This is a genomic window from Leifsonia sp. AG29, from assembly GCF_009765225.1.
GTDB lineage: Bacteria > Actinomycetota > Actinomycetes > Actinomycetales > Microbacteriaceae > Leifsonia.
On record NZ_VMSF01000001.1, the window covers coordinates 727,066 to 1,644,664 of the forward strand.

Sequence of the window (917,599 nt, forward strand, 5' to 3'; positions counted from 1 at the left end):
CGGTGCCCGCTCAAATGAGCAGGTGCCGACGGCGCGCGCGTTTGTAACGCTTGCATGAAGAAGCCGGATTTGCGGACGGCGCCGTTCGTCACATTCGGTAACGTGAAAACGAACTGACCCCGTTCACCCGCGGCGGTCACGCATCTTGGAGGATCACCTTGAGAATCACAGCCCGTAAGGCCGGCCTGGCCGGCCTGGCGGCGATCGGCATCATGTCGCTGCTCGCCGCCTGCTCGGCTGCTCCGTCGGACACCTCGTCCACGGGAGCGGCGAAGAGCAACTTCCTGCCCTGCATGGTCTCCGACTCCGGCGGATTCGACGACCACTCGTTCAACCAGCTCGGCTACGAGGGCCTCCAGCAGGCCGCCGCTTCGCTCAACGTGAAGTACAACAAGGCCGAGTCGAAGAGCGAGAACGACTTCGCCCCGAACATCCAGAGCATGGTCGACGCCAACTGCAACCTGGTCGTGACCGTCGGCTTCCTGCTCGCCGACGCCACGAAGAAGGCCGCGGCGGCGAACCCCGACATCGACTTCGCCATCATCGACGACAACTCGATCCAGGCCAAGAACGTCAAGCCGATCATCTTCGACACCGCACAGGCCGCCTTCCTCGCCGGCTACGCGGCGGCGAGCTACTCGAAGACCGGCATCGTCGGCACCTTCGGCGGCATGCAGATCCCGACCGTGACGATCTTCATGGACGGCTTCGCCGACGGCGTGAAGTACTACAACCAGCAGAAGGGCAAGTCCGTCAAGGTCGTCGGCTGGGACGTCGACAAGCAGAACGGCTCCTTCACGGGCGGCTTCGACGCCAACGAGACCGCGAAGAACACGGCCCAGGGCATCATCGACCAGAACGCCGACGTCATCATGCCGGTCGGCGGTCCGATCTACCAGTCCGCGGCCCAGGCCATCAAGGACTCCGGCAAGCCGATCGCGATGATCGGCGTCGACGCCGACGTCTACCAGTCCGACCCGAGCGTGAAGGACCTGCTCCTCACCTCGGTCATGAAGGGCATGAAGCCCGCCACCAACGACGTCGTCACCCAGGCGGCGAAGGGCAAGTTCGACAGCACCCCGTACGTCGGAACGCTGAAGAACGACGGCGTGGGCATCGCCCCGTTCCACGACTACCAGTCGAAGGTCGACTCGGGTCTGCAGGGCGAGCTCGACAAGATCAAGGCCGGCATCATCGACGGCTCGATCAAGGTCACGTCGCCCTCGTCGCCGAAGCAGTAACCGGCGGCACAGCACTCGACGGGGAGGCCAGCGCGCGCTGGCCTCCCCGTTCGTTTTCCCCGTGGCGGCCGGTGCTCGTTTGAGCACACAATGACATATGTGCACACAGGTAGGGTGAGGATGCGCATCGTGGCCACCAGCCGTTTCGCGTGCCACAACCCTGTGTCTCTGTGCTCCCAGCGGGCGAGTAGAGAAGGAAATCCACCCGAATGAAGCTCGAACTCCGCGGCATCACCAAACGGTTCGGTGCCCTGGTCGCCAACGACCACATCGATCTCACGGTCGAACCCGGCGAGATCCACTGCCTGCTCGGCGAGAACGGCGCGGGCAAGTCCACGCTGATGAACGTCCTCTACGGCTTCTACCAGGCCGACGAGGGCGAGATCCTCCTCGACGACGAGGTCCAGCGCTTCTCCGGCCCCGGCGATGCCATGAAGGCCGGCATCGGCATGGTGCACCAGCACTTCATGCTGATCCCCGTCTTCACCGTCGCCGAGAACGTCATGCTCGGCCACGAGCAGACGAAGTTCGGCGGCCGCCTCGACCTGGCCGCGGCGCGGGCGCAGGTGCGCGAGATCTCGGCGCGGTTCGGATTCCACGTCGACCCCGACGCGCTCGTCGAGGATCTGCCCGTCGGTGTGCAGCAGCGCGTGGAGATCATCAAGGCGCTCTCGCAGAACGCCAAGGTCCTCGTGTTCGACGAGCCCACCGCGGTGCTCACCCCGCAGGAGACCGACGAGCTCATGGGCATGATGCGCCAGCTCAAGGAGCAGGGCACCGCCATCATCTTCATCACCCACAAGCTTCGCGAGGTGCGCGAGGTCGCCGACCGGATCACGGTGATCCGCCTGGGCAAGGTCGTCGGCGAGGCCGAGCCCACCGCGACGAACGCCGAGCTGGCCTCCATGATGGTCGGCCGGGCCGTGTCCCTCCAGGTCGAGAAGGCACCGGCGGAGCCGGGCGAGGCCGCCCTCGTCGTGAAGGACCTCTCGGTCATCGACCCGATCGGCCAGCGCGTGGTCAACCGGGTCAGCTTCGAGGTCCGGGCGGGCGAGATCCTCGCGATCGCGGGCGTCCAGGGCAACGGGCAGACCGAGCTGACGGAGGCGATCATCGGGCTGCAGCCGCGCGTGGAGGGACAGATCCTTCTCGACGGCGCCCCCATCCAGGGCCGCTCGGTGCGGAAGGTGCTCGATGCCGGCGTCGGATTCGTCCCAGAGGACCGCAACGAGGACGGCCTCGTCGGTGAGTTCACCATCCAGGAGAACCTGATGCTGGACCGCTCGACCGATGCCCCGTTCGTCAAGAGCGGGAACATCCAGTTCTCGTATCTGAAGGACTTCGCCGAGGAGAAGGTGCGCGAGTTCGACGTCCGCACCCAGTCGATCGACACGAAGGTCGGGAGGCTCTCCGGCGGCAACGCTCAGAAGGTCGTGCTCGCCCGCGAGCTCAGCCGCGAGCTGCGCCTGTTCGTGGCTGCCCAGCCGACGCGCGGTCTCGACGTGGGGTCGATCGAGTTCGTGCACAAGCGCATCGTCGAGACGCGCGACGCGGGGGTCCCGGTGATCGTCGTCTCGACCGAGCTCGACGAGGTCGCCGCTCTGGCGGACCGGATCGCGGTCATGTACCGCGGGGGGATCGTAGGAATCGTGCCGGGCGACACGTCGCGCGACGTGCTCGGCCTGATGATGGCCGGCGAGACGCCGGACCAGGCAGGAGCAGCAGCATGACCGGCACCGAGACGGCCCCGGCGCAGCCCGCGGAACCGCAGAAGCCCGCGGCCCGGCCCGAGAACGACGATCGCTTGAACCGCGCCGTCCGCGACATCATGGGCGGCCCGGTCGTGATCTCGATCCTCGCGGTCGTCCTCGCGCTGGTCGCGGGGGCGATCCTGATCGCGCTGACCGATCCCAACGTCCAGAGGGCGGCCGGCTACTTCTTCGCCCGGCCTGGCGACACGTTCCAGGCGATCTGGACCTCCGTGTCGAACGCGTACACGTCGATGTTCCAGGGCGCGATCTACAACTTCCGCCGTCCGACCTTCGCGGCCGGGATCAGGCCGTTCACCGAGACCCTGAACTTCGCGACCCCGCTGATCGTCAGCGGCCTGGGCGTCGCCCTGGCGTTCCGCGTCGGCCTGTTCAACATCGGAGGCCAGGGGCAGATCCTCATCGCCGCCGCGACGGCCGCGTGGGTGGGCTTCTCCTTCACCCTGCCCCCGGTCCTCCACCTGATCGTCGCGCTGCTCGCGGGCATCGCCGGCGGAGCGGTCTGGGCCGGGATCGTGGGACTCCTGAAGTCGCGCACGGGCGCGCACGAGGTGATCGTCACGATCATGCTCAACTACATCGCCTTCTATCTCATCTCCTTCATGCTCCGCACCCAGGGGCTGCTGCAGGCGCCGGGCTCCAACAACCCGAAGGCGCCGCCGATCCACGCCAACGCCGTGTTCCCCTCCCTGCTCGGACCGCAGTACAACCTCACCTGGGCGTTCGTCGTCGTCATCGCCGCCACGGTGTTCGTGTGGTGGCTGATCAACCGCTCGAGCCTCGGCTTCCGCTTCCGCGCGGTCGGCGAGAACCCGAACGCGGCTCGCGTCGCCGGCATCAACGTGAAGAACGTCTACGTGTACGCGATGCTGCTCGCCGGCGGTCTCGTCGGGATCGCCGGCGCCAGCCAGGCGCTCGGCGTGTTCCCGTCGGGCATCAGCTCGGGGGTCGACGCGGGCATCGGCTTCGACGCGATCACCGTCGCCCTCCTCGGCCGCTCGCGCCCCGGGGGCGTTTTCATCGCCGGCCTCCTGTTCGGCGCGCTGAAGGCCGGCGGCTACACCATCCAGGCGGGCGGCATCCCGATCGACATCGTCCTCGTGATGCAGTCCCTCATCGTCCTCTTCGTCGCCGCGCCGCCGCTCGTGCGCGCGATCTTCCGCCTCCCCACGCCGGGCGCACCGCCCCGGAGACCCCGCCCGATCGTCACGAAGGAGGTGGCGGCCAAGTGACCTCCGCGGCCCCTGTCATCCCCGACTCCTCGCCCATCGTCCTCGAGAAGGCCGAGATCCGCTCCTGGAAGGCGCCCATCGCCTTCGGCGTGTTCGTCGTCCTCAGCCTCATCCTGTTCTTCGGCTTCCCGCGCCACGGTCAGAGCACCTTCCGCTTCTCCGAGAAGACCGACGTGATCAAGATCTCCACGCTCACGGTCGACACGCTCACCACGACGATCGTCGTGACCCTCCTGCTCGTCGTGCTGACCGCGGTGAGCGCGTGGCTGTCCTGGCAGGCCAGGAAGACGCCGATCTGGATGGTCATCGTCTTCGCGCTGCTGTTCATGTTCGGGTTCCTGGCCTGGGCGGGCTCGGGCCAGCTCCCGGTGCCCGTGACGGGCCTCCTCCTCGGCACGATCAGCCTGTCGGTCCCGCTCGTCTTCGGCGCGCTCGGCGGCGTCGTCTCCGAGCGCGGCGGCGTCGTCAACGTCGCCATCGAGGGTCAGCTGCTGGCGGGCGCGTTCGTGTCGGCGATGACCGCTTCACTGACCGGCAGCTGGCTGGTGGGCTTGATCGCCGCGATGATCGCCGGCGTGCTCGTATCGTTCGTGCTCGCCGCGTTCTCCATCAAGTACCTGGTCGACCAGGTGATCGTCGGCGTGGTGCTGAACGTGCTCGTGACCGGCCTGACGAGCTTCCTGTACTCGCAGGTGCTCGCCGGCAACGCACCGCTGCTCAACCACCCGCCCCGGCTGCCCGAGTGGCCGATCCCGCTGCTCAGCGAGATCCCGATCATCGGTCCGGTGCTGTTCCACCAGACGATCATCGAGTACCTCATGTACATCGCGATCTTCGCCGTCTGGTTCGGGCTGTTCAAGACCCGCTGGGGCCTGCGCCTCCGCTCGGTCGGCGAGCACCCGGAGGCGGCCGACACCGTGGGCATCAACGTGAACGGCACCCGGTTCTGGAACGTCTCGCTGGCGGGCGCGATCGCCGGGCTCGGCGGCGCGTACTTCACCCTCGGGTCCGTCGGGGCGTTCTCGAAGGAGATGACCGCAGGCCAGGGCTTCATCGCGCTCGCCGCCGTCATCTTCGGTCGCTGGGACCCGATCCGCGCGACGCTCGCGGCGCTCCTGTTCGGCTTCGCGACCAACCTGCAGAACGTGCTCGGCATCATCGGCTCGCCGGTCCCGAGCGAGTTCATGCTGATGCTGCCGTACGTCGTGACGATCTTCGCCGTCGCCGGCCTCGTCGGCATGTCCCGTCCGCCGGCGGCCGACGGCAAGCCGTACACCAAGTCGTGACCGGCCCGGCGATGAGCGATCCGATCGATTGGGAGGCCCTGCGCGCCTCCGCCCGTGAGGCCATGTCCCACGCGTACGTGCCGTACTCGCGCTTCCCGGTGGGCGCCGCCGCCCTCGTCGACGACGGGCGCGTGGTCAGCGGCTGCAACGTCGAGAACGCCAGCTACGGCGTGACGCTGTGCGCCGAGTGCGGCCTCGTCTCCGCCCTCGCGATGACGGGAGGCGGCCGCCTCGTGGCGTTCACCTGCGTGAACGGCGACGGCGACGTCCTCATGCCGTGCGGCCGCTGCCGCCAGCTGCTGTACGAGCACTCCGCCGAGGGCATGCTGCTCGAGACCGTCTCCGGCATCCGCACCATCGACGAGGTGCTGCCCGACGCGTTCGGCCCCCGCCAGCTCGCCGCCTACCGCGCCGAGCACGGCATCGACGAGGAATGAAGAGGAAAGCATCCGTGACCGACCACCAGGGAGCGGTCGAGGCGTACGACGCCGTCGACCTCATCAGGACGAAGCGCGACCGCGGCGAGCTCGACACCGGCCAGATCGACTGGCTGATCGACGCGTACACGCGGGGCTACGTCGGCGACGAGCAGATGGCCGCGTTCGCGATGGCCGTGTTCCTCAACGGCATGACGCGGCGTGAGATCAAGGACCTGACCCTCGCCATGATCGCCTCGGGCGAGCGCATGGACTTCTCGGGTCTCGGGCGGCCGACGGCCGACAAGCACTCGACCGGCGGGGTGGGCGACAAGATCACCCTCCCGCTGATGCCGCTCGTCGCCTCCTTCGGCGTGGCGGTCCCGCAGCTGTCCGGCCGTGGGCTCGGTCACACCGGTGGCACCCTCGACAAGCTCGAGAGCATCCCCGGGTGGCGTGCGAACCTCAGCAACGACGAGATGTTCGCGCAGCTCCGCGACCTGGGTGGCGTCATCTGCGCGGCCGGCTCCGGTCTCGCCCCGGCCGACGGGAAGCTGTACGCGCTCCGCGACATCACGGGCACGGTGGAGGCCATCCCGCTCATCGCGTCCTCGATCATGTCGAAGAAGATCGCGGAGGGGACGGGCGCGCTCGTCCTCGACGTGAAGTTCGGCTCCGGCGCGTTCCTCAAGGACATCGAGAAGTCCCGCGAGCTCGCCCGCACCATGGTCGAGCTCGGCACGGACGCCGGTGTGGCCACCTCCGCGCTCCTCACCGACATGAACGTGCCGCTCGGACTCGCCATCGGCAACGCGAACGAAGTGCGCGAATCGGTCGAGGTACTGGCGGGAGGCGGTCCCGCCGATGTCGTCGAGCTCACGATCGCGCTCGCCCGCGAGATGCTCGCACTCGCCGGACGCCCCGACGAGGACGTGGCCGCGGCACTCGCCGACGGTCGCGCCATGGACTCCTGGCGGGCGACCATCCGCGCTCAGGGCGGCGACCCGGACGCGCCCCTCCCCGTCGCGCGGGAGACGCACACGGTCGTGGCCGACGCGGACGGCGTGCTCGTCGAGCAGCAGGCTCTCCCGTTCGGCATCGCCGCGTGGCGGCTCGGCGCGGGCCGCGCCCGCAAGCAGGACCCGGTCCAGCACGCCGCCGGCATCGACCTGCACGCGAAGCCGGGCGACCCGGTGCGGGCCGGGCAGCCGCTGTTCACCCTGTCGGCGGACGAGCCGGCGCGCTTCGAGCGGGCTCTGGAGGCGCTGGAGGGCGCCTACCGGATCGCGCCTCCCGGTACGCCCTTCGAGCGCGGACCGCTCATCGCGGACCGGATCGCCTAGAGTTGCACTAGTCGTCTCTCAGGGGGAAAATTCGTGGCTCGAAACCTAACCAGTTCAAAGGGTGAAGAGTTTTCGATTCAGCAGCTAGCTGGGATGGCGCAGGCGGGTGAACTTCGTATTCCAGAGTTTCAGCGCTCATTTCGCTGGGATTCGGACGACGTGGTCGCGCTCTTCGACAGTATTCTCAAGGGCTACCCCATCGGCAGCGCGCTCATGTGGAGGAAAGCGGCACCGCAGGCACGGTTGGTCCTTGGCGCATTGGTCATCGACGCCCCGGAACAGCCTGGCGCTCTGTGGGTCGTAGATGGCCAGCAACGGATTACTAGCCTGGTCAACGCAGTGAGTCCGGATGTTTTTGCCAGGGACCCGCGCTTTCAGCTTGTGTACGCGATTGAGCGCGGCAGAATCATGAGGCCCAACGACGCGCGGGGGCTCCTCTCGATTCCCCTGCCAGAGCTGTTTGATGTCGCGCGATTGCTGAGATGGCTACAAGACAACCCTGAGTCAGCGCCGCATGCGAGTGAACTGCAAGATGCAACCGCGGTCCTGCGCGATTTCAAGTTGCCAGCTTCAGTCGTGAGTCAAGCCGACGAGCAGGTCCTACGCGACATCTTCGACCGTGTAAACACCGCAGGCAGGCGTTTACGCGGGGCCGAGATATTTGACGCTATCCACAGGGCGACCGGCCAGTCTTCCAGCGAAGAACTATCGATTGGGGCCATTGCGGACCGAATTGCCGCGGCTACCACGTTCGGTCGTCTCGACGACGCGACAATCTATCAAGCCGTGCTCGTTAGAAGACATCCTGATATCACCCGCGATCCGCACTTCGAGTTCGACGTCGAGCGTCGTTCGAACTCCGACTACCCGGGGGAATCGCGTGAGCAAGGTTATCGGCAGGCGGAGCGCGCGCTAACGGCCACCGTCGATTTCCTATTGGGCCGCGCGGGCGTGCCTCACGTAACCTTCGTTCCCTACCGTTTTCTGATTCTTGTATTGGCCCGCTACTTTGCGCTCTTTCCCGACCCGACGCCGCGCAATCTCGAACTCTTGTCGTGGTGGTTTTGGCGCGCGGCGACGCGCGCACCAGATCTTAATTTGAGTGGGTCAACGGCAACCGTTCGGACACTGGCCGGCAACATCGTCGCTAATGAAGAAGACGACTCAGTTCAACGACTTCTACGGGCTGTCGAATCGTCCTCGGCAGTGACCCTTCCAAATCCGCGTGTGCTGCGAACGAACCAAGCTGCGAGCAAAGTAATACTCTGCGCAATGTGGTCTTTAGCCCCGCGCGACTTGGAGACGGGCGAGCCACTCCAATCGGACGACCTAATGCAGCTGCTTGAAGGATTAGAGACTCCAAGCGCTGCCGCGACGGAAATTGTGCGCCGCGATCGACTCGCCACGCATCTGAGGCTATCGGCCGGGAATCGATTGATTGCTAATGCGCGCGACCAGGCGGATTTGACTGGACGGCTTGAGCGATCAGTGCAGGTAGCTGGGCCGACTCGTGACTTGATCTGGCGTTCGCACCTCCTTGACGAGGACCTTCTTTGCTTGCTTGGAAGCGGGGGATTCGATGCGTTCGTTGTAGGTCGTGAGCAACTGATACGGCAGACCGTGGAGCGTTTCGTTACGGTCCGTACGGGCGCCGGGTTCGAAACGACGCCCCCCCTGGCGTCGCTCGACTTCGACGAAGCAGCACTCGAGATCGTGGAGGAAGGGTTCGAGTGATTAGCCGCGCCCACGCTGTTTCCCTACGAAATTCTCAAGTTGGTGTGCTGGCGCAGTCCGGTGACGTTGCTCGATTTTCCTTTGACGCGGACTACTGGGAACGAGAGAACAGGGACGTTCTTGGACTGTGGTTCGAGGACAATCCCAGGGCTTCGCCGAGAGCGACACTCCGACTCCCTGCGTGGTTCTCGAATCTGCTCCCAGAAGGTCGGCTTCGGGAATGGATTGCGATCGACCGGAATGTCTCAGCCGAGCGTGAGATGGAACTCTTGCTACGCGTGGGACGAGATCTCCCTGGTGCCGTCACCGTTGCTGAAGACGGTGCCGAAGGTATGGCCGATGCCTGGGGCGACATCGAGAATCCTCGCGCAAATCCTGTCGAAAGCCCAATCTGGAAGTTTTCGCTCGCGGGGGTGGGACTCAAGTTCTCCATGCTGGCATCTGGCGACAAGCTGAGCCTGCCTGCTGAGCACGAGTTCGGAGACTGGATCGTCAAGCTGCCGGAGCCGTCTCACCGAAACGTTCCAGAGAACGAATTTCTCATCATGAATCTCGCTCGTGCGGCGGGAATTGAGGTGCCCGAGACTCGTCTCGTGCACCGATCTGATTTGGAGCGGCTCCCGGACAACGTTTGGCCGAACGGCGAAGAGTATGCATTTGCCATCCGAAGGTTCGATCGTGCCGACGGCGAGCGAGTCCATATCGAAGACTTGGCTCAAGTCAGAGGCTTCTATCCCCACGAGAAATACAGTGGTTCTTTCGAGACAGTCGCGGCCCTCCTCTATAGAGGAGTCGACCTGTCATCGCTAGACGAGTTCGTTCGCCGCATGACCTTCAACTTGCTGGTCGGGAACGGGGATGCTCATCTTAAGAATTGGTCAGTGATCTACGAATTCGGTAGGCGCGCCCGTATATCACCCGCATACGATCTCGTCTCGACGATTCCTTATTTCGCCAGCGGGGAGGAGGATCTTGGCCTGAAGTTCGGCGGACAGAAACGCTTCTCCGCCGTGACTCGATTCGATTTCGAGCGTATGGCGAAACGCCTCGGCGTTGGCCAGAAGTCGATGCTCGCCATTGTTGACGAAGTTATCGAGCGCGTTCTCGGCGAGGTTGGAGGATTAGCTCCGCTGACGGATCTCCCTCAATTTCCGAGAAAGGTTGAGGACCACGCGACCGCAATAGCGGCTCAACTCGGAGTTCGACCGAACACTGTGCCGATAGTCTGAAGCGCATGAGCGACGCCTGGAACGAGTACACCCTGGCCGACGGGACGGCGATCCGGCCGCTGCCCAAGGTCTCCCTGCACGATCACCTCGACGGCGGCCTGCGGCCCGCGACGGTCGTCGAGCTGGCCGACGCCGCCGGTGTCGAGCTGCCCGTCTCGGATCCGGCCGAGCTCGGCCGCTGGTTCGGCGAGAAGTCGAACTCCGGCTCGCTCGTGGAGTACCTCAAGACGTTCGATCTGACGACAGCGGTGATGCAGACCCGCGACGCGCTCTCCCGAGTGGCCCGGGAGTTCGTGCAGGACCTCGCGGCGGACGGCGTCGTCTACGGCGAGATCCGCTGGGCCCCGGAGCAGCACCTCGCGGGCGGCCTCACGCTCGACGAGACCGTGGAGGCCGTGCAGGACGGCATCGAGCAGGGCATCCAGGACGTGCGCTCGACCGGCGCCCGGATCCGCGCGGGGCAGCTCGTCACGGCGATGCGCCACAACGACCGCGGGCTCGAGATCGCCGAGCTCGCCGTGCGCCATCGAGAGCGCGGCGTCGTCGGCTTCGACATCGCCGGCCCCGAGGCCGGGTTCCCGGCGTCCAACCACCGTGCGGCCTTCGACTACCTGGCCGCCCAGTACTTCCCCGCCACCGTCCACGCGGGCGAGGCCGACGGGCTCGACAGCATCCGCAGTGCTCTCATCGACGGGCGCGCCCTGCGCCTCGGTCACGGCGTCCGGCTCGCCGAGGACATCACCATCGAGCGCCAGGACGACGAGAACACCTACGTCACCCTGGGCGCCCTCTCGCAGTGGGTGAAGGACCGCGAGATCGCCCTCGAGACGAGCCCGACCTCGAACCTCCAGACCGGGGCGATCGCCGCCTGGGGCGACGACATCCTCGATCACCCGTTCGACCTCCTGTACCAGCTGGGCTTCCGGGTGACGGTCAACACCGACAACCGCCTGATGAGCGGGACGACGCTCACGCGCGAGCTCGGGCTCCTCGCCGACGCCTTCGCGTACGACCGGACCGACCTCGAGATCTTCCAGCTGAACGCCGCGGCCGGGGCCTTCCTCCCGCTCGAGGAGCGCGAGGAACTGGCCGACATCATCACAGCAGGTTTCGAGGGTTCCTGAACCCTGCGGACGATACGCTGGAGGCATGCCGCTGCCACCGTTGCCCGATTCCGCCGTGACCATCGGTGCGCGCGCGGGCGACTGGCGCGAGGCCGTCGAACTGGCGGGCCACGCGCTGACCCGCTCGGGCGCGACCGAGGCCGGGTACGGTCAGCGGATGATCCACGTCATCGAGGAGTTCGGCGCGTACATCGTCATCGCGCCGGGCCTCGCGCTCGCACACGCCCGCCCCGGCCCCGACGTCAACACCGACGGCCTGTCGGTCGTGACGCTCGCCGAGCCGGTCGTCTTCGGTCACCCGCACAACGACCCGGTGTCCGTCGTGATCGGGCTGGCCGTGTCGACGCCGGAGGCGCACGTCACGAGCGTCGCCGAGCTCGCGAACGTGTTCAACGAACCCGACTCGATCCCAGCGCTGGCCGCCGCCGGATCGGTCGACGAGGTGCAGCGGATCCTCTCCGCGAGCGAGGAGGAGGCGGCGCGGTGAAGATCGTGGCGATCTGCGGTGTCGGCGTCGGGACCTCGGGGATCCTCAAGGTGAACGCCGAGCGCGTGCTCGACCGGCTCGGGATCGACGCCGACGTCAGCGCCTCCGACGCGGCGCATGTCGCCGAGGCCGCCGGAGACGCGCAGATCATCCTGACCTCCCCGGAGCTCGTCGAGCGCATCGGCCCGACCAACGCCGACGTGATCATCGTCAACAACTACTTCGACCTCGAGGAGCTCGAGCAGAAGCTCGACGAAGCTCTCGGCTGAGCTGCGCCACGCCGGACGGGCGCCTCGGGCTCAGCTCGTGAGCGCCCGCATCGCCTCCGTCAGCGCCGCGACGCGCGCGGTGGCCGTGGTCCGGCGCTCCTCCAGCGTGCCCTCGTCGCTCGACGCGTCGATGTAGATCTTGAGCTTCGGCTCGGTGCCGCTCGGCCGCACCATCACGCGGGAGCCGTCCTCGAGGTGGATGCGCAGCACGTCGCTCGGAGGGAGCGAGCCGAACCCGTCGCGGAGGTCGTCGATCCGGGTGACCCGGACATCGCCCAGGCGGTCGGGAGGCGTCGACCGGAGCGCCTGCATGATCTCGCCGATCCGCGACAGCTCTGCGACCCGGAGCGAGATCTGGTCCGACGCGAAGAAGCCGAACCGCTCGGCGAACTCGTCGAGCCGGTCTGCGATGGTCGCGCCGCGCGCCGCGAGGTCGGCCGCGAGGTCGAGGAACGCCACGGCGGCGGAGATGCCGTCCTTGTCGCGGACGGTCTCTGGGTTCACCAGGTAGCCGAGCGCCTCCTCGTACCCGTAGACCAGCCCGGGCGCTCTCGAGACCCACTTGAAGCCGGTGAGGGTGTCGGCGAAGTCGAGCCCGTAGGCGCGAGCGACCGCTGACAGGGCCGGCGACGAGACGATGGAGCACGCGAGGGTGCCGACCGCGCCTCCGTCGCCTCCGGCGGCGACGGCCAGTTCCGCGGCGCGCCAGCCGAGGAGGGCTCCCACCTCGTTGCCCGAGAGCCGGCGGAACCCGGCGTCGGAGGTCGCGTCCGGGACCGCCACCGCGAGCCGGTCGGCGTCGGGGTCGTTGGCGATGACGAGGTCGACACCCGCCTCGCGTGCGGCGGCGAAGGAGAGGTCCATCGCTCCCGGCTCCTCCGGGTTGGGGAAGGCGACCGTCGGGAAGGCGGGGTCCGGCTCGAGCTGGGCCGTCACCGGCACCGGTTCCGAGAAGCCGGCACGGGAGAAGACCTCGTGCGCGGTGCGCCAGCCGACGCCGTGCATCGCCGTGTAGACGAAGCGGACGGCATCGCGCGGCCCGTCGCCGACGGCGACCGCCGACGTCGCCTCGACGTAGGCCTCGACGACGTCCTCGCCGGCGACCTCGTAGCGGTCCGATCGGGGCAGGTCGCCCACGCTTCCGCGGGCAACGTCGAGGATGTGCGCCGCGATCTCGCCGTCGGTCGGCGGGACGATCTGCGATCCGTGGTCGTCGCCGCCGAGGTACACCTTGTACCCGTTGTCGTTCGGAGGATTGTGGCTCGCGGTGACCATCACGCCGGCGCTAGCGGCGAGGTGCCGCACCGCGAACGCGAGCACCGGGGTGGGCAGGAGGCGCGGGAGCAGGATCGCGCGGATCCCCGCCCCGGCCATGAGCTCGGCCGTGTCGCGAGCGAAGACATCGGAGTTCTTGCGGCCGTCGTAACCGATCACCACCGATGGGGTGGCGCCTCCCTCCGCGTGCTCGAGCAGCCAGCGGCCGAAACCGGCGGCGGCCTGCGCCACCAGGACCCGGTTCATGCGGTTGGGGCCGGCGGCGATCTCGCCGCGGAGACCCGCCGTGCCGAAGGCGAGGCGCTCGTCGAAGCGCGAGTGCAGGTCGGCCACGGCTTCGCTCGAGCCCGCCTCGGCGGCCACGATGAGCGTCTCGAGCTCGTCGCGGGTCTCCGGGTCGGGGTCCTGGTCGAGCCACGCGCGGGCCTGGGCGAGGAGCTGCGCGGTGTCGCCCGCGCCCCCGCCGGTCACAGAACCTCCACGATCCGGGCGAGGAGGGCGCTGATCACCGGCTCGGCGGCGCGCCCCGCGTCGATGACCTCCTGATGGCTCAGCGGCGAGGTCTGGATGCCCGCCGCGAGGTTCGTGATCAGCGACATGCCGAGGATCTCCATGCCCGCCTGGCGGGCGGCGATCGCCTCGAGGGCCGTCGACATGCCCACGATGTGGCCTCCGACGGCCTTCGCCATCTGCACCTCGGCCGGGGTCTCGTAGTGAGGGCCGCGGAACTGCACGTACACGCCCTCGTCGAGCGTGGGCTCGATCGTGCGCGCCGCCTCCCGGAGGCGCCGGGAGTAGAGGTCGGTCAGGTCGACGAAGGTGGCGCCCTCGAGCGGCGAGTCCGCGGTCAGGTTGATGTGATCGCTGATGAGGACGGGCGTCCCCGGCTTCCAGTGCTGCTTGATGCCCCCGGCGCCGTTGGTGAGGATCATCGTCGTCGCCCCCGCGGCCGCCGCGGTACGGACGCTGTGCACCACGCGGCGGACCCCGTGGCCCTCGTAGTAGTGCGTACGGGCGCCGATGACGAGCGCTCGCTTCCCGTTCGGGAGGAGGATGGAGCGCAGGGTCCCGATGTGGCCCTCCAGCGCGGGGCGGCTGAAGCCGATGATCTCGGTCGCCGGCACCGTCGCCGTCGTCTCGCCGAGCAGGTCCGCCGCCCTGCCCCAGCCGCTGCCCAGCGTGAGGGCGATGTCGTGCTTGTCGACGCCGGTCTTCTCGGCCAGCTGCTGCGCCGCCTGACGGGCCACCGCGAACGGGTCGGCGGCAGGGTCGTCCAGCGGGTTTGTGGTGGATTCGAGCATGAGCCAACTCTACTTGCGGCCCCTCGGGGAGGCCGAGGCGGGGCCGGTGCGCATCGGCGCGGGCCATACGGAAGAATGGACGCCATGGCGTATGAATTCGAGCGCAAGCAGCGGGTCGCGGTCCTCGGCGGCGGCCCGGGAGGCTACGAGGCGGCGCTCGCCGCGGCGCAGCTCGGCGCCGATGTCACCATCGTCGAGCGCTCCGGCGTCGGCGGTTCCGCCGTCATCACCGACGTCGTGCCGTCGAAGAGCCTCATCGCCACCGCCGAGGCCACCAACGCGATCGCCGAGGCCGCCGACCTCGGAGTGCAGTTCTTCAGCCGGACCGAGGCCGGCAAGCCGGTGCGGCCCGAGATCGCCGTCAACCTCGCCGCCGTCAACAAACGCCTCATGGGCCTTGCGCGCCAGCAGTCGGAGGACATGCGGGCCGAGCTCGTCCGCTCCGGCGTCCGCATCATCACGGGGGAGGGGCGGCTCGACGGCGCCCACGCGATCATCGTGTCGACCGCGCCCGGCGACTCCGGCACCGACTTCGACCGTGTCGAGGCCGACACCATCGTCATCGCCGTCGGCGCGAGCCCGCGCGTCCTCCCGTCCGCCGCGCCCGACGGCGAGCGGATCCTGACCTGGACGCAGCTCTACGACCTGCAGAGCGTGCCCGATCACCTCATCGTGGTGGGCTCCGGTGTGACGGGCGCCGAGTTCGCCTCCGCCTACACCGCCCTCGGGTCGAAGGTGACGCTGATCTCCTCGCGCGACCAGGTCCTCCCCGGCGAGGACGCCGATGCGGCCCGCGTCATCGAGAACGTCTTCAAGCGCAACGGCATGCAGGTGCTCTCCAAGGCGCGGGCCGAGTCCGTCGTCCGCACCGACGACGGTGTCGTCGCGACCCTCACCGACGGGCGGACCGTCCACGGGTCGCACTGCCTCATGGCCGTCGGGTCGGTGCCCAACACCTCCGGGATCGGGCTCGAGGAGGCGGGGGTGCAGCTGGCGCCGTCGGGCCACATCCGCGTGAACCGGGTGGCCCGCACCTCCATCCCGAACGTCTACGCCGCGGGCGACTGCTCCGACTCCCTCCCGCTGGCCTCGGTCGCGTCGATGCAGGGCCGCACCGCGATCTTCCACGCGATGGGCGACGCGGTGAACCCGATCGAGCTGCGCAACGTGACCTCCAACATCTTCACTCAGCCCGAGATCGCCACGGTGGGCTGGAACCAGAAGCAGATCGAGGAGGGCATCGCCCAGGGCGACATCTACAAGCTGCCGCTCAAGTCGAATCCGCGGGCCAAGATGCTGGGGCTCCGCGACGGATTCGTCAAGCTGTTCGCCCGGACCGGATCGGGCACCGTCATCGGCGGCGTCATCGTCGCGCCCCGCGCCTCCGAGCTCATCTTCCCGCTCGCGCTGGCGGTCGAGCACCGGCTCACCGTCGACCAGGTGGCGAGAGCCTTCACGGTCTACCCCTCCCTGTCGGGCTCGATCACCGACGCCGCACGGGCGATGCACATCGTCCTCTGATCGGGACCGGGGGATGGAGGAGCTGCTGGTCATCGGGGTCCTCGCCGTGCTCGCCATCGCGGCGGCCACGACCATCGGACCGCGGTTCGGCGTCGCCTCGCCGCTGATCCTGATGGTGGTCGGGATCCTGGTCAGCCTGCTGCCGTTCGTCCCCGCCATCGTGGTGCAGCCCGAGTGGATCCTCGCCGGGGTGCTTCCGCCGCTGCTCTACTCGGCGTCGGTGTCGATGCCGTCGATGAACTTCCGGCGCGAGTTCGGGGCGATCAGCGGGCTGTCCGTGCTGCTCGTCGTCGTGAGCTCCGTGCTGCTGGGACTCTTCTTCGCCTGGGTGGTCCCGGGCCTCGGCCTGGCGTGGGGCATCGCCCTCGGCGCCATCGTCAGCCCGACCGACGCCGTCGCCACCGGGATCGTCAAGCGGGCGGGCGTCTCACCGCGCGTGGTGGCGATCCTGGAGGGGGAGAGCCTCCTCAACGACGCCAGCGCGCTCGTGCTGCTCCGCTCCGCCATCGCAGCGGCCGCGGTGGCGTCCTTCCATCTCGGGTTCGTGACCCTCTCCTTCATCTACTCCGTCGTCGTCGCTGTCGTCTTCGGGTGGGTCGTCGGGAGGCTCAACCTCCTGGTGCGCTCGAGGGTGCGCGACGCGACCGTGAACACGGCGATCTCGTTCACGGTGCCTTTCCTCGCGTCGCTTCCCGCTGAGGCGCTGGGTGCCTCGGGGCTCGTCGCGGCCGTCGTCGCCGGGCTCGTGACCGGGCGGCGCGCCCCGCGGGTGCTCTCGCCGGAGCACCGCCTGTCCGACTCCCAGAACTGGCGCACCGTCGAGCTCCTCCTGGAGGGCTTCATCTTCCTCACGATGGGGCTGGAGCTGTTCGGCATCGTCCAGAAGGTGCAGAACGACCACGCCGGCGTGCTGCCTGCCGTGGGCGTCGCCGCCGCGGCCCTCGTGCTGACCCTCCTCATCCGGGCCGGCTTCGTCGCCCCGCTGCTCGCGTTGCTGGCACGCCGCAACCGCCGCAGGCAGCGGATGCGGCCCACCCTCGAGCGCATGCAGGCGACCCTCGCCGACCCGGAAGCAGCGCGGCGAACCTATGAGGAGCGCCTTGCGAATGCGGGGAACGACGTGACCGCTCGCCCGGGCGGCTCCCGCTTCCGACCGAGGATCCCGACCGTGCAGGACGTGGCCCGCTTCGGCACGCGCGTCCGCCGCGCCCTGGCCGACATCGACTACTTCACCGGCGCTCCGCTCGGCTGGCGCGAGGGCGCGGTCGTCGTGTGGGCCGGAATGCGCGGTGCGGTGACCGTCGCCGCCGCTCAGAGCCTCCCGCAGGAGACGCCGGGCCGGTCGGTGCTCGTGCTGATCGCCTTCCTCGTCGCCGCTGGATCGCTCCTCCTCCAGGGCGGGACTCTCGGCCCGGTCCTGCGCGTCGTGAGGCCCAGCGCCGCCGACCCGGGCGCCGAGCGGGCCGAGCGGAAGCGGCTGATGGAGCTCCTCCGCGACGCGGGGCGGGCGGTTCCCCAGCCGACGACGACCGAGCGCTCGCCGGAGGCGTTCGCGGCGCACAAGTCAGCTCGGGTGCGAGGCATCCGGGCTCAGCGGGAGGCGCTCCTCGACGCCCGCGACGACGGAACCTTCAGCGCCGACGTGCTCGCGGGCGCGCTCACCAACCTCGACGCCGACGAGATCAGCATCGACCTCAAAGGCGACCCCGCGGAGGCGACGGGCTGACGCCGGGCGGCGGCGCCGTCGCCGCCGACGCGCAGCTGTGCAGCTGTGCCGCTGTGCCGCTGTGCCGCGCGAGCCTCGGGAGGCCGATCTCTCCGTAACCGGCCCGTTCCTCCTCCCTTCCCCGCACCGACGCGGCGTGGCGGCCGGACCCTCCTCCCTTCGCCCCCGGTGTGCGCGGGCCCTGCGCGCGTCGGGAGGAGGGGCCGCCCGATCCCGCTCCGTTCCTCCTCCCTCCGCCGCCGTCCCCAGCCTCCAACAGGACCGCCACGTCCACAGAAACACCGAAAGACACGCGCTAGCAGCCCCACGTGAGGTCCCATAGAGCGATGTCGTTGCTCAGCCGGATGGCCGCTTTCGGAGGCGCCGCCTCCACCCGACAGCTCCGCGCCGCGGGCGTGAGCGACCGTGAACTGACCGCGGCCGTCAAGGACGGCCGGCTGCTGCGCCCGCGAAGGGGCGTCTACGCTTCTCCATCGGCTCCGCTCGACGTCATCATGGCCCTTGAAGTTGGCGCCAGGCTCACCTGTTTGTCCGCCGCGCGCTCATATGGTCTGTGGGCCGGCACGGACACGCGGACGCATGTGCTGTTCCCGCCTCATGCAGGCCGAGCCGGCAAGACGGGGCGCGACGTCGTGCGTCATGTCAGGCCCCAGCGTCCGCATAGCGAGGTGTGGAGGGTCGGATTCATCGATTGCCTGACGTCTGTCGTCCGGTGCGCGGACGAAGAGACGGCGATCGCCGTTCTCGACACTGCCCTCTCGGTGCGGAGGCTGACTCCTCAGACGCTCCGAAGACTGTTCGAGAACGAGCCGGCCCGCTGCCGAGCCGTCGCCTCGCGTGCTCGCTCCGGCTCGGACTCCGGCGTCGAGTCGATCCTGCGGCAGCATCTGCAGTCCCGGGGCCACCAGGTCGAGCAGCAGATCGTGGTGCACGGGGTCGGGAGGGTGGACTTCCGGATCAACGGAGTGCTTCACGTCGAGGTCGACGGGTTCGGCTTCCACTCGAGTCCGGAGGCGTTCGCAAACGACCGGAGGAGGGACGTCGCGCTGGCGCTCCAGGGAGCCCGCACTGTGCGTTTCGCCGCCCGTCAGGTGCTCGACGACCCCGATGACGTGGTGGAGACGATCGAGGCGCTGTTGGCGAGGGAGGAGGAAACGGCGTGGAGAGCGGCGGGAGCGGGGTACGGAGGATGATCCGAGCAGGCCGCGGTGTGGAGTCCTCCGGAGCCGACCGGGGAGGTGCAGTACGGAGGATGATCCGAGCACGCGGCCGGGCGGCAGCCTCCGGAGCGGACACGGGAGGCGCGGCCGCCGTAGCCGTGCCCGGGCGGAGGGCTCTACCATGGGGGCGCCGGGCCGCGGGGCCCGACGGGAGAGCAGGAGCGGCCCATGTTCTCGGTCTCGAGCGGCAGGATCGACATCACGCCGACCGCCGGCTATCCGCTGGCAGGCTACGGCGTGGACACCCCACGGGTCGCCACCGGAACCCACCACGTCCTCTATGCGCGCTGCACGATCATCTGGGATCAGAGCGTTCCCTTCGTCGTCGTCACCGTCGACGTGCTCGGTTTCCGCCGGGCGACGCATCAGCAGATCCGCGCCGCGGTGACCGGGCTCGGCATCCCGTCCGAGAACTTCGTGCTCACCGCGACGCACACCCACAACGGTCCGGTGCTCAGCGAGGGACTGGATCCCTTCATCGCCTACGACCTCGAGAACCTCTCATCGGTCGATACGTACACGGCCTGGTTGGTCGCGACCATCACCACGCTGGTGGCTCAGGCCAAGGCCGCCCCCCGGACACCGTGCACGCTCGACTACGCGGTGCTCGACGAGGACTTCTCGATGAACCGGGAGGGGCTGCCGTACGTCGAGCGCGATGTGCCCTGCCTCGTCGCTCGCGCCGCAGACGGCACGCCCCGCGCGGTGCTCTTCGGCTACGGAACGCACCCGGTGGCGGCCGGCGGACAGGTGGAGTTCGACCCGGACTACCCGGGGCCGGCCATCGACGCCATCGAGGCGCAGTGGCCCGGCTGCTTCGCGCAGTTCCTCACCGGGCCGGCGGGCGACCAGAACCCGACGTCGATCGGCTCGTTCGACGACGCGGCGGCGCTCGGGGGCGACCTGGGCGCGACCGTGGTGAACGCGATCGGCGCTCCCGGGCGGCCGCTCGCCGGTCCGCTGTCGGCGACCCTCGGCGAGGTCTCCCTCCCTCTCGACGTCACGCTGACGCCGGACAATGTGGCCGCCGTCCGAGCGGACTACGCGCTCCGGAGCACCAACGGCGCGGTGATCGGCTACGAGCGGAGGCACGCCCTCCGGATGGTACAGCTGATCGACACCACGCCGCTGTCCGCCCTCGAGCAGACCGTTCCGCTGCCGGTGCAGCTGTGGACGATCGGCGGCGAGCAGCCGCTCCAGCTGCTGTTCAGCGGGGGCGAGGTCGTGTCCGGGTTCGCGGTGGCGATCCGGGCCGAGCGGGGAGGCTCGTCGGCCGTCTGGTTCGCCGCCTACGCGAACGAGATCCCGGGCTACATCCCGAGCGACGCGCTGCTGGCCGCGGCGACCTACGCCGGCGGCTTCGACCCCGACTTCCCCGGCATCGCCGGCGGATCGATGGCCGTCTACGATCACTGGGCGCACTTCCGGCGCGGCCTGGCGTCGACGGACGGCGTCGAGAAGGTCTATCTGGACTACCTCAGACAGGTCGTCCAGACCGCTTAGACGATGTTCAGCAGCAGGTGACCCGACGAGACCGTCTCGCCGACGGTCGCGTTGATCCCCGCGACGGTTCCGTCCTTGTGGGCGGTGAGCGGCTGCTCCATCTTCATGGCTTCGAGGACGAGCACCAGATCGCCCTTGACGACCTCATCGCCGTCGGCCACGGCCACCTTGACCACGGTCGCCTGCATCGGCGCGGTCACCGAGTCGCCCGTGGCGGTGTCGACGGCGTGCGCGGCGCGGCGCCGGGGCGCGGGTGCGGCCGCGGCGTCCGGGGCGCCCCCGGCGAGAAGGCGCGCCGGCAGGGACACCTCGATGCGCTTGCCCTCGACCTCGACGACCACGTGGCTGCGGCGCTCGGCGGCGGGCTGGTCGGCGAGCTCGCCCGACCACGGCTCGATCTCGTTGCGCCACTCGGTCTCGATCCAGCGCGTGTAGACCGAGAAGGGTTCGCCGTCCTGAGGCGCGAAGGCGGGGTCGCGGACGATGGCGCGATGGAACGGGAGGACGGTCGGGAGACCGGCGACCTCGAACTCGTCGAGGGCGCGGCGCGACCGCTCCAGCGCCTCCTCGCGGCTCGCGCCGGTGACGATGAGCTTCGCGAGCATCGAGTCGAACGCGCCGCTGATGACGTCGCCGGACTGGATGCCGCTGTCGACGCGCACGCCGGGTCCGCCAGCGGGCTTGAAGACGTGCACGGGCCCGGGGGAGGGGATGAAGTTCCGTCCCGCGTCCTCGCCGTTGATCCGGAACTCGAACGAGTGGGCGCGCGGCGCCGGGTCGTCGTAGTCGAGCTCGCCGCCCTCGGCGAGCCGGAACTGCTCGCGGACGAGGTCGATCCCGGTGACCTCCTCGGAGACGGGGTGCTCCACCTGGAGGCGCGTGTTCACCTCGAGGAACGAGACGGTGCCGTCCTTGCCGATGAGGAACTCGCAGGTGCCGGCGCCCTGGTAGCCGACCTCTTTGAGGATGGCCTTCGAGGAGCTGTAGAGCTTCTCGGTCTGCTCGGGCGTGAGGAAGGGCGCGGGCGCCTCCTCGACGAGCTTCTGGTGGCGGCGCTGCAGCGAGCAGTCGCGGGTCGAGACGACGACGACGTTGCCGTATGCATCGGCGAGGCACTGCGTCTCGACGTGGCGGGGCTGGTCGAGGTACTTCTCGACGAAGCACTCGCCGCGGCCGAACGCGGCGATCGCCTCGCGGGTCGCCGAGTCGAACAGCTCGGGGACCTCCTCGCGGGTGCGGGCGACCTTGAGGCCGCGACCGCCGCCGCCGAACGCCGCCTTGATGGCGACGGGGAGGCCGTACTGGTCGACGAAGTCGAGCACTTCGGAGGCGTCCGCGACAGGGTTCAGCGTGCCGGGCGCGAGCGGCGCTCCGACCTTCTCGGCGACGTGCCGGGCGGAGACCTTGTCGCCGAGGCGCTCGATGGCCTCCGGCGACGGCCCGATCCACGTCAGTCCGGCCGCGATGACCGCGCGCGCGAAGTCGGCGTTCTCCGCCAGGAAGCCGTAGCCCGGGTGCACGGCATCGGCGCCGGAACGCCGCGCGACCGACAGCAGCTTGTCGATCACAAGGTACGTCTCGGCGCTCGTCGACCCTTCCAGCGCGTACGCCTCGTCGGCGAGGCGGACGTGCAGGGCGTCCCGATCCTGGTCGGCGTAGACGGCGACCGAGCCGATTCCGCTGTCCTGGGCGGCGCGGATCACGCGGACGGCGATCTCGCCCCGGTTTGCGATGAGGACCTTCGTGATACGTGGCACAGTTCTTTAGCCTATTGCCCCGGATGCGACAGCTTTTGGACGATGCCCACAAAAATGGCCGCAGAGGCGGCTGGACGGTCTACAACGACCGGGCCGGGAACGGCTCAGCGCCGGTTCCAGAGCGAGGTCCAGTCGACGCCGAGCCGTCGCACCAGGTCGCGCAGGGTCGAGAGAGACAGCCCCACCACGGTGCTGGGGTCTCCCTCCACGCGGGTGATGAACGGGCCGCCCAGGCTGTCGATCGTGAAGGCGCCCGCCACCTCCAGGGGTTCGCCCGAGGCCACGTAGGCGTCGATCTCGTCGTCGGTGACGTCGGCGAAGGTCACGGATGCCACCGCTGCCGCGCCCACGGCGCCGTTCTCCCGGCCGTCGCGGTGGTCGATGAGCCAGTGGCCCGAGTGGAGGTGCCCGGTCCTGCCGCGCTGGGCGCGCCAGCGCTCGCGGGCGACGCCCGGGAGGTGCGGCTTGCCGTGGATCGCGTCGTCGATCGCGAACGCCGAGTCTCCGCCGAGGATGAGGCCGTCGATCGGCTCGCCGTCGTGGTCGCCGCGCACCGCCTCCGCCTTCAGCCTCGCCAGCAGCTGCACCATGGCCTGCGGCGTGAGCGGTCCGTGCTCCGCCTCCGCGGCGAGCACCGCCGCGGGCTCATCCACGTGCGAGGGCACGACGACGGGCTCGATGCCGGCCGCTCGCAGCAGGGCGAGACGGGCGGGCGACGTGGAGGCGAGGTAGAGGCGCATGGTCACCTGTGGAATGCTCGAAGGATGCCCGAGAAGGACGAGGTCGAGCTCGACATTACCAACGTGGCCCACGGCGGCGTCTTCGTGGCCCGGCATGAGGGACGCGTGGTCTTCGTCCCCGACACGATGCCGGGGGAGCGCGTCCGGGCGCGGATAGCCGATCGCAGCCACGACCGCTTCTGGCGTGCTGAGACCATCGCGGTCGTCGAGCCCGCGCCCGAGCGACAGGACCACATCTGGGAGGCGGCCGCGGTCGAGCGGCCGCCGGAACTCCGCGCCGGCGGAGCCGAGTTCGGCCACATCCGTCTCGACCACCAGCGCGACCTGAAGCGCCGCGTGATCGTCGACGCCCTCGAGCGCACGGCGAAGCTGCCTCCGGAGACGATCCGGACGCTGGGCCGCGGCGGCGCCATCGAGGTGGAGGCGGCGCCCGGCGAGACCCCCGACGGCCGCGGATGGCGAACCCGGGTGCGCCTCCACGCCGACTCCGAGGGCCGCCTCGGGCCGTTCGCCGCGCGCACGCACTCGGTGGTCCCCGTGCGCGACCTCCCGCTCGCGACGGCCGAGGTGAGCGAAGCGGCACCGCTCGACCGCGGTATCCGGGGCGCCGAGTCCGTCGACGTGGTGGCGACCGGGGTGGGCGAGCCGCTCGTCCTCGTGAACGACGCCCCGCAGCGGAGGGGCAAGCGCGTGGTCCGGCCGCACCGGCGCCCGATGCCGATCCGCGAGCGCGTCGGCGACCGCGAGTTCCGGTTGGACGCGCGCGGCTTCTGGCAGGTCCACCGCGCCGCCGCCGAGACGCTCACGGGCGCTGTCCAGTCCGCCGTCGACGAGTCGCTCTTCGACCCGCGCGCGGCCAACCTCGACCTGTACGGCGGTGTCGGCCTGCTGGCCGCGGCGCTCGGGGACCGCTTCGGGCCGACGCTCCGCATCACATCGGTGGAGGCGGACGAGCGAGCGACCGACGACGCCGCGGAGAACCTCTCGGAGTGGGTCGGCGCCGCCGCCGTCACCGAGCGCGTGGAGCGTTTCGTGACACGGCTCGCCTCCGATGCGAGCGCCGCCGAGCGCGCGCGCCTGCGGTCCGCGACCGTGGTGCTCGACCCTCCCCGGTCCGGCGCGGGCCGCGCCGTCGTGGACGCCGTCGCGAGCCTCCGCCCCGCCCAGATCGTCTATGTCGCGTGCGACCCGGTCGCGCTCGCCCGCGATCTCGCCTTCTTCGCCGCCGGCGGCTACCCGGTGCGGTCGCTGCGCGCCTTCGATCTGTTCCCCAACACGCACCACGTGGAGGCGGTCGCCACGCTGGCCCCGTGACCTACCCGTCGACTCGTCCCGACCGCCACTACGATGGTCAGCATGGTTCGGGTGGCTATCGTCGATGATCACGAGTCCGTGCGGCTCGGTCTGAAGGCGGCCTGCCAGGAAGCGGGGTACGAGGTCGTCGTCACCGCCGCGACGGTCGACGCCTTCGTGGCGGAGCTCGGCTCGCGCGAGTGCGACGTCGTCGTGCTCGATCTGTCGCTCGGCGACGGCTCCCGGGTGACCGACAACGTGAAGCGCGCGCAGGCGACCGGCGCCGCCGTGCTCGTGCACAGCATCGCCGACCGGGTCGCCAGCGTGCGGGAGGCGCTCGCGGCCGGGGCCGCCGGCGTCATCCCGAAGTCGTCTCCGACGACGACCGTGATGAACGCGATCGCCACCGTCGCCCGAGGCGACGTCTTGAACAACCTCGAGTGGGCCACCGCGATCGACGCGGACAGCGACTTCGCCAAGGCGCAGCTCGGCCGTCGCGAACGCGACGTGCTCCACCTGTACGCGTCGGGCCTCCCGCTGAAGGCCGTGGCGGCGCAGCTCGGCATCGCGAACTCGACGGCCCGCGAGTACCTGGATCGGATCCGGGTGAAGTACGTCGAGGTCGGCCGGCCGGCCCCGACCAAGGTGGACCTCCTCCGCCGCGCCGTGGAGGACGGGATCCTGCCCGGACTCGATCCCGACACGGGCAATGAGCGCCCCTAGCGCCCCGCGAGGGCCCGCGATCGAGGCCGCGAAGCCGCGCAACCCGCTGAGCCGGGCGCGAATCGAGCGCATCTCGGACCGGACCGTGTCCGCCTTCGGCCTGGTGTTCGGCGCGCAGACCTTTCCCACGGCACTCGCGCAGCTCCAGCATCTGAAGGAGCCGTACGGCCTCGTCATGCTGGTCCTCATCTTCGCCGGCCTGCTGCTGACCGTCGGTCTCGCCATCGTGCAGCGCGGCGTGAAGCCCGCGATGGGCACGATGGCGATCGTCTACCTCCTCGCCCTCGTCGCGTGGCCCTTCATCGCCGTCGACGGGTCGGCGTTCGCGGCCGACAAGCCGTGGCTGTGGTTCCTCTGCTCGGTCTTCACCGCCTTCGCCGCCGTGGCCTACCCGCTGTGGCTCGCGATCGCCTACACGTTCATCGCGCCGCTCGCTTACGGTGTGGTCCGCGCGCTTCCGGCGGGGGGCGGCGTCGGGCCCGAGCTCGCCGGTCTCGATGCCCTCTACGCGATCATCCTCGGCGGCGTCATCCTCGCGATCATCGCGATGATGCGGCAGGCGTCCAGCGCGGTCGACGCGGCGCAGAGCCAGGCGCTCGCCCGGTACGCGACAGCGGTGCGGCAGCACGCGACCGAGGTGGAGCGCGTGCAGGTCGACGCGATCGTGCACGACAGCGTGCTGACGACCCTCCTCTCGGCCGCGAACGCCCGCACACCCGAGCAGAAGGAGCTGGCCGCGACCATGGCGGCGGACGCGATCGGGCATCTCCACGCGGCCGAGGCCGCCGGGCCGGAGGACCAGAGCGCCGCCGGACTGGACCGCCTCGTCGAGCGTCTCGTCACCGCCGCGGGAGCGTTCTCGGCACCGTTCGAGGTGGACGCGCGCGACGTCGCGGACCACTCGATCCCCGTGAACGTTGCGGAGGCGGTGTACTCGGCGAGCGTCCAGGCGATGGTCAACAGCACCCAGCACGCCGGCGGCCCCGAGGTGCGCCGCACACTCACCATCCGCGGCAGCTCGGGCACGGGCGTGCGGATCGTCGTGAGCGACGACGGCCGGGGCTTCAGCGAGGAGGACGTGCCCGCCGAGCGCCTCGGCCTCCGGGTCAGCATCCGCGAGCGGCTCTCCAAGGTGGGCGGCCGCGCCTCGGTCGAGACGGCCCCCGGCCGCGGGACGACGGTCACGATCGTCTGGCCGGCGGCCGACGGAGCCGGCCTGGACCCGCGGGGCGTGGAGGATCGTCTGGCGTTCCTCCCCGGTCACGCGGACGGCGAGCTGGGGGCGCGGGCATGATCGCTCTCAACCGCGTCCTGTTCCTCGGCCTCGGTGCGCTCTTCTCGGCCTACCACCTCTTCCTCGCGCTCTCGTCCCTGTCGACACCGCACAACGCGGCACCTGCCGTCGTCGCCATGGTGCTCTACGCGGTCGCGACCATCATGAGCCTCTGGCCGACCAGCCCGACGAAGATGCCCATCTGGCTCGCCGCCTTCGACCTCGCCGTGTGCGTGGTCATCCCGATCCTCGTGACGAGTCAGCTCGACCCCGCGAAGGACAACGGGTACGCCACCTGGTACGTCGCCGCGGTCGGCACGCTCATGACGATCTGCGCGGTGCGCCGCCAGCAGATCGTCGCGTGGGCCGGCGTCGGCTTCCTCGCGGTGCAGACGGTCGTGTGGGCCGGCCCCGGCGCCCTCGCGGGCCTCGGCGTCATCGGCTCGGTCGTGTGGGTCGGCGTCGCCGTCGTGATCGCCGGATCCCTCGCCAAGGCCGGGCGCGACGCGCTGCAGTTCGCGCGTGCTGAGCGCGAGGCGACCGAGTGGCAGGCGGCACAGGAGGCGCATGTCATGGAGCGCCAGCTCCGGCTGCGCCAGACCTACCGGGTCGCCGCTCCCATGCTCGCCGAGATCGTGCGGCGCGGGGGAGACCTGACGGAGGCGGAGCGGCGGGAGTGCCGGTACCTCGAGGGCGCCATCCGCGACGAGATCCGCGGCCGCCGCCTCCTCAACGACGATGTGCGCCGGGAGGTCATGGACGCGCGCCGCCGAGGCGTCGTCGTCAGCCTCCTCGACGAGGGCGGCATCGACGACCTCGACCAGAACGGCCTGGAGGCGGTCCTCCGGCGTCTGGCCGATGCCATCCGGGGGACGACCACCGACAAGCTCATCATCCGCACGGTGCCGCGGTCGTCGAAGACCGCCGTCACGGTCGTCGGCCTCCGCATGTCGGACGACGGTGCGGCGAACGCACTGGGCGCGGAGTCGGAGGACGACGAGGTCGACCTCTGGCTGGAGATACCGCGTCCCGTCGCCTGAATCGAGGCCCTGCCGGACGGAGAGCGGCAGGCCTAGCGTGGCGACGGGCAAGGGCGAGAGGCAAGGACGAGAGGCACCGGCCTGACCGTCGCAGACCTGCCCTATAACGGGTGAAAGGGGCCGACACCCGAATTGTCGGCCCCTTTTCAAACCCCGAGTCAGGGCGACAACCCGAATATCGCCCTGACTCGCCCCCAAAGCACTCGCCCGCTTACCCTAGTCGGCGAGTGATTGGCGGTGTGACTCACGAGGAGAGACACCTAGCAAGAACAATAGTGTCGGCGCGCCCAGGAAATACATAGTCGTCATTTTGGAGGACAGTAGGGGGACGAGTCCGCGCCGGACCCGGTCGCGCGGTCTGGAGAATGCCGGAACCCCCGCGTTCGGGGGTCGCTGACCGGGGTACAAAACGGGCCCGGAGGCGCGCCGACGGTCAGGCGGAGAACGACCGCCACTGGCCCGGGCCGGGTCGCAGCTCCTGCCGGAGGCTCCGCCGGCTGCGCTCCCAGGCGTCCGGGCCCGACGCGGGTCGCGCCTCCTCAGCGGCGGCGGCCTGCTCGGCGGCGGCCGCGGCCAGCACCGCCGTGACGGCGGCGACCTCCTCCGGCGTCACGCCGCGCGTGACGAACCGGATCTGCGAGGGGTCGAGCGGTGAGGCTCCCGTGCCCGAGCCGCTCACAGCGGGATGTTCCCGTGCTTCTTGGGCGGGAGGGACGCGCGCTTGGTCCGCAGCGCCCGGAGCGCCTTGATGACCGCGACGCGGGTGGCCGCCGGCTCGATCACGCCGTCGAGCTCGCCGCGCTCCGCAGCGAGGAACGGGCTCGCGACGTTGTACGTGTACTCGTTGGCGAGCTTGGTGCGGACGGCGGCGACATCCTCGCCGGCCTCCTCCGCGCGCTTGATCTCGCCGCGGTACAGGATGTTGACCGCGCCCTGGCCGCCCATGACCGCGATCTCGGCGGTGGGCCACGCGAGGTTCATGTCGGCGCCGAGCTGCTTCGAGCCCATGACGATGTAGGCGCCCCCGTAGGCCTTGCGGGTGATGATCGTCACGAGCGGGACGGTTGCCTCGGCGTAGGCGTAGAGGAGCTTGGCGCCGCGGCGGATGACGCCGGTCCACTCCTGGTCGGTCCCGGGGAGGTAGCCGGGCACGTCGACGAGGGTGAGGATCGGGATGCTGAACGCGTCGCAGAACCGGACGAAGCGCGAGGCCTTCTCTCCGGCGTCGATGTTGAGCGTCCCGGCCATCGAGCTCGGCTGGTTGGCGACGATGCCGACCGAGCGGCCCTCGACGCGGGCGAACCCGATCACGATGTTGGGGGCGAACAGCGGCTGGATCTCCAGGAACTCGCCCTCGTCGACGATGCCCTCGATGATCGTCTTGACGTCGTAGGGCTGGTTGGGGGAGTCCGGGATGACGGTGTTGAGCCGGCGGTCCGCGTCGGTGATCTCGAGCTCGGGCTCGGCGTGGAACGCGGGCAGCTCGGCGAGGTTGTTCTGGGGGAGGTAGCTCAGCAGCGTCCGCGCGTAGTCGAGGGCGTCCTCCTCGTCGCTCGCGAGGTAGTGCGAGACGCCCGAGACCTTGTTGTGGGTGAGGGCGCCGCCGAGTTCCTCGAAGCCGACGTCCTCGCCGGTGACCGTCTTGATGACGTCCGGGCCGGTGACGAACATGTGGCTCGACTTGTCGACCATGATCACGAAGTCGGTGAGGGCGGGGGAGTAGACCGCGCCTCCCGCCGCCGGCCCCATGACGATCGAGATCTGCGGGATGACCCCGGAGGCGGCCGTGTTGCGGCGGAAGATCTCGCCGTACTTGCCGAGCGCGACGACGCCCTCCTGGATGCGGGCGCCGCCCGAGTCGAGGATGCCGATCATCGGCACGCCCGTCTTGATGGCGTGGTCCATGACCTTGATGATCTTCTCGCCGGCGACCTCGCCGAGCGACCCGCCGAAGATCGTGAAGTCCTGGCTGAACACCGCGACGTTGCGGCCGTGGATGGTGCCGACGCCGGTGACCACCGCGTCGCCGTACGGGCGCTTCTGCTCCATGCCGAAGGCGTGGGTGCGGTGGCGCACGAACTCGTCGAACTCGACGAACGAGCCGTGGTCGAGCAGGAGGTCGATGCGCTCGCGCGCGGTCAGCTTGCCCTTCGCGTGCTGCTTCTCGATCGCGGCCTGTCCACTGGCGGTCACGGCCTCGTGGAACCGCTCCTTCAGATCGGCGAGCTTGCCGGCGGTGGTGGTGAGGTCTGCGGTCTGACGTGGTTCGGTGTCGGTCACGCCGTTCACTCTACCGGCCAGTGGTTGGGCGATGCCGTTGAGGGGAACCTACAAATCCGGGGCCTCCGGCTGGCAGACTGGGCCAATGCAGAGTGAGCCGAACGCGTTCCGCCGCAGCCGCGCCGTCGTGCCCGTCCTGGAGGTGCTGGACCGGGCGACGTCGACCAACGACGTGCTCGCCGGCCGCGCCGCGGAACTGCCCGATCTCGCCGTCGTGGTCACCGCCGACCAGACGGGAGGGAGGGGGCGGCTCGGCCGCACGTGGGTCTCACCCGCGGGCCGGTCGCTGGCCATCTCGGTGCTCCTCAAGCCCGAGGGGCTGCCGCCGGAGGCGTACGGCTGGTTCCCGCTTCTCGCCGGCGTCGCGATGAGCCGCGCGCTCGGGCCGCTCGTTCCAGGCGGTGTCGAGGTGAAGTGGCCGAACGACGTGCTCATCGACGGTCTCAAGGTCTGCGGGATCCTCTCCGAGCTCCTCCCCGGGATGACGGGCCTCGTCATCGGGGCGGGGGTGAACCTGACGGTCGAGCGCGACGACCTGCCGACCGACACCTCCACGTCGCTGCTCCTGGCCGGCGCGGAAGAGGTGGACCCGGACCGGGTCTTGAGCGCTTACCTCGCCGAGCTGACCCTGCTCTACCGCGATTACCTCACCGCCGCGGGCGACCCGGTGCGCAGCGCGCTCCGCGACCAGGTCGTCGCCGCGAGTCACACGGTGGGCCGCCCGGTGCGTGTGCAGCTGCCCTCGGGCGATTCCCTCGTCGGGACGGCGGTCGACATCGATGAGGGCGGCCGCCTCGTCGTCGAGACGGATACGGGCCGCACCGCTGTGGCAGCCGGCGACGTGACGCACCTGCGGTATTAATGGAGCATGAGCAACACGACCGAGGGGATCCCCCCGGGGCCCCCGGAGAAGGTCGTCGCCCGGCTCCGCTCGCACGCCCGGTTCCTGTTCTGGCCGAGTCTCGCGCTCATCGCCGCCAGCGGCGCCTTCGGCTACTTCGTGGGCCGGCTGGACGAGGTCTGGCAGGTGGTCCTGCTCTGGTCGTCAGCGGCCGTGGTGCTGCTCGTCCTCTTCCTGCTGCCGCTCGCCTCCTGGCTGAGCCGGCGGTACACGATCACGACCCGCCGCATCGTCCTGCGGCACGGCTTCTTCGTCCGGGTCCGGCAGGAGCTGCTCCACAGCCGCGGGTACGACGTGAGCGTGAGACGCACCTGGCTGCAGAGCGCGTTCCGGTCGGGTGATGTGCTCATCAACTCGGGCCTCGAGCACCCGGTCGTCCTGCGGGACGTGCCGCGGGCCGATCAGGTGCGGCGCGCGCTGAGCGAACTGATGGAGCACTCGCAGAACGTGGTCGGCGTGCGGAGGCAGCAGTCGGAGTCAGTCTCCGACGAAACCACCGTCTGGGGCGCCCGCTAGGGCCTTCGCCTTCACCTGCTGGATCCGCACGGACTCGGAGCGGACCCGGGCACGCTCGGCGCGCTGAGGCGAGAACACCCACCACCGGTAGAACGCGAAGCGGAACACCATGCCGAGCGCCAAGCCCACGCCGTTGTTCGCGATGTTGTCCGCCAGGAGGGACTGGAAGCCGAGCAGGTAGTGCGAGACCCACACGCACAGCAGCGGGATGGCCATCCCGGCGAGACTCACGAGGAAGAACTCGAGGCCCTCGCGCGCCGTGTTCTGCTGGCGGCCGCCCGCGAACGCCCAGTAGCGGTTGCCGACCCAGTTGACGGCGATGGCGACGAGCGTCGCGATCGCCGTGGCGATGAGCGTGCGGTGCGGCGCGTCCTTGAGGAGGGTGAGCATCAGCGCGTTGAACACGACCAGGTTCACGACGAACCCCACGGCGCCGACGGCGCCGAACTTCACGAGCTGCGCCACGAAGCGCCTCAGTGAAGAACCGGGATGGTCTGCCGTGGTCATGCGCCTGCCGAGAGTTTGGGAAAATGAACCGATGCCCGCAACCATACGCGCGGGATGTTTCGGGTTGCTGGGAGTTGACCGCCCGCACCATGAGGATTATCGAGGAGAGAGTCGGGCGATGGCCAGGACAGTCGGCGTGATCGGTGGAGGACAGCTGGCCCGGATGATGATCCCGCCGGCGATCGAGCTCGGCGTCGACATCCGCGTCCTCGAGGAGGCCGAGGGCATGAGCGCCGACATCGCGGCGAGCGGGGTGGGGGACTACCGCGACCTCGACACCGTCGTCGCGTTCGCGGAGACCGTCGACGTGGTCACGTTCGACCACGAGCACGTCCCTCAGCCCGTCCTGCGCGAGCTCGTTCGCCGCGGCATCGCCGTCCATCCCGGTCCGGACGCGCTCCTGTACGCCCAGGACAAGCTCCAGATGCGGGCCAGGCTGGGCGAGCTGGGCCTTCCCGTGCCGGACTGGGCCGCGGTCGAGTCGGCCGACGACCTCGCCGCCTTCCTCGCCGATCACGGCGGCCGGGCGGTGGTGAAGACCCCGCGCGGCGGCTACGACGGCAAGGGCGTGCGGGTGGTGTCCGACGCGCACGGCGCCGACGACTGGTTCGCAGCGCTCGCGGAGGACGGCCGCGGCGGCGCGCTGCTGGTGGAGGAGCTTGTGCCCTTCACCCGCGAACTCGCGCAGCTCGTCGCGCGCCGGCCATCGGGCGGGATGGCCACGTGGCCGGTCGTCGAGACGGTGCAGCGCGACGGTGTCTGCGCCGAGGTGATCGCTCCCGCGCCCCGTGCCCATGGCCGCGTCGAGCAGGCGGCCGCCGACATCGCACGGGCGGTCGCCGAGGGGCTCGGGGTCACCGGCGTGCTCGCCGTCGAGCTCTTCGAGACGACGGATGGGCGCGTCCTCGTGAACGAGCTCGCGATGCGGCCGCACAACAGCGGCCACTGGACGATCGACGGCGCCGTCACGAGCCAGTTCGAGCAGCACCTGCGCGCCGTTCTCGACCTGCCCCTCGGCGCCACCGAGCCCCGCGAGGACTGGTCCGTGATGGTCAACATCCTCGGCGGTCCCGCGGAGGGCACCCTGCTCGACCGGTACCCCGCAGCGCTCGCGGCCCACCCGGAGGTCAAGTTCCACGGCTACGGCAAGGACCCCCGCCCCGGACGCAAGGTCGGCCATGTCACCGCGGGCGGCGACGACCTCGACGACGTCGTCTACCGGGCCCGTGCGGCGGCCGCCTTCTTCGAGGACTGAGTCCCGGGGTTCGGGCGGCCGTGCCGCGCGTGCCCCGCGTGCCCTCCCGGGCGGACGGGGCGCCCGCCCCTAGCATGGTGGCCATGTCCGCTCCCCAGCCCCTGGTGTCCGTCGTCATGGGCTCCGACTCGGACTGGACCGTGATGCAGGAGGCTTCACGGCTGCTCACCGAGTTCGGAGTCGCCCACGAGGTCGAGGTCGTCTCGGCGCACCGCACGCCCGAGAAGATGATCGGGTTCGGCAAGGCCGCAGCGGCCCGCGGGGTCAAGGTGATCATCGCCGGCGCGGGCGGTGCGGCGCACCTGCCCGGCATGCTCGCCGCGGTCACGACCCTCCCGGTGGTCGGCGTCCCGGTCCCGCTGGCGCGGCTCGACGGGCTCGACTCCCTCCTGTCGATCGTGCAGATGCCCGCCGGGGTGCCGGTCGCGACCGTGTCGATCGGCGGCGCCCGGAACGCCGGCCTCCTCGCCGTGAAGATCCTCGCCACCGCCGACGCGTCGCTGTCGGAGGCCCTGAGCCGCTTCGCCGCGGAGCTCGAGGCCAGCGTCGAGGAGAAGAACCGGGCGCTGCAAGCCCGGCTGTGAGCCGTCGCCGATGACCGTCAGCCTGCTCCGCACGCCGGACACCTCCTCCCGTCAGCTGATGACCCGGCGCGGCTGGTGGCTAGTGGGGATGAACGTCCTGCTGCCGGGGTCGGCCCAGCTCGTCGCGGGCGACCGCCGCCTCGGACGTGTCGGCGTGGTCTCGACGCTCGTCCTGTGGGTCGGGGCCCTGCTCGCGCTCCTCCTGTCGGCGATCTCCCCGCAGGTCGTCTACACGCTGTTCACGCAGGCGGGCAGTCTGACCGCGCTTCAGGTGCTGCTCATCCTCTACGCGATCCTGTGGGTGGTCCTGACGCTCGATACGCTCCGTCTCGTCCGGCTCATCCGGGCGAGGCCGAAAGCGCGCGCCTGGATAGCAGGCTCGGCGATCGTGATGCTGGTCGCGCTCACCGGCGCGGCGGGCTACGGTTCCGTCGTCGCGGGCTCGGCGCGGGGCGCGCTCGGGGACATCTTCGCGGCCGGGCCGTCCGTGCCTCCTGTGAACGGCCGCTACAACATCATGCTGCTCGGAGGGGACGCCGGTCCGGATCGGGAGGGTCTCCGCCCGGACAGCATGTCGATCGTCAGCGTCGACGCGGCCACCGGGAAGGCCGTCACGATCGGTCTCCCGCGCGACCTGAACCAGGTCCCGTTCCCCGCCTCCTCGCCGATGCGCGCGGTCTACCCCGACGGGTACGGGTACCGCGACCGCTGCGACGTGGACGTGTGCCAGCTCAACTCGATCTACACCGAGGTCGAGCTCTACAAGCGCGACCTCTATCCGGACGCCCGCAAGAAGGGGAGCGAGCCGGGCATCGAGGCCATGCGCGACGCTCTGGAGGGCGCGACCGGGCTGACCATTCAGTACTACGTGCTGATCGACATGCAGGGATTCTCGGACCTCATCGACGCCCTGGGCGGCGTGGACATCGCGGTCACCCAGCGCATCCCGATCGGCGGAGACGAGAACCTCAACGGGGTCGTCGAGTGGATCCAGCCCGGCATGCACCACATGGACGGCTACCACGCTCAGTGGTACGCGCGCGCCCGCCACGGGTCGAGCGACTACGACCGGATGGCCCGTCAGCGGCAGCTCCAGGACGCGATCCTCAAACAGGTGAACCCGGTGAACATCGTGACCAAGTTCCAGGCGATCGCAGGCGCCGGCAAACAGGTCGTGAAGACCGACATCCCCCAGTCGATGCTCGGGTACTTCGTCGACCTGGGCCTCAAGACGCGGAGGCTCCCGGTCAGCCAGCTCGAGCTCGTCCCGCCCCTGGTTCCGAAGCCGTCCGACCCCGACTTCGCGGCCATCCGGAAGCTCGTGCGGCAAGCCGTCGCCCCGGCCGCTCACGCCTCGGCGGCCGGCTAGCAGGAGGGCCGCCGCTCCCAGGTGACCCCTGAACGGGTCACAGGAACTGCCCAGGCCGCGCCGGTACCGTCGCCCGCCTATGACGGGTACTGGTGGAAACGTGGCGGAGAAGACGGTGACGAGAACGGGACGGCTGACGGCGCTGGACGGCTTGCGAGGGCTGGCGGCGATCGTGGTCCTCTTCCACCACGCCATGTACACCAATCCCGACTTCCCGGGTGCACCCGGCGGCGGCCACGCGCCCATCGGCTCGCCGCTCTGGTGGATCAGCTACACGCCGCTCAAGCTCCTGACGGCCGGCGCAGAGTCGGTGGTGGTCTTCTTCGCGCTCTCCGGTCTCGTGGTCACGCTTCCGGTGGTCCGGCATCGCGGTTTCGACTGGGCGGCCTACTTCCCGCGCCGCGTCGTCCGGCTGATGGTGCCGGTCATGGCCGCGGCCGTCCTCGCCGCCGCCTGGGTCATGGCGATACCCCAGAAGACGACCCAGCCGGACGGCACCTGGCTCAGCAACTCCTCGACCCCGGGCTTCGACTGGACCTACCTCGTGAAGGCGATGGACCTCCTCGGCGGCGACGGCCAGATCGACAACCCGCTCTGGTCGCTGCGCTGGGAGCTCGTGTTCTCCCTCGCGCTGCCGGTGTTCGCGATCGCCGCGATCGCCGTGCGCAAGTGGTGGCTCGGGGGTCTCGCGGCCGCCTGCGCGCTGACCTGGCTGGGCGCGCGTGCCGGCTCGGGCGCTCTCGAGTATCTCCCGGCCTTCTTCGTCGGCGCCGTCATCGCCGTCCGGGTCGACGCGGTGCGCAACGTGGCCGATCGCATCAACACCCACTGGTACCGCCACCCGGTGTGGGCGGGGCTGACGGTGGGGAGCGCGATGCTCCTCATCGCCCCCTGGCTGGTGGGCCCGGGCGTCGCCGAGATGCCGGAGCTGGTCTCGGCCCTCAAGGGCCTGGTGCCGCTGGCCGCCGCCGGCCTGATCGTCGCCGCCCTCGGCTGGCGGCCGCTCCACCGCCTCTTCGAGTCGCGGCCGCTGCAGTTCTCGGGCCGCATCTCCTTCAGCCTCTACCTCGTGCACGTGCCGATCCTGATCTTCAGCACCTATCTGTTCGCCGGCCAGACCTGGTATGTCCCGCTGCTGTTCGGAACCCCTGTCGCCGTCCTCGTCGCCGTCGGCTTCACCTGGCTCGTCGAGCAGCGCAGCCATGGCTGGTCGAAGGCCGCGGGCGCGTGGGCGTCGCGCCGGTACGCCGCCTGGTTCGGTCGCGAGGACGACGAGGTCGCCGCCGGTTCCGAGCGGCAGGACGAGAAGGCGCTCGCCGCCTCCGCTCGCTGAGCGCCCGGCTCAGAGGTCGGCGTGGAGCTGCCAGACGCGCTCCGCGGAGTCCCTCCAGCTGAAGGCGCGGGCACGATCCGACGCCAGGACGCCCAGGCGGGATCGAAGGTCGGCATCGGCGAGGACCCGGGCGATCGCGGCCGCCAGGCGCTCGCTGTAGCCGTCCTCGTCGTCCGGGCCGGCGGGGCGCTCGACAACGAGGCTCGCCCCGGCCGCCACCTCGACCAGCGCGGGGTCGTCGGAGTGGATCACCGGGAGCCCGAACTTGAACGCCTCCACGATCGGCAGGCCGAAGCCTTCGGCCACGCTCGGGTACACGAACAGGGAGGCGCGGTCCAGCACGACGGCCAGGTCGGGGTCGTCGAGCCGGCCGAGCGCCCGGACGCGGTCCTCGGGCAGCCCCGCCGCCGCTGACACGCCCGTCGCGGTCGCGTCGCCGTACTGGTCGGGGCCCGCGATGAGGAGCGGGATCTCCTCCGCCTCCGGACGGGCGACGGCCCGGATGAGGGCCGCGATGCCCTTGCGCGGCTCGATCGTCCCGATCGTGAGCGCGTACCGCTCGGGGAGGCCGAGGCGCTCGGCGCGCTCGTCGGCGTCGGCCGGGAGGCGGAGCGTGGTCGCCGGGGCGCCACCGATGACGCGGATCCGGTCGCCCAGCTCCAGGCGCTCCGCGAGACGGTCGGCGACGGCGTGCGTGGGGACGACGATGGCATCGGCGTGCTTGCGGGCGCGCTTCGCCATGCGCTTCGTCCACAGTGCGGTGGCGGCGCCGAGCGACTCGGGATGCGTCCAGGCGAGAGTGTCGTGGATCGTTACGGCGACCTGGTCCGCGGTCTCCGGACCGCGGCGGCGCAGGGGCGCGAGGAGTGTCGGGGAGTGCAGCATCCCTCCCGAGCCGAGGGGGAGCCCGGACTGCCAGGCGACGGCGAGTTCGCGCGTAGCGAGCGGGAGGCGGGTCACCTCGGCCACCCCGGGCAGCAGCGCCCGGATCTCGGCGAGCTGCTCGTCAGGGACGTTCGACACGATCGCCTCGACGTCGCAGCCGGCGGGGGCCGTGGCGATCAGCTGACGGGTCAGCTCCTCGGTGTAGCGCCGGGCGCCCCCGGGGGCGTCATCGGTCAGCTCGTCGACCACCACTCGGAGAGTTGTCATCGTCCGTCGGAACTCCTGTCACCACCTCGGGCCGGCAGCCGCCGCCCGGCCTCCGACGATACCAGGGGCGCCTTCGCGTGGGCCGGGCGCCCCCGCCTCACGCGATGAGCCTCGCCAGCGAGGCAGGCATGAGCCCGCGACGACGGACGAGTCCGTGCCAGAGGCCGACGAGGGAGGCGGCGGCGTGCTTGGCCCGCTCCGGACCGGCGGTCACCGTGACCGCGATGAGGAGCGCCTCCCGCCGGAGCAGCCGGGCCGTCCAGCGCGGGTGCCGCCGTGCGCTGCGGAACGCGAGGTCGATGCTGTTCCGCGCCACGTAGTAGTGCCGGAAGGGGCGGTGGTAACGGTAGAGCACGGGCCGGCCACCGCGGCGGAGGGCGATGCCGAACGGCCGGAAGGGGACCATGTCGCCGAGCTCGTGCCCGAGGTCGGTGCCGTCGGCCACGGCGATCGCGTAGCCCTTGTCGCGCACGCGGAGGCAGTACTCGGTGTCGACGCCGTCGATCACCAGGCGCTCGTCCATCAGGCCGCACCGGCGGAGCACCTCCGCGCTGAGGAGGGTGCCGGACTGGATCGCCTCCCCGGTGACGCGGACTCCCTGGCGCGTCGACGTGGCGACCTCCCGGCCCCCGTTCACGGTGTCGGCCACCACCAGTCCGACGCGGAGCGACGGCGGCGCGGTCTCGAACCGCTCCACGAGCCGGGCGACGTAGCCCTCGGGGAGGGAGCTGTCCTGGTCGAGCGTGAGAACGTGCTCGGCGCCGCGCTCGAGCGCGCGGCGGATCCCGCGGTTGAGGGCGTGCGCGATGCCGCGGTTCGGTTCTCCCGCCAGCACCTCGAGGGCGGGGGAGGGGGGAAGCGCCGGGCCCTCGCCCGCCGGGCTTCCGTCGTCGACGACGATGACCGAGTCGACCTGACGCGCCACGCCCGCCACCCGCTCGGCGAACCCGGCGCCGGGACGGTAGGCCGGGATGACGGCGATGACCTGGGTCACGGAGGGTGCGGGCCTTTCGCGGTCGGACGCGGGCGGGATGCGTAAGCTAGTCTACGGTGACGGAACGAGGGGCCGGTGAGATCGTGGCGGACGACGAGCGCCTTCGGGAGCAGGAGCGCCAGCTCGCCCTGGTCGACCGGGTCCTCGGCCTCGAGGCCGAGCTCGCGGAGCTGAGCCTGCAGAGCACGCTGTCGCCGAGCGCACAGCTCGCTGCCGAGCAGGAGCTGGCCCGCCTCCGCCGCAGCGCGGAGCTCCGCATCGGCCACGCGCTGACCGCTCCGGCGCGGGTCGCGCGCCGCACGATCGAGCGCCGCTCCCAGCGATGAGCGACGGCCGCGTGGCCGCCGGCGCCCTCCGCGTCTTCGAGACGCGCTTCGACGCCCGCCTCCTGGAGGAGACGAGGGAGCCCTATGCGGTGGTCCTGCGCGCGGGCGCCCGTCTGACCCCCGACGCCCTCGAGATCATCGAAGGCACGCTGCTGCGCTTCCCGGAGACGACCTTGCTCTACGGCGACGACACCGGGACGGCGCGGCCGGCGTTCTCGCCCGTGCGTCTCCGGTCGCAGGACTACCTCGGTGGAGTGGTGGTGCTGGCCGCGGATGCCGCGCGGGAGGCGCTCTCACGTCTCTCGGGTGCGCTGGCGGCCGGCTTGCCCACCGGCGACGCCCTCGTGTGGCTGATCGCGCTCCAGCTCGCCGAACAGGGCGCCCCCGGGGTCGCCGTACCGCAGCCGCTCACGGTCCCGGCGGACGACGCGGCCGGCGTTCCGGCGAGCGCCGACGACGCGCGGCGTGTCCAGGAGTTGCTCGGAGCGAACGGCGTCGAGTCTTCGGTCTCGGTCGCCGCCGGTGGCGTCCTCGACATCCGCTATCCGGTCGGGGAGGCGCCGCTCGTCTCGATCGTGATGCCCACCCGAGGCGGCTCCGGGAGCGTCCACGGCCGGGAGCGCTGCTTCGTCGTGGAGGCGGTCCGCAGCATCCTCGAGAAGAGCACGTATCCCCGCCTCGAGATCGTGGTGGTCGCCGACGCCGACACACCGCCGGAGGTGGAGGCCGAGCTCGCGCTGATCGCCGGCGACCGGCTGCGCCTGATCCGGTGGTCGGCGCCCTTCAACTTCGCCGCGAAGATGAACCGCGGCGCTCTCGAGGCCTCCGGCGAGTACCTCCTGCTGCTGAACGACGACGTCGAGGTGCTCAGCGCCGACTGGATCGAGCGGATGCTCGGCCTCGCCCTCCAGAAACGCGTGGGCCTCGTCGGGGCGCTGCTCCTCTTCGAGGACGGCACCGTCCAGCACGGCGGCCACCTCTACCGTCGCGGCGAGCCCACCCACGCCGCCATCGGCGTGCCGCGCGACGATCCGGGCCCGGGCGGGAGCCTCCTCGTCGATCGCGAGGTGTCGGGCGTGACGGCGGCGTGCGCCCTGCTGAGCGCCGAGCGGTTCCGGGAGGTCGGCGGATTCTCCGCGCTCCTGCCGAGCAACTACAACGACGTCGACCTGTGCCTCAAGCTCGGGAGCCGTGGGCTCTCGGTGCTGTGGACCCCGCACGCGGTGCTGCACCACTACGAGTCGCGCTCGCGCGTCGCCCGGATCGTCCCGTACGAGCGGCAGCTGCTGCTGCGGCGCTGGGCCAGCCGGATCCAGGTCGACCCGTTCTGGCCCGAGCGCTGAGCGTCAGTTGTCGAGCGCGGCGCGGGCCTTGAGGGGCTCCCACCAGTCGCGGTTGTCGCGGTACCACTGCACGACGTCGGCGAGGCCCTGCTCGAACGGCACCTGCGGCTCGTAGCCGAGCTCCTTCTGGATCTTCGAGATGTCGACCGAGTATCGCAGGTCGTGGCCGAGGCGGTCGGCGACGCGGTCGACGTAGGACCAGTCCTTGCCGGTCGCGTCGAGGAGCAGCTGGGTGAGCTCCTTGTTCGTGAGCTCGGTGCCTCCGCCGATGTTGTAGATCTCGCCCGCACGGCCGTTCACGAGGACCATCGCGATGCCGCGGGTGTGGTCGTCGACGTGCAGCCAGTCGCGGATGTTGTTGCCCTCGCCGTAGAGCGGGACGTGCTTGTCGTCGATGAGGTTGGTCACGAACAGCGGGATGACCTTCTCGGGGAAGTGGTACGGCCCGTAGTTGTTCGAGCAGCGCGTGATCGAGAGGTTGAGCCCGTGCGTGCGGAAGTAGCTGCGGGCGAGGAGGTCGCTGCCGGCCTTGGAGGCGGAGTACGGCGAGTTCGGCTCGAGGGGCCGCTCCTCGGTCCAGGAGCCCTCGGCGATCGAGCCGTAGACCTCGTCGGTGGAGACGTGCACGAATCGCTCGACCTTGTTGCGCAGCGCGGCGTCGAGGAGCTGCTGAGTGCCGAGCACGTTGGTCTCGACGAAGATGGAGGCGTCGCGCACCGAGCGGTCGACGTGCGACTCGGCGGCGAAGTGCACGACCGCGTCGACGGTCGGGAAGAGCTCGTCGAGCAGTCCGCCGTCGCGGATGTCGCCCTTGATGAAGGTGTAGCGGGGGGAGTCCGCGACCGGTGCCAGGTTGGCCAGGTTGCCCGAGTAGGTCAGGGCGTCCAGCACGACGACGTCGGCGCCTTCGAGGCCCGGGTACGCGTCCTGCAGGGTGCGGCGGACGAAATTGGAGCCGATGAACCCGGCGCCTCCGGTGACGAGGATCTTCATACGGATGGGCTGCTTTCTGTCGGTGAACCGCACGAGAGTCTATCGTGACGACCGTGATTGGTAGACTCCCGGGGTGCAGATCCGTGAGCTCTCGATCCCTGACGCATACGAAGTGACCCCTCAGCAGCACGCGGACGACCGCGGGCTGTTCACCGAGTGGTACCGCTTCGACCGGCTCGAGGAGGCGGTCGGCCACCGGCTGGATCTCCGGCAGGGCAACCTGTCCGTCTCCCGGAAGGGCTCGGTGCGCGGCATCCACTTCGCCGACATCCCGCCGAGCCAGGCCAAGTACGTGATGGCCCCGCACGGTGCGGTCCTCGACTTCGTCATCGACATCCGGGTGGGGTCGCCGACGTTCGGCCAGTGGGACTCGGTCCTGCTCGACGACAAGGACCGGAGGGCCATCTATGTCGCCGAGGGTCTCGGCCACTGCTTCGTGGCGCTCACGGACGACGCGACCGTGAGCTACCTCGTCACCGACGTCTACAACCCGGGTCGCGAGCACGGGATCAACCCTCTCGACCCGCGGATCGCGCTGGAGTTCCCCCTTCCCGCGGAGGAGCTCCTCCTCTCGCCGAAGGACACCGGCGCCCCGGACCTCGATGCGGCGCTCGAGCAGGGCCTCCTGCCGACCTGGGAGGCGGCACGCGCCTTCTACGCCTCCCTCGACGAGAAGTAAGGACAGCGACCCATGCGCGGAATCATCCTGGCCGGCGGCTCGGGTACGCGGCTCTGGCCGATCACCAAGGGCATCTCCAAGCAGCTGATGCCGATCTACGACAAGCCGATGATCTACTATCCGCTCTCGACGCTGATGATGGCGGGCATCAACGAGATCCTCATCATCACCACGCCCGAGTACAACGAGCAGTTCCAGGCCCTCCTCGGCGACGGGTCCCAGCTCGGGATCCGCCTCGAGTACGCGGTGCAGCCCTCGCCGGACGGGCTCGCGCAGGCGTTCATCATCGGCGAGGAGTTCATCGGCGACGAGTCGGTGGCGCTGGTCCTCGGCGACAACATCTTCCACGGGGCCGGGCTCGGCTCGTCGCTGCGCAACCACAACGACCTCTCCGGCGCGCTGATCTTCGCTTACCACGTGAGCAACCCGCGGTCCTACGGCGTGGTCGAGTTCGACGACGAGTTCCGTGCCCTGTCGATCGAGGAGAAGCCGACCGCACCGAAGAGCAACTATGCGGTGCCGGGCCTCTACTTCTACGACAACGATGTCGTCGGCATCGCCAAGACCATCACGCCGAGCGCCCGGGGTGAGCTCGAGATATCGACCGTCAACGAGCGCTACCTCCAGGCCGGCAAGCTGCAGGTCCAGGTGCTCGACCGGGGCACGGCGTGGCTCGACACCGGCACGTTCGAGTCGATGATGCTCGCGAGCGAGTACGTCCGCGTCATCGAGGAGCGCCAGGGATTCAAGATCGGCTGCATCGAGGAGATCGCGTGGCGCGCGGGCTGGATCGATGAGGCGCAGCTGCGAGAGCTCGCGGAGCCGCTCGTGAAGAGCGGATACGGTCGCTACCTGATCGACCTCGTCGACGTCGCGGCAGGCTGAGGCCCGCTCAGGCGCTTCGGCCGGCCGCGCGCCGGAGGACGAGCGCGAGCCGGAGGCGCAGGCCCACCCGGAGCACCCAGCGCAGCGGCGCCTCCCAAGGGCGGTCGTAGCGCTTGCTCAGGTACCGGTAGGCGCTGTCGTGGTGGATCGTGACCATCTGGGCCGAGCGCTCAGAGGTCGAGTGGGCCCCCGAGTGCACAACGTTCGCGGCGGGGTCGTAGAGGTTCAGCCAGCCGGCGCGGCCGAAGCGCAGGCCGAGATCGACGTCCTCGAAGTACATGAAGTACCCGTCGTCGAAACCGCCGATGGCGTCGAAGGCGGAGCGCCGCACCATCAGGCAGGATCCCGACAGCCATCCCGACGGCCGCACCGACTCGTCGCCGGCGGTGTCGTGGTAGCGCTGGGTCCACGGATTGCTCGCCCAGATCGGCTGCAGGAGGCCGTGCCCGACGCCGGTGCGGAGCGAGGGCAGCCGACGCGCTGACGGGTACACCGTGCCGTCCTCGTTGAGTACGCGCGGTCCTGCTGCGGCGCCCCTCCGGTCGTGGTCGAGCAGGCGGACGAGCTCGCCGATCGTCCCGCGGGCGACTCGGACGTCGGGATTGGACACGAGGACGTATTCGATGTCGGTGCCCAGAGTGCGGATGCCCGCGTTCATTCCCCCGCCGTAGCCGAGGTTGTCCGTCAGCTCGAGCAGCCGTGCGCCGTGGCGCTCGGCCGTAAGACGCAGCGCCTCGATGTCGCGGGTGCCGTTGTCGACCACGACGATCTCGGCGGTGTCGCCCGCATCCTCCCGGATGCTCCGGAGGAAGTCGTCGATCACAGCGTTCGAGTTGAAGGTGACCGTGACGACAGCCGTCCTGGGTCGTTCGGCGGAAGACATCGTGACGAGTTTACCCGTGACCGGCGCCCGTGCGGTGCGCGTACAGGAGGGGTGCACCGGGGTTCCGTAGAATAGGTGGCCGTGCGAAAGGAACGGTGCAATGGCCGCTAAGAATGTGATCGTCACGGGAGCGGGCGGGTACGTCGGCAGGCATGTCGTCGTCGCGCTGCTCGACGCCGGCCACCGCGTGACGGCGGTCGTGCGTTCCGCGGCGCGGGCCGACCTCGACCCGCGGGCCGAGATCGTCGAGGCGGACATCCTCGCACCCGGGTTCAACGTGACCTCGCTCGCGGCCGAGCGTCCGGAGGTGCTCGTCCATCTCGCGTGGACCGACGGCTTCGTGCACAACGCACCGTCGCACATGCTCAACCTGTCGGCCCACTACGCCCTGCTCGACGGCGCCGCCGACTGGGGAGTGGAGCGCATCGCCGGACTCGGCACCATGCACGAGATCGGCTACTGGGAGGGGGCGATCGACGCGGACACCCCCACGAACCCCTCGACGCTGTACGGCATCTCCAAGGACGCCCTGCGGCGCGCGCTGTTCGCCACGGTCGCCAAGAAGACCGAGGTGGCGTGGCTGCGCTGCTACTACATCTTCGGCGACGACCGCCGGAACCACTCGATCTTCACGCGCCTCCTCGAGGCCGTCGACGCGGGCAAGAGCGTCTTCCCGTTCACCACCGGCAAGAACCGGTACGACTTCATCGACGTGGCGGAACTCGGCCGGCAGATCGCGGTCGCCGCGACGGCCGAGGGCGTCACCGGGACGATCAACTGCAGCACCGGGAACCCGGTGTCCCTGGCGGACCAGGTGGAGGCGTTCATCCGCGACAACGACCTGCCGATCGAGCTGGAGTACGGAGCCTTCCCGGACCGCCCCTACGACTCGCCCGGTGTCTGGGGCGACGCCACGCGGATCCGCGAGCTGATGGCGGTCGCCTCCGAGGCGTGACCGGCTGCGCTCAGCCGAGGAGCCCGGTCAGAGCCCCGGTCGTCGCCACCCAGACCCGCGGGCTCAGGCCGTAGTAGGCCGCCAGCCAGTTCACCGCCGACTGGTCGGCGACGGGCTGCTTGTAGCCGCCCGAGATCAGGTAGATCTGCGACGACGCCCGCTCGCGCATGAACAGCGGAGCCATGTTCGTACCGGCGAGGGGGACTCCGGTCCACGTCTTGGTGCCGAGCGGGGTGAACGCGCCGGCGCCGCCGAAGTTGGCGGGGTTCACTTCCAGCCATCCCTCGTCGACCGACACGAAGGACCGTCCGTCACTGGTCAGCCGGAGGGGCAGTGTGACGCTGGCGCCCATGTTCTGGAGGGACTGGGGCTGGAGACGCGTGGCGCCCGCGCCGACCTTCCCTGCTGCCGCCGGCGGGGAGACGATGAAGGCTCCTCCCTGGGTCGCCGCGACATACGTGCCGGAGCCGTTGGTGTACACGCCGGCGGGCGTCACGGGCAGACCGATCGGGGCGCCCGAGATCGCACCGGCCGACAGGCTCGTGGTCGTGGTGGGGATCCAGTAGAGGGCGAGGACCGACGGATCCGGTGTCTCCCGGCGCTGGCCGCCCTGCATGAGCCAGATCGTCCCGTCCGGGAGCTTGACCAGGTCGGTCAGCGTGCCGGCGGCGGAGTAGTCGGAGAGCGCGCCGAGCGTCGTCGTCGGGACCTTGCCGCAGGCGCTGCCGTAGTTCGCCACCTGCGTGCAGTCGCGGAACTGGTACCGGTTGGTTCCGTCGAGCAGGTAGACGGTCTGAGTGCCGGCGATCCCGACGATGGTCCCCGCGGGCGGGTTGACACCGCGGAGCGCTCCGTCCGCCGCGTTCCAGACCGTCGGCGGCACGCCGAACGTCAGGGAGATCCAGGTCAGTGCGCTCTGATCGGCGACGGTCTGCTTGACCCCGCCGCTGATGAGATAGACCTGGGCGTTCGATCGCTCCTTGATGAAGAGAGCGGACTTCGCGGTCCCCACCAGGGGCACGCCCGTCCACGAGTTGGCCGGCAGCGACGTGAACGTCGAGGTCCCGAAGGTCGTGCCGTCCACCTCCAGCCAGCCACCGTCGACGGCGATGAAGAAGCGGCTGCTCGATGCCAGCCGCAGCGGCAGCGGACCCGAGGGGGACAGGCGCTGGAAGGAGGCGGGCTGCAGGGGGACTGCGCGCGTCGCGACGCCGCCCGCTGCGGCCGCGGCAGAAATCGAGTACGCGCCGCCGAACGTCGAAGCCGTGTAGTTGCCCTGACCGTCTGTGAACACCCCGGCGCCGACGACGGGCGGCCCCACCGGTGTGCTCGCGAGTGCGGAGTTCGACAGGCTGGTCGTCGTCGCAGGAACGCCGTACGGAGCTAGCACCGAGGCGTCGGGCGTCTGCCTCCGCGTCCCGCTCTGCATGAACCATACGGAGGCGTCCGGCAGCTTCACGAGATCGGTGAGCGGACCGCCGTCGTTCAACTGGACGATCTGCGCGGCGGTGATGACGGGGAGGGTGGTGCAGTCGTACCCGAAGCTGGCCGCCTGACCGCAATCCCGGAAGCGGTAGCGCCGACCCTGATCGACGAGGAACACGCTGCCGTCACTGACGCGGATGGCCCGCTGCACGGGCGCACCGGCGTCCTGGTAGCTGTTGAACTGGGCCTGGGTCAGGTCGGTCACCGCACCCATGGTCGAGTACTGCGCGAGCAGATCGCTCGACGGGAACACGTAACGACGGTTGCCGCTGGTCAGGTAGACGGCGCTGGTCCCGCTCAGCCGAATGAGGCTCCCCGACTGGGTGGGCGACCCGAACCAGTCGCTCCACAGCCGCCAGAAGTTCCGGTTGCCGTAGGTCGAGCAGGAGTCGCCGGTGCCGTACAGGTTCGCGAGCGCTGCCGCATTCGGCTGGTACGGCGTGTAGTCGTACAGCCCGGCTGTCGCGTAACCCTGGATGTAGACCGACGAGCTGCCGCACGCCGAGTTGGGGTTGTAGAGGATCCGGTTCCAGGCGTTGGGCTGGTAGTTGAAAGAGGTGGGGCGCGCCCGGTACACCTGGAACTGCCGGGCTCCGTAGTAGAGCTGGTAGAAGAATCCGCCGTAAGCGGGGTTGCACGGTGCTGTGTCCGGACATGAGAAGCCCGTCGCGTGCAAGAAGGCGCCCTGAGTCGGAGCCGAGGAGGTGACGAGCCCCTGCTCCTTCTCGAGCAGCACGACCAGCGCCTTCTGGCTGATCCCGCACGCCGCGCCCACACGCGCGATGATGCTCGCCGCCGATTCCGAGGCCATCCCGCTGAACGGAGCGCAATATGCGTCTCCGGACATGCTCGGCGTTGCCTGCGTGTAGCTGTAGAGACACGCGTAGGTGGACCGGCACACCGAGTTCTTGCTCACCAGGAAGCTCTGGACGTCGGACGCGGTCATCGCCGACCCGTTGTAGAAGTTCTGGTCGCTGACCAGGTACCCCGCGGAGAAGTCCGACGCGGAGGCGGCGTCGGCGGGAGGCGCGTCGCGCCCGTCGACGGCGACCAGGGTGCTGACCGCGGCCAAGGCCGCCAGCGCGATGGCGATGACGCGCATCCGTGCTCTCACCGCGGACGACCTCCCGGACCCATGCCCGTGCCTCCATATGGCACAGACGCTGGGTCGAACCTATCGCACGGGTTCGTCCAGGCGGGACACCACGAGCGGGCGTGGCGGTTGCAGGTTGGCGAAGCGGCTGTTGAACGTCGTCACGCCGCCCGACTCGAAGGGATGGCCCGCGAGGACGTCGATGCGGATCGCCTTCTGCAGGGCGTCGTAGACGTGCGAGGCGTCCCCGTCCTGGATCGACGCGCTGACGTCGAAGGTGCCGGGACGCACCGGGAGGGCGGGGATGAGCACGTCGATCGTCCCGTCGCCCGGGCGGATGCTCTCGGCGACATAGCCCGAGTCGAGCGAGTGGTGACCCCAGACGAACACGCCGTCGCGGGTGTCCACGGAGACGCCGAAGGTCGGACGCGCGATCTCGGCCTCGGAATGGTAGTGGAGGCGGATCGTGACCTCGTCGCCCGTCTTGCTGGTACGGGTGTCGGTGCCGTCCACGAGCCACTCGATCTTCGTGATCATGGCCTCGCCGCTGCCGAACCGCACTCCGCCGGACTCGACGCGGCGGACGTGGTGCTCGGCGTCGGCGTAAGCGTCGACGATCGTCATGGCGTCGCCCACGTCCACCACCTTGCCGTTCCGCAGCCACGCGGCCGAGTCGCAGAAGGTCCGCATCTGCTCGATCGCGTGGCTGACCACCACGACCGTGCGGCCGGACGCCTTCAGCTCGGAGAACTTGTCCATGCACTTCTCCTGGAACTGGAGGTCGCCCACGGCGAGCACCTCGTCGACCAGGAGGATCTCGGGCTCGACATGGATCGAGACGGCGAAGCCGAGGCGGACGTACATGCCGCTCGAGTAGTTCTTCACCGGTTGATCGATGAACCGCTCCACGCCGGCGAAGTCGACGATCGAGTCGAACTTCGAGTCGATCTCCTTCTTGGACATCCCGAGGATCGCGCCGTTCAGATAGACGTTCTCGCGGCCCGTGAGGTTGGGGTGGAAGCCGGATCCGACCTCGAGCATCGCCGCGATCCGTCCGTCCACGGCGATCGAGCCCCGGTCCGGTGTCAGGATGCGTGCGATGCACTTGAGCAGCGTCGACTTCCCGGAACCGTTGTGCCCGAGGAGGCCGAAGGTGGTTCCGCGGGGGATCTCGAGGGAGACGTCGTCGAGCGCGAGGAACTCCGAGTGCTTCCCGCGGCCCCCGGACAGCAGGGCGGCCTTCAGCGAACGGTTGCGGCCCTCATAGACCCGGAAGGCCTTGGACACGTCCCGGACGGAGACGGCGATGTCGTTCATCAGAGCTCCTCCACGATTCTGGCCTGCTTCGCCCGGAAGACGAGACCGCCCACGACGAGCGCGCCGACACCCCAGAGTGCGCAGCTGATCCACACGTCGATCGGAGGCACGGCGTATCCGTAGACGATGGAACGGAACGCCTCGAGGAACTGCTCGGCCGGGTTCAGTCGGAAGATGAGCACGAGGGGGAGCGGCTCGCCGTTGATCGTGACGCCCGAGCGCTGGAGCGACGCCGCCGCGTTGGCGACCAGGGTGAGCGGGAAGAGCACGCCCGACGCGTACATCCAGATCTGGCTCACCAGCCCCCAGAGGTGCTCGATGTCCCGGAACCAGACGACCGCGATCGAGAGCATCATGCCGACGCCGGCGCCGAACATGGCGGCGAACAGGATGAACGGGATCAGGAGGGGGATCCCGAGGAACACCGCGGGTCCGCCGACGAACGCCATGATCACGATCACCACGGCGATGTCGGTCGCGAAGGTCACCACTGTCGCGATCACGGCTGAGAGCACGAGGACGACGCGCGGGAAGTAGACCTTCTCGAGCAGGCCGGCGTTGGTCACGAGCGCCGACATCCCCGTTCCGATGGACCCCGAGATGAAGCTCCAGGCGACCACACCGACGGCGATCCACATCGGGAACGACTCGACGTGCGAGTTCTCGCCGACGGGCGCGGGGCTGGCGAAGATGATCCCGAAGATGACGCTGTAGACCGCGATGGTGACGAGCGGGCTGATCAGGGACCAGGTCCGCCCGAGCACCGTGCCGTTGTACTGCGCCCGGATCGAGCGCCTGGCGAGGTTCCAGGTCAGTGACGCCGCTCGCCGGAACTCGGCGGAGGGCAGACGTTCTGCGATGGTCATGTCGACTCCAATGGATGCCGGGCCGCGCGCCGCTGACCGGGACGCGTTCCGCCCTTCGATCCGTTCACTTCGTGGCCGGCGGGAAGTTGAGGTGCCGCTCCGCCACCTGCAGGATCACCACGTCCGGGTGATGTTGGGCGACGAGCTTCGGGATGTCCGGCAGGCCGCCGGGAACGGTCATGTCGAAGTTGTGCCGCACCTGCCAGGTCTGCGCGAACTCCTGCTGCACCGGAATCGAGAGGCTGTTCCCCATGGAATCCCGGACGAAGAGCGCCGACTTGTCCGTGGCTGCGCCCGCGGTCGTGGTCGACGCGGGCAGCAGGCTCATGTCGGTCGCCTGATCGCCCGGCACGAAGCTCGAGGTGCCGTCGGACTTCGTCAGCGTGACGGGCTTCAGGGCGGGCTCGTAGTTCGGAGTCGTCCAGTCCGGGACCGGGCTGGTGATGTTGAACGGCGCGAACTCGTTGTTCTTGTCGCTCGTGGTCACACCGTTCATCGCCGGGACCGTGAGCGTGCCGAGCGCGGAGGTCGTGGTGTTGATGCAGTCGGTGATCGACTTCCAGCCGACGTAGGCGCCGTAGTCGGTCCAGTGGCTGTTCACCCGGCTGTAGACCGGGGTCGTCTTCGACGCGTCGCGGAGCGGCGTCCGGATGTCGATGATCGGCAGATCCGGGTACTGGTGCAGCAACTGGTCGAGCGGGCCGGAGCCGCGGATGGACTGCGCCCAGTCGGGCAGCTCCTGCGGGTACACGTCCCACTTGGCCGGGGTCACGACGATGTAGAAGGGGATGTTCTGCGCGGCCAGCTCGTCGCGGAGCGACGCGAGGTAGGCGTGCCAGGTCTTCGCCTCGTCGACGGAGAGCGTGCGCCGGCCGACGGCCTGCGAGAAGTTCATCGCCTGGATGTCGTTCCAGAAGACGTAGCCGTTCTTGCCGAGGACGTAGTCCTTGCTGAGGTCGCTCTTGTGGGCGTCCCACACCGACTCCGCCTTGTCGGCCTTCCCGGTGAGCCAGAGCTGCTGGGCGGGAGGCGTGACAGCGGGACGGCAGCTCGCCGGCAGAGCGTGGGACACCGTCGACACGGGACCGCTGACCGCGGCCGGGGTCGCCGGAACGGGAGGGGTGTTCTCGATGTGCTTCTTGACGACGTAGCCCGTTCCCGCGGCCACGGCGGACAGCACGAAGAGGATGACGAGCGGCACGTAGTACAGGCGCCCCCACCGGCGGACCGACTTCTTGGCCTGCTGGTCCGGGGGCAGCTCGCGGAGGCTCACTGGGCCGCCTCCCCGCTGCTCTTGGACTCGCGGAGCGTCGCCGCGAAGCTCGTGGACGAGTAGACCGGGTCGACCCAGCGCCGCTTCAACCGGAGGCTCACCGGTGCCCAGCGGTCGAGCACCCACTGGAGCGGCGCGGGCGTCCAGTTCTTGAGGCTCATGGCGGGCTTCTCGATCAGGTGCCAGCTGATGAAGGCCAGCAGGTGGCACGCGACGATGACCACGAGGTGGTAGGGCAGCCAGCCGGCCTTCTGGAGGCCGAAGTAGGCCACGAGCGTCATCACGGGCCAGCCGAAGATGTAGATGCCGTACGAGAGGTCGCCGTACTTCTCCCAGTGGTTGAGCTTGGTGGCACGGACCGCGATCCACATGAGGAAGTAGCAGAACGCGTACTGGCCGTACGCGAGCCAACCGCCGACCGCGTACGTGGCGAGGCCGACCAGGATCGCCCCGATGGCCAGCCGATCGTCCATGGGTATCTTCTTCGGGAACAGCGCGAACAGCATTCCGAACGCGAACGGCCCGAGGAACAGCAGGTTGTAGATGTTCTGGAAGGAGGGGACGACGTGGGCCAGCTGACCGACGTAAGCCCACTGGAGGGTCGAGAGGACCAGGATCGCGATCGCGACGCTCCCGGCCAGCCAGCGGTGCGCGAGCACGCCGAAGAGGCCGAGCACCCCCACGAGGATGTACGCGCGGAACTCGTACATGAGCGTCCAGGCCGACCCGTTCCAGTCGTATCCGCCGTGCAGCTGCGCGTACGGCAGCTCGGAGCCCATCCCGCCGATGTTCCGCTGGGTGAGCACCAGGGTGAAGTTGTTCCAGAAGTAGGTCAGCGGCGAGTCATGGGTGGTCGTGAAGTACCCGCCGATCGACCCCTTCTCCTGAATCCACGCGATGGGTCCGAACACGAAAGCCACGGTGAGGAGCGAGAGCCACCACGCCGGGAAGATCCTCAGGAAGCGTCGCCAGAAGTAGCGCAGGGTACTCGAGCGGCCCATGCGGCTCTGGGTGATCAGAAAACCCGAGAAGAAGAAGAAGCCGGTGACCGCCACGCCGCCCAGGGACTGCTCGTGGCTGATCTGGGTCCCGAGGTCCTCGCCTCCGTAGAACCCGCCCAGGGGGCCGGCGTGGGAGAAGATGACGAGGAAGGCCATCAGCCACCGGAGGAATCCGATGGAATTGGCGCGCGGATTGAAGACCTCCGCCAGACTCTTCGGCACTACGAACCCTCACCTCTCGTCGTCTTCCTCAGCCGTTGGGCCAGCCCGCGGCCGCGACGGTAGACCGAACGCGCCGGCGTGTAGACCCGGCGGAGCTGCCACGCGAGCCGTGGGTGACGGGTGAACAGGTAGCGCTTGAGCTCCCGCATCGGATCCGTCGACACGCCGATATGGTTCCAGAGCCAGTCGACCTGATCGATCGGGTAACCGGGTACCACGGCCGACATCATGTCCAGCTTGTATTCGAGGAAGGTGTGACTGATCGCGGCGTATTCGGCGTTCGCGACCGTTCTCACATGGTAACCGAGTTCGGCCGCCGCGTACGCGGGGAGCCGCTCGTGGACGTGGGCCAGGCCTCCGTCGCCGTAGTCGCTCTCGGCCGCATAGTCCTCATAGGCCCACTCGGTGTCGGTCATCAGGCGGAGCGCCTCAGGGCGCGCCACGAACATGGCGCCGAACGGCGCGAGCGGAGAGACATCGTCGAGCGGGACGGAGATGCCGAGCCGCTGGCACAGCTTCTTCGTGGGTTCACGGTTGAGGAACCACGCGTGCCCGAGCGTCGGGTACCCGATGTGGATGGTCGGCGGGAAGGCCATACCGAGGCCGGGCTCGCGCTGGAACAGTCCGATGACGTTGGCCGCGTACCCGGGGGAGTTCAGGAGATTGTCGAGCTGCTGGCGCTTGAAGAACTCGCCGGCGTTGGGGGCGTCCTGCACGGTCTTCTTGGAGTGGATCTTGACGACCACGTCGTACCGGTCGCTGCGGAGGACATCGCGGGCGCCGATGTAGAAGGCGCTCTGGTCGCGCCCGCGGTTGGAGGCGACGACCCGCACCTCCGAGGAGCCGACGAGCTCGAGGTCGCGCTCGGCGATGACCTGCCGGATCGCCTCCGCCTTCTCCTCCGTGGCCGTGGTGACGTACAGGTCGAACGGCGACGGGAGCATCGCGAGACGGTCGAGGAGCTCGTTCGTCATGTCCTCGTAGAAGATGTGCACGACCGCCGCGATGCGCAGGGGCTTCTCCGGATCGTAGCGATCGGCGGTCTCCGGGAGGATCTCCAGCATGGAGGCGTTCGTGTTGAGCACCTTCGGCTGAGCGTTCCGCGCCAGATTGCTCCACAGCAGCTCCATCGGGTAGCCGTACGACGCCACCTCGTCGACGAGCCAGCGGCCGATGATGGCCTCCCGGTCGAGGTAGAGCGGGCTGTGGAAGAACGGGCGGCGCTTGAGCACCGGGCACCCGTCCTGCAGGAGGGTGCGCGCGCTGATGAACGCGGGGTGCTGCGACGGATAGGCCTCCTGCGGGAAGGCCAGGGCCTTCGTGAAGCCCTTGCTCTCGAAGTAGTGGGTGAACCGCGCCTCGTGATTGGTCACCGAGTCGACGTAGGTCTTGATCATCGGCATCCCGGACCAGTAGGCCCGCCACGCGTCCGACTGGAACAGGGACCGGCGCACGGCGATCCAGTGCGACTGGATGTGGGAGTGCATCGTGCCGACGAGCGTGTACGGGTTGGGCGAGACCTCGTCGTGGTCCGTCATGCCCCAGAAGTCGACCTCCTGGGCGTCCATGCGGTCGAAGACGGGCTTGAACGGCCGCACCGGTCCGAACCAGGTGTAGTTCATCAGGATGAGCTCGTCGTACTCGGCGAGGCGGTCCGCGCCGAAATGGTCGAGCGCCGCCTTGTACGCCCAGACGTCGAACCCGACGTTCTCCCGCTGCAGCACGGTGTCGGCGACGCCCTCGAGGGCTTCGCGCCCCTTCGGGGTCAGAGCGCCGTTGACCACCACGAAGATGTGCTCGGCGAACTCGCGGAGCGCCTTGAGCTTGTACGGGATGTAGTCGTCGACCTCGCCTCGCGGGTCGTAGAGGAAGTAGAAGATGACCCGTCGGTCACCGGGTCGGAAGGGCTTGGTGTCTTTCATAGGCGCTCACTCGCTCCGGGGTTGTTCCAGTCGTTGCTCGGTGACGGTTGCGCGGACCGGCCGGAAGGCCGGATTCCGCTCGAGGCAATCGACTTCGCCTTCGAAGCGATTCGGCGTAGGCGGGCGGGGAGGGAACGGGCATGGGCGGCCTGCAGTGCGGCGACCGCGGCGCTCAGGGCGTCGAGCTTGGCGTGGAGCGGGGCGAATTCGGCGGCGATGACGGAGGCGCTGCCCGCGGAGTTCGAGACGACGTCCTGGCGCGCGAGGTCGATCTGGCGGGAGAGGCGCTGATAGACGTCGCCGATCACCAGCGCGTCGCCGAGGCCGTTCCCGCGTGCCGCGTCGGCGCGGAGGAACGAGTCCCGCACGACCGGGGCGTAGGCGACGTGATCGTTGTGCGCGGCGTGGACGCTGTTGCCGAGGGCGCCGTCCTGCGCCTCCCGGAGGTGCCAGAAGGCGAGGGGCTCGCCGTCGACGAACCCGATCGTCGACACGGCAAGGAGCTTCAGGGTGAAGTGCCAGTCGGCGAGCACGGGCAGCTCGCCGTCCCACCCGCCGAGCTCGTCGAAGAGCGAGCGGCGCACGACCATCGAGCTCGGCGGAACGTAGTTGCTGATGAGGGTCTCGGTCAGGGTGACGCGGTTGATGTCGCTCCGCAGCCGCTCCCGGCGCAGTTCGGTGGCGCGGCCGTCCTCGAGCTGCTCGAAGACCGCTTCGCAGCGCACCGCGACGCCGCCGTCATCCGTGGAGGAGAGGTGCGACACGGTGGCGGCGAGGAAGCCGGGCGCCCAGGTGTCGTCGTCGTCGAGGATGGCGATGAGGGCCGAGTCGGAGGCCCGCACGCCGACGTTGACCGCCTCCTCGCGACCCACCGACCGGGTGTTGTGCACGACGATCGGGTCGCCGAGCCCGTCCAATCGCGAGATGAGCTCGTCCACGGGGGCCGGGTCGCCGCCGTCGTTGACGACGACGAGCTGGAAGTCGCGGAAGGTCTGGGCGGCGATACTGTCGAGCGCTCGCCGGAGGAGCACGATGCGATCGCGGGTACGCGTCACGACGGCGACCTGGTGCTCCATGTGATCCTTCCCGTCCCCGGACGGCCGTGACCGCGCGGCGGTAGTCGGGAACTGGAACATTGTAGCGGCCCGACCCTGAGGCCTTCCGGTGACGCGGCGAGGGCCGGAAGTCCCGCGGAACCGGTTGAGTACAGTGGATGCAGTCGAACCCCGCCCACCCCGCTGAGAGCCGGCTGCCGTCGCTCCGACCGAGAGGACCCCAGACGAATGAATGACTACGGCGACGTGCTCGTCACCGGAGGAGCCGGTTTCATCGGCTGCGCCCTGGCTCAGAGGCTCGCCGGCCGCGCCGGCCGGTGGGTGGCCTTCGACTCGCTCCACCCGCAGGTCCACGCCACGCACGAGCGCCCGGACGCCCTCCCGGAGGCTGCGGAGCTCGTCGTGGGCGACGTCACCTCCGCCGACGACTGGGACGCCCTCCTCGCCGGGTTCACCCCGACCACCGTGATCCACCTGGCGGCAGAGACCGGAACCGCGCAATCGTTCACCGAGTCGACGCGCCACGCGATGGTGAACGTGGTGGGCACGGCCGCGATGCTCGACGCGTTCACCCGTCGCGGCGCTTTCCCCGAGCGCTTCGTGCTCAGCAGCAGCCGGGCGGTCTACGGCGAGGGCGAGTGGGTCACGGCCGACGGCTCCGTCATCCATCCCGGGGTCCGCTCCCGCGAGCAGCTCGAGCGCGGCGAGTGGGATGTGCCGGGCGCGACGCCCCGGCCGAGCTCGGCCGCCCGCACGCAGCCCGCTCCGATCAACGTGTACGGGGCGACAAAGCTGGCTCAGGAGAACATCCTCAGCGCCTGGAGCGGGGCCCGCGGCCTGACGCTCGACATCCTGCGCCTTCAGAACGTCTACGGCCCGGGGCAGTCGCTGAGCAATCCCTACACCGGCATCGTCTCGCTGTTCTCGCGGCTGGCGCGCGCCGGGGAGACCATCCCGGTCTACGAGGACGGCGACATCACACGGGACTTCGTGTACATCGACGACGTGGTCGGCGCCTTCGCCGCCGCCATCGACCAGCCGGGCACCGCGGGCGAGCGCCGCTTCGACGTCGGCTCGGGGACGCCGAGCACGATCCTCGAGCTGGCCCGGGAGATCGCCGGGTTCCACGGCGCTCCGGAGCCCGTCATCACCGGCCGGTACCGCGACGGCGACGTCCGCTACGCGGCCTGCGACATCTCCGACACCCTGGCGCGGCTCGACTGGACGCCGGCCTGGTCGCTGAAGGACGGCGTGGCCTCGCTCCAGGGCTGGATCGAATCCAGGTCCGACGCCGGCGCGGCGTGACGCCGGTCCGGGTCGGCGTCGTGCTGTGCACCCACAACGGTGCCCGGTACGTCGCGGCACAGGCGCGCAGCATCGTCGAGCAGACGCTCCCGGCGAGCGAGATCGTCCTCTCCGACGACGCCTCCGCGGACGGCACGGTCGGCGTCGCCCGTTCCGTGCTGGAGAGCTCGCAGCTGGGGGTCACCGTGCTGGAGAACAGGCCCGCTCTCGGCGTGACGGCCAATTTCGAACAGGGCCTCCGTGCCTCGGGCGGCCAGGTCATCGCGCTGAGCGACCAGGACGACGTGTGGCATCCCGGCAAGCTGCAGACGATGGTCGGTGAGCTGGAGCGGTCCGGCGCACTCCTGGCGTGGAGCGACGCACGCCTGGTGGACGGCGACGGGGCGCCCCTCGGGCGAACGCTGTTCCAGGACCTCGAGGTCTCGTCGGCCGAGATCGAGTCCGTCCGCTCGGGCGATGCCTTCCCGGCACTGCTCCGTCGGAACCTTGCGACGGGAGCTACGGTCGTGCTGGATCGCTCCCTCCTCGACGTCGCGCTGCCGATCCCCGCGGAGTGGGTGCACGACGAGTGGCTCGCCGTCGTCGCCGCCGCCGTCGGCCGAGTGTCGGTGGTGACGGAGCCGACCATCGACTACCGGCTCCACGGCGGCAATCAGATCGGGGTCACGGCGCCGACGCTCGCCTACAAGGTCCGACGCGTGCTGGAAGCGCGCGGGGATCGCAACGCTGTGCTCGCCTCCAAGTTCACAGTCCTCGCGCAGCGCATGGCGTCCCTGGCGGACGTGGTGGGCGCGGACGTCGTTCGGGCGACGGAGCAGAAAGCGCGGTTCGAGCGTGCTCGTGAGGCGCTCCCCGCGTCGCGGTGGCTCCGGGTCGCGCCGGTGCTCCGCCTGCACCGCCGCGGCGCGTACCGCCGGTTCGCGAGCCGCGGTCTCTTCGACATCGCCCGTGATCTGCTGCAGTCGCACCGCGAACCGTCCCCCTCCTAGCGCGCTCGCGCCCGAGGGGCCGTCGACCGTCCGGCCGTGCGGGTCCTCTCATGTGCGCTCTCGTAAGCTAGGTGCCGTCCGTCTTCAGAAAGTTCCCGATGACCCGTCTGCTCTCGCCGATCGCCGCCCGGCCGTGGCTCGCCACCCTGCTCGTCTTCCTCGGGATCTTCCTGGCCGCCGAGGCGTGGGCCGTGTCGACACCGCTCAGCGGGAGTCCGGACGAGTCGTCCCACATCGTGAAGGCAGCCGCCGTCGTCCGCGGCGAGTTCATCGGCAAGCCGACGTCCGAGCCGGCCATCACGAACGTCGTCGTACCGGGCGACATCGCGACGGCGCCGTCCTGGCCCTGCTTCATGTTCAGAGCCGACGTGACCGCGGACTGCCACGGCCCGTTCACGGGAGGCCCGGACCGTACGACTTGGACCTCGGCCGGTCTCTACGACCCCTTGTACTACCTGGCGGTCGGTTGGCCGAGCCTGCTCTTCAGCACGGCCCACGCGACCGTCTTCGCGATGCGAACGATCGGCGCGCTCCTCTGCTCGGCGTTCCTGGCGATCGCGTTCGCGGCGCTGAGAAGGTCGGGTCTGCGGTTCTTCGCCGGGGCCACCATCTTCGCCGCCGCGACGCCGATGGTGCTCTTCCTCAGCGCCTCCGTGAATCCCAACGGCCTGGAGGTCGCCTCCGGCGTCGCCCTCCTCGCCCTGCTTCTCGCGCTCGTCCGCGGTGACGGCACGGGGCGCCGCTGGATGCTTCCGCTGGCGTTCCTGAGCGGTGCCGTCCTCGTCAATATGAGGGGCATCTCGCCGGTATGGCTGGCGGTCATCGGCATCGCCGCCATCGTCGGTGCCCGCAAGGGGCGACTGGGCGAGCTCCTCCGGCTGCCGGGCGTCTGGATCACGCTCGTCGGGATCGCAATCGCGGGTGCTTTCGCGGTGGCCTGGATCCTCGGTACCAACACGCTGAACTCGATGGGCACCTTCTCGGGGGCGGGGTACACGCCGCCGATCTCCGCCTTCGTCACGATGGTGCTGAACCGTTCGATCGATCCGGCGTTCGTGGGCATCTTCGGCTGGCTGGACACCTTCCCGCCCTCCTATGTCACGGCGGTCTGGGGCGCGCTCGCCGGAGGCATGGCCGTTCTCGCGCTGATCGTCGCACGGCGCCGACTCGTGTACGCCTTCATCGTCACCCTCGCCGGCCTCGTCCTGGTGCCCGCGGTGACTCAGGCGGGCTCGGTGGTGCACTCGGGGTACATCTGGCAGGGGCGCTACTCGCTCGTGGCTTTCGCCTGCGTGGTGCTCGTCGCGGGAGTCGTCCTCGGGGAACGGTTCGATCTCGCCGTGCTCCGCTCGGGGTTCGCCCGCCGCGCGGTGTGGACGCTCAGCGTCCTCGTCCTGACCGCCCACCTCCTCGCCCTCGTGTTCGCCATCAAGCGTTACTCGCGGGGTGCCTCCACCGAGTGGCTGTCGTTCATCGCGCATCCCGGGTGGCAGCCTCCGGGCGGATGGGTCGTGTGGCCCGTCGTCATGACGATCGGCATCGCCCTCGTCGCTGTGGCGTGGCGCGCGTCCACGTTGGCCGCTCCGGCCCTGGGCGAGCCCGCTGCGCACCTCGAAGGCCCGTCGGCGAACGAGAACGCCGCAGCGACGACGCCTCTGGCGGCTGAGACGACTCCCGTCGAGGAACGGGACGCTGTCCGCTGAGACCTACTTCCTCACGAAGGGGGAGTAGGTCGGTGTTGACGGGCTCGCCTGGATGTCGAGCTGGAGCGCCGAGATGAGCATCTGCGACCCGATCATGAGCGGCAGGGCGGCGAGCATCACGGTGGCGGCGGTCGCCACCACGGACGCGGCGATCTGGAAGCACACCCAGATGGCCACGCCGAGCCCGAAGACGAAGAGGACCATCCCGAGCGACAGCAGCAGCGCGATCGGGGAGAACGACCACAGCACGTAGCGGTACCAGATCCGTCTCCAGAAGCCTCTCGTCAGCAGCGAGATCAACTCGGGGATCACCTGGCCGAGCCGGATGCTGGACACCTCCTCGCCGTAGACGGCGGGGATCGGGACGTCGACGGCGGGCACCTGGAGGATGTTCAGGTGGATGAGCAGATCGTTCTCGAACGAGTAGCGCCGGGCGACGTTCTCGAGCGGGAGCCGCTTCAGCACCTCCGTCCGGATGGCGGTGTAGCCGTTCTGAGGGTCGAAGAGGTGCCAGTAGCCGGAGGCGAGCTTTGTCATGAACGACAGCACGATGTTGCCGAAGATGCGGTACCGGGGCATGCCGCGGAACGACTCGGGAGCGAAGAACCGGTTGGCCTTCGCGAAGCCGTAGCCCTCCGTCGTGACGTGGTCGAGCAGGGCCGGGAGGTACGCGGGATCCATCTGCGCATCGCCCGCCATGATGACGTTGACGTCGGCGCCGAGCTCCATGGCGGCCTTGTGCCCCGTGATGATCGCTCCGCCGACGCCCTGGTTCTCCTCGTGCCGGATCAGGGTGACGCGCGGGTCGGAGTGGGCCGCGACGACCGCGCTCGTGTTGTCCGGGCTGTGGTCGTCGACGATGACGATGTCGTCGACGAACTCCGGCATGGTGTCGATGACCACGGAGATCATCTTCTCTTCCTTGTAGGCAGGCACCACCGCGGCGATCCGCGCTCCGTTGTACATCTCAGTCCTCTCGGGCGGTCGGGGCCGCCGCGGTCGTCCGCCGCGGCGCGGCGAAGACCCAATACCGGTAAGCGAAGTAGTTCCAGATCGTCGTCACGCAGGTGGCGATGATCTTCCCGCCCGCCCAGCTCAGCGGCGACGTGTCCACGACGGCGACGATCACGGCGGTCGCGATCGTGTTCACGGCGACCAGCGTCGTGTACTTGAGGAGCGCCGGCCCGTGCGGGACCTGCGAGCCGAAGGAGAACACCCGCTGGATCGTGTACGTGAACGCGAAGCTGATGATGAAGGCGAGGCCGGCGGCCAGCCAGGTCGCGATGCCGAGAACCTCGTGGAACAGGGCGAGCAGGCCGAAGTCGACGAGGAAGGCGAGTCCGCCGGCGATGAGGTACCTGACCACGGAGTGATCGAAGAAGGCGCGGAAGCCGCTCCTCCGCCGTGGTGCCTCCTCGCTGCCCGGGAGGCCGCTCATGCCTGCAGGACGGGGCGCCGAGCGATGACCTGGTCGATCACGCGGTGCGCCGGGAGGAAGCTCGCGCGCTCCGCCGCCGCGTCGACCCGGCCGTCGATGACGTCGAGGAAGCGGACGAACTGGGTCGTCAGCGGCTCCTGCGAGCTCACGAGCTCCGGGATCTCGATGACCGTCTGCTGCCGGTAGCCCCGGCCCTCGTCGACCGAGTTCTCGGAGACGTGGCGGTACACCGTCACATCGCGGCGCAGCAGGTCGACCTCGATGAGGCGCTCGCGCTCGTAGATGGAGAGCTGACGGATCTTGCGCTGTCCGACCCGGCTGGCGGACACGTGGGCGATCGCGCCGCCCGGGAAATCGAGGATCGTCTCGGCGACGTCCTCGGCGTCGGCGAGCGAGTCCGGGTGGAAGTGGCCGAGTCGCGACTCGACGCCGGTCGGGGCGCTCCCGATGATGCCGATCGCGAGGTCGACGTCGTGGACGAGGAGGTCCCACGCCACACCGGTCCGGATGCGCTGAGCGTACGGCGAATGGCGGGTCGCGGTGACGTGCAGCGGCTCGGCCATGAGCTCGCGAGCCGTCATGACCGCGGGGTTGTAGCGCTCGAGCAGACCGCACATGAACGGCAGGTCCTTCGCGTCGGCGAGGGCCAGGATCTCCTCGGTGCGGAGGAGGTCGTCGGCGACGGGCTTCTCGATGAGGAGGGGCGTGTCCTGCGACAGGACCTGCATCGCGAGCGGGTAGTGCGCCTCGGTCGCCGCGGCCACGACGACGCCGTCGATCTCGGCGAGGTCGGGCAGCTCCGGCGCCCAGCTGGCGCCGAACCGGTCGGCGACGGCTCGGCCGACGGACTCGCGCGGGTCGACGAGGACGGCGAGGTCGGCGTCCGCCGACTGCGCGATCACGCGGGCATGGTGGCTTCCCATGGTGCCCGCGCCGACGAGGGCGATGCGCTTCGTGGTCATGCTCCTGCAATCTTGCGAACGGCAGCGACGATGGCCGACAGGTCGTCGTCGCTCAGCGCATTGTGGACGGGGAGGGAGATCACCTGGCGGGCGACCTGGTCGGCGACCGGCGCCTCGGTGCGGCGGACGCGCGGGTGGTCGCGGTAGGCGTCGTAGTCCCAGAGGAGGCGCGGGTAGTAGACGCCCGCTCCGACGCCTTCGCCGTGCAGCGCCTCCACGAACTGGTCGCGGCCGACGCGGGCCTCGTCGGTGACCCGGATCGTGAACTGGTGCCACACGTGAGAGCGGCCGTCGAGCTCACGGGGCGCGACGACGCCGGGGACGCCCTCGAGTCCTTCGATCAGGCGTGCGGCGTTGCGCTTGCGCGCCTCCACGATGGAGGCGTAGCGCGCGAGCTGGGGGAGAGCCAGGGCCGCCTGCAGGTCGGTGAGCCGGTAGTTGTGGCCGGCCATCTCGTACGCGTAGCGGGCACGCATGCCCTGGTTGCGGAGCACGCGGAGGCGGTCGGCGAGCGCGTCGTCGTCCGTCGTGATGATGCCGCCCTCGCCGGTCGTGAGGTTCTTGGTGGCGTAGAGCGAGAACGACCCGAGGCCGAAGCTGCCGGCGGCACGCCCCTGATAGGTCGCCCCGTGCGACTGCGCGGAGTCCTCGAGGATGCGCAGCCCCTTCTCGGTCGCCAGCTCGGCGATCGGGGCCATGTCGGCCATCTGGCCGTACAGGTGGACCGGGAGCAGGACCTTCGTGTTCGGGCCGACGGCCCGGCGCACGGACTCCGGGTCGAGGTTGAAGTCGTCGAGGGTGATGTCGGCGAAGGTGGCCGTCGCGCCGCTCTCGAGGATCGCGTTGAGCGTCGCCACGAAGGTGAACGGAGACGTCACGACCTCGTCTCCGGGTTCGAGGTCGAGCACCTCCAGCGCCGCCACGAGGGCCGTCGTCCCGTTGTTGACCGCGATGGCGTGCGGGACGCCGTGCATCCGGGCGAATTCTTCTTCCAGCCGGGCGACCTTCGGTCCCTGGGCGATGGATCCGGAGCGGAGGACGTCGAGGACCTCGCGCTCCTCGTCGGCGCCGAACTTCACGGTCGTGATGGGAATCATTGAGCCTCGTGTGTTTATAGTGCAGAGTGCTGATCGGAAAGTATGCGCTGCCACTTTACCTTGTCTCTCCTGACGGGCGGGGCCGCGCGTGACCGGCGGCAGCAATTCGATCCACCCGACCGCCCAGCTCTCGGGAGACGTCGTGCTCGGCGAGGGGAACACGATCGGGCCGTTCGTCGTGATCACGGGACCCGTCACGATCGGCGACGACAACTGGTTCGGTGCCGGCGTCGTGATCGGTGCCCCGCCCGAGGTCCGGAGCTGGCCGCACCCGCGCGCCGACGCGCCCTCCGACGGCAACGGCGTCGCGATCGGGAGCGGCAACGTCATCCGCGAGTACGCGCAGGTGCACCAGGGCTGGCACGACGTGACGACCATCGGGGACCGGGCGTTCATCATGAACCAGTCGTACGTGGCGCACGACTGCCGGCTCGGCGACGACGTCACGCTCGCCTCGAGCGTGCTCCTCGCGGGCCACGTCCGGATCGCGGACGGGGCGAACCTCGGGCTCGCCGTCGCCGTGCACCAGCGTCGCTACGTCGGCCGCGGCGCGATGGTCGGGATGGGTGCCGTCGTCACGCACGACGTGCCTCCGTGGGCCAAGGCGTTCGGGAACCCCGCTCGCGTCCGGGGAGCCAACTCGATCGGCATGGAGCGCGCAGGCATCCCCGCCGACGCCATCCGCGAGGTCGCGACCGCGTACGAAGCGGGTGCGGACTCCCCGGAGGCGTTCAGTCACCCTGCGCTGGCGGTCGCCTCCTCGGAGTGGACGGGGCGACCGGGCCGCGCCTCCTGACGCGGCCCGGTCACCCGGTCACCCGAAGATCTGCCAGCCCGATCCGGCGACCACCGCGCCGGCGAGCCCCGGCACGTTCGCGACGCCGGCGGCGTTCGTGCTCGGGTAGTACAGCAGCGCGCCGTCCGTCCGCACGCCGAGCAGGTCGCCCGTCCGGCCCGGTGACTTGTCGCCGGTACCGGTCACCGTCGAGAAGATCGTCCAGCCCGAGCCGATGAGGGTCGCAGGAGCGAGCGTCACGGTGCCGCCGGTTCCCGTGCCTGCGGAGATCCAGAGGGTCCCGTCGGGGCGCTGCGCGACGACGTCGGCCTTGCCGTCCCCGTTCGAGTCGCCGGTCGTGTCGATCGCCGAGTAGGCGTTCCACCCGCTCCCGATGACGACGGGGGACGCCAGCCACGCGGTGGAGGACGGCGTCTGGCGGATACCGCGGTACAGGCGCAGCGTCCCATCCGTCGCCTTCGCCAGGATGTCCGCGATTCCGTCGCCGTCGAAGTCGCCCAGAGACAGCGAGGTGAAGGCGTTCCAGCCGCCGGAGCCGATCCGGATGCCCGCCCCGTAGGCGGCCGGCGAGGCCGGGTTCACGACACCCGTCCCGGGATAGAGCCAGAGGCTCCCGTCCCCGTACACGGCGACGAGGTCGGGCCGGCCGTCGCCATTGAGGTCGCCGCCGCCGATCACGCGGGTGAAGCCGTTCCAGCCCCACCCGATCCTGATCCCGGCCTGGTAGCTGCGGTTCACGCCGCCGCTCGAGCCGTTGCCCGCATAGAACCAGAGGGTCCCGTCGCTCGCGGTGGCCACGATGTCCGGAGTCCCGTCACCGTTGGTGTCGCCCGCTCCGATGACCCGGTTGAACACGGTCCAGCCCGAGCCGACCGTCTGGGGAGCGCCGAACGGAGCCGCGACGGACATCGTCCCCGCGTAGAAGTCGAGCTCTCCCGACCCCGTGCGCGCGAGGAGGTCCGGGCGTCCGTCGCCGTTCGCGTCGCCGCCCGCGATGAGGAGATCCGAGGCCGCCAGGCCCGAGGCGCTCACCGGCGTGCCCGACTGATAGCCCGCCGAGGACCCCCGGTAGAGCCACAGCGAGCCGTCGGTCCGCAGGGCCAGCAGGTCGTCCCAGCCGTCCCCGCTCAGGTCGCCGACGCCGACGACCTGGGAGAAGATGTTCCAGGAGGTGCCGACCTGCGGCCCGTTCACGAATCCCGTGCTCCCGGATCCGACCTGGCCCGTCCCCGGATACAGCCAGAGCGTGCCGTCCGGTTTGCGGCCGAGCAGGTCGGGGCGGTGATCGCCGTTCACGTCTCCGGCGGCGATGACGTCGGTGAACATGTCCCAGCCGGAGCTGAGAGCGATCCCCGCGCCGAAGAGGGGCGCGCCTCCGCTGGTGGTCCCGGTCACCGGATAGAAGACGAGCGTGCCGTCTCTCCGGCGCCCGAGGAGGTCGGGCTTCCCGTCGCCGTTGAGATCGCCGGGCGCGATGATGTCGTCGAAGATGTCCCAGCCGGAGCCGACCTGCACCCCGGCGGCGTATCCCGCCGAGTTCCCGCTCGCTCCCGTGCCCGCGTAGAACCAGAGCGATCCGTCGGGCTTGCGTGCGAGGATGTCAGGCTTGCCGTCGCCGTTGAGGTCCCCGGCGCCGATCACCGGCTGGGCCAGCGCCTGGCCGGTTAGCGCCAGCTGCAGCAGGGCGGCCGTGCCTCCGTTGAAGACGTCCTGGTCACCCGGGAACACACCGGCGTCCGCCCATTGCCACATCGTGTAGGTGCCCCATCCGGCGGGCATCGCTCCGGGGCCGTTGGAGATGTTGCTGGGGTAGCGCGCGATGAACAGCGGATTGGCTCCGAACGCGGGGCTGTTCCCGGTGCACTGCGTCCACCAGCCGGTGGTCGTGTAGATCGCCGGGTAGCGGCCGACCCGCTGATAGACGGTGTTCGAGAAATCGGCGATCCAGGCGACCATCGCCCCCGCCGACAGCCCGTAACAGGTGTTCGTGCCGTCCGTCGAGGTGTACGGGTCGTATTCGATGTCGAGCAGCGGGGGGAGCGTGCGGCCGTCCTTGGACCAGCCGCCGCCGTTGTTCACGAAGAAGTTCGCCTGCGCGGCGCCCGAGCTCGCGTTGGGCACGGCGAAGTGATAGGCGCCGCGGGTCAGGCCTGCCGCGTAAGAGCCGTTGTACTGGAGGGCGAACTGGCTGCTCGTGTAGTCGGTCGACTCGGTCGCCTTCACGTAAGCGAACTTTGCGCCGTTGGCGGCCACCTGGTTCCAGTCGATGTTCGTCTGCCAGCCGCTGACGTCGAGGCCGGGCAGCCCGGGAGGAGCGAGGCTCGGCGACGCCACCGCCTTCTGCGAGACGGGCCGCGGCTCGTACTGCTGGACGGTCGACCCCATAGCGTGGTCGTGAGCGGCGTTCTGCGTGGCCAGGTCCGGATCCGCGTTGACACTGGGGGAAGCGGGCTTCGGCGACGTCGGGCTGGAGGTCGTCGCCGGCGTGGGGGATGCCGGCGCCGTGGTCGGCGACGTGGCCGTAGCCGCGGCGGCTGCGGGCTCACCGGCCCACAGGGGCAGGCCGCCGGCGACGACGATGGCGGCAAGCGGGACCACGGCCAGAGCGGCCCGGAAGCGTGTGATTTTGGGCATCGGAAGACTCTCCGTTCGGACGGCCCGTCGAGCCCCGGTCGGAGGGCGGACGCGCAGGTCGATGCTAGCGGGCCGCTGCCTCCCGCGAGTCGACCTGGATGGCGCGTGTTTCCCGTTGGTACTGTTGGGGCTCCACACTGGGAGGTTTCTGTGAGGATTCGTAGGTCCGTCCTGGTGATGCTGGCTGCCGTCCTGTGCGTCGCGCCGGCCATCGCCGGTTCCCCGCTGCCCGCGTCCGCTGCGCCGGCTCCGTCGCCCGGGATCGGCAGACCGTCGCCGACGCCCGCGCCGCTCCCCGGCCTGGCGGGGAAGGCGCACCGGCGGGTCTGCACCACGCCTCTTCCGCACCGGGCAGCGTGCCTCGCCGAGGTGGTGGAGGGGGTCGCGACGCCCGCCGTCACCGGCGGGGCGCCCGTCGGCTTCGGGCCGGCGGACCTGCGTGCCGCCTACGCTCTGCCCGCCACAGGAGGCGCCGGAGCAACGGTAGCGGTCATCGACGCGTACGATCTGCCCTCGGCGGAGTCGGATCTGGCCGCCTACCGGTCGCAGTACGGCCTCCCCGCCTGCACGAGCGCGAACGGATGCTTCCGCAAAGTGGACCAGCGCGGCGGCTCCGCGCTGCCCGCGGTCGACCCGGGACTCTCCTGGGGGCCCGAGACGGCGATCGACATCGAGATGGTCGCGGCGGCCTGCCCGAATTGCCGGATCCTGCTCGTCGAGGCGGACGACGCCTCCGTGGCGAACCTCGGAGCGGCCGCGGACACCGCCGTCCAGCTGGGGGCGCGGTACATGACGAACTCGTACGGCGTTGCCGACACGACGGCGGACCTCAGTGCCTACGAGCCCCACTACGACCACCCCGGTGTCGTCGTCACCGCGGCGAGCGGCGACAACGGACAGGGCACGCAGTTCCCCGCCAGTTCGCAGTACGTGACCGCCGTCGGGGGAACGACGCTCTCGCGGGCGTCCGGCACCGCGCGAGGCTGGACCGAGGCCGCCTGGAGCGGATCGGGCAGCGGGTGCAGCCCCTACAGCCCGAAACCCGCTTGGCAGACCGACACCGGCTGTGCAAGCCGGACGGTGTCCGACATCTCGGCGGTCGCCGATCCGTCGACGGGAGTCGCGGGGTACGGACCGGTGCCGGGCACGGCGTCGCCCTCCGTGTGGCAGGTGTTCGGAGGGACGAGCGTCGCCTCCCCTCTGATCGCCGGGATGTACGCCCTGGCGGGTACGCCGGCCACCGGGACCTTCCCCGCCTCCTACCCGTACGCGCACCCGAAGGCGCTCAACGACATCGTCCAGGGGAGCACCGGGACCGGGTGCACTCCCGCCTACGCGTGCACCGCCGGTCCGGGCTATGACGGACCGACGGGACTGGGGAGCCCGAACGGCGTGTCGGCGCTCGCCGCGCCCGGAGCTGCTGCTCCGCCCTCGGCTCCCTTGCCGCCGGTGCAGAACGACTTCAACTCCGACTCGACGTCCGACGTGCTCGCGCGCGCACCCGGAGGGGCTCTGCTCCTCTACCGCGGCGACGGGCACGGGGGATGGCGCGTCCCAACCTCGAGCCAGGTCGGTTCGGGCTGGGACGGGATGACCGCCATCGTCTCTCCCGGCGACTTCGACGGCGACGGGCACAACGACGTCCTGGCACGCGACGCCTCGGGTGCGTTCTGGCTCTACCCCGGTGACGGTGCCGGCGGGTGGTTCCCCCGGCGGCAGGTCGGCTCCGGCTGGAACATCATGACCACGATCCTGGCCGCGCACGACTTCTCCGGCCGCGGCACCGCCGACATCCTCGCCGTCGACGGGTCGGGCACGCTGTGGCTCTACCCGGGCGACGGGCACGGCAGCTGGCGGTCGCCCCAGGCGGTGGGCTCGGGCTGGGGCGTGATGTCCGCCGTCGTGGGGATCGAGGACTTCGACGGCGACGGCGCGCCGGACGTCCTGGCCCGCGACTCGGCGGGGCGCCTCTGGCTCTACGCTCACACGAGCGCGGGATGGAAGGCCCCCGTGGTGGTCGGGACAGGCTGGAACATCATGTCGGCGGTGATCTCCGTCGGAGACTTCGACGGCGACGGACACGACGACATCCTCGGGAGAACGACCTCGGGCGCCCTCATCCTGTATCCGGGGAACGGCCGCTCGAGCTGGCTCGCTGCCCGCCAGGTCGGGTCGGGCTGGCAGGGGATGACCTGGCTCGGGTAGCGCGAGGCGGTGCCGCTAAGCCGGCTTGCCGCTGTGGTCGCGCTGCGCCAGCCGCACCCGCCAGCTCATCCCCTGCGACGCCTTCACGGCGCACACGACCACGAGCAGCCATCCCGCCTCGACGAGGATCGATGATTCGAACACGCTCGTCACGAGCAGCGCGACCATGACGAGGGGGGCCCAGACGTACACCACGCTCCGCCGGTTCGCGCCGAGCAGCCACGAGCGCCCGAACGCCAGGGCGAGCAGGCCCACGAACAGGATGAGTCCGATCAGCCCGACCTGGAGGTAGACGTCGAGGTAGGCGTTGAGGCCGTTCGCATGGGCGACGCCCGAGTTCAGGTTGATGGCGTCGAACGGGTAGAGGTCGACCGGCCACGACCCGACCCATCCCCAGCCCTGGAGCGTGTTCACCGGGATGAGCTCCCAGATCTGGATCCACAGCCGGTAGCGCACCTGGAAGTCGGCGCGGGCGTTCAGCAGGTCGATGACACGCGTGCGGTACACCCAGGCGAGCACCAGGGAGGCGACGAGCACGACGGCGAGCCCGGCCTCCGCGTACCGGCGCGGCCCCGGCCCGAGCTTGCGCAGCCCGTAGAGCGCGAGCGTCGCGAGCCCCACGAAGACGGACACGGCCGCGATGACCGGGGAGTGCGCGAGCAGGATGCAGAGCACCGAGAGGGTGATCGAGAACGCGGCGAGCGGCGGTCGCACCGATCGGGTGCGCAGCTCCACCAGGAACGTGACGAAGGCGATGAGGGCCACGATGCTGAGCTGGTTGCGGGTGCCGAAGATGCCCTGGATCGGGCCGCCCTGCGCGATGTTGCCCTGGATGCCGAGGAAGGCGATCGGGAGATCGAGCAGGAGGCCGCTCAGCACCTCCAGGGCGAGCGACGCGACGAGCAGGGTGCGCAGCACGTCGCCGACCACGCGGACGATCTGGATGGCGTCGCGGACGAGGGCGATGTAGATCCCGAGGAAGGCGAACACGACCTGGTAGGCGAAGCCTCCGATGGACGCCCAGGCGTAGCTGCTCCAGACGATGGAGACGCCGCACCACCCCACGAACACGAGGATCGAGATCGGCAGCAGCCCGTGCCATTCGACGAGCCGCCACTGAGCTGCGAACGATATCGCGGCGAGCACGACGAGCGCGGCGAGGGCCCCGATCAGTCCGGGCCAGCCCATCACGGACCGGATCGCGTGCGTCGAGAACGCCACCCCGACCGAGAGCACGGCGACAGCCGAGTTGAACCGGGCTGAGCCGAGGAACTCGGTCACCGCGGACGGGACCAGGGCTCGACGGGGCTGTGCCATGCTCAAATCCTACGCAGGGCCCCTCTTGGTCTTCACGGCGAGCACGACGAGGAGCGCCCAGCCGCCCTCGATCAAGATGCGGCTCTCGGCGAGGCTCTGGGCGAGCAGCGCGGCCAGGAGGAGCAGCGGCAGGAGCGTCAGGGCCGTGAACGGGCGCTCGTCGTCGATGCCGAACCGCGGCCGGTCTACGGCTCCGAACCACGACCGCCACAGGGTCCCGAGCACGAGGAGGCCGAACACGACGACGCCCACGACGCCGAGCTGCAGCCAGACGTCCAGCCACGCGTTGTGCGCCTGCAGGTACACGACTCCGCCGCGTTCGGCCAGGTGCTGGAACGGCTCGACCCAGGGCGCCCAGTAGCTGACCCAGCCCCAGCCGAACACGGGCCGCTCCTGCGCGAGGCCGATCACCTTCTGCCAGATGTCGAGGCGTCCGGTGAGGTCCTCGCTCTTCCCGAACAGGGCCGGGATGCGCGACGCGAAAAGGGAGACGAGCACGATCACCGCGACGAGCAGAGCCGCCGCCGTCGCATAGACCGGCCGTCTCCGCGCGGGGCCGGCGCGCCGGGTCCAGAGCGCGAACCCGAGCACCGCTCCCGTGACGAGCAGCGCGACGATCACGGTGGAGGAACGCGTCAGTGCCAGCGTGACAGCCGCAACCACGAGCCACACGATCACCGACCCCCGGCGGAACACCCGATCGGCCAGTTGCACGCCGAACACGATCAAGGAGAGCAGCGCGATCATGGCCAGGATGTTGCTGTTCCCGACGATGCCCTGGATCGGACCTCCGTGGAAGAGCAGGTCGCGGCTCCAGTAGAAAGCCGCCGGGTGCTTGCCCGGGGACATGGGGATCGCCGGTGTGACCGGGAGCACCGGGTGCCGCACGAACAGCGCCACGACGAGCTCGAACAGGAGGGAGAGGCCCAGGATCCAGCGGAAGGCGTTGGACAGCGCTGTGAGAAGGGACGACCAGCTCAGGCACAGGGCGAGGAACAGGCCGCCGGCCGTCGTGGCGAGCTGGGCCAGCACACCGAGCGCGGAGGCGCCGGGATAGGCCGACCAGGCGACCGAGACGACCGCGAGTGCCAGGAACGCGACGAGCGTCTTGGGCGTGGTGCGCCAGCGCAGGGAGGGGCGCGAGCGGACGAGCAGCACGACGGTCCCCACGGCGAGCACCCCGGCGACGACGAAGTACCCGGGCCAGCTGATCAGGTCGCGGAAGAAGTCGCCGGCGAACAGCGTGAACAGCACGAGGGAGGCGAACACCGAGGTGCCCGTGCCGGTGGTCGCCCGCGCGGCGTCGACGGTGACGGGCGACGGCGTGCGGGGCGTGATCACCCGGGAAGAATATCCGACCCGGCCCGTCCTGGCGGGGCGACTGGCGCGGGTCACCGGTTGGGCGTCGCGACGAAGACGGTGCCGTCGCCGGAGACCGCTACGGCGCCCTCGTCGGCCGTGATGACCGCGGCCTCGCCGCGCGCCAGCCGCGTCTCGCCGTGCGCGCCGCGCAGCCGCACCTCCCCGGCGGTGACGAGTGCGATCGCCGTGCCCGGGAGGGGAAGCGCGACCTCGGCGGCGTCCGCTCCGACGGTCACGTGGTCGAGCGCGAAGTCGGGCACGTCCGGCCGGAAGACCTCGAGCCCCGGGGCGGGGCGCTCGGGCTCGAGCCGGTCCGCCTCGATGGGCGTGAAGTCGAGCACGCGGACGAGTTCCGGCACGTCGACCCGCTTCGGGGTCAGGCCCCCTCGCAGCACGTTGTCCGAGGCGGCCATCAGCTCGATGCCGAGCCCCTGCAGGTAGGCGTGGATGTTGCCGGCGGGGAGGTACAGCACCTCGCCGGGCCGGAGCGTCGCGCGGTTGAGCAGGAGGGCCAGGACGATTCCCGGGTCGCCGGGGAAGGCCTCGGCGAGCAGGCGCACCGTGCTGGCGTCGCGGTCGTCCGGAAGTGCGGCAGCAGCTTCCACCACGGCCGCGACGAGCTCGGGGACGGCCGGGTCGCCTCCCAGAAGCCACTCGGTGGCCTCGCGGAGCACGCGAGACGCGTCGCCGCGCAGCGTCGCCGCGAACCGCGCGATGCGGTCGTCGCCCGACACGGAAGCCAGGCGCGCCAGCGCGGCAGCGCTCACGGCGGGGTCGCGGAAGCCGCACAGCGCCTCGAACGGGTCGCTCAGCGCGAAGATCAGCTCGGGCTTGTGAAACGGGTCCTTGTAGTTGCGCTCCGCCGAGTCGGCGGGGAGACCCGCCGCGTTCTCGCGCTCGAACCCCTCGCGCGCCTGCTCGGGCGACGGGTGCGCCTGGAGCGAAAGAGGCCGGTCGGCCGCGAGCACCTTGAGGAGGTACGGCAGACCGGCCGTGCGCTCCCACGCCGCCAGGTCGGCCGCCCCTCCCGTCAGCGACGGATCGAGCACGCGCGCCGGGGAGCCGGGGTGCGAGCCGAGCCAGAGCTCGGCCTCCGGTCCGCCGCTCGCGGGCGATCCGAGCAGGCCGGCGATGGCGGTGGCCGATCCCCAGGCGTAGTCGCGCGGCGTGTTGCCGATGGGCACAAACATCCTGGGGCTTCCCTTCGATCCGGTTAGACCAAACTACCAATCGCTTTGGGAGCGGCCCGCTGCCTCCCTAGGGTGAGAGACGCCCGACACCCGTCACCCGATGCACTGGAGCAGCCATGGCCTTCGAGACCCTCGCCAGCGACTTCTACGGTTTCGAGGACCTCCTCACCGATCGCGAGAAGGACTTCCTCGCCGAACTCCGCGCGGCGCTCGAGGCGGATGTGAAGCCCATCGTCAACGAGTACTGGGAGCGCGCCGAGTTCCCGCACCAGATCGTCGAGGTGCTGCACGGTAAGGGGGCCATCGGCCTGGGCTTCCCGGAGACCGCCCCGTTCGAGAACTCGGCCGTGTTCCGGGGCTGGGTCGCCCTCGAGCTCGCCCGCGTGGACGCGTCCGTGAGCACCTACGTCGGCGTGCAGAACGGACTCGCCCTCGGCGCCATCGGCGTCTGCGGCTCGGACGAGCAGCGCGCCGAATGGCTCCCGAAGCTCGCGAGCGGGGAGGTGCTGGGCGCGTTCGGCCTCACCGAACCGCAGTCCGGCTCCGACTCGGCGCAGGGCCTCCGCACCATCGCGACACGTCGCGGGGACGACTGGGTGCTGAACGGCTCCAAACGCTGGATCGGGAACGCGACGTTCAGCGACATCACCGTCATCTGGGCGAAGAGCGCCGAGGACGGGCAGGTCAAGGGCTTCATCGTCCCGACGGACACCCCCGGCTACACGGCGACCAAGATCGAGGGCAAGCAGTCCCTCCGCATCGTGCAGAACGCCGACATCACGCTGGAGGACGTGGTCGTCCCGGAGGCGCTGCGCCTCCAGAACGCGAACTCGTTCCGCGACACGGCCGCCGTCCTCCGGCTCACCCGGGCCGAGGTCGCCTGGGCCGCCATCGGCGTCGCCGTCGGCGCCTACGAGGCCGCGCTGGCCTATGCGAAGGAGCGCGTCCAGTTCGGCAAGCCGATCGCCTCCCACCAGCTCATCCAGGACCTCCTCGTGAAGTCGATCGGGAACATCACCGCCTCGATCGGGCTCTGCACCCGCGTCTCGCAGATGCTCGACGACGGCGCACAGCGCGATGAGCACTCCGCGCTGGCCAAGGCGTTCGCGACGGCGCGCATGCGGGAGACCGTGGCCTGGTGCCGCGAGGTCATGGGCGGGAACGGGATCGTGCTCGACTACGACGTCGCGCGCTTCTTCGCCGACGCGGAGGCGCTCTACTCGTACGAGGGCACCCGTGAGATGAACACGCTCATCGTGGGGCGGGCGATCACCGGGCAGGCCGCCTTCGTCTGAGGCCGATAGGGTTTCCCCTGTCTGTGACCGAACGACAGGAGGTTCCCGGGTGGCTTGGTTGGTGACCGGCGGCGCCGGATACATCGGAGCGCACGTCGTGCGCGCGTTCCGCGACGAGGGCATCGACGTCGTCGTCGTGGACGATCTGTCGAGCGGCCACGAGGAGTTCGTGCCGGCCGACGTGCCGTTCTATCGCGGGACCATCCTCGACGGGGCCCTGCTCGAGCACGTCTTCGCTGAGAACCGCATCAGCGGCGTGGTGCACGTCGCCGGGTTCAAGTACGCCGGCGTTTCGGTGCAGCGCCCGCTCCACACCTACGAGCAGAACGTGACCGGCACCGCCGTGCTCCTCGCGACCATGCAGGAGGCCGGCGTCGACGCGGTGGTGTTCTCGTCCTCAGCGGCCGTCTACGGCACGCCGCCGACGGACACCGTCACGGAGGCGACGCCCAAGAACCCCGAGTCGCCCTACGGCGAGTCCAAGCTGATCGGGGAGTGGCTCCTGCGCGACCAGGGCGTCGCGGCAGGCCTCCGGCACACGTCCCTGCGCTACTTCAACGTCGTCGGGTCGGGCGACCCCTCCCTCCGCGACACCAGCCCGCACAACCTCTTCCCGCTCGTGTTCGACGCGCTCGCGGAGGGGCGCACGCCACGGATCAACGGGAACGACTACCCGACCCCGGACGGGACCTGCGTCCGCGACTACATCCACGTCGCCGACCTCGCGGTCTCGCACGTCGCCGCCGCGAAGCGGCTCGACGCCGGCGAGCCGATCGAGCCGGTCTACAACCTCGGCAGCGGCGACGGCGTGTCGGTGGGCGAGATCATGTCGACGGTCGCCTCCGTGACTGGCATCGTTTTCACCCCAGAAGTGGGGCCTCGACGGCCGGGCGACCCGGCGAGGATCGTTGCTTCCGGAGAGCTCGCAGCCCGCGATCTCGACTGGAAGATGCGCCACACCCTCGACGACATGGTGCGCAGCGCCTGGGAAGCACGGCAGGCGGCGTCCTGACACCGTCTCGGCCGCGGGGGTAGAACGGTCGGGCGTGTCGCGATTGTTGCCGAACCTCGGCGCGTCGCGAACTCTCGACCAGCGGTCCAGGCTTTACGATTCGCGACTTGACCTTTGCGAATCACAAGGATGTAATTACTTGCAGGGACGCGAGCCTCGCGTTGCATCGCAGTACATGGGTGGGGAGACCGATATGACAGTTCCGGAATATCGTTCTGGGGTACCCGACGATTGGTTCATCGACCCCGTCCGTCTCGGTGTCCCCGGTGTCCGGTCGGTCGAGGTCGACGAGGACAACCCGCTCTCCTGGCAGTCGGACGCGCTGTGCGCCCAGACCGACCCGGAGGCCTTCTTCCCCGAGAAGGGCGGATCCACCCGCGACGCGAAGCGCATCTGCTCCTCGTGCGAGGTCCGCTCGCAGTGCCTCGACTACGCTCTGGCGAACGACGAGCGCTTCGGCATCTGGGGCGGCCTCTCGGAGCGCGAGCGCCGCAAGCTCCGCAAGCGCGCGGGCTGACACCCCTCGGCTGGATCGCGAATGGCGCGCCGCGCCCGGCGCAAAGCCCGGATCCGCGTGCGGCCGACCTAGGCTGACACCCGATGTATCCGAGAGTCACCGCCGTCGTCGTCGCCCACAGCGGCGGCACCCGCCTGCAGCGCACTCTCGACGCCCTCGCCGCCCAGACCCGCCGCCCGGACGCCGTGATCGCCGTCGACTGCGCCTCCACCGACGATGCCGCCCGGCTCCTGTCGGAGTCCGGTCCCACCCAGCTCCTCAGCATTCCCGAGCGGCTCCCGTTCGGGGCCGCCGTGGCCGCCGCCGTGCGCGTCCTGCCGCCCGCCGCGTCGGGGGAGGAGCTGCTCTGGCTGCTCGCCCACGACACGGCGCCCGAGCCGGAGGCGCTGGAGGCCCTGCTCGCCGCGCTCGAGGTCTCGCCCTCCGTCGCGGTCGTGGGCCCGAAGCTGCTCGACTGGGACGATCCGGCCTTCATCCGCGAGTTCGGCGAGGCGATGACGCCGTACGGCGCCTCCCTCCCGCTCGTCGAGAACGAACTCGACCAGGCCCAGCACGACGGGCTGAGCGACGTGCTCGCCGTCTCCTCGGCGGGCATGCTCGTGCGACAGGCGCTGTGGGAGAAGCTCGACGGCTTCGACCCCGCCCTCCCCACGGCCGACGACGGCCTCGACTTCTGCACGCGGGCACGGCTCGCGGGCTACCGGGTCACCCTCGTCGCTCAGGCCCGCGTGGCGGTCGGCGGCTCAGGGCTCGCCGGCCCGGACTTCTCCGGCAAGTGGAGCGCGCGCCGTCGGCGCGCGCGGGAGCGCCGCCGCGCCCAGCTGCACCGCCGCATGGCGTACGCGCCCGGCTGGGCGGTGCCCCTCCACTGGCTGAGCCTCGTCCCGCTCGGCATCCTCCGCGCTCTCCTGCGCCTCCTGCGCAAGGAGCCCGGCTCGATGGGAGGCGAACTCGCCGCTGCCTTCCTCGTCGCGTTCTCGGGCATGGCCGTGCCGAACGCCCGCCGGCGCCTGGCCCGGGGCCGCGAGGTCGGGTGGTCGGCGATCGCGCCGCTCCGCATCCCCATGGCCGAGGTCCGGCGCTCGCGCGCGCTGAAGCGCGAAATGGCGCTCGTGTCCCTCCAGGGGGAGCGCCAGGATCTCGAGTTCTTCGCGACCGGAGGCGGCTGGACGGTGTTCGCCGCCCTCGTCATCGGGTTCGGGCTGCTGTTCCCCCTGCTCAGCGGCACGGCGCTCACGGGAGGCGGCATGCTGCCGCTCGACGCGTCCGTCGGACGGCTGTGGCAGGGTCTCGGCTACGGCTGGCGCGACACCGGGCTGGGCTTCACCGGTGCGGCCGACCCCTTCTCGGCCGTCCTCGCGGTCCTCGGGACGCTCACCTTCTGGCAGCCGTCGCAGGCTCTCGTGATCTTCTTCGTGCTGGCGGCGCCGCTCGCGACGCTCGGCGCGTGGCTTGCAGCGGCGCGTCTGACGAGCCGGGGCGTCATCCGCGCGTTCGCGGCGCTTGCCTACGGGCTCGCGCCCACGCTCTTCGTCGCCATCCAGGGCGGCCGGCCCGCTGCGGTGCTCGCGCACGTGCTGCTCCCGTGGCTCTTCTTCGCTGGTCTGGCGGCGCGTCGCTCCTGGTCGACGAGCGCGACGACGGCGCTCCTCGCGGCCGCCACCGCCGCCTGCGCTCCGGTGCTCATCCCGGCGCTCCTCGTCGCGTGGGTCGCCGCCATCGTCTTCGCCGGCCGTCGCGCCGCGCGGATCGTCTTCATCCCCCTCCCCACACTCGTCCTCTTCGCGCCGCTCGTCTGGCAGCAGGCGTCCCGGGGCGCGTGGCTGTCGATCTTCGCGGACCCGGGCCTCCCGGTCGATGCCCGGCACGTCCCCGCGTGGGAGCTTGCCCTCGGCTTGCCCGACGGCGCTCTCGGAGGCTGGCACCTCCTCGCGCAGAGCCTCGGCCTGCCCGCCGCCGCCCCGTCGATCATCGTCCCGATCCTCCTGGCGCCGCTCGGCGTACTAGCTCTCCTCGCGCTGTTCCTCCGAGGGACGGTCCGGGCCATCGTCGCCCTCGCCGTCGCGCTCGCCGGGTTCGTCACCGCGGTCGCGGCACTGCAGCTCCAGGCCGTCAGCCTCGGCTCGGCGGTCGTGCCGATCTGGCCCGGTGCGGCGGTGAGCCTGTACTGGCTCGGGCTGATCGGCGCTGCCGTGGTCGCCCTCTCGGCTCTCGGCCGCGCGGCGGTCTACCCGGCCTGGGCGGCGGTCGTCGCCCTGGCGATGCTCGCCACCCCCTCCGCCATCGCCACGCTGAACCACACCGCCGTCGTCCGCGCGACGGACGGCCGGACGATGCCGGCCGTCGTCACCGCCAAGGCGACCACGCAGCCCCGCACGGGGACGTTGCGGATCACGCCGCAACCGGACGGCGGAATCAGTGCCCTGGTGGTGCGCGGCGCGGGCGCGACCCTCGATCAGCAGTCCACCCTGAGCTCGACGCAGCGCGGGCTGACGTCTCAGCAGAAGGAGCTCGCCACGGTCGCGGGCAACCTTGCCTCCCGAAGCGGGTACGACGCGTCCGCGCGCCTGAAGGAGCTCGGCATCGACTTCGTGCTGCTGGCGCCTCCCGCTCCGGTGCGTGCCGATGCCGTCCCGGCCTCCCCGGCGGCCCCGGCGTCGGCCACGGCCGCGGAGGACGCCGCTCGCGCCGAGGCGACGCGCACGAGGGCGGCCGTCGCGCTGGACGCGAACCCGATCCTCACCGGGGTCGGCTCCACGGGCGACGGCCAGCTGTGGGCCTTCGACCGGGGCACCGCGGCCGTCCCGACCGCCGCGGCGATCCCGGCGGACGCGGGCGGCATCGCGCGACTCATCGTGCTGCTCGTCCAGGCGATCGTCTTCGGTGCCACGCTGCTGCTCGCCATACCGACGACCCGGTCGGCCGACCGGGTCTCCGAGCTCACGGCGCGCAGGCCGCGCCGCCGGGGCGGCGCCGAGCCCGAGGCCGCCGTCGAACCGGACGACGAGCCCGAGGAGACCCCGCCGGGCGAGGGGGGCATCGCCGACGAGACGCTCGACGACTACGACCCGGAGCCCGAACCCGAGCAGGCCGTCGAGTCCAGCGAGGCCGAGGAGGCGGAGCGCGTCAAGGAGTCGGAGGCCGACGGGGCGGGACCGCAGGCGGACGCCGTGGAGGAGCCGCAGGCGGACGCCGTGGAGGAGCCGCAGGCGGACGCCGTGGAGGAGCCGCAGGCGGACGCCGTCGAGGAGGCGCAGGCCGAGCCGTTGGCGGACGCGGACTCCGATCCCGCCACCGGGCGGCGCTACGAGTACGCGGCAGCGCCCGCACACGGCGCACCGACCACCCTCGAGGAGGGGCTGGACGAGACGATCATCCGGGCCCGTCCCGCGAACCAGGGAGAGCGCCGTGGCTGACCGTCGCACCATCGCCCGCATCGGCGTCCGGAGCATCGGCGGGGTGATCGGCGTCGCCGTCGCCGTCGTGGTGGTCGGCGGTGCGAGCCTCCTGCCGTTGCCGACCTTCGCCGTCCCGGCCCCGGCGCAGACCGTCAAGCCGGTGCCCGCCGATCAGCAGCGCGTCTGCCCGGGCTCGGTGCTGGCCCTCGCCGCCGACACCGGCCAAGCGACTCGCCCGAGCGCCCTCGGGCAGCCCACCGTCACGTCGGGGACCGACGGCCCGAAGGCAGCCGCGACCGCCCTCCGGCCCGACGCGGACACCACGTCGTCCAAGCAGGCTCCGGGCGTCCTCACGGTGCAGACGCCCGCCGGCGCCAAGGAACCGCCGCTCTTCGCGGGCAGCCAGGTGCAGACGGTGACCTCGGACGACCTGACCGGCCTCGCCGCCTCCGCGTGCTCGGAGGCGACGGCGGACTCCTGGCTCGTCGCGGGCTCGACATCGCTCGGACAGACGAGCCTCGTCCTCCTCGCGAATCCCACCTCCGTCGACGCGACGGTCGACCTCTCGATCTGGACGGAGACGGGGGCCGTCGACGCGCCCGGCGCGACAGGGATCGTCGTCCCCGCCGGAGCGCAGAAGGTCGTGCCGCTCGCCGGACTCGCCCCGTCGGCTACGGCCCCGGTCGTCCACGTGATCGCCCGCGGCGGACAGGTCGTCGCGACCATGCAGCAGAGCTACGAGCAGGGCATCGAACCGCGTGGCGTCGAGCTCTCGGGTGCGACGAGCGGTCCCTCCCGGACCCAGATCATCCCGGGGCTGACGGTCGCCTCCATGGACGCCGTGCAGGCAGCGCAGTCGGCCGAGGGCGTGAACGTCGACTTCCCGGCCCTGCGGGTCCTGGTTCCCGGCACGGAGGACGCGCAGCTCACCGTCGGAACGGTGGGGGAGGCAGGCACGGCGGTCGGCGACTCCTTCGCGCAGACGGTGAAGGCCGGTTCCGTCGCGGAGCTGCCCCTCCAGCACCTCAAGGACGGCTCCTATACGGTCACGGTCCACTCCTCGGTGCCCGTCGTCGTCGCGGCCAGGACGACCTCGGTCGGCACGAAGAGCCGCGACTTCGCCTGGTTCGGCGCGGCGTTGGAGCTCGGGGACTCGCTCCTCGCGACGATGCCCGGCGGCCCGAACGCGACCCTCCATCTGGCCAACGCCGGTGACTCGGACAAGAAGGTCACCGTGAAGGCGGCGGACGGACACTCGTCGACGCTCACGGTTCCGGCTGAGGGAGGCGCCCCGCTTCGGCTGCCCGGCGGCGCGTACACGCTCACGGGCGCCTCCGGGCTGCGGGGGAGCGTCAGCGTGCAGGACGACGGGGCCGCCTCCTCGTTCGTACTGACGCCGCCCGGCGCGCTGGCCGCGCCGATCGCCGTCTACCCGCGCTGATGCCGGCGGAGGCGCTGACGCCGGCGGAGGCGCGCTGACGCCTCAGAAGTGGCGGAAGCGGTCGGGTGCGAGATCCCACGGGTCCTTGCCGAGGAGCTCGGCCACCGCACGGAAGACGCATCCCTCGATGTACATGCGGCGGTGCAGTTCGTCGTCGCGGTGCAGCTTCGTGAGCCGCTGGATCGGGATCCGGTAGAAGACGATGCGCCTCGCCTGGTGGTCCACGCGCCAGCGATCGACCCCGTCCTGCCCGGAGTTGCCGAGCGGCGTCGCGGCCACCTCGAAGTGCACGTCGGCGAGCTCGTCCGGCCACAGGCCCTTGAGATAGTCCGCGGTGGAGGCGACCGTCATGTCGAAGACGTCGATCCGGTTCTGCAGCATCGGGAGGTGCGGACCGGTCACCGGCCCGCGCGCGCCCCGGCCGTGCCGGCTGCGCCAGCGGCTCGTCGCCGGCGGCTGACTCGCTGGTCGGCGGTTGCGGGGCATGTCGCCATCCTACGTCGGCTGCCGGCAGGTATCCTGACCCCGATGTTGAGCCGCCCCTGTTCCCGTGTCGCGTGCCCGCGCGATGCGGTGGCGACGCTCACCTACGACTACGCGGACTCGATGGCCGTGCTCGGACCGCTGGCGTTGTCGCGCGAGCCGCACGCGTACGACCTCTGCGCCATCCACGCCGAGCGCCTCTCGCCTCCGCTCGGATGGCAGATCGTGCGTCACGAGGTCTTCGGCGGACCTGGCTATCGTTGACGGCATGACGAGTTCCCGCACCATCGACGACATCCGAACCGCACTCGACGCCGTGGTCAAGACGTACGACGTCCGGGGACTCGTCGGCTCCGCGCTGACGGCCGAGGTCGTGACCGCGGTCGGTGCCGCATTCGTCGACGAGATCGGGGCCGCGGGGCAGGAGGTCGTCGTCGGCCACGACATGCGCGACTCGTCGCCGGGGTTCGCCGCCGCGTTCGCGGAGGGCGCTCAGGCACGGGGCGCCGATGTCGTGTCGATCGGTCTGTGCTCCACGGACGAGTCCTACTTCGCCTCCGGGCACCTCCAGGCCGCCGCGGCCATGTTCACGGCGAGCCACAACCCCGCCACCTACAACGGCATCAAACTGTCGCGGGCGGGCGCCCAGGGCATCAGCCGCGACACCGGGCTCGCCGCGATCCGCGACCGCGCCGCCGTCTACCTCGCCGAGGGCGTGACCCCGATCGAGCAGCCGGGAGGCTCCCGGGAGGTCGACGTGCTCGCCGACTACGCCGCCTACCTGCGCGGGCTCGTCGACCTGAGCGCGATCCGTCCCATCAAGGTCGTCGTCGACGCGGGCAACGGCATGGGCGGCCTGACGGTCCCCGCGGTGCTGGGCGAGGCGGCGGGTCTCCCGGCGCTCCCCATCGAGATCGTGCCGCTCTACTTCGAGCTCGACGGCACCTTCCCCAACCACGAGGCGAACCCGCTCGAGCCCGCGAACCTCGTCGACCTGCAGGAGGCGGTGGTCCGGCACGGCGCCGACCTCGGCCTCGCCTTCGACGGCGATGCCGACCGGTGCTTCGTCGTCGACGAGAAGGGGCAGGCCGTCACCCCTTCCGCTGTCGCCGCCATCGTCGCGCTGCGTGAGATCACCCGTGTGCGCGCGGAGGAGCCGGACGCCGACATCGTCGTCATCCATAACCTCATCACCTCGAACATCGTGCCGGAGACCATCGCCGCCGCCGGAGCGACCCCGCATCGCACTCGCGTGGGTCACTCGCTGATCAAGGACGCCATGCGCGAGACCGGCGCCATCTTCGGCGGCGAGCACTCCGCCCACTACTACTTCCGCGACTTCTGGAGCGCCGACAACGGCATGCTCGCCGCCATGCACCTCCTCGCAGAATTCGGCTCGCAGGAGCGCCCGCTGTCCGAGCTGGCGGCCCGCTACAGCCCGTATGCGCTCTCCGGGGAGATCAACTCGACCGTCGACGACGTTCCCGGCGCCTACACGCGCATCGTCGACGCCTTCACCGGCCGCGCGGACTTCGACGAGCTCGACGGCCTCACCGTGACCGGCCTGACCAGCGACGACGAGTCGTTCTGGTGGTTCTCGGTGCGTCCCTCCAACACCGAGCCGCTGCTGCGCCTCAACGTGGAGGCGGGCGACCAGGCCACGATGTCGCGCATCCGCGACGAGGTGCTCGCGCTGATCCGCGGGTAGCGGGCGCTCGCGCGCTGGCGCCCCTCCCCACACCGTTGCAGCCGACATTCGTGCCGAATGTCGCCCATCGACCCCGGCGCGGCAGCATTCGTGCCGAATCCGCCCTTCGCGCCGGTCCTCCCGCCCCGTCGCAGCTCTAGATTCGTGCTGAATGTCAAGTTTGCGCGGCGCCGAAGGCACATTCGTCACGAATGTGCCCCCCCGGCCCCGCCCCGCCGGCGGCCGCCCCGCGCGGGCGCGGGCCTGCATTCGTGCCGAATGCTGCTCCTCGGGGTCGGTAAGGCGACATTCGTGACGAATGTGCGTTCCGCGCCTCCTCTCACGAGCGCCGGCGGGGGCTGCATTCGTGACGAATCCGCGTCGGTGCTGCGCCGCTCGGCTCCGGCGCGAGGCGGCGGATGCGACAATGGGTGCATGCCAGCTACCTCCGTGGACACGACCCTGCCGTTCAAGGTCGCCGACCTCTCGCTCGCCGAGGCGGGCAGGCACCAGATCCGGCTCGCCGAGAACGAGATGCCGGGGCTCATGTCGCTCCGCGAGGAGTTCGGGCCGCAGCAGCCGCTGAAGGGCGCCCGGATCGCCGGTTCCCTGCACATGACGGTACAGACGGCGGTGCTCATCGAGACGCTCGTCGCGCTCGGCGCGCAGGTGCGCTGGGCCAGCTGCAACATCTTCTCCACGCAGGACGAGGCGGCGGCGGCCGTCGCGGTCGGCCCCCACGGCTCTCCGGAGGCGCCCGCCGGCGTCCCCGTGTTCGCCTGGAAGGGCGAGACGCTCGAGGAGTACTGGTGGTGCACCCAGCAGATCTTCGACTGGAGCGCCGAGGCCGCGGAGGCGGGAGCCGACTGGACGGGGCCGAACCTCATCCTCGACGACGGCGGCGACGCCACCCTTCTCGTGCACAAGGGCCGCGAGTTCGAGCTCGCCGGCGCCGTCCCGGCCGACCAGCCCGGCGACAGCCACGAGTATCGTGTCATCCTCGCGGCGCTCCGGGCATCGCTCGCACGGTCGACCGACCGCTGGACCCGCATCGCAGAGGGGATCCTCGGCGTCACGGAGGAGACCACGACGGGTGTGCACCGGCTCTACGAGCTCGCGAAGCACGGCCAGCTGCTCTTCCCCGCGATCAACGTCAACGACTCGGTGACGAAGAGCAAGTTCGACAACAAGTACGGGATCCGTCACTCCCTCCCCGACGGTCTCAACCGCGCCACCGACGTGCTCATCGGCGGCAAGGTCGCGTTCGTGGCCGGCTACGGCGACGTGGGCAAGGGTGCGGCGGAGGCGCTGCGCGGCCAGGGCGCCCGGGTGATCGTGAGCGAGGTCGACCCGATCAACGCCCTGCAGGCCGCCATGGACGGCTACCAGGTGGCCCGGCTCGAATCGGTGATCGACCAGGTCGACATCCTCATCACCGGAACCGGCAACGTCAACGTCGTGACGCTCGATCACCTCCTCGGGCTCAAGCACCTCGCGATCGTCGCCAACGTCGGCCACTTCGACAACGAGATCGACATGGCCTCGCTGGAGGCGCTCCCCGGCGCCGAGAAGGTCGAGATCAAGCCCCAGGTCCACGAGTGGAGGCTGCCCACCGGCCGCAGCGTGCTGATCCTGTCGGAGGGGCGCCTGATGAACCTCGGAAACGCCACCGGGCACCCGAGCTTCGTGATGAGCAACTCGTTCACCAACCAGGTGCTCGCGCAGCTCGAGCTGTTCGTGTCGACCGAGCAGTACCCCGTCGGTGTCTACGTGCTGCCGAAGCACCTCGACGAGAAGGTCGCGCGCCTCCACCTCGCCGCGCTCGGCGTGGAGCTCACCACGCTGACGGACGAGCAGGCCGCATACATCGGCGTGCCCGTCGAGGGGCCCTACAAGGTGGAGCACTACCGGTACTGATGGTGCTCGAGTTCGCAGACCGGGGCCTGCCCGGCGACCTGATCCTTCGCGTGCGGCGCGAGGACGACTCCGCCGCGCTCGCTGCCGCGTACCGCCGCAACCGCGGCCACCTCGCCCCGTGGGACCCGACGCGCACCGAGGACTTCTTCACCGAGCAGGGACAGCTCGAGCAGACCCGCGAGCTGCTCGCCCTCCGCCAGACCGGCGCCGCGCTTCCACTCGTCCTCGTCGACGGCGACGAGATCGCCGGCGGTGTCACGCTCAGCGGTATCGTGCGGGGCGCCTTCCAGTCGGCCATGGTCGGCTACTGGCTCGACAGGGACCACGTCGGCCGCGGTCTCGCCTCGGCGGCGCTGTCAGCGGTCGTCGAGGCCGCACGCGACGACTTCGGGCTCCACCGCATCCAGGCGGCCACCATGCTGGCCAACCACGCCTCGCAGTCGGTGCTGGTGCGCGCCGGGTTCGAACGCATCGGCGTCGCCCCGCAGTACCTCAACATCGCGGGGCGCTGGCAGGACCACGTGCTGTTCCAGCGCATCCTGCACGACTGAGCCCGGCACCCGCCGCGGGCGCACGCCGGCTCAGCGTTCGGGGAACTCGTGCGGCAGCCGGTCGAGCACCGGCCGCAGCGCCTCCAGTCGTGCCTGCTCGAGAGCGAGTCCGCGGCTCTCGCGACTCCGCCGGAGCACCGCGACCGCGACGAGGAACGACTCCGCATCCACGGGAGGAAGCGGCGACACGTACGCGGACGCCTCCCGTGCCAGCTCGGTGCTGAGCCCCACACGGGCTGCCGGGGTCAGTTCGGGCGCCTGCCGCACGAACTGCGCGATCCGCCGCGACAGCCGGTCGGGGAGGCGCCCCACATCGGCGGTCGCCGCCCACCCCGCGAGGTGCGGCGGAAGCTGGAGCTCGAGCGGCCGCGGCGCCGGCACGCGCTCGAGCTGGCTGTACGTCCCCGCCAGCAGGTCGCCGAGCCGCTTGGAGCGGGCGTTGAGGAGGCCCGTGAGCGCCGCGAGCCCGCCCACCGTCATGAAGATCTCCAGCACGCCCACGAGCGCCCGGATGAAGGCGTGCCGGAGCCCGATCGCACCGCCGTCATCGCGCACGATCCGCGCTCCGACCGCCAGCTTGCCGAGCGACTTCCCCCGGGAGGCGACCTCGACGGTGGTCGGCAGCACGACCATCCCGAAGACGAGGATGAGGATCACGAGCGCCCGCAGGAGGGACTCGTCGAGCCCTCCGCCCGTGGCCACGAGCAGGAGGATGCAGCCGAGCATGACGAGCATGTACGCCACCCAGTCGATGATCGTCCCGGCGGCCCGGAGGATGTAGCTCGCCGGCTTGACGTCGAGCGCGACGGCCTCACCGGTGAGGACTTCGCGATCGCCCGCGATCCTGCTCGCCCCCGCGACCTGCGTCATAGATAGCATCTAAGCAGAATGGACCTCGACGCATACACTGCCGCGCACAGCGCCGACTGGGATGAGCTCTCCCGGCTGGCGAAGAAGCGGCGCCTCGACGGTCGTGAGGCCGACCGGCTGATCGAGCTGTACCGCGCCGGGGCGGCCGACCTCTCCGCCATCCAGACGAGCGCCGGGTCCACCGCCGTGGGTGACCGGCTCTCGCTCGCCCTCGCCTCCGCCCGGCTGCGCTTCACGGGCGCGGCCGTCGGTCTGCTCGCGGGCGTGCCGCGCTTCTTCGCGCTCCAGCTGCCCGCGGCGCTGTACCGGATCCGCTGGCTCGTCCTCGCGATCGCCCTGATCACGACCGTCGTGGCGACGCTGTTCGCGCTCTGGATCACCGGCAATCCGGAGGTGCTGCGCAACCTGGGGGCCGACTCCGATCTCCGCCGGTACGCCGAGCACGATTTCATCGACTACTACTCGCACAATCCGGCGGCGTCCTTCGCCGGCCAGGTGTGGACCAACAATGCCTGGATCGCAGCGCAGTGCATCGCGTTCGGCATCACCGGCATCTACGTCCCCTTCATCGTGCTGCAGAACGCCGTCAACGTCGGAGTCGCCGCCGGTGTGATGTTCTCCTACGGGAGGGGCGATGTGATGTTCTCCTACATCCTCCCGCACGGCCTCCTCGAACTGACGAGCGTGTTCGTGGCGGCGGCGGCGGGCCTGCGGATCTTCTGGGCCTGGATCGCTCCGGGAGCCCGCACGCGGTCGGCGGCGCTCGCGGAGGACGGCCGGGCCCTGTTCACCGTCGCGGTCGGCTGTGCGATCTCCCTGTTCGTCTCCGGACTGATCGAGGGCTTCGTCACCCCGTCCGGGCTGCCCGTCTGGGCCAAGATCGGCATCGGGGCCACGGCGCTCGCTGCCTACCTGTACTACATGCTCGTCGTCGGCCGTCGAGCGGTTCGCCTGGGCGAGACCGGCGACCTCGACGAGTTCGAGGCGGGGGCGCGCAGCGTCGTCGCCGGCTGACCCTCAGAGCCTGCCGGCCGCCTTCAGCGCCAGATACCGATCCGCGAGGGCGGGAGGGAGTTCCTCCGGCGAACCCGTCACCACGTCGCCGCCCAGCCGCCGGATGGCCGCCGCGACCCGTGCGATATCGACGAGCTCCCGTTCCGCCGCCGCGGCCCGGTAGACCTCGGAACGGTTCCCGCGCTGCGTCGTCGCCGCGACGGTGCCGGGATCGGTGACGCTCGCCACGACGACGAGGTGCTTGGCCGTGAGCTGGGGGAGGACCGCGAGCAGGCCGCGGGACGCCGCCGGCGACTCGATCGGCGTGAGGAGGACCACGAGCGAGCGCTGGCTCGTCATCGCGGACACCTGACCCGGGATCGCCGACCAGTCGGACTCGATCAGCGCCGGCTCGATGCCGGCCATGACGTCGACCATCCGCGACAGCAGTTCCGGCCCGTTCGCGGCGTGCACCCGGCCACGGGGGCGTCGGTCGTAGGCCAGCAGGTCGACCCGGTCTCCGGCGCGAGTGGCGAGGGCGCCGAGCAGCAGAGACGCCTCGAAAGCCGTGTCGAGGCGCGGCTCGTCGTCGACGCGGGCGGCGGAGGTGCGCCCGGTGTCGATGACGATCACGACCCTCCGGTCGCGCTCGGGACGCCAGGTCCGGACCATGACCCGGGTTCCCGCGCCGTTGACCGGGTCGTGCCGCCGCGCGGTGGCACGCCAGTCGATCGAGCGGACGTCGTCGCCGCGCACGTACTCCCGCAGCGAGTCGAACTCGGTTCCCTGCCCGCGGTGGAGCACGCTCGTCGCGCCGTCGAGCTCGCGGAGGCGCGCCAGCCGCGACGGGAGGTGCTTGCGAGCGTCGAACGGAGGAAGGACCCGGATGCGTCCGGGCGACTCGAGCGTGGCCTGACGCGCGCACAGGTGCAGTGGCCCCCAGGAGCGGATGGTCACCTGGGCGACGCGACGCTCGCCGCGCCTCCAGGGCCGGAGCGCCGTGGTGACCAGCCTGCGCTCGCCGGCGGGGATGGCGACCCTCGCCCGCGCGGTGGCCGCGCCCGCCGAGGGCTCCCAAGCGTCCCGGACGGTTCCACGCAGCGGCCTCGGGCCCGTGTTGGTCACGAAAAGCTGCGCTTCGGCCTCCGCGTGCAGGCGGACGCGGGCGGGAACGTCGCGTGAGAGCACGACACGCCGTGGCGACGCGGCGAGCGTCAGGTCGACCGCGCCCAGGACGAGGCACAGGAGCACCCAGCCGCCGAGCACGGCGTATGCCACGGCGTCGGCCCCGCCGAGCACGACGACCGGGATGGCGCCGAGGGCGAGGAGCGCGACGAAACGTCCGGAAAGGGTCACGCCGCCGCCTAGATCGGAACCTGGACCTGCTGCACGATCGAGCGCAGCACGGCGTCCGTCCCCACACCCTCGAGCTCCGCTTCGGGTCGCAGCTGGAGGCGGTGGCGCCAGACAGGGATCAGCATGGCCTGCACGTGGTCCGGTGTGATCGAGTCGTAGCCCGACAGCCACGCCCAGGCCTTGGCGGCGGCGAGGAGGGCGGTCGTCCCGCGCGGGCTCACACCGAGCTTGACGGACGGGCTGCGGCGGGTCGCGCGGGCGAGGTCGACGATGTAGGCCAGCACATCGGCGTTCGCCCCGACGGCGGACGCCGACTCGCGGGCCGCCTTCAGGTCGGAGGCGCTGAGGACCGGGGTGACGCCCGCGGCCGCGAGGTCGCGCGGGTTGAACCCGGCGGCGTGGCGGCGGAGCACCTCCACCTCGGTGTCGCGTTCGGGCACGTCGAGCGTGAGCTTCAGGAGGAACCGGTCGAGCTGCGCCTCGGGCAGCGCGTAGGTGCCCTCGTACTCGATCGGGTTCTGGGTCGCCGCGACGATGAAGGGGTCGGGGAGCGGCCGGGTGACCCCGTCGACCGAGACCTGGCGCTCCTCCATCGCCTCGAGGAGCGCCGACTGGGTCTTCGGCGGCGTGCGGTTGATCTCGTCGGCGAGGAGGATGTTCGTGAACACCGGCCCCTCCCGGAACACGAACCCGCCGGTCTGCGCGTCGTAGACGAGCGAGCCCGTCACGTCGCCGGGCATGAGGTCGGGTGTGAACTGGACACGCTTGGTGTCGAGGGCGAGCGCCTGGCTGAGCGCGCGGACGAGGAGGGTCTTGGCGACGCCGGGCACGCCCTCGAGCAGCACGTGCCCTCGGACGAGCAGGGCGATGGTGAGGCCGGTGACGGCCCCCTCCTGCCCGACGACCGCCTTTCCGACCTCCGCGCGGACGGCCGCCAGAGCGCGCCGAAGTCGGTCCGCCTCGCCGGAGGGGGCGGCGGAATGGGCGCCGGATGCGGCGTGGGCGCCGGGAGCTCCGGACGCGGACGCGGCGGCGGTGGAGGCTCCGGTGGTCAGATCGGTCATGGGTCCATTCTTCCGGTCGGGCGCGGGTCGGCGGGCGAGACGGCGGCGGCGACCGCGCCCTCGAGCGCGGCCAGGTCGTCGGAGAGGGTGAGGAGCGCGGCGTCGGTCGACGGGACGGCGTCGATGAGGAGGGCACGGACCGCGGAGGGATCGCGCCCGGTCAGCGCCGCAGCGGCGTCGGCGATCTCGGGCGCGGTGGAGGCGGCGGGCAGTCCGGCTAGCCGGGCCAACCGGCCGAGCGCCCCGATCCGGAGCGCGTCAGCGGCGCGGAGCCGTGCGCGGGAGCGCTGGTAGAGCCGGGCCCGTCCCTCCACCGTCTCGCCGGCCCGGACGATCACGGGCAGGTCCTCCACGACGAGCGGTCCGAACCGCCGACCGCGCCAGACGGCTGCCGCGATGGCGACCAGCACGAACAGGATGACGACCGGCGTCACCCAGCCGGGCGTCAGCGCCTGGAGGCTCGGGGGGCCGGTCACCGGCCGGTCGTCGATGCTCGGGAGATACCAGACCAGAGTGCGATGCTCGCCGAGCACGCCGAGCGAGAGCGCGGCGTTCCCCAGACGGGCGGCGCCGTCGTTCATCAGCACGGCCGCCGACCCGACGAGGTAGAGACGCGATCCCGAGAACTCGGTGGCGACCAGCGAGGCCCGGTCGCCCGACCGGAAGCACGCGGTGCCGTCGCCCGTGACCCTGAAGGTCCCCGGGTGCGACGTCCCGGAGGCGGTGCCCGACGACGGCCGGGGGTCGATCCGCCCGGCCCGGACGGCCACCGGCAGATCGCAGCCGGCCAAGGCCGTCCCCGTCGGGGCTCCTCCCGCGCTGACTCGCGGGGCCAGCGTCTGCAGGGCCGAGAAGTCGGGTTCGACGACGACGAGTGTGCGTGCGGAGGAGGCGAGCCGGTGGTAGGCGTCCGCGTCGAGGTCGCCCTGCGGATCGAACACGAGGATCGTGGTGTCGCCCTCGGCCTGACGCGTCGCCGAGCTCAGGGAGTTCGCGGTCCGGACGTTCACGCCCTGCTGCTCGAGGACCTGGGCGACTGCTCGGCCGCCCACCGGCCCGGCGTTGTCCCGATCGAGGGGGACGCCCGCACTCGAGCCGCCTCCGGTGAGCAGGATGCCGAACAGGGTGACGAGCACGGCGATCGCGCCGAGGATGATCCACGGGACCGCGCGGCGCGCCGTCTGCCGCACGCTCGGGGTGAGCGCCTGAGCGTCCTGCGATGCCGTGCCGCCGCCCTCGCGCTCCTCGGCGCGGGTCGGAGCGGGTGCGCTCACGCGGGCACCGTTGGGACGGCGACGGGCGGCAGGGACGGCCGGGTCCGGCTCAGGCGCTGGTCGAGGGCGATGAGCCGCTGGAACTGCGCCTCCGTGCCGGAACCGCTCAGATACCGCACCCGGTCGAAGTCACGGGCCGCGCCGGACAGCGCGTCCGTTTCGGCCGGAAAGACCTCGGCGGCGCGAACCGCGAACTCCGTCGCGGTGGTGCCCGGTGTGACCGTGAGCAGGGTCCGCTCGGCGAGGGCCAGCGCGATCGCGCGGAACTGCTCCTCGATGGCGGTCACCCAGTCCTCCGCGCTCGCAGCCGTGCTCGCAGCGAGGCGGAGCTCATCGGCGGTGCGCGAATCGGTCGCGCCGAACACGGCGCGGCGTGAGGCGGCGGTCCGCCGGTTCACGGTGGGGCGACCGAAGACGAGGAAAGCGGTGACGACGAGCGCCGCGAGTACGAGCAGCACCACGATGAGGAGCACGGGTGGGGCGCTTCCCGTCGGCCCGTTCAGGAGGGACGCGAGCCAGTCCTGCACGGCCTTCGACGCGATGTCGAACCACGTGGGCTTCGCCGCCTGGTACTCGGGCTTGGACAGCTCGCCCGTGATCCAGTCCTGCGCCTGCGGGGAGCTCGGGTCGACCGGCACGTCCGTGAGGGCCACGTCAGCCGCCCGGCCACGCCGCCGGGGCCGCGGGCGGTGCCGCGCCCGGGGCCGGGGCGAGGTAGGGGTCGGGGAGGTCCTGGCCGGCCTGGCGCCCCTCCACGTAGCGCACCAGTTGGAGGTCGAGGCCCTCCTTGCGCATCCGGAGGTCGATGTAGAGGAGCGCGACGGCGGCCGTCTGGAGGACGCTCCCGATCGCGCCGACGACCGCGGTGACGACGCTCGAGAGGAGGTTCACACCGAGTTGGCTGACGATCAGCTGCGTCGTCGGATCGGTCCCCGCCGTGGAGGCGCCGGTCGGGTCGAAGACGGCACCGACCATCGCCCCGAGGATGCCGAACGGGATGGCGATGACCTGGGTCACCGAGTAGACGATGACCCCGATCAGGGCGATCAACCCGAACGTCTTCCAGAAGTAGCCCGTCGTCAGCCGCCACGATCGCGCAACGGCGGCCCGGAGCGGCAGCCGCTCGAGCACGATCGCGCTCGGCACGATCGCCAGCTTGGTGTTCACCCTCACGGCGAGGACGAGGAGGCCGATGCCGCCGAACAGCCCGGCGAGGACCGCTCCGATGACGCCGGCCGTGCCGCCGAGTGCGGCCAGGGCGATGATCACGCCCACGAGGAGGCCGAGGGCCACGATCCATGCGAGCGCGAAGAGGAAGGTCCACCCGATCAGCACGCCGAGGCGTCCCTTGATGGCGCGCCACAGGGCGCCGAACGTGAGCTTGTCGCCGACGGTCCCGCGGGCCACCTCGGCGACCACCACGCCCTGCAGCAGGGCGCTGAACACGGTCGAGATGACGATCGACAGCACTCCGAGCACGACCACGCCCCCCACAGCGCCGGCGCGCAGCGTCGCCTGGTCGGCCGCGTCGGCATTGGCGGCTCGGGTCAGGAGCAGCGCGGCGCCCGACGCGAGGAGCACCGAGACGATGATGCTCGGGATGCCCTGGAGGAGGAGCGCCGCGCCCACGGTGATGCGCGGGTTGCGCCGCAGCGCCTGGAACGGAGCGCCGAGAAGCGTGCCGAAGGGCAGCGGGCGCAGCGGGATGAGACCCGGCTTCGGCGGCGGGGCCCAGCCGGGGCCGGGCAGCTGCTGCGGAGCGGCCTGCTGCCAGTCGGGCACGTATCCGGGTGCGTACTCGCCGTAGCGGGGACGCTCGGGCGACGGAGGCGTCCCGCCTCCGTGCCGGCCCTGCCCCTGCGCGTTCTGGTCGTCGCTCACGCTTGCCCTTCCGTCCCCCGCGAGTGCGTTCCTCCCATGCTGGCACACCGGGCGGTCCGCCCGATGCCCCGCCGACAGGGCACGCCGGAGCCCTCCGTCGACCCCGCCCCGGCACCCGCCCGGGCCGCGCACAGCGCGCATCCAAGGCTCGTGCAGCCGTCTCGGATACGCTTGTCCAGTTGCACCGCGGCCCTGGCGGCCGCCCGAGAGGAGCACAGGGGAACCCGCGCACATGACAAGTCGCATCCTGGTGGTCGACGACGACACCGCGCTCGCCGAGATGATCGGCATCGTGCTGCGCACGGAGGGGTTCGACCCGGTCTTCTGCGAGGACGGTGCGCAGGCCGTCGAGACGTTCCGCTCCGCCAAGCCGGATCTGGTCCTCCTCGACCTCATGCTCCCCGGGCTGGACGGGATCGAGGTGTGCAGCCGCATCCGCGCCGAGTCGGGGACGCCCATCATCATGCTCACCGCGAAGTCCGACACGGCCGACGTGGTCAAGGGCCTCGAGTCGGGCGCGGACGACTACATGGTGAAGCCGTTCAACCCGAAGGAGCTCGTCGCGCGCATCCGCACGCGGCTGCGGCCCGCCCCGGCGACGCCTCCGGCCGAGCTGCTGCGCGTCGGCGACCTGACGGTCGACGTCGCCGGCCACGAGGTGCGCCGCGACGACGAGCGGATCGCGCTGACGCCGCTGGAGTTCGACCTCCTGCTCGCCCTCGCCTCCAAGCCGCAGCAGGTGTTCACGCGGGAGATGCTCCTCGAGCAGGTGTGGGGCTACCACTACAAGGCCGACACCCGGCTCGTGAACGTCCACGTCCAGCGGCTGCGCGCGAAGGTCGAGCAGGATCCGGACAACCCCAAGATCGTCATGACCGTGCGCGGTGTCGGCTACCGCGCCGGCGCCGCGACCTAGCGGGGGACCGGAGCGGCGATGCGGTTCCGCTGGCCGGACAGGACCTGGTGGCGGCAGCTGCCCGGGCGGGCGGCGCGCGTCTGGCGGAGCTCGCTGCAGGTGCGGACCGTCACGATCACGCTCGCGCTCACGGGCATCGCGATCCTCTTCACCGGCGTCTACATGGCGCTCAGCATCAGCAACGACCTGTACCAGTCGCGCCTCGACCAGGCGCTGCGCGACTCCAGCCGCGCCACGACGACGGCGCAATCGACCCTAAACGCGTCGGACGTCTCGTCGGGCGACGGAGGGAAGAACCTCCTGAACACGGCCCTGCAGTCCGTGCAGGCGTCCACATCGAGCAGGCTCGTCGCGGCCTACCGGGTGCCCGGGCAGGACACGAGCGTCATCGCCCCTCCCGACCGCGGCAGCCCGGCGCTCAACTCCGTGATCTCCGACGACCTCCGGAAGGCGGTGCAGAAGGGAGGCGGGAAGCAGTTCTACCAGTCCGTGGCGCTTCCCGCGAGCAACGGCGCCACCGACCCCGGGATCGTCGTCGGCACGCAGCTCGACCTCCCCGCCTACGGCAGCTACGAGCTCTACATCGGCTACAACCTCAGCGACTCCCAGAGCACGCTCCTGTTCGTCGAGAACACGCTGCTCCTCGCGGGCCTCGCGCTGATCGTGCTGATCGGGGCGATCACCTGGGTCATCGTGCGCTTCGTCGTGGAGCCGATCCGGGTCGCAGCGCGGACCAGCGAGCGACTGGCCGCCGGCGACCTCGCGGTGCGCATCCCCGAGCGGGGCGAGGACGTCTTCGCGACGCTGGCCCGCTCGTTCAACGGGATGGCGGACAGCCTCCAGAGCCAGATCAACCAGCTCGCCGCGCTCTCGCAGCTGCAGCAGCGCTTCGTGTCGGACGTCTCGCATGAGCTCCGCACGCCGCTGACCACCATCCGGCTGGCGGGCGACGTCATCTACGACCAGCGGGACTCGTTCCCGCCGGCCACCGAGCGGACGGCCGAGCTCCTGCACACGCAGATCGAGCGGTTCGACCGCCTCCTGTCCGACCTGCTGGAGATCAGCCGGTACGACGCGGGCTCGGTGGTGCTCGACGCCGAGCCGACGAACCTGGTCCGGCTCGCGGAGGAGGTCGTGGACGAGCTGCGCGCCCTGTCCGAGCAGAACGCTTCCGAGCTCGTGCTCGACGCGCCGGGAGGCTACTTCGACGTCCCCATGGATCCGCGGCGCATCCGGCGCGTCGTCCGCAACCTCATCGGCAACGCGATCGAGCACGGGGAGGGACGTCCGATCGTCGTCACGGTCGACAGCAACGAGAGCGCGGTCGCCCTGGCCGTCCGCGATTACGGCATCGGCATGAGCCAGCAGGAGGCGGGGCACGTGTTCGACCGCTTCTGGCGCGCCGACCCGTCGCGGAAGCGCACGCTCGGGGGCACCGGCCTGGGTCTCGCGATCTCGCTCGAGGACGCGACCCTCCATTCGGGCTGGCTGCAGGTCTGGAGCGCGCCCGGGCAGGGCTCTTGCTTCCGGTTGACGCTCCCTCGCGTGGCGGGGCGCGAGATCACCGCGTCGCCGCTGCCGCTGCCGCCGACAGACGCTGGTGCCGCCCGGCCGGCGAACGCGCTCGCGGACGACCCGTCTCGGGAGGTGCGATCGTGAGGAGACCGCTGCGGACCGTCGCCGCCCTCGTCGCCGTCGCCCTGGTGGGGGTACTGGCCGCGTGCGCGAGCATCCCCGATTCGGGACCCGTCCGGCAGGGGCGGGCGGTGACCCAGGTCAACGATTCGCTGGACCTCGACTTCAACCCGTCGCCGCCCGCGCCGGGCGCGTCCCAGCAGCGGATCGTCCAGGGGTTCATCGATGCGGCGTCGAGCCCGAAGAACAACTTCGCGATCGCCCGGGAGTACCTCACGGCCAAGGCCGCCGCCTCCTGGAACCCCGACGAGTCCGTCACCATCGACGACGGCCGCAACCGCGAGTACTCCGACGGCGGCGACCAGTGGCATCTCGAGGTGAGCCCGGTGGCGAACGTCGATTCGGACGGGGCCTACCATCCAGTCGCCAGCCGTGCCCCGGTCGGCCTGAGCTACCAGCTCGTCAAGGAGGACGGCCAGTGGCGGATCTCGGTGGCACCGGACGGCGTGGTGATCGACGATCCCACCTTCCGGGCCGTCTACACGCAGCAGACCCTCTACTTCTACAGCCCCGACTACGCCTACCTCGTCCCGGATGCCCGCTGGTTCCCCGCCCGCGTCGCGACGGCGGCTACCCGCGTCGTGGGTGCCGTGCTCGCCGGCCCGGTGCCGTGGCTGAAGGGGGCCGTCGTGAGCGCCTTCCCGCAGGGCACCCAGCTCGCCGTTCCCTCTGTGACGACCCAGGGAGGCGTGGCCCGGGTCGATCTCAGCTCCGAGGCCTCGCGGGCCGACGCCACGCAGCAGCAGCGGATGCAGTACCAGCTCGAGCAGAGCCTCGGGAGTCTGGCTCAGTCTGTGCAGCTCTCGGTCGAGGGCAACGTGCAGCAGATCCCCACGCTGCCCCCGAGCGACGCACCGCTGCAGGACCCGGGAGTCGACTCGCACCCGATCGTGTACCGCGGCAACCAGTTCGGGCTGCTCAACGGCTCGAGCGTGACCGATCTCGCCGGCATGAGCGACGACGTCGTCGCGCTCGGACCCACCGCAATCACGATCGACGCCGCTCGGGAGCAAGCCGCCGTCCTCGCCCAGGGAGCCGTCTGGTCGGTGCACCGGACCGGCAATCCGGTCCAGGTCGACAACCGGCCCGGGCTGATCGCGCCGTCGCTCGACAACGACGGGTTCGTCTGGTCGGTGCCCGGCTCGTCGCCGGACGCCCTCCTGGCCACGGGGACGAGTGGCGGCGCGCATCCGGTGAAGACGCAGTGGCCGGCCGCCTCCGCGGTGGTCGCGCTCGCCGTCTCGCGGGACGGCACCCGGGTGGTCGCCCTGCTCCGCACGGCGTCCGGATACTCCCTGGTCGCCGCGGGCATCGTCCGCGGGCCGGGGGACGTGCCCGCGTCGTTGACGCAGCCCGTCGAACTCGGTCTCGGCTCCGGACAGCCGCAGTCGATCGCTTGGACGGGGGAGTCGACCGTCGCCGTCCTCAGCACGGACGCCGGCGACGCCACCACCATCGAGGAGCAGACGATCGGCGGCACGCAGACGACCTCCGCGGGACCGGTCGACGGGCGGACGATCGTCGGGGCCGGCGGGCTCTCGCGGTACCTCGTGCTCGCCGCGGACGGGACGCTGCAGGCGCCGACGGGAACCGGCTGGCAGGCCCAGACCGACCGGGTCGGGGCGGTCGCGGTCCAGCTCGGCCAGCCCTGATCCACACCCGCGCCGGGCGTGCCAGGCTGTCCACAGATCCCCGCCGACGGCTCCGTCCGCGCTGCCGCTCGGCGAGTCTGTGGGCATGACAGCGACCGCCCTTCTCCGCGAATCCCTCCTCGACGCCGCAGCCGTCCTCCTCCCGGTGGCCTGCTCCGGGTGCGGCAGCCCCGACCGGTCCCTGTGCCGATCGTGCCGCTCCGAGCTGCGCCCGCGGGTCGTCGCCGCGACGGCCGGCGGCATCCCCGTGTGGGCTGCTCTCGAGTACGAGGGGGTCGCCCGGCGGGTCATCCTCGCCTACAAGGACGGGGGCCGGGTCGACGCGGCGCCGGCGCTCGCCGAGACGCTGCGCGCGGCCGTGGCAGCGGCTCAGCGCGGTGCGTCCGGCCCGCGGGAGGGAATCGGCTCGCCGCGGTCCCGCGCCTCCGCGGCGCTCCTCCCGGTGCTCGTCCCTTCGTCGCGCGCGGCCGCGCGGCGGCGCGGCTATCATCCGACCGGTCACCTGCTCGCCCGGGCCCACATCCTGGTCCCGCCCCTATGGGGCGCGCTCCGGTTCGCGCGCCAGCCGAAGGATCAGGCCGGACTGTCGGCCGTCGAGCGCGCGGGCAACCGCTCCGGGGCCCTCCGCGCGTCCCGCCGGCTCGCCGGGAGGCGCTGCCTGATCGTCGACGACATCGTCACCTCCGGGGCGACCGTCGCCGAGGCGGCCCGTGCCATCCGCGCGGCCGGCGGGTGTGTCGCGGGCGCCGCAGCCCTCGCGCGCACGCCCCTCCGGTACCCGGCGAGTCCACGGCTGCCCCACAGCGAGCCCTGATCGAATCCCCCTTTTTTCCGGTTCCTAAAGCCGGGAGGGAGCACTACGGTAGTCCAAAAGGCGCGAGCGATCCGCCCTTCTGCCCGGGCGGACATCGCACCGGAACAGGGAGGTCTCCATGGACATCAACATCATCGGACGCAACCTGGGAATCACGGACCGCTTCCGCGAGTACGCCACCGAGAAATCGGAGAAGGTCGCGCACCTCGCCGAGCGCGCCATCTCATTCGAGATCAAAGTGGTGCGCCACAACGAGAAGCAGGGCTCCCAGAACGGGGACGACCGCGTCGAGCTGACGCTGGTCGGACCCAAAGCAGTCGTGCGCTCCGAGGCGACCGGGACCGACAAGTACGCGGCGTTCGACATCGCGCTCGGCAAGCTGCTCGAGCGCGTCCGCCGCGCGAAGGACCGGCGCAAGGTGCACCGCGGCCAGCACAGACCGACCTCGCTGCGCGAGGCGAGTACCGACGGCTTCAGCGCTGTCGGCCTCGCCGCCGCCCCGGTCGCGGTGCTCGAGCAGGTGCGCACCGGAAGGGTCCCGACCGCGTCCGATGAGACCGAGGCCGCGCCGGAGGCGGCCGACGAGGAGTACTGCCCCGTCGTCATCCGGCGCAAGGTGTTCGCCTCGGTGCCGATGACCGTCGACGACGCGCTCTACTACATGGAGCTGGTGGGGCACGACTTCTACCTGTTCGTCGATCAGGAGACCATGCGCCCGAGCGTCGTGTACCGGCGCAAGGGCTGGGACTACGGCCTGATCTCGCTCGACGACGAGGCCGACGAGCTGCAGGAGGTCGCGACCGCGGCGCGCAAGCTCGGCTGAGCCGCTCCAGCCGATGGCGACCGCCCGGGCGGCGGCCGCCATCGGCGCGCGCTCACCGCGCTCGGAGCGGGCTCTCAGCGCCGGAGGGACGAACGCCCCGGTTCAGCAAGTACGATGTCCCTAGCGTCGGCGGAGTCTGCCGTCCGGCGTGCGCCCGCCGGGGCGCCGGGCACCATCGGGCCCGACCGATCACACCGGGAGAGCATCAGTGGCCAATGTTCTTGAGAAGGTCCTCCGCGTCGGCGAGGGCCGCACCCTCCGTCGTCTCGAGGCCTACGCGAAAGCGGTCAACGCGCTCGAAGACGACTTCAGCGAACTGACGGACGAGGAACTCGCGCACGAGACGGTCGAGCTCCGAGAGCGCTACGGCAACGGCGAGTCGCTCGACGACCTCCTCCCCGAGGCCTTCGCGGCGGTCCGCGAGGCCGCGAAGCGCACCCTGGGCATGCGTCACTTCGACGTGCAGATCATGGGCGGGGCGGCCCTCCACCTCGGCAACATCGCCGAGATGAAGACCGGTGAGGGCAAGACGCTCGTCGCCACCACCGCGGCCTACCTCAACGCGATCTCCAGCCGCGGCGTCCACGTGGTCACCGTCAACGACTACCTCGCCAGCTACCAGTCCGAGCTCATGGGCCGCGTCTACCGCGCCCTCGGCATGACCACCGGCGTGATCCTCTCGGGCCAGACGCCCGAGGAGCGCCGCGAGCAGTACGCGGCCGACATCACCTACGGCACGAACAACGAGTTCGGCTTCGACTACCTGCGCGACAACATGGCGTGGCAGGCCAGCGACATGGTGCAGCGCGGGCACTTCTTCGCGATCGTCGACGAGGTCGACTCGATCCTCATCGACGAGGCGCGCACCCCGCTCATCATCTCGGGCCCGTCCTCCGGGGAAGCCAACCGCTGGTTCGTCGAGTTCGCCAACCTCGCCGGCCGTCTCGAGGAGGGCGTCGACTTCGAGGTCGACGAGAAGAAGCGCACGGTCGGCGTGCTCGAGCCCGGCATCGAGAAGGTCGAGGACTACCTCGGCATCGACAACCTGTACGAGTCGGCGAACACCCCGCTCATCTCGTTCCTCAACAACGCCATCAAGGCGAACGCGCTGTTCAAGCGCGACAAGGACTACGTCGTCATGAACGGCGAGGTTCTCATCGTCGACGAGCACACCGGGCGCATCCTGGTCGGCCGCCGCTACAACGAGGGCATCCACCAGGCGATCGAGGCGAAGGAGGGCGTCGAGGTCAAGGCCGAGAACCAGACCCTCGCGACCGTCACGCTCCAGAACTACTTCCGCCTCTACAAGAAGCTGTCCGGCATGACCGGTACCGCCGAGACCGAGGCGGCCGAGTTCATGAGCACCTACAAGCTCGGCGTGGTCCCCATCCCGACCAACAAGCCGATGCAGCGGCTCGACCAGCCCGACCTCGTCTACAAGAACGAGAAGGCCAAGTTCGACCAGGTCGTGGAGGACATCGCGAGGCGCCACGAGAAGGGCCAGCCGGTCCTCGTGGGCACCACCTCCGTCGAGAAGAGCGAGTACCTGTCCCGGCTCCTCGCCAAGAAGGGCGTGCGGCACGAGGTCCTCAACGCGAAGAACCACGCGCGCGAGGCCGCCATCGTCGCACAGGCCGGCCGGCTCGGGTCGGTCACGGTGGCGACGAACATGGCCGGCCGAGGCACCGACATCATGCTCGGCGGGAACGCCGAGTTCCTCGCCGTGGCCGAGATGAACGCCCGCGGGCTCTCCCCGGTCGAGACCCCCGACGAGTACGAGGCCGCGTGGGACGAGGTCTTCGACGCCGTCAAGGCGAAGGTCGCCGAAGAGGCCGAGAAGGTCATCGAGGCCGGCGGGCTGTACGTGCTCGGCACCGAGCGGCACGAGTCCCGCCGCATCGACAACCAGCTCCGCGGCCGTTCGGGCCGGCAGGGCGACCCCGGCGAGAGCCGCTTCTACCTCTCCCTGACCGACGACCTGATGCGCCTGTTCAACGCGGGCGCCGCCGAGAGCCTGATGGGCCGCGCGAGCGTCCCCGACGACATCGCGATCGAGTCCAAGGTCGTCAGCCGCGCCATCCGCAGCGCCCAGTCGCAGGTGGAGGCGCGCAACGCCGAGATCCGCAAGAACGTCCTCAAGTACGACGACGTCCTGAACCGCCAGCGCGAGGCGATCTACAGCGACCGCCGGCACATCCTCGAGGGGGACGACCTGCACGAGCGCGTGCAGCACTTCCTCACCGACGTCATCGACGACATCCTCGACCAGCACACCGGCGAGGGCAGTGGCGACGACTGGGACTTCGACGCTCTGTGGGCCGAGCTCAAGACCCTGTACCCGGTCGGCGTGACCATCGACGAGGTCGTCGCCGAAGCGGGCAACAAGGGCCGGATCAACCGCGAGTTCATGCGCCGCGAGATCCTCTCCGACGCGCGCATCGCCTATCAGAAGCGCGAGGAGTCGCTCGGCTCGCCGGCGATGCGCGAACTCGAGCGCCGCGTCGTGCTCTCGGTGATCGACCGGCGCTGGCGCGACCACCTGTACGAGATGGACTACCTGAAGGACGGCATCGGCCTGCGGGCGATGGCGCAGCGCGACCCGCTGGTCGAGTACCAGCGCGAGGGCTACGCGATGTTCCAGCAGATGATGGGCGCCATCCGGGAGGAGACGATCGGCTTCCTGTTCAACCTGGAGGTCGAGGTCAACCAGGCTCCCGGCGAGGTCGAGGCCCCCGCGGTCGCGGCCAAGGGCCTCACGCCCGGCCAGAGCGCTCCGGCGCTCAGCTACTCGGCTCCCGGCGAGCAGGGCGAGGTCGAGGTGCGCGACCAGCGCGGCCAGCTCGAGCGCGCGGCCACCGACCGGGCTCAGCGAGCAGCCCAGGCTCAGGGCGCCTCGGCCGGCGCGGCCCAGGCGCAGGCCCCGGCCCAGGCGGCCACCCAGCGCGGCGCCTTCGGCCAGAAGGTCGCCGCCTCCGACGAGGCGGCCCCGGTCAACCGGGCGGAGCGGCGCGCTCAGGCCAAGAAGCGCTGATCCGTCAGCAGCACGAGAAGGGCGGCCCCGGCGGGGCCGCCCTTCTCGTCTTCGCTGCGCAGCGTCACAGGACCGTCACCGCGGTCGCGCGCCAGCGCGCCCGATAACGCTCGAGCCGGATGGCGACCGCTCGCGATCGTCCCGGCTGATGCGCGATGACGACGGCTTCGACCACGCCGTCGCACGGGTGCGTGATGATCGGCGCGCCCAGCCGGACCCGCGGACGGCGAGCCTCCGCCGTCCTGAGTGCCCGGCTCCGCGCCGCGATGACCGTGCGCCGCAGCAGCTGGAGGAAGACCGCATCGGTGACCCATCGGCTCACCTGATCGATCGGCCGGGCCCCCGCCAGGATCTCGATCACGCACAGGGCGAGGTTCGAGCAGAGGGACGCGGGGTCCGTTCCCCATTCCTCCTCGGACACGGACGACAGGTCCGGTGCGGCGCCGGGAGGTGGCACCGCGACGGGCGCCGGTGCGGGCAGGGGAGCCACGGCGCGGAGCGCCCGGACGGCGGGCGCCGCGGTGCGCCGCCGTGTGCGAGCGGCCGGGGACCCCGGGGCTGCCGCCGGGGCACCTCCCCGCCCGCCTGCGCGCCAGTCCACGTGCTCGATCGCCGTGCTCATCTGCTCCCCCTTCGCCGGCCGACTCCGGCGGTCGTTGTCGTGTCGGGGACTCACTCAACCAGGGGGCCGCCGGGGGAGTCCAGTGCTCCAACGCCGCTGTGGACAGCCGTCCGGAGGGCCGCCGGGGTCCGCCTACGATAGGGGGGTGTCCACGCTCAGTGATCTCGTCCATGCCCAGGGTCGTTCCTCCGAGGCCGACGTCGAGTGGCTGCACGGCCTGGTCGGTGACTGGCAGCTCCTCGCGGATCTCGCCTTCGCCGACATCGTCCTCTGGGTGCCGACGAGCGACGACGATTTCGTCGCCGTGGCGCACGCGCGTCCCTCCAGCGCGGCGACGCTCTTCTACCGCGACTTCGTCGGTCAGCGGATCAAGCCGGAGTGGCGTCAGCAGGTGACCGACGCCTACCGGACCAAGCAGATCATCGACACGTCTGCGCCGGACTGGTACGAGGAGACGCCGACGCGCGTCCGGGCCGTCCCGGTCATCCGCCGCCTGACAGCGCACTCGCCGGACACCGCTGACGAGCCCGTCGCGGTCATCACACGCCACACCAACCTCAGCGAGGCGCGCACCCCGAGCCGCCAGGAGCTGACCTTCAACGCCTGCGCGAACGATCTGTTCGACATGATCGCCACTGGCGACTTCCCCGACCTGGGTGCCCCGGCCGCGCCGCGCCGCGGGGCGCCGCGCGCGGCCGACGGCCTCATCCGGCTCGACGTCGACGGCACGACGACGTTCGCCAGCCCGAACGCGCTGAGCGCCTTCAACCGCATGGGGTTCACCGGCGAGCTCGAGGGGGAGTCCCTGGCGGCGGTGACCACCGGTCTGCTGGCCGGCAACATGACGATCGACGAGTCCCTCCCGCTCGTCGTGACCGGCCGGGCACCGTGGCGCACCGACATCGAGGCGCGCGGGGTGACGGTCTCGCTTCGCGCCATCCCGATCCGCAACCGCGGTGAGCGGGTCGGCGCGATCGTCCTGTGCCGCGACGTCTCCGAGCAGCGCCACCAGGAGCGCGAGCTGATCACGAAAGACGCGACGATCCGCGAGATCCACCACCGGGTCAAGAACAACCTCCAGACGGTGGCGTCGCTGCTGCGCATCCAGGCGCGTCGCACGCACTCCGAGGAGGCGCGGGAGGCGCTGAGCCAGGCGATGCGGCGCGTGGCGGCGATCGCGGTCGTCCACGACACGCTCTCGACCGGGCTGGCGCAGATCGTCGACTTCGACGACGTGTTCGACCGGGTCCTGCTCCTCGTCGCCGAGGTGGCGGCGAGTCACACGACCACAGTGCACCCGAAGAAGTCGGGCACGTTCGGGTCGCTGCCGAGCGAGTACGCGACTCCGCTCGCGCTGGCGCTCACCGAGCTCGTCACCAACGCGGTCGAGCACGGACTCGCCGGCCGCGAGGGAGAGGTCGAGATCATCGCGAACCGGTCGACCGAGTCGCTCACGGTGAAGGTCGTCGACAACGGCTCCGGGCTGCCCGAGGGCAAGGTCGGCTCGGGTCTCGGCACCCAGATCGTGCGCACCCTGATCCAGGGCGAGCTCGGCGGTGCGATCGACTGGCACACGATGATGGGGCAGGGGACCGAGGTCACCATCGAGGTCCCGCTGCGCTACCTCACCAAGGCCGAGCGCGCCTGACGCGCGAGAGCCGAGGGGCGCTCCGGATGCTAGGTGAAGGAGCGCCTCTCGGCTCTGGGGTGGTTCGTCTTCGTGCGGGGCGTCAGGAGGCGCGGCGCGCGCGTGCGGCGCGGCGCTTGAGCGCACGGCGCTCGTCCTCCGACAGACCGCCCCAGACGCCCGAGTCCTGACCGGTCTCGAGCGCGTACTGGAGGCAGATCTCGGTCACGGTGCAGCGCGCGCAGACCGCCTTCGCCTTATCGATCTGGTCGACGGCGGGCCCGGTGTTGCCGACGGGGAAGAACAGCTCGGGGTCCGCGGTGAGGCAGGCGGCTTTGTCGCGCCAATCCATGAAGATATGCTCCTTGTTTCACTGGGTGGTTCTCGACCCGAGGGGCCTAGAATGCAGGTAAGCAGTCGGTTACAGGGTTCTGAGATCCGTGGGGAATAAGACCTGCCCACGACCCTGTGAGCACTAACTCGACCGACAATATGCTCCCATAGCGGTTAACCTGAATCAATAGTTTTGTATGGGATAACGCTGAGAACACAAGCCGGAAACGTCAGGATGCTATAGTGCCCGACTCTCGCCACGCGCCCTCGCCCCGCGAAGACCACCGGCCGGAGGAGCGCCGGCGCCGCCCGCTCGCGGTGATCGTGCTGGCCGTCATCCTCGGTCTCGAGGCCGCGCTCGTCGCCGGTCTCGCCGTCTGGGTGGGTGTGGAACTCCTCACGCAGCGTCCCGACTCCTACGCGAGCGCCGTCGCCATCCTCGTGATCGCGGTCCTTGCGGCGGTGTGGGTCGTGGCCACGCTGGTCGCCGTGCTGGCCCTGCGATCGTGGGCGCGCGCCTCCACCGTGACCATCCAGATCCTCCAGCTCGCGATCGCCGTCGGCTGCTTCCAGGGGCTTTACGCGCGCCCCGACGTCGGCTGGGCGCTGCTCGTGCCCGCCGTCGTCGCCGGCGCGCTGGCGCTCAGCCCGCCCGTGGTGCGCGCCACCTCGCGCAACACGGAGCAACACGAATAGGCGGTGACGGGAACAAGACGGAGGATCGAACGGTTATGCCGAACATCGTGACCGACACCTCCACACTGACGCATGCATCCCCGTCCGCCATCGAGAAGGCCCGCGCCGGCTACGACGACTGGCGTGCCTCCCGCTTGACCGGGGTCACCGCCCCCGCCGGCAATCTCGCCCTCATCGAGACCCGCTGGCTCGCCGACGGCGACACCACGACCCTCGAGGAGGCGCTGGCCGGCCACCCCGACACGGTCACCGCCACTGAGCTCACGCGGCGGAACCTCGACACCGGCGAGCCTGAGCGAGGCATCCGGCTCTGGGACTCCCAGTCGCCTGCCATCCGCGCGTTCGAGACCATAGAGGCATACCCGTTCGACCCGGCGTGGGTCATCGAGGCCGTCTTCACCCCGGTCTCGGAGGAGCGCACCATCCCGTTCGAGCACATCCGCGACAACGGGCTCACGCGCGACCTCGTCGTCCCGGGCGACATCAGCTTCGAGTTGGACGGCGTCGCGTACACGCTGAGCGCCTTCGACGACGACGGCACGCTCCTCCTCGTCTTCGGCGACCCGACCACCGGCGCCGACGGCGACGACGGCACCTACGCGTCCGGCCGGTTCCTGTTCGTGGAGCGCGAGGGCGACCGCGCCGTCCTCGACTTCAACCGGGCCTTCGTGCCGCCGTGCGGCTTCTCGGACCAGTACAACTGTCCGCTCCCGCCGCGCAACAACCGCTTCGCCGTGCCGGTCAGGGCCGGCGAGAAGCGCGTCGTCCTGCGCGACCGCACCGCGCACTGAGCGAGTCACCCGCAGACCTCGCGGGACCGCGATCTCGCGCGCCCGCACTCCCGTAATCCCCACCTCCCCTCACAGCACAGGAGAACCACGTTGAGAAAGACCCCCCTGCTCGCGACGCTCGCGATCGGCCTGGCTTCGGCTCTGGCACTCGCCGGCTGCGCCGGAAACTCGTCATCCTCCGGCGGCGGCGACGCGTCCATCGCGATCGGCTCGCTGTACGAGCCCGTCAACCTCGACAACACGGCCGGTGGGGGCCAGGGCGTGACCGAGGCGCTGAACGGAAACGTCTACGAGGGCCTGTTCAAGCTCACCGACGACGGCAAGGTCGAGCCTCTGCTCGCCTCGAAGTACACCACGAGCTCCGACGGGCTGACCTACACCTTCACCCTGCGCGACGGGGTGAAGTTCCACTCCGGCAAGCCGCTCACGAGCGAGGCCGTGAAGAGCAGCATCGAGCGCGTTCTCGGGCCGGACTCGCAGTCGGCCCGCAAGTCGCAGCTCGCGGTCATCTCGTCGATCGCGACGCCCGACGCGAAGACGGTCGTCATCAGCCTGAAGAGCCGCTCGATCTCCCTCCCGTACAACCTGAGCTACATCTGGATCTACGGCCCCGGCACCTCCAACTACAAGACCGCGGAGGACGGCACCGGCCCGTACAAGCTGGGCACGTGGAAGCGCGGCAGCTCGCTGAGCCTCGAGCGCTGGAGCGGCTACTGGGGTGCCCGGGCGAAGAACAAGGAGGTCGTGTTCGACTACTTCACCGACGCCTCCGCGCTCTCGAACGCCCTGACCACGAACCAGGTCGACATCGTCACGAGCATCCAGAGCCCGGACGCGCTGACGCAGTTCAAGGGCAACAAGGACTTCACCGTCAACGACGGCAAGTCCACCACGAAGGAGCTGCTGGCCTTCAACGACAAGGTCAAGCCGTTCGACAACGTCGAGGTGCGCAAGGCCGTCTACTCCGCCATCGACCGCAAGAAGCTGCTCTCCTCCATCTGGGGCGATTACGGCACGCTGATCGGCTCCATGGTGCCGCCGAGCGACCCCTGGTACGAGGACCTCACCAAGGTGAACCCGTACGACGTCGACCTGGCCAAGAAGGAGCTGGCGGCGGCCGGTTACCCGAACGGCTTCAGCTTCACGCTCGACACCCCGACCTACGACCCGCACCCGGCGGTGGCCGAGTTCCTGAAGAGCGACCTCGCCAAGGTCGGCATCACGGTCACCATCAACTCGATCTCGGCGGACGAGTGGTACACGAAGGTGTTCAAGAACCACGACTTCGTGGCCACCCTTCAGGAGCACGTGAACGACCGCGACGTCGTCTGGTACGGCAACCCGGACTTCTACTGGGGCTATGACAACCCGCAGGTGACCGCCTGGGTCAACGAGGCGGAGCAGTCCAAGACGACCGCCGAGCAGACCGCGAAGCTCAAGCAGGTGAACGAGCAGATCGCCAAGGACGCCGCGAGCGCCTGGCTGTACCTGTACCCGCAGATCGTCGTCGCCTCGAGCTCGGTCAGCGGCTACCCGGTCAACGGCCTCAACTCGCAGTTCTACGCGTACGACATCGTCAAGAAGTAGTCGCCCGGGCGGCAGCGCGGTCAGCCGCGCTGCCGCCCCTGTCTATCCTTGAAGTGACCATGGCCGTCTATCTCCTCCGCCGAACCGCGTTCCTCGTGGTCTCGCTGCTGTTCGCGATGGCGCTGCTGTTCTTCCTCCTCCGGGTGCTCCCCGGGGACCCGGCGAACGCGCTGCTCTCGGTGAACGCGACACCGGAGCAGATCGCGGCCGCCCGCCGCCAGACGGGAGGCGATCAGCCGCTCGGGCAGCAGTTCGTCGCGTTCTTCGGGTCGCTGCTCACGCTCAACCTGGGGGAGTCGTTCGTCTCGTCCCTCCCGGTCGGACCGGAGATCGCCTCCCGGCTCGCGGTGACGGTCCCGCTCACGCTGCTGTCGTTCCTCCTGGCCCTCGTGCTCGCTCTCCCGATCGGGTTCGTCGCCGCCTGGAAGTCGGACCGCTGGTACGGCGTCGCGCTCTCCGCCTTCTCGCAGCTCGGCATCGCCGTGCCCGTCTTCTGGGTGGGCATCCTCCTCGTCAGCGTGTTCTCGATCCAGCTGCGCTGGTTCCCGTCCGGCGGCTTCCCGCGGGACGACTGGGCCGACCCGGCCGGCGCCCTGCACTCGCTCGCCCTGCCGATCGTGACGATCGCGATCGTGATGAGCGCCTCCATCGCCCGATACGTGCGCAGTGCGTCGCTCGACGTGATCGGGAGCGACTACCTCCGCAACGCCCGCGCCCTCGGCTCCGGGTTCGGGGGCGCCATGTGGAGGCACGGCCTGCGCAACGGCGCCGTGCCGGTCATCTCGGTGCTCGGCATCGAGCTCGCGACGACCTTCCTCGGCGCGGTCGTCGTCGAGAGCGTCTTCACCCTCCCCGGGCTCGGCAGCATGCTCCGCCAGGCGATCGAGCAGCACGACTACCCGAACATCCAGGGCATCCTCTTCGTGTCGACGCTGCTCGTCCTGATCGTCGGCTTCATCGCCGATGTCGCCCAGCGGCTCATCGATCCCCGTCTCCGCACCAGCATCTCGGGGAATCGATGAGCGCGCTCGTCGATCAGGCCGCCGGGGTCGCGCAGGAGCCGCGAGTCGCGGGCCGGCGCCGCCGTCGCTCGGTCACACTCGGGATCGGTCTCGTGCTCGTCGGTCTCGTCGTCGTCACCGCGCTCGTGTCGTTCTTCTGGCTGCCGTACGCCCAGAGCGACACGTCGGGAGGCCGCCTCGAGGGTCCGGGCGCACAGCACTGGCTCGGCACAGACAAGCTCGGCCGCGATCTGCTGACGCAGCTCATGATCGGCGCCCGCATAGCTCTCGCCGTCGGCATCGGCTCCGTGGTCATCGGCGCGGTCATCGGCGTCACGGTCGGTCTTCTCGCCGCGTTCGCCACGCGCTGGCTCGACGACACCATCTCGGCGTTCCTCGACATCCTCATCGCCTTCCCCACGCTCCTCCTGGCCATGCTGATCGTGGCGGCCCAGGGCGCCTCCCTGGGCACGGCGATCCTGGCGATCGGGCTCGCCATGGCGTCCGTCGTGGCGAGGCTGACGCGAGTGCTCGCGAAGCGCGTGCTCTCGCAGCAGTATGTGACCGCCTCCCGCACCTCCGGCACGTCGTGGCCCGGAGTCGTGCTCCGCCATGTGATGCCCAACATCTGGCCGACGTTGAGCGTCAACCTCGCCCTGCAATTCGGTGTCGCCGTGCTCGCCGAGGCGAGCCTGTCGTACCTCGGGCTGGGCGCCCCGCCGCCGAACGCGTCCTGGGGCAGGCTCCTCGAGGAGGCGCAGGGCACGGTCGCGACCGCACCTGTCGGTGCCATCGCCCCCGGCGTCGCCCTGGTGGTGCTCGTCATCGGCGTGAACCTCGTGGCGGACGGACTGCGCGAGGTCGGCGACCCCACGAGGAGGCGAGGCCGGTGATCCTCGACGTGAACGCTCTGAGCGTCTCGACGCGCGATGGCGTGCGCCTGGTCGACGACATCTCGTTCTCGCTCTCCGAGGGGGAGCGGGTCAGCCTGATCGGCGAGTCCGGGTCCGGCAAGTCCCTCACCTCGTTCGCCGTCACCGGTCTGCTGCCGGACGGGCTGAGTGCGTCCGGGAGCGTCCTCCTCGACGGAGTGCAGGTGATCGGCGCCGCCGAGAAGGCGTTGGTCCCGCTTCGAGGGCGGACCGTGTCGATGGTCTTCCAGGAGCCGTTGACGGCGCTCGACCCGCTCATGCGGCTGGGCAAGCAGGTCGCGGCCCCGCTCGCGCGCCACCTCGGCCTGCGCGGCTCGGCCCTCCGCGACGCCGTGCTCGGCGCCCTCGAGGAGGTGCGGCTCCCGGACCCGCAGCGCATCGCGCGGGCGTATCCTCACGAGATCTCGGGAGGTCAGCGACAGCGCGTCGCGATCGCGGCGGCGCTCGCCTGCCGGCCGCGCCTCCTCATCGCCGACGAACCGACGACCGCGCTCGATGTGACCGTCCAGGCCGAGATCCTGGCGCTGCTCGATGCACTGGTGGCCGAGCGGGGGATGTCCCTCCTCTTCGTGAGCCACGATCTCGCCGTGGTCTCGCGGATGACCGATCGCGCAGTCGTGCTGCGCCGTGGCCGGGTCGTCGAGCAGGGGCCGATCGGGCGGATCCTCAGCGCGCCGGCGGACCCGTACACCGCGGAGCTGGTTCGCAGCGCCCGCGAGCTCGATGCCGCATTGGAGACACCGTGACGCCGATCCTCGAGCTCCGTGACGCCACGTTCCGCTACGGCCGGGCGCAGAGCCCGGCCCTCGACCGCGTCTCCTTCGCGATCGAGGGCGGCCGAAGCGTCGGGCTCGTCGGGGAGTCGGGCGCCGGCAAGACGACTGTGCTGTCGCTGCTGCTCGGTCTGACGAGTCCGACCTCCGGCGAGGTGCTGTTCGACGGCGCCCCGCTCGACCGCCGCGACCGGCGGTTGATGCGTGGCTTCCGCCGCAGTGTCCAGACTGTCTTCCAGGACCCGTACTCGTCTCTCGACCCGCGCCAGAGTGTCGGTCGGATCGTGGGCGAACCGCTCGCGTCGCTGGGAATCGCGACGGGAGCGGAGGCGCGACAGCGGGTCGCGGAAGCGCTGGCCTCCGTCGCCCTGCCGGCCGACGCGGCCTCGCGCTTCCCGCACGAGTTCTCGGGCGGTCAGCGGCAGCGCATCGCCATCGCCCGCGCGATCGTGGCGCGCCCGCGGGTGCTCCTCGCCGACGAGCCGGTGAGCGCTCTCGACGTGACGACGCGCATCCTAATCATCGAGCTCCTCGGCGAGCTCGCCGCGCGCGAGGGCATGACCGTCGTCATGGTGTCGCACGACCTCAGCGTGGTCGCGTCGCTCTGCGCGCAGACGGTCGTGCTCCAGGGCGGCCGTGTCGTCGAGCAGGGCGAGACGGCCGCGGTGCTCGGGTCGCCCTCCGACGCCTACACGCAACGCCTGATCGCGTCGGTTCCGCGCCTCCCGGCCTGATCCGGGCGTTCCCCGAAGCGGGCCGGGACGCGGTTCCGGTCGTTACGCGTCGATGCCGAGCCTCTTGCGCAGCGACGCCACGTGCCCCGTAGCCTTGACGTTGTACAGCGGCAGACGAACGGTGCCGTCGGGGTCGATGACGAACGTCGACCGGATGACACCCTCGACCAGCTTGCCGTAGAGCTTCTTCTCGCCGTACGTGCCGTACGCCTTGTGGACCGTGAGGTCCTCGTCGGACAGGAGCGGGAAGTTCAGGCTCTCCTGCTCCTGGAACTCCTTGTTCTTCGCGGGGGCGTCCTTCGAGATGCCGATCACCTGGTACCCGCTGGAGGCGAGCGAGTTGAGGTTGTCGCGGAAGTCGCAGGCCTCGGTCGTGCAGCCCGGGGTCATCGCCGCCGGGTAGAAGTACAGGATGACGTTCTTGCCCTCGTAGTCGGCGAGGGAGACGCTGTTGCCGTCCTGGTCGGTCAGGGTGAATGCGGGCGCCGGCCGGCCCGCCTCGAGTCGCTCATCGGTCATGCGACCATTCTGGCCTACGCGAGCGTGGTGAGGAGGCGCTGGAGCGAGTCCAGCCGCGCACGCCCCGTCTCGCCGAGCCGGCCCTCCTCGACGGCCTCGACGATCGCGCAGTCCGGGGCGTCGGGCAGGTGGGTGCAGCCGCGGGGGCAGTCCTCCGCGATCTCAGCGAGGTCGGTGAACGCCTTGAGGATGCTGTCGGTGCTGACGTGCCCGAGACCGAATGACCGGACGCCGGGCGTGTCGATGACCCAGCCGTGACGTCCCTCCTCGTCGTCGACCCGCAGCGACACGGTCGAGGACGATGTGTGGCGGCCCCTGCCGGTCACCTCGTTCACGTGGCCGGTCGCGCGCTTCGCTCCGGGCACGATCGCGTTGACGAGTGTCGACTTGCCTACACCGGAGTGGCCTACCACGACGGTGTCGTGCCCGACCAGCACGGCCTTGATCTCGGCGACGGGGATGGCGTCCTCGCGGCTGGTGAACACCGGGAGGTCGAGGCCCGCGAAGTTCTCGAGGAACGGTGCGGGGTCGGCGAGGTCGGTCTTCGTCACGCAGAGCATCGGGGCGATCCCGGCGTCGAAGGCCGCGACGAGGTAGCGGTCGACGAGCCGGGTCCTCGGCTCGGGGTTCGCGGCCGCCACGACGATGAGCATCTGGTCGGCATTCGCGACGATCACGCGCTCGACCTCGTCCGTGTCGTCGGCGCTGCGGCGGAGCAGTGTGGTCCGCGGTTCGATGCGGACGATCCTCCCCAACGTCCCCTCCTCGCCGGTCACGTCTCCGACGACGGCCACGCGGTCGCCGGTGACGATGGCCTGGCGGCGGAGCTCGCTCGCCCGCGCGGCGATGGACTGGCGTTCGCCGGGCGTGTCCTCGTCGACGAGCACCGTGTAGCGGCCGCGGTCGACGCCGAGCACCCGCGCTATCGCCGCGTCGGCGTGCTCCGGGCGCTGCTTCGACCTCGGCCGGTTCCCCTTCGGGTTGGGCCGGGTGCGCACGCTCGACTCGTCGTAGTCGCCGTACTCCTCGTCGTCGTCGTCATCATCGGTCGCCCACCACGACCCGGTGCCGTCCGTCACGGCTCCCGGCTCCGATCGATGCGCGCGGTCACCGGCCGGGCGCTCCCTGCACCATGCGCGTCCAGAGCTCGGTGAACTGGGGGAGGGTCTTGGCGGTCGTCGCGACGTTCTCGATCTCCACGCCCGGCACGACGAGGCCGATGATCGCACCGGCGGTCGCCATCCGGTGGTCCTCGTAGCTCCGCCAGACCCCCCCGCGCAACGGACGCGGCTCGACGCGCAGGCCGTCCTCGAGCTCGGTCACCGCGCCTCCCAGGCCGTTGATCTCGGCCGCCAGCGCTGCCAGCCGGTCGGTCTCGTGATGGCGGATGTGCCCGATGCCGGTGATCTCACTGGGACCGTCGGCGAGAGCCGCCAGAGCGACCAGGGCGGGTGCGAGTTCGCCGCCGGTCGACAGGTCGAGGGTGACCGGCGAGACGGTCTCGGGCCCCGTCACGGTCAGGCGGTCGCCCTCGAGCTGCACGGTGGCGCCGAACAGCGGCAGAAGCTCGGCCAGGTCGGCCCCGACCTGGGTCGTCGAGGCTGGCCAGCCGGTGACCGTGACCGATCCGCCCGTGGCGACGGCGGCCGCGAGGAAGGGGGCCGCGTTCGACAGATCGGGCTCGATGTCGACGTCGAGCGCGCCGATGCGTCCAGGGGCGATCCTCCAGTGCCCGGTCTCGGGAGACTCGACCACAACGCCCCGCGCGGCCAAGGCGGCGACCGTCATCTCGATGTGGGGGAGGCTCGGGAGGCGCTCGCCGGTGTGCGTCAGGTCGAGTCCCTCCTCGAATCTCGCGCCCGACAGGAGGAGCGCGCTGACGAACTGGCTGGAGCTCGATGCGTCGACCCCGATCGCGCCTCCGCGCACCGACCCCGTGCCGTGCACGGTGAACGGGAGGGCGCCCCGGCCGTCGTCGTTCACGTCGACGCCGAGGGAGCGGAGCGCCGCGATGATGGCGCCCATCGGACGGCCGCGCGCGGAGTCGTCGGCGTCGAAGGTGGTGGGGCCGAGGGCGAGGCCGGCGACCGGCGGTACGAACCGCATCACCGTTCCGGCCTGGCCGCACTCGATCGTGGTGCTGCCGATGAGCTCGTCCGGAGGGGTCACCAGCAGGTCGGAGCCGAACTCGCCGGAGCCCTCGCGCTCCTCGATGCCGACGCCGAGGGAGCGGAGCGCCTCCACCATGTTCGCGCTGTCGCGGGAGTGGAGGGGCGAGCGCAGCAGCGACGGCCCGTCGGCCAGGGCCGCCAGCACGAGCTCCCGGGCGGTCAGCGACTTCGATCCCGGCAGCGACACGGAGGCGACGACGGGACCGTCGGCGACCGGCGCCGGCCACAGCGTGTTCGGCTCCTCCGTGCGGTTGTCGCCGTACGGGTCGAAGTCGGGAGCGGAATATTTCGAGATCAGCATTGTTGTCAAGGTTATCCGTGTTCCAGACCCAGAGAGGGATCAGCCCGTGCCCTTCGCGACCGCCGTTCTCGACGCACCCCGCGTCGATACTCGGGGTCCCGTCGCGACGGAGCAGCTCATCCCGGGGGTCACGGAGCAGCGCCCGCAATTAGACTGGCCGGTGATGACCACCGAAACCGAGGATCTGGGCCGCCTCTTCGAGGAGCAGGCCCTGCCCTTCATGGACCAGCTGTACGCGGCGGCCCTCCGCATGACCCGGAACCCGGCCGACGCGCAGGACCTCGTGCAGGAGACCTACGTCAAGGCGTACGGCGCGTTCGGCCAGTTCAAGCAGGGCACGAACCTGAAGGCGTGGCTCTACCGGATCCTCACCAACACGTTCATCAACACGTACCGCAAGAAGCAGCGCGAGCCCTACCAGGGGACGATCGACGAGCTCGAGGACTGGCAGCTCGGAGGCGCGGAGTCGACCACCGCCTCCACGAGCCGCTCGGCCGAGGCGGAGGCGATCGACCACCTGCCCGACAGTGCCGTCAAGGACGCGCTCCAGGCCATCCCGGAGGACTTCCGGCTGGCCGTGTACCTCGCCGATGTCGAGGGCTTCTCCTACCAGGAGATCGCCGACATCATGAAGACCCCGATCGGCACCGTCATGAGCCGTCTCCACCGCGGCCGCCGGATGCTGAGGGAGCTTCTGACCGACTACGCGCACGAACGCGGGCTCAGCGCCGTTCAGGGCGAGCCCGCCGTGCAGACCACCAGGAGAACACGATGACCGACTGCGGTTGCGAGAAGGCCAAGGCCGAACTCGAAGAGTACCTGCGCAACGAGCTGTGCAGCGAGGATGCTGCCGACGTGCGCGAGCACCTCCAGAACTGCGACGGCTGCTCGAGCGAGGCCCACCTGAACGTGGTCCTCACCGAGGTCGTGCAGCGCGCGTGCAAGGAGACGGCGCCCGAGGAGCTGCGCACCGAGGTGCTGCTCCGGATCCGTTCCTTCCAGGCGACGGCCCACTGAGTCTCGCTGCGCTGCGCGCAGCCCCTACCGCCCGCCCGCATTCGTGCCGAATGTGCCCTCCGAGGGCCGGCAACTCGTGATTCGTGCTGAATGCGGGAGTCGTAGGGCTGGGCCGGGCCCTCATTCGTGCTGAATGTGCCCTTCGAGGGCCGGCAACTCGTGGTTCGTGCTGAATGCGGGAGTCGTTGGGCTGGGTCGGGCCCTCATTCGTGCTGAATGCGGGGCGTCGTTGGGCTGTGTCGGGCCCTCATTCGTGCTGAATCTGCCCTTCGCGGTCCCGCAACTCGTGATTCGTGCTGAATGCGGGAGCCGTTGGGCTGGGTCGGGCCCCTCATTCGTGCTGAATGTGCCCTCCGGAGGGCGGCGAGGGGTGATTCGTGCTGAATGCGCACCACGGGCGCGGTGCCTCGCACGTCAGGCCGCGCTGCCCGATCCCGCCTCGTGCAGGAAGAAGAGGCCGCCGAACGGGTCCGTCACCTGAGCGAACCGGCCGAACTCGCTGTCCCACGGGTCGCGGAGCACCGTGCCTCCCAGTTCGACGACCCGCGCCGACGCGGTGGCCGTGTCGGCCACGGTGAAGTAGACGACCCAGTGCGAGGGGACGCCCTCGGGCAGCATCCCGTCCGCGTCGAAGACGCCGCCGGCCGGCGCGGCCTCGTCGCCGAAGGTCGAGTAGCGGAAGTCGGCCGTGTCTCCGAGCACGCGCATCTTCCAGCCGAAGACGCGGGTGTAGAACTCGACCTGGGCCTGGTAGTCCCGGGCGTAGAGCTCGTGCCAGCCGAGGCCTCCCGGTTCGTCGACGAGCTCGAAGCCGCGGTGCTCCTCCGGCTCCCACAATCCGACCGCGGCGCCGCCCGGATCCGCCAGGACGGCCAGTCGGCCGCGATCGCCCACCTGCATCGTCGGGGCGAGGACGGTCGCACCCGCCTCCTGCGCTGACGCCTCCGTCGCCGCGGCGTCCTCGACGAGGAGGTAGGTCGACCACAGGTTCGCCGGGCCGCCTTCGCCCATGACGGGCCCGAGACCGGCCACGAGGCGGCCGTCCTTGGTGAAACTCACGTAGCCGCCGTACTCCTCACCGGCCGACTCGGCCTTCCAGCCGAAGAGCGAGGAGTAGAACTCCGTTGCGGCGGGCACATCGGAGGCGGCGTAATCGACCCAGCAGGGCTCACCCAGCCGGTGTTTGGTGACGACGGTCATGTCGCCCAACCTAGCCGCTGGGTTGGTCGCCCGCGAGGGACGCAGACAAGTCCGGGTGGAGGACAGCAACGACGAAGGCCCCGGTCGCGCGGACCGGGGCCTTCGTCGTGCGGGTCGCTCAGAGGGTGAGCGCGCGCTCGATGAGGATCGACTGCTCCTTCGCGTGGCGCTTGGCCGACCCGGCGGCGGGCGACGCCGACGGCGGGCGCGAGACGACGCCGAGCGGGCGCGGTCCGAGCTTCGAGGTCTCCAGGATCATGAACGGCCACGCCCCCTGGTTCTCGGGCTCGTCCTGCACCCAGACGAGCTCGGCGTTCGGGTACGAGTCGACGACGGCCTTGAGCTCCGTCGCGGGAAGCGGGTAGAACTGCTCCACCCGGACCAGGGCGATCTCGGGGTTCGGGTTCTTCTCGAGCTCGTTGAGCAGGTCGTAGTAGAGCTTGCCCGCCATGAGCAGCACGCGCTTGACGGACGACTTGTCGGTGATTCGCTTGTCGTCGATGACCGGCTCGAAGCGCCCCGTGGTGAAGTCGGCCACATCGCTCGAGGCCCCGCGCAGCCGCAGCATGGCCTTCGGTGTGAAGACGACGAGCGGGCGGCGCGGCCGGGCGTACGCCTGGCGGCGCAGCAGGTGGAAGTACGACGCGGGCGTCGACGGACGGGCGACCGTCATGTTGTTCTCGGCGCAGAGCTGGAGGTACCGCTCGATGCGGGCGCTCGAGTGGTCCGGCCCCTGGCCCTCGTAGCCGTGGGGGAGGAGCAGGACGAGCGAGGAGCGCTGGCCCCACTTCTGCTCCGCCGAGGAGATGAACTCGTCGATGATGATCTGCGCGCCGTTCGCGAAGTCGCCGAACTGCGCCTCCCAGAGCACCAGGGCGTCGGGGCGCTCGACGGAGTACCCGTACTCGAAGCCCATCGCCGCGTACTCGCTGAGCAGCGAATCGTAGATCCAGAACTTGGCCTGGTTGTCGCTCAGGTTCGCGAGCGGCAGCCACTCCTGCCCGTTTACGCGGTCGTGCAGCACGGCGTGGCGCTGGACGAACGTGCCGCGGCGGGCGTCCTGCCCGGCGAGCCGGACCGGTGTGCCCTCGAGGAGGACGGTGCCGAGGGCGAGGAGCTCGCCGAAGCCCCAGTCGATGCCGCCGTTGCGGCTCATCTCGCCGCGCTTGTTGAGCAGCTGCTGCAGCTTCGGGTGGACGGTGAACCCGGCCGGCGGGTTGTTGAAGGCGTCGCCGATCATGTTGATGACCTGCTCGCTCACCGCCGTCGACTCCGGCTCTCCGACGCTCTCGTCCTCCTGCTGCGCCGACGGCTGCTCGAGGTCGCCGGACGTGGCGCCCGCCGTGATGATCGGCGTGGAGTTGGTCTGCGCCGCGTGCGTCTCCATGAAGGCGCGCTCGAGGCGGTCCTGGAAGTCGCGGTGCGCCTGCTCGTACTCCTCCTCGGTGATGTCGCCGCGGCCGACGAGGGCCTCGGTGTACAGGCGGCGCACAGAGCGCTTCGCCTCGATGAGGTTGTACATGAGCGGCTGCGTCATCGACGGGTCGTCGCCCTCGTTGTGACCGCGGCGGCGGTAGCAGATGAGGTCGATGACGACGTCGCGCTTGAATTCCTGGCGGTACTCGAAGGCGAGCTCGGCCACCCGGACGACGGCCTCGGGGTCGTCGCCGTTCACGTGGAAGATCGGCGCCTGGATCGTCTTCGCCACGTCGGTGGAGTAGACCGAGCTGCGGCCCTCGCCCGGAGGGGTGGTGAAGCCGACCTGGTTGTTGATGTTGACGTGGATGGTTCCGCCCGTCCGGTAGGCGCGGAGCTGGGACATCTGCATCGTCTCGACGACGATGCCCTGGCCGGCCATGGCCGCATCGCCGTGGACGAGGATAGGCAGCGTGAGGAACGTGCCGGCGGGCCGGCGGTCCTGCTTGGCGCGGACGATGCCCTCGAGCACGCCGTCGACCGCCTCGAGGTGTGAGGGGTTCGCCGCGAGGTACACGGGGATCTCCTCGCCATTGCGGCCCTTGAAGGTGCCCTCGGTGCCCAGGTGGTACTTGACGTCGCCGGAGCCCTGGACAGTCCGCGGGTCCTGGGTGCCCTCGAACTCGCGGAAGATCTGCCCGTACGTCTTGCCGGCGATGTTGGTCAGGACGTTGAGCCGCCCGCGGTGGGCCATGCCGATCGCGACCTCGTCGAGCCCCGCGCCGGCGGCGCCCTGGAGGATCGTGTCGAGCAGCGCGATGGTCGACTCGCCGCCCTCGAGGCTGAACCGCTTCTGACCGACGTACTTGGTCTGCAGGAAGGTCTCGAACGCCTCCGCCTCGTTGAGCTTGCCGAGGATGCGGAGCTGCTCGTCGTGGGTCGGCTTCTCGTAGGGCCGCTCGAGCTTGTCCTGGACCCACTTGCGCTGGGCCGGGTCCTGGATGTGCATGTACTCCACGCCGACGGTGCGGCAGTAGGAGTCGCGGAGCACCCCGAGGATGTCGCGCAGCTTCATCTTGCGGCGGTCGCCGCCGAACTGGCCCGTGACGAACTCGCGGTCGAGGTCCCAGAAGGTGAGCCCGTGGTTCTCGATCTCGAGGTCGGGGTGCGAGCGCTGCTTGTACTCGAGCGGGTCGATGTCGGCCATCAAGTGGCCGCGGACCCGGTACGAGTTGATCAGCTCCTGGACGCGGGCGGTCTTGTCGACGGCGCTCGCCAGGTCGACGCTGATATCCGGGTTCCAGTGGATCGGCATGTACGGGATGCGCAGCTCCGCGAAGATGTCCTCGTAGAAGTTGTGCTTGCCGATGAGCAGCTCGTGTACGATCTTGAGGAACTCGCCGGAGCCGGCTCCCTGGATGACCCGGTGGTCGTAGGTGCTCGTCAGCGTGATGGTCTTGCCGATGGCGAGACCGGCGAGGGTCTTGTCGCTGGAGCCCTGGAACTCGGCCGGGTATTCGAGAGCGCCGGCGCCGATGATGCAGCCCTGCCCCTTCATGAGGCGGGGGACCGAGTGGACGGTGCCGATGCCTCCGGGGTTGGTGAGCGAGATCGTCGTCCCGGCGAAGTCGGCCGCGGTGAGCTTGTTGCCGCGGGCCTTCGAGACCAGGTCCTCGTAGGCGGCGAGGTACTCGCCGAAGCGCATGGTGTCGGCGCGCTTGATGCTCGGGACGAGGAGGGCCCGCGTGCCGTCCGGCTTCGGCAGGTCGATCGCGATGCCGAGGTTGATGTGCGCCGGGGCCACGACCGACGGCTTGCCGTCGACCTCGTCGTAGTAGACGTTCTGGCTCGGGAACTCCTTGAGCGCCTGGATGAGCGCCCACCCGATGAGGTGCGTGAACGACACCTTGCCACCGCGGGCGCGCTTGAGGTGGTTGTTGATGACGATGCGGTTGTCGATCATCAGCTTGGCCGGGATGGTCCGGACGCTCGTGGCCGTCGGCACGGTGAGCGACGCGTCCATGTTCGTCGCGAGGGTCTTCGACATGCCGCGCAGCGGCGTGACCTTGTCCTCCTCGGCCGGCTCGACGGTCGCGTTGGGCGCGGTGACGGGGGCGTCGGCGGGGACAGGCTGCGGCTTCGGCGCCACCGACGTCGTGCGGGCGACGGGCTGCGCACCGATGACGGGGATCGGCGTCGTCACGGGCTTCGGCTCGGAGGCGGCGGGCGTCGTCGGCTCCGAGGGGCTCGCCGGGTTCGGCTCGACCGGCTGCGGCACGGAGGGCTCGGAGGGGGAGGCCGGGTTCGGCTCGGCGGGCGTCGGAGCCGGGGTCTCGCTCGGCGAGGGGGCGGAGGCGTCACCCGCGGCGGGAGCAGGCGCCGCGCCGGTGGCCGGGTGGTAGTTCTCGAGGATCGGCCACCAGGACTTGTCCACCGAGTTGCGATCGCGGACGAACTGCTCGTACAGCTCGTCGACGAGCCACTCGTTGGCTCCGAATTCTCCCGACGCGCCTTCGTCTGTTCCTACACCGGTCAATTGGCTCGACACAGCCGATCGCCCACTCTCTCCGTTGATTCGTCCGATCGGGCAGCGTTCAGCACCACCCGCTTCCATCCGAGATTCAAGCCTAATCCCATCGGGCGGCCGGTGCGGCGGGTCGGCTCGTGAGGATAGCGTTATTCCCATGCAGTTCTATGGGACGACCCCGCGGCACGACCTCACCTATTCCGACGTCTTCCTCGTCCCGTCGCGATCCGATGTGACGAGCCGGCTCGACGTGTCGCTCGCACCGGGCGACGGCACCGGGGCGACCCTCCCGATCGTCTCGGCGAACATGAACTCGGTGACCGGCAAGCGCCTCGCCGCGACCCTGGCCCGGCGCGGTGGCCTGGGCGTGCTGCCGCAGGACATGCGGCTGCAGGATCTCGACGAGGCCATCCGCTGGGTGAAGGCGCAGCCGGTCGCGTTCGACACCCCGTACGAGGCGTCGCCCGAGGAATCGGTCGCGGACGTGCTGCGGCGCGTCCCTCCGGTCGAGGGCCACGGGATCGTGGTGAACGACACCGACGGGCGCTACCTCGGCTGCCTCGCCGCGGTCCAGCTCGGCTCCGCCCTCCCGGACGCGCGCGTGGGCGATCTGCTCCACGGGGCCCTGACCGGGCTGGACGCCGAGGACCTGACCGACGGACGGGCCGCGTTCCAGGTCATGGACGCCGCCGGGATCGCCTTCGCGCCAGTGCTCCTCCACGGCCGGGTGATCGGGACCCTGAGCAAGCGGAGCGCCCTGCGCTCGACGATCTACCAGCCCGCGCTCGACGCCCACGGGCGCCTGCGCGTCGCCGCGGCGGTGGGCATCAACGGCGACGTCGCGGGCAAGGCGAAGGCTCTCGCGGCCGCCGGTGTCGACGTGCTCGTCGTCGACACCGCGCACGGCGACCAGGAGGGGATGATCCGTGCGCTGCGCACGATCAAGGCGCTGAAACTCGGCCTCCCGATCGTCGCGGGCAACGTGGTCACCGAGCAGGCGGTGCGCGATCTGGTCGCAGCGGGCGCCGACATCCTCAAGGTCGGCGTCGGCCCGGGTGCGATGTGCACGACGCGCATGATGACGGCCGTCGGCCGGCCCCAGTTCTCGGCCGTGCTCGAGACCAGCGCCACCGCGCGCGAGCTCGGTGCGCACGTGTGGGCCGACGGCGGCGTGCGCTACCCGCGCGACGTCGCCCTGGCGCTCGCCGCCGGCGGCGCGTCGGTCATGATCGGCTCGTGGTTCGCCGGCACCGTCGAGGCGCCGGGCCAGCTCGTCCGCGACGAGTCCGGCGCCCTCTACAAGGAGAGCTGGGGCATGGCGTCGACCAAGGCGGTCAAGGGGCGCTTCGAGCGGCTCGACCCGTACGAGCTCGCCCGCAAGGAGCTCTTCGCGGAGGGAATCTCGAGCTCGCGCATCTACCTCGATCCGCTGCGGCCCTCCGTGGAGGACCTGCTCGACATGATCACGACCGGCGTGCGCAGCTCGTTCACGTACGCCGGAGCGCGCACGCTCGCCGAGTTCCACGACCGGGCGCTCGTCGGCATCCAGTCGGCGGCGGGCTACGAGGAGGGCAAGGCGCTCCCCGTCAGCTGGTAGGCGCCTCCCGCTCAGGAGCCGTTCGCGCCTTCACCCTGGGAATCGGCCGTGGCTTCGGCCGAGGAACTCTCATGGTCCGTCGCTATACTGACCGGGAAATGGACGACCCTCCTTCTTGTAGCCCATTCCATCGACCGAGCCCGCTCGCGTGCGAGCGAGGTGGTCTCCGTGCTGTATGAGTGGGGGATGCTCGGGGTCGGCCTCCTGCTGACCGTCGGCACCGGCCTCTTCGTGGCCAGCGAGTTCGCGCTCGTCAACCTCGACCGGGCGGACCTCGAGGCGCGCCGGGAGCGGGGCGAGTCGCGCCTGTCCATGACGATCGCGGCGCTCAAGATCACCTCGACGCACCTCTCGAGCGCGCAGCTCGGCATCACTCTGACGACGCTGCTCACGGGTTACACGATGGAGCCCGCGATCAGCTCCCTCCTCAGTGTGCCGCTCACCGCTACGGGGGTCCCCGCCATGGCCGTCACGCCGATCGCGTCGGTGGTCGCGATCGCGGTGGCCACGCTCCTGTCGATGATCCTCGGAGAGCTCGTCCCCAAGAACTTCGCTCTCGCGCTTCCGGTGGCGACCGCGAAGCTCGTCATCCCGTTCCAGACGGTCTTCACGACGGTGTTCCGCCCGTTCGTGGCACTCCTCAACGGGACGGCGAACGGCTTCCTGCGCCTCCTCGGCATCGAGCCGAAGGAGGAGCTGTCCGGCGCCCGCACGGCCGATGAGCTCTCCTCGCTCGTGCGCCGCTCCGCGAGCGCGGGCGTGCTCGAGGCGGACACCGCCACGCTGCTCAGCCGCACCCTCGCGTTCTCGTCGCGGAACGCCTCGGACGTCATGACCCCGCGCCCGCGGATCGAGGAGGTGCAGCGCGGCGAGCCGGCGGACGCCGTCATCGAGCTCGCCCGCCGGACCGGCCTCTCACGGTTCCCGGTCGTCGGCGACGACATCGACGACGTGCTGGGCGTGGTGCACGTCAAGCAGGCCGTCGCGGTGCCGCGCCAGCGCCGGGCCAAGGTCCCGGCCTCCGCGCTCATGACGGAGCCGCTGCGCGTTCCCGAGACCATGGGCCTCGATACGCTGCTGGGCGAGTTGCGCGCCCGCGGGTACCAGCTCGCCATCGTCGTCGACGAGTACGGCGGCACCTCCGGGATAGCCACGCTTGAGGATCTCGTGGAGGAGATCGTCGGCGAGGTGGCGGACGAGCACGACCGAACGCGCGCCGGCGTCGTCCGCGGCCGGGACTCCATCACGTTCCCCGGCATCCTGCGCCCCGACGAGCTCGAGGAGCGCGCCGGGGTCAGCGTGCCGGAGGAGGGTCCGTATGAGACGGTCGCCGGCTTCGTCATGAACGAGCTCGGCCGGCTGCCGAAGGTGGGCGATGAGGTCCTGATCGAGGGCGGCACGCTGCGCGTCGAACGTCTCGAGGGACGCCGGGTCGACCGGATCCGCTACACGCCCGATCCGGTGGCCACGACGGACGAGGAGGCCGCCCGTGGGTGACTGGCTCGGGATCTTCTGGCTCGTCGTCCTCCTGGTCGTCAACGCCTTCTTCGTCGGCGCCGAGTTCGCCGTCATCTCGGCGCGCCGGTCGCAGATCGAGCCGCTCGCGGAGCGCGGCAAGCGGAGCGCCCGCACCGCGCTGTACGCGATGGAGCACGCCACCCTCATGCTGGCAACGACCCAGCTCGGCATCACGGTCTGCTCGCTGCTGATCCTGAACGTGTCGGAGCCGGCGATCCACCATCTGCTGGAGGGGCCCCTCCACCTCACCGGCTGGCCGGACGAGGCGACGGGCGCCATCGCGTTCATCGTCACCCTCGTGCTCGTGTCGTTCCTCCACGTCGTGTTCGGCGAGATGGTGCCGAAGAACATCTCGTTCTCGGTGCCCGACCGGGCGGCGCTGCTGCTCGCGCCGCCGCTCGTCGGGATCGGCCGGGCGGTGCGGCCGGTCATCGTGGCGCTGAACGCGACCTCCAACGGGGTCGTGCGACTGTTCGGGGTGCAGCCGAAGGCCGAGGCGGCGAGCACCTTCACCCTGGACGAGGTCGCCACGATCGTGAACCAGTCCACCCGGGAGGGAGTGCTCACCGACAGCACCGGGGCCCTCACCGCCGCGTTCGAGTTCACGGAGAAGAAGGTGAAGGACGTCGCCGCCGGACTCGACGCGCTCGTGACGCTCCCGACTTCGCCGACGCCGGCCGACGTCGAGAAGGCGGTGGCCAAGCACGGGTTCTCGCGCTACGTCGTCCCCGACGCCGACGGTGAGCCGACCGGGTACCTGCACCTCAAGGACGTGCTCGACCTGGAGGAGACCGGGTTCGAGCTGCCCGTCCCCGTCAAGCGGATCAGGAAGCTCGTGACCGTCTTCAGCGAGAGCGATCTGGAGGATGCGCTCGCCACCATGCGCCGGTCCGGCAGCCATCTGGCGCGGGTCGTCGACGCGGAGGGGGCGACCTCCGGGGTGCTCTTCCTCGAGGACATCATCGAGGAGCTCGTCGGCGAGGTGCAGGACGCCACCCGGCGCTCCTAGACCGGTGATTCCACCGGGTCCCGTCGGCGCCGTCGGCGCGTAGCATCCCGCCCGGATGATAGGAGGATCACCATGTTGGAGTCGTGTGTCACGTACTCCGTCCTTCCTGCCTCCGACCTGCAGCGGGCCACAGCGTGGTACCGCGACAAGCTGGAGCTCGAACCGGAGCGGACGACCGAGGGCGGTGTGCTGTACGGCACCGGGGCCGCCGGCAAGATCTACCTCTACGAGACGGCGAACGCCGGCACCGCGAAGAACACCTCGATGTGCTGGCTCGTCGACGACATCGAGGCCACGATGGCCCATCTGAGAGACCGGGGAGTCGAGTTCGCGGACTACGACTTCCCCGGCCTCAAGACGGAGAACGGGATCGCCACCGACGAGATGGGCAAGTCGGCGTGGTTCCAGGACAGCGAGGGCAACTACCTCTGCCTGACCCAGGAGGCGTGAACGACCGGCGTGAGCCGGCGGATCGGGGTCAGTCGCGCCAGCGAGCCCGCAGGTACTGCGGCGGCCAGTAGTCGAGCTGGACGCCGAGTTCGTGCGCCGCCCGCAGGGGGAAGTGCGGGTCGCGCAGGAGCTCGCGCGCGAGCATCACGGCGTCGGCCTGGCCGCTCTCGACGATCTCGGCCGCCTGCCGGGGCGTCGTGATGAGCCCGACCGCGCTCACATCGACCTCGGCGGAGCTCCGCACGTGGTGCGCGAACGGAACCTGGTATCCCGGCCCGACGGGGATGCGGATGCCCGCCTGGATCCCGCCGCTCGAGATATCGAAGAAGTCGGCTCCGGCCTCCTGGGCCCAGGCGGCGACCGTCGCGGTCTGCTGCTCGTCCCAGCCGCCCTCGGCCCAGTCGCTCCCGGAGAAGCGGACGAACAGGGGGACGTCGCCGCCCGCCGCCTCGCGGACGGCGGCGACGACGCGGAGGAGGAGGCGGGCGCGGTTCTCGAGCGATCCGCCGTACTCGTCGGTGCGGTGGTTCGCGAGCGGGGAGAGGAACTGGTGCAGCAGGTAGCCGTGCGCCGCGTGGATCTCGAGCACCCGGAACCCGGCATCGACCGAGCGGACGGTGGCCGCCCGGAAGTCGTCGACGACCTTGTCGATGCCGGCCGCGTCGAGCTCGTCGGGGACCGCGTACCCTTCGAAGGCGACGGCGGACGGGGCGACCGGGCGCCAGCCTCCCTCGCTCTCCGGGACGGTCCCGCTCCGGTCCTCGAAGCCCCAGGCCGGCCACGTGGAGGCCTTGCGCCCGGCGTGCGCGAGCTGGATGGCCGGCACAGCGCCCTGCGACGCGATGAAGTCGGCGATCGGCCGCCACGCGTCGCGCTGCTCGTCCGTCCAGATGCCGGTATCGCGCGGAGAGATGCGCCCCTCCGGGCTCACCGCGGTGGCCTCGGTGAAGACGATGCCGCTCCCGCCGGAGGCGAGGGCGCCCAGGTGGACGAGCTGCCAGGTCTGCGGGACACCGGACTCGTCGATCACCGAGTACATGCACATCGGCGAGGTCCAGATGCGGTTGCGCGCGGTCACTCCGCGCAGGGTCAGAGGGTCGAAGAGGGAGGGCATACCTCTATCCAACCGCGAGCGACTCCAGATATGCCCGCAGGTCGGCCGCCGCGGTGAAGACGTGGCCGGCGATGCCGAGCGCCTCGGCTCCGCGGACGTTCACCTCCTTGTTGTCGATGAACACCGTCTCGGCGGGCGTCACGCCGAGCGCGGCCATGACGTGCTCGAAGATCTCGGGGCTCGGCTTGATCGTGCCGAGCTCGCCGCTGACGAAGACCTTCTCGAACAGGTCGCCGAGTGTGCCGTGGCGGAAGTACGACCCGAAGTCGCGCCCGGCGTTGGAGAGGAGCGCCATCCGGGTGCCGCCCTCCTTGAGGTCGATCAGGACCTCGAGCGTCTCGTGGTCGATGCTGAGCCAGCTGCGGAAGTCGGCCAGCCAGAGCCGGTGGATGGTGGCGTCGCCCCAGGTCTCGCCCAGCTCCTTCTCGATGCCGCGCCAATAGGCCTGGATGCTGAGCGTGCCCTGGTCGAGCGCGTCGCGATGCCGCCAGTATGCGGGCCAGAACACCTCGGCGTCGCCTCCCGCGAGGGCCGTCAGCGCCGCGCGGTCCTCCTCGGTCGGGGTCACCGAGATCACCTCGCCGTAATCGAAGACGATCACTTTGCCGGGGATTCTGATACCCATGTTTCCAACCTATCGTGAGGCATGCGGCCCTTCGCGGCCGGACGAGGCACGCGACGAGGAGGGAGGCCCGCGGTGACGCAGTGGCGCAAGTGGGGCCGGGACGAGGCGCGGGAGTGGATCGCCGTCCCGCAGGAGTCGAGCGACAAATACACCCGGGGCGTGCTCGGCATCGTGACCGGCTCCGAGCTCTATCCGGGCGCGGCCGTGCTCGGCGTCGAGGCGGCCTCGCGAACCGGGGTCGGCATGATCCGCTATCTCGGCGCCCCGCGTCCGTCCGAACACGTGCTCCAGCGCAGGCCGGAGGTCGTGACCGCACCCGGCAGGGTCCAGGCGTGGCTCATCGGCTCGGGGATGGACGCCTCCTCGCGGCCTCAGGACGACGCCCACCGGTTGCGCACGGCCGTCCGCGACGGGACGCCCGTCGTGGTCGACGCCGGAGCGCTCGACCTGGCGACGCGCGCCTCCGGACCCGTCGTGATCACGCCGCACTACCGCGAGCTCGCCGCTGTGCTGGCGGCGGCGGCCGACGACGACTCGGATGCGGTGACCGCCGACGACATCGCGGCCGACCCGGGTGCATGGGCGGCGCGGGCCGCGGAGTCGCTCGGCGTCACGGTCCTGCTCAAAGGGCACACGACGTACGTCGCGGCGCCCGACGGACCGCGTCTGTCGGTGACCGCGGGGCCGTCCTGGCTCGCGACGGCGGGGAGCGGAGACGTCCTGGGCGGGGTGCTCGGAGCGCTCGTCGCGACGCACGCCCGCGAGGTGGACGAGGACGGCCACGACGCCCTCGCGGCGCTCGCCGCGACGGCCGCGTGGGTGCACGGCCGCGCGGGGGAACGCGCCTCCCGGGGCGGCCCCATCGTCGCACTCGACATCGCCGGGTGCCTCCCCGACGTGGTGCGCGACCTCGTTCAGGGTGGTGACGACCCCATCCCCTAGGATGTGGCCTCATGGGGATCGACTCGGCGCCGGCACCCGCACCGGCGACCCCGCTCCTCGAGCCCGGCGTCGTCCGTCGCGTCCTCCGCAGTCCCTTCTCGCTGTGGATCGCCTTCCTGCTCGTGCACCTGATCGTCGGCGGCCTCGCCCTCGAGGGCGGCAAGGGCCTCGGCGACGTCTTCCTCGTGTACAAGCCGTGGGCGCAGCTCGCCGCGCAGGGAACGCAGATCGTCGGCGTCACGTCGGACTGGGTCTACCCGTTCGGCGCGCTCGTCCCCGTGATGCTGCCCCTCCTGTTCGGCCCGGAGGCCTACGTCGGCGGCTGGCTCACCATGGTGCTCCTCCTCGATGCGGCGGCGTTCGCCGTGCTGATCGTGGGCCGCGAGCCGCGCCGGATCGTCGCCGCCTGGTGGTGGCTGGGCTTCCTGCTCCTGCTCGGCCCGATCGCGGTCGGACGCCTCGACTCGATCTCGATGGCCCTCGCGGTCGTCGGCCTGCTGTGGCTGACGCTCCACGAACGAGCCGCGGTCGTGGTGCTGACCGCGGCTACGTGGATCAAGGTCTGGCCGGCCGCCATCCTCATCGCCGCCGTGGTCGCGCTCCGCAGCCGCTGGCACATCGTGCTGGTCGCCGCCGTCACGTCCGCGATCATCGCCGCGGTGCCCCTGATCTTCGGAGCCGGCACGCACCTCCTCAGCTTCATCGGGATGCAGACCGACCGCGGCCTCCAGATCGAGGCGCCGGTGAGCACCTTCTGGATGTGGCAGGCCGCGTTCCACGTGCCGGGCTCGGTGGTGTACTACGACCGGCACCTGCTCACGTTCCAGGTGAGCGGGCACGGGACGACCGTCGCCGGTTCTCTCATGAACCCGCTGCTCGCCCTGACCGCCGTCGTCGTGATGCTCATCGGCATCCGCTCCCTCCGGCGCGGGACCCCGTACACGCGGATCCTGCCCGAACTCTCCCTGGCCCTCGTCACGGCCGTCATCGCGTTCAACAAGGTCGGCTCGCCCCAGTACGTCGTGTGGTTCGCCGCGCCCGTCGTCATCGGACTCGTCTACCAGGGCCGCGGATTCCTCACGCCGGCCATCCTCGTCGGGGTGACCGCCGCCCTCACACAGGCCTTCTACCCGTTCCTCTACGACTTCCTGCTCGTGCCCGACCCGGGCATGGTGGCGGTGCTCACCGTGCGGAACCTCATGTACTTCGTGATCCTCGGGTGGGCGATCGCCGCGCTCTGGCGGAAGCGGCACCGCGACGAGGCCGCCGGCGACCTCCTCCCGGCGCACGCGTGGCCGTTCCGGGCCGCGCCCGGAGCGCATCCCGAGCCGGTCGGGCGCGCGTAGCAGAGCCCCGCGCTCGTCGAGGTGCTCGTAGATGTCGTGACACGCCGTGGCGGGGCCGCAACTGCGAGCACCTCGATGGCGGGGCGGCGCGGCGCGGGGCGGCGCGGCGACGCGGTGGGGACGCGGCCGGGAGGCGCGCCTAGACTGGGAGGCACGGAGTCAGGAGGCGACATGCTGGTGGCATTCTCGGTCGCGCCGAGCGGCGGTGAAGGGGCGGACGCGTCGGTGCACGACGCTGTGGCCGCCGCGGTGAAGATCGTCCGCGAGAGCGGACTGCCGAACCGGACCAACTCGATGTTCACAGAGATCGAGGGGGAGTGGGACGAGGTCTTCGACGTCATCCGCCGAGCCACGGAGGCGGTGGGGCGGTACGGCACGCGGGTCTCCCTGGTGCTGAAGGCCGACATCCGCCCCGGGTACACCGGCGAACTCACCGGCAAGGTGGAGCGGCTCGAGGAGGCTCTGCGCTCGCAGGAGTGAGCGCGGCAGCGGCGAGGCACTCCGCGACGGGTCGCCGGCGCCTTCACGTCGTCGACTCGAAACGATTCGATATATGCTGATCCGGTGAATCCCGTTACCCACGGGCCGACGTCGTTGTCGTCGGCCCGTACTCGTCTTGCGCTCTTCGCGCTCGCCCTGGGCGGCTTCGGCATCGGCTCGACCGAGTTCGTCGCCATGGGCCTGCTGCCCAACATCGCGCACGACCTGCTGCCGCAGCTCTACGCCGCGTCACAGACCGACGCGAACGCGCAGGCCGGCTGGATCATCTCCGCGTACGCCCTCGGCGTGGTGGTCGGCGCTCCGACGATCGCGGCGTTCGCTGCGCGCCTCCCGCGCAAGAAGCTGCTCCTCTGGCTGCTCGTGGCCTTCACACTCGGAACGGTGGCGTCCGCCCTCGCTCCCACGTTCCAGCTCGTCCTCCTCGCCCGCTTCGTCAGCGCGCTCCCTCACGGCGCCTACTTCGGCATCGCCTCCCTCGTCGCCGCATCGCTGATGGGGCCGGGCAAGCGCGGGCAGGGCGTCGCGTTCGTGCTGTCGGGACTCACGATCGCGAACGTGATCGGCGTCCCGTTCATCACGTGGGTCGGCCAGAACAACGGCTGGCGGATCGCGTATCTCGTCGTGGCGGCGATCTTCGCGCTGACCTTCGTCGCCGTCGCGCTGCTCGTCCCCTGGCAGGAGGGGAACCCCGCGGCGACGCTCCGGAACGAGCTGCGCGCATTCGGACGCCTCCAGGTGTGGCTGGCGCTCCTCATCGGCGCGATCGGGTTCGGCGGCTTCTTCGCCGTCTACACCTACATCGCGCCGGTGGTGACGACCGTCACGGGGCTCCCGGAGTCGTCCGTGCCGCTCGTGCTCATCCTGATCGGCGTGGGCATGACCGTGGGCAACATCGTCGGCGGGCGCATGGCCGATCGCAGCGTGAAGCGCAGCATGCTGACCGGGTTCGTCGTGCTCCTGGTGTCGCTGATCGTGCTGTTCTTCACCGCCTCCACGGTGGTGGGCCTGCTCGCCTGCGTGTTCGTCGTCGCAGCAGCGTGCTCCGCCCTGTCACCCACGATCCAGACGCGCCTGATGGACGTGGCCCACGACAGCCAGTCGATCGCCGCCGCGCTGAACCACTCGGCGCTCAACATCGCGAACGCGGCGGGCGCCTTCCTCGGCGGTCTCGCGATCGCGGCGGGATACGGGTACCTGTCGCCGATCGCGGTCGGTGCCGTGCTCGCGGTCGGCGGGATCGCGCTCGCGCTCCTCTCGTTCGGCATAGACCGGTCGCGTGTGCGCCGCGGCGTCGACACGGGGGTCGTCCGGGCGCAGCGGCCGGAGCCCGTCCCGATCGACTGATCGCGGGAGGCGGCGCGTGCCGCCCCCGTCAGTCGTTCTGCAGCAGGATGCCGTCCTGGATGGCGCGCTTGCGCAGCGCCACCTTGGTGCCGACGTCGTAACCCGCGACGCGGTACTTCTCGCGGATGCGCTTGAGGTAGCTCTTCGCGGTCTCGTCCGAGATGCCGAGCTGGAAGGCCACGGCCTTGACCGGCTCGCCCGCGCCGTAGAGCGCCATGACCCGGCGCTCCTGGGCGCTCAGCTTGGGGGCCCCGCCGACCTCGCCGGCGTTGAGCGCCAGGTCGAGTTCGGCCGAGATGAACGACTCGCCCTTGTTCGCGGCGCGGATCGCCTCCACGATCATCTCGGCGTCCTCGCTCTTCACGAGGTAGCCGAGGGCGCCGGCGGCGAGGGCCTCGCGCACCACCGCGGGGTCGGAGTAGGTGCTCATGAGCACCGTGGCGACGCCGGTGGTCTTCAGGGTGGACAGCTTGAGCGAGATCGGGATGTTGTCCTTCAGGTCGAGGTCGAGGAGGACGACGTCGACCGGGAACTCGGGGTGGGTGAGCAGTTCGGGCCAGCTGGCGACGGCGGCGACCATGTCGATCCCGTCCGCCGCCTTGCGGATCCATTCGGTGAGTGCACCGAGGAGCATCTTGTGATCGTCGACGATCGCGATCCGGATGGGAGTGTCCTCGCTCACGTGCTGCCTTCCTTCGAGTTCGGTGGCCGAGCCGTCAGGTGGGCTCGACCGATGTGTCGCTCACGGTGGTGACCTCGATGCGGAGCGTGGAGCCCGAGTATGACTCCGCGTAGCGGCCCACCTTACGGATAGCTTGCCACGCGGCGGGGTCTACCCCGTTTCGCGGCACACCGGTGGTCGTGATCACGATAGCCATCGTCGAGCTGCTCGGCGTCAGGGCCGTTGGTCCTCCCTCGCGCCGTTCGATGTCGAGCATCAGGGACCGCGCCTGGCCGGTGCCCGAACGGACCGGGTCGCTGATGAGCAGCCACACGGCGGTGAGCAGCCCGTCTCGCTGGTCGCGGTCGAGGCCCGCCGCGAGACCCTCCGGGTCGCTCAGCGTGACCGACGGCCCGAGGACGGCCGACTCGGTGACCGCGTGATACAGCCACGTCTCGGTGCGGCCCTGGATGAGGTGGAGGCGCAGCTCGGTGGCGATCGCGGCCGCGGCGTCGGCGGTGGCCTGGTCGAGAGGGAGGGGCGTCCGGCCGGTCGCCACGCCGTCGAGGAGGCGCTCGGCCGCGAGGTCGAGGCGGGCCAGCTCCTCCGAGGCCATCATCCCCGCGGCGTAGCCCGGGGCCGAGACGGTGCTCTGCACCTGCACGAGGTCGAGTTCCAGCTGGACCAGCGTGCGGAGCGAGCGCACGATCTGCACGCCGATGAGGGGAGGCGCGACGGCGATCGCGATGATGGCGAAGCTCGGCCCGAGCATCTGTGGGGCCGGGATCGCGCGGATGCCGAAGACGACCGCCAGCACCGCTCCGAGCACGGCGGCGGCAGCGACGATGTCGCGAGGGGGCCGGACGGGAGCGCACAGCAGCAGCGCCGGCCCGACGGCGGCCGCGGCGGTCAGCGGCGTCCACACGTCGGCGCTGCGGGTTCCGGCGACATCGAGGACGACCGCGAGCGCCCAGACGCCGAGCGCGCCGGCGAACAGCCAGGTGGGCAAGAGGTCGGGGAGGCGGAACCGGAGCACCAGCGCCACCGCGAGCGTTCCGATGACCAGGGCCCACGCTCCGAGGGTGAGCCCGATGAAGGGCATGTACCGCAGGTTCAGGAGCTGCAGCGCGAACAGGAAGGCGATGAGCGCGAGCGCGGCCACGTTGAAGCCGAGTTCGAGGCGCGCCCGTCCGAGGGCCTCGCGCTCGTCCGTCGCGGCGACGCGCTGCAGCGGCCGGGCCAGCGTCTGCTCGTCGGGGTGCGTCACTTCGGAACCTCCAGGACCACTGTCGTCCCGCTTCCCGGTGAGGAGAAGAGCCGGGCGTTCCCGCCGACGTCGCGGAGGCGCGCGACGATCGACTCCGTGTAGCCGAGCCTGCCCTCCGTGATCGCGGACACGTCGAACCCCTTGCCGGCGTCGGTCACCATCGCCCGCACGGTCGTCTCGTCGTCGGTGATCGTCACGTGGGCCTCCTTCACGCCCGAGTGGCGGCGCACGTTCTCGAGGCACTCGCCGAGGGCGAGGAGGAAGGCGTCGAGCACGTCGCTCTGGAGGAACACCTGACCGGCGCCGTGCCAATTGACCTCGAGGCCGATCCGCTTGAACCGCTGCTTGACGGACTCGAGCGTGTTGCCGAGCGCGGACTCCTCCACGGGTTTCAGCCGGTAGTCGCCCGAGCGGGCCGGGTCGGGGGTGAAGCCGAGGCGGAGCTGCCGCAGCAGGGCGGCGTCCTCCGCGGCCTGCTCGCGCATGGCGCCCGCGCTCACGCCGACACCGGCGTGGGCCAGCAGGGTGAGGGTCGCCAGGACCGTGTCGTGCAGGAGGCGCGCACCGCGGCGACGGCGCGCCTCCGTCTCGCTCGCCTGGCGCTCGACCCGGTACGCCCGGCTCATGGTCGAGATGCGCTTGAGGGTGCGCGGGACGGTCCGCGACAGCCAGATGCCCGTCGCGGTGAGGGCGACCCAGCCGGCGAGGGTGAAGAGCACGGGCTCCACCACGCGCGAGCCGGTGAGGAAGAGCGTCGCCGAGAGGACGATCAGGGTGCCGAGTCCCGAGACGGCGAGGAGGAGGACGCGGGCCCGCGAGGTCGTCCCGAGCACGGAGACGCAGGCGATCCCGGCGGCGCCGACGATGCCGACGGCGCTGATCGCCGACGGGCCGAGCGGGCGGAGGGGGAGCACGTTCAGCAGGATCAGGCCGAGACCCGCGACGACGATGACCCACATCCAGACCGTCAGCCGGAGCAGGGTGACGAGCTGCCACTGGGCGTACCCCAGGCAGACGACCAGGACGAGGGAGGCCAGGTACAGGGGGAGCGGGATGGTGCCCGGCACGCTCAGGCACAGCGCCGCGGTCGCAGTCGCGGTGAGGCCGACCGTGCGGGCGGTGGTGGCGAGAAGACGATCACGCTCCTTCTGGATGCGCGACATGCCCCTCCTCCACTCAGTCCGCGAGACTCAGTCCGCGAGCAACCGTCTCAGCTGTCCGCCGACGGCCCCGTCCTCGATCAGGAACCCGTCGTGACCGAAGTCGGACCGGATCACGAAGGGAACTCTACCGTCCAACGTGTCCGGGAGGTGGGAGGCGATGAGCTCCTGGCCCTCCAGCGGGAAGAGCCGGTCGCTGTCGATCCCCACGACGAGCGTGCGGGCGGTGACGCGAGACAGGGCCGCGGCGACGCCTCCCCGCCCCCTCCCGACGTCGTGCGAGTTCATCGCCTGCACGAGCGTCAGATAGCTGTTGGCGTCGAAGCGGCGCGTGAACTTGTTGCCGTGGAAGTCGAGGTAGGACTCGACGGCGAACCGGCCGCCGCCCCCGAGTGGGCTGATCCCGCTCTGCCAGGCGCGCTCGAACCGCTCGTTCAGCTCGGAGGGGCTCCGGTAGTTCAGCAGGGCCATGCGCCGGGCGAGGGCGAGGCCGCGGTGGGGACCCTCGCCGTCTTTGGCGTCGTAGTAGTAGCCGTCGGCGAACAGCGGGTCGGTGCGCACCGCCTCCAGCTGGACCGAGTTGAGCGCGATCTGGTCGGCGGTCGAGAAGGGAGGCGCGGCCAGCAGGGCGAGGCGCTCCACCCGCTCCGGGAAGCCGACCGCCCACTCGAGCGCCTGCATGCCCCCCATCGACCCGCCGACGACGGCCGCCCAGTGTTCGATGCCGATGACGTCCGAGAAGGCCGCCTGGGCGTTCACCTGGTCGCGGATGGTGGTGAACGGGAACCGCGGACCCCACTCGCTGCCGTCGGGCGCGATCGATGCCGGGCCCGTGGTGCCCTGACAGCCGCCGAGCATGTTCGGCGCGACGACGAAGAAGCGGTCGGTGTCGATCGCGAGGCCGGGCCCGATGATGCCCTGCCACCAGCCGGCCGTCGGGTGACCGGGGCCCGCGGCGCCGGCCGCATGGCTGTCGCCGGTGAGCGCGTGGAGGACGAGCACGGCGTTGTCGCGGGCGTCGTTGAGCCGCCCCCAGGTCTCATACGCGATCCGGACGTAGGGGAGGGTCTCACCGCTCTCGAAGGAGAACGCGCCGATGCCGGCGAACTGCCGGCCCCCGACCGGATCGGACTCCTTCCAGGCGCCGCTCGCGGGCGGCTTGCCGAGGAGCGAGCGCGCCTGGGCGTCGGTGATGAAACTCGACGGCGCCGTGTCGGCGGATGTCTGCCACTCCATGCCTGCCATTCTGTCGTGCGCGGAGCGGCGTCCGAGCCACTGTTACGGTTCGCGCTCGTCGCCGGGCGGATCCTCGCCCTCCTCGTCGTTCCTCCTCGCGATGCGCAGCGTCTGGGTGCGCTCCGCGAGGTAGGAGACGATGGTGGCGCTCGAGGTGCCGACCACGGCGATCCCCCCGATCATCAGCACCACCGCCAGGAGCCGCCCGGTCACCGTCACCGGGTAGTAGTCGCCGTAGCCGACCGTCGCCATCGTGACCGCCGCCCACCAGAGGGCGTCTCCGAAGCTCTTGATGTTGGCGCCCGGCGCGTCGCGCTCCGCCTGCAGCTCGGCCAGCGAGATCACGTAGATGAACATCAGGACGGCCAGGGCCGCGATGATGATCACCCGCCTGCGCAGGTGGGACGGCGTGTTCCCGCGCAGCCCGCGGAGGTGGCGGAGGCCGGTGATCAGGCGGAAGGGCCGGGCCGCGGGGAGGAGCACCGAGAGGAGGTCGATCGGGTTCTTCCGGACGAACAGCCACTTGTCGCTCGCCAGCGTGATCCGGACCACGTAGTCGACGGCGAAGAAGCTCCAGATCGCGACGATCACGACCAGGAGGGCCGCCGCCAGCGTGGGCGGCTTGCTCTGGTCGAGGACCTGCCAGGTATAGACGACGAGGAACAGCGCGCTGGCGGCGATGCCGGGCCACGCCGTGGCCCTCTCCCAGCGCAGCCTCTTCTCGTCGTCGGCCATCGTCAGTCCCGGACCCGGAGCTCGCCCTTGTGCAGCCGGTACGGCGCCGCCTGAGCGACCGGCTTGACGACGATCAGGTCGAGGTCGACGTGGGGAGGGAGGGTCAGCGCGTGGACGATCGTCTCGGCGACGTCCTCCGCGGTGAGCGGCTCCGGGACGTCCTCGTAGACGGCGTCGCGCCGCGCCTTGTCGCCGCCGAAGCGAACCAGGGAGAACTCCTCGGTCGCCACCATCCCGGGCGCCACCTCCACGACGCGGATCGGCTCGCCGTTCAGCTCGAGACGCAGCACCTCGGTGAGCGCGTGCTCGGCGAACTTCGCGGCGTTGTACCCGCCGCCGCCGGCGTAGGCGGTGTGGCCGGCGATCGAGGTGACGGTGGCGATATCGGCGTGGCCGGACTCGCGCGCACCCTCGCGGAGCAGGGGGAGCAGCGCGGAGATGACCCGCTTGGTGCCGATCACGTTGATGTCGTACATCCACAGCCAGTCGTCGACGCTGGACCCCTCCACCGAGTCCAGGCCGAGCGCACCTCCCGCGTTGTTCACGAGCGCGTGGACCGGGCCGAGTCCGCGGAGGTGGTCGCGCAGCGCGTCCACGTCGTCCTGCTTCGTCAGGTCTGCCGCGAAGACGTCCGCGCCGGTCTCGTCGGCGAGCTCGCGGAGCCGGTCCTCGCGGCGGGCGACCCCCACCGCGTCCCAGCCGCGCTCCCGGAACAGGCGCACCGTCGCCGCGCCGATCCCCGAACTCGCCCCTGTCACGACCACACGTCTGCTCATGCTGCCTATTCTCACGGGTTACGCCATATTTCGGATGCGTTGCCGCTCTGCGGGCGCGAGTTTAGCCTTCAGGGACAGCGGTGGCAGCCGCTCCCACCAACCCGACGACCACCCACCGAAGGACTGACGCCATGACCGACGCCGCCGACTGGCAGTTCGAGACCAAGCAGATCCACTCGGGCGCTGCGCCCGACCCGGTCACGAACGCCCGGGCCACCCCGATCTACCAGACCACCTCCTACGTGTTCAACAACGCCGAGCACGCGAAGAACCTCTTCGCGCTCGCCGAGTTCGGCAACATCTACACCCGCATCCAGAACCCGACGCAGGCCGTCGTGGAGGAGCGGGTCGCGGCTCTCGAGGGCGGCACCGGCGCTCTCCTCGTGGCCTCCGGCCAGGCGGCGGAGACCTTCGCCGTTCTGAACATCGCGCAGGCCGGAGACCACATCGTCTCCTCCAGCTCCATCTACGGCGGCACGTACAACCTCTTCAAGTACACGCTCGCCAAGCTCGGCATCGAGACGACGTTCGTCGAGAACCAGGACGACCCGGAGGAGTGGCGCCGCGCGGTCCGCCCCAACACGAAGCTGTTCTTCGCGGAGACCATCGGCAACCCGAAGATCAACATCCTCGACATCCGGCTGGTCGCCGACGTGGCGCACGAGTCCGGGGTGCCGCTGATCGTCGACAACACGATCGCGACGCCGTACCTGATCCGCCCGTTCGAGCACGGCGCCGACATCGTGGTCCACTCCGCGACCAAGTTCCTCGGCGGCCACGGCACGGTCATCGGCGGCATCATCGTCGACGGCGGCCGCTTCGAGTGGTCGAAGAACGTCGAGCGGTTCCCGGGCCTCACCGAGCCGGACCCGTCGTACCACGGGGCCAGCTACACGGCCGCGGTCGGCGACGGCCTCGCGTACATCATCAAGGCCCGGGTCCAGCTCCTCCGCGACCTCGGCTCGGCCATCGCGCCGGCGAGCGCCTGGCAGCTCATCCAGGGCATCGAGACGCTCTCGCTGCGCGTCGAGCGCCACACCCAGAACGCCCAGGAGATCGCCGAGTTCCTCGAGGGCCACCCCGACGTCGCCTCGGTGAACTACTCGGGCCTCCCGACGAGCCCCTGGTACGCCGCCGCGAACACCTACGCCCCCAAGGGCGTCGGCGCGGTGCTCTCGTTCGAGCTCAAGGGCGGAGTGGACGCCGGTCGAGCGCTGGTCGACAACCTGTCGCTGTTCAGCCACCTGGCCAACATCGGCGACGTGCGGAGCCTGGTGATCCACCCGGCCTCGACGACGCACTCGCAGCTCACCCCCGAGCAGCAGCTGACCGCCGGCGTCACGCCGGGCCTCGTCCGTCTCTCGGTCGGGCTCGAGAACGTCGACGACCTCAAGGCCGACCTCACGGCGGGTCTCGAGGCGGCGCGCTCGGTCGTGGAGGCCGCCCGCGCCTGAGCGGGGCTCAGGAGGACGTGCCGGCCTCGACGCAGCTGCGAAGCAGCTCGACGGCCTGCCGTCCTTCCGCCACCGTGAACGTCTGATGCTCGCCGGCCCGGTGCCGGACCACCCGGTCGAGGAGGTCCGCGTGCTCGGGCCAGCGGCCCGCGGCGAACGCGGCGGCCTGCGTCTTGCTGATCACCTCGCCGGTCTCGATGGCCGCGAGCAGCCGAGCCGGCCCCAGAGCGATCCACTGGACGGTCTGGGGCCGGACCGGCGACTCGGCGGCGCGGGAGGCCAGCTCCTCCTCCACGGCGTCGCCGATCGGACTCCAGTACTCGCGGAGATTCTGCCGCGAGTGCGCGACGAGGCCCTGGGGCGTCCCCGGGTGCCTGTCGGAGGTCGGGGACCAGATCACGTCCCCGCCGTCGACGATGCCCTGCACCCCCGTCTCGAGCTCGCGCCAGGTCATCCAGGTCAGCTGGCCGCCCTCCAGGGCGGAGACGAGGACCCCCTCCATGGTCTGCGGGGCCGTCTGCACCGTCTCCGGTCCTTTGGCCAGCTGCGACTCGGTGAGGTAGACGCCGTCGATGCGCGGCTCGGTCCTCGCGTGGAGGTCGGCGAGCGCCTCCAGGTCGTCCTGGGGATCACGCGTGACGACGAACACCACGTCGATGTCGCTGGTGCCGTCGCGCCAGTCGCCGCGGACGGCCGAACCGGTCACGATGGCCCGGGCCACGAGACCGGGGGCCACCCTCCGCTGCTGGAGCAGGAACGAGGTGAGCGCCTCCGAGACGGCTGCGGGCAGAACGGCGTCCATGTGCGTCACCTTTCGTCGGTGATCCGGCTGTCACCAATATCCGACTCCGCGTCCGCAAAGGCCAGCCTCGGGACGAAGAACAGGAGGATCGCCGCCGCCAGCGCGCCGAGGCCGCAGATCGTCCACACGAGCATGTAGCCGAAGAGGCTCGCCGCTGTCGCTGTGACCGCCGCCGCACCGGTCAGGAGCACCACGCCGAACACCGCGGAGGCGAACGAGCCGCCGATGGTCTTCGTCGTGTTCGTCATGGCCGTGGCCACGCCGGTCTGGCCGCGTGGAGCCGCCGCTGCCGCTGCGGCGGGGAGGGCACCCACGAGCGCCCCCGATCCGGCGCCCGCGATCACCATGTTGACGACGACCTGCCAGGTCTCCTGGTGGAAGGGGAGGAACAGGAGGTACCCGATGGCGACGAGGAAGGACGCGCCGATCAGTGTCAGCCTCGGGGACAGCCGCGCCGAGACGACCGGGAAGAGGATCGCGCCGACGATCATCGAGAGCAGGTACGCCCCGATGAGGATGCTGCGCTGGCCCGCCGAGAGGCCGAGACCGTAGCCGTTGACCGGATCGGTGCCCGCGTACGTGCTCAGCGGCGCCTGGGCGCCGAGCAGGCTGATGCCGATGAGGCCGGCGGTGACCTGGACCGGCCACAGGGAGGGGCGGCGCAGCACGCGCAGATCGATCGCGGGGTCCGGCTGCCGCAGCTCCCACAGCCCGAACGGCAGGAGCGCGAGGACCCCGGCTGCGATCAGCGCCCAGACCCACCAGGTGCCGACGCCGTCGATCCGCAGGAACGTCAGGCCGGAGGTGATCAGCAGCAGGGCGATGGCGAGCAGCACGAATCCGATGCCGTCCAGGCCGCGCCCCGGCAGCGGCTCGGACTCCGGCACGCCGAACAGGATCGCGAAGAAGACGAGGGTGACGGCGATCGCCGGGATGGTGAGCGTGAGCGGCACGCTGCCGCCCAGCGCGCCGAACAGGATGCCCGCGGCCACCGCTCCGAGGATCGCGCCGAACTCGAGCGCGACGACGAGAGTGCCGGCGGCGCGTCTCGTCTGCGACGCGGCGAAGCCTCCCCGCCGCCCGCGGTCGAAGATGAGCGCCACCTCCAGCGGCAGCCAGACCACGTAGAAGCCCTGCAGGGCGAAGGCCACGAGGTAGGTCGTGAAGTCGCCGGCGAAGACCAGCGCCCAGCTCGAGACGGCTGTGAGGGCTGTCGCGACGAGGAGGATCCGCTTGTGCCCGAACATGTCGCCGAGCTTCGCGAGCACGGGGAGGACGAGCGCCGACAGGAGGAGCTGGGCGGCCTCGAACCAGTTGTAGTCCGCGTCGTGGATGCCGAGGTGCTTGACGATGTCGGAGATCAGCGGGACGTAGTATCCCTGCAGGATGCCGCTGGTGAGCTCGACCAGCGCGAGCCAGCCGATGAGCGCGGCCGAGACGCCGATCGCCGAGGCGCTCCGTCGCGTGCCGACCGTCTTCTGCGAGGTCATGGCCGGATGCTAACACCGCGCCGCCCCCGGTACGGTAGACGGATGGGCAGCGGACTCGACGATTCTGGAACCGGGGTTCTCGCGGAGGCGGAACGGGAGGTGCTCGGCTGGCTGGAGTTCGGCGAGGCGGCCCGGCATCTCGCCGGTGATGTGGTCGAGTCGGGCTTCGAGCCCGACATGGTCGTCGCGATCGCGCGCGGCGGTCTGCTGCTCGCCGGTGCGATCTCGTACGCGCTCGGGATCAAGGCCTGCGGCGCGCTCAACGTGGAGTTCTACACGGGCGTCGACGAGCGCCTCCCCGAGCCCGTCGTCCTTCCGCCGATGCTCGACTCGTCGGCGCTCGAAGCGAAGCGCGTGCTGCTCGTCGACGACGTCTCCGACTCCGGCCGCACCCTGGCCATGGTCGTCGATCTCATCGCGGCCTCCGGCGCGGACGTGCGGACCGTGTGCCTGTATTCCAAGCCGCGGACGGTGCTCGAGCCGGACTTCGTCTGGCGGCGCACCGACCGCTGGATCACGTTCCCGTGGTCGGCGCTCCCGCCGGTCACCTCCGCCACGCACTGAGCCGTGGCGAAGACGCTCGACGAGCTCGCCGCCGACGGCCTGATGGACCCGGGCTGGGCCGCCGCGCTGCAGCCGGTGGCCGGCCGGATCGCGGCCATGGGCGAGTTCCTGCGCGCCGAGGTGGAGGCGGGACGCGGCTACCTCCCCGCCGGCGGCACCGTGCTGCGTGCGTTCCAGGCGCCGCTTGCCGACGTGCGCGTGCTCATCGTCGGCCAGGACCCGTACCCGACGCCGGGCCACCCCATCGGCCTGTCGTTCGCGGTCGAGCGGCACGTGCGGCCGCTGCCGAAGAGCCTCCAGAACATCTATCGCGAGCTCCGGGACGATCTCGGGGTCGCGCCTCCACCGCACGGCGATCTGAGCGCCTGGTCGCGGAACGGCGTCATGCTGCTCAACCGGGTGCTGACCGTGCGCCCCGGCGAGCCCGCCTCGCACCGCGGCAAGGGCTGGGAGGCGGTCACCGAGCACGCGATCCGGTGCCTCGTCGAGCGGGGGCGCCCCTTCGTGTCGATCCTGTGGGGGAGGGACGCCGCCACGCTCAAGCCGCTCCTCGACGGCAACCCCGTCATCGAGTCGCCGCACCCGAGCCCGCTCTCGGCGTCGCGCGGGTTCTTCGGGTCGAAGCCCTTCTCGCGGGCGAACTCGCTGCTCGAACGCGCCGGCGAGAAGCCGGTCGACTGGACTCTCGAACCGTAACGCCCCCGCAATCTGGGCGACGTAGTCTGGAGTGGTGCTTGAAGAGGAATACCAGGAGCGCCGCGTCCTCCCGCGGCACCTCCGCAAGCCCGCGCCCGCGGAAACGCCGTTCGACTACGCCATCCGCGAGGCGCGGCCGGAGGACCTCCCGCACATCCGCGAGATCTACAACCACTACGTCGCGAACAGCACCGTGACGTTCGACGAGGACGCGATGACGCTTCGCGAGTGGAAGAGCAAGTACGCGTATCTCAAGAAGCTCGGCATGCCGTTCATCGTGGCCGAGTCGCCGACCGGGCAGATCCTCGGCTACGCGCTCGTCTCGCCGTGGAAGCAGAAGCGCGCGTACCGCTTCACGGTGGAGAACTCGATCTACCTGGGCGCCGCCTCCACCGGCAAGGGCCTCGGCCCGGTGCTGATGCAGGAGCTCATCGACCGCTCGAAGGCCGCCGGCCTCAAGGAGATGATCGCGGTCATCGCCGACAAGGGTGCGGAGGCGTCGATCAAGATGCACGAGAACTTCGGCTTCCAGGAGATCGGCCGCATGGGCCGCGTCGGTTACAAGTTCGACCGGTGGCTCGGCACCGTGCTGCTGCAGAAGTCCCTCAAGTAGCACGCCTCGGCGCTAGGCTCTGCCGCGTGAGCACTGTCTCGTCCCGCGACACGGCCACGGGTTCCGCCGCCGCGCGGCCCGTCAACCTCCCGCTGCGCAAGCGCGGGTGGGACATCTTCTTCATCGTGATGTTCTCGCTGTTCAGCATCACGTGCATCATCAGCGATGCCATCCCGACGCTCGGGATCCCGCAGACCGCGACGACGACCAACATCCTCGCGCAGTGGAACTACACCTACTCGTCGCAGTACGACCCGCTCTACCAGCACGAGGCCCTGTGGCTGCGGTTCATCACCGGGACGAGCGCGTTCGTGTATCTGCCCTTCTACATCCTGCTCATCGTGTGCCTCGTGAAGGGCTTCAATTGGATCCAGCTCTTCGCGGTCATCTACGCGACCATGATCATCAGCCTCACCGCGATCCCGATCTTCGGCGTCGAGTTCTTCGGCCCGGTGGGGGAGCGAACGCCCAACCCCGTCGTCTTCCTGCTCTACAACGGGCCGTACGTGCTGGTGCCGTTGCTGCTCCTGATCCGCATGCGAAAGCCGCTGCCGTTCACACGGAGGTTCTGAGATGCCGCTGCTGGAAGACCTGACCGTCTACGACGACGGCGACCGCTACGACGTGTACGACCATTCCTTCCTGGACGAGGACGAGCCGCTCGGGCGCGGTCGGCTGCTCGGGGCGATCACGGTCACGCCGGAAGGCGAGTACGTGCCCTCCGGCGAAGGCGCGATCTACGGGTACCTCGCGCCCGCGCGCACGCTGGACGAGGCGCTGGGCGCGTTCGTCGGTTCCGCTTAGGCGGGGAGTCGCGGAGCCTCCTTTTTATCGAGTCCACGAAGACTCGACGGTCGGCGCCACGTGTCGGTTCGATAACGGCGGACTCGATGACGGGGGCCATGAGGTAGCCTCGCGTCACGCGCTCATGCGCATATGAACCGGGGGGAATATGAACGTGTCCAGGACAGGGAGCCTCGCGGCTGGCGCCCTGGTGCTCATCGCCGTTCTGACTGGGTGTGCCGCGCCCGCCGCGAGCGGCGGTGCGCCGACACCTGCGGCGACCTCCGCTCCTCCGTCGGCCACCCCGACGGTGGAGGCGGCCCCGAGCCCGCGGGTGCCGGCCTCGTGCGATGAGATCGTGCCGCCGTCTGCTCGTGACTCGGCCGCGGGCGTCCACGTCGAGACAGCCAGCGACCTCCCGGGCGGCATCAGCCCTCTTGCGTATTCGGACCGCCGGGCCGGTGCGCTGGTCTGCAGCTGGGCGGCCGCCGCGCCCGACCCAGCGACCCCCTGGCTCCGGCCGGCGGTGTGGGTGGGGGTGCTCCCGGGCTCGAACCCCGACGCCTTCGCCGCTGTCCGAGGCGAATGGGGCATCGACGGCACGCCGGACCCGTTCTTCTCCTGCCCGGACTTCAACAAGGCCACGTGCGTGTTCGGAGGGACATCCGGGGAGTACCAGTGGCTCGGCAGCGTGTCGACGGGAGGGCCCGCCGCCGGCCGCGACAGCGCTCAGGCGGTGGCGGACTCCGTACGCTCCGCGGTGACGCGACTCCGCTCCCCGGCGCCGCTGTGGGAGCCGCAGGGCGGCAGCCTCAAGGGCGTCACGTCGCCCGACGGATTCCTGCCGCTCGACCGGCTGGAGGCGATCGTCGGTGACGGCGCACTCCGCGCCGTGAAATCCGAGGGCGGAGAGTACCTGGTCTCCACGCTCGGGTCCTCCGCGCTCGTCGGCGGCTACTGGGCCTCCTTCGCGGACCATAACGGCGACGGGCTGGGGATCGCGGTCCTCCCCGGCGGCGCGTTCGGGTTCGACGACCGGCAGGCGCACCCCATCCCGGGCACGACCGGCGTCCACGCGGTCGATGTCGGCGACAGCGCGGTCATCTCCGTGCCCGGCTCGACGGTGCCGGGCGACGCGGGCCCGGGAAAGGCCAGAGTGCTCGACGTGAAGGTCCGGAACAGCTGGGTGCAGGTTGACTCCACGACCCTGGGTGACGACAAGCTCATCGAGGTCGCCCGCGCCGTCATCGACAACCTGTCGTGAACGGAATGACGGAGACAAGCCGGGACTAGCCTGGGGCGATGGCCGACCTTCACGAGCTGACGGCGCTCGACCTCTGGCAGGAGCTTCAGTCGGGGCGCGTGTCGCCGCGCGAGGTCGCAGCGCACTACCTCGACCGCATCGACCGGTTGAACCCTCGACTCGGAGCGTTCGTCACGGTCACGCCTGAGCACGCGCTCGCCCGGGCGGCCTTCGTCGAGCAGTCCGTGCCGAAGACCGCCCCGCTCTGGGGGCTGCCGTCGGGCGACAAGGATCTCTGGCATCGAGCCGGGGTGCGGACGGGTTTCGGGTCACGCAGCGTGGTCGACCTCGTGCCCGAGGTCTCCGACGAGCTCGTCGAGACGCTGGACGAAGCCGGGGCGGTCAGCCTCGGCAAGACGAATGCGCCCGAGTTCGGGCTTCCGGCGTACACCGAGTCGCTGGCAGCGCCTCCCGCCCGCAACCCGTGGGACCTGCGGCTGGGCGCCGGCGGGTCGAGCGGAGGCGCCGCGGTCGCCGTGGCTGCCGGCATGCTGCCCTTCGCGCCCGGCTCCGATGGGGGCGGCAGCGTCCGCATTCCCGCCGCAGCCTGCGGGCTGGTGGGCTTGAAGCCCACCCGGGGCCTCGTGCCGGCCGGAAGCGGCGTCGACTCGCTGGCGGGGCTCGTCGTGGCGGGTCCGCTCGCTCGCACCACGGCAGATGCGGCGCTTCTCCTCGACGGCATGATCGCTCGCCGCAACGGCCGGATCGACCACCACTACACGCTCCGGGCGCCCTACGAGGACGACGGGCCGTTCCTCGGAACGGCTGTGCGAGGGGAGGGTCGCTTCCAGCTCGGCGTGATGACCACCTCCGCCTGGGACGGCGCGTACGAGATCACGATCGCTCCGGAGGCGCGGGTCGCCCTCGACACCGCCGTCGACGCGTTCGCGGCGATCGGGCACGGCATCGAGGAGACGGCCCTCGAGCCCGACGACACCTATGCGCCCGCATTCCGCACGATCTGGCAGGCAGGCGCCGCCCGCATCCCGGCTGAGGGTGAGCAGCTGGACCTCCTCGAGCCGCTGACCGCGTGGCTCGTCGGGCGCGGACGCGAACTCAGCGCACGGCAGCTGAGCGAGGCGCTGAGCGCCCTCACCGCGTACGAACGGTCGTTCATCCGCCAGCTGTCGTCGTTCGACGCCGTGCTCACGCCGGCGATGGCGCTCACCCCGCGCCCGGTCGGCTGGTACGACCAGGAGGACGGCGAGCGCAACTTCGAGCAGCAGGTGCAGTACACGCCGTTCACGTCGATGCTCAACGTGACCGGGCTCCCCGCGATCGTGCTGCCGGTCTCGCAGACGGCGGACGGCCTCCCGATGGGCGTCCAGCTGATCGGGCGCCCGGGAGGCGAGCGCACCCTCCTGTCACTGGCCGCTCAGCTCGAGCGGCGCATCCGCTGGCAGGACAGGCGGCCGCCCGTCTGGTGAGTCCTCGGCCGCGCCGTCAGCGGCCCGCCGCGTACCCCTGGGCGCCTCGCGGGTTCGCGGCAGCGGTCAGCACGCCCGTCTTCGGGTCGCGGCCGACCGCCGAGAGCCGCCCGAGCGTCCAGTCGCCGGCCCGCGTGACGACGTGGCCGCGCGCCTCGAGACCCGCGATGACCTCGTCGCCGAGCCGGTCCTCCACGACCGCTCCGGCCGGCTCCCAGGTGCGCGGCCAGAACGAGCCGGCCATCGACGTGCTGTGGAGGGTCGGCGCGTCGATCGCCTGCTGCGGGGTGTAGCCGCCCACGATCGTCCGGAGCAGGTACGGCAGCTGCCACAGGTCCTGCTGGTCGCCTCCCGGCGAGCCCAGAGCGGCCACCGGGGCGCCGTCGCGGAGCACCAGGGTCGGCGTGAGCGTCGTGCGCGGGCGCCGACCCGGCGTGAGCGTGGAGGCGGACCCCTCCTCGAGCCAGGTCATCTGGAGGCGGCTGCCGAGGCAGAAGCCGAGTGCCGGGATCGTCGGAGACGACTGCAGCCAGCCGCCCGACGGCGTCGCCGCGACGATATTGCCCCAGCGGTCGACCACGTCGAGGTGGCAGGTGTCGCCCCGGGTCTCGCCGCTGCGATCGACGGTCGGCTCGCCCACGCCCGCTGTCGCCGAGCCGCCAGGAGGGGTGTACTCCACGCGAAGAGGCGGGAGGAACGGCTCGACGCCGGGTATGGAGCCCGGCCGGTGCTCGGTGGAGGCGCCGTCGGAGATCAGCGCACGTCGCTCCGCCGCGTACTCGGGGGTGAGGAGGTGCTCGAGGGGAACCTGCGCATCGCCGTAGTAGGCGTCGCGGTCGGCATAGGCGAGCTTCTGCGCCTCCAGGATCGTATGGGCGCCGAGCTCGGTCGAGGGGTCGAGGCGCTCATCGTCGAAGCCATCGAGGATCGCCAGTGTCTGCAGCAGCGCGGGGCCCTGACCCCACGCACCGGACTTCGCGATCGTGCAGCCGCGGAACTCGAGCGTCACCGCGGGCTCGACGTGGGCGCGGTACGCGGCGAAGTCGTCCTCGGTGATGACGCCCGCGTGGTCCGTGCCCGGTGAGTGCCGGTGCGGCCGCCGCAGGAAGGCGGACGCCTCCTTCGCGACGCGTCCGGTCGCCCACTCGCTGCGCGCCGCTTCGATCCGCGCCTCGCGCGTGGCGGCGCCGTCTCCCGCGGCGACCAGCTCGCGGAGCACGGCGGCGTAGGCGGGATTGCGGATCAGCTCGCCCGGCTCCGGCACCCGGCCGCCGGGCATCCAGAGCTCGGCCGAACTCGGCCAGTGCTCCAGGAAGAGGTCGGCGACCGCCGCGATGGTGCGGCACACCCGCTCGAGCACCGGGTGGCCGTCCTCCGCGTAGCCGATGGCGAACGCGAGCACGTCGCCGAGCTCCCAGGTGCCGTGCTCCTTCAGGAGGAGCAGCCATGCGTCGACCGCGCCCGGCACGGCGGCCGCCAGAGCGCCGGAGCCGGGGACCAGCTCGAGGCCCTCGGCCAGATAATGCTCGCGCGTCGCAGCGGCAGGTGCCGGGCCTTGCCCCGAGAGAACCGTCGGGGAGGGGTCGGCCGCGGTCGCGAAGATCGCCACCAGGTCCCCGCCCGGCCCGTTGAGGTGCGGCTCGACGACATGAAGCACGAAGGCGGCCGCCACCGCCGCGTCGAACGCGTTCCCGCCGCGCTCGAGGACGGCCTGCGCGCTCGCCGTGGCGAGCCAGTGCGTGGAGGCGGACATCCCGAACGTGCCCTCGAGCGTCGGACGGGTGGTGAAGGCGGGCGGGGGAGTGAACGTCACGCCGCCCACGCTACCCGCGCGCTCCGCGCCTCCCGCCGGCTCGCCCGTGCTCGTCTCCGGGCGGTCAGCTCACCGGGCCGGTGTACTTCTCGCCCGGGCCCTTGCCGATCTCGTCCGGGATGGTCGAGGCCTCGCGGAAGGCCAGCTGGAGCGACCGGAGACCGTCGCGCAGGCTGCGCGCGTGCTGGTCGCCGATGTGCTGCGCGCTCGCCGTAACGAGCCCGGCGAGGGCGTCGATCAGCTTGCGCGCCTCATCGAGATCCGTCTGGCGCTCCGGGTCGTCGGCGAGGCCGACCTTGACGGCCGCGGCGCTCATCAGGTGCACCGCGGTGGTCGTGATCACCTCGACCGCCGGCACCTCCGCGATGTCGCGGACGGCGTCCGCGACGCCCTCCTCGTCGTAGTACTGATCGCCGGACTCGGCGGAAGTGTCGCTCACTGCATTCCTCTGCTAGAATCATTCGGGCTCCGGGAGTTCTCTCCCGGTACGAAAGTGGAGATTCCTCCCACCCGCGCTTGACCGTTTTACAGGTTACCGGGTCGTTGCACTCCGCCACCGCGTGCGAACGCGGTGGTAGCCAGGGTGCTGTACCAGGCCTGCGATCGTGGATCGCAGGCCGTGCTGGTGCGTGGAACCTCCTCTTTCGCCGAGTCGTCACCGACGACCCGGGCTCGAAAGCATCGCTCGATCAGAGGAGACAGACATCAGCGATCCCCGTACGAATGACCGTATCCGCGTCCCCGAAGTACGACTCGTCGGCCCCAGCGGAGAGCAGGTCGGCGTCGTCAAGATCGAGGTCGCACTGCGACTCGCTCAGGAGGCCGACCTCGACCTGGTCGAAGTCGCGCCCAACTCCAAGCCGCCGGTCGCCAAGATCATGGACTACGGCAAGTTCAAGTACGAGGCTGCGCAGAAGGCCAAGGAGGCCCGGCGCAACCAGGCGAACACGATCCTCAAAGAGGTCCGGTTCCGTCTCAAGATCGACAAGCACGACTACGAGACCAAGCGCAAGCGCGCCGAGGGCTTCCTCAAGGCGGGCGACAAGGTGAAGGCCATGATCCTCTTCCGGGGCCGCGAGCAGTCGCGCCCGGAGCAGGGCGTCCGCCTCCTCGGTCGCTTCGCGGAGGACGTCGCCGAGTTCGGCCAGGTGGAGTCCAACCCCACCATCGACGGCCGCAACATGGTGATGATCATCAGCCCGCTCAAGAACAAGTCCGAGGCCAAGCAAGAGGCCAACGCACACCGTGCCGCCACCAAGGCGCGCGCCCAGGGGCGCGACCAGGAGGCGGTTGCTGACGCAGACGACACTGCTCAGTCCGACAAGAGTTCGCCCGCCCAGGCGACGAACGAGGAGAAGTAATGCCCAAGCAGAAGTCCCACTCCGGCGCCAAGAAGCGCTTCAAGATCACCGGCAGCGGCAAGGTCATGAAGCAGCAGTCCGGCATGCGCCACAACCTCGAGGTCAAGTCCAGCAGCCGCAAGCGCCGCCTGAACGCCGAGCAGGTCGTGCCCGAGGTGGACGCCAAGGTCATCCGCCGGATGCTCGGCAAGTAATCGACTCGACAGCACGTAAGGAAATCGACTAATGGCAAGAGTGAAGAGGGCTGTCAACGCCCACAAGAAGCGTCGGGTCATCCTCGAGCGCGCCGAGGGCTACCGCGGTCAGCGGTCGCGTCTCTACCGCAAGGCCAAGGAGCAGGTCACCCACTCCCTCGTCTACGCGTACCGCGACCGCCGCCAGAAGAAGGGCGACTTCCGTCGTCTCTGGATCCAGCGGATCAACGCGGCGAGCCGCGCCAACGGCCTGACCTACAACCGCTTCATCCAGGGCCTGGGCCTGGCGGGCGTCGAGGTCGACCGTCGCATCCTCGCCGACCTGGCCGTGACCGAGCCCGCGACCTTCGCGGCCCTCGTCGAGACCGCCAAGAAGGCGCTCCCGGCCGACACCTCCGCCCCCAAGGCGGACGCCGCGGCGTAATCGCCGACACACCTCCGGACGGCCCGGTCGACCTCGCGTCGGCCGGGCCGTCCGTCGTACCCCGCCGACGGTGGACCGCTCGCTCCACCTTCGGATCGTGGCCGGCGCACCCCTAAGCTGGTCCCATGCTGGACAACCCGCGCTCACCGCGCGTCAGGGCCGTCGCCAAGCTGGCCAAGCGCGCCGCGCGCGCAGAGACGGGACTCTTCCTCCTGGAGGGACCGCAGGCCGTCGCCGAAGCGCTGTCGTACCGTCCGGAGCTCCTCGTCGAGCTGTACGCGACGCCGACGGCGCTCGAGCGGTACGCGGACATCGCGCAGACGGCCGTCGAAGCCGGCGTCGACGTCGAGTTCGTGACCGAGCAGGTGCTCGACGCCATGGCCGACACGGTGACGCCGCAGGGCTTCGTCGCCGTCTGCCGGCAGTTCCCGACCTCCATCCGCGACATCTTCACCTCCGCACCCCGGCTCGTCGCCGTCCTGGAGGAGGTGCGCGACCCCGGCAACGCCGGAACCATCATCCGTGCAGCCGACTCTGCGGGGGCGGACGCCGTCGTGCTGTCCGGCCGCACGGTCGATCTCTACAACCCGAAGGTGGTGCGCTCGACCACCGGGTCGCTGTTCCACATCCCCGTCGCGGTCGGAGCCGACCTCGGCGATGTCGTGGGCCGGGCCCACTCGGCCGGGCTCCAGGTGCTCGCCGCCGACATCAAAGGGGAGGATCTCCTCGCCGCCCGCCGCGACGGCCAGCTGGAGCACCCCACCGCGTGGGTCTTCGGCAACGAGGCCCGCGGCCTGGCCGACGAGCTGCTGGAATTGGTCGACCGCGTCGTCACCGTGCCCATCTACGGCAGTGCCGAGTCGATGAACCTCGCCACCGCCGCCTCCGTGTGCCTCTACGAGTCCGCGTTCGCGCAGCGGTCTGCGGCGCTCATCGAGCAGGGGGCCGCCGACTAGACTGGGTCACCGTGTCAGATACCACGGAGATCACCGAATCCGCGGTCGAGGCGGCCGTCGCCGCCGCGCTCGCAGCGATCGACGCCGCCCACGATTCCGCCGCGCTCAAGACGGTCCGCCACGACCACACGGCAGAGGGCTCGGCGCTCGCCCGGCTGAACGCCGCGATCCGCGACCTGCCCGGCGACCGCAAGGCCGCGGCCGGAAAGCTGGTCGGCGGTGCCCGGGCGCGCGTGAACCAGGCGTTCGCCGCCAAGGAGGCGAGCATCGCCGAGGCCGAGGAGGCCGCCCAGCTCGCCGCCGAGACCGTCGACGTGACCGCGCTGCCGAGCCGCTGGACGCCCGGCGCCCGGCACCCGCTGAGCCTCCTCCAGGAGCGCATCGCCGACATCTTCATCGGCATGGGCTGGGAGGTCGCGGAGGGTCCCGAGCTCGAGAGCGAGTGGTACAACTTCGACGCGCTCAACTTCGACGCCGATCACCCGGCGCGCGCCATGCAGGACACCTTCTTCGTCGAGCCGACCGACTCGCACCTCGTCCTCCGCACCCACACCTCCCCGGTCCAGTTGCGGGCGCTCCTCGGCGACGACCTCCCGGTGTACCGGATCGCGCCGGGACGGGTGTTCCGGACCGACGAGTTCGACGCCACCCACCTCCCCGTCTTCCACCAGACCGAGGGCATTGCCGTCGACAAGGGCCTGACGATGGCGCACCTGCGCGGCACGCTCGACCACTTCGTGAAGACCCTGTTCGGGCCGGAGGCGAAGGTGCGCCTCCGCCCGAACTACTTCCCGTTCACCGAGCCGAGCGCCGAGCTCGACCTCTGGCACCCGACCTTCGCCGGAGGCGCGCGCTGGATCGAGTGGGGCGGCTGCGGGATGGTGAACCCGAACGTGCTCCGGAGCGCGGGCATCGACCCCGACGTGTACTCGGGCTTCGCGTTCGGGATGGGCGTCGAGCGGGCGCTGATGTTCCGCAACGACGTCAAAGACATGCGCGACATGGCCGAGGGCGATGTCCGCTTCTCCCAGCAGTTCGGAATGGTGGTCTGATGCGCGTCCCTCTCAGCTGGCTCGGCGAGTACGTCGACCTGGAGCCCGGCACCACGGCCGAGGAGGTGCACGCCGCCCTCGTGTCCGTCGGGCTCGAGGAGGAGGACGTGCACACCTTCGAGATCGCGGGCCCGGTCGTGGTCGGGCAGGTGCTCTCCTTCGAGGAGGAGCCCCAGAGCAACGGCAAGACCATCCGCTGGTGCCAGGTCCGCGTCGCCCCCGAGGGCGAGAAGGCGGCCGACGGCGGCGAGGACGTCCGCGGCATCGTCTGCGGCGCCCGCAACTTCTTCGCCGGCGACAAGGTCGTCGTGACACTGCCGGGCTCGGTGCTTCCCGGCCCGTTCCCGATCGCCGCCCGCAAGACGTACGGCCACGTGTCCGACGGCATGATCGCCTCCGCCCGGGAGCTCGGCCTCGGCGACGACCACGCGGGCATCCTCCGCCTGTCGACGCTCGGCCTCGACCCGGAGGTCGGCACGGACGCGGTCTCGCTGCTCGGGCTCGACGACACCGCGGTGGAGGTCAACGTCACGCCGGACCGCGGCTACGCGTTCTCCATCCGCGGCATCGCCCGCGAGTACTCGCACGCGACCGGTGCCGCCTTCCGCGACCCGGCCGCCGCCGTCGGGCTGTACCCGGCGGGCGAGCACGCCAAGGGCTTCAGCGTCGGCATCGACGATCGTGCGCCCATCCGCGGCCGGGTCGGTGCCACGGTCTTCGTGACCCGTGTCGTCCGCGACGTCGACGGCTCCCGGCCGACGCCGGCCTGGATGGTCGCCCGGCTGAAGCTCGCCGGGATCCGGTCGATCTCCCTCGTCGTCGACATCACGAACTACGTCATGCTCGAGCTCGGCCAGCCCATCCACGGCTACGACCTCGACAAGCTCGCGGGAGGCATCGTCGTGCGCCGAGCGCACGCGGGCGAGACGCTCGTGACGCTCGACGACCAGACCCGCACCCTCGACGGGGAGGACCTCCTCATCACGGACGAGTCCGGGGCCATCGGCCTCGCGGGCGTCATGGGCGGTGCCGCGACCGAGATCGGGCCGGAGACGCGCAACGTGCTGGTCGAGGCGGCCAACTTCGATCCCGTGTCTATCGCGCGGACCGCTCGCCGCCACAAGCTGCCGAGCGAGGCGTCGAAGCGCTTCGAGCGCGGAGTCGACCCCCGGGTCGCCGTCGCGGCGGCTGCCCGCGTCGTCCAGCTGCTCGAGCAGCTGGCCGGGGGCAAGGCGGACGAGCTCGGGTCGTTCCACGACGCGTCCGACGAGGTCGAGCCGATCCGCCTGCCCGAGGGGTACATCCCGGGGCTCATCGGCGTCGACTTCACCGACGACGAGGTCCGCGACGCGCTGGCGGAGATCGGAGGCGCCCTCACGGAGGAGCCGGGTGCCCTGCTGGTCACCCCGCCCAGCTGGCGTCCCGACCTCCGCGACAAGTCCGATCTCGCCGAAGAGGTGGCCCGCATCGTGGGTTACGACCGCATCCCCTCGGTGCTGCCGGTCGCGCCTCCCGGGCGCGGCCTGACCCGTGCGCAACGCCTCCGCCGTTCGGTCTCGCAGATGCTCGCCGACAACGGGTCCACCGAGGTCTTGTCGTTCCCGTTCGTCAGCGAGCACGACAACGACCTGTTCGGTGCGGCCGAGCCGGGCGGCGTCCGCGCGGTGAAGCTGGCCAACGCCCTCGACGCGACGGCGCCGTACCTGCGCACCTCCCTCCTCCCCGGGCTGGTCGATGCGGCCAAGCGCAACCTGGCCCGCGGCCTGGTCGACCTGTCGCTGTACGAGACCGGCACGGTGTTCCTCCCCGGTGACGGCGCGCTCGGCTCGGCCGAGCTGCCCGTCGGGGCCGAGCTCCCCTCCGAGGCGACGCTCGCGGCGCTCAACGCCGGCATCCCGCACCAGCCGCGGCACCTGGCAGGTCTGGTGCTCGGCAACCGGCTCGAGAAGCAGCCGGGCGTGCCGCCCGTGGCCGCCGGCCTGTCCGACGCGCTCGACCTGGTGCGCCAGGCGGCCTCGGCGGTGGGCGCGGAGGTGCGCTTCGTCCAGGGGCGCCATCAAGCCCTCCACCCGGGCCGCACGGCGCTGGTCGTCGCGACCGGCGCCGACGGCTCCGAGACCACGGTGGGCTTCGCGGGCGAGCTGCTGCCGGCCCTCGCGGCGGAACTCGACCTGCCGCGCGTCGTCGCGGTGTTCGAGCTCGACCTCGATCTGCTCCTCGACATCGCTCCGACCGAGGTCGTGGCGCGGGTCATCGCGGGCTTGCCCGCCGCCACGCAGGACCTCTCCCTGGTCGTCCCGGCGGACGTGCCGGCCGGAGACGTGCTACGGGCCGTTCGGGACGGCGCCGGCGCCCTGCTCGAGGACATCCGTCTCGTCGACGACTATCGCGGGGCCGGGATCGCCGCCGGCAGCAAGAGCCTGACCTTCGCGCTGCGGTTCCGCGCGGAGGACCGCACGCTGACGGCGGCCGAGGCGAGCGAGGCGAAGCTCGCCGGTGCGGCCCGGGCGGGAGAGCTCTTCGGCGCCGCGATCCGGGAGTGAGGGAGGTGCGCCGGGCGATTTGGCGGCGCACCGGGGAGGAGCGCTAGGGTTGACCCATGCTTTCCGTCCGGCGCATCACCGACCCGCGCGCGGCTCTCGCCGCCCGCGCTCTGCGCCGACGCCTGCGCGACCGCCGAAGCTAGGCGGCGCTCGGGCGATCCTTCACGAGGATCGACGTGGGTGCCGCCGTCGCCGAGGCCCCTGTCGTCCACTCGAAAAGGAACAAGCATGACACTCTCGGTCGCCGTCGCCGGCGCCTCCGGATACGCGGGCGGAGAGCTGCTGCGCATCCTCGCCGGCCACCCGGAGTTCGAGATCCGCACCGTCACCGCGCACCAGAACGCGGGCCAGCCGCTGATCGCGCACCAGCCGCACCTCCGTTCGCTCGCGCACCTGACCCTCTCGGAGAGCACCCCGGAGAACCTCGCGGGGCACGACGTCGTCTTCCTGGCGCTCCCGCACGGCAAGTCGGGCGAGATCGCCGCGCAGCTTCCGGACGACACGCTCGTCGTCGACTGCGGGGCCGATCACCGCCTCGAGAGCGACGCCGACTGGGCGGCCTTCTACGGCGGCGCCTACTTCGGATCATGGGCCTACGGCGTTCCGGAGTTGCCCCTCCTGCGCGACGGAGCGACCCGGAAGCAGCGCGAGCGGCTGGTCGGCGCCAAGCGCATCGCCGCCCCCGGCTGCAACGCCAGTGCCGTCTCCCTGGCGCTCGCACCCGGCATCAGCTCAGGGCTGATCGAGGAGGAGGACCTCGTCGCCGTGCTGGCGGTCGGCCCTTCGGGAGCGGGGAAGTCGCTCAAGACCATGTACCTGGCGAGTGAGATCCTCGGCTCGGCGAACCCGTACGCGGTCGGCGGCACCCACCGGCACATCCCCGAGATCCAGCAGAACCTCCGCAAGGCCGGAGCGGTCTCGCCGACCCTGTCCTTCACCCCGGTGCTCGTGCCCATGGCCCGCGGAATCCTGGCCACCTCCACAGCCCGGGTGAAGCCGGGAGTCACCGCCGAACAGGTGCAGGCGGCGTGGGAGGCGGCGTATGCAGGCGAGCCGTTCGTCCAGGTGCTGCCCGCGGGTCAGGTGCCGCGGACGGCCGACGTCCTCGGCGCGAACACCGTGCTCATCGGCGTCGCCCTCGACGAGGCCGTGGGGCGCGTGGTGACGGTGCTCGCCATCGACAATCTGTACAAGGGAACCGCCGGCGCGGCCGTCCAGTCCGCGAACATCGCGCTCGGGCTCGACGAGATCGCCGGCCTGAGCGTGGACGGAGTAGCGCCGTGAGCGTGACAGCCGCACAGGGATTCACGGCCGCCGGCGTGGTCGCGGGCCTCAAGTCGACCGGGAGGCGCGACATCGCGCTGGTGCAGAACCTGGGTCCGTCGAACGCCGCCGCGGCCGTCTTCACCACGAACCGGTGCAAGGCCAACCCGGTGCTCTGGAGCGAGCGCGTCATCCAGGACGGGGTCGTGACGGCCATCGTCCTGAACTCGGGGGGCGCCAACTGCTACACCGGCGCTCAGGGCTTCCAGACCACCCACGCCACGGCGGAGGCGGTCGCCGACCGGCTCGGGACCTCGGCGGGCGACGTCCTCGTCTGCTCCACCGGGCTCATCGGGGAGCAGCTCCCGCTCGACAAGCTCCTGGCCGGGGTCGAGGCCGCGGCAGCTGCGCTCGATCCGGAGGGCGGTCTCGACGCCGCCGAGGCGATCATGACGACCGACACCCGCCCGAAGGAGGCTCTCCACCGCTCCCCGGAGGGCTGGACGGTCGGCGGCATGGCGAAGGGCGCCGGAATGCTCGCCCCGGGCCTCGCCACCATGCTCGTGGTGCTGACGACCGATGCCGAGCTCGACTCCGAGGCCCTCGACCGCGCGCTCCGGGCGGCGACCCGGGTGACCTTCGACCGGCTCGACTCCGACGGCTGCATGTCGACCAACGACACGGTGGCCCTGCTGGGGTCGGGTGCGAGCGGCGTCGTGCCGGACGAGGCGGAGTTCGCGCTCGCCCTCACCGCGGTCTGCCGGAGCCTCGCCGAGCAGCTGCAGGCGGACGCCGAGGGCGCGTCGCACGATGTCGCGATCGCGGTGGTGGGCGCCGCCACCGAGGAGGACGCGGTCGTCGTCGGCCGGGCCGTCTCGCGAAGCAACCTGTTCAAGGCGGCCATTTTCGGCAACGACCCCAACTGGGGCCGGGTGCTCGCCGCCGTCGGCACCACCGACGCGGCCTTCGACCCGTACGGCATCGACGTCGCGATCAACGGCGTCCAGGTGTGCACCGCGGGGGAGCCGGACCAGCCGCGCGACCTCGTCGACCTGACGCCGCGAGCGGTCCACGTGCTGATCGACCTCCACGCGGGGAGCGAGACGGCCACCATCCTGACCAACGACCTGACGCACGACTACGTCCACGAGAACAGTGCCTACTCCAGCTGAGATGACCGACGTGACCGAGATACGCGAGAGCGCAGAAGCTGACAAGGCCGACCATGCGGAGGCCGCAGCCAAGGCCGCGACCCTGATCGAGTCGCTCCCGTGGCTCAAGACCTTCCACGACCGGATCATCGTCGTGAAGTTCGGCGGCAATGCCATGGTGAGCGCGGAGCTGCAGCGAAGCTTCGCCGAGGACATGGTGTACCTCCGCTACGCCGGGATCCGCCCGGTCGTGGTCCACGGCGGCGGCCCCCAGATCTCCGCCATGCTCGACCGCCTCGGCATCGAGAGCGAGTTCCGCGGCGGCTACCGGGTGACCACGCCCGAGGCCATGGACATCGTCCGCATGGTCCTCACCGGCCAGATCAACCGCGACATCGTGGGCAACATCAACAAGCACGGACCGCTCGCCGCCGGACTCTCCGGCGAGGACGCCGGTCTCTTCGAGGGCCGCCGGCGCGGCGCCGTCGTCGACGGCGAGGAGGTCGACCTGGGGCTCGTCGGAGACGTCGTCGGCGTGAACCCGGAGGCGGTCCACGCGCAGATCGCCGCGGGGCGCATCCCGGTCGTCTCCTCCATCGCGCCCGACGTCGACGATCCGGGCCAGGCCCTCAACGTCAACGCCGACGCCGCGGCCGCAGCGCTCGCCGTGGCCCTCGGTGCGGCCAAGCTGGTCATCCTCACCGACGTCGCCGGACTCTACGGCAACTGGCCGAACCGCGACTCGCTGCTGTCGAAGATCGACGCGAGCGAACTCCGCGAGCTGCTGCCGTCACTCGAGTCGGGCATGATCCCCAAGATGTCGGCCTGCCTCGATGCGGTCGACGGGGGTGTCCCGAAGGCGGCGATCATCGACGGGCGGGTGCCGCACTCGATCCTCCTCGAGGTCTTCACCCAGTCCGGCATCGGAACGGAGGTGGTGGCCGCGTGAGCACCGACGCAGTGATCCCCGAGAGGCTGGGCGACGGCGCGTGGAAACCGCGCTTCGGCGACGCGATGATGCGCACGCTCGCCACACCGAAGATCATGCTCGCCCGCGGCGAGGGCTGCCGCGTGTGGGACGTCGACGGCAACGAGTACCTCGACTTCCTCGCGGGCATCGCCGTGAACTCGCTCGGCCACGCCCACCCGGCTCTCGTGGAGGCGGTGAGCGCCCAGGTGGGGACGCTCGCGCACGTGTCCAACTACTTCTCGACGCCTCCCCAGCTGGAGCTCGCGGAACGGCTGCGCCGGATCACCGGCGCGGGGGAGCGCGGGCGCATCCTGTTCGGGAACTCCGGCGCCGAGGCCAATGAGGCCGCCTTCAAGCTCGCGCGGCTCAACCGCGGCCCGCACGGGCGCCGGAAGAAGGTGCTAGCCCTCCACAACGCCTTCCACGGGCGCACGATGGGCTCGCTCGCGCTCACGGGCAAGCCGCCGATGCGCGAGGCGTTCGAGCCGCTGCCGGGCGGCGTGAAGCACATCGACTCGACGATCGAGGCGCTCGAGGCCTCCATCGACGACACGGTCGCCGCTCTCTTCGTCGAGCCGATCAAGGGGGAGGCGGGCGTCCTCGACCTGCCGGAGGGGTTCCTCCGGCGCGCTCGCGAGCTCACCGAGAAGCACGGGGCGCTTCTCATCCTCGACGAGATCCAGACCGGCATCGGCCGCACGGGCAAGTGGTTCGCCTACCAGCACGCCGGGATCCTCCCCGACGCGGTGACGGTCGCCAAGGGCATCGCCGGGGGCATCCCGATCGGCGCGCTCGTGACGTTCGGCTGGGCCTCCGATCTGTTCACCCAGGGCCAGCACGGTTCGACGTTCGGTGGCAACCCGCTCGCGACCGCCGCGGGCAACGCCGTGCTCTCCGAGATCGAGCGCGCAGGCCTCCTCGAGAACGCCACGCGACGGGGGGAGGAGCTGCGCCGGATCATCCGCTCGTTCGACTCCCCGCTCATCCGCGACGTGCGCGGCCTCGGCCTCCTCATCGGGATCGGCCTGACGGACGGCGAGGCGCACCGGCTCGCCGACGCCGCTCTCGCTCACGGGCTCATCATCAACGCACCCAACGAGTCGAGCATCCGCCTCGCGCCGCCCCTCATCGTGGGCGACGCCGAGCTCGCCGAGTTCCGCGAGCGATTCGGGCGAGCCCTCGCCTCCCTGTGACCGACACCGACGAAAGAGCCCTTATGACCAGGCATTTCCTCCGCGATGACGACCTCAGCCCTGCCGAGCAGACCGAGGTGCTCGAGCTCGCCGCCCGCATGAAGGCCGACCGGTTCGCCGCCAAGCCGCTCGCCGGTCCGCAGACCGTGGCCGTGATCTTCGACAAGACCTCCACCCGCACCCGGGTCTCGTTCGCGGTCGGCATCGCCGACCTCGGCGGGTCGCCGCTCATCATCCAGAGCGGCGAGAGCCAGCTGGGCGGCAAGGAGTCGCTCGCCGACACCGCACGCGTCCTCGAGCGCATGGTCGCCGCCATCGTCTGGCGCACGTACGCCCAGTCGGGGCTGGAGGAGATGGCGGCGGGAACCCGCGTGCCGGTCGTCAACGCCCTGTCCGACGACTTCCACCCGTGCCAGATCCTGGCCGACCTGCTCACGGTCCGCGAGCACAGGGGAGGCACGGAGGGGCTCACCATGAGCTACTTCGGCGACGGGGCGAACAATATGGCGCACTCGTACCTCCTCGGCGGGGCCACCGCCGGCATGCACGTGCGCATCGCGGCGCCCGCCTCCTACGCGCCCGATGAGCGGATCGTCGCCGACGCGCGGGCGATCGCCGAGCGCACGGGCGGCTCGATCGCGGTGCTCACCGACCCGCGGGAGGCGGCTGCCGGCGCCGACGTGATCGTCACCGACACGTGGGTGTCGATGGGCAAGGAGGACGAGAAGGCCGAGCGCGTCGCCGTCTTCGGCGACTACACCGTCGATGCGGGCATCATGGGGCTCGCCGAGCCGGACGCGATCTTCCTGCACTGCCTCCCGGCGTACCGCGGCTACGAGGTCAGCGCTGACGTGCTGGACGGCCCGCAGTCGGTCATCTGGGACGAGGCCGAGAACCGCCTCCACGCCCAGAAGGCGCTGCTCGCGTGGCTCCTCGCTCAGAACGGCACGGCGGCCGGCGCGACCACGGAGGCGGACGCATGAGCGACGAGACGAACGACGTCGAACCGGGCACCGGCGTCGGCAAGACCGGCGAGGGCTCGCTCTGGGGCGGCCGGTTCGCGGGCGGCCCGTCGCCCGAGCTGGCCGCACTCAGCAAGTCCACGCACTTCGACTGGGCGCTCGCACCGTACGACATCGCCGGCTCGCGCGCGCACGCGAAGGCGCTCGCCGCGGCGGGTTACCTGACCGACGCCGAGCTCGAGGGCATGCTCAGCGCCCTCGACCGGCTCGACGCGGACGTCGCCTCGCGGGCGTTCACCGCGGCGGAGACCGACGAGGACGTCCACGGGGCGCTCGAGCGCGGTCTCATCGAGCGGGCGGGCGCCGACCTCGGAGGCAAGCTCCGCGCGGGCCGGAGCCGCAACGATCAGATCGCGACCCTGGTCCGCATGTACCTCCGCGATCATGCCGGCGTGATCGCCGAGCAGGTGATCGCGCTGATCGATGCGATCGCCTCGCAGGCGGCGGCGCACCCGACCGCGATCATGCCGGGCCGCACGCACCTGCAGCACGCTCAGCCGGTGCTCCTCGCGCACCACCTCCTCGCGCACTGCTGGCCGCTGGTTCGCGATCTCGAGCGGCTCCGCGACTGGGATGCGCGGGCGAACGTGTCGCCCTACGGCGGCGGCGCGCTGGCGGGCTCGACCCTCGGCCTCGATCCGCAGTTCGTCGCCGGCGAGCTCGGCTTCGCGCGCAGCTCCGAGAACTCCATCGACGGCACGGCCGCCCGTGACGTCGTCGCCGAGTTCGCGTACATCGCCGCTCAGCTCGGGATCGACCTCTCGCGGTTCGCGGAGGAGATCATCATCTGGAACACTCGCGAGTTCGGGTTCGTCACGCTCGACGACGCGTACTCGACCGGGTCGTCCATCATGCCGCAGAAGAAGAACCCCGACATCGCCGAGCTCGCCCGCGGCAAGGCGGGCCGCCTGGTCGGCAACGCGACCGGCCTGCTCGCGACGCTCAAGGGCCTCCCCCTGGCCTACAACCGCGACCTGCAGGAGGACAAGGAGCCGGTCTTCGACTCGGTGCGCACGCTGGAGGTGCTGCTCCCGGCCTTCACCGGCATGGTCGCCACCCTGCGGTTCGACACCGACCGGATGGCCGAGCTGGCGCCGCAGGGCTTCTCGCTAGCGACCGACGTCGCGGAGTCGCTGGTCAAGCAGCACGTGCCCTTCCGGGTCGCCCACGAGCTGAGCGGGAGCCTGGTGCGCTTCGCCGAGGAGAACGGCCTCGAGCTCGACGAGGTGTCCGACGAACAGCTCGCCGCCATCTCGCCCCTGCTGACGCCGGAGGTAAGGACGGTGCTCAGCATCGAGGGCTCCGTGGCGAGCCGCTCTGGCGCCGGCGGAACGGCGCCCGAGCGTGTCGCCGAGCAGCTCGCCGCGCTGACCGATCACGTGCGGAAGGCCGCGTCGTCCCTCCCGTCGGCCCGAAGGGATCTCGTCTGATGGCCCGCTTCCAGCCCGAGAACAAGCGACCGTGGCTCATCCCGCTGATCGTCGTCGTCGCGGTCGCCGTGGTCGTGATCGGCCTGATCGCGACCGTGGTCGCCGGCGGCCGCATCTTCTGAGGTGAGCTCCGAGACCGCGCTGTTCCGGCCGGACCGGGAGTTCTTCCTCGCGTCGTCCCTCGAGGTGGCGCCGCGCCTCCTCGGCGGTGTCCTCCGGCACGAGTCACCCGACGGGCCGGTGTCGCTGCGGCTGACCGAGGTGGAGGCGTACATCGGCGACGGCGCCGACCCCGGCTCCCACGCCTTCCGGGGTCGCACCCGGCGCAACGCCGTCATGTACGGACCGCCCGGGCATCTTTACGCCTACTTCACGTACGGCATGCACGTCTGCGCCAACATCGTCTGCTCGCCCGAGGGGGAGGCGTCGGCGGTGCTGCTGCGGGGTGCCGAGGTGGTGGAGGGTGCCGGGTTGGCGGAGGTGCGACGCGGCGGCCCGAGCGGCAGGCGCGTCCCCGTCCGCGACCTGGCGCGTGGCCCCGCACGCCTGGTCGTGGCCGCCGGTATGAGCCTCGCCGACGACGGCGCCGATCTGTTCGAGGCGCCGTTCGACCTGCAGGTGCCGGTGGAGCAGCAGGATTACGCGACGGGTCCGCGCACGGGTGTCTCCGGCGCCGGTGGGGGCGCGGCGTTCCCGTGGCGCTACTGGTTGCCGGACGAGCCGACGGTGTCCCCGTACAAGCGGCACCCGAAGTCTCACGACTGACGCGGAGAGCCCCTCGGCAGGTCGTCAGCCGGCGGCGATCCGGTACAGTCCCGCGCATGCGCAGGCCCAGATGAGGCTCGTCAGGGTGCCGATGATGAAGCGCTCCCGCGCCTGTCCCTCCACGAGCTCGGTGAACCGGCCGACGCCCTTGATCGCGACCAGGACCGCCAGGGCCTCGGGGAATCCCGCCATGATGGAGGCTGCCGCGGCCAGCCGCTCCAGGAGCCCGATCGTCGTCCCTCCCCGGAGGACCTCGCGCGCGGTCTCGCCCTGCGCCGTCATCTCGTGGACGACGATGCCGCCGTTGATGCCGGGCTGCGTGGTGCTCCGCGTCGCCAGGACGAGGACCAGCTGGGAGGCGGGACCGCCGCCCAGCACGGCGAGCGCGAGGGCGACGATGCCGATGAGCACCCGGAAGACGGGAGGCGCCGGGTGCGGGGTGAGGAGCACCAGCACGATGGCGAGAGCGAGCAGGCCGGTGGCCACGTAGACGAGGGGGCGGCGCGGGCTGCGCAGCGTGGCGACGATGCAGCACAGGGAGGCGATCGACACCACGGGCGTCATGGCCCAGAGCGAGATGGGGAGGAGCGCGCCCAGCACGGCGGGCAGCGGAAGGGTGGTCATGCGTTCTCCGGTCTGCGGGATGCGGGCTGGGACTGCGCGGCGTCGGCGCTCTCCATCAGCCTAGTCAGAGCCGGGAGAGCCGCCTGCTCGACGCGGAGGGCGGCCGCGCGAGCTCGATCGCTCGCCGACTGCGCGGTGATGCCGAGTCGTTCGGCGGCCTGCGCCTGCGTGAGACCCGAGGTGACGAGGTCGTACAGCTCCCAGCCGGGATCGGTGCGGCCCTGCCGCAGCGTCAGCAGCAGGTCGGCCAGCGCCTCCACGTCGGACGCCGGCCGGGCATCGGCGACGGCCTCGGCGGCGAACCGGGTGGCGGATCGCTTCGCCCGGGTGACGGCCGCGCGGGCCGCGACGAACGCATCGCCCGCGGCCTCCCGCGTGTGCTCGGGGAGGGGGGTGCGGACGGCGCCGATGCCGAGACCGACGCTCCAGCGGCCCCCGCGAGTCAGTTCGAGGACGAGCTGCAAGGCCGTGGCCGCATCGCCGGTGAGGGCCTGGAGCTCGTCGCCGGCGTTGCGGTCGACCGGCAGCGCGAGCATGGCTCCGTGGTCCGCCTCGATGCGGGCGAGAGCGTCGCCCACCAGATCGGGCTTGGAGCGGCTGCCTACCTGGTCTGCGGTGACGACGAACATGCGGTCCTCCTCAGGTCTGCAAACCTGATGGTGACTATATCAGGTGTGTAGGCCTTATGGATAGTCGATCAGGGTTCTGGACCTGATCGGTACGACGAGCGCCGACCGCCCCGCTGATACCCTGTGACGGTGTCCGATTCCGTGATCCTGCAGGCTCAGAGCAACGACGCGTCGTTCGACGACGTCTGGGACGAGCTCGTCTGGCGCGGACTCATCCACGTCTCGACGGATGAGGCCGCGCTGAAAGAGCTCCTGGCCGGAGACCCGATCACCTACTACTGCGGCTTCGACCCGACCGCGCCGAGCCTCCACCTCGGAAACCTCGTCCAGCTGCTCACGATGCGCCGCCTCCAGCTCGCCGGCCACAGGCCGCTCGGGCTCGTCGGCGGCTCCACCGGGCTCATCGGCGACCCGCGCCCGACCGCCGAGCGCACGCTCAACACCAAGGAGACGGTGGCCACCTGGGTGGGCTTCCTCCAGGGTCAGGTGACCCGGTTCCTTTCGGCCGAGGGCGACAACGCCGTCCGACTGGTGAACAACCTCGACTGGACCGCGCCCCTGTCGGCGATCGACTTCCTCCGCGAGATCGGCAAGCACTTCCGCGTCGGCTCGATGCTCAAGAAGGACGCCGTCGCGGCCCGCCTCAACTCGGACGAGGGCATCTCCTACACCGAGTTCAGCTACCAGATCCTGCAGGGCATGGACTTCCTCGAGCTGTTCCGCCAGTACGGCTGCGTGCTGCAGACCGGCGGCAGCGACCAGTGGGGCAACCTCACGAGCGGCACCGACCTGATCCGCAAGGTGGAGGGCACGCACGTGCACGCCATCGGGACCCCGCTCATCACGAACAGCGACGGCACCAAGTTCGGCAAGAGCGAGGGGAACGCCGTGTGGCTCGACCCGACGCTGACGAGCCCGTACGCGATGTACCAGTTCTGGCTGAACACCGACGACGCCGACGTCATCGACCGGCTGAAGGTGTTCACGTTCCTGACGCGGGCCGAGATCGAGGAGTACGCGGGCAAGGTCGCTTCCGAGCCGTTCAAGCGGGAGGCGCAGCGCCGCCTGGCCTACGAGGTCACCTCGCTGGTGCACGGTGTCGAGGTCACCGAGGCCGTGATCGCCGCAGCGGAGGCCCTGTTCGGCCAGGGCGATCTCGCCGAGCTCGATTCCGCCACGCTGGAGTCGGCGCTCCGTGAGCTCCCGAACACGACCACCACCGCTCCCGGCGCCACCATCGCGCAGGCTCTGCTCGACTCCGGCCTGAGCGCGAGCCTCAGTGAGGCGCGGCGCTCCGTGTCGCAGGGCGGCGTCTACGTCAACAACCGGAAGGTCGAGGACTCCGAGCAGCCTGTCGGCGATGCGGTGCTGACCGGCAACATGCTCGTCCTCCGTCGAGGAAAGAAGACGCTCGCGGGCGTCTTCGTCGAGTAGCGGCGCCGCGGCGTACCGTTGACCCATGTCGGATGAACCCCGCGATGACGCATCGCACGACGGTGAGGACGGTCTCGTCGACCGCCTCGACGTGATCGAGAGCCAGCCCCTCGCCTCCCGGGCCGACGCCTACGCTCAGCTCCACGAGGAGCTTCGCCGCGCGCTCGAGGGCGACGACGGCCACGGTCGCGCCTGACGCATGGGGGAGAGCCGTCTCGACGTGGCGCTCGCGGAGCGCGGGCTCGCGCGTTCTCGCACGCACGCCGCCTCGCTCATCGCTGACGGGCTGGTGACGGTCGACGGGCGGCCGACGGTGCGGCCGTCTGCGAAGGTCAGCGACGACCAGGTGGTCGCCGTCGCCGGTGCCGATCACTACGTCAGCCGCGGCGCCCACAAGCTGATCGCAGCGCTCGACGCGTTCGCCGTTTCCGTGGAGGGGCGGGTCGCTCTGGACGCCGGCGCCTCCACCGGCGGCTTCAGCCAGGTCCTGCTCGAGCGCGGTGCCTCCCGGGTGATCGCCCTCGATGTCGGTCACGGGCAGCTCGCGCCGGAGCTGCGGGCGGAGGAGCGGCTCGAGTCGTACGAGGGCGTCAACGTGCGCTCGCTGAGCCCGGACGTCCTCGCGGGACTGACCGGTGACGACGTCCGGCCGACCGTGGTCGTGGCCGACCTCTCCTTCATCTCGCTGACGCAGGTCATCCCCGCGCTCGCGTCGACCGCCGAGCCGGGTGCGGACTTCATCCTCCTCATCAAGCCTCAGTTCGAGGTCGGGCGCCAGGGCATCAAGGAGGGCATCGTCCGCGACGCGGGACGGCGGGTGGAGGCGGTCACCGACGTCCTGTGGGCCGCTCACGACGCGGGACTCGGGACCGCCGGGCTCATCGCCTCCCCGATCGCCGGAGGCCACGGGAACCGCGAATTCCTGGCCTGGTTCCGGGGCGGCGCCCCGGATCCGTCGGCGCTCCGGGAAGACATCTCCCGAATCGCGGGTTAGATGAACGTTGTCCACAAACTCCGGCGGGCGGCGCCTGCCGCCCGGGGAAAACCGACAGAATGGGTTGGACGCCATCAGGAGGGAGCGTGACGCAGATGGGTGCAGCGACGCGGTACATCCTCGTCGTCGCGCACACCGGTCGTCAGGACTCCCTGGAGGCCGGCGTGCAGGTCTGCCGTCAGCTGCTCGCCGCCGGGGTCGTCCCGGTGCTCAGCGAAGACGAGCGGCGCGACCTGCTCACCGCCGATCCGGGCCTCGGCACGGTCGCCGTCCTCGGTGAGGACGTGCAGGCGAGCGAGCTGGAGCTCGTCATCGTCCTGGGCGGCGACGGCACGATCCTCCGCGCCGCCGAGCTGGTGCGCGGCTGTGCGGCTCCGCTGCTCGGCGTCAATCTCGGGCACGTCGGCTTCCTCGCCGAGAGCGAGCGCGACGATCTCGAGATCGCCGTCGCGCGCGGGCTCTCCAAGGACTACGAGGTCGAGGAGCGCATGACGCTCTCGGCCCGGGTGAAGGTCGGCAAGGAGGTCGTCTACGAGAGCTGGGCGCTCAACGAGGCCACGGTCGAGAAGGCGAGCCGCGAGCGCATGCTCGAGGTCGTCATCGAGGTCGACGGGCGGCCGATGTCGAGCTTCGGCTGCGACGGGGTCGTCATGTCCACCCCGACGGGGTCGACGGCCTACTCGTTCTCCGCGGGGGGCCCGGTCGTCTGGCCGGGTGTCGCTGCGCTCCTCCTCGTGCCGCTCAGCGCCCATGCCCTGTTCTCGCGTCCGCTCGTCGTCGACGCCGACTCGTCGCTCGCGGTCGAGCTGCTCGACCGCACCGGGGGAGCGGGCATCCTGTGGTGCGACGGCCGTCGCGCCTTCGACCTGCCGCAGGGCGCGCGCGTCGTCGTGCGCCGGTCGCCGATCCCGGTGCGGCTGGCGCGCCTCCACCCGGGGCCGTTCACCGACCGGCTGGTGCACAAGTTCGACCTGCCCGTGACGGGGTGGAGGGGGCCGGCGGGCCGTGACTGACGTGCGAGGCGGCATCGAGGAGATCTCGATCCGCGACCTCGGGGTGATCGGCGAGGCGACGCTGCCCCTGGGGTCCGGGTTCACGGCGATCACCGGCGAGACCGGCGCGGGCAAGACCATGGTCGTGTCGGCGCTCGGCCTGCTCCTGGGTTCCCGCGCCGACGCCGGCGCCGTGCGTCTCGGCAGCTCGCAGGCCTGGGTGGAGGGGCGGTGGCGCGTTCCCGCCGAGGGCGACGTGGTCGAGCGCGTGCGTGACGCCGGCGGCGACGTCGACCCGCTCGATGCCGACGATGCCGAGCTCGTGCTGACCCGGTCCGTCTCCGCCGAGGGGCGGTCGCGCGCCGTTGTGGGCGGGCGCAGCGCGCCGGTGAGCGTGCTCACGGAGCTGGGCGAGCAGCTCGTGGTCGTCCACGGCCAGTCCGACCAGATCCGGCTGCGATCCGCCGTGGCGCAGCGGCAGGCCCTCGACCGCTTCGCCGGTCCCGCCTTCGCCGAGGCCGTCGAGACGTACGCGCAGGTCTTCCACCGCTGGCGCGACAATCGAGCCGAGCTGGAGGAGCTGGTCGACGACCAGGAGAGGCGCGCGCGCGAGGCTGACGACCTCCGCGCGGCCATGGCCGAGATCGAGACGGTCGCCCCGCAGCCGGGTGAGGACGACGAGCTGGCCGATCGCGCGGAGCGCCTGACCAACCTCGAAGAGCTCCGTCTCGCCGCGGCCGGTGCGCGCGAACTGCTGTCGGCCGAAGAGACCGAGGGCACGGACGCTCTCGCCCTGCTCGACAACGCCCGACGCCAGCTCGAGAGAGCGGCGCCCCACGACTCCGCCCTGCAGCCGATGGCGCAAGCGGTGGCCGACGCCAACTATTTGATCTCCGACATCGCAGCTCAGCTCTCGAGCTACTTGGATGGGCTCGACACCGACGGCGCTCACGAGCTCGAGATCGTGCAAGAGCGGCGGTCAGAGCTTGCCGGGCTCGTGCGGAAGTACGGCCCGACCCTCGACGACGTTATCCGGACACTCGAGACCGGGAGCTTGCGCCTCCTCGAGCTCGACGGCGACGCCGACCGCATCGACGAGCTCCGTCGCGAGGTCGAGGCCGACAGTGAGCTGGTGGCGCAGCTGGCGGCCGAGCTGACCGCGCAGCGCCGGGAGGCGGCGGCTCGGCTCGCCGACGCCGTGTCGGACGAGCTCACCGCGCTAGCGATGCCCGACGCGCGGATCGTCGTGGAGGTGACGGAGCGGGACGAGTTCACGGCCAGCGGCCGCGACCAGGTCTCGATCCTGCTCCAGCCTCACTCGGGCGCTGAACCGCGGCCGCTCGGTCGAGGCGCGTCCGGCGGTGAGCTGTCGCGCGTCATGCTTGCGATCGAGGTCGTCATCGCCGGCACGGATCCGGTGCCCACGTTCATCTTCGACGAGGTCGACGCCGGCGTGGGAGGCGCTTCGGCCATCGAGATCGGGAGGCGCCTGGCCCGGCTCGCCGAGACCGCGCAGGTCATCGTGGTGACGCACCTGGCCCAGGTGGCCGCCTTCGCCACCAACCACCTGACCGTGGTGAAGGGAAGCGACGGCGCGGTCACAGCCTCGAGCGTCCGCCGCCTGGACGGCGACGAGCGCATCGCCGAGATGGCGCGCCTCCTCTCGGGTCTTCCCGACTCGGAGAGCGGCCTCGCCCACGCGGCCGAGCTCGTCGAGATGGCGGCGGCAGCGCGGACGCGCTGAGATCAGTCACAAGCCCGAGCTCAATATCGGCTCAGGTCTCATTCGGCTGGTCTTTCGCTCGACGTCGAGTGCGCCATGCAGCGACGAGGACGACGATCGTGCCCAGAAGGTCGATCAGCGCTGGCGCCATGAGCCAACTGGTGTCCGGCCAGCCCGTTAGCGGGATCCCTAGCAGGATCGCGTAGATCGGCGCGGGTCCCGCTATGACCAGAACGGCGGACAGGAGCAGGGTGATCCAGAGCGTTGTCCGGGCGAACCACCCGCGAAGGGGCGTGCGGAGCAGGAGGCAGGCCTGGGCGATTGCAAGACCCCAGATGATCTCCGCGGTGAGCACCACGAAGAAGATGAGGTCTCCCATGCCGGCCGGAGCGACGGCGATCTTGATGACCGCGAACATGAAGGTGGCGACGATAACCGCGGGGAAGCTCAAACCGAGAATGCCCAGGAATTTGCGCCCGGGCCGGTCGATCACGGCCAAGGCGCAAACCACCATCACGCACAATGACACGAGCAAGGAGGCGACGTATGCCCAGATGCTCGGCGCGCCGATCGTCAGTAGTGCAGCGATGACGGAGACGACCAGCGCGATCTGTGAAACCCGTTGCGGGGCTCGCCGCGGCGATTTCCGGCTGATGCTTCGCTCGATGCCGACGGTGGGACTAGCTGAGGAGTTCACGGTGAGCCTCTCGGTGGGGTGGATGTGGGAGAAAGGGAGAAATGACCCGTTGCCGCGGGGCGGTGGTGCTTTCTGCGGACCGTCCGGCGACGGGGGTCACGGTTTCGCCGAAGGGGGAGGATCGTCCCCGTGCTCGATGAAGTAGTCGAAGGATTCGTGCGTGGAGCACTCCGACAAGACCTCGATCGACATGGTGTCTTCGGTGGCGTAGACGTTCTGGGAGATGCCATCGGCGCGTTCGGCCACCAACAGGATTTGGACGTGATCGCCCTTCACCTGGTCGAAGACGGTTCTCAGCGTGAATCCTTGCGACTCCCAGTGCTCGCCGAGGACGCGCGCTGTGTCGTGCGGCTCACCCAGGGGCGCGCGGTATACATGCGCGCGGATTTGGTGAGACCCTTTTTCACCGACGGTCGAGCACGAGGCGAGACCGGTGTAGCCAAGGTCGTGACTCCAGGGCACCTGCGGGTCGTACGCGATCCACAGCCACCCTTCACCGTTGCCCGTGGCGTCGATGGAGTCTTGCAGCAGCGAGATCACCTGCTGTCGCAGTTCGGTGATGGTCTTCTGCGGGCCGCCGGGCGATTTCGGTGGCATCGGATCGGACAGGACTGGCACTGATGTGCACCCCGCAAGGAGGGTCGCGATCAGCGCCGCGCCGGTGAAGCGCGCCAGGCGCCGGCCGGGGCTCACGGTTTCACCGAAGCGGGAGGATCTTCCTCGTGCTCGATGAAGTAGTCGAAGGATTTGTCGGTGGAGCACTCCGAGAGGACCATGATCGACAGTCCATCTTCGGCGGCAATGACATCCTGGGAGATGCCGTCAGCGCGTTCGGCCGCCAACTGGATCTGGACGTGGTCACCCTTCTTCCAGTCGAAGACGGTTCTCAGCGTGAATCCTTGGGACTTCCAGTGTTCGCCGAGGACGCGCGCTGTATCGTGCGGGTCTCCGAGCGGGTCGCGGAAGACGAGCCCACTGATCTGGTACGACCCTTTCTCGCCAACGGTCGAGCACGTGTCGAGACCGGTGTGGCTGAGGTCATGGCTCCAGGGCACTTGGGGTTCGTGCGCAACCCACAGCCACCCGTCGCTGGTGCCGGTGGCGTCGATGGAGTCTTGCAAGAGGGAGATCACCTGCTGTCGCAGTTCGGTGATCGTTTTCTGTGGACCGCCGGGCGACTTCGGCGGTATCGGATCGGACAGAACAGGCACGGTTGTGCAACCTCCGAGGAGAGTCGTGATAACCGCTGCGCCGGTGAAGCGCGCCCAGCGCCGGCCGGGGCTCACGGTTTCGCCGAAGGGGGAGGGTCTTCCCCGTGCTCGAAGAAGTAATCGAAGGATTTGTCCGTGGAGCACTCCGAGAAAACCTGGATCGACAGGCTGTCCTTGGTCGCATCGACGTCCTGGGAGATGCCGTCTGCTCGTTCGGCCACCAGCCGGACCGCGACGTAGTCGCCCTTGGTCCAGTCAACGACGGTTCGTAGTGTGAATCCTTGGGACTTCCAGTGTTCGCCGAGGACGCGGGCTGTGTCGTGGGGGTCTCCCAGCGGGTCGCGGAAGACAAGCCCACGGATTTGGTGCGAACCTTTCTCGCCGACGGTCGAGCACGAAGCGAGACCCGTGTGGCTGAGGTCATGGTTCCAGGGCACTTGTGGTTCGTGGGCAACCCACAGCCACCCGTCGCTGGTGCCGGTGGCGTCGATGGAGTCTTGCAGCAGCGAGATCACCTGCTGTCGTAATTCGGTGATGGTCTTCTGTGGACCGCCGGGCGATTGCGGCGGTACTGGATCAGACAGGACAGGCACTGAGGTGCAACCTCCAAGGAGCGTTGAGATGAGGGTTATGCTGGCCATCGCGGCGAGTTGGCGGGGTCCGACCATAGGGGTCACTTCGTCGCAGTGAGGACGCCGACGACGAGTTCCGGACGGCCGATGCTTGTGGCAGCCGTGTTCCGGAGGGACTCAGTGTTCACATCGAAGTAGCCGTGCCCCGCGGGTGCAGTAGCCCCGAGAAAGCCCGAGCGGGAGTCTCCCGAGCCGAGGGCCGAGTGGCCTTTGGTCGGTAGCAGGTATCCTTCACCCGGGACGTAGGCCCCCTCGGACGAAAAAGATCGGGCTCCAGCGATCGTTCGCCCTTGGGTCCACGGCGCTAGGTCGCCCTCGAGCGGTAACAGACCGGGTAGTGCGGCCTCGTGGTTGGGCAGTGCCCTACCGGCGACTTTGGAGCCGACCGGCGCGAGCACATCGGACCTCGCAGCGGTCGCGTACACTGCAGGGCTACCGTCCGCCGCGCGAACTTTGAGGTTCGACAGTGACGGGACCAAACCAGTGTCGATGCCCGCAGATCCGAGCATCGTGAAAGAGTCAACGGGATGCTTCACGCGAGTGAGAGCGGCCGCGGCCATCGTGGTGCCGTAGGAATGGGCGACCACGGCGATCAGAGGCGGCGGCACGTCCGCGCGGGTGCTTCGGGCGGCATGGGTCCCGTCGAGCTCGTAGGAGAACCGGTAAGCGCCCGCCGACGCCGGACCCGGGGTACTGACGGTGACACGATCCGGCGCGTCATAGCCAAGCCACGCCACCACCGCGTGGGATTGCGTAGGGTCGAGACGATCCTGCTCCGAGAGGAGGTTGAGCGCGGACTCACTCCAGCTGTACGTGGCAGCGCTCGCGTCTGAGTCCATACCGGCCGCAGCCCATGTCACGGTGTTCGCGCGGTCGAGCTCGCCGAACCCCACCGCTACCAAGGGGACCGATCCGTGGAGGTTGAAGCACACCAGCGAGGACGGTGCGTCGCGGGCACCTCGCAGGAGTGCGGCCCCCACTTGCGCCAGCGCCCTCCGCTGCTCGTCTGTCAGGTCCGAGGCGCGTTTGAGCGCCTCTGCGTAGACGGCACGGTTGCAGCGGTCGCGCACCGCGAACGGAAGCCCAGCGAGGTTGCCGAGAAGCTCCGGGACCGCCGAGATCAAGCGCTGCTCAAGAGGCGTGCCTTCGAGGCCTTTCCACCAGCTCGCGACCGCATCCGGCGACGGCGGGTGTTCCCAGAAGTCTTGGAGCAGGCGCGGGTTTGCCGCCACGAGGAGAGCCCAAGCTTCAGGAGTGAGTCGGCGGAGCATGGACATGTGGTTCGCGTTCACGCTCGCCGACGGGTCGAGGACGGCCAGAGCGGAGAGGCCGGACCCGAAGGCCGCCCCCTCCGAGGAGGGGAGCGGTGCCATCGCGTCGCGAACAGCCTCCCCGACGGCCCGGCCGAACGTGGTCTCGCTCGAGTGATATGCCGCTTCAGCTTCCCGGGCATCCGCGCGTGCGCGGTCGAGTCGGGTCTGAGCGTCCTCGAGCCGCATCCGCAAGCGGTAGAGCGTCGCGTCATCGGCCACTCCGAGCGACGCCATCGCGAGTTCCGTGCGTTCTATGTCCTCGAGCGCCTTTTCGGCTCGACTCAAGGCCGAGTCGGCCAGCTCCTGCGCGTCGCCCATCGCGTCCGCCCACGCGTCCAGCGCGTCAGCACCCTCGTTGAGCCTCGCCGCCGCCTTTCGCCCAGCGTCGATCACCGTGTGCAGCCTCGCCGCGAACGCCTCAGCGGCCATCCCCGACCAGTAAGGAGGAGCGACAGTCCTCAGGACCGCCGCGACGGCGTCCGCCTGATCCCACTGGGCTTCGGCGGCGTGTCTTACCCTCGTCGCCCGGTCGGCGACCGCCTCCGGAGAGCCGGGAGTCGGATCCCAGTCGCACCCGACGGGCGACCGGTCGGTCAGCTCAGAACGCACGCGGATTCCCCCTCAGGGCCTTCGCGTCATCTGCGTCGCGTCGGTCAGCGGTCTCGGCCGCTCTGCGCAGGGCGGCGGCCAGTGTCGACAGGTTGTCGGCGAGGACAGACGTTCCGGAGAACCAGTAGGCGGAGAACTCTTCGAATGAGCCGCGAGCCCACCCGGTTCCGAGCCCGGAGGAATCCAGGCGTTCACTGACGTGCCGTCTGCTCAGCCAGTCGAGCTCGGTCGCCTGTTCTCGCAGATGGTCCGGATCGACGCTGACAGCCCTGCTCATCGGTGACTCCCTCTTGCCGAGACATGAAGTTAAAGATGTAACATGTCACCTGATGTTTCGCAACGAGCCGGCAGGGCGTCGAGCGCGGGCGGGCCGAAAGCAGGTGATAAGCTATAAGCCCGTGGTGGATTATTCAGACAGCGGCACTACCAAGCACATCTTCGTGACAGGTGGTGTCGTTTCTTCTTTGGGGAAGGGTCTGACGGCCGCCTCCCTCGGCAACCTCCTGACGGCCCGCGGGCTCCGCGTGGTCATGCAGAAGCTCGACCCGTATCTCAACGTCGATCCCGGAACGATGAACCCGTTCCAGCACGGCGAGGTCTTCGTCACCGACGACGGCGCCGAGACCGATCTCGACATCGGGCACTACGAGCGCTTCCTCGACATCAACCTGAGCCAATCGGCCAACGTGACCACCGGCCAGATCTACTCGAACGTCATCGCCAAGGAGCGCCGCGGCGAGTACCTCGGCGACACCGTCCAGGTCATCCCGCACATCACCGACGAGATCAAGCGGCGGATGCGCCTCCAGGCCCAGCCCGGTCCGGACGGCGAGCCCGCCCCCGACGTGATCATCACCGAGATCGGAGGCACGGTCGGCGACATCGAGTCGCAGCCGTTCATCGAGTCGGCACGCCAGGTGCGCCACGAGCTCGGCCGGAAGAACTGCTTCTTCGTTCACGTCTCGCTCGTCCCCTTCATGAACGCCTCGGGCGAGCAGAAGACCAAGCCGACCCAGCACTCCGTCGCCGCTCTCCGCAGCATCGGCATCCAGCCCGACGCGCTCGTCCTCCGCAGCGACCGCCCCGTCTCCGAGAGCAACAAGCGCAAGATCGCGCTCATGTGCGACGTCGACGAGGCGGCCGTGGTGAACGCGGTCGACGTGCCGAGCATCTACGACATCCCGACGATGCTGCACGACCAGGGGCTCGACGCCTACATCATCGACCAGCTCGGTCTCGACCAGGCGGCCGACGTCGACTGGGCCGGCTGGTCGCGCGTGCTGCAGGCCGTCCACGACCCGAAGCACGAGGTCACGATCGGGCTCGTCGGCAAGTACATCGACCTGCCCGACGCGTACCTCTCGGTGACGGAGGCGCTGCGAGCGGGAGGCTTCGCCCACCAGGCGAAGGTGAAGCTCAAGTGGATCGCCTCCGACGAGTGCCAGACCCCGGAGGGCGCCGCCGCTCAGCTGAGCGAGGTCGACGCCATCTGCGTGCCGGGCGGCTTCGGCGTGCGCGGCATCGAGGGCAAGGTCGGCGCGCTCCGGTTCGCGCGCGAGAACGGCATCCCGGCGCTCGGGCTGTGCCTCGGCCTCCAGTGCATGGTCATCGAGTACGCGCGGCACGAGGCCGGCCTGGCGGGCGCGTCCTCCTCGGAGTTCGACCCCGATACCGAGTTCCCTGTGATCGCCACGATGGCCGAGCAGGTCGAGATCATCGCCGGCGGCGACCTCGGCGGCACCATGCGCCTCGGGCTCTACCCGGCGTCCCTCGCCGAGGGGTCGCTCGTCGCCGAGCTCTACGGCGCCCCGCAGGCGAGCGAGCGGCACCGCCACCGGTACGAGGTCAACAACAACTACCGCGAGCAGATCGCCGACGCGGGGCTGTGGTTCTCGGGCACCTCGCCGGACGGTCACCTCGTCGAGTACGTCGAGCTGCCGCGCGACGTGCACCCGTTCTACGTGGGCACGCAGGCTCACCCCGAGCTGCGCTCGCGTCCGAACCACGCCCACCCGCTGTTCGCGGGTCTCGTCGGCGCCGCCCTCGAGCGTCAGAAGGCCAGCCTCCTGTTCGAAGTCGCGGCGGACGCCTGATGCCGGCGGAGCTCCGCGACGAGTCCTTCCGCCCCGAGGTCGTGTCGTCGGAGGTCGCCTTCCACGGCAAGATCTGGGACGTCCGGCGTGACGTCTTCCGCTACGGCGACGGCGAGCTGACCCGCGAGTACGTCGACCACACCGGCGCCGTGGGCGTGCTCGCCCTCGACGACGAAGACCGCGTCCTCCTCATCAAGCAGTACCGTCACCCGGTTCGTCACCGCGAGTGGGAACTCCCGGCGGGCCTCCTCGACATGGACAACGAGGACCCGCTCGAGGCCGCCAAGCGCGAGCTCGGCGAGGAGGCCGACCTCGAGGCCGACGAGTGGGACCTCCTGCAGGACGTCTTCTCGAGCCCCGGCGGCAACGACGAGGTCATCCGGCTGTACCTGGCGCGATCGGTCCGATCGACCGGCTCCGCGTTCGACCGCGAGGCCGAGGAGGCCGACATCGAGCTCGCCTGGGTGCCGCTCGACGACGCGGTGGAGGCGGTGCTCGGCCGCACCCTCCACAACGCGCCCCTCATGATCGCCGTCCTCACCGCGAAGGCCGCCCGTGACGCGGGCTGGTCGACGCTCGGCCCGGCCGACGCGCCGTGGCCGGACCACCCGAAGCGGGACTGAGGTGACCCTCGCGGCGGAGGTCGACGGCTACCTCCGTCACGTCGCGATCGAGCGCGGGCTATCCGCGAATACCGTGGCCGCCTACCGCCGCGACCTCGGCGTCTACAGGGAGTGGCTCACGGCCTGCGGCGTCAACACGGCTGCAGACGTCACGACGCCCATGATCTCGGAGTTCGCCCAGTACCTCGGGTCGCGCGAGGAGGCGCCGCTCACCGCCTCCTCGCTGGCCCGGATGCTGTCGACGGTGCGCGGCTTCCACCGCTTCCTGCTGGAGGAGGGGCGTGTCGAGACGGATGTCGCGCACGACATCCGCCCGCCGAAGCTCGCCAGCCGGCTTCCGAAGGCGATCACGGTAAGCCAGGTCGAGGCGCTCCTCGCGGCAGCTGAGGGGGACGACATCGCCTCCCTCCGCGACCGTGCCCTCCTCGAGCTGCTGTACGCGACGGGTGCGCGGGTCAGCGAAGCCGTCGGACTCAACGTGGACGACGTCATCGACGCGGACGTGGTCCGACTCACCGGCAAGGGGAGCAAGCAGCGGATCGTCCCCCTCGGGAGCTATGCACAGGAGGCGGTCGCCTCCTATCTCGTTCGCGCGCGGCCGGAGCTATCGCGCAGGGGCCGTGCGACCCCGGCCCTCTTCCTCGGCATGCGGGGTGCCCGGCTGTCGCGGCAGAACGCCTGGCTCATCATCCGGGCGGCCGCCGAGAAGGCGAAGCTGGGCGTCGAGGTCTCGCCGCACACGCTGCGGCATTCGTTCGCGACCCACCTGCTCGCCGGAGGCGCGGATGTGCGCGTCGTGCAGGAGCTGCTCGGGCATTCGTCGGTGGCGACGACGCAGATCTACACACTGGTCACGGCCGACACCCTGCGCGACGTCTACACCACGGCGCACCCGCGCGCCCGCTGACCCGAACCGCCGCCGCTGCGCCCGCCGAGCGCGCCGGTACGCCGATAGACTGTGCCCTTGAACGGCACGACCACGAGAGGGACGAGGAACACCCAGGTGACGCGCAACGACGAGGTCGAGACCCCGCTTCCGGGCTTGGACGACTCCACGCCGCTGAAGCTCGGGCCCACCGGGCGTCCGCGTCGTCCGTTCCCGGTCCCCGCACCGCTGACCCAGCACGGCCCGGCCAAGATCATCGCCCTCTGCAACCAGAAGGGCGGCGTCGGCAAGACCACCACCTCCATCAACCTCGGCGCGTCGCTCGCCGAGTACGGGAGGCGCGTCCTCGCCATCGACTTCGACCCGCAGGGCGCGCTGTCGGCGGGCCTCGGGGCGCAGACCCACGACGCCACCACCATCTACGACCTGCTGCTCAACCGGAACGCCGACGTCCCCGGCGCGATCCAGCAGACCGGCACGGCGGGGCTCGACATCATCCCCGCCAACATCGACCTGTCGGCGGCAGAGGTCCACCTCGTCAACGAGGTCGCCCGCGAGCAGATCCTGGCGGGCGTGCTCCGCAAGGTGTCGGCCGACTACGACGTGATCCTCGTCGACTGTCAGCCGTCGCTCGGCATCCTCACGGTCAACGCTCTCACGGCGAGCCACGGCGTCCTGATCCCGCTCGAGTGCGAGTACTTCGCCCTCCGCGGCGTCGCGCTCCTCATCGAGACGATCGACAAGGTGCGCGAGCGGCTCAACCCGGCGATCGAGCTCGACGGCATCCTGGCCACCATGTACGACTCGCGCACGCTCCACTCGCGGGAGGTGCTGGAGCGCGTCGTCGACGCCTTCGGCGACCGCGTCCTCGAGACGGTCATCTCGCGCACGGTGAAGTTCCCCGACGCCTCCGTCGCCGCGACCCCGATCACGCAGTTCGCCCCCGAGCACGCCGCGGCCGAGGCGTACCGCCAGCTGGCGCGGGAACTGGTGTTCCGTGGCGCCGTCGCCTGACGACGGCCCGACCGCCGAGCAGCTCGACGCCGAGAACCGCGGCTTCCGGGTCGCGGTGGGGGAGTTCGAGGGCCCGTTCGACCTCCTCCTGTCGCTGATCACCAAGCACGAGCTCGACATCACCGAGGTGTCGCTCAGCCGCGTCACCGATGAGTTCATCGCCTACCTGCGCACCCTCGACTCCGACGACAGCCTCGACGAGGCGAGCGAGTTCCTCCTGGTCGCCGCGACGCTCCTCGACCTGAAGGTCGCCGGGCTGCTCCCGCAGGGCGAGCTCGTCGACGCCGAGGACGTGGCCCTCCTCGAGGCTCGGGACCTCCTGTTCGCGAGGCTGCTCCAGTACCGGGCGTTCAAGGAGGCCTCCGCCTGGTTCGCCGAGCGGTGGGAGGCGGAGAGCGGCCGCCACGCGCGGTCGGTCCGGCTCGAGGACAAGTTCCGCCAACGCACGCCCGAGCTCGTGTGGACGTTGAGCCTCGACGACTTCGCCGCGATGGCGACGCTCGCCCTCACCCCGCGCGAGGTGCCCGTGGTGGGTCTCGACCACCTCCACGCGCCGCTCGTCAGCATCCGCGAGCAGGCGGCCGTCGTCGTCGGGATGCTCCGGCGCGGCGAGCCGATGTCGTTCCGCCAGCTGGTCGCGGGGGCGGAGCAGAAGGGCGTCGTGGTGGCGCGCTTCCTCGCCATCCTCGAGCTGTACCGGCACGCGGCGATCGCGTTCGAGCAGCTCGAACCGCTGGGCGAGCTCACCCTGCGCTGGACGGCGGAGCACTGGTCGGAGGAGAACCTGACGAATCTCGGAGCGGATTATGACGGCTGACAACGGAATCGAGGAGGCCGCTGTGGCGGACGGCATCGAGGCGACCGACACCACGGAGGTGCCGGCGCCCGTCGAGGACGCTCGCATCGAGCGCGCCCTGGAGGCGATCCTGATGGTCGCCGACGAGCCGATGAGCATCGTGACGCTCGCCACCGCGGTCGGTGCGCCGGTGAAGCGCGTGAAGGCCGCCATCGCGGCCCTCGTCGCCGACTTCGACGGCGAAGACGGGGGAGTGCGCCGCGGCTTCGAGCTTCGTGAGGTCGGCGGAGGCTGGCGCGTCTACGTGCGCGAGGAGTTCGACGCGGTCGTCTCCGGCTACGTGCTGCAGCAGAATCCCACCAAGCTGTCGCAGGCGGCTCTCGAGACGCTGGCGGTCATCGCCTACAAGCAGCCGATCAGCCGCGGAGCGATCGCCTCCATTCGTGCTGTGAACGTCGACTCGGTCGTGCGGACGCTCCTCGGCCGCGGCCTCATCACCGAGCTCTTCACCGACTCGGAGACGGGTGCGATCAACTACGGGACGACCGACCTCCTCCTCTCGCAGCTCGGCATCAACTCGGTCGACGAGCTGCCGAAGATCTCACCGCTGCTGGCCGATGGCTCGGAAGGGTTCGACGATGTCCGCTGACAGGGCGCCGCAGGGGGAGCGGCTGCAGAAGGTCATGGCGGCCGCGGGCGTCGCCTCCCGTCGCGTCTCGGAGGAGATGATCGTCGCGGGCCGCGTCACCGTGAACGGCGAGGTCGTCACCGAGCTCGGCCGACGGATCGACCCGCTCACCGACGAGCTCGCCGTCGACGGCACGGCGGTCCAGCTCGACACCAGCCGCCGGTACGTCATGCTGAACAAGCCGGTCGGCGTCGTCAGCTCGATGCGCGACGAGCAGGGGAGGCCCGACCTCTCGCGCTTCACGCGGGACTATCCGGAGCGCCTGTTCAACGTGGGGCGGCTCGACGCCGAGACGTCGGGACTCCTGATCCTCACCAACGACGGCGAACTGGCGCACGTGCTGGCGCACCCGAGCTTCGGCGTCACCAAGACCTACATCGCCCGAGTGCGCGGCGTGGTCACCCCCGCGACGATCGCCCAGCTGACCCGCGGCGTCGAACTCGACGACGGTCCGATCGCGGCCGATAAGGCGAAGCTCCTGCAGGTGAACCCGGGGGTCGGCGACAGCCTGGTCGAGATCACGCTGCACTCCGGGCGCAACCGGATCGTGCGCCGCATGCTCGCCGAGGTGGGTCACCCGGTCAAGGAGCTCGTCCGCCGTCAGTTCGGCCCGCTGCACCTCGGCACCCTCAAGGCCGGGCGGATGCGCGACCTGACGCGCGAGGAGCTCGGCGCGCTGCTGACCATCGCCCGGGAGGGGCGCCGCCCGGCTGACTAAAGTGGATCCGTGAACGAATCCGCCTCGCGTCTCGCCGGACCGGTCCGCGTCGTCGGGACGGGACTGCTCGGCGCCTCCATCGGCCTCGGCCTCCGCGCTCGCGGGGTCGACGTGCTGCTCGCCGACGCGTCGCCCGCGCACCTGCGCCTGGCGGCCGACTACGGCGCCGGCCGCCCGGACGACGGGGCGATCGAGCCGTCGCTGATCGTCGTGGCCGTCCCTCCGGACCTGGTCGCCCCGGTCGTCGCCGCCGAGCTGCGGGCCCACCCGGAGGCGGTCGTCACCGATGTCGCGAGCGTCAAGGTCGCGCCGCTCTCCGAGCTGGAGGAGACCGGCCTCGATCTCGCGCACTACGTCGGGTCGCACCCGCTCGCCGGGCGCGAGCGCGGCGGCCCGAGCTCGGCACGCGCCGACCTTTTCATCGGGCGGCCCTGGGTGGTCTCCCCGCGCGCCGAGAACCCCCGCGCGGCCGTCAACCTGGTGGAGGCGCTCATCCTCGATCTCGGCGCGACCCCGGTCGAGATGGGCGCCGCCGACCACGACGCCGCCGTCGCGCTCGTCTCGCACGCGCCGCAGATCGTCTCCTCCCTCATGGCCAAGCGGCTCGCCGACTCCACCGACGCGGCTCTGGGGCTCGCCGGGCAGGGCGTGCGCGACGTCACCCGGATCGCCGGCAGCGAGCCGGAGCTCTGGGTGCAGATCCTGGGGGCGAACGCGCCGGCCATCGTCGAGATCCTTCGCGCCTACCGCGACGACCTCGACCGCGTGCTCATCGCGCTCGGCGACGTCGACGCCGCCGGATCCCGCCGGGCCATCGCCGAGGAGATCGCGGGCGGCAACATCGGTGTGGCGCGCCTCCCCGGCAAGCACGGCCAGGACAAGCGCTTCGCGAGCCTCACCGTGATGGTCGAGGACCGCCCGGGGGAGCTCGCGCGCCTCCTCGCCGAGTTGGGCGAGCTGCAGGTGAACCTCGAGGACCTGCGCCTCGAGCACTCGCCCGGAGCACCTTTCGGCCTGGCCGAGATCGCCGTACTGCCCGAGGTGCTGCACCGCACCGTGACCGACCTGACCGACCGCGGCTGGAGGATCGCCGGATGACCGACCACACGAACACGAGCACCCCGGTCGTGGTGGCCGTCGACGGGCCGGCCGGCAGTGGCAAGTCGTCGGTCTCGAAAGCCGCGGCGGCGCGCCTCCACTGGGCCTACCTCGACACCGGCGCCGCGTACCGGGCACTCAGCTGGTACGTGCTGCAGCGGCAGCTCGACCCGACTGATTCGTCGGCCGTCGTGGACTCGCTGCCCGACTTCGACTACCGGATCGGGACCGACCCCGCGAGCTACCAGGTGTTCGTCGGCGACCGCGACGTGACGGAGCCGATCCGGACGCCCGAGGTCACGGCGGCCGTCAGCGCGATCGCCCGCGTGCCCGAGGTGCGCAGCTTCCTCACCGAGCTGTTCCGCGACATCATCCGGCGCACCGACCGCGACGGCATCGTGGTGGAGGGGCGCGACATCACGACGGTGGTCTGCCCCGATGCGCCCGTGCGCATCCTGCTGACCGCTGACGAAGCCGTTAGAATGGCGAGGCGCGCCGCGGAGCTGGCCGATCACTCCGCCGCCCATGTCGGCGAGGCTCTCCGCCGGCGCGACGCGGCCGACGCCCGTGTCGTCGACTTCATGAACGCCGCGGACGGTGTGACCACCGTCGACTCCACCGACCTCGACTTCGACCAGACCGTCGACGCGGTCATCCAGGTCGTACAGAAAGCAGCCCATGTCTGACATCGAGAACGAGCCCATCGGCGAGGACGACCTCGCCGAGCGTCTCGCCACCCTGGACGAGGACCTCGCCGTCCAGCGCGCCAACGCCCTCCGCTCCGGCCTCGACGAGTACGAGCTCGACGAGAGCGACCTCGACATCCTCGACATCGCCGGTGAGGACGTCGACGCGATCACGTACCTCCCGGCCCTGCCGGTGCTGGCGATCGTCGGCCGCCCGAACGTGGGCAAGTCGGCGCTCGTCAACCGCATCCTCGGCCGCCGCGAGGCCGTCGTCGAGGACACCCCCGGAGTCACCCGCGACCGGGTCTCGTACCAGGCGGAGTGGAACGGCCGCCGGTTCACCGTCGTCGACACGGGAGGCTGGGAGCCGGACGCGCGCGGCATCGACGCGTCGGTCGCCGCGCAGGCCGAGGTCGCGATCGACCTCGCCGACGCGGTGCTCTTCGTCGTCGACGCCACCGTCGGCGCGACCTCGACCGACGAGCACGTCGTGCGCCTGCTGCGTCGCACCAAGAAACCGGTGTTCCTCGCCGCCAACAAGGTCGACGACGCTCGCCAGGAGCCGTACGCGACCGAGCTCTGGTCGCTCGGACTCGGTGAGCCGCACCCGGTCTCGGCGCTGCACGGCCGTGGCGTGGCGGACCTGCTCGACCAGCTCCTGGAGGCGCTCCCCGAGGTCTCGGCGGTCGCCAAGCAGGAGGTCGGCGGTCCGCGCCGCGTCGCGATCGTCGGCCGCCCGAACGTCGGCAAGTCCTCGCTGCTGAACAAGGCGGCGGGGGAGGAGCGCGTCGTCGTCAACGAGCTGGCGGGCACCACCCGCGACCCGGTCGACGAGCAGATCGAGCTCGCCGGCAAGGTCTGGCGCTTCGTCGACACGGCCGGGATCCGCCGCCGCGTGCACCTCCAGCAGGGGGCGGACTTCTATGCGTCGCTCCGCACCTCCACCGCTCTGGAGAAGGCCGAGGTCGCCGTCGTCGTGCTCGACGTCAGCGAGCCGATCAGCGAGCAGGACGTCCGCATCATCGACCTGGTGCTCGAGTCGGGGCGCGCTCTCGTGCTCGCCTTCAACAAGTGGGACCTGCTCGACGACGAGCGCCGGCGCTACCTCGAACGCGAGATCGAGCAGGACCTCGCGCACGTCTCGTGGGCCCCGCGCGTCAACATCTCGGCACGCACCGGTCGTCACCTCGAGAAGCTCGTGCCGGCTCTCGAGACCGCGCTCGAGTCGTGGGACACCCGCATCCCGACCGGCAAGTTCAACGCCTTCCTGGCCGAGCTGACGGCCGCGCACCCGCACCCGGTGCGGGGAGGGAAGCAGCCGCGCATCCTGTTCGGCACGCAGGCGTCCAGCCGGCCGCCGACATTCGTGGTCTTCACGACCGGTTTCCTCGACCCCGGCTACCGCCGGTACATCATCCGTCGCCTGCGTGAGGTGTACGGCTTCGAGGGCACGCCGATCGTGCTGAACATGCGCGTGCGCGAGAAGAGGAAGCGGTAGCGTGAGCGGCGACGGCCCGTCCACCGCGGCGTAACCATAACAGGGGTATTTGTACCCCGGTCTGTCCTCATTATTGTGGACAACGAGAGCTTCCCGACCGCGCCCACCCGAAGGGCCCGGGCTCTCCTTCCCGAGGACGCATACCCGAATCATGAGTTCTACGCCCACGTTCACCCCTGCCCGAAAACGACAACTCGGCTCCGAGAAGAGCACCCACCCCCTCCCGACGGTCCATCCCGCGCCGTCCGACCGCAAGATCACCTGGAGCAGGGTCGCCATCGTGCTGACCGTGCTGTTCTGGGCGATCTACGTCGTCACCACGATCATCCGCCAGTTCATCGACAGCGGGAGCCAGAACTTCCGCTTCACGATGGAGGCGATCGGCTACACGGTGGTCGTGACCTTCCTGACGTTCTCCGCGCTGATGTACCTGGTCGCGCGCCAGGGCGCGCTGCAGCGGTTCAAGAAGCACGTGCGGGTTCCCCGCGCCGAGCTGGACCGGCACTTCTCCGAGACGCAGCCCTCCATCACCGTTCTCGTCCCCTCCTACGCGGAGGAGCCCTCGGTCGTGCGGATGACGCTCCTGTCGGCCGCCTTGCAGGAGTTCCCCTCCAAGCGGGTCGTGCTCCTCCTCGACGACAACCCGAACCCGACCGACCCCGCTGTGCTCGAACGGCTGGAGGCGACGCGAGCCCTCGCGGATGACATCCAGCAGGTGCTCTCGGAGCCGCACTTCCGCGTCTCCGACGCGCTCATGCGCTTCGAGCTGAGCGACGACAGCGTGTATGCCACGGTCGAGGCGTCGCGCGAGCTCGCCGACCACTACCGCTGGGCCGCGGACTGGCTCTACGCGCAGGCCGACGCTCACGTGCTGGACGACCACGTCGACGTCTTCTTCGCGGAGCAGGTGCTGCGTGCCCTCGGCGACGACCTGGCGCTGACCGGCGCCGCGGTCGAGGCGGCCGTCGACGAGGGAGCCGCGCTCACCTCCAAGCGGGTCGCCCAGCTGTACCGGCGCCTCGCGTGGACGTTCGACGCCGAGCTGGCCGTCTTCGAGCGCAAGAGGTGGGCGTCGCTCTCGCACGAGGCGAACAAGGCCATGAACCTGAACGCCTACATCGGCCTGATGGGAGGGACGTACCGCGCGGAGGAGACCCCCGACGGTCCGATCCTCACGCCGATCCCGGCCGGGAAGCGCCGCGCGGGCGACATGGAGATCCCGGACAGCGACTTCCTCCTGACGCTCGACGCCGACTCGATCCTGCTCCGCGAGTACTGCCTCCGGCTGACGTACTTCCTGCAGCAGCCCGGCAACCAGCGCGTCGCCGTGACGCAGACGCCGTACTCGTCGTTCCGCGGTGCCGGGACGCGCATCGAGCGTCTCGCCGGTGCGACGACCGACATCCAGCACATCCTGCACCAGGGGAAGAGCTACTACGGCGCGACCTTCTGGGTCGGCGCGAACGCCGTCATCCGCAAGAGGGCGCTGGAGGACATCGTCGAGAGCGAGTTCGTCGGCGGCTTCGAGGTGCGCCGGTACATCCAGGACCGCACCGTGATCGAGGACACCGAGTCGAGCATCGACCTCGGGACCCACGGCTGGACGCTCGTGAACTACCCGGAGCGTCTCAGCTACTCGGCCACGCCTCCCGACTTCGGGTCGCTGATCGTGCAGCGCCGGCGCTGGGCCAACGGAGGGCTGCTGATCCTCCCGAAGCTGTGGCGCCAGGTGAAGGAGCGCCGACGCAGCGGAGAGAACGTCTCGCGCGTCGAGCTGCTCCTCCGCATCAACTACATGGCGTCGATCTGCTGGGCCAGCTTCGGCCTCGTCTTCCTGCTGGCCTACCCGTATGACGGGCGGCTCCTCAGCCCGATGGTGCTGCTCGCCGCGCTGCCGTACTTCATCAGCCAGGCGGCCGACCTGCGCTACTGCGGCTACAAGGCGACCGACATCTTCCGGATCTACGGCTTCAACCTGATCCTCCTGCCGGTGAACCTCGCCGGTGTCCTCAAGTCGATCCAGCAGTCGCTCACGGGCAAGAAGATCCCGTTCGCGCGGACGCCGAAGGTGAAGAACCGCACCGCCTCCCCGCTGCTGTACGTGATCGCGCCGCTCGCGATCGTCGCCTTCTCGCTGTTCACCCTGTGGAGGGACTGGAACGCGCACAACTGGGGCAACGCCGCGTTCGCCGCCTTCAACGCGACGCTCGCGATCTGGGCGATCGTCGCCTACATCGGGATCGGCAACACGATCGTCGACATCTGGCTCGGCATGACGAAGCCGCTGTACGTCGAGAAGGGCGCCAAGCGGACGGAGGAGGCATCGGCCCCCGAGGAGCCGTCGATCGACTGGCGGTCTGTTCTCTACCACGGTCACGCCGGCGGCGAGGTGCCTCACGTGGAGCGGGTCGCGGTCACCGCGCAGGCGGCCGCCGATACGGCGGCCAGCGACGATCCGGTCGACGACGCACCCGACCGGGCCTCCGGTGACCGGAAGCAGGCCGCCTGATGGCGCGCGACAAAGCGGCGGCCGCGACGGATGCCGCGGCGCGGGCTCAAGCGCCAGAGGCCACATCGGGTCGGCGGCTCTCGCCGTGGCGGGTGATCGTCGCGGGTGTCGTCGCCGTGGTCGTCGTCACCGGGGGCGTCGTCGGCTTCCAGTGGTGGAGCGCCAGGGCCGCGGTCGATGCGAAGCCGTGGTTCGCCTCCTATGTGGATGTGACGGCAACGCCGAAGTTCGCATTTGAGAATCTAGGGACCACCGCGACGAAGGACGCAGTGCTCTCGTTCATCGTGTCGTCGCGGTCCGACCCGTGCACGCCGTCTTGGGGTGCCGCTTACACGCTCGATGAGGCTCGGGGATCGCTCGATCTCGACCGCCGCATCGCGCGCCTCCAGCAGCAGGGCGGCAACATCGCCGTGTCGTTCGGCGGCCTCAGCAACTCCGAGCTCGCTGTCGGCTGCACCGACGAGACGAAGCTGAAGGCGGCGTACGCGAAGGTCGTCGACCGGTACAGCATCGGGACCGTCGACCTCGACCTCGAGGGGTCGGCCCTGACGAACTCCGATGCGGTCTCCCGCCGCGCGGCCGCCATCGCAGCCCTGCAGGAGGAGCGCCGGTCGGACGGCGAGCGGCTGGCCGTCTGGCTCACCCTCCCGGTGGCGCCGACCGGCATGACGGAGGACGGCACGAACGCGATCGCCGCGATGCTGAAGGCCAAGGTCGACATCGCCGGCGTGAACGTGATGGTGATGGACTACGGCACGTCGAAGGACCCGCGCCAGTCCATGGCGAAGACCTCGGAGGCGGCGGTGACGGCAGCGCAGCGCCAGCTGGGCGTGCTCTACAACCGGGCCGGGCTGCACCAGAGCGACCCGAGCCTGTGGGCGAAGATGGGCGCGACGCCGATGATCGGGCAGAACGACACCGCCGACGAGGTGTTCACGCTCGCGGACGCGACGCAGTTCAACGCCTGGGCCATCAGCAGCGGCCTCGGCCGGATGTCGATGTGGTCGGCGAACCGCGACAAGACCTGCGGGACGAACTACGTGGACACGACGGTCGTCTCGGATGCGTGCAGCGGCGTGAACCAGGGGAAGAAGACGTTCGCGTCCCTCCTGTCGAAGGGCTTCGACGGGCGGATCGCCCTGGGGGAGGCGGCGGTGACGACCGCCGAGCCCACGTCGAGCGCTCAGACGGACGACCCGGCGCACTCGCCCTATCCCGTCTGGGCGGCGGCGAATTCGTACCTGAAGGGGACCAAGGTCACCTGGCACCACAACGTCTACCAGGCGAAATGGTGGACGAAGGGCGACGTGCCCGACAACCCGGTGCTGAACTCGTGGGAGACGCCGTGGGAGCTGGTCGGCCCGGTGCTGCCCGGCGAGACGCCGATCCCGCAGCCGACCCTCCCGGCGGGGACATACCCCAACTGGAGCGGGACGACCGCTTATGACAAGGGGCAGCGTGTGCTGTTCGACGGGGTGCCGTTCGAGGCGAAGTGGTGGAGCCAGGGCGACAGCCCGGAGGCGGCCAGCGCGAACCCCGACTCGTCGCCCTGGGCGCCCCTGAGTCAGGACGAGATCGACAAGCTCATCGGCGGTTCGTCGACGAGCGCTCCGTCCAAATAGGAGGCTCGGCGGCGGGGTGCCTGCTCACGAGCGCACCCCGTCGCCGACCGGTCGGCCTGAGCCCGCTGCGGGGTGGGCGGGTCGACCTCGCGCGGCGCTCATCGCGAGGTGCCGCGCACGCCGGGCAGGCCCCTCGGTGCCCGCTCCGGCTTCGGCGGGAGGCGCGCGATTCGGGTTTCGCGCTCCTCCCGTCGCTGTCACCGTCGGCTCGGCGCGCGCCCGCCGCGCGTGTACTTTCGCCCTCCGACGACACGGTAGGATGGTCGAGTTGCCTTGCTTGGTGCCGAGAGCCTGGGCGGGGCAGCAACGGGCTGTGGCGCAGTTTGGTAGCGCACTTGACTGGGGGTCAAGGGGTCGCAGGTTCAAATCCTGTCAGCCCGACGTTCAGAAATGAGGAAGGGCCTCGCCGGGTCGCTCTGCGACCAGGCGAGGCCCTTCCTCATTTCTTCACTCGCTGCTCACTATCGGGGTCCCCAAAGCCGGGGCCCCAGGCGTCGCGATCAGCAGGCGCGCCAGCGCCCGCGTGTCGCGACGTCTGGGGAAGCGATGGGGCGCAGCCCGACAACGCACCGTCGGCGAGGCCTGTTCGCCGCGAGCCGAGCGGGAGCTGCGGGTCGCGACTCCCTCTTGTCGCGCCAGTCAGTCCGGCGCAATACTGACGACCAACGCGAGGGGGTGCGGTGATGCCTGAGGACTGGCACGTCGGTACTGAGGTGGTCGTCAAGATCATCGAAGGCAGCACGTCTGCGCTCACCCCGGAGAATGAGATTCTCCTCGTTCCCCAAAACGGCGCATTCCGTGTCGGGCGACTCAATGAGTACGCCATCGTCACGATCGAGCCTGGCGACGCAGCTCACGTCGAGGCCTTCTCTCCTGAAAACATGCTGCGCGGAAGAATCAGTACCAGCACCGAAGACACGTTGGGGATCACCCTGCTTTCGGACGGGGACGTGACCGGGGTGGACGGCGTCCTGTGAAGGTTCGGGGACTCTGGGTGCAGTTCGGCTCGCGTATTGGTGATCGAGCCCAGCCGCCCGTCCCCCCGTCCCCACCCGCGGCGTCGCAGACACCAGCGCCCATATCCGGACGCATCTTCCGCATTGTCGACGATCAACTCGCGGAGGAGCGGGGAACGAAGGCGAGCCTGGAGGCGGGCCTCGGACGTGATCAAAACGTCCGGCACTCTCACCACACTGTTCCTCGCGATCGGCGCGATCACGGGGGGCGCGCGCGTTCACCTCGAGTGGTGGGCTGTGGCAGCCTTCACCGCAGCGGTCCTCGTCTTCGTCGTCAGCGCGTGCGTCGCGATCTCCGTTGCCAGCCCGCGGGCCTATGAGGAACTGAAGATCGAGGACCTCCGCGGCATCATGAGCCCGGAAATCTTCGCAGAGCCGGAATTCGAAGCCGGGCCCAAGCTGACCAAGCCGTACCTTGACATGATCCAAGCAGCGCGAGCCGCGAACCGGAAGAAGGCGAACCGCCTCCTGGTCGCCATCGGGTTCGAAGTGGCGGGCGTTGTTCTAGCGGCGGCCGCAGCGGTCAGCACACTGATCAGCTCCGCTACCGCGCACTAGCTACGCTCCCCGAACCGGCCGCGTGGCGTGGCGGTCAGGGGAGGTGGCGTCCGACAAAAGCGAGTTGCGCCGGCGCGACGCGCCTCCAGAAGTCGTTGTTGTGGCCTCCGGGCTCGAAACCGCCCGCGGGGCGCGGGCGCAGACCGGCGACATAATCCTGCACGTTCGGGTAGAAGCCGTCGCCGGTTCCGCAGTCGATCCGCACCGGGACGCGGGCGAGTGCGGCCTCGCGGCCGAAGACCGTGTTCGCCGCGAAGTCGGCCGAGTCGTCGAAAGCGGTGTGCGCGGCCTCCTGCACGGTGTGCCAGATCGCGGGACTCTCCGCCACGACCGACGCCACGCGCGCTGTACCGAGCAGCCCGGCCAGATGGAGGGCGCCGTAGCCTCCCATCGACCAGCCGAAAAGGGACACTCTCGACACGTCGAGTCCCGAGCGTGCGAGCAGCGGAAGGAACTCCTCGGTGACCATCGCGCCCGCATCCTCACCGCTCGCGCGGCGATGCCAGTAGGTGTTACCGCCGTCGACGGACGCGATTGCGAACGGCTTGACCCCGGTGGCGATGGCCTGGGCCAGGAACCGGTCGAGGCCAAGACCCGAGCCGAAAGCCGACGAGTGATCGCCGCCGTACCCGTGGAGGGCGACGAGGACGGGCAAAGCGTCGCCCGGCTTCGAACCGGGCGGAAAGCTGACGGTCCAGCGGCACGTCGCCCCTAGGCGAGCGGCCGACACGAACGACCCGTCGAGGGCCGGCCCTGGGGCGATCGAGGGGATCCGTCCCGGTGCGCCGTCAAGGCCCAAGATCTCGTGCAGCGTCGAGCGCCCGGGGAGGAGTCGCTCCTCTACCGCGAGAGCAGTCCCGGCGCCCAGGACACCCAGGGCGGCGACGCCGATCCCCGCGCCGATCAGGGTTCGGCGCGCCAGCCTCATGGTGCCACTCTATTCGTGCTCGTCAGACTTCGACCCGGTGCCTCACAGTGAGCGGAACCAGGCGTCCGAAGGGGCAGCCGTGACGGTTTCACGCGTGGCTCCCGACCGCGACGATGATCCCGATCGCCAGGCCCACCCAGAACGGGGCGAACGTGAAGAGGATGCCGAGCACCAGACCGGCCGTGGCGACGCCGCCGCTGCCGCGCGAGCGCATCTTTCCCAGACCGATCGATGAGAAGACGATCCCGGAGATCGCGAGACCGGGCGCGAGGATGAGCCCTGCCTTGGCGCTGTAGACCGCCCAGTCCGACTGCGGGATGTGCAGAGCAATGTCGAGAACGATGACGGTGAGGATGCTCACGATCACGGCGAGGATGGACAAGCCTCGCCCGAGGAACGCGTGCCGATTGCGGGGCGCAGACGCGGGTGCGTATGCAGCCGCCTCCACTGCGGCGCGCCGCGACTCGAAGGGCACGTACGGGGCGGGCGTCGGATCTTCGGCGGCCGGCGCCGGAGGCGACGGGACCGGAGGCGACGGGACCGGTGGGGGAGCGACCTGCGGGCGCGGAAGTTCTCGCGTGTGTTCCGTCCAGCCCGCGCCGGACCACCACCGGGCGATCGGGGCTCCCGTCGGGTCCGCGTACCAGCCCGCGGCGGGCGCGCCCGCGCCGACCTGGTCACTCATGCCCGACGCCCCCAATCCGACCGCCCCGCTGTGCGCGTGCGAAGTCAGTCGGTCACACGTTACTGATGTCGGGTGGCATCATCTGACCCCAGTTGGGGAGGCTGGGCACCAGAACTCACGTCGAACCGGCGCCGCCGTCGCCGGTTCCGCCGCTCGATGGCCGCGCCTCCTCGGTTCGGTCAACCTCCGCTCGGCGCCGGGGAAGTCCCCGCACAGCGACCTCGTCGACGGCGCCGCCCGGCTCCGGCCCGCGGGCCGCCTCCGCTCGGCCGTAGCGCGCTGCGAGGGGCTCCGCGCTGAAACCGTGCGCGATGACGCTGAGGAAGACGGTCGCCGCGATGACGGTCACGACGAGTGCCGCGTCGGATTCGCCGAGCTCTTCGATGGCGAGCAGGGCGAACACGAGTGATGCCAGGCCCCTCGGCCCGAACCAGCCGACGAACAGCACGGTCTTGCGGTCGAGCCCGGCGCCGATCAGCGCGATCGCGACCGGAAGCATCCGGACGATGGTGAGGCTGAGGATCGCATACAGCACGAGGAGGGGGCTCAGATGCTCGAGGAGGAGCGGAACGGAGATCGCGCCGAACGCCAGCCAAACCAGGAGGGAGACCAGTCCGCTCGCCTGTTCGAGGAACACGAGCTCGGCCTGGCGGCGGCGCCCCGCCGTCGCGCCGAAGGCAAGGCCGCCGCAGAACGCGGCGACGAATCCGTTGCCGCCGACCAGCACTGCCAGAAAGTAGGCGACGAGGGCGAGCGCCAGAACGGCGACCCCGGCGAAGTCTTCGGCGAGCCAGCCCTTCCGGCGCGTCAGGCGCAGGAGGTACCCGCCCGCCGCCCCGATGATGACGCCGACGAGCACGCCGATCGCCAGCTGGATGAGCGCCACGCCGATGCCGGAGGCGCCTTTCGACCCTTCGACAGCGGCCGCTCCGGCGATCGCGAACATGACGACGGGAGTCGCGATGCCGTCGTTGAGGCCGCTCTCGACGGTGATGAGCCGTCTGATCCTCGAGGGCACGGCAGGGCTCGTCACCACGGGCAGTCCGAGCGCCGAGTCCGTGGGTGCGACCGCGGCCGCGATGAGGAGCGCCAGCCAGCCGTCGAGCTCGGGGAAGAGCACCTTGGCCAAGGCCCAGCCCGCCAGAATGGTGAGCGGCAGGCCGATGCCGAGCAGCCGAGAGTACCGACCGATATCCGCGCGCAGGTCTTGCACCCGAATTCGCGCCGCGTCGGTGAAGAGCACCCAGACCAGAGTGACCTCGACCAGCGGTTTCAGAGTCTCGGGTGCGGCGGCGACATCGACCAGTCCGAGGCTGACCAGCCCGACGCCGAGCAGGATGAAGACGATCGGGGCGGCGATGTCCGCCCTTTGGAACCGCGCCGCCACCAGCGCCCAGACGAAGACGGCCGCCAGCACCAGAAGCAACACCAAAGTATCCATGACGGACCCCCACTGTGCGGCTGCCGCGAACGTCCGCGATCATCCCGCGACCGCGCTCAGCCTCCTCGCCCGTGATCCGGACGCGGAGGGCCGTTGGTCCTGTCCGCTTGCCCCTCAGGCTGCTGAGACGACCCGGACGAACCATTCGAGTCCGGCGAAGTCGGCCACGTCATGGGTGACGATCGCGACGACAAATGCCTACACTTCCGGCACCCCTCGATCGGATGGTCGCGGGGCTTAAGCCCGTGGTCGCCCATGGGTCGCGAAGCTACTCTCCGAGAACGCCTCCCGAACATCGGCGGCGATCTGCGTATGCGGCCCCGGCGCGGGCGAGTGAGAAGGCGAGGGAGGCGGCGCTCATGGCTTCACCATCGCGAAGCGTTCCCTTCTTCCTGCGTTGGACCCTCATCGTCACCGCCGGGGAGACGCTCGGCTTCGCCGTTGCGGCTGTGGTTGCTGTCAGCGCGACCGCCGCAGGTTTATCGGACGCGGCGCGATACCCGATCGTGGTGGCCGCCGGAGCTGTCGAAGGCGCGTTGCTCGGCACCGCGCAATATATAGGTATGCGGCAGCACAGGCCGCGTGCCGGCGCATGGATCGGAGCCACGAGCGCGGCCGCGGCTCTGGCGTGGGCGGTCGGGATGCTGGCGAGCCTGCTGCCGGTACTTCCGCCTCCACCGATGATGATCGTCGGTGCGGCCGTCGGCGGTCTGATCATCATCGCCTCGATCCCGTTGACGCAATGGCTGGTTCTGCGACGGCGGGGCACATTCCGCTGGGTGCCGGTCAACATGGGGGCGTGGGCGGTCGCCGTGCTGTGGACGGTCGTTCCGTCGCCGATCGTGGACGAGTCGACCCCGGTGGCCGTTCTCGTCCTCGTCAACGCGATCGCGGGCGTGCTCATGGCGTCGACGGTGGCGCTGCTCACAGCGCACACAGCGAATCGACTGTTCGGGACGCCGCGGCCGGCGACGACGGCGTCGCGTGCAGCCTCCCGTTCATCGACTCCATGACGGTGATGCTGCCGAACACCAGCAGGACGACCGCCACGACGACGAGCAGGGTGATGACGATGATGAGGTTGCGGCGGGCCGCGGGGTCGTGCGGAGGCTCGCGGTCGGTCTTCTCGGTGCTCAAAATTCTCTCCGGTGTACTCGTCGGTACACGGTAACTGCGGAGGCTGACCGAATCCCGTACAAATCGGTCGTTTTCCAGAACGTCGGGACGCGTCATTGACGCGTCCCGAGCATCCGCCCCCGTCGAAACGATCCCAGCCTGACGAAGAGGGGCAGAATTCACTGGTATTCTCAGATTCGCGAATCCCGGTTGACCTGACGCCGAAGTCATGGTTTGCGAGGTGGGTATCGCGATCGACAGGCTTACCGCGGTATCTCACAGGGGGAACAGTGAAGCGACACAGCAAGAACGGGAGCCCCGTTGGAGCTGCGTGACTACCTGCGGGTGTTCCGTAAGAACTGGATCTTGATCGCTGTCTGCGCCCTCGTCGGCATCGCGATCGCCTCGATCTATTCGCTTGCCGTCACCCCGAAATACCAGGCGACGACCGAGCTCTATGTCTCGGTTCGCGCCGCGGACAATGCTGCCACGACGGACCTCGTCCAGGGCGCCGCTTTCGCGCGCCAAGCCGTCTCGAGCTACGTGAGCGTTGCGACGAGCGCGAGTGTTCTCGATCGCGTCGCGAGCGACCTGGATCTCAAGTCGCCCGGCTCGTCCCTTGCTGGCAGCGTGACCGCCGTCGCGCCGCCCAACACGGTGCTCATCAACATCACCGTCACCGGCGCGGACCCGAAGCTCACCGCCGACATCGCGAACTCGGTCGCCAAGAACACGTCGTACGTCGTGACCAACCAGCTCGAGAACACTCAGAGCGGCAAGAGCCTCGTCAGGATTCAGACGATCCAGCCGGCGATGACGCCGACGAAGCCCACGAGCCCGAACGTCATGGTGAACCTGCTGCTGGGCCTCTTCATCGGCCTGGGCCTGGGGCTCGTCATCGCGCTGCTCCGGAGCATCCTCGACACGCGTATCCGCAACGCCGGCGACATCGACCAGATCACCGACCGCCCGATCCTCGGCGCGATCAAGTTCGATCCTGCTGCCGACAAGCGTCCGGTGATTGTTAACACCGGAGCGCGCGACCCGCAAGCAGAATCGTTCCGCAGCGTCCGCACGAACCTCCAACTCGTGAACGCGGACAGCGGTCCGCACAGCTTCGTCATAACAAGCTCCGGGCACGGCGAGGGAAAGAGCACGACTGCCGCGAACCTCGCGATCACCCTCGCCGAGACGGGCGCGCGCGTTGCGCTGATCGACGGCGATCTACGCCGCCCGAAGCTGGCGGAGTACCTGGGCATCGAGGGCGCGATCGGTCTCAGCGACGTGCTCATCGGACGCGCTCAGCTCACGGACGTGCTTCAGAAGTGGGGGCGGGGTCAGCTCTACGTCCTCCCTGCCGGGCGTATCCCCACGGACCCCAGCGAACTGCTGGGGTCGGCCGCGATGGCCTCGCTGCTCGCCGATCTGATGGGTGAGTTCGACTACGTGATCGTGGACACGCCGCCGCTGCTCGTGGTCACTGACGCCGCCGTGCTCAGCAAGCTCACGGGCGCGGCGATCATCGCCGCTGCGTGGGGCCGCACCAAGAAGAACGAGCTGAGCGACGCCGTCCGCTCGCTCGAGCAGATCGGGACCCGTCTCGTCGGCGTGGTGGTGACGATGATCCCGGTGAAGGGACCCGACTCCTACGGATACGGCGTCTTCGGCGATGGCGTCCAGAGCGAGATCGTCGGCGACGAGTCGGTCGAGCAGCAGCAGCGCGTCCGGCGGGCGGCGGAAGCATGACGCTCCGGATCCTGAGGGTCTGCGCCGGCAACGTCTGCCGGTCACCTCTCGCCGAGCAGCTGATCCGGCAGGTCGCCTAGCGATGGCTCGCTCGGTAAGGAAGATCAAGACGGACCCGACGGGGGCCTCTGGCCGCAGACGTCTTGCGATCGTGGGCCCGTTCGCCTTGGCGGATGTCGTCTTCCTCCCTTGGGACGGAGGCAAGACGTGGCGGTGAGGAACGGCATCTTCAGCGAGCGCGTGCGGCAGGAGACCGCTCGCCGCGGGGAGACGCTTCTGCAGCGCTTCGGCTCGCAGTACGCGCTGGACGCGCTGGCGTGGCTCGTCGCTCTCCTTCTCGCGGCGCTGCTCGCGTACGACTTCGTAACGACGCACATTCCGTTCCCGGTCGTCCTCTTCGTCGCGGTCGTCACCATGTTCGCGCAGCTCGTGATCGGAGGCGCGCTCTCGCTCTATCGCGGCAGGTACAGCTACGGGAGCTTCGAAGAGGTGAAGGCTCTCCTCGTCTCAGTGGTCTCGGTAGCAGTCGTGGTCGGGGGGCCGGTCATCTTCTTCGGCAACCACGTCAAGCTCGCCCGCAGCACAATGGCAATGGCCCTCCCGATCGCATTCGTCCTGATGGGCGGCGCGCGATACGTCACGCGCTTGTACGTGGAGGCCAAGCTGCGCCCCGGCGATGATGCCGAGCCCACTCTGATCTTCGGCGCCGGGTACGTCGGCAGCGATCTCGTCAAGCGGATGATGACCGACCGTCACTCGCCGTACCTCCCGATCGGCTTGATCGACGACGACCCTCGAGCGGCGCACCGCCAGATCCGTGGCGTGCGGGTCCTCGGGCGGCTGACCGACGTCCCGGCGGTCGCCGCGACCACCGGGGCCCGGGTGATCATCGTTGCGATCGCTCGCGTCGACGCCGCCCTGCTCCGGGAGGTTCAGAGCATTGCGGAGCTGGCGGATCTGCAGGTCAAGGTGCTGCCGTCTCTGGAGGAGGTCCTGGCGGGCCACACTCGGCTCTCCGACGTCCGCGACATCAGCATCGAGGACCTCATCGGCCGGCAGCCTGTCGACACCGACGTGGAGGCGATCGCCAGCTACCTGTCCGGCCGCCGCGTGCTCGTGACCGGTGCCGGCGGTTCGATCGGCTCGGAGCTCTGCCGCCAGATCATGCGGTACGAGCCGTCCGAGCTCATCATGCTCGACCGCGACGAGACCAACCTGCAGTCGGCCCAGCTGGCGATCGACGGCCACGGATTGCTCGACACCCGCGACGTGGTGCTGGCCGACATCCGCGACCGCGACGTGCTCTTCGATATCTTCCGAGACCGCCGGCCCCAGGTCGTCTTCCACGCGGCCGCGCTCAAGCACCTCCCGATGCTGGAGCAGTATCCGGACGAGGCGTGGAAGACAAACGTGCTCGGCACCCAGAACGTGCTCGATGCCGCTGCCGCGGTGAACGTGTCGACGTTCGTCAACATCTCGACCGACAAGGCCGCCAACCCGACGAGCGTGCTCGGTCACTCCAAGCGCATGGCCGAGAAGCTCACGGCGGGCGCGGCGCATCAGACTTCGGCCCGGTACCTCTCCGTCCGGTTCGGTAACGTGATCGGCAGCCGCGGGTCGATGCTGCCGACGTTCCAGGCACTGATCGACGCCGGCGGCCCGGTTACCGTGACGCACCCGGAGGTGACCCGCTATTTCATGACCATCCCCGAGGCGTGCCAGCTGGTCGTGCAGGCCGGCGGCATCGGCGAGCCCGGTGAGGTGCTGATCCTCGACATGGGCGACCCGGTCTCGATCCTCGACATCGCGAACCGCATGATCGCTCACAGCGGCAAGGACATCGAGATCCGGTTCACCGGCCTCCGTCCGGGCGAGAAGCTGCACGAGGAGCTCGTGGGCCGCGGTGAGACGGACTCGCGCCCGCGTCACCCGCAGATCTCGCACACCCGCATCGAGCCGCTCGCCGGTCACCAGCTCGACTACCACCGCTGGATGCACCGCCTGCGGACCAACGGCGCCGATACGGCGATCATCGAGCCGATCCGTCAGGAGCAACGTCGATGAGCGACCGGATCCTCATGTCGTCACCCGACGTGGGCGAGGTGGAGGAGCGCTACCTGCTGGAGGCGTTCCGTTCCGGCTGGATCGCACCTCTCGGGCCCGACGTCGATGCCTTCGAGCGCGAGATCGCGGCCCGGGTCGGCGTCGCGCACGCAGCTGCTCTCGCGTCGGGCACGGCGGCCCTCCACCTCGGCTTGCTGACGCTCGGGGTGCGGCCGGGGGATGTCGTCATCACCTCGACGCTGACCTTCGCCGCGACGGCTAACGCGATCGCCTACACCGGCGCGCGACCGCATTTCATCGACTCCGAGTACGCCTCGGGCAATATGGACCCTGCCCTGCTCCAGCGGGCGCTGACGGAGTTGCGCGAGGCCGGCAAGCGCGTCGCGGCGATCGTACCGGTCGATCTGCTGGGCAAGGCGGCGGATTACGCTCGGATCCTTCCCATCGCGGAGGACTTCGGTGTGCCGGTGCTGGCAGACGCCGCCGAGTCGCTCGGCGCTTCCCATCACGGCCGTCCGGCGGGCTCGTTCGGGGCAGCGTCGGCGATCTCGTTCAACGGCAACAAGATCATGACGACATCGGGCGGGGGAATGCTGCTCACCGACGATGCCGAACTCGCAGCCCGCGTGCGATACCTCTCGACGCAGGCGCGCCAGCCGGCCGTCCACTACGAGCACACCGAGATCGGCTACAACTACCGGCTCAGCAACCTGCTTGCCGCTCTGGGCCGCGCGCAGCTGACGCGCCTCGACGAGATGATGGCCCGCCGCCGAGCCGTCCGCGATGCCTACCGCGAGCTTCTCGTGGGCGTTGAAGGCGTCGAGATCTTCGGAGGCGCGGAAGACGCCGAGGACAACTGCTGGCTCACCTCCGTCATCGTGGATCCCGACGCGGCAGGATGGACTGCTCATGATCTGCGCGCCGCGCTCGATGCCGCCAACATCGAGAGCCGCCCGCTGTGGAAGCCGATGCACCTCCAGGCCGCATTCGCAGACGCGTCGGCGACGCTGAACGGCACCGCGGAGCGGCTCTTCGAGACCGGGCTCACCCTGCCGAGCGGGTCGGCTCTGACCGACGAGCAGATCGGCCGGACGGTCGAAGCGCTCACCGGATTCATGGCGTCGCATGTGTGAAAGGCCTGGCGCTCCGACTCGAGACGAGGTCGGACGCGTGTGAGAATTCTGATGCTCACCCAATGGTTCGACCCAGAACCGACGTTCAAGGGCCTCCTGTTCGCCAAGGAATTGATGCGTCAGGGGCACGAGGTCCAGGTGGTCACCGGCTATCCGAACTATCCGGGAGGCAAGGTCTACGACGGGTACCGGATCTCAGGCTTCCGCAAGGAGACCATCGACGGGGTCGCCGTCTTGCGGGTGCCTCTCTACCCGAGCCATGACGGATCGGCGGTGAAGCGGATCGCCAACTACGGGTCCTTTGCGCTTGCTGCCGCCGTCGGCGTGTTCCTCGTGCCCAAGCCGGATGTCGCCTACGTCTACCATCCGCCGGCAACCGTTTGGCTCCCCGCGGCGCTGCTCAAGGCTCTGCGAGGCGTTCCCTACGTCTACGACGTGCAGGATCTCTGGCCGGACACCCTCGCCGCGACGGGAATGCTGGGCGAGACGCGTGCTCTGGGAATCGTCGGGCGAGTGATGAAGCGCGTGTACGCGGATGCAGGCCGTGTCGCGGTGCTTTCCGACGGATTCAAAGAGGCGTTGGTCGCCCGGGGTGTTCCTCGCCGGAAAGTGGAAGTCATACCCAACTGGGCCGACGAGGCGCAGATTGAGGTGGACCACCCCTCAGCGCGCGCCGACGGCGAGGTTCCCGCTGCCGAGTTCGTCGTCACCTTCGCGGGCAACCTCGGCAAGGCTCAAGGTCTGGATACGGTGCTCGATGCGGCTGAACTGCTCCGAGCGCGTCCTGACATCCGGTTCGTGGTGGTCGGAGGCGGGCTGGAGGCAGAAAGCCTCAAGACGTCGGCTTCGCGTCGAGGGCTCGACAATGTGACTTTCCTCCCTCGGCGCCCGATCTCTGAGATCGGACCGCTGCTGACGCAGTCGGACGCCCTTCTCGTGCATCTCAAGGACGACCCCCTGTTCGCGATCACGATCCCGTCCAAGACCCAGGCCTACCTGATGGCTGGCCGGCCGATCCTCATGGGGGTGCGGGGCGACGCGGCTCGCATGGTCGAGGAGGCCGGGGCGGGGAAGACGTTCGAACCGGGCAATGCTCGTCAGCTCGCAGACGCCGTGGTCGCGATGGCGGCCCTCGAGCCCGAGGCGCGCTCGGCCATGGGGGATGCGGGCAGGCGCTACTATCACGAGGCGCTTTCCTTGCGCGTCGGATCCGCACGCTTCGCAGAGCTTCTGTCGACGGCGAGCCTCGTCAAGCCGCGGGTTCTGCTCGCCAAGCGGACGGGCGATGTGCTCGCCTCGTCCTTCGCGTTGGTGGTGCTGTCCATCCCCGTCGCCGTGCTCTCCATCCTGGTCCGGGTCAAACTCGGGACGCCGGTCATGTTCCGTCAAGTGCGGCCCGGTCGCTTCGGCGAGCCGTTCGAGATGGTCAAATTCCGGACGATGACGGACGACGTGGATGAGCAGGGCTCGCCCCTCCCCGATGCGAAGCGCTTGACCCCCTTCGGTCGTCTGCTGCGGTCTACGAGCCTCGATGAACTGCCGACGTTGTGGAACGTGCTGCGCGGGGACATGTCCCTCGTGGGACCGCGCCCGCTGTTGCTGCGATACACGGACTACTTCACGCCGGAGGAGCGTCTGCGGCTCGAGGTGCGGCCGGGCGTGACGGGGCTCGCTCAGGTCAACGGCCGGAACACCGCCTCCTGGGACTCGCGTCTCGCCGACGACGTCACGTACGTGCGGAACATGTCCGTGGGGCTCGACCTCCGGATCATCGGCAAGACGATCGCCCGCGTGTTCGCCCGATCGGGTGTGGTGGTCGATCCGGAGTCGATCATGCAGAACCTCGACACCGAGCGCGCCAGCGCGGTTGAGGAGCGCGCCACCCGATGATCCGTCGCCTCACCCGATCGGACGTCCCAGCGGTTGTGGACATGATCGGTCGTTCCTTCGCGAAGCCGCTGTGGCCGTACATGACCTATACCCAGGCCGGAGCCGCCAAGCACCTCGATGTGGCCGTCCGCTATCCCAGCGCGGTCGAGCCGCGCTACCTCATCGTCGCGGAGGACGATCGGTCCGGTCAGCCGATCGGTTTCGCGGATTTCAAGCTGGTCGATGACCGGGTCGGCTTCCTTTCCTATATCTGCGTCGATCAGGCCGCTCGCGGTCGCGGCCTCGCCACGGCCATGTTCCGCGACTTCCTCCGCGCCAATCCTGAGGTCGATTCCGTCTCGCTGGATACGTTCCGTGACAACGCAGTCGCCCGGGCGCTCTATGAGCGATGGGGATTCACCGCCGTCTCGTCCTCGGTGTGGGTGACTCGTCGCCTGCCGGTGGCCGGGAATGCGCCATTGGTTCCCGGCCTCGCCGTCTCGCTCGCAGCTCTCGCGACGTACGGGTTCTGCGAGCTGCGGGTCAGGCGCGATGCGACAGAGTCGCGGGTGGGTGTCATGGGAGAGTCGGTCTTGCGTTGCTTCGACGCCGAGACGTTCGAAGATGACGAGTTGCTGGCCGGCGTCCGTGGCCTCATGCCCGAGCTCGAGCTCGCGTTCGCGGTTCTTCCCGAGTCTCAGGCCGGCTCCCTGGCGGCTGCCCACGATGTCGTCCTCGTCTCCGATCGAATGACTTGCGAAGTCGGCACAAGCGGACTGCGACGAGTGAGGAATGAGCAGTGACGCAGACCATACCGAAGACGGCTACCGACACGACCGCTCTGCGACGCCCGGCGCTGTTCTACGGCTCCGCTCGCGAAGGCATGCGTGATTTTCTGGAGCGAACCCTGACTTCGTCTGACGACGGCGTGCTTCTGCCCGGCTTCATCGGTCTGTCGGCGCGTGAAGGCAGCGGCGTCCTCGACCCGGTGGTCGAGGTCGGTGCGCGAGTCGGGTTCTACGACCTCAACGCGGACCTGACCGTCGACCTTGACCAGTTCGCGCGAGCACTGTCGGAGGATCGTTATCGCGTCGTCGTCGTCATCCACTACTTCGGTCGGAGCGAGGCCAAGATGGCGGACATCCGTGCGTTGACGGACGCCCACGGCGCCCTCCTCGTCGAAGACCTCGCCCACGGATTCTTCACGGCCCAGGTGACCGGCGGAGCTGGACGAGCGGGCCACCTGAACCTGTTCTCGCTTCACAAGATGTTCCCCTTCGAAGACGGAGGGATGGTGCAGTACGCGACATCGGATCTCCTTGCGGGGCAAGCGTCGACGAGACCGGAGCTCGCGCAACGGCTGCTCGACTATGACTGGCAGTCGATCGCCGACGTGCGCCGCGAGAACTTCAAGCAACTGACCGATCTGCTGTCCCGGATTCCCGAGCACGGGACCGAGTTCAGCCTGTTGTGGCCCACGCTGCGCGAGTGCGACGTTCCCCAGACCCTCCCCGTGAGGATCGAGGGAGTCGGCCGCGACGACATCTATTTCGGCATGAACGACGACGGCTACGGCATGGTCAGCCTGTACCACACGCTGATCGAGCAGAGTCGGGACCGATTCCCGAACCTGACCGACGTCTCCCGCCACATCATCAATTTCCCGGTCCACCAGGACTCGTCGCCGCTCGAGTTCGCCGGGATGGTTGCCTCCTTCCGTCGCCACCTCGAGTCGAGCCGGTCGACCCTGCAGACGGGCGGCTCCGCATGAGCGCCCCGTTCAGAGTGCTCGACGCGGCGGTCGCCGCCGATCGCCAGGTGTGGCTCGAGCAATGGAGCGAGTGGCCGGACCGGGAAGTGCAGGCGCACCCGTCCTACGTCTCGTTGTTCGCGGACGGCGACGATCGTGCCCTCGCCGCGAGCTGGAATTCCGATGCCGGCACGGTGCTCTTTCCGTTCGTCCTCCGCACGATTCGCGTGGGAGAAGCGAGGGATCCGGGCGACGCGCTTTCGGACATCGTCACCCCCTACGGCTACGGCGGTGCTTTTTCGTGGAACGCCGCCGATCGGGCGGACCTCGCCGCTCGGTTCTGGGCAGCCTTCGCCGACTGGGCGTCGGACCATCGAGTCGTGTCGGAGTTCCTCCGGCTCAGCCTGTTCGAGGAGTCGGTGCTGCCCTATCCGGGCGCTTTGGAGCACAAGCAGGACAACATCGTGGTCGATGTGTCGCTCATCGAGGACGATCTCTGGAGGAGCTTCGATCACAAGGTCCGCAAGAACGTCAACAAGGCTCGCCGTTCCGGGATTCGCATCGAGGTCGACGAGACAGGGGCGAGGTTCGCCGAGTTCGCGCGCATCTACGAATCCACGATGGAGCGGCGCAGCGCCGACAGAGGCTACTACTTCGAGCCGGACTTCTTCGACTCCATTCATCGGGGCCTCCCGGGCCACTTCGCCTACTTCCACGCTCTGGACGGCGAGACGGTCGTATCCACCGAGCTCGTTCTCCTCTCGAGCAACAGCGGGTACTCCTTCCTCGGCGGGACGCGGGAAGAGTCGTTCGCTTCTCGCCCGAACGACCTGCTCAAGGTGGAGATCATGCGCTGGTTGGCGCAGACCGGTCGCCGCTGGTTCGTTCTGGGCGGGGGGTACCAAGCCGGCGACGGCATCTTCCGCTACAAGCGCGCGTTCGCCCCGGAGGGGGTCCGTCCCTTCACCGTCGGGACCCGCGTCGTCGACCCGGACGTGTACGGGGCCCTGACACGAGACCGTTTCGGCGGCGCCGTTCCCGAGGACATCGGATACTTCCCGGCCTACCGGGCAGCAGCACTCGTTTCGCAGACCGCAGACCAGACGTGAGGAAGCACACGTGACAACATCCGAATACGCAGATCGACGCGTCCTCATCACGGGAGGCACCGGGTCCTTCGGTCACACGGTCGCCAAGAAGCTCCTGAGTCGCGACGTCACCGAGATCCGCATCTTCAGCCGCGATGAGGCCAAGCAAGACCTCATGCGCCACGAACTGAACGACTCGCGCGTCCGTTTCTACGTCGGCGATGTCCGCGACTACGAAAGCGTCGAGCGCGCGACCAAGGATGTGGACTTCGTCTTCCACGCTGCTGCACTCAAGCAGGTGCCGTCGTGCGAGTTCTTCCCGATGGAGGCCGTCAAGACGAACGTCATCGGCAGCGAGAACGTCGTCCGTGCCTCCGAGCGCTCCGGCGTGAAGTCTCTTGTGTGTCTCAGCACCGACAAGGCCGTGTACCCCGTCAACGCCATGGGCATGAGCAAGGCGATGATGGAGAAGGTCGCGCAGTCCCACGGCCTGAACAACCCGCACGCCGACACAATCGTCTCCTGCGTCCGCTACGGGAACGTCATGTACTCGCGCGGTTCCGTCATCCCTCTGTTCATCCGCCAGCTCAAGGCGGGCGGGCCGCTCACCGTGACGAACCCCGACATGACGAGGTTCATGATGTCGCTGGCCGACTCCGTCGACCTGGTCGAGTACGCCTTCCAGAACGCCGGCCAAGGGGACCTCTTCATCCGCAAGGCGCCGGCGTGCACGATCGGCGACCTGGCCATCGCGGTCTCGAATCTCTTCGGCGTCGAACCGCGGATCGATGTGATCGGCACGCGGCACGCCGAGAAGGTCTCCGAAGTACTCGCCAGCCGGGAGGAGCTGGCGCGGGCTTCGGATCAGGGCGACTACTTCCAGATCTCTGCCGACAAGCGCGACTTGAACTACAAGGTCTACTTCGAAGAGGGCGACAAGAAAGTGGCGCGGTTCGACGACTACGACTCGCACAACACCACTCGCCTCTCCGTGGAAGAGGTCGAGGAGCTCCTCCTGACCCTTCCGGAGGTTCGCGACGAGCTGGCCTCGGCCGGAATCGCGCCGGAGCGAGCGGCAGTCAAGTGACGGTCGTAGCCCTCACGGGAGCCGGGGGATTTCTTGGTTGGCACACCCGTGGCGCCGCCCATGCCGACGGTATGGAGGTCCGTCCGGTAGCCCTCGGCGACGCCTTCGACGCGGGGGCTGCGGCGCTGGCGATCTCCGGTGCGTCGCGGCTCGTCCACCTCGCCGGTGTCAATCGCGCGAGCGACGAGGAAGTCCTGGCCGGCAATGTCCGGTTCGCCGAACAACTCGCTGAGGCGCTCCTCGCCGCTTCCGTGCCTCCCAGAACCGTCGTCTTCGCCAACTCCATCCAAGCGGGCAACGGGACAACCTACGGGACGGCCAAGGCGAGAGCTGCCGAGATCCTCGGTGCCGCGGCGGAGCGCGTAGGAGCAGCCTTCGTGGACGAGCTGCTTCCGAATCTGTTCGGCGAGCACGGCCGCCCCTTCTACAACTCGGTCGTCGCCACGTTCAGTCACCAGATCGCCGCGGGGGAGGAGCCGCGAGTCGACCAGGACCGAGAGCTGACCCTGCTGCATGCGCAGAACGCGGCCGACCTCCTCCTGGGCACAGTTGACTCGGCCCAGCGCACGAGCCTGGAGGTCCGTGAAACCGTAACGGGCGTCCTGGAGCGTCTCAACGGCATCGCCGGGATCTATGGTCGCGGAGGCGAGATCCCCGATCTCACCTCACCCTTCGATCGCGACCTCTTCAACACCTACCGTGCCGCAGCCTTCGATCGGGTGACTCCGATTCGGCTGAGCAGGCACGCGGACGAGCGCGGTTCATTCTTCGAGACCGTGCGTTCGCATGGCGGCACCGGTCAGTCGTCGTTCTCGACGACGGCTTCGGGCATCACCCGTGGCCAGCACTACCATCGACGCAAGGTCGAGCGCTTCACGGTACTGTCCGGTGAGGCGATCATCGCGTTGCGGCGACTCTTCACGGATCAGGTCTACGAGTTCCGGATCAGTGGTGACGAGCCGGCCAGCGTCGACATGCCGACGATGTGGTCCCACAAGATCACGAACGTCGGCGAGTCGCTGCTGTACACCTCCTTCTGGTCGAACGAACTCTTCGACCCCGAACACCCCGACACCGTCCCGGAGCCCGTATGACCTTCCCCCGACTCAAAGTGCTCACCGTCGTGGGCACCCGTCCGGAGATCATCCGGCTCGCCGCGACGATCAAGCTGCTCGACGCCTCGGTGGACCATGTCCTCGTCCACACCGGTCAGAACTACGACTACGAACTGAACGAGATCTTCTTCGAAGATCTCGGTCTGCGTCGTCCCGACCACTTCCTCGAAGCGGACACGAGCTCACTGGGCGCCGTCCTCGGATCTGTGCTCACGAAGATCGAAGCGGTCCTGCTCGAAGAGAAGCCGGATGCGATGGTCGTGCTGGGTGATACCAACAGCTGCATTTCGGCGCTCATGGCCCGGCGGATGAAGATCCCCGTCTACCACATGGAGGCGGGCAACCGGAGCTTCGACGAGAACGTGCCCGAAGAGGTCAACCGCAGAATGGTCGACCACGTCGCCGACTACAACCTCGTCTACACGGAGCACGGCCGGCGAAATCTGCTCGCGGAGGGCATTCATCCGTCGCGGATCCTTCTGACCGGTTCCCCGATGCCGGAGGTCCTTGCGGCCAACGCCGATGCCATTGAGGCCAGCGACGTTCTCGAAAGGCAGGAGCTCACGGCGGGGGAGTACTTCCTCGTGAGCCTCCATCGCGAAGAGAACGTGGACAACCCGGAGCGGCTCCAGTCGGTGCTGGAGGCGCTGGGCCTGCTCGCCGACGAGTACGACGTCCCGGTGCTGGTTTCGACCCACCCGAGAACGAGGAAGCGCCTCGAGTCGCAGCCGGAAGCGCTGAAGTCGAAGTTGCGGTTCCACCCGCCCTTCGGTTTCAACGATTATGTGAAATTGCAGCAGTCGGCGAAGCTCGTCCTCTCGGACAGCGGGACCATCAGCGAGGAGTCGAGCATTCTCGGGTTTCCCGCAGTGACACTGCGCGACGCCATCGAGCGGCCTGAAGCGCTGGATGCGGGCGCGATCGTCATGGCCGGCGTCGAGGCCGACGACATTCTCCGCTCAGTCCGGTTCGTTCTCGACCAAGGGGCGTCTGCGGCGAAGCGAGACGTGCCGTCGGGTTACGAGATCCGCGACACATCCTCCCGCGTCACCGCCTTCATCCTGTCGACAGCGACGCGTCATCATCAGAAGGCGGGCATCCGTCGAGGGGCGGCGCGCGCGTGAGGGAACGGCAACCGTCGTGAGAGAGGAGAAGTGCGCCTCTCATGACGAATAGAGGACAACGACTCCTGGGCGGGATCGCATCGTCGGCGGTGTCGCGCGGCACCGCGGCTATCGCTCCGATCGTGACCGTCCCCGTGGCGCTCAGCGCCCTGGGGGTCGAGGGGTATGGTGCGTGGTCGGCCGCGCTGGCACTGACGGCCTTCACATCCTTCGCGGACCTGGGAGTCGGCGCGGGTCTCATGACCCGGCTTTCAGCGTCGATGGCGGTCGGTGACGTGATCCGATCCCGTCGTCTGGTGTCCTCTGCCTATACGGCCCTCGGGCTCGTCGTCGCCGTCGCGCTGATCCTCCTGTGGGGGTCGAGCGCCGTCGTGCCCTGGGCGGCTGTCGTAGGCGGCCACGAGTCGGCGGCCCGCAGCGACGTCGCCGCGATCGCCCTGGTCACGCTCAGCGGGTTCATCCTCAATGTGCTCGCCGGGCTCATCGTGCGCGTCCAATACGCTGCTCAGGAAGTCGCTCGCTCGAATCTGTGGCAGGCGAGCGGCAACGTCGCCGGCATCCTCGCTGTGCTCCTCGCAGCATCGGCTGGGGCGACGGGCGCCGGATTCGTAGCCGTGGCCGCCTTCGTCCCCGTCCTGGTCGCGGCAACGAACGCCATCCTGTTCTTCTCGCGACGCGCTGGCCGAGGAATCGCCCCCTCCGTGCGGCACTTTCATCTCTCGACCACGCGAGACCTGGCCTCGATCGGATTTCGCTATCTCGTCATCAGCCTCCTGATGTCCGTGTCGCTCGGGGTGGACAGCTGGATCGTCGCACAGACATCCTCGTTGAGCGACGTCCCCGAATACGCCATTCCGGCAAGAGTGTTCGCCATGGTCGGTACGCTCGTCTCGGTCCTGACCATTCCGCTGTGGCCGACGAGTGCCGAAGCGATGAGCTCGGGCGACACCGCATGGGTCCGGCGAACGGCGCGACGCATGACCATCGTCACTCCGGCCATCGTCGGCGTGGTCTCACTCGTCGCGGTTGCGGCAGCGCCGCTCGCGTTCCACATCTGGCTCGGCGGCAAGGTTCAGACCGATCTGTTCCTCCTCGTCGGGTTCGCGCTCTGGAACATCGTGCAGGCCTGCGTCGCCCCGGCATTCATGGTGCAGAACGCCGCGGGTGCCCTTCGACCTCAGATCATCGGCTACCTCATCCTGCTGGCGGTCTTCCCGGTGAAGTGGGTGGTCGCGGCGACGTTCGGCTTCACTTGGCTGCCGCTCATCACCTCCATCGCGTACGTCGTGATCATCTGGCCCGCCGCGTGGATCGGATACCGTCGAGCGGTGAACGGACCGTTGGAGGCGCTGCCATCGGTCGAGACGGCGGTATCGTGACCCAGCTGACGATCGCCTACATCAGTTCGTACGCCTACGCCAGCGGCACTGCGAACGACACCAGAACGAACGGGCTCATCCGCTCGATGGAGCTTGCCGGGTTCCGTGTCACGCAACCGGATGTGGAGGAGACGCGCCCAGCGGGACGCACGCAGAAGCTCCTCGCCCGGATCCCGATATTGCGGACGGTCACCATGGGCTCGGGTGTCTCCGCCTGGCTGAACAGCTTGGATCCCGCCCCCGATGTGGTTTTCGTCTACGGTGCCGACCCGCGGTTCCTCCGTCCCGCCCGGAAGTGGGCTCGTTCTCGCAAAGTGCCGATCGTCGTCGAGGTGGTCGACTGGTACGAGGTTCGCGATGGCGTGACGCTCGGGCAGAAATTCTTCACCGCTGTCACCAACCTGTGGTCGATGCCTCGGGAAGCGGCACGCTGTGACGCCGCGGTCGTCGCCAGCACCGCACTGGAGGACTACTTCGGTGCTCGGGGGCTTGCCTGCCTTCGCATCCCGGCGATCATGGACGCAGCCGTGTCAGAGTCCGACTCCCCGCCGCGGTCGAGCTCGATCAAGCTCGTCTACGCAGGCTCCCCAGGTCTCAGAGACCGCAAGACCCTCGACAACATCAGCCGCCTGCCCGAGTCCGATCGGCTGGCCGGCATGCCTCTCCAGGTCGATGTCGTCGGCGTGGTCGCCCCGGAGGCGAGCGAGTCGCGCCCGAACAGCACAGTGACGATCCGCTACCACGGCCGGGTCCCGCGGGATGCTGCTCTCGCGCTGACCGCGCGGGCAGATTTCTCGGTACTGCAGCGCGACCCATCGAGACGCTTCGCGAAAGCCGGGTTCCCATCGAAGGTCGCCGAGAGCCTCCTGCTCGGCACTCCCGTACTGTCGAACCTCTCGAGCGATCTGGGCGAGTACCTCCGGGACGAGCAGAACGCTGTGATCCTCGATTCGGACACGTATGACGCGCTTGTCGAGGGAGTCGCGCGCGCGGTGCACTGGCGGACGTCCGTCGAGCCCGACCGTCGGAAGATCGCTGCGAGTGCAGCCGAGGTGTTCTCCCCGATGGCTTACCCGGAGAGGTTGTCAGAATTGCTGCACTCGGTTGCCGGGAGGCGTGAGGAATGAGACTCTCCACGCGCCTCGCTCCCTTGATCTTCTTGGTCGCCATCGTGACCATTACGTACGCTCTGTTCTGGGTCGGTCCGTATGCTCCAGCGGTTACCAACGGCGGCCTCATGACGACCTTCTTGGTCGGAGTGCTCGTAGTCTTCGCCGTCGGCTACAGCCTCGCCTGGGTCGGCTCTACGAAACTCGAGCCCGTCCGTTCGCTTCACCCCCCGGTCTTCCCGCGCGGCGACAGAAGACTTCTGAAGTGGAGCTACGTCTGGTACATCGCTTTCGCTGTGATCTCCATCACCGCTTATGGTGTGCACTCCCCGGGCGAGTTGATTCAAGCGATCCTCCACCCGCGCGCCAGCTATTACGCGAAGTTCGGTCAGGGGCAGGTGAGTGGGGGGCTGACGATCGTCTTCCAAGTCCTGAACCTGTGCGGCGCGCTCTACTTCATTTTGATCCCGTTCGCCGCTTTGTACTGGCGTGCCATGGGGCGGGCTATGCGGATCGGCGCTGTTATCAGCGTTGCTGCTTACGTCGTGTTCTTTCTATCGACGGGAACACAGCAAGGGCTGGCCAACATGGCAATCGCGTTCGCCGTGAGCGTCTTTGCCGTACGTCTGCGAAATCGCGGCTCCAAGGCGTCGGTGCGCCGAATACTTGCAACGATCGTCGTCGTCGGCATCTTGGGCCTGCTCGGTCTGACGATCGTGGCGAGCTTCGCGGCCCGAACGGACACCACGAGCACCCTGTTCCAGAGTTCGGCTTCTGCTCAAATGGTCAAGAACTTTACGCCGTTCGTGGGGCCATATTTTGCCCGTGGGGCTACCGTCCTCATCGCCTACGTGTCTCACGGGTACTTCGGACTGGCCTCCTCGATGAAGCTCCCCTTCGTGTGGACTGGCGGAATGGGTGCTTTTCGTGGCTTGTCGTCCTACCTTCCGCAATATCTCGGCCTGGTGGACCCCTACTACTCGACGTACCCGGTCCGGCTGCAAGAGGTCAGCTCGTGGTCGGCGACAGGCGTCTGGTCGACGATCTACCCATGGCTGGCGTCGGATCTTTCGTTTCCAGGGGTTGTCCTTGCGAGCGGTGTGCTCGGATTCGCCGTGGCGCGCGTTTGGAGGACCTTCCTCATTTCGGGCTCCAGTCTTGCGTTGGTCCTGATCTCGATCTTCGCCGTCGGTGCGGCTTACAGTGAGGCGAACAACCAACTCTTCAACGAGCGCTACTCGGCGATCGGCGTCCTCACAATCCTGATTGTCTACGCCTTATCGCGGGTAGGGGCGTCCTCATCACACTCATTCCAGAAGAGCGTTGCCGGGGGCACCTCAAGTGGGCTGATCGCCTCCAACCGATCCGTCGGCCCGCGCCAGGTGCGATAGATCTTCGGATTCGTACAGGCGGGTGAGCTGCCAGTTCGTCCCGGAACTGCCCAGATTCTCCCGGCCCAAGGTGCGAGCCTGGGTTCCGGGGATAACGCGTATGGGGAGCGATTCTGAGGTCGACTGACCGACGAGGAGCCCGGCTCGGTGCGTGCGACTGTTGAGCCACGCGTCGTCCGAGGTGGGCGCGATGCTCAAGAATCGGTCGCCTTCCGCAGCGAGAGTGCCGTTGAAGGCGATGGGGAATATGGTCCCGGATCCGCCCATGAAGTAGTTGCCCCGCATGAGGGTCGTATCCGTGGCGTTCGGCCAGCTCTCGTAGGGCGTGAGCCTGCCGTCGGCCACCCCGGGGCGCTTGACCCAAGCGGAGATGACCGCGCTCCCGTTGGCCTGTGTGAACCGGTCCCAAAGATCCGCGTACCAGGTCCGCGGATAGAGGAGGTCGTCGTCGGCGATGACGAGCGGCTTTGCGGACAGAGAGGGGTCCTGCACGAAGTGGAAGTACTTCTTGTGGGATCGGAGCTCCGAATCGGCGACACGGAGCTCCAGTCCGCGAGCCCTCAAACGCTGGAGGGGCGGCAGCCGCGTTGCGAGCTCGAACTGCTCGGCATCCACCCAGAGGATGATCGCGCTCGGGAGCAGGTGTCCAGCCGCGATGGACTCGACGGCGATGTGCACGGTTCGCAGCCGTCGGCCGTAGGTGGTCAGAGAGACGACGCCATTCGTGCCGTCCCCCGTGATCGGGCGGCGTCCCACGCGGTTTGCGGTTGCATACCGTGCGCGCAGAGACCAGCCCACCGCGTTTCTCCACACAAAAGCGGCGAGCTTGCGTGGCGTGAGTCGCCACTCCCCGCGATCATTCCGGAGGCGCACGTCATACCTGTTTCTTCAGCGGGACATTCCGACCACATCGGCTCAACTTGCAGCCTAGTGAACCCGCAAGTGGCGCGCGCCACGCTGCCCGCTTCATGAAGGCCTCGGACCGGTATGACAGGCTTGCCTCACTCGAAAAGCTTTTGACCTAGGGGCACCGTGGCAACTCGTGTGGGCGTGTTCGCGCCGCTCTTTCCCCCCGCCACGCGCGGTGGCGGTCCCATTCGCACGCTCGAGGCACTGGTGAAAGCCGCTCCTGACTCTGCGGTGATCAGTATCCTCACGCGGGATCGGGATCTGGGCGAAGTCGACCCGCTCCCCGTGCCATCGAATCGCTGGCGGATCTGGGACCGGGCGCGCGTGTTCAATGTCACAGCCGACTCGCCGCGTCTGCTCGCGCGCGGTTACCGGGCTCTGAAGGCGACGAGGCCCCAGGTGCTGTACTTCAACTCGTTCTTCGAACCCCGTTTCTCGATCCTCCCTCAGCTGCTCTGGCGGTTCGGATACTGGGGTGGGGCGACGCGCCTGTTGGCGCCGCGCGGAGAATTCGGCGCGGGCGCGCTCGGGCAGAAGCCTGCTCGGAAGCGCGCGTTCATCGTCCTCTACCGTGCACTGGGCCTCCATCGCCGGCTGTTCTGGCACGCCTCATCCGAGATGGAGGCGGCCGACATCCGACGCGTCTGGGGCCGTGACGCGAAGATCTTGATCCGCGAGAACGAGACCCTCCTTCCTGACCGAGCGGCCGAGGTCCCGGAGCTCCACGGTGCCCCCGGGCCGCTGCGGGCGTTCTTCATCGGCCGGATCGCGCGGCTCAAAGGCTTGCACGTGGCTCTCGAAGCGCTGCGAGCGGTTCAAGCGCCGGTGGACTTCGATGTGTTCGGCCCCATCGAGGACCGCGCGTACTACGACGAATGCCTCACGCTCGCCTCTCAGCTGCCGGACAACGTCCGAGTTGCGTTTCGTGGTCCGTTGGCGCGAGAAGTCATCCACGACACCTTGTCCGGCTACGAGCTGTTTCTCTTCCCCTCGGCGGGCGAGAATTTCGGGCACGTCATCGCGGAGTCCCTCTCCGCGGCCTGCGCGGTCTTCTGCAGCGACCGAACTCCGTGGAGCGATGTGCTCAGAGCCGGCGGTGGTGCCGTCGTGCCTCTGAACGCTTCGGACTGGAGCCGCGCAATCCAGAGGAGAGCGACCGAATCGCCGGACGAACGGCGATCGGCCCGGATCGCCGCCGGGCAAGCCTACGACCGCTGGCGCGCGGAAGCTCGTGGCCCTCACGTCTTCGAGCTTCTCTGGCACGAGCAGAGGGAGCTCCTCCCGGCCGACTGAATCGCGCTCGGCGGCTCGGCCCGCTCGTCAGAGTCTGCGCCCGAGCGGCGTGGACCAGGGTTTCCCAACCGGATGCTGCTAGATTCTGCTGAGCAACCGATACCGACTAGGGGGATTGACCGCGTGGCGAGAAGACGGGCAAAGCGACGATTGAGCAGGGGTGCGCGCATCGCGATCATCATCAGCTCTGTTTTCGTCGGGCTGATGGCTATCCTCGCGATCACGGCATTCGCGATGTATTCGAGTGTTGCGACGAACTTCAACTCGCACGTGACCAAGATCCCGACCGCTTCGGCCTTCCCGCAGGAGTCCGGCCGCCCGACCGCCAGCCCCACCGGGGCGGAGAACATCCTCCTGCTCGGCTCGGACAAGCGCGGCACGGTCGACCTCAACCAGTCGAGCGTCGATGACCAGCGCTCCGACACCATGATGATCGTGCACATCCCGGCCGACCGGAAGTCGGTGCAGGTCATGTCGGTGATGCGTGATTCGTGGGTCAACGTCCCGGGTCACGGCAAGGCGAAGATCAACGCGGCCTTGGCTTACGGGGGCGTTCCGCTCGTCGTCCAGACGGTCGAGCAGCTGACCAACGCACGCATCGACCACGTGGCGATGATCGACTTCTCCGGATTCAAAGACATGACGGATGCGCTCGGCGGCATCACCGTGGACGTGCCCAAGGCGTTCTCTGAGAACGGATACTCGTTCACGCAGGGTCCCAACTTCATGAACGGCTCGCAGGCGCTCGTGTTCGTGCGTGCGCGCCACCCGTTCGCCGACGCCGACTACCAGCGCGTGCGCGACCAGCAGGCCTTCTTGAAGGCGATGGCCAACCGCGTCATCAGCCAGGGCACCTTGACCAGTCCCGACAAGATCTTCAGCTTCGCGTCCGCGGTGTCCAAGCACCTGTCGGTCGACGCCGGCTTCGACTTCCAGTCGATGGCCGCGCTCGGGGTCAGCCTCCGCGATGTCCGCTCGGGCGACATCACCTACTTCACGATGCCGACCTCCGGGACCGGCATGGAAGGCGCCCAGTCCGTCGTCTACGTGAACGAGGCGCAACTGCCCGCGCTCAAGGCGGCCTTCGCGGGCGACACCCTCGCCGCCTTCGCTGCCGCGCAGCACTGACGCGCCCGAGCCACTGCGAGCGCGGGATCGCGCATATCTTCCTCTCACGGTCGAGGCTGCTTCCGGCGTGCCCGGGCCTTCCCGTAGACCGCCCCGTCTGCGACACTGCCCCCGTAGACCGCGAGGGGGAGAGGAGTCACCATGTCCAACCCATGGCAACCGACCGTGCAGGAGGGCGACACCGGCGACGCGGTGAGGAGGGCACAGCGGGCGCTCCGCCGAACGCCCGACCTCGGGCTCGTCGTCGACGGAATCTTCGGGCCTCAGACGAAAGCCGCGGTCATCTCTTTTCAGCAAGGTGCCGGCCTCGTGCCCGACGGCATCGTCGGGCCGCTCACGTGGGCGGCCCTGCCGGACGGAGGACCCATGCCGGTCCTGAGCGAGGGCTCCACCGGCCCGGTGGTGTCGAGCCTCCAGACGATCCTGACCAACGGCGCCGACCAGTGGGGCGGGGTCACGCCGCAGGGCATCGACGGCATCTTCGGCCCGCACACGAAGGCCGCCGTCGAGGCGTTCCAAGGCTGGGGAGGCGTCACCGTCGACGGCATCGTCGGCGATCAGACCTGGGGTGTCTCCCTTCACGCTGCGAGCGCGACCCTCGAGACGGCGGTCGGGCTGCAGTTCGTGGAGCCCTAGGGGCGCCCTCACCCGGCCGGGTGCATGTTGGGCGGACCATCCCAGAAGCCGTGAGGGGTGTTGTTGTCGTACCGCACCAGGTCGTCGGCGCGGTCGAGGGAGGCGCACACCGCCATCAGCCGCCGCTGCTCCGGGTCGAGATCCCACCGGATCAGCAGGTACTGGTCGTGGCCGCCCTTGTCGGTGTAGCGGCGGATGACGGCCTTCGGGATCACGGGGTCGTCGCGCATCACCAGCCAGGTGTCCCTGTCGTAGCGGATGGGCCTCGGACGCGTCACGGAATAATTAGAACATATGTTCGATTGCGCGTGCTTGCTGAGCGGAGGCGCAGCTTCGGTTCGCGCTACTCGCAGGCGATTCCGTCACCGTCGCGGTCGAGCTTGCGGGAGTAGCCGGGCTGGCCGGCGAGGAGGGGTGCCTTGCCGGCGGCGCGGACGGCGGCGCAGTTCGCGTAGTAGACGTCGGGTGCCGGTGCCGGTGCCGGCGCAGGGGCCGGTGCGGGAGCGGGCGCGGGGGCGGGCGCGGGGGCGGGGGCGGGGGCGGGTGCAGGAGCGGGTGCAGGCACCGGGGCGGGTGCGGGTGCGGGAGGCGCGAACGCCGACGTCTCTGCCATTTGCCCGGTGCAGCCTCCCAGGATGCGCGCCATCGCGTCGTGCTCGGCTTGCGTGACCCACAGCCCGTAGGTCGCTTTCACGGAGATCTGCCGGGCGACGTATTCGCAGCGGTACGACTTATTGGCGGGCAGCCAGGTCGCCGCATCCCCGTTCGACTTCTGCTCGTTCGAGTGAGCGTCGACGGCGATGAGGTTCAGCGGGTCGTTGGCGAGGCTGACTCGCTGAGCCTGGGTGAGCTGCTGCGCGCCGGTGATCCACGCGTTCTGGAGGGGCACGATGTGGTCGATCTGCACCAGCGCGGAGGTCTTCGCACCGCGCACGAAGTCGATCGTCTGGCCCGTGTACTTGTCGGCGAGCGTGCCGGAGAGGACGGTACAGGTTCCCTGCCGCACGACCCCGGTCAGATCTCGGCTCAGGATGTCATTGCGTGTATCGCAGTGATTACCGTCGACGTCGAGCCACGCCTGACCGAAGTCGGTCGTGCGCAGGTACCCGGTCGCGGGCGCCTTGCCCTTCACCGGGAGCGTGCCGAGCAGAGCCAGCGCCGTGGTCGAGGTCGAGCTTGCGTCGGCGATCACCACGGCCGGCTTGCCGTCGGCGGCGACGACCGTGGCCGGGTCGAGCGGCTCCTGATCCGTCGGTGTGGGTGTTGGGGTCGGCGACGGTTTGTGCGTGGCGGTGGCCGAGGCCGTCACAGCCTGTGCGGCGGGGGCAACTGACGGATGGCTGACGCCGTAGAGGCCCGTGCCGATGAGCAGGAGCACGAGCGAACCGGCGGCGATCCCTCCCGCGATCGGGCGCGAGTTCGGGAGGAGCGCCCAGCTCCGCCGCTGCGTGATCAGCGCGTAGAGCGCTGTGATTCCGGCGACCAGGGAGGCGAAGATTAGCAGCGCCCCGATGCCTCCAGGCGCGGCGAACAGCGCGAAGAACAGCACGAGCGCGCCGCCGACCCAGGTTGCGACGGGAATCTTGCGCGCGGGCCGTGCATTCGGGGCGAGGGCGACCGTCCCGGGTTCGGCTGTGTGCGTCGTCCACGCGCTGCCGTCCCACCAGCGAAGCTCAGCCGGGTTCTCCGGGTTCTGATACCAGCCCGCGGGTGGGGAGCCGGGAGCGGCGCCGGCAGCGGGGGAGGCGGGCTTCGATGATCTGCGCACGGTGAGTCTTCCTCGGTTCGGGTGAGGGAAGACTATCGACGGGCAAACCCGTTGGTATGAATTCGCTGTGGCGCGTTGTCGTATAGCGACTACCGATGCTCACGTGAGACGGGCTGTCGCCCCGTCGAGGTGCTCGCAAGTGCTGACGCGACCGGCGTGTCGCGCGCATCAACGAGCACCTCGATCGCCGCGAAGCGCCCTACTCCGTCACGCGCCCGTACAGCTCCGGCCGGCGGTCGCGGAAGACGTCGTTGTGGTCGCTGATCGCCTTCATGCGAGACTCGGCCAGGTCGAGGGTCGCCACGAAATCCGCCTCCTCGCCGAGCCGCAGGGCGGTCAGCGGGTAGCCGTCCTGGTCGACGATGACGCTGCCGCCGACCCAGTCCTGGCCGCGCTCCGTTCCGGCCCTGTCTGCCAGGGCGATCGCCATGCGGTTCACGGAGGCGTTGGCCTGCACCTTGACGACCTCCATCGGGCGCTCGCCCTCGGGGCGCGGGAAGAGCGGCCAGTTCGTCGGTGCGACGAGCAGGTCCGCGCCTCCCAGAGCCGCCGTGCGCGACCACTCCGGGAACTCCAGGTCGTAGCAGATCATCACGGCGATGCGTCCGAACGGGGTGTCGACGACCGGGGGAGGGGCGTCACCGGGGGTGAACCCGGCCGGCTTCTCCGAGTCCCACAGGTGCGCCTTGCGGTAGATGGCGCGCACGCCCGACGGGTCGGCCAGCACGGCGCTGTTGTAGACGAGTCCGTCGTCGCCGGCCTCCGGGAATCCGACGACGACCACGATGCCGAGTTCGGCCGCGAGCTCGGTCGCGGCGGTCACGGTCGGTCCGTCGGGGGCCTCCGCCGCCTCCACCAACTCGGCGTGGTCGCTGAATACGTAGCCGCTCGACGCGAGCTCGGGCAGGACGACGATCTGGGCGCCCGCCGCGGCCGACCGGTGCACCGCCTCCCGGATCGAGCGGAGGTTCGCCTCCGGTTCTCCGACGGACGGCGCAAGCTGGCAGCACGCGACGGTGACGGCGGTCATACGGAGGCGCCCTCGAGCTCCGCCTCGCTGGCGCGGCGCGCCTCCTGCTCCTTCGTCCGGTCGATGCTGCGCGAGAACAGGTAGTAGAGGCCGCCGGAGACGATCAGGCCCACAGCGAACGAGAAGTCGGCGCCGCCGAGCAGCTGCGCGAACGGGCCCACGTAGAAGCTGAGCGAGAAGAACGGGATCATGACCACGAACCCGACGAAGTACGCCGTCACGCCGCGCCATGCCCAGCGGCCGTAGAGGCCGTCCGGCTTCAGGATCTCGGCGATCGCATACTTGCCGTGCCGCACGAAGTAGAAGTCGACGAGGTTGACCGCCGTCCACGGCACGAGGAAGTACAGCATGAGCAGCACGAAGCTGTTGAAGCTGTTCACGTAGTTGTCGGGGATCAGCAGCGCGATGATCAGCGAGACGACGCCGACCGCGACCAGTCCGACGACCCGGAGGCGCACAGTGGGGCGGACCTTGCGGAAGCCGTCGACCGCGCTCGCGCTCGTCAGCATGGCGCCGTACGCGTTCACGCCCATGATCGACACCAGCGCGAGCACCGAGATGAGCACCACGATCGTGCCGAACCCGGGGAACAGGATGTCGCCGATGTTCCGCAGCGCGGCGATCGGGTCGGCGTTCGGGATGTAGCTGCCGAGGAGCGCGCCGAGCGACATCAGCCAGAAGGCCGAGATCCATGCGCCCAGGTACACCGAGGTGATCAGCTTGGGCGCCGACGCGTCGGCCGGCAGGTAGCGCGTGTAGTCCGAGACGTAGACGGCGTAGCTGATGTTGTAGCCCGCGGCGAGGGAGAAGAGCACGAGGAAGCCCGGGAGGTTCCACCCGGAGGTCAGCACCGGCGCGTGGTGCACGGCCGGAGTGGTGCTGAAGTGCACGATCGCGACGATCGTCAGGATGGCGAAGGCCGCGACGAGGAAGTACGTCAGCCACCGCTGCACGAAGTGCAGGAGGTCGTGGCCGATCACGGCGATGACGATCGACACAGCGATCAGCACCGGATACCAGAACCACTTCGCGTCGCTGAAAAGCCCGATGCCCTGCGTCGCCAGGATGGTGTCGAAGACGAGGAAGCCCACGTACACGAACACCGTCGCGGCGAACGGGACGATCGCTCCGCGGCTGCCGAACTGGGCACGCGACTGGATCATCTGCGGCAGGCCCATCCGCGGGCCCTGGTTGGCGTGGAACGCCATGAAGAACGTCCCGAACCCGGCGCCCAGGAACACGGCGAGCACGCAGTACCAGACGCCGAGGCCCATCTCGGGGCCGACGAAGCCGACGACCAGGGTCGGCAGCACGAAGTTGCCCGTGAACCAGAACGGGCCCTGGTGCCAGATCTTGCCGTGGCGCTCCGAGCGCGGGATGTAGTCGATGGAGTGCTGCTCGATCAGGCTCTCGCGATCGGCGGCCGGTTCTGTGTAAGACATCGTCGTCCTTATCGGGTGCGGTTGAGGGTGCGGCGGGTACGGCTGGTGCGACTGGTGCGGCGGGGCTCGCCGGGGTGGGACGGGCGTCGTCAGTCGTCGAGCTCGGGGGTCATCACCCCGAGGATCTCGTAGGCCACGTGGGAGGCGGCGATCGCCGTGATCTGCGCGTGGTCGTAGGCGGGGGCGACCTCGACGACGTCGGCGCCGACGAGGTTCGTCGCGCGCAGGGCGCGAATCATCCGGAGGAGCTCCCGGCTGGTCAGGCCGCCGGCCTCCGGAGTGCCGGTACCCGGCGCGTGCGACGGGTCGAGCACGTCGATGTCGATCGAGAGGTACACCGGGCGGTCGCCGAGGCGCGCGAGCATGCGCTCGATCGCGGAGGCGACCCCCTCCTCCTCGATCTCGACGCTCGAGATGATGGCGAAGCCGAGGCGCTCGTCGTCGCGGAGGTCGTCGCGCGAGTAGAGCGGGCCGCGGATGCCCACGTGCAGGCTCGCGGTCTGGTCGATGAGCCCCTCCTCGGAGGCGCGGCGGAACGGTGTGCCGTGCGTGACGGGAGCGCCGAAGTAGGTGTCCCACGTGTCGAGGTGCGCGTCGAAGTGGAGGACGGCGACCGGCCCGTGCTGGGCAGCGGCCGCCCGGATCAGGGGGAGCGCGATGGTGTGGTCGCCCCCGAGCGTGATGAGCTTGGCGCCGTCGGCGGTGAGGCGGCGCGCCTCCTGCTCGATGGTGGCGACCGCCTCCGAGATGTCGAACGGGTTGACCGGGATGTCGCCCGCGTCGGCGACCTGCCGCCGCGCGAACGGCGACACGTTCTGCGCCGGGTTGTACGGGCGGAGGAGGCGCGACGCCTCCCGGATCTGCGACGGACCGAACCGCGCGCCCGGCCGGTAGCTGACGCCGCTGTCGAACGGCACCCCGACCACCGCGATGTCGGCGCGGCCGACATCTTCGAGGCGCGGGAGGCGCGCGAACGTGGCGAAGCCTCCATACCGCGGCTGCAGGCTGGCGTCCGGGGGGCCGACGGGCGGGGTCTGGTTCATAGTTCTCCTTGCCGGTAGCCTTGCGGACAACTTTCTTTGTCTCTCACGCAACAGCTGGGTGAGATTCTGCTCTTCCGGGTGCGCGCTGTCAATATGGAGGCGGTGCCCGCCTTGTCGCGGGCGCCGCGCGCGACGCTCGTCGAGCTCCCTGAGAGGTGAGGCATGCAAGAACTCCGCCCGGTCACTCCGGAGCCGTCGACGCTGCCTGTGCGTCTCGGGGCTCGCCTCCGCGCCAGCCGGCAGGCGCAGAGTCTCACTATCGCGCAGGTGGCGGAGGCCACCGGGCTCACGAAGGGGTTCGTCAGCCGCATCGAACGCGACGAGACCTCCCCGAGCGTCGCCACCCTCGTCACGCTGTGCCAGGTGCTGTCGATGCCGGTCGGCTCCCTCTTCGAGGAGGTCGACGCGACGGTCGTCCCGCTCGCCGACGCGCCGCGCATCAACTTCGGCGGCCACCGCGTCGCCGAGCGGCTCATCACGCCGCGCAGCCAGTCGCGCCTCCAGATGCTGCGCAGTACGCTCGAGAGCGGCGCCGACGGCGGCGACGAGCTGTACACGATCAACTGCGACGTCGAGGCGCTGCACGTCATCTCCGGCGAGGTCACCGTCGAGTTCACCGACCGCACCGAGCGCCTCCAGGAGGGGGACACGCTCACCTTCCCCGGTCGCGAACCGCACAACTGGCGGAACGACGGGGAGGGCCCCGCCGAGGTGATCTGGACGATCGTGCCGGCCTCGTGGAGCGGGTCGAGCTGACAAGGCCCCGGCCCGGCGGCGGGTGCCGCAGGACCGGGGCCGATGGCGTCAGCCGGGTGTGCCGGCTCCGGTGACGTGCTGAGGGTCAGTGACCGTCGGCGTCGTCGTGGTCGGTCGAGCCGGGCGCGATCCCCGGCGCCTCGTCCGGACCGTAGATCTTCGCGTCTCCCGGGTAGGGCGACGTCCAGTGCTTGGTCTGGTACCAGGTGTAGCGGTTCATCAGCAGCGGGTTGTCGTAGTCCGGGATGGCCGGGTGGCCGGCCGTTCCGGTGAAGTGCTGCTTTCCGGCCCACTTCTCCCACTGGGCGGCCACCGGCTGCGCCGAGGCGGGCACCTCGGCGTCCTTCGCGGCCTGGGCGTTCACCGCGTCGGCCGCGGCTCCGGTCTTGCCGAGGGTGTCGTAACCGCACGCGGGCTTGGTCGTCACGCCCTCCGTCAGCGGCACCTGGTTGGCGACCGACGTGTACGGCGTGAGGTCGGGCTTGTTCGTGAACGCGTCGACCATCGGCGTCGCCGCCGCGATCTTCTGGTTGAGCGGCTGCGCCCCGAGGATCTGCTCGATCGTGCGGACCATGCTGATCTGCGAGTAGTACGTGCTCACCGTCTTGCCGTGCACCGCGTACGGGCTGATGACCTGGATGGGCGCGCGGTGTCCGTCGACGTGGTCGGCGGAGTCCTGGCTGTCGTCCTCGGCGACGAAGATCGCCGAGTCCTTCCAGTACTGCGAGTGCGAGATCTCGTCGACGATCTTGCCGAGGGCGAGGTCGTTGTCGGCGACCATCGCCTTCGGGTCGGCGGTGCCTCCGGTGTGGTCGCTCGAGAGCCACACCATGTTGAAGTTGGACGGCCCGTTCTTCTCGAAGTCCTGCTTCCAGGTCTCGTACCGGTAGATGTCGGGCACCGCGAGGTCGAACGGCGCCGCGTTCGGGTCGGAGATCGCGTTCAGGGACGGGATGACCGAGCTCGAATTCCACTTGATGGAGGGATCGAACAGCTGAGCGGGCGACCCGCCGGCCATGGCGCTCGTGGCGGCGCAGTAGTACTGCTGCCAGGTCGCACCCGCCGGCTTGCCCTCGCCGTACTCGAACTCGCCGAAGTTCTTGGCGCTCTTGCCGGCCGACTGCACCGAGTTCCAGAGGAAGCCGCTGCGCTGGTGCCCCAGCACGTCCTCCTCCGTGTCGTAGGAGCGGACGTACTCTCCCGCGCTGGTCTGGGTGTACGCGGTGTTGTCGCCCTGCATGAGCCAGTTGTGGCCCTCAGCGGAGTTCGTGCCGATGTCGTACGTGTTGTCGTACAGGCCGAACTGCGTGGCGAGGGCGTGCTGGTTCGGCGTCACCGTCTGGCCGAACTGGGTCAGGGACGGGTCGCCGTTGCCCTGCTTCATGTCGCCGTACAGCTGGTCGTAGCCGCGGTTCTCCTTGATCACGAGGAACACGTGCTTGATTGCCGACGGGTCGCCCAGGCGCTTCGGGATGGCCACCGACGCGCTGTCGCTCCGGTCGCCCTCGGCCTGCTTGAGGGAGGTCTCGGTCCACCCGTTCTGAGCGAACACCTGGGCCGTCGCCTTGCGGATCTCCTGGTCGCTCGGCAGCGTGAACCGGGTGAGCGACGCCGTGGTCGAGTGCGTGCCGTGCCCGGTCACGACCGGAACGCCTGCTCCCTTGTTGACGGTGACGCCGGGCCCCCGTGCGTCGATGCCGCGCGTGTTCGTGACCACGATCGAGCCGTTCACCGCTGCGACGTTCTCGGGGTAGTAGTCGGTCGGCAGGAGCCCGATCAGCGCCGCCGGGTCACGTGGGTCCTTCGTGTCGACCTTGTAGACCGCGATCGCGTTCGCGTTGCCGAGCGAGACGAGGAGGTGGTCGCCCTGCTTCGTGATCCCCGTCGGCTGGTACCCGGTCTTCGACGACGCCCAGGGCTGGGTCGCGATCGTCTGGACCACGGCGCCGGAGGCCGTGTCGATCACCGACACGGTGTCGCTGTTCGTGTTGGCGACGTAGAGCGTGTTCCCGTCGACGAACTCCGCGGTCGGGTGCAGCTGCACGTCGATGGAGGCGACGGGAGCGTTCGCGTTCGCCGGGTCGATGACACTGACGGTTCCCGTGGTCGTGGTTCCGAGCGTGGTGTCCGCCGGGACCTGCGTGCCGTACGAGCCCATCGTCGTGTCGCCGGCGACAGCCTGACGGCCGCCCTCGTTGCTCACGTAGAGGCGGGCGCCGACGAACTTGACCTGGCGCGGCGCGATGCCCACCGCGTATGTGTGCGTGATCGTCCCGGCGGCCGGGTCGATCGCGACGACGGTGTTCTGGCCGTTGACCGCCGCGTAGAGGGTCGAGCCGTCGGGCGAGAACGTCATTCCCGCGGTGAGCGCCTGCAGGCCCGCGGAGGTCGTCGGGATGTCGATCTTCGTGCCCGTGCCCAGCGAACCGTCCGCGTTGAACGGGTACCGGACGATGCCCGTGGCGACCGGCGCGAACAGGAACTTGCCGTCGGGGGAGAAGACCGGTCCCTCCTGCCCGACCGTCCCGTCGCTGATCTTCTGGTACGCCATCCCGGCGAACCCGGCATTGGAGGCGGCGGTCGCGAAGGAAGCGGCGGCGAGCGTCCCGGCGGCGGCGACCGGCCGGTACGTCTTCAGGTCGAACACCTGGAGGTCGACGGAGCGGTCGGCGCTGGTGCCGACGACGAAGCGGCCGTCCGGGCTGACCACGGAGCCCATGAGCTTGCCGAACGGTGTCATGAGGCGGTCGCCGAGGGGCTTGATGATCTGGTCGGAGGAGATCTGCTCCCCGTCGGCGTACTGGCTGCCGACCTGGTTCGCGTCGAAGGAGAGGGTGGAGGCGGTGGCGATGCCTCCGCCGACGACCGCGAGCGCACAGCCCGCGGTGACAGCGAAGATCCGCTGTCCGATCGAGAATCTCGGCCGGGGCCGAGGGGTTTTGCCGTGCATCTCACGTACCTTTCGAGAGTTCGTGCCGTTGAGAAGGCGCGCCGCAGAGCCGCTCGAGGCGGCTGCTTCGGTGGGGATGCGACCGGTCGGGGCCGCACTCACGAGCCTGGCGTGACCCTCGGGAGGGGGTCAACGAAACGGTTCATGAATGCGGCGTTACCTATGGGGTTCCTGGGCGTGTCCTCTGAGAAGGTTCTCAGCTTTCCCGCGACGGCTCAGTCGAGGTGGTCGAGGTAGCGGAGGATGAGCCCCTCCCGGAGCGCCCACGGGCAGACCTCCAGGCGGTCGATGTCGAAGACCCGCATCGTCTCGCGGAGCACCACCGCGCCGGCGACGATCTGGAAGGTGCGATCGGCCGTGATGCCGGGCAGCTCGGTGCGTGCGTCGGCCGGGATGCGGGACAGCCGTGGCACCCAGTCGGAGAGCTCCGCGCGAGTGAGCGTGCTGTGCTCGGTGCCGGCCGGTCCCTCCGCCGTCGACCCGGCGAGCCGAGCCAGCGATCGGATGGTCTTGGAGGTGCCGACGACGTGCTCGTCGTCGCCGCGGTTGGTGAAGCGGGAGACCGCCTCCCCGAGGACCGAGCGGGCGTGGTCGCGCAGGGCGTCGAGCTGCTCCTCCTTCGGCGGGTCGTCGTGGAGGAAGCCGATCGTGCTGCGGCCGGCCCCGAGCGGGACCGACACGGCCGTCTCGGGATATTCGTCGCCCCCCGATGCGATCTCTAGCGAGCCTCCACCGATGTCGAGCAGGAGGATGCTGCCGTGCGACCAGCCCAGCCAGCGGCGGACGGCGAGGAACGTGAGCCGTGCCTCGTCCGTGCCGGAGAGCACCTGCAGCTCGACGCCGGTCTGCTCGCGGATGCGGTCGAGCAGCTGTGGGCCGTTCGACGCCTCCCTGATCGCGGACGTGGCGAAGGGGAGGAGTTCGTCGATCTGTTCCTCCTCGGCGACGACGAGTGCTTGCGTGATCGCGTCGAGGATGGCGCCGCAGCCTTCGTCGCTGATGGCGCCGTCGGGGGTGATGTACCGCATCAGCCGCAGCACCGACTTGTGGGTGGCAGTGGGCTGCGGACGCGCGCCGGGACTCGCCTCCACGACCAGCAGGTGGACGGTGTTGGAACCGACATCGAGGACTCCGAGGCGCACGGTCTGAGAGTAGTGGGTGCGGGGAGATCGGGGCCGCTCACGACCGTTGTCAAAACGTTGCGGATGGGGTGATCAGAATGGTTGGTCCACCCCTAGGATCGCGAGTGTGAAGACACTCAGGGTCGGGTTGGTAGCCGCAGCCATTGCTGTGAGCCTTGCCGGTTGTTCCGCCGCGCAGCCGGGGTCCGCCCCCGTGGCCCTTTCCGCCGTGCGGCCCAGCGATTCGCCGGCGTCTCCCGCCTCGAATGTCCCCGCAGGGACGGAGTCCGCCGCCCCGGCATCGACGACGGTCGACGGGCCGGGCGGGGTCCAGCCGGGAACGGAGGCGTCGATCGCGCCGGAAACGGAGGCGCCGGTCGCCCCGGACCCGAACGCCACGCCCCCCGCGACGGGGTCGGCACAGCCCGCGCCCCAGCCGGCGCCCTCGAGCGAAACACCGCGTCCTGCGCCGACCCACGACCCGAACGCGGTCGACCCGGCGCTGTACCCGTCGCACGGGACGACGCGTGAGGGACAGGCGGTGCCCGGCGTCGAGTTCAAGACCGCCGATGGCTCCGTGGTGTGCGGCATCGCCCGCGCGGGAGGCCCCTGGGGAGGTCTGAATCAGGCCATGTGCGACCCGAGCTCTTGGAAGACGGCGCTGCACCAGTATTACTCGGAGGAGGGCCCGTTCGCGCAGTCGGTGGTCATCGCAGACGACGCCTCCTACCCGTACGGATTGGAGCAGCTCGGGCTCTGGTGGGTCCACCAGGCAGACACGGTGCCGGTCCTCCCAGACGGGAAGAACATCACGGTCGGCGGTATCACCTGCTCGGTCGCCGACTCCGCGGTCACGTGCGTGAACAGCTTCAAGAAGGGATTCGTGCTGACGGGGACCTCGTTCACCGAGATCCGCTGACGCCTCTCGAGGTCCTTTCACTACGCTTTTTGACGCTCGTGCTCGTGGGCGCGGCGCGGATGCGGCACCCTGTGGGAATGAGCTTCGGACCGGCCCGACCCCTGGAGCAGCTGTTCGCGACCAGGTCGAGCATCAAGTGGCGCCGCTACCCGGCTGACGTGCTGCCGGTCTTCGTCGCGGAGATGGACTTCGACGTCGACCCGGCGATCCTCGACCGCGTGGGGGAGACCCTCCGGAACTCGGACACCGGCTACCTCGACTCGGCTGGGCCGCTGGCGCCGGCGTTCGCACGGTTCGCGCGCGACTCGTGGGGGTGGGAGGTCGTCCCGGAACGGGTGCACCTCGCCACCGACGTCACCGTCGGGGTGGTGGAGGCGCTGCGCCTCGCGATCCCGGAGGTCGCCGGGCGGGTCGTGCTCACGCCTCCCGTGTACCCGCCGTTCTTCGAGATGGTGGAGGAGGCCGACGCGGTCGCGGTCACGGTTCCGCTCATCGAGGAGTCGGGGTGGGCGCTCGACCTCGCGGGGATCGAGCGGGCGTTCGCCGACGGAGCCGATGCGCTCCTCCTGTGCAACCCGCAGAATCCGACCGGGCGATGTCACAGCCGCGGCGCTCTGGAGGCGCTCGCGGCGCTCGCCGCCCGGTACGGCGTGTTCGTCGTCAGCGACGAGGTGCACGCGCCGCTGGCCCACCCGGGTGCGGTGTTCACGCCGTTCGCTCCCGTGGCTGCGGCGGCGGGTGCGCGCTCGGTCACGGTGACGTCGGCAAGTAAGGCCTGGAACCTGGCCGGGCTGAAGTGCGCGGTGATCGTTGCGGCTGACGACTGGTCGGCGCGGCTGCTCACGCGCCTCCCTGAGGAACTCGCGGCGCGCACGAGCATTCTGGGGCTGCACGCGAACGTGGCGGCGCTGTCGTGCGTGAAGTGGAGGGACTCCCTCCTCGACCTGCTTGTGGACAACGTTCGGCTGCTGGAGGCGGAGCTCGCGGTGCATGCGCCCGAGGTGCGTGTCGTGCAGCCCGACGCGGGGTACCTCGTGTGGCTGGACTTCCGCGCCACGGGCCTCGGGGACGACCCGGCGCGGGTGCTCATCGACGAGGGACGCGTCGCGCTCAACTCGGGCGTCCCGTTCGGGGAGCCCGGGCGCGGGTTCGCTCGCATCAACCTGGCGTGCAACCCCGAGACGGTCGTGGAGGCGGTGCGCCGCATCGCCGCGACCGTCGCCGCCGCGCGGGGCCGGGTGCTGCTCGCGGGGTGACCGGCGCTCCGCGCCCCGCTCCGCGCCCCGCCCCGCGCCCCGCTCCCCGCCCCGCTCCCCGCCTCCGCCCCACCATCGAGTCCCCGAAGAGTACGGCTGGGGCGGCGTCTCGCGCGCATTCTTGGGGGACTGGATGGGGGGTGGGTGCGTGCCGTGGTCGGGTCCCCCGAGAGTACGGGTGGGGCGACGGGGGGGGGAGGCGCGGCTAAGCGGCGGCGGCGGCCGCGAGTCCGCGCTCGAGGTCGGCCAGGATGTCGCGGGCGCTCTCGAGGCCGATCGACAAGCGGATCAGGCCCGGGCCGATGCCGGCCTCCGCCTTCTCGTCGTCGTTGAGCTTGGCGTGGATCGTGCTTCCGAGGTGAATCGCGAGCGTGCGCACGTCACCGATATGCGTCATCGGCGAGATCAGTTCGAGCGCGTCGATGAAGCGGCGGGCCGCCTCCCTCCCTCCGGCCAGCTCGATCGAGACGATCGACCCGGCGCCGTCGGGCATGTACTTCTCCGCCCGCTCGCGGAACGGGCTGGAGGCGAGGCCCGGGTAGAAGACCTCGGCGACTTCGGGGCGCGCCTCCAGCCATGCGGCGATCGTCTGGGCGTTCGACACGTGCCGGTCCATGCGGACCGAGAGCGTCTCGATGCCGTGCAGCAGGAGGAACGTGCTCGTCGGCGGCACCGTCGGACCGTACTCGAGCACGATCACGGAGCGCAGATAGGCGAGGTACGCGTTCGGGCCGAAGCGTTCGACGAAAGAAGGGACGCCCGGCCGGGGGCTCTCGGTCAACTGCGGGAAGCGTTCCGGCTGCGTCGACCAGTCGAAGTTCCCGCCGTCGATGACCGCGCCTCCGATCACCGAGGCGTGCCCCGAGAGCCACTTGGAGGTGGAGTGGAGGACGATGTCGGCGCCGTTCTCGATCGGGCGCCACAGGTACGGGGTCGGCACCGTGTTGTCGACGATGAGCGGAACGCCCGCGGTGTGTGCGATGCGGGCGAGCCGTTCGATGTCGACCACCTGGCCCAGCGGGTTCGGGAGGGTCTCGGTGTAGACCGCCTTGGTGCGCGCACGGAAACGGGCGGCCCACTCGTCGTCGGTCGCCTCGTCGGGAACGTACTCGAACTCGATGCCCTGCCGGCGGAGCACCCCGCGGAACATCTCGCGCGTGCCCTCGTACAGCGAACGGGTCACCAGCACGTGGTCGCCGGACTCCGCGAGCCCCGCGATCGCGACGGCGATGGCCGCCTGGCCGCTGGCGACGACGATGCCGTCGACGCCTCCCTCGAGGTCGGCGATGCGCCTCCCCGCGACGGCGTTGGTCGGGTTCTCGTTGCGTGAGTATGCCCGGAACGCGCTTCTGCCGGCGAAGCGCTCCTCCCCGTCGTCGAAGCTGTCGAACACGTATGCGGCGGTCTGGTAGATCGGCGTGACCCGCGACCGGGTCTCGGAGTCGACGACGGCGCCCGCGTGGATCTGACGGGTCTCGAAGTCGAGCGGACGGGAGGCGCGGTGGGGCATGCGGTCACTGTAGTGAGAGCGTCGGCGCCGGGCGAATTGCGTTGCGTTGTGCGACGAAACGCGCGGGGCCGGGCGTCGAGGTGCTCGTAGGTGCTGCGCGCTGCGGCGTGTCGGGCGCCGGTGCGAGCACCTCGAGGGACGGAGGGGACGGAGGGGGAGCGAGCGGAGGGGGAGGGAGCAGAGGCGACGGAGCGGGCAGAGGCCGGAAGTGAGCGGGACGCACGGGACGGAAAGGGAGGCGCGCCGCGCGCCTCCGCCCCGTCACGCCGACTCGCGCCAGACGATCGGGGTGTCGAGCAGCGTCCCGCCGGCGGTGGTGTCGCCGAGGCGGATCTGCTCGAGGACGGCTTCGGCGGCGGTGCGTCCGAGGCCTTCGGCGGGCTGGTGCACGGTCGAGAGTTTCGGGGTGGTGCGCATCGCCCAGCTGCTGTCGTCGAATCCGACGACGCCGACGTCTCCGGGGATGGTGCGGCCGCGTTCGAGCAGGGTCTGCATCGCCCCGGCGGCGACCGCGTCGGAGGCGGCGACCACCCCGTCGATGTCGGGCGCCCGGTCGAGGAGCCGGCGCATGCCCTCGGCGCCGTCGTTGAATGAGTAGAGCGGCACGGGCACGACGAGGTCGGGGTCGTAGGCGACGCCGAGCGCCTCGCGGAAGCCAGCGAGACGGTCGGCGCCGGAGTCGCGGTCGAGGGCGGCGGCGATCATGCCGATCTTGCGGCGGCCGCTCTCGGCGAGGCGCCGGGTGATCGCGGCGGATGCGCCGCGGTTGTCGATGCCGATGAAGGGGGCCGTGATGCCCGGCGGGTGGCCGACGAAGGCGGCAGGGAGGCCGAGCCGTTCGATGACGGAGAGGATCGGGTCGCGGTCGCGCGCCGAGACGACGATCGCGCCGTCGACGAACCCGCCGCTGAGGTAGCGGGAGACGCGCTCCGTGTCGCGGACGGAGTCGACGATGAGGCACACCATCTGGTAGTCCTGCGCCGACAGGGCCGAGTTGGCGCCGAGCATGATGACCCCGATGTTCGGGTCCTCCAGGAACACGGAGTGGGGCTCGTGCACGATGAAGCCGACCGCCTGCGTGCGCTGGCGGACGAGGCTCCGGGCCGCCGTGTTCGGGTTGTAGCCGACCTTGCGGATGGCGGCCTCGATCGCCCGGCGCGCATCGCTCGACACGTAGTGCCCGCCGTTGACGTAGCGGGAGACGGTGCCGCGGGAGACGCCGGCTTCGAGCGCCACGTCTTTGACGGTCGCGCGGCGGCGAGGTTCGGACATGACGGAAGTCTAGAGGATTCCCTCTTGACACGGCGACCGCTACCTGCCTAATGTGTGTGCACGTTCACAGCCCTGGTTCCTCGGCCTTCGAAGAGCCTGGACTGTGCACGTTCCCAGTTGGAATGACGGATGTGTCGGCACCGATGTGTGCACGTTCACAGAATGGCAGAACAGATGGCAAAGGAGCCGCAGGTGCTCATCCCCGGTACGGAGGGTCTCGTCCTCGGGTGCGACTACAACCCCGAGCAGTGGGATCCCGCCGTCTGGGAGGAGGACGTGCGCCTGATGACCGAGGCCGGCGTCTCGCTCGTCGCCATCAACGTCTTCGGCTGGGCGCAGATCCAGCCGGCCGCCGACCGGTTCGACTTCTCGGGGCTCGACCGCATCATCGAGCTGCTGCACGAGGCGGGCATCGGCATCAACCTCGGCACGGGCACCGCCTCCCCGCCGCCCTGGCTGAGCGCCCGGCACCCCGAGATCCTCCCGGTCTCGGCTGACGGGCTCCGCGCGTGGCCGGGCGGCCGCCAGGCCTACTGCCCGAGTTCCCCGGTGTTCCGGGAGGCCGCGGCCCGCCTCGTCACGGAGGTCGCGACCCGGTACGGCTCGCACCCCGCCGTGCGCCTCTGGCACGTGTCGAACGAGCTCGGCTGCCACAACGCGCTGTGCTACTGCGACGTCTCGGCCGAGGCTTTCCGTGGCTGGCTTCGCGCCAAGTACGAGACGCTCGACGCGCTGAACGCCGCGTGGGGGACCGCCTTCTGGAGCCAGCGCTACGGGGCCTGGGAGGAGATCCTCCCTCCCCGCCGCACCCTCTCCTCCGGCAACCCGGGCCAGGCGCTCGACTTCGCGCGCTTCAGCTCCGACGAGGTGCTCGAGTGCTTCCTCGTGGAGGAACGGATCCTCCGCGAGCTGAGCACCATCCCGGTCACGACCAACTTCATGGCGACCGCGCACATCCGCACCCAGGACTACTGGCAGTGGGCGCCCCACATGGACCTCATCGCGAACGACCACTACCTCGACCACCGCCTCCCCGTTCCGCACCAGGAGCTGGCGCTCGCCGGCGACATCACCCGCGGGCTCGCCGGCGGGAGGCCGTGGCTGCTCATGGAGCAGTCCACCGGCGCCGTCAACTGGCAGCCGCGCAACCTGAGCAAGGCGCCGGGCGAGCTCCTCCGGAACTCCCTGACCCACGTCGCGCGCGGCGCCGACGGCATCTGCTTCTTCCAGTGGCGCGCCTCCGTGCAGGGCACCGAGAAGTTCCACTCGGCGCTGCTGCCGCACGCGGGCACCGAGAGCCGCACCTGGCGCGAGGTGCTCGAGCTGTCCCGGGCGCTCCAGTCGATCAAGGAGGTGGTGGGGACCGAGGTGGTCGCCGACGTCGCCCTCATCTTCAGCTGGGAGGCTTGGTGGGCCACCGACCTCGACTCGCACCCCTCGGAGGACGTGCGCTACCTCGACCAGGTACACGCCCTCTACCGGGCGCTGTGGGAGGCAGGCGTCACCGTCGACATCGTCGCTCCGGGCGCCGACCTCTCCGGCTACCGGCTGGCCGTCGTCCCCTCCCTCTACCTCGTGCGCGACGCCGAGGCCGCGGCCGTCTCCGCCTTCGTGGAGGCCGGCGGCACCGCCGTCGTCACCTTCTTCTCCGGCATCGTCGACGAGAACGACCGGGTCCGCACCGGCGGGTACCCGGGCGCATTCCGAGACCTGCTCGGAGTGCGCGCCGACGAGTTCTTCCCGCTGGCCGCCGGCGGACGCGTCGCCCTCGACGACGGTTCGACCGGGAGGCTGTGGACCGAGAGCATCGAGCCCACCGGGAGCGAGGTGGTCGCCTCCTTCACCGACGGCCCGCTGCCGGGCCGCCCCGCGATCACCCGCAACCGGTTCGGCGGCGGAACGGCCTGGTACCTCGGCACCGCCCTCGACGGCGAGCACCTGAGGGTGCTGCTGACCGAGATCGCCGCGGAGGCCGGCGTGACCGTCTCCACGACGCCCGGCGTCGAGCGCGTGCTGCGCCGCGGCGAGCACGGCGACTTCCACTTCATCATCAACCACACGGCGACCGACCACACCGTGGCGCTCGACGGGTACGAGCTGGTCACGGCGCAGCCGGTCGCGGAGAGTCTCACGATCCCGGCTGGTGCGGTCCGTGTCGTGCGGGCCGCGGAATCAGAGAAGTAAGGACCACGAAGATGACAACGACGTCTGCACCCGCAACAGCCAACCGGGCCGCGGCCCCGCCGCGTCGCCGCCGCCTCAGCCTGTGGCGGGCCGTGCTCGTCTTCGTGGCGCCGTTCGCCGTCCTGTACGCGCTGTTCTACGCGGTCCCGATCGCGTACGCGATCTACCAGTCCCTCCTCACCGTGGAGCGGCAGGGAACGTTCGGGCCGGCGACCCAGGTGTTCGGCGGTCTGACCCAGTACGTGCAGGTGTTCCAGAACACGGCGTTCTGGGCCTCGGTCGGACGGGTGCTCCTGTTCGGTGTGGTGCAGGTGCCCGTCATGCTGATTCTCGCGCTGGTGTTCGCGCTCCTCCTCGACTCGCCGCTCCTGCGTGGCAAGAAGTTCTTCCGCCTCGCCTACTTCGCGCCCTACGCGGTGCCGGGTGTCATCGCGGCGATCATGTGGGGCTTCCTGTACTCGCCGTCGCTGTCGCCGTTCAGCGCGCTCACGGAGAACGTCAACTTCCTCGGCGCCGACCTCGTCCTGTGGTCGATCGCCAACATCCTCACTTGGGTCTACGTCGGCTACAACATGCTGATCATCTACTCGTCCCTCCTGGCGATCCCGCAGGAGATCTACGAGGCGGCGAAGCTCGACGGGGCCAACAACTGGCAGGTCGCGATCCGCATCAAGATCCCGCTGGTGACGCCGGCGATCATCCTGACCGCCGTCTTCTCGATCATCGGCACGCTCCAGCTGCTCGCCGAGCCGCAGACGCTGCGCAGCTTCAGCACGGCGATCAACAGCACGTACACGCCGAACCTGGCGGTATACACGACGGCGTCGATCCCGAATTACAGCCTCGCGGCCGCGATGTCGGTCGTCCTCGCACTGTTCACGTTCGTCCTCTCGTTCGTGTTCCTGAAGCTCACCCAGAGGAGGGCGTTCGCATGACCACGATCACCGCCGCCGGCCGCCGCATCAAGCGCGGCGACGCGCCGCCCCAGGGGGCAGGACGCGAGAGCATCGTGTCGCGCACGGGTGCCATGCTCGTGATGGCGCTCTTCACCCTCTACTTCCTGATCCCGGTCTGGTGGCTGCTCGTCTCCTCCACGAAGACCCGCGGCGAGTTCACGACCACGGCCCCGCTGTGGTTCACGCCGGACGGGTTCTCGAACCTGGTCGGCAACCTCGGCGAGCTGTTCACGTACGACTCGGGCGTCTACGTCCACTGGCTGATCAACAGCGTGCTGTACGCGGGCGTCGGCGCCTTCCTCGGCACCGTCGTCGCCGGGATGTGCGGCTACGCCCTCGCGAAGTACCGGTTCAAGGGCCGGGAGGTGCTGTTCAACGTCGTCCTCGCCGGTGTGCTCGTGCCGGCGACCGCGCTGGCCCTCCCGCTGTTCCTGATCTTCTCGCAGGTGCAGCTGACCAACACCTACTGGTCGGTGTTCCTCCCGAGCATCGTGAGCCCGTTCGGCGTCTACCTCGCCCGCATCTTCGCGGCGGCCAGCGTGCCGGACGAACTGCTCGAGGCCGCGCGACTCGACGGGTCGGGCGAGGTCCGCACCTTCTTCACGGTCTCGGTCCGGCTCATGTCGCCGGCGCTCGTGACCATGTTCCTCTTCCAGTTCGTCGCGATCTGGAACAACTTCTTCCTGCCGCTGATCATGCTGCGGGACCAGACCCTGTTCCCGGTGACCCTCGGTCTCTACGCCTGGAACAGCGCGATCGGGCAGGCACCCGAGCTGCGGTCACTCGTGATCGTCGGAGCTCTCGTCTCGATCGTCCCGCTCATCATCGCCTTCCTGAGCCTCCAGCGGTTCTGGTCCGGCGGTCTTGCCGCGGGAAGTGTCAAGTGACCACATCCCCCACACCAACACACACGAAGGACGCATGATGAAAGCACGGACAAGGATCGTCGCTGCTGCCGTCGGGCTGACCGCAGCGCTGGCGCTGACGGCCTGCAGCGGGCAGGGCTCGACGGGCACCAGCACGTCGGCGGGCGGCGACTGCAAGCCCTCCTCGGGGAAGGTCGACCTGACCTTCACCACCTGGGTTCCCGGAATGGACAAGGTCGTCGACCTCTGGAACCAGAAGAACCCCAACATCCAGGTGAAGTTCCAGACCGGGCCGTCGGGTAACAGCGGTACCTACCAGAACTTCTTCAACCAGATCAAGGCGGGCAACGCGCCCGACCTGGGCCAGATCGAGTACGACGCGCTCCCGAACTTCCGGGTGCAGGACGGTCTCACCAACATCGCATCGTGCGCGCCCGTCGCCGACGCGAAGAGCAAGTTCGTCGACTGGACCTGGAACCAGGTGACCTTCGGCGAGAGCAACGCAGTGTACGCGATCCCGCAGGACACCGGCCCGATCGCGATGTTCTACCGCAAGGACCTGTTCGACGCGGCCGGCATCCCGGTCCCGAAGACCTGGGACGAGTACGCGAAGGATGCCGCCCTCATCAAGGCCAAGGGCGCCTACATCACCAACTTCCCGAAGACCGACGTCAACTGGTTCGCGGGCATGGTGTGGCAGGCGGGCGGCCAGTGGTTCAAGAACGACGGCAACAAGTGGACCGTCAACCTGACCGACGACAAGTCGAAGCAGGTCGCCGACTACTGGCAGAAGCTCATCGACGCCGGCCAGGTGTCGAAGCTCGCCTCCTTCTCGGACGACTGGAACAAGTCGTTCGACGACGGGCAGCAGTGGACCTGGGTCTCGGCCGTCTGGGGCGCCTCGACGCTCGAGACCGGCGCGCCGAACACCGCGGGCAAGTGGGCGGTCGCCCCGATGCCGCAGTGGTCGGCGAGCGACAGCAAGGCCGGTGACTGGGGAGGCTCCTCCACCGCCGTCCTGAAGGGCTCGAAGCACCCGTACGAGGCGGCCAAGTTCGCCATGTGGCTGAACACCGACCCGGAGGCGCTCGCGCTCGAGAACAAGCTCGGCGGTCTCTACCCGGCGTCCACCGCCGGCGCCGACCTGCCCGCGTTCACCTCGGGCCAGCCGTTCTACGGCGGTCAGAAGATCTACGACGTCTTCAAGCAGGCCTCCAGCCAGGTCGACCCCAACTTCACCTGGGGCCCGACCATGACGCAGACCTACACGGATGTGTCCGACGGGTTCGGCGCCGCCCTCAGCGGCAACGGCACGCTGCTCGACGCCCTGAAGACCGGCCAGGAGAAGACGATCAGCGCTCTCGAGGCGCAGTCGATCCCGGTCAACAAGTGAGCCCTCGCGCTCGCTCGTAGGCCCTTCGGCCCTCCCGGTGCCCCCTGCCCGGGAGGGTCGAAGGCAGAAGGCCCGTGCCGCACCGCGAGGTGCGACACGGGCCTTCCGTGCTGTCGGCGTCGGTCAGGACGTGAAGGGCACGCTGCCCGCGCTGCAGTACGAGCCGGGGCTGTGCACCAGGTGGGCGATGCGGAGCTCCGCCTCCCGATCGCCGGCCGGTGCGGGCTTCAGCTCGGGGGAGATGTTCCATGCGAAGCCCTCGGCGCCGGGGTTGGCGCGGGCATGCTCCTCCAGGGCGACAGGGAGGAGGCGCAGGCGGCGGTCGACCCACTCGGCGTCCCACGGGCCCTCGGAGAGGATCTGCTCCGCCGCGCGGAACTCGTAGTAGATCGTGCGGCGCAGGCGGTTGCCGAGCACCGCCTCCGAGCCGTGCACGACCATGACGTCGTGCACGAGGACGTCGCCGGGCTCGAGCTCCGCCTGGATGACGCCGGGAGCGTCCCAGCCGTACTCCTCCTCGAGCTGGCACACGTCGACCGGCTGCTTGTGCGAGCCGGGCGCGACGCGGAGCGCGCCCTCGCCCTTCCGCGACGGGTCGAGGTAGACGTCGATGTTGAAGATGCGGTGCGTCCGCGGGTGGACGGCGTCCTGGTGCCAGCTGATCGGGGCACCGTCGCCCGCCTTCTTGAAGACGAGCGACTCGTAGGTGGGCACGAAGTCGGGGCCGGCCAGGCTCTCGGCGATGCCGAGCACCGCCGGCGACCCCAGCAGCTCGAGGGAGGCGCTCTCGCCCTTGTTGTGCAGGTAGTCGACCCGGAACATGACGCGGCCGGTCGGGCGGTTCGCCCACTGGTAGTCGGCCGCGCGATCGTCGCCCTCGGGAAGGGAGGACCCCTCCTCGATCCAGCGGTCGGCCGCGCTCTGCAGGCGGGCGAGGAGGTCGGCCGGGATCCGGTTGCGCAGGATCAGATAGCCCTGCTCGTCGAACTGCGCGATCTCTTCGGCGGTCAGGTGGTACGCGCGATCCGTCCCGACAGCGGTGGTGTTCAGTGTCATGGTTACGACGGTAGATGGCGGGTATCCTGGACTTCTAGCCGTTTTGGTCTCGCGAAAGTACGGAAAAGTAATGTTGTCGTCGGTCAGTGCGTCGGGTTCGTTCGGGCTCAGCTGCTGGTCGGGCGACCCGGCGGCGATGGGCCTGCCGCACATCCACGACGACATCGAGATCAACCTGAGCTCTGGCGCGCTCGAGTACCTCATCGGCGGAGAGCGGGTGGCGGTGCCGGCCGGGTCCCTCCTCCTCTTCTGGGCGGCCCAGCCGCATCAGCTGATCGAGGCCGAGGCGGGCCGGCGGATGCACTGGGTGACGATCCCGCTGCGCATGCTGCTCGAGTGGAGGCTGCCGCCGGCGTTCCAGGGCCGGCTGTTCGCGGGCGAGGTGTTCCTGCTCGACGCGGAGGCGCTGGGGGTCGACGAGCGGCGGCTCGAGCAGTGGGAGGCGGAGCTCGCGGGCGATGCGTTCGAGCGGGAGACGGCGCGGCTCGATCTGCGGGTGCAGGTGCGCCGGGTGGCGGCCGGGGCGGCGCGGGCCTCCGGAGCGGTCGCCTCCGAGCCGGAACGCCGCATCGAGCTCGTCACCCGCATGGCCGACTATGTGACGACGCACGCACTCGAACAGGTGTCGGTCGCCGAGGTCGCCCGCTCGGTGAGCCTCCACCCGACGTACGCGATGACGCTGTTCAAGCGCGTGCTCGGGGTCACCATCGGGGACTACGCGACGACCTGCCGCATCCAGGAGGCGCAGCGCCGGCTGATCACGACGGCTGACTCGGTCGCGGCGATCGCGCACGATGTCGGATATTCGTCGCTCAGTCAGTTCCACGCGAAGTTCCGGAGCATCGTCGGGGTGAGCCCGGGGGCGTACCGGCGCGGCCGCACCGGGGAGTGAGGGGTCGTCGTCGCTCGCGCGCGGTCGCCCCGTTGCTTGGGTGTTCGCCCGTGGGCGGCCGCGCCGTCGCTCAGGGAGGAACGTTGGGTGCCCGGATCCGCGCGTTGCGGGTTGAGGAGGAGGATCCGGCGGCGGAGGCCGAGATCCTCCTCCCCAGGCGCGCTGCGGGGCTCGGGGAGAGACAACGGCCGAGCGAAGGCAGACGCACGGGCCGGGGGAGGTGTCGCCCAGGGAGGACGGTTCGGGCGGGACCGCGGTAGTTGTCCTCCGATCGCCGGTGAATGGTCGGTCGTGGCCGCGTCGCCCCTCCCTGTGCCGCGAGCGAAGCGGGGCAGAACGGACCCGCGGTACCCAGTGCTGGGAGTTGCCCGCGAAGCGGGTCCGGACCGCGTCTCAGCGATATATCGTCGAGTATCGCTGAGGATCCTAGGAGGTCATCATGAGCGGTTCGTTCACGGCCGGCGGTTTCGGTGCCGGCCCCGGGGCAGAGGGCATGTGGCAGGCGTTCGAGCAGCTGCGGTCCCAGTTCGAGAAGAAGGTCGGCGGCCGGATGGGGCGCGGCGATGTCCGCGCCGCGGTCCTCGCCCTCCTGGCCGAGAAGCCGATGCACGGGTATCAGATCATCCGCGAGATCGAGGAGCGCAGCGGCGGCGCCTGGAAGCCGAGCGCCGGGTCGGTCTATCCGACACTGCAGCTGCTGGCCGATGAGGGGCTGATCACGGCGGAGGAGTCCAACGGGCGCAAGACGTACGCGCTCACCGAGGCCGGGCGAGCCGCCGCAGAGGAGGCGGGAGCCGCACCCTGGGAGACCGGTCCCTCCAGTGACACCATGGGGTTCGGTCCGCTGCCCAAGGCGGGCATCGACCTGGCCCAGGCCGTCGCGCAGGTCCGGAGGACGGGAACGCCCGAGCAGATCCAGGAGGCGGTGACCGTGCTCGACGAGGCACGTCGCCGGCTCTACGCGATCCTCGCCCAGGGCTGACCGGAGTGGCGTCGAACGGGGTGCCGGCGAGCGGCCCCGCGGGTTCCACCGCGCCCCCCGGCGCGCCCCGCGACCCGGCGCCCGGCGGCGCCCGCGGCACGCCGCCCCGGTCCGGGGCGACCCGCGCCCGGTACCGCCGCATCCTCCGGTTCGCCGGGCGCTTCCTCGCCGTCACCTGGTGGTACGAGCTCTTCCTCCCGAGGATCGGCCTCGCGAGGGTGGCCGAGCGCACCCGGCCGCGGAGGATGCGGCGCTTCGCCCGGTCCTTCCACGCGCTCGCCGTCGAACTCGGCGGCCTCATGATCAAGGTCGGACAGTTCATGTCCTCTCGCCTCGACGTGCTCCCTCCCGAGATCACCTCCGAGCTGGAGGGACTGCAGGACGAGGTGCCGCCGGTGCCGTTCCCGGCCATCCGCGCGCTCGCCGAGGCGGAGCTCGGGGTGCCGCTCGAGTCCGCCTTCGTGTCGATCGACGAGACGCCGGTCGCCGCCGCCTCCCTCGGTCAGGCCCACCGGGCGGTGCTCGCGCCCGATCTCGCCGAGCAGGCCGGGTTCGCCGGCGTCGTCATGAAGGTGCAGCGGCCCGGGATCGACCAGATCGTCGACACCGATCTCGCCGCCCTCCGCAAGGTGGGCGGCTGGCTCAGCCGGGTCCGGCTCGTCTCCGACCGCGTCGACGCGCCGGCCCTCGTCGAGGAGTTCGCCTATACGAGCCTCGAGGAGATCGACTACCTGCACGAGGCCGCGAACTCCGAGCGGTTCGCCGAGGACTTCGCCGCCGACGAGCGCGTCGGGGTGCCCTCGGTCGTCTGGGACCGCACCACGCGCCGGGTCCTGACCCTCCAAGACGTCACCGCGATCAAGATCACCGACGCCGCAGCGCTCCGGGAGGCGGGCATCGACCCGGCCGAGGTCGCGCCCGTGTTCGCCGCGATCATGTTCGATCAGCTCTTCAGCAACGGCTACTTCCACGCCGACCCGCACCCGGGCAACATCTTCGTCACGCCCACGGACGGTGCCGCCGACGGGCGCCCGTGGCGGCTCACCTTCATCGACTTCGGGATGATGGGGGAGGTGCCGAACCGGCTGCGCGCCGGTCTGCGCAAGCTGCTCATCGCCACCGCCTCCCGCGAAGGAAAGGGCCTCGTCGACGCCATGCGCGATGTCGGGGTGCTGCTCCCGAGCGCCGACACCACGCAGCTCGAACGGGCGATGACGCACCTCTTCGCGCGGTTCGGCGGCATGGGGTTCGCCGAGCTGCGGGAGGTCGACCCGCGGGAGTTCCGCGAGTTCGCCGTCCAGTTCGGCGACGTCATCCGCTCGCTCCCGTTCCAGCTGCCGGAGAACTTCCTCCTGATCATCCGGGCCATGTCGCTGACCTCCGGGGTGTGCAGCGCCCTCGATCCGAGCTTCAACCTGTGGGACTCCGTCGAGCCGTACGCGGCGCAGCTGCTGCGCGACGAGGGCGGCAACGTTCTCCAGGACTTCGCCCGAGAGGCCGTCGACATCCTCGGGGTCGCCTGGCGCCTCCCGAAACGCGTCGACGCGCTGCTGGACCGCATCGAGGACGGTCGGCTGGAGGTGACGGACCCGCGGCTCGAGCGGCAGGCCATCCGCCTGGAACGCACAGCGCGGCGGCTCGTCGCGGCGCTCATCTTCGGCTCCGTGCTGCTCGCCGGCGCACTGGTGCGCGCCCAGGACGAGGTTTTCGGAACGGCGCTCATGATCGCCTCCGTGCTGCCGCTCGGTTTCGCCGTGTTCAGTGGGCGCCGGCGCTGAAGGCCCCGCCTACCGGGGTGCGTACTCGTAGACGATCGCAGACCAGTGGTCGCCGAGCTCGTCCCAGGCGTCGTCCCCGTGATACGCGAGCCGGTACTGCAGGTTCAGCAGCGGCCCGAGGAGCGCGAGCACGTCGGGGAGGAACGGGGTGCCGGGCGGGAAGCCGAGCCCGAAACTATGGATGATGCGGTCATCCGCCCCGCGCAGCCAGACGCCCCACCCCTGGGTCACGGGCATGGCGACGACCCGGAACACCGCGGCGGGGTCGTAGTCGGCAGGCAGCGAATCGGGCAGGTCTGTCATGCAGTAAAGCTACACACGGGTGCGCGGAGCGCGCGATGCGCACAAGCGAGTGCCCGGTGCGGGTGTCGCCGGGCGGCACTCCGGGATAGCGTGTGCGAAAGAGGAGGTCGCGGTGGGCTACCTGATGTACGACAGCAGCACCCGGATCGAGTTCGACGACAGGGTGCTCGCGCATCTGGAGGTGCTGATCGTCTCCAAGCTGCGCCGCAAGGAGTCGTTCGCGCTCAGCTGGCGGGAGGCGCCCGAGGGCGGCGACGGGCGGACGACGATCTGGCTGGACGTCTCCATCCCGCTCCGCTTCCGGTACGTCGGTTCGCGGCCCCCGGGGATCAGCCGGGAGTGGATCGAGCGGCTGAGCCTCGCCGCCTCGACGGGCTCCGGGCTCCTGGTGATGGACGAGGACGGGAACCCCGCCGTCGGTCACACCCAGGCGAGCGCGGTGTGAGCGGCCATCAGTCGTCCACGTGCGACTGCGTGCCGCCGGACTTCTCGGCCTGCGGTCGTCGCGGCGCGAGTTCCGCCGCTCGCCGCTTGAACTCCGCCACGAGCGCGGGGTCGGAGATGTCCGGCTCGTCCAGATCGGCCGGCTCCGACACGATCTGACTCGCCGGCCCGATGATCACCTCGATCTGGTCGCGGTTGCCCGTCTCCGTGCGTCCGGGGATGAAGACGGTCTCGGCCACCCCCTCGCGGGCGAGCCCGCGGGCGTACTCCAGGAGAGCGAGGGCGATCTCATCGCCGGTGTAGAAGGTGGTGCCTGCATAGACGAGCTTGCGCATACTCCACTCGTACCCGCGTAACGGCACCGCGTCACCGGGTCAGACGTCCCCGCCCGCTCGGAAGGGGGCGAAACCGAACGTCGCGGCCGTTCAGTCGCTCAGGCGCTCGATCAGCTGGGCCTTCGTCAGCCGCGACACGTTGCGGTACCCGCGCGACTTCGCGACGTCGCGCAGCGCCTGCACGGTCAGCGAGTCGAGCGCCGGGTCGTGCGGCGCGGTGGTGGCGACGGACCCCGCGAACTCGGCGGCGGTCTCGGCGTTCTCGTCGGTCACGCTCGGGAGGGGCGGCGTGAGGTCGATCGCCGCGGTCCGCCCGTCCGAGGTGGCGACGCCTCCATCGCTGTCATCCCGACGGCGGTGCGCGTCGTCGGGGCCCTTGCCCGGGCCGGAGGACCCGCCCGCCTTCGCCCACTCGTCGCTGAGGGAGGCCGCCTTCTTCTTCGTCTTCTTGTCGAGCTTGGCCGCCGCCTTCAGTGCCTCCTGGATGGCCTCCTCGGCGCGCTCGTACGCCTTCCGGGCCTTCTTCTCCAGTTTCTTGCGCTTCGCCATGACCCCACGGAACCACTTGCGGCGGCGCGCGGCAAGGCATCGCGCGCACCGGGGGCACCCCGGGGTGTTCGGGCACTTGACATCTGGGCGGCCCCGGGCGCTCAGTCGCGCACCATACTCGTTCTCACCAGAAGGGTGACAGCACCGTGACAGCCGGACGGATCGAGGCCGAGTACGTCCTCCCGCTGCGCTGGGAGGACGACACCGACCTGCCTGAGCTCGTCGAATACCTCCGCGAGCTGGCCGGCATGATCTACGTCACGGTCGTCGACGGCTCGCGCGAGGAGGTGTTCGCCCGGCACGCGGTATCCTTCCCGCCCGGTGTCCGGCACCTCCCGCCCGAGCCGTGGCCCGGTCGCAACGGGAAGGTGGCCGGCGTGATGACCGGCGTCCGCCTGGCCCGGCACGAGGACATCGTGCTGGCCGATGACGACGTGCGGTACGGCCGGGAGAAGCTGGCGCGCATCGTCGGCCTTCTCGACAAGGCCCACGTCGTCTGCCCGCAGAACGTCTTCGACCCGGTGCCCTGGCATGCGGCGTGGGACACGGGCCGGACGCTCCTCAACCGGGCCTTCGGCCACGACTTCGCGGGCACGATGGCGATCCGCCGGTCGTCCCTCCTCGACGCCGGCGGCTACGACGGGGACGTGCTCTTCGAGAACCTGGAGCTGACGCGGACCACCGCGGCGCGCGGTGGCCGGGTCCTTCACGCCGACGACCTGTTCGTCACGCGAAGGCCGCCGACGGTTCGTCACTTCCTTCGGCAGCGGGTCCGCCAGGCGTACGACGACTTCGCGCAGCCGGGACGGCTGGTCGTGGAGCTCGCCGTGCTGCCGGCCGCCGGTGCGGCGGCGTGGAGGCGCAAGGAGCTCCTGCCCATCGGCATCGCCGCGGTCGTCGCCCTGGCCGGGATCGGGCGCCTGCGCGGTGGCGGCCGCTCCGTGTTCCCGCCGATCGCGCCGTTCTGGGCGCCGCTGTGGCTCGCCGAGCGTTCCGTCTGCGTCTGGCTCGCGCTGGCCTCCCGGGTGAGGGGAGGCGTCCGCTACTCCGGCGGCCGCATCTCACGGGCAGCGACCCCGCTGCGCCGGCTCCGGGCTCGTCACCGGGAATCGCCACCGCCGCCCGAGGCAAGGCCGGCCGGCGGGCCCGACCACTGAAGCGCGTTCCGCGCAAGTTCTTGAAAGGAGGTTCAGGCGCCTCCACATTCGGAGCATGACTGCACGAACGCATGCGCCCTCCCGGGTGGACGGAGCGGCGGCCGAGGCTCGGGGCCCGGTCAGCGACGCCCTGCTCACGGCCTTGGCGGGTGCCCCGTCGGACTCGTCGCCGGAGGCGCTCCTCGTCGCGGAGCTCGCCGCCCGGGCGATCGAGGCCGGCCCGGACCTCCTCACCGACGACGACCTCCAGCTCACCCTGCTGCTGCTCTACGGACTGCACTACGGGCACACGGTCGCCGCGGACGACGACTGGGAGTGGAACCCCGAGCTGCTGCGCGGCCGCCGCATCATCGAGCGGGAGTTCGAGCGACAGCTCCGCGACCGTGTGCCGGCCGCCGAGCCGCCCGAGCCGACGGCCGACGCCGTCGCCGCCCACCTCTTCGCCCTGACCGCCGAGGACGGCGGCCCGAGCCTTTCCCGTTACATCGCCAAACAGGCCACCCGCGAGCAGGCGGTCGAGTTCGTCGTCCACCGCTCCATCTACACGCGCAAGGAGGCGGACCCGCACTCCTGGGCGATCCCGCGGCTGACCGGTCGCGCGAAGGCGGCTCTGGTGGAGGTGCAGTCCGACGAGTACGGGGGAGGCCGCCCCGACCGCATCCACGCCGAGATCTTCGCCCGGACGATGCGCGGCGTCGGACTCGACGACCGCTACGGCGCCTACCTCGACAACGTGCCCGCGATCACGCTGGCCTCGTTCACGATGATGTCGATGTTCGGCCTCAACCGGCGCCTCCGCGGGGCCATCACCGGCCACCTGGCGGCGTTCGAGATGACCTCCTCGATCCCGAACCGCTTCTACGGGACCGGCTTCCGGCGGCTCGGCTACGACGAGGACGTCACCGGGTACTACGACGAGCACGTGGAGGCGGACGCCGTCCACGAGCAGATCGCGGGCCGCGACCTCGCCGGGGGCCTCGCCCAGCAGTGCCCGGAGCTGCTGCCGGACATCCTGTTCGGAGCGGCCGCGTGCCTCCACGTCGACGGTCTGGTCGGCCAGCACATGCTCGACTGCTGGAGCGAGGGTCGCAGCTCGCTCCGGATCCCGCTGACGGAGGGCGCGGCGTGATCGAGGACGAGACCCCCACGATCGTCGCGTGCCCCGATGGACCCCTGCTCGTCCGCGGACGCGTCGAGCTCACCCGGCCGGACGGGACGCCCATCGAGCAGCGGCGCCGGACCGTCGCGCTCTGCCGGTGCGGCCTGTCGATGATCAAGCCGTTCTGCGACGGCAGCCACAAGTCCTCGCACTTCCGCACCGGCGACGAGTGAGGTCCGGCGCCGGGCGGACGCACGGTGACGATTCGGTAAAGATCGCGGTGCGGTCTCCCCGCGGGCACCCGGCGCGGCTACGCTCGCCACCGTGAGACCGCGTCGATCGCGGGTGCGCGTCGCGGCGGGGGCAGCGATGAAGGGTCGGGGACAATGAGCGGGTTGGCGTCGGGGGCGGCCTTCGCGATGACGATCGCCCTCACTGCGGCGGTGCTGCTGCTGGCGCCCGTCGGCGGGGCGGGGATCCCGGTGGAGGTGCGGATCATCGACGGGACCGTGGCGCTCGCGTCCGGGGCCGCGGCGGTGTGGTTCCTCGTGCTGGCGGGCGGCGCGCGCCATCGCCGCCGGAGGGCTCGCTGACGGCCGACGCGACTGCTGAGAGCGAACATGCGCGGCCCGTCAAGTTGACATCGGCGGCTCGCGCGGGGAACATGCAAAACGTGGCACCCGTACGCGATCTCGATCTCGAGCACCTCGCTCAGGACTTCGAGCGAGCGCTCGAGGCCCACCAGGTCACCGCCGCGTACCAGCCGCAGGTCGACATCCCCATGGGACGGGTAGTGGGCGTCGAGGCGCTCGCGCGCTGGACCCACCCCCGGCGCGGCCCGATCGCGCCCGACGTCTTCGTCGAGATGGCGCAGAAGACCGGCATGCTCGCCATGCTCACGGAGCGCATGATGGACGACCTCATAAATGAGTACCGCCGCGGGTGCTCCATCGAGGTGGCCGTGAACGTCTCCGCCACCCAGCTGGAGGACCCGGCCCTCTACGACATGTTCGAGGACGCGTTCGCGAACGGCAGGTTCCGCCCCGAGACGCTCATCGTCGAGGTCACCGAGAGCCAGCGGATCGTGCACCCGGAGCGCGTCGCCGCCCCGCTCGCGGCTCTCGCCGCCCACGGCGTCATGATCTCGGTCGACGACTTCGGCACCGGCCACTCCTCATTCGAGCGCGTGGAGGCGCTGCACGCGCGCGAGCTCAAGCTCGACCGCAGCCTCGTCCAGTCCACGGAGCGCTCCGAGGAGATGGCCCGCATTGTCGTCGAGGCCCACGCCCGCGGCATCCGCGTCGTCGGCGAGGGCGTCGAGGAGGAGGAGCAGTTCGACCGGCTCGCCGCCCTCGGCTGCGACCGCGCGCAGGGCTACTGGATCGCGAAGCCCCAACCGCCGCAGGAGCTGTTCGCCTGGTACACCGCCAATCGCGGGCGCATCCGCCGCAGCTGACGGCGCCGGCCAGGTGCGCCGCTCGACGGCGGGTCAGGTCGCTTTCAGAGCGCGTCGAACGAGTCGATGTCGACGCGCGGCTCCTCGGGGCGCGCCTGAGGGGCGTCGACCTCGATCTGCGCCCAGGTCACCGGCATGCCGGGGGAGAAGAGCACGTCGACCCCGGGGCCGCTGCGCAGCGGCGGGATCGTGACATAGCCGCCACCGGCGCGCACCGCCTCCAGGATCTGCGCGCGCAGGCCGTCGACCGGGTCCGGGAGGAAGTAGTCCTTGCCATCGACGGTCAGCCGGTGAACGATCATGCTGTCAGCGCCTCTCCTGTCAGGTCCCAGGAAAAAACCTGGCCCGAGCACTTTACACCCCGTGGGATCGGTACCAGGTAGGCTCGTCAGGCACGCGAACGAACGCGTGCGGAATATCCCGAAAGGCACCCGTGGGCACTTTGCGCTACGACGGTGAGAGCTACGAGCTCGACGACCGCGTCCTCTTCCACATGCAGATCGCCGTGAGCACCAAGCTGCGGCGTGGAGAGAACTTCTTCCTCACCTGGCCGGTCGCGGCCGAGCTCGGCAGCGGCCGGCATACCATCTGGGTCGACAACGGCGTCCCCCTCCACATCTTCTACTCGGGCTCCAAGTCGCCGGCCCTCAACAAGGACTGGATCGAGGCCATGATCCAGTCTGGCGCGCGCGCCTCCGGGATGTACCTGATGGAGGAGTCGGAGGTGCGCGGGCCCGGGAAGTAGCGGTCGACCGAGCGCTTATACCGGATAGTGCCCGGGCTGCGCAAGGCCCCCTCGATTTCTTGCTCCGGCGCGGGATCGATCGGATGATCGATGTGTTCCCAAAACACGTTCCGTCCCTCGAAGGAAGCAGCCCATGTCTCCCGAGTTCCACATCCCGTCGATCGACCTTCCCACCGAGTACGTCTCGTGGTCGTCACCGGCCGCGGACCTCTGGGTCGCTTCGACTCCCAGCGCCTACGTCGGCATGGTGGACCGCAGCCACGACGGCTTCGTCGGCACGGACCACGCCGGTCGCGACGTGGGCGTCCACGCCACGCTCCAGGAGGCGCGGACCGCGGTGTACCGCGCCTGGGTCGAGCCCGAGGCCTCTCTGGCGCAGTGGGCCGGCCGGTTCGCCGCGCAGGAGGCGGCGGACATCGAGCGCCAGACGCCGTCGGCGGACGCCCCCGCTCTCGACGCGGTGGCCTGAGCGGACCCCGCCGCGAGCCGGCTCAGTTGACGGCCGGCGCGGCCAGCGCCTCGGCCACGGCCTCCTCCACCGTCAGCTCCCGGCCCTCGGCGACCGCCGCAGCCAGCCGCTCGTGCGGCGCGACCGCGGCCAGCCGGTCGAGGTAGCGCTGGTGGAAGGTGAAGGTCGGCCCGTTGTGCGTACCGGATCGCTCTCGCAGAGCCCGCGCAGCGCCCGAGAGCCGGCCGGCCCGGTCGACATCCCCGGCCTGCGCGGCCACCGCCGCCAGCCCCTCCAGACCGTAGGCGATGCCCTCGACGTGGCCGAGGCTGGCAGACAGGGTGACGCTCAGGGCGAAGTCCGTCCGCGCCTCCTCCGGTGAGCCGAGCAGCAGCAGCGCCCACCCCAGGTGGTACGCGGCGATCCGGCCGCCGACCGCATCGCCGCCCAGCCGGGTGAGCTCGAGCGACTCGCGGAAGCGGTCGGCCGCGGACCGCAGCTGCTGCCGGAGCAGCGCGACCCTCCCGATCAGCACCAGCGCCATCGACTCGCCCCACGTGTTGCCGATCTTGCGGAAGATGCCGGTCGTGCGGTCCATCACCTCGGCGGCGCGCTCGGTGTCCGGATGCTCGCCCGCCATGAGCGCGAGCGCCAGCGAGATGGAGGCCATCGCCTCCCCGTCCTCCTCGCCGCACCGGTGGAACAGCTCGGCGCTCTCGGCCAGGTCGGCCGCGACGCGCCCGTCGGGGTCCTTCCAGAACCGGATCGTGCGTGTGAAGTAGAGCGCGATCGCGCGCGTCCGGTCGCTGAGGTCGTCGCCCGACTCGAGCGGTTCGTCCATCCAGGTGCGGACCTCGCCGAGCAAGCCGATGACCCAGAAGTAGAGGAACAGATCGAAGGCGAGCCCGGCCGCGCGGTCCCAGTCCCGGCCGTCGAGCAGGTAGCGCTCCGCGGCGCGGAGGTTGTCGCGCTCGTCGCCGAGCCGCAGCATCCACTCGCGCTGGCCCCGGCCGCGGAGGGGGTCGCGGGCACGCGCGCTGAGCTGGAGGAACCAGCGGGCGTGCGCCTCGCGGGCGTCGGCGAGGCCGCCCTCGCGCTCCAGCCGCTCGCGGGCGTACTCGCGCACGATGGCCTGCATCGAGAAGCGCGGCCGGTCGTCGCTGTCGTGCTGGCTGACCAGGCTCGAGTCCACCAGCACGGCCAGGTCGCCGAGGACGTCGGCGTCGTCGCCCCCGTCCGCTCCGACGGACTCGGCCGCCTCCAGCGTGAACCCGCCCTCGAAGACGCCCAGCCGGGTGAGCAGGCGGCGCTGGGCCTCGTCGAGCAGCTGCGTGCTCCACTCGATCGTGCGCCGGATCGTCTGCTGCCGTTCCGGGAGGTCCCGGGAACCGCCCACCAGGACGGACAGGCGCCGGTCGAGCCGGTCGAGCAGCTCGGCCGGTGTGAGCACCCGCACCCGGGCCGCGGCCAGCTCGATGGCGAGCGGCACGCCGTCGACCGCCGCGCACACCCCGGCCACCGCGGCTGCGTTCTCGGGTGTCACCTCGAAGTCCGGCTTCACCGCGTGCGCGCGATCGACGAAGAGGCTGACCGCCGGGTCCTCCGGCAGCGGGTTCACCTCGTAGCTCTGCTCGGCCGACACGCGCAGCAGCACCCGGCTCGTCACGATGATCGCGATGCCCGGACAGGCGGCGAGGAGCTCGGTGAGGAGGGGGGCCGCGCCGAGGACCTGCTCGAAGTTGTCGAGGACGAGGAGCATCTCCCGCTCGCGGAGAGCGGTGACGAGATTCTCGCTGAGCGGGGCGTCGCCCGTGTCGCGCACGCCCAGCGTCTGCGCCAGGCGGTTGGGCACCCGCTCGGGGTCGTGCACGGCTGAGAGGTCGACGAAGACGGCGCCGTCCTCGTAGCGCTGCGCGGCCGATCGCGCGGCGGCGATGGCGAGGCGGCTCTTGCCGATCCCGCCGGGGCCGATCAGCGTGATGAGGCGTGTGCCCTGCTGCAGGAGCCGGTCGATCGCCGCGATGTCCGCCTCCCGCCCGATGAGCCCCGTGAGCGGGACGGGCAGCCGGACCGGCTCCACCACACGGTCCGCATCGCTCGCGACGTCGGCGGTCACCATGGCGCGGCTCTGATCGAACCGCTCCGCGAGGAGGGTGGCGAGGTCGTTCTCGAGGAGGCGCTCCAGCTCGCGCGGCGTCTCGAAGTACTTGTACGCGGCCCGGTCGTCCTCGCGGATGCGTTTGAGCAGCTCGGTCAGGCGCTGATCGCGGCTGTCCGCCGGGCTCTTCACGTAGAGGAGGCGCGGAAGATCCGGCGGCGCCAGGTTGTACTCGTCCTCGAGGCCGGAGACCGTCTCATCGGGGGCGACCCAGCCGTACCGCTCCCAGTACAGTCCGACGAAGACGTCGCTCTGCTGGAGATACGCCCGGTACAGCTCACGGGGAGGGTGCGGCCGGGCGCCGAGCTCGAACATGACGGGCGCGAGATGGAGGCGCTCGATCGCGGTCCTCGCTGCTCGGCGCTCGTCAGCGAGCTCGCCCAGCGTGGACGAGACGAAGATCCGCAACCGCTGATCCGGCGTTCGGATTATATGAGGGCCACTCATGTTATGTCATTGTGGGGCCCGGCTGAGAAAATGTACAGGGGTCGCGTACCACGCCCGCGCATGATTCGGTAGCGGCTACCCGAAAGCTCCCAGCGCCGGTTGCATGGGGGACGTGAAAGAAGTGGCGTGGTACGTGCTCGGATTCGCCGGAGCGGTGGCGGCGGTGGCCGTCGGGCTGCTCTTCGCGCCCGACGCCCGCGATGCTCAGGAGGGCGTCGGCGGGGTGCTGGCGCACCTGACCCCGCGCGAGCTCACCGACCTCATCGTGGCGCTCGCCTTCGGCGCCGTCGCCTTCGTCAGCGGCGCCTACCTGACCTCGTCGGCGGCGACGGAGGCGACCGCCTCGGACGCCGAGCCCATCGGGGACCTCATCGCGGTGGAGTCCCTCGGCTGAGCCCGGCGCCCGCCGGTCACATGTCGCGGTAGCGCTTGGCGGCGGCCAGGGCCTCCTTGAGCTCCGCTGCGTCGTAGCGGCGCACGTAAGCGGGGGTGTCGCGCTGCGCCCGCCAGCCCTCGGAGAGCGCTCCGATGTCCACCGGGTCGAAGCCGAACTCGTCGATCAGGGAGCCGACCCGCGCGCGAGCATCCGCGTCGTCGCCGGCCACGATGAGTGCGCGGCGGTTCGGCGTCCCGGGCTCCTGCCCCTCGTCGGTGAGAGCGGCGGCGGCGATGTGATTGAACGCCTTGACCACCTTGGAGGCGGGCAGCTTCGCCTGGAGCCGCTCGGCCACGGTGGTCGACTCGTCGTCGAGCTCCGCGATGTGCCCGTCGCGCTGCGGGTAGTAGTTGTTGGTGTCGATCACGATCTTGCCGGCCAGTTCCTCCACGGGGAGCGTCGCCTCCGCCGCGAGCGGGGTGGTCACGACCACGAGGTCGCCGGCCGCGGCCGCCTCGGTGGCGGTCGCCGCCCGCGCGTGCGGGCCGAGCTCCTCCACCAGCGCCGTCAGGGTCTCGGGGCCGCGCGAGTTGCTCATGACCACGTCGTAGCCGCGAGCCACGGCGAGGCGGGCGAGCTGAGAACCGATGTGTCCTGAACCGATGAATCCGATTGTCGTCATGCTGAGCGCAACAGCGGGTGACGGGAGGTGATTCCCCCGTGACCGGACGTGAACGGACGTGCAGAGTGCCCGCGAGCGCACCCGGGGCGCGTCCGCCCGCGCTCGCGGTTAGGCTGTCGCGGTGACATCCGCCACTCTCGAACTGCACGACGTGACGTTCCGCCGTGCCGGGAAGGCGATCCTCGACGGCATCGACCTGACCGTCCGGCCGGGGGAGCATTGGGCGCTCCTCGGACCGAACGGCGCGGGCAAGAGCACGATCCTGGGTTTCTGCGGGGCGCTCGCCTTCCCGACCTCGGGCACGGTCGATGTCCTCGGGCGCCGCCTGGGCCGCGTGGAGCTCCAGGAACTGCGGAGGCACATCGGGCATGTGAACCCGCGGCACCCCGTCCGCAGTCCGCTCACCGTGACCGAGGTCGTGCTGACGGGCCTCACGGGCACCGTCGAGATCCCCCTGCGGTGGGAGCCCGCGACCGCTCAGGAGGAGCGCGCCGCCGACCTGATCCGCACCGTCGGTCTGGAGGAGCGCGCGGGTTCGCGCTGGCCCACGCTGTCGCAGGGGGAGCGGGGGCGCGCCCTCATCGCCCGCGCCCTCATCGCCGAGCCGAGCCTCCTGCTGCTCGACGAGCCGACGACGGGGCTCGACGTCGCTGCGCGCGAGCAGCTGCTCGAGACGATCGACGACCTGTCGAGATCGGAGCCGACCCTGGCCTCCGTGCTCGTCACCCACCACCTGGAGGAGCTGCCGGAGACCACATCGCACGCCCTGCTCATCGCGCACGGCCGCATCGTCTCGACGGGGCGCATCGACGACGCCATCACCACCGAGACGGTCACCCGCGCGTTCGAGCACCCGATCCGGGTGGAGCGCGACGGCGGGCGCTGGAGTGCCCGGGCAGTCCGGCAGGGCGTCCACGCGTGACCGGCGGGAGCGCCTCCACGGCCTTCGCCGTCGCAGACGACGGCGCGCGGATCGCCTTCGAGGAGCGCGGCACCGGCGTCCCCGTGCTGCTGATCGCGGGCCAGGCGACCGGGATGCACGGCTGGGGGCCGTTCGCCGACGCGCTCGCCCGCGATTTCCGGGTGCTCGTGTACGACCACCGCGGCATCGGTGCGAGCGACCCGGGCGATCCCTCCCGCTACGGCACGCGGTCGTTCGCTCAGGATGCGGTCGCCGTGCTCGACGCCGCGGGCGTCGCCGCCGCGCACGTCGTCGGTCACTCGATGGGCGGCCGAGTCGCCCAGTGGCTGGCCGCCGACGAGCCGGCGCGGGTGCGACGGCTCGTCCTCATCGCGACCTCGGCGAGCGACCGGGCGGCGGTCCGGCGTGAGCCGGGGGCGGTCGCCGACCTGCTGAGCGGTGACCGGGGGCGGATGGTGCCGCTCTTCTTCGACGATGCCTGGGCGGAGGCGAACCCCGAGGCCGTGGACGGCTTCTTCACGCGGACGGCCACGCGCCCGGCGCTTCGGGGGCACTTCGCGGCGAGCCGCGACCACGACGGACTCGAGGCGCTCGGCCGGATCCGCGCCGAGACCCTCGTGATCCACGGCACCCGCGACCCGCTCACGCCGGTGGAGCACGGGCGGCTGCTCGCCGAGAGCATCCGCGAGGCGACCATCAGCGAGCTCGATGCCCGGCACGGCCTCCACCTCGACACGCCGGAGGTGCTGGAGGCGGTGCGCGACTTCCTGCTCCCTCCCGGCCAGGCCGCGCGCTCCTGACCGCGTCGGGCCCTCAGCGCATCAGGCGAACGCGCCGCGGGCCGCGGCCGCGACGAACTCGGCGTAGTCGGCCTCGGCCTGATCCGCGTACTTCCGCGCCCACTCCGCCGCGGCCCGCACGAAGGCGCCGCCCGTGCCCATGTACCCGGCGGCGAACGCCGCCTTGGGTGAGCGCGCGTGCGCCCGTGCGAGCACCGTGCCGCACGCCAGGGCGTAGTCGCCGAACTGGACCTTGCTCATGGTGGTGATGTCGAACGACGCGTTCCAGTTGCGGAACATGCGGGCGTAGAAGCTGAAATCGCCCAGGTCGACCCAGCCCAGGAACGGGTCCGACACGGCCTGCAGGATGCGCTGGGTGGAGACCACCCGGTATCCCTGATGCTCCGGCAGGAGCGCGGTGTCGAAGTAGCCCTGCGCGGGCGCCACGCCACCGAACTGGGTGACCACCGACGGGTTCGCCTCCTTCAGCTGCAGGATATGGACGCTGCCGGTCGGGTCGCCGAGCGCCAGCAGGAAGCACCGCGTGCCGACGCTCCCGACGCCGACCACTCGGCGCGCCGCGTCGAGGATGGTGTACTGCGACAGCAGGAGGGCGATGTTCGGGAGGACGGTCGCCCGGTATCCCTCGAAGACCTCGTCCACCAGCGCGCGGGCCTCGGGCTCCAGCGCGGTGAGCACCGGCGGGCGTTCGACGAAGCGCCGGCTGCCGTCGCCGCCCTCCGACAGGGTGCGCTTCGCGACCCGTTCCGTCGTGCGCTTCTCGGAGTCCTTCATGGTCTGCCGGATCATCCGCTCCGACTCCGGGTCGAGCAGGCGGCGGTCCATCATGCTCGTCGGGGTGAAGTACCGATCGAGCAGGGGCAGCTGGAGGGTCGTCCGGAGCGAGTTGCGGTAGTACGCGCCCGCGCGCTGCACGATGTCCGTGAGCTCGGCCCGGGGGATGCCGAGGGACCGGCCCGCCAGCTCGAAGCTCGTGAGGAGGCGTTTCACATCCCACTCCCACGGGCCGACCGTCGCCTCGTCGAAGTCGTTGATGTCGAACACCATCGACTTTTCCGGCGAGCGGTAGATGCCGAAGTTCGAGAGGTGGGCGTCGCCGCAGATGACGACCTCGGCCCCGCTCTGGGCGCCGGTCCGCAGGTCGGCGGCCTGGATGGCCGCGGTGCCCCGGTAGAACGCGAAGGCATCGGCGCTCATGCGCTCCACGCGGAGCTGGACGAGCCACGGGAGGCGCGTCGAGTGCTGCTCCTGGAGGATCCCGATGGGATCCCGGTCCGGAGCGGGTGAGTAGTCGGCGTGGGCCGAGCGCGGGACGGCGTCGCGCGCTTCCCGGCCGGCATCCCAGAGCTCCTCCTCGGACAGGGGCGACCCCTGAGCTGCCTGTTGCGCCTCCACGGTCATGGTGCCCACCTCCTCGTCCCGGGGCGGGACGCGCACATGCTAGCTCCGCCGGACTCCCGCGGGAATGGCGCACCTCAGGTGCGGGCGGCCGCGCCGCTCACGCGCAGATAGACGATGAGCCAGCTGAAGACCATGACGCCCGCGACCAGCTCGGTGGCGGTCAGCACGTAGTAGCCGGTCACGAAGAACACCGCAGCGACGACGATGACGGCGAACGACACGTATCCGTAGACGAGGAAGGAGCGGGGTGCGCCGGGAAGTGCGCGGCGCACCCAGAACACGACGAACGTGAACGTGATCAGCATCCCGACGGCGGAGACGTTGTGGAGCACCTTCGAGACGTCGAGCGGGAAGAGGCCGACGCCGGCGAGGAGCACCCCGATGAGGATCAGGCACACCCGGAGCCGCAGCACCCGCGACCGCTGCACCGGATCGCCGACGCCGCGCAGGTCGGTGGCGTAGCGGGCGATCGCGGTCATCATGAGACCGGCGATGATGAGGGTCAGGTTGAAGGTGAGCGACGAGATGCTGTTGGACATGCCGAGCGCGCTCAGGTGCAACTGCCACCAGTGCGGGTCGGGGGCGCTCAGCATGGAGGCGAGCAGCCCGGTGATCGCGAACGCCCCGAGCACGGTCGAGAGGCGCATCAGGTCCATGCGGGTCGCGGAGAGGAACACCGCGTAGGCGGTCACCGCGGCGGCCGCACCGGCGAGGGCCGTTCCCGCCAGGGAGTACACCGTCGCATCCGTGAACCCGGCGGCCATCACGGCGCCGAGCACCAGCCAGCCGAGGAGCGCGATGATGGCGTGGGCCAGCGCGATCACCACCGTGTCGAACACGTCGATCGCCGTGAGCGTCCGCCGGTGGCCGGGATCCGCCTCCTGGCTCGGGCGGCCGCCGAACGGGGTCAGCGCGTTCCTGTGCCAGAGACGGCCGATCGCGTACGCGACGAGGGCGACGACGGAGCCCGACAGCGCCGCGAACTGCGACACCGAGCCCGGGCCGGCGATGGGGAGTGCCCGCCCCCAGAAGAACGGGAGGGAGACGAGGGCGCCCAGCACGAGCGCCGCACCGCCCAGGGTGATCGCCGCGCCCTCGAGATTGAGCGCCGCCGCCCTCGACGACAGAGCCCGCGGGTGCTGCGGCTTGACCCCGGTCATCGCGTCCTCCTAGCCGACGGCCGGGGCCGCGCTCGGGACCGTCGCCCGCACCCCGGGGAGACGCGACGCCACCAGCGCGCCCGCGATCGCGACGATGACGAGCGGCACCATGGCGAGCACGTAGTTGTCGCCCTCGCTGCCCGCGGCCGCGATGCCCAGGATGGTGCCCACGATGGCGGTGCCGAAGCTCGATCCGAGATTGGAGATGCTGCGCGACAGACCGGATATCTCGCCCTGCAGCTTCTCCGGGAAGGCCGATTGGACGACGTTTACGCTCGGCGTGAGCATCACGCCGAGGCCGAGTCCGATCACGAGGAGGCCCGGCGCGAACGGCCACGCGCCGGGAACGGCGGCCACGAGCAGGAGCAGCACGGTTCCGAGCCCGGTCACGAGGAATCCCGTGACGATCAGCGTGCGCTGCGAGATCGAGCGGACGAGACGACCGGCCGACAGCGACGACACGAGGATGCCGACCGTCGCGGCGCTGAAGATGACGCCGGACTCGATCGCGCTGTAATCGCGCACGACCTGGAGGTGGCTGGACACGAGGAACGAGATGCCCATCAGGAGGAGCCACTGGAAGTTCTGGGTCACGAGGCCCAGATTCGAGACGCGGTTCCGGAAGAGCCCCGTCGAGAGGAGGGGTTCCCGGTGCAGCCGCTCGAGCCTCCGGATCCAGACGAAGAAGCACGCGATCACGCCGGCGCCCAGCGCGAGGAGGAGCAGCCCGAGGAGCACGCTCCGGTCGATCGCGAGGATGCCCATGACGAAGACCACGAGCCCTCCGCCGGAGAGGAAGGCGCCCACCACGTCGTAGGGACGGGTCGGGTCGGCCGGCAGCGGGTCCTTCAGCCGCAGCGACAGCAGGATGATCGCGATGATGACGAGCGCCTGGAAGCCGAACGCGGCGCGCCAGCTGATGGTCGTGCAGATCCAGCCGCCGATGAGCGGTCCGGTTGCGGCGCCGACGCCTCCGGCCGCGCTCACGATGCCGAACGAGCGCGCCCGCGAGCGCAGATCCCTCCAGTACAGGGTGACGAGGATGTAGACGGGAGGGATGAGCAGCGCCGTGCCGGCCCCCTCCAGGATCGAGTTGCCCAGGATCAGGACGCCGAGCCCGGGCGCCAGAGCGCTCAGGACGGCCCCGACGCCGTAGACGCCCAGTCCGAGCAGGAGGCACGTCTTCCGGCCGAGCCGGTCCGTCAGCTTCCCGAACGGCACCATCAGCGCCGCCATGGTGAGCAGGAACAGCGTGATGGACAACTGGATGCCCTCGACCGTGGTCCCGAGGTCGCGGGCCATGTCGTTGAGCATCACGTTCATGTTCGAGCCCGCGAACGAGCAGATGAACTGGGCCAGCGCCAGCGGCGCGAGGGTCCAGCCGGTGGCGGTCGCGCGGGCGACGCCGGTGCTCATCGCGTCACGCGGTGCCCGCGACGGCGCGGGACTTCAGGTGCTCGAACTCGGCGGCGCTGATCGCCCCCGAATCGAGGAGTGCCTTCGCCTTCGCGATCTCCTCCGCCGGGCTGCCGCCCCCGCTGACGTCGCGGATGTGCGCATCCACCGCGGCCTGCGTCGTGGCGGCCTCGCGCTGACCGCGTTCGGCCATGCCCGGCCCGCGCGCGATCAGGTAGATCAGCGCGGTGAGGAAGGGCACGAAGACCAGGAAGATGATCCACAGCGCCTTCCACCAGCCGTTGAGCTTGTGGTCGCGGAACAGGTCGCCGATGATGGCGAACAGTGCGAACAGGTAGGCGACGAAGGCGAAGCACCAGAAGAACAGCCAGACGACGCTCCAGAAGTCGGACATCTCGATCATCCCTCCCGCTCGACCGAGCTTCGGCCGGCGAGCGAAAAGTAGCGCCGCCGGCACGCCCTTGGCTACTCCTCATCGCTCCGCGCGATTCATGTGGCGATCGGCCGGCTCCGCCCCCAGAGCCGGCCGACCGGGGCGCCCTCGCCGATCAGCTGGACTCCCAGCGGCGGCGCCCGCCGATGTTGCGTTTGTCTCGGCCGAATGATGCATCAGCTGGACGCCGTTCGGGAAGACACGAGAATCCTCCGTCGGTCCACCCGCTTCCCGGGGGCCTTAGGTCCCGTCGCGCGCGGGATCCGAGAGGGAGGATCGGCCCATGAGCCAGGACGACGTGGTGGGCGCTTCGACGCTCGCTCCCGGTCACACCCCGGGAGGCATCCCCCTCAAGATCCATCTCGGTGAGCGGGAGTACGTGGCGCTCGTGCGGATCGCGCAGCACCGCCGCACGACGGCGGCGCGCCTCGTCGAGCAGCTCGTCCTGCACGCGCTGCAGCGGACCGACGTCCCGCCTCCCGCCGAGTCCGGGCCGAAGCGGCCCCACACCAGCTACGAGGAGGCGACGCGCGGGTACCGGCCGGACGGCGAACCCGACACGCACCCCACTCCCGTCTGACCCGCCGTCGCTCACCACTTCCCGGCCCCGGGGGCTTCGCGTTAGCATGCGGTCGGCGGCGGCGCGAGAGGAGGACGGCGGTGATCCCTCTGACCATCGGGTCGAAGGCGGATGCGCCGGACCGGCCGGCGGTCATCGACGGCTCCCGGTTCAACCGGCACACCTTCTGGTGCGGCCAGAGCGGGTCGGGCAAGACGTACGCGCTCGGCGTGGTGCTCGAACAGCTCCTCCTCGGCACCGACCTCCCGGTGGCGGTGCTCGACCCGAATGCAGACTTCGTCCACCTCGCGGAGACCCGCGACGATGTGGAGCCCGACCTTCGCGAGCGCTTCGCCGGTCTCGACATCAGGGTCTTCCATTCGAGCACGGCGCAGGAGCCGCAGCTGCACGCTCGCTACGTCGACCTCAGCGTGCGGTCGCAGGCGGCGGTGGGGCGCCTCGATCCCATCGGGGACGAGGAGGAGTACAACGCCCTGCTGCACCTCGACAAGTCGTCGAACGCCTTCGACCGCGACGCCTTCCTCCGCGCGCTCGCTGCGTCCGGCGATCCCGCCCGGCAGCGGCTCGGGCGCCGCATCGACAACCTCGAGATCCTCGAGTGGCCGCTGTGGTCGTTCGGACGCTCGAGCGTCGTCGACACGGTCGACGAGCGGCCGCGCGTCGTCGTGCTCGACGTCGGCGGGTTCTCGCACCCGTCCGAACCGCAGGCGGCCGCGCTGTGCGTGCTGGAGCACCTCTGGGAGCACCGGATGGAGCGCCGGCCGCTGCTCATCGTGATCGATGAGGCGCACAACTTCTGCCCACCGGTGCCGCGGTCGAGCGTGGAGGCGCAGCTCACCGAGCAGCTCATCCAGATCGCCGCGGAGGGCCGCAAGTTCGGGCTGTGGCTGTTCCTGTCGACGCAGCGTCCGACCAAGATCCACCCCAACGTGCTCTCGCAGTGCGACAACCTCGGGCTCATGCGCATGAACTCGCCTCGCGACCTCGCCGAGATCGCCGACGTGTTCGGCTTCGTCCCGGTCGCCATGCTCGAGGAGTCGCCCACGTTCCGGAAGGGCGAGGCGCTCTTCGCGGGAGCGTTCTCGGACGAGCCGCAGCTGGTCCGTGTCGGTCGGCGGCTCACCGTCGAGGGCGGGAGCGACCTGGCCGTCCTGGCCGCCGGATGATGGATCTGAACGACACCGACGCCGCCCCGGACCGCGAGAGCCGCCTCCACCGGGCGCTGTGGCGGCACTGGGGCACGCCCGCCGCCATCTACGGCACCGTCGTGTACGCCAGCGTCGTCGCGGCCGCCTCCGGCGGGCAGACCGACCGAGCCGCGGTCGTCCACCTCCTCGTTCTGAGCGTCGTCAGCATCGTCGTCTTCTGGACCGCCCACGTCTACTCGACGGCCCTCGGCTACCAGCCGGGGGAGGAGGCTCTGGGCGCTCGCGTCCGCGATGCGCTCCGGCACGCGATCGGCGAGTCCGGCGGCATGCTGGAGGCGGCGATCATCCCGAGCATCCCGCTGCTGCTGGCCTCGCTCGCTCTGCTCCCGCCCGTGCTCTCCGTCTACCTCTCCCTCTGGTTCTCGGTGCTCATGCTCGCCCTCCTCGGCTACTCCGTGTTCGCCCTGCGACGGAGACCCGTCGTGATCTGCCTGGCCGGCGCTCTCACGAGCGGACTGTTCGGGGTGATCGTCATCGTGCTGAAAAGCGCGCTGCAGCACTGAGGGGCCCGGCGCCGCGGTCAGTCGGAGTCACCGGGTGGTTCGGCGGCGGGCGGGCCGGCCGCTTGCTTGCCCTTGGCCTGGCGGCGCTCGGTCTTCCGGGCCAGGTAGTCCTCCTTCATCAGCTCGCGGGTGTGGCTCAGGTCGCCGATGGCGGGGCGCCACTGCCGGGCGCGCGGGTCGGAGTCGACGAGGACCGCCCGGACGAGCAAGGTCAGAGGGATGGCGAGGATCGCGCCGATCGGCCCGAGCACCACCGCCCAGAACAGCACGGAGAAGAAGGTGAGCGTCTGGCTCAGCGCCACGGCGTTGCCGACCACCTTCGGCTGGATCACCGACTGGACGATGGCGTTGATCACGCCGTAGATGACGATGATCGCGATGACGGTGCCCCAGCCTCCGGTCAGATAGCCGAAGACCAGGGGAGGGACGATGGCGATGAAGTAGCCGACGTTCGGGATGAAGCTGCACAGGAACGACAGGATCGCCCACAGGAGCGCGGCCGGCACTCCCAGCGCCCACAGCGCGATTCCGTTGATGACTCCCTGGACGATGCCGAGCACCGTGGTCACGACCATGTACCGCCGGACGCTGCGGGCGAATCCGCTCACGGCGAAGACGAGGTTCGGCTTCGTCGGCTCGAGCTGCCGGAGCAGCGTCGGGGTGTATGCGGCGTCGGCCGGCATCAGGATGAGCATCGTCAGCACCACGACGAGGAAAGCGATCAGCCCGAAGGCGTTGCCGAGCAGCTCGGTGAAGAAGTTGAGGAACTTGGTGGGGTCGAAGCTGGAGGCGATGTCGTTCACCTGCTGCTGCCCTAGCCCGATCGTCTGCAGGAACTCGCCGAACTGCTTTCCGATCGCCTCGAGCTCATCCTTGTACTGGGGCAGCATCCCGATGAACTGGGCCATCGCCACGATCAGGAGCCCGATGAACGCCGCGAGCAGCGCGAACACCGTCAGCGCCACGGCGCCCGTCGCGAGCCCGTCAGGAGTCCCGTGCCGCTGCAGCCACACGCGCACCGGCTGCGCGCAGATGGTCAGGACGAGTGCGAGCAGGGTCGGTGCGAGGATGTGCGCGATCCCCGCCATGCCGAAGGCGATGACCACGCCGGCCGCGAGCCCGAGCAGGATCCGGACCGCGCGGCCGTCGGCCGGGCCGGCCGTGGCCGCGTCGGAGTCGGCCCCCTCCGGCGGAGCGGGCTCCGGCGCGCGCCGCCGGCGTGCGAACGGCCACACCCGCGAACGCTGCGCCATGTCATCGCCTCGGCTCTGTTCTCTGGGGCGCCGTCAGCGCGCCCCCGCCGTCACGCCGTCGGAGCGGCGGGAGGGGCCGGGGGTGCCGCCGGGGCGGACGCCGCGGGAGCCGCGTGAGCGCCGCCGGAAGCCGGCGCATCCTGTCCGGCGAGAGCCCGCGACTTCAGGTGCGCGAACTCCTCCGGACTGATCGTCCCCGCGTCGAGCAGCGCCTTCGCCTTGGCGATCTCATCCGCCGGACTGGCCTGCGCCACCGTGCGGATGTACTGGTCGGTCGCGGATTGGACCTGCCGCGCCTCCCGCTGGCTGCGTTCGGCCATGCCCGGCCCGCGGGCGATGAGGTAGACGAGGGCGGTGAGGAAGGGCACGAAGATCAGGAAGATGATCCACAGCGCCTTCCACCAGCCGTTGAGCTTGTGGTCGCGGAACAGGTCGCTGATGATGGCGAACAGCGCGAACAGGTAGGCGACGAAGGCGAAGCTCCAGAAGAACAGCCAGACGACGCTCCAGAAGTTGCTCCAGTCCATGAGTACAGCTCCTTCCTCAGCCCATCTCCCCATGGAGGCTGGGTGTGCGCTGACAGTAGCGCCGCCGGGTTCGGCTCGTCTAGAGCCCTTTTCCCCGGCTCAGGAGAGCTTCCCCGGCTCAGGAGAGCGCGTCGAGCTCGACCACGAGGCGGTCCACGATCTCGCCGGCGAGGTACCCCAGCGCCCCCACCGACCGGCTGAGCGACGCCCCGGCGGCCGTGTGGAGGTGCGTGCCCCAGACCGCCGCCTGCAACGGCCGGCAGCCCCGTGCGGCCAGCCCGGCGATCGCACCGGCCAGCGCGTCCCCGCTTCCCGACGTGCCGAGACCCGGATCCCCGTCGCCCGTGGTGAGGAGGCGTCCCTCCGGTGAGGCGATGCGCCCGAAGCACGAGACCACCGCCCGGTAGCGTCGCGCCAGTTCGACGGTGGCCGCGTCGAGGTCCCGCACGTCGCGCCCGAGGAGGATGGACGCCTCCTGCTCGTTCGGGGTCAGGATGCGCGGGGTGCGGCCGGCCAGTCTCCGGTGCCCGGCGAGCGCGCCGAGCGCGTAGGCGTCGAGGACGAGCGTGGCGTCCCGTCCGGCCGCCCTGCCGACCTCGTGCAGCATGCGCGCCGTCTCGCCGGCGTCGTCGAGACCGGGGCCGACGAGGATCGCGCGGGCGGCAGCCAGATCCCCGGACGCCGAGCGGACCGCGGCACCGCGCACCGCCCCGCTCCGGGTCTCCGCGAGGGGCACCACGCCCGACTCCGGCAACGCGACGGCGACGGCCTCGGCCACCGATGCGCCGACCGCGAGGGTCAGCCTCCCGGCACCCACCCGGAGGGCGGCCCGGCCGGCGAGGAGCGCCGCTCCCGGCGAGCGGCGCGCCCCTCCGACGACGACGACGTCGCCGCGCGAGCGCTTGGAGCCCGTCGGCCGGGGGAGCGGCCACGACCGCAGAAGCCCGGGGGTGATCCGTTCGGCCTCAGACCTCGGCACGAGCGGCTCCCGGGTGCTCGGTCGTCGGCAGGCCTGCGGCGGCGAGGTGGCTGTCGTCGGCCAGCGCCTCCAATCGCCATCCGGCCGGGTCGCCGACGAGCGCCGTCACGGAGGCGTTCGCGACCGGGTGCGTGAGGAGGTGCTCGGCGAGTTGCGCCTCCGTCATGCGCAGCAGCACGTACACGAACAGGCTGACGACGGCGTCGTGCGCGAAGACGACGATCGGGGCCTCCCCGGCGGGGAGTTCGCCGACGAACGACCGCAGCCGGAGCGCGACGTCCGCCCAGGACTCGCCGCCCGGAGGCCGGTGATAGAACTTCCCGACCCAGCGTTTGCGCTCGGCCTCCTCCGGGAACCGGCGCGCGACCCCGACCGAGGTCAGCCGGTCGAGGACCCCGAGTTCGCGATCGCGGAGCCGTTCGTCGAGGAGGAGCGGCACGTCGGCGCCCAGGGCGAGTTGAGCGGTCTCGCGGGCGCGCAGGTAAGGAGAGGAGTAGATCAGCGCGCCGGGCGGGAGGGAGGGGCGGAGCCGGTCGCCGAGAGCGGTCGCCTGCCGTTCGCCGAGCGGCGACAGCGGGACGTCCGCGTCGCGCGCCTCGACGCGGACCACCTCGGCACCGGAGGCCTCGGCGGCCTGGGCCGCGACGTTCGCCGTGCTCTCGCCGTGACGGATGAGCAGAAGGGTTCGAGCCGTCATGCCCCGGACTGTACGCCCGCCCACTCGAGCACGCGAAGGGCGCGCAGCGTGATCCAGCGGCTCGCCTCGCCGACGCGCTCGAGCTTGACCGCGACATCGCCGGGGAACGTGGCGTCGAGCACCCAGCGGCCGTCTGCTCCGCGCGCGTCCGCCACGACGGAGACCGCCTCGGCGGCCCGGTCGTCGAAGGCCGCACCGGACGCGCGGAGATGGTCGAGTCCGCGCAGGACGTCGTAGTGCCAGTAATAGGGGAAGGCGAACCGGAGGAAGGCCTCGTCGACCAGCTCGCCCGTCGACCGGCGACGCAGGAGGCGACGCTCGAGCAGGTACTCCTGGCCTCGACGAAGCGGCTCCGCCACGTCGATCGTCCCGCCGCCGTCGCGGTACGCCGCGAGCCCCTCGATCACGCAGATCGTGCTGTTGAACGAGCCGGGATCACCGGGCGAACGCGCGTAGCAGTTCCAGCCACCGTCGTCCTGCTGCTGGCTGAGGATCAGTTCGACCGTGAGGTCGTCCGCCCGCCCGAACGCGGCGGCCGCGGTGAGCACGCGTCCGTTGATGCACGGTTCCTCCTCCCCGCGGAAGAACGGGTTGCGGCCCCACTCCTCGCCCCAGTCGACCCCGGACGCGACGCGGTCGATCGCGGCGTCGGTCCGGGGTCCGCGCGCGCCGAGCAGCGCGAGCAGGAGCACGGTGTCGTCCGTCGCGTCCCATTCCCGCTGCTTCCACACCGCGCCGCCCCAGGTGCCGCCCGGGTCCTGACGATCCAGCAGGCGGGCGCCCCACCCCTCCTGCTCGACGCGGTCGCGGTCGGCGGCCACGGCGGGGTCGTCCTCGTGCAGCAGATCGCGGCGCGTCTGCCAGCGGATCGCCGGGTCTCCCTCGAGCAGCCACGCCGTCGTCGCATCCATGGGGGCGAGGCTACCCGAGCAGCCGGTCGCGTGGGCATCCGCGGGGGCGGGTCGCGAGGAGCATCGGAAGATCCGGGAATACCCGCGCCCCTCCAGCGTTGAAGTTGAGTGCACACCACTCAACTTTGGAATCAGGAGAACAAGTGCCCGAGAACTTCACTCCCGACGGCGACGCCGGCTCGTTCGACGAGTTCCTCGCGCGTTACCTCGCGGGTGAGCGTGCGCGTGCCGCGCGCTCCATCGACATCAGCCGCTACCTCAGCCGCCGGACCCAGGAGATCCTGGCCGAGGCCGGGCGGTTCGCGCTGCGCCACGGCCACCGCGAGCTCGACGCGCTCCACGTGCTCCGCGTGATGGCGGAGCAGGAGCCCGCCGCCGAGGCGATGCGCCGCATCGGCGTCGACCCGGCCGCTGTGGCCGCCGCGGCCGAGCAGCGCCTCCCCGCCACCGGAAGCGAGATCGACGCCGACGGCGCGAGCGTGACCGCCTCTGCGCAGCGCGCTCTCTTCCACGCCTATCAGGTGGCCCGCGCGTCGGGCGCCACCTACATCGACCCCGAGCACCTGTTCTTCGCGCTCGTCATCGGTCAGGATGCGCCCGCCGGGCAGGTCCTGCAGGCCGCGGGCGTGACGCCCGAGGCGCTGACGGGGGCCATGCGCCAGCAGGCGACCGTGGGCGGCGACACCGGCGCGCAGCCGGCTGCCGACGGACAGTCGCAGACCCCGATGCTCGACCAGTTCGGCACCGACCTGACGGCGCTCGCACGCGACGGCCGCCTCGACCCGGTCATCGGCCGTCTCGACGAGATCGAGCAGACGGTCGAGATCCTGTCGCGCCGGACCAAGAACAACCCCGTCCTCGTCGGCGAGGCCGGCGTCGGCAAGACGGCGATCGTGGAGGGCCTGGCCCGCGCGATCGTGTCCGGCGACGTGCCGGAGCAGCTGCAGGAGAAGAAGGTCGTCTCGCTCGACCTCGCGGGGATGGTCGCCGGCACCCGGTACCGCGGCGACTTCGAGGAGCGGCTCACCAAGCTCATGGACGAGATCAGCGCGGGCAAGGACGAGCTGATCGTCTTCATCGACGAGCTGCACACCGTGGTCGGCGCCGGAGGGTCCGGCGAGTCGGGCGGCATGGACGCCGGCAACATCCTCAAGCCGCGCCTCGCCCGCGGCGACCTCCACCTCGTCGGCGCGACGACCCTCAAGGAGTACCGCCGCATCGAGAAGGACCCGGCGCTCGAGCGCCGCTTCCAGCCGGTGACGGTGGGGGAGCCGAGCGTGGAGGACGCCGTCCTCATCCTCGACGGCCTCCGCGGCGCCTACGAGGAGCACCACGGCGTCCGCTACACCGAGGACGCGATCCGCGCCGCGGTTGAGCTCTCCGACCGCTACATCTCCGACCGCTTCCTGCCGGACAAGGCCATCGACCTCATCGACCAGGCCGGCGCCCGGCTCCGGCTGTCGCTCGGCAAGCGCGTCGACTCGTCGGCCCTGATGGAGCGCCTGGCCACCCTGGAGTCCGAGAAGAACTCCGCCGTCGCCGCGGAGCACTACGAGGAGGCGTCGCGCCTCCGTGACGAGATGGAGGCGGTGCAGCGCTCGCTCGACGAGCTCGCCTCCGCCCCGCGTCCGGACGCGGTCGTCGACGAGGCGGCCATCGCCGGGATCGTCTCCCGCGCGACCGGCATCCCGGTGTCCCGCATCGGAGAGGCGGACCGCGAGCGCCTGGCGCGGCTCGAGTCCGAGCTGCACGAGCGCGTGATCGGTCAGGACGACGCGGTCACGGCCGTTGCCAAGGCCGTGCGTCGCAACCGCACGGGTCTCGGCGACGAGAGGCGGCCCGTCGGCAGCTTCCTGTTCCTCGGCCCGACCGGTGTCGGCAAGACCGAGCTCGCGAAGTCGCTCGCGGCCTCGCTGTTCGGCGACGAGCGGGCGATGCTGCGCTTCGACATGAGCGAGTTCGGAGAGCGTCACACCGTCGCGCGGCTGGTGGGAGCGCCTCCCGGATACGTCGGCTACGACGAGGCGGGTCAGCTGACTGAGCGCGTCCGCCGCAACCCGTACTCGGTGGTGCTGTTCGACGAGATCGAGAAGGCCCACCCGGACGTCTTCAACCTGCTCCTGCAGGTGCTGGACGACGGGCGGCTCACGGACGGTCAGGGCCGCACGGTCGACTTCCGCAACACGGTCGTCATCATGACCTCGAACCTCGGCTCGGAGTTCCTCGCGAGCCGGAGCGGTGCCCTCGGCTTCGTGCCCACCGGTTCGGACGGCTTCTCCTCGGAGAAGGACATCCGCGACCGCGTCATGGCGAAGCTGTGGGAGGCGATGCGCCCCGAGTTCCTGAACCGGATCGACGAGATCGTGCTGTTCCGGAAGCTCGACGCCGAGCAGCTGCGCGAGATCGTGCGGCTCCTGCTGAAGGGCACCTCCGCGCGGCTCTCCGTGCGGTCGATCGGGTTCGAGGCCACCGAGCAGGCCGTCGCCTGGATCGCCGACGCCGGTTATGAGCCGGAGTACGGTGCCCGGCCGCTCCGCCGCGTGATCCAGCGCGAGGTCGACGACCGGATCGCCGAGCTGATGGTCTCGGGCGACCTGGCCGACGGCGGCCGCGTGATCGTCGACGCGATCGACGGCGAGCTCCGGGTCAGCGCAGCGGTCTCCCTCCCCGTGGCGGCGTAACCCGCCACCCCGGTACGAAGGCGCCGGTCCCCACGAGGGCCGGCGCCTTCGGCGCTTTGCGCCTAGCGAGGAACAGCCACCGAACGAGTCCGGGCGTGACGACTGATTTGGCGCGTCAAACGTCAGGCGTAACGACGGGCCGCAGTTCGGATTTCGTCAGCGAAACGGTAAATCTCTTCGAGCGATTCGAGCTCGTACCGCGTCTCGTTCTTCTCAGCATCGAAGAGACCAATGTACTTCTTCGATTTGCCGTTGAAGTGGAGTCGCGCGAGCGGCTTGCGATTGTTGTCGTCGAGGAGGATGGCGAAGTACGACTTTGAGTCACGCTGGGCAACGCGATGCGGCTTGACTTCGCTGCATGCAATCGCTTTGACGATTTGGTAACCCTCCAGTTCCTCTTCTGTCGTTTCGATCTCGGTGTCGCGGTCCAAATCGGCATGAGAGGAGGGTTGGCTGACAAGCGTCTCGGGCTCGGTTGGTTGCGCGGTCGTATACGAGGAGCCACCGAGCGCAGTCTTGAGTCGGTCGCTTGCCTGGTCGTTCAGGAACTGCTTGGTTGCCTTTTCCACGAGCGGCGCGAACTGCTCCCGTACGCGCTGCGTGATCGAACCGTCGTAAACCCGGCTGATGAGGAACCTTGTCCATTCATCCTCAGGCTCACGGAATTGCGCGGCGAGAACGCGCTTGATCTGGCCGATGTACTTCAACTCGCCCGCCGCGCTGATAACGGAATCCAGATCGAATGCGTCCTTGGTGAGCTTTCGAAGCTCCGGGATGAGTGTTTCATCGACATCGAGTAGATCGAGAACCAGAAATGGCTTGTCGTCCATGCGATTCGGTGCGTCCAGGTCCGTGTAGAACTGGTAGACCTGACCGTTGGTCAGGATCGCCACGCGGGCGTTCGTGACGGCAAAGTACCGATACAGCTGGGAAGCGTTTTCGATCGTCAACGACTCGGTCGACTTCTTTGCTTCGATCAGCATCTGAACTTCCCCGTCACGCATGACGGCGTAATCGATTTTCTCGCCCTTCTTAATGCCGACGTCAGCCGTGAACTCCGGAACCACTTCGAGCGGGTTGAAGACGTCGTATCCGAGGACGCTCGAAATGAATGGCATGACGAACGCGTTCTTTGTCGCTTCCTCGGTGCTGATGGCGTCACGTTGGTTCCTTACCTTGAGCGCCAACGCCGCTAATACTTCTTCAAACTCCATCGGGTTACCCTCCGCTCGACTCCACTGCGACGATAAAAGACATCCCGGCCGTTTGGTACGTTTTCCCCTCGAATAGGGGCCTAGCGCGTGTCGGCATCCTGAACGCCTGAGAAGCCGCTCACACCCAACCCCCTGTACTCGTCCAGGAAAGCCTGGTTGCCTGGGTGGGTGTCCGTCTCCGATCGCCTCCGCAATTCGTCGCGCCTGGCCGACCTCGACCGGCGGATCGAACCGCTCAAGAGCTTCGAGCTGAAGCCCGCCCGCACCCGCCAGGGTGTCATCCTCCAGTTCCTCGGGATCGCCGTCATCGCGGCCGTGCTGAGCTCGGTGCTCGCCCTGCCGCTCGTCCTCGGGTCCGGGATCGCCGCCGCGGCCGGGATCAACGACTTCAACGCCCTCCCGTCCACCCTCAACGTGGAGCAGTTCGCGCAGAACTCCACGGTGTACGCGAAGCAGAACGGGCAGGACATCCCGATCGCCAGCTTCTACGCGCAGAACCGCCAGGACGTCGCGTGGAAGGACATCGCCCAGACGGTCAAGGACGCCGCGGTCGCCGCGGAGGATCCGCGCTTCTACTCCGAGGGCGCCGTCGACGTGTTCGGCACGATCCGCGGGGCGCTCTCGACGGTGGCGGGCGGTGACCTGCAGGGCGGTTCCTCGATCACGCAGCAGTACGTCAAGAACATCGGCGTCGAGAAGTGCGAGGCGCTCACCGATCAGAAGAAGGTCGACGCCTGCTACCGGGACGCGGCCGGTGTCACCCTCCAGCGCAAGGTGCAGGAGATGCGCTACGCCGTCGGACTCGAGAAGAAGTACACCAAGCAGGAGATCCTCACCGGGTACCTCAACGTCGTGGGCTTCGGCGGCCAGACGTACGGCATCCAGGCGGCGGCGCAGTACTACTTCAACACCACCGCAGCCCAGCTCGACCTCGGTCAGGCGGCGACGCTCGTCGCCATCCTGAACAACCCGGCGAACCTGCGCATCGACCAGCCCGACAACAAGGACAACGGCGCGGCCAACGGCTACAAGCTCACGAAGGAGCGCCGCGACTACGTGCTCGACCGCATGTACGTCAACCACAAGATCACGAAGGCTCAGCGCGACGCCGCGAAGAAGGCGCCCATCACGCCGACCATCACGCCGGCGACCAACGGCTGCGTGTCGGCGCAGAAGTTCAACGCCGCGTTCTTCTGCGACTACGTGCGGGATGTCATCCTGAACGACCCGGCATACGGCAAGACCAGCGACGACCGGTGGGCCACGCTCATGCGAGGCGGGCTGAAGATCTACACGACGCTCAACCTCGACCTGCAGGCGGTCGCGCAGCAGTCCCTGAGCAGCTACATCCCTGGCTCGCGCTCCGACATCGACCTGGGCGCCTCGAACGTGTCGCTCGAGGTCGGAACCGGCCGCATCGTCACGATGGTCCAGAACCGCGCTTACAACAACAGCGATCAGCCCGTCCCGGGCGCTACGGCGGTCAACTACAACACGGACGAGCAGTACGGCGGTTCGGAGGGCTTCCAGACCGGCTCGACGTGGAAGGCGTTCGACCTGGCCGCCTGGCTCGAGGCCGGGCACAGCCTCTACGAGACCGTCAACGCCTCCCAGCACACCTTCTCGATGGATCAGTTCACGAACTCGTGCGCGAACATCGCCGGCCCCGATTGGCCGGTGAGCAACGACGAGGGCTCGGCGAGCCGGCTCTCCGTCATGTCGGCGACGGCGCAGTCGGTCAACACCGCCTTCGCGATGATGGCGACCAAGACCGATCTGTGCTCGATCCTCAACGTCGCCAAGGCGCTCGGCGTCCACAGCGCGTCGGGCAAACCGCTGACCAGCGTGCCGTCGATGATCCTCGGGACGAACTACATCGCTCCGCTGACGATGGCCGCCGCCTATGCGGGGATCGCCAACAACGGCACCGTGTGCACGCCGATCGCGATCGACCGCGTGGTGAACGCCGACGGGTCCGAGCACCCGGTGAGCAAGAGCACCTGCACCCAGGGGCTGAAGCCGGAGATCGCCAACGGGGTGGCCTACGCGCTGCAGGGCGTCATCAAGAACGGAACCGCTGTCTCGGCGAACCCGTGGGACGGCACGCCGATCATGGCGAAGACCGGCACCACCGACAACTCCCTCGAGAACTGGCTGATCACGTCCTCGACGAAGGTGGCGACGGCGACCTGGGTCGGCAACGTCTCCGGTCAGACCCCGCTGCGGTCGCTGACGTTCAACGGCGTCGGGGGCGGCAACGTCAAGTTCGCGATCGCCAAGCCGATCCTGAAGGCGATGGACGCGACCTACGGCGGCGACGACTTCCCGAAGCCCGACAGCGCGATGCTCTACGGCGGTGAGCTGAGCGTTCCGGATGTGAGTGGCAAGGCGCCCGACGTGGCGCAGAAGCTGCTGGAGGGCCTCGGCCTCAACGTCACCGTCGCCGACACCCCGGTGACGAGCGACCAGCCCGCGGGAACGGTCGCGTCCACCGACCCCGCGGCCGGGTCGAGCGTCCAGAACGGCGACGACATCACCATCACGCTGAGCGCCGGGGGCGGCGGAGGCGCGACGCCCGCGCCGACGGACTCGGGTGCGCCGACGCCCGCACCCAGCCCCACGCCGACGCACGGCAAGGGAGGCTGAGCCCGGGCGATCGGGGCGCGTCGGCTCGACTACGGGCGGGCGGACGCGCGGCCGAGCCACGCCTCGAGGATCCGGAGCCGGAGCTCGTTCGACCGCTCGGCGAACCGCCGTTGGCGGCGCACGTACTCCGCCTTTCCCTCCGGCGTCTCGATGCGCACCGGTTCGGCACCCCAAGGCCGCATGTCGTAGGGCGACGCCTGCATGTCGAGCAGGCGGATGTCCCGGGCGAGCTCGAACGCGTCGAGCAGGAGCTCTCCGGGGACCAGCGGCCCGAGCTTCATCGCCCATTTGTACACGTCCATGCCGGCGTGGAGGCACCCCGGCTGCTCGAGCTGCGGCTGGCTCTCGCGAGTGGGCGCGTGGCGGTTGAGCGGCACGGCGTCGGGAGTGAAGAAGCGGAAGGCGTCGATGTGCGTGCAGCGCAGCTCGTGCGCCTCCACCACCGCGTCGGTCGCCGCCTGCCCGAGCCGCAGCGGAACCGGGTGGCGGTGGTCCTCCTGGTGGTACACCATCGCCCACTCGTGGAGGCCGAAGCACCCGAACCGGCCCGGACGGGAGGCGGTCGAGCGGAGGATCCGCTCCACGCCCGCCAGGAGGGAGCGCTTCTCGCGCTCCATGCCGCTCCGGTCGACCGTGAGGCTCCCCGGACGGCGTCCCGGGACGTACCAGCGCCAGCCGGCTCGCGGATCCCCGGCTGCGTCGGCGAGCTCGACGCCCGCGCCCGGATGCCAGCGGCGGAGAGTGGCCGGCGAGTACGAGTAGTACGTGAAGAGGAAGTCCTCGACGGGGTGCTTCTCGCCCCGGGAGGCGCGAGCCCGGTGGCCGGCGGTCAGAGCGTCGGCTCGTTCGGCGTGCGCGGACTCCCGGGCACGCCAGTCGGACTCGGGCAGCAGGATCACCTATCGAGAATACGTTCCAGGGGGTTCTCCCGGAGCTTGCGGGCGACGCCTGCCTCCACCAGTCGGCGCGCCGACGTCGTCGGCTTGCGCTCCGCCTGGTCCGTCACGCAGGCGGTGAATTCGGCGGACAGGGTTCCCCGGGGGTGCGCTTCGATCACCGCTCTCACGAAACCGGGCGGGAGATCGCCCGAACGAGCGCCGGAGATGTCGAGAGCTGTCGCGGTCTCGAGGAGGTATCCCTCCCGATCGAAAGCCGGGTCGACGGAGGGCCAGTTGTGCCGGATGATCACCTCGAGCGCTCGGACCCGGCGCGCCCGGTCCCACCCTGCGCCCGCCGTGAGCGCGACCGCGACGTGTCCGCCCGCGTCCTCGTAAGCAAGGGTCTGGTTGTCGAACGCCGGCACGATGCCGATGTCGTGCAGGACGGCGGAGACGTACAGCAGCTCCTCATCGATTCCTCGGATGCCGTCGAGCTCGGCGAAAGCCGCGGCCCAGAACCAGGAGCGGACGACATGGTCGAGGAGCGCCTCCGAGTGGTATTCGGTCGCGAGCTCGAGAGCCGCACGGGAGGCGAGAGTGTCGGGGGGCGTGAAGTCGGAGAATCGCACGAGACCATCCTCGCCAGCGGCCTCGCTATGGCACCACAAAGATCGGGCCGAGCGACCACCAGATTCCGCCAGGCCGCCGCTCTCACTCCCGCGTCGGGTCGAGCACGGTGATGCCGATTGGAGGCGCGGATGCGGTCGACGGCAGCAGGCGAGCCGCCTCAGCGAGGCCGACCCGCGACCCGAGAAGCCTGCCCGGGTCGACCGCGCCCGAGGTGACGAGCTCGAGCATCGCGGGGTAGTCCGCCGCAGCCATTCCGTGACTACCCAGCACGTCCAGCTCCCAGGCGATCACGCGGTCGAGCGGGAGGACGGGCCCTCCGCCCGCGATCAGACCGATCTGCACGTGCCGTCCCCGGCGTCGGAGCGAGTGGAGCGCCGCGGTCGACGTGGCCGGCGAGCCGACCGCGTCGATCGACACGTGTGCGCCCCCGCCGGTGAGTTCGACGATCCGCTCCGGCGCGTCGTCGCCCGCGGGAACCGCGTGCACGGCGCCGACCTCGCTGGCGAGCGCCAGCGCCTCCGTCGACGTGTCGACGGCGATCGGGAGCGCGCCGAGCGCGGAAGCGACCATGATCGCGCTCAGCCCGACGCCTCCAGCGCCGACGACGGCGACCCACTCGCCCGGGCGCACCCGGGCACGGGCGGAGACGCCGCGGAACGCTGTCGCGAAGCGGCACCCGAGTGCTGCCGCGGCTTCGAAGGACAGGTCCGCCGGGAGGGCCACCAGGTTGAGGTCGGCCGCCCGCACCACCACGAACTCGGCGTGCGAGCCCGCGTGGGTGAAGCCCGGCTGGGTCTGCTCGGGGCACACCTGCGCCTGGCCGCCGAGGCACCACTCGCAGCGGCCGCACCCGTTCACGAACGGCGCCGTGACCCGGTCGCCGGGCCGCCAGAGAGACACGCCCGCTCCGACCGACTCGACCGTACCCGCGAACTCGTGGCCGGGAGTGTGCGGGAGGCTCACCGTGTCGTCGTGTCCGGCCCAGGCGTGCCAGTCGCTGCGGCAGAGCCCGGACGCGGCCACGCGGATGACCGCTGCGCCGTCGGGCGCGACGGGATCCGGCAGCTCGGTCGCGACGATCGGGCCGCCGAATTCCTCGTAGAGCAGGCCTCTCACCGCGCAGTCCCCTCCGGAAGGGAGCCGGCCGCCGACCGCAGAAGCGCCTCCACGGCCGGCCGGTCGGGATCCGCCCAGTCGAGCTCGCCGAGTTCGGCCGGTGCCACCCAGCGCAGGTCGTCGTGGTCCGTGCTCCGGGAGGGACGGACGCCGGCCAGGGAGGCGCGATAGCACGCGAGCTCGATCCGACCGGTGACGGAGCGATCGAGGAGCGAGCCGACGGCGATCTCGATGCCGAGCTCCTCCCGGATCTCGCGCGCCAGCGCCTGCTCGTCGCTCTCGCGCGCCTCCACCTTGCCGCCCGGGAACTCCCAGCGGCCGGCCGCATCCTTGCCGGGTGCGCGACGGCAGGCGAGGACACGTCCCGAGTCGCTGATGACGGCGGCGACGACGCGGATCGGGTTCATCCCTCCATCCTGCCGTGTCGCGGCTAGCATCCTCGTATGTCGGTCGCGAAGGCCATCGGGCGCCCCGTCCTGGTCGTGGGATTCGCCGCGAGTCTCGCTGTGCAGCTCGCGATGGTCGTCGTGGGGCTCTGGGTCGTGTTCCTGGCCGAGGACGACCGGAGCGTCACCGCCCTGCTCGCCGTCTGGTGCACGATCGGGACGCTGTACGAGGTCGTGGTCCTCATCGTGCTGGGGCGCTCCTCCCGGCGCCCGGTGCAGAGCGAGCCGGGACCGGCGCGCTGGGAGGTCGGGCCGGCCGCCCGCGTCGTCTCGGTGACGGCGACCATCTTCGCGAGTCTCGTCGGCTTCACCGCCGCCGTCCAGGTGCTCGGACCTCACAACGACCCCGCGGTCGGATCGATCACCGACGTGGTCGGCGTCTGGTCGATGCTCCTGGCGTGGGGCTTCCTCCACTGGGGCTTCTCGCAGATCTACTTCCAGCGCTACTTCTCGATCGCCGAACCGCTCCTCCGCTTCCCGGGCACGGAGCGACCGCGCTTCGTCGACTTCGTCTACTTCGCGTTCACGATCGGCACCACGTTCGCGGCCTCCGATGTCGAGGTCCTCGGTTCGCGGATGCGCTGGACGATCGTGTGGCACTCGGTGGTCAGCTACTTCTTCAACGGCCTCATCATCGTGCTCGCCCTGAACACGATCATGTCGGGCGGCCGCTGACGCAAGGGCGCTGGCCCTCAGAGGAGTGTCTCGATGCCGATGCGCACGGTATCGCCCAGCTCGACGCCCTCCTTGCGGCGGACGGAAGCCTTCACAGGGACGACGTAGGCGCCCCCGGCTCCGCCCGGGAAGACCGAGGTCGACCAGCGCGACGAGCCGAGGGTGACCGTGACCTTCACGGAGTCGAAGCCCGCGGGCGGATGGGGTTGCAGTCGGATCTCCTCCGACACGTCGGCGGGGAGCTCGGCGAACACCCAGAGCTCGCGCCGTGCTCCCCACCGGAACAGCTCTGCCTCGAATTCGTATCGGATCCCCGCCATGGGGTCACCCTATCGGCGGGGTACGACACCGTCAGCGGGATCGGACTCCGGAGAACACCCGCTGCCGCACCGCGTCGGCCACAATGGAGGGGACTCGAGAGACGCCCCGGTGGGAGGAGGACCATGCGCTGGCCGACCTGGCTGCGCCGTCGCGCGGAACGGACGACGCGGACCCGTCCGTTCGACGAATCCGCCCTTCCCGAGCAGCAGCCGATCAGCCTCGATCAATCGGTCGAAGAGGGCATGCTCCTCGCGGAATACGCCACGCGCATGGCCGTGAAGAACCACATCGTCATCGATTCGATCCAGTACGGCAACGCTTACGACCCGTTCCTCCACACCATGGAGGCGGCCGCGATGCTGCGTGAGCTGGCGTCCGAGCAGGGGATCGCCGCCGGGCGGATCGAAGAGGAACTCACGGAGGCGGAGGGGCTCAGCGGGGACCCGGAGCACCCGCACGACTACCGGCGGGTCGACGCGGCCAATCTGCGGCTGCGCAGGGACGCCGCGATCGCGCTGGCGGAGGCGCTGCGCCGGAAGGCGGACTCCGAGGAGGAACTCCTCGCGCTCGTCGAGCGCAGCCGGCAGGACGCCTGGGACGAGGTCGGGACCGCGATCCAAGCCGGCCTCGACGCCCTGTCCGGCAAGGAGGCGCTGCGCGACGACTACGAGCGCGAGAAGCCCGGCCGGTTGAAGCTGCTCATCCTGCGGGATCTCGCGCGTCTCCAGGAGGAGCGGACCGGCTACTGACGGTCAGCCGCTTCGGAGACTGACCGGCGGCACCAGTGCGCCGACCTCGCTGCGGACCCAGACGTCGCCCGTCGCCCGCTTCTCCGCTCGGTCGGCGAAGCGATAGAGGAAGACCCGGGCGCGCACGGCTCGAGGACGCGCGCCCCCGAACGGATCACCGCGCAGCAGCTTGAGCGTCGCGCGATCGGCCTCGAGGAGCCGGAGGAGGAGCACCTCGAACCAGGGCGAGTCGCGGGAGCCGAGCGCGAGGAACCACATCAGCCAGTCGAGCCGCAGGTGGTACGGCGCGAACTGCCGCGGTGTCCGGGAGACGTCGCCGGGTTTCCCCTTGAACTCGTACTCCCGCCACTCGGCGGCACGGTCCTCCGGGTCGTCGGCCGTTCCCTCGACGACCACCTCGTAGCGCTCCTTGGTGACGCTCCCGAACGCGCCGTAGGCGTTGACCAGATGCCAGCGATTGAAGCTCGCGTTCATGAGCTGGCGGCGCGAGAAGAGGTTCTTCAGCGGATACCAGCTGAGGACGACGAGGAAGACGCTGACCGCCAGCGCTACGACCCCGAACCAGAGCGGCACCGTGTCCGATCCGATGCCTCCCACCGGTCCGCCGAGCAGCCACGACCACGCCCCATCGCTCACGGCGGAGAACGCCAGGACGATGGTGATCCAGTTCAGCCAGGCGAAATTGCCGGTCGCGACCAGCCACAGCTGGGTGAGGACGACGACCGCGGCCGCGATGCTCGCCACGGGCTGAGGCAGGAAGAGCAGCCAGGGCACGACGAGCTGGGCGGCGTGGTTCCCGAGCACCTCCAGGCGGTGCCACCACCTCGGCAGCAGGTGCGCGGATCGGCTCAGCGGCCCCGGCATCGGCTGCGTCTCGTGGTGATAGTAGAGCGCGGTGAGATCGCGCCACGATCGGTCGCCGCGCATCTTGATCATCCCCGCCCCGAACTCGAGGCGGAACACGAGCCACCGCAGCAGGACGATCACCGTGATGGGAGGTGCGGTGTCCCAGGCGCCCAGGAACGCGACCGTGAATCCGGCCTCGCAGAGGAGGCTCTCCCAGCCGAAGCCGTAGAAGGTCTGGCCCACGTTGACGATCGAGAGGTACAGGAACCAGATCACCAGGAAGACGGGAACGAACACCCAGGACGGGGCCAGCTGGAGGGCGCCCGTGACGATCAGCGCGGACAGTGCCGCTCCGGTCCAGGCGACCGCGAGCAGTAACCGGTCCGAGTACCGCCAACGGAAGAGGGTCGGTTGCCGGCGCGCGTACGCGAGCCGGAGGAAGCGGGGAACCGGCAGGAGACCGTTCTCGCCGAGGAGGGCGGGGAACTGGTTCACGGCCGAGAGGAACGCGATCAGGAACAGCGCTGCGACGCCGCGCTCGAGGATCTCGCGGGAGATCGTGTAATCGGTGCCGGCGAGCCAGCCGAAGAGGTCCATGCCATCACCTCGTCGTCAGGACGCGAGTCGGTCGGTGGGTGCTCGAGCGTCGGGGACGAACTCACCGTACGCCGACCGGTCGCCCGTGGGGAGAGCGTCGACGCTCTGGTCGGTCCGGGAGGCGCCCCCTACGCTCACCTGGAGGCCGTCTCAGGACGGAGAAGGGGGACGTGATGTTCCGGGTATCCATGTTCGGCGAGGGGTTCGCCGAGATCGACGCCGAGCTCGTGACGATCGAGGGGGAGTCGCTGGTGTGCCGCGATGCGGCCGGCCAGCCGGTGGCGCGCTACCGCGCCGCGCACGTCGAGAGCATCGGGGTCATCCCGGGAGCCGGCGTGAGGACGGGATCCCGGGCGCGGGCCAGTGCCGAGCACCCCAACGCGTATCGCCGATGGTCGGAGGACGACGAGCAGGAGCTGGTGGCGGCGTTCCACCGCGGCGAGGAGGCGGAGGCGATCGCCGCGCGCCTCGGCCGTCGGGTCGGCGGTGTGCGCTCGCGGCTCGTCATGCTCGGCCTCATCGAGCCCGAGCCCGGCGATCGCCTCAGCTTCCCGGCCTCTGCCGCCGAAGGCGTTCTGGCACGTCCGCGCCTGCTGAGCGTTCGGCCCGAGCCCGCGGACGGCCGACTGAGTCCCGGATCATCGATCGGCGACGAACAGGGGCGACCGGGAGACGATGTCGCGGCGGGATGAGCCGGTCAGGCGGCGAGCCGGGCGTCGAGCTGGATCGGACGATGATCCGATGCGCCAGCCGGAAGGACGTCGACGCGGTCGATCTCGAAGCCGGTCGAGGTGACGAAGTCGAAGTAGCCGCTGAAGTAGCGGTACCGGAGATAGGTGGGCTCGGTACTGCGGTTCAGGGTGTAGCCGGAGGCGGTGAGGTGCCGTTCCAGGCCCCGGATGAACCACGGGTAGTTGAAGTCGCCGACCATGATCGCGGGGGCGTCCGGTTCGAGCGAGCGCATCCCCGCGTGGGCCGCTGCGATCTGCTTGCGCCGCAACGAGTTGGAGGCGGTCAGCGGCGCGGCGTGGAACGAACCCACGAGCACGCGGTCGCCGTTGTCGCGGTCGCGCAGCAGCGCCGCGAGAAGGCGCTCGTGGGCCGGAGCCAGCACGCGGTCGTGGAGCGACTTCTGCACCGCGAAGACCTGCGTGTCGAGGATCTCGTAGCGGTCCTCGCGAACGTAGACGGCGAGCCCGAGGCGATTGGTGCGGGTGGCGTCCGCCAGCGTCAGGTGCTCCAACCGCTCCGGCAGCGCCTCGCTGTCGCATTCCTGCAGGCACAGCGCGTCGACCTGCTGCGACGATGCGATGCCGGCGAGCTCTCCGCCCGCGGCGTGCTTGCGGAGGTTGTAGCTGACGATCCTCAGGGGGTGCTCCTTCCCGAGCCGGTCCGCTGCGCCGTGGCGCCGCTCCAACATTCTGGCCCAGTTCCGGCCGGCGGGAAGCGGCCCGCCGTCATCCCACACGGAATTCACACCGTGGTCATCTCCGGTTCGGGCGGTACGGTGGTCGCATGGCAGGCGACGCGGTTGTCCTCACCGTCCCGGGTCCGCACGGCGAACGGGAGGTCCGCATCTCCAGTCCCGGGCGCGTCCTGTTCCCCGAGGTGGGCATCACCAAACTGGATCTCGCGCGCTATCTGATCGAGGTCGGCGACGCGTTCGTCCGCGCGAACGGCGACCGGCCGGTGTCGCTCCAACGGTTCCCAGACGGGATCGAGGGGGAGGAGTTCTTCTCGAAGAACCCGCCGCGAGGTGTCCCGGACTACGTGCGCTCCGTGATGGTCGTCTACCCGAGCAAGCGGACGCATCCGCAGCTGGTCATCGACGAGCCCGCCGCCGCCGTGTGGGCCGCGCAGATGAACACCATCGTCTTCCACCCATGGCCGTCACGGGCCGAGGACTCCGACAACCCCGACCAGCTCAGGATCGACCTCGATCCGCAACCCGGCACCTCCTTCGGGGATGCGGTCGGGCCCGCGCTCGAGCTCCGGTCGGTGCTCGCCGAGGCGGGGCTCGACGCCTTCATCAAGACCTCGGGCAACCGGGGGCTGCACGTCTTCGCCCCGATCGAACCCGCGCACGAGTTCCTCGACGTCCGGCACGCGGTCATCGCCGCCGCCCGGGAACTCGAGCGGCGGATGCCCGACCGCGTCACGACCTCCTGGTGGAAGGAGGAGCGCGGGGAGAAGATCTTCGTCGACTTCAACCAGGCGAACCGCGACCGGACCATGGCCGGCGCGTACAGCCCGCGCGCGCTCCCGCACGCCCCGGTCGCCACTCCGATCACCTGGGACGAGCTCGAGCACGTCGACCCCGCGCAGTTCACGGTGCTGACCGTGCCGCAGCGACTGCGCGACACGGGCGATCCCTGGCAGAGCTTCGGCGAACGCCCGGGGCGCATCGACGTCCTGCTCTCGTGGTGGGCGCGTGACCTCGACAGCGGGCTCGGCGAGCTGCCGTTCCCGCCCGACTACCCCAAGATGCCGGGCGAGCCGCCGCGCGTTCAGCCGAGTCGCGCGAAGAAGGAGTAACGCGGAAGGCTCATCAGGTCAGCACGTCCGCCAGGTCGTACGCGATCGGGCGGTCGAGCTGCTCGAAGGTGCAGGAGGCGGCCTCCCGGTCGGGCCGCCAGCGCTCGAACTGAGCCGTGTGCCGGAACCGCATCCCCTCCATCTGGTCGTACCGCACCTCGAGAACCCGCTCGGGGCGGAGCCGGACGAAGGAGACGTCCTTGCTGGCCGAGAACCGGCTCCGATCCGTCTCGCCGGTCAGAGGGCTGCCGGACTCGTCCCGCTCGACGAGCGGCTCGAGCTCGTCGATGAGCTCCAGCCGGCGCGCGTCGCTGAACGCGGACACGCCGCCGACGTTCCTCAGCTGACCGTCATCGCCGTAGAGGCCGACGAGGAGCGAGCCGACCCCTCGGCCGCTGGTGTGGATGCGGTAGCCGAGGGCCACCACGTCGGCCGTCCTGTGGTGCTTGATCTTGAGCATCGTGCGCTTGTTCGGCGTGTAGACACCGTCGAGCGGCTTCGCCACCACGCCGTCCAGCCCGGCACCTTCGAACTCGACGAGCCACCGTCGCGCCAGGTCGACGTCCGACGTGGTCCGCGTGAGCCGGATCGGGGCGGGGACCTCGCCCAGGAAGGCCTCCAGGGCGGCCCGCCGCTCGGCGAAGGGGCGCTCCACGTACGATTCGTCGCCGACCGCGAGCAGGTCGAAGGCGACGAACGTCGCCGGGGTCTGCTCGGCGAGCATCGTGACGCGGCTCGCCGCCGGGTGGATGCGCTGCGAGAGCGCCTCCCAGTCGAGCCGCTGGTGACCTGCGCGGCCCGTCGGCACGACGATCTCTCCGTCGAGGACGCACGGACCCGGCAGGAGGCGCGTGAACGCCTCCACGAGCTCGGGGAAGTAGCGGGTCAGGGTCTTCGAGCCGCGGCTGCCGATCTCGATGCGGCCGATCGAACCCGCGCTCGCCCCGCCGCCTTCCGCATAGACGATCGCGCGGAATCCGTCCCACTTCGGCTCATAGCTCAGCCCGCCGCTCACGGAGCCGGGTTCGGGCACGGCCGGGATGGCCTTCGCGAGCATCGGGGCGATCGGGTTCTCGGCGGTCGGACGCATGCCTCGATCTTGGCCCGGCGCACCGGGCAACGGAAGCGGCGACGCTCAGACGTGCGTCTCGAGACCGACGAGCTTCGCGGTCACGCCCCAGAGATCGCGTCCGAGCTGGGCGTCCTTGGCCTGGGCGGCCGTCCGCCCGTTGGCGGTCAGGCGATCGAAGTAGGTGCCGCTCGGCGCGCCGACCGGTGCCTCGGCGGAGAGCCGGATGAGCGGCGCGGCTCCTTCCGCGACCGGGATCCCGTAACCGCCGCGAGTGACCGCGCTGCCGAAGCGGATCAGCGGTGACGAGGCGCCGAAGTTGGTGGCGATGGTGCCGGGGTGGAAGGAGTACGCGCTGATCCCCGTGCCCGTGAGGCGCTCGCCGAGCTCGGCGGCGAACAGGATCGTCGCGAGCTTGGCCGTCCCGTACGCTCTCCACCCGCCGCGCCAGCGCCGCTTCTCCCAGTCGAGATCGTCGAGCCGGAGGTCGCCGAACCGGTTGGCGAGGCTCGCGGTCGAGACGACGCGGACGTCGCCGCTCGCGGCCACCGACTCGCGCAGCCGGGGGAGGAGGAGCGCGGTGAGGAGGAACGGCGCCAGGTGGTTGGCCTGGATGGTGCGCTCGTGGCCGTCGGCCGTGACGGCCCGCTCGTGGTAGAGACCGCCGGCGTTGTTGACGAGCACGTCGATGCGCTCGTAGCGGTCGAGGAGCGCCGCAGCGAGCGCGCGGACATCGTCCAATCGCTCGAAATCGGCCAGGAACGGTGTCGCTCCGACCCGCTCCGCGACGGCTCTGGTCCGCTCCGGGTCGCGCCCGACGACGGCGAGGTCGTTGCCGAGCTCCGCCAGCCGTTCCGCCGCCACGGCGCCGATCCCGGAGCTGGCTCCGGTGAGAACGATGGTCCGCCGTCCCTGAGGAGCCGTCATCGATATCCGCCTTTCTCGAGTCCCGCCTCGATCTCGAAGCGATTGCGCAACGGGTCGCGGCCCGCCGCAAGGTACAGGAATGGGAAGAGCATGCCGTAGCGCTGCCATTGGCGCTTGTGGACCGCCTCGTGCTCGAGGATGTCCTCGCTCACGTTGTGGTCGGTGAGGTAGCACCCCCCGACGCAGGACCCGCCTCGGCCGAAGGCGAACCGGGGGAGCCCGCGGAAGACCCACACGCCGCCCTCGTGCTTGACCGCCCCGGTGCTCCAGATGAACCCCCAGGCCATGCCGACCGCGGTGGCGTACAGGTAACCGGCTCTGCTCACCGGCGAATCGAACAGCACATCCCGGACGGCGGCGATCAGGTCGCGCACGCTCACTCCGCCGGACGACCGTACGCTTCGAGCAGCCGGAGCCAGACCTCGCTCAGCGTCGGGTAGGAGGGGACCGCGTGCCACAGCCGGGAGAGCGGCACCTCGCCCACGACCGCGACGGTCGCCGAGTGGAGGAGCTCGCCGACGTCCTGGCCGACGAACGTCGCGCCGAGCACGACCTGCCTCTCCTCATCGACGACCATGCGGGCCGTGCCCTCGTAGTCGTCGGCGACCACGGAGGCGCCGGAGACGCGGCCGATGGGGTAGTCGACGACCCGGATGCGGTAGCCGGCCTTCTCGGCGGCCGCCGCCGTCAGCCCGACCGAGGCAACCTCCGGGTCGGTGAACGTCACCTGCGGTACCGCCTGGTGGTCGGCGGTGGCCACGAACGCGCCCCAGGGTTCGAGCGACACCTCAGCGCCGCGAGCGCGCGCTGCGATCGCATCCCCGGCCGCCCGGGCCTGGTACTTGCCCTGGTGGGTGAGGAGCGCCCGGTGGTTGACGTCGCCGACGCCGTACAGCCACCCGCCGTCGACCGGCGCTCCGTCGTCGCCCAGAACCCTCATGCTGTCGTCGACGCGCAACCACGCGCCGTCTTCGAGGCCGAAGGCGTCGAGCCCGAGACCGCCGGTGCGGGGGAGGCGCCCGGTGGCGACGAGGAACTCGTCGGTCTCGACCGTGGTGCCGTCGCTGAGCTCGAGCCGGAAGCGGTCGTCGTCCGTGCGCTCCACCGAGGTCGGGGAGACGCCGAGGTGGAGGTGTGCGCCCAGACGCTCGAGGGACCGGCCGACGAGCTCCCCGGCGAACGGCTCGTCGGCGCCGAGCAGCCCGCCGCGCGCGATGAGGTGCACCTCCGTGCCGAGCCCGGCGTAGGCCGTCGCCATCTCGACGCCGACGACGCCGCCGCCGAGGATCGCCAACGACACCGGGACGCGCTGCACGCTCGTCGCCTCGCGGCTGCTCCAGGGTTCGCTCTCGCGCAGGCCGGGGATGTCCGGGAGGAGGGACGCGGACCCCGTGCACACGGCGACCGCGTGCTTCGCGCGCAGAACGGTCTTCGTCCCGTCGTCGGCCGTGACCGTCACCTCACGAGGAGCGGTGATCACCGCCCAACCGCGGACCAGGTCGATCCCGGCGCCGTCCAGCCACTCGACCTGGCCGTCGTCCTTCCAGTCGCTCGTCATGTAGTCGCGGCGCTTCAGGACCGCCTCCACGTCGAGCTCACCGGTCACGGCCTCGCGGGTTCCCCCGACCTTCTTCGCCGCCCGCAGGAGCGCACCGCTGCGCAACAGTGTCTTCGACGGCATGCACGCCCAGTAGGAGCACTCGCCGCCCACCAGTTCCGCCTCGACGATCACGGTGCTGAGTCCGCCCTGACGGGCCCGATCGGCGACATTCTCGCCGACGGCGCCGGCGCCGATCACGATGACGTCGTAGTCCCTGGTCCCGGTCATGCTTCTCCTGTCTGTGCGGTGGTCCGGCGGCACGGGGCCGCCGTGTCGATCGGGCGGAGGGTCACCGGCCGACGAAACGGGCCTCGCTGCGGGTGAGGAACGCCTCCATGCCGATCCGAGCGTCCTCCGTCCCGGCGAGACGCGCCAGTGCCGGCTGGAGGTCGGCCTCCGCGGCGGCGTCGCCGTCGCGGACGGCGCGCTTGGCGTTGGCGAGCGCGGCCTGGACCGCCAGCGGCGCCTGCGCGGCGATCCGCTCGGCGATCGCCAGGGCGGCCTCGAGCTGGGCCCCGTCCTCCACGACCTCCTGCACGAGCCCGAGCCGATGCGCCTCGGCGGCGTCGAACAGGTCGCCGGTGAGGATGTAGCGCATCGCGTTGCCCCAGCCGACGGCGCGCGGGAAGCGCAGCGTCGCACCGCCGAAGGGCAGGATGCCGCGGGTCACCTCGATCTGGCCGAAACGCGTGGAGGCGGCGGCGACCACGACGTCGGACGCCAGCATGAGCTCGATGCCGAGCGTCAGGCACGTGCCCTGCACCGCGATCACGACCGGCTTCGTGAGCGAACGGCCGGAGACCTGCCACGGGTCGATCCCCGTCTCGGAGACGAACGACAGACCGTCTCGGCCGATCCGCGGGCCGAGGTCGGCGAGGTCGAGCCCCGCCGTGAAGTGGTCGCCGACCGCGTGCACCAGCCCGACGCGGAGCTCCGGATCGCGTTCCAGCTCCCCGTACGCCTCGGCCAGCTGGGTGAGGAGCTCGAAGTCGGCCGCGTTGCGCTTCTCGGGACGGTTCAAGCCGATGAGGAGCACGGGCCCCCGCCGCTCGGTGAGGATCTTCGTTGAGGTCATGACGTCACGCTACCTGCGCGCCGTCCGAGAGGGCCGGTCAGCGCCCCGAGGATACGGAGGATCACGGGGAGATCGCGTCCCGCCGCCTCCGGGGAGTCCGGCGCGAACTCCGTCAGGCCGGCGCCGACGAGCTCGAATCGCCCGCGGAGCGCCCGGATGGCGTCGGTGAGCCGATCCGGCTGAACCCCGAACGGTTCCGGGTAGCCGATGCCGTCGATGGCCGCCGGATCGAGCACGTCGAGATCCACGTGCAGGTAGACGCGCTCCGCGCCCGTGGCCTCGACCGCGCGCACGAGGCCCGCTGGGTCCTCCAATTCGGCCGGCGCGACGACGCGGATGCCGGTCTCGTCGACGAAGGCGGACTCGCCGTCGTCGAGGGCTCGCGTTCCGACGAGCACGAGGCGGGAGGGATCGAGCACGGTCGGCCCGGTCGAGGCCAGCCCTTCCGGTCCGTCACCGAGGAGCGCCCGCAGGACCATTCCGTGGAAGGCGCCGGAGGGCGACGACTCGACCGTGTTGAGGTCCCCGTGCGCATCGAACCACACGACCGCGACCGTGCCCGGCTCGTTCGTCGCCAGGGCGTGCTGCACGCCTGCGAGATCCGCTCCGCAGTCGCCGCCGACCGTGACGACGGGGCCGTCGAGCAGGGCGAGCTCCGCAGCGGCGAGCTCCCGGACGAGGCTCAGCGACGAGTACCGGTTGACGCCCGTCTCCAGAGCCTCGCCGGCAGCGGCCGGGACCGGGACGACGTGGGTCGCCGACACGGGGAGGTCGCCGCGGATGGCGTCGGCTCCGTCGATCAGCCGCATGGCGCGCGACGAGCCGGAGCCCTGCCACTGGGCCACGACGAGGAAGGATGCGCCGCTCACGAACCGATGGCCGCCGCTCCGCTTGCGGCCGGGCCGCCGGACTTGAGCGCGGCGAGACGCGCCTCCACCTCCGTCATCTCGCCGAGGTCGTCCAGCTGCTCGAACTGCGCGTCGAGGCTGGAGGCGGCGAGCTCCTGAGACCCGCGGACCCGCGCCTCCTCGCGCTTGATCTTGTCCTCGAACCGCGCGACCTCGCTGGTCGGGTCCATCAGGTCGACGCTCTTGACCGCGTCGATCATCTGGGCCTGCGCCTGAGCGCTCTTGGCGCGCGCGATCAGCTCGGCGCGCTTGCTCTTCAGCTGCTCGAGCTTCTCCTTCATGGCGTTCAAGCCGGACTTGAGCTTGTCGACCACCTCGGTCTGAGCGGCGATCTGCGGCTCGGCGGCCTTCGCCTCGTTCTCGGAGGCGATCTGGCGCTGCAGCGCGACCTTCGCCAGGTTGTCGAACTTGTCGGCGTTCGCCGTGTCGCCGTCCGCGCGGTACTGGTCGGCCTGGCGGCTGGCCGCGAGGGCCTTGTCGCCCCACTCCTGTGCGGCTTCGACGTCTTCGCGGTGGTCGTCCTCGAGCAGCCGCAGGTTGCCGATCGTCTCCGCGATGGCGCTCTCGGCGTCCGCGATGTTGTCGGTGAAGTCGCGGACCATCTGGTCCAGCATCTTCTCCGGGTCCTCCGCCTGGTCGATCAGTGCGTTCACGTTGGCTCTCAGCAACTGCGAGATCCGTCCGAAGATGGACTGCTTCGCCATCTGCCTCTCCTTTCCTCACGCCCCGCGGGGCCGTGTCGATCTCCTGGATCCGGGTCAGAACCGTCCGCCGCCGCGCCGGGCCCGGGTGCCCCCGCCGCCGAAGCTGCCGGCGCTGAAGCCGCCTCCGCCGCCGAAGCCGCCGCCGCCCCAGCCGCCGCCCCCACCGAGGCCGCCGCGCAGCACGGAATCGATGAGGATCCCGCCGAGGATCGCGCCCATCGCGCCTCCGGAGCCGCCACCGAACAAGCCGCCCGGGCCGCCCGATCCGGGCTGGAAGCCGCCGACGTCCTGCTGCGCGAGCGTCGTCGCGTCGTCGGCGAGCTGGTCCGCGCGCTGAGCGAGCGCGAGGGCCTGCACGGGGTCGGTCGGCGCCGTCTGCTCCGCCTGCCCGACGAGGCGCGACGCTTCGGCCAGCCGCGTCCTCGCGTCCGGCCCGACGGCGCCGCGGCGCGCGGTGATGAAGTCCTCGCAGGCCGATACTCGCGCCTTGGCCGAGAGGAGGCTCTGCTGCAGGGCCGACTGCGCCCGCTGCTCCTGCGCGCGAGCGTCGCGGACACCCTGAAGCACGCTGTCGATGCTCCGATTGGCCTCGTCGAGCCGGCGTGCGAGCTCGAGCGGGTTGATGCGACCGGCCGTCAGTCGGCCCTTCACATCGTCGACCGTCTGCTGCGTGCCCGCGACCGAGGCGGCGATGGTGCCGCCGGGGTCGTCCGTGGAGGCGAGGGAGCGGGCCTGGGCGAGGTCGCTGTCGAGTTCGGCGAGCGTCCGGTCGATCGACTGCCGCGCCGCCGTCAGGTCGGACTGGAGGCGGTCCACCGCATCCAGCAGGAGCCCGGCCTGATCGGTCGACTCCTCGGCGGCGCGCACGCCGACCGCCGCCGCGCTGAGATCTCCGGCCTCGGCCTGCTGCCTCGCGGTTGCGAGTGCGGTCTCGGCGAACTGCAGGCGCTGCGCCGCCTGGTCGGCGTTGTCGTGGACGGTCGCGAGCGTGTCGTCGGTGTAGGTCTGGGCGAGGGTCGCCAGCGACGACCGGGCCCGATCGATCCGGGTATGGACCTGCGCCGCTTCGGCCGTCAGCTGCTCGGCGGCCTCGGGGATCCGCTTCTCGAGCGACCGCAACTCGTCGAAGGCGTCGGCCTGCGCGTCGAGGGACTGGTTCGCGGCCGTGCAGAGCTGAACGATGCGGATGTTCCACTCGCGGCGATCCTCGTCGGAGTCCGGCTCGGCGTCGTCCAGGCGCTGCTTCAGCGCGAACGCCTCGGTGAGCTGCTCCTTGGCGCCGTCGAGCGCCTTCTGGAACGGCACCACCGCCTCCGCGCCGTACTGCGCCGTGGCGAACCCTAGCTCCTCCTCGCTGGTCCGGACGGCGTCGTCGGTCTGCACGAGCGCTCCGCCCGCGCGGCGTTCGAGCTCGGCGAGGGGGATCGCGTGCAGCTCGGTCTGGGGCGTCGGCGGCCCCGCCGCGGCCCGCCGTCTGCCGTTCCGGCCGCGCACGACGAAGAACACGATGACGCCGACGGCCAGTACGCCGACCAGGAAGAACCAGAAGAACCCCGAGCCGCCGCCGCCGACCGCATCGGAGAGGCCCTGCGCGGCAGCCACCCCGGCTCCGGCCCAGTCGCCGGTGCGGAGCTTCGGCTCGATGTCGTTCTGCTCGATCCGGCTGAGCTGATCGGGGCTGACCGGCCCGCTGTCGTCGCCCGACAGGTAGTACGTCCGCCCGTCGGTCGAGACCGCGAGGAGGTAGTCGGTCGGCCCCAGCCCGTTCTTCGCCGCGGTGTCGTTCGCCCAGTCGGCGGCCTCCGCCGGGTTGGTGAAGCGGTCGACGTAGACGACGTAGAGGTCGAGCTTGTGGTCGCTGTAGAGCTTGGCGGCGGCGCCGGCGACGCGCTTCTCGCCGGAGCCGGAGAGCACGCGCGCCTGGTCGATCACGTGCGCGGAACCCAGATCGACCGGGTCCTGGGCGGCCGCGGGGAGAGCGGGGGCGACCACGGAGAACGCGAGACCCAGCGCCATGACGGCCCCGGCCAGCACTCGTCCCACCCGCATCGATCACTCTCCCGAGTCCCGCCGATATCCCGTCGAGTCTATTCGGGGCCCCCGTCGCTGTCACTGTTTCGGCCTGTTACGGCCGGGAGTGCGCGGGCGCGGCCCGGTGGTTTGGATGGAGGGGTCGCAGGAGGTCGTCGAGCGGGAGGAGCGAGCATGCCGTTCCCGAGTGCCGCCCGCCGGCTCGCGGTCGTCGAGGCCACGCGCTTCCGCGGCCACGACCCCGCCTACCACCGCTACGTCCAGCATCTCGTCGGCGGAGTGATCGCCGAGTCCCGCGCGCAGGGCTGGGACGTCGACCGGCTCGCCGCCGAGCAGGGCACGGCCGGGCTGCTCGCCGCCACCGATGCCGCCGACGCCGTGGTCGTCGTCGGGGGAGAGGACCTCCACCCGCGCTTCTACGGCGGCGAGACGGGATACCCGAACGAGTCGCGGCACCTCGAGGTCGCCGACGAGGCGCAGCTGGAGCTCGTGGCGCGAACGGTCGCCCGGGGCGTCCCGTTCCTCGGCATCTGCCGCGGGCTCCAGGTGCTGGACGTCGCCCTCGGCGGGTCCCTCGTCCCGGACCTGGGCGACGACGGCGTGCACGTGCGCCGCGGCGTCCCGATCGAGCAGGTGCTCACCTCCCACCCGGTCGTCCTCGAGCCGGGCAGCCGCGCCGAGGCGCTGCTCGGCGGACCCGTCGTGGAGGTGCGGAGCGCCCACCACCAGGCCGTCGGCCGGCTCGGGGCAGACCTCCTCGTCACCGGCCGCGCCCCGGACGGCCACGTCGAGCTGATCGAGCACCGCACCGCACCGGCCCTCGCCGTGCAGTTCCACCCGGAGGACCGGGGGGCGCCCAGCGGCCAGCTGGCCGCCGTGCTCGGAGGCCTGCGCGCCCTCGTCGCGGCCGCGGCCTGATCGCGTCACTGGGACGCGGCGGCCGCTCAGCCGGGCCAGGCCTGCTCGCCGACGAGCGGGACGAACGTGACCGAGCCGAGGTCCTTCTTGACGAGCGTTCCGTCCTCGCCGGCGGTGAACAGGGACAGGTGCTGCGGCCCGCCCGGACGGCCGACCGGCATGACGATGCGGCCCCCGGGTGCGAGCTGGGCGCTCCAGGCGCGCGGGACGGACGGTCCCGTCGCGGCCGCGACGATGGCGTCGTACGGTGCGCCCGGGGCCCAGCCGAGCGTGCCGTCGCCCGTGACGACCTCCACCCGGTTCCCGAGGGCTTCGAGCGTCGCTGCGGCTTGGACGGCGAGATCGCTGTGGCGTTCGATGCTGACGACCCGGTGCGCGAGCACCGCGGCGAGCGCCGCCGCGTAGCCGGAGCCGGTGCCCACATCGAGGACGGCGTCCTCGGGCCCGATCCGTGCGGCCTCCAGCATCAGCGCGACGATGTAGGGCTGCGAGATGGTCTGGCCGTCGCCGATCGGGATGGGGTGATCCTCGTAGGCGTACGGGATCGAGCGCTCGGGCACGAACTCGTGCCGGGGCACGCGCGTCATCGCCCCGAGCACCCGCTGGTCCCGGATCCCGCGGGGGACGAGCTGCTCCTCGACCATCCGCCTGCGCTGAGTCTCGTATTCGCGTTCCGTATCCGCCATTACACACCGCGGGCGCGGGGTCTGGGAGCCCGCATCGGCCCGGGGTCGGGGGCGGTCAGGCGAGGGCGCGCGTGTGCTCCACCAGTCGGTCGAAAGCCGCGTCCAGATCCGGATCGAAGCGCTGCCGGGAGGGGTCTGCGAGGTACCATTCCACGATCTCGCCCGCGCCGCGTGCGAACGGCACGCGCTGGTGGAACGACGGCACGAGCGCCTTCACCTTGCTGTTGTCGAAATGCATCGAGTGCGCCTTGTCGCCGAGAAGGCCCGGGCCGAGCTCGGGCACGACCGCGGCGATGGACTCGCTGGCGACGTGCACCAGCTCGGCCTCGACGCCGAGGGCCTCGGCCAGGTAGCAGTAGATCTGATCCCACGTTGGTGCCTCGTCGCCCGTGATGTGGAACGCGTCGCCGACCGCCTCCGGGAGGCCGAGGAGGCCGACGAAGGCGGTCGCGAAGTCGCTGCTGTGCGTGATCGTCCAGCGGCTCGAGCCGTCGCCGTGGACGACGACCGGCGCGCCGCGGCGCATGCGCTCGAGGTCGGTCCAGTTCCCGCTCGTCGGGATCATGGTGCGGTCGTAGGTGTGGGAGGGGCGCACGATCGTGACCGGGAAGCCGCGGTGCCGGTACGCCTCCATGAGGGCGTCCTCGCAGGCGATCTTGTCGCGGGAGTACTGCCAGAAGGGGTTCCGCAGGGGAGTCGACTCGGTCACCGGGACGCGAGAGGGCGGTTTCTGGTACGCCGATGCCGAGCTGATGAACACGAACTGCCCCACGCGCCCCTCGAACAGCTCGAAATCGGTGCGGATGTGCTGGGGCGTGAACGCCAGGAACTCGGCAGCGACGTCGAAGCTGCGCTCACCGAGCACGGAGTGCACCGACCCGGGGTCCCGGATGTCCGCGTGGAGCACCTCCACGCCCTCCGGCAGCGGTCGCGTGCTGCTCGAGCCCCGGTTCACCACCGTCACCTCGTGGCCCTGCCGCACCGCCTCGGCCACGCACGCGGAGCTGATGACCCCCGTGCCGCCGATGAAGAGTGTCCGTGTCGCTGCCATGCCCGCTCCTATCGCGCCCTTGCCGACGGCTTTCCCCCGCCGCACCGTCGAGGTGCGGAAGTCCTCAGACTAGCCCGGCGCGGGAGTCGGCGCACGGGAGGGACGACCGGTCTTCTCGGGACTGTTCGCTGCGACCGCATGGAGCCCGGCCGTCCGGCGGCGTACTGTCGGCGGGGAGCCCGTCTCCCGCGACCCCGGAAGGACCCCGCCTCCCCGTGTCATCACTGCGAACCTGGCCCGGCCTGGCCGTCGCCTGCCTCGTCGCGATCGTCTTCGCCGTCGTCGTGACCGCGATCGTGGGCCTCGTGCTCCGCACCGTCGCGAAGCGACGGGTGTGGCCGCAGCTGCTGATCGCGCGGGCGCGCATCCCGTTCCGGCTCTTCCTCGTGGTCATCGTGCTGTGGATCGCGGTGGCGCTGACGCTCCCTCCCGAGGTGACGCCGGCCTGGCGCGCGGGCCTCCAGCACGCCTTCCTCATCGCCGCGATCGCGACCGGCACCTGGTTCGCGGCCGCCCTGATGGTGTTCGTCGAGGACATCGGACTGAGCCGCTACCGGCTCGACGTGCCCGACAACAGGTACGCGAGGCGGATGCGGACCCAGGTCCTCATCATCCGGCGGTTGACGGTCGTCGCCGCGGTCGTGATCGGCCTGAGCGCCATCCTCCTCACCTTCCCGGCCCTGCAGGCGGCCGGGGCGAGCCTCCTGGCCTCGGCCGGCGTGATCGGCATCATCGCGGGCGTCGCCGCGCAGTCGAGCCTCGCGAACCTCTTCGCCGGCATCCAGATCGCGTTCTCCGACGCCATCCGGATCGACGACGTCGTCGTGGTCGAGCAGCAGTGGGGCACCATCGAGGAGATCACGCTCACCTACGTCGTCGTCCACGTCTGGGACGACCGCCGCCTCGTGCTCCCCTCGGTGTACTTCACCACGAAGCCGTTCGAGAACTGGACCAGGCAGCACAGCGAGCTCCTCGGCGCGGTCGAGTTCGATCTCGACTGGCGCGTGTCGACCGGGGGGATGCGGGCCGAGCTGAACCGGATCCTCGCCACCACCGACCTGTGGGACCACCGGACGGGCGTGCTGCAGGTCACCGACGCCGTCGGAGGGTGGGTCCGCGTCCGCGTGCTCGTCACCGCGCGGGACGCACCCACCCTCTTCGACCTCCGGTGCCTCGTGCGCGAGCGCTTGATCGACTGGATGCAGCGCTACTCGCCGACCTCGCTGCCCCGCCAGCGCATCGAGGTCCAGGAGGAGGTCGAGCCGCAGGAGCGGCCCGCCCGGGCGCGGAGCGAGGAGGAGGGGCGCCTGTTCAGCGGCTCGGCGCAGGGGGAGCAGCGCGCCGCCCAGTTCACCGACGCCATCCCGATCCAGCACGGCCCGTCCCCGGACCAGAGCCCATCAGCAGACCAGAGGAGAGACGATGGAGCAGAACAGCCCCGCTGACGGCGGCGACCGCCAGGACGGACCGGACGCGGCGCACACGAGGCCGAGCGGCCTCGACGACGCGACGGTCGAGGCGCTCGGCAAGCTGTCCGAGGCGCTCGAGACGGTCGAGCACGCCCGGGGACTGCTGTACGGCTTCCACCGGTTGACGGGCTCGGCCGATCTCGCGCTGGGTGAGGCCGTGGACCAGCTGCGCGACGCCGGGCACGCCGACGTGGCGGACCGGATCGAGCACGACCTCGTCGGCAGGAACGTGATCTCGGGCCGGTGGACCTTCCAGATCGTCGAGGAGTACGACGACGGGTACTACGCCCTCTTCCGCCGGCTCGAGCGGGAGGCGCGCGACCAGCTCGCTGAGGGGAAGCGGCACCTCTTCGAGGCGGAGATGAAGGAGGACCGGCGGACCCACGGCGAGCCGGGCCACGAAGCGCTCCCGTCCGCGTGAGACGGCGCGATTGGCCCCTTCGCGCGGCCTGACGGCCGCTGAGGGCTCGTTCGGCGATCGAGACGTCAGCTATGGCCCCCTCAGGGCGCGAAACGCCCGCTGAGGGGGCTACTAGCGACGTTTCACTGCGTGACGGGACCCGGTGCCTGTGGAAACTGCGGATAAGAGGCGTCGCGGACGCACCGACCGGGCCGCCCCGCATGCGTTCGGCGATTGAGACGTCAGCTGAGGCCCCCTCAGGGCGCGAAACGTCCGCTGAGGGGGCCACGACTGACGTCTCGGGCCGTGACGCTGGCGGCAGGTTGTGGAAAATCCCCCGGACATCGACGCACCCGATGGGGCACTCAGCCAACTCGCAGGAACGGCGGGACCATCTCGGCGCCCCGCGGCGTTCTACCCACTGACGGCGCACCAGGCGGCGCGCCGCGCAAGGAGGAGAACGTGACACAGGAGTACCGCAAGACGACCGAGGCGATCGGCCGGCTCACGCCGCAGCAGTACGCGGTCACCCAGGAGGCGGCCACCGAGCCCGCCTTCCGCAACGAGTTCTGGAACAACCATGACGAGGGGCTCTACGTCGACATCGTGTCGGGCGAGCCGCTCTTCGCGTCGGTGAACAAGTACGACAGCCGGTCGGGCTGGCCGAGCTTCACCGTTCCCGTCGATCCGTCGAACATCGTCGAGAAGGTCGACCGCACCTACGGCATGGTGCGGACCGAGGTGCGCTCGGCCCACGGGGACAGCCACCTCGGCCACCTCTTCGACGACGGACCCGCCGAGGCCGGCGGCCTGCGCTACTGCATCAACTCGGCAGCGCTCCGGTTCGTCCCGGTCGCCGACCTCGAGGCCGAGGGCTACGGCGACTACAAGCACCTGTTCGAGAAGTGACGCCGCGACCGGCGCATCCATCGAGCCCGACCATCGACAACATCGAGCACATCGAGAAAGCAGGGAACCATGACTGAGAAGGCCATCCTCGCCGGAGGCTGCTTCTGGGGTATGCAGGACCTCATCCGCAAGCTGCCGGGCGTCGTCAGCACGCGCGTCGGCTACACCGGGGGCGACGTCCCGAACGCGACGTACCGCAACCACGGGAGCCACGCCGAGGCGATCGAGATCGAGTACGACCCCGAGCGGGTGAGCTACCGCGACCTGCTCGAGTTCTTCTTCCAGATCCACGACCCGTCGACGAAGAACCGCCAGGGCAACGACATCGGCACCAGCTACCGCTCCGCGATCTTCTATACCGATGAGGAGCAGCGACGCGTCGCGGAGGACACCATCGCCGATGTCGACGCGTCGGGCCTGTGGCCGGGCAAGGTCGTCACCGAGGTGTCGCCGGCGGGCCCGTTCTGGGAGGCGGAGCCCGAGCACCAGGACTACCTGGAGCGCATCCCGTGGGGTTATACCTGCCACTTCGTGCGGCCGGGCTGGAAGCTGCCGAAGCGGGAGTCGGCGGCGAGCTGACCGGTCAGGCGGCGGTGCGCTCCAGCAGCACCGCCGCCTCCATGTGCCCGGTCTGCGGGAACATGTCGAGGACGCGACCGGACCGGATGCCGTACGACGGCATCCGGTCCAGGTCGAGCGCCAGCGTGCGCGGATTGCAGCTGGAGTAGACGACGTGACGCGGTCCCGATCCCTCCAGCCAGGCCGAGAGCTCGGCGCCGATCCCGCGGCGCGGCGGGTTCACGATGACGAGGTCGGGAGCGGCGGCGGCCCCGATGGCGAACCGGGTCGCGTCGCCCGATCGGAAGGCCACGTGCGGCAGTCCCGCGGCGGCCGCCGTCGCCCGGGCGCTCTTGACGGCCTCGCTGCTCGTCTCGACTCCGACGACCCGGCGCCCCGGGGCGGCGCACGCGAGAGCGAAGCCGCCGACTCCGCAGTAGAGATCCCAGAGGGAGGCGGGGGAGATCCGGTCGACCCAGTCCGCGACCTGCCGGTAGAGCGCCTCGGCGACGGCGGTGTTCGTCTGGAAGAAGCTCTGCGGCCGCAGCCGCAACGCCATGCCGCCCACGCGCATGACGAGTGACGAATCGCGGGTGAGAACGATCTCGCGCTCACCCTCGACGACCGCCTTGTGCTCGGGCTGGATGTTGACGCTGACGACGCGCGCCGCGGGCAGCGCGTCCAGCAACTCGGCCAGCCGCCGGCGGATCCGCGGCACGGCGTCCTCCGAGCCGACGACGAAGCGCACCATCAGCTCGTCATCGGGGGAGACGGTCACGAGCACGAACTTGAGCTCGCCGGTCCGACGCGGGACGTCGTAGGGGACGAGACCCGTGCTCGAGATGAATCGCGCGAGCACCGGGAGGGCGGCCCGGATGCCGGGGGCGCAGATGCCGCACTCCCGCAGGTCGACGCCGCGGCCGCCCTCGTCGAGGATGCCGATCGTGGGTGCCTCGACCGAGCCGCCGACGACCATCTTCGCCTTGTTGCGGTACCCCGCCTCGGCGCTGGCGACGGGAGGCAGCCACTCGATGTCGCCGAACCGGTCCAGCAGGCCGCGGGCGGCGCGCTCCTTACCGGCGAGCTGCTCTGCGTACGGCTGACCCATGAGCGTGCACGAGCGGCATACGCCCGCGTCGAAATACGAACAGTCCATACGGCCTCGGTGAGTCTTGGTGCCCCCAGTAGGATTTGAACCTACGGCCTTCTGCTCCGGAGGCAGACGCTCTATCCCCTGAGCTATGGGGGCCAGGGAGTGCTCATCAAGGCTAGCATCCCCTCGGCACCGCTCGTGACGGCCTGCCGCCTCCAGCGGGCCGGCCGGGTCAGCTCGCCGGGACGTTGCCGAGCACGTCCTGCATGAGCGGCGCGGCGTCGCCGGGCTCGAAGAACGCCGTCGAATCGGCGACGATCCAGTACGGCCCGCGGAAGATCTGCACCTCGCCCGAGGTGCCCGGCTTGAAGTACCCCTCGACGTCCGGCGGCGTCCCGTAGGTCGGGACGGGCTTCGCCTCGGTGATGGCGGCGTTCTTAAGCCCCTCCAGCAGGCTCGCGGGAGGCTTGGCGACGGCGATCTCGATCTTCGCGCCGCTGCTCTGGTTGAGCCACGCGCAGGTCGTGCCCTTCCAGTCGGCGATCTGCTTCTCGTGGGTGCCCGACTTCGGAGCGTAGTTCGGATCGACCCCGTAGTTGGGGTTGAACGCGTAGAGCTGGTCCGTGGTGACGAGCGCGTCGCACTTGATGGCTACCGGGGTCGGCGGATCGGTCGGGGTCGGCGACACCGCGGGGGCAGGCGCGGCGGTCGGTCCTCCGGACGCGCCGCCGGCGGTCGCCGAGGGCGTGCGGGAGGACGGGTTCGGCGGCGTGCATCCCGTCAGGCCCAGTGCCGCAGCGGCGACGAGGGCGACGGGCAGCGCGGCGCGGAGCGCGGCGCGGCGGGAGCTGGGGGTCATCGTTCGTCTTCCGTCTCGTCGATCCGGTGCTGCAGGCGATGACCTTATCAAGCCCAGCCGACAGGAGAGGGAGGGGCACGGCCGCCCGGTAGAATCGATGGCTATGACTCCCGCTGACCTCTCCGCCGCCCTGCTCGACATCGTGACGACGGTGGTCGAGCGGCGACGCGGCGCGGGAGAGGGCGCGGAGGACGGCGCGGCGGGGCTCTCGCTCTCCGTCGAGGATGTCCCCCTGGAGCGTCCCAAGAACCGCGAGCACGGCGACTGGTCGAGCAACGTGGCCATGCGGCTCGCCAAGCGCGTCGGCGCGAACCCTCGCGACCTCGCCACCGAGATCGCCGAGGCGGCCGCCGGGATCGAGGGCGTGTCGTCGGCCGAGGTCGCCGGCCCCGGGTTCATCAACTTCCGGCTCGACGCGGCCGCCGCGGGCCTCCTCGCCAAGACGATCGTCGAGTCGGGCGAGGAGTACGGCCGGGGCCACCTGTACGACGGCCTCCTGGTGAACCTCGAGTTCGTCTCTGCGAACCCGACGGGCCCCATCCACATGGGAGGCGCCCGCTGGGCCGCTGTCGGCGACAGCCTCGCCCGCATCCTGCAGGCCGAGGGCGCGGACGTGACCCGCGAGTACTACTTCAACGACCACGGCTCCCAGATCGACCGCTTCGCGCGGAGCCTGCTGGCGGCCTATCTGGGCGAGCCGACGCCGGAGGACGGCTACGGCGGCGCCTACATCGCCGAGATCGCCTCGGCGGTCGCCGAGCGCTACGACGGCGATCTCGCCACGCTCCCGCGCGAGGAGCAGCAGGAGGTCTTCCGGTCGCTCGGCACGCAGGCGATGTTCCAGGAGATCAAGGACCGCCTCCACTCGTTCGGCGTCGACTTCGACGTCTACTTCCACGAGGACTCGCTGCACGCCTCCGGCGCCGTCGAGCGTGCCATCCAGCGGCTCGACGAGCAGGGCCACATCTTCGAGGCCGAGGGCGCCATCTGGCTGCGCACGACGACGTTCGGCGACGACCGCGACCGGGTCATCGTCCGGTCGAACGGCGAGCCGGCCTACATCTCGGGCGATCTCGGCTACTACCTCGACAAGCGCGAGCGGGGCTTCGAGCAGAACATCATCATGCTGGGCGCAGACCACCACGGCTACGTGGGCCGCATGATGGCGATGGTGGAGGCGTTCGGGGACGTCCCGAACGTGAACCTCCAGATCCTGATCGGCCAGATGGTCAACCTCGTCAAGGACGGCGAGCCGGTCAAGATGTCGAAGCGCGCGGGCACGATCGTCACGCTCGACGACCTCGTCGACGCGGTGGGGGTCGACGCGGCCCGGTACGCCCTCGTGCGCTCCTCGACCGACTCGCAGCTCGACATCGACCTCGATCTCCTCAGCAAGCGCAGCAACGAGAACCCGGTCTTCTACGTGCAGTACGCCCACGCGCGCACCCGCTCCGTGGCGGCTAACGCCGAGAAGGCGGGCGTTGACCGGAGCGCGTTCCGGCCGGAGCTCCTCACGCACGAGACCGAGAGCGCGCTCCTCGGCGGTCTCCAGGAGTTCCCGCGCGTGGTGGCGCTGGCCGCCGAGCTGCGCGAGCCCCACCGGGTCGCGCGCTACATCGAGGAGCTCGCCGGGCTCTACCACGCGTGGTACGCCGTCCGAGACGGCTCCACGCGCGTCCTGCCCCACGGCGACGAGCCCGTGACCGACCTCCACCGCACCCGGCTGTGGCTGAACGACGCGACCGGCCAGGTGATCCGCAACGGGCTCACCCTGGTGGGGGTGTCGGCACCCGACCGGATGTGATCGGATGGTCCGATGATGACCCAGCAGACCGTCGCCCCGAGTGAGCCGGTCTCCCGGCGCCGGAAGCGTCCCGTGTGGCTGCGTGTGCTGCTCTGGGTGGTGATCCCGGTCGCCGTCCTCGTCGTGCTCTTCGTGGTCGCCGATGCCGCCGTGCGCGCCTACGCCGAGAAGCAGGTGTCCGCGGAGATCGAGAAGAACCTGCCGCAGGACGTCTCGGGCCCGGTGTCCACGCACATCGGGGGAGTCTCCGTCATCCAGCAGTACCTGGCCGGTTCGTTCGACCGCGTCGAGCTCGATGCCCCCCACCTGACCGTGAAGGGCGCGCCGCTGAGCGCCTCCGTCGTGGCGACCGGGGTGCCCGCCGACTTCTCGAAGCCGATCGCGAAGGCACGGGGCACGCTCGAGGTCTCGCAGGACTCGCTGAACAAGCTCGTCCAGATCCCGGGTGCCACCGGCGACATCACGCTCGGCGCCGGCACGGTCGGGTACGACGGCAAGATCGACCTCCTCGGGCTCCCGGTCGGGTACACGGTCACGGCGAAAGCCCGCGCGGCGGGCGAGCAGGTGCTCCTCGAGCCGCAGAAGGCCTCCCTCAAGACCGGGACCGGAGACGTCAACCTGACCCGGCTGCTGCAGGCGCTGACCTCGCAGGGGCCGTTCCCGGTGTGCGCGGCGCAGTACCTCCCGGACGGCGTCACCGTGAACGACATCCACATCTCGCAGGGGCACGCGACGGTCGTCTTCGGCGCCTCCGACTTCGTTCTGAACGACCGGTTCCTCGGCAGCAAGGGCAGCTGCAGCTGACGTCCGGGGTGCTCAAGGTCCCGCTGCCGTAACACGGCTCAACGCCGCCGTGCGCCCCGGCTAGACTTCCCGTACATCTCCACCGGCTTCAGGGGCCAACCCGGGTCCGCTCGCCAGGGAGGCCCCCACTCGTTCGCCACCCGTGAGGTTCCCTATGGCATCGAATCCGCTCGCGCCCTCGTGGCTGCCCGTCCCGGAGGACGCCAACGCGCTGGTCCCGTCGCTCTGGGCGCGCACCGTGACCCGGTCCGAGGGCGGCCTGACCGTCGGCGGCGTGCGAGCGGAGGAGCTGGCGGAGCGTTTCGGCACCCCGCTGTACGTCATCGACGAGACGGAGGCGCGGGAGCGCGCGGCCGAGGTGGTTCGCGCTTTCGAGTCCGCTTTCGCCGAGATCGGCACGGCCGCGCGCGTCTACTACGCGGGCAAGGCGTTCCTCTCCATCGAGTTCGCCCGCTGGATGGCCGAAGCGGGGCTGAGCATCGACGTGTGCAGCGGAGGCGAGCTCGCCGTGGCCCTCGCCGCCGGCGTCGATCCCGGGCGACTCGGCTTCCACGGCAACAACAAGTCTCCGGCTGAGATCGACCGGGCCGTCGCCGTCGGGGTCGGCGCCGTCGTCATCGACAACGTCCAGGAGATCGACCGCGTCGCGGACGCGGCCGAGCGGCACGGTGTCGTCCAGAGCGTTCGGCTCCGGGTGAACAGCGGCGTGCACGCGCACACCCACGCCTTCCTCGCCACGGCCCACGAGGACCAGAAGTTCGGCATCGCCCTGGAGGATGCGGCCGACGCCGTGGCCCGCATCCGGTCCCGCTCGTCGCTGGCCTTCCGCGGCCTCCATTGCCACATCGGTTCCCAGATCTTCGGCGCCGACGGCTTCGCCGAGTCCGCGGCCCGGCTGCTCCGCCTGCATCGGGAGCTCCTCGCCGGCGGCGACGTCCCGGAGCTCAACCTCGGCGGCGGCTTCGGCATCGCGTACACGGTCGCCGACGACCCGGCCCCGATCGAGGAGCTCGCGCGCCGCATCGCCGAGACCGTGGCAGCCGGGTGCGAGGAGCTGGACATCCCGCTGCCGGTCGTCGCGTTCGAGCCGGGCCGCTCCATCGCCGGAACCGCCGGGCTCACCCTCTACACGGTCGGCACGACCAAGGACGTCCGCGTGGCGTACCAGGACGACGGCGAGACCGCCGTGCGCCGCTACGTCAGCGTCGACGGCGGCATGAGCGACAACGCGCGCCCTGCGCTCTACGAGGCGCAGTACTCCGCGCGGATCGCCAACCGTGTCTCCTCCGTCGAGCCGGAGCTCGTCCGCGTGGCCGGCAAGCACTGCGAGAGCGGCGACATCGTCGTCGACGCCGAGTACCTCCCAGGCGACATCCGTCCCGGCGATCTGCTCGCGGTCCCGGCGACCGGCGCCTACTGCTGGGCGCTGTCGAGCAACTACAACTACCTCGGCCGTCCGCCGGTCGTCGCCGTGCGCGACGGCTCGGCGCGCGTGATCGTGCGCGGCGAGACCGAGGCCGACCTGCTGGCACGGGATGCCGCCTACGAAGGAGAGAAGGCCGAGCGATGATCGAGTACCGCAACCTCCGCGTCGCGCTGCTGGGCGCCGGGTCGGTCGGCTCCCAGGTCGCCCGTCTCCTCCTGGAGCAGGGCAACGAGTTCGCCTCGCGCATCGGGGCCCGCCTCGAGCTCGTCGGGATCGCCGTGCGCGACCTCGACGCCCCGCGCGACGTCGACCTCCCGCGCCACCTGCTGACGACCGACGCGAGCTCCCTGATCCTCGGTGCCGACATCGTCGTCGAGCTGATGGGAGGCGTCGAGCCCGCCCGCGGCTACGTGCTGGAGGCGCTCACCTCCGGCGCCGACGTCATCACCGCTAACAAGGCGCTGCTCGCCACCCACGGCCCCGAGCTCTTCGAGGTGGCCGAGCAGGTCGGTGCGCAGCTGTACTACGAGGCCGCGGTGGCCGGCGCGATCCCGATCATCCGTCCGCTGCGCGACAGCCTCGCCGGCGACCGCGTCGACCGCATCCTCGGGATCGTCAACGGGACGACGAACTTCATCCTCGACCGCATGGACGCCACCGGGGAGACCCTCGCCGACGCCCTCGCCGCGGCCACCGAGCGCGGCTACGCGGAGGCGGACCCGACCGCCGACATCGGCGGCTACGACGCGGCGCAGAAGGCCGCGATCCTGGCGAGCCTCGCCTTCCATACGACCGTTCCTCTGGACCGCGTGTACCGCGAGGGCATCACCGCGATCACCAAGGAGCAGGTCGACGCCGCCCGTGAGGCCGGCTCCGTGATCAAGCTGCTCGCGATCTGCGAGCGGCTGACCGACCCCGAGACAGGGGAGGAGGGCGTCTCCGCCCGCGTCTACCCGGCGCTGATCGACCGGGAGCACCCGCTGGCCGCCGTGCGCGGCGCGCACAACGCGGTCTTCGTCCAGGCCGCCGCAGCGGGCGACCTCATGTTCTACGGCGCGGGCGCAGGCGGCGTCCAGACGGCCTCCGCCGTGCTGGGCGACGTGGTCTCGGCCGCCCGTCGGCACGTCGTCGGCGGTCCGGGCGTCGCCGAGTCGACGCACGCCGACCTGCCCGTGCTCGACATCGGCCGCGTGGTGACCCGCTACCAGATCACCCTCGAGGTCGAGGATCAGCCCGGCGTCCTGGCCGCGGTGGCCCGCATCCTGAGCGACGGCGGCGTCAGCGTCGAGACCGTGCAGCAGTCCGTGCCCGCCGGGACGCCCGGCGTCGTCATCGCCGGCGCGGCGTTCACCGGGCCCGGCGCCCCGATTCACGGCGGTGCAGCAGCCACCGCTACCCTGGTCATCGGCACCCACTCCGCCGAGGAGGCCGCCCTGGCGGCCACCGTCGAGGCGCTCGCCGCGAGCGACGTCGTGATCGCCATCTCTTCCGTTCTCCGAGTCGAAGGATCGTAATGCCCGCGAAGACCTACAGTCGTCAGTGGCGGGGCGTGCTCCGCGAATACGCGGACCGTCTGAACATCTCCGAGGCGACGCCGATCGTCACGCTCGGCGAGGGCGGCACGCCGCTGATCCCCGCTCCGGCGCTGTCGGCGCGCACCGGCGCCGACGTGCACGTGAAGTTCGAGGGCATGAACCCGACCGGGTCGTTCAAGGACCGCGGCATGACGATGGCGATCTCGAAGGCCGTGGAGCACGGCGCGCAGGCGGTCATCTGCGCGTCGACCGGCAACACCTCCGCGTCGGCCGCCGCCTACGCCACGCACGCCGGCATCCAGTCCGTCGTCCTGGTCCCGGAGGGCAAGATCGCGCTCGGCAAGCTCAGCCAGGCGATCGCCCACAACGCCCAGCTCCTCCAGGTGCAGGGCAACTTCGACGACTGCCTCGACATCGCGCGCGACCTCGCCACGAACTACCCGGTGCACCTCGTCAACTCTGTGAACCCGGACCGCATCGAGGGCCAGAAGACGGCCGCGTTCGAGGTCGTCGAGGTCCTCGGCGACGCGCCCGACTTCCACATCGTGCCCGTGGGCAACGCCGGCAACTACACCGCGTACCACCGCGGCTACACCGAGGAGCTCCAGCGCGGTGAGGCCACCCGGCTGCCGCGCATGTTCGGCTTCCAGGCGGCCGGCAGCGCCCCGATCGTCCTCGGTCACGCCGTGAAGAACCCGGACACGATCGCCACCGCGATCCGCATCGGCAACCCCGCGTCGTGGGAACTGGCCCTCAACGCGCGCGACGACAGCGAGGGCTACTTCGGCGCGATCGACGACGCCAAGATCCTGGAGGCGCACCGCATCCTCTCGGCCGAGGTCGGCATCTTCGTCGAGCCGGCGTCCGCGATCAGCGTCGCCGGACTCCTCGAGCGCTCCGAGGCGGGTGCGATCCCGGCCGGCTCGACCGTGGTGCTCACGGTGACCGGCCACGGTCTCAAGGACCCGCAGTGGGCGCTCCGCACCGCCGACGGCTCCGAGGTCGAGCCCACCGTCGTCCCCGTCGACACGTCGGCCATCGCCGACGTGCTCGGTCTCCGCGCGAGCGCGGGGGCCTCCGCGTGAGCTCGGCCGCCGGCGCGTCCCCGGAGGCTCTCCGCGGCCGCTCGGTGTCGGTGAAGGTTCCCGCGACCAGCGCCAACCTCGGTCCCGGGTTCGACACGCTCGGCCTCGCCCTCGCTCTCTACGACGAGCTCGAGGTGTCGGTGCGGGACGAGCCCGGCGCGACCGTCGAGGTGATCGGCGTCGGTGCGGGCGAGGTCCCGACCGACGAGTCGAACCTCGTCGTCCGGGCCATCGCGCACACGTTCGAGGCCGTCGGCGTGCCGCTGCCGGGCCTCCACCTGGTGGCTCGCAACAACATCCCGCACGGCCGCGGCATGGGGTCGTCGGGTGCGGCGATCGTGTCCGGAATCATGGCCGCCAAGGGCCTCCTCGAGGGCATCGTCGAGCTCGACGCCGACCGGCTGCTCGCCCTCGCCAACGACATGGAGGGCCACCCGGACAACGTGGCGCCCGCCCTGTTCGGCGGCCTCACCATCGCCTGGGTGACCGAGACCGGACCCCGGTTCAAGAAGCTCATCGTGCACCGCGGTGTCTCGCCGCTCGTGCTCGTCCCGGAGCACGTCATGTCGACGGCCCTCGCGCGCAGCCTCCAGCCCGAGTCCGTCCCGCACGAGGACGCCGTCTTCAACGTCTCGCGGTCGGCGCTCCTCGTCGCCGCTCTGATCCAGAGCCCGGAGCTCCTCCACGCCGCCACCGAGGACAAGCTCCACCAGAGCTACCGCGCCTCGGCGATGCCGGAGACCGACCGGCTGATCACCCTCCTGCGGGCGAACGGCTTCGCGGCCGTCGTGTCGGGAGCCGGGCCCTCGATCCTCGTTCTCGGGAGCGACCCGGGCCAGCGGCTCGAGGCGGCCGACCTGGTCGCCCGCGAAGCGCAGACCCGGTGGCAGCCGCTCATGCTGGCGGTCGATTTCAAGGGTGCGACGGCGACGCTGCACGAGGCCGCGCCGGCCGACGCACCGGCGGCCTGACGTCACGCGCGTCACGGCCGAAGTGCTAAACTGGACGAGCACCCGTGAAGACCGCGTCACGAGCGAATCTCGCTTCCGGGTGATCTCCTAGCAATCATGCCGTCACTCCTGCCTGCATATCCGGATGCCCGGGTTGCGACGTCCCGCGGATCAGAACGCCGGACGTGAAGGCGGTTCACGTGACGAGTGCTCCACAGACGACGCGCAGAGAGCGCGTTACGGGGAAAGGAATCCTCTTCAGTGACTGATGTCGAACTCCACGCCGGGGGCGTGGACACCAGCGACCTGACCTCGCTCAAGGTGGCGGAGCTGCAGGCTCTCGCCGCCGAGCTCGGGCTCCAGGGCGCCACCCGGCTCCGCAAGGGCGAGCTGGTCGCGGCGATCGCGACCGCCCGTGCCGCGGGCCAGACCGAGGGAGCCGAGGCCTCCGCGGCCGACGCTTCCGCCGACCACGCGACCGCCGCCTCCCAGGTGCTCGTCGAGCCGCTCATCGCCGAGCCGCTCAGCGCCGAGCCCACCGTGGGCGAGGCGGTGCTCCCGTCGCTCGACGCGCCGGCCGCCGACACCGCGGCCGCCGACACCGCGGCCGCCGACACCGCGGCCGCCGACCAGGTCGCCGCGGGCCAGCCGGTCGCGGGCGAGGCCCCGCAGGGCCGCCGTCGCGGCCCGCGCCGCGCCACCAGCCCCGATGGCACGGGAATCGCCGCCGGCTCGCACCTCAACTCCGGCAGCACCGGGGTCGAGTCGCTCATCCCGGATGTCGACGCGCTGCTCGACTCCGCTCTCGCCTCCCGCGAGCAGGCGCGCGGTCAGCAGAACGGCGACGAGCGCGCCGGGCAGGGCGGCCGTCGTCGCCGCGGCCGCGGGCAGGCCCAGAACGGTCAGGCCGAGTCGGAGCAGCAGCAGGCCGCCGACCAGGGTCCGTCCGCCGAGACCGAGACCGCTGAGGCGGAGCGCGCGGGCGACCAGTCGCGCGGCGAGCAGTCCCGCGGCGACCAGTCCCGGGGCGAGCAGCAGGGCGGTGAGCAGGGCGAGCAGCAGCAGGGCCGCGGTCGCCGCAACCGCAACCGCAACAAGAACGGCAACCAGGGCGACCTGGGTCAGGCCGGACAGCAGGGCCAGGGTCAGAGCGCCCAGAACCAGGGCCAGCCGAGGGACCTCCAGCAGGGCGGCGGCCAGCAGGGCGAGCAGCAGAGCCGCTCGCAGGGCCCCCAGCAGCAGCAGGAGGGCGAGCGCGGGCGGTTCCGCGACCGCAACCGCAAGCGCCGCGGTCCCGGCCAGGACGAGTTCGAGCCGGAGCTCACCGAGGACGACGTCCTCATCCCCGTTGCCGGCATCCTCGACGTGCTCGACAACTACGCGTTCGTGCGCACCACGGGCTACCTTCCGGGCGCGAGCGACGTCTACGTGTCGCTCGGTCAGGTCAAGAAGTACAACCTCCGCAAGGGCGACGCCGTCGTCGGCGCCATCCGCCAGCCGCGCGAGGGCGAGAACAACAGCCGCCAGAAGTACAACGCGCTGGTCAAGGTCGACAGCATCAACGGCCAGACCATCGAGGAGGCGGCGGCCCGCGTCGAGTTCGGCAAACTGACCCCGCTCTACCCGCAGGAGCGCCTCCGTCTCGAGACCGAGCCCTCCAAGGTGACCCAGCGGATCATCGATCTCGTCGCCCCCATCGGCAAGGGCCAGCGCGGCCTCATCGTCGCGCCGCCGAAGGCCGGCAAGACGATCGTGATGCAGCAGATCGCCAACGCGATCACGACCAACAACCCCGAGGTGCACCTCATGGTCGTCCTGGTGGACGAGCGCCCGGAGGAGGTCACCGACATGCAGCGCACGGTCAAGGGCGAGGTCATCGCCTCCACCTTCGACCGTCCCGCGGAGGACCACACCACGGTCGCCGAGCTCGCGATCGAGCGCGCCAAGCGCCTCGTCGAGCTCGGCCACGACGTGGTCGTGCTGCTCGACTCGATCACGCGCCTCGGCCGCGCCTACAACCTGACCGCTCCCGCCTCCGGCCGGATCCTGTCGGGCGGCGTCGACGCCTCCGCGCTGTACCCGCCGAAGCGCTTCTTCGGCGCGGCTCGCAACATCGAGCACGGCGGGTCGCTCACCATCCTCGCGTCGGCTCTCGTCGAGACCGGTTCGAAGATGGACGAGGTGATCTTCGAGGAGTTCAAGGGCACCGGCAACATGGAGCTCCGCCTGTCGCGCCAGCTGGCCGACAAGCGCATCTTCCCCGCGGTCGACGTCAACGCCTCCGGCACCCGCCGCGAGGAGATGCTGATGGGCCAGGACGAGGTCAAGATCACCTGGAAGCTGCGCCGCGCCCTCGCCGGGCTCGACCAGCAGCAGGCGCTCGAGATCGTCCTCGGCCGCCTGAAGGAGACCTCGAGCAACGTCGAGTTCCTCATGCAGGTGCAGAAGTCGATGCCGGCACCGTCCAACGGTCACGGCACCGCGCACTCGCACGGCCACGAGAACGACCACCGCTAGCCGACGAAGCGCCCGTCCGCCGTGCCCCGAGCACGGCGGACGGGCGCTTTTCCCATGTCCGGGCGGTTCCGTCCGGAGCCCGCGCCACCCGGAGGAGGACCGATGTTCGAATCGGTGAACACGCTCATCGCCGAGCACGACGATCTTCAGCGACAGCTGTCCGATCCCGAGCTGCACAGCGACCCGGTCCGATCGAAGCGCGTGAACCGGCGCTACGCCGAGCTGTCGCGCATCGTCGCCGCCTACAACGAGTGGAGGCAGCTCTCCGACGACCTCGACGCGGCGCGTGAGCTCGCCACGGAGGACGCCGCCTTCGCCGACGAGATCCCCGGGCTCGAGACGAGCCTCCAGGAGGCGGCCGAGCGCCTCCGCCGCCTGCTCATCCCGCGCGATCCCAACGACAGCCGCGACGTCATCATGGAGATCAAGATGGGAGAGGGCGGCGCCGAGTCCGCGCTGTTCGCCGGCGACCTGCTGCGCATGTACCTCCACTACGCCGACTCGAAGCGCTGGAAGGCCGAGATCATCGAGCAGACCTCGAGCGACCTGGGCGGCATCAAGGACGTGCAGGTGGCCTTCAAGGGGAACTCGACCGATCCGGCCGAGGGCGTCTGGGCCCACCTCAAGTACGAGGGAGGGGTGCACCGCGTCCAGCGCGTCCCCGCGACCGAGTCGCAGGGCCGCATCCACACCTCCGCCGCCGGCGTCCTCGTCTTCCCCGAGGTCGACGAGCCCGAGGAGGTCGAGATCAACCCGAACGACCTCAAGATCGATGTGTTCCGCTCCTCCGGTCCGGGCGGCCAGTCGGTCAACACGACCGACTCCGCCGTGCGCATCACGCACCTCCCCACCGGCATCGTCGTCTCGATGCAGAACGAGAAGAGCCAGCTGCAGAACAGGGAGGCCGCGATGCGCGTGCTGCGCGCGCGACTCCTCGCGCGCCAGCAGGAGGAGGCCGACGCCGAGGCGGCCGAGTTCCGCAAGGGGCAGATCCGGACCATGGACCGGTCGGAGCGGATCCGCACCTACAACTTCCCGGAGAACCGGATCGCCGACCACCGCACCGGTTACAAGGCGTACAACCTCGACGCGGTGATGAACGGCGCGCTCGACCCGGTCATCGAGTCGTCGATCCTCGCCGACGAGGAGGCGCGTCTCGCCGATCTCGGCACCGACTGACCCCGTGGGGGGTCAGATGTAGAGCGCCGGGTCGAGCCAGTCGTCGCCGGGGATCTGCTCGTGCCCCGACCGCGGCCGGGCGCGCGCGGGCACGCCGGTGAGCACCGACTGCGGGGGCGCGTCATGCGTCACGACCGCGTTCGCCCCGATCACCGAGTGCTCGCCGATCGTGATCGCGCCGAGCACCTTCGCGCCCGCGCCGACGGTCACGCCGTCATGGACGGTCGGGTGCCGCTTGCCGTGGCCGCTGCCCCGTCCGCCCAGCGTGACGCCGTGGTACAGCATGACGTCGTCGCCGATCCAGGTGGTCTCGCCGATGACGACGCCCATGCCGTGATCGATGAAGAACCGGCGGCCGATGCGGGCCCCCGGGTGGATCTCCACCCCGGTCAGGAAGCGGGTGAACTGGGACAGGAGGCGCGCTGGCGTCCGGAAGCCCGCCCGCCAGAGCCGGTGCGCCACCCGGTAGGACCAGACGGCGTGGAGGCCCGAATAGGCGGCCGCGATCTCGAAGCTGTTCCGCGCGGCGGGGTCGTGACGGCGCGCGTTCCGGATGTCCTCGCGCAGCCGCGAGATCAGCGGCACCGCCGTCAGTCCAGCAGGTCGGCCCAGAGAGCCGTCGAGATGTAGCGCTCCCCGGTGTCGCAGACGATGGCCACGATGGTCTTGCCGGCGTTCTCGGGGCGCTTCGCGAGCTGCAGGGCGGCCCAGATGATCGCGCCCGACGAGATGCCCGCGAGGATCCCCTCCTCGCTGGCGAGCTTCTTAGCGACGTCGATGGCGTCCTCGAAGGCGACATCGACGACCTCGTCGTAGATCGTGGTGTCGAGGATCTCGGGGACGAAGTTCGCACCGAGGCCCTGGATCTTGTGCGGCCCGGGCTTGCCGCCGTTGAGGATGGGGGAGTCGGCCGGCTCGACGGCGACGATCTTCACCCCCGGCTTCCGCTCCTTGAGCACCTGTCCGACGCCCGTGATGGTCCCGCCGGTGCCGACGCCGGCGACGAAGATGTCGACACCGCCGTCGGTGTCGTTCCAGACCTCCTCGGCGGTCGTCGCGCGGTGGACCGCCGGGTTGGCGGCGTTGGCGAACTGCTGGGCCCAGATCGCGTTCTCGGTGGACGCGACGATCTCCTGGGCCTTCTCGACCGCGCCGCGCATGCCCTCCGGGCCCGGGGTGAGCACGATCTCCGCACCGAAGGCGCGCAGCAGCACGCGGCGCTCCTTGCTCATGGTCTCGGGCATCGTCAGGATCACCTTGTAGCCGCGTGCCGCGCCGACCATCGCCAGCGCGATGCCCGTGTTGCCGCTCGTGCCCTCCACGATCGTGCCGCCCGGGCGCAGGGCCCCGGACTTCTCGGCGGCGTCGATGATGGCCACGCCGATGCGGTCCTTGACGCTTCCCGCGGGGTTGGCGAACTCGAGCTTCGCCAGCACCGTCGCGTCAACGCCCTCGGTGAGGCGGTTCAGCTTGACGAGCGGGGTCCGCCCGACGGTTTCGGTGATGTTCTCGTAGATCTGACCGGACATGGGCCCTCTTCCTCGGGTCGTCGCACAACGGTGATGGGGGAACGCCTCACCACTCTAATCAACCCCGCCGGGGGCGCCAGTGTGTTACGTCCGACGGCGCCGGCCGGTAGGCTCTGTCGGCGATGCCTCCCGAAGAACCGATCACCGTCCGCGGGCTGCGCGACGCCTCCATCGAGGTCCTGGCCCGGGCCGGGGTGCCCGACCCCGACGTCGACGCGGAGCTGCTCCTCGGGCACGTGCTGGGCGAGAGCCGCGGCCGCGTCCAGGCGCTGAGCGTGATGGAGGCGCCGATCAGCGCCGACGACGCCGGCCGCCTCCGCGAGCTCGTGGAACGCCGCGCCGCCCGGGAGCCCCTGCAGCACATCACCGGCCGCGCCCCCTTCCGCTCGCTCGAGCTCGCCGTCGGGCCCGGCGTCTTCGTCCCGCGGCCGGAGACCGAGCAGGTGGCGCAGTTCGCGATCGACGCGCTGGGCGCGGTGCCGACGGCGCAGCCCGTCGCGGTCGACCTCGGCACCGGCAGCGGCGCCATCGCGCTGGCTCTCGCGACCGAGGTGCCCCATGCCCGGGTGTTCGCGGTCGAGAACTCGCCGGAGGCCTTCATCTGGGCCCGGCGGAACATCGAGGCGACGGGGGCGTCGAATGTGCGTCCCGTGTTCATCGATCTCGCCGACGCCCTCCCCGAGCTCGACGGGACCGTCGACGTCGTCATCTCGAACCCGCCCTATGTGCCCGACGATGCGATCCCGCGCGACCCGGAGGTGCGCCTCCACGACCCGCGCGCGGCGCTCTACGGCGGCCCTGACGGGCTGGATGTCGTGCGGGTGATCTCCGGCGTCGCCCGGCGTCTGCTGCATCCCGGGGGCACGCTCGTGCTCGAGCACGGCGAACATCAGGGCGCTGCGATCCGCGAGCTCCTGACGGCCGACGGCTGGCGCGCCGCCGCGACGCACCGCGACCTCACCACGCGCGACCGGGCGACGACCGCACTCCGCTGAGGCGACCCGGCCCGGCCCGCGTCAGCGCTCGCGGGAGGCGAAGGCGTGCATCGCCTCGCGCATCGCCTCGGTGTCGAAGGTCCCGTCGTCGCGCTTCACGAGCCGGTGGGCGTGCATCCCGGCGTCGCGGGCGCCCTCGACGTTGGCGAGCGAGTCGTCGAACAGGATGGCGTCCTCGGGGCGCACGCCGAACCTCCCGAGCGCGCGGGTGTAGATGCGCCGCTCCGGCTTCCGCGCGCCGAGCACCGCCGACACGAGGTCGTTCCCGCCGAGCACGCCGACGATCTCGGGGCAGAGGACCGGCAGCGAATCCTTGAACGGGATCGGGTTGTTCGACAGCAGCGACACCGTCCCGAGACCGGCCGCCTCGTGGAGCGCGTCGATCGAGCCGGGGATGGGAGTCATGGCCGACCGGCGCGCCTCCTGCCACTGCTCGAGCGTCAGGTGAGCACCCGTGACGTCGGCGAACGCGGCGAGGTAGTCGTCGGTGGTCGGGTACTCGCCGATCTCGGCCGCGCGCTCGTGGCCGCCCGCCCACCAGCCGGAGGCGAGCCGGTATTGGCTCACCCCGCTCAGCTCGGCGAGCTTCGGCAGCCGCCGATGGAAGTCGTAGTCGTAGAGCGTCTTGTCGCAGTCGAAGAAGTAGACGTCCATCGCCGTCCAGTATCCCCCGGGGAGGCTCAACTATCATTGACCCGTCATGTCAGCCATCTTCGATTGCTCCGTCGAGTCCGAGCTCCTCACCGGCATGCGCCTCGCGCGCGGCGCGATCGGGCGCGGCGAACTCGTCGTCATCCCGACCGACACGGTGTACGGCGTCGCCGCCGACGCCTTCAGCCCCGCCGCGGTGCAGCGGCTGCTCGACGCGAAGGGCCGCGGCCGGCAGTCCCCGCCGCCGGTGCTCGTCCCCGGCATCCCGACCCTCGCAGCCCTGGCCGAGACCGTGCCCGCCGAGGTGGAGGCGCTGGTCGAGGCGTTCTGGCCCGGCGGCCTGACGATCGTGCTCCCCGCCTCCCCGTCCCTCGTCTGGGATCTCGGTGAGACGCGGGGGACCGTCGCCCTCCGCATGCCGAAGGACACCATCGCCCTCGAGCTGCTGTCCGAGACGGGCCCGCTCGCGGTCTCGTCGGCCAACCTCACCAGCCGACCCGCGGCGCGCACGGCCGCGGAGGCCCAGGCGATGCTCGGCGACTCCGTGTCGGTCTACCTCGACGGGGGAGAGGCCGGGTCGGCGTACGACCGGGTGGAGGGCAAGGACTCGTCGTCGACCATCGTCGACGCCACCGCGCTCGCGCCGGGGGCCGGGAGGCTGCGCATCCTCCGCCACGGGGTCATCTCCGACGAGCGTCTGCGCGAGGTCGTCGGGGACGCCCTCGCCGAGCCGGAGGCCGCCCCCGTCGAGGGCGCCTCCACTACGGACAGCTGACGTGACCCTGCTCCTCGCGCTGGCGTTCATCTCGGCGGTCATCACCTTCGGGATGTCGTTCGTGGTCTACAAGCTGGCCATGCGCTACAAGCTGTATCCGAAGATCCGCGAGCGCGACGTCCACACGCGGCCGACTCCGCGCCTGGGCGGCGTGGCGATGTTCCTCGGCATCCTCGTGGCCTTCGGCGTCTCGTGGGCGCTGTCCAGTCAGTTCGGCGTCCTCGGACTGATCTTCTCCGACATGGGTCCGATCTTCGCGATCCTCGTCGCGTCCCTCCTCATCGTCGTGCTCGGCGTGATCGACGACCTGTGGGACCTCGACTGGATGACCAAGCTGGCCGGCCAGTTCGTGGCCGCCGGGATCATCGCCTGGCTCGGCGGCGTCCAGATCTACTCGCTGCCCATCGGGGGCGTCACCGTCGGCTCGCCCATCATGAGCATCGTGATCAGCCTGTTCGCGATCGTGCTCGTGATGAACGCCATCAACTTCATCGACGGCCTGGACGGCCTGGTCGCCGGCGTCGCCCTCATCGCGAACGGCGCCTTCCTGATCTACACGTACCTCCTCCAGCGCGAGATCAGCCCGCTCAACTACTTCAGCCTCGCCGGCGTGATCGCCGCGATTCTCGTCGGCGCCTGCGCCGGGTTCCTGCCGCTCAACTGGCACCCCGCGAAGATGTTCATGGGCGACGCCGGCGCGCTGCTCATCGGGCTGCTCATGGCCACCTCCGCCATCTCGGTCACCGGGACCATCGACCCGCAGTCGCTGCAGACGCTCGGGCGGCACTCGCTGGTCCCTGCGTTCATCCCGATCATCCTGCCGTTCGCGGTGCTCGTGGTGCCGCTCCTCGACTTCGGGCTCGCCGTCGTCCGCCGCCTCCGCGCGGGCAAGTCGCCGTTCAGCGCCGACCGGAAGCACCTCCATCACCGGCTGCTCGACATGGGCCACACGCACCTGCACGCGGTCCTCATCTTCTACGCGTGGACCGCCGTGCTCTCGATCGGGTGCCTGCTGTTCTTCTTCGACCCGTACTGGATGGCCATCGTCTTCATCGCGGTCGGGCTCGTGATCTGCGCGGCCTTCACCCTGGCGCCGCTCAGCCGCCGGAAGGCCACCGAGGCGGTCGCCGAACTCGCGCCCGCCGGGAGCGAGGAGGCGCTGGAGACCGCCCACTACGACCAGCTCGACGCCGCGAGCGAGCGAACCCACGCCGGGGCGCCCGGCCCTGCCGCATCCGACAAGGAGACACGATGACCGAGCCCACCGACGGAGGGACCGCGCCCCAGCCGGCCCGCCCCTCCGGACCGGTCCAGCAGCCGACATCGACGCCGGTCCTCAAGGACGTCCTGAAGTACGGCCTGATCATCGCCGCGGTCATCGCCGTGGTCGGCATGGTGCTCGGCGGGGTCTTCGCGGGCTGGATCGGGGTCGTCAGCGCCCTCATCGGGACCGTGATGGCCGCCGTGTTCCTCGGCATCACCGCGCTCAGCATCCTGATCGCCAACCGGTTCATCGGCTCCGACCTGTTCGTCGGGCTCTTCTTCGGGATCGTCATGGGCGGCTGGATCGTGAAGTTCGTCCTCTTCCTGGTCCTCGCCGTCGTGCTGCGCGATCAGCCGTGGATCAACCCGCCCGTGCTCTTCCTGAGTCTCATCGCGGGCGTCATCGGGTCGCTCGTCGTGGACATGATCGTGGTCTTCCGGTCGCGCCTCCCGTACGCCAGCGACGTGACCCTTCCGGGTGAGAAGCGCTGATGCGTATCCGATTCGTTACCCGTTGAAAACTCTTGTAGAGTTATCAGTGATCCCCCACCCGTACCGCGCCCGAAACGCACCACTGCCCGTCACCGGGCATGATCGGGCGCGAGTGGAGGGTGTCCACCGTTCGTCGCCGCGAGAGCTCAGCTCGACGCCCCGAAACAGGAGATAGCGCTGTTAGCTAACGCTGTGAACCTGCTGGTCCAGGCCGCAAGCTCCAATGATGGAGGCTTCCAGGGCCCGTCGATCAACGAGTTCTTCCCCCCGACCCTGTTCACCATCGGTGGCCTCGAGTTCAACCGCATCACGCTGGTCCGGATCATCTCCACCGTCGCGCTGATCGTGATCTTCTGGCTCGGCACCCGCAAGATGAAGCTCATCCCGGGCCGGTTCCAGTCGGTGGTCGAGATGGGCCTCGACTTCGTCCGGGTCAACATCGCGGAGGACCTCCTCGGCCGCAAGGACGGCCGCCGGTTCCTGCCGCTGCTGACGACGATCTTCTTCATGGTGCTGTTCTTCAACATCACCGGCATCATCCCGTTCCTCAACATCGCCGGCACCGCGATCATCGGGACCCCGCTGGTGCTCGCCATCGCGTCGTACATCGCCTTCATCTACGCGGGCGTGAAGAAGAGCCCCGGCAACTTCTTCCGGAACGCACTGTTCCCGCCCGGCGTGCCGTGGTTCCTCTACATCCTCGTGACGCCGATCGAGTTCGTCTCGACCTTCATCCTGCGTCCCATCACGCTGACGCTCCGACTCCTCATGAACATGGTCGTCGGCCACCTGCTGCTGGTGCTCTTCTTCACCGGCACCGCGTTCTTCGTCTTCACGCTGAGCGGGCTCTGGTCGCTCTTCGGCGTGGTGACCTTCGCCTTCGGCTTCGCCTTCTCCCTGTTCGAGATCCTGGTGGCCGTCCTCCAGGCCTACGTCTTCGCGCTGCTCACGGCTGTCTACATCCAGCTCGCCGTCGCCGAGGAACACTAATTACGATTCGCGCAACCGCACGGATCGCCATCACGGAAGGAAATACATAACGTGGACATCGCTGCTATCAACGGCAACATCGCCACCGTCGGTTACGGCCTCGCGGCCATCGGCCCGGCCATCGGCGTGGGCTTCGTGGTCGGCAAGACGATCGAGGGCGTCGCCCGCCAGCCCGAGCTGGCCGGCCGCCTCCAGGTCCTGATGTACATCGGTATCGCGTTCACCGAGGCGCTCGCCTTCATCGGTATCGCCGTCGGCTTCATCTTCCAGTAAGCCGTCCTCTTTATCCCACCCCGTAAGGAGGAACGATGCTCAGTAGCGTCGTGATGGCCGCGACGGAGGAGACGCATAACCCGCTGATCCCCGCGTGGCCGGACATCGTCGGCTCGCTGGTCTGCTTCATCATCATCCTCATCTTCTTCTGGAGACTCGTGCTCCCGCGCATGAAGAAGCTGCTGGACGAGCGCGCTGAGGCGATCGAGGGCAACATCGCCAAGGCGGACGAGGCGCAGCACAAGGCCGAGGCCCTGCTCGAGGAGTACACCGCCCAGCTCGCCGACGCGCGCGCCGAGGCCGGCAAGATCCGCGAGGCGGCTCGTGCCGACGGGCAGAAGATCGTCGCCGAGGCGAAGGAGACCGCTCAGGCCGAGGCCGCGCGCGTCACCGCCGCCGCGCAGGCGCAGATCGAGGCCGAGCGCCAGTCCGCTCTCGTCTCGCTCCGCAGCGAGGTCGGCTCGCTCGCGATCGACCTCGCCTCGGGCGTGGTCGGCGAGGCGCTGACCGACGACAAGAAGTCGCAGGCCATCGTCGACCGCTTCCTCGCGGACCTCGAGGCGAGTGAGAAGGCCGGGTCGAGCAACTGATGGGAAGCGCCACCAGAGAAGCGTTGGCCCGCTCCGTCTCGGCTCTGTCCGACCTGGGGTCCAAGGCCGATCTGGCGACGGCTGAGGACCTGTTCGCAGCAGGGCGGGTCGTCGCCGACTCCGCTCAGCTCCGGGCGGTCATCAGCGATCCCTCTGCCGATCCGCAGGGCAAGGCGGCGCTGGTCAAGCGCGTCTTCGCCTCGCTCTCCGCGCCGGCCGTCGAGTTGCTCACCGTCATCGCGTCGGGCCGCTGGTCCGCGCAGGAGGACGTGCTCGCCGCGATCGAAGAGGTCGGCATCCGTGCCATCGCGGCCTCCGCGCCCCGCAACGTCGACATCGTGAGCGAGCTGCTCGTGTTCGGAGGCGCCGTGACCTCCGACGCCCAGCTCGAGCTCGCGCTGCGCAGCAAGCTGGCCGCGCCGGAGGCCAAGGCCGCGCTGGTGGGCCGCCTCCTCGACGGGAAGGCCTCCCCGCAGACCGTGGCGATCGCACGCCAGCTCGTGCTGCAGCCGCGCGGTCGCGGGATCCGCGAGTCGCTGCGCGAGGCCACGCGCCTCGTGGCCGCGCAGGGCGGGCACACCATTGCGACCGTCGTGACCGCACGACCGCTCCCGGCCGAGCAGGCCGAGCGCCTGCGCGCAGCGCTCTCCGGCACCTACGGCGACCTCACGCTCAACGAGGTCGTCGACCCGGCCGTCCTCGGTGGACTGCGCGTCCAGGTCGGCGACGACGTCATCGACGGCACCGTCGCCTCGCGCCTCACCGACCTCAGACTTCAGCTGGCGGGCTGACCGCCTCAAGATAGGAACAACGATGGCAGATATCCAGATCAGCCCCGACGAGATCCGCGACGCGCTCAAGGACTTCGTCACCACCTACGAGCCGGCGTCCGCACAGGCGACCGAGGTCGGGCACGTGCTCGACGCGTCGGACGGCATCGCGCACGTCGAGGGCCTCCCGAGCGTGATGGCCAACGAGCTCATCCGCTTCGCCGACGGCACCCTGGGCCTCGCCCAGAACCTCGACGAGAACGAGGTCGGCGTCGTCATCCTCGGCGAGTTCGACCACATCGTCGAAGGCATGGAGGTCACCCGCACCGGCGAGGTCCTCTCGGTCCCCGTCGGCGACGGCTACCTCGGCCGTGTCGTCGACCCGCTCGGCAACCCGATCGACGGCCTCGGCGAGATCGCGACCGAGGGCCGGCGCGAGCTCGAGCTCCAGGCGCCCGGCGTCATGCAGCGCAAGTCGGTGCACGAGCCGCTGCAGACCGGCATCAAGGCGATCGACGCGATGATCCCGGTCGGCCGCGGCCAGCGCCAGCTCATCATCGGCGACCGCCAGACCGGCAAGACGGCCATCGCGATCGACACGATCATCAACCAGAAGGCCAACTGGGAGTCGGGCGACGTCAATAAGCAGGTCCGCTGCATCTACGTCGCGATCGGCCAGAAGGGCTCCACGATCGCGTCCGTGAAGGGCGCCCTCGAGGACGCCGGCGCGATGGAGTACACCACCATCGTCGCCGCCCCCGCCTCCGACCCGGCCGGCTTCAAGTACCTCGCCCCCTACACGGGCTCGGCCATCGGCCAGCACTGGATGTACGGCGGCAAGCACGTCCTCATCATCTTCGACGACCTGTCGAAGCAGGCCGAGGCCTACCGCGCCGTCTCGCTCCTCCTCCGCCGTCCGCCGGGACGCGAGGCCTACCCGGGTGACGTCTTCTACCTGCACTCCCGTCTGCTGGAGCGTTGCGCGAAGCTCTCCGACGAGCTGGGCGCCGGCTCGATGACCGGTCTCCCGATCATCGAGACGAAGGCCAACGATGTCTCGGCCTACATCCCGACCAACGTGATCTCCATCACCGACGGCCAGATCTTCCTCCAGTCCGACCTGTTCAACGCCAACCAGCGCCCCGCGGTCGACGTGGGCATCTCGGTCTCCCGAGTCGGCGGCGACGCGCAGGTCAAGTCGATCAAGAAGGTCTCCGGCACGCTCAAGCTCGAGCTCGCGCAGTACCGCTCGCTCGAGGCGTTCGCGATGTTCGCCTCCGACCTCGACGCGGCCAGCCGTCGTCAGCTCGCCCGTGGCGCCCGCCTCACCGAGCTGCTGAAGCAGCCGCAGTACTCGCCGTACCCGGTGGAGGAGCAGGTCGTCTCGATCTGGGCCGGCACCAACGGCAAGCTCGACGAGGTCGCCGTGGAGGACGTCCTGCGCTTCGAGTCGGAGCTGCTCGACCACCTCCGCCGCAACACCGACATCCTCGACACGCTCCGCGAGACCAACGTCCTCGACGACGACACGGTCGCGAAGCTCGACTCCGAGGTGGACGCCTTCAAGCTCGAGTTCCAGACGGGCGAGGGCAAGCCGCTCGCGTCGGTCGGGCGCGAGGAGTTCGAGGCCATCGCGGAAGAGGACGTCGACCAGGAGCGCATCGTCAAGGCGAAGCGCTGACCGGGCACCGCAGGTAAGGAAGGAGGAGACACATGGGAGCACAGCTTCGGGTCTATCGGCAGAAGATCAGGTCTGCCCAGACGACCAAGAAGATCACCCGTGCGATGGAGCTGATCTCCGCCTCTCGCATCCAGAAGGCGCAGGCGCGGGTCGCGGCGAGCTCGCCGTACGCCCGCGCCATCACGCGCGCGGTGTCGGCGGTCGCGTCGTACTCGAACGTCGATCACGTCCTCACCACGGAGCCGGAGAAGATCGAGCGCGCAGCGATCGTCATCTTCTCGTCGGACCGCGGACTCGCCGGCGCGTTCAACGCGAACGTGCTGAAGGAGTCGGAGAAGCTCGCCGAGCTGCTGCGCAGCGAGGGCAAGGAGGTCGTGTACTTCCTGGTGGGCCGCAAGGCCCAGGGCTACTTCAGCTTCCGCCGCCGCTCGTTCGAGCGGGTCTGGGTGGGAGGCACCGACAGCCCCGAGTTCGAGCAGGCCAAGGAGATCAGCGACGCGATCCTGGAGTCCTTCCTGCGCGACGCGTCGGACGGCGGCGTGGACGAGATCCACATCATCTACAACCGCTTCGTCAGCATGCTGACGCAGGAGCCGCAGGTCGTGCGCCTGCTCCCGCTGGAGGTCGTCGAGGGCGTGGAGGAGCCGGACCGCACCCAGGTCCTGCCGCTCTACGAGTTCGAGCCCGACGTGAGCACCGTGCTCGACTCGCTGCTCCCGGTGTACATCGAGAGCCGCATCTTCAACGCGATGCTCCAGTCCGCGGCGAGCAAGCACGCGGCGACGCAGAAGGCCATGAAGGCCGCGAGCGACAACGCCGACAAGCTCATCACCGACTACACGCGACTGGCCAACAACGCGCGCCAGGCGGAGATCACCCAGCAGATCTCGGAGATCGTCGGCGGCGCCGACGCCCTGAGCTCCGCCCACTGATCCGCAGCGCCGACAGAACGTCAAACGAGAGAGAACGAATCATGACTACCGCTACCGCCGAAGCCCAGGCTTCGACCGCGCAGCCGGCGGGTGTGGGCCGCATCGCCCGCGTCACCGGCCCGGTCGTCGACATCGAGTTCCCGCACGACTCGATCCCGGGCATCTACAACGCCCTGAAGACCACGATCACGATCGGCGAGCAGTCGACCGAGATCACGCTCGAGGTCGCACAGCACCTGGGCGACGACCTGGTGCGCGCGATCGCCCTCAAGCCGACTGACGGCCTCGTCCGCGGCGGCGAGGTCCGCGACACGGGCGCTCCGATCTCCGTGCCCGTGGGCGACGTCACCAAGGGCAAGGTGTTCAACGTCACCGGCGATGTGCTCAACGCCGAGCCGGGCGAGACGATCGAGATCACCGAGCGCTGGCCGATCCACCGCCAGCCCCCGGCGTTCGACCAGCTCGAGTCGAAGACCCAGCTGTTCGAGACCGGCATCAAGGTCATCGACCTGCTCACCCCGTACGTCCAGGGCGGGAAGATCGGCCTGTTCGGCGGCGCGGGCGTCGGCAAGACCGTCCTCATCCAGGAGATGATCCAGCGCGTCGCGCAGGACCACGGCGGTGTGTCGGTGTTCGCGGGCGTCGGCGAGCGGACCCGTGAGGGCAACGACCTGATCCACGAGATGGAGGAGGCGGGCGTCTTCGACAAGACCGCGCTCGTCTTCGGCCAGATGGACGAGCCGCCGGGGACCCGTCTCCGCGTCGCCCTGTCGGCGCTGACGATGGCGGAGTACTTCCGCGACGTGCAGAACCAGGACGTCCTCCTGTTCATCGACAACATCTTCCGCTTCACGCAGGCGGGCTCCGAGGTGTCGACCCTGCTCGGCCGCATGCCGTCCGCGGTGGGCTACCAGCCGAACCTCGCCGACGAGATGGGCCAGCTCCAGGAGCGCATCACCTCGACGCGCGGCCACTCGATCACCTCGCTGCAGGCGATCTACGTCCCCGCCGACGACTACACCGACCCGGCGCCGGCGACCACGTTCGCCCACCTCGACGCGACGACCGAGCTCTCGCGCGAGATCGCGTCGAAGGGCCTGTACCCGGCCGTCGACCCGCTGACCTCGACCTCCCGCATCCTCGACCCCCGGTACCTGGGCGAGGACCACTACCGGGTGGCCACCACGGTCAAGCAGATCCTCCAGAAGAACAAGGAGCTCCAGGAGATCATCGCGATCCTCGGTGTCGACGAGCTCTCGGAGGAGGACAAGATCACGGTGTCGCGTGCGCGCCGGATCCAGCAGTTCCTCTCGCAGAACACCTACATGGCGAAGAAGTTCACCGGTGTCGAGGGCTCCACGGTCCCGCTGAAGGACACGATCGAGTCCTTCGACGCCATCGCCAAGGGCGAGTTCGACCACGTCGCCGAGCAGGCCTTCTTCAACGTCGGCCCGATCTCGGACGTCGAGGAGAAGTGGGCTCAGATCCAGAAGGAGAACGGCTGAGCATGGCTGTCCTCACCGTCAGCGTCGTCGCCGCGGACCACGAAGTGTGGTCGGGCGAGGCGAACATGGTCGTCGCGCGGACCGTGGAGGGGCAGATCGGTATCCTGCCCGGCCACGAGCCGCTGCTGGCGATCCTCGCCGAGGGCGAGGTCCGCGTGACCGTGAACGGCGGCGAGTCCATCACCGCCCAGGCCGACGACGGCTTCCTCTCGGTCGAGAACAACACGGTGACGGTCGTCGCCCGCCGGGCGGAGCTCGTCTGAGCATGCCGGAGCAGTCGGGAGCCCCGTTGGAGCGCCAGTTCGGAGACGTCCGCGTCCCCATCCTGGTGGCGATGGCGGGGCTTCCCGGTTCCGGGAAGTCGACGATCGCCGAGATCCTGGCCGGGCGCCTCGGTGCCACCGTCATCTCCGTCGACCCGATCGAGGCCGCCATCCTGCGCGCCGGCATCGACGCCAACCAGCCCACCGGTCTCGCGGCCTACCTCGTGGCCGAGACGATGGCCGAGCAGGTGCTCGTGTCCGGGCACTCCGTGATCGTGGACGCGGTGAACGCCGTCGAGCCCGCGCGGTTGCAGTGGCGCGACCTCGCCGACCGCTGCGGCGTCAAGCTGCGTGTCATCGAGACCGTGTGCATGGACGACGCCCTCCACGAGGAGCGGCTCTCCAAGCGCTCCGGCCTGGTCGCCGCGTACGCGGTCGAGCAGAGCGTCGACGAGTACGTGGAATGGAAGGGCGCCTGCGCCTCCCTCCCTCGGGTGACCGTCGACACGTCCCAGCCGCTCGGAGCGAACGTCGAGGTCGCGCTGGACTTCCTGGAGGGCTGACGTGCTCATCCTCCTCCCGCCGTCCGAGACGAAACGGGACGGGGGAGCGGGTGCCCCCGTCGACCTCGGCTCCCTCTTCGCCCCGGAACTGGCACCGGTGCGCCGGGAGGTGCTCTCGGCGCTGACCGAGCTCTCCGCGGACCGCGAGGCGTCCCTCCGCGCCCTCAAGCTCGGCCCCAAGCAGTCCGCCGAGGTCGACCGGAACCGGGGCATCGCGGGTGCGCCCACCATGCGCGCCCTCGAGCGCTACACAGGAGTGCTGTACGACGCCCTGGATGCGGCGGCACTCGACGAGCGCGGCTGGGAGGCGGCCTCCCGATCCGTCGTGGTCCACTCGGCTCTCTTCGGGCTGGTCGGCGCGACGGACCTCATCCCGGCTTACCGCCTCTCGTTCGACTCCCGGCTGTCGCTCGAGCGCGGTGCGCCGTCGCTCAAGAAGCGGTGGAGCGGTCCGGTCGCGAGCGTCCTCGCCGGTCGCGGCGATCTCGTCCTCGATCTCCGCTCGGAAGGCTACGCCGCTCTCGGTCCGCTGCCGGACCGCGAGGGGGCGCACTACGTGCGCATCCTGGCGCGCGATGACTCGGGCGCGGTGCGTGCGCTCAACCACTTCAACAAGCAGGCGAAGGGCCTGTTCACGCGTGCGCTCCTCGATGCCGGTGTCGACCTCCGGACGACGAACGACCTTCTGGACTGGGCGCGTGCCGAGGGATACGACCTCACGCTCTCGGATCACGGAAGCCGTGAGCTCCGGCTCGTCGTGCCCGAGGTGTCAGGGGAGCCCGGAAAGCTCTTGGCGGTCCTCCGCATGGCCTCCTGACACGCCGTCGGACACCCTCTTGCGATGTGGGCAAAATGAGATAAGCTCACTTCAAGAGAGAGGTTCTTCGGCTCGAGGTGGGACGCGCAAGTGCGTACCCGTCAGACCTCGAAGAGGTCGGGCCGACGGTCGGTAACCCGGCGTCCTTTTGACGCCGACAGGAGTTCCGGAGTGTGGCGATCGGCGTCCACGCATGCGGTCGGGCACGCGCAGGACCGCCGCGCCACCAGCGAGAATCCGGAGCTCGAGTGCCGGCCGTCGGTTCGGCTCTCTCTTGCTCGCCCGGGGTCCGCCGTCAGGTCGCGCGGAAGCAGCCCTCGAGATGGTCGTCGACCATCCCGGTGGCCTGCATGAGGGCGTACATGGTCGTGGGGCCGACGAAGCGGAATCCGCGCTTCCGCAGCGCCGCGCTGAGCGCGCCCGACTCCGGTGTCACCGCCGGGACGTCGGCCCAGGCGCGCGGCCGTCGCCGCCCGGACGTGCCGGGCGCGAAGCCCCACATGAGCTCCTCCAGCGGTTCGTCGAGCGCGAGCACGGCGCGCGCATTCGAGATCGTGGCCTCGATCTTGCCGCGGTGGCGGATGATGCGGGCGTCCTGCAGCAGCCGCTCCACGTCGGCGTCGGTGAAGGCCGCCACTCGTTCGGGCTCGAAGCCGAGGAAGACCTCCCGGAACGCGGGGCGTCGCCGCAGGATCGTGATCCACGAGAGGCCCGCCTGGAAGCCTTCGAGGCACAGCTTCTCGTAGAGCGCGCGAGGATCGTGCTGCGGCGTGCCCCACTCCTCGTCGTGATAGCGGCGGTATTCGGGATCGTTCGCGGACCACGCGCAGCGGGGCCGCCCGTCATCGCCCACGATGAGCCCGGGACGCGCGACGGTGTCGGTCTCGGTCTCGCTCATGCCGCCAGCGTGATCCCCTCGTGCTCGAGGAGCCACAGCTTGGTCGGCACGCCGTCGCCCCCGCTGTACCCCGTGACCCGGCCGGAGGACGAGAGCACGCGATGGCAACCGACGATGATCGGGACCGGATTGGCGCCGACCGCTCCGCCGATGGCGCGGCCGTAACCGGGGTGCCCGAGCGCGAGGCCGAGCTCGCCGTAGGACGTGACGCTGCCGAATTCGAGATGCGCTAGGTGTTCCCACACCGCGAGGCGGAAGGGGGTCCCGACGAGCCTGACCGGCACGTCGAACGACCGACGCTCACCCGCGAAGTACTCGCCGAGCTGGGCGGCGGCCTCGTCGAGGACGGCCGTGCTCCGCTCGGGATGCTCCTCGAGCGGGAGGGTGCCGGCGCGCTCGATCGAGAGGGAGGCGACCGCCTCGCCGTCGCTCGTGAGCTCGATGCGCCCGATGGGGCTCGGCACGCGGAGGAGGTAGGCGAAGGAACTGCTCATACGACGACTCTAGAGGGCGCCTCCGACCCTCCACCGGCGGGAATCGGACATCGGGGCGCCCCCACCGCGAGCGGAAGGCCGCACGTCTGCGGCGCCGCGGGACACGTGCGCACCGGCGCCCGACCGCACGCGTCTCGCCACACTGCACTCACCCGACGCGTCGCGGCGCACGGCTACCCGGGGGGAGGGGTCCGCTGCCTAGACTCGGACCATGGCGAACATCGACTACCGCGCACTGGGCGGGTCCGGCCTCATCGTCTCGACGATCGGCCTGGGCTGCAACAACTTCGGCAGGGCCGGAACGGCCAGCGAGACGCAGGAGGGCACGAACGCCGTCATCGACGCGGCGATCGACGCCGGTGTGACGCTCTTCGACACCGCCGACATCTACGGCCAGGAGCGCGGGCTCTCCGAGACGCTCATGGGCAACGCCCTGAAGGGGAAGCGCGAGCGCATCGTCCTCGCCACCAAGTTCGGGATGGACATGGGCGGCGCCAACGGTCCCGACTGGGGCGTCCGCGCCTCCCGGCGCTACATCCGGCTGGCGGTGGAGGCGTCCCTCCGGCGGCTGCAGACCGACTGGATCGACCTCTACCAGCTCCACCGGCCGGACCCGGTGACGCCGATCGATGAGACCCTCGAGACGCTCGACGACCTCATCCGCGAGGGCAAGATCCGGTACATCGGGCACTCCAACCTGGCCGGCTGGCAGATCGCCGAGGCGGAGTTCACCGCGCGCATCGGCGGCCACCCGCGCTTCATCTCCGCGCAGAACGAGTACAGCCTCCTCGTGCGCGAGGCCGAGCGCGAGGTTCTCCCGGCTGTGAACGCGTACGGGCTCGGCTTCCTCCCTTACTTCCCGCTGTACAACGGACTCTTCACCGGCAAATTCAGTCGGGAGGGCGGACCCGCCGACAGTCGGATCATGCGTCAGCGCAAGCATCTGCTCGACACCGCGCCGTGGGACCGCATCGACCGCTATCAGGCGTTCTGCGACGAGCGCGGGGTGACCATGCTCGGCGCCACCTTCGCCTGGCTCCTCGCACAGCCCGGCCTGACGAGCGTCATCGCCGGCGCCACCCGCCCCGAGCAGATCGTCGCGAACGCCGAGGCGGCGACCGGATGGCGCCCTTCCGAGAGCGAGCTGCGCGAGATCTCGGACATCTTCGCGGCGGCGTGACCCCGCAGCGCTGAGTGCTTTGAGTGAGCACTCACTCAGCGTAGACTCGCCGCGTGACCGAGGCCCAGACCACCGAGACGCCGCGACCGCGCGCCGCACCGCTCGCGCTCGACGAGCGCAAGGCGATGATCGTCGACGCCGTGATCCCGCTGCTGCTCGAGCACGGCCGCGCCCTGACGTCCCGGCAGATCGCCGAGGCGGCCGGAGTCGCCGAGGGGACGGTGTTCCGCGCGTTCGGCGACAAGGAGTCGCTCGTCGAGGCGGCGATCCGCAAGCACCTCGATCCCGAGCCGGTGCGGGAGGCGTTGCGCTCCATCGACCCGTCCCTCCCGCTCGAGCACAAGGTCCGGGCGATCCTGTACCTGCTCCGCGAACGGTTCCGGAGCGTCATGCGCATCATGCCGGTGATCGGCGGTGAGCGCCCGCCCATCCCGCAGGAGCGCGCTGAGTTCGCCCGCATCATCGCCGAGGTGCTCCGCCCCGAGGCCGACGCCCTGAACTGGCCGCCGGAGCGGGTGGCCCACATCCTGCGGCTGGTGAGCTTCTCGTCGGCCTTCCCGGCACTGAACGACGGGCAGGAGTTCTCGATCGACGACCTGGCCCGCATCGTGCTGACGGGCATCGCCGGGGAGCTCCCGGCCGGGTTCGCCGCACCCCTCGTCCCGGCCGGCAGGCGGCCTGCCGGCCACTCCGCCTCCGAGGAGGACCCGTGCTCCTGAGACTGCTCGTCCGTTCCCTTCGTCCGCACTGGCCGCTGCTCGTGGGCGTCGTCGTGTTCCAGCTCGCCCAGTCGCTGCTGTCGCTCTGGTTGCCGACGCTCAACGCCGACATCATCGACAACGGCGTCGCCAAGGGCGACACCTCCTACATACTCGCCGTCGGGGCCCAGATGCTCGGGGTGACGCTCCTCCAGATCGCCTGCGCCATCACGGCCGTCTACTTCGGCGCCAAGGTCGCTATGCGCGTCGGACGGGACCTGCGGGAGGCGATCTTCCACCGCGTCGGCGAGTTCTCGGAGCGGGAGGTGACGCGCTTCGGCGCCCCGTCGCTCATCACCCGCAACACCAACGACGTGCAGCAGGTGCAGATGCTCGTCATGATGACGTGCACGCTGCTCGTCTCCGCGCCGATCCTCGCGATCGGCGGCATCGTGCTCGCCATGCAGCAGGACATCCAGCTGTCGTGGCTCATCGCGGTGAGCGTCCCGGTCCTCCTGATCGCGGTGGCCCTGATCATCACCCGCATGGTGCCCCTGTTCCGGAAGATGCAGGAGCGGATCGACCGCGTCAACCGGGTCCTGCGCGAGCAGCTCAGCGGCATCCGGGTCGTGCGGGCGTTCGTCCGGGAGCGGGTCGAGACCGAGCGGTTCGCCGCGGCGAACGCCGACCTGACGGACACGGCCCTCCGCGCGGGACGGCTGTTCGCACTGATGTTCCCGATCGTGATGCTGGTGCTCAACGTCTCGAGCGTCGCCGTGATCTGGTTCGGGTCCTTCCGTGTCGCCGACGGCTCGATGCAGATCGGGACGCTGACCGCCTTCCTCCAGTACCTCATGCAGATCCTCATGGGCGTCATGATGTCGACGATGATGGCGGTGCTCGTACCGAGGGCGGCCGTCTGCGCCGACCGCATCGGGGAGGTGCTCGGCACCGAGCCGTCCGTCCACTCGGCCGACAACCCGGTCACCGAGCTGCGCAGCCACGGGACGGTCGAGTTCGTCGACGTCGGGTTCTCCTACCCGGGCGCCGAGAACGCCGTCCTCACCGATGTGTCCTTCCTCGCGGAGGCGGGCCGGACCACGGCTGTCATCGGCAGCACGGGTGCCGGCAAGACGACTCTCGTCAACCTCATCCCGCGGCTGTTCGACGCGACAGCGGGGATCGTCCTCGTCGACGGCGTCGACGTCGCGGAACTCGACCCGGAGCTCCTCTGGTCGCGGTTCGGGCTCATCCCGCAGCGCCCGTACCTGTTCTCGGGGACGGTCGCCAGCAATCTCCGCTACGGCAAGCCCGATGCGACCGATGACGAACTCTGGCACGCGCTCGAGGTGGCCCAGGCCAAGGACTTCGTGGAGGCGATGCCCGACGGCCTCGACGCGCCGATCGCGCAGGGAGGCACGAACGTCTCCGGCGGTCAGCGGCAGCGCCTCGCCATCGCGCGGGCGCTCGTCAAACGCCCGGAGATCTACGTCTTCGACGACTCGTTCTCGGCGCTCGACACGGCGACCGATGCGCGCCTCCGGTCCGCGCTCGCTCGCGATGTGGCGGGCGCGACGATCATCGTCGTCGCGCAGCGCGTCTCGACCATCGTCGACGCGGATCAGATCATCGTCCTCGAGGGCGGCCGGGTCGTCGGGCGGGGCACGCACGACGAGCTGGTCAGCACCAACGCGACGTACGCGGAGATCGTCGAGTCGCAGCTGAGCGCGGAGGAGGCGGCATGAGCGAGAAGACGCAGCCCCGCACGGGCGGCGGAAGGCCCTCGGGACCGTCGGCCGCGCCCGCCGCTCCGATCCGGACCCCGGCGCGCCGCGGACCGGGTGGCGGGCCGTTCGGCGGCATGACCATGCCCGGTGACAAGTCGATGGACTTCTGGCCGTCGGCCCGGCGCCTCGGGCGTCGGCTGCGCCCGGAGGGGCTCGCCCTCGGCGCCGTGTTCGTGCTCGCCGTCACCAGCGTGGTGTTCGCCGTGCTGGGGCCGAAGCTCCTGGGCAACGCCATCAATCTCGTGTTCGCGGGGTGGATCTCGAGCAAGTTCCCCGCGGGGATGACGCAGCAGCAGGTGATCGATCAGGTCCGTGCGTCGGGGAACGGCCAGTTCGCCGGGATCCTCTCCGGCACGACGTTCACGCCCGGCGCCGGAATCGACTTCGCCGCGGTCGGTCACGTGCTGCTCTGGGTGCTCGCGCTCTACGTGGCCTCCTCGGTGTTCAGCTACCTGCAGGCGTACGTGCTGAACGGGACCACCCAGCGGACCGTGTACCGCCTGCGCGAGGACGTCGAGGAGAAGCTCCACCGCCTCCCGCTCAAGTACTTCGACGGCATGCCGCGCGGCGAACTGCTCAGCCGCGTGACGAACGACATCGACAACATCTCGCAGACGCTGCAGCAGACGTTGAGTCAGCTGCTCACCTCCCTGCTCACGGTCGTCGGCGTCACGGTCCTGATGTTCATCATCTCGCCGCTGCTGGCGGTGATCGCGCTCATCACGATCCCGTTGACGCTGGTCATCACGGGCCTGATCGCCCGGCGCTCCCAGAAGCTCTTCGTCGCCCAGTGGAGGAGCACGGGCGAGTTGAACGGCCAGATCGAGGAGGCCTTCACGGGGCACTCGCTCGTCAAGGTGTTCGGCCGGCACCGCGAGGTGGAGGAGCGCTTCCGGACCAAGAACGACGAGATGTACCGCGCCTCCTTCGGCGCCCAGTTCATCTCGGGCATGATCATGCCCGCCATGATGTTCGTCGGGAACCTCATGTACGTCGCGATCGCCGTCGTCGGCGGCCTCCAGGTCGCGGCGGGGGCGATGCAGCTCGGCGATGTGACCGCCTTCATCCAGTACTCGCGGCAGTTCACGCAGCCGCTCACCCAGCTCGGATCGATGGCCAACCTGCTGCAGTCCGGCGTCGCCAGCGCCGAGCGCGTGTTCGAGCTCCTCGACGCCGACGAGCAGTCGAGCGACCCGGAGGAGCCCGAGCACCCGCGGCCGACGCGAGGCCGGCTGGCCTTCGAGCACGTCTCGTTCCGCTACGAGCCGGAGGAGCCCCTCATCGACGATCTGTCGCTCGTCGCCGAGCCGGGCCAGACGGTCGCCATCGTCGGCCCGACCGGCGCGGGCAAGACGACCCTCGTGAACCTCATGATGCGCTTCTACGAGCTCGACGCCGGGCGGATCACGCTCGACGGGATCGACATCGCCTTGATGTCGCGGCACGACCTCCGGAGCCGGATGGGCATGGTGCTGCAGGACACGTGGCTCTTCCGGGGCACGATCCGCGACAACATCGCCTACGGGCGCCCGGGCGCCACCGAGGAGGAGATCGTCGACGCCGCGCGGGCGACCTACGTGGACCGCTTCGTCCGCACGCTGCCCGACGGCTATGACACCGTGCTCGACGATGAGGGATCGAACGTGTCGGCGGGGGAGAAGCAGCTCCTCACGATCGCGCGAGCCTTCCTGGCGCGGCCGAGCGTGCTGATCCTCGACGAGGCGACCTCGTCGGTCGACACCCGGACCGAGCTGCTCGTCCAGAAGGCGATGAGCGTGCTGCGCGCCGAGCGCACCTCCTTCGTGATCGCCCACCGCCTGTCGACCATCCGCGACGCCGACCTCATCCTCGTGATGGAGGCGGGCCGGATCGTGGAGCAGGGCACCCACGCCGAGCTGCTGGCCAGCGGCGGCGCCTACTACACCCTGTACAACGCGCAGTTCGCGGGCGCGGCGGCGGAGTGACGGCGGCGCGCGCCGATCAGGGCTCGCTCAACCGGGAGGCGAACGCGCGGACGCACCAGAAGGCGCCGTAGGCGATGAGCCCGAGCGCGATGAGGATCAGCAGGACGACCCCGAACGGGACTCGCGTCAGCTCCTTCAGGCTGCTGTCGAGCCCGCCGGCCTTGCTGGGGTCCGACGCGACCGCGCCCCACACGACGAGGCCGCCCACGATGATGAGCGCGACGCCCTTCGCGATGTAGCCGACGCGCCCGAGCGTGGTGGTGACGCCCGCGAGCCGGTTCGGCGGCAGCCGGAGGTCGCGCTCGAACCGGTGGGTCGCGCCGTTGCGGATGAAGACGATGCCCGTCACCACGATCGCGATGCCGACGGCCGCGAGGAGGAAGACGCCGCCCGGCACGGACAGGAGCTTGGCGCTCGCCGACTTGTCCTGGGAGGACGAGCTGTGACTGGTCCCGGAGGCGACGGACACCGCGATGAGGGCGAGCGCCGCGTAGAGCACGCACTTGGCGACCTCGACGGCCTTCTCGGCCGGCCGGTGAGCGGTCACCGCCTGGAGGATCTGCCAGAGGGCGAGGAAGACCAGCCCCACGATCACGGCCCACAACACGAAGAGGCCTCCCGGCACCTTCGTCACGGCCTGGAGCGCGCCGGTCTGGTCGGCGCTGCCGCCACCTGCCCCGGCCGCGACCGAGAGGGCGATGATCCCGATGAGGATGTGCAGCACGCCGATGGCGAACAGCCCGACCCGTGCGAGCGCGCGCACGGCGGGCTGGCGTTCCACGCGGGCTGCGGTTCGGGAGGGGCCGGCCATGCCCCACACGGTACGCGCGTTCACCGCGCACGGAATCTCGGGTACCGTAGATGACTGATACCGCCGCGCCGATCGCGCGGCGGTGAGATCTGAATAGAGGAGGCCGGCATGGACATCGACCTCAGCGTCTTGCGTCTCATGGAGCGCGAGAAGGAGATCCCGTTCGACGAGCTGGTGCAGATCATCGAGCAGGCGATCCTGACCGCCTACCTGAAGCACACCAACCAGGCCGACCACCGCCACGGGCACAGCGACCAGCCGCCCGCGGCGCGCGTGCACCTGGACCGCAAGACCGGGCATGTCACCGTCTACGTCCCGGAGCGCGACGACGAGGGCAACATCATCGGCGAGGCCGAGGACAGCCCGAGCGACTTCGGCCGCATCGCGGCGTTCGCCGCCAAGCAGGTGATCAACCAGCGGCTCCGCGACATCGCCGACGACGCCGTGCTCGGCGAGTTCCGCGGCCGCGAGGGCGACATCGTCGCCGGCGTGATCCAGCAGGGGCCGAATCCGCGGATGGTCCACATCGACCTCGGCACGGTGGAGGCGATCCTCCCTCCCGAGGAGCAGGTCCCCGGTGAGGAGTACGCGCACGGCTCGCGCATCCGCGTCTACGTGACGAGCGTGGCGAAGGGGCCGAAGGGTCCCTCCATCACCGTCTCGCGCACGCACCCCGCGCTCGTCCGCAAGCTCTTCGCGCTCGAGGTGCCCGAGATCGCGAGCGGCGTCGTCGAGATCGTCTCGCTCGCCCGCGAGGCCGGCCACCGCACCAAGATCGCCGTCCGCGCCACCGAGCCCGGCGTGAACGCCAAGGGCGCGTGCATCGGAGAGCTCGGGCAGCGGGTGCGAGCCGTCACGGCCGAACTCAACAACGAGAAGATCGACATCGTCGACTACTCGCCGGACCTCGCGACGTTCGTGTCGAGCGCGCTCTCGCCCGCCAAGGTGACGAGCGCCTTCGTGATCGACGAGTCGCTGAAGGCCGTGCGCGCCCTCGTGCCGGACTACCAGCTCTCGCTCGCGATCGGCAAGGAGGGGCAGAACGCCCGCCTCGCCGCCAAGCTGACCGGTGCCAAGATCGACATCCAGCCGGATTCGATCCTCGACCGGGAGTGAGCCCGCGTCCAGGGAATCGGAAGCGTCCGCACGGCGTTGCATGGGAAGGCGGCTCCATCCGTGGTTCGGCGCCCGTGCGCCGGAGGGGTAAGATGGTAGCTGTCAGAACGTGCGTCGGATGCCGTTCTCGCGCTCCCCGGTCCTCTCTTCTGAGGGTCGTCGCCCGTGATTCGGAGATCGTGGCGGATCCGTCCGCCGCTCTTCCGGGGCGGGGCGCGTGGCTGCATCCGACCGACGAGTGTCTCGACAAAGCCCTGAACCGGCGAGCCTTCGGGCGAGCCCTCCGGGTCGAAGGGACACTCGGAACCGCGACCGTCCGGTCGCACATTCATAGACAGGCTGAAGAAGCAGTGACTTCACATGAGTGACAACCGATGAGCGGCTCGAAATGAGATCCGTCCGCAACTAACGCCTGCCCTGTCTGGGTGGGCCCAGACAGGAGAATTGTGGCTGCAAAACCACGCGTACACGAGGTCGCGAGCGAGCTCGGCGTCGACAGCAAGGTCGCGCTCGCGAAGCTCAAGGAGATGGGCGAGTTCGTCAAGGGACCGTCCTCGAGCATCGAGCCCCCGGTGGCGCGCAAGCTGCGCGCCGCGCTGGAGGCCGAGGGGCACACCAGCGCGAAGGGCGGCGGCGCCCCCGCTGCTCCCCGCGCCCAGGCGCAGGCCCCGAAGCCGGGCGCGCCGCGCCCGCAGACCCCCGCGCCCGCCGCGGGCGACGGCCCCAAGCCGCAGTCGCCGATGTCGGTCGCCGAGCGTCAGGCCGCGGCTGAGAAGGCGGCTGCTGAGAAAGCCGCCGCCGAGAAGACCGCCGCCGAGAAGGCGGCGGCCGACCAGGGCGCCCAGCAGAAGCCCGCCGCGTCGACGGACGCGGTCAAGCCGTCCGGCCCGCGTCCCGGCGCCGGAAGCATCCCCCGCCCGAGCGCTCCGCGCCCGGGCAACAACCCGTACTCGTCGAGCCAGGGGATGGGCCAGCGCCCGTCCACCCCGCGACCGGGCAACAACCCGTTCTCGAGCTCGCAGGGCATGGGCCAGCGCCCGTCGCCCGGCAACATCCCGCGGCCGACGCCTCCGCGTCCCGGCTCGCCGCGCATCGGCGCGCCCGGTCAGGGCGGTGGCAACCGTCCGGGCCCGCGTCAGGGCGGCGGCGGCCGTCCCGGCTTCCAGCAGCGCCCCGGCAGCGGCGCGGGTGCGGGAGCCGGCACCGGCTTCCAGCGTCCCGGTGGCGGCTTCGGCGGCCCCCGGCCGGCCGGCGGCGGCCGCGGTCGCGGACCGGGCGGCGGCACGGCCGGCGCGTTCGGACGCGGCGGCGGCAAGAGCAAGGCCCGCAAGTCGAAGCGCGCGAAGCGTCAAGAGTTCGAGATGCGGGAGGCCCCGTCGCTGGGCGGCGTGAGCGTCCCCCGCGGCGACGGCAGCACCGTCATCCGGCTGCGCCGCGGCGCCTCCATCTCGGACTTCGCCGACAAGATCGACGCGAACCCGGCCTCGCTCGTCACCGTCCTGTTCCACCTGGGCGAGATGGCGACCGCGACCGAGTCGCTCGACGAGGCCACCTTCGAGGTGCTCGGCGATGAGCTGGGCTACAAGATCCAGGTCGTGTCGCCCGAGGACGAGGACAAGGAGCTCCTCGAGGGCTTCGACATCGACCTCGATGCCGAGCTCGAGGGCGAGTCCGACGAGGATCTCGAGATCCGTCCGCCGGTCGTGACCGTCATGGGCCACGTCGACCACGGTAAGACGCGCCTCCTCGACGCCATCCGGAACGCCAACGTGGTGGCCGGCGAGGCGGGCGGGATCACGCAGCACATCGGTGCGTACCAGGTCTGGACCGAGCACGAGGGCATCGAGCGCGCCATCACGTTCATCGACACCCCGGGTCACGAGGCGTTCACCGCCATGCGTGCCCGCGGTGCCCAGGTGACCGACATCGCGATCCTCGTGGTCGCGGCCGACGACGGCATCATGCCCCAGACGATCGAGGCGCTGAACCACGCCCAGGCGGCCGAGGTGCCGATCGTGGTCGCGGTCAACAAGATCGACAAGCCCGACGCCAACCCGGCGAAGGTACGCCAGCAGCTCACCGAGTTCGGCCTGGTCGCCGAGGAGTACGGCGGCGACGTCATGTTCGTCGACGTGTCCGCGCGGAACAACATCGGCATCCAGGAGCTGCTCGACGCGGTGCTCCTGACGGCCGACGCCGGTCTCGACCTGCGCGCCAACCCCAACAAGGACGCCCGCGGCGTCGCCATCGAGGCGAAGCTCGACAAGGGCCGCGGCGCCGTGGCGACCGTGCTCATCCAGTCGGGAACGCTGCGCGTCGGCGACGCGATCGTCGCGGGAACGGCCTACGGCCGCGTCCGTGCGATGGCCGACGAGAACGGCGACGCCGTCTTCGAGGCCGCGCCGTCCCGGCCGGTGCAGGTGCAGGGTCTGTCCAGCGTCCCGCGCGCCGGCGACACCTTCCTCGTCACCGAGGAGGACCGCACCGCCCGTCAGATCGCCGAGAAGCGCGAGGCCGCCGAGCGCAACGCGCAGCTGGCCAAGGCCCGCAAGCGCATCTCGCTCGAGGACTTCACCCGGGCTCTCGAGGAGGGCAAGGTCGAGGCGCTCAACCTCATCATCAAGGGCGACGTGTCCGGTGCCGTGGAGGCGCTGGAGGAGTCGCTCATGAAGATCGAGGTCGACGAGTCGGTCAGCCTGCGCATCCTGCACCGCGGCGTCGGCGCGATCACCGAGTCGGACATCGACCTGGCGACCATCGACAACGCGATCGTGATCGGCTTCAACGTCCGCCCGGACGTGAAGGCCCGCGAGCGCGCCGCCCGCGAGGGCGTCGACGTCCGGTTCTACTCGGTCATCTACAACGCCATCGAGGACATCGAGAACTCGCTGAAGGGCATGCTGAAGCCCGAGTTCGAAGAGGTCCAGTCGGGTGTCGCCGAGATCCGCGAGGTGTTCCGCTCCTCCAAGTTCGGCAACATCGCCGGTGTCATCGTCCGGTCCGGCACGATCACGCGCAACGCCAAGGCGCGCGTCATCCGCGACGGCGTCGTGGTGGGGGACAACCTCGCCATCGAGTCGCTGCGCCGGTTCAAGGACGACGTCACCGAGGTCCGTACCGACTTCGAGGCCGGTATCGGTCTCGGGAAGTACAACGACATCCAGATCGGCGACGAGATCGAGACGATCGAGATGCGGGAGAAGCCCCGCGCCTGAGTCGGTGGGGCTGCCGGCGGCTTCGGCCGTCGGCAGCCCTCGCACCGGAAGGAGACACCACCATGGCCGATCCCGCACGCGCGAGGAAGCTCGCGGACCGGATCAAGGAGATCATCGCCCGCCGGCTCGACCGCGGCCTCCGCGATCCCCGGCTGGGGTTCGTGACGATCACCGACGTCCAGGTGACGGGTGACCTGCAGCACGCGACCGTGTTCTACACGGTCTACGGCAGCGAGCAGGAGCGCACCGACACGGCGGCGGCGCTGAAGGCCGCCACCGGCATGCTCCGCAGCGAGGTCGGCAAGAACATCACGGCCCGGCTGACGCCGACGCTCGAGTTCCAGCTCGACGCCATCCCGGAGAACGCCGCCCACATCGAGGACCTGCTGCGGGAGGCGCGCCAGCGCGACTCCGAGGTGGCCTCCCTCGCCTCGAGCGCCAGCTACGCCGGCGACGAGGACCCCTACGTCAAACCCCGCACCGAGGACGACGAGGCCGAGGACTCCGAGGCCGCCGCGGACTCCGAGGACGCCGACGCTCGCTGACGGCCGGTGCGCGGCCTAGGCTGGCCGCATGTACGCCGTCTCGTTCTACGACCCGGACCCCGAGTCCACGCCGGAGCGCTTCGCCCGGATCGCGGCCGCCTATCCGCGCCACCGCGCCTACCTCGACGAGTTCGCCGCCTCGGGCGACGTGCTGATGATCGGCGCCTTCGGCGATCCTCAGGCGCAGGGCTCGATGGCGATCTTCCGGTCGCGCGAGGCGGCGGAGCGGTTCCGCGACGGTGACCCGTTCGTCACGGAGGGACTCGTCTACCGGTCCCGGATCCTCGACTGGGACCCGCTGATCTTCGCCGGCGGCTGACCTGCCGCAGCGACCGCGCACTCAGGGCAGCGTGTAGCCGTCCTCGGCCGCGACGGCGAGACCGTCGGCGAGCAGCCCGGCGAGGGCCCGCTCGCGCTGGGCCGCGTCCGGCCAGACGTTCTCCAGCTCCGCGTCGCTCACCGGGAGGTGCGAGGCGCGCAGCTCGGCCATGATCCGTCCGCGTACCTGTCGATCGCTGCCCTCGTAGCGTTTCTGAGCGGGCTTCCGCGGTCCGTCGTAGGCGGGGTAGCCCGCCGTGCGCCAGGCGCAGGCGTCCGCCGCGGCGAGCGGGCAGGCGTCGCACCGAGGTGAGCGGGCCACGCACACGACAGCGCCGAGCTCCATCATGCCGGCGTTGAAGGCCGCCGCCGAGGGACGGTCACGGGGGAGGAGCGCCTCCATCGCCGCCAGGTCTCGCTTGGCAGGCGCTGCGGCTTCGCCGAGGCCGTCGACCGCCCGGGCGATCACCCGCCGGATGTTCGTGTCGACGACCGGGTGCCGGTGGCCGTATGCGAACACCGCCACGGCACGGGCTGTGTAGTCGCCGATCCCGGGAAGCGCGAGGAGCGCCTCCACGTCGTCGGGGACCACACCGCCGTGCTGCTCGGTGATGGCGACGGCCGCCGCGTGCAGCCACAGGGCGCGGCGCGGGTACCCGAGCGACTTCCAGGCGCGGACGGCCTCGCCCGGCGGGACGGATGCGAGGGCGGCCGGCGTCGGCCAGCGGGTGAGCCACTCCTCGAGGTGCGGGATCACCCGAGCGACCGGCGTCTGCTGGAGCATGAACTCGCTGACCAGCGTGCCCCAGGCGGTGAAGCCGTCGCGGCGCCACGGCAGGTCGCGCCGGTTCTCGCGGTACCACTCGACGACCGCGGCGGCGAACCCGTCAGCCATCGTGTTTCGCGAGGAGCGGTGCCAGACGCTCGACCACCCCTGCCCGCGGGACGAACCGGCCGGTGCGTTCGACCTCGTGCACGAGCGCTGTCAGGGCTGCGTTGACGGGCGCCTCGATCCCGGCGGTCCGCGCCTCCGCGACCACGGCCCCGTTGAGGTAGTCGATCTCTGTGAGCTGACCGCGCCGGATGCTCTGGAGCGTCGACCCCGGGTTCGGCGTCGCGCCCATGCGCCGCCTCATGAGCAGCGGGACGGACTGGGCCGCCCACCGCGGCGCGCGCGCCACGACGCGGAGGATGCGGTCGTCGAGCCCCTGGATGCTCCCGTAGGTGACGCCGCGCGCGTAGCCGACCCGGACCGCCTCCTGGAGGCTTGCCGTGATCACGCGACGGAGCCCGCGGTCGCCGAGCGTCTCCTGCGCGCTCAGGCCGGTGATGGCGGGCATGGCGTTCACCTGGTTCACCATGAGCTTCGTCCACTGCGCGCCGATGAAGTTGTCGATGGCGAAGGCCGGCATGGCGGCGTCGAGGATCTGAGCGGCCGCGATGGCGGACTCCGGGGGAGGGCCGTCGCCGGCTCCGAGGTACGTGTTCGCGGTGGTCGTGACCGTCACCCGGCCGGGAGAGAGGTAGCTGGCCGCGTAGAGCGCGAGGGCGCCGACGCAGTCCGAGCCGGGGAGCTCCTCCGACGCCTCGCGAAGGCCGGCCAGACCGTTCTGCACGACGACGACGGTGATGCCCGAGAGCAGCTCGGCGTTGGCGCGCATCGCGGCAGCGGCGTCCTGCGCCTTGGTGCAGACGAAGGCGAGCTCCGGACGGGTCTGGAGGGTCTCCGCGGCGGAGACGCGGGCGGTGTGACGCCCCCAGCCGCCGTCAAGGCGGATGCCGTTCTCGCGGATCGCCGCGAGCTGATCGCCGCGCGCCGTCACCTCCACGAGATGGCCGACGCGCTCGAGCAGTGCGGCGATCGTGCCGCCGATGGCTCCCGCTCCGATCACGCCGATTCGCACCGTCCCAGCCTAACCGCGGCCGCGGACGCCCCCGTCCGGGGGACGTCAGTCGGCGAGAACCGGGGCTGGTTCCGCGACGACCGGCTCGGCCGCTCCGTCCGCCGGCCGGCGCTCCGCGCGGCGCCGGCCGCTCGGGAGGGCCAGGGCGATGACGGCGGCCCCCGCGAGCACCGAGGCTCCGACCCAGACGGCCGGGATCGCCGCGTCCACGTACCCGGTCGGGGTGAGCGTGCCTCCCGCGCCGGTGAACACCGCGGTCAGCACGGCGACGCCGAGCGCGACGCCGACCTCCCGCAGGGTCGAGTTCGTTCCCGACGCCTTCGCGTGATCGGCGGGCCGCATGTTCGCGAGCACCGCCGTCGAGCTCGGTGCGAAGACCAGCCCCATCCCGATGCCCGCGAGGAGGAACGGGGGCCACAGCTCCGAGTACGGGACCGTCGCCGACAGGGTGGCCGCGATCCACCCCATCGAGAAGGCGAGGAGCACGAGCCCCACCACGATCGGGAGGCGCGTCCCGGTGCGCGAGGAGACGAGCCCGGTCAGCGGAGCGACCACCATCGGTGCGAGCGTCCACGGCATCGTCATGACGCCCGCCTCGAGCGGAGTGTGGCCCTGCACGACCTGCAGGAACTGGATCAGGATGAAGACCGCGCCGAAGATGCCGAAGCTGAAGGTGACGCCGACCAGGTTCGCGACCGTGAAGCTGCGGTCGCGGAACAGCCGCAGCGGGAGGAGCGGCGCGGTCGCGCGCGCCTCCCAGAACACGAAGGCGATGAGGAGCACTGAGCCGGCGGCCAGGGAGAGGAGCACCTCGGCGCTGTCCCACCCGGCGTCGTTGCCGCGGACGATGCCGTAGACGATCCCCAGAACGCCCGGCGCGGCGAGGAGCAGGCCGACGATGTCGGCGCGGACCCGGTCGCCGAAGCTGTTGGGGAGCGCGAACAGGATCAGCGGGACCGCGATGACGCCGAGCGGAACGTTGAGCCAGAAGATGGCCTGCCAGTTCCAACCCTGCACCACGGCGCCGCCGATGAGCGGGCCGAGCGCGACGCCGAGCCCGGAGATGCCTCCCCAGATGCCGATCGCGGCGGGCCGGAGCCGCTCGCTGACACTGCCGGCCAGCAGCGTGAGCGATAGGGGCAGGAGGGCCGCGGCGCCCGCGCCCTGGACGGCGCGCGCTGCGATGAGCATCCACGGCTCGGTGGCGAGTGCGCTGGCGGCGCTGGCCGCCGTGAAGATGATGGCGCCGGCGAAGAAGACCGAGCGCCTCCCGAGCCGGTCGCCGAGCGCGACGGCCATGAGCATGAGGGTCGCGAAGCTGAGGGTGTACGCGTTCACCACCCACTGGAGCTGTTCGATGGAGGCGCTGAGGTCCCGCGCGATGACGGGGAGGGCACTCGTGACGACCAGGTTGTCGAGCGTCGCCATGAACATCGGTAGGGAGGCCGCGATGATCGCGAGCCAGACCGGTACGCGCCGGGCGGTGGGGACGGACATGGCGGGCCTCCGCGGATTCGTTGTTGTTATCGGATGATTACAAGCTGACTGTAGTAATCGGCTGATAACATGTCAAGCGTGACGGACAAGATCAGCGAGAGGATCCCCTCGGCGGAACGCCGCGAGCAGATCCTCGGCGCCGCGAGCCTCGTGTTCGGCGAGCGGGGCTACTTCGGCGCGACCACCGATCAGATCGCCAAGGCGGCCGGCATCAGCCAGCCCTATGTCGTGCGGATGTTCGGCAGCAAGGAGAACCTCTTCGTCGGGGTGCTGGTCCGGTCGCTCGAGCGGCTGCTGGAAGCGTTTACCTCCACGATCGATCAGTGGAAGGCCGACGGCTCGCCCGCTGCCGCTCCCGACGGTGAGCCGCAGCCGGTGACCGTGAGCCCGCGTCTCGGCGAACTCGGCAGGCGACTCGGGTCCGCCTACGTCAACCTGATCGAGGACCGCGGACTCCTGCTCTCGCTGATGCAGGCGTTCAGCATGGGACAGGATCCGGTGATCGGGGCGAAGGCGCGGGACGGCTTCCTCGAGATCTACCGGATGCTCCGCGAGGAGGCGGGCTTCGACGCCGAGGAGGTCCGCTCGTTCCTGGCGGAGGGCATGCTGCTCAACACCCTGCTCGGCCTGCGGCTCCACGACGAGTACGGGACCGACCCCGCCGCGACCGAGCTGCTCGAGTGCACCTTCCGGACCAAGCTGCAGCTCGTGCTCGACGTCGCGGAGACCCAGCGCGCATGACCCGAAGCGGGCTCATCCTCGTCGACAAGCCGGCGGGGCTCACCAGTCACGATGTCGTCGCGCGCGTCCGCCGCCTCGCCGCCACCCGCAAGGTGGGGCACGCCGGGACGCTCGATCCGATGGCCACCGGCCTCCTCATCCTGGGCCTGAACTCGTCGACCCGCCTCCTGACCTACATCGTCGGCGCCGACAAGGAGTACCGGGCGACCATCCGGCTGGGGGCGACGACCACCACAGACGACGCCGACGGCGAGATCGTCGACCGCGCGAGCATCGACGAGCTCGACCTGGTGACGGACGGCGCCGTGCGTTCCGGCATCGAGGCTCTGACGGGCGAGATCGAACAGGTGCCGAGCTCGGTCAGCGCGATCAAGGTGGACGGCAAGCGCGCCTACGCCCGGGTGCGCGCGGGCGAGGAGGTCGTCCTCGCCGCCCGGGCCGTGACGGTCTCCGAGTTCGAGCTCCTGACCACCCGGCGCGAGGGCGACGCGATCGACCTCGACGTGCGCGTCGTCTGCTCGTCCGGGACCTACATCCGCTCGCTGGCCCGCGATCTCGGTGCGGGACTCGGTGTGGGCGGCCACCTGACCGCACTCCGCCGCACCCGAGTCGGCGCGTACGACGTGCACGACGCCCACGGTCTCGATACGCTCGACCCCGGAGCGGCGCTCATCCCCGCCGTCGAGGCCGCCATCCGGCTGTTCCCGAGGCTCGACCTCACGGAGCAGCAGGCGATCGACCTGACGCACGGCCGCGGGATCCATGTGGCCGACTGGGCGGCGGACGACGCCGGACCGGTCGCGGCGGTCGCCCCGACCGGACACCTGGTGGGACTCGTCGAGTTCCGCGGAAAGGACGCAAGGACCCTCGTGAACTTCCCGTCGGACGAGATCGCCGCGTCGTGAGCGGCCCAGCATGATCGAGTGGTTCACCACGGTGCAGGTCGTGGTCGCCTGCGCCGCAGGGGTTCTGTGCCTGGTCCTCGGCCTCGCGGGTCGCGTGCCCGGCGACGTCTCGATGGGCGCGGTCGCACTGGTGGAGCTGCTGCTCGTCGTCCAGCTCGTGATCGCCATCGTCGCGCCCCTCGTCGGCAATCCGCCGACCGGCAGCCTGGCGGAGTTCTACATCTACCTCATCTCGGCGTTGATCCTGCCTCTCGCCGGCGGGTTCTGGGCGCTCGTCGAGCGCAGCCGGTGGAGCACGGTGATCCTCGGCGGCGTCTGCCTCGCGATCGCCGTGATGGTGTACCGCATGGGCCAGATCTGGTTCGTCCAGGGCGCCTGAGCCCGGCCGGCGGCGGGAGGATCGTCACCGGTCGCGAATAGAATCGAGATCGATGTCACACCACACCGCGCCCGCCAGCGACCGGGAACAGCCTGGGGCGGCCCGCCGCATCTCCGGCGTGGGCCGGGTACTGGTCTTCGTGTACGGCGTCCTGGCCCTCGCGGCGACGGGGCGCAGCGTCTTCCAGATCATCGACCGCTTCCACGAGGCACCGGTCGCGTTCGCGCTCTCGGGGCTGGCGGCCGTCGTCTACATCGTGGCCACGATCGCCCTCGTGGCCCCGGGCCGCATCTGGTACCGGGTCGCGGTGATCACGATCAGCTTCGAGCTCGCCGGGGTCCTGATCATCGGCACGCTGAGCCTCCTCGCGCCCGGCGCGCTCGGCCTCCACGACATCGACCCGTTCGGGCGGGACGCGACCGTCTGGTCGGTCTTCGGCATGGGCTACCTGCTCGTTCCCCTCGCGCTCCCGATCCTCGGGCTGTGGTGGCTCCGGAGGCACCGGCCCGCCAAGGCGACGGGAGCGGCATCGTGAAGACCTTCCGGTCGCTCGACGAGGTGCCGGACGGCTGGGGGCCGAGCGCGGTCACCATCGGGAAGTTCGACGGCGTCCACACCGGTCACCGGGCGGTGATCGGGCGGCTGCGCGAGGTGGCAGCGTCCCGCGGGCTCGTCTCCACGGTCATCACCTTCGACCGCAACCCGCTCGAGGTCCTCGCGCCGGAGAAGTGCCCCGCGTCGCTCGTGAGCGTCGAGCAGAAGCTCGACCTCCTCGCCGGCACCGGGGTCGACGCGACCCTCGTCGTGCGCTTCGACCGCGCGCTCGCCGGTCTCGACCCCGAGACGTTCGTGCACCGGATCCTGGTCGACCGCCTCCACGCTGCGGCGGTCCTGGTCGGAAGCGACTTCCGGTTCGGCGCGCGCGGTGCCGGAGACGTGGCCCTCCTCCGCGAGCTCGGAGAGCGGTACGGCTTCGTCGTCGAGCTCATCGACGACGTGAGGCCCGAGCACGGGCGGCGCGTGTCCTCCACCTGGATCCGGGAGCTGCTGGCCGAGGGCGACGTGGGGCACGCCGCCGAGCTTCTCGGAGCCGACCCGACCCTCCGCGGCGTGGTCGTCCACGGCGCGGCGCGCGGGCGCGAGCTCGGGTATCCCACGGCGAACCTCTCGCCGCAGTCCGAGGGCCTCATCCCCGCCGACGGCGTGTACGCCGGCTGGCTCACCGACGGGGGAGTCCGGTACCCGGCGGCCATCTCGGTCGGCAACAATCCGACGTTCGAGGGTGTCCCGCAGAAGCAGGTGGAGGCGTACGTCCTCGACCGCGAACTCGACCTGTACGACCACGTCGTCGAGGTGTCGTTCGTCCAGCGCATCCGCGGCATGGTCGCGTACCGCGGCGTCGAGCCGCTCATCGCCCAGATCGCCGATGACGTCGAGCGCGCGCGGGGGATCCTCGAGCCGGCGCTCGACGGCGTCGCGGGCGAGCGCGACTGATGGCGCAGGCAGCGAGAGCGCAGGTCTCCCGCGAGACGGGTTCCGGCGCCCGGCCGCTCTGGGCGGGCCGGGCGCTCGCTCTCCTCGGGATCCTCCTCGTCGCCGCCAACCTGCGCACCGCGGTCGCCGCGCTCTCGCCGATCTTCGCCGAGATCCGGCTCGAGTTCGACGTCTCGAGCATCGGCGTCGGCCTCCTCGGCATGCTGCCGCCGGTGTGCTTCGCCGTGTTCGGGCTGCTGACGCCGCTCCTCACCCGGAGGCTCAGCCTCGAGGCCGTCATCGTCGGCGCGCTCGGCGTCATCCTCGCCGGTCACCTGATCCGCGCATCCGCCGGTTCGTTCGCGGTCCTCGCCGTGGGGTCGGCGATCACGTTCGCCGGCATGGGCGTGGGCAACGTCCTGCTCCCGCCGCTGGTGAAGCGCTACTTCCCGGACCGGATCGGTCTGATGACCTCCCTGTACGCCACGATCATGTCGGTCAGCACGCTGCTCCCGCCGCTCGTCGCGGTCCCCGTCGCCGACGCGACGAGCTGGCATGTCTCGGTGGGCATGTGGTCGGTGGTGAGCCTCCTCGCGATCGTCCCGTGGCTGCCCCTCCTCGGGCGCCGCCGCCCGGTCGGGGCCGATGCGGAGCGAGCGGAGGGGGCACCCGCGACGATGACGCGCCTCATCTGGCGGTCGCCCCTCGCCTGGGCCCTCATGGTCGCCTTCGCGGTCTCCAGCCTGAACGCGTACGCGATGTTCGCGTGGCTGCCGCAGCTTCTCGCCGATGTCGCCGGAACCCCGCCCGCCGAAGCGGGTGCGCTCCTGTCGGTGTATGCCGGCATGGGCATCCCGGCGGGCCTGCTCGTCCCGCTCCTGGCAGCGCGGATGCGCAATGTGGCCCTCCTGGTCTACGCCGGGGTGGCCTGCTTCGTGATCGGGTACGCCGGGCTCATCCTCGTTCCGTCAACGGCGACGATCGTCTGGGTCGTGTTCGCGGGACTGGGCCCGCTGCTCTTCCCGCTCTGCCTGGTGCTGATCAACCAGCGGACCCGCACCCATGCCGGCTCGGTGGCGCTGAGCGGGTTCACGCAGGGGCTCGGCTACGTGCTCGGAGCGTGCGGGCCGCTCGCGGTGGGCGTCATCCACCAGTCGACCGGCTCCTGGACCGTCGCGCTGCTCGTGCTGACCACGACGGCCCTCGCCGCGGCCGTGGCCGGTGCGGTGATCGCCCGACCGCGCTTCCTGGAGGACGACCTCGGTCACTGACCGAGTGCCTCCCGGCTGCTCGTCAGGGCAGGAGGTGCGACCGATGGATGAGCGCGCCGGCGCCGATCAGCGGCCCCTCCGAGGAGAGGGCGGACGGGGTGATCCGCACCTTCTTGACGAACGGGAAGTAGTGGTGCTCGATGACCGCGCGGATGTGGTCGAAGAGGTCGGGCGTCGAGTGCGAGAAACCCCCGCCGATGGCGACGAGCTCGAGGTCGAGCAGGGCGGTCGCGGACGCGATCGCCCGGCCGACGGCCTCGCCGGTGCGGGCGATGGCCTGCCGCGCGACGAGATCTCCCGCCGCGTACGCTGCGGCCAGGTCCTCGCCCGTCGTTCCCGTGAAGCCCTGGCGGCGGGCCCAGGCGACCGTGTGCGGACCGGAGGCGATCGCCTCCAGCGCGGACGGGTTGCCGAACGTGCCCTCGCCGGTGATGTCGCCCACCTCGACGTGGCCGATGTGGCCGGCGTTGCCGGTGGGTCCGGTGATCACCCGTCCGTCGACGATCAGGCCGCCGCCGATGCCGGTCGAGATCACCATGCCCATGACGTTGTCGACGCCCTGGGCGGCGCCCACCCAGTGCTCAGCCATGGTGATGGCCACGCCGTCCATCTCGAGCGTGACGGGGACGTCCAGGCCGTGGTCGCGGGCCACCGATCCGATGTAGTCGCGGAGCGGGTAGTCGCGCCAGTCGGGCACGTTGAGCGGAGAGACGAGGCCGCGCTTGCGATCGATCGGGCCCGCGCAGCCGATGCCGACCCCGACGATCACGGCGTCGGGCGGGAGCGCGGCGACCGCGTCGCGGACGACCCCGCTGACCGAGGACTCCAGGTCGGCGACCGTCGCGGTGCGCCCGGTGGGGCGCCGGTGGCGCGAGCCGGCGATCAGGCGGCCGTCGGCATCGACGAGAGCGGCTTCGACCTTGGTGCCGCCGAAGTCGACGGCGAGCGCGAGGGGTGTGGACACGGGGTCCAGGGTAGACGAAACACGGACTGCTCATTTGAGCACTGACCGCACAAGTGTTGTTCCGGTTCCTCGCGCTTCCTAAGCTGGAGGGGTGGCCCTGAACGATTCGGACGAGATCCTCGCCGTCAAAGCCGCAGAGCTCTACTACGAGGCCGGCAAGACCCAGGACGAGATCGGCGTCGCGCTCAACGTCTCCCGCTGGAAGGTCGGCCGGCTCCTCGTCGCCGCCCGCGAGCACGGATTCGTGCGCATCGAGATCGTCCACCCGAGCGCGCGCCGCTTCTCGCTGGAGCGGGAGCTCTGCGGGTTCTACGGACTCACGGACGCCGTCGTGGTGCCGGGCGCCGAGAGCGAGGCCGACGTCCAGGCGCGCGTGGCGCAGGCGGCGGCCGACTACCTCACCACACTCCGACCCGTCCCGCGCACGCTCGGCGTCAGCTGGGGGCGCACGCTCCACGCGGTGGCAGCGCGGCTGCGCGCCGGCTGGGCGGTCGGCGTCAACCCGGTCCAGATCAACGGGAGCGTCTCGTCGACCCGCCAGGCCACCGCCGCGGCCGACACCGCCGTGGTGATCGCCCGCAAGGCGCAGGGCACGGCCACGCTCCTCCCGAGCCCCGCCATCTTCGAGCACGCGGCGACGCGGCGGGCCATCGAGGCCGACCGGTCCGTCCAGTCGGTGCTCGAGCTCGCCCGCAATGCGAGCGCCTACCTGTTCAGCGCGGGCGTCGTCGACGTCAGCTCCGTCCACGTCGACTCCGGGTATCTCTCGGCCGACGACGTCCGCGCGCTCGCCGCCAAGGGGGCGGTCGGCGACGTGGTCGGCCGCTTCATCACCGACGCGGGCGAGGTCGCCGACCCGGAGCTCGACGCCCGCACCCTGGGCCTGAGCCTCGACGAGCTCCGCCGCGCCCGCACCTCCATCGCCGTGATCGCGGGGGAGGCGAAGCACGGGGTCGCGCACGCCGTGGTCGCGAGCGGGCTGTGCACCATCCTCATCACCGACGAGGGCACCGCGAACGCGCTGCTCGGGCGCTCCGGCCCGGCCTCGCCGCAGACCACCGACCGCTATGTGAAAGAAGGACAGGCGTGACCATCGAGACCACACCGCCCGTGCGGACGCTCGCGCCCGCCGCGCGCGCCGTCGAGGTGATCGGCGGCGACCTGACCGAGGCCTCGCTCCGGCGCTACCTCGGCGGCATCCCCGGCGTCGACGCCGTCGGGCTCGAGCAGCGGGCCGCCGGGCTCGGCACCCGCTCGATCAAGACCACCAGCAAGGCCTGGGCGCTCGACAAGGCGATCGAGCTCATCGACCTGACCACGCTCGAGGGGTCGGACACCCCGGGCAAGGTGCGCTCGCTCGTCGGCAAGGCCCTCACCCCCGACCCGAGCGACCCGACCACGCCCCGCCCGGCGGCCGTCTGCGTGTACGGCGACATGGTGCCGTACGCGGTGGAGGCGCTGGGCGCCGCGCACCAGGGTGCACAGCCCGGGCGGGAGGGCGGCATCGCGGTCGCGGCAGTGGCCACCGCCTTCCCGAGCGGCCGCGCCTCCCTCGCCGTGAAGCTCGCCGATACGGCCGACGCCGTGGCTGCGGGTGCGGACGAGATCGACATGGTCATCGACCGCGGGGCCTTCCTGTCGGGGCGCTTCGGGCTGGTCTTCGACGAGATCGTCGCCGTCAAGGAGGCGTGCCGCCGCGACGACGGCAGTTACGCGCACCTCAAGGTGATCCTCGAGACCGGCGAGCTCAACACGTACGACAATGTGCGCCGCGCCTCCTGGCTCAGCATCCTGGCGGGTGCGGACTTCATCAAGACCTCCACCGGCAAGGTGTCGCCCGCGGCCACGCTGCCGACGACCCTCCTCATGCTCGAGGTGGTGCGCGACTGGAACCGGCTGACCGGCGAGGAGATCGGTGTGAAGCCCGCGGGCGGCATCCGCTCCTCGAAGGACGCCATCAAGTACCTGGTGACCGTGGCCGAGACGGTCGGGGAGCACTGGCTGCAGCCGCACCTGTTCCGCTTCGGCGCCTCCAGCCTCCTGAACGACGTGCTGCTCCAGCGGCAGAAGCTGCGCACCGGTCACTACTCCGGCGCCGACTACGTCACGATCGACTGAAAGCAGACCCAGACATGAGCTTCCTCGAGTATGCCCCGGCTCCCGAGTCGCGGGCGATCCTGAACCTCCGCGACGAGTACGGCCTGTTCATCGACGGCGAGTTCGTCGCCGGGCACGGCACGCCCTTCCAGACGGTCTCGCCCGCGAGCGAGGAGCGGATCGCAACCATCGCGACGGCCGATTCCGCGGACATCGGCACCGCCGTCGCCGCCGCACGCCGCGCATACGACCGCGTGTGGTCGCGGATGAGCGGCACCGACCGCGGCAAGTACCTCTTCCGCATCGCCCGGCTCGTGCAGGAGCGGGCTCGCGAGCTGGCCGTCGCCGAGAGCCTCGACAACGGCAAGCCGATCAAGGAGAGCAGGGACGTCGACGTTCCGCTCGTGGCCGCCTGGTTCTTCTACTACGCCGGGTGGGCCGACAAGCTGGAGCACGCCGGTCTCGGGCCGGCCCCCCGGGCGCTCGGCGTCGCGGCGCAGGTGATCCCCTGGAACTTCCCGCTGCTCATGCTCGCCTGGAAGATCGCCCCGGCGCTCGCGGCGGGCAACACCGTCGTGCTCAAGCCGGCCGAGACCACGCCGCTGACCGCGCTGCTGTTCGCCGAGATCGTGCAGCAGGCCGACCTGCCGCCCGGAGTGGTCAACATCGTCACGGGTGCCGGCGAGACCGGGCGCGACCTGGTCGCCCACCCGGGCGTCGACAAGGTCGCCTTCACCGGGTCGACGGCGGTCGGCCGCGAGATCGCCCGCTCGGTCGCGGGAACCTCGAAGAAGCTCACGCTCGAGCTCGGCGGCAAGGCCGCGAACATCGTGTTCGACGACGCGCCGATCGACCAGGCGGTCGAGGGCATCGTGAACGGGATCTTCTTCAACCAGGGCCACGTCTGCTGCGCGGGAAGCCGCCTGCTCGTCCAGGAGTCGATCCACGACGAGGTCGTCGATCGGCTGAAGCGCCGCCTGTCGACGCTCCGGCTCGGCGACCCGCTCGACAAGAACACCGACATCGGCGCGATCAACAGCGCCGAGCAACTGCAGCGCATCCGCGAGCTCTCCGACATCGGCGAGGCGGAGGGCGCCGAGCGCTGGACGGCCGACTGCGCCATCCCGGAGAACGGCTTCTGGTTCGCGCCGACCATCTTCACGAACGTGTCGACGAGCCACCGCATCGCCCGCGAGGAGATCTTCGGACCGGTGCTCTCCGTGCTGACGTTCCGAACCCCGGCCGAGGCGATCGCGAAGGCGAACAACACCCCGTACGGGCTCTCGGCCGGCATCTGGTCGGACAAGGGCAGCCGGATCCTCGCTGTTGCGGACAAGCTCAGAGCCGGAGTGGTGTGGGCCAACACCTTCAACCGCTTCGACCCGGCGAGCCCGTTCGGCGGGTACAAGGAGTCCGGCTACGGCCGCGAGGGCGGCCGCCACGGGCTGGCTGCCTACCTGGTGCCCGGTCGCTCCACCGCCGCGGCGTCGCCCGCCGCGGCTTCCTCCGCCCCCGCCCGCACCTCCACCCGCAAGGGAGTGAAGAAATGAGCCGCCTGGCCGTGCCGAAGACCTACAAGCTCTACATCGGCGGGAAGTTCCCGCGCAGCGAGTCGGGGCGCACCTACGAGGTGCTCTCCGCGCGGGGCGCCTTCCTCGCGAACGCCTCGAAGGCCTCGCGAAAGGACGCCCGCGACGCCGTCGTGGCCGCTCGCGGAGCCCTCTCCGGCTGGGCGGGTGCGACGGCGTACAACCGCGGGCAGGTGCTGTACCGCATCGCCGAGCTGATGGAGGGGCGTCGCGCCCAGTTCATCGACGAGCTCCAGCAGGGGCAGGGCCTCTCCGCCACGGCCGCCGGTGCCCAGGTCGACGAGGCGATCGACCGCTGGGTCTGGTACGCGGGCTGGGCCGACAAGTTCGCCCAGGTCGCGGGGAACGCCAACCCGGTGGCCGGACCCTACTTCAACATCTCCGTGCCCGAGCCGACCGGCGTGGTCGCGATCGTGGCGCCGCAGGACTCCGGTCTGCTGGGCTTCGTGAGCTCGGTCGCCCCCGCGCTCGTCGCCGGGAACACCGTGGTCGTGGTCGCGAGCGAACGGTTCCCGCTGTCGGCGATCAGCCTCGGCGAGGTGCTCGCGACGAGCGACGTGCCCGGCGGCGTGGTCAACATCCTCACCGGGTCGCCGGCCGAGATCGCGCCGTGGCTCGCCTCGCACGCCGATGTGAACGCCCTGGACCTGGTCGGGGCCGGAGACCTCGACTGGGTGGAGCTGCAGATCGCCGCGGCCGACACGCTGAAGCGGGTCCTGCCCCCGGAGAACGGCCCCGACGCGGCAGCGCCCTCTCTCGACCGCATCGCGTTCTTCACCGAGACGAAGACGGTCTGGCACACCAAGTCGCTCATCTGACGCGCCGCCGCCGCCCGTGCCCCGCGGGTTCCTTCCGGTGCCGCCCGTTCTGGGGGAGTATGGGGGGATACGGAACAAGGAGGCTGCATGACGGACGAGTGGAGAGGGCCGGCAGCCGGGGGAGAAGCGGAGCTCGTGCTCGTCGGCGACAGCCTGACCCAGGCCGGTGACTGGCAGAGCTGGCTCCCCGGCGAGCGGGTGCGCAATCTCGGCGTGGCCGGGGACACCACCGACGACGTGATCGCCCGCCTGCCCGACGTCATCGAGGCCCGGCCGGCCACGTTGGGCCTGATGATCGGGACCAACGACCTCGCCTGGCGCCGGTCGGTCGAGCACGTCGTCCGGAACGTCGAGACGACGCTCGTGACGCTGCGCAAGGAGCTCCCCGAGACGCGCATCCTAGTGCAGTCGGTCCTGCCCCGAGGGCGCGAGTTCGCCGATCAGATCCGCGACATCAACCGGCACCTGTGGCAGTTCGCGCCGACGGTGCACGCCGGCTGGCTCGACCTGTGGCCGGCCTTCGCGCTCGAGGACGGCGAGCTGAACCCCGCCTACTCGGAGGACCGCCTCCATCTCAACCAGGAGGGGTACCGAGTCTGGGCGGCGGAGCTCGCCAACGGCCTGGAGCGCCTCCGCGACCTGCCGCTCACCAGCCGGGCGATCCAGCTTCCCGACCTGGGAGGCGCGGCCTAGCCGTCCCGCCGGTCAGCCGGTCCGGAGCACCTCGCGGTACACCTCGATGCCCCGGAGCCAGGTGCTCACCCGGATGCGCTCGTCGCGCGCGTGCAGGGCGCCCCGCTCCTCGCTGCTCAACTCGAACGGGGTGAACCGGTACACCGCGGGGCTCAGGCCGGCGAAGTGCCGGGCGTCGCTGGCGCCGAGCATGACATAGGGCACCACGACGGCCTCGGGATGGATCCCCTCGACGGCGCGAGCCAGCCGGTCCCACTCCCGCCCGCTCATCGCGGAGACGGGCGACGGCTCGCTCGCGTCGAGCGCATCGATGGCCACCGCCGGGTCGCGGACGGCGCGGCGGAGGTGCTCGACCGTCCCGGCGACGTCCGACCCCACCGCGATGCGGACATTGACGACGGCCTCGGCGACTTCGGCCAGAGCGTTGGCCGCCAGACTCCCGCGCAGCTGGGTGACAGCAGCGGTCGTCCGCACGATGGCGCGAGTCTCGTCGCTCAACCTCCCGAACACCGCGCGCAGCAGCGGCTGGAGGCGGCGCGCGCGAGTGAACACGAAGCGCAACGGCCCCCGGGCGTGCTCTCCGAGGCGTTCGACCATCTCGAGCGTCGGCTCGTTGAGGCGTGCCGGGAAGGGGCGCGCGTTGATCCTCGTGATCGCGCGCGCCAGCCGGACCGGCGCAGCGACGCGGGGCGGCGTCGAGGCGTGGCCGCCGTGCTGCTCGACGCGCAGCCGCACGCTCGCGATGCCCTTCTCGCTGACACCGACGACGGCGATCGGCGCGCGCACGCCGGGGAACACTCCCTCCACGATCGCGCCGCCCTCGTCGAGGACGAGCCGCGGTCGGACGCCGCGGCTCGCGAGCGCCGCCGCGATGGCCCGGGCGCCGCTCCCGAGGGTCTCCTCGTCGTGCCCGAAGCTCAGGTAGACGTCGCCGCGCGGTGAGAACCCGTCCCGGAGGAGTCCCTCCACCGCTTCGAGGATGGCCACCAGGGAGCCCTTGTCGTCGATCGCGCCGCGGCCCCACAGCAGCGCGGCGTCTCCCGTCCCGGTCAGCGTCGCAGCGAAGGGTGGGTGACTCCAGCCTTCGTCGGTCGCGGGGACGACGTCGTAGTGCGCCATGAGCACGGTGGGCGCTTCGCCCCCGCTCCCACGCCAGCGGTAGAGGAGGGACCGGCCGTGCTCCTCCCGCTCGAGCGTCGCGTGGAGGAGCGGATACAGCTCAGCCAGCGCACCGGAGAACCGGTCGAACGCGTCCCAGTCCGTCTCCTCCACGGGATTCCGGGAGACGGTGGGGATCGTCAGCAGTGCGCGGAAGCGCTCGATGGCCGCCGCGTCTCCGGCGCCGCCGGCGCCGCCGGCGCGGCCCTCGCGGCTCACTCGCCGGCCGCCGTGCGGAACGCCGACAGCGCCTCCTCGGAGAAGAGCACGAACCGCACCGACTCCACCGAACCCACACCGGACGAGAGGACCGCTCGCACGGTGCTGATCGCGACGCGGGCGGCGTCGTCCATCGGCCAGCCGTAGACGCCGGCGGAGATGGCGGGGAACGCCACGGTGCGCGCACCGAGCTCCCGGGCGACGCGGAGGGACGACCGGTACGCGTTCTGCAGGAGCGGCGTCCGGTCCTCTCGTGAGCTCCAGACCGGGCCGACCGCGTGGACGACCCAGCGGGCGTCGAGCTCGCCGCCGGTCGTCGCGACGGCCTGGCCGGTGGGGAGGCCGTCCGGCAGCACCGTGGCCCGCAGTTCGCGGCAGGCCTCGAGGATGGCCGGGCCGCCGCGCCGGTGGATGGCGCCGTCGACCCCGCCGCCGCCGAGGAGGGAGCTGTTGGCGGCGTTGACGATCGCGTCCACGGCCTGATCGGTGATGTCGCCGCGGACGATCTCGAGGTAGTCGGTCACGTCAGCCCCGGTTGTTGGAGAGCTCGTACACCTTCAGCAGCTCGGCGATGGCGTCGTCCCGCTGGCTGCCGCCCTCCTCGAACATCTCCGACACGTGGGTGCGGAGATGGTTCTCGACCAGGAGCTTGTTGAGCGAGCCCAGGGACTTCTGTATCGCCAGGGACTGGGTGATGATGTCGATGCAGTAGTCCTCGTTCTCGATCATCTTCTCGAGCCCGCGGAGCTGCCCCTCGAGGATGCGCGTCCGATGCATCGCGCGCTTCTTGATGTCTGCGATCACCCCACCAGGATAGCCCCGATCCCATATACCCCTATGGGGTAGTGGTAGCATCGTCGCATGCAGACCCGTTACGACGTGCTCGGAATGACCTGCGACCACTGCGCCCGCGCGGTGAGCGGTGAGCTGTCGGCGCTCGAGGGCGTCTCAGCCGTCGAGGTCGACGTGGAGCAGGGGACCGCGCTTGTGACGAGCGACGGCCCCCTCGACGAGGCTCTCGTCGCCGACGCGGTCGCCGAGGCCGGGTACAGCCTCGGGCGGCCGGGGAGGCTGCCGCTCCTGTGAGCGTCGCACAGACCGCCGCTGCCGATGCGGTGCGCGTCGAGCTCGCGGTCGAGGGCATGACGTGCGCGAGTTGTGTCGCGCGGGTCGAGCGCAAGCTGCAGCGCGTCCCCGGCGTGGGCGCCAGCGTGAATCTGGCGACCGAGCGGGCAAGCGTGACGGCTCCCTCCGGTGTCGCGACCGAAGACCTGATCCGCGCGGTCGAGCAGGCCGGGTACAGCGCGCGCGTCATCCCCGCGGAGCGCGAGGCCGGCGACGAGGCATACGAGGAGGACGCGTCGTCAGCCCGGCTCGTTCCCCGACTGATCGTCGCCGCCGTCCTCAGCCTCCCCGTCGCGCTGCTCTCCATGGTGCCCGCATTGCGGTTCCCGGGCTCCGAGATCGTCGCGATGGTGCTGACGCTCCCCGTCGTCCTGTGGGCGGGATGGCCGTTCCACCGGGCCGCTGCCGTGGCACTCCGGCATGGCTCGGCGACGATGGACACCCTCGTCTCCCTCGGGACGCTCGCCGCGCTCGGCTGGTCCACGGTCGTCGCGCTGACCGGCGCGGACGCGCACCAGTACTTCGAGGTGGCCGCGGTGGTGACCACCTTCATCCTGATCGGCCGGGTGATCGAGCAGCGCAGCCGGCGACGGGCGGGCGCAGCGCTGCGGTCGCTCCTGGAGGCGGGCGGCCGCGAGGCGACGCGGCGCACGTCCGGCGGCGGTGAGCACCTGGTTCCCGTGGCGGCGCTCGCTCCCGGCGACCTCGTCGTGGTCCGCCCCGGGGAGCGGATCCCCGTGGACGGCGTCGTCGAGGAGGGAGCGGCCGGCGTCGACGTGTCCGCCCTCACCGGCGAGTCCCTGCCGGTCGAGGCCGTCCCCGGGGCCGAGGTGGCAGCGGGCACCATCGCGCTCGGCGGAGCGCTCGCGGTGCGCGCGACCCGCGTCGGCACCGATACCCGCCTCGCGCGCATCGGTGCGCTCGTCGAGGCCGCTCAGCTGGGCAAGACGCGATCCCAGCGCCTGGCCGACCGCATCTCGGGCGTCTTCGTACCCGTCGTGATCGCTCTCGCTCTCGTCACCTTCTTCGCGTGGCTGTGGGCGACGGGCAGTGCCGCCACCGCCCTGCAGCCCGCCATCGCCGTGCTCATCGTGGCGTGCCCCTGCGCGCTGGGGCTCGCGACCCCCATCGCCCTCCTCGTCGGGACGACCCGGGCGGCTCAGCGCGGAGTCCTCATCTCCGGCGCGGAAGCGCTCGAGACGGCGGGTCGGATCGACACGGTCGTGTTCGACAAGACCGGAACGCTCACGACCGGGCGCATGGCGGTTCTCGGAGTCACCCCCGCCCCCGGCGAGGACGCCGCCCGCGCGCTCTCTCTGGCCGCGTCCGCCGAGCGCGGGTCCGAGCATCCGGTCGGCCGGGCGATCGCCGCTGCCAGTCCCGATGCCACCGCCGCTCGTGCGGACGGCTTCCGGTCCGTGGCGGGCCTCGGCGTGACCGCCGTGGTCGCGGGGGAGGAGGTGGCCGTGGCGCGCACCGACGGTCCCCTCGGGCCCGAGCTCGACGCGGCCGTCGCCTCCTATCGTTCGGACGGTCTGACCGTCGTCGTCGTCCGCATCGACGGCGTCGCCCGGGCCGTCATCGGCGTCGGCGACCCGCTGCGGGTCGAAGCGGCGGAGGCGGTGCGCCGGGTCCGCGGGCTGGGTGCCGAGACCATCGTGCTCAGCGGCGACCACCCCGACACCGTCAGCGCGGTGCTGCGGCCGCTCACCGGCGGGGTTCCGGGGGAGCGCCTCCCGTTCGTCGGCGGTGCGAGCCCCGAGAGCAAGGCCCAGGAGGTGCGTCGGCTCCGCGACGAGGGGAGGCGCGTCGCCATGGTCGGCGACGGGATCAACGATGCCGCCGCGCTCGCCGTCTCGGACCTCGGCATCGCGCTCGCCTCGGGATCCGACATCGCCATGGAAGCCGGCGACGTGACCCTCCTGCGACCGGACCCGCGCCTCGTCGCCGACGCCATCTCGCTGTCGAGGCGGATGCTCGGCGTCATCCGCGGCAATCTCTTCTGGGCGTTCGCCTACAACGTCGCCGCGCTCCCGGTCGCCGCGCTCGGGCTGCTCGACCCGATGATCGCGGGTGCCGCGATGGCGTTCTCCAGCGTGTTCGTCGTGCTCAACAGCCTGCGCCTCCGTCGCTTCTGACGACGTTCCGCGATTACCAGAAAAGGTGTGCTGGAAACGAACAGTTCACCGGCGCGTCGTCGCTTCTCCCTCGAACGGGGGGTATGGGAGGACATACAGCCGGGTCTATCCTCAACGCAGGGGTTGAGAAATATTCGTTTTACAGGAAAGGCCCGACTTTGCTGAAGAACCTCAGCCCGCTGCTGTCCGGTGCGCTCCTGAGCGCCCTGGATGCCATGAATGACGGCGATACGCTTACCCTCGTCGGCAGCGGTTATCCGGAACAAGAGATCACCACGCCCATCGTCCACCTGGGGGAGGACGTCACCACCGAGGCCGCCGCAGAGGCGATCCTCAGTGTTCTACCGCTCGACAGCTTCGACCCGTCTCCGATCGTCTTCCTGGACCTCGGCGACGAACCCTACGACGTCCCGGACGTCGCCTTCGCGGTGAACGGCATCGCGTCGGATGCCGAGCTTCGCCGTGTCCCGATGACCCGTCTCGAGCTGGCGCCGTTCGTCGAGCTCGCCCGGCGCTCCGCGGTCACCGTGCGCGTCGGGTCCGACGCCCCGCCCTGCGCGTTCCTGCTTCGCCGGGGCAGCCTGTAGCACCGCCGCATTCCGCACAGCGCCCGCCGGCCGGGGAGGTCTCGCCCCGGCCGCGCGGGCGCACCGCGTAGAGTGGTTGACCGTGTCCACTCCGCGCGCCCGCACGCCGCAGCAACCCGCTTTCAACCGGGCCGCGCTCGTTCCCGGGCTCCTCGGCGCGATCGCGCTGCTCGCCGGCCTCGCGCTCGTCGGCGGCGAGTGGTACCTGTACATCCGCTACGCGGCGTGCGTCCTGGCCCTGATCCTGTGCGTGTTCGCCGGCCAGGCGCGCCAGTGGTGGTGGCTCGCGGGCCTCCTCCCGCTCGCCGTGCTGTGGAACCCGGTCTGGCCGATCCCGCTCGCCGACCTGGCGCTGCGCGGATTGAGCATCGCCGGGGCCGTCGTCTTCACCGTCGCGGCGATCACGATCAAGATCCCCGCCGATCCGCGTCGCTGAAAGCCCGCGCGTCCGGTAAAATGGACATGCGCGACCGTCCTGCGTCGCGCCGTCCGGTGCTCTGGCACCCGGATCGGGGCCGATCGGCTCCCGTCCGGTACCGCACCGGCCCTCACGCCCACCGGCGTCGCGCTCTCCGTCAGCGCGCGGCGCACCACTGGAGGACCATGTCTCGTTCGGGTCAGCGCACCACCTCGTCGCGCCCGCAGCAACGGCGGAACCGGCACGCCAACAACGACGGCCTCATCCCCGTCCTCGCCCGCAAGGTGCGCGAGGTCGAAGCGAAGGCCGCCGACGGGAAGAAGCTCGGCCCCACGAACCGCACCAAGTTCCAGGTCATCGCCTTCCTCATGCGCGAGGAGCGCGCCCGCGCCAAGGCCGATGCCGAGCTGTCGGACGCCGCGCGCGCCGAGCAGCTCAAACGGCTGGACGGCATCGCGACCATCCTGGCCAAGACCGCGGCCCGCGACACGTCGCTCATCACGCTGCTCGAGAGCGAGTCGCCCCCGACCGCGACCGCCCAGAAGATGCGCCGCGACTGGCTGCTCGAGTCCGGCACCGAGCTGAGCCCCGACGACCTCATCATCACGTTCGAGCGTCCGGCGCCGAAGCAGGACAGCGTGATCCCTCCCGAGCTCGCGGAGAAGCAGGTCGTGCCGCCCTCGGTGAAGGCGCGGCAGCTCTCGAACCCGTTCCTCGCGCCCGATCTCAGCCGGCTTCAGCCTCCCGCCCCCACCCCGCGCCGGAGGCTCGACTCCTGGGAGCTCCTCGGCCCGCTGTTCAAGTCGTTCGAGTACGGTGCGGGCGGCCAGGCCGCCAGCATGGAGCTGCCGCCGGCGCCGCCGATCGATCGCTACTCGCCCACCGGGCTGGAGCTCATGCACCACCAGTCGCGCTTCATCGAGAGCGTGCGGCAGGGGCACCGCACGTTCCTGCTCGCCGACGAGCCCGGCCTCGGCAAGACGGCCCAGTCGATCCTCGCCGCGTCGGTCGCAGGTGCCTACCCGCTGCTCGCCGTCGTGCCCAACGTCGTCAAGATGAACTGGGCGCGCGAGGTCGAGCGCTGGACGCCGCACCGCCGCGCCACCGTCATCCACGGCGACGGGGAGGGCCTCGACGCGTTCGCGGACGTCGTCATCGTGAACTACGAGGTGCTCGACCGGCACCTGTCGTGGCTCAGCACGCTGGGCTTCCAGGGCATGGTGGTCGACGAGGCCCACTTCATCAAGAACCTCCACTCGCAGCGCTCCCGGCTCGTCCTCGGCCTCGCCGAGGCGATCCGCTCGACGACGCACGATCCGCTCCTGATCGCACTGACCGGCACGCCGCTCATCAACGACATCGACGACTTCAAGGCGATCTGGCAGTTCCTCGGCTGGATCGACGGCAGCAAGCCGACCGCCGAGCTCATGGAGCGCTTGGAGGAGACGGGGCTGACCCCGGCCGACTTCGGGTTCTACGCCGCGGCGCGCGAGGCCGTGATCGACCTCGGGATCGTCCGCCGCCGCAAGCTCGACGTGGCTGCCGACCTGCCGAGCCGACGCGTGGTCGACCTCCCCGTCGAACTCGACGACGACCTCGGCCGGTCGATCCGGCAGGCCGAGAAGGAGCTCGCCGCCCGCCTGGTCGCGCGCTTCCACCGCGCAGCCGCCGCCGGCCGCCCCGACACGTTCGACGGCGACGACGAGGCGCATCGCCGGCACCTCATCCGCCTCGTCGCCCAGTCGGAGCTGGAGGAGTCGAAGTCGGCGAAGACCGGCGACAACGTCTTCACCATGGTGCGCCGCATCGGGCAGGCGAAGGCCGGGCTGGCGATCGACTACACCGCGCAGCTCGCGCGGTCGGTCGGCAAGGTCGTCTTCTTCGCCAAGCACATCGACGTGATGGACGCGGCCGAGGAGGCGTTCGCCGCCCGGGACCTGAAGACTATCTCGATCCGCGGGGACCAGTCCGCGCTCTCGCGCCAGAAGGAGATCGACGCCTTCAACAACGACCCCGACGTGGCGGTGGCCGTCTGCTCGCTGACCGCGGCAGGCGTGGGCCTCAACCTGCAGGCCGCCTCCAACGTCGTCCTCGCCGAACTGTCCTGGACGGCCGCCGAGCAGACCCAGGCCATCGACCGGGTCCACCGGATCGGCCAGGAGGAGCCCGTCACCGCCTGGCGGATCATCGCCGCGCAGACGATCGACGCGAAGATCGCCGAGCTCATCGACGCCAAGCAGGGCCTCGCAGCCCGGGCGCTCGACGGCAGCGATGTCGAGGTGGGGTCGGGCGACTCGGTCCAGCTCGACGCGCTCATCCACCTGCTCGAGGAGGCGCTGGGCGACTAGGCGCCGAGGGGGTCAGCCGATCTCGTCCTCGTCGTCGTCGAGCGGCACGGGCCGGTCGTCATCCGGGACGAGGAGGTCGTCCGCCTCCTCGTCGTCGACGGGGAGGTCGTCGGGGTCGTGCACGACGGGCGCGGGCTCATAGTCGCCCTCCTGCGCCTCTCGGAACTCGTCGAGGTCGTCGTCGCGCCGGGGGGTGCCGGCGGTTCCCGTGTCGCTCTCGCTCATGCTGAGAGGGTACCGCCGCCCGGAGCGGGCGGGAAGCGCCCCGAGGCCCGGGTCCCGGGTCCCGGGCGCGGCGCCGGGTTCGGCGCGCGGCTCAGTCGAGGTCGAACACGAACGACGGCCCCTGCTCGTCGTGCTCGATCCGCGCCCGGCCGCTGAAGCCCGCGAAATCGGCCGTCCCCGTCCCGGGCACCACGTATCCGAAGGCGGAGGGATCGCCTGGGTGCTGAAGAGCGCCGTGGTGAACGGTGAACGAACCCGACCGGCCGTCGGGCAGCGAGCCGGTGATGCGCTCGGCGGCCAGGTAGCCGCGGCCCGCCTCCTCGGTTCCGGAGGAGACGAAGTGCGCGGTCGACTCGCCCGACAGCCCGTCGGTGTAGGTCTTGCGCATGACGACGGCCCCGAGCCAGTCGCCGCCGATCCCGTCGAGGGCGGCCGGGTCCCAGCCCGTGACCTGGAAGCGGGCGATGATCGTCTCTGCCATGCGCCCACCCTACGGCGACCATCCGACAGCGCCATGATTTCGCGACGGCGGGGTTCTGGGCTAGACAGGGGATATGCCGCATCACTCCCAGACCGAGATCGAGCGCAAGTACGACGTGGGGGACGAGGCGCAGCCTCCCCAGCTCGTCGGCGTCGGCGCCGTCGCCGTCGAGGGGGAGCCGCAGGAGTACGAGCTGGTGGCCGTCTACTTCGACACCGCCGACCTCGACCTGGCCCGCAACCGCGTCGCGATGCGGGTGCGTCACGGCGGCCACGATGCGGGCTGGCACGTGAAGCTGCCGGCCGAGGAGGGCCGGACGGAGCTGCAGTGGCCGCCGACCGGGAGCGACGAGCCGCCCGCGGAGCTGGTCGAGCACCTGCGCGAGCACACGGCAGGCGCAGCTCTCGCCCCGATCGCCCGCGTCGAGAACAGCAGGGTGACCGTCGTGCTGCAGGACGCCGCCGGATTCGACCTCGCCGAGCTCTCGGACGACCACGTGCGCAGCGAGAACCTGCGCACGGGTGCCGTCCGGACCTGGCGGGAGTGGGAGGTCGAGCTCCTGAGCGGCGCCCCGGACAGCCGGAAGAAGCGCACGGCTCTTCTCGACGGCATCGAGGAGCGCCTCCTCGCCGCCGGTGCCCGGCCGTCGGAGAGCTCCTCGAAGCTCCAGCGCGCGCTCGGTCTCTGACGCCGTGCCGCCGCGGCGGCGCATATATCACCGGCTGCCTCCGCAGTCCAGAGCGCTTTTGTGCATCGGGGGAGGCGTCGGGCATGATTCAAGAGGCGTAACGAGAAACGGAGCAGCATGAAGATCGGCATCCTCACCAGCGGCGGAGACTGCCCCGGCCTCAACGCGGTCATCCGCGGGGCCGTGCTCAAGGGCGACCGGGTGTACCACTCCGAGTTCGCCGGCTTCCGCTACGGCTGGAGGGGTGTCGTCGATGCGGACATCGTCCCGCTCGACCGGCACAGCGTCCGCGGCCTCTCGCGCCAGGGCGGCACGATCCTCGGGTCGAGCCGCACCAACCCGTTCGAGGGCGAGGGCGGCGGCCCCGAGAACATCCAGCGGATGATGGACGACAACGGCATCGACGCCATCATCGCGATCGGGGGCGAGGGCACCCTCACCGCGGCACGGCGTCTCACCGACGCGGGCCTGCGCATCGTGGGCGTCCCGAAGACCATCGACAACGACCTGGCGGCGACGGACTACTCCTTCGGCTTCGACACAGCGGTCGAGATCGCCACCGAGGCGATCGACCGCCTCCGGACGACCGCCGAGTCGCACCAGCGCTGCATGGTCGTGGAGGTGATGGGCCGGCACGTGGGCTGGATCGCCCTCCACTCGGGCATGGCGGGCGGCGCGCACGCGATCCTCATCCCGGAGCAGCCGCAGTCGATCGAGCAGATCTGCGAGTGGGTGGAGTCGGTCCGCGACCGCGGCCGCGCGCCCGTGATCGTCGTGTCGGAGGGGTTCCACCTCGACACGATGGAGGAGGCCCACTCCCACAAGGGTCTCGACGCCTTCAACCGCCCCCGGCTCGGCGGGATCGGCGAGATGCTCGCCCCGATGATCGAGGAGCGCACGGGGATCGAGTCGCGCGCGACGGTCCTCGGGCACATGCAGCGCGGCGGGGTGCCGAGCGCCTACGACCGCGTGCTCGCCACGCGCCTCGGCATGGCCGCCGTCGACGCCGTCTACGAGGGCCGCTGGGGCTCCATGGTCGCGCTCCGGGGCACCGATGTCGTCAACGTCTCCATCGCCGACGCGACCGGCGGCCTCAAGACGGTGCCGCCGGCGCGCTACGAGGAGGCCGCGCTCCTCTTCGGCTGACTCCCGGCCTCTCCCGGGGCAACCGGGCGTAGGCTCCCTCCTACGAGAGAAGGGACTCAGCCTGTGCCGCGTTTCGTCCAGTTCGATGAGTTCAGTTCCCGGGACTTCCTCCATGTCGTCGAGCGCGAGCGGCCGTGGCCCGGCCCCGGGCAGGTGCTCGTCCGGGTGATGGCCGCCGGGCTGAATCCGATGGACTACAAGTGCTATCGCGACGAGGCGGCCGCGGCTCGGATGGGCGTCACGCTCCCGAGCGGGATCGGGCAGGACTTCGCGGGGTTCGTCGAGGAGCTCGGCGAGGGCGTCTCGCGGTTCGAGCTCGGCCAGGCGGTGCTCGGCACGGCGCCGTTCGCCTCCGTCGCCGACTTCGTCGTCGTCCCGGAGGACGGCCGGGTCATCCCCAAACCGGACCCGCTGACGTTCGAGGTCGCGGGTTCGCTCGGCGTCGTAGGGCGCACCGCCATGGCCTCGGTCCGGTCGCTCGACCTCGCCGAGGACGACTGCGTGCTGGTCAGCGCCGCGGCCGGCGGCGTCGGCGTCCTGGCGGCGCAGCTGGCGATCCGCGCCGGCGCCCACGTCGTCGGGACGGCGAGCGAGGAGAACCACGAGTTCCTCGAGACGCTCGGTGTCGTCCCGGTCGCCTACGGGGAGGGACTGGCCGGGCGGGTGCGCGAGGTGCTCGACCCGGACCGCCGCATCACCGCGGTCCTCGACAACCACGGTCCGGACACGATCGATGCGGCGCTGGAGCTGGGCGTCCCTCCCGAGCGCATCAACACCATCGCCGTCTTCGGGCCGGCGGCCCGCGGCGCGCAGCACGTCGGAGGGGCCGCGGCGGGCAACGACGAGCTGGCCGAGCTGGCGCAGCTGCTCGCGGAGAACGAGCTCGTCCTGCCCATCGACTCCATCTACCCGATCGAGCGCACGGTGGAGGCGTTCGCCCGGCTCGAGGGCGGCCACCTGCGCGGCAAGATCGTGATCGTGACCGACTGAGCCCCGGGGACCCGACGAGAGGAAGCACCCATGATCGATGACGACACCGCCCGCCTGCTCCGCGCTGCGGGCCTGCGCTGGCAGCCCGTCTCGGGCGACACCTTCGCGATCGACCGGCCCGACATGGGCGGCGAGCGGTTCACGGTCAGCGACATGACGATCGAGCCGCACCACTTCGACACCGGGACGATCCTCGGGTTCAACGGGACGACCGAGTGGGCCCTGGACTCGCTGGCCGTGGAGGAAGCGCTGTGGATCCCGCGCGAGGACCAGCTCCGCGAGCTGCTCGGGGCGACGTTCCGGCACCTCGCGCGCACGCCCGACGGTTACCGCGTGACCATCGTGCTCGACGGGCAGGAGCGCATGTTCGAGGCCGTGGACGCCGCCACGGCCTACGCCCAGGCGCTGCTGTCGCTCATCGGTGCCTCCGTCTCCTAGGCGAGCAGTCCCCGGCCGGCCTCGGACACGGAGCGCAACCCGGCGAGACCGAGCGTGATGTCGAGTTCGGCGACCATGTTGCGGAGGAGCTCGCGGACGCCTTCCTCGCCCGCGACGGCGAGCGCGTAGGCGTAGGGGCGTCCCACGGCCCGGGCGCCCAGGGCCAGCGCGACCAGGACGTCGCGCCCGCTCCGCACGCCGCTGTCGAAGAGCACGGGGAGGCGGTCGTCGACCGCTTCGACCACGGCGGGCAGCGCGTCCAGGGCGGACAGCCCGCCATCGATCTGGCGGCCGCCGTGGGTCGAGACCTGGACGGCGTCCACCCCGGCGTCGACCGCGCGGCGGGCGTCATCGGGATGCAGGACGCCCTTGAGCACGATCGGGAGGCGCGTCCGCTCGCGCAGGAAGGCGAGATCCTCCCAGCGGAGCGACGGGTCCGCGAACACCTCGAGGAACGTCTCCACCGCGGCGAGCGCCTCCCCGGACCGGAGCTTCGAGCCGAGCGGTCCCGGATGATGGCGGAGGATGCTCGCGAAGGAGCGCAACGCAGCGGGCGTGGGAGTCGTCCGGGGGCGCCCGGCGCGTGCCGACCGCGCTCGGACCAGCTCGCGGAAGACGGGGTCGCTCGTGTACTGGGCGATGCCGAGGCCGCGGCTGAACGGCAGGTAGCCGAGCGAGAGGTCGCGCGGCCGCCAGCCGAGCAGGTGCGTGTCGAGCGTGACGACGATCGCTTCGCACCCCGAGGCCTCGGCGCGCGCCACGAGCGAGGCGACGAGCTCGCGGGAGGAGCTCCAGTAGAGCTGGTACCAGCGGGAGGCGCCGGGCCGGACGCCGTCCATGGCCGCGGCGACCGCCTCCATCGGCTCGGACGCCTGCGTGGACAGCACCGCGGGAACCCCGAGTGATGCCGCGGCGCGAGCCGCGGCGGAGTCGCCTCCGCGCCGCGCGAGCTCCAGCACGCCGATCGGCGCCAGGAGCAGCGGCGTGGGACGGCGGATGCCCAGCAGCTCGATCGAGAGGTCGCGGGCCGAGACGTCGCGCAGCACGCGCGGCACGATCCGGTGCTGCCGGAAGGCGTCGAGGTCGGCCGCGGCCGTGCGCTCGAGACCGGCCGAGCCGGCGATGTAGGCGAACGCCCTGCGGCTCAGGCGTTTCTGCGCGGCGCGCTCGAGGTCGGCGGCGCCGACGGGGATGCGCGGCCGGCGGCCGGATACGCCCGCACGGTAGATCTCGGACTGGGCATCGCGGCCGGCGCTGGACGTCATCCCGCCATTCTGGCCCGCACGGCGCCCGGCGGTCAGCGCCGCCGCGCCCGCTTGCGGGAGGTCGACGCCTGCTGCTCCGCCACCTGTGGGTTCCGCGAACTGTGAGCGGTCCGGCCGCGGACGATCCCGATGAAGTCGTCCACGAGCTCGTGCTGGCCCTCCCGCGGCCAGGTCAGCCCGATGCTGCTCCGCGGGGCGTCCCGCAGTGTCATCGCCACGACGTCGCGACGTCGGAGCGCCTTGGCGACCGAGGCGGGCAGCAGGGCGATGCCGTCACCCGCGGCGACGCTGCGCATGAGGGCCTCGTCCGGGGATCCGGTGACGCGGGGTTCGTCCGCCAGATCGCGAAGCGCCAGCTCCTCCTCCAGCGTGAGGAGGTGCTCGTGGTGCATGACGACCACCACCTCCTCCTCGTAGAGGGGGATGAGATGGCGGTCGTCGTCCGGGGCCGCGTCCCGGGCGAACACCATGTCGGCCTCGCCCGCGGCGAGCACGGCGAGCGGGTCCTGAGCGGGCCGGACCAGCAGTTCGACGCGCGGGAACCGCTGCTCGAACGTGCGGGTCCACTTGCCCACGGTGACCCCGAGCGGGAAGGCGAGCGCGAAGCGGGAGTGCATGCTGGCCAGGGTAGCCGAGGGTGGCCGGACGTCTCCGGCGAGCGGCGCGCTCGATAGGCTGGAGGGATGAAACCCCAGACCATGAAGGCGGCGACCGCGGCCAAGAAGCTCGGCGTCTACCTGCCGGCGACGCCTCCCGAGTTCCGCGAGCGCGAGATCAGCCGCACCGAGCTCGACGAGCTGCTCGCAGAGCCGCCCGCGTGGCTGCAGGCGCTCCGCGCCGAGGGGCCTCACCCGCGCGACGTCGTCGCGCGCAAGCTGGGCGTGTCGAATTCTGGGCTCGCCCGCGGCGGCGTCACGGAGGCGCTGACCACGAGCGAGATCAAGGCGCTGCTCGCCGACCCGCCCGCGTGGCTGGTCTCCGAGCGCGCGACGCAGGCCGCAGTACGCGCCGAGAACGCGCGCGTCAAGCAGCGCGACGCGGAGCGCGCGCGACGCAGCGACGATCAGGCCGGCTGAGCGCTCGCGTCAGCGGCCCTCCGCCGCCGCTCCGCCGGTGCCGGCCGCCGGCTCTCCGGCTCGCCGAGCCGCGTGCGCGAGCGCTTCGGGACCGGTGACGAGTGCTCGCCGCCACGGGGCCACGCCGTCGATCTCGACCTGGAGCGAGAAGCTGAGGATGGTGCGGATCAGGACGATGATCGCGAGCACGAACGCGTCGGTGAGCGACGGCGTCGACGTCACCGTCTTCACGAGGTCGGCCGCCACGAGCAGCTCGAGCCCGAGCAGGATCACCCCGCCGAAGCTCTCCCGCAGGGTCCGGAACGCGGCGGCCCCGCTCCGGGTGCGCCTCCAGGCGAGCACAGCCAGCAACAGCGCGACCACGAAGCCGATCGCCATGGCCGCCACCCCGACGAACTCGAACGCGACCCCGATCGACTCGAACACCGCGTGTGGCTCCATGCGCACATGGTGCCACACGGCACAGCCCACGGTCGCGAGCCGCGCTCAGGAGACGTGCACGGCCGGCCGGCGCTTGACGTCCTTCTCGGCCTCGCGGAGCACCTCCCGCGTGACCGGCGCCACCTCGCCCACCCCGGTGATGAGGTACCGGAACATGTTCGAGATCGGGTTGCCCTCGGTCCACTCGAAGTAGATCGTCGGCACGACGCCCGTGATGTCGCGCATCTCGAGCAGCACCGAGGCGATGGTGTTCGGCACGTTGCCGCTCTTGACCTGGAGCACCCGGTAGCCGAACTTGACGACGCCGTGCACCACGAGGTCCTCCTCGAAGTCGGAGGAGTCCGACGGGAACACCTCCAGGAAGATGGTGCGCGAACGCTGCGGGATGTGGCTGAACTTCCGCTCGTCCTTGTTCTTCTGCTCGTACTCCTTCGTCGTCTCGACGTCGGGCTCGTGCGAGATGATGCGGATCTCGCCCTCCTCGGCGTCCTCGAGGATGAAGTCGAGGGCCGTCACGTCGAAGGTGACTGAGGTGGCTCGCAGCTGGAAGGACCGCCCGACGCGCGACACGATCGAGACCACGAGGATGCCGATGATGAACAGCGTCGCGATCCGCAGGCCGTCGGGCCGCTCGATCATGTTGTCGATCGTCGTGTACACGAAGATCGCCGTGATGATCGCGAACACGAGCGTGCGCTTGGGCTGCTTCTTGCGCCACGCCGAGAGGCTCACCGCCAGCGACGCGGAGGTGATCAGCACCAGGACGCCGGTGGCGTAGGCGCCGCCCTGCGCGTCGACGTTCGCGTCGAACACGATCGTGATGAGGAAGGCGATCGCGGTGAAGACGAGCACGAGCGGTCGGACGGCGCGAGCCCACTGGGGCGCCATGCCGTAGCGCGGGAGGTATCGCGGGACGAGGTTGAGGAGGCCCGCCATCGCCGAGGCGCCGGCGAACCACAGGATGAAGATCGTGCTGATGTCGTAGACCGTGCCGAAGGCGTTCCCGAGGTATTCGTGCGCGAGGTAGGCGAGCGCGCGGCCGTTGGCCGCGCCTCCCGGCTGGAACTCCTTCTGGGGGATGAGGAGCGTCGTCGTGAAGCTCGAGGTGATCAGGAAGACGCTCATGATGATCGCCGCCGTCGTGAGGAGGCGGTGGGCGCCGCGGATCCGGCCCTCCGGCTGCTCCGGGTCGTCGTCCTGGCGTCCCTTGATCTGCGGCATGACCGCGACGCCGGTCTCGAAGCCCGAGAGACCCAGAGCGAGCTTCGGGAAGACGAGGAGCGCGACGCCCACGATGATGAGCGGGTTCCCGTTCTGCTGGAACAGGGCGGTCCACCAGTCGTCGATCGCGGTGGGGTGCTGGAACACCTCCACGATCGAGGTCGCCACCACGACGACGTTGAGCGCGAGGTACACGCCGACGAGCACCACCGCGATGCCGATGGCCTCGCGGAAGCCCTTCAGGAACACCGCGCCCAGCAGGGCGATGAGGGTCAGGGTGATGACCACGTTCTGCCCGTGGAACCACGACGGAGCGAACGGGTTCTCGATGGCGTGGGCCGAGGCGTCCGCCGCGGACAGCGTGATCGTGATCATGAAGTCCGTGGCCGCGAACCCGAGCAGCACCAGGACGAAGAGCTTGCCCGCCCACCAGGGGAGGAACCTCTCCAGCATGGCGATCGAGCCGGAGCCCTTGAAGCTCTCGCGCGCCACCCGGCGGTACACCGGGAGGGCGCCGAGGAGGGTGAGGGCCACCAGGACGAGGGTGGCGAACGGGGAGATGAGGCCGGCGGCGAGCGCGGCGATGGCGGGCTGGTAGCCGAGGGTCGAGAAGTAGTCGACGCCGGTCAGGCACATCACCTGCCACCAGGAGTGGGTGCGCTCGGGATTGCGGCCGTGCGGACCCTGCTGGGTGCCCTGCTCGTCGACCATCCCGCGCAGCAGCCAGTGACGCAGCCGCCCTCGGTGCGTGGTCGGCATCGGGACGGGGCGCGCCTGCCCCGGCACGGGGATGGTGCTCCGCGGAGTGACACGCGGCGGCGCGGCGGCGACGGGGGCTCCCGGCCCTGTCTGCTCCGACTCGGCCACCTCTTTCGGGACCCGCGGGCCCGGTGTGCTCGTCATCGACGATCCTTCGCTCGTGTCTTCGTGGTCAGCGTACCTCTGGTCACCACGCCGACGGCCTGTAGTCCTTGAGGAACACCCCGTAGACGTCCTCGCCGCCCTCTCCTCGCACGATCGGGTCGTACACCCGCGCCGCGCCGTCGACCAGGTCGAGGGGGGCGTGGAAGCCCTCCTCGGCGAGGCGGACCTTCGTGACGTGCGGGCGCTCGTCGGTGATCCAGCCGGTGTCGACGCTCGTCATCAGGATGCCGTCGGACGTGAAGAGCTCGCCCGCGCTCGTTCGCGTGAGCATGTTGAGGGCGGCCTTCGCCATGTTGGTGTGCGGATGCCCCGGTCCCTTGTAGCGGCGGCCGAAGACGCCCTCCATCGCCGACACGTTGACGACGTACGACCGTCCCGCGGAGGCGAGCGACGGCCGGAGCCGGTCGACGAGGATGAACGGCGCCGTGGTGTTGCAGAGCTGCACCTCGAGGAGCTCGAGCGGGTCGACGTCGCCGACCGTCCGGGTCCAGCTGTTGACCGTGTCGACGTCCGGCACCAGGCCGCCCGCGTCGATGGCGGTGCCGTCGGCGTGCCGCTCCAGCGAGGAGGATCCGGGCGCCATGGCCAGGCGCGCGAGGTCGCTGGCGGTGAGGGCCGCGGGGCCGGCGAGCTCGGCGATGGTCCCAGTGACGTCGGCCGCCGAGAGGAGGGGGTGGGCCGCGACCGAGGCCTGGAGGGCCTGAGGGTGCGGGTCGGCGGTGTGGCCGAAGGTCTCGAGCTCGGGCAGCGGACCGTCGGGGAGTGGCCGGCTCTCCGCCTCGGCGAGGAGGGAGTAGGCGCCGGGGGAGCGCCGGACGGTCTGCGCGGCGTTGTTGATGAGGACGTGCAGCGGCCCCCGCTCGGCCACGGAGTCGGCCAGGGCGATCACCTGGGCCGGGTCGCGGAGGTCGATGCCGACCACCCGGAGGCGGTGCAGCCAGCGCCCGGCGTCGGGGAGGCTGGAGAAGCGCCGCACCGCGTCGCGGGGGAACCGCGTCGTGATCGTGAGGTGCGCGCCGTCGCGGAGCAGCCGCAACGCGATGTGCATCCCGATCTTGGCGCGGCCTCCGGTCAGGAGGGCGCTCTTGCCGGTCAGGTCGGTGCGCGCGTTCCGCTTCGCGTGGCTGAGCGCCGCGCAGGAGGGGCACAGCTGGTGGTAGAACCAGTCCACCTCGGTGTACGGGGCCTTGCAGATGTAGCAGGCCTGCGCCCGGCGCAGGGTGCCCGCCGTGGGTGCGCCGGTGGTCGACGACGTCAGTTCGCGTCCGCGCGTCTCGTCGTCGATGCGATCGGGCGCTCCGGTGGCCGTCGCGGCCACCACGGCCCGGTCGGCCGCGAGCTCCTCGTCGCGAAGCTGCCGTCGGCGCGCTTGCTTGACCGCCTTGAACATGTGCGCCGTGGCCTGGCGCACCCTCACGAAGTCCGGGTGCTCCCGGTCGAGTTCGTGAAGGGAGGCGAGGACCCGGAGGGTCGTCGCCAGATCGTCGGGATCGACGCCGGCGGGCGCCGAGGGTGCAACGGTTTCGGACGTGTGGGGAGGCACTGGAGAATCATAGGGGCTCGTCCTGACCGCTCGGGACGCACGCGCGTGCAGTGCACCGCCCGCTCCGGATCACTCGACGGCGAACTCGAGCCAGGAGAGGCCGCGGAGGTCGAGGCAGAGCCGCCCGGCGCGCTCCGTCGCCACCGCGAGAACGTCGCCGCACACGGAGCAGCGGAGGACGACGCCGTGATCGTCGGGGTAGACGCGACCCCGCGCCACGACGGCCTCGTCGCCGCAGTGCGCGCAGCGACCGCGCGCGGAGGTGACGTCGACGGCGAAGACCTCCGAGAGCAGGCCGGCGGCGGCGTTGCCGTCGAGGTAGTCCAGGCGCTCCCCGGGAGCGTCACTCGTGGGATCCGTCATGCTGCGCCTCCGATGCCGCCGTAGCGCTCGGTGCGGATGCGCGCCGGGTCGTGGCCGGCGTCGACGAGCCAGCCGGAGACGGCCTCGACGAACGGCGTGGAGCCGCACAGGTAGAAGGTCTGGTCCTCGTCGCTCGGAAGCACCAGGCCCATCAGCGCCTCGCGCATCAGCCGGCCGGGAGGCACGGGTGACCCGGGAGGCGCCTCCCGGGTGTAGACGTAGTCGACGCGGAGCGGCGCGGGCCCGCCGGCGAGCCGGGCGAGCTCGTCGGCGTAGTAGCCGGAGGCCGGCGTCCGAACGGAGTAGAGGAGGCGGAAGGGCGCCGCGCTCGCGGCCGCCGCGTGCGCCCGGGCCATCGACATGAGCGGGACCACCCCGGAGCCCCCGCCGATCAACTGCACCGGACCGGGGTCGGCCGCGCGCCAGACGAACCAGCCGCCGACGGGCCCGCGCACTTCCAGCTGGTCGCCCGGCATGATGCCGTGCACGAGATAGGGCGACACCTCGCCGTCGGGAAGCTCCTCCACCGTGATCTCGAGCTCGTCCGGGCCGAGAGCCGCCGGAGAGAGCCCCCCGGCACCGGGCGCCGAGGCGATGGAGTAGGAGCGCACGGCCTGGTAGCCGTCGGGCGCAGTGAGACGGATGTCGACGTGCTGGCCGGCCAGATGCCCGCTCAGCCCGGGGATGCGCAGCCGGAGGGTGCGTGCGGTCGCGGTCTCGGCGCGCGCGTCGACCACGTCGGCCACTCGCCACGCGGTGCTCACCAGTAGCGCTGCTCCTTCCAGGGGTCGCCGTACATGTTGTAGCCGTTCTGCTCCCAGAAGCCGGGCTGGTCCTGCGGGAGCATCTCCAGTCCGCTCACCCACTTGGCGCTCTTCCAGAAGTAGAGGTGGGGCACCAGGAGGCGCGCGGGACCCCCGTGCTCCGGCGCGAGCTCGGCTCCGTCGAAGGTGTGGGCGATCCACGCTTTGCCGTCGAGCAGGTCGGCGAGGGGGACGTTCGTCGTGTAGCCGCCGTAGCTGTGCGCCATCGTGTACTCGTAGTCGGTGTCGACCTCGGCGAAGAGCGTGTCGAGCGAGACGCCGCGCCACGAGGTGCCGAGCTTCGACCAGCTGGTCACGCAGTGGATGTCGGTGCTGACCTCGTCCTGCGGGAGGGCGAGGAACTCCTCCCAGGTCCAGCTCTTGACGACGCCCTTCTCGTTCGTGATCGTGAAGGCCCAGTCGTCGTGCGGGATACGGGGCGTGGGCCCGGCGGAGAGCACCGGGAAGCCCTCCGTGAGGTACTGCCCGGGAGGGAGGCGGGGGTCGTCGTTCCGACGGCGACCGAGGAAGCCGGACGAGATGATTCCCATGGCGGCAGCATAGGGGGAGGCGCGCGGCGCGGTCTACGGCGGGACTGCCCTCGGGCCGGCATCGGTCTAGGGTGAAGACCATGACCGCCGTGAACCTCGGGTTGCCCCGGAGCTCCGCGCTGCCCGGCGGCCCCGGGCCGCGAGCGGGCGCGCTGCCCGATGCCGGCGACCGGCCGGACCATCCGGGCCTCGTCGACCGGTTCGGGCGGGTCGCCCGGGACCTGCGGGTCTCGGTCACCGAGAAGTGCTCGCTGCGCTGCACCTACTGCATGCCGGCGGAGGGTCTCCCGGCGATCCCGCGGGACGAGCTGCTCACCGCCTCCGAGATCGCGCGTCTCGTCGGCATCGGCGTCCGCGACCTCGGCGTGCGGGAGGTCCGGTTCACGGGCGGCGAGCCGCTCATGCGCGCCGACCTCGCCGAGATCATCGGTCTCTCCGCCGCGGCGGCCCCCGGGGTCGACCTCTCGATCACGACGAACGGCATCGGCCTGGATCACCGGATCGGTGCGCTCGTCGAGGCCGGGCTGACCCGGGTGAACGTGTCGCTCGACACGGTGGACCGCGCGCATTTCGCCGAGCTGACCCGGCGAGACCGTCTTCCGGCCGTGCTCGCGGGCATCCGGGCGGCGCACGACGCGGGCCTGTCGCCGCTCAAGCTGAACGCCGTGATGATGCGCCAGACCCTCGCGGACGCGCCGGACCTCCTCGGCTGGGCGGTCGACAACGGGTTCCTGCTCCGGTTCATCGAGCAGATGCCGCTCGACGCGGACCACGCCTGGGTGCGCGACAACATGGTCCCGGCGGCCGAGCTGCTCGAGGTCCTCGGCAACCGTTTCGAGCTCACCGAGGCGGGGCGCGACGACCCGTCGGCGCCCGCCGAGGAATGGCTCGTCGACGGCGGTCCCGCCACGGTCGGGATCATCGCCTCGGTGACGCGCTCCTTCTGCGCCGCGTGCGACCGCACGCGCATCACCGCGGAGGGCACCGTCCGCTCGTGCCTGTTCGGCGACGATGAGACCGACCTCCGCGGACTGCTGCGGTCGGGCGCGCCCGACGCCGAGATCGCCCGGTGGTGGCGGGCAGCGATGTGGGGCAAGCAGAAGGGTCACGGCATCGATTCCGCGGCGTTCGCGCCGCCGGTCCGGAGCATGGGGGCGATCGGTGGCTGAGATCCTGGTGCGGTACTTCGCGGCCGCCGAGGAGGCCGCCGGCCGCCCGGAGGAGCGCCTCCAGCTCGGCGAAGCGACGCTCGGCGGACTCCGCGCCCTCCTGTCGGAGCGCTACGGCGAGCCGATGGAGCGGGTCCTGCGGTCGGGGTCGTTCCTCGTGGGCGGTGTCGTCTCCCGCGACCCGTCGCGCGAGCTCGATGAGGCCGTCGACGTCCTCCCGCCGTTCGCCGGGGGCTAGCTCAGACGGGGCGGATCGCGACGTCCTCGGGGGCGACCCGGAGCGTCACCGCGGCACCCGGCAGCAGGCGCGCTTCCGCGATCACCGCTGGCGGCACCAGCGCCGTCAGCACGTCGGTCCGCACCCGGACCAGGTCGGCGTGCGGTTCGAGGGCGATGACCCGGGCCGGGATCCCGGGATCGGTGTCGGCGGTGCTCCTCGGCGTCTCGACCCGCACCGCGGACGGTCGCACGACGGCTGTCACCGCTGCTCCCTCCGCCAGCGGGCCGGCCGCGATGCCGGGGATCAGGGCCCCCGACTCCGTGATGAGGCCGCCGGCCGATCGGCGTCCCGAGACGAGCGACAACCCCGAGAGCTCCGCGGTGAACGGGTGCCGGGGGTGCTCGAAGACGGCGCGGGCGGGACCCTCCTCCACGACACGGCCCGACTCGAGCACGGCGACCCGGTCGGCGAGCAGGTACGCGTCGAGGGCGTAGTGCGTCACCAGGACGGTGGTGCGCCCCTCCAGGACCTCGGAGAGCACGGTGCGGAGCTCTGCGGCGACCGTGACATCGAGCGCCGAGAGCGGTTCATCGAGCAGCAGGAGGCGCGGTTCGGCCGCGAGGGCCCGCGCGATCGCGACGCGCTGCGCCTGGCCGCCGGAGAGCTCGCCCGGGCGGAGGCCGGCGAAGGCCGCCGTCCCCGTCCTGTCGAGCCATTCGTCGGCCCGCGCGGCGGCAGCCGACCGGGGGAGTCCAGCGCTGCGGGGCCCGAACTCGACGTTGTGGCGAACGCTCAGGTGCGGGAAGAGCAGCGCCTCCTGGGCGAGCAGTGCCACGCCGCGCCGGTGCGGCGCCGGCCAGCTGCCGGGGAGATCGAAGAGCGTCGAGCCGTCAAGCGTGGCGCGGCCCGCGCTGGGGCGGACCAGCCCGGCGACGATGCCGAGCACCGTCGACTTGCCCGCGCCGTTCGGGCCCAGCAGAGCGAGGGTCTCGCCGCCGGGCACGGCGAGGTCCACCTCCAGCGATCGCTCGGGGAGGGAGGCGGCGAGCCGGAGGCTCACGCGACGGCCTCGCGCGCCGCGGGGCGCCGACGCGCGCCTCCGGTTCCGTGGGCGACACCGACGACGACGATCGCCACGACGATGAGCAGGAGCGACAGCGCCAGCGCCGCGTCCGGGTCGGTCTCGCGCTGGAGATAGATCTCGAGCGGCAGGGTGCGGGTGGTGCCCTGCAGGCTGCCGGCGAACGTCAGCGTCGCGCCGAACTCGCCGAGCGCGCGGGCGAAGGACAGGATCGCCCCGGAGACGACCGCCGGTGCGACGAGGGGGAGGGTGACCCGCCGGAGTACCGTCCACGGACCTGCGCCCAGCGTCGCTGCCACGGCCTCGTACGCCGGGCCCGCCGTGCGGAGCGCACCCTCGAGACTCAGCACGAGGAACGGCAGCGCGACGAACGTCTGCGCGATGATCACCGCCGGTGTCGAGAACGCGACATCGATCGCGCCGCCGAAGAGGCCTCGCCGCCCGTACAGCGCGAGCAGCGCCAGGCCGCCGACGACGGGAGGCAGCACCAGCGGGAGCAGCACGATCGCCCGCACCAGACGCCGGCCCGGGAACGGCACCCGTGCCAGGACGAGCGCCATCGGCACCCCGAGCACGAGGCAGGCGGCGGTGGCGATCAGGGAGGTGCGCAGGCTCAGCAGCAGTGCCTCCACCGACGCGGGAGACGAGAGCAGCGGGATGAGCTGCGCCCAGTTCACGCGGAGCACCATGGCGATCACCGGCAATGCCACGAACAGCGCTCCGAGCGCCGCGAGCACGGTCACCCAGCGCGGGACGTCGAGTCGCGGAATCGTCACGGGGCGCCGAATCCGGCGGCCCGGAGGACGGCGCGCCCCTGCGGGCCCGCGACGAAGGCGACGAAGGCCCGCGCCGTCGCGGGCTGCGCGGAGCCGGCGATGGTTGCGATCGGGTACTCGTTGACGACGTCGGCCGCCTCGGGGAACGGAACAGTGGCGACCTTCGCACCCGCGGCCTTGACGTCGGTGGCGTACACGATGCCCGCATCTGCTTCGCCGGACTCGACCTTGCCGAGCACGTCCGTGACGGACGACTCCTGGCTCACGGGCGACAGGGCGGTGCCGCTCGACGCCTCCACCTTCGCCGTCGCGGCCCCGCAGGGAACCTGCGGAGCGCACACCACCGTCTTGACGCCCGACCGGGCGAGGTCCGCGAAGGCGCGGATCTTCGCCGGGTTGCCCGGGGGCACCGCGATGGAGAGAACGTTCGTGGCGAAGCGCACGGGCGGCCCCGAGGTGACGCCCGCCTTGACCGCCTTCTGCATGTTCCCCTCGACGGCCGAGGCGAACACGTCAGCAGGCGCACCCTCGGTCAGCTGGGTGACGAGGTCGGAGGAGCCGGCGAAGCTGAAGGTCACGGTCGCTCCGGGGTAGGCCGCCTCGAACTCCCGGCCGATCCGCGTGAAGCTGGTGGTGAGCGAGGCAGCGGCGAAGACCGTGATCCGGCCGTGCACGCCGGTGGGGGTCGCGGATTCCGGGGAGGAAGCGCCTCCGGTCGCGGACGTCGCGCAGCCCGTCAGCAGGAGGGCCGCCGCCGTGATCGTCAGCGCGGCGCGGGCGAGCCGGTTCGGCACGGTCAGTCCCTCCCGATCGGGGTCTCGACGATGACCGTCGTCGCCTTCACGACGGCGACGGCGACGGAACCCGGTTCGAGCCCCAGCTCGCGCACGGCCTCGCTGCTCATGAGCGACACCACCCGGTGCGGACCGCACTGGAGCTCGACCTGGGCCATGACGGTGTCCATCCGGATGTCGGTCACGAGGCCCACGAAGCGGTTGCGCGCCGACCGGGCCACACCGGAGGGATCGTCGGGAAGCACCGCGTTGCGCCGGGCGAGCTTCGCGAGCTCCAACCCGTCGACGACGGTGCGGCCGGCCTGGTCGCGGTCGCTGCTCAACGAACCGGCGTCGACCCAGCGGCGCACGGTGTCGTCGCTGACGCCGAGGTAGAGCGCGGCGTCCTTGATCCGAATCTGCGGCATGAAACGGATGTTACCGCCGCAGACGCGGATCAGCCAGGCATCAGAGCCCGACCCATTCGGACTCGCCGTCGGTGAAGTGCTGCCGCTTCCAGATCGGGACCCGGGCCTTGATGATCTCGACGAGCTCGGCGCAAGCCGCGAACGCCTCGGCGCGGTGGGGCGCGGCGACCGCGGCGACGAGGGCGAGGTCGCCGATCACGAGGGAGCCGACGCGATGCTGCGCCGCGACCCGCAGGCCGGTGCCGGCGGCGATCTCCTCGCAGCAGGCGCGGAGGAAGGCCTCGGCCTCGGGGTGCGCGCGGTAGTCGAGCGACACCACGTCGCGGCCGCCGTCGTGGTCGCGCACGATGCCCTGGAAGGAGACGACGGCGCCGGCCTCCGCCCGCCACACGAACTCGTCGAGCACCACGGGCTCGAGCGGCGAGTCGGTCACCGCGGCCCAGACGTCCCGGTCGCGCGTGCCGGGGTGCGTGCCGCTCATCGGTGGTCGCCTCCGCCCAGCTGGTCGAGGAGGTGGGGGAGGAGCTCCTCCAGGACCGCAAGGCCGTCTCGGACGCCGCCGCGCGAGCCGGGCAGATTGACGACCAGGGTCCTGCCCGCCACGCCCGCGAGGCCGCGGCCCACCGCTGCGAGCGGTGTGGAGGCGGCACCTCGCGTGCGGAGCGCCTCGGCTACGCCGGGGAGTTCCCGGTCCAGGACGGCGGCCGTCGCCTCGGGTGTCCGATCGGTCGGCGATACGCCCGTGCCTCCCGTGGTCAGCACGACGGCGGGCCGTTGTTCGACCGCGCTCTTCAGGGCCGGCCCGATGTCGGCGTCGGCGACCACGCGCACCTCGGCCGGGAGCCCGCGTTCCTGGAGCCACCTCGCGATGACGGGCCCGGTCTCGTCCTCGTACTCTCTCGCGGCGGCCCGGGTCGAGGACACCAGCACGACGGACGTCCGCGCCGGCGCGGCTTCGGCGGAGGCGGCCTCGGCCGCATCCTCCCCGTCCCTCCGCCAGTCGCCGCGCTTGCCGCCGCTCTTGGCGACCAGGCGGACGTCGGTGAGCGATGCGGCCGGGTCGACCGCCTTGACCATGTCGTGCAGGGTGAGCCCGGCGACCGCCACCGCCGTCAGCGCCTCCATCTCGACGCCGGTCCGGCCGCGCGTGCGGGCGCGCGTCTCGATCTCGATCACACCGGCCTCCGCGTCGAGGAAGAAGTCCACGGCGACCGAGCTGAGCGGGAGGGGGTGGCACAGCGGGATCAGCTCGCTCGTGCGCTTGGCGCCGCCGATGCCGGCGATCCGGGCGGTGGCGAGCACGTCGGCCTTAGGCAGGTCGTCGGCGCTCACGAGCCGGATCACCTCGGGGGTGGTCACGAAGCGGCCGCGGGCCACCGCCTCGCGGTCGGTCTCCGGTTTGGCGCCGACGTCGACCATGCGGGCGCGTCCGTCGGCGTCGAGATGGGTGAGCGAGGTCATAGGGTCCAGACTGTCACGACGGAGCCTGCAGCGACGTCCTCCGCCTCCGCGGGCAGGTCGATGAGCACGTCGGCGCGGGCCATCCCGGCGACGAGATGCGACCCGGATCCGGAGACCGGCGCGGCCTCGCCGGTGCCGACGAGGCGCCCGCGGAGGAACTGCCGGCGACCGGGGACCGAGCGCACCGCCTCCCTCAGCCGGACCTGGAGCGTCGGCACGGGCGGCAGACCGGCCGCCGCTCGCAGCGGTCCGCGGAGGAACACGGCGAACGAGACCTGCGTGCTGACCGGGTTGCCCGGGAAGCACACGACGGGTACGCCGTCGATCACCGCCGTCGCCTGCGGTCCGCCCGGTTGCATCGCCACCGAGGTGACGTCGGCGCCGCGCGGCTGGAGCACCTCGCGGACCACCTCGAACGCGCCCTTCGAGATGCCGCCGGAGGTGATGACGAGATCTGACGTGCGGACGGCCTCCTCGACCGCGGCGGCGAAATCGGCCGGGACGTCGGCGGTGGCGGCGCGGAACGAGACGACGGCCCCCGATTCCTCGGCGAGCGCGGCGAGGGCGACGCCGTTCGCGTCGAACACCTGGCCGAAGCCGGCGGCGCCTCCTGTCGGGACCAGCTCGGAACCGGTCGTCAGGATGGCGATCCGGAGCCGCGCCCGCACCTCGACCGTCTCCACGCCCGCGGAGGCGAGCGCGGCGAGGTGCCGGGCCTGGAGGCGCGTCCCGGCCGGCACGAGAACCTCGCCCCGGCGCAGGTCGCTGCCGCGCTCCCGGACGAACTCGCCCGGGCGGCGGGCGAGCCTCACCTCGACGACGGCGCCCTGGAGGTCGTCGTCGCGCCCGAGAACGAGCTCGGTGTCCTCGACGGGGACGACGGTGTCGGCGCCGTCGGGCACGGGAGCACCGGTCATGATGCGGATCGCCGTTCCCGCGGCGAGCTGGACCGGGCGGGCGTGTCCGGCGGGGATGTCGCCGGTCACCTCCAGGGCGACCGGGGCGCCCGCGATGTCGGCCGCGCGCACGGCGAAGCCGTCCATCTGCGAGTTCCGGAACAGCGGAAGATCGACGGCGCTGCGGACGTCGGCGGCGACGACGCGGCCGTGCGCCTCGGCGAGGGGGACCGCCTCGATGGCGGCCTCAGCGACGAGGGGCTCGAGCATCCGCTCGATCGTGAGGGCGTGCTCCTCCACGGTGCGCGGCATGCTCATGCCCCCAGTATCCCGCCCCGGCACGCGGGTGCGCGAGCGCGGCTCAGTAGCGCGGCAGCGACGGGTCGACGTCGCGGGACCACGCGTCGATGCCGCCGGAGAGGACGAGGCCGGGCGCGCCGGCGCCGGCGAGAAGCTCGCGCGCGGTCTCCGCCCGGATGCCCTTGTGGCAGACGATGACGAGCGGCTCGTCGCCCAGGCGCGCGGCGACGCCGGGCGCGTCCGAGCGGATCACGTCAAGCGGCACGAGCAGGGAGCCCGGGATCTCGGCGATGTCCGCCTCCCACGGTTCGCGCACGTCCAGCAGCACGTGGGGCTCGCCCGCCAGGAGGCGCGCGTGCAGCTCCGCGGGGCTGATCGCCGCCTCCACGCCGCAGAAGAGGTCGTAGTCGATGAGCCCGGTCACCGGCGCCGCCTCGGGGTCGCGCTCGTAGCGCAGCTCCCGGAACGTCGCAGCGAGGGCGTCGTGGACGACGACGCGGCCGAGCAGCGGGTCGCCGGTCCCGGTGACGAGCTTGATCGCCTCGCTCACCATGATGCTGCCGACGGTGGCGCACACGGAGGGGAGCGCGCCGGCCTCCGCGCAGCTGGGGATGCTCCCGGGCTCCGGCGGCACGGGGAAGAGGTCGCGATAGACGGGTCCGCGGGCCCTCCAACTCACCCCCGCCTGGCCGCCGGTCTGATGCACGGCGCCCCACACGACAGGGATGCCGGACAGGGAGGCCGCGTCGTCGACCAGGTACCGGGTCGGGAAGTTGTCGCTGCCGTCCAGGACGAGGTCGAAGCGCTCGAAGAGCTCGAGCGCGTTGCCCGATGTCAGCCGCTCCGGCACCGCGACGACCGTGGTCTCGTCATCGAGGGCGCGGACCGCGTCGACGGCCGAGGCGACCTTGGAGCGCCCGAGCGAGGCCGGCGTGTGGATGTTCTGGCGGGGGAGGTTGCTCGCCTCCACCCGGTCGTCGTCGACGATGCCGATGGTCCCGAACCCTGTCGAGGCGAGGAGCGGCAGGACGGCGGAGCCGAGGCCTCCGGCACCGATCACGAGCACCCGCGCCGCCCTCAGGCGCCGCTGGGCGAGCAGCCCGAAGCCGGGGAGCTGAGCGGTGCGCGAGTACCGCGCCTCGCGGTCGGGGGCGAGCTCGGGCCCGGGCTCGACGAGCGGCGGGAGGCTCCCGGTGGCGGCGGGCGGAGGCTGGATCACGCCTCCAGAGTAATCTCGGCGCGCGCTCACACCACCTGCACCTGGATGGTGTGCAGGCCCGTCGCGCCGTCGGGGATGACATCGGACTCGGCGACGATCTGCTGCTTGCCGGTCGCGTCGGTCGCGCGCACCCGGATCGTGTGCTGCCCCGGGTCGGCCTGCCAGGAGTAGCGCCACTGGCGCCACGTGTCCGGCGAGATCGCGTCCGCCAGCTCTGCCTGGAGCCAGTCGCCGCCGTCGATCTGCACGTGCACGGCGCCGATCCCGACGTGCTGCGACCAGGCGACCCCGGCGACGGTCACCGCGCCCGCATGCACCTGCGTCCCGCGAGCCGGCACGTCGATCCGGCTGGAGAGCTTGACCGGGCCGCGGGCGGACCAGCCCCGGTCCGTCCAGTACGCCGTGGCGTCGGCGAACCGCGTCACCTCGAGCTCGACGACCCACTTCGTGGCGGACACGTAGCCGTAGAGGCCCGGGACGACCATGCGCACCGGGTAGCCGTGCTCGAGCGGGAGGGGCTCGCCGTTCATGCCGACGGCGAGGATCGCGTTCCGACCGTCGGTGAGCGCCTCGAGCGGCGTTCCCGCCGTCCAGCCGTCCTGGCTCTTCGACAGCACCATGTCCGCCCCCGCGACCGGCCGGGCGCGGGCCAGGAGGTGGCGGATCGGGTACCCCAGCCACAGCGCGTTCCCGATCAGGTCGCCGCCGACGACGTTCGAGACGCACGTCAGCGTCGTGTACGACTCCTCGAGCGGCAGCGCGAGGAGCTCGGCGAAGGTCAGCTCGACCTCCCGCTCGACCTTCCCCGTGATCCGGAGACGCCAGGCCTGCGGATCGATGCCGGGCACCTGGAGGGCCGTGTCGATGCGGTAGAAGCCGGCGTTCGGCGTGACGACGGGGGAGAGCCCCGGCGTGTCGAACGATGCGCCCGCGGGCAGCGCCGGCGCCTTCTTCGCCGGCCGAGGGAGGCGGAACACGGCGCGGGCCGCCGATGCCGCCCGGTACCCCGCCGACGCGAGCTCCCCCAGGACGGTCGCGATGATGCCGGAGGCGGCGACGCCCGTCGTTGTCGCGACGAAGCGCCTCCTGCTGACGGACCCGATCGGCGCGACCCGGGTCGGCCTCGTGCCGCGGAGAAGGCTGGTGAGCCAGCCGAGGAGGAGCGCCGCCGCGAGCGCCGCCAGCACCGACGGGATCGCATCCATCACGCCCGCCCCGGAACGCGTGACCGCGGCCAGGACGCCGACCGCGCCGCCGATCGCGATGAGCACGCGCCCCCACGGCGGGCGGCGCAGCTCGAGCCAGCCGGCGAGGCCTCCGCCGACGAGCAGGACGACGGCCAGGCAGCTCACGAGGAAGCTCTTGTCGCCGGTGCCGAAGAGGCCGATCACCGACTCCTTGAGCCAGCCCGGCGAGAGGTCGATCACCAGCGAGCCGACGACGAGGACCGGGCTGCCGTTCTGCACGACGAACGCGCTGACGAGCTCCGCCGCACCCACGCCCGCGACGACGCTCGCAGCACCCGCGGCTGCCGCCGACCAGAACGACCTCATGGCCGCAGCCTAGGACGCCGTCCATGTGATCCGGGTGCGGACCGCGGCCCGGGTGCGGACGCGTATGGGAGGCTGGGGGCACCATGACCGACACCCCCGCCCCCGTCCGCCTCACCGTCGACGGCCTGCCGGGCTGGAGCGGTCCCGGAAGCGTCTCGGAGGACGCTGTCTACGAGGCCTTCGTCGCGTGGGCCGAGGCGGGAGGGATCACGCTCTACCCGGCGCAGGACGAGTCCGCGATCGCGATCGTCGGGGGCGCCAACCTGATCCTCAGCACGCCGACCGGCACGGGGAAGTCGCTCGTCGCGGTCGCCGCGCACTTCGCCGCCCTGGCACGCGGGGAGCGGAGCTTCTACACGGCGCCCATCAAGGCGCTCGTCTCGGAGAAGTTCTTCGCGCTCGTCGACATCTTCGGCGCCGAGAACGTCGGCATGATGACCGGCGACTCCGCGGTCAACGCCGACGCGCCGATCATCTGCTGCACGGCGGAGATCCTCGCTAACCTGGCCCTGCGCCACGGCGAGGAGACTCCGGCGGGCCAGGTCGTGATGGACGAGTTCCACTTCTACTCCGACCCCGATCGCGGCTGGGCGTGGCAGATCCCCCTGCTCCTCCTGAACCGCGCCCAGTTCGTGCTCATGTCGGCCACCCTCGGCGACGTGACCGCGCTCGCCGCGGACCTCGGCCGCCGGACCGGGCGCGAGACGGCGACCGTCACCGGCGTCGAACGCCCCGTGCCGCTGCACTACCGGTACGAGCTGACGCCGATCCACGAGACGATCGACGACCTCCTCCACACGGGCGAGGCGCCGATCTACGTCGTGCACTTCTCCCAGCTGGCGGCCCTCGAGCGCGCGCAGTCGCTGTCGAGCGCCAAGATCGCCTCCCGCGAGCAGCGCGACGCCATCGCCGAGCTGATCGGCGGCTTCCGGTTCACCACCTCGTTCGGCCGCACGCTGTCCCGCCTGCTGCGGCAGGGCATCGGGGTCCACCACGCCGGCATGCTGCCCAAGTACCGCCGGCTCGTCGAGCAGCTCGCCCAGCGCGGGATGCTGCGCGTCATCTGCGGAACGGACACGCTCGGCGTCGGCATCAACGTTCCGATCAGGACCGTTCTGCTCACCGCGCTCACGAAGTTCGACGGCACCCGGATGCGGCAGCTCAACGCGCGCGAGTTCCACCAGATCGCCGGACGTGCCGGCAGGGCCGGCTACGACACCGCGGGAACCGTCGTCGTGCAGGCTCCCGAGCACGAGTCGGAGAACCTCAAGGCGCTCGAGAAGGCCGGGGACGACCCCAAGAAGCGCCGCAAGATCGTCCGGAAGAAGGCGCCCGAGGGCTTCGTCTCCTGGGGCGAGCCCTCGTTCCGCAAGCTCGTCGAGGCGGAGCCCGAGACCCTCACCTCCTCGATGCAGATGACGAGCGCCATGCTCATCAACGTCATCGGCCGCGGCGGCGACGTCTACGGCCACGTCCGGGCGCTCGTGTTCGACAACCACGAGCCCTGGAAGCGTCAGCTGGCGCTCGCTCGGCGCGCCATCGAGCTGTACCGCTCCCTCCTCACCGCGGGCGTCGTCGAGAACGTCGGCGGGGAGGTCCGCCTCACCGTCGACCTGCAGCCGAACTTCGCCCTCAACCAGCCGCTGTCGCCCTTCGCGCTCGCCGCCTTCGAGCTCTTCGACGCCGAGTCGCCGAGCTACGCGCTCGACCTCGTCTCGGTGGTCGAGGCGACGCTCGACGACCCGCGGCCCGTGCTCTCCGCGCAGCAGTTCCTCGCCCGGGGCGAGGCGGTCGCCGCGATGAAGGCGGAGGGGATCGAATACGACGAGCGGATGGAGGCGCTCGAGCGGGTGACGCACCCCAAGCCGCACGAGGAGCTCCTCCGGGAGACCTTCGCGACCTATGCCTCCAGCCAGCCGTGGGTCGCCGATTTCGAACTCAGCCCGAAGTCGGTGGTGCGCGACCTCTACGAGCGCGCGATGACGTTCGGCGAGTACATCTCGTTCTACAAGCTCGCCCGCTCCGAGGGCGTCGTCCTCCGCTACCTCTCCGACGCGTACCGCGCCCTCGGGCAGACGGTCCCGCTCGAACTCCGGACGGAGGACCTCCGCGACATCATCGAGTGGCTCGGCGAGCTGGTGCGCCAGGTCGACTCGAGCCTCCTCGACGAATGGGAGGAGCTCGTCCACCCGGATGCCGCCCGCCACGCCGCCGAGGCCGGCGAGCTCGCGCCTCCCGCTCCCCGCAACGTCACCACCAACCGCCGCGCCTTCTTCGTGCTCGTCCGCAACGAGCTGTTCCGGCGGGTGCAGCTGGCGGCTCTCGACCGCGTCCAGGAACTGGGCGCGCTCGAGGCGGAGGCCGCGGCGCTCGCCGCGGGAGGCGCAGGCGCTCCGGAGGAGAGATGGTTCGACGAGCTCGCCTGGGATGAGGCCCTCGAGGCGTACTACGCCGAGCACGACGAGATCCGCACCGACGCCGCGGCGCGCTCCTCCGCCTTCCTCTCGGTCGACGAGAACCCGGACGGCGCGCCCGGGACCTGGCGGGTCCGCCAGACCTTCGCGGACCCGGCGGGCGACCACGACTGGGGGATCAGCGCCGACGTCCTCCTCGACGCCTCGGTGCGCGAGGGCGTCGCGGTGATCCGGGTCACCGCGGTCGGAATGCTGGGGGAGTCGTGAGAGAGCAGGACCCTGTGACCCCGGAGCCGCAGACGCCGGAGCCCGTGACACCGGAACGGAGCACCGCTCTGACCGGGGTGTGGACGCGCCAGACCTGGAGCGACGCCGCCTTCGTGCACTGGGCGGTCGACCCGTCGGTCGTCGACCGCTTCTTCCCGGCCGGAGTGCGGCCGGACACCGTCGACGGGCGGACGCACGTCGGTCTGATCGCCTTCCGTATGCAGCGGCTCGGCGCCCCGCGCGGCCCCGGCATCCCGTACTTCGGCGACTTCCTCGAGACCAACGTGCGTCTGTACAGCGTCGATCGGGAGGGGCGTCGCGGCGTCGTCTTCGTCTCGCTGGACGCATCCCGGCTGGTCCCCGTGCTCGGAGCGCGAGCCGCGCTCGCGCTCCCGTACATGTGGTCCCGCATGCGGGCCAGCCGTCGCGGGAGCGTGCTCGAGTACCGCAGCGCGCGGCACGTGACGGGAGCCGCCTCCAGCCGTCTCGTCCTGGACATCGGACAGCCGATCGCCGAGCCCATGGCGCTCGACCATCACCTGACCGCTCGCTGGGCGCTGCACGTCCGCGCGTGGGGCCGCACCGTATCCGTGCCCAACCAGCACCCGCGCTGGCCGCTCCAGCGGGCGACGCTCCTCGCGTGCGACGACGGGCTGCTCACGGCGGCCGGGCTGCCGTCCCCGGAGGATCCGCCGGTCAGCGTCCTCTACTCCCCGGGTGTCACCACGGTCTTCGGCCGCCCGGAGGTCCTGCGACCGGTTTGACCGACGCTATCCGGCGTGCGAGCATCGTGAACGCCGGGTGAACACCACCGGGTCCCTTGTATGAACTCCCGATGAATGATTGCGTCGGGAAGACCCTGTCCGCACGCGAGAGAGAAGACGGTGGACCTCACCCCGATCATCGTGCTGGTCATCGCACTGGCGCTCTTCTTCGACTTCACCAACGGTTTCCACGACACGGCGAACGCCATGGCGACGCCGATCGCGACCGGCGCCATGAAGCCGAAGATCGCCGTCGCGCTCGCGGCCGTGCTGAACCTCGTCGGAGCCTTCCTGTCCACCGAGGTCGCGAAGACCATCTCGGGCGGCATCATCAAGGAGGGGTCGGGCGGCGTCCAGATCACCCCGGTGCTCATCTTCGCCGGCCTCATCGGCGCGATCGTGTGGAACATGGTGACCTGGCTGTTCGGCCTCCCGTCGTCGTCGAGCCATGCGCTCTTCGGCGGGCTGATCGGGGCCGCGATCGTGGGAGCGGGCATCGGGGCCGTCGACTTCGCCGTCGTCCTCGAGAAGGTGATCCTCCCGGCGATCATCTCGCCGGTCACCGCCGGTGTCATCGCCTACTGCGCCACCAAGCTCGCCTACGCCATCACCCGCCGGTACGACGGCCGTCCGGACGGGCGCGGAGGCTTCCGGTACGGACAGATCTTCTCGTCGTCGCTCGTGGCGCTGTCCCACGGCACCAACGACGCCCAGAAGACGATGGGCGTCATCACCCTGACGCTCATCTCCGCCGGGCTCCAGCCGGTCGGCAGCGGTCCCGAGCTCTGGGTGATCGTGTCGTGCGCCCTGGCCATCGCCATCGGCACCTACTCCGGCGGCTGGCGCATCATCCGCACCCTCGGCCGCGGGCTCACCTCGGTCAAGCCCGCGCAGGGCTTCGCGGCCGAGACGAGCACCGCCGCGACGATCCTCGCCTCCAGCCACCTCGGCTTCGCCCTCTCGACGACCCAGGTCGCGTCTGGGTCCGTGATCGGCTCGGGACTCGGGCGCCGCGGGTCGTCGGTGCGGTGGGGGACCGCGGGCCGCATCGCGGTCGGCTGGCTGCTCACGCTGCCCGCGGCCGCCCTCGTCGGCGGCGCGGCCGCGGTCGTCGCGTCCCTCGGACCCGCCGGAGTCGTGATCGACGTGCTGATCGGGGCCGCCGTCGTGGCGGCGATCTTCTGGCGCTCGCGCCGCAATCGCGTGTCCAGCGAGAACGCGGTCGAGCCCGTGCCGTTCCAGGGCAAGAGCGAGGTGGCCGCCTCCGGGCGCGTCGTCAGGATCGAGAAGGTCAAGCCGCTCAAGAAGGAGCGCACCGGGAAGGGGACCGCATGATCGACTGGGGAGCGTTCCTCCTGGTCTTCGCGGCCGGGCTCATCGGCTCGTGCGTCGTGGTGGCGCTCTACTCCCTCGGCACCAGGCTGCTCGCCGTTGCCGGCCGGGCCCTGTTCGTGGAACCGGTCGAGTTCACCGACGCGATCACCGTGATCACGCCGGAGAAGGCGGCGAAGGCCCAGCGCCGCGCCGAGAAGGCTCAGCGCAAGAACCCCCTCAGCGCCGCTCAGAAGCGCGCCGCCCTCACGGGCGCCTACGCGTGCTTCGTGGCCTGCGCGCTCGCGGTGCTGTTCGGGCTCTACCTGATCATCCCCTTCTTCCACCGGTAGGGCGCGGCGAGCCGTCCGGCGGGGTCAGTCGGTTCCGCGGACCCGGGCGATCGCGTTCATGACGTGGTAGACCACGATCGCCGCGATCGCCCCGAGGGCGATGCCGTTGAACGTCAGCTGCCCGAGGTTCAGCGTGAAGTCCCCGATGCCGATGATGAGCGCGGTCGCCGCCGTGAACTGGTTCTTCGGCTTCGAGAAGTCGACCCGGTTGTCGAGCCAGATCTTGACGCCGATGACGCCGATCAACCCGTAGAGCGCCGTCGTGACGCCGCCGAGCACGCCCGCGGGGATGGTGTTGATGATGGCGCCGACCTTGGGGGAGAGCCCGAGCAGGACGGCGACGGTCCCGGCCACCCAGTAGGCGGCGGTCGAGTAGACGCGGGTGGCGGCCATGACGCCGATGTTCTCGCCGTACGTCGTCGTCCCCGATCCGCCGAGGAACCCGGCGATCGTCGTCGCGACGCCGTCCGCGAAGAGGGCACGACCGGTGACCCGGTTGACCGACGGGTCGGTGAGCTGGGCCACGCCGCGGATGTGGCCGACGTTCTCGGCGATCAGCACCAGCACGACCGGGAGGAACGCCGGCAGGATGCCCCACGTCGCCGCGGGTTCGGTGAACGGATTCGCCGGCAGGGTGAACGGGGGCAGCCCGACCCAGGGCGCCTTCGCCACGGCGTCGAATTTCACCTGCCCGGTGGCGACGGCGAACGCGTAGCCGACGGCGACGCCGAGGAAGATCGAGAGCCTCCCGAGCATGCCCCGGAAGAACACGGTGCACAGGATGACCGCAGCGAGCGTCACGAGAGCGGTGACGGGAGCCTGCATGAAGTTGTTCTTCGCGGCCGGCGCGAGGTTGAAGCCGATCAGCGCCACGATGGCACCGGCGACGACGGGAGGCATGAGCCCGTCGATCCAGCGCGTCCCGGTCGCGATGACCACGAGCCCGACGAGGGCGAGCAGCACGCCGGTGATCAGGATGCCGAACAGTGCCGACGGCATGCCGTGCGCCTTCGTCGCGGCGACGATCGGGACGATGAACGCGAACGAGGAGCCGAGGTAGCTCGGGAGGCGGTTGCCCGTGATCACGAGGAAGAGCAGCGTGCCGACGCCCGAGAACAGGAGCGTCGTCGCCGGCGGGAACCCGGTGAGGAGCGGTACGAGGAAGGTCGCGCCGAACATCGCGACGACGTGCTGGGCGCCCAGCCCGATGGTGCGCGGCCAGCTCAGCCGCTCGCCGGGCAGCACGATCTCGTGCGCTCCGACCGTCTTGCCGTCTCCGTGCAGCGTCCAGGGCAGTGGCATGGGTGTCCTCCACAGGGATCGAGGCGGATTAGGGTTGTATCGGCGATTCACGCCGCATACCCCATCAAACTGAACGGCAGCCGCGCTGCCGGGCCTGACGATCCTACGGGAGACGACCATTTCCGCATCCACCTCCGCGCCCCCGACGACCACCAAGGGGCGCCTCGACCGGTTCTTCGAGATCAGTGCGCGCGGCACCACGTGGGGGACTGAGGTCCGCGGCGGCGTGCTGACCTTCGTCACGATGGCCTACATCGTGATCCTCAACCCGCTCATCCTCGGCGGCACCAAGGACGTCGTCGGCCATTCGCTCGGCACCGCGCAGGTGGCGGCGGTCACCGCCTTGAGCGCCGGCGTGATGACCCTCCTGTTCGGACTGATCGCGCGCCTCCCGTTCGCGTTCGCGGCCGGCCTCGGCATCAACTCGTTCCTCGCGGTCAACGTGGTCAAGATCCTGACCTGGCAGGAGGCGATGGGTCTTGTCGTCATCAACGGCATCATCATCGTGCTGCTCGCCGCTACCGGGCTCCGGCGGCTCATCTTCAACGCGGTCCCGGCGCAGCTGAAGACGGCGATCACGGTCGGCATCGGCCTCTTCATCGCCTTCATCGGCTTCGTCGACAGCGGCTTCGTGCGCTCGACGAACCTCTCGTCGCCCCCGGTGCAGCTCGGAGAGGCCGGCTCGATCGCGACGCTCCCGACGCTCACGTTCCTCGTCGCCCTCGTGATCATGGGCGTCCTCATGGCGCGCCGGGTCAAGGGCGCGCTCCTCATCGGCATCGTGGCGGCGACCGTCGTGGCGATCATCGCCGAGGCGATCTGGCACGTCGGGCCGTCGATGGGCAAGAACCCGGCCGGCTGGAACCTCACGGTGCCGCAGCTGCCGACCTCGCTGGTGTCGCTGCCCGACCTCAGTCTCGTCGGCCAGGTCGACCTGTTCGGCGCCTTCGGGCGGATCGGCGCCCTGGCGGCGATCATGCTGATCTTCACCCTCGTGTTCACGAACTTCTTCGACGCCATGGGCTCGATGACGGGCCTCGCCCGCAGCGCGGGCCTCGCCGCTGAGGACGGCACGTTCCCGCGCCTCCAGTCCGCCCTGATCGTCGAGGGCGTCGGCGCGATCGTCGGCGGTGGCACGTCCGCGTCGTCGAACACCGTCTTCGTCGAGTCCGCCTCGGGCATCGGCGAGGGCGCGAAGACCGGCTTCGCGAGCGTCGTGACCGGTGTGCTGTTCCTCCTCGCGATGTTCTTCACCCCGCTGACCCAGGTGGTCCCGCTCGAGGTGGCCGCCGCCGCTCTCGTGATCGTCGGTGCGCTCATGGTGGTGCAGATCCGTCACATCGACTTCAGCGAGTTCTCGAGCGTCCTGCCGGTGTTCCTGACGATCATCGTCATGCCGCTGACGTACTCGATCGCGAACGGCATCGGCGTCGGCTTCATCAGCTGGGTGCTGATCCGCTCGCTCGCTGGCAAGGCCCGGGAGATCAGCCCGCTGCTCTGGATCGTGGCCGCCGGCTTCCTGATCTACTTCGCCCGCGGGCCGATCGAGGGGCTCCTCGGCCAGGTCTGATCCCCGGCCGAGCGCGCGCTGCGGGGCTGAGACAATGGAGGGATGGAACCCACCCCTCTCGTCCGGCCCCGCAGCTTCGTCGTCCGAGGGCGCAAGACGGAGGCGCAGCAGCGCGCCATCGACGAGCTGTGGCCGGACTACGGGATCGAGTTCGACGGCTCGCGCCTCGACCTCGACGCGGCGTTCGGGCGCACCGCATCTCGCGTGGTCGAGATCGGCTTCGGCAACGGCGAGAACCTCCTGACGCTCGCGGAGCGCCACCCCGAGCGCGATTTTCTCGGCGTCGAGGTGCACGGCGCGGGTGTCGGGCGCGTCCTCGGGGGCATCCGGGACCGGGGTCTCGGCAATCTGCGGCTCGTCCGCCACGACGCGGTCGAGGTGTTCGAGCGGGGGATCGAGCCCGGTTCGATCGACGAGATCCTGATCTTCTTCCCCGACCCGTGGCCCAAGGCACGCCACCACCGGCGCCGGCTGATCCAGCCCGACGTCGCCCGGCTGCTGGTCAGGGCGCTCCGGCCCGAGGGCGTCCTGCGCCTCGCGACCGACTGGGAGCCGTACGCCGAGCACATGCTCGCTGTTCTGGACGCCGAGCCGGGCCTCGTCAACTCGGCGGGGCCGGGCGGCTTCGTCCCGCGTCCCGACGACCGCCCGGTGACCAAGTTCGAGCGCCGGGGCGAACGGCTCGGCCACGCCATCTTCGACCTCGAGTACCGCCCTCGCGTGTGAGCGGGCCGGGGAGGCGGAATCCGGCGTATCCCGACGGTCCGGTCCCTAGGATGGGCCCATGAGCGCCGCCGCCTCCCGGACGATCCCCGACACCGTCGCTGCCGTGCGCCGCGCCTTCGACGCGGGTGTCACGAAACCACTCGCCTGGCGCCTCGCGCAGCTGCAGGCGCTGAGGCAGCTGCTGATCGAGTGCGCGGCCGATTTCGAGGCCGCGCTGCAGGAGGATCTCGGCAAGAACCCGACCGAGTCGCAGATCGCCGAGCTCGGATTCGTCGTCGGCGAGATCGACCACATGACCCGGCACCTGCGCCGGTGGTTGCGCCCCCGCCGCGTGACCGTGCCCGGTGCGCTGCTGCCGGCCCGCGCCTCCACCATCCTGGAACCACTCGGCGCGGTGCTCGTGATCGCCCCCTGGAACTACCCGGTGCAGCTTCTCCTCGCGCCGCTGGTGGGAGCCCTCGCGGCGGGCAACGCGGTCGTGCTGAAGCCGAGCGAACTCGCGCCCGCGACCTCGGCCGCGATGGCGCGCCTCCTCCCGCAGTATCTCGACCCGCGCGCCGTGGCAGTGGTCGAGGGAGGCGTCCCCGAGACCACCGAACTCCTCGCGCACCGCTGGGATCACATCTTCTACACCGGGAACGGGCGCGTCGGTCGCATCGTCGCGGCCGCCGCCGCCGAGCACCTCACGCCCGTGACCCTGGAGCTCGGCGGCAAGTCGCCCGTGTATGTTGACGAGTCCGCCGATCTCGCCGCGACGGCCCGGCGCCTCGCCTGGGGCAAGTTCATGAACGCCGGCCAGACGTGCGTCGCGCCCGACTACGTCCTGGCGGAGCGAGCGGTCGCCTCCCGTCTCGCCACCGCGCTGGGCGACGCCCTCCGCGAGCTGTACGGCTCCGACCCGGCTCAGAGCGCCGACTACGGGCGCATCGTCGACGACCGCCACCACAGCCGGCTCACGAGCCTCCTCGGCTCGGGCACGATCGCGGTCGGCGGAGGGCATGACGCGCAGACCCGCTACCTGGCGCCGACCGTCCTGCTCGACGTCCCGCGCGACTCCCCGGTCATGGAGGAGGAGATCTTCGGCCCGATCCTCCCGATCGTGGTCGTCGACGGGCTCGACGACGCGATCGCCGTCATCCGCTCCGGCGACAAACCCCTGGCGCTCTACGTGTTCAGCGAGCGGGCGTCGGTGCGGAGGCGGATCCTCACCGAGACGAGCTCCGGCGCGGTGGGATTCGGCATCCCGGCCGCCCACCTCGCGGTCGCCGGGCTGCCCTTCGGCGGCGTCGGGGACAGCGGTCACGGCGCGTACCACGGCGAGCGGTCCCTCCGGACGTTCAGCCACGAGAAGGCCGTGCTGCGGAAGCCGCTCGCGCCCGACACGATGCGGCTCGTCTATCCTCCCTACACGGAGGCGAAGGACTCGTTCGCGCGCGGTCTGCTCCGCCGGCTGGGCTGAGCGCGCCTCCCTCGCCTGCGCATCGACACGGTGTCGAGGAACGTCCGGCATCCCGGACGCCGTGTCCACCCCCTCCGCGGACGCCCGGAGTAGCCTGGGCTCTGCCGGCCGCCACGAACGACCGGCGAGACAGCATGCCAACGCACGACGAGAGGCAACGGTGCCAACCGTGAACCCGACAGCAACGATGGACGAGCCGAAGACTTCCCCCATCCCCGTGATCGACGCGTCCGAGAACGTGTCCGACGTCCCCACCCCGAGCGCCGCGGGCCGCCCCACCCGCACCGAGAGCGACTCGCTGGGCAGCCGCGAGATCCCCGCCGACGCCTACTGGGGCGTCCACACCTCGCGCGCCCTCGAGAACTTCCCGATCGCCAAGCGGCCGATCTCCGTCTACCCGGATCTGATCGTCGCCCTCGCGAGCGTCAAGCAGGCCGCCGCGCGCGCCAACCTCGAGATCGGCGTCCTCGAGCCGCACAAGGCCGAGCTGATCGACCGCGCGTGCCAGCTGATCATCGACGGCCGCTTCCACGACCAGTTCGTGGTCGGCGTGATGCAGGGAGGCGCGGGCACCTCGACGAACATGAACGCGAACGAGGTCATCGCCAACATCGCCCTCGAGCTCGACGGCCACGAGAAGGGCGACTACGCCCACATGCACCCGATCGACGACGTCAACCGCAGCCAGAGCACCAACGACACCTACCCGACCGCCATCAAGATCGCGCTCACGTTCGCCCTCGGGCACCTGCTCGACGAGCTGGCCCTGCTGCGCGACTCGTTCGCCCGCAAGGGGGAGGAGTTCCGCAACATCCTCAAGGTCGGCCGCACCCAGCTGCAGGACGCCGTCCCGATGACGCTCGGCCAGGAGTTCCACGGCTTCGCCACGACGCTGACCGAGGACCACGCCCGGCTCACCGAGACCAAGTGGCTGCTCGCCGAGATCAACCTCGGCGCCACGGCGATCGGCACCGGCATCACCGCCGACCCGGGGTACGCGTCCGCCGCCGTCAAGCACCTGAACGCCATCACCGGGCTGAACCTCGAGACCGCCCCGGACCTCATCGAGTCGACGAGCGACGCCGGCGCCTTCATGTCCTTCTCGGGCTCCCTGAAGCGCAGCGCGATCAAGCTGTCGAAGATCTGCAACGACCTCCGCCTGCTCTCCAGCGGCCCGCAGGCCGGCTTCGGCGAGATCAACCTCCCGGCGCGCCAGGCCGGGTCGAGCATCATGCCCGGCAAGGTCAACCCCGTCATCCCGGAGGTCGTCAACCAGGTGGCCTTCTCGGTCGCCGGCGCCGACGTCACGGTCACCATGGCGGCCGAGGGCGGTCAGCTGCAGCTCAACGCGTTCGAGCCCGTGATCGCGCATTCGCTCCTCCAGAGCATCACCTGGATGGCGCAGGCCTTCCACACGCTGCGCGTCAACTGCGTCGAGGGCATCACCGCCAACGAGGAGCGGCTCGGGGCGATGGTCGGCTCGTCGGTCGGCGTCATCACCGCGCTCACCCCGCACATCGGCTACGCCGCCGCCGCAGCGCTCGCCAAGTCCGCGCTCCTCACCGGCCACAACGTCGCCGACCTCGTCGTCGAGGCCAAGCTGATGAGCCGCGAGGAGGTCACGCGCCTGCTGTCGCCCGCCCGGCTGAGCGGGCTCGAGGTCATCACCACGGCCATCCCGGTGATCGAGGAGCAGGCGATCGCCGCCGCCAAGCGCGACGGCGCCGACCCCACGCTCGGCGTCTCCGACTGATCGCCCCGGGGCGTGCCCGACCGGGAGGCGCGGGGCGGCCGGTCAGCGCCCCTCCGCCTCCCGGAACAGCGCGAGCATGTCGCGTCCGAGCTGGTGCGGTGCCGTCTCGCACGGGCTGTGCCCGGTGCGGTACACCGCGAGCCGGGCGCCCAGCGCCTCGGCGTTCGCCGCGTGGAGGTGCGTGGGCCAGAGATCGTGGTCCCCGGTGGCGACGAGGACGGGGATCCCGGTCGCGGCCACCTGCGAACGAACGTCGGGCACGCGCTTCATGAGCCCGATGATGTCGTCGACGCTCGACCGCCGCGTGAGCTCGAAGCGGTCACGGACGAACGCCAGGCGATTGTCGCCGACGCGGTTCCGGTTCGTGACGATCCCCCAGATCATCAGCCCCGCGCCCTGCCGGCCGGTCACGAAGCGGCTGAACGGCCCGATGATCCGGATGCCCCGGAACGACTGACCCGGTTCGGGCGGCGACGTGAGGAGGGTGAGCGACCGGAACAGGTCCGGCCGCTGGACCAGGGCGATCTCGGCCACGATCCCGGCGAAGGAGTAGCCGAGAACATGGGCCGGGCCGCCGGAACCCAGGAAGGCGAGGAAGTCGGCCACGAACAGCTCGTAGGTGTACCGGCCCCCGGCGACGGGACCCGCCGCCGCGGACTCGTACTGGCCGGCGAGATCGTAGCTCTCGACGTGGTAGCCCGCCGCCACGAGGATCGGAGCGAGCAGGTAGAAGTCCTCCTTGGACCCGGTGGCCCCCGGGACGAGGACGACGCGCGGATCGGCGGGATCACCGAGGGAGGCGACGGCCAGCTCGCCGCTCGGAGCCGCGAACCGGGAGAACACGGTCCCTACAGGGGCCACCGACCAGTCGATGTCGGGCAGGGCGGCATCGAGGCGGACCGCCTCGTCATCGCCCCCGCCGGAGAGACCCGGCCGCCGCTCTCCGATCGACACCCCCTAAAGCTACGTCGATCGGGGGCCCGGGGGCGAGTCCGGCGCTCAGAGGACCCGGCAGTAGGTGGTCAGGTAGCCGATGCCGCCGATCGAGACCGTGACCGTCGAGCGGTCGCGGAGGAACACCGGGGGCGTGCGGGAGTAGCCTGCGCCACCCGGGCTGCCGGTGGAGATCAGGGTGCCCGGCTGGATGGTGGCCGAGCGGGAGAGGAACTCGATGATCTCGGCGACCGAGCGGACCATGTCGGCGGTCGATGCGTCCTGCAGGATCGCGCCGTCGACATTGGTCGTCAGCCAGAGGTCCTGGGGGTCGGCGATCTCGTCGGCGGTCACCACCACTGGTCCGTTGGGCGTGAAGCCGTCGAACGACTTGCAGCGCGACCACTGGGCCTCGGAGAACTGGAGGTCGCGCGCCGTGATGTCGTTGACGACCGTGTAGCCGAACACGTAGTCGAGCGCGTCGGCGACGGAGACGTTGCGCGCGGGCTTCCCGATGATGACGCCCAGCTCGGCCTCGTAGTCGACCTGCGTCGTGAGGTCCTCGGGCCAGGAGGTGGTGCCCTCATGACCGGCGAGGGAGTTCGGCCACAGCGAGAACACCGTCGCGGCCTTCTCGCTCCGCAGCTTCAGCTCGGAGGCGTGAGCGGCGTAGTTCGCGCCGATCGCGATGACCTGCGGCGGACGCAGGACCGCCGACGCGTGCCGCAGTTCGTGGACGGGAGGGAGCGACGTGCCGGCCCCTGCGGCCTCGGCGGCGACGGCCCGCACCTCCGCCATCGCCTCGTCGCCGCGCTCGATGAGGTCTTGGAGGTCGCGCGGCGCCTCCGCCATCACCTCGTCGAGGAACAGGGCGCCGTCGCCGATGACGACCGCCAGACGCGGCTTCGAGTCGGGCGTGGTGCTGAGGTGCGAGAATCTCACCGGTCCAGGCTATCGGCCGGGGGGTTTTGGGCGAAAACGTCAGGAGGCCCAGCTCGCCGCCTCGCCGCCGTGCTCCTCCTCCCAGCGCCGCCGCGCCTGTCTGCGCCGCCAGGGGGACTCCTCCGGGAGGTGCATCCGGAGGGTCTCGTAGGCCATGCGCAGGCGGCGCCCGAGTCCTCGCCAGCTCGAGAACGGCCGCGCCGAGATGCCCACCACGAGACGGTCGTCGTAGCGCACGACGACACCGGGGTCGAGGTGGAAGGCGAGGTCCAGATCGTCGTGCACGCCGGGGAGGGCGCTGTGCACGCGTCCGCGCACGTCGCGCCAGACCTCGCGGCGCATCGCGAAGTTCGAGCCGAAGATCGGCGGGTGCCCGAGCCACAGCTCCATCGACCAGAAGTAGCCGCCGATGTAGAGCACCTGGCCGAGACCCGCGACGAGCGTGTTGCCGTCGTAGAAGACACCGGGGCCGGTGAGCACGCCGATCTCCGGGGCGTCGAGGAACTCGGCCTCGATGTGCAGGAGCCAGTCGGCGGGCGGACGCGAGTCGGCGTCGAGCCGCGCGATGATGTCCCCGCCGGCCGCGTCGTACCCGGTCGCCGACGCGGCGAAGATGCCGCGCACCGGCTGGGTGACCACGCGCGCCCCGGCCGCCCGGGCCACCGCGGCGCTGTCGTCGCTGCTCCCGTTGTCGACGACCACGATCTCATCGGGCGCCCGCAGCTGGCCCGCGAGATCGGAGAGCACGCGGCGCAGCATCGCGGCATCGTCCAGGACGGGGATGACGACGCTGATGGAGGGCATGCGGCGTCCCCCTCTCGAGCGTCGGTGGCAGCGGCTCCGGCTGCGATCCTACGCCGCGGCCGCAGCCCAGAGGTGCATCCCGGCGTAGCTGCGCCACGGCGCCCAGTGCGCGCCGTACGCAGCGAGTTCGCGAGGCTCGGCCGGCAGGCCCAGCCGTCGCGCGCCCTGTCGGAGGGCCAGGTCGCCGGTGAGGAGAACGTCGGGTGCGCCGAGCACCCGCATCGCCACGTAGCCCGCCGTCCACGGGCCGATGCCCGGGAGGGCGAGCAGTCGCCGCTCGAGCTCCCCACGCGACTCGCCGACGTCGAGGACCAGCGAGCCGTCGGCGAGCGCCCGGGCCGCGCCGACCACGGCCTCCGTGCGCCGCACCGGTCCGCGCAGGATCTCCCGGCCGCGCTCGGCGATCGCGGCGGCCGTGGGGAAGAGGCGGGTGAACCCGTCCAGCTCGACCCTCTCGCCCAGCGCCTCCGTCAGACGGCCGAGGGCCGTACGGGCGGCGGACACCGAGACCTGCTGGCCGATGAGGGCCCGGAACAGGATCTCGTGCGGGTCGACCGCGCCGGGGACGCGCAGCCCGGGTGTGGCGGCGACGCCCGTCGCGAGCGCCGGATCGGCGGCGAGCGCCTCGTCGATCGCCGCCGCGTCGGCGTCGAGATCGAGCAGTCGCCGGACCCGGGCGACCAGCGGGGCCAGGTCGGCGACGTCGGCGAGTGTGGTCGTGCACTCCACCGCGGGGGAGGCGGAGCTGCCGGAGAGCGAGAGACGGACGCTCGCCGGTCCGTGCGGCAGCCTGAGGACGCGGGCGTAGCCGTCCGGTCCACCCGATTCGACGCCGGCGACGGCCCGGGCGCCGAGGAACGCGAGGACGGAAGCGCCGGCGAAGGGCGCGCGGGCGGGGAGGCGCAGGCTGAGCGTCACGCCCTTGTCACCGCTGATGCTCGCCGGCCGGGCGCCGCGTGCCGCCGCGCGGATGGCGCTCGGCGACAGCCGGTACACCTCCGCCACCGTCTCGTTGAACTGCCGGACGCTCGAGAATCCGGCAGCGAAGGCGACATCCGTGATCGGGAGGTCGGTGCCCGTCAGGAGGAGGCGCGCGGTCTGGGCGCGGTGCGCCCGCGCGAGCGCCAGCGGCCCGGCACCCAGTTCCGCCGTCAGGACGCGCCCGAGATGGCGCGGTGTGTAGCCGAGGCGTCGCGCGAGGCCGGGGACCCCCTCCCGTTCGACGGTCCCGTCGCCGATGAGCCGCATCGCGCGGGCGGCCAGATCGTCCCGCGTGTTCCACTCGGGCGACCCCGGGACGGCGTCGGGGAGGCAGCGCTTGCAGGCCCTCAGGCCCGCCTCGTGCGCCGCCGCGGCCGTGAGGTAGAAGGTGACGTTGTCGGGCTTGGGTGTGACGGCCGGGCAGGATGGACGGCAGTAGATGCCTGTGGAGTGCACGCCCGTGATGAACTGGCCGTCGAACCGAGCGTCCTTCGCGCTCATGGCCCGGTAGCGCTCGGCGAAGACCGGGTCGGAGAGCTTGTTCGGCATGACTCCAGCCTCGCACGGGGGACCCCCGTGCGATAGCGGAAATCGGACATCGGCGCTGCGTGCGACGGAGTCCGCAGGCGTCACCGGGCTCGCGCCTCGCTAGCCTGACGACATGGATGTTCTCGACTGGCTCACGGCCGCTCTCGGCGAGGATGTCGTGGCGGCGGGGGTCCTCTCCACCGATCCGGCGCTGCTCGACGCGTCCCGAGGCGACCGCTCCGGGTGGAGAGCCGACGGCGAACCCCGCGCGATTGTCTTCGCCGCCTCGGTGGAGCACGTGCAGGCGACGCTGCGCGCCGCGAGCGAGTTCCGCGTCCCGGTGGTGCCGCGGGGCGCGGGCACGGGCCTCGCCGGGGGAGCGGGCGGCACCTCCGGGTCGATCGTGCTGGACGTGAGCCGCATGGACCGCATCCTCGAGATCGTCCCGGAGGATCAGCTCGCCGTGGTGCAGCCGGGCGTCATCAACAGCGACCTGAACGCGGCCCTCGAGCCGCACGGGCTGTTCTTCGCCCCCGACCCCGCGAGCAAGGCCGTCTCGACGGTGGGCGGCAACATCGCCACCAACGCCGGCGGCCTGCTGTGCGCCAAGTACGGAGTCACCCGGGAAGCCGTCCTGGGCCTCGATGTCGTCCTCGCCGACGGCCGCCTCATCCGCACCGGTCACCGCACGGTCAAGGGGGTGACCGGGTACGACCTCACGGCGCTGTTCGTGGGCTCCGAGGGAACGCTCGGCGTGATCGTGGGCGCCACCGTGCGCGCGCTGCCGATCCCTCCCGGGGAGCCGCGGACCCTGGGCGCGCTGTTCCCCGACGTGCGGGCTGCGGCCGCTGCGGCCGCGCGGATCACGGCGGCGCGTCTCCGGCCCGCCGTCATGGAACTGCTCGACGGACCCGCGCTCGAGCGCATAGCCGCGTACCTCGGCGAGGAGACGATCCGCGACGCCTTCGGAGCGACGGCCGGTACGAGCCACTTGCTCGTCCAGTTCGACGGCGATGGCGCGACGGCCGATGCGGAGGCCGCCGCAGCGCTCATCAGGGCGACCGGAGGCACCGTGCGCGTCGCCGCGGACGCCGCGGAGGGGGAGAGGCTCCTCGCGATCCGGCGCGCCTTCCACCCGGCCCTGGCCGCCACCGGCGAGGTGCTCATCGAGGATGTCGCGGTGCCGCGCTCACGGATGCCCGAGATGTTCGACGCCATCGAGCGGATCTCGGAGCGCTACGGCATCCCGATCCCGACGGTCGCGCACGCCGGGGACGGCAACCTCCACCCCAACTTCGTGTTCACGGGCCCGGCGGTGCCTGACGAGGTCTGGGAGGCGGCAGGCGACCTCTTCCGCACGGCCGTGGACCTGGGCGGCACGCTCACCGGCGAGCACGGCATCGGCGTGCTGAAGCGCCGTTGGCTCGCCGACGAGCTGGGCCCCGACTCCTACGAGCTCCAGGTCAAGCTCAAGTCCGTCTTCGACCCGCTCGGCATCCTGAACCCCGGCAAGGTGTTCGGCTGACCGGTCAGGCGAGCGCGGCCGGGAGCAGCACCGCGGCGTCCGCGTAGGCGTCGCGCTCGTCCCGCGAGGGCGCGTCGAAGACGTGGGCGGTCCGTTGCGTCTGCTCGAACGGCGGCCATCCCGGGTCGCCGTCGCGGATGAACCGCACGAGCGCAGCATGGGCCTCGTCCGCGAGCGACTGCGGCGGGTGCGCGCCGGCCAGCGCCTCCACGCGCTCGGCGTCGAGGCAGTCGAACCAGAACGGCACGTCGAGGCAGTGGGAGGCCAACCCATCGGTGCCCGAGCGCCAGGAGAAGCGGTAGAGGTAGGTGCCCGCTCCGGGCGTCTCGCGGCGCGCCCGCGCCGCGGCGACGGCGGCAGCCGGGGTGCGGAAGATGTGATCGGTGATGAACTGGCCGACCACGTCGGCCGACTCGCCGGGGTGCGTCGCGCGATACAGCGCCGCTGTCTCCGGATCGATCCCGAGCAACCCGAGCAGGTTCTCGGGCGGAACCGCGGCGAGCTGCTGCCGGAACCCGGCGACCGCGCCGTTGAACTCGTTGTCGGTGGTCCCCAGGAGGAGCGATTTGTCGGCTCCCGCGCCGTCGCGCACGGCGTCGACCACGGGCTGCGGGAGCAGGTCGTCGCCGACGACGGGCCCCCAGCTGAGGCCGCCCTGGACGAGTTGCGCGAGCCCCGCGAAAGGGTCGGCGCTCTGGCCTGCCGGGGCGGCCGCGCGCTGCTGCAGGTCGAGGATCGTGGTCTCGTCGAGCGACGACAGCCCGGCGCGCGTCGACTCGACGCCGCCGAGTTCGGCGAGACGGCGGCCGAGCGCCTGCGCCCTGACGACGTCCATGCCGCTCACCGCGCTCGAGATCCCGGCGACGCGGTGGAAGAGGCCGGCCGCGCGCGGAGCGGTCAGGAGGGCGAGCGCGGCGCCCCCGCCGGCGGATTGACCGGCGATCGTCACGGACGACGGATCGCCCCCGAATGCCGCGATGTTGTCCCTGACCCACTCCAGGGCGAGGATCCAGTCGAGCACCCCGCGGTTGAGCGGTGCGTCCTCGATCCAGCCGAAGCCATCGAACCCGAGACGGTAGGAGACGCTCACGGTGACGATGCCGTCCCGGTTGAACGCCGCACCGTCGTACCAGGGACTGGCGGGCGAGCCGGCGACGAACCCGCCGCCGTGGATGTAGACGAGCACGGGGAGGCGCGCGCCCTCGTCTCCGGGAGCCGGCGTGAAGACGTTCACGGTGAGGGTCGAGTCGCCGGCGATGCTGGGCTCGGGGATGGCGGTCACCTCGGCGAGGGTCCTCCGTTGGGGCGTCGCGCCGTAACGGTCGGCGTCGAGCACCCCCTCCCACGGCGCACGGGGCACGGGAGCGGCGAACCGGAGGGCGCCGACGGGAGGCTCGGCGAACGGGATGCCGAGGAAGGCGGCCGACCCCTCCCTCCAGGTACCGCGGACGCGGCCGGAACGGGTGAGGACCTCGGGCTGACTCATGCGTGCTCCTTCGCTGACGCGCGGCAGTCGCGTCGAGGCGTTAAAAGACTCGACGCCCGGTGGTGCGGCGATGCCTGCAGCTCTCCCGGGACGTCGAGTTATGCGTCTAGGATGCCGTGGCTCCGCGCGGAGCGCAAGACCCCCGCCCCGTCTGCGCGCTCAGCGAACGCCTTTGACGCGGCGGCATCCGGCCGGGTTGGATGGTCGGCATGGCAGAGAACACCAACCAGAAGCCCGAAGTGGACGCCCCCGAGGGTCCCGCCCCCGAGACCCTCGAGATCGTCGACATCGTCGAGGGGACCGGCCAGGAGGCGACCCGCGGCTCCAAGGTCGACGTGCACTACCTCGGCGTCGAGTACGAGTCGGGCGAGGAGTTCGACTCCTCGTGGAGCCGGGGCCAGTCGATCAACTTCCCGCTGAACAACCTCATCCAGGGCTGGCAGGAGGGGATCCCGGGCATGAAGGTCGGCGGCCGGCGCAAGCTGACGGTCCCGCCCGCGCTCGCCTACGGCCCGGCCGGCGGCGGGCACCCGCTGTCGGGCAAGACCCTGATCTTCGTCATCGACCTGCTCGGCGTGAGCTGAGCCGCCCCCGCGAACGAACGAAGCGCTCCCCCGGACCTGGTCCGGGGGAGCGCTTCGTCGTGATCGCGCCGGTCAGAGAGCGGGAGGCGCCATCCGGGTCGGGATCGCGACACGGTTCCAGACGTTGATCGTGGCGATGGCGAGGAGGAGGTTCGCCAGCCCCTCCTCCCCGAACTCGGCGACCGCGCGGTCGTAGAGGTCGTCGGAGACGCTTCCCCGGTGGATCAGCGTGACGGCCTCGGTCAGCTCGAGGGCCACGCGCTCGCGGTCGGTGAACCAGGGCGACTCGCGCCAGGCGCTGACCGCGAACACCTTGCGGAGCGGGACGCCGCGTCCCTGCAGGTCGACGCTGTGCATGTCGACGCAGTAGGTGCAGCCGTTGAGCTGGGAGGCGCGCAGCTTGATGAGGTCGCCGAGCGGCTCCTCCACGGCGCCGCCGACGTAGCCGTCGAGCGTCACGATCTTGCGGTACCCCTCGGGGGCCAGGGCGGAGAGCTGGATGCGTTCTGTCATGACTCCGACGCTAGAGCTGTGATTGTCCCGTCGTAAGATCCAATCGGACTGGTTCTGATCAGGCCAATCGGAGGTGCACGTGGACGTCCACGTCGCGATCGGGGAGCGGGGCGACCGTGCCGATCGCATCTACCGCCAGCTGCGAGAGGCGGTGCTCGACGGAAGGCTGCGGAACGGCGAGCGGCTCCCCGCCACCCGCGAGCTCGCCGCCGACCTGCAGCTCTCCCGATCGACCGTCGCCACCGCCTACGAGCGGCTCGTGGCGGAGGGCTATCTGGTCGCCAGGGTCGGGGCGGGGACGTTCGTCGCCGCCGGTCGCGTCCCGCCGAAGAGCCGACGGCCGCCGGCTGCGCGGCGCGGCGTCCTTCCGGCGCCGGCGTGGCGGGGTATCGACGACCCGCTGTGGACGGAGCCGAGGCCGACCGCGTACGACTTCTCCGTCGGCACCCCGGACCCGGCGCTGTTCCCGCTCGAGGCCTGGCGCGCTCTGGTGGCCGCGGAGCTGCGGGGACGGACGCTGCGGACCGCGAACTACGACGATCCGGCCGGTGTACAGCGACTCCGAGAGGCCATCGCCCGGCACATCGGGCTGGCCCGCTCCGTCCGGGCGTCGCCCGAGGACGTGCTGGTGACGAGCGGGGCGCAGCAGGCGTTCGACCTGATCGCGAGGGTGACGCTGCGCCCTGGGGACACCGTCGCCGTGGAGGATCCCGGGTATCCACCGGTTCGCCAGCTCCTCGAGGCGACGGGAGCGCGCGTGGTTCCTGTCCCGGTGGACGATCAGGGCCTGCGCGTCGACCTCCTGCCGCCCGCCCGCCTCGTCTACGTCACCCCGTCTCACCAGTTCCCGCTCGGGGGAATCCTCCCCATCGAGCGCCGGACGGCCCTGCTCGAGTGGGCCGCGCGCCACGACGCCGTCATCCTGGAGGACGACTACGACAGCGAGTACCGCTTCGGCGCGCGTCCGCTCGACCCGCTGCAGCGGCTCGACGAGGAGGGACGCGTCGTCTACGTCGGGACCTTCTCGAAGACGATGCTGCCGACCCTCCGCATCGGCTTCCTCGTTGCGCCGCCCTCCCTCCTCCCGGCCCTCCGCCACGCGAAGCGGCTCACGGACTGGCACAACGACGTCGTCGGCCAGCGAGCCTTGGCCCGCTTCATCGACTCAGGGGCCTTCGCCCGGCACGTTCGGAAGGCGACGCGCAGCTACGCCGAGCGGCGCGACCTCGTCCTTCGCACCGCGGCCGAGCTGCTGGGGCCGGCCCTCCGGGCGGTGCCGTCCTCGGCCGGTCTGCATGTGGCGCTCCTCGCGGCCGACCAACCGTCGTTCGACGACCTGGGTGCCGCCGAGAGCGCGGCGGCGGCCGGTGTGGCGGTGCAGCCGGTCTCCAAGTTCGCCGTCCACCCGGGCGCTGCCGGGGTGCTTCTCGGCTTCGGCGGGGTCGCCGGCCCGGACATCCCCGACGGCATCCGTGTGCTCGCGCAGTCGGTCGCCCGGCGACGCGCGGGTGCCTAGGCGAGTACCGTGAGCCCATGCCCATCGAATCCTCCTTCCCGCACGGCTCGCCCATCTGGGTCGACCTGCAGAGCTCCGATCCTGCGGGGGCCGCCGCGTTCTACCGCGCGCTGTTCGACTGGGAGGTGGAACCCCCCGCCGCGGACACGAACGGCTACGCGCTCGCGACCCGCCGGGGCGTCCCGGTCAGCGCGATCGGACCGCTTCCCGAGGGGGAGCGACCGCGGTGGACGACGTACTTCGCCGTCGACGACATCGCGGCCGCGGCGGACGCCGTCCTGGGCGCCGGGGGAGCGGTCCTCCTCCCGCCGGGCGAGCTCATCCCCGGTGTGACGCTGTCGATCGTCGCCGATCCGGCCGGCGCCGTCCTCGGGCTGTGGCAGTCGCACGCCGCGTCCTCCTGGCTGCGCGACGAGCCGGGGGCGGTCGACTGGCTGGAGCTCGTCGCGCCGGACATCGAGTCGGTGTTCCCGTTCTACGAGGCGGTGCTCGGCGTCGGAGCGAGCGAGATGCGCGTCGCGGACGAGCCGTACGGGCTCTTCGACGTCGCCGACCGCAGCGTCGCCGGTGCCTACCGCTCGGACGGGTCGGAGCCGGCCCACTGGCTGGTCTATCTGAACGTCGCCGACCTCGACGCGACCGTCGTCCGGGCGACCGAGCTGGGAGGGACGCTGCGCACCGAGCCGACCGCCGCCGCGGGGGTCGGACGCTGGGCCGAGATCGTGGACCCGCAGGGCGCCACCGTGGCCCTCCTCGAGCCCGAGCCCGAGCCGGCCTGACGGCGTCGGCGACGCACCCGGTCTGGTAGACTCTTCAGGTTGCCGTCGAACGGCCGCGGAGAAAGAGAGCCCAGGCATCAGGCCCCGGGCACCGCGCAACGAGAAGGAAGGGGATCCCCTCTATGGCACTGGATGCAGACATCAAGAAGGCGATCATCGAAGAGTACGCGACCCACCCCGGTGACACCGGATCCCCCGAGGTCCAGGTCGCCATCCTGACCAAGCGGATCAAGGACCTCACCGAGCACCTCAAGGAGCACAAGCACGACCACCACTCGCGTCGTGGCCTCCTGCTGCTGGTCGGTCAGCGCCGCCGCCTGCTCGGCTACCTCGCCGACATCGACATCAACCGCTACCGCTCGCTCATCGAGCGCCTCGGCCTGCGTCGATAACGCGACGGGTCGCCGTCGTCGATCGACACCGCGATCTTCTTCACAGGGCCGCCGCCCCGGAATCCCGGGCGGCGGCCCTGTCGTCGTTCACGGGGCCGCGGGGGTCCGTGCCCGCTCGTCCCTCCTCGTCGCGCGCGCCCGGTCCCACAGGGTCGCGGCGACGAGTGCCGCCGCGACGGCAGCGATGCCGAGCGTCACGCCGACCAGCCCGATGAGCGAGGAGGCGAGCGGCAGCAGCAGCGTGAGCACCAGCGCGGCCGCCGTCTTCAGGGGCCGGATCACGACCTCCGGTACGAGCGGAGCGTGCAGGACGTACAGGCACAGGAGGAACACCGCCACCGGGATCGCGATGGCGTACCCGGCTGCCGTGTCCGTGGACCCGCCGCTGTGCGCGCCGCCCAGCTGGACCGCCACCTCCAGTCCCGCGCCGAGGGCGGCGAGCGACGAGAACACGAAGTAGTGGCCGTAGCCCCAGAAGAACGCGCGCTCGCGCTTCGAGCGGAGGCCCTCGGCGGCAGGCTCCAGGAAGTAGAGCCACCACAGGGCGAACAGCAGCACCAGCCCCGCCGCCGCGATCCACACGAGTGACGCCGACACGCCGTGGGCGGCCAGCGCCCCCTGCACGCCGATCGCGCTCGCCGAGACGGACTCGCCGAGCACGATGATCGTGAAGAGACCGTAGCGCTCGGCGATGTGATGCGCGTGCCAGGAGGTCATCCCGGGCCGCTCGGCCCAGACGGGAACCAGGAGCTCGAGCAGCACGCCGAGCGGGAAGAACCAGACGGCGACGCTCGCGGGGACGAACCCCCACGCCACCCAGAGCACCTGGACGGCGGCGACGCCTCCGGCGTAGCGGAGCGCGGTCCTCCGCCCGTCGCGATGCTCGGCCGCGGCTCGCAGCCATTGCCCGACCAGCGCGAGCCGCATGACGAGGTACCCGACGATGATCGCCGTGAAGCTCTGCTCCTCGAACGCGTCGGGCACGCCGGCGGCCAGCACCAGGACGCCGCCCATCTGGAGCATCGTCATGAGGCGGTACGGCACGTCGTCGGTGTCGTACGCGGAGGCGAACCACGTGAAGTTCATCCAGGCCCACCAGATCGCGAAGAAGACCATCAGGTACGGCCAGAGCTTCTCGAGGAGGTGGCCCTGCTCACCGGCGTGGGCGAGCTGCGCCGCGACCTGGGCGATCGCGACGACGAAGGTCAGGTCGAAGAGGAGCTCGAGCGGACTCGAGACCCGGTGATCCTCGTCGGTGGAGCGCCCGGACATCGGGATGCGGAACGCGGTGCTCATGTGCGCCAGCATAGAGAGGTCCAGCCGTCGCGCCTGCCCCTCGGCGAGCGTGCACCTGGTAGGATCGGACTGGTCGGCCGTGCGCCGACCCTCCAACTCAATACTGAGAAGGAACCCGGAGCAGGCCGGCAGGAGCTGGTCCTCGGTGGTGGTATCCGGATGCGGCGAGAGCGCGCAACCGTGTATTTCTACTGATGGCCAGACGGGCCCGGCCCACGCACCCGCTTGGGTTGCCGCGTACACACACGTGTCGAACTGCCTGTTCCTGCTCCTTGGATGAAGTCGCGACCACACGGGTCGGCGACGTTAAACAAAGGAGACAGACCTCTTGGAAGGTCCTGAGATCAAATTCGCCGAAGCCGTCCTCGACAACGGCCGCTTCGGCACCCGCACCGTCCGGTTCGAGACCGGACGCCTCGCCCAGCAGGCGCAGGGCGCCGTCGCCGCCTACCTCGACGAGGAGACCATGCTGCTGAGCGCCACCAGCGCCAGCAAGCACCCGAAGGACAACTTCGACTTCTTCCCGCTGACCGTCGACGTCGAGGAGCGCTCGTACGCCGCCGGCAAGATCCCCGGCTCGTTCTTCCGGCGCGAGGGCCGCCCCTCCACCGAGGCGATCCTGGTCTGCCGTCTGATCGACCGGCCGCTGCGCCCGTCGTTCGTCGAGGGCCTCCGCAACGAGGTGCAGATCGTCATCACCGTCCTGAGCATCGCTCCGGACGAGTTCTACGACGCTCTCGCCATCAACGCCGCCAGCGCCTCCACGCAGATCTCCGGTCTGCCGTTCTCGGGCCCGATCGCCGGTGTGCGCCTCGCGCTCATCCCCGGCAACGGCACCCACGAGGACCAGTGGATCGCCTTCCCGAAGGCCTCGCAGCTCGAGGAGGCCGTGTTCGACCTCGTCGTCGCCGGCCGCGTGCTGACCAACGAGGACGGCTCCGAGGGCGACGTCGCGATCATGATGGTCGAGGCCGAGGCCACCGAGAACAGCTGGAACCTCATCCAGGGCGGTGCGGTCAAGCCGAACGAGGACATCGTCGCGCAGGGCCTGGAGGCGGCGAAGCCGTTCATCCGCGAACTCGTCGGCGCGCAGAACGTGCTCGCGCAGCAGTCCGCTAAGGCGATCGCCGACTACCCGGTGTTCCTGCCCTACTCGCAGGAGACCTACGACAACGTCGCCGGCCTCGCCTACGACGAGCTCGTGAACGTCTACCAGATCGCCGACAAGATCGAGCGCCAGAACGCCGACGACGCCCTCAAGGAGCGCGTCAAGACCGCGATCATCGAGAAGGTGGAGGCGGGCGTCCTGCCGGCCGAGACCCTCGACCAGTTCTCCGCGGCGTACAAGTCGGTGTCGAAGGTCGTCATGCGCGGCCGCGTGCTGCGCGAGGGCATCCGCATCGACGGTCGCGGGCTGACGGACATCCGTCCGCTCGACGCCGAGGTGCAGGTCATCCCGCGCGTCCACGGCTCGGCCATCTTCCAGCGCGGCGAGACCCAGATCCTGGGCGTCACCACGCTGAACATGCTCAAGATGGAGCAGCAGATCGACTCGCTGTCGCCCGTCACGAAGAAGCGCTACCTGCACCACTACAACTTCCCGCCCTACTCGACCGGTGAGACCGGCCGCGTCGGGTCGCCGAAGCGTCGCGAGATCGGGCACGGCTTCCTCGCCGAGCGCGCCCTCGTGCCGGTGCTGCCGAGCCGCGACGAGTTCCCGTACGCGATCCGTCAGGTGTCCGAGGCGCTCGGTTCCAACGGCTCGACCTCGATGGGCTCCGTCTGCGCCTCCACCCTGTCGCTGCTGAACGCCGGTGTGCCGCTGCGCGCTCCGGTCGCCGGCATCGCCATGGGCCTCATCTCCGACGTCGTCGACGGTGAGACCCGCTACGCGGCGCTCACCGACATCCTGGGCGCCGAGGACGCGCTCGGCGACATGGACTTCAAGGTCGCCGGCACGAGCGAGTTCGTCACCGCCATCCAGCTCGACACCAAGCTCGACGGCATCCCGTCGTCGGTCCTGGCCGGCGCGCTGAAGCAGGCGAAGGACGCCCGCACGACGATCCTGAGCGTGCTCAACGCGGCGATCGACCGCCCGGACGAGATGGCCCCGACCGCGCCCCGCGTGATCTCGGTCCAGATCCCGGTCGACAAGATCGGCGAGCTGATCGGCCCGAAGGGCAAGACGATCAACGCCATCCAGGACGAGACCGGCGCCGAGATCTCCATCGAGGAGGACGGCACCGTCTACATCGGCGCCACCGACGGCCCGTCGGCCGAGGCCGCCCGCGCCCAGGTCAACGCGATCGCGAACCCCACCAACCCGGAGGTCGGCGAGCAGTTCCTCGGAACCGTCGTCAAGATCGCCGCGTTCGGCGCGTTCGTGTCGCTGCTCCCCGGCAAGGACGGCCTGCTGCACATCTCCGAGGTCCGCAAGCTCGCCGGTGGTAAGCGCGTGGAGAACGTGGAGGACGTGCTCGGCGTCGGGCAGAAGATCCTCGTCGAGATCACCAAGATCGACGACCGCGGAAAGCTGTCGCTCGCCCCGGTGATCGCCGACGAGGCCGCGCCCGCCGAGGGTGCGCCGGCCGAGGCTCCCGTGGAGGCTCCGGCCGAGGCGTAAGCTCTCGCTCCGTCACGAAGGCCGCGCAGGCCCAGCCTGCGCGGCCTTCGCCGTTCCCGCGGCCCCTTCCCGCCGCCGCTCATTCGTGACGAATGTCGCGAATGCCTCGAATGGTGGGAGCTAGCGCCACATTCGTGACGAATGTTGCGAATGGGGCGGGCTATCGCCACATTCGTGACGAATGTGCGGCGGGGTCAGGCGTCGCGGCTGAGCAGCGGCCGCAACCGGTAGGGGATCAGTTCGCCCATGTCGAGCGAGGTCTCGGCCCGCTCCACGCCGTCGATGGACTGGATCTCGCCGGTGATGCGAAAGAGATCCTCGGCGTCCGTGCAGACGACGCGGAGGAGCAGGTCGGAGGGGCCGGACAGCCCGTGCGCCTGCACGATCTCGGGAATGCCCGTGAGGTGCTCGACGATCGCCGAGAGCTTCTGCTGCTGAACGTGCACTGTGACGAAGGCGGCCAGCGGGTACCCGGCCGCTCGGGCCGAGATGCGCCGCTCGAACGACAGGAACGCGCCGTTTCGCTCGAGTTCGGCGACCCGCGCCTGGACCGTGTTGCGGCTGAGGCCCAGCCGGTCGGCGAGCGACACGTTGGTCGAGCGGGGGTCGTCGGCGAGCGCCACGAGGATGCGGCGATCGGTGCTGTCGAGGGTGCGCATGGTGTGAAAGATAGCAGGTCGCGACACGCGGCGACAGTGCAGCGTGCACGGTCGACACGCCGTTGGTTGTGCGCGTTGCCGCCGGAGCGTAACCTTCCGAGTAATTCCGGCAAGGAGGCCGGGAGCCGGTCGTCGCCGCCACAAGCGCGTCGGCCGGGCGTGAGAGTGAAGGTTGCGTGAACCGTGACGATCGACAATCAGCCTGACACCCGGATGACGGCGGCGCTCGACGGCCTGGGCGCCGCGGGGCTCGACGTGGTGCAGCTTCTCAGCCCTGACGGGTCCCGCGGGAGCGACGACCGCTACGACGCGTGGGTCTCCGACCTCGGCACGGAGGAGCTCCTCTCCCTCTACGAGGACATGGTCGTCATCCGCCGCATCGACGCCGAGGCGACAGCCCTGCAGCGCCAGGGCGAGCTGGGTCTCTGGCCCCCGCTGCTCGGCCAGGAGGCGGCGCAGATCGGCTCCGGTCGCGCCCTGCGCTCCGACGACTTCGTCTTCTCCAGCTACCGCGAGCACGGCGTCGCCTACTGCCGCGGCGCCGGCCTCGTCGACCTGCTGCGCGTGTGGAGGGGGACGGTCCAGTCCGGCTGGAACCCCTACGACATCAACATGGCGACGCCCCAGGTGATCATCGGTGCGCAGACGCTCCACGCCACCGGGTACGCGCTCGGCATCCAGGCGGACGGCAGCGACGCCGTGGCCGTCGCCTACTTCGGCGACGGCGCCACGAGCGAGGGCGACGTCACGGAGGCCATGATCTTCGCCGCGACGTATGCCGCCCCGGTCATCTTCTTCTGCCAGAACAACCAGTACGCGATCTCGGAGCCGGTCTCCCTCCAGGCCCAGCGACCGATCGCGGACCGGGCCCCGGGCTTCGGCGTCCCGAGCGTCCGGGTCGACGGCAACGACGTCGTGGCGGTGCTCGCCGTGACGCGCGCAGCGCTCGACCGTGCCCGCAGCGGTGGCGGCCCCACCTTCATCGAGGCGGTCACCTACCGCATGGGCCCGCACACGACCGCGGACGACCCGACCCGCTACCGCGACCCGGCAGAGCTCGAGGAGTGGGGGCGGAAGGACCCCGTATCGCGGGTGGAGGCGTTCCTCTCGGCCCAGGGCGCGCTCACTCAGGACCGCCTCGCCGCGATCCACCAGAAGGCCGACGACGTGGCGGCCGAGATGCGTTCCGGCATCGTGGCGCTCGCTGACCCGGACCCGCTGACCGTGTTCGACCACGTGTACGCCGAACCCCACACGGGACTCGCCCGCCAGCGCGACCACTACTCCCGCTACCTGCGCACCTTCGTGGGCGGTGACGGCCGATGACCACGCTGACCATGGCCAAGGCGATCAACGCAGGCCTGCGGAAGGCCCTCGCCGGTGACGATCACGTCGTCCTCATGGGCGAGGACATCGGCACGCTCGGTGGCGTCTTCCGGGTCACGGACGGCTTGCAGACCGAGTTCGGCCCGCGCCGCGTGATGGACTCCCCGCTCGCCGAGTCCGGCATCATCGGGACGGCGGTCGGCATGGCGTACCGCGGGTTCCGTCCCGTCGTCGAGATCCAGTTCGACGGCTTCATCTACCCCGCGTTCGACCAGATCGTGAACCAGGTGGCACGGATGCACTACCGGACCCGGGGCGCGGTGCGGATGCCGATCACGATCCGTGTGCCGTTCGCCGGGGGGACCGGCGCGGCCGAGCACCACTCCGATTCGCCGGAGGCCTACTTCGCGCACGCGGCCGGCCTCCGCGTGGTGAGCCCGTCCGATCCCCAGGACGCGTACACGCTCATCCAGCAGGCGATCGCCTCCGACGACCCGGTGCTGTTCTTCGAGCCGAAGCGCCGGTACTACGCCAAGGGCGAGGTCGACGAGGAGGCGCCGCTCGCCGACGCGCGCCCGATGGGCACCGCCCGGGTGGTCGCCCCCGGGACCGACGTGACCCTCGTCACCTACGGCGGGCTCGTGCAGCTCGCCCGCGACGCCGCCGTCGCGGCGGCGGACGACGGCGTCTCGGTCGAGGTGATCGACCTGCGCTCGCTCTCGCCGATCGACCTCGACACGGTCGCGGCCTCCGTGCGGAAGACCGGCCGGCTCGTCGTGACGCACGAGGCAGCGCTCTCCGGCGGTCTCGCCGCCGAGATCTCCGCCTCCATCACCGAGCGCTGTTTCTACCACCTCGAGCACGCGCCCGTCCGCATCACCGGGCACGACATCCCGTACCCGCCGGCGAAGCTGGAGGGAGCCCACCTGCCGGATCTCGACCGGATCCTCGACGGGGTGGACCGCGCCATGGACCGCCCCAATTCGCTGACCGGGGCGGAGGACTGATGGCCGTCAAGGATTTCGCGCTGCCGGATCTCGGCGAGGGCCTCACCGAGTCCGAGCTGGTCTCGTGGAAGGTCGCCGTCGGCGAGGAGGTGCGCCTCAACCAGATCATCGCGGAGGTCGAGACGGCCAAAGCGCTCGTCGAGCTCCCGGCGCCCTACGACGGGCGCGTCTCGCGGCTCTATGTCGAGCCGGGAGTCACGGTCGCGGTGGGGGAGCCGATCGTCGCCTTCGAGGTGGGGGCGCCGGAGGGAGCGACCGGAGCGGGCGGCCCGGAAGTGCAGGAGGCGGCCCCCGCGACGGCGGCCGCCGAAGCGCCCGAGCCAACGCTCGTCGGTTACGGAGCCCGTGCAGACTCCGGATCGAGGCCCGTCCGCCGGCCCCGCCCCGGGTTGTCCGGCCCGGCGCCGGACCGGACTCCGGAACCCGCGCTCGCGGGTTCCTCGGCTCCGGCCGCCGTGACCGCCCCGGCGGCCTCCGTTCTCACCGCGGAGCGGCCGCTCGCCGCGCCTCCGGTCCGCAAGCTCGCGCGCGAACGCGGGATCGACCTCGCGACGATCCGCGGGACCGGTGAGCGCGGTCACATCACCCGGCAGGATCTCGACCGCGCGAGCGCGCCGGCGGCTGTCACGGCCCCCTCCCCGGGAGGCGCGACGGCTCCGGCGACCTTGCCTTCCGCCGCCGACGAGGTCCGCATCCCGATCCGCGGGGTGCGGAAGGCGACGGCCGATGCCATGGTCCGCTCGGCCGCTGTTCCGCAGGCGACGGTCTTCCTGACGGTGGACGTGACCCCGACGATGGAGCTCATCGGCCGCCTCCGCGCGCACCCCGCGTCCTCGGAGGCGCGCCCCGGCCTGCTCGCCGTGGTCGGCAAGGCGTGCACCATCGCGATCGCGCGGACGCCGGAGCTCAATTCCCGCTGGGACGATGAGAACCAGGAGATCGTGCAGTACCGGCGCGTGCACCTCGGCATCGCGGCCGCGACGCCGCGCGGCCTGCTCGTGCCCGTCGTCCGCGACGCGCAGAGCCTGAGCCTCGCGGACCTCGCCGTCGCCATCCGGGAGCTCGCCGAAACGGCGCGGGCCGGGCGTACCGCACCGTCGGCGCTCACCGGCGGGACGATGACGATCACGAACGTCGGCGTCTTCGGCGTCGACGCGGGGACGCCCCTCCTCACCCCGGGCGAGGCGGCGATCCTCGCCCTGGGCGCCACCCGTCGCCAGCCCTGGGAGCACGACGGCGCCATCGCCCTCCGCGACGTGATGACGCTCGCCCTGTCGTTCGACCACCGCATCGTGGACGGCGAACAGGCCTCGCGCTTCCTCGCGGACCTCGGGCGCATCCTCTCGGACCCGGCCTCCGTCATCGCGATGGTGTGAGCCGCAACGCCGCCGCCCGGCGCGTTCCGGGCGGCGGCGCTCAGGCGTGCAGAGCGGCGTTGAGTTCGACGCCCGAGCCGGCGCGGCGCAGCACCTCGACCGCGCCCGTCACCGAGTTGCGGCGGAACAGCAGCCCCGGCACCCCCGACAGCTCGACGGCCTTGACCGTCTGCGGCCGGCCCTCGGCGGTCACGGGCTCGTCGACGAGCACGACCTTGGTGCCCGCGGTCACGTAGAGTCCGGCCTCGACCACCGTGTCGTCGCCGATCGAGATGCCGATGCCGGAGTTGGCGCCCAGCAGCGCCCGCTCGCCGATGGCGACGCGCTGCGTGCCACCGCCCGAGAGGGTGCCCATGATGGAGGCGCCGCCTCCGATGTCCGAGCCGTCGCCCACGACCACGCCCTGCGAGATGCGGCCCTCCACCATCGAGCTGCCGAGCGTGCCGGCGTTGAAGTTCACGAACCCCTCGTGCATGACGGTCGTGCCGGGCGCGAGGTGAGCCCCGAGCCGGACCCGCGACGCGTCGGCGATCCGTACCCGGTCGGGCGTGACGTAGTCGAGGAGGCGGGGGAACTTGTCGATCCCGGTGACGTGGATGCCGGCGCGCTGGAGGCGCGGCCGCAGCCGGTCGAGGTCGGCGGGGTGCACCGGCCCGGCGTTGGTCCACGCCACGATCGGGAGATGCGCGAACACGCCGTCGAGGTTCACCTCGTTCGGGCGGACCAGGAGGTGGGACAGGAGGTGGAGGCGCAGGTACGCGTCGGGCGTCGACGCCGGGGGAGCGTCGAGGTCGATCTCGACCGTGACGATGTCGATGCGGACGTTCCGTCGCTCGTCGGCGACGGCGAGCTCCTCGAACTCGGCCGGGGCGATCCAGCGGTCGCGGCCGGCGGGGAGACCGCCGAGGGCGGGCTCCGGGAACCAGGTGTCGAGGACCGTGCCGTCACCCGAGACGGTGGCGAGGCCGTAGCCCCAGGCCTTCCGGTGCGGGTCGACGTGAGTCCGATTCACGGCGGATCGGGCGGAAGCGTCAGAGGGCATGGCTCTAGATTAGTAGCGTGCCTCTCGACCTCAGCGCCGGCTCCATCGACATCACCCGGCAGATCTGCGACATCGAATCCGTGTCCGGCGACGAGAAGACCCTCGCCGACGAGATCGAGGCGGCGCTGTCCGGCCTGCCCCACCTCGAGCTCATCCGCGACGGCGACGCGATCGTCGCGCGCACGGCTCTCGGGCGCGACCGTCGCGCGCTCATCGCCGGGCACATCGACACGGTCCCGCTCAACCGCAACCTCCCGACGCGGTTCGTGGAGGAGGGCGGCGTGCGCTACCTCTGGGGCCGGGGCACCGTCGACATGAAGGCGGGCGTGGCGGTGCAGCTGAAGCTGGCCGCCGAGCTCACGGATCCCTCCGTCGACGTCACGTGGATGTGGTACGACCACGAGGAGGTGAACGCCGAGCTCAACGGTCTCGGCCGGCTGGCTCGGAACCGTCCCGACCTGTTCGTCGGCGACTTCGGCATCCTCGGCGAGCCGAGCAACGGGGTGGTCGAGGGCGGCTGCAACGGCAACCTGCGGGTGGAGGTGCGCACGTACGGCCTGCGCGCGCACTCGGCCCGCGGCTGGGTGGGCGACAACGCCATCCACAAGGCCGCGCCGATCCTCGACATCCTGGCCGCGTACCAGCCGCGCGAGGTCGAGGTCGACGGGCTCGTCTACCGGGAGGGGCTCAACGCGGTCGGGATCACGGGCGGCGTCGCGGGCAATATCATCCCCGACGAGTGCATGGTCCACATCAACTACCGGTTCGCGCCCTCGCGGAGCTCCGACGAGGCGATCCGGCACATGCACGAGCTGTTCGGCGACTACGAGATCACCGTGGTGGACCGTGCCGACGGGGCCCGTCCCGGGCTCGACGCGCCGCTCGCGCAGGAGTTCGTGGCGGCCGTCGGCGGCGTGGCGAAGCCCAAGTACGGCTGGACCGACGTCGCCCGGTTCAGCGCGCTCGGCATCCCGGCCGTCAACTACGGCCCGGGCGACCCGCTGAAGGCCCACGCCGACGACGAGCGGGTCGACGTCGAGCAGATCGTCGCCGTGGAGGCCGGTCTCCGTGCCTGGCTCACCGGTTCCGGCGCCCGCTGAGGCGGCGGCCCTCGACGAGCGGCCCCTCCGTCCGCTGGAGCGGGCGTGGTCGCACTGGTGGGTCCGGGTCCTCGCGATCTACGCCGGCGCGCGCGTCGTCACGACGGTCATCCTGCTCCTCTTCGCAGCCGTCCAGGGTCGCAACCCGTGGACCGGGCCGCACCCCGACTACTTCTCGTTCGCGACCATCTGGGACGGGCTCTGGTACAACATCGTCGCGGTGGCGGGGTACCCGGCGACGCTGCCGTCGACCGACGGGATCCACGTCACGGAGAACGCGTGGGCGTTCCTCCCCGGGTACCCGGGCGTCGTCGATGCCGTCATGTTCGTCACGCGTCTGCCGTGGCCGGTCGCGTCGGTGCTCGTCTCGGTGGTGTGCGGTGCCGGAGCGGCGCTGGTGTTCCACCGCCTGCTCCGCAGGGTCGGGCTGGACGAGTCGACCACGCTGTTCGCTGTGGCGCTGTTCTGCTTCGCGCCCGTGTCGCCTCTGTTCCAGCTGGCCTACGCGGAGTCGATGTACCTCCTCCTGCTCGCCACAGCGCTGCTCCTGCTGGTCCAGCGACGCTACGCGTGGCTGTTCCCGGTCGTCCTGGTCATGGGCTTCACCCGTCCGAGCGGCCTCGCATTCGCCCTGGCGCTCGCGATGCACGTGGTCCACCGGTGGGTCCGGCGGCGCGATGATCCCTTCCCCGCTCGGGAGCGGGCGCTGAGCGTCGGACTGACGATCTTCAGCGGCCTGGCGGGCCTCGCGTGGCCGGCGATCGCCGGCATCGCCACCGGGTCGTGGAGCGCCTACACCGACACCGAGCTCGCCTGGCGCGCGCCGTACATCGGCTACACGCACCTCGTGCCGTTCAGCCCCTGGTTCCAGGGCGCGACCTGGTGGGCGGATGTGATGCTCGGCGTGCCGGGCTGGATCGGCGTCATCGCGCTCCTGCTCCTCGTTGCGGTGTTCGCGGTCCTGCTCTTCTCGCCCCCGGTACGGCGGCTGGGGGTCGATCTCCGGTTCTGGGTCGCCGCCTACTCCGTCTACCTGTTCGCCGTGTTCTTCCCGCAGTCGAGCACGTTCCGCCTCCTCATGCCCCTCTTCCCGCTGCTCGGGGCGATCGCCCTCCCGCGGAGCCGCGTGTACCGGACGGCGATGCTGCTCCTCTTCGTCGCTCTCCAGGTCGGGTGGATCGCCATCTGCTGGGCCGTCGACGGATCCGACTGGACGCCGCCGTGATCGGGCGACCCCCGATCACGGCCTGAGGCGCCTCGAAAGAGAACGGTCGATTTCCCCACCCCGGCGGCGATGACCGATAATGGAAGGACATCCACGAAAGGGGAGCTTGCATGGCGGCCATGAAGCCGAGGACCGGGGACGGGCCGATGGAGGCTGTGAAGGAGGGACGGCTCATCATCGTGCGGGTTCCGCTCGAGGGCGGGGGGCGTCTCGTCGTCTCCGTCAACGATGCGGAAGCCAAGGAACTCCACGACGCGCTCGCGGCTGTCGTGAGCGCCTCCTAGTCGACACCGTGAACGGAAGAAGGCCCCGAGCGATCGGGGCCTTTTCCTTGCCCCGCCGCGGTCGGCGGCGGCTTCAGGGAGCGAGCTTCGTGATCTGGAGGAGACCCTCGCCGGCGAGGGAGAGCGCACTGATCACCGCGCCCGAGCCGGCGGTCTCGGTGATGAGAGTCCGGAAGCCCGTCGCGACCTCGTCGCGCGCCGCCGGGTCGGAGACGCGCCCGCGCCACAGAGCGCGCGCCACGAGCACCGTGCCACCCGGCCGGACGAGGCGCAGGCCGTGCTCGACGTACTCGATGACCGACTGCGGGTCGGCGTCGATGAAGACGATGTCGTAGGAGTTCTCGTTCATGCGGGGGAGCACGTCGAGCGCCCGCCCCGGGATGAGCCGCACCCGGTTGGCGGGTATCCCGGCCTCGGTGAAGAAGGCCCGGGCGTGCTGCTGGTTCTCGACCTCGGCGTCGATGGAGGTGAGCTGCGCGCGCGTGCCGCCGGTCAGGAGCCACAGGCCGGAGACGCCGACCCCCGTCCCGATCTCGACGATGTTCGCCGCCGCGGTCGCCGCGACGACGACGGCGACCTGCGCGCCCGTCGCCGGCGAGATCGGCTCGACGCCCAGTTCGAGCGACTGCTGCCGGGCTCTCGCGATCACCTCGCTCTCGACGACCACGTCGTCGGCGAACCTCCAGTTCGAGTCCTTGTCTGACACAGCTCTCCCGTCGATCTGCCTCTCAGGATACGGGGAGGCGCCCCGGCATCCGCGGAGGCAGCGCCGGGTTACCCTGGAAGGGTGTTCGGGCTCACCTTCGACAAGCTGCTGATCGTGGCTGTCATCGCGGCGTTCCTCCTGGGGCCCGAGCGTCTGCCGACCTACGCCGCCAAGCTGGGTCAGCTCACCCGTTCGCTCCGCGACTTCGCGAACGGCGCCAAGGACCGCATGCGCGACGAGATGGGCCCCGAGTTCGACGACGTCGACTGGAAGAAGCTGGACCCCCGTCAGTACGACCCCCGGCGGATCATCCGGGAGGCGCTCCTCGACGACGGCGCGGCGCCGGCGGGGGCCATCAAGCCGGTGACCCAGTCGGCCTATGCGGCTCGCAAGATGCCGCTTCCGGCCGGGGCCGTGCCTCCGTTCGACAGCGAATCCACCTGACCCGTCCGCGGCGGCCGGCGCGTCCGCTTCTGAGCCTCACGCTCGAGGGATGCGGTGTCCCGGTACGCTGCCGACATGATCGCAACCGAGCAGCGGCTCACGCGCGCGACCGTCGCGCGGTACGCCGTGGGGTCGCTCGGAACGGGCGGTTTCGCGACGTTGCCTGGCCTCGTCCTCGTCTACTACCTCACCGACACGCTCGGGGTGGCGGCGATCGTCGGCGGCGCGGTGGTCACGGTCGCGAAGATCTGGGATGTGATCATCGACCCCGTGATCGGGGCGCGGAGCGACCGCATGCTCGCGTCCCGCGGATCCCGCCGCCCGCTCATGGTGCTGGGCGCTGCGACCCTCCCGGTCCTCTTCGTCCTGACCTTCACCGTGCCGACCGGCACCCCTCCTGCCGCCGCCGCGGTCTGGGTGCTGCTGGCGTTCCTCCTCACGGCGACGGCTTTCAGCTTCTTCCAGGTGCCGTACATCGCCCTCCCGGCCGAGCTCGCCGACCGTTACGACGAGCGGACGAGACTGCTGACCTGGCGGGTCGTCGTTCTCACCTTCGCGATCCTCCTGTTCGGAGCGGGCGGACCCGCCCTGCGTCAGCTCGGAGGCGGCAGCGGCTTCTCGGGATACCTGCTGATGGCGGTCGTCGCCGGTGCGGTCATCGGTGCCGGCATGCTCGTCTCGGCCTTCGCAGCCCCGCGGCGGGTGTCGGGAGGGGAGGCGTCGCCGGCCGCAGGCATCATCCCGACGCTGCGGGAGAACTACGCCGCAGGGGTGCGCGCCCTGCGCGACAGCCGGCCGTTCCGGGCGCTCCTCCTCACCTTCCTGCTGCAGGGCGTTGCGACGGGCATGATGCTCGCGGCGGCCGATTACGTGGCGACCTGGGTGCTCCGATCGGAAGATGCGGTCACCCTGCTGTTCATCGCGCTCATCGCCCCGGCTCTCGTGGTGACGCCGGTCTGGGGCGTGGTCGCCCGGCGCATCGGGAAGGAGCGCGGATTCCGGATCGCGACGTCGCTCTTCGGCGCCGCCGCCCTCTCGATGCTCGGTCTGGCCTGGGCTCCGGGCGCATGGCTCTACCTGCCGGTCGCCGTCGCGGGCGCCGCCTACGCGGGGATGCAGTCGCTGCCGATGGCGATGTTGCCGGACGTCATCTCGTCCGACGCGCGGCGCAACGGACCGGGACGCGCCGGCACCTTCGGCGGCATGTGGACGGCCGGTGAGACGACGGGCATGGCGCTCGGAGCGACGGTGCTCGCCATTGTCCTGGGGGTGTCCGGCTACGTGGCGCGGATGGCGGCCGGGTCGCCCGCCGTGACCGGCACCCAGCCCCCGAGCGCGGTGGTCGGGATCGTGCTGAGCTTCAGCGTGGTGCCGGCGGCCATCGTCGTCGCGAGCCTTCTCCCGCTGTCCCGCTACCGGCTGGGAAGGAAGGACGTGGATGAGCTCGTCTGATGCGGGCCTCCCAGCAACGCCCGCCCCGCCGCGAGCGGCCGGTCAGCGGACCGAGAAGCCGAGCTTGCGGCCGGCGAGGCCCCTGCCGCGGGCAGCCAACGCGCCGGCCACCGAGCGGATCGCCGCGGCGGCGGGGTCGGCCGGGTCGGTCACCACGATGGGCGCTCCGGCGTCGCCCCCTGCCCGCAGAGCCACGCTGAGCGGCACGCTGGCCAGCAGCGGGACGGGGTCCTCCTGACCGGCCGAGAGCCGGCGAGCGACCTCCGCCCCGCCTCCCGAGCCGAAGAGCTCGAGCACGGAACCGTCCGGCTGGGCGAGCCCGGCCATGTTCTCCACCACGCCGATGACCGTCTGCCCGGTCTGACGCGCGACGACGCCGCTGCGCTCGGCGACGTCGGCGGCCGCGGGCTGCGGGGTCGTCACCACGAGGACTTCGGCCCGGGGGAGCAGCTGACCCACGGAGATCGCCACGTCGCCCGTTCCCGGGGGGAGGTCGAGGAGGAGCACGTCCAGGTCGCCGAAGTACACGTCCCCGAGGAACTGCTGGATCGTACGGTGGAGCATCGGCCCGCGCCAGGCCACGGCCGCAGAGGGGGAGTCGACGAACATGCCGATCGACACCGTCTTCACCCCGTAGGACACGGGAGGGAGGATCATGTCGTCGACGCGCGTCGGGCGGACCGCGACACCGCGCGCGTCGGTGAGGCCGAGGATGCCGGGGATGGAGAACCCGTGCACGTCGGCATCGACCAGCCCCACGCGGAGGCCCTGCTCGGCGAGCGCGACGGCGAGGTTGGCCGTCAGCGTCGACTTGCCCACGCCTCCCTTGCCGCTCGTGACCGCGATGACCCGGGTGAGCGAGTCGGGCCCGAACTGATCGGCTTTGGAGGCGCGCCCGGCGCCCAGCCTCTCGATGAGCGCCTTGCGCTCCGTCGGCGACATGACCGAGACGTCGACATCGACCCCGGTGACACCGGGGACGGCCGCGGCCGCCGTGCGCACGTCGCGCTCGATGGCGTCGGCGGCCGGGCAGCCGACGATGGTGAGCTTGATGCCGACGAAGGCGCGCCCGTCGGGGTCGACGGAGACCCCGCCGACCATGTCGAGCTCGGTGATGGGCTTGCGGATCTCGGGGTCGATGACGCTGCCCAGGGCGCGCGACACCTCCGCGGCGAGGTCAGGCACGCGCCTGCTCGCCGTCGCCGTCGTCGCGGCGATCGAGGTCCTCGAGCAGCGAGCGCAGCTCCGCCCGGATGAAGTCCTTCGTGGCCATGTCGCGTACCGCGAGCCGGAGGGCCACGACCTCGCGGGCGAGGTACTCCGTGTCGGCCAGGTTCCGCTCGGCTCGCTGCCTGTCCTGCTCGATCTGCACCCGGTCGCGGTCGTCCTGACGGTTCTGCGCGAGGAGGATCAGCGGGGCGGCATACGATGCCTGCAAAGACAGCACGAGGGTCAGGGTGATGAACCCCAGGTCGGCCGAGTCGAACCGCCACGTCTTCGGCGTGAGGGTGTTCCAGGCCATCCAGGCGACGACGAAGATCGTGAGCCCGAGCACGAACCAGGGCGTGCCCATGCCGCGCGCGATCCACTCGGTGAAGCGCCCGAAGCGATCGCTCTGCTCCATCGGGTCGCGCCTCCGTGAGGAGCCGAGCACGGGCGTGCGGAGACCCTTGGGGGCGTCCAGCCCCGGCTGCTGCTTACCGCGTGCCACGTCCGCTCCTCCTCCCGTTCACGATGGGGATGCTCCCCGTCTCGTCGGACGGCTCCGCCTGTTTGACGGGCTCGTCCTCGTCCTGACTTCGCCAGTCCTCGGGGAGCAGGTAGTCGAGGACGTCGTCGATGGTCACCACCCCGACGAGACGGTACTTGTCATCCACCACGGGGACGGAGACCAGGTTGTAGCTCGCCAGGATGCGCGAGACCTCGGCCGCGGAGGTGCCGGCGGTCACGGGCTCGAGACCCGGGTCGAGGAGCGTGCCCAGCCGGACGTGCGGGGGATAGCGGAGCATGCGCTGGAAGTGCACGACGCCGAGGAACCGGCCGGTCGGCGGCTCGTAGGGCGGGAGCGTGACGCAGACCGCGGCGCCGAGCGCCGGTGCGAGCTCGTGGCGCCGGATGAGCGCCAGGCCCTCCGCGACGGTGGCGTCCGCCGACACGATGATCGGCTCGGTGGTCATCAGGCCGCCGGCCGTGTCGGGGTTGTAGCTGAGGAGCATGCGCACGTCATCGGCCTCGTCGGGCTCCATGAGCTCGAGGAGGTGCTCGCCGCGCTCGTCGGACAGCTGGGCGATGAGGTCTGCGGCGTCGTCGGGCTCCATCTGGTCGAGCACGTCCGCGGCCCGGTCGTCGTCGAGGCTCGCGAGGATCTGGACCTGCTCGCTCTCGGGCATCTCCTCGAGGACGTCCGCGAGCCGGTCGTCGGGAAGCTCCTCCGCGACCTCGAGCATGCGCTGAGCGGGCAGGTCGAGCAGGGTATTGGCCAGATCGGCGGGCTTCAGCTCGGAGTAGGTGGCGATCAGCTGCTCGGCCGACTGCGCCTCCCCACGGCTCCGCTTCTCGCGCACCTCGTTCCAGGCGACGAACGTGGTCGGGCCCTTGCCGAACGGCGACGCGCTCGTCTTGGGCTTGCGCACGAACAGCTGGCCGACGGCCCATTCGCCCGACTCGGTCTCCTCGATGGCGACGTCCTCGATGGTGGCCTCGCCGCTGCTGTCGGCGAAGACCACCTTGCGCCCGAGCAGCTCGGCGATGACCCGGACCTCGCCGCCGCGCTGCTCGAATCGCCGCACGTTGATGATGCCGGTGGTGATGATCTGCCCGCTGCTGATGCTCGTCACGCGGCCGATGGAGAGGAAGACGCGGCGCTTGCCGGGGATCTCGACGATCAGCCCGACGACCCGGGGAGGGTCGTTCTTGCGGTACACCACGAGGACGTCGCGGACGCGCCCGACCCGGTCCCCGACGGGATCGAAGACGGCCGTCCCGGCGAGCCGGGCGACGAAGACTCTGGCGGCGCTCACGACTACTAACCTAAGCCCTTGCAGCCGTCCCCAGGCTGATTCCCAGCGCCCGCGGGCGGTCGATGCCAGAATGGGGCGATGACGACACCCAGCCCGTTCGGCGGCCGCAACAGGATCCTGTTCCCGACCCTCCCACGCGGTGAGGTCGTCGCGACCTTCGAGACGTACCCGGAGGCGCAGCAGGCGGTCGACGAGCTGGCCCGCGCCGACTTCCCCGTCGACAAGGTCTCCATCGTGGGCAGCGACCTGAAGAGCGTCGAGCGCGTCACGGGGAAGCTGACGTGGGGCCGCGTCGCTCTCGCGGGGGCCGCGTCGGGCGCCTGGATGGGGATCTTCTTCGGACTGCTCCTCATCATCTTCTCGCCGACCGTGAGCTTCGCGTTCGTGCTCGCCGCGGTGCTCATCGGGGCCGGGTTCGGCGTGCTCTTCGGCATCGTCTCGTACGCCATCAACCGCCGGCGCCGCGACTACACCTCGGTCATGCAGGTCATCGCGACGAGCTACTCCGTGCTCGTCGACTCGGAACTGGGGAACCGCGCACGCAACCTCCTGCACGGCGCTCCGACGGCTCAGCCGGAGTGGGTGCATCCGTCGGAGCCGCCGGCCGCGCAGCACCCGACCGAGCCGCCCGCCCCGCAGCATCCGAGCGATCCGCCGCAGCCGTGGCAGCCGCCGGTCCCGCCGGCGCCCCCGTCCGAGCCGTCGGGACCGACCGGGCCGTCGGGGGAGTCCGGAGGCGGTCGCCCTCCCGCGGGAGCCTGACCCGGGCCGCTCCGCTCAGCGGGCGCTGAGCCGCCGGACCCAGGCCTCGACGTCGTCGGCGGTCCGCGGGATGGCGGTGGAGAGGTTCTCGGCACCGCCCGCGGTCACGAGGATGTTGTCCTCGATCCGCACGCCGATGCCGCGGAACCGTTCCGGCACCGTCAGGTCGTCGGGCTGGAAGTACAGGCCGGGCTCGATCGTGAACACCATGCCGGGCTCGAGCGTGCCATCGAGGTAGAGGTCGCGGCGCGCCTGTGCGCAGTCGTGCACGTCCAGACCCAGGTGGTGGCTCGTGCCGTGGACCATGTAGCGCCGGTGGTGCTGGTTCTCCGCCTCGAGCGCCTCCTCGGCGGTGACCGGGAGGAGTCCCCACTCGGCCGTGCGCCGCGCGATCACCGCCATGGCGGCCGCGTGGATCTCGCGGAAGCGGATGCCCGGGCGGACGATCGCGAAGGCGGCGTCGGCGGCTTCTAGCACCGCCTCGTAGACGAGGCGCTGCGTCTCGCCGAACGTGCCGTCGACCGGGAACGTGCGGGTGATGTCGGCCGTGTAGAGGCTGTCGACCTCGACGCCGGCGTCCAGGAGGACCAGGTCGCCGGGGACCACCGGGCCGTCGTTCCGGGTCCAGTGGAGGATGCAGGCGTGCGGGCCGCTCGCCGCGATCGTGTCGTAGCCGACGGCGTTGCCCTCCACCCGGGCCCGGGTGTAGAACGCGCCCTCGATGAGCCGCTCGCCTCGCGCGTTCGCGACGATCTGCGGGAGATCGGCCAGCACGTCGTCGAAGCCGCGCGCGGTGGCGGCCACGGCGGCTCGCAGCTCGCCGACCTCGAAATCGTCCTTGATCAGCCGCAGCTCGGAGAGGTCGCGGGCGAGCCGGTCGTCGTCCTCGTGGTCCTCGGGGTCGCGGTCGCCGTCCGTGTCGTCCCACAGCACCATGCGCGCGGCGTCGACGCGGTCCGTGATCGCGGGGTCCGCCTCCCTCAGGATGATCGTCTCGCCGTCGGCCTCGTCGAGGAGGGGGTCGACCTCGGCGAGGGCGCGCGTCGGGAGGTCCAGATCGCCGGCCACCTGCGCCAGCGACGGCCGCGCGCCGATCCAGAACTCGCCGATCTCGGGGTTGGCGTAGAACTCGTCGGAATCGCGCCCCGCGCGTTCCCGGAAGTAGAGGGTCGCCTCGTGGCCGTCGGCGGTCGGCTCGAGGACGAGAACGCTGCCCGGCTCGGAGTCGGAGCCCCACCCGGTCAGGTGGGCGAAGGCGGAGTGCGGCCGGAACGGGTAGTCGGTGTCGTTCGAGCGCTGCTTGAGCCGGCCGGCGGGGATGATCAACCGCTTGCCCGGGAACAGCTCGGACACACGCGCGCGACGCGCAGCGGCGAACGAGGCCTGAGCGCGGGGCGCAGGAGTCACCTCGGGGCGCTCGGCCCAGCCACTGCCGATGTAGGCACGGAACGCCTCCGACCCGGGGGTGGTCGACCGGTTCGCGGTGGCCCGGGGGGCCTCCGCCGGTTCAGTGGGGACGGCGGCGTCCGTGGTGTCCGAGGGGGCCTGCGATTCCATGCCGACCATTCTTCCACTCCTAGGATGGCTGCATGGCTGATGCGCGACGGTTCCGCGGTCCCGTCGACCTCCACACGCACTCGAGCGTGTCGGACGGGACGGAGACCCCCGCCGAGCTCGTGCGCTCCGCCGCTCGCGCCGGCCTGGGCGCCGTCGCCCTCACCGACCACGACTCGACGGCCGGCTGGGACGCCGCCGCCGCCGAGGCCGTCCGCTCCGGCGTCACCGTGATCCCGGGCATGGAGTTGTCGACCCGGATCGAGTTCGCCAGCGTCCACATGCTCGGGTACCTGTTCGACCCGACCGACGAGGCCCTCGTCGCCGAGACCGAGCGGATCCGCGCCGGGCGCATGCGCCGCGCCGAGGACATGGTCCGCCGGATCGCGGAGGACTACGACATCACGTGGGACGACGTCATGGCGCAGGCCTCGGACGGCGCGACCGTGGGCCGCCCGCACATCGCGGACGCACTCGTCGCCCGCGGGCTGGCGAGCGACCGGAGCGCCGCCTTCGCGGGGATCCTCCACTGGAGGAGCGGGTACTTCCAGCCCCACTACGCGCCGGACCCGCTCACCGGCGTCCGGCTCATCCGCGGAGCCGGGGGCGTGCCCGTCCTCGCCCACCCCGCCACCAGCAGCCGGGGGAGTGTCATCCCGGAGGAGCGCCTGCGACGGCTCGTCGACGCCGGCCTCTTCGGCCTGGAGCTCGACCACCGCGAGAACCGCACCGAGGGCGTCGAGACGTTGAGAGCGCTCGCGCGCAGGTTCGGGCTCGCGGTCACCGGCTCCAGCGATTACCACGGCTCCGGCAAGCCCAATCGCCTCGGCGAGAACACGACCGACCCCGCCGTCGTCGACCGGATGATCGAAGACGCGACAGGCGCGGCGCCTTTCTACGCTTCGTGACGATCGCCCCGTAGCCTGGAGCGCGGGGATCGGGAGCGAGGTGGCGGATGAGACGGATCTGGACGGGCACGGCGGTCGCCGCTGCTCTCGTGGCGGCACTCGTCGTAGCGGGAGGCACGGCCCCCGCCTCGGCGGACACGTCGTACCCCTCGTGGGCCGACGTGCAGGCGGCCAAGGCGAACACGGCGGCGGCTCAGGCCGAGGTCGACCGGATCAACGGGCTCCTCGCCTCCCTCCAGTCCGCAGCGGATGCCGCCGGCGACCTCGCCGTCAAACGCCTCGGCGAGTACGGCAAGGCGAAGGCGGACCTCGCCGCGGCCACGCAGAAGGCGGACGATCTGGGGTCGCAGGCCTCGGCGGCCGCGGCCAAGGCGGAGGCGCTCAAGGCGCAGAGCGGCCGGTTCGCCTCGCAGCTCACCCGGTCCGACAGCTCGGGTGTGTCGCTGCGCCTGTTCCTCGGCACCAGCGCGCAGGCGTCGGACACCCTCCTGTATCAGCTCGGAGCCGTCTCGCGCCTCACCGGTCAGGCGAGCGCGCTGTTCGCGCAGGCCGATGCTCAGAGGAACCTCGCCGCATCGCTCAGCGATCAGGCCAAGGCGGCTCAGAAGATCCGTGACTCGCTCGCCGTCGCGGCGCAGAAGGCCAGCGAGGAGGCCGACGCCGCCAAGGCCGCGGCCGACGCGGCCCTCGCCGACCAGAAGCAGCACGCGACGACGCTCTACCAGCAGCTCGCGTCCCTCCAGAACACGGAGGCGTCGGTCGAGCAGCAATACGCCGCGGGTGTCGCCGCCGCGCAGGCAGCTGCGGCTGCCGCGGCCGCCAAGGCCGCAGCCGCGGCGGCGAACTCCGGAGGGGGCGGCGCGGACGGTGTGGCTCCGCCTCCCGGGATGACGGTGGACCCGGCCGCCGCCCAGGCGTACGCCAACAGCCGCCTGGCCGCGTTCGGCTGGGGAGGCGGTCAGATGGACTGCCTGATCAAGCTGTGGAACCACGAGTCCGGGTGGCGCGCCGACGCATACAACACGTCGAGCGGCGCCTACGGGATCCCGCAGGCGCTGCCGGCGAGCAAGATGGCGTCCGCCGGCTCCGACTGGATGACGAACCAGAACACCCAGGTCGACTGGGGCCTCGACTACATCAACCGCTCGTACGGCTCACCCTGCGCGGCGTGGAACTTCGAGATGAGCCACACGCCGAACTGGTACTGACCCCGCGGGCTCAGCTCGCGGGCGTCGCCGGGGAGCCGCCGCGCGAGCGGCGACGGCGGCGCCGCGGAGCGCTGTTGCCGTCGCGGTGCTGAGCCCCGCCGCCGTCGTGCGTGCCGGTCGCGGCCGGCGAACCGTCGGCGTGCGACGGAGCCGGCGCGGAGGCGGAGGCGGAGGCGCCGTCGGCGGGGCGTCCGCTGCGCGTGCGGCGACGGCGGTTGCCGCCGGACCGCGCGGAGTCGCTCTCACCGTGAGGCGCCGAGCGCGGGGCGTCGCCCTCCGGGGTCTTCACCGCGGGCGTCGGCTTGAGCCGGCCCTTGGCGCCGGCCGGGATGCCGAGGTCGCTGTACAGGTGCGGCGACGACGAGTAGGTCTCGACGGGCTCGGGCTGGCCGAACTCGAGCGCCCGGTTGATGAGCGCCCACTTGTGCAGGTCCTCCCAGTCGACGAAGGTCACGGCCACGCCGGTCTTGCCGGCCCGGCCCGTGCGGCCCACGCGGTGCAGGTAGGTCTTCTCGTCGTCGGGGATGGTGTGGTTGATCACGTGCGTCACGTCGTCGACGTCGATGCCGCGGGCGGCGACGTCGGTCGCGATCAGGACGTCCTTCTTGCCGGCGCGGAACGCGGCCATCGCCCGCTCGCGCTGCTCCTGGTTGAGGTCGCCGTGCACGGCGGCGGCGCTGAAGCCGCGGTCGGTGAGCTCCTCCACCAGCTTGGCGGCGGCGCGCTTCGTGCGCGTGAAGATCACGGTCTTGCCGCGGCCCTCCGCCTGGAGCATCCGGGCGATGACCTCGTCCTTGTCGAGCGAGTGCGCGCGGTAGATGAGGTGCTTGATGTTGGCCTGCACCTGGCCCTCGTCGGGGTCGGTGGCGCGGATGTGGATCGGGCGCGTCATGAAGCGGCGCGCCAGGGCTACGATCGGCCCGGGCATCGTGGCGGAGAAGAGCATCGTGTGCCGGGTGGCGGGCGTCTGCGCGAACAGCTTCTCGATGTCGGCGAGGAAGCCGAGGTCGAGCATCTTGTCGGCCTCGTCGAGCACCATCTCGCGGACGTTGCCGAGGTTCAGGAGGCGCTGGCCCGCGAGGTCGAGGAGGCGTCCGGGGGTGCCGACGACGACCTGCGCGCCGGCCTTGAGCTGCGCGATCTGGCCCTCGTACGCCTTGCCGCCGTAGATGGCGGCGATGGACGTCGGCCGGTTCGACGCGGCCTGCTCGAGGTCCTCGAAGACCTGGATCGCGAGCTCGCGGGTCGGCACGACGACGAGCGCCTGCACTCCCGGCTCGGGGTCCGGGCCGAGGCGCTGGAGCAGCGGGAGGCCGAAGCCGAGCGTCTTGCCGGTGCCGGTCTTGGCCTGGCCGATGATGTCCTGGCCGGAGAGGCCGAGCGGGATCGTCTGCGACTGGATGGGGAACGGCTCGGTGATGCCCTTGGAGGCGAGCGCCTCCACCATGTCGTGGTCGATGTTCAGTTCGGAGAAAGTCACGTTTCGAGAAGCCTGTCGTCGTAAGGAAGAGGGTCTACGCCCTGTTCTCTCGCAGGCGTAGGGCCGTCGATCCTGCGCCGACGGCACCTCAAGCGTACCGGAGCGGGCCGATACACTGCTGAACGTGTCAACCTGGTTCAGCCGCCGCCGCCCGACCGTCGAGCTCCCGAGGCTGTCGCCGCGCACACCGCCCGGGCCCGCGACGAAGGTCGACCTCCACGAGGTGATGCCGGATCTGCTGCCCTTCCTGGGGCAGGCGGCGTACCTCCAGCTCGGCCGGTTCGAGACCCTGTCGAGGGTCGCGGCGGACGCCGGCGACCTCCGCGCCAAGGAGCCCGTGTCGGTCGCCGCGGGCCTCGCGCTCTCGAAGCACCACGGTCTGATCGCCGAGATCCGGCGGCGCGGGGACGACCCGGCCGCGGTCATGCAGCCGTTCGCGGACGCCATCGAGGGCTTCGGCGCGACCACGCTCGGATCCGACTGGCGCGAGACGCTGCTGTCGGCGATCGTGACCGGCGGGCTGCTCGACGACTTCTTCATCCGGCTGGCCGCCGGTCTGCCGGGCGACGTCGGGCCGCGCACGGCGCATCTCCTCGGGTCCGACTCCGGTCAGGAGGGGATCCTGGAGGTGCTGCGCGAGGAGATCGGCGCCGACCCCCAGCTCGGTTCGCGTCTCGCGATGTGGGGGAGGCGGCTGGTGGGCGACACCCTGCTCGTCGCGCGTTCCGCGCTGCACCAGTCGGGCAACCGGGCATCGGATGAGGAGCGGATCGAACCGATCTTCACCGAGCTGATCGCGGCGCACACGCGGCGCATGGATGCGCTCGGCCTGACGGCCTGAGCCGGGGTCACCGCGCCGGGACGCCCGTGAGGCCGGTCAGCGGGCGACGGCGCCGCGCGAGAGCTCGTGCAGGAGCCGCTCGTCGCTCGCGGTCCGGAGGCGTCCGAGGAGCAGATCGGTCACGGCGACGACGACGGCCGTGCCGATGAGGGTGATCCACCAGATCCAGCCGCCGTCCCAGGCCAGCCCGGCCCAGGTGAGGACGACCCAGATGACGCTCGCCGCGGCGGCCCCGAGGGCCGGGACCAGGACGGCGCCGTGGGTGTGGCGACGGGGCAGGAGATAGCGTGCGGCGAGGCCCAGGATGGCGCCGCCGAGGACGACGAAGAGCAGTTCCACGAGGGGAGGCTAGCCGACGAAGCCGATCCGGCGCGATTCCTCGGTGCCGAGCTCCACGTAGCCGATGCCCGCGGTCGGGACGATGTAGAGGCGGCCCTTGTCGTCGGTGAGGCGGAGGAACCCGGTGCCGCTGCTGAGCGCGGTCTGCACCTGCTCCGCCAGCTCCTCGGCCGACTGCGACGACTCGAAGCTGAGCTCGCGGGGGGCGTTGACGATTCCGATGCGGATCTCCACGACTGTGCCTTTCCGGGTAGCGGGCCGTTCTTTAGCCGACCGGCGGATGTGAGTTCAGACTACGGCACACGGCTCGCGGCCCTCGCTCGCGTTCTCTGTCGGCGGACGCCGATACCGTGGCAGGCATGACGACGAGCGGCTTCCTCCCTCGTGCTGCTGTGCAGCACGAGCGTGCGGTTGCGCTCGACGCCTCCCAGTCCGAGGTGCTCGCGCTCGGCGACGGCGTGTCGGCCGCGGTCCTCGGAGCGCCCGGCACCGGCAAGACCACCACGCTCGTCGAGGCCATGGCGGAACGCGTCCTGGGGCGCGGGTACGAGACCGGCGAGGTGCTCGCGCTCTCCGCCTCCCGAGCCTCCGCCACCGCGCTACGCGATCGCCTCGCTCTGCGGATCGGTCGGCCCGCGAACGGCCCGCTGGCCCGCACGGCGACCTCGCTCGCCTTCCAGCTGGTCGGCGACCGCGCCCGCCGCCTGGGCGACGAGCCCCCGCGGCTGCTGACCGGAGGGGAGCAGGACCAGATCATCGCCGAGCTGCTCGCCGGGCACCGGGAGGACGGCACCGGACCGGTGTGGCCCGAGCCGCTGGTCGACGAGGTGCGCGGTCTCCGCGGCTTCCGAACGGAGCTGCGCGAACTCATGGCGCGTTGCGCGGAGCGCGGTGTGAGCCCGTCCCGCCTGTCGGAGCTCGGAGCGATCACGGGCCACGACGAGTGGCGGGCTGCGGCGCGGTTCATCGCCGAGTATCAGCTCGTCGTCGACAGCTACCGGGGCGGCTTCGTCGACTCCGCCGAGCTCGTCGCCTCGGCCGTGGCCGCCGTGCGGGAGGGCAGCCGGCTCGACGGCCTCCGGGTGCTGTTCGTCGACGACCTCCAGGAGGCGACGCTCGCCACGCTCTCGCTGCTCCGCGCCCTTGCGCAGCGCGGCGTCGCCGTCATCGCGTTCGGCGACCCCGACGTCGCCTCGACCACGTTCCGCGGGGCGGAGGCCTCGGCGCTGGGCCAGCTTGAGGCACGCCTCGGCGTACCGGTCGAGCGCTTCGTCCTCACGACCGCGCATCGACAGAGCGCGCCGCTGCGCGAGCTCACAGCCCGGGTGACCGAACGGATCGGCACGGCGGCCGCCGGCATGCAGCGCGTCGCCTCGGCCGCACCGGCGGAGGACGATCACGATGACGACCAGCGCGCCCCGGGCGGAGACCGGCCCCCGGTCGTCGTCGTGCAGGCGTCGTCCGGCCCGGGGGAGGCGGCGCGGCTCGCCCGCAAGCTCCGCGAGCGGCACCTCCTCGACGGCGTCCCGTGGGGCGAGATGGCCGTCATCGTGCGCTCCGGCTCCCATGTGCCCGCCCTCGCCCGTTCGCTCGCGGTGGCGGAGGTCCCCACGAAGACGAGCATCGCGGGCCGGGCCCTGCGCGACGACTACGCGGCCCGTCAGCTCATCACGCTGGCCGGCGTGGAGCTCGGGGCGGTGGAGCTCACGGCCGCCGTCGCGACCGAGCTCCTCCTCGGCCCGTTCGGCGGGCTCGACGGCGTGAGCCTCAGGCGCCTGCGGCTGGCACTCCGTCAGGAGGAGCTCGCGGGGGACGGCAACCGCCCGGGCGACGACCTGCTCGTCGAGGCGCTGAGCCACCCGGCGCACCTCGCCACCATCGACGCCTCTCACGCCCGCCGGGCGGCGCGGCTGGCCGAGACGCTCCGCGCCGGCCGCGAGAAGGCGGCCGAGGGGGCGACCATCGAGGAGCTCATCTGGCACGCGTGGGAGCGAAGCGGACTGGCGCGCCGCTGGCTCGAGCAGGCGGAGCGCAGCGGGATCGTCGCCGACGAGGCCGACCGCCATCTGGACGGCGTGGTCGCCCTGTTCACCGCGGCGCGCCGCTTCGTCGAGCGCTACCCGGAACGTCCCGCGGCCGACTTCGTCGTCGAGCTCCTCGGCGCCGAGGTGCCGGAGGACACGCTGGCCGCGCAGACGGTGGGGGAGGCGGTCCTCGTGTGCACCCCGAGCGCCACGATCGGTCGCGAGTTCGAGGTGGTGGCCGTTGCCGGGTTGCAGGAGAGCGTGTGGCCGAACCTCCGGCTGCGCGGGTCGCTCCTCCACCCCCAAGAGCTCGCCGACGCGATCGAGGGTCGCGAGGTCGCGACTCAGGACCAGCGTGCGCAGGTGCTCGGCGACGAGCTGCGCATGTTCGCGCTCGCGGTGTCGCGAGCGCGCGGGCAGGTGCTGCTCACGGCGACGGCCAACGACGACGAGCAGCCGTCGCCCTTCCTCCGGCTCGCCGCCGGCCTGGCCGTGGAGGACGGCGACGAGGCCCTCCACCCGCTCTCGCTGCGCGGGATGGTCGGCCGGCTCCGCCGACGGCTCGTGACCACCGGCTCTCCGGACGCCGCCGAAGCGCTCGCCCGGCTCGCCGACGCCGGCGTCGAAGGCGCCGACCCGGCCTCCTGGTACGGGATGCTCGCGCCGTCGACCACCGAGCCGCTCGTCGACCCGGACGACCCCGAGGCCCTGGTGACCGTGTCGCCCTCGCGGCTGGCGACGTTCGAGAAGTCACCGCTCGCGTGGTTCGTCGACGAGATGGCGGCCACGCCGAGCGGGCTCGCGGCGGGGATCGGCACGGTCGTCCACGCCGTCATGGAGGAGGCGGCGTCGAGCGACGACCTCAGTGTCGACGCCCTGTGGGCCGGCATCGAGCAGCACTGGGCCGAGCTCGCCTTCGAGTCGCCCTGGATCGAGGAGCGGGAGCGGCGGCGGACGCGCACGCTCGTCTCCGGCGTCTCCGAGTACCTCCGCGATTTCGAGCGAGCGGGTGGTCGCCTGCTCGGCTCGGAGGGCGGGTTCGCCTTCGACGTCGGGCGCGCGCGTGTCCGCGGCACCATCGACCGGGTCGAGCGCACCGCCGAGGGTACGGTCGTCATCGTCGATCTGAAGACCGGGCGGACGGTGCCGACCGCTGCGGAGACCGCGGCGCACGCGCAGCTCGGGGCCTACCAGCTCGCGCTGGCCCACGGGGCGGTGGAGCAGGCGGCCGACCTGCCGCCCGGAGGCGCGAAGCTGCTGTTCGTCGCTCGCGGCGCCGCCGGGAAGGGATACAAGCAGGTGGTGCAGGAGCGCATCGACGACGACGGGCTGGAGCGCCTCAAGGAGCGGGTGGCCCGTGCCGCTGAGGGCATGGGTGCCGCCACCTTCGCGGGAGTCGTCGATCTCGGCGAGCGCGACCCGCACGCGCGCTACGAGTACCGCATCCACCTCGTCCCGGCGGTGAGCGCATGACCGGCGAAGACGGCGTGCTGGAGTGGGCGGCCGAGGAGGCCGGGCTCGACCTCGTCGAGCAGGCCTTCTCGCTGGAGGCGCCCGACGCGCGGCCCGACCCGGTGAGAGCCACTGCCTCGCTGAGTGCCGCGCGCATCGCCGAGGCCCTCGGTCTTCCCGTCCCCACCGAGCAGCAGCAGGCCGTCATCGAGGCTCCGCTGCGCCCCGCCATCGTCGTCGCGGGCGCCGGGAGCGGAAAGACGGAGACGATGGCGAACCGCGTCGTCTGGCTGCTCGCGAACGGTCATGTCCGCGTCCCCGAGATCCTCGGGCTCACCTTCACCCGCAAGGCCGCGGGCGAGCTCGCCGAGCGGATCCGGAAGCGCGTCGAGCAGCTGGTCGCCTCGGGGCTGACCGACATCCCGTTCGACCCGTTCGAGGCACCGGAGGTCGCGACCTACAACGCGTTCGCCAATGCGATCTTCCGGGAGAACGCGCTGCTCGTCGGTCGCGAACCGGAGTCGGCCGTGCTGAGCGAGGCGTCCGCCTGGCAGCTCGCGCGGCGCATCGTCGTGGCGAGCGCCGACGACCGGCTCGTCGAGCTCGACAAGAGCGTCGACCAGGTGACGAGCGCGGTGGTGACCCTGAGCCGCGCCCTCAGCGAGAACGTGGTCAGCGCCGACGAGGTGGCCCGCATGGCCCGCGCGTTCAGCGGCGTCGTCGAGCTGCCCACCGGGAACGGACGGGTGAAGGAGGCGTACGCCTCGGTCCGGGCGGCCGTCGCGGCCGTCGGGTCTCTCCCTCCGCTGCTGGAGCTCGCCGAGACGTTCGCGGCGGAGAAGCGACGGCGCGGCTTCGTGGAGTACTCCGACCAGGTGGCTCTGGCGCTCCAGGTGTGCGAGCGCGTGCCGGAGGTCGTCGGCGACTACCGTGAGCGCTTCCGGGTCGTCCTCCTCGACGAGTATCAGGACACCTCGGTCGTCCAGACCCGGCTGCTCGCCACCCTCTTCGCCGGTCAGGCGGTGATGGCCGTCGGCGATCCGCACCAGTCCATCTACGGCTGGCGCGGTGCGTCGGCCGCCAATCTCGGTCGGTTCGGTGCCGACTTCACCGGGGAGCGGGACGGGGCGGCGCGATACGCCCTGAGCACGAGCTGGCGCAACCCGGTCCGCGTGCTCGATGCCGCAAACGTCCTGGTCGAGCCGCTCTCCGCCTCCTCCCCGGTCGCCGTGGAGCGCCTGCAGCCGCGGCCGGGCGCCGCGCCCGGCCGCCTCGACACCGCGTTCGGGCAGACGGTCGCCGAGGAGGCCGATACGGTCGCCGCGTGGTTCTCCGAGCGGGTGAAGCGCCGCCTCCCGAACGGCGAACCCCCCAGCGCGGCCCTGCTGTGCCGGTCGCTCAAGAAGATCGATGTCTTCACCGCAGCGCTCACGAGGCACGGCGTGCCGTTCCATGTGCTCGGGCTCGGCGGCCTGCTCGAGCAGCCGGTCGTCGCCGACCTCGTCTCAGCCCTGCGCGTCATGCACGACCCGACGGCCGGATCGGAGCTGATCAGGCTGCTCACGGGGGCCCGGTGGCGCATCGGCCCGAAGGACATCGCCGCCCTCCGGCGCGTCGCGTCCTGGCTGGCCGCGCGGGACCACCGCTTCCAGCAGCTCGATCCGGAGGTACGCGACCGGCTGCGGCGATCGGTGGCCGGCGAGGAGTCCGCCTCCCTCGTCGATGCGCTCGACTTCGTCGTCGAGGCGCCCGACGGCCACGGTCAGCTCGCCGGGTTCAGCGCCGTCGGCCTCGAGCGCCTGCGCGAGGCGGGCCGCGAGCTCGACCGCCTCCGGTCGAGGGTCGGACTGGACCTGCTCGACCTCGTCACGCTCGTCCAGCAGGAACTCCGCCTCGACATCGAGGTCGCGGCGAACGAGACCGCGCAGCTCGGCCAGGCGAGCCTGGACGCCTTCGCGGAGCAGGTGGCCTCGTACCTGGCGAGCGACGAGCAGGCGACCCTCGGATCGTTCCTCGCGTGGTTGGCCGAGGCGGAGCAGCGCGACAACCTCGCGCCGCGCAGCGAGGAGGCCGAGCCCGGCACCGTCCAGATCCTCACCATCCACGGGGCCAAGGGCCTCGAGTGGGACGTCGTCGCGATCCCTCGCCTCGTCGACGGGGAGCTCCCGGGTCCGCCCCAGAGCAAGAAGGGGTGGCTCGCGTTCGGTCAGCTGCCGAACGAGTTCCGCGGCGACTCGGCCGAGCTGCCGATCGTGGCCTGGCGGACGGCCGACACGCAGAAGGATGTCCACGATTCCATCGCGGCCTTCGAGGAGGAGAACGTCGCGCGTCATCTCGAGGAGCAGCGGCGGCTGATCTACGTGGCCGTCACGCGGGCCAAGCAGGAGCTGCTGCTCACCGGCTCCTACTGGTCGACCCAGACCCGTCCGCGCGGGCCCGGGTCCTACCTGCTCGAGCTGCAGGCGGCGGGACTGATCCCCGCGGATGGGCTTCCCGAGTGCGACGAACCCGATGAGAACCCGTTCGCGCAGGAGTCACGGACGGTCCTCTGGCCGCTCGAGCCCCTGGGTGCGCGACGCTCCGCCGTCGAAGCCGCCGCGGGCGCCGTCCGGGCGGCGCGCGAGCGCGGCTCCGGCGACGGCGGTGTCTACGCCCGCGACCTCGACCTGCTCCTCGCGGAACGAGCGCGGCGCGCGTCGGAATCGGGTCTCGTCCCGCTCCCCGCGCGCATCCCCGCATCGCGGTTCAAGGACTACGTCTCCGACCCGGCGGGCGTCGCCGCGTCCCTCCGCCGGCCCATGCCGGAGCGGCCGTACCGCCAGACGCGCCTCGGCACGCTGTTCCACCGCTGGGTGGAGGATCGGTTCGGCACCGTCGCGGGCTCGGCCGACGAACTCGACGCCGCGGCGCACGAACTCGACGACCCGGCCGGCGATCTCCTCGAAGCGGAGCGCCTGACGGAGCTCCAGGCGACCTTCGCCGCGAGCGAGTGGGCCGGGCGGCGGCCCGAACAGGTGGAGCTCGAGATCCATGTGACGCTCGCCGGCCAGGTGATCGTCTGCAAGCTCGACGCGGTCTACCGCGTCGACGACGGGACCCACGACTACCAGATCGTCGACTGGAAGACCGGCAAGGCTCCCCGCGACGCCGAGGACCTAGAGCGCAAGCAGCTCCAGCTCGCGCTCTACCGGCTCGCCTTCGCGGAGTTCGCCGGGGCGGACCCCGAGCGGATCGACGCGGTCTTCTACTTCGTGGCGGATGACCGGGTCGTCCGACCCGAGCGGCTCTACACCGCCGAGGAGCTCCGGTCGCTCTGGTCCTCCGCGACCGGCTTCATGCCGCCGAAGCGCCCGTAGGACTCGGGACGGTCGCCGGGAGTCCGATCGAGCATCGCCTCCACGTCGCCGACCGCGAGGATGGGCCCGGTGGCCGTCGAGAGCGGGATGACCGCGTGCCCGTGCACCCGGTCGACCAGGCCGTCGAGCATCTGCACCGCGTCGTCGACGATCGACTGGTCGCGGACCTCCCGGCCGTGGAGCAGCCAGCGGGCGACCTCGAGCTCGGCATACAGCATCGCGCGCTGCGTGAACTGACGGTCTGTGGCGACCTGACGAGTGGAGGCGTAGGCGCCCAGAGCGCCGTCGGTCGCCTCCGGGTTCATCGCGAGCAGCCAGTGGAGGTCGCGGGCCGGGTCGCCGACGCGCAGCGCCGACCAGCCGAGGACAGCCGTGACGACGTCGTGCTCCACGAGGAATGAGTCCGCTGTGAGCAGCCCGTTGATCACGGTCGGCTGGAACTGCCAGACGGTGTGGTCGGCGGCGGCGTCGCGCCACCGATCCCGGAGCGCCGCCGGGAGGAGGCCGGTCGCCGCGGCGGACTCGATGAGCGAGCTCGCCGCCGACTGGCACTCGGGTGCCGAGAGGACGGGCAGGCCGGCCTCTCCCACGAAGCTCGTCGGGAGGGAGTGGATGGCGGCGATCGCGTGGCCGATCGACCCGGCGAGGCCGTCGCCCGGGGGCACGTCCTCGACCTGGATGTGGTGACCGGGGAGGAAGTCGTAGACGATCGCGCGAGTGCTGCCCACGGGTGCTTGCCCGAGATACCTCGGCACGTCGAACGGCAGCCGGCTCCGGATGCCCTGCGTGAGCGCGCGGAGCGCGACCAGGTCGGCGCCCTGCTCCGACTCCGCCGCCTGCGTGGCCGGGACGCGCACGATGAGGGTCTCGCCGTCGCGGGTGCTGAGGAGCGCCGAGTCGTATTCGCCGGAACCGCCCCGCCCGTAGCCCGTGGCCCCGGTGACCTGGAGGTCCGGAACGGCCGAGGTGGCCAGCGCGGCTAGAGTGAGATGGGATCTGGCCATGCACCCAGGCTAAACGGACCTTCCCGGGTCGGCCGTCCGCCACGCCCCGAAAGGACCTCGATGTCGTCCGCTCAGACCTCCGCCCTCCCGCTCGCCGCGTTGCCGCTGTCGCGTCACGCGATCGATCGCGACCACGCGGCGCGCTCGCGGCCGGCGCTCTTCGACGAGCTCTGGGAGGAACCGGGCACCCGCGTCCTCCCGCTGTGGAAGGGGCATGCGCTGGTCACGCCCGAGAGCGTCCCCGCCGCGACGCCGGCCGCCGACGGCTGGTCCTCGCCCGACGCCGGACGCGCTGCGCTCGACCTCCTGCCGGTGGACCGCGTGTCCGCCGCGCTCATCCGCGTCTACCTCGGCCGCACCACGGCCGATGCCCCCGGCGAGCCCGTGGGAACCGCTGTGGTGCTCGAGGTGCTGACGGATGCCGCCGCCCGGGAGCTCGAGCCCGACGAGGCGCGCTGGGCCAATCTCCGCACGGTCGCGACGGCGCTGACCGACCGCGATGCGGGTCTCTTCACGGAGGCCCTCGCGATCGCCAACTGGCATGCTTCGCACACGCACTGCCCGCGCTGCGGGACGCCGACGGTCATCGAGCAGGCCGGGTGGGTGCGCCGCTGCTTCGAGGACGGCTCGGAGGTCTTCCCCCGCACCGACCCCGCGGTGATCGTCACCGTGCTCGATGACGACGACCGTCTGCTTCTCGGTTCGAACGCCATGTGGGAGCAGTCCCGCTACTCCCTGCTCGCCGGGTTCGTCGAGCCGGGGGAGTCGTTCGAGTCGGCGGTAGAGCGCGAGATCTTCGAGGAGGCCGGGATCCGCGTCGTCGACGCCCGGTACAAGGGGTCGCAGCCGTGGCCGTTCCCGGCGTCGGTGATGATCGGCATGACGGCCCGGCTCGCCCCCGGCCAGCACCCGTCCGGCCTCGACCCCGATGGCGAGGAGATCCTCGAGCTGCGCTGGTTCAGCCGCGAGGAGCTGTGGGAGGCACGCGGCCAGATCGTGCTGCCGGGACGCTCCTCCATCGCGCGCGCGCTCATCGAGGACTGGTACGGCGGTCCCCTGGACGAACCGCCGTCGCTGCCGTGACCGAGACCGCCACCGGCCCGGACGTCCTCCTCGACGGTCTCGACGCCCAGCAGCGGGTCGCCGCGGAGGCACTGTTCGGCCCGGTCTGCATCCTCGCCGGTGCGGGTACCGGCAAGACGCGCGCGATCACGCACCGCATCGCGTACGGCGTCGCGTCGGGCGCCTACGCACCGAACCGGGTGATGGCGCTCACGTTCACGAATCGCGCAGCCGCTGAGCTCCGGGGGCGGCTGCGCCAGCTCGGAGCTGGCGGGGTGTCGGCCCGCACCTTCCACTCGGCGGCGCTCGCGCAGCTCAACTACTTCTGGCCGCAGGTGGTCGGCGGCCAGCTGCCGAGCGTCCTCGACGGCAAGGGCCGGATCCTCGGCCACGCTGCCGAGCGGCTGAAGCTCCGTGTCGACACGCCGACCCTTCGCGACATCGCCGCGGAGGTCGAGTGGAGGAAGGTGTCGAGCCTCTCCCTGGAGCAGTACGCGGCCGTCGGACGGCCCACTCCCGGGCAGCTGAACACCGAGCAGGTGATCGACCTGCTCCGCACGTACGAGGAGCTCAAGGACGAGCGTCGCCAGATCGATTTCGAGGACGTGCTGCTCGCGTGCGCCGGCATGATCGAGTCGGAGCCCGGCGTGGCGATGCAGGTGCGCGAGCAGTACCGCTTCTTCGTCGTCGACGAGTACCAGGACGTTTCGCCCCTCCAGCACGACCTGCTGGCGCTGTGGCTGGGCACCCGGACCGATCTGTGCGTCGTCGGAGATGCCAGCCAGACGATCTACTCATTCGCGGGAGCCCGGAGCCAGTACCTCCTCGACTTCGAGCGCGAGCACCCCGGCGCGACCGTCGTACGGCTGGAGCAGAACTACCGGTCCTCGCCGGCCGTCGTCGACACCGCCAACCGGCTGATGCGCGGCCGCTCGGGAGCTCTGACCCTCCACGCCGTCCGCGCCGAGGGCGACACCGTGCCGGAGCCCGCCGTCTACGAGGACGACCGGGCGGAGGCCCGCGCGGTGGCCGAGCGGATCGCGGCGGAACTCGACGCCGGCGCGCGCCCGCAGGACATCGCCGTGCTGTACCGCGTCAACGTGCAGGCCGCCGTTCTGGAGCAGGCGCTCGGAGACAGAGGGATCAGCTACCAGGTGCGCGGCTCCCGGCGCTTCTTCGACCTCCCCGAGGTGCGCCAGGCGATCATGTCGCTGCGGGGCGCCTCCCTCGCCGCGCAGGAGGAGCCCCTGTTCAAGACGGTGAGCGATGTCCTCCGGTCGCTCGGCTGGTCGACGAGACCGCCCGAGGGGAGGGGCGCGGTGCGCGATCGCTGGGAGTCGCTGAACGCCATCATGGGACTCGTCGACGAACAGCCGCCCGGCACCACGCTCCGGCGCTTCACGGACGACCTGCTCGCCAGGCAGGCCGGGCAGCACGAGCCCACTCTCTCCGCCGTCACTCTCGCGACGCTCCACGCGGCCAAGGGGCTCGAGTGGGACTCCGTCCACCTCGTGGGCCTCAGCGAGGGACTCGTGCCGATCAGCTACGCGACCGGCTTCGACCAGATCGACGAGGAGCGGCGCCTCCTCTACGTCGGGATCACCCGGGCGCGGAGGCGCCTCCACCTCAGCTGGGCCGAGCGCGGAATCACCCCCGGGCGCCCGGTCACGCGCCGGCCGTCCCGGTTCCTCGAGGAGCTTCGAGCACCGGCCCGGGGAGCGCGCGACACCCGCACGCGGAGTGCGGCGTCCAGCTGACCGCGGTCCGCTCGCCGGAGCGCGGCACGACTCTCGTGCTGCGTGCCGTCAGCGCCGTGTCGCCGTCGCGCAGACGCGAGACGACGGCGACGACGGCGGTCGATGCGATCGTGGCGGACGCGAGCGCGCTCTCACCCGGCCGCGGACGCCGGTACAGCTGCGCCGCCATGGCCGGCCACGCCGGGTCGTCGTCGGTGCGATGCAGGTCGACGCAGCGGAGACAGGGCCCCGCGCCCGGCTCGACCAGCGGCCCGACGGTCACCCCTCCATCGCCGAAGACGACGGGGAGGTGCGGCACGTCGCGGCGCAGCCAGCCCTCGTAGCGCCGAGGCTCGACCGCGTAGGACGCGACGATCACCGCCGCGTCCGCGGTCTCGACGAGCGGGTCCGACCACTCCCTGCCGCTCACGACCGAGACACCCTCCTCGCCGAGCAGTCCGGCGATCAGCGAAGCGGTCGGCCCCTCGCCGTCGACGACCACGGCCGGCACGGCGGCTTCGTCGCTCGCGGCCGCGTCCGACGGCTGGAGCACCGGGGCCAGGCGCTCGAGGAGCGATCGGGCGGCGCCGTCGGGGGCCCCTGCTCGCTCGCCGATCGCCTGGAGCACGCTCAGCGGCACGCCGCTCGCGAGCGCGCCGATCATCCGCTCCTCCCACTCCGCGACGGGCGTGAGCACGAGGCGCGGATCGTCGACGCCGAACTGGAGCTCGTCCGGGCTGCGCCAGACGCGGGGGAGGGACGGATCGAGTACGTGGACCATCCCGGCATCCTTCCGCATCCGGAGGGTCCGGAGGCGGTTATCCACAGGCCGGGACGGATCAGTCCTCGGAGGGGCGCTCCGTGTCGCCCCGAAGCAGGTCTTCGATCGCCTGGTCGAGGGCGTCCCGCTCCGGCTCGGCGCCCGCGGCGTCGGCGGTGAGGCGTGCCACCAGGGCGGTCGGGTCGTCGAGGTCGGAGGCGTCGGGCAGCAGGTCCGGGTGCGACCAGAGCCGATCCCGCGCCTCCTGGCCCACCGCGTCGGTGACGGCCTGCCACAGGGCCGCCGCCTCGCGGAGGCGGCGGGGACGCAGCTCGAGGCCGACGAGCGTCGCGAAGGCCGACTCCGCCGGTCCGCCGGACGCGCGCCGGCGGCGCACCGTCTCGGCGATGGCGTCGGCCTTCGGCAGCAGGCGCGTGGCCTGCGCGGTCACGACGTCGACCCAGCCCTCGACCAGGGCGAGCACCGTCTCGAGCCGGGCGAGCGCCTCCTGCTGCTCCTCGCTCCGCGGCGGGATCAGGCGGCCGCTCACCATGGCCTCGCGGAGCTCCTCGGGATTGTTCGGGTCGAAGTTCTCGGCCAGCGACTCGAGCGCGTCCGTGTCGATCGAGATGCCCTTGGCGAAGGCCGTGATCTGGGTGATCAGCTGGAGACGCAGCCATTTCGCGTGCCGGAACAGGCGCGCGTGCGCCAGTTCGCGCACGGCCAGGTAGAGCTGGATCTGGTCGTCGGGGATGTCGAGACCCTCGCCGAACTCGGCGACGTTCTGGGGGAGCAGCGCCGCGGTGCCCTCGGGGAGGAGGGGGATCCCGATGTCGCCGCCGGAGACGACCTCCTTCGAGAGCTGCCCGACCACCTGCCCGAGCTGCATCGCGAACAGGGCGCCCCCGATCGAGCGCATCAGCTGTCCGGCGTTCTGGATCATCCCGAGCATCTCCTCGGGCGCCTGCTCGGTGAGGACGCGGGTCAGGGCGTCGGAGATGCTCAGTGCGACCGGCTCGGCGAGCTGGGTCCAGAGCGGCATGGTCTGGCGGGCCCACTCGGCGCGGCCGATGAGCTCCGGGGTGGTCATCAGTTCGGAGACGGTCGTCGCCTGGTCGAGCCAGAGCTGCGCGACGGAGAACGCCTGGTCGAGCTGCGCCCGCTCGGCCGGGGTGACCGCGTGCGCTCCATCGCCGGCGAGCGTGCGCGCCTGCTGCTGGGCGATGTCCCAGTCGATGCCGCCGCCGGGGTTGCGGAGCGCGTTCTGGAGCTGGCCGAGGAGCTGCTGGATGCTCGCGGGGTCGCTGGGGAGCCCCGCCGCGCCCGCCAGCTTGCCCGGGTCGATGGTCGAGTCGCCCGAGAGGAACTCGCGCAGCATGTCCCGGAGCTCGTCCTCCGGGTTGCGGTCGTCCGGGTCCCGGTCGTCGGGACCCCTGCCCCGGTCGTCGCTCATGTCGTGCCCCTCGTTCTCGAGTGCTGCTGCCATTCAGGTTGGGCGTCAGGCTTGCATCTACGCTAGCTCGTGATCTCCGCGAGCCGGGTGAGAATTGGCCTATGCTCGCAGCCGGGCCGTGCGCCCGTGGCGAACACGACCGAAGGGACCTCAGTGACGCTGTTCAGCGACGGGGACGGCAGGACTCCGGCTCCCGGAGGCCCCGAGCGGGTCGCGCCCCCGCGCCGCGTGATCGTGGGCTGGGTGGCGATCGCGGTCGGATTCGTCCTCGCCATCGTGCTCGCCCTCGCGCCCGCCCCGTTCGTCATCGAGCAGCCGGGCCCGGTCTACAACACGCTCGGCACCGACCAGGCGGTCGGCTCGGAGCCGTCCGGCGAGGCGAAGCCCCTCATCACGATCCCCGGGAAGGCCACCTACCCGACCAAGGGGTCGCTGGACCTCCTGACCGTGTCGGTGGTCGGCAATCCCGACCAGCACCCGACGTGGTTCGACATCGTGGGCGCGTGGTTCGATCCGAGCCGCGCCGTCGTCCCCATCGAGGAGGTCTTCCCTCCCGGTACCACGACCGAGCAGTCGAACGCGGAGAACGCGGCCCTCATGACGGACTCCCAGCAGGACGCGGTCGCGGCCGCGCTCAACGAGCTCGGCTACACGTTCCCGCAGGCGGTCGCCGTCAAGCAGGTGATCAAGGGCTCGCCGGCAGCCTCCGTCCTGAAGGTGGGCGACCAGATCACGAGCCTCGACGGGCGGACGGTCAAGAGCGTCCAGCAGCTCCGCGACGCGGTGAAGCGCAACGGCACGGGCAAGGCGGCCGAGGTGGGCATCGTGCGCGACGGCGCCGCCTCGACCGTGTCGATCACGCCCGAGGAGTCGGGCGGCCAGGTCGTGCTCGGCATCGGAGCCGGGATGGACTACACCTTCCCGTTCGACGTCAAGATCCAGCTCGACAACGTGGGCGGCCCGAGCGCCGGCCAGATGTTCGCGCTCGGGATCATCGACAAGCTCACCCCGGGTTCGCTCAACGGCGGCAAGCGCGTCGCCGGCACGGGCACGATCGACAACGCGGGCGACATCGGAGCGATCGGCGGCATCCGGCAGAAGATGTACGCGGCGCGCGACACGGGAGGGGCGACCTACTTCCTCGCACCGGCAGCCAACTGCAACGAGGTGACGGGACACATCCCGGCCGGCCTCCGGGTGTTCGCGGTCAAGACGCTGGCGGACTCGCTCAAGGTGCTCGACGCCGTGAGCGGCGGCAAGAGCACGCAGGGACTTCCCACCTGCCCCTCGTCCTGAGCGGAGCCGCCCTCAAGCGTTCTCCAAGCGTGTGACACCTAGGATGGGATCCGATCCCCGCCACGCGAGAGCAATGAGGGCCACGTGAGTTCTGAAGCCGCTGTCCGACCCCCCGGCCGCCGTCGCGCGGCGATCTGGATCACTCTCGGGGTGATCGTCGGGCTCGTCATCCTCTTCTTCGTCTTCGCGGGGCTCTACGCCGATATCCTGTGGTACCAGCAGCTCGGCTTCCTCAACGTCCTGACGACGCAGTGGTTCGGCGCGATATCGATGTTCTTCATCGGTTTCCTCGGCATGGCCGTGCCGCTCTGGCTGTCCATCCAGCTCGCCTACCGCCTCCGGCCGGTCTACGCGAAGCTCAACACCCAGCTCGACCGGTACCAGCAGGTCATCGAGCCGCTGCGCCGGCTCGCGATGTACGGCATCCCGATCGTCTTCGGCATCTTCGCGGGCGTCTCGACCGCCAGCCGCTGGGAGACCGCGGCGATGTGGCTCAACGGGACCTCCTACGGCAAGACCGACCCCCTCTTCCACCTCGACATCGGGTTCTACCTGTTCGCGCTGCCGTTCTACCGCAGCGCCGTGGGGTTCGCCTCTGCCGTGGTCATCATCTCGCTGCTCGCCACGCTGGCCACCTGCTACCTCTACGGGTCCATCCGGATCAGCGGCCGGGAGGTGCGCATCTCCAAGGCCGCGCGCGTCCAGATCTCGATCATCTCGGGGCTGTACCTGCTCCTCCAGGGCATCAGCATCTGGCTGGACCGGTACGCGACCGTGACCGACTCGAACGTCAACGACATGATCAACGGCGCCGCGTACACCGATGTCAACGCGACGATCCCGGGGCGCGCGATCCTCGCCGGCGCGGCGATCTTCGTCGCGATCCTCTTCATCGTGACCGCCTTCATCGGCCGCTGGCGGTTCCCGATGGTCGGTACCGCGCTGCTCATCGTGGCGGCGCTCGTGGTCGGCGCGATCTACCCGTGGATCGTCCAGCGGTTCCAGGTCGACCCGAGCCAGAAGACGCTCGAGACCCCGTACGTGCAGCGGGGGATAGACGCGACGCGCGACGCCTACGGGCTCAGCAGCATCGAGACCATCCCCTACAACGCGAAGACCACGGCGGAGGCCGGCGCCCTCCGGCAGGACGCCCAGACGACGGCTCAGATCCGGATCATCGATCCGGCGGTCGTGAGTCCGTCGTTCCGGCAGCTCCAGCAGTTCCGCCAGTACTACGCCTTCCCGTCGTACCTCAACGTCGACCGCTACCGGATCGGCGGCAAGGAGCAGGACGCGGTCGTCGCCGTCCGCGAGCTCCAGCAGTCCGGCCTGGGCAACGCCCGGAACTGGTACAACGACACGGTCGTCTACACGCACGGCTACGGCCTCGTCGCCGCGTACGGCAACCAGCGCTCGCCCGACGGACAGCCCGTCTTCATGGAGTACGGCATCCCCACGCAGGGGACGCTCGGCCAGTACGAGCCCCGCGTGTACTTCGGTCAGCAGTCGCCGACCTACTCGATCGTCGGCGGTCCCAAGGGATCGAAGCAGATCGAGCTCGACTACCCGGGCGGCACCGACGGGGCCCAGCAGACCTACACCACCTTCAGCGGCAACGGCGGCCCGAAGCTCGACAACATCTTCAAGCGGCTCGTCTACGCGCTGAAGTTCCAGGACGAGCAGATCGTGCTCTCCGACGCGGTGAACAGCGACTCCCAGATCCTGTACGACCGCGACCCGATCAAGCGGGTGCAGAAGGTGGCGCCGTACCTCACGCTCGACTCGCAGGCGTACCCCGCGGTCGTCGACGGCCGCATCAAGTGGATCATCGACGGTTACACGACGAGCGATCAGTACCCGTACGCCCACGTCGGCAGCCTGAGCGACGCGATCGCCGACACCGAGACGCCGAAGCCCGCCTACGCCTTCGACGACATCAACTACATCCGCAACTCGGTCAAGGCCACGGTCGACGCGTACGACGGCTCGGTGCAGCTCTACGCCTGGGACGCCAAGGATCCCGTCCTCAAGACCTGGGAGAAGATCTACCCGGCGACGGTCAAGCCGGTCAGCGACATGAGCGCCCAGCTGCTGAGCCATGTGCGCTACCCGTCCGACCTGTTCAAGGTGCAGCGGTCGGTGCTCGGTCAGTACCACGTGACCGACGCGGGATCGTTCTACTCGCGGGAGGACGCCTGGACGACCCCCAACGACCCGACCTCGTCGTCGGCCGACCCGACCCTCCAGCCGCCCTACTACCTGACGCTCCAGATGCCGGGGCAGAAGCAGCCGTCCTTCTCGCTCTACAGCACGTTCATCCCGCAGGCCTCCAGCGAGGCGAGCAGATCGGTGCTGAAGGGGTATCTGGCGGTCGATGCCGACGCGGGATCGACGAAGGGCCAGGTCGCTTCCGGGTACGGGAAGCTGCGATTGCTGGAGCTGCCCTCGAGCGACACCATTCCGGGGCCCGGGCAGGTCCAGAACAACTTCAATGCCGATCCGGCGGTGTCGCAACAGCTGAACCTGTTGCGGCAGGGCAAGACCGATGTCATCAACGGCAACCTGCTGACGCTCCCGGTCGGCGGCGGCCTGCTGTACGTCCAGCCCGTCTATGTGAAGTCCACGGGTGAGACGAGCTACCCGCTCCTGCAGATGGTCCTCGTCTCGTTCGGCGACAAGATCGCCTTCGAGTCCACGCTCGACGCGGCACTCGATGACCTCTTCGGCGGTGACTCGGGCGCCAACGCCGGCGACACGAACGTGCCCGCTACCGGCGGGGGAGGCGCGACCTCCGGCTCGACCGGCGGCACCTCCTCCACGACCGGAGGGACGAAGGCCGCGAACAACCCCGCCCTGCAGGACGCCCTGCAGCGGGCCAAGCAGGCGCTGGCCGACCGGCAGACGGCGCTGAAGGCCGGGGACTGGACGGCGTACGGCGCCGCGGACGCGCGGCTGCAGCAGGCGCTGAACGACGCGCTGGCCGCCGAGGGCGCGGGAGCGACGAGCGGGTCGTCCGGCTCCAAGTAGTCACCCGCATCGTTCACGGCCCGCGCACCGCTCCGGTGCGCGGGCCGTGTCGTTCCCTGCACGCTCGCCTCCGGGGGTAGACGCTTCCGGCCCCGGTGAAAGGGGCGGAGGATGGGCGGATGGGATACGGCCTCATGCTCGTCGGTGCGCAGCGCGCCCGGCTCGAGGGCGCCGACGCGGTCCCCGGCGCCGAGTCGTTGCGGCTAGTCCTCGGCCGGGTGCTGGAGGCCGCCCGTGCCGCCGGCGCCCCGATCGTGCACGTCAAGAACGACGGGACGCGCGGGGAGACCGACGCGCCGGGCACCGGCGGGTGGGAGCTCGTGTTCGCGCCGGAGCCGGGGGAGCCGGTGGTGCGCAAGAGCGCTCCCAACACGTTCGAGTCGAATCCGGCGCTGGCCGACGTCCTGCGCGCGATGGCGGTCGACACGGTCGTCGTCGTCGGAGTCCCGAGTGAGGGGTCCGTGCGTGCCACGGCGCTGGGCGCGCTCGAGCGCGGGTTCGACGTCATCGTCCCGACGGGCGCCCACGCGGCCGCCCCGGCGGTTGGATCACCGTCGGAGGTCGTGCGGCGTGTCGAGCGCGAACTCTCCGCGGAGGGCGTCGAGGTGATCGAGCTCGACGAGGTGCGGTTCGACTGACCGCCGCCGAGCGAGACGCACGGCCGGGCGCTGGGCGCGACGGTGTGGAAAAGGCCCGGATCCGGGGATTTCTCCACCGGATCCGGGCCTTGCTGGTTGCGGGGGCAGGATTTGAACCTACGACCTCTGGGTTATGAGCCCAGCGAGCTACCGAGCTGCTCCACCCCGCGGCACAAGAATTCACTTTAGCACGCGTTCTGGGGGCCACGAAATCGAGGTCGCCGCCCGGGCGCGTCCGCCTCCCTGGACGGGTCGTCCTACTAGAGTCGGGTTCGACAAGGAGGCGGAATGCCGGGCGCGGTGACGAAATACCGGGTGGTCGTGATCGAGGACGACCCCGATGTGGCCTTCTTCATGAAGACGGTCCTCGAGAAGCGGGCCGATGCCCTGGTCACGGCGATCACCGATCCCTCCCTCGCCCTCTCGGTCATCGCCCAGTTCGAGCCCGACATCGTCGTCACGGACATCGAGATGCCCGGGATCTCCGGGCTCGACCTGCTGAAAGAGCTGCGCGGCCAGTACCCGGGCATGCCCGTCGTCGTCATGACGGCCCACGTCTCGGTCGACTACGCCGTCTCCGCCCTCCGCGCGCAGGCCGACGAGTTCCTCACGAAGCCCATCGCCTCCGCGGAGCTCGTGGCGATCGTGAACCGGCTCGCGGCGGAAGGGCGCACCAAGCGTGCGGCCCATCGTCAGCAGGTCGTCCTCGCCATCGGCGCCCATCCCGACGATGTCGAGATCGGCGTCGGCGGGATCCTCGCCGCGCACCGCGACGCCGGAAACCAGGTCGTCATCCTCACCCTGTCGCGCGGGTCGCGCGGCGGCGACGCCGAGGACCGCCAGCACGAGTCCCTGGCGTCGGCGGAACTGCTCGGCGCCCGACTCTTCCTGGAGGACCTCGAGGACACGAAGATCCCGGTCGCCGACCCCACGGTGGGCATCATCGAGCGCGTCGTGGCGGAGGTGAAGCCGGACATCGTCTACACGCACTCGTCGCACGACCGTCATCAGGACCATCAGGCGGTCCACGCCGCCACGGTCGTGGCGACCCGGACGGTCCGGACGGTGTGCTGCTATCAGAGCCCGTCGGCGACCATCGATTTCCGCCCGACGCGGTTCGTGCCGATCGACGGGTTCACCGACACCAAGCTCCAGCTCATCGAGTGCTTCCGTTCGCAGACCGAGGTCCGCGACTACCTCGAGCCGGACCTCGTCCGCGCGACGGCGCGCTATTGGTCCCGGTTCGGTGGCGGCCGGAACTGCGAGCCGCTCGAGGTCATGCGCGACACCGCCGACATCTCCATGCCCGCCTCGTCGGTGGCCACCGACGTCCGAGTCCAGAGGACGGCGGAATGACGGGAGCCGCACCGACCCGCGTGCTCGTCACAGGCGCCGGCGGACCGGCGGGCGTCGCGGTCATCCGCTCGCTCGTCGCCCGCCCGGACGTGGAGGTGCTCGCCGCCGACATGGACGGCTGGGCCAGCGGTCTCTACCTGGTCGCCGCCGAGAACCGGAGGATCGTCCCTCCCGGACGGTCGGCGGTCTTCGTGGACGAGCTCATCCGGATGTGCCGGGACGACCGGGTCGACGTCCTGTTCTCCACGGTGGACGTCGAGCTCCCCGGGCTGGCGGAGCGGAGGGACGATCTGCGCGCCGTGGGCGCCCTGCTGGCCGCGCCGAGTCACGACACGCTCGTCACCTGCCTCGACAAGCACGCGCTCGTGAAGCGCGTCGAGGGCTCGGCCCGGGTGCCTGTGACGCGCCTCCTGAACGGCGAGGGCGTTGGCGCCGACTGGCGGTTCCCCGTCATCGTGAAGCCGCGCAGCGGCGCGGGTTCGCGCGGCGTGCGGCTCGTCGCGGACCGTGTAGCGCTCGAAGAGCTGGGCGTCGACGAGTCGCTCATCATCCAGGAGAACCTCCCCGGGGACGAGTTCTCCGTCGACGTGCTCGCGGGACTCGACGGCGAGGTCATCGCCGCGGTCCCGCGGTCGCGCGAGCGGGTGGACTCGGGCGTGTCGATCGCGGGACGCACGGTCAAGCGCGCCGAGCTGTCCGACACGGCGGCGGCCGTCGCCCGGGCGATCGGGCTCACGGGCGTCGCGAACGTCCAGCTCCGCTACAGCTCGGAGGGGGTGCCGGCGCTGCTCGAGGTGAACCCGAGGTTCCCCGGAGCCCTGCCGCTCACGATCGCCAGCGGCGTCGACATGCCGTCCCTCCTGCTCGATCTGGTGCTCGGCCGCCCTGTGCCGTCGCGCGTCGAGTTCGAGGAGCTGGCCAACGTGCGTTATCTCGAGGACGTGTTCCTCCCGCCCGCGGAGGTGATCGTCTCCGAGAATGCGGCGCACACCGAGGGGCCGGGGGAGTGACCGCGCCCGGGCACGCCGAGCCGTCCCTCCTGCTCGGCGATCACCACGTGCACTCGACCTTCTCGGACGACGCCCGGAGCACCCTCGCCGAGAACATCGCGGCCGCGCAGGCGGCGGGCCTCGACCGGCTGCGGCTCACCGATCACGTGCGCGCCTCCACGACGTGGGTGCCGGAATTCCTCGCAGCGGTGGCGGCGGAGCCCGTTCCGGACGGTGTGACCGTGCTGACCGGCGTCGAGGCGAAGCTGCTCGATGCGTCCGGATCGGTGGACCTCCCTCCGGGCCTCGTCGTCGGCGAGGGAGGCGTGGACGCCATCGTGATCGGCGACCACCAGTTCCCCGGAACCGACGGTCCGTGGTCGCCGGAGAGCACGCGCCGGAGGCTTGCGGCCGGCCTGTCGGCCGGTGACGCCCTGGACCTCCTCGTGCAGGGCAGCATCCGGGCGATGGAACGGACGCCCCGCGCGCAACTGGCGCACTGGTTCTCGATCCTCCCCAAGGTCGGCCTGTCCGAGGCGCAGCTCGGGGCGGATCGCCTCGCGGCCTGGGCCGACTCCGCCGCTGCGACGGGGACGCTCGTCGAGGTGAACGAGAAGTGGGGGTGCCCCGGACCCGAGGCGATCGCGGCTCTGCGGCGAGCCGGCGCGCGCGTCGTCGCCTCGACCGACAGCCATGCGGCCGAGGAGGTCGGGCGGTACGATCGGGTCGCGACCCTGTTGGCCGCGGCGGACGGTCTCGACACCCGGCAGGAGGAGCGCCCATGAGCCCGGTGGAGCCCTCGCGCGAGCTGCGCGAGAAGCTGCAGCACGAGATCGAGCAGAACCGCCGGTGGGAGGCGCGCCTCCCGTGGTACGCCGCCGGCGCGCTGCTCGTCCTCGCCCTCATCGTCGTCGTGCGGGTGGTGTGGTTCTCGTGACCGACCGGACCCGGCGCATCGTCATCGCCGACGACGACGACGACATCCGCGCGCTCATGGTCATCGCCGCCGGCCGCGCCGGTGCCGAGGTCGCGGCCGCCGTCGACAACGGCGTCGCCGCGCTGGAGGCCGTCCGCGGCGGGGAGATCGACCTGGCCGTTCTCGACATCTCGATGCCCGGCCTCAACGGCATCGAGGTGGCGGACGCGATCCGGTCCGACGCGAGCACCCGCTCCACGCGCATCCTCATGGTGTCGGCATCGGTGCAGCTGCTCACGGACCACGGGACCGTGGCGGACAGATCGGACGGGTTCATCGTGAAGCCGTTCAGCCCGCGCCTGCTGTCGACGCGCATCCGGGAGATGCTGGAGGATCAGACCGCATGACCATGGACCGCCTGCTGAGCCGGCTCTCCTTCGACTCGCCGTCGCCGCTGATCAAGCAGGTGCCGATCGTCGTCGCGTTCGTCCTCGCGCTCATCCTGACCTACTCGGTCGACGGCGTCGCACCGACCCGCCTCCCGGCGTACATCGTGGGGAGCGTGCTGGTGATCGCGCTGGCCACGGTGCTCGCGGCCGCCGTCCCGTGGAGCCGGATCCACCCCGGCTGGGTCGTCATCGTGCCCGTGCTGTCGCTGCTCGCCGTCGGCCTCTTCCGGCTCGGAACGGGCGGCGCCGCGTCGCCCGCCGGGGTGCTGATCCTGATCCCGTTCGTCTTCATCGCGGGGGAGGAGGGCCGCAGGAACATCGTCATCGCCGCCCTGAGCACCTTCGTGGTCCTGCTGATCCCGCTCTTCATCGCGGACGTCCTCACGACCCCGGCCGACAACGTCCGCGCGATCCTCTCGCCGTTCGTCTACCTGATCCTCGCGATCATCGTGAACGAGCTCTCCCACCGGAGCCGGGTGCAGCTGGCCGCGGCCAATGCGGCCGCGGCGCAGCGGGAGGAGCTCCTCCAGCAGGCCGTGAAGGCGCAGGACGAGCTCGTGCTCAACGAGGCCCGGCTCAAGACGGCGAACCGCCTGATCCAGAGCATCTGGAACGCCGTCACCGAGCAGTCCGTGATCGGAACCGACCTCGACGGGGTCATCGACGTCTGGAACCCGGGCGCCGAGAAGATGCTCGGACTGACCGAGCAGCAGGTCGTCGGCGCCCGGCGGCACGTCACCGAGTTCCACCTGACGTCCGAGCTGGAGGAGCGCCTCCGCGGCCTCGATCCCCGCTTCACGACGCTCGCGAGCGCCGAGGACTTCTCGGCCCTCGTCGACACGGTGAGGGCCGGTTCGGCCGATGTCCGCGACTGGACCTACGTGCGCCCCGATGGGAAGCTCGTCCCCGTGCAGGTGGCGGCCACGCCGCGGCTGGACGAGAACGGGCACCGGGTCGGGTTCATCTTCGTGGCGACCGACATGACGCAGGCGCGCGAGTTCGCCCGCTTGAAGGACGAGTTCGTCGGCCTGATTTCGCACGAGCTGCGGACACCGCTCAGCTCGATCCTCGGCTACCTGGAACTGATGCGGGACGACGAGGACTCGCCGCTCTCCGACGAGCAGCTGCAGTACCTCGGCGTGGCCGAGCGCAACGCGCACCGGCTGCTCAAACTCGTGGGGGACCTGCTCTTCACCGCGCAGGTCGAGTCCGGACGGTTCCCCATCGACATCCGCGACGCCGAGCTCGGGTCGGTGGTCACCGCCTCCATCGAGACGGCCACGCCCGTCGCGGCCGCGGCCGGGGTGACCCTGCTGACCGACGTCCCCGACGAGCCCGTGGACGTCCGCGGCGACACGATCCGTCTCGGGCAGGCCGTCGACAACCTGATCTCGAACGCCGTGAAGTTCACCCCGAGAGGGGGGACGGTCACCGTGTCCCTGCGCCGAGACGGCGGCGAAGCCGTCATAGCCGTGACGGACACCGGCATCGGGATCCCCGCGGTCGAGTTGAGCAGCCTCTCGCAGCGCTTCTTCCGCGCCTCCACCGCCACCCGCAATGCGGTGCCCGGCGTCGGTCTGGGGCTCACGATCACGAAGGCGATCGTCACGGCGCACGGCGGCCGGCTCGACATCGCGAGCGAGGAGGGGGCCGGGACCTCGATCAGCCTGCACCTGCCCGTCGACACGCCGGTCCCCGTGTCCGATGCCCTGCCGAGCGCGGAGGCGGCGAGGTGAGCGCTGTCGGAGTCGCGGTCGTCCAGTTCGCGCCGGGCGACGATCGGGTGCACAACAGGGATCTCGCCGCCGGGCTCATCGCCGTCGCGGCCGCGCGCGGAGCACGGCTCGTGGTTCTCCCGGAGTACTCGTCGTTCTTCACAGACCCGCTCGGACCCGCGTTCGCGCGCAACGCGGAGCCGCTCGACGGCGACTTCGTGAAGGCTCTCGCGACGGCGGCGGAGACGCACGGGGTGCACATCATCGCCGGGCTCGTGGAGCGCACCGACGAGAAGCACAAGTTCTCGAACACGCTCGTGGCCGTCGATCCGGCGGGCGACGTCGTGGCGACCTATCGGAAGCAGCACCTGTACGACGCCTTCGGCTCGCGGGAGTCGGACTGGGTGGTCCCGGGTGAGCTCACCGAGCCCGCCGTCTTAACGGTCGACGGCTTGGCCGTCGGCATGCAGACCTGCTACGACCTGCGCTTCCCCGAGGTCACGCGACGCCTGGCGGACGCAGGAGCGCACCTCGTCGCGGTACCCGCGGAGTGGGTGCGCGGTCCGCTCAAGGAGCACCACTGGTCCACGCTGCTCGCCGCGCGCGCCATCGAGAACACGCTCTACATGGCGGCGGCCGACCACACGCCTCCGCTCGGCGTCGGCGCGAGCGCGATCGTCGACCCGATGGGCGTCACCGTCGCGGGACTCGCCGAGCAGGCCGGGATAGCGGTGGCCGAGGCGTCGACCGAACGCGTCGCAGAGGTCAGGGAGCGGAACCCCGCGCTGACGCTCCGGAGGTACCGGGTCGAGCCCCGCTGAGGGCGCTGAGCCGCCGCGCGGCCTCCTCCAGGACGCCGGTCCGCTTGCAGAAGGCGAACCGGACGAGCGAGCGGGTCGATGACGCGTACTCGTCGCGCGAGAAGGCGGCGAGCGGCACGGCCACGACGCCGGCGAGCTCGGGCAGGCGCCGGCACAGTTCGACCGAGTCGGCATAGCCGAGCGGCCCCGCATCGGCCACCACGAAGTACGTGCCGGAGGAGGGGAAGACCCCGAAGCCGGCCTCGGCCAGCCCGGCGGAGAGGAGGTCGCGCTTGGCGGCGAGTCCGGCGGCGACCCCCTCGAAGTAGGCGTCCGGAAGGCCGAGCCCGACCGCGATGGCCGGCTGGAACGGCGCTGCGTTCACGTAGGTGAGGAACTGCTTCACGGCGAGGACGGCCGTGACGAGCTCCCGCGGTGCCGTCAGCCACCCGACCTTCCACCCCGTGGTGTTGAAGGTCTTGCCGCCGGAGGAGATGCTCACGGTCCGCTCGCGCGCGCCGGGCAGCGAGGCCAGCGGGATGTGCTCGACTCCGAATGTCAGGTGCTCGTAGACCTCGTCGGTCACGATGACGGCGTCATGGCGGTCGGCCAGCTCGACGATCGTGGTCAGAGTCTCCCGGTCGAGCACCGCGCCCGTCGGGTTGTGCGGAGAGTTGACGAGGATGACCCGCGTCCGGTCCGTCACCGTCGCGCGGAGGCGCTCCAGATCGGGGAGGAAGGCCGGCGGTTCGAGCGGGACCGTGCGGTGGACGCCTCCGGCCAGCGCGATGACCGCCGCATACTCGTCGTAGTACGGCTCGAAGGTCACGACCTCGTCGCCCGGTTCGAGGAGCGCCAGGAGGGTCGCCGCGATCGCCTCCGTCGCTCCCGCGGTGATCAGCACCTCGACGTCGGGATCGACCTCAAGGCCGTAGAAGCGGCGCTGGTGCGAGCCCACGGCCTCGCGGAGCACGGGCGCCCCGATCCCGGGCGGGTACTGGTTGACGCCGTCGTGGATCGCGCGGACGGCCGCCTCCAGGACCTCGGCGGGGCCGTCCTCGTCGGGGAACCCCTGCCCGAGGTTGATCGCGCCGGTGCGGACGGCCAGGGCGCTCATCTCTGCGAACACGGTGGCCTTGACGCGACCGTCGCTGCCCAGGAGCCCCGCCCCGGCGGCAGCCCTCCGCCACGCACCTGACGGCATCGACGGGGTCATGGGCGCTCCTCTCGGTCTGCGGATCCACCCTACGCGGTCGTCCGGAGCGGCTTCATTCGATACGTTTGGCAGAGTCATCGACAGGCAGAAGGTCGCCCACAGGATCGGCAAATAGAACGTTCAGGTTCGCATCCCAAGCTGTCTGTGCTTGGAAGGAGCAACACCATGACCGACACCCCGAACACCCCGGAGCCCGCGAAGCCCGCGCACGACGCCGACGCCCCGTCGGGCGCGGAGGGTCGGGAGGCGCCGGCGGCCGCCGGCCAGCAGGCGGCGCAGGAGCCGGCCACGCCGGACCAGACCGCTCAGCAGCCGGCGGCGCCGCAGCCGACGGCTCACGACGACACGGCGCAGCAGCCGCCCGCGCCCCAGCCGACGGGGCAGCAGCCGACCGCGCCCCAGCCGACGGGGCAGCAGCCGACCGCGCCCCAGCCCGCGTACCCGGGCCAGCAGACGCAGCCGACCCAGCCGCTTCACCCGCAGCCCGTGCACCCCCAGCCGTACGGCGCGCAGCCGATCGGCCAGCAGGGACCGGCTCAGCCGAACTACGGCAACGGCGCCTTCGGGCAGCCGTCCGGCTACGCCGGCGCTCAGAACCCCTACGCCCACGGTGCTCAGCCCCAGGGCTACGCCTCGGCTCCCGGCACGACCGCCGAGCGGCCGGCCAAGAAGCGCAACACCGGTCTCATCATCGCCACGCTGGCCATCGGCGCGCTCATCGGAGGAGTCGCCGGCGCCGGAGCGGGCGTCGGCCTCTACGCCGCGAACAGCGGCAACGACGCGACGATCAAGACGGTCTCGGGCCCGCAGAACATCACCGTCAACGACGCCAACAACGCGACCACGATCACTGCCGTCGCTGCGAAGGCCTCGCCGAGCGTCGTGACGATCTCGGTCACCGCCTCCAGCTCCGGCGGCACCGGGTCCGGCATCGTCCTCAGCAAAGACGGCTACGTGCTGACCAACACGCACGTGGTGACGCTCGATGGCCAGGCCTCGGATGTCAGCATCAGCGTGACCGACAACAACGGCAAGATCTACACCGCCAAGGTCGTCGGGACCGATCCGACCACCGACCTCGCCGTCATCAAGCTCGACAACGCCAGCGACCTCACCCCGATGGCCTGGGCCGACTCCAGCAAGCTCAACGTCGGCGACACCGCCGTTGCCATCGGGGCCCCGCTCGGGCTGTCGGGAACCGTGACGGACGGCATCGTGTCGGCGCTGAACCGCAGCATCTCGATCGCCTCCTCCGCGGCCCCCAAGTCGAACGACGGCTCCAACGGCAACGGCAACAACGGCGGCCAGAGCCCGTTCAACTTCGACTTCCCGGGTCAGGGCGGCTCGGGGCAGCAGCAGAGCTCGGCCAAGGGCACGATCTCGCTGCCGGTCGTCCAGACCGACGCCTCCATCAACCCGGGCAACTCGGGCGGAGCGCTGCTCAACACCAAGGGCGAGCTGATCGGCGTCAACGTCGCGATCGCCAGCGCCAGCGGCTCGAGCAGCGACAGCCAGTCCGGCAGCATCGGTGTCGGGTTCGCGATCCCGTCGAACCTCGCCAAGCGGGTCTCCGACGAGATCATCAAGAACGGATCCGCGACGCACGGCCTGCTCGGCGCCTCCGTGGCCGACGCCAGCAGCGACACCAAGTCGACGACGGTCGGGGCGCTCGTCAAGGAGGTCACCTCCGGCGGTGCCGCCTCCTCGGCCGGGCTGAAGGCCGGCGACGTCATCGTCAACTTCAACGGCGTCCCGATCACCGACGCGACCGACCTCACGGCGCAGGTCCGGGCGCTCCCGTCCGGCGCGAGCGCCAGCGTGACGTACATCCGCGGTGGGCAGTCCAAGTCCGCCACGGTCACCCTGGGCTCGCTCCCCGCGAGCTGACCCCGGCTCCGACCAAGCGCACCGAGAAGGCCGTCCGCACGCGCGGGCGGCCTTCTCCGTGAGCGGAGGTGACCGGCTGATAAGCTCGACGCCGACCCGAGACGGAATGGAACGGATGCCGGACGACCTTGCGAACACCCTCCCCGGTGTGTCCTACGTCATGCCCGTGCTGAACGAGGTCACTCACGTCCGCGCCGCGGTCGACAGCCTCCTCGCGCAGGACTACACGGGGCCGTTCGAGGTCACGATCGCCCTCGGTCCCAGCATGGACGGCACGAACGAGCTCGTGGAGGAGCTCGCCGCGGTCGACTCGCGCATCCGGGTGGTCGACAACGTCGTGGGCTCGACGCCGGCCGGGCTCAACATGGCGATCCGCGCCTCCCGCTACCCGATCGTGATCCGCGTCGACGCGCACAGCGTGCTCCCGCCCGACTACGCGCGGATCGCGGTCGAGACCGTGCTCGAGACCGGCGCCGACAACGTGGGCGGCCTGATGGACGCGCAGGGCACGACGCCGTTCGAGCGCGCGGTGGCCCGGGTCTACGGAAGCAGGGTCGGTCTCGGGGGGACGAAGCTGCACGTCGGCGGCGAGGCCGGGCCGGCCGAGACGGTCTACCTCGGCGTGTTCCGGCGCGACCGGTTGGTCGAGGTCGGGCTGTTCGACGAGGAGATCAAGCGGGGCCAGGACTGGGAGCTCAACCGCCGGATCCGCGCCGGCGGCGGCGTCGTGTGGTTCACGCCGCGCCTCCGGGTCACCTACCGGCCGCGCCCCAACCTGTACCGCCTGGCCCGGCAGTTCCTCTCCACGGGGATCTGGCGCGGCGAACTGGCACGCCGCTTCCCCGCCTCCAACGGGCTGCGCTACTTCGCGCCGCCGGTGATGGTCGTCGGCGTCGCGATCGGTACGCTCCTCGGCCTCGCCGGGGTGGTGCAGGCCCTCCTCGGCGCGACGCCGTGGCTGCTGATCGGGTTCGCAGCGCCGGCGCTCTACCTCGTGATCGACGTGGTCTCGGCCCTCGTCTGGGGTCGCCGCGACGGCCTTCGCCCGCTCCTGTGGTTTCTCGTAGTCTTGCCCTGCATCCACTTCACGTGGGGGATCGGCTTCATCCTCGGATACCTGTCGCTCACCCGCAACATCACGGCCCACACCGGAAGGTAGGCATGTCCGCACCAGGAGACGCCGGCCGAGGCGTCCGCCCCACGTCGATCGCCGAGCTGAAGGCCGTCGCGCAGCCGCCCGAGGTCCGGGGCCGGCGCAACGCCGAGCACTGGACGGCATCCCTGTACCTGCGCAACCTGTCCCCGTACCTCACGTGGCTCCTGCTCAAAACGTCGATCTCGGCGAACGGCGTCACCGGGCTGATGATCCTCACCGGCTGGGCCACCGCCGCCAGCCTGCTGATCCCCGGGATCGGGGGCGCCGCGCTCGCCCTGGTGCTCGGGCAGCTCCAGATGCTCGTCGACTGCTGCGACGGAGAGGTCGCCCGGTGGAGGCGCACCTCGTCTCCGGCCGGGATCTTCCTCGACAACGTGGGCCACTACACGACGGAGACGCTGATCGCGATCGTGCTCGGAATCCGGGCGGCCGGCTACCCGTTCGAGGCGCCGCAGGACTTCCTGTGGACCAACCTCGGCACCCTGCTGGCTCTCGTCATCGTGCTCAACAAGGCGCTCAACGACATGGTGCGCGTCGCGCGGGCCAACGCAGGTCTGCCGAAGCTCGCCGACACGCAGGCCGAGTACGCGCCCACCCACGGCCTCATCGCCGGTCTGCGCCGGGCGGCCCGGTTCCTGCCCTTCCACCGCCTGTACCACTCGGTGGAGCTCACGATCCTGATCTTCCTCTTCTCGATCGTCGGGCTGTTCATCGGTGCGACGCTGGCGGACCGCATCCTGCTCTCGGTGCTCGTCCCGCTGTCGATCCTGGCCGTCGTCGGCCACTTCGTCACGATCATGGCCTCGCGGAGGGTTCGTGGCTGACGCCGCGGCGCCTCCTGCGGTCGGGGTCGTCGTCCTCACCCAGGGCACGCGACCGACTGAGCTCCGCCGCGGACTCGACTCCGTGCTGCGGCAGGAGGGCGTCCGGACCGACGTGGTCGTCGTCGGCAACGGCTGGGATCCCGCCGGAGCGGACCCGCCGCTCCCGGACGGCGTGGCGACTCTCGCCCTGCCGGAGAATCTCGGAATCCCCGCCGGGCGCAACAGCGGCGTCACGGCGGTCGAGGGGGAGTGGCTGTTCTTCCTCGACGACGATGCCGACATCCCCTCCTCGACGTTCCTCGCCGATGCCGTCGCGCTTCTCGAGGTCCGCCCGGACATCGGGCTGATCCAGCCCCGCCTGCAGGATCCGGCCGGCCGCCCCGCGCCACGGCGCTGGATCCCGCGGATCCGCAAGGGCGACCCGGGCCAGTCCGGCAACGTCTTCTCCGTGCTGGAGGCGGCCGTCGTGCTGCCCCGAGCCGTGTTCGAACGAGCGGGAGGCTGGGCGGCCCCCTTCTTCTACGCCCACGAGGGCATCGAGCTCGCCTGGAGGGTCTGGGACCAGGGCAAGCGCGTCTGGTATGCCGGCGACCTCGTCGCCGAGCACCCCGCCACGTCTCCCACGCGTCACGCGTACTACTACCGGCTGAACGCACGGAACCGGGTCTGGCTCGCCCGGCGCAACCTGCCGCTCCCGCTCGTGCCCATCTACGTGGGGGCCTGGACGGGCATTCAGCTGCTCCGCTGGTTCCGGCGCCCCGCCGTGCTCCGCGCGTGGTTCGGCGGCTGGGTGGAGGGGTGGCGCAGCGACCCGGGGGAGCGGCGTCCGATCAGATGGCGCACGGTCGCCCGGATGACCGTCGCGGGTCGGCCGCCGGTCGTCTGACGGTCAGGTCGTCGGGCCGTCCGTGATCTCGGTCTGAGCCGGTCCTGGGTCGGCGCTGCGTCGGCGACGGGGCATGACGCCGCGCAGCAGCGTCCCCGCTGTCGTGATGCGCGAGCCGGCGGCGGAGCCCAGGCGGTAGACCGGGCCCGGCCCCTGCCGGGGAGCGAGCGCCTCCGGCACCACGATCGGTGCGGGGCCGAACGCCAGCCTCGAGTTGTCGACCACGCGGCGACCCAGGATGTGATTGCCGGCCCCGCCGATCACGGCGCCGATCCCGAAGGGGATGGCCCGAGCGATGATGCTCGCGCCGCCGCGCACCGCGAACTGCCGGATGAACGAGTTCTTCAGCTTGTCGACCAGGGGGCCGACGACCATCGCCGGCAGGCTCGACGTGACCAGTTCGCCCCAGTACGCGGTGCGCGTGACGCTGCCGCCCGCGAGCTGACCCGCGAGCTGGCGCACGAGATCGCTGCCCTCGCGCCCGAGCATCATCGTGAGCACCAGGGCGCGTGCGCGCTCGGGGTCGTCGACCGCGATGCCGTGCAACTCGCTCAGGGACTGCGCGTAGAGGGCGGTCGCCTCGAGGAAGGCCGCGGTCTCCACACCGGAGAGGGCGAGCGTGATCCCTGTTCCGATCGCGGGGATCACGGCGGTCGCCCCGACTGCGGCGCCGCCGGTCGTGACCGTGGCGAGATAGCGTCGTTCGAGGATCGCGGCGAGTTCCGGGCCCGTGGCGCCGGGGTACCTCTTCCGGAGCGACCGGAGGTGCGCGAGCACGACCGGTCGATGGATGCCGATGAGACGGTCGAGCGTCGTGTCGACCGCGCGCGGGGTGTCCCCGCCGCGTGCGGGTCCTCCGGTGACGGAGACGAACGGTTGCTGCTTCTTGGCCATCCCTACCGAGTGTAGGTGGCGAGTCTGCGGACGCGAGGGGATTGCGTTTGCTCACCCGCGGAGATAACGGTCCCGTTCGCGGATGAAATCCGTCGCGTTCAGCACCGCGAGCTCGTCCGGCAGGTGGTCGCTGCTCAGCCCCTCGGTGAGCGCGGCGATGTCGGTGTCGAGGACGCAGGCGATCCGGAGGATCGTCAGCAGGCTGGGATTGGCGACGCCGCGCTCGATCTTGCCGAAGTTGGTGACGTGCATGAGGGCGAGCTCGGCGACGGTCTCCTGACTGAGTCCGAGCTCTACCCGCGCCCGGCGCACGCGCTCTCCGAAGAGGCTGGCAGCCGGGGACAGTGGTTGTTTCATATTCCATGACTAGGCGGAGGAGACCGCCCGTTCCAGAGCGGCGACGCCTCCCCTCCCGGACCTCATGCTCTCCGGCCCAGAAATGCAGGTTTTGCACTCGCCGATGCGCATGGGCGAGCGCCGGTGGGGCGGCCGGATCCGCCCCACCGGCGCTCGGCAGCTCAGAAGCTCAACTGCCAGAGGTACTCGCGACCGTCGGGAGCGAACCAGCGCACGACGAGCAGAGCCGAGCGCGCGAGGTCGCCACCGGTGACCGTCGCGCGCACGGCCTCTCCGGGCCGGACCGAGGCGGGCGAATGCACCCGCAGGCTGGCCGGCCCGGCGAGGCTCACCGTCACACCGCGGAGTTCGTGCCTGCCCGTGTTCACCAACCGGTAGTGAGGCGCGCTGGAGCGGTCGACGCGCCACGGCACGCGGTAGGCGGTGCGGCGCGGTCGAAGAGGGACAGAGGGACTGCGGAGGATGCGAAGACCGTTCATGCCGCCCAAGCTAGCCGCGCCGTCCGACGCTCGAACGGCGAGATCGGGCATAGAGGCCCGATCTGGGGAGAAGTCGTCGAGTCTTCTCCTGGGGAGGGCCGATCGCCCCGGGCAGCGCCCCGGGGATCGGTCGATCAGCTGCCGTAGTCGCGGTTGTAGAGCTCGAGGACGTCTTCGATCGGGCCGTCGAGCACCAGCGTGCCCTTGTCGAGGTAGAGGCCGCGGGCGCAGAACCGCCGAAGGTCCTTCTCGTTGTGCGACACGAAGAAGAGGGTGCGGCCGTTCGCGAGCATCTCCTCGATCCGCTTGTAGCACTTCTCCCGGAACCCGCGGTCGCCCACGGCCAGGACCTCGTCGACGAGGAGGACGGGCTCCTCCAGCTGCGAGATGACCGAGAAGGCGATGCGCACCTTCATACCGCTCGAGAGGTGCTTGTACGGGGTGTCGACGAAGTCGCCGATCTCCGCGAAGCCGATGATCTCGTCGAAGCGCTCGTCGATCTGCGCCCGGCTCATGCCGTGCAGGCCCGCGGTCAGGTACACGTTGTCCCGCACCGTGAGGTCGTCGACGAAGCCGCCCGTGATCTCGATCAGCGGCGCGACGCCCTCCGTGACGGCCACGGAGCCCTCATCGGGCAGGAGGACTCCGGCGACCAGCTTGAGGAGCGTCGACTTGCCCTGTCCGTTCCTCCCCACCACGCCGATCGCCTCGCCGGGCTGCACCCGGAAGGTCACGTCGCGCAGGGCCCAGAAGTCGTCCGGGCGCGCGCGGCGCGTTCGCGAGGAGAAGAGGTCCTTGAACGATCGCCGAGCGCCCCGGTTGCGGCGGAAGCGCACGCCGAGCCCGTCGACGGAGATGACCGGTGTCACCTAGATCTCCTTCAGGACGTCGCGCTCGAACCGCCGGAAGACGAGCCAGCCGATGCCGAGCAGGAGCAGGGACATGGCCGCGCTCACCCCGACCAGGAACCAGTCCAGCTCCTCCGGGAAGAACGTGGCCCGGTAGAGGCTGAAGATGCCCGTGAGCGGGTTGAACGCCGACCAGAAGTGGAGCGAGAACAGCGTGTCGCTCTGCGCGCCGGGGTGGGTGGCTAGATAAGCAGCGCAGTGCTTCGCAGCGATGCCGTTGCCGCAGCCGCCCGGAAGGTCGCGGGCGCTGTAGATGATCGGCGACGCGTAGAAGAGGAATCGGAGCGCGAGCTTGACCGCGCGCTCGAGGTCGCGGAAGAAGACGACCAGCGGCGCGACGATCAGCCCGACGCCGACCGTCAGCACCGTCTGGATGACGATCGCGAGCGGGAACAGGAGGATGTCGACGTTGATCTTCGCCCCCGTGAGCACGGCGAAGAACGCCAGCACGGGCAGCGAGAGGAGGAACTCGATGCCCTTCGAGGCGACGATCCGGTTCACCCAGATCGTCCGGGGGATCATCGTCGAGCGGATCAGTTTGGCTTCGCGGAGGAACGCGCGGGTGCCGTCCGAGACGGCGCCGTTGAACCACATCCACGGGAGGAGCGCGGCCAGCAGGAAGACGATGTACGGGTTCTCACCGACGTTGCGGTGGAAGATGACCGTGAAGACGAACCAGTAGATCCCGCTCATGACGAGCGGGTCGAGGATCGACCAGATGTACCCGAGCGCGCTCGTGGAGTACCGGACGCGGAGGTCGCGCTTCGTCAGCAGCCACAGGGAGTGCCGGTAGCGCGCGAACGGCGTGCGCTGCGCAGGGCGCACCTCGGCGAATGTGCTGGTCACGGGAACCCATCGTATTGATCGAAGCTGCGTGAGATGCTCACGCGGCTTCGACTATACGAAAAGATTCGCCCGCTCGAGGTCCTCCTGGAAGTCCACCTCGACCGCGTAGAGGTCGGAGATGTCGACCGGCTCGACGAGGAGGCGGTCCTGCTGGATGGCCAGCTCGATCCCGCGCTCGAAATAGTCCTGGTCGGCGACGCGCTGCAGCTGGCGGAGGAGCGCCGGCTTGTCCGCGGAGGAGATGTAGTTGATCCCGACCGCCTCGCCGAGGCCGCCCTTCACCGTCTTGGAGAGCTCGTGGATGTACCCCTCGGGGCCGGTCGTGTACTTGACCTCCTCGTCGGCGACGGACGAGGTGTTGACGGTCACGAAGGTCTGGTCACGGGCCACCATGGCCGCTCCGCGGACCAGCACCGCCGGGTCGAAGACGACGTCGCCGTTCATCCAGAGGACGCCGCCCGGTGCGGAAGCCTGCAATGCACGCATCAGGCTCTTCGACGTGTTGGTCTGGTCGTACTGCTCGTTGTAGACGAACTCGGCGTCGGGGAAGGCCTCGATGATGTGCTCGAGCTTGTAGCCGACGACGATCGTGACCTTGACGTCCTTGCCGAAGGCCGCGTGGATGTTGTCGAACTGCTGCTGCATGATCGTGCGGCCGTCGCTGAGCTCGGTCAGCGGCTTCGGGAGGCTCCGTCCGAGTCGGCTGCCCATGCCGGCCGCCAGAATCACTACCTGGGTCGTCACAATCTTCTCCTTGGGATCCGTGCGGCGAGGGCGGCCGTGGCCGCGCCGTCAGGAAGGATTCATCCGGCGTTCATCCGCACACTACGCGTCGAGACACTCCTTCATGCCTACGCCAGAGTACCGGGCCCCCTGTCCGGGGGCAGGGGGTTGACGGATCTCGTTGCGGGGTCGTTATGTTCCTCACAGGTGTTTCCTAGGGGATGGAAACGCCCGGAGGCGCCCCGGGGGTTCGCCGGGCGGGAGGGGCTTGGTACGTTAGCGGGGTGAGTTCCGAGCACGCACGTCCGCAGACCACCGAGCCCGAACCGGGCCCGACGGACGTCGTGGAGCCCGGTTCCGCGAAGGCTGCGCAGAGGGGGGAAGCAGTGGCCGAGACCGATGCACCGACGGGGGCGGCCGAGCCGGCCAAGCGCCCACCCGCCAAGACGGCCGCCGCTGCCGCCGGGTCGAGCACGCGCGCTCCCCGGAAGCGCTCCACGACCGCGGCGGCCGCGACCGTGAAGGCGCCGACAGCCACCAAGACCCGCGCCCCCCGCGCCTCCACACGCAAGGCGCCGGCCCCGGCTCCTGCTCCGGCGGTCGACACGCGTCCTGTGGTCCTTCACATCGAGGGCCTGACCAAGCGGTACGGCGACACGGTCGCTGTCGACGGCGTCGGCCTCGACGTGCGGGAAGGCTCCTTCTACGGCATCGTCGGGCCGAACGGCGCGGGGAAGACCACCACGCTCTCGGTCGTCACGGGGCTGCTCCGGCCGGACGCCGGGCGCGCCGTCGTCCACGGCGTCGACGTGTGGGCCGAGCCGGTTCGCGCCAAGCACGTCATCGGCGTCCTGCCGGACAAGCTCCGGCTCTTCGACCGCCTGACGGGGGCGCAGTTCCTCCACTACGCCGGGACTCTGCGCGGGCTCAACGCGAAGACCGTCCGCGCGCGCACCTCCGACCTGGCCGCGGCCTTCGGCATCGAGGACGCCCTCGATCGCCTCGTCGCCGACTACTCGGCCGGCATGACCAAGAAGATCGCCCTGGCCGCTGCGATGATCCACTCGCCCCGGCTCCTCGTCCTCGATGAGCCGTTCGAGTCGGTCGACCCGGTCTCGGCGGCGAACGTCATCGACATGCTCCAGCGGTACACCCGCGCCGGCGGGACGGTGGTGCTGTCCAGCCACGGCATGGACATGATCGAGCGCGTCTGCGACAGCGTCGCCATCATCGTCCGTGGTCAGGTCCTCGCCTCCGGCACCATCGACGAGGTCCGTGGCGCCCAGACGCTGGAGGAGCGGTTCGTCGATCTCGCCGGCGGGCGCAAGGCAGCGGAAGGCATGGAGTGGTTGCACAGCTTCTCCGACTGAAACTCCAGCTCATGGGCAACGCCTTCCGGCGGAGCCCGTGGCAGGTCGTCGGACTCGTCGTCGGTCTGCTCTACGGCGCGTTCATCGCCGTCCTCGTCGTGGCGGCGCTCGTCGCGGCCCGCCTCGTCCCCGACGCGTCGGCCGTCCACACGATCATCGTCGTGACGGGGTCGGTGGTCGTCGCGGGCTTCTTCCTGCTGCCCCTGCTCTTCGGGGTGGACGACACCCTCGACCCGCGCAAGTTCGCGCTCTTCGGGATCCCGGACCGGCAGCTCTCGGCGGGCCTCCTCGTCGCGGGGCTGATCGGCATCCCCTCCGTCGTCCTCACGGTGTGCACGGCGGCGACGGTGATCACCTGGTCCCGCGACCCGGTGACCGCGCTGCTGGCCGTGATCTGCGTCCCCGTGGTCGTGCTCACCTGCGTCCTGGCGTCCCGGGTCTCGACGGCCATCGCCTCGCTGTTCCTCGCGTCGCGCCGCACCCGTGAGGCCGGAGGCGTGATCGGCATCCTGATCCTCGTCCTGCTTGCCCCGGTGATCTGGCTCCTTCTCGCCGTCGACTGGAACCACGACGGGCTCGGCGCCCTGAACGGCTGGTCCGGCTGGCTGGCGTGGACCCCGCTCGGAGCCGCGTGGTCGGTGCCGGGTGCCGCGGCTCAGGGGGAGTGGGGCACCGCCCTGCTGCAGCTGCTCGTCGCGCTGGCGAGCCTCGGTCTCCTGTGGCTCGCCTGGACGGCGCTGTCCGCGCGCCTCCTCGTGTCGCCCGAACGCGCCCCGCACGCGCGGAGCTATCAGGGCCTCGGCTGGTTCGACCGCCTGCCGGGCGGGCCCACTGCCGCCATCGCGGCGCGGTCCATGACCTATTGGGGCCGCGACGCCCGGTACTGGGTGTCCATCGTGATGATCCCCGTCGTGCCCGTCTTCGTCATCGTCGCACTGACCGTCTCCGGGCTGCCGGTGCATTACGTCGCGCTCGTCCCCCTCCCGCTCGTGTGCCTGTTCCTCGGCTGGAGCATCCACAACGACCTGGCCTACGACAGCACCGCGATCTGGTTGCACCTGGTCTCCGGCACCCGCGGAACGGCGGATCGCATCGGCCGGATGTTCCCGCCCGTCCTCGTGGGCATCCCGGTGATCGCGATCGGATCCGTCGCCACCACGATCGTGTTCGGCGACTGGGCGGTGCTCCCGTCGGTCGCCGCGCTGAGCGGGGCCATCCTCGTGATCGGGCTCGGCCTGTCGAGCCTCTTCTCCGTGCTCTTCCCGTATCCCGCCACGAAGCCGGGCGACAGCGCCTTCAGCCAGCCCCAGACCTCGGGCGCCTCCGCCGCTCTGGTGCAGTCGCTGAGCTTCTTCGCGATCCTGGTCCTGGCGTCGCCGGTCATCGTCTTCATGGTGCTGGGTCTGACCGAGAGCCCGTTCTGGCTCGGCGTGGCGCCGGTGGTCGCCGTCGTGATCGGCTTCGCGGTGCTGTTCGGCGGCATCTGGCTCGGCGGCCGGGCCTTCGACCGGCGCGGTCCGGAGCTCATGGCGTTCGCCAATCGCAACGACTGATCCGAGCTCTCCGGGCCCCGGGCGGTCGAGCCCGATTTACACTGGAGGGATGAATCACGCCAGCATCTCCGAACCAGGCGGACTCCCCTCGGGCGGAGGCGCGGCCACGCTCGACCGCGAACTCGAGGAGCTCCTCCAGAACCAGGAGCCCGGGGATCACGAGCGCTTCTCGCACTACGTGAAGAAGGAGCAGATCCTCGAGTCCGCGGTCACGGGCAAGCCGGTCAAGGCGCTGTGCGGCAAGATGTGGACGCCGAACCGTGATCCCGAGAAGTTCCCGGTCTGCCCGACCTGCCGCGAGATCTACGAGAAGCTCCGCGACGAGTGAGCGCCGGCGCGGGGGCGCCGAGCGGTATCACTCGAAGATCGTAGGGATGACCGGGTCACCGCGTCCGAGCCGGAACGCCTCGTCCGGAAGCTCGCTGATGGCGAGTTCGCGGTGCTCGCGGGCCCGCCGCGTGCCTTCGGCGCCCAGGTGCTCGCGGTGCACGGAACCGTCGGTCACGAGCGGCACGAGCAGGTCGCGCCCGGTGTCATCCGGCACGTCTCCGGCCTCCACGATATGGACGACCTCGGCAACAGCGGTCCCCGATGCGTCATGCCGGCGAACGGGGTGCTTCCGGCCGCCGATGCTCGCCTTGCCGTCGGACTTCTTGGCCACGGGGATCCAGTCGCCCTCGCTGCCGCGGCTGCGGTGCGCGACCAGCTTGTAGACCATGCCCGATGCGGGGTATCCGGAGCCGGTGACGACGGACGTCCCCACCCCGTACGAGTCGACCGGTGAGGCGGCGAGGGCGGCGATCGTGAACTCGTCGAGGTCGTTGGTCACGGTGATGCGGGTCCGGGTCGCGCCCAGCGAGTCGAGCTGGTCCCGGACCTGACGGACGAGCTTGGGAAGGTCCCCCGAGTCCAGTCGCACGGCCCCGAGCTCCGGGCCGGCGACCTTCACGGCCGTCTCGATCCCCTTCTCGACATCGAAGGTGTCCACCAGGAGGGTCGTCCCGGGCCCGAGCGCGTCGACTTGAGCGCGGAAGGCGTCTTCCTCGCTGTCGTGCAGAAGCGTGAAGGCGTGGGCCGCCGTCCCCATGGTCGGAACGCCCCAGGTTCGTCCGGCTTCGAGGTTCGAGGTCGCCGAGAACCCGGCGATGTAGGCCGCGCGCGCCGCCGCGACGGCCGCGCGCTCGTCGGCGCGGCGCGATCCCATCTCGGCGAGCGGGCGTCCGACCGCCGCGGAGACCATACGCGCGGCCGCCGACGCGACCGCCGAGTCGTAGTTGAACACGCTGAGGAGCAGGGTCTCGAGGACGACTCCCTCGGCGAACGGGGCGTCCACGATGAGGAAGGGAGAACCGGGGAAGAAGAGCTCGCCCTCGCGGTAGCCGCGAATCGTGCCCGAGAAGCGGTACCCCGCGAGCCAGTCGAGGGTCTCGTCGCGGACGACGTGGTTGTCCTGGAGGTACTGGAGCTCCTCGTCACCGAAGCGGAACTGCTCGATCAGCTCCAGCAGCCTCCCGGTGCCCGCGAGCACGCCGTAGCGCCGCCCGGCGGGCAGGCGCCGCGTGAAGGCCTCGAACACGCACTCGCGGTCGTGGGTCCCCGCGAGCAGGGCGGCGTCGATCATGGTGAGCTCGTAGCGGTCCGTCAGCAGTGCGGAGGACGTTCTCGTCTCGGTCACGCGCCCAGCCTACCCAGCGCGGCCGCCGGGGTAGGCTGGAGTGCTGTGACGGATGCGCCGATTGGGATCTTCGACTCGGGAGTCGGCGGGCTCACGGTCGCACGCGCCATCCGCGATCAACTCCCCAACGAATCGCTCCTGTATGTCGGGGACACCCTCCACTCTCCTTACGGGCCCAAGCCGATCGCCGAGGTGCGCGGCTACTCGCTCGAGGTGCTCGACTTCCTCGTCGAGCAGGGGGTGAAGATGCTCGTGATCGCCTGCAACACCGCGTCTTCCGCGGTGCTGCGCGACGCTCGCGAACGGTACGACGTGCCCGTGATCGAGGTCATCCAGCCGGCGGTCCGCCGAGCCGTCGCGGCGACGCGCACCGGACGCGTCGGCGTCATCGGCACGGTCGGCACGGTCGCCTCCCGCGCCTACGAGGACGCTTTCGCCGCGGCCCCCTCCCTCCAGCTCTTCTCCCAGGCCTGCCCGCGGTTCGTCGAGTTCGTGGAGGCGGGCGTCACGAGCGGCGAGGAGGTGCTGCGCGTCACGGCCGAGTACCTCCAGCCCCTCCGCGACGCCGAGGTCGACACGCTCGTTCTCGGGTGCACGCACTACCCGTTCCTGAAGGGCGCGATCTCCTACGTCATGGGGGAAGGCGTTTCGCTGGTCTCGAGCGACACGGAGACCGCCAAGGACGTGTACCGGACGCTCGTCGCCGGCGATCTGGAGCGACGCTCCAGCACGCCTCCGGTCATCCGCTACGAGGCGACCGGCGAGGACGCCGGCACGTTCCTGCGCTTGGCCCACCGCTTCATCGGCCCGGAGGTCGCGACCGTCGACCTCGTCCAGACCGGCGTCATCGATCTGCCCCTCTGACCACCCCGACCCCGCACCCCACCTCCGAGGAGACCCCGTATGACCGACACCGCCCGCGCCGACGGCCGCACCCCCGACCAGCTCCGGCCGGTCACGATCGAGCGCGGGTGGAGCCGGCAGGCCGAGGGCTCGGCGCTCGTGTCGTTCGGCGAGACCCGCGTGCTCTGCACGGCCTCCTTCACCAACGGCGTGCCGCGCTGGATGGCGGGCAAGGGGCGCGGCTGGGTGACCGCCGAGTACGCCATGCTGCCGCGCTCGACCAACGAGCGGATGGACCGCGAATCCGTGAAGGGTAAGGTCGGCGGCCGCACGCACGAGATCAGCCGCCTCGTCGGCCGGAGCCTGCGCGCGGTCGTCGACATGAAGGCGCTCGGCGAGAACACGATCGTGCTCGACTGCGACGTCCTCCAGGCCGACGGCGGAACGCGCACGGCGGCCATCACCGGCGCCTACGTCGCCCTCGCGGACGCCCTCCAGTGGGGGAAGGACCGCCGCTTCATCGCGCAGAAGGCGACGCCGCTCACCGACTCGGTCTCGGCCGTGTCGGTCGGGATCATCGACGGCACCCCGATGCTCGACCTGGCCTACGTCGAGGACGTGCGCGCCGAGACCGACATGAACGTCGTCGTGACGGGCAAGGGCCTCTTCGTGGAGGTCCAGGGCACGGCCGAGGGCGCGCCGTTCGACCGCGCCGAACTGAACTCGCTTCTCGACCTGGCGCTCGGCGGGACCGCGGAGCTCGCGGCGATCCAGGCGGCCGCGCTGGCCGTCGGCACGGACGCGCCCGGCGCATGACCGTCCGGGTGGTCCTCGCCACGCACAACCAGCACAAGGCGCGCGAGTTCCAGGAGATCCTCGGAGACGCCGTGCCCGGGCTCGAGATCGTCGCGTACGACGGCCCCACCCCTGTCGAGGACGGGGTCGACTTCGCGGCGAACGCCCTGATCAAGGCGCGCGCCGCCGCAGCGGCGACCGGTCTGCCGGCGCTCGCCGACGACTCGGGCATCTGCGTGGACGTCATGGGAGGCGCGCCCGGCATCTTCTCAGCCCGATGGGCCGGACGGCACGGCGACGCGGAGGCGAACCTCCGGCTGCTCCTCGACCAGCTCGCCGAGATCGGCGACGCAGACCGCGGCGCGCACTTCACGGCCACGCTGGCGCTCGTCGGGGCCGGGCCGCAGAGCGAGCCCGTCGTCGTGCAGGGCATCTGGCCGGGGCGCATCGCGCGGGAGGCCCGGGGCGAGCACGGGCACGGATACGACCCGATCTTCATCCCGGCGGGGGAGGAGCGCACCGCTGCCGAGCTCTCGCCCGACGAGAAGAACGCGGAGAGCCACCGCGCCCGCGCGTTCGCCGCGATCGTCCCGGCGCTCCGCGACCTGGTCTCCACAGCCGGATGAGAACGCCACTCATTCCCATCTAGGCCAGCGGCCTGGTGGAGGCGTCCGCTTCTCTCTACCGTAGAAGGCGATGAGTCACGACCACGGCCACTCGGCCAATCGCAACCGCCTCCTGATCGCCATCGCGATCGTGCTGGCGGTGCTCGTCGTGCAGCTCGTCGGCGCCGGGTTGAGCGGATCCCTCGCCCTGCTCGCCGACGCGGGTCACATGCTCAGCGATCTGACCGGGCTCGTGGTCGCGCTCATGGCGACGATCGTCGCGGCCCGTCCGGCGACCGATCGTCAGACCTTCGGCTTCCGGCGAGCGGAGGTGTTCGGAGCCCTGATCAACGGGGTGATCCTCGTCGTGGTCGCCGTCACCGTGACGATCGGCGCCATCGGGCGCCTGATCTCCGGCGAGACGGACGTGCACAGTGTTCCGATGCTCGTGACCGCGACGATCGGACTCGTCGCCAACGCCGCCGCCCTGCTGCTCCTCCGCCCCGCGGCGGAGCACTCCATCAACATGCGTGGCGCCTACCTCGAAGTCCTCGGCGACCTCGTCGGGTCGGCGACCGTCATCGTCGCCGCCGTCGTGATCCTGACGACGGGATTCGCTCCCGCCGATGCCATCGCCTCCCTCGTCATCGCGGCGCTCATCGTGCCGCGCGCGTACAGCCTCCTGCGCGATGTCGTGCGCGTGCTGAGCGAGTCGGCACCGGCCGACACCGACGTCGCCGAGATCCGCGACCACATCCTGGGCACGAAGGGGGTCGTCGCCGTCCACGACGTCCACGTCTGGGCGATCACCTCCGGCGCCCCGGTGTTCACCGCCCACGTGGTCTGCGATCCGGCCGTGTTCAGCGGTGGCCGCACCGGTAGGCTCCTCGACGAGCTCTCGGGGTGCCTGTCCGAGCATTTCGACGTCGAGCACTCGACGTTCCAGCTGGAACCCGCCGAGCACGCCGACCACGAGGACGACTTCCACCGCTGACCGGAGGGGCGGCTCACGCCTCCGGTGCGAAGACCCGGCTCACGCCTCCGGCGTGGACGCGGGCTGGTCGACGACGGGAGGCGCGGCGAGCGACTGCTCGGCGGCCTCGGCCGCGGCCTTGCGCCTCGCCTTGCGGACCGACGAGAAGTAGTGCCAGAGGGTCGGGACGACCGAGATGGCGACGGCCCCCAGCAGGATGACGTCGATGTAGCTCGAGACGAACTTCGCCACCGGCGGGATGTAGCCGATGAGGTAGCCGCCGTACGTCAGTCCCGCGCCCCAGAGGAGGGCGCCGATGGCGTTGTAGAGCGAGTACTTCTTGTAGTTCATGTGGCCGACGCCGGCGGCGACCGGAGCGAACGTCCGCACGACGGGAACGAAGCGCGCGATGACGACGGCGATCGCCCCGAAGCGCTCGAAGAAGCGGTTGGTCCGCCGGACGTTCTCGATCGAGAAGAGCCCGGTCTCCTTCCGCTCGAAGATCCGCGGGCCGGCCTTGTGGCCGATGAGGTAGCCGACCTCGCCGCCGAGGAACGCCGCGAACGCGATCGCGAGGCACACCCACCAGATGTCGACGCCGAAGACGAGCGACGTGTGCGTGAGGAGACCGGAGATGATGAGCAGCGTGTCGCCCGGCAGCAGGAACCCGACGAGGAGGCCCGTCTCGGAGAACACGATGGCGGCGACCACGAGCAGAGCCCACGGACCAGCCGAGTGGATGATGGTCTGCGGGTCGAGCCAGGGGATCAGGCCGGCGTGGTGGATCACGGGTCTCCAATGGGGTACGGGAAGCGAGCGGCAGCTCAGCCCGAGTTTAGTGGGAGCAACCTTCACGTTCTGTGCGAAAACGTGTTCGGCCTCCCCAGATCATCCTGTGGAGGGAGACCCCGCGGCAACGGTGCGGGAGAAGGGACTCGAACCCTCACGCCGTGAAGCACAGGAACCTAAATCCTGCGTGTCTGCCAGTTTCACCACTCCCGCGGTGCGCTTCGCGCGGCTACGACAATAGCTCATGGACGCGAGGCGCGACCTCCGTGCCGTAGAGCCGGATCGAGCGCATGAGGTCCTCATGCGGCAGAGTGCCGTTGCTCATCTTGATGTCGAACCGGGAGAGCCCGAGCCCGCGCGAAGCGTAGGCGATCTTCTGCGCGACCGTCTCGGGGGAGCCGACGACGAGCGCGCCGTCCGGCCCGGCCTCGTGCTCGAAGCGGGCGCGCGACGCCGGTGGCCAGCCGCGCTCGCGCCCGATGCGGTTGGTCATCACCTCGTAGTGCGGCCAGAGGGTGTCCTTCGCTTCTTGATCCGTCTCAGCGACGAAGCCGGGGGAGTGCACGCCGATCGGGAGGCTCGTGTCGCCGCCGAACTGCTCGAGGGCGTTGCGGTACAGCTCGACCAGCGGCTGGAAGCGCATCGGGCCTCCTCCGATGATGGCGAGGACCAGCGGGAGGCCGTAGTGCGCGGCCCGGACGACGGACTCGGGGCTGCCGCCGACACCGATCCAGGTCGTCAAGAGCCCGTGCTCGACGTGCGGGAACACGGACTGGTCCGTCAGTCCCGGGCGGAGCTTGCCCGCCCAGGTGACGGGCTCCTGCTTGCGCAGCTCGGCGAACAGCTCGAGCTTCTCCTCGAAGAGCTCCTCGTACTGCGCGAGGTCGAAGCCGAACAGCGGGAACGACTCGATGAACGAGCCGCGGCCGAGGATCACTTCGGCACGCCCTCCCGATACCGCGTCGAGCGTCGCGAATCGCTGGAACACCCGGACCGGGTCGTCGGAGCTGAGCACCGTCACGGCCGAGCTCAGGTGGATGCGCTCGGTGCGGGCGGCGATGGCGGCGAGGACCACCTCCGGCGCCGAGACGGAGAAGTCGACCCGGTGGTGCTCACCGACCGCGAAGACGTCGAGCCCGACCTGGTCGGCCAGCACACCCTCCTCGACCACGTTCCGAAGCACCTGGGCGTGCGGCAGCGGCGTGGCGTCGCCGTCGAGCGTCACGTCGCCGAACGTGTCGATGCCGAGTTCCAGCCTGTCCGCCATGTCGCTCCCTCATTCCATGCACACGCATGAGACCAAACCGCCGTCGCGGACGAGCGTATTCCCTCGGTCTCCCGCGCGTCAGGCCGCGCGGGTGCGTCGGGGCACGTAACGGGGGATGTAACGGCCCAGCACCGCCGCCCCGGCGAACCCGACGAGGCCCATGACGCCGCTCGCGAAGGCGATCGACGCGAGCGCGGTGAGGAGGGAGACGACCAGCGGCGCCACGGCCTGGCCGGCGTCTCCGGAGAAGCGCCACGCCCCGAGGAAGGGCGCGGGCCGATCGGCCGGGGCGAGATCCGCCCCCAGCGTCATGATGATGCCCGATCCGATGCCGTTCGCGACGGCGAGGAGCAGCGACACCGCGATGTACCACTGCACCCGGGCCCCGAGGTCGTGGGAGAAGGCGAGGAGGAGGAAACCGGTCCCCAAGCCGACCATCGAGGGGATGGCGCTCCACATCCGCCCGAAGCGGTCCATGATCTGGCCGCTCGCGTAGAAGAGCGCGAAGTCCACGGCGCCCGCGATGCCGATGATGAGCGCTGTGCTCGACTCGCTCAGGCCGATGGAGACCGCCCACAGGGGGAGGAGCACGGTCCGTGCGGAGCGGACCGCCGCGACGAGCGAGACGCCGCTGCCCATCCGGACGAGCACCTCCCGGTGCGACCAGATGGTGCGGAAGAGCCCGTGGGTGCGCTCCTCGGCCTCCTCCTCTCCGGCGGTGACCTGCTGCCCGGAGGCATCGCTCACGTGCGGGCTCGGTCCGAACATCTTCTCCGGGTCGGGGAGGGCGAGGAGGACGATCACCGAGCCGAGGCAGCTGACGATGAAGATCCAGAACACCGACTGCGTGCTTCCCGTGAGGGCGATGACGGCGGACGCGATCAACGGGCCGACGAACCATCCGGCTCGGAAGATCCCGCCGAGGGTCGACAGTGCGCGCGCCCGGTAGCGTGCCGGGACGTACGTCGTCATGAAGGCGTGCCGGGCGAGCGCGAAGACGGCGGTCGCGAGGCCGACCAGCAGCACCCCGATGCTCAGCACGCCGTATCCCGGAGCAACAAGGCAGATGACGACGCCCACGATGGCGATCGCGGCGGCCCCGATCATGGAGGCGCGCTCACCGACCCGCGACACGATCCAGCCGCTCGGGATGTCGCCGATCAGCTCGCCCACCATGATCATGGAGGCGATGAAGCCCGCCATCGCGAGACTCGCCCCGAGGTTTCCGGCGGCGATCGGAATGATCGGGATGATCGCCCCCTCGCCGATCGAGAAGAGCAGGGTCGGGAGGAAGGCCGCCAAGGCGACCGAGCGGAAGCTGAAGGGGCGCTCTGGGGACGACATCTCCTTAACACCGTACAACTTTCGGTCGGAGCCGCCGGCGGGCTCCCGGCCGGTAGGCTGGGGAGCGCCATGATCGAACTCGACCTCTCCTCGCAGATCGCCGACCTGCGCTCCACCTTCGCCGACATCACGGCGGTCGTCGACGTCCCGAAGCTCCGCGCCGAGATCGCGGACCTCAGCGAGAAGGCCGGCGCCCCCGACCTCTGGGACGACACGGCGAACGCCCAGAAGGTCACGAGCGCCCTCAGCCACCGGCAGTCCGAGCTCGGGCGGATCACCGCGATCGAGCGGCGCCTCGACGACCTGGAGGTGCTGGTCGAGCTGGCCAACGAGGCCGAGGACGAGGAGTCGGCCGCCGAGGCGCGTGCCGAGCTGCAGTCGCTCCAGACGGCGCTCGGCGACCTCGAGGTGCAGACGCTCCTCAGCGGCGAGTACGACGAGAGATCCGCGATCGTGACGATCCGCTCCGGCGCCGGCGGCGACGACGCGACCGACTTCGCCGAGATGCTCATGCGCATGTACCTGCGCTGGGCGGAGCAGCACAAGTACCCCGTGAAGGTGATGGACACCTCCTATGCGGAGGGCGCCGGGATCAAGTCCGCGACCTTCGAGGTCGACGCGCCGTACGCGTTCGGAACGCTCTCCGTCGAGGCCGGCACGCACCGCCTGGCGCGCATCAGCCCCTTCGGGTCGGCCGACAAGCGCCAGACCTCGTTCGCCGCCGTCGAGGTCATCCCCCTCATGGAGGAGGCGACCGAGGTCGAGATCCCCGAGGGCGACATCCGCATCGACGTCTTCCGGTCGTCGGGCCCGGGCGGCCAGTCGGTCAACACGACCGACTCCGCCGTGCGCATCACGCACCTCCCGACCGGCATCGTCGTCTCCATGCAGAACGAGAAGTCGCAGATCCAGAACCGCGCCGCCGCGATGCGCGTCCTCCAGACGCGCCTCCTGCTCCTGCAGAAGGAGGAGGAGGCCGCGAAGAAGAAGGAGCTCGCCGGGACCATCACGGCGAGCTGGGGCGACCAGATGCGCTCCTACTTCCTGTACGGCCAGCAGCTCGTCAAGGACCTGCGCACCGGGTACGAGTCGGGCAACCCGAGCGCGGTGTTCGACGGCGACCTCGACGGGTTCATCGCGGCGGGGATCCGCTGGCGCGCCGGGAACAAAGCAGAAGCACAGGACTGACCCGCCCGGCGTGGATCAGCCGTCGACCCGGCGCTCGGTCGCCGTACAGGGTTGACGCGCTCGGGCATGTCGCTACTGCGGATCGACGCGGGACTGCTTAGTCTCAAGGGGTCATGATCCGGTTCGAACACGTATCCAAGCAGTATTCGGGCACCTCTCGCCCGGCGCTGAACGGCATCAACCTGGAAGTGCTGCGCGGAGAGTTCGTCTTCCTCGTCGGCGCCTCCGGGTCCGGCAAGTCCAGCTGCCTGCGCCTCATCCTCAAAGAGGAGAAGCCCACCAAGGGCACCATCCACGTGCTGGGGCAGGACCTCGGCAGCATCTCCTCCCGCAAGGTCCCGTACTTCCGCCGCAACATCGGCGTCGTCTTCCAGGACTTCCGGCTGCTTCCGAACAAGAGCGTCTTCCAGAACGTCGCGTTCACGCTCCAGGTGATCGGCAAGTCGCGCGGCTTCATCCAGGAGGCGGTGCCCGACGTCCTCAAGATGGTCGGTCTCGACGGCAAGGCCCAGCGCCTCCCGCACGAGCTCTCCGGCGGTGAGCAGCAGCGCGTGGCGATCGCCCGGGCCGTTGTGAACAAGCCGCAGATCCTCCTCGCCGACGAGCCGACGGGCAACCTCGACCCGGCCACGAGCGCGGGGATCATGGCCGTGCTCGAGCGCATCAATGCGGGTGGCACCACCGTGCTCATGGCGACGCACGAGGCGGGCATCGTCGACCAGATGCAGAAGCGCGTCGTCGAGCTCGTCGGCGGACAGATCGTCCGCGACGAACGCCACGGCGGCTACGGATTCACGGCCGCGATCCCGGTGGCCAAGCCGCTGGACCGCGACGAGGCCGCCCGCGAGCCGGAATTGGTCGCCGTCGCTGCGCGATCCCAGGAGGCGACGCGCGAGGACGCGGGCGCTCCGATGACGCGTCCGCACACGCCCGTCGGCACGCCGCAGGCTCCTGTGGCGGCCCCTCAGCTCACCGGCCCGCAGCCGATCCATGCCGCCGCGCGGCACTCGGCCGTGCCCGCGCCGGTCTCCTCGGCCGCTCACGAGGCTCCGCAGCTGGCGGATGCGCAGCACGAGGCCCCGCCGCCTCCGGCGCCCGCGCCGGACCCCGAGCGGTACCCGGCGCCGGTGCAGTTCGCGACCGCGCCGATCGCTCCGCCGCCCGCCTCGGAGGACCTCCCCGAGCACCTCAACTTCACGGCCAACCTCGACCTCCGCGGGCTGCGCGAGGGCGGCGCCGAGGGCGAGCAGAATGTGGGGCCGACGAAATGAGATTCGGACTCATCTGGTCGGAGGTCGGCAACGGCCTCCGCCGCAACCTCTCGATGGTCGTCTCGGTCGTCCTCGTCACCTTCATCTCGCTGACGTTCGTCGGCACGGCGGTGCTGCTGCAGATGCAGATCGGCCAGATGAAGAACTACTGGTACGACCGCGCCCAGGTGGCGGTGTACATGTGCACCGAGACGGACGCGTGCCAGGGAGGCGCCGCCTCAGCCCAGAACGTCGAGGCGGTCAAGAAGCAGCTGGAGTCGCCCGAGCTCTCGCAGTACATCCAGAAGTTCTACTTCGAGGACCAGCAGCAGGCCTACCAGCGCTTCAAGCAGCAGTTCAAGGGCAACCAGATCGCGGACTTCGTGACGCCCGACATGATCCCGCAGACGTTCTGGGTCAACCTCAAGGACCCGAACAACTCGGCCGTGCTGACCGAGACCCTCTCCGGCAGCACCGGGGTCCAGAGCGTCGTCGACCAGCGCAGCTACCTCGATCAGATCTTCAGCATCCTCAATGCGGCAAGCATCACCGCGATCGGGATCGCCGCGATCATGCTGATCGCCGCCGTGCTCCTCATCGCGACGACCATCCGGCTGTCCGCCTTCTCACGGCGGCGGGAGATCGGCATCATGCGGCTCGTGGGCGCCTCCAACCGGTTCATCCAGACGCCGTTCATCATCGAGGGCGTGATCGCCGCGCTCGTCGGGTCGGTCCTCTCGTCGGTGGTGATCGCGCTCGGCGTGCAGTTCTTCGTGCACGACTTCCTGGGTCAGCGCATCCAGTCCATCAACTTCGTCGGGCTCGACCAGGCGTGGCTGGTGATCCCGTTGCTGATCGTCATCGGGGTCGTCCTGGCGGCCGCCTCCGCCAACTTCGCGATCAAGCGCTACCTCAAGGTCTGAGCCGCCGCCTCCCGGCGGTGGCCCGGCCGCTGCGTTAGACTGGTCTGCTGCCCGGCGCGACGCCGGGCAGCATCCCCTTTCGTCGAGCCGAGGAGCGAGCCGTGCCCAAAGAACGCGGTCAGAAGGTCGTGGCCACCAACCGCCGCGCCCGGCACGATTACACCATCGAGGACACGTTCGAGGCCGGCCTCGTGCTGACCGGCACCGAGGTCAAATCCCTCCGCCTGGGCCGTGCCTCGCTGGTCGACGGCTACGGCTTCATCGACGGCGGGGAGGCCTGGCTCGATGCCGTGCACATCCCCGAGTACGCCGACGGCACCTGGAACAACCACGCGCCTCGTCGGAAGCGCAAGCTGCTCCTCCACAAGGCTCAGATCCTCAAGATCGAGAACAAGGTCAAGCAGGGCGGCTACACGATCGTCCCCCTGCAGATCTACTTCAACGACGGCCGCGCCAAGGTCGAGATCGCCGTGGCCAAGGGCAAGCGCGAGTACGACAAGCGCCAGGCGCTGCGCGAGCGGCAGGACAAGCGCGAGGCCGAGCGGGCCATGTCGTCGCGGCGTCACCTGGGGGAGTGACGTGGACTCCCCGGCGCAGCGCATCCCGGTCCCCGGGACGTTCAACTTCCGCGATGTGGGCGGCTACCGGGCCGAGAGCGGCGTCGTGCGGAGGGGCAAGCTGTTCCGCGCGGACGCGCTGGGGCGCCTGGGGGAGGAGGGGCGGAACCACCTCCGCCGGCTCGGCGTCCGGGTCGTCATCGACCTGCGCGACGACTACGAGGTCGAATCGGTGCCCGACGACGTCGAGGGGCTCGGCCTGACCCGGCTGCATCTCCCGGTGTTCGAAGGCTCGGGCGCCGCAGCCTCCACGCTCGGCGCGACGATCGTCGACCTGTACGAGAAGATCCTGTTCCAGCACCGCGAGGTGGTGGTCGGCGCGCTGCGCGAGATCGCCGACACCGGGGACGATCCCGTAGTGGTGCACTGCACGGCCGGCAAGGACAGGACCGGCGTCGTCGTAGCGCTGGCGCTCTCCGCGGTCGGTGTCGACCGCGAGGTCGTGCTCGACGACTACGAGGCGACCGAGGGCAACCTCGCGGGCGAATGGCTCGAGAACATGCTCGCCCTCGTCCGCCGGTACGGTGTCGAGGTGACGCCCGATCTCCGGATCATCCTGGGCGGCAGCCCGCGCGAGGCGATGGAGGCGGTGCTCGACGCCGTCGATGAGCGTTTCGGCAGTGTGCGCGGCTACCTGCTGGAGGCAGGGCTCGACGAGTTCGAGCTGGCGAAGCTCCGGTCGGTCCTGGTCGAGCCGGCGTGACGGCCGCCGCCGCGCTGAAACTCACATCGGACCCATAATCCGCATACAGCCCGAGCGGGGCTCGCTCGTGGTTCCATGTGAGCATGCAAGACCAGCAGCCCACGGAGCCGCTCCCGCCTCACGGCGTGGCGCCCGGCCCCACGATCATCGCCGAGCCGTTCTACAAGCGGCACGGCCTCGCGTTCGCGATCTCGACGCTCGTTCTCTCGCTCGTGCTGCTCCTGGGGCTGGCCGGTGCTGGGACGTTCGCGGTCGTCAGCGCGGTCACGCATCTCGGTGAGCGGGGGATCTCGCGCGTGATCCCCGGAGCGCCGGGTCAGGGTCTCCCCGGGCATCAGCGGGGGATGCCGGGCGCACCGGGCTCCGGCGAGCCCGGAGGCGGCCAGGGCGGAGGCCAGGCGAAGGCGGGTCGCATCGTGGAGGGTGCCATCACATCCCTGTCCGGTTCCAGCTGGACGATCGACACGTTCAACGGCGCCACTCTCTCGGTCACCGTCACGTCGTCCACCGTCTTCGGGCACCCGGGAGCGACCGAGAAGAAGTCCGACTTCGCCGTGGGTGACGAGGTCGTCGTCGTGGGCGTTCGGTCCGGCGGGGCGTTCACGGCCACACGGATCTTGAAGCTCTCCGACCTCCCGCTGCGGACGCCGAAGCCGAGCCCGTCGGCCACTCCCTGACGCGCGGACTCGGCGCGATCCGGCATAAAGGCCGGCGCCCTCGTGTTGTATGATGAGAAGCTCGCCGAGAAGCGAGCACCGCACCTCCACAACTCAACAGCGCGCGACGACGACCCAGCCTCACGGCTGCGCATGGGGATGATCGGTTTCGACATTGTCTGCGAGAGTGTGAGAAGCGGGTCGAGGATGCATGCTTATCTCGTTAACGATGCATGCGAAAAAATAAGTGCCAATTCCAAGAGCACTGTCTCGGCCAAGGCCGACTTCGCCCTCGCGGCGTAAGTCCCCTTCGCTGTAAAGAGACCGTCAGACCGGGAATCGTCTCCTACCCGGATCCTGGCGTCAGCTAGGAGGCTTGCTTCTGCGTTGAGCATCAGGGCGCAGAGGGACTCTCACTGATACTGGGCCCGCCGGATCAGGTGCCAGCGACAAGATCCGGGGTCGAGAAAGCGACTGCACTGGCTACACCCGTAGAAGGCGCATGACCACAGCAGTGGACGGGGGTTCGATTCCCCCCATCTCCACCACTCGGTCGTCGTCGCGCGTTGTTCGAGACCCGCCGGTCGAGCTGAAGCGGGAGCAGAGATGAGCACTGGGCCGGACTCGCCGGACGCCGCGGCCGACCCGCAGGCCCTGCTGGCCGACCTGGTGCGGACCGTTACGACGGCGCTCCCTCCGGCTGTTGTCGGCCGCGTGCTCGAGATCGAGCGGCGCAGGACGATCGCCGACCGTGTCGCCGGGCGCCCGGGCGCGATCACGGCCATCCGCCTTGCGGGCGGGAGGGAGGCCCTGTCCCTCAGCTACGACCCCGGTCCGCGGTGGCGCTGCGAGATCTCCCTGGTCTACGAGGGCGTCGCCGTGACGAGCGAGAGCGTCGCGCTCGGGGCCTGGCTGACCGCCTTCGCGCGCCTCCTCGCGGCGATCGCGCTGGCCGAGGCCGGCGACGCCGCCGCTTCATCGCGCGCTCTGCAGACCCTGGGGCTGGCGGCGAGCGGCTCGGAGATCCAGGTGAGAGACGTCACCCTCGTCGGCGATCTGCTGACCCTCGCGGCGCGCCTCGGCGACCGCGTCCCTCCCGAGGCAGCCGCGACCGTCAGCCGCATCGCCGACCTGCTCATCGACACGCTCGAACGATCGGACGGTGACGAGGACGCGGAACGCCTCGTCCGCCGAACAGCTTCGGTCTATCTGCCGGACACGCTCCGCGCCTATCTTGCCCTCCCGGCGGACTGGGCCTCGGGGCACGTGCTTCCCGACGGCAGCTCACCCGCCGACGCCCTCGTCGCGCAGCTCCACGAGCTGGAGGCCGCGGCGACGGGGATGAGGGAGGCGGCCCTCCGGCACGACGCGTCCGCGCTGCAGATCAACGGGCGCTTCCTCGCGGAGCGCTTCTCGCGGTCGCGGCTCGACCTGTCCTGACGGCCGTGCCGGTCAGCTCGACGTCGAATGCGAGCGGTCGACGTAGCTGCGCGAGCGCTCGATCTGCTGTTCGAGCGCGTGAACCGTGGCACCCATGCTCTCGACGGCCTTGGCCCGGTAGCCGTCGATGGCGTCCATCGTCGCGAAGACGTTGTCGAACGCGTGCTGCAGCGTCTGAAGGCTGACACCGGTCGAGACAGCGTCCTCCTGTACTCGCGCAGTCTGCTGCTGGAGGAGCTGACCGGTGTGATCGATCATGGCGTTCGTCGCGTCGTTGAGCGCGCTGACCTGGTCGAGCACCAGCTCCTGGTTCACGAGGGCCTGCGACACGATCATTGCCGTCCGGAGAGCGGCCACCGTGGTCGTGCGGGCGCGCTCGACGCCCTTGATGAGCTCGAGGTTGTTCTTCCGCACGGCGTCCAGCGCGAGATAGCCCTGGACGGACACCGCGATCTGCGTGCTCAGGTCCTGACGGCGCTGCCGGATCGGGAAGAGCGCGTCGGCGACGAGCGCGTCGGCCATCCGCGGGTCCTGGGCGCGCAACGCGGCGGCCCGTTTCTCGGTCGCCTCGTCGAGCGCTTGGGCGAGAGTGGCGTACTCTCCGAGCTTGCCCATGGTCGTCCAGAGGTTCGCCCGCTCGAGGTCGATCGCCGCGTTGTCCTTCAGCAGGGCGTCCTGGCCGGAGACGAGTGCCGAGATGATCGCGTCGAGTTGCTTCTGGGCCGGCTGGTAGCGCTCGAAGTAGCGCATCAGGCTCTTTCCGCCGGGCAGCCGCCCGAAGAACCCCTTCGCGCCGGTGGCATCGACTCGAGCCGGATCGAGTTCGGTGATGGTCGTGCGCAGTTGCTGGAGCGTCTGCGCCACCTGCGTCTGCGGGTCGGAGGGCGTTCCACGGCCGCGGGCGGCGGCCAGGGAGGACGAGGGTCGCTCCAGCATGCGGCTCGAGACCTCGGACGACGACCGGATCTCCCGCACCCCCATGCGTGCGATCTCGTCGACGCGGCGCGTGAACTCCGGGCTCCCGGGCTCCTCCGCGGCGAGCCCGTCGACGAACTCGTCGGCCTTCGCGCGCAGTTCCGCCTGCTTCTCGTCCGGGACGGCGACCATCCCGACGGCGCGCTCGCGCTCTACTTCGGGCACAGTCGGAGGGGGCGTCAGGTCGAGGTCTGCCGGCGCGTCTTCAGGCGGGGTCAGGGGCTGATTCAGATCGAGCTCGGACATCGCTGTTCCTCCCGGTGATCTCGGGCACCTCATCACACCCTAGAACGCGGAGGCGCCGATGGCGCGAGGCTATCAGGGCCGCCACGTGTCGATGGCCGCGAAGAGCTCCGCCTTCCGCTCCTCCGACGCGAAGGACGCCTCGACGGAGTTGCGCGCCAGCCGGCGCGCCCGCTCCTCGGTGAGGCCGAGGGCGTCTCGAACGGCGATGAAGTTCTGCCCGGCGTACCCGCCGAAGTAGGCGGGGTCGTCGGAGTTGACCGTCACGAGCACGCCGGCGTCATCGAGCCTCAGCAGCGGGTGGCCGGCGAGGTCCGGCGTCGCCCGCAGACGGACATTGGACAGCGGACACACCGTGAGCGGGATCCGGTCGGCGGCGAGCCGCTGCACCAGCCGCTCGTCCTCGATCGAGCGGATGCCGTGGTCGATACGTTCTACGTGGAGCAGATCGAGCGCCTCCCACACGTACTCGGGAGGTCCCTCCTCGCCGGCGTGCGCCACCACGTGGAGGCCGGCTTCGCGCGCGCGCGAGTAGACCTCGGCGAACAGCGACGGGGGGTACCCCACCTCGGCGGAGTCGAGCCCGACGCCGACGATGCGGTCCGTCCGGGCGAGCGCCGCGGTGAGCGCCTCCTCGGCGGAGGCGACCGGCTGGTCCCGCAGGAAGCACAGGATCAAGGCCCCGGACATGCCGAGTCCTGCCCGCGCCTCATCGAGGGCCGTTCCGATCCCGTCGACGACGTCATCGAAGCGGACACCGTGTGCCGTGTGCGCCTGCGGGTCGAAGAAGATCTCGGCGTGCCGCACGCCCTGCGCGTGCGCTCGCCGGAGATAGCGCCGCGTGAGTTCGGTGAAGTCGTCGGCGGTGCGCAGAACGCCCATGGTCGCGTAGTAGAGGTCGAGGAACGACTGCAGGTCGGAGAAGTCGTACTGCGCCGCGAGTTCCTCGACAGAGGCGAAGGGCAGCGTCACGCCGTTGCGCGCGGCCAGCTCGAAGGCCAGACCGGGTTCCAGGGTGCCCTCGATGTGGAGGTGCAGCTCGGCCTTCGGGAGGGAGGCGAGCGCTTCGTCCGAGAGGGTCGCGCGAGTGTCCGTCATACGTCGATCCTCCCATCGACCGGGTGGGTGATCAGCCGACCTGCAGCAGGATCTTGCCGAGGTGTGCCGACGACTCCATCCGCCGGTGCGCCTGGGAGGCGTCTTCGAGCGGGAAGACCGAATCGATGACCGGCTTCACCAGTCCGGATTCCAGCAGCGGCCAGACGTGCTCGCGGACCGCGGCGATGATCGCCGCGCGCTCACCGAGCGGCCGGGCACGCAGAGTCGTTCCCTGGAGGCGCGCCCGCTTGCTCATGAGGACGCCCAGGTCGACCGACGCCGGCGTGCGCTCGCGCACCGCGATCGACATGATCCGGCCGCCGGTGGCGAGCGCCTCCAGATCGCGGGCGATGTAGGAGCCGCCGACGATGTCGAGGACGACGTCCACGCCGCGGCCGTCGGTGAACGCGAGAGCGGCGGCGACGAAGTCGTCGACGGTGTAGTCCACTGCGGCGTCGGCGCCGAGTTCGCGGCAGAACTCCGTCTTGCGCGCGCTCCCGGCGGTCGCGATCACGGGAGAGCCGTTCGCGTGAGCGAGCTGGATGGCCATGCTCCCGATCCCGCTCGAGCCGCCGTGGACGAGGAGGCTCTCACCGGGCCGGAGGCTCCCGAGATCGAACACGTTGGACCAGACCGTGGCGGCGACCTCCGGCAGACCCGCGGCCTCCACCAGGTCGACCGAGTCGGGCACCGGGAGGACCAGGCCGGCGTCGACGCTCACCAGCTCGGCGTATCCGCCGCCCGGGAGGAGGGCGCAGACGCGGTCGCCCGCCTCCCACTCGGTGACCTCAGGCCCGACCGAGTCGATGACACCCGAGACCTCGAGTCCCGGCCAGTCGGGAGCTCCGGCGGGTGGCGGGTAGAAGCCGCGGCGCTGACTGAGGTCGGCCCCGTTGAGCCCGGCCGCGACGACTCGGATCCGGACCTCGCGAGGCCCTGGGACGGGGTCGGGCACATCGCCGATCGTCAGCACCGATGCATCGCCGGGCTGGGGGATGAGCACGGCCCTCACCGGACGCTCCCTGCGCGCTCGGGCCGGCCGAGCACATCCCGGATCCGCACCTTGCTCGAGTACTCGATCGAGCCGTAGCGGAAGAGCCGCACCGCGATGCGCAGGACGACGATCGACAGGGCGAAGAGCTCCACGATGATGACGATCGCCTGCCACAGGGGCAGCGATCCGAACGCGTTGAGGATGAGGGCTGTGATCGGCGCCGTGTACGGGAAGAACGCGAGGATCTGCACGATCGGCGACTGCGGCGAGGTGATCGCGAACCCGGACGCGTAGAGCGGGATCACGACCGAGAACACGACGACCGAGAAGACGGGCGCTGCGTCCTTGGCCGTCGGCATGACGGCGCCGACGGCGACCAGCGTGCCCGTGAACAATGCGAAGCCGCCGATCAGGATCAACGTGCCGACGATCATCTTCTGCGGGTCGAAGACGAGCCCGGAGAGGTCCAGGTTGGGGAGGTTGAGCTGGTCGCGGAAGAACAGGAACCCGATCAGCATCGGGACGGCGAACACGGCGATCTGGATGATCCCGATGGCGAACAGCGAGATCACCTTCCCGATGAGGAGGTTCGTCGGATTGATGGTCGTGAGGATCATCTCCGTGACGCGGTTCTCCTTCTCCTCCAGGGTCGAGTTCAGCATCTGGTTGCCGAGGAAGACGATGACGATGAAGAAGGCGGCGAGGAACACGAGCGCGGGCAGGATCGCCTCGAACCCGGGAGCCACCTGCCCGTTCTTGAACGTCGTCGTGCTCGTGTTCACGTCCCCCCGCACGACAGCCACGCTCACCGGATCGGCCAGCTTCTTCTCGACGCTCGCCGAGAGGAGCGATTCGGCCACAGCCGAGTACTTGCCGTTCTGCAGCAGGCCGACGTCCTCGCCGTAGACGCGGACCGCCTGCTTCGACGGGTCGGCGGGGAAGGAGAAGAACGCCGGGGTGACCCCGTCTTTCACCTTGCCGATCCCGTCTTCGTCGCTCGCGGCCAGGGCGCCCCCGTACTGCGTCGCAGTCGCGGGGTCGACGAGTCCGGAGGCGTCGGTGTACAGGAAGTCGAATCGCGCGTTCTTCTGCTGGTCGGCCGTGTTCGCGGTCGACACGTTGGAGGCGACGATCAGCGTGCCGAGGCCGATCACGAGGATCGGGACGATCAGGGTGATCGCCCAGAAGCGGCGCTTGGTGACCGTCCGGATGAACTCGAACGAGATGACCGTGGACAGGTTGTGCCGTGCCATGTCACTCCTCCCCGCGGCTCTCGGCGCCGTAGACCTCGACGAAGATGTCATCGAGCGACTTCCGGGTCGGCGCGAACCGTGAGACGCGGACGCCCGCGTCGACGAGTCCCTGCAGGACCGCGGCAGCATCGGCACCGTCTGTCAGCTCGAGCTCCGCGTGGCCGCCCTGGTCGGAGGCGACGCGGTAGGCGGGGGCAGGGGGGATCGTCCCTTCGTGATCGACCTGGACCACCGTGCCGCCGAACTGGTCCTGCACCTCCTCCACGGTGCCGTAGGCGCGCGAGACGCCGTCCTTCAGGAGGATCACGCGGTCGCAGAGCCGCTCGACCTCCTCCATCTGGTGGGTGACCATCATGACGGTCGCGCCCGCCCGCTTCTGGTCATCGATGATCTCCATGAGGAGGCGCCGGTTGACCGGGTCGAAGCCTTTGGTCGGCTCATCGAGGATGAGCAGCTCGGGCTCGTTCATGATGGTGACGCCGAGCTGCACCTTCTGCTGCTGGCCGCCTGAGAGCTTGTCCAGCCGGACCTTCTCCTTCTCGCCGATCCCGACGCGCTCGAGGTACTCGCGCGACCAGCGGCGCGCCTGTTCGGCGGTGAGACCCTTCAGGCGGCCGAAGTAGACCATCACGTCGATGACGGACTCCTTCTTGTAGAGTCCGCGCTCCTCGGGGAGATAGCCCAGCCGGTCACCGCTCTCGGGCGCGAACGGGCGCCCGTCGATGTGGAGCACGCCCGCCGTGGGCTGATAGATGCCGAGCAGTGCCCGGATCGTCGTGGTCTTGCCGGAGCCGTTGGAGCCGAGGAACCCGAACGTCTCACCCCGGTGGATGTCGAAGGACAGGTCTCGGATCACCGTGGTCCGGCCGAAGTCCATGCGGAAGCCGGCGATGTGCACGAGGGGTTCGGCGGTGGGCGGCGGCGTGGCCGTCTGCGTGGGTGTCGGTGCGCTCACTGGAGTCAGCCTAGAGGGCCGGCCACCGGAAGGGGAGCGCCGTCCCGCGGGTCAGGAAAGAGCGTCCAGCAGGGCGGGGTGGAGCAGCCCGTTGGACGCCAGCGACGACCCGTTGCCCGGGCCGGGCGTCCCGTCGACGGACGTGAACGTGCCGCCCGCCTCCTCCACGATCGGGATCAGGGCCGCGAGGTCGTACGTCTTCACGCCGAACTCGCCGACCGCGTCGACCAGTCCCTCCGCGAGCAGCATGTAGGACCACATGTCGCCGTACGCGCGGTCGCGCCAGATGCGCCGAGTCAGGGCGATCAGTCGGTCGAGATACCCCGCCTGATCCCACTGCGCGATGCTCTGGAAGGAGAGGGAGGCGTGCTCCAGGTCAGACACCCCCGAGACGCGGATGCGCCGGGGCTCGGCGCCGGGGGAGTCGGTCGTCCACGCGCCGGTGTCGCGCGCGCCCCACCACCGCCGGCCGAGCGCGGGCGAGCTCACGACGCCGACCACCGGGACGCCGTCGATGGCGAGGGCGATGAGCGTGCCCCACACGGGGACGCCGCGGAGGTAGTTGGCCGTCCCGTCGATCGGGTCCACGATCCACTGACGCCGGGAGTCTCCCTCGGTGCCGTACTCCTCACCGAGGATGCCGTCGTCGGGCCGCTCCGCGGCGATCGTCTCGCGGATCGCCCGCTCGACAGCGAGGTCGGCCTCGGTGACCGGCGAGCGGTCGGGCTTCGTCTCGACATGGAGGTCGCGGTCGCGGAACCTCGCCGACGAGATGCCGTCGGCGAGGTCCGCGAGACGGAGCGCGAGGTCGAGGTCGGCGGCGTGCGTGTCGGTCACGCGTCGAGCCTAGCGGGGAGAGTCGAGCCCCCTGTCGATCGGGGCTTGCAGCGAACGGAGGAGGTTCCGCCCCTGAGGTGCGGAACCTCCTCCGTTCGACGCCGAAACCGGGGTGTCGCCGCGGATCGTCCTCCCTTAGAAAGACGCGATCACACGCAGTTCGGCTGGTAGGCCGGGTCGGCGGGCCCGTTCGGGACGCTCAGGGCCTCCAGCACCAGCTGCTGAACGACGGCGTCGTTGGGGGTCTGGTCGTGCTCGATCGGGTCGGCGGGGCACTTGTCCTGGATCACGATGTTGGTGACCTGCGAGGCCGAACCGCTCAGGGCCTGGCTCTGGTACGGCGTGACGACCTCGTCGTGCGTGGTCGAGATGACCGTGTAGAACGGGCCCTTCACAGTGTCGCCGATCGAGTTCAGCTTCTGCAGGAAGGCGGATCCCGCGGTCTGGTCCGCGCAAGCCGGACACGCGGTGGGGGAGGCGCTGGTCAGCGCCGGCAGGCCGTCCGGCCCGGGGACGATCACCCCCTGCGTGCCGTGGTTCGACGGGGCGATGCCGATCAGCTGGTGCACGTTCTTCGCGCCTCCGAGGAAGCCCAGGTAGTAGCGGGGCATCATCCCACCCTGGCTGTGCCCGACGAGGTCGACCTGCGACGCCTTGGTGGAGGCGAGCACCGCGTCGACGAAGGGCGCCAGCTGCTGCGCCGAGTCGGCGATCGGGCCGGAGGCGTCGACACCGTTGTACTGCCCGTAGTCGAGGGCGAAGACGCAGTAGCCCGCCTGCTTGAGGACCGGCGACATCGTCGCCCAGTTCTTTGCCATGCTCTCGAACGTTCCGGGCACGAGGATCACGGGATACGGGTGAGCGGCGGACGGCACGCAGGACCAGTCGTTGGCGCCTGGGGGAGACACCGAAACGGTGTCCGCCTGGGCCGGCACGGCGATAGCGATCGAGCCGAGAGCCGCCGTGGCGGCGGCGATGAGCAGCTTCTTCAGTAACGACATCGGTACCTCTTTCGTCTGCGCCCATTCGGGACGGACGGGGGTATCCGTCGTGGACGCGGCTGTCGGCGAAAGACGGTAGCCGCCTGAGCGGAGGGATCAAGCGGTTATGAGGGGGTTCGGAGGTTGTGTGGAGGGGGTGTTCAGGGGTGGCGGGTGGCGGTGGGAGGCGGTTTTCCACAGCACACGGGGCGTCTGCCTGCTGAGACGGCACGAATGGCCCCCTCAGCGGCCACGTTTCCGGTTGAGGGGGCCATGACTGACCGTTCACTTCGTTCAACCGTCCTGAGGGATGAGCGCGGCTGGACCGGAACCCTCGCGGGGAGAGCGGCGTTCGGATGTCACTTGCCCGCTTGTCGTAGCCGTCGTCCGGACAAGCTGGCAGAGTGCTGTCCATGAAGCCCGTGTCCGATGGGATCGCGTCCGGCGGAGTCTGACGTGCTACGCCTTGAGCTGTTCGTCGCGCCGGATATCGTCGATGAGGTCCAGGCGGCACTCGTCGACGTCGGCGGAGTGAGGCGCGTGTGGTCGGGTCCGACGACGCTCGGTGGGGCGGTGATGCTGTCGGCCGAAATAGACGTCGATGGTGCCGATGCCGCTGTCGATCGGCTCGCGGCGTTCGGCATCGATGCCGAGGATGTCACACTGTGGCGGGTTCCCGGGATCCAGCCGCTCGGCTGGCGGCGGCAGCTCCGCCGGGTGGGGGACGGCGCCCAGGCGTGGGCGGAGATCGTGGGCCGCGCGGGCGAGAACGCACGGCTGTCGGGCACCTACCTCGTGTACATGGTGGCGGCGGGCATCATTGCCGGGATCGGCGTCGTCTCCGGTTCCGCGGTGCTCATCGTCGGTGCGATGGCGTTGAGTCCCGACCTCCTGCCGGTCGTTACGATCGCCATCGGCATCGTCGAGCGGCGAGGGCGGCTCGCGCTCGGGGCGCTGGGCGTCCTCGGCGTCGGGCTGGCCGCGGCGGCGCTCGGGGCGTTGCTGGCGACGCTGCTGCTCCTCGTGACGGGCCGGATCCCGGCCGACCTCGTGCTCGCCGACACCGTCATCGGCGAGGCGCTGACCCAGATCGGCCCGGGCAGCCTGGTCGTCGCGGCCACGGCTGGTGTCGCGGGGATGCTGGCGCTCGAGCGTCCCGGCGGTGCCGCCGTCGGGGTCGCGATCTCGGTGACGACGATCCCGGCGGCGTCGTACGTGGGCGCGGCGCTGGCGATGGGGCGGGATGACCCGGCGATCGGAGCGGTGATGGTCCTGCTGTCGAACGTGGCGATGCTGCTGGCCGCCGGCGCCATCACGCTCGCGGTGCAGCGCGAGGTCCGTCGGCGACGCGGGTCGAAGAGGGCAGGCGGGGACGATTCGGCAGCGCGCGGATGACGTGCCTGCGGTGCGAGCGTCGGGCCTGCGCCTCCGAGATTGCAGCGAGCGCTGGGCGGTCGGTCCAGTCGACGGGTCGCCGGCGGGAGGCGGGTCAGCCTGTCGCCTTGCGCCGGCGATAGCTCCGCACCAGAAGGAGCACGCTGATCGCGAGGGCCCAAGCCGGGAAGAGCAGCGCAACCCACTCGCTGTAGCTCGTCACGAACAAGAGCACGAGGGCGACCGCGTACGTGATCAGCGTCACCCACCTCGGCAGCGCCCCCGTGCGCAGCCACAGGGTGCCGAGCGAGAGCATGAATACCGCCGCCATGCGCAATGCGTAGACATTGCTGATCTGCAGGATCACCTCGCGGCTGATGAGCGCGACGGATGAGTCCGGCTCGTGCCCGCTGTTCGCGGTCGACAGGAGGCCGCCCGCGATGGCGGTGGCGACGAACACCATGGCCAGGAAGAGGATTCCGCTGCCGAGGAACGCAGACGCGAACAGCTTGTCCTCGGCCTCGCCGAAGGTATCGCGCAGTACGCCGAGAAGCCAAAGGAACGCGATACCGGCGAACGGCATGATCCAGACCGCCACAGCCACGCGGGTTGCCGCTTCACCGGACCAGTCGGGCGCCGACTCGGAAGACTCGGGGATCGCCGATCTCAACAGGATGAGCGCTGTCGCGTATAGCAGCGCGAAGAGCACGCCGGCGAGGGATGCGGCTCGAGGCGATGACATGGGCCGACGGGGCGGCGCTTCCGGCGTTCCGTTCATCTTCGGAACGTAGCGCTCGCCCAGTGCGGCGCCCGGGCCTTTCGACCCGACAGCATCGTGCGAACCGTCGGACGGGGTCAAGCCGCTCGAAGACTGGCGGAATTACGCGCCCTTTGACTGACTTGAGATGACGTAGGTCGCTTTAGAGCCACGTAACGCGTCTGTGAGGAAGTGCGTGGCTTACGATTCTAATTTTTTCGGCGATTCCTGATCGGGTTCTGGCCGCAATTCCGCCTCGGGGATCCGGGTGGCGCTTCGCACCCACCAGGCGCTCGGTCCGGCTGTAATTACTCCGTAAAGCAGGACGACCAGGCCTCCGGGCACATCGCCTGCGATCAAGCCAAGGGAACCGGCCACCCCCGCAGCCGAGCCCGTAACAAGTAGAAGGATCCAGTTGTACCGATTGGTCTGGCTAACTCGAACAATCCACGATGTTCGTGTCGTTGGACTGACGGGACTTGCCTCAGACCGCATAGACGATCTCGGCCCTTGTGAACGCACAGCTCGCGAAGCAAGGATTGCGCACCGCGCCGGCGTCGACCAGATCGATCCCGCGACCGACAGTCCGCTTCAGCTCTTCCCTCAGGTTGAAGTAGTCCTGGAGCAGCCCACCACGGCCCGGCAAGAAGTCGACGAGGAAATCGACATCGCTCGTCTCTCGGTCGAACGTGTCGTCGAGCACTGAGCCGAAGACGCGAAGCCGCTTAACTCCGTGCGCTTCGCACGCGCGAGCGATCGCGTGCACGTCGAGTAGCACCGCGGTGATCATGGCAGGGATTATCCCATCCCGACGGGATTCCACCGCATGAAGTGGCAGATTCGCGCCCCAAGAATGAGCGGGTGATCTACGCTCCCCGTAGCGCGGCTCGAACCGACTCAGCATCTAGAGCATTTCGCGTCACCCATCTCGTGAACGCCGCGGCAGAGGACGTCGGCGGATGGCCGGAAAACTGGATACCTGCGGCAGAGAGATGTGCTTCGATGTCGCGCCGAATGCGCGACCTGCTCACGAACGCAAGCGGCGCCGTGTAGGAGGCGATCAGCGCCAACCCGATCGCGGCCCAGTTGAGCCACGAGGCGCCCAGGGCTGCGAACGAAGCCGCAACGAGCGCGACGACGACAACGAGGTACGCCCCCCAGACCACATTGCCGATGGCCGACGACCGAACGAGACGAGCCCGAAACGGATCCTCAGCGTAATCTCCCCAGCTCGGCGAGCTCACAGTCACCTACCCATCTCCTGCAGAAACAGCGGCGATCTGCACGATGATCACGACGACCAGCACGACGAGGCTGAGCACCACGATCGCTCTGAGGGCCCCCGCTTCCGTCGCACCGTAATCGACACGCTCGCACTCTACTGGTCCCGAGCGCCTCCGGACCTTTAGCGGCATGTCTGCTGTTGGCGGGGGCATCTGCACCCTGCGCGCGCGACCGCAGACGTCCCGCGGATGCGCAAACGCGGCCCGTAACGCGCCGACGTCCCGATTCGACCACCGAAACCACCGGAATCGACCGAAACCCGCCGGTAGCACGCGCCGGATGCGCTGGATGCGCCGGAGCGGCCCGCCAAGCCCGGTCGCATGAAGAGAGCCCCCGACTCCTGCGTTTCCGCGGGAGTCGGGGGCTCTTCGTTGGTGCGCCCCCAGGGACTTGAACCCTGAACCCATTGATTAAGAGTCAATTGCTCTGCCGATTGAGCTAGAGGCGCATCCGGTTCGATTTCCCGAACCGAGGCTCAACATTAGCATCCGTTTTGCCTCACCCGCCAATCGAGGATGGCTCGGGTTCAGGCGCGTTCTTTGCGGGGCATGACGATCTCTTTGACGATGAGGATGATGCCGGCCGAGATGGGAATGGCGACGAGGGCGCCGGGCAGGCCGAAGAGCGTCGAGCCCGCGAGAGCGGAGATGAGGACGACGGAACCGGGCACCTGGACGGCCTTCCCCATGACGCGGGGTGTGAGGATGTACGCCTCCACCTGCATGTAGACGAGCATGAGGACGAGTACGATCACGCCGCTCACGGGCGAGTGGATGAACGCCAGGACCGACATGACGGCCGTTGTCAGAACGGTTCCGATGAGCGGGATGAGCGTGATGAAGAAGGCGGCCAACGCGATCAGGAACGCGCCGGGAACGCCGGTCGCGAGCAGCAGGATGAGGCTGTAGACGGCGTTGCAGAACGCCAGGATGACCATGCCGCTGAGGTACTTGCCGAAGTTCTGGAGGATCCGTTCCGTGTATCCCTCGAAGCGGTCGCGGTGCGATCGGCTCACCAGCCGGTACAGCGACTGCTTCGTCGCGTCGTAGGAGGCGATGAAGTAGATCGTCAGAATCGCGATGAAGAAGCCGGTCGTGAACGCATTGAGCAGGCTCAGCCCGAACCCGAGCAGCCCGTTGCCGATGGAGGCCCAGGTCTGCGGGTTCCTGGCCTGCTCGGAGATCCAGGAGAGCAGCTGCCCGAGCACGCCGTTGCTCGCGCTGTTGGCCGGGTCGAACCAGCCCTCGTCGCGCAGCCGCGAGATCTCCTGCGGGACCGCGGTGGCGAGGAAGCCGATCTGCTGGACCAGCAGGGGGACGATCACCCAGATGATCGCGACGAGCAGCGCGATGATCAGGAGGATGACGGTCACCACCGCCCAGGCCCGCGACATGCCGCGCCGCTGGAACCAGCGCACCAGCGGGTCGAGGCCAACGGTCGCGAAAGCGGCGAAGAACACCGAGAACAGGATCGAGCGCAGCCCGTACAGCATGAACCCGGCGACGAGGGCCCCGAGAGCGCCGAGGGTGAGCATGAAGCCGAACAGGAACGGACTGCGCCGGTACAGCGCCTCCCGGCCCGACACGGGTGCCGCGCTCCGAACGCGAGTGGGCGGCTGGACGAAACGCATGCGTGCCTCCTGATCGCGTGCCGTCGGTCAGACGGCGTCAGGGCGAGCGTATTGGCACGCGGTGCGGTCCAACAACAGCGAAGGTGCCGGAGGGACGGACCCGGCGGGCGGGTCAGCCGCGATCGCGCGCGATGACCGAGAAGTCCTTCTCGCCGTCGCCGGCCTCGATGGCCCGCTGGAGCTCGGCGGCGACGAGCGCGGCAGCGGGGAGGGGCGCATCGGCGGTCGACAGCATGAGCCGGAGGTCCTTGGCGAGCAGCGCCGCCGAGAACTGCGTGTCGTCGAACTCGCCGTCGAGGACGAGCTTCCCCTTCATCCCCGCGATGGGTGCGATCGTCGTGATGCCGAGGGTGGTGAGGACCTCCTCGCCGCTGAGCCCCGCGGCGGTTCCGAGCCGGATGGTCTCGCTGAGCGCCTCCATCGAGACCGCCAGGGCGAGGTTGGCCACGAGCTTCGCAGCGGCAGCCTTGCCGGGGGCGTCGAACGTCCGCAGCTTGTCGGGGTCGGCCCACAGGCTGACGAGACCGCGCGCCTCCCGGACGTCGTCATGGTCTCCGCCGACCAGCACGGCGAGGCTGCCGGCGCGCGCGGGCGCGAGCGATCCGACCACCGGGGAGTGCACGTAGCGCACGCCGGCGTCGGAGGCCCAGCGGGCGAACTCCTCCGTGTCGCTCGGGGAGACCGTCGTGACGTCGATCCAGAGAGCGCCGCGCGGGACCGGCAGAGCGGGCTCGACGATCACCTCCCGGACGGCGTCCGGGCCGAAGAGGACGCTGATGACGACGTCCGCGCCCTCCACCGCTTCGGCCGCCGATCGGGCGACCCGCGCACCCCGCCGCCCGACCGCCGCAGCCGGTTCCGGTGATCGATTCCACACGGTGACGCGCTGACCGCCGTCGATCAAGTGGGTGACGAGCTCGCGGCCCATCCGGCCGAGTCCGAGGAAAGCGATGTTCATGCGACCCACAATGCGCCCGCCGAGGCTCCGGTGGAAGGGGCGGGAGGCGCGCAACCGAAGCGACCCCGCGGGATGCGCGCCATCACTCCGCCGGCGCCACCCGGTCGAGCCGCGCCACGCCGATCTTCGAGTCCGCCATGCCGTAGAAGACCCACCGGTTCTCGCCGACCGTCTCGATCGCGGTCGGGAAGACCACGTTCGGGACGATCCCGCTCCGCTCATCGTCGGTCTCGGCGGCGAGGAGGGGCTCCGGGGACCGCTGCAGCACGCGCCAGGGCTCGTCGGCGTCGAGGATCATGGCTCCGGCGGCGTAGTTGACGTTCTGCTGCTGGTCGACCCCCGTCTCGAGTCGTCCGGTGACGCCGTGATGCAGCAGCAGCCAGCCCTCGGGCACGCGGATGGGAGCGGGACCGGCACCGATCTTGAGCTCCTCGAACGGGAACTCCGGCCCGGCCAGGAACCGGTTCTGCCGCCAGCGGGCGAGCTCGCCGAGGTCCGCCGTCACCGCGTCCAGCGGGATGAAGGCGATCCAGATGCTCGGGCGCTCGTCCATTCCCGTGGGCGGATGCGCGCCCTCGCCTGGCCGGATGCCGCCGAGATCCCACACGGGCCGGTGCAGCACAGCGAGGGAGGGTGTCCCATCGGGGGCCGTCACAGGCTCGGGGAAGAACACGGTGTCCTTGTTGTGGAACAGCGAGAGGTCGATGCCGAGCTCGTCGTCGTAGTCGTACTGGACCGGCCCGAGCCGGCGCCAGTCGCGCAGGTCGTCGGAGACGGCGACGGCGGTGCGCGGGCCGAGCGGACCGTACGCGACGTACGTCATCACGTGCAGGCCCAGGGCCGGGAGGAAGGTCACACGCGGGTCCTCGACGCCGGCGTTGCTCCTCCCGCGCTCGAACGGGCGGTCGGGCTCGAGCACCACCCCCTGGCGCTCCACGCCGACGGGCGTGTCCCCGTCGAGCAGCACGCGCGCGATGCCGACCCGCGAGACGTTTCCCTCGGCGACGAGCCGAGGGAGGAGGTACAGCTCGCCGTCGGGGCCGCGGCCGGACGCCGGGTTGAGCACCCCCTCGGCCTCGAGGGCGGCGCCGGGCTCCGGCGTCATGACCACACCGGAGCGGGTCAGAGCGTAGGGGAAGGTGAGCGTGCGGTCCTGTGTCGTCATGCGGCGACCTCCTTGTAGAAGTAGAGCTCTCGCGAGCCGGGAGGGGCATCCCATCCCTGAGCGAACGACCAGCGGCCGTCGATCGCCTGCAGACCGCCCCAGGCGAGCGAGCCGCCCCGGTTGACCGCCAGCTGGGTGAACGGGTCGTCGACCCGGTAGAGGGCCTGGGCGGCGGCGAAGTCGCCGTGCGCGTCGGCGTAGAAGAAGTCGAGCACGAGGTCATCGCCGCGGACAGCGGCGCAGGCGACCTCGAACAGGCTCCCGCCGAGCGCGGTGAGGTCGAGGTACGGCTGTTCCGAGAACGACCAGGCGAGGCCGTCCGGCGAGCGTCCGACGGTCGACCGGCCGCCGCAGCCCTCCGACAGGAACATGAGGTACTCGCCGTCGATGCGGACCGCCCGGCCGTGCTCGTCGCGCGGGATGACCGCGCCCTTCGCCCAGTACTCGGAGACCTCGTAGGGGACGACGAGTCCGCGCTTCTCCCAGTTCTCCAGATCATCGCTCACGGCGCAGAGGATGTCGACGGCGACGGAGCCGTCGTCGCGCCTCCAGATGCCGTTGTAGAAGAGGACGTACCGGTCGTCGATCGCGTAGACCTTGGGGTCCTCGCAGCCGAGCGCTTCGTTCTCGACGGTGGGGAAGACGACCGGATTGGCGGGGGAGTCCTCCCACGCTCCGGCGCGGCGGATCGCGTGCCCGATCCTGCTCGCCGTCGACTCCTTCCGCGGCGAGGCGCGGTAGAAGAGGTGCAGCTCGTCGTCGCGGACGATCACCGTGGGGTTGTAGACGGAGTCGCTGGTCCAGCCCACGCCGGTCGGATCGGGCCACTGGCCGTCGAGCCGGAAGGTCAGCGACTCGTCGCGGACGAACGGCCCGATCGCCCAGTCGGGGCGCTCGGGATACCTCGCCGAGAACTGGTCGGTCGAGATCCTGTCTGTCAGGGCGTTGGTGTGGGCCAGTGCCTCACGGTAGCTGGCGAGCAGGGCGTCGGGGGAGACGGGGTGCACGAGGCTCCTCTGGTGATGGGTGGACGGGTGCCGGGGATCAGCCCTTGACGGACGATCCCAGGTCGGTCGAGGTGAAATACCGCTGGAAGGCGATGAACAGCACGACGACCGGACCGGCGAGGACGACCGCTCCGGCGAGGATGGCGCCGTACGGGTTCGCCGTGGACGCGGCGACGGTGGAGATGTAGTTGGCGAGGGAGACCGCCAGCGGCTGCATCGACGCCTCCTTGGTGATGAGGAAGGGCCAGAGGAACTCGTTCCAGGGGCCGATGAACGTCAGCAGCAGGACGGTGACGAGCGCCGGCCGGACAAGCGGGAGGGCGATCCGCCAGAGCAGGGTGAACTCGCCCGCGCCGTCGATCCTCGCGGCGTCGAACAGCTCCCGGGGCAACTGGAGGAAGTACTGCCGGAAGATCAGCACCGCGGCGGAGTTGATCGCGAACGGCAGGATCATGCCCAGGTAGTTGTCGGCGAGCCCGTAGTCGCGCGCGATCAGCACGTAGAGCGGGATCATCAGCAGCTGGAAGGGGATCGTCTGGACCAGCAGGGCGAGACCGAAGGTCGTCCCGCGGCCGCGCCACTGCAGGATCGCGAGCGCGTAGCCGGCGAGGGTGCCGAAGACCACGGTGCCGAGCAGCACGCCGCCCGTGAAGATGCCCGACGACACGAGGCCGGAGACGAGGTTGATCCGCGAGTTGATCTCGCCGTAGTTCTCGAAGGAGAGGTTCGCCGGGTTCGGGAAGGCGCCGGCGATCGTGGTGTCCGGCTGCGTCTGGAGCGAGCCGATCACCATGTAGTAGAACGGGAACAGGAACGCGATGGCGCCGATGGCGAGGACGATCCCCTGAAGGATGCGCTGGCCCCGGCTGAGACGGCGTGCCGATCCCAGGTCTCGGCGCGATCGGGTGCGCGGCGGTCGTTCTGCTGTCGCAGTCATGCTTCTTTCCCTCCCGCGAATCGGTTCTGCAGGAACCCGATGACGAGCACCCCGATGACGAGCACGACGCCGATGGCGGCTGCGTATCCCGGGTGCCCCTGCTGGATGCCCTGCTGGTAGATGAGGAGCACCGGCGTGGTCGAATGACCGTCGGGGCCGCCGCCTCCGGTGAGGAGGTACGGCTCGGTGAAGAGGTTCGCTCCCGTGATGGTGCTGAGGAGCAGCACCAGGACGGTGGCGGGTCGAACGCCCGGGACCGTGACCGAGAAGAACTGCCGCACCCTGCCGGCGCCGTCAGTGGCGGCCGACTCGTAGAGCTCGGTGGGCACGTTCTGGAGGGCGGCCAGGTACAGGAGGATGTAGAACCCCAGTCCCTTCCACGTCACGTACACGGCGATGAGCGGCATGGCGAGCGCCGGGTTCGAGAACCAGCTCGGGGACGGCGCGAGGGGTCCGAGGACCTGGTTCACGAGACCGTCCTGGCCGAACATGAAGAGCCAGACGCCGATGATGGCGACGCTCGACGTGACGTAGGGCACGTAGTAGCTGACGCGGAGGAACGTGCGGAACCGCGCGATGCTGTTCAGCCCGGAGGCGAGCAGCAGCGACAGGACGACCGTCAGCGGGACGTTGATGATGAGGAAGATGCCGACGTTGACGAACGACTGCAGCACCTGGGGGTCGGTGAACGCCTGGACATAGTTGTCGAGGCCGACGAAGGGCCGGTTCACGGTAGCCCCGGGGGCCGCGAAGAAGTAGTCGAAGAACGACATGTACACGGCGAAGCAGAGCGGGAACGCGAAGATCACCAGCACGAAGATCAGGTAGGGCGCGCTGAACAGCCAGCCGAGCGGGTTCCGGCCGAGCACCCGCTGAAGCGCCGGCGCCCGGCGGCGCGGACCGGGCCCGGAGGCGGGCGACGGGCCCGCCTCCGGGTGCCTCTGGACGGTGGTGGTCATTTCTGGGCCTGGAGCTTGTCGATCTTGTCGGAGGCCGCCTTGAAGGCGTCCTCGACGGTCCCGCTCTGGTTCACGACGGCCTTGGTCCAGGCGTCGCGCAGCGCCTGCAGCTGGGCGATGGTGTTCGTGCCCGTAGGGTCGTCGGCCGTCCGCGCGCTCTGCGCGCCGAACTCCTTGTACGCGGGGTGCGCGTCGAAGTACGACGAGTACACGGAGGCGACGTCCTTGCGGATCGGCATCTGCCCGGTGACGTCGAGCAGCTTGCCGTCCTGCGCCTGGCTGGTGGCGAACTTGATGACGTCCCACGCCGTGCCCTGGTTCTTGCACGAGGTGTACATGCCGATGTTCTTCGCGTCCGGGAACGTGTAGGTCTGATCGGCCGGCTTTCCGTCCTTGGTCGGGACCGGCACGGAACCCCACTGGACCTTGTCGCCGTAGAAGGCGATGGCCCACGGGCCGACGATGGCCATGGCGGCCTTGCCGTCCTGGAACGCGTCGCCCTGAACCTGCTCGGTGCCGGCGAGCTTGTCCTTGTAGATGGTGCTCCAGAAGTTGGCGACGTCCATCGAGGCCTGGTCGGTGATGATCGACTTGCCGTTCTCGATGAAGGTCTTGCCGCCCGTCTCGGCGGCGAGAAGCGGGAGGTAGTCGAAGTTCGGCTGGAAGAACTCGCCCGTCGGTGCCGGGTAGATCGCGTAGGGAGCGGCGCCCGACGACTTGACCTTCTGAGCGGCGGCCAGGAACTTGTCGTACGTCGACAGATCCGGGTTGTTCGGGTCGATGCCGGCCTTCTGGAAGATCGCCTTGTTGTAGAAGATCATGACCGGGTTCTGCTTCCACGGCATCTGGTAGAAGTCGCCGTCGGCGGACTTGTACTGGGAGGCGCTGTCACCGCTCCGTCCCTCGATGTACTTGTTGCCGTCGGGGAACTTCGACAGGTCGACCAGGCCGCCCTGCTTCTGCCACTGGCCCGTGGCGGCGGGGAGGTTGTTGAACACGAGGCAGGGCGTCGTGCCGGCCGTGATGGCGGCGCCGATGACCTCCTCGGTGCTCTTGCCGGCGGGCACCTCCTGGGCCTTGATCTGCTCCTTCGGGTGCGCGGAGTTCCAGGCCGAGACCATGGACTTGCCCCACTGCACCTCCTGGGCGTTGTTCGAGTACCAGATGGTGATCGGGCCGTGCGCGCTCATCGCGCCGGAGGCTCCTCCGCCGGAGGAGCCGCACGCCGTGAGGCCTGCGGCCGCGAGGCCCGCAGCCAGGAGCGCCACGGCGCCGCGTCTGAGGACGGTTCTGCGTGTTCGCATGATGATTCTGCCTTTCGATCAGTGTTCGTCGTCTGATGGAGCCGCGGTCGATGCGCGCACCACCAGTCGTGCGGGGGGCAGGGCGACGTCGGTCGGCACGCCGTCATCCACCAGCCGCAGCAGTGCGGTGGCGGCGGCGATGCCCCAGCCGGCAGGGTCGTTGTCGAGGGTGGTGAGGGAGGGGTAGATGTACGACCCGATCTGCGAGCCGTCGAGCCCCGTGATGGAGAGCTGATCCGGGAGGCGCAGGCCGCGCTCGTGGGCGACGCCCATGCCCGCGATGGCCATTGGGTCGTTGCCGTAGACGATCGCCGTCGGACGCTCCTCCCGGTCGAGGAGGCGCTTGGTGGCCTCCGCGCCCTGCTCGGGCGAGAAGTCCGTCGCCTCGACCGTGGGCGTCAGCCCGTGCGCGGACAGCGCGGACTCGAGCCGCTCGCGGCGCCGAAGACCGTGGAGCATGCGTTCGTCGCCCGAGACGTAGGCGATGCGGCGGTGGCCGAGGCCGACGAGGTGTCGGACGAGCTCGTCGATGCCCTCGTCGTAATCGCGGGTGATCACGGGGAAGGGGCTGCCTCCGAGCGGCTCGCCGAGCGACACGGCGAGCGATCCGAGCCGCTCGATCAGCGGGATGCGCGCGTCCGTCGCCAGGAGGTCGGTGAGGAGGAACCCGTCGACGCGCTGGTCTCCGGCGAGCCGGGTGTAGGCGCGCTCCTCCGCCTCCGCGTCCGGGACGACGGTGAGCACGAGGACCTGGCCGCGCTCCGAGAGCACGGTCTCGACACCGGCGATGAAGGCGGCGAAGAAGGGGTCGACCTCGATGGTGCGGGGCGCGCGGCGGAGGACGAGACCCAGCGCGTACGCCCTCCGCGTGGTGAGCCCGCGCGCACCCGGGTTGGGCGACCACCCAAGTTCGCGGGCGACATCCAGGATGCGGTCGCGGGTCTCCGGCCGGACCCCCGGCCGGTCGTTGAGGGTGAGCGAGACGAGCGACTTGCTCACGCCGGCCGCTCGGGCCACGTCGTTGATGGTCACGCGGGCCCCGTTCATCGCGGCACCACCGTCGCGAACCCGCCGGGCTGGATGCGGATCTCGGCCCCTGCGCCTGCCGTGCGCGCCGGACCGGTTTGACGACCCGAGGAGTCGTAGGAGGTGACGGTCACCGGTCCCGCAGCGCGCAGCTTCTGCTTCGCGGTCTGATCGGTGGAGTTGACGTACAGGTCCAGGGAGGCGGTCCCCGCGAGCGCGAGGTGGGACACGACCGGCTGGACGATCACCGCGTCGAGGGAGACGGTCCCCGACACCCTGGCCGTGACCGAGGTCGCCCCCGCCGGCACGATGGCGGACAGCGTCTGGGGGAGCAGCAGCACCGGCGTCGGCGCGATGCCCTGCGGCGCGTTCCGGGCGTTGTCAGTGCTGCCGAGCGGAACCTCGCGGCCTCCCACCGCAGCGGTCCAGGTCGTCGTTCCGCTCCCGGCGACGGTGCCGTCACCCGCGGGTCCCAGGTCGGCGATGGGGAGGATGCGCACATCCGGGTGCCCCGCGGGCAGCGCGATGGTGACCGTGGACCCCGTCTGCGCCTCCACGTAGGCACCACCCGACCAGTTCGCCGACCCGGTCCACGCGGAGGCGGGGGTCCGGACGATCGCCGGTCCCGCGAGCGTTCCGGTCTCGGCCTCGGCGACCGTGAGGCCGTCGGCCGCGACGGTGCGGGTGAGGGAGGTGGCGGCCCGCGCGATAGCTGGGTGGGCGTCGAGCGCGAGCATGCTGAGCTCGGTGTGGATCGTCGACTCGGCACCGCAGTTGTGGTTGACGGTCCCGTCGCCGGCGATCCCGTCGATGCAGACTCCGGTCGAGGGGTCGTAGGCTGCGACTCCTGCTCGGTTGGCGCCGAAGTACCAGGCTGCCTGAGCGCCCGCCAGGGCGGCCAGGCCACCGGCTCCCGTGGCGTCCGAGGCCGCGATCAGCCCTTCGAGACGCGAGTCGACCCCGTAGGCGATCTGGGTGCGATCGGCCGGTGTGGGCGTCCAGCCGTTGTCCGGACCGCCGGAGGCGAGCAGCTGCGCGGTGAACACCGCGAGGTCGGCCGTGGCCTTCTGCTGGAGCGAGGAATCGTGAAGGGTGCTCGCCGCGGCGGTGAGCGCCGCGGGCTGCATCCCGGCCCAGGCGTGCCAGAACGTCGGCGAGTTCGCCTCCGGGAGCAGCGCGCCGAACGGCCACTGGCCGACCCCGCCGCTGGAAAGGTCCGCGATGCCCTCGGAGTAGCGGGCGAGCGCCGTCTTGACGGCGTCATCGCCGGGGGCGGCGTTCGCGTAGGCGCTGAGCCCGAGCACTGCCTCCGCCGTGGCTCCCGCGCTGCCGACGATCAGCCATGCGGGCACGCTCACGCCGTTCGCGATCGCCGTCTGCCCGTACTTCGACAGCGACTGCCGCTGCAGCGTCGCGACGGCGAGGTGCATGCGGTCGGCGAGGAAGGAGGCGAACGCGGGGTCGGCCGAACGGAAGCCGGCGTACCCCTCGCCGAGGGCCCAGACCGTGCGCGCGAGCCAGAACGACTCGGCCGAGTCGGACGGGTCGGGCAGTTCCTTCGGGATGGCGCTCGGGTTGAGCGTCCCGTCGTGCTGCTGCCAGAGGACGACGTTCCCGGCGTTCGGACCGTCCGCAGTCTGAAGGTAGGTGAGGGAACGGAGCAGCTCATAGGCGTTGGTGCGGCTCGAGGCCGTCCCGTTCTGCTTCCAGTCGCGGAGGTAGACGACGGCCGCGCGCGAGATGTCGTCCGCGTCATACGCGCCCTGGGCGTACCAGCCGCGCGCGGGGTCGGTCACCGGGCCTCCGCCGACGCGGTGGAAGCTGCCGTCGGGCTGGCGATCCGCGTAGACCCAAGGGGCCCGCGCGGTCGGCTCCTGCGCCGCCCGGTAGGTCGTGTGACCCGGGACACCGGAGAGGAGGGGGACATCGTCGAGCAGGAAGTCGAGATGGGAGAGATTCGTGAGCTCGGCCGGAACCGGCGCGGCCGCAGCGGGCGCCGAGAGGCTCGCGGCCTGGGCCGGGAGGGTGCTTCCGAGCACGAGGGCGAGGCCCGCCAGAGCGGCAGCGGCTCCTCGCATGGAGAACGTCGTTCGGTTTCGCATCGTTGCGCCCCTTGTTTTCTAAACCGGTTTAAAAGACGGTAGGCGCTCCTTCGCGATCTGTCAACCGGGGGCGCCGACTGGGTCTTGTGGAGCCGTCCCGGACGCGACGAGACTGGCCTGACCCGGCGCGGTCGAGCGTGAACAGGGGCCGCGCCCGGACGGTCGAACGCGAGCGATGGAGCAGGAGGACCTCCCGTGGAGTACAAGGACATCCCCACCCGGGCCGACATCGAGCGGATCGCGGCGTTGCGATCGCCCGGTTGCGTGAGCATCTACCTTCCGACCGGGTCCACGCCGGCGGAGGCGGACCGGGCGCGCATCGAGCTCAAGAACCATCTCGGACACGCGGTCCGCTCCCTCGAGCAGCGCGGGGTCCCGCGAGGCATCGTCGACACGGTGCGCCGCGAGGGCGAGGGGATCCTCGAGGACCGCGACTTCTGGCGCTATCAGTCGCGCTCCCTGGCGGTGTTCCTCGATGGTGAGCTGTCCGAGACGTTCCGGCTCCCGAACCGGCTCTCCACCGCCTGCGAGATCTCCGACCGGTTCTACGTGAAGCCGCTGGTCCGCGCGGTCACCTTTCCGCAGACTGCTCTGATCCTGGCACTGGCGGGGAACTCGGTTCGGTTCCTCCGCATCGGGCCGGAGCGGCCGCCGGAACTCGTCGATGTGCCGGGCATGCCCAAGGACGTCGCCGACGCCGCGGGGCTCCCGTCGGTCAGCGGGCGAGGCGCGAACGGACGGATCCAGGGCTCCGAGGGGCACAAGGTCCGCATGCTCGAATACGTGCAGGCGATCGAGCGGTCCCTCCATCCGATCCTCGCCAACACGACCGACCCGCTCATCCTCGCGGCCTCCGAGCCTCTCGTCGGCATCTTCCGCGGCGCGAGCGACTACCCGCACCTCGTCGCCGAGGTCATCCCGGGCAATCCGGAGGAGAAGACGCCCGACGAGCTGGCGACCGCGGCGCGCGGCGTCCTCGACCGGCTCTACGCGGCGCAGGTCGAGACCCTCAAGCGAGACTTCGAGGCCCGCATCGCCGCCGGCACGGCGCTCGTCGACCTCAGCGACATCGCTCGCGCCGCCACGTTCGGTGCCGTCGAGACGCTGATCCTCGACATGGACCGTCGCGTGCCGGGCACCGTCGACGAGGAGTCGGGCGCCATCGAGCTCGACGAGGAGGACGCGGCAGGCGAGTACGGCGTCGTCGACGAGATCCTGCGGAGGTCGCTCGCCGCGAAGGCGCGCGTCTACGCCCTCCGTGCGGAGGACGTCCCGAACGGCGGCCCGGTCGCGGCCGCCGTGCGCTTCCCGGTGTGACCGGTTCAGCGCCTCCGGCTCAGCGCGTTCACGAGCGAGTCCTGCACGGCCGCCAGCCAGTTGTAGACGAGGAGCTGCATGACCGACTCCTCGGAGTCTGCCCGGTGTCCTCGTCGTGCTCGATGCCGAGCCGGGAGGCGAGCACGAGCCGGATCCCGGTGATCGTCCGCAGCCAGGCGCTCGCCTCGGCCTCGTCGAGACGGACCTGTGCGGGGCGACCCGGCTCATGCGCGAGCGACTGCGACATCGCGCGAGCCGCCTGCGCCTTGCGCTCGGCGAGCCCCTCGGCCGTGAAGCGCCGGAACTCGGCCGACGCCTCGGGGTCGTCGGGGTAGGCGTCGGGGAGGAGCCGCCTCAGTGCCGGGTCGGCGCTCGCCGCCCGGCCGTCGGTCGCCAGCCCGGCCAGTTCCTCCGCCTCCGAGGCGAGCACCGTCATGAGGTCCGCCTCCTGGGCCGTGAATCGTGCGGCGAGCTTCCCGTCCCTCGCGCGCCGGAAGACGCTCACGCGTCGGCCTTCGTCAGCGTCGCCCACAGACCGTAGTCGTGCATCGCCTCCACGTGCCGTTCCATCTCCTCCCGGGTGCCCGTCGCCACCACGGCGCGCCCCTCCGTGTGGACGAGCATCATGAGCCGTTCGGCCTCCGGTCGCGGATAGCCGAAGTACGTCTGGAAGACGTAGGTCACATAGCTCATCAGGTTGACCGGGTCGTTCCACACGATCGTCACCCACGGAGCGCCCAGCTCCAGGAGCTCGTCGGACTCCGTGAGCTCGAGCGTGCCGGCGTCGGTCAAGACCCCGCCTCGGCGCGCGCGATCGCCCCGGCCGCCCGCACGAGCGCGATGTGGGTCAGCGCCTGGGGCGTGTTGCCCGCGTGCGACCGGCCCTTGACGTCGTACTCCTCCGACAGCATGCCGACATCGTTCCGCAGGGCGACCAGGCGGTCCATCAGACCTCGCGCGTCGTCGAGCCTTCCGGAGCCCGCATACTGCTCGACGAGCCAGAACGAGCAGGCGAGGAAGGGATGCTCGCCAGGAGGAAGCCCGTCGACGCCGCTGCTCGTGCGGTAGCGCAGCACCAGCCCGTCGATCATCAGGTCCTCCTCGATGGCGCGCACCGTCCCCAGCATCCGCGGGTCCTCCGGCGAGACGAACCCGACCTGTGCGAGCTGCAGGAGCGACGCGTCCACCTCGGACGAGCCGTAGTACTGGACGTAGGTCTGTCGCTCGGCATCCCACCCGTTGGCTTCGATCTCGGCGCGGACGGCGTCGCGCTCGCGCCTCCACCGATCGACCGGCCCGTCCAGCCCGTAGTCCTCCACAGCACGCACCGCGCAGTCGAACGCTGCCCAGACCAGACCCCGCGAGTGCGTGAAATGCTGAGGCTCGCCGCGGATCTCCCAGATGCCGTGATCGGGCATGCGCCAGTTGTCCTCGAGGTACGCCATCAGCGCCCGCTGCAGCGCCCACGAGAAGCGGGTCTCCGCGTCGCCGGCGCGGCGGCCGCGGTCGAGGCCCAGCATCACCTCGCCGATCACGTCCGCCTGGAACTGGGTGGAGGCGCCGTTGCCGACCCGCACCGGCCGGGCGCCCTGGTACCCCGGCAGGCTCTCGATGACCCGCTCCTGCAGGTCGCGCTCGCCGGAGAGGCCGTACATGATCTGCAGATCGGCCGGGTCACCGGCGATCGCCCGCAGCAGCCAGTCCCGCCAATGGTCCACGGAGTCGTCGTAGCCGTACTCGAGCAGCACGCCGATGGTGAGGGAGGCGTCGCGGAGCCAGACGTACCGGTAGTCCCAGTTCCGCTCGCCCCCGAACTGCTCCGGAAGCGAGGTCGTCGCCGCCGCCACGATGCCTCCGGTCTCCAGGTGCGAGAGGGCGCGCATGAGAACGAGCGAGCGGACGACGGCGTCGCGGTACGGCCCTTCGTGCACGCACCCGGCGGCCCAGTCGGTCCACCACTCGCGCGTCCGCTGGAGCGAGGCCTCCACATCCAGGGGCTCGGGAGGCGTCCGGTGCGACGGGTACCAGGTGAGGCTCAGATCGATGACCTCGCCCGGACCGACCGTGAACTCGCCGGCGTGCGCATGGTCGATGGCGTGGAGGGACGAGCCACGCACGACGATCGCGTCGGGTCCGGCCACGGCCACGAGCGCGGACGGCCGCGTCGACGAGTCTTTCCTGACCCAGGGGGTTGCGCGGGCGTAGCCGAAGCGGATGCGGAGGTCCTGCCGCATGCGGACCTGCCCCCGGATCCCGCGCACGCGGCGGACGACGTCGGCACGGTGGTCGCCCATCGGCATCGCGTCGGTCACCTCGACCTCGCCCTCGGCGGTGCGCCAGCGCGTCACGAGGATCATCGTGTCGCCCTCGTAGTGCCGCGTGCTCGAGGCCGACGGGTCGGCCGGGGCGACCAGCCAGCGCCCGTGGTCCTCCGTGCCGAGGAGGCTCCCGAACATGGACTGCGAGTCGTAGCGGGGGAGGCACAGCCAGTCGATGCTCCCGTCCTTCCCGACGAGTGCCCCGGTGAAGCAGTCACTGATCAGGGCATAGTCCTCGATGGGAAGCGACATGATCCCAGTATGGACGTAGTGTGATCGGCATGACGCCCTCGGTCGACACTCTTGTGATTCTCGGAGCCTCCGGAGATCTCACCTCCCGTCTGCTGCTTCCCGCGATCGGCCAGCTGCTGACGGACCAGCCGCACCGGACGCTCTCGCTGCTCGGTTCCAGCAGTGAGGAGCTCGACGATGCCCGGTGGAGGGACGTCGTCCGGAAGGCCTTCGAGTCGGTGGAGGCGAAGGGCGACGCCGTGGAGCGCATCCTGAAGGAGACCCGCTATGTCGTCGCGGACGCGACGAGCGCGGAGGATCTGAAGGGGTTGCTGGCGGACGCGCAGGGCGTGCCCGCGCTGTACTTCGCCCTTCCTCCGGCCGTGGCCGCGAAGGCGTGCGACGCGCTCGGAGGGATCGAGCTGCCCGAGGGGCTCGCACTGGCGCTCGAGAAGCCGTTCGGGACGGACGAGAAGAGCGCCGTCGCCCTGAACGAGCAGCTCGCGCGGCTCGTTCCCGAGGACCGCATCCACCGCGTCGACCACTTCCTCGGCCGGTCCAGCGTGTTCAACCTCCTGGGCGTGCGGTTCGCGAACAGCCTTCTCGAGCCCGTGTGGAACAGTCACCACATCGACCGGGTCGACGTCGTGTACGACGAGACGCTGGGCCTCGAGGGGCGCGCCCGCTACTACGACACCGCGGGTGCGCTCGTCGACATGATCCAGAGCCACCTCCTCCAGGTGATGGCGGTGCTCGCGATGGAGCCGCCGTCGACGCTGGGGGCGGCCGACCTGCGGGACGCGAAAGCGATCCTCCTGCGGGCCACGCGGGTCTGGGGCGGCGATCCGGTGACCGGGAGCCGCCGCGCGCGGTACGCCGCGGGCGAGATCGACGGGCGCTCCCTCCCGGCCTACGCGGACGAGCAGGGCGTCGTCCCGGAGCGCGAGACGGAGACGCTCGCCGAGGTGACGCTCGAGGTGGACACGTGGCGCTGGAAGGGCGTGCCGTTCACCCTCCGGTCGGGCAAGGCGCTCGGCTCCCGTCGGCGCGAGATGGTCATCACGTTCACGCCGGCCCAGCAGATCCCCACCGGTCTCCACGGGGAGTCGGAGCCGGCGCGCCTCCGTCTGCTGTTCGCGCCCGACTCGATGTCCCTCGAGCTGAACATCAACGGCACCGATGACCCGTACGTCCTGGAACGCGCGGCACTCACCGCTGATTTCGGCCCGGGTGCACTGCTCGCCTACGCCGAGGTCATCGAGGGGATCCTCGACGGCGATCCGTCCCTGTCGGTCCGCGGAGACACGGCGGTGGAGTGCTGGCGGATCGTGGAACCGGTCGTGAAGGCGTGGAAGGACGACCTGGTGCCGCTCGAGGAGTACCCGGCCGGATCCGAAGGCCCGGAGGGGTGGGCTCCGCTGCCCTGATCGGGGCCGTCAGGCGGCGGGGCGCTCCTCGATGGCCGTGAAGGTGTCGGTGACCGGCTTGCGCAGGTCGGTCCAGACGGTGATCGGCGCGGGCTCCCACGTGAAGGCGACGGGCCCGTCGGCCTCGACGGCCGGTGCGTCGACCGCGGCGACGGTGTCGGGCTCGGGTTCGGCGACGTGCTCGGCGGCGGTTGCGGGCGTTGCGACCACAGCGGGCGCGAGGTGCTGCGGGGCCGACACGGGCTCACCGTTCTCGAGCCGCAGCCGCGCCTCCGCCAGGGCAGCGGTGATCCCCACTGAGACGGACTGCGCGAGGATCGAGTGGAAGAGGGCGTCGGTGTCGTCGGCGGCGCGGCGGACGACCGTCCACTCGCCGCTCGCACCGATGAGTTCGGACACCTTGCGGTGCACGATCTCCAGGATCTGCGCATCCGTCAACTGAGGGACAGGCGCCGCGGGCGCCGGTGCCGCGTGCCTTCTACGACCGAACATCGCACAACCCCTTCCAGGTTCACCGTCCCTACAAGTTTCCTGGAGGATCGCCGTGCGGGCGCGCGGGACACGCCGGGCATTTAGCCGGAAATCAGCGGGTCAACGCCCTTTTCGCGACCCGAGGGGCAGGATCTCGCGCTGTTCCGCCTCCTTCGACTCCTGGATCACGGTGCCGACGGCGATGATGAGCGACAGACCCGCATTGATCCACATCAGCGGTACCCGCCAGTCCCGGGGGCCGGTCTTGGTCGACTGGATGGTCGTCCAGAGGCCGATCGCGGCGCTGATCACGGCGCCGTTGAAGATGAACTTGCGCATGCGCATCCTTTCGTCGCCAGTAGCGTACGCTTCGATAGTCCGACCGTCAGGAGGTGCATGCGTACCGCGATCGTGGGCGTCGTGCTCCTCGTCCTGGGTGCCGTCGCGCTCGTCACCGGCGTCCTGCCGGTGCCCGAGGCGCTCGTGCTGTGGGACCGCGTGTGGCCGATCCTCCTGTTCGTCGCAGCCATCACGGTCGTGACGGAGCTGGCCGCCGAGGCCGGGGTGTTCACGGCACTCGCGCAGCAGACCGCGCGCTGGGGACGTGGACGGGCCTGGCTGCTGTGGCTGCTCGTGGTCGTCGTGGCCGCTCTGTCGACGATCTTCCTGTCGCTCGACACCACTGCCGTGCTGCTCACGCCGGTGGTCATCGTCATGGCCCGTCACGCCGGTCTCAACCCGCTCCCGTTCGCGCTCACGACGGTGTGGATGGCGAACACCGGCTCCCTCCTGCTCCCGGTGTCGAACCTGACGAACCTGCTGGCCCAGCGCACCATGGGGGACCCGTCGCCCGCCGCGTTCGCCGCGCTCATGTGGGCGCCCGCGCTCGTCGCCATGGTCGTCCCGATGGTCGTCGTGTTCATCGTCGCCCGACGATTCCTTCTCGTGCGCTACGAGACCGGGGAGGAGGACGGGATCGAGGATCCCGTCCTGTTCTGGCTGAGCGCGGTGGTCGTCGTGCTTCTGCTACCGCTCCTCGTCTCCGGTCTCCCGGTGTGGATCCCGACGTGCGCGGCGGCCGTGATCCTCATCGTCGCCTTCCTCGTCCGGCGTCGGGGCGTCGTGCGGTTCGGCCTGCTGCCGTGGCAGCTGCTGCTCCTCGCCGGAGGGCTCTTCCTGTTCATCGAGGCGCTCCACTCGGCCGGTCTCGGGACGCTCCTCGCCCGGATCTCGGGGACGGGGGAGTCGCCGCTCGCGCTGCTGCGGTTGTCCGCGACCGGGATGGTCGGCGCGAACGCGATCGACAACCTCCCGGCCTACCTGGCCCTGGAGCCGGTCGCCGACAGTCCCGGCCGGATCGCGGCGCTCCTCATCGGCGTCAATGCCGGCCCGCTCATCACGCCGTGGGCCTCGCTCGCCACCCTGCTGTGGCACCAGCGGCTCACCGCGTTCGACGTCGAGATCCGCTGGAGGCGCTACATACTCCTCGGCCTCATCGTCGCCCCGGTCACGGTGGTGCTGGCGACGCTCGCGCTGTCCGCCACCCTCTAGGGGAGGCGGCCAGCGCTCACTCGGACGGGAGGAGCTGCGCCGCGCTCACGACTCGGCTGCGCGCCACGGCGACGAGCGCGAGCCCGAAGCCGAACGCCGCCCAGAGGAGGAGGCCGCCGAGGCCGCGCAGCAGGTCTGACGTCCCGGCGACGGCGCCCTGGAGCGCCGTGATCGCGGGCGACGTCGGAAGCCAGGGGAGCGCGCCGTCGAAGAAACCGGGCGCGGTCGACACGATGCCGGAGGCCAGGGTGATCACGACGACGAGCATCGACAGGAACCGGCCGACGCCTCCGAGCAGCGCGACCAGCCCGTGGTTGACGGCGGCGAAGGCCACGCCCGCGGCTGCCGAGACCGCGGCGAATCCCGCCCACCCCACGGGGTCGAGGCCGAGGGCGGGCTGCATGATCGCGGCCACCAGCACTCCCTGGACCACGCCCAGCAGGGCGCCGGGCACGAGGCCGTCGAGAACGATGAAGCCGGCGGCGCGCGACGTGAGCAGGGCGCGGCGCGAGACGGCCTGGAGCACGAGGAACGTGGCCAGCGCGCCGAGCCACAGCGCCACGGACGTGAAGAGCGGGACGCTGTCGGTCCCGAACGGGGTCGCGGCGGCGGACTTCTGGGTCACCGGCTGCGACGCCACCTTCGCGAGATTGGTGCGCTGTCCGCTGTCGTAGCTGGGCAGCTTCGCAACCGCCTGATCGAGGCCGGCCGCCAGCGACGACGCGCCGGCCGCCGATTGGTCCGCAGCGGAGGCGAGAGCCGGGACGCCCGCGGCGAACTGGTTGACGCCGGCCGCGTACTGGGCAGCACCGTCGGCGGACTGGGACGCTCCAGAGGCGAGTTGCTGCGCACCGGAGGCCGACTTCGCGACGCCTCCTGACAGCTGCTGCGCACCGGTCGCTGACTGCGCGATCCCCGCTGTGAGCGCGGGCATGCCGTCGGCTAGCTGCTTGGTCCCTCCCGCGACCTGCTGCGACGCGGCGATGAGACCCGGTTGGCCGTTCTGCCCTGTCGTCAGCCCGGTCCGCGTCTGGGCGATCCCCTGGCAGATCGGATCGGCGGCGGTGTGCAGGGCGACGCAGCCGTCGTAGAGCTTGCCGAGGCCGTCAGCGGTCTGCTGGACGCCGCTCGCGACGCCGGCGGTGCCGGTCGCCAGCTGCTGCGTCTGCGCAGGCAGCTGCGCGGTGCTGTTCTGGAGGGTCGACAGGCCTCCTGCGAGGCCGCTGGCGCCTCCCGAGAGCTGCCCGAGTCCCTGGGACAGTCCGCTCACGCCCGCGGAGAGCTGTGAGACGCCTCCCGACAGCTGGTCGGCCCCGGTCGCGAGTTGAGCGGCGCCGTTCGCGAGCTGATGCGTGCCCGCCGCCAGCTGCGTCAGGCCCGAGGCGAGGCTCTTGGCGCCGGAAGCCGCCTGTCCGAGCTGGTCGTGGAGCGTGTTGAAGCCCACGTAGACGTTCTCGAGGTAGGTGCTCGTGAGCTGCTTGTTCAGCACGGCGGTCGCCGTGGTCGTCACGGCCTGGCTGATGGCCGGGTCGACCAGCTTCGACTTGTCGCTGGTCCGGACGTCGATCGTCGCCTGGGATGCCTCGGACGGGGCGCCCGCCGTCGAGGTCGCGGCCTTCGAGAAGTTCTCCGGGATCGTGACCACCGCGACGTACTCGCCGCTCGCGACGCCCTTGTCGGCGTCTTTGCGATCGGTCAGCACCCAGGTGAAGTTGTCGTTCTTCGCGCCGATCAGGCCGGCCGCCATCTGACGGCCGAGCGGGACCGTCTGCCCGTTCAGGGTGACCGGCTTGTCGAGGTTGACCACGGCGGCCCTGACCTCGCCGAGCCGCTCGGTCGGGTTCCACAGCGCCCACACCAGGAGACCGCCGATGACGATCGGGACGAGCAGCAGGCCCACCAGGGTGAGCCAGGTCACGCGTTTGTCGGAGCGCATGCGCTCGAGCGAGAACAGCGAGCGCGGGCGGCGGAGGGACGGATCGGTGCGGGTCATCGGGCATCGGCCTTCTCGAGGTGCGCGCCGTGCTCGGAGCGCTCGTGGTCGGTGAGGGCGGGGGCGGAGGGCACGCCGGAGACGTGGCCGCCGTCGAGCAGCAGCTCGCTGGGCTCGGCGCTCTCCGGGAGGACGTCATCGAGAGCGGCCGGGTCGACGCAGCTGACGACCAGCGCGAACGGCCGCTGTTCGACCCGTGCGCGGCTGAGCGCGGCGCTCAGCTCGGAGCGGATGCGCCGGCGCTCGACCGGGTCGGTGACGCCGTCGATGGCGTCCAGGGCGAGCAGCCGGGGCCGTGCCTCCAGGGCGCGCCGCAGGTCGTCGACGGGGGTCTCGGTCCCGGTCAGGCGGACGACGGCGGTGCGCGACCGGACCGCTGCGCCGCGGGTGGGGAGGACCATTCCGGCGACTTTGACCGTCCCTCCCGTGACTCGGGTGCGGCCCGTGATCGCCATGAGCAGCGCCGTGGCGGCGGTGCGGTCGTTGCCGTGCACGACGAGGATCTCTCCGTCTGCGATGCGGAACGAGACGCCGCCGACCAGGTCGCGGCCGCGCGCGGACACGGCGAGGCCGTCGGCCGCGGCGACGAAGGCGCGGCCGGGCTCGGGCCATTCGGCGAGTTCGAGTTCTTTCTGGAGGCCGTCGCCTTCGACGTCGAACGACGGGAGGATGCGGTCGAGCCAGCGGGGCATCCACCAGGCCCTGTCGCCCAGGAGCTGCAGCACGGCCGGGACGAGGGTCATGCGGACGATGAACGCGTCGACGAAGACGCCGACGGCGAGGCCGAGCGCGATCGGCTTGATCGCACTGTCGCCCTCGGGCACGAACGCGGCGAACACGGAGATCATGATGATCGCCGCGGCGGTCACGACCTTGGCGGAGCCGACGAAGCCGCTCTGGATGGCGCGGCGGGCGTGACCTCCGTGGACGTAGTCCTCGCGGATCCGGCTGACCAGGAACACCTCGTAGTCCATCGCGAGGCCGAACAGCACGCCCATGAGGATGATCGGCATGAAGCTGATGATCGGGCCCGTCTTGTCCACGTGCAGGGCGTCGGCGAACCAGCCCCACTCGAACACGGCGGTGACCGCCCCGAACGCGACGCCGACCGAGAGCAGGTAGCCCAGTGCGGCCTTGATCGGCACGGCGATGGAGCGGAAGACCATGGTCAGCAGCACCAGGGAGAGCCCGACCACGAGGACGCCGAACGGGAGGAGCGCGCCTCCGAGCCGGCTGGAGACGTCGATCTGCGCGGCCGTGTTGCCGGTGACTTTCAGATCGACCCCGTACCGGTCGAGGAAGTGCTGGTGCTTGCTGCGCAGCTCGGCGACGAGGTCGGCGGTGCGCGGGTCGTCGGGGCCGGTGGTCGGGACGACCTGGACGATGCCGGTGTCGGCGTTCTGGTTGGGGGTGGACAGCGGCACGGAGGCCACGCCGGGCAGGGCCGCGATCTCGTCGCCCAGTTTCTTCATCAGCCCGAGCGGGTCGGTGCTGGAGATGATCGAGCCGGTGACGATCAGCGGGCCGTTGTAGCCGGGCCCGAAGTGCTCCGAGACCAGGTCGTACGCGATCCGAGCCGGGGAGTCCTTCGGCTGCGACCCTGCGTCCGGGAGGGCCAGCCGCAGCTGCAGCGCCGGGAGGGCGGCGATCCCGAGGGCGAGGATCACCGCCACGACCGTCACGATCGGGAACCGCGTCACCGCGCGCACCCACCCGCGGAAGAACCCCGGCGGGACCTCCGCCTTGGCCGCATGCGCGAACGTCGGCGAGGAGGCGGGCTCCCTCTCCTGCGCAGCCGCCGCGTCCTCGCCCCCGGTGGAGTCGAGCTCCCGCTGCGCGCGCTGCGCGCGCCCGGCCTTGCGCCTCCCGGGGATCAAGCGCGCGCCGGCGAAGCCGAGCAGGGCCGGCGTGAGGGTCAGACCGATGAGGACGGCGACAGCGACGGCAGCCGAGGCCGCCAGCCCCATGGTGGTGAGGAAGGGGATGTTCGCCACCGCCAGCCCGGCGAGGGCGATGATGACGGTGATGCCCGCGAACAGCACGGCCGAGCCCGCCGTGGCGACCGAGCGCGCGGCCGACTCCTCGGGCGGGACGCCCGCCTTCAGCTGGCTCTGATGGCGCGAGATGATGAACAGCGAATAGTCGATGCCGACGGCCAGGCCGAGCATCAGTGCGAGCATGGGCGTCGTCGACGAGATCGAGCCGAACAGGGTCGCGATGAAGATCAGGCACATCGAGATCGCGACCCCGAGGATCGCGGTGAGGAGGGGCATCCCGGCGGCGAGGAACGACCCGAACGTGATGACCAGCACGACGAGAGCGACCCCGACGCCGATGAGCTCGATGACCGAGAGCGTCGGGAGGTTCTGCGAGAAGAGCTGACCGCCGACCGCCTCCTTCGACCCCGCCGGCAGCTTCCTGCCGAGGTCGGCCCCCGCCTGCTTCAGCGCGGTCTTCGTCTCGGGCGGGACCGTCGTCGTCTGGCCCTTCAACTGGACCGTGATGATGGCCGCGGACCGGTCGGAGGAGATGAGGTCCTTGACCTGGGAGGAGTAGGGCGACGTGGTGCCGGAGACGCCCGGGATCCTGCCGATCGACGCCACGGCCGCCTCGACCGGCTTCCGGATCGCCGGGGCGTCCACGGTCGAGCCCTCCGGGGCGACGACCACGATCTGGGCGCTGGTCCCGCTGACCTGCGGGAACGTGCGGCTCAGCGTGTCGAGGGCTGCCTGCGACTCGGTGCCGGGGATGCTGAAGCTGTTGTCGGTGCCCTGGTTCAGGAAGACGGCACCGGCGCCGAGGAGCGCGAGGAGGCCGATCCAGATAACGAGGACGAGGGCGCGGGCGCGGTAGGCCCAGCGGCCGACCGAATACAGGAGCGAGGACACGCGTTCTCCAGCGGAAGTCAGCAACAGCGTCGGAAAGGAATTCGATACACCGTTGTATCCGATGCTCGACTGTATCGGATACACTGATGAATCGAAATCTGACTCAGGAAGGTTTCAGTTTGGACAGCACAGCTCTCAGGGATACGCCCCCGGGCGCCGGCGAGGACGCACCCGCCGAGTCCGCGCGCCGCCAGCGCACCCGCGCGCGCCTCCTCGACGCCGCCCTCGACGTCTTCGCCGAGCACGGCGTGCGGGCCGCGAGCGTCGAGATGATCGCCGAGGCCGCCGGCTTCACCCGCGGGGCCTTCTACTCCAACTTCTCCAGCAAAGAGGAGCTGTTCTTCGCCCTGATGGAGCGCGAGAAGGCGATGAGGCTCGAACAGCTGACGACCGGCGTCGAACAGTTCCTCACGCCGCTCGTCGGCTCGGGAGGGACGGATCTCGACGACCGGCAGGTCGTCGCGACGATCACGCGCATCCTCGAGCTGCAGTCCGACGACCGCCGCTGGTGGCTCGTCCAGGCCGAATTCCAGCTGCTCGCCCTGCGCGACCACACCATCGCCGCCGACTACCTCCGCTACCACGACGGCTTCTTCAGCGAGCTGACCGAGATCGTCGTCGCCGCCCTCGCCAGCGCTCGCCGCCGGTTCACGATCGACCCCGAGGAGGCGGTGCGCGTCATCGCGCAGCTCTGCGCCGAGGGCGAGGCGCGCGCCGTCCTCGGCGACGACGCCCGGTCGTTCCCGGAGCGCCTCTCGGAGTCCGTGCCGGCCGTCCTCCTGGCGCTCACCGAGCGCGTCTGACCGGGAGGCGGCGCCCAGGCGGCTCCGATCCGGTCCCGAGCCGCAGCGACTAGCATCGAGCGGATGCGAGCCACCAGAACCGGACGCCCCGAAGCCCGACTCGCCGGTGCCGTCTGCCTGCTCGCCCTGGGGGCTCTTCTCGCGGGCTGCACGGGGGGCGGGGCCGCGCAACCGGAGACGGCGGCGACCGCACCGGCGACGACGCCGACTCCGGCTCCGACGCGCGACCCGTTCCCGTCCGAGCCGCTCACGGCGACGACCCGCTACATCGCGATCGGCGACTCCTACGCAGCCGGCATGGGCGGCGGCGAGGAGCAGGGCGCCTGCCGGCTGAGCGCCAACGGCTACCCGGCGCAGTTCGCGCGGCGGTCGGGTGTCGACCTCGTCGTGAACGCCGCCTGCGCCGGCGCGACGACCACCGACCTCCTCGCCCACCAGCTCCTCGCCCTCGACGACCGCACCGACCTCGTGACGCTCAGCGTCGGGGGCAACGACCTCGGCGTCGCGGCCATCGCGACGGACTGCGCCGCGCGGCGGGCGGAGGCGTGCCGCAACGAGGTCACCGGCGCCCTGTCCCTCCTCAACGTCCTGCCCGATCGGCTCGACGACGTGTACGCGGCGGTCGCGAAGGCGGCCCCGAACGCGAGAATCGTCGTCACCGGGTACGCGCTGATGTGGGACGCCGCCGACCCGTCGGCCCCCGACTTCCAGACCTCGGCGGCGATGAACGCGGCGACGATCGGACTGAACGAGGTCATCCGGCAGGCCGTCGACAAGCAGCGTGCCGCCGGGGTGGCGATGACCTACGTCGAGCCCGATTTCGCGGGCCACGCGATCAACGACCCGGTCCCGTGGCTGCACCACAGCGGTCCGTACGCGTTCCATCCCACGGCGCGCGGCTACGCGGAGTACACGAAGCGGTTGCTGAAGCTGCTCGGCACGGCCTCCTGAGTGCCGTCAGGCGACGGGCTCGGCGGCGTGCTCGCGCGCGAAGCCGATCGTCTCCTCCAGGAGCGCTCGGCGCTCCTCCTCGTCCTTGGCCCTCCGTGTGTTCACCTCGGCGACGACCGAACCCGACCACCCGGTCGCCGCCAGCAGCTGCAGGACCTCGGCCACGGGCTGGGTCCCTCTGCCCGGCACGAGATGCTCGTCGAACACGCGACCGTCGTCGAGGGCGCCCGAGCCGTCGCAGAGGTGCACGTGACGCAGCCGCGGACCGAGCTCGCGAGCGAGGTCGAGCCCGTCGATGCCGCTGAGCGCGGCGTGCGAGAAGTCCAGGGTGACCGCGTCGCAGTCCATGCCGAGCGGGTTCCAGCCCGGGGAGTAGGCCGCCATGCCGCGGCCGCCGACCTTCCACGGGAACATGTTCTCGACCGCGATCTCGACGCCGGTCATGACGGCGGTCGACCGCACGATGCCGAGGAACTCCTCGGCATACCCGGACTGCCAGCGGAACGGCGGGTGCACGACCACGGTCTCCGCTCCGACCTCGGCCGCGAGTTCCGCCGACCGCTCCAGCTTGCCCCGAGGGTCGCGCCCCCACACGAAGTGCGTCAGCAGCAGCACCGGGGCGTGCACGCTGAGCACAGGGAGCCGGTGCTCCTCGCTCAGGGCGCGGAGCTCGCGGGCCGACTGGGTCGTCTCGTCGCGCGTCACCATGACCTCCACGCCGTCGAAGCCGACGGCGGCGGCGAGGCGGAACGCCTCCCGGACGCCGAGGGGGTACACGCTGGAGGTGCCCATCCCGATGCGCATCACGTCGTCACTCTAGTCACGCGGGCTGAACCCGTCATGACCGTCCGGAGAACAGCTTCGGAGGCGGGAGGAGCGCCGCTGCCGGGCCCCGGCCACCCGAAAACGACGCTGGTACGCTGGCAGCAATCGTGAGCCCCACCCATCGAGGGAGTTGACCGACCATTACGCCCAACCCTGATCGAGAGGCGTCGCCCGACGCGTTCGACCTCGTCATCGTCTCCAACCGCCTCCCCGTCGACCGTGTGGTCGACGACGCGGGGCAGGCGAGCTGGCGTCCCTCCCCGGGCGGCCTCGTCGCCGCCCTGGAGCCCGTGATGCGATCGCAGGACGGGGTGTGGATCGGCTGGGCCGGGGTCGCCGGCGAGGAGATCGACCCGTTCGAGGCGGGCGGCATCAGCATCCACCCCGTGCCGCTCAGCGAGCAGGAGCTCCAGGAGTACTACGAGGGCTTCTCGAACGACACGCTCTGGCCGCTCTACCACGACGTGATCGCCCAGCCGAGCTACCACCGCGAATGGTGGGAGAGCTACGTGCGGGTCAACCGCCGCTTCGCCGATGCGGCCGCCTCGGTGGCCGCCCGCGGGGCGGTCGTGTGGGTGCACGACTACCAGCTGCAGCTGGTCCCGGCCATGCTCCGCGAGGTGCGGCCCGACCTCGTCATCGGCTTCTTCAACCACATCCCGTTCCCGCCCTACGGCATCTACTCGCAGCTGCCGTGGCGGCGTCAGATCATCGACGGGCTCCTCGGCGCCGACGTCATCGGGTTCCAGCGCGTGGCCGACGCCGGCAACTTCTCGCGCGCCGTCCGCCGTCTCAAGGGGTACGAGACCCGCGGGCCGATCATCGAGGTGCCGATCGACGCCGACGACCCCGAGGCCGGTTCGCACCGCCACGTCACCACCGACCGCCGCGGCGGGCTCGTCCGCACGGTGCTGGCCCGCGCATTCCCCATCTCGATCGACGCCGACCAGTACCAGGAGCTGGCGCGCAGACCGGAGATCCAAGCCCGGGCGCAGGAGATCCGCGCCGAGCTCGGGAACCCGGAGAAGATCATGCTCGGCGTCGACCGGCTGGACTACACGAAAGGCATCGGTCACCGGCTGAAGGCGTTCGGCGAACTCCTCGCCGAGGGCCGGATCGACGTCGAGGACGTCACCCTCGTCCAGGTCGCGAGCCCCAGCCGGGAGCGCGTCGAGACGTACCGCCAGCTGCGCGACGAGATCGAGCTCACCGTCGGCCGCATCAACGGCGACTACTCGACGCTCGGCCACAGCGCGGTGGCCTACCTCCACCACGGCTACCCGAGGGAGGAGATGGTCGCGCTGTACCTCGCCGCCGACGTTATGCTCGTGACCGCTCTGCGCGACGGCATGAACCTCGTCGCCAAGGAGTACGTGGCCACGCGCGTCGACGAGGACGGCATCCTCGTGCTGAGCGAGTTCGCGGGGGCGTCAGACGAGCTCCGCCAGGCGCTCCTCATCAACCCCCACGACATCGAGGGTCTGAAGGACGCGATCATGCAGGCGGTCACCATGCCGAAGCGTGACCGGACGCGCCGCATGCGCGCGCTGCGCAAGAAGGTGCTGACGAACGACGTCGCCCGCTGGTCGGCGTCCTTCCTCGACGCGCTGGTCCGCAGCGCGCACGGCGACCACCCCCTCCAGAACCCGCCGGTCAACCGGCGCTGAGCCGGGACCGGCGCCGAGACACCAGACGGAAGACCATGACCGACACAGCCTCCCCGCGCCCGCACGCCTCCGCCGCCACCCTCGCCCTCGCCGGTGCTCTCCGCGAGCTGGCGGAAGCCGACCGCCTCCTGCTCGCCCTCGACTTCGACGGCACCCTGGCCCCGTTCGTCGACGTCCCCAAGGGCGCTCGCGCCCTGCCCGCCGCGAAGGCCGCGCTCGACCGGCTCGAGCGCCTCCCGGAGACCTGGGTGGCCTACGTCTCGGGGCGGCCGCTGTCCAGCCTCGAGATCGTCACCGAAGCCGATGAGGACGCCCTCCTGATCGGCTCGCACGGCGCGGAGATCCGCTTCGGCCGGGACGGTGTCTCGCTCGACCTGAGCCCGGACGAGCAGGAGACGCTCGGGCGCCTGGGGGAGGCGCTCCAGGCGCTCGTCGACAGCATCCCGGACACGCGGCTCGAGACGAAGCCGGTCGGGTTCGGCGTGCACTACCGGCTGCTCCCTCCCGAGGAGGGGCCCGCGGTCGTCGAGCGCGCCCGGGAGGCGGCCGCAGCGGTGAGCGACCGGCTCACCATCCGCGACGGCAAGGACATCATCGAGTTCTCGGTGCGCGAGGCCCACAAGGGGCACGGGATCGAGCGCCTGCGCGAGTACACCCGGGCGACCGCGGTGCTCTTCGCGGGGGACGACGTGACTGACGAGGACGGCTTCGGGGTGCTCCGCCGCGGCGACGTCGGCATCAAGGTGGGGGAGGGCGACACCGACGCCCGGTACCGCGTCGCCGACGAGGAGGCGGTGGCCAAGCTGCTCACTCTGCTCGCGCAGGCGCGCGAAGAGCACGCCTCCCGCGCACGCTGACCCCCTCCACAGACGCCTCGTACGGCCGACCGTCCACCGGTCCGACGCATGGTCGGAGCGGCATCCGGGAAGTCCTAGAGTTGTTCCATGCCTGAGATCGATTGGAAACCGCGCTCGCGCGTCGTCACGGACGGAATCGAAGCCACCACCAGCCGCGGCATGCTGCGCGCGGTCGGCATGGGGGACGAGGACTGGGAGAAGCCGCAGGTCGGCATCGCGTCCTCGTGGAACGAGATCACGCCGTGCAACCTGTCGCTCGACCGGCTCGCCCAGGGCGCGAAGGAGGGCGTGCACGGCGGGGGCGGCTATCCGCTCCAGTTCGGCACCATCTCCGTCTCCGACGGCATATCGATGGGCCACGAGGGCATGCACTTCAGCCTCGTCTCTCGCGAGGTCATCGCCGACTCGGTCGAGACCGTCATGATGGCCGAGCGCCTCGACGGCATGGTCCTGCTCGCGGGCTGCGACAAGTCGCTCCCCGGCATGCTCATGGCGGCGGCGCGTCTCGACCTCTCCGCCGTGTTCCTCTACGCGGGCTCCATCGCTCCGGGCTGGGTCAAGCTGTCCGACGGCACCGAGAAGGACGTCACGATCATCGACTCCTTCGAGGCGGTCGGTGCGTGCAAGGCCGGCAAGATGAGCGAAGAGGACCTGAAGCGCATCGAGTGCGCGATCGCCCCGGGCGAGGGCGCGTGCGGCGGCATGTACACCGCCAACACGATGGCTTCCGTGGCCGAGGCGCTCGGCATGTCCCTCCCGGGCTCGGCCGCCCCGCCGTCGGCCGACCGCCGTCGCGACTACTTCGCGCACCGCTCGGGCGAGGCCGTCGTCGAGCTGCTGCGCAAGGGCATCACCGCCCGCGACATCCTCACCAAGAAGGCCTTCGAGAACGCGATCGCGGTCGCCATGGCCTTCGGCGGCTCGACGAATGTGGTGCTCCACCTGCTCGCGATCGCGCACGAGGCCGACGTCGACCTCACGATCGACGACTTCAACCGCATCGGCTCGAAGGTCCCGCACATCGGCGACCTCAAGCCGTTCGGCAAGTACGTCATGAACGACGTGGACCGCCACGGCGGCGTGCCGGTCGTCATGAAGGCGCTGCTCGACGCCGGGCTGCTGCACGGCGACTGCCTGACCGTCACCGGCAAGACGGTCGCCGAGAACCTGGCCGAGATCAACCCGCCCGCGCCGGACGGGCAGGTCATGCGCAGCCTCGACAACCCCATCCACCCGACCGGCGGTCTCACGATCCTCAAGGGATCGCTCGCCCCCGAGGGCGCGGTGGTGAAGACCGCCGGATTCGACGCCGATGTCTTCGAGGGTCCCGCCCGCGTCTTCGAGCGCGAGCGCGAGGCGATGGACGCCCTCACCGAGGGCCGGATCTACGCCGGCGACGTCGTCATCATCCGCTACGAAGGCCCCAAGGGCGGCCCGGGCATGCGCGAGATGCTGGCGATCACCGCCGCCATCAAGGGCGCAGGCCTCGGCAAGGATGTACTACTATTGACGGACGGACGATTCTCAGGCGGCACAACCGGCCTGTGCATCGGCCACATAGCACCCGAAGCGGTGGACGCTGGTCCCATCGCCTTCGTGCGCGATGGTGATCTGATACGGGTCGATATCGCGGCTCGCTCCCTCGACCTACTTGTCGACGAGTCCGAGCTGACCGCCCGCCGTGAAGGCTGGGCGCCGCTTCCTCCGCGCTATACCCGTGGCGTTCTCGCGAAGTACTCCAAGCTCGTGCGCTCCGCCGCGGAGGGCGCGGTCACGGGGTGATCCTCGCCTCCCGCTCGCTCATCCATCGTTTCGCTTGTAAGGACTGATAAGGCATGTCCACGGATGCAACCCCCGGTACTGTGTTGCCGTCCGCGACGCCGGGCAAGGCGTCGCCCGAGCTGCTGACCGGCTCGCAGTCGGTCGTCCGCACCCTCGAGCTCCTCGGCGTCACCGACGTCTTCGGGCTCCCGGGAGGGGCGATCCTCCCGATCTACGACGCGATCATGGACTCCACCAAGATCCGTCACATCCTGGTGCGCCACGAGCAGGGCGGCGGTCACGCCGCCGAGGGCTACGCGGTCGCCGCCAACCGGGTCGGCGTCGCGATGGCGACCTCCGGTCCCGGTGCGACCAACCTCGTCACCGCGATCATGGACGCGCACATGGACTCGGTCCCCGTGGTGTTCATCACGGGGCAGGTGTTCTCCACCCTCATGGGCACGGACGCCTTCCAGGAGGCCGACATCGTCGGCATCACGATGCCGATCACGAAGCACTCGTTCCTCGTGAAGACGGCGGAGGAGATCCCGGCGACCATCGCCGCTGCGTACCACATCGCCGGCACCGGGCGCCCCGGTCCCGTTCTCGTCGACATCACGAAGGACGCCCAGCAGAACTCCGTCCCGTTCGTGTGGCCGCCCAAGATCGATCTGCCCGGCTACCGCCCGATCACCAAGGCGCACGGCAAGCAGGTCCTCGCCGCGGCGCAGCTCCTCGCGGAGGCGCAGAAGCCGGTCCTGTACGTCGGCGGCGGCGTGATCCGCTCGCGCGCCTCCCAGGAGCTCATCGAGCTCGCCGAGGCCACGGGCGCGCCGGTCGTCACCACCCTCATGGCGCGCGGCGCATTCCCGGACAGCCACCAGCAGCACCTCGGCATGCCGGGAATGCACGGCACGGTCCCGGCCGTGCTCGCGCTCCAGGAGGCCGACCTGATCGTGGCCCTCGGCGCGCGGTTCGACGACCGCGTCACCGGCAACACCTCCCTGTTCGCACCCAACGCGAAGATCGTTCACGTCGACGTCGACCCCGCCGAGATCTCGAAGATCCGCGTCGCCGACGTCCCCATCGTCGGCGATGCCAAGGACGTCATCGTCGATCTGACCGCGGCGTTCCAGGACGCCACCCGGGGCCGCGAGACCGACCTGGTCGAGTGGTGGACCTACCTGAACGGGCTCCGCGAGGAGTTCCCGCTCGGATACACGCCGACGAGCGACGGCCTCCTCGCGCCCCAGCACATCATCCAGCGGATCGGCCAGCTCACCGGCCCGGAGGCGATCTACACCGCCGGCGTCGGCCAGCACCAGATGTGGGCCGCCCAGTTCATCACCTACGACCGGCCCAACTCCTGGCTGAACTCCGGGGGCGCCGGCACGATGGGCTACTCCGTCCCCGCGGCGATGGGTGCGAAGGTCGCGCAGCCCGACCGCGTGGTGTGGGCGATCGACGGCGACGGCTGCTTCCAGATGACCAACCAGGAGCTCGCCACCTGCACCATCAACAACATCCCGATCAAGGTGGCGATCATCAACAACTCGTCGCTCGGGATGGTGCGGCAGTGGCAGACGCTGTTCTACGACGGCCGCTACTCGAACACCGACCTCAACACCGGCCATGACACCGTCCGGGTCCCCGACTTCGTCAAGATGGCGGAGGCGTACGGCGCCCTCGGCATCCGGGTCACGAAAGAGGAGGAGGTCGACGCAGCGATCAAGCTCGCGCTCGAGACGAACGACCGCCCGGTGGTCATCGACTTCGTGGTGAGCGCCGACGCGATGGTGTGGCCGATGGTCCCGCAGGGCGTCAGCAACAGCTACGTCCAGTACGCCCGCGACCACAGCCCGGCCTTCGGAGAGGAATGACCCCGTGAGCACGCACGTCCTGAGCCTCCTCGTCGAGGACAAGCCCGGTCTGCTGACCCGCGTCGCCGGCCTCTTCGCGCGCCGCGGGTTCAACATCCACTCCCTCGCGGTGGGCACCAGCGAGGTCGACGGCCTGTCGCGCATCACCGTGGTCGTCGACGTCGAGGACCTGCCCCTCGAGCAGGTGACGAAGCAGCTCAACAAGCTGATCAACGTCATCAAGATCGTCGAGCTCGACCCCGCCCAGTCGGTCCAGCGCGAGCACCTCCTCATCAAGGTCCGCGTCGACAACTCGACCCGGTCCCAGGTGCTCGAGGCGGTCAACCTGTTCCGCGCCCGTGTGGTCGACGTCGCCACCGACGCCCTCGTGATCGAGGTCACCGGAGACAGCGGCAAGACCCAGGCGCTGCTCAAGGTGCTCGAGCCCTACGGCATCAAGGAGATGGCGCAGTCGGGCCTCCTCGCGATCGGCCGCGGTTCCAAGTCCATCACCGAGCGCGTCTTCAAGAACTGACCCCGAAGCTTCACCACCGCACAGAAGGAGAATCCACCAGTGGCTGAGATCTACTACGACAACGACGCCGACCTCTCGATCATCCAGGGCAAGAAGGTCGCCGTCATCGGCTACGGCTCGCAGGGCCACGCGCACGCGCAGAACCTCCGCGACTCGGGCGTCGAGGTCGTCATCGGCCTCAAGGAGGGCTCGAAGTCGAAGCCCAAGGCCGAGGAGGCGGGCTTCCGCGTCCTCTCGGCCGCCGAGGCCGCGAAGTGGGCCGACGTGGTCGTCATCCTCGCCCCCGACCAGGTGCAGCGCACCCTGTACGCGGAGGACATCGAGGCGAACCTGGAGGAGGGCAACGCGCTCGTCTTCGGCCACGGCTTCAACATCCGCTTCGGCTACATCCAGGCGCCCGAGGGTGTTGACGTGATCATGGTCGCCCCCAAGGGCCCCGGCCACACCGTCCGCCGCGAGTACGAGGCCGGCCGCGGCGTCCCCGTGATCGTCGCCGTCGAGAAGGACGCCACCGGCAACGCCTGGCCGCTCGTCCTGTCGTACGGCAAGGGCATCGGCGGCCTCCGCGCCGGCGGCATCAAGACCACCTTCACCGAGGAGACCGAGACCGACCTGTTCGGCGAGCAGGCCGTGCTGTGCGGCGGCGTCTCCCAGCTCGTCCAGTACGGCTTCGAGACCCTGACCGAGGCCGGCTACCAGCCCCAGGTCGCCTACTTCGAGGTGCTCCACGAGCTCAAGCTGATCGTCGACCTCATGTGGGAGGGCGGCATCGCCAAGCAGCGCTGGAGCGTCTCCGACACCGCCGAGTACGGCGACTACGTCTCCGGCCCGCGCGTGATCGACCCGCACGTCAAGGAGAACATGAAGGCGGTCCTCGCCGACATCCAGGACGGCACCTTCGCCAAGCGCTTCATCGCCGACCAGGACGCCGGAGCGCCGGAGTTCCTCGCGCTCCGCAAGAAGGGCGAGCAGCACCCCATCGAGGCGACCGGCCGCGAGCTGCGCAAGCTGTTCGCGTGGAACGCCTCCAACGACGACGACTACGTCGACGGCGAGGTCGCTCGCTGACCTCGCTCTGACCGCGAGCACGAAGGGTGCCGCGCCGACCGGCGCGGCACCCTTCGTCGTCTGCGCGGAACCGCCGGGCTGCCGGTAGTTCGGCGTAACGCGGCTGAAGCGCCCCCTCCCTCCCCGCTAGAGTTGGGTTCTCCCCGCTATGCTCAGGGCCCCCCGTGCCCCGTCGAAGCGGTGCGAGCTCTCCCAAGCCAGCCCTCGCACATCCGAAGGAACTGCCACGTGACAAAGCCGGTCGTCCTGATCGCCGAAGAACTCTCGCCCGCCACCGTCGACGCCCTCGGGCCCGACTTCGAGATCCGGAACGTGGACGGCACCGACCGCCCGGCCCTCCTGTCCGCCGTCTCCGACGCGGACGCGATCCTCGTGCGTTCGGCGACGAAGGTCGACGCGGAGGTCATCTCGGTCGCCCGTCAGCTCAAGGTGGTCGCCCGTGCGGGCGTCGGTCTCGACAATGTCGACATCAAGGCGGCGACGAACGCCGGCGTCATGGTGGTGAACGCCCCCACCTCCAACATCATCTCGGCGGCCGAGCTCACCGTCGGCCACATCCTGAGCCTCGCCCGTCACATCCCCGCGGCGCATAACGCGCTCGCGCAGGGCCAGTGGAAGCGGTCGAAGTACACCGGCGTCGAGCTGTACGAGAAGACGATCGGCATCATCGGCCTCGGCCGCATCGGCGCCCTCATCACAGCCCGCCTCCAGGCTTTCGGCACCACGGTCGTCGCCTACGACCCGTACGTCACGAGCGCTCGCGCCCAGCAGCTCGGGGTGCAGCTCGTGACCCTGGAGGAACTGCTCGCCCAGTCGGACTTCATCACGATCCACATGCCCAAGACGCCCGAGACGACCGGCATGATCTCCGACGACCAGCTGGCGCTCATGAAGCCCACCGCCTTCATCGTCAACGTCGCGCGCGGCGGTCTGATCGACGAGGACGCGCTCTACCGCGCCCTGAGCAGCAAGAGCATCGCCGGCGCCGGGCTCGACGTGTTCGTCTCCGAGCCTCCCCAGGACTCGCCCCTCCTCTCGCTCGAGAACGTCGTCGTCACGCCGCACCTCGGCGCCTCCACCGACGAGGCGCAGGAGAAGGCGGGCGTCTCCGTGGCCCGCTCGGTCCGGCTCGCCCTGTCGGGCGAGCTCGTCCCCGACGCGGTCAACGTCGCGGGCGGGGTCATCGACCCGTACGTCCGCCCCGGCATCCCGCTGGTCGAGAAGCTCGGCCAGGTCTTCTCCGGCCTCGCTCACAGCCCGGTGACGAGCATCGACGTGGAGGTCCGCGGCGAACTCGTCGACTACGACGTCAGCGTGCTCAAGCTCGCCGCCCTCAAGGGCATCTTCACGAACATCGTGAGCGAGACGGTCTCGTACGTGAACGCCCCGCTTCTCGCCGACCAGCGCGGCATCGAGGTGCGCCTCATCACCGACTCCGTCAGCGAGGAGTACCGCAACCTGATCACGCTGCGCGGCGCGCTGAGCGACGGAAGCCAGATCTCGGTCTCGGGCACCCTGACCGGCCCGAAGCAGATCGAGAAGATCGTGGGCATCAACGGCTACGACGTGGAGGTGCCGGTCGCCGAGCACCTCGTGGTGATGATCTACGACGACCGCCCCGGCATCGTCGCGGTCTACGGCCGCGAGTTCGGCGAGGCGGCGATCAACATCGCGGGCATGCAGGTGGCGCGCACGACCCCGGGCGGCAAGGCGCTGAGCGTCCTCACGGTCGACTCGCGCGTGCCGGAGGGACTGCTCGAGAAGGTTCGCGTCGCCATCGACGCCGACCTCATGCAGGAGATCGACATCACCGAGTCCTGAGTCGCGCCCACGACAACGCGCTCTGAGAGGTCGGAGCGGAAAGAAGTTGTCGCCCGCTGTCGATTTCCGCGCTTGACTTGCGTCGTAGGGGTGTCGATATCCCTATGACGTGAGGAGACACCATGTCCGACGAGTACGTTCTGCTCATCCGCGAGCCGAACTGGAACCCCGACGAGATGACCCCGGAGCAGTGGCAGGCCGGCATGGCCGCGCACCAGGCGTTCCAGGACGCCGTTGCCGCTGCGGGGGAGCGGATCGTCGCGAGCAGCGCCCTCAAGCCGGAGGCCCAGGCCACGCGGATCACCCCCGGCGACGGAGCGGCCGTCTTCACCGACGGGCCGTTCAGCGAGACCCGGGAGGTGCTCACCGGCTTCTACAGCTTCACCGCCTCGAGCCCGGAGCAGGCCCGGGACCTCGCCGCCCTGGTGCCGACCGGGGGGTGGGTCGAGCTCTACCCGGTCCTCGTCCTCGACGCGGTGCGCTGAGTGACCGCGACCGCCCTGGAGCGCGCGTTCCGCGAGGAGTCCGCGCGCATCCTCGGGGCGGTCGCGCGCACGACGGGCGACCTCCTGCTCGCCGAGGACGCGATGCAGGAGGCGTTCGCCCGCGCCCTCGCGGAGACAGCGCGGGGCCGCGCTCCCGAGAATCCCGCCGCGTGGATCACCGCGGTCGCCCGGCGAGTGGCGATCGATTCCGCACGCAGGGAGCAGACCGCATCACGCGCCGTGCCGGCACTCGCGGCTCGTGCGGAGCTCGCCCCGCCGCTCGGGGTGCCCGGCGCCGCCGGGTCGGAGTCGTTCTTCACGGGGGATGAGCGGCTCGAGCTGATCCTCCTCGTCGCGCATCCCGACCTCGGCCCGGAAGCACGCATCGCCCTCGCCCTGCGTTTCGTCTGCGGCGTCCCGACGGCTCGGATCGCCGAGGCGTTCCTCGTGCCGGAGGCGACCATGGCGGCACGGCTCACGCGAGCCAAGAAGCGCATCCACGACTCGCGCATCCGGTTCTCGCCGGACCGGCCGGGCGCCCTCGACGAGCGCATGCCGGATGCTCTCACGACCATCTACCTGCTCTACACGGTCGGGCACGCGACGACGGACGACGCTCTGCGTGCCGACGCGGTCGCGCTCGCTCGTGATGCGCACCGGATCGCGCCCGGCACCGAGACCGCGGGCCTCCTCGGGCTCCTGCTTCTCACGGAGGCGCGTCAGGCGACGCGGGTTAACGCCGACGACGAGTTCGTCACCCTCCGCGACGCGGACCGGCTCCGCTGGGACGTCCCGCTGATGATCGAGGGGGAGCGGCTCGCGACGATCGCGCTGTCGGGCGACGGCCGGTACGCGCTGCAGGCAGGGATCGCCGGTCTGCACGCGGTCGCCGGAGCGTGGGAGGCCACCGACTGGACCGCGATCGTCCGCCTCTACGACGGCCTGGTGCGCGTCTGGCCGAGCCGTTCCGCGCGGCTGGCACGCATCGTGGCGCTCGGCCACAGTCCGGACGCCGGGCCGGATGTTGCCCTCGCTCAGCTCGCGGCCGATCCGGAGCTGTTCGAGGGCGTGCTCGCCGCGTCGGCCTTCGAGGCGCGTGCCGAGCTCCAGCGCCTCGCGGGGAGGTGGCGCGAGGAGTCGATGGATCTGGCGCGGGCCCTGGCGGCCGCCTCCGAGGGGCGCACGCGGCGCACCCTGGCGAGACGACTGTCGGAATTGAGCTGACGTCAGTCGCCGCGGCGACCGAGGCGGCTCACCAGGGCGATGAGCTCGTCGATGTCGGTCTCGTCGCGAAGGACGGTGTTGGCCGCGGGCAGGAGAGCCGTGTTGTAGTACATGCCGTCGCCGATGAGCATGACGGTCCGGGCGACCATCGGATCGCCCACGGCGGTCTCGAGCACCTCCAGCCAAGCGCGCTGCGCTCCCGCGAGAGCGTCGCGCGCCCGCGCGTCGGAGGCCTGGGCCAGCCGGGCGACGGCCACGACCGCCCGCTCGAAGCGGGAGTCGGTCGGGATGGAGGTGCGGAGGAAGTAGTCGACGGGCCCGGCGGGCGCCGTGCGCATGCGCTCGACGTCGTCGTCGAGGACCTCGCGGAACCGGGCCAGCACACCGGCGACGAGCGCCTCCTTCGATGCGAAGTGGTAGAGCAAGCCGCCCTTGGACACCCCGGCGCGCGCGGCGACGGCGTCGAGGGTCGCGGCCCGCTCGCTCTGCTCGGCGAGCAGCTCTTCGAACGCGTCGAGGATGCGGTCGCGAGCGGAGGGCTGCGCGGGGGAGGCGGAGTCGGCCTGCGGCATGAGGACATCGTAGTCGGATCGGTAGACGGCTGTACCGTCCAGACGGTACAGTAAATCGCATGTCCGATCTCACTGCGACCCGCCTCGCCGAGCCGCTGCGCGCCCGGGCCGGGTCCCGCGAGTGGACCGCCCTCGGCGTCCTCATGCTTCCGACACTGCTCGTCTCCGTCGACAACACCGTGCTCAGCTTCGCGCTGCCCGCGATCTCCGAGGCGCTGCGGCCGAGTGCGACCGGCATGCTGTGGATCGTCGACGCCTACCCGCTCGTCCTCGCCGGGCTGCTCGTGGCCATGGGGAGTCTCGGCGATCGCATCGGGAGGCGCCGCCTCCTGCTCATCGGCGCCACCGGCTTCGCGACCGTGTCGGTCTTCGCCGCCTTCGCGCCGTCCGCCGACCTGCTGATCGCCGCCCGCCTCGTGCTCGGCGTGTTCGGCGCGATGCTGATGCCTGCGACGCTCTCGCTCCTGCGCAGCACGTTCGTCGACCGGGAGCAGCGGCGGCTCGCCGTCGCCGTCTGGGCCTCGGGCTTCGCGGCCGGCTCGGCGCTGGGTCCGATCGTGGGCGGTGTGCTCATCGAGCACTTCCCGTGGGGCTCGGTCTTCCTGCTGGCCGTGCCGGTCCTGGTCCCGCTGGTCGTACTCGTTCCGCTCCTGGTACGCGAGTCGAAGGACCCGGCGCCGGGGCCTTTCGACATCATCAGCATCGCGCTGTCGCTGCTCACGATGGCGCCGATCGTCTACGGCATCAAGGTGCTCGCCGTCGACGGGTTCTCGCCCTTCGCCGCCGGGGCGATCCTGCTCGGCGCCGTCGCGGGTGCGATCTTCGTGCGCCGGCAGCTCCGCCGCCCGGTTCCGATGCTCGACATCCGGCTGTTCCGCGTGCCGGCCTTCAGCGGCGCGGTGCTGATCAACCTGCTGAGTGTCGTGTCGCTCGTCGGCTTCCTGTTCTTCGTGTCGCAGCACCTCCAGCTGGTCATCGGGCTGAGCCCGCTGCAGTCCGGGCTCATCCTCCTTCCGGGCCTGTCCGCGATGATCGTCGCCGGCCTCGTCGTCGTGCCGATCGCGCGGCGGGTCCGGCCGGGACTCGTCATCGCGAGCGGGCTGGCGCTGTCGGCCTCCGGGTACCTCCTCGTCGTCATCACGGGCGGGGAGGCGGCCGCCGGGACCCTCCTCATCGCGTTCGTGCTGCTCGGCACGGGCATCGGGGCCGCCGAGACGGTCTCGAACGAGCTGATCCTGGCCACGGCGCCGGCCGCGAAGTCCGGAGCCGCCTCGGCCGTGTCCGAGACGGCCTACGAACTGGGCGCCGTGCTCGGCACCGCCATCCTCGGCACGCTGATAACTGTCTCCTACCGCGTCGCCCTGGTCGTGCCGGCTGAGTTCACCGCGGCTCAGTCGCGGGAGGCGCGCGAGACGCTCGGGGGCGCCACGACCGTGGCCGCCTCGCTGCCGCCCCGCCTCGCGGAGGAGCTCCTCGCGTCCGCCCGGTCCGCGTTCGACAGCGGGGTGGCGCTCACGGCCGGCATCGGCGTTCTCCTCGTGCTCTCGGCGGGCGTCCTGGCCCTGGTCGCCCTCCGCCGGGTGCGGGCCTGAAGCCGGGCACGGCGGCGATAGGGTAGCGGTACCGATTCCGCCCATCGACCCGTGCAGGAGTGCCATGTCCCGATCCGTCAAGCTCGCCGTCATCCCGGGTGACGGCATCGGACCGGAGGTCATCGCGGAGGCGACGAAGGTCCTCGACGCGGTGTCGCCGGCCAGCGGGATCTCGTTCGAGAAGACGCACTTCTCGCTCGGCGCGGACCGGTATCTGGCGACGGGCGACGTCCTCACCGACGCCGACCTCGACGCGATCCGGGCGCACGATGCGATCCTGCTCGGCGCCGTGGGCGGCAAGCCCGGAGACCCGCGACTGGCCGGGGCGAACATCGAGCGCGGGCTCCTCCTGAAGCTGCGGTTCTCGCTCGACCACTACGTCAACCTCCGGCCGACGACGCTGTTCCCCGGCATCGCCAGCCCGCTCGCCGACCCGGGCACCGTCGACTTCGTCGTGGTCCGCGAGGGCACCGAGGGGCCGTACGTCGGCAACGGAGGCGCCATCCGGCAGGGCACCGCGCACGAGATCGCCAACGAGGTGTCCGTCAACACGGCGTACGGCGTCGAGCGCGTGGTTCGGTACGCCTTCGATCAGGCCGAGCAGCGGAGGCGCAGGCTCACGCTGGTGCACAAGACGAACGTGCTGACGTTCGCCGGCGGGCTCTGGAAGCGCATCGTCGATGCCGTGGCCGCGGAGCACCCCGACGTGGCGGTCGACTACCTCCACGTCGACGCGGCGACGATCTTCCTGGTGACCGATCCTGCTAGATTCGACGTGATCGTCACGGACAACCTCTTCGGCGACATCCTCACCGACCTCGCGGCCGCGATCAGCGGCGGCATCGGACTGGCAGCCTCGGGCAACATCAACCCCGCGGGCGAGTTCCCGAGCATGTTCGAGCCCGTCCACGGATCGGCCCCGGACATCGCCGGACAGCAGAAGGCCGACCCCACCGCGGCGATCCTCTCGGTCGCCCTGCTCCTGCGCCACCTCGGCGCACCCGAGCAGGCCGAGCGCGTCGAGCTCGCGGTCACGGCCGACCTGGCCGCCCGTGACGGCGGCACCCGGACCACCTCCGAGATCGGCGACGCGATCGCCGCCCGGGTGGCGCAGAATTAGATGACACCCTCGCTCCGGCGAGTGCAGCGCAAAGGACCCTCATGACCTCCACCAGCATCTCCCTCACCGGCGGACCCACCGAGACCAGCGGCCTCCTGTGGAACGTGACCCGCAACGAGAACGCGCGCAGCGCCGAGGAGCGCGAGGCGATCCTCGCCGACCCCGGCTTCGGCAACCACTTCACCGACCACATGGTCGACCTGTGCTGGTCCGCGAAGGGAGGCTGGCACCGCCCGCGCGTCTCTCCCTACGGCCCGATCCAGCTCGAGCCGTCGGCCGCCGTGCTGCACTACGCGCAGGAGATCTTCGAGGGCCTGAAGGCCTACCGCCACGAGGACGGCTCCATCCGGAGCTTCCGCCCGGAGGCGAACGCGGCCCGCATGCAGCGCTCCGCCTACCGGCTCGCCCTGCCCGAGCTCCCGGTCGAGCTCTTCCTCGACTCGCTCAAGCAGCTCGTCGCGGTCGACGGCGATTGGGTGCCCTCCGCGGCCGAGACGAGCCTGTACCTCCGGCCCTTCATGTTCGCCAAGGAGGCGTTCCTCGGCGTCCGGCCCGCGAACAAGGTCGCGTACTATCTGATCGCGAGCCCGGCGGGAGCGTACTTCCCGAGCGGCGTGGCGCCGGTCTCGATCTGGCTCTCGGACAAGTGGTCCCGCGCGGGCCAGGGAGGCACGGGCGCCGCCAAGACCGGCGGCAACTACGCGTCGAGCCTGCTGCCGCAGTCGGAGGCGTACGAGCACGGCTGTGCGCAGGTGCTCTTCCTCGATTCGGTCGAGGGCAAATACCTCGAGGAGCTCGGCGGCATGAACGTCGTGCTCGTCAAGAAGGACGGCACGCTCGTCACCCCCGACTCGCCCAGCATCCTCGAGGGCATCACGCTCGACTCGGTGCTGCAGCTCGCACGCGACCGCGGTCACACCGTGGAGCGCCGCCGGGTCACCCTGGACGAGTGGCGCGACGGCGTGGAGTCTGGCGACGTGGTCGAGGTGTTCGCCTGCGGCACGGCTGCCGTCATCACCCCGATCGGCGAACTCAAGTCCGACACTTTCACCGTCGGCGACATCACCGCGCCTCCCGGCGAGCTGACGATGGCCCTCCGCCAGGAGCTGACCGACATCCAGTACGGGCGCGAGCGCGACCGCCACAACTGGATGTACCGGCTCGACGCGTAGGCTTCCCGAGCGCTGAAGGAGGGGTGCAGGTCTCAAGGCCTGCATCCCTCCTTTTGTTTTTTCTGGTGCAGCGCGTCCAGGCGCTGGCGCTCACTGATTTTGACTAATAAGATGCGAGATGTGAAATGTCAGATTGCCCGCGCGTCACATATCCGGGCGGTCGGCGCCCTCGTCGTGAGCGCAACTTTGGCTGGGGGGATCGCTGGATGCTCGGCGGGAAGGACGAAGTCGGCGAAGTGATGAATCATGAAGCCAACTTGGCGCAGCAGCGCGAGGCAGCACTCCAATTTCGTGACGAATGGCAGCCAGATGTGCAGGAGATTCGGTTTACGCGCGAGGGCGTGACGCCAGGACTTGGTGCCTCCTGGCGAGTGAACGCGGTGGCGACCGTTGGCGAGAGGGAGTATCAGGTCATTATCGGACCCGACATCCCGCCAGGATTCCCCACTGGAGACATGCCATCGGAGGCGCTCCGCACGAGCCCCTCTCTCAAGATCACCTTCAGCGACGGGACGTGGGAGGTCGTCAGGTGACTACCGCCAAATCAACGTGGCGGCCGTGCCGGTTGCGACCGGCGTGGCGGACCTTCCGCCGGGGCGCGAGAGGGATCGGCGTGCGGCCAACACGAGTGATCGCGGCTTTGGGACTGAGCGCCGTTCTTCTGGGCGGTACGACGGGTTGTTCAACAAGGGGAGATGGGATGAACCGGCAGGAGGCGCATCAGTCGAATGTGGGGTTGCAGCGACAGTCTGCGCTCGCCTTCCGTGATGAGTGGCCCGCCGTCGAGATGATCCGGTTCATGCACGAGGGTGGCGCGCCAGGGTTTGGAGCGTCCTGGCGCGTCGATGCGGTCGCCATCGTCAGTGGCGTGGAATATCAGGCAATTATCGGGCTGGGCATCTCTCCGGCTTTTCATGGAGGCATGCCCCCGGAGTCTCCCGGGTCGCCTTCGCGGCCACCTTTGAGGGTGGTCTACAGCGACGGGGCGAGCGAGGTCATTGAATGACAACCGCCGAAGAGTTCATGAAGATCGCCAACCAGGCGTATTCGGTCGATGCGCTTCCTCGGAGCAAGGTGCGTCACCGGAGCGACTCGTCCATGAGAGGGCGCCTCGGCGCCCGTGTATATCGGGTCGTCGGAGTTCTGGCCGCTAGCGCAGTCATGGTGATGGCTTTTACGGGATGTTCGATGAGCGGCGACGACGTGGGCGAAAAGATGAAGCATGAGGGCAATTTGGCTCTGCAACGCGAGGCGGCGCTCGAGTTTCGCGAGGAGTGGCAACCGGATGTCGAATCGATCCGCTTCACCAACGAGGGCCTGCGGCCAGGATTCGGCTCTGCGTGGGGCGCCAACGCTGTGGCAACCATTGGCGGGCGGGAGTATCAGGTCATCATTGGACCGGGCCTGGGGCCAGGATTCCCGACGGGAGACGTTCCGCCGGAGGCCATAGTCGCGAACGCCACGCCGTTGAAGATCATCTTTAGTGACGGGACTTCGGAGGTGATCCGATGACGACCGCGGAAGAACACGTGGATCTCGCAAACAGGGCGTATTTCGTGGATCCCCTTCGAATGGACCCTCCATACGGTGTGGGCCCAACGATGGGTGTGGGCAGCGGCAGCCATGGGCGAACCCACGTCGTGTTGGACGCGGAGAACAATCCCGCGTTCCCGGCGATAGCGGTCGCCCCTGAAAGTCTTTCGCGGATCACCCGCGACGCGTTTGAGCGAGACGGGGCGGTGCGGGTGTGCGAGCGTTCCGTTCGATCGCGGTCCTGAGTCTGGGCATCGTGCTTCTGAGTGTCACGGCCGCCTGTTCCTTAGTTTCAGGCACTCAGATGGGAGGAAACACGGTGGAACAATCGAATCTGACGCTGCAGCGGGAGGCGGCACTCGAGTTCCGCGACAGGTGGCCAGCGGTGGAGAAGATCCGGTTCACAAGTGAGGGGGGAGGGGCGGGGCTTGGAGCTTCCTGGGGCGCCAATGCCGTCGTGACAGTGCATGGCAATGATCACCAGGTGATAATCGGTCCGGGTCGTGCGTGGATCTTCCAAACCAATGGGGTCCCGCCGGATTCTCCGGGGCCGGCTGTTCACCCGTTGACCATCGTCTTCAGCGACGGAAATTCGGAGGTCATCAGGTGACCACCCCCGAGCGGTACCATGACTTCGCTCGTGCCGTGTATGAGGTGGACCCCTTACAACGAACGCCACCGGTCGCTCGGGGTAATGAGATTCTGACCGGCGACGGAGGTGGCAATCAGCTGTACTTGGTGCTGGACACCGAGGACGACCCAGTGAACGGATTCCAGGCCATGGCGGTGGCGCCGGTCGTGAACGGCGTGGCGGACACGTCCCGGATCACGGTGGCGTACGCCGGAACCAACCCGGGCCACCGGGCGGACGCTGTAGCGGATGTCCAAACGGTATTTGGAGGACAGCATGGGTGGGGCACCCAGACGGAGGACGCGAAGCGGTTCGCGGACCGTGTGAGCCGCGCCCACCCTGGAGCGACGATTTCCACGACGGGGCACTCCCTTGGCGGGTTCCTCGCACTGCTGGTGGCTGCAGAGAACGGCTGGGAGGGGACCACGTTCAACGGGCCGGACCCGTGGGACGCTCTTTCCCAGAAGGCGAAGGAACGGCTCCAGAGCATGCAAGCGGCCGGACGCAAGCCGCTCCGCAACTACGTGAACGAGTGGGATCCGATCGGAAACCTCTATGGCAACGGAACGGGGGCTGCGGTCTACGTGAAGGACCAGCCGAGCCGGTCGCTGTTGGACTACCACAACATTGGGAAGCAAGGGGCGTTCACGTTCAATCCGGACGGTTCGGTCCAGAACTCCGGGGCGACAGGTCGCTCGCTCGTCGATATCGTCGGTAATTCGTTGAACACGTACGCTCCTGGCGTGGCGCAGGCTGCCTATCCGCTCCTCCTCGCACTCACAGCTGCCGTGCAGAACCCAGCCATCAGGAACAACGTGTCCAAGAATCTGTCCGGCCTGATGGTCGCGGTGAACACGGTGTCCGCGGTGGCTCTGGCGGCGAGTATCAGCGGAACAGCCGCCGCCCTCACAGAGATCAAGCTGGCGAATGGCCGTCTGATCCCGCGCATGGAGGAAGGACTGAGCGCGGCGAAGAACTCGGCCGCGATGCTGCCCTACGTCACCTACCAAGACATCGAGAATTGCATCGATTTCCACCGGCTCCACGTGCATCAGAACATCGATGAAACCGCGGTCGCCGAGGTCGACCGGCTCGTCGACCGCCATCTCGTCGCCGTGAACCAGCTCGCAGACGGGATCACGCGCGCCGTCGATCACACCATTCGTCAGGACGCGCAATGGGCACTCACCTTCGCAGGGTCCTAGAAAGGAGCAGCAATCACATGCCGCAATCAGCGCACCAGCTCGATCCGTATGAGTTCGTGCGAGACTTCGCCGCAGAGCTGAACCGAGAGGTCGAGGCCGGGGTTCTCGGCGTCCAGGAGTGGATCGATGAGCAGATACGAGGCGCGGCCATCGGCCTCCTGCACAGCATGATGCCCGCGCTCGTGCGAGCCAACACCTCCATTGTGAAGATCAGCGAAACGGCTGCGATCGTCCCCGCCGCTGAGGTCGTGGGGGCCACTCTCGGCCGTGCAGACGTAAGCAACACAGTGCTCGCTGGCGCGGTCGCCGAAAAGGTGAAGGGGAAGATTCGCGAGCTTCTATCCGAGCAGACCTACTCCCGCGGGGTGGAAAGTGTCACATGGTGAACTACCGGAGCCTGTTCGAACTGGAAGACGCCCAAGATCGGGAGAGCGCCCGTGAGCGAGAACGGATCGATCTAGGAGACGAATACATCGGGTATTACCGATCGCGGATGCATCGAATGATGGAGTCCTTCCACGAGTTCTGCGCACGCGAGGGGATCGCGGACGACCCGGACTTCCGCCACGAGCTTGACCGAGTTTCCGAGATGACGGACAACAATGCGCGACAGACGGACCGGATGCTCATCGACCTCGACGAAGAGTTCTGGCGCATGAAGATCCGGCACTCCGACGAACGTGAGGAGTACATAGCGAGCCGGAGAACCGAGTGAACCGTGTCGAACGGCCGCGGCTACGATCGACGCATGAGCGACGAGAAGGTCTTCGCGGTCGTCGGCCCCGGCGCGGTCGGCGGGCTGCTCGCCTGGCTCCTCTACCGGCAGGGTCACGAGGTCGTCGCCGTCGGCCGTCGCTCGACGGTGGAGGCCATCCGGGCCGAAGGCATCACGGTCCGCAGCGCCACCTTCGGCGAGGCCACCGAGCGGATCGCCGCCGAGACGCGCGTGCCCGAGGGTGCGAGCGTGATCGTCGCGACGAAGGCGTACGGGCTCGCCGACGTGCTCCCAGCGATCGCCGAGTCGTCGCCGATCGAGGTCGTGTCCTTCCTCAACGGGGTCGAGCACATGCGGCCGCTGCGGGAGGCGCTGCCGGGCGTGCCGGTGGCCGGCGCGTCCATCGCGGTGTCCGCGCTCCGCGCCACCCCGACCGTCATCGACCACCGCAGCCCGTTCGTGCGCATAGAGGTACCCGACGCCGCGGCGTCGTTTGCGTCGGTGCTCGCGCTCGTCGACGCAGGGCCGAGCGTCCGCGTGGGCGGGAGCGAGGCGGAGGTCTTGTGGGCGAAGTTCCGGCTGCTCGCCTCCCTGGCGCTGCTGACCTCCTACTGGCGCCAGCCGGCCGGCCCGGCGCTGAGCGAAGACCCCGAGCTGACCGAGGCCGTCGTCTCCGAGGTCGTCGCGTGCTCGGCGGCCGAGGGTGTCCCCGCCTCCGAGCTCGAGCTCGTGCGGGCGCTCCACAGTGTCCCCGGCGGGATGCGCACCTCCCTCCAGGAGGACCTCGCGGCCGGCGCACCCAGCGAGCTCGACGCCCTGGGAGGCGCGCTGCTGCGTATCGGCGAGCGGCACGGCATCCCCACGCCCGGCCTGTCCCGAATCGTCGCGGCGCTAGGCTCGGATGCGTGAAGATCGCACGGTTCAGCCACGACGGGAAGATCGACTACGGGATCGTCGACGAGGACGCGCTGGTCGTCCTGGCCGGGGACCCCATGTTCGCCGGGTTCGACACCACGGGGGAGCGCGTCCCGCTCGCCCAGGTCGGCGCGCTCCTGGCGCCGGTCATCCCCCGGTCGAAGGTCGTCGCCGTCGGGAAGAACTACCGCGACCACGCCGCTGAGATGGGCGGGGAGGCGCCGGGCGAGCCGTTGCTGTTCCTGAAGCCCAACACGGCTGTCATCGGCCTCGGCGACGCGATCGTCGTGCCGCCGCAGTCGGAACGCGTCGACTACGAGGGCGAGCTCGCCGTGGTCATCGGCAAGATCGCCCGGAACGTCACCCCGGCCGATGCGCTCGACCACGTGTTCGGCTACACCGTGGCCAACGACGTCACCGCGCGCGATCTGCAGGAGAAGGACGGCCAGTGGACGCGCGCCAAGGGCTTCGACACCTTCTGCCCGCTCGGCCCGGTCATCGAGACCGAGCTGGCGCCCGGCGCGATGCTGCGGACGCGCCTCAACGGCGAGCTGAAACAGGAAGCGCCGCTCACCGACATGGTGCACGACATCCCGTCGATCATCGCGTACGCGTCGAGCGTCTTCACGCTCCTCCCCGGAGATGTGATCCTCACGGGCACTCCGGCCGGCATCGGGCCGATGAAGCCGGGCGACACAGTCGAGGTCGAGGTCGAGGGCGTCGGGTCGCTGGTCAACCCGGTGCGCGCCCCGAAGGAGACCGCCCGATAGGATCGGAGAGGTATGCCTGACAACGCCTCTCACCCGTTCTCCACCGCCACCGGCTCCGATGTGCGGGTCCGCTTCTGCCCGTCCCCGACGGGCACGCCGCACGTCGGCCTGATCCGCACCGCCCTGTTCAACTGGGCCTACGCCCGGCACACCGGCGGCAAGCTCGTGTTCCGCATCGAAGACACCGATGCGGCGCGCGATAGCGAGGAGAGCTACCAGCAGATCCTGGAGGCGCTCCGCTGGCTGCACCTCGACTGGGACGAGGGCATCGACGTGGGCGGCCCGCACGGCCCGTACCGGCAGTCGCAGCGGTACAACATCTACCGCGAGCTCATCGAGCGCTTGAAGGCGAGCGGACACATCTACGAGAGCTTCGCGACCCCCGAGGAGATCGAGGCGCGGAACATCTCGCTCGGCCGCGACCCGAAGCTCGGCTACGACAACTTCGAGCGCGAGCTCACCGACGACCAGAAGGCCGCGTACCGCGCCGAGGGGCGCGAGCCCGCCCTGCGCCTCCGCGTGCCCGACGACGATCTGAGCTTCGACGACCTCGTCCGCGGCGAGATCACCTTCAAGGCGGGCTCGTTCAGCGACTTCGTCGTCGTCCGGCCGAACGGGCACCCGCTCTACACCTTCGTGAACCCGGTCGACGACGCGCTCATGGGCATCACTCACGTGCTCCGCGGTGAGGACCTCCTGTCGTCGACGCCGCGACAGATCGCGCTCTACCACGCCCTCATCGACGCCGGAATCACGACCTTCGTGCCCCGCTTCGGCCACCTGCCTTACGTCATGGGCGAGGGCAACAAGAAGCTCTCGAAGCGCGACCCCGAGTCGAACCTGTTCCACCACCGCGACCGCGGGTTCATCCCGGAGGGGCTGGTCAACTACCTCGCGCTCCTCGGCTGGTCGCTTACGCACGACCGCGATGTGTTCTCCATCGCCGAGATGGTGGCCGCGTTCGACGTCGCCGACGTGAACCCCAACCCGGCCCGCTTCGACCTCAAGAAGGCCGAGTCGATCAACGGCGACCACATCCGCCTGCTCGACGTCTCGGACTTCGCCGAGCGAACCATCCCGTACCTCGCGGCGGCCGGGGTCGTGGAGGCGCCGCTGACGACGGAACAGCGTGGCGTGCTCGATGCCGCCGCCCCGCTCGTCCAGGAGCGGGTGCAGCTTCTCGGCGAGACGCCCGGCATGCTCGGGTTCCTCTTCACCGACGCCGCGTCACTGACGGTGGAGGCCGATGCGCGGGCGTCCCTCCCGGCCAACGCGGGGGAGGTGCTGGCCGCCTCGATCGGTGCGCTCGAGCTCGTGCCGGAGGCCGAGTGGCGGCACGACGCGATCGAGTCGGCCCTGCGCGACGCGCTCGTCGAGGCGCTCGGGCTGAAGCCGCGCGTCGCGTTCGGTCCGCTGCGGGTCGCCCTGTCGGGCCGCCGCGTCTCCCCGCCCCTCTTCGAATCGATGGAGATCCTCGGCAAGGCCGAGACGATCGCCCGGCTCGACAGGCTCTCGGCGTCGCTCGGGTAGATGGCCGTGTCCGAGAGCGTTCCCGTCCAGGACGGCACCCGCTTCGAGGTGATCGTCATCGGAGGCGGCCCCGCCGGCCTGTCGACCGCGCTCAACCTGGCTCGCGCCCGGCGCCGGGTGCTCGTCGTCGACGCGAACCGACCGCGCCACGCGGCGACATTGATCGCGCGCGGCTTTCTCACGCGCGACGGCATCGCTCCGCTGGAGCTGCGCCGGATGGGGCGCGAGGAGGTCGCTGCGTACGAGAACGCCGAAGTGGTGTTCGCTCAGGCCTCCGCGGTCGCCGTCGAGGCGGACGGCTTCCGCGTGCGGGCTCGGGGCGTTCGCGGAGGCGCGGACGTCGACGCGCTGGCGCAGGCGGTCGTCGTGGCGACCGGGGTGACCGAGACGATGCCCGCCATCCCGAGCCTGCGCGCCTACTACGGGACGCACCTCCACAGCTGCATGGAGTGCGACGGGTACGAGAAGGCCGACGAACCCCTGGCGCTCATCGGCGAGACCGCCGATCTGGCGGAGCGAGCGCTCCTCCTCAGCCAGTGGACCGACGACCTCGTGGTCTTCACCAACGGCGTGGCCCCGGTCAGCGACGACGAGGAGCGGGCTCTCGGCGCGCTAGGGATCCGGGTGGAACGGCGCCCGATCGACGACTTCGTGGGAGACAAGGGCCTCATGACGGGCATCCGCCTCATCGACGGGGAGGTCGTGGAACGCGTCGGAGGGTTCCTCCGCCCCGTCTGGACACCCGCGCTGTCGTTCCTCGATGCGCTCGACTTGGATCGCGACTCCGAGGGATACCTCGTGACCGACTCGCGGGGCCGAACCTCCGTTCCCGGGGTCTACGCGGCAGGCGAGACGACGGCGCCCGGGCCGCAGCAGCTCATCGTCGCAGCGGGGTCGGGAGCGGTGGTCGCCGCGGCCGTCAACCGCGACCTCATCGGCGTCGCTCTGGAGGGCTCCGTCGTTTTGTGATCGCTCCGGCTCATAGGCTAGAGTTGATTCTCGTGCCCGGGCCTCGGCCTGACGCAGTGGGGTATGGTGTAATTGGCAACACGGCTGATTCTGGTTCAGTTGTTCTTGGTTCGAGTCCAGGTACCCCAGCAAGTCCAGAAATAAGAAAACCCCGGCGTTGACCGGGGTTTTTGTTGTATCGGGAAAAGGTGTTTCCCGTTCGTCGATCACCGTGCGCTCAGGAAGACAGCCGTGGCCGCGACCGCGAGACGAATGACCGGACTATCCGACATCCACGCCACCCTCGATCGGGCGTAGACACCTCGTTCTGTGCGGTGCTAGCTTCTTGCCAATTGCGCGCACTCGACGCCACGCCACCAGCGACGGCGCTTCCCGCGCAACTCTCATGAGGAGGTTGTGAAGTTCGATGAAGAAGAGATCCGCAATCCTTGCCGCGCTGGGTGTCGCCACCGCGCTCGGTGCGGGAGCGTTCAGCGTTCCGCTCGCCGCGCCGGTCGCGCACACCGCGACAGTGCAGCCGATGGCCCTGCAAGCACCCGACTCCGCGTTCACCGATGCGGCGAGCGCACAGGGCGCCGTCTCGTGCCGCCGGCCCGCGCCCGACAACCGGGTGTCGACCACGCTCCACTGCTATGGGCCCGACCAACTGCGTGCCTTCTACGGCCTCGGACCGCTCGCCTCGAGCAACGACGGCGCCGGGCAGACGATCGTTCTGGTCGACGCATACGGGACTCCGACCGGGGCTGACGACCTGGCGTTCTTCGCGAGCACCTACGGGGGCCCCACACCGAAGTTCGATGAGGTGTACCCGCTCGGCCACCCCGACTACACCAACCCCACCGGAAACGGTGTCGGCCAGTCGGGGCCGAACGCGGCCGCGGGCTGGGCCGGTGAGGCGAGCCTCGACATCGAGTGGGCCTACGCCATGGCGCCCAAGGCGCACATCGTCTTGCTCGCCACACCTCCGGCCGAGACACAGGGCGTGCAGGGTCTGCCGAACCTGATGAAGGCGATCGACTGGGCCGTTGGGGCCTACCCCTCCGGCACGGTGTTCTCGATGTCGTTCGGCACCGACGAGCAGGCGTTCGGCGGAGCCGCGGCGTCGCAGTTCGCCAAGTTCGACCAGACATTCCAGCGCGGGCTGGCGAAGGGCGACACGTTCTTCTCCTCCGCCGGTGACAACGGCTCGACCGGAGTCACCCGCTCGCACCGGCAGACGACGGTCGGCTCGACCCCCGAGGTGAGCTACCCGAACGTCTCGCCGTACGTGACGTCGGTCGGCGGGACACAGGTGATGTCCGGATGGACGTGGGACCCGACGCAGGACATGCCCTTCCTCGCATCCGGTGCTCGTAACCCCGCCTACTGGTCGTGGAACAGCGGCGGCAGCACGGAGAGCGTCTGGAACGAGAGCTTCGGAGCGATCGCAACGGGTGGTGGCCTGTCGTCCGTCTACGCTCGGCCGTCCTACCAGGACAGCGTGTCGGGCGTGGTCGGCGCCAAGCGCGGCGTGCCTGATGTGGCCTTCAACGCGGCGGTGAACGGCGGCGTGCTCACCTACGAGACGTACTTCCCGTCGCTGTACGGCGGCCCCCGCTGGGGCGTGTACGGGGGCACCTCGGCTGCTTCACCGCAGTTCGCCGCCATCACGGCGATCGGCAATCAGCAGCGCGCGGCCGCTGGCAAGGCACCGATCGGGTTCCTCAACCCGGTGCTCTACCGTGCTTCGTTCGACAAGTCGGCGGCGTTCAACGACATCGTCCCCCACACCTACGGGACGACGCCGAGCGGCGTGCTGCAGAACAACCGCATCTGGGACATCGGATCCGACGGATTCGTGACTCCCGACCCGGTGCCGGGCTACCCGACGACGACCGGTTACGACCTGACGACCGGTTGGGGCAGTCCCAAGGCTCCCGGCTACGTCAGCCAGCTGGTGGCAGTGCCGTAGTTCGGCCCTGACAGTCCGGCGGCCGTGCCCATGGGGCGCGGCCGCCGGATAGGGTAACGTGCCGCCATGCTGCAGTATTCGATGACGGCCTCGGCTGACGGCTACATCAACGACCGCACCGGCTCGATCGACTGGACGGAGCCGACCGACGAGCTCTTCGGCGTGCACCTCGACCGGGTGAAGCGGCTCGGCGGGCACCTGATCGGGCGCCGGCTGTATCAGGAGATGCTCGTGTGGGAGACGGATCCCTCCATCCGCTCCACGCCCGCCTTCACCGAGTTCGCGGAGGCGTGGACGGCCCTGCCGAAGGTCGTCTTCAGTCGCGGCCCGGTCGAGCTCCGCGGGAACGCCCGCCTGGCGACGGAGCCGCTCGCCGACGAGATCCGTGCCATGCTCGCCTCCACAGAGGCGGACGTCGAGATCGGAGGTGCGAACCTCGCCGCGCAGGCTTTCACCCTCGGTCTGATCGCGGACATCCACCTCTTCCGGGCACCGATGGTGCTGGGAGGCGGGACCCCCTTCTTTCCGCCCGTCGCGGCCGAGGTCCCGCTGGAACTCCTCGAGACGCGCACGTTCGAGAACGGCGTCATCTTGGAGCACTACCGCGTGCCTTCGGCGCCCGCCGTGCGCTAGCCGGAAGCCGCGGACAGCGGCGGTCAGGCGGCGATGAAGCGGACGAGGTGCGGGGCCAGGGCGGCACCATCGATGTCGTGAGTCTGGCCCTCGACGAGCTCGAACGTGCCGTCCTGGGCGCCCGCGGCGACGCCCTCCGCGCCGAAGCGGAGGAACTCGGGGCTCGCGCCTCCGGCGAGCCCGAGCACCGGAACAGCGAGCGCAGCGAGGAGGTCCTCCGGCACACGGCTGTCGCCCATGGCAGCGTCGTCGTACGCGAGGGTCGGGGCGAGCGCCACCGTGCCGGCCCAGCCCGGGGAGCGCTGCATCCCGTCGATGCCGGCCTCGGGGACGCCGACCCGCCGCAGGAACAGCTCGATCGCAGCCTCGTGATCGCCGCCGGCGAGCGCCGCGGAGAGATCGCGCGTGTACGCCTCGGCGGAGCCGAGCATCGCGTCGGGCAGATAGGGAGGCTCGTAGACGGCGACGCGGGACACGCGGTCGGCTCCGAGCGCGGCCGCCGCGGCGAGCGCGAGGGCGCCTCCCGATGACATGCCGAAGAGTGCGGCGCGGCCGCCTGCGGCCTCGATGACCGCGTCGAGGTCCTCGATCTCGTGCTGAAGGGGCGCCGACGGATCCGAGCTCCCGCTCTCACCCCGGCCCCGCCGGTCGTAGAGCACGACGCGGAGCCGGTCGCGCAGTGCCGCGGCGATGGGCCGCTGGGGTCCGGACTCGCGGAAGCACATCGCGCCGTCGACGAGGACCACGACGGGCCCGTCGCCCTCGATCTCGTAGGCGATGCTCGTCCCGTCGGCGGATCTGATGACAGCCATGCTGCATCCTCCCACGGCCGGGGGAGGATTTCAGCGGCCCTGGCGCCGCCGCACGCCGAACCCGATCAGCACGCCTCCGCCGATGGCCACGAGCACGCCGGCGCCCCGCACGACCCACTGGACGCCGCCGGCGACCGCGTCGACCGCGAGCGGCCCGGCGAGGCCGATCACGACGAGGGCGATCCCGACGATGAAGAACCACGGCGACCCGTTCGTGCGCTCGACCATGCGTCCGAGCCTAACGCTCGGTGGAATCGGCGCTCGGTGGAATCGGCGCTCGGCGGGATTGCAGCCGGCGCCGGTAACGTTGAGATCCGTATGCGCACCGAAACCCTCGACCCCGTCAGGCTCCGAGCGGACTTCCCGATCTTCGCTCGCGAGGTCGGGGGCCATCCGCTCACTTATCTCGACTCCGGCGCCACCTCGCAGAAGCCGCGTTCCGTGCTGGACGCGGAGCGCGAGTTCGCCGAGCGGTACACCTCGGCGGTGCACCGCGGCGCGCACACGATCGCCGGGGAGGCGACCGAGCTGTTCGAGCAGGCTCGTGCGACGGTGGCGGGGTTCGTCGGCGCCTCCCCAGAGGAGCTCGTGTGGACGTCGAACGCGACCGAGGGCATCAACCTCCTCGCGTACTCGATGTCGAACGCGTCTCTGGGTCGTGGCGGCGCGGCCGCGGAGCGGTTCCGCCTCGGCGAGGGCGACGAGCTCGTGGTGACCGAGGCGGAGCATCACGCCAACCTCATCCCGTGGCAGGAGCTCGCCGCGCGCACCGGGGCGACCCTCCGCGTGATCGGGCTGACCGACGACGGTCTGCTGCGGCTCGACCAGGCGGCCGAGGTCATCGGTCCGCGCACGAAGGTCGTCGCCTTCGCTCACGTCTCGAACGTGCTCGGTGCGATCGCGCCTGTCGCCGAGCTCGTCGAGCTCGCCCACCGCAACGGCGCGCTCGTCGTCCTCGACGCGTGCCAGTCGGTCCCGCACCTCCCTGTCGACCTGCCGGCGCTTGACGTCGACTTCGCGGTCTTCTCGGGCCACAAGATGCTCGGGCCGACCGGCATCGGCGCCCTCTACGGCCGCAAGGAGCTGCTCGACGCTCTGCCGCCGTTCCTCACCGGAGGCTCGATGATCACGACCGTGACGCTGGAGCGCGCCGAGTACCTGCCTGCCCCGCAGCGCTTCGAGGCGGGAACGCAGCGCGTCTCGCAGGCGATCGGGCTCGCCGCGGCGGTGGACTACCTCGACGCGGTGGGCATGGCCGCCATCGCCCGGCACGAGGAGGAGCTCGGCGCGCGGATGCTCTCCGGCCTCGCCGGGATCCCCGGCGTGCGCGTGCTCGGTCCCGGTGCGGGCACTCCGCGAGTCGGCCTGGCGAGCTTCGTGGTCGACGGCATCCACGCGCACGACGTGGGCCAGTTCCTCGACGACCGTGGAATCGCCGTCCGCGTCGGACATCACTGCGCGCAGCCGGTGCACCGGAGGTACGGGGCGACCGCCAGCACGCGCATCAGCGCCTACCTCTACAACACGGCCGACGAGGTCGACCGTGCCATCGAGGCCGTCGCCGACGCCCGCGCCTTCTTCGGAGTCGCGGCGGGGGAGGGGACCGCCCGATGAGCGACCTCCAGAGCCTGTACCAGCAGGTCATCCTCGACCACGCCCGCGAGAAGCACGGCTTCGGCCTGACGGGCGACGAGACCTCGAGCTCCCACCAGTACAACCCCACGTGCGGCGACGAGGTGACGCTGGGCGTCCACGTATCGCAGGGGCGGATCGCCTCCCTGAGCTGGGAGGGGCACGGGTGCTCGATCTCGACCGCGTCGGCGTCCCTCCTCAGCGACCTCGTGCACGACGCCGATCCAGCGACCGTCTCGGCGGCGGTCGCTTCCTTCCGCGAGCTCATGCAGTCGAAGGGCGCTCAGGAGGGGGACGAGGAGGTGCTCGGAGACGCCGTCGCGCTGGCGGGCGTCTCCCGGTACATCACGCGCATCAAGTGCGCGATGCTGCCCTGGGTCGCCCTCGAGGACGCCCTCGCGCGCTCGGGACTCTGATCTCGGCCGCGCCTTCCGCGGCGCACCGTCACGGCACGGGCGCCAGATCCACCTCGTCCGCGATCGCCTCGAGGGCCGATGGGAGGCTCGGGAAGGTGGTCCCGTAGACGAGACCGGACGGCCCCGCCGCCGTCCACGTCGCCGAGCCTTTGACCACGCGGCCCACGAGATAGCGCTTGTGACCCCCGAGGGACTGCCGCTGTGCGATCGGCAGGGTCAGAGGGAAGGCGTAGACGTCGCCTGCCGGGGTGACGACGAGCTCCCAGCGAGCGCGGCCGGGATTGAACTTGCTCGTGAAGATTCGCGACATGGTCCGTCGTTTGTAACGCGGGGAGGCCGCACGGCGCCAAGAAAATGACGACCTGTTGCGTTCCGGGGCGGAACGTTACGCGTGGCCCCCCTGAGCCGACGGATCGTGCTCAGCCGCCGAGTGACTCCAGGAAGCCGCGTGTGGGCGCGAAGAAGGTCGAGCCCGTCGTCGCCGTCGAGAAGTCGAGGATGCGATCGTGGCTGCCCGCCGGATCACCCACGAACATCCGCTCGAGCATGCGCTCAATCACCCAGAGGTCGCGCGAGTAGCCGATGAAGTACGTGCCGAACTCGCCGTGGCCCGGCCTCCCGAACGGCATGTTGTCCCGCAGGATCTCGTGCTCGACCCCCGACTCGTCGGTGATCGTGGCCAGGGTCTTGTGCGACTTCTGCCCGTAGTCGGCGTCGGGGAGCTCGATGTTCTCGACCTTGGTCCGGCCGATGACGCCCTCCTGTGCAGGCACCGGGAGGCGGTTCCACGTGGCGAGATCGTGGAGGTACTTCTGCACGACGATGTAGCTTCCGCCCGCGTGCTCCGGGTCCTCGTCGTCCACGATGGTCGCCGTGGCCATGTCGCCGCCGGCCGGATTGGCGGTGCCGTCCACGAACCCCAGGAGGTCGCGGGCGTCGAAGTAGCGGAACCCCACCGTCTCGTCCGCGACCTCGACGGCGTCGCCGAGCAGGTCGAGAAGCTGGCGTTCGAGCTCGAACGTGAAGTCGTCGCGCTCGGCACGGATGTGGAACAGCAGGTCGCCCGGGGTCGAGACGGCCGTGTGCACCGCGCCCCGGACCTCGCGGAACGGGTGCAGCTCGCGCGGAGGTGCGACGTCGGTGAGCCGCGGCCACACCGCGGCCCCGATGCCCACGTTGCACGACAGCCGCGCTCCGAGGTCGCGGAAGCCCACGGTCTTGACCAGGTCGGTCATCCCGGAGAGGACGTCCTTCACCGTGGCCACCGCCGCCGGGTCGTCCTTCACGGTGACGACGAGGAAGACCGCCGCCCGCGAGAGCGGTGCCGCCACGCTCTGAGGGTCGATCGGGACGCGCTGCCAGGACTCCTCGCCGGTGTGCACCATGAGGCCATCGTGCCGCATCGGTTCCCGTGCGGGCAATGCTCCTAGGCTGGAGGGATGAGCCTCCCGAGCACCGATACGATCGTCACCTTCCCCGACGCCGAGACGGCGTCCACGGGGACCGTCCTCCTCGTCTCGGCTCTGGCTGACGGCCGCTCGGCCGTCGTGCTCGACCGGACGGCGTTCCACCCGATCGACCCGGTATGGCCGGACCAGCCTGCCGACCGCGGCACGCTGACCGTCGACGGCGCCTCCCAGCCGATCGTCGACGCGGTCGTCGGAGGCACCGACGGGGAGGTCCTCTACGTGGGCGACGCACCCGTCCGCACGGGGACGGAGGGCTGGACCTTCGTCGTCTGCCACATCGTCGACGACGCCGGGGGGATCGAACCGGGCGCATCCGCCTCGGTCGCGGTCGACCCCGCCTACCGTGCCGCTCTTTCCGCGGGTCACACCGCCTGCCATCTCGCGTCCCTCGCGCTCAACGAGGCGCTGTCGGGGCTCTGGACCAAGGAAGTCCCGGTCGACGGACGAGGGCGCCCGAACTTCGACCAGCTGGCGATCACGTCCTCGCGGATCCTGGAGAACGGGTCGATCGACGAGTACCGGATCGGGAAGAGCCTCCGAAAGAAGGGTCTCGCCGCGGCAGAGCTGCGCGTTCGGCTCGACGACATCGAGAACGAGGCGAACAGCCGGCTCGCCGAATGGGTCGCCACCGGCGCGGCGGTGTCGATCCTGCGGGACGGGGACGGGCTCTCCGAACGCCGGAGCTGGCGCTGCGAGCTCCCGGACGGCGCGGTCGAGATCCCGTGCGGCGGCACCCACGTGCACGCGCTCACCGACTTCTCTGCCGTCCGCGTGGCGCTCGAGCTCCGGGAGGCCGACGGCGCGCTCGAGCTGACCATGCGGACGGAGGCGTCTCCCTCATAACGAGCGGCGCGGATCAGCGGATCGTGAACGGGAGCGCGGCGGCCACGGCGGCGAGGAGCGCGGCCAGTCCCCAGCCGGACCGGACGAGGCGCGCGCTGCGCACCTCCCGCTGAATGGCGCCGAAGCGCTCGAGGGCGTCCGGGAGCGGCTCGATCGGCCGCCACGTCGCCGGGTCGTCGACGAGGCCGACGATCCGGGCGACCGTCTCCGGATCGACCGCGGGAGGACGCCGCGCGAGCCAGCCCGTCAGGGTCTCGGCGCGCAGGACCGTCGCCCGCGGCGGCTGATGACGCATCCGCAGTTCCTTGGCGCCGACGATGGCGACGACGGCCTGGACGGGTGCGGCGATGCGCGCCCGGGCCAGGATGCCCCGCACCCGCGCAGCCTCCAGATCGGAGTTCCGCAGATAGGGATGCTTCACACCGCCGACGAAGACCACCCGCTCGCCCACGCTGACCCGCGCTCCGGGGTGATGCTTGGTGTTCACGACGAACACGCCTCCCGGCCCGACCACGAGGTGGTCGACGTCGGAGTCGGCAGCACCCACCGGCAGGGCGTGGAAGACCGTCCACCCGGCCGGGAGGCGCGACAGCCACGCGCCGACGGCCCGCTCCCCGAGGGCGCCCACGTACCAGGAGCGCACATCGTCCGAGAGCGGCGCCACGCCGAAGACGCGAGCGAGGGCCGAGCGCCGCGGGGTCGCCTCCTGCAATCGCACGACGTGCTCGATCACCGCCGCTCCGGGCTCCCGGTCGCTCATCCGTCCGCTGCTCACCGCACAACCGTACGGGGGTCGTGCGGGCGCACCCAGTCCCCAAGAGGGGACGTGCCCGGTCGGCCTACCCCTGGCCGGGTGCCCCCTCGGTGCGGGGGAGGTCGTCGGCCGAGGGGAGGCGCTCCTCGAGCGAATCGTTCCGCTCCGCCACGGTCTCGAGGCGATCCTCGGGGCTCTCGCCCAGTTCGGAGAGGGCCGCGCTCAGCTCGTCGGCGTCCCGCGGCTCCGCCGCCGCGTCGGGGGTCTGGTCGGTTCGATCGGTCATGGCCCGCACTGTACGCGGATCGGACTACCATGCGGCACATGAGCCGCATCGAAACCGGGATCGTCGCCTACACCCTGTCGGGCGACTACTTCGCCCGCGTCGGGGCCGACTTCGACACCGAGGCCGTCGACGACGCCATCCTCGCCGAGCTGAACCGCATGCTCCCCGCCGGAGTGGTGGTCGAGCGCAGCGGGCGCGTCATGGCCGAGGAAGCGGTCGCCGACGAGGCGCGCTCCATCCGTTGGGAGGAACTCCTCCGGGGTATCGACGTCGACCAGATCCTGGCCGAGCACGGCCGCTGACGGAGGCGGCGCCGAGCCGTTCAACGCGAGCGCTTGACCTCGTCGTACGCCGCGAGGGCGGCCTTCCGGGTCTCGGCCAGGTCGACCATCGGCTCGGGGTAGTCCCCCGAGTCCCATTCCGGCACCCAGCGGCGTACGTAGTCGCCGTGCGGATCGAACTTATCCCGCTGGAGCTCCGGATTGAAGACACGGAAGTAGGGGGCGGCGTCGGCGCCGCTGCCCGCCACCCACTGCCAGTTGAACGGGTTGCTGGCCGGGTCGGCGTCGACGAGCGTGTCCCAGAACCACTGCTCGCCGTGCCTCCAGTCGATGAGGAGGTTCTTGGTGAGGAACGAGGCCACGACCATGCGCACGCGGTTGTGCATGATCCCGGTCGTCCACAGTTCGCGCATCCCGGCGTCCACGAGGGGGATCCCGGTGCGACCCTGCTGCCAGGCCGTGAGCGCCGACCGGCGCAGCGGCGGCCAGGGGAAGGAGTCGTATTCGCGATGGATGTTCACCGTGGCCAGATCGGGGTGCTCGAACAGCGTGTGGTAGGCGAACTCGCGCCAGCCGAGCTCCGACAGGAAGGTCGTGATGCCCTGGGCGCGCGAGGCGTCCCGAGCCTCCGACGACGCGTGCCAGATCTGGTGCGGGCTGAGTTCGCCCCAGCGGAGCCGTGGCGACAGCCGCGAGGTGGCGTCGACGCCCGGGCGGTCCCGATCCTCGCGGTAGCGCGCCACGTCATCGGAGAGGAAGGCACGGAGCTGGTGGTGGGCTGCTCGCTCGCCCGGCTCCCAGGCGTCGCGAAGGCCCCCTGCCCAATCGGGGTGCTTCGGCAGCAGGTCGAGGTCGGGGATCGAGAGGCCGTCCCGTTCCTCGTGGCCGCGCACGGTCCGCGGCGCGGCGAGCGGCTTACGTGGTGCGGGGAGGGACAGACACGCTCTCCAGAAGGGCGAATACACCGAGAACGCCGTCCCGCTGCCCGTCCGCACGGTCCACGGCTCGAAGAGCAGGTTCGCGCCGAAGCTCGATGCCTCGATGCCCCGATCCCGTGCGGCTGTCTTGATCGCTTCGTCGATCCGTCGTTCCGCGGCGCCGTAGCGCCTGTTCCAGAAGACCGCCCCGGCGCCGGTCTCGGCGAGGAGGCGGTCGAGCACCTCCTCGGAGCGGCCCCGGCGGATGGTCAGCCGCGCTCCCCGTTCCTCCAGCTCCTCGGCGAGCGCCGTCAGGCTGTGATGCAGCCACCAGCGCGCTGCGCCGCCCGGAGGCCGCAGGCCCTCAGACTCGTCATCCCAGACGAAGAGGCAGACGACAGGGCGGCCGGAGTCCACAGCCGCGCGGAGGGCGGGGTTGTCGGCGATCCGGAGGTCGTCGCGGAACCAGACGACGGCGGGCGCGTCGGCCTCAGCGCTCACAGGTCGAGGCTGTCGGCCGGCTCCAGCACGTGGAACGTGCCTCCGTTCTGCTCCGTCGCCCATTGGACGCGCGCGTTCGAGAGGTCCTTGCCGGCCCGCGAGAGCACCATCTCGTGAACGGTGAAGCTGCGCTTCGGCTTCACGGCCAGCACGTAGTCCATCACCTCGGCGACCTTCATCCACGGGCCCCCCGCGGGCGCAGCGAGCACATCGACCTCGACGCCCTCCGGGATCGCGAACGAGTCGCCCGCGTAGTAGAGGGTGTCGTTGACGAGCACGCCCACGTTGTCGACCACGGGGATGCTCGAGTGGATGACCGCGTGCCGGCCGCCGAAGAAGCGGAGGGTGAACTCGCCGACCTCCACGGTGTCGCCCGCGTGCACGACCTCGACATCGAAGCCCTCTGCCGCCGCGGCGACTCCCTCCGGGCCGAGAATCCGGGCGTCGGGGGAGAGCTCGAGGACCCGGCGGAGCTGCTCGGGCGTCCAGTGGTCGGCGTGCTCGTGGGTGATCACGACCGCGACCGTGCCGGCGGTGTCGGTCAACGGGGAGGTGAAGCTGCCCGGGTCGATGAACAGCTTCTCGCCGGCCTGATCCAGCATCAACCCGGAGTGCTCGAACTTCGTCAGTCTCATGCCTCCAGGAAATACCGGATCGCGCGCGCGAGCAAGCACGACGCCTCCGCGCCGCCTGCGCGGGGGCCGCTCGGCTCTGTGCCATCATCGAGGCACGATGACCGCTACCCCCCTGAGAGTCGTTGTCGCGGTCAACCCGATGGCCGCCTTCGGGCACCGCCGTGACGTCGGCCCGCGCGTGGTCGAACGCCTCCGCGCGGCCGGTCACACGGTGACCGACGTCGACGAGGCCAACATCGAGCTGCTCCGCCGCGAAGCCGGACGCGCCGTGCAGGCCGGGGCCGACGCGCTCGTCGTCGTGGGCGGCGACGGGATGGCCAACCTCGGGATCGACCTCGTCGCCGAGACCGGCATTCCGCTCGGAATCGTCCCGAGCGGCACGGGGAACGACCTGGCCGACGGCCTCGGGATCCCCGTCGGAGACACCGAGCGGGCCATCGACCTTCTTCTCGAGGCCCTCGGCCGTGAGCCGCGGGTGATCGACGCGGCGACCATCCGGCACGGTGAGCTGACCACCTGGTTCGGGTGCGTGCTGTCCGCCGGTTTCGACGCGACCGTCAACGAGCGCGCGAACCTCATGACGAGGCCGCGCGGGCGGACCCGGTACGTCTTCGCGCTGCTCAGGGAACTCGCGACCCTGCGGTCGCGCCCGTATCGCCTGACCGTCGACGGCATGCCCATCGAGGCGGACGCGATGCTGGTCTCCGTGGCCAACAACCGGTCGCTCGGTGGCGGCATGCGGATCGTGCCCGACGCGGATCTCTCCGACGGCGTGCTCGAGCTGTTCATCGTCGAGCGCATGTCGCGGCTGCGGTTCCTCAGGATGTTCCCCAAGGTCTTCCGAGGTGAGCACACGGGTCTCCCCGAGGTGTCGATCCGGCCGGTGCGGTCGGTGCGCATCGAAGCGGAGGGTGTGGTCGCCTACGCCGACGGCGAGCGCGTCGGGCCGCTCCCCGTCGAGGTCGTGGTCGTTCCCGGCGCGCTCCGCGTGCTCGCCTGACATCACAGCCGCCGTGCGACGCGCCCGGGTGGTCGCCGCCGTTTTGGCACGGCGAACGCATCTGTGGCATGATCTTCTAGTTGCCAAGACGGCCCCATCGTCTAGCGGCCTAGGACGTCGCCCTCTCACGGCGGTAACGCGGGTTCAAATCCCGCTGGGGTCACATTCGCCCGCTTCCCTTGATTTTCAAGGGAAGCGGGCTTTTTTCTTACTCGGCACCGGGTGACGAAAACCGGCTCCGTGGCAACACTTTGGCAACATTTGATCTCATAGCTGCGTCATCCAGTGCGATGGCAACGGCGTCTAGGTCATCGTCGAAGAGGTCGGCGTAGACATCGAGGGTGATGCTGGCCGACGCGTGGCCGAGCATCCGCTGCACGGCCTTGACGTTGGCGCCGGCCGACACAGCAAGGCTCGCTGCAGTATGTCGCAGCTCGTGAGGCGTGAGCGCCTCGAGCCCGATCGCGGCCGCTGCGGGATCGAACCAGCCGTTTCGGAACGTGTGATTCCGTAGCCAGATCTTCGTCCGACTGCCGTAGAACACCGGATTGTCTCCGCTACGGCCTCTGGTCTGCAATCTGAGCGCGTCGACCAGAAATGCAGGGATGGGGATCGAGCGGTGCTCGTAATCTTTGGGCGGCTCGATGCGCTGGTAGCCCTTATCGGCCACGACCGTTTGCTGGACCGTGAGCCGCTTCCGCGCGAAGTCGATGTCTCGCACCCGGAGCCCTGCTAGCTCGCCCCAGCGAAGCCCGCAGTACGCGAGTGTGAGGACGAGAATGTCGTAGCCGTACACGGAGCCCTTGGAGCGTTCCCCGACGGCCTGAGCGAGCGCAGCGACCTGATCGTGGGTGAGATAGCGCTTGATGGCCCGTACGCGCTTCGGGAGCTTCAGCTTGATCGCTGGATTGGCTGGAAGCCGTCCGTCGTCCACAGCGAGCTGCAGAGCCCCGCTGAGCACGTTCACGACTTTGCGGATGGTCTCGGGGGAGCCGGGCAATCCAGCAGCCCACTCCTGGACTCGCAGCCGGCTCAGATTGCCGATCGGGATGCGTCCCAACTCTGGTTCGATGTAGTTCGCGATTATTCCCTCGATACGGGTTCGCGTTGTCGCTCGAAGGTCGGGCCTCGTCGCGAGCCATCGGCTCATCCAGCTCGCAACGGTTGTCCGGCTCTTGGCAGGATCGACGTAGCGCCCGGTGGCCTTGTCCACCTCGACCGATGCCAAGAAGATTTGGGCGTCGAACTTGGTCCGGAATCCGCGTTTCGAGGTCTGCAGGTGGTCGGGTCGACGGTAGAGCACCCGATATCGCCGGCCTTTGGTTGTCTCGTACGCCTCGATGCTTCCCATGGCACACCCCCTGCGAAGGATGCACCGATCCACCGACACCGGGTCGGTAGATCACCCCGTCTTGGGTGAGCAGCCCCCAACCCACGTGCGAATGATGTGGCCGACGGCATCCCTCAGCGCGCCATCTCCATAGGAACGTGTGCGGCCCTTAGCCGAAGGTCGGATACTCCCACGGCGGCGACCCTTCGAGGGCACCGAACCGCGCCAAGGAACGGTCGCAGGCGGCGCGCCACCGGTCGTTCACAGCCGTGGGTGGCCATACGAGATGAGCCAATTGAGCCGCGACGTGGACCGTGCAGCGAAGCATCGTCTGTGCATCGTCCAAAGCCAACTCCCTCGGCACTTGGAGGCTGATGTCTTCCGGGGACACGTCGGCGGGGTTCGCGGGTACGTCGACCTGAGCGAACATCGCGATCGCGAAGCTCTGGCCATGGGCTACGGCCGATAGCTGCGAGTAGTAGAGATCCCCATAGGTCGCGTCCCCATGTGCCCCTTGGATTTCGGTGGGGATCACGTCGTTTATCAGAGCCGACGTCAGCGCGGCGAACTTCGGAGGCGTATACATTTCGGCGCGTTCTCGTTGCGCCCATGCTGTGATCCGTTGTCGGAACTCCTTCGCGGTGACCCTATCGCCGGACACACCCGCGATAGACTGCTCGTACCGCTCGGAGTAACCCAGTTCCGCGAAGCTCAGACACGCGGTGGCGACAGCGAGAGACCTAGCGTCCGAGTGCTTCAACAGCCAGTGCGGTCGGCCGAGCACTTCCAGGCCCCCACGGGTGAGCGTGGACAGCGACGCGGCGGCGGGCTTGTTACCGCGTATCAGGGCTGCCATGCCAGCGAGGTGGTCGAACCCGGCTAGGACGGCGATCTGGATGGTCTGCATTGCAACGTGCGTGACGCTCGTCCCGTGCCAGCCAGGGCGAGTGTTGATTGGGTCATCGAAAAGCGCGCGCGCCGGCGAACCTGGCCACGGGTCCGTCAACATGATCGCCGTCACCAGCGTCCGACCATGGCGGGCGACATCGAGCAAAGCCCCACTGATTTCTGCACGCTCCGCTTCCGTCGGTCTCGCGTCATCCACCAAGTCACTCCGTTTCGGAATCGCTTCACCGCAGGGTACTGGTCCGACCTCTCGAGTCTGGAGCGATATCGACGATGTTGTCGTGCGGGAAGCTTCAGAGCTCAGGTCGGCCATTCAACGCGACCAGCGCTTGCCCCTTGCAACTCGGTCGATCCGTGCTGCACCCGTTTGTTGAGCGCTTGTCGGCTCAGGCCTGTCCTGCTCGCGAGCGAATTCCAGCTCTCGCCGACCTCGCGAAGCTGCGCTATCAACTCGTCGCGCTCGACGAGTGCTTCCAGTTGGTCCCGACGTAATCGATCGATGGTCCGCGAAAGTTCGGTGAGCCTTTTGAGGGCGTCGACGCGCGTGCCCCATTTGGCCTGAAGCTTCAACATCGCGTCGGCGGCGTGCCGCTGTGCGGCCTGGCGTTCGCGGTCTTCAGCGCGTCGGATGGCGGCGACATCGTGTGCTTGGCGCTGTCGTGCATAGGACGCTTCACGCTGCCTGCTCTTACTCGAGCCGCCCTGATTTGCCATGCAACCAGGTTTACACGCGACCCCTGTCATTCATTGGGCTGCCGAAGAGCCCACTTAAAGTGCCTGCGTGCATTGCTCTTGGCTTTTACCCTTCTTGGATTGCTCTTGGCTTTTACCCTTCTTGGCCTTGGGTCTCTTCTATCGCTCCTTGGCTTGTACCTCCATTGGTTTTTGATCCTTGGTCTCTTCTTGGTTCTGGTTTCTCTTCTTTGCCTCGTCGCTCTGTTCAGCAGCTTGCGTCTAGATCGCTCGACCCGTCCGATCGAACTCCGCCAGGATCTTCGTCAATCGCGCTGCTTGCGAGTTGCTGTGAAGTTGTCTCCGCGATACGTGTGGCTGATGTCGGCCGAATCGACATGTTCAGCGCCAAGGCGCGTTATTGATCCAGCCGGTCGGTGGTGCGCCACTCGCGCGGATTCCACTCCGGCGAGTAGCCGCCGATGGGTCCTGGTTCTAGCCACGGATCATCTGAGCGGATCAAGCACAGAACTCGGTTGCCGAGCAACGCACCCCGCAAAGCGGCACCGCTGATGATGTCCAGAACTGTGACCGCGAGGTCTGGCATCGCTGAATGGAAATGATCGAAGTTGTCGATCACGATGACCAAACCCGTTTCGTTCTCTGCCCATCCGTAGTCGAGCTCGGCGACATCGCCGAGAGAATCGCCCAACGCGTTGAGGTTTCGTCCGTAGTAGTCCGGGAACTGGAGCGCCGTCGAGAACGACTGGTGCATAGCGCTTTCGTCAGCCCAGGATCCGGCGTCCAGTCGGACGATTCGATAGCCAGCCGCTTGGAGCGTCCAGATTGCGTCATCCAGGATCATCCGCGAGCGAAACTTCGAGACGAAGCCGTTTTGCACCAGGCTGAACCCTGGGTCCTGGTTGTCCGCGTTCCATACCGCCACGTGAAGAACGTAGCGGTCGAACGGTCCGGCGTCCGGTCCGCCCCGCCCAAGGCATCCTCGCGCGCTGAGTGACCGAGTCAAGGGTGCAGCTCCGTTGCATCGCGGAGCGACGCGCAGTGCGTTGGCTGCCGACGCGTCTGGCGCAACCGCGCACGCTACTGCGGCTAGGCTCACGCCAAGACGCGCTCATACGAGTTGGCGGTAGTCCGAAGCAGAGAGATGTGAGGCACAACATGCACGCGATACCGCCGTCAACGATCGTTCCGAATCTGGTTGTCGGCTTGGTTTTGATCGTCGCGGGCATCCTGATAGCAGTGTTTCGGGTCAAGGTGCGGAACTGGAGTGTTCGCGGTCAGAGCGCGATCATTGGACAGAAGCGCTCCGAGGCAGCCGCCAAGCTACAGACGCCATTCTGGATCGGTGTTGTCGGGGTGGGCGCCGTGCTGATGGGAGTGGTGGCGTTGACTGGGGCGATCGTCGGCCTGGTGCAGACCCTCTCGAGGTGACTGTCTTCTGGCTTGTCGCGCTCGTGATCGGCTTCGTATGGATGGTCGCGGGCGCAGCGGCGGTCGCGTTCCGGCGAACGATTGGACGGCTGGCGGCTAATCGCGCCGGAGAGTCGAGCGACACGACGTGGGTATTGCTCGTTTCGGTAGCGAGTTGGGTATTGCTCGGGTTCGGCGCCGCCGCCGTCATTTTGGCGCTGACACACTAATGGCTCACCGAGTCTGATCCGCCGCGTTCGGGCCCGCCTTTCGATCCGCCCCGCTCAAGGCATCCTCGCGCGCTGAGAGGTCGAGTCAAGGGTGCAGCTCCGCTGCATCGCGGAGCGACGCGAAGCGCCCTTGACACGGCCTCTCAACTCGCCATCATCGGGCGAGGGGGCGGACCTACCCGACGATCTCAGCTCGCAGGAGTCGCAGCCCGCTTCTGGGGAGCCTGCACCATCAATCCACCAATGCGTCGGCCGTCACTCGACGACGAGTTGCTTCCAGTAGCCCGCGCACGAGGCGTCGTCGTCACATTCGTCGAATGGGCTGCCCGTGACTGAAATGACCGCATCACCTGTCGGGAAGGAGGCCGGAACGGTGATGTGCGCCTCGAATCGTCCGTCGGCCGCCACCTCGACGCGTTGCGGCACCGTTCGCACGTCCCGGTGCTGCAGCACGACCTGATACGTGTGAGCCGGTGGGTAGGCGAGGTGGCACGCGGCGGCATCACTGGAGAGCACCACCTCGTCGCCTGGATGCGCGACACCCGGCCCCAGGTGCAACGGTGCGGGCAGACACGCGATCGGGAGCGGAATGATGCCGGTCGACTGAGCCTGTGCCACCAAGGCGACGGCGCCAACCGCGGCGGCAACCGTCAGTACGGTCACCGCATGGATGTCCCATCGTCGTCGCTGCATGAGGACATCGTGGCCGACGACAGGCTTTGGTGCGAGCACCGAATATGCTGATGCGGCCTTTCGTCACGCCCAACCTTGCGTGAGCTTGCGCGGGGAACACCATCGGGCGTGACAACAAAATGGCAACAGACCAAATGAATCTCGTGCAGTTATCGTGATCTCCGGAGATCTCGAATTCCGCTATTTCATTGGGATCGCGGGCTAAACCAGGCTGTTCCCGTGCGTCCCCGTCGCCCTCTCACGGCGGTAACGCGGGTTCAAATCCCGCTGGGGTCACCACAGCCCGCTTCCCTTGATTTTCAAGGGAAGCGGGCTTTTTTCTTCTCGACTGCGGACCCGGCCGGGCGTGCGCAGGAGCAGCGGTTCGGCGCCCTGCGGCGACTAGACTGGCCGGAGCGAAGGGGAGTATCCCGGACGGCCCGCCCCATCACCGTGTGATGTGTCGGGCCGGCGCTGCGCACGTCATCACGGTCCCCGTCGTCGGGAGCCCGGGCGCAGCGGCACCCGACCGGCTGACCGGCCGGCCCGGTGCAGGAGAGACCTTCGGCGATCGACGCCGCCCTTCGAAAGGTCCTCCCGCATGGAACCCGCCCTCCCGCTCTGGTTCGAGATCGGTTCGCTCGTCGTGCTGACGCTCGTCCTCGCCTTCGACCTGCTCATCGTCTACCGGCGCCCGCACATCCCGAGCCCTCGCGAGTCGACGCTGTGGGTGGTGTTCTACGTCGGCCTGGCGCTGATCTTCTCGCTCCTCATGCTGCTCATCGGCGACGGCGAGCACGCCGGCCAGTTCCTCGCCGGATGGCTGACCGAGTACAGCCTGAGCATCGACAACCTGTTCGTGTTCGTCATCATCATGGGCCGGTTCGCGGTGCCGAGGACCTACCAGCAGGAGGTCCTCATGGTGGGGATCATCCTGGCGCTGATCTTCCGCGGTGTGTTCATCGTGCTCGGTGCCGGTCTGATCGCCAGCTTCAGCTGGATCTTCTACGTCTTCGGCGCCTTCCTGCTCTACACGGCGGCTCATCAGGCCCTCTCGAAGCACGACGAGGAGGGGAGGGACGACTCGTGGTTCATCCGGTTCGCGCGCCGTCGCCTCCGCGTGTCCACCCAGTACGACGGCAACCGCCTGCGGACCACCGTGGGCGGCCGGCGCGTGTTCACGCCGCTCATCATCGTCTTCCTCGCGCTCGGCACGACCGACCTGCTCTTCGCCCTCGACTCGATCCCGGCGATCTTCGGGATCACGCAGAGCCCGTTCATCGTGTTCACCGCGAACGTCTTCGCCCTCATGGGCCTCAGGCAGTTGTACTTCCTGCTCGGACACCTCCTGGACAAGCTCGAGTACCTCAAATACGGGATCGCGTTCATCCTCGCCTTCATCGGCGTGAAGCTCGTCTTCCACGCGATGCACGACAACCAGGTGCCGTTCATCAACGGCGGCCGGCCGATCGTGTGGGCGCCCGACATCAGCACCGGGACCTCGCTCGCCGTCATCGTCGGGTCGATGGTTGTCGCTACGATGGCATCTCTGGTGAAGCTGCGGTTGAGCGGCTCCACCGTCGCCGAGGCGATCCACGGTGACGACGACCCCGACGCGGCCGCTTCCACGGACCGCAGCCAGGAGGACCCCCGGACATGACGCCACCCGTCGCCGTGAGCGCCCGCAGCGACGTGGGGGCCGTCCGCCACGTCAACGAGGACAGCTACCTCGCCGAGGACCCGCTGTTCCTCGTCGCCGACGGCATGGGAGGCCACGCCCGCGGCGAGCTCGCCAGCCGGACGGCGATCGAGAGCCTGAACCGCACCCTGCGCAGCGGCGGGCTCCCCACCCCGGACGAGGTCATCACCGCCATCGACGAGGCCAACGCCGCCGTCCGCGCGCTGTCGGGAGCCGACGAGTCGGGCGCCGCCGTCGCCGGAACGACGCTGACGGGGATCGTCCGGGTGCGCGTGCCGGAGCTCGCCGCCGAGCAGTGGATGGTGGTCAACGTCGGCGACTCCCGCGTCTACCGCTGGGACGGCCGGTCGCTCACGCGTCTCACCGTCGACCACAGCGCCGTGCAGGAGCTCGTCGACGCCGGCCTGATCACGGAGGCGCAGGCGGAGGTGCATCCGGAGCGCAACGTCATCACGCGCGCCCTCGGCGCCGAGGATTTCGTCGACACCGACAGCGAGCTCCTCCCGGAACAGGACCGGGATACCTTCCTGATCTGCTCGGACGGGCTGACCCGCGAGCTCGACGACGGCCGGATCGCCGAGCTGCTCGCCCTGGGACCGGCCGATCCGGCCGAGGTCCTGGTCGAGGCGGCCAAGGACGCGGGCGGCCACGACAACATAACGGTTATCGTGATTGAATCGGTGACCGGGGATGACGCTCCGGCTTCGACCGACACCCGGGACCGGGCTGTCGGCCGCGAGGCGGAGGACACGCAGCCGAGGGAGTAGGTCGCACGTGTTCGACGTTCAGCAGACGACGGCGGGGGAGTGGGCGGTCGTCGCGGCCGGCGCACGCGCGCTCCTGGTGGCCGAGACGGACACCGAGCAGCTCCGGCGTCTGCACGCGGCGGTCCGGTGCGGGTTCGCCGAGACGCTCGACGCGCTGGTGTCCCGCGGGCTCAGCACGACCCCGTCGTTCGCCCTGCTCGACGCCTCCGCGCCGGTCGTCCTGCTCGCGGTCCGCGGCAGGGCCGAGGCGGCCGTGGGCGTTCCCACGGGGCGCACGATCGACGCCGGTGGTGTGTCGTCTTGGCTCGAGACGCAGCTCGCCGATGCCGGCTCGGTCGCGCTCGGCCGTCCCGTCACGGCGGGCCTCCCCTTGGTGGACGGGGTCGTGATGGCCGACGGTGTCGTGTGGACCGCGTCGGACGACCGGTCCGCCGTGCAAGAGACCATCGCCGTTCCGACGCGGCGCGAACGCGAGACCGGGCCCGTGGATGCGCTCGAGCCGGCGGAGTGGCAGGAGGCGACCGAGGCTGCTGAGCCAGGAGAGGCGCCCGACGTACCCGTTCCCGCGGAGAGCGTCACGCGCGTCCCCACCGCTACCCTCGCGGAAGGCCCCGTCGGTGACGCCGGCGGGCGCACCGGTTACGACCACCTCTTCGGCGCGACGCTGATGCGGAGCGTAGAGGAGGCGGCGATGCGCCCGCAGGAGGAAGCCGACGCCTCCCGGATCGACCTGCCCGCGTTCATCACCGACTCGTTCCCGTCCGGGCCGGCAGGGGCGGAGGGCGACCATGACGGGATGACCGTCATGAGCGGTGACCTGCCGCCTCGGAGTCCGCGCAGCGACGCCGGAGCACCGTCGGCGCCGGTGACTCCCTCCTACTCGCTGCGTCTCTTCGACGGACGCCGCGAGACCCTCGTCCGGCCGGTCGTGGTCGGGCGGGCGCCGAGCGTGTCCGCGGCACCGCGCCTCCCCTCCGTCCGCCCTGTGACACTCACCAGTGCTGAGGACGACATCTCTCGTTCCCATGTCGCGGTGGCCGTCGAGGGCGACAGCGTCGTTGTCACCGACCTGCACTCCCGGAACGGGACCCTCATCGTCCTCCCCGGGAAGTCTCCGCAGAAGCTCCGCAGCGGCGATCCGACGACGGTCGTCACCGGAACGCTGATCGACCTCGGGAGCGGCGTGACCATGACCGTCGAGCTCGACGCATGAGGCGCATGGCGTCGCAGCCGCCCGAGCTCGAGGGGCTGCACCTCATCCGGTTGCTCGGCTCCGGCGGGTTCTCGGACGTCTTCCTGTACGAGCAGGACCTTCCGCGCCGGAGCGTCGCCGTCAAGGTGCTGCTCACCGACAGCGTCGACGACGCGGCACGGGCGCGGTTCGTCGCGGAGGCGAATGTGATGGCCCGCCTCTCCGCGCATCCGTACATCGTCACGATCTTCCACGCCGGCGTCTCGCGCGACGACCGGCCCTACCTCGTCATGGAGTACTGCTCGGGTCCGTCGCTCGCCGACCGGCTCCGCCGGGAGCGCATCGGCGTCGAAGATGCCCTCCGGACCGGCATCCGGCTCTCCAGCGCAGTGGCGACGGCCCACGCGGCGGGCATCCTGCACCGCGACATCAAGCCGGCGAACGTCCTGACGAATGCGCTCGGCTGGCCGGCGCTGACCGACTTCGGGATCGCCTCCGCCCTCGAGGAGCTGCCGGTCCATACGACGACGCTGTCGGAGCTGCGCCGTGCCGGTGGCACGGGGGCGACGGGCAACGGCACCGGAGACAGCAGCCGGAGCGTGGGGCTGAGCGTCCCGTGGTCGCCGCCGGAGATGTTCGCCGACGACCCCGAGCCCGACGTGCGCAGCGACATCTTCTCGCTCGCCGCGACAGTGCACACGCTCCTGGCGGGCCGCACCCCGTTCGAAGTGCCCGGCCGCTCGAACGGCACCCTCGATCTCATGGGACGCATCGAGCGCGGGATGATCACGCGGATCGACCGGGACGACATCCCGCCGTCCCTCACCGCCGTGCTCCGCCGGGGCATGGCCACACGGCAGGCGGACCGCTACCAGTCCGCCATCGACTTCGCCCGCGCCCTGCAGCGTGTAGAACTGGAGCTCGGTCTCGCGGCGACCGGGATCGACGTGCCGAACGTCACCGTGACCGAGGAGCGTGGACCGTCGCAGGACGGATCCGACGCTGAGCCGGAGACGCGAGCCCGATCGGTCGCGACCGTGCGCGCGCAACAGCCCGCCGCGCCCGAAGCGACCCGTGTCCGGGGCGTCGTCCCTGTGGTTCCCATGGGCGCCGCACCCGCAGAAGTGAGGGCACCCGAGCAGACGGTGGTACGTCCGCCGCGGCCTTCCGACACCTCCGCCACGGACTCCTCCGACGACGGGGCGGGGGCGGGCACGGCCGATGCCGAGGAGGCGCGGCGGCGCGATCCGCGCAAGCGCCTGCTCGCCTGGATCGGCGCCGGGGCGGCAGCGGTCGTGGTGCTCGGAGTGGCCGCGGCGCTCGTGGCGAACGCGCTCGCCCCCGCGACGCCGTCCGCCCCACGAGCGGGCTCGGCGCGGGACGGGACCGTCGCCGTGACGATCGTCCCGCCGCCCCAGCTCGTCACCGCCGAGCGGAGCACTGACCGCACGACGGCGACGTTCACCTGGAAGACGAAGCAGCCGAAGCCCGGAGACCAGTTCACCTGGGTCCGAGAGGGAACGACGGACCCGCCCGCCGTCACCGCGGAACAGCGCATCACGGTCACCGGCCTCCAACCCTCCCAGTCGGTCTGCATCGACGTCGCGACCATCCGCTCCGGCCGCACCTCGGAACAGCTGAGGGCGTGCGCACAGTGAGCGCCGACCTCACGGACACCACCGCCAAGCCGCTCACCGTCGAGTACTGCGGCGAGATCTACACCGTCACCGCCGGCGACGAGTTCGAGATCGGGCGGGAGGCGGACCTCTCGATCGACGACAACCCGTACCTGCACCGGCGCTTCCTCACCCTCTCGAGCGACTTCGGCATGTGGTGGCTCAGCAACGTCGGGACACTCCTCACCGCGACGGTCACCGACGCCTCCGGCACCATGCAGGCCTGGCTCGCGCCCGGGGCCAAACTCCCGATCGTCTTCCAGACGGTGCACGTCATGTTCAGCGCCGGGGCGACCACCTACGACTTCACGATCAGCAGCGAGCACGACTGGTTCAACACCTCGGTCGCCGTCGACGCCAACCGGGGATCGACCACGATCCTCCCGGTCACCCTCACGACGAGCCAGCGGCAACTCGTCGTGGCGCTCGCCGAGGGCGTCCTGACCCAGAGCGTCCCCGGGCGCGGGACCATCCCCACCTCGGCGGAGGCCGCCGCACGACTGGGCTGGAGCATGACGACGTTCAACCGCAAGCTCGACAACGTGTGCGACAAGCTCGACAAGCTCGGTGTGGAAGGGCTCCGCGGCGGCCGCGACCGGCTCGCCACGAACCGACGGGCGCGCCTGGTGGAGTACGCCGTCACGACCCGGCTCGTCGGCGTCGAGGACCTCGCGCTACTGGACCGGAACGCCGAACGGGAGGATGCTGCGGAGGACGGCTGAGTCCGCTGCCGCCCGCTGGGCCGCTGGGACGACGCCGCGCGATGGGGACTGCTCCCCATCCGTTCCCGTCCGGGGGTCGTGTTAGCGTGGGTTCCGTTTCCGGCCCGGGGGAGAGTATTGCTGTCACCGCTCGCGTGGATCCGCAGGCGCAAGACGCTTGCCGTGATCGTGGCGTTGGCTGTGGTGGCCGGGGTGCCGCTCACGGTCGCCGTCCTCCATCACGGCTTCCCGGTGAGCGCCGTCGATCTCGGCGCGCGGGATGTCTGGGTCACGAACGGCGAGAAGCTCCTCGGCGGACGGCTGAACCACCAGATCGACGAGCTCGACGCCGCCGTGACCGGGTCGAGCTCCGATCTCGACGTGCTCCAGGACAGCTCGTCGTATTTCCTCACCGATCTGCCGCACGGCACGGTGGACCGGATCGATCCGGCGTTCGTCTCGCTCGGCGGCCGCATCCAGGTGCCGGAGCGCTCCCAGGTCGCCTACGGTGCCGACACGCTCTCGGTGCTCGCGCCGGACGGGCGGCTGTGGGTGCTCGACGCCTCGGGGCGTCTCGACTTCGACCGGTCGAAGACGCGGCCGGACGCCCGGCTCGGGGCGGGTGCCGAACTGGCAGTGTCGAAAGACGGCGTGACCTTCGCGGTGGCGCCGCAGGGCAAGAAGCTCGTCACCGTGCAGCATCCCGGTGCGGCGCCGACGACGACCTCGTTCGCCGTCCCGGGTCGCTTCCAGGTGACCGCGGTGGGCGACCGGCCGGTCGTGCTGGACACCCAGGGCAATCGCGTTCTGACCGCCGAAGGGAAGACCGTCGCCCTGCCGGCCAAGGGTCTGCGCCTCCAGCAGCCGGGCCCGGATGACCCGGCTGTGCTCGTCGCGACGGGGAACAGCCTCCTCAGCGTGCCTCTCGACGGCGGCCCGGTGCGGTCGACCGCGGCGGGAGGCTCCGCGGTCGGCTCGCCCAGTGCGGTCTCCGCGCCGGTGCGCCTCGGCGAGTGCTCCTACGGTGCGTGGGCAGGTTCCGCCCGGTACCTCTACTCCTGCGACGGGAAGCGGCCGGTCGGGATCGACATCGCTCAGCCGGTGGCCGGGGACGACCTCGAATTCCGGGTCAACCACGGCGTCATCGCGCTCAACAACCTCCGTGACGGGAACGCCTGGGTCGTCTCGTCGAACATGCGCCTCGTGCAGAACTGGGCGCAGCTGAAGCCGAACGACACGACCGTCCAGGGCGACACGGGCGAGGAGAAGCCGGTGGTGCAGTCGTTCGCCGACACACTGGCTCAGCGGAGCCCGGTGAACCGGCCCCCGGTCGCCGTCGCCGACACGTACGGGGTGCGGCCGGGACGCTCCACCGTCCTGCACGTCCTGTCGAACGACACCGATCCGGACGGCGACGTGCTGACCATCACGGACGTCTCGCCGATTCCGGCCGACCAGGGCGTGCTGCAGCTCGTCGAGGGCGACCGCGCCATCCAGTTCACCCCGAAGGACGGCCTGAGCGGGACGATCTCGTTCCGGTACTCCGTCGACGACGGGCGTGGAGGAACCGCCTCCGCCCAGGTCGACGCATCGCTCCGGCAGCCTGCGGACAATGCCCCTCCGGCGTCCGCGCGCCCTTCGACGGCGCAGACGGAGGTCGGCCAGTCGGTGACCTACAACGTCCTCAACGACTGGATCGATCCCGACGGCGACGATCTCTCCCTGGTCGCCGCGAACGCCACCACGGAGGACGACGTCCGCTTCAAGCCGGACGGCGACGTGACCTTCACGAGCAAGACCGGTCAGGCCGGTTCCAAGGAGGTGCGCGTCACGGTCTCCGACGGCCGCTCGTCCGCCACCGGGAGCCTCATGATCACGGTGAAGCCGGCGGGGACGCTCGACCCCGTCGCCGTCCCGGACTTCGCTGACGGTTTCGCCGGGCGTCCGCTCGTCGTGCACCCGCTCGACAACGACCAGTCGCCGTCCGGGGAGCCACTGACGCTCGTGGGCGCGAGCCTCGACGGGTCCGGCGCGCAGGTCTCGACCGACGCCGCACGCGGCACGGTCACGCTCTCGACGAATGCGCCGGGCGAGTACTACGCCACCTACACCCTCGGGGCGGGCCCCAAGTCGACGACGGGGCTCATCCGGTTCGACGTCGCCGAGCAGGGCGCCTCCGACGCCGGACCGATCGCGGTGACGGACCGCGCGTACGTTCGCCCCGGCGAGCCCACCTCGGTCGCGGTGCTCGCGAACGACGTCTCGCCGTCGGGGCGCGTGCTCGCGGTGCGCTCCGTGGCTGTGGGGCAGGGCGCGCAGGACCTCAATGTCGAGGTCCTCGACAACGCGATCGTCAAGGTGACGGCGCCGACCGCGCTGACGCAGCAGGTCCAGCTCACGTACGTGGTGTCCGACGGCGTGAAGGAGGCGACCGCGGGCATCACGGTCGTCCCGGTGCCGCCGCTCGTCCAGCACCAGCCCCCCGTGGCCGTCGACGACAGCGTCCCCGTGCGTGCGGGCGACGTGGCGACGGTCAGCGTGATGGACAACGACTACTCGCCGGACAACGCGCCGTTCACGCTGGACCCTCAGCTGCGCGACACCTCGGCGGCCGGGGACGGCGCGACCGTGTTCGTGAGCGGCAAGACGGTCCGGTACCAGGCTCCAGCCAAACCGGGGCAGTACAGCGTCGTGTACGGCATCACGGACAAGTACGGCCAACGGGCGCAGGCGACGGTGAGCTTCGTGGTGGGGGCGCCGGACAAGGGCTCGGATCGCGCGCCGCAGCCGCAGCCGCTAACGGTCCGCGCCTTCGCGGGATCCTCGGTCCCCGTCGATGTCCCGCTCGACGGGATCGACCCCGATGGCGACTCGGTGACGCTCGGGGGACTCGGCAGCCAGCCCACGCTCGGCCGCATCTCGGATTCGACGAGCACCGCGTTCACCTACGAGGCCTATCCCGGCTCCGCGGGGACCGACACGTTCACGTACACGGTGAAGGACACCTACGGGAAGTCCGCGACGGGCACGGTCACGATCGGCGTCATTCCGCGTCCGGATCAGGCGCGCCCGCCGATCGCGGTGAACGACCCGGTGAAGGTCAAGCCCGGCCGCACGATCGCGGTGCCGGTGCTCGACAACGATTCGGACCCGAACGGCTACGCGATCTCCCTGCAGAAGAAGCTCCTCCAGGTCGACGACGGCCTGACCGCGCGAACGAGCGGCAAGACGGTCCTCGTCACAGCACCCAAGCGCGAGGGCGCCTTCGTCGTGCGCTACCAGATCACGAACGGACAGGGAGGCGTCGCCAGCGCCTTCATCCAGGTGACCGTCACTCCTGACGCACCGGAGGTCCCGCCGACCGCGATCGATCACGTGCTCGAGCCGGACCAGGTGTCGAACAAGGACAGCGTGAAGGTGGACGCGCTCTCGGGGGCGACGAACCCGTCCGGCGTCGCCGGGGACCTGACGGTGACGCTGAGCGGTGCGTACGCCTCCGATGCGGAGATCGGCGACGGCGGGTCCGTGACGGTCCATCCCGGGAGCCAGCGCCGGGCGATCGCGTACACGGTGACCGACCCGGTCACCGGGCTCCACGGGTCGGCGTTCATCGTGGTGCCTCCGAAGGGGGATGCGACCGCGCCGCCGCGCATCAAGGACGGGCTCCCGGAGCAGATCGTGCAGACCGACGGAGCCAAGAGCTGGAAGCTCTCGGACATCCTCACCGTGCCGTCCGGCCGGTCGTACAAGCTCACCGGCGCCTCCGGCGTGAGCGCCACGAACAGCTCGGGGGCATCGTCCTTCGGCGATGACCAGACGCTGACGTTCACGGCGGCGAAGGGCTACCGCGGGCCGGCCTCGATCACCTTCTCGGTGAACGACGGCCGGGAGCCGGGCCAGAGCGCGGATCGCGTCACCCGGCTGGTGCTCCCGATCACCGTCGGGCAGCCCGACCAGTCGGACGTCGCCCCCACCTTCACGTCGCCGAGCGAACGCATCGAACCGGGGGAGGCGCCGCTCGCGGTCGACCTGCGGGCGTCGACCTTCCACCCCAACCCGCAGATCCTCGCGAAGATCGCCTACTCGGATGCGCGCGGCTCCAACCCGAAGATCCAGGCGTCCCTGAGCGGCTCGACCCTGAGCCTCTCCGCGCCGCTCGGCGTGCAGCCCGGAGAGTCGGGGACCGTGACGGTCACGATCAGCTCGGGGACGCACACGATCACGGGCACGGTGAACGTCCAGGTCGTGAGCTCGAACCGGCCCGTCGCCACCCAGAAGAATCCGCCGCAGAAGACCGAGACGCAGCGCGGACGCACGGCGACCGTGCAGGGCGCCTCGAGCGACAGCCAGTGGGTCAACCCGTTCCCCGGGCAGCCGCTGACCATCACGGACGCACAGGCGCAGAGCGCGCCGTCGGGCGTGACGGTCACCTACACCGCATCCTCCATCAGCGTCAGCGCGGCTTCCGGCGCGTCGATCGGCACGGTCAGTGTGCTGTACCACGTGCAGGACGCCACGAAGGATCCGAAGCGGACCGCCGCCGCCGTGGGACAGCTGCAGGTGACGATCCACGACGTCCCGTCGAAGCCGGCCGCACCCTCCAACCCGCAGGCGAGCGACGGCCAGGCGTCGGTCACGATCACGGCACCCGCGGACAACGGGAAGCCGATCGACCAGTACGAGGTGTCGACGACCGGGCGCACGGTCACGACGTCGACGATCGGACGTGTCACGATCACCGGTCTCACCAACGGGCAGTCCTACCGGTTCCAGGTCCGTGCGCACAACGCGGACGGCTGGAGCGAGCTCTCCGCACAGAGCGCGGCCGTGACCCCGTACGGAACGCCCACGCGGGTGTCGAACGTTCGTCTCTCGAGCAGCGGGCAGTACGCTCCGGCGACCCTCACGATGAGCTGGTCGGGGCTCGCGGACCCCGGCGGCACCGGCGGAGGGTCGGTCACCTACCATTACCGACTCGACAGCGGCGGCTGGAACACGACGCAGGGCACCAGCGCGACGGCCGGAAACCAGGGTGTGGGCACCCACTCGTTCGAGGTATACGCGGTCAACGACGGCAGTGGGAAGCCGGGCCCGACCGTGACCTCGAACAGTGTGACGGTCGACAAGAAGCCCAACCCGCCGGCCTCGATCACGCTGGCCAAGGGCGCACTGGAGCCGGGGTACACCCACAGCTACACGTACGACGTCACGGTCAACAACTTCCCGGCCAACCGCAGCTTCCCGATCACGTTCTACTGCAACGGCGGAACGCTGTCGTCGGGCTATTCGGTGTCGACGGACGCCAGCGGCAGCGGCCACTACCGCGGGGCTCCCGATCGGCTGAACCCGTGGTGCGGCTACCCGGGGGCGTACGTCGTCGTGAACGGCGTCCAGAGCAGCGTGCAGGACTGGTCCAAGTAGGAGAGGTGCGGAGATGACAGTGACGCAGGAGCAGGCGGACTGGTTCGCCGGAGCGTTCGGCCAGCTGGTGGCGAACGTCGACAAGGCGATCCTCGGGAAGGAGCACAGCATCCGGCTGGTGGTCACGGCGATGCTGTCCGGCGGCCACGTGCTGCTCGAGGACGTGCCCGGCACCGGCAAGACCGTGCTCGCCAAGGCGCTCGCCAACACGGTGGAGGGCACGCAGTCGCGCATCCAGTTCACTCCCGACCTGCTCCCGTCGGATGTGACCGGCGTCACGATCTACGACCAATCGACGGGGCGGTTCGAGTTCCACCCGGGGCCGATCTTCGCCTCCGTCGTCCTCGCGGACGAGATCAACCGCGCGAGCCCGAAGACCCAGTCCGCCCTGCTCGAGGTCATGGAGGAGGGGGTCGTCACGGTCGACGGCGTCGGTCACCCGGTCGGCGCGCCCTTCATCGTCATCGCGACGCAGAACCCGGTCGAGCAGGCCGGCACGTACTCGCTGCCCGAGGCGCAGCTCGACCGGTTCCTGATCAAGACGTCGCTCGGCTACCCCGACCACGCCACGACCGTCGACCTGCTGCTCGACGCCTCCAACCGATCCCGGGCATCGGCGGTCCGCCCGATCATCGCGGCCGACTCGGTCACGACGCTCGCGCAGCTGGCCTCCGAGGTGCACACCGACGCCAGCGTCATGGGTTACCTGAGCGAGATCGTGACGGCGACCCGGGAGGACCGCGACTCCGCGCTCGGCGTCAGCATCCGCGGCGCGCTTGCGCTCGCCCGGGCCGCCAAGACCTGGGCGATCGCGTCGGGGCGCACCTATGTGACGCCCGACGACATCCGGGAGCTCGCCCTGCCCGTCCTCGCGCACCGCGTGATGGTCGACCCGGAATCCGAGTTCGCGGGCGTCCGCGCCGAGGACGTCGTGGAGCGCGCGGTCGCGTCGGCCACCCCTCCGGCCTACCGGGCGGCGTGAGGGCGAACCGGTCATGACCACCCAGACATCCGGGGCTCGCGGGCGCCGCCGACGCGCCACGCCGGCCGATCAGGCCCGCATCGCGTTGACTCAGCTCGCCGGGCTCGGCGGCGCGGGACTGCGCGGCGCTGGGCGGATCGCAGCGCCCGCTCGGCGGTGGGCGGCGTCGGCGCTCCGGCCGTCGCTCCGGGTGGTCAGCGGCCTGGGCTGGATCGCCGTGGGGGGCGCGGCGGTGTCCATCCTCCTCGCGGTCGCGCTGGGCTGGGCCGAGTTCGCCTTCCTCGGCGCGACGCTGCTGGGCGCCCTCGCGATCGCGACGGCGTTCGTCTTCGGGCGGTCCACCTACGACGTCACGATCGACCTAGAACCGAGGAGGGTCGTCGCGGGGGAGCGGGCACTCGGCCGGCTCTCCGTGACGAACGACGGCGCCCGCCCGGTCCTCCCGACGCGGATGGAGCTGCCGGTCGGCGAGGGCGAGGCCGCCTTCGCTATTCCCCGGCTCGTGCCCGGGGCCGGGACCGAGGAGCTCTTCGCGGTCCCCACCGAGCGTCGCGCCCTGATCCTCGCGGGGCCGGCGATCTCCGTCCGCGGCGATCAGCTCGGCCTCCTGCGCCGGACGACGCGCTGGACCGACCAGGTCGAGCTGTTCGTGCACCCGCGCACGGTCCGCCTCGCGGCCACGGCGCGCGGCCTCGTCCGCGACCTCGAAGGCCAGACCACGAAGGTGATCACCGACAGCGATCTGGCCTTCCACGCGCTCCGCACGTACGAGCCCGGCGACGACATCCGGAACGTGCATTGGCGCACCTCGGCGCGGACCGGCCAGCTGATGGTCCGCCAGTACCAGGAGACCCGCCGGTCACAGCTCCTGCTGACATTCGACGCCGAGCAGGATCACTTCGCCGGCACCGAGGAGTTCGAGCTCGGCGTCTCCGTCGTCGCCTCCATCGCCGTGCACGTCGTCCGCGAGGAGACCCAGGTCCGCGCGGTCTGGCAGGGAGGGCCGATGCGCGTCGACACCCCGACCGCCCTGCTCGACGACTCCTGCCGCATCTCCCCGGTGGAGGGACGCCATCCCGCACTCCGCGAGTTCCTGCGTCAGGCGAGCCTCCGGATGGAGGCGCCGAGCCTTGCCATCACGGTCACCGGCTCGCGCGTGGAGACGCCCGAGCTTCGCGCCGCTGCTGCGCTCTGGGGGACGGACACCGACACCATCACGGTCCGCGTCGACACGGCGGGTGAGCCACGGCTGTCCCGTCTCGGCAGGACGACCCTGATCACGGTGTCGACCCTGTCCGAGCTTCCCACCCTGCTCAAGAGGGCGGCACGGTGACGGCCGCGGCCGCGAGCCGGTCCGAGCCGCTCTTCGACCGGCTGGGACGCACGACCTGGATCGATGTGGCGGTGCTCAGTGCGCTCATCCTCCTCGCGATCGCCGGTCTGGAGCCCGCCTTCGGTCATCTCGGCTTCGTCACGGCCGCGGTCGGCGGGACCGTGGTGGGAGGCGGCGTGGCGGTGCTCTGCCGGCTGCTCCGCATCTCGTGGCCGGTCACGGCGGTGGTCGGCCTCGCCGCGTACATCCTCGCCGGGACCCCGATCGCTCTGCCGGGCCTGGCACTCTTCGGCGTGCTGCCGTCGCTCGACAGCCTCTCGGACCTCATGGTCGGCGCCGTCTTCGGATGGTCGGACTCGGTGACGCTGCGGGCCCCGCTGGAGGCGCCTCCCTCCCTGGCGGTCGTGCCGTACGTCGCGGGCTGGCTCGTGTCGCTCGTCACGATCTCGCTCGCGGTCCGCTGGCTCCCGCAGGTCAGGCGGTCGTCCGTGTGGCCCCCGGCAGCGCTCCTGACCGGGCCTGTTCTCCTCCTCCTCGCGGCGATCCTCCTCGGCACCCGGGACTCGTTCTACGCGGGGATCCGCGGGGTCGCCTTCGGCGTCATCGCCATCGTCTGGCTCTCCTGGAGGCGCGCTCGATCCGCGCGCGACCGCCTCGGCGCCGATCCGGCGGTGCGGCGGAGCCGGGTGCTCGGTGCCGCGACGGTCGTCGTGGGTGCGGTCCTGGTCGGAGCCTTGGCCGGCACCCTTCTCGGCCCCACGCCCGCCGCGCGGCTGGTCCTGCGCGACGAGATCACGCCGCCGTTCGACCCGCTGGACTACCCGAGCCCGCTCGCCGGGTTCCGGAAGTACACGAAGGACCTCCAGAAGACGGAGCTCTTCACGGTCGAGGGGCTGCAGCCGGGCCAGGTGATCCGGCTCGCCACCATGGACAGCTACGACGGCGTCGTGTGGTCGGTCGCGGCTCCGGGGAGCGACCGGGACGCGTCGGGGGCCTTCGAGCTGCTCGGCAGCACGATACCGCGGCCGCCTCTGTTCTCGGCAGGCGCCTCCACGAGCGCGACCGTCGACATCGCCGCGTACTCGGATGTGTGGCTGCCCACGCTCGGCTACCTCAGCCGTCTCGACTTCGGCGCGCATCCGGGCTCGGACCCCGCCGCGGCGGTGCGCGTGAACACGGCGACCGGGACGACGGCGGTCACCACGGGCGTCCGGAAGGGGCTCCGCTACACCATCGCGGCCACGGCTCAGGAGATCCCGAAGGACAGTGCGCTAGCGAAGGTCCCGCCCGCGACGATCGCCCTGCCGCCGGTGCGCAACGTGCCCGACGTGGTCTCAGCGAAGGCCGTCGAATACGCGGGCAGCTCGTCGACGGCGATCCAGAAGCTCCGGAACATCGAGCGCTCGCTCAAATCGCTCGGCTACCTCAGCCACGGCCGCGCCTCCGATCCCGTCCCGTCGCGCGCCGGCGAGGGCGCGGACCGCATGACCGACCTGCTCACGACCTCGCCCATGGTCGGCGACCAGGAGCAGTACGCGAGCGCGTTCGCCCTGATGGCCCGCCGGCTCGGATACCCGGTTCGCGTGGTGATGGGGTTCGCCCCGAAGGCGACCGGCGCGACGACCGCGGTCACCGGGAACGACGTCACCGCGTGGGACGAGGTGGCCTTCAGCGGCGTCGGCTGGGTGCCGTTCTTCCCGACCCCCACCAAGACCGACGCCCCGAAGAACCAGACGACGAAGCCCAAGCTCGAGCCGCAGCCTCAGGTGCGCCAGCCGCCGCCCGCCGACCCCAAGGCGGACGAACTGCTCACGCCCGTGAAGACGAAGGACACCGAGCGCAAGCAGCCTCAGCACGGCTTCTCGCTCCCGGGCTGGGTCTGGGCCGCGCTCGGGGTCGTCGGCATCCCTCTGCTCCTGTACTTCGTGCCGCTGCTGATCGTCGGACTGCTGAAGCGCCGTCGCCGTCGCCGTCGTCTGTCGACCGGACCCCCCGACCGGCGGGCGGCCGGAGCGTGGGAAGAACTCGCCGACGGGTACGCCGAGCTCGGGCTCGACCTGCCCCGCCGGGCGACGCGCCTCCAGACGGCGGCCGCACTGGAGGCGCAATCGGCGCAGCAGTCCCTCCCCGTGCCCGAGGGCGGCCTGGCGACCATCGCGCGGGAGGTCGACGCGGCCGTCTTCGACGGATCCGTGGTCGGCGAGGACCGCGTGGGGAACGTCTGGTCGGCCGTCGCCGCAGCGCTCTCCGGCGCGACCGCCGCGGCCGGCCCGCTGCGCAGCCGACTGGCCGCGTTCCGCTACTCCCGGTCACGGCGTCGCTGACGGGTGCGACCGCGTCCGTATAGTGGGCGTCGTGGAGGAACCGGGCTACATCGTGCCCCCGCCGGGGCTCATACCGCCGCGCTCCGACCCGGGTGCCGACGCGGCGCCGCCCCGGCCGCTCATCGTGCCGGGCCGCGAGTTGCCCGCCTTCGCGGCCCCGGCGCCCGCACCGTCGCCGCAGCGCCCGGTCTGGCGCCTGACGCTGCCCGGGGGTCGACGCCTGACCGTCGGGGGAACGGTGCTGCTCGGCCGCAACCCGGCGCTCCCGCCGGGCGTGGCCCGTGCGGAGCTCGTCGCCGTCGACGATCCCGCCTCGACGGTGTCGAAGACCCACGCCGAGCTCGACCTCGCCGGAGACGGACTCACCGTGACCGACCTGCACTCGACGAACGGCGTGCGCGTGGCGGGCGTCCCGGCGGAACCCGGCGTGGCGACCGTTGTCCCCGATGGCGCGGAGCTGACGCTCGGCGACTTCCGGATCGTCGCCGAGCGAGCCTGATCGCCGCAGGATGGCCGGGTGATATCCTGGGCTCGATGTGCACCGGTCTCCTCCTCCTTAGCCGCCGCGGCGAGTCCTAGTTCTCAGGCCACCCTCGCCGCGGAGTCACGTCGACGGCTGTTCCGTTTCGCACGCTAGGAGATCCACTGACATGACCACCGCTGACCCGTCCGCCGAGCAGGCCGACCGGCGACCGCTGACCCTCGCCGAGAAGGTGTGGCGCGACCACCTCGTCGTCAAGGGCGAGGACGGCTCGCCCGACCTCATCTACATCGATCTCCACCTCGTCCATGAGGTCACGAGCCCGCAGGCGTTCGACGGCCTCCGCATGGCCGGCCGTCCCGTCCGCCGGCCCGACCTGACCATCGCCACCGAGGACCACAACACGCCGACCATCGGCATCGACCGTCCGATCGCCGACCTCACGAGCCGCACCCAGATCGAGACCCTGCGCCGCAATGCCGAGGAGTTCGGCATCCGCCTCCACTCGCTCGGCGACGTCGAGCAGGGGATCGTCCACGTCGTCGGCCCGCAGCTGGGCCTCACCATGCCGGGCATCACCGTCGTGTGCGGCGACTCGCACACCTCCACCCACGGGGCGTTCGGCGCGATGGCCTTCGGCATCGGGACGAGCGAGGTCGAGCACGTGCTCGCCACCCAGACCCTGCCGCTGAAGCCGTTCAAGACGATGGCCATCACCGTCGAGGGCGACCTGCGCCCCGGGGTCACCGCGAAGGACATCATCCTGGCCGTGATCGCCAAGATCGGCACGGGAGGCGGTCAGGGCTACGTGCTCGAGTACCGCGGCAGCGCGATCCGCGCCCTCTCGATGGAGGGGCGGATGACGATCTGCAACATGTCCATCGAGGCGGGCGCCCGCGCGGGCATGGTCGCTCCGGACGAGACCACCTTCGCCTACCTGAAGGGCCGTCCGCACGCCCCCGAGGGCTCCGACTGGGACGAGGCGGTCGCGTACTGGAAGACGCTGCAGACCGACGACGACGCCGTGTTCGACGCCGAGGTCTACCTCGACGCCGCCGAGATCGAGCCCTTCGTGACCTGGGGGACCAACCCGGGCCAGGGCGTATCGCTCAGCCAGTCCGTACCGGACCCCGCATCGTACGCCGATCCGAACGCGCGGGCCGCCGCCGAACGCGCTCTCCAGTACATGGACCTCGAGCCGGGCACGCCCATGAAGAGCATCCCGGTCGACGCCGTGTTCATGGGCTCCTGCACCAACAGCCGCATCGAGGACCTCCGCGCCTTCGCCTCCGTCATCAAGGGGCGCAAGAAGGCCGACGGCGTCCGCGTCATGGTGGTGCCGGGCAGCGCTCGCGTCCGCATCGAGGCAGAGGCGGAGGGCATCGACAAGATCGTCGAGGAGTTCGGCGCCGAGTGGCGGTTCGCCGGGTGCTCGATGTGCCTGGGCATGAACCCCGACCAGCTCGCGCCGGGGGAGCGGTGCGCCTCCACCTCGAACCGCAACTTCGAGGGGCGGCAGGGCAAGGGAGGACGGACGCACCTGGTGTCGCCGCTGGTCGCGGCGGCGACGGCCATCCGCGGAACGCTGTCGAGCCCGTGGGACCTCGAGCACGACGAAGGCGACGACACGCCGCGCAGCGGCGGCACCGACAGCCGCATCGGAGAGAAGGTGGGCGCCTGATGGAGAAGTTCGAGACCGTCACCGGCGTCGCCGTCCCGCTGCGCCGCTCCGATGTCGACACCGACCAGATCATCCCGGCGGTGTTCCTCAAGCGCGTCACCAAGACGGGCTTCGACGACGCGCTCTTCCACGAGTGGCGGAAGGATCCGGACTTCATCCTGAACCAGGAGCCGTACCAGGGTGCGACCGTCCTCGTCGCCGGTCCCGACTTCGGAACCGGATCCTCCCGCGAGCACGCCGTCTGGGCGCTCCGCGATTACGGCTTCCGCGTGGTGCTCAGCCCGCGGTTCGCCGACATCTTCCGGGGAAACTCCGGAAAGCAGGGCCTCCTCACCGGTCAGATCTCCGAGGAGGACGCCGAGCGTCTCTGGGAGGCCATCGAGGCCGAGCCGGGAATACCCGCGACGGTCGACCTGGTTGCCAAGACTGCGACGGTCGGTGCGGTCCAGGTGTCTTTCGACATCGACGACTACACTCGCTGGCGTTTGCTCGAAGGGTTGGACGACATCGCTCTGACCCTGCGCGACGAGGCGCGCATCTCCGAATACGAAAGCGGCCGCGCGAGCTGGCGGCCCACGACCCTCCCGGTGAAACTTTGAACTCACTCCTTCAGGACGCCCAGGCAGCTGGAGCGCGCGTCGGCCTCAAGGGCGACCGCATCACGATCAACGGCGGAATCCCGCTCCGGGGCCGCATCGAGGTCCGCGGCGCCAAGAACTTCGTCACCAAGGCCATGGTCGCCGCGATCCTCGGCGAAGGCCCGAGCGTCCTGCGGAACGTCCCCGACATCAGCGACGTGCGCGTCGTCCGAGGGCTCCTCGAGGTCCACGGCGTGAAGGTCACGAACGGCGCGGAGGAGGGCGAGCTCCTCCTCGACCCGAGCGCGGTCGAGTCGGCGCACATGGCCGACATCGACGCCCACGCCGGCTCGAGCCGCATCCCGATCCTGTTCTGCGGGCCGCTGCTGCACCGCCTCGGCGAGGCGTTCATCCCCGACCTCGGCGGCTGCCGCATCGGCGACCGGCCGATCGACTACCACCTCGAGGTCCTCCGCAAGTTCGGCGCCGTCGTCGACAAGCTGCCGACCGGCATCCGCATGACGGCCCCGAACGGCCTGCACGGAGCGAAGCTCGAGCTGCCGTACCCGAGCGTCGGGGCGACGGAGCAGGTGCTCCTCACGGCCGTCCGCGCGGAGGGGATCACCGAGCTCAAGGGCGCGGCGATCGAGCCCGAGATCATGGATCTCATCAACGTCCTGCAGAAGATGGGCGCGATCATCTCGGTCGACACCGACCGCGTGATCCGCATCGAGGGCGTGGACAAGCTGGTGGGCTACAGCCACACGGCGCTCTTCGACCGCAACGAGGCCGCCAGCTGGGCCGCTGCAGCGCTCGCCACCCACGGCGACATCTACGTCGGCGGCGCGCGCCAGCCCGAGATGCTGACCTTCCTCAACGTCTACCGCAAGGTCGGAGGCGCGTTCGAGATCCACGACGACGGCATCCGGTTCTTCCACCCGGGCGGTCCGCTCAAGCCGGTCGTCATCGAGACCGACGTCCACCCGGGCTTCATGACCGACTGGCAGCAGCCGCTGGTCGTCGCGCTCACCAAGGCCGAGGGCGTGTCGATCGTCCACGAGACGGTCTACGAGCAGCGGTTCGGCTTCGTCGACGCCCTCATCGACATGGGCGCCAAGATCCAGGTGCACAAGGAGTGCCTCGGCGGGCACGACTGCCGGTTCGGCCAGCGGAACTTCAACCACTCGGCCGTGATCATGGGACCGGTGGAGCTCACGGGCGCCGACATCGAGGTCCCGGACCTCCGCGGCGGCTTCAGCCACCTCATCGCGGCGCTGACCGCGGAGGGGCAATCGACCGTCAGCAATGTCGGCATCATCAGCCGCGGCTATGAGAACTTCATCACGAAGCTCGAGCAGCTCGGTGCGGACTTCACGCTGATCGCTTGACGCGAGGCGCCGCAGTCGCCGCGGCGACTGCGGTCCCCTCGGCGGGCTTGCCGCCGACGGCATGCCCCGTCACCGATAATGGTCTGGTGTCCCATCCCGCTGAGTCCGTGCCCGTGAAGCGTCCGCATTCCGAACGGAGCCGACCCTCCGTGTTCTGGGTGCTCGCCGCGCTCATCCTGCCGCTCGGGTCGCTGCTCGCGCGGTTCCGGGTCGTCGACGGTGAGAAGATGCCGCGGAGCGGCGCGCTCATCCTGGCGCCCAACCACTACAGCGAGATCGACCCGGTGATGATCGGCATCGTCTCCTGGAAGCTCGGGCGCCTCCCGCGCTTCCTCGCCAAGGAGAGCCTGTTCCACGTGCCCGTGCTCGGCTGGTTCCTCCGCCGCTCCGGTCAGGTGCCGGTGTCGCGCGCGGGGGCGACCCGCGGATCGGCGCCGCTGGAGGCCGCCCAGAAGATCATCGACGACGGCCGCATCGTGATCATCTACCCCGAGGGCTCGCTCACACGCGACCCAGACCTCTGGCCGATGCGCGGCAAGACCGGTGCCGCCCGCATGGCGCTCGAGCACCGCATCCCGGTGATCCCGATCGCCCACTGGGGCACCCAGCAGGTGCTGCCGCGGTACGGCAAGAAGATCAGCTGGTTCCCGCGCAAGACCATCGACGTGAAGGTGGGCGACCCCGTCGACCTGTCCGCGTTCGAGGGGCGGAACCTCGACTCGGCGACGCTCAGCGAGGCGACCTCCGCGATCATGGACGCCATCACGGCCCTCCTCGAGGACCTGCGCGCCGAGAAGGCGCCGCGTCCGCGCTGGGACCCGGCCGAGCACAACCAGAAGGAGACCGGCCGCTTCGATGGCTAGAGCAGTGAAGGCACCGCCCGCCCGTCCCCGCCGCGTCGCCGTGCTCGGCGCCGGCAGCTGGGGGACCACGTTCGCGAAGATCCTGGCCGACGGCGGCTCCGAGGTCGTGCTGTGGGCGAGACGCCCGGAGGTGGCGCGGGAGATCAACGAGGTCAAGCGCAACAGCGACTACCTCGAGGGCATCAATCTCCCGCGCAACCTGCGCTCGACGCACCGGCTCGGGGAGGCGATGCGCGACGCCGAGCAGGTCTTCGTCTCCATCCCGAGCCAGACGCTCCGGTCGAACCTGGAGGCGATGACGCCGTTCCTCGGCCCCGAGACGATCGTCGTGAGCCTCATGAAGGGCGTCGAGAAGGGCACGGGCCTCCGCATGAGCGAGGTCATCGCCGCCGGCCTCCCGATCGAGGCGGAGCGCATCGCCGTCGCCTCCGGGCCCAACCTGGCCCTCGAGATCGCGCGCGAGCAGCCCACCGCCGCCGTCGTGTCCTCGGTGAGCCTCGAGACGGCGCAGGCCGTCGCGATGGCGGCCACCAACCGGTACTTCCGGAGCTTCGTGAACACCGACGTCATCGGCACCGAGTTCGGCGGCGTCCTGAAGAACCTGATCGCGGTCGCCATCGGCATCGTCGACGGCGTCGGCTACGGCGAGAACACCAAGGCGTCGATCATCACGCGCGGCCTCGTGGAGATGACCGATTTCGCCGTCGCTTACGGCGCCGAGCCGCAGACGCTCTCCGGGCTCGCCGGCCTGGGCGACCTGATCGCGACGTGCGAGTCGTCGCTGAGCCGCAACAACACGGCCGGGCGCCTCCTCGGCCAGGGCTACGCGTTCGCCGATGTGGTCAAGCAGATGAATCAGACGGCGGAGGGGCTCGCCTCCGTGGCGCCGGTGCTGCGACTGGCCGAGGCGCGCGGCGTCGAGATGCCGATCGTCCGGCAGGTCAGCCAGGTGCTGGCCGGTACGCTCGATCCGAAGGACATCGCGCCTCACCTCACCACCGACTCGGACGAGCCGCAAGGCGAAAGGACACTGGATGACGGACACGGTCACGGTCGCGCTTCTGTTTGGAGGGCGCTCAAGCGAGCATTCGATCAGCTGCGCGACGGCGGCGGGAGTGCTCGCGGCGATCGACCGTGACCGCTACCGGGTGATCCCGATCGGGATCACCCACGACGGCGCTTTCACGGTGCAGCCGGACGATGCCGCCCGGTTCGCGCTCAACGCCGAGAAGCTGCCCGAGGTCGACGACAACGGCACCCGCGTGCTCTGGCCGGACAGCGCCGCGTCCCGTGAGCTCACCGTGATCGAGGCCGACGGTTCGCGGTCCTCTCTGGGCGAGATCGACATCGTCTTCCCGATCCTTCACGGCCCGTGGGGGGAGGACGGCACTCTTCAGGGCATGCTCGAACTGGTCGGACTGCCGTATGTCGGAAGCGGCGTGCTGGCGAGCGCGCTCGGCATGGACAAGCACTTCACCAAGACCGTCCTGCAGCAGGCGGGCATCCCCGTGGCGCCCTGGGTGACGGTCACCGCCCACGAATGGGGGACCGACCCCGACGCCGTCGGTGCGTCCGCCGAGGCGCTGGGGCTGCCCGCCTTCGTCAAACCCGCGAGGGCCGGATCCAGCGTGGGCGTGACCAAGATCACCGAGTGGTCCGACCTCGGCTCCGCCGTCGAGACCGCGCTCCGTGAGGACGACCGTGTGCTGATCGAGTCCATGGTGACCGGTCGGGAGGTCGAGATCGCCGTGCTCGGCGGCCGTCCCGGCCAGCCGTCGCGCGCCTCCGTCGCCGGCGAGATCGTCCTCAGCGGCCGCGACTTCTACGACTTCGCCGCCAAGTACCTCGACGCCCCGGGCGTGGAGCTCGTCTGTCCCGCCGAGCTCTCGGAGGGCGAACTGGCGCAGATGCAGCAGCTGGGCATCCGGGCGTTCGACGCGATCGGAGGCGAGGGTCTCGCCCGCGTCGACTTCTTCCTGACCGCGGACGGCTTCGTCGTCAACGAGATCAACACGATGCCGGGGTTCACCCCGATCTCGATGTTCCCGCGCTGCTGGCAGGAGTCGGGCCTCGGCTACCCCGCCCTGATCGACGAGCTCATCCAAGTGGCCCTGGCCCGCGCGGCGGCCTGACGCACCGGCCGGTCGCGTCTACCGAGACGGCGTCGGGGTCGGCGTCCCGGCCCCGCCACCGGTCGTGTCGAGCGTCGACAGGCACTTCTGCGTCTGCTTGACCGTGGCGATCGCGCTGGAGAACTCCGGGAGCACGGACGCGTCGGACACACCGGCGACGTGGTCGATGATCACCTCGGTCGCCGGCCGCCGGCCGAACGTCTGGTAGACGATCGTCTTGGCGGCCGGGTCGGTCATGAGCACCCAGTCGATGCCGTTGACGTCGATGCACGGCTTCGTCGTCGGCCCGATGGGAGGGACGCCGCAGCGCAGGATGACGGCGGCGGGGTCGCCCCAGGCGCCGGTCGCCTGCGCGTCGGTCTCGCGCTTCGCCTTGTCGGCCACGGTGTCGGGCAGCCGCACGCTGATCTCGGCGCAGCCCGGGTCGTTCGCCTGGGCGCCCGGGTCGAGCGTGACGGTCGGAGCGCACCCGCTGAGCGCGAGCGCGAGACCCGCGAGGACGACGGCGAGGACGGTGCGGCGATGGGACACAGTGATTCAGGCTACCGTTTGCTGTCATGGGAAACTCTGGGAGCGCCGGCGCCGGGACGACCATCGGCGAGGCCTCGGAACGCGACGCGCTCCGCAGGATCTTCCCGCGTCTCCCCGCCTCGTCGGCGACGATCGTCGGCCCGGGTGACGACGCGGCCGTGCTGGCGGCGCCCGACGGCCGGTTCGTCGTCACGACGGACATGATGGTGCACGGCCCGGACTTCCGCCTCGCGTGGTCGACCCCCGAGGATCTCGGCTGGAAGGCCGCGGCGACCAACCTCTCGGACGTTGCGGCCATGGGCGCCGTCCCGACGGCGCTCGTCGTGGCGATCGCCGCTCCGGCGGGGCTGCCGGTGTCCGCGCTGGAGGAGATCGCGGACGGCTTCCGCTCGGCGTGCGAACTGCTCGCGCCCGGTTGCGGCATCGTGGGCGGCGACCTGTCGGTCTCGCCGGTGCTGACGATCGCGGTGACCGCCTTCGGTGACCTGCAGGGGCGCGACCCGGTGCTCCGGAGCGGAGCGCGCCCGGGCGATGTCGCGGCAGTCTCCGGGCCGCTGGGCGCGGCGGGCGCCGGACTGCGCCTCCTGTTCGAGCGAGCGGTCGACGAGCGCGGCGAGCCGGACGCGGAGCGGTTCGCCGTCGTCGCCGCAGCGCATCCCGAGCTGGTGTCGGCGCAGTTGCGGCCCGTTCCCCCGGTCGCCGACGGTCCTCGCGCCGCCAGGGCCGGCGCGACGGCGATGCTCGACCTGAGCGACGGCCTCGCCCTCGACGCCCGGAGGGTGGCCGAAGCGAGCGGGGTGGCGATCGACATCGACCCGGCCGCGCTCGGAGACGATCCGCGGATGGCGCTCACCGGCGGAGAGGATCACGGTCTGTTCGCCGCCTTCCCGGCCGGGACGCCGCTGCCGGGAGGCTTCCGGCGCGTAGGCGTGGTGCGCGAGGGCGAAGGCCTTTATGTCGGCGGCGTGCTCTTCGATGAGCGCGGCGGATGGGACCCGTATCTGGAGTGGGACGGCGCGCGCGGCTGACCCCTCGGTCGGCCGGTCAGGAGGCGTGCAGCCAGTACAGCGCCGTCTCGCCGTAGTCCTTCCGGCGCTCGAGGTCGAGCCCGTCGGGGAGGGACGGCTCGGCGTCTCGCGCGCTGCGCTCCACGCAGACGAGGGCGTCGTCGGCCAGCAGCGCGACGAGCGCGCTGAGGACCCCGAACAGATCGCTGTCCGGAACGTCGTAGGGCGGGTCGATGAAGACGAGGTCGAAGGGCCCCCGAGCCGTGCTGAGATAACTCTGCACCGTCGCGGCCCGGACATCGACGATCGGCGGATGGCCTCGCGCGGCGCGGGTGACTGCCGCAGCGTTGCGCCGGCACACCTGCGCCGCGGCCGCGTTCTTCTCGACGAGCACGACGGATGCCGCGCCGCGGCTGGCCGCCTCGAGCCCGAGGGCCCCTGAGCCGGCGTACAGGTCGAGGACGCGCGCTCCGTGCAGTGCGTCGCGCGCCTCCAGGGCGGAGAACGCGGCCTCGCGGACGCGGTCGCTCGTCGGGCGGGTGCCCGAGCTCGGCACCTGCAGCCTCAGCGATCCGGCGTAGCCGGCGACGATTCGGGTCATGGCGTCACCGAGCCTACCGCCGGGACCGCGCGTGCCCGCGAAGAAGACTGAGAGAAATTCACTAAAGGGACCTCTGCCGCTAGCGCGAGTGCCGGGCGCCCAACACAATGGGGGGATGGAGGATCAGCTCGCTCAGTCCGAGCTCGACGAGCTCTGGCGGTTCGACGACCCGATGGCCTCCGCAGAGCGCTTCGCCATGGCCGCGGCCGAGCCCCGCCGCTCCGAGGTCGTGCGCGCCGAACTGGAGACGCAGCGCGCCAGGGCGCTCGGCCTGCAAGCGCGTTTCGAGGAGGCGGAGGCCCTCCTCGAGTCGCTCGAGCCCGCTCAGGGGCGCCTCCAGATCCGGATCCTCCTGGAACGCGGCCGGCTCCGCAACACGGAGGGCCGGCCGGAGGAGGCGATCCCGCTGTTCGAGGAAGCGCTCGCACTCGCCCGCCGGGAGGAGGAGACCTTCCTCGCGGTGGACGCCGCCCACATGCTCGCGATCGCCGACCCGGGACGCTCGGAGCAGTGGACGGAGGAGGCGTTCGCCGACCTCGCGGCGACGAGCGACCACCGCACGTGGCGGTGGGCGGTGGTGCTGCACAACAACCGCGGCTGGGCGCTGTTCGAGGCCCGTGAGCCCTCGGCCGCGCTGGCCGAGTTCGAACGGGCGCTGGAGGCGGCGGAGCGTTTCGGGACAGCGGATCAGCGGTTCGCCGCCCGGTGGTCGCTCGCGCGCTGCCTGCGCGAACTCGGACAGCTCGATGCGGCCACCGCTCTGCAACGCCGTCTCGCCGAGGAGCGGCCCGACGACCCCGACGTGGCGGCCGAGCTCGCGTCTCTGACGGACGGTACGCCTACGATCGAGTCATGACCTCCGTTCCCGCCTCCCCGGCCGACGGGGGCGGCGTGACGCTCGACAGCCGGCTGTCCGGCGTCCTCGGCGGCCGCACCGCGGCGGCGTTCGAGAAGGCGTTCGCGATGCGCACGGTCGGGGACCTGCTCAGCCACTACCCGCGCCGCTACGCCCGCCGGGGCGAGCTCACCGCCCTGGCCGATCTCCCGCTCGACGAGAACGTCACGATCATCGCCGAGGTCCTGCGGGTGCGCGAGCGCCCCATGCGCGCCCGGCGCGGGTCGATCCTCGAGGTGACGATCTCCGACGGGCAGGGCATCCTCACCCTGACCTTCTTCAATCAGGCGTGGCGCTCGAGGGAGCTCGTGCCCGGGGTCCGCGGGATCTTCGCCGGCAAGGTGTCGGCCTACCGGGGCGCCCTCCAGCTCGCCCACCCCGACTACGAGCTCTTCGAGCCCGATGCGGAGAACGCCGTGGCGCCCGGGAGCGCGGCCGCCAAGGAGTGGGCGCTGACGCCCATCCCGATCTACCCGGCGACGGCGTCGGTCGCGAGCTGGCAGCTCCAGAAGGCGGTGGCGCTGGCGCTGGACGCCCTGGCGGACGCTCCCGACCCGGTCCCGGACACGGTGGTGGTCGAGCGCGGGCTCCTCCCGTTCCGCGAAGCCCTGGAGGCCATCCACCGGCCCCAGAAGGACGCCCAGTGGCAGCGGGCGCGCGACTCGCTCCGCTTCCAGGAGGCGTTCATCCTCCAGTCCGCGCTCCTGCAGCAGCGAGCCGCATCGCGTGCCGTCGCCGCCGTGCCGCGCGTCCCGGTCCCCGGCGGGCTCCTCGAGCGCTTCGACGCCGCATTGCCGTTCGCGCTGACCGACGATCAGGCGGTCGTGGGAGGCGAGATCGCCCGCGACCTCGCAGGCACGTCCGCCATGCACCGGCTGGTCCAGGGCGAGGTGGGCTCGGGCAAGACGCTCGTCGCGCTCCGGGCGATGCTCGCCGTCGCCGACTCGGGCGGCCAGTCGGCGCTGCTCGCACCGACGGAGGTGCTCGCCGCCCAGCACCTGCGGTCCATAGCGGCCATGCTGGGGCCGGACCTCTCCGCGCAGCTCATGCCGACCCTCCTCACCGGGCAGCTCTCGACCGCCGAGAGGAAGCGCGCCCTCCTGCGGACGGTGTCCGGGCAGTCCCGGATCGTCGTGGGCACGCACGCCCTGCTCGGCGACGCCGTGACCTTCTTCGACCTCGGGCTCGTCGTCGTCGACGAGCAGCACCGCTTCGGCGTCGAGCAGCGGGAGGCGCTCCGCGCCAAGGGCGGCACCCCGCCGCACGTCCTCGTGCTGACGGCCACGCCGATCCCGCGCACCGTCGCCATGACGGTCTTCGGCGATCTCGACGTCTCGACGATCGCGCAGCTCCCGGCGGGTCGCCAGGGCATCGAGAGCTTCGTCGTGCCGCTGGCCGACCGCCCCGGCTGGGAGCGGCGCATCTGGGAGCGCGCAGCCGAGGAGATCGCGAAGGGACGGCAGGTGTTCGTCGTCTGCCCGGCCATCTCCGGCGCCGATGCGGAGGACGACGGCGAGGAGCCGGAACCGGACGAGGATCAGGCGGCGCCGACGCGGCCCCTCGCGACCGTGGAGGCGGTGGCCGCGCAGGTCCGCGCCGACCCGCTCTTCGCGGAGGCCCGCATCGGCGTTCTGCACGGGAGGCTCTCGTCGGAGGAGAAGGACGAGGTGATGCGCTCCTTCGCCGACGGCCGCATCGACCTGCTGGTGGCGACCACCGTGATCGAGGTCGGTGTCAACGTGCCCAACGCCTCCGCGATGGTCGTCCTCGACGCCGACCGGTTCGGCGTCTCCCAGCTGCACCAGCTGCGCGGCCGGGTGGGCCGCGGGGAGGTGCCCGGGCTGTGCCTCCTCGTCACCGCCGCCGAGCAGGGGAGCCTCGCCAGGGAGCGGGTCGAGGCCGTCGCGGCCACCCTCGACGGGTTCGAGCTCGCCACGATCGACCTCGAGCTCCGCCGCGAGGGAGACGTCCTCGGCAGCCGCCAGTCCGGCGGGCGGTCGTCGCTCCGGCTTCTGCGCGTCGCAACGGACGGCGAGCTGATCGCTGAGGCCCGCGTCGCCGCCGAGGAGACGCTCGCCGACGATCCGGCCCTCGCGCGCCACCCCGCCCTCGCCGCCGCCCTCGCGCGACGACTGGACGAGAGCGAGCGGGCCTTCCTGGGCAAGTCCTAGCCCTCGGTCCGGTGGCCCGGCGCCACTCCGCGGAAACCGTTTGGTAACGGATTCACAACGAAATGCCGGGATGCGCGGGATAGTCTGGGGGCCTATGAACAGGATCGCCGTTGTCCCTGGATCGTTCGACCCGGTCACGCTCGGCCACCTCGATGTCATCGAGCGCGCTGCGGGATTGTGGGACGAGGTCCACGTCGTCGTGGTGCACAACCCCGACAAGACGGCGCTCCTGCCGATCGCTCAGCGGGTCGCCCTCCTGGAGCGCTCCATCGAGGACGCCGGCATCGTGGGCAACGTGGTCATCGCCTCCTGGTCGGTCGGGCTGCTCGTCGACTACTGCACGGACGTGGGGGCGCACGTGCTGGTGAAGGGGATCCGATCCCAGGTCGACGTGACCTACGAGACGCCGATGGCGCTCGTGAACCGGCATCTCGCCGATGTCGAGACGGTCTTCCTCCTGCCGAATCCCGCCAACGCGCACGTGTCGAGTTCGCTCGTCCGCCAGGTCTCTGCTCTCGGGGGCGACGTGAGCCCGTACGTCCCGCCGGCCGTCTACGAGTACTTGCAGGAGACATGAACAGTTACGCGACGCGTCAGCCCACAGACTCCTCCGCTCCGGACGAGACGACGGAGCCCGCCTCGGGGATGAGCCTCGACGAGCTGAGACGCGCCGCGCAGCAGATCACCGCCAACGTCGAGTCGGTCATCGACGGCAAGCACGAGGCGGTCCAGACGGCGCTCGTCGTGCTGCTGGCCGAGGGCCACCTCCTCATCGAGGACGTCCCCGGGGTCGGCAAGACCATGCTGGCCAAGTCGCTCGCCAAGTCGGTCGACTGCACCGTGAGCCGCATCCAGTTCACACCCGACCTGCTGCCGAGCGATGTCACCGGCGTCTCGGTGTACAACCAGGCGGAGCGCCGCTTCGAGTTCAAGCCGGGCGCCATCTTCGCCAATATCGTCATCGGCGACGAGATCAACCGGGCGAGCCCCAAGACGCAGTCCGCGCTCCTCGAGTGCATGGAGGAGCGGCAGGTCACCGTCGACGGCTCGACCTACCCGCTCGCGGCGCCGTTCATCGTGGTCGCCACCCAGAACCCCATCGAGATGGAGGGGACGTACGCGCTGCCCGAGGCGCAACGGGACAGGTTCATGGCGCGCATCGCGATGGGTTACCCCGACGAGCAGTCGGAGGTGGACATGCTCACGGGGCGCGACACCTCCAGCCCGCTCTCGCGGATCGGACCGGTGGTCACCTCCGACGAGCTCCGGATGATGATGACGACGGCCCGGAACGTCTACGCCTCAGCGCCCGTGAAGCAGTACGCCGTCGACCTCGTGCGAGCCACTCGCGACGACCGGGACCTGCGGCTGGGGGCGAGCCCGCGGGCCACGCTCCAGCTAGTCCGCGCCGCTAAGGCGCTCGCCGCGCTCGACGGCCGCGACTTCGTCCTCCCCGATGACATCGACGTCCTCGCGGTCCCGGTGCTGGGCCACCGCCTGCTCCCGACGAGCCGGGCGATGGGGCACCACCACGAGAGCGCCCCGGTCATCGCCGACATCGTCCGGCGGATCGTGGCCGCGACGCCCGTGCCGGTCGGATCCGGGGCGATCGGGGGCGGACGCCAGCCGTGACCCTGCGCGGTCGCTCCACCTCGCCGCTGACCAGGCCGCGGCCCACCGCCCGCGGCTGGTCCCTCGGTGCGGTCGGCGTGGTCGCCCTCGTCGCGTCGGCCCTCCTCGGTCGCACCGATGTGCTCTTCGTCGGCGTGCTCCTGACGGTGCTGCCGCTCGCCGCGATGATCTCGGTGACCGTGGACCGGCCTCGGCTGACGGTGACGCGCAGCTTCCACCCGGACGTCGTAGCGGTGGGGGAGCGCTCCACCATCGTCACGACCGCGCGGAATCAGTCGCCGCGGCCGAGCCCGGCCGCACGGTGGCGTGAGTACGCGCCGGCAGCGGTCGGGGTCCAGGGACCGGCCCCCTTCCCCCGTCTGGGCCCGCACCAGGTGAACACCACGCACGGGAGGGACACGGTCGTCCTGCGACAGGAGGTCGTGCCCCGGCGGCGCGGCGCGCACGCGGTCGGCCCGCTCGTGGTGAGCCGGACCGACCCGTTCGGGCTGGCCTACGCCGAGTACGGCCTCGGCCAGCCGAGGCAGTTCCTCGTGACCCCCCGGGCGGTGCCGCTCCCGCCCGGCGAGCTGGATGTCGCGCACAGCGAGGGCACCGAGCACGAGCTCATCCGGCACGCCATCCCGAGCGCCGACGAGCTGATCGCCCGCGAGTACCGGCCGGGCGACCCGTTGCGGCGCGTCCACTGGCGCGCGACAGCGCGGCACGACCAGCTCATGGTCCGCCAGGAGGAGCAGCGCAGCAACCCCGAGGCGTGGATGCTCGTCGACACCCGGCTCACCGCCGCCCCCGACGACGAGTTCGAGACCCTGGTCGACCTCGTGGCCTCGATCGGCGTCCACCTCCTCGACCAGGGGTTCGTCGTGAGCATCGTCGAGACGGCGTCGCGCCAGCTGGGCGGCCGCACCGGCGCGGGTCGGACGGGCACCCTCGGCTCCTCCATGCCGACGTACGACGTCGGCGGGGCGGACCGCCTCCTGCTCTCCGACCTGGCCGCGGTGGAGCGGCTCGCCGGCCGGAGCGACGAGTCCGTGTCCGACCTCGCCGCCGGGCTCCGGCGAGCCGGACGACCGGTGCCGGTCTTCGCGGCTCTCGCGGACGCCTCCCCGGAGCTCGGCGCCCTGGCGGCGCTGAGGCCGATGGGCGACCCGGCGGTCGCGTTCATCTCCTCGTCGGCTCCGGCGGCGGTGGCGGAGATCCTCGGCGACGCGGGGTGGCTCTGCGTCTCGTTCTCCGCCGGGGACGGTCCGGACGTCTGCTGGCAGCGCGCGCTGAGGCGGCAACGAGCGGCGGTGGCGGCCCGTGGCAACTGAATCCCTCACCGTCGCGATCCCGCGGCTCGGCTCGCGGCGCACCGGGTACTGGCGGCTGACGGGTGCGCTCGTCGTGCAGGTGCTCGCCATCAGCGTGGCTCTGGGCGGCCTCATCCAGGGCGCGGCCTGGTGGTTCGCCCTGGTGATCACCGCCGGCTCGCTCCTCGTCGCGGGGGCCGCGCTGCGCACGGCCGGCGTACGCCGCCTGGCCGTCTCGGGCGCCCTCGCCGTGCTGGCGGTCATGATCATGACCGCGGCCTTCGGACGCGGGACGGGCGTCCTCTGGCTCATCCCGACGCCCGGGACGGTCGCCAGCTGGGGACGGTACGCCGAGCAGGCGATGCTCTCCATCTACCAGCAGGGGACGCCCGCCGAGAGCCTCCCCGAGTTCATGTTCCTCGTCGTGGGCGGTGCGTGCCTCCTCGCGGTGCTGCTCGATCTGATCGCGATCGGCTTCCGTCGCGCCGCCCTCACCGCCGTCGTCGTCGCGGTCGTGCTCGTGGTGCCCGCGGCGCTTCTCGGTGACGGGCTGGACCCGATAGCCCTGGCGGCGTCGTCGGCCGCGTATCTGTGGGTGCTCCGCTGCGACGTGCTCACCCGGAGGCCCGGCCCCGCGCGCCCCGCGGCCGCCCTGTCGGTCGGCGCGGCGGCGGTCGTCGTGGCGGTCCTGCTCGCGGGGACGGCGCCGGGCTTCGACCGCGGAGGCGCCACCTCCTTCACCGCCGGGGGCATCTCGATCGGCGGCACGGTCACGCCGCTCGTGGATCTGGGCAAGGATCTCCGCAGGCCGACCGCGGTTCGGGCGCTGACGTATACGACGAGCGCGGGCAGCGGCCAGTACCTCAAGCTCGCCTCGCTCGATCAGTTCACCGGGTCGGTCTGGAAGCACCGGGAGCGGGGCACCAGCAGGCTCTCGCCGGGCGCCACCATCGGTCCGGTCACGGGCCTGTCGCAGAAGGTCGCATCCACCAGGATCACCACGAGCGTGCAGATCGAGGACATGACGAGCCGCTGGCTGCCCGCCCCGGCGCCCGTCCGCTCGGTGAGCGGCCTAACGGGGACCTGGTCGTGGAACCCGGACGACCTGACGATCGGCGCCATCAACACGACAACGCAGGGGCAGAAGTACACCGCGACGAGCCTCATTCTCGAGCCGACCGCAGACCAGCTGAAGGCCGCCGGGGGGACCGTCCCCGATGACGTGCAGCGCGACCTGTTCCTCCCCTCCAACCTTCCCTCGATCATCACGACGACCGCGCTCGAGGCCACGTCGGGAGCCGTGTCCGAGTACGACAAGGCCGTGGCTCTCCAGGACTACTTCCGCGACAACGGGTTCGTGTACTCGACGCAGACGCCGCTCAAGCAGGGCTACGACGGCGACGGCGCACGGGTCATCGCCCGCTTCCTCCAGGTGAAGAGCGGCTACTGCGTGCACTTCGCGTCGGCGATGGCCCTCATGGCGCGGACGCTGGGGATCCCGTCGCGGGTGGCCGAGGGATACCTCCCGGGCGCGACGAGCGGAGGCACCGCCAGCAACCCGGGCACCTACACCGTCACGAGCGACGATCTCCACGCTTGGCCCGAGCTGTACTTCGCGGGCGTCGGCTGGGTCGCGTTCGAACCGACGGTCGGGAGGGGCACGGTTCCGAGCTACACGCGCCCCGAGACGGCCGCCGCCGCGCCGGCCCAGCAATCCGGCGCGGCTTCCAGTGCCGCGCCGAGGAGGCTGGTCCCGACCGATCCGGCCCAGGTCTCCGGGGCTCGCGGGACCACGCCCCCGTCGCCGTTCCAGCCCGTCGCCTCGGGCATCGGGGTGGCGCTGCTCGTGCTCGTCCTGCTCCTGGTCCCGGCCTTCCTCCGGCAGGCGCGACGGCGCACCCGGCTGAGACGGCTCGGCGAGAGCTGGGGCGGGGCCGCGCTCGTCTGGGACGAACTGCGCGACACGGCCCGCGATCTCGGCTGGGCCGCGCCTCCCACGGAGACTCCCCGTGTCTTCGCCCGGCGGATAGCCGCGGCTGTGGCGGGCACACCGGGGGAGGCGGCGGTGCTGCGGCTGCTCGACGTGCGGGAGCGGGACTCCTACGGGCCGCCGACCCGCGCCGTGGCCGTGGGCCTCCCGGACGATCTGCGCCGGGTGCTCGGCGCCCTCGAGCAGGCCTCCGGCCGTGCCGCGCGGCTGAAGGCGCTCCTGCTGCCTGTGTCCTTGCTGCCAGCCGGCTGGCCGCCGGCCGCGAACGCCGGGAGAGCCGCGTAAAATAGCGGCTCGTGACCATCAAGAACTCCCCGTACACCGTCGGCGTGTACGACCTCGTGCACCACCCGGGCACGATGCGCGAGCAGCGCCTGAGCTTCCCCGTTCCCGAGCGACTGGGCGAGGGCCTCCTGTCCGTGCCCGAGGGCAGCACCATGGACATCGACCTCCGTCTCGAGTCGATGCACGAGGGAATTCTCGCCACCGGCGAGGTCGTCTCGGCGGCCACCGGCGTGTGCGGCCGATGCCTCATCGACATCGAGCAGCCCGTCCAAGTCGATTTCCAGGAGCTTTTCGCGTATCCTTCTGAGGAAGCTTTCGATTATGAGGTTCACGACGACCACGTGGATCTTGAACCTCTGATCAGGGATGCGGTGGTGTTGTCACTGCCGTTCCAGCCGGTGTGCCGGCCGGACTGCCCGGGTCTCGACCCCGAGACCGGGGAGCGACTGGCGGATCACCCGGACCGTGAGCCCACCCAGACCATCGATTCGCGCTGGTCTGCGCTCACGGCCTTCCAGGCTTCCGACACTACGACAGAGCCCACGAGCAACGCCCCGGGCCTCGGGGCCGGAGAAGAGAGATAGTCATGGCCGTTCCGAAGCGGAAGCAGTCTCGCGCCAACACCCACGCCCGCCGTTCGCAGTGGAAGGCACAGGCCCCCACCCTCGTCAAGACGATCGAGGGCGGCAAGGTGACCTACAGCCTCCCGCACCGCGCCAAGGTCGTCGAGGACTCCGCGGGCACCGCGCTCTTCCTCGAGTACAAGGGCCGCAAGGTCGCCGACATCTGATCGACCCTCGAGGGTCGGCGAGCACGGCATGGTCGGAGAGAACACTGACCGCAGCACACTTCTCGAGAAGCTCGGGGTCGAGATCGGCCCCGAGCTTCTCGAGCTTGCACTGACCCACCGCTCCTTCGCGTACGAGCACGGTGGGATCCCCAACAACGAGCGCCTCGAGTTCCTCGGCGACTCGATCCTGGGCCAGGCCGTCACCGTCAAGCTGTTCCGCGAGAACCCGCACCTCGACGAGGGCGAGCTGGCGAAGCGCCGGGCCAGCCTCGTGAGCTCCGCGGCGCTGGCCGAGGTGGCCCGCAGCATCGGCCTGGGGGAGTACCTCCGGCTCGGCCGCGGCGAGAACCAGAGCGGGGGGCGCGACAAGGCGTCCATCCTGGCCGACACGGTGGAGGCGCTCATCGGCGCCGCCTACCTCGATGCGGGCGGCGACGCCGCGACCGCGCTGGTGCTGCGGCTCGTCGAGCCGCTGCTCGACGACCCCGACCGCTTCGGCGCCGCCATGGACCCCAAGACGAGTCTCCAGGAGGCGGCAGCCCACCGCGGTGCCGGCCTCCCGGTCTACACGGTGACCAACAGCGGTCCCGACCACTCGAAGACGTTCCACGCCACCGTCGAGGTAGGCGATCTCGTCGTCGCCACCGGCGAGGGCACGAGCAAGAAGGCGGCCGAGATGGCCGCCGCGCTCACCGCGTGGACGGAGCTGACGAGGCGACGTGCCCGAGCTCCCCGAGGTTGAGGTGGTCAGAGCGGGGCTCGCCCCCGCTCTGACGGGTTCGACGGTTCTCGGTGTCGAGGTGTTCGAGCCGCGCTCCCTGCGTCGCCACGACCCGGCGTCCGGCGCGTTCGACGCGCTGCTGACGGGGCGTGTGCTGGAGGGACCGGTGCGGCGGGGCAAGTTCCTGTGGGTGCCGCTCCGGGGTGGGGCGCCCCAGGCGATCGTCGCGCACCTGGGGATGAGCGGCCAGATCCTGCTCCGGGAACCGGGAACGCCGGAGTCGGGCCTGCTCCGGATCCGTCTCCACGTGGAGGCGCCCGAGCCGGTCGCCACCGAGGACGGCGAGCAGCGCGAGTTCTGGGTGCACTTCGTCGACCAGCGCATCTTCGGATCCATGGCGATCGACCGCCTGGTGCCCACCGCCGACGGGAGGCACGGAGGGTTCGGCACCGACGAGGCCCTGGTGCCGAGCCAGGTGGCCCACATCGCCCGGGACCCGCTCGACCCCGCCTTCGACGACGCCGCGTTCTTCCGGGCCCTCGCGCGCAAGCGCACCGGCATCAAACGCGCCCTCCTCGACCAGGGTCTGGTCAGCGGCATCGGCAACATCTACGCTGACGAGGCGCTCTGGGCATCGCGCGTCCACTATGCGCAGTCCGCCGACACGCTCAGCCGCGCCAAGTCGCGCGAACTCCTGGCAGAGATCCGGCGGGTGCTCGCGAAGGCCCTCGCCGAGGGAGGGACGAGCTTCGACGCGCAGTACGTGAACGTCAACGGTGCCTCGGGCTACTTCTCCCACAGCCTCAACGCCTACGGGCAGCAGGGCAAGCCGTGCCCGCGCTGCGGCACCCCGATCGTGCGCGAGCAGTTCATGAACCGCGGCTCGCACTTCTGCCCCCGGTGCCAGCGACTCCGCCCGAACCGCTCCAGCGGGCTCAGTCGATCGTCTTCTGCCAGTGCCCCGTGAGGGCGTGAGGGCGGAATCCGAACGCTCGATTGATGGCGAGCATGGGATCGTTCTCGTCGGCGTTCCACGTGAGGATGCGCGTGATGTGCGGCGCCAGACGGCGTAGCTCCTGCAGGTTGCGCAGCTTCACCGCCGTTCCGAGGCGGTGGCCGCGGTGGGCCCTCGCGACGAGGGTGTCGTACTGCTCCGCCTTGGTGCCGTCGGCCGGCACGGCGAGCTCGGTGTAGGCGGCGATCTCCGAGTCGGCCTCGCGGACGGCCGCGGTCACGAGGAGGGGCTCGCCACGAGCCGCGAGCTCGCGCTCCTGCGAGCGCACCCGTTCGCCGGTCCATTCCTCGGCGTCGACCGCGATCGCGCTCTGCGGGATGTCGGTCGCCATGCGGGCCTTGATCGCGGCGAACGGCTCCAGCAGCCCTTCCGGCGCCGAGCCCCACCAGGAGATCAGCCGGTACCCCTCGTGCCGCATGGTGAGTCCGGCCTCCCGCTCGGGAGGGAGGGGGAGCTGCAGCTCGCTCGATCGCTCGATCTGGCCCAGGCGGTAGCCGCGCTCGAGGGCGAACCGCACCTCCGGAGCGTCGGCGGGGAGCCCCGCGTGACCTGCCGGCGCGAACACGAGGCGGTCGGCGCCCTGGAGGGTCCGGATCGGATGCTCGGTGTACGTCGAGACGATGCGCCGGCCGCCCTCGGCGACGAGCTCCTCGCCGTGGGCGAGAAGAGCGGACCCGATGCCCCGTCCGCGGAGCGCCGGTGCCACGTCGACGAGGAGGGTGGCGGTCTCCGAGTCCTCCTCCAGCGGGAAGACGGCCTCGAGCCTCCCGACGATCGCGCCCGCCTCCACGGCGACGACGAGGATGCGCTCGTGGTACTGCTCCTCCCGGAAGCCGGCGAGCGCCTGCTCGGCGGTCTGGACGAAGTCGTCGTTCTCCCAGAGTCCGAGCACGATGCCGTTCACGACGCCGACCATCTCCTCGAACGCGGCCGACTCCGGTGTACCGAGGGCGGAGGGGAGGGGGAGTCGCTTGAGCTCCAGCTCGAACACCTCCCACCCCGGTCGAGAGGCACTCAGCCTAGGCGACGCGCCGCAGGGTGTGAAGTGTTGCGCTCGATTTGGTTTCGATCGTGTAAATCTGCCCGCAGGCGTGCGTGGCAAAAGCTTGCGATGCATGTAGTCTCAGCACACATATTCGTGGTGCGACGTGGCAAACACGCCGCGTTCGACACGAATTCACGTCGAGAGGCAGAAGATGCTAAAGAAAGTCACCATCGGTGCGGCTGTTGCAGCGTCAGTCGCACTGGTCCTCGCGGGATGTGCCAATCAGCCGTCCACCGGAGGCTCCAGCAGCAGCAATTCCAAGGTCGACATCCCCGCGATCACGTCGGTGGACGTCCCCAAGGACGCCGTCCTCCCCGCGGGCGACGGCAAGGCCACGTGCCCGGCGGGTCTGACCATCGGTTACGTCGGCGCGGAGACCGGCCCGAACGCTCAGCTGGGCATCAACATTTTCAACGGCGTCCAGCTCGCGATCAACCAGCACAACGACGCCAACCCCGGCTGCAAGGTCGGGTTCAAGAAGTTCGACACCGAGGGCGACCCGAACAAGGCGACCGGCCCGGTCACCCAGGCCGTCAACGAGTCGGACATCATCGGCGTCGTCGGCCTCCCGTTCTCGGGTGAGTCGAAGGCCACCGGCAACATCTTCGAGCAGCAGGGCCTCGTCCACATCACCCCGTCGGCGACCAACCCGGGTCTGACGCAGAACGGCTGGAAGACCTTCTTCCGCGGCCTCGGCAACGACGCCGTGCAGGGCCCGGCGGCGGCGAAGTTCCTCACCGACAAGCTGCAGGCCAAGAAGGTCTACCTGGTCCAGGACGACTCCGACTACGGCATCGGCCTCGGCACCACCACCTCCAAGGCGCTCGGCAGCGCGCTCGTCGGCACGGACAAGGTGACCACCGGCCAGAAGGACTTCTCGGCCGTGATCTCCAAGATCCTGAACAAGAACCCCGACGCGGTCTACTACTCGGGTTACTACGCCGAGGGCGCCCCGTTCGACCAGCAGCTGGTCAACAAGGGATTCAAGGGCACGTTCGTCGGCCCCGACGGTGTGAAGGACGACCAGTTCATCAAGCTGGCCGGCGACGCCTCGAGCAACGCCTACTTCACCTGCCCCTGCATCCCGGGTGAGCTGATCCCCGACTTCGAGTCGGCCTACAAGAAGCTCGCGAACGCCGAGCCGGGCACGTACTCGATCGAGGGCTACGACGCCACCACCGTCCTCCTGGCGGGAATCGACAAGGGCAAGACCACCCGCGCCGACCTCCTGTCCTGGGTGAAGTCGTACGACGCGGACGGCCTCAGCAAGCACTACAAGTGGGACTCCACGGGTGAGCTTCAGGCGCCGACCGTCTACGGCTACAAGGTGGAGAGCGGCAAGATCGTCCCGATCGGAACGATCGGCTGACGTCACACCGTGAGGGTGCCGCGGGCCTCCGTGGCCTGCGGCACCCTCTCGTTTCGACTACGCTCGCTTGCGCACGGATCGACGGTGATCCGGCCATGAAACCCTGGATGCTCGAATGCTCGAAACCCTCGTCCTCCATCCGCTCCTCGACAACTCGTGGATCAACTTCGACGTCGGTGCGCTGATCCAGAACTTCTGGAGCGCCACCTTCGACGGCCTGACCTTCGGTGCCATCTACGGCCTGATCGCGGTCGGCTACACGCTCGTCTACGGCGTGCTGAACCTCATCAACTTCGCGCACTCCGAGGTCTTCATCGTCGGCGCCTACGGCGTCGTCATCACCCTGACCTCGCTCGGGTTCGGCCCGAGCGCGCCGAACCTCGGCGCCGGCGCCATCATCGGAGACCTCCTGCTCGCGCTCATCGTGGGCATGGCGGCGTCCGCCTTCACGGCCTTCGTGCTGGAGCGCGTCGCCTACCGCCCGCTCCGCAAAAGGAACGCGCCACGCCTGGTCTTCCTGATCACGGCGATCGGCGCCTCCTTCACGATCCAGTACCTGATCTTCCTGATCCGCGGTGCGAACGCCGAGCCGGCCGTCACGATGTTCATCCCGCAGCCGATCTTCGACGTGTTCGGCACGATCGTGAACAGCCAGCAGCTGATCATCGTCATCGCCTCGGTCATCCTGATGATCGCGACCGACATGTTCATCCGCCGCACGCGGACGGGCCGCGGCATCCGCGCCGTGGCGCAGGACCCGGACACCGCGACGCTCATGGGGGTGAACAAGGAGAAGATCATCGTCATCACCTTCATCACCGGCGGCATCCTCGCCGGAGCGGCGGCCCTGTTCTACGTGATGCTGGTGCCCTCGGGCGTCATCTACAACGGCGGCTTCGTGCTCGGCGTGAAGGCGTTCGCCGCGGCCGTGCTCGGCGGCATCGGCAACGTCCGCGGGGCGCTGCTCGGCGGTCTCCTCCTCGGTGTGATCGGCAACTACGGCCAGATCCTCCTCGGCGACTCGCAGTGGACCGACGTCGTCGCCTTCGTCGTCCTGGTCCTCGTGCTGCTGGTGAAGCCCACGGGCATCCTCGGCACCTCGCTCGGAAGGAGCCGCGCATGAGCATGACCGAAGGACCCCGGGTCCTCCCCGACGGCCGCGAGGAGCAGGCGGTCGACGCCTTCGAGGCGAGCCGGGGCGGTCGGCGCAAGGGACCGCTCCAGCCGCTCCGCGACTGGTGGAACGGCCTCCCGCGCGGCGCCCAGTGGGCGTGGCTGCTGATCGTCGTGGCGATCGCCTACGCGCTGCCCTACCTCAACTTCTTCCCGCTCACGACGGAGCCGGGCAACGACTGGCCGCTGGCGTGCTTCGCGATGGCGACGTACGCACTCGTGGCGGTCGGCCTCAACGTGGTCGTCGGCTACGCCGGCCTCCTCGACCTCGGCTACGTCGCGTTCTTCGCGGTCGGGTCGTACACGGCCGCCATGCTCACGAGCCCGGACTCGCCGTTCATCAAGATCCCGTATCTCTGGACGATCCCGGTCGCGATGGCGATCACCATGACGTTCGGCGTGATCCTCGGTGTCCCGACGCTCCGTCTGCGCGGCGACTACCTCGCCATCGTGACGCTCGGCTTCGGAGAGATCGTGCGCATCCTCGCCACGATCATCCCGGCGATGAAGGGCCAGGTCGGCTTCCAGAACGTCGGCCACCCACCCGGGCAGAACGCGAACGGCGTGCCGATCTTCTCCAACTCGAACGGCGTGCCCTGGTACTGGCTCACGGTGACGGTGATCATCATCGTCCTGCTGCTCGTCGGGAACCTCGAGCGCAGCCGCGTGGGACGCGCGTGGATCGCGATCCGCGAGGACGAGGACGCCGCGGAGATCATGGGCGTGCCGACCTTCAAGTACAAGGTGTGGGCGTTCGCCATCGGTGCCGGCGTCGGCGGCCTCTCCGGAGCGCTGTTCGCCGGCCAGGTCGGCTTCGTCAACAACCAGAAGTTCGACGTGCAGACCTCGATCCTGTTCCTCGCCGCCGTCGTGCTCGGCGGCGCGGGCAACAAGGTCGGGGCCATGCTCGGTGGCGCGATCGTGGCGTACATCCCGCTGCGCTTCACCGCCATCGCCGACTACAAGTACCTCATCTTCGGCATCGCGCTGGTGCTGATCATGATCTTCCGGTCCCAGGGCCTGTTCCCCGCAAGACAGAAGCTGCTGGCGTACGGCCGGCACGCCTACGCCCGGGTCAGTGCTGCCGCGAAGGGAGGCACGCGATGAGCGACGCACAGACTCCGGACCGGGCGCCCGAGCCTTCGGTCGCGCCTGCAGGACCGGTCGAGGCCGAGACGCCGGCCGCGGCCGAGACCGTCGCGCCCGAGGAGGAGACCGTTCTCGGCGCGAACGAGGAGGAGCTGGAGGCCGCGGGCATCGACCTCTCGGTCGCCGAGGCCGCTGCGCCGGACCGAGAGATCGCCGTCGAGGTTGGGGAGAACATCGTCGAGGTGCGGAACCTGACCGTCAAGTTCGGTGGCCTGACCGCGCTCGACGACGTCACGTTCGACATCCGCCGCGGCGAGATCCTCGGCCTGATCGGGCCGAACGGGGCGGGCAAGACGACCTGCTTCAACGCGATGACAGGTGTCTACCGGCCGACGAGCGGCGACGTGACGCTCGAGGGTCAGACGATCAAGGGCAGGAAGCAGCACCAGATCACCCGGATGGGCCTGTCGCGCACCTTCCAGAACATCCGGCTGTTCGGCGAGATGACCGCCCTGGAGAACGTCGTGGTCGGACTGGACGCGCGGCACCGCACGTCCGTCCCGGGAGCGCTCCTGCGCCTCCCGCGCCACACCCGGGAGGAGAAGTCGTCGATCGAGCGCGGCATGGCCCTGCTCGAGTTCGTCGGCATCGCCGACCACGCCGCCTCGCTCTCGCGGTCCCTCCCGTACGGCTACCAGCGCCGCCTGGAGATCGCGCGCGCTCTGGCGACCGACCCGAAGGTCCTGTGCCTCGACGAGCCGGCCGCCGGCTTCAACCCGGCCGAGAAGGAGGAGCTCATGGAGCTCATCCGGACCATCCGCGCCGACGGCTACACCGTGCTGCTCATCGAGCACGACATGAAGCTCGTCATGGGAGTGACCGACCGGATCGTCGTGCTCGAATTCGGACGCAAGATCGCCGACGACACCCCGGAGGTCATCCGGAACGACCCGCGCGTGATCGCCGCCTACCTCGGGGAGCCCGAAGATGACGTTGCTTGAACTGAAGAACATCCGGGTCGCGTACGGCCGCATCGAGGCGATCCACGACATGTCGTTCACCGTCGAGGAGGGCGAGATCGTCAGCCTCATCGGGGCGAACGGCGCCGGCAAGTCGACCACGATGAAGACGATCTCGGGGATCCTCAACCCCTCGGCGGGGCACATCCTGTTCGACGGCGAGGACATCACGAAGATGAAGGCGCACATCCGCGTGGTCCGGGGGATCTCCCAGGCTCCCGAGGGCCGCGGCATCTTCCCCGGGATGACGGTCCTCGAGAACCTCGACATGGGGGCGTTCGGCCGCAAGGACCGCTCGAACATGAGCGAGGACTTCGACCGCGTGTTCTCGCTGTTCCCGCGACTCGCCGAGCGGAAGACGCAGGTCGGAGGCACGATGTCGGGAGGCGAGCAGCAGATGCTCGCCATCGGCCGGGCTCTGATGTCGAAGCCGCGACTGCTCCTCCTGGACGAGCCCTCGATGGGGCTCGCGCCGCAGTTCATCCGGCAGATCTTCTCGATCATCACGGAGATCAACCAGCAGGGCACCACCGTGCTGCTCGTGGAGCAGAACGCCAACCAGGCGCTGGCCCGCGCGCATCGCGCCTTCGTGCTCGAGACCGGGAACATCACCCGATCGGGTACCGGCCGGGAGCTCCTCGCGGACCCCGCGATCAAGGAGGCGTACCTCGGCGTCGGGTAACGCCCTCCATCGGGTCCCCCGAGAGTGCACGGTTCCCGCCCGGGACCGTGCACTCTCGGCGTACTCGCGGTCGTTCGCGGGAGAGGCCGGGCCTGGCCGTCTGCGGCGCTCCGGCGCGGGGAGGCTGTGAACCTCCGGTAAATTCGCCTGCGTGTACTTGAAGAGTCTGACGCTGAAGGGCTTCAAGTCGTTCGCGCAGCCGACGACCTTCGCCTTCGAACCCGGTGTGACCTGTGTGGTCGGTCCGAACGGGTCCGGCAAGTCCAACGTCGTCGACGCCCTCGCCTGGGTGATGGGGGAGCAGGGGGCGAAGACGCTCCGCGGCGGCAAGATGGAGGACGTCATCTTCGCGGGCACGGCGACCCGCGGCCCGCTCGGCCGGGCCGAGGTGCAGCTCACGATCGACAACAGCGACGGCGCGCTGCCGATCGAGTACTCCGAGGTCACCATCTCGCGCACGCTGTTCCGCAACGGCGGCAGCGAGTACGCGATCAACGGCCAGTCCTGCCGGCTGCTGGACGTGCAGGAGCTCCTCAGCGATTCGGGACTCGGCCGGGAGATGCACGTCATCGTCGGGCAGGGTCAGCTCGACGCGGTGCTCCGTGCGACGCCGGAGGAACGACGCGGCTTCATCGAAGAGGCCGCAGGCATCCTCAAGCACCGCCGCCGCAAGGAGAAGACCCTCCGCAAGCTGGAGGCGATGCAGGCCAACCTGACGCGGTTGAGCGATCTCGCGGGGGAGGTCCGGCGCCAGCTCAAGCCGCTCGGTCACCAGGCGGAGATCGCCCGGGAGGCGCAGTCGATCGCGGCCGTCGTGCGCGACGCGCGGGCGCGTCTGCTCGCGGACGAGGTCGTCACGTTGCGGCGCACCCTCGAGCAGCACACGCGGAGCGAGGCCGAACGGCACAGCGAGCAGATCGTCCTGCAGGAGCAGCTCGAGCAGAAGCGGCTCCGGCGCGCGCGACTGGAGCAGGCGCAGGTCGGCGATCGCGTGGACGTCGCACGGAGCACGGCCTTCGGCCTCCAGAGCGTCCAGGAGCGGCTTCGGAGCCTGTTCACTCTCGCGAACCAGCGCATCGCCCTCCTCGGCAGCCAGGCCGAGGCGACGGATGCAGCGCCGACGGTCTCGCCGCAGCACGTGAAGGACGCCGAGGCCGAGGTCGCGCGACTTCGCACCGCCGTGACGGAGGCGGAGGCCGCATGGACCGCCGCACAGGCCGCGACGCGGGCAGCCCGGACGCGGCTCGACGCCGTCGACGACGAGATCGCCGCGCAGAGCGCCCTCGTCTCGAAGCACGATCTCGAGATATCGAAGCTGAACGGACAGGCGGAGGCCGCAGCGCAGCGTCTGGCCGCCGTGCGCGGCGAGGTGCTCCGCCATCAGAACGCGCTCGACGCCGCTGCCGAGCGGAAGCTCAAGGCGCAGGCGGAGTTCGACGCGCGCGAGGCCGATGCCGCCACGGCGGACGGCGGAGAGGGCGACCTGGACGAGGCGTACGAGCTGGCTCAGGCCGAGGTCTTCGATGCCGAGACCGAGATCGAACGGCTCCGCGAGGAACTGCACACGCTGGAGCGCGAGCGCGACGCGCTGGCGGCCCGCACCAGTGCGCTGTCGGCGGCTCTCGACCAGAAGGACGGCTCTGCGGCACTGGTCGCCGCGCGTCTCTCCGGTGTCCGGGGGCTCGTGGCGGAGCACATCCGCGTTCGCCCCGGCTACGAGCCGGCGATCGCTGCTGCGCTGGGGACCCTCGCCGACGGCGTGCTGGCGGACGACCGCGGCTCGGCCTTCGACGCGGTCGGTCACGCCGCCTCGGCCGAACTCGGCCGCGTGGAGGTGGTGGTCGCGGACGCGACCGCCCCCGCGATCGACCTCACCGGTGTGCAAGGCGTCGTCCCCGCGGCGTCGGTCGTGGAGGCGCCTCCCGGCGTGCTCGGCGTCCTCGCCTTCACGGCGATCGCCGACGACCTCGCTTCCGCCCGGGCCGCCGCCGAGGCCTACCGCGAGCGCAGCCTCGGCGTCCCCGTCACGCTGATCACCCGCGCGGGCGACGTCCTCACCGATTTCGTCCTGCGCGGCGGCTCGGGCGCCACCCAGAGCCGTATCGAGCTCCTCGCCGACCGCGACGCCGCGGACGAGCGACTGGGCGAGGTCGTCTCGTTGATCGACCGCGCGAGATTCGCTCTCGCCGAGCAGCGAGGGGTGCTGCAGGTCGCGAAGGAGCAGTCGCAGGCCGCCCTCACGGCGCTCCGCGAATTCGACGCACAGCTCGCCGCGCGAACCGAGCAGGTCAACCGGCTGAAGGTCCAGGTGGAGGCCGCCAATGCCGAGTCGGACCGGCTCGAGAAGGCGCTGGAGCAGGCTCGCGAGCGAGTGGGGGAGGCCGAGGCGGCCGCCGACCGTGCGAAGGGCGAGCTCGAGGCCGCGCGGTCCCGCCCGCGGCCCATCCTCGACGTGTCCGCGCGCGACGCGCTCTCGGCTGAGCTCGACACGGCGCGCGAGGCCGAGGTGGAGGCGCGACTCTCGGCCGAGACCGCGAAGGAGCGGGTGCGCGCCGAGCAGGCGCGCGCGGAGTCTCTCGTTCGTCGTCTCGAGGCCGAGCGCTCCGCCGCCGAGGAGGCCGCGCGCCGCGCCGTCATCCGCCGGCGCCAGCTCGACTCCGCGCAGCGCGTCGTCGACGCGCTGCCCGCCGTTCTCGCCTCCATCGATCGGTCGGTCTCGGAGGCCCGGGTCGAGCTCGCCGCAGCCGAGGCCGAGCGCGCCAGCCAGAACGAGGAGCTCGCCGTCCTGCGGCGCGACGAGGAGGCGGTGCGGGAGCGCCTCCACGGGATCACGGAGTCGGTGCACGGCCTCGAGCTCCAGATCTACGAGAAGAAGCTCCATCTGTCGAGCCTGCTCGAGCGGGCCGGCAGCGAACTCGGACTCGTCGAGGACGTGCTCGTCGCCGAGTACGGTCCCGACGTGCCGGTTCCCGTCGACCGCCCGCGCGACGCGGAGAGTCCCGATGAGGGCGGCGAACCGGAGACCGAGCCGTTCGACCGGGAGGCGCAGCGCAGGCGCCTCGCGGCGGCCGAGCGCAAGCTGTCGCAGCTCGGCCGTGTGAATCCGCTGGCCCTCGAGGAGTTCGCCGCACTCGAGCAGCGCCACAAGTTCCTCACCGAGCAGCTGACCGACCTCACCAGCACCCGCAAGGACCTCCTCACGATCATCGAGGAGATCGACGAGAAGATGCAGTCGATCTTCGAATCGGCCTTCGCCGACACGCGCGATGCGTTCGACCGGGTCTTCCCCACGCTCTTCCCGGGCGGTCAGGGGAGCATCACGCTCACGAACCCCGACGACCTGCTGACGACCGGCATCGAGGTCTCGGTCAAGCCCGCGGGCAAGAAGATCGAGCGGCTGTCCCTCCTGTCCGGCGGCGAGCGATCGCTCGCGGCGGTCGCCCTCCTCATCGCGATCTTCAAGGCGCGCCCCAGCCCGTTCTACATCATGGACGAGGTGGAGGCGGCGCTCGACGACGCGAACCTCGGCCGCCTCCTCACGATCTTCGAGGACCTGCGGGAGAACAGCCAGCTGATCGTGATCACGCACCAGAAGCGCACGATGGAGATCGCCGACGCCCTGTACGGCGTCTCGATGCGCCAGGACGGCGTGTCGGCGGTCGTCGGCCAGCGCGTCGCGGCCGAGGTCGCCTCCTGAGCCTCAGACGCTCTGCGTCTCCACGGCGACCACGTCGCCCCGGACGTCGAACGACACCGTGAGGAGTGCGTCGGACTCGTCGGGGGCGATCGCGTAGTCGAAGGTGGCGAAGACCTCGTCCTCGTCGGCGTGGTCGACCTGGATGACCACGTCGAGCAGCTGCAGCGACCGCAGGACGTCGATCGCGATGTCGCCCGAGTTGTAGACGAGCAGATCGAGGAGGCTCTCGCCGAGCTTGTCGACGTGCTCGTCGATGTAGGCCGTTGTCGCCGACTGGCGGGAGCTGAGCTCGGCGATCAGGGCGTCGCGCGCCCGGGCGTCGAAGCCCTCCAGCGACTGGATGAGCGCGGCGGCGGAGTCGAGGGCGAGCTCCGGCACCGCCGTCTCGTCGTCGGCCTGCAGCTCGATCTCGACCACCTGGTCGGCGAGCTCGGCGGTGTCGTTCCAGGCCAGTCCTCCACTCGCCGTCTCGTCGATGACGCCGAAGAAGTCGTGCTCGATGGCCATGCCGCCGACCCTATCCCACGAGCTGCTGGGCGAAGACGTGCGGCGTGAAGCCGGTGAGGTCGTTGATGCCCTCGCCCTGGCCGACGAGCTTGATCGGGATGCCGGTGCGCTCCTGGACCGCGAGCACGAAGCCGCCCTTGGCCGACCCGTCGAGCTTCGTGAGGACGAGCCCCGTGACGCCCGCGTGCTCGAGGAAGGCCTCCGCCTGGGCGAGGCCGTTCTGGCCGGTCGTCGCGTCCAGCACGAGCAGCACCTCCGCGATCGGTGACTGCTTCTCGACGACCCGCTTGATCTTCGAGAGCTCGTCCATGAGACCGCCCTTGGTCTGGAGGCGTCCCGCCGTGTCGATGATGACGATCTCGGTGCCGTCGCGCTTGGCCTTCTCGACGGTCTGGAACGCCACCGACGCCGGGTCCTGGCCCTGCTGCTGCGGCCGGACGATCTCGGCGCCCGCGCGCTCCGCCCAGGTGGCCAGCTGCTCGACCGCCGCGGCGCGGAACGTGTCCGCGGCGCCGACGACGACCGACCGGTCGTACGTGCGCAGGAACTTGGCGAATTTGCCGATGGTGGTCGTCTTCCCGACGCCGTTAACCCCGACCACGAGCACGATCGCCGGGCGGTCGCTCAGCTTGAGCGTCGTGTCGAGCTTCGAGAGGCGCTCCTCCAGGGTCTCGCGGAGCATGCGCTGCAGGTCCGCCGGGTCGGTCGTGTGGTACCGCTCGACCTTCTGACGGAGGTCGTCGACGATCGCCTCGGTGATGTCCGGCCCGAAGTCGGCGGTGATGAGCGCCGTCTCCAGATCGTCCCAGGTGTTGTCGTCGATGGTCTTCTTGGCGAACAGCCCGCGGAGGGCGCCCGACAAGGACCAGGGGGTGCGGTCTGCCATGCCACCCAGACTAGCCGCGCACGAAGACACCCAGGCGCCGGGAAACGGCCAGCCCCTCAGCGCTCCCGCGGATGTACCGTGTCAGCCATGTACTCCCTGGTGGCCGTCTCCGCCGAGCTCGCCGAGCAGCTCGTCGCGATCGAGAACGCCGGCGACGACGCCGTGCATCAGGCGCGCACGCGCGTGCGGCGGCTCCGCAGCATCCTGAGCGCCTACCGCGCGGCGTTCGACCCCGAGGCGCAGACGCTTCTCCGCGACCGCCTCGAAGACCTGGGAGCCCGGCTGGGAACGGTCCGCGACCTCGAGGTGCGCGCCCTAGCCATGGAGAACCTCCTCGGCGCGGAGACAGCGCCGGAGGTCGTGGACGCCGTCGAGGCGATGGCCGCCGACCTCCGCCGGTCGTACGAGTCGGAGCGCCAGGCGCTCCTGCGCCACCTCGGCACGAAGGGGCATCGACGACTGGTCGCCGACGTCCAGGCGTTCGCGGCGTCGCCTCCGCTGTCTGCCGACGGGGGGAGGCATCCCCGGCGGATCGCCCGCAGAGGGCTCCGCAAGGCTCGCCGCCGGGTGCTCGGCGGGAGCGTCGCCACGCTGGCGGAGCGGCACGAGACCCGGAAGGCGGCCCGCCGGCTCCGCTACGCCGCGGAGGCGGTCACCGACGACTTCGGCCGCGAGGCGGTCCGCCTGGCGTCGGCGGGGGAGGCGCTGCAGGACCTCCTCGGCGACAACCGCGACCTCATCCTCCTCGCCGTCTATCTCCGGGAGCGCCTCGAAGGCGGCGGCCTCGGCCCGTCCGCGATCGCCGGGATCGGGAGGCTCGCCGCCGAGACCGACCGCCGCGCCGACGACCTCCTGACAGCGGTGGAGGAGCGCATGGAGGCCGTCGCAGACGCCCGCCTGGGCTGACGGGCGCCGCACGGCGGGAGGCCAGGGCGGCCCGGTAGACTAGCGGGATCATGGCTACTTTCGGATCGCTCTCCGACCGTCTCGCGGAGACCTTCAAGAACCTCCGCACCAAGGGCAAGCTCTCGCCCGCCGACGTCGACGGGACCGTGCGCGAGATCCGTCGCGCGCTGCTCGACGCCGATGTCGCGCTCGAGGTGGTCAAGGACTTCACGGGCAAGGTCCGCGAGCGTGCTCTGTCGGACGAGGTCAACCAGGCACTGAACCCGGCCCAGCAGGTCGTGCAGATCGTCAACGAGGAGCTCGTCGCGATCCTCGGCGGTCAGCAGCGGAGGCTCGAGTTCGCCAAGCGGCCGCCGACGGTCATCATGCTGGCGGGCCTCCAGGGCGCCGGGAAGACCACGCTCGCCGGAAAGCTCGGCAAGTGGCTCATCAAGGACGGCCACACCCCCCTCCTCGTCGCGGCCGACCTCCAGCGGCCCAACGCCGTCACCCAGTTGCAGGTCGTGGGCGAGCAGGCCGGCGTGGCGGTCTACGCGCCCGAGCCGGGCAACGGCGTCGGCAACCCGGTCCGCGTCGCTAAAGACGGCGTCAAGTTCGCAGCCGACAAGCAGTACGACACGGTCATCATCGACACGGCCGGCCGTCTCGGCGTCGATGCCGAGCTCATGCGCCAGGCCGCCGACATTCGCAAGGCGACCGACCCGGACGAGGTCCTGTTCGTGATCGACGCCATGATCGGTCAGGACGCCGTCGCGACGGCCAAGGCCTTCCAGGACGGCGTCGACTTCACCGGCGTCGTGCTCTCGAAGCTCGACGGCGACGCGCGCGGCGGGGCCGCGCTCTCGGTCGCCTCCATCACCGGCCGGCCCATCATCTTCGCCTCCACCGGCGAGGGCCTCGACGACTTCGAGCCGTTCCACCCGGACCGGATGGCGTCCCGCATCCTCGACCTCGGCGACATCCTCACTCTCATCGAGCAGGCCCAGCAGGCCTTCGACGAGGAGGAGGCGCGCAAGGTCGCCGAGAAGTTCGCGACCGACAGCTTCACGCTCGACGACTTCCTGAAGCAGATGCAGCAGCTGCGCAACATGGGCTCGATCAAGAAGATGATCGGCATGCTCCCGGGCGCCGGCCAGATGCGGCAGCAGCTCGACCAGTTCGACGAGCGCGAGATCGTGCGCACGGAGGCGATCATCCAGTCGATGACGAAGGCCGAGCGCACGAACCCCAAGCTGCTGAACGGCTCCCGGCGCCTGCGCATCGCGAAGGGCTCGGGCACCACGGTCACCGAGGTCAATCAGCTCGTCACGCGGTTCGAGCAGGCGGCGAAGATGATGAAGACGGTCGCCAAGGGTGGCGTGCCCAACGTCCCCGGTATGGGCCCGATCCCCGGCGCCTCCTACGGCGGCGGGCGCAAGCAGCAGAACGCCAAGAAGAAGGGCTCGCGCTCGGGCAACCCGGCCAAGCGCGCGGCGGAGAACGCCGCACTCGCTGCGGGCGTCAAGCCTGGCGGCGGCGCGGCGGCCGGCACCGGCTTCGGTCTCGGCAGCTCGGGAGCGAAGGATGCGCCCGGAGGGCCGTCCGAGGAGGAGCTGGCGGCCCTGCAGAAGTTCCTGGGCCGCTGACCTGCTGACCGGAGGCGCGCTCGCACCGGAGCGTGCTCCGTCGGGTCAGCCGTTCAGAGCGCCAGCCGGAGCGGCGACAGCTCGGTCTCGATCGCCTTGGCGACCGCGCGCTCTCCGGCCGCGTCCGGGTGGATGCCGTCGGGCTGGACGAGCTCGGGGTGTCCGCCGAGAGGGTGCCCGATGTCGAGGAACGTCCCGCCGACCGCGCGCACGGCGTCGCCGACGATCTCGTTCACCCGGGACATGGTCGGAGGCGGTTGGTCGGCTCCCCAGATTCCCGTGATGCCGACGATGGTCGCGTGGGGGAAAGCCTGTCTGAGCTCGCGGAGCAACCGGTCCGCGTTCGCCGTGACCCGCGCGGGATCCTCATTGCGATCGTTCCGCGTCGCCGCGATGAGGATCACGCCGGGGTGCTCCTTCAGGGCGAGGTCGACCTGCTGGCGGTACGTCGTGCCGTTCCAGCCGGGCCGGACGAAGCCGGCGCCGGACACGGCCAGGTCGGTGAGCTGCCAGTGGTGGTCTGCCGCGAGCAGGGCGGGCCACGCCTCGCCGGGCTGCACGCCCTTCCCGAAGGCGATCGAGTCGCCGATCGCCACGGCCTGGGGCCGGCTCGACTCCGCACCCGATACGACGTGCGCCCCGGCAGCCGATCCCGCCGCAACGGGCTGAGCTGTCGCAGACGAGCACCCGGCGAGGGCGACGCCGGTGAGCGCGAGGGCACCGAGGGTCACGCCAGCGCGCCGGAGGTCTCGGGAGGTCCGTCGGGTTCGGCTGGGCGTGCGCACGCGATGAGGGTAGGCCGCGTTTCCTGCTAAAGCGCTGTGCGCCGCGATGAGAGGGGTTGACTCAGCCGGCCGCGAGGGCGTCCTGGTTCTGGTCGAGCCAGGTCTGCACGGTGTCGGCGATCGCCTGCTGGCCGGGGAGGGTCGGGTGCTCGCCATCGTCCTGGACGAGGCCGGCCTGGTCGCGGTACGGCTGGCCCAGGTCCATCCACGAGCCTCCGACCGCCTCGACCGCCGACGCGAGCGCCGCGTTGTCGGCGGCGAGATCGTCGTCCGACGCCTGCCCGCTCAGAGCGTTGAATCCCACCAGTTGCGCGTGCGGCAGCGCCGAGTGGAGGCGGTCGACCTGCCGTCGGATGGCCGCGGACACGGTCGACTCCGACTGCCCGAGGTCGTTGTCGGACGCTCCGATGAAGACGAGCTGGGCCTTGTCGGCCACGGCGGCGTCGACCTGCGCGCTGAAGTCCGCCCCGGAGGCACCGGTCGCGACGAACCCGGCGCCCGACACGCTCAGGTTGGCCAGCTGCCAGCCGCGCTGATCGGCGACGAGGGCCGGCCAGGCCTCTTCGGGATCGAGCCCGAGGCCCGCCTCGATCGAATCCCCGATGACCGCGACGCGCTGGACCGACCCGGAGCCGGACGCGCCGGTGGCGCCCGCGAGGGGTGCCGGCATCGTGGAACACCCCGAGAGGGCGGTCAGCGCCACGACGGCGACCGTCATCGCGGTCGCCGCTGCAGCGAGCGAGCGGCGGGAGAACATGCAAGCAAGGCTAGGACGCTTCCCTATGACCGAGCTAGGAGCAGTCGATGCTCACAACGCGAGACCGCTGCGGAGCTCGTGCGTGAGCGAGCTGACCACCGCCTGGAGGCTCCCGCCGTTCGCTTCGGCCACGGCGAGCTGGCGCTGGTAGCTGGCCCCGGCCTCCAGGATCGTGGTCACCGCGGCGAGCTCGTCGGCGCAGCCGAGACGCTCGGCGGTGGGCATGAGCTCCTCGACGAGGTCGCGCAGCGCCTCCGAGACCAGGCGCTCGGAGCCGTCCGGCGCGGTGATGATCTCGGCGTCGAGCCCGTAGCGGGCGGCGCGCCACTTGTTCTCGCGCACGAACCACGGCTGCAGCGTGACGGGCTCCACGCCCTCGTCGAGTGCACCCGACATGCGGTCGGTGAGGCAGTGGATCAGGGCCGCAACGGCGCCGACCTCGTCCGCCGTCGACAGGCCGTCGCAGGCGCGCATCTCGACCGTGCCCCACTTCGGCGAGGGGCGGATGTCCCAGCGGACCTCGGAGTAGTCGGTGACGACGCCCGTGGTCACGAGATCCTGGACGTACTCCTCGTAGTTCGCCCAGGTCAGGAACTGCCAGGGCAGACCTGCGGTCGGCAGCTGCTGGAACATCAGTGCCCGGTTGGAGGCGTATCCCGTCCTCGCGCCGGCCCAGAAGGGGCTCGACGCGCTGAGCGCCTGCAGGTGCGGGTAATACGTCAGGAGGCCGTTGACGATGGGCAGAGCCTTGTCGCGGTGGTCGATTCCGACGTGCACGTGGATGCCCCAGATCATCATCTGACGGCCCCACCACTGCGTGCGATCGAGGAGGCGGTCGTAGCGCTCGTTCGGCGTGACCTTCTGGTCGTACCACTGGGCGAACGGATGGGTCCCGGCGCACATCAGCTCGACGCCGAGAGGGTCGGTCACCTCGCGGACCAGCGCGATGAGCTCCTGGAGGTCGGAGATGGCCGCGGGGACCGTGCGATGGACGCGGCTGACGAGCTCGACCGTGTTGAGCAGCAGCTCGTGCGTGATCTGCGGGTGCTCCGCGCCGTCCGGCGTGCCGAGTTCGCGCAGGACCTCGTCGGCGATGTGGACGAGATCGCCCGTCGCGCCGTCCACGAGGGCCAGCTCCCACTCGACGCCGACCGTGGACCGCTCGGACGGGGTGAAGTCGATCTGCATGCTCTCGTCCGTCCGTTCGCTGTGCGGCCGAGGCCGATTGTTCAAAGCAGGGCAGTATCTGACAGAATAGCTAGTTGAGTTCGACGTACCCGACCCTCTATCCGGTGCGTGGGACGAACAAAGACCTCCTGCCGAGTGTGCCCCCACGCCCACGGCAGTCAGTTCGACACACCTTCACTCACGACACAGGAGAATTGTGGCTGTCAAAATCCGTCTGAAGCGCCTGGGCAAGATCCGCGCTCCGTACTACCGCATCGTCGTCGCCGACTCGCGCACCAAGCGCGACGGCCGCGTCATCGAGGAGATCGGTCTCTACCACCCGACCGAGGAGCCCTCGCGCATCGAAGTCGACTCGGAGCGCGCCCAGTACTGGCTCGGCGTCGGCGCCCAGCCGACCGAGCAGGTCCTCGCGCTGCTCAAGCTCACGGGCGACTGGGGCACCTTCAAGGGCGACAAGAACGCCGTCAGCACCGTCCGGACCGCCGAGGTCAAGGAGGCGTTCGTCGCCGACGAGAAGAAGAAGCCGGTCCTCAAGCCCAAGGCCGAGAAGCCGACCGCGGCCGAGGCCGAGGCGGTCGTCGAGGCCGAGGTCGAGGCCGAGGAGGCCGCTGAGGCCGAGGTCGTCGCCGAGGCCGAGGCCATCACCGACGAGGCCGCCGACGGCGAGAAGGCCTGACGCCTTGCTCGCACCCGCGCTCACGCACCTGGTCAAGGGGATCGTCGATCACCCGGAGGACGTGCACGTCGTCGCCAAGAGCTCCCCGCGTGGCGAGGTCCTCGAGATTCGCGTGAATCCCGAGGACCTCGGCCGGGTCATCGGCCGTTCCGGCCGCACCGCGAAGTCCCTCCGGACGCTGGTGAACGCCCTGGCCGACGGCCGTCGCGTCCGCGTCGACGTCGTCGACGACTGAGGTGGCGGACCACAAACTGCCCCGCAAGGAGGTCGCCCCGCGGCCCGGCCAGACCGAGTTGCGCGTCGGCCGGCTCACGAAGGCCCACGGCCTCAAGGGCGCTCTCAAGCTCGAGCTGTTCACCGACGAGCCCGAGAAGCGCTTCGTGCCGGGCGCCGTCTTCACCCTCCAGGTGCCGACGGCGTCCAAGTGGCACGGGAAGACCCTCGAGCTCCGGGAGCTCCGCTGGTACAACGGCCACCCGGTCGGGTTCTTCGCCGGCGTGGACGACCGGACCGAGGCCGAGACGCTCGTCAAGGCCATCCTGTGGGTCCACCAGGACCTGAAGCAGCTCCCCGACGAGGAGGACGCCTGGTACGACCATCAGCTGGTCGGCCTCGAGGCTCTCCGCGACGGCGTGCCGGTCGGCCGGGTCATCCGTGTCGACCATCTGCCGGCGCAGGATCTCCTCGCCATCGGGACGCCGGACGGCGAAGTGCTCGTTCCGTTCGTCAAGGCGATCGTGCCGGAGGTCGATCTGGCCGCGGGAACGCTGACGGTGACGCCTCCCGTCGGACTCTTCGAGGAGATCCCGGACGACGAGCCGGAGACCGACACCGCCGCGGAGGCCGATCCGGAGGCGGAGCCGGAATCCGAGGCCACGGGCGACGAGCGGTCTTTCGGCGCCTGAGGGGCAGCCCCGCTCAGCGGACGATCGCGAGCCCCCGCGCGCGGAGCGATCGCGCATCGGCGTCGATGGCGTCCAGCAGGCGGTCGTGCGTCGCCACGACGTGGCGGTGGAGGAGCTCCGCAGCCCCCTCGGCGTCGTGCGACGCCACCAGCGCGACGATGTCGTGGTGCTCCTCCCACGCGCCGGCGTCCTGGGCGACCAGCCACCGGGCCCGGGCCAGCCGGGTCATGGCGGCGTCCACGGCATCCGCGAAGAAGTGGTTGCCCGACAGGGCGGCGAGCTCGACGTGGAACCGAGCTCCTGCCCGGACGGCCCCCTCGGTGTCGAGAGCCCGATCGAACCCGGTGAGGCGGCGAGAGAGCGATTCCACGGCTGCCGGGTCGGCTCGCTGCGCGCTCAGCCGCACCGCTGCGGTCTCGAGAGCGTCGCGCAGCTCGCTCAGGCGGGCGATCTCGCCGAGGTCGATCGGCGCGACCTGCCAGGCGCGCCCCTCGCGCGCGACGAGCCCCTCCGCCTCCAGGCGCATGAGGGCGGCACGCAGCGGCGTCCGGGAGGCGCCCAGGTCGCCCTCGAGGCCGCGCTCGGTGAGACGCGAGCCGGGCATCCGCTCGAGGTCGAGGATCTGAGCGCGGAGGCGGGCGTACACGGGTGAGGCGGACTCGGACATCGGTCTCCTTTGGTATACCGGAGCGGTATACCGGTAGGGTATACCGCATGGTGAGCTTCTCGCGACGCCCGCGCCCGTGGTTGATGCTGAGCTTCGGGGTCCTCGCCCAGGCGAGTTCGACCGTGTTCGTCTCGACCCCCGCGTTCCTCATCCCGCTGCTCCACACTGAACGGGGGTTGAGTCTCGCGCAGGCGGGGTTGCTCGCGTCGACGCCGACGCTCGGGCTCGTGCTCACCCTCATCGCCTGGGGAGCGCTGAGCGACCGCTTCGGCGAGCGCGCCGTGATCGTGTCCGGTCTGCTGCTCACGGCCGTCGCCGGCTTCGCGGCGATGTGGGTCTCGTCGTACCTCGCGCTCGGCGCCCTGTTCCTCGTCGGGGGAATGGCGTCGGCCAGCCCGAACGCGGCGAGCGGTCGGGTGGTGATCGGATGGTTCCCGAAAGAGCGCCGCGGGCTCGCGATGGGCATCCGCCAGATGTGCCAACCGCTCGGCGTGGCGATCGCGGCGATCAGCGTCCCGCTGCTCGCTGCCGCGGGAGGGATCGCGCTCGCCCTCGTCGTGCCGACGGTCCTGTGCGCGGTGTCGGCCGCCCTGTGCGCCGTGGGCATCGTCGATCCGCCGCGACCACCCCGGCGGTCGGCCGGAGGCGACCCGGTCCACCCGCTGGCGCGCTGGCGGCCATACCGCGAGACGTCCCTCTTGTGGCGCATCCACGGCGTGTCCATGCTGCTCGTCGTGCCGCAGTTCACGGTCTCGACCTTCGGCCTCGTGTGGCTGGTGACCGGGCTCGGGTTCTCCAGCCTCGCCGCCGGGGTCGTCATCGGGGTCAGCCAGTTCGCGGGCGCCGTCGGCAGGATCGGCGTCGGTGTCCTCAGCGACCGGGTGGGCAGTCACCTCCGGCCGCTGCGCTGGGTCTCGCTCGCCGCCGTGGGCGTGATGCTCCTGATGGGCGCCGCCTCCGCGCTGGGCTCTGCGGCCGCAGCTGTGATCCTCATCGTGGCCGCCATCGTCACGGTCGCCGACAACGGCCTGGCCTACACCTCGGTCGCCGAGATCGCCGGCCCCTTCTGGGCGGGACGCGCCCTCGGTGCTCAGAACACCGGCCAGTTCCTCGCGGCGTCGCTGGTCGGGCCCGCCGTGGGCGCGTTGATCGGGTGGCTGGGATACCCGGCGGCCTTCGCGCTCGTGGCGCTGTGCCCGGCCGTCGCGACGCCCCTGGTCCCGCGCGACCGCGAGCTCGGCGTCGTCCCCTCCGAGGAGGCGGTGGGCGCCCGCGCCCGGAGCTGACGCGGCTCGCGTCCCTCCTAGACTTCTGCACATGCGCATCGACATCGTCACGATCTTCCCGACCTTCTTCGATGTGCTGGACATCTCCCTGCTCGGCAAGGCCCGCCAGTCGGGCCTGATCGAGCTCGGGGTGCACGATCTGCGCGACTTCGCTCACGACCGGCACCGCACCGTCGACGACACGCCCTACGGCGGGGGCGCCGGGATGGTCATGAAGCCGGAGCCGTGGGGGGAGGCGCTCGACGGGCTGCTGGAGAGCGGTGACGACCCGGTCGTCATCTTCCCGTCGCCGGCGGGGGAGGTGTTCACGCAGGCGACCGCCCGAGAGCTCAGCCGCGAGCAGCACCTCGTCTTCGGTTGCGGCCGATACGAGGGAATCGACCAGCGGGTCTTCGATGAGGCGGCCTCCCGGGCGCGGGTCCGGCTCCTGAGCATCGGGGACTACGTGCTGAACGGCGGCGAGGTCGCCACCATGGCGATGATCGAAGCGGTCGGGAGGCTGATCCCCGGTGTCGTCGGGAACCCCGAGAGCCTCGTCGAGGAGTCGCACGAGGAGGGTCTGCTCGAGTACCCGAGTTACACCAAGCCGGCCGTGTGGCGCGGCCGTGACGTCCCTCCCGTGCTGCTCTCCGGCAACCACGGCGCGGTCGACGCCTGGCGGAGGGAGCAGCAGCTGGAGCGGACGCGCCGGGTTCGGCCGGACCTGCTCGCGGCCGTCGACCCCGGTGCCGAGGTCACGCCGGGAGCGAGCCCGCAGGAGCGGTGAGGACGACCGGTCCCTCCTCGGTGATGGCGACCGTGTGCTCGGAGTGCGCGCCCCGGGACCCGTCGGCGCTACGCAGGGTCCACCCGTCGCGATCGGTGTAGATCTCGTCCGTGGTGGCGAGGAACCAGGGCTCGATCGCGATCACGAGACCGGGCCGGAGCGGATAGCCGCGTCCCGGCCGGCCGTCGTTGGCGATGTGCGGGTCGCCGTGCATCGTCCGGCCGACGCCGTGGCCGCCGAACTGCGTGTTGATGCTGTAGCCCTCCGCCCTCGCCACGGCGGCGATCGCCGCCGAGATGTCGCCGACCCGTCCTCCGGGCCTCGCGGCGGCGATTCCCGCCGCCAGGGCTCGCCTGGTCGTGTCGATCAGCCGCAGGTCCTCGTCGCGGGGCGATCCGACGCACACGCTGACGGCCGCGTCGGCCACCCACCCGTCGACGGAGGCCGCGAAATCGAGGGTCAGCAGGTCGCCGTCCCGGAGGCGGTACTCGTGCGGGAGCCCGTGGAGGACCGCGTCGTTGACCGAGGTGCAGATGACCTTCCCGAACGGGCGCGCTCCGAACGAGGGGTGGTAGTCGATGTAGCACGATTCGGCGCCGCGGCGCTTGATGAGGTCGTGCGCGATGCGGTCGAGCTCGAGCAGGTTCACCCCGGGCCGAGCCGCCGCGGATGTCGCCGCGAGCACCTCGGCGACGAACCGGCCGGCCGGCTTCATCTCCTCGATCTCTGCGGGCGTCCTCAGTTCGATCACGGGGGGTCCTCTCGGGTCTGGTCGGGCGAAGGAGGCACCACCAGTCTCGCAGGCACCGTGCAGCCCAGCGCGACTACTCTGAGAGAGTGGTTATCCGCAGGGCGTTCTACTGGTGGCTGTTCCCGGCCGCCATCGTGCTGCCGGCCTGGCTGCTGATCGGCTGGGCCGCGTTCAGTCAGGGGAGCGGCTGGTCCTTCCTCGGGCTGCTGATCCTCTCGCCCCTCCTGTTCGTCACGCTGCTGCTCGTCGCCGGTCTCCTGGTCGCGCGCCGCAGCGTCCGCGAGAGCCGGGCCGTGTCCTGGTACGACGTCGGCCTCCTCACGGCGTGGCACGCCTCGATCATCGCGTTCGGGTTCTTCCCGCCGGGGGTGACGCCCTGGCTCGCGGTCCTCGGCATCGCCCTGTTCCTCGCAGCCTTCTGGGTCGCGCTCTGGGAGCTCGTCCGCGAGACGCGGGTCCGCGTGCAGGCCACGTTCGCCGCGTACGAGCAGCTGGCGCGCCCTCGTGAGACCGCGCCGACGCAGGAGCCGATCGACGAGGGCGAGTACATCGTCATCGAGGAGCGGCGCGAGCGCGACTGACGGCCGGGCGGCTTTGGCAATACCGGGTCCGGCATGGCAGAATTGATCCTTGTGCCGCGGCCCGGCTCTGCCGCAGGGGAGCCAGCAGTTCACGCGCGCACCGCACACACTCCTACCAGACCGCCGACCCGCCCTGCGCGAGGCCGGCCCCGAGTCCGTCCCCGACCTGCAGGCGGGTACAGAGAGCGAACAGAAATGCACATCCTCGACCAGGTCGACGCCGCATCCCTCAAGCAGGACATCCCCGAGTTCCGCGCGGGCGACACCGTGAAGGTGCACGTCAACATCATCGAGGGCACCCGCTCTCGTATCCAGGTCTTCCAGGGCGTCGTGATCGGCCGCTCCGGTGAGGGCGTCCGCGAGACCTTCACCGTCCGCAAGGTGAGCTTCCAGGTCGGCGTCGAGCGCACGTTCCCCGTGCACTCCCCGGTGATCGACCGCATCGAGGTCGTCACCCGCGGTGACGTCCGCCGCGCGAAGCTGTACTACCTCCGCGAGCTCCGCGGCAAGAAGGCGAAGATCAAGGAGAAGCGCGAGAACTGACTCCGCGCCTCCTCAGCACCACCCGAGAGCTCCCGTCCGTCAGGCCGGGAGCTCTCGTGTCTCCGGGCACCGCGGCGATGCGGCCGAGCCGCGCAGGATGCGAGAATGAACCCGGCGCTCGGAATCGCGAGCGCCTCCGGGAGGACGAGAAGCACATGATGGCACCCGTGTCGCCGTCGCTGCGGTTCGAGAAGTCGCTGTATCGGGAGGGCGTCACCTCCATCGTCGCGGTCGACGAGGTCGGCAGGGGCGCCCTGGCGGGTCCCGTGGCGGTCGGCATGGTCGTCATCGACACAGCGGTCAAGCGCATCCCGCCCGGGCTGAGGGACTCGAAACTGCTGCCGGAGCCCGTGCGCGAGAGCCTCGAGCCGCTCTGCCGGAAGTGGTCCCTCCACCATGCCGTCGGCCTCGCGACCGCGGCCGAGGTGGACGCCCTCGGCATTATGCGCTGCCTCGGCCTCGCGGGCGCCCGCGCGCTGGCGATGCTGGAGGAGCAGGGTGCCGATGTGGCGGGTAGCACCCTCATCCTCGACGGCAACCACGACTACCTGAACCCCGTGCTCATGCGGCCTGCGCGCGTCGTCACCCGGATCAAGGCGGACCGGGACTGCGCCTCCGTCGCCGCGGCCTCGGTCATCGCCAAGGTCCACCGGGATCGCATGATGATCGCCCACGACGCGGAGTATCCCGGGTACGGCTGGGCGACGAACAAGGGCTACTCGACTCCGGAGCATTTCGCGGCGATCGACCAGCTCGGGCCGAGCGCGTTGCACCGGCTCACCTGGCTCAAAGAAGCGGCGATGCTCGATTTCCCCGTGTGAGTCTTCGGCCTCCTCCAACCGGCATAGACTTGACGGACGATGGATGAGGACGAATTCGACGACTACGACCGCGAGGTCGAGCTGGCCCTGTATCGCGAATACCGGGACGTCGTCTCGCAGTTCAAGTACGTGATCGAGACGGAGCGCCGGTTCTACCTCGCGAACGAGGTGGAGTTCGTCCGTCGCGACACCGAGCACGACTTCTACTTCGAGCTCACCATGAACGACGTCTGGGTCTGGGACGTCTACCGTGCCGACCGCTTCGTGAAGTCGGTGCGCGTGCTCACGTTCAAGGACGTCAACATCGAGGAGCTCTCGAGCAAGGAGTTCGAGCTCCCCAAGGAGCTCGCGCTCGACGAGTGACGCCGCGGATCCTCGCATCCGCGCCCCGTGCGCGCTGACCGCGCCCCTCCACAGTCGTAGCGCGTCCCGTCCTCGTCCACAGATTGCTTCACCGCACCGTTGAGGTCATCCCGCTGCCCGAGGCTGGGCTCGGGAGGCATTCATGGCTGAGAAAGACGAGTTGGGTCGCCGCGGCGAGGCTGTCGCGGCATCGTGGTTCGAATCGCGCGGGTATGTCGTGATCGACCGCAACTGGCGCACGCGGTCGGGAGAGCTCGACCTGGTCTTGCGGCAGGGCGCCACGACGGTGTTCGCGGAGGTGAAGACGCGGACCTCGGTCGCCTTCGGGCATCCGTTCGAGGCGATCACGCCGGCCAAGGCCGCACGGCTGCGGCGGCTCGCTGCGGAGTGGTGCAGCGCGCACCGGCCCGACGGGGACGTGCGGATCGACGCGGTCGCCGTGATCGACGCGTGGAGCGCGTCACCCTCCATCGAGCATCTCGCCGGGGTGGCGTGATGGCGCTGGCGCGTACCCATGCCGTCGCGCTCGACGGTGTTCGGGGCCACGTCGTGGAGGTCGAGGCCGACATCTCGGCGGGGCTGCCGGCGTTCGTGCTGATCGGACTCCCGGATGCGGCACTGGGGGAGTCCCGCAAGCGCGTCGGGTCGGCGGCCGTCAATGCCGGCTGTCCGCTGACGCAGCGGAAGCTCACGGTGAACCTGTCGCCGGCCGCGTTGCCCAAGCAGGGTTCCGCCTTCGACCTGGCGATCGCCGTGGCCGCCCTGGCGGCGGCCGGCGAGCTCCCTCCGGAGGCGGCGGCCGGCGTGGTGCACCTCGGAGAACTCGGACTCGACGGGCGGCTGCGTCCCGTACCGGGGATCCTGCCGTCGGTGGTGGCCGCGCGCGATGCCGGCTTCGCCCGCGTGGTGGTACCCCACGCCAACGCCCCGGAGGCCCGCCTCGTCGACGGCATCGAGGTGGTCGGCGTCGTCGGACTGCGGGAGACGGCGATCTTGCACGGAGCCCGGCTCGAGCCCGTCGACCTCGAGCCGGTGCCGTTGCCGGCGGTCGACAGCACCGACGAACCCGAGCCCGACATCGCCGATGTCGCCGGCAATGAGGAGGCGATCGAGGCGCTCGTGACGGCCGCCGCCGGCGGTCATCATCTCGCCATGGTCGGGCCGCCCGGCGCGGGCAAGACGATGCTCGCCCGTCGCCTCCCGTCCCTGCTTCCCGACTTGACGCCGCGCGAGGCCCTCGAGGCGACGAGCATCCGGTCGCTGGCCGGACTCGGGGTGGGCGGCTCACTCATCACCCGGCCACCGTACGAGGCGCCGCATCACACCGCGTCCGCGGTCTCGCTCGTGGGCGGCGGCAGCGGCCGGATCACGCCGGGTGCGATCGTGCGAGCGACGGGAGGTGTCCTCTTCCTCGATGAAGCAAGCATCGCCTAGTCACAACTTGTGCGCGCCCTTATGTTCGATACATTTCGATCATTTGGCGATACTGCGGGCATCGACTCTCGTCGACAGATTCGACGAAACGCCGAGCGTTCTTCATCTTGTGTCGGTGGTGTGCTCTATGGTATAGGCGTCCGAAATTAGTCGAACCCTGAGGAGGTTCCATGTCAGATCGGACCCGATGCCCGAAGTGTCATCGCGCGGTGGATACGCGCGGAGGCGTTCTCGGGATTCACCGGAACGCGGACGGTCGCCAGTGCGAAGGAGGAATGACCACGACCGCCCCAGCAACACCTAGCACCGTGGCAGGCAACCCTAGGCCCGCCCCGAAGGCACGTCGGCGAACCGTCGTGCCGTCATTCCGAGCGCCTTACCTCTCAGAGGAGGCGCTATCGCTTTTAAGTGAGGCGAAGCGGGCGGCGATCGAGGAGGACAGGAAGCGCCGCCGCCGCGAGTGGTACGAGAAACAACGGGCCGAGGCCGCCCGTTCGCTGGAGCACGCTCGCTTCCTCGCGAGCGGCTACCAGACGATCGAGGAGTACAGGCGGGCGCAAGAGCGAAGCGCCCGTGTGCTCGCCAGTATCGAGGCAGCGAAGGCGAAGTCGAAGGAGCTCTACGAGGCCGAGGCGGAGGCTCGGTGGGAGGCTGAGCGGCATCGCTTCGACGGCACCTTCGAGAAGCCGGAGAAGCCGAGCGCGCCGTCGAGGCCGGTCGTCTGGCGTGGCGGCTCGCCGGGACTGAACAAGAAGAAGCGCTAGACGCGGGAGGGGATCGGGGACCCGTTCGGCTTCGGCCGGGCGGGTCCTCTGCCGTGACCCGTGGAGGGCGAGGAGTTCCAGGGGGAGATCGTCGTCATTCAGCGGGAGACGTCGGCGAGCGCCGCGAGTAGCTCGGCCCTAACGTCCGCGAATCCGACGATCAGCTCGACGCACTCCGCGTCCGTAGCGCCGCCCTCCTGGGCCTCGACGAGCGCCCAGTAGGCCGCGTGTGCGCACGACTCCTCCAGCGGCTCCTCGGCCGGGCGCTGGGCGATACGGGCGCGAATCTCGTCGTGTGTCATGGCGCCGACGATACCAACGGCGCGCGGGCCGCGCTTGACCCCCGGAATGGGGCGCCCGGGTGCGAATTCGCGAGATTTCGCGCGACGCGCCGGGGCCTCCGTATAAGGGTTTACGTGGCGCGGATTCGGAGGCTCCGCGAACGTGTTTAACTTCTCAGGTCGGCGCCGTCGGGGCGCCGGGATCGAAGGAGAAGACTCATGCTTGAAGACGCCGCCCTTGCCGTGAACGCCCTGTTTGGCGACACGATCGACGACGCCGAGTTCGCCCGACTCGTTGACCTCGCCGTGACGGCGCTTATCGCCCGTCGAGCGTAGGCGCAGCCCCGGAGTAGGACTAGTACCCCGGGACCGCGAGGCGAGCCTAGCGCGAGACGCTGCGCGCCCCGCACAACGACGAAAGGCCCCCCAGTCGAGCGAGGAGCTCGGCCGGGGGGCCTTCGTGCGCGAGGCGAGCGCAGGGGATTTGTCAGAGCAGCACAGCGTTACTTCCTGATCGCTTGCTTCAGGCGCTGGGCGGAGCGGCGGAGCTCCTGCTCTGCCGTGAGTCCCTGCCCGCCGACCTGCGTGTACTCGAAATCGACGTAGGTGTCCCCGCCGCGTCCGGATGCTCCGAAGACGCCGCCCTCGGCGATGCCGAGAGCCGACGACGTCGGGACGTCCGGGATGGTCGGCTGGAGGACCGCCGAGGCGTCCTCGATCCGTCCGGCCATGTCCTCCAGGCCGAGAGCGAAGCCCTCGCCCGTGAACCGGCCGACCTCGCGGAAGACTCGCGAGGGCGAGTGAATCCCGAGGATGCCCTTCACGAGATCGACGGCGCCGCCGAAGAGGCCGCGGATCGTCTTCTCGACCCACTTCCAGGCGTTGTTCACGCCGTCGAGGAAGCCCTGGATCAGGTTCTTTCCGACGTCGAGAAGCCACTGTCCGGCGCCCGCGAGGACGCCCAGAATCTTCGAGCCGAGGCCGGAGAAGAAGTTGACGATCGAGTTGATCCCGTTCGAGACTCCCGAGACGATCCCGTTCCAGACTCCGGAGAGGAAGGAGCCGATCGCGTTCCACGTTGCCGACCACGCCGAGCTGATCGCGCCGAGGACGGCGGCGATCGTGCTCTGTACGGCGGCGATCTGCCCGGCGACGGTCGAGACGATCGCGTTCCAGGCTCCGCTGATGAAGGAGACGATCCCGTTCCAGACCGTCGCGGCGAAGCTCGCGATGTTGTTCCAGGTGTCGACGAGGAAGCTCGACACGGCCGCCCAGACGTCCTTGAAGAAGGTCGTCTGCGTTGCTACCCAGATGATCGCGGCGACGAGCGCGGCGACCGCCATAACGACGATGCCGATCGGGTTCGCGCTGAGGGCGACGTTCAGCACGGCCTGGATCGCTGCCCAGGCGCCGGTCGCGATCCGGACGATGCCCATAATGAGCTGGTAGGCCTGCATCGCGATGACGATGCCGCCGATACCCGCGGCGATCGCCGTCAGCCACGGGAGGTTGCCCGTGATCCAGCCAGTGAAGGCGGTCAGGGCCGGGAGTACGCCGGAAAGGACGCCCGAGAGGAGCTCGACGAACGTCGAGGAGACGGACGTCAGCGGCGGGAGGAGCGTGTTCAGCGCCGCGCTGAGGAGGCCGCCGACGGCGGTCGCGAGCTGCGCGAGCTGTGGCCCGGCCGCACGGACGACGAGGCTCAGCGGGGAGAAGGCGGAGGCGAGCTGGAGGACCTGCGGGATCAGACCGCCGAGCGATCCGGCGCCGGAGCTGAAGCTCTGGAAGAAGCCGGAGACGAACGTCGTCGCGCCGCTGATCCCGTCGGCGACGCCTCCGAGGAAGCCAGTAATCGCGGGCTTCGCGAAGGTAATCAGGCCCGACAGCGCCGTGACGGCGGAGGCCTGGAGGTTGCCGAGCGCGCCCTCGATCGTCGAGGTCGAGCGGGCCGCCGAGACGGCGACCGGGTCGAAGCCGAGCTTCAGGATCGCGTCGTTGAATTCCGTCGCGGTGATCTCGCCCTTCGCCATAGCGTCGCGGAAATTGCCCGTATAGGCGCCCGCTTCGAGGAGGGCTTGCTGGAGCTTTCCGGAGGCGCCGGGGATCGCGTCCGAGAGCTGATTCCAGTTCTCGGTCGTGAGCTTGCCCTGTCCCGCGGTCTGCGTCAGGACCATGCCGACGGACTTATACGTCTCGGCCGTTCCGCCCGCGATCGCGTTCAGGTTTCCGGCCGCCTCGGCGAGACGGTCGAAGCCCGGGACGCCGTTGGAGGCGAGCTGGGCCGTAATGTTCTGGATATCCGCGATGCCGTAGACGGTCTTGTTCGCGTAGTCCTGCGTCGACGCCGTCAGGGCCTTGATCTGACTATCTGCGATCCCGGCGAATTGGAGGGTCGAGCCGAACTTCTGCGTCGCGTCGGACGCCTGGGCGGCCTCGCGGATCAGACCGCCGAAGCTGACGGTCGCGAGGAGTGCGGCGGCGGGGGCCACGAAGCCCTTTAGGCCGCCGAGGAGGCCGCCGCCGACCTTCTGGCCGCCGTCGCGTCCGACCTTCTCGAAGTCGCTTCCGACCTCGCCCGAGAGGGCCTTCGAGAAGTCCTTCGCGGACGGGATGATGGTCAGCGTTGCGTAGCCGACATTGGACATGGGGCCTCCTACGGGTGCCTCGGCGCCGCTTGGTGGGCGCACGACAAAGCCCCGCCGTGCAGTACGGCGGGGCTAGTCGTTGGGTGGGTTAGGCGCGGGATCGCGCGGCAGCTCGACGGGCTGCTCGGTTCATGGGGGTTCGGCTTGCGAGGACGGTTCGGCCGGAGGCCTCTCCTGCCGCCTCGTGGAGCTGGGCGATCTCGGCGTCCGTCGGTGAGGTCGCCAGGAAGGCGGCGGCCTGCTCAGCGCCGAGGACGATCGCGAGGCCGCGCTTCAGTAGCGCGCGGAGGTCGTCAACGCGGTTGCCTGTACCGACGGCCGCGAGCTGCGCCACGAGATCAGGGGCGGCGTTGATCGTGTACTGGACGCCGCGGACGGTGGTCGTCGCGGAGTGCTCGAACAGTGGGGACATGGGTTGCTCCTGTCTGGATGGGGCTAGAAGGGTGCGTCGGGCTCGTCGTCGAGCTCGGGATCGTCGTCGGCGTTTATGGCAGCGAGCGCGGCCAGCTCTCCGCGGAGGCGCGCCTCGATCTCCGCGCGCTTGACGGCTGGGAGCTCGGCCATGAGCGCTAGAAGGGCGGCGCGAGCCAGACGCCGACGGTCGCGAGTCTGATCGGCGTTGAGGTCGGCGTAGTCGAGCGCCGAGTCGACGACCGCGCGCGGGGACCATCCGCCGACTGGCCGCTCGGGATGCCAGACGGGAAGGGCGCCGGAGCGATCTCGGGGCATGACGACGAGGACGCCTCGCTCGGCTGGGGCGGCAGCGGGACGCCTCACTTCGCGTACCTCGCTTGCGCCGCGCGGCGGCCTCGCTGCGAGTTGGTCATGGGGCCGGCTGTGGGCGGGACGAGACGGGCGAGGATGCTCGCCGACGCGGTACGGGCAAGTCGAGCCTCCGCGACCGCGGGATGGACGATCGTCTGTCCCATCGAGCCGAGCGCGACCATGCCCGCGGCGATGCTTACCTCGTCGAGGCGCTCCGCCGAGGAGTGAAGCGCTGCCGCCTGCTCCAGCGCGCCGAGCTCGGCTCCGGCGAGGTCCGGGCGCTGCTCGATCACGCTCAGGAAGAGGTCGCGAGCTCCGTCGGTCCAGTCGGCCGGGAGCTCCCAGGCGTCCGCCGTGGTGTGGGTGTCTGTCATGGGTGGGCCTTTCCAAAAAACGGAGCTCTACCGGCAGCCACAGGCAGGCGCTATGCCGAACCGATCGGGGAGGGACGGGGGAGAGGGGGGTCACCCCCCAGGGTCGGCGCCGGTAAGCGCTGGATGGTTGCGCCGATACCGGGTGCTCACGGATCATGAGCTATGGCTGTCGTCATCAAGTGCCCGACGTGCGGCGCTCAGGTGCGCGTGCTGCCCGAGGGTTTCGTCGAGGGACACCAGGCCGACGGCAAGCCGTGCTCGTTTACACGCACGGCGCACTCAGGGACTCGGCCACGGCTCCAGCTCACGGACGCGGACCGGGCGAAGTCGGAGCGACGCAAGGCCGCCCGCGCCGCCGAGCTCGCCGCCGTGAAGGCGAAGGCCGAGACGCGAGCGAAGAAGCCGCCGAAGCCACCGAAGCCACCGAAGCCGCCCGTCCAGAAAGAAGAGTGCCCGGTCTGCGGGCGGGTGGTCACCCGGAAGAAGCAAGGCCCCCTGGTGGCTCACACGAAGCCGACCTCGGGCCGGTGGTGCAAGGGCGGCGATACGCCGACGGATGCGCAGCGGGCGCGGAACGCGAAGCGCCGGAGCGTGTGGACAGTCGGCGCTGGACTGCCCACACTCGGGCGGCGCTAGCGCTCGTCGCGCTTCGGCGCTCTCCGTTTCGCGCGCGGCCGGTGACCGTCGTTGTAGGCGACGCGCGGGCGAGGACCCGACGCGGGCAGCCAGGCGCCGCAGCCGCACGCGCAGCCGACGAGCCAGGCGGACGACGAGAGCGCCGCCTGGGCCGTGCCCCGCGCAGCGGCGAAAGGCGCTCGGACCTTCGAGGCGACGGCGCGCTTCTGCTTCCCAGCTCGCGCGAGCTCGGCGGGCGTCGCCGACGGATTCGCGTCCTTCTCGGCGCGGGCCGCGGCGAGGTTGCGCTCTAGGAGGGCGTCGTAGAGGCGAGCCTCCCGGCCCTGATCCGAAAGCGCCAGCCACTCGGAAAGGGACAGGTCGCCGAGAATCCAGGCGCCGACGCGGCTCGCCGCCTTGTCGGGGCGCGTCATGTGGCGGAAGCGCCGGACGCCGTCGCGGCTGTAAGCGACGACCTCCGCGCGCTCGGCTGCGGAGAGGGTGATGTTCGTGTGTGCGTTCATGGGTTGCGGGTGTCCATCCCGCGGCGCGGCCTGTAGAGCTCGCGCCCGTAGGTGGGCGGCCGGGTGCGGTCCGGCCGGTTAGTGTCAGGCGCCGAGGAAGTACTTCCAGGCGGCGAGGAAGACGCCGACGACGCCGGTCAGGGCGCCGAGAGCGACGAGGACGAGGACGGTCGCGCCGATCGCACGCCCGACGAGGTAGCTCCGGACGCGACGGCCGACGCCACGCTCGCGAGCGATGATCTCGGCGAAGCGGGCGTCGACGTCGTCCGGGCTCAGAGGTCCCATTCGTCCAGGAGCGGGAACGGTTCGGCGCCGCCTTCGTACTCCGTGCCGTCGGCGTTCACGGCGGGGACGTAGAGGGTGCCGTCGATCAGGTTCGGCGTCGAGCTCACCCGCGTACCGCCAGGGCGAGAGCTCGGGCCTCGGCGAGGTCAGCCCGGGAGGCCTTCTGCTCGGCGATCATGCTCGCGTACAGCGCTTCGGGCTGGACGCCCCGCGCCTCCGCCTTCCGGGTCACGCGTCGTCGGGTCTGAGCGTCGTTCTCGGCCAGAGTCGCCGGGAAGGGAGCTCGCTCCATGACTCCGTCTACGAGATCGGAGATCGCCTGGCGGTTCATGCCTTCTCCTGTCCGGCGAGCGCTTCAACCGCCTTGACGTCGAAGCCGTCGATCATCGCCTCGTAGTAGCTCTCTGCGGTCTGGCGGGTGCCTGTGAGCGGGCCGTAGACGCGCCGCTCCCATGGGCGGCCGGGCGAGCCAGCCTTCGCGTAGGCATCCTGGCGAGCAGCCACAGCTTTGCCGAGTTCGGTCCACGCCGCCTTCAGGCGTTCGTGTGCCTCCAGGGCGACGGGAGCCATGAGGCGCTCCCGTACGGGGCGGAGCTCGGGCTCGTGGGCGGCGTCGTCGAACTTCTTCAGCGCGGCTAGAGCGCGGGCGGCCTGACGCTCCGCCGCGCGACGGGCGTCCAGTACCTTCAGCCTCGCGTCGTCAACGTCATCGATCCGCACGCCGGGACGGCGCTTCGGCGAACCGTCCTCGTCCCGTCCCTCGAACAGCGCGATCCTCGCGTTCTCCGCGGCGCTGAGCTGTGCCCGCAACTCGGCGCCCTTGACGTTCTCCGCCTGCCATGCCGCGTGAAGTTCGGCGAGCTCCGGGACGGCGCTAACGAGCTCCATCGGCGGCTGCGAGACGGTGGGACGGTAGAAGGCCTGGCCGCCGCCGTGGTTGTAGCGCGACGAGTCCTGACTCGGCCGGGGCTCGCGGCGCAGGGCTTCGCGCTCGGCCTGCTCGGCCTTGCGCCGCTCGGCGTCGGCCGCGAGCGACTCTCGCATGGCGGCAGAGATCGAGCGCTCCATCGCGAGAGCTTGCTGGGTGTCGCTCTCGGGTCGAGATTCACTCATGGGTACTTCCTTTCAAATGGCGCCGGGCGGGACTGCCTGGCGAGGACTGAGGGAGCGCTCAGCGCTCAGGGAGGACGCGGCGGGCCTCGGCGAGGATCGTGTCGAGCTCGCGCTCTGGGGCGCCCTCGATCACAGCTCGCGTGAGGCGGCGGAGGAGGTCGGCGCCGACACGGCGGAGCTCGGCGTCGGCGGCTCGTGCGGCGGCGGCGCGATGTGCGTCTCGGCAGAAGCGCGAGTCGATCCGCGATGCCTCGTAGGGCTTGCCGCAGTGGTCGCACGCTCGGGTGAATACGGCCATGACGGCCCCCTTTCACTAGGCGAACGTTCGCGTAGTTCGCAAAAGAGAAGCGGCCCGCCGAAGCCGACGGGCCGAAGTAGAGGGCGCGTGTCCCTGTGAGCCGCTCAGGAGTCGACTCACGCGCGCCCGACGCAGACGAACCCCTTCGCCGCGTCGCTCCGCCACTCAGAGGGCAGGAGCTCGGCGCTCAGAACGCGCCGACAGGATGGGCCTTCTGGCCTCACTAGTAGAGAGGGCCGGGGTTACGCGGAAGAGGCCTCCTTTCGGGCCTGATAGGCGGCGGAGTCACAGGCCCGGCAGTAGCGCCGGAGCCCGACTGGATCGCGGGAGTCGCGGGAGAACGCTCCGAGGGGCTTCCGCTCTCGGCAGCGCTCACAGGTTCGGCCGCTCTCGCCCTGGAGCTGGCGGAGGCGCCGGACCGCCGAGGCGACGAGGTCTTCGTCGTACTCGGCGGCCAGGCGTGCGACGCTCTCCTCGGCGGCCGTGAAGGTGGGTTCCATATTCTGTGAGAGGGCCAGGAGGCAGAATCGGCTCGGACGACTTCGCGGGGGCGGGCGCCGCCCTGAAGTGCGAAAGGTGACGATGTGACGGAACTTGCGTCACTTTCTATTACCTGTACTAGGAGTCACTCACTAGTAGCGGGAATGGAAAGTGACGCAAGTTCCGTCACAACGTCACCTTTGAGCCCTCCCAGGGGCGTTCGCGGGCCGTTTACACGGCTTCGGCGTCGTCGTAGTCGACTTCGAAGCCGTGATCGGCGTTCCACATCAGGCGCACGCGTTCGCCGTCGAGCGGCGCTCGGGTGCCGTTACGGACGCTCCGCTCGACGACGACGCCCGTAATCACCTGTCGCAGGTGGTCCCGGCGAGAGTCCAGATCGTCGCCGAGCTCGGCCCAGACTTCTGCGAGAGTCCGGCCTGTCGGACGAAGCTCGATCTCGGTTGTCGAGGAAAGCTCGCGGAGCGCCGTCCGTCGGGCCTTCAGCTCGTCGAGCTGGCGGAGCAAGCTCATGCCGTCGGCGCCGTCGCGCCCCATCGCCGTGGTGACGTCCTGGATCGCCATTGAGACGTCCCTAAGCTGCTGTGCGACGTCCGGCGCGATGACTCGTTCGATCCGCTCCAGCTCAGGGTGTGATCCTGCCGCGCGCAGGAAGGCCGCCTCGACGTACTCCTCCAGTCGATCGACCCGAACGGTCGCGGGGGCCACGCAGGGCGCAAGTACGTAGCCCTTCTGGGCGCACCGGAAGAAGAGTTCGTCCTGACCGTTCCGGCTCCGCTTCTGCGCGTAGAGCTTGCCGCCGCACCCGGCGCAGCGGGCGACGTTCGTCAGCCATGACACGGTTCGTCGCGGCTGCACCCGGCCGACGCGGGGGAGACGGGCCTGGAGCTGGGCGTAGGTGTCGAAGTCGAGGATCGGCTCCCAGCGCTGGATCGGGAGCCCAGCCTCGTCGACGACCGTCCGCGTCTCGAACTTCGGGCGACCGTCGGCGCCGAGGACAGGCTGACCGTCCGTGCCTCGGATCGCCTGCTTCTGCGTTGTCCGGCCGATCAACGTGTCCGATCGCCATAGGTTGCGGACAGTCGTCACGCGCCATGCGCCGCGGTCGAGTCCGTCCATCGGCGCCCCGGCCTGCCGAGCTCGCCGTGCGGGGCTTTGCGGCGTAGGCACGCCCTCGGCGTCGAGCCAGAGCGTCGCCTTCGTCAGAGTCTCGCCAGCGATAACGCGCTCGGCAACCTCGCGGACGATGTGCGCTTCGTACTCGTCGATAGCGAGCGCCTTTCCCGGGCCGTGCGGATTTGGTACTGGACGGTAGCCGAAGGGGGCTCGGCCGCCGAGGAAGCGCTGATCCTCGGGCGCCGTCTTGCTCAGGTGCGCGGCCCGAGCTGCCAGGATTCGAGCTGACGTGTTCTCGGCCTCCATCGCTGCGACCTCTGCGAGCACAGACGCGATGATTCTCCAGGCGGGCTGATCTGAGCGAAGGCCGTCCTTCTTCGCGTAGAAGAGCGCCGTCTTCCGCTCGCGCATGACCTCGATCAGGTCGGCGACCGCGCGAAGGCCCTGGCGGCTCCAGCGGTCGAAGGCCCAGACAAGTAGAGTGTCGGCGGCGCCGCTACGGAGCATGTCGAGCGCGCGAGTAGCCTCGGCGCGCTCCTTCGTGCCGCTCTTGCCGTCGTCCGTGATGACGTCGACGACGTCCCAGCCTTCGAGCTCGCAGAGTTTCTCCAGGTCGCGGCGCTGGCGCTCCAGCGAAACGCTCTCCTCGGTCGTGCGGCTGATTCGGCAGTAGAGGACGGCTCGGCGTCGGGCGGGGGTGCTCATGCTCCGAGTGTATCTAGGTGATACTCGACGAAGCAGCCGAATTCCCGCCGGCGGTGCTCGACGCCCTGCGGCAGCCGCTCGAGTCGGGCAGCATCACCGTGCACCGGGCCCGCGGCACCGCGACCTTCCCTGCGCGGTTCCAGCTCGTCCTCGCCTCCAATCCGTGCCCGTGCGGCCGCTGGGGTTCCGCCGACGAGGAGTGCACCTGCACGCCGATCGTCCGGCGGCGCTACCTGGCGCGCCTGTCCGGACCGCTGCTCGACCGGGTGGATGTGCGTCTCACCGTTCGCCGGCTCGGAATCGGAGCGCTCCGCTCGGCGGCCGACCGGCCCGCCGGCCGCACCAGCGCCGAACTCCGCGAGCGTGTGCTCCAGGCTCGCCAGGCCGCCGCGGAGCGTCTCGCGACCACGCCCTGGTCCAGGAATTCGGAGGTCGCCGGGACGTGGCTGCGGTCCGGGGATCACCGGTTGGGGTCCGCAGTGCTGGCGCCGATCGACCGGGCGCTCGACCGAGGCGGCATCACCATGCGCGGCTACGACCGGACCCTCCGCCTCGCGTGGACGCTCGCCGACCTCGACGGGGTGTCGAGCCCCGGAATCGACCACGTCGGCCGAGCCCTGTTCCTCCGTCGGGGGATCGGCGCATGAGCGGGGCGTTCCTCGGGGTCCCGCACGACGAGATGCGGCGAGCGCTCGCCCGGGTCACCGCGCCGACCGACCCGGAGCCCGGGTCGGACGACGCCGTGCTGGACGTCTTCTCCGACGCTCACCAGGAGGAGATCGAGGAGGTGTTCGCCCGGGTGGCGCTGGCGACCTGCGTCGAGCCCGGCGACGCCGACGCGGGAGGTCTCGTCGCGGCCGTGGGTGCGCGCACGGCCCTCCAGGCGCTGGTGGAGGGGTGGGATCCAGAGCGGACTCTCCGTTCCGGTGACGAGCCGTCGCACGGCAGAGGGCGCGCCCGGCTCGATGCGGCGCTCGCGCGGTGGAGACCCCGGCTCACCTCTGGCGCGCCGTTCCGTGCTCTGGAGTCCGCCGCGGCGCTCGGAGCGTCGCTCCTCCATCCGGCGTCCCGGCACTGGCCTGACCGGCTCTCCTCGCTGGGGCCGGGCGGCCCCCTCCTGCTCTGGGTGCGGGGAGACGCCCGGCGGCTCGTCGGTCTCGAACGGTCCCTGTCCGTGGTCGGGGCACGGGCCGCGACCGGCTACGGCGAGCATGTCGCCCTCGAATCCGCAGCCGCGCTGAGTGACCTCGGGTTCGCCATCGTTTCCGGCGGCGCGTACGGGATCGACGGCTGCGCACATCGAGCGACCCTCGCCAGCGGCGGTGTGACCGTCGCCGTCCTGGCAGGCGGAGTCGACCGCCTCTACCCGGCCGGGCACTCCGAGCTGCTCCGCCGGATCGCCGACGAGGGGGTGCTGCTCGCGGAGTCGCCGTGCGGATCGACACCCACCCGCTGGAGATTCCTCATGCGCAACAGGATCATCGCCGCGCTGAGCGGCGCGACCGTCGTCATCGAGGCGGGTGCCCGATCGGGATCGCTCAACACGGCCGGCCACGCCGCAGAACTCGGGCGACCCCTGGGGGCCGTGCCCGGTGCGATCACGTCGCCGTCCTCGGCAGGCTGCCACCGGCTCATCCGCGAGTACGCGGCCGTCTGCGTGACCACGCCGCAGGAGATGGCCGAGCTCGCCGGTCCGGTGGGCAGCCTCCCTCCGGAGAACCCGCCCGACGACGGCGCTGCCTCATCGAGCGAGGCGAGCGGCTACGAATTCGGCTCGCCGCAGCACCGGGTGCTGCTCGAACTGACGACACGCCGACCGCGCACAGCCGACGAGCTCGTGGCCCGCACCGGCCTGCCGTTCGCGGTGGTCGCCTCCACCCTCGGCCGGCTCGACGCCGACGGGCAAGCGGTGGAGGGGAGCCGCGGCTGGGTCCTTCCCGCAAGGGCCCGCACCGCGTGAGCAGTCGGCGTGCACCGAGAGTCGCTCCCGAGGACATCGCGCTCGCTGCGAGAAGCTGGGCCCGTGGAACTGCGGGAGGCGATCGAGGCGTACGCGCGCCACCTGCGCATCGAGCGCGGGTACTCGCCGCAGACCGTGCGAGCGTACCGCTCCGACCTGGCCGCGCTCGCCGCGTTCGCCGAAGCGCGGCAGGTCCGCACGAGCGGCGACCTCACCCTCGACCTGTACCGGGATTGGCTGTGGCGCGCCTCCCAGGACGGCCTGGCGAAGGCGACCCTGGCGCGACGCTCCGCCACCGTCCGAGGGTTCAGCGCCTGGCTTGTGCGCAGCGAAGCGGAAGCGTCCGACCCGGCGGCCCGCCTCAGGGCTCCGAAAGCCGACAAGACCCTTCCGCGCGTGCTCACCCGGCAGCAGATGGACGGAATCCTCGGCGCACTGGAGACGGCGGCCGGGGAGGGGGAGCCCGGCGCGCTGCGCGACGTCGCGGTCATCGAGCTCCTCTACGCCGCCGGAGTCCGGGTCTCCGAGCTCACCGGTCTCGATGTCGACGACCTCGACCTCGACCGGCTCACGATCCGCGTCGTCGGAAAGGGTGCGAAGGAGCGGACCGTGCCGTTCGGGGTCCCTGCCCGGCGTGCCGTCCTCGCGTACCTCGACCGCGGCAGGCCTGCGCTCGCCGTCCCGGGATCCGGGCCAGCGCTCTTCCTCGGCGCGCGCGGCCGACGGCTCGGGACCAGGGCGGTCTACGAACTGGTCGCCCGTCTCCTTTCCGGTGTGCCCGGCGGAGGACCGGCCGGACCGCACGCGCTCCGGCACACCGCGGCGACCCACCTGCTGGACGGAGGCGCCGACCTGCGTGCCGTCCAGGAGCTTCTCGGTCACGCGAGCCTGGGCACGACCCAGATCTACACCCACGTCTCGGCGGAACGGCTCAAGGAGAGCTACCGCCTCGCGCACCCGAGGGCCTGACGCCTCGAGGGAGCAGGACCGACCGCGGAACCCGGTCGAAGAACAACAGCGGCGAGACCTAGGCGCCGTCGACCCGCACGCCGACGTGCACGCAGCCATCGCAGTGGCCGCCCAGGGCGAGGACACCGATCGGGTCGCCACGGGCGACGGGGGTGCCGACCTCCACCGACCCCGTGACGGGCTCGTAGCTCGAGAGGACGCCGCCGCCGTGGTCCAGCGTCACGACGGGCCGATCCACGACGACACCCCCGAAGCGGACCACGGCGTCCGCGGGGGCGAGCACCTGCTCGCCCGGCTCGGCGGCGAGGTCCACGCCCCGATGCCCGGGACCGTAGCGCGAGGCGGGTGCCGTGTACGGCTTCACCAGACGGACCTTCTCGACCGGCCATCGCCACGCGGGTGCGGCACCGTGCGGGACGGCTGCCGACGCGACGGTCTGGACCGGCGCGATGGTCCGCGCCGGCGCGAGCGTCTCGCCGGCCTGCGGGCTGGCGAGCGCCACCGACGCGACGACCAGCGCGTGCAGCCTCCGCCTCCAGACTCCCACCGTCGCCCCCTCCGAATCAGGTCGGTCACCGTCGCCTCCACACTCGCTCGAGCCGGCAGCGCGATGCGGGGGGCAATCCGGAGTCGTGGACAAGGGCCGAAGGCCGGACTCCTGTGCACAGACCCCGGGTTCCGTGCCTGGGCCGTTTCGGTACCGCGCAAGCGGGCGTACCGTGTGCATCGCCCTCTTCCGCCGAAGCCGGCATCCGGGAGGGACGCACAATCGAAAAGGGATGTCATGACTGAAGAACGCCGGGGGACGACCGACACGACCGAGGAGAACGCTCCGCGCCCGACCGCTGCGATGCGCCGGAGGGTCACCGGCCTCGCGATCGCGGCGGCCGTCGGAGGTTTCCTGTTCGGTTTCGATTCCTCCGTCATCAACGGTGCGGTCGACTCGATCCAGCACAACTTCGCGCTCAACGCGGTCGTCACCGGGTTCATCGTGGCCGTCGCGCTGCTCGGCTGCGCGGTCGGCGCCTTCATCGCGGGCCGCCTGGCCGACCGCTGGGGCCGGCTGAAGGTGATGCTGCTCGGGGCCGTGCTGTTCCTCGCGAGCTCGATCGGCGCCGGCCTCGCCTTCTCGGCGTGGGACCTCGGGTTCTGGCGCATCATCGGCGGCCTGGGCATCGGCATCGCCTCGGTCGTCGCCCCCGCCTACATTGCCGAGATCTCCCCGCGCCAGTCGCGCGGGCGCCTGGCGTCCCTCCAGCAGCTCGCCATCACCATCGGCATCTTCGTGGCCCTGCTCTCCGACGCCCTGCTCGCGGGCATCGCGGGCTCAGCCTCCAAGGAGCTCTGGCTCGGCCTCGAGGCGTGGCGCTGGATGTTCCTCGTGGGGGTCATCCCGTCCGTGGTCTACGGTGTGCTTGCGCTCACCCTGCCCGAGTCGCCGCGGTTCCTCCTCGCGACCGGGCGGCACGACGACGCGCGCCGGATCTTCGCGACCATCGTCCCCGAGGGCGACGTCGACCGGCAGATCGCCGACATCGAGCGCGCCATCGAGGAGGACAAGGAAGGGGAGAAGGCGACCCTGTTCGGCAACCGGCTCGGCCTGAAGCCGATCGTCTGGATCGGCATCATCCTCTCGGTGTTCCAGCAGTTCGTCGGCATCAACGTGATCTTCTACTACTCGACGACGCTGTGGCGGGCGGTCGGCTTCACCGAGAGCAACTCCCTCCTCATCACCGTGATCACCTCGGTGACGAACGTCGTCGTGACCGTCGTCGCCATCCTCCTGGTCGACCGGGTGGGGCGCCGCCCGATCCTGCTCACCGGCTCGGTGGGCATGGCCGTCTCGCTCGGCGTGATGTCGTTGTCGTTCGCGTTCGCCGTGACGAAGGCCGGAGCGGTGTCGCTGCCGAACCCCTGGGGGCCGATCGCCCTCATCGCGGCCAATATCTTCGTCATCTGCTTCGGCGCGTCGTGGGGCCCGCTCGTCTGGGTCCTCCTGGGGGAGATCTTCCCGACGCGGATCCGCGGCAAGGCGCTCGGGGTGGCGGCGGCCGCCCAGTGGATCGCCAACTTCCTGGTGACGGTCTCGTTCCCGCCCATGGCCGCGTTCTCCCTCCCGTTCACCTACGGCATGTACGCGGTGTTCGCTGCCCTGTCGTTCTTCTTCGTGTTCTTCAAGATCCCGGAGACCAACGGCATGGCGCTCGAGCACGCCGAGACGCTGTTCCGGGAGGCGGGAGGCCGTGCCCGCGGCGTCCAGGTGCGATCGTCGGGCGAGACCATCCCGCGTCGCTGAGCGCCGCCTCTTCCTGATAGAATTCATGGAGCACTCCGCTTGTCGGAGTGACTACGCGTGCCCGCAGGCCCTCCACGAGGGCGGGGCGCACATCCACCGGTCTCCCTCCGCTTCGCACGGTCGCGTGCGGCGCACGGGGAGCGGATGCGCGCGGGGCACCAGGAGCGTCGGCCGCCGGCCGCCGCAGACAACCGTGAACAGAAGGAGAACGGCAATGGCCGTCGTCACCATGCGCCAGCTGCTCGACAGCGGCGTCCACTTCGGGCACCAGACCCGCCGCTGGAACCCGAAGATGAAGCGCTTCATCCTCACCGAGCGCTCGGGCAGCTACATCATCGACCTGCAGCAGTCCCTCGCGTACATCGACAAGACGTACGACTTCGTCCGCGAGACGGTCGCCCACGGCGGCACCATCCTCTTCGTCGGCACGAAGAAGCAGGCTCAGCAGGCGATCGCCGAGCAGGCGACCCGTGTCGGCCAGCCCTACGTCAACCAGCGCTGGCTGGGCGGTCTGCTGACCAACTTCCAGACCGTGTCCAAGCGCCTCGCCCGCATGAAGGAGCTCGAGGAGCTCGACTTCGAGGGCACCACGAGCGGCTTCACCAAGAAGGAGCTGCTCATCAAGAAGCGCGAGCTCGACAAGCTGCACAAGTCGCTCGGCGGCATCCGCAACCTGTCGAAGACCCCGAGCGCTCTCTGGGTGGTCGACACCAAGAAGGAGCACCTCGCGATCGACGAGGCGAAGAAGCTGGGCATCCCGGTCATCGCCATCCTCGACACCAACTGCGACCCGGACGAGGTCCAGTACCCGATCCCGGGCAACGACGACGCGATCCGCTCCGTCTCGCTCCTCACCCGCATCGTCGCCGACGCCGCGGCCGAGGGTCTCATCCAGCGCCACCAGAAGCCCGAGGAGGGCGCCGAGCCGGCCGAGCCGCTCGCCGAGTGGGAGCAGGAGCTCCTCCAGCAGTCGTCCGACGAGGTCCAGGCGAGCGCCGAGACCGAGAAGGCCGCCGACGCCGACCTCGCCGAGGCCAAGGCGGACTCCGCCGAGGTCGTCGCCGAGGGCGAGGCCGACGCCGCCGCGTCCGAGTAATCCGCCGCACCGCTTCAGAAGTCTTCGAGACAGAAGGTTCCAGTCAGAACAATGGCAAACATCAGCATCGCCGACATCAAGGCTCTCCGCGAGCAGCTCGGCACCGGAATGGTCGACACCAAGAAGGCCCTCGAGGAGGCCGACGGCGACATCGAGAAGGCCACCGAGATCCTGCGCCTCAAGGGCGCGAAGGGCAACGCGAAGCGCGCCGACCGCTCCACCAGCGAGGGGCTCGTCGCGGCCAAGGAGAACGGCAACGGCACGGCCACGATGATCGAGCTCGCCTGCGAGACCGACTTCGTCGCCAAGGGCGAGAAGTTCATCGCCCTCGCCGACAAGGTCCTCGACGCCGTCGCGGCCTCGGGCGCGGCGACCGTCGAGGACGGCCTCGCGGCCTCCGCCGGCGGCCAGACCGTCGCCGAGCTCATCGGCGACGAGGCGGCGATCCTCGGCGAGAAGGTCGAGCTCCGGCGCGTCGCCGTCGTGACGGGCGAGCACTTCGCGATCTACCTGCACAAGACCTCCAAGGACCTGCCCCCGCAGGTCGGTGTCGTGGTCGGCTACGCCGGCGACGACGCGGAGACCGCCCGCAGCATCGCGCAGCACATCTCGTTCGCCAACCCGACCTACCTCACCCGCGAGGACGTCCCGGCCGAAGAGGTCGAGAACGAGCGTCGCATCGTCGAGGAGATCTCGCGCAACGAGGGCAAGCCCGAGGCTGCGCTCCCGAAGATCATCGAGGGTCGCCTCGGCGCCTACTTCAAGCAGGTCGCCCTCCTCGAGCAGGAGTACGCCCGCGACAACAAGCTGACCATCAGCCAGGTGCTCAAGGACTCGGGGCTCACCGTTTCCGGCTTCGCCCGGTTCAAGGTCGGCGCCTGATCCACGCGTGAAGGAGTCCGGATCGTCTCGTACGATCCGGACTCCTTTTGCGTGCCGAGACCTGCGCGGCACCGGACCCACGCACTAGCTTTAACCGAAACACACCTCACGGAAGGACCCATACACGCATGTCGGGAGCAACAGAGAGCCGTCCAGGACAGCGACGCCGGGTCCTTCTGAAACTGTCCGGCGAGGCGTTCGGAGGCGGCCAGCTGGGCGTCAACCCCGACATCGTCAGCAGCATCGCCCGCGAGATCGCGCAGGCCGCCGAGGACGTGGAGATCGCGATCGTCGTGGGCGGCGGGAACTTCTTCCGCGGCGCTGAGCTCTCACAGCGGGGCATGGACCGTGGGCGGGCCGACTACATGGGCATGCTCGGCACAGTCATGAACTCGCTCGCCCTGCAGGACTTCCTCGAGCAGGCCGGAGCGGAGACCCGCGTCCAGTCGGCCATCGAGATGACCCAGGTCGCCGAACCGTACATCCCGCGCCGCGCCGAGCGTCACTTGGAGAAGGGACGAGTCGTCATCTTCGGTGCGGGCGCGGGGCTGCCGTACTTCTCGACCGACACCGTCGCCGCCCAGCGCGCCCTCGAGATCAACGCCGACGTCGTGCTCGTCGCCAAGAACGGCGTCGACGGCATGTACGACGACGACCCGCGCACCAACCCCGCGGCGCGGAAGATCGATCAGATCAGCCACCAGGAGGCGCTGCAGCAGAACCTGAAGGCGGTGGACAGCACGGCGCTCAGCCTCTGCATGGACAACGGGATGCCGATGCGCATCTTCGGGATCGAGCCCGCGGGCAACGTCACCGCGGCCCTCCTCGGCGCCGAGATCGGCACCCTGCTCGGCTGAGCGCGTCCGCGTACCGGAACGGTTCGTGCACCGGGCGCCCCGGCGCCCGGCCATAGACTAGAGAACGATTGATCGATCTGAAGGAGAAACCGTGATCGCGGATGTGATTTCCGACGCCCGTCAGCGCATGAGCAAGACCGTCGACGCGGCAAGGGAGGATTTCGGCACCGTGAGCGCGGGCCGCGCCAACCCGGCTCTCTTCCAGAAGGTCCTCGTCGACTACTACGGGTCTCCGACCCCGCTGGCCCAGCTGGCCGGGCTCCAGAACCCGGAGGCCCGGGTCCTGCTCGTGACGCCCTACGACAAGTCGGCGCTCAAGGAGATCGAGAAGGCCATCGTCACCATGCCGAACCTCTCGGCCAACGTCGGCAACGACGGGGAGATCGTGCGGGTGACGCTTCCCGAGCTGACAGAGGACCGCCGCAAGGAGTTCGTCAAGATCGTGCGCGGCAAGGGCGAGGACGCCAAGGTCGCGCTGCGCAACATCCGGCGCAAGGCCAAGGACGAGCTCGACGCGCTGAAGGGCGAGGTCGGCGACGACGAGCTCGCTCGTGGCGAGAAGGAGCTCGAGACGATCACGCGCACGCACGTCGACGCCGTGGACGAGGCCCTGAAGCGCAAGGAAGCGGAACTCCTCGAGGTCTAGCCGATGAGCGACGACAGCAGTCCCGGCGCTGCGGCTCCGCCGCCTGCGGGACCGGGGGAGCGGCGGGGGTCGCACGAGCACAGGGAGCGCCTGTCGCGCGCCGATCTGCGCGCCCAGGTGCAGGCGACGCGAGCCGACTTCGAGCGCCAGGTGCAGGTGCGGAAGGCGCAGCTCGACGCGACGAACGAGAGGATCGCCCAGCGCACCGGGCGCAACCTCATCCTCGCGATCGTGATCGGCCTCGCCGCGGGAGCTGTCGTCGTCGTGAGCCTGATCTTCATCAAGGAGCTCTTCCTGGTGTTCGGGGTGGCGATCGCGGGCTTCGCGTCGTTCGAACTCGCCCAGGCGTTCCGCGGGGCGGGAAAGCGGGTACCCCGGATCCCGACCGTGGCCGGCGCCGTGGGGATCGTCCCGGTGACGTTCTACTTCCATGCCGGCGGTCAGTTGGTCGCGCTCTCGGCCGCCGTCGTGCTCGTCGTCCTGTGGAGGCTGGCTGAGCAGTTTGCGCCCGGGGTTCGCCGCGGGGGGAGCGCGCTCGCGCGCGACCTCACCTGGAGCGTCCTCGTCCAGCTGTACGTCTCCCTGCTCGCCAGTTTCGTCATCCTGCTCCTCGCCGAGAACGGCGGGGAGTGGTGGGTGCTCGGGTTCCTGATCGTCGTCGTCGCCGTCGACACCGGCGCCTACGTCAGCGGGCTCACCTGGGGGCGCCATCCGATGGCGCCCACGATCAGTCCCAAGAAGACCTGGGAGGGATTCGCCGGGGCGGCCGCCGCCTCCATCATCGCCGGCGTGCTGGTCTCGCTCTTCATGGTCGGCCGCCCGTGGTGGTTCGGCGTCCTGTTCGGCATCGTCCTCCTCCTCACCGCGACGACGGGCGACCTGGCGGAATCGCTGATCAAGCGCGACCTCGGCATCAAGGACATGAGTTCGTGGCTCCCCGGGCACGGCGGCTTCCTCGACCGGCTCGACTCGATCCTCCCGTCGGCCGCCGCGACCTACGTGCTCTTCCTGATCTTCCGATGACACAATGGGGGAGTGAGCACCTTCCCCCGCAGCCCCCGCTCGAAGCCCGGCTACGACGCGGAGCAGGTCGACGAGTTCCTCCGGCAGGCCCGGCGCGCTTACGATGGCGACGCGACGGCAGCGGGCGCTCTCACGGCTGCCGACATCCGTCACACCGCCTTCTCGATGGCCAAGGGCGGCTACTCGACCTCGCACGTCGACGCCGCGCTGGAGCGGCTGGAGGACGCCTTCGCGGCCCGCGAGCGGGAGGCGCTCCGCGCCCAGAAGGGCGACGCCGCATGGTTCGAGGAGGCGCGGACGACCGCTCAGGTCATCCTCAACCGTCTCGACCGCCCCGCGGGTCGGCGTTTCGACCGGGTGAGCCTGCTCACGCTCGGCTACAACCGCCAGGAGGTGGACCGCTTCACGAACCGGCTGGTCCGCTACTTCCAGGACGGCCGGCCCATGAGCGTCGACGAGGTGCGCACCGTGACGTTCCGCGAGCAGCGGGGCGGGTATCGCGAGGTCCAGGTCGATCTGCTGCTCGACAGCGTCACCGATGTGATGCTGGCTGTTCGCTGAATGAGGGGGGCCTTTCTTGGGTTTCGGCCAGAAGTCCGTTATCGTTCTGTGATCGTGGGTAGACGAGAAGCAGCAGAGATTGTTCCGCTGACCCCGGCCAACCCGGTCGGCGTCGCGTTCCGGCGATCCCGGCGTCCGCACATCCGGTCGCGCGCCCTCCTTCTGAGCTTCGCCTTCACGGCGGCGGTGGGCTTCGCGCTGGTCAACGTGGTCGACCCGTTCTCGGGCTCGACGGCCACGCCCGCCTACGCGGCCGAGGCGCAGGCCATCCCGACCACGGCACGGTACGACGGCGCGCCGACGCAGTCGCTGACCGCGCCCGACGCCTCCGGTCTCACCGTCACCCGCGAGGCCGTCACCGTGACACCCAAGCCGACGCCGACCCCGACGCCGACGCCGACTCCCAGCCCGACGAAGTCGTCGAGCTCCGGGTCCGGTTCCGGTGGAGGATCGAGCGCCGCAGCCCCGTCCGCCCCGATCCCGAGCCCGGGCACGGCGCAGGCGATCGCGTACCAGATGGTGAAGGACCGCGGCTGGGGTGACGACCAGTACAGCTGCCTCGTCTCCCTCTGGAACCGCGAGTCCGGGTGGCGCGTGAACGCCTCCAACCCCAGCGGTGCATACGGGATCCCCCAGGCGCTGCCCGGCAGCAAGATGGGTCCGGGGTGGCAGACGGACGCCACCGTGCAGATCAACTGGGGCCTCGGGTACATCGCCGGTCGCTACACGAACCCCTGCGGTGCGTGGGCTCACTCGCAGTCGACAGGCTGGTACTGAGTCCCTTCTGGTCGGAGGAGCGCCTCCTCTCGCGGCCCCGGCATGGCCGGGAGTGCTCGAATAGACTGGATTCATGCCGCGCAGCAACCGACCCCGAGGCCGTCATGGTCACGGGCGCCGCGAGGAGCAGCGGCCGCAGCCGTTGGAGCGCCTCCTCAGCGGATGGCGTCGCACGGAGGTGCGCCGGGGCGTCGAATGGAACGTTCAGCCCGTCTCGGCCGCCCAGGCCGCGAAGGAGTACAGCTGCCCGGGATGCGGTCGAGAGATCGGGCCCGGAGTAGCGCACATCGTCGCATGGCGGGCGGACGGCGTTTTGGGCGACGCCGCGGACCTGGCCGGCCGGCGCCACTGGCACGAAGCCTGCTGGCGCCTCGCATGAACCCGCAGCCGGACCGCGGGGCGGACACGACAGGAGCACGACCGCAGTGACGACCGAACCCATCGAGATCCGCGGCGGCGTCGAGTTGCCGGCGCGCCGCGAAGAGATCACCCTGAGAACGCGCGACGGCCTCGACCTGGTCGGAGAACTCTCGTCACCGCTCGACCGCGAGCCCGTCGCCACCCTCGTCACCCTCCACCCGCTGCCCACGGCGGGCGGCTTCATGGACTCCCACATCCTCCGGAAGGCGGCGGCACGCCTCCCCGCTCTGGCGGACATCGCCGTCCTGCGGTTCAACACGCGCGGGACGTCCTCACCGCGCGGACGCAGCCAGGGCGAGTTCGGGCACGGCGTCGACGAGCGCTACGACGTGGAGGCGGCCATGACGTTCGTGACCGAGCGTCGCCTCCCGCACCCGTGGCTGCTGGGCTGGTCGTTCGGGACCGAACTCGCCCTCATGTACGGGCGGGAGCAGCCCGTCGACGGGGTCATCCTCCTCTCCCCGCCCCTCCACCGGGCGAAGCCCGAGCATCTCGCGGCCTGGGCGGGCGACGAGCGGCCGCTCGTGGCGCTCATCCCCGAGTTCGACGACTTCCTCCGGCCCGAGGAGGCTGCCGAGCGCTTCCGCCCGCTGCCGCAGGTCGAGCTCGTCGACGTCGCGGGAGGGAAGCACCTCTGGGTGGGCGAGAACCAGACCCGCCGGGTGCTCGACGAGATCGTGGAGCGGCTGAACCCGGCGGCCCTGCCCCTGCCGACGCGCTGGCCCGTCTCCTCGGGAGCGGCCGCTTCCGTCTGAGCCGCGCCGGCGCGAGCCACATTCGGCACGAATGTAAGTGCGAGGCGTCTCTTCGCGCACATTCGGCACGAATCAGCGAGGTGCAGGTTGTGGGCGCGAGCCGCATTCGGCACGAATGTAGGTGGGAGGCGCCTCTTCGCGCGCATTCGGCACGAATCAGCGAGGTGCAGGTTGTGGGCGCGAGCCGCATTCGGCACGAATGTAGGTGGGAGGCGCCTCTTCGCGCACATTCGGCACGAATCCGCGAGGTGCATGTTGTGGGCGCGATGAGCAGGCAGCCTACATTCAGCACGAATGAGGGGCTGGGAGGGAGCGCAGGGCGCATTCGGCACGAATGTGCGACAGCGCGCGGAGACGCGCACGAGCGGAGGGGCGGAGGGCGCGGCGGCGGAGGCGGCGCCTCAGAGCTCGTTCTGGCGGGGGATGACGACCTGTTTCACGATCAGGAGGATTCCGGCGGCGAACGGGATTGCGACGAGCGCCCCGAGGATGCCCAGGAGGGTGCCTCCCGCCAGCGCAGCGACGACGACCAGTGCGCCGGGCACGGACACGGCCCGGTTCATGATGCGCGGGCTGAGGAAGTACGCCTCCACCTGCATGTACACGAGGTAGTAGATCGCGGCCGCGATCGCGGTCGGCGTGCCGGACAGGAAGCACACGGCGACGATGATGACCGAGCCCGTGATCGTCCCGACCAGGGGGATGAGCGAGAAGAAGAAGGCGATGGACGCGAGCAGGATCGGGAACTTCGCGCCGATCACGCTGAGGAAGATGGCGCTGAGCACGCCGTTGACGAGAGCCAGGGCGACCTGCCCCATCACGTACTTGCCGACCGAGTCCGTGATCTGGTCGCCGAGGTCTGAGAAGCGCGCGCGGCGCGAGGCGGGCACGAGCTGGTAGCTGGCGCGCTTGATGCTCGGCAGCGACGCCGTGAAGTAGATGGTCAGGATCACGACGATGATGACCCCGAAGGCGCCCTGGACGATGCCGATGCCGGTCTGGAGGACCTTGCTCGTGATGTCCGGGAGGTTCTGCTGCAGCCACTTGGTGACCGCGTCGATGTTCTGCTGATTGACGATGGTCGGGAACTGGTGCTGCAGCCCGAGGAACCACTGCTCGGCGCCGCCGTTGTTGACCCAGCTGATCGTGTTGTTCACGAGCTGCGTCGCCTGATCGACCGCGATGGGGACGATCGCCCAGATGAGGCCCACGAACGCGCCGAGGATGACGACGAGCGCGACGAGAAGCGCGAGCCAGCGCGGGAACTTCCGGCGTTCCAGGAAGGCGATCAGGGGCTCGATGCCGAGCGCGAGGAACAGGGCCGCCCCGATGTAGGTGATGATCGTCGCGAGGCTGGTGATCGCGCTCAGGATGAGGATCCCGAGCCCGACGCCGAGCGTCCCGATCAGTCCCAGCCGGAAAGAATTCTGGATCTTCACTGGTCTCCCCGGGGCTCGACGTCACTCGCTGTCTGCCGACACCTTCTCGGCCTGCTGGAGGAAGCCGCGCAGGTTCTCGAAGTACCCGGCGACGGCCTCTCGCTCGATCCTAATCTGGGAGAGACGCTCCTCCGCGTCAGCGACGAGGCGTTGCGTCCGCTCTTCGGCGTCGGCGATGAGCCCGTCCGCGCGCTCCTCGGCCTCGCGGACGATGCTCCGGGCGGTCTCCTCGGCCTCCTTGCGGGCCTCGGTGACGGTCTTCCGCGCCTCGGCCTCGAAGGCCTCGGCCTCGCTGCGGGCCTGGGCCGTCCGCTTGACCGCGTCGGCGAGCTGGAGGTTGGCCTCGTCGAGGTACTTCTGGGTCTGGGCCACCGCCTCCTGATGACGGGCCAGGTAGTCCTGCTCGGCCTCGTCGCGGCGGGCGCGCAGCTCGACGTCGAGGTCGATGCGCGCCTGCTCGATCCGCCGAGTGCTCGCGTCGACCTCTTCCCGGGTCTTGGTGCGGAGCTCGGCGAGCTCGGCTTCCAGCGCGGCTCGGGAGGTGGCGGCCTCCTGCTCGAACGCGGCCTTCCGTTCGGCCAGCTCGGCCTCCAGGGCGGTCCGTGCCTCGGCGAGCTCCCGGGCGAGCTCGGTGCGAGCCTCGGTGGTCTCCTTCTCGAGGTCGACGCGCGTCTGCTGGGCTTCCGCCGCGAGCGCGATGCGCGTCTCCTCGGCCTCGCGCTCGAGGGCCAGCCGCTGCTGCTCGCGCGCGTCAGCGAGCTCGTTCTCGGTGGCCGCCCGCTGGTCGGCGAGTTCGACGGAGGTGCGGCGAACGTCCTCCTCGAGCTGCCGCCGCGTCCGTTCGCGATCCTCCGCGAGGGCCGCCTCCGTCCGCTCGACCTCTGCTGCCAGGGCCGTCTTGGTCTGCTCGACCTCGGCGGCGAGGGCGGACTTCGTGGTGGTGACCTCGGCCTCGAGAGCGGAGGTGGTCTGCGCGACCTCCGCCGCCAGGCGCTTCGTGGTCTGCTCGACCTCGGCGGCGAGGGCGGACTTCGTCGTGGTGACCTCGGCCTCGAGGGCGGACCTGGTCTGCTCGACCTCGGCGGCGAGGGCGGACTTCGTCGTGGTGACCTCGGTGTCCAGGGCCGAGGTGGTCTGCTCGACCTCGGCCTCCAGAGCGGCCTTCGTCGCCTCGACCTCGGACTCCAGCTCCGCGCGGGCCGCCGCGAGCTCGGCCTCCACCTCGCTGCGGCGACGTGCGATCTCGTCGCCGAGCTTGCTCCGGGCCGTGTCGACCTCGAGCGCCAGTTCGGCGCGCACCCGGGCGGTCTCCTCCTCGAGTTCGCGTCGCTGACGCTCGGCCTCGGCCGCCAGCCGCGCCCGCGTCTGCTCGATCTCCGCGGCCAGGCTGCTGGCGGTCTGCTCGCGGTCAGCGGCGAGCTGGGCGGCGGTCGCGGTGCGCTCGGACTCGAGCGCGGCGCGGGTCTCGGTGGACTCCCGCTCGAGCGCGGTCCGGGTCTGCAGCGTCTCGTCGCCGAGCGCCTTGCGGGTGCGCTGGACCTCGTCGGCCAGCTGCGACTTCGTGGTCGTGACCTCGTCCGCGAGGGCGGCCTTCGTCCGGGCGACCTCGTCCGCGAGCCGGGAGGTGGTGGTCGCCACCTCGTCCTCGAGGGCGGCGCGCGTTCGCGTCACCTCGTCGGCGAGCTCCGCCTTCGTGCGCGTGACCTCGTCGGTCAGCTGCGACTTCGTCGTGGCGACCTCCTCCTCGAGCTCGGAGCGCGTCCTGGCGACCTCGGCGGCGAGGTCGGCGCGGGTGCGCTCGACGTCGGCCGCGAGGGACGCGCGGGTCTGCTCCACCTCGGTGGCGAGCGCCTGGCGCGTGGTCCGGTCCTCGTTCTCGAGGTCGGCACGGAGCTGCCCGGTCTCCGCGGCCAGCGTCGCCCGCTGCTCCTCGACCTCGGCCGCGAGGTCGGCCCGCGTCTGCGCGGCCTCGGCGGCGAGCGAGCGCCGGGTCTCCGCCTCCTCGGCGGCGAGCCGATCGCCCGTCTCGGCGACGCGGCGGTCGAGCTCGAGACGGATCTGGGCGGACTCGCGCTCGAAGGCCGCGCGATCCTCCGCGAGCTCGCTCTCGAGCTCTGCGCGGCGCGCCGCGATCATGCGGTCGAGTTCGGCGGCTTCGGCGCGCGCGGCCTCCGCCTCCCGGGAGGCCACGGCCCGGAGCTCGGCGGCCTCGCGATCGGCCTCCGCACGCACGGCGGCCGCCTCACGCTTGCTCGTGGCCCGGAGCTCCGCGGCCTCGGTCGCGACGGCGCCGCGGATGGCGGCGGCCTCGCGCATGGCGTCGTTGAGGAGGGTCTCCTTGTCGGCGCGGGTCTTGGCGAGCAGCTCGCCCGACTCGATCGACGCGTCCTCGAGCATGGTCGTGGCGCGCGCCTGGGCGTCGGCCAGGATGCGCTCCGCCTGCTGCGCCGCGGTCTTCTTGATCTTCTCGACCTCGGCCGCCACACCCGCGCGGAGGCGCTCGGCATCGATGTCGGCCTGGGCGATGAGGCGGGTCGACTGCTCTTCCGCGACCCGGAGCGTGTTCTCGAGCTTGGTGCCGAGCCCGGAGTAGGTCGGGCTCCCGACCTCCTCGATCTCGGCGTTGAGCTCCTCGATGCGCGCTTGCAGCCGCTTGATCTCCTTGGCGGAGTCGGCGGCCTGGGTGTTCGACTTGATCAGTTCGCGGCGGAGGTCCTGGACGGCCTTGTCGACCTCGTCCTTGTCGTACCCCCGGAAGACCTGGGTGAAGTTCGAATCGTCGGTGGCCACGGTGTTACTCCTGGGGTAGGGCTGACGGGGGGCGAGCGCCCGTTCGATCTTACATTTCGTGCGTTTCACCCGCACGGGGGCTGTCGATCGCGTCCAGTCAACGGTTAGATGCCTTTCAGGGTCGTCGAGTATCGTGTTGTGACTGTGCCGCCCGCCCCCAGGCACACGAGGAGTCTGCTTGCGTTTCGTACTCGCCATCGTCGCGTTCGTCGTGGCCGCCGTCATGATCGTCGCCGGGATCGCGCAGCGCACCGTGTTCGCGCCGCCCACCCGCCTGACGGCCGCCGCCACGATCTCCGGCGACCCCCGGTACGTCGTGATCGACGGCAGCGCCCTGAACGCCCATCCGGGGCAGCAGGTGCTGTCCGTGTCCGGCGCGCCGGACCCGAAGACGCAGGTCGTCGCCTACGGGCGCACGCAGGACGTGCAGGCGTGGCTCTCGGGCCTCACGTACGCCTCGGTCTCCTTCGACAAGACGACCGGGCAGCTCGCCGCGAAGACGGTGCGGTCGCGGAGCACGGTCGCGGGCTCCACGACGCCGACCGCCACGCCCGCTCCGACCCCGACCCCCGCTCCGACCCCCGCACCCACGGCGACTCCGGGTTCGGCGGGTTCTTCGTCCTCGTCGGCGATGACCGGCCCCAGCCCGGCCGGCTCCGACCTGTGGCTCGAGGAGTTCGACGGCGCCGACGCGCAGGTCACGCGGATGAACGTGCCCGCCGGTGTCAGCGTCATCGTGGCCTCCGACGGGAGCAAGCCCGCGCCGAACAAGGTCGCCGTGACGTGGCCGGTCGATTCCAGCACCCCCTGGGCGTTCCCGCTGATCATCGGGGGCCTCGTGCTCCTCGTCATCGGCATCGCCCTCTACCTGTGGGGCCTCTACACCCACCGCCGATCGCGCGGCCCCCGTCGAAAGTCCGGACCCAAGATGCCCAAGCTGCCGAAGGCCCCCAAGTACAAGCCCACCGCCATGGTCGAGGCGACCCCCCGCGGCCGGCGCTCCAGCCGCCGCGTCCGCGCGATCGTCCCGGCCGCGCTGATCGGCGCTCTCGCGCTGACCGGCACGACGGCCGGGCAGGCGCTGGCGGCGCCTGCGATCTCGCCGGTTCAGGCTGCGACGCCGACTCCCGCGCCGGCGCCCGGCGGGAAGGGCCAGCCGGCTCCGGCCGTGACCGTCCCGCAGCTCGAGCGCATCGTCAAGCGCATCTCGACCGCCGCCGCCGACGCCGACGCCAAGGCCGATCCCACCCTCGCCGCTCAGCGCTTCACCGGCCCCGCGCTCGAGCTCCGCAAGGCCAACTACGCGATCCGTGCCAAGAAGGCGGACGAGCCGGCCCTGCCGGCGATCCCCTCGAGCCCGATCGTCCTCGCCCTGCCTCAGTCGACCGACACCTGGCCGCGAACCGTGACCGCCGTCATCCAGTCGCCGAACGACGCCCAGGGCAAGCCCCAGGCGCCGATCGCGCTGACTCTCGTGCAGCAGACGCCGCGCGACAACTACCTCGTGCAGTACGCGGTCTCCCTGGAGCCGAAGGCCAAGGTGCCCAACCTCGCGCCCGCCAGCATCGGCGCCGCGGTGGTGCCGCCCGACTCCAAGCTCCTGAAGCTGCCGCCGAACCAGGTGGCCGCCGCATACGGCGATGTCCTGATGAACGGCGACCAGAGCAAGAGCGCCGCCCTGTTCAACGCCGAGGGCGACACGCTGCGCAGCCAGGTGGGTGCCGAGTGGAAGGCCAAGCAGAAGGCGGCCGTGCCGGCCACCGCCTCCCTCGCCTTCACGAGCACGCCCGGTGACGCCCCTGTCGTGGCGATGGCCACGAACGACTCGGGCGCGATCGTGTGGGTCGACCTCCAGGAGTCGCAGGTCCTCAAGGTCGTCGAGGCCGGTGCCGAGGTGAGCGCCGGAACGACCGCGGCGGCCCTCAGCGGCGTCGCGTCGAGCAAGACCGGCATCGAGTCGACGTTCGGCTACCAGCTCGCCTTCTACGTCCCGCCCGCCGGGTCCGACGCCAAGATCACGCTCCTCGGCTTCTCGCAGGGCATGATCGGCGCCAAGGAAGTCCAGTAGTCACACCCGAGGAGGACCCATGAGCAACGTCCCGCCGAGCCCGACCAACCTGCGGGGTGCGGTCGACCTGAGCGGCCTCGTGAACCGGCCCGCCGGTCCCGCCGCACCCGCCGCCGCACCGTCCGCCGGGGCGGAGGGCGAGCAGCTCGTGCTCCCCAGCCTCTACTTCGAGGGCACGGACGCGAACTTCAACGACTTCATCGACCTGTCGATGACCGTCCCGGTCGTCATCGACCTGTGGGCCGACTGGTGCGAGCCGTGCAAGCAGCTCACCCCGATCCTCGATCGGGTGACCGCCGATTACGCGGGACGGTTCGTCCTGGTCAAGGTCGACGTCGATGCGAACCCGCAGCTGGCGCAGGCGTTCCAGGCGCAGTCCATCCCCGCGGTCGCCGCGATCGTCGGCGGCCGGCCCGTCCAGCTCTTCGTCGGCGCGCTCCCCGAACCGCAGGTGCGCGACGTCATTGAGCAGCTCCTCCAGCTTGCGGCGCAGAACGGCGTCACCGGTTCGGTCGCCGTCGACGGCGACGCCGGGCTGCCCGCCGGCGCCGAGGGCGCCGAGGCGGCCGAGCCCGCACCCGAACCGCTCCCGCCCCTCCACCAGGAGGCGTACGACGCGATCGAGCGCGGCGACTACGAGAGCGCGATGAAGGCGTACCGGACCGCGATCGCCCAGGACCCGCGCGACCGCATGGCCGTCGCCGGGCTCGCCCAGGTGAGCCTGCTCCACCGCCTGTCGGGCCGCACGATCGATGAGCTGCGCTCCGCAGCGGCGGCAGCGCCCGCCGACCCGGACGCGCAGCTCGCCGTCGCGGACCTCGACCTCTCGGGCGGCCACGTCGACGACGCCTTCGACCGATTGCTGGCGCTCTTCCCGAAGCTCGGCCCCGAGGCGCGCGACGCGGTGCGCACCCGGCTCCTCGACTATTTCGAGATCGTCGGAGTGGACGACCCCCGCGTGGTGAGGGCGAGGGCTAGGCTGGCGTCGCTGCTGTACTGAGCCGCGCCCCCTGCGGCCTCCGGCGGCGGACCCGAAACCCCTGGAGGCCCTGCGCAATGTCCCGCGTGCTCGTCGTCGGTGGTACCGGTCTGGCAGGCCGTGCGGTCACGGCGGAGGCGGTCGAGCGCGGTCATGAGGTCGTCGTCGCCGCCCGGCGAGCACCCGACGACGATGACGATGCGTATGTCGCGGGTGCCGTCTATGTGGTCGCCGACCTCGTCACGGGGAACGGACTCGAGGAGGCGGTGGAGGGCACCGACGTGCTCATCGACGCCTCCAACGCCGACGGTCGCCGGGCCTCCCACGTCTTCGCCACCGGCTCGCTGAACCTCCTCCACACCGCCGCTCGCTTCGGTGTGCGCCGTGCGGTGCTGCTGTCGGTGGTCGGCGCCGACGGCTCGGGCTATTCCTATTACCGGGCCAAGGCGGCGCAGGAGCGCATCTTCCTCGACTCGCCCCTGGAGGCGCGCATCGTCCGCGCCACCCAGTTCCACGACTTCGTCACAGCCGTCTTCGAGCGCGGCCGGCCCTTCGGTGCCCTGATCGCCCCCTCCCGCACCCGGTTCCAGCCGATCGCCGTGCCCGATGTGGCCCGCGTGCTCGTCGATGCTGCCGAGGGGGATGGCCAGCCGGACTCGATCCGCACCATCGGCGGTCCGCGGATCGAGTCGGCGCGGGCCCTGGCGGAGCGTTGGAAGGAGGCGAGCGGCGCCCGTCGTCCGGTGGTCGGGGTGCGTCTGGGCGGACCGCTCGGCAGCACCTGGCGCGCCGGCCGCAACGTCGTGCCCGATGCCGCGATCGACGGCATGGACTACGACGCCTGGCTCAGCGCCCGGGGCTGACGCCGCTCGCGGTGCGGCTCAGCGCCCAGGCCCGACGCCGGTCCCGCTCGCCCTGCTCAGCGGCGCGGCTTCAGCCACAGCGACCCCAGCGGGGGGAGCGTCACGACGGCCGAGGCGGGCCGGCCCATCCACGGCTCGTCGACCGCGTGCACGGCGCCGAAGTTCCCGACACCGGATCCGCCGTAGGCCTCGGCGTCCGTGTTGAGCAGTTCCTCCCATTCGCCGGAGTGCGGGAGGCCGATCCGGTAGTTCCCGTGCGGGTTGCCGGAGAAGTTCATCAGGACGGCGATGGGGGAGCCGTCGCGGTCCTTGCGCAGGAAGGCGATGACGTTTCCCGCCGCGTCCGACCCGTCGAGCCACTCGAACCCGGCCGGGTCGTTGTCGAGCGCCCACAGTTCGGGGTGCGCGCGGTAGACCGTGTTCAGCTGGGCCACGAGGTCCCACAGGCCGCGATGGGACGGCTGGTCGAGCATCCACCAGTCGAGGCCGCGCTCCTCGCTCCACTCCGAGTACTGCCCGAACTCCTGACCCATGAACAGCAGCTGCTTGCCGGGATGCGCCCACATGAAGGCGAGGAACGCACGGACGTTCGCGAGCTGCTGCCAGTGATCGCCCGGCATCTTCCCGATGAGGGAACCCTTCCCGTGGACGACCTCGTCGTGGCTGATCGGCAGGAGGAAGTGCTCGCTCCAGGCGTACACGAGGGAGAACGTGATCTCGCTGTGGTGGTAGTGCCGGTACATCGGGTCCTCCTGGATGTACTGCAGCGCGTCGTGCATCCAGCCCATGTTCCACTTGAAGCCGAAACCGAGTCCGCCCGAACTCGTCGGCGCGGTGACCCCCGGGTAGCTCGTCGACTCCTCCGCGATCATCACGGTGCCCGGGTTGCGCTTGTACGAGGTCGCCGTGACCTCCTGCAGGAAGCCGATCGCCTCGAGATTCTCGCGGCCGCCGTAGATGTTCGGCTCCCACTCGCCGTCGGAGCGCGAGTAGTCGAGGTACAGCATGGAGGCGACCGCGTCGACCCGCAGGCCGTCGATGTGGAACTCCTCCAGCCAGTAGAGGGCGTTCGCGACGAGGAAGTTCCGCACCTGCGAGTTGCCGTAGTCGAAGATGTAGGTGCCCCAGTCCTTGTGCTCGCCGCGGCGCGGGTCCGCGTGCTCGTACAGCGGCTGGCCGTCGAACCGGGCGAGCGCCCAGTCGTCCTTGGGGAAGTGACCCGGGACCCAGTCGAGCAGCACGCCGATGCCCGCCTGGTGGAGACGGTCGATGAGGTACTTGAGGTCGTCCGGGCTGCCGAAGCGGCTGGTCGGGGCGTAGTACCCGGTCACCTGGTAGCCCCAGGAGCCGCCGAACGGGTGCTCGGCGAGGGGGAGGAACTCGACGTGCGTGTAGCCGAGCGCTCCCACGTAGTCGATCAGCTGGTCGGCGGCCTCGCGGTAGCCGATCCCCGGGCGCCAGCTGCCGAAGTGGAGCTCGTAGATGCTCATGGGGCCGGAGTGCGGGTCGTTCTCGCGACGGCGCTGCATCCACGCGTCGTCCTGCCACTCGTGCCGGCTGACGGTGACGCGGGAGGCGGTGGCGGGCGGCACCTCCGCGGCCTGGGCCAGGGGATCGATCTTGCGCACCCACGCGCCGTTCTGGCCGAGGAGGTCGAACTTGTAGATCTCGCCCTCGCCGAGCCCCGGGACGAACAGTTCCCAGACTCCCGACGATCCCATGTTGCGCATAGCGTGGAGCGTTCCGTCCCAGCCGTTGAAGTCGCCCACGACCCGGACGGCCCGGGCGTGCGGCGCCCAGACCGCGAACGAGGTCCCGCTGACGCCTCCGAGGTCGCGGAGGTGCGACCCGAGCACGGTCCAGAGCTGCTCATGCCGCCCCTCGGCGATCAGATGGAGGTCGAGTTCGCCGACCGTCGGCGTGAACCGGTAGGGGTCGTCGGTGGTCCACGTGGTGCCGTCGTCGTACCGGGCCTCGATCTGGTAGGCGCCCGGCCCGATGATGTCCACCCCCTGCCAGATGCCGCGCGAGAGGTGCGCGAGCTCCAGGCGGGCTCCCGTGGGGAGGACCGCGACGACCTCCTTGGCGAGGGGCCGGAGGACCCGGATGACGGTGATCGGATCGGCGACGCCGGGCGCGGCGATCCGGTGCTGACCGAGCACCGCGTGCGGGTCGTGGTAGCTGCCGGCCGCCACCGCGGCGAGCAGACCGTCGTCGAGGTCGGGCAGATCGACCGCGGCTGCGCCTTCGGGGATCGGGGTCATGGGGGCTCCTCTACAGGGGTCGGACGGCGAGCACGTGGATGGGCTCGGTGAACGCATCCAGGCGGACGTAGTCGTCGTCCGTCCAGGTCCAGCGCTGACCGGTGACCGCGTCCTTCACCTCGAACGGCTCCCCGGGACGGAGGCCGAAGGCGGTCACGTCGAGGTGCACCATCGTCTCGCGCACGGAGTGCGGGTCGACGTTGGCGACGACGATCACGGCGTCGGGCTTGCCGCTCCGGGTGAACTCTCCGGGCAGGTACTTCGAGTAGACGAGCACGCTGTCGTCCTCGCTCGAGTGCACGCGGAGGTTGCGGAGCTGACGCAGCGCAGGGTGCTCGCTGCGGGTCCGGTTGAGCATCGTGAGGTACGGGGCGAGGGAACGGCCTTGGTTCTGCGCCCGGGCGTAGTCGCGCGGCCGGTACTCGTACTTCTCGTTGTCGATGTACTCCTCCGCTCCCGGGCGGGCCACGTTCTCGAAGAGCTCGAACCCGGAGTAGACACCCCAGGTGGGAGCGGCGGTGGCCGCGATCGCGGCGCGGATCTTGAACGCGGCCGGGCCGCCGAACTGGAGGTACTCGGTCAGGATGTCGGGCGTGTTCACGAACAGGTTCGGCCGGAGGTAGTCGGCGGTCTCCGTCGCGAGCGACGTGAGGAACTCCTCCAGCTCCTCCTTCGTGTTCCGCCACGTGAAGTACGTGTACGACTGCTGGAAGCCGCCTTTCGCGAGCGTGCGGAGGAGGGCGGGACGCGTGAACGCCTCGGCGAGGAAGACCACGTCGGGGTCGGTCGCGTTGACGGTGTGGATCAGCCACTCCCAGAAGTGCAGCGGCTTGGTGTGGGGGTTGTCGACGCGGAAGATGCGCACACCGAGCGACATCCAGTGCCGGACGATGCGGAGCACCTCGGTCCGGAGCCCCTCGTAGTCGTTGTCGAAGTTGATCGGGTAGATGTCCTGGTACTTCTTCGGCGGGTTCTCCGCGTAGGCGATCGTCCCGTCCGGCAGCGTCGTGAACCACTCGGGGTGCTCGGTGACCCAGGGGTGGTCCGGGGAGGCCTGCAGGGCGAGATCCAGGGCGACCTCGAGGCCCGCCTGCTTGGCCTTGCCGACGAAGAACACGAAGTCCTTCTCGGTGCCGAGATCCGGGTGGATCGCGTCGTGGCCGCCCTCCGGGCCGCCGATCGCCCACGGCGACCCCGGATCGTGCGGTCCGGCGTCGAGCGTGTTGTTGGGGCCCTTCCGGAACGTCCGGCCGATCGGGTGGATCGGCGGCAGGTAGACGACATCGAAGCCCATGGCGGCGATCTCGGGGAGGCGCTTGGCCGCGGTCCGGAACGTGCCCGACTGCCAGGACCCGTCGGGGAGCTTCTTGGCGCCCTCGGACCGCGGGAAGAACTCGTACCAGCTCCCGACGCCGGCGCGGGTGCGCTCGACCACGATCGACCGGGTCACGGACAGCGACGGCAGGCTGACGATCGGGCGTTCCGAGAGGATCCGGAGGATCCGCTCGTCCGTCGCCGCGCCGAGGCGGTCCTCCGGGGAGCGCGCGGCATCGGCGGTGGCCTTCGCCGCCTCGGACAGGTGCCGGCGCTCGGCGGTGCTCCGCCGCTTGTCGGAAGCGGCGCTGTGGAGGAGGTCGTGGCCCATGCGCAGCATGAGGTCGACGTCGATGCCGGCGGGGACCTTCACCTCGGCGTTGTGCCGCCAGGTGGCGTAGTCGTCCGCGTAGGCCTGGATGCGGTACCGCCACAGCCCCGTCGCGTCGAGCTGCACCTCCGTCTCCCAGCGATCCGTGCCGGGAGCGCCCGGATGCATGCGGTGCTCCGTCTGGACGCCGGCGGGATCGAGGAGCAGCAGCTCGACGCCGATGCGATCGTGTCCCTCACGGAACGCGGTGGCGGCGAACGGGACGACCTCGCCGCTGAAGGCGGTGGCCGGCCACTGCCCCTCGTCGACCTGGGGCGAGAGCTGGAGGATGGGGATGCGGGGGAGGATCGGCTCGTACGGCCCCTCGGTGCCGGCCGGCGGCGCACCGTCACCCGATGCGGTCGGATCCTCCGGCGCGGGCGGGTGGGCCTCGGCCCGGTTCGCCGCGGCTGCTGACCTGGTCGCTGCGCTCTTCACCACACCCCGACCGTACACTCATTAACCTGCGCGACATGAGCCTCCCCTACAGTGGTGCGAGTGAAGGCCATCCGTAGATTCACCGTCCGTGCCGTCCTCCCCGAGAACCTCTCCGCGCTCGAGGAGATCGCCGGCAACCTCCGCTGGTCGTGGCATGAGCCGACGAAGGAGCTGTTCGCGCGGATCTCGCCGGAGCTCTGGCAGCTCGTGAGGCACGACCCGATCGCCCTGCTGGGCTCGGTCGACCCGCAGCGGCTCGCCGAGCTCGCCGACGACCCGGGCTACGTCGAGTGGGCCGGCCATGTCCGCGACGACCTCCGCTCGTATCTCGGCGAGCCGCGCTGGTACCAGGGCCTCGAAGCGGCCCCCGCCACGATCGCCTACTTCTCGCCGGAGTTCGGGATCACCGCGGCTCTGCCGCAGTACTCGGGCGGTCTCGGCATCCTCGCGGGGGACCACCTGAAGGCGGCCAGCGACCTCGGCGTCCCGCTCGTCGGCGTCGGGCTGTTCTACCGGTCGGGGTACTTCTCGCAGGCGATCTCGCCGGACGGGTGGCAGCTCGAGAGCTATCCGGTCCTCGATCCGGACGGTCTGCCGCTCAGCGTGCTGCGCAACCCGGACGGGACGCCCGTCCAGATCACGCTGGCCCTGCCGGACGGCGTGCTCAACGCGCGGGTGTGGCAGGCGGCGGTCGGCCGGGTCACCCTGCTGCTCCTCGACACCGACATCCCGGAGAACGTCGAGTCCCTGCGCTCGGTCACCGACCGGCTCTACGGCGGAGGCGGCGAGCACCGCCTCCTGCAGGAGCTGCTTCTCGGCATCGGCGGCGTGCGCGCCGTCAAGGCGTGGGCCGACCTCACGGGCGCCCCGCCCGCCGAGGTGTTCCACACGAACGAGGGCCACGCCGGCTTCCTCGGCCTGGAGCGCATCTCCGACCTGATCGGCGACGGGCTCACCTTCGACGAGGCGCTGCAGGTGGTGCGGGCGGGCACCGTGTTCACCACGCACACGCCGGTCCCCGCCGGGATCGACCGGTTCGACCGGGCGCTGGTCCAGCGGTACTTCTCCACCTCGCTCCTCCCCGGCGTCGCCGTCGACCAGGTGCTCGCGCTCGGCGCCGAGGACTACCCGGGCGGCGCCGCCGAGGTGTTCAACATGGCGGTCATGGGCTTGCGGCTGGGCCAGCACGCGAACGGGGTCTCGAAGCTGCACGGAGCCGTGAGCCGGCAGATGTTCGGCGGGCTCTTCCCCGGATTCGACGCCCAGGAGGTTCCGATCGACTCGGTCACGAACGGCGTGCACGCCCCGACGTGGACCGACCCCGCGCTGCGCGCGCTCGCGATCGAGAAGCTCGGGACGGACGACACGACGCACGCCAATTGGGCGGACAGCGGTGCGGTCACGGATCTCGACCTGTGGAGCGTGCGGAACCGCATGCGCGAACAGCTCGTGCAGGACGCCCGCCGGCGGGTGATGGTCGCCTGGGAGGAACAGAACCCGGGCGGCATCGCGCCCGTGTGGATGCAGGACCTCCTCGACCCGAACGTGCTCACCATCGGGTTCGCGCGCCGCGTGCCGACCTACAAGCGCCTGACCCTCATGCTCCACGACCCGGAGCGGCTGAGGAACATCCTCCTCGACCCGAAGCGGCCGGTGCAGTTCGTGATCGCGGGCAAGTCGCACCCCGCCGACGACGAGGGCAAGCGGCTCATCCAGAAGCTCGTCCAGTTCGCCTCGGAGCCGGAGATCCGGCAGCGCATGGTGTTCCTCCCGGACTACGACATCGGCATGGCCCAGCTCCTGTACCCGGGCACCGACGTCTGGCTCAACAACCCGCTCCGGCCGCTCGAGGCGTGCGGCACGTCGGGTATGAAGGCGGCGCTCAACGGAGCGTTGAACCTCTCGATCCTCGACGGCTGGTGGAACGAGTTCTACGACGGCGACAACGGCTGGGCCATCCCGTCCGCCGATGCCGCCGGGGACGGCGCCGAGCGCGACGCGCTCGAAGCGGAGGCCATGTACGACCTGATCGAGCATCAGATCGCGCCGAGGTTCTACGAGCGCAACGGCGATGACGTCCCGTCCGCGTGGGTGAGTCAGATCCGGCACACCCTCGCGACCCTCTCGTCGCCGCTGAGCGCAGAGCGCATGGTCCGCGAGTACGTCGAGCGGCTCTACATCCCGGCGTGGAACAACGAGAAGCTGCTCACGAAGGGCGGATACGCCGACGCGCGCTCGCTCGCCGCCTGGAAGGCGCGGGTCCGTGCCGCGTGGCCCGCCGTCAGTGTCGCGCACGTCGACGCCGGCGGACTCGACGCGGTGCCGCAGGTCGGCGAGGAGCTGCATGTGCGGGCTCTGGTGAACCTGGGCGGGCTCTCCCCGGACGACGTTCAGGTGCAGGTCGTCTACGGTCGCAGCAAGGACGGCGACGAGATCCATGACCTCCACTACCTGCCTCTGACGGTCGACTCGTCGGTCCCCGGCACGGAGGACCCGGCGGTGGCTCACGAGTTCGAGGGGACCGTCCGGCTCACGTGGGCCGGCTCGTTCGGGTACACCGTGCGCGTCGTGCCGGTCAACGGGCTGCTGCTGGGAGCCGCCGAGCTGGGGCTCGTGACCGCCGCCTCCTGAGCGCATCCCGGCGATCGCCCGCCGGCCGTGTCCCGGCTAGCGGGCGATCGCCGCGTATTCGGCGCCCGTCGCCTCGATGAGGGCGGCGGGGCTGAGCTCGATGTCGAATCCGCGCTTGCCGCCGGAGACGAACACCGTCTCGAAGAGCTGGGCCGTCTCGTCGACGACGGTGCGGTGGCGGGTCTTCTGACCGATCGGGCTGATGCCGCCGACGACGTAGCCGGTCCGGCGCTCGGCCACCGCCGGGTCCGCCATCGTCGCGCGCTTGGCTCCGACCGCCGCCGCCAGGGCCTTGAGGTCGAGCATCCCGGTGACGGGGACGACCCCGACGACGAGGCCGAGCTCGGTGTCGGCGAGGAGGGTCTTGAACACCCGGTCGGGCTCGACCCCGAGCGCCTCCGCGGCCTCCAGACCGTAGGAGGGCGCGGAGGGGTCGTGCTCGTACGGGCGCGTCGTGAACGGGATCCCCGCCGCGCTGAGGGCCGCCGTCGCCGGCGTGCCGGCCGCCGCGCGATCCTTCGCCATCAGGCCGCTCCCTCCTCCGCGGTCTGGGGGCCGTTCGCGCGGTAGAGCTGCATCGAGGTCGCACCGACGAGGCGCTTGGTGCCGGGGGCGAGCTCCTCCGGGTCCTCCGGGATCGGCACCTCCGTCGCCGAGTCCCAGAGCAGCTGGTAGGAGGTGACTCCCGGCGCGACAGGGAGGGACACCTCCACGTCGTCCTCGACGCCGTGGACGATCAGGAGGACGCGGTTGAACTCCTCCTTGTCGGGCGTCGACGCGGCGAGGTACTGGAGCGTGCGGTTCTCGGGCGAGTTCCAGTCGGTGTCGTCCATGCGCTCGCCGGTCGCGTCGTACCAGTCCATGTGGCTCGCGTTGGGCGTCGTCTTGCCGGAGACCGCGTAGCGGCTGGGGCGGAGGGCGGGGTTCGTGCGGCGGAGCTCCAGGAGGCGCTTGGTCGTGTCGTACATCTCGCGCTCCTCCCGGGTCCGCAGCCAGCTCAGCCAGGTGAGCTCGCTGTCGTGGCAGTAGGCGTTGTTGTTCCCGCGCTGGCTGCGGCCGTACTCGTCGCCCGCGGTGATCATCGGGACGCCCGCGGAGAGCAGCAGGGTGCCCATGAGGTTGCGCATCGCCCGGTGCCGGGCCAGCAGGATCGCCTCGTCGATCGTCGGCCCCTCGGCCCCGTGGTTGAACGAGCGGTTGTTGTCCGTGCCGTCGCGGTTGTCCTCGCCGTTCCCGAGGTTGTGCTTGACGTCGTAGGCGGTGAGGTCGGCCATCGTGAAGCCGTCGTGGGCCGTGACGAAGTTGACCGACGCGAGCGGCCCGCGCTCCGGGCTGAACGTGTTCGAGGACCCCGCGAGCCGCGTGGCGAACCCGCCGATGCCGACGCTCGCCTGGCCGTTGCGGCGCGCGTCGGCGATGTCGGCCAGCCAGAAGGTGCGCACTCGGTCGCGGTAGCGGTCGTTCCACTCCGACCAGCCGTCGGGGAAGTTGCCCGTCTGCCAGCCGCCGAGACCGACGTCCCACGGCTCGGCGATGAGTTTGACGCCCTGCAGCGCCGGATCGCTGAGCGCCGCCTCCAGGAGGGGGTGCTCGCGCTGGTACGAGGCGTCGGGCCCGCGTCCCAGGGTCGCCGCGAGATCGAACCGGAACCCGTCGATCTGCATCTCGTCCGCCCAGTAGCGCAGAGAGTCGAGGACGAGCCGCTGGGGCACCGGACCGCCGAAGTCGACGGTGTTCCCGCAGCCCGTCACGTCGATGTACGCGCCCGTCGCGTCGTGGCGGTAGTAGGTGGCGTTGTCGATGCCTCGAAGGCTCGTCGTGGGGCCGCCCAGTCCCTCCTCGGCGGTGTGGTTGTAGACGACGTCCAGGATCACCTCGATCCCGGCGAGGTGGAGCAGCTTGACCATGCCCTTGAACTCGGCGAGCACCGCCTCCGGTCCGGCGGCCTGCGCGGCCCGCGAGGCGTACGGGGCATGCGGGGTGAAGAAGTTCAGGGTGTTGTAACCCCAGTAATTGGTGAGCCCCTGCCGGATGAGCCGCTGCTCGGAGACGAAGGCGTGCACCGGGAGGAGCTCCACGGCCGTGACGCCGAGATCCTTCAGGTAGCCGATGGTCGATTCGTGCGCGAGCCCCGCATAGCTGCCCCGCAACTCCTCGGGCACACCGGGGTTCAGGCGGCTGATGCCCTTCACATGCGCCTCGTACACGACGGTGTGATCGAGCGGGGTGGCGGGCTTCACGGCGGAGCCCCAGTCGAACCCGTCCGCCACGACCGTCGATCGCCACTCCTCCGGACCGACCCGCACCAGCCCACGGGCGTACGGGTCGAGCAGGAGCGTCTCGGGGTTGAACATGTTCCCCGGTCCGGACGGCCCCGAGACGCGGATCGCGTAGCGGGTCCCGACCGTGAGCGAGCGCGACCGGCCCAGCCAGACGCCGTTCGCGTCGCGGCTCATCCGGACCGACTTCACCAGCCAGTTCGGGTCCTTCGCGTCGAACAGGCACAGCTCCATGGCGTCGGCGTTCGCGGAGTAGACCCGCAGCTCGCCTCCGGACGGGCCGATGCGGACTCCGAGGTTGCGCAGAGGATCGGCGGAGGTCATGCGCTCTACAGTAGTGAGGTGCCGGTCTACCTCGATCACGCCGCCACCACGCCCATGCGTCCGGAGGCGATCGAGGCGTACGCGCGGGCCCTGGCCGTCGTGGGGAATCCGTCCAGCATCCACGGGCACGGGCAGCAGGCGAGACGGGTGCTCGAGGAGGCGCGGGAGGCCGTCGCCTCGACCCTCGGCTGCGACCCGATCGAGGTCGTCTTCACCTCCGGGGGCACCGAGGCGGTCAACCTGGCGATCAAGGGGTTCTACTGGGCGCGCAACGCCAGTGCCTCCCGGCCGCGCATCCTGGTGCCGGGAGGCGAGCACCACGCCACCGTCGACGCCGTGGGGTGGCTGGAGTCCGCCGAGGGCGCACAGCCCGACTGGCTCCCGCTCGACCGCGAGGGGCGCATCCGACCTGTGACCGTTCAGCATCCCGACGATGTCGCCCTGCTGACCTTCCTCGCGGTCAACAACGAGGTCGGCACGGTCCAACCGGTGGAGGCGCTCGCCGCAGCCGGTCGCGAGGCGGGCATCCCGGTGCACGTCGATGCCGTCGCGGCGTACGGCCACCTGCCCCTCGACGCCCGGGCACTGGGCGTGGACGCTCTCAGCGTTTCGGCCCACAAGATCGGCGGCCCCGTGGGCATCGGCGCACTCGTGCTCTCCCGGACCTCGTCGGTCGTCCCGCTCATCCACGGCGGCGGCCAGCAGCGACAGGTCCGGAGCGGCACGCAGGACGTCGCGGCCGCGGTCGCTTTCGCGGTCGCCGCCCGGGCGGCGGCGGACGAGCTGCAGGCCGAGGCGACGCGGCTCTCCGCCTTGCGCGACCGTCTGATCGCCGGAGTCCGGGAGGCCGTGCCCGAGGCCGTGCTCAGCGGGCCCGAGCCGGCGTCGGGGGAGAGGGTCGCCTCCAATGCGCACTTCATGTTCCCGGGTGCGCAGGGCGACTCGCTGCTGTTTCTGCTCGACCTGGCCGGCATCTCGGTCTCGACCGGTTCGGCCTGCCAGGCCGGAGTACTGGAGCCCTCGCACGTGCTCCTCGCGATGGGCCGCAGCGAGCGGGAGGCGCGCAGCGCTCTGCGCTTCACGCTCGGCCGCACCTCCACCGAGGCCGAGGTAGACGCCCTCGTCGCGGCTCTCCCCGGTGCCTACGCGCAGGCCGCGCGCGCCGGCCTCGCCGAGCGGGCGCCGCGGCTCGGCGCGTAGAATCCTCGGGTGAGAGTTCTGGCAGCGATGAGCGGCGGCGTCGATTCCGCCGTGGCCGCCGCACGTGCCGTCGAGGCGGGGCACGACGTCGTCGGCGTCCACCTCGCGCTCAGCCGGATGCCGGGCACGCTCCGGACCGGAAGCCGCGGCTGTTGCACCATCGAGGACTCGATGGACGCTCGCCGGGCCGCCGATGTCATCGGAATCCCGTTCTACGTCTGGGACTTCTCGGAGCGCTTCAAGCTCGACGTCGTCGACGACTTCATCGCCGAGTACTCCGCCGGCCGCACCCCGAACCCCTGCATGCGCTGCAACGAGCGCATCAAGTTCGCGGCGCTGCTCGAGAAGGCACTCGACCTCGGGTTCGACGCCGTCTGCACGGGCCACTACGCGGCGATCGTCACGGCCGACGACGGCCGTCGCGAGCTCCATCGCGCCAGCGACTGGGCCAAGGACCAGTCGTACGTGCTCGGCGTGCTGACGGAGGAGCAGCTGGCGCACGCGATGTTCCCGCTCGGGGCGACGCCGTCGAAGGCCGAGGTCCGCGCTGAGGCCGCAGCCCGGGGGTTGAGCGTTGCCGGCAAACCGGACTCGCACGACATCTGCTTCATCCCCGACGGGGACACGCGCGGCTGGTTGGCGGAGCGCGTCGGAGCCGCCACGGGAGACATCCTCGACCGCGACGGCAATCGCGTGGGCACGCACGAGGGAGCGCACGCCTTCACGGTCGGGCAGCGCAAGGGTCTCGGCATCGGCGTTCCTTCGCCCGACGGCCGCCCGCGCTTCGTGCTCGAGGTCCGCCCCAAGGACAACACGGTCGTGGTCGGTCCCAAGGAGGCGCTCGACATCGCCGAGATCGCCGGAGCGCGGTTCACGTGGGCCGGCCGCCCGCCCGCGGACCCCGAGCAGCCCTTCGCGTGCGACGTGCAGATCCGCGCCCACGCCGACCCGGTCCCGGCGACCGCGGTCGTAAGTGGGGGAGAGCTCGTCATCCGGCCGGCCTCGCCGCTGAACGGAGTCGCTCCCGGCCAGACCGCGGTCATCTACGTCGGAACCCGCGTGCTGGGTCAGACCACCATCGACCGGACGGTTTCCGCCGTCCCGGCCTGAACCCGGTGCCGGCCAGCGCCCTGCGGCCGGTGCGCCGCCTCCCGGGGCGTGTTGGTGCGCGCCTCGGCGCGCCCCTCCGCGTCGGGGGTCGCGAATAAGCTGGACGACGTGGCGATCGAGACGACGACCGACGACGACCTCGCGCGGGCGCGCGCGGAGGCTCAGCAGCTGACGACGCGCATCATCGAGCTGCGCGACGCGTATTACGAGCGCGACACCGTGCTCGTGAGCGACGAGGAGTACGACCGCATGATGCGGCGGCTGGAGGAGCTCGAGCGCCTCCACCCGGAGCTGCAGAGCCAGGACAGCCCCACGCAGACTGTGGGCGGCCGCGCCGAGACGACCCTGTTCGCGCCTGTCGAGCACGCCGAGCGCATGCTGAGCCTCGACAACGTGTTCTCGCTCGAGGAGTTCGAGGCGTGGGCCGCCCGGGTCGAGCGCGATGCGGGGCGGCGGGTCGACTACCTGTGCGAGCTCAAGATCGACGGTCTCGCCATCAACCTCCGCTACGTCGATGGTCGGCTCGTCTCCGCGGCGACCCGCGGTGACGGCGTGGTCGGTGAGGACGTGACCGAGAACATCCGCTGGATCCCCGCGATCCCGGACCGCCTCGACACCGACACGCCGCCGCCGCTCGTGGAGGTCCGCGGCGAGGTGTTCTTCCCGACCGCCGAGTTCGACGAGCTCAACGAGCACCAGCAGGAGGCCGGTGAGCGGATCTTCGCCAATGCGCGCAACGCGGCGAGCGGGTCGCTCCGGCAGAAGTCCGAGGGGAAGAATCCGGCGCAGCTGGCGCTCATGCGGGATCGGCTGCGACGCCTCCACATGCTCGTGCACGGCATCGGCGCGTGGCCCGAGCCTCCGGTCTCCGCCCAGTCGGCGGTCTACGAGCTCCTGAAGTCCTGGGGACTGCCCACGTCGACCCACTACCGGGTGTTCCCCGCCGCATCCGACGTCGACGACTTCATCCGCTACTACGGCGAGCACCGCGGGTCGGTCGAGCACGAGATCGACGGGATCGTCATCAAGGTCGACGAGCTGGCCCTCCACGACGAGCTCGGCGCCACGAGCCGCGCTCCGCGCTGGGCGATCGCCTACAAGTACCCGCCGGAGCAGGTCAATACGAAGCTGCTCGACATCGTCGTGAGCGTCGGCCGCACCGGCCGTGCGACGCCGTTCGCCGTCATGGAGAAGGTGCGCGTCGCGGGCTCCGAGGTGCGCCAGGCGACGCTCCACAACCAGGAGGTCGTCAAGGCGAAGGGCGTCCTGATCGGCGACACGGTCGTGCTGCGCAAGGCCGGCGACGTCATTCCGGAGGTGCTCGGGCCGGTCGTCGAGCTGCGCGATGGGACCGAGCGGCCGTTCGTCATGCCGGAGAACTGCCCCGAGTGCGGCACGCGGCTGGCGCCCGCCAAGGAGGGCGACATCGACTTGCGCTGCCCCAACGCCGAATTCTGTCCGGCCCAGGTGCGCGGGCGGGTCGAGCACATCGGCTCCCGGGGGGCGCTCGACATCGAGGCCCTCGGCGAGGTCGCGGCCGCGGCACTGACACAGCCGAAATTCCCGGAGCAGCCCCCGCTGCCCACCGAGGCGGGCCTGTTCGGTCTGACCCTCGAAGACCTCTTCCCGATCCAGGTGGTCGTCCGCGACTCCGAGACCGGACTGCCGAAGCTGACGGACTCCGGCGCGGAGAAGGTCGACACGCCCTTCCGGCGCCGCAGAGCCAAGAAGGACGGCCCGTACGACCCCTCCGCGAGCGGGTTCACCGGAGACGCCGACTACGTGCCGTCGAAGGCCGCGGTCGAACTGCTCGCCAATCTGTCCGCCGCGCGGACGAAACCGCTCTGGCGCATCCTCGTCGCGCTCAACATCCGCCATGTCGGCCCCGTGGCCGCGCGGGCCCTGGCCGATCACTTCGGGTCGCTCGACGCGATCCGCTCGGCCAGCAGGGAGGAGCTCGCCGCCGTCGACGGCGTGGGAGGGATCATCGCCGACGCCGTGCTCGCGTGGTTCGAGGTCGACTGGCATCGCGAGATCATCGAGCGCTGGAGGGGCGACGGCGTCCGGTTCGAGACACCGGGTCACCTCGGCCCCGGGAAGGCGGGGGAGTCGGGCGGAGTCCTCGCCGGCCTGACCGTCGTCGCGACAGGTACCCTCGAGGGGTACTCCCGAGAGGGTGCCCAGGAGGCTATCATCGCCGCGGGTGGGAAAGCCGCGTCGAGCGTGTCCAAGAAGACCGACTTCGTCGCGGCCGGCCCGGGCGCCGGCTCGAAGCTGGCGAAGGCCGAGGAACTGGGGGTGCGAATCATCGACGCTGCACAATTCAAGAGACTGGTCGAGCAGGGCCCTGACGCGCTCGACTGACCGTCGATGGCGGTCCTCCATTCTGCGGACAAAATTCGAAGTCTCCCCCTGAAGCGGGGGTAGAACGTCTGGCCGGTCCGCATCTGCGACGGGTAGCATCGAGGTGTGCGCTCGCCCGGTGTGCACATTGCAAGGGCTTAGCTCGCTCGCTCTCGGAGGGACCCGGACGGAGTGCTGGTCGGCTTTGCAACCGCACTGACCCTGACCTCGGTGATCGCAGGACTCACCGGGGCCCCTGCCATGCCCGCCAACCGCGTCGCCGCCCCGACATCCGCCGTCAGCTCGGCCGTGGCCCCGGCGTTCGCGGCTCTGCCCGGCTCGGTCGGCGATGCGCCGGCCAGCTCCGGTCCGACGGCCACCTCCGCAGCGACGCGCTCCTTGATCGGCTCGCTGTCGGCCGTCGACGCGGCCGCGCTCCCCGCTTATGTGAACGCTCACCGGTCCGAGCTGAACCGCCTTCTCGTCGACCCGCCGGCGGCCGCCGACGCGGCCCGGATGTGGCGACTGCTCGACCCGGCGAAGCGCTCGGTGCTCGTCCAGACTGTCCCGCACGTGATCGGCAACCTCGAGGGCGTCCCGTACGCCGTGCGCGGGCAGGCCAACACCCTCGACCTGAAGCGCACCATCGCGAGTGCGAAGTCTGATCTCGGAACCCAGCATGGCAGGACGGCGCGCATCGCACTCCAGCGCAAGCTGACCACCCTGGGAAACGTGGAGAAGGCCCTCGCCGCGAAGGACGGGGACAAGCGCACGCTGATCGCCCTCGACCCCGGGGACGACGCTCGCGCCTCCATCGTCGTCGGCGACCTGTCGACCGCCACCTACGTGAGCGTTCTGGTGCCGGGCATGTACATGTCCGTGGGGGAGCAGATCGAGGGGTGGGCCCGCGTCGCGCAGGACCTGCACGACCAGCAGACGGAGGCGCTCCGCCGGATGCTCGGACCGCGCGGTTCGACACCGCCGGGTGTCGCCGTCGTCGCCTGGATCGGGTACCAGACGCCCGTCCTGACCAACATCGGAGGGATGCAGCTGGCCGAGCAGGGAGCGGACAGCCTCGAGCGGACGCTGCTGGGCATCCAGTCCATCCGCCGGACCGACCCGCCCTACCTCAGCCTCTTCGCGCACTCCTACGGCTCCACGGCCGCACTGCTCGCGCTCGAGCGCGGAACCGTCAGGGTGGACGCGCTGGCGTTGATGGGTTCGCCCGGCAGCGACGCGCAGTCCGTCGCCGGGCTCTCCGTCGCCGGCGGGAACGTGTTCGTCGGCGAGGCGCCGCTCGACCCGATCGTGCACAGCGCGTTCTTCGGCAGCGACCCGGGATCACCGTCGTACGGCGCCCGGTCGATGGGCGTCGACGGCTCGGTCGACCCGCTCACCCATGTCGCCCTGGCCGGATCGAGCGGGCACAACGAGTACTTCACGGCGGGCACCGAGAGCATCCGCAACCTCGCGATGATCGGCATCGACCGGGGTGACCTCGTCATCCCGGCGTCCTCCGATCCGGAAGGTGTCGCGACGCAGACCGCGGCCGCGCGGGGCTGACCGGCCATCCCGCATCCGGAGGACCGCTCTAGAATCGTAGTGGCCGTCGCGGCGCAGCGCCCGGGCCACCCCATCCCTGAATCCCACGGAGACGCATGTCCGACATCAGTCCAGAACGGGTCGCGCACCTGGCGAGCCTCGCCAGGATCGACCTCAGCCCGGAGGAGATCGAGAGCCTCACCGCCGAACTCGGCCAGATCGTCCAGGCGGTCGCGACCGTTCAGGAGGTCGCCGGGCCCGACGTGGAGGCGACGAGCCACCCGCTCCCGCTGACGAACGTGTTCCGCAGCGACGAGGTGCGTCCGTCGCTGACCGTCGAGCAGGCGCTGTCCGGTGCTCCGGCGCGCGAGGGCGACCGGTTCAAGGTGCCGGCGATCCTGGACGAGGAGTAGGGGTTCTCGAGATGACCGATCTGACCAGGCTCAGCGCCGCAGAACTCGCCGACCGGCTCGCCTCCCGTGAGGTCTCGTCGGTGGAGGCCACCCGGGCCCACCTCGACCGCATCGAGGCCGTCGACGCGGACGTCCACGCGTTCCTCCACGTCGCCGGCGAGAAGGCGCTCCGCACCGCCGCCGAGATCGACGGCCGCCGCGCCGCCGGCGACGCGCTGGGCAGCCCGCTCGCGGGCGTCCCGGTCGCCATCAAGGACGTCCTCGCGACCGCGGACATGCCGTCCACCTCGGGCTCCAAGATCCTCGAGGGCTGGCTGCCGCCCTACGACGCGACCGTGGTCCGCAAGCTCCGCGAAGCCGACCTCGTGCCGCTCGGCAAGACGAACATGGACGAGTTCGCGATGGGCTCCTCCACCGAGCATTCCGCCTACGGCCCGACGCGCAACCCGTGGGACCTGGAGCGGATCCCCGGCGGTTCCGGAGGCGGCTCGGCGGCAGCCGTGGCAGCCTTCGAGGCGCCCCTCGCGCTCGGTTCGGACACCGGCGGGTCGATCCGCCAGCCCGCTGCCGTGACCGGCTCGGTGGGCGTCAAGCCGACGTACGGCGGCGTGAGCCGCTACGGCGCGATCGCCCTGGCCAGCTCGCTCGACCAGGTCGGTCCGGTCTCGCGGACCGTCCTCGACGCCGGCCTCCTGCACGATGTCATCGCCGGGCACGACCCGTTCGACTCCACCTCCCTGAGCGACGCCTGGCCGTCGATGGCCGAGGCGGCACGCGCCGGACGCCGCGATGGCGCGCTGAAGGGCGTCCGCGTCGGCGTCATCCGCGAGCTCGCGGGCGACGGCTTCCAGGCCGGCGTGGCGCAGCGCTTCCGCGAGGCCCTGGCCGTGCTCGAGGGTGCGGGTGCCGAGATCGTCGAGGTCTCCGCACCGAGCTTCGAGTACGCCGTCGCCGCGTATTACCTCATCCTCCCGGCTGAGGCCTCCAGCAACCTGGCCCGGTTCGACTCGGTGCGCTTCGGTCTCCGCGTCGACCCGCAGGAGGGACCGGTCACCGTCGAGCGCGTCATGTCCGCGACCCGCGACGCCGGGTTCGGACCCGAGGTCAAGCGCCGGATCATCCTGGGCACCTACGCGCTGAGCGCCGGATACTACGACGCCTACTACGGGAGCGCCCAGAAGGTGCGAACGCTGATCCAGCGGGACTTCGCCGCAGCGTTCGAGAAGGTGGACGTCCTGGTGAGCCCGTCCGCGCCCACCACGGCGTTCAAGCTCGGCGAGAAGATCGACGACCCGATGGCGATGTACCTCAACGACATCACCACGATCCCGGCGAACCTCGCCGGCGTGCCCGGCATGGGCCTCCCGATCGGGCTCGCCCCGGAGGACGGCCTGCCGGTCGGCATGCAGCTGATGGCGCCGGCCCGCGCGGACGCCCGCCTGTACGTCTACGGCGCAGCACTCGAGGGGCTGCTCGAGGAGGCGTGGGGCCACCCGCTGCTGAGCCAGGCGCCCGATCTGAGCGCCACCGAGATGTTCGCGAGCGAAGAGGGAGCTGTCTGATGGCGCGCGCCACCACGTCCGAGCTGATGGACTACGACAAGGCCATCGAGCTGTTCGAGCCGGTGCTCGGCTTCGAGGTCCACGTCGAGCTGAACACCAAGACGAAGATGTTCTGCGGCTGCGCCAACGAGTTCGGCTCGGGGGCGAACACGAACACCTGCCCGACCTGCCTGGGCCTCCCCGGCGGCCTCCCGCAGGTGAACGAGAAGGCGATCGAGTCGAGCATCCGGCTGGGCCTCGCTCTCGGGTGCGAGATCGCCGAGTCGAGCCGCTTCGCCCGGAAGAACTACTTCTACCCGGACCTTGCCAAGGACTTCCAGACCTCTCAGTACGACGAGCCGATCGCGTTCGACGGAGAGCTCACGATCGAGCTCGAGAACGGCCGCAGCCTCACCATCGAGATCGAGCGAGCGCACATGGAGGAGGACGCCGGCAAGCTGACGCACGTCGGCGGTGCCACCGGCCGCATCCAGGGTGCGGACTACTCGCTCGTCGACTTCAACCGGGGCGGCGTCCCGCTGGTCGAGATCGTGACGAAGATCATCGAGGGCGCGGAGGCCGACGCCCCCGAGGTGGGCCGGACCTACGTCCGCGCGATCCGCGACATCGTCCGGGCTCTCGGCGTCTCGAACGCGCGGATGGAGGAGGGCAACGTCCGGTGCGACGCCAACGTGTCCCTCCGCCGGCGCGGCTCGACGGAGCTCGGCACGCGCACCGAGACCAAGAACGTGAACTCGCTCCGCTCGGTCGAGCGCGCCGTCCGTTACGAGATCCAGCGGCAGGCGGCCATCCTCGACGCCGGCGGGACGATCGTGCAGGAGACCCGTCACTGGCACGAGGACACCGGCACGACGAGCGCGGGACGGCCGAAGTCGGACGCTGACGACTACCGGTACTTCCCGGAGCCGGACCTCGTGCCGGTCGCGCCCAGCCGGGAGTGGGTCGACGAGCTCCGCGGGACGCTTCCCGAGCAGCCGGCCGTCCGCCGGAAGCGGCTCGCGGCCGAGTGGGGCTTCACGGCGCTCGAGTTCCAGGACGTCGCCAATGCCGACCTGCTCGACGAGGTGGAGGCGACGGTCGCCGCCGGTGCCACGCCCGCCGCCGCGCGCAAGTGGTGGACCGGGGAGATCGCCCGGCTGGCGAACGCCCAGAACGTGCCCGCGGGCACCCTGGTGAGTCCGCAGCACGTGGCCGAGCTCGCCTCGCTCGTCGAGGCCGGGACCCTCACCGACCGGCTCGCGCGTCAGGTGCTCGAGGGTGTCATCGCCGGGGAGGGCAGCCCCCAGGAGGTCGTCGACGCCCGTGGTCTCGCCGTCGTCTCGGATGACGGCGCGCTGATCTCGGCGATCGACGAGGCCCTTGCGGCCCAGCCGGACGTCCTGGCGAAGATCCGCGACGGGAAGGTCCAGGCGGCCGGCGCGGTCATCGGCGCGGTCATGAAGGCGATGAAGGGACAGGCGGACGCCGCCCGGGTCCGCGAGCTGGTGCTCGAGCGCGCGAGCGCGGAGTGACCGCATGGGTGTCTTCACGCTCGGCGCGCTGACCTCGGCTCCGGCGGCGTCCGCTCCGGAGCTCCTGGCACCCGGCACCGTCGCTGCGCTGGGCGCGCTGGGGTGGCTCGAGGAGGTCGGCGTCGTCGCGATCGACCCGGCCGTCTCCGACACGGCGGCGACCCGGGACGAGTTCGGACTCGACGACGCGCATCTCGCGAACTGCGTCGTCGTCGGCGGGAAGCGCGAGGGGGTCGAGCGCATCGCGGCTTGCGTCGTCCTCGCCACCACCCGCGCCGACGTCAACGGCACGGTCAAACGGCTGCTCGACGTGCGGAAGGCGTCGTTCCTCCCGATGGACCGGGCCGTCGAGCTCACGGGCATGGAATACGGCGGCATCACCCCGATCGGGCTCCCGGCCGAGTGGCCCGTGCTCGTCGACGCCCGGGTGCTCGAGCAGGAGGTCGTGATCATCGGCTCCGGCGTCCGCCGATCGAAGATCCTCCTCCCCGGGCGGCTCCTCGGAGAGCTGCCGTCGGCGCGTGTGATCGACGGACTGGGTGCGGAGGCCGCGGGCCGATGAGCGCGGTCGACCGGATGCTCGAGCCGGTGCGTGCGCACCTGATCGAGACGCTCGCCGGTCGGTCCGACCAGGTGCCCGAGTGGGTGCTGCGTCTCGCGGACGGCGACGACGCGGGGCTCTTCGCCCCGGCCAGCGCGGCGTGGGCCGTGCACGGCGGCATGCCGACCCTGGTCGCCGGCGTGCGCGCGCTGCTCCTCCAGGCGCTGCACCCGGGAGCGCTCGCGGGTGTGCGCGACCACTCCCGGTACCGCGAGGATCCCCTCGGCCGACTGGCCGGGACCATCCAGTGGATCCACACCGTCACCTTCGGCAGCACCGCGCAGGCCGTCGCCGCGTCCGAGATGGTCCGAACGCTGCACAAGCGCGTCGTCGGCAGCTATGTCGACGGGCACGGCCGGACCCGCCCCTACGCGGCGAACGACCCGGAGCTCGCCCGGTGGGTGCATCTCGCCTTCACCGACGCCTTCCTGACCACGCACGAGCGCTGGGGCGAACCGATCCCCGGGGGCGCGGACGGCTACGTCGCGGAGTGGGCGACGGCGGCCGAACTCATGGGGGTCGCGGATCCTCCGCGCACGGCCGCCGCGCTGCGCAGCGAGATCGACGCGGTGACCGACGCGGGCGACCTCCGCGGCGGAGCCGACGTCGAGGAGATCGTCCGCTTCATCCGCCAGGCGCCGCTCCGGCGCACCCTGCGTCCGTCCTATCGCGTGCTCTTCCGCGCCGCGGTCTCCACTCTCGAACCGCGCCACCGCGCACTGCTCGGTCTGCCCGAATCGCAGGTGGAGGGCGTGCTCCCGCTCGACCGGTCCACGGCGGTGGTTCTTCGTGGAGCCCGGGTCCTCCTCGGACCGCAGACGCAGGCTGAGCTCGCCGCGCGCCGTCGGCTGGCACGACTCGACACGGCCTGACGGGCACGGCGCGACCCTGAGCGCGACCGGCGTCGCGAAGGGTGCGCAACCACGAGCGACACGCGCGGAGTTAGCCTGTGCTCGTGGACCGTCCGGCGCCGGGCGGACCCGAGCCACGGGAGGTGCCATGACATCGACGACGCCGCGATCCGATGAAGCGGGGGACAAGGGCCTCAAAGGGGGTGCGCTGGGGCTGCTCTCGAGTGTCGTGGTGGGGGTCGCCTCCACGGCCCCGGCCTACAGCCTGGCGGCGAGCCTCGGGTTCATCGTCGTGGGAGGGACGCTCGCGGCTGGCGTGAAGGCGCCCGGCATCGTGCTGCTCGCCTTCATCCCCATGTACCTCATCGCCGTCGCGTACCAGGAGCTGAACAAGGCGGAGCCCGACTGCGGGACCACCTTCACCTGGGCCGCCCGGGCCTTCGGCCCCGTGACCGGCTGGATGGGCGGCTGGGGGATCATCATCGCCGACGTCATCGTGATGTCGAACCTCGCGCAGATCGCCGGGCAGTACTCGTACACGTTCGTCGGCAGCTTCGGCCTGCCCGGCGTGGCGGCGCTCGCGAACAACAACCTGGCCGTCACGATCGCCGGTCTCGTCTGGATCGCTCTCATGACCTGGATCTGCTATCGCGGGATCGAGGTGTCGGCGCGGGTGCAGTACGTCCTCCTCGCGTTCGAGGTGGTCATCCTGATCTTCTTCGCCGCCTTCGCCTTGGTGAAGGTCTACACCGGCAACGCGGAGCCCTACTCGCTCATCCCGCAGCTCTCGTGGTTCAACCCGTTCACCCTCGACTTCGGCCAGACGATCGCCCCGGCGCTCCTCACCGCGATCTTCATCTACTGGGGCTGGGACACCGCCGTGTCGGTGAACGAGGAGACGCGGGATCCGGGGAGGACCCCCGGTCGCGCGGCGATCATCTCCACCCTTCTGCTGCTCGCGACCTACGCGATCGTGACGGTCGCCGCGGTGGCCTTCGCCGGCGTCGGCGACAAGGGCATCGGCCTGGCCAACCCCGCCAACTCGTCCGACGTGTTCTCGGCGATCGGGCCGACGCTGTTCGGGAGCGGCCCGGTGGGCACCATCCTGATGGCGCTGCTCGGGTTCTCCATCCTGACCTCCGCCTCCGCCTCCACCCAGACGACGATCCTCCCGACCGCCCGGACGTCGCTGTCGATGGCCGTGTACAAGGCGATCCCCGAGCGGTTCGCGCGCATCCACCCGCGATTCCTCACCCCGACGTGGTCGACGATCGGCATGGGGCTGATCTCGGCCCTCTTCTATCTCGCCTTCACGGCGGTCAGCGTGAGCCTGCTGAACGCCCTCATCGGGTCGATCGGGCTGATGATCGCGTTCTACTACGGGCTGACCGGGTTCGCGTGCGTGTGGTTCTATCGCAAGACGCTGTTCACGAGCTTCCGGCACGCGATCATGCGAGGACTGTTCCCGCTGGCGGGCGGGCTGATGCTGCTGGCGGTGTTCATCTACGGCGTCTACAACTTCGCGCAGCCGGACTGGCTGACCGACGCCAACGGCAAGAACGTGACGATCCTCGGCATCGGAGCCGAGGCGGTCGTCGGCATCGGCGGACTCCTGCTGGGGATCGTGCTGATGATCGTGTGGCGTGTCATCCGGCCCCAGTACTTCCGCGGCGAGACGCTTCCACGCCGCTCCGATGACCTCGTCCTCTCGCCCGCGGGGACCGAGCCGGTGTTCGGCCTGCCCGACTCCGGGGTGCCCCCGACCGTCATCGCGCCCGACTTCTCCAACCTCCCGCCCGGGCGGAAGGCCTTCAACGCGGATACGCTCGAACCGGTCGAGGAACCGTCGGAGCTCCCGCCGGCCGATCCCGACCTCCCGCGGAAGGAGAGCGAGTGAGCGAGCGCAGCAGGGTCGTCGAGTGGGAGGACCCCGGTCCCGGTGTCCAGCTCATGCCGGGCATGACCGGGCTCGAGTATCTCCGGACGATGCTGCGAGGGGAGCTCCCTCCGCCTCCCATCACGAGCCTGATGCGAATGAGCCTCACCGCGGTGGACGCGGGCACGGCGACCTTCGTGTGCGAGCCCGACGAGTCGCACTACAACCCCATCGGGACCGTCCACGGTGGTCTCGTCTGCACGCTGCTCGACTCGGCGCTCGGGTGCGCGGTCCAGACGACGCTCCCGCAGGGCTTCGGCTACACATCGATCGGCATCACGGTGAACTACCTGAGGCCGGTGCACTCGCACTCCGGCCCGCTCACGTGCGTCGCCACGGTCACCAAACCCGGGAGGCGCGTGGCATTCGCGGACGGCGTGGTGACCGACAGCGCCGGCAAGACGGTCGCCACGGCCACCGGCTCGCTTCTCGTCTTCCCGATCGGGGAGGGCGGCGAAGCGGCCTGAGGATGTGCGACGGGTCCTGCTCCTACTGAGCGGCCAGCAACTGGTCGCGGACCTTCCGCCGGATGACCTTCCCGACGATCGAGCGGGGCAGCTCCTCCACCGCGAACACGTGCTTGGGCACCTTGTACGCCGTCAGGCAGTCGCGCGCGTACGCGCGGATCGCCTCCTCGTCGAAGGAGGCGCCGGGCTCCATGACCACCGCCGCGACGACGTCCTCGCCGCCGCGGCGATGGGGGAGGCCCACGACGGCGACATCCGACACGCCCGGGAACGAGCGGAGGGCATCCTCCACCTCGGTCGGCGAGACGTTGAAGCCGCCCGTCACGATGAGCTCCTTGATGCGGTCGACGATGCGGACGAAGCCGTCCTCGTCCATCGTGACGATGTCGCCGGTGCGGAACCACCCGTCGGGCGTGAGCACCTTGGCGGTCTCGTCCGGCTTCCGCCAGTAGCCGGAGAAGACCTGGGGGCCGCGCGCGAGCAGCTCCCCGGGTTCCCCGAAGGCGCGGTCGGCCGACGGGTCGTCGGGGTCGGCCACTCTCAGCTCGGTGCTCGGCAGGGGGAGCCCGACGGTCCCCTCCTTCCGCCTCGCACCGACGGGGTTGGCCATCAGGACGGGGGAGCATTCGGAGAGACCGTAGCCCTCGACGAGGAACCCGCCGGTGCGCTCCTCCCAGAGCTCGACGATGCTCTGCGGGAGGCTCATCGCCCCCGAGATCGCGATCCGGATGCCCGAGAGCGAGATCTTGCGCTTCTCGGCCGCCTGCACGAGCCGCTCGTAGATCGGGGGGACGGCGGGGAGGAACGTCGCCGGCCGCCGCTTGATGACGTCGAGCACGAGGTCCGGGTCGAACTTGGGGAAGAGGATCAAGCGCGCGCCCATGCTCATGGCGAACGTGAGGCACAGCGTCAGGCCGTACGCGTGGAACAGGGGGAGGACCGCGTAGACGACGGACGTGCCGCGCTCGATCGTGGGAACCCAGGCGCGAGCCTGCGCCGCGTTCACCGTGAGATTGGCGTGGCTGAGCATCGCACCCTTCGGGATGCCCGTCGTGCCGCTCGTGTACTGGATGAGCGCGAGGTCGTCGCGCTCCGGACGTGGGTGGGCCTTCGACAATCGGCGCGAATCCACGAGCTTGTCCCACGGGATGGTCCCGGTCGTCTTGCCGGTGAGCTGTTCGCGCGCCTTCCGCGCGGCCGGCACGGGCAGCCGCAGGGCGATCCGCTTGCTCGCGGGCATCGCGCGCGTGAGGTCCACCGAGACGACCGTCGTGACGCCCAGATCGGCGGGAAGCTCCTGCACGGTCGCGGCGATCTTGTCCCACACCACGGCCACGGTGGCACCGTGATCCTCGAACTGGTGGCGGAGCTCGCGCGGGGTGTACAGGGGGTTGTGCTCCACCACGACACCCCCGAGCCGCAGGACCGCGTAGAAGGCGACCACGTGCTGCGGGCAGTTGGGGAGGACCAGCGCCACGCGGTCGCCCTTCTGCACGCCGAGCTTGCGGAGACCCTCCGCCGCGCGGGAGATCTGCTCGCCCAGCTCGGCGTACGTGGTCGTGGCGCCGAAGAACTCGAGGGCGACGTGCTTGCCGAACGCGGCGACGGAGTCGTCGATCAGGTGCGCGAGGGATCCGGAGGGGACCTCGACCTCGGCGGGGACGTCCGGCGCGTATCCGGCGACCCAGGGCTTGTCGGAGTAGGTGGTCACGCAGCCGAGCCTACGCGGAGGCGGTGGCGCGCCGAAGCGCTTCCGGGATCGGGTCCGGGCCGGCGACGACCTCCCACTGACGCCCGACCGTGTCCGGGTCGGCCAGGCAGGCCGCGATGAGCCGGGCGACGTCCTCGCGGGCGATGGAGCCCCGTGGCACCGAGTGGCCCAGCGTGACGGAGCCCGTTCCCTCCTCGATGGTCAGGGCACCCGGCCGGAGGATCGTCCAAGCGAGCCCGGAGGCGCGCAGCTCGGCGTCCGCGTCCCTCTTCGCCTCGACGTAGGCGCGCCACTGCGGGTCGGCGTCCTCGGCCACGGGAGAGTCCACGCCCCACGCCGACACCTGCACGAAGCGGTCGATCCCGGCCTCCGCGGCCGCCTGCTGCGACAGCACCGAGCCGCCGTAGTCGACCGTGCGCTTGCGGTCGACGCCCGATCCCGGTCCGGCGCCGGCGGAGAACACGATCGCGTCGCATCCGTCGACAGCCCTCGCGAGGGCGTGGGCGTCGCCCTTCTCGATGTCGAGCAGCACCCCCTCGCCACCGAGGCGGTAGACGTCTTCGGCGTGCTCGTCCTGCCGGACGATCCCGACGAAGTCGTCACCCTGGTCGTAGAGCACCCGCATCAGCTGCTGGGCGACTTTTCCGTGGGCACCGACGATCGCGATTCGACTCATGTCACCATCTTCCCCCCAGAGGGAGGCCGGGCCCACGTCACCGGCGTCCGCGACGCGCCTCCGCTCACCGCGAACGGTCCGCGCGAGCGGAGGCGTGCTCTGTTACGGTCGTGCCCATGACGTCGATCGCTGAGCTGACCGGGAGGCTGCTGTCCGCGGTCCTCGCGGCCGGCTGGACAGCGACGCCCGCCGGGATGCTCGCTCTCGCGGGCCTCGTCGGCGCGCTCGGCCTCGTGACGGTCGCGGCGGCCGCCGCCCTCCGCTCCGTAGCAGCCCTGGCGGCGTCGCTTCGGCGCCGTCCGATGCTCTCCTGTCCGGTCCGTCCCCCGGCCGGCTGGCTCCTCGCCGGGCAATCCGATCCGGATGCCGACGGTCACGCCCGCCCGCGGGCGCCGTCGACCACCCTGCGGGCCGTCTAGCGGGCCGGGTCCGTCCCTTCCGCTGCCGACGGCCAGACGACGTCATCGTCCGTCCGAAAGCAGGGAGCACCCCGTGGACTTCTTCTCCTGGCCGCCCGTCGCGGCCGTCCTCGACGCGGCCTACCGCCTCGTCATCGCCCTGTCCGACGCCTTCGCCGGGTTCGCCGGCCCGGCCTCGGGCATCGTGGCCGTCATCGTGCTGACGATGCTGGTCCGACTGATCCTTCTCCCCGTCGGCGTGAGCCAGGTGCGCGCCGAGCTCACGCGGCGGCGGCTGGCCCCTCGGCTGGCCGAGCTGCAGCGGCGGCACGCCGGCGACCGGGAGGCGCTGGCCCGCGCGACCGTGGAGCTCTACCGCACCGAGGAGGCCTCCCCGTTCGCGGGGATGCTGCCCCTGATCGCCCAGATCCCGGTCCTCGCCACGGTCTACGCCCTGTTCTCCCGGGCGACGATCGCCGGTCACGTCAACTCGCTCCTGGGTGAGCACGCCTGGGGCGCGCCGCTCGGCACGAGCTTCGTCGGGCTCACCGGCGTGGGCCCGGGAATCTGGCAGGCCCTCCCCGTCTCTGTCGTCGTGCTCGCGCTCATCGCGCTCGTGACCGCGGTGTCCCGTCGGGTCCTCGCCGTGCCCGTGCCCGACGGGTCTGCGACGCCGAACACCGGCGTCGTTCGGGCCCTGTCGTTCCTGCCGTACGCGACGGTGGTGTTCGCTGCCTTCGTGCCGCTCGCCGCCGCCGTGTACATCCTGACGTCGACCACCTGGACCGTCCTGGAGCGGTATCTCCTCCGGCGCCTGCTCGATCCGGCGCGACCGGGAGGGGCGGACGGGACAGCACGGCCCTCGATCAGCCGATGATCCCTTCTGCCTCCCACCGGGCGAACTTACAATGCTGGCATGTTCGTCGAGGGAACGCTTCGATGGCAGGTCACCGAGGACTGTCCCCGGGACCTGCTGATGGCCCTCGCCGTGCGTGATCTCGTCGGGCTGAAGGGAGTCGGCGACCCGGTGCTCCCTCCGCTCGCCCCCTCCGTGGCACCCGTCCTGCAGCCGCACGGCTCCCGGGAGGTCCGGCGTCCCGCTGCGCCGGGAGCCGGTGCCCGAGGAGCCGGAGCCGGATCGGCCGAGAGGTCCTCCCGGTCACCCCGAGCGCTGGAGCAGCAGTGGCTGGCCTGGTTCGCCGCCGCGGTCGATCGCGAGCACCGCCCGCTGACCGGACTGCTGCAGCCGCCGCACTTCCCGGCCTTCGACCGGGCGATCGATCTGCAGGACGTGATCATCGCCCACTACGACGCCGCGGCGGTGTGGGCGGAGGAGCGTCATCAAGAGTACGCAAGCGCGGCGGCCGAGCACCACGCGCGCCGAGCGGCCGACATCGTCGATGTGGTGCACGAGCGCGAGCACGAGCTCCGGCGGCAGGCGGGCTACTTCCGGCTCGACATCGACGTGCTTCCGCTCGCCGAGAGCGGCGCCTGGATCGTCGGCCCGCACACCGTCGTCGTGAGCGCGTCGCTCCGCGAGGACTCTGCGGCCTTCCGCGACTGGTTCCGCCCGATGGTCGCCGCGCTCGTCTGACCGAGCGCCCCGGCCGACGAAGCCGGGGGAGCCCGGTCTCGGACGGTTCAGGCGGGGCGCTTGGCCGGCGAGGTCGTCAGCGCCGGGTCGGTCTCCGCCACGTCGCCGACCGCCTCGTCGATCCGGGCGAGGACGTCGCCCGAGAGGCGGATCCCGGCGGCGGCCGCGTTGGAGGACACCTGCTCGGGGCGGGACGCCCCGACGATCGCACCGGCCACGTTCGGGTTCTGCAGCACCCAGGCGACCGCGAGCTGCGCCATGGTGATGCCCAGCTCGTCGGCGACCGGCTTGAGCCGCTGCACGGAGGACAGCACATCGTCGCGGAGGAAGGAGCGGATGGCGTTGGCGCCGCCCTTCTCGTCCGCGGCGCGGGTGCCCGCCGGAGGCTGTTCGCCCGGCTGGTACTTGCCGGTGAGGACGCCCTGCGCGACCGGTGACCAGACGATCTGCGAGATGCCCAGTTCGGCCGAGGCGGGGACCACCTCCTTCTCGATGACCCGCCAGAGCATCGAGTACTGCGGCTGGTTCGAGATGAGCTGGAAGCCGAGCTCCTTCGCGAGAGCGTGGCCGGCGCGGAGCTGGCTCGCGTTCCACTCGCTCACCCCGATGTAGAGCGCCTTGCCGGCGCGTACCACGTCGGCGAACGCCTGCATGGTCTCCTCCAGCGGCGTCTCGCTGTCGTACCGGTGCGCCTGGTAGAGGTCGACGTAGTCGGTGCCGAGCCGTTCGAGGGAGCCGTCGATCGACTCGAGGATGTGCTTCCGCGAGAGACCGACGTCGTTGTGACCCTTCGGCCCGGTCGGCCAGTACACCTTGGTGAAGATCTCGAGGGAGGCGCGACGCTCGCCGCGCAGGGCGTCGCCGAGCACCTTCTCGGCGACGGTGTTGGCGTACGCGTCGGCCGTGTCGAACGTGGTGATCCCGGCGTCGAGCGCCGCGCGCACCGACTGCGTCGCGACGTCGTTCTCGACCTGCGAGCCGTGGGTGAGCCAGTTGCCGTAGATGATCTCGGAGATCTTGAGTCCGCTGTTGCCGAGGTATCGGAATTCCATGGGGGCAACGCTACTCGCGGGGCCCGACTGTCGGCTGCCGGTGGCAAGCTGGACCAGTGGGACCAGCGGACGGCAGCGACCGGCGGGTGACGACCGGCGAGGTCGACGACGCCGAGGCGACGATCCTGCATGTCGACATGGATGCCTTCTTCGCGTCGGTGGAGCTTCTGGAGCGTCCGGACGCGCGGGGCAAGCCCGCGATCGTCGGGCACGCGGGAGGGCGGGGCGTCGTCACCAGCGCGACCTACGAGGCCCGCAAGTTCGGCGTGCGGAGCGCGATGCCGATGTCGCAGGCGCTCCGGCTGTGCCCGACGGCGATCATCCTCCCGCCGCACTACGAGAAGTACACGCAGTACTCGCGCGCTGTGATGCGGATCTTCCAAGAGGTCACACCGCTCGTCGAGCCGTTGAGCATCGACGAGGCCTTCCTCGATGTGGCCGGTGCGCGACGCCTCCTGGGCTCTCCGCGGCGCATCGCAGAGCTCGTCCGCGCGCGCGTCCGGGACGAGACGGGCCTGACCTGCTCGGTCGGCGTCGCGGGCACGAAGTTCATGGCGAAGCTCGCCTCCGGCCGGGCCAAGCCGGACGGCCTCCTGGTGATCCCGCCCGCAGACACGATCGCCTTCCTGCGCCCGCTCCCGGTCGGCGCCCTCTGGGGAGTGGGCGCGAGCACCCAGGCCCAGCTCGAGCGGATGGGGATGCGGACGGTCGCCGACATCGCCGACGCCCCGGTCCAGGTTCTCCAGCGGGCGGTCGGGGAGGCCTCGGCCCGCCGCCTCCACTCCCTCGCCAACGGGCGCGACGCCCGCCGGGTCACGCCGGAGTCCCGTGAGAAGAGCATCGGTCACGAGAACACGTTCTCGGTCGACGTGGACGACGCCGACACGCTGCGCCGGGAACTCCTGCGGCTCTCCGGACGGGTCGGGGAGCGCCTCCGGAGCCACGGGCTGGTCGGCCGGACGGTGTCGATCAAGGTCCGGTACTCCGACTTCAGGACGATCACGCGGTCGCGCACCCTCGCCGAGCCGACCAACGTGGGGCGGCGGCTCTTCGAGGAGGCATGGGACGTGTTCGAGACCATCGGCGTCGACCTCCGCGCCACTCCGATCCGGCTGATCGGCGTCCGGGCCGAGCAGCTCATGGAGGCGGGAGGCGACGCTCTCGCGCTGTGGGACCCGGACGAGGAGTGGCGCGAGACCGAACGGGCCCTCGACGCCGTGAGCGCCCGCTTCGGTCGAGGGGTGATCGGTCCCGCCTCGCTGGTCCGCCGCTCCCGCGACGCTGAACGCGCCGAGCAGGACGGCCGCAACCCCCGCTGGCTGAGCGACTAGTCGGCGCCGCCCGCGTCACCGGGCCCTGGTCAGGGTCGGACGCCCGCGCTACCGTGAGGGCATGACGAACTTCTCCCTCAGAATCGCCGAGCTCATGACCTCCTCCGGCATCAAGTCGGTCTACGGCGAGCCGGTGGTCGTCGACGGGACGACGGTCGTCCCGGTGGCGGCCGTGCAGTTCGGCTTCGGCGCAGGCTCCGGCGGCGACTCGGGCGAGGACGCGCCCGGCGGCGCCGGCGGCGGCGGTGTCGCCGTGCCCTTCGGCGCCTATGTCGCCGACGAGACCGGCGTGCGCTTCCGGCCGAACCTCATCACGCTTCTCGCGGTCGGGATCCCGTTCATGTGGGTCACCGGTCACGCCTGGGCCCGGGTGATCCGCGCGCTGAAGAAGTAGCAGCCCGGTACTACACTGGAGCCCGAACACGGGAGTCCGGTGTGCCGGGCTGAGAGGAAGCTGCTCCAAGCTTCGACCGTCGAACCTGATCTGGGTCATGCCAGCGCAGGGAGGCATCTCACGAATCCCGTGCCCTGCTTCGTCATGGTGGCGAAGGCATCGAGAGAAGGGGCACGCAAGTGCAGTCATCCATCGCATCCACCGCCGCGCGGCCGGCACGCGTCCTCCGCTGGCGTGTCGTCGACATCGTCGTGGCCAGCGTCGTCGCGGTCGCCTCGGGCGTCGTCTTCTGGGTCTGGGATCTCCTCCAGAACCCGATCTCCGGTCCGGTCACGGCCGTGGCGCCCGGTTTCCAGGGCATCCTCAACGGACCGTGGCTGTTCGCCGGCGTCCTGACCGCCCTCATCGTCCGGAAGCCGGGAGCCGCGCTGTACGGCGAGCTCGTTGCGGCGGTCGTGTCGGCCCTGATCGGCACCCAGTGGGGCATCGCGACGCTGTATTCGGGCCTCGTCCAAGGGCTCGGAGCCGAGCTGGTCTTCGCCCTGTTCCTCTACGCAGGCTGGGGCCTCGTGCCCGCGTTGCTGGCCGGGGCCGGCGCCGGAGCTGGCGAGTCGATCCTCGACCTCCTGTACTGGTATCCGGGGTCGAAGCCCGAGTTCGCCGTCGTCTATGCGATCACCACGATCGTCTCCGGACTCGTGTTCGCCGGCCTCGGCTCCTGGCTCCTCGTCCGCGCACTCGCGCGCACCGGTGCCCTCACCAGGTTCGCCGCCGGACGAGAGGCGACCGGGCGGGTCTGACCGTGACCACGAGACCCGGCGCACCCGCGGCGGTCCGCGCCGACGACTGGGGCTGGCGGTACTCCGGCCGCCGGTCCTGGGCCGCCCGCGGGCTGACGCTGCGGGTGGAGCCCGGCGAGCGGGTGCTCCTGCTCGGTGCCTCCGGCGCCGGCAAGAGCACCCTGCTCGCCGGGCTCGCCGGCGTGCTCGGCGGTGACGACGACGGCGAGGCGGAGGGTGCGCTGACCGTCGCCGGGTCGCGGCCGTCGGCGGCCCGCGGGACGACGGGGTTGCTCCTCCAGGACCCGGAGTCGCAGATCGTCCTGGCGCGCGTCGGAGACGACGTGGCCTTCGGCTGCGAGAACATCGGTCTGCCGCGCGACCAGATCTGGCCACGGGTCGGCTGGGCGCTGGCGAGCGTCGGCCTGGACCTGCCGCTCGACCGGCCGACCTCGCAGCTCTCGGGTGGTCAGAAGCAGCGGCTGGCGCTCGCGGGCCTCCTCGCGATGCAGCCGGGACTGCTCCTCCTCGATGAGCCGACGGCCAACCTCGATCCGGAGGCAGCGGTCGAGGTGCGGGACGCCGTCGGAGCGGTCCTCCGCGCCACGGGCGCCACGGCGATCGTCGTCGAGCACCGGGTCGACCTCTGGCGGGAGATCGTCGACCGCGTGGTCGTGCTGGATCCGGACGGCGGCGTCCTGGCCGACGGCCCGCCGGATGCCGTCCTCGCGGACCCGTCGGGCGAGCTCGCACGCGCCGGCGTCTGGCTGACCGGGGCCGGCGAGGCGACTCCGCCCCTGATCGAACCGGGGGAGCGCCTCCTGACCGCTCGTGGTCTCGTGTTCGGCCGGGGTCCCGCGATCACCGGCCAGCGCCGCTGGGGTCGCTCGCGTCGTGCCGCACGACGCGCGACCGGCATCGCGCTTCCCCACCACGTCGACCTGGACCTCGCCGAGGGCTCGGCCCTGGCGCTCACCGGGCGGAACGGCAGCGGGAAGTCCACGCTCGCCCTCACGCTCGGCGGCCTGCTGCCGGTGTTCGGGGGGACGCTCGAGGCGCACTCCGCGCTCGCCGGGCAGGCGTCGGTCCGGCCGGCGGAGTGGGCATCACGGGAGCTGCTCACCCGGATCGGGAGCGTCTTCCAGGATCCCGAGCATCAGTTCCTCACGTCCCGGGTCCGGGACGAGCTGGCCGCCGGTCCGCGGGCGTTGCGCCTCCCGGCCTCCGAGGTGGAGGAGCGGGTCGACGCGCTGCTCGCCGGCCTGTTCCTGACGGAGCTCGCCGATGCGAACCCGTTCACCCTCTCCGGCGGTCAGAAGCGGCGCCTCTCCGTCGGAACCGCTCTCGCCACGAGGCCCCGGCTGCTCCTCCTGGACGAACCGACGTTCGGTCAGGACGCGAACACGTGGCGCAGCCTCGTCGACCTCATCGTCGGTCTGCGGGCCGAGGGGCACGCGATCGTGGCCGCCACGCACGACGACGCCTTCATCGCCGCCGTCGGCGCCGCAGAGCTGCGACTCGCCTCTCCGGCGGAGGTGTCGGCATGACGCTCCTCCAGCCTGTCCGGCAGGGGCCGCTGGCGACGCTCAACCCGGTGGCCTCGGTCGGGGCAGCCGTGATCGTGAGCGTCGTGCTGCTGCTCTCGATCGATCCCGTCTCGGCAGGGGTGGCGCTCGTCCTGGAGGGGCTCCTCCTGTGCTTCGCCGCGATCCCGCCGCGCATCCTCCTCGCTCGCACGGCACCGGTGTGGGCCGCCGCGCCGCTGGCGGGGGTGACGACGGCTCTGTACGGACAGACCTCGGGGACCGTCTTCGTCCAATGGTGGGCGGTCGAGATCAGCTCCGGTTCGCTCGAGCTCGCCTTGGCGACGACGCTGCGCATCCTCGCCGTGGGACTGCCGGCCGTCCTGCTGTTCATCACGATCGATCCGACCGATCTCGCCGACGGCCTCGCGCAGCTCGTGCGCCTCCCGGCGCGGTTCGTCCTCGGAGCGTTGGCAGGCTTCCGGCTGGTCGGGCTCTTCGTCGACGACTGGCGCGCTCTGACGCTCGCGCGGCGCGCGCGGGGCGTCGCCGAGTCGGGAGCGGCCCGTCGGATGGCCGGGCAGGCCTTCGCGCTCTTCGTGCTCTCGATCCGTCGGGGGACGAAGCTCGCCACGGCGATGGAGGCGCGCGGTTTCGGCTCTCCCGTCCGCCGCACCTGGGCTCGACCGTCGCGCTTCCGCCGCCGGGACTGGGCGGCGCTCGGGGTGGCCTGCGCGATCGCGGCGACCGCGGCCGGGGTGGCCATCGCTGTGGGGAGCTGGAATGCGCCGCTCGGCTGACTCGGCCGAGCCCGCGGCGTGGACCGCAGGGCTCGACGTGCTGGAGCGGACGGTCGGCCGGGCCGTGATGGAGGCGCGCACGCGGAACCGCCTCCCGATCATCCTCATCGACGGTCCGAGCGGGGCCGGCAAGAGCAGCCTGGCCGATCACCTGCTCGCGTCCTGGTCCGCGCCCGGTGAGCCGAGGCTCGTGCGGATGGATGACCTCTACCCGGGTTGGGACGGGCTGGACGCCGGAAGCGTTGCGCTCGGCGCGGAGCTCCTCGTTCCGCTGCGAGCCACGGGCTCGGGCCGGTGGAGGCGCTGGGACTGGGCGGCGGACCGTCCGGGGGAGTGGGAGACGGTGCGCGGCAGCGAGCCGCTCATCGTGGAGGGCTGCGGCACCCTCTCGCGCCCCAACGCCGAGCTGGCCGATCTGGGCATCTGGCTCGACGCCGACGACGAGCTCCGCAGGGCGCGCGCCATCGCGCGGGACGGCGAGACGTTCGCCGCTCACTGGGATCAGTGGCAGGACGAATTCGAGCGCTATCTCGCGCGCGAGAACCCGAGAGAGAACGCCGACGTCGTGGTCGACATCACGGCTTGGCCGTTCGGCACCCTCGCGAACCAGCCGACCGGGACTAACGTTGAGGCATGACTGAGGAACGACAGGACCCTGAATACGTCGTCGAGTACGTGGACGGCCCGCTGGCCGGGACCGCCGAACGGCGCTTCCTCGTCGGCGGCAAGGTCGACGAGCGGATCGGCGCGATCGCGGCCGTCGAGGGTCTCGAGTCGACTTTCTGGTACGTCGCCGGCGAGGAGCGGGAGGTCGGCGGGGAGAAGTACGTGAAGTACCACTTCGACGCCCCGGACTCGGACCCGGTCGAGGCCGACCAGGAGGACGAGTCCGTCTTCGGCTACGGAGCGTGAGCGGCCTGGGCTAAGCCCATCCGAGCTCGTGGAGCCGTTCGTCGTCGATGCCGTAGTAATGGCCGATCTCGTGCACGAGCGTCACATGCACTTGATCGCGCAGTTCGGCCTCATCGGCTGAGATCGCCAGGAGCGGCTCCCGGTACAGGACGATCCGGTCCGGCATCTCACCGAAGCCGTATCGATCGCGTTCGGTGAGCGCGACGCCGTCGTAGAGCCCGAGCAGGTCGAGCGACCCGTCCTCCGGCCGGTCCTCGACGACGAAGACCACGTTCTCGAGGCCGTCGACCATGTCGTCGGGGAGGCGGTCGAGCTCGTCGGTGACGAGCTGCTCGAAGGCGTGCGCGTCGAGGTGAAGCGCCACGTCAGGACTCCCCGCTCCGGACGCGCGGACGACGAAAGGCCCCGGAGACCGCGTGGGTGGTGATCACCCGCGCGAGTCTACCGGGGCCGTCCGGAGGGAGCTCAGTACCAGTTGACGGCCTGCGAGTGCCCCCACGCCGAGCACGGCGTCCCGTAGGAGCGCGAGATGTAGTCGAGCCCCCACTTGATCTGGGTCGTGGCGTTCGTCGCCCAGTCGGTCCCGAACGCGGCCATCTTGCTGCCGGGCAGGGCCTGCGGGATACCGGTGGCGCCGCTGCTGCCGTTGGAGGCCTGGTAGTTCCACCCGGACTCCTTCTGCCAGAGGTTGCTCAGGCACTGGAACTGGTCGGATCCCCACCCGTACTGGCTGGAGGCGATGCTCGCCGCGACGGCCTTCGCTCCGTCGGGCGTGTTGGCACGAGCTGCGGCCTCGGCCGCGGCCTGCGCTGCCGCCTGGGCGGCGGCGGCCGCTGCGGCAGCGGCCTGCCTGTCCGCCTCGGCACCCGCTGCCGCCAGAGCGCTGGCAGCCGCCTTGGTGCTGTCGATCTTCTTCCGGAGCTCGGAGTCGCCGAGCTTGGTGAATGAGGTCAGTCCGGCGAGCTCGGTCTTGGCGGCGGTCGCATCGGTTTTCGACTGGTTCGCCGCGACAGTCGCCTGGGCGCCGGCGATGGTCGTCTTCGCCTCGGCTTCCAGACGGTCGCGCACGATCTTGTCGTAGATGGAGAGCTGCTCGCGGTGCATCCCGGTGCCCTGGGCGAGGGCGGTCGTCTCGCGCACGCTCTCCTGCTGGTTCGCGAGCGCCGGCGCGAGGATGCTGGCGCTCATGAGGACGGCGGCCGCGCCGGTGACGATGCGGCCGAATGAGAGCGGGCTGGATTTCAGGGCAGTACGAAGAGAAGTAAGCATGGGCTTCCTGGGTCGGGTTTCCCCGCCTGGCGTGGCCGCGTCTGCGAGCGGGCGCACGCCCAGGACCGTTCTTCCGGAGCGGCCCGACGGGCTGGAACCGCCACCTCACACGGGAGGTGCGCCCAGGACGTGGTCGTCCTAACCCGGAGTGCGTTCATCCGGGTGGCGCGGTGTGCGGTGCGGGTGTGCCGCGCATCCAGGAGGCATCCGGGTCGATGAGGGGGGTTGGGGAGGATGCCCGCCGACGTGGCACGGACGGCATTCGGGGCCGTCAGCAGACGACGCTAGGCGGTGATTCTGGACAGTTGGGGCGGAGAACCTGAGAAGGTCGTGTGTGCGTCAGCGCTCGGCGATCGTGGCCTCAGCGCCGTCGGACTCGCGCGCCTCGGCTTCCGCGGCCGCAGCCTCCGCCTCGTCCATGCGGCGGTCCGTAACCCAGATCATGCCGACGAGCTGAAGGAGCATCAGCGCCCCCATCGAAAGAAAAACCCAGCTCAGGCCCCATATCTGGGCGATCGCCCCGCCAGCGGCGGCACCGAGGGGCATCGACCCCCAGGCGAGGAGCCGGTACGCGCTGTTCAGGCGCCCGAGAAGGCGATGGGGAGTGACCCTCTGCCGGAGTGAGACGGTTATCACGTTCCATACGGAAACCGTGATTCCGCCCACGAAGAAACCGATTCCGATGACGACGGCACTGCGGGTGAAGCCCGGAACCGCGACCGTCAGCAGCGAGCCGACGATCGTCAGCGCGAGCGAGCGCGCCCGGCCGAGCAGGCGCTCGGCGGGTTCGGCGAGGAAGGTGCCGAGGACGCTCCCGGCCGCGGACGCGGTCAGCAGGAGGCCGTATCCCGGGTCGGTGAGCTTCATCGCCGAATCCGGTCCGACGGCGTAGAGCACGAAAACGGTGAAGACCGCGCTGCTCGCGAAGTTGAAACCGCCCACCATGACGGCGAGGGTCCGGAGCAGCGTGCTGCGCCTCAGGTAGCGGAGCCCCTCGGCGATGTCGGCACGGATCGTGGTGCTCCGCGCGTGACCGCTGACGAAACGACCCGGCACGAGGAGCAGGACGACGATCGCGACGATCCAGAGCAGCACGGGCGCGCCGAAGGCTGCTGCAACGCCGACAGCCACGAGGAGGCCGCCGAGGGGAGGCCCGACGAACTGATTCGCGGTGAGGTCGGCCGCGTACAGCCTCCCATTGGCCCGCGACAGCGCACGCCGCTCGACCAGCTGCGGGAGGATCGACTGCGACGACGTGTCGTAGATCGTCTCGGCGACCCCGATGCAGATCGCCGCCGCGTAGAGCAGCCAGATCGAGCCGGCGGCGCAAACCGTCGCGACGGTCAGGAGTGCCAGGAGGACGGCGCGCGCGGTGTTGGCGATCAGCATGAGCCGGCGTCGGTCCCACCGGTCGGCGAGCGCACCGGCCACGAGGGCGAAGAGCAGCCACGGAAGCGTGAAGGCGAAGCCGAGTCCGGCTATGAGCACCGGAGAGTGGGTGTACCTGACGGCCACGAGGGGCAGCGCGACCTTCATGACTCCGTCGGCGAGGTTCGACAGGCCGGCGGAGGTCCAGAGCCGCCAGTAGCGCGAACCGAGCTTCATCGTGGTCACGAGGTCAGTCTGACATCACGATGGAGATTTCTCAATCGATGGCAGAACGCCCAACGGGCGTTACCATGGCGGCATGTCCATCCCTCCTGAGCGGGACCCCGAGGCGAAACGGCGACCGGCGACCGCCCGGGAACTGAAGGCACTGTCGCACCCTCTCCGGTTGCGCATCCTGCGGCTCTGCGGAAACGGGGAATGGACCAACAAGGAGCTCGCCGAGCGGCTGGGCATCGACCCCGGTACTGCGCTGTACCACGTGCGCCGGCTGACGGCCGCGGGCTTCCTCGAGCCCGGCCCCGTGCGAAGCGGTCCGAGTGGTGCGCTCGAGAAGCCGTACCGTTCGACGGGGCTCAGCTGGTGGCTGTCATCGCCGGTGGAAGGCTCCGACGGGCCGACTGGGACCGCGCCGATCGCCGCGTTTCAGGAGGAACTGGCGGAGGCCGGCCCCGAGGCGATCGCCACGTACGCTCGGTTCGCGCTCCATCTCTCCGACGAGGATCTCCGGGAGCTGGACCGGAGGATCGTCGCGGTCATCGACGAGTTCGTCGAGACGGAAGCGGTGCGGACGGGTCGCCCGCTGTACGGCGGCATGTTCGTCCTCCATCGCACGTCGGGCTGAGTCGCGCAGGCCTCCGGCGGAACGACGAACGCCCCGGTCGCGACGACCGGGGCGTTCGTTCTGTGGGGTGAGTAACGGGGCTTGAACCCGCGACCTCCTGGACCACAACCAGGCGCTCTACCAACTGAGCTATACCCACCATGGTGCTCGTGCCGGATCTGCGCTCCGGCCGAGGCAACTCATCGATTCTAATACATCCGGGAGGACCATTTTTCCACTACGGCGGCGGACGCGGCCTGCGTCTCCTCGGTGGTCGGCCCGGGTTCGCCGACGAAGGCGGCGCGGCGGTAGTAGTCGAGTTCGCGGATGGATTCGAGGATGTCGGCGAGCGCGCGGTGGCCGCCGTTCTTCTCGGGTGCGTTGAAGTAGATGCGCGGGAACCAGCGGCGGGCGAGCTCCTTGATCGACGAGACGTCGACGTTCCGATAGTGGAGGTGGGTGTCGAGGCGAGGCATGAACTTCGCGATGAACATCCGGTCGGTGCCGATGGTGTTCCCTGCGAGCGGCGCGGTGCGGGCGGTGGGGGCGAACCTCAGGACGTACTCGAGCACCTCGTACTCCGCCTCGGCGAGGCTCTTGCCGTTCGGGATCTCGTCGATGAGCCCCGACGTCGTGTGCATCTGCCGGACGAACTCGCTCATGCCCGTGAGGGCCGAGTCGTCGGGCTTGATCACGATGTTCAGGCCCGGGTCGAGCACGTTGAGGTCGAAGTCGGTGATGACCACGGCGATCTCGACGAGCTCGTCGACCTCGAGGTCGAGACCCGTCATCTCGCAGTCGATCCACACCAGCCGATCCGAGGAGGTTGCCATGCTCGAAGTCTAGTGCCGCCCTCCGACGGGCCCCGCGGGCTCGAACGGGCCGATCGGCTGCGGCACGGGCAGCTTGGGACCGAGTCCGTCGCCCGCCGAGATGCGGCGCAGGCGACGAGCCACCCAGGGGAACGCGTACCTCCGGAGCCACGTCCGGAACGGGACCTCGTCGGAGGGCGCCGCGCCGGTCTCGCCGAACGGCTCCGTCGTCACCTCGGCGTAAGGGACGCCGAGCGTGTGCGCCGCTCGGCTGGCGAGGAGGCGGTGGCCGCGCGCGCTGAGATGCACGCGGTCGGACGCCCACATCGACGGCTCCTGGAAGTCCCGGACTCCCCACACGTCGAGCACGATCGCCCCGTGGTCGCGGGCGATGCTCCAGATGTTCGCGTTGAACACGGCGGCACGTCCCCGGAAGGGCTTCAGGAAGAACGCGAACTGAGGGTCGAAGACGTTGGCGAGCAGCACGGTCGCGCCGCTGCTCCTCAGTGCGCTGACGCCCGACTCCAGCCGGGCGGCGAGGAGATCAGGGTCGGCCGCCGGGCTCATGAGGTCGTTGCCGCCGATCATCACCGACACGAGATCGGGCTGAAGGCGGAGCGCATGCGGGATCTGGTCGGCCACGACATCGTCGATGCGCCGCCCGCGGACGGCGAGATTCGCGAACTCGAACGATCGGCCCGCGAGCCGGGCGTCGCCGTCGAGGATCCCCGCGAGGCGGTCGGCCCAGCCGAGCCACGATCCGGGGCGCCGGGGTGCCGCGTCGCAGAGGCCCTCGGTCAGCGAGTCGCCGAGTGCGACGTACCGGGAGAAGGGTGTCCTGCTCACGCTCCGCATCCTCGCCCGGGCGGGTTGCCACGGGGTGACGCACGGCCGCAGCAGAGGCGATGGTCGTCCGGAATTGGCCCGACGTACACTGGAACGGTGGATTCGACACCGGCTGTTGGCCCGGAGGACACCGGGAGGGTTCGGCTGACGCTCTATACGTCCGCCTTCTGCGAGCCGTGCATGCAGACCCGGGCGATCCTCGCCGAGGCGGTGCGGGTCTCGCCGCGCCTTGCCGTGACCGAGCGCGACATCGCGCGGAATCCCGACCTGGCGGAGCGCGACGGCATCCGCTCCACGCCGACGGTGATCGTCCATCGCGGGGACGGGTCGGAAGTGTTCCGCGCCGAGGGTGTGCCGACGCTGCAGCAGGTGCTGGTGGCGGCGGCGAAGGCGGTCTGACGCAGCGGTGCCCCCGGCAGGAATCGAACCTGCGACCAAGAGATGAGAAGGCTCCGCGAGAGCCGCTCCGGCGCATGGGTGCCCCCGGCAGGAATCGAACCTGCGACCAAGAGATTAGAAGGCTCCTGCTCTATCCGCTGAGCTACGGGGGCGCGCCTCCACGATACCTCAGCGCCCGCGGCCGTTCCGGCGGCCCGGCGCTCGGCGTGCTGCGTCTCAGAGGTGGGCGCCGGCTTTGCCCGCCCTGGTGACGATCGCGAGGACGGGCCGGCGTCCGCGCAGCCCGAAGCGGAGGCGGAGGCTGGCCTGCCGCGCGATCAGCAGCGCAACGACTCCCGCAGCCGCGGCGGGGACGAGTCCGGAGACGGCCATCGCGATGTGCGGTCCGGTCTGTTCGACGATCCATCCCATGAGGGGTCCGCCGAGCGCCTGGCCGCCCAGAAGGACGAGGATGTAGAGCGACACGACGCGCCCGCGGATCTGCACGTTGGACGACATCTGCACCAGCGAGTTGGCTGCCGTGATGAACAGCAGGTTGCCGATGCCGACGCACACGAGGAGCATCCCGAACGCGAGTTCGCCGGGCGCGAAGCCGGCGAGAGCCTGGACGATCCCGAGGGCGGCGGCGGTTCCGACGACCATCGACAACCGCACGCTCGTCCGGCGGGTCGAGGCGAGCGCGCCGGCGAGGGCGCCGGCCGCGACGAGCGCGTTGAAGAGCCCGTATCCCTGCGCGCCGACCCGGTAGACGTCGTTGGCGTACGCCGCGAGGAAGACCGGCATGTTGAAGGCGAAGACCGAGATGACGGCGACCATGACGACCGTCCAGAAGATGACCGGCTTGCGCCCGACATAGCGCATCCCCTCGGCGAGCTGCCCCTTGCCGCGCGGTGCGGAGGGGGAGGCGTGGAGTTCGGAGCGGCGGAGGGAGAACAGGGCGCCGACGACGGCGAGGCAGGCGGCCGCGTTGATGACGAACGACCAGCCGCCGCCGACCGCCGTGATGAGGACGCCTCCCAGGGCAGGCCCGATCAGTCCGCCCAGCTGGAAGATCGAGGAGTTGAGGCTGATGGCGTTCCGGAGATAGCGGGGTCCGACGAGCTCGTTGACGAAGACCTGCCGCGCGGGGTTGTCGACCACGGTGACGAGGCCCAGGACGAAAGAGATGACGTAGACGTGCCAGACCTCGATGACCCCGGAGAGCGTCAGAGCGGCGAGGAGCGCCGCGAGGGCCGCTGCGCAGGTCTGGGTGACGATGAGGAGGCGCTGCTTCGAGTAGCGGTCGGTGATCACGCCGCCCCAGAGCCCGAACAGGAGCATCGGCGTGAACTACATGAAGACGGTGACGCCGACCGCCGCCACGCTGTGCGAGAGCTGCAGGACGAGCCAGTCCATCGCGATGCGCTGCATCCAGACGGCGGTGTTCGCGACGAGGTTCCCGGCCGCGAAGCGGCGGTAGTTGCGGACCCGGAGGGAGGCGAACGACTCGCGCCAGGGCGGTCGCGCCTCCAGGACCTGCATGGGGCCGGTCGGCGGTGCTGCTGCGCTGGTGTTCGTCACGATGTCCTTGCGTCCCTGGTTCCGTATGCGTATGCCTTCGAGGTTAGGCGCGAACCGGATATTCTTCTGGTCAATCAGACCTATAACTCCTATTGGGTTTGCGAATGGGGTGCCCACGATGCTCGATCCCGTCCTCCTGCGCACGTTCCTCGCTGTCGCCGAGACGCGCAGCTTCACCCGGGCGGCGCACCGCCTCGGGATCAGCCAGCCGACCGTCAGCCAGCACGTGCGCCGGCTCGAGCAGGCGGCGAAGCGGCAGCTCATCGCGCGCGACACGAGGGAGGTGCGCCTCACCGACAACGGGGACGCCATGGCGGGCTTCGCCCGCACGATCCTCGCCGCCCTCGCGGAGGCCGACAGCTACTTCAGCGGTTCGGCGATGCGGGGGCGCCTCCGCTTCGGCGCCGCGGACGACCTCGCCATCACGACCCTCCCGCGCATCCTCCGGCACTTCCGGCAGCAGAACCCGCAGATCAACCTCGAGCTCACCGTCGATCAGTCCGGCCCGCTCCACCGCAAACTGAAGGGCGGCCAGCTCGATCTCATCTTCATCAAGCAGACGCCAGGCACCACGGAGGGCACGGTCGTCGCCACGGACGAGCTGGTGTGGATGGGGCAGGAGAAGACCGAGCTGGACCCCGAGCGCCCCGTTCCGCTCATCGCGTATCAGGGCACCAGCCTGAGCCGGCAGGCCGCCATCGACGCGTTGGAGGCGGCGGGCCGCACGTGGCGGATCACCTGCAACACACGGGAGGTGAACGGCGTCCTGGCCGCCGTGCGCGCCGGCATCGGGGTCGCGGTCTTCCCGCGATCGCTGATCCCCTCCGATCTGATCAAGGTGACCAACCGCTTCGGCCTGCCCGAACTCGGTCAGGTGGACTTCACCCTCCTCTCGAATCCGTCGGCGGCCCGCGAGCCGGTGGAGGCGCTGACCACCGCGATCCTGGCGCGTGCTGTCACCCGGGTCTCCTGAGCGTCCGCCCCGGGCGTTCACACGCTCGAAATCGGGCGGCGCTATCGTGTGCATATGCGTGAACTCCAGGCGAGAATCATCGAGGAACTCCACGTCGAGCCGACGATCGACCCGGCCGCCGAGATCGAGCGACGCGTCGGCTTCCTGGCCGACTATCTCCGGGCCACCGGTGCGAGCGGCTACGTGCTCGGCATCAGCGGCGGCCAGGACTCGTCCCTCGCCGGGCGGCTGACGCAGCTCGCGGTCGAGCGGCTCTCCGCCGAGGGCGTCGAGGCCGAATTCTTCGCTGTGCGGCTGCCTTACGCCGTTCAGCGGGACGAGGAGGACGCCCAGCTCGCGCTCTCGTTCATCCGCCCTCACCGGACCGTCTCGTTCAACATCCAGCGCGGCACGGACGGGGTCGAGGCCGAGTACGCCGACTCGCTCGGCGAGGCGATGAGCGACTTCACGAAGGGCAACGTGAAGGCGCGCATCCGGATGGTCGCGCAGTACGCGATCGCCGGTCAGCGACGCCTCCTCGTGGTCGGGACGGACCACGCCGCCGAGGCGGTGACCGGCTTCTTCACGAAGTACGGCGACGGAGGGACCGACATCCTGCCGCTCACCGGGCTGAGCAAACGGCAGGGCAAGGCGCTCCTCCAGCACCTCGGCGCTCCCGCACGGCTCTACGAGAAGGCGCCGACCGCGGATCTCCTCGATCTCAACCCCGGGCAGACCGACGAGGACAACCTCGGTCTGAGCTACGACGACATCGACGACTTCCTCGAGGGCGTGGACGTCGCCGACGAGGTCGCTGAGGCGATCGAGGCGCGTTACGTCGCCACCGAGCACAAGCGGCAGCCCCCGGCTTCCCTCTTCGACGAGTGGTGGCACGAGTCGAGCTACAGTCGCTGACCTGAGACACGGAAGGGCGCCGGCCTGAGCCGGCGCCCTTCAGCTGTGTTCGGGAGCCCTTCGACGTCGCCGTCGACGCAGGGTGGTCGGCGCCCTCCGGCGGGTCAGACCGCCTGGCCGAGCCTCGCGCTGGGAGCCGTGTCGTCGGTCGGCGTCGCCGGCACGGTGGCGAACGGCGCCGGAGCGGTCGGGATCGCGGACACCGGCTCCGGTTCTCCTGCCGGCTCCTCGATCGGGGTCGCGTACTGCTCGTGGTGCTGCTTCGCGACCCACTCGTCCTGCTGGGCGATGACCGAGCGGTCCGGATCGGCGCTCTCGAACCGCCAGCGCTCGAGGTCGCTCTGGAAGATCCGGCGCGCGCGGCGCGGGTTGTTCTGCCACTCGATGAGGCGGTCGCGGAACTCGGCGATTGCGGGGTCGAGCTGGTACCCGAAGGTCGCCGACGCCCGCTTCATCTCGGCGAGCTGGTGACCGGCCCACGTGGCGGCGGCGCCCGCGCCCTTGATCGGGAGGAGGCGTACCAGGATGTCGGCCTGCCCGACGGCGCGGTCCGAGAGGATCTGCTCGGCGGGAGTCAGCGAGTTCCAGACGGAGGCCTCGGTCGCGGCGTCGACGAGCGCGGCGATCGCCGACGCCTTCTGCTGGCGGTCGGTACGGGAGAGGAGCCCCTTGACGGTGCCCCGGGCGATCCAGGCGGCGATGAGACCGGAGAGGATCACGGCGATCGCGAGGACCGCGGCGTAGAAGATCACCGGGCGAGCCGCCGGTGACGAGAACCAATCGACGAAGTCGTTCCACCACTGCATGGCGCTGATGCTAGCGGGGGGCCCGGGCTCAGCCGTGGAGCACGGGCGCTGTGTCGCACAACGTCGGCCCGCGGTGCCCGGACGGAGCAGAATAGGAGGGTCGATCGCGAGAGCTGGGAGAGTGACCATGCAGACCTTCGTGCTGGCGGGCGGGTGCTTCTGGTGCCTGGATGCGGTGTACCGGGTGCTCCGGGGCGTGCAGGACGTCGTCTCCGGCTACACCGGCGGCAGCACCGTCGATCCGAGCTACGAGGAGGTGTGCACCGGGACGACAGGCCACGCCGAGGCCGTAGCGGTGACCTTCGACCCCGAGATCGTTCCGCCGGGCGTGATCCTCGACGTGTTCTTCACGCTTCACGACCCGCGGCAGCTGAACCGGCAGGGCAACGACATCGGCACGCAGTACCGGTCGGCGATGTTCTACGCCGATGCGGAGCAGGAGGCCCTCTTCGAAGCGGCCCGGGAGCGTGCCGCGGACTACTGGGACGGTGGCATCGTGACCACGATCGAGCCCCTCGGCCCGTTCTTCAGGGCCGAGGAGTACCACCAGGACTTCTTCGCCAAGAACCCCGGTCAGGGGTACTGCCTCGCCGTGGCGCTCCCGAAGGTCAACAAGATCCGGGCCTCCTACGCGGAGTACGTCGCGGCCTGACGCGCTGGCGTTCCTCCACATCTTCCTGATCACCACCAGGACTGCACAGATTCGTCGCGCGCCGACCGCCGATCCGCGCCCTGCCGGACAGTGGGAGGAGCCCGCCGGGGGTGCGGGAACGAAGGAGGGACGACATGTCCGAGACAGTGACCATCCGCGGCTTCGTAGCGACCGAGCCGCGCCACCTCGTCACGGAGGGAGGGCTGCCGATCACCAGCTTCCGGCTGGTGTCGACCAGGCGGCGGTTCAACCGCGACACCTCGTCGTGGGAGGACGCGGACACCAACTGGTACACCGTCAGCTCCTTCCGGCGGCTCGCGTCGAACGTGGCCGGCTGCGTCTCCAAGGGCGATCCGGTGGTCGTCTCCGGGAGGCTCTGCATCCGGGAGTGGACGGGGGAGCAGCGGGGGATCACCGCCGAGATCGAGGCCGACGGCATCGGGCACGACCTCTCGTGGGGTCGCTCCGAGTTCACGCGCGGCGGCGGTGAGACCGACTCCGCTTCGGCGCCTGGTCCCGTCGCTTCGGAGCAGGAGGCCGAGCCGGCGGAGTCGGTACCGGTCGCGGCGTGAGGGAGGCGGCCTCCGACATAGGATGCGGACCATGACCTATCCGCCCGCCGCGACCGGCCGTGCCCGAGCACGGTCCCTGGCGGCGGGCGGTGTCGTGGGCCTGGCTCTCGTTGTGAGCTTGGTCGGCTGCTCTTCTGCGGGCACGTCGCCCGCGTCTCCGTCACCGACGCCGACGCACGCGCTGTCGAGCGGGGCGTCTCCATCCGCCACGGCGACGGATCGATCGACGCCCGCACCCGGCAGCGCCTTCCTGCCCGGGGGCACCGCGGACCAGAACAGGGCGTTCTTCGATCAGGTCAACCGAGCGACCCTGGCGGCGAACGCGGCCGCGAAGGGCCGCGACTTCATCGACGGGCTCGTCGCTGCGGGGTTCCCCAAGGCGCAGATGCAGGTCACCCCGGATCAGACGTCGATCGGCCTCGAGCCGGGCTCCATCCAGTTCTCGGTACGGCTCGGCGACGCCTGTCTCATCGGGCAGAACGGAGCGGACGCGGGCGGCTACAGCAGCATGGTCGGTCCCGTGCTCTCGACGGGCCGGTGCCTGATCGGGCAGACGCGGCCCATCGACTGGTGACCTGCCCGGGCTTCGCGACGAGCGGAATCCCGGTCGTCGCCTCCGGAGCGGGCGCGGAGGCCGAGCCGGTATCCTCGTACACGGCTTAAGCCGACGAAACAGGGAGTCTGAGAAGAAGAGTGGCCGAATACATTTACTCGATGGTGCGCGCCCGCAAGGCGGTCGGCGACAAGGTGATCCTCGACGACGTCACGATGGCGTTCCTGCCGGGGGCCAAGATCGGCGTCGTCGGTCCCAACGGCGCCGGCAAGTCGACCATCCTGAAGATCATGGCCGGGCTCGACACGCCGTCGAACGGCGAGGCGAAGCTGACCCCGGGATACACCGTCGGCATCCTCATGCAGGAGCCCGAGCTCGACGAGAACAAGACCGTGCTCGAGAACGTCCAGGAGGGCGTCGGCGAGATCAAGGACAAGGTCGACCGCTTCAACGAGATCTCGGGACTGCTCGCCGACCCGGACGCGGACTTCGACACTCTGCTGGCCGAGATGGGCACCCTCCAGGAGCAGATCGACGCCGCCGACGCGTGGGACCTCGACTCCCAGCTGGAACAGGCGATGGACGCTCTCCGCTGCCCGCCGGGCGACTGGCCGGTCAACACGCTCTCGGGTGGTGAGAAGCGCCGCGTGGCGCTCTGCCGCCTCCTGCTCCAGAAGCCGGATCTGCTGCTCCTCGACGAGCCCACCAACCACCTCGACGCCGAGAGCGTCCTCTGGCTGGAGCAGCACCTGGCGAAGTACCACGGTGCCGTCCTGGCCGTCACCCACGACCGGTACTTCCTCGACCACGTCGCCGAGTGGATCGCCGAGGTCGACCGCGGTCACCTTTACCCGTACGAGGGCAACTACTCGACCTATCTCGAGAAGAAGCGCGAGCGCCTCGAGATCCAGGGCAAGAAGGACGCGAAGCTGGCCAAGCGCCTCTCGGAGGAGCTCGACTGGGTGCGCAGCAACGCCAAGGGCCGCCAGGCCAAGTCGAAGGCGCGCCTCGCGCGGTACGAGGAGATGGCGGCCGAGGCGGAGCGCACCAGGAAGCTCGACTTCGAGGAGATCCAGATCCCGCCGGGGCCGCGCCTCGGCCAGGTCGTGATCGATGCGAAGAACCTCGAGAAGGGGTTCGGCGAGCGCAAGCTCATCGACGGGCTGACCTTCACGCTCCCGCGCAACGGCATCGTCGGCGTGATCGGCCCGAACGGCGTCGGCAAGACGACGCTCTTCAAGACGATCGTCGGCCTCGAGCCGCTCGACGACGGCGACCTCAAGGTCGGCGAGACGGTGCAGATCTCGTACGTCGACCAGACGCGCGGCGGCATCGACCCCAACAAGAACGTCTGGGAGGTCGTCTCGGACGGGCTCGACTACATCCAGGTCGGCAAGACGGAGGTCCCCTCGCGGGCCTACGTCTCCACTTTCGGGTTCAAGGGCCCGGACCAGCAGAAGAAGTCCGGCGTGCTGTCGGGCGGCGAGCGGAACCGTCTCAACCTGGCGCTGACGCTCAAGCAGGGCGGCAACCTGCTGCTGCTCGACGAGCCGACCAACGACCTCGACGTCGAGACCCTGTCCAGCCTCGAGAACGCCCTGCTCGAGTTCCCCGGCTGCGCCGTGGTGATCACCCACGACCGGTGGTTCCTCGACCGGATCGCGACTCACATCCTCGCCTACGAGGGCACCGAGGAGAGCCCGGCCGACTGGTACTGGTTCGAGGGCAACTTCGAGGCATACGAGGAGAACAAGATCCAGCGCCTCGGTCCGGACGCGGCGAAGCCCCACCGCTCCGCCTACCGCAAGCTCACGCGCGACTAGGCAGCATGAGACTCCACGTCCCGTTCCGGCTCCGATGGAGCGACCTCGACGCCTACGGCCACGTGAACAACGCGGCGATGCTGCGCCTCCTCGAGGAGGCGCGCATCGAGGCGTTCTGGATCACCGACGACGCCGAGGAGGCGGTGGGCGGCTCCACCGCCGTCCTCGACGGGCGCCCGGGCGCCGACACGCTCACACTCATCGCGCGCCAGGAGATCGAGTACCTGGCACCCATCCCGTATCTGCGGCAGCCGCTCGACGTCCAGCTCTGGCTCGGCCGGCTGGGCGGGGCGAGTCTCGAGGTCTGCTACGAGGTGTGGAGTCCGGAAGGCGTCGAGCCGGCCACCCTGTATTCGCGAGCGGCGACCACGATCGTCCTCGTCGACGCCTCCACCGAGCGCCCCCGGCGGATCAACGAGCGCGAACGGTCCGCCTGGACCCCGTACCTCGACGAGCCCGTCCGGTTCGCCAAGCGGGACTGAGCCGGCGCGGCTACGGGCTGACGGTCACGGTGTCGCCCGACACCGAGGCCGTCAGCTTCGGCAGCGGATCGCGGGCCGGTCCCTGGATCGGCTCGCCCGTCTTCGCGTCGAAGCGCGACCCGTGGCAGGGGCAGTCGAACTCCTTGCCCTGCGGCGCGACCGTGCAGCCCGCGTGTGTGCACACCGCACTGAACGCGACCACCGTCCCGGCCGAGGGTTGAGCGACCACGATCGGGGTCGAGCCGAGCGCCGCCGCCACCGCGCCTCCGACCGGGATCGACGCCAGCGACACGGTCGTGCTGCCTCCGCCGCCGGATGCGCCGCCCTGCGACCCCGACCCGTCCGACATCCCGCCCGCCGGTGTACAAGCCGACAGGAGGAGGACGCCGCCGCCGACCGCGGACGCCGCGCCGATCGTGACAAGAGCTCGGCGGGTGACGGGGGAGTTCTCGGTCATGCTGGTTCCTCTCGCTGGGCGTCGCTACTCTCTCTATCGTCCCCACGTGGCAACGGGCTGAGAGGTTCACCGGAAGGGGACCGGGCGCCGGGAGCGCCGCAGTGAACCGCGCGCCCCTCCGCCTCGTGTCATGGATGGAGGTGATCATGCCGGATGAGGATGCACGCCTGCTGCGGGAGCTGCACGACCAGCACGCGCAAGCCCTGTGGCGTTACGTGGTCCACCTCACCGGCGACCGCGCGATGGCGGACGATGTGGTGCAGGAGACCCTCCTGCGGGCGTGGCGTCGCCCGGCCGTTCTCGACCAGAGCGGGCGATCAGCGCGTGCCTGGCTGTTCACGGTCGCGCGCAACATCGTCATCGACGACACGCGCAGTGCACGGAGCCAGCACGAGTACGGCACGGGTGTCGTCCCGGACCGCCCCGCGGCTCGGGACGAGTCGGACGAGGTCCTCGACGCCTGGCTCGTGGCGGACGCCCTGGCCGAGCTCTCCGCCGACCACCGCGCGGTGATCGTGCATGCCTATTACGGCGGACGCACGGTGGCGGAGATCGCCCGCGAACTCGACGTACCGGAGGGTACCGTGAAGTCGCGCCTCCACTACGGTCTGCGCGCCCTGCGCCTGGCGCTTCAGGAGAAGGGGGTGACCGGGCGATGACGTACGACGAGTTCGCCGACTGGGATGCCGCATACGTCCTGGGCTCCCTCGCACCGGGCGAGCGTCACCGCTTCGAGGAGCACCTGCGCGTCTGCGACCACTGCGCCCGTTCGGTCGCCGAGCTGGCCGGAATGCCGGGACTGCTCGGGCGGGTGCCCCGCGAGCAGGCGTTCGCCGCACTCGAGGCGGAAGCGCCCACCGAAGCGGGAGTGTCCCCGGAGGTGCTTCCCGCGCTCCTCGATCGCGCCCGTCGGCGGCGGGAGAGGACCCGGTGGCTCACGGCCGGTCTCGCGGCGGCAGCGGCGGCCGTGCTCGTGCTCGTCGCGACGTTCGTCCTGCCGAGCGTGGTGCCGCCTCCCGCGGGCACGGCCTCGGCGATCAGCATGCGCCAGGTGGAGCCCAGTGCACTGAGCGCGGACCTCCGGCTCACACCCGAGCCGTGGGGGACCCGCATCGACTCGAGCTGCAGCTACGCCACCGTCGGAGGGGCGGATCACGGGAAGAGCTGGACCTACGCCATGGTGGTCACCGATCGGCAGGGCAGACAGACGCAGCTCTCCACCTGGACCGCCGACGAGGGCAGCACCGTACGGCCGATCGCCACCACGAGCGTCCCGGTCTCCGACATCGCGAGCATCGACATCAGGAGCGCCGGCGACGGCACGGTGCTCCTGAAGAGCACGTTCCCGGGTTGAGCGCGGAGGCTCAGGCGCGAGGGACCCGCACCGTCGCCTCCTGAGCCACGCTGGCGACGAGGACGCCGTCGCGGGAGAAGATCCGCCCGAGAGCGAGCCCGCGGCCGCCGCTCGCGCTCGGCGATTCCTGGACGTAGAGCAGCCACTCGTCGACCCGGGCCGGGCGGTGCCACCACATCGCGTGGTCGAGGCTGGCGGCCTTGAGGCCCGGCGTCGCCCACGCGACACCGTGACGCCGGAGCACCGACTCCATGATCGTGTAGTCGCTCGCGTAGGCCAGGGCGGCGCGGTGGAGGGCCGGGTCCGCGGGCATGTCGCCGACGGTCCGCAGCCACACGGCCTGGTGGGCGACGTGCTCGCCGTCGACGGACAGGTAGATCGGCGACTCGACGTGACGCATGTCGAAGGGGCGCTGGCTGGCCCAGTACTGCGCCACCGGGTGCTGCACATCCTCGAGGGTGGAGGCGGTCGACGGCAGGGTCTCGGGCTCGGGGATCCCCTCCGGCATCGTCGCCTGGTGCTCGACGCCGGCGTCGACGGTCTGGAACGAGGCGATCATCGACAGGATCGGCACCCCGTTCTGGTACGCCTGGGTGCGGCGCGTGGAGAACGAGCGGCCGTCGTGGATGCGGTCGACGGCGAACGTGATCGGGTACTCCACGTCGCCCGGGCGAAGGAAGTACCCGTGCATCGAGTGGATCGGGCGGTCGTCTCCGACGGTGCGGGAGGCGGCGACGATCGACTGCGCGAGCACCTGCCCGCCGAACACGCGGCCCAGCGGCATCCACTGGGAGGGGCCGGTGAAGATGTCCTCCTCGGTGCGGGCTCCGGTGTCGGCGAGGTCGAGCGCGGTGAGCAGGGAGCTGAGGGGGTCGGTCACGGTGCCTCCAGGCGTGTCGATGTTGGTAGTTTAGACAGCGGATGAGCCAGTCGTTTTCTCTCGTGGACAGCCTCGCCGTCGCCGACCTGCAGACCTACCTGTCGCGGGCGGCGCGTGTCGAGGAGGGTTCCGTGCGCCTGATCGCGGGCTCCGGGGTCCTCGCCGTGTACACCGCGATCCTGTATCCGCGCGGGCTGCTCGACCGGACGCCCACCGTGCTGGGTCTGCGCACCTTCGCGACGGACCGGTCTGCGACGTTCGACTCGGTGGTGCCGATCCGCTCGCTCCTCGATCGGCTCGCCCGGGCCCGGGAGGCCGCTGACGCCGCGGCCGCCGAGACCCCGGCGGCCGACGGGGTGGCCGCGCCGGCACCCATCGGCATCCGCCTGCCGCTCGAGGTGTCCACCGTCACCTGGGCGGGAATCTCACCGCCGCGCGGGGGCTGGCGGCAGGTCGGCGAGATCGCCGTAGGGCCGCTCGAGGCGACCGCACGGACGGGCATCGCCGAGGTCGCGGAGGCGGTCCCGACCGGAACGGGAGAGCAGCTGGTGCAGCGGGTGCGCGCCGAGGTGTGGAGCCGTCCGATCGAGGGCCTCGAGTACGTCCCGGCCGGCGCGGCCTTCGCCGCCGAGAGCCTGGGTTTCCTGGCTCCGGACGAACCGGTGTCCATTCTCGAGACCGGCCCGTGGACGCGCTTGACGACGCGACGGGGGCACACGCTGGTCCGCCGGCAGGCCTGGACGCTTCGTCCCTGACCCCGGCCGCGCCTCAGAGCGCCCGGATGATGGCGCGACCCGCCTCGCGCCCGGAGAACAGGCACCCGCCGAGGAAAGTCCCCTCGAGCGCCCGATAGCCGTGGACGCCGCCTCCGCCGAACCCGCTGGCCTCGCCCGCGGCGTAGAGCCCGGGCACGGGCGCGCCGTCGGCCGCGAGGACCCGTCCCTCGAGGTCGGTCTCGATGCCGCCGAGGCTCTTGCGCGTGAGGATGTGCAGCTTGACGGCGATGAGCGGTCCCGCCGCCGGGTCGAGCAGGCGGTGAGGGGCTGCGACGCGGATGAGCCGGTCGCCGCGGTACCGCCGCGCGGCGCGAATCGCCGCCAGCTGGAGATCCTTGCCGAAGTCGTTCGCGAGCTCACGGTCGCGCTCGTGCACGTGCTTCCGCACGAGGTCGGTGTCCAGCGGCGTCTCGGCGAGGCGCTGCATGCCGGCCAGCAGGTCGTCGAGGGTGGAAGCGATGACGAAGTCCGCTCCCTTCTGCTTGAACGCCTCCACGGGGGCCGGCGCGCCCGAGCCGACGCGCTGGGCGAGCAACCCGACGTCCTTGCCGGTCAGATCCGGATTCTGCTCGCTGCCCGAGAGCGCGAACTCCTTCTCGATGATCTTCTGCGTGAGGATGAACCAGCTGTAGTCGGAGCCGGTGCGACGCAGGTGCTCGAGCGTCCCGAGCGTGTCGAAGCCCGGGAAGAGCGGCACCGGCAGGCGGTCACCGCGAGCGTCGAGCCACAACGACGACGGTCCGGGCAGGATGCGGATCCCGTGCGCCGGCCACACCGGGTCCCAGTTCTCGATGCCCTCCGTGTAGTGCCACATCCGGTCGCCGTTGATGAGGCGCGCTCCCGCCTTCTCGGCGATGCTCAGCATGCGCCCGTCGACGTGTGCGGGCACGCCGGACAGCATGTGCTCCGGCGGGGTCCCGAGGCGCGGCGGCCAAGCCGCCCGCACGAGATCGTGGTTGCCCCCGATCCCTCCAGAGGCGACCACCACAGCGCTCGCGCGCAGCTCGAACTCGCCCGCGACGTCTCGGTTGCTCGGCGCACCCCGCTCGGCGGAGTCCGGGGCGAGGATGCTGCCGCGGACTCCTACGACCGCTCCCGACTCGACGATCAGGCCGTCGACCCTGCGGCGGTGGAGGATCGTCGCCCGGCCTGTGGCCAGGCCCTGCTGGACCCGGGTGACGAACGGCTGCAGCACGCCCGGTCCGGTGCCCCACACGATGTGGAACCGCGGCACCGAGTTGCCGTGGCCTCCCGCCATCCCGGAGCCCCGCTCGGCCCAGCCGACGACGGGGAAGAACCCGATGCCCTTCTGGCGCAGCCACGAGCGCTTCTCGCCGGCAGCGAACTGGAGGTACGCCTCCGCCCACCGGCGCGGCCAGTGGTCCTCGGGGCGATCGAACCCCGCGCTGCCGAACCAGTCCTGCCGCGCGAGTTCGAGCGAGTCGTGCACTCCCAGGCGGCGCTGCTCCGGCGAGTCCACCAGGAAGAGCCCGCCGAAGGACCACCACGCCTGACCGCCGAGGGAGGCCGCCGGTTCCTGCTCGACGATCGTGACGCGCTTCCCCGCGTCGAGGAGCTCGGAGGCGGCGACGAGCCCGGCGAGGCCGGCGCCGACGATGATCGCGTCGGATTCCTGGGTCATCCGTGTCTCCTTCGGCACGTGGACGGCGGGAGCGCTACTCCTCGAACGTGTTGACCATAGCGAAAGCGGCGCGCTCCAGATAGCTCCAGAGCAGCTCCTCCTGGAGGGGCGGCAGCGCGAGCTCGTCCACCGCGTCGCGCATGTGGCCGAGCCAGCGGTCGCGCGCCTCGGGGTTCACCTTGAACGGATTGTGCCGCATGCGCAACCGGGGGTGTCCGCGCTGCTCGCTGTACGTCGTCGGGCCGCCCCAGTACTGCTCGAGGAACAGCGTCAGTCGCTCGGCGGCAGGGCCGAGGTCCTCCTCCGGGTACATCGGGCGGAGGACCGGGTCCTCGGCTACGCCGCGGTAGAAGGCGTCGACCAGCCTCACGAACGTGGCGTGCCCGCCGACCTGGTCGTAGAACGAGGGCTGGGGGCCGACCGGGATCGTCACTTGTCCGCCTCGCCTTCGGCGCGCTGCTCCTGTGCCGTGTCCGTCGCCGGCTGGATGCGGATGGCGCCCGGATCCGGGGGCGACTGCTTGGCCGATCCTCGCCGTAAGGCGACCCGGGCCTTGCGGCCTCGCGCGGGCGGCTCGGTCGTGATGGTCGGGGTCGGGCGGGTTCGCGGCGGCTTCGCGCCGGCGACGGAAGCGGCGCTGTCGAAGCCGCTCAGCACGACGGAGGACAGCGAAGGGAGCTTCACGCCCAGTTCGTCGAGCGCCGCCTTGAGCCGCGCGCGCAGTTCGCGCGACACGTCGTCCTTCGCCGTGGTCCGCGTCTTGATCACGATGCGGATCACGACCGCGTCGTCCGAGATCGACTCCAGGCCCCACAGCTCCGGCTTGTCGAGGATGCGCGACCGCCACCTCGTGCTCGTCGCCATCGCCGTCGCGGTGTCGAGCATCGTCTTCTGGACGGCCTCGATGTCGGTGTCGTACGGCACGGCGAGGTCGATCACCACCCTGGCCCAGCCCTGGGACATGTTGCCCACGCGGAGGATCTCGCCGTTGCGGACGAACCAGAGCGTGCCGTTGACGTCGCGCACCTGGGTGATCCGGATGCCGACCGCCTCCACGACGCCCGTCGCCGGGCCGACGTCCACCACGTCGCCGACGCCGAGCTGATCCTCCATCACCATGAAGAGACCGTTGAGGACGTCGCGGACGATGTTCTGGGCACCGAAACCGAGACCCGCACCGATCGCCGCGGTGAGCAGCGCCAGCGATGTTGCCGCCCCGGGTGCGATGACGTTGAAGATCCACACGATGGCGACGACGCCTACGGCCACGTTCACGATGTTCTGGAGCACGGAACCGAGTGTTCGCGTGCGCTGGACGACCCGGACCGCGGCGAGCGGCGAGGCGACGAGCGCCTGCGTGTCGCTGACGTTCTGCCCCTTCTTCACGCCGCTGACGATCTGCGCGACCACATGCTTGATCACGACGCGCATGATCCAGGCGATGAGGAACGCGCCCCCGACGATGCAGACCACACCGAGGAGTTTCCACGCGCCGTCGACGGCCCAGGAGCCCAGGTTCGTCCAGAAGTCCGTCTTGAGCCACATGTTCACAGAGAAGATGCCCATACCGCCCACGAGCCTAGCGAGGCGCTGCTTGGCGCGGGCTGGATCGGCTCAGCGCTCGACCAGGCCGTGCTCGTACGCGAAGATGACGGCCTGAACCCGGTCGCGGAGCTGGAGCTTCGACAGCACGCGGCCGACGTGCGTCTTGACGGTGGATTCGGTGAGGTAGAACCGCGCGCCGATCTCGCCGTTCGTCAGGCCCTCCCCGATCGCGAGCAGGATCTCGCGCTCGCGCGGGGTGAGGGCGGCGATCGGATCCGCGCGGCCGCCGTCGGGTCCGCTCGTGGGGAGCCGGTCGGCGAACAGCTCCAGCATCGCGCGGGTCACGCGGCCCGACACCGCGGCGTCGCCCGCTGCCACCGAGCGCACCGCGGCGATCAGCTCCTCCGGCCGGACATCCTTCAGGAGGAACCCGCTCGCGCCCGCGCGGAGGCCGCCGAACGCGTACTCATCGAGGTCGAACGTGGTGAGGATGATGATCCGCGCGCCGGGTCGCTCCTCCACGATCCGCCGCGTCGCCTCGATGCCGTCCATGGAGGGCATCCGGACGTCCATCAGGATGACGTCCGGGCGCGTCTCGGCCACCAGGCGGATCGCCTCCCGTCCGTCGGCGGCCTCTCCCACCACGTGGAGGTCCGGCTCGGCCTCGAGCACCATCCGGAAGCCGAGGCGGACGAGCTGCTGGTCGTCCACCAGGAGGATGCGGAGCGGGGCGTCGGTCATGGGGCCTCCGGGGCGGTGTCGGTCGATGCGAGACGTTCGGCAGGGGCCGGCGGAGACGCGGCCGGGGAAGGTGCGGTGACCGGGGCGAAGGCGGCGCGGAGCCGCCAGCCGCCGCCGGGGCGCGGTCCCGCCTCCAGGGTGCCCCCGTACAGGGAGACGCGCTCGCGCAGCCCGAGCAGGCCGCGTCCCGAGCCGTGGACGGCGGCGTCGTGCACGGTCGCGTCGTCGTCGATCGTGATGACCACGGTCTCGGGCCGGAAGACGATGGTCGTGCGGACCACGGTGGCCGCGGACGCGTAGCGCAGCGCGTTGGTCAGTCCCTCCTGCACGACGCGGAAGACGGTCAGCTGCTGGCCGACGTCGGCGGGAGGTGCGCCCGAGACGGTGACGCGCACCGGCAACCCGGCTGCACGGAACGTCTCGACGAGCTCGCCCAGCTCGGAGAGACCGGGTTGGGGCTCCCGCGCGGACGAGGTCGGTTCCGGTGCGTCGTCGGACCGCAGCACCCCGAGCAGGCGTCGCATGTCGGCGAGGGCACCGCGGCCGGTCTCGGCGACCAGACGCATCGCCTCCGCCGAGCGCTCCGGACTCGTGGCGGCGGTTCTGGCCGAGCCGTCGGCAAGTGTGATCATGACGGTGAGGCTGTGCGACACGATGTCGTGCATCTCGCGGGCGATGCGGCTGCGCTCGGCCGCGGCGGCGATCTCGGCCTGCTGGTCGCGTTCGCGGGCCAGTTGCCGCGCGCGGTCGATCAGGGCGGCGAGATAGCGTCGGCGGTTGCCGGCGTTGCTCCCGATCAGGACCGCCACGACGCTGAAGGCGAGCGTGGCGAAGCCGGCGGCGACGGCATCGGTCTCGAGCGGGGTGAAGATGCGCGTCCTGACGAGGATGGCCTCGAGCGCCAGCGTGGTGCACGTGATCGCCGACGTGATCCCGAAGCCGATCCACGCGGACCGGACCGATCGGTAGACCGCGAGGGCGTACAGCGCGATGAGGGTCGGCACGAAGTCGACATCGCGCCCGAAGACGCTCACGGCGAGGAGGATCGACGACAGCGCGAACAGCGCGCGCGGGTTCTGGCGACGGACGAAGACCGCGCCTCCCGTGGCGGCCGCGAGCATGAGATGGAGGGCGACGAACGGGTTCGGCGCGGCGATCATGTCGACGATGCCCCGCGCGAGCGCCGGCACGAGGTAGATGACCGCGAGTGCCGTGTCGGCGATCAGCGGGTGGGCGTTCAGCTGACGCCGGATCGCCCCGGGCGGCCTGGGGAGCTCCAGGCCGTCCGGGGCGGGCTGCACGGGAGGAGCGCTCACGCGTCCCGTCGCTGGAGCAGGACGGCGCCGACGGCGAAGGCGACCGCGGTCCAGACGCACACCGAAAGCACGTTCTGCCAGGGCTCGAGTGCGCCGTTGGTGAGGCCTGCGAGCCCGTTGCCGTTGTTGCTGATCAGGTAGTGCTGCCAGTCGGCCAGCCAGGTGACCTTGGGAAGGAGGGAGACGAGGATGCTCCAGAGGATCGGCAGCACGAAGAGCACTCCGACCACCGCGGAGATGCCGCCTGCGCTCGACCTGATGATCGTCCCGATGCCGAGGGCGAAGACGGCGACGAGCCCGAGATAGGCCGCTGCCCCCAGCACCGACCACAGGGTCGATGCGGCGAAGAGCTCGCGGTCGTACCCCTTGGTGCTCGTGACGCCGATGGTGATCGCCCAGGAGGCCGCCATGCTGATGAGGCCGATCAGGAAGGACACGACGAAGAGCACGATCGCCTTCGCGACGAGCACCGGGAACCGGTGCGGAACGGCGGCGAACGACGAACGGATCATCCCGGTCGAGAACTCGCCGCTGATGACCAGCACCCCGAGCACGGCGACGACGAGCTGGGCGAACGTGAGGCCGAACGTGGCCGCCGTGGCGACGACGTTGGACGGGTCGATGGTCGCGGCGCGGGGACCGGCCTGGGTCAGTAGGGAGGTCTTGCTCGGCAGCGCGAAGCTGAGCAGGGTCGCGAGCCCGACCACGAGGACCACCACGCTTAGGAGCGTCCAGAACGTGGACCGCAGCGATCGCAGCTTGATCCACTCCGAGCGCAGGACGCGCGGGAACGTGAGACGCCCGAGCGACGAGTGCGGGTGCCCCGTGTGCGCGGGCTGGGCGAGTGCGGTGCTCATCGGGCCACCTCCGAGTGGTATTCGACGTCGTCCTGGGTGAGTTCGAGGTAGGCCTCCTCGAGCGAGGCCTCCAGCGGCGTGAGCTCGTGCAGCACGATCCCGTTGGCGGCGGCCGCTTCTCCGATCCGGGAGGCGCTGATCCCGGTGACCTCGAGCAGCTGCGCCTCCACGCCCGTGACCGTCACGTCGGGGCCGCCGATGGCGCGGGCGAGCGCCTCCGGTTGCGGTGTGCGGACGCGGACCGCCTGCCGGGTGGCGCCCGCGAGGATGTCGGCGACCGGAGCGTCGGCGAGCACGCGGCCGCGACCGAGCACGATGATGTGGTCGGCCGTCTGAGCCATCTCGCTCATAAGGTGCGACGACAGGAACACTGTGCGCCCCTGCCCCGCCAGCTGCCGGACGAACTGACGGACCCAGAGCACCCCCTCGGGGTCCAGGCCGTTGACGGGCTCGTCGAGGATGAGCGTGGCGGGGTCGCCCAGCATCGCGGCGGCGATCCCGAGCCGCTGGCCCATGCCCAGGGAGAAGCCGCCGACGCGCTTGTTCGCGACTGAGTCGAGGCCGGTGAGCCCGATCACCTCCTCGACGCGGCGCTTGGGGATGCCGTGCGTCGCCGCCATCGCGAGGAGGTGGTTGTGAGCGGTCCGTCCGGTGTGGACGGCCTTGGCGTCGAGGAGGGCGCCGACCTCGGTGAGCGGGGACCGGAGCTCCGCGTAGCGTTTCCCGTCGATGAGGGCGGTCCCGCGAGTCGGCCGGTCGAGGCCCATGATCATGCGCATGGTCGTCGACTTGCCGGCACCGTTCGGGCCGAGGAAGCCGGTGACCTTCCCGGCCTGGATCGTCGCGGTCACGTCGTCGACGGCCGTCTTCGCGCCGAAGCGCTTCGTGAGGTGATCGAGCTGGATCATGGTTCGAGCGTAGGGGCGGCACGGCGTCCGCGGCATCGCCCCGCGGTACCACCCGGAGACGGGACGAGGGGCCCCGTCTCCGGAGCCCCTCGTCGTCGGTGGGTACGACGCTCAGGCGCGGTCGCGCTCCTGCGCGGCGAGAGCCCGCACGACGCCGGCGAGATTCTCGACGACCAGGCGGCGGAGCGCGGCCGGCGCGGGGTTGGCGTCGAGCCACGCCCGGGTGGCGTCGCGCAGTTCCGCGTTGGCGAGCGGCGCCGGGTACATCCCCGCGACCAGGTATTCGGCGATCTTGTAGGTGCGGGAGACCCACACCTCCTGGAGCGCGTCGAAATACGGCTGGACGAAGCGGGAGAGCACCTCCTTGTCGGCGGCGCGCTGGAAGCCGAGCCCCGTGAACCGGACGATCGTGTTCGGCAGGGCATCCGACCCGAACACCGAATCCCACGCCGCCTGCTTGCCCTCGAGCGTGGGGATGCTCGCGCGGGCCTGAGCGGCGAACTGCGCGCCGTTCGCCGTGTTGTCCTCCGCCAGGGCCGCGTCGATCTCGGCGTCACCGGCCTTGCCTCCCGCCGCCAGCGCGATGAGCAGCTCCCAGCCGAGGTCGGTGTCGACGGTCAAGCCCTCGAGGGTGCGGCTGCCGTCACGGAGCGCGGCGACGGTCGCGAGCTGCCCTTCCGTCCCGGCCAGGGCGGCGAAGAACTTGACGAACTGGAATTGGGCGTCGCTACCGGCCTGCGCCTGCTGGGCGAGCTCCCAGAGCGCGTCGGCCGCGTGCTCGACCGTCTCCTCCTGTCGCTCAGGGGCGACATAGCTGGAAGCCGCCAGGACGAGCTGGCCGAGCGTGGTCCGGATGGTCGTCGACTCGGTCTCGGGCGCGATGTTGCCGAGCACGAGCCGGACGTAGTCGCTCGCGCTCGACTCGGCGTCGCGTGTCGCGTCCCAGGCAGCGCCCCAGACCAGGGAGCGGGCGAGGGGGCTCTCGATGGAGGAGAGGTGCTCGATCGCCACCGTCAAGGACTCGTCGTCGAGACGGATCTTGGCGTACGCGAGGTCGTCGTCGTTGAGCAGGACGAGGGCCGGCCGCTTCTTGCCGACGAGCTCGGGCACGTCGGTCCGCTCGCCGTCGACGTCGAGCTCCACGCGGTCGACGCGGACGAGCTTGACGCCGGCATCACCCTCGACGAGGTCGTAGAAGCCGATCGCCAGGCGGTGCGGCCGGAGCACCGGGTAGTCCGCCGCGGCCGACTGCAGCACCGAGAAAGCGGTGATGGTGCCGTCGGCGTCGACCTCGAGCTCCGGACGCAGCGTGTTCACGCCGGCGGTCTCGAGCCACTTGGAGGACCAGTCGGTCAGGTCCCGGCCGCTCGTCGCCTCCAGCTCGCTCAGCAGGTCCTTCAGCTCGGTATTCCCGTGCGCGTGCTTCTTGAAGTACTGCGCGACGCCCGCGAGGAAGTCGTCCTGCCCGACCCAGGCCACGAGCTGCTTGAGCACCGAGGCGCCCTTGGCGTAGGTGATGCCGTCGAAGTTGACCTGGACGTCCTCCAGGTCGTTGATCGTCGCGACGATCGGGTGGGTCGAGGGCAGCTGGTCCTGGCGGTATGCCCAGGTCTTCTCCATGGCGTTGAACGTCGTCCAGGCGTCGCTCCACTCGGTCGCCTCCGCGGTGGCGAGCGTGGAGGCGTACTCGGCGAAGGACTCGTTCAGCCAGAGGTCGTTCCACCAGCGCATGGTGACGAGGTCGCCGAACCACATGTGGGCGAGCTCGTGGAGGATCGTGACGACGCGGCGCTCCTTGATGGCGTCGGTCACCTTGGCCCGGAACACGTAGGTCTCGGTGAAGGTGACCGCACCCGCGTTCTCCATGGCGCCGGCGTTGAACTCGGGGACGAACAGCTGGTCGTACTTCTCGAACGGGTACGCGTAGTCGAAGCGCTCCTCGTAGAAGGCGAACCCCTCGCGCGTCTTGTCGAAGATGTAGTCGGCGTCGAGGTACTCGGCGAGGCTCTTGCGGGCATAGATCCCGAGCGGGATCGTGCGTCCGTCGCGGCTGGTGAGCTCGCTGTGGACGGACGCGTACGGACCGGCGACCAGCGCCGTGATGTACGAGGAGATGACCGGCGTCGGAGCGAAGGACCAGGTCTTCTTGCCCTCGCCAGCGTCGACGGGCTCCGGGGTGGGGGAGTTGCTCACGACGACCCAGTGCTCGGGTGCGGTCACCGTGAAGGTGAAGCTCGCCTTGAGGTCGGGCTGCTCGAAGACCGCGAACATACGGCGGGAATCGGGGACCTCGAACTGCGTGTAGAGGTAGACCTCGCCGTCGACCGGGTCGACGAAGCGGTGGAGGCCTTCGCCGGTGTTCGTGTAGACCGCGTCGGCGACGACGGTCAGCTCGTTCTCGGCCTGAAGTCCGTCCAGCTGGATGCGGACCCCGTCGCTCACGACGGCCGGGTCGAGCTCGACGCCGTTGAGCGTCACCGAGTGGACCGTGCGCGTGATCGCGTCGATGAACGTCGACGCACCCTCCACGCCGGCGAACCGCACCATCGTGGTGCTCCGGAAGGTCTCGGGCCCGGTGGTCAGATCGAGGACCACGTCGTAGCTGCTGGTGCGGACGAGCGCGGCGCGCTCCTGGGCTTCGGTGCGGGTGAGGTTTTCTCCGGGCAACGCTGACTCCTTGAGGATCGGACGGCGTGGATCGTGTCCACCGATCCACCTTATCCGCGCGCGGACGCGGGGTCGGCGGCCTTCCCTAGACTGGGCGCATGCGCATCCACATCGCCACCGACCACGCCGGACTCGAGTTCAGCGAGCACCTCCAGCGGCACCTCGCCGAGGCCGGTCACGACGTCGTCGATCACGGCCCGAAGGAGTACGACCCGATCGACGACTACCCCGCCTTCTGCATCAATGCGGCCAAGGCGGTCGTGCGCGATCAGCAGGCCGGCGTGGAGGCGCTGGGCGTGGTGTTCGGAGGCTCCGGCAACGGCGAGCAGATCGCCGCCAACAAGGTCATGGGCATCCGGGCCGCCCTGGTCTGGAACGAGAGCACGGCCGTGCTGGCGCGTCAGCACAACGACGCCAACGTGATCTCGATCGGCGCCCGCCAGCACACCGTCGAGGAGGCGACGCGCTTCATCGACCTGTTCATCGCCGAGCCGTTCTCGCTCGAGGAGCGGCACGTCCGGCGGATCGCCCAGCTCGCCGAGTTCGAGGCCACCGGCGACATCGCGGGCAAGAACGTGGACCGCTGATGCCCGAGGGCCACTCCGTCCACCGCATCGCGCGCCAGTTCGCCGCCAACTTCGTCGGGCACACCGTCGCGGTCTCCTCGCCGCAGGGACGGTTCGCCGCTGACGCGAGCCGCATCGACGGGCGCACGATGGTCTCGTCGAAGGCGGTCGGCAAGCAGATGTTCCTCGAGTTCGACAACGGCCTCTGGCTGCGCGTCCACCTGGGCATCTACGGCGCGTGGGACTTCGCCGGCGACATCACCGTCGATCCGACGATCGCGAGCGCGAACGGGCGGATGGGCCAGACGAACCAGCGCGGCACCGACCCCGCGGAGGAGCGCATCGAGGACGAGGCGGGGGAGAACTCCCTCCACTCGATCGGCGCGCCGCGTCGCACGCGCCTGCGGATGGCTGAGTCGGAGAAGCTCGAGGCCGAGATCACGGTCTTCCCGCCCGAGCCGGTCGGCCAGGTCCGCGTGCGCCTGCTGACCGATCGGGCGGTCGCCGACCTGCGCGGGCCGACCGCCTGCGAGGTGCTCGACCCCGCAGAGGTCGACGCCGTGATCGCTAAGCTCGGGCCGGACCCCCTCGTGGACGATCACGCCGAGGCCGAGGAGCGATTCGTGTCGATCGTGCGCCGCAAGCCCACACCGATCGCGCTCCTCCTGATGGACCAGAGCGTCGTCAGCGGCATTGGCAACGTCTACCGGGCCGAGCTGCTGTTCCGCGCGCGCCAGAACCCGCACACGCCCGGAAAGCTCGTCCCCGAAGACACCGTGCGCGAGCTCTGGCGGGACTGGGTGCACCTCCTGGCCATCGGCGTCGAGACCGGCCAGATGATGACGATGGACGACCTCGACGAGGAGTCGTACCGCAAGGCGATGGCGAAGCGCGAGGACCGTCACTGGGTGTACAAGCGGGAGGGGCTGCCGTGCCGGGTCTGCGGCACGCACATCCTCATAGAGGAGCTCGGCGGCCGCAAGCTGTACTGGTGCCCGAAGGATCAGGCGTAGGTGGGCGCACTGCTCCTCAGCGGTGCGCGCCTCCCGGGTGGCGACCGACGCGGTGACGGCGGTCTCGTCGATGTCATCGTCCGCGACGGGAGGATCGCCTCCGTCTCGCCGGATGACTCGCGAGGCGCCGGAAGGGGCGGCGCGCTGGAGACCGTCGTCCTCGACGGGCGGTGGCTGGTGCCCGGCCTGTGGGACCATCACGTGCACTTCACCCAGTGGGCTCAGACCGCGCAGCGCCTCGACGTATCGGGCGCGCGCTCGGCGGCCGACGCGGCGCGACTCGTGCGGGAGCGGGTGGAGGAGCGGCCCGGCGACGACGTGGTGGTCGGTTTCGGCTTCCACGACGCGCTCTGGCCGGACGAGCCCACCCGGGAACTGCTGGATGCGGCGGCTGGGGAGAGACCGGTCGTGCTCATCGCCGGAGACCTCCACTGCAGTTGGCTCAACACCGCCGGAATGCGGTGCTTCGCCCCAGCGGCCAGCGCAGCACTCCTCGTCGAAGACGAGAGCTTCGCGCTGACGCGCATCCTGGGCGCAGCCGACGAGGCCACGCAAGACGCGTGGGCGACGGACGCAGCGCGTGCGGCCGCATCCCATGGCGTGGTCGGGATCGTCGATCTCGAGTACGGCTGGAATCTAGACACGTGGTCTCGTCGCTTCGCGGCCGGCTTCGAGCTGCTGCGAGTGGAGTCAGGATTCTACGGCGAGCACCGGGAGCAAGCAGCTGCACTCGGCCTCCCGACGGGCGCGAGCATCGACGGCACGCGCGGCCTGCTCACGCTGGGGCCCTTCAAGATCATCTCCGACGGCTCGATGGGGACGCGCACGGCACTCTGCTCCCACGAATACCCCGACGGCGGTCACGGTGTCGCGAACCTGTCGCCCGAGCAGCTGGAGGAGCACCTCCGGTTCGCCGTCGAGCACGGCCTCGAGCCCGCGGTCCACGCCATCGGCGACGAAGCCAACCGCCGGGCGCTCGACGCCTTCGAACGCGTGGGCGCCCACGGGCGCATCGAGCACGCCCAGCTGCTCGACGCCGCCGACGTCCGACGCTTCGCCCCGCTCGGTGTGACCGCCAGCGTCCAGCCGGAGCACGCGATGGACGACCGTGACACTGCCGACCGCCTCTGGGCCGGCCTCACCGGCCGCGCCTTCCCGCTGGCCGATCTGCTGGCGGCGGGTGCCCGGCTCGCGTTCGGATCCGACGCCCCGGTGGCGCCGCTCGACCCCTGGGCGGCGATCGCTTCGGCGGTCTTCCGCGCCCGGGAGGGTCGTGAGCCCTGGCACCCCGAGCAGTGCATCCCGGTGGAGGCGGCGCTCACCGCCTCCACTCGCGGCCGGATCGCGAGTGGCGAGCCCGCCGACCTCGCCGTCCTCGAAGCGGACCCGTTCGCCGTCGGGCCGGAGGAACTGCGCCGGATGCCGGTTGCCGCCACCATCCTGGCTGGTCGGTTCACCCACGACCGCTTGCGCTGAGCCGGCCCCCGTCTGTTGCGCACGGTGGGTGCGCTATTCCACCGTCGGGTTGACCGGCTCGTAGGAGAGGAACGACCTCCGATACAGGGCATATCCGCGCCCCACTGCTGCCACCATCTCGAGCAGGAAGACCACCACGGCGACGATCACGGCCACGACGGCAGGCGCTCCGAGAGCCGACAGTCCGCCGCCGACGAACAGGCCGAGCACGACGCCCTCGACGATCGCGATCAGGGTCATCGAACTGCCGGCGACCTGGCTCGGCCCGCGGGGGAAGAAGAAGTGGTAGGTGATCCGGCTGCCCGCCAGATCGTCATGCGGCGATGCCATGAGGTACGGGGCCATGCCCGGGTCGAGCGCCAGGTAGCCGGCCCTGAGCCTGTTCATGGCGACGACGTACATGAGGTCCTCGGTCGCCGTGTTCCAGACGCGCAGCTCGGTGACCGCCCCGAGGACGGCGAGCGTCAGCAGCACCGCGAGAGCCGCGACACCGAACCATCCGCGGAACCCGCTCGCCTGGCCGACGAAGCCGAGCGCGACCAGCCCTGCCGACACGAGCGTGAGGAAGATGGCGATGCGCGCCAGGACCTCGTTCTGCGTGGTGGTGCGCGAGGCCAGGAGGCTCCAGTGCTCGGTCGCGAGCATCTGGGCGCGCAGCGCACGCTGCGCGTCTGTCAGTGGTGCGCCTCCAGCGGCCGATCCGGGAGGCACCTCCGCGGCCATGCGCACATTATGCCGACCCAGCCGCTCCCGCGGCCAGCCGCGCTCGCTGCGCACTCACCGCCGCCATCGAGTCCCCCAACACTGTGCGGCGTTCCGCCTATAGCGCGAACTCTGAGGGGACTCGCTGGAGGGCGGCTGCCGCCCCGTCATCGAGTCCCCCGAGAGTGCAGGACGAACGGCGTGTCGGGCGGATTCTTGGGGGACTCGCTGGTGGGCGGTGAAGAGGGGATGACGGGAATCGAACCCGCGTAATCAGTTTGGAAGACTGAGGCTCTACCATTGAGCTACATCCCCGAAGCCGCCGCTTCCGCGACGGCCGACGACCATCGTAGTACAAGCGCCGGGCTCGCCGTGTGCACTAGACTTGCGGCTGGTCTTTCGCGCCGCTCAAGCCGGGGCGTAGCTCAGCTTGGCTAGAGCGCCCGCTTTGGGAGCGGGAGGTCGCAGGTTCGAATCCTGTCGCCCCGACGAGGACTGCCGTTCCTTGCGACAAGACCACCGTCGAATATCCAGGAGAACCCACACATCGTGAAGACCACGGTCGAGAAGCTCAGCCCCACCCGCGCGAAGCTCACCATCTCGGTGACGCCGGAGGAGCTGCAGCCGTCCATCAAGCACGCCTACGAGCACATCGCCGAGCAGGTCACCATCCCCGGTTTCCGCAAGGGCAAGGTGCCGCCGCCCATCATCGACCAGCGGGTCGGCAAGGCCGCCGTCCTCGAGCACGCGGTCAACGAGGGTCTCGACGGCTTCTACCGCCTCGCGGTGGAGGAGAACGACGTGCGTCCGCTCGGCCGCCCGGAGGCCGACATCACCGAGTGGCCGAACGAGAAGGACTTCTCGGGCGACCTGCTGCTCACCATCGAGGTGGACGTCCGGCCCGAGGTCACCCTCCCGAAGTACGACGACGTGAAGATCACCGTCGACGCCGCCGAGGTCACCGACGCCGACGTCGACGAGGAGCTCGACCGGCTGCGCAGCCGCTTCGGCACGCTCGTGACGGTCGACCGCCCGGCCAAGACCGGCGACTTCGCGCAGATCGACCTCGTGGCCATCATCGGCGACGAGGAGGTCGACACGGCCGCCAACATCTCGTACGAGATCGGCTCCGGTGAGCTCATCGACGGCATCGACGAGGCGCTCGACACCCTCACCGCCGGCGAGTCGACGACCTTCGAGGCGCCGCTCATGGGTGGAGACCACGAGGGCGAGAACGCCCAGATCACCGTGACTCTCAACGCCGTCAAGGAGCGCGAGCTCCCCGAGGCCGATGACGACTTCGCTCAGATCGCGAGCGAGTTCGACACCATCGCCGAGCTGCGCGATAGCCTCCGCGAGCAGGTCCAGCGCGCGAAGACCTTCCAGCAGGGCACCTCCGCTCGCGACCAGCTCGTCGAGAAGCTCCTCGAGCTCGTGGAGATCCCCGTTCCCGAGCAGCTCGTCGAGGACGAGGTCCACCGTCACCTCGAGCAGGAGAACCGCCTCGAGGACGACGTCCACCGCGCCGAGGTCAAGGAGTCGAGCGAGAAGACCTTCCGCACTCAGATCCTCCTCGACGAGGTCGCCCAGGCCGAGGGCGTCAAGGTCAGCCAGGACGAGCTCACGCAGTACCTCGTCCAGGGAGCCGCGCAGTACGGTATGGACCCGAACGAGTTCGTGAAGATCCTCTCGGAGAACGGCCAGATCCCGTCGATGGTCGGCGAGGTCGCCCGCAACAAGGCGCTCGCGATCGTGCTCGGCAAGGCCGAGGTCGTCGACAGCGAGGGCAACAAGGTCGACCTGTCCGAGTTCACCGCGATCCCCGAGAGCGAGTCGGAGGACGAGGCGTCGGACGCCGAGGCCGCCGCGGAGCCCGCAGCGGCGGAGGAGGCCCCCGCGGAGGAGCCCGCCGCCGAGGAGAAGCCGAAGAAGCGCGCCTCCAAGAAGGCCGCCGAGAAGTAAGGCGAACAGCGCACACGCACGTGAGCGTCGAGGGCCGGGCACCGCAAGGTGCCCGGCCCTCGACGCATAAGGAGGGGAAGACCGATGGATGACTGGCGCGCGCGTGTCGATGCCGTCTGGGCGGACGCCGACCGGGAGGGGGAGACCGCGACCCTGGAGGCGATCGATGCGCTCGTCGCCGAACGACCTGCACACGATCCGGTCGCGCTGTTCGAGGCCGCGGGCGCCCGCGATTTCGCCGGACGCGAGGCCGAGGCCGAGCCGCTCTACCGGGAGGCGCTGTCCAGCGGCCTCGCCGAGCCGGAGCGCGGGCAGGCGATCATCCAGCTCGCGAGCACCCTCCGCAACCTCGACCGTCCATCCGAGGCGCTCGAGCTGCTGCGCGACTTCCTCCACGACCAGCCGGCTCACGAGCTCGCGGACGCCGCCCGCGCCTTCGCCGCGCTCGCCTTGTTCGATGACGGTCTCCCCGCCGAGGCTCTCCGAGAGGCGCTCGACGCGCTGGCCGCGCACCTCCCGCGGTACGGGCGCGCCGTAGCCGCTTACGCGGCGACGCTCGAGGACGCGTAACCGCGCCACGACACCGCTATCTGCCCACGGCGAACAGCACCGAAACGGCTCCGCCGCTCCAGTAGATTCGATGCCAAGCGACAAAGGAAATGGAGCGAACATGGCCGACATGGGATCCCCCCAGCCCAGTGTTTTCGACAGACTGCTGAAGGACCGCATCATCTGGCTCGGCTCCGAGGTCCGGGACGAGAACGCGAACGAGATCGCCGCGAAGCTGCTGCTCCTGGCCGCGGAGGACCCGAAGCGGGACATCTACCTCTACATCAACTCGCCCGGCGGCTCGATCACCGCAGGCATGGCCATCTACGACACCATGCAGTTCGTCCCGAACGACATCGTGACGGTCGGCATCGGCATGGCTGCCTCCATGGGCCAGCTGCTCCTCACGGCGGGCACCAAGGGCAAGCGCTACATCACCCCGAACGCGCGGGTGCTCCTCCACCAGCCGCACGGCGGCTTCGGCGGTACGGCCAGCGACATCCAGACGCAGGCCCAGCTCATCCTCGACATGAAGCAGCGGCTCGCGCAGATCACGGCAGAGGCGACCGGCAAGTCCGTCGAGCAGATCAACGAGGACGGCGACCGCGACCGCTGGTTCACCGCTCAGGAGGCCCTCGACTACGGCTTCGTGGACCACATCCGCGAGTCGGCGCTCGACGTCTCCGGCGGCGGCGGCACCGAGCCGGACAAGAACTAGCCCACCGCCGAAAGGATCAAGGACAACACGATGAACACCCCCATGCTCGGCGGTCAGGCCTTCGGCGGCATCCAGGCGCCCGGCTCCCGCTACATCCTCCCCAGCTTCGAGGAGCGCACGGCCTACGGCTACAAGCGCCAGGACCCGTACGCCAAGCTCTTCGAGGACCGCATCATCTTCCTCGGTGTCCAGGTCGACGACGCGTCGGCCGACGACATCATGGCTCAGCTGCTCGTCCTCGAGTCGCAGGATCCGGACCGCGACATCGTCATGTACATCAACTCGCCCGGTGGCTCGTTCACCGCGATGACCGCGATCTACGACACGATGCAGTACATCCGCCCGCAGATCCAGACGGTCGTGCTCGGCCAGGCGGCGTCCGCGGCCGCAGTGCTCACCGCGGCCGGCACCCCCGGCAAGCGCCTCGCGCTGCCGAACGCCCGCATCCTCATCCACCAGCCCGCCGTCGGCGAGGCCGGCCAGGGTCAGGCTTCCGACATCGAGATCCAGGCCAACGAGATCATGCGCATGCGCACCTGGCTGGAGGAGACGCTCGCGAAGCACTCCAACCGCACGCAGGAGCAGGTGAACAAGGACATCGACCGCGACAAGATCCTCTCCGCCGAGGAGGCTCTCGAGTACGGCCTGATCGATCAGGTCCTCACCAGCAGGAAGACCCTGCCGGCACTGGTCAAGTGAACTGAGCCGTCCGCGAGGACGGTACCCGAGGAACGGGGCGGTCGCATCGCGGCCGCCCCGTTCCGTGCTCGCAGCGGATCGCCCGGGCGCGCGGGGGCCCATCTGCTCTGAGCAGAAACAGGAGGACGCGAAAGCGCGTCCGGTGCGCGCCATTGTCGCTCGCACGGGTTAGGCTCGACAGCAGGCACACTCGAAGAAGGAGGGGAGAGGGATGGCTCGCATCGGGGAAAGCGCCGATCTGCTCAAGTGTTCCTTCTGCGGCAAGAGTCAGAAGCAGGTGCAGCAGCTCATCGCCGGTCCCGGCGTGTACATCTGCGACGAGTGCGTCGAGCTGTGCAACGAGATCATCGAGGAGCGGCTCGCAGAAGCGGGCGAGGAGGCGTCGAGCGAGTTCGACCTCCCCAAGCCGAAGGAGATCTTCGGGTTCCTCGAGGAGTACGTCATCGGCCAAGAGCAGGCCAAGCGCGCTCTGGCCGTCGCGGTCTACAACCACTACAAGCGCGTCCGCGCCAAGCAGACCATCACCTCCGCCGACGCCATGGACGATGTCGAGATCGCCAAGTCCAACATCCTCCTCATCGGCCCCACCGGGTGCGGCAAGACCTACCTGGCCCAGACCCTCGCGCGCCGGCTGAACGTCCCGTTCGCCGTCGCCGACGCGACGGCGCTCACCGAGGCCGGCTATGTCGGCGAAGACGTCGAGAACATCCTCCTCAAGCTCATCCAGGCCGCCGACTACGATGTCAAGCGCGCCGAGACGGGCATCATCTACATCGACGAGGTCGACAAGATCGCCCGCAAGGCCGAGAACCCCTCCATCACGCGTGACGTGTCGGGCGAGGGTGTCCAGCAGGCCCTGCTGAAGATCCTGGAGGGAACGGTCGCGTCGGTCCCGCCGCAGGGCGGCCGCAAGCACCCGCACCAGGAGTTCATCCAGATCGACACGACGAACGTGCTGTTCATCGTCGCGGGAGCGTTCGCCGGCCTGGAGGAGATCATCTCGTCGCGGGCGGGCAAGAAGGGGATCGGCTTCGGAGCCCCGCTCCACTCCAAGGGCGACGACATCAACCTCTTCAGCGAGGTCCTCCCCGAAGACCTCCACAAGTTCGGCCTGATCCCGGAGTTCATCGGGCGCCTCCCTGTGGTGACGACCGTCACCCCGCTCGATCAGGACGCGCTCATGCAGATCCTCACCGAGCCGCGCAACGCCCTGGTCCGGCAGTATCAGCGCATGTTCGAGCTCGACGGCGTGCAGCTCGAGTTCGAGCATGCGGCCCTCGAGGCGATCGCCGATCTCGCCGTGCTCCGCAAGACCGGTGCCCGCGGCCTCCGAGCCATCATGGAGGAGGTGCTCGGCCCGATCATGTTCGAGGTCCCGTCCAGCTCCGAGGTCGCCCGCGTGGTCGTCACCCGTGAGGCGGTGCTGGAGAACGCCGCGCCGACTATCGTGCCGCACCGCCCGCGCCGCGAGGAGAAGTCGGCTTAAGCGCTGCCGGGGAGATCAGGAACACCGGAGCCTTCGTCACCATCAGCCAGGTCGGAAGAACGGCGAGGCAGAGGATCGGCAGGATCAGCAGATTCTGGGTGACCGCGACCCCGATGAAGATCGCTATCCAGCCGTCGCGTGTCACGGCGAGGGTCATGCCCATGACGCCGGCGGCCACCGCGACGGGAACGGGAACGGCCGGGACGAGCGCTGAGGCGAGAGTTCCGACGGCCGCCCCGATGAAGACGGCCGGAAACACGCGCCCGCCGCGGAAGCCGGATCCGGCTGCGACGAGAAGAGCGATCAGCTTGACGACGACGATCAGCAGGAGTGCGGGAACGGTGTAGTCGGCTCGATTCTGCACGAGCTGGCTCATCTGCGAGAGCCCCTTGAAAAGGGTGATCGGTCCGCCGATCGCCCCCAGAAGGCCGAGCGCGAGACCACCCGCCAACGTCATGAGCACCGGGAACCGGACCGCGTGGAAAGTTCGATGCACGGCGGGGAACACCAGTGCGGCCAGGAGACCGATCCCTGTCGCCACCGAACCGATGATCAGGGCCGACAGCACATCCCAGCCGGTGACATGCGTGTAGGCGGGCATCGGGATGGCGAAACTCGGGTGCGCCAGAGCTGTCATGGTGAGGGAACCCGCTGCGGCGGAAACCAGGGGCACGAACAGCTTGTCCCAGAGGGCGCCTCCGCCCCTCACCGCGGCGACGATGCCGGTGAAGACGAGCGCGGCAGCGACAGGCGTTCCGAACAGCGCTCCGATGGTCCCCGACGCGGCCATGAGGACGACGAGCCGGGTCGGGACGGCTTTCCAGAGCCGCCCCACCAGGGCCGCCAGAAGACTGGCGTTGATGGCGATGATCGGGTTCTCCGGGCCGAGGCTCACGCCGCCGGCGAGTCCGAGCACGGTGGCCACGGCGAGGGACGGCAGCACGCCGACCCGCAACGGCGTCGACACGAGCTCGGTGGTCGCTGAATCGGGGCCCGCGTGGCCGGGCAGGAGCTGTACGGCGAGCCCGACCGCCAGGCCGGTGACGGTCAGGACGATCGCGATCCACCAGCCTGACGAGGGGTCGACGCCGAGAGCCGCGGGCAGCGACGTCCAGACGCCCCGTTCGATGAGCGCGGCGAGTTCGTCGACGGCCCACAGTGCCAGCCCGCTGACCACGCCGATGACCACGGCCGGGATACTGAGCAGGACCAGCGAGCGGACGGTGGGCTGCGGCAGCTCAGGCTCGGCGGCGGACATCGGGCCCCTCCTCACATCGGCGACAGAGTAGAGCCTGACGTGAGGAGGCGGCTAGAGCCTACCGATCGAGGCCGCGGCGCTTCAGCAGCGGGTCGATGACCGCGTCGCGGCCACGGAAGTCGCGGTACGCCTCGAGCGGGTCCCGCGAACCGCCCACACCGAGGAGGCGATGCCGGAACCGGTCGCCGTTCTCGCGAGTGAGACCGCCGTTCTCCTTGAACCACTCGACGGTGTCCGCGTCGAGCACCTCGCTCCAGATGTACGAGTAGTACCCGGCGTCGTAGCCGCCCGAGAACGTGTGCGCGAAGTAGGTGCTCGCGTACCGCGGAGGCACAGCGGGGTTGTCGAGCCCGACCTCCGCGAGCGCGCGGGCCTCGAACTCGGCCACGTCCTCGACCTGGTCGTCGGCCGTGATCGTGTGCCAGGCCTGGTCGAGGAGGGCGGCGGCGAGGTACTCGCTCGTGGCGAAGCCCTCATTGAACGACTCGGAGGCGTGGAGGCGATCGATGATCTCCTGGGGCAGCTTCTCGCCGGTCTTGTAGTGAACCGCGTAGTTCTCGACGATCTCGGGCCACAGCATCCACATCTCATTCACCTGACTGGGGAATTCGACGAAGTCGCGGAATACGTTGGTTCCCGCGAACTTCGGATACGTGACGCGCGCGAACAGGCCGTGCAGCGCGTGACCGAACTCGTGGAACAGCGTGTTCGTCTCGTCGTAGGTGAGCAGCGTGGGCTCACCGGGTGCCGGCTTCGGGACGTTGAGGTTGTTCACGACGACCGTCGGGTTCCCGAGGAGCGCCGACTGCGAGATGAGCGGGTTCATCCACGCGCCACCACGCTTGGAGTCTCGCGTGTACAGGTCGAGGATGTAGAGGCCGAGCCCCGAGCCGTCCTCGTTGCGCACCTCGAAGACACGCGCCTCCGGGTGGTACGCGACGAGATCGGGACGCTCCTCGAACGTGATCCCGTACAGGCGGGTCGCAGCGTAGAAGACACCGTCGCGGAGGACTCGCTCCGCCTCGAAGTACGGTCGCATGGCGGCGAGGTCGACGTCGTACTTCTCCTGACGGACCTTCGCGGTGAGCGCGGCCCAGTCCCAGCTCGCCACGGACTGACCGTCGGGGAGCTGGCGCTGCAGATCTTCCTGCTCGGCGCGCGCGTTGCGTGCGGCCGCGGGCGCGAGCCGGCCGAGCATGTCCGCGACCGCCTGGGGTGTCCGTGCCGTCTCGTCGGCGGTCACGAACGCGGCGTGGGTCTCGAACCCGAGGAGGCGCGCCCGCTCCGCCCGCAGACGCGTGATCTCGAGGACCAGGGCGCGGTTGTCGTGCTCCCCGCCTCGGATGCCGCGCGAGCGGGAGGCGCGCATGATCCGCTCTCGGGAGTCGCGATTCGTGAGATCGGCCAGCCACGGATGCCCGGTGAGGAGGACCAGGTTCACCACGAAGGAGCCCTCGAGTCCGCGCTCCCGGGCCGCCTCCGCCGCCGCAGAGAGTTCGCTCTCGCCGAGTCCGTCCAGCTCCTCCGCGGAGTCGAAGACGACGGCCAGCTCGTTGGTGTCGGCGAGCAGGTTCTTCTCGAACCTGGTCGTCAGCGTCGAGAGCCGCTGGTTGAACTCGCGGAGACGCGCTTTTTCTTCGTCGCTGAGGCCCGCACCCGCGAGCGTGAACTCCTGGTGGTAGCGCTCGAGAAGGTACCTCGATTCGGCGTCGAGGCCGAGTCCGTCGATCCGGCGGTAGAGCTCGGAGATGCGCTCGTAAAGGCGGGGATCCAAGCGGATGGCGTCCTGGTGGGCGGCGAGCTTCGGAGCGATCTCCTCCTCGAGCGCGTTGGTGAAGTCTGTGCTGTCGGCCGAGCTCTTGTTGAAGAAGACCTCCGCGACGCGGAGCAGCGTCTGGCCCGAGCGTTCGAGCGCGACGAGGGTGTTCTCGAACGTAGGGAGCTCCTTGTTCGCGACGATCGCCTCGATCTCGGCGAGCTGCTCGGCGAAGCCCTGCTCGAACGCGGGGGCGTAGTGCTCGTCGCGGATTCTGGCGAACGGCGGCAGCTGGTAGGGGAGCGGACTCGGGGCGAGAAAGGGGTTCGCAGTGTCGGCCATTCGTCCAGCGTAGGCCAGGTCGGCTGCAAAGAGTGCGTTGCAAAGATCTGCCTGCAAAGAAAAGCTTGCAAACAGATCTTTGGACTCCTAATATCGATTCATGACCGACGCAGACGCAGCCGCACCCGGACCCCGGTCGCACCCGTTCGACAACGCTCTCGGCATGCCCGCGCTCCGCGCACTGGCGCACCCGTTGCGCGTGGAGATCATGAACGAGCTGTCCGACTTCGGGTCCGCCACGGCCAGCATGCTCGCAGAACGTCTGGGGGAGTCGAGCGGCTCGACCAGTTACCACCTCCGGCAGCTCGCGAAGCACGGGATCATCGTCGAGGACGAGGAGCGCGGCACGGCGCGCGAGCGCTGGTGGCGGATGGCAGCGGGCGGCGTCACCATCGGCTCGCCGGAGACCGTGGCCACCCCGGCCGGACGGGAGGCGACGGAGATCGTCTCGCTCGGCTGGCACCAGAACAGCGAGCGCCGTCTCGACGGGTTCCTGCGTCGCGGCCTCGATCTGTTCGGCACCGACTGGGTGCAGGCGAGCACTCTCTCGACGTCCCACCTTCAGCTGACCAAGGAGGAGCTCGCGGAGCTCGGTCGCGAGTATTACGTCCTGCTCGAGCGTCTCCGCGAGAAGTGGAAGGCGGCGGGCGCTCCCGACGACAACAGTGTCACGAACGACGACGGCGGCCAGCGCAAGCGCGTCCAGGTGCAGTTCAACGCCTTCCCGCTCATCGAACAGGAGTTGCGGTGAGCTCGCCCCGCACCGAACGACGCGACCTGGGTGCCGGTTTCGGGAGGCTGTGGACCGCTGCGATCGCGAGCAACCTCGCCGACGGGATCGGGCGGACGGCTGTGCCGCTCGTCGCGACCACCCTGACCCGCGACCCCGCTCTCATCGCGGGTCTCTCCGCCGTCACCTTCCTCCCCTGGTTGCTCTTCGGGATCCCGGCGGGGATCCTGCTCGACCGGGTGGACCGGCGGATGGCGATGGCGGCGGCCAATACGGTGCGGTTCGCCGTCGCGGCCGTGCTCGCCCTCCTCATCTCCACCGGTTCCCTCAGCATCTGGCTGCTGTACGTGTGCGTCCTGGCCTTCGGGCTCGGCGAGACGGTGTTCGACAACGCGACCACGACGGTCGTCCCGAGTCTTGTCCGGCGTGACCAGCTGGATCGCGCCAACGGCCGCATGCAGGCCGCGGAGATCGTGATCCAGAACTTCGTCGCCACGCCGATCGCCGGCTTCCTGTTCGCTGCCGCTATCGTCCTGCCGATCTGGCTGACCGGTTCCGGCTTCCTGGTCGCCGGTCTGCTGGCGCTGACCATCCCCGCCTCGGCGGCCCGGGCGTCGCACCTGCCGCTGGGAGGCGCCCCGGAGGGCCGTCCTCCGTTCCGGGCCGTCGTGCGCTTCCTGTGGGACCATCGCTTCCTGCGCCGGATGATCGTGCTGACCTCCGTGACGGCGTCGGCGCTCGCTTTCGCCCAGGGGAGCGTCGTTCTGCTCTTCCTGGACACCTTGCACGTTCCGGCTGCATTCTTCGGCGTGATGACAGCCCTCATCGGGGTCGGCGCGCTCGGCGGCGCGCTGATCTCGAGCCGGCTCGTCGAGCGCTTCGGCCGCGGCCGGGTCATGCTCTGCGCCATGGTGCTGAGCGGTGCGGGCATGGCCGTGGTCGGACTCCCGGCGAACCTCGTCGTGGCGATCGCCGGCTACGCGGCGGGAGCATTCGGCGTGGCCGTCTGGAACGTGCCGTGGGGCGCCGTCCGGCAGGCCCTGATCCCCAACGGGATGCTCGGCCGGGCGATGGGCATCATCCGCACGATCGGCTGGGGGCTTACCCCGATCGCGACCGTGCTGGGCGGCTTCGTCGCCCGCATCGACCTCCGCCTGCCGTTCGTCATCGGCGGCGGCCTCGTCGTGCTGCTGTCCTTGGCGTCGGCGCGGCTGATCCTCTCGGCTTCCGCACAGGAGCCGGAACAAGAACTCATCCCGGAAGGAACACGATCATGACCGCCATGACCCTGCCGCTCCGCCGCCCGCTCGTGCACCGTGCTGCGCTGAGGCTGGGAGGCGCGCTCACCGAGTGGGGCGCTCGCCCGGCCGCCCAGGCAGTCTCGTACAGCGAGCGCACCGCGCGGATGGAAGCGTCGCGTGAGGCGGCGGCGCGTACCGTGCCGCAGCTTCCCCGCTAGACGGCGTCCTCGTCGTACTCCGTCGGCTGCTGCTCGATCGACTGCGTGATCGTGGCCGAGTCCTCGTGCTGGTTGTAGCGGATGACCGTGCCGTCGTCGAGCTCGACGACGGGCTTCCCTTCCAGCCACGTGAGGGTCCAGTACCAGCCGGTGGTCTCGACGTCGGTCGCGACGAGCTCCTCCTCGACGGTGGACACGGCGTACGCGACGACCTCGGGGAGGGACGCGGGAGGCTGATCGCCGACGGGCCAGCGGGTACCGAGCTGCATCAGGCGCGGCCCTCGACCCGAGCGCGCGCGCCCAGGTCGATCTCGTAGGTCACCCACGCGGTGCGCTCGGCGACGGAGTCGTAGACCCGCTGGGCGGTCTGGTTGTCCTGGGCGGTGACCCACTGGACCACGCCGAGACCGCGCTCCGCGGCGATGGCCCGGGCCTTCTCGATCAGGGCGTGCCCGATGCCCTTGTCGCGTTCCTCCTCGAGGACGAAGAGGTCGTCGAGGAAGAGCCCGCGGTCGCCCTCGAGCGGCCGGGCGAACTCGCGCAGGTTGGCGAGCCCGACGATGCGGTCGCCGTCGACGGCGACGTACCCTTCCTCCTCGTGCTCGGGCGCGGTGAGCCACGACCACAGGACCAGCGCCTTCTGGTCCGTCAGCTCGGTCTCGTAGAACTCGGCGTACTTCGCGTAGAGGTCGAGCCACGCGAAGAAATCGCCGTCCCGCACGGGCCGGACTTCGATAGCCATGGATTCCTCCGTTCGCTGTCACACGGCGGCTGGGGGACCGGTGTGTATTCCGACCCTATCCCGCCCTCGTTCAGGGGACGAGATCGTACGTGACCCACTTCGTCTTCTCGGCGACGCGATCGTACAGCCGCCGGGCGGTCTCGTTGTCCTTGGCGGTGATCCACCGGACGACCGAGAGGCCCCGTTCCTTGGCGTGGTCGCGCATCGCTTCGAGCAGCGCCGTGCCTGCGCCCGCGCCCCGTGAATCGGCCGAGACGAAGAGGTCGTCGAGGTACAGGCCCTTGCTGCCGTCGAGCGGGCGGACGAACTCGCGGACGTGGGCGAGGCCGATCGGTGTCCCCTCGTCGTCGACGGCGAAGTACGCCTCGAGTCCGGTCGACGGATCGGTGAGCCAGCTCCAGACCAGGAGCGCCTTCTCGTCCGTCACCGGGCTCTCGTAGAACTCGCCGTAGCCCGTGTAGAGGTCGAGCCAGGTGAAGAACTCGTTGTCCTCCACCCGTCTGACTGCAACCGTCATCGATCCTCCTCGGTGGGTGCCTGAGCAAGGAGGATATCGGTCACCGTGAGCTCATCGGCGGAGGCGAAGCGCAGGTCGGCGATTCTGCCCACCGACCGGAGGTCGCCCGCGGCGAGTTCGAGCGCCGCGATCTCGTCGGCCGGACCGGCGATCACGGCAGAGTCGACGGGCGTCCGCTGGGAGGCCTTGGCCGCGGTCTTCGCCCCGCGCACGCCCGTGAGCGCGCGCCCGACGACGGAGAGCAGGGAGCGGTGGGACGACCAGTCGCCCGCCACCTCGTCGGCGGTGGGCCACGGAGCGAGATGGACCGATCCCTCCTCGGACCAGCTCCACGCCTCCTCGGTGGCGAACGGGATCACCGGCGCGAGGAGCCGGAGGAAGGTCGTCAGGGCGACGCGGAGCGCCACCACGGCGGAGACCTGACCCTCGGACGCCTCGCCGTACGCGCGCTCCTTCACGAGCTCGAGGTAGTCGTCGCAGAACGTCCAGAAGAACGCCTCGATCGCCTCCAGGGCGCGAGCGTGCTCGTACCCGTCCAGCGCTCGGGTCGCCTCCTCGACGACATCTGCGAGGTTCTGGAGCATGCTCTGGTCGAGGGGCTCGGTGACCCGGTCGAGGCTCAGCGTCTCGGGGGCTTCGAAGCCGAGGATGAACTTGGCCGCGTTGAGCACCTTGATCGCGAGGCGGCGCCCGATCTTGATCTGGGTCGGGTTCTGCGGGTCGAAGGCCGCGTCGGTGCCGAGACGCGACGAGGCGGCCCAGTACCGGACCGCGTCGGAGCCGTGACGCTCGAGGATGTCGGCGGGCGTCACGACGTTGCCCTTCGACTTCGACATCTTCTTCCGGTCGGGGTCGACGATGAAGCCGGAGAGGGCCGCGTTCTTCCACGGTGCGACATCGCCCTCCAGCTTCGAGCGCAGGAGGGTCGAGAACAGCCACGTGCGGATGATGTCCTGACCCTGCGGCCGCAGATCGAACGGGAAGACCGCCGAGAACAGCTCGTCGTCGCGCTCCCATCCGCCGGCCAGCTGCGGCGTCAGCGACGAGGTCATCCAGGTGTCCATGACGTCGTGCTCGCCCACGAAACCGCCGGCCTGACCGCGCTGCGACTCCTCGTAGCCCGGGGCCGCGTCGGAGGACGGGTCGACGGGGAGGGCGTCGGCGGAGGGGAGGATCGTCTCGTCGAACACGGGGTTGCCGTCCGCGTCGAGCGGGTACCACACGGGGAACGGGACGCCGAAGAAGCGCTGGCGGCTGATCAGCCAGTCGCCGGTGAGGCCGTTGACCCAGTTCTCGTAGCGCACCCGCATGAAGTCCGGATGCCAGTCGAGCTCGCGGCCCAGCTCGATCAGCCGCGCGCGGAGCTCCTCGTCGCGGGCGCCGTTCTTGACGTACCACTGGCGCGTGGAGACGATCTCGAGCGGCTTGTCGCCCTTCTCGAAGAACTTCACCGGGTGCTGGATGGGCTTGGGCTCGCCGACGAGGTCGCCGGAGGCGCGCAGCAGCTCCACCACGGACTGTTTGGCCGAGAACACGGTCTTTCCGGCGAGCTGCGCGTACGCCTCGCGGCCCGCGTCCGACTGGATCGCCGCGGGGGGCTCGGGCAGGATGCGCCCGTCGAAGCCGATGATCGTCCGGTTCGGGAGGTCGAGCTCGCGCCACCACGTGACGTCGGTGATGTCGCCGAAGGTGCAGATCATCGCGATGCCGGTGCCCTTGTCGGGCTGCGCCAGGCGGTGCGCCACCACCGGGACCTCCACGTCGAACAGCGGGGTCCGGACGGTGGTGCCGAAGAGCGGCCGGTACCGCTCGTCGTCCGGGTGGGCGACGAGTGCCACACAGGCGGGCAGCAGTTCGGGCCGGGTGGTCTCGATGTAGACGGGGCCGTCCTGCCCGTGGAAGGCGACGCGGTGGTAGGCGCTCGGCTGCTCGCGGTCCTCGAGCTCGGCCTGGGCCACGGCGGTGCGGTACGTGATGTCCCACAGGGTCGGGGCGAGCGCCTGGTAGGCCTCGCCGCGCTCCACGTTGCGGAGGAAGGCGAGCTGGGAGGTGCGCAGCGCCTCCTCGCCGATCGTGCGGTAGGTCTGCGACCAGTCCACCGACAGCCCGAGGGCCCGCCAGAGCGCCTCGAACTGCTTCTCGTCCTCGACGGTCAGCCGCTCGCACAGCTCGATGAAGTTGCGGCGCGAGACCGGCTTCTGGTCGGCGGCCTTGGTGCTCTTGTTGTCGCCGCCCTCGAAGGGAGGGACGAACGCGGGATCGTACGGGAGCGACGGGTCGCACCGCACGCCGTAGTAGTTCTGCACGCGGCGCTCGGTCGGGAGGCCGTTGTCGTCCCAGCCCATCGGGTAGAAGACGTACTGACCGCGCATCCGGTGATAGCGGGCGATGATGTCGGTGTGCGTGTAGCTGAACACGTGCCCGATGTGCAGCGAACCGGAGGCCGTGGGCGGCGGGGTGTCGATCGAGTACACGCCGGAGCGGCCCGCGGCGAGGGCGCCCTCGCGATCGAATCGGAAGGTCCCGTCGACCTGCCAGCGGTCGCCCCAGCGGGCTTCGAGGCCCTCGAGGGCCGGCTTCTCGGGCACGTTGGCGCTCATGCGCATCCTCCGATTCGATATGTGCGGCACCGTGTCAACGGGGTGCCTGAGTGTGGGATCCCTCCAGCGTACCGGACGTGCCGGGGAGGCGAGCCGGTTCAGACCTCGTCGATGATCGGCTCACGGCGCATCGCGGCGACCGAGGCGATGAGGGTGATGAGCGACATGATCGCGAGGACGACGCCCGGGTGCCACCAGGCGTTCCCGGTCGCCTTGCCCAGCACGAGGGTGAGGGCGGGGACGAACGACGTGAGCAGGGCAGCGATGCTGTACGCCACCGAGAGCCCGCTGTAGCGCACCTCGCTCGGGAAGAGATCGGACATGAGGCCGCCGAGAGCAGCCCACGACAGAGTCGGGAGGATCCCGCCGATGATCATGCTCGCGACCAGCACAGCGAACGAAGCGCTCTGGAGCAGCAGGTACATCGGGAAGGCGACGAGGAGCGTCCCGACGGCGCCGATCGCGACGACCCGCGCGGAGCCGATCCGGGCCGCCCACGCGCCGAAGAGCGGGATGGTGACCAGCTGCAGCAGGCCGCCGATCGTGGTCGCGATGAGGAGGTCCTGGTACTTGAAGCCGAGGACGCTCGTGCCGTAGTCGACCATGTACGTGTTCATCAGCGAGTAGGAGCCGATGCCGAGCACGGCCGCCCCGATCCCGATGACGAAGCCGACCGGCGCCTTGCGGAAGACGTCGAGCACCGGGAACGCGTCGCGGCGGCCCGTCTCGACGAGCTTGCGGAAGACCGGGGTCTCGTCGATCGACCAGCGCAGGTAGAGCGAGACGAGGAGGAGCGGGAAGGCGGTCAGGAACGGGATCCGCCAGCCCCAGGAGGCGAGATCGGCCGAGCTCATGGTCACCGTCAGGATGAGGAAGACGACCGCGCTGAGGATGGACCCCACCGGCGAACCGAGCTGGGGGAGGGCGGCGTAGAAGCCGCGTCGCTTCGGGTTCGCGTACTCGGTCGCGAGGAGGATCGAGCCTCCCCACTCGCCGCCGACCGAGAAGCCCTGCAGCAGCCGGAGCAGCACGATCGCGATCGCGCCGAACCAGCCGGCCGCGGCGTAGGTCGGCAGGAGTCCGACCAGCCCGGTGCTCAGCCCCATGATGAGGATCGTGATGAGGAGCGTGGGCCGACGGCCGATCCGGTCGCCGAGGTTGCCGAACACCACCGCGCCGACGGGACGGATCACGAAGCCCGCGGCGATCGCGAGGAAGCCCGCGAGCGCACCTCCGAAGGCGCCCAGGGGCTGGAAGAAGAGGGGGCCTACGAAGAACGCTGCGAAGTACGCGTAGAGGTAGAAATCGTAGGATTCGAGTGCGGTTCCGACGAACGACGCGACGGTGACGCGCCGGGCGGTCCCGGGAGTGATGCCCGGGCGGTCGGTGAGGCTCGGGGAGGGGCTTGTGAGGGTGGTCACGGGTGTCCTTCTGATCGGTTGCTGGACCGCGTCCAATATTGGCACGGGAGGAAACACGCGATGACAGCTCGTCATTCCGGGCATGCGGGATCGGGCCGGCCCCGCGCCTCTTCGCGCCGCATGCTGGCCGAGGCGGCGGGGGAGCTCTTCCTCGAGCAGACCTACGCCGGGACGACGATCGACGACGTCGCGCGGCGAGCGGGGGTGAGCCGCGCCACCTTCTTCAATTACTTCGGCGCGAAGAGCGATCTGCTCTGGCTGGAGGTGGACGAGTCGCTCGAGAGCTTCGACAGCACCCTCGACGGGGTGAGCCGCGAGCTCCCGCCCATGGAGGCGGTGCTCGCCGCGGTGCTGGCGCTGGCGGACGGCTTCGGGCCGGGACGGCTCCCGCTCGCCGTCACGCAGGTCGAGCTGATGGGCACCGACGCGGAACTGCGCGCGTCGGCGCTTCCGCGCTTCCTCGCGCTCGTGGGAGCGCTCACTGGTTTCATCGCCGACAGGACCGCCACGAGGCGCGACGAGCTGCTGCCGCGAGCCGCGGCGACCGCGGTCGTGGGCGCCGGGGTCTCGGCGGCCACCCTCTGGGCTGCCGCCGGCGTGCGCCGGGGCCCGCTCGCCCCGCTCGTGCGGCGGGCCGTCGAGCCGGTCTGCCGCGGGTACGCCGATGCCTGGGACCACCCCTGAACCGCGGCGCGACCCGCTAGACTGGGAGCACAGACGTCGACCCGGCCATCACCGGCGAGTCTCCGGAAGAACCGCGGGAGGGCTCCCGCTCAGTAGAACCGGACGGCAGCGGCCCGTCACAGCCGATCGTTGAGAGGTCCATCCCGCCACCGGAGGCGGGCCGGGCAAGCGGGGTGGTACCGCGACGGGCGCTCAGGCGCCCGGCGTCCTCGTGCAGCATGTGGAGAATCTGCCAGGAGAGAGATGCCGTACCCCCAGTCCGCGCCGGGCGGAGCCGAGCCCGAGCGCGCAGACGTAACCCCGAGCCCGGTGTTCCCCCGGATCGAGCAGGAGGTGCTCGCGTTCTGGGAGCAGGACGGGACGTTCCGCGCCTCCATCGAGAACCGCGAAGGCGGCGAGGAGTGGGTTTTCTACGACGGGCCGCCCTTCGCCAACGGCCTGCCGCATTACGGGCACCTGCTGACCGGCTACGCGAAGGACGTCTTCCCGCGCTTCCAGACCATGCGCGGCCGGAAGGTGGAGCGCCGGTTCGGTTGGGACACCCACGGGCTCCCCGCGGAGCTCGAGGCCGAGCGGCAGCTCGGCCTCACCGACAAGAGCCAGATCGAGGAGATGGGGCTCGCCGCCTTCAACCAGGCCGCCAAGGACTCGGTGCTCCGGTACACCAAGGAGTGGCAGGAGTACGTCACCCGCCAGGCACGGTGGGTCGACTTCGACAACGACTACAAGACGCTCGACACCACCTACATGGAGTCGGTGATCTGGGCCTTCAAGACGCTGCACGAGAAGGGCCTCGCCTACGAGGGCTACCGGGTGCTGCCGTACTGCTGGCGCGACCAGACCCCGCTGTCGAACCACGAGCTCCGGATGGACGACGACGTCTACAAGATGCGGCAGGACCAGACCGTGACGGTCACGTTCCCGCTCGTCGGGGCGAAGGCCGAGGCGCTCGACCTGACCGGTGTCCGCGCCCTCGCGTGGACGACCACGCCGTGGACGCTCCCCACGAATCTCGCTCTCGCGGTCGGCCCGGACATCCGCTACGCGGTCCTGCCCGCCGGTCCGAATGGCGCCGCTGACGCGCACGGCACGCCCGACGAGGAGGTGCTGAGCGGCCGCTACCTCCTCGCGTTCGAGCTCGTGGGCGCGTACGCCAAAGACCTCGGCTACGAGTCCGCCACCGACGCCGTCGCAGCCATCACGCGCACCGTGCTCGGCTCCGAGCTCGAGGGCGTCGAGTACGACCGGCTCTGGGACTACTACGCCGACGTCGAGCGCTGGGGCACCCAGAATGCATGGCGGATCCTCGTCGACGACTACGTGACCACCGAGGACGGCACCGGCATCGTCCACCAGGCGCCTGCGTACGGCGAGGACGACCAGCGGGTGACCGAGGCGGCCGGGATCCCGGTCATCATCTCCGTCGACGACGGTGCGCGGTTCCTCCCCGACGTCGTCGACGTGGCCGGCCTCCAGGTCTTCGAGGCGAACAAGCCGCTGACGAAGATGCTGCGCGAGCAGGGGCGCCTCCTGCGCCAGGCCAGCTACGAGCACTCGTACCCGCACTGCTGGCGGTGCCGGAACCCGCTCATCTACAAGGCGGTCTCGAGCTGGTTCGTGCGGGTGACCGATTTCCGCGACCGGATGGTCGAGCTGAACCAGGAGATCACCTGGGTCCCGGACAACGTGAAGGACGGCCAGTTCGGCAAGTGGCTCGCCGGTGCCCGCGACTGGTCGATCTCCCGCAACCGGTACTTCGGGTCGCCGATCCCCGTCTGGAAGAGCGACGACCCCGCGTACCCGCGCGTCGACGTCTACGGCTCCCTGGAGGAGCTCGAGCGCGACTTCGGTCGTCTCCCGCTGAACGCCGCCGGCGAGCCGGACCTCCACCGGCCGTTCATCGACGAGCTCACCCGGCCCAACCCGGACGACCCGACGGGCCGCTCGACCATGCGCCGCATCCCCGACGTGCTCGACGTGTGGTTCGACTCGGGGTCGATGCCCTTCGCCCAGGTGCATTACCCGTTCGAGAACCGCGACTGGTTCGACACGCACAACCCGGCCGACTTCATCGTCGAGTACATCGGGCAGACGCGCGGCTGGTTCTACCTGCTGCACACGCTCGCCACGGCGCTCTTCGACCGTCCCGCCTTCAAGAACGTCATCAGCCACGGGATCGTGCTCGGCAGCGACGGGCAGAAGATGTCCAAGTCGCTCCGGAACTATCCCGATGTGAACGAGGTCTTCGACCGCGACGGGTCGGACGCGATGCGCTGGTTCCTCATGTCGAGCCCCGTGCTCCGCGGAGGGAACCTCGTCGTCACCGAGGAGGGCATCCGCGAGGGTGTCCGCCAGGTGCTCCTCCCGCTGTGGAGCACCTGGTACTTCTTCTCGCTCTACGCCAACGCGACCGGGTACGACGCGAAGCGCTCGGTGAGCTCCTCCGACGTGCTCGACCGGTACCTCCTCGCCAAGACGCGGGATCTGGTGGAGGCGGTGACCGCCGACCTGGAGGCGCTCGACTCGACGCTCGCGTCGGCCAAGCTGCGCGACTTCGCCGACGTGCTGACCAACTGGTACGTCCGCCGGTCGCGTGATCGCTTCTGGACGGGCGTCGCCGAGGACGGCACCGGCACCGAGGCCTTCGACACGCTCTACACGGTGCTCGAGACCGTGACCCGCGTGGCCGCCCCGCTCCTCCCGCTCGTGGCCGAGCGCATCTGGAAGGACCTCACGGGGGGCCGCAGCGTGCACCTCACCGACTGGCCCGTCGCCGAGGAGTTCCCCGCCGACGACGAGCTCGTCGACGCGATGGACCGGATCCGGGCGATCAGTTCGACCGTGCTGTCGCTGCGCAAGCAGGCCGGCCTCCGGGTCCGGCTCCCGCTCGCCGCCCTCACGGTCGTGGCCGCGAACGCGGAGGCGCTGCGCCGCTTCGAGGGCATCCTGCGCGACGAGCTCAACGTGAAAGCGGTCGAACTCGTCGAGCTGCGGGAGGGCAGCGCGGCGGAGTACGGCATCACGAGCCGGCTGACCGTGAACGCGCGCGCCGCCGGACCGCGGCTCGGCAAGCAGGTCCAGCAGGTGATCCAGGCCGCCCGCGCGGGCGACTGGACCGAGCAGGACGGCGTCGTGACGGTCGGCGGCGTGGAGCTGCGCGAGGGCGAGTACGAGCTCGTGCTCGAGACGGCACAGGCCGACGGCGAGTCGGCGTCCGCGCTCGCGCTCCTTCCGGGCGGCGGATTCGTGCTGCTCGACACCGAGACGACGCCGGAGCTCGAAGCGGAGGGTCTCGCACGCGACGTCATCCGGGCCGTCCAGGACACCCGCAAGGCAGCCGGGCTCGAGGTGAGCGACCGCATCTCGCTGGACCTCTGGTTCGACGACCGGGACGACGCGGCCGCCATCGAGTCCGCCGCCGGGCTCGTCGACATCGCCGGGGAGACGCTCGCCGCGGACATCGCCATCGGATGGACGGATTCCGCGGCCGGAGAGAAGGACCGCGGCTTCGCCAAGCGGTTCGAGGCCGGACAGTTCGCGAACGCGGGCGCATTCCGGGTGCACGTGACGAAGGCGGAGGTGGTAGCCCGATGACCGACGAGGACGAGCGCGATCGCGCGGAGGCCGTCTACCAGGAGCTCCTCGCCCGGGTCGGAGAAGGCGCTCCCGAGCGCCGGCTCGACGCGACCCGGCGGGCCGTCGAGCTGCTGGGCGACCCGCAGCGGGCGTACCCGATCATCCACATCACGGGCACCAACGGGAAGACATCGACGAGCCGGATCGCTGAGAGCATCCTGCGGGCGTACGGGCTGCGCACCGGGCTCCTGACGAGCCCGCACCTCGTGCGCTTCAACGAGCGGATCGTGATCGACGGCGAGCCGATCTCCGACGAGGCGCTCGCCCGGAACTGGGAGGACATCCGCCCGTACCTCGAGATCGTCGACTCGGAACTGGCCACGGCCGGCAAGGCGCCGCTGACCTTCTTCGAGGCTCTGACGGCACTGGCGTTCGCCGCCTTCGCCGACGCACCCGTCGACGTGGCCGTCATCGAGGTCGGCATGGGCGGCGAGTGGGACTCGACCAACGTCGGCGACGGGCAGGTCGCGGTCTTCACCCCGATCTCGCTCGACCACACCAAGGCCCTCGGCGACACAGTGGAGGAGATCGCCCGCACCAAGTCGGGGATCATCAAGCCGTCCGCCGACGTCGTCTCGGCGTCCCAGGCCCCCGAGGCGATGCGCGTTCTCGAGCAGGCGGCTGAGCTCACCGAGTCCACGCTGGCGGCCCAGCCGCGCGACTTCGACGTCGTCTCGACGCAGGTCGCCGTCGGCGGCCAGCTCGTGACGGTTCGCGGGCGCGCCGGGACCTACCCCGATGTGTTCCTCCCGCTCTACGGAGATCATCAGGCGCAGAACGCGGCGGTGGCGATCGCGGCGGTCGAGACCTTCCTCGGTCGCGGCAGCCAGGAGCTCAAGCCCGAGCTGGTCGAGGAGGGGTTCGCCACCGCGACCTCGCCCGGCCGTCTGCAGCTCATCGGCATCGAGCCGACGATCCTCGTCGACGCGGCGCACAACCCCTCCGGGGCGGAGACGCTCGCCGAGGCGCTCCGTCGGTACTTCGACTTCGACGAGCTCACCTTCGTGATCGGCGTGCTCGGCGACAAGGACGCCCGCGGGATCATCCGCGCCCTGGCGCCCGTGGCCTCCCAGTTCTACGTCACGGAGCCGGGCTCCGAGCGGGCGCGCGAGGCCGAGGACCTGGGCGAGCTCGTCCGCGACGAAGTCGGCGACGAGGCGACGATCGTCTTCTCCGACGCGATCGACGCCCTCGAGACGGCCCGCGAGTGGGCCGCCGAGGAGCCGCGGCGCGCTGTCGTCGTCACCGGATCGATCGTGCTCGTGGGCGCCGCCATGGCGTACGCCGAGGAGCAGGGCTGGAAGCAGGCCGCGTCGTGACCGACCCGTCGCCCGGGCCCGAGGACGAGTCGCCGGATCCCGGGGCCGAGGGAGCACCGGCGGGGCGTCAGCGACGGCCGCGGTCGCTCCGCGAGTCGCTCGGCGCGATCGTGCTCGGCTTCGAGGTGCTCGTGGTCTTCCTGGGGGCCCTCGTGCTGTTCGGGCTGAAGTCCCTCCCCGCGCCGCTCGCGCTCGGCGGAGGGGCAGCGCTCGTCCTGCTCATGATCGTCGCCATCGCGCTGCTCCGGTACCCGGTCGGGGTCATCCTGGGCTGGTTGGTCCAGCTGATCGTGGTCGCCGCCGGATTCCTCGTGCCCGCCTTCTTCATCGTGGGAGCGATCTTCACCGCGATGTGGACCTACTGCATGATCACCGCCTCCCGTCTAGAACGAACCGCCAACCGAACGGAGAACCCATGACCACCGCCGTCGAAGAGACCCTCGTCCTCATCAAGCCCGACGGGGTCGCCCGCAACCTCACGGGCGAGATCCTCCGCCGCATCGAGGCGAAGGGGTACTCGCTCGTCGACCTGCGGATGCTCCAGGCCGACCGCGAGCTGCTCGCGAAGCACTACGCCGAGCACGAGGGCAAGCCGTTCTACGAGCCGCTCGTCGAGTTCATGGAGTCGGGGCCGATCGTCGCGATCCGCCTCGCGGGCAACCGCGTCATCGAGGGCTTCCGCTCTCTCGCCGGCGCCACCGACCCGACCACGGCCCTTCCGGGCACCATCCGCGGCGACCTCGCGCGCGACTGGGGACTCAAGGTCCAGCAGAACCTCGTGCACGGCTCCGACTCGCCCGAGTCCGCTCAGCGCGAGCTCGCGCTGTGGTTCGGCTGAACCCACCACGATTCGTCACGAATGCCGGCCTCGCGGGAGCGGGAGCCGGCATTCGGCACGAATGAAGCCGTCGGTCAGGGGGAGGCGCGCTCAGACGAAGGCGCGGTGGATCCAGTCGAGCTCGATCTGGGCGATGATCGCCACGACCACATAGCAGACCACCGTGATGAGGGGCACCCAGCCGTACAGGCTGGCGAAGAAGCGCCGGGCCCGCGGTGGCACCGGGAGGTGTCCCTCCTTGAGGTTGTAGAGCGTCACGGCCCAGAAGGTGGGGATCGTCACCGACCACGTCACCATGCACCACGGGCAGAGCACCCGGAGATCGGTGACGGAGGCCGTGATGAGGAAGATCACGAGGGCCAGGGCGAGCACGACGCCGGCGTTGAAGGCCAGCCAGTACCAGCGCGCGAACCGGGCGCGGTTCGCGAGGAGGCCGGCGCCGACCGCGATCGTGGCCGTCCACCCGCCGAGACCGAGGATCGGATTCGGGAAACCGAGGAGGGACCCCTGCCACGAGGCGAGGTTCTTCGAGCAGCCCACGAGCACGCTGAAGTTGCAGGACAGCTGCGCCTTCGGGTTCTCGAGGATCGTGAACTTGTCGACGGTGAGCATGAAGGCGGCCCACAGGCCGATGAGCCCGGCGACGATCAGGAAGACGGCGAGAGCGGTCGGGCGGCGGTACGCGACCGCCTCGGCTGAACTGTCTGGCACCCTCGGATTATGGCATGCGCCACGCGCGCCTTTTCTGGGAGGCGGCGGTCCGGCCGGAGCTCATGCGATAATCGATGCAGCAGTCGTCCCGGCACCGGCCGGGAACGCACGACAGAAGGCTTGAGGGCGCGGGAGCGCCCGGTGACAGGGCCGGCCCGGTGCCGGCCGTAGACATGTGACGATGCGGACCGCGCCACGAGCCCGGGCCGCATCCGACAAGGATTGACGGAAGCGGCGCGAGCGCCGGCTCCGACGGAGAGTACCCGGCGGGCGGGGAACCGTATCGCCGGTCGAGGAGTGCACCAGCGATGGTGGAAAACGAGAATATCGACAACACGAACGGATCCGACAGCGAGACGGGAGGGCGCCGGCGACGGGGCCTCTTCGGAACGCGACGCGTGGTGAAGCGGCACGAGCCCGCGGCAGACGCTGTCGGGCAGGACTTCGGCGCGGGTGCCGAGACCGCCGTGCCGAACGCGGACGCCGTGAGCGCCGCGGCGCCGAGCGCGGACGAGCACGCCGAGACCGAGCACGTCCCGGTGCCGGAGACGCCCGCCACTGATCAGGGCACCCCTGGAGGCGACGCTTCTGCGACGCCGGCGGGCGTCGTCCCGGCCGGTCCCATCGAGCCGCCCGCCCTTCCGGAGAAGCACGGCGAGGAAGAGGCCATCGCGTCGGCCGCCGCTCCCGGCCTGCCGCCGACCACACTGGTCTTCCAAGCCCCCGACCTCCCGCCGCTGCCGCCCCTCCCCGAGGCGGAGGAGCCCGCGGGCACCGTGCGGCGCCGCTCGCGCCGCCGCGCCGGCGAACCAGGCCGCGACAACGGCTCCGACCCGGCGAACACCGTCGTGAAGGTCCGCACGCCCCGCGAGCCGGAGCTCATCACCGAGCCCCAGAAGGTCAAGGGCTCCACGCGCCTCGAGGCGAAGAAGCAGCGCCGCCGCGACGGGCGTGACGCCGGCCGCCGCCGCCCCGTCATCACCGAGGCCGAGTTCCTCGCGCGCCGCGAGTCGGTGGACCGGCAGATGGTCGTCCGCTCCAAGGGCGGCCGCATCCAGATCGGCGTGCTCGAGGACAAGGTCCTCGTCGAGCACTACGTCGCCCGCTCGCAGGAGGCCTCCCTCATCGGGAACGTCTACCTCGGGCGCGTCCAGAACGTGCTCCCGAGCATGGAGGCGGCCTTCGTCGACATCGGCCGCGGACGCAACGCCGTGCTCTACTCGGGCGAGGTCGACTGGGACGCCGTCGAGACCGGCAACCAGCCGCGCCGCATCGAGCTCGCGCTCAAGCCCGGCGACCGCGTGCTCGTCCAGGTCACGAAGGACCCCGTCGGTCACAAGGGTGCTCGGCTGACCAGCCAGATCTCCCTCCCCGGGCGGTATCTCGTCTACGTCCCCAACGGCTCGATGAACGGGATCTCCCGCAAGCTCCCGGACACCGAGCGCGCGCGCCTCAAGAAGATCCTCAAGGAGGTCCTCCCCGAGAGCGCGGGCGTCATCGTCCGCACCGCGGCCGAGGGCGCCACCGAGGAGCAGCTGACGCTCGACGTCACCCGGCTGACCGCGCAGTGGGCCGACATCAGCAAGCAGGTCGAGACCGTCCAGGCCCCGACGCTCCTGCACAGCGAGCCGGACCTCCTGATCAAGATCATCCGCGACGTCTTCAACGAGGACTTCCAGAAGCTGATCATCGCCGGCGACGACGCCCGCCAGACCATCGAGAGCTACCTGAGGCAGGTCGCCCCCGACCTGCTCGACCGCGTGGAGCCGTACACCGGCGACCGCGACGCGTTCGACGAGTACCGCATCACCGAGCAGATCGAGAAGGCGCTCGAACGCAAGGTGTGGCTGCCCTCCGGCGGCTCCCTCGTCATCGACCGCACCGAGGCCATGACCGTGGTCGACGTCAACACCGGCAAGTTCGTCGGCTCCGGCGGCAACCTGGAGGAGACGGTCACCAAGAACAACCTGGAGGCGGCCGAGGAGATCGTCCGGCAGCTGCGGCTCCGCGACATCGGCGGCATCATCGTCGTGGACTTCATCGACATGGTCCTCGAGTCGAACCGCGACCTCGTCCTCCGGCGCCTGATCGAGTGCCTGAGCCGTGACCGGACCAAGCACCAGGTGGCCGAGGTCACGTCGCTCGGCCTCGTCCAGATGACCCGGAAGAAGCTCGGCCTCGGGCTTCTCGAGACGTTCAGCGAGGCGTGCGAGGTCTGCGCGGGCCGCGGGGTCATCGTCCACCACGACCCGGTCGTGAAGCACCGCCAGCCGCAGCAGCAGCCCACCGAGCGCCGACGGGGCCGCGGCAACGGCGGCAACGGCGCGCCCGCGGCCGCGAGCTCCGGTCCGAGCGGAGCCCCGCACGCGGGGACTCACGCCATCACCGACGACGCGAAGAACGCCCTGGCCCAGATCGCCGCCTCCACCATCCACGCGCATCACGAGGAGCACGAAGCGGAGGCGCCGTCGGGCGTTGCCGCGACGTCCGCGGCGTCCGCGCCGCTGGAGACCGCCGCCGCCGAGGGCGCCGGCCCCGAGCAGCGCGAGGGCGCGTCGAAGCGCCGCCGTCGCAAGGGCAAGGGCGCACCACAGCCCGAGGCCCAGCAGGACGCCGAGACCGCCGTTGCGGAGAACGGCACCGAGCCGGGGCCGGCTGAGGCGCAGACAGAGGACGCTGAGCACGACGGTTTCGTCCCGCTCATCGAGCTGCCGCTGCCCGAGCCGGCCGCCGCCCCTGCCGTGACGCGTCCCTCCCCGGAGGAGACGGAGCTGCTCCTCGATTCGGTTCTCGACGCGCTTCCCGCGCCGAAGGAGCCCGGTCAGGGCCGCAGCCGGAGCCGTCGCGCCAGCACGGCGGTCATCGCCGGCGGAGAACTGGCGTCCTCGGGCGAATGATCCCTCAGTGCCGGTGCGGGAACCGATCCCGCGCCGGCACCCGGAGCCCGCTCGCGATGAGCCGCTGCACGAGCTCCTTGCCGCCGACCGGCTTGGCTCCTGCGGCCACGAGCTCGTCGTAGCGCCGGTCCGGAACGTCGTAGTGGTCGAGGTCGAACGCGCGGCGCTGGATGCCGTTCGCGGACGCGAAGGCGTGCAGTTCCTCGAGCGACGCGTCGCTGACCAGGTGCGACCACAACATGCCGTGCGCCGGCCATGCCGGGGGATCGATCAGCACCGTCATACAATGATCTTAGGAACCGGCGCCGCGTGCGGTGCCGGGCGGTCCCGGCCCCCGCGTCCCGGCGCCTCCACGGAGCGTCGCTGAATTGACGATGGGTGTGGCGTCCGGTAAAGTTGACCGTTGGTGTGTGTCGGAACCCCCGTGCCGCCATCACGGTTTTCTGAGAGCCGCCCGCCGCGCAGCGGAGGGCAGGACTCGCCAGTAACTTCCTGAACACAAGAAGAGCAGGACCAGGTCCGCGGCTGCGCCGGGAGCTGTTCCCCGACGAAAAAGGTACGTGAAAGTGGTTTACGCAGTTGTGCGCGCCGGAGGCCGGCAGGAGAAGGTCGAGGTCGGCACCATCGTGACGATGGACCGCATCAAGGCCCGCGAGGACGGCACCGTCGAGCTGGCGCCCGTGCTGCTGGTCGACGGTGACAAGATCACCTCCGACGCCAAGTCGCTGGCCAAGGTCACGGTCACCGCCGAGGTGCTGGGCGACCTCCGCGGTCCGAAGATCGTCATCCAGAAGTTCAAGAACAAGACCGGCTACAAGAAGCGCCAGGGCCACCGTCAGGAGCTCACGCGCGTCAAGATCACCGGCATCAAGTAGCCGACCCTGACCTCGAGGAGAGACTGACATGGCACACAAAAAGGGAGCGAGCTCCACTCGCAACGGCCGCGACTCCAACGCGCAGCGCCTCGGCGTGAAGCGCTTCGGCGGCCAGACCGTCAACGCCGGCGAGATCCTCGTCCGCCAGCGCGGCACCCACTTCCACCCCGGTGTGAACGTGGGCCGCGGCGGCGACGACACGCTGTTCGCGCTGGCCGCGGGCGCGGTCGAGTTCGGCACCAAGGGCGGCCGCAAGGTCGTCAACATCGTGGCCGCCGAGGCCTGAGCCTCACCACGACACGACCTCACGGATGGGCGGGCTTCGGCCCGCCCATCCGTCGTTAGAGCAAGTAAGGGAGCACCATGGCGACGTTCGTGGATCGCGTGACGTTGCATCTGCGAGCCGGCAACGGCGGCAACGGGTGCGTCTCCGTGCGGCGGGAGAAGTTCAAGCCGCTCGCTGGGCCCGACGGCGGCAACGGAGGCGACGGCGGCGACATCGTGCTCGTCGCCGACCCTCAGGTGACGACCCTCCTCGGCTATCACCGCCACCCGCACCAGTCGAGCGAGAACGGCGGGTTCGGGATGGGCGACCACCGCAGCGGCCACACCGGCGCCGATCTCGAGCTTCCGGTCCCGGTCGGCACGGTGGTGAAGGACGCTGACGGCACCGAGCTCGTCGACCTCACCGAACCCGGAATGCGGTTCGTCGCGGCGCCGGGCGGCGTCGGCGGTCTCGGCAACGCCGCGCTGGCGAACCCGAAGCGCAAGGCGCCCGGCTTCGCCCTGCTCGGCACGCCGGGCTGGGAGGGGGACATCCTCCTCGAGCTGAAGACCGTGGCCGACATCGCCCTGGTCGGCTACCCGTCCGCCGGCAAGTCGAGCCTCATCGCGGCGCTGTCCGCCGCGAAGCCGAAGATCGCCGACTACCCGTTCACGACCCTCCACCCCAACCTCGGCGTCGTGCAGGCCGGCGACGTCCGCTACACGGTGGCCGATGTCCCGGGGCTCATCGAGGGCGCCAGCGAAGGGCGCGGCCTCGGGCTGGAGTTCCTCCGCCATGTCGAGCGCTGCTCCGCACTGCTGCACGTGCTCGACTGCGCGACGCTCGATCCCGGGCGCGACCCGATCAGCGACCTCGACGTCATCCTCGCCGAGCTCGCCGCCTACCCGGTGCCGGAAGGGCAGCGGCCGCTCCTCGAGCGCCCGCAGCTCATCGCCCTCAACAAGGTCGACGTGCCCGACGCCCGCGAGCTCGCCGAGTTCGTGCGTCCCGAGCTCGAGCAGCGCGGCTACCGCGTGTTCGAGATCTCGACCGTGAGCCACGAGGGCCTGCGCCAGCTGTCGTTCGCGCTCGCCGAGCTCGTCGAGCACGCCCGCGCCGAGCAGGCGCGGCTCGAGGAGGTCCGCCCCCGGCTCGTCATGCGGCCCAAGGCGGTCGACGACGCGGCGTTCCAGGTCAAGGTCGAGGGCGGCTCGGACGGCCCCGTGTACCGCATCCTCGGAGGCAAGCCCGAGCGCTGGGTGGCGCAGACCGACTTCGCCAACGACGAGGCCGTGGGCTACCTCGCCGACCGGCTCGCGAAGCTCGGCGTCGAGGACGAGCTCGTGCGCGCCGGAGCGGTCGCGGGCTCGACGGTCGTGATCGGCCGGCACAACGGGGTGGTCTTCGACTGGGAGCCGACCCTCACCTCCACCGCCGAGCTCATCGCGTCGCCGCGCGGCACCGATACGCGTCTCGACGGCAACCAGCGTCCGACCCGCGCGCAGCGGCGCGAGGACTACTTCGACCGCATGGACGCCAAGGCGGAGGCGCGCGAGCAGCTGCTCCGCGAGCGCGACGCCGGCCTCTGGCAGGACGACACGTACGACGACAACGCCTTGGACGCTGCGCACGGCGGCGAGAAGGGCCCCGACCGGGAATGACCATCGACGACCGCAGCCTGATCCCTTCCGCCCGCCGCATCGTCGTCAAGGTCGGGAGCTCCTCGATCAGCGGCGACAACGCCGGGCAGATCGGGCCGCTCGTCGACGCGTTGGCGGAGGCGCACGGCCGCGGCACGCAGGTCGTCCTGGTCTCGTCGGGCGCCATCGCCACCGGCATCCCGTACCTCTCGCTCACGGAGCGCCCCACCGACCTGCCGACCCAGCAGGCGGCGGCGGCCGTCGGTCAGAACGTGCTCATCTACCGCTACCAGGACAGCCTCGACCGCTTCGGGATCGTCGCCGGGCAGGTGCTGCTCACCGCGGGGGACATGGAGAACGCGACGCACCGCGGCAACGCCAAGCGCGCGATGGAGCGGCTGCTCGATCTGCGGATCCTCCCGATCGTCAACGAGAACGACACCGTCGCCACCCACGAGATCCGGTTCGGCGACAACGACCGCCTGGCCGCGCTCGTCGCGCTCCTGATCGACGCCGATCTGCTCGTGCTGCTGTCGGACGTCGATGCGCTCTATACGAAGCCGCCGCAGGAGCCGGGCGCCGTCCGCATCGACCGCGTCGCCTGGGACGACGAGCTCGAGGGCGTCGAGATCGGCTCGACCGGCCTGTCCGGCGTGGGCACCGGGGGAGCGCTCACCAAGGTGTCCGCCGCACGTCAGGCCGCCGAGCACGGCACCGCGGTGGTGCTCACCTCGGCCACACTCGTCGCCGAGGCGCTGCGAGGTGCGCCCGTGGGCACGTGGTTCGAACCGGCGCCTGGCGAACTCGACGCCGACGACGCCGCGGCGTCCTAGAATCGACCCATGTCACAGACCACCGCGCCGGTCTCCCTCGAGCACAGGCTGACGGCCGCCAAGGAGGCGTCGCTCACCCTTGCCACGGCGACCACGGAGCAGAAGAACACTGCGCTCCGCGCCATCGCGGAGGGCGTGCTGTCCGCGTCCTCTCGCATCGTGGAGGCGAACGAGCTCGACCTCGCCAACGGTCGCGACAACGGCCTCTCAGCCGGTCTGCTCGACCGGCTCACCCTGAGCCCCGCCCGCATCCACGGCCTCGCCGACGCGGTCGTCGAGATCGTCGGCCTGACCGACCCGGTCGGGGAGGCGGTGCGCGGCAGCTCCCTCCCGAACGGCGTCAAGATCACCCAGGTCCGAGTCCCGTTCGGGGTGGTCGGGGCGATCTACGAGGCGCGCCCGAACGTGACCGTGGACATCGCGGCGCTCGCTCTGAAGAGCGGCAACGCGGCCGTGCTCCGCGGAGGGAGCGCGGCGATCCAGACCAACCGCGTCCTCGTCGACGTCATCCGGGAGGCGCTGGCGTCGACCGGTCTCCCTGCGGACGCGGTCCAGACGATCGACGACTTCGGCCGCGAAGGCGCGTCCGAGCTCATGCGGGCGCGCGGGCTCGTCGACGTGCTGATCCCGCGCGGCAGTGCCGAGCTCATCCAGACCGTCGTCTCCCAGTCGACGGTCCCCGTGATCGAGACGGGCGCGGGCGTGGTCCACATCGTGCTCGACGAGAGCGCCCCGGAGGCGTGGGCTGTCGACATCGTCCGCAACGCCAAGGTGCAGCGGCCGAGCGTCTGCAACGCGGTCGAGACGCTGCTCGTCCACCGCGGCGCCGCCGACCGCCTCCTCCCTCCCGTCCTCTCGGCGCTCGTGGAGGCCGGCGTCACGATCCACGCGGACGAGCGCTCGATCGGCTACGCCGCTGGTGCGGTGCCCGTCACCGAGGAGGACTGGGCCACAGAGCACATGAGCCTCGACATCTCGGTCAAGGTCGTCGACGACCTGGGGGAGGCGATCGACCACATCCGCCGCTACTCGACCCAGCACACGGAATCGATCATCACGAACGATCTCGCGAACGCGGAGCGTTTCCTCGCCGAGGTCGACTCCGCGGTCGTGATGGTCAACGCCTCGACCCGGTTCACCGACGGAGGGGAGTTCGGCTTCGGCGCCGAGGTCGGCATCAGCACCCAGAAGCTGCACGCGCGGGGCCCGATGGGGCTCCCCGAGCTCACCAGCACCAAGTGGATCGTCCGCGGGTCCGGGCAGATCCGCCACTGACCGGCCACTAGACTGGGTGCGGGCTCCGCGCCCGATGAAAGGAAGAGATCTCACATGTCGCACGTGTTGACCGCCCTCGCGGCCGCAGAGGCCCACGTCGAGCTGCCGATGCCGGCCTGGGTGTTCGGGGCGATCGCGATCGTCACCTTCCTCGTGCTTCTCGGTGTGCTGATGAGCTTCCGCGACGTGGCCAACCGCCACAGCCACCGCTCCGCTCCGGACGCCGCCGCGCACGCGGGCGCCCCCGGTGCGACGCATCACGGCTCCGGCCACCCGGGTCAGGGGCACTAGGCTCTCCCCGCCGGATGGAGCTGCGGGAGAAGATCCGGCCCCGGATCGGGGTGATGGGCGGAACGTTCGACCCGATCCACCACGGCCACCTCGTCGCCGCCAGCGAGGTCGCCCAGTCGTTCGACCTCGACGAGGTCGTCTTCGTCCCGACGGGCCAGCCCTGGCAGAAGGGCGACGTCACGTTCGCCGAGCACCGCTACCTCATGACGGTGATCGCCACAGCGTCCAACCCCCGGTTCACCGTCAGCCGCGTCGACATCGACCGCGACGGCCCCACGTACACGATCGACACTTTGCGCGACCTGCACGAGCAGCGCCCCGACGCCGAGCTCTTCTTCATCACCGGTGCGGACGCCATCGCACAGATCCTCAGCTGGCGCGACGTCGACGAGCTCTGGAAGCTCGCCCACTTCGTAGCTGTGAGTCGGCCGGGACACGACTTGAGTATTTCTGGATTGCCGAAGCAGGACGTAAGCTTGTTGGAAGTTCCGGCCCTGGCGATCTCGTCGACCGATTGCCGGAGCCGGGTGAGCAGGGGATTCCCGGTCTGGTACCTCGTTCCCGACGGGGTGGTCCAGTACATCTCCAAACACCACTTGTATCGGAGCGTGGCATGACTTTGTGGCCTGATCAGCCGACGGATGCGGGCGCGCAGCCGCGAACACGGCGTCAGGCGCGCGAGAGCGAGCGATCGCAGGCCGCGCGGCGCGCGGGGACGGCCGAACCGACCCGTGCCGGCGACATCCCGCAGATGACGGGAACCGGCCATACCGTCAGCCCCGCGGCGTCGACCGAGGGCGCTGCTCCGGCCGGCGCGGCCACCCCCGACCAGAAGGGCCGGCCCGCTGAGGGTCGGCCCGCGATCCCCGCCACCGCGTTCGCGGAGCCCGGGGTATCCGCGCCGTCGCGGAGCGACTTCGACTCCCTGTTCTCCGGTGAGCCCGCTGCATCCCCGGCCGGCACCCCCGCGACGGGCTCGTCCCTCTTCCGGCAGGCGCCGGACACCTCCCGCCCCGAGCCCGTGACCCAGCCGATGGCCATCGTCACGCCTCCCGCGAAGGCCGGCGGCGCCGACCCCGCGACTCCGAGCGACGCGCGGCCCTCGGACGGTGCGGCGGGCCCGGTTCCGGAGCGCACGCTCACACGCCGCGAACTCCGCGCGATGCTGCAGGCTCAGCAGGCGAACGACCAGGCCAACCACCCGATGCCCGCGGGCGACGCGGTGTTCCCCGTCACCTTCACGGCGCAGCCCGGCGAGGGCGCCAGTGCACCCGTGAAGTCGGCGACCGCTCCCGCTCCCGCCCCCGCGTCTGAGGAGACGGTCGCGGAACCGAATTCGTCCGAGAAGACGGCCTGGCCGTTCGCGCCGCTGACGCCGTCGGCGGCGCCGCAGCGTGCCGCGACCGACACGACGGTGACCTCGTCGCCTGCCTCGCCGTTCGCCTCGTTCGGATCGTCGGCGCCGACGTCCGCGCGCCCGGCGGCGAACCCGATCGGCGTCCCCGCAACGGAGGCCGCCGCCGCCCAGACGGAAGCTCCCGCTGAAGACACCTCGTCGCAGGAGCGCCGACCTTTCACGCCACCCACGGGTCACTGGTCGACCGCGGCTGAACTCGAGGACCAGAACGAGCCGATCACCACGCGGAACGTCGGTCACTCCACCGCGGCGACGACGACGAACGCGCTCATCCTCCCGTCGCTGCCGCAGCCCGACGCCACGGCGCCGTTGACGAGCACCGGAGAGATCCTCGTGACCGGCTCGATCGACCTGCCGCGCACCCTCGGCTCCACCGGCGCTCACCCGGATCGCATCGACTCCTCCGACCTCGACCGCCTTCTCGACGGCGAGGAGAACGAGTTCAACACCTCCGAGGTCGCGCCGGTGCGCGCATCGCGCGCCATCAGCACGCACACGTCCACGCGCGGCGTGATCACCCCGCCGAAGAAGCGCGGCAACCTGCTCCCCGTGGTCCTCATGATCACCGCGGGCGTCCTGGCCGTCGGCGTGATCGGCCTCCTGGTGGCCGCGTACGTCCTGAAGGTGTTCTGATCGTCAGCGTGACCGCCTCCCTCGCCCTTCCCACCGCATCCGCCCACTCGGAGGACCGTTCGTGACCGCATCCCCGCACGCCCGGGAGATCCTGCAGATCGCCGCGGCCGCGGCCGACTCGAAGGGCGGACTCGACCTGGTCGCGCTCGACGTCTCCGGCCCGCTGCCGCTGACCGACGCGTTCCTCCTGGTGACCGGCCATGTCGAGCGGAACGTGGTGGCGATCGCATCCGAGGTGGAGGACCGCCTCAACGAGGCAGGCGTCAAGACCCTCCGCCGCGAGGGCAAGGGCGAAGGCCGCTGGGTCCTCCTCGACTTCGGCGACCTCGTCGTGCACGTGTTCCACGAGGAGGACCGCATGTACTACGCGCTCGAGCGACTCTGGAAGGACTGCCCGGTCCTCCCGATCGAGCTGCCGGTGCACGGCGCGGCGGAGTAGCGGCGACCGTGCCGAGCCGCCCTCAGTTTTTTCTGACGCGGAGCGTGTAGTAGGGTAGAGGAGTTGTCACGGGGGTTCGAGAGAACCGGGCGGGCAGCGAAACGGGTCTGTGGCGCAGCTGGTAGCGCACCTGCATGGCATGCAGGGGGTCAGGGGTTCGAGTCCCCTCAGATCCACCGAAAGCCCCGGTCAGAGCATCTTCTGACCGGGGCATTGTCGTTCGGGCGGCCTCGGATTCGCAGGAGTCGGGGAGGTTGTGCCCGGTAGGATCGCACGGGCGGGCGAGAGCGCCCGCTGTCCCCGATGACCATCGCCCCACACGAGAAGAGACCCATGACAGACCTGCCGAGGCGCCGGCTGCGGACGACCGGTCCGCTCGCGGTGCGTCACGGCCGTCTCCCGCGTCGGCGCGCGACCGCGGCAGCGTTGAAGCTGCTGGCCGCCGTCGTGGCCGTCTGTCTCGTCAGCGTGGGGTCCGTTGCGGCCTACGCCGTCTGGGATGTCGCGCGCTCCATCAAGACCGGTGTGCAACTCCCCGGCGCGTCCGGCCCCGGCCACACGCAGGGGGCCGTCCCCGACGTGAGCGCCATCGACGGGGGCGTGAACCTCCTCCTGGTCGGGACCGACACGAGAAGCGATCAGGGAGGCGCGTACTCCTCGGCGGCCGAGCAGGACGCCTCCAGCGGGGTCGGCAACAACGACGTCACGATGCTGCTGCACATCGCTCAGGACCACAAGAGCATGATGGTGGTCAGCTTCCCGCGCGACCTGATGGTGTCCATCCCGAAGTGCGCCGACCCGAAGGGCTCGGGCACACTCCCCGCGGAGTCGTACGCACAGTTCAACACCGGCCTCTCCCGCGGCGGCCTGGGCTGCGTCGCGGCGACCGTGACCGCGATGACCGGCGTCCAGATCCCGTTCGGCGCGGTCATCGACTTCAAAGGCGTGAGCGCCATGTCGAATGCCGTCGGAGGCGTCAGCGTCTGCCTCGCCACCCCGGTGAAGGACGCCTACACGAATCCGCCGCTCGACCTGCCAGCCGGCACCAACACACTGGTCGGCGACGCCGCGCTGTCGTTCCTCCGCAGCCGCCACGGCGTCGGTGACGGCAGCGACCTGGGCCGGATCTCGAACCAGCAGGTGTTCCTCTCCGCCCTTGCCCGCAAGGTCGTCTCCGGCGGGGTGCTGTCCAACCCGGTCGAGCTGTACGGGCTCGCCAAGGCGACGGTCCAGAACACGATCCCGTCCCAGACCCTGACGAACCCGACGACACTGGTGCAGATCGCACTGGCGCTCAAGGACACCGGGCTCCAGAACATGGTGTTCGTCCAGTACCCCGCGATGACCGATCCGGAGAACCCGAACCGCGTCGTGCCCGACGACACGGCCGCGGAGCCGCTCGACAAGGCCCTCGTCGCGGATCAGCCCGTCACGCTCACCGGGACCACGGGGCGCGCAGCAGAGGACCCGTCGGCGACGAACAGCCCTGCTCCGAGCGACGCCGGATCGACGCCCCCTCCCTCGGCGGCCGCCGGTGCGCCGGCGACCAGCGCGCCGAGCTCCGCGCCGAGCGCCGGCCCGGTCGCGTTGCCGTCCACGATCACCGGCCAGACGGCCGCGCAGCAGACCTGCACCAAGGGCAACAACTGACCATCAGGGTTGCGGGGGCACCACGAGGAAGTGGAAGCCGATCCACCACCAGAAGAGCAGGACGGTCATTCTCGCGGCCCGGTCCGTCATGATCCGGTCGAGGAGCGTGCTCACCGGCACCAGGACCGCGTGCCGCCGATGCGCCTCGGCGACCAGACCGGCGATGAGCAGACCGCAGACGATGAAGCCGGCCACGGTGATGTCTCTCACGGTCCCCGCCCCCGTCGCGTCAGCGCCCACCCGCCGAGCAACCAGGCGAGCACCAGCAGTGCCCGGGCGGGCGGCCAGGCGATGAGCGGGTCCAACAGGTCGGAGAGCGCCGGGAACTCCGCCTGGCGCGTCGGCATGGCCCGGCCGAGGAAGAACGCGGCGACCTCCCAGGCGCAGCCGGCGGCGATGACGCAGGACCAGACCACGGCTGTACGACGGACGGCCCGGGCCGAAGGCTCGCGGGTAACCGAACCACGCGTCCGCCGGTCCGGCAGTGCGGGCTGCGCCCAGACGAGGGGGAGGAGCAGCACCCCGATCCCCAGGACGATCGCCGCGTCGATCGTGCCGTAAAGCGGGGCCAGCGCGACGGCGGCGGTCGCCACGAGGATCAGCGCGACGGTGACGCGCGTCCCGCCGGGAGGGCCGCTGAGTCCGACGCGATCGAGAGCCGCGCGCCGGGTCCTTCGCATCAGGTCCAGGCACAGGACCGCCGCCACAGCGGCATAGATCGCCGAGTCGACGGGCGCGCCCCTGATCGCGTGGAAGAGCGCGGTCAGGAGGAGGATACCGATCCAGGGGAGAGCCGTTCGCGCCTCCCTGCTCCGGGTCCGCGCGGGATCGGCGCCGGGCGCTCCCGGGGCGGACGCCGAGGCACGTTCCTCCTGCGACATGCCCGTACTCTACGCTCGACGCCACCGGGTCCCGGCGATCCGTGCACCCGGACCGGCGAGTCTCGCGCGCACTGTTGCTTCGCCGGGCGCTCACCCGTTGAATGGGTCCATGGCTACGGATCGCATGACGTCCCTTCAGTTGCGGGTGCTGATCATCGCGATCCTGTCCAGCTTCGTCGCCTTCCTCGACGGAGCCGTGATCAACGTCGCGCTGCCGGCGATCGAACGCGAGCTCGGCGGAGGGCTCGCCCTGCAGCAGTGGGTGGTGGACGCCTACCTGCTGACGCTCGGCTCGCTGATCCTGATCGCCGGCTCCCTGTCCGATGTGTTCGGGCGGAAGCGTGTCCTCTATGTCGGCCTGATCGGCTTCGGTGCGACCTCACTGCTGTGCGCCTTGGCGCCGACGGGCGTCTTCCTCATCGTGGCGCGGGCTTTGCAGGGCGTCGCGGGCGCGCTCCTCGTCCCGAGCTCGCTCGCGATCATCATCTCCCAGTTCGAGGGGGCTGCCGAGGCGAAGGCGATCGGCCGGTGGACCGCTTGGACCGGCGTCGCGATGATCGCGGGGCCCGTGGTCGGCGGCCTCTTCGTCGACACCCTCTCGTGGCGCTGGGTCTTCGCGATCAACGTGGTGCCGATCGCGGTCACCCTCATCCTCATGGCGACGCTCGGCCGCGCCGACCGAGGGATGGGCGGCCGGGTCGACATCGTGGGCGCCGTGCTCGGGTCGGTGGGCCTCGCGGGCACCGTCTTCGCGCTGATCGAACAGGGCACCTACGGGTGGAGCAGCCCGCGCGTGTGGATCCCGCTCCTGATCGGCCTCCTCTCCCTGGCCGCCTTCTTCTTCGCCGAGACACGGGTGAAGCAGCCCATGCTGCCGCTCGGCCTCTTCCGCGTGCACAATTTCTGGGTCGGCAACATCGCGACCTTCTTCGTCTACGGTGCTCTGGCCTTCGGACCGCTCATGGTGACGCTCTTCCTCCAGCAGAGCGCCGGCTTCCGGGCGACCGCGGCAGGATTCGTCTTCATCCCGTCGACGCTCTGCATGCTGCTCCTCTCGGGGTTCTTCGGGGGCCTGGCTGGCAAGTACGGCCCGCGCTTGTTCATGGCCGTCGGGCCGATGGTCGCCGCCGTCGGGTTCGTCTGGCTGCTGATGCTCGGCACCGAGGTGAACTACTGGCTCGGCCTGCTGCCGGCGGTCCTGCTGTTCGGGGTGGGCCTGTCGATGACGGTCGCTCCGCTGACGAGCGCGATCCTCGGCTCCATCCATCCCCAGCAGGCCGGGATCGGCTCGGCCGTGAACAACGCGGTGGCACGCATCGCCGGTCTCCTGACCGTGGCCATGGCAGGGCTGATCGTGGGTCAGCAGCTCGACGCGGCGGGCCTCCACCGGGCGATGCTCGTCGCGGCGGGACTGCTGCTGGTGGGAGGCGTCGTCTCAGCCATCGGGATCCGGAACCGGCAACCGGTGGCGGCACCCGTTCAGACAGTGACCGACTGACCAGCCACGACGAGCATCGCCACGTCGACGACGGCGCAGGCCATGATCAGCTGCATGAGCAGTCGCGTCGGACTGCGCCGCAGGAGGAGCACGCAGCCGGTGGCCGCAGCGGCCAGTCCGATCACGAGGCCGACGATGAGTACGGGGCGCACCGGAAGACCGGGTCCGAACGTGATGAGCACGGTCGCCCCCGCCAGAGCGCCGAAGGCGAGCAGCCCGCTGGGGCGCGGGCCGAGGCGGTGGGGGAAACCGCTGATCCCGGTCCGCGCGTCGTCCTCGAGGTCGGGGAGGACGTTGGTGATGTGGGCCGCGACACCCAGGAGAGCGCCCGCGCCGAACACCCACCAGGCCGGCAGCTGCGGCTCGGGAAGCGCCGCAGTGACGATGGCGGGGAGGATGCCGAAGCTGACGGCGAACGGCACCCACGACCACACGGTCGACTTGAGTCCCAGGTTGTAGGCCCAGCCTCCGCCGATCGCGATCGCGTGAGCGACGAACGCGCCGAAGCCGAGCGGGAGCGTCAGTAGGAGTGCGGCGGCGAGGGCCACGAAGGCGGCCGTGCGGACGACGGCCTCCGGCACGTCCCCGCGCGCGGCCGGTTTGTCCGTCCGCCGCACCTCCCGGTCGCGCGCCGCGTCGAGCCAGTCGTTCGACCAGCCGACGGAGAGCTGACCGAGGAGGATCGCCAGGGCGAGCAGAGCCAAGCGCCCCGGCGGCAGGCCGACTCCGAACCCCAGGCCGGTCGCCACGGCCGTGACCACGAGGGTCGGACCCGGATGGCTCGCGAGCAGCAGGGCGGTCCCTCGGTTGGCCATCCCCACATCGTATGCGAGCCATCGGGCTCGCCCGGAGGATCCGAGCGTACAGTGACACGTCAACTTTTTTCCGCCGATCCGGAATAGGGAGGGGATCGATGCGCTTGCATACACAGTGACAGCTTGAACTCAAGCGTTCCGACACTTCGAGGAGACATCATGACCATCGACATCCCGGGCTACAAGGCAGGCACCTGGACCATCGACCCCACGCACAGCGAGGTGGGCTTCAGCATCCGCCACCTGATGATCAGCAAGGTGAAGGGCGTGTTCGAGAACTTCGACGCCACCTTCGTCACCGCCGAGAACCCGCTGGAGTCGCGCGTCACCGCCAAGGCGGATGTCGCCTCGATCAACACCAAGGACAAGAACCGCGACGCCCACCTCCGCACCGGCGACTTCTTCCTCGCCGAGGAGCACCCGACGATCGACTTCGTCTCGACCGGCGTGCGCCACGAGGGCGGCGAGTTCCTCGTCGACGGCGACCTGACGATCAAGGGCGTCACCAAGCCGGTCACGTTCGAGTTCGACTTCGGCGGCTTCGGCCAGGACCCGTACGGCAACTACAAGGCCGGCGCCACGGCCAAGACGAAGATCAACCGCGAGGACTTCGGCCTGACCTACAACGCGGCGCTCGAGACGGGCGGCATGCTGCTCGGCGACGAGGTCACGATCACGCTCGAGCTCCAGGCCGTGCTGCAGCAGGACTGACGCAGGAGACCATCCTCGAGAGCCGTCGGCTCCGCACCGGATTCGCCTCGGTCGAGGCGAGCCGGCGCGGCCGGCGGCTCTCCGCGTTTGCGGCGTCGCCGGGGGCGACGGGCTCAGTGGCCGATCAGCGGCCCGAGAGCGCGCGAGACCAGCGACGGCCGCCGGGTCACACCCTCCTCGAGGTCCGCGGCCTCCATCGCGACCAGGCCGGCGTTCGCGCCGGCGAAGCGCAACGGCTCCGGCTCCCAGCGCGGGGACCGGTGCCCGACCCACGGAAGCGTGACCAGCTCCGAGGTGGTGTGGGTGAGGAGGTCGGCGAGAGTGCGCCCCGCCAAGTTGGTCGTGCTGAGGCCGTCTCCGACGTAGCCCCCGGCCCACGCCTCCCTCGACGCGTCATCGAAGCCGACGCTCGCGTGCCAGTCGCGGGGCACCCCGAGCGGTCCTCCCCAGTGGTGCGTCACGCGCGCGCCGGCGGCGGCGGGGAACAGGGTGAAGAGCGTCCGGATCAGGTGCGCACGCACCGTGGGCGACCGGTCGTATGCGGGGTGGATCGCACTCCCCAAGTGGTAGCGGGCACCGCGGCCGCCGAAGGCGAACCGGTTGTCGGCGGTCCGCTGTCCGTACACGATCAGATTCCGGAAGTCGGTGAAGGTCTGCCCGTGCTCGATGCCGATGCTCTCCCAGACGGCGTCCGGCAGCGGCTCCGTGGCGATCATCAGCGAGTAGAGCGGGAGGATGCGCCGGCCGACCTGGCGGACCTTCGAGCCGTAGCCCTCGGTCGCATTCACGACGACGCCAGCCTTGACGACATGCTCCGCGCCGGCGGAGCGGGCGCGCACGACTCCCTGAGTCCAGGAGAGGACCTCCGTCTGCTCGACGATCGTGGCGCCGCGGCGCTCGACGGCGCGGGCGAGGCCGCGGACGAGCTTGCCCGGGTGAACGCGAGCGCAGGCCGGTGTGTACGTGGCCGCCACGGCGTCCGGGACCCCGAAACGCGCCTGGACCGTCTCCGTTCCCCACAAGGCGATCCGGTCGACCCCGAAGCGCTCCGACTCGGCGAACTCGGCGCGGGCGGCGTCGAGCTGCGGGCGCGACCGAGCGAAGGTCACCGTCCCGCCGCGGAGGAAGTCGCAGTCGATGCCCTCCGCCTCGGCGGCTCGGCCGACCTCGGCGACGGTGGCGACCATGGCCGACCGCATGGCGACCGCCGCATCGAACCCGTAGCGCGCCTCCAGCTTGGAGGCGGACCACGGGAACAGCGCGGAACACCAGCCGCCGTTCCGCCCGGAGGCGCCGAACCCGGCTATGTCCTTCTCGATGAGGAGGATCCGCAGCGACGGGTCGCGCTCCTGGAGGTAGTAGGCCGTCCAGAGCCCCGTGAGACCGGCGCCCACGATCGCGACGTCGACGGTGGCGTCGTGGTCGAGCCCCGCACGCGGCTCGAACCCGCTCTCCCGCTCCGCGATCGAGTCGAACCAGAATCCGGTGGTGCGGTAGTCCAACGTACTCCTCCGTCGGTGTCTGCCCTCGCGGGCCCCAGCCATGAGTCCGGGACCGCAAGGCGGTTCCGGACTCATCTTTGGGGGTCTAGAGGTGGTTCTGGGCCTCGGTGAGGACAGACTCCAGGATCTGCCGGATCTCGGTGAACTCGTCGGGCCCGATCGTGAGCGGCGGCGCCAACTGGACCACGGGGTCGCCTCGGTCGTCGGCGCGGCAGTACAGCCCCGCGTCGAAGAGAGCCTTCGACAGGAAGCCCCGCAGCAGACGCTCCGACTCGTCGTCGTCGAAGGTCTCCTTGGTGGTCTTGTCCTTGACCAGCTCGATCCCGAAGAAGTAGCCATCGCCGCGCACGTCGCCGACGATCGGGAGGGCGAGCAGCTTCTCGAGCTCCGCACGGAACAACGGGGAGTTCTCGCGGACGCGGTCGTTCAGACCCTCCTCCTCGAAGATGTCCAGGTTCTCCATCGCCACGGCCGCCGACACCGGGTGACCGCCGAACGTGTAGCCGTGGTAGAACGACGTGTTGCCGTGCTTGAAAGGCTCGTAGATCCGGTCGCTCACGATGGTCGCGCCGATGGGGGAGTAGCCGGACGTCATCGCCTTCGCGCAGGTGATCATGTCGGGAACGTACCCGTACTGGTCGCACGCGAACATGTGGCCGATCCGGCCGAACGCGCAGATGACCTCGTCGCTCACGAGAAGGACGTCGTACTTGTCGCAGATCTCGCGGACGCGCTGGAAGTAGCCGGGGGGAGGCGGGAAGCAGCCGCCGGAGTTCTGCACCGGCTCGAGGAAGATCGCCGCGACGGTCTCGGGGCCCTCGAACTGGATCATCTCCTCGATGCGGTTGGCCGCCCAGACGCCGAAGGCCTCGAGGTCGTCCGTGGGTGCGCCCATCTCGCCCGCCCGGTAGAAGTTGGTGTTCGGGACGCGGAAGCCGCCGGGCGTCAGCGGCTCGAACATCTCCTTCATGGCCGGGATGCCCGTGATCGCCAGGGCGCCCTGCGGGGTGCCGTGGTACGCGACGGCGCGGGAGAGCACCTTGTGCTTGGTCGGCCGGCCCTGCAGCTTCCAGTAGTACTTGGCCAGCTTGAAGGCGGTCTCGACCGCCTCGCCGCCGCCGGTGGAGAAGAAGACCCGGTTCAGGTCGCCCGGCGCGTAGTGCGCGAGGCGGTCCGCGAGCTCGATCGCATTGGGGTGGGCGTAGGACCAGATCGGGAAGAAGGCGAGCTGCTCGGCCTGCTTGGCGGCGACCTCCGCCAGGCGGCGGCGGCCGTGGCCCGCGTTCACGACGAAGAGGCCCGAGAGGCCGTCGATGTAGCGCTTGCCGTGGTCGTCCCAGATATGGTGGCCCTCGCCGCGCGTGATGATGGGGACGCCGTGGCCCTCCTCCATCACCGACTGGCGCGCGAAGTGCATCCAGAGGTGGTCGCGGGCCTTCGCCTGAAGGTCGGCCTCGTCGGGCGTGATGGGCTCGCCGAAGGTTTCAACGGTTGTCGTCATGGTTTATCGCGTTCCCCAGTTGTAGAACTGCTTGTGGAGTTTGAGGTACACGAACGTCTCGGTGGACAGCACGCCATCGAGCGTCCGGATCTCGGAGTTGAGCATCGTGATGAGATCGAGGTCGTTCTCGCAGACGACCTCGGCGAGGATGTCGAAGGTGCCCGCCGTGAGCACCACGTAGTCCACCGCCGGCATCGCCGCGAGCTTGTCGGCGACCGCACGGGTGTCGCCCGTGCAGCGGACGCCGATCATGGCCTGGCGGTAGAAGCCGAGCTGCATCGGGTCGGTCACCGCCACGATCTGCATCACGCCCGACTCGGTCAGCTTCTGGACGCGCTGACGGACGGCCGCCTCGCTGAGACCGACGGCCTTGCCGATCTCCGCGTAGGACTTGCGCCCGTCGACCTGGAGCTGCTCGATGATCGCCTTGGAGACTTCGTCGATCTGCCCGGCCTTCGTGCCATTCGTCGCCCGAGGGGTGCTCATGGAGCGATTCTGACAGCGGAAAAGGCTCCTGGCAAGCGAATCCGCACATTCTTGACCGATTGGGTGTCGAAATCAGTAGACTCCCGGCATGCAGACACCCGATCTCCGCAACTTCGTCGCGGGCCGGCACGTCGACGTGCGCGGCACCGCGGGCTTCCCCCTGATCGATCCGGCGACCGAGCAGGAGTACGCGACGTCGCCGATCTCGACCGCGGAGGACGTCGCCGACGCCTACCGGGCGGCCGAGAAGGCCTTCGCCGTCTGGAGCGAGACGACCCCGGCCGAGCGACAGCTCGCCCTCTTCCGCATCGCCGACGCGATGGAGGCGCGAGCGGAGGAGTTCGCCGACCTCGAGTCGCAGGACACGGGCAAGCCGCGGGCGAGCCTCGTCGAGGACGAGATCCTGCTGTCGGTCGACCAGATCCGCTTCTTCGCAGGCGCCGCACGCGCGCTCGAGGGCAAGTCGGCCGGCGAGTACATGAAGGACCACACCTCCTTCATCCGCCGCGAGCCGATCGGGGTGGTCGGGCAGGTCACGCCGTGGAACTACCCGCTCAACATGGCGGTGTGGAAATTCGCGCCGGCGCTGGCGGCCGGCAACACGACGGTGCTGAAGCCGTCGGAGACGACGCCGCTGTCGACGCTGCTGCTCGCCGAGGTTGCGGCCGAGTTCCTCCCCGACGGCGTGCTGAACGTCGTGCTCGGCGACCGCACGACCGGTGCCGCGATGACCGCGGACCCCATCCCGCAGCTGATCTCGATCACGGGCTCGGTCCGCGCCGGTATGGAGGTGGCGCGAGCCGCCTCGTTCGACCTCAAGCGCGTGCACCTGGAGCTCGGCGGCAAGGCGCCGGTGATCGTGTTCGATGACGCCGACATCGGGAAGGCGGTCGAGGGCATCGTCGCCGCGGCCTACTTCAACGCCGGCCAGGACTGCACCGCCGCGACCCGTCTGCTCGTGCAGGAGGGGATCCACGACGAGTTCGTGGCGGCCCTTTCGCAGTACGCGCGGGACAACGCCCGCACAGGGGCGCCCCGCGAGGCGGGCGTCCTCTTCGGGCCCCTGAACAACGCGAACCAGCTGGCCCAGGTGAGCGGCTTCATCGACCGGCTGCCCGACCACGCCCGCATCGAGACCGGCGGCCGCCGGCAGGGCGATCGAGGCTACTTCTGGGAGGCGACGGTCGTGTCTGGACTGCACCAGGACGACGACGCGGTCCAGAACGAGATCTTCGGCCCGGTGCAGACCGTGCAGAGCTTCCGCGACGAGGCGGAAGCGCTCGCGAACGCGAACGGCGTGAAGTACGGCCTGGCGTCGTCGGTGTGGACGCGCGACCACGGCCGCGCGATGCGCTTCGCGAAGAGGCTGGACTTCGGCTGCGTCTGGATCAACACGCACATCCCGATCGTCGCCGAGATGCCGCACGGGGGCTTCAAGCACTCGGGCTACGGCAAGGACCTGTCGATGTACGGCTTCGAGGACTACACCCGCATCAAGCACGTCATGTCGTATATCGGGGAGTGACGTCCCGCCGGGCTCCGGCGACACGCCGCGCGGTGGAAACATCCTGTCCTATAGGTATCGGCGGCCGTCCTCCGCTACGCTGCACGAACGCACGAAGTGGTGCGGATCAGAGTGGAAGGCATCCGATGTCTGCAGAACCCTCGTCCACGCACCTCGGAGACGGCGAGCACCTCGCCGTCCTCGGGTACGAGGACTCCTTCAACCGGTCGATGACCCTGTGGGCCAACTTCGCCCTGGGCTTCACCTATCTGTCGCCGCTCGTCGGCGTGTACTCGCTGTTCGCCGTGGCGATGGCGACCGGCGGCCCGCCCTCGATCTGGTGGATCGTCATCGTCGGGGCCGGCCAGCTGCTCGTCTCCCTCGTCTTCGGTGAGGTCGTCTCGCAGTACCCGATCCACGGCGGCATCTACCCGTGGGCCCGGCGCCTCTGGGGGCGCCGCTACGCCTGGATGGCCGCCTGGGTCTACATCTGGGCGATGATCGTCACGATCACCGCGGTGGCCGGCTACGGGAGCGGCTTCCTGGCCAGCCTGTTCGGGATGCCGGTGACGAAGGAATCGACGCTCGGGTTGACCGTGCTCCTCCTGGTGGTCGCGCTCGCCCTCAACTTCACGGGAACGAAGACGCTCGCGACGGTCGCGCGGATCGGCCTCGGCGCCGAGCTCATCGGCGTCATCGCGGTGGGGCTCTACCTGCTGATCTTCGAGCGGAAGCACCCGTTCTCCGTGTTCTTCGACACGATGGGCGTCCAGGGCGACGGGTCGTACGTCGCTGCCTTCCTCGGCGCGGCGCTTGCGGGGCTCTTCCTGTTCTACGGCTTCGAGGCCTGCGGCGATGTCGCGGAGGAGGTCGCAGATCCGGCGCGCCGGATCCCCAAGGCCATGATGATGACGATCCTCGTGGGCGGGGTCTCGGCGCTGTTCGCGTTCGGCGGCTACGTGCTCGCCGCGCCGGACCTCGAGAAGATCGTCTCGGGCAAGGACGCCGACCCGATCCCGGGGATCCTCCAGTCCGCGCTCGGGACGGTCGGAGCGAAGATCTTCCTGGTCGTCGCGGTGACCGCCTTCCTCTCGTGCGTGCTGAGCCTCCAGGCCGCCGCGAGCCGCCTCCTGTTCTCGTTCGCGCGCGACGGCATGATCCCGGCGCACCGCTGGCTGGCCCGGGTGTCGCCGCGCACGAAGGTCCCGGTGAACGCCCTCATCGTCGCCTGCAGCATCCCGGTCGTCATCACGCTGATCGTCTACGTGGGACCGGACGGGCTGATCACCCAGGTGACCGCCTTCGCGGTCCTCGGGATCTACGTCGCGTTCCAGTCGGTCGTGCTGGCGTCGCTCCGGCAGCGCGTCAAGGGGTGGCGTCCGGCGGGACCGTTCAGCCTGGGAGGCGCAGGTCTCGTGATCAACATCGTGGCGCTCGCTTACGGGGTGTTCGCCATGGTGCTGCTCGCCTGGCCGACGGCGACCGGGAACCCCTTCAACGACTGGATCGTGCTGATCGGGCTCGGCATCGTCGCGGGTGCCGGACTGCTGTACCTGTTCCTCGCCCGGCCGGATCGGAGCTCCGATGCGCCCGAGGGCGATGCCATCCGCGTGGCGCAGCTGCTGCGCGAGCGGCGAGCAGGGAATGTCCCCGCGCCGACCGAGGCACCGCGCGCCTGACCGTCGCCGCCCAACCGCCCGGCGCCTGACCGCCCGGTGAGGGCCTCCTCCGCTCGTTCGGGGAGGCCCTCAGCCGTTCCCGGCTCAGGCGTCGCGGCGCGGGATGCCCAGCGGGTTGCCGTCGCGCAGCTCGGCGGGGAGGACGTCCGCCGGAGCGTCCTGGTAGGCGATCGGGGTCAGCCAGCGGCGGATCGCCGTCGCACCGACCGAGGTGTGGACGGACGCGGTCGTCGCGGGCCACGAGCCGCCGTGATGCTGCGCCCAGCCGATCGCCACGCCGGTGGGCCAGCCGTCGAACAGGAGGCGCCCCACGCGGCCGCCGAGACGCCCGGCCAGCGCGGTCACGTCCTCGGCCGAGCCGCGGTGGATCGTCCCGGTGAGCGACGGCTCGAGGGCGTCGAGCAGTGTTTCGAGCTCCGGGTCGCTGTACCGGACGAGCACCGACACGGGGCCGAAGCACTCGGCGAGGTAAACGGCGGGCTCGCGGAGGAACTCGTCCGCGTCGACGAGCACGAGCGACGGGGCGGACGCGTCGGACTCCGCGATGGGCTCGGTGACCACCTCCGCACCCGGCGAATCGGAGTATCGGCCGAGCCCGGTCCGGAAGGCGGCGGTCATGCCCTCGGTGAGCTGCCGGCTCGCGGGCGCCGAGGCCAGGGCGGCTCGCGCGGCATCCTCGATGCCGCCGCCGCGAGGGACGAAGACGAGTCCGGGCTTCGTGCAGTACTGCCCGGCGTCCCGGGTGAACGAGGCCACCAGGCCCGCGCCGATCGCCTCCGCTCGCTCGGCCGCGGCCGATGCGGTGACGACGACCGGATTGATGCTGCCCAGCTCCCCGTAGAAGGGGATCGGTTGCGGACGGCCGGCGGCGAGATCGAACAGGGCCCGTCCGCCGCGCTCCGATCCAGTGAAGCCGGCCGCCGCGACGCCCGAGTGCTGGACGAGCTCGCGCCCCGCCTCCATGCCCTCGACCAGGGTCAGCCAGCCGGGAGGCAGCGCCTGTGCCGCGAGAGCGGCCGTGCGGCGTGAGAGCTCCGGGTGCCCGGGGTGAGCCTTCACGACAACGGGGCAGCCTGCTGCGAGCGCCGACGCCGTGTCGTTTCCGAGCACCGAGAAGGCGAAGGGGAAGTTCGACGCCGTGTAGACGGCGACCGGGCCGAGCGGCCGGAGCATGCGCCGGAGGTCCGGTCGAGGGGGGATCGACCCCGGATCCGGGGACTCGACGACCGCTTCCAGGTAGGCGCCCTCGCGGACCACGGCGCCGAAGAACCGGAGTTGCGCCGCGGTCCGGGCCACCTCACCGGTCAGGCGCGTCTCCGCCAGATGGGTCTCGCGTGCCGCGAGCGCGACCAGCTCGTCGCGATCCGCTTCCAGTGAAGCAGCGAGCGCCTCCAGCCACCTGCTGCGTTCGGCGCGCGTCGCGCCGGTGCGGAACGCGGCGCGGGCAGCGGCAACGGCCTCGTCGACCGAGACGGCGGCGCCGGCGGTCTCGACGCCCGTCATGCGAACGCTCCGAGCCCCGTGAGCGCCCTCCCGAGGACGAGCGTGTGGATCTCATCCGTTCCCTCGTAGGTGCGCACGGACTCGAGGTTCGCCATGTGGCGCATCACGGGGAACGCGCTCGTGACGCCGTCGCCGCCGAGGACGGTCCGCGCCTCGCGCGCGATCGCAAGCGCCTCGCGCACGCTGTTCAGCTTCCCGACGCTGATCTGAGCGGGCGTGAGCCGGCCGGTCTCCTTCAGCCGACCGAGATGCAGCGCGAGCAGGACGCCCTTCTCGTACTCCACGAGCATGTCGGCGAGCTTCGCCTGGATCAGCTGGGTCGACCCGATCGGCCGCCCGAACACCTGGCGGCTCGTGGCACGGCCGAGGGCCGCCTCCAGGCAGCTGCGTGCCGCGCCCATCGCCCCCCAGACGATTCCGTAGCGGGCCTCGTTCAGGCACCCGAACGGCCCGGAGAGCCCGCGCGCGCCCGGCAGCAGGGCGTCGGATGGCACGCGGACCTCGTCGAGGGTCACGTCGCACTGCACCGAGGCGCGCATCGAGAGCTTGCCTTCGATGGGCCGTGCGGAGAACCCGACCGACTCGGTCGGGACCAGGAAGCCGCGGACGCCGTCCTCCGTCGCCGCCCACACGACAGCGACGTGGGCGAGGGAGGCGAGCCCGATCCAGCGCTTGGAGCCGGTGATGACCCAGTCGTCGCCGTCGCGGTGCGCCGACGTGCGCATCGCGCCGGGGTCGCTTCCGCCGTCCGGTTCGGTGAGGGCGAAGCACCCGATCCGCTCGCCGCGCGCCATGGCCGGAAGCCACTCGGCACGCTGCTCGTCGGAGCCGTACTTCGAGATCGCGCTCATGGCGAGCGAGCCCTGCACCGACACGAAGGTGCGCCAGCCGCTGTCGGCGGCCTCGAGCTCGTGGCAGACGAGCCCGTACGAGACCGCCCCGGCGCCCGCGCAACCCGGGTCCATGAGGTGCATGCCCAGGAACCCGGCGGCGCCGAGCTCGCTCACGAGCTCCGTCCGGAAGTGCTTGTCCTCGAAGTCCTGCTCGATGATCGGGAGGATGCGCTGCTCGGCGAACGAGCGCGCCCGATCGCGCCAGCCCCGTTCCTCCTCGGTGAGGAGCGGGTCGATGCTGAAGACGTCCTCCAGGGCTGCTCGCGGGTCGGGGGTCATTCGGGGTTCTCCGTTTCTGTGAGCGCGGGGGAGTCCTGCGCGGCCATCTCATCGGCCCACAGGGCCTGGTGCTCGCCGTGCCGGGGCGCGGGCGAGCGGTGCTCCGCGGGGGCGTCCCGCAGGCGGATGGGAGTCGCCGGCTGGCGGGAGGTGCGGCCCGTGGCGGCATCCGTCGCGACGACGGCCGGGTCGAGGCCGAGCGCCTCGGCGAAGGCGAAGGCCTCGGCGATCGTGTTCACGATGCCTGCCGGCACGCGCGCCCGGCCGAGGGCGGTCACCCACTCTCCGGCGCTCCGTGCAGCGAGCAGCGGCGCCAGCTCGGCGCGGAGCTCCTCCCGGGAGGCGACGCGGCGGTCGTTGGTGCGGAAGCGCTCGTCCCCGGCCAGGTCCGGGCGGCCGAGCACCTCCGCGAAGGCAGCGAACTGCCGGTCGGTGCCCACGGCGACGACGAGGTCGCGGTCGGCGGCGCTGAACGATTCGTAGGGGGCGATCGAGGGGTGGGCGTTGCCCAGGCGGGAGGGGGAGCGGCCGGTCGCCAGCGTGCTGGAGGCCTGGTTGGTGAGGGCGGAAAGCAGCGAGCTGAGGAGGTCGACGTCGACCCGCGTGCCGAGGCCCGTCCGGTCGCGTTCGCGCAGCGCGAGGAGGATCCCCGCCAGGGCGTTCTGGCCGGTGAGGACGTCCACGAGGGCCACGCCCGCCTTGGTCGGCTCGCCCTCGGGCGAACCGGTGATCGACATCAGGCCGCCGACCGCCTGGACCAGGAGGTCGTAGCCGGGCAGCTCCGCGCCTCCCGCGCGCCCGAAGCCGGTTATCGAGCAATAGATCAGCCCTGGGTTGCGCTGTCGCAGAATCTCCTCGTCCAGGCCGAATCCCTCCATGACGCCGGGCCGGAAGTTCTCGACGACGACGTCGGCTGTCTCGGCGAGCCGGCGGGCGGTGGCGAGCCCGTCCGGCTGGGAGAGGTCGCAGATCACGGAGCGCTTGCCGCGGTTCACCGATGCGAAGTACGTGGACTCGCCGAAGGCGTCGACCGGCGGTCGCCAGGAGCGCGTGTCGTCTCCGGCGGGGCTCTCGATCTTGACGACGTCCGCCCCGAAGTCGGCGAGCATCATGGTCGCGTACGGCCCCGCCAGCACGCGGGAGAAGTCGGCGACCCGGAGACCCGCGAGCACTCCCTCGGCCATGCGCACCCCCTTGCGCGTGCCGCCTCGGCGCGGACACGCTCATTCATCCTATACCGCATGATTATTCGCGGCTATCGTGGGGGCGTGACCGACCTCACGACACGCGGCGCGCCAGGGGCGCGCGCGGCCGTCTTCGCCCAGCTCGCCGACGCCGGCCGCGCGGAGCAGGTCGCCCAGCGCCTCGCCGACGCGATCGTCCTCGGCGTGCTCGCAGCGGGCGAGCGGCTCCCCAGCGAGGCCGAGCTGGCGCGGCGATTCGGTGTCGCGCTGGTGACGGCGCGGGAGGGGCTCGGCATGCTCCGCGAGGCGGGTCTCGTCGAGACGCGGCGCGGCCGTGACGGCGGCAGCTTCGTCGTGGCACCGGCCGATGCCGACGACGCCCTGCTCGTCGCGCGCCTGCGGGGGATCTCGCGGGTCGAGCTCTCCGACCTGGCCGTGTATCTGACGGCCATCGCCGCGGGGTGCGCCGATCAGGCGGCGCTCCGGGCGACGGCGATCGACGACGAGAGACTGGCCGGATGGGTCGCCGCAGCGGACTTCTCCACGGCGGCCGCGGCCCGCCGCAATGCCGGCGGCTTCCTCCTGGAGCTCGCCGTCCTCAGCCAATCCACCAGGTTGGTGCGCGAGCAGATCAGGCTGCAGGCGGAGCACGGCCCGTTGCTCTGGGTGGGGATGCGCGATCCCGCGCTCCGCGAGCGCACGGCCGAGTGGATCGCCGCGGTGGCGCGTGCCGTCGCGCAGCGGGATGCCGCCGCCGCCCGGTCGGAGATCGGCGAGCTGCTGACGGCGATCGCCCAATGGCTGCTGGCGGCCAAGACACGGATCGAGACGGGAGGCGGTATGGATGCCTGAGACGATCGCGCTCGACACCGTCCGCGTGGCGGCCGAACACGTCGGCACGCTGTTCGCCGAGGTGCACGAAACCCTCACCGGGTGGCGTCGGCGGGTGCTGCTCGGGCTCGCGGAGGATCCCTCCTCGGCCGCTCTCGACGACCTGGTCAGCGCGCTCGTCCTCCCGCCTCTCGCGGAACCGGAGGCGCTGCTCGTCGGCGCCGGGTTCGTCGCCGCGCCCGAACTCCTGGGCGGCCGCGACCTGCACTTCGCCTGGTGGCTGGGGCCCCTCGACGCCAACCCGGTCTTCGGTGCGACGAGCGAGCCGACCCGGCTGGACCTCGCCACGCGGTACTACACGGACTATCTGCGCGACTTCCGCTCCCTCGAGTGGTACAGCATCCCCGCCTCGACGCACCGGGCGCACATCACCGGCCCGTACGTGGACCATCTGTGCGCGTGCGACTACATCGTGACGGTTACCATCCCGGTCGAACGGGACGGAGCGATGATCGGCGTCGTCGGCGCGGATCTGTACGTCAAGCGGCTGGAGCGGGAGCTCCTCCCGTCGATGCTCGAGTCCGGTGAGCCGCTCGCCCTGGTGAACGAGCACGGGAGGGTCGTCGTGTCGACCGATCCCACGGTGGCGGGCGGCAGCGTCCTCGTCGTCGAGGGCGCCGCGGCGCTCGAGTGCCCGGGAACGCCGTTCCGGCTGGTGCGGACCACGACCGGGAGGCGGGAGCGATGACCCCCGGTTACGCCCGCTACGCGCCGACCGCGGGGCCCTCCCGATGGCTCGTGATCGCCGGCCGGACGTTCCTCGCCGCGGTCGAGAGCACGGTCTCCGACGCGATCGTCGACACGCTGTTCTGGCTCGCCGGGTCGGAACTCGCCATGATCGAGTCGGTCGTCGGGGCGTTCCCTCTCGCGGGCCCGGAGAGCGTGCGCTCGTTCGCCGTGGCGGAGCTCGGACCGATCGGCCCGGAGGGCGAGACCGTCGTCACAGCCGTGGTCCGCGGGTCGGCAGCGATCGACGTGTTCTCGGTCGGAGGCGCGCGCCGGTTCGGGTCGGGCGGCGTCCAGCCCTGGGTGCTGGCGGAGTTCCGCGGTGTGACGGGGCTTGTCCTCGGCGGCGAGGATGCGCCGACGGGGCCCGTGGCACGACGCGCAACGGGCTCGCTCCCGATCGGCATCGCCGTGGTCGACGGGGAGCTGCTCACCTGGAGCGCGTCTCCGCTCGAACGAGCAGCCGCCGCTGAAGCGCGGCCCGAGGCCCCCGAGGCGCCGTCGGATCCGGCCGCGGTCGACGAGACGATCATCCGCGGCCGTCAACCCGGCTCCAGCCTGTTCCTGCACCCCGAGGCGCCCGTCATCCCGGGCGGACATCCGGTCAGCCACGAGGTGCCGGGTGCGATCGACATCGAGGAGCCTCCGGCCGCCGGGCCCGTCGTCCGCACGCCCGGGATCTCGGATCGTCCGGGTCCCGTCCCGCTCGTCGGCGCGCCCGCGATCGCGGACCCGTTGCCGGAGACAGAGCCCGTCATCCGCCCGAAAGCGCCCGCGAGCTTCGCGGTCCGCCTCCCCTCCGGCGAGAGCATTCCGCTCGACGAGCCCGTGGTGCTCGGGAGACGACCGGTGGCACCGCGGGTCGGATCGGGACCGGTGCCGCGCCTCGTCGCGGTCGCGTCGGCGACGCAGGAGGTCTCCTCCACCCACGCGCGGATCGAGCAATCGGGCGATGCCGTGGTGGTCACCGACCTGCGCTCCACCAACGGGACGCGGGTCACCGGACCCGGCGGCTCGGTCCGTCTGCGGCCAGGGGAGTCCCGCGTCGTGCTCATCGGCGCGAGGGTGGACATCGGCGACGGTAATATCATCGAGATCACCGCCCGCCGAGACGAAGGACGCGAGTGACCCAGATCGGTCGCAGCAGCAGACGCCACACCGTGGCCGTCCCGGGCACCCCCGACGCCCGCATCAGCCTGTCGTGGGCGGCGCTCAGCGACACGGGCTACCGCCGCAGCGTCAACGAGGACAGCCTCCTGGCCCGGTCGCCCATCTTCGCGGTGGCGGACGGGATGGGCGGCCACACGGCCGGCGACTTCGCCAGCACTGCGGTCGTCACCCGGCTCGCCGAGCAGGTCGCCTCCGACTTCGTCGGGGAGGAGGCGCTCACCTCGGCGCTCCGGGCGGCGGTCGACGACATGGGCCGCGGCGTCGGGCACACGGACCTCGGCACCGGCACGACGGTCACCGGCATCGCCCTCACCCTCGTCCAGGGATCGCCCTACTGGCTCGTGTTCAACATCGGCGACTCGCGCGTCTACAATTTCCGCGACGGCGTGCTCGAGCAGCTCACGGTCGACCACTCGATCGTGCAGGAGCTGCTCGACGCCGGGGCGATCACGCCGGCCGAGGCGGAGGTCCACCCGCACAGCAACGTCATCACCCGGGCGGTCGGGTTCAACGAGGACCCGGTCCCGGACTTCTTCCTGTTCCCGATCGTCGCGGGCTCGCGCCTCCTGGTCTGCTCCGACGGTCTCACGAAGGAACTCACCGAGCACGGGATCCGCTACTTCCTCTCCGAGGGCAGCACACCGCTCGACGCGGCTCAGCAGCTGATGGACGCCGCGCTCGGCAACGGAGGCCGTGACAACGTGACGGTCGTCGTCGTCGACGTGCTCGCGACGCCCGAGAGCGGCGCTCACCGCGACGGCGTTTCGCGCCGCGCGGCGCGCCGTCACTGACCTCGGTCGCTCCTAGGAGGTCTCCCGCCGTCGGACTTGTCCCCCGACTTGGGGGTGCCCGCGTTGTCCCCCGAACGGGTCGCGCACCACCGGTCGGGGAGAGGCGCTGCCTACAATTATCAGACGCTTTGCACCCGCGAAGGCAGCCTCATCGACGAACGGGAGGGAGCACCTTGGCCCGGCGCTTGCCGTCCCAGCCGCCGAACCTCCCCGGTTTCTCCTACGTCCGGGTGCTCGGGTCCGGTGGCTTCGCCGACGTCTTCCTCTACGAGCAGAACATGCCGCGGCGGCAGGTCGCGGTCAAGGTCATGCTCGCGGAGGTCGTGACCAGCCAGGTCAAGCAGATGTTCCAGGCCGAGGCGAACCTCATGGCGCAGCTGAGCACGCACCCGTCGATCCTCACCGTGTACCAGGCGAGCGTGTCGGCCGACGGCCGTCCGTATCTCGTGATGGAGCTGTGCTCGGCGGCGATCGGTCAGCGCTACCGGAGCGACCCGCTCCCGGTACCGGAGGTGCTGAGCATCGGGATCCGCATCGCGAGCGCGGTCGAGACCGCCCACCGCGCGGGCGTCCTCCACCGCGACATCAAGCCGTCCAACATCCTGACCACGGCGTACGGGCATCCGGTGCTGAGCGACTTCGGCATCGCCGCGACGCTCAGCGAGGCCGATGTGACCGAGGCCATCGGCCTCTCGATCCCGTGGTCGGCCCCCGAGGTCGTCCTCGACGAGACGAGCGGCACCATCGCGAGCGAGGTGTGGTCGCTCGGGGCGACCGTCTACTCCCTGCTCGCCGGACGATCCCCGTTCGAGGTGCCCGGCAAGGAGAACACCTCGGCCGAGCTCATCCAGCGGATCACCAAGGGGCGCCCGCTCCCGATCGGGCGGCCGGACGTCCCTCCCCGCCTCGAGCAGGTGCTCCTGCGCGCTCTGTCGCGGAGACCGTCGCAGCGGCAGCGGAGCGCTCTCGAGCTGATCCGCGAACTGCAGGCCGTGGAGGCCGAGCTCGGCCTCCCGCAGACGCCGATCGAGGTGGCGATGGACGACTGGGCGCTCGCCACCGCGGACGACCCGGAGGACCGCACCCGCATCCGGGGTGTGACCGTCGTCGATCCCTCCGCGGCGCGTCGTCGCCGCCGGCGCTCGCCGGCGGCCGCGGCGGCCGCGACGCACGCGCCCACCCGGACGATCGTGCGCGAGAGCGCCGGCAGCGCCGGACTGCCGGCGCAGACCGGGCCACCCGCGCGCGCCTCGCGCGCCCTCGTCGGCGCGCTGATCGCGTGCGCCGTGCTCGTGGTCGTGCTCGCGGTCACGGCGGGCGTCGTCCTCGTCCGAGCCGGCTCGGCCGGCGACATCCCGACCGTGCGCGACCTGAGCGGGCGGCTCAGCGGCACGACGATCGTCTTCACGTGGAGCGACCCGGGCCTCCAGACCGACGACACCTACCAGGTCACGGTCGATGACCAGCCGCCGAGCAGCCAGCACGCGAGCGAGTTCCGCGTCGACGCGAGACCGGGTGAGACCGTCTGCGTCACGGTGACCGTCAACCGCGACGGCCGCGCGGGTTCGCCGAGCGGCCAGAAGTGCGTCCAGAGGACGGGACCGTGATCCGGGCCTGGCTGGCCGCGCACAAGTCGGTCGCTGCGACCGTGGTGAGCGGCACGGCCGCGGCGGCGCTCGTCACGACCCTCGCTGTGGTGTCCGGAGGCTACAGCGCGCAGCACCTGCAGCTCAACGATGCGTCGGTGTGGGTCTCGAGCGACGCGAAGAAGTCCGTGGGTCGGGCCAACACCGAGATCGACCGGCTCAACTCGGTCGTGCCGGGGACGGGCGAGTCCCTCGATGTCGTTCAGGACGGCTCCACCGTGCTCCTGGTCGACCGGGAGGCGAGCACCGTCGCGGTCGTCGACCCCGCCACCGCCGAGAGCGGCAAGTCGGTGGCCCTCCCGCCCCGTTCGCCCCAGCTCGCCCTGGCCGGCGACCACGTGGCCCTGCTCTCGCAGACGACCGGGCAGCTGTGGCTGACGACGGTGCAGCAGCTCGAGCAGTTCAACGCCGGTGCCGGAGCGACCATCGATCTCGGGGGGCGCGCGGTGGCGGCGATGGACCCCTCCGGCGTCCTCTTCGCCTATCAGCCGGGGACGCGCTCCGTGGTACGGATCGAGCTCTCCGGCGATCAGCCGGCCACGACGACGGAGAAGGTCGCGACCCGCGGCGACGGCGCCCGGGCTTCGCTCACCGCCGTCGGCGGCCACTGGGCTCTTCTCGACCCGGACCAGCGGACCGTCTGGATCGACGGCCGGGCGGTGAGCCTGAGCGGTCTGCTCGGCACGACCGGTGCGCCGGTGCTCCAGCAGCCGGCCGCCGCGGGAGATGCGGTCTGGATCGGTGCCGGCGACGGCGTCATCCGGGTCCCTCTCGACGGGGGGAAGCCCGAGCGGTTCTCCGGAGGCGGCTCCGGCTCGCCGGTCGCTCCGGTGACCGTCGCCGGGTGCACCTACGCGGCGTGGACCACGGGGGAGGTCTGGCGGCGGTGCTCGACGACCGGGCCGGGGAGCGCCTCCCGACTCGACCAGGTGCCGGGCGGTGCGGCGCTCGCTTTCCGGGTGAACCGGGACCGGGCCGTCCTCAACGACGGCAAGTCCGGCGTCTCGTGGGCCGTGCAGAGCGGCAACGCGCGGATCGACAACTGGGACGAGCTCGTCTCCAAGAAGACGACGAAGGAGCTCGTCGACCAGTCGAAGCAGGACACCGCACCGCAGTACGAGAAGCAGGAGCAGCCTCCCGTCGCCGTCGACGATGCATTCGGTGCGCGCCCGGGGCGCGTGACCCCGCTCCCGGTGCTCCTCAACGACTACGACCCGAACGGCGACGTCCTGACGATCGACTCGTTCACCGCCATCCCGCAGGAGCAGGGCTCGCTCGAGCTGATCAATGCCGATCAGCAGCTGCAGATCAGTCTCCCGGACACGGCAACGGGTGTGATCCGGTTCGACTACACGATCTCCGACGGGCGTGGCGGCACGGCCACCGCGCACGTGGTCGTCACGGTCCGGACACCGGATCAGAACTCCCCGCCGGTCTGCGTCCGGAACGCGAAGGCCGTGGTCCAGGTCGGCGGGCGGGTGACGACGGCGGTCCTCGGCGATTGCTACGACCCCGACGGCGACTCGTTCTACCTGGCCGGCGCCGCGGTCCCGGGCCCCGACACCGCGACCTTCACGCCCCAGGGCCAGGTCGCCTACTCCGACCACAGCGCCGGCAGCTCCGTCAAGGACGTCACGCTGACCCTGTCCGACGGCCGGGCGCAGTCCGCGGGCCTTCTCGCCGTCACGGTGCAGCCTCCCGGACAGGTGCCGATCATCGCCGATCCGTTCGCCGTGCTCGCGTATCAGGGACAGGAGATCACGATCGGCCCGCTGGACCACGTCCGCGGGGGCAACGGCACGGTCCGGCTCAGCTCGGTCCCGACCAAGGCCGACGCGACGCTGACGCCCGACTACCAGGGAGGGACCTTCCGCTTCGAGTCGGATCAGGCGGGCACCCACAACATCGAGTACTCGGTCACCGACGGCACGATCACGGCGACCGGGCTCGTCCGGGTCGAGGTGAAGGCCCCGCCCGGCGCGAAGACCGCGCCGATCGCGGTGCCGCACACAGCGTTCATCCGCGAGCAGTCGACGCAGGACGTCGACGTGCTCTCCACCGACATCGACCCGTCGGGCGGCGTGCTGCTCGTCACGGGTGCCACGGAGCCCGACGCCGCCAGCGGCATCAAGGTCCAGATCCTGCAGCAGCGGACGCTGCGCGTGACGCTCACGAGGCCGCTGGAGGGGCCGGTCGACTTCCACTACCGGCTGAGCAACGGCCTGGCGGACACCGTCGGGACCGTCACGGTCGTCCAGCTTCCGGCTCTGACCGTCCATCAGCCGCCGATCGCGGCGCCCGACAGCGTCGCGGTGCGCGTCGACGACGTCGTCGACATCCCCGTCCTCGCCAACGACGTGCAGCCCGACGGCGACAAGCTCACCCTCGACCCGGCACTGGCCGCGCCGCTGCCGGCGGGCGCGGGCCTCCTCTTCGCCAGCGGCGACCACCTCCGCTACCTCGCGCCCTCCAAGCCCGGCAACTACACCGCCGCCTACCGCGTCTACGGCGAGGACGGCCAGTGGGCGACGGCCGAGGTCACCATCGCGGTCCGCGAGCGCGACCCGGCCACGAACAACCCGCCCGTCCCGAAGACGGTCACGGCGCGGGTCCTCGCCGGGGACACCGTTCGGGTGACGATCCCGCTGTCCGGCATCGACCCCGACGGCGACTCGGTCCAGTTCATCGGGCAGGAGACGAGCCCGCAGAAGGGGGCCGTCATCGCCTCCGGACCGGACTGGATGGACTTCCAGGCGGGCGACTATGCCGCGGGCACCGACACCTTCACGTACGCCGTCGTCGACGCGCTGGGGGCCCGCGCCACCGGCACCGTCCGCGTCGGCATCGCCCCCCGCGCCGAGGGCGCTCGCAACCCGGTCGCGGTGGAGGACGACGTCACGACCCGGCCCGGTCGCACTCTGAGCGTGCAGGTCCTCGCGAACGACAGCGATCCGGACGGGAGCCCCCTGAGCGTGAGCTCGGTCACCTCGCTCGACGGCCGCGCGAAGGCCAAGGTGCGCGGGCAGCTCGTCGTCGTCACGGCGCCCAAGCAGGAGGGAGCGTACGGCTTCCTGTACACCATCCAGAACGAGCGGGGCGGGACGAGCCAGGCGTTCCTTCGGCTGACGGTGGACAAAAACGCGCCGCCGGCACGGCCGATCGTCTCCGACACCACGCTCGGCCTGTCGGACATCCTCGGCAAGGAGCACGTGGACGTCAACGTCCTGGCCAACGTGTTCTTCGCAGACGGGTCGTCGGGGTCGCTGAAGCTCTCGGTCGTCCCGGGATACGGGGCCGATGCGTCGGTGACGTCGTCGAACCGCATCCGGGTGACCATCGGCGCGAAGAGCCAGATCATCCCGTTCAAGGTGGCGAACCCCGAGGACCCGTCGGTGGCCGCCTACGGCTTCGTCCACGTCCCCGGATTCGACGACGCGCTCCCGCAGCTGAAACGCGGCGCTCCGCCCCTCTCGGTCGTGAGCGAGAAGTCGCTGACGATCCACCTGAACGACTACATCGTGGCGGTGGGCGGCCGCCAGGTCCGGCTGACCGACGCCGCGACGGTGCGCGCCACGCACGCGAACGGCGACGACCTGGTCGTCGACCAGGACACGCTGCGGTTCACCTCGTCCTCGCGCTACTTCGGACCGGCGTCCATCTCCTTCCAGGTGACGGACGGTTCGAGCGCGACCGATCCGAAGGGCAACGTCGCCACCATCGTGCTGCCCATCCAGGTGACGCCCCGCCAGAACCAGCCGCCCGTCTTCACCGGCGCGCTCATCGAGTTCGAGCCGGGCCAGACGAAGACCGTCGACCTCACCAAGCTGACGAGCTATCCGTACGCGAAGGACCAGGGGGAGCTCAGCTACTCCCTCCAGAGCCCGAGGCCGGAGGGGGTGACCACGTCGCTCGACGGGCAGACGCTCACCATCACCGTCCCGACCGGGACGGCCAAGGGCTCGACGCCCTCGATCCCGATCGGCGTGAAGGACGCCGTCAACGCGGGCCAGGCGGGGCGGATCGACATCTCCGTCGTCCCGTCGACCCGGCCGCTGGCGAGTCCGCAGCCCGATCGCGTCGTCGCTCCCCGCGGGCAGACCACCAGTGTCGACGTGCTCGCCAACGATGCCGCGACGAACCCGTTCCCCGGCAAGCCGCTGCATGTCGTGGCCGTGCGCGGCCTCGGAGGCGACCTGCCCGCCGGCGTCGCCATCACCCCGAGCGGCGACCGATCGGTCCTCGACATCTCGGTCGACCAGTCGGCACAGCCGGCCGATACGACCCTGCAGTACGAGGTCGCCGATGCGACCGGCGACCCCGACCGGTACACGTGGGGCACCGTGACGGTCTCGGTGCAGGATCGCCCCGCGCCCGTGTCGAACGTCCAGATCACGGCCATCGACGACCGCAAGCTCACGCTCAGCTGGGTTCCGGGCGCATTCAACAACTCCGCCATCACCGGATTCGAGGTGACCGAGAGCTCTCCGACGACCGGTGCCGTGATCTCGACGACCCCGTGCTCCGCGACGGTCTGCGCGGTCGGGACCCCGGGCAACGGCCCGGGGAACGCGGTCGTCCTGAGCGTGCGCGCGCGGAACGCCCTCGGGCTGTCCGATCCCACCCCGTACGCGGAGCCCGCGTGGTCGGACGTCGTACCGAGCGCACCGGCGTCCGTCGGTGCCACGCCGCTCGACCACGGCCTCCGGGTCACGTGGACGAAGCCGGCCGACGCATCCGGCGCGAGCCCGATCACGTCGTACCTCGTGACCGTCGGCGGCGTGCAGAGCGCGCTGCAGGTCTCGCCGGGCGATCCGGTCGGGACGACCTATGCGCTCCCGGTGAGCGACCCCGGATTCGCCAATGGCGCCTCCCTCGGCTTCACGGTCGCCTCGCGCAACGGCTACTACCAGTCGCGAGCCGCTTGGAACCAGACGCAGGGGAGCGGCGTCCCCGCCGGTGCGCCGACCCTGACCGGCACGGCCCCGGTAGCGACGCCGAGCACGACGGACGGGACGAGCGCCACCCTCAGCTGGTCTAACGTCTTCGGCGACAACGGCAAACAGGTCACCGATTACTTCGCCGCGGTGTACCAGGGAGGCGCGGTGCCGGGCTGCAGCGTGACCGGCGTGGCCGACGGCGCACCCGTGCTGCACTACGATCCGCTGTCCGACAGCTTCGTCCGGACCTCGAGCGGCAGCGTGAGCTTCTCCGGCCTCAGCCCCAACACGACCTACAACTTCCTCGTCTACGCGTACAACGGCCAGGGCTGCACGCCGAGCGCGGTCGTGACCGCGACACCGCGCAAGGCCCCGGGTGCCGTCACGTCGGTGAGCGTCACGTCGCCCCTCACGAAGAGCGGCGCCACGACGTGGGACTTCACCGTCGGCGTGGACTACCGGCCGGGGAGCGGCAGCGGTCCGACGGTCTCCTACCAGTTGAAGGACGGCTCGACCGTGCTCGACAGCGGACAGCTCGCCGGCACGAGCGGGACGCTGACCGGCTCCGGCTCCGACCACTACGGGCGACCGCTGACGCTCGTGATCACGAGGATCTGCGAGGGCTATCCCGACGGCTCCCAGCTGTGCACCGACTCCGGCTTCACGCAGGACCTCGGGGTCGCCGTGAACGCGGCGATCGGCGGCGCCCGCTACGACCCGGCGACCCACGTCTTCACGTGGACCAGCTGGCCGACCGGCTCGTACACCGCGGTGACGTACAGCTGCGACGGGACGACGCAGCTGCCCATGCCTCCCCTCGGGCAGACGGCCGCCTGCACCGCCGGGGCGGACGACCCGAACCCCGTCCTCACGGTCACCGTCCGCGTCGGGGGCGACACGTACTCGGTGCCGTACCCGGGATCGACGCTGCCGTGAGAGCCGGACGGCATACTGAGGAGGGCCGGGCCCCGTGCCGGCCCATCACGAGGAGGAACGACCAGCCATGACGATGACCCCTGAGCAGGCCACGTGGTTCTCCGGCGTCTTCGAACGTCTCGTCAGCAACATCGACCGCGTGCTGCTCGGCAAGGACCACGTGATCCGTTTGGTCCTGACCGCCCTGTTCAGCGAGGGGCACCTCCTCCTCGAGGACTTCCCGGGGACCGGGAAGACATCACTCGCGCGCGCCGTGGCCGAGAGCGTGCGCGGGACGAGCAACCGCGTCCAGTTCACGCCCGACCTCCTCCCCGGCGACATCACCGGTGTCAACATCTACGACCAGCGCTCCGGGGCGTTCGAGTTCCACCGCGGTCCCGTCTTCGCGAACATCGTGCTCGCCGACGAGATCAACCGCGCGAGCCCGAAGACGCAGTCGGCGCTCCTCGAGGTCATGGAGGAGCAGCAGGTCACGGTCGACGGCGTGCGGCACCCGGTGGGTTCGCCGTTCATGGTCATCGCGACGCAGAACCCGATCGAGCAGGCGGGCACCTACCGCCTCCCGGAGGCGCAGCTCGACCGGTTCCTGATGAAGGCGTCGATCGGCTACCCGGACCACGAGGCGACGCTGCGCATCCTCGAGGGCTCGGAGCGGCGGGCTCATGAGGTGGTCGTCCCAGAGGTCATCTCGGCGGGCACGGTGATCGAGATGGCGACGATGGCGCGCGGCGTGCACGTCGACCCCACGATCAACGATTACATCTCGCGCCTCGTCGAGGCCAGCCGGTCCGCCGACGAGATCCGGCTCGGCGTGAGCGTGCGCGGCGCACTCGCCCTGCTCCGCGCCGCCAAGACGCTCGCTGCCGCCTCTGGCCGGTACTACGTCATCCCCGACGATGTGAAGGCCCTCGCGGAACCGGTTCTCGCGCACCGCCTGGTGCTCGACGCCGAGGCCGAGTTCGAGGGCGTCAGCGCGTCGAGCGTCGTCGGGCAGCTCCTCATCGAGGTGCCGCCTCCCAGCGAACGGATCGCCGTGTGACGACGGTCACCCGCACCTCCACCGAGCTGACCAACGCGCGTGCCCGGATCGTCGGGACGCGCGAGGGCCTGCTCGCCGACGCCATCGTCTGGGTCGTGCGGACGAGCGCGGTGGCCGGGCGCGCCGTCTCCGTCGCCGCACGCCGGGTCGGTTCCGTGGTCACGGGCGTGGGCTGGTCGGTGCTGGTGCTCGCGGCCGCGGCCCTCGTGACCGGGTACGCGTTCCGGCTCGTGGAGGCGGTGGTCGCCGGCTGGGCGGCGCTCGCCCTGCTGGTCATCGCCTCCGGGTACCTCGTCGGCCGCATCGGCTTCGAGGTCGGGCTGTCGCTCCCGTCGAACCGGGTCGTCGTCGGCGACCGGGCGCCCGGGCAGGTGAGCGTGCGCAATCCGCGGCGTCGCCGGCAGCCCGGCCTCCGCGTCGAGGTGCCCGTCGGGGGCGGCCTGGCGGAGTTCGCCGCGCCGTCCCTCGCGCCGGGGGAGGAGCACTCCGATGTGTTCGTGGTCCCGACGTCCCGTCGGGGAATCGTGCCGATCGGCCCGGTGCGAACGGTTCGCGCGGACCCCGTGGGCCTGCTTCGCCGCGAGGTGGTCTGGGCCGAGTCGCTGGACCTCTTCGTGCACCCCCGGACGATCGCCATCCCGAGCATGAGCACCGGATTCGTGCGGGATCTGGAGGGGTCGCCCACGCGCGACCTCACCGCGAGCGACATCGCCTTCCACGCCATCAGGGAGTACGTCCCCGGGGACGAGCGCCGTTTCATTCACTGGAAGAGCACTGCGAAGACCGGCAGCTACATGGTGCGCCAGTTCGAGGAAACCCGGCGCAGCCATCTCCTAGTCGCTCTCAGTCTCTCGGCGGCCGACTACGCCACCGAGGAGGAGTTCGAGCTCGCCGTCAGCGTCACCGGGTCCCTCGGCGTCCGGGCCATCGCCGACTCCCGGACGGTGTCCGTCGTCGCCAGCGTGGAGACCCCCGACTTCGCCAAGCGCATGGTCCTCGGCTCGCGGCGGCTCAGCACCATCAACCGCGGGCGCCTGCTCGACGACCTCTCCGGGGTCGAGACGTCCGGATCTGCCCTGCGCCTCCCGGAGCTGGCCCAGGTCTCGGCCGACGGAGCCACGGGCGTCTCCATCGCGTTCCTCGTCTGCGGGTCCACGCTGACGCCCGGGCAGTTGCGGGCGGCGGCCGCGCATTTCCCGCTCGGCGTCGACGTCGTCGCGATCGTGTGCGACGAGGGCGCGGTCCCGGCTCTGCGCCGCGTCGCGGACCTGAGCGTCCTCACCATCGGCTACCTGGAGGACCTCCAGCGGAGTCTCGCCCATCGGCTCGCCACATGACCACCGAGCGCACCGCCCCCCGGCCCGCGCGCCGTGTGTCCCTGATCGACGCGGCGCTCGCCATCGCTGCGGTCGGCCTCGCCGCGTGGTCGTTCTGGCCGGTCTACCAGTCGCCCGCGTTCGTCCTCATGCTGGCCTCCACGCTCCTCCTCGGTGGCGTGGTCGGCGTGGCCGGCGCCCTTCTCCGCTGGCCGAGCATCGTCGTTGCGGTCGCCCTCGTCGTAGCGTTCCTCGGGTTCGGGGTGCAGCTGGCCGTTCCGAGTGAGGCGGCGGCGGCGGGGCTCCTCCCGACCGGATCCGGGCTGGTCGACCTGGTCACAGCCACCTGGCTGAGCTGGAAGCAGCTGGTGACGATCAGCATCCCCGTCGGCGCCTACCAGGCGCTGCTCGTCCCGGCGTTCCTCCTCACCCTGCTCGCGGCGGTGATCACGACGACCATCGCCCTCCGTGCGTCACGGTCCGAGTTCGCCGCGCTGCCGCCGGTGCTGCTCCTCGCTTCAGGGGTCGCTCTCGGTTCGTCGGTGGCGGCGGTGCCGGTACCGCTCGTCCTCGCCCTGCTCGCCCTCCTGCTCGCCTGGCTGATCCGGTTCCGTCTGCGGGCGCGGGCCGCCTCCGTCCGAACCCTCCGCGAGCAGAGCGGCCTGCTGTCCGAATCGCGCCACGAGCGGCGATCGACGGCCGTGCTGACGGCCGCGGGAGCGACCGTGATGGTGATCGGCGCGTCAGCGGCGGGGATCGCGGCCGCGGCCCTGGTCCCTCCCGCCGGCGATCGCGCGGTCGTCCGCACCGCCGTCGAGCAGCCGTTCGACCCCCGCGCCTATCCGAGCCCGCTGAGCGGGTTCCGCGGCTACCTCGAGCAGCCTCGTGACGAGCAGCCGATGCTCACCGTCTCCGGGCTCCCGGCGGATGGCCGCCTGCGGATAGCGACGCTGGACACGTACGACGGCGTCACCTACTCCGTCGGGAGCGACGGAGCAACGAGTCCCTCCGGGTCGTTCACGCGGGTGCCGTATCGCATCGACCAGTCGAAGGTGTCCGGGAGGCGGTCGAGCATCGACGTCGTCGTCCGCGATTACCGCGGGCCCTGGGTTCCCGGCAGCGGTCAGCTCGAGCAGATCAGCTTCAGTGGGAAGGACGCGCCGGCCCTCGCCGACGCGTACTACTACAACGACGTGACCGGGACCGGGGCTGTCACCGCGCCGCTCCGACCGGGCGATTCCTACAGTGCGCAGTCCGTGGTGCGGCCGACGGTGACGCCGTCCGCACTGGAGAGGGTCGCACCGGGAACCGACCTCGTCCCGCGCCCGACCGTCGTTCCCGACGAGCTGCAGGCGACGCTGCAGAAGTACACCGCCGGCGTCAGCGGCGCGGGGCCGAAGCTCGCCGCGGCGCTCGAAGGCCTCGCCACCGACGGCTACCTCAGTCACGGTGTCGGCAAGGATGAGCCGCCGAGTCGCTCCGGTCACGGCGCGGACCGGATCACCGAACTGCTCACGGACGTGCCCATGCTCGGCGACCAGGAGCAGTACGCGGTCACCGCGGCGCTGATGGCGCGACAGCTGGGCTTCCCCGCCCGCGTGGTCGTCGGCTTCGTCGCCCCGAAGGGGACGCCCCCGGGCGCGTCTGTCACCCTCCTCGGCTCGGACATCTCCGCGTGGATCGAGGTGCAGACGACGACCGGCTGGGTGACGGTCGACCCGACGCCCCCGCAGCGACCGGTGCCGCCGAAGCAGCCCGACCAGCCGACCCAGATCACGCGACCGCAGACGAATGTGCAGCCTCCGGTCGACGACACCCCGCAACAGAACGAGGAGCCCCCGCAGGCGCAGGTCGACTCCACCAACCCTCAGCCGCCGAACCCCATCATCGAGACGCTGCTGGCGGTCCTCGCCGTCGTCGGCTGGACCGCGCTGGTCCTCGCCGTCCTGGCAGCGCCCTTCCTCGCCGTGATCGCAGCGAAGTGGAGGCGGCGCGCGCTCCGGCGGTCCGCGCGCACCCCGGCCGAACGGATCGTGGGAGGCTGGCGCGAGTTCGCCGACGCCGCGGTCGACCACGGGTACGACCCGCCGCCGGCCTCGACCCGCGTCGAGTTCGCGTCCACGATCGGGGGATCCCGAGCCGGGGCCCTCGCGCGGGTCGCCGACCGGGCCGTGTTCAGTCCCATCCCGCCCCGCGCCGACGAGGCCGACTCGGTGTGGGCCGCCGTCGACGACCTGCGGCGGCAGCTCGACCACCGCGACACGCGATGGAAGAGGCTCGTCGCGGCCGTCTCGCTGCGCTCCCTCGGTTACCGTGGGAGAACGGGACGAGGAAGGAAGCGCGCACGATGAACTGCCGGGTGTGTGGAGCGGAGCTCGCCGCGGGGAGCCTGTTCTGCGGTAACTGCGGAAGCTCGGTCACGGCATCGAGGGTGCGCCCCCGGGAGGTCGCCGATCCGCGCCCCTCCGACACGTCGATCATCTCGGACCGGCCGGCCGATCGCCCTCCGGCTCCCGCTGTCGCGGGCCGATTCCCGAGCGGTCTCCGCAGCGCTGACGCAGAGGAGGACGACGGCCTGGCGCCCACCGAGGCGATCGTGCTGCCGATCGAGTCCGCGCCGAGGGCGACCGCGCCGCGCCCCTTCACGCTCAGCTTCTCCACCGGCGAGGTGGTGGAGGTGACCGGTTCGGGGCTTCTCGGGCGCCGGCCGATCACCCAGCCGGGAGAGACCGTCGACCAGCTGGTCGTGGTGTCCGACCCGGCCCGCAGCGTCTCGAAGACGCACCTCGAGTTCGGCCTCGAAGGCGGCGAGCTCTGGATCTGCGACCGGTACTCCGGCAACGGCACCGTCGCGCACCCCCTGGGAGGGGTCGCGCGCCACTGCGAGGCGGGACGCCGTTACCGGGTGACGCGCGGCACCCGGGTGGAGATCGGCGACCAGTGGTTCGACGTCTCCTGACCCGGGCCCCGCTCGGCGATCAGGCGAGCGCCTCGCTGATCTCCACCGCCTCCAGGCCGTGGGCCTCGGCCACGCCCCGGTTGGTCACCCGCCCGGCGTAAACGTTGAGGCCGAGCGCGAGCGATCCGTCCGCACGGAGTGCCTCCAGCCAGCCCTTGCCCGCGATCGCACGCGCGTAGGGAAGCGTCGCGTTGGTGAGGGCGTAGGTAGAGGTGTGGGGCACCGCCCCGGGCATGTTCGCCACGCAGTAGAACAGCGACTGGTGGACCGTGAACGTGGGGTCGGCGTGCGTGGTGGGGTGCGAGTCCTCGAAGCAGCCTCCCTGGTCGACGGCGATGTCGACGAGGACGCTGCCCGGCTTCATGCGGGACACGAGCTCGTTGGTGACGAGCTTCGGAGCCTTGGCACCGGGCACGAGGACCGAGCCGATGACGAGGTCGGAGGCGACGACCGCCTTGTCGATCTCGAAGCCGTTGGACGCGATCGTCTTGATGCGACCGGCGTAGAGGGCGTCGAGCTCCCGGAGGCGCTGGATGTTGGTGTCGAGCACCGTGACCTCGGCGCCGAGGCCCACGGCCACCGAGACCGCGTTGGTTCCGGCGACGCCGCCGCCGAGCACGGTCACCACGGCCGGGTGCGTCCCCGGGACGCCGGGGACGAGCAGGCCCGGTCCGCCGTTCGGCTTCAGCATCGTGTTGGCGCCGACGATCGGCGCGAGACGGCCGGCGACCTCGGACATGGGGGCGAGAAGGGGGAGCGCGCGGCTCGGCAGCTGCACCGTCTCGTACGCGATGGCGACGACCTCGCTGTCGATGAGCGCGCGCGTCAGCTTCTCGTCCGCGGCCAGGTGGAGGTACGTGAAGAGGACGAGGCCGGGGCGGAAGTGCCCGTATTCGCTCTCGATGGGCTCCTTGACCTTGAGGACGAGCTCGCCGGCGGCCCAGGTGGCGGCCGCGTCGGGGAGGATTGTCGCACCGGCCGCCGCGTACAGCTCGTCGGGGATCGAGGACCCCTCGCCCGCACCCGACTCGACGAACACCTCGTGGCCGCCGCCGACGAGGTCGTGCACGCCGGCCGGCGTGATCGCCACCCGGAACTCGTTGTTCTTGATCTCGCGGGGGATCGCGACCTTCATGGGTTTCCTCTCACTTCGACGTGGTGGTTCGCTCTCACGATAGCGGGGTTCACGGAGGATCTCGACTGATTTCTGGAAGGTTTCGTGCTGAATCCGTGATGACCGTGCATTCTGACTTGCGGAATCGGTGGTTCGGGCGCCCTCGGAGCACAAACCATACAGACAGATGCGGTTTCCCGGGCAAAACGACCGGAACGGAACGGATTTCGTAACAAGTGTGTTTCCGGATGGACGATTCGCACTGCGATTGCTGCGGATCGCAACGCATCTATGCCAGGATCGGACCCACGCGGCGCCACGAGGATGTGCGTCGGCGGGGCGCCCGGCCGTGGCATGTGTCCGACCCTGAAGGAGCATCAGTGAATTCCACGCACCTCCCGCAAGACCCGATGACCCGCCGGCTGGTCCAGGCCGCCCGCGCCTCCCAGCTCACGCGGCGCGGCCTCCTCGCCGGCGTCGGCGCCGGTGCTGCCGCGCTCACGCTCGCCGCCTGTTCCGGCGGAGCATCGAGCCGGCCCTCCGCGGCGAAGGACCAGTCAGCGTCGGACAAGACGCTCACCTGGGCGAACTGGCAGGCGTACCTCGATCAGGACTCGAACGGCAAGTATCCGACGCTCGAGTCCTTCCAGAAGCAGACCGGGCTCCGGGTCAAGTACGACGTCGCCGTCGACGACAACAACACGTACTACGCGAAGGTGAAGGACCAGCTGGCGCTCGGCAAGGACATCGGAGCCGACACGGTCTGCCTCACCGACTGGATGATCGCCCGGTGGATCCGCCTCGGGTACGTGCAGAGCTTCGACGAGTCCGCCATCCCGAACAAGAAGAACCTCGTGGCGAACCTCGTGGACGTGGATTTCGACAAGGGCCGGACCAAGTCCCTGCCGTGGCAGAGCGGCTTCGCGGGCATCTGCTGGAACAAGGAGAAGCTCCCGGGAGGCCTGCGCTCGGTCGACGACCTCTGGAAGCCGGAGCTCAAGGGCAAGGTCGGCGTTCTGAGCGAGATGCGCGACACGATGGGCCTGCTCCTCCTCCAGCAGGGCGTCGACATCTCGAAGGACTTCAGCGAGGACGATTTCAACAAGGCGATCGACAAGCTGACCAAGGAGGTCAGCGACGGCCAGATCCGCAACATCAAGGGCAACTCGTACCTGAACGACCTGAAGTCCGGCGACACGCTCGCGGCGATCTGCTGGTCGGGCGACATCACCCAGTTGAATGCGGAGGCCGGTGACAACTGGCAGTTCGCGCTGCCGGAGGCCGGCGGCACGCTGTGGAGCGACAACTTCGTGATCCCGGTCGGGTCGCCCCGCAAGGCCAATGCCGAGAAGCTCATCGACTACTACTACGAACCCGAGGTCGCTGCCGAGGTGGCCGCCTGGGTCAACTACATCACGCCGGTGCAGGGTGCGAAGGAGGCGGCGACGAAGATCGACCCGGCTCTCGCCGACAACCAGCTGATCTTCCCCGACGAGGAGACGCTGTCCAAGGCCCACGTGTTCCGCTCGCTGAGCCCGGCCGAGGAGCAGAAGTACCAGGCCGCGTTCCAGAAGGTGATCCTGGGGGCCTGATGGCGAAGGGAGTTTTCGCCGAGTCCGGCGCCGACCTGCAGCTCGTCGGCATCAAGAAGCGCTTCCCCGGGTTCACCGCGATCGAGGAGCTCGACCTGACGATCCCCGCGGGATCGTTCTTCGCGCTCCTCGGTCCGAGCGGCTGCGGCAAGACCACGACCCTGCGGCTCGTCGCGGGGCTGGAGGAGCCGACCGAGGGCCGGATCCTGATCGGCGGCCGCGACGTCACGACGACGAAGCCCTTCCAGCGGCCCGTCAACACGGTGTTCCAGAGCTACGCGCTGTTCCCGCACATGACGATCCTCGAGAACGTCGCGTTCGGCCTGCGCCGGCGCCGCATCTCCGACCCGATCGGGAAGGCTCACGAGGCCCTCCGGCTCGTCGAGCTCGACCACCTCGCGGCGCGCCGCCCGGCGCAGTTGTCGGGAGGCCAGCAGCAGCGCGTCGCTCTCGCGCGCGCCGTGGTGAACCGACCCGCGCTCCTCCTGCTCGACGAGCCGCTCGGAGCGCTCGACCTGAAGCTGCGCCGCCAGATGCAGCTCGAGCTGAAGTCGATCCAGACCGAGGTGGGGCTCACCTTCGTGCACGTCACGCATGATCAGGAGGAGGCCATGACGATGGCCGACACCGTGGCCGTGATGAACCGCGGACGGATCGAGCAGATGGGGGCGCCCGAGCTGCTCTATGAACTGCCCGCCACGGTGTTCGTGGCGAACTTCCTCGGGCAGTCCAACCTCTTCGCCGGTCCGGTGATCGAGACGAGCGGGGAGACGATCGGCGTGGAGGTGGCGGGCGCCCGCATAAGGATTCCGCGATCCCGCGCGCAACGCGCGTCGGGACGTGTGACGGTGGGTGTGCGGCCGGAGAAGCTCTCGCTCCACGAGAGCGAAGCCGCCGCACCGGCCGGCGTGAACCTCCTCGGGCCGGGCCGGGTGATCGACGTCTCGTTCTCGGGCGTCAGCACGCAGTACCTGGTCGATGTGCCCGGTGTCGGCACGATGGTCGTCTTCGCTCAGAACAGGACGAGCGGGCCGGTCGCGGGTCTGGGGGCGGAGGTCTGGCTCTCCTGGGACGCATCGCACACCTTCGTCCTGGCCGACGAGCCTCCCGCCGACGGGCGTTTCGTCGACGACACCGACACGCGCGCCGTCGCAGCGCAGGCCAAGGACCGGATGCTGGCTGAGCTCGAGGAGGCCTGATGGCGATCGCCGCCTTCACGAGTGCCCCTGCCACCCAGGACCGGGAGCCCGCTGTCCGCCGCAAGTCAGGGATCGCGCTCGTGCTCCTGCTGCCCGGCGTCCTCTATCTGGTGCTGTTCTTCCTGACGCCGCTCGTCTCGCTCATCATCACGTCCTTCCAGGCGCCGGTGGTCGACGGGGACATCGGCGAGTACCAGGCGGCGTTCCAATGGAGCAACTACACCGACTCGATCGCCGAGTACTGGCCCCAGATCCTCCGGTCGTTCGGCTACGCCCTCATCGCGACGGCGGCCGCGCTCGTGATCAGCTACCCGCTCGCGTACTTCATCGGCGTGAAGATGCGTGCCCGGCCGGTGCTCCAGAACCTCCTGATGACCCTCGTCATCGCGCCGTTCTTCATCAGCTTCCTGCTGCGGACGCTCGCCTGGAAGGCGATCCTCAGCGACGACGCGTGGATCGCGAGCAGCCTCAAGGCGCTGAGCATCCTGCCGCCGGACGCTCACATCACGGGGACACCGTTCTCGGTCATCTTCGGGCTCACCTACAACTTCATCCCGTTCATGACCCTCCCGCTCTACTCCACGCTCGAGCGACTCGACACCCGCCTCCTCGAAGCGGGCCAGGACCTGTACGCGAGCAGCTGGACGACGTTCCGGAAGGTGACGATCCCGCTCTCGATGCCGGGCATCGTCTCCGGGACGCTCCTGACGTTCATCCCGGCGGCCGGTGACTACATCAACGCCTCGCAGGACTTCCTCGGGGCGGCGGACACCTCGATGATGGGCAACGTCATCGAGTCGAACTTCCTCGTCCTGCAGAACTACCCGACGGCGGCGGCGATGTCGGTGATCCTCATGGCCGTGATCCTCGTGATCGTCGGCGTCTACGTGCGACGGAGCGGAACGGAGGACCTGCTGTGAGCGACACCGGCCGCAACCGCTTCCGGTTCCCGGGCCTCGGCCTCGGCGTCTACGCGTTCCTGGCCCTCGCCTTCCTGCTGATCCCGATCGTCTACACGTTCGTGTTCTCGTTCAACGACGCCATCAAGAACAACATCGCTTGGCGCGGATTCACCCTCCGGAACTGGACGAACGTCTGCGACGCCGCCGGCATCTGCGATGCGTTCATGGCGAGCATTATCATCGGGCTCATCGCCACCGTCGTCGCGACGGTCCTCGGGACGATGATCGCCATAGCGCTCATGCGGTACCGTTTCCGGTTCCGCTCGCAGACGAGCCTGCTGCTGTTCCTCCCCATGGCGAGTCCGGAGGTCGTGCTCGGCGCGGGCCTCGCGGCCCAGTTCCTGAGCCTCGGCGTCAACAAAGGCTTCGGGACGATCATCGTCGCGCACGTGATGTTCTGCATCAGCTTCGTGGTCGTGACCGTCAAGGCGCGCGTCGCCTCTCTCGACCCTGCCCTCGAAGAGGCCGGGCGTGACCTGTACGGTTCGCCGAACGCCGTCTTCTGGCGGATCACGTTCCCCCTGCTGCTGCCGGGTATCCTGTCGGCCGCGCTGCTGTCGTTCTCGCTGAGCTTCGACGATTTCATCATCACGAACTTCAACGCGGGTGCGGTGACGACTTTCCCGATGTACATCTACATCGCGGCGTCCCGTGGGATCCCGGCACAGGCGAACGTGATCGCGTCGGCGGTGTTCATCCTGACGATCCTCGTCGTCCTCATCACCCAGCTGTCCGCGGCCGCTCGAGCGCGTCGTCTGGCGCGCAGCGTCGGCTGACCGGCGGGAGGGGGCGACTCGCGCCCTCCCGCCGGGAGCTCAGACGGTGGCGCGGATGCTGCCGACGGGTCGGCCGCCGCCGAGCACGGAGAGGTCGAGCTTCTCCAGCACGGTCGCGACAGCGCTCTCGCTGAGCGCTCCGGCGCGTGCCAGCAGCGTGAGCGCAGCGACCGTGGCGCCGCGCGAACTGCCGTCGAGCACCTTCAGCGCGACGGTCGTCCCGTCGGGCGCGGCCATGACCATGACGCCCTCCGCACCGCCCTTGGCGAACATGCCCAATTCGTCGATCACGACCGTATTGGCGCGCCCCGGGCCGTCGATCGCCCAGCCGTCGGCGAGCACCGCGTTCCGGATCGTCGCGGCATTGCGGAACAGGGCGAACGGCGACGAGTCGGACGCCGTCGCGAAGCGCTGGATGCCGCGGGCCAGCGAGGGCAGCGACATCGCGTGGACCGGGGCGCCGCAGCCGTCGACGCCGGTCGCCACCACCTTGTCGCCGGTGAGCCGCTCGACGGTATCCCGGATGTGGTGCTGGAGGGGGTGCTGCGGGTCGAGGTAGCTCTCGGTGGGCCACCCGTTGACCCGGCAGGCGATGAGCATGGCAGCGTGCTTGCCGGAGCAGTTCATGAACAGGGGCTGCTTCTGATCGCCGGCGCGGATCGCCTCCTCCCGCGCCTTGGCGTCGAGCGGCCAGTCGGGCGGGCACTGAAGGGCGTCCTCCGCGAGCTGGGCCTGGGCGAGGAGCTTGCGGACGACCGACAGGTGGGCCGGTGTGCCGGCGTGGCTCGCGGTCGCGAGCACAGCGGAGCTGCCCTCGAGCGGGACGCCGGCGCCCATCACCGCCACCGCCTGGAACGGCTTCATGGTGGACCGCGGGAAGATCGGGCTGTCGGGCGCGCCGAGCCTGCGCGCCACCGTGCCGTCGGGCGCGAGCACGACCGCGGAACCGAGATGGCGGGACTCGACGAATCCGCTGCGCTCGACGACGGCCAGCTCAGCCGCCTCCGAGCCCGCGAACACCGCCGGGGACGCGTTCACAGCTCCGCTCACAGGGAGGCGAGGGCGTCGTCGATGACGGAGACCGCGTCGGCGATGAGCTCGTCGCTGACCGCGAGGCTCGGGAGGAACCGGAGCACGTTGCCCCAGGTGCCCGCGTTGAGCAGCAGGACGCCGTTCTGCGCGGCGTGCGCGATGATCGCCGCCACCGCCTCCGGGTTCGGGACCTTGGTGGTCTCGCCCGTGCCCGGCTGCACCAGCTCGATGGCGATCATGGCGCCGATGCCGCGCACGTCGCCGATCACGTCGTACTTCTTCTGGAGCTCGAGGAGCGCGGGCTTGAGTGCGCGCTCGATCCGCGCACCCTCGGCGACGAGATCGTTCTTCTCGAGCTGCTCGAAGACCGCGATCGCCGCCGCGGCGGCGACGGGGTTGCCGCCGAAGGTCCCTCCGAGACCGCCCGGCTGCGCGGAATCCATGATCTCGGCGCGGCCGGTGACCGCGGCGAGCGGGAGGCCGCCCGCGATGCCCTTGGCGCTGAGCACGAGGTCGGGCACGAGGCCGAAGTGCTCGCTCGCGTAGAAGCGGCCGGTGCGGGCCATGCCGCTCTGGATCTCGTCGGCGATGAACACCACGCCGTTCGCAGTGCACCACTCCTGGAGGGCCGGCAGGAATCCGTCGGCGGGGACCATGAAGCCGCCCTCGCCCTGGATCGGCTCGACGACGAGGCACGCGAGGTCGGAGGCGCCGACGACCTTCTCGAGGTAGCCGATGGTGCGGGCAGCGGCCTCCTCGCCGCTGAGGCCGTCGCGGTACGGGTAGGAGCCGGGCGCGTGGTAGACGTCACCGGCGAGGGGCCCGAACCCGCTGGCGTACGGCATGGCCTTGTAGTTCATCGCCATCGTGAGGTTGGTGCGCCCGTGGTAGGCGTGGTCGAGGACGGCGACGGCACGACGGCCGGTGTGCTTGCGCGCGATCTTCACCCCGTTCTCCACCGCCTCGGCGCCGGAGTTGACGAGCACGGTCTTCTTGGCGTGGTCGCCCGGCGTGTGCTCGGCGAGGAGTTCGGCGACGCGCACGTACTCCTCGTAGGGGGTGATCGTGAAAAGGGTGTGGATGACGTCCTGGAGCTGATCGGCGGCCGCCGCCACGACCGTGCTCTCGGTGTGGCCGATCGTGGTCACCCCGATGCCGGCGCCGAAGTCGACGAACTGGTTGCCGTCGACGTCGACGAGGATCGCGCCGTTCGCGCGGGCGATGTAGACGGGGAGGGCCGACGACACGCCCACCGGCACGACCGCCTGGCGCCGCTGGTGCAGCTCCTGCGATCGGGGGCCCGGCACGGCGGTGACGATGCGGCGCTCCTGGGGGACGGTGTAGACGGGCGCGGTCGTGCTCACGGTGTCAGTCATGGTGATCCGAGTCTAACCGCGGTGCGAGAATCGGACCATGAAGCTCGAGCACACGTATGCGGTCGCAGTGGAATGGACGGGGAACCGGGGGACCGGCACGAGCGGCTACAAGGCCTACGGTCGCGATCACGTCGTGAGTGCGGAGGGCAAGCACCCGATCGAGGGCTCGGCGGACCGCGCGTTCTTCGGCGACCGGGACCGCTGGAACCCGGAGGAGCTCCTCCTGGCGGCCCTCGCCCAGTGCCACATGCTCAGCTATCTGGCCGAGGCGGCCTGGGCCGGGGTCGAGGTCGTGGGGTACACCGACGAGGCCACGGGCACCATGCAGCAGACCTCGAACGGCGGGGGCCACTTCACGAGCGCGACGCTGCGGCCCCGGGTGACCATCGCCGACCCGGCGCAGGCCGAGCTGGCCGCGAGCCTCCACGGGCCGGCCTCGGAGAAGTGCTTCATCGCGGCGAGCGTCAACTTCCCCGTGATCCACGAGCCGGAGCTTCTGACGCTCGTCTGAGCTTCCGCGGGGCACCGGGGAGGGTCAGAGCCGCTCCGGGCGGAGGGCGCGCCTCACCCGCTCCACCGTGTTCGCCGGCGGCGATTCGTTGTAGACGCCCGCGAGCTCCTGACCGGTCAGGGCGTGGATCGCGGCCATGATCTCGTCCGTGGCGAGCCGGCGTGCGCGGCCAGACTCCGCAGACCCGTAATGCGACACATCGATCGGCTCCCCGAACGCGACGGTCACCCGACGCACCCGGGGGAACGACACGCCGACAGGCTGCATCTCGTCCGTGCCGATCAGCCCGACCGGGACGACGACCGCGCCGGTGGTGAGCGCGAGCCAGCCGATCCCGGTGCGGCCCTTGTAGAGCCGGCCGTCGAGCGAGCGGGTCCCCTCCGGATAGAGGGCGAACGCGGCACCCGAGTCGATGATCCGCCGGGACTGCTCGAGCGCCTCCTGGGCCGCCTGGCCGGCGCCCCGCTTGACGCCGACGGCGCCGATCGCCGTGAAGAAGGCGCGCGACACGCGGCCCTTGAGGCCGCGGCCCTCGAAGTACGTCGACTTGGCCAGGAACTGCACCCGGCGAGGCGACGTCATGGGGATGAGGACCGAGTCGATGAACGACAGGTGGTTGCTCGCGAGGATGACCTTGCCGTGCTCGGGCACGTTCTTCCGGCCGATGACCCGCGGGCGGTAGACGAGTTTCGCGATCGGGGCGACGATCCAGCGACCGATGAAGTAGAGCGCACCCGGGCTCTTGACCGCGCCGGCGTCGTCGCCGGAGACGGTCCCGTCAGCGGGGGCGCGCATACTCACCCGATGAGACTAGACGCGGCCGTATTCCGCTTCCGGCATGGAGGCGGGAAGCCACGCGCGTCACCGGCCCAGCGGGAGCACGGGCGGGCACCCGAACCCCCCGGTGTAGATGAGGCACGGCTCGACGAAGCCGGAGTAGCGGACGGCGAGAGGCGATCCGAACCACGCCTGGTACAGCCTCGAGAAGTTGAGATTGCCGAACGCGGAGCACGGCCCTCCGGGACCCTTCGGCGCGGCGAGGGCCGCGCGGTCGGGCTGGTAGGGCGTGTAGTTGTAGAGGTTCGCCGTCGCCTGGTTCACGATCGTGATCTCGCTCGATCCGCACTTCGCGTCGGGGTGGTACTGGATGGCGTTCCGGCCGATGCGATAGCGCCAGTCGGAGGGATGCACCGTGTACTCCCGGAACTGCCAGGCGGCCCGGTAGACCTGATTGAAGAAGCCGAAGTAGCGCTTGTCGCACTCGGCGGTGTCGGGGCAGGCGTAACCGGTGGCGCGCTGATACCCGGCCGCGCTCGGCGTGGTGAGAAGCGATTGCTCCTTCTGCAGCAGGACGAGCAGCACGCGCGGGCTGATCGTGCACGCCTTCGCGACGCGATCGATGATGCTGCTCGCGGGCTCGTCCCGGCGGGAGGGCAGCGCCGCGCACCGCCCGGCGGACGCGGCCCTCGCCGGCGTGTCCATGCGGAAGTCCGCCAGGCACGGCGAGGCGTCCTTCGGTGCGCAGTCCCGCTTCTCGAGGAAGGCCTGGATCTCTGGCGCCGTCATCGCGTCCGGATTGTAGAAGCTGTCGTCGCTGATGATGTCGCCCGGCTCGAAGGGCGGCGGAGGCTCGGCGATCGCGGAAGCCGGGACGAGCGCGGTCAGCAGAGCCAGGATGAGGCCGGCGAGCCCGGCGAGGACGGCACGCAGCGCAGGGAGGGACGGCCACCGGTGTGCTCGGCGCGTGCGGCGCGCCGGACGTCGGGAGACCACGGCGATCCGTCGGTCAGGAGACCCGGCCGAGGGCCGCTTCGAGCACCGTCGCCGCATCGTCGATCAGCTCCTCGCTGATGACGACCGAGGGGAGGAGGCGCAGCACGCTGTCCCAGCTGCCCGCGTCGAGCGGGATCACACCGTTGCGCGTCGCGTGCGAGAGCACCTCCCGCAGCGCGCCCGGGTTCGGGTTCCGGGTGCCGGGTTCCACGAGCTCGACGCCGAACATGGCGCCCTTGCCGCGCACCTCGCCGACGACGGGGAAGCGGTCGGCCCAGTCGCCGATGCGCGCCTGCAAGACGCGCTCGACGCGCTGTGCCTCCGCCAGGAGACCCTCCCGCTCGAAGACGTCGAAGACCGCGAGGGCGGCGGCCGTCGAGACGGGGTTGCCGCCGAACGTGCCGCCGATGCCTCCCGGCTGGACGGCGTCCATGATCTCGGCTCGGCCCGTGACGGCAGCCAGAGGGAAGCCGCCGGCGATGCCCTTCGCGCTGGTGACGAGATCGGGGACGACACCGTGGTGCTCGATGGAGTACCAGGTGCCCGTGCGCCCGATGCCCGCCTGGATCTCGTCGGCGACGAAGACGATGCCGTGCTCGGCGCAGAACTCCGACAGCCGCCGGAAGTATCCCGGAGCGGGGATGATGACGCCCCCGTCGCCCTGGATGGGCTCGACGAACAGCGCGGCGAGCTCCGTGGCGCCGATGTGGGTCGTGATGTAGTCGATCGTCCGCTCGGCGGCCTCCTCGCCCGTCATCCCGTCGGGGTCGCGGAACGGGTAGCTGGTGGGGAGGCTGTAGATCTCGCCGGGGAACGGCCCCATGCCCGCGCGCTCCGGCCACGGCCGGTACGTCATCGTCATGGTGAGGTTGGTGCGGCCGTGGAACGCGTGATCGAGGGCCGCGATGGCGCGCCGGCCGGTGAATCGACGGGCGATCTTGACGGCGTTCTCGACCGCCTCCGCCCCGGAGTTCACGAGGATGCTGTGCTTCTCGAAGTCGCCCGGGGTGATCTCGGCGAGCTTCTCCGCCACCCGGATGTAGTTCTCGTACGGAGTGACCGTGAAGAGGGTGTGGGTGAGCTTCGCCGCCTGCTCCGCCGCGGCAGCCGCGACCGCGGGGTGCGCGTGTCCGATCGTCGTCACGCCGATGCCGCAGCCGAGATCGATGAGGCGGTTGCCGTCGACATCGACGAGGATCGCCCCCGACCCCGACTCCATGTAGATGTTCGCGAGGGTCCCCGCTCCGCGGCTCACCGAGGCGATACGGCGCTCCTGCAGCGCGAGCGATCGCGGGCCGGGGAGGTCGGTGACGAGGTGACGGGACTGGGGGACCGAGAATTCGCGCGTCATGGTTCCATCGTAGGCGGCGCTCCCAGCGGTCCCTGGCCGACCTGTCAGCTTGACGTCGGGGAGGTAGGGCAGGATGGGGGACCGTGCCCAAGACTTCCTCCGTGCTGACCGCCGCGGCCGCCGCCGTCCTCCTCGCAACCGGCCTGGCCGCCTGCAGCGCCTCGAGCCCGTCCCCCAGTTCGAGCGCGACGCCCGCCGCGAACGCCTGCCAGAACGTCAAATCCGGCAAGACGTCCGACTCCGTCAAGGTCGAGGGCGCCTTCCGCGCGGCGCCGACCGTGACCATCCCGTCGCCGCTCAAGACGAGCGATGTGGAGCGCACCGTGGTCATCAAGGGCGACGGTGCGACGGTTCAGGGCGGGTCGTCGGTCGACATCGCGCTGGCCGCGTACAACGGGACGACCGGCAAGGAGCTGACCCCGGCCTCCGGGTTCGGGGACCAGCCCGCGCAGACGGTGCAGGTCAACGACAAGGCCTTCGTCCCGGGACTCGTCCGCGCCATCGAGTGCGAGCGCCTCGGAACGCGGGTGGTCCTCACCGCTCCGGCGAAGGAGGCGTTCGGCAGCGTCGACATCTCCAAGCTCAACCTGACAGCGAAGGACTCGGTCGTGTTCGTCGCCGACGTCATCTCGCTGACGCCGACGCGCGCCGACGGCAAGTCCGTTACGCCTCCGGCTGGCTTCCCGACGGTCAAGCTCGACGCCAAGACCGGCGAGCCCCGCATCACGATCCCGAAGACCGATCCGCCGACCGAGACGAAGGTCGCCGTGCTCAAGCAGGGCAGCGGCGACACGGTGCAGTCCGGCGACACGGTGACGGTCCAGTACAAGGGCGTCCTGTGGCGGAACGGCAGCATGTTCGACTCCAGCTGGAGCCGCGGCGCCCCCGCCTCCTTCCAGACCACCGGCGTGGTCGCCGGCTTCCAGAAGGCGCTCGAGGGCCAGAAGGTCGGCAGCCAGGTGATCGCCGTCATCCCGCCCGCCGACGGCTACGGCGCTCAGGGATCCGGGGAGATCAAGGGCACCGACACCATGGTGTTCGTCATCGACATCCTCAAGACCGCGCGCTGATCGCGAGCCGGCACCGGCCGGTCGCCGGACGATGAGCCGGTGCTCGTACGATGAGTCCGTGCGCAGAGTCATCATCCTCGGATCGACCGGATCGATCGGGACCCAGGCCCTCGACGTCGTCACGGCGAACCCGGACCTGTTCCGGGTCGTCGGCCTGAGCGCCGGGAGCAACGCAGCGCAGCTCGCCGAGCAGGCGGAGCGCTTCGGCGTCGTCGACACCGCTCTCGGCGCGGCGGACTCCGAGCTGCTCGTCCGCTCGGTCGAGGCCGACGTCGTCCTCAACGGGATCACCGGGTCCGTCGGGCTGGGGCCGACCCTCGCCGCCCTCGAGAGCGGCGCCCGGCTCGCGCTCGCCAACAAGGAGAGCCTCATCGTCGGCGGCGAGCTGGTGAAGCGCGCGGCCGCTCCCGGGCAGATCGTTCCGGTCGACTCGGAGCACTCCGCCATCGCACAGGCCCTCCGCGCCGGCACGCCGCGCGAGGTGCGCCGTCTCGTGCTCACGGCATCGGGTGGCCCCTTCCGCGGCCGGTCGCGCGACTCCCTCCGGAGCGTCACGCCGAAGGAGGCGCTCGCGCACCCGACCTGGGACATGGGGCTCGTCGTCACGACGAACTCGTCGACCCTCGTCAACAAGGGCCTCGAGGTGATCGAGGCGCACCTCCTGTTCGATGTCCCCTACGACCGGATCGAGGTGACCGTCCACCCGCAGTCGGTGGTGCACTCGATGGTCGAGTTCGTCGACGGGTCGACGATCGCGCAGGCGTCGCCGCCCGACATGCGCCTCCCGATCTCCCTCGGCCTCGGCTGGCCCGATCGCGTCGCCGGGGTGGGGGCACCGCTCGACTGGACCGCGGCGCACGCGTGGACCTTCGAGCCGCTCGACGCGGATGCGTTCCCGGCCGTGGCGCTGGCCAAGCGCGTCGGGGAGGCCGGCGCGACCTACCCGGCCGTCTTCAACGCCTCGAACGAGGAGGCGGTCGCCGCCTTCCACGCCGGAGCCCTCGGCTACCTCGACATCGTCGACACCGTCGCGCGCGTCGTCGACGAGCACAGGCCGGACGAGGAGCTCACGCGCGAGTCGCTCGCCGAGGCGGAGCGTTGGGCGCGCTCCGCGGCGCGCCGGCTGATCGCCGACGCATAGCGAGCATCCGGCTCCCTCCAAGCCGTCCCCGCTAGCCTGAGCCCGTGGATTCCGTGCTCCTGTTCATCCTGGGCGTCGTCATCATCCTGATCGGCCTCGCGCTCTCGATCGCCCTGCACGAGCTCGGCCACCTCGTCCCGGCCAAGCTGTTCGGCGTCAAGGTGACGCAGTACATGATCGGCTTCGGCAAGACGCTGTTCTCGTTCCGCCGCGGTGAGACCGAGTACGGCGTGAAGGCGATCCCGCTCGGCGGCTACATCTCGATGATCGGCATGTTCCCTCCCGGCAAGGAGGGAGGCGCCGGCCGCAACGCCACCACCGGCTTCATGCAGCAGATGGTGCAGGACGCCCGCACGCAGAGCTCCGAGACCGTCGCCGTCGGCGAGGAGGACCGCACCTTCTACCGCCTCCCGGTGTGGAAGCGGATCGTCGTGATGTTCGGCGGTCCGTTCATGAACCTCGTCATCGGTGTCGTGCTCTTCGGCGTCCTCCTCATGGGCTTCGGGACCCCGCAGAGCTCGACGACGATCGGGTCCGTGAGCCAGTGCGTGCGTCCCGCCACGAGCGCCTCCCAGACCTGCACCTCGGACATGGCCGCCGGCCCGGCCGCGAAGGCGGGGCTGAAGCCCGGCGACACGATCGTGAGCATCGACGGGCGTGCGATCAGCACCTGGGCGCAGTCGACCACCATCATCCGTGAGTCCGCCGGCCGGACCCTCACGGTCGTCGTCCGCCGCGACGGCACGGAGCGCACCGTGCAGCTGACGCCGGTGACCAACACCGTGCCCAAGACGGATTCCGCGGGCGCGGTCGTCAAAGACTCGGCGGGCAAGACCGAGACGATGACCGTCGGTTTCGTCGGGATCGGGGCCGAGCCGCACCTCGTGCCGCAACCGGCCACCGCGGTCCTCCCCGCCGTCGGAGCCCAGACCGGCGCGGTCGTGAACGTCTTCGTGCACCTGCCGCAGCGCATGGTCGACGTCTGGAACGCCGCGTTCGGCTCCGGCCAGCGCGACCCGAACGGCCCGATCAGCGTCGTCGGGATCGGACGCGCGGCGGGGGAGCTGACGGCTCTGAACGGCGTGCCGGTGGTCGACAAGGTTTACACGATGATCGGGATGCTCGCGTCGCTGAACATCGCCCTGTTCGTGTTCAACCTCGTGCCCCTCCTCCCGCTCGACGGCGGCCATATCGCCGGCGCGCTGTGGGAGGGACTGCGTCGCACCGCCGCCAAGGTCATGCGCCGGCGCGACCCGGGCCCCGTCGACATGGCGAAGCTCATGCCGCTGACCTTCGCGGTCGTCGTCGTGCTCGGGGGCATGAGCCTCCTGCTCATGTACGCCGACATCGTCAAGCCGGTGAACCTCTTCGGCTGACCGGGCGCGCCGCCCCGGCACTCGGCCGATGCCCAGCCGCCTCCCACCCTCCCGCGTAGGATGAACGCGTGGCAGCAATCAACCTGGGGATGCCGAAAGTCCCCGAGACCCTCGCACCCCGTCGCAAGTCCCGTCAGATCCGCGTGGGCAAGGTCCTGGTCGGCGGCGACGCCCCGATCAGCGTCCAGTCGATGACCACGACGCCGACCACGAACATCAACGCGACGCTCCAGCAGATCGCCGAGCTGACCGCCTCCGGCTGCGACATCGTGCGCGTCGCGGTGCCGAGCCGCGATGACGCCGAAGCGCTTCCGATCATCGCGAAGAAGAGTCAGATCCCCGTCATCGCGGACATCCACTTCCAGCCGAACTACGTCTACGCGGCGATCGACGCCGGCTGCGCCGGAGTGCGCGTGAACCCGGGCAACATCCGCAAGTTCGACGACCAGGTCGGCGAGATCGCGCGTCGCGCGCAGGCGGCCGGGGTGTCCCTCCGGATCGGCGTCAACGCCGGGTCGCTCGATCGGCGCCTCCTCGAGAAGTACGGCAAGCCGACGGCCGAAGCGCTCGTCGAGTCGGCCGTGTGGGAGGCCAGCCTGTTCGAGGAGCACGACTTCCACGACTTCAAGATCTCGGTCAAGCACAACGACCCCATCGTGATGGTGAAGGCGTACCGCATGCTCGCCGAGCGCGGCGACTGGCCCCTCCACCTCGGCGTCACCGAGGCCGGCCCGGCGTTCCAGGGCACCATCAAGTCCGCGACCGCCTTCGGCATCCTGCTCGGCGAGGGCATCGGCGACACCATCCGCGTGTCGCTGTCCGCGCCTCCCGCCGAGGAGGTGAAGGTCGGGCTCCAGATCCTGCAGTCGCTGAACCTCCGGGAGCGCAAGCTCGAGATCGTCTCGTGCCCGAGCTGCGGCCGGGCGCAGGTCGACGTCTACTCGCTGGCCGACAGTGTGACGGAGGGGCTCCAGGGAATGAGCGTGCCCCTCCGCGTCGCCGTCATGGGCTGCGTCGTGAACGGTCCGGGCGAGGCCCGCGAGGCCGACCTGGGCGTCGCCAGCGGCAACGGCAAGGGCCAGATCTTCGTCAAGGGCGAGATCATCAAGACCGTGCCCGAGTCGGAGATCGTCGCAACGCTCATCGCCGAGGCGAACCGCATCGCCGCCGAGATGGGCGACGCGCCCTCGGGCGAGCCGACCGTCAGCGTCGGCGCGCACTGAGCGCGGAGGCGCCCCTCCGCTCCCTCTAACATGGAACGGTGCCTACTCGCCTGAGCAACTACTTCCTCCGGACCCTTCGTGAAGACCCCTCCGACGCCGAGGTCACGAGCCACCGCCTTCTCGTCCGCGCCGGCTACATCCGTCGTCAGGCGCCGGGCATCTTCGCCTGGCTGCCGCTCGGTCTCCGGGTGAAGAACCGCATCGAGGGGATCATCCGCGAGGAGATGGAGGCCGCCGGGGCGCACGAGGTGCACTTCCCGGCTCTGCTGCCGCGCGAGCCCTACGAGGCCACCGGCCGCTGGGAGGAGTACGGCGACGGCATCTTCCGGCTGAAGGACCGCAAGGACGCGGACTACCTGCTCGCGCCGACGCACGAGGAGGTCTTCACCCTCCTCGTGAAAGACCTCTACTCGTCCTACAAGGACCTCCCGCTCGCGATCTACCAGATCCAGGACAAGTACCGCGACGAGGCGCGTCCGCGGGCCGGCCTGCTCCGCGGCCGCGAGTTCACCATGAAGGACGCCTACTCGTTCGACTACACCGACGAGGGCCTCGACAGGAGCTACCAGGCGCAGCGTGACGCGTACGAGCGCATCTTCTCGCGCCTCGGGCTCGACTACGTGATCGTCCAAGCCGACGCGGGCGCCATGGGCGGCTCGCGGAGCGAGGAGTTCCTGCACCCGACGCCCGTCGGCGAGGACACGTTCGTCCGCTCCGCGGGCGGGTACGCGGCGAACGTGGAGGCGTTCACCACGGTCGCGCCCCCCTCGCGCTCGTACGAGAAGCTCACCCCCCAGGAAGTGCTGGACACCCCCGGCACGCCCACGATCCAGTCCCTCGTCGAGCTGGCCAACGAGAGGCACCCGCGGCCGGACGGACGCGCCTGGACAGCTGCCGACACCCTGAAGAACGTCGTCCTCGCGCTGACCCACCTCGATGGGACCCGCGACCTCGTGATCGTCGGCCTCCCCGGCGACCGCGATGTGGACCTGAAGCGAGCCGAGGTGGCGTTCGCGCCGGCGGAGGTGGAGGCGGCCACCGATGAGGACTTCGCAGCGCACCCCGGTCTCGTGAAGGGGTACATCGGTCCGTGGGCCGAGGCCGGCGCGGTGCTGGGCGAGAAGTCCTCGACGGGCATCCGGTACGTCGTCGACCCCCGCGTCGCCGACGGTTCGGGCTGGATCACCGGAGCGAACATCGCCGGCAAGCATGTCTTCGGCCTCGTCGCGGGCCGTGACTTCGGCTGGGACGGCGTCGTCGAGGTCGCCGAGGTGAAGGCCGGCGACCCGGCGCCCGACGGCTCCGGCCCCGTCGAGCTCGCGCGCGGGATGGAGATCGGGCACGTCTTCCAGCTGGGGCGCAAGTACGCGGAGGCGCTCGGGCTGAAGGTGCTCGACGAGAACGGCAAGCTCGTGACCGTGACCATGGGCTCCTACGGCATCGGCGTCACGCGCATCATGGCGATCATCGCGGAGGAGAACAACGACGAGAAGGGCCTGATCTGGCCGGAGTCGATCGCGCCGTTCGACGTGCACATCGTCGCCACGGGTCGGGACGACCTCGCGTACCGCGTCGCCGAGGACACCGTCGGCCGGCTCGAGGCCGCCGGCCTGGACGTCCTCTACGACGACCGGCCCAAGGTGTCTCCGGGCGTGAAGTTCGGAGACGCGGAGCTCATCGGCGTCCCGAAGGTCGTGGTTGTCGGGCGCGGCGCGGCCGACGGCGAGGTCGAGCTGTGGGATCGCCGTACCGGGGAGCGCACGACGCTCGCGATCGACGACGCCGTCGCGCGACTGACCGCCGCGCGCTGAGCGGGTGTCGCGCGCCCGGGCCCGGCTCAGGGGGCGTCGGTGTCGCCGGTGATCTCGGAGTGGACCCGGCGGAGGTCCTCCATGAGCGACCCGAGGAGCACCCAGTGCTGCGGGTTCGGCGTCGTGATCACGAGGGGTGCGGTCAGGACGGGCACGCCGGCGGTCAGTGTGTCGGGCTCGCTGTCCGGCGCCTCGGGGTCGCGTGTCAGCAGACGCAGGTCATGCGAGGCCCGGCGCAGCTCCTCGGCGACCGCCGACATGGTCGGCTCGTCGAGGAGGCCGTCGTCCCAGTGGTCGTGGACCGCTCTCGTCATGCCGATCGAGCGGTTGATCAGCGGTTTCAAGCGCTCGAACAGGGCTTCGTCGTGCTCCAGCTCCTCCCGGTGACGTGACTGCCGCGGATTGAGCGTCAGGCTCTCTCGGGCCGCGGTCAGCGCTGTGTCGGCCTTCTTCTCCATCGGCCGGAGGAGGCGCGCCTCGATCAGGAGCGCGTCGCGCTGACCGGACGTCTGCGGCGTCGTGAGCGCGGTGCCGAGCCGGTCGAGCGTGGCGGCGATCTCGTTTCCGAGAGCCAGAACCGCTTCCCGGGCCGGCCCGGTCAGCACGGGAGGGACGACCACGAGGTTGATGATGACGCCGATGGCCGCGCCGATGACGGTCTCGATGATCCGTGCGAAGGCGTACCCGGGATTCGTCGCCCCGATCGAGAGGACGAGCATCGCGCTGATCGGAACCTGGTTGGCGGTGCCCGGTGTGAGTTTGAGGGCCCAGGCGAGCAGGAGCGACGCGACCACGGCGAGGAGCACGATCCAGCTGTTCGTGCCGAATGCGAGCCCGATGAGGTAGGCGACCACCACGCCCACGATGACCCCGATCGACCGCTCGACGGCTCGGCCGATCGACTGGTTGACACTGGGTTGCACCACCAGGAGCGCCGCGATGGTCGCGAACACGGGGAGCTCGCCGGGCAGGAGGAGCCAGGCGACCCCCCACGAGATGATCATGGCCGCGGCGGTCTTGGCGACCTGCAGGAACGGGGTCCGGGTCTGCGCCGTGATGTTGGCCGGCAGCGCGACACCGGACGGGAGGAGCCTGCGGGGGCGTTTCAGAGCCACCCCTCCAGGGTAGTCGGAGGCCGTCCGGGTCGCCTCACGCGAGGTAGCGGCGGTACGCCTCCGCGGCCCGGTCGACCGCGCGTTGCCGGGTGGCGCTGAGCGGGTCGAACGGCGCCGGTTCGACGGACCCGTCGGGGCGGCGCCTCCAGGTGCCGACCACCCGGCCGCCGGCCACGATGATCGGAGCGAAGACCCCGTTCCCGCCGGGCACGATCCGGTCGAAATGCTCCGGATCGAGGACGGGTCCCCGGTCGCGGTACCCCAGGAGGTACTCGTCGAAGCCGGGCAGGAGATGAACGGCCTCGCGCTCCGCCCGGGAGACCGGCGCCCCTGCTGCCCGGTCGGCGAGTTCGGCGGTCACCCAGTAGTCGATCCCGTCGACCGTGAACGATGAGACGGCGTCACCCAGCACCGCCAGGCCGCGCTTGGCACCGGCGACCGTACCCTTCGTCCACCATACGAAGTCGGCGATGGTCGCCGGACCGTGCCCGGCGAGGTAGCGGTAGAGGAACTCCGCCCACGCCTCGTCGGGTTCGAGCGATCGCGGGTCCGTCACCCACTCGTCGAGGAGGACGAGGGACTGCTGCGTGCGGTGCGTCGGGCCCCAGCAGAGCACGCCGATCTGGGCGAGGTAGTAGATCAGGTGGTAGCCGCGCTGTCCGGCGGTACTGACGCCGCCGGCCTCCCAGAGATCCATGAGCGAGGCGCGGTCGATGCTTCGTCCTCCCTCGAGAGCAGCCGTGACGAGGTCGCGAGCGCGGTCGAAGTCGGCCGGACCGAGGTCCAGCGCCCGCTGTCGTGCCGCGAGCCCGGCGACCATGCGCTCGGAGGTCAGCGCCAGCATCCAGCCGAGGTCTCGCGCCGGGACGAAGTGGAGCGTGCCTCGCATCGGCCAGGAGCGGACGATGCGACCCGCATCGAGCTCGGCGAGCACCTCGGCGCGGGAAGGGCGCTCGGTGCGGACGGCGAGGGCGAAGCATGCGGCGCCGAAGTCCTGCGCCTGCACAGCGAGGAGGCGGTCGACGACCGCGGTCGGAGACGTCTCGCGATCGCCGTCGAGCGCGTGGGCGAGGCGACGCATGCGGAGCAGATCAGCTCGTCGGGCGGACACGGCTCCAGCCTGGCAGAGACCGCCGACAGCGCTGCCGTCCCGGATGCGGTGGGCTCAGGGCGACGGGGATGGCCCGATCAGGGCAGGAGGCCGAGCGCCGTCAGCTGCTCGCTGAGGCCCGCGCCGTCCGGGGCGTAGATCCACGGCGTCCCGGAGGCCCCGCTGTGCTTCTCCGCCTTCGACCGGCCGCCGGCCAGCACCGCCTCGCCGCTCGACAGCTGGCGGATGGCGACAGCGGCGGCGCTCTCGGGGTGCGCGGCGGCGAACTCGGCGTAGAGCGCCTCGTCGTGCTGACCGTCGTCGCCGATGAGCAGCCACTTGAGGCCCGGGAACTCCTCGGCGAGCCGGGCGAGGCTCGTGCGCTTGTGCTCGCGCCCGCTGCGGAACCAGCGATCGTGCGTGGGACCCCAGTCGGTGAGGAGGAGCGGGCCCGGCGGCAGGAGGTTCCGCGACAGGAAGCGCGAGAGCGTGGGCGCCACGTTCCACGCCCCGGTCGACAGGTAGATCACCGGCGCGCCGGGGTGCGCGGTCGCCAGTCGTTCGAGGAGGACGGCCATGCCGGGCGTGGGGACGCGGGCGTGCTCGTCGAGGACGAAGGTGTTCCAGGCGGCGAGGAGCGGGCGGGGGAGCGCCGTCACCATGACGGTGTCATCGATGTCGGAGATGACTCCGAAGGTGGCGGCCGGGTCGACCACGAACACGGGAGCCTCGAAGACCCGCGACGACTCTGCGGTCGAGAGCCGCACGGTGTGCCAGCCGGCAGTCAGCTGCACGGGGACGACGGTGTCGATCACGCCGCCGCGGTCGGGGTGGACCACGTGCCGGTCGCCCTCGATCTCGACGGTCACCGGGGTGTCGGAGACGGGGACGCTGACGAAGGAGCGCCACCCGCGGATCGACTCCTCCCGGCGCTTGTGCTTGCGCTCGGCGCGGCTGCCCGGGCGGGGCTCCTTCGCGAGCACGACGCGCCCCAGGATCCGCACCCAGGTCGGCGCCCCGTAGCCGGTGTACGGCACCACCGTGGCGAGGAACCCGCGACGGCGCGCCCGGCGTGCGCGGAACTCGTGGAAGGCGTCCTCGATCCGGGCCGCGCGGTGCATGAGCGGGCCGTGCGCAAGGGCTTCTGCTTCGGGGGGCATATGCGCCCTAGTGTCTCATGGAGAGTCGACGCGCTTCGCCAGCCCCCGATCTGGGGGCCATTCTGCGGCGCGTCACAGCCGATTCCCGCCCAGAAGTGAGCTTTCCCCGAATATGATCGGGGGAGCGTCGGCATGCCGGCCAGGGCTGGGGACCCGAACCACCGCAATCATCGACTGAGAGAAGGAGTCGCCCTCGTGCCCATCAACGACCTGGTCGCCGGTCAGAACGCCGTCGGAGCGCCCCTGGTCCGCACCGAGCCCATCCAGGAGCGCAGCGCCGCGCGCATCGACGCCCTCCTCGACGCCGCAGCAGAGGTCGTCGACGAGATCGGGTTCGACCGTCTCACCACCGCGATGGTCGCCGAGCGCGCGGGCGCCTCCATCGGCACGGTGTACCGGTACTTCCCCGACCGGATCGTTCTGCTTCAAGCCCTGCGCGACCGCGCCGTGCTCCGCTACCGCCGACGCGTCGTCCTCGCGATCGACGCGCAGCAGCCCGAGCACTGGTGGAACGCCGTCGAGTGCGCGATCGACGCCTTCGTGGACATGTTCCGCACCGAGCCCGGCTTCCGCATCATCCGCTTCACCGACGCCGAGCGCTCGGGGGTGCCCGAGGAGGAGGTGGCGCGCGACGTCTCGTTCGCGACGCGGTTCGCCACCATCCTCGCCGAGGAGTACGACCTGCCCGCCGGCGACGAGCTCGCCTTCCGGCTCGAGATCGTCGTGGAGATGATGGACGCGCTGGTCAACCGCGCGTTCGTCGACGACCCGCGCGGCGACGAACGCTACATCGAGGAGGCGCGCACCGTGGCGCGCGAGTACCTCGAGCGCCGCTACGGCGACGAGTCGTAGGCTCCGGGCGGTCCGAGGCCGGGAATGTCGGTGGGGCCTGGCAGGTTGGCATCCGACAGCGGCTGTGCACCGAATACGACGTGCAGACCGATTCCCGACGGAAGGGGGGCCCGCGTGCGACGGACCCTGGATGCCACATTTCGACGCAATTCGTTGCCAAAATCACCGAACGCTGTTTGGGTGGAGAGGATGGCAACTCCAGCCCCCACCCGAGATCGGTCGCGATCGTGATCGAATTCCGGTCGGTGACCAAGCGGTTCCCCGACGGGACGCTGGCGGTCGACGACTTCTCGCTCGTCATCCCGTCCCGTGAGATCACCGTCCTCGTCGGCTCCTCCGGCTCCGGGAAGACGACGATCCTCCGGATGATCAACCGGATGGTCGACCCGTCGAGCGGAACGATCGAGATCGACGGCGAAGACGTCCAGCAGCTCAAGCCGGTGGCGCTCCGGCGGAGCATCGGCTACGTCATGCAGAACTCCGGCCTGCTCCCGCACCGCAAGGTGGTCGACAACATCGCGACGGTCCCGCTCCTGAAGGGCGTGAAGCGCAAGGAGGCGCGGTCGCGCGCCCTCGAGCTGATGGACACCGTGGGGCTCGAGCGCTCGCTCGCCGACCGCTACCCGAGCCAGCTGTCGGGCGGCCAGCAGCAGCGCGTCGGCGTGGCGCGCGGTCTCGCCGTCGACCCGAACATCCTCCTGATGGACGAGCCCTTCGGCGCCGTCGACCCGATCGTCCGCGACGAGCTCCAGAACGAGCTGCTCCGCCTGCAGCGCGAGCTCGGCAAGACGGTCGTCTTCGTCACCCACGACATCGACGAGGCGTTCAAGCTGGGCGACCAGGTGGTCATCTTCCGGAAGGGCGGCGTCGTCGCGCAGAAGGGCACGCCCTCCGAGATCCTCGCCGCCCCGGTCGACGATTTCGTCGCCTCCTTCATCGGCGCCGAGCGGGGGAGGCGGTCGCTGCACCTCGAGCAGACACCGACCGGCTCCGTGCTGGTGGACGCCGACGGGCGTCCCGCGGGCGTGCTCGACCGGGCACACCCCCACTCCGAGGCAAAGGCCGCGACCGTTCCGGTCGCGGGTGCTCCGGCGCAGGGTGAGGACCTCTCGTGAGCTTCCTGTGGTCGAATCTCGGCCAGGTCTGGAGTCTCACACTCGCACACGTGTGGCTGAGCGCCATCCCGATCGTCGTCGGCTTCATCCTCTCCCTCCCGATCGGCTGGGTCGCCAACCGCTACCAGGTGAGCCGGCCGGTGCTGCTGACCATCGGCGGCATCCTGTACGCCATCCCGTCGCTTCCGTTGTTCTTCGCGATGCCTGCGCTGATCGGAACGAAGATCCTCGACCCGGCCAACGTCGTGGTCGCGCTCAGCATCTACGCGCTCGCGCTCATGGTGCGGACCGCATCCGATGCCCTCGCGTCGGTCCCGGGCGACGTGATCGATTCGGCGACGGCGATCGGGTTCTCCGCCTGGAAGCGGTTCTGGACCGTCGAACTGCCCCTGGCGGGTCCGGTCCTGCTCGCCGGGCTCCGTGTGGTGTCGGTGAGCACGGTGAGCCTCGTCAGCGTCGGAGCTCTGCTCGGCGTGCTCAATCTGGGCTATCTGTTCACCGACGGCCTCAACCGGGCGTACACCGAAGAGGTCGCCGTCGGGATCGTCATGATCATGATCGTGGCTCTCGTCTTCGACCTGGTGCTCGTCGTACTCGGACGCCTCGTGCTGCCGTGGACGCACCGGGACCGCCGGGCCCGGCGTCTCGGCAGCGCGGCCGCGATGAAGGCGGTGACCGGCGCATGACCGACTTCGTCGCCGCCTTCGGCTGGCTCACCGACCCGGCTCACTGGATGGGCCCGGGCGGCATCCCCGTGCGGACGCTCGAGCACATCTGGTACTCGTTCCTGACGCTGATACTCGCCGCGGCGATCGCCCTGCCGATCGGTTTCGCGGTGGGTCACACCGGTCGGTTCCGGGGCCTGTCCGTCGGCGTGTCAGGTGCGCTGCGCGCTCTCCCCACGCTGGGTCTGGTCATCTACCTGGCCCTCCTGACCACGAACCTCACCATCGTCCCTCCGCTGATCGCCCTCACCATCCTCGCGATCCCACCGGTGCTCGCGGGCGCCTATTCCGGGCTGCAGTCGGTCGACCGGCAGACGATCGACGCCGCCCGAGGGATCGGGATGACGGCCTGGCAGGTGTTCACCAAGGTCGAGCTGCCGCTCTCGCTGCCGCTCGTGATCGGCGGTGTGCGGTCGGGCGGCCTCCAGGTGATCGCGACCTGGACCGTCGCTGCCATCCTGCCCGTGGGCGGCCTCGGGCGCTTCCTCATCGACGGCCTCGCCGTGCAGGACTATCCCCAGATGCTGGGCGGATCCATCATCGTCGTCCTGCTCGCCCTGGTCACCGACGGCGTGTTCGCGATCGTCCAGAAGATCGTGGTGCCGAGAGGCGTCGCGGCCGGGGCGGTCCGCACCTCCCACACCAAGGACCAGAGCCGCGCGTTCGGGATCACCCTCCCCGGGCGCCAGGCCGACCTCTAGACCCGCACCACGATCCGTTCCACGCACCACTGCACACAGAGAAGAAAGAAGACACCATGTTCCGATCCACGAAGGCCCGCGTAGCGGCCGGCGTGCTCGCGGCCGGAGCCCTGCTCGCGCTCAGCGCGTGCTCGTCCGGTGGCGGCGCGTTCAGCACGGACTCCAGCTCCTCCTCGGCCGGCTCGGGCTCCGGGGGCTCCATCACGGTGGGTTCCGCCGCCTTCGGCGAGTCCGAGATCCTCATGCAGATCTACGGCCAGGCCCTCGCAGCCAACGGCGTCAAGGTCTCGTACAAGCCGAGCATCGGCCAGCGCGACGTCTACCTCAAGGCGCTCCAGGACGGCTCCATCGACCTCATCCCCGAGTACAGCGGCAACCTGCTGCAGTTCTACGACAAGAACAGCACCGCCAGCTCCAGCAAGGACGTCTACGCGGCACTGAACGACGCCCTGCCGAAGGGCTACGAGGTGCTCGACCAGTCGGAGGCGCAGGACGCCGACTCGTACAACGTCACCAAGGAGTTCTCGCAGAAGTACAACGTGAAGAGCCTCGACGACCTGAAGAAGGTGACGGAGCCGCTCACCGTGGGCGCGAACCCCGAGTTCGAGACACGTCCCTACGGGATCCCGGGACTCAAGTCCTCCTACGGCGTGACCGCGACCCTGAAGCCGATCAACGACTCGGGTGGCCCGCTGACGGTCGCCGCGCTCAAGAACGGCGACGTGCAGCTGGCCGACATCTACACGACGACGCCCGCGATCAAGGACAACGGCTTCGTGACCCTGAAGGACCCCAGGAGCCTGATCGCGGCGCAGAACATCCTGCCGCTGATCAACAGCTCGAAGGCCTCCGACAAGGTCAAGTCGGTCCTCAACGCCGTCTCCAAGGAGCTCACCACCGACGACCTCATCCAGCTCAACGGTGAGAACCAGGGCGCGAGCAAGACCCAGCCCGATGTTCTCGCGAAGGAGTGGCTGAAGCAGCACCCGATCAAGGGCTGACTCCACCCCTCCACGACGCGGCGGCTCGGGCGACCGGGCCGCCGCTTTCGTCGTCTCAAGCGGTCTTCTGCATTCGTGCCGAATGTCGCTTTCTGAGCCGCCGTCGCCTACATTCGTGACGAATCTCGCCCCTCCGGCGGGGCGGATGCGGACGGCGCCGCGGCCAGCAACGACCAGAAGCTCTCCACGGCGCTGACCATGTCCGCTGTGTCGTCGAGCATCCATTGCACCTGCATGCCGTCCGCGACCGCGACGCTCAGGCGGGCGAGCTGCCGCGCGTCGACGTCACTGCGGACGCGGCCGGCGTCCTGCTCCGAGCGGATGTACGCCTCCAGGGCGCCCACGATGGAGGCGTATCTCTCCACGAAGTAGTCGTGGCCCGGGTGGTCCGGGTCCGCCGCCTCGGCCGAGATGGTGGCGTACAGCTGGACGAGGCCCGGGACCTCCGCGTTGTGCCGGATCACCCGGGTGAGGCCGGCGAAAGCGTCCTGCCGGGCGGCGTCGAGCCCCTCGCCCCGGGTGTCGACCTCGTCGCGCTTCCGGAGGACCTCGGCGAACAGCTCCTCCTTCGAGGAGAAGTGATGCAGCAGACCCGCCTGGCTCAACCCGACGGACTCGGCGATCTCCCGCAGGGAGGCCTTCCGGTAGCCCTTCTCGGCGAACACCTCGAGGGCCCGGGTGAGGATCTCCTCCCGCTTGGCGATCCCCTTCGCGTATGACCCCTTCTTCGGCATACCGGAATGCTACCGGCGCGCCGAGTGCTGTCCCGCGGCGCACGCCGGTGGGCGCGCCGGTAGGCCGCGGACCGGCCCGCGATCAGCTCGTGAGCACCAGGACCGGAGGAACCAGGACCAGCAGGACGGTGCAAGCGATCACCGTGGCGCGCAGCACCGGACCGACGACACGTCCGCCGTGCTCGAGCCGCGACTCCCTCGCCACCAGAGCGCTTCGCCGCTGCTCCGGGGTACGGCGGTCCTTGGGCGCCCCCAGCGCCGCGCCGGCCTGACCCGTGTCGTCGACGAGCCGGATGGCCTGGGCGAGCACGGCATCGCCGGCGTCACGGCGCGCGGTGTCGTCGGCCAGCATCTCGAGGAGGAGCGCCACGGCATCCTGCGCCCGGGTCGCGATCGGGAACCAGGGGAGCGCCCGCTTCCACGACCGGAACGCGTCGAGCAGCAGGTGGTGCTTCTGGCGGAGGTGGGCGCGCTCGTGCGCGACGACGGCGTCGAGCTGGGGCGGGCTGAGGAGGTCGATCATCCCCTCGGAGAGGACGGTCACGCTCCGTGCCCCCGGGAGGCAGTAGGCGGCCGGCGCGGGGTGATCGATGACCCTCGTGCTCGGTGCGTCGGGCATGGGGGACGAGAGCAGCCGGAGCAGCTCCATGTGCCGGTGACGCTGGTTGCGGCTGCGAACGGAGGTGAGGGCCAGGTTGAGCAGGAGGTGCGCCGTGAGCAGCACGGCGGCACTCAGCAGGAACGCGTTGAACAGCGTCGCGTGCGGGGGGAGCGGGCCCGTGAACAGAGCCCCCGCAGCACCCTGGATCCGGCTCACGAGGTCGTCGCCGAACGGCTGCAGCCCGGCCAGAAGGAGCGAGCCGATCATCGAGATCCCGCCGGCGAGCGCGATCGACTGCCAGAGGGCGACGGCGAGGACGGGAGCGGCGGTCGGCCACGTCGCTCGCGCGAGGAGGAGGGGGATCGGCCAGGCGAGGGCGACGGCGAGCGCGCCGAGCACCAGCGCCGTCGTGTCGACGGCCACGTGTCAGCTGGCGCGCGCGTCGAGCAGCCGGCGGAGGACCTGCGCCTCCGAGTCGTCGACCGTGCCGACGAAGTAGGCGAGCGCGGCACTCCGGTCGGAGGACGACTCGAGGACCTCCCGCATGAGGTCGGCGACATGGCCGGCCCGGCTGAGCGCGGACGTGTAGAGGTGCGGACGCGCGTCACGATCGCGCCGGACGAAACCCTTGGACTCCAGGCGCGAGAGGACGGTGAGGACGGTGGTCAGCGCCGGCGGCTTGTGGTCGCCCCGGGTAGCGGCGAGCTTGTCGCGGAGGTCGTTGGCGCTGATGGGCGCGCCGTCGTCCCACAGGGCGTCCATGACCGCGCGTTCCAGTTCTCCGAGATTTGCCACGACACAAGGATACCCGGCGACGCCGCGAATGTTCTACACTGCGTAGAAGTAAGTTCTACGACATGTAGAAGTCGACCGGAAAGGTGACGTCGTGCACGATCTCCTCGATCCGCTGCTGCTCTCCCGCTGGCAGTTCGGACTGACCACGATCTACCATTTCCTGTTCGTCCCCCTCACCATCGGCCTCGTGACCGTCACGGCGATCTTCCAGACGGCCTGGTACCGCACAGGGAAGCCGCACTACCTCCAGCTCACGCACTTCTTCGGGAAGATCTTCCTCATCAACTTCGCGATGGGCGTCGTCACGGGCATCGTGCAGGAGTTCCAGTTCGGGATGAACTGGTCCAACTACTCCCGCTTCGTGGGGGACATCTTCGGCGCGCCGCTCGCCCTGGAGGGCCTCCTGGCGTTCTTCCTGGAGGCGACCTTCATCGGTCTCTGGATCTTCGGCTGGGACAAGCTGCCGCGCGGCCTCCACCTGGCCACGATCTGGGTCACCGCGATCGGCTCGATCCTGTCGGCGTACTTCATCCTCGCGGCGAACGCGTTCATGCAGAACCCCGTCGGGTACACGATCGATCATGCGCGCGGCCGGGCGGAGCTCACGGACCTCTGGGCGGTGCTCACCAACAAGGTGGCCCTCGCAGCGTTCCCGCACACGATCTTCGGGTGCTTCATGGTGTCCGCGGGCCTCATCATCTCGGTCGCGGCCTGGCATCTGTCGCGCGGACACCACCTCGATTCCATGCGCCCCGCTCTGAAGTTCGGCCTGTGGCTGATGGTCGGCGCGGCGGTGGGGACGGTCATCAGCGGAGACCAGCTCGGGCTCGCCATGGTCGAGACCCAGCCGATGAAGATGGCTGCGGCGGAGGCGCTGTACAAGACGTCGACCGGCGCGGACGCGTCCTTCTCGATCTTCACGCTCGGAACGCCCGACGGTGTCCACGAACTGTTCTCGATCCGGGTCCCGTACCTCCTCTCGTTCCTGTCGACCCACACCCTGAACGGGACGGTCGAAGGGATCAACGACTTGAACGCGCAGTACCAGCAGCTCTACGGCCCCGGCGACTACACCCCGGTCATCTGGGTGACCTACTGGGCGTTCCGCTGGATGATCGGGCTCGGCATGCTGCACGCCTTCATCGCTGTCGTCGGCCTGTGGCTGACGAGGAAGGGCCGGATGCCGCAGCACCGCTGGCAGTGGCGGATCGCCATCTGGGGCATGCCGCTGTCGCTGCTCGCGATGATCGTGGGCTGGGTCTTCACGGAGATGGGCCGGCAGCCGTGGATCGTCTTCAGCCTCATGAAGACGAAGGACGGCGTCTCTCCCGGGACGACGGGACTCGAGGTGCTCATCTCGCTTCTCGCCTTCACGGCGGTGTACGGCGTGCTCGCCGTCGTCGAGTTCCTGGTCATCAAGCGCGCGGCGCAGAAGGGCCCCGATCCCGTCGAGAAGCATCTCGACGACGAGGGCAAGCACGTCCCGGTCGCGACGGTCTACTAGGAAAGAGGGATTCGGATGGATCTGGCGGTTCTCTGGTTCGGCATCGTCGCGTTCTTCTTCGTCGGCTACTTCGTGCTCGACGGGTTCGACTTCGGCGTCGGCATGTCGCTGCCCTTCCTGGGCCGCGACGACGTCGACCGTCGCGTGCTGATCAACACGATCGGCCCGGTGTGGGACCTCAACGAGACCTGGGTGATCGTGGGAGGCGCGGCTCTCTTCGCCGCGTTCCCGGAGTGGTACGCCACGCTGTTCAGCGGCTTCTACCTGGCTCTCCTCCTCATCCTCCTCGCGCTGATCGTGCGGGGCGTGTCGTTCGAGTACCGGCATCAGCGTCCGGACGCGCGGTGGAAGCGCTGGTTCGACGGGATGATCATCGTCGGGTCCGCGGTGCCCTCGTTCCTCTGGGGCGTCGCGTTCGCGAACATCGTCCAGGGCGTGGCGCTCAACGCGCACCACGACTACACGGGGACGCTCTTCGACCTCCTCAACGGCTACGCGCTGCTGGGCGGCTTGACCACCCTGCTGCTGTTCTTCACGCACGGGGTGCTGTTCGTCGCGCTGAAGACCGACGGCGACATCCGAGTCCGGGCCCGGAGGCTCGCCTCCCGCTCGGGGATCGCGGCGATCGTCGTCGCCGCCGTCTTCCTCGGGTGGACCGCTGCCGCGCATTTCTCACCGGTTTTCGTCCTGCTCGCGGGGCTCGCGGCTCTGGCGCTCATCGGCTCGTGGATCGCCAACGCCGGGGGAGCGGAGGGGTGGTCGTTCGGCCTCATGGCGGCGACCATCGCCCTGGCCGTGGTCTCGCTGTTCGCCGCCCTGTTCCCGAACGTCATGCCGTCCTCCCCGAATCCGGAGAACAGCCTGACGATCGCGAACGCGTCGAGCTCTCCCTTGACGCTGACGATCATGTCGTGGGTCGCGCTGGTGTTCCTCCCGCTGATCCTCGTCTACCAGGCGTTCACCTACTGGATCTTCCGGAAGCGCGTGACGCGCGAGCACATCCCTCAGGAGACCGGGAGCGAGCCCGGGGAACGGGCAGCGGTCTGACGTGCGCCCGCTCGATCCGAGGCTGCTCCGCTACGCATCCGCCACGCGCGGCGTGCTGGCGGCCGGCGCGCTCCTGACCCTGCTGCAGACCGCCGCCACCGTGGCGTTCGCGTGGCTCGTGACGGACCTCGTCGTGGGCGCCATCCGCGGGGAGGCTGCCGCCGAGCTGGGCGTGCAGCTCGGCTCGCTCCTCGTCGTCGTCGCCGTGCGGGCCGGCTTCCTCTGGGCGGCGCAGGTCACGGCCGCGCGAGGCGGCGCGACCGTCGTCGGGCAGCTGCGCGAGAGGCTGCTCGGCTCGGTGGCCCGGCTCGGACCAGGATGGACGGCATCCCGGAGCGCCGTCGACGTGACGCTGGTCGCCGGGCGCGGCATGGAGGCCCTCGACCGCTACTTCTCGGGGTACCTCCCGCAACTGGTCGCGACCGCGGTGACCATGCCCCTCCTCGTCGTCGTTATCGGATGGCAGGACCTGACCAGCGGCGTCATTCTCCTCGTCACCCTGCCCCTCATCCCCGTGTTCATGGTTCTCGTCGGGTGGGCCACGCAATCCGCCCAGAGCCGGCAGTGGTCCGCGCTCTCGAGCCTCTCGCGGGGCTTCCTCGATGTCGTCGGCGGTCTGTCGACGCTCAAGCTCTACGGGCGCCAGCACCGCCAGGAGGCGCGCATCCGCGCGGTGAGCGAGGAGTACAGGCTGCACACCATGCGCGTGCTCCGCATGTCCTTCCTGTCGGGGTTCGTGCTCGAGCTCGCCGCCAGCCTCTCGGTGGCCGTGATCGCCGTGACGATCGGGCTGCGCCTCCTCAGCGGGTCGCTCGACCTCACGGTGGGCCTGTTCGTGCTGCTGCTGGCGCCCGAGGCCTTCCTTCCGCTGCGCAACGTCGGCGCCGGCTATCACGCGGCGACCGAGGGCATCGAGGCGGCATCGCGGGCCTTCGCCGTGATCGAGGAGGCGGAAGATCTTCCCCGCGCGGCAGCCGCGGGCGTCGCGCCGACGGCGGCTCGGGCTGGCGCGGACCGGGCCGGTGAAGGGATCCGCTTCGACAACGTCACCGTCGGACACGGCGGGAAGCCGCCCGCCGCGGGGTTCTCCGCGTCCGTGCTGCCGGGTGAACTGGTCGTGCTCAGCGCTCCGAGCGGCGGCGGCAAGACGAGCCTCCTGCGCGCCGCGCTCGGCTTCACCCGCTTCGATGGTCGCATCTCGGCAGGCGGCCGTGACGACGTCGACGGGCGTCGCGACGCGATCGCCTGGAGCGGACAGCTCCCGGGACTCCTCGCGGGCACGGTCGCCTCCAACATCGCCCTGGGCGACCCGGCCCCGTCGGCCGCGGCCATCCACCGGGCGCTCACCGAGGCGGCCGCGGGCGACCTCTCGCCCGAGACGGTCCTGGGGAGCGGCGGCTCGGGCCTCTCCGGCGGCCAGGCGCAACGCGTCGCCGTTGCCCGCGCGCTCTATCGCCTCCGGACGCGGGGGTGCCCCGTGCTCATCCTCGACGAGCCGACATCGGCGCTCGACACCATGACAGAGAGGGCGCTCGTCGCCTCCCTCCGGCACATCGCCGACGAGGGCATCGCGGTCGTCGTCGCCAGCCATCGCCCCGCCGTCGCGGCCGCAGCCGATCGGGTCATCGAGCTCCAGGGGGTGGCGCGTGTCTGACCGGATCCTGCGACTCGCGCTGCCCGACGGCCGGCGCCTCGCCACCGCTGTCGGTCTGGGCGTCCTGAGCGCGGCGTCCGCCGTGGCCCTGCTGGCGGTGTCCGCCTGGCTGATCACGCGCGCATCCGAGCAGCCCGCGATGCTCTACCTGTCGGCCGCCGTCGTCGGCGTGCGGGCCTTCGCCCTCGGGCGCGCCTCGTTCCGCTACCTCGAGCGCCTCGCCGGTCACGATGCGGCGTTCCGGCAGCTCGGGACGGTCCGCGCGCTGATGTTCCGCCGTCTGGTCCCGCTCGCCCCGGACGGGTTGCGCGGCACTCGGGACGGCGACCTCCTGGCGCGGGTGGCCGACGACGTGGACGAGCTGCAGGACCTCTCCCTACGGGTCGTGCAGCCTCTCGTCTCCGCCGGACTCGTCGCGGTGCTCAGCGTGGTCTTCGCAGCCCTCATCCTCCCGCCGGCGGGTGCCGTGCTCGCGGTGACGCTCGTCGCCGCCTTCGCCGCCGGAACGCTTCTGAACCGCTGGGCGTCAGCCTCGGCCGAGCGGTCCATCTCCCCGCTGCGGGCAGAGCTAGACGACGGCATCCACGATCTCGTCCGGAACCTCGACGTGCTCACCGCTTACGGCGCCCTGGATGCAGCCCGATCCCGTGCGTCCCGAGCGTCCGCCGCGCTCGCGGCGGCCGTGCGTAGGCGTGCTGCGGGGGCCGGCCTCGCCGCAGCGGCGGTCTCGCTGGCCGCGGGGTTCGCCACGGCAGGTGCCTTCGCGTTCGGCGTACCCGCCTTCCGGTCGGGAGTCGTGGACGCACCGCAGCTCGCGGTCCTCGCGCTGTTCCCGATCGCGGTCTTCGAGGTCTTCGGCACCATGCCGACCGCGTGGGCGGCGTGGCGACGGGTGAGTGTGGCGGCTCATCGCATCGCTGAGACCGCCCCGGTGGCAGTCCCAGCCGGCGTTCCGGTCGACGGCGCGGACGCCGGGCCCCTCGAGACCGACGGAAGGCGGCGCGTCCCCGAGATCCGGCTCTCCGGAGTATCCGCCAGCTGGCCGGAGGAGCACGGAAACGTTCTGAGCGGAGTCGATCTCCGCCTCCGACCGGGAGAACGCGTGCTGCTCAGCGGCCCCACCGGCGCGGGCAAGACGGCTCTCGCGCACGTGCTGGTCCGGTTCCTCGAGCACGCCGGGTCGTACACGATCGACGGCCGGGAGGCGCGGACCGTCCGGCAGGACGAGGTGCGGCGCGTCGTCGGGCTCTGCGAGCAGCGGCCGTACCTCTTCGACGCCGACCTGAGGCAGAACCTCCTTTTCGCTCGGGAGACCGCGACCGACGAAGAGCTGATGTCGGTGCTCGACCGCGTCGGGCTCGGGGACTGGGCGGTCTCGCGCGGAGGGCTCGACGCCACCGTCGGAGAGCGCGGCGCCCTCGTCTCCGGCGGACAGGCCCAGCGCATCGCCCTCGCCCGGGCGCTCCTCGCCGACTTCCCGGTACTCGTCGTCGACGAACCGACCGCGAACGTGGATGCCGAGACCGGCCGGGCCATCGTCCGGGACGTCCTGTCGACAGCCGCGGCCGACGGGCGCACGGTCCTGATGATCTCGCACGACGACGTGCCTGCCGAGCTGCTCGACCGTTCGCTGCGCCTCGAGGAGGGGCGAGTGGTGGCCTAAGGCCGATCGCCCGGTCCGGGGAGCGGGCGGGCCAGCGCATCGAACCGGCCCCGCCACGCGGCGAATCGCGCGGGGTCGCGCGCGAGCGAGGGCCCGTCGATCCAGCGGGTCACCAGACGGATCCCGTGGAGCGCATTGACGGCCCAGAGCTCCGTGCCCTCGAGATCGGGCGGAGCGGCCTCCTCCTCGTCGACGGGGACGCCGAGAGCGGCGGCGATCCCGCGGAGGGTCCGCGCTGCGACGCTGTCCACCCGCGGCAGCGAGAGGGGAGGGGCGCACAGCATCCCGCCACGCCACCAGAGCAGCGCGCTGGTGGCCCCGTCGGAGACGAAGCCCTCGTCGAGGATGACCGCCTCCTGAGCTCCCCGTTTCTGGGCCGCCTGGCGGAGAGCTCCCAACCGCTCGATGTCCGGGCCCTTGACCCGGGGGGTGCGGCGCGGGTCGTGCGCTGCCGTCATCACGACGAGCGATTCGCTGAGCTGCGGCGCCGAGCGGAGCCGGAAGCGCAGCCGTGCCGCCCCGCGCACGCGGATGGCCTCGAAGCGCGGGAACCAGTCTCCGTGGCTCGGGAGCGCCGCGACGGCGGCCGCCCAGAACGCCTCGACGTCGCCGCGGTCTCCCGCGCCCTGTTCGCGGACCGAGTCGAGGAACCGGGCGCGATGAAGACCGAGGGCGAGCACGCGCCCTTCCCGCACCAGGAACGAGTCAGCCACGAGCAGCTCCGTCTCGGTCGGCTCGCAATCAACGCGCGGGACGAGTGATCCGCCGGCCCAGTCGGAGACCGCATTCGTCGATTCCATCCGGACCACGTTAGCGTCCCCGGGCGACGGTGTCCGGCGAGTCACCGTCCCCTAATCTGGAGCGATGCCCCTCCCGCTGCTCGTGCGGGCGCTCGACGGCTGGACGGACCCGGCCGACGCCTTCGCCGCGCTGTTCGCCCGCTCCACGGACGACGTCGTCTGGCTCGACTCCGGTCCCGACGCCGACGGCGGTCTCAGCATCATCGCGACCGGGGAGCGCGTGCTGACCGCCGAGCTGGCAACCGGGACGGTTACCGTGGATGGGCACAAGAGCGCCGGCGACCTCCTCTCAACGGCGACGGCCCTGGCGCAGCCGATATCACTCGACTCACGCGGCCGGCGGCTCCCAGCACCGACCGGGTGGTACGGCTGGATCGGGTACGAGGCCGGTGCCGTCGCGGCCGGAGCACCCGTCTCCCCGTCGGACACCGGTACCCACGACGCAGGGCTCCTGTTCGCCGAGCGCCTCCTGGTGTTCGATCACGGTTCCCGCTCGGTGCAGCTCATCGCGGCGGACGACGAGGAGGGCCGCGCTTGGTGCAGGAGCACGGAGGCGCGGCTGGAGGCTGCAGCCGGTTTCGCTCGACGCTACGAGGAGGAGCACCCGGTCATACCCTCCAGCCCTTTCTGGCGGCACGACGACAGCGAGTATCTGCGGATGATCCGGGCCGCACAGGAGAGCATCCGGGCCGGGGACGCGTACCAGCTCTGCGTCACGAACCGAGTCAGCGCCGCGACCGATGCCGATCCGCTGAGCGTGCATCTCTCGCTCCGCCGGGCGAGCCCGGCGCACCACGCCGGCTTCCTGAGGATCGCGGGGGAGGTGCTCGTCAGCTCCTCGCCGGAGCTGTTCCTCCAGGTCGATCCGGACGGGCGGGTGCGGACGAAGCCGATCAAGGGGACCCGTCCCCGCGGAGCCACCCTGGCCGCCGACCTGGCGCTGCGGTCCGACCTGGAGGCGAGCGAGAAGGAGCAGGCCGAGAACGTCATGATCGTCGATCTCATGCGCAACGACCTCGGACGGGTCTGCCGCACCGGCAGCGTGGAGGTGCGGCACCTGCTCGAGGTCGAGAGCTACGCGCACGTCCACCAGCTGGTGAGCACCGTGGAGGGACGCCTCCGCCCGGGACTCTCGGCCCTCGACGCCCTCCGCGCGTGCTTCCCCGCGGGCTCGATGACCGGCGCGCCGAAGCTGAGCGCCATGCGCATCCTCCACGAGCTCGAACGCGGGCCGCGCGGGGCGTACTCGGGGTGCTTCGGCTACCTCGGCTCGGACGGGAGCGCCGACCTCGCCATGGTGATCCGGAGCATCCGCTTCGCGCAGGGAACCGCCGAGATCGGGTCGGGCGGCGGGATCACGGCGCTGTCCGTGCCGGAGGCGGAGCTCGAGGAGGTCCGCGTGAAGGCCCGCGCGCTCCTGACCGCCCTCGGTGCTGCGGGGCCGCTGGGAACGGACTGAGCGCCTCCCGCGTTCAGTAAACTTGGAAGCCGGGCCCTCGCCCGGACATCCTCCCGCCGCGCACCAGCAGCGGCGGCGCACGACGAGATTGAAGGTCACGTGGCACACGAGCACGACTCAGCCGGCACGACGGCGCCGGGCGCGGGCACCGATTCCGCGCAGTACGATTTCGCCGCGATCCAGGACAAGTGGCTCCCGGTCTGGGACGATCTGCGGCCCTTCGCGACCGACGACCCGGCCGACAAGCGCCCGCGCAAGTACGTCCTCGACATGTTCCCGTACCCGTCGGGCGACCTCCACATGGGTCACGCCGAGGCCTACGCGCTCGGCGACGTGATCGCCCGGTACTGGCGTCACCAGGGCTTCAACGTGCTCCACCCCATCGGCTGGGACGCGTTCGGCCTGCCCGCCGAGAACGCCGCCATCAAGCGCGGGCTCGACCCCCGGGGCTGGACCTACGACAACATCGCGCAGCAGAAGGCCTCGATGCGCCGCTACGCGCCGAGCTTCGACTGGGACCGCGTGCTGCAGACGTGCGACCCGTCCTACTACCGCTGGAACCAGTGGCTGTTCCTCAAGCTGTACGAGAAGGGTCTCGCCTACCGCAAGGCGAGCCAGGTCAATTGGTGCCCGTTCGATCAGACGGTGCTCGCCAACGAGCAGGTCGTCGGCGGACGCTGCGAGCGCTGCGACAACCTCGTCACCAAGAAGAAGCTCACGCAGTGGTACTTCCGGATCACGGACTACGCCGACCGGCTGCTCGACGACCTCAACCAGCTGGAGGGCGCCTGGCCCTCCAAGGTCATCTCCATGCAGCGCAACTGGATCGGCCGCTCGACCGGAGCGGACGTGCGCTTCCTGATCGAGGGACGCGACGAGCCGGTGACCGTCTACACGACTCGTCCCGACACGCTCTACGGTGTGACGTTCATGGTCGTCGCGCCCGACTCCGATCTCGCCGCCGAGCTGGTCGAGGGCGCGCGGCCCGAGGTGCGGAAGCGCTTCGACGACTATCTGGAGGCGGTGCGCGGCACCACCGAGATGGACCGGCTGAACACCGAGCGCGAGAAGACCGGCGTCTTCCTGGAGCGTCACGCCGTGAACCCGCTGACGGGGGAGCGCATCCCGATCTGGGCCGCGGACTACGTCCTGAGCGACTACGGCCATGGCGCGATCATGGCCGTGCCCGCACACGACCAGCGCGACCTCGACTTCGCGCGCGCGTTCGACCTCCCGGTGCGCGTCGTGGTGGACACGACGCAGCCGGTCACCGGGGCGATTCCCGTCATCCGGACCGACCCGTCGACGGGCGAGCCGATCCTCCCGGACGACATCCGGCTCGAGAACCCGTCCGAGACGGGGGTGGCGCTCACCGGCGAGGGGCGGCTCATCAACTCGGGGCCGTTCGACGGGCTCAGCAAGTCGAACGCGATCCGCCGCGTGACGGAGGCGCTGCAGGCGTCCAGCCTGGGCTCGCCGGCGAAGAACTTCCGCGTGCGCGACTGGCTGATCTCCCGGCAGCGCTACTGGGGCACGCCGATCCCGATCATCCACTGCGAGGCGTGCGGCGAGGTCCCCGTCCCGGAGGCCGACCTGCCGGTGCTGCTCCCTCCGGCCGAGGGCCTCGACCTCCAGCCGAAGGGCACGAGCCCCCTCGGCGCGGCCTCCGACTGGGTGAACGTCGACTGTCCCTCGTGCGGCGGTCCGGCCAAGCGCGACACCGACACGATGGACACGTTCGTCGACAGCTCCTGGTACTTCCTGCGCTTCCTGTCGCCGAACGACGACACGCAGGCCTTCGACCCGCGCGAAGCGGAGAAGTGGGCGCCGGTCGACCAGTACGTGGGCGGCGTCTCGCACGCGATCCTTCACCTCCTGTACTCGCGATTCATCACCAAGGTGCTGTTCGACCTCGGCTACGTGAGCTTCACGGAACCGTTCACGGCCCTCCTCAACCAGGGTCTCGTGCTGATGGACGGGTCGGCCATGTCGAAGTCGCGGGGCAACCTCGTGAAGCTCTCGGAGCAGCTCGACGAGCACGGCGTCGACGCCGTCCGCCTGACGATGGCCTTCGCCGGGCCGCCGGAGGACGACATCGACTGGGCCGACGTCTCGCCGTCGGGGAGCGCCAAGTTCCTCGCGCGCGCCTGGCGGATCGCCCACGACGTCACGAGCGCGCCCGACGTGGTGTGGAAGACCGGCGACCCGGCGCTCCGCCGGGTGACGCACCGCTTCCTCGCCGATGCTCCTGGGCTCGTGGAGGCGTTCAAGTTCAACGTCGTCGTCGCCCGCCTTATGGAACTCGTCAACGCGACGCGGAAGACGATCGACAGCGGTGCGGGAGCGGGCGACGCCGCGGTGCGCGAAGCGGCCGAGGTCACGGCCATGGCGCTCAACCTGTTCGCGCCCTACACCGCGGAGGACATGTGGGAGCAGCTCGGCTATGAGCCGTCGGTGGCGCTCGTGCCGTGGCGGAAGCCCGACCCGACCCTGCTGATCGAGGAGTCGGTGACAGCCGTCGTCCAGGTGAACGGGAAGGTCCGCGACCGCCTCGAGGTCTCGCCCAAGATCGCCTCCGACGAGCTGGAGCAGCTCGCCCGGTCCTCGGAAGCGGTGACGCGATCCGTGGGCGATCAGGAGATCGTGAACGTGATCGTCCGGGCTCCTCGCCTGGTGAACATCGCGACGAAGCCTCGCGGGTAGGGCCGAATCCCCGGTTCGTCCACAGGGGCCGGAACCGTGCGCGCGATGCACGGCTCCGGCCCCTTCTCCGTGTCGCTCCGGGAGGCTTCCTAGCGTGGAGGGATGCACCACCGCCCGACAGCTCACGAGCGCGAGGGGGCCGGTGACGACCCGCCCCTCGTCGTAACGGCTGAACCGGCCGACGACGCGCTCGCCCCGGCGCCCCGGCCGGCGCGCGTCCGTCTCGGTGTGGGGGCCGTCGTGGTCCTGCTCGTGACGGCTCTCGTCATCGCGGTCGCGATCTCAGCGCTGTCGCAGAGCGGGAGCAGCAGCCCATTGCCGATCCCGACCGCTCGATCGTCGACCGCGCCGCCGGGGGTCGCGGCAGCTGCTGGGCCGCTGGTCCTGGTGCATGTGCTCGGCGGCGTCCGGACTCCTGGACTCGTATCGCTCCGAAGCGGTGCCCGCGTCGTCGACGCGGTCGCCGCGGCCGGCGGCCTGACCGACGACGCCGACCCCGGAGGCGTGAACCTTGCGCGCACCGTCAGCGACGGCGAGCAGCTCTACGTTCCTCGCGTCGGAGAGCAGGCGCCGAGCGGGAGCGTCGCCGGGGCTTCGGCCGACGGCTCCGGCAGTGCGGGTAGTGGAGGGCCGCCCTCCGCTAAGGGCGGCGGCAAGATCGACCTGAACCGCGCCACGGCCGGGGAGCTCGAGGCCCTGCCGCGCATCGGGCCCGCCCTCGCCCAGCGGATCGTCGACTGGAGGGAGGCGAACGGCCGGTTCGCGTCCGTCTCCGATCTGCAGAAGGTCACCGGCATCGGAGACAAGATCTTCGCCGGTCTCAAAGACCTGGTGACCGTGTGATGCCCGATCTCCGTCTCGCGTGCGCGGGGGCGGCCTTGTGGGCGTCCTGCGCCCTCTCGATCGGCATCCCTTCCATCGGATGGGCGCCTGCCGTTGCGCTCGGGGCGGCGGCCCTCCTCCTCCTGCTGGGCGCTGCAGTGATGGGACGCCGGGCGCACCGCGTGAGGTCCGCCCGAGCCCGCAGTCTGCTCCTTCTGGCGGCGCTCTCGATCGGAGCGGCGGCGCTCGGATCGTCTGTCGTGGCGGTGGAGGCTCCGGGGCGCGCCGGGGGCCCGCTCGCCGCCGCGGCCGCCTCCGGCGACGCCGCGAAGGTCGTCCTCCGGATCGAGACGGCCGCGCGTCCCTGGGCTCCGGGGTTCGATGGCACGCCCCGATGGTCGTGGCGGGGCACGGTGGTCGACGGCGTGACGGCACCGCACGTTCACGAGTCCGCCGGAACACCGGTCACCGTGGTCGTCTCTGCCCCTCGACGCGACATCGCCGACGTCGTCCTGGGCGCGACCGTGTCGGCGGAGGGACGCCTCCGTGCGAACGAGGCGGGAGAGGCGACGTCGTTCACGCTTCGCGCCGCGACGGTTCCCGCCGTCCTCGAGCCGCCGCCGTGGTGGCTGGCCTGGGCCGTGCCCGTGCGCGCCGCGTTCGCCGAGGCCGCTTCGCGAACACCCGGCGACGGGGGAGACCTGCTTCCGGGGCTCGCCATCGGCGACGAGACGGCGGTCTCCCGGTCCCTCGACGACGCCATGAAGGCCAGCTCGCTGAGCCACCTCACGGCCGTGTCCGGGGCGAACTGCGCGCTCGTGACGGGGCTCGTCTTCTTCCTGGCCGCACGGCTCGGGTTCGGTCGCCGCTCCCGCGTCGTGCTCGCCGGGGTGGCGCTGGCCGGCTTCGTCGTGCTGGTCGGTCCGGGTGCCAGCGTCATCCGCGCGGCGGCGATGGCCTCCGTCCTCCTCCTCGCGCTGGCTCGGGGACGTCCGGCCGACGGCGTGCCCGCCCTCGGTCTGGCCGTCATCGCGCTCCTCGTCCACGATCCCTGGTTGTCGCGCGACTACGGGTTCGCCCTCTCGGTGTTCGCCACAGCGGGCCTGCTGCTTCTCGCGCGCCCGCTCGCCGACGCCCTCTCCCGCTGGATGCCCCGGGTCCTCGGGCTGGTCATCGCCGTCCCCCTGGCGGCGCAGCTGGCGTGCCAGCCCATCCTGATCCTGCTGACGCCGTCGCTGCCGCTCTACGCCGTACCGGCCAATCTGCTGGCCGAGCCCGCCGCTCCGATCGCCACCGTCCTCGGGTGCGTCGCCTGCGCCGTTCTGCCGTGGTGGCCCGCTCTCGGCGACCTCTGCGTTCAGCTCGCGTGGCTCCCCTCGGCCTGGATCGCCCGTGTCGCGCGGGTCACGACCGACCTGCCGGCGACGGCGCTGCCCTGGCCGGACGGGCTGCTCGGCGTCCTCCTGTGCGCCCTCCTGCTCATCGCGGTAGCGCTCGTCAGCGCGCGCGGCCGCCTCCCTCGCGCGGTCGTCCGGCTCACGGCCCTTCTGCTCGTCGCGTCGGCCGTCGTGTACCTGGGCGTCCTCACCGGCGCGGGCATCGGGCGCTCGACGGGCTACCCGCAGGACTGGCAGATCGCCGCCTGCGATGTCGGTCAAGGCGACGCCCTGCTCGTGCGTGATGGGGATGCCGTGATGATGATCGACGTCGGCAGGGATCCGGAACTGGCTGCGGCCTGTCTCGACCGCCTGCGGATCGACCGGGTCGACGTTCTCGTGCTGACCCATTTCGACGCGGATCACGTCGGTGGCCTCGAGGCCGTGGCGACGCGTGCCGACCGTGCCCTCGTCGGATCTCCGGGGCGGGCCGCCGACGACAGGAGGTTGTCCCTCCTCGCGACCGCAGGCGTGGAGGTCGAGACGGGTACGGCGGGGATGCGCGGTTCGCTGGGCCGGATCTCCTGGCGCCTGCTCTGGCCGAGCGCACCACCGGGTGCCCCCGCGGCGAGCGGCAACGACGGCAGTCTCACCGTCGAGACCGAAGGACTCGGCATCCGTGCGCTCTTCCTCGGCGACCTGGGGGAGGAGGCGCAGGACGAGCTGCTCGCCACCGGAGCGCTCCGACCGGTCGACGTGGTCAAGGTGGCCCATCACGGGTCCGCCGACCAGAGCCCGCGGCTGTACGACTCGATCGGAGCCCGGCTGGGCCTCCTCTCCGTGGGGCGGCGGAACGGGTACGGCCACCCCACCGCATCCGCCCTCCGGATGCTCGCGCGATCCGGTACGGCGGTCGCGCGCACCGACGAGCAGGGGTTGCTGCTGATCGCTCCGGACAGCGGCGGAGAGCCGGTGGTCTGGAGCGAACGATCCGAACCCACGAGCGGGAGCGCCGACCCGGCGTCCGCGACGCGTGCGGGTCGGGCGCCGGTGGTCGCCCGTATCCTGGGACAGGGCTCCGATCACGGAGACGAACGAGGAGAACAGTGGCGACCAGAACCGCAGCCCGAGGAGGCGCGACCAAGAGCCGTGCCTCCGTCGCGATCCCCCAGCTGGCCTGGAACCAGATCCGCCCGGCACCCGTCGTCCTCGTGACGGGCGGAGAGGGCTTCCTGGCCGACCGGGCGATCCGCACGCTGCGCGACGCCCTCAAAGCCGAGGATCCGAGCCTCGAGATCAGCGATCTCGATGCCGCCGACTACGCCCCCGGCGAGCTGCTCACGCTCGCGAGCCCCTCCCTGTTCGGCGAGCCGCGGCTGATCCGCGTGGCGAGTGTGGAGAAGTGCAGCGAGGGGTTCCTCGCCGAGATGCTCGACTACCTCGGGTCGCCGGCGGACGGCACGGTCGTCGTCCTCCGCCACAGCGGCGGCGTCCGCGGCAAGAAGCTTCTCGACGCGATCCGTTCCGGCAGCGGGGACGCCATCGAGGTCGTCTGCACCGAGCTCAAGAAGGACGCAGAGAAGTACGACTTCGCTCAGGCGGAGTTCGCCGCCGCGAAACGCAAGATCACACCGGGTGCGCTCCGCGCGATCGTCTCCGCGTTCTCCGACGACCTCGCCGAACTCGCGGCCGCCTGCCAGCAGCTGCTGTCCGATTCGGCGGAACAGATCACGGAGTCCACGGTCGACAAGTACTACGGCGGACGGGTCGAGACCAACGCCTTCCAGGTCGCCGACGCCGCGATCGCGGGTCGTCACGGAGAAGCACTCGTGACCCTAAGGCACGCGCTCGCGTCCGGCGCCGACCCGGTGCCGATGGTCGCCGCATTCGCCAGCAAGCTCCGCACGATGGCGAAGCTGGCCGGCTCCCGAGGCGGTTCCGCCCAGCTGGCGCAGCAGTACGGGCTCGCCCCCTGGCAGGTCGACCGGGCCCGTCGCGACCTTCAGGGCTGGACGGAGGACGGCCTGGGCCGCTGCATCGAACTCCTCGCCGAGACCGATTTCGCCGTCAAGGGGGGTGGTCGCGACCCGGTGTTCGCGCTCGAGCGCATGATCCGCGTCATCAGCGCCCGGGGCCGAGGCTGATCGCCGGCTCTGGTCGACACACCACCGACAAGACGAGAGCCCCCGCCGGACCGGGTCCGGCGGGGGCTCTCGACGTCAGAGGCGACTCAGAGAGCGGCCACCTGCTTGGCGATGGCCGACTTGCGGTTCGCCGCCTGGTTCTTGTGGATGACGCCCTTGCTGGCCGCCTTGTCGATCTTCTTGGAAGCGAGGCGCAGCGCCGCGGTCGCCTTGTCCTTGTCGCCGCCGGCGACGGCCTCACGGGTGGCGCGGATGGCGGTCTTGAGCTCGCTCTTGACGGCCTTGTTGCGCTCCTGAGCCTTCTTGTTGGTGCGGTTGCGCTTGATCTGCGACTTGATGTTTGCCACGGAGGGTTACTTTCGTTTGTCAGTGAGTATCGGATGTGCCGCTCAGCGAGAGAGGGCGCCTTGCGGCGTTCGTGCGGAGACACCCACACGCAAGCCAACAAACAACTTTACCAGTGGGCCGCTCCCGCACCAAAACCGGTGATTGCCGGCGTGGTTCGTGGGCTACTCGGCCGCGCCGATGGAGGCCGGCGCGTAGGAACCCGAGGAGAGCTCCTCGACGAGGGAGGCGCGGTTCGGCTCCCAGCCCAGCTCGACGCGGGCCTTGGTCCCGCGCGCCTGCTGGTCGAGCAGGAGAGCATCGGCCAGCGCCTCCCCGAGGCGGCCCCGCGTCTCCTCGACGGTCTCGGCGCGGACACCGCCGACGACGCCGTAGGCTGCGGCGACGGCCTCCCCGAGCTCGCGGACGGTCGGGTTGACGCCGCTCGCTCCGATGTACGACTCGCCGCGGCCGCCCAGCTCGAACGCGAGGACGTACAGCTCAGCGAGGTCGTCCACGTGGACCGTGCCCCAGTGCTGGCTCCCGTCGCCGATCAGGCGGATCGCGGGCTCGCCCTCGGTCTCGCGCGGTGCGTCGACCACGAGGCGCGCGAGCCCGGTTCCCTTGCCGTACACGATCGACGGGACGACGACGATGCCGCGGACGCCCTCGGCCGAGAGGACCCGTGCCTCGTTCGCGCCGCGCCACGCCGTGATCGCGGGCGGCGCCGCGGGGGAGTCCTCTGTCAGGTCCTCGCCCGAGCCGTAGGTCCAGAGGCCGCCCGTGTGGACGAGCGCCTTTCCGCTGTCGCCGAGGCCTCGCAGCGCCGCGTCGATGAAGACGGGGTCTCCGTCCTTCGTCGAGGCCACGTGGATGACCCCGTCGGAATCGGCGGCGGCGCGGGCCACGAGCTCCGAATCGGTGACGTCGCCGACGAGAGCGCGCGCTCCGGCGGCCTCCACCGCGGCCGCCTTGGCCTCGTCGCGCACCAGGGCGGTGACGGAGTGGCCCCCCTCGATGAGGCGGGAGAGGACGGAGGTGCCGATGTAGCCGGTCGCGCCGGTCAGAAGGATGCTCATACCGTAAGCGAACGCCGGAGAGCCGGAGGCATTCCCGGCGTAGGCTCGAGAGCATGACCGATCGTATGGAATCCGCCGCCTCCCCTCGCTTCTCCGCCTCGGTCGCCATCGTCGGTGCGCACGTCGTCCCGGTCGTCGGCGATCCGATCGAGAACGGCACGGTCCTCGTCCAGGACGGCGTGATCTCGGCGGTGGGCCCCTCCTCCGAGGTGAGCGTCCCGGAGGGCGTGCGCACGGTCGACGCGGGCGGCCGCTGGGTGCTCCCCGGCTTCGTGGAGGCCCACGGCCACGTCGGCATCCACGAGGAGGCCAATGGACCGGCCGGGGACGACACGAACGAGATGACGACGCCGAACACGGCGGCGGTCCGCGCGGTCGACGCGATCAACATCGACGACGAGGGCTTCCGCGACGCGCTCTCGGGAGGCGTCACGGCCGTGGTCGTCAAGCCGGGCTCCGGCAACCCGATCGGCGGCCAGACCGTCGCGATCAAGACGTGGGGCGGCCGTGTCATCGACGAGCAGGTCATCCGCGAGTCCGTCAGCGTCAAGTCCGCCCTCGGTGAGAATCCGAAGCGCGTGTACGGCGGCAAGAACCAGACGCCGAGCACCCGGCTCGGCGTGGCAATGATCATCCGCGAGGCGTTCGTCGAGGCGCAGAACTACCGAGCCCAGCGCGAGGAGGCCGAGCGCGACGGCAAGCCCTTTGCGCGCGATCTCGCGAAGGAGACGCTCGCGCGGGTGCTGGACGGCGAGCTGTACTGGGACCAGCACACGCACCGCCACGACGACATCGCCACGGCGATCCGCCTCGCCGACGAGTTCGGGTACAAGCTCGTGGTCAACCACGGCACCGAGGCGCACAAGATCGCGGACGTCCTCGCGGAGCGCGACATCCCCGTGATCTTCGGGCCGATGTTCACCTCCCGGTCCAAGGTCGAGCTGCGCGACCGGGCCATCGCGAATCTCGCGCTCCTGGCCGCCGCCGGTGTCCGCGTGGCGATCACCACCGACCACCCGGTCGTCCCGATCAACTTCCTCGTCTATCAGGCGGCCCTCGCGGTCAAGGACGGTCTGCCACGCCAGACCGCCCTGGAGGCGCTGACCATCAACCCGGCGACCTTCCTCGGCCTCGAGGAGCGGATCGGCGCCCTCACGCCCGGCCGCGACGGCGACGTCGTCGTCTGGTCCGGCGACCCGCTCGACGTGAACTCGCGGGCCGAGCGGGTCTTCATCCAGGGCTGCGAGGTTTACCGCTGGGAGGACGGCGCCGCCCACGTCGTGGAGCGCGCCGAGCGCTTCGCCTGACACCGCGCAGCGGGCGTCCGGGCCGGCCCGTTCATGGGAGAATGGCCGGACGATGTCTCCACGTGCTCTCCAGGCCCCCGCGCCCGCCGCGACCGACCCGGCGTCCATCCGCAACTTCTGCATCATCGCGCATATCGACCACGGCAAGTCCACGCTCGCCGACCGCATGCTGCAGATCACCGGGGTGGTCTCCGACCGCGACATGCGCGCGCAGTACCTCGACCGCATGGACATCGAGCGCGAGCGCGGGATCACGATCAAGAGCCAGGCCGTGCGCATGCCCTGGGAGGTCGACGGCCAGGCGTACGCGCTCAACATGATCGACACGCCCGGTCACGTCGACTTCACATACGAGGTCTCCCGATCTCTCGCCGCGTGCGAGGGAGCCATCCTGCTGGTCGACGCCGCGCAGGGCATCGAGGCCCAGACGCTGGCGAACCTGTACCTCGCGCTCGAGAACGATCTGACGATCATCCCCGTGCTCAACAAGATCGACCTCCCCGCCGCCGATCCCGAGAAGTACGCCGCCGAGCTCGCGAGCCTCATCGGCGGCCGCCCGGAGGACGTCCTCCGCGTCTCGGGCAAGACGGGACTGGGCGTCGAGGCGCTGCTCGACCGCGTCGTGCAGGAGATCCCGGCGCCGGTCGGTGTCGCCGACGCCCCCGCTCGGGCGATGATCTTCGACTCCGTGTACGACGCCTATCGCGGGGTCGTCACCTACGTCCGCATGGTCGACGGCAAGCTCGAGCCGCGCGAGCGCATCCAGATGATGAGCACGAAGGCGACCCACGAGATCCTGGAGATCGGCGTGTCCGCGCCCGAGCCGACGGCATCGAAGGGCCTCGGCGTCGGCGAGGTCGGCTACCTCATCACGGGCGTGAAGGACGTCCGCCAGTCCAAGGTCGGCGACACGATCACGTCGGCGGCCAAGCCGGCACGGGAGGCGCTGCCCGGCTACACCGAACCGAAGCCGATGGTCTTCTCGGGGCTGTACCCGATCGACGGCAGCGACTACCCCGAGCTCCGGGAGGCGCTCGACAAGCTCAAGCTCTCCGACGCCGCGCTCGTCTACGAGCCCGAGACCTCCGTCGCGCTCGGCTTCGGGTTCCGCTGCGGGTTCCTCGGGCTCCTCCACCTCGAGATCATCACCGAGCGGCTGTCGCGCGAGTTCGGCCTCGACCTCATCACCACGGCGCCGAGCGTGATCTACGAGGTGACCACCGAGGACAAGAAGACGATCACGGTCACGAACCCGAGCGAGTTCCCCGGCGGCAAGATCGCGAAGGTCGAGGAGCCGATCGTCAAGGCGGCCATCCTCGCGCCGAAGGACTACGTCGGCGTCATCATGGAGCTCTGCCAGAGCCGGCGCGGCACGCTCCTCGGCATGGAGTACCTCGGCGAGGACCGCGTCGAGATCCGGTACACGATGCCGCTCGGCGAGATCGTCTTCGACTTCTTCGACCAGCTGAAGAGCCGCACGGCGGGATACGCCTCCCTCGACTACGAGCCTGCCGGCGAGCAGGAGGCCGACCTCGTCAAGGTCGACATCCTCCTCCAGGGCGAGCAGGTCGACGCCTTCAGCGCGATCGTCCACCGCGACAAGGCCTACGCCTACGGCACCATGATGGCCGGGCGGCTCCGCGAGCTGATCCCGCGACAGCAGTTCGAGGTGCCCATCCAGGCGGCCATCGGCGCCCGGATCATCGCCCGCGAGAACATCCGCGCCATGCGCAAGGACGTCCTCGCGAAGTGCTACGGCGGCGACATCACCCGGAAGCGCAAGCTGCTCGAGAAGCAGAAGGAGGGCAAGAAGCGCATGAAGATGGTCGGGCGCGTCGAAGTGCCCCAGGAGGCGTTCATCGCCGCGCTCTCGGGCGACACCGAGAAGAAGGACAAGAAGTAGGCTCGTAGCCATGCGCCGCTCCACCTTCACCGACCAGCCCGTGACGTACGGTGCCGTCGGCGGCACCCAGGCGTCCGATCTGCTCTACTACCCGCCGAAGGGCTACAAGCCGCTCGAGCGGTCTATCCGGCTGGGCAGCGGCGACGCGCGCTTCGACACGGCCGCCACCGCGCTCATGGCCTGGGGCGTCCAGCGGGGGAGCGGCATCCTCGTCACGGATGTCCGGGAGGGCACGGGTGTCCAGTACGAGGGGATCGAGTTCAATCCGGACGGCTCCCCGGTGCGGATGCGCACGCGTGAGCAGGAGCCGGAGGAGCACGTCTTCACCGACGACGGCACCCCGTTCGTCCGCAACGGCATGACGGCGCTCCTCAAGGTCCCCTTCGGCCCGTTCAAGGTGTCGGCGCCGGTTCGGGTCGTGTACGTGATCGACGAGCCGTTCCGCAAGGGGTTCGCCTACGGCACCCTGCACGGGCATCCCGAGAGCGGCGAGGAGCTGTTCATGGTCGAGCATCGCGACGACGACACCGTCTGGTTCGTGCTCCGCGCCTTCTCGCGCCCGTCGAACGCCTTCTACCGCCTCGGCTCCCCGGTGCTCGGCATGGTCCAGCGCCGTTACACGAATCGGTACCTGCGGGCGCTCCACCCCGCACGGTCCGCCTGATGCCGAGCACGCTTCCGCTCGGCGACCCGGCCCCCGCTGACGGGCTCCTCCCGGCCTCCGCACGTCCCGGCGCCGACCGGCGCGACTTCGGCGTGTACCTCCACGTGCCGTTCTGCCGGGTGCGCTGCGGCTACTGCGACTTCAACACCTACACGGCCACCGAGCTCCGCGGCGTGTCCCAGTCGGATTACGCCGGGCACGCGGTGCGGGAGGTCGAGTTCGCCGCGCACGCGCTGAGCGCGAGCGGGCTCCCGCCGCGTCCCGTCTCCACAGTGTTCTTCGGCGGAGGCACACCCACCCTCCTGCCGCCCGGCGACCTCGGGGCGATGCTCGGAGCGGTACGCGACGCCTGGGGCATCGCACCCGGCGCCGAGGTCACCACCGAGGCGAACCCCGACTCCGTCGATGCGGACGATCTCCGGCGTCTGGCGGATGCGGGCTTCACCCGCGTCTCCTTCGGCATGCAGTCCGCGGTGCCTCACGTGCTGGCAACGCTCGAGCGAACGCACGACCCGGCGCGCGTACCGCTCGTCGTCGGCTGGGCTCGCGATGCCGGCCTCCAGGTGAGCCTCGATCTGATCTACGGGACCCCGGGCGAGTCGCTGGACGACTGGTCGCGCAGCCTCGACTCGGCGCTCGCGTGCGAGCCGGACCATCTGTCTGCGTACTCGCTGATCGTCGAACCCGGGACCAAGCTCGCGCGTCAGATCCGCTCGGGACAGGTGCCCGAGCCGGACGAGGACCTCCAGGCCGACATGTACGAGCTCGCCGACGCGCGGCTCGCCTCGGCGGGCTACGGCTGGTACGAGGTGAGCAACTGGGCTCGTGACGAGGAGCACCGCTCCCGCCACAACCTCTCGTACTGGCTCGGACACGACTGGTGGGGGATCGGACCGGGGGCGCACAGCCACGTCGGCGGCGTCCGCTGGTGGAACGTCAAGCACCCCGCCGCCTACGCCCAGCGCGTGCTCGCCGGCGAGTCGCCGTCCGCCGGCCGCGAGACGCTCGACGCTGAGACGCGTCGGGTCGAACGCGTGCTCCTCCTGACCCGCATCCGTGACGGGCTGCGCATCGCCGAGCTGGAGGCGCCCGGCCGCCGTGAGGTCGCCGGGCTCATCGCCGACGGTCTCATCGACGGCGAAGCCGCCCTCGCCGGGTCGGTGGTGCTGACCCTGCGGGGGCGGCTTCTGGCCGATGCCGTCGTGCGCCGGCTGCTCGCCGACGACGGCGTCAGCTGACGAACTTGATCGCCAGCGGGTAGGTGTAGTACTCGCCCTGGTTGGCCTTGATCGCCGCGATGATGCTGAAGACGATCGTGAGCACCCAGACGGCGAGGATGATGAACAGGCCGATCACCACGACCGAGAGGATGCCGCCGACCACGTAGGCGATGAACATGGTGATCTGGAAGTTGAGCGCCGTCGCCGTGTGCGCACGGACGAACGGGCCGCGGTCCTTGAGCACCAGGTAGCCGATCAGGGCCGGGATCCAGCTGAACAGGATGCCGCCGATGTGCACGAGCGTCGACCAGAGCTTCTCGTCGGCCGGGCTGAGCTGCTGCGCCGAGCCTCCGTACGGCTGTTGCGGGGGCGGTGGGGGCGTTGCGGACATGATCTCCTCCTTGGTTCGGGACGGACGGTCGGCTTCAGCCTAGGGCGCGATGCGCGTTCCTGGGAAGGAGCCGAGAGCCCCCCGTCACTTGATGAAGCGGAAGTTGATCGGGTACCGGTAGGCGCCGCCGCTGTTGACGCGCACGAACCCCAGGATCGAGAACACCAGGTTCACGATGTAGAGCGCCCAGGGGATGAGCAGGCCGAACAGGAGGAATCCCACGCCGGTGAAGGCGAGGACGATGCCGATGATCTGGGAGACGACCCAGGCGCTGATCCAGGTGATCTGCCAGTTCAGTGCCTCCTTGGACTCCTGGGCGGTGAGCCGGCCGCGGTCCTTGAAGACGAGCCAGATGATGAGCGACGGGAGGAACCACAGGATGCCCCCGAGGTGGGCAAACGAGGCCCACTGCTTGTCCTGCGTGGCGTCGAGCGGTGCGCCGGCCGGGGCGGCGTACTGCGGTTGAGCGCCCGGCTGCGGGGTGCCGTAGGCGGGCTGCTGAGCCCCGTACGGCTGCTGGGGAGGCACCGCACCGGGGTGCTGCGGCGGGACGGCGGCGTCCCCGGGTGCGGGCTGATTCGGGTCGGTCATGGTCCTTGCCCTTCCGATCTCGCGGGACGTCGATGTCCCACCGGTGCGCATAAAGTACTGCTGCGAGCCCCCGCGTGCAATCATCGTCCTCTCCGCGTGGCGCGCTACTATTAGCACTCAAGAACGACGAGTGCTAAGAGGACGGAGGCGGGCATGGTCTCGGAACGCAGTCTCGAAGTGCTCCGGGCGATCGTCCAGGACTACGTGGCGTCGCGGGAGCCGGTCGGCTCGAAGAGCATCGTCGAACGTCACTCGTTCGGCGTCTCTGCCGCGACCATCCGGAACGACATGGCGCAGCTGGAGGAGGAGGAGCTCATCGCGGCCCCGCACACGTCCTCCGGGCGGGTTCCGACCGACAAGGGTTACCGGCTGTTCGTCGACCATCTCGCCGAGGCGCGCCCACTGAGCCCGGCACAGCGCGCCGCGATCGAGGCCTTCCTCGGCCAGTCCGTCGATCTCGACGATGTGCTCTCGCGAACAGTGCGCCTCCTGTCCCAGCTCACCAACCAGGTCGCGCTCGTGCAGTACCCGTCCGTCGCCCGGTCTCGCATCCGCCACATCGAGCTGGTGCTGCTGTCGCCGCACCGGCTCCTGAGCGTCCTCATCACCGACTCCGGAGCGGTGGAGCAGCGGGTGATCGAGCTCGGCGCGGAGCTGGGCGACACCGAGGTGGCCGAGATCCGCGGCGCTATCAACGGCGCCGTCGCCGGACTCTCGCTCGCCGACGCGGCAGCACGCCTCCGCCAGCTGCCGGGTGCCCTGACCGATCGCACGCGCCCTCTGGTCGAGCCGGTGGCCAACGCGCTGCTCGACCAGATCGCGGCCAACCGCCAGGAGCGGCTCGTCATGGCCGGAGCCGCGAACCTCGTGCGCACGGAGGACGACTTCCCGGGCACGATCACCCCGGTGCTGGAGGCGATCGAGGAGCAGGTCGTCCTGCTGCGGCTCTTCGACGAGATGGCGCACGACCAGCACGGCGTCGCCGTGAGCATCGGCCGCGAGAACGCGGGCTTCGGCCTCACGGAAGCATCCGTGCTCTCGAGCGGTTACAGTGCAGCGGGGTCCGACGTCGCACGCGTCGGCCTCCTCGGCCCGCTCCGCATGGACTACTCCGGCAACATGGCCGCTGTGCGCGCCGTCGCCCGGTACCTCTCCCGCCTTCTCGGCGATCAGTAGACACGAAACGAAAGAAGAAGGAACAGCCCCCGTGGCCGACCACTACGAAGTCCTCGGCGTCGCCCGCGATGCCAGCCCCGACGAGATCAAGAAGGCGTATCGGCGCCTGGCGCGAGAGCTCCACCCCGACGTCAACCCGAGTTCGGAGGCGCAGGAGCGGTTCAAGCTCGTGACGCACGCGTACGACGTCCTCAGCGACCCGCAGCAGCGCCAGCAGTACGACCTCGGCGGCCCGAGCGGCTTCGGCGCCGGCCCGGGAGGCGCGGACTTCGCGGGCTTCAGCGACATCTTCGAGACCTTCTTCGGTGGAGGCGGAGGCGCGACGCGCGGCCCCCGCTCGCGCCGGGAGCGCGGCCAGGACGCCCTCCTCCGGGTCGAGGTCGACCTCGACGAGGTCGTCTTCGGCACCCACCGCGAGCTGGAGATCGACACCGCGGTCGTCTGCGAGACCTGCAACGGCTCCTGTTGCGCACCGGGGACGCAGCCGGTCACCTGCGACATCTGCCACGGCACGGGCAGCATCCAGCGATCCGTCCGCTCGCTCCTCGGCAACGTCATGACGTCGAGCCCGTGCGGCAGCTGCCGCGGGTACGGCACCATCATCGCCACGCCGTGCGTGACCTGCCAGGGGCAGGGCCGCGTCCGGGCTCGCCGCACCGTCCCCGTCGACATCCCCGCCGGGGTCGAGACGGGGCTGCGCCTCCAGATGCCGGGCAGCGGCGAGGCGGGCCCCGCGGGCGGGCCGAACGGCGACCTCTACCTCGAGATCAAGGTGCGCCACCACGACGTGTTCAGCCGGGACGGAGACGACCTGCTCTGCACGCTCGAGCTCTCGATGGCCGACGCGATCCTCGGCACGACGGCGACCGTCAAGGCGCTCGACGGCGACATCCGCCTGGAGCTGAAGCCCGGGACCCAGTCGGCCGACATCATCACCGTGAAGGACCGCGGCATCACGCACCTCCGCGGCACCGGGCGCGGCGACCTCCGCGTCGGTATCCAGGTGGTCACGCCGACCAAGCTCGACCACAAGGAGAAGGAGCTGATCAAGAAGTTCGCCGCCAGCCACAAGTCGGTCGAGCCCTCGCTCGCCCGGTTCCAGCAGGGGCTTTTCGCGAAGCTGCGCGATCGCTTCCTCAACCTCTGAGCGGCGCCGTGGCGAATCTCTACCTGAGCGAGGAGCTCGACCGGGCCGAGCCGGGCGGGCGGATCACCCTCACCGGACCGGAAGCCCGTCACGCGGCAACCGTCAACCGGACGCGCGCCGGCGAGTCGGTGCTCATCGGCAACGGGAGGGGCCTCCTCGCGGGCGGGCGGGTCGTCGTCGCGACGGGGAGCGAGCTCACGGTCGAGGTCGAGACCGTCTCGCACACAGACGTGCCGTCCCCCCGGATCACGCTCGTGCAGGCCCTGGCGAAGGGCGACCGCGACGAGCTGGCGATCCAGGCGGCGACCGAGCTGGCCGTCGACCGCATCGTGCCGTGGTCGGCCGCCCGGTCCGTGTCCCGCTGGGAGGGACCGAAGATCGCCAAGGGCCGCGATCGCTGGGCGAGCATCGTCCGGGAGGCGACCAAGCAGTCGATCCGTGCGTGGACGCCGGAGGTCGCGGAATTGGCGAGCACCACCGATGTGGCCGCGCTCGCTGCCCACGCCCGCGTCCTCGTCCTCGAGCCGGACGCGGATCGGCCGCTGACGGGCGTCGCTCCCGACGGCCGGGACATCGTCATCGTCGTCGGCCCCGAGGGCGGGATCGCTCCGGCCGAGCTCGACGCGTTCCAGCGCGCCGGTGCAGAGCTCGTTCGGCTCGGAGACACCGTGCTGCGCACCTCCACGGCGGGCCCCGCCGCTCTCGCGGTCCTCGCCGCCGCGCTCCGACGCTGGTGACGGGCTGATCGTGCGACGGAGGGGCGAATAGGATGGAGGCATGGTGACGGCAGAGCCCTCGATCTTCTCGCGGATCATCGCGGGGGAGATCCCCGCGGACATCGTCTACGACGGCGAGCGCCTCATCGCGTTCCGTGACATCAACCCGCAGGCTCCCCTCCATCTGCTCGTCGTCCCGAAGACGGACCGCTACCGCGACGTGGTGGAGCTGGCGGCGGGCGACCCCGAGCTGCTGGCCGAGCTCGTCGCCACCGCCCGGCTGCTCGCCGAGCAGCACGGCGACGGCGACTTCCGCCTGGTCTTCAACACGGGCGCCGGGGCGGGTCAGACCGTCTTCCACGCCCACGCGCACGTACTGAGCACCGCCGGTCGCGGCGGCCTCGAGGAAGGAACTCTTGTCGACTAGCGATCCCGCACCGCAGACCGGTGGCGCCGAGGCGCGCCTCAGCGTCGACGGGGTGCAGATGGTCCGGCTGCTCGGGCCTCAGGACCGGCTGCTCACCACGATGGAGCGGCAGTATCCGCTGGTGAACGTGCATGTCCGCGGCAACGAGATCACCCTGACCGGCGAGGCGTCCCAGGTCGACGCGGCCCGCCGTCTGCTGGAGGAGCTGCTCCTCATGGTCCGGAACGGGCAGGAGCTCAGTCCCGCCGAGGTCACGAGCTCCGCCCGGATGCTCGGCACCGATCTGAACCTCAGCCCGGCCGACGTCCTCGGGCAGGCGATCCTCAGCGCCCGGGGCAAGAGCATCCGCCCCAAGACGCTCGGGCAGAGCCAGTACGTCGACGCGATCGACCACAACACGATCGTGTTCGGCATCGGGCCGGCCGGAACCGGGAAGACCTACCTGGCCATGGCCAAGGCGGTGCAGGCCCTCCAGCGCAAGGAGGTCACCCGCATCATCCTGACGCGGCCCGCCGTGGAGGCGGGGGAGCGGCTCGGGTACCTCCCGGGAACGTTGACCGACAAGATCGACCCGTACCTGCGCCCGCTCTACGACGCCCTCAACGAGATGATGGACCCCGAGCTGGTGCCGAAGCTCCTCGCGGCGGGAACGATCGAGGTGGCGCCGCTGGCGTACATGCGCGGGCGGACGCTGAACGACTCGTTCATCATCCTCGACGAGGCGCAGAACACGACACCCGAGCAGATGAAGATGTTCCTCACGCGGCTCGGGTTCAACTCGCGCATGGTCGTCACGGGCGACATCACGCAGATCGACCTCCCCAACGCGGCGAGCGGCCTCCGGCTCGTCACTCGCGTGCTGAAGGACATCGACGACATCCACTTCGCCCGGCTGACCAGCGACGACGTCGTCCGCCACAACCTTGTCGGGCGGATCGTCGACGCCTACACCGAGTACGACGCGAAGCAGCAGGCCCGCCAGTTCGAGCGCGAGCAGGCGGCCGAGTTCGCGAACCGCGCCGAGCGCCGCAGCGGCTCGCCCCGCGACCACCTCCCGAAGCGCCGCTGACCGCGGCCGCCGACCAATGCCGACCGACCGCGACCGCAAGGGCCTCCAGTGAGCATCGAGATCAACAACGAGTCGACCGTCGAGGTGGACGAGGCGGCGCTGCAGCGCCTGGCCGGGTACGCCCTCGACATCCTGCACGTCCACCCCGACGCCGAGCTCGCGATCGTGCTCGTCGACGAGGCGGCCATGGAGCAGCTGCACGTCCAGTGGATGGACGAGCCGGGCCCGACCGATGTGCTCAGCTTCCCGATGGACGAGTTGCGGCCCGGCACCGAGGAGGAGCCCTCGCCGGCGGGCCTCCTCGGCGATGTCGTCCTCTGCCCGCAGGTCGCGCAGGTGCAGGCCGAGACCGCGGGGCACAGCCTGATGGACGAGCTGCTCCTCCTGACGACGCACGGCATCCTGCACCTGCTCGGCTTCGACCACGCCGAGCCCGCCGAGGAACGCGAGATGTTCGGCATCCAGCGCGACATCCTCATCGGATTCGCGCGCTACGACCGACAGCGGTAGGCGGCGGATGCTGCCGACGCTGTTCTTCGTCATCGCGTTCGTGCTCGTCGCGTTCGGCGGTCTCACGGCCGCCGTCGACTCGGCCCTGTCGGTGCAGTCGCGCGGAGATCTTGCGGACTTGGCCGAGACCTCGCGTGCCCGCACCTCCCTCCTGGCGATCGCGGAGGACCCGGGCCCGTACTTCAACGCGCTGAACTTCAGCCGGATCATCGCGGAGACGACGGCCGCCGTCCTCGTCACGCTGGCTTTCGAGCAGATCTTCGCCGAGTGGTGGCTGTCGCTGATCCTGTCGGCGGCGATCATGACCGGAGTGTCGTTCGTCCTCGTCGGCGTCAGCCCCCGGAGCGTCGGGCGCGCCAACTCCACGCTCCTCCTGCGACTGACCGCCCCCGTCGTCCGAGGCATCCGCGTCGTGCTCGGGCCGATCCCCGGAGGGCTCGTCGCGCTCGGGAACCGGGTCACCCCCTCCCGCGCCCGGTCGGCCCCGGTGACGAGCGAGGAGCAGCTGCTCTCCATCGTCGACGAGGCCGCCGAGTTCGACGTGCTCGAAGAAGAGGACCGCGAGCTGATCCACTCGATCTTCGAGTTCAACGAGACGGTCGTCCGCGAGGTCATGATCCCCCGGACGGACATGACGACCGTCGACGCCTCCGCGACGCTCGGCACGGCCATGGGACTGTTCTTCAGCAAAGGGGTCTCGCGGATGCCCGTGATCGACGGCGATCCCGACGAGGTCGTCGGCATCCTCTACCTGCGCGACGCGGCCAAGCTGAGCTACGAGAGCCCGCTCGGCGAGGACGAGCTCACCATGCGCGACCTCGCGCGCCCCGCGCTGTTCGTGCCCGAGTCGCAGAAGGCCGACGCGCTCCTCCGGCAGATGCAGCTCGAGTCCAACCATCTGGCGATGGTCGTCGACGAGTACGGCGGCATAGCCGGCCTCGTGACGCTCGAGGACCTCATCGAGGAGCTGGTCGGCGACATCTCGGACGAGTACGACCACGAGGCGGCCCTGGTGCAGGAGGTCGCCGAGGGGCGCTACCGTGTCGCGACCCGCATGCCGATCGACGACCTGGGCGATCTCTTCGACGTCGAGATCGAGGACGACGACGTCGACAGCGTCGGCGGCCTCGTCGCGAAGGCGCTCGGCCGCCTCCCCGAGGCCGGGTCCACCGTGACCGTGCACGGACTGCAGTTCACCGTCGACCGGGTGGAGGGGCGGCACAAGCACGTGAACACCGTCCTCGTCGAGCGCGACGCCGCGCTCCTCGCACCCCCGGCCGGCCCCGATGACGCGATGCGGCCCACCTCGGCGCCGCACGACAGGCACGAGCGCGAGAAGAAGCGCGAAGAGAAGAAGGAGGCGCGCGCGTGAGCGACTACCACGCCGGATTCGTATCGTTCGTCGGCCGCCCCAACGTGGGCAAGTCGACACTCACCAACGCGCTCGTGGGCGAGAAGGTCGCGATCACGAGCTCGAAGCCGCAGACCACCCGGCGCGCGATCCGCGGGATCGTGCATCAGCGGAACGGCCAGCTCATCCTGGTCGACACGCCGGGCATCCACCGACCGCGGACGCTGCTCGGGGAACGCCTCAACACGCTCGTGCAGTCGACGCTCGGCGACGTCGACGTCATCGGGTTCTGCGTGCCCGCCGACGAGAAGATCGGGCCGGGCGACCGGTTCATCAACGACCAGCTCGACGACTACCCGCAGGCGAAGAAGGTCGCGATCGTCACGAAGATCGACGTCGCGAGCAAACCGCAGGTCGCCGAGCAGCTCCTCGCCGTCTCCGCGCTGCGCGACTGGGAGGCGATCATCCCGCTCTCGGCGACAAGCCGCATCCAGCTCGACACCCTCACCTCCGAGCTCATGAAGCTGCTGCCCGAGGCCCCGGGGCCGCTCTACCCGGAGGAGACGATCACCGACGAGGGTCTGGAGGACCGGATCGCGGAGTACATCCGCGAGGCGGTCCTCGAAGGCGTGGAGGACGAGCTGCCGCACTCGCTCGCCGTAACGATCGACGACATCATCGAACGCGACGACAAGGACCTGGTCGAGGTCTACGCCAACCTCTTCGTCGAGCGCGACAGCCAGAAGGCGATCGTCATCGGCAAGGGCGGCAGCCGGATCCGGGAGGTCGGTGCGGCGGCGCGGGTGCCCATCGAGGCGCTCCTCGGGCGGCACGTCTTCCTCTCCATCCGGGTCAAGGTCGCGAAGGACTGGCAGCGCGACCCGAAGCAGCTGGGCCGCCTCGGCTTCTGAGCGCTGGTCTGCGTCCACGCCGCGGAGCGCATACATCCGCAGGATGATTCGCGCGCGTGGATGCGCCGGGGAGGGCGCCCGGCCCGTACCGTAGGACCATGCCCGACCGGAACCGCGTGCTCTCGGCGGTGGCCTCGCGCCGCTGGCTGCTGGAGCCCGCGCTGGCGCTCGCCCTCTTCGCGGCCTGGGCGATAGCGGGCCTCCCCTTCGACGCGGCAGCCGCGCTCGCCCTCGTGTTCTACTGCGGCGCGGTCGCCCTCTCCCGGGTGCTGCCGGCCCTCGCTCTCGGCCTCACCTGGGTCGCCGTCGCGGTGGAACTCGCCGAGTCGTCGAGCATGCACGACCCGTTCCGGATTCTCGCCACGGTCGCGACGGCCGTCTCGGTCACCGGCATCGCCGCCCACGGCGACCGGCTGGTCCGCTGGCTCGACTTCGCCTCGGCGATCCTCCTGGCGCCCCTCAGCGCGTACCTGTACACCGTCCGCGGCGATCTCAGGTTCCCGCGGTTCGGGCCGTTGATCGCCGGCTACGACAGCAGCCAAGGCTTCGGGCTGGCCCTGATGAGCCTTCTCCTCGCGGTCGTCCTGGTCGCCGCGTGGCTCCTCGGCTTCCTGATCTCGCGCCAGCGCGCCGCCCAGGCCTCCGGCGCGAACTCGGTCCTCCTCTGGCTCGCCTCCGGTGGAGACGCCCGCGAGGCGGAGGCCGACCCCGACCGGTTCGTGCTCGTACGGCCGCTCCGCAGGCCGCAGCTCGCCGCCGACATCGCCGGTGCGGTCGTCTTCGCCGTCTTCGCGCTCCTCCTGGAAGCCGGGGACCGCAGCAGTTACGTCGTGATGATCGTCTTCGCCGTGGCCGTCGCGCTCCGACGGCTGTCTCCGGGAGTGTCGCTCTCGGTCGCCTGGCTCGCGGCCGTCCTGCAGATGACGACAGGTCACAGCATCCTCGCCAGTGATGTCGCCGTGCTCGGGGTCCTCTACGCGACCGCGGCCTACGGCGATCGCGTCGTGCGCGCGGCGGGACTCATCTCGGCCGGTGTGGGCGCTCTGGTGGCGGCGCTATACCTGGCACTGACGTCCGCACTGGCGCAGGGCTACTACGACCTGCTCTCGGGACAGTTCACGAGCATCGCGCTGCAGTTCGCGTTCCTCTTCGTCGTGAGCGCGACGGTGCTCGGCCTCTCGTGGGTACTGGGTCTCCTCGTCCGGACCTGGCGCACCGCACGGGAGGCACGCCGTGCCCGTGCCGTCGCGGAGCTCGACCGCAACCGGGCGGTCGAGGACGTCGTCGTGGAGCAGGAACGCACGCGCATCGCGCGGGACATGCACGACGTGGTGGCGCACTCGCTGGCCGTCGTCATCGCTCAGGCCGACGGCGCCAGGTACGCGCGCAGCCGCGATCCGGAAGCGGTCGACGAGGCGTTGCGCACCATCGCCTCCACAGCCCGTTCCGCGCTGGCCGACGTGCGCGTGCTGCTCGCCGAGCTGCGACAGGCGCAGCCCGAGGGGCCGCAGCCCTCCCTGGCCGATCTCGACCAGACCGTCGACCAGGTGCGCGCCGCGGGGCTCCCGGTGACGCTCGAGCGAACCGGGCGGATCGACGACCTCGGTTCGTCTCAGCAGCTCGCCGCCTACCGCATCGTCCAGGAGGCGCTGACCAACGCCCTCAGGCACGGCGACACGGCTCACCCGGCCTCCGTTGTGCTCGCCGGGGCGTCGCGCCCCGACGGCTCGCACGGACTCTCGATCACAGTGAGGAACAGGATGAGGACCACCCCGCCGGAGCTCCCCTCGACGGCAGCCGTGCCGCGCATCGGGCACGGCCTGCCCGGCATGCGCGAGCGCGCCTCCCTCGCCGGAGGAACGCTGATCGCCGAACCGCAGGACGACTCGTTCGTCGTCTCGGCCTTCATCCCGGCCACGCCGGTCGCCTCCGGGGCGGTCGCGTGAGCGGCGAGGGGCAGGGCGCACCGATCCGCGTGCTGCTCGTCGACGACCAGCCGCTGTTCCGCGCCGGTGTGCGGATGCTTCTGAGCTCCCAGGACGATCTCGAGTTCGCCGGGGAGGCCGCCAACGGTCAGGAGGGCGCGGCCCTGGCTCGGGAGGCCCGCCCCGACGTCGTCCTCATGGACATCCGCATGCCGGTCATGGACGGGATCGCGGCGACCGGCCGGATCATCGCGGAGGCCGAGGGGGAGGGCCGCCAGGCACCGAGGATCATCGTGCTCACGACGTTCGACCTCGACGAGGCGGCCGCCCGGGCCATCCGGGGCGGGGCGAGCGGATTCGTGCTCAAGGACGCCGAGCCGGAGTTCCTCCTGGCAGCGGTCCGAACCGTGCACGCGGGGAGCGCCGTCATCGCGGCGGGCGCCACGCGAGAGCTGTTCCAGTACTTCTCGGCCAGGCGACCGGCGCTTGAGCCCGAGGAGTTCGCCTCCCTCACCGCGCGCGAACGGGAGATCTTCGCGCTGGCGGCCCGAGGCCTCAGCAACGCGGAGATCGCGGGATCCGAGTTCCTCAGCGAGGCGACGGTCAAGACCCACATCTCGCGCATCCTCTCGAAGCTCGGGCTGCGCGACCGGGTGCAGATGGTCGTGTACGCCTTCGAGCACGGCCTCACCGGCACGGAGTGACGCGGCGTCCATCGAGAGGATGACACGGGATGGCTCCCGGGCCCGATCCGCTCGCCGCCTCCGGTCCGTAGCGTCGGAGGCATGGAGAACACCCTCACCGAAACCGTGGCGCGCGTCGAGGCGGCCACGAAGACGTACGGAACCGGAGCCGGGCGGGTCGCTGCTCTCGACGGCGTGACCCTCGGGATCCGAGCCGGCCGGTTCACCGCGATCATGGGACCCAGCGGCTCGGGCAAGTCGACGCTCATGCACGTGATGGCCGGGCTGGATACCGTGACAACCGGTCGGGTGTTCCTCGGCGACACGGAGATCACCGCGCTCGGAGACAGCGAGCTCACCGTCCTCCGGCGGCGCCGCGTCGGCTTCGTGTTCCAGTCGTTCAATCTCATGCCCACGCTCGATGTGCGCGCCAACATCGTCCTCCCGTTCGAGCTGGACGGGAGGCGCCCGACCGCCGCCGAGAGCGAGTGGATCGACCATCTCATCGCGTCGCTCGGGCTCGGCGACCGGCTGACCCACCGGCCGCACGAGCTCTCCGGGGGTCAGCAGCAGCGCGTCGCCATCGTGCGCGCATTGGCCACGCGGCCGGATCTCGTCTTCGCCGACGAACCGACCGGGAATCTCGACTCGCGGACGGGACGGGAGGTGCTCTCCGTGCTCCGGGAGGCGTCACGCGAGTACGGCCAGTCGATCGCCATGGTTACGCACGATCCGGTCGCCGCGAGCTTCGCCGATCAGCTCGTCTTCCTCGCCGACGGCCGGATCGCCGCGGAACGCGACCGCGGGACGGCCGAGGAGATCTCCGCCTTCATGCTGGCCATGGAGGCGCGCGCATGACCGCGCGGAACGGCGCCGTCCGCGCGTTCCGGGCGAACGGCCGGGAGCACCGCTCGAGCGTGCTCGTCGCAGCGCTCGGTTCGGCGTTCGGCGTCTCTCTGCTCGCCACGACGAACGTGCTCGGCGCGTACATCGGCGCCTCGGGGATGGGCGGCCACGGCTCCGTGCGCGTCGCCCTGGCCGTCGTGGCGGCCATCTTCTTCGTGATCGCCGTCTACGTGGGTGCCATCGTTACGACGAACACGTTCGCGACCATCATTGCGGGCCGGACCAGGACGATCGCGCTCCTGCGTCTCGTCGGGTCGAGCTCGCGGACCCAGCGCAGAGCGGTCGCCGCGGAGGGGCTCGTCGCGGGTGCGGTCGGCTCGGCCGCCGGAGGCGCGATCGCGGCGGTCCTCGTCCTGGTCGCCGTGCGCGTCCTGATGGGCGTGGGCGTGCTGCCGGACGACGACTACCCCGTTCTCACCCCACCGCTGCTCGTTCCTCCCGTCATCGTGGTGGCGACGACGTGGCTCGCGTCGTGGACCGGAAGCCGCCGCGTTCTGACCGTCGCCCCGATCGAGGCGCTCGGCGCGGCGGAGGAGCGGCCCGTGGCCGCGGTGCGCAGCACCTCCCGCGTCGTCACCGCGATCGTCCTCGGCGCCTCCGGCTCGGCGCTCCTGCTCCTCGGTCTGCTGCTCGGTCTCGGACTGCTCGGCCGGGGTCCTCTCGGCGTGCTGGTCGCCTTCGCCGGCGGGATCCTCTCGTTCAGCGGGATCGTGATCGGGGCGCCGCTGTTCCTCCCGACGCTGCTGCGGTGGGTCGGAGTCGTGCTCGGGCGCGGCGCTCCCGGGCGACTGGCGGCCGGCAACGCCGTACGCAATCCCGAGCGCAGCTCCCGGACCGCCGTCGGCCTCGTGATCGGCGTGACCCTGGTGACGATGTTCGTGGTCGCCGCCTCCACCTGGCTCGACCTCCTGAAGACGGCCTCGCGGCGCGAGCCGCAGCTGTACTCGGGCGCCGAGACGATCCTCATGACCACCATGCTGATCTTCAGCGTGCTCGTCGGCTTCTCGGCCCTCATCGCCGCGGTGGGGGTGGTCAACAGCCTGTCGCTCGCGGTCCTGCAGCGCACGCGAGAGCTCGGGCTGCTGCGTGCCCTCGGCTTCAGCGCGTCCCAGGTCAGGCGGATGGTGCTCTCGGAGAGCGTGCAGCTGACGGTCACCGGTGTCGCGACGGGGCTCGTGCTGGGCGTCGCATACGGGTGGATCGGCGCGCAGTCGCTGCTAGGGTCTATTCCCGGTGGGGGGCTGCTGCCGCCGGCGCTGCCGTGGCCGTACATCGTCGTCATCGTCTTCTTCGCTGCCGTGCTGGCGGTGGGGGCGTCGGTGACGCCGGCACGGCGCGCGACGAGCGTCTCGCCGGTCAGCGCGCTGGCCGTCGAATAGAAGCTGTGCGCACGAGCCTCCGAGTTGTCTGAACTCTCACAGAGCATCAGCTAGCCGCAGGCTGTGTGGGCCACACTGGAAGGACCAGAAATCAGCACCGAGAGGAAACACCCCTGTCCTGGCTCATGACCCTGAGGATCGACAAGCCGCCGTTCCTCATCACCATGGACGTGATCGCCGTGGTGTTCGCGGCGTACCTGCTCGTCCGCCCCTCCTGGAGGCGCGCGCTCATCGGGCTCGCAGCCGCGGTGGCCGGCGCGCTCGTGGGCTGGCTCGCGGTCTGGCTCGCGACCGACGTGTACAACCTCTTCGGCGTCGGTCTCACCCCGGTCACGACCATGTGGACCGCGCTCGGATTCGGCGGGGTCGCCCTCGCCATCGCGGTGCTGTTCCGTTCGCGCTGGTGGCGCAAGCTCGTGGCCGTGGCCGCCATCCCGGTGTTCGTCATCGTGGCGGCGGCGGGCATCAACGTCGACTTCGGCGCCTACCGTAATCTCAACGACGCCGTCGGCGTCGTCCCGTACCGTGCGCTCGACCTCCACAACGAGCACGGCCAGCTCTCGCACTCGGGAATCGACTACGCGGCCACGACTCCCGGTCCGGGCAGCGTGATCCCCGCGCGCGGAGAGATCGGCAAGGTGCGCATCCCCGGGACGGTCTCCAACTTCCCGGCGCGCTCGGCGGTCGTCTACCTGCCCCCGATCGCGCTGACGGCTCACCCGCCCGTGCTCCCGGTGCTGTACGCGCTGTCCGGTCAGCCGGGCTCGCCCGCAGACATGTTCACGGCCGGACGCCTCGGGCCCGCGATGGACGCGTTCGCGGCCAAGCACGGCGGCTACGCGCCGATCGTCGTGGCCGCCGACCAGCTCGGAGGCCCGGGTCGCAACCCGATGTGCGTCGACTCCCGCACCTACGGGAACTCGGCCACCTACCTCCTCACGGATGTCCGCGACTGGATCACGTCCCACCTCCGGGTGAGCAGCGATCCGGCGGCGTGGGGGGTGTTCGGATACTCCGAGGGCGCCACGTGCGCCGTGCAGTTCGCGACCGCCCACCCCGAGCTGTTCGGTTCGGCGCTGGCGTCCTCGAGCGAGCTCGGACCGACGCTCGGAAACAAGCAGCTCACGGTCGACACCGCGTTCGGCGGATCCCTGGCGGCGTTCGAGAAGGCCCAGCCGGCCAGCGCCATGGCCGCGCGCGCGCCGTACCCGAACTCCTTGATCGTCCTCGGGGTCGGCCAGAACGACCAGCGCTACCTCGGCTACGCCCAGAGCCTCCGCGCCGACGCCGTCCGGGCCGGGATCCGCAGCGAGCTCCTCGTCTCCCCGGGCACCGCGCACGACTGGAACACGGTCCGGTACACCCTCGACCACGGATTCCCGGCCATGGCCGCCCGCATGGGGCTCACCCTGCCGGGCGCCGTGACCACCGAGGCAGCCGGATGAGCTCACCGCAGTCCGGGGGTGCGGTGGACGAGGCCGTGGCCACCGGCTCCGGGCGCGCCGACGATCCCCGCCCGAGCGGGCAGACGGGGTGGCGGCGCCTCCTCGCGCTCCCCGCCCGGTATCCCTTCACGACGGGCCTGACCCTCCTGATCCTCGCGCTCGCGCTCGCGACCGGACCCCTGCACGGCCCGCACCGCCCGCTGCGCGGCTGGCTCGGCACAGGCGCGACCGAGCTCGTCGACGGCCACTGGTGGTCGCCGGTCACGTCGATCCTGTTCACGAACGACCTCGCGGAGCTCATCGTCGCCCTGGCGGCGACGGTCGTGCTGATCGGATGGTCCGAGCGGCTCATGGGGACGATCCGCGCGGCGGTCGCCTTCGTCGCCACCGCCGTCGTGGGGATCCTCACCGGAATCGGGGCGGAGCTGCTCGCCAGCCAGGCGGGCGAGCTCTGGGCGAGGAACGTGCATTCCCTCGTCGTCCTCGACGTCTTCACCGGCATCGGCGGGGCGCTGATGACCGCGAGCGCGTTCGCCGGGCTCCTCTGGCGTCGCCGCATCCGCGTCATAACGATGCTCGTGGCCATCATGTACGTGCTGTACTCGGGGCTGCCGTCGGATCTGTACCGCCTGCTCGCGGTCGTCGCGGGTCTCGTCCTCGGCATCCTGCTGAGGCGGGGGGAGGGACTGCCCGGCTGGCGCCGCAGCTCGTCCCACGAGGTCCGGGTGCTCCTCGCCTCCGCCATCACGATCAGCGCGCTCGGGCCGGTCATCGGGCTGCTCACCACCTCCCGCTACGGCATGCTCTCGCCGATCGCCATGCTGTTCGGCGACCGCACCCCCGACGCCGGCTCGGTCGCGGACCGGTGCCAGGCCTTCGCCGTGACCCGCAGCTGCATCCGGGATCTGACGTTCGAACGGATCAACGGATTCGGGCCGGTCCTGCTGTCCGTCCTGCCCCTCCTCGTGCTGCTGGTGGTCGCCTACGGGCTGCTCCGCGGGCGGCGCTTCGCCGTATGGCTCGGCGTCGCGGTGAACGGACTCCTGGCCGTGCTCTCGGCGCTCTACTTCGGGATCCTCCCCATCGCGTATGCGCCAGCGAATCTGACCCCCCGCTACTGGGAGATCACCGTCATCCTGGCATTGTCCACGCTGGTGCCGGCCGCGATCACGGTCCTCCTCATCGTGCTGAGGCGGCACTTCCCCGTCATGCCGGCGCCGCGGGCGGTGCGCAGGTATGTCGTCCTCGTGCTGTCGACGGGCATCGGGCTCGTCCTCCTCTACGTGCTGGTCGGCTGGATCCAGCGCGACACCGGATTCACGCGGCCTATCGACGTGACAGACCTTCTCAACGACGTGCTCGAGCGTTTCGTGCCGGTCAGCTTCCTGCGTCGCGAGCCCGCGCAGTACCTCCCGACGACACCGCTCGCGACGATCATCTACCACAACATCGGCACGGTGTTCTGGCTCGTGGTCATCATCGGCGCGATCCCGCCGATGCTCGGCCGGCCGCTCCTCCGGCGATCGATCGGGGACGCTCCGCGGGTCCGCGCGGCCCTCGAGCGGGGCGGCGGCGACGCGATCTCGTTCATGGCGACGTGGCCCGGCAACAGCTACTGGTTCGACCCCGAGTCGAGCGCCGTCATCGCCTACCGCGTGGTGGGCAGCGTGGCGATCACGACGGGCGGCCCGTTCGGCACGCCCGCGCCGCACGACGGCGCCGTCGAACGATTCGCGCGGTTCTGCGACGACAACGGGCGCATCCCGGTGTTCTACAGCGTCGACGCGCACCTCACGCCGCTCTTCGACCGCCTGGGCTGGTCGACGATGACGGTGGCCGAGGAGACGGTCATCCGCCCGCAGCTGTGGGCGACCACGGGCAAGAAGTGGCAGGACGTCCGCACGTCGATCAACCGGGCGCAGCGGGCCGGGATCCGCGCCGAGTGGACCACCTACGGAGCGCTCCCGCTCGGCATGGCGGCGCAGCTGGCGGAGATCTCCGAGCAGTGGGTCGCCGAGAAGGACCTCCCCGAGATGGGCTTCACGCTGGGCGGCCTGGATGAGCTCCACGACCCCTCCGTCCGGCTCATGCTGGCCGTCGGCGAGGAGGGTCGCGTCGAGGCCGTCACGAGCTGGCTCCCGACCTATCGCGACGGCGTCGTCGTGGGCTGGACCCTCGACTTCATGCGCCGCCGGCCCGACAGCATCAACGGCGTGATGGAGTTCCTCATCGCCGAGGCCGCGACGCGGATGAAGGCGGACGGGATCGAGTTCATGTCGCTCTCGGCCGCGCCGCTCGCTCACACCGGCGCACGCGACGACGACCGCGGCGTCATGGATCGTGTGCTCGACTACCTCGGGACCTCGCTCGAGCCGGTGTACGGTTTCCGGTCCCTCCTCGCCTACAAGCAGAAGTTCCAGCCGGAGCTGCACCCGCTGATCATGGCGTACCCGGATCCGGTGGCCCTCCCGGCGATCGGCCTGGCGCTCGTCCGGGCCTACCTGCCCGAACTCTCCGTGCGCCAGGCGGCCTCGCTGGTGCGCGGCCGCGCCTGACGATCGGGTGACCGCCGCAGCGGCCCGTGGTATCCTCGACCCTGTGTACGGTCTGCTCCTTCTTAGCTGCCGCGACGAGTCCTAGTTCCGGGCCTCCCTCGTCGCGGAGTTCGTCGTCGGCTCTCCACACCACACCGCGAGGAGCACAAAGACCATGAAGAACACACAGGCGCCGAGCGCCATGCCGATCCATCGTTACCGGCCGTTCCACGAGCAGATCCGCGTCGACCTGCCGGACCGGACCTGGCCGTCCACCCGCATCGAGAAGGCCCCGCGCTGGTGCGCGGTCGACCTCCGCGACGGCAATCAGGCGCTCATCGATCCCATGAGCCCGGAGCGCAAGCGCATCATGTTCGACCTGCTGGTGCGGCTCGGCTACAAGGAGATCGAGGTCGGGTTCCCGAGCGCGAGCCAGACCGACTTCGACTTCGTCCGCAGCCTCATCGAAGAGGACGCCATCCCCGACGACGTGACCATCCAGGTGCTGACGCAGTCGCGCGAACACCTGATCAAGCGCACCTACGAGTCGCTGGTCGGCGCCAAGCAGGCCATCGTGCACCTGTACAACTCCACCAGCATCCTCCAGCGCGAGGTCGTGTTCCGCACCGACAAGCAGGGCATCGTCGACATCGCCCTCACCGGCGCCCGCCTGTGCCGCCAGTTCGAGTCGATGGTCCCCGGCACGACGATCTACTACGAGTACTCTCCCGAGAGCTACACGGGAACCGAGCTCGAGTTCGCCGCGGAGATCTGCAACGAGGTGCTGGAGGTCTTCGAGCCCACGCCCGAGCGCAAGGTGATCATCAACCTGCCCGCCACGGTCGAGATGGCGACGCCGAACGTCTACGCCGACTCGATCGAGTGGATGTCGCGGCATCTGAACCATCGCGAGAACGTGATCCTGTCCCTCCACCCGCACAACGACCGCGGCACCGCGGTCGCCGCGGCCGAGCTCGGCTACATGGCCGGCGCCGATCGCATCGAGGGCTGCCTGTTCGGCAACGGGGAGCGCACCGGCAACGTCGACCTGGTCACCCTGGGCGTCAACCTGTTCACGCAGGGCATCGACCCGCAGATCGACTTCAGCGACATCGACCAGATCAAGCGGACGGTCGAGCACTGCAACCAGCTGCCCGTCGGCGAGCGCAGCCCGTGGGGCGGCGACCTCGTCTTCACCGCCTTCAGCGGCTCCCACCAGGACGCCATCAAGAAGGGCTTCGAGGCGATGGCCGCGGAGTCGGAGCGGACCGGCGTCCCGATCGACGAACTCGAGTGGGCCGTCCCGTACCTGCCCGTCGACCCGAAGGACCTGGGCCGCAGCTACGAGGCCGTCATCCGGGTGAACTCGCAGTCGGGCAAGGGAGGCGTCGCGTACCTCCTGAAGACGGACCACTCTCTCGACCTGCCGCGGCGCCTGCAGATCGAGTTCTCGGGCGTCGTCCAGGCGAAGACCGACGCCGAGGGCGGCGAGATCACGAGCGGTCAGATCTGGGAGATCTTCCAGGACGAGTACCTGCCCGCTCCCTCGAGCGCACCCGACGCCAAGTGGGGCCGCTTCGAGCTCGGCAGCACATCGACGAGCAACGAGTCGGGCGACCACGTGACGCTGACGGTCGCCCTGCGCGACGGCGACACGGTCGCGAAGGCCACGGGGGAGGGGAACGGCCCCATCGCCGCGTTCTTCGACATCCTCCGTCAGCACGGCATCGACGCCCACCTCTACGACTACTCGCAGCACACGCTGTCGGCGAGCGAGTCGGCGCTGGCCGCGGCCTACGTCGAGGTCGACGTCGACGGCATCCGTCGCTGGGGCGTCGGGATCGACGCCGACACGACCACGGCCTCCTTCAAGGCCGTCGTCTCCGCGGTCAACCGCGCCATCCGCTTGACGGCCGGGCAGGCCGAGAAGGCTGAGCTCGTCGGAGTCTGAGTCGGCGGTCGTTCAGAGGCCCCGCCGCCCGGTCGATTCCGGGCGGCGGGGCCTCCGCTATGCCGGGCCGGCTCAGTCGCGCGAGTCTGTCTCGCCGGGACGCTCGATGCGGTAGCGCGGGATCGCGCCGGTGTCGGTGCGCTCCGCGACCCGCTGCGCCGACGGCCGGCGCACGAACATGCCCCAGCTGAGTCGGGGCAGCCGTCCGAGTTCGCGCTGCTCGGGGAGGCTCCAGCCGAAGCGGACGGCGAGAAGCCGGATGATCAGGGTGACGACGACGCACACCACGGCCGCTATCGTCAGCGGCACGCGGAGATCGACGAGCACGACGAGGGCGATCGTGCCCGCACCGGCTGCAACGGCGTACAGCGAGCCGACGTGCATCAGGGCGATGGGGAGGGTCAGCAGAACGTCCCGGAGGATCGAGCCGCCGACCGCCGACACCACTCCCACGAAGACGGCCGGGACCTCCGGCAGGCCCAGCGAGAGGGCCTTGCTGGCTCCGATCGCGCCGAAAAGACCGATCGTCAGCGCGTCGAGGAACGTGATCGCCGGATCGAGCCGGCGGAACAGCCGCACGAGCAGCATGCCGAGCAGGGCGGCCACCACGGTGATCGGGAGGTACCAGTTCGACTGCAGTGCGATCGGCGTGACATTGAGCAGCAGGTCGCGAAGGAGGCCGCCGCCGACACCGGTCGCCACTCCGATGATCGCGATGCCGAGGAGGTCGAGCCGGCGGTCGCGGAAACCGGACGCGAACATGGCCCCCTGGAGGCTTCCCACGCCGACCGCGAGCAGGTCGCCCCAGAGCGGGATGGTCAGGGCGGTCGTGCTCACCCACCATGTGTATCACGCGCCGTTCGCGCCTCCTGTCAGCGGGGCGCGGGATACTGGAGTGTGCCCAAGATCTATCGCGACGAAGCCGTCGTGCTGCGCACCCACAAGCTGGGCGAAGCCGACCGCATCGTGACGATGCTGAGCAGGCAGCACGGCAAGATCCGGGCGGTCGCGAAGGGCGTGCGGCGCACAGCCTCCCGGTTCGGTTCGCGACTCGAGCCCTTCATGGTCGCCGATGTGCAGCTGTACGAGGGGCGCTCCCTCGACGTCGTGACGCAGGCCGAGACGCTCGGGGCGTACGGCACCCTCATCGCCGACGACTACGCGAGCTACACCGCCGCCAACGCCATGGTCGAGACCGCGGACCGGCTCACCGACGCCGAGGCGTCCCTCCAGCAGTACCTCCTCCTCGTCGGGGCCCTGCGCTCGCTGTCCCGCCACGAGCACGGTCCCACGCTCACGCTCGACTCGTACCTGCTCCGCGCCCTCTCTCTGGCCGGCTGGGCTCCGAGCTTCCAGGACTGCTCCCGGTGCGGTGCGCCCGGGCCGCACGGGTCGCTCGTCGTCCAGCTCGGAGGCGTCGTCTGCGCCGACTGCGCACCGCCCGGCGCGCCGAAGATCGACCCGGAGACCATCGCCCTGCTCGGTGCGCTCCTCACGGGCGACTGGACGCTCGCCGACGGATCTTCCGAGCAGACTCGGAGCCGGGCGAGCGGGGTCGTCGCCGCGTACACGCAGTGGCACCTCGAGCGGGGGCTGCGGTCCCTCCAGCACGTCCAGCACGACCGGCCGGGCAGCGCCGGCCGCACCGACCAGAAGGCAGGCGGATGAGCCCCAAGCCGTACACCCACAAGGACGCGGTCGAGTACCGGCCGCTCGACTGGACCGGCATCCATCCGCCCGCCATGCCCGCGGGTGCGGTGCCCGACCACGTCGCCATCGTCATGGACGGCAACGGCCGCTGGGCGAACCGGCGCGGGCTCACCCGGATCGAGGGCCACCGGGCCGGGGAGGCGGCTCTGCTCGACGTCGTCGCGGGGGCCATCCAGATCGGCGTCAAGCACCTCAGCGTGTACGCGTTCTCCACCGAGAACTGGAAGCGCTCGCCCGAGGAGGTGCGCTTCCTGATGGGGTTCAACCGCGACGTGCTCCACCGGCGGCGCGACCAGCTCAACGAGTGGGGAGTGCGGGTCCGGTGGGCGGGCCGCAAGCCGCGGCTGTGGTCGTCGGTGATCAAGGAGCTTCAGTTCGCCGAGCGCCTCACGGCGGGCAACGACGTGCTCACGCTCACGATGTGCGTCAACTACGGCGGCCGGACCGAGCTCGCCGACGCGGTGCGCGGCATCGCCGAGGAGGTCGCCGCCGGCCGCCTGCGCCCGTCGGCTGTGACCGAGAAGGCCATCCAGAGGCACCTCTACCTCCCCGACATGCCCGACGTGGACCTCTTCGTCCGCAGCTCGGGCGAGCAGCGCACGAGCAACTTCCTCCTCTGGCAGAGCGCCTACGCCGAGATGGTGTTCCTCGACACGCTGTGGCCGGATTTCAGCCGGACCGACCTGTGGGAGGCGATCAGCACGTACGCGCAGCGGAACCGCCGTTTCGGGGGAGCGGTGGACGCGCCGGCCGAAGCGGAATAGAAGCCACCGCGCAGCTCGTTGCCCTCTGATGTGAGCGAACCCATCAAGATCGACATCTGGTCCGACATCGCGTGCCCGTGGTGCTACATCGGCAAGCGCAAGTTCGAGGCGGGCAGCGGCCTGTTCGCCGGCGCTGGGGAGGGACGCGACGTGGAGGTCGAGTACCACTCGTTCGAGCTGTCGCCCGACACCCCGGTCGACTTCGACGGCAGCGAGGTCGACTTCCTCGCCGGGCACAAGGGTCTCCCGCACACCCAGGTCGAGCAGATGATCTCCCGAGTGACCGAGATCGCCTCCTCGGTCGGTCTCGACTACGACTACGACAGCCTCAAGCACACGAACACGGTGAAGGCGCACGAACTGCTCCACTTCGCGAAAGCGCAGGGAAGGCAGCTCAAGATGGCGGAGCGGCTGTTCCGCGCGTACTTCGTCGAGGGCCGCCACGTCGGTCGCGCCGAGGACCTGGCCGACCTCGCCGCGGAGATCGGTCTGGACCGCGATGCGGCGCTGGCAGCGCTCGAGTCGGAGGAGTTCTTGTCCGATGTCCGCGCCGATCAGCGCACCGCGGCCGAGTTCGGCATCACCGGTGTCCCCTTCTTCGTCATCGAGGGCAAGTACGGCGTCTCGGGCGCGCAGGACGCGCAGACGTTCGCGCAGGTGCTCGAGCAGGTCTGGTCGGAGCGGGCGGCGGTGTCCGCGTGAGCGGGGCGCCTGTCGAATCGGCACGCGAGTCCGAGGGCGGCGCTGCTTCCCTCTCGCGGCCCGCGCTCACACTGCTGGGCGACGCCTCTGCGGCGCCGATCTGCGACGGGGACGTGTGCATCGTCCCCGAGGCGAGCGCCTGATCACTCCGGCTCGGTGATGTCGGCCACCGTGGCCCCGAACGCGGCGACCAGGGAGTCGGCTTCCACGAAGAGCGAGTAGCCGTGGTCGCCCGCGCCCATCGACACGGTGCGCCCGGAAATGGTTGCATCCGCGACGACGGGCCACGCCGTGGTGCTGCCGAAGGGCGTGATCGTGCCGCGCTCGTACCCGGTCGCCGCGAACGCCACCGAAGCATCGGGGAGTTGCAGCTTGTTGACGCCGAGCAGGGCGCGGAGCTTCGGCCAAGAGATCTTGCGCCCGCCGGGGACGAGAGCGAAGACGAAGGTGTCGTCGCTGCGCTTCACGACGAGCGTCTTCACGATGTCCGAGGGCTCGATTCCGAGGAGCGCGGCGGCCTCATGGAGGCTCCGCGCCGCCGGGCGCTCGACGATGCGGATGGCCACGCCGCGGCGGGCGGCGTCCGAGGCGACTCGGCTCCGGCCGTCCTCCACAGCGTCGCTCGGACGGAGGTCGTCCACGGATTCCGGGCTCTCGGCCATAGCTCAGCACGCTTTCTGGGAGAATCGAGTGAGATGTCTACTACAGCAACGATAAGCCCGGCAGCCCGGCTGACCATCGGTCCGCTCGAGCTCGACGTCCCCGTCGTGCTCGCGCCGATGGCCGGGATCACGAACACGGCGTTCCGCCGCCTCTGCCGCGAATTCGGTGCGGGGCTCTACGTGAGCGAGATGATCACCTCCCGGGCCCTGGTCGAGCGCACCCCGGAGTCCCTCCGGCTGATCACGCACCACGAGTCCGAGACGCCCCGCTCGATCCAGCTCTACGGCGTCGACCCGAAGACCGTGCGCGAGGCGGTCACGATGCTCGTCGCAGAGGACCGCGCCGATCACATCGATCTCAACTTCGGCTGCCCGGTGCCGAAGGTCACCCGCAAGGGCGGGGGAGCGGCGCTGCCCTGGAAGCTCGGGCTGTTCCGCGAGATCGTCGAGGGCGCGGTGAAGGCTGCCGGCGACATCCCGTTGACCGTCAAGATGCGCAAGGGGATCGACGGCGACCACCTCACCTACCTGGAGGCGGGCAAGGCGGCGGAGGGTGCGGGAGTCGCCTCCATCGCGCTCCATGCGCGCACGGCCGCGGAGTTCTACTCCGGTCACGCCGACTGGTCGGCGATCACCAAGCTGAAGGAGACGGTCTCCGGCGTCCCGGTGCTCGGCAACGGCGACATCTGGTCCGCGACCGACGCGATCCGGATGGTCGACGAGACCGGCTGCGACGGCGTCGTCGTCGGGCGCGGGTGCCTCGGCCGGCCGTGGCTCTTCGGAGACCTGGCCGCGGCGTTCCGGGCCCGCGCGGGGGAGATCTCCGCCGAGGAGGCGTCGGCCGCACAAGCGCACCCGACGCTGGGGCAGGTCGCCGCGACGTTCCGGCGCCACGCGGAACTCCTCGTCGAATTCTTCGAGAGCGAGGAGCGCGGCTGCCGCGACATCCGCAAGCACGTTGCCTGGTACTTCAAGGGCTATCCGGTCGGCGGCGACCTCCGCGCGAGCCTGGCGACGGTCGACACGCTCGCCCACCTCGACGACCTGCTCGCGACGCTCGACTGGGGCCAGGAGTATCCGGGCGAAGCGGCGGAAGGTCAGCGCGGCCGCGCCGGCTCCCCGAAGCGACCCGCCCTGCCCGACGGGTGGCTCGAGAGCCGCGAGGTCGACGGCGCCCAGCGCGCCGAGGTCGCCGAGGCGGAGGTGCACAACAGTGGCGGGTGACCCGGTGGCGGCGACCGAGTCGGACGAATCCCGGTGGTACAGCGAGCACGATCGGGAACGCTGGCTCCCCGAGCTGCACTCGAACCGTCGCAGCGACTTCGCCCGCGATCGCGCCCGGTTGCTGCACTCGAGCGCCCTGCGGCGTCTCGCGGCGAAGACCCAGGTGCTCAGTCCGACCGCCGGCCTCGACTTCGCCCGCAACCGGCTCACGCACTCGCTCGAGGTGGCGCAGGTGGGCCGCGAACTCGCCAACAGCCTGGGGCTCGACCCCGACATCGTCGATACCGCGTGCCTCGCGCACGACATCGGCCATCCGCCGTTCGGCCACAACGGCGAACGGGCCCTCAACGCCTGGGCGAGCGACATTGGCGGGTTCGAGGGGAACGCGCAGACGCTGCGCCTCCTCACCCGCCTCGAGCCCAAGGTGTTCGGTCGCGACGGCCATCCCTACGGACTCAACCTGACCCGGGCGAGTCTCGACGCGAGTTGCAAGTACCCGTGGCCTGCCACCTCCTCGGTGGCCGATCCGAGCGGGCGCGCGAAGTTCGGCTACTACGCGGACGACCGCCCGGTCTTCCAGTGGATGCGGGAGGGCGCCCCCGACCGCCAGCGCTGCATCGAGGCGCAGGTGATGGACCTGTCCGACGACATCGCCTACTCCGTCCACGACTTCGAGGACGCGGTCGTCAACGGCTACATCGACGTCGCCGCCCTCGGCAGCCGCGTCGACCACGACGACCTGGTGCACTCGATGTACGAGTGGGTCGGCGGCGAGTTCTCCCACGACGAGCTCATCGCCGCCTTCGACCGGCTCGACCGGCTCGACATCTGGCTCGACGGATGGGACGGCAGCCGGCGCTCGCAGGCGCGGCTGAAGAATCTCACCAGCCAGCTGATCGGTCGCTTCGCCCATGCGGCCGTGCACGCCACGAAGGAGAACGCGGCCGACAGCCGGCTCATCCGCTTCGGCGCCGATGTCGTCGTGCCGGCCGGTGTCCGCGCCGAGATCGCCGTGCTGAAGGGCATCGTGGCCGCCTTCGTGATGTCGCGGAACACCCGTCAGCCGATCTACGCACAGCAGCGCCAGATTCTGACGACCCTCGCGGATCTCCTGCTGTCCCGCGCGCCCGCCGAACTCGATCCCGGCTTCGCCGAGGACTGGCGGCTCGCCCGCGACGACACCGAGCGCAAGCGGGTGATCGTCGACCAGGTGGCGAGCCTGACCGACCAGTCGGCCCTCAGCTGGTACGAACGGCTCGTTCAGCACTGAACGAACGCCCGGGCTTCGCGTAGCGTGTGCTCAGGCGAAGCCGCGGGTTTCCGGCGCATCGCCGATGACGGGGTTGAAACGGCCGCCTCCCTGCAGAATGCTTGAAGCCACGGCACCGGAAGGAACCTGATGACGACCGCACCACCACCATCCGACGGCGAGCACCCCGCAGCGGGCGCGCCCGACGGAGCGGCGTCATCCTGGCCGGAAGACGAGCGGCCCGAGCCGGCGCCCTCCGCGGCGACGACAGAACCGTCAGCCGCCTCCCCGGCTCCCCGGAAGCGGGCGGCCGCAGGCACGCGCACCGCCGGCGGCGCCTCGTCGACGTCCAAGAGCCCGACGTCCAAGAGCCCGACGCCCAAGACCCCGGCCGCCAAGACCCCGGCCGCCAAGACCCCGGCCGCCAAGACGTCAAGGACCACTCCCTCTGCGGCCAAGGGGACGACGGCGGGCAGGACGCGCCGGACGACGACCAAGCCGCCCACCATCGATCCCGTCGGCGAGGCGCCCGACATCATGGACGCGACGCTGGGCGCCCGCACGCCGCTCGCGGGGGAGGCCACCCCGGCGCCGGCCGACACTTCGACGTCACCCGCGGAGCCGCTGCCGACCGAGCCGACCGGGAGCGAGGAGCCGACGCGCACGCTCCCGTACCCGAAGGGGCTCGGTGCAGTCGAGGCGGCAGGAACCGTGATTCCGGCCGCTGACGCGACGGGGCCAGCGGTTCCGTCGTCAGCACCGGCCCGGGCATCGGCGCCGGCGCTGCACCGTGACCCCGATTCCGTCGCCACGACCGTCCTGCCCGAATCCCGGGACGCGCAAGCAGCGTCGGAGCGAGCTGCTCAGGCGGATTTCGGCGGGAACGCCGCACTGCCCGCGGAGGCGCAAACGGGGCCTGAAGCGACCTCAACCGACGGGTCGCCCGCCCGGCAGACCTGGCACCGGTTCACCCGGTGGTTCCTCTCGACGCCGGGCGACGCGTCGGAGGGCCGGGGAGGCGACGTCGCGAGCACTCCGGCAGAGCCAGCGCAGCAAGAGCCAGCACCGACGACAGAGGGGCCCACGATGACCGCCAACGCCGGCAGCGCCACGCCGACACCGGAGACCGCCCCGCCGACACCGGAGACCGCCCCGCCGACACCGACGCCGACACCGGAGACCGCCCCACCGATCCCCGGAGGACCGCGCGATGGCGGTCCGCACGCCGGCTACACGGTGAACCAGCTGGCCGACCGGCTCGACGACTCCCGGTTCTTCTCCGCGCTCTTCGACGTCACGTTCACGAACTACGTGACGCGCAAGCTCGCCGGACCGGTCTACATCGTCGGGCTCGTCCTCATCGGGCTCGGCATCATCGTAGGCTTCGGCAACTGGCTCAGCGCCGCCATCACGACGCACTCGCCCGCCGGCGCTTTCGTGTTCCTGTTCGGAGTGCTCGTCACCGTGGTCGCGGCGATCCTCGCGGTCCTCCTGCTGCGCGTGGGCATCGAGGTGTTCTGCGCCATCATCGAGATCGCCCAGAACACCCGCCGCCGGCCGCCGCGCGGCTGACGTCGGTCGCGCTCACTAGAATCGAGCATATGGCCGGCCGAATCCGTCAAAGCGACGTCGAAGAGGTCAAAGCCCGCACCAACATCGCTGACATCGTCGGCGATTACGTCAGCCTGAAGACCGGCGGTGTCGGGGCGCTCAAGGGGCTCTGCCCGTTCCACGACGAGAAGAGCCCCAGCTTCTACGTGCGGCCCGGCGTCGGCCGCTACCACTGCTTCGGGTGCGGCGAAGGCGGCGACGTCTACGAGTTCCTCCTCAAGATGGACCACGTGTCGTTCACCGACGCGGTCGAGCGCCTCGCCGCGCGGATCGGCTTCCAGCTCCACTACGAGGAGGGCGGGGGCTCCCCGAGCGACGGGCACGGCAACCGCGCCCGGCTGCTCGCCGCCAACGCGGCGGCCGAGGAGTTCTTCCGCGAGCGGTTGAAGGCGCCCGACGCCGACCCCGGTCGCCGGTTCCTCGGCGAGCGCGGCTTCGACGCCGCCGCCGCGACCCGGTTCGGCGTCGGGTTCGCACCCCGCAGCTGGGACGAGCTCACCAAGCACCTGCGGGCCAAGGGCTTCACCCAGGAGGAGCTGCTCGCGGCGGGTCTCGTCTCGCAGGGCGACAGGGGAGTGTACGACCGGTTCCGCGGGCGGCTCATCTGGCCCATCCGCGATGTCACCGGTCAGACGATCGGCTTCGGCGCCCGACGCCTCCTCGACGACGACAAGGGCCCCAAGTACCTCAACACGCCCGAGACCGCTGTCTACAAGAAGGCGCAGGTCCTGTACGGACTCGACCTCGCCAAGCGGGACATCGCCCGCGACGACCAGGTCGTCGTGGTCGAGGGCTACACCGACGTCATGGCCTGCCACCTGGCCGGCATCGGAACGGCTGTGGCCACCTGCGGAACCTCCTTCGGCATCGACCACATCAAGGTCATCCGCCGGGTCATGGGCGACGACAACAGCCAGGGGTCGGTGATCTTCACCTTCGACCCCGACGCGGCCGGTCAGAAGGCGGCGGCTCGCGCCTTCGGCGAGGAGCAGCGCTTCTCGGCGCAGACCTACGTCGCCGTCGGACCGGACGGCCTCGACCCCTGCGATCTGCGACTCACTCAGGGAGACGACGCCGTGCGCCGCATGATCGACGCCAAGAAGCCCATGTTCGAGTTCATGATCCGCCAGGTCGTCGAGCGCTTCGACCTCGACTCGGTCGAAGGCCGGACGGGCGCCCTGCGTGCCGGCGCACCGATCGTCGCGAGCATCCGCGATCCCGCCTCGCAGGACGGCTACACCCGTGAGCTGGCGCGGCTGTCGGGCGCCGACCTGCGGGACGCCGTGCGCGCGGTCCGGTCCGCTCAGCGCGCCGGCCCGGAGCGCTCGGGCTCCGATGACCGCACCCGGCCGGGGGGACGCCGGAACGACGTCCCTGGTGCGGGGAGCGGCGGACCGGGTGGGCCCGGGTCGCAGGGAGCGCCGAACGTCGCCTCCCTCACCCCGACCGACCTGACCGACCCCACGCAGCGTACCGAGCGGGAGACGCTCATGGTGCTCCTGCAGCTCCCCGGCGAGGTCGGAGCGGAACGGGCCGCGCGGGTGCTGCAGGTGCGGTTCACCCACCCCACCCACGCCGTCGTGCGAGACGCGATCGCGAGCCAGCTCGCCACGATCGGTCAGGCCGGCTGGGTCGACCGCGTCGTCGCCGAGGTGCCGCAGGCGTACGCACCGACGGTCAACGCGTTGGCGGTGGCGGCCCTCCCGCAGGGAGGAGACCCGGGGCGATACGCGCGCTCGATCGTCGACGGTCTGATCGACCGCGATCTGCTCCGAGAGAAGGCGGAGCTCACCTCACGGCTCGCCCGGACCGACCCTGATCAGACCGATCTCCGCAGGTCGTTGCAGGTCGCCCTCGCGTCCATCGACCGCGAGCGCATGCGCCTCCGGGGCGAGTGACGACCGCCCGCTCCCTCATCCGACCGACAGCGGAATTCGTCACGTCTTGCGCGAATGAGCACGGATTTATTGCGTGCATGTAAAGATCGCGACTCGATCCGGTCCTCGATGCGGGTCCGATCGCGGTTTCGTGCTAGGACAGTTCTACGCGTTCGGCGACGGCGCACACGCGCTGTCGCGTCGCGGTGACCCCACACCAGGAAGAGGTACTCGGATATGAGATCCGCACACAACGGCGGACGCCGGCTGCTGGCCCTCTCGGCCGCGTTCGCCGCGACGGCGCTCGTGCTCGCCGGTTGCTCCAGCAGCAACAACGGCTCGGGAGGCGGCGGAGGCACGCTGACGATCGGCACCACCGACAAGATCACGTCGATCGACCCCGCCGGCTCCTACGACAACGGCTCGTTCGCCGTCATGAACCAGGTCTACCCGTTCCTCCTGAACAGCCCCTACGGCAGCCCGGACGTCAAGCCGGACATCGCCCAGAGCGCGTCGTTCACCTCGCCGAACGAGTACACCGTCAAGCTCAAGCCGGGGCTGAAGTTCGCCAACGGCCACGACCTGACGTCCTCCGACGTCAAGTTCACCTTCGACCGCCAGCTGAAGATCAACGACCCGAACGGGCCCGCTTCGCTGCTCGCGAACCTCGACAGCGTCTCCACGCCGGACAAGACGACCGCGGTCTTCAAGCTGAAGGTCGCGAACGACCAGACCTTCCCGCAGGTGCTCTCGAGCCCGGCCGGCCCGATCGTCGACGAGCAGGTGTTCTCCGCCGACAAGGTCACGCCCGACAACACGATCGTCAAGGGCCACGCCTTCGCCGGCCAGTACGACATCACGAGCTACGACTTCAACAACCTCATCGCGTACAAGGCGAACCCGAACTACCAGGGTCTGCTGGGCAAGCCCGCCACCGAGAAGGTGAATGTCAAGTACTACGCCGAGTCCTCGAACCTGAAGCTCGACATCCAGAAGGGCGCCATCGACGTGGCGTACCGGAGCCTGTCGGCGACGGACATCGACAGCCTCAAGGGCAACAAGAACACGAAGGTCGTGACCGGCCCCGGCGGCGAGATCCGCTACATCGTGTTCAACTTCAACACGCAGCCCTACGGCGCCACGACCCCGCAGGCCGACCCCAAGAAGGCCCTCGCGGTCCGTCAGGCCGCGGCCGACCTCGTCGACCGGGCGGCGATCGCCAAGCAGGTCTACAAGGACACCTACACCCCGCTGTACTCGTACGTCCCCGAGGGGCTCACCGGCGCGACCACCGTGCTGAAGGACCTCTACGGCGACGGCAACGGCGGCCCCAGCCTCGACAAGGCCAAGGCGGCGCTCCAGGCGGCCGGCGTCACCACCCCTGTGGCGCTCAACCTGCAGTACAACCCGGACCACTACGGCCCGTCGTCGGGCGACGAGTACGCGCTCGTCAAGGAGCAGCTCGAGAACGGCGGCCTGTTCAAGGTCAACCTGCAGTCGACCGAGTGGGTCCAGTACTCGAAGGACCGCACCGCGGACGTCTACCCGGCCTACCAGCTGGGCTGGTTCCCGGACTACTCCGACGCCGACAACTACCTGTCGCCGTTCTTCATCAAGGACAACTTCCTGGCGAACCACTATGACAACGCCGAGGTGCAGTCCCTCATCGAGCAGCAGCTGGGCACGACCGACAAGGCCGCGCGCACCAAGCTGATCGAGGAGATCCAGGCGAAGGTGGGCGCCGACCTCAGCACCCTCCCGCTCCTCCAGGGCGCGCAGGTCGCCGTCGTCGGGAAGAACGTCTCCGGCGCCGACAAGACGCTCGACCCGTCGTTCAAGTTCCGCTACGCGGCGCTCTCGAAGGGCTGATCGGCCCGACTCGCACCACCGGGGGCGGCTCGCCGAACGCGAGCCGCCCCCTCCCACGAACCACCCACGATTGGCTCCCATGACAGCGACCGTCAGCGATCCGGCAGCGGCCACGGCCCCCGGACCCGCCCGAACGCGGACGCGACGACCAGGGGGCGGCCTCGGCCGCTACATCCTGGTCCGAGCGCTCCTCATCATCCCCACGATCTTCATCCTCGTCACCGTCGTCTTCTTCCTGATGCGGTCGACGGGCGATCCCATCACCGCCTCCCTCGGCGGCAAGCTGCCCCCGGCCGAACTGCACCAGCGCATCGCCGCGGCGGGCTTCGACCGTCCGCTGATCGTCCAGTACGTCGAGTACCTCGGCCAGCTGCTGCGCGGCGACTTCGGCACCACCTTCTCGGACCACCAGCCCGTGACCCAGGTGCTCATCACGTACGGCGCGGCAACGCTCGAACTGGCGATCTATGCGCTGATCGTCGCCTTCATCGTCGGCATCCCGCTCGGCATGGTGGCGGCGTACTTCCGCGACCGCGGGCAGGACGCCACCCTGCGCGTGTTCGCCATCCTCTGCTACGCCACGCCGGTGTTCTTCGCGGGCATGGTCCTCAAGCTCGTCTTCTCCATCTGGCTGGGCTGGCTCCCGGTCGCCGGGCGCGCCTCCACCAGCTCGGAGATCGAGCTGCAGACGCTCGACAACAAGACGGGCATCTACCTGATCGACGCCTTCCGCACCGGTGACCCCGCGGTCGTTGGCGACGTGCTCACGCACGCCATCCTCCCCGCGATCACCCTGGGTCTCCTGACCGCCGGCATCTTCCTGAGGCTGGTACGCACCAACGTGATCGGGACGCTCTCGACCGACTACGTCGACTCGGCGCGGTCGCGCGGCGTCAGCGAGCTGCGGCTCGTCCGCAAGCACGCGTATCGCCCGGCGCTCATCCCGATCATCACGGTCATCGGCCTGCAGATCGCGCTGCTCCTCGGCGGCGCCGTGCTGACCGAGACGACGTTCGAGTGGAAGGGCCTCGGCTTCCAGCTGGTCCACTACGTACAGGCGCGCGACTTCGTCGCTGTCCAGGGCATGGTGGTTCTCCTCGCGGTTATCGTGACGCTCACGAACTTCGTGGTCGACATCATCGCCGCGCTCATCGACCCGAGGGTGAGGTACTGACATGGCCGCCAAGCGCCGCCTCCTCGACCGGCTCCCGGTCGTCCACCAGCTCCGGCAGAGCGTCGGCCTCCAGCGCGGCATGCTCATCGCCGGCCTCTCGCTCACCGTCCTGTTCATCCTCCTCGCGATCTTCGCCCCGCTGATCGCGCCGTACGGCTTCGCACAGCTCCGCGACGCAAACGGATCGTTCGGGGCTCAGCAACCGCCGAGCTCCGCGCACATCTGGGGGACCACCTCCGGCGGGTACGACGTCTTCTCGCGTGTCATCTGGGGAACGCAGACCGCGATCCTCGTGATCATCGTCGCCGTCATCCTGTCGATCATCATCGGCGTGCTGCTCGGTCTGGTGTCCGGGTACTTCGGCGGCTGGCTCGACCGCGTGCTGGTCGTCGTCTGCGACGCCATCTACGCGTTCCCGTCGCTGCTCCTCGCGATCGTCATGGCCATCGCCATCAGCGGCGGTCAGTCGAGCCTGTGGGGCGGCATCCTCGCGGCGGCGATCTCGATCACCGTGGTCTACATCCCGCAGTACTTCCGGGTGATCCGGTCGGAGGCGGTGCGGATCAAGAACGAGGCGTACGTCGAGGCGGCGAAGGTGATCGGCGCGAAGAGCAGCCGCATCCTCTTCCGCCACGTCTACCGCAATTCCACGCGCACCCTGCCGCTGATCTTCACGCTGAACTCGTCGGAGGCGATCCTGACGCTCGCCGCGCTGGGCTTCCTCGGCTTCGGCATCGAGCCGACGGCGGCCGCCGAATGGGGTTACGACCTCAACAAGGCGCTCGACGATGTCACGAGCGGGATCTGGTGGACCTCCATCTACCCGGGCCTCGCGATCGTCCTCGTGGTGCTCGGCATCACCCTGGTCGGTGAGAGCCTCAACGACCTCGCCGATCCGCGGCTCCGCGGCCGCCGCCGGGCGGCCATCGCCTCCGGCGAGGTCGCCGAGACATCCGTCGTCCCCGGGGGGCCGCTCACCGCCGGCCCCGCCGGGATCGACGGCCTGGAGGGCGGCGAATCGTTCGACGAGCACGGAATCGAGGTGCGGCCATGACGAACGTGGTCCAGATCAAGAACCTGTCGGTGTCGTTCTCGACCGATGCCGGCGCTGTGAAGGCCGTCGACGACGTCTCGCTCGAGGTGGCCCCCGGGGAGGTGCTCGCGATCGTGGGCGAGTCCGGCTCCGGCAAGACCGTGACCGCGAAGACGATCCTGGGGCTCCTCCCCGAGACGGCGACCGCCTCCGGAGCCGTGATCCTGCGCAGCAAGGACGGCGCGACCGAGGCCGACGTGGTGTCGCTCACCAAGCGCCAGCTGCGGGAGGTCCGCGGCACCGATGTCGCGATGGTGTTCCAGGAGCCGTCCACGGCGCTGAACCCCGTCTACACCGTGGGGTGGCAGATCGCCGAAGGTCTCCGCGCCCACACCAGCCTCTCCAAGAAGGAGGCGCTGAAGCAGGCGGTCGACATCCTCAGGCGGGTCGGAATCCCCGAGCCGGAGAAGCGGGTCAAGTACTACCCGCACCAGTTCTCCGGCGGCCAGAAGCAGCGCATCGTGATCGCGATGGCGCTCGTGCTCAATCCGGGGCTGATCGTCGCGGACGAGCCCACCACGGCGCTCGATGTGACCGTTCAGGCCGAGATCCTCGACCTGCTCCGGCGCTGCCGCGACGAGTTCGGCGCCGCGATCGTGCTCATCACGCACAACATGGGCGTCGTCGCCGACCTCGCCGACCGGGTCGCCGTCATGTACCAGGGCAAGCTCGTCGAGCAGGCGGACGTGCAGACGCTCTTCCGGTCGCCGCAGGCCGAGTACACCCGGAGCCTGCTGGCCGCCGTCCCGAAGATCGGACAGGGGGCCGCTGCCACTCAGGACCGCGCGATCGCCCGCGCCGAGCGACCCCAGGAGGCTCCGGTCGTCGTCGCGCGCGACCTCCGCATCCAGTACCCCGGACGCCTCGGCCGGCCCGGCTTCGTGGCGGTCGACGGGGTCTCGTTCGAGATCCGGCCCGGCGAGGTGCTCGGCCTGGTGGGGGAGTCCGGCTCGGGCAAGACGACGATCGGCCGCGCCATCGCGGGACTGAACCGCGTCACCGGCGGTTCGCTGAGCGTGCTCGGCGTCGAGATGAACGGCGTGAGCGAGTGCAGGTTCCGGAAGGTGCGCTCCGACATCGGTTTCGTGTTCCAGGACCCGGCGTCGAGCTTCAACCCGCTCCTGAGCATCGCGGAGGCCGTCGCCGAGCCACTGGTCGTCCACGGGCGCGCCGGGTCGGCCGAGGAGGCGCGCGGCCGCGTCGACGAGCTGCTCGAGGCCGTCCAGCTGCCGCGGGCCTACGGCGACCGGTTCCCGCACGAGCTCAGCGGCGGCCAGCGGCAGCGGGCCAGCCTGGCGCGGGCGCTCGCGCTCGAGCCGAGCCTCCTCATCGCGGACGAGCCCACGTCGGCCCTGGACGTGTCCGTTCAGGCGCGCGTGCTGGAGCTCTTCGCCGAGCTCCAGCGCGAGTTCGGCTTCGCCTCGCTGTTCATCAGCCACGATCTCGCCGTCGTCGACCTCCTCGCCGACCGGATCGCGGTGCTCCACCGGGGCCGGCTCGTGGAGGAGGGCACCGGGGCGGAGGTGCTCGGCGCGCCCCGGGAGGCGTACACGCAGCAGTTGCTCGCGTCCCTCCCGGTACCGGACCCGGTCGAGCAGGCGCAGAGGCGGCAGGCCTTGCAGGCTCTGCGCACCGGGAGCGCCTAGGGTCGATCTGTGAGTTCCGAGCCCGCGATCGTCGCCAGCGACCTGTCCGTCGAATACCCCGCGCGGGGCGCCAGCCCCTCGTGCGTCGCCCTGCGCGGGGTGTCCTTCCGGCTCGATCCCGGCCAGGTGCTCGGCGTACTCGGAGAGACGGGTTCGGGCAAGAGCACCCTGGCGGCGGTCATCGCGGGCCGCGGACTGCCGATCCGATCGTCCGAGGCGGGACCGCGGATCACCGGGGGCGAGCTGCGCGTGCTCGGACGCCCGCTCCGCAAGGCGCACCGGCGCGACGTCGCCGAGGTGACGTTCCACGTCGGCTATCTCCCCCAGGAGGCGGCGAGCACGCTCGAGCCCTCGCTGAGCGTCCAGGACAACGTCGCGCTGCCGATCTTCGAGCGCGACGAGCGCTACCCGCGTCGCGAAGCAGGCGCGCGCGCGGCGACGATCCTCGACACCGTCCACCTGCCGCTGAGCGTCCTCGACAAGTACCCCTACGAGCTCAGTGCCGGCCAGCGCCAGCGCGTGGCGCTCGCACGTGCGCTGGTCCTCGGACCGAGCATCCTGGTCGCCGACGAGCCCACGGCGGGAATCGACGCCACGGTGCGCGACGCCGTCATCGACCTCCTCGCCCAGTTGCGGGGACACGCCGGCTTCTCCGCCGTGATCGTCAGCCACGATCTCGCCGTCCTGCGTCGCGCGACCGACGCCTCCCTCGTGCTGCAAGGCGGGCGCCCGGTCGGGTACGGACCCATCGAGCATGTCCTGGCCGAGCCTGCGCACCCGTTCGTCGCCGAACTCGCCAAGGCGCTCGGGCCGGCCTCCCGGCGCACGGAACGCCGCCCGCAGCGCGCCGCGGCCAGCCGAAAGACCGGAGACGACCGATGACCGACCGCACGAACGGGACTCCCCAGCACCGGGCGGTTCTCGCCGCGGACGTCGAACCGCTTCCCGAGAGCATGCGTCCCGAACCGGGCCCCATCGCGGTGCTCCCGGAGCCGGACCCGACCTTCGTCCGTGCGGTGGAGGAGGCCGGCGGGGTGGTCGAACCGCTCTCCGAGCGCACACGCGGTGTCGTCTGGCTCTCGTACCGCGATGCGGCCGCCTTCCCACCGATCCTGCGCGAGCATCCCGCGATCGGGTGGGTGCAGCTGCCGTACGCCGGTGTGGACGCGTTCGCCGAGATCCTCGGCCGCGAGGACAGGCCCGGACTCGTCTGGACGAGCGCGAAGGGCGCATACGCCCAGCCCGTGGCCGAGCACGCCCTCGCCTTGACGCTCGCCCTGCTCCGCGTCCTCCCGAAGCGCGTGCGCGCACGCAGCTGGGCGACGCACCAGGAGGGGCGCTCGCTCTACAGCAGGAACATCGTGATCGTCGGGGCCGGGGGCATCGCCCTGGAGTTGATGCGCCTGCTCGAGCCGTTCGCGGTGCGCGTCACCGTGGTGCGGCGCTCCGAGCAGCCCGTGCCGGGCGCGATCCGGACCGTCACCGCCGACCGCCTCGCCGAGGTGCTCCCGGAGGCCGACGTCGTCGTCGTCGCCGCGGCGCTCACGACCGGCACGAGACACTTGTTCGGGGAGGCCGAGTTCGCCGCCATGAAGCGCACCGCCTATCTCGTCAACATCGCGCGCGGCGGACTCGTCGACACGGACGCCCTGCTGACCGCTCTCCGGGGCGAGCAGATCGCCGGCGCGGGTCTCGACGTCACCGAACCCGAGCCGTTGCCGGACGGCCATCCGCTCTGGGACGAACCCCGCGTGCTCATCACGCCGCACCAGGCGGACACCCCCGAGATGACCGCTCCGCTGCTCGCCGAGCGCATCCGGCTGAACGTGTCGGCCTTCCTCGGCGACGGGCGATTCGTCGGCGTCGTGGACCCGCAGGCCGGTTACTGAAGGCGACGCGCGCGGGACGCCGACCGATTTCTGCACCGATCGAAATCTTGCTACAGTAGCTTCGCTGATCAAGCATTCCTCGATAGCTCAATTGGCAGAGCAGCCGGCTGTTAACCGGCAGGTTCTTGGTTCGAGTCCAAGTCGGGGAGCCACACCAGGTCGAAAGGCCCCGGTCCGCGCGGGAATCCTCCCTCCGGAACGGGGCCTTCGCCGTTTCCTCTCGCCGGCTGCCTCGGTATGCCGCGACGGGAATGGACGCGTCCGTCCTCGGTCGGGCATCCCCGAGGCGCGCCGGACGGCCTAGCATGCCGCCATGACCGAGCACGAGAAAAGCGACAAGTCCCGCCGTCACGGCGACCGGGAACACGAGGGCGAGGAGCCGGACGACGCGCTCGAGGAGTATGAGAACGACGCCGACGAGCAGCGAGCCTCCCTCGAGCGCGAGGCGGGCCTGACCGCGTTCGGAGGGCCGGCCTTCGGACGGATCTTCGGGAACCCGCCCGACGACTCCGGTTTCGACGCCCAGCACAATCCGTGAGCGCGCGGGCATCGTCCCCGTACACCCGGGGGAGTAGCCCCGAGACGACCGCCGGCGCACGACCGGGCGGACCGCCCTGATTAGCATGGGGAGATGCCGTGGTCCCGCCGCCTCCCGCCCGGTGAGGAGGCGCGCCCGGCCTTCGCGCCGAGGCAGAATGCTCCTGACGAGACGGCCGCGCCCTGGGGGCCCCCGAGCGGACGCTGGGACGGTCGCCGCCCGCACGGCGCGCGCTGGTTCTCCGTCGTCATCGCCCTGGCCGTCCAGCTCCCCGGGCTGATCATCGCCGGGATGCGCGCGGCGGGGGAGCCCTTGACCTTCGTCTTCCTTCTGCTCGCATTCCTCGCGTCGTTCCTCCTGCTCCTCGGCAAGCGTTATCCGGGGCCTGTCGTGGTCGCTGTCGCGACCCTGTGCCTGCCGGCCGTCGCCGTGACCTCCGGCCCGGCCTTCTCGGCCGTCCCCGTGGCCTTCGCCGTCATCGGCGCCGTCGTGCGCGGAGCGCGGGTGTGGGCCTGGTGGACGCTTGCCGGGTTCGCCGTCATCGGGCCCGCGACGGCGTACCTCCTGCGGGACCAGCCCGTCGCGACCGTGCGGCCGCTCATCACAGCGCTGATCCTGTGCCTCCTCGTCGGGGTCGGCGAGGCCGTGCGGAACCGCCGCGAACGGTACCGCGAGGTCGCGCGCGCCGCCGCGGCGAGGCGCGAGGCCGCGGCCGAGGCGGAGCGGCTGCGGATCGCGCGCGAGCTGCACGACGTCCTGGCGCACTCGCTGTCTCAGATCAGCGTGCAGGCGGGCGTGGGCCTCCATCTGTTCGACTCCCGCCCGGAGAAGGCCCGCGAGAGCCTGGAGGCGATCCGCAGCACGAGCAGTCAGGCCCTGGAGGAGGTGCGGGGGGTGCTCGGATTCCTTCGATCCGACGGGTACGCCGCGCGGACGCCGGAACCGGATCTCGCTCGTGTACCCGTCCTCGTCGACACTTACCGGCGCGCAGGACTCGTGGTGGTCTACGAGAACGGTCTGACGTCCACGCCCTCAGCCGCAGCCCAGCTCGCCCTGTACCGAATCGTGCAGGAATCGCTCACGAACATCGGACGCCACGCACAGGCGAGCACGGTCTCCATCCGGCTCACCGAGGAGGAGGGCGACTACGTGCTCACCGTGACCGACGACGGCCGGGGCGCGGGCACCGAGCCCGAAGGCAAGGGCATGCTCGGTATGCGTGAGCGGGCCGAGCTCCTCGGAGGGTCGTTCACCACGCGGGAACCGCCGACCGGCGGACTCGTGGTCGAGGCGCGCATCCCCGCGAGAAGAGCGGAGACGGCGTGATCCGGGTGCTTCTGGCCGACGACCAGCATCTGGTGCGGGCGGGTTTCCGTGCGCTGCTCGAGTCCGAGCCCGGCGTGGACGTGGTCGGCGAGGCGGGCACGGGACGCGAAGCACTGCGGCTGGTCCGCGACCTGCGCCCGGACGTCGTGCTCATGGACATCCGCATGCCGGACGGCGACGGCCTCTGGGCGACCGGGGAGATCGCGGCCGACCCGGAGCTCGCAGCCACCCGGATCGTGATCGTGACCACGTTCGAGCTCGACGAGTACGTCGCCCAGGCGATCGTCGCGGGCGCGAGCGGCTTCCTCGTCAAGGACACGGAGCCCGTCGACCTCATCCGCGCCGTCCGCGTGGTCGCCGCGGGGGAGGCGCTCCTCTCTCCCGGCGTGACGCGGCGGCTCATCGAGCGCGTCGCCGGTGGCCTGCGGCCCCCGCCCGACACCTCCCGGCTCGCCTCGCTCACCGACCGGGAGAGGGAGGTCCTACAGCTGGTCGGCCAGGGTCTCACCAACACGGAGATCGGGGAGCGCCTGTATGTGAGCCCGCTCACGGCCAAGACGCACGTCTCGCGCATCATGACCAAGCTCGACGCGCGCGACCGGGTCCATCTCGTCGTGCTGGCCTACGAGACGGGCATCGTCCAGCCCGGCTGGCAGTAGCACGGGGCGATGCAGGCGCTGCTCCGCGCGGAGTAGTCCAGGTCACTCCGCCGGGCCGATTCGCGGCGGTCGCGTGCGCAGCACGCTGGGAGAGCACGGCCCGCTACCGAGGCGGGCCCCATCGATTGGATGCACCATGCTGAGCACATCGGCCCTCGCCGTCGCCGTCCCCTGCGTCGCCGCCTGGGGCGGCCCCTGGTTCGGGTGGTGGTGGTTCCTCATCCCGCTGTTCTGGATCGGGCTCTTCGTCCTGCTCTTCTCGCTCGCGGGGCGTCGCTGGCGGCGAGCCGCGCGGGCCGGATACGGCTGGGGGCCCGGAGGGACCCGCGGGGCCGAGCAGACGCTCGCCCAGCGGTACGCGAACGGCGACATCGACGAGCAGGAGTACCGCGCCCGGTTGGAGGTCCTCCGGGCGAACCGGGGCGACGGGTCCTGAGGCCGGGAGCGCCCGACGCGAGGGCCCGCGTGGTGCGGCCCGGTAGGATCGACCGGGCTGCACCACCTCCGGCCGGAAGGGACCCATGGTTTTCTGGATCGTCGTTGCGGTCGTGTCCTCGGTGGCCGCTCTGGCCCTGCTCGTCCTCTGGCTCGCGGAGCGGGCCCGGCGCGTGCGCCTGGCGCGGAGTCGCGAGGAGACGGAGTGGGACCGCCTAGACCGCGAGCTGGAGCTCGCGGAGCAGGCCGGCCGCTTCCGGATCGTGGCCGATCTGGGCGATGTCGCGGTCCAGGCCGTGTCCCGGCTCGTGAGCCAGGCGGAGAGCATCCGCTACACCGCGGCCGATTCCCCGACGGCGTCCCGGGCCTCGTCCGAATTGGCGGACTCCGCCAAAGAGGCGCTGGGCGAGCTCCGGCGCCTCCAGAGCGTCGCCAGGGAGGGTGGCGCCGCCGGGCTGGCGCCGAGCCTCCACTCGGTTCGGGACCTCTTCGCGGAGCTCCGCGACCGGGGCCTCTCGGTCGCCTTCGCCGAGCGCGGTGAGCGCTTCGAGCTCCGGCCCGGCGCGGAGGTCGCCGTCCTCCGGATCCTGCAGACCAGCCTCGAGAACTCGCTCAAGCACGGCGGATCGGGAACGACCGCCGCGGTGACCTTCGCCTGGACCGACGTCGGGCTCCAGGTGAGCGTCGACGACGACGGCATCCGGGCGGCGGCGCGCCGCTCGGGCCTGGACCGCGCCGGGGTCGACGAGGCGACCGCCTACGGCATCGCCGACGACGTGGAGGCGCTCATCGCCGAGTTCGAGGGGGAGGGGCTCGCCGAGCTGCGGCATCGGGCCGAGGTCTTCGGCGGGACCGTGAACGCCCGGGCCGTCCCCGGCGTCGGCTTCTCGGTGTCGGCCGTCTTCCCCGCGCTCCGCCACCACAACGGCGTCCACGGCGTGGACCTCACGCGCTGAGCGATCAGTCCTCGAGGTGGTCCCGGCCGGGCAGCCAGCTCAGGCCGGGCACACCCCACCCGTTCTTGCGCTGCGTCTTGAGCGCCGCCTTGCCGTACGGGTGGTCGAGGCGGTCGACGTAGAGCACGCCGTCGAGATGGTCGTACTCGTGCTGGAAGATGCGGGCGAGCCACCCCTCGGCGCGGATCTCGAACTCCCGGCCGTCCAGATCGGTGGCCTGGAGGATCGCCCGGTCGGCGCGCCGCAGCGGGAAGCGCTCGCCCGGGAACGAGAGGCACCCCTCCGACTCGTTCTCCTCGTCCGGCTCGCCGACCGTGAGAGGGCTCAGCCACAGCACGGGGTTCACCGCGACGCCGCGATGGAGCACGTCGTCGTCGGTCCAGCCGTAGACGAAGAGGCGCAGCGGGACGCCGACCTGCGGTGCGGCGAGGCCCACTCCGGGCGCCTCGTCCATCGTCTCGAACATGTCGGCGACCAGGCGGCGCAGCTCGTCGTCGACGACGGTCACCTCGGCGGCTCTCTCGTGCAGGACGGGGTCACCGGTGATCCGGATCGGGAGGACGGCCATTCAGCAAGACTATCGGGATCATTCCTTGTAGGGTCGTGGGGTGGGAACGGAACTGATGAGCGGGCTCGATCTGAGCTACCAGCCCAGCCAGCTCCTCGGCATCCCCGTCGCCCTCGTCGGCGCGTGCTTCCTCTCCATCGGCGCCCAGCTCCAGCACCACGGGGTCACCAAGGTGGAGGCCATGGCCGGCAGCGCGTCGAGCGGCCTGAACCCGCGCCAGCTGAGCCTCCTGCTGGCCCGTCCCTCCTGGGTCATCGGAACCCTGCTCCTCGGGCTCGCCATCGTCTTCCAGCTGGTGAGCCTCAAGCTCTCGCCGATCATCCTGGTGCAGCCGCTCGGCGTCGTCGGGCTCGTGATCACGAGCATCCTGAACGCGCGGGTCAGCCACGTGAAGCTCAATCGGCAGTCGATCGTCGCTGTGTCGCTCTGTGTCGGCGGCGTCGCGGCGTTCGTGCTGCTCGCCGCCGTCTTCGCGCGCGATCTGCCCGTCACGACGCGGTCCCTCGTGATCATCCTCATCATCCTCGCCGTGGTCCTGGTGGCCTTCGCGCTCCTGTTCGTCTTCCTGCGCCACCGGTTCAAGGCGATCATGTACATCGTCGGAGCCGGGGTGCTCTACGGCTTCGTCGCGACCCTGGCGAAGGTGGCCATCGACCGCATCTCCCAGCAGCAGATCGACTGGCTGCTGGTCCTCGTGATCGTCGCGCTCCTCGCGGCCGCCGTGCTCGGTGCGTACTTCGTCCAGAACGCCTACTCGTCGGGGCCGCCCGACCTCGTGATCGCCGGCCTGACCGTCATCGACCCGCTCGTCGCCGTCACGATCGGCATCGTCGTGCTCGACGAGGCGGCCGGGGCCCCGTGGTGGGCGATGGTCGGGTTCGCGCTCACCGGCGCGGTGGCGATCGTCGGAGTCTTCCGGCTCGCGAAGTACCACCCGCAGACGGGGGAGGACGCGCCGGTGGCCGAGCGGATTGCCGACGCGGCCGAGTAAACCGCCTAGACTAGGCCGTTGAACCGGCCGGGGGCGCGCTCCCGGCGAGGCCTTCGCCGGATCCACCATCCCGGCCCACGACCGTGAGGGAACGAAAAACGTGCCTGAGACGAGCGGACCGCATCCCACCCAGCCCGCGCAGCCTCCTCTGACCATCGTCATGGGCTGCGACACGTTCCCGCCGGATGTCAACGGCGCCGCGCGCTTCGCGGAGCGTCTCGCGGCCGGTCTCGTCGAGCGCGGTCACGACGTGCATATCGTCGCCCCCGCGGCGAGCCGGCGTCACGGGACCTGGATCGAAGAGCACGAGGGCCGCCCGATGACCGTGCACCGTCTGCGCAGCTGGCGCTGGTACCCGCACGACTGGCTGCGGTTCGCCCTCCCGTGGATGAGCAAGGCCAACGCCCGCCGCGTCCTCGACGAGGTGAGGCCCGACGTCGTGCACATGCAGTCGCACATCGTCGTCGGCCGGGGCCTCGCCTACGAGGCCGAGAAGCGCGGGATCCCGATCGTCGCCACGAACCACGTGATGCCCGACAACATCATGGAGTTCACGATCCTGCCCAAGTTCCTCCAGAACACCTTCGTGAAGCTCGCCTGGAAGGATGCACGCAAGAGCTTCGACAAGGCGCGCTCGGTCACGACGCCGACGCGCAAGGCGGCCCAGTTCCTCGAGAAGGCCACCGGGCTGCGCGGCGTCCACGCGATCTCGTGCGGGATCGACGCCCAGAACTACACCCCCGACTTCTCCCCGCGGACGGCCAACCGCATCCTCTTCGTCGGCCGTGTCACCGGGGAGAAGCACATCGATGTCCTGCTGAACGCGGTGAAGCGCCTCCCGGCGTCGCTCGACGCACGGCTCGAGATCGTCGGCGGCGGCGACCAGCTCCGCAACCTGCAGGCCCTCGCCGAGACGCTGGGGATCGCCGACCGCGTCACCTTCACCGGGTACGTGACCGACGAGGAGCTCCGCTCCGCCTACACGCGGGCCACGGTCTTCGCGATGCCCTCCATCGCCGAGCTCCAGTCGATCGCCACCATGGAGGCGATGGCATCCGGCCTGCCGGTGGTCGCCGCGGACGCCATGGCCCTCCCGCACCTCGTCCACGACGGGGAGAACGGGTACCTGTTCACCCCGGGCGACGCTCAGGACCTCGCCGACAAGCTCGAGCGGGTGCTGACGATGCCGCAGGACGAGCTCGACCGTCTCAAAGAGGCGTCGCTGCGGATCGTGGCCTCGCACGACATCCAGACCACGATCAGCACGTTCGAAAGCCTGTATCGTGGTGAGCCGGTGGCCGACCCCGTGACGGAGTCGGCGCCCGGCGTCCCGGCCCCCGAGTGACGGGGTCCGGCGCCGAGGGGCGGTAGCTCAGCCGGTTAGAGCAAGCGACTCATAATCGTTCGGTCACGGGTTCAAGTCCCGTCCGCCCTACAGCGCGGTGCGCTCAGCGCTGAGCGTCGCAGCGTTCCGCCGAGCCGCCACCCCCGGCTGGGGACTGCCGGTCCCGCCGTGGCCCTGGCAGTGTCGAGGGCATGAGCTCCGAGCCGCCGATGACCCAGCTGCCGCCCCCCGGGTGGTATCCCGACGCCCGAGATCCGAGCTGGCAGCGCTGGTGGGACGGCCGCACGTGGACCGAGACCGTGCGGCAGGCCGACGTCGTCACGGCCGCTCCCGTGCCCGTGGCCGCGCGCCCGGGGAACGCCGCCGCGGTGGTCGGCCTCGTGTTCGGCGTCGTTGCGGCCGGGTTCGCCCTGCTCGGCACGCGAGGGCTCGACCCGCTGCTCGCGCTCCTGGTCGTGGGCTGCGGGACGACCGCGCTAGCGACCGGGATCCCTGCGGCCGTCAAGGCGCGGCGATCGCATCAGCGGACGAGTCTGGTCCTCGGCACCGTCGGGGCGGCCCTCGGCGGTGCGGCCGTGACCCTGGCGGTTCTGGCGGTCGTTCTCGTGCTCACGGGAATCTCGTCCCGCGGGGCGTGACCGTTCACCCTCCTAGCAATATCCGCGGTGCGGCGTACCGTGCCGGGCATGAACACTACCGGATGGATCGTCTTGATCGTCGTCGTGGTCATCGTCATCATCGCGATCGTCGTGATCGCGTCGACGGTGGGACGCCGGCGCAAGCAGGAGGCTGACCGGCAGCGCGCCGGCGAGCTGAGGCAGGAGGCGGCGGAGCACGACCTCGCCGCCCGGGAGCGCGAGGCCAAGGCGGCTCGCGCTGCTGCCGATGCGAAGCAGGCCGAGGTCGAGGCCGAGAGGCTCCGCCGGGAGGCCGACGAGCGCGAGCGGTCCGCGGCGGAGGTGCGCGCCGAGTCGGAGGACAAGCTCCGCAAGGCCGACGATGTCGACCCCGATGTGCGCACCGACCGCCACGGCAACCGCGTCGACTCGGCCGACGGTGCGGAGGCGGCTCCCGCCGGCACCGCGGCGACCGCGGCGCCGGCCGACCGGGCCTACGAGGCGCCGCGCGTCGACGACGGCACCGCGCACGAGGCTCCTCGCATCGATGGCGGGCGTCACACCGAGCCTCCGCGCTGATCCCGGCGATACGATCGGCCCGTGGTGTGGGCGCCGGGGGTCGTTAGCGAGGTCTTCGTGGTGCGCCACGGCGACGCGTCCGAGCAGATCGCGGTCGCCCTCTCGGAGGGCGACCGCGATCGTCTGGCCTCCCTCCGCGGCTGCCCGCGGGGGGCGTTCCTGGCCGGGCGTGAGGCCCTCCTGCGCGCCGCGCGAGCCCATGGCGCGGGTGCGGACGCCCGCATCACGGCGATCTGCCCGGACTGCGGTCTGTCTCACGGACGTCCGGTTCTCGCGGAGGGCGCCCTGATGGTCCATGTGGCCCTCACCCACTCGGCAGGCAGCGCCTACGCTGTCGCCGCCACCCTTCCGGTCGGCATCGACGCCGAGCCGGTCGACACCGCACCTGACCGGCTGAGCGCGATCGAGGCGATGTCACCGGGGAGGGGCGACCCTCTCCGGCGCTGGACCGCGGTCGAGGCGGTCCTGAAGGCCGATGGCAGGGGACTGCGCGTGGACCCCGCCCGGGTCGACGTGCGCCGCAGCCGGGCACGGCTCGACAGCGCGGACTACGGACTCCGCACCTGGCTCGCCGACCGCTCTCTCGTGACCATCGCCGTCGCGATGTCGGAGGTCAGTCGCTGAGCGCGGGAAGCGCCGTCGACCGGAGCCACCCGTCGAAGAACCCATCGAGGGGCGTGTCCGAATAGCGAGCCGCGTGCGCTTCGAAGTCCGCCGACGTCACGACGGCGAAGCGATGGTCGGCGGTCCAGGCCCGCAGCATCGTGAAGAATCCTTCGTCGCCGATACGCCGTCTGAGAGCGTGAAGCAGGCACGCCCCCCGCTTGTAGACACGGTCGTCGAACATCAGGTCCGGTCCGGGGTCGCCCAGCAGGAGGTCCTTGGGCGCCAGGCGGAGACGGGCGTGATGTGCACGTGCGTGGGTCGAGGCACTGAGACCGCCTGACGCCTCCGACCACAGCCACTCCGCGTAGCAGGCGAACCCCTCGTTCAGCCAGATGTCGCGCCAGGAGGCGAGCCCCACGCTGTTGCCGAACCACTGGTGCGCGAGCTCGTGCGCGATGAGCCGCTCCGACCCGCCTCGGCCGTCGATGTGCGTCGAGCCGAATGTCGCCATGCCCTGCGACTCGAGCGGGATCTCGAGCGGGTCCTCCGTGACGACCACCGTGTACGACGGGAAGGGGTACGGGCCGAACGCCTCCTGGAAGGCCGACAGCATGCGGCCGAGGGGCGCGAGGTCGCTGAGGACCCGCTTGGCGAGTGCGCCGGGGTAGGCGATCATGCTGTCCACACCGGCCGTTCGACGGGGCTCGACCACGTAGCGGCCGATCTGGACCGCGGCCAGGTAGGAGGCGGTCGGCTCGTCACGCACGAACGTCCACGTCCCGCGACCCCGGTCGACGGTGTGCTCCTCGAGCTCGCCGGTCGCGATGACCGTGTACGGCTGCTCGGTCGTCACGCTGATCCGGTACGTCGCCTTGTCCGACGGCCGGTCGTTGCACGGGAACCACGTCGGTGCGCCCGATGGTTGCGCCGCGACCAGGACGCCGTCGGTGAGCTCCTCCCACCCGAGCGCGCCCCAGCGGGTCCTCCGCGGCGTCGGGGATCCGCCGTATTCGATCGTGACCACGAACTCGCCACCGGCCGGGATGGGAGCCGCGGGACGGACGTTGAGGTGCGTCGTCGTCTGTGTGAAGCGGGCGCGCTTCTCCGCGTCGACCCGGACCCGCTTGGCTCGGAGGTGCACGAGATCGAACGGGATGGACGCGAGGGGTACGAGCGCCCGGGCGGTGATGATCGCGGTCGCGTCGAGCCGGTTGGTCGCGACGCGGTAGTCCAGGGCGAGGTCGTAGCTCGAGACGGCGTAATCGGCGCTGCCGGAACGGGGCAGGTAGACGTGACGCGCGGTGGCGCCCGGCGAGACGGCGGTCATCGGGCGGCTCGCGCCCGGTACTCCCGGACCACCACCTCGCGCCACGGCCCGATCGGATTGCCGCTCCAGCGGCTCCGCGAGGGCACGGTCTCGCCGCGCATCACGAGCGACGCCGGTCCGACCGTCGTGTGCTCGCCGATGGCGGCGGCGGGGAGGATGACGCTGTGCGGCCCCAGGGTTCCGCCTCGCTCGATCGTGACCTGATCCATGGACATGATTCGATCATGGAACAGGTGAGTCTGCACGACGCACCCGCGGTTGACCGTGGATGCATCGCCGAGCGAGACGAGATCGGCCTCGGGCAGCCAGTAGCTGTCGATCCAGACGCCGGTTCCGATCCGCGCCCCGAGGCTGCGCAGCCACCACACCAGCGCGGGCGTCCCGGCGGCGGACCAGGCGAACCACGGCGCGGCGACCATCTCGGTGAAGGTGTCGGAGACCTCGCTGCGCCACACGAAGGACGACCAGAGGGGGTGCTCTCCCGGGTGCAGCCGGCCGAGCAGCAGCCACTTCGCCGCCGAGCTGACGATCGCGGCGAGACCGCCCGCCGCCAGGAGCACGAGGCCGCTGAGCGCGACGGCCCAGCCTGTGCCCCAGGCGGCGTCGATCCCCCCGAGGGCGAAGAGGACCCCGAGACCGATGGCGCACGTGACGAACACCGGGACGATCCGCAGCGCCTCCCACGTCGCCCGGGCGGCCCTGAGAGCGCGGCTCGGCGCGTAGGTGCGCGAGACGTCGGCGTCCTGCGCCTGGCGACGCAATCGGACTGGCGGCGAGCCGAGCCACGACGACCCCGCTTTCGCCTTCCGGGGCGCGAACGACAGCACGGCGACGAGGCCGTCCCGCGGGACCCGGTTCCCCGCCCCGGCCATCCCGGAGTTGCCGAGGAAGGCGCGCGCCCCGATCTCCACGCTCGCGATCCGGACGTACCCGCCCCCGAGCTCATACGGAGCGACGAGCGTGTCGTCGGCGAGGAAGGCGCCGTCGCGGACCCGGGTCATCCGGGGGAGGAGCAGGACCGTCGACGCCTCCACGTCCCTCCCGATCTGTGCTCCGAGGAGCCGGAGCCACACCGGCGTGAAGAGACTGGAATAGAGCGGGAACAGCACGGTCCGCGAGAGATCGAGAAGGCGCTCGGTGGACCACACCTGCCATCCGATCCGGCTCCTCACGGGCGCGACCCCCTCGCGGAGCCCGAGCCCGAGCAGCCGGACGAGGACGACGACGAGCCCGGCCAGCACGATTCCCGCCGCCAGCACCCCCGGGATGAGGCCCGCCGAGGCACGGCCGATCAGCTCGCCCGCCGTGGCGGCTCCGCGCACGAACGCGGCCACGACGGCACCGCCGACGGCGAGCGCGACGACCGGGATCAGCGAGACGACGACCGAGGATGCGCCGTAGGCGACGAGCCAGCGCGTGCGCCGGGGCGGTCTCTCCTGCGGCCACCACACCTGCGAACGGCCGACGCGGACGGCGGGGGAGCCGGCCCAGTTCTGACCCGCCGGCACCCGGCCGAAGACCGCGGAGCCGGGGGCGACGGTCGCGTCCCTCCCGATCTTCGTGCCCGGCATCAGCGAGCTGCGGGCGCCGACCGAACTCCCCGCGCCGATCCTGATCTCGCCGATCCGCACCACGTCGCCGTCGATCCAGTAGCCGGCCAGGTCGACCTCCGGCTCGATGGAGGCACCTCGGCCGATGCGCAGCATCCCGGTGACCGGTGGGAGGGCGTGCAGGTCGACGCCGGGCCCGATGGTCGCGCCGAGCGCCCGCGCGTAATAGCTGATCCAGGGGGCTCCGGCGAGGCTTGCCGCCCCGATCTGGTGGGCGACCTGCTCGGCGAGCCACAGCCGGAGGTGCACGGGGCCGCCGCGCGGGTAGTCACCCGGCCGGACACCGGCGAGGAGGAGGCGCGCGGCCACGACCGAGATCGCCATCCGCCCCCACGGTGTCGCGAAGAGGAGCAGGCCGACGATCAGCCAGACCGGCTGCACGCTCGGCAGGAATTCGAAGCCGCCGAGCGGCCGCAGCAGTGCCGCTGCCGTGAGCAGGTACAGCAGCCAGCGGATCCCGCTGAGGATGAACAGCGGGATGCCCAGCACCGTTTGGAGAACGCGCATGACGAGGGGCGTCGGGGGCACCTCGTGGGTGGAGGCCGCGGATCCTGACGGGGAGCTCTCGGCGAGCGCCTCGGCCATCGCGCCGAAGCGGGGGTGGGCGTAGACATCGGCCACGGTGGCATCGGGGTGCCGGCGGCGGAGCAGCGACACCAGCTGAGCCGCCGCCAGCGACCCTCCGCCGAGGTCGAAGAAGTTGTCGTCCGGTCCGGAGACGGGGATCCCGAGGACGCTCCTCCAGTCCGCGGCCAGCTCGCGCGACGCGGGATCGGCCGCCTGGTCCGAGTCCGTGTCGTCGGGGGCCGCCCCGGCATCGTCGAGGGGCCACGGGAGCGCCGCCCGGTCGACCTTGCCGGAGGTGCGGACCGGCAGCTCGTCGACGATCGCCAGCAACGGCACGAGGGCCGCGGGGAGCTCCTGCCGGAGCCGCGCGATCGCCGCTGCCCGATCGAACAGGGAGGGATCGGGCACGGCGAGGTAGCCGACCAGGATGTCGTTCCCGGCCGCGGTCCGTCTCACCGCCGCTGCGGCACCCGAGACGCCCGGGAGCTGCTGGAGCGCCGCCTCCACCTCGCCCAGTTCGATGCGCCGGCCTCCGACCTTCACCTGGTCGTCCGCCCGGCCGAGGTAGAAGAGCCCGGCCGGGTCGTGCCGGACGAGGTCCCCGCTGCGGTACGCGCGCTCCCAGCCGAGCGAGGGGAGCGCGGCGTACTTCTCGGCGTCCTTCGCCGGGTCGAGGTACCGCGCGAGTCCGACGCCGCCGATCACGAGCTTGCCGCTGCCGCCGTGGGCGACGGGGCGTCCCTCCTCGTCGACCACGGCCAGGTCCCAGCCGTCGAGCGGCAGGCCGATGCGCACCGGTTCGCCCGCGGCCAGGGGCGCCGCGCAGGCGACGACGGTCGCCTCGGTCGGGCCGTACGTGTTCCAGACCTCGCGTCCCTCCACCGCGAGGCGGTTCACGAGCTCCGGCGGGCACGCCTCCCCGCCGAAGATGAGCAGGCGGACGCTGTCGAGCGCCTCGACGGGCCAGAGCGCCGCGAGCGTCGGGACCGTCGAGACGACGGTGATGCGGTGGGCGGACAGCCACGGGCCGAGGTCCATGCCGGTGCGGACCAGCGAGCGCGGTGCCGGGACGAGGCAGGCGCCGTGGCCCCACGCGAGCCACATCTCCTCGCAGGAGGCGTCGAAGGCGACCGAGAGACCGGCCAGGACGCGATCGCCGGGTCCGATCGGCTCGTCCTGAACGAAGAGGCGCGCTTCGGCGTCCACGAAGGCGGCAGCCGAGCGGTGGCGGACGGCGACGCCCTTCGGCGTGCCCGTGGATCCCGACGTGAAGATGATCCAGGCGTCGTCGTCGGGCGCGGGAGGCGTCACCACGGTGAGGGCCGCTGTGCTGGGATACGGGTCGTCCATCGCCGCGACGGTGGTCGCCGGGCCGCCGTCGACCCGGAGACCGTCGTCCGTCAGCACGGCCCGCACGCGCGCCTCGCCGAACACGAGGTCCGCGCGCTCCTGAGGGTCGTCGACATCGACCGGCACGTAGGCGGCGCCCGCGGCGAGCACCCCGAGGATCGCGAGATACAGCTGCCGGCTCCCCGAGCTCATCCGGACGCCGACGCGGTCCCCGGCACCGATCCCGCTCTGTCGCAGGCGAGCCGCGAGGGCGTTGACGCGGGAGAGCAGCTCGCGGTAACTGAGAGCGCCGTCCGCGTCCTCCAGCGCCGACGCGAGCGGGTGCCGCGCAGCACTCTCGGCCAGCACATCGATGAGCGTCCGCGGAGGCGCCGCCTCCCCCGAGCGCAGGAGCAACGCCCGGACATCGGTCGCGGAGGGGTCGGACACGACCGGGAAGACTACGGCGGCCCGGTTACCGCGGGGTGAACGGTCATCCCTCGCCGAGCGCGTGGAGGAGCTGGGCCTTGTTCATCCGCGAGTAGCCCTGGATGCCGCGGGCCTTCGCCCGGTCGCGCAGATCGCGGAAGGTGGGGATGCCGGTGCTGTGCTGCGGGGCGGGCGGCCGGGAGGCTGCGCTCCCCGCGGATCCGCCGGCCGGAGCGGCCCGTCTGGAGCGCTGCACCGCCTTCCGGGCGTCCTTCTCCGTCGTCTGCAGACGGTCCGCGAGCGCCTCGGCCTCTCTGCGCGACTTCTTGTCCAGCTTGCGCACGGCGCGCTCCGCCTCGTCGACGGCCTCGCGCGCGGCCTGCAGTGCCTTCTCCGCGGCCTTCTCGGCCTTGCTCTTCGCCACAGTCGTCCTCCCGCCCCGCCGCCGCCGTCGGCCCGGATCGCATGGTGGTCCCTCGATGAGGAGTATCGCGGAGGCGGCCCGTCCGTGGCTAGAGGTGAGTTGTGCTCATTCCGCGGGAGACAGGTGGGCCAGCAGAGCGTCGAGGATCGGACGCTGCGCTTTCGTGAGCAGGGATCGGGCCTCCTGAAGGCGCACCCACCGCGCGTCGTCCACCTCCGGGAAGGTCCGGGTGCGTCCGGAACCGGGCGGCCAATCGAGCTCGAAGGTGTTGCTTGTGACGGTCTCGGGCTCGAAGGAGTCGGCCTCGGCGGCGAACGCGACGATGATCTTCCCCGAGCCCCGGAACTCGCCGAGGAGCGTGTATCCGGTGTCGGGGGGAGGCGTGCCGATCTCCTCGGTGAACTCGCGGACCGCCGCAGCGACCTCGTCACCGCCATCGCCCTCCTCCGTGAGACCCTTCGGGATCGACCACGCACCCTCCTGCTTGCGCGCCCAGAACGGACCGCCCATGTGGGCGATCCAGACCTCCAGGTCGTCCCTGCGGCGGTAGAGGAGGATCCCCGCGCTCCGTGCCGTCATCCCTCCACCCTAGGCCTGTGCCGGCGCCTCGGACGGCTCGGGATGACCCGGCGTGACGGCCCCGGTCCGGCACGCGGGTGCTGCGACTAACGTGGAGACGTGAACTCGGGTGACGCGTGGGTGGAGGGACCGGACGGCCGGCGCTTCTGGGGGCGCTATGGCGCGGCGGGGCTCCTCGTGCACGACGTGCGCCGGGGAGTCCTCCTCCAGCACCGGGCCGACTGGAGTCATTTCGGGAACACCTGGGGGCTGCCGGGCGGGGCGCGCCACGAGGGCGAGTCCGCCGTGGAGGGGGCCCTCCGGGAGGCGCTCGAGGAGGCCGCCGTGCCTCCCGACGCCGTGAACGTGCTGTTCGAGAGTGTGCTCGATCTCGGCTACTGGTCGTACACCACGGTGGTCGCCGAGGCGCTCCGGCCCTTCGACGTCCACATGGCCGACGTGGAGAGCATCGAGCTGCGCTGGGTCGCGATCGAGCGCGTGTCCGAACTTCCCCTGCACCCGGGGTTCAACGAGTCGTGGCCGGCCCTGCGGGCACGGCTCATGGGCCTGTCCGACTGACCCGGCGACGCGACCCGCTCGCGCGGGCCGTCAGGAGGCGAGCCGCGGCCAGAGCAGGGCGCTGGCGACATCGTCGCAGTCGTCGGGCACACCCGTGTAGTAGCCGGCGCCCGGGTACGGCGCCTGGCCGGGATGTGCCGGCGCGCCGGGGTAGCCGGGATCGCCGCGGTACGGATGCGCTCGCTCCGCGAAGATCCGGTCGCCCCGGATGGTCCCGAGGTATCGGCCATCGGGTGTGACAGCGTCCTCGTCGTTCCACGGGAACCAGCCGATCCAGTCCCCGTCGGGATTGAACAGGTAGCGGTCCTGCGGGTCGGTCCGGAACGCGATCCAGACGCCCTGGCTGTCGTGCAGGTAGACGGTCATCGTCGATCATGCCTTTCGGGTCGGCATTCGTGCGATGAATTATCCTCATCTCTCTTCCTGGTGGCAAGCGCCACGCCGATGTCGGATGGCGCCGGGAGAATGGAGGGGTGCATGTCATCCTCGAGCGCCTCGGCCGCGATTCCGTCCGCGCCGTTCGCCTCCGGGGAGCGGGGGACGACTCCGCCGTGGCACGCGGGGCTCGACTCGACGAATCCATCGTGTCCGCCGGAGACCTGCCGGCCTTCGTCCGGGCGCTGGAAGCGGAGGAGAGGCCGCGCTGGGTCTGGAACGACACGCGCGCCTGGTATCCGGCGCTGCTGGCGGCCCACGTGCGAGTCGAGCGGAGCGTCGACCTGCGCCTGTGCCATGCCATCCTGCGGGGGTCGACGCTCTCCGCCGGATCGGCGCTCGCCACGGCGCCGCCCGGGCCGTGGGACTCGCCTGGCGCCTCCGCCGAAGGAGGGGTCCCGCGGAGGCCGGAGCACCTTCCGCTGTTCGACCTCGACGACGATCGGGCCGAGCCCTCGCCGCTGGCGGAGTTCCTTCTGCAGGAGGAGGCGCTTTCCGCCAGTCGCGAGCCCGGCCGCCTGCGCCTCCTGCTCGCCGCCGAATCCGCGGGGGCGTTGATCGCCGCCGAGATGCACCACGCCGGGCTGCCTTACAGCGCACGCCGCCACGACGAATTACTCGCTGGCCTCCTCGGGCCCCGGCCGCCGTATGGGCTGCCCGCCGTGCTCGAAGACCTGGCCGCCGACATCCGAAGCGCCCTCGACGCGCCCGACCTCAATCCCGACAGTCCGCCGGAGGTGCTGCGCGCCCTTCAGCGGGCCGGTCTCGTCGTCTCCTCGACGAGGTCGTGGGAGCTGCGGCGCCTCGAGCACCCGGCGATCGACCCCCTGCTGCGGTACAAGAAGCTCAGCCGCCTCCTGACCGCGAACGGGTGGACGTGGGCCGACACCTGGGTGCGCGACGGCCGGTTCCGCCCCGACTACGTGCCCGGCGGCGTCGTGACCGGGCGCTGGGCCACGCGCGGGGGAGGGGCGCTCCAGCTCCCGCGCCAGGTTCGGGGCGCGGTCGTCGCCGATCCCGGCTGGAAGCTCGTCGTCGCGGACGCGGCGCAGCTTGAGCCGCGCCTCCTGGCCGGTCTCGCCTCCGATGAGACGATGGCCGCCGCCGGCCGCGGCAAAGACCTGTATGAAGGGATCGTCGCCACCGGAGCCGTGGAGGAGCGCGCACACGCCAAGGTCGCGATGCTCGGCGCGATGTACGGCGCCACCACGGGGGAGAGCGGCCGCCTGATGCCCCGGCTCGCGAACGCCTTCCCCCGCGCCGTGCGGCTCGTCGAGGAGGCCGCCCGCGCGGGCGAGCGCGGGGAGATCGCGACCTCTCGCCTCGGCCGGAGCTCGCCTCCTCCCGGGGCGGCCTGGCAGTCGGCCCAGTCAGCCGCCTCCGGCGACGGCTCGACCGCCGCGGACGAGCGGAGGGCCCGGTCGGTCTCGCGCGACTGGGGGCGGTTCACACGGAACTTCGTCGTCCAGGCCTCGGCGGCCGAGTGGGCGCTCTGCTGGATGGCCGAGCTCCGCAACCGGCTCGTCGACCTCGCGCCGGGCACCTGGATCACCGACGCGCCGCACCTGGTCTACTTCCTCCACGACGAGGTGATCGTGCATGCCCCCGCGGAGCTCGCCCCGGCCGCCGCGGCCGCCGTCACCGAGTCCGCCCGGCGCGCCGGAGTCCTCCTGTTCGGAAGCTTTCCTGTCGAGTTCCCGGTCACGGCCGCAGTCGTCGACAGCTACGCCGAGGCGAAATGAGCCGGTTGCGACCCTCGGCCGGGGAATGAGAGGGTGTCGCGGCTGGTTGTTCCCGTCGACCTGACAGAGGATGGATCCCATGACCGACACCGCCACCGCCCCCGCCGATCCCGACGCGGTCCTCGCGCGCTACCGCGCCCGCCGCGAGCAGGCCGTCACCGCGCCGCAGGGCAATCTCGCCCTCGTGAACACGCAGTGGATCACCGGCGACCCGGACACGCAGCAACCGGTGTGGGGCGTGCCGGGCCTGTGGTCTCCGCTGCCTCACGGAGAATCCGGCCTCACGGTCACGGCGGCGGCCTCCGACGGCATCGTCGTCGACGGCGAGCTGGTCGACGGCTCCGCGGTGGTCCGCGGCAAGGACGACCCCAACCCCGGTTCGATCCGGTTCAGCGACACCGTCACGGGCTTCGTGATCGCCAGCGAGGAGGGCGAGTACGCGCTTCGCGTGTGGGACGCGAACTCCGAGGCCATCCAGGAGTTCGGATCGATCGACGCGTTCCCGTTCAACCCCGAGTGGATCATCAGGGCCGCCTTCACACCGATCGAGGGCGGCAAGACGGTCGGCTTCGAGCACCTCAAGGACGACGGCGCTACCCGCGACATGGTCATCCCGGGCGAGATCACCTTCACGAAGGACGGCGTCGACTACAACCTCGCCGCGTTCAAGGCCGGGCGGGCCCTCCAGCTCGTGTTCGCCGACGCGACGAACGGCGACAGCACCTACTCGGTCGGCCGGTTCCTCTTCGTCGTCCCGAACGACGACGGCACGGTGACGCTCGACTTCAACCTCGCCGTCCTGCCGCCGTGCGCGTTCAGCTACAACTTCAACTGCCCGCTGCCTCCCAAGCAGAACCGTTTCGCCGTGCCGATCGAGGCCGGGGAGAAGAACGTCCTGAACAAGCAGGGCGAACTCCTCCACTGAGCGGAGCCGCTCAGCGGGCGTCGGCCGGTTCGGCCGGGCGGCGCCCGCGGCGCGGTCGCTCGGGGGAGCGCGCCTGGACGAGGGCTCCCGGGTGCGCCTCCAGTGCCGCCGCGACCTCGTCGAGCCACTCGATCGCGGCGCGAGCGCCGAGCTCTGCCGCCCGGTTCGCGGCGAGGAGCGCCCGCGAGTCCGCCTCGTGCGTGAGCCAGCGGATTTTCTCGGTGAAGGCCGCCCGGTAGTCGTCGACGATGGCCCGCGCGTCGGCTTCCGCCAGAGAAGCGGCGATCAGCACCTGGTCGAGCATCTCGTCCCAGTCGGGTCGGGCGTCACCCGGCCCGGCCGTCAGCCATTGCCGCGCTGCGTCCCGTCCGGCGTCGGTCAGCGCGTAGAGCGGGAGGCCGTCCTCGGTCGTTCCGGCAGAGGCGACGAGACCCTGGTCGACCATGCGATCGAGGGTGGAGTAGACCTGCCCGGCGTTGAGCACCCGGCGGTGCGCGGCCCGGCACAGGAACTCGCTCTGGAGTTGCGATCCGTACGCGGGGCCCTGCGTCAGGAGGGCGAGGAAACCGTTCTGCACCGACATACTCGGTATGCTATTCCGCTTCGACGTTCCCGTCGCGACCGAATCACCGAATCACAATCTTGTAACTACGCGCGATTCTCCGGCATAATCGACGCAGCGCACCCGAGTGCGTCCAACTTCACAAGCCGCAGCATCCGACGTTCCTGGTCGTAGGGGAAGACGCACCAACGAACGGAGGAGAACCATGGCGGCACACGCAGCTCGAGGAGTGCTCTACGTGCACTCCTCTCCCAGCGCGCTCTGCCCCCACATCGAGTGGGCGGCGGGTCGCGCTCTCGGCCGTGCTGTGAACTTCACCTGGGAGGCACAGCCGGTCCTTCGGGGCGCCCACAGGACAGAGTTCTTCTGGGAGGGACCCCAGGGCACCGGTGCGCGTCTCGCCACGGCGCTGCGCGGCTGGGAGCACCTCCGGTACGAGGTCACGGAGGACGCCGGCCTCGGCACCGACGGCGGCCGCTGGATGCACACCCCCGACCTCGGGATCTTCTTCGCGCAGGTAGATACCGCGGGCAACACGGTCATCCCGGAGGATCGCGTCCGGTACGCCATGGAGATCGCCGGCGGGAACGCGATCGAGCTGCACCGCGAACTCCGGCTCGCCCTCGGCCAGGCGTGGGACGACGAGCTCGAACCGTTCCGCCACGCGCACGACGACACGTCGGTCACCTGGCTCCACAAGGTCGGCTGATCGCGCTCCCGCGGCGGGCCCGGCACGGCCGCCCGTTCGCGGTGAACGACGAAGGCCCCGGTCGGACGGACCGGGGCCTTCGTGTTCGCGCGTTTCGGATCAGACGCTGCGGAAGGCGGCGACGGCGTTGTGACCGCCGAAGCCGAACGAGTTGCTGATCGCGAGCACCGGCCCCTCGGGGAGCGGCTGCGGCTGACCGGACACCTGCAGCGGGATCGCCGGGTCGAGCTCCGTGATGTTGATGGTCGGAGGGGCGACCCGATCGCGGAGGGCGAGCACGGTGAAGACGGCCTCGAGAGCGCCGGTGCCGCCGAGGAGGTGACCGGTCGACGCCTTGGTCGCCGATACCGGGATCGCGTGGACGCGGTCCCCGAAGACCTCGCGGAGAGCGACGTACTCCGACGGGTCGCCGACCGGCGTGCTCGTCGCGTGGGCGTTGATGTGCACGACCTCGTCGGGAGCGGCGCCCGCCTGGCCGAGCGCGAGGCGCACGGCACGGCTCGCCCCGCGCCCCTCCGGGTCGTTGGCCGTGATGTGATACGAGTCGGCGGTGACCCCTCCGCCCGCGAGCTCGGCGTAGATCCGGGCGCCGCGGGCCAGCGCGTGCTCCTCGGTCTCGAGCACCAGGCTCGCCGCGCCTTCGCCCATGACGAAACCGTCGCGGTCCACGCTGTACGGCCGGGAGGCGGTGGCCGGGTCGTCGTTGCGGCGCGACAGGGCCTGCATCGACGCGAAGGAGGCGATGGTGATCGGGTGGATCGCGGACTCGGTGCCGCCGGCGATCACGACGTCGGCGAGACCCGCCTGCAGATGCTCGTAGGCGTTGACGAGCGACTCGGTGCTCGACGCGCAGGCGGAGGCCACGGTCCGTGCGAAGGCGCGGGCCTCGAAGTGCATCGAGACGGCGGCGGAGGCCGCGTTCGGCATGAGCATGGGCACGGTCATGGGCAGCACCCGGCGGGGGCCGCGGTCGCGGAGCGTGTCCCACGCGTCGAGGAGCGTCCAGACGCCGCCGATGCCGGTGGCGTAGTCGACGCCGAGCCGCTCGGGGGCGACGTCGGGCTCGCCGGCGTCCTTCCAGGCCTCCATCGCGGAGATCAGGGCGAACTGGCTCGACGGGTCGAGGCGCTTGGCGACGGGGCGCTCCAGCACCTCCTCCGGGCGCACCTTCGCCTCGGCGGCGAACGTGACGGGGAGCTCGTACTGGGCGACCCAGTCGTGCTCGAGCGTCCGGGCGCCGGACTCGCCGGCCAGCAGCGCGGCCCAGCTCTCCGGTGCGGTGCCACCGAGCGGGGACGAGGCGCCCACACCGGTGACGACGATCTTCTTGGTCATAACGGCAACTCTCCGGGAATCGGGATTGTCGACGGGCGCACCCCGCCCGCCACCCTCACGGGCGGCCCGTGGGGGCGCCGCCCGCGAGGGAGGAAGATTTCTTGCGAGCCCCTAGGCGTCCTGCGCCTTGACGATGAACTCGACGGCATCGCCGACGGTCTTGAGGTTCTTGACCTCCTCGTCCGGGATCTTGACATCGAACTTGTCCTCGGCGTTGACCACGATGGTCATCATCGAGATGGAGTCGATGTCGAGGTCGTCGGTGAACGACTTGTCCAGCTCAACCGTGTCGGTCGCGATGCCGGTCTCGTCGTTGATGAGCTCGGCCAGGCCGGCAAGAACTTCTTCGGTGGACAATGCCATGGTGATTTCTCCTTGAGGGGGTGTCGTTTTGACCGTGGAACAGTCTAGGGCAGCACGACGACCTGCGCGCCGAAGACCAGACCGGCGCCGAAGCCGATCTGGAGCGCGAGGCCGCCCGACAGCTCGGGGTGCTCCTGGAGGAGGCGATGCGTCGCCAGCGGGATCGATGCGGCCGAGGTGTTCCCGGTCGTCTCGATGTCACGCGCGATGGCCACCGTCTCCGGAAGCTTCAGCTGCTTGGCGAACTCGTCCACGATCCGCATGTTCGCCTGGTGGGGGATGAACGCCGCGAGCTGGTCCGGGGTGACCCCGGCCTCGTCGAGCGCCTGCTTCGCCACCTTGGCCATCTCCCAGACGGCCCAGCGGAAGACCGTCTGCCCCTCCTGCCGGAGCGTCGGCCACGGCTTCTCGCCGTCACGGAACTCGAGCAGGGTGTTGCTCATCCCGACGGCGTCGGCCTTCGACCCGTCCGAGCCCCAGACCGTCTTCGCGATGCCCGGGTACTCGCTCGGGCCGATGACGACGGCGCCGGCACCGTCGCCGAGCAGGAAGGAGATCGTGCGATCGGTCGGATCGACGACGTCCGACAGCTTCTCGGCTCCGACGACGAGGGCGTAGTGAGCGGCTCCGGTGCGGATGAGCGCGTCGGCCTGCGCGACGGCGTACGCGTACCCGGCGCAAGCCGCGTTCATGTCGTACGCGGCCGCGGGGTTGGCGCCGACCCGGTCGGCGAGGACCGCAGCGATGGAGGGGGTCTGCTGCACGTTCGAGACGGTCGCGACGATGACGGCGTCGATCAGCTGCGGGTCGACGCCGGACTTCGCGATCGCCTCCTTCGACGCCTCCGTGGCGAGGTCGACGGCGAGGACGTCGCGGCCCGCGCGGGTGCGCGTGATGATGCCGGTGCGCTGGCGGATCCACTCGTCGGACGAGTTGATCGGTCCGACGAGGTCGTCGTTCGGGACGACGTTCTCGCCCCGGGCCGCGCCGATCGAGAGGATGCGGGTGTACTGCGGACCGTGGGACTGCTGCAGGGTGGGTCGGGTCATCGGGGAGCTCCTAGCGGCCTTACGCGGCCTGGTCGATGAGGTCGAAGGCGGCGGGCAGGTCTTCCGGGGTCTTGATCGCGACGGTCGGCACGCCCTTCAGACCGCGCTTGGCCAGGCCGACGAGGGCGCCGGCGGGCGCGACCTCGATCAGGCCGGTGACACCCGCCTCCTCGAACGCCTTCATGTCGAGGTCCCAGCGTACCGGCGACGAGATCTGCCCGACGAGGAGCCGCAGGAACTCCGCACCGTCGGTCACCTCGGAGCCGTCCTTGTTGCTCCAGAGACGCAGGGTGGGGTCGTTGGTGCTGACGGTGGAGGCGAACTTCTCCAGGGCCGGCATCGCGGAGGCCATGTAGCGCGTGTGGAACGCGCCCGCGACCTGCAGCGGGATGACGCGCGCGCGGGCGGGCGGGTTCTCCGCCAGCTGAGCAAGCGCATCCAGCGCGCCGGCGACCACGATCTGACCGCCGCCGTTGAAGTTCGCGGGGGAGAGGCCGAGCTCCTCGAGCCGCGCCAGCAGCTCTGTCTCGTCAGCCCCGATCACCGCGCTCATCCCCGTCTGCGCTTCCGCGGCCGCACGGGCCATTGCGGCACCCCGCTCGCGGACGAAGGCGACCGCGTCGGTCTCGCTCAGCACGCCGGCCCCGGCCGCGGCGGTCAGCTCTCCGACGGAGTGCCCGGCGATACCGCCGATGCGCTCGCGGCGCCCGTTGGCGAACAGCGCGGAGAGCGTGAGCAGACCCGCGGACACGATGAGCGGCTGGGCCACTGCGGTGTCACGGATCGTGTCGGCGTCGCTGACCGTGCCGTGGGCCACGAGATCGATGCCGACGGCGTCGGAGATGCCGGTCAGCTGATCGCGGAACGAGGACTCGGACAGCCAGGGGTCCAGGAAGCCCGGGGTCTGGGATCCCTGACCCGGGCACACGATGACGATCACGGTTTCCAGTCTGCCAATCTTCCGCAGCGCGGATGTGTCGGTTGGATACGAAGTATTCGGTTCTTCGCTGTGGTTATCTACAACTCAGTGCCCGCGTCGGGCCCCGTCGGGCTCGTTGATCGAACCCACGATGAGCGCGGCCTGGAGGATCAGGGCCTCGCGGGCGCCCGTGGCATCCCAGCCGATCACCTCCGAGACGCGCTTGAGGCGGTAGCGGACGGTGTTCGGGTGCACGAACAGCTCCCGCGCCGTCGCCTCGAGAGAGCGGCCGTTGTCGAGGTAGCACCACAGGGTCGTGAGCAGCTCGGGGGAGTAGGCCTGCAGCGGACGGTAGATGCGGCTGATCAGCGTGGCGCGGGCGAGTCCGTCGCCGGCCAGCGCGCGCTCGGGGAGGAGGTCGTCGGCGTGGACGGGTCTCGGGCAGTTGCGCCAAGCTTTGGCGACGGCGAATCCGGCGAGGGCGGCCTTGGCGCTCTTGGAGGCGTCGACGAGGCTCGGCACCTCGTGACCGAGCACGAGGTGGCCGGCGCCGAAGCCCGGCTCGAGCTGCTCCGCGATCTCCATGAACGAGACGACCGGGGTCGGCCCGATGGCATCCTCCGGGGTGCTGTTGCTCGGCCAGGCGCGGCCGATGACGAGCACCAGGCGGCTGCCCTGGACCCCGATCAGCACGTCGGCCGACATGTGTCGCGCGGTGCGCCGCAGCTGGTCGACGTCGAGCATCTTGGGTGCGGTCCCGACGAGGACGCTCACCTCGCCGTGCCCGTGCCAGCCCAGAGCCGCAATGCGGCTGGGGAGCTCGTCGTCGTACTCGCCCGTGAGGATGCTGTCGACGACCAGCGCCTCCAGGCGTGCATCCCACAGCCCCCGGGCCTCGGCGGCACGCGCGTAGACGTCGGCCGCCGCGAACGCGATCTCCCGCGAGTACAGGAGGATCGCCTCCCGGAGATCCTCGCCGCCCCCCGCCTTCACTCGCTCCTCGACCACCTCGACGGTGATCTTGATGAGCTGGAGGGTCTGCTGCAGGCTCACGCTCCGCAGCAGTTCACGCGGGGCGGCACCGAACACGTCGGCTGCGATCCACGGTGTCGAGCGCGGGTCGTCGTACCAGGAGATGAACGACGAGATGCCCGCCTGGGCCACCAGGCCGACGGCGCTGCGCCGGCCCGGGGGCATGTCGCGATACCAGGGGAGCGTGTCCTCCAGCCGCTTGAGCGTGCTCGTCGCAAGCTCGCCGGAGATCTTCCTCAGCCAGGCGAGGGTGTCGGCCTTCGAGCGTCCCTCCGGGCGCGGGGTCACCGCAGTGCCCCCGCGCCGCTCAGGACTCGCCTCCCGCCGTCCCGGTCGTGCCGGCGTTGACGTCGTGGAGCAGGTACTTCTCGATCGCCCACGCCGGGGCGTTCGGGTCGACCTTGCCCTGCGCCGCGAGCAGCTCGAGCGTCCGGACGACCATCGACGGGCCGTCGATCTTGAAGAAGCGACGCGCCGCCGGACGGGTGTCGGAGAAGCCGAAGCCGTCTGCGCCGAGCGTGGCGTACTCGCCCGGGACGAACTGGCGGATCTGGTCGACCACGCCGTGCTCGTAGTCGCTGACGGCCACGAACGGACCCTCGGCGTCCTGGAGCTTGCGCGTCAGGTACGGGACCTGCTTCTCCTGCTGCGGGTAGAGGAAGTTGTGCTCCTCGGCGCGGAGACCGTCGCGGCGGAGCTCGCTCCAGGACGTGACGCTCCAGACGTCGGCGGAGACGCCCCAGTCCTGGGCGAGCAGGTGCTGCGCCTCCAGAGCCCAGGGCACCGAGACGCCGGAGGCGAGGAGCTGGGCCTTCGGACCGGTTCCCTCGCCCTCGCGCAGCTTGTAGATGCCGCGGACGATGCCGTCGACGTCGACGCCCTCCGGCTCGGCCGGCTGGACGATCGGCTCGTTGTACACCGTGAGGTAGTACATGACGTTGGGGTCGGGGTGCGAGTCGCCGTACATGCGCTCGAGTCCGGCCCGCACGATGTGGCCGATCTCGTACCCGTAGGCCGGGTCGTACGAGACGACCGCGGGGTTGGTCGAGGCGAGCAGCGGGGAGTGCCCGTCGGCGTGCTGGAGGCCCTCACCGGTCAGCGTGGTCCGGCCGGCCGTCGCGCCGATCAGGAAGCCGCGCGCCATCTGGTCTCCGGCGGCCCACAGGGCGTCGCCGGTCCGCTGGAACCCGAACATCGAGTAGAAGACGTACACCGGGATCAGCGGCTCACCCTGGGTCGAGTACGACGTGCCCACGTTGGTGAACGCCGCGAGGGCGCCCGCCTCGTTGATGCCAACGTGGATGATCTGCCCCTGCGGGCTCTCCTTGTAGGCGAGGAGCAGCTCGCGGTCGACCGATGTGTAGTGCTGGCCGTTCGGGTTGTAGATCTTCGCGTTCGGGAAGAAGGCGTCCATGCCGAACGTGCGCGCCTCGTCCGGGATGATCGGGACGATCCGGTGCCCGAAGTCCTTCGAGCGGAGGAGGTCCTTCAGCAGCCGGACGAACGCCATGGTGGTGGCGACCTCCTGCGTGCCCGACCCCTTCTTGGAGATCGCGTACGCGGAGTCGTCCGGGAGGCTGACCTGGGTGTACTTCACGCGGCGCTCGGGGACGTAGCCGCCCAGCGCACGGCGGCGATCGTGGAGGTAGCGGATCGCCTCGTCCTCGGGGCCCGGGTTGTAGTACGGCGGGAGGTACGGGTTCTCCTCGAGCTGCGCGTCGCTGACCGGGATGCGCATGGCGTCGCGGAACGTCTTGAGGTTGTCCAGCGTCATCTTCTTCATCTGGTGGGTCGCGTTGCGGCCCTCGAACGACGGGCCGAGCCCGTAGCCCTTGATGGTCTTCGCGATGATGACGGTCGGCTGGCCCTTGTGCTCCACGGCCGCCTTGAACGCCGCATAGACCTTGCGGTAGTCGTGGCCGCCGCGCTTCAGGTTCCAGACCTGGTCGTCGGTGTAGTCCTTGACGAGCTCGAGCGTTCGCGGGTCGCGGCCGAAGAAGTTCTCGCGGACGTACGCGCCGTTCTCGGTCTTGTACGTCTGGTAGTCGCCGTCCGGCGTCTCGTTCATGAGGTTGACCAGCGCGCCGTCGGTGTCGCGAGCGAGCAGCTCGTCCCACTCGCGGCCCCAGATCACCTTGATGACGTTCCAGCCGGCGCCGCGGAAGTAGCTCTCCAGCTCCTGGATGATCTTGCCATTGCCGCGGACCGGGCCGTCGAGGCGCTGCAGGTTCGCGTTGATGACGAACGTCAGGTTGTCGAGCTTCTCGTTGGCCGCGACCTGGAGCTGACCGCGCGACTCCACCTCGTCCATCTCGCCGTCGCCGAGGAAGGCCCAGACGTGCTGGTCGGAGGCGTCCTTGATGCCGCGGTTGGTCAGGTACTTGTTGAGCTGCGCCTGGTAGATCGCATTGATCGGCCCGAGACCCATCGACACGGTCGGGAACTGCCAGAAGTCGGGCATGAGGCGCGGGTGCGGGTAGCTCGAGAGGCCGCCGCCGGCGTGCGACTTCTCCTGACGGAAGCCGTCGAGCTGGTCGGCGCTGAGCCGCCCCTCGAGGAAGGCGCGGGCGTAGGTGCCGGGGGAGGCGTGGCCCTGGATGAAGATCTGGTCGCCGCCGCCCGGGTGGTCCTGACCGCGGAAGAAGTGGTTGAACCCGACCTCGTAGAGCGCGGCGCTCGACGCGTACGTCGAGATGTGGCCGCCCACGGCGATGCCCGGGCGCTGAGCGCGGTGTACCAGGATGGCCGCGTTCCAGCGGATCCAGGCGCGGTACCGGCGCTCGATCTCCTCGTCACCGGGGAACTCCGGCTCGTTCTCCGGGGAGATGGTGTTGATGTAGTCGGTGGTCGGCACCATCGGCACGCCGAGGTGGAGCTCCTTGGAGCGCTTCAGCACGCTGAGCACGATCTCCCGCGCCCGCTCGTGGCCATGGGCCGCAACCAGTTGATCGAGGGATTCCCGCCACTCGGCGGTCTCCTCCGGGTCCGAATCGATGTGATTCACCGAATACGGGTCCTGGTCGTTCACAGTCACCCTCGACCTCTTTCTTGTGTCGGATGGATCGAAAGACGATGCATACCGCTGTCGGGTTTCGACAAGCGCGGGCACCATCCTTCAGCCTAGCCGCACTCGCGCCGGACTGGTGACCGCGGTCGGCCGCCCGCCATCGGCCCTCCCTTTGCTTCGGGCGCGTGCCGGTCTAAGCTGGGTCCTCGTGCCCGGGACCGGCCAGAACGCGCGGGCAGGGAAGGACGCCCCATGGCTCTCGAGAACGACACTCAGGCACCCGATTTCGAACTGCCCGATCAGTACGGGCAGCCGATCCGCCTCAGCGACTTCCGCGGCCGCAAGGCCGTCGCCATCGTCTTCTTCCCGCTGGCGTTCTCGGGAACGTGCACGGGAGAGCTGTGCGAGCTCCGCGACAACATCTCGCTGTTCCGCGACCATCGCGTCGAGCTCCTCGGAGTCTCGGTCGACTCCAAGTACACGCTCCGCGCCTGGGCCGAGCAGGAGCGCTACGACTTCAGCCTCCTCGCCGACTTCTGGCCGCACGGGCAGACCGCCAAGGAGTACGGCGTGTTCCTCCCCGAGAAGGGGTTCGCCAACCGGGCGACGTTCGTCGTCGACGAGACCGGGATCATCCGCGCCTCCTTCATCACCGCCCCGGGCGAGGCCCGCTCGATCGAGGCCTACCGCGCCGCCCTGGAGGAGCTGCCCGCGCACGTGTGACGCGCGGCGGCACCGTTCTGTTCATCGCGAACGGAGGATGAGCCGCGCGCCATGCACGCAATGACCTCCGCTCCCCGACCTCGCGCGGCGAGCCGCCCGAACCATCCTCCCTTCGCCGCCCGCTAGGCTGGGAGCACCCCGGGCCTTTAGCTCAGCTGGTAGAGCGCCACGTTTACACCGTGGATGTCGTCGGTTCGAACCCGGCAGGGCCCACCCACCTGGCACCCCCAGCCCACTAGACTCCCCGCATGCCGGAGGGGCCGTACCGCTGGTTCGTCGTCGCCGAGTTGGCGCTCGCGGCGATCACCTTCGTCGCGTTGCTGTTCGTCGTCGCACCGTACGGCGGGAGGCACGGGCGAGCCGGCTGGGGCCCGACCGTTCCCGCCCGGGTCGGCTGGCTCATCATGGAGGCGCCCGCCAGCCTCCTCTTCGCAGCCTTCTTCCTCCTGGGGCAGCACCGGTCCCAGCTCGTCCCGCTCGTCTTCCTCGCTCTCTGGCAGGTGCACTACGTGTATCGAGCCTTCGTGTACCCGTTCCTCCTGCGCACGAGCGCTCGCATGCCCGTCCTCGTCATGCTCCTCGCGATCCTGTTCAACCTGCTCAACGCGTGGGTCAACGCCCGGTGGGTCTCGGAGTACGGCGACTACCCGGTGTCCTGGCTCGGCGATCCGCGCTTCTGGGTCGGCGCCCTCTTGTTCGCGTCGGGTCTAGCCCTCAACACGTCGTCCGACCGGATCCTCCGCAGGCTTCGGCGAGGCAGCACCGGGTACGCGATCCCGTCAGGGGGAGGCTTCCGCTACGTCTCCAGCCCGAACTATCTCGGCGAGATCATCGAGTGGACCGGTTGGGCGGTTGCCACGTGGTCGCTCGCCGGGACCGCCTTCGCCGTCTACACCGCCGCGAACCTGGCGCCCCGGGCGTTCGCGAACCATCGCTGGTACCGCGATACGTTCCCGGACTACCCGAGCGAACGACGGGCGCTCGTCCCGTTCCTCCTCTGACCGAAGCAGGAGGAGTCAGCCGAGCAGTTCGCGGGCGACCTCGGCACGCGCCAGCTCGAACGTGCCGATGACCGGGACGCCGACGCGCGCCGCGGCCTCTCGCGACGCGAGCGGAGACACGGTCACCATGCCCGAGACCGCAGCCGGCGACAGCCCGGCGCTCCGCAGCTCCGCGATCCCGGCGACTGCGCCGAGGGCGTCCGTCGCGGCGAAGAGCAGCCGGTCGACGCGCGCCTGGAGGGACGGCTCCCCGAGGACCCCGCGGGTCTCGTCCTGGTAGACGCCGTCGGCGATCTCGATGACGATGACGTCGGGGCCTGCGGCCGCGAGAACGTCGACCAGCGAGTGGAACAGTCCGAGGATCTCCGAGGAGCCGACGCGGAACGTCGTGGGATAGCCGAAGTCGGTGAAGTCTGCGACAGCGATCGCCCCGGCGTCGCGGAACATGTTCGGGTCGCCCCCCGCCGCCGTGCCCGTGGCCTTGCCCGCGGCGACGCGAAGCCCGGAAGCGGACAGCCCGTGGACGAGGTTCGCCGCGGCCGTCGACTTGCCCGAGTTCATGGAGGTGCCGAGGACGACGACGACGCGCGGCGCGTCGAGCGCCGAGCCCGGCTCGGAGACGGGGAGCATGCTGCTCGCCCGGTGCGGCGCGAGGCGCGGGAGGGTGAGCCGGCCGCCCGCGTCCGCGAGCATCCCGATGGGGGAGAGGGTCGTCGGCGCCGCCATCGAGCCGTGCGCGGCGAGCACGGAACCGGCCACGCCGCCGGCCGCGATGAGGTGGCACGGGCCGAGGTCGCCCGGAACCTCGGCGAGCACGGCATCCGGCGCGTAGCGGTGTCCGTAGGCGACGAGGACCTCGTCGCCGGCGAAGAGCGTCTGGCGGCGCGATCCGGGGCCTTCGATCCAGCTCAGGTGCCCCAGCTCCTCCACGCGCGCGAGCACGATGTCACCGGGCTGCGGGACGGTGTCGAGTGCGGACTCGAGGTGGTAGCGGGTCGCGTCCTCGGCGAGCGCGGCCGCGAGGTAGCGGGTGCTGTACGCCGCCTTGGCACGGAGCAGTCGCTCCGCCGGGACGGGGCCGCCGAGCGTCGGGATGGGCCCGCTGACCGGCGAGACGGGGGTGGATGACGCGTCGGCGGCACCGGTGCGGAAGCGGGCAGGGGCATCGAGGGATGAGCTCAGCATCGAGCGGCCTTTCGTGGTTGGGAGGGAGTCGCCACGTGCTGATGCCGCCTGCGGATTCAAGCAATCATAAGGGCGCTCCGGTGGCGTGCAAGTGAACGCCCGATGACGGCCCGGGGAGCGGTGACGGAGGTCGTCCCTATGCTGTCCGCGAGGGCCCGTCGCACGCGTGGTCCACGGCGCTGAACGAGGGAGGAACGGGTCGGTGACCGAGAACGTCGAGCAGTGGTGGCGCCGCCGTCAGTGGTCGAAGGGCGTCCCCGTCCCGTACCCGGTCGGCCGCTACCGGGCGGACTGGGAGCGCTATCCGGTTCTGGTGCGTCAGTACCATCCCGACCTCAATCACGGCATCACCCTGAGCCAGATCCCGCCCGCTGCCGACGTCTACCTGCTCTGGCAGTGCGACTCCGGCCATCTCTTCATCGCGACGCCGGAGGAGCAGCGTTCGAGACCCGGGGGCGCTCGGCGGCGCTCGGTGTGGTGCCCGCACTGCGCCGAGCTCGCCGCGCCACGGCGCATCCGGCGTCCCGAGCCCGACGCCGGTCTCCACGTCTGCGGCCATGCGCGCGATCCGCGCCGGATCGAGGCCGATCCGGCCGACGACCGCTGCTACCTCTGCCGTCGGCTCGACCGGGAGGCGCTGAAGCGCGACCAGCTCGTCGCGATGGCGACCCCCGGCGCTCGAGCCGCTGTGTCGGACGAGAACGGCACGAGCGGACGCTACTCCTGGCAGTGCACCGCCGGGCACCCGTCGTTCAGTGCGACGATCGAGAAGATCCTCGGCGGCAAACGCTGCCCGGTGTGCCGGCACGCCCTCTCCGGCGCTGCCGCCGTCGCCGTCGGCGAGGCGTTCACGAGCCGCTGGGCGCCGCGGCCGGCGTCCGCCGCCGAGCCCGACCTCCGTCGTCGCCTCGCCGAACGTCTCGACGTCGACCTCTCGGCGAACGCCGTTCGGGTCGCCAAGCCGTTCCACTCCCACCTCGAGGTCTGGCCCGACATCGTGATCCCCGAGCTCAAGGTGGCGGTGGAGTACGACACGACCGGCCGCCACGGCCTCGAGCACGTCGGCCCGCGGGAGGCGTCCGACCGGCGCAAGGACCGCCTGCTGCGAGCGGCGGGGTGGGAGGTGGTGCGGGTCCGGTGCGGCAAACTGCAACCGATCGGACCCTACGACGTGGTCGCCGGCGGCGTCTCGGACTCGGTCGTCGCGCGGATCATCGATCGCCTCGGCGAGATCCGGGGGAGTCTCTTCGTCAGCGCGTACCTGCGGTGATGGGATTCTCGATCGGTGCGCCGGTGAACGGACGTCGCCCACCGACGGGCGCGGCTCTGGCCCTGCGGACCGGTGCTGGCTACGCTGACAGCCGACGCGGCGGGTCGTCCGATCCGTCGCGGGACTCTCACGAGGAGGAGAACAATGCCGTCCATCCTGAATCCGTACCTGAACTTCCGGACGCAGGCTCGCGAGGCCATGGACTTCTACCAGTCGGTCTTCGGCGGCGAGGTGCAGCGCAGCACCTTCGCCGACTTCCAGATGGCCCAGGACCCGGCCGATGCCGACCTGATCATGCATTCGCAGCTCACCTCGCCGGCCGGCTTCACCCTCATGGCGGCCGACGTGCCGGAGCACATGGAGCTGAAGCAGGGCTCGGCGATCTCCATCTCGTTGAGCGGCTCCGACGAGGCCGAGCTGAGCGGCTGGTGGGACAAGCTGATGGAGGGGGGCACGGTCATCGAGCCCCTGTCGAAGGCGCCGTGGGGCGACTCGTTCGGGATGGGCATCGACCGGTTCGGCGTCCAGTGGCTCGTCAACATCGCGGGGAGCCCCTCCGCCTGATCCCGCGCGACGGTGGGAAGAGCGCGAGGAGCGGTCTTCCCACCGGCCGGACCGCCCGCTATGGTCGGCGCCATCGGCACCCTGACACATCGGAGGTGGTCGCCATGTGCCGCTGGCTCGCTTACTCGGGGGAGCCCTTGCAGCCCTCCGTGCTCATCCTCGACGCCCAGCATTCCCTCGTCGCGCAGTCGCTCAACTCGCCCCTCGGCGCTGAGACGGTGAACGGGGACGGCTTCGGCTTCGGCTGGTACCCGGCGGGGCCGGACGCCGGATCGCGGCCCGCCATCTTCCACAGCATCGAACCCGCATGGAACGACCAGAACCTGCGCGAGCTCACCGACGCCGTGCGCAGCCCGCTCTTCTTCGCGCACGTCCGGGCGGCCGCCGGGCCTCCCATCCAGCAGACGAACTGCCACCCGTTCCGGTACGAGGACTGGCTCTTCATGCACAACGGCTTCCTCGACGGATTCCACCTCATGAAACGCGACCTCGTCCTCGCCGTCGACGAGTCGCTCTACCCGAACATCCTCGGGACGACCGACTCGGAGGTGCTCTTCTACCTGGCCCTGACGCTCGGCCTCCAGGACGACCCGATCGGCGCCATGACGAAGGCCGTCCGCATGGTGGAGCAGGTCGGCGCGAAGCACGGGGTCAAGTTCCCGATGCAGGGGACCCTCGCTCTCTCCAACGGATCGACCATGTGGGCGTTCCGGTACTCGACCGCGCACCGCACGCGCAGCCTGTTCCACTCCGTGGCGGTCCCGGAACTGCGCGAGATGTACCCCGACGCCGAACGGCTGAGCGTGTTCGGGGACCACGCGAAAGTGGTCGTCTCGGAGCCGCTCAACGACCTCCCCGGAGCGTTCAAGGAGGTGCCGGAGTCGACCGTGGCCATCCTTGATGACGAGGGCTACCGCCACGAGTCGTTCCTCGATGACGGAGACGACTGACACCGCTGGCAGAATCCCCGTGTGACGACACCCGCACCGAGCGCGCCCGACCACTCCCTCGCTCGCCGGCTGCGCCTCGGCGACGCGATCACGATCGGCCTCGGATCGATGATCGGCGCCGGCGTGTTCGCCGCGTTCGGGCCGGCCGCCGCAGCCGCCGGAGCGGGACTGCTGGTGGGACTTCTCATCGCCGGTTTCATCGCCTTCTGCAACGCGACATCGTCGGCGCAGCTCGCCGCCCAGTACCCCACGTCGGGAGGGACGTACGTCTACGGCCGCGAACGGCTCGGCGAGTGGCCCGGCTTCCTCGCGGGCTGGTCCTTCGTCGTGGGCAAGACGGCGAGCTCCGCCGCGATGGCCATCACCTTCGCCACCTACGCGGTCCCCGCGCCGTGGGTGAAGCCGGTCGCGCTCCTCGCCGTGGTGCTCCTCACGCTCGTCAACTCGCTCGGCGTGACCCGGACCGCCGGGCTGACGAGAGTGCTCGTAGTCATCGCCCTCGTCGCTCTCGCCGTGGCGGTCGCGATCGGCTTCGCGCGCACCTCGCCGGCCGCCGCTGCTCCCGGAGTCCCGGTGAGCGCTTACGGCGTGCTCCAGTCCGCGGGCTTCCTGTTCTTCGCCTTCGCCGGCTATGCGCGCATCGCGACCCTGGGGGAGGAGGTGGTCGACCCGGAGCGCACCATCCCTCGCGCGATCACCTCGGCCCTGGCGATCGTCCTCGTGGTGTACACGATCGTCGCCTTGGCGGCGCTGCACGCGATCGGCCCCGCGGGACTGGCCGTCGCACCCGCCCCGCTCGGAGCGGTCGCCGCGACGAGCGGTGCGGCGTGGCCCGGCGCCGTCGTCAGGATCGGCGCCGCCGCGGCCTCGCTCGGAGCTCTCCTCGCGATGATCGCGGGCATCGGGAGGACCAGTCTCGCGATGGCGCGGAACCACGACCTGCCCGGGTGGCTCGCGGCCGTGCACCCGCGATTCCGCGTGCCTTACCGTGCGGAACTGGTGGTCGGCCTGGTCGTCTGCGTCCTCGTAGCGGTGAGCGACCTTCGCGGGGCTATCGGTTTCTCGTCGTTCGGCGTGCTCCTGTACTACCTCGTCGCCAACGCGTCCGCTAGGACTCAAGGCGCCGCCCATCGCCGCTACTGGCGCTGGCTCGCGGTCGCCGGAGCCGTGGGGTGCGTGGTCCTCGTCGCGACACTTCCTCCCGCCTCCATCGCGGCCGGCCTCGTCGTGCTCGCGGTCGGCGTCGGCTATCGCGTGGTCAGAGTGAGGGTGACCGCACGGGGGGCCCGCTGACCTCTCCCGGTCAATCGTCCGGCGTCGCCACCTGCTCGACCTCGGCTCCGTCGCGGAGCGTGCCCGGCACCGATTCCTGGTAGAGGTAGGCGGCGGCGACAGGCCAAGAACCGGCGTCCGCGAGTCGGAAGACGTCGACGGCGGCCGCCCCTTCGAACGTGGCCGCCGTCCGCAGCAGTCCCGGAGGTCGGGGTCCGAGCAGGGGGAGGCGGAGGCTGAAGGCCTCGCGCTGCTCGTCCGGGAAGATCAGGATGGCGAGGAAGGTGTTGTCATCCATGACCACGCCACCTCCGGTTCTCCCGACCGCTCGCTCACCCCGCCCCGATGCGCGGTGACCCGGCAGTGTCTTCGGCGGCATGATGCACCTCGCCGTTCTTCCGCGGCAAGACGGCAAATCGGCCGTTCCCGCCCCGCAGAACCGGAGGGTTCCCAAGAGCTCGCCGATGAGTCACAATCAGCCCATGAACGCCGACATCGTCTCGGCTTCCACACTCAGTCCGGGGGCCGCGCCCGGGGGGATCCCGCTTCGGATCCACTTGGGCGAGCAGGAATACGCCGCGCTTGTCCGCATCGCGACCAAGCGCCACACCACCGCGAGCAAACTGGTGGAGCAGCTCGTTCTCAACGCTCTCACCCACGCGGAGGTGCCCGCGCCCTCACCGGCGCAGCCGAAACGCCCGCACGTCAGCTACGAGGAGGCCACCCGTGGCTTCCTCCCCGACATGGTCGCCGGGAGGGAGGGGGGTTCCTGAGTTCGTGCCCCCGCCCGTCGGCCGCCAAGGCCGCAAGTCGAGTCCCGCCGGTCCGGCGGGACTCGACTTGTGTGCGCGGAGCGTCTACGGTGTGCTGAGGTTTCAGAAGGAGGTACGGTCATCGCGAGATCCGCTTCTCCCGTCGCTGCCATCGGACTGGCCCTCGCCGTGGCGCTCACCGGTTGCGCTGGAGGCGAGGACTACTCGGCGAAGACGGCGAGCACCCTGCAACACGGCGTCCTCGATGTCGCGACGGCGGCGCAGGGGAGTGACTTCACCGCGGCGCTGGCCAAGCTCGATGCGCTCGAAAGCGCCAACGAGTCGGCGTTCAAGAACGGTGCGATCAGCTCGGCGAGACATGCCGCTGTCGCGCGCTCCATCGCCTCCATCCGGGCTGAGTTGACGCGCCTGCAAGCCGACGCCGAGAAGGCGCAACTGCAGCAGCAGCTTCAGGAGCTCCAGCAGCTGCAACAGCAACAGCAACAGCAACAGCAGCAGAAGCCGGCCCCGAAGGACAAGAGCGACTCCAAGAAGGGCGGGAAGGACGGCTGATGGGTGGCACGCAGACCGACGGTGACGCCACCGGAGTCTCCCACCGGTCCGGGGACGTCATCGCCGACCGTTATCGCATCGCCGACCGGATCGGCTCGGGGGGCATGGCCGAGGTGTACCGCGCGCACGATGAGGCGCTCGGGCGCGACGTCGCGCTCAAGATCTTCCGCCGGGAGCTCGCGTCCGCCGACGACCTCAAGCGGCAGCAGGGCGAGGTCCAGCTCCTCGCCCGGCTCTCGCATCCCTCCCTGGTCACACTGTTCGATGCGATCTCGGACGACGGCGGTCGCGGCATCCTGGTGCTCGAGTTCGTCGACGGGACGGACGCCGGCGCCCGGATGAAGCAGGGAGCGCTGCCCGTCCCCGCGGTCGCGGCGATCGGTGTCGACATCGCTCGCGCGCTCTCGTACATCCACGCGCAGGGAGTCGTGCATCGCGACATCTCGCCCGCGAACATCCTCCTGCCCCGCTCGGAGGAGTCCGGCGTCGCAGCCAAGCTGACCGACCTCGGGATCGCTCGGCTCGTCGACGACGCGAGGATCACCGCCACAGGCTCGGTGATCGGAACGGCCAGCTACATGAGCCCCGAGCAGGCGCAGGGGAGGCCGTTGACGCCTGCCAGCGACGTCTACTCGTTCGGGTTGGTGCTCCTCGAGTGCGTGACGGGGAAGCGCGAGTTCCCCGGCACCGCGGTCGAATCCGCGATCGCCCGCCTGTCTCGCGACCCTCAGGTACCCGACGACGTGACTCCCGCCCTCCGCCGACTGCTTCAGGCGATGACGGCGCGGGATGCGGAGTCCCGGCCCGCGGCCGCCGAGGTGGCCGAACGGCTCAGCGCGATTCTCCGGGACCCCGAGCCGACCCTCCCGCTCGACTCGGGGCTCACCGAAACGGTCGCGATGGCCCCGGCCGTCTCGCCCGACGACGAACCGGGACACACGCGGCTCCTGCCGTCGGGGGAGGAGCCGGTCACCGACGCGACGGTCGTGCTGCCTGGCGCCGAGCCGGCGCGGTCCGCACCCGCGCTCCCGGAAGCGCCGCGCCCGGCGCGACGTCGTCTTTCGCGAGCGGGCGCGCGCCTCATCCTCGTGATCGATGCGATCGTGGCGGGCGCGGCGATCGTGGCCGTCGTCCTGAGCCTCTCGGCCGGCGGCACGAGCCGCCCAGACCCGGTCACAAGCTACCCGTCCGTGTCCGGGACGCTGGGTGACCAACTGAAGCAGCTCGAGCACGAGGTCTCGCGCAGCACTCAGCCGTGACGCCCTCCGCCGCGTCAAGGGCGGAAGAAGCTCTCCAGTGAAGCGGTGACAGCGGCACGGGCACGGTCATCGGAGATCGCCGACGGGTTGTCGCCGGGCTGCGGGCCGTAGTCGCCGAACTGCGCGTGATTCATCCCGGGGACGGCGATCATCGTGGCGTCCGGGGGAAGCAGGTCTCGGGTATCGCGGATCTTCTCCGGCGTCGAGAGTCCGTCATGGGTGCCGCTGATCGACAGCGTGCGCAGATGGCTCTTCGACAGGTCGTTGGCGCAATAGCTGCCGAACAGGACCAGGCCCGACACTGCCGGGTCGTCGGCGAGCTGGCACGCGCGGACACCGCCGAGCGAGTGCCCTCCGACGTACCAGCGCTGCACCTCCGGAACGTGCCGCGTGAACTCGCTCAGGGGGCGTTGGTCGAAGAAGGCGAGGTTCAGCGTCGGCTTCGTTATGAGGACGGTCAGTCCCGTCTCGGCCACCGTCGCGGAGAGCTTGTAGAGATACGCGTACGGGTCGACCTTCGCGCCGGGGATGAACACCAGGCCGTCTCCCGAGGCGTGGCCCGTCGGCGCGAGTTCGACCGCGTCGCCCACGTCTCGGACGCTGACGCGCGGATCGCGCCAGACATGGAGGGCCGCCTCCCGATCGCCCATCATGACCGCGTTGGCCCAGACGAGGAAGCCGACGGCGACGAGCGCGAAGACGACGAGAACCGCTACCGCGATGCGCCCGGCGCGGCGAAGGGCAGGCTGAGACGTGGCGACCATGCCTCCACACTAGAGGACTCGTCAGCCTGCTGACTATCGGGCGGAGGCGCGATCGCTCAGCGTTCGGCCACCGGCCAGCAGATCTGCGTCCGCCACGTCGACGAGTCGGGTTGTGCGCTCGGGTCGCTGAGGTACGACTCCCACATGACGTCGTCCGGCGTCAATCAGGCGTCTCCGAAATAGCGCCGGACATCGGCGTACGCCTCCTGGAGGGTGTCGTACGACCCGACATGCAGCGCCTCGACGACTCGGCCACCGGGGAGCGTTCCGGGTACGACGTCACCCGCCGGCTGGATCGCACTCGAGGTGGGATAGCCCGCCTCGACCTCGACGACGTCGGTCGGCATTCCGTAGTACTTGCCGAACGGCGGACCGGCGGGGTGCGCGCCCTGCGACTGAAGGACGGTCATGGAGTCGTGCAACGCGCGCGAGAAGAACGCGGGGAGTTCGTCCATGCGAATCTGCGCCCGGACGACGGCCGTCGGTTGCGCTTGATGCTGAGAGATCGTGATTTCGGTCATGCGGCCATCGTGGGCTGAGCGGAGTGCCGTGCCTAGTGCCGAACGACCCGAGTCGGGAAGCGGCCACGGCAACTTCATCGGGCTCTGGACGGGCGAGAGACGAATCGGGAGGATGGAACCATGCAGTTCTTGGTGAACGTCATCGACAGCCGAAGCGAGTCCGGCACGGAGGAGGAGGCGGTCGCGATCGACGCCTTCAACGAGAAACTCCAGGCCGCGGGCCACTGGGTCTTTGCGGCGGGACTCGCGGACCCGTCGAGTTCCACGGTCATCGATGCCCGTGGCGACACTGACAGCCGCACGCCCGGACCGTTCGCCCCGACCCAGGAGTGGGCGGCCGGGTTCTGGATCATCGAGGCGCCTGGACTCGACGACGCGCTGGAATTGATGACCGAGGGCTCGAGGGCGTGCAACCGCCGACTTGAAGTGCGCCCCCTTCTCATGGCGGAATGAGACTCGCGAGTCAGGCCGCGCTCAGCTGAAAGAGGAAACGGTCGGCGCGGCCGAACAGGTATTCGTCGTCGCAGCGAAACCCTCGGAGCCAGTGCTGCCCGTCGACGACGCGCAGGTAGAAGCCCTTGGGGAAGTCGACGTCGTCGCTCAGCGGTGCGGAGGCGACCTTGATGGCACCGGCGGGGGAGTGGCCTCCCGAGAGCACCGAGTCTGGAGCATTCGCTTGCTCCATCATCGCGAGGCGGACGTATGGCCCGGCATCCGCAGGGCACAAGCGGAGGCCTTGCTCCTGCGCTGTCGAGAACACCACCGGCAGCGTTGCGACGTCGGCAAGACCGAGTTCCTCCACGCTGCGCTCGGTCACGAGGATCTCGACGGGGTCGCGAACGTCGAAGACGGGATGGTCGAGCAGCGTCTCGGCGTGCGCATTGAGCATGACCTCGCGAGAGTTCAGCGCCGCACGGAGTTCGGTACGGGTCAGGCCGCCGACTGCGATGGACAGTATCTCGCTCTCGGGTCCGCCAGGCTGGTGCACTGAGCTAGCGTCTCACGCGATAACGCGGCTTTGATCGCTTCGACTCGACTGTCGGCGCGGCTTTCGAAGTAACCTCGCTGAGCGGGACCGCCGCATTTGTCCGGCGGTGGTCTCTAGGTCGGGGGTTAGACGTTCCCGAATGGTGAGGGAGCGTATTCGGCGGCGGCGTATTCGTGCCCGGGTTGCGTGGATCTAGGATTCGGAGAGTGTCCGACTTGATGGCTCGTTTCCCGGCGGGATCGGCCGTCCTGGCGGTCCGGTTTCCCACCACGGCGCGTGCGGTGCGTTCTTTGGGTGGATCCCGCCTGCCATCCGCATTCGCTGCGGTGGTGGACGGGGGGCTGTTGAGTCTCGTCGCGTGGCGCAAGCCGAAACTGCTCTGGGATCTTCCGGTAACAAGCATTCAGTCTGTTTCGGTTGCGGAGACGCGATCTTCGCCTCCATACCCGCAAATAGCTCTGGCAGTCGTGTTGCGAGTGCGGACTGGCGTTGGGTTCACGGAGCTTCCGATCGTTCCGGTTTCGGACGACGGCAAGCGGTCCTTGACGTGGAGAGACGCAGAGGTGCATGCGCTTGCGAGGCGGCTCTCGGATGCCATGAAGAGAACTTCCGATTGAGCGGTGGAGAAAAGGGCATCATCAAGTGAAAGCGGAATCGCTCATCATGTCGCCGGTCGGCATCTTGACCGTCGTCGCAGCGGTTGCGATCATCATCTTTCGGAAGAAGATCGCCGAGATGCAAAAAGCGAACGCCCGGGCAAAGTTCGATAAATCGTTGCCCGGTGTCGCGGACCGCATCTCAACTCCCGGAAAGATGGCCCTCGCCGGAGCGTTTGGCGTTCTCGTCGGGCTGATTGTCATAATCAAGGCTCTTCAAGCCTGACTCACCATTCCGAGTTCGGACTGTACGGTGCTTCTGTGCATCTCTCATCCAACGGGGCCGGCAGATGACAGCTGCGGGCGACCACCGATCGCCTTTGCCCGACATTCCGCAGAAACCCGTCGTCGGCTACTACGAATGTCCTGGTCCGGACCGACTCTGGGTCTACTACGACGGATCAAGGTGGGTAGGGGAGCCGCGGCGTCTAGCTTGGTATCGCCGCCCGCTGACAGCCGTGCGCGGGCGACCACCTCTCTGGGCACTCGGGGTGCTCCTGCTTCTGGTGGCCGTAGCATTCGCACTCGTTGGAGCCGTGCAGCTGCTTGCATGACCGGAACAATTGGGAGCCCCGGAATGCCTAATGGAGGAGCATCCCATGTCCGCTGATGGCATTGGGCATTGGATCGGCGCGCTGATAGACGGGCATCGTAATGATGGTGGTCGGTGCGCTTGGGTTCTCTTACGCGCTCCTGCATGTTGGCTGAGAGATGCGTGACGTGTTGCTCCCTCCGCTCGGCAGGTCGCCGATCACGAGTTGTCCGGGATGATTGGTTTCAATGCCTGGAATGCCGACGAGTGGTGAGGCTGCGTATTGAGCGGCGGCGAACTCGCGTTCAATGGGACAGGCCATCTTCGACTGGATAACGGGGGTATCAGTCCGGGGGTATTGCATTCGGGATTGGCAGGTTTGTAGCCACTTCCGGACTCGAATGGCCTCGCCAACTGAATCAAGACCCAGTTTTGGGGTGGAATCATGTGAATTCCTTCAGCATTCTGTTATTCCTTGCAGCTTGGCCCCGCCTCTAGATTGGCGTCGCGCTCAGTTGTTCGGGGGAGTGCAACTCGTGATTCGTGTGAGACGTCCCGTCCTGGCGGTGGTTTCTCAGGGAGGGCGTTGTCGTGCGTTTTGCTCGTCGCGGTGGGGGAGTCCGCCGAGTTTCAGGACGGCGTTGGGGTCAGGCGGTTGCCGTTGTGGCTACCGCGGTGGTGGCTGTGACCTTGACGGTGCAGCCGTTCCAGGTGCCCGAGGCGCGTGCGGATCAATCGCCGCAGGCGGCCGACGCGGGTGCGCTGCCTCAGCATGTGACCGGTGACCAGACTCCGGGGTCGGTGTTGACGGACGCCGGCGTTCGCCGGGAGGGCGAGTTGCCGTCGGTCCCGGGTAAGGCGCATGCGACGCACAGCCGTGGTGGGGTGGAGGGTTTCGACGCGAACACGTCGAGTGTGTCGTCTCGGTCGCAGTTCGAGACGGTGTTTCAGAACACGGATGGTACGAAGACGGCGCAGTTTTCCACCGACCCGCTGAACGTGGAGAGATCGGACGGCTCGTGGGTGCCGGTGAACACCCAGGTCACGACGGGCGCGTCCGGGGATCGGACGGTGAGTGATCACCCGTTGGCTCCGAAGTTCGCTTCTGCGTCCGGGGCATCGGGTGGGGACTACCAGGTGACGGCGGATGGGCACACGGTGTCGTTCAGCCTGGTGGGGGAGCAGCAGCAGCCGGCCGGTGTGGCTTCCAGTGTGCAGCGGCAGTTCTCTGGCGGGGATGCGGGGTCCTCTGTCGCGTACGACAATGTGGCCGCCAACACGGACCTGACGTATCAGGTGACGCCGGGTCAGGTGAAGGAGACCCTGATCCTGAACGCGCAGCCGACCAGTTCGAGCCCGTCGTACTCGTGGAGTGTTCACGCGCCGGGGTTGACGTTGGCCAAGGACAAGCTGGGCGATGTGACGTTCACGGATGATGTCACGGGGAAGCTCGTGTTCCTTACGCCGGTGCCGGCGATGATGGACTCTTCCGCCGTTGCCGGGGTCTCGGGGGCCGCGATCACAAACGTGCCACTCACGGTGACGCAGACCTCCACCGATGACTGGCGGATGACGTTGACCCCGGACCCATCGTGGTTGGATGACCCGGCCCGGGTCTACCCGGTGTATCTGGATCCGTCGACGGCGTCGCCGTATTCGGACAATTCCACCTCGTTCGAGAACACCGGAACCACCCTGACGGGTGTTGCCTATGTCGGCAACTCGCGTGCGGGTGGCGACACGATGTGGCGCACGGTCACTCATTTCAACTATGAGCAGCTGTTCGGCTACCAGGTTCTGGGGGCCACGTTGGATGAGTGGTACGGCGGCAGTGGGACCACCAACTCCACGATCGGGATGGTGGATATCGCCTCCGGGCAGGGCTACAACGACGTCGGCACCGCCCTGTCGGGCATCACGATCTCAGCGGGAACTTCCGGGTGCGGGTATGCCCAGGACCCGGGTCTGGCGAACACGTTGGCGTCGTGGGTGAACGCCGGCTGGGCGGGGAACTATTTCATGCTCGGCGGGCAGGAGACCGCGGGCCTGTACACGTACAAGTCGCTGGGTCTTGAATTGTTCATCAGCTACGAGGCGAAGCCGACGATCGCCGCCTCGAGCCCGACGGCGGTGCCGGACCCGAACGGGTTCACGCCGGGGACGATGACCAACCCGACCGGTGGGGCGGTGGGTTCGGCCACCCCGACCTTCACGACCACTACAACGCAGGATTCCTCGAACGGGTCCGCCGCGGTCAATCGGGCCTATACGGTGTCGCCGAACTCGTCGATGGCGTCCCCCGTGTTCCAGACCGGGTGGACCTCCACCAACCAAGTCCAGGTCCCGGCGGGAGTGTTGCAGCCGGGGACGACGTATTACTGGCAGGCGCAAGTCCAGGACGAATACGGCACGGTCGGTGCGTCGCCGGTGTACTCCTGGAAAACTTCCACTAACCCCGTCCAGAACGCGGGGGTGTCCACCCCGGCTGATAACTCGATCGTGGCGAGCACAGTCCCGACGTTGAAGGCGCCGCCCTCCACGTCCACCAATGGGCAGCCGCTGCGCTACGCGTTCCGGATCGCCACCGGCAGCGACGGGACGACCGGCCAGGTTGTGCTCTCGCCGATCGTCTCGCCTGGTAGCGACGGGATGGTGTCCTGGGACGTCCTGCCGAACATCCTCCAAGACGGCACCGCGTACACGTGGACCCTGCTGGTCAACGACGGGTACGACGACTGGATCCCGAGCGTGCAGCGGATGACCGTCAATCTGCGGGTGACCAATCCGGGCCCGGCACCGACGGATACTGCTGGGCCGGTGAGCGTGAACCTGGCCAACGGGAATGTCTCCACTAGTATCACCACACCGTCGGTGAACACGGTCGGCGGTCCCATGGGGTTCCAGCTGACCTACAACTCCGAACAGGCCTCCAACGCCGGACTGGTCGGCCACTACTGGAACCTCCCCGGTAGCCCGAACACCTACTCGTACACGACGCTGCCGCCGGCTAGCGAGACTTCGCTGGTGCGCACGGACTCGCAGCTCGCCTTCAACTGGGGGGCGACCGACTCCCCGGCATCGGGGGTGTCACAGACGTACTTCCAGGCGCAGTGGACCGGTTTCATCTCCCCGCCGACCGGGTCGTACAACTTCGGGTTCTCCTCGGACGACGGCGCCGAGCTCACCTTGGGAACCACCCCGGTGATCACGGACCAGTTCAACGCGCACCCCGCACAGGGCACCCCGCAAATGGAGACGGCTGCCGCGCAAACGCTGGTGGTGTCCGGGACTGGTGGGACTCTGACCGCGACCCTGGGCGGGCAGGCGATCGCGTACCCGGTGCCGATCACGGTGAATTACTACCAGATGGCCGGCGGCGCGTCCCTGTACCTGTATTCGCAGGTGACGGGGGATCCGACGACGGTGAAGGTGGTGCCGGCGAACTGGTTCACGCACACCAACCCGCCGCTGCCGGACGGGTGGGCCACCTCGCAACCGATCATGGGCGACGCCGCCACGTATGTTGCGGCGAAGAACAACGGCGGCTCGGTCACCATCACCGACGCCAATGGCGGCACGCACGTGTTCTCCCGCAATAGTGCCGGTGGATACAGCCCGCCAGCGGGGGAGTCCACCACCCTGACCACCGATGCGAACGGGGCGCTCTCGCTCACCGGAACCGATGGCACCGTGTACCTGTTCAACGTTTCCGGGAAGCTGGTCTCCGCGACCCCACCCGTGGACGCCGGAGCCAAACCCGCCACCCCGGTCCCTGCCTATGTGACCACGAGCGCATTGACGAACGCGCTGCGATCGTTGTCGGACCCGCTCTCCAACACCGCCAGCTCCGGCACCCCGTCGTATCAACGCGCGGTGTACTTCGCCTACGCGAACGAGCAATACTCCGACCTCGGCATCCCCGCCAACGCCGGCATCACCGCTTCGGGCGCCGTCTGCCAAACCCCAACCGGATCGGGGTGGGCCTCGGCACCGTCCGGGATGCTCTGCGCGATCGTCTACCCGGACGGAACGACCACCCAACTCGAATACACCACCACCGGGCAGCTCGGCGGCGTGCTCACCCCCGGCGGATCCCGGACACTGCTGGCCTACACCAGCGTCAACGGGCAGAACCTGCTCACCGGTGTCACCACGCCGACCGCGAACGACTGGGCTGCGGTCAACAACGCCGCCGCACCGCAGACCATCATCAGCTACGACACCGCGGGTCGCGCCATCGGTGTCACCCTCCCGCAACTCAGCGGAGGCGGCCCGGCACCGGCGAAGACCTACACCTACGCCGCCGCCGCCAGCGCGAGCGCGGACGGCACCAGCTATGTCGACGTCGCCGGTCTCACCCCGCCCGCCGGGGGAATGGGCCACAACGCGGCCGTGACCTTCGACACGGCGTTGCGGAAGACCTCCGCCACCAGCGCCTCGGGACTGACCTCCCGCGCCCTGTGGAACAACCACGACAACCCGCTGGCCACCCTCGACCCCCAGGGACACGAGTCCACCACCACCTACGACAGCCAAGACCGACCGGTCACCACCTATGGGCCAGCGCCCTCCACATGTTTCGGCGCCACCACTAGCGCGCCCTTCGGCACCGTCCCGACCAACGCGTCGGGGGTCGCTAATGGGCCAATTCCGGTGGCGGGTACCTGTGCGGCGATGAACGGGGTGGCCATCGCCACCTCCACCACCACCTATGACGGTGGGTTGGCCGGGCTCGCGGCCGCCTACTTCAACAACCTCACCCTCGCTGGGGCTCCCACCGGATACGGCCGCGTCTTCACCGGCACAGACGCCCAACAGGTCTGGTCCGGAATCCCCGCCACCGGGGTCGGGACCACAAACTGGTCCGCCTCCTTGACCGGAACGCTCACGTTCCCGGGCGCCGGCGACTACCAGCTCTCGATCTACACCGATAACACCGCCCGAGTATTCGTCGACGATCGACTGGTCATCAACGCCACCACGTCCGGCACCTACTCCGCGCAACTGAAAAACATCAAGGCCAGTCAAGTCGCGCGGCTCCGCGTCGGGTACACGCACGCCACCGCTGCCAGCCCCACCTTCCGGATGGCGTGGATCGTGCCCGGGCAGGGCAGCGTCTTCATCCCCACCACACAGCTGTCCTCCAGCTACGGGCTGGTCACCGGTACAAGCACCCCGGATTCTGCCCCCACCGGTGTCGCCGGGATCAGCAACACGAACGTGCCCTCCGCGAACGCGAGCGCTAGCTACGCCTACCCGTGGTTCGGCACCAACGTCACCGCGATCGCCGACCCCGGCGGCCAGAACCTCACCACCGTGACCACATCCGAGTCGCCCGGCAACGGGTACCTCCGACAGACGAGCTCGCAGAAGCCCGCCGGGGCGGCCACCGCCACTAACACCGCCTACTACGGCGGCACCTCGATCGCGAACCCCACCCCCACGATCTCCTACGGCACCGCACTTAACATCACCACCCCGGTCTGCGGGGTGCCAGTGACCACCCCCCAGGACGGTTTGGCCATGTCCGTCACCGGACCAGCACCCGCCACCGGGACCGCACTGGTCACCAAGTACGTGTACGACATCATGGGCCGCGTCGCCGGCACCCTCGCCCCCGGCGACACCACCTGGGCGTGCACCACCTACGACAACCGAGGCAGGACCCAGAAACAGACCTACCCCGCCTTCGGCGCCCAGCCCGCCCGCACCCTCACCTACACGTACTCCGCCGGCGGCTACGACAGCAACGGCAACCAGGCCGGCGACCCGCTCACCACGACCGTCACCGACTCCACCCAGACCGCCACCCCCACCAAGGGCACCCTCACTACCCAGGTCAACCTCGACGGCGAGCAGGTCAGTTCCACGGACAGCTGGGGGACGGTCACCACCACGACCTACAACCAGGCCATGCAAACCCTCACGGCTACGGTGAAGCTGCCCGACGCGACCACCCACACCGAGGCCTACACCTACAATGCGGACGGTCAGGCCATCACCGTGGCGGAGGACGGCAAGCCCATCGCCCAGTCCACCTACACGACCGGTGTCCTCACCAGCGTCAGCTACCCGAACGGGACCGGCAACGCCGGGAACGGAACCTCGGGGACATTCAGCTATGGCCCCACCGGATCCCAAACGGCGACCGCTTGGACGTTCGCTTCCGGGCAATCCCCCCTGACGGACACGGTTGCTCGATCTCAGGCCGGGCGGATCGTGAAGGACACCATCACCGACGGATCCACCAACTATGTCTCCACCTACGGTTACGACAGTGTCGGCCGGTTGACCACGGCGATTGTTCCGTACAACCAGCTCACCTACGCGTACGCCGGAACCGGTGGTTGTGGTCAAAATACTGCGGCCGGGGCTGACGGGAACCGCACCTCGATGACTGATGTGACCACGGCTCCCGGCGCGACCACCCCGAACCCCACCCTCACGGTCGGGTACTGCTACGACAACGCCGACCGGCTCACCTCCGACACCATCACCGGCGCCCCCGCAAACCCCGACATCGTGATGGGAACCAACCTCACCAGCACGGGAGCTGGCACGAACCTCGCGTACGACACCCACAGCAACGTGACAACGCTCGGCACTGAGACCCTCGGCTACGACGACACCAACCGTCACCTGGCAACAACCCTGACCGACGGCACCACGGTCACCTACCAACGCGATGCGGCCGACCGGATCATCGGAATGACCCAAACCCCCGCGGGCGGAACGGCCACGACCGTCCACTACACATACGCCGGCATAGGTCGGTTCACCCTCACCGCCAGCAATGTCACCCAAGAAGAGACACTCAGTCTGGCCGGTGGCGTCAGCGTGAGTATCCGGCCCACCGCGCAAGCATGGTCCTACCCAGGCCTAACCGGGCACGTCTTGGTCACGACCGACGGCGCCGGCACCCGAACCGGGGCACTCGCCCTCTACGACCCCTTCGGAGACCCCATCAACCGATCTACAGGGTGCATCGGTACCACCGCCGCCGACGGGAGTGGTCCAACCAACACGACCACACCCAACGTCTCCAACGGATTCGAGGGCGCACACGGCAAAGGCCTCCTCACCCTTGACGGACTCGCCACCATCGAAATGGGGGCACGCCAATACGTGCCCTTGCTCGGCCGATTCCTCTCGGTCGACCCTGTCACGGGGGGAAACGCGAACGACTACGTCTACCCAGACGATCCCATCAACAGCAACGACCTCACTGGAAAATGGGGCCTCATGCTCAGCGACGGGGGACCTGGTATCGGGGCGGCGATCTCGCCGACAGCTGTCAGGCTTCTCGCGAGTAACCGCCTCGAATACAACGGCTATGGGCTTTCGAAGCCCTCGCGGCCTGCTGCCAAAACAAAACAGCTCAGTGCTGATCAGCATCTACATCGCACTCTGAAGACAATCGCTGTTGACGCTGCATGGATAGGTGAGGCGCTCAACGTGTATGCCTCGGTGGCGTCTGCGGCGGCCTTTGTATCAGCTGGGACCGGCGACGAGTATGGCGCGGGCGCACTCTGGGGGAGCGCAGTAATCACGGCCAACATCGCAGCTGGCTTCGGAGCAGTCAGCACAGCGGCTGGATGCATGGACACCGGGATAAACTCCTCCTGCATCGCGAGCGCGCTGATTACTGGAATGGGATTCATGCTGGCCGAGATTCCAGGGGGCCCCATCTTCTCGGCACTTGTCGGAGGAGTGCAACTTATCGGGGACGGCCCGCCGCGATGGGAATTCTGAGAGGAGAAGCCGTTGTACGTCTTGGCTCGCGGATCTCGTCAAGTCCCGTTTGTGCTGCTGACGCTCCTGATGGTTGCGATCCCAGTAGCCGCAGTCGTAACGTCTCGCCCGGTCCCCATCGTGGTCGCAGCAGTCGGGGCCGCCGCGTTCCTAGCTGCTGCCGGCCTCCTTCTCCGGTGTTGGTCCAACCGCGCCCAGGCAGCCACCGTCCGAAGCGCCTCAAGTTCGTCAGCGGTCTTTCGCGCAAGACTAACGCGAAGGTCCTACCGAGCGCTGTGGTCTCGGATATCTGCGAATGGTGTCTTCTACCAAGCTGCGATACAGGTTTGGGTTGCCATAGTGGGCGAGTCACTTTCCGTCTATTGCACGTTGACTCGAACAGGTGGAAAAGCGGTGGCGCTCGGTTCCGCCGTGGCCCTGGGTGAGTCTCGTCGCGACTCACGTACGCTCACTTTGATAGACGATGAAGTCGGAGCGATTCACGTCATAATGTCTCGGCGAAACCGGGAAGCTCTGCTGCGCGCCTTACGTGAAGCCTGACGGCCAGTGGCGATCAGACAGGGAGAGGAGATCGGTGGAAACTGAACTTCCGAGGTTTCGCCAAATGAAGAAGATCGGCGGCGGCAGCTCGAATCTGTGGACCGACGTGACATTGCTAGCAATAGCCGGTGTTTTGGTTGCGCTTGCGGTTATGCTCGTTTGCTTCGCCATAGGGATTCAGCACGTCGCCGTGTTGTTTGTAGTGGCCCTCTGCTTGGAAGGTTTATGCATCGTCGGGGGTATGGCGGCTGGCGGGATCTCTGCGTTGCAGTCGCGGCGGGAACTCGCCCGGGGGTACACGAGTCTTCCGAGTGGGAACGCTAATGCGGCGCAGATCGACCCGAGGAGCGGAGCCGTCATTCGTGAACCGGGAGAGGCGTTCCTAACGAAGCAGGAGCGCGTGCGGCGCACTGCTCTTGCTCGCGCTGAGAATCGCAGCGCAGCGTGATGGCGAAAGGATCCGGGCGGCTGCGGTGGAGTTGGCCCGTTGCGGCGTGGGTTGCCTTCGTGATCGTCATGGGGGTGCGTGTCGCTGTCGGAGCGGCGGCGCGAGGACCGATGGCGGTATTACTCACCTTCCTCCTGATCGCCCTGGGATCTGTGGCGCTCATCGGTGCCGTCACCGGTCTTGTCGCGGTGAAAAGGCGACCACTTCGTCACTTGCAGGAGACGCTGCAATCTCGTGGCGCCGCTGGTTTCGTCGTCCAGGCCACGGGGGTGGACGACCTGTATTTGGGGCTGCGATTACTTGGCCCTTCGGGCGAGGAGGCGGCCCATTCCTTGGGGCGAATGTTCGTACTCCGCGTCGCACCCGACGCTTTCGAGTTCTGGTCGCCCGCGAAGCCCACAGTCCCGTCGTTCCGGCTCACGACCGACGACGTTTCGGACGTGACTGAGACAACGGTGCTGCTGTCCGGAGCCAGCCGACCGGCTGCCGCACTCGTCCTCGCCCGCACGCCCGAAATCAAACTGCCATTCATCGTGATTAGCGGCCGCGGCAGCGGTCTCAAACCGATGACAGCAACAGAAACGCGCGAGTTCGTCAGTCAGGTCCGTCGTCTCGCGCAGTCCGGATCCAAGAGTGTGGAACGAGACCCGAACAAATTGAGCTGACTGTGGCCCGGAAGGTCACCGCCGACGGGGCTTGGAAGGTACGTAGCGGGCGCGCGACTGGATAACGGGGTTATCGGGAGGCGGGTGGATTCGGGCAACGTCCCTGCCGATGGCTCAGCGACTCAGAAACGGTAGAACGAGCGCTGAGGGCGCGGGAGCGGATTAGCTTGAAGCGCTTCGACGGGGAGTCGGGATTGATGTGGTGTAGGCGCTGGGGAGGGCGTCCTGGTTCGACCGGTGACGTTACGGAAGCGGGCGTGAGGTACGAATCGGTGTCAGGTTGGGTTTAGGCCGCGAGGGTTCGCGGCGTCGTGGGTAGCTTCTCTTCGAACTCGATGGGCGTCAAGCCGCCGAGGGCATCCTGAGCGCGCTGCCGGTGATACTTCCGCTCGATCCAGACCACGATCGCGCGACGCAGCTCCTGCCGGTTCGCCCATCGGCGCTGGTTGAGGACGTTGGTTTGCAACAGCGACCAGAAGCTCTCCATGGCGGCGTTGTCTCCGGCAGCACCGACCCGGCCCATCGATCCGACCATGTCGTGGCGGCGCAGTTCGCGGCCCATGGCTCGGCTTCGGAATTGGCTGCCTCTGTCCGCGTGCAGGATGCACCCGGCAACCTCACCACGACGGGCGACGGCGTTGCGGAGCGCGTCGACGGCGAGTTTCGCGGTCATCCGGTCGCTGATCGAATAGCCCACGATCCGGTTGGAGTGGACGTCCTTGATCGCGCAGCAGTAAAGCTTGCCCTCGTCCGTCCAATGCTCGGTGATGTCGGTCAGCCAGACCCGGTTCGGGGCGTCGGCACGGAACTGCCGCTGCACGTGGTCATCGAACACAGGCGGCCCGGCCTTCTTGCCCTTCCCGCGGCGGCGGCGTTGCGCGGAGGAGAGAATCCCGGCTTGGGAGCACAGTTTCCACGCGGTGCGCCGGCTCATCCGCCAGCCGGCCCGGCGCGCTTCATCGGCCAAGTATCGGTAACCGAAGGTCGGGTCGTCCTGGTGGGCGTCATGCAGGGCGTTGATCCGGTGCGCGCGCAGCACATCCGCGTCACGGACCGGATCGTTGCGCCACCGGTAGTAGGGCTGACGAGCGAGCCCCCGAACCCGACACGACACCGTCACGGGAATCCCCGCAGCTGCGAGCTCAGCAACGAGCGGGTATGTCATTTTGGGGAGCCACCGAGCTTCAGGTTCGCCTGCGACAGATACGCTGCCGCCTTCCGAAGCACCTCGTTCTCCTGCTCCAGCAGCCGGTTACGACGCCGCAGCTCGCGCACCTCCGCGGCCTCGTCGACTGTCTGACCGGGACGGTTGCCGTCCTCGACATCGGCTTGATGCAACCAGTTCTGCAACGTCGCCGCGCTGATACCGAAGTCAGCGGCGATCTGCTTGATCGTGACGCCGTCCTCACGGCGCCGGGCAACCGCGACGACATCGTCACGGAACTCTCTGGGATAGGGAGCGGGCATGATGACATCCTCCCCGTTAGCACCCCACGTCACTAACGATCAGCTGTCACCAATTCCTTCCTCACGCCCGTCGCTGGGGGCAACGAAAATGATTACAACTACCCCAACGACCCGGTGAACAGCAGTGACCTCAACGGCATGTGGAGTTTGATGCTTAGTGATGCGGGACCAGGCAACCGCCCCTGTAACCCCCAGCACTTTGCTAGGCATCAACAACGGGAGCATTGTCGTCCACCGAGGTGTGCTCATGACTAAGCATGAAGCTCGAGCAACCGTAAAACACGGCAGTTCGGCTAGCGCGGGAGGGCGTTCAAAGTCTTCAGACGGACAGCAAAAAGCTGCGCTCCGGGCGGTAAGTGGAGTGCTCGCAATCATCGGCGCGGCGGCTGGGTTTGTATCCCTGGTTTGCGCAGCTTGCGCTGTTATTGCGGAGCCCATATCGCTAGCGGCCGGTGCGGCCGCAGCTGGAATCGACTGCTTCGGCCTCCATGATGCCGTCGGTTGCTCAGCCGATCTCGTTGGCCTAATTCCAGGAGGGGGCCTCTTTATGGCAACGAAAATGGTCTCGAAAGTAGGCGATGGCTTGGAGGCAGCCCATCAGGCGGCGGGCGCCGTCGGAGTGATGGGGAGCGGGATGGGTGCAGTAAACTCATTCGGCGAGAACTGGATCGAGCGGCAGTCCATGCGCTAGGAGTAATGGCGAGTCTGAGTACCTCGGCTGGATGGCGCCGGTTGGCTCTGATCGTGGTGGCCGTCTTGGCGCCCATCGGGCTGAGTATGGTGGGCTTCGCAATTCTGGATATTCAGGGGTTCATGCGTTCGAGCTGGGCGTTCTGGGTCTTGATGGTGTGCCTCTTTGTCCCGTATTCGTTGGCATATACCGCTGACATATTTCGGCGGCGAGAGGCGCGCACGGCCGTGAGTTCTGCTGGCGACGCATCGCCACTCGTGTTCGCCAGCTCGTCGAGCGTGCCGCTGTCGGAGCCGGAGATCGGCCGCGTGGAGTCCGCTTCGCGTTCTCATTACGGCTGGATATGGGTTGGGTTCGCTGCCTTCGTCGCCTATGCGGCATTTCGGATCGCCTGGGCATTGGCAGGGGGTGCCGCTTTCGATTGGACGGCCGTGATCGCACTGGTCGCCATTGTGTGCTTCGCGAGCATAATGCCGAGCGTGGTTGCGTGGCAGCGCTTCCGAAGGGCAGTTCTGCGCATCGACAAAGCGCGCGCGACCTGGCCGGCCTTCCGCACCGACCAATTCGCTACCGAGCTGCACCGGTCAAGGCCGGGCGCAACGATTCCGCAAGACCTGATCCTTTCGGCGAGCAACTCCACGGTCGACGTGTGGACGGCCGAACGCGAGCCACGGCTGCTCGTATCCTTTCCGCGCGATGCGGCCACAACTCTAAACGCGTTCGCCAGCGTCGACCGGCTGGGGTCCTCGGGTGTTCGCATCGAGCGTCACGACGGCCACTCGGTGGAACCCTACGAGTTCATCGCCCGGCGCAAGGGAGTCCTCACGTACTTCCGGACAGACGAAGCCACCGCCCAGCGATGCGCTGAAGAGCTGACGTCGGGGCGAGGGTCGGAGTGATTGCGACCATTAAGAGCCCGCGCCAGCCTGCGAGCAGTTCGTCGACCTCCGGACTCCGTGTCACCGCGGAGTCTCTGACCTTCGCGAGAACGCGGGTACTTCAGCGGCGTCCCAGGACCGGTGAGAGCGCCACAAGCACACGAGGGACGAAGCTCCCTTGTAGGGGAGGGTGTATCTGCAGATCTTGCAAGTACTCCCGAGACAAACTGACATAATGTGCATTATCAGCGATATTGCTCGAGCCGCGGCGAACGGCGCCGACTAGGCTCCGGGCATGTTCCCGGCGCACACTGTGACCGAGTCGAATCGCACAGAAGCATCTGGATCGGCAACTCGGCGTCACAGAAGCTGCACCGGATTCCGTTCCCGATGTCGAAGCCGACCGGGCCCGATCGTCATCTCCGTGACAGATGCTCACGAAAGGAAATCTCATGCGTTATGAATTGCTTCTCCATTATCCCGAGATGAGTCTGGACGAACTCGGCGACGAAGCTCTGGCCGAGGGCATGCGGGCGTTCGACGAGTACGCGAAGGCCCTCGATGCCTCGGGCGTTCTCCGAAGCGCCGAGGTGCTCCAGCCCTCCGCGGTGACGACGACGGTGCGCGTCCGGGACGGGCAGCTCCTCATCCAGGACGGCCCCTTCGCCGACACCAAGGAGCAACTCGGCGGCACGTTCGTCATCGAGGTCGATGATCTCGACGAGGCGATCCGCTGGGCCCAGCAGGCTCCGTCGGTCGCCTGGGGCGGCGTCGAGATCCGTCCTGTCTCGACGCGGTTCGTCGACGGAGCCTGGCAGGGCCAGGTACCTGTGCGGTAGGCGCCGACGTGACGAGCAGCCAGGAGGCGCGCAGCGCGGTCGAATCCGCCGTGCGCGCCTCCTATGGCCGGCTCATCGCCCTGCTGGCCGGCTCCACCGGTGATCTGGGCCTCGCGGAGGACTGCCTGTCCGACGCTCTCGAGCGGGCGCTCCGGCTCTGGCCTGCAACCGGGGTGCCCGGCAACCCGGAAGGATGGCTGGTGACCGTGGCGAGAAACCGTCTGCGCGACGTCCTCAAGTCAGCAGCGCGCCGCTCCGGCGTGCCGCTCGACGAAGAGTCAGACCCCATCAGGGCGGTGACCGCTGACATCGAGAGCATTCTCGAGCGCGGTGAGCGGATCCCCGACCGCCGCCTCGAGCTTCTGTTCGCGTGCGCCCACCCCGCGATCGACCCGGCCGCTCGCACTCCCCTGATGCTGCAGGCCATCCTCGGGTTCGACGCGGCTCGCGTGGCGGCTGCCTTCGACATGGCGCCCGCCACGATGTCGCAGCGCCTCGTGCGGGCCAAGCGAAAGATCCGCGATGCCGGCATTCCCTTCGCGCTTCCGACACGCCTGGACATGCCCACGCGGACAACCGCTGTCCTCGAAGCGATCTACGGCGCCTACGCGCTCGGCTGGCTCGACGATCACGACGACGTGCGACTGTCCATCGCCGAGGAGGCGCGCTGGCTGGCGCTGCTCACCGCCTCCCTCCTCGAGACCGATGCCGAGGCGTGGGGTCTGGCCGCCCTGCTCACGTTCGCGCAGTCCCGGGCGCCGGCTCGTGCGGCGACGCCCTGGCCGCCGCTCGACGAGCAGGACACCTCCCTCTGGGACGCCGACCTCATCGCTGAAGCCGAATCCCTCCTGCATCGCGCGGCGCGACTGTCGAGCGAGGGCGACAAACACCGGCTGGGCAGATTCCAGCTGGAGGCGGCGATCCAGTCCGTACACTGCGATCGCGCACGCACGGGCACCCTCGACCGGGCCGCGCTGCTGACTCTGTACCGAGGGCTCGTCCAGGTAGCACCGACACGAGGGGCGTTGGAGGCGCTTGCCGCCGTAGAAAGCAGCAACACGTCCGATCCGTGGGGCTGACTCCCCCGGCCTCCCGGCGGCGAGAATCACTCTTCCGCAGTGCGGATAACCGCCGTTAGTGTTCGATCGAGCCCGCATTCCGCGGCCACCGCCATAAGAAGGGATGAACCATGAGCGCCACCGACCCGGTCGACTCCGTGCTCCACGAACTCTCTCTCGACGCGAGCCGGATGAACCGGTCCGCGATCAACGGCGTCCGCACCGGACTCGGCGTCAGCGGCGCCGTCGCCGTCCTGCTCGGCGTGGTGCTGCTGTTCTGGCCCGAGAAGACGCTCGCCGTCCTCGCGATCTTCCTCGGCATCTACTTCATCGTCGCCGGGGTCGTCCGGCTGGCGATCGGCATCTTCGCGCGCGGCATCACAGCCGGAATCCGGACGCTCAACATCATCCTCGGCGCGCTGCTCGTGTTCGCGGGAGTGATCGCGCTCAAGAACGTCTCGGTCGCCGCGGCGACCCTCGTCATCCTCGCCGTGGCGTTCGTGGGCGTCGGATGGATCATCGAGGGCGTGATGGCGCTCGTCGAGTCCGGCGCGGCCGCCTCGCACGGCTGGGCCATCGCGTACGGGATCATCAGCATCATCGCCGGTCTGT

At 70.4% G+C, this 917,599-nt stretch carries 855 protein-coding genes, 15 tRNA genes, 1 other RNA gene, 2 pseudogenes and 1 riboswitch (1 of these 874 cut by a window edge); of the genes and pseudogenes, 547 read left to right on the forward strand and 326 right to left on the reverse strand.

Annotated elements, in window-relative coordinates:
• Positions 1–158: 158 nt before the first annotated feature.
• From FPT20_RS03595 to FPT20_RS03645, 11 genes are all read left to right on the forward strand, one after another.
• Positions 159–1,241, forward strand: coding sequence for a BMP family lipoprotein (locus FPT20_RS03595; RefSeq protein ID WP_158862665.1), 1,083 nt, complete (start codon positions 159–161; stop codon positions 1,239–1,241).
• Positions 1,242–1,450: 209 nt separating this feature from the next.
• Entirely contained in the window at positions 1,451–2,971 is a 1,521-nt protein-coding gene (locus FPT20_RS03600; RefSeq protein ID WP_158862667.1) for an ABC transporter ATP-binding protein, read from the forward strand.
• On the forward strand, positions 2,968–4,242 hold the full coding sequence (locus FPT20_RS03605) for an ABC transporter permease (protein WP_158862669.1): 1,275 nt from the start codon (positions 2,968–2,970) through the stop codon (positions 4,240–4,242). Before FPT20_RS03600 ends, FPT20_RS03605 begins: the two co-directional genes overlap by 4 nt.
• Positions 4,239–5,528, forward strand: a complete 1,290-nt coding sequence (locus FPT20_RS03610; protein ID WP_158862671.1) for an ABC transporter permease — start codon at positions 4,239–4,241, stop codon at positions 5,526–5,528. The genes FPT20_RS03605 and FPT20_RS03610 overlap by 4 nt, the downstream gene beginning before the upstream one ends.
• Before the next feature lie 11 nt (positions 5,529–5,539).
• Complete coding sequence (locus FPT20_RS03615; RefSeq protein ID WP_158862673.1) at positions 5,540–5,965, forward strand: cytidine deaminase; 426 nt, start codon at positions 5,540–5,542, stop codon at positions 5,963–5,965.
• Complete coding sequence (locus tag FPT20_RS03620; RefSeq protein ID WP_158862675.1) at positions 5,962–7,287, forward strand: thymidine phosphorylase; 1,326 nt, start codon at positions 5,962–5,964, stop codon at positions 7,285–7,287. Before FPT20_RS03615 ends, FPT20_RS03620 begins: the two co-directional genes overlap by 4 nt.
• A 33-nt stretch (positions 7,288–7,320) precedes the next feature.
• Entirely contained in the window at positions 7,321–9,021 is a 1,701-nt protein-coding gene (locus FPT20_RS03625; RefSeq protein ID WP_158862677.1) for a DUF262 domain-containing protein, read from the forward strand.
• The gene (locus tag FPT20_RS03630) at positions 9,018–10,250 is read left to right on the forward strand and encodes a type II toxin-antitoxin system HipA family toxin (RefSeq protein ID WP_267902701.1); all 1,233 of its coding nucleotides are present in this window, start codon (positions 9,018–9,020) and stop codon (positions 10,248–10,250) included. The genes FPT20_RS03625 and FPT20_RS03630 overlap by 4 nt, the downstream gene beginning before the upstream one ends.
• 5 nt (positions 10,251–10,255) lie before the next feature.
• Positions 10,256–11,374, forward strand: a complete 1,119-nt coding sequence (locus tag FPT20_RS03635; RefSeq protein WP_158862681.1) for an adenosine deaminase — start codon at positions 10,256–10,258, stop codon at positions 11,372–11,374.
• A 25-nt stretch (positions 11,375–11,399) separates the two neighbouring features.
• Entirely contained in the window at positions 11,400–11,861 is a 462-nt protein-coding gene (locus FPT20_RS03640) for a PTS sugar transporter subunit IIA (protein WP_158862683.1), read from the forward strand.
• Complete coding sequence (locus FPT20_RS03645) at positions 11,858–12,130, forward strand: PTS sugar transporter subunit IIB (RefSeq protein ID WP_158862685.1); 273 nt, start codon at positions 11,858–11,860, stop codon at positions 12,128–12,130. Before FPT20_RS03640 ends, FPT20_RS03645 begins: the two co-directional genes overlap by 4 nt.
• 30 nt (positions 12,131–12,160) lie before the next feature.
• Here the strand turns inward: FPT20_RS03645 and FPT20_RS03650 are convergent, their stop codons facing one another.
• Positions 12,161–13,876, reverse strand: a complete 1,716-nt coding sequence (locus FPT20_RS03650) for a phospho-sugar mutase (RefSeq protein WP_158862687.1) — start codon at positions 13,874–13,876, stop codon at positions 12,161–12,163.
• Positions 13,873–14,706, reverse strand: a complete 834-nt coding sequence (locus tag FPT20_RS03655) for a purine-nucleoside phosphorylase (protein WP_158862689.1) — start codon at positions 14,704–14,706, stop codon at positions 13,873–13,875. The genes FPT20_RS03650 and FPT20_RS03655 overlap by 4 nt, the downstream gene beginning before the upstream one ends.
• 84 nt (positions 14,707–14,790) lie before the next feature.
• Between FPT20_RS03655 and FPT20_RS03660 the strand changes: the two genes are divergently transcribed.
• From FPT20_RS03660 to FPT20_RS03675, 4 genes are all read left to right on the forward strand, one after another.
• Complete coding sequence (locus tag FPT20_RS03660) at positions 14,791–16,227, forward strand: NAD(P)H-quinone dehydrogenase (protein ID WP_158862691.1); 1,437 nt, start codon at positions 14,791–14,793, stop codon at positions 16,225–16,227.
• A 13-nt stretch (positions 16,228–16,240) separates the two neighbouring features.
• A complete protein-coding gene (locus FPT20_RS03665) occupies positions 16,241–17,953 on the forward strand; it encodes a cation:proton antiporter (protein WP_158862693.1) in 1,713 nt (570 codons plus the stop codon).
• Positions 17,954–18,279: 326 nt separating this feature from the next.
• Positions 18,280–19,146 carry a type IV toxin-antitoxin system AbiEi family antitoxin domain-containing protein gene (locus FPT20_RS03670; RefSeq protein ID WP_158862695.1) on the forward strand — a complete coding sequence of 289 codons (867 nt, stop codon included), beginning with the start codon at positions 18,280–18,282 and terminating at the stop codon, positions 19,144–19,146.
• Between the two features lie 195 nt (positions 19,147–19,341).
• The gene (locus tag FPT20_RS03675; RefSeq protein ID WP_158862697.1) at positions 19,342–20,676 is read left to right on the forward strand and encodes a neutral/alkaline non-lysosomal ceramidase N-terminal domain-containing protein; all 1,335 of its coding nucleotides are present in this window, start codon (positions 19,342–19,344) and stop codon (positions 20,674–20,676) included.
• On the opposite strand, the gene FPT20_RS03680 is transcribed toward FPT20_RS03675, so the two are convergent.
• Both FPT20_RS03680 and FPT20_RS03685 read right to left on the reverse strand, forming a co-directional pair.
• Complete coding sequence (locus tag FPT20_RS03680) at positions 20,673–22,433, reverse strand: acetyl/propionyl/methylcrotonyl-CoA carboxylase subunit alpha (protein WP_158862699.1); 1,761 nt, start codon at positions 22,431–22,433, stop codon at positions 20,673–20,675. The two genes, FPT20_RS03675 and FPT20_RS03680, sit on opposite strands and share 4 nt — an antisense overlap.
• Positions 22,434–22,537: 104 nt before the next feature.
• Entirely contained in the window at positions 22,538–23,173 is a 636-nt protein-coding gene (locus tag FPT20_RS03685) for a Maf family protein (RefSeq protein WP_199245954.1), read from the reverse strand.
• Between the two features lie 24 nt (positions 23,174–23,197).
• Here FPT20_RS03685 and FPT20_RS03690 point away from each other — a divergent pair, with 24 nt between their 5' ends.
• From FPT20_RS03690 to FPT20_RS03705, 4 genes are read left to right on the forward strand one after another with little or no spacing between them, the layout of a single operon-like run.
• Complete coding sequence (locus FPT20_RS03690; RefSeq protein ID WP_158862703.1) at positions 23,198–24,487, forward strand: class I SAM-dependent RNA methyltransferase; 1,290 nt, start codon at positions 23,198–23,200, stop codon at positions 24,485–24,487.
• Positions 24,488–24,529: 42 nt separating this feature from the next.
• The gene (locus FPT20_RS03695; RefSeq protein WP_158862705.1) at positions 24,530–25,189 is read left to right on the forward strand and encodes a response regulator transcription factor; all 660 of its coding nucleotides are present in this window, start codon (positions 24,530–24,532) and stop codon (positions 25,187–25,189) included.
• Complete coding sequence (locus FPT20_RS03700; protein ID WP_158862707.1) at positions 25,176–26,483, forward strand: sensor histidine kinase; 1,308 nt, start codon at positions 25,176–25,178, stop codon at positions 26,481–26,483. The genes FPT20_RS03695 and FPT20_RS03700 overlap by 14 nt, the downstream gene beginning before the upstream one ends.
• A complete protein-coding gene (locus FPT20_RS03705) occupies positions 26,480–27,502 on the forward strand; it encodes a hypothetical protein (RefSeq protein ID WP_158862709.1) in 1,023 nt (340 codons plus the stop codon). Before FPT20_RS03700 ends, FPT20_RS03705 begins: the two co-directional genes overlap by 4 nt.
• Before the next feature lie 433 nt (positions 27,503–27,935).
• Here the strand turns inward: FPT20_RS03705 and FPT20_RS03710 are convergent, their stop codons facing one another.
• Together FPT20_RS03710 and FPT20_RS03715 are read right to left on the reverse strand one after the other, a co-directional pair.
• A complete protein-coding gene (locus tag FPT20_RS03710; RefSeq protein ID WP_158862711.1) occupies positions 27,936–28,181 on the reverse strand; it encodes an acyl-CoA carboxylase epsilon subunit in 246 nt (81 codons plus the stop codon).
• Positions 28,178–29,791 carry an acyl-CoA carboxylase subunit beta gene (locus FPT20_RS03715; protein WP_158862713.1) on the reverse strand — a complete coding sequence of 538 codons (1,614 nt, stop codon included), beginning with the start codon at positions 29,789–29,791 and terminating at the stop codon, positions 28,178–28,180. Before FPT20_RS03715 ends, FPT20_RS03710 begins: the two co-directional genes overlap by 4 nt.
• A 76-nt stretch (positions 29,792–29,867) precedes the next feature.
• On the opposite strand from FPT20_RS03715, the gene FPT20_RS03720 reads away from it, so the two are divergent.
• Together FPT20_RS03720 and FPT20_RS03725 are read left to right on the forward strand one after the other, a co-directional pair.
• On the forward strand, positions 29,868–30,644 hold the full coding sequence (locus FPT20_RS03720; RefSeq protein ID WP_158862715.1) for a biotin--[acetyl-CoA-carboxylase] ligase: 777 nt from the start codon (positions 29,868–29,870) through the stop codon (positions 30,642–30,644).
• A gap of 6 nt (positions 30,645–30,650) precedes the next feature.
• The gene (locus tag FPT20_RS03725; protein WP_158862717.1) at positions 30,651–31,199 is read left to right on the forward strand and encodes a PH domain-containing protein; all 549 of its coding nucleotides are present in this window, start codon (positions 30,651–30,653) and stop codon (positions 31,197–31,199) included.
• Here the strand turns inward: FPT20_RS03725 and FPT20_RS03730 are convergent.
• Positions 31,161–31,706 (reverse strand): GtrA family protein, encoded by a 546-nt coding sequence (locus FPT20_RS03730; RefSeq protein ID WP_158862719.1) that lies wholly within the window; start codon positions 31,704–31,706, stop codon positions 31,161–31,163. The genes FPT20_RS03725 and FPT20_RS03730 overlap by 39 nt on opposite strands.
• Before the next feature lie 118 nt (positions 31,707–31,824).
• Here FPT20_RS03730 and FPT20_RS03735 point away from each other — a divergent pair, with 118 nt between their 5' ends.
• From FPT20_RS03735 to FPT20_RS03750, 4 genes are all read left to right on the forward strand, one after another.
• Positions 31,825–32,961, forward strand: coding sequence for a 5-(carboxyamino)imidazole ribonucleotide synthase (locus FPT20_RS03735; protein WP_158862721.1), 1,137 nt, complete (start codon positions 31,825–31,827; stop codon positions 32,959–32,961).
• A 74-nt stretch (positions 32,962–33,035) separates the two neighbouring features.
• Positions 33,036–33,545: a 5-(carboxyamino)imidazole ribonucleotide mutase gene (gene purE, locus FPT20_RS03740; RefSeq protein WP_442786470.1), complete on the forward strand. Its 510-nt coding sequence runs from the start codon at positions 33,036–33,038 to the stop codon at positions 33,543–33,545.
• A 10-nt stretch (positions 33,546–33,555) separates the two neighbouring features.
• The gene (locus FPT20_RS03745; RefSeq protein ID WP_158862725.1) at positions 33,556–34,914 is read left to right on the forward strand and encodes an LCP family protein; all 1,359 of its coding nucleotides are present in this window, start codon (positions 33,556–33,558) and stop codon (positions 34,912–34,914) included.
• 79 nt (positions 34,915–34,993) lie between these two features.
• A complete protein-coding gene (locus FPT20_RS03750; protein ID WP_233265374.1) occupies positions 34,994–36,247 on the forward strand; it encodes an acyltransferase family protein in 1,254 nt (417 codons plus the stop codon).
• Between the two features lie 9 nt (positions 36,248–36,256).
• Here FPT20_RS03750 and FPT20_RS03755 read toward each other — a convergent pair whose 3' ends face one another.
• Both FPT20_RS03755 and FPT20_RS03760 read right to left on the reverse strand, forming a co-directional pair.
• Positions 36,257–37,399: a glycosyltransferase family 4 protein gene (locus FPT20_RS03755; RefSeq protein ID WP_158862727.1), complete on the reverse strand. Its 1,143-nt coding sequence runs from the start codon at positions 37,397–37,399 to the stop codon at positions 36,257–36,259.
• 97 nt (positions 37,400–37,496) lie between these two features.
• Positions 37,497–38,393, reverse strand: coding sequence for a glycosyltransferase (locus FPT20_RS03760; RefSeq protein WP_158862729.1), 897 nt, complete (start codon positions 38,391–38,393; stop codon positions 37,497–37,499).
• 56 nt (positions 38,394–38,449) lie between these two features.
• Here FPT20_RS03760 and FPT20_RS03765 point away from each other — a divergent pair, with 56 nt between their 5' ends.
• Positions 38,450–38,719: a hypothetical protein gene (locus FPT20_RS03765; protein ID WP_158862731.1), complete on the forward strand. Its 270-nt coding sequence runs from the start codon at positions 38,450–38,452 to the stop codon at positions 38,717–38,719.
• Positions 38,716–40,062 (forward strand): glycosyltransferase family 2 protein, encoded by a 1,347-nt coding sequence (locus tag FPT20_RS03770; RefSeq protein ID WP_158862733.1) that lies wholly within the window; start codon positions 38,716–38,718, stop codon positions 40,060–40,062. The genes FPT20_RS03765 and FPT20_RS03770 overlap by 4 nt, the downstream gene beginning before the upstream one ends.
• Positions 40,063–40,065: 3 nt before the next feature.
• Here FPT20_RS03770 and rfbB read toward each other — a convergent pair whose 3' ends face one another.
• The gene (gene rfbB, locus FPT20_RS03775) at positions 40,066–41,055 is read right to left on the reverse strand and encodes a dTDP-glucose 4,6-dehydratase (protein ID WP_158862735.1); all 990 of its coding nucleotides are present in this window, start codon (positions 41,053–41,055) and stop codon (positions 40,066–40,068) included.
• Between the two features lie 73 nt (positions 41,056–41,128).
• On the opposite strand from rfbB, the gene FPT20_RS03780 reads away from it, so the two are divergent.
• The gene (locus FPT20_RS03780) at positions 41,129–41,734 is read left to right on the forward strand and encodes a dTDP-4-dehydrorhamnose 3,5-epimerase family protein (RefSeq protein ID WP_158862737.1); all 606 of its coding nucleotides are present in this window, start codon (positions 41,129–41,131) and stop codon (positions 41,732–41,734) included.
• A 12-nt stretch (positions 41,735–41,746) separates the two neighbouring features.
• Positions 41,747–42,619: a glucose-1-phosphate thymidylyltransferase RfbA gene (rfbA, locus tag FPT20_RS03785; protein WP_158862739.1), complete on the forward strand. Its 873-nt coding sequence runs from the start codon at positions 41,747–41,749 to the stop codon at positions 42,617–42,619.
• Between the two features lie 7 nt (positions 42,620–42,626).
• Here the strand turns inward: rfbA and FPT20_RS03790 are convergent, their stop codons facing one another.
• A complete protein-coding gene (locus tag FPT20_RS03790) occupies positions 42,627–43,502 on the reverse strand; it encodes a glycosyltransferase family 2 protein (protein ID WP_158862741.1) in 876 nt (291 codons plus the stop codon).
• A gap of 100 nt (positions 43,503–43,602) precedes the next feature.
• Between FPT20_RS03790 and FPT20_RS03795 the strand changes: the two genes are divergently transcribed.
• Positions 43,603–44,457: an NAD-dependent epimerase/dehydratase family protein gene (locus FPT20_RS03795; RefSeq protein ID WP_158862743.1), complete on the forward strand. Its 855-nt coding sequence runs from the start codon at positions 43,603–43,605 to the stop codon at positions 44,455–44,457.
• A 10-nt stretch (positions 44,458–44,467) separates the two neighbouring features.
• Here the strand turns inward: FPT20_RS03795 and FPT20_RS17920 are convergent, their stop codons facing one another.
• The 7 genes from FPT20_RS17920 to FPT20_RS03830 form a co-directional block, all read right to left on the reverse strand.
• Positions 44,468–47,056: a hypothetical protein gene (locus tag FPT20_RS17920; RefSeq protein WP_158862745.1), complete on the reverse strand. Its 2,589-nt coding sequence runs from the start codon at positions 47,054–47,056 to the stop codon at positions 44,468–44,470.
• Between the two features lie 60 nt (positions 47,057–47,116).
• On the reverse strand, positions 47,117–48,352 hold the full coding sequence (locus FPT20_RS17925; RefSeq protein WP_158862747.1) for an ABC transporter ATP-binding protein: 1,236 nt from the start codon (positions 48,350–48,352) through the stop codon (positions 47,117–47,119).
• A complete protein-coding gene (locus FPT20_RS03810) occupies positions 48,352–49,218 on the reverse strand; it encodes an ABC transporter permease (protein ID WP_158862749.1) in 867 nt (288 codons plus the stop codon). Before FPT20_RS03810 ends, FPT20_RS17925 begins: the two co-directional genes overlap by 1 nt.
• Before the next feature lie 64 nt (positions 49,219–49,282).
• Positions 49,283–50,491, reverse strand: a complete 1,209-nt coding sequence (locus FPT20_RS03815) for an alginate O-acetyltransferase AlgX-related protein (protein WP_158862751.1) — start codon at positions 50,489–50,491, stop codon at positions 49,283–49,285.
• Complete coding sequence (locus FPT20_RS03820; protein WP_233265375.1) at positions 50,488–51,714, reverse strand: acyltransferase family protein; 1,227 nt, start codon at positions 51,712–51,714, stop codon at positions 50,488–50,490. Before FPT20_RS03820 ends, FPT20_RS03815 begins: the two co-directional genes overlap by 4 nt.
• The gene (locus FPT20_RS03825) at positions 51,714–53,636 is read right to left on the reverse strand and encodes a rhamnan synthesis F family protein (RefSeq protein ID WP_158862753.1); all 1,923 of its coding nucleotides are present in this window, start codon (positions 53,634–53,636) and stop codon (positions 51,714–51,716) included. The genes FPT20_RS03820 and FPT20_RS03825 overlap by 1 nt, the downstream gene beginning before the upstream one ends.
• Positions 53,633–54,712, reverse strand: coding sequence for a glycosyltransferase family 2 protein (locus FPT20_RS03830; RefSeq protein ID WP_158862755.1), 1,080 nt, complete (start codon positions 54,710–54,712; stop codon positions 53,633–53,635). Before FPT20_RS03830 ends, FPT20_RS03825 begins: the two co-directional genes overlap by 4 nt.
• A 207-nt stretch (positions 54,713–54,919) precedes the next feature.
• On the opposite strand from FPT20_RS03830, the gene FPT20_RS03835 reads away from it, so the two are divergent.
• The 3 genes from FPT20_RS03835 (at position 54,920) to FPT20_RS03845 (ending at position 58,688) form a co-directional block, all read left to right on the forward strand.
• Positions 54,920–55,996: an NAD-dependent epimerase/dehydratase family protein gene (locus FPT20_RS03835; protein ID WP_158862756.1), complete on the forward strand. Its 1,077-nt coding sequence runs from the start codon at positions 54,920–54,922 to the stop codon at positions 55,994–55,996.
• Positions 55,993–56,985, forward strand: coding sequence for a glycosyltransferase (locus tag FPT20_RS03840; protein WP_158862758.1), 993 nt, complete (start codon positions 55,993–55,995; stop codon positions 56,983–56,985). Before FPT20_RS03835 ends, FPT20_RS03840 begins: the two co-directional genes overlap by 4 nt.
• 98 nt (positions 56,986–57,083) lie before the next feature.
• A complete protein-coding gene (locus FPT20_RS03845; protein ID WP_158862760.1) occupies positions 57,084–58,688 on the forward strand; it encodes a DUF2142 domain-containing protein in 1,605 nt (534 codons plus the stop codon).
• A 3-nt stretch (positions 58,689–58,691) separates the two neighbouring features.
• On the opposite strand, the gene FPT20_RS03850 is transcribed toward FPT20_RS03845, so the two are convergent.
• Genes FPT20_RS03850 through FPT20_RS03865 form a run of 4 tightly spaced genes read right to left on the reverse strand, consistent with a single transcriptional unit; the run spans position 58,692 to position 62,185 of the window.
• Entirely contained in the window at positions 58,692–59,654 is a 963-nt protein-coding gene (locus FPT20_RS03850) for a glycosyltransferase family 2 protein (RefSeq protein ID WP_158862763.1), read from the reverse strand.
• A 1-nt stretch (position 59,655) separates the two neighbouring features.
• On the reverse strand, positions 59,656–60,126 hold the full coding sequence (locus FPT20_RS03855) for a GtrA family protein (RefSeq protein WP_158862765.1): 471 nt from the start codon (positions 60,124–60,126) through the stop codon (positions 59,656–59,658).
• On the reverse strand, positions 60,123–61,088 hold the full coding sequence (locus tag FPT20_RS03860) for a Gfo/Idh/MocA family protein (protein WP_158862767.1): 966 nt from the start codon (positions 61,086–61,088) through the stop codon (positions 60,123–60,125). Before FPT20_RS03860 ends, FPT20_RS03855 begins: the two co-directional genes overlap by 4 nt.
• Positions 61,085–62,185, reverse strand: coding sequence for a DegT/DnrJ/EryC1/StrS family aminotransferase (locus FPT20_RS03865; RefSeq protein WP_158862769.1), 1,101 nt, complete (start codon positions 62,183–62,185; stop codon positions 61,085–61,087). The genes FPT20_RS03860 and FPT20_RS03865 overlap by 4 nt, the downstream gene beginning before the upstream one ends.
• Positions 62,186–62,273: 88 nt before the next feature.
• On the opposite strand from FPT20_RS03865, the gene FPT20_RS18100 reads away from it, so the two are divergent.
• Positions 62,274–62,981, forward strand: coding sequence for an acyl-ACP--UDP-N- acetylglucosamine O-acyltransferase (locus FPT20_RS18100; protein WP_158862771.1), 708 nt, complete (start codon positions 62,274–62,276; stop codon positions 62,979–62,981).
• 18 nt (positions 62,982–62,999) lie between these two features.
• Here the strand turns inward: FPT20_RS18100 and FPT20_RS03875 are convergent, their stop codons facing one another.
• A complete protein-coding gene (locus FPT20_RS03875; RefSeq protein ID WP_158862773.1) occupies positions 63,000–65,615 on the reverse strand; it encodes a GH25 family lysozyme in 2,616 nt (871 codons plus the stop codon).
• Positions 65,616–65,765: 150 nt separating this feature from the next.
• Between FPT20_RS03875 and FPT20_RS03880 the strand changes: the two genes are divergently transcribed.
• Positions 65,766–67,820, forward strand: coding sequence for an FG-GAP-like repeat-containing protein (locus tag FPT20_RS03880; RefSeq protein ID WP_199245660.1), 2,055 nt, complete (start codon positions 65,766–65,768; stop codon positions 67,818–67,820).
• 15 nt (positions 67,821–67,835) lie between these two features.
• On the opposite strand, the gene FPT20_RS03885 is transcribed toward FPT20_RS03880, so the two are convergent.
• The 3 genes from FPT20_RS03885 to manA are packed head-to-tail and all read right to left on the reverse strand — an operon-like array spanning position 67,836 to position 71,689.
• A complete protein-coding gene (locus FPT20_RS03885) occupies positions 67,836–69,137 on the reverse strand; it encodes an O-antigen ligase family protein (protein ID WP_158862777.1) in 1,302 nt (433 codons plus the stop codon).
• Between the two features lie 9 nt (positions 69,138–69,146).
• Positions 69,147–70,478 (reverse strand): O-antigen ligase family protein, encoded by a 1,332-nt coding sequence (locus FPT20_RS03890; RefSeq protein WP_158862779.1) that lies wholly within the window; start codon positions 70,476–70,478, stop codon positions 69,147–69,149.
• A gap of 50 nt (positions 70,479–70,528) precedes the next feature.
• Positions 70,529–71,689 carry a mannose-6-phosphate isomerase, class I gene (manA, locus tag FPT20_RS03895; RefSeq protein WP_158862781.1) on the reverse strand — a complete coding sequence of 387 codons (1,161 nt, stop codon included), beginning with the start codon at positions 71,687–71,689 and terminating at the stop codon, positions 70,529–70,531.
• A 116-nt stretch (positions 71,690–71,805) separates the two neighbouring features.
• Here manA and FPT20_RS03900 point away from each other — a divergent pair, with 116 nt between their 5' ends.
• The 5 genes from FPT20_RS03900 to FPT20_RS03920 all read left to right on the forward strand — a co-directional run bounded on the left by FPT20_RS03900 (position 71,806) and on the right by FPT20_RS03920 (position 79,352).
• Positions 71,806–72,984, forward strand: coding sequence for an acyl-CoA dehydrogenase family protein (locus FPT20_RS03900; RefSeq protein ID WP_158862783.1), 1,179 nt, complete (start codon positions 71,806–71,808; stop codon positions 72,982–72,984).
• A gap of 49 nt (positions 72,985–73,033) precedes the next feature.
• The gene (gene galE, locus FPT20_RS03905; protein WP_158862785.1) at positions 73,034–73,996 is read left to right on the forward strand and encodes a UDP-glucose 4-epimerase GalE; all 963 of its coding nucleotides are present in this window, start codon (positions 73,034–73,036) and stop codon (positions 73,994–73,996) included.
• Positions 73,997–74,189: 193 nt separating this feature from the next.
• On the forward strand, positions 74,190–74,513 hold the full coding sequence (locus FPT20_RS03910; protein WP_158862787.1) for a WhiB family transcriptional regulator: 324 nt from the start codon (positions 74,190–74,192) through the stop codon (positions 74,511–74,513).
• Between the two features lie 83 nt (positions 74,514–74,596).
• A complete protein-coding gene (locus tag FPT20_RS03915; protein ID WP_158862789.1) occupies positions 74,597–77,929 on the forward strand; it encodes a glycosyltransferase in 3,333 nt (1,110 codons plus the stop codon).
• A complete protein-coding gene (locus FPT20_RS03920; RefSeq protein WP_158862791.1) occupies positions 77,922–79,352 on the forward strand; it encodes a DUF5719 family protein in 1,431 nt (476 codons plus the stop codon). Before FPT20_RS03915 ends, FPT20_RS03920 begins: the two co-directional genes overlap by 8 nt.
• 42 nt (positions 79,353–79,394) lie before the next feature.
• Here the strand turns inward: FPT20_RS03920 and FPT20_RS03925 are convergent, their stop codons facing one another.
• Positions 79,395–79,838, reverse strand: a complete 444-nt coding sequence (locus FPT20_RS03925) for a metallopeptidase family protein (RefSeq protein WP_158862793.1) — start codon at positions 79,836–79,838, stop codon at positions 79,395–79,397.
• A gap of 42 nt (positions 79,839–79,880) precedes the next feature.
• Here FPT20_RS03925 and FPT20_RS03930 point away from each other — a divergent pair, with 42 nt between their 5' ends.
• From FPT20_RS03930 to FPT20_RS03945, 4 genes are all read left to right on the forward strand, one after another.
• Positions 79,881–80,099 (forward strand): DUF3499 family protein, encoded by a 219-nt coding sequence (locus FPT20_RS03930; RefSeq protein ID WP_158862795.1) that lies wholly within the window; start codon positions 79,881–79,883, stop codon positions 80,097–80,099.
• Positions 80,100–80,103: 4 nt separating this feature from the next.
• Complete coding sequence (locus FPT20_RS03935) at positions 80,104–81,543, forward strand: phosphomannomutase/phosphoglucomutase (protein WP_158862797.1); 1,440 nt, start codon at positions 80,104–80,106, stop codon at positions 81,541–81,543.
• Between the two features lie 414 nt (positions 81,544–81,957).
• Positions 81,958–83,439: an adenosylhomocysteinase gene (gene ahcY, locus FPT20_RS03940; protein WP_158862799.1), complete on the forward strand. Its 1,482-nt coding sequence runs from the start codon at positions 81,958–81,960 to the stop codon at positions 83,437–83,439.
• Entirely contained in the window at positions 83,439–83,990 is a 552-nt protein-coding gene (locus FPT20_RS03945; protein ID WP_158862801.1) for a GNAT family N-acetyltransferase, read from the forward strand. The genes ahcY and FPT20_RS03945 overlap by 1 nt, the downstream gene beginning before the upstream one ends.
• Before the next feature lie 30 nt (positions 83,991–84,020).
• On the opposite strand, the gene FPT20_RS03950 is transcribed toward FPT20_RS03945, so the two are convergent.
• Positions 84,021–84,860 (reverse strand): RDD family protein, encoded by an 840-nt coding sequence (locus FPT20_RS03950; RefSeq protein ID WP_158862803.1) that lies wholly within the window; start codon positions 84,858–84,860, stop codon positions 84,021–84,023.
• A gap of 18 nt (positions 84,861–84,878) precedes the next feature.
• On the opposite strand from FPT20_RS03950, the gene FPT20_RS03955 reads away from it, so the two are divergent.
• The gene (locus FPT20_RS03955) at positions 84,879–85,874 is read left to right on the forward strand and encodes a stage II sporulation protein M (protein ID WP_158862805.1); all 996 of its coding nucleotides are present in this window, start codon (positions 84,879–84,881) and stop codon (positions 85,872–85,874) included.
• Between the two features lie 3 nt (positions 85,875–85,877).
• Here FPT20_RS03955 and FPT20_RS03960 read toward each other — a convergent pair whose 3' ends face one another.
• From FPT20_RS03960 to FPT20_RS03980, 5 genes are read right to left on the reverse strand one after another with little or no spacing between them, the layout of a single operon-like run.
• A complete protein-coding gene (locus FPT20_RS03960) occupies positions 85,878–87,209 on the reverse strand; it encodes a DUF58 domain-containing protein (protein ID WP_158862807.1) in 1,332 nt (443 codons plus the stop codon).
• Positions 87,210–87,217: 8 nt separating this feature from the next.
• Entirely contained in the window at positions 87,218–88,273 is a 1,056-nt protein-coding gene (locus tag FPT20_RS03965; RefSeq protein WP_158862809.1) for an AAA family ATPase, read from the reverse strand.
• Positions 88,270–89,547, reverse strand: a complete 1,278-nt coding sequence (locus tag FPT20_RS03970; RefSeq protein ID WP_158862811.1) for a DUF4350 domain-containing protein — start codon at positions 89,545–89,547, stop codon at positions 88,270–88,272. Before FPT20_RS03970 ends, FPT20_RS03965 begins: the two co-directional genes overlap by 4 nt.
• Positions 89,544–90,200 carry a DUF4129 domain-containing protein gene (locus FPT20_RS03975; RefSeq protein WP_158862813.1) on the reverse strand — a complete coding sequence of 219 codons (657 nt, stop codon included), beginning with the start codon at positions 90,198–90,200 and terminating at the stop codon, positions 89,544–89,546. Before FPT20_RS03975 ends, FPT20_RS03970 begins: the two co-directional genes overlap by 4 nt.
• A gap of 1 nt (position 90,201) precedes the next feature.
• Positions 90,202–91,428: a hypothetical protein gene (locus tag FPT20_RS03980; RefSeq protein WP_158862815.1), complete on the reverse strand. Its 1,227-nt coding sequence runs from the start codon at positions 91,426–91,428 to the stop codon at positions 90,202–90,204.
• A gap of 232 nt (positions 91,429–91,660) precedes the next feature.
• Here FPT20_RS03980 and mtrA point away from each other — a divergent pair, with 232 nt between their 5' ends.
• The 6 genes from mtrA to secA all read left to right on the forward strand — a co-directional run bounded on the left by mtrA (position 91,661) and on the right by secA (position 100,359).
• Positions 91,661–92,344, forward strand: coding sequence for an MtrAB system response regulator MtrA (gene mtrA, locus FPT20_RS03985; protein ID WP_158862817.1), 684 nt, complete (start codon positions 91,661–91,663; stop codon positions 92,342–92,344).
• Between the two features lie 18 nt (positions 92,345–92,362).
• Positions 92,363–94,003 carry an MtrAB system histidine kinase MtrB gene (gene mtrB, locus FPT20_RS03990; protein WP_158862819.1) on the forward strand — a complete coding sequence of 547 codons (1,641 nt, stop codon included), beginning with the start codon at positions 92,363–92,365 and terminating at the stop codon, positions 94,001–94,003.
• Positions 94,000–95,691, forward strand: a complete 1,692-nt coding sequence (locus FPT20_RS03995; RefSeq protein WP_158862821.1) for an LpqB family beta-propeller domain-containing protein — start codon at positions 94,000–94,002, stop codon at positions 95,689–95,691. Before mtrB ends, FPT20_RS03995 begins: the two co-directional genes overlap by 4 nt.
• An 85-nt stretch (positions 95,692–95,776) precedes the next feature.
• Entirely contained in the window at positions 95,777–96,505 is a 729-nt protein-coding gene (locus FPT20_RS04000; protein WP_158862823.1) for a ComF family protein, read from the forward strand.
• 118 nt (positions 96,506–96,623) lie between these two features.
• Positions 96,624–97,328, forward strand: a complete 705-nt coding sequence (gene hpf / locus FPT20_RS04005; protein WP_158862825.1) for a ribosome hibernation-promoting factor, HPF/YfiA family — start codon at positions 96,624–96,626, stop codon at positions 97,326–97,328.
• A 208-nt stretch (positions 97,329–97,536) separates the two neighbouring features.
• Complete coding sequence (gene secA / locus FPT20_RS04010) at positions 97,537–100,359, forward strand: preprotein translocase subunit SecA (protein WP_158862827.1); 2,823 nt, start codon at positions 97,537–97,539, stop codon at positions 100,357–100,359.
• Between the two features lie 64 nt (positions 100,360–100,423).
• On the opposite strand, the gene FPT20_RS04015 is transcribed toward secA, so the two are convergent.
• Positions 100,424–100,981: an Rv3235 family protein gene (locus FPT20_RS04015; protein ID WP_158862829.1), complete on the reverse strand. Its 558-nt coding sequence runs from the start codon at positions 100,979–100,981 to the stop codon at positions 100,424–100,426.
• A gap of 145 nt (positions 100,982–101,126) precedes the next feature.
• Here FPT20_RS04015 and FPT20_RS04020 point away from each other — a divergent pair, with 145 nt between their 5' ends.
• On the forward strand, positions 101,127–102,629 hold the full coding sequence (locus FPT20_RS04020) for a sensor histidine kinase (RefSeq protein WP_158862831.1): 1,503 nt from the start codon (positions 101,127–101,129) through the stop codon (positions 102,627–102,629).
• A gap of 82 nt (positions 102,630–102,711) precedes the next feature.
• Here the strand turns inward: FPT20_RS04020 and FPT20_RS04025 are convergent, their stop codons facing one another.
• Positions 102,712–102,960 (reverse strand): WhiB family transcriptional regulator, encoded by a 249-nt coding sequence (locus FPT20_RS04025; RefSeq protein ID WP_018190103.1) that lies wholly within the window; start codon positions 102,958–102,960, stop codon positions 102,712–102,714.
• A gap of 224 nt (positions 102,961–103,184) precedes the next feature.
• Here FPT20_RS04025 and FPT20_RS04030 point away from each other — a divergent pair, with 224 nt between their 5' ends.
• The 7 genes from FPT20_RS04030 to FPT20_RS04060 all read left to right on the forward strand — a co-directional run bounded on the left by FPT20_RS04030 (position 103,185) and on the right by FPT20_RS04060 (position 109,455).
• Positions 103,185–103,637 carry a hypothetical protein gene (locus FPT20_RS04030; protein ID WP_158862833.1) on the forward strand — a complete coding sequence of 151 codons (453 nt, stop codon included), beginning with the start codon at positions 103,185–103,187 and terminating at the stop codon, positions 103,635–103,637.
• A gap of 35 nt (positions 103,638–103,672) precedes the next feature.
• Entirely contained in the window at positions 103,673–104,428 is a 756-nt protein-coding gene (locus FPT20_RS04035; protein ID WP_158862835.1) for a DUF1684 domain-containing protein, read from the forward strand.
• 90 nt (positions 104,429–104,518) lie between these two features.
• On the forward strand, positions 104,519–106,015 hold the full coding sequence (locus FPT20_RS04040) for an ABC transporter substrate-binding protein (protein ID WP_233265376.1): 1,497 nt from the start codon (positions 104,519–104,521) through the stop codon (positions 106,013–106,015).
• Between the two features lie 59 nt (positions 106,016–106,074).
• Complete coding sequence (locus FPT20_RS04045) at positions 106,075–107,037, forward strand: ABC transporter permease (RefSeq protein WP_158862837.1); 963 nt, start codon at positions 106,075–106,077, stop codon at positions 107,035–107,037.
• Positions 107,034–107,909 (forward strand): ABC transporter permease, encoded by an 876-nt coding sequence (locus FPT20_RS04050; RefSeq protein WP_158862839.1) that lies wholly within the window; start codon positions 107,034–107,036, stop codon positions 107,907–107,909. Before FPT20_RS04045 ends, FPT20_RS04050 begins: the two co-directional genes overlap by 4 nt.
• Positions 107,906–108,694 carry an ATP-binding cassette domain-containing protein gene (locus FPT20_RS04055; RefSeq protein WP_158862841.1) on the forward strand — a complete coding sequence of 263 codons (789 nt, stop codon included), beginning with the start codon at positions 107,906–107,908 and terminating at the stop codon, positions 108,692–108,694. The genes FPT20_RS04050 and FPT20_RS04055 overlap by 4 nt, the downstream gene beginning before the upstream one ends.
• Entirely contained in the window at positions 108,691–109,455 is a 765-nt protein-coding gene (locus FPT20_RS04060; RefSeq protein WP_158862843.1) for an ABC transporter ATP-binding protein, read from the forward strand. The genes FPT20_RS04055 and FPT20_RS04060 overlap by 4 nt, the downstream gene beginning before the upstream one ends.
• Positions 109,456–109,497: 42 nt before the next feature.
• Here the strand turns inward: FPT20_RS04060 and bcp are convergent, their stop codons facing one another.
• From bcp to aroA, 3 genes are read right to left on the reverse strand one after another with little or no spacing between them, the layout of a single operon-like run.
• A complete protein-coding gene (bcp, locus tag FPT20_RS04065; protein ID WP_158862845.1) occupies positions 109,498–109,974 on the reverse strand; it encodes a thioredoxin-dependent thiol peroxidase in 477 nt (158 codons plus the stop codon).
• A gap of 14 nt (positions 109,975–109,988) precedes the next feature.
• Entirely contained in the window at positions 109,989–111,053 is a 1,065-nt protein-coding gene (gene rsgA, locus FPT20_RS04070) for a ribosome small subunit-dependent GTPase A (RefSeq protein ID WP_158862847.1), read from the reverse strand.
• 28 nt (positions 111,054–111,081) lie between these two features.
• Positions 111,082–112,446, reverse strand: coding sequence for a 3-phosphoshikimate 1-carboxyvinyltransferase (aroA, locus tag FPT20_RS04075; protein WP_158862849.1), 1,365 nt, complete (start codon positions 112,444–112,446; stop codon positions 111,082–111,084).
• 163 nt (positions 112,447–112,609) lie between these two features.
• On the opposite strand from aroA, the gene FPT20_RS04080 reads away from it, so the two are divergent.
• Together FPT20_RS04080 and FPT20_RS04085 are read left to right on the forward strand one after the other, a co-directional pair.
• Positions 112,610–113,221, forward strand: coding sequence for a sigma-70 family RNA polymerase sigma factor (locus FPT20_RS04080; protein WP_158862851.1), 612 nt, complete (start codon positions 112,610–112,612; stop codon positions 113,219–113,221).
• A complete protein-coding gene (locus FPT20_RS04085) occupies positions 113,218–113,463 on the forward strand; it encodes a zf-HC2 domain-containing protein (protein WP_158862853.1) in 246 nt (81 codons plus the stop codon). Before FPT20_RS04080 ends, FPT20_RS04085 begins: the two co-directional genes overlap by 4 nt.
• 414 nt (positions 113,464–113,877) lie before the next feature.
• Here the strand turns inward: FPT20_RS04085 and FPT20_RS04090 are convergent, their stop codons facing one another.
• Positions 113,878–114,663, reverse strand: coding sequence for a VOC family protein (locus FPT20_RS04090; RefSeq protein WP_158862855.1), 786 nt, complete (start codon positions 114,661–114,663; stop codon positions 113,878–113,880).
• A gap of 118 nt (positions 114,664–114,781) precedes the next feature.
• On the reverse strand, positions 114,782–118,627 hold the full coding sequence (locus tag FPT20_RS04095) for a multifunctional oxoglutarate decarboxylase/oxoglutarate dehydrogenase thiamine pyrophosphate-binding subunit/dihydrolipoyllysine-residue succinyltransferase subunit (RefSeq protein ID WP_199245662.1): 3,846 nt from the start codon (positions 118,625–118,627) through the stop codon (positions 114,782–114,784).
• 136 nt (positions 118,628–118,763) lie between these two features.
• Between FPT20_RS04095 and FPT20_RS04100 the strand changes: the two genes are divergently transcribed.
• The 4 genes from FPT20_RS04100 (at position 118,764) to FPT20_RS04115 (ending at position 123,180) form a co-directional block, all read left to right on the forward strand.
• Positions 118,764–120,203 carry a GuaB1 family IMP dehydrogenase-related protein gene (locus tag FPT20_RS04100; RefSeq protein ID WP_158862857.1) on the forward strand — a complete coding sequence of 480 codons (1,440 nt, stop codon included), beginning with the start codon at positions 118,764–118,766 and terminating at the stop codon, positions 120,201–120,203.
• A 186-nt stretch (positions 120,204–120,389) separates the two neighbouring features.
• Positions 120,390–121,700 carry a hemolysin family protein gene (locus FPT20_RS04105; RefSeq protein WP_199245958.1) on the forward strand — a complete coding sequence of 437 codons (1,311 nt, stop codon included), beginning with the start codon at positions 120,390–120,392 and terminating at the stop codon, positions 121,698–121,700.
• Positions 121,693–122,730: a hemolysin family protein gene (locus FPT20_RS04110; protein ID WP_158862861.1), complete on the forward strand. Its 1,038-nt coding sequence runs from the start codon at positions 121,693–121,695 to the stop codon at positions 122,728–122,730. The genes FPT20_RS04105 and FPT20_RS04110 overlap by 8 nt, the downstream gene beginning before the upstream one ends.
• 72 nt (positions 122,731–122,802) lie before the next feature.
• Entirely contained in the window at positions 122,803–123,180 is a 378-nt protein-coding gene (locus tag FPT20_RS04115) for a VOC family protein (protein ID WP_158862863.1), read from the forward strand.
• 28 nt (positions 123,181–123,208) lie between these two features.
• Here the strand turns inward: FPT20_RS04115 and FPT20_RS04120 are convergent, their stop codons facing one another.
• Together FPT20_RS04120 and FPT20_RS04125 are read right to left on the reverse strand one after the other, a co-directional pair.
• Complete coding sequence (locus tag FPT20_RS04120) at positions 123,209–124,294, reverse strand: NADH:flavin oxidoreductase/NADH oxidase (protein WP_158862866.1); 1,086 nt, start codon at positions 124,292–124,294, stop codon at positions 123,209–123,211.
• Between the two features lie 4 nt (positions 124,295–124,298).
• Positions 124,299–124,919 (reverse strand): HAD family hydrolase, encoded by a 621-nt coding sequence (locus FPT20_RS04125; protein ID WP_158862868.1) that lies wholly within the window; start codon positions 124,917–124,919, stop codon positions 124,299–124,301.
• Positions 124,920–124,991: 72 nt separating this feature from the next.
• Here FPT20_RS04125 and FPT20_RS04130 point away from each other — a divergent pair, with 72 nt between their 5' ends.
• The 4 genes from FPT20_RS04130 (at position 124,992) to FPT20_RS04145 (ending at position 129,052) form a co-directional block, all read left to right on the forward strand.
• Positions 124,992–125,861 carry an ADP-dependent NAD(P)H-hydrate dehydratase gene (locus tag FPT20_RS04130; RefSeq protein ID WP_233265377.1) on the forward strand — a complete coding sequence of 290 codons (870 nt, stop codon included), beginning with the start codon at positions 124,992–124,994 and terminating at the stop codon, positions 125,859–125,861.
• An 11-nt stretch (positions 125,862–125,872) separates the two neighbouring features.
• Positions 125,873–127,207, forward strand: coding sequence for a glycosyltransferase 87 family protein (locus tag FPT20_RS04135; protein WP_158862872.1), 1,335 nt, complete (start codon positions 125,873–125,875; stop codon positions 127,205–127,207).
• A gap of 171 nt (positions 127,208–127,378) precedes the next feature.
• Positions 127,379–127,687: a thiamine-binding protein gene (locus FPT20_RS04140; RefSeq protein ID WP_158862874.1), complete on the forward strand. Its 309-nt coding sequence runs from the start codon at positions 127,379–127,381 to the stop codon at positions 127,685–127,687.
• Positions 127,688–127,771: 84 nt separating this feature from the next.
• A complete protein-coding gene (locus FPT20_RS04145) occupies positions 127,772–129,052 on the forward strand; it encodes an MFS transporter (RefSeq protein WP_158862876.1) in 1,281 nt (426 codons plus the stop codon).
• 28 nt (positions 129,053–129,080) lie between these two features.
• On the opposite strand, the gene FPT20_RS04150 is transcribed toward FPT20_RS04145, so the two are convergent.
• From FPT20_RS04150 to FPT20_RS04175, 6 genes are read right to left on the reverse strand one after another with little or no spacing between them, the layout of a single operon-like run.
• Positions 129,081–129,734: a response regulator gene (locus FPT20_RS04150; protein WP_158862878.1), complete on the reverse strand. Its 654-nt coding sequence runs from the start codon at positions 129,732–129,734 to the stop codon at positions 129,081–129,083.
• Positions 129,735–129,768: 34 nt separating this feature from the next.
• A complete protein-coding gene (locus tag FPT20_RS04155; protein ID WP_158862880.1) occupies positions 129,769–130,980 on the reverse strand; it encodes a hypothetical protein in 1,212 nt (403 codons plus the stop codon).
• Positions 130,977–132,143, reverse strand: a complete 1,167-nt coding sequence (locus FPT20_RS04160) for a sensor histidine kinase (RefSeq protein ID WP_158862882.1) — start codon at positions 132,141–132,143, stop codon at positions 130,977–130,979. The genes FPT20_RS04155 and FPT20_RS04160 overlap by 4 nt, the downstream gene beginning before the upstream one ends.
• Positions 132,144–132,170: 27 nt before the next feature.
• Positions 132,171–133,376, reverse strand: a complete 1,206-nt coding sequence (gene metX / locus FPT20_RS04165) for a homoserine O-acetyltransferase MetX (protein WP_158862884.1) — start codon at positions 133,374–133,376, stop codon at positions 132,171–132,173.
• A 42-nt stretch (positions 133,377–133,418) separates the two neighbouring features.
• Entirely contained in the window at positions 133,419–134,111 is a 693-nt protein-coding gene (locus tag FPT20_RS04170) for a potassium channel family protein (protein ID WP_233265378.1), read from the reverse strand.
• A gap of 2 nt (positions 134,112–134,113) precedes the next feature.
• Positions 134,114–134,887 carry an SDR family oxidoreductase gene (locus tag FPT20_RS04175; RefSeq protein WP_199245664.1) on the reverse strand — a complete coding sequence of 258 codons (774 nt, stop codon included), beginning with the start codon at positions 134,885–134,887 and terminating at the stop codon, positions 134,114–134,116.
• A gap of 131 nt (positions 134,888–135,018) precedes the next feature.
• Between FPT20_RS04175 and FPT20_RS04180 the strand changes: the two genes are divergently transcribed.
• Complete coding sequence (locus FPT20_RS04180) at positions 135,019–136,341, forward strand: bifunctional o-acetylhomoserine/o-acetylserine sulfhydrylase (RefSeq protein WP_158862886.1); 1,323 nt, start codon at positions 135,019–135,021, stop codon at positions 136,339–136,341.
• A gap of 7 nt (positions 136,342–136,348) precedes the next feature.
• Here the strand turns inward: FPT20_RS04180 and FPT20_RS04185 are convergent, their stop codons facing one another.
• The gene (locus FPT20_RS04185; protein ID WP_158862888.1) at positions 136,349–137,143 is read right to left on the reverse strand and encodes a nucleotidyltransferase domain-containing protein; all 795 of its coding nucleotides are present in this window, start codon (positions 137,141–137,143) and stop codon (positions 136,349–136,351) included.
• 5 nt (positions 137,144–137,148) lie between these two features.
• Complete coding sequence (locus FPT20_RS04190) at positions 137,149–138,633, reverse strand: MFS transporter (protein WP_158862890.1); 1,485 nt, start codon at positions 138,631–138,633, stop codon at positions 137,149–137,151.
• Between the two features lie 42 nt (positions 138,634–138,675).
• Here FPT20_RS04190 and FPT20_RS04195 point away from each other — a divergent pair, with 42 nt between their 5' ends.
• The 7 genes from FPT20_RS04195 (at position 138,676) to FPT20_RS04225 (ending at position 144,019) form a co-directional block, all read left to right on the forward strand.
• A complete protein-coding gene (locus FPT20_RS04195) occupies positions 138,676–139,197 on the forward strand; it encodes a phosphoribosyltransferase (protein WP_158862892.1) in 522 nt (173 codons plus the stop codon).
• Between the two features lie 3 nt (positions 139,198–139,200).
• Entirely contained in the window at positions 139,201–139,893 is a 693-nt protein-coding gene (locus FPT20_RS04200) for a uracil-DNA glycosylase (RefSeq protein ID WP_158862894.1), read from the forward strand.
• Between the two features lie 34 nt (positions 139,894–139,927).
• Positions 139,928–140,506 (forward strand): GNAT family N-acetyltransferase, encoded by a 579-nt coding sequence (locus FPT20_RS04205; RefSeq protein ID WP_158862896.1) that lies wholly within the window; start codon positions 139,928–139,930, stop codon positions 140,504–140,506.
• A 26-nt stretch (positions 140,507–140,532) separates the two neighbouring features.
• Complete coding sequence (locus tag FPT20_RS04210; protein WP_158862898.1) at positions 140,533–141,078, forward strand: DUF2781 domain-containing protein; 546 nt, start codon at positions 140,533–140,535, stop codon at positions 141,076–141,078.
• 1 nt (position 141,079) lies between these two features.
• Positions 141,080–141,310 carry a hypothetical protein gene (locus FPT20_RS04215; RefSeq protein WP_158862900.1) on the forward strand — a complete coding sequence of 77 codons (231 nt, stop codon included), beginning with the start codon at positions 141,080–141,082 and terminating at the stop codon, positions 141,308–141,310.
• A 337-nt stretch (positions 141,311–141,647) separates the two neighbouring features.
• Complete coding sequence (locus FPT20_RS04220; RefSeq protein WP_158862902.1) at positions 141,648–142,553, forward strand: hypothetical protein; 906 nt, start codon at positions 141,648–141,650, stop codon at positions 142,551–142,553.
• A gap of 38 nt (positions 142,554–142,591) precedes the next feature.
• Positions 142,592–144,019 carry an amidase gene (locus FPT20_RS04225; RefSeq protein WP_158862904.1) on the forward strand — a complete coding sequence of 476 codons (1,428 nt, stop codon included), beginning with the start codon at positions 142,592–142,594 and terminating at the stop codon, positions 144,017–144,019.
• A gap of 16 nt (positions 144,020–144,035) precedes the next feature.
• Here FPT20_RS04225 and FPT20_RS04230 read toward each other — a convergent pair whose 3' ends face one another.
• Both FPT20_RS04230 and FPT20_RS04235 read right to left on the reverse strand, forming a co-directional pair.
• Positions 144,036–145,832: a gamma-glutamyltransferase family protein gene (locus FPT20_RS04230; protein WP_158862905.1), complete on the reverse strand. Its 1,797-nt coding sequence runs from the start codon at positions 145,830–145,832 to the stop codon at positions 144,036–144,038.
• Between the two features lie 64 nt (positions 145,833–145,896).
• Complete coding sequence (locus FPT20_RS04235; protein WP_158862907.1) at positions 145,897–146,271, reverse strand: DUF1844 domain-containing protein; 375 nt, start codon at positions 146,269–146,271, stop codon at positions 145,897–145,899.
• A 241-nt stretch (positions 146,272–146,512) separates the two neighbouring features.
• On the opposite strand from FPT20_RS04235, the gene infC reads away from it, so the two are divergent.
• The 14 genes from infC to FPT20_RS04300 all read left to right on the forward strand — a co-directional run bounded on the left by infC (position 146,513) and on the right by FPT20_RS04300 (position 160,156).
• The gene (gene infC, locus FPT20_RS04240; protein ID WP_442786500.1) at positions 146,513–147,193 is read left to right on the forward strand and encodes a translation initiation factor IF-3; all 681 of its coding nucleotides are present in this window, start codon (positions 146,513–146,515) and stop codon (positions 147,191–147,193) included.
• Entirely contained in the window at positions 147,193–147,387 is a 195-nt protein-coding gene (gene rpmI, locus FPT20_RS04245; RefSeq protein ID WP_158862909.1) for a 50S ribosomal protein L35, read from the forward strand. Before infC ends, rpmI begins: the two co-directional genes overlap by 1 nt.
• A gap of 31 nt (positions 147,388–147,418) precedes the next feature.
• Positions 147,419–147,811, forward strand: coding sequence for a 50S ribosomal protein L20 (rplT, locus tag FPT20_RS04250; protein ID WP_158862911.1), 393 nt, complete (start codon positions 147,419–147,421; stop codon positions 147,809–147,811).
• 125 nt (positions 147,812–147,936) lie between these two features.
• A complete protein-coding gene (locus tag FPT20_RS04255; protein WP_158862913.1) occupies positions 147,937–148,767 on the forward strand; it encodes a TrmH family RNA methyltransferase in 831 nt (276 codons plus the stop codon).
• Positions 148,768–148,778: 11 nt separating this feature from the next.
• The gene (gene pheS, locus FPT20_RS04260; RefSeq protein ID WP_158862915.1) at positions 148,779–149,819 is read left to right on the forward strand and encodes a phenylalanine--tRNA ligase subunit alpha; all 1,041 of its coding nucleotides are present in this window, start codon (positions 148,779–148,781) and stop codon (positions 149,817–149,819) included.
• Complete coding sequence (pheT, locus tag FPT20_RS04265; RefSeq protein ID WP_158862917.1) at positions 149,819–152,362, forward strand: phenylalanine--tRNA ligase subunit beta; 2,544 nt, start codon at positions 149,819–149,821, stop codon at positions 152,360–152,362. The genes pheS and pheT overlap by 1 nt, the downstream gene beginning before the upstream one ends.
• A 228-nt stretch (positions 152,363–152,590) precedes the next feature.
• A complete protein-coding gene (argC, locus tag FPT20_RS04270) occupies positions 152,591–153,646 on the forward strand; it encodes an N-acetyl-gamma-glutamyl-phosphate reductase (RefSeq protein WP_158862919.1) in 1,056 nt (351 codons plus the stop codon).
• Positions 153,643–154,797: a bifunctional glutamate N-acetyltransferase/amino-acid acetyltransferase ArgJ gene (gene argJ, locus FPT20_RS04275; RefSeq protein WP_158862921.1), complete on the forward strand. Its 1,155-nt coding sequence runs from the start codon at positions 153,643–153,645 to the stop codon at positions 154,795–154,797. The genes argC and argJ overlap by 4 nt, the downstream gene beginning before the upstream one ends.
• Position 154,798: 1 nt before the next feature.
• On the forward strand, positions 154,799–155,725 hold the full coding sequence (argB, locus tag FPT20_RS04280; RefSeq protein WP_158862923.1) for an acetylglutamate kinase: 927 nt from the start codon (positions 154,799–154,801) through the stop codon (positions 155,723–155,725).
• Positions 155,722–156,939 (forward strand): acetylornithine transaminase, encoded by a 1,218-nt coding sequence (locus FPT20_RS04285; RefSeq protein ID WP_267902708.1) that lies wholly within the window; start codon positions 155,722–155,724, stop codon positions 156,937–156,939. The genes argB and FPT20_RS04285 overlap by 4 nt, the downstream gene beginning before the upstream one ends.
• Before the next feature lie 23 nt (positions 156,940–156,962).
• Positions 156,963–157,922: an ornithine carbamoyltransferase gene (gene argF / locus FPT20_RS04290; protein WP_158862925.1), complete on the forward strand. Its 960-nt coding sequence runs from the start codon at positions 156,963–156,965 to the stop codon at positions 157,920–157,922.
• Entirely contained in the window at positions 157,919–159,391 is a 1,473-nt protein-coding gene (argH, locus tag FPT20_RS04295) for an argininosuccinate lyase (RefSeq protein WP_158862927.1), read from the forward strand. Before argF ends, argH begins: the two co-directional genes overlap by 4 nt.
• A complete protein-coding gene (locus FPT20_RS18105; protein WP_267902709.1) occupies positions 159,391–159,513 on the forward strand; it encodes a hypothetical protein in 123 nt (40 codons plus the stop codon). Before argH ends, FPT20_RS18105 begins: the two co-directional genes overlap by 1 nt.
• 1 nt (position 159,514) lies before the next feature.
• Positions 159,515–160,156: a DNA-3-methyladenine glycosylase gene (locus FPT20_RS04300; protein WP_158862929.1), complete on the forward strand. Its 642-nt coding sequence runs from the start codon at positions 159,515–159,517 to the stop codon at positions 160,154–160,156.
• A 24-nt stretch (positions 160,157–160,180) separates the two neighbouring features.
• Here FPT20_RS04300 and FPT20_RS04305 read toward each other — a convergent pair whose 3' ends face one another.
• Both FPT20_RS04305 and FPT20_RS04310 read right to left on the reverse strand, forming a co-directional pair.
• Complete coding sequence (locus FPT20_RS04305; protein ID WP_158862931.1) at positions 160,181–160,780, reverse strand: hypothetical protein; 600 nt, start codon at positions 160,778–160,780, stop codon at positions 160,181–160,183.
• Positions 160,777–161,409 carry a DNA-binding protein gene (locus FPT20_RS04310; RefSeq protein WP_158862933.1) on the reverse strand — a complete coding sequence of 211 codons (633 nt, stop codon included), beginning with the start codon at positions 161,407–161,409 and terminating at the stop codon, positions 160,777–160,779. The genes FPT20_RS04305 and FPT20_RS04310 overlap by 4 nt, the downstream gene beginning before the upstream one ends.
• A 129-nt stretch (positions 161,410–161,538) precedes the next feature.
• Here FPT20_RS04310 and tyrS point away from each other — a divergent pair, with 129 nt between their 5' ends.
• The 5 genes from tyrS (at position 161,539) to recN (ending at position 166,573) form a co-directional block, all read left to right on the forward strand.
• Positions 161,539–162,843 (forward strand): tyrosine--tRNA ligase, encoded by a 1,305-nt coding sequence (gene tyrS, locus FPT20_RS04315; protein WP_442786471.1) that lies wholly within the window; start codon positions 161,539–161,541, stop codon positions 162,841–162,843.
• A 25-nt stretch (positions 162,844–162,868) separates the two neighbouring features.
• Complete coding sequence (locus FPT20_RS17810) at positions 162,869–163,039, forward strand: hypothetical protein (RefSeq protein ID WP_199245668.1); 171 nt, start codon at positions 162,869–162,871, stop codon at positions 163,037–163,039.
• Between the two features lie 3 nt (positions 163,040–163,042).
• Positions 163,043–163,837, forward strand: coding sequence for a TlyA family RNA methyltransferase (locus FPT20_RS04320; protein ID WP_158862937.1), 795 nt, complete (start codon positions 163,043–163,045; stop codon positions 163,835–163,837).
• Positions 163,838–163,932: 95 nt separating this feature from the next.
• Positions 163,933–164,850, forward strand: a complete 918-nt coding sequence (locus FPT20_RS04325) for an NAD kinase (protein ID WP_158867809.1) — start codon at positions 163,933–163,935, stop codon at positions 164,848–164,850.
• Complete coding sequence (gene recN / locus FPT20_RS04330; RefSeq protein ID WP_158862939.1) at positions 164,843–166,573, forward strand: DNA repair protein RecN; 1,731 nt, start codon at positions 164,843–164,845, stop codon at positions 166,571–166,573. The genes FPT20_RS04325 and recN overlap by 8 nt, the downstream gene beginning before the upstream one ends.
• A 31-nt stretch (positions 166,574–166,604) precedes the next feature.
• Here the strand turns inward: recN and FPT20_RS04335 are convergent, their stop codons facing one another.
• The 6 genes from FPT20_RS04335 to FPT20_RS04360 all read right to left on the reverse strand — a co-directional run bounded on the left by FPT20_RS04335 (position 166,605) and on the right by FPT20_RS04360 (position 171,291).
• A complete protein-coding gene (locus tag FPT20_RS04335; RefSeq protein WP_158862941.1) occupies positions 166,605–167,249 on the reverse strand; it encodes a hypothetical protein in 645 nt (214 codons plus the stop codon).
• A gap of 96 nt (positions 167,250–167,345) precedes the next feature.
• Positions 167,346–167,942, reverse strand: coding sequence for a hypothetical protein (locus tag FPT20_RS04340; RefSeq protein WP_158862943.1), 597 nt, complete (start codon positions 167,940–167,942; stop codon positions 167,346–167,348).
• Positions 167,939–168,460: a hypothetical protein gene (locus FPT20_RS04345; RefSeq protein WP_158862945.1), complete on the reverse strand. Its 522-nt coding sequence runs from the start codon at positions 168,458–168,460 to the stop codon at positions 167,939–167,941. The genes FPT20_RS04340 and FPT20_RS04345 overlap by 4 nt, the downstream gene beginning before the upstream one ends.
• Positions 168,461–168,531: 71 nt before the next feature.
• Entirely contained in the window at positions 168,532–169,053 is a 522-nt protein-coding gene (locus FPT20_RS04350; RefSeq protein WP_158862947.1) for a hypothetical protein, read from the reverse strand.
• An 80-nt stretch (positions 169,054–169,133) separates the two neighbouring features.
• A complete protein-coding gene (locus FPT20_RS04355) occupies positions 169,134–171,014 on the reverse strand; it encodes an alpha/beta hydrolase (protein ID WP_233265379.1) in 1,881 nt (626 codons plus the stop codon).
• Positions 171,004–171,291, reverse strand: a complete 288-nt coding sequence (locus tag FPT20_RS04360; protein ID WP_158862949.1) for a hypothetical protein — start codon at positions 171,289–171,291, stop codon at positions 171,004–171,006. Before FPT20_RS04360 ends, FPT20_RS04355 begins: the two co-directional genes overlap by 11 nt.
• Before the next feature lie 121 nt (positions 171,292–171,412).
• Here FPT20_RS04360 and FPT20_RS04365 point away from each other — a divergent pair, with 121 nt between their 5' ends.
• From FPT20_RS04365 to FPT20_RS04430, 15 genes are all read left to right on the forward strand, one after another.
• The gene (locus FPT20_RS04365) at positions 171,413–173,107 is read left to right on the forward strand and encodes a CTP synthase (protein WP_199245670.1); all 1,695 of its coding nucleotides are present in this window, start codon (positions 171,413–171,415) and stop codon (positions 173,105–173,107) included.
• Positions 173,107–173,730, forward strand: coding sequence for an NUDIX domain-containing protein (locus tag FPT20_RS04370; protein ID WP_158862951.1), 624 nt, complete (start codon positions 173,107–173,109; stop codon positions 173,728–173,730). The genes FPT20_RS04365 and FPT20_RS04370 overlap by 1 nt, the downstream gene beginning before the upstream one ends.
• A 1-nt stretch (position 173,731) precedes the next feature.
• A complete protein-coding gene (gene xerD, locus FPT20_RS04375) occupies positions 173,732–174,637 on the forward strand; it encodes a site-specific tyrosine recombinase XerD (protein WP_158862953.1) in 906 nt (301 codons plus the stop codon).
• Positions 174,638–174,733: 96 nt separating this feature from the next.
• On the forward strand, positions 174,734–175,630 hold the full coding sequence (locus FPT20_RS04380) for a ParA family protein (RefSeq protein ID WP_158867815.1): 897 nt from the start codon (positions 174,734–174,736) through the stop codon (positions 175,628–175,630).
• The gene (locus FPT20_RS04385; RefSeq protein WP_158862955.1) at positions 175,614–176,447 is read left to right on the forward strand and encodes a segregation and condensation protein A; all 834 of its coding nucleotides are present in this window, start codon (positions 175,614–175,616) and stop codon (positions 176,445–176,447) included. The genes FPT20_RS04380 and FPT20_RS04385 overlap by 17 nt, the downstream gene beginning before the upstream one ends.
• A complete protein-coding gene (scpB, locus tag FPT20_RS04390; RefSeq protein WP_158862957.1) occupies positions 176,437–177,075 on the forward strand; it encodes an SMC-Scp complex subunit ScpB in 639 nt (212 codons plus the stop codon). Before FPT20_RS04385 ends, scpB begins: the two co-directional genes overlap by 11 nt.
• A complete protein-coding gene (locus tag FPT20_RS04395; protein ID WP_158862959.1) occupies positions 177,065–177,832 on the forward strand; it encodes a pseudouridine synthase in 768 nt (255 codons plus the stop codon). Before scpB ends, FPT20_RS04395 begins: the two co-directional genes overlap by 11 nt.
• A gap of 9 nt (positions 177,833–177,841) precedes the next feature.
• The gene (locus FPT20_RS04400; RefSeq protein WP_158862961.1) at positions 177,842–178,930 is read left to right on the forward strand and encodes a prephenate dehydrogenase; all 1,089 of its coding nucleotides are present in this window, start codon (positions 177,842–177,844) and stop codon (positions 178,928–178,930) included.
• Positions 178,927–179,616, forward strand: a complete 690-nt coding sequence (gene cmk / locus FPT20_RS04405) for a (d)CMP kinase (RefSeq protein ID WP_158862963.1) — start codon at positions 178,927–178,929, stop codon at positions 179,614–179,616. Before FPT20_RS04400 ends, cmk begins: the two co-directional genes overlap by 4 nt.
• Complete coding sequence (gene der / locus FPT20_RS04410) at positions 179,609–181,114, forward strand: ribosome biogenesis GTPase Der (RefSeq protein ID WP_158862965.1); 1,506 nt, start codon at positions 179,609–179,611, stop codon at positions 181,112–181,114. Before cmk ends, der begins: the two co-directional genes overlap by 8 nt.
• Positions 181,115–181,265: 151 nt before the next feature.
• A complete protein-coding gene (locus FPT20_RS17815) occupies positions 181,266–183,623 on the forward strand; it encodes a glycosyltransferase family 2 protein (RefSeq protein WP_233265380.1) in 2,358 nt (785 codons plus the stop codon).
• A complete protein-coding gene (locus tag FPT20_RS17945; RefSeq protein WP_233265381.1) occupies positions 183,623–185,245 on the forward strand; it encodes a chitinase in 1,623 nt (540 codons plus the stop codon). Before FPT20_RS17815 ends, FPT20_RS17945 begins: the two co-directional genes overlap by 1 nt.
• 307 nt (positions 185,246–185,552) lie before the next feature.
• Positions 185,553–185,626 (forward strand) — tRNA-Pro (locus FPT20_RS04420).
• Positions 185,627–185,928: 302 nt separating this feature from the next.
• Positions 185,929–186,222, forward strand: a complete 294-nt coding sequence (locus FPT20_RS04425; protein WP_158862967.1) for a hypothetical protein — start codon at positions 185,929–185,931, stop codon at positions 186,220–186,222.
• A gap of 276 nt (positions 186,223–186,498) precedes the next feature.
• Positions 186,499–186,819, forward strand: coding sequence for a hypothetical protein (locus FPT20_RS04430; protein WP_158862969.1), 321 nt, complete (start codon positions 186,499–186,501; stop codon positions 186,817–186,819).
• Positions 186,820–186,853: 34 nt separating this feature from the next.
• Here the strand turns inward: FPT20_RS04430 and FPT20_RS04435 are convergent, their stop codons facing one another.
• The 3 genes from FPT20_RS04435 to FPT20_RS04445 all read right to left on the reverse strand — a co-directional run bounded on the left by FPT20_RS04435 (position 186,854) and on the right by FPT20_RS04445 (position 189,873).
• Positions 186,854–187,747 (reverse strand): alpha/beta hydrolase, encoded by an 894-nt coding sequence (locus FPT20_RS04435; RefSeq protein WP_158862971.1) that lies wholly within the window; start codon positions 187,745–187,747, stop codon positions 186,854–186,856.
• Between the two features lie 88 nt (positions 187,748–187,835).
• Positions 187,836–188,432, reverse strand: a complete 597-nt coding sequence (locus FPT20_RS04440) for a DUF2510 domain-containing protein (protein ID WP_158862973.1) — start codon at positions 188,430–188,432, stop codon at positions 187,836–187,838.
• Positions 188,433–188,547: 115 nt separating this feature from the next.
• Positions 188,548–189,873 (reverse strand): cation:proton antiporter, encoded by a 1,326-nt coding sequence (locus tag FPT20_RS04445; protein WP_158862975.1) that lies wholly within the window; start codon positions 189,871–189,873, stop codon positions 188,548–188,550.
• Between the two features lie 359 nt (positions 189,874–190,232).
• On the opposite strand from FPT20_RS04445, the gene FPT20_RS04450 reads away from it, so the two are divergent.
• Entirely contained in the window at positions 190,233–190,886 is a 654-nt protein-coding gene (locus FPT20_RS04450; protein WP_158862977.1) for a hypothetical protein, read from the forward strand.
• Here FPT20_RS04450 and FPT20_RS04455 read toward each other — a convergent pair.
• Complete coding sequence (locus FPT20_RS04455; protein ID WP_158862979.1) at positions 190,798–191,010, reverse strand: hypothetical protein; 213 nt, start codon at positions 191,008–191,010, stop codon at positions 190,798–190,800. The two genes, FPT20_RS04450 and FPT20_RS04455, sit on opposite strands and share 89 nt — an antisense overlap.
• Before the next feature lie 300 nt (positions 191,011–191,310).
• Here FPT20_RS04455 and FPT20_RS04460 point away from each other — a divergent pair, with 300 nt between their 5' ends.
• From FPT20_RS04460 to FPT20_RS04520, 13 genes are all read left to right on the forward strand, one after another.
• Positions 191,311–192,735 carry a polysaccharide biosynthesis tyrosine autokinase gene (locus FPT20_RS04460; RefSeq protein WP_158862981.1) on the forward strand — a complete coding sequence of 475 codons (1,425 nt, stop codon included), beginning with the start codon at positions 191,311–191,313 and terminating at the stop codon, positions 192,733–192,735.
• Between the two features lie 207 nt (positions 192,736–192,942).
• Positions 192,943–194,799, forward strand: a complete 1,857-nt coding sequence (locus tag FPT20_RS04465) for a polysaccharide biosynthesis protein (RefSeq protein ID WP_233265383.1) — start codon at positions 192,943–192,945, stop codon at positions 194,797–194,799.
• Entirely contained in the window at positions 194,796–195,932 is a 1,137-nt protein-coding gene (locus tag FPT20_RS04470) for a DegT/DnrJ/EryC1/StrS family aminotransferase (RefSeq protein WP_158862983.1), read from the forward strand. Before FPT20_RS04465 ends, FPT20_RS04470 begins: the two co-directional genes overlap by 4 nt.
• A 51-nt stretch (positions 195,933–195,983) precedes the next feature.
• Positions 195,984–197,822 carry a sugar transferase gene (locus FPT20_RS04475; protein WP_158862985.1) on the forward strand — a complete coding sequence of 613 codons (1,839 nt, stop codon included), beginning with the start codon at positions 195,984–195,986 and terminating at the stop codon, positions 197,820–197,822.
• Positions 197,819–198,604, forward strand: a complete 786-nt coding sequence (locus tag FPT20_RS04480; protein ID WP_158862987.1) for a GNAT family N-acetyltransferase — start codon at positions 197,819–197,821, stop codon at positions 198,602–198,604. The genes FPT20_RS04475 and FPT20_RS04480 overlap by 4 nt, the downstream gene beginning before the upstream one ends.
• Positions 198,601–199,572 carry a DegT/DnrJ/EryC1/StrS family aminotransferase gene (locus FPT20_RS04485; RefSeq protein WP_158862989.1) on the forward strand — a complete coding sequence of 324 codons (972 nt, stop codon included), beginning with the start codon at positions 198,601–198,603 and terminating at the stop codon, positions 199,570–199,572. Before FPT20_RS04480 ends, FPT20_RS04485 begins: the two co-directional genes overlap by 4 nt.
• Positions 199,569–200,660, forward strand: a complete 1,092-nt coding sequence (locus FPT20_RS04490) for a GNAT family N-acetyltransferase (RefSeq protein WP_158862991.1) — start codon at positions 199,569–199,571, stop codon at positions 200,658–200,660. The genes FPT20_RS04485 and FPT20_RS04490 overlap by 4 nt, the downstream gene beginning before the upstream one ends.
• Before the next feature lie 10 nt (positions 200,661–200,670).
• Entirely contained in the window at positions 200,671–201,726 is a 1,056-nt protein-coding gene (locus tag FPT20_RS04495) for an SDR family NAD(P)-dependent oxidoreductase (RefSeq protein ID WP_158862993.1), read from the forward strand.
• Positions 201,723–202,820 carry a polysaccharide biosynthesis C-terminal domain-containing protein gene (locus FPT20_RS04500; protein ID WP_158862995.1) on the forward strand — a complete coding sequence of 366 codons (1,098 nt, stop codon included), beginning with the start codon at positions 201,723–201,725 and terminating at the stop codon, positions 202,818–202,820. The genes FPT20_RS04495 and FPT20_RS04500 overlap by 4 nt, the downstream gene beginning before the upstream one ends.
• Positions 202,817–203,965 (forward strand): non-hydrolyzing UDP-N-acetylglucosamine 2-epimerase, encoded by a 1,149-nt coding sequence (gene wecB / locus FPT20_RS04505; protein ID WP_158862997.1) that lies wholly within the window; start codon positions 202,817–202,819, stop codon positions 203,963–203,965. Before FPT20_RS04500 ends, wecB begins: the two co-directional genes overlap by 4 nt.
• 41 nt (positions 203,966–204,006) lie before the next feature.
• Positions 204,007–205,344 (forward strand): MATE family efflux transporter, encoded by a 1,338-nt coding sequence (locus FPT20_RS04510; protein ID WP_158862999.1) that lies wholly within the window; start codon positions 204,007–204,009, stop codon positions 205,342–205,344.
• Entirely contained in the window at positions 205,341–206,471 is a 1,131-nt protein-coding gene (locus FPT20_RS04515; protein WP_158863001.1) for a glycosyltransferase, read from the forward strand. Before FPT20_RS04510 ends, FPT20_RS04515 begins: the two co-directional genes overlap by 4 nt.
• Positions 206,468–207,844 (forward strand): hypothetical protein, encoded by a 1,377-nt coding sequence (locus FPT20_RS04520; RefSeq protein ID WP_158863003.1) that lies wholly within the window; start codon positions 206,468–206,470, stop codon positions 207,842–207,844. Before FPT20_RS04515 ends, FPT20_RS04520 begins: the two co-directional genes overlap by 4 nt.
• On the opposite strand, the gene FPT20_RS04525 is transcribed toward FPT20_RS04520, so the two are convergent.
• Positions 207,791–208,600, reverse strand: a complete 810-nt coding sequence (locus tag FPT20_RS04525) for a hypothetical protein (RefSeq protein WP_158863005.1) — start codon at positions 208,598–208,600, stop codon at positions 207,791–207,793. The genes FPT20_RS04520 and FPT20_RS04525 overlap by 54 nt on opposite strands.
• Before the next feature lie 276 nt (positions 208,601–208,876).
• Between FPT20_RS04525 and FPT20_RS04530 the strand changes: the two genes are divergently transcribed.
• The 3 genes from FPT20_RS04530 (at position 208,877) to FPT20_RS04540 (ending at position 211,810) form a co-directional block, all read left to right on the forward strand.
• Entirely contained in the window at positions 208,877–210,046 is a 1,170-nt protein-coding gene (locus FPT20_RS04530; RefSeq protein WP_158863007.1) for a glycosyltransferase, read from the forward strand.
• Between the two features lie 204 nt (positions 210,047–210,250).
• Positions 210,251–211,174 (forward strand): LCP family protein, encoded by a 924-nt coding sequence (locus FPT20_RS04535; protein WP_158863009.1) that lies wholly within the window; start codon positions 210,251–210,253, stop codon positions 211,172–211,174.
• A 141-nt stretch (positions 211,175–211,315) separates the two neighbouring features.
• Positions 211,316–211,810, forward strand: coding sequence for a peptidoglycan-binding domain-containing protein (locus FPT20_RS04540; protein WP_158863011.1), 495 nt, complete (start codon positions 211,316–211,318; stop codon positions 211,808–211,810).
• A gap of 8 nt (positions 211,811–211,818) precedes the next feature.
• Here FPT20_RS04540 and FPT20_RS04545 read toward each other — a convergent pair whose 3' ends face one another.
• From FPT20_RS04545 to speB, 5 genes are all read right to left on the reverse strand, one after another.
• The gene (locus FPT20_RS04545) at positions 211,819–212,088 is read right to left on the reverse strand and encodes a hypothetical protein (protein WP_158863013.1); all 270 of its coding nucleotides are present in this window, start codon (positions 212,086–212,088) and stop codon (positions 211,819–211,821) included.
• A gap of 65 nt (positions 212,089–212,153) precedes the next feature.
• Positions 212,154–213,578, reverse strand: coding sequence for a GmrSD restriction endonuclease domain-containing protein (locus tag FPT20_RS04550; protein ID WP_158863015.1), 1,425 nt, complete (start codon positions 213,576–213,578; stop codon positions 212,154–212,156).
• Between the two features lie 199 nt (positions 213,579–213,777).
• A complete protein-coding gene (locus tag FPT20_RS04555) occupies positions 213,778–214,608 on the reverse strand; it encodes a nitrilase family protein (RefSeq protein ID WP_158863017.1) in 831 nt (276 codons plus the stop codon).
• Positions 214,605–216,050, reverse strand: coding sequence for a purine-cytosine permease family protein (locus tag FPT20_RS04560; protein WP_158863019.1), 1,446 nt, complete (start codon positions 216,048–216,050; stop codon positions 214,605–214,607). The genes FPT20_RS04555 and FPT20_RS04560 overlap by 4 nt, the downstream gene beginning before the upstream one ends.
• A gap of 89 nt (positions 216,051–216,139) precedes the next feature.
• Positions 216,140–217,093, reverse strand: a complete 954-nt coding sequence (gene speB, locus FPT20_RS04565) for an agmatinase (protein ID WP_158863020.1) — start codon at positions 217,091–217,093, stop codon at positions 216,140–216,142.
• 162 nt (positions 217,094–217,255) lie between these two features.
• On the opposite strand from speB, the gene FPT20_RS04570 reads away from it, so the two are divergent.
• Positions 217,256–217,849, forward strand: a complete 594-nt coding sequence (locus tag FPT20_RS04570; RefSeq protein ID WP_158863022.1) for a helix-turn-helix domain-containing protein — start codon at positions 217,256–217,258, stop codon at positions 217,847–217,849.
• An 85-nt stretch (positions 217,850–217,934) separates the two neighbouring features.
• On the opposite strand, the gene FPT20_RS04575 is transcribed toward FPT20_RS04570, so the two are convergent.
• Positions 217,935–220,799: an alkaline phosphatase family protein gene (locus FPT20_RS04575; RefSeq protein WP_158863024.1), complete on the reverse strand. Its 2,865-nt coding sequence runs from the start codon at positions 220,797–220,799 to the stop codon at positions 217,935–217,937.
• A gap of 215 nt (positions 220,800–221,014) precedes the next feature.
• Entirely contained in the window at positions 221,015–221,941 is a 927-nt protein-coding gene (locus FPT20_RS04580) for a Ppx/GppA phosphatase family protein (protein WP_158863026.1), read from the reverse strand.
• Positions 221,942–222,134: 193 nt separating this feature from the next.
• Between FPT20_RS04580 and FPT20_RS04585 the strand changes: the two genes are divergently transcribed.
• Together FPT20_RS04585 and FPT20_RS04590 are read left to right on the forward strand one after the other, a co-directional pair.
• Positions 222,135–222,839, forward strand: a complete 705-nt coding sequence (locus FPT20_RS04585; RefSeq protein ID WP_158863028.1) for a hypothetical protein — start codon at positions 222,135–222,137, stop codon at positions 222,837–222,839.
• 77 nt (positions 222,840–222,916) lie between these two features.
• Positions 222,917–224,095, forward strand: a complete 1,179-nt coding sequence (locus FPT20_RS04590) for a MalY/PatB family protein (RefSeq protein WP_158863030.1) — start codon at positions 222,917–222,919, stop codon at positions 224,093–224,095.
• A 205-nt stretch (positions 224,096–224,300) separates the two neighbouring features.
• Here the strand turns inward: FPT20_RS04590 and FPT20_RS04595 are convergent, their stop codons facing one another.
• Positions 224,301–225,605: an O-acetylhomoserine aminocarboxypropyltransferase/cysteine synthase family protein gene (locus tag FPT20_RS04595; protein ID WP_158863032.1), complete on the reverse strand. Its 1,305-nt coding sequence runs from the start codon at positions 225,603–225,605 to the stop codon at positions 224,301–224,303.
• A 261-nt stretch (positions 225,606–225,866) separates the two neighbouring features.
• Complete coding sequence (locus FPT20_RS04600; RefSeq protein WP_158863034.1) at positions 225,867–226,877, reverse strand: LacI family DNA-binding transcriptional regulator; 1,011 nt, start codon at positions 226,875–226,877, stop codon at positions 225,867–225,869.
• Positions 226,878–227,051: 174 nt separating this feature from the next.
• Between FPT20_RS04600 and FPT20_RS04605 the strand changes: the two genes are divergently transcribed.
• Genes FPT20_RS04605 through FPT20_RS04620 form a run of 4 tightly spaced genes read left to right on the forward strand, consistent with a single transcriptional unit; the run spans position 227,052 to position 232,276 of the window.
• Positions 227,052–229,061, forward strand: a complete 2,010-nt coding sequence (locus FPT20_RS04605; protein WP_158863036.1) for a beta-galactosidase — start codon at positions 227,052–227,054, stop codon at positions 229,059–229,061.
• Positions 229,062–229,072: 11 nt separating this feature from the next.
• A complete protein-coding gene (locus tag FPT20_RS04610) occupies positions 229,073–229,996 on the forward strand; it encodes a carbohydrate ABC transporter permease (RefSeq protein WP_158863038.1) in 924 nt (307 codons plus the stop codon).
• Positions 229,993–230,904 carry a carbohydrate ABC transporter permease gene (locus tag FPT20_RS04615; protein ID WP_199245672.1) on the forward strand — a complete coding sequence of 304 codons (912 nt, stop codon included), beginning with the start codon at positions 229,993–229,995 and terminating at the stop codon, positions 230,902–230,904. The genes FPT20_RS04610 and FPT20_RS04615 overlap by 4 nt, the downstream gene beginning before the upstream one ends.
• A 37-nt stretch (positions 230,905–230,941) precedes the next feature.
• On the forward strand, positions 230,942–232,276 hold the full coding sequence (locus FPT20_RS04620) for an ABC transporter substrate-binding protein (protein WP_158863040.1): 1,335 nt from the start codon (positions 230,942–230,944) through the stop codon (positions 232,274–232,276).
• 123 nt (positions 232,277–232,399) lie between these two features.
• Here the strand turns inward: FPT20_RS04620 and FPT20_RS04625 are convergent, their stop codons facing one another.
• Complete coding sequence (locus FPT20_RS04625) at positions 232,400–233,332, reverse strand: phytanoyl-CoA dioxygenase family protein (protein WP_158863042.1); 933 nt, start codon at positions 233,330–233,332, stop codon at positions 232,400–232,402.
• Positions 233,333–233,402: 70 nt separating this feature from the next.
• Here FPT20_RS04625 and FPT20_RS04630 point away from each other — a divergent pair, with 70 nt between their 5' ends.
• The 3 genes from FPT20_RS04630 to FPT20_RS04640 all read left to right on the forward strand — a co-directional run bounded on the left by FPT20_RS04630 (position 233,403) and on the right by FPT20_RS04640 (position 236,984).
• Positions 233,403–234,224, forward strand: a complete 822-nt coding sequence (locus FPT20_RS04630) for a helix-turn-helix domain-containing protein (protein ID WP_158863044.1) — start codon at positions 233,403–233,405, stop codon at positions 234,222–234,224.
• 439 nt (positions 234,225–234,663) lie between these two features.
• Positions 234,664–235,206 (forward strand): PadR family transcriptional regulator, encoded by a 543-nt coding sequence (locus FPT20_RS04635; RefSeq protein WP_158863046.1) that lies wholly within the window; start codon positions 234,664–234,666, stop codon positions 235,204–235,206.
• 5 nt (positions 235,207–235,211) lie between these two features.
• Entirely contained in the window at positions 235,212–236,984 is a 1,773-nt protein-coding gene (locus tag FPT20_RS04640) for an ABC1 kinase family protein (protein ID WP_233265385.1), read from the forward strand.
• A 9-nt stretch (positions 236,985–236,993) separates the two neighbouring features.
• Here the strand turns inward: FPT20_RS04640 and FPT20_RS04645 are convergent, their stop codons facing one another.
• A complete protein-coding gene (locus tag FPT20_RS04645) occupies positions 236,994–237,287 on the reverse strand; it encodes a hypothetical protein (RefSeq protein WP_158863048.1) in 294 nt (97 codons plus the stop codon).
• Positions 237,288–237,399: 112 nt separating this feature from the next.
• Here FPT20_RS04645 and FPT20_RS04650 point away from each other — a divergent pair, with 112 nt between their 5' ends.
• Positions 237,400–237,732: a DUF7882 family protein gene (locus FPT20_RS04650; RefSeq protein ID WP_158863050.1), complete on the forward strand. Its 333-nt coding sequence runs from the start codon at positions 237,400–237,402 to the stop codon at positions 237,730–237,732.
• Positions 237,733–237,739: 7 nt separating this feature from the next.
• Here the strand turns inward: FPT20_RS04650 and FPT20_RS04655 are convergent, their stop codons facing one another.
• Together FPT20_RS04655 and FPT20_RS04660 are read right to left on the reverse strand one after the other, a co-directional pair.
• Complete coding sequence (locus FPT20_RS04655) at positions 237,740–238,066, reverse strand: hypothetical protein (RefSeq protein WP_158863052.1); 327 nt, start codon at positions 238,064–238,066, stop codon at positions 237,740–237,742.
• A 90-nt stretch (positions 238,067–238,156) separates the two neighbouring features.
• On the reverse strand, positions 238,157–238,615 hold the full coding sequence (locus FPT20_RS04660; RefSeq protein ID WP_158863054.1) for a Rho termination factor N-terminal domain-containing protein: 459 nt from the start codon (positions 238,613–238,615) through the stop codon (positions 238,157–238,159).
• 146 nt (positions 238,616–238,761) lie between these two features.
• Between FPT20_RS04660 and FPT20_RS04665 the strand changes: the two genes are divergently transcribed.
• The 5 genes from FPT20_RS04665 to FPT20_RS04685 all read left to right on the forward strand — a co-directional run bounded on the left by FPT20_RS04665 (position 238,762) and on the right by FPT20_RS04685 (position 242,327).
• Positions 238,762–239,772, forward strand: a complete 1,011-nt coding sequence (locus FPT20_RS04665; RefSeq protein WP_233265386.1) for a glycosyltransferase — start codon at positions 238,762–238,764, stop codon at positions 239,770–239,772.
• A 55-nt stretch (positions 239,773–239,827) separates the two neighbouring features.
• Entirely contained in the window at positions 239,828–240,901 is a 1,074-nt protein-coding gene (locus tag FPT20_RS04670) for an iron-containing redox enzyme family protein (RefSeq protein ID WP_158863056.1), read from the forward strand.
• Positions 240,898–241,104, forward strand: a complete 207-nt coding sequence (locus FPT20_RS04675; RefSeq protein ID WP_158863058.1) for a CDGSH iron-sulfur domain-containing protein — start codon at positions 240,898–240,900, stop codon at positions 241,102–241,104. Before FPT20_RS04670 ends, FPT20_RS04675 begins: the two co-directional genes overlap by 4 nt.
• Positions 241,105–241,257: 153 nt before the next feature.
• Entirely contained in the window at positions 241,258–241,464 is a 207-nt protein-coding gene (locus tag FPT20_RS04680) for a hypothetical protein (RefSeq protein WP_158863060.1), read from the forward strand.
• Positions 241,465–241,544: 80 nt separating this feature from the next.
• On the forward strand, positions 241,545–242,327 hold the full coding sequence (locus tag FPT20_RS04685; protein WP_233265387.1) for an EAL domain-containing protein: 783 nt from the start codon (positions 241,545–241,547) through the stop codon (positions 242,325–242,327).
• 44 nt (positions 242,328–242,371) lie between these two features.
• On the opposite strand, the gene FPT20_RS04690 is transcribed toward FPT20_RS04685, so the two are convergent.
• On the reverse strand, positions 242,372–242,629 hold the full coding sequence (locus tag FPT20_RS04690; protein ID WP_158863064.1) for a hypothetical protein: 258 nt from the start codon (positions 242,627–242,629) through the stop codon (positions 242,372–242,374).
• Positions 242,630–242,760: 131 nt separating this feature from the next.
• Here FPT20_RS04690 and FPT20_RS04695 point away from each other — a divergent pair, with 131 nt between their 5' ends.
• Positions 242,761–243,072 (forward strand): DUF7882 family protein, encoded by a 312-nt coding sequence (locus FPT20_RS04695; protein WP_158863066.1) that lies wholly within the window; start codon positions 242,761–242,763, stop codon positions 243,070–243,072.
• Positions 243,073–243,205: 133 nt separating this feature from the next.
• A complete protein-coding gene (locus FPT20_RS04700) occupies positions 243,206–243,541 on the forward strand; it encodes a hypothetical protein (RefSeq protein ID WP_233265388.1) in 336 nt (111 codons plus the stop codon).
• Positions 243,542–243,563: 22 nt separating this feature from the next.
• Here the strand turns inward: FPT20_RS04700 and FPT20_RS04705 are convergent, their stop codons facing one another.
• Complete coding sequence (locus FPT20_RS04705; RefSeq protein WP_158863068.1) at positions 243,564–246,125, reverse strand: ATP-binding protein; 2,562 nt, start codon at positions 246,123–246,125, stop codon at positions 243,564–243,566.
• A gap of 103 nt (positions 246,126–246,228) precedes the next feature.
• Here FPT20_RS04705 and FPT20_RS04710 point away from each other — a divergent pair, with 103 nt between their 5' ends.
• A complete protein-coding gene (locus tag FPT20_RS04710) occupies positions 246,229–246,519 on the forward strand; it encodes a hypothetical protein (protein ID WP_442786472.1) in 291 nt (96 codons plus the stop codon).
• Positions 246,520–246,535: 16 nt separating this feature from the next.
• On the opposite strand, the pseudogene FPT20_RS04715 reads toward FPT20_RS04710, so the two are convergent.
• Positions 246,536–247,192: pseudogene (locus FPT20_RS04715) on the reverse strand (NADPH-dependent F420 reductase); the annotation flags it as partial.
• A gap of 112 nt (positions 247,193–247,304) precedes the next feature.
• On the opposite strand from FPT20_RS04715, the gene FPT20_RS04720 reads away from it, so the two are divergent.
• A complete protein-coding gene (locus FPT20_RS04720) occupies positions 247,305–248,105 on the forward strand; it encodes an ABC transporter ATP-binding protein (RefSeq protein ID WP_158863074.1) in 801 nt (266 codons plus the stop codon).
• Complete coding sequence (locus FPT20_RS04725) at positions 248,102–248,905, forward strand: alpha/beta fold hydrolase (RefSeq protein ID WP_233265389.1); 804 nt, start codon at positions 248,102–248,104, stop codon at positions 248,903–248,905. Before FPT20_RS04720 ends, FPT20_RS04725 begins: the two co-directional genes overlap by 4 nt.
• Positions 248,906–248,926: 21 nt before the next feature.
• Here FPT20_RS04725 and FPT20_RS04730 read toward each other — a convergent pair whose 3' ends face one another.
• The 4 genes from FPT20_RS04730 to FPT20_RS04745 are packed head-to-tail and all read right to left on the reverse strand — an operon-like array spanning position 248,927 to position 253,276.
• Positions 248,927–250,342, reverse strand: coding sequence for a DUF2252 domain-containing protein (locus FPT20_RS04730; protein WP_233265390.1), 1,416 nt, complete (start codon positions 250,340–250,342; stop codon positions 248,927–248,929).
• A gap of 38 nt (positions 250,343–250,380) precedes the next feature.
• Positions 250,381–251,466 carry a DUF998 domain-containing protein gene (locus FPT20_RS04735; protein WP_158863076.1) on the reverse strand — a complete coding sequence of 362 codons (1,086 nt, stop codon included), beginning with the start codon at positions 251,464–251,466 and terminating at the stop codon, positions 250,381–250,383.
• Positions 251,467–251,475: 9 nt separating this feature from the next.
• The gene (locus FPT20_RS04740; RefSeq protein ID WP_158863078.1) at positions 251,476–252,882 is read right to left on the reverse strand and encodes an MFS transporter; all 1,407 of its coding nucleotides are present in this window, start codon (positions 252,880–252,882) and stop codon (positions 251,476–251,478) included.
• Positions 252,883–252,886: 4 nt separating this feature from the next.
• Positions 252,887–253,276 carry an SHOCT domain-containing protein gene (locus FPT20_RS04745; RefSeq protein WP_158863080.1) on the reverse strand — a complete coding sequence of 130 codons (390 nt, stop codon included), beginning with the start codon at positions 253,274–253,276 and terminating at the stop codon, positions 252,887–252,889.
• 322 nt (positions 253,277–253,598) lie between these two features.
• Here FPT20_RS04745 and FPT20_RS04750 point away from each other — a divergent pair, with 322 nt between their 5' ends.
• The 3 genes from FPT20_RS04750 (at position 253,599) to FPT20_RS04760 (ending at position 255,606) form a co-directional block, all read left to right on the forward strand.
• The gene (locus FPT20_RS04750) at positions 253,599–253,895 is read left to right on the forward strand and encodes a hypothetical protein (RefSeq protein ID WP_158863082.1); all 297 of its coding nucleotides are present in this window, start codon (positions 253,599–253,601) and stop codon (positions 253,893–253,895) included.
• A gap of 80 nt (positions 253,896–253,975) precedes the next feature.
• Positions 253,976–255,061, forward strand: a complete 1,086-nt coding sequence (locus FPT20_RS04755) for an ATP-binding protein (protein ID WP_158863084.1) — start codon at positions 253,976–253,978, stop codon at positions 255,059–255,061.
• Positions 255,058–255,606: a hypothetical protein gene (locus FPT20_RS04760; RefSeq protein ID WP_158863086.1), complete on the forward strand. Its 549-nt coding sequence runs from the start codon at positions 255,058–255,060 to the stop codon at positions 255,604–255,606. The genes FPT20_RS04755 and FPT20_RS04760 overlap by 4 nt, the downstream gene beginning before the upstream one ends.
• 17 nt (positions 255,607–255,623) lie before the next feature.
• Here FPT20_RS04760 and FPT20_RS04765 read toward each other — a convergent pair whose 3' ends face one another.
• The 5 genes from FPT20_RS04765 to FPT20_RS04785 all read right to left on the reverse strand — a co-directional run bounded on the left by FPT20_RS04765 (position 255,624) and on the right by FPT20_RS04785 (position 259,973).
• On the reverse strand, positions 255,624–256,859 hold the full coding sequence (locus tag FPT20_RS04765) for an AI-2E family transporter (protein WP_158863088.1): 1,236 nt from the start codon (positions 256,857–256,859) through the stop codon (positions 255,624–255,626).
• A 50-nt stretch (positions 256,860–256,909) separates the two neighbouring features.
• Entirely contained in the window at positions 256,910–257,386 is a 477-nt protein-coding gene (locus FPT20_RS04770; protein ID WP_158863090.1) for an SHOCT domain-containing protein, read from the reverse strand.
• A 118-nt stretch (positions 257,387–257,504) separates the two neighbouring features.
• Positions 257,505–258,365 (reverse strand): NAD(P)H-hydrate dehydratase, encoded by an 861-nt coding sequence (locus FPT20_RS04775; RefSeq protein WP_158863092.1) that lies wholly within the window; start codon positions 258,363–258,365, stop codon positions 257,505–257,507.
• On the reverse strand, positions 258,352–259,062 hold the full coding sequence (locus FPT20_RS04780; protein WP_158863094.1) for a histidine phosphatase family protein: 711 nt from the start codon (positions 259,060–259,062) through the stop codon (positions 258,352–258,354). Before FPT20_RS04780 ends, FPT20_RS04775 begins: the two co-directional genes overlap by 14 nt.
• On the reverse strand, positions 259,059–259,973 hold the full coding sequence (locus FPT20_RS04785) for a hypothetical protein (protein WP_158863096.1): 915 nt from the start codon (positions 259,971–259,973) through the stop codon (positions 259,059–259,061). Before FPT20_RS04785 ends, FPT20_RS04780 begins: the two co-directional genes overlap by 4 nt.
• Before the next feature lie 143 nt (positions 259,974–260,116).
• Here FPT20_RS04785 and FPT20_RS04790 point away from each other — a divergent pair, with 143 nt between their 5' ends.
• Entirely contained in the window at positions 260,117–262,654 is a 2,538-nt protein-coding gene (locus tag FPT20_RS04790; RefSeq protein ID WP_158863098.1) for an ATP-dependent Clp protease ATP-binding subunit, read from the forward strand.
• 122 nt (positions 262,655–262,776) lie between these two features.
• Here the strand turns inward: FPT20_RS04790 and FPT20_RS04795 are convergent, their stop codons facing one another.
• The gene (locus tag FPT20_RS04795; protein ID WP_158863100.1) at positions 262,777–263,868 is read right to left on the reverse strand and encodes a type I restriction endonuclease; all 1,092 of its coding nucleotides are present in this window, start codon (positions 263,866–263,868) and stop codon (positions 262,777–262,779) included.
• A gap of 168 nt (positions 263,869–264,036) precedes the next feature.
• On the opposite strand from FPT20_RS04795, the gene FPT20_RS04800 reads away from it, so the two are divergent.
• Positions 264,037–266,514, forward strand: coding sequence for a penicillin-binding protein (locus FPT20_RS04800; RefSeq protein ID WP_158863102.1), 2,478 nt, complete (start codon positions 264,037–264,039; stop codon positions 266,512–266,514).
• A gap of 29 nt (positions 266,515–266,543) precedes the next feature.
• Here FPT20_RS04800 and FPT20_RS04805 read toward each other — a convergent pair whose 3' ends face one another.
• The 4 genes from FPT20_RS04805 to FPT20_RS04820 form a co-directional block, all read right to left on the reverse strand.
• On the reverse strand, positions 266,544–267,413 hold the full coding sequence (locus tag FPT20_RS04805; protein ID WP_442786473.1) for a 3-methyladenine DNA glycosylase: 870 nt from the start codon (positions 267,411–267,413) through the stop codon (positions 266,544–266,546).
• Positions 267,410–268,021, reverse strand: coding sequence for an HD domain-containing protein (locus tag FPT20_RS04810; RefSeq protein WP_158863104.1), 612 nt, complete (start codon positions 268,019–268,021; stop codon positions 267,410–267,412). Before FPT20_RS04810 ends, FPT20_RS04805 begins: the two co-directional genes overlap by 4 nt.
• A gap of 82 nt (positions 268,022–268,103) precedes the next feature.
• A complete protein-coding gene (locus FPT20_RS04815) occupies positions 268,104–269,138 on the reverse strand; it encodes a zinc-binding dehydrogenase (RefSeq protein WP_158863106.1) in 1,035 nt (344 codons plus the stop codon).
• Complete coding sequence (locus FPT20_RS04820; protein WP_158863108.1) at positions 269,135–269,545, reverse strand: (deoxy)nucleoside triphosphate pyrophosphohydrolase; 411 nt, start codon at positions 269,543–269,545, stop codon at positions 269,135–269,137. The genes FPT20_RS04815 and FPT20_RS04820 overlap by 4 nt, the downstream gene beginning before the upstream one ends.
• Before the next feature lie 36 nt (positions 269,546–269,581).
• Here FPT20_RS04820 and FPT20_RS04825 point away from each other — a divergent pair, with 36 nt between their 5' ends.
• Positions 269,582–270,259 (forward strand): DUF1345 domain-containing protein, encoded by a 678-nt coding sequence (locus FPT20_RS04825; RefSeq protein ID WP_158863110.1) that lies wholly within the window; start codon positions 269,582–269,584, stop codon positions 270,257–270,259.
• A 17-nt stretch (positions 270,260–270,276) separates the two neighbouring features.
• On the opposite strand, the gene FPT20_RS04830 is transcribed toward FPT20_RS04825, so the two are convergent.
• Positions 270,277–270,579, reverse strand: a complete 303-nt coding sequence (locus tag FPT20_RS04830; protein WP_158863112.1) for a DUF1905 domain-containing protein — start codon at positions 270,577–270,579, stop codon at positions 270,277–270,279.
• A 123-nt stretch (positions 270,580–270,702) separates the two neighbouring features.
• Between FPT20_RS04830 and FPT20_RS04835 the strand changes: the two genes are divergently transcribed.
• Entirely contained in the window at positions 270,703–271,329 is a 627-nt protein-coding gene (locus tag FPT20_RS04835) for a hypothetical protein (RefSeq protein WP_158863114.1), read from the forward strand.
• 3 nt (positions 271,330–271,332) lie between these two features.
• Here FPT20_RS04835 and FPT20_RS04840 read toward each other — a convergent pair whose 3' ends face one another.
• Positions 271,333–272,772 carry a lipase maturation factor family protein gene (locus FPT20_RS04840; RefSeq protein WP_158863116.1) on the reverse strand — a complete coding sequence of 480 codons (1,440 nt, stop codon included), beginning with the start codon at positions 272,770–272,772 and terminating at the stop codon, positions 271,333–271,335.
• Between the two features lie 173 nt (positions 272,773–272,945).
• Between FPT20_RS04840 and FPT20_RS04845 the strand changes: the two genes are divergently transcribed.
• Positions 272,946–273,464 carry a hypothetical protein gene (locus tag FPT20_RS04845; protein WP_158863118.1) on the forward strand — a complete coding sequence of 173 codons (519 nt, stop codon included), beginning with the start codon at positions 272,946–272,948 and terminating at the stop codon, positions 273,462–273,464.
• Between the two features lie 5 nt (positions 273,465–273,469).
• Here the strand turns inward: FPT20_RS04845 and FPT20_RS04850 are convergent, their stop codons facing one another.
• A complete protein-coding gene (locus FPT20_RS04850) occupies positions 273,470–274,192 on the reverse strand; it encodes an endonuclease/exonuclease/phosphatase family protein (protein WP_158863120.1) in 723 nt (240 codons plus the stop codon).
• A gap of 95 nt (positions 274,193–274,287) precedes the next feature.
• On the opposite strand from FPT20_RS04850, the gene ligD reads away from it, so the two are divergent.
• The gene (gene ligD, locus FPT20_RS04855; RefSeq protein ID WP_158863121.1) at positions 274,288–275,307 is read left to right on the forward strand and encodes a non-homologous end-joining DNA ligase; all 1,020 of its coding nucleotides are present in this window, start codon (positions 274,288–274,290) and stop codon (positions 275,305–275,307) included.
• Positions 275,308–275,320: 13 nt separating this feature from the next.
• Here the strand turns inward: ligD and FPT20_RS04860 are convergent, their stop codons facing one another.
• The 8 genes from FPT20_RS04860 to FPT20_RS04895 all read right to left on the reverse strand — a co-directional run bounded on the left by FPT20_RS04860 (position 275,321) and on the right by FPT20_RS04895 (position 283,639).
• Entirely contained in the window at positions 275,321–276,397 is a 1,077-nt protein-coding gene (locus tag FPT20_RS04860; RefSeq protein ID WP_158863123.1) for an ATP-dependent DNA ligase, read from the reverse strand.
• Positions 276,398–276,442: 45 nt separating this feature from the next.
• Entirely contained in the window at positions 276,443–277,303 is an 861-nt protein-coding gene (locus FPT20_RS04865; RefSeq protein ID WP_158863125.1) for an SDR family NAD(P)-dependent oxidoreductase, read from the reverse strand.
• Positions 277,300–277,677 carry a Fe-S oxidoreductase gene (locus FPT20_RS04870; RefSeq protein WP_442786501.1) on the reverse strand — a complete coding sequence of 126 codons (378 nt, stop codon included), beginning with the start codon at positions 277,675–277,677 and terminating at the stop codon, positions 277,300–277,302. Before FPT20_RS04870 ends, FPT20_RS04865 begins: the two co-directional genes overlap by 4 nt.
• Positions 277,678–277,679: 2 nt before the next feature.
• On the reverse strand, positions 277,680–279,131 hold the full coding sequence (locus tag FPT20_RS04875) for a dihydrolipoyl dehydrogenase family protein (RefSeq protein WP_158863130.1): 1,452 nt from the start codon (positions 279,129–279,131) through the stop codon (positions 277,680–277,682).
• A gap of 61 nt (positions 279,132–279,192) precedes the next feature.
• Positions 279,193–279,978: a crotonase/enoyl-CoA hydratase family protein gene (locus tag FPT20_RS04880; protein ID WP_158863132.1), complete on the reverse strand. Its 786-nt coding sequence runs from the start codon at positions 279,976–279,978 to the stop codon at positions 279,193–279,195.
• Complete coding sequence (locus FPT20_RS04885; protein ID WP_158863134.1) at positions 279,975–280,847, reverse strand: arginase family protein; 873 nt, start codon at positions 280,845–280,847, stop codon at positions 279,975–279,977. Before FPT20_RS04885 ends, FPT20_RS04880 begins: the two co-directional genes overlap by 4 nt.
• Positions 280,844–281,590, reverse strand: coding sequence for a PspA/IM30 family protein (locus FPT20_RS04890; protein WP_158863136.1), 747 nt, complete (start codon positions 281,588–281,590; stop codon positions 280,844–280,846). Before FPT20_RS04890 ends, FPT20_RS04885 begins: the two co-directional genes overlap by 4 nt.
• Positions 281,591–281,644: 54 nt before the next feature.
• Positions 281,645–283,639 carry a TPM domain-containing protein gene (locus tag FPT20_RS04895; protein ID WP_158863138.1) on the reverse strand — a complete coding sequence of 665 codons (1,995 nt, stop codon included), beginning with the start codon at positions 283,637–283,639 and terminating at the stop codon, positions 281,645–281,647.
• A 156-nt stretch (positions 283,640–283,795) separates the two neighbouring features.
• Between FPT20_RS04895 and FPT20_RS04900 the strand changes: the two genes are divergently transcribed.
• Positions 283,796–284,539: a gamma-glutamyl-gamma-aminobutyrate hydrolase family protein gene (locus tag FPT20_RS04900; RefSeq protein ID WP_158863140.1), complete on the forward strand. Its 744-nt coding sequence runs from the start codon at positions 283,796–283,798 to the stop codon at positions 284,537–284,539.
• Between the two features lie 26 nt (positions 284,540–284,565).
• Here FPT20_RS04900 and FPT20_RS04905 read toward each other — a convergent pair whose 3' ends face one another.
• Both FPT20_RS04905 and FPT20_RS04910 read right to left on the reverse strand, forming a co-directional pair.
• Positions 284,566–285,225 (reverse strand): protein-L-isoaspartate(D-aspartate) O-methyltransferase, encoded by a 660-nt coding sequence (locus tag FPT20_RS04905; protein WP_158863142.1) that lies wholly within the window; start codon positions 285,223–285,225, stop codon positions 284,566–284,568.
• Between the two features lie 55 nt (positions 285,226–285,280).
• Positions 285,281–286,276, reverse strand: coding sequence for an SDR family oxidoreductase (locus FPT20_RS04910; protein ID WP_158863144.1), 996 nt, complete (start codon positions 286,274–286,276; stop codon positions 285,281–285,283).
• Positions 286,277–286,491: 215 nt separating this feature from the next.
• On the opposite strand from FPT20_RS04910, the gene FPT20_RS04915 reads away from it, so the two are divergent.
• The 4 genes from FPT20_RS04915 to msrA (FPT20_RS04930) all read left to right on the forward strand — a co-directional run bounded on the left by FPT20_RS04915 (position 286,492) and on the right by msrA (FPT20_RS04930) (position 289,633).
• Complete coding sequence (locus FPT20_RS04915; RefSeq protein WP_158863146.1) at positions 286,492–287,721, forward strand: mechanosensitive ion channel family protein; 1,230 nt, start codon at positions 286,492–286,494, stop codon at positions 287,719–287,721.
• Complete coding sequence (locus tag FPT20_RS04920) at positions 287,699–288,166, forward strand: hypothetical protein (protein WP_158863148.1); 468 nt, start codon at positions 287,699–287,701, stop codon at positions 288,164–288,166. Before FPT20_RS04915 ends, FPT20_RS04920 begins: the two co-directional genes overlap by 23 nt.
• A 441-nt stretch (positions 288,167–288,607) precedes the next feature.
• The gene (gene msrB / locus FPT20_RS04925; protein WP_158863150.1) at positions 288,608–289,054 is read left to right on the forward strand and encodes a peptide-methionine (R)-S-oxide reductase MsrB; all 447 of its coding nucleotides are present in this window, start codon (positions 288,608–288,610) and stop codon (positions 289,052–289,054) included.
• 69 nt (positions 289,055–289,123) lie between these two features.
• Entirely contained in the window at positions 289,124–289,633 is a 510-nt protein-coding gene (msrA, locus tag FPT20_RS04930) for a peptide-methionine (S)-S-oxide reductase MsrA (protein WP_158863152.1), read from the forward strand.
• Between the two features lie 4 nt (positions 289,634–289,637).
• Here the strand turns inward: msrA (FPT20_RS04930) and rlmC are convergent, their stop codons facing one another.
• From rlmC to FPT20_RS04945, 3 genes are all read right to left on the reverse strand, one after another.
• Positions 289,638–290,768: a 23S rRNA (uracil(747)-C(5))-methyltransferase RlmC gene (gene rlmC, locus FPT20_RS04935; protein ID WP_158863154.1), complete on the reverse strand. Its 1,131-nt coding sequence runs from the start codon at positions 290,766–290,768 to the stop codon at positions 289,638–289,640.
• Between the two features lie 17 nt (positions 290,769–290,785).
• Positions 290,786–290,861: transfer RNA gene (locus FPT20_RS04940), tRNA-Arg, on the reverse strand.
• A gap of 76 nt (positions 290,862–290,937) precedes the next feature.
• The gene (locus FPT20_RS04945; protein ID WP_158863156.1) at positions 290,938–291,564 is read right to left on the reverse strand and encodes an iron ABC transporter ATP-binding protein; all 627 of its coding nucleotides are present in this window, start codon (positions 291,562–291,564) and stop codon (positions 290,938–290,940) included.
• A gap of 103 nt (positions 291,565–291,667) precedes the next feature.
• Here FPT20_RS04945 and argS point away from each other — a divergent pair, with 103 nt between their 5' ends.
• The 8 genes from argS (at position 291,668) to prfA (ending at position 302,864) form a co-directional block, all read left to right on the forward strand.
• Entirely contained in the window at positions 291,668–293,368 is a 1,701-nt protein-coding gene (gene argS / locus FPT20_RS04950) for an arginine--tRNA ligase (protein WP_158863158.1), read from the forward strand.
• Positions 293,369–293,380: 12 nt separating this feature from the next.
• Entirely contained in the window at positions 293,381–294,172 is a 792-nt protein-coding gene (locus tag FPT20_RS04955; protein WP_158863160.1) for an LmeA family phospholipid-binding protein, read from the forward strand.
• 154 nt (positions 294,173–294,326) lie between these two features.
• The gene (gene lysA / locus FPT20_RS04960; protein WP_158863162.1) at positions 294,327–295,742 is read left to right on the forward strand and encodes a diaminopimelate decarboxylase; all 1,416 of its coding nucleotides are present in this window, start codon (positions 294,327–294,329) and stop codon (positions 295,740–295,742) included.
• Complete coding sequence (locus FPT20_RS04965) at positions 295,739–297,112, forward strand: homoserine dehydrogenase (protein ID WP_158863164.1); 1,374 nt, start codon at positions 295,739–295,741, stop codon at positions 297,110–297,112. The genes lysA and FPT20_RS04965 overlap by 4 nt, the downstream gene beginning before the upstream one ends.
• Positions 297,112–298,218, forward strand: coding sequence for a threonine synthase (gene thrC, locus FPT20_RS04970; RefSeq protein ID WP_158863166.1), 1,107 nt, complete (start codon positions 297,112–297,114; stop codon positions 298,216–298,218). The genes FPT20_RS04965 and thrC overlap by 1 nt, the downstream gene beginning before the upstream one ends.
• Positions 298,215–299,189, forward strand: coding sequence for a homoserine kinase (gene thrB / locus FPT20_RS04975; protein ID WP_158863168.1), 975 nt, complete (start codon positions 298,215–298,217; stop codon positions 299,187–299,189). The genes thrC and thrB overlap by 4 nt, the downstream gene beginning before the upstream one ends.
• Before the next feature lie 240 nt (positions 299,190–299,429).
• Complete coding sequence (rho, locus tag FPT20_RS04980; RefSeq protein ID WP_158863170.1) at positions 299,430–301,685, forward strand: transcription termination factor Rho; 2,256 nt, start codon at positions 299,430–299,432, stop codon at positions 301,683–301,685.
• 102 nt (positions 301,686–301,787) lie between these two features.
• Positions 301,788–302,864, forward strand: coding sequence for a peptide chain release factor 1 (prfA, locus tag FPT20_RS04985; protein WP_158863172.1), 1,077 nt, complete (start codon positions 301,788–301,790; stop codon positions 302,862–302,864).
• Between the two features lie 12 nt (positions 302,865–302,876).
• Here the strand turns inward: prfA and epsC are convergent, their stop codons facing one another.
• Both epsC and cysK read right to left on the reverse strand, forming a co-directional pair.
• Positions 302,877–303,449, reverse strand: coding sequence for a serine O-acetyltransferase EpsC (epsC, locus tag FPT20_RS04990; protein ID WP_158863174.1), 573 nt, complete (start codon positions 303,447–303,449; stop codon positions 302,877–302,879).
• 5 nt (positions 303,450–303,454) lie between these two features.
• Positions 303,455–304,393, reverse strand: a complete 939-nt coding sequence (cysK, locus tag FPT20_RS04995; RefSeq protein ID WP_158863176.1) for a cysteine synthase A — start codon at positions 304,391–304,393, stop codon at positions 303,455–303,457.
• A gap of 122 nt (positions 304,394–304,515) precedes the next feature.
• Here cysK and prmC point away from each other — a divergent pair, with 122 nt between their 5' ends.
• The gene (gene prmC / locus FPT20_RS05000) at positions 304,516–305,388 is read left to right on the forward strand and encodes a peptide chain release factor N(5)-glutamine methyltransferase (RefSeq protein ID WP_158863178.1); all 873 of its coding nucleotides are present in this window, start codon (positions 304,516–304,518) and stop codon (positions 305,386–305,388) included.
• A 21-nt stretch (positions 305,389–305,409) separates the two neighbouring features.
• Here prmC and FPT20_RS05005 read toward each other — a convergent pair whose 3' ends face one another.
• Positions 305,410–306,072 (reverse strand): HAD-IA family hydrolase, encoded by a 663-nt coding sequence (locus FPT20_RS05005; RefSeq protein WP_233265391.1) that lies wholly within the window; start codon positions 306,070–306,072, stop codon positions 305,410–305,412.
• 16 nt (positions 306,073–306,088) lie between these two features.
• On the opposite strand from FPT20_RS05005, the gene FPT20_RS05010 reads away from it, so the two are divergent.
• The 13 genes from FPT20_RS05010 to FPT20_RS05070 all read left to right on the forward strand — a co-directional run bounded on the left by FPT20_RS05010 (position 306,089) and on the right by FPT20_RS05070 (position 316,953).
• A complete protein-coding gene (locus FPT20_RS05010) occupies positions 306,089–306,814 on the forward strand; it encodes an L-threonylcarbamoyladenylate synthase (RefSeq protein WP_158863180.1) in 726 nt (241 codons plus the stop codon).
• Between the two features lies 1 nt (position 306,815).
• Positions 306,816–308,069, forward strand: a complete 1,254-nt coding sequence (locus FPT20_RS05015; protein ID WP_158863182.1) for an MraY family glycosyltransferase — start codon at positions 306,816–306,818, stop codon at positions 308,067–308,069.
• On the forward strand, positions 308,066–308,569 hold the full coding sequence (locus FPT20_RS05020; RefSeq protein WP_158863184.1) for a hypothetical protein: 504 nt from the start codon (positions 308,066–308,068) through the stop codon (positions 308,567–308,569). The genes FPT20_RS05015 and FPT20_RS05020 overlap by 4 nt, the downstream gene beginning before the upstream one ends.
• 192 nt (positions 308,570–308,761) lie before the next feature.
• Entirely contained in the window at positions 308,762–309,559 is a 798-nt protein-coding gene (gene atpB, locus FPT20_RS05025) for a F0F1 ATP synthase subunit A (RefSeq protein ID WP_158863186.1), read from the forward strand.
• Between the two features lie 51 nt (positions 309,560–309,610).
• Positions 309,611–309,832 carry an ATP synthase F0 subunit C gene (gene atpE, locus FPT20_RS05030; protein WP_158863188.1) on the forward strand — a complete coding sequence of 74 codons (222 nt, stop codon included), beginning with the start codon at positions 309,611–309,613 and terminating at the stop codon, positions 309,830–309,832.
• Positions 309,833–309,867: 35 nt separating this feature from the next.
• Complete coding sequence (locus FPT20_RS05035) at positions 309,868–310,422, forward strand: F0F1 ATP synthase subunit B (protein WP_158863190.1); 555 nt, start codon at positions 309,868–309,870, stop codon at positions 310,420–310,422.
• Positions 310,422–311,213: a F0F1 ATP synthase subunit delta gene (locus FPT20_RS05040; RefSeq protein ID WP_158863192.1), complete on the forward strand. Its 792-nt coding sequence runs from the start codon at positions 310,422–310,424 to the stop codon at positions 311,211–311,213. The genes FPT20_RS05035 and FPT20_RS05040 overlap by 1 nt, the downstream gene beginning before the upstream one ends.
• Positions 311,214–311,235: 22 nt before the next feature.
• Entirely contained in the window at positions 311,236–312,873 is a 1,638-nt protein-coding gene (gene atpA, locus FPT20_RS05045) for a F0F1 ATP synthase subunit alpha (RefSeq protein WP_158863194.1), read from the forward strand.
• Between the two features lie 32 nt (positions 312,874–312,905).
• Entirely contained in the window at positions 312,906–313,805 is a 900-nt protein-coding gene (locus FPT20_RS05050) for a F0F1 ATP synthase subunit gamma (protein WP_158863196.1), read from the forward strand.
• Between the two features lie 41 nt (positions 313,806–313,846).
• Positions 313,847–315,310, forward strand: a complete 1,464-nt coding sequence (gene atpD, locus FPT20_RS05055; protein WP_158863198.1) for a F0F1 ATP synthase subunit beta — start codon at positions 313,847–313,849, stop codon at positions 315,308–315,310.
• 2 nt (positions 315,311–315,312) lie between these two features.
• On the forward strand, positions 315,313–315,573 hold the full coding sequence (locus tag FPT20_RS05060; protein ID WP_158863200.1) for a F0F1 ATP synthase subunit epsilon: 261 nt from the start codon (positions 315,313–315,315) through the stop codon (positions 315,571–315,573).
• A gap of 2 nt (positions 315,574–315,575) precedes the next feature.
• On the forward strand, positions 315,576–316,136 hold the full coding sequence (locus FPT20_RS05065) for an AAA family ATPase (protein WP_158863202.1): 561 nt from the start codon (positions 315,576–315,578) through the stop codon (positions 316,134–316,136).
• A gap of 1 nt (position 316,137) precedes the next feature.
• Entirely contained in the window at positions 316,138–316,953 is an 816-nt protein-coding gene (locus tag FPT20_RS05070; protein WP_158863204.1) for a YaaA family protein, read from the forward strand.
• A gap of 295 nt (positions 316,954–317,248) precedes the next feature.
• Here FPT20_RS05070 and FPT20_RS05075 read toward each other — a convergent pair whose 3' ends face one another.
• The gene (locus tag FPT20_RS05075; RefSeq protein ID WP_158863206.1) at positions 317,249–317,851 is read right to left on the reverse strand and encodes a DNA-3-methyladenine glycosylase I; all 603 of its coding nucleotides are present in this window, start codon (positions 317,849–317,851) and stop codon (positions 317,249–317,251) included.
• Positions 317,848–318,345: a methylated-DNA--[protein]-cysteine S-methyltransferase gene (locus FPT20_RS05080; protein ID WP_158863209.1), complete on the reverse strand. Its 498-nt coding sequence runs from the start codon at positions 318,343–318,345 to the stop codon at positions 317,848–317,850. Before FPT20_RS05080 ends, FPT20_RS05075 begins: the two co-directional genes overlap by 4 nt.
• A gap of 211 nt (positions 318,346–318,556) precedes the next feature.
• Here FPT20_RS05080 and FPT20_RS05085 point away from each other — a divergent pair, with 211 nt between their 5' ends.
• From FPT20_RS05085 to FPT20_RS05100, 4 genes are read left to right on the forward strand one after another with little or no spacing between them, the layout of a single operon-like run.
• Positions 318,557–319,525: an aldo/keto reductase gene (locus FPT20_RS05085; protein WP_158863211.1), complete on the forward strand. Its 969-nt coding sequence runs from the start codon at positions 318,557–318,559 to the stop codon at positions 319,523–319,525.
• Positions 319,526–319,578: 53 nt separating this feature from the next.
• Positions 319,579–320,244, forward strand: coding sequence for a TetR/AcrR family transcriptional regulator (locus FPT20_RS05090; protein WP_233265393.1), 666 nt, complete (start codon positions 319,579–319,581; stop codon positions 320,242–320,244).
• Positions 320,235–321,968, forward strand: a complete 1,734-nt coding sequence (locus tag FPT20_RS05095; protein ID WP_158863213.1) for an ABC transporter ATP-binding protein — start codon at positions 320,235–320,237, stop codon at positions 321,966–321,968. Before FPT20_RS05090 ends, FPT20_RS05095 begins: the two co-directional genes overlap by 10 nt.
• Positions 321,965–323,974 carry an ABC transporter ATP-binding protein gene (locus FPT20_RS05100; protein ID WP_158863215.1) on the forward strand — a complete coding sequence of 670 codons (2,010 nt, stop codon included), beginning with the start codon at positions 321,965–321,967 and terminating at the stop codon, positions 323,972–323,974. The genes FPT20_RS05095 and FPT20_RS05100 overlap by 4 nt, the downstream gene beginning before the upstream one ends.
• A gap of 16 nt (positions 323,975–323,990) precedes the next feature.
• Here FPT20_RS05100 and FPT20_RS05105 read toward each other — a convergent pair whose 3' ends face one another.
• A complete protein-coding gene (locus FPT20_RS05105) occupies positions 323,991–324,785 on the reverse strand; it encodes a DUF1206 domain-containing protein (protein ID WP_158863218.1) in 795 nt (264 codons plus the stop codon).
• A gap of 108 nt (positions 324,786–324,893) precedes the next feature.
• On the opposite strand from FPT20_RS05105, the gene nusA reads away from it, so the two are divergent.
• The 5 genes from nusA (at position 324,894) to FPT20_RS05130 (ending at position 329,980) form a co-directional block, all read left to right on the forward strand.
• Positions 324,894–325,901 carry a transcription termination factor NusA gene (nusA, locus tag FPT20_RS05110; RefSeq protein WP_158863220.1) on the forward strand — a complete coding sequence of 336 codons (1,008 nt, stop codon included), beginning with the start codon at positions 324,894–324,896 and terminating at the stop codon, positions 325,899–325,901.
• Between the two features lie 92 nt (positions 325,902–325,993).
• Complete coding sequence (locus FPT20_RS05115) at positions 325,994–326,269, forward strand: YlxR family protein (RefSeq protein WP_158863222.1); 276 nt, start codon at positions 325,994–325,996, stop codon at positions 326,267–326,269.
• Positions 326,270–326,347: 78 nt separating this feature from the next.
• Complete coding sequence (gene infB / locus FPT20_RS05120; protein ID WP_158863224.1) at positions 326,348–329,116, forward strand: translation initiation factor IF-2; 2,769 nt, start codon at positions 326,348–326,350, stop codon at positions 329,114–329,116.
• Between the two features lie 62 nt (positions 329,117–329,178).
• Positions 329,179–329,661, forward strand: coding sequence for a 30S ribosome-binding factor RbfA (rbfA, locus tag FPT20_RS05125; protein WP_158863226.1), 483 nt, complete (start codon positions 329,179–329,181; stop codon positions 329,659–329,661).
• A 28-nt stretch (positions 329,662–329,689) separates the two neighbouring features.
• Positions 329,690–329,980, forward strand: coding sequence for a YciI family protein (locus FPT20_RS05130; protein ID WP_158863228.1), 291 nt, complete (start codon positions 329,690–329,692; stop codon positions 329,978–329,980).
• 21 nt (positions 329,981–330,001) lie between these two features.
• Here FPT20_RS05130 and FPT20_RS05135 read toward each other — a convergent pair whose 3' ends face one another.
• Genes FPT20_RS05135 through FPT20_RS05145 form a run of 3 tightly spaced genes read right to left on the reverse strand, consistent with a single transcriptional unit; the run spans position 330,002 to position 333,380 of the window.
• Entirely contained in the window at positions 330,002–330,874 is an 873-nt protein-coding gene (locus tag FPT20_RS05135; RefSeq protein ID WP_158863230.1) for an A/G-specific adenine glycosylase, read from the reverse strand.
• Complete coding sequence (locus tag FPT20_RS05140) at positions 330,867–331,883, reverse strand: ketopantoate reductase family protein (RefSeq protein WP_158863232.1); 1,017 nt, start codon at positions 331,881–331,883, stop codon at positions 330,867–330,869. The genes FPT20_RS05135 and FPT20_RS05140 overlap by 8 nt, the downstream gene beginning before the upstream one ends.
• 45 nt (positions 331,884–331,928) lie before the next feature.
• On the reverse strand, positions 331,929–333,380 hold the full coding sequence (locus FPT20_RS05145; protein WP_158863234.1) for a DHA2 family efflux MFS transporter permease subunit: 1,452 nt from the start codon (positions 333,378–333,380) through the stop codon (positions 331,929–331,931).
• A gap of 69 nt (positions 333,381–333,449) precedes the next feature.
• On the opposite strand from FPT20_RS05145, the gene FPT20_RS05150 reads away from it, so the two are divergent.
• From FPT20_RS05150 to FPT20_RS05175, 6 genes are read left to right on the forward strand one after another with little or no spacing between them, the layout of a single operon-like run.
• Positions 333,450–334,121: a TetR/AcrR family transcriptional regulator gene (locus tag FPT20_RS05150; protein ID WP_442786474.1), complete on the forward strand. Its 672-nt coding sequence runs from the start codon at positions 333,450–333,452 to the stop codon at positions 334,119–334,121.
• The gene (truB, locus tag FPT20_RS05155) at positions 334,118–335,026 is read left to right on the forward strand and encodes a tRNA pseudouridine(55) synthase TruB (protein WP_158863238.1); all 909 of its coding nucleotides are present in this window, start codon (positions 334,118–334,120) and stop codon (positions 335,024–335,026) included. Before FPT20_RS05150 ends, truB begins: the two co-directional genes overlap by 4 nt.
• Positions 335,027–335,036: 10 nt before the next feature.
• Positions 335,037–335,405 (forward strand): hypothetical protein, encoded by a 369-nt coding sequence (locus FPT20_RS05160; protein ID WP_158863240.1) that lies wholly within the window; start codon positions 335,037–335,039, stop codon positions 335,403–335,405.
• A gap of 52 nt (positions 335,406–335,457) precedes the next feature.
• The gene (locus tag FPT20_RS05165; RefSeq protein ID WP_158863242.1) at positions 335,458–335,940 is read left to right on the forward strand and encodes a hypothetical protein; all 483 of its coding nucleotides are present in this window, start codon (positions 335,458–335,460) and stop codon (positions 335,938–335,940) included.
• Entirely contained in the window at positions 335,937–336,899 is a 963-nt protein-coding gene (locus FPT20_RS05170) for a bifunctional riboflavin kinase/FAD synthetase (RefSeq protein WP_158863243.1), read from the forward strand. The genes FPT20_RS05165 and FPT20_RS05170 overlap by 4 nt, the downstream gene beginning before the upstream one ends.
• Positions 336,899–338,149 carry an MFS transporter gene (locus FPT20_RS05175; protein WP_158863245.1) on the forward strand — a complete coding sequence of 417 codons (1,251 nt, stop codon included), beginning with the start codon at positions 336,899–336,901 and terminating at the stop codon, positions 338,147–338,149. The genes FPT20_RS05170 and FPT20_RS05175 overlap by 1 nt, the downstream gene beginning before the upstream one ends.
• Before the next feature lie 22 nt (positions 338,150–338,171).
• Here the strand turns inward: FPT20_RS05175 and FPT20_RS05180 are convergent, their stop codons facing one another.
• Positions 338,172–339,113, reverse strand: coding sequence for an ROK family protein (locus FPT20_RS05180; RefSeq protein ID WP_158863247.1), 942 nt, complete (start codon positions 339,111–339,113; stop codon positions 338,172–338,174).
• Between the two features lie 91 nt (positions 339,114–339,204).
• Between FPT20_RS05180 and FPT20_RS05185 the strand changes: the two genes are divergently transcribed.
• The 5 genes from FPT20_RS05185 (at position 339,205) to FPT20_RS05205 (ending at position 344,310) form a co-directional block, all read left to right on the forward strand.
• Entirely contained in the window at positions 339,205–340,203 is a 999-nt protein-coding gene (locus tag FPT20_RS05185; RefSeq protein ID WP_158863249.1) for a sugar-binding transcriptional regulator, read from the forward strand.
• The gene (gene deoC, locus FPT20_RS05190) at positions 340,200–341,231 is read left to right on the forward strand and encodes a deoxyribose-phosphate aldolase (RefSeq protein WP_158863251.1); all 1,032 of its coding nucleotides are present in this window, start codon (positions 340,200–340,202) and stop codon (positions 341,229–341,231) included. Before FPT20_RS05185 ends, deoC begins: the two co-directional genes overlap by 4 nt.
• Positions 341,232–341,245: 14 nt before the next feature.
• Entirely contained in the window at positions 341,246–342,760 is a 1,515-nt protein-coding gene (locus FPT20_RS05195; RefSeq protein ID WP_158863253.1) for an aldehyde dehydrogenase family protein, read from the forward strand.
• The gene (locus tag FPT20_RS05200; RefSeq protein WP_158863255.1) at positions 342,757–343,617 is read left to right on the forward strand and encodes an aldehyde dehydrogenase family protein; all 861 of its coding nucleotides are present in this window, start codon (positions 342,757–342,759) and stop codon (positions 343,615–343,617) included. The genes FPT20_RS05195 and FPT20_RS05200 overlap by 4 nt, the downstream gene beginning before the upstream one ends.
• Positions 343,618–343,704: 87 nt before the next feature.
• Positions 343,705–344,310 (forward strand): SGNH/GDSL hydrolase family protein, encoded by a 606-nt coding sequence (locus tag FPT20_RS05205; protein WP_158863257.1) that lies wholly within the window; start codon positions 343,705–343,707, stop codon positions 344,308–344,310.
• A gap of 12 nt (positions 344,311–344,322) precedes the next feature.
• Here FPT20_RS05205 and FPT20_RS05210 read toward each other — a convergent pair whose 3' ends face one another.
• Genes FPT20_RS05210 through FPT20_RS05220 form a run of 3 tightly spaced genes read right to left on the reverse strand, consistent with a single transcriptional unit; the run spans position 344,323 to position 346,491 of the window.
• Positions 344,323–345,687 (reverse strand): M20/M25/M40 family metallo-hydrolase, encoded by a 1,365-nt coding sequence (locus FPT20_RS05210; RefSeq protein WP_158863259.1) that lies wholly within the window; start codon positions 345,685–345,687, stop codon positions 344,323–344,325.
• Positions 345,684–346,211, reverse strand: coding sequence for an O-acetyl-ADP-ribose deacetylase (locus FPT20_RS05215; protein ID WP_158863261.1), 528 nt, complete (start codon positions 346,209–346,211; stop codon positions 345,684–345,686). The genes FPT20_RS05210 and FPT20_RS05215 overlap by 4 nt, the downstream gene beginning before the upstream one ends.
• 1 nt (position 346,212) lies before the next feature.
• Positions 346,213–346,491 (reverse strand): metal-sensitive transcriptional regulator, encoded by a 279-nt coding sequence (locus tag FPT20_RS05220; RefSeq protein ID WP_158863263.1) that lies wholly within the window; start codon positions 346,489–346,491, stop codon positions 346,213–346,215.
• Between the two features lie 57 nt (positions 346,492–346,548).
• Between FPT20_RS05220 and FPT20_RS05225 the strand changes: the two genes are divergently transcribed.
• From FPT20_RS05225 to FPT20_RS05245, 5 genes are all read left to right on the forward strand, one after another.
• Positions 346,549–346,773 (forward strand): heavy-metal-associated domain-containing protein, encoded by a 225-nt coding sequence (locus FPT20_RS05225; protein WP_158863265.1) that lies wholly within the window; start codon positions 346,549–346,551, stop codon positions 346,771–346,773.
• Complete coding sequence (locus FPT20_RS05230; RefSeq protein ID WP_267902713.1) at positions 346,770–348,950, forward strand: heavy metal translocating P-type ATPase; 2,181 nt, start codon at positions 346,770–346,772, stop codon at positions 348,948–348,950. The genes FPT20_RS05225 and FPT20_RS05230 overlap by 4 nt, the downstream gene beginning before the upstream one ends.
• 158 nt (positions 348,951–349,108) lie before the next feature.
• On the forward strand, positions 349,109–349,537 hold the full coding sequence (locus FPT20_RS05235; protein WP_158863267.1) for an RbsD/FucU domain-containing protein: 429 nt from the start codon (positions 349,109–349,111) through the stop codon (positions 349,535–349,537).
• 82 nt (positions 349,538–349,619) lie between these two features.
• Positions 349,620–349,973: a DUF6804 family protein gene (locus FPT20_RS05240; RefSeq protein WP_158863269.1), complete on the forward strand. Its 354-nt coding sequence runs from the start codon at positions 349,620–349,622 to the stop codon at positions 349,971–349,973.
• A gap of 167 nt (positions 349,974–350,140) precedes the next feature.
• A complete protein-coding gene (locus tag FPT20_RS05245; RefSeq protein WP_158867837.1) occupies positions 350,141–352,303 on the forward strand; it encodes a DEAD/DEAH box helicase in 2,163 nt (720 codons plus the stop codon).
• Positions 352,304–352,315: 12 nt separating this feature from the next.
• Here the strand turns inward: FPT20_RS05245 and FPT20_RS05250 are convergent, their stop codons facing one another.
• Positions 352,316–352,528 (reverse strand): hypothetical protein, encoded by a 213-nt coding sequence (locus FPT20_RS05250; protein WP_158863271.1) that lies wholly within the window; start codon positions 352,526–352,528, stop codon positions 352,316–352,318.
• A 91-nt stretch (positions 352,529–352,619) separates the two neighbouring features.
• Positions 352,620–353,009, reverse strand: a complete 390-nt coding sequence (locus FPT20_RS05255) for a DUF3224 domain-containing protein (RefSeq protein ID WP_158863273.1) — start codon at positions 353,007–353,009, stop codon at positions 352,620–352,622.
• Between the two features lie 73 nt (positions 353,010–353,082).
• On the opposite strand from FPT20_RS05255, the gene FPT20_RS05260 reads away from it, so the two are divergent.
• The 4 genes from FPT20_RS05260 (at position 353,083) to FPT20_RS05275 (ending at position 356,271) form a co-directional block, all read left to right on the forward strand.
• Positions 353,083–353,697 (forward strand): CYTH domain-containing protein, encoded by a 615-nt coding sequence (locus tag FPT20_RS05260; protein ID WP_158863275.1) that lies wholly within the window; start codon positions 353,083–353,085, stop codon positions 353,695–353,697.
• Positions 353,698–353,814: 117 nt separating this feature from the next.
• Entirely contained in the window at positions 353,815–354,843 is a 1,029-nt protein-coding gene (locus tag FPT20_RS05265; RefSeq protein WP_158863277.1) for a 6-phosphofructokinase, read from the forward strand.
• Positions 354,844–354,906: 63 nt separating this feature from the next.
• Positions 354,907–355,833, forward strand: coding sequence for an NADP-dependent oxidoreductase (locus FPT20_RS05270; protein WP_158863279.1), 927 nt, complete (start codon positions 354,907–354,909; stop codon positions 355,831–355,833).
• 30 nt (positions 355,834–355,863) lie between these two features.
• Complete coding sequence (locus FPT20_RS05275; RefSeq protein ID WP_158863281.1) at positions 355,864–356,271, forward strand: hypothetical protein; 408 nt, start codon at positions 355,864–355,866, stop codon at positions 356,269–356,271.
• Here FPT20_RS05275 and FPT20_RS05280 read toward each other — a convergent pair.
• On the reverse strand, positions 356,268–357,536 hold the full coding sequence (locus FPT20_RS05280; protein ID WP_158863283.1) for an alpha-hydroxy-acid oxidizing protein: 1,269 nt from the start codon (positions 357,534–357,536) through the stop codon (positions 356,268–356,270). The genes FPT20_RS05275 and FPT20_RS05280 overlap by 4 nt on opposite strands.
• A gap of 32 nt (positions 357,537–357,568) precedes the next feature.
• Positions 357,569–358,153: a LysR substrate-binding domain-containing protein gene (locus tag FPT20_RS05285; protein ID WP_158863285.1), complete on the reverse strand. Its 585-nt coding sequence runs from the start codon at positions 358,151–358,153 to the stop codon at positions 357,569–357,571.
• Between the two features lie 66 nt (positions 358,154–358,219).
• Here FPT20_RS05285 and FPT20_RS05290 point away from each other — a divergent pair, with 66 nt between their 5' ends.
• Positions 358,220–358,612, forward strand: a complete 393-nt coding sequence (locus tag FPT20_RS05290) for a DUF5997 family protein (protein WP_158863287.1) — start codon at positions 358,220–358,222, stop codon at positions 358,610–358,612.
• Positions 358,613–358,621: 9 nt separating this feature from the next.
• Here the strand turns inward: FPT20_RS05290 and FPT20_RS05295 are convergent, their stop codons facing one another.
• The 6 genes from FPT20_RS05295 to FPT20_RS05320 all read right to left on the reverse strand — a co-directional run bounded on the left by FPT20_RS05295 (position 358,622) and on the right by FPT20_RS05320 (position 364,458).
• Positions 358,622–359,053 (reverse strand): DUF1622 domain-containing protein, encoded by a 432-nt coding sequence (locus FPT20_RS05295; RefSeq protein ID WP_158863289.1) that lies wholly within the window; start codon positions 359,051–359,053, stop codon positions 358,622–358,624.
• A 45-nt stretch (positions 359,054–359,098) separates the two neighbouring features.
• Positions 359,099–361,033: an amino acid transporter gene (locus FPT20_RS05300; RefSeq protein ID WP_158867839.1), complete on the reverse strand. Its 1,935-nt coding sequence runs from the start codon at positions 361,031–361,033 to the stop codon at positions 359,099–359,101.
• A gap of 187 nt (positions 361,034–361,220) precedes the next feature.
• Positions 361,221–362,741 carry an SDR family NAD(P)-dependent oxidoreductase gene (locus FPT20_RS05305; RefSeq protein WP_158863291.1) on the reverse strand — a complete coding sequence of 507 codons (1,521 nt, stop codon included), beginning with the start codon at positions 362,739–362,741 and terminating at the stop codon, positions 361,221–361,223.
• Between the two features lie 69 nt (positions 362,742–362,810).
• Complete coding sequence (locus FPT20_RS05310; protein ID WP_158863293.1) at positions 362,811–363,104, reverse strand: DUF6510 family protein; 294 nt, start codon at positions 363,102–363,104, stop codon at positions 362,811–362,813.
• Complete coding sequence (locus tag FPT20_RS05315) at positions 363,101–363,868, reverse strand: ferredoxin reductase (protein WP_233265394.1); 768 nt, start codon at positions 363,866–363,868, stop codon at positions 363,101–363,103. Before FPT20_RS05315 ends, FPT20_RS05310 begins: the two co-directional genes overlap by 4 nt.
• Positions 363,865–364,458, reverse strand: coding sequence for a sulfite oxidase-like oxidoreductase (locus FPT20_RS05320; RefSeq protein WP_199245674.1), 594 nt, complete (start codon positions 364,456–364,458; stop codon positions 363,865–363,867). The genes FPT20_RS05315 and FPT20_RS05320 overlap by 4 nt, the downstream gene beginning before the upstream one ends.
• A gap of 80 nt (positions 364,459–364,538) precedes the next feature.
• Between FPT20_RS05320 and moaA the strand changes: the two genes are divergently transcribed.
• Entirely contained in the window at positions 364,539–365,627 is a 1,089-nt protein-coding gene (gene moaA / locus FPT20_RS05325) for a GTP 3',8-cyclase MoaA (RefSeq protein WP_158863295.1), read from the forward strand.
• Positions 365,620–365,865 carry a MoaD/ThiS family protein gene (locus FPT20_RS05330; RefSeq protein WP_158863297.1) on the forward strand — a complete coding sequence of 82 codons (246 nt, stop codon included), beginning with the start codon at positions 365,620–365,622 and terminating at the stop codon, positions 365,863–365,865. The genes moaA and FPT20_RS05330 overlap by 8 nt, the downstream gene beginning before the upstream one ends.
• A 1-nt stretch (position 365,866) precedes the next feature.
• Here the strand turns inward: FPT20_RS05330 and FPT20_RS05335 are convergent, their stop codons facing one another.
• The 9 genes from FPT20_RS05335 to FPT20_RS05375 are packed head-to-tail and all read right to left on the reverse strand — an operon-like array spanning position 365,867 to position 374,334.
• Positions 365,867–366,907: a sulfate/molybdate ABC transporter ATP-binding protein gene (locus tag FPT20_RS05335; protein ID WP_158863299.1), complete on the reverse strand. Its 1,041-nt coding sequence runs from the start codon at positions 366,905–366,907 to the stop codon at positions 365,867–365,869.
• Complete coding sequence (locus FPT20_RS05340) at positions 366,904–367,704, reverse strand: ABC transporter permease (RefSeq protein ID WP_158863301.1); 801 nt, start codon at positions 367,702–367,704, stop codon at positions 366,904–366,906. Before FPT20_RS05340 ends, FPT20_RS05335 begins: the two co-directional genes overlap by 4 nt.
• Positions 367,701–368,504, reverse strand: a complete 804-nt coding sequence (modA, locus tag FPT20_RS05345) for a molybdate ABC transporter substrate-binding protein (RefSeq protein WP_158867845.1) — start codon at positions 368,502–368,504, stop codon at positions 367,701–367,703. The genes FPT20_RS05340 and modA overlap by 4 nt, the downstream gene beginning before the upstream one ends.
• Positions 368,501–368,905: a TOBE domain-containing protein gene (locus FPT20_RS05350; RefSeq protein ID WP_158863303.1), complete on the reverse strand. Its 405-nt coding sequence runs from the start codon at positions 368,903–368,905 to the stop codon at positions 368,501–368,503. Before FPT20_RS05350 ends, modA begins: the two co-directional genes overlap by 4 nt.
• Before the next feature lie 40 nt (positions 368,906–368,945).
• On the reverse strand, positions 368,946–369,386 hold the full coding sequence (locus FPT20_RS05355; protein ID WP_158863305.1) for a molybdenum cofactor biosynthesis protein MoaE: 441 nt from the start codon (positions 369,384–369,386) through the stop codon (positions 368,946–368,948).
• Positions 369,383–370,366, reverse strand: coding sequence for a bifunctional molybdenum cofactor biosynthesis protein MoaC/MoaB (gene moaCB / locus FPT20_RS05360; protein ID WP_158863307.1), 984 nt, complete (start codon positions 370,364–370,366; stop codon positions 369,383–369,385). Before moaCB ends, FPT20_RS05355 begins: the two co-directional genes overlap by 4 nt.
• Positions 370,363–371,580, reverse strand: coding sequence for a molybdopterin molybdotransferase MoeA (locus FPT20_RS05365; protein WP_158863309.1), 1,218 nt, complete (start codon positions 371,578–371,580; stop codon positions 370,363–370,365). Before FPT20_RS05365 ends, moaCB begins: the two co-directional genes overlap by 4 nt.
• Before the next feature lie 43 nt (positions 371,581–371,623).
• Positions 371,624–372,781 carry a ThiF family adenylyltransferase gene (locus FPT20_RS05370; protein ID WP_233265395.1) on the reverse strand — a complete coding sequence of 386 codons (1,158 nt, stop codon included), beginning with the start codon at positions 372,779–372,781 and terminating at the stop codon, positions 371,624–371,626.
• A gap of 26 nt (positions 372,782–372,807) precedes the next feature.
• Entirely contained in the window at positions 372,808–374,334 is a 1,527-nt protein-coding gene (locus FPT20_RS05375) for a molybdopterin-dependent oxidoreductase (RefSeq protein WP_158863311.1), read from the reverse strand.
• An 83-nt stretch (positions 374,335–374,417) separates the two neighbouring features.
• Here FPT20_RS05375 and FPT20_RS05380 point away from each other — a divergent pair, with 83 nt between their 5' ends.
• The 4 genes from FPT20_RS05380 (at position 374,418) to FPT20_RS05395 (ending at position 379,443) form a co-directional block, all read left to right on the forward strand.
• Entirely contained in the window at positions 374,418–377,015 is a 2,598-nt protein-coding gene (locus tag FPT20_RS05380) for a DEAD/DEAH box helicase (protein WP_158863313.1), read from the forward strand.
• Between the two features lie 14 nt (positions 377,016–377,029).
• Positions 377,030–377,779, forward strand: a complete 750-nt coding sequence (locus FPT20_RS05385) for a YqjF family protein (protein WP_233265396.1) — start codon at positions 377,030–377,032, stop codon at positions 377,777–377,779.
• A 120-nt stretch (positions 377,780–377,899) separates the two neighbouring features.
• Positions 377,900–379,114: an inorganic phosphate transporter gene (locus FPT20_RS05390; RefSeq protein ID WP_158863315.1), complete on the forward strand. Its 1,215-nt coding sequence runs from the start codon at positions 377,900–377,902 to the stop codon at positions 379,112–379,114.
• A complete protein-coding gene (locus FPT20_RS05395; RefSeq protein WP_158863317.1) occupies positions 379,111–379,443 on the forward strand; it encodes a peptidase in 333 nt (110 codons plus the stop codon). Before FPT20_RS05390 ends, FPT20_RS05395 begins: the two co-directional genes overlap by 4 nt.
• 24 nt (positions 379,444–379,467) lie before the next feature.
• Here FPT20_RS05395 and FPT20_RS05400 read toward each other — a convergent pair whose 3' ends face one another.
• Entirely contained in the window at positions 379,468–380,745 is a 1,278-nt protein-coding gene (locus tag FPT20_RS05400) for a uracil-xanthine permease family protein (protein WP_158863319.1), read from the reverse strand.
• A 94-nt stretch (positions 380,746–380,839) separates the two neighbouring features.
• Between FPT20_RS05400 and FPT20_RS05405 the strand changes: the two genes are divergently transcribed.
• From FPT20_RS05405 to FPT20_RS05420, 4 genes are all read left to right on the forward strand, one after another.
• The gene (locus FPT20_RS05405; protein ID WP_442786502.1) at positions 380,840–382,315 is read left to right on the forward strand and encodes an NCS2 family permease; all 1,476 of its coding nucleotides are present in this window, start codon (positions 380,840–380,842) and stop codon (positions 382,313–382,315) included.
• Between the two features lie 42 nt (positions 382,316–382,357).
• The gene (gene trmB, locus FPT20_RS05410; RefSeq protein WP_158863321.1) at positions 382,358–383,041 is read left to right on the forward strand and encodes a tRNA (guanosine(46)-N7)-methyltransferase TrmB; all 684 of its coding nucleotides are present in this window, start codon (positions 382,358–382,360) and stop codon (positions 383,039–383,041) included.
• 58 nt (positions 383,042–383,099) lie between these two features.
• The gene (locus FPT20_RS05415) at positions 383,100–384,500 is read left to right on the forward strand and encodes an aldehyde dehydrogenase family protein (protein ID WP_158863323.1); all 1,401 of its coding nucleotides are present in this window, start codon (positions 383,100–383,102) and stop codon (positions 384,498–384,500) included.
• A 187-nt stretch (positions 384,501–384,687) separates the two neighbouring features.
• The gene (locus FPT20_RS05420) at positions 384,688–386,253 is read left to right on the forward strand and encodes an aspartate ammonia-lyase (RefSeq protein ID WP_158867853.1); all 1,566 of its coding nucleotides are present in this window, start codon (positions 384,688–384,690) and stop codon (positions 386,251–386,253) included.
• A 42-nt stretch (positions 386,254–386,295) separates the two neighbouring features.
• Here FPT20_RS05420 and FPT20_RS05425 read toward each other — a convergent pair whose 3' ends face one another.
• Genes FPT20_RS05425 through FPT20_RS05440 form a run of 4 tightly spaced genes read right to left on the reverse strand, consistent with a single transcriptional unit; the run spans position 386,296 to position 390,462 of the window.
• A complete protein-coding gene (locus FPT20_RS05425) occupies positions 386,296–387,207 on the reverse strand; it encodes an alpha/beta fold hydrolase (protein WP_158863325.1) in 912 nt (303 codons plus the stop codon).
• 45 nt (positions 387,208–387,252) lie between these two features.
• Positions 387,253–388,128, reverse strand: a complete 876-nt coding sequence (locus tag FPT20_RS05430; RefSeq protein WP_158863327.1) for a fumarylacetoacetate hydrolase family protein — start codon at positions 388,126–388,128, stop codon at positions 387,253–387,255.
• A gap of 39 nt (positions 388,129–388,167) precedes the next feature.
• Complete coding sequence (locus FPT20_RS05435; RefSeq protein ID WP_158863329.1) at positions 388,168–388,932, reverse strand: glycosyltransferase family A protein; 765 nt, start codon at positions 388,930–388,932, stop codon at positions 388,168–388,170.
• A 48-nt stretch (positions 388,933–388,980) separates the two neighbouring features.
• Positions 388,981–390,462, reverse strand: a complete 1,482-nt coding sequence (locus FPT20_RS05440; RefSeq protein WP_158863331.1) for an AlkA N-terminal domain-containing protein — start codon at positions 390,460–390,462, stop codon at positions 388,981–388,983.
• A gap of 112 nt (positions 390,463–390,574) precedes the next feature.
• Between FPT20_RS05440 and FPT20_RS05445 the strand changes: the two genes are divergently transcribed.
• Positions 390,575–391,966 carry an FAD-binding oxidoreductase gene (locus tag FPT20_RS05445; protein ID WP_158863333.1) on the forward strand — a complete coding sequence of 464 codons (1,392 nt, stop codon included), beginning with the start codon at positions 390,575–390,577 and terminating at the stop codon, positions 391,964–391,966.
• Between the two features lie 4 nt (positions 391,967–391,970).
• Here the strand turns inward: FPT20_RS05445 and FPT20_RS05450 are convergent, their stop codons facing one another.
• The gene (locus tag FPT20_RS05450; RefSeq protein ID WP_158863335.1) at positions 391,971–393,452 is read right to left on the reverse strand and encodes a carboxylesterase/lipase family protein; all 1,482 of its coding nucleotides are present in this window, start codon (positions 393,450–393,452) and stop codon (positions 391,971–391,973) included.
• 209 nt (positions 393,453–393,661) lie between these two features.
• Between FPT20_RS05450 and FPT20_RS05455 the strand changes: the two genes are divergently transcribed.
• Complete coding sequence (locus FPT20_RS05455) at positions 393,662–394,036, forward strand: FKBP-type peptidyl-prolyl cis-trans isomerase (protein WP_158863337.1); 375 nt, start codon at positions 393,662–393,664, stop codon at positions 394,034–394,036.
• A gap of 72 nt (positions 394,037–394,108) precedes the next feature.
• On the opposite strand, the gene FPT20_RS05460 is transcribed toward FPT20_RS05455, so the two are convergent.
• On the reverse strand, positions 394,109–394,549 hold the full coding sequence (locus FPT20_RS05460) for a carboxymuconolactone decarboxylase family protein (RefSeq protein WP_158863339.1): 441 nt from the start codon (positions 394,547–394,549) through the stop codon (positions 394,109–394,111).
• A gap of 79 nt (positions 394,550–394,628) precedes the next feature.
• Between FPT20_RS05460 and pdxR the strand changes: the two genes are divergently transcribed.
• The 3 genes from pdxR to rpsO all read left to right on the forward strand — a co-directional run bounded on the left by pdxR (position 394,629) and on the right by rpsO (position 397,236).
• The gene (gene pdxR, locus FPT20_RS05465) at positions 394,629–396,065 is read left to right on the forward strand and encodes a MocR-like pyridoxine biosynthesis transcription factor PdxR (protein WP_158863341.1); all 1,437 of its coding nucleotides are present in this window, start codon (positions 394,629–394,631) and stop codon (positions 396,063–396,065) included.
• Between the two features lie 17 nt (positions 396,066–396,082).
• Positions 396,083–396,844 (forward strand): VOC family protein, encoded by a 762-nt coding sequence (locus FPT20_RS05470; RefSeq protein WP_158863344.1) that lies wholly within the window; start codon positions 396,083–396,085, stop codon positions 396,842–396,844.
• Between the two features lie 122 nt (positions 396,845–396,966).
• Complete coding sequence (rpsO, locus tag FPT20_RS05475; RefSeq protein WP_158863345.1) at positions 396,967–397,236, forward strand: 30S ribosomal protein S15; 270 nt, start codon at positions 396,967–396,969, stop codon at positions 397,234–397,236.
• Positions 397,237–397,323: 87 nt separating this feature from the next.
• On the opposite strand, the gene FPT20_RS05480 is transcribed toward rpsO, so the two are convergent.
• Positions 397,324–398,532, reverse strand: coding sequence for a low temperature requirement protein A (locus FPT20_RS05480; RefSeq protein ID WP_233265398.1), 1,209 nt, complete (start codon positions 398,530–398,532; stop codon positions 397,324–397,326).
• A gap of 328 nt (positions 398,533–398,860) precedes the next feature.
• On the opposite strand from FPT20_RS05480, the gene FPT20_RS05485 reads away from it, so the two are divergent.
• Positions 398,861–401,155 (forward strand): polyribonucleotide nucleotidyltransferase, encoded by a 2,295-nt coding sequence (locus FPT20_RS05485; protein ID WP_158863349.1) that lies wholly within the window; start codon positions 398,861–398,863, stop codon positions 401,153–401,155.
• 194 nt (positions 401,156–401,349) lie between these two features.
• Here FPT20_RS05485 and FPT20_RS05490 read toward each other — a convergent pair whose 3' ends face one another.
• The gene (locus FPT20_RS05490; protein ID WP_158863351.1) at positions 401,350–401,814 is read right to left on the reverse strand and encodes an Lrp/AsnC family transcriptional regulator; all 465 of its coding nucleotides are present in this window, start codon (positions 401,812–401,814) and stop codon (positions 401,350–401,352) included.
• 213 nt (positions 401,815–402,027) lie between these two features.
• Here FPT20_RS05490 and pdhA point away from each other — a divergent pair, with 213 nt between their 5' ends.
• Genes pdhA through FPT20_RS05505 form a run of 3 tightly spaced genes read left to right on the forward strand, consistent with a single transcriptional unit; the run spans position 402,028 to position 405,523 of the window.
• A complete protein-coding gene (pdhA, locus tag FPT20_RS05495; protein WP_158867855.1) occupies positions 402,028–403,140 on the forward strand; it encodes a pyruvate dehydrogenase (acetyl-transferring) E1 component subunit alpha in 1,113 nt (370 codons plus the stop codon).
• Entirely contained in the window at positions 403,137–404,147 is a 1,011-nt protein-coding gene (locus FPT20_RS05500) for an alpha-ketoacid dehydrogenase subunit beta (protein WP_158863354.1), read from the forward strand. The genes pdhA and FPT20_RS05500 overlap by 4 nt, the downstream gene beginning before the upstream one ends.
• The gene (locus FPT20_RS05505) at positions 404,147–405,523 is read left to right on the forward strand and encodes a dihydrolipoamide acetyltransferase family protein (protein WP_158863355.1); all 1,377 of its coding nucleotides are present in this window, start codon (positions 404,147–404,149) and stop codon (positions 405,521–405,523) included. The genes FPT20_RS05500 and FPT20_RS05505 overlap by 1 nt, the downstream gene beginning before the upstream one ends.
• Positions 405,524–405,563: 40 nt before the next feature.
• Here the strand turns inward: FPT20_RS05505 and dapD are convergent, their stop codons facing one another.
• Positions 405,564–406,565 (reverse strand): 2,3,4,5-tetrahydropyridine-2,6-dicarboxylate N-succinyltransferase, encoded by a 1,002-nt coding sequence (gene dapD / locus FPT20_RS05510; RefSeq protein WP_158863357.1) that lies wholly within the window; start codon positions 406,563–406,565, stop codon positions 405,564–405,566.
• Positions 406,566–406,582: 17 nt separating this feature from the next.
• Between dapD and dapE the strand changes: the two genes are divergently transcribed.
• The 3 genes from dapE to FPT20_RS05525 all read left to right on the forward strand — a co-directional run bounded on the left by dapE (position 406,583) and on the right by FPT20_RS05525 (position 409,174).
• Positions 406,583–407,665 carry a succinyl-diaminopimelate desuccinylase gene (gene dapE, locus FPT20_RS05515; RefSeq protein WP_158863359.1) on the forward strand — a complete coding sequence of 361 codons (1,083 nt, stop codon included), beginning with the start codon at positions 406,583–406,585 and terminating at the stop codon, positions 407,663–407,665.
• A complete protein-coding gene (locus FPT20_RS05520; RefSeq protein WP_158863361.1) occupies positions 407,634–408,890 on the forward strand; it encodes a hypothetical protein in 1,257 nt (418 codons plus the stop codon). The genes dapE and FPT20_RS05520 overlap by 32 nt, the downstream gene beginning before the upstream one ends.
• 110 nt (positions 408,891–409,000) lie before the next feature.
• Entirely contained in the window at positions 409,001–409,174 is a 174-nt protein-coding gene (locus FPT20_RS05525; protein ID WP_158863363.1) for a DUF3117 domain-containing protein, read from the forward strand.
• Between the two features lie 73 nt (positions 409,175–409,247).
• Here the strand turns inward: FPT20_RS05525 and FPT20_RS05530 are convergent, their stop codons facing one another.
• The gene (locus FPT20_RS05530; RefSeq protein WP_158863365.1) at positions 409,248–409,880 is read right to left on the reverse strand and encodes an O-methyltransferase; all 633 of its coding nucleotides are present in this window, start codon (positions 409,878–409,880) and stop codon (positions 409,248–409,250) included.
• Between the two features lie 81 nt (positions 409,881–409,961).
• Between FPT20_RS05530 and FPT20_RS05535 the strand changes: the two genes are divergently transcribed.
• Positions 409,962–410,324 carry a twin-arginine translocase TatA/TatE family subunit gene (locus tag FPT20_RS05535; RefSeq protein WP_158863367.1) on the forward strand — a complete coding sequence of 121 codons (363 nt, stop codon included), beginning with the start codon at positions 409,962–409,964 and terminating at the stop codon, positions 410,322–410,324.
• A gap of 75 nt (positions 410,325–410,399) precedes the next feature.
• Positions 410,400–411,776: an MFS transporter gene (locus tag FPT20_RS05540; protein ID WP_158863369.1), complete on the forward strand. Its 1,377-nt coding sequence runs from the start codon at positions 410,400–410,402 to the stop codon at positions 411,774–411,776.
• A 42-nt stretch (positions 411,777–411,818) separates the two neighbouring features.
• On the opposite strand, the gene FPT20_RS05545 is transcribed toward FPT20_RS05540, so the two are convergent.
• The 3 genes from FPT20_RS05545 to FPT20_RS05555 are packed head-to-tail and all read right to left on the reverse strand — an operon-like array spanning position 411,819 to position 414,796.
• The gene (locus FPT20_RS05545) at positions 411,819–412,961 is read right to left on the reverse strand and encodes a P-loop NTPase (RefSeq protein ID WP_158863371.1); all 1,143 of its coding nucleotides are present in this window, start codon (positions 412,959–412,961) and stop codon (positions 411,819–411,821) included.
• Positions 412,954–413,487 (reverse strand): DUF1003 domain-containing protein, encoded by a 534-nt coding sequence (locus FPT20_RS05550; RefSeq protein ID WP_158863373.1) that lies wholly within the window; start codon positions 413,485–413,487, stop codon positions 412,954–412,956. The genes FPT20_RS05545 and FPT20_RS05550 overlap by 8 nt, the downstream gene beginning before the upstream one ends.
• Positions 413,474–414,796, reverse strand: a complete 1,323-nt coding sequence (locus tag FPT20_RS05555) for a magnesium transporter MgtE N-terminal domain-containing protein (RefSeq protein ID WP_158863375.1) — start codon at positions 414,794–414,796, stop codon at positions 413,474–413,476. The genes FPT20_RS05550 and FPT20_RS05555 overlap by 14 nt, the downstream gene beginning before the upstream one ends.
• A 78-nt stretch (positions 414,797–414,874) precedes the next feature.
• On the opposite strand from FPT20_RS05555, the gene FPT20_RS05560 reads away from it, so the two are divergent.
• On the forward strand, positions 414,875–415,558 hold the full coding sequence (locus FPT20_RS05560; protein WP_233265399.1) for a general stress protein: 684 nt from the start codon (positions 414,875–414,877) through the stop codon (positions 415,556–415,558).
• Between the two features lie 15 nt (positions 415,559–415,573).
• Here FPT20_RS05560 and FPT20_RS05565 read toward each other — a convergent pair whose 3' ends face one another.
• A complete protein-coding gene (locus FPT20_RS05565) occupies positions 415,574–417,115 on the reverse strand; it encodes an aminopeptidase P family protein (protein WP_233265400.1) in 1,542 nt (513 codons plus the stop codon).
• Positions 417,116–417,147: 32 nt separating this feature from the next.
• Here FPT20_RS05565 and FPT20_RS05570 point away from each other — a divergent pair, with 32 nt between their 5' ends.
• Both FPT20_RS05570 and FPT20_RS05575 read left to right on the forward strand, forming a co-directional pair.
• Positions 417,148–418,020: a PHP domain-containing protein gene (locus tag FPT20_RS05570; RefSeq protein ID WP_158863379.1), complete on the forward strand. Its 873-nt coding sequence runs from the start codon at positions 417,148–417,150 to the stop codon at positions 418,018–418,020.
• A 47-nt stretch (positions 418,021–418,067) separates the two neighbouring features.
• On the forward strand, positions 418,068–419,228 hold the full coding sequence (locus FPT20_RS05575; protein ID WP_158863381.1) for a hypothetical protein: 1,161 nt from the start codon (positions 418,068–418,070) through the stop codon (positions 419,226–419,228).
• A 10-nt stretch (positions 419,229–419,238) separates the two neighbouring features.
• Here the strand turns inward: FPT20_RS05575 and FPT20_RS05580 are convergent, their stop codons facing one another.
• Positions 419,239–420,708, reverse strand: coding sequence for a DEAD/DEAH box helicase (locus tag FPT20_RS05580; protein WP_158863383.1), 1,470 nt, complete (start codon positions 420,706–420,708; stop codon positions 419,239–419,241).
• 124 nt (positions 420,709–420,832) lie between these two features.
• Between FPT20_RS05580 and FPT20_RS05585 the strand changes: the two genes are divergently transcribed.
• The gene (locus FPT20_RS05585) at positions 420,833–421,549 is read left to right on the forward strand and encodes a ferritin-like fold-containing protein (RefSeq protein ID WP_158863385.1); all 717 of its coding nucleotides are present in this window, start codon (positions 420,833–420,835) and stop codon (positions 421,547–421,549) included.
• Between the two features lie 36 nt (positions 421,550–421,585).
• Here FPT20_RS05585 and FPT20_RS05590 read toward each other — a convergent pair whose 3' ends face one another.
• Both FPT20_RS05590 and FPT20_RS05595 read right to left on the reverse strand, forming a co-directional pair.
• Positions 421,586–421,888 carry a hypothetical protein gene (locus FPT20_RS05590; protein ID WP_158863387.1) on the reverse strand — a complete coding sequence of 101 codons (303 nt, stop codon included), beginning with the start codon at positions 421,886–421,888 and terminating at the stop codon, positions 421,586–421,588.
• A gap of 9 nt (positions 421,889–421,897) precedes the next feature.
• Positions 421,898–422,122 (reverse strand): DUF3107 domain-containing protein, encoded by a 225-nt coding sequence (locus FPT20_RS05595; RefSeq protein ID WP_158863389.1) that lies wholly within the window; start codon positions 422,120–422,122, stop codon positions 421,898–421,900.
• A 125-nt stretch (positions 422,123–422,247) separates the two neighbouring features.
• Here FPT20_RS05595 and FPT20_RS05600 point away from each other — a divergent pair, with 125 nt between their 5' ends.
• The gene (locus FPT20_RS05600) at positions 422,248–425,385 is read left to right on the forward strand and encodes an ATP-dependent helicase (protein WP_158863391.1); all 3,138 of its coding nucleotides are present in this window, start codon (positions 422,248–422,250) and stop codon (positions 425,383–425,385) included.
• Entirely contained in the window at positions 425,382–428,720 is a 3,339-nt protein-coding gene (locus FPT20_RS05605; protein ID WP_158863393.1) for an ATP-dependent helicase, read from the forward strand. Before FPT20_RS05600 ends, FPT20_RS05605 begins: the two co-directional genes overlap by 4 nt.
• On the opposite strand, the gene FPT20_RS05610 is transcribed toward FPT20_RS05605, so the two are convergent.
• A complete protein-coding gene (locus FPT20_RS05610) occupies positions 428,651–429,724 on the reverse strand; it encodes a phosphotransferase (protein ID WP_158863395.1) in 1,074 nt (357 codons plus the stop codon). The genes FPT20_RS05605 and FPT20_RS05610 overlap by 70 nt on opposite strands.
• A gap of 60 nt (positions 429,725–429,784) precedes the next feature.
• Between FPT20_RS05610 and nudC the strand changes: the two genes are divergently transcribed.
• Both nudC and FPT20_RS05620 read left to right on the forward strand, forming a co-directional pair.
• Complete coding sequence (nudC, locus tag FPT20_RS05615; RefSeq protein ID WP_158863397.1) at positions 429,785–430,807, forward strand: NAD(+) diphosphatase; 1,023 nt, start codon at positions 429,785–429,787, stop codon at positions 430,805–430,807.
• Positions 430,804–432,543, forward strand: coding sequence for an ATP-dependent helicase (locus tag FPT20_RS05620; RefSeq protein WP_158863399.1), 1,740 nt, complete (start codon positions 430,804–430,806; stop codon positions 432,541–432,543). Before nudC ends, FPT20_RS05620 begins: the two co-directional genes overlap by 4 nt.
• Here the strand turns inward: FPT20_RS05620 and FPT20_RS05625 are convergent.
• Together FPT20_RS05625 and FPT20_RS05630 are read right to left on the reverse strand one after the other, a co-directional pair.
• Entirely contained in the window at positions 432,452–433,303 is an 852-nt protein-coding gene (locus FPT20_RS05625) for a hypothetical protein (RefSeq protein WP_158863401.1), read from the reverse strand. The two genes, FPT20_RS05620 and FPT20_RS05625, sit on opposite strands and share 92 nt — an antisense overlap.
• Positions 433,304–433,361: 58 nt before the next feature.
• Positions 433,362–434,735, reverse strand: a complete 1,374-nt coding sequence (locus FPT20_RS05630) for a zinc-dependent metalloprotease (protein ID WP_158863403.1) — start codon at positions 434,733–434,735, stop codon at positions 433,362–433,364.
• Between the two features lie 153 nt (positions 434,736–434,888).
• Between FPT20_RS05630 and FPT20_RS05635 the strand changes: the two genes are divergently transcribed.
• The 3 genes from FPT20_RS05635 (at position 434,889) to FPT20_RS05645 (ending at position 439,696) form a co-directional block, all read left to right on the forward strand.
• Complete coding sequence (locus FPT20_RS05635) at positions 434,889–436,031, forward strand: YlbL family protein (protein ID WP_442786475.1); 1,143 nt, start codon at positions 434,889–434,891, stop codon at positions 436,029–436,031.
• Between the two features lie 84 nt (positions 436,032–436,115).
• Positions 436,116–439,058 carry a UPF0182 family membrane protein gene (locus tag FPT20_RS05640; protein WP_199245678.1) on the forward strand — a complete coding sequence of 981 codons (2,943 nt, stop codon included), beginning with the start codon at positions 436,116–436,118 and terminating at the stop codon, positions 439,056–439,058.
• Positions 439,059–439,177: 119 nt separating this feature from the next.
• Positions 439,178–439,696, forward strand: coding sequence for an isochorismatase family protein (locus FPT20_RS05645; RefSeq protein WP_158863405.1), 519 nt, complete (start codon positions 439,178–439,180; stop codon positions 439,694–439,696).
• 93 nt (positions 439,697–439,789) lie between these two features.
• Here FPT20_RS05645 and FPT20_RS05650 read toward each other — a convergent pair.
• A tRNA-Met gene (locus FPT20_RS05650) sits at positions 439,790–439,866 on the reverse strand.
• A 118-nt stretch (positions 439,867–439,984) separates the two neighbouring features.
• Here FPT20_RS05650 and FPT20_RS05655 point away from each other — a divergent pair.
• Genes FPT20_RS05655 through FPT20_RS05680 form a run of 7 tightly spaced genes read left to right on the forward strand, consistent with a single transcriptional unit; the run spans position 439,985 to position 445,942 of the window.
• Positions 439,985–441,052, forward strand: coding sequence for a response regulator (locus FPT20_RS05655; RefSeq protein WP_158863407.1), 1,068 nt, complete (start codon positions 439,985–439,987; stop codon positions 441,050–441,052).
• Positions 441,049–442,062, forward strand: a complete 1,014-nt coding sequence (locus FPT20_RS05660) for an ATP-grasp domain-containing protein (RefSeq protein WP_158863409.1) — start codon at positions 441,049–441,051, stop codon at positions 442,060–442,062. Before FPT20_RS05655 ends, FPT20_RS05660 begins: the two co-directional genes overlap by 4 nt.
• Positions 442,059–442,826, forward strand: a complete 768-nt coding sequence (locus FPT20_RS05665) for a PHP domain-containing protein (RefSeq protein ID WP_158863411.1) — start codon at positions 442,059–442,061, stop codon at positions 442,824–442,826. Before FPT20_RS05660 ends, FPT20_RS05665 begins: the two co-directional genes overlap by 4 nt.
• Positions 442,823–442,978 (forward strand): hypothetical protein, encoded by a 156-nt coding sequence (locus FPT20_RS17820; protein ID WP_199245680.1) that lies wholly within the window; start codon positions 442,823–442,825, stop codon positions 442,976–442,978. Before FPT20_RS05665 ends, FPT20_RS17820 begins: the two co-directional genes overlap by 4 nt.
• Positions 442,975–443,364 carry a response regulator gene (locus FPT20_RS05670; protein ID WP_158863413.1) on the forward strand — a complete coding sequence of 130 codons (390 nt, stop codon included), beginning with the start codon at positions 442,975–442,977 and terminating at the stop codon, positions 443,362–443,364. The genes FPT20_RS17820 and FPT20_RS05670 overlap by 4 nt, the downstream gene beginning before the upstream one ends.
• Complete coding sequence (locus FPT20_RS05675) at positions 443,361–445,142, forward strand: sensor histidine kinase (RefSeq protein ID WP_158863415.1); 1,782 nt, start codon at positions 443,361–443,363, stop codon at positions 445,140–445,142. The genes FPT20_RS05670 and FPT20_RS05675 overlap by 4 nt, the downstream gene beginning before the upstream one ends.
• Positions 445,139–445,942, forward strand: coding sequence for a carbon-nitrogen hydrolase family protein (locus FPT20_RS05680; protein ID WP_158863417.1), 804 nt, complete (start codon positions 445,139–445,141; stop codon positions 445,940–445,942). The genes FPT20_RS05675 and FPT20_RS05680 overlap by 4 nt, the downstream gene beginning before the upstream one ends.
• Here FPT20_RS05680 and FPT20_RS05685 read toward each other — a convergent pair.
• Complete coding sequence (locus FPT20_RS05685; RefSeq protein WP_199245682.1) at positions 445,887–447,137, reverse strand: pyridoxal phosphate-dependent aminotransferase; 1,251 nt, start codon at positions 447,135–447,137, stop codon at positions 445,887–445,889. The genes FPT20_RS05680 and FPT20_RS05685 overlap by 56 nt on opposite strands.
• A 165-nt stretch (positions 447,138–447,302) precedes the next feature.
• On the opposite strand from FPT20_RS05685, the gene FPT20_RS05690 reads away from it, so the two are divergent.
• From FPT20_RS05690 to FPT20_RS05705, 4 genes are all read left to right on the forward strand, one after another.
• Complete coding sequence (locus FPT20_RS05690; RefSeq protein ID WP_158863419.1) at positions 447,303–449,024, forward strand: S1C family serine protease; 1,722 nt, start codon at positions 447,303–447,305, stop codon at positions 449,022–449,024.
• Between the two features lie 115 nt (positions 449,025–449,139).
• Positions 449,140–450,183, forward strand: coding sequence for a glycosyltransferase family 2 protein (locus FPT20_RS05695; RefSeq protein ID WP_158863421.1), 1,044 nt, complete (start codon positions 449,140–449,142; stop codon positions 450,181–450,183).
• Positions 450,184–450,185: 2 nt separating this feature from the next.
• Positions 450,186–451,004 (forward strand): CDP-alcohol phosphatidyltransferase family protein, encoded by an 819-nt coding sequence (locus FPT20_RS05700; RefSeq protein ID WP_158863423.1) that lies wholly within the window; start codon positions 450,186–450,188, stop codon positions 451,002–451,004.
• Positions 450,997–451,890, forward strand: coding sequence for a glycosyltransferase family 2 protein (locus tag FPT20_RS05705; protein ID WP_158863425.1), 894 nt, complete (start codon positions 450,997–450,999; stop codon positions 451,888–451,890). Before FPT20_RS05700 ends, FPT20_RS05705 begins: the two co-directional genes overlap by 8 nt.
• A gap of 3 nt (positions 451,891–451,893) precedes the next feature.
• Here FPT20_RS05705 and FPT20_RS05710 read toward each other — a convergent pair whose 3' ends face one another.
• The 6 genes from FPT20_RS05710 to FPT20_RS05735 form a co-directional block, all read right to left on the reverse strand.
• Positions 451,894–452,784: a hypothetical protein gene (locus tag FPT20_RS05710; protein WP_233265401.1), complete on the reverse strand. Its 891-nt coding sequence runs from the start codon at positions 452,782–452,784 to the stop codon at positions 451,894–451,896.
• Between the two features lie 51 nt (positions 452,785–452,835).
• The gene (locus FPT20_RS05715) at positions 452,836–453,141 is read right to left on the reverse strand and encodes a helix-turn-helix domain-containing protein (RefSeq protein ID WP_158863427.1); all 306 of its coding nucleotides are present in this window, start codon (positions 453,139–453,141) and stop codon (positions 452,836–452,838) included.
• A 161-nt stretch (positions 453,142–453,302) separates the two neighbouring features.
• Positions 453,303–453,620 carry a hypothetical protein gene (locus FPT20_RS05720; protein ID WP_158863429.1) on the reverse strand — a complete coding sequence of 106 codons (318 nt, stop codon included), beginning with the start codon at positions 453,618–453,620 and terminating at the stop codon, positions 453,303–453,305.
• Between the two features lie 134 nt (positions 453,621–453,754).
• Entirely contained in the window at positions 453,755–454,489 is a 735-nt protein-coding gene (locus FPT20_RS05725; RefSeq protein WP_158863431.1) for an ABC transporter ATP-binding protein, read from the reverse strand.
• Positions 454,490–455,374: an ABC transporter permease gene (locus FPT20_RS05730; protein ID WP_442786476.1), complete on the reverse strand. Its 885-nt coding sequence runs from the start codon at positions 455,372–455,374 to the stop codon at positions 454,490–454,492.
• Between the two features lie 51 nt (positions 455,375–455,425).
• Complete coding sequence (locus FPT20_RS05735; protein WP_158863433.1) at positions 455,426–456,118, reverse strand: phosphocholine cytidylyltransferase family protein; 693 nt, start codon at positions 456,116–456,118, stop codon at positions 455,426–455,428.
• A gap of 365 nt (positions 456,119–456,483) precedes the next feature.
• Between FPT20_RS05735 and FPT20_RS05740 the strand changes: the two genes are divergently transcribed.
• Genes FPT20_RS05740 through FPT20_RS05750 form a run of 3 tightly spaced genes read left to right on the forward strand, consistent with a single transcriptional unit; the run spans position 456,484 to position 459,348 of the window.
• On the forward strand, positions 456,484–457,467 hold the full coding sequence (locus FPT20_RS05740) for an ABC transporter ATP-binding protein (RefSeq protein ID WP_233265402.1): 984 nt from the start codon (positions 456,484–456,486) through the stop codon (positions 457,465–457,467).
• Positions 457,468–457,478: 11 nt separating this feature from the next.
• On the forward strand, positions 457,479–459,020 hold the full coding sequence (locus FPT20_RS05745; RefSeq protein ID WP_158863437.1) for a hypothetical protein: 1,542 nt from the start codon (positions 457,479–457,481) through the stop codon (positions 459,018–459,020).
• A gap of 49 nt (positions 459,021–459,069) precedes the next feature.
• Positions 459,070–459,348, forward strand: coding sequence for a DUF3039 domain-containing protein (locus tag FPT20_RS05750; RefSeq protein ID WP_158863439.1), 279 nt, complete (start codon positions 459,070–459,072; stop codon positions 459,346–459,348).
• A 27-nt stretch (positions 459,349–459,375) separates the two neighbouring features.
• Here FPT20_RS05750 and FPT20_RS05755 read toward each other — a convergent pair whose 3' ends face one another.
• On the reverse strand, positions 459,376–460,695 hold the full coding sequence (locus FPT20_RS05755; RefSeq protein WP_158863441.1) for a nicotinate phosphoribosyltransferase: 1,320 nt from the start codon (positions 460,693–460,695) through the stop codon (positions 459,376–459,378).
• A 45-nt stretch (positions 460,696–460,740) separates the two neighbouring features.
• Here FPT20_RS05755 and murI point away from each other — a divergent pair, with 45 nt between their 5' ends.
• The 4 genes from murI to FPT20_RS05775 all read left to right on the forward strand — a co-directional run bounded on the left by murI (position 460,741) and on the right by FPT20_RS05775 (position 463,932).
• The gene (murI, locus tag FPT20_RS05760; protein ID WP_158863443.1) at positions 460,741–461,559 is read left to right on the forward strand and encodes a glutamate racemase; all 819 of its coding nucleotides are present in this window, start codon (positions 460,741–460,743) and stop codon (positions 461,557–461,559) included.
• 39 nt (positions 461,560–461,598) lie between these two features.
• Positions 461,599–462,354: a ribonuclease PH gene (gene rph, locus FPT20_RS05765; RefSeq protein WP_158863445.1), complete on the forward strand. Its 756-nt coding sequence runs from the start codon at positions 461,599–461,601 to the stop codon at positions 462,352–462,354.
• Positions 462,351–462,959 (forward strand): RdgB/HAM1 family non-canonical purine NTP pyrophosphatase, encoded by a 609-nt coding sequence (gene rdgB, locus FPT20_RS05770; protein ID WP_158863447.1) that lies wholly within the window; start codon positions 462,351–462,353, stop codon positions 462,957–462,959. The genes rph and rdgB overlap by 4 nt, the downstream gene beginning before the upstream one ends.
• Positions 462,960–463,029: 70 nt before the next feature.
• Complete coding sequence (locus FPT20_RS05775; protein ID WP_158863449.1) at positions 463,030–463,932, forward strand: cation diffusion facilitator family transporter; 903 nt, start codon at positions 463,030–463,032, stop codon at positions 463,930–463,932.
• A gap of 39 nt (positions 463,933–463,971) precedes the next feature.
• Here FPT20_RS05775 and FPT20_RS05780 read toward each other — a convergent pair whose 3' ends face one another.
• The 4 genes from FPT20_RS05780 to FPT20_RS05795 form a co-directional block, all read right to left on the reverse strand.
• Entirely contained in the window at positions 463,972–464,700 is a 729-nt protein-coding gene (locus FPT20_RS05780; RefSeq protein ID WP_158863451.1) for a DedA family protein, read from the reverse strand.
• 131 nt (positions 464,701–464,831) lie between these two features.
• Positions 464,832–464,913: transfer RNA gene (locus tag FPT20_RS05785), tRNA-Leu, on the reverse strand.
• A gap of 16 nt (positions 464,914–464,929) precedes the next feature.
• Positions 464,930–465,967 carry an LLM class flavin-dependent oxidoreductase gene (locus FPT20_RS05790; protein ID WP_158863453.1) on the reverse strand — a complete coding sequence of 346 codons (1,038 nt, stop codon included), beginning with the start codon at positions 465,965–465,967 and terminating at the stop codon, positions 464,930–464,932.
• Between the two features lie 78 nt (positions 465,968–466,045).
• Positions 466,046–467,311 (reverse strand): MFS transporter, encoded by a 1,266-nt coding sequence (locus FPT20_RS05795; protein ID WP_158863455.1) that lies wholly within the window; start codon positions 467,309–467,311, stop codon positions 466,046–466,048.
• Positions 467,312–467,380: 69 nt separating this feature from the next.
• Between FPT20_RS05795 and prfB the strand changes: the two genes are divergently transcribed.
• From prfB to FPT20_RS05835, 8 genes are all read left to right on the forward strand, one after another.
• Positions 467,381–468,499 (forward strand): peptide chain release factor 2, encoded by a 1,119-nt coding sequence (prfB, locus tag FPT20_RS05800; protein ID WP_158863457.1) that lies wholly within the window; start codon positions 467,381–467,383, stop codon positions 468,497–468,499.
• 113 nt (positions 468,500–468,612) lie between these two features.
• Positions 468,613–469,770, forward strand: coding sequence for a cell division ATP-binding protein FtsE (gene ftsE / locus FPT20_RS05805; RefSeq protein WP_158863459.1), 1,158 nt, complete (start codon positions 468,613–468,615; stop codon positions 469,768–469,770).
• Positions 469,767–470,672: a permease-like cell division protein FtsX gene (gene ftsX, locus FPT20_RS05810; protein ID WP_158863461.1), complete on the forward strand. Its 906-nt coding sequence runs from the start codon at positions 469,767–469,769 to the stop codon at positions 470,670–470,672. The genes ftsE and ftsX overlap by 4 nt, the downstream gene beginning before the upstream one ends.
• Positions 470,673–470,773: 101 nt before the next feature.
• Positions 470,774–471,250: an SsrA-binding protein SmpB gene (gene smpB / locus FPT20_RS05815; protein WP_158863463.1), complete on the forward strand. Its 477-nt coding sequence runs from the start codon at positions 470,774–470,776 to the stop codon at positions 471,248–471,250.
• Between the two features lies 1 nt (position 471,251).
• A complete protein-coding gene (locus FPT20_RS05820; protein WP_158863465.1) occupies positions 471,252–471,992 on the forward strand; it encodes a tyrosine-protein phosphatase in 741 nt (246 codons plus the stop codon).
• An 83-nt stretch (positions 471,993–472,075) separates the two neighbouring features.
• Positions 472,076–472,669: a DUF5666 domain-containing protein gene (locus FPT20_RS05825; RefSeq protein WP_158863467.1), complete on the forward strand. Its 594-nt coding sequence runs from the start codon at positions 472,076–472,078 to the stop codon at positions 472,667–472,669.
• 134 nt (positions 472,670–472,803) lie between these two features.
• Positions 472,804–473,196, forward strand: a transfer-messenger RNA (tmRNA) gene (ssrA, locus tag FPT20_RS05830).
• A gap of 58 nt (positions 473,197–473,254) precedes the next feature.
• On the forward strand, positions 473,255–474,088 hold the full coding sequence (locus FPT20_RS05835; protein ID WP_158863469.1) for a hypothetical protein: 834 nt from the start codon (positions 473,255–473,257) through the stop codon (positions 474,086–474,088).
• 12 nt (positions 474,089–474,100) lie between these two features.
• Here FPT20_RS05835 and FPT20_RS05840 read toward each other — a convergent pair whose 3' ends face one another.
• The 7 genes from FPT20_RS05840 to FPT20_RS05870 all read right to left on the reverse strand — a co-directional run bounded on the left by FPT20_RS05840 (position 474,101) and on the right by FPT20_RS05870 (position 481,444).
• Positions 474,101–475,309: a toxic anion resistance protein gene (locus FPT20_RS05840; protein ID WP_158863471.1), complete on the reverse strand. Its 1,209-nt coding sequence runs from the start codon at positions 475,307–475,309 to the stop codon at positions 474,101–474,103.
• A 72-nt stretch (positions 475,310–475,381) separates the two neighbouring features.
• Positions 475,382–476,404 carry an adenosine deaminase gene (locus tag FPT20_RS05845; RefSeq protein WP_158863473.1) on the reverse strand — a complete coding sequence of 341 codons (1,023 nt, stop codon included), beginning with the start codon at positions 476,402–476,404 and terminating at the stop codon, positions 475,382–475,384.
• Positions 476,405–476,435: 31 nt separating this feature from the next.
• Positions 476,436–477,416 (reverse strand): NAD(P)H-quinone oxidoreductase, encoded by a 981-nt coding sequence (locus FPT20_RS05850; protein ID WP_158863475.1) that lies wholly within the window; start codon positions 477,414–477,416, stop codon positions 476,436–476,438.
• Positions 477,413–478,651 carry an ABC transporter permease gene (locus FPT20_RS05855; protein ID WP_158863477.1) on the reverse strand — a complete coding sequence of 413 codons (1,239 nt, stop codon included), beginning with the start codon at positions 478,649–478,651 and terminating at the stop codon, positions 477,413–477,415. Before FPT20_RS05855 ends, FPT20_RS05850 begins: the two co-directional genes overlap by 4 nt.
• Position 478,652: 1 nt before the next feature.
• Entirely contained in the window at positions 478,653–479,528 is an 876-nt protein-coding gene (locus FPT20_RS05860) for an ABC transporter ATP-binding protein (protein WP_158867866.1), read from the reverse strand.
• A gap of 129 nt (positions 479,529–479,657) precedes the next feature.
• Positions 479,658–480,443, reverse strand: coding sequence for an inositol monophosphatase family protein (locus FPT20_RS05865; protein WP_158863479.1), 786 nt, complete (start codon positions 480,441–480,443; stop codon positions 479,658–479,660).
• 149 nt (positions 480,444–480,592) lie between these two features.
• On the reverse strand, positions 480,593–481,444 hold the full coding sequence (locus FPT20_RS05870) for a lipase family alpha/beta hydrolase (RefSeq protein ID WP_158863481.1): 852 nt from the start codon (positions 481,442–481,444) through the stop codon (positions 480,593–480,595).
• A gap of 435 nt (positions 481,445–481,879) precedes the next feature.
• Here FPT20_RS05870 and FPT20_RS05875 point away from each other — a divergent pair, with 435 nt between their 5' ends.
• Positions 481,880–482,818 (forward strand): DUF389 domain-containing protein, encoded by a 939-nt coding sequence (locus FPT20_RS05875; protein ID WP_158863483.1) that lies wholly within the window; start codon positions 481,880–481,882, stop codon positions 482,816–482,818.
• Between the two features lie 94 nt (positions 482,819–482,912).
• Here the strand turns inward: FPT20_RS05875 and FPT20_RS05880 are convergent, their stop codons facing one another.
• The 12 genes from FPT20_RS05880 to FPT20_RS05935 form a co-directional block, all read right to left on the reverse strand.
• On the reverse strand, positions 482,913–483,539 hold the full coding sequence (locus FPT20_RS05880) for a hypothetical protein (RefSeq protein ID WP_158863485.1): 627 nt from the start codon (positions 483,537–483,539) through the stop codon (positions 482,913–482,915).
• Between the two features lie 499 nt (positions 483,540–484,038).
• Positions 484,039–484,344 carry a nucleotidyltransferase family protein gene (locus FPT20_RS05885; protein ID WP_158863487.1) on the reverse strand — a complete coding sequence of 102 codons (306 nt, stop codon included), beginning with the start codon at positions 484,342–484,344 and terminating at the stop codon, positions 484,039–484,041.
• Between the two features lie 866 nt (positions 484,345–485,210).
• Positions 485,211–485,286 (reverse strand) — tRNA-Lys (locus FPT20_RS05890).
• A gap of 78 nt (positions 485,287–485,364) precedes the next feature.
• The gene (locus tag FPT20_RS05895; RefSeq protein WP_158863489.1) at positions 485,365–486,468 is read right to left on the reverse strand and encodes an AI-2E family transporter; all 1,104 of its coding nucleotides are present in this window, start codon (positions 486,466–486,468) and stop codon (positions 485,365–485,367) included.
• Between the two features lie 112 nt (positions 486,469–486,580).
• The gene (locus tag FPT20_RS05900; protein ID WP_158863491.1) at positions 486,581–487,426 is read right to left on the reverse strand and encodes an NAD(P)-dependent oxidoreductase; all 846 of its coding nucleotides are present in this window, start codon (positions 487,424–487,426) and stop codon (positions 486,581–486,583) included.
• Between the two features lie 82 nt (positions 487,427–487,508).
• Complete coding sequence (locus FPT20_RS05905; RefSeq protein ID WP_158863493.1) at positions 487,509–488,591, reverse strand: glycoside hydrolase family 130 protein; 1,083 nt, start codon at positions 488,589–488,591, stop codon at positions 487,509–487,511.
• Entirely contained in the window at positions 488,588–489,598 is a 1,011-nt protein-coding gene (locus FPT20_RS05910) for a hypothetical protein (protein ID WP_158863495.1), read from the reverse strand. Before FPT20_RS05910 ends, FPT20_RS05905 begins: the two co-directional genes overlap by 4 nt.
• A 37-nt stretch (positions 489,599–489,635) precedes the next feature.
• Positions 489,636–490,535: a carbohydrate ABC transporter permease gene (locus tag FPT20_RS05915; RefSeq protein ID WP_158863497.1), complete on the reverse strand. Its 900-nt coding sequence runs from the start codon at positions 490,533–490,535 to the stop codon at positions 489,636–489,638.
• Positions 490,532–491,494 carry a carbohydrate ABC transporter permease gene (locus tag FPT20_RS05920; RefSeq protein ID WP_158863499.1) on the reverse strand — a complete coding sequence of 321 codons (963 nt, stop codon included), beginning with the start codon at positions 491,492–491,494 and terminating at the stop codon, positions 490,532–490,534. The genes FPT20_RS05915 and FPT20_RS05920 overlap by 4 nt, the downstream gene beginning before the upstream one ends.
• The gene (locus FPT20_RS05925) at positions 491,491–492,798 is read right to left on the reverse strand and encodes an ABC transporter substrate-binding protein (RefSeq protein ID WP_158863501.1); all 1,308 of its coding nucleotides are present in this window, start codon (positions 492,796–492,798) and stop codon (positions 491,491–491,493) included. Before FPT20_RS05925 ends, FPT20_RS05920 begins: the two co-directional genes overlap by 4 nt.
• 18 nt (positions 492,799–492,816) lie before the next feature.
• Positions 492,817–493,830 (reverse strand): LacI family DNA-binding transcriptional regulator, encoded by a 1,014-nt coding sequence (locus FPT20_RS05930; protein ID WP_233265403.1) that lies wholly within the window; start codon positions 493,828–493,830, stop codon positions 492,817–492,819.
• Positions 493,831–493,841: 11 nt separating this feature from the next.
• A complete protein-coding gene (locus FPT20_RS05935; RefSeq protein ID WP_233265404.1) occupies positions 493,842–495,926 on the reverse strand; it encodes a hypothetical protein in 2,085 nt (694 codons plus the stop codon).
• Between the two features lie 195 nt (positions 495,927–496,121).
• Between FPT20_RS05935 and FPT20_RS05940 the strand changes: the two genes are divergently transcribed.
• Positions 496,122–497,243 carry a baeRF8 domain-containing protein gene (locus FPT20_RS05940; RefSeq protein ID WP_158863505.1) on the forward strand — a complete coding sequence of 374 codons (1,122 nt, stop codon included), beginning with the start codon at positions 496,122–496,124 and terminating at the stop codon, positions 497,241–497,243.
• Positions 497,244–497,271: 28 nt separating this feature from the next.
• Here the strand turns inward: FPT20_RS05940 and FPT20_RS05945 are convergent, their stop codons facing one another.
• From FPT20_RS05945 to FPT20_RS05955, 3 genes are read right to left on the reverse strand one after another with little or no spacing between them, the layout of a single operon-like run.
• Positions 497,272–497,748: a DUF2017 family protein gene (locus FPT20_RS05945; protein WP_233265405.1), complete on the reverse strand. Its 477-nt coding sequence runs from the start codon at positions 497,746–497,748 to the stop codon at positions 497,272–497,274.
• Positions 497,745–498,035: an ATP-dependent Clp protease adapter ClpS gene (gene clpS, locus FPT20_RS05950; protein ID WP_158863507.1), complete on the reverse strand. Its 291-nt coding sequence runs from the start codon at positions 498,033–498,035 to the stop codon at positions 497,745–497,747. Before clpS ends, FPT20_RS05945 begins: the two co-directional genes overlap by 4 nt.
• Complete coding sequence (locus FPT20_RS05955) at positions 498,032–499,813, reverse strand: glycoside hydrolase family 15 protein (RefSeq protein WP_158863509.1); 1,782 nt, start codon at positions 499,811–499,813, stop codon at positions 498,032–498,034. Before FPT20_RS05955 ends, clpS begins: the two co-directional genes overlap by 4 nt.
• Positions 499,814–499,842: 29 nt before the next feature.
• On the opposite strand from FPT20_RS05955, the gene FPT20_RS05960 reads away from it, so the two are divergent.
• A complete protein-coding gene (locus FPT20_RS05960; RefSeq protein ID WP_199245684.1) occupies positions 499,843–501,219 on the forward strand; it encodes a glucose-6-phosphate dehydrogenase in 1,377 nt (458 codons plus the stop codon).
• A 9-nt stretch (positions 501,220–501,228) separates the two neighbouring features.
• Here the strand turns inward: FPT20_RS05960 and FPT20_RS05965 are convergent, their stop codons facing one another.
• Both FPT20_RS05965 and FPT20_RS05970 read right to left on the reverse strand, forming a co-directional pair.
• On the reverse strand, positions 501,229–501,711 hold the full coding sequence (locus tag FPT20_RS05965; protein WP_158863513.1) for a hypothetical protein: 483 nt from the start codon (positions 501,709–501,711) through the stop codon (positions 501,229–501,231).
• A 99-nt stretch (positions 501,712–501,810) separates the two neighbouring features.
• On the reverse strand, positions 501,811–502,029 hold the full coding sequence (locus FPT20_RS05970) for a hypothetical protein (RefSeq protein WP_158863515.1): 219 nt from the start codon (positions 502,027–502,029) through the stop codon (positions 501,811–501,813).
• A gap of 57 nt (positions 502,030–502,086) precedes the next feature.
• Here FPT20_RS05970 and FPT20_RS05975 point away from each other — a divergent pair, with 57 nt between their 5' ends.
• The gene (locus FPT20_RS05975) at positions 502,087–503,241 is read left to right on the forward strand and encodes an SLC13 family permease (protein WP_158863517.1); all 1,155 of its coding nucleotides are present in this window, start codon (positions 502,087–502,089) and stop codon (positions 503,239–503,241) included.
• A gap of 16 nt (positions 503,242–503,257) precedes the next feature.
• On the opposite strand, the gene FPT20_RS05980 is transcribed toward FPT20_RS05975, so the two are convergent.
• Together FPT20_RS05980 and FPT20_RS05985 are read right to left on the reverse strand one after the other, a co-directional pair.
• Entirely contained in the window at positions 503,258–505,234 is a 1,977-nt protein-coding gene (locus FPT20_RS05980) for a YhgE/Pip domain-containing protein (protein ID WP_158863519.1), read from the reverse strand.
• Complete coding sequence (locus FPT20_RS05985) at positions 505,231–508,122, reverse strand: MMPL family transporter (RefSeq protein ID WP_158863521.1); 2,892 nt, start codon at positions 508,120–508,122, stop codon at positions 505,231–505,233. Before FPT20_RS05985 ends, FPT20_RS05980 begins: the two co-directional genes overlap by 4 nt.
• Before the next feature lie 119 nt (positions 508,123–508,241).
• Between FPT20_RS05985 and FPT20_RS05990 the strand changes: the two genes are divergently transcribed.
• Together FPT20_RS05990 and FPT20_RS05995 are read left to right on the forward strand one after the other, a co-directional pair.
• Positions 508,242–508,925 carry a TetR/AcrR family transcriptional regulator gene (locus tag FPT20_RS05990; RefSeq protein WP_233265406.1) on the forward strand — a complete coding sequence of 228 codons (684 nt, stop codon included), beginning with the start codon at positions 508,242–508,244 and terminating at the stop codon, positions 508,923–508,925.
• A 63-nt stretch (positions 508,926–508,988) separates the two neighbouring features.
• Positions 508,989–509,876: an SGNH/GDSL hydrolase family protein gene (locus tag FPT20_RS05995; protein ID WP_233265407.1), complete on the forward strand. Its 888-nt coding sequence runs from the start codon at positions 508,989–508,991 to the stop codon at positions 509,874–509,876.
• A 6-nt stretch (positions 509,877–509,882) separates the two neighbouring features.
• Here FPT20_RS05995 and FPT20_RS06000 read toward each other — a convergent pair whose 3' ends face one another.
• Positions 509,883–510,683 (reverse strand): sugar phosphate isomerase/epimerase family protein, encoded by an 801-nt coding sequence (locus FPT20_RS06000; protein WP_158863525.1) that lies wholly within the window; start codon positions 510,681–510,683, stop codon positions 509,883–509,885.
• A gap of 239 nt (positions 510,684–510,922) precedes the next feature.
• On the opposite strand from FPT20_RS06000, the gene otsA reads away from it, so the two are divergent.
• The 9 genes from otsA (at position 510,923) to FPT20_RS06045 (ending at position 521,978) form a co-directional block, all read left to right on the forward strand.
• A complete protein-coding gene (gene otsA, locus FPT20_RS06005; protein ID WP_325064782.1) occupies positions 510,923–512,368 on the forward strand; it encodes an alpha,alpha-trehalose-phosphate synthase (UDP-forming) in 1,446 nt (481 codons plus the stop codon).
• A gap of 35 nt (positions 512,369–512,403) precedes the next feature.
• Positions 512,404–513,225, forward strand: coding sequence for a trehalose-phosphatase (gene otsB / locus FPT20_RS06010; protein ID WP_158863527.1), 822 nt, complete (start codon positions 512,404–512,406; stop codon positions 513,223–513,225).
• 87 nt (positions 513,226–513,312) lie between these two features.
• Positions 513,313–515,007, forward strand: coding sequence for a dihydroxy-acid dehydratase (gene ilvD / locus FPT20_RS06015; protein WP_158863529.1), 1,695 nt, complete (start codon positions 513,313–513,315; stop codon positions 515,005–515,007).
• A gap of 53 nt (positions 515,008–515,060) precedes the next feature.
• Positions 515,061–516,866 (forward strand): acetolactate synthase large subunit, encoded by a 1,806-nt coding sequence (locus FPT20_RS06020; RefSeq protein WP_199245691.1) that lies wholly within the window; start codon positions 515,061–515,063, stop codon positions 516,864–516,866.
• A 4-nt stretch (positions 516,867–516,870) separates the two neighbouring features.
• Positions 516,871–517,380, forward strand: coding sequence for an acetolactate synthase small subunit (ilvN, locus tag FPT20_RS06025; RefSeq protein ID WP_158863531.1), 510 nt, complete (start codon positions 516,871–516,873; stop codon positions 517,378–517,380).
• Between the two features lie 39 nt (positions 517,381–517,419).
• Positions 517,420–518,448, forward strand: a complete 1,029-nt coding sequence (gene ilvC, locus FPT20_RS06030; protein ID WP_158863533.1) for a ketol-acid reductoisomerase — start codon at positions 517,420–517,422, stop codon at positions 518,446–518,448.
• A gap of 228 nt (positions 518,449–518,676) precedes the next feature.
• Positions 518,677–520,269 carry a phosphoglycerate dehydrogenase gene (gene serA, locus FPT20_RS06035; RefSeq protein ID WP_158863535.1) on the forward strand — a complete coding sequence of 531 codons (1,593 nt, stop codon included), beginning with the start codon at positions 518,677–518,679 and terminating at the stop codon, positions 520,267–520,269.
• Between the two features lie 122 nt (positions 520,270–520,391).
• On the forward strand, positions 520,392–520,754 hold the full coding sequence (locus tag FPT20_RS06040) for a YciI family protein (protein WP_158863537.1): 363 nt from the start codon (positions 520,392–520,394) through the stop codon (positions 520,752–520,754).
• On the forward strand, positions 520,755–521,978 hold the full coding sequence (locus FPT20_RS06045; protein WP_158863539.1) for an RNA polymerase sigma factor: 1,224 nt from the start codon (positions 520,755–520,757) through the stop codon (positions 521,976–521,978). It begins immediately after the preceding gene.
• Positions 521,979–521,980: 2 nt separating this feature from the next.
• Here the strand turns inward: FPT20_RS06045 and FPT20_RS06050 are convergent, their stop codons facing one another.
• Positions 521,981–522,550, reverse strand: a complete 570-nt coding sequence (locus FPT20_RS06050; protein WP_158863541.1) for a TetR/AcrR family transcriptional regulator — start codon at positions 522,548–522,550, stop codon at positions 521,981–521,983.
• Between the two features lie 59 nt (positions 522,551–522,609).
• Here FPT20_RS06050 and FPT20_RS06055 point away from each other — a divergent pair, with 59 nt between their 5' ends.
• The 16 genes from FPT20_RS06055 (at position 522,610) to FPT20_RS06130 (ending at position 537,286) form a co-directional block, all read left to right on the forward strand.
• Entirely contained in the window at positions 522,610–524,142 is a 1,533-nt protein-coding gene (locus FPT20_RS06055) for an MFS transporter (protein ID WP_158863543.1), read from the forward strand.
• Positions 524,143–524,206: 64 nt separating this feature from the next.
• Positions 524,207–525,262: a 3-isopropylmalate dehydrogenase gene (locus FPT20_RS06060; RefSeq protein ID WP_158863545.1), complete on the forward strand. Its 1,056-nt coding sequence runs from the start codon at positions 524,207–524,209 to the stop codon at positions 525,260–525,262.
• 41 nt (positions 525,263–525,303) lie between these two features.
• Positions 525,304–526,434 carry a branched-chain amino acid aminotransferase gene (locus tag FPT20_RS06065; protein WP_158863547.1) on the forward strand — a complete coding sequence of 377 codons (1,131 nt, stop codon included), beginning with the start codon at positions 525,304–525,306 and terminating at the stop codon, positions 526,432–526,434.
• Between the two features lie 206 nt (positions 526,435–526,640).
• A complete protein-coding gene (locus FPT20_RS06070; protein WP_158863549.1) occupies positions 526,641–526,967 on the forward strand; it encodes a hypothetical protein in 327 nt (108 codons plus the stop codon).
• A 167-nt stretch (positions 526,968–527,134) separates the two neighbouring features.
• Positions 527,135–527,440 carry a hypothetical protein gene (locus FPT20_RS06075; RefSeq protein WP_158863551.1) on the forward strand — a complete coding sequence of 102 codons (306 nt, stop codon included), beginning with the start codon at positions 527,135–527,137 and terminating at the stop codon, positions 527,438–527,440.
• Positions 527,437–527,946: a hypothetical protein gene (locus tag FPT20_RS06080; RefSeq protein WP_158863553.1), complete on the forward strand. Its 510-nt coding sequence runs from the start codon at positions 527,437–527,439 to the stop codon at positions 527,944–527,946. Before FPT20_RS06075 ends, FPT20_RS06080 begins: the two co-directional genes overlap by 4 nt.
• Before the next feature lie 627 nt (positions 527,947–528,573).
• Positions 528,574–529,803, forward strand: a complete 1,230-nt coding sequence (locus FPT20_RS06085; protein ID WP_158863555.1) for a hypothetical protein — start codon at positions 528,574–528,576, stop codon at positions 529,801–529,803.
• Between the two features lie 17 nt (positions 529,804–529,820).
• Positions 529,821–530,189 carry a hypothetical protein gene (locus FPT20_RS06090; RefSeq protein ID WP_158863557.1) on the forward strand — a complete coding sequence of 123 codons (369 nt, stop codon included), beginning with the start codon at positions 529,821–529,823 and terminating at the stop codon, positions 530,187–530,189.
• The gene (locus FPT20_RS06095) at positions 530,183–530,518 is read left to right on the forward strand and encodes a hypothetical protein (RefSeq protein ID WP_158863559.1); all 336 of its coding nucleotides are present in this window, start codon (positions 530,183–530,185) and stop codon (positions 530,516–530,518) included. Before FPT20_RS06090 ends, FPT20_RS06095 begins: the two co-directional genes overlap by 7 nt.
• A 33-nt stretch (positions 530,519–530,551) precedes the next feature.
• Complete coding sequence (locus FPT20_RS06100; RefSeq protein WP_158863561.1) at positions 530,552–531,427, forward strand: ketopantoate reductase family protein; 876 nt, start codon at positions 530,552–530,554, stop codon at positions 531,425–531,427.
• Positions 531,424–532,203: a fumarylacetoacetate hydrolase family protein gene (locus FPT20_RS06105; protein ID WP_158863563.1), complete on the forward strand. Its 780-nt coding sequence runs from the start codon at positions 531,424–531,426 to the stop codon at positions 532,201–532,203. The genes FPT20_RS06100 and FPT20_RS06105 overlap by 4 nt, the downstream gene beginning before the upstream one ends.
• 12 nt (positions 532,204–532,215) lie before the next feature.
• A complete protein-coding gene (gltX, locus tag FPT20_RS06110; protein WP_158863565.1) occupies positions 532,216–533,733 on the forward strand; it encodes a glutamate--tRNA ligase in 1,518 nt (505 codons plus the stop codon).
• Positions 533,734–534,702 carry an NAD(P)/FAD-dependent oxidoreductase gene (locus FPT20_RS06115; RefSeq protein WP_158863567.1) on the forward strand — a complete coding sequence of 323 codons (969 nt, stop codon included), beginning with the start codon at positions 533,734–533,736 and terminating at the stop codon, positions 534,700–534,702.
• A gap of 57 nt (positions 534,703–534,759) precedes the next feature.
• Positions 534,760–534,831, forward strand: a tRNA-Gln gene (locus FPT20_RS06120).
• 277 nt (positions 534,832–535,108) lie between these two features.
• Positions 535,109–536,653 (forward strand): S53 family peptidase, encoded by a 1,545-nt coding sequence (locus FPT20_RS06125; protein WP_158863569.1) that lies wholly within the window; start codon positions 535,109–535,111, stop codon positions 536,651–536,653.
• Between the two features lie 66 nt (positions 536,654–536,719).
• A complete protein-coding gene (locus FPT20_RS06130; RefSeq protein WP_158863571.1) occupies positions 536,720–537,286 on the forward strand; it encodes a dihydrofolate reductase family protein in 567 nt (188 codons plus the stop codon).
• A 23-nt stretch (positions 537,287–537,309) separates the two neighbouring features.
• Here FPT20_RS06130 and FPT20_RS06135 read toward each other — a convergent pair whose 3' ends face one another.
• Entirely contained in the window at positions 537,310–538,098 is a 789-nt protein-coding gene (locus tag FPT20_RS06135; protein WP_158863573.1) for an alpha/beta fold hydrolase, read from the reverse strand.
• A 30-nt stretch (positions 538,099–538,128) separates the two neighbouring features.
• On the reverse strand, positions 538,129–538,326 hold the full coding sequence (locus FPT20_RS06140; protein WP_158863576.1) for a hypothetical protein: 198 nt from the start codon (positions 538,324–538,326) through the stop codon (positions 538,129–538,131).
• Positions 538,327–538,416: 90 nt separating this feature from the next.
• Between FPT20_RS06140 and FPT20_RS06145 the strand changes: the two genes are divergently transcribed.
• Positions 538,417–539,712 carry a cysteine desulfurase gene (locus FPT20_RS06145; protein WP_158863578.1) on the forward strand — a complete coding sequence of 432 codons (1,296 nt, stop codon included), beginning with the start codon at positions 538,417–538,419 and terminating at the stop codon, positions 539,710–539,712.
• Complete coding sequence (gene sufU / locus FPT20_RS06150; protein ID WP_158863580.1) at positions 539,709–540,146, forward strand: Fe-S cluster assembly sulfur transfer protein SufU; 438 nt, start codon at positions 539,709–539,711, stop codon at positions 540,144–540,146. The genes FPT20_RS06145 and sufU overlap by 4 nt, the downstream gene beginning before the upstream one ends.
• 28 nt (positions 540,147–540,174) lie before the next feature.
• On the opposite strand, the gene FPT20_RS06155 is transcribed toward sufU, so the two are convergent.
• Complete coding sequence (locus FPT20_RS06155) at positions 540,175–540,456, reverse strand: hypothetical protein (protein WP_158863582.1); 282 nt, start codon at positions 540,454–540,456, stop codon at positions 540,175–540,177.
• A gap of 109 nt (positions 540,457–540,565) precedes the next feature.
• The gene (locus FPT20_RS06160; protein ID WP_158863584.1) at positions 540,566–541,531 is read right to left on the reverse strand and encodes a Dyp-type peroxidase; all 966 of its coding nucleotides are present in this window, start codon (positions 541,529–541,531) and stop codon (positions 540,566–540,568) included.
• A gap of 54 nt (positions 541,532–541,585) precedes the next feature.
• Between FPT20_RS06160 and FPT20_RS06165 the strand changes: the two genes are divergently transcribed.
• Complete coding sequence (locus tag FPT20_RS06165) at positions 541,586–542,458, forward strand: metal-dependent hydrolase (protein WP_158863586.1); 873 nt, start codon at positions 541,586–541,588, stop codon at positions 542,456–542,458.
• Positions 542,459–542,471: 13 nt separating this feature from the next.
• On the opposite strand, the gene FPT20_RS06170 is transcribed toward FPT20_RS06165, so the two are convergent.
• Complete coding sequence (locus FPT20_RS06170) at positions 542,472–543,233, reverse strand: nuclease-related domain-containing protein (RefSeq protein ID WP_233265408.1); 762 nt, start codon at positions 543,231–543,233, stop codon at positions 542,472–542,474.
• 64 nt (positions 543,234–543,297) lie between these two features.
• Positions 543,298–543,498 carry a hypothetical protein gene (locus tag FPT20_RS06175; protein ID WP_158863587.1) on the reverse strand — a complete coding sequence of 67 codons (201 nt, stop codon included), beginning with the start codon at positions 543,496–543,498 and terminating at the stop codon, positions 543,298–543,300.
• Between the two features lie 38 nt (positions 543,499–543,536).
• Here FPT20_RS06175 and FPT20_RS06180 point away from each other — a divergent pair, with 38 nt between their 5' ends.
• Positions 543,537–543,800 (forward strand): hypothetical protein, encoded by a 264-nt coding sequence (locus FPT20_RS06180; protein WP_233265409.1) that lies wholly within the window; start codon positions 543,537–543,539, stop codon positions 543,798–543,800.
• Positions 543,801–543,820: 20 nt separating this feature from the next.
• Here the strand turns inward: FPT20_RS06180 and FPT20_RS06185 are convergent, their stop codons facing one another.
• Both FPT20_RS06185 and FPT20_RS06190 read right to left on the reverse strand, forming a co-directional pair.
• Positions 543,821–545,197 carry a cryptochrome/photolyase family protein gene (locus tag FPT20_RS06185; protein ID WP_233265410.1) on the reverse strand — a complete coding sequence of 459 codons (1,377 nt, stop codon included), beginning with the start codon at positions 545,195–545,197 and terminating at the stop codon, positions 543,821–543,823.
• Positions 545,194–545,832: an MBL fold metallo-hydrolase gene (locus FPT20_RS06190; RefSeq protein ID WP_158863593.1), complete on the reverse strand. Its 639-nt coding sequence runs from the start codon at positions 545,830–545,832 to the stop codon at positions 545,194–545,196. The genes FPT20_RS06185 and FPT20_RS06190 overlap by 4 nt, the downstream gene beginning before the upstream one ends.
• A 97-nt stretch (positions 545,833–545,929) precedes the next feature.
• Here FPT20_RS06190 and FPT20_RS06195 point away from each other — a divergent pair, with 97 nt between their 5' ends.
• Positions 545,930–546,832 carry a diacylglycerol kinase family protein gene (locus FPT20_RS06195; protein WP_158863595.1) on the forward strand — a complete coding sequence of 301 codons (903 nt, stop codon included), beginning with the start codon at positions 545,930–545,932 and terminating at the stop codon, positions 546,830–546,832.
• Between the two features lie 90 nt (positions 546,833–546,922).
• Positions 546,923–546,995: transfer RNA gene (locus FPT20_RS06200), tRNA-Glu, on the forward strand.
• A gap of 45 nt (positions 546,996–547,040) precedes the next feature.
• On the opposite strand, the gene FPT20_RS06205 is transcribed toward FPT20_RS06200, so the two are convergent.
• The 4 genes from FPT20_RS06205 to FPT20_RS06220 all read right to left on the reverse strand — a co-directional run bounded on the left by FPT20_RS06205 (position 547,041) and on the right by FPT20_RS06220 (position 550,686).
• The gene (locus tag FPT20_RS06205) at positions 547,041–548,183 is read right to left on the reverse strand and encodes a tyrosine-type recombinase/integrase (RefSeq protein ID WP_158863597.1); all 1,143 of its coding nucleotides are present in this window, start codon (positions 548,181–548,183) and stop codon (positions 547,041–547,043) included.
• A gap of 148 nt (positions 548,184–548,331) precedes the next feature.
• Positions 548,332–549,267: a hypothetical protein gene (locus FPT20_RS06210; RefSeq protein ID WP_158863599.1), complete on the reverse strand. Its 936-nt coding sequence runs from the start codon at positions 549,265–549,267 to the stop codon at positions 548,332–548,334.
• Between the two features lie 101 nt (positions 549,268–549,368).
• Complete coding sequence (locus FPT20_RS06215) at positions 549,369–549,782, reverse strand: hypothetical protein (RefSeq protein WP_158863601.1); 414 nt, start codon at positions 549,780–549,782, stop codon at positions 549,369–549,371.
• 376 nt (positions 549,783–550,158) lie between these two features.
• Complete coding sequence (locus FPT20_RS06220) at positions 550,159–550,686, reverse strand: barstar family protein (protein ID WP_233265411.1); 528 nt, start codon at positions 550,684–550,686, stop codon at positions 550,159–550,161.
• A 221-nt stretch (positions 550,687–550,907) separates the two neighbouring features.
• On the opposite strand from FPT20_RS06220, the gene FPT20_RS06225 reads away from it, so the two are divergent.
• Together FPT20_RS06225 and FPT20_RS06230 are read left to right on the forward strand one after the other, a co-directional pair.
• Positions 550,908–551,192: a hypothetical protein gene (locus tag FPT20_RS06225; RefSeq protein ID WP_158863603.1), complete on the forward strand. Its 285-nt coding sequence runs from the start codon at positions 550,908–550,910 to the stop codon at positions 551,190–551,192.
• A complete protein-coding gene (locus tag FPT20_RS06230) occupies positions 551,189–551,401 on the forward strand; it encodes a hypothetical protein (protein ID WP_158863605.1) in 213 nt (70 codons plus the stop codon). Before FPT20_RS06225 ends, FPT20_RS06230 begins: the two co-directional genes overlap by 4 nt.
• A 255-nt stretch (positions 551,402–551,656) precedes the next feature.
• Here the strand turns inward: FPT20_RS06230 and FPT20_RS06235 are convergent, their stop codons facing one another.
• Positions 551,657–552,094 carry a hypothetical protein gene (locus FPT20_RS06235; RefSeq protein ID WP_158863607.1) on the reverse strand — a complete coding sequence of 146 codons (438 nt, stop codon included), beginning with the start codon at positions 552,092–552,094 and terminating at the stop codon, positions 551,657–551,659.
• Positions 552,095–552,674: 580 nt separating this feature from the next.
• Between FPT20_RS06235 and FPT20_RS06240 the strand changes: the two genes are divergently transcribed.
• The 16 genes from FPT20_RS06240 (at position 552,675) to FPT20_RS06315 (ending at position 575,291) form a co-directional block, all read left to right on the forward strand.
• A complete protein-coding gene (locus FPT20_RS06240; protein ID WP_158863609.1) occupies positions 552,675–553,733 on the forward strand; it encodes a TerC family protein in 1,059 nt (352 codons plus the stop codon).
• Positions 553,730–554,539 (forward strand): PP2C family protein-serine/threonine phosphatase, encoded by an 810-nt coding sequence (locus tag FPT20_RS06245; RefSeq protein ID WP_158863611.1) that lies wholly within the window; start codon positions 553,730–553,732, stop codon positions 554,537–554,539. The genes FPT20_RS06240 and FPT20_RS06245 overlap by 4 nt, the downstream gene beginning before the upstream one ends.
• Before the next feature lie 7 nt (positions 554,540–554,546).
• The gene (locus FPT20_RS06250; RefSeq protein ID WP_158863613.1) at positions 554,547–555,752 is read left to right on the forward strand and encodes an FHA domain-containing protein; all 1,206 of its coding nucleotides are present in this window, start codon (positions 554,547–554,549) and stop codon (positions 555,750–555,752) included.
• Between the two features lie 5 nt (positions 555,753–555,757).
• Positions 555,758–557,389: a serine/threonine-protein kinase gene (locus FPT20_RS06255; RefSeq protein WP_158863615.1), complete on the forward strand. Its 1,632-nt coding sequence runs from the start codon at positions 555,758–555,760 to the stop codon at positions 557,387–557,389.
• Positions 557,377–558,129, forward strand: a complete 753-nt coding sequence (locus FPT20_RS06260) for a hypothetical protein (RefSeq protein WP_233265412.1) — start codon at positions 557,377–557,379, stop codon at positions 558,127–558,129. Before FPT20_RS06255 ends, FPT20_RS06260 begins: the two co-directional genes overlap by 13 nt.
• 162 nt (positions 558,130–558,291) lie before the next feature.
• The gene (locus tag FPT20_RS06265; RefSeq protein ID WP_158863617.1) at positions 558,292–563,529 is read left to right on the forward strand and encodes an Ig-like domain-containing protein; all 5,238 of its coding nucleotides are present in this window, start codon (positions 558,292–558,294) and stop codon (positions 563,527–563,529) included.
• A gap of 19 nt (positions 563,530–563,548) precedes the next feature.
• Positions 563,549–564,511, forward strand: coding sequence for an AAA family ATPase (locus FPT20_RS06270; RefSeq protein ID WP_158867880.1), 963 nt, complete (start codon positions 563,549–563,551; stop codon positions 564,509–564,511).
• 13 nt (positions 564,512–564,524) lie between these two features.
• Positions 564,525–565,844, forward strand: coding sequence for a DUF58 domain-containing protein (locus FPT20_RS06275; protein ID WP_158863619.1), 1,320 nt, complete (start codon positions 564,525–564,527; stop codon positions 565,842–565,844).
• A complete protein-coding gene (locus FPT20_RS06280) occupies positions 565,841–568,168 on the forward strand; it encodes a transglutaminase-like domain-containing protein (RefSeq protein ID WP_158863621.1) in 2,328 nt (775 codons plus the stop codon). The genes FPT20_RS06275 and FPT20_RS06280 overlap by 4 nt, the downstream gene beginning before the upstream one ends.
• Before the next feature lie 31 nt (positions 568,169–568,199).
• The gene (locus FPT20_RS06285) at positions 568,200–568,667 is read left to right on the forward strand and encodes an FHA domain-containing protein (RefSeq protein ID WP_158863623.1); all 468 of its coding nucleotides are present in this window, start codon (positions 568,200–568,202) and stop codon (positions 568,665–568,667) included.
• Positions 568,668–568,818: 151 nt separating this feature from the next.
• Positions 568,819–570,330, forward strand: a complete 1,512-nt coding sequence (gene leuC / locus FPT20_RS06290) for a 3-isopropylmalate dehydratase large subunit (RefSeq protein WP_158863625.1) — start codon at positions 568,819–568,821, stop codon at positions 570,328–570,330.
• The gene (gene leuD / locus FPT20_RS06295; RefSeq protein WP_158863627.1) at positions 570,330–570,929 is read left to right on the forward strand and encodes a 3-isopropylmalate dehydratase small subunit; all 600 of its coding nucleotides are present in this window, start codon (positions 570,330–570,332) and stop codon (positions 570,927–570,929) included. The genes leuC and leuD overlap by 1 nt, the downstream gene beginning before the upstream one ends.
• Positions 570,926–572,296, forward strand: coding sequence for a UDP-N-acetylglucosamine 1-carboxyvinyltransferase (murA, locus tag FPT20_RS06300; RefSeq protein ID WP_158863629.1), 1,371 nt, complete (start codon positions 570,926–570,928; stop codon positions 572,294–572,296). Before leuD ends, murA begins: the two co-directional genes overlap by 4 nt.
• Before the next feature lie 107 nt (positions 572,297–572,403).
• Complete coding sequence (locus tag FPT20_RS06305; RefSeq protein WP_158867884.1) at positions 572,404–573,159, forward strand: lysophospholipid acyltransferase family protein; 756 nt, start codon at positions 572,404–572,406, stop codon at positions 573,157–573,159.
• Positions 573,152–574,297: an NAD(P)H-dependent glycerol-3-phosphate dehydrogenase gene (locus FPT20_RS06310; protein WP_199245693.1), complete on the forward strand. Its 1,146-nt coding sequence runs from the start codon at positions 573,152–573,154 to the stop codon at positions 574,295–574,297. Before FPT20_RS06305 ends, FPT20_RS06310 begins: the two co-directional genes overlap by 8 nt.
• Positions 574,194–575,291, forward strand: a complete 1,098-nt coding sequence (locus tag FPT20_RS06315) for a D-alanine--D-alanine ligase family protein (protein WP_158863631.1) — start codon at positions 574,194–574,196, stop codon at positions 575,289–575,291. The genes FPT20_RS06310 and FPT20_RS06315 overlap by 104 nt, the downstream gene beginning before the upstream one ends.
• Positions 575,292–575,309: 18 nt before the next feature.
• On the opposite strand, the gene FPT20_RS06320 is transcribed toward FPT20_RS06315, so the two are convergent.
• Positions 575,310–575,822, reverse strand: a complete 513-nt coding sequence (locus FPT20_RS06320; RefSeq protein WP_158863633.1) for a DUF3515 family protein — start codon at positions 575,820–575,822, stop codon at positions 575,310–575,312.
• 26 nt (positions 575,823–575,848) lie between these two features.
• Between FPT20_RS06320 and thiL the strand changes: the two genes are divergently transcribed.
• Positions 575,849–576,850: a thiamine-phosphate kinase gene (gene thiL, locus FPT20_RS06325; protein WP_158863635.1), complete on the forward strand. Its 1,002-nt coding sequence runs from the start codon at positions 575,849–575,851 to the stop codon at positions 576,848–576,850.
• Positions 576,851–576,866: 16 nt separating this feature from the next.
• On the opposite strand, the gene rsmD is transcribed toward thiL, so the two are convergent.
• Positions 576,867–577,430, reverse strand: coding sequence for a 16S rRNA (guanine(966)-N(2))-methyltransferase RsmD (gene rsmD, locus FPT20_RS06330; RefSeq protein ID WP_158863637.1), 564 nt, complete (start codon positions 577,428–577,430; stop codon positions 576,867–576,869).
• Positions 577,431–577,545: 115 nt separating this feature from the next.
• Between rsmD and FPT20_RS06335 the strand changes: the two genes are divergently transcribed.
• The 10 genes from FPT20_RS06335 to mutM all read left to right on the forward strand — a co-directional run bounded on the left by FPT20_RS06335 (position 577,546) and on the right by mutM (position 588,173).
• Positions 577,546–578,286: a tetratricopeptide repeat protein gene (locus FPT20_RS06335; RefSeq protein WP_158863639.1), complete on the forward strand. Its 741-nt coding sequence runs from the start codon at positions 577,546–577,548 to the stop codon at positions 578,284–578,286.
• Positions 578,283–580,496, forward strand: coding sequence for an ATP-dependent DNA helicase RecG (locus tag FPT20_RS06340; RefSeq protein WP_158863641.1), 2,214 nt, complete (start codon positions 578,283–578,285; stop codon positions 580,494–580,496). The genes FPT20_RS06335 and FPT20_RS06340 overlap by 4 nt, the downstream gene beginning before the upstream one ends.
• A 94-nt stretch (positions 580,497–580,590) precedes the next feature.
• On the forward strand, positions 580,591–581,073 hold the full coding sequence (gene coaD, locus FPT20_RS06345; RefSeq protein ID WP_158863643.1) for a pantetheine-phosphate adenylyltransferase: 483 nt from the start codon (positions 580,591–580,593) through the stop codon (positions 581,071–581,073).
• Positions 581,070–582,128, forward strand: coding sequence for an AAA family ATPase (locus FPT20_RS06350; RefSeq protein WP_158863645.1), 1,059 nt, complete (start codon positions 581,070–581,072; stop codon positions 582,126–582,128). The genes coaD and FPT20_RS06350 overlap by 4 nt, the downstream gene beginning before the upstream one ends.
• Complete coding sequence (locus tag FPT20_RS06355; protein WP_158863647.1) at positions 582,125–583,441, forward strand: DUF58 domain-containing protein; 1,317 nt, start codon at positions 582,125–582,127, stop codon at positions 583,439–583,441. The genes FPT20_RS06350 and FPT20_RS06355 overlap by 4 nt, the downstream gene beginning before the upstream one ends.
• Entirely contained in the window at positions 583,431–585,695 is a 2,265-nt protein-coding gene (locus tag FPT20_RS06360) for a transglutaminase family protein (protein ID WP_158863649.1), read from the forward strand. Before FPT20_RS06355 ends, FPT20_RS06360 begins: the two co-directional genes overlap by 11 nt.
• Before the next feature lie 11 nt (positions 585,696–585,706).
• Positions 585,707–586,279, forward strand: coding sequence for a YceD family protein (locus FPT20_RS06365; protein ID WP_158863651.1), 573 nt, complete (start codon positions 585,707–585,709; stop codon positions 586,277–586,279).
• Positions 586,280–586,281: 2 nt separating this feature from the next.
• On the forward strand, positions 586,282–586,485 hold the full coding sequence (gene rpmF, locus FPT20_RS06370) for a 50S ribosomal protein L32 (RefSeq protein WP_158863653.1): 204 nt from the start codon (positions 586,282–586,284) through the stop codon (positions 586,483–586,485).
• A gap of 28 nt (positions 586,486–586,513) precedes the next feature.
• On the forward strand, positions 586,514–587,227 hold the full coding sequence (gene rnc, locus FPT20_RS06375; RefSeq protein ID WP_158863655.1) for a ribonuclease III: 714 nt from the start codon (positions 586,514–586,516) through the stop codon (positions 587,225–587,227).
• Positions 587,205–588,173, forward strand: a complete 969-nt coding sequence (gene mutM, locus FPT20_RS06380) for a bifunctional DNA-formamidopyrimidine glycosylase/DNA-(apurinic or apyrimidinic site) lyase (RefSeq protein ID WP_158863657.1) — start codon at positions 587,205–587,207, stop codon at positions 588,171–588,173. The genes rnc and mutM overlap by 23 nt, the downstream gene beginning before the upstream one ends.
• Here mutM and FPT20_RS06385 read toward each other — a convergent pair.
• Complete coding sequence (locus FPT20_RS06385) at positions 588,142–589,212, reverse strand: GNAT family N-acetyltransferase (protein ID WP_233265413.1); 1,071 nt, start codon at positions 589,210–589,212, stop codon at positions 588,142–588,144. The genes mutM and FPT20_RS06385 overlap by 32 nt on opposite strands.
• Positions 589,213–589,417: 205 nt before the next feature.
• On the opposite strand from FPT20_RS06385, the gene FPT20_RS06390 reads away from it, so the two are divergent.
• The 6 genes from FPT20_RS06390 to smc all read left to right on the forward strand — a co-directional run bounded on the left by FPT20_RS06390 (position 589,418) and on the right by smc (position 598,295).
• Positions 589,418–590,635, forward strand: a complete 1,218-nt coding sequence (locus FPT20_RS06390; protein WP_158863661.1) for a branched-chain amino acid ABC transporter substrate-binding protein — start codon at positions 589,418–589,420, stop codon at positions 590,633–590,635.
• 115 nt (positions 590,636–590,750) lie between these two features.
• Entirely contained in the window at positions 590,751–591,758 is a 1,008-nt protein-coding gene (locus tag FPT20_RS06395; RefSeq protein ID WP_158863664.1) for a branched-chain amino acid ABC transporter permease, read from the forward strand.
• Complete coding sequence (locus FPT20_RS06400) at positions 591,755–592,915, forward strand: branched-chain amino acid ABC transporter permease (protein ID WP_158863666.1); 1,161 nt, start codon at positions 591,755–591,757, stop codon at positions 592,913–592,915. The genes FPT20_RS06395 and FPT20_RS06400 overlap by 4 nt, the downstream gene beginning before the upstream one ends.
• Complete coding sequence (locus tag FPT20_RS06405; protein WP_158863668.1) at positions 592,912–593,898, forward strand: ABC transporter ATP-binding protein; 987 nt, start codon at positions 592,912–592,914, stop codon at positions 593,896–593,898. Before FPT20_RS06400 ends, FPT20_RS06405 begins: the two co-directional genes overlap by 4 nt.
• On the forward strand, positions 593,885–594,598 hold the full coding sequence (locus tag FPT20_RS06410) for an ABC transporter ATP-binding protein (protein WP_158863670.1): 714 nt from the start codon (positions 593,885–593,887) through the stop codon (positions 594,596–594,598). The genes FPT20_RS06405 and FPT20_RS06410 overlap by 14 nt, the downstream gene beginning before the upstream one ends.
• A gap of 151 nt (positions 594,599–594,749) precedes the next feature.
• Positions 594,750–598,295: a chromosome segregation protein SMC gene (gene smc, locus FPT20_RS06415; protein WP_158863672.1), complete on the forward strand. Its 3,546-nt coding sequence runs from the start codon at positions 594,750–594,752 to the stop codon at positions 598,293–598,295.
• 3 nt (positions 598,296–598,298) lie between these two features.
• Here the strand turns inward: smc and FPT20_RS06420 are convergent, their stop codons facing one another.
• On the reverse strand, positions 598,299–598,802 hold the full coding sequence (locus FPT20_RS06420) for a DUF2004 domain-containing protein (protein ID WP_158863674.1): 504 nt from the start codon (positions 598,800–598,802) through the stop codon (positions 598,299–598,301).
• Positions 598,803–598,812: 10 nt separating this feature from the next.
• Positions 598,813–599,688 (reverse strand): signal recognition particle-docking protein FtsY, encoded by an 876-nt coding sequence (gene ftsY / locus FPT20_RS06425; RefSeq protein WP_158863676.1) that lies wholly within the window; start codon positions 599,686–599,688, stop codon positions 598,813–598,815.
• 87 nt (positions 599,689–599,775) lie between these two features.
• Here ftsY and FPT20_RS06430 point away from each other — a divergent pair, with 87 nt between their 5' ends.
• Together FPT20_RS06430 and ffh are read left to right on the forward strand one after the other, a co-directional pair.
• The gene (locus FPT20_RS06430; protein ID WP_158863678.1) at positions 599,776–600,594 is read left to right on the forward strand and encodes a CHAD domain-containing protein; all 819 of its coding nucleotides are present in this window, start codon (positions 599,776–599,778) and stop codon (positions 600,592–600,594) included.
• A 50-nt stretch (positions 600,595–600,644) separates the two neighbouring features.
• Positions 600,645–602,219, forward strand: coding sequence for a signal recognition particle protein (gene ffh / locus FPT20_RS06435; protein ID WP_158863680.1), 1,575 nt, complete (start codon positions 600,645–600,647; stop codon positions 602,217–602,219).
• Positions 602,220–602,272: 53 nt separating this feature from the next.
• Here the strand turns inward: ffh and FPT20_RS06440 are convergent, their stop codons facing one another.
• The 3 genes from FPT20_RS06440 to FPT20_RS06450 form a co-directional block, all read right to left on the reverse strand.
• Positions 602,273–603,004 carry an SGNH/GDSL hydrolase family protein gene (locus FPT20_RS06440; protein WP_233265414.1) on the reverse strand — a complete coding sequence of 244 codons (732 nt, stop codon included), beginning with the start codon at positions 603,002–603,004 and terminating at the stop codon, positions 602,273–602,275.
• 61 nt (positions 603,005–603,065) lie between these two features.
• Entirely contained in the window at positions 603,066–603,761 is a 696-nt protein-coding gene (locus FPT20_RS06445) for an SGNH/GDSL hydrolase family protein (protein WP_158863684.1), read from the reverse strand.
• A 51-nt stretch (positions 603,762–603,812) separates the two neighbouring features.
• Positions 603,813–604,949 carry a glutamate--cysteine ligase gene (locus FPT20_RS06450; RefSeq protein WP_158863686.1) on the reverse strand — a complete coding sequence of 379 codons (1,137 nt, stop codon included), beginning with the start codon at positions 604,947–604,949 and terminating at the stop codon, positions 603,813–603,815.
• Between the two features lie 196 nt (positions 604,950–605,145).
• Here FPT20_RS06450 and rpsP point away from each other — a divergent pair, with 196 nt between their 5' ends.
• From rpsP to rimM, 3 genes are read left to right on the forward strand one after another with little or no spacing between them, the layout of a single operon-like run.
• Complete coding sequence (rpsP, locus tag FPT20_RS06455) at positions 605,146–605,625, forward strand: 30S ribosomal protein S16 (RefSeq protein WP_158863688.1); 480 nt, start codon at positions 605,146–605,148, stop codon at positions 605,623–605,625.
• A gap of 4 nt (positions 605,626–605,629) precedes the next feature.
• Positions 605,630–605,860: an RNA-binding protein gene (locus FPT20_RS06460; protein ID WP_158863690.1), complete on the forward strand. Its 231-nt coding sequence runs from the start codon at positions 605,630–605,632 to the stop codon at positions 605,858–605,860.
• Position 605,861: 1 nt separating this feature from the next.
• Positions 605,862–606,530, forward strand: coding sequence for a ribosome maturation factor RimM (gene rimM / locus FPT20_RS06465; RefSeq protein ID WP_158863692.1), 669 nt, complete (start codon positions 605,862–605,864; stop codon positions 606,528–606,530).
• Positions 606,531–606,543: 13 nt separating this feature from the next.
• Here the strand turns inward: rimM and FPT20_RS06470 are convergent, their stop codons facing one another.
• Positions 606,544–607,197 carry a GntR family transcriptional regulator gene (locus tag FPT20_RS06470; protein WP_158863694.1) on the reverse strand — a complete coding sequence of 218 codons (654 nt, stop codon included), beginning with the start codon at positions 607,195–607,197 and terminating at the stop codon, positions 606,544–606,546.
• 47 nt (positions 607,198–607,244) lie between these two features.
• Between FPT20_RS06470 and FPT20_RS06475 the strand changes: the two genes are divergently transcribed.
• Positions 607,245–608,483: an MFS transporter gene (locus FPT20_RS06475; RefSeq protein ID WP_158863696.1), complete on the forward strand. Its 1,239-nt coding sequence runs from the start codon at positions 607,245–607,247 to the stop codon at positions 608,481–608,483.
• 31 nt (positions 608,484–608,514) lie between these two features.
• On the forward strand, positions 608,515–609,249 hold the full coding sequence (gene trmD, locus FPT20_RS06480; RefSeq protein WP_158863698.1) for a tRNA (guanosine(37)-N1)-methyltransferase TrmD: 735 nt from the start codon (positions 608,515–608,517) through the stop codon (positions 609,247–609,249).
• On the opposite strand, the gene map is transcribed toward trmD, so the two are convergent.
• On the reverse strand, positions 609,218–610,000 hold the full coding sequence (map, locus tag FPT20_RS06485) for a type I methionyl aminopeptidase (protein WP_158863700.1): 783 nt from the start codon (positions 609,998–610,000) through the stop codon (positions 609,218–609,220). The genes trmD and map overlap by 32 nt on opposite strands.
• 86 nt (positions 610,001–610,086) lie before the next feature.
• Between map and FPT20_RS06490 the strand changes: the two genes are divergently transcribed.
• The 7 genes from FPT20_RS06490 to FPT20_RS06520 all read left to right on the forward strand — a co-directional run bounded on the left by FPT20_RS06490 (position 610,087) and on the right by FPT20_RS06520 (position 614,506).
• On the forward strand, positions 610,087–610,581 hold the full coding sequence (locus tag FPT20_RS06490) for a hypothetical protein (RefSeq protein WP_158863702.1): 495 nt from the start codon (positions 610,087–610,089) through the stop codon (positions 610,579–610,581).
• A 195-nt stretch (positions 610,582–610,776) separates the two neighbouring features.
• The gene (rplS, locus tag FPT20_RS06495) at positions 610,777–611,124 is read left to right on the forward strand and encodes a 50S ribosomal protein L19 (protein ID WP_158863704.1); all 348 of its coding nucleotides are present in this window, start codon (positions 610,777–610,779) and stop codon (positions 611,122–611,124) included.
• 158 nt (positions 611,125–611,282) lie between these two features.
• On the forward strand, positions 611,283–611,945 hold the full coding sequence (locus FPT20_RS06500) for a ribonuclease HII (RefSeq protein WP_199245985.1): 663 nt from the start codon (positions 611,283–611,285) through the stop codon (positions 611,943–611,945).
• A gap of 39 nt (positions 611,946–611,984) precedes the next feature.
• On the forward strand, positions 611,985–612,308 hold the full coding sequence (locus FPT20_RS06505; protein ID WP_018190696.1) for a DUF2469 family protein: 324 nt from the start codon (positions 611,985–611,987) through the stop codon (positions 612,306–612,308).
• Positions 612,309–612,450: 142 nt separating this feature from the next.
• The gene (locus tag FPT20_RS06510) at positions 612,451–612,804 is read left to right on the forward strand and encodes a YraN family protein (RefSeq protein ID WP_158863706.1); all 354 of its coding nucleotides are present in this window, start codon (positions 612,451–612,453) and stop codon (positions 612,802–612,804) included.
• The gene (locus FPT20_RS06515) at positions 612,804–613,742 is read left to right on the forward strand and encodes a YifB family Mg chelatase-like AAA ATPase (protein WP_158863708.1); all 939 of its coding nucleotides are present in this window, start codon (positions 612,804–612,806) and stop codon (positions 613,740–613,742) included. Before FPT20_RS06510 ends, FPT20_RS06515 begins: the two co-directional genes overlap by 1 nt.
• 275 nt (positions 613,743–614,017) lie before the next feature.
• Positions 614,018–614,506, forward strand: a complete 489-nt coding sequence (locus FPT20_RS06520; RefSeq protein ID WP_158863710.1) for a hypothetical protein — start codon at positions 614,018–614,020, stop codon at positions 614,504–614,506.
• Between the two features lie 98 nt (positions 614,507–614,604).
• On the opposite strand, the gene FPT20_RS06525 is transcribed toward FPT20_RS06520, so the two are convergent.
• The 5 genes from FPT20_RS06525 to FPT20_RS06545 form a co-directional block, all read right to left on the reverse strand.
• Entirely contained in the window at positions 614,605–614,808 is a 204-nt protein-coding gene (locus FPT20_RS06525) for a hypothetical protein (protein ID WP_158863712.1), read from the reverse strand.
• 482 nt (positions 614,809–615,290) lie between these two features.
• Positions 615,291–617,432, reverse strand: a complete 2,142-nt coding sequence (locus tag FPT20_RS06530; protein WP_158863714.1) for a tape measure protein — start codon at positions 617,430–617,432, stop codon at positions 615,291–615,293.
• 88 nt (positions 617,433–617,520) lie between these two features.
• Complete coding sequence (locus FPT20_RS06535; protein WP_158863716.1) at positions 617,521–617,844, reverse strand: hypothetical protein; 324 nt, start codon at positions 617,842–617,844, stop codon at positions 617,521–617,523.
• Positions 617,845–617,867: 23 nt separating this feature from the next.
• Positions 617,868–618,161, reverse strand: a complete 294-nt coding sequence (locus tag FPT20_RS06540; RefSeq protein WP_158863717.1) for a hypothetical protein — start codon at positions 618,159–618,161, stop codon at positions 617,868–617,870.
• Between the two features lie 44 nt (positions 618,162–618,205).
• The gene (locus FPT20_RS06545; RefSeq protein ID WP_158863719.1) at positions 618,206–618,571 is read right to left on the reverse strand and encodes a hypothetical protein; all 366 of its coding nucleotides are present in this window, start codon (positions 618,569–618,571) and stop codon (positions 618,206–618,208) included.
• 162 nt (positions 618,572–618,733) lie between these two features.
• Here FPT20_RS06545 and FPT20_RS06550 point away from each other — a divergent pair, with 162 nt between their 5' ends.
• Positions 618,734–619,207: a hypothetical protein gene (locus tag FPT20_RS06550; RefSeq protein ID WP_158863722.1), complete on the forward strand. Its 474-nt coding sequence runs from the start codon at positions 618,734–618,736 to the stop codon at positions 619,205–619,207.
• Here the strand turns inward: FPT20_RS06550 and FPT20_RS06555 are convergent.
• The 6 genes from FPT20_RS06555 to FPT20_RS06580 form a co-directional block, all read right to left on the reverse strand.
• The gene (locus FPT20_RS06555; protein WP_158863723.1) at positions 619,204–619,710 is read right to left on the reverse strand and encodes a hypothetical protein; all 507 of its coding nucleotides are present in this window, start codon (positions 619,708–619,710) and stop codon (positions 619,204–619,206) included. The two genes, FPT20_RS06550 and FPT20_RS06555, sit on opposite strands and share 4 nt — an antisense overlap.
• A gap of 84 nt (positions 619,711–619,794) precedes the next feature.
• Complete coding sequence (locus FPT20_RS06560) at positions 619,795–619,995, reverse strand: hypothetical protein (RefSeq protein WP_158863725.1); 201 nt, start codon at positions 619,993–619,995, stop codon at positions 619,795–619,797.
• Positions 619,996–620,098: 103 nt separating this feature from the next.
• Complete coding sequence (locus FPT20_RS06565) at positions 620,099–620,326, reverse strand: hypothetical protein (protein WP_158863727.1); 228 nt, start codon at positions 620,324–620,326, stop codon at positions 620,099–620,101.
• Complete coding sequence (locus FPT20_RS06570) at positions 620,323–621,108, reverse strand: hypothetical protein (RefSeq protein WP_158863729.1); 786 nt, start codon at positions 621,106–621,108, stop codon at positions 620,323–620,325. Before FPT20_RS06570 ends, FPT20_RS06565 begins: the two co-directional genes overlap by 4 nt.
• Before the next feature lie 58 nt (positions 621,109–621,166).
• A complete protein-coding gene (locus FPT20_RS06575) occupies positions 621,167–621,406 on the reverse strand; it encodes a hypothetical protein (RefSeq protein ID WP_158863731.1) in 240 nt (79 codons plus the stop codon).
• Between the two features lie 711 nt (positions 621,407–622,117).
• Positions 622,118–623,725 carry a recombinase family protein gene (locus tag FPT20_RS06580; protein WP_158863733.1) on the reverse strand — a complete coding sequence of 536 codons (1,608 nt, stop codon included), beginning with the start codon at positions 623,723–623,725 and terminating at the stop codon, positions 622,118–622,120.
• A 17-nt stretch (positions 623,726–623,742) separates the two neighbouring features.
• Here FPT20_RS06580 and FPT20_RS06585 point away from each other — a divergent pair, with 17 nt between their 5' ends.
• The 3 genes from FPT20_RS06585 to FPT20_RS06595 all read left to right on the forward strand — a co-directional run bounded on the left by FPT20_RS06585 (position 623,743) and on the right by FPT20_RS06595 (position 626,654).
• Positions 623,743–624,372, forward strand: a complete 630-nt coding sequence (locus FPT20_RS06585) for an ATP-binding protein (RefSeq protein ID WP_158863735.1) — start codon at positions 623,743–623,745, stop codon at positions 624,370–624,372.
• Complete coding sequence (dprA, locus tag FPT20_RS06590) at positions 624,369–625,685, forward strand: DNA-processing protein DprA (RefSeq protein ID WP_233265416.1); 1,317 nt, start codon at positions 624,369–624,371, stop codon at positions 625,683–625,685. The genes FPT20_RS06585 and dprA overlap by 4 nt, the downstream gene beginning before the upstream one ends.
• Before the next feature lie 63 nt (positions 625,686–625,748).
• Positions 625,749–626,654: a tyrosine recombinase XerC gene (locus FPT20_RS06595; RefSeq protein WP_158863737.1), complete on the forward strand. Its 906-nt coding sequence runs from the start codon at positions 625,749–625,751 to the stop codon at positions 626,652–626,654.
• 58 nt (positions 626,655–626,712) lie between these two features.
• Here the strand turns inward: FPT20_RS06595 and FPT20_RS06600 are convergent, their stop codons facing one another.
• The gene (locus FPT20_RS06600) at positions 626,713–627,201 is read right to left on the reverse strand and encodes a murein hydrolase activator EnvC family protein (protein ID WP_233265417.1); all 489 of its coding nucleotides are present in this window, start codon (positions 627,199–627,201) and stop codon (positions 626,713–626,715) included.
• Between the two features lie 303 nt (positions 627,202–627,504).
• Here FPT20_RS06600 and FPT20_RS06605 point away from each other — a divergent pair, with 303 nt between their 5' ends.
• From FPT20_RS06605 to FPT20_RS06650, 10 genes are all read left to right on the forward strand, one after another.
• The gene (locus FPT20_RS06605; protein ID WP_233265623.1) at positions 627,505–628,950 is read left to right on the forward strand and encodes a sugar porter family MFS transporter; all 1,446 of its coding nucleotides are present in this window, start codon (positions 627,505–627,507) and stop codon (positions 628,948–628,950) included.
• Positions 628,951–629,164: 214 nt separating this feature from the next.
• Positions 629,165–630,046 carry a 30S ribosomal protein S2 gene (gene rpsB / locus FPT20_RS06610; RefSeq protein ID WP_158863743.1) on the forward strand — a complete coding sequence of 294 codons (882 nt, stop codon included), beginning with the start codon at positions 629,165–629,167 and terminating at the stop codon, positions 630,044–630,046.
• 51 nt (positions 630,047–630,097) lie between these two features.
• Complete coding sequence (gene tsf, locus FPT20_RS06615) at positions 630,098–630,928, forward strand: translation elongation factor Ts (RefSeq protein WP_158863745.1); 831 nt, start codon at positions 630,098–630,100, stop codon at positions 630,926–630,928.
• Between the two features lie 128 nt (positions 630,929–631,056).
• On the forward strand, positions 631,057–631,785 hold the full coding sequence (gene pyrH, locus FPT20_RS06620; protein WP_158863747.1) for a UMP kinase: 729 nt from the start codon (positions 631,057–631,059) through the stop codon (positions 631,783–631,785).
• A 91-nt stretch (positions 631,786–631,876) separates the two neighbouring features.
• Positions 631,877–632,431, forward strand: coding sequence for a ribosome recycling factor (gene frr / locus FPT20_RS06625; RefSeq protein ID WP_158863749.1), 555 nt, complete (start codon positions 631,877–631,879; stop codon positions 632,429–632,431).
• 3 nt (positions 632,432–632,434) lie between these two features.
• On the forward strand, positions 632,435–633,454 hold the full coding sequence (locus tag FPT20_RS06630) for a phosphatidate cytidylyltransferase (RefSeq protein ID WP_158863752.1): 1,020 nt from the start codon (positions 632,435–632,437) through the stop codon (positions 633,452–633,454).
• A gap of 12 nt (positions 633,455–633,466) precedes the next feature.
• A complete protein-coding gene (locus FPT20_RS06635) occupies positions 633,467–634,015 on the forward strand; it encodes a DivIVA domain-containing protein (protein ID WP_158863754.1) in 549 nt (182 codons plus the stop codon).
• A gap of 54 nt (positions 634,016–634,069) precedes the next feature.
• A complete protein-coding gene (locus FPT20_RS06640; protein WP_233265418.1) occupies positions 634,070–634,792 on the forward strand; it encodes a lytic transglycosylase domain-containing protein in 723 nt (240 codons plus the stop codon).
• Positions 634,793–634,865: 73 nt separating this feature from the next.
• Positions 634,866–635,171, forward strand: coding sequence for a hypothetical protein (locus tag FPT20_RS17950; RefSeq protein ID WP_233265419.1), 306 nt, complete (start codon positions 634,866–634,868; stop codon positions 635,169–635,171).
• Between the two features lie 61 nt (positions 635,172–635,232).
• Positions 635,233–635,967, forward strand: coding sequence for an alpha/beta hydrolase (locus FPT20_RS06650; protein ID WP_158867894.1), 735 nt, complete (start codon positions 635,233–635,235; stop codon positions 635,965–635,967).
• A 401-nt stretch (positions 635,968–636,368) separates the two neighbouring features.
• Here the strand turns inward: FPT20_RS06650 and FPT20_RS06655 are convergent, their stop codons facing one another.
• Positions 636,369–637,406 carry an AI-2E family transporter gene (locus FPT20_RS06655; protein ID WP_158863756.1) on the reverse strand — a complete coding sequence of 346 codons (1,038 nt, stop codon included), beginning with the start codon at positions 637,404–637,406 and terminating at the stop codon, positions 636,369–636,371.
• 21 nt (positions 637,407–637,427) lie between these two features.
• Positions 637,428–640,196: a hypothetical protein gene (locus FPT20_RS06660; protein WP_158863758.1), complete on the reverse strand. Its 2,769-nt coding sequence runs from the start codon at positions 640,194–640,196 to the stop codon at positions 637,428–637,430.
• Positions 640,197–640,374: 178 nt separating this feature from the next.
• Here FPT20_RS06660 and FPT20_RS06665 point away from each other — a divergent pair, with 178 nt between their 5' ends.
• The 3 genes from FPT20_RS06665 to FPT20_RS06675 are packed head-to-tail and all read left to right on the forward strand — an operon-like array spanning position 640,375 to position 644,106.
• Entirely contained in the window at positions 640,375–642,264 is a 1,890-nt protein-coding gene (locus tag FPT20_RS06665) for a hypothetical protein (protein ID WP_158863760.1), read from the forward strand.
• Positions 642,265–642,283: 19 nt separating this feature from the next.
• A complete protein-coding gene (locus tag FPT20_RS06670; RefSeq protein WP_158863762.1) occupies positions 642,284–643,264 on the forward strand; it encodes a tetratricopeptide repeat protein in 981 nt (326 codons plus the stop codon).
• A 56-nt stretch (positions 643,265–643,320) separates the two neighbouring features.
• Positions 643,321–644,106: an SDR family oxidoreductase gene (locus FPT20_RS06675; protein ID WP_158863764.1), complete on the forward strand. Its 786-nt coding sequence runs from the start codon at positions 643,321–643,323 to the stop codon at positions 644,104–644,106.
• 56 nt (positions 644,107–644,162) lie between these two features.
• On the opposite strand, the gene glgB is transcribed toward FPT20_RS06675, so the two are convergent.
• Both glgB and FPT20_RS06685 read right to left on the reverse strand, forming a co-directional pair.
• Positions 644,163–646,370: a 1,4-alpha-glucan branching protein GlgB gene (gene glgB / locus FPT20_RS06680; protein ID WP_158863766.1), complete on the reverse strand. Its 2,208-nt coding sequence runs from the start codon at positions 646,368–646,370 to the stop codon at positions 644,163–644,165.
• Between the two features lie 10 nt (positions 646,371–646,380).
• The gene (locus FPT20_RS06685) at positions 646,381–648,495 is read right to left on the reverse strand and encodes an alpha-1,4-glucan--maltose-1-phosphate maltosyltransferase (protein WP_442786478.1); all 2,115 of its coding nucleotides are present in this window, start codon (positions 648,493–648,495) and stop codon (positions 646,381–646,383) included.
• Between the two features lie 57 nt (positions 648,496–648,552).
• Between FPT20_RS06685 and glgP the strand changes: the two genes are divergently transcribed.
• Complete coding sequence (gene glgP / locus FPT20_RS06690) at positions 648,553–651,123, forward strand: alpha-glucan family phosphorylase (RefSeq protein WP_158863768.1); 2,571 nt, start codon at positions 648,553–648,555, stop codon at positions 651,121–651,123.
• A gap of 36 nt (positions 651,124–651,159) precedes the next feature.
• On the opposite strand, the gene ybaK is transcribed toward glgP, so the two are convergent.
• Together ybaK and glgX are read right to left on the reverse strand one after the other, a co-directional pair.
• Positions 651,160–651,648 carry a Cys-tRNA(Pro) deacylase gene (ybaK, locus tag FPT20_RS06695; RefSeq protein WP_158863770.1) on the reverse strand — a complete coding sequence of 163 codons (489 nt, stop codon included), beginning with the start codon at positions 651,646–651,648 and terminating at the stop codon, positions 651,160–651,162.
• A complete protein-coding gene (glgX, locus tag FPT20_RS06700) occupies positions 651,648–653,726 on the reverse strand; it encodes a glycogen debranching protein GlgX (RefSeq protein WP_158863772.1) in 2,079 nt (692 codons plus the stop codon). Before glgX ends, ybaK begins: the two co-directional genes overlap by 1 nt.
• 18 nt (positions 653,727–653,744) lie before the next feature.
• Between glgX and FPT20_RS06705 the strand changes: the two genes are divergently transcribed.
• The 11 genes from FPT20_RS06705 to FPT20_RS06755 all read left to right on the forward strand — a co-directional run bounded on the left by FPT20_RS06705 (position 653,745) and on the right by FPT20_RS06755 (position 667,262).
• Positions 653,745–654,926: a cysteine desulfurase family protein gene (locus tag FPT20_RS06705; protein ID WP_158863774.1), complete on the forward strand. Its 1,182-nt coding sequence runs from the start codon at positions 653,745–653,747 to the stop codon at positions 654,924–654,926.
• Between the two features lie 9 nt (positions 654,927–654,935).
• Complete coding sequence (gene mnmA / locus FPT20_RS06710; protein WP_199245695.1) at positions 654,936–656,036, forward strand: tRNA 2-thiouridine(34) synthase MnmA; 1,101 nt, start codon at positions 654,936–654,938, stop codon at positions 656,034–656,036.
• Between the two features lie 108 nt (positions 656,037–656,144).
• A complete protein-coding gene (gene ligA / locus FPT20_RS06715) occupies positions 656,145–658,400 on the forward strand; it encodes an NAD-dependent DNA ligase LigA (RefSeq protein ID WP_158863776.1) in 2,256 nt (751 codons plus the stop codon).
• Between the two features lie 210 nt (positions 658,401–658,610).
• The gene (locus tag FPT20_RS06720; RefSeq protein WP_233265420.1) at positions 658,611–659,942 is read left to right on the forward strand and encodes an alpha/beta hydrolase; all 1,332 of its coding nucleotides are present in this window, start codon (positions 658,611–658,613) and stop codon (positions 659,940–659,942) included.
• A 95-nt stretch (positions 659,943–660,037) separates the two neighbouring features.
• Positions 660,038–660,334: an Asp-tRNA(Asn)/Glu-tRNA(Gln) amidotransferase subunit GatC gene (gene gatC / locus FPT20_RS06725; RefSeq protein WP_158863778.1), complete on the forward strand. Its 297-nt coding sequence runs from the start codon at positions 660,038–660,040 to the stop codon at positions 660,332–660,334.
• An 11-nt stretch (positions 660,335–660,345) separates the two neighbouring features.
• Positions 660,346–661,896, forward strand: coding sequence for an Asp-tRNA(Asn)/Glu-tRNA(Gln) amidotransferase subunit GatA (gatA, locus tag FPT20_RS06730; RefSeq protein WP_158863780.1), 1,551 nt, complete (start codon positions 660,346–660,348; stop codon positions 661,894–661,896).
• A complete protein-coding gene (gene gatB, locus FPT20_RS06735) occupies positions 661,896–663,407 on the forward strand; it encodes an Asp-tRNA(Asn)/Glu-tRNA(Gln) amidotransferase subunit GatB (protein ID WP_158863782.1) in 1,512 nt (503 codons plus the stop codon). Before gatA ends, gatB begins: the two co-directional genes overlap by 1 nt.
• A 4-nt stretch (positions 663,408–663,411) precedes the next feature.
• On the forward strand, positions 663,412–663,969 hold the full coding sequence (locus FPT20_RS06740; protein ID WP_158863784.1) for a YbaK/EbsC family protein: 558 nt from the start codon (positions 663,412–663,414) through the stop codon (positions 663,967–663,969).
• A complete protein-coding gene (locus FPT20_RS06745; RefSeq protein ID WP_158863786.1) occupies positions 663,966–664,880 on the forward strand; it encodes an oxygenase MpaB family protein in 915 nt (304 codons plus the stop codon). The genes FPT20_RS06740 and FPT20_RS06745 overlap by 4 nt, the downstream gene beginning before the upstream one ends.
• A gap of 127 nt (positions 664,881–665,007) precedes the next feature.
• On the forward strand, positions 665,008–666,756 hold the full coding sequence (locus FPT20_RS06750) for an APC family permease (protein ID WP_158863788.1): 1,749 nt from the start codon (positions 665,008–665,010) through the stop codon (positions 666,754–666,756).
• A 53-nt stretch (positions 666,757–666,809) separates the two neighbouring features.
• Positions 666,810–667,262 (forward strand): PaaI family thioesterase, encoded by a 453-nt coding sequence (locus FPT20_RS06755; RefSeq protein WP_158867901.1) that lies wholly within the window; start codon positions 666,810–666,812, stop codon positions 667,260–667,262.
• A 22-nt stretch (positions 667,263–667,284) separates the two neighbouring features.
• Here FPT20_RS06755 and FPT20_RS06760 read toward each other — a convergent pair whose 3' ends face one another.
• Entirely contained in the window at positions 667,285–668,973 is a 1,689-nt protein-coding gene (locus tag FPT20_RS06760; protein WP_158863790.1) for a long-chain-fatty-acid--CoA ligase, read from the reverse strand.
• A 10-nt stretch (positions 668,974–668,983) separates the two neighbouring features.
• On the reverse strand, positions 668,984–669,649 hold the full coding sequence (locus tag FPT20_RS06765; protein ID WP_158863792.1) for an SDR family oxidoreductase: 666 nt from the start codon (positions 669,647–669,649) through the stop codon (positions 668,984–668,986).
• A gap of 116 nt (positions 669,650–669,765) precedes the next feature.
• On the opposite strand from FPT20_RS06765, the gene FPT20_RS06770 reads away from it, so the two are divergent.
• The 3 genes from FPT20_RS06770 (at position 669,766) to FPT20_RS06780 (ending at position 671,641) form a co-directional block, all read left to right on the forward strand.
• A complete protein-coding gene (locus FPT20_RS06770; protein ID WP_158863794.1) occupies positions 669,766–670,068 on the forward strand; it encodes a DUF6412 domain-containing protein in 303 nt (100 codons plus the stop codon).
• Between the two features lie 73 nt (positions 670,069–670,141).
• Complete coding sequence (locus tag FPT20_RS06775; RefSeq protein ID WP_158863796.1) at positions 670,142–670,924, forward strand: YidC/Oxa1 family membrane protein insertase; 783 nt, start codon at positions 670,142–670,144, stop codon at positions 670,922–670,924.
• A 39-nt stretch (positions 670,925–670,963) separates the two neighbouring features.
• Positions 670,964–671,641, forward strand: a complete 678-nt coding sequence (locus tag FPT20_RS06780) for a hypothetical protein (RefSeq protein WP_158863798.1) — start codon at positions 670,964–670,966, stop codon at positions 671,639–671,641.
• A gap of 47 nt (positions 671,642–671,688) precedes the next feature.
• Here FPT20_RS06780 and FPT20_RS06785 read toward each other — a convergent pair whose 3' ends face one another.
• On the reverse strand, positions 671,689–672,693 hold the full coding sequence (locus FPT20_RS06785; RefSeq protein WP_158863800.1) for an aldo/keto reductase family protein: 1,005 nt from the start codon (positions 672,691–672,693) through the stop codon (positions 671,689–671,691).
• Between the two features lie 56 nt (positions 672,694–672,749).
• Between FPT20_RS06785 and FPT20_RS06790 the strand changes: the two genes are divergently transcribed.
• The 7 genes from FPT20_RS06790 (at position 672,750) to FPT20_RS06820 (ending at position 678,432) form a co-directional block, all read left to right on the forward strand.
• Entirely contained in the window at positions 672,750–674,024 is a 1,275-nt protein-coding gene (locus tag FPT20_RS06790) for a DNA polymerase IV (RefSeq protein WP_158863802.1), read from the forward strand.
• Positions 674,025–674,085: 61 nt separating this feature from the next.
• Entirely contained in the window at positions 674,086–674,418 is a 333-nt protein-coding gene (locus tag FPT20_RS06795; RefSeq protein ID WP_158863804.1) for a spore germination protein GerW family protein, read from the forward strand.
• Positions 674,419–674,445: 27 nt separating this feature from the next.
• Positions 674,446–674,547: riboswitch (TPP riboswitch) on the forward strand.
• A gap of 50 nt (positions 674,548–674,597) precedes the next feature.
• The gene (locus FPT20_RS17955; RefSeq protein WP_158863806.1) at positions 674,598–675,218 is read left to right on the forward strand and encodes an ECF transporter S component; all 621 of its coding nucleotides are present in this window, start codon (positions 674,598–674,600) and stop codon (positions 675,216–675,218) included.
• Positions 675,219–675,220: 2 nt separating this feature from the next.
• A complete protein-coding gene (locus tag FPT20_RS06805) occupies positions 675,221–676,744 on the forward strand; it encodes an ABC transporter ATP-binding protein (RefSeq protein ID WP_158863808.1) in 1,524 nt (507 codons plus the stop codon).
• On the forward strand, positions 676,741–677,520 hold the full coding sequence (locus FPT20_RS06810) for an energy-coupling factor transporter transmembrane component T family protein (protein WP_158863810.1): 780 nt from the start codon (positions 676,741–676,743) through the stop codon (positions 677,518–677,520). The genes FPT20_RS06805 and FPT20_RS06810 overlap by 4 nt, the downstream gene beginning before the upstream one ends.
• On the forward strand, positions 677,504–678,157 hold the full coding sequence (locus FPT20_RS06815; RefSeq protein WP_158863812.1) for an ATP-binding protein: 654 nt from the start codon (positions 677,504–677,506) through the stop codon (positions 678,155–678,157). The genes FPT20_RS06810 and FPT20_RS06815 overlap by 17 nt, the downstream gene beginning before the upstream one ends.
• On the forward strand, positions 678,154–678,432 hold the full coding sequence (locus FPT20_RS06820; protein WP_158863814.1) for a hypothetical protein: 279 nt from the start codon (positions 678,154–678,156) through the stop codon (positions 678,430–678,432). Before FPT20_RS06815 ends, FPT20_RS06820 begins: the two co-directional genes overlap by 4 nt.
• A 10-nt stretch (positions 678,433–678,442) precedes the next feature.
• Here the strand turns inward: FPT20_RS06820 and FPT20_RS06825 are convergent, their stop codons facing one another.
• The 3 genes from FPT20_RS06825 to FPT20_RS06835 form a co-directional block, all read right to left on the reverse strand.
• Entirely contained in the window at positions 678,443–678,796 is a 354-nt protein-coding gene (locus FPT20_RS06825) for a metallopeptidase family protein (protein ID WP_158863816.1), read from the reverse strand.
• A 101-nt stretch (positions 678,797–678,897) separates the two neighbouring features.
• Complete coding sequence (locus FPT20_RS06830) at positions 678,898–679,701, reverse strand: hypothetical protein (protein ID WP_158863818.1); 804 nt, start codon at positions 679,699–679,701, stop codon at positions 678,898–678,900.
• A gap of 339 nt (positions 679,702–680,040) precedes the next feature.
• A complete protein-coding gene (locus tag FPT20_RS06835; protein ID WP_233265625.1) occupies positions 680,041–681,306 on the reverse strand; it encodes an MFS transporter in 1,266 nt (421 codons plus the stop codon).
• An 82-nt stretch (positions 681,307–681,388) separates the two neighbouring features.
• On the opposite strand from FPT20_RS06835, the gene FPT20_RS06840 reads away from it, so the two are divergent.
• Complete coding sequence (locus tag FPT20_RS06840) at positions 681,389–681,931, forward strand: ArsR/SmtB family transcription factor (protein ID WP_158863822.1); 543 nt, start codon at positions 681,389–681,391, stop codon at positions 681,929–681,931.
• Between the two features lie 63 nt (positions 681,932–681,994).
• On the opposite strand, the gene FPT20_RS06845 is transcribed toward FPT20_RS06840, so the two are convergent.
• From FPT20_RS06845 to FPT20_RS06855, 3 genes are all read right to left on the reverse strand, one after another.
• Positions 681,995–682,070, reverse strand: a tRNA-His gene (locus FPT20_RS06845).
• 49 nt (positions 682,071–682,119) lie between these two features.
• Entirely contained in the window at positions 682,120–682,743 is a 624-nt protein-coding gene (orn, locus tag FPT20_RS06850) for an oligoribonuclease (RefSeq protein ID WP_158863824.1), read from the reverse strand.
• Between the two features lie 9 nt (positions 682,744–682,752).
• The gene (locus FPT20_RS06855) at positions 682,753–683,577 is read right to left on the reverse strand and encodes an SGNH/GDSL hydrolase family protein (RefSeq protein ID WP_442786479.1); all 825 of its coding nucleotides are present in this window, start codon (positions 683,575–683,577) and stop codon (positions 682,753–682,755) included.
• 87 nt (positions 683,578–683,664) lie between these two features.
• Between FPT20_RS06855 and FPT20_RS06860 the strand changes: the two genes are divergently transcribed.
• A complete protein-coding gene (locus FPT20_RS06860; protein ID WP_158863827.1) occupies positions 683,665–683,967 on the forward strand; it encodes a thioredoxin family protein in 303 nt (100 codons plus the stop codon).
• A gap of 79 nt (positions 683,968–684,046) precedes the next feature.
• On the opposite strand, the gene FPT20_RS06865 is transcribed toward FPT20_RS06860, so the two are convergent.
• Both FPT20_RS06865 and FPT20_RS06870 read right to left on the reverse strand, forming a co-directional pair.
• Positions 684,047–684,119: transfer RNA gene (locus FPT20_RS06865), tRNA-Arg, on the reverse strand.
• 64 nt (positions 684,120–684,183) lie between these two features.
• Positions 684,184–685,488: pseudogene (locus FPT20_RS06870) on the reverse strand (MFS transporter).
• A gap of 157 nt (positions 685,489–685,645) precedes the next feature.
• Here FPT20_RS06870 and FPT20_RS06875 point away from each other — a divergent pair.
• Together FPT20_RS06875 and nadE are read left to right on the forward strand one after the other, a co-directional pair.
• Positions 685,646–686,500 (forward strand): LysR substrate-binding domain-containing protein, encoded by an 855-nt coding sequence (locus tag FPT20_RS06875; protein WP_158863829.1) that lies wholly within the window; start codon positions 685,646–685,648, stop codon positions 686,498–686,500.
• A gap of 54 nt (positions 686,501–686,554) precedes the next feature.
• Complete coding sequence (gene nadE / locus FPT20_RS06880; protein ID WP_158863831.1) at positions 686,555–687,394, forward strand: ammonia-dependent NAD(+) synthetase; 840 nt, start codon at positions 686,555–686,557, stop codon at positions 687,392–687,394.
• A gap of 104 nt (positions 687,395–687,498) precedes the next feature.
• Here nadE and FPT20_RS06885 read toward each other — a convergent pair whose 3' ends face one another.
• A complete protein-coding gene (locus tag FPT20_RS06885; RefSeq protein WP_233265422.1) occupies positions 687,499–688,200 on the reverse strand; it encodes a hypothetical protein in 702 nt (233 codons plus the stop codon).
• 127 nt (positions 688,201–688,327) lie between these two features.
• Between FPT20_RS06885 and msrA (FPT20_RS06890) the strand changes: the two genes are divergently transcribed.
• The 5 genes from msrA (FPT20_RS06890) (at position 688,328) to FPT20_RS06910 (ending at position 692,282) form a co-directional block, all read left to right on the forward strand.
• The gene (msrA, locus tag FPT20_RS06890; protein WP_158863833.1) at positions 688,328–688,852 is read left to right on the forward strand and encodes a peptide-methionine (S)-S-oxide reductase MsrA; all 525 of its coding nucleotides are present in this window, start codon (positions 688,328–688,330) and stop codon (positions 688,850–688,852) included.
• A 134-nt stretch (positions 688,853–688,986) separates the two neighbouring features.
• The gene (locus tag FPT20_RS06895; RefSeq protein ID WP_158863835.1) at positions 688,987–689,424 is read left to right on the forward strand and encodes a single-stranded DNA-binding protein; all 438 of its coding nucleotides are present in this window, start codon (positions 688,987–688,989) and stop codon (positions 689,422–689,424) included.
• A 31-nt stretch (positions 689,425–689,455) separates the two neighbouring features.
• Positions 689,456–689,998, forward strand: a complete 543-nt coding sequence (locus FPT20_RS06900) for a DUF6993 domain-containing protein (RefSeq protein ID WP_158863837.1) — start codon at positions 689,456–689,458, stop codon at positions 689,996–689,998.
• Positions 689,999–690,117: 119 nt separating this feature from the next.
• On the forward strand, positions 690,118–691,800 hold the full coding sequence (gene ettA / locus FPT20_RS06905; protein WP_158863839.1) for an energy-dependent translational throttle protein EttA: 1,683 nt from the start codon (positions 690,118–690,120) through the stop codon (positions 691,798–691,800).
• 5 nt (positions 691,801–691,805) lie between these two features.
• Positions 691,806–692,282 carry an acyl-CoA thioesterase gene (locus FPT20_RS06910; protein WP_158863841.1) on the forward strand — a complete coding sequence of 159 codons (477 nt, stop codon included), beginning with the start codon at positions 691,806–691,808 and terminating at the stop codon, positions 692,280–692,282.
• Between the two features lie 10 nt (positions 692,283–692,292).
• On the opposite strand, the gene FPT20_RS06915 is transcribed toward FPT20_RS06910, so the two are convergent.
• Complete coding sequence (locus FPT20_RS06915; RefSeq protein WP_158863843.1) at positions 692,293–692,739, reverse strand: Rieske (2Fe-2S) protein; 447 nt, start codon at positions 692,737–692,739, stop codon at positions 692,293–692,295.
• A gap of 146 nt (positions 692,740–692,885) precedes the next feature.
• Between FPT20_RS06915 and FPT20_RS06920 the strand changes: the two genes are divergently transcribed.
• Both FPT20_RS06920 and FPT20_RS06925 read left to right on the forward strand, forming a co-directional pair.
• Positions 692,886–693,398, forward strand: coding sequence for a sigma-70 family RNA polymerase sigma factor (locus FPT20_RS06920; protein ID WP_158863845.1), 513 nt, complete (start codon positions 692,886–692,888; stop codon positions 693,396–693,398).
• Entirely contained in the window at positions 693,395–694,093 is a 699-nt protein-coding gene (locus FPT20_RS06925) for an anti-sigma factor family protein (RefSeq protein WP_158863847.1), read from the forward strand. Before FPT20_RS06920 ends, FPT20_RS06925 begins: the two co-directional genes overlap by 4 nt.
• A 10-nt stretch (positions 694,094–694,103) precedes the next feature.
• On the opposite strand, the gene FPT20_RS06930 is transcribed toward FPT20_RS06925, so the two are convergent.
• Positions 694,104–694,973 (reverse strand): acyl-CoA thioesterase, encoded by an 870-nt coding sequence (locus FPT20_RS06930; RefSeq protein WP_158863849.1) that lies wholly within the window; start codon positions 694,971–694,973, stop codon positions 694,104–694,106.
• 41 nt (positions 694,974–695,014) lie between these two features.
• On the opposite strand from FPT20_RS06930, the gene FPT20_RS06935 reads away from it, so the two are divergent.
• Entirely contained in the window at positions 695,015–695,728 is a 714-nt protein-coding gene (locus FPT20_RS06935; protein WP_158863851.1) for a hypothetical protein, read from the forward strand.
• Between the two features lie 13 nt (positions 695,729–695,741).
• Here the strand turns inward: FPT20_RS06935 and FPT20_RS06940 are convergent, their stop codons facing one another.
• From FPT20_RS06940 to pepN, 8 genes are all read right to left on the reverse strand, one after another.
• Complete coding sequence (locus FPT20_RS06940; protein ID WP_158863853.1) at positions 695,742–697,391, reverse strand: FAD-binding dehydrogenase; 1,650 nt, start codon at positions 697,389–697,391, stop codon at positions 695,742–695,744.
• 34 nt (positions 697,392–697,425) lie between these two features.
• Positions 697,426–697,824, reverse strand: a complete 399-nt coding sequence (locus tag FPT20_RS06945) for a globin (protein WP_158863855.1) — start codon at positions 697,822–697,824, stop codon at positions 697,426–697,428.
• Complete coding sequence (locus FPT20_RS06950) at positions 697,821–698,957, reverse strand: mechanosensitive ion channel family protein (RefSeq protein ID WP_233265423.1); 1,137 nt, start codon at positions 698,955–698,957, stop codon at positions 697,821–697,823. Before FPT20_RS06950 ends, FPT20_RS06945 begins: the two co-directional genes overlap by 4 nt.
• Positions 698,958–699,005: 48 nt before the next feature.
• Complete coding sequence (locus tag FPT20_RS06955; protein ID WP_158863857.1) at positions 699,006–699,677, reverse strand: response regulator; 672 nt, start codon at positions 699,675–699,677, stop codon at positions 699,006–699,008.
• Entirely contained in the window at positions 699,674–700,993 is a 1,320-nt protein-coding gene (locus FPT20_RS06960) for a histidine kinase (protein ID WP_158863859.1), read from the reverse strand. Before FPT20_RS06960 ends, FPT20_RS06955 begins: the two co-directional genes overlap by 4 nt.
• A complete protein-coding gene (locus FPT20_RS06965) occupies positions 700,990–701,850 on the reverse strand; it encodes an ABC transporter permease subunit (RefSeq protein ID WP_158863861.1) in 861 nt (286 codons plus the stop codon). The genes FPT20_RS06960 and FPT20_RS06965 overlap by 4 nt, the downstream gene beginning before the upstream one ends.
• Entirely contained in the window at positions 701,847–702,758 is a 912-nt protein-coding gene (locus FPT20_RS06970) for an ABC transporter ATP-binding protein (protein ID WP_158863863.1), read from the reverse strand. The genes FPT20_RS06965 and FPT20_RS06970 overlap by 4 nt, the downstream gene beginning before the upstream one ends.
• Before the next feature lie 111 nt (positions 702,759–702,869).
• Entirely contained in the window at positions 702,870–705,425 is a 2,556-nt protein-coding gene (gene pepN / locus FPT20_RS06975) for an aminopeptidase N (protein WP_158863865.1), read from the reverse strand.
• Positions 705,426–705,523: 98 nt separating this feature from the next.
• On the opposite strand from pepN, the gene FPT20_RS06980 reads away from it, so the two are divergent.
• From FPT20_RS06980 to FPT20_RS06990, 3 genes are read left to right on the forward strand one after another with little or no spacing between them, the layout of a single operon-like run.
• Positions 705,524–706,012, forward strand: a complete 489-nt coding sequence (locus FPT20_RS06980; protein ID WP_158863867.1) for a ribose-5-phosphate isomerase — start codon at positions 705,524–705,526, stop codon at positions 706,010–706,012.
• Positions 706,012–707,004, forward strand: coding sequence for an Fpg/Nei family DNA glycosylase (locus FPT20_RS06985; protein WP_158863869.1), 993 nt, complete (start codon positions 706,012–706,014; stop codon positions 707,002–707,004). Before FPT20_RS06980 ends, FPT20_RS06985 begins: the two co-directional genes overlap by 1 nt.
• Positions 707,005–708,480: an amidohydrolase gene (locus FPT20_RS06990; RefSeq protein WP_158863871.1), complete on the forward strand. Its 1,476-nt coding sequence runs from the start codon at positions 707,005–707,007 to the stop codon at positions 708,478–708,480. It begins immediately after the preceding gene.
• A 33-nt stretch (positions 708,481–708,513) separates the two neighbouring features.
• Here FPT20_RS06990 and FPT20_RS06995 read toward each other — a convergent pair whose 3' ends face one another.
• Both FPT20_RS06995 and FPT20_RS07000 read right to left on the reverse strand, forming a co-directional pair.
• On the reverse strand, positions 708,514–709,203 hold the full coding sequence (locus FPT20_RS06995; protein ID WP_158863873.1) for a hypothetical protein: 690 nt from the start codon (positions 709,201–709,203) through the stop codon (positions 708,514–708,516).
• 223 nt (positions 709,204–709,426) lie between these two features.
• Positions 709,427–709,497: transfer RNA gene (locus FPT20_RS07000), tRNA-Gly, on the reverse strand.
• 99 nt (positions 709,498–709,596) lie between these two features.
• On the opposite strand from FPT20_RS07000, the gene FPT20_RS07005 reads away from it, so the two are divergent.
• The 6 genes from FPT20_RS07005 to clpX all read left to right on the forward strand — a co-directional run bounded on the left by FPT20_RS07005 (position 709,597) and on the right by clpX (position 714,596).
• Positions 709,597–709,671: transfer RNA gene (locus FPT20_RS07005), tRNA-Pro, on the forward strand.
• 60 nt (positions 709,672–709,731) lie between these two features.
• On the forward strand, positions 709,732–711,144 hold the full coding sequence (gene tig, locus FPT20_RS07010; RefSeq protein WP_158863875.1) for a trigger factor: 1,413 nt from the start codon (positions 709,732–709,734) through the stop codon (positions 711,142–711,144).
• An 84-nt stretch (positions 711,145–711,228) separates the two neighbouring features.
• Positions 711,229–711,714 carry a tetratricopeptide repeat protein gene (locus tag FPT20_RS07015; RefSeq protein ID WP_158863877.1) on the forward strand — a complete coding sequence of 162 codons (486 nt, stop codon included), beginning with the start codon at positions 711,229–711,231 and terminating at the stop codon, positions 711,712–711,714.
• A 100-nt stretch (positions 711,715–711,814) separates the two neighbouring features.
• On the forward strand, positions 711,815–712,411 hold the full coding sequence (locus tag FPT20_RS07020) for an ATP-dependent Clp protease proteolytic subunit (RefSeq protein WP_199245699.1): 597 nt from the start codon (positions 711,815–711,817) through the stop codon (positions 712,409–712,411).
• Between the two features lie 30 nt (positions 712,412–712,441).
• Positions 712,442–713,110, forward strand: a complete 669-nt coding sequence (locus FPT20_RS07025; RefSeq protein ID WP_158863879.1) for an ATP-dependent Clp protease proteolytic subunit — start codon at positions 712,442–712,444, stop codon at positions 713,108–713,110.
• A 211-nt stretch (positions 713,111–713,321) separates the two neighbouring features.
• Positions 713,322–714,596, forward strand: coding sequence for an ATP-dependent Clp protease ATP-binding subunit ClpX (gene clpX, locus FPT20_RS07030; protein ID WP_158863881.1), 1,275 nt, complete (start codon positions 713,322–713,324; stop codon positions 714,594–714,596).
• On the opposite strand, the gene FPT20_RS07035 is transcribed toward clpX, so the two are convergent.
• Both FPT20_RS07035 and FPT20_RS07040 read right to left on the reverse strand, forming a co-directional pair.
• Complete coding sequence (locus FPT20_RS07035) at positions 714,553–715,854, reverse strand: ion channel protein (RefSeq protein WP_158863883.1); 1,302 nt, start codon at positions 715,852–715,854, stop codon at positions 714,553–714,555. The two genes, clpX and FPT20_RS07035, sit on opposite strands and share 44 nt — an antisense overlap.
• Positions 715,855–715,912: 58 nt before the next feature.
• Positions 715,913–717,952: a M3 family metallopeptidase gene (locus FPT20_RS07040; protein ID WP_158863885.1), complete on the reverse strand. Its 2,040-nt coding sequence runs from the start codon at positions 717,950–717,952 to the stop codon at positions 715,913–715,915.
• Positions 717,953–718,052: 100 nt separating this feature from the next.
• On the opposite strand from FPT20_RS07040, the gene FPT20_RS07045 reads away from it, so the two are divergent.
• Genes FPT20_RS07045 through FPT20_RS07055 form a run of 3 tightly spaced genes read left to right on the forward strand, consistent with a single transcriptional unit; the run spans position 718,053 to position 720,141 of the window.
• Positions 718,053–718,703: a winged helix-turn-helix domain-containing protein gene (locus FPT20_RS07045; protein WP_158863887.1), complete on the forward strand. Its 651-nt coding sequence runs from the start codon at positions 718,053–718,055 to the stop codon at positions 718,701–718,703.
• Positions 718,700–719,959 (forward strand): MFS transporter, encoded by a 1,260-nt coding sequence (locus FPT20_RS07050; protein ID WP_158863889.1) that lies wholly within the window; start codon positions 718,700–718,702, stop codon positions 719,957–719,959. Before FPT20_RS07045 ends, FPT20_RS07050 begins: the two co-directional genes overlap by 4 nt.
• Positions 719,956–720,141, forward strand: a complete 186-nt coding sequence (locus tag FPT20_RS07055) for a hypothetical protein (RefSeq protein ID WP_158863891.1) — start codon at positions 719,956–719,958, stop codon at positions 720,139–720,141. Before FPT20_RS07050 ends, FPT20_RS07055 begins: the two co-directional genes overlap by 4 nt.
• Here the strand turns inward: FPT20_RS07055 and FPT20_RS07060 are convergent.
• The 5 genes from FPT20_RS07060 to FPT20_RS07080 form a co-directional block, all read right to left on the reverse strand.
• A complete protein-coding gene (locus FPT20_RS07060) occupies positions 720,138–720,410 on the reverse strand; it encodes a hypothetical protein (protein ID WP_158863893.1) in 273 nt (90 codons plus the stop codon). The genes FPT20_RS07055 and FPT20_RS07060 overlap by 4 nt on opposite strands.
• Positions 720,410–720,883, reverse strand: coding sequence for a GNAT family N-acetyltransferase (locus FPT20_RS07065; RefSeq protein ID WP_158863895.1), 474 nt, complete (start codon positions 720,881–720,883; stop codon positions 720,410–720,412). The genes FPT20_RS07060 and FPT20_RS07065 overlap by 1 nt, the downstream gene beginning before the upstream one ends.
• 70 nt (positions 720,884–720,953) lie before the next feature.
• Complete coding sequence (locus FPT20_RS07070) at positions 720,954–721,400, reverse strand: GNAT family N-acetyltransferase (RefSeq protein WP_158863897.1); 447 nt, start codon at positions 721,398–721,400, stop codon at positions 720,954–720,956.
• A complete protein-coding gene (gene valS / locus FPT20_RS07075) occupies positions 721,397–724,000 on the reverse strand; it encodes a valine--tRNA ligase (RefSeq protein ID WP_158863899.1) in 2,604 nt (867 codons plus the stop codon). Before valS ends, FPT20_RS07070 begins: the two co-directional genes overlap by 4 nt.
• Positions 724,001–724,098: 98 nt before the next feature.
• Positions 724,099–725,421 (reverse strand): MFS transporter, encoded by a 1,323-nt coding sequence (locus tag FPT20_RS07080; RefSeq protein WP_158863901.1) that lies wholly within the window; start codon positions 725,419–725,421, stop codon positions 724,099–724,101.
• A 60-nt stretch (positions 725,422–725,481) separates the two neighbouring features.
• Here FPT20_RS07080 and FPT20_RS07085 point away from each other — a divergent pair, with 60 nt between their 5' ends.
• From FPT20_RS07085 to ndk, 5 genes are all read left to right on the forward strand, one after another.
• A complete protein-coding gene (locus FPT20_RS07085; RefSeq protein WP_158863903.1) occupies positions 725,482–726,105 on the forward strand; it encodes a TetR/AcrR family transcriptional regulator in 624 nt (207 codons plus the stop codon).
• A 243-nt stretch (positions 726,106–726,348) separates the two neighbouring features.
• Positions 726,349–729,699, forward strand: a complete 3,351-nt coding sequence (ileS, locus tag FPT20_RS07090) for an isoleucine--tRNA ligase (protein WP_158863905.1) — start codon at positions 726,349–726,351, stop codon at positions 729,697–729,699.
• Positions 729,696–731,060 carry a bifunctional folylpolyglutamate synthase/dihydrofolate synthase gene (locus FPT20_RS07095; protein WP_158863907.1) on the forward strand — a complete coding sequence of 455 codons (1,365 nt, stop codon included), beginning with the start codon at positions 729,696–729,698 and terminating at the stop codon, positions 731,058–731,060. The genes ileS and FPT20_RS07095 overlap by 4 nt, the downstream gene beginning before the upstream one ends.
• Complete coding sequence (locus FPT20_RS07100; protein ID WP_158863909.1) at positions 731,057–731,479, forward strand: DUF4233 domain-containing protein; 423 nt, start codon at positions 731,057–731,059, stop codon at positions 731,477–731,479. The genes FPT20_RS07095 and FPT20_RS07100 overlap by 4 nt, the downstream gene beginning before the upstream one ends.
• Positions 731,476–731,898 (forward strand): nucleoside-diphosphate kinase, encoded by a 423-nt coding sequence (ndk, locus tag FPT20_RS07105; RefSeq protein WP_158863911.1) that lies wholly within the window; start codon positions 731,476–731,478, stop codon positions 731,896–731,898. Before FPT20_RS07100 ends, ndk begins: the two co-directional genes overlap by 4 nt.
• Before the next feature lie 90 nt (positions 731,899–731,988).
• Here ndk and FPT20_RS07110 read toward each other — a convergent pair whose 3' ends face one another.
• Positions 731,989–732,609, reverse strand: coding sequence for a vitamin K epoxide reductase family protein (locus FPT20_RS07110; protein ID WP_158863913.1), 621 nt, complete (start codon positions 732,607–732,609; stop codon positions 731,989–731,991).
• A gap of 308 nt (positions 732,610–732,917) precedes the next feature.
• Between FPT20_RS07110 and FPT20_RS07115 the strand changes: the two genes are divergently transcribed.
• Positions 732,918–735,506, forward strand: a complete 2,589-nt coding sequence (locus tag FPT20_RS07115; RefSeq protein WP_158863915.1) for an Rne/Rng family ribonuclease — start codon at positions 732,918–732,920, stop codon at positions 735,504–735,506.
• Between the two features lie 4 nt (positions 735,507–735,510).
• Here FPT20_RS07115 and FPT20_RS07120 read toward each other — a convergent pair whose 3' ends face one another.
• Positions 735,511–735,789 carry a DUF4031 domain-containing protein gene (locus FPT20_RS07120; RefSeq protein WP_158863917.1) on the reverse strand — a complete coding sequence of 93 codons (279 nt, stop codon included), beginning with the start codon at positions 735,787–735,789 and terminating at the stop codon, positions 735,511–735,513.
• A gap of 283 nt (positions 735,790–736,072) precedes the next feature.
• On the opposite strand from FPT20_RS07120, the gene rplU reads away from it, so the two are divergent.
• The 11 genes from rplU to FPT20_RS07175 all read left to right on the forward strand — a co-directional run bounded on the left by rplU (position 736,073) and on the right by FPT20_RS07175 (position 744,824).
• A complete protein-coding gene (gene rplU / locus FPT20_RS07125; protein WP_158863919.1) occupies positions 736,073–736,381 on the forward strand; it encodes a 50S ribosomal protein L21 in 309 nt (102 codons plus the stop codon).
• A gap of 28 nt (positions 736,382–736,409) precedes the next feature.
• The gene (gene rpmA / locus FPT20_RS07130) at positions 736,410–736,667 is read left to right on the forward strand and encodes a 50S ribosomal protein L27 (RefSeq protein ID WP_018190815.1); all 258 of its coding nucleotides are present in this window, start codon (positions 736,410–736,412) and stop codon (positions 736,665–736,667) included.
• Between the two features lie 77 nt (positions 736,668–736,744).
• Entirely contained in the window at positions 736,745–738,307 is a 1,563-nt protein-coding gene (gene obgE, locus FPT20_RS07135) for a GTPase ObgE (RefSeq protein WP_158863921.1), read from the forward strand.
• The gene (gene proB / locus FPT20_RS07140) at positions 738,304–739,119 is read left to right on the forward strand and encodes a glutamate 5-kinase (RefSeq protein WP_158863923.1); all 816 of its coding nucleotides are present in this window, start codon (positions 738,304–738,306) and stop codon (positions 739,117–739,119) included. Before obgE ends, proB begins: the two co-directional genes overlap by 4 nt.
• 9 nt (positions 739,120–739,128) lie before the next feature.
• Complete coding sequence (locus FPT20_RS07145; RefSeq protein ID WP_158863925.1) at positions 739,129–740,394, forward strand: glutamate-5-semialdehyde dehydrogenase; 1,266 nt, start codon at positions 739,129–739,131, stop codon at positions 740,392–740,394.
• A gap of 54 nt (positions 740,395–740,448) precedes the next feature.
• Complete coding sequence (locus FPT20_RS07150; RefSeq protein ID WP_158863927.1) at positions 740,449–740,685, forward strand: hypothetical protein; 237 nt, start codon at positions 740,449–740,451, stop codon at positions 740,683–740,685.
• A gap of 14 nt (positions 740,686–740,699) precedes the next feature.
• Positions 740,700–741,302, forward strand: a complete 603-nt coding sequence (gene nadD, locus FPT20_RS07155; RefSeq protein ID WP_158863929.1) for a nicotinate-nucleotide adenylyltransferase — start codon at positions 740,700–740,702, stop codon at positions 741,300–741,302.
• Positions 741,299–742,735: a hypothetical protein gene (locus FPT20_RS07160; RefSeq protein ID WP_233265424.1), complete on the forward strand. Its 1,437-nt coding sequence runs from the start codon at positions 741,299–741,301 to the stop codon at positions 742,733–742,735. Before nadD ends, FPT20_RS07160 begins: the two co-directional genes overlap by 4 nt.
• 61 nt (positions 742,736–742,796) lie before the next feature.
• Positions 742,797–743,174 (forward strand): ribosome silencing factor, encoded by a 378-nt coding sequence (gene rsfS, locus FPT20_RS07165; RefSeq protein ID WP_158863931.1) that lies wholly within the window; start codon positions 742,797–742,799, stop codon positions 743,172–743,174.
• 103 nt (positions 743,175–743,277) lie between these two features.
• Positions 743,278–743,350: transfer RNA gene (locus tag FPT20_RS07170), tRNA-Ala, on the forward strand.
• Between the two features lie 157 nt (positions 743,351–743,507).
• Positions 743,508–744,824: an LCP family protein gene (locus FPT20_RS07175; RefSeq protein ID WP_158863933.1), complete on the forward strand. Its 1,317-nt coding sequence runs from the start codon at positions 743,508–743,510 to the stop codon at positions 744,822–744,824.
• Positions 744,825–744,827: 3 nt separating this feature from the next.
• On the opposite strand, the gene FPT20_RS07180 is transcribed toward FPT20_RS07175, so the two are convergent.
• Positions 744,828–745,034, reverse strand: a complete 207-nt coding sequence (locus tag FPT20_RS07180) for a DUF6186 family protein (RefSeq protein ID WP_158863935.1) — start codon at positions 745,032–745,034, stop codon at positions 744,828–744,830.
• A complete protein-coding gene (locus FPT20_RS07185) occupies positions 745,031–745,705 on the reverse strand; it encodes a hypothetical protein (protein WP_158863937.1) in 675 nt (224 codons plus the stop codon). The genes FPT20_RS07180 and FPT20_RS07185 overlap by 4 nt, the downstream gene beginning before the upstream one ends.
• A gap of 109 nt (positions 745,706–745,814) precedes the next feature.
• Between FPT20_RS07185 and FPT20_RS07190 the strand changes: the two genes are divergently transcribed.
• The gene (locus FPT20_RS07190) at positions 745,815–747,203 is read left to right on the forward strand and encodes an MFS transporter (protein WP_158863939.1); all 1,389 of its coding nucleotides are present in this window, start codon (positions 745,815–745,817) and stop codon (positions 747,201–747,203) included.
• Here FPT20_RS07190 and FPT20_RS07195 read toward each other — a convergent pair.
• The gene (locus FPT20_RS07195; protein WP_158863941.1) at positions 747,185–748,018 is read right to left on the reverse strand and encodes a UbiA family prenyltransferase; all 834 of its coding nucleotides are present in this window, start codon (positions 748,016–748,018) and stop codon (positions 747,185–747,187) included. The two genes, FPT20_RS07190 and FPT20_RS07195, sit on opposite strands and share 19 nt — an antisense overlap.
• A 159-nt stretch (positions 748,019–748,177) precedes the next feature.
• On the opposite strand from FPT20_RS07195, the gene FPT20_RS07200 reads away from it, so the two are divergent.
• Complete coding sequence (locus FPT20_RS07200) at positions 748,178–748,729, forward strand: YceI family protein (protein ID WP_158863943.1); 552 nt, start codon at positions 748,178–748,180, stop codon at positions 748,727–748,729.
• Between the two features lie 113 nt (positions 748,730–748,842).
• Here FPT20_RS07200 and FPT20_RS07205 read toward each other — a convergent pair whose 3' ends face one another.
• The 3 genes from FPT20_RS07205 to FPT20_RS07215 form a co-directional block, all read right to left on the reverse strand.
• A complete protein-coding gene (locus FPT20_RS07205) occupies positions 748,843–750,231 on the reverse strand; it encodes an NAD(P)/FAD-dependent oxidoreductase (protein WP_158863945.1) in 1,389 nt (462 codons plus the stop codon).
• Between the two features lie 85 nt (positions 750,232–750,316).
• The gene (locus tag FPT20_RS07210; protein ID WP_158863947.1) at positions 750,317–751,732 is read right to left on the reverse strand and encodes an aspartate aminotransferase family protein; all 1,416 of its coding nucleotides are present in this window, start codon (positions 751,730–751,732) and stop codon (positions 750,317–750,319) included.
• Between the two features lie 3 nt (positions 751,733–751,735).
• On the reverse strand, positions 751,736–752,218 hold the full coding sequence (locus tag FPT20_RS07215) for an Lrp/AsnC family transcriptional regulator (RefSeq protein WP_158863949.1): 483 nt from the start codon (positions 752,216–752,218) through the stop codon (positions 751,736–751,738).
• 88 nt (positions 752,219–752,306) lie between these two features.
• Here FPT20_RS07215 and FPT20_RS07220 point away from each other — a divergent pair, with 88 nt between their 5' ends.
• Positions 752,307–753,743, forward strand: coding sequence for a gamma-aminobutyraldehyde dehydrogenase (locus tag FPT20_RS07220; RefSeq protein ID WP_158863951.1), 1,437 nt, complete (start codon positions 752,307–752,309; stop codon positions 753,741–753,743).
• A gap of 125 nt (positions 753,744–753,868) precedes the next feature.
• Positions 753,869–755,401, forward strand: coding sequence for an APC family permease (locus FPT20_RS07225; RefSeq protein WP_158863953.1), 1,533 nt, complete (start codon positions 753,869–753,871; stop codon positions 755,399–755,401).
• An 84-nt stretch (positions 755,402–755,485) separates the two neighbouring features.
• Here the strand turns inward: FPT20_RS07225 and FPT20_RS07230 are convergent, their stop codons facing one another.
• The 3 genes from FPT20_RS07230 to FPT20_RS07240 are packed head-to-tail and all read right to left on the reverse strand — an operon-like array spanning position 755,486 to position 759,260.
• Positions 755,486–756,904 carry an aldehyde dehydrogenase family protein gene (locus tag FPT20_RS07230; protein WP_158863955.1) on the reverse strand — a complete coding sequence of 473 codons (1,419 nt, stop codon included), beginning with the start codon at positions 756,902–756,904 and terminating at the stop codon, positions 755,486–755,488.
• Positions 756,901–758,076, reverse strand: coding sequence for an acyl-CoA dehydrogenase family protein (locus FPT20_RS07235; protein ID WP_158863957.1), 1,176 nt, complete (start codon positions 758,074–758,076; stop codon positions 756,901–756,903). Before FPT20_RS07235 ends, FPT20_RS07230 begins: the two co-directional genes overlap by 4 nt.
• A complete protein-coding gene (locus FPT20_RS07240) occupies positions 758,073–759,260 on the reverse strand; it encodes a CaiB/BaiF CoA transferase family protein (RefSeq protein ID WP_199245701.1) in 1,188 nt (395 codons plus the stop codon). Before FPT20_RS07240 ends, FPT20_RS07235 begins: the two co-directional genes overlap by 4 nt.
• Before the next feature lie 84 nt (positions 759,261–759,344).
• Here FPT20_RS07240 and FPT20_RS07245 point away from each other — a divergent pair, with 84 nt between their 5' ends.
• The 10 genes from FPT20_RS07245 (at position 759,345) to FPT20_RS07290 (ending at position 775,671) form a co-directional block, all read left to right on the forward strand.
• Entirely contained in the window at positions 759,345–760,112 is a 768-nt protein-coding gene (locus FPT20_RS07245; RefSeq protein ID WP_233265425.1) for a FadR/GntR family transcriptional regulator, read from the forward strand.
• Positions 760,105–760,839 carry a cache domain-containing protein gene (locus FPT20_RS07250; protein ID WP_158863961.1) on the forward strand — a complete coding sequence of 245 codons (735 nt, stop codon included), beginning with the start codon at positions 760,105–760,107 and terminating at the stop codon, positions 760,837–760,839. The genes FPT20_RS07245 and FPT20_RS07250 overlap by 8 nt, the downstream gene beginning before the upstream one ends.
• The gene (locus tag FPT20_RS07255; RefSeq protein WP_158863963.1) at positions 760,836–762,005 is read left to right on the forward strand and encodes an FHA domain-containing protein; all 1,170 of its coding nucleotides are present in this window, start codon (positions 760,836–760,838) and stop codon (positions 762,003–762,005) included. Before FPT20_RS07250 ends, FPT20_RS07255 begins: the two co-directional genes overlap by 4 nt.
• A complete protein-coding gene (locus FPT20_RS07260; protein WP_158863965.1) occupies positions 762,002–762,838 on the forward strand; it encodes a PP2C family protein-serine/threonine phosphatase in 837 nt (278 codons plus the stop codon). Before FPT20_RS07255 ends, FPT20_RS07260 begins: the two co-directional genes overlap by 4 nt.
• A 173-nt stretch (positions 762,839–763,011) precedes the next feature.
• On the forward strand, positions 763,012–764,445 hold the full coding sequence (locus tag FPT20_RS07265; RefSeq protein WP_158863967.1) for a serine/threonine-protein kinase: 1,434 nt from the start codon (positions 763,012–763,014) through the stop codon (positions 764,443–764,445).
• Positions 764,442–770,357 carry an Ig-like domain-containing protein gene (locus tag FPT20_RS07270; protein WP_233265426.1) on the forward strand — a complete coding sequence of 1,972 codons (5,916 nt, stop codon included), beginning with the start codon at positions 764,442–764,444 and terminating at the stop codon, positions 770,355–770,357. The genes FPT20_RS07265 and FPT20_RS07270 overlap by 4 nt, the downstream gene beginning before the upstream one ends.
• 67 nt (positions 770,358–770,424) lie before the next feature.
• Positions 770,425–771,396: an AAA family ATPase gene (locus tag FPT20_RS07275; protein WP_158863971.1), complete on the forward strand. Its 972-nt coding sequence runs from the start codon at positions 770,425–770,427 to the stop codon at positions 771,394–771,396.
• Positions 771,393–772,733 carry a DUF58 domain-containing protein gene (locus FPT20_RS07280; RefSeq protein ID WP_158863973.1) on the forward strand — a complete coding sequence of 447 codons (1,341 nt, stop codon included), beginning with the start codon at positions 771,393–771,395 and terminating at the stop codon, positions 772,731–772,733. Before FPT20_RS07275 ends, FPT20_RS07280 begins: the two co-directional genes overlap by 4 nt.
• Positions 772,730–775,063, forward strand: coding sequence for a transglutaminase domain-containing protein (locus tag FPT20_RS07285; RefSeq protein ID WP_158863975.1), 2,334 nt, complete (start codon positions 772,730–772,732; stop codon positions 775,061–775,063). Before FPT20_RS07280 ends, FPT20_RS07285 begins: the two co-directional genes overlap by 4 nt.
• Positions 775,064–775,143: 80 nt before the next feature.
• Positions 775,144–775,671 (forward strand): hypothetical protein, encoded by a 528-nt coding sequence (locus FPT20_RS07290; RefSeq protein ID WP_233265427.1) that lies wholly within the window; start codon positions 775,144–775,146, stop codon positions 775,669–775,671.
• A gap of 19 nt (positions 775,672–775,690) precedes the next feature.
• Here FPT20_RS07290 and ald read toward each other — a convergent pair whose 3' ends face one another.
• Complete coding sequence (ald, locus tag FPT20_RS07295) at positions 775,691–776,806, reverse strand: alanine dehydrogenase (RefSeq protein ID WP_158863979.1); 1,116 nt, start codon at positions 776,804–776,806, stop codon at positions 775,691–775,693.
• Positions 776,807–777,195: 389 nt separating this feature from the next.
• Between ald and FPT20_RS07300 the strand changes: the two genes are divergently transcribed.
• From FPT20_RS07300 to FPT20_RS07315, 4 genes are read left to right on the forward strand one after another with little or no spacing between them, the layout of a single operon-like run.
• Entirely contained in the window at positions 777,196–778,377 is a 1,182-nt protein-coding gene (locus tag FPT20_RS07300; protein WP_442786503.1) for an ABC transporter substrate-binding protein, read from the forward strand.
• Positions 778,377–779,576, forward strand: a complete 1,200-nt coding sequence (locus tag FPT20_RS07305) for an ABC transporter ATP-binding protein (RefSeq protein WP_158863983.1) — start codon at positions 778,377–778,379, stop codon at positions 779,574–779,576. Before FPT20_RS07300 ends, FPT20_RS07305 begins: the two co-directional genes overlap by 1 nt.
• On the forward strand, positions 779,576–780,496 hold the full coding sequence (locus FPT20_RS07310) for an ABC transporter permease (protein WP_158863985.1): 921 nt from the start codon (positions 779,576–779,578) through the stop codon (positions 780,494–780,496). The genes FPT20_RS07305 and FPT20_RS07310 overlap by 1 nt, the downstream gene beginning before the upstream one ends.
• A complete protein-coding gene (locus tag FPT20_RS07315) occupies positions 780,493–781,314 on the forward strand; it encodes an ABC transporter permease (protein WP_233265428.1) in 822 nt (273 codons plus the stop codon). Before FPT20_RS07310 ends, FPT20_RS07315 begins: the two co-directional genes overlap by 4 nt.
• Positions 781,315–781,353: 39 nt before the next feature.
• Here FPT20_RS07315 and FPT20_RS07320 read toward each other — a convergent pair whose 3' ends face one another.
• Entirely contained in the window at positions 781,354–782,352 is a 999-nt protein-coding gene (locus FPT20_RS07320; RefSeq protein ID WP_199245703.1) for an asparaginase, read from the reverse strand.
• An 8-nt stretch (positions 782,353–782,360) separates the two neighbouring features.
• Positions 782,361–783,722 carry a 4-aminobutyrate--2-oxoglutarate transaminase gene (gabT, locus tag FPT20_RS07325; RefSeq protein ID WP_158863989.1) on the reverse strand — a complete coding sequence of 454 codons (1,362 nt, stop codon included), beginning with the start codon at positions 783,720–783,722 and terminating at the stop codon, positions 782,361–782,363.
• A gap of 37 nt (positions 783,723–783,759) precedes the next feature.
• Here gabT and FPT20_RS07330 point away from each other — a divergent pair, with 37 nt between their 5' ends.
• A complete protein-coding gene (locus tag FPT20_RS07330; protein WP_158863991.1) occupies positions 783,760–784,233 on the forward strand; it encodes an OsmC family protein in 474 nt (157 codons plus the stop codon).
• 24 nt (positions 784,234–784,257) lie between these two features.
• On the opposite strand, the gene FPT20_RS07335 is transcribed toward FPT20_RS07330, so the two are convergent.
• The 3 genes from FPT20_RS07335 to FPT20_RS07345 all read right to left on the reverse strand — a co-directional run bounded on the left by FPT20_RS07335 (position 784,258) and on the right by FPT20_RS07345 (position 787,357).
• On the reverse strand, positions 784,258–785,028 hold the full coding sequence (locus tag FPT20_RS07335; protein WP_158867911.1) for a lysophospholipid acyltransferase family protein: 771 nt from the start codon (positions 785,026–785,028) through the stop codon (positions 784,258–784,260).
• 66 nt (positions 785,029–785,094) lie between these two features.
• A complete protein-coding gene (locus FPT20_RS07340; protein ID WP_233265429.1) occupies positions 785,095–786,006 on the reverse strand; it encodes a hypothetical protein in 912 nt (303 codons plus the stop codon).
• 13 nt (positions 786,007–786,019) lie between these two features.
• Positions 786,020–787,357 (reverse strand): aminotransferase class III-fold pyridoxal phosphate-dependent enzyme, encoded by a 1,338-nt coding sequence (locus tag FPT20_RS07345; RefSeq protein WP_158863993.1) that lies wholly within the window; start codon positions 787,355–787,357, stop codon positions 786,020–786,022.
• Between the two features lie 83 nt (positions 787,358–787,440).
• Here FPT20_RS07345 and FPT20_RS07350 point away from each other — a divergent pair, with 83 nt between their 5' ends.
• The 5 genes from FPT20_RS07350 to FPT20_RS07370 all read left to right on the forward strand — a co-directional run bounded on the left by FPT20_RS07350 (position 787,441) and on the right by FPT20_RS07370 (position 793,978).
• Positions 787,441–788,427, forward strand: coding sequence for an FKBP-type peptidyl-prolyl cis-trans isomerase (locus FPT20_RS07350; RefSeq protein ID WP_158863995.1), 987 nt, complete (start codon positions 787,441–787,443; stop codon positions 788,425–788,427).
• 58 nt (positions 788,428–788,485) lie between these two features.
• The gene (locus FPT20_RS07355; protein ID WP_199245705.1) at positions 788,486–789,568 is read left to right on the forward strand and encodes a 1-deoxy-D-xylulose-5-phosphate reductoisomerase; all 1,083 of its coding nucleotides are present in this window, start codon (positions 788,486–788,488) and stop codon (positions 789,566–789,568) included.
• Between the two features lie 44 nt (positions 789,569–789,612).
• The gene (locus tag FPT20_RS07360; RefSeq protein ID WP_199245706.1) at positions 789,613–790,944 is read left to right on the forward strand and encodes a M50 family metallopeptidase; all 1,332 of its coding nucleotides are present in this window, start codon (positions 789,613–789,615) and stop codon (positions 790,942–790,944) included.
• Between the two features lie 89 nt (positions 790,945–791,033).
• On the forward strand, positions 791,034–792,167 hold the full coding sequence (gene ispG, locus FPT20_RS07365; RefSeq protein WP_158867917.1) for a flavodoxin-dependent (E)-4-hydroxy-3-methylbut-2-enyl-diphosphate synthase: 1,134 nt from the start codon (positions 791,034–791,036) through the stop codon (positions 792,165–792,167).
• A 38-nt stretch (positions 792,168–792,205) separates the two neighbouring features.
• On the forward strand, positions 792,206–793,978 hold the full coding sequence (locus FPT20_RS07370) for a proline--tRNA ligase (protein ID WP_199245709.1): 1,773 nt from the start codon (positions 792,206–792,208) through the stop codon (positions 793,976–793,978).
• Between the two features lie 26 nt (positions 793,979–794,004).
• Here FPT20_RS07370 and FPT20_RS07375 read toward each other — a convergent pair whose 3' ends face one another.
• From FPT20_RS07375 to FPT20_RS07385, 3 genes are all read right to left on the reverse strand, one after another.
• Complete coding sequence (locus tag FPT20_RS07375) at positions 794,005–795,093, reverse strand: FUSC family protein (protein WP_233265430.1); 1,089 nt, start codon at positions 795,091–795,093, stop codon at positions 794,005–794,007.
• Positions 795,094–795,127: 34 nt separating this feature from the next.
• The gene (locus tag FPT20_RS07380) at positions 795,128–796,204 is read right to left on the reverse strand and encodes a winged helix DNA-binding domain-containing protein (RefSeq protein WP_158863999.1); all 1,077 of its coding nucleotides are present in this window, start codon (positions 796,202–796,204) and stop codon (positions 795,128–795,130) included.
• A gap of 77 nt (positions 796,205–796,281) precedes the next feature.
• Positions 796,282–797,343, reverse strand: coding sequence for an App1 family protein (locus FPT20_RS07385; protein ID WP_158864000.1), 1,062 nt, complete (start codon positions 797,341–797,343; stop codon positions 796,282–796,284).
• A gap of 195 nt (positions 797,344–797,538) precedes the next feature.
• On the opposite strand from FPT20_RS07385, the gene FPT20_RS07390 reads away from it, so the two are divergent.
• The 5 genes from FPT20_RS07390 to FPT20_RS07410 all read left to right on the forward strand — a co-directional run bounded on the left by FPT20_RS07390 (position 797,539) and on the right by FPT20_RS07410 (position 801,737).
• Positions 797,539–798,195, forward strand: coding sequence for a TetR/AcrR family transcriptional regulator (locus FPT20_RS07390; RefSeq protein ID WP_158864002.1), 657 nt, complete (start codon positions 797,539–797,541; stop codon positions 798,193–798,195).
• 227 nt (positions 798,196–798,422) lie between these two features.
• Positions 798,423–799,310, forward strand: coding sequence for an ABC transporter ATP-binding protein (locus tag FPT20_RS07395; RefSeq protein WP_158864004.1), 888 nt, complete (start codon positions 798,423–798,425; stop codon positions 799,308–799,310).
• Positions 799,307–799,996: an ABC transporter permease gene (locus FPT20_RS07400; protein WP_158864006.1), complete on the forward strand. Its 690-nt coding sequence runs from the start codon at positions 799,307–799,309 to the stop codon at positions 799,994–799,996. Before FPT20_RS07395 ends, FPT20_RS07400 begins: the two co-directional genes overlap by 4 nt.
• Positions 799,993–800,736, forward strand: a complete 744-nt coding sequence (locus FPT20_RS07405) for an ABC transporter permease (protein ID WP_158864008.1) — start codon at positions 799,993–799,995, stop codon at positions 800,734–800,736. The genes FPT20_RS07400 and FPT20_RS07405 overlap by 4 nt, the downstream gene beginning before the upstream one ends.
• 56 nt (positions 800,737–800,792) lie before the next feature.
• A complete protein-coding gene (locus tag FPT20_RS07410; RefSeq protein WP_158864010.1) occupies positions 800,793–801,737 on the forward strand; it encodes an ABC transporter substrate-binding protein in 945 nt (314 codons plus the stop codon).
• Between the two features lie 107 nt (positions 801,738–801,844).
• Here FPT20_RS07410 and FPT20_RS07415 read toward each other — a convergent pair whose 3' ends face one another.
• The 3 genes from FPT20_RS07415 to FPT20_RS07425 all read right to left on the reverse strand — a co-directional run bounded on the left by FPT20_RS07415 (position 801,845) and on the right by FPT20_RS07425 (position 803,867).
• On the reverse strand, positions 801,845–802,471 hold the full coding sequence (locus FPT20_RS07415; RefSeq protein WP_158864012.1) for a TetR/AcrR family transcriptional regulator: 627 nt from the start codon (positions 802,469–802,471) through the stop codon (positions 801,845–801,847).
• Positions 802,472–802,553: 82 nt separating this feature from the next.
• Positions 802,554–803,495, reverse strand: a complete 942-nt coding sequence (locus FPT20_RS07420) for a M56 family metallopeptidase (RefSeq protein WP_158864014.1) — start codon at positions 803,493–803,495, stop codon at positions 802,554–802,556.
• Between the two features lie 3 nt (positions 803,496–803,498).
• The gene (locus tag FPT20_RS07425; protein WP_158864016.1) at positions 803,499–803,867 is read right to left on the reverse strand and encodes a BlaI/MecI/CopY family transcriptional regulator; all 369 of its coding nucleotides are present in this window, start codon (positions 803,865–803,867) and stop codon (positions 803,499–803,501) included.
• Positions 803,868–803,958: 91 nt separating this feature from the next.
• Between FPT20_RS07425 and FPT20_RS07430 the strand changes: the two genes are divergently transcribed.
• From FPT20_RS07430 to cydC, 4 genes are read left to right on the forward strand one after another with little or no spacing between them, the layout of a single operon-like run.
• Positions 803,959–805,371 carry a cytochrome ubiquinol oxidase subunit I gene (locus FPT20_RS07430; RefSeq protein WP_158864018.1) on the forward strand — a complete coding sequence of 471 codons (1,413 nt, stop codon included), beginning with the start codon at positions 803,959–803,961 and terminating at the stop codon, positions 805,369–805,371.
• Between the two features lie 15 nt (positions 805,372–805,386).
• On the forward strand, positions 805,387–806,418 hold the full coding sequence (gene cydB, locus FPT20_RS07435; protein WP_158864021.1) for a cytochrome d ubiquinol oxidase subunit II: 1,032 nt from the start codon (positions 805,387–805,389) through the stop codon (positions 806,416–806,418).
• 1 nt (position 806,419) lies between these two features.
• Positions 806,420–808,072 (forward strand): thiol reductant ABC exporter subunit CydD, encoded by a 1,653-nt coding sequence (cydD, locus tag FPT20_RS07440; RefSeq protein ID WP_158864023.1) that lies wholly within the window; start codon positions 806,420–806,422, stop codon positions 808,070–808,072.
• A complete protein-coding gene (cydC, locus tag FPT20_RS07445) occupies positions 808,065–809,735 on the forward strand; it encodes a thiol reductant ABC exporter subunit CydC (RefSeq protein WP_158864025.1) in 1,671 nt (556 codons plus the stop codon). Before cydD ends, cydC begins: the two co-directional genes overlap by 8 nt.
• Here the strand turns inward: cydC and FPT20_RS07450 are convergent.
• Positions 809,732–810,535, reverse strand: coding sequence for an aminotransferase class IV (locus FPT20_RS07450; RefSeq protein WP_158864027.1), 804 nt, complete (start codon positions 810,533–810,535; stop codon positions 809,732–809,734). The genes cydC and FPT20_RS07450 overlap by 4 nt on opposite strands.
• Positions 810,536–810,599: 64 nt before the next feature.
• Here FPT20_RS07450 and pabB point away from each other — a divergent pair, with 64 nt between their 5' ends.
• From pabB to holA, 5 genes are all read left to right on the forward strand, one after another.
• The gene (gene pabB / locus FPT20_RS07455) at positions 810,600–811,994 is read left to right on the forward strand and encodes an aminodeoxychorismate synthase component I (RefSeq protein ID WP_158864029.1); all 1,395 of its coding nucleotides are present in this window, start codon (positions 810,600–810,602) and stop codon (positions 811,992–811,994) included.
• 99 nt (positions 811,995–812,093) lie between these two features.
• Complete coding sequence (leuS, locus tag FPT20_RS07460) at positions 812,094–814,697, forward strand: leucine--tRNA ligase (protein WP_158864032.1); 2,604 nt, start codon at positions 812,094–812,096, stop codon at positions 814,695–814,697.
• 102 nt (positions 814,698–814,799) lie between these two features.
• Positions 814,800–815,540 (forward strand): ComEA family DNA-binding protein, encoded by a 741-nt coding sequence (locus FPT20_RS07465; protein WP_158864034.1) that lies wholly within the window; start codon positions 814,800–814,802, stop codon positions 815,538–815,540.
• Positions 815,540–818,110 (forward strand): ComEC/Rec2 family competence protein, encoded by a 2,571-nt coding sequence (locus tag FPT20_RS07470; protein WP_233265431.1) that lies wholly within the window; start codon positions 815,540–815,542, stop codon positions 818,108–818,110. The genes FPT20_RS07465 and FPT20_RS07470 overlap by 1 nt, the downstream gene beginning before the upstream one ends.
• The gene (holA, locus tag FPT20_RS07475) at positions 818,002–819,039 is read left to right on the forward strand and encodes a DNA polymerase III subunit delta (protein WP_233265432.1); all 1,038 of its coding nucleotides are present in this window, start codon (positions 818,002–818,004) and stop codon (positions 819,037–819,039) included. Before FPT20_RS07470 ends, holA begins: the two co-directional genes overlap by 109 nt.
• A gap of 86 nt (positions 819,040–819,125) precedes the next feature.
• Here the strand turns inward: holA and rpsT are convergent, their stop codons facing one another.
• Positions 819,126–819,386: a 30S ribosomal protein S20 gene (rpsT, locus tag FPT20_RS07480; protein ID WP_158864038.1), complete on the reverse strand. Its 261-nt coding sequence runs from the start codon at positions 819,384–819,386 to the stop codon at positions 819,126–819,128.
• 162 nt (positions 819,387–819,548) lie between these two features.
• Positions 819,549–820,442 (reverse strand): NAD-dependent epimerase/dehydratase family protein, encoded by an 894-nt coding sequence (locus FPT20_RS07485; RefSeq protein ID WP_158864040.1) that lies wholly within the window; start codon positions 820,440–820,442, stop codon positions 819,549–819,551.
• A gap of 53 nt (positions 820,443–820,495) precedes the next feature.
• Here FPT20_RS07485 and FPT20_RS07490 point away from each other — a divergent pair, with 53 nt between their 5' ends.
• The 4 genes from FPT20_RS07490 to hemW are packed head-to-tail and all read left to right on the forward strand — an operon-like array spanning position 820,496 to position 825,554.
• Complete coding sequence (locus tag FPT20_RS07490; RefSeq protein ID WP_199245711.1) at positions 820,496–821,749, forward strand: amidohydrolase; 1,254 nt, start codon at positions 820,496–820,498, stop codon at positions 821,747–821,749.
• 52 nt (positions 821,750–821,801) lie between these two features.
• The gene (gene lepA, locus FPT20_RS07495) at positions 821,802–823,652 is read left to right on the forward strand and encodes a translation elongation factor 4 (protein ID WP_158864042.1); all 1,851 of its coding nucleotides are present in this window, start codon (positions 821,802–821,804) and stop codon (positions 823,650–823,652) included.
• A gap of 10 nt (positions 823,653–823,662) precedes the next feature.
• Positions 823,663–824,316, forward strand: a complete 654-nt coding sequence (locus FPT20_RS07500) for a DUF1990 family protein (protein WP_158864044.1) — start codon at positions 823,663–823,665, stop codon at positions 824,314–824,316.
• Entirely contained in the window at positions 824,316–825,554 is a 1,239-nt protein-coding gene (gene hemW, locus FPT20_RS07505; protein WP_158864047.1) for a radical SAM family heme chaperone HemW, read from the forward strand. Before FPT20_RS07500 ends, hemW begins: the two co-directional genes overlap by 1 nt.
• On the opposite strand, the gene FPT20_RS07510 is transcribed toward hemW, so the two are convergent.
• Both FPT20_RS07510 and FPT20_RS07515 read right to left on the reverse strand, forming a co-directional pair.
• A complete protein-coding gene (locus tag FPT20_RS07510) occupies positions 825,547–825,927 on the reverse strand; it encodes a DUF4870 domain-containing protein (protein ID WP_158864049.1) in 381 nt (126 codons plus the stop codon). The genes hemW and FPT20_RS07510 overlap by 8 nt on opposite strands.
• 84 nt (positions 825,928–826,011) lie before the next feature.
• Entirely contained in the window at positions 826,012–826,518 is a 507-nt protein-coding gene (locus FPT20_RS07515) for a DUF4870 domain-containing protein (protein ID WP_158864051.1), read from the reverse strand.
• 153 nt (positions 826,519–826,671) lie between these two features.
• On the opposite strand from FPT20_RS07515, the gene hrcA reads away from it, so the two are divergent.
• From hrcA to leuA, 15 genes are all read left to right on the forward strand, one after another.
• The gene (gene hrcA / locus FPT20_RS07520) at positions 826,672–827,694 is read left to right on the forward strand and encodes a heat-inducible transcriptional repressor HrcA (protein ID WP_158864053.1); all 1,023 of its coding nucleotides are present in this window, start codon (positions 826,672–826,674) and stop codon (positions 827,692–827,694) included.
• 31 nt (positions 827,695–827,725) lie between these two features.
• Positions 827,726–828,841, forward strand: a complete 1,116-nt coding sequence (gene dnaJ, locus FPT20_RS07525; protein ID WP_158864055.1) for a molecular chaperone DnaJ — start codon at positions 827,726–827,728, stop codon at positions 828,839–828,841.
• An 8-nt stretch (positions 828,842–828,849) separates the two neighbouring features.
• Positions 828,850–829,578, forward strand: coding sequence for a 16S rRNA (uracil(1498)-N(3))-methyltransferase (locus tag FPT20_RS07530; protein ID WP_158864057.1), 729 nt, complete (start codon positions 828,850–828,852; stop codon positions 829,576–829,578).
• 40 nt (positions 829,579–829,618) lie between these two features.
• Entirely contained in the window at positions 829,619–829,984 is a 366-nt protein-coding gene (locus tag FPT20_RS07535; RefSeq protein ID WP_158864059.1) for a histidine triad nucleotide-binding protein, read from the forward strand.
• A gap of 58 nt (positions 829,985–830,042) precedes the next feature.
• The gene (locus tag FPT20_RS07540) at positions 830,043–831,053 is read left to right on the forward strand and encodes a PhoH family protein (protein WP_233265627.1); all 1,011 of its coding nucleotides are present in this window, start codon (positions 830,043–830,045) and stop codon (positions 831,051–831,053) included.
• 48 nt (positions 831,054–831,101) lie between these two features.
• On the forward strand, positions 831,102–831,563 hold the full coding sequence (gene ybeY / locus FPT20_RS07545) for an rRNA maturation RNase YbeY (protein WP_158864063.1): 462 nt from the start codon (positions 831,102–831,104) through the stop codon (positions 831,561–831,563).
• Between the two features lie 7 nt (positions 831,564–831,570).
• Positions 831,571–832,935, forward strand: a complete 1,365-nt coding sequence (locus FPT20_RS07550) for a hemolysin family protein (protein ID WP_158864065.1) — start codon at positions 831,571–831,573, stop codon at positions 832,933–832,935.
• Positions 832,932–833,825 (forward strand): GTPase Era, encoded by an 894-nt coding sequence (gene era / locus FPT20_RS07555; RefSeq protein ID WP_158864068.1) that lies wholly within the window; start codon positions 832,932–832,934, stop codon positions 833,823–833,825. The genes FPT20_RS07550 and era overlap by 4 nt, the downstream gene beginning before the upstream one ends.
• A gap of 98 nt (positions 833,826–833,923) precedes the next feature.
• Entirely contained in the window at positions 833,924–835,771 is a 1,848-nt protein-coding gene (locus tag FPT20_RS07560; protein ID WP_158864070.1) for a sensor histidine kinase, read from the forward strand.
• Positions 835,768–836,454, forward strand: coding sequence for a response regulator (locus tag FPT20_RS07565; RefSeq protein WP_158864072.1), 687 nt, complete (start codon positions 835,768–835,770; stop codon positions 836,452–836,454). The genes FPT20_RS07560 and FPT20_RS07565 overlap by 4 nt, the downstream gene beginning before the upstream one ends.
• Before the next feature lie 81 nt (positions 836,455–836,535).
• Positions 836,536–837,291 (forward strand): ABC transporter ATP-binding protein, encoded by a 756-nt coding sequence (locus FPT20_RS07570; protein ID WP_158864074.1) that lies wholly within the window; start codon positions 836,536–836,538, stop codon positions 837,289–837,291.
• A complete protein-coding gene (locus FPT20_RS07575) occupies positions 837,288–838,718 on the forward strand; it encodes an ABC transporter permease (protein ID WP_158864076.1) in 1,431 nt (476 codons plus the stop codon). The genes FPT20_RS07570 and FPT20_RS07575 overlap by 4 nt, the downstream gene beginning before the upstream one ends.
• Before the next feature lie 125 nt (positions 838,719–838,843).
• Positions 838,844–840,163: an alpha/beta hydrolase gene (locus tag FPT20_RS07580; RefSeq protein WP_233265433.1), complete on the forward strand. Its 1,320-nt coding sequence runs from the start codon at positions 838,844–838,846 to the stop codon at positions 840,161–840,163.
• Positions 840,160–842,718 (forward strand): bifunctional lysylphosphatidylglycerol flippase/synthetase MprF, encoded by a 2,559-nt coding sequence (locus FPT20_RS07585; protein ID WP_158864078.1) that lies wholly within the window; start codon positions 840,160–840,162, stop codon positions 842,716–842,718. The genes FPT20_RS07580 and FPT20_RS07585 overlap by 4 nt, the downstream gene beginning before the upstream one ends.
• A gap of 154 nt (positions 842,719–842,872) precedes the next feature.
• On the forward strand, positions 842,873–844,648 hold the full coding sequence (gene leuA / locus FPT20_RS07590) for a 2-isopropylmalate synthase (protein ID WP_158864080.1): 1,776 nt from the start codon (positions 842,873–842,875) through the stop codon (positions 844,646–844,648).
• Between the two features lie 72 nt (positions 844,649–844,720).
• Here leuA and FPT20_RS07595 read toward each other — a convergent pair whose 3' ends face one another.
• Positions 844,721–845,485, reverse strand: coding sequence for a trimeric intracellular cation channel family protein (locus FPT20_RS07595; RefSeq protein ID WP_158864082.1), 765 nt, complete (start codon positions 845,483–845,485; stop codon positions 844,721–844,723).
• Positions 845,486–845,545: 60 nt separating this feature from the next.
• Here FPT20_RS07595 and recO point away from each other — a divergent pair, with 60 nt between their 5' ends.
• Genes recO through FPT20_RS07610 form a run of 3 tightly spaced genes read left to right on the forward strand, consistent with a single transcriptional unit; the run spans position 845,546 to position 847,824 of the window.
• The gene (recO, locus tag FPT20_RS07600) at positions 845,546–846,316 is read left to right on the forward strand and encodes a DNA repair protein RecO (protein ID WP_233265434.1); all 771 of its coding nucleotides are present in this window, start codon (positions 845,546–845,548) and stop codon (positions 846,314–846,316) included.
• On the forward strand, positions 846,313–847,122 hold the full coding sequence (locus FPT20_RS07605) for an isoprenyl transferase (RefSeq protein WP_158864084.1): 810 nt from the start codon (positions 846,313–846,315) through the stop codon (positions 847,120–847,122). Before recO ends, FPT20_RS07605 begins: the two co-directional genes overlap by 4 nt.
• Before the next feature lie 30 nt (positions 847,123–847,152).
• A complete protein-coding gene (locus tag FPT20_RS07610) occupies positions 847,153–847,824 on the forward strand; it encodes a DsbA family oxidoreductase (protein ID WP_158864086.1) in 672 nt (223 codons plus the stop codon).
• A 143-nt stretch (positions 847,825–847,967) separates the two neighbouring features.
• Here FPT20_RS07610 and FPT20_RS07615 read toward each other — a convergent pair whose 3' ends face one another.
• Positions 847,968–848,486 (reverse strand): aminoacyl-tRNA deacylase, encoded by a 519-nt coding sequence (locus FPT20_RS07615; protein WP_199245713.1) that lies wholly within the window; start codon positions 848,484–848,486, stop codon positions 847,968–847,970.
• 33 nt (positions 848,487–848,519) lie between these two features.
• Here FPT20_RS07615 and dusB point away from each other — a divergent pair, with 33 nt between their 5' ends.
• The 16 genes from dusB (at position 848,520) to FPT20_RS07695 (ending at position 866,032) form a co-directional block, all read left to right on the forward strand.
• The gene (gene dusB, locus FPT20_RS07620; RefSeq protein ID WP_158864088.1) at positions 848,520–849,710 is read left to right on the forward strand and encodes a tRNA dihydrouridine synthase DusB; all 1,191 of its coding nucleotides are present in this window, start codon (positions 848,520–848,522) and stop codon (positions 849,708–849,710) included.
• Positions 849,700–850,980 carry a deoxyguanosinetriphosphate triphosphohydrolase gene (locus tag FPT20_RS07625; RefSeq protein ID WP_233265435.1) on the forward strand — a complete coding sequence of 427 codons (1,281 nt, stop codon included), beginning with the start codon at positions 849,700–849,702 and terminating at the stop codon, positions 850,978–850,980. The genes dusB and FPT20_RS07625 overlap by 11 nt, the downstream gene beginning before the upstream one ends.
• A 129-nt stretch (positions 850,981–851,109) precedes the next feature.
• Positions 851,110–852,531 carry a DUF4282 domain-containing protein gene (locus FPT20_RS07630; RefSeq protein WP_158864090.1) on the forward strand — a complete coding sequence of 474 codons (1,422 nt, stop codon included), beginning with the start codon at positions 851,110–851,112 and terminating at the stop codon, positions 852,529–852,531.
• 29 nt (positions 852,532–852,560) lie between these two features.
• A complete protein-coding gene (gene dnaG / locus FPT20_RS07635; protein ID WP_158864092.1) occupies positions 852,561–854,468 on the forward strand; it encodes a DNA primase in 1,908 nt (635 codons plus the stop codon).
• 216 nt (positions 854,469–854,684) lie between these two features.
• Positions 854,685–856,316, forward strand: coding sequence for an ABC transporter substrate-binding protein (locus FPT20_RS07640; RefSeq protein ID WP_158864094.1), 1,632 nt, complete (start codon positions 854,685–854,687; stop codon positions 856,314–856,316).
• Positions 856,317–856,395: 79 nt separating this feature from the next.
• Complete coding sequence (locus FPT20_RS07645) at positions 856,396–857,490, forward strand: ABC transporter permease (RefSeq protein WP_158864096.1); 1,095 nt, start codon at positions 856,396–856,398, stop codon at positions 857,488–857,490.
• Between the two features lies 1 nt (position 857,491).
• Positions 857,492–858,544 carry an ABC transporter permease gene (locus tag FPT20_RS07650; RefSeq protein WP_158864098.1) on the forward strand — a complete coding sequence of 351 codons (1,053 nt, stop codon included), beginning with the start codon at positions 857,492–857,494 and terminating at the stop codon, positions 858,542–858,544.
• Positions 858,541–860,229: a dipeptide ABC transporter ATP-binding protein gene (locus tag FPT20_RS07655; RefSeq protein WP_158864100.1), complete on the forward strand. Its 1,689-nt coding sequence runs from the start codon at positions 858,541–858,543 to the stop codon at positions 860,227–860,229. The genes FPT20_RS07650 and FPT20_RS07655 overlap by 4 nt, the downstream gene beginning before the upstream one ends.
• A 9-nt stretch (positions 860,230–860,238) precedes the next feature.
• On the forward strand, positions 860,239–861,111 hold the full coding sequence (locus FPT20_RS07660) for an ATP-binding cassette domain-containing protein (protein WP_158864102.1): 873 nt from the start codon (positions 860,239–860,241) through the stop codon (positions 861,109–861,111).
• Positions 861,108–862,118 (forward strand): D-isomer specific 2-hydroxyacid dehydrogenase family protein, encoded by a 1,011-nt coding sequence (locus FPT20_RS07665; RefSeq protein WP_158864104.1) that lies wholly within the window; start codon positions 861,108–861,110, stop codon positions 862,116–862,118. The genes FPT20_RS07660 and FPT20_RS07665 overlap by 4 nt, the downstream gene beginning before the upstream one ends.
• Before the next feature lie 76 nt (positions 862,119–862,194).
• Positions 862,195–862,270: transfer RNA gene (locus FPT20_RS07670), tRNA-Asn, on the forward strand.
• Positions 862,271–862,431: 161 nt separating this feature from the next.
• Positions 862,432–862,656, forward strand: a complete 225-nt coding sequence (locus tag FPT20_RS07675; RefSeq protein ID WP_158864106.1) for a hypothetical protein — start codon at positions 862,432–862,434, stop codon at positions 862,654–862,656.
• A 93-nt stretch (positions 862,657–862,749) separates the two neighbouring features.
• On the forward strand, positions 862,750–863,982 hold the full coding sequence (locus FPT20_RS07680; RefSeq protein WP_158864108.1) for a sensor histidine kinase: 1,233 nt from the start codon (positions 862,750–862,752) through the stop codon (positions 863,980–863,982).
• Complete coding sequence (locus tag FPT20_RS07685) at positions 863,979–864,641, forward strand: response regulator (RefSeq protein WP_158864110.1); 663 nt, start codon at positions 863,979–863,981, stop codon at positions 864,639–864,641. Before FPT20_RS07680 ends, FPT20_RS07685 begins: the two co-directional genes overlap by 4 nt.
• 136 nt (positions 864,642–864,777) lie before the next feature.
• A complete protein-coding gene (locus tag FPT20_RS07690) occupies positions 864,778–865,077 on the forward strand; it encodes an SHOCT domain-containing protein (protein ID WP_158864112.1) in 300 nt (99 codons plus the stop codon).
• Between the two features lie 85 nt (positions 865,078–865,162).
• Positions 865,163–866,032, forward strand: a complete 870-nt coding sequence (locus tag FPT20_RS07695) for a sensor histidine kinase (protein WP_158864114.1) — start codon at positions 865,163–865,165, stop codon at positions 866,030–866,032.
• A gap of 4 nt (positions 866,033–866,036) precedes the next feature.
• Here FPT20_RS07695 and def read toward each other — a convergent pair whose 3' ends face one another.
• Entirely contained in the window at positions 866,037–866,600 is a 564-nt protein-coding gene (def, locus tag FPT20_RS07700) for a peptide deformylase (protein ID WP_158864116.1), read from the reverse strand.
• Positions 866,601–866,640: 40 nt separating this feature from the next.
• On the opposite strand from def, the gene FPT20_RS07705 reads away from it, so the two are divergent.
• From FPT20_RS07705 to FPT20_RS07730, 6 genes are all read left to right on the forward strand, one after another.
• On the forward strand, positions 866,641–867,591 hold the full coding sequence (locus tag FPT20_RS07705) for a DMT family transporter (protein WP_158864118.1): 951 nt from the start codon (positions 866,641–866,643) through the stop codon (positions 867,589–867,591).
• A gap of 100 nt (positions 867,592–867,691) precedes the next feature.
• Entirely contained in the window at positions 867,692–868,936 is a 1,245-nt protein-coding gene (locus FPT20_RS07710) for a glycosyltransferase (protein WP_233265436.1), read from the forward strand.
• 16 nt (positions 868,937–868,952) lie between these two features.
• Positions 868,953–869,026, forward strand: a tRNA-Ile gene (locus FPT20_RS07715).
• A 101-nt stretch (positions 869,027–869,127) separates the two neighbouring features.
• Positions 869,128–869,574, forward strand: a complete 447-nt coding sequence (locus FPT20_RS07720) for a DUF2510 domain-containing protein (protein WP_199245715.1) — start codon at positions 869,128–869,130, stop codon at positions 869,572–869,574.
• Positions 869,575–869,622: 48 nt separating this feature from the next.
• The gene (locus tag FPT20_RS07725; RefSeq protein WP_233265437.1) at positions 869,623–870,132 is read left to right on the forward strand and encodes a hypothetical protein; all 510 of its coding nucleotides are present in this window, start codon (positions 869,623–869,625) and stop codon (positions 870,130–870,132) included.
• Positions 870,133–870,153: 21 nt separating this feature from the next.
• Positions 870,154–870,756, forward strand: a complete 603-nt coding sequence (locus FPT20_RS07730) for a 4'-phosphopantetheinyl transferase family protein (RefSeq protein WP_233265438.1) — start codon at positions 870,154–870,156, stop codon at positions 870,754–870,756.
• Here FPT20_RS07730 and FPT20_RS07735 read toward each other — a convergent pair.
• The 4 genes from FPT20_RS07735 to FPT20_RS07750 form a co-directional block, all read right to left on the reverse strand.
• Positions 870,746–872,065: a M1 family metallopeptidase gene (locus FPT20_RS07735; RefSeq protein ID WP_158864120.1), complete on the reverse strand. Its 1,320-nt coding sequence runs from the start codon at positions 872,063–872,065 to the stop codon at positions 870,746–870,748. The two genes, FPT20_RS07730 and FPT20_RS07735, sit on opposite strands and share 11 nt — an antisense overlap.
• Positions 872,062–876,021: a Pls/PosA family non-ribosomal peptide synthetase gene (locus FPT20_RS07740; protein ID WP_158864122.1), complete on the reverse strand. Its 3,960-nt coding sequence runs from the start codon at positions 876,019–876,021 to the stop codon at positions 872,062–872,064. Before FPT20_RS07740 ends, FPT20_RS07735 begins: the two co-directional genes overlap by 4 nt.
• Positions 876,022–876,064: 43 nt before the next feature.
• Positions 876,065–876,424, reverse strand: a complete 360-nt coding sequence (locus FPT20_RS07745; protein ID WP_158864124.1) for a hypothetical protein — start codon at positions 876,422–876,424, stop codon at positions 876,065–876,067.
• Between the two features lie 105 nt (positions 876,425–876,529).
• Positions 876,530–877,003: an NUDIX domain-containing protein gene (locus FPT20_RS07750; protein WP_158864126.1), complete on the reverse strand. Its 474-nt coding sequence runs from the start codon at positions 877,001–877,003 to the stop codon at positions 876,530–876,532.
• Between the two features lie 99 nt (positions 877,004–877,102).
• On the opposite strand from FPT20_RS07750, the gene FPT20_RS07755 reads away from it, so the two are divergent.
• Positions 877,103–877,561, forward strand: coding sequence for an NUDIX hydrolase (locus FPT20_RS07755; protein WP_158864128.1), 459 nt, complete (start codon positions 877,103–877,105; stop codon positions 877,559–877,561).
• A gap of 30 nt (positions 877,562–877,591) precedes the next feature.
• On the opposite strand, the gene FPT20_RS07760 is transcribed toward FPT20_RS07755, so the two are convergent.
• Entirely contained in the window at positions 877,592–877,927 is a 336-nt protein-coding gene (locus FPT20_RS07760) for a hypothetical protein (RefSeq protein WP_158864130.1), read from the reverse strand.
• A gap of 107 nt (positions 877,928–878,034) precedes the next feature.
• On the opposite strand from FPT20_RS07760, the gene FPT20_RS07765 reads away from it, so the two are divergent.
• Together FPT20_RS07765 and FPT20_RS07770 are read left to right on the forward strand one after the other, a co-directional pair.
• Positions 878,035–879,738 (forward strand): bifunctional 3'-5' exonuclease/DNA polymerase, encoded by a 1,704-nt coding sequence (locus tag FPT20_RS07765; protein ID WP_158864132.1) that lies wholly within the window; start codon positions 878,035–878,037, stop codon positions 879,736–879,738.
• Between the two features lie 79 nt (positions 879,739–879,817).
• Positions 879,818–880,663, forward strand: coding sequence for a DUF1684 domain-containing protein (locus FPT20_RS07770; RefSeq protein WP_158864134.1), 846 nt, complete (start codon positions 879,818–879,820; stop codon positions 880,661–880,663).
• A gap of 10 nt (positions 880,664–880,673) precedes the next feature.
• Here FPT20_RS07770 and FPT20_RS07775 read toward each other — a convergent pair whose 3' ends face one another.
• On the reverse strand, positions 880,674–881,246 hold the full coding sequence (locus FPT20_RS07775; protein WP_158864136.1) for a PadR family transcriptional regulator: 573 nt from the start codon (positions 881,244–881,246) through the stop codon (positions 880,674–880,676).
• Positions 881,247–881,430: 184 nt separating this feature from the next.
• Here FPT20_RS07775 and FPT20_RS07780 point away from each other — a divergent pair, with 184 nt between their 5' ends.
• A complete protein-coding gene (locus FPT20_RS07780; protein WP_158864138.1) occupies positions 881,431–881,934 on the forward strand; it encodes a DUF3145 domain-containing protein in 504 nt (167 codons plus the stop codon).
• Positions 881,935–882,033: 99 nt separating this feature from the next.
• Here FPT20_RS07780 and FPT20_RS07785 read toward each other — a convergent pair whose 3' ends face one another.
• The 6 genes from FPT20_RS07785 to aceE all read right to left on the reverse strand — a co-directional run bounded on the left by FPT20_RS07785 (position 882,034) and on the right by aceE (position 889,666).
• A complete protein-coding gene (locus tag FPT20_RS07785) occupies positions 882,034–883,269 on the reverse strand; it encodes a beta-ketoacyl-[acyl-carrier-protein] synthase family protein (RefSeq protein WP_158864140.1) in 1,236 nt (411 codons plus the stop codon).
• 111 nt (positions 883,270–883,380) lie between these two features.
• Positions 883,381–883,632 (reverse strand): acyl carrier protein, encoded by a 252-nt coding sequence (locus FPT20_RS07790; protein ID WP_021765217.1) that lies wholly within the window; start codon positions 883,630–883,632, stop codon positions 883,381–883,383.
• Positions 883,633–883,676: 44 nt separating this feature from the next.
• A complete protein-coding gene (locus tag FPT20_RS07795) occupies positions 883,677–884,681 on the reverse strand; it encodes a beta-ketoacyl-ACP synthase III (RefSeq protein WP_158864142.1) in 1,005 nt (334 codons plus the stop codon).
• A 19-nt stretch (positions 884,682–884,700) separates the two neighbouring features.
• Entirely contained in the window at positions 884,701–885,621 is a 921-nt protein-coding gene (locus FPT20_RS07800) for an ACP S-malonyltransferase (RefSeq protein ID WP_158864144.1), read from the reverse strand.
• Positions 885,622–885,705: 84 nt separating this feature from the next.
• Entirely contained in the window at positions 885,706–886,920 is a 1,215-nt protein-coding gene (locus tag FPT20_RS07805; RefSeq protein ID WP_158864145.1) for a PucR family transcriptional regulator, read from the reverse strand.
• Positions 886,921–886,939: 19 nt separating this feature from the next.
• A complete protein-coding gene (gene aceE / locus FPT20_RS07810) occupies positions 886,940–889,666 on the reverse strand; it encodes a pyruvate dehydrogenase (acetyl-transferring), homodimeric type (RefSeq protein WP_158864146.1) in 2,727 nt (908 codons plus the stop codon).
• A gap of 225 nt (positions 889,667–889,891) precedes the next feature.
• On the opposite strand from aceE, the gene FPT20_RS07815 reads away from it, so the two are divergent.
• From FPT20_RS07815 to FPT20_RS07825, 3 genes are all read left to right on the forward strand, one after another.
• Entirely contained in the window at positions 889,892–890,362 is a 471-nt protein-coding gene (locus FPT20_RS07815) for a peroxiredoxin (RefSeq protein WP_158864147.1), read from the forward strand.
• A 140-nt stretch (positions 890,363–890,502) separates the two neighbouring features.
• A tRNA-Val gene (locus FPT20_RS07820) sits at positions 890,503–890,575 on the forward strand.
• Between the two features lie 35 nt (positions 890,576–890,610).
• Entirely contained in the window at positions 890,611–891,363 is a 753-nt protein-coding gene (locus tag FPT20_RS07825) for a methyltransferase (RefSeq protein ID WP_158864148.1), read from the forward strand.
• A 15-nt stretch (positions 891,364–891,378) separates the two neighbouring features.
• Here FPT20_RS07825 and FPT20_RS07830 read toward each other — a convergent pair whose 3' ends face one another.
• Positions 891,379–892,548: a DUF1611 domain-containing protein gene (locus tag FPT20_RS07830; protein ID WP_199245717.1), complete on the reverse strand. Its 1,170-nt coding sequence runs from the start codon at positions 892,546–892,548 to the stop codon at positions 891,379–891,381.
• Positions 892,549–892,750: 202 nt separating this feature from the next.
• Here FPT20_RS07830 and FPT20_RS07835 point away from each other — a divergent pair, with 202 nt between their 5' ends.
• The 4 genes from FPT20_RS07835 to FPT20_RS07850 all read left to right on the forward strand — a co-directional run bounded on the left by FPT20_RS07835 (position 892,751) and on the right by FPT20_RS07850 (position 896,625).
• The gene (locus FPT20_RS07835) at positions 892,751–893,818 is read left to right on the forward strand and encodes a zinc-ribbon domain-containing protein (RefSeq protein WP_158864149.1); all 1,068 of its coding nucleotides are present in this window, start codon (positions 892,751–892,753) and stop codon (positions 893,816–893,818) included.
• Between the two features lie 144 nt (positions 893,819–893,962).
• Positions 893,963–894,382, forward strand: coding sequence for a VOC family protein (locus tag FPT20_RS07840; RefSeq protein WP_158864150.1), 420 nt, complete (start codon positions 893,963–893,965; stop codon positions 894,380–894,382).
• Between the two features lie 104 nt (positions 894,383–894,486).
• Positions 894,487–895,332 carry a class II glutamine amidotransferase gene (locus FPT20_RS07845; RefSeq protein WP_158864151.1) on the forward strand — a complete coding sequence of 282 codons (846 nt, stop codon included), beginning with the start codon at positions 894,487–894,489 and terminating at the stop codon, positions 895,330–895,332.
• Between the two features lie 21 nt (positions 895,333–895,353).
• Entirely contained in the window at positions 895,354–896,625 is a 1,272-nt protein-coding gene (locus FPT20_RS07850) for an APC family permease (RefSeq protein WP_158864152.1), read from the forward strand.
• A 10-nt stretch (positions 896,626–896,635) separates the two neighbouring features.
• Here the strand turns inward: FPT20_RS07850 and FPT20_RS07855 are convergent, their stop codons facing one another.
• Complete coding sequence (locus FPT20_RS07855) at positions 896,636–896,902, reverse strand: hypothetical protein (protein ID WP_158864154.1); 267 nt, start codon at positions 896,900–896,902, stop codon at positions 896,636–896,638.
• A 184-nt stretch (positions 896,903–897,086) separates the two neighbouring features.
• Between FPT20_RS07855 and FPT20_RS07860 the strand changes: the two genes are divergently transcribed.
• The 3 genes from FPT20_RS07860 (at position 897,087) to FPT20_RS07870 (ending at position 899,188) form a co-directional block, all read left to right on the forward strand.
• A complete protein-coding gene (locus FPT20_RS07860) occupies positions 897,087–897,377 on the forward strand; it encodes a hypothetical protein (protein WP_158864156.1) in 291 nt (96 codons plus the stop codon).
• A 168-nt stretch (positions 897,378–897,545) separates the two neighbouring features.
• Complete coding sequence (locus FPT20_RS07865) at positions 897,546–897,929, forward strand: hypothetical protein (RefSeq protein ID WP_158864158.1); 384 nt, start codon at positions 897,546–897,548, stop codon at positions 897,927–897,929.
• Positions 897,929–899,188 (forward strand): serine/threonine-protein kinase, encoded by a 1,260-nt coding sequence (locus FPT20_RS07870; protein WP_158864160.1) that lies wholly within the window; start codon positions 897,929–897,931, stop codon positions 899,186–899,188. The genes FPT20_RS07865 and FPT20_RS07870 overlap by 1 nt, the downstream gene beginning before the upstream one ends.
• A 14-nt stretch (positions 899,189–899,202) precedes the next feature.
• Here the strand turns inward: FPT20_RS07870 and FPT20_RS07875 are convergent, their stop codons facing one another.
• Positions 899,203–899,952 carry an alpha/beta hydrolase gene (locus FPT20_RS07875; RefSeq protein ID WP_158864162.1) on the reverse strand — a complete coding sequence of 250 codons (750 nt, stop codon included), beginning with the start codon at positions 899,950–899,952 and terminating at the stop codon, positions 899,203–899,205.
• Between the two features lie 164 nt (positions 899,953–900,116).
• The gene (locus FPT20_RS07880) at positions 900,117–900,473 is read right to left on the reverse strand and encodes a GyrI-like domain-containing protein (protein WP_233265439.1); all 357 of its coding nucleotides are present in this window, start codon (positions 900,471–900,473) and stop codon (positions 900,117–900,119) included.
• A gap of 120 nt (positions 900,474–900,593) precedes the next feature.
• On the opposite strand from FPT20_RS07880, the gene FPT20_RS07885 reads away from it, so the two are divergent.
• The gene (locus tag FPT20_RS07885) at positions 900,594–900,926 is read left to right on the forward strand and encodes a YciI family protein (RefSeq protein WP_158864164.1); all 333 of its coding nucleotides are present in this window, start codon (positions 900,594–900,596) and stop codon (positions 900,924–900,926) included.
• 10 nt (positions 900,927–900,936) lie between these two features.
• Here the strand turns inward: FPT20_RS07885 and FPT20_RS07890 are convergent, their stop codons facing one another.
• Positions 900,937–901,461: a hypothetical protein gene (locus FPT20_RS07890; protein ID WP_158864166.1), complete on the reverse strand. Its 525-nt coding sequence runs from the start codon at positions 901,459–901,461 to the stop codon at positions 900,937–900,939.
• Positions 901,462–902,103: 642 nt separating this feature from the next.
• Here FPT20_RS07890 and FPT20_RS07895 point away from each other — a divergent pair.
• The 4 genes from FPT20_RS07895 (at position 902,104) to FPT20_RS07910 (ending at position 912,054) form a co-directional block, all read left to right on the forward strand.
• Positions 902,104–902,343 carry a hypothetical protein gene (locus FPT20_RS07895; protein WP_158864168.1) on the forward strand — a complete coding sequence of 80 codons (240 nt, stop codon included), beginning with the start codon at positions 902,104–902,106 and terminating at the stop codon, positions 902,341–902,343.
• A gap of 969 nt (positions 902,344–903,312) precedes the next feature.
• On the forward strand, positions 903,313–910,401 hold the full coding sequence (locus FPT20_RS07900; protein WP_158864170.1) for a PA14 domain-containing protein: 7,089 nt from the start codon (positions 903,313–903,315) through the stop codon (positions 910,399–910,401).
• Positions 910,402–911,005: 604 nt separating this feature from the next.
• Positions 911,006–911,389: a hypothetical protein gene (locus tag FPT20_RS07905; protein WP_158864172.1), complete on the forward strand. Its 384-nt coding sequence runs from the start codon at positions 911,006–911,008 to the stop codon at positions 911,387–911,389.
• Positions 911,386–912,054 carry a hypothetical protein gene (locus tag FPT20_RS07910; RefSeq protein ID WP_158864174.1) on the forward strand — a complete coding sequence of 223 codons (669 nt, stop codon included), beginning with the start codon at positions 911,386–911,388 and terminating at the stop codon, positions 912,052–912,054. Before FPT20_RS07905 ends, FPT20_RS07910 begins: the two co-directional genes overlap by 4 nt.
• 286 nt (positions 912,055–912,340) lie before the next feature.
• Here FPT20_RS07910 and FPT20_RS07915 read toward each other — a convergent pair.
• Positions 912,341–913,521, reverse strand: a protein-coding gene (locus FPT20_RS07915; RefSeq protein WP_442786480.1) for an IS3 family transposase whose coding sequence is annotated in 2 segments (ribosomal slippage) — positions 912,341–913,252 and positions 913,255–913,521 — 1,179 coding nt in all. Because the reading frame shifts where the segments join, the coding sequence is not laid out codon by codon here.
• Positions 913,522–914,253: 732 nt separating this feature from the next.
• Between FPT20_RS07915 and FPT20_RS07920 the strand changes: the two genes are divergently transcribed.
• From FPT20_RS07920 to FPT20_RS07935, 4 genes are all read left to right on the forward strand, one after another.
• Entirely contained in the window at positions 914,254–915,111 is an 858-nt protein-coding gene (locus tag FPT20_RS07920) for a hypothetical protein (protein WP_158864176.1), read from the forward strand.
• A 431-nt stretch (positions 915,112–915,542) separates the two neighbouring features.
• Entirely contained in the window at positions 915,543–915,929 is a 387-nt protein-coding gene (locus FPT20_RS07925; protein ID WP_158864178.1) for a YciI family protein, read from the forward strand.
• A gap of 8 nt (positions 915,930–915,937) precedes the next feature.
• Positions 915,938–917,008 carry an RNA polymerase sigma factor gene (locus FPT20_RS07930; protein WP_158864180.1) on the forward strand — a complete coding sequence of 357 codons (1,071 nt, stop codon included), beginning with the start codon at positions 915,938–915,940 and terminating at the stop codon, positions 917,006–917,008.
• 110 nt (positions 917,009–917,118) lie between these two features.
• Positions 917,119–917,599, forward strand: the 5' portion of a protein-coding gene (locus FPT20_RS07935) for an HdeD family acid-resistance protein (protein ID WP_158864182.1). It continues 146 nt past the right edge of the window; the window shows 481 of its 627 coding nt (coding positions 1–481); it begins with the start codon at positions 917,119–917,121; the stop codon falls past the right edge of the window.

Coding starts and splice junctions, on each gene's coding strand:
- FPT20_RS03600 (WP_158862667.1), top strand. CDS start 1,451: ATGAAGCTCGAACTCCGCGGCATCACCAAACGGTTCGGTGCCCTGGTC.
- FPT20_RS03605 (WP_158862669.1), top strand. CDS start 2,968: ATGACCGGCACCGAGACGGCCCCGGCGCAGCCCGCGGAACCGCAGAAG.
- FPT20_RS03615 (WP_158862673.1), top strand. CDS start 5,540: ATGAGCGATCCGATCGATTGGGAGGCCCTGCGCGCCTCCGCCCGTGAG.
- FPT20_RS03620 (WP_158862675.1), top strand. CDS start 5,962: ATGAAGAGGAAAGCATCCGTGACCGACCACCAGGGAGCGGTCGAGGCG.
- FPT20_RS03635 (WP_158862681.1), top strand. CDS start 10,256: ATGAGCGACGCCTGGAACGAGTACACCCTGGCCGACGGGACGGCGATC.
- FPT20_RS03640 (WP_158862683.1), top strand. CDS start 11,400: ATGCCGCTGCCACCGTTGCCCGATTCCGCCGTGACCATCGGTGCGCGC.
- FPT20_RS03655 (WP_158862689.1), bottom strand. CDS start 14,706: ATGCTCGAATCCACCACAAACCCGCTGGACGACCCTGCCGCCGACCCG.
- FPT20_RS03660 (WP_158862691.1), top strand. CDS start 14,791: ATGGCGTATGAATTCGAGCGCAAGCAGCGGGTCGCGGTCCTCGGCGGC.
- FPT20_RS03665 (WP_158862693.1), top strand. CDS start 16,241: ATGGAGGAGCTGCTGGTCATCGGGGTCCTCGCCGTGCTCGCCATCGCG.
- FPT20_RS03670 (WP_158862695.1), top strand. CDS start 18,280: ATGTCGTTGCTCAGCCGGATGGCCGCTTTCGGAGGCGCCGCCTCCACC.
- FPT20_RS03675 (WP_158862697.1), top strand. CDS start 19,342: ATGTTCTCGGTCTCGAGCGGCAGGATCGACATCACGCCGACCGCCGGC.
- FPT20_RS03685 (WP_199245954.1), bottom strand. CDS start 23,173: ATGCGCCTCTACCTCGCCTCCACGTCGCCCGCCCGTCTCGCCCTGCTG.
- FPT20_RS03690 (WP_158862703.1), top strand. CDS start 23,198: ATGCCCGAGAAGGACGAGGTCGAGCTCGACATTACCAACGTGGCCCAC.
- FPT20_RS03695 (WP_158862705.1), top strand. CDS start 24,530: ATGGTTCGGGTGGCTATCGTCGATGATCACGAGTCCGTGCGGCTCGGT.
- FPT20_RS03700 (WP_158862707.1), top strand. CDS start 25,176: ATGAGCGCCCCTAGCGCCCCGCGAGGGCCCGCGATCGAGGCCGCGAAG.
- FPT20_RS03705 (WP_158862709.1), top strand. CDS start 26,480: ATGATCGCTCTCAACCGCGTCCTGTTCCTCGGCCTCGGTGCGCTCTTC.
- FPT20_RS03720 (WP_158862715.1), top strand. CDS start 29,868: ATGCAGAGTGAGCCGAACGCGTTCCGCCGCAGCCGCGCCGTCGTGCCC.
- FPT20_RS03725 (WP_158862717.1), top strand. CDS start 30,651: ATGAGCAACACGACCGAGGGGATCCCCCCGGGGCCCCCGGAGAAGGTC.
- FPT20_RS03730 (WP_158862719.1), bottom strand. CDS start 31,706: ATGACCACGGCAGACCATCCCGGTTCTTCACTGAGGCGCTTCGTGGCG.
- FPT20_RS03735 (WP_158862721.1), top strand. CDS start 31,825: ATGGCCAGGACAGTCGGCGTGATCGGTGGAGGACAGCTGGCCCGGATG.
- purE (WP_442786470.1), top strand. CDS start 33,036: ATGGTGGCCATGTCCGCTCCCCAGCCCCTGGTGTCCGTCGTCATGGGC.
- FPT20_RS03745 (WP_158862725.1), top strand. CDS start 33,556: ATGACCGTCAGCCTGCTCCGCACGCCGGACACCTCCTCCCGTCAGCTG.
- FPT20_RS03750 (WP_233265374.1), top strand. CDS start 34,994: ATGACGGGTACTGGTGGAAACGTGGCGGAGAAGACGGTGACGAGAACG.
- FPT20_RS03755 (WP_158862727.1), bottom strand. CDS start 37,399: ATGACAACTCTCCGAGTGGTGGTCGACGAGCTGACCGATGACGCCCCC.
- FPT20_RS03770 (WP_158862733.1), top strand. CDS start 38,716: ATGAGCGACGGCCGCGTGGCCGCCGGCGCCCTCCGCGTCTTCGAGACG.
- rfbB (WP_158862735.1), bottom strand. CDS start 41,055: ATGAAGATCCTCGTCACCGGAGGCGCCGGGTTCATCGGCTCCAATTTC.
- rfbA (WP_158862739.1), top strand. CDS start 41,747: ATGCGCGGAATCATCCTGGCCGGCGGCTCGGGTACGCGGCTCTGGCCG.
- FPT20_RS03790 (WP_158862741.1), bottom strand. CDS start 43,502: ATGTCTTCCGCCGAACGACCCAGGACGGCTGTCGTCACGGTCACCTTC.
- FPT20_RS03795 (WP_158862743.1), top strand. CDS start 43,603: ATGGCCGCTAAGAATGTGATCGTCACGGGAGCGGGCGGGTACGTCGGC.
- FPT20_RS17925 (WP_158862747.1), bottom strand. CDS start 48,352: ATGAACGACATCGCCGTCTCCGTCCGGGACGTGTCCAAGGCCTTCCGG.
- FPT20_RS03810 (WP_158862749.1), bottom strand. CDS start 49,218: ATGACCATCGCAGAACGTCTGCCCTCCGCCGAGTTCCGGCGAGCGGCG.
- FPT20_RS03825 (WP_158862753.1), bottom strand. CDS start 53,636: ATGAAAGACACCAAGCCCTTCCGACCCGGTGACCGACGGGTCATCTTC.
- FPT20_RS03830 (WP_158862755.1), bottom strand. CDS start 54,712: ATGGAGCACCAGGTCGCCGTCGTGACGCGTACCCGCGATCGCATCGTG.
- FPT20_RS03835 (WP_158862756.1), top strand. CDS start 54,920: ATGAATGACTACGGCGACGTGCTCGTCACCGGAGGAGCCGGTTTCATC.
- FPT20_RS03845 (WP_158862760.1), top strand. CDS start 57,084: ATGACCCGTCTGCTCTCGCCGATCGCCGCCCGGCCGTGGCTCGCCACC.
- FPT20_RS03850 (WP_158862763.1), bottom strand. CDS start 59,654: ATGTACAACGGAGCGCGGATCGCCGCGGTGGTGCCTGCCTACAAGGAA.
- FPT20_RS03855 (WP_158862765.1), bottom strand. CDS start 60,126: ATGAGCGGCCTCCCGGGCAGCGAGGAGGCACCACGGCGGAGGAGCGGC.
- FPT20_RS03860 (WP_158862767.1), bottom strand. CDS start 61,088: ATGACCACGAAGCGCATCGCCCTCGTCGGCGCGGGCACCATGGGAAGC.
- FPT20_RS03865 (WP_158862769.1), bottom strand. CDS start 62,185: ATGATTCCCATCACGACCGTGAAGTTCGGCGCCGACGAGGAGCGCGAG.
- FPT20_RS03875 (WP_158862773.1), bottom strand. CDS start 65,615: ATGCCCAAAATCACACGCTTCCGGGCCGCTCTGGCCGTGGTCCCGCTT.
- FPT20_RS03885 (WP_158862777.1), bottom strand. CDS start 69,137: ATGGCACAGCCCCGTCGAGCCCTGGTCCCGTCCGCGGTGACCGAGTTC.
- manA (WP_158862781.1), bottom strand. CDS start 71,689: ATGTTTGTGCCCATCGGCAACACGCCGCGCGACTACGCCTGGGGATCG.
- FPT20_RS03900 (WP_158862783.1), top strand. CDS start 71,806: ATGGCCTTCGAGACCCTCGCCAGCGACTTCTACGGTTTCGAGGACCTC.
- FPT20_RS03910 (WP_158862787.1), top strand. CDS start 74,190: ATGACAGTTCCGGAATATCGTTCTGGGGTACCCGACGATTGGTTCATC.
- FPT20_RS03915 (WP_158862789.1), top strand. CDS start 74,597: ATGTATCCGAGAGTCACCGCCGTCGTCGTCGCCCACAGCGGCGGCACC.
- FPT20_RS03925 (WP_158862793.1), bottom strand. CDS start 79,838: ATGCCCCGCAACCGCCGACCAGCGAGTCAGCCGCCGGCGACGAGCCGC.
- FPT20_RS03930 (WP_158862795.1), top strand. CDS start 79,881: ATGTTGAGCCGCCCCTGTTCCCGTGTCGCGTGCCCGCGCGATGCGGTG.
- FPT20_RS03935 (WP_158862797.1), top strand. CDS start 80,104: ATGACGAGTTCCCGCACCATCGACGACATCCGAACCGCACTCGACGCC.
- ahcY (WP_158862799.1), top strand. CDS start 81,958: ATGCCAGCTACCTCCGTGGACACGACCCTGCCGTTCAAGGTCGCCGAC.
- FPT20_RS03945 (WP_158862801.1), top strand. CDS start 83,439: ATGGTGCTCGAGTTCGCAGACCGGGGCCTGCCCGGCGACCTGATCCTT.
- FPT20_RS03950 (WP_158862803.1), bottom strand. CDS start 84,860: ATGACGCAGGTCGCGGGGGCGAGCAGGATCGCGGGCGATCGCGAAGTC.
- FPT20_RS03955 (WP_158862805.1), top strand. CDS start 84,879: ATGGACCTCGACGCATACACTGCCGCGCACAGCGCCGACTGGGATGAG.
- FPT20_RS03965 (WP_158862809.1), bottom strand. CDS start 88,273: ATGACCGATCTGACCACCGGAGCCTCCACCGCCGCCGCGTCCGCGTCC.
- mtrA (WP_158862817.1), top strand. CDS start 91,661: ATGACAAGTCGCATCCTGGTGGTCGACGACGACACCGCGCTCGCCGAG.
- mtrB (WP_158862819.1), top strand. CDS start 92,363: ATGCGGTTCCGCTGGCCGGACAGGACCTGGTGGCGGCAGCTGCCCGGG.
- FPT20_RS04000 (WP_158862823.1), top strand. CDS start 95,777: ATGACAGCGACCGCCCTTCTCCGCGAATCCCTCCTCGACGCCGCAGCC.
- hpf (WP_158862825.1), top strand. CDS start 96,624: ATGGACATCAACATCATCGGACGCAACCTGGGAATCACGGACCGCTTC.
- FPT20_RS04015 (WP_158862829.1), bottom strand. CDS start 100,981: ATGAGCACGGCGATCGAGCACGTGGACTGGCGCGCAGGCGGGCGGGGA.
- FPT20_RS04025 (WP_018190103.1), bottom strand. CDS start 102,960: ATGGATTGGCGCGACAAAGCCGCCTGCCTCACCGCGGACCCCGAGCTG.
- FPT20_RS04035 (WP_158862835.1), top strand. CDS start 103,673: ATGCCGAACATCGTGACCGACACCTCCACACTGACGCATGCATCCCCG.
- FPT20_RS04045 (WP_158862837.1), top strand. CDS start 106,075: ATGGCCGTCTATCTCCTCCGCCGAACCGCGTTCCTCGTGGTCTCGCTG.
- FPT20_RS04050 (WP_158862839.1), top strand. CDS start 107,034: ATGAGCGCGCTCGTCGATCAGGCCGCCGGGGTCGCGCAGGAGCCGCGA.
- bcp (WP_158862845.1), bottom strand. CDS start 109,974: ATGACCGATGAGCGACTCGAGGCGGGCCGGCCGGCGCCCGCATTCACC.
- aroA (WP_158862849.1), bottom strand. CDS start 112,446: ATGCTGATCTCGAAATATTCCGCTCCCGACTTCGACCCGTACGGCGAC.
- FPT20_RS04080 (WP_158862851.1), top strand. CDS start 112,610: ATGACCACCGAAACCGAGGATCTGGGCCGCCTCTTCGAGGAGCAGGCC.
- FPT20_RS04085 (WP_158862853.1), top strand. CDS start 113,218: ATGACCGACTGCGGTTGCGAGAAGGCCAAGGCCGAACTCGAAGAGTAC.
- FPT20_RS04090 (WP_158862855.1), bottom strand. CDS start 114,663: ATGACCGTCGTCACCAAACACCGGCTGGGTGAGCCCTGCTGGGTCGAT.
- FPT20_RS04100 (WP_158862857.1), top strand. CDS start 118,764: ATGCAGTTCTATGGGACGACCCCGCGGCACGACCTCACCTATTCCGAC.
- FPT20_RS04105 (WP_199245958.1), top strand. CDS start 120,390: ATGCTCGGGGTCGGCCTCCTGCTGACCGTCGGCACCGGCCTCTTCGTG.
- FPT20_RS04115 (WP_158862863.1), top strand. CDS start 122,803: ATGTTGGAGTCGTGTGTCACGTACTCCGTCCTTCCTGCCTCCGACCTG.
- FPT20_RS04120 (WP_158862866.1), bottom strand. CDS start 124,294: ATGCCCTCCCTCTTCGACCCTCTGACCCTGCGCGGAGTGACCGCGCGC.
- FPT20_RS04125 (WP_158862868.1), bottom strand. CDS start 124,919: ATGGGTATCAGAATCCCCGGCAAAGTGATCGTCTTCGATTACGGCGAG.
- FPT20_RS04135 (WP_158862872.1), top strand. CDS start 125,873: ATGGGGATCGACTCGGCGCCGGCACCCGCACCGGCGACCCCGCTCCTC.
- FPT20_RS04140 (WP_158862874.1), top strand. CDS start 127,379: ATGCTGGTGGCATTCTCGGTCGCGCCGAGCGGCGGTGAAGGGGCGGAC.
- FPT20_RS04160 (WP_158862882.1), bottom strand. CDS start 132,143: ATGTCGCGCATCCAGAAGGAGCGTGATCGTCTTCTCGCCACCACCGCC.
- metX (WP_158862884.1), bottom strand. CDS start 133,376: ATGGAGTGGCAGACATCCGCCGACACGGCGCCGTCGAGTTTCATCACC.
- FPT20_RS04170 (WP_233265378.1), bottom strand. CDS start 134,111: ATGGCCGACGACGAGAAGAGGCTGCGCTGGGAGAGGGCCACGGCGTGG.
- FPT20_RS04175 (WP_199245664.1), bottom strand. CDS start 134,887: ATGAGCAGACGTGTGGTCGTGACAGGGGCGAGTTCGGGGATCGGCGCG.
- FPT20_RS04180 (WP_158862886.1), top strand. CDS start 135,019: ATGACCGACGCCGCCGACTGGCAGTTCGAGACCAAGCAGATCCACTCG.
- FPT20_RS04185 (WP_158862888.1), bottom strand. CDS start 137,143: ATGGACGCCGTTCTGCCCGCAGCCGTCTCGGAGGCGCTCACCTCGTTC.
- FPT20_RS04190 (WP_158862890.1), bottom strand. CDS start 138,633: ATGACCTCGCAGAAGACGGTCGGCACGCGACGGAGCGCCTCGGCGATC.
- FPT20_RS04195 (WP_158862892.1), top strand. CDS start 138,676: ATGGGCAGCGGACTCGACGATTCTGGAACCGGGGTTCTCGCGGAGGCG.
- FPT20_RS04215 (WP_158862900.1), top strand. CDS start 141,080: ATGCCGCTGCTGGAAGACCTGACCGTCTACGACGACGGCGACCGCTAC.
- FPT20_RS04225 (WP_158862904.1), top strand. CDS start 142,592: ATGGCCGACCTTCACGAGCTGACGGCGCTCGACCTCTGGCAGGAGCTT.
- rpmI (WP_158862909.1), top strand. CDS start 147,193: ATGCCCAAGCAGAAGTCCCACTCCGGCGCCAAGAAGCGCTTCAAGATC.
- rplT (WP_158862911.1), top strand. CDS start 147,419: ATGGCAAGAGTGAAGAGGGCTGTCAACGCCCACAAGAAGCGTCGGGTC.
- FPT20_RS04255 (WP_158862913.1), top strand. CDS start 147,937: ATGCTGGACAACCCGCGCTCACCGCGCGTCAGGGCCGTCGCCAAGCTG.
- pheT (WP_158862917.1), top strand. CDS start 149,819: ATGCGCGTCCCTCTCAGCTGGCTCGGCGAGTACGTCGACCTGGAGCCC.
- argC (WP_158862919.1), top strand. CDS start 152,591: ATGACACTCTCGGTCGCCGTCGCCGGCGCCTCCGGATACGCGGGCGGA.
- argB (WP_158862923.1), top strand. CDS start 154,799: ATGACCGACGTGACCGAGATACGCGAGAGCGCAGAAGCTGACAAGGCC.
- argF (WP_158862925.1), top strand. CDS start 156,963: ATGACCAGGCATTTCCTCCGCGATGACGACCTCAGCCCTGCCGAGCAG.
- argH (WP_158862927.1), top strand. CDS start 157,919: ATGAGCGACGAGACGAACGACGTCGAACCGGGCACCGGCGTCGGCAAG.
- FPT20_RS18105 (WP_267902709.1), top strand. CDS start 159,391: ATGGCCCGCTTCCAGCCCGAGAACAAGCGACCGTGGCTCATCCCGCTG.
- FPT20_RS04305 (WP_158862931.1), bottom strand. CDS start 160,780: ATGACCACCCTTCCGCTGCCCGCCGTGCTGGGCGCGCTCCTCCCCATC.
- FPT20_RS04310 (WP_158862933.1), bottom strand. CDS start 161,409: ATGTTCGTCGTCACCGCAGACCAGGTAGGCAGCCGCTCCAAGCCCGAT.
- FPT20_RS17810 (WP_199245668.1), top strand. CDS start 162,869: ATGTCGGATGAACCCCGCGATGACGCATCGCACGACGGTGAGGACGGT.
- FPT20_RS04320 (WP_158862937.1), top strand. CDS start 163,043: ATGGGGGAGAGCCGTCTCGACGTGGCGCTCGCGGAGCGCGGGCTCGCG.
- FPT20_RS04325 (WP_158867809.1), top strand. CDS start 163,933: ATGGGTGCAGCGACGCGGTACATCCTCGTCGTCGCGCACACCGGTCGT.
- FPT20_RS04360 (WP_158862949.1), bottom strand. CDS start 171,291: ATGAGCAGGGCTGTCAGCGTCGATCCGGACCATCTGCGAGAACAGGCG.
- FPT20_RS04370 (WP_158862951.1), top strand. CDS start 173,107: ATGCCGGCGGAGCTCCGCGACGAGTCCTTCCGCCCCGAGGTCGTGTCG.
- scpB (WP_158862957.1), top strand. CDS start 176,437: ATGACGGCTGACAACGGAATCGAGGAGGCCGCTGTGGCGGACGGCATC.
- FPT20_RS04395 (WP_158862959.1), top strand. CDS start 177,065: ATGTCCGCTGACAGGGCGCCGCAGGGGGAGCGGCTGCAGAAGGTCATG.
- cmk (WP_158862963.1), top strand. CDS start 178,927: ATGACCGACCACACGAACACGAGCACCCCGGTCGTGGTGGCCGTCGAC.
- der (WP_158862965.1), top strand. CDS start 179,609: ATGTCTGACATCGAGAACGAGCCCATCGGCGAGGACGACCTCGCCGAG.
- FPT20_RS17815 (WP_233265380.1), top strand. CDS start 181,266: ATGAGTTCTACGCCCACGTTCACCCCTGCCCGAAAACGACAACTCGGC.
- FPT20_RS17945 (WP_233265381.1), top strand. CDS start 183,623: ATGGCGCGCGACAAAGCGGCGGCCGCGACGGATGCCGCGGCGCGGGCT.
- FPT20_RS04425 (WP_158862967.1), top strand. CDS start 185,929: ATGCCTGAGGACTGGCACGTCGGTACTGAGGTGGTCGTCAAGATCATC.
- FPT20_RS04435 (WP_158862971.1), bottom strand. CDS start 187,747: ATGAGGCTGGCGCGCCGAACCCTGATCGGCGCGGGGATCGGCGTCGCC.
- FPT20_RS04440 (WP_158862973.1), bottom strand. CDS start 188,432: ATGAGTGACCAGGTCGGCGCGGGCGCGCCCGCCGCGGGCTGGTACGCG.
- FPT20_RS04445 (WP_158862975.1), bottom strand. CDS start 189,873: ATGGATACTTTGGTGTTGCTTCTGGTGCTGGCGGCCGTCTTCGTCTGG.
- FPT20_RS04450 (WP_158862977.1), top strand. CDS start 190,233: ATGGCTTCACCATCGCGAAGCGTTCCCTTCTTCCTGCGTTGGACCCTC.
- FPT20_RS04470 (WP_158862983.1), top strand. CDS start 194,796: ATGAGCGACCGGATCCTCATGTCGTCACCCGACGTGGGCGAGGTGGAG.
- FPT20_RS04475 (WP_158862985.1), top strand. CDS start 195,984: ATGCTCACCCAATGGTTCGACCCAGAACCGACGTTCAAGGGCCTCCTG.
- FPT20_RS04480 (WP_158862987.1), top strand. CDS start 197,819: ATGATCCGTCGCCTCACCCGATCGGACGTCCCAGCGGTTGTGGACATG.
- FPT20_RS04490 (WP_158862991.1), top strand. CDS start 199,569: ATGAGCGCCCCGTTCAGAGTGCTCGACGCGGCGGTCGCCGCCGATCGC.
- wecB (WP_158862997.1), top strand. CDS start 202,817: ATGACCTTCCCCCGACTCAAAGTGCTCACCGTCGTGGGCACCCGTCCG.
- FPT20_RS04510 (WP_158862999.1), top strand. CDS start 204,007: ATGACGAATAGAGGACAACGACTCCTGGGCGGGATCGCATCGTCGGCG.
- FPT20_RS04520 (WP_158863003.1), top strand. CDS start 206,468: ATGAGACTCTCCACGCGCCTCGCTCCCTTGATCTTCTTGGTCGCCATC.
- FPT20_RS04535 (WP_158863009.1), top strand. CDS start 210,251: ATGGCTATCCTCGCGATCACGGCATTCGCGATGTATTCGAGTGTTGCG.
- FPT20_RS04540 (WP_158863011.1), top strand. CDS start 211,316: ATGTCCAACCCATGGCAACCGACCGTGCAGGAGGGCGACACCGGCGAC.
- FPT20_RS04555 (WP_158863017.1), bottom strand. CDS start 214,608: ATGACCGCCGTCACCGTCGCGTGCTGCCAGCTTGCGCCGTCCGTCGGA.
- FPT20_RS04560 (WP_158863019.1), bottom strand. CDS start 216,050: ATGTCTTACACAGAACCGGCCGCCGATCGCGAGAGCCTGATCGAGCAG.
- speB (WP_158863020.1), bottom strand. CDS start 217,093: ATGAACCAGACCCCGCCCGTCGGCCCCCCGGACGCCAGCCTGCAGCCG.
- FPT20_RS04570 (WP_158863022.1), top strand. CDS start 217,256: ATGCAAGAACTCCGCCCGGTCACTCCGGAGCCGTCGACGCTGCCTGTG.
- FPT20_RS04575 (WP_158863024.1), bottom strand. CDS start 220,799: ATGCACGGCAAAACCCCTCGGCCCCGGCCGAGATTCTCGATCGGACAG.
- FPT20_RS04590 (WP_158863030.1), top strand. CDS start 222,917: ATGAGCTTCGGACCGGCCCGACCCCTGGAGCAGCTGTTCGCGACCAGG.
- FPT20_RS04595 (WP_158863032.1), bottom strand. CDS start 225,605: ATGCCCCACCGCGCCTCCCGTCCGCTCGACTTCGAGACCCGTCAGATC.
- FPT20_RS04600 (WP_158863034.1), bottom strand. CDS start 226,877: ATGTCCGAACCTCGCCGCCGCGCGACCGTCAAAGACGTGGCGCTCGAA.
- FPT20_RS04605 (WP_158863036.1), top strand. CDS start 227,052: ATGGCAAAGGAGCCGCAGGTGCTCATCCCCGGTACGGAGGGTCTCGTC.
- FPT20_RS04610 (WP_158863038.1), top strand. CDS start 229,073: ATGACAACGACGTCTGCACCCGCAACAGCCAACCGGGCCGCGGCCCCG.
- FPT20_RS04615 (WP_199245672.1), top strand. CDS start 229,993: ATGACCACGATCACCGCCGCCGGCCGCCGCATCAAGCGCGGCGACGCG.
- FPT20_RS04620 (WP_158863040.1), top strand. CDS start 230,942: ATGAAAGCACGGACAAGGATCGTCGCTGCTGCCGTCGGGCTGACCGCA.
- FPT20_RS04625 (WP_158863042.1), bottom strand. CDS start 233,332: ATGACACTGAACACCACCGCTGTCGGGACGGATCGCGCGTACCACCTG.
- FPT20_RS04630 (WP_158863044.1), top strand. CDS start 233,403: ATGTTGTCGTCGGTCAGTGCGTCGGGTTCGTTCGGGCTCAGCTGCTGG.
- FPT20_RS04635 (WP_158863046.1), top strand. CDS start 234,664: ATGAGCGGTTCGTTCACGGCCGGCGGTTTCGGTGCCGGCCCCGGGGCA.
- FPT20_RS04645 (WP_158863048.1), bottom strand. CDS start 237,287: ATGACAGACCTGCCCGATTCGCTGCCTGCCGACTACGACCCCGCCGCG.
- FPT20_RS04655 (WP_158863052.1), bottom strand. CDS start 238,066: ATGCGCAAGCTCGTCTATGCAGGCACCACCTTCTACACCGGCGATGAG.
- FPT20_RS04660 (WP_158863054.1), bottom strand. CDS start 238,615: ATGGCGAAGCGCAAGAAACTGGAGAAGAAGGCCCGGAAGGCGTACGAG.
- FPT20_RS04670 (WP_158863056.1), top strand. CDS start 239,828: ATGACTGCACGAACGCATGCGCCCTCCCGGGTGGACGGAGCGGCGGCC.
- FPT20_RS04680 (WP_158863060.1), top strand. CDS start 241,258: ATGAGCGGGTTGGCGTCGGGGGCGGCCTTCGCGATGACGATCGCCCTC.
- FPT20_RS04690 (WP_158863064.1), bottom strand. CDS start 242,629: ATGATCGTTCACCGGCTGACCGTCGATGGCAAGGACTACTTCCTCCCG.
- FPT20_RS04700 (WP_233265388.1), top strand. CDS start 243,206: ATGTCTCCCGAGTTCCACATCCCGTCGATCGACCTTCCCACCGAGTAC.
- FPT20_RS04705 (WP_158863068.1), bottom strand. CDS start 246,125: ATGAGTGGCCCTCATATAATCCGAACGCCGGATCAGCGGTTGCGGATC.
- FPT20_RS04710 (WP_442786472.1), top strand. CDS start 246,229: ATGGGGGACGTGAAAGAAGTGGCGTGGTACGTGCTCGGATTCGCCGGA.
- FPT20_RS04735 (WP_158863076.1), bottom strand. CDS start 251,466: ATGACCGGGGTCAAGCCGCAGCACCCGCGGGCTCTGTCGTCGAGGGCG.
- FPT20_RS04740 (WP_158863078.1), bottom strand. CDS start 252,882: ATGAGCACCGGCGTCGCCCGCGCGACCGCCACCGGCTGGACCCTCGCG.
- FPT20_RS04745 (WP_158863080.1), bottom strand. CDS start 253,276: ATGTCCGACTTCTGGAGCGTCGTCTGGCTGTTCTTCTGGTGCTTCGCC.
- FPT20_RS04750 (WP_158863082.1), top strand. CDS start 253,599: ATGAGCCAGGACGACGTGGTGGGCGCTTCGACGCTCGCTCCCGGTCAC.
- FPT20_RS04760 (WP_158863086.1), top strand. CDS start 255,058: ATGATGGATCTGAACGACACCGACGCCGCCCCGGACCGCGAGAGCCGC.
- FPT20_RS04765 (WP_158863088.1), bottom strand. CDS start 256,859: ATGGCGCAGCGTTCGCGGGTGTGGCCGTTCGCACGCCGGCGGCGCGCG.
- FPT20_RS04770 (WP_158863090.1), bottom strand. CDS start 257,386: ATGGACTGGAGCAACTTCTGGAGCGTCGTCTGGCTGTTCTTCTGGAGC.
- FPT20_RS04780 (WP_158863094.1), bottom strand. CDS start 259,062: ATGACGGCTCGAACCCTTCTGCTCATCCGTCACGGCGAGAGCACGGCG.
- FPT20_RS04785 (WP_158863096.1), bottom strand. CDS start 259,973: ATGGATGCGACGACGGCGTGGCTGCTCGAGGGAGACCCGGCGATCCGC.
- FPT20_RS04795 (WP_158863100.1), bottom strand. CDS start 263,868: ATGGAGTTTGAAGAAGTATTAGCGGCGTTGGCGCTCAAGGTAAGGAAC.
- FPT20_RS04820 (WP_158863108.1), bottom strand. CDS start 269,545: ATGAACCCGATCCGCGTCGTCGCCGCCGTCATCAGCGACTCGGGACGT.
- FPT20_RS04825 (WP_158863110.1), top strand. CDS start 269,582: ATGTCGGTCGCGAAGGCCATCGGGCGCCCCGTCCTGGTCGTGGGATTC.
- FPT20_RS04830 (WP_158863112.1), bottom strand. CDS start 270,579: ATGGCGGGGATCCGATACGAATTCGAGGCAGAGCTGTTCCGGTGGGGA.
- FPT20_RS04835 (WP_158863114.1), top strand. CDS start 270,703: ATGCGCTGGCCGACCTGGCTGCGCCGTCGCGCGGAACGGACGACGCGG.
- FPT20_RS04840 (WP_158863116.1), bottom strand. CDS start 272,772: ATGGACCTCTTCGGCTGGCTCGCCGGCACCGATTACACGATCTCCCGC.
- FPT20_RS04845 (WP_158863118.1), top strand. CDS start 272,946: ATGTTCCGGGTATCCATGTTCGGCGAGGGGTTCGCCGAGATCGACGCC.
- FPT20_RS04850 (WP_158863120.1), bottom strand. CDS start 274,192: ATGTTGGAGCGGCGCCACGGCGCAGCGGACCGGCTCGGGAAGGAGCAC.
- ligD (WP_158863121.1), top strand. CDS start 274,288: ATGGCAGGCGACGCGGTTGTCCTCACCGTCCCGGGTCCGCACGGCGAA.
- FPT20_RS04860 (WP_158863123.1), bottom strand. CDS start 276,397: ATGCGTCCGACCGCCGAGAACCCGATCGCCCCGATGCTCGCGAAGGCC.
- FPT20_RS04865 (WP_158863125.1), bottom strand. CDS start 277,303: ATGACGGCTCCTCAGGGACGGCGGACCATCGTTCTCACCGGAGCCAGC.
- FPT20_RS04875 (WP_158863130.1), bottom strand. CDS start 279,131: ATGACCGGGACCAGGGACTACGACGTCATCGTGATCGGCGCCGGCGCC.
- FPT20_RS04880 (WP_158863132.1), bottom strand. CDS start 279,978: ATGACCTCAACGAAGATCCTCACCGAGCGGCGGGGGCCCGTGCTCCTC.
- FPT20_RS04890 (WP_158863136.1), bottom strand. CDS start 281,590: ATGGCGAAGCAGTCCATCTTCGGACGGATCTCGCAGTTGCTGAGAGCC.
- FPT20_RS04895 (WP_158863138.1), bottom strand. CDS start 283,639: ATGCGGGTGGGACGAGTGCTGGCCGGGGCCGTCATGGCGCTGGGTCTC.
- FPT20_RS04900 (WP_158863140.1), top strand. CDS start 283,796: ATGCCGTTCCCGAGTGCCGCCCGCCGGCTCGCGGTCGTCGAGGCCACG.
- FPT20_RS04905 (WP_158863142.1), bottom strand. CDS start 285,225: ATGGCGGATACGGAACGCGAATACGAGACTCAGCGCAGGCGGATGGTC.
- FPT20_RS04910 (WP_158863144.1), bottom strand. CDS start 286,276: ATGGCAGCGACACGGACACTCTTCATCGGCGGCACGGGGGTCATCAGC.
- FPT20_RS04920 (WP_158863148.1), top strand. CDS start 287,699: ATGGAGCAGAACAGCCCCGCTGACGGCGGCGACCGCCAGGACGGACCG.
- msrA (WP_158863152.1), top strand. CDS start 289,124: ATGACTGAGAAGGCCATCCTCGCCGGAGGCTGCTTCTGGGGTATGCAG.
- rlmC (WP_158863154.1), bottom strand. CDS start 290,768: ATGGACTGTTCGTATTTCGACGCGGGCGTATGCCGCTCGTGCACGCTC.
- FPT20_RS04945 (WP_158863156.1), bottom strand. CDS start 291,564: ATGACCCCCAGCTCCCGCCGCGCCGCGCTCCGCGCCGCGCTGCCCGTC.
- argS (WP_158863158.1), top strand. CDS start 291,668: ATGACTCCCGCTGACCTCTCCGCCGCCCTGCTCGACATCGTGACGACG.
- FPT20_RS04955 (WP_158863160.1), top strand. CDS start 293,381: ATGATGACCCAGCAGACCGTCGCCCCGAGTGAGCCGGTCTCCCGGCGC.
- lysA (WP_158863162.1), top strand. CDS start 294,327: ATGGCATCGAATCCGCTCGCGCCCTCGTGGCTGCCCGTCCCGGAGGAC.
- FPT20_RS04965 (WP_158863164.1), top strand. CDS start 295,739: ATGATCGAGTACCGCAACCTCCGCGTCGCGCTGCTGGGCGCCGGGTCG.
- thrC (WP_158863166.1), top strand. CDS start 297,112: ATGCCCGCGAAGACCTACAGTCGTCAGTGGCGGGGCGTGCTCCGCGAA.
- prfA (WP_158863172.1), top strand. CDS start 301,788: ATGTTCGAATCGGTGAACACGCTCATCGCCGAGCACGACGATCTTCAG.
- cysK (WP_158863176.1), bottom strand. CDS start 304,393: ATGTCCGGTCAGATCTACGAGAACATCACCGAAACCGTCGGGCGGACC.
- prmC (WP_158863178.1), top strand. CDS start 304,516: ATGCCTCCCGAAGAACCGATCACCGTCCGCGGGCTGCGCGACGCCTCC.
- FPT20_RS05010 (WP_158863180.1), top strand. CDS start 306,089: ATGTCAGCCATCTTCGATTGCTCCGTCGAGTCCGAGCTCCTCACCGGC.
- FPT20_RS05020 (WP_158863184.1), top strand. CDS start 308,066: ATGACCGAGCCCACCGACGGAGGGACCGCGCCCCAGCCGGCCCGCCCC.
- FPT20_RS05035 (WP_158863190.1), top strand. CDS start 309,868: ATGCTCAGTAGCGTCGTGATGGCCGCGACGGAGGAGACGCATAACCCG.
- FPT20_RS05040 (WP_158863192.1), top strand. CDS start 310,422: ATGGGAAGCGCCACCAGAGAAGCGTTGGCCCGCTCCGTCTCGGCTCTG.
- atpA (WP_158863194.1), top strand. CDS start 311,236: ATGGCAGATATCCAGATCAGCCCCGACGAGATCCGCGACGCGCTCAAG.
- FPT20_RS05050 (WP_158863196.1), top strand. CDS start 312,906: ATGGGAGCACAGCTTCGGGTCTATCGGCAGAAGATCAGGTCTGCCCAG.
- atpD (WP_158863198.1), top strand. CDS start 313,847: ATGACTACCGCTACCGCCGAAGCCCAGGCTTCGACCGCGCAGCCGGCG.
- FPT20_RS05060 (WP_158863200.1), top strand. CDS start 315,313: ATGGCTGTCCTCACCGTCAGCGTCGTCGCCGCGGACCACGAAGTGTGG.
- FPT20_RS05065 (WP_158863202.1), top strand. CDS start 315,576: ATGCCGGAGCAGTCGGGAGCCCCGTTGGAGCGCCAGTTCGGAGACGTC.
- FPT20_RS05075 (WP_158863206.1), bottom strand. CDS start 317,851: ATGAGCGAGACCGAGACCGACACCGTCGCGCGTCCCGGGCTCATCGTG.
- FPT20_RS05080 (WP_158863209.1), bottom strand. CDS start 318,345: ATGAGCAGTTCCTTCGCCTACCTCCTCCGCGTGCCGAGCCCCATCGGG.
- FPT20_RS05085 (WP_158863211.1), top strand. CDS start 318,557: ATGGCGAACATCGACTACCGCGCACTGGGCGGGTCCGGCCTCATCGTC.
- FPT20_RS05100 (WP_158863215.1), top strand. CDS start 321,965: ATGAGCGAGAAGACGCAGCCCCGCACGGGCGGCGGAAGGCCCTCGGGA.
- FPT20_RS05105 (WP_158863218.1), bottom strand. CDS start 324,785: ATGGCCGGCCCCTCCCGAACCGCAGCCCGCGTGGAACGCCAGCCCGCC.
- nusA (WP_158863220.1), top strand. CDS start 324,894: ATGGACATCGACCTCAGCGTCTTGCGTCTCATGGAGCGCGAGAAGGAG.
- FPT20_RS05115 (WP_158863222.1), top strand. CDS start 325,994: ATGGTAGCTGTCAGAACGTGCGTCGGATGCCGTTCTCGCGCTCCCCGG.
- rbfA (WP_158863226.1), top strand. CDS start 329,179: ATGGCCGATCCCGCACGCGCGAGGAAGCTCGCGGACCGGATCAAGGAG.
- FPT20_RS05130 (WP_158863228.1), top strand. CDS start 329,690: ATGTACGCCGTCTCGTTCTACGACCCGGACCCCGAGTCCACGCCGGAG.
- FPT20_RS05135 (WP_158863230.1), bottom strand. CDS start 330,874: ATGGCTGACGGGTTCGCCGCCGCGGTCGTCGAGTGGTACCGCGAGAAC.
- FPT20_RS05145 (WP_158863234.1), bottom strand. CDS start 333,380: ATGTCCGTCCCCACCGCCCGGCGCGTACCGGTCTGGCTCGCGATCATC.
- FPT20_RS05150 (WP_442786474.1), top strand. CDS start 333,450: ATGTCAAGCGTGACGGACAAGATCAGCGAGAGGATCCCCTCGGCGGAA.
- truB (WP_158863238.1), top strand. CDS start 334,118: ATGACCCGAAGCGGGCTCATCCTCGTCGACAAGCCGGCGGGGCTCACC.
- FPT20_RS05160 (WP_158863240.1), top strand. CDS start 335,037: ATGATCGAGTGGTTCACCACGGTGCAGGTCGTGGTCGCCTGCGCCGCA.
- FPT20_RS05165 (WP_158863242.1), top strand. CDS start 335,458: ATGTCACACCACACCGCGCCCGCCAGCGACCGGGAACAGCCTGGGGCG.
- FPT20_RS05175 (WP_158863245.1), top strand. CDS start 336,899: ATGGCGCAGGCAGCGAGAGCGCAGGTCTCCCGCGAGACGGGTTCCGGC.
- FPT20_RS05195 (WP_158863253.1), top strand. CDS start 341,246: ATGAGCTTCCTCGAGTATGCCCCGGCTCCCGAGTCGCGGGCGATCCTG.
- FPT20_RS05200 (WP_158863255.1), top strand. CDS start 342,757: ATGAGCCGCCTGGCCGTGCCGAAGACCTACAAGCTCTACATCGGCGGG.
- FPT20_RS05205 (WP_158863257.1), top strand. CDS start 343,705: ATGACGGACGAGTGGAGAGGGCCGGCAGCCGGGGGAGAAGCGGAGCTC.
- FPT20_RS05225 (WP_158863265.1), top strand. CDS start 346,549: ATGCAGACCCGTTACGACGTGCTCGGAATGACCTGCGACCACTGCGCC.
- FPT20_RS05245 (WP_158867837.1), top strand. CDS start 350,141: ATGTCTCGTTCGGGTCAGCGCACCACCTCGTCGCGCCCGCAGCAACGG.
- FPT20_RS05250 (WP_158863271.1), bottom strand. CDS start 352,528: ATGAGCGAGAGCGACACGGGAACCGCCGGCACCCCCCGGCGCGACGAC.
- FPT20_RS05255 (WP_158863273.1), bottom strand. CDS start 353,009: ATGGCAGAGACGATCATCGCCCGCTTCCAGGTCACGGGCTGGGACCCG.
- FPT20_RS05260 (WP_158863275.1), top strand. CDS start 353,083: ATGCCGCATCACTCCCAGACCGAGATCGAGCGCAAGTACGACGTGGGG.
- FPT20_RS05265 (WP_158863277.1), top strand. CDS start 353,815: ATGAAGATCGGCATCCTCACCAGCGGCGGAGACTGCCCCGGCCTCAAC.
- FPT20_RS05275 (WP_158863281.1), top strand. CDS start 355,864: ATGATCGATGACGACACCGCCCGCCTGCTCCGCGCTGCGGGCCTGCGC.
- FPT20_RS05280 (WP_158863283.1), bottom strand. CDS start 357,536: ATGACGTCCAGCGCCGGCCGCGATGCCCAGTCCGAGATCTACCGTGCG.
- FPT20_RS05285 (WP_158863285.1), bottom strand. CDS start 358,153: ATGCACTCCCGCTTCGCGCTCGCCTTCCCGCTCGGGGTCACCGTGGGC.
- FPT20_RS05290 (WP_158863287.1), top strand. CDS start 358,220: ATGAAACCCCAGACCATGAAGGCGGCGACCGCGGCCAAGAAGCTCGGC.
- FPT20_RS05295 (WP_158863289.1), bottom strand. CDS start 359,053: ATGGAGCCACACGCGGTGTTCGAGTCGATCGGGGTCGCGTTCGAGTTC.
- FPT20_RS05300 (WP_158867839.1), bottom strand. CDS start 361,033: ATGCCGACCACGCACCGAGGGCGGCTGCGTCACTGGCTGCTGCGCGGG.
- FPT20_RS05310 (WP_158863293.1), bottom strand. CDS start 363,104: ATGACGGATCCCACGAGTGACGCTCCCGGGGAGCGCCTGGACTACCTC.
- FPT20_RS05320 (WP_199245674.1), bottom strand. CDS start 364,458: ATGGGAATCATCTCGTCCGGCTTCCTCGGTCGCCGTCGGAACGACGAC.
- moaA (WP_158863295.1), top strand. CDS start 364,539: ATGACCGCCGTGAACCTCGGGTTGCCCCGGAGCTCCGCGCTGCCCGGC.
- FPT20_RS05350 (WP_158863303.1), bottom strand. CDS start 368,905: ATGCCGCAGATTCGGATCAAGGACGCCGCGCTCTACCTCGGCGTCAGC.
- FPT20_RS05355 (WP_158863305.1), bottom strand. CDS start 369,386: ATGAGCGGCACGCACCCCGGCACGCGCGACCGGGACGTCTGGGCCGCG.
- moaCB (WP_158863307.1), bottom strand. CDS start 370,366: ATGACCTCGCTCACCCATCTCGACGCCGACGGACGCGCCCGCATGGTC.
- FPT20_RS05365 (WP_158863309.1), bottom strand. CDS start 371,580: ATGAGCATGCCGCGCACCGTGGAGGAGCACGCCCTCACGATCGAGCGG.
- FPT20_RS05375 (WP_158863311.1), bottom strand. CDS start 374,334: ATGAGGTCGTTCTGGTCGGCGGCAGCCGCGGGTGCTGCGAGCGTCGTC.
- FPT20_RS05380 (WP_158863313.1), top strand. CDS start 374,418: ATGACCGACACCCCCGCCCCCGTCCGCCTCACCGTCGACGGCCTGCCG.
- FPT20_RS05395 (WP_158863317.1), top strand. CDS start 379,111: ATGATCGACTGGGGAGCGTTCCTCCTGGTCTTCGCGGCCGGGCTCATC.
- FPT20_RS05400 (WP_158863319.1), bottom strand. CDS start 380,745: ATGCCACTGCCCTGGACGCTGCACGGAGACGGCAAGACGGTCGGAGCG.
- trmB (WP_158863321.1), top strand. CDS start 382,358: ATGGAACCCACCCCTCTCGTCCGGCCCCGCAGCTTCGTCGTCCGAGGG.
- FPT20_RS05415 (WP_158863323.1), top strand. CDS start 383,100: ATGAGCGCCGCCGCCTCCCGGACGATCCCCGACACCGTCGCTGCCGTG.
- FPT20_RS05420 (WP_158867853.1), top strand. CDS start 384,688: ATGGACGAGCCGAAGACTTCCCCCATCCCCGTGATCGACGCGTCCGAG.
- FPT20_RS05435 (WP_158863329.1), bottom strand. CDS start 388,932: ATGCCCTCCATCAGCGTCGTCATCCCCGTCCTGGACGATGCCGCGATG.
- FPT20_RS05440 (WP_158863331.1), bottom strand. CDS start 390,462: ATGCCGAACAAGCTCTCCGACCCGGTCTTCGCCGAGCGCTACCGGGCC.
- FPT20_RS05445 (WP_158863333.1), top strand. CDS start 390,575: ATGGATGTTCTCGACTGGCTCACGGCCGCTCTCGGCGAGGATGTCGTG.
- FPT20_RS05450 (WP_158863335.1), bottom strand. CDS start 393,452: ATGAGTCAGCCCGAGGTCCTCACCCGTTCCGGCCGCGTCCGCGGTACC.
- FPT20_RS05455 (WP_158863337.1), top strand. CDS start 393,662: ATGGCAGAGAACACCAACCAGAAGCCCGAAGTGGACGCCCCCGAGGGT.
- FPT20_RS05460 (WP_158863339.1), bottom strand. CDS start 394,549: ATGACAGAACGCATCCAGCTCTCCGCCCTGGCCCCCGAGGGGTACCGC.
- FPT20_RS05470 (WP_158863344.1), top strand. CDS start 396,083: ATGCCCATCGAATCCTCCTTCCCGCACGGCTCGCCCATCTGGGTCGAC.
- rpsO (WP_158863345.1), top strand. CDS start 396,967: ATGGCACTGGATGCAGACATCAAGAAGGCGATCATCGAAGAGTACGCG.
- FPT20_RS05480 (WP_233265398.1), bottom strand. CDS start 398,532: ATGAGCACCGCGTTCCGCATCCCGATGTCCGGGCGCTCCACCGACGAG.
- FPT20_RS05490 (WP_158863351.1), bottom strand. CDS start 401,814: ATGCGCACCCTCGACAGCACCGATCGCCGCATCCTCGTGGCGCTCGCC.
- pdhA (WP_158867855.1), top strand. CDS start 402,028: ATGACGGCGGCGCTCGACGGCCTGGGCGCCGCGGGGCTCGACGTGGTG.
- FPT20_RS05500 (WP_158863354.1), top strand. CDS start 403,137: ATGACCACGCTGACCATGGCCAAGGCGATCAACGCAGGCCTGCGGAAG.
- FPT20_RS05505 (WP_158863355.1), top strand. CDS start 404,147: ATGGCCGTCAAGGATTTCGCGCTGCCGGATCTCGGCGAGGGCCTCACC.
- dapD (WP_158863357.1), bottom strand. CDS start 406,565: ATGCCCTCTGACGCTTCCGCCCGATCCGCCGTGAATCGGACTCACGTC.
- FPT20_RS05525 (WP_158863363.1), top strand. CDS start 409,001: ATGGCGGCCATGAAGCCGAGGACCGGGGACGGGCCGATGGAGGCTGTG.
- FPT20_RS05540 (WP_158863369.1), top strand. CDS start 410,400: ATGATCGCAACCGAGCAGCGGCTCACGCGCGCGACCGTCGCGCGGTAC.
- FPT20_RS05560 (WP_233265399.1), top strand. CDS start 414,875: ATGACGACACCCAGCCCGTTCGGCGGCCGCAACAGGATCCTGTTCCCG.
- FPT20_RS05565 (WP_233265400.1), bottom strand. CDS start 417,115: ATGGAATCGCAGGCCCCCTCGGACACCACGGACGCCGCCGTCCCCACT.
- FPT20_RS05570 (WP_158863379.1), top strand. CDS start 417,148: ATGGCTGATGCGCGACGGTTCCGCGGTCCCGTCGACCTCCACACGCAC.
- FPT20_RS05575 (WP_158863381.1), top strand. CDS start 418,068: ATGAGACGGATCTGGACGGGCACGGCGGTCGCCGCTGCTCTCGTGGCG.
- FPT20_RS05600 (WP_158863391.1), top strand. CDS start 422,248: ATGACGACGAGCGGCTTCCTCCCTCGTGCTGCTGTGCAGCACGAGCGT.
- FPT20_RS05605 (WP_158863393.1), top strand. CDS start 425,382: ATGACCGGCGAAGACGGCGTGCTGGAGTGGGCGGCCGAGGAGGCCGGG.
- FPT20_RS05610 (WP_158863395.1), bottom strand. CDS start 429,724: ATGGCCAGATCCCATCTCACTCTAGCCGCGCTGGCCACCTCGGCCGTT.
- nudC (WP_158863397.1), top strand. CDS start 429,785: ATGTCGTCCGCTCAGACCTCCGCCCTCCCGCTCGCCGCGTTGCCGCTG.
- FPT20_RS05625 (WP_158863401.1), bottom strand. CDS start 433,303: ATGGTCCACGTACTCGATCCGTCCCTCCCCCGCGTCTGGCGCAGCCCG.
- FPT20_RS05630 (WP_158863403.1), bottom strand. CDS start 434,735: ATGAGCGACGACCGGGGCAGGGGTCCCGACGACCGGGACCCGGACGAC.
- FPT20_RS05645 (WP_158863405.1), top strand. CDS start 439,178: ATGGGATACGGCCTCATGCTCGTCGGTGCGCAGCGCGCCCGGCTCGAG.
- FPT20_RS05655 (WP_158863407.1), top strand. CDS start 439,985: ATGCCGGGCGCGGTGACGAAATACCGGGTGGTCGTGATCGAGGACGAC.
- FPT20_RS05660 (WP_158863409.1), top strand. CDS start 441,049: ATGACGGGAGCCGCACCGACCCGCGTGCTCGTCACAGGCGCCGGCGGA.
- FPT20_RS17820 (WP_199245680.1), top strand. CDS start 442,823: ATGAGCCCGGTGGAGCCCTCGCGCGAGCTGCGCGAGAAGCTGCAGCAC.
- FPT20_RS05675 (WP_158863415.1), top strand. CDS start 443,361: ATGACCATGGACCGCCTGCTGAGCCGGCTCTCCTTCGACTCGCCGTCG.
- FPT20_RS05685 (WP_199245682.1), bottom strand. CDS start 447,137: ATGACCCCGTCGATGCCGTCAGGTGCGTGGCGGAGGGCTGCCGCCGGG.
- FPT20_RS05690 (WP_158863419.1), top strand. CDS start 447,303: ATGACCGACACCCCGAACACCCCGGAGCCCGCGAAGCCCGCGCACGAC.
- FPT20_RS05695 (WP_158863421.1), top strand. CDS start 449,140: ATGCCGGACGACCTTGCGAACACCCTCCCCGGTGTGTCCTACGTCATG.
- FPT20_RS05700 (WP_158863423.1), top strand. CDS start 450,186: ATGTCCGCACCAGGAGACGCCGGCCGAGGCGTCCGCCCCACGTCGATC.
- FPT20_RS05710 (WP_233265401.1), bottom strand. CDS start 452,784: ATGGCCAAGAAGCAGCAACCGTTCGTCTCCGTCACCGGAGGACCCGCA.
- FPT20_RS05715 (WP_158863427.1), bottom strand. CDS start 453,141: ATGAAACAACCACTGTCCCCGGCTGCCAGCCTCTTCGGAGAGCGCGTG.
- FPT20_RS05720 (WP_158863429.1), bottom strand. CDS start 453,620: ATGAACGGTCTTCGCATCCTCCGCAGTCCCTCTGTCCCTCTTCGACCG.
- FPT20_RS05745 (WP_158863437.1), top strand. CDS start 457,479: ATGGGCAACGCCTTCCGGCGGAGCCCGTGGCAGGTCGTCGGACTCGTC.
- FPT20_RS05750 (WP_158863439.1), top strand. CDS start 459,070: ATGAATCACGCCAGCATCTCCGAACCAGGCGGACTCCCCTCGGGCGGA.
- rph (WP_158863445.1), top strand. CDS start 461,599: ATGACCGACACCGCCCGCGCCGACGGCCGCACCCCCGACCAGCTCCGG.
- rdgB (WP_158863447.1), top strand. CDS start 462,351: ATGACCGTCCGGGTGGTCCTCGCCACGCACAACCAGCACAAGGCGCGC.
- FPT20_RS05775 (WP_158863449.1), top strand. CDS start 463,030: ATGAGTCACGACCACGGCCACTCGGCCAATCGCAACCGCCTCCTGATC.
- FPT20_RS05790 (WP_158863453.1), bottom strand. CDS start 465,967: ATGGCGGACAGGCTGGAACTCGGCATCGACACGTTCGGCGACGTGACG.
- FPT20_RS05795 (WP_158863455.1), bottom strand. CDS start 467,311: ATGTCGTCCCCAGAGCGCCCCTTCAGCTTCCGCTCGGTCGCCTTGGCG.
- prfB (WP_158863457.1), top strand. CDS start 467,381: ATGATCGAACTCGACCTCTCCTCGCAGATCGCCGACCTGCGCTCCACC.
- ftsE (WP_158863459.1), top strand. CDS start 468,613: ATGATCCGGTTCGAACACGTATCCAAGCAGTATTCGGGCACCTCTCGC.
- ftsX (WP_158863461.1), top strand. CDS start 469,767: ATGAGATTCGGACTCATCTGGTCGGAGGTCGGCAACGGCCTCCGCCGC.
- FPT20_RS05825 (WP_158863467.1), top strand. CDS start 472,076: ATGCAAGACCAGCAGCCCACGGAGCCGCTCCCGCCTCACGGCGTGGCG.
- FPT20_RS05835 (WP_158863469.1), top strand. CDS start 473,255: ATGAGCACTGGGCCGGACTCGCCGGACGCCGCGGCCGACCCGCAGGCC.
- FPT20_RS05840 (WP_158863471.1), bottom strand. CDS start 475,309: ATGTCCGAGCTCGATCTGAATCAGCCCCTGACCCCGCCTGAAGACGCG.
- FPT20_RS05845 (WP_158863473.1), bottom strand. CDS start 476,404: ATGACGGACACTCGCGCGACCCTCTCGGACGAAGCGCTCGCCTCCCTC.
- FPT20_RS05855 (WP_158863477.1), bottom strand. CDS start 478,651: ATGGCACGGCACAACCTGTCCACGGTCATCTCGTTCGAGTTCATCCGG.
- FPT20_RS05860 (WP_158867866.1), bottom strand. CDS start 479,528: ATGGACTTCGGCCGGACCACGGTGATCCGAGACCTGTCCTTCGACATC.
- FPT20_RS05870 (WP_158863481.1), bottom strand. CDS start 481,444: ATGTCGTTACTGAAGAAGCTGCTCATCGCCGCCGCCACGGCGGCTCTC.
- FPT20_RS05880 (WP_158863485.1), bottom strand. CDS start 483,539: ATGTCATCGCCTCGAGCCGCATCCCTCGCCGGCGTGCTCTTCGCGCTG.
- FPT20_RS05885 (WP_158863487.1), bottom strand. CDS start 484,344: ATGATCACCGCGGTGCTACTCGACGTGCACGCGATCGCTCGCGCGTGC.
- FPT20_RS05895 (WP_158863489.1), bottom strand. CDS start 486,468: ATGCGTTTCGTCCAGCCGCCCACTCGCGTTCGGAGCGCGGCACCCGTG.
- FPT20_RS05900 (WP_158863491.1), bottom strand. CDS start 487,426: ATGAACATCGCTTTCCTCGGACTCGGCCGGATGGGCCGCGAGCTCGTC.
- FPT20_RS05905 (WP_158863493.1), bottom strand. CDS start 488,591: ATGACGACACAGGACCGCACGCTCACCTTCCCCTACGCTCTGACCCGC.
- FPT20_RS05915 (WP_158863497.1), bottom strand. CDS start 490,535: ATGACTGCGACAGCAGAACGACCGCCGCGCACCCGATCGCGCCGAGAC.
- FPT20_RS05920 (WP_158863499.1), bottom strand. CDS start 491,494: ATGACCACCACCGTCCAGAGGCACCCGGAGGCGGGCCCGTCGCCCGCC.
- FPT20_RS05925 (WP_158863501.1), bottom strand. CDS start 492,798: ATGCGAACACGCAGAACCGTCCTCAGACGCGGCGCCGTGGCGCTCCTG.
- FPT20_RS05935 (WP_233265404.1), bottom strand. CDS start 495,926: ATGCGAAACCGAACGACGTTCTCCATGCGAGGAGCCGCTGCCGCTCTG.
- FPT20_RS05955 (WP_158863509.1), bottom strand. CDS start 499,813: ATGTCGCTTCCCATCGAGGACTATGCCCTGATCAGTGACTGCTTCACC.
- FPT20_RS05960 (WP_199245684.1), top strand. CDS start 499,843: ATGACGCCCTCGGTCGACACTCTTGTGATTCTCGGAGCCTCCGGAGAT.
- FPT20_RS05965 (WP_158863513.1), bottom strand. CDS start 501,711: ATGTTCGGTCGTAGAAGGCACGCGGCACCGGCGCCCGCGGCGCCTGTC.
- FPT20_RS05970 (WP_158863515.1), bottom strand. CDS start 502,029: ATGCGCAAGTTCATCTTCAACGGCGCCGTGATCAGCGCCGCGATCGGC.
- FPT20_RS05975 (WP_158863517.1), top strand. CDS start 502,087: ATGCGTACCGCGATCGTGGGCGTCGTGCTCCTCGTCCTGGGTGCCGTC.
- FPT20_RS05980 (WP_158863519.1), bottom strand. CDS start 505,234: ATGACCCGCACCGATCCGTCCCTCCGCCGCCCGCGCTCGCTGTTCTCG.
- FPT20_RS05995 (WP_233265407.1), top strand. CDS start 508,989: ATGCGAGCCACCAGAACCGGACGCCCCGAAGCCCGACTCGCCGGTGCC.
- otsB (WP_158863527.1), top strand. CDS start 512,404: ATGACCGACACAGCCTCCCCGCGCCCGCACGCCTCCGCCGCCACCCTC.
- ilvD (WP_158863529.1), top strand. CDS start 513,313: ATGCCTGAGATCGATTGGAAACCGCGCTCGCGCGTCGTCACGGACGGA.
- FPT20_RS06020 (WP_199245691.1), top strand. CDS start 515,061: ATGTCCACGGATGCAACCCCCGGTACTGTGTTGCCGTCCGCGACGCCG.
- FPT20_RS06040 (WP_158863537.1), top strand. CDS start 520,392: ATGTCCGACGAGTACGTTCTGCTCATCCGCGAGCCGAACTGGAACCCC.
- FPT20_RS06050 (WP_158863541.1), bottom strand. CDS start 522,550: ATGCCGCAGGCCGACTCCGCCTCCCCCGCGCAGCCCTCCGCTCGCGAC.
- FPT20_RS06055 (WP_158863543.1), top strand. CDS start 522,610: ATGTCCGATCTCACTGCGACCCGCCTCGCCGAGCCGCTGCGCGCCCGG.
- FPT20_RS06060 (WP_158863545.1), top strand. CDS start 524,207: ATGTCCCGATCCGTCAAGCTCGCCGTCATCCCGGGTGACGGCATCGGA.
- FPT20_RS06065 (WP_158863547.1), top strand. CDS start 525,304: ATGACCTCCACCAGCATCTCCCTCACCGGCGGACCCACCGAGACCAGC.
- FPT20_RS06070 (WP_158863549.1), top strand. CDS start 526,641: ATGCTCGGCGGGAAGGACGAAGTCGGCGAAGTGATGAATCATGAAGCC.
- FPT20_RS06075 (WP_158863551.1), top strand. CDS start 527,135: ATGAACCGGCAGGAGGCGCATCAGTCGAATGTGGGGTTGCAGCGACAG.
- FPT20_RS06080 (WP_158863553.1), top strand. CDS start 527,437: ATGACAACCGCCGAAGAGTTCATGAAGATCGCCAACCAGGCGTATTCG.
- FPT20_RS06090 (WP_158863557.1), top strand. CDS start 529,821: ATGCCGCAATCAGCGCACCAGCTCGATCCGTATGAGTTCGTGCGAGAC.
- FPT20_RS06095 (WP_158863559.1), top strand. CDS start 530,183: ATGGTGAACTACCGGAGCCTGTTCGAACTGGAAGACGCCCAAGATCGG.
- FPT20_RS06100 (WP_158863561.1), top strand. CDS start 530,552: ATGAGCGACGAGAAGGTCTTCGCGGTCGTCGGCCCCGGCGCGGTCGGC.
- gltX (WP_158863565.1), top strand. CDS start 532,216: ATGCCTGACAACGCCTCTCACCCGTTCTCCACCGCCACCGGCTCCGAT.
- FPT20_RS06115 (WP_158863567.1), top strand. CDS start 533,734: ATGGCCGTGTCCGAGAGCGTTCCCGTCCAGGACGGCACCCGCTTCGAG.
- FPT20_RS06125 (WP_158863569.1), top strand. CDS start 535,109: ATGAAGAAGAGATCCGCAATCCTTGCCGCGCTGGGTGTCGCCACCGCG.
- FPT20_RS06130 (WP_158863571.1), top strand. CDS start 536,720: ATGCTGCAGTATTCGATGACGGCCTCGGCTGACGGCTACATCAACGAC.
- FPT20_RS06135 (WP_158863573.1), bottom strand. CDS start 538,098: ATGGCTGTCATCAGATCCGCCGACGGGACGAGCATCGCCTACGAGATC.
- FPT20_RS06140 (WP_158863576.1), bottom strand. CDS start 538,326: ATGGTCGAGCGCACGAACGGGTCGCCGTGGTTCTTCATCGTCGGGATC.
- FPT20_RS06145 (WP_158863578.1), top strand. CDS start 538,417: ATGCGCACCGAAACCCTCGACCCCGTCAGGCTCCGAGCGGACTTCCCG.
- sufU (WP_158863580.1), top strand. CDS start 539,709: ATGAGCGACCTCCAGAGCCTGTACCAGCAGGTCATCCTCGACCACGCC.
- FPT20_RS06155 (WP_158863582.1), bottom strand. CDS start 540,456: ATGTCGCGAATCTTCACGAGCAAGTTCAATCCCGGCCGCGCTCGCTGG.
- FPT20_RS06160 (WP_158863584.1), bottom strand. CDS start 541,531: ATGGTGCACACCGGCGAGGAGTCCTGGCAGCGCGTCCCGATCGACCCT.
- FPT20_RS06165 (WP_158863586.1), top strand. CDS start 541,586: ATGAGCCTCCCGAGCACCGATACGATCGTCACCTTCCCCGACGCCGAG.
- FPT20_RS06175 (WP_158863587.1), bottom strand. CDS start 543,498: ATGACCGATCGAACCGACCAGACCCCCGACGCGGCGGCGGAGCCGCGG.
- FPT20_RS06180 (WP_233265409.1), top strand. CDS start 543,537: ATGAGCCGCATCGAAACCGGGATCGTCGCCTACACCCTGTCGGGCGAC.
- FPT20_RS06190 (WP_158863593.1), bottom strand. CDS start 545,832: ATGAGACTGACGAAGTTCGAGCACTCCGGGTTGATGCTGGATCAGGCC.
- FPT20_RS06195 (WP_158863595.1), top strand. CDS start 545,930: ATGACCGCTACCCCCCTGAGAGTCGTTGTCGCGGTCAACCCGATGGCC.
- FPT20_RS06205 (WP_158863597.1), bottom strand. CDS start 548,183: ATGGGAAGCATCGAGGCGTACGAGACAACCAAAGGCCGGCGATATCGG.
- FPT20_RS06215 (WP_158863601.1), bottom strand. CDS start 549,782: ATGGCAAATCAGGGCGGCTCGAGTAAGAGCAGGCAGCGTGAAGCGTCC.
- FPT20_RS06235 (WP_158863607.1), bottom strand. CDS start 552,094: ATGCAGCGACGACGATGGGACATCCATGCGGTGACCGTACTGACGGTT.
- FPT20_RS06240 (WP_158863609.1), top strand. CDS start 552,675: ATGGAACCCGCCCTCCCGCTCTGGTTCGAGATCGGTTCGCTCGTCGTG.
- FPT20_RS06245 (WP_158863611.1), top strand. CDS start 553,730: ATGACGCCACCCGTCGCCGTGAGCGCCCGCAGCGACGTGGGGGCCGTC.
- FPT20_RS06255 (WP_158863615.1), top strand. CDS start 555,758: ATGGCGTCGCAGCCGCCCGAGCTCGAGGGGCTGCACCTCATCCGGTTG.
- FPT20_RS06275 (WP_158863619.1), top strand. CDS start 564,525: ATGACCACCCAGACATCCGGGGCTCGCGGGCGCCGCCGACGCGCCACG.
- leuC (WP_158863625.1), top strand. CDS start 568,819: ATGACCACCGCTGACCCGTCCGCCGAGCAGGCCGACCGGCGACCGCTG.
- leuD (WP_158863627.1), top strand. CDS start 570,330: ATGGAGAAGTTCGAGACCGTCACCGGCGTCGCCGTCCCGCTGCGCCGC.
- FPT20_RS06310 (WP_199245693.1), top strand. CDS start 573,152: ATGGCTAGAGCAGTGAAGGCACCGCCCGCCCGTCCCCGCCGCGTCGCC.
- FPT20_RS06315 (WP_158863631.1), top strand. CDS start 574,194: ATGACGGACACGGTCACGGTCGCGCTTCTGTTTGGAGGGCGCTCAAGC.
- thiL (WP_158863635.1), top strand. CDS start 575,849: ATGGGAAACTCTGGGAGCGCCGGCGCCGGGACGACCATCGGCGAGGCC.
- rsmD (WP_158863637.1), bottom strand. CDS start 577,430: ATGACCCGAATCGTCGCCGGCTACGCCGGATCGCTGAGGCTGCAGGTG.
- FPT20_RS06335 (WP_158863639.1), top strand. CDS start 577,546: ATGGAGGATCAGCTCGCTCAGTCCGAGCTCGACGAGCTCTGGCGGTTC.
- FPT20_RS06340 (WP_158863641.1), top strand. CDS start 578,283: ATGACCTCCGTTCCCGCCTCCCCGGCCGACGGGGGCGGCGTGACGCTC.
- coaD (WP_158863643.1), top strand. CDS start 580,591: ATGAACAGGATCGCCGTTGTCCCTGGATCGTTCGACCCGGTCACGCTC.
- FPT20_RS06350 (WP_158863645.1), top strand. CDS start 581,070: ATGAACAGTTACGCGACGCGTCAGCCCACAGACTCCTCCGCTCCGGAC.
- rpmF (WP_158863653.1), top strand. CDS start 586,282: ATGGCCGTTCCGAAGCGGAAGCAGTCTCGCGCCAACACCCACGCCCGC.
- rnc (WP_158863655.1), top strand. CDS start 586,514: ATGGTCGGAGAGAACACTGACCGCAGCACACTTCTCGAGAAGCTCGGG.
- FPT20_RS06390 (WP_158863661.1), top strand. CDS start 589,418: ATGCTAAAGAAAGTCACCATCGGTGCGGCTGTTGCAGCGTCAGTCGCA.
- FPT20_RS06395 (WP_158863664.1), top strand. CDS start 590,751: ATGCTCGAAACCCTCGTCCTCCATCCGCTCCTCGACAACTCGTGGATC.
- FPT20_RS06400 (WP_158863666.1), top strand. CDS start 591,755: ATGAGCATGACCGAAGGACCCCGGGTCCTCCCCGACGGCCGCGAGGAG.
- FPT20_RS06405 (WP_158863668.1), top strand. CDS start 592,912: ATGAGCGACGCACAGACTCCGGACCGGGCGCCCGAGCCTTCGGTCGCG.
- FPT20_RS06410 (WP_158863670.1), top strand. CDS start 593,885: ATGACGTTGCTTGAACTGAAGAACATCCGGGTCGCGTACGGCCGCATC.
- FPT20_RS06420 (WP_158863674.1), bottom strand. CDS start 598,802: ATGGCCATCGAGCACGACTTCTTCGGCGTCATCGACGAGACGGCGAGT.
- ftsY (WP_158863676.1), bottom strand. CDS start 599,688: ATGGCAGACCGCACCCCCTGGTCCTTGTCGGGCGCCCTCCGCGGGCTG.
- FPT20_RS06430 (WP_158863678.1), top strand. CDS start 599,776: ATGTACTCCCTGGTGGCCGTCTCCGCCGAGCTCGCCGAGCAGCTCGTC.
- ffh (WP_158863680.1), top strand. CDS start 600,645: ATGGCTACTTTCGGATCGCTCTCCGACCGTCTCGCGGAGACCTTCAAG.
- FPT20_RS06445 (WP_158863684.1), bottom strand. CDS start 603,761: ATGTTCTCCCGCCGCTCGCTCGCTGCAGCGGCGACCGCGATGACGGTC.
- FPT20_RS06450 (WP_158863686.1), bottom strand. CDS start 604,949: ATGCAGATCGACTTCACCCCGTCCGAGCGGTCCACGGTCGGCGTCGAG.
- FPT20_RS06470 (WP_158863694.1), bottom strand. CDS start 607,197: ATGTCCGAGTCCGCCTCACCCGTGTACGCCCGCCTCCGCGCTCAGATC.
- FPT20_RS06475 (WP_158863696.1), top strand. CDS start 607,245: ATGGTGAGCTTCTCGCGACGCCCGCGCCCGTGGTTGATGCTGAGCTTC.
- trmD (WP_158863698.1), top strand. CDS start 608,515: ATGCGCATCGACATCGTCACGATCTTCCCGACCTTCTTCGATGTGCTG.
- rplS (WP_158863704.1), top strand. CDS start 610,777: ATGCACATCCTCGACCAGGTCGACGCCGCATCCCTCAAGCAGGACATC.
- FPT20_RS06500 (WP_199245985.1), top strand. CDS start 611,283: ATGGCACCCGTGTCGCCGTCGCTGCGGTTCGAGAAGTCGCTGTATCGG.
- FPT20_RS06505 (WP_018190696.1), top strand. CDS start 611,985: ATGGATGAGGACGAATTCGACGACTACGACCGCGAGGTCGAGCTGGCC.
- FPT20_RS06510 (WP_158863706.1), top strand. CDS start 612,451: ATGGCTGAGAAAGACGAGTTGGGTCGCCGCGGCGAGGCTGTCGCGGCA.
- FPT20_RS06515 (WP_158863708.1), top strand. CDS start 612,804: ATGGCGCTGGCGCGTACCCATGCCGTCGCGCTCGACGGTGTTCGGGGC.
- FPT20_RS06520 (WP_158863710.1), top strand. CDS start 614,018: ATGACCACGACCGCCCCAGCAACACCTAGCACCGTGGCAGGCAACCCT.
- FPT20_RS06525 (WP_158863712.1), bottom strand. CDS start 614,808: ATGACACACGACGAGATTCGCGCCCGTATCGCCCAGCGCCCGGCCGAG.
- FPT20_RS06530 (WP_158863714.1), bottom strand. CDS start 617,432: ATGTCCAATGTCGGCTACGCAACGCTGACCATCATCCCGTCCGCGAAG.
- FPT20_RS06535 (WP_158863716.1), bottom strand. CDS start 617,844: ATGTCCCCACTGTTCGAGCACTCCGCGACGACCACCGTCCGCGGCGTC.
- FPT20_RS06540 (WP_158863717.1), bottom strand. CDS start 618,161: ATGCCCCGAGATCGCTCCGGCGCCCTTCCCGTCTGGCATCCCGAGCGG.
- FPT20_RS06545 (WP_158863719.1), bottom strand. CDS start 618,571: ATGACAGACACCCACACCACGGCGGACGCCTGGGAGCTCCCGGCCGAC.
- FPT20_RS06550 (WP_158863722.1), top strand. CDS start 618,734: ATGGCTGTCGTCATCAAGTGCCCGACGTGCGGCGCTCAGGTGCGCGTG.
- FPT20_RS06555 (WP_158863723.1), bottom strand. CDS start 619,710: ATGAACGCACACACGAACATCACCCTCTCCGCAGCCGAGCGCGCGGAG.
- FPT20_RS06560 (WP_158863725.1), bottom strand. CDS start 619,995: ATGGGACCTCTGAGCCCGGACGACGTCGACGCCCGCTTCGCCGAGATC.
- FPT20_RS06565 (WP_158863727.1), bottom strand. CDS start 620,326: ATGAACCGCCAGGCGATCTCCGATCTCGTAGACGGAGTCATGGAGCGA.
- FPT20_RS06570 (WP_158863729.1), bottom strand. CDS start 621,108: ATGAGTGAATCTCGACCCGAGAGCGACACCCAGCAAGCTCTCGCGATG.
- FPT20_RS06575 (WP_158863731.1), bottom strand. CDS start 621,406: ATGGCCGTATTCACCCGAGCGTGCGACCACTGCGGCAAGCCCTACGAG.
- FPT20_RS06580 (WP_158863733.1), bottom strand. CDS start 623,725: ATGAGCACCCCCGCCCGACGCCGAGCCGTCCTCTACTGCCGAATCAGC.
- dprA (WP_233265416.1), top strand. CDS start 624,369: ATGAGCGGGGCGTTCCTCGGGGTCCCGCACGACGAGATGCGGCGAGCG.
- FPT20_RS06605 (WP_233265623.1), top strand. CDS start 627,505: ATGCGCCGGAGGGTCACCGGCCTCGCGATCGCGGCGGCCGTCGGAGGT.
- rpsB (WP_158863743.1), top strand. CDS start 629,165: ATGGCCGTCGTCACCATGCGCCAGCTGCTCGACAGCGGCGTCCACTTC.
- tsf (WP_158863745.1), top strand. CDS start 630,098: ATGGCAAACATCAGCATCGCCGACATCAAGGCTCTCCGCGAGCAGCTC.
- pyrH (WP_158863747.1), top strand. CDS start 631,057: ATGTCGGGAGCAACAGAGAGCCGTCCAGGACAGCGACGCCGGGTCCTT.
- FPT20_RS06630 (WP_158863752.1), top strand. CDS start 632,435: ATGAGCGACGACAGCAGTCCCGGCGCTGCGGCTCCGCCGCCTGCGGGA.
- FPT20_RS17950 (WP_233265419.1), top strand. CDS start 634,866: ATGCCGCGCAGCAACCGACCCCGAGGCCGTCATGGTCACGGGCGCCGC.
- FPT20_RS06670 (WP_158863762.1), top strand. CDS start 642,284: ATGAGCAACGTCCCGCCGAGCCCGACCAACCTGCGGGGTGCGGTCGAC.
- FPT20_RS06675 (WP_158863764.1), top strand. CDS start 643,321: ATGTCCCGCGTGCTCGTCGTCGGTGGTACCGGTCTGGCAGGCCGTGCG.
- glgB (WP_158863766.1), bottom strand. CDS start 646,370: ATGACCCCGATCCCCGAAGGCGCAGCCGCGGTCGATCTGCCCGACCTC.
- ybaK (WP_158863770.1), bottom strand. CDS start 651,648: ATGGCGAAGGATCGCGCGGCGGCCGGCACGCCGGCGACGGCGGCCCTC.
- glgX (WP_158863772.1), bottom strand. CDS start 653,726: ATGACCTCCGCCGATCCTCTGCGCAACCTCGGAGTCCGCATCGGCCCG.
- gatC (WP_158863778.1), top strand. CDS start 660,038: ATGTCCGACATCAGTCCAGAACGGGTCGCGCACCTGGCGAGCCTCGCC.
- gatA (WP_158863780.1), top strand. CDS start 660,346: ATGACCGATCTGACCAGGCTCAGCGCCGCAGAACTCGCCGACCGGCTC.
- gatB (WP_158863782.1), top strand. CDS start 661,896: ATGGCGCGCGCCACCACGTCCGAGCTGATGGACTACGACAAGGCCATC.
- FPT20_RS06740 (WP_158863784.1), top strand. CDS start 663,412: ATGGGTGTCTTCACGCTCGGCGCGCTGACCTCGGCTCCGGCGGCGTCC.
- FPT20_RS06745 (WP_158863786.1), top strand. CDS start 663,966: ATGAGCGCGGTCGACCGGATGCTCGAGCCGGTGCGTGCGCACCTGATC.
- FPT20_RS06750 (WP_158863788.1), top strand. CDS start 665,008: ATGACATCGACGACGCCGCGATCCGATGAAGCGGGGGACAAGGGCCTC.
- FPT20_RS06755 (WP_158867901.1), top strand. CDS start 666,810: ATGCCGGGCATGACCGGGCTCGAGTATCTCCGGACGATGCTGCGAGGG.
- FPT20_RS06765 (WP_158863792.1), bottom strand. CDS start 669,649: ATGAGTCGAATCGCGATCGTCGGTGCCCACGGAAAAGTCGCCCAGCAG.
- FPT20_RS06770 (WP_158863794.1), top strand. CDS start 669,766: ATGACGTCGATCGCTGAGCTGACCGGGAGGCTGCTGTCCGCGGTCCTC.
- FPT20_RS06780 (WP_158863798.1), top strand. CDS start 670,964: ATGTTCGTCGAGGGAACGCTTCGATGGCAGGTCACCGAGGACTGTCCC.
- FPT20_RS06785 (WP_158863800.1), bottom strand. CDS start 672,693: ATGGAATTCCGATACCTCGGCAACAGCGGACTCAAGATCTCCGAGATC.
- FPT20_RS06795 (WP_158863804.1), top strand. CDS start 674,086: ATGACGAACTTCTCCCTCAGAATCGCCGAGCTCATGACCTCCTCCGGC.
- FPT20_RS06810 (WP_158863810.1), top strand. CDS start 676,741: ATGACGCTCCTCCAGCCTGTCCGGCAGGGGCCGCTGGCGACGCTCAAC.
- FPT20_RS06815 (WP_158863812.1), top strand. CDS start 677,504: ATGCGCCGCTCGGCTGACTCGGCCGAGCCCGCGGCGTGGACCGCAGGG.
- FPT20_RS06820 (WP_158863814.1), top strand. CDS start 678,154: ATGACTGAGGAACGACAGGACCCTGAATACGTCGTCGAGTACGTGGAC.
- FPT20_RS06830 (WP_158863818.1), bottom strand. CDS start 679,701: ATGCTTACTTCTCTTCGTACTGCCCTGAAATCCAGCCCGCTCTCATTC.
- FPT20_RS06835 (WP_233265625.1), bottom strand. CDS start 681,306: ATGAAGCTCGGTTCGCGCTACTGGCGGCTCTGGACCTCCGCCGGCCTG.
- FPT20_RS06840 (WP_158863822.1), top strand. CDS start 681,389: ATGTCCATCCCTCCTGAGCGGGACCCCGAGGCGAAACGGCGACCGGCG.
- orn (WP_158863824.1), bottom strand. CDS start 682,743: ATGGCAACCTCCTCGGATCGGCTGGTGTGGATCGACTGCGAGATGACG.
- FPT20_RS06855 (WP_442786479.1), bottom strand. CDS start 683,577: ATGCGGAGCGTGAGCAGGACACCCTTCTCCCGGTACGTCGCACTCGGC.
- FPT20_RS06875 (WP_158863829.1), top strand. CDS start 685,646: ATGCTCGATCCCGTCCTCCTGCGCACGTTCCTCGCTGTCGCCGAGACG.
- nadE (WP_158863831.1), top strand. CDS start 686,555: ATGCGTGAACTCCAGGCGAGAATCATCGAGGAACTCCACGTCGAGCCG.
- FPT20_RS06885 (WP_233265422.1), bottom strand. CDS start 688,200: ATGCAGTGGTGGAACGACTTCGTCGATTGGTTCTCGTCACCGGCGGCT.
- msrA (WP_158863833.1), top strand. CDS start 688,328: ATGCAGACCTTCGTGCTGGCGGGCGGGTGCTTCTGGTGCCTGGATGCG.
- FPT20_RS06895 (WP_158863835.1), top strand. CDS start 688,987: ATGTCCGAGACAGTGACCATCCGCGGCTTCGTAGCGACCGAGCCGCGC.
- FPT20_RS06900 (WP_158863837.1), top strand. CDS start 689,456: ATGACCTATCCGCCCGCCGCGACCGGCCGTGCCCGAGCACGGTCCCTG.
- FPT20_RS06910 (WP_158863841.1), top strand. CDS start 691,806: ATGAGACTCCACGTCCCGTTCCGGCTCCGATGGAGCGACCTCGACGCC.
- FPT20_RS06915 (WP_158863843.1), bottom strand. CDS start 692,739: ATGACCGAGAACTCCCCCGTCACCCGCCGAGCTCTTGTCACGATCGGC.
- FPT20_RS06920 (WP_158863845.1), top strand. CDS start 692,886: ATGCCGGATGAGGATGCACGCCTGCTGCGGGAGCTGCACGACCAGCAC.
- FPT20_RS06925 (WP_158863847.1), top strand. CDS start 693,395: ATGACGTACGACGAGTTCGCCGACTGGGATGCCGCATACGTCCTGGGC.
- FPT20_RS06935 (WP_158863851.1), top strand. CDS start 695,015: ATGAGCCAGTCGTTTTCTCTCGTGGACAGCCTCGCCGTCGCCGACCTG.
- FPT20_RS06940 (WP_158863853.1), bottom strand. CDS start 697,391: ATGACCCAGGAATCCGACGCGATCATCGTCGGCGCCGGCCTCGCCGGG.
- FPT20_RS06950 (WP_233265423.1), bottom strand. CDS start 698,957: ATGGGCATCTTCTCTGTGAACATGTGGCTCAAGACGGACTTCTGGACG.
- FPT20_RS06955 (WP_158863857.1), bottom strand. CDS start 699,677: ATGACCGACGCCCCGCTCCGCATCCTCCTGGTGGACGACCAGCAGCTC.
- FPT20_RS06965 (WP_158863861.1), bottom strand. CDS start 701,850: ATGAGCACCGCACTCGCCCAGCCCGCGCACACGGGGCACCCGCACTCG.
- FPT20_RS06970 (WP_158863863.1), bottom strand. CDS start 702,758: ATGATCCAGCTCGATCACCTCACGAAGCGCTTCGGCGCGAAGACGGCC.
- FPT20_RS06980 (WP_158863867.1), top strand. CDS start 705,524: ATGCGCATCCACATCGCCACCGACCACGCCGGACTCGAGTTCAGCGAG.
- FPT20_RS06985 (WP_158863869.1), top strand. CDS start 706,012: ATGCCCGAGGGCCACTCCGTCCACCGCATCGCGCGCCAGTTCGCCGCC.
- FPT20_RS06995 (WP_158863873.1), bottom strand. CDS start 709,203: ATGGCCGCGGAGGTGCCTCCCGGATCGGCCGCTGGAGGCGCACCACTG.
- FPT20_RS07015 (WP_158863877.1), top strand. CDS start 711,229: ATGGATGACTGGCGCGCGCGTGTCGATGCCGTCTGGGCGGACGCCGAC.
- FPT20_RS07020 (WP_199245699.1), top strand. CDS start 711,815: ATGGCCGACATGGGATCCCCCCAGCCCAGTGTTTTCGACAGACTGCTG.
- FPT20_RS07025 (WP_158863879.1), top strand. CDS start 712,442: ATGAACACCCCCATGCTCGGCGGTCAGGCCTTCGGCGGCATCCAGGCG.
- clpX (WP_158863881.1), top strand. CDS start 713,322: ATGGCTCGCATCGGGGAAAGCGCCGATCTGCTCAAGTGTTCCTTCTGC.
- FPT20_RS07035 (WP_158863883.1), bottom strand. CDS start 715,854: ATGTCCGCCGCCGAGCCTGAGCTGCCGCAGCCCACCGTCCGCTCGCTG.
- FPT20_RS07040 (WP_158863885.1), bottom strand. CDS start 717,952: ATGGCCGACACTGCGAACCCCTTTCTCGCCCCGAGTCCGCTCCCCTAC.
- FPT20_RS07045 (WP_158863887.1), top strand. CDS start 718,053: ATGACCGACGCAGACGCAGCCGCACCCGGACCCCGGTCGCACCCGTTC.
- FPT20_RS07055 (WP_158863891.1), top strand. CDS start 719,956: ATGACCGCCATGACCCTGCCGCTCCGCCGCCCGCTCGTGCACCGTGCT.
- FPT20_RS07060 (WP_158863893.1), bottom strand. CDS start 720,410: ATGCAGCTCGGTACCCGCTGGCCCGTCGGCGATCAGCCTCCCGCGTCC.
- FPT20_RS07065 (WP_158863895.1), bottom strand. CDS start 720,883: ATGGCTATCGAAGTCCGGCCCGTGCGGGACGGCGATTTCTTCGCGTGG.
- FPT20_RS07070 (WP_158863897.1), bottom strand. CDS start 721,400: ATGACGGTTGCAGTCAGACGGGTGGAGGACAACGAGTTCTTCACCTGG.
- valS (WP_158863899.1), bottom strand. CDS start 724,000: ATGAGCGCCAACGTGCCCGAGAAGCCGGCCCTCGAGGGCCTCGAAGCC.
- FPT20_RS07085 (WP_158863903.1), top strand. CDS start 725,482: ATGACAGCTCGTCATTCCGGGCATGCGGGATCGGGCCGGCCCCGCGCC.
- ileS (WP_158863905.1), top strand. CDS start 726,349: ATGCCGTACCCCCAGTCCGCGCCGGGCGGAGCCGAGCCCGAGCGCGCA.
- FPT20_RS07095 (WP_158863907.1), top strand. CDS start 729,696: ATGACCGACGAGGACGAGCGCGATCGCGCGGAGGCCGTCTACCAGGAG.
- ndk (WP_158863911.1), top strand. CDS start 731,476: ATGACCACCGCCGTCGAAGAGACCCTCGTCCTCATCAAGCCCGACGGG.
- FPT20_RS07115 (WP_158863915.1), top strand. CDS start 732,918: ATGGTGGAAAACGAGAATATCGACAACACGAACGGATCCGACAGCGAG.
- FPT20_RS07120 (WP_158863917.1), bottom strand. CDS start 735,789: ATGACGGTGCTGATCGATCCCCCGGCATGGCCGGCGCACGGCATGTTG.
- rpmA (WP_018190815.1), top strand. CDS start 736,410: ATGGCACACAAAAAGGGAGCGAGCTCCACTCGCAACGGCCGCGACTCC.
- obgE (WP_158863921.1), top strand. CDS start 736,745: ATGGCGACGTTCGTGGATCGCGTGACGTTGCATCTGCGAGCCGGCAAC.
- proB (WP_158863923.1), top strand. CDS start 738,304: ATGACCATCGACGACCGCAGCCTGATCCCTTCCGCCCGCCGCATCGTC.
- FPT20_RS07145 (WP_158863925.1), top strand. CDS start 739,129: ATGTCACAGACCACCGCGCCGGTCTCCCTCGAGCACAGGCTGACGGCC.
- FPT20_RS07150 (WP_158863927.1), top strand. CDS start 740,449: ATGTCGCACGTGTTGACCGCCCTCGCGGCCGCAGAGGCCCACGTCGAG.
- nadD (WP_158863929.1), top strand. CDS start 740,700: ATGGAGCTGCGGGAGAAGATCCGGCCCCGGATCGGGGTGATGGGCGGA.
- FPT20_RS07160 (WP_233265424.1), top strand. CDS start 741,299: ATGACTTTGTGGCCTGATCAGCCGACGGATGCGGGCGCGCAGCCGCGA.
- FPT20_RS07175 (WP_158863933.1), top strand. CDS start 743,508: ATGACAGACCTGCCGAGGCGCCGGCTGCGGACGACCGGTCCGCTCGCG.
- FPT20_RS07185 (WP_158863937.1), bottom strand. CDS start 745,705: ATGTCGCAGGAGGAACGTGCCTCGGCGTCCGCCCCGGGAGCGCCCGGC.
- FPT20_RS07190 (WP_158863939.1), top strand. CDS start 745,815: ATGGCTACGGATCGCATGACGTCCCTTCAGTTGCGGGTGCTGATCATC.
- FPT20_RS07195 (WP_158863941.1), bottom strand. CDS start 748,018: ATGGCCAACCGAGGGACCGCCCTGCTGCTCGCGAGCCATCCGGGTCCG.
- FPT20_RS07200 (WP_158863943.1), top strand. CDS start 748,178: ATGACCATCGACATCCCGGGCTACAAGGCAGGCACCTGGACCATCGAC.
- FPT20_RS07210 (WP_158863947.1), bottom strand. CDS start 751,732: ATGACGACAACCGTTGAAACCTTCGGCGAGCCCATCACGCCCGACGAG.
- FPT20_RS07215 (WP_158863949.1), bottom strand. CDS start 752,218: ATGAGCACCCCTCGGGCGACGAATGGCACGAAGGCCGGGCAGATCGAC.
- FPT20_RS07220 (WP_158863951.1), top strand. CDS start 752,307: ATGCAGACACCCGATCTCCGCAACTTCGTCGCGGGCCGGCACGTCGAC.
- FPT20_RS07225 (WP_158863953.1), top strand. CDS start 753,869: ATGTCTGCAGAACCCTCGTCCACGCACCTCGGAGACGGCGAGCACCTC.
- FPT20_RS07230 (WP_158863955.1), bottom strand. CDS start 756,904: ATGACGGGCGTCGAGACCGCCGGCGCCGCCGTCTCGGTCGACGAGGCC.
- FPT20_RS07235 (WP_158863957.1), bottom strand. CDS start 758,076: ATGACCCCCGACCCGCGAGCAGCCCTGGAGGACGTCTTCAGCATCGAC.
- FPT20_RS07240 (WP_199245701.1), bottom strand. CDS start 759,260: ATGGCCGAGGGAGTGCTCGCGGGTCTCCGGGTCGCCGACTTCTCCCGC.
- FPT20_RS07250 (WP_158863961.1), top strand. CDS start 760,105: ATGCCTGAGACGATCGCGCTCGACACCGTCCGCGTGGCGGCCGAACAC.
- FPT20_RS07255 (WP_158863963.1), top strand. CDS start 760,836: ATGACCCCCGGTTACGCCCGCTACGCGCCGACCGCGGGGCCCTCCCGA.
- FPT20_RS07275 (WP_158863971.1), top strand. CDS start 770,425: ATGACGATGACCCCTGAGCAGGCCACGTGGTTCTCCGGCGTCTTCGAA.
- FPT20_RS07285 (WP_158863975.1), top strand. CDS start 772,730: ATGACCACCGAGCGCACCGCCCCCCGGCCCGCGCGCCGTGTGTCCCTG.
- ald (WP_158863979.1), bottom strand. CDS start 776,806: ATGAAGGTCGCGATCCCCCGCGAGATCAAGAACAACGAGTTCCGGGTG.
- FPT20_RS07300 (WP_442786503.1), top strand. CDS start 777,196: ATGACCCGCCGGCTGGTCCAGGCCGCCCGCGCCTCCCAGCTCACGCGG.
- FPT20_RS07305 (WP_158863983.1), top strand. CDS start 778,377: ATGGCGAAGGGAGTTTTCGCCGAGTCCGGCGCCGACCTGCAGCTCGTC.
- FPT20_RS07310 (WP_158863985.1), top strand. CDS start 779,576: ATGGCGATCGCCGCCTTCACGAGTGCCCCTGCCACCCAGGACCGGGAG.
- gabT (WP_158863989.1), bottom strand. CDS start 783,722: ATGACTGACACCGTGAGCACGACCGCGCCCGTCTACACCGTCCCCCAG.
- FPT20_RS07330 (WP_158863991.1), top strand. CDS start 783,760: ATGAAGCTCGAGCACACGTATGCGGTCGCAGTGGAATGGACGGGGAAC.
- FPT20_RS07335 (WP_158867911.1), bottom strand. CDS start 785,028: ATGCGCGCCCCCGCTGACGGGACCGTCTCCGGCGACGACGCCGGCGCG.
- FPT20_RS07345 (WP_158863993.1), bottom strand. CDS start 787,357: ATGACGCGCGAATTCTCGGTCCCCCAGTCCCGTCACCTCGTCACCGAC.
- ispG (WP_158867917.1), top strand. CDS start 791,034: ATGCCGAAAGTCCCCGAGACCCTCGCACCCCGTCGCAAGTCCCGTCAG.
- FPT20_RS07385 (WP_158864000.1), bottom strand. CDS start 797,343: ATGCCCCCCGAAGCAGAAGCCCTTGCGCACGGCCCGCTCATGCACCGC.
- FPT20_RS07405 (WP_158864008.1), top strand. CDS start 799,993: ATGACCGACTTCGTCGCCGCCTTCGGCTGGCTCACCGACCCGGCTCAC.
- FPT20_RS07410 (WP_158864010.1), top strand. CDS start 800,793: ATGTTCCGATCCACGAAGGCCCGCGTAGCGGCCGGCGTGCTCGCGGCC.
- FPT20_RS07415 (WP_158864012.1), bottom strand. CDS start 802,471: ATGCCGAAGAAGGGGTCATACGCGAAGGGGATCGCCAAGCGGGAGGAG.
- cydB (WP_158864021.1), top strand. CDS start 805,387: ATGGATCTGGCGGTTCTCTGGTTCGGCATCGTCGCGTTCTTCTTCGTC.
- FPT20_RS07450 (WP_158864027.1), bottom strand. CDS start 810,535: ATGGAATCGACGAATGCGGTCTCCGACTGGGCCGGCGGATCACTCGTC.
- pabB (WP_158864029.1), top strand. CDS start 810,600: ATGCCCCTCCCGCTGCTCGTGCGGGCGCTCGACGGCTGGACGGACCCG.
- FPT20_RS07465 (WP_158864034.1), top strand. CDS start 814,800: ATGCACCACCGCCCGACAGCTCACGAGCGCGAGGGGGCCGGTGACGAC.
- FPT20_RS07470 (WP_233265431.1), top strand. CDS start 815,540: ATGCCCGATCTCCGTCTCGCGTGCGCGGGGGCGGCCTTGTGGGCGTCC.
- FPT20_RS07485 (WP_158864040.1), bottom strand. CDS start 820,442: ATGAGCATCCTTCTGACCGGCGCGACCGGCTACATCGGCACCTCCGTC.
- FPT20_RS07490 (WP_199245711.1), top strand. CDS start 820,496: ATGACCGATCGTATGGAATCCGCCGCCTCCCCTCGCTTCTCCGCCTCG.
- lepA (WP_158864042.1), top strand. CDS start 821,802: ATGTCTCCACGTGCTCTCCAGGCCCCCGCGCCCGCCGCGACCGACCCG.
- FPT20_RS07500 (WP_158864044.1), top strand. CDS start 823,663: ATGCGCCGCTCCACCTTCACCGACCAGCCCGTGACGTACGGTGCCGTC.
- hemW (WP_158864047.1), top strand. CDS start 824,316: ATGCCGAGCACGCTTCCGCTCGGCGACCCGGCCCCCGCTGACGGGCTC.
- FPT20_RS07510 (WP_158864049.1), bottom strand. CDS start 825,927: ATGTCCGCAACGCCCCCACCGCCCCCGCAACAGCCGTACGGAGGCTCG.
- FPT20_RS07515 (WP_158864051.1), bottom strand. CDS start 826,518: ATGACCGACCCGAATCAGCCCGCACCCGGGGACGCCGCCGTCCCGCCG.
- hrcA (WP_158864053.1), top strand. CDS start 826,672: ATGGTCTCGGAACGCAGTCTCGAAGTGCTCCGGGCGATCGTCCAGGAC.
- FPT20_RS07535 (WP_158864059.1), top strand. CDS start 829,619: ATGGTGACGGCAGAGCCCTCGATCTTCTCGCGGATCATCGCGGGGGAG.
- FPT20_RS07540 (WP_233265627.1), top strand. CDS start 830,043: ATGGTCCGGCTGCTCGGGCCTCAGGACCGGCTGCTCACCACGATGGAG.
- FPT20_RS07550 (WP_158864065.1), top strand. CDS start 831,571: ATGCTGCCGACGCTGTTCTTCGTCATCGCGTTCGTGCTCGTCGCGTTC.
- FPT20_RS07560 (WP_158864070.1), top strand. CDS start 833,924: ATGCCCGACCGGAACCGCGTGCTCTCGGCGGTGGCCTCGCGCCGCTGG.
- FPT20_RS07570 (WP_158864074.1), top strand. CDS start 836,536: ATGGAGAACACCCTCACCGAAACCGTGGCGCGCGTCGAGGCGGCCACG.
- FPT20_RS07575 (WP_158864076.1), top strand. CDS start 837,288: ATGACCGCGCGGAACGGCGCCGTCCGCGCGTTCCGGGCGAACGGCCGG.
- FPT20_RS07580 (WP_233265433.1), top strand. CDS start 838,844: ATGACCCTGAGGATCGACAAGCCGCCGTTCCTCATCACCATGGACGTG.
- FPT20_RS07585 (WP_158864078.1), top strand. CDS start 840,160: ATGAGCTCACCGCAGTCCGGGGGTGCGGTGGACGAGGCCGTGGCCACC.
- leuA (WP_158864080.1), top strand. CDS start 842,873: ATGAAGAACACACAGGCGCCGAGCGCCATGCCGATCCATCGTTACCGG.
- FPT20_RS07605 (WP_158864084.1), top strand. CDS start 846,313: ATGAGCCCCAAGCCGTACACCCACAAGGACGCGGTCGAGTACCGGCCG.
- FPT20_RS07615 (WP_199245713.1), bottom strand. CDS start 848,486: ATGGCCGAGAGCCCGGAATCCGTGGACGACCTCCGTCCGAGCGACGCT.
- dusB (WP_158864088.1), top strand. CDS start 848,520: ATGTCTACTACAGCAACGATAAGCCCGGCAGCCCGGCTGACCATCGGT.
- FPT20_RS07630 (WP_158864090.1), top strand. CDS start 851,110: ATGACGACCGCACCACCACCATCCGACGGCGAGCACCCCGCAGCGGGC.
- dnaG (WP_158864092.1), top strand. CDS start 852,561: ATGGCCGGCCGAATCCGTCAAAGCGACGTCGAAGAGGTCAAAGCCCGC.
- FPT20_RS07640 (WP_158864094.1), top strand. CDS start 854,685: ATGAGATCCGCACACAACGGCGGACGCCGGCTGCTGGCCCTCTCGGCC.
- FPT20_RS07645 (WP_158864096.1), top strand. CDS start 856,396: ATGACAGCGACCGTCAGCGATCCGGCAGCGGCCACGGCCCCCGGACCC.
- FPT20_RS07650 (WP_158864098.1), top strand. CDS start 857,492: ATGGCCGCCAAGCGCCGCCTCCTCGACCGGCTCCCGGTCGTCCACCAG.
- FPT20_RS07655 (WP_158864100.1), top strand. CDS start 858,541: ATGACGAACGTGGTCCAGATCAAGAACCTGTCGGTGTCGTTCTCGACC.
- FPT20_RS07665 (WP_158864104.1), top strand. CDS start 861,108: ATGACCGACCGCACGAACGGGACTCCCCAGCACCGGGCGGTTCTCGCC.
- FPT20_RS07675 (WP_158864106.1), top strand. CDS start 862,432: ATGACCGAGCACGAGAAAAGCGACAAGTCCCGCCGTCACGGCGACCGG.
- FPT20_RS07680 (WP_158864108.1), top strand. CDS start 862,750: ATGCCGTGGTCCCGCCGCCTCCCGCCCGGTGAGGAGGCGCGCCCGGCC.
- FPT20_RS07690 (WP_158864112.1), top strand. CDS start 864,778: ATGCTGAGCACATCGGCCCTCGCCGTCGCCGTCCCCTGCGTCGCCGCC.
- FPT20_RS07695 (WP_158864114.1), top strand. CDS start 865,163: ATGGTTTTCTGGATCGTCGTTGCGGTCGTGTCCTCGGTGGCCGCTCTG.
- def (WP_158864116.1), bottom strand. CDS start 866,600: ATGGCCGTCCTCCCGATCCGGATCACCGGTGACCCCGTCCTGCACGAG.
- FPT20_RS07720 (WP_199245715.1), top strand. CDS start 869,128: ATGAGCTCCGAGCCGCCGATGACCCAGCTGCCGCCCCCCGGGTGGTAT.
- FPT20_RS07725 (WP_233265437.1), top strand. CDS start 869,623: ATGAACACTACCGGATGGATCGTCTTGATCGTCGTCGTGGTCATCGTC.
- FPT20_RS07735 (WP_158864120.1), bottom strand. CDS start 872,065: ATGACCGCCGTCTCGCCGGGCGCCACCGCGCGTCACGTCTACCTGCCC.
- FPT20_RS07750 (WP_158864126.1), bottom strand. CDS start 877,003: ATGACGGCACGGAGCGCGGGGATCCTCCTCTACCGCCGCAGGGACGAC.
- FPT20_RS07760 (WP_158864130.1), bottom strand. CDS start 877,927: ATGACCGTCTACCTGCACGACAGCCAGGGCGTCTGGATCGCGTTCCGG.
- FPT20_RS07770 (WP_158864134.1), top strand. CDS start 879,818: ATGACCGACACCGCCACCGCCCCCGCCGATCCCGACGCGGTCCTCGCG.
- FPT20_RS07775 (WP_158864136.1), bottom strand. CDS start 881,246: ATGTCGGTGCAGAACGGTTTCCTCGCCCTCCTGACGCAGGGCCCCGCG.
- FPT20_RS07780 (WP_158864138.1), top strand. CDS start 881,431: ATGGCGGCACACGCAGCTCGAGGAGTGCTCTACGTGCACTCCTCTCCC.
- FPT20_RS07785 (WP_158864140.1), bottom strand. CDS start 883,269: ATGACCAAGAAGATCGTCGTCACCGGTGTGGGCGCCTCGTCCCCGCTC.
- FPT20_RS07790 (WP_021765217.1), bottom strand. CDS start 883,632: ATGGCATTGTCCACCGAAGAAGTTCTTGCCGGCCTGGCCGAGCTCATC.
- FPT20_RS07795 (WP_158864142.1), bottom strand. CDS start 884,681: ATGACCCGACCCACCCTGCAGCAGTCCCACGGTCCGCAGTACACCCGC.
- FPT20_RS07815 (WP_158864147.1), top strand. CDS start 889,892: ATGGCTCTCGAGAACGACACTCAGGCACCCGATTTCGAACTGCCCGAT.
- FPT20_RS07825 (WP_158864148.1), top strand. CDS start 890,611: ATGCCGGAGGGGCCGTACCGCTGGTTCGTCGTCGCCGAGTTGGCGCTC.
- FPT20_RS07830 (WP_199245717.1), bottom strand. CDS start 892,548: ATGCTGAGCTCATCCCTCGATGCCCCTGCCCGCTTCCGCACCGGTGCC.
- FPT20_RS07840 (WP_158864150.1), top strand. CDS start 893,963: ATGCCGTCCATCCTGAATCCGTACCTGAACTTCCGGACGCAGGCTCGC.
- FPT20_RS07845 (WP_158864151.1), top strand. CDS start 894,487: ATGTGCCGCTGGCTCGCTTACTCGGGGGAGCCCTTGCAGCCCTCCGTG.
- FPT20_RS07855 (WP_158864154.1), bottom strand. CDS start 896,902: ATGGATGACAACACCTTCCTCGCCATCCTGATCTTCCCGGACGAGCAG.
- FPT20_RS07860 (WP_158864156.1), top strand. CDS start 897,087: ATGAACGCCGACATCGTCTCGGCTTCCACACTCAGTCCGGGGGCCGCG.
- FPT20_RS07870 (WP_158864160.1), top strand. CDS start 897,929: ATGGGTGGCACGCAGACCGACGGTGACGCCACCGGAGTCTCCCACCGG.
- FPT20_RS07875 (WP_158864162.1), bottom strand. CDS start 899,952: ATGGTCGCCACGTCTCAGCCTGCCCTTCGCCGCGCCGGGCGCATCGCG.
- FPT20_RS07880 (WP_233265439.1), bottom strand. CDS start 900,473: ATGACCGAAATCACGATCTCTCAGCATCAAGCGCAACCGACGGCCGTC.
- FPT20_RS07885 (WP_158864164.1), top strand. CDS start 900,594: ATGCAGTTCTTGGTGAACGTCATCGACAGCCGAAGCGAGTCCGGCACG.
- FPT20_RS07905 (WP_158864172.1), top strand. CDS start 911,006: ATGAAGAAGATCGGCGGCGGCAGCTCGAATCTGTGGACCGACGTGACA.
- FPT20_RS07925 (WP_158864178.1), top strand. CDS start 915,543: ATGCGTTATGAATTGCTTCTCCATTATCCCGAGATGAGTCTGGACGAA.